Here is an 895733-nt window from a genome sequence, read left to right on the forward strand (position 1 = left end):
TAGGAGGCGTGCTCGCCCGGCGGGCCGTTACCGCCCCCCAACGAATTCGAAACCCAACGCGCTCAGCAGCCGGCTTGGTTCCGACCGCCGCAGCGGTCCGGTCGATGGAGTTCACTCCATAGCTGAGTCATTCTCGGTGTCGTCGAGAGTCACGGCCAGCCGAAGCACCTGCCCGGTCAGAAACTGTGCGCGCGGGCCGGTCACGTAGTCGAGCAGCGGCATGCAGGCCTGCGGTGCCAACCCTTGCGGCAGTTCCAGCGCATTCATGCGCAGCCCATGGGCGCCCCATTCAGCGGCCAGCGTGGCCACCAGCATCCGGGCGGCATCGGCATCGCCGGCCAGTTGCCAGCCAATCTCCGATTCGGGCGCAGGCAGCAACAGCGTGAGGCTGGCCAGTGCGACGTGGCCCGAACGAAAGCAGCGAGCCGCATCGAGCACGGCATCCAGCCGCGTGCCGGGCTGCGCATCCAGCGCGCGAGCGTCGATGACAGCCGGATAGCCTGCGCGGTGGAGGTTGCCTGCATGCGCGCGCACCCACACGCCCAGTGCTGCATGCCAGGCCGGCTCGCGCACGGATTCGAGATGCGGACGCAAGGGTGTATCGAATGGAAGGGACGAATGCTCGCAAGCCGGTAGCGGCTGGCTTCCTCCGCACACACGGACGAGCCGCCGTCGAGCACCAGCATTTGTCCGGTGAGCACACGCGCGCCGGGACTGGCCAAGAAGCACAACGCTTGCGCCATGTCCTCGGGCTCGGCCATCCGGCCCAGCGGAATTTTCGACACCGCCTGCGCAGGGTCCAACCGCCCGCCTTCTATCAGGCGCTTCACGAGTTCGGTCCGCACGAAGCCCGGCGCCAGCGTCGTCACGGTCCAGTCGGGCCGGGCTTGCGCCAACGCGCGGCTCTGCCCGATCAGTCCGGCCTTGCTGGGGCTGTAGAGACCGCGCCACGGAATCGCGCGCAGGCCTGCGCCGGAAGCCACATTGACGATGCGCGCGCCGGGGCGCAGATGCGGCGCACAGGCCTGCACCATCCGCGCCGGCGCGGCCAGGTTGAGCGCAAGAAGGCGAGCCGCCGTGCCGTCATCGTGTCCCGACGTGGCCTCGGCACCACCGGCCGACAGGCCCGCGTTGTTGATCAATGCATCGAGCGGCGGAACCTCGTGACCCAGACGCTCGATCCGCGCCGCATCCGTCAGGTCGGCCACGAGGCTCATCGGTGGCTCGGCATCGGCCGGCCAGGCGGCCTCGAGACGTCGCAGCGCACCCGCATCGACATCGACCAGCACGCAGCGCCATCCCGCACGGGCAAGGGCCAACGCCGTGGCACGGCCGATGCCCGCACCGGCGCCGGTGAGCAGCACGGTGTGCGGCCCGGCCAGAGGAAGCTCACGAGGCGCGCGCGACGAATCGGTCGTCATGCAATCGGGCGACTTCAGGCGCCGCGCACGTGGCTCAACAGCGCGTACACGGCGTCGTCCGGCGCTGCCCTGCCGACCGGCTGGCGCACGCCGAACAGCGCGGCGTCGTCTTGCGTCAGCTCTGGCCGTATGCGCTCCTCGATCCAGTCGTAGACCACGGTACGCGAGGCCACGCGCCACTCGACGCCGCGACGCTCGAAACGGTCCACGTAACGGCCGCAAAGGAAGGTCTCGCAATCCGGCTGCGCAGCCGTCGCCTGCAGTGCGAAGAAGCTGCTTTCCACCGCAGCAACCTCGCCATGCAGCTCGATCAGCACGTTGGTTATCTGGTGGACGCGGCGTCCGCCCTGCCGCAGCCGGCCCAATGCCTGAGTGATGAAACCGGCGGCGCTACCGTTCCACGCGCCGTGGCAATCCGTGGCGTCCTCCCAGTAGGCCGAACGCAAGGCAGCCTCGTCGCAGCGGTCGATGCCCCGGCAATACCGCAGCAGGCAGTCGCGGATCGCTTCGCGGTCCAGCAGCGATTGCAAGCCCGCCGACATCGGCTCGGGTGTGCTCATTCAGCAGTGGGCGCGGCGCGCCGAAACAGCTGCACCAGGTTGCCCTCGGGATCGCGCAGTGACAGCACGGCCCCGTGGCCGCCCATGTCGCGCAGGCCCAGGACCTGCCCGCCGGCTGCGACGATGCGTTCCTGCGCGCCTTCGAAGTCGTCCACCTCCAGCACCATCACCAGCCCGCTGGTGGCGGGCGCCGCCTCTTCAAGGCATGCCAGGGCCACGTTGGTATTGCCCACGCCGTACTGGATCCAGCGGTCGCCATCGCGAAACTTCATCGGCAGGCCGAGGGCACCTTCGTAGAAGGCATGCAGGCTGGCCGGCTCCTTCGCCACGACGAACACGTTCTGCACCCGCTTGGGCGATGCAACGGCGCCGCTCACAGCGATGTCTCCGAGGCGCCGCCGTCCAGGCGCAGCACGTCCGCGTTGAAGAAGCGCGAGCTGTCGCCAGCCAGGAAGCAGATGGCATCGGCGATGTCCTCCACCGTGCCCAGGCGGCCCAGCGGCGTGCGTGCGATGCGCCGGGCATCGAGCTCTGCGTTGCGATGCTTGGCCGTGCCCTCGGTAGGCACCGCACCGGGCGCGACCGCGTTCACGCGAATGTTGCGCGCGCCCAGGTCGGCGGCCGATGCCCGGGTGATGCCTAGCACGCCGGCCTTGATGCCGCTGTAGACCACCGATCGCATGGGCGACTTGAAGGCTGCGATCGAGGCCACGTTGATGATCGAGCCGCCGCGTTCCGGGTCCATGGCCTCGGCCGCCGCCTGGATGCCCCAGATCACCGACTTGAAGCCGATCTCCACCATGCGGTCCATGACCTCGGGCGTGATCTCCGCCAGCGGCTGGTAGCGCACCCAGGCGGCGTTGTTGACCATGATGTCCAGCCGCCCCGCATCGCGCGTGAACTGCGCCACGGCTTCGCGCATGCCTTCGCGCGTCGACACATCGCTGGGCAGCCCGATGGCCTGGCCGCCCAGCGCGCGGATCTCGGCCACGGCCTCCTCCACGAACTCGGGCTTCAGGTCGTTGATGCCGACCGTGGCGCCCAAGCGAGCCATGGCGCGTGCGGTGGCGCGGCCGATGCCGTGGCCGGCGCCGCTGATGAAGGCCGCTCGGCCTGAAAGAGACGGGGTCATGGGTGGGCTTTCGTGAGGGGTTGCTCGGGCACCAGCAGGGCGTCCAGCGCATGCGCGCCCCGCCCCAGGTCCAGCACCGTCAGGGGGTTGATATCGATCTCGGACACGCTGTCGGCATGGCGCATGGCAAATCGCGACAGCGCCGCGATGGCCTTCGCCGCCGCCGGCACATCGGCTTTGGGCCGGCCGCGCGCGCCGTCGAGCAGCGCAAAGGCCCTGAGCGACTGCAGCATGGCGGTGGCCTGCGCCTCGTCGACAGGCGCCGGCTGCAGGGCCACGTCCTTGAAGATCTCGGCAAAGATGCCGCCCAGGCCGACCATCACCATCGGGCCGAACATCGGGTCCTTCTTGGTGCCCAGGATCAGCTCGACGCCGCCCTGCACCATCTGCGCGACGAGCACGCCGGCGATGCGCGCCTCGGGCGCCTTCTGCGCCACACGCGAGAGCAGGTTTGCGTACTCCTCGAGCAGCTGCGCTTCGGAGCGCACGCCGACGAACACGCCGCCGACCTCGGTCTTGTGGGCGATGTCGGGGGAGACGATCTTGAGCACCAGCGGAAAGCCCATCGTGCGCGCCGCGGCGAGCGCCTCGTCGCGGTTGGCGGCGATCGCTTCCCGCGGCACGGGCAGGCCGGCCTCCGCCAGCACGGCCTTGGCGCTCGCCTCGGTGGCGAAGGCCTCTACGGCCAGCGGCGCGCGCTCGATGGCCGGCGCCGCAGCCCGTGCGGCGTCGCGCGCACCGAAGCGCATCAGCGCCGCCACGGTCGCGCAGGCCGCATCGATGCCTTCGACCACGGGAAAGCCCATGGCATTGAGCGTGGCGCGCACGTCCTGCGGCGCGCGGGCACACAAAAGGATCAGTCGCGAAGGATGGTCCTTGCGCACCTGCTCCAGCGCGGCAAGAAACACATCGCGCAGCCGGGGCACATGAAAGGCATTGGCCGACTGCAGGATCAGCGCATCGCAGCTGGCATCGCGCGCCACGGCATCCAGCACCTGGGCCAGCACCTCGGGCCGGCTCGACACCTGCGCCGTCATGTCGACCGGGTTGGAGGGCGCGGCGAAGGGCACGATCGACAGGATGCGCTCCTGCGTCTGCGCGGCAAGCTTGGGCAGCGCCAGGCCTTGCGCGCTGGCCGCATCGGCCAAGAGCACGCCGAAACCGCCGGAAGCCGTGAGCACGGCCACGCGGTGGCCGCCGGGCACGCGCGCCGGACCGACGACGGACAGCGCATGGCCGACTTCGAGCAGTTGCTCGATGCTGGGTACGCGGATGGCGCCGGCGTTGCGCAGCACGGCATCGAACACGGCATCGGAACAGGCCAGCGCGCCGGTGTGCGAGGCCGCAGCCTCGCTGCCGGCCTCCGAGACGCCGACCTTCAGAACCACCAGGGGTTTGCCCGCCTCGCGGGCCATGGCCATGGCCTGCGTCAGCTTCGCGCCGTCACGGCAGGTTTCCATGCAGCACAGGATCACCGAGGTGCCCGGGTCCGCAGCGAGCGAGGCGATCGCATCGGCGATGTCCACGTCGCATTCGTTGCCCGTGGTCAGCATGCGGCTCACGCCCAAGCCGCGCTCGCCGGCCAGGCGCAGCGTGAAGCTGCCCAGGTTACCGCTCTGCGAGACGATGCCCACCGGGCCGGCCACGGGAAACGACGACTCCAGCGCCACCGAGAAGGTGGCGATGCTCTTGTCGGGCACGCCGATCGCGCCCAGGCAGTTGGGGCCGACCACGCGCATGCCGGTGGACCGCGCGACGTCGCCGATCTGGGCCTGCAGGCGACTGCCCTCCTCGCCCATCTCTGAAAACCCGGCCGACAGGATGACCGCGGCTTTCACGCCGCGCCGGGCGCAATCCTTCACCGCGTCGAGCACGCCCGCGGGCGGCACGGCGACCACGGCCAGCTCGGGCGCTTCGGGAACGTCGTCCAGGCTCGCGTAGGCTGGCAGCGACTGCACGAGGCCCGCCTTGCGGTTGATCGGGTAGATGCCGCCCGCGTACCCGTACTTCTGCAGGAACTGCAGGGGCCGGCCGCCGATCTTGGTGACGTCGTCCGACGCCCCGAAGATGGCAATCGAGCGCGGCTTGAACAGCGCGTCCATGCCGCGCCCCACTTCCACGACCGGCATCTCAGCGCCCCTTGTAGACAGGTTTGCGCTTCTCGAGGAAGGCCTGGCGGGCTTCCTGCGCGTCCTCGGTGCGGGCCAGCGCCATGGTGAAGTTCTGCTCGAAGCGGTAGCCGTCCCGCTGCGGCATCAGGTCCATCATGTTGGCGGCCTGCTTCGCATAGGCGATGGCCAGCGGCGCCTTGGAGGCGATCTCCTGCGCAATCTCCAGCGCCAGCGGCATCAGCTGCTCGGCGGGCACCACTTCGTCGATCACGCCGCGGCGGTACAGCTCGGCGGCAGGCACCTTCATGCCGGTGAAGAACATGCGGCGCGTGAACGAACGCCCGACCATGGTCCGCAGCATCGAGACACCGCCCGCGAGCCCGACGTTGATCTCGGGCATGGCGAAGGTGGCGTCCTCGCTCGCCAGGAAGATGTCGCAGGAGGCCATGAGGCCGAAGCCCGCGCCCAGCGCGGGGCCGTTGACGGCCGCGATCACGGGCTTGGCGCATTCGCGGATGGCATTGCCCGTCTCGCGGGTCCAGCGGTTGTGGTCGAGGAAGTCACCGGCCTTGTCGGCGTTGGGCCGATCCTTCAGGTCCGCACCCGAGCAGAAGAACTTGCCGGTGCCCGTGAGAATCGCCACGCGCACGTCGGTGCGCTCGGAGACCTCATCGAAGATCTCGATCAGGCGGCGGCGCGTGGCGCGGTCCAGCGCGTTGACCGGCGGCTTGTCCAGCCGGACGACGGCGATGTAGTCAGAAACTTCCAGATTGATGCTCATCGCACGCTCCCGGTTTGGTTGGAAAGAGAAACTTGTGGTGCGCAGGCCTCTGGCGCCAGCAGCCGGGCGACGTGCAGGAGCCGGTCGCCGTAGCGAAACTCGGAGGCGATGAGGCGCTGCGCCATGCGGGTGGCCAGCACCTCCTCGCTCACGCCCATGCCGCCGTGCATCTGGATGGCCGATTCGGCACAGGCGCGCGCCGATTCGGCCAGCGACACCTTGGCCAGGCGCAAGGTGCGGCGCAGGTCGGGGGCATCCTGCTCGTGTTCGTGGAAGCAATGGATCACGAGGCCTTTGGCGCCCAGATACTTCACGTACATGTCGGCCACGCGATGGCGTAGCACCTGGAAGCTCGAGAGCGCCACGCCGAACTGGCGCCGCTCCTTCAGGTGGGTGACGCTCTGGCGGATGAGGGTTGCAAGCGCAGCCACCGTGTCGGCAGCCGTGAGCAGCAAGGCGGCATCGGTTGCCTTGGCGCGCGCATCGCTTGCCGCGGCGCCACGCGCGATGCACGCGCTCTCGGGCACTGCCAGCTGGGCCAGGACGAAATCCGCGCCCAGGCGGCCCTCCATCGTCCGGTAGCGGGCCCTCGGTGCGCCGACACGATCCGCATCGACCAGGAAGATGGCGTCCTCGCCATCGACCTGCGCAGGCACGAGGTAATGCGTGGCAGGCAGCGTCGCATCCACGCCCTGCACCGCCCCGCTCAATTCGTAGCCGATGTCGAGGTGCCTGGCCGTCACGGCATTGACGTCGGGCGTCGCCGACAAAGCGGTCAGGGGCGCTATTTGCACGCTGCCTTCTGCCACCGCCTCCAGCCAGCGCCTGGCCGTTTCGGCACCCGCGACCTGCAGCAGCAGCGGCACCACGGCGCAGGTCTCGACCACCGGCAGCTGCAGGCCATGCGTGGCAAGCCCCTCCACGATGGACGCGAGATCGCTCAGGCTGCCGCCGACACCGCCGGCCTCCTCGGGCACGAGGGTGGCCGTCCAGCCCAGTTCGCGCACGGGGTCGCCCTGGATCTCGATGGCGACGTGGTCTTCGGCATAGCGGCTCGCCGCGTCCAGCAGCATGCCGGGAAAGAGCGACGGGAAAGATGTGGACATGGCTCAGGCTCCCAGGAGTTCGTTGGCGACCACGTTGCGCTGCACCTCGGAGGTGCCGCCGGCGATGGTTCGGGCACGCGTGAACATGTAGTTCTGGATCCAGGTGGCGTCGGGCACGTCGTCCCCCACCTCGGCGAGAAAGCGATGGGCAGCATCGGGACCGACCGCATCGAGGGCGATGGTCGTCAGGCGCTGCGCGACGTCGGCGCAGGTCATCTTGATGACCGAGGGCTGCACGCCCAGCGGGCGCTGGTGGATCAGGTCGTCGGTGGCCTGCGCCATCATCACGCGCGCGCCCTTCACGTCGGCCTCGCACAGCAGCAGCTTGTGGTGCAGGCCGCTGAAGTCGCGCAGCCCCGCGGTGGCACGGCTCGCCCCTTCCACCAATTGCGTGACCTGGCGGCGCATGAGCTCCAGCCGCGCCACGTTGGCCGGCGGAAGGCGTTCGCGCTCGAGCAGGAACTTCGCGCAGGTCCACCCCTTGCCGACCTCGCCGACGAGGTTGTCGGCGCGCACGCGCACCTCGTCGAAGAACACCTCGTTCAGGTGATGCCAGCCGTCGATCGTCCGGATGGGGCGCACGGTGACGCCCGGGGTATCCATCGGCACCAGCAGCAGCGAGATGCCTTCCTGCTTCTTCGCTTCCTTCGACGTGCGCACCAGCATGTAGATCATGCTGGCCTCGTGGGCATGCGAGGTCCAGATCTTCTGGCCGTTGACGACCCATTCGTCGCCGTCCAGGCGGGCCGTGGTGGACAGCGAAGCGAGGTCGGAACCCGAGCCCGGCTCCGAGTAACCCTGGCACCACCAGTCCGAGCCGTCGAGGATGCGCGGCAGGAACCGCGCCTTCTGCTCGGGCGTGCCGAAACGGATGATCACCGGCCCGATGTGGCCCAGGCCGTGGTGGTAGAGCGGCGGGCAGTCGTTCTCGGCCATCACCTCCTCGAAGATGAGGCGCTGGCGGATGTCCCAGCCCGTGCCGCCCGCCTCGCGCGGCCAGCTCGGCGCACCCCAGCCCTGGGCGTTGAGGATCTTCTGCCAGGCCTGGTATTCGCGCTTGGTGATCTTCTGGCCGGCCGCGACCACGGCGCGGATCTCTGGCGGGCAGGCGCCGCGCACGAACGATTCGAGTTCGCGCCGGAAGCCGGCGTAGTCGATGGACATCTTGTCTCCTGTGGAATATCGAAAAGGCGCTCAACCCTTGCGCAGCTGCGCGATCAGCTCGTCCAGGGCGGCGGTGGCACCGGCGGCGTCGCGCTGGCGCAGGTTGTGCGCCACCTTGCGGCGCAGCGGATACAGATCGGGACGCGGGCGCACCGAGAGCACGTGCGTCATGCGCTCGCGCAGCACGCTGGTCATGGTCTGCGCCATCAGCGTCAATGCTTCGTTGTGGCCGGCCGCCGCGATCGAGGAGAAGAACGCGCTGGCCGAGGCAATGCGCTCTTTCAGCGGTGCGTCGTCGGGGTGCGCCTCGATGGCATCGGCAGCTTCATGCACGGCGTCCAGCTCGGCCTCGGTGGCGCGTTCGCTCGCCAGGCGCAGCAATGTGCCGTAGAGCGTGCGGTAGGCCTCGTCGATGTCGGCATCTCCCAGCCGCCCTTCCACGACCAGCTTGCGCAGCGACTCGGCCAGCTTCATGTAGGCGCCCTTGTAGAACACCAGCGCCTGGTCGGCCGCTCCGGCGCCCAGGTGCCGCACCCCGCCGATGAAGATGGTGTGGTCGCCGGCCTCGTGCGTTGCATGCACGCGGCATTCGAAACTGGCCAGGCAATCGTCGATCACCGGCATGCCCAGCGCGCCGGCGCGCCACGGCACGCCCTCGAACTTGTCCTCGATCTTGCTCGATGCAAAACGGCCCGACAGCGCGTCCTGTTGCTCCGAGAGGATGTTGATGACGAAGCCGTCCGCCGCCTGGAAGGTGCCCAGCAGGCGGCTGGCGTTGCGCAGGCTGAACAGCACCAGCGGCGGGTCCAGCGAGACCGAACTGAAGGAGTTGCAGGTCAGGCCGGCCGGCTGGCCGTCCGGCGTGCATGTGGTGATGACAGCCACGCCGGTCGGAAAGCATCCGAGCAACTGGCGGAACTGGGCAGGCTCGATGGCACAGCGGGTGCTTTCATCAGCGACTTCGGACATGGCGTCTCCTTCGCGCTCGGCCTCAGGCCGCGGCAAGTTCGGCCGGGGCCGCAGGCTGGTGCGGCGGATCGTTGGCGATCTCCTGCTGCACCGTCGGAATGATGACCTTGCCCCAGACCTCGAGCTGGCGCAGCATGGCCGCGTGGTCGAAGTCGCCCATCTGCGTCTGGAAGCAGTAGTGCACCGGCTTGAGCGTGCGGATCTCGTGGACCACGCGTTCGATCACCGTGTCGATGTCGCCCACCGGCAGCAGCGCGCGCATTTCGTCCAGCGTGGGCTCGCCTTCGACGATGCCTTCCTCGACCTGGTAGTCGTCGGCGATCTGCGCAGTGCGGCGCTTCAGGCTCACGGCAATGCGGCGCTGGTAGCGTGCGCATTCGAGGTAGCTTTCCACCTCGTCCTTGTTGTTGCTCGCATAGGCTGCGCGCAGCAGGCCGACCTGCACGCGGGCCGGGTCCTTGCCCTCCGCCGTGGCCACCTTGTCGATGAGCGCGCGGGTGCTCGCCAGCTTCTCCAGTCCGCCGTCGCCGCCGGAAACGAAGACGTGGTGATCGGACTTCACCGCGCGCGACAAAAAGGCCGGATCGACGCTCGTGATCCACATCGGCGGCATGGGGCGCTGCACTGCGCGCTGGCTGATCGCGCTCATCGGCTGCTGGTAGTACTCCCCGTCGTAGCTGAACTTGGGCTGCGTCAGGCCCGCCTCGAGCATGTCGAGCATCTCGAAGGTGCGGGCCTTGGCCGATTCCAGCGACACGCCGAACCGCTCGAACTCGAACTGCTGGTAGCCCGAGCCGATGCCCAGGTTCAGGCGGCCGTTCGACAGCTGGTCGACCATCGCCACGTCCGCGATCAGGCGCGCCGGCGTGTACAACGGAGCCACGACGATGCCGGTCCCCAGGCGGATGTTGCGCGTGACGGCGGCGCAATGCGCGATCATGGTCAACGGCGACGAGCACATGCCGTAGTTGCTGAAATGGTGCTCCGCGTACCACGCGGCACCAAAGCCCAGTTCGTCCGCCAGGCGCGTCTGCTCGATGGCGTCGCGCAGAATCTGGTGGGAGGTCTTATGCTTGTTCCGCTGCTGCATCAAAATGAAGATTCCGAAATCCATCGCTGTCGCTCCTGGTTGGCTGTTTTCGATCGAGGTCCATCGTAGGAACTCGGCGCCTGCGTGGCTCACCAGCGAACGCACAGCTTCTTTGCGTCTTTCGAAATGAAGGCCCTCGACTCGCTGCGCATCTTTGTCGCCACCCAGAGGAAAGGCAGCCTCTCGGCCGCGGCCCGCAGCCTCAGCCTTTCCCCGGCGACCATCTCGCGGCGCATCAGCGCACTGGAAGAAGAGCTGGGTGTGCAACTGGTGGACCGCACCAGCCGCAACCTCAAGGTGACCGAAGCGGGCCAGGCCTTCCTGGAGCGGGCCGAGGCGATGCTGGAACTGATGAGCGAAGCCGAGCAGGCCGTGCACAACGCGCGGCAGCGGCCCGAAGGCCGGCTGCGCGTGCATTCGCGCACGCACATCGGCCTGCGGGTGCTGGCACCGCTGCTGCCGCGCTTCGCGGAGCTCTATCCCGACATCCGCGTCGAACTCGAACTCTCCGAGCATCCGATCAACCTGGTGGAGCATGACTTCGACGTGGACATTCGCACGGGCGAGTCCAACGATTCGGGCTTCGTCATCAAGCGGCTGCTGTCGAGCGACGAAGTGCTGGTGGCCAGCCCGGCCTTCCTGAAGATCTATTCGCGCATCCGGCACCCGAGCGACCTGCCACAGGTGCGCTGCCTCACCTACCGGCGTGACCGCGAGGTGATCACCTGGAAGTACATCGACGTGGCCGGCGAGCAGCAGGAGTTGGCCATCCAGGGCGTGCTGAGCGCGAACAACGGCGAGCTGCTGCGGCTTGCAGCCATCGGCGGCATGGGCGTGGCGCTGCTGTCCGAGGCCACGGTGCGCAACGACCTGCGCGATGGCACGCTGGTGCGGCTGCTGCCCGAATACCGCTTTGCCGTCCGTGCGTTCTCCAACGGCGTCTTCGCCGTCTTCCGGCAAAGCCGCGCGCTGCCGCTGAAGGTTCGCGCCTTCGTGGACTACGTGGCGGATGCGCTCCGAACCGAGCCTCCACCGAAATGATGGGGCAAGCGCCCCGGCGCAGGCAGGCCTGAAATCCGGAACAGCCCCCCGTCCTGCGCCTTGTGCCCTTCCAGCCGCGCGCTGCGCGAAATGGAGGTCAGGTACATGTCTTCCAGGCGCGGTCCGCCGAAGCAGATGCTGGTCGGGTAGCTCATCGGCAGGTCGATCAGGCGGTCCAGCCCGCCGTCGGGGGCAAAGCGCGCAAGCCGGGCCGCGCGGGTCAGCACGGTCCAGAGGCACCCTTGCGCGTCGACCGTCGCGCCGTCGGGACCGGCGTCGAACGCGTGCGTCTTCGCAAAGATGCGCTTGCCGCGCAACGGCCCGTCCGGGTCGTAGTCGTAGGCCCAGATGATTCGCTCCAGGCTGTCGGCCAGGTACAGCACGCGGCCGTCGGGACTGAAGCACGGTCCGTTCGCAAAGCCGATGTCGTCGGCCAGGTGCTCCACGCGCGCGTCCGCGCGCAGTCGGTAGAGCCCTCCCGCCACCGGCGCGCCGGGCGGGCGATCCACATGCATGGTGCCCGCCAGGAAATTGCCCGCCGGATCGCACTTTCCGTCGTTGAAGCGGACCTTCGGATGGTCCACGGGGATGCTGGCCAGGTGCTCCAGATTCCGGGTGGTGAAGTCATATCGCGCGAAGCTGTTGCGCAGCGCCGCCACGACAGCCTCGCCGCGGCAAGGCGCGATCGAACCCACCGGCGCCGGCAGCAGGTGCTGCTCGGGCTCCCCCGCTTCGGGTTTCAGCCGCCACAGCGTGCCCGACAACGCGTCGATCCAGTTCAGCGCCTGGGCATCGGCATCCCAGCACGGGCTCTCGCCCAATTGGTCCTTCGTCGTTCCGACTCTGATGATCTGCACGGCCATCGGCCAAGTGTGCAAGGCCGGCGCGGGCGTTGCAGGCGCATCCTGCAAAGCTGCTTTTCGTTCCTTGCAGACCGGTGCCCGCGGGGGACATCTAGACTGAATGCAGAGCCCGATCCCGGGCCGGAACAGGAGACAAAATGAGCTATCGCAAACTCGTCATCGGGTTGGCACTGGGTGCTTGCGCGCTCGCACCCGCACTGGCCCAGCAGGTCACCCGCATCGTCGTGCCGTTCGCGGCCGGCGGCGGCACCGACCAGTACTGCCGCATCCTCGCCCAGGAACTCAACAAGCAGGGCCTGAACGTGATCATCGAGAACAAGCCGGGGGCCAGCGGCATCCTCGCGGCCGACTACGTCGCGCGCGCCAAGCCGGACGGCCAGACGGTGCTCGTGTCGTCGCTGGGCACGCTCGCGAACAACAGCGTGCTCTACGACAAGCTGCCCTACGACCCCGTGAAGGATTTCGCGCCGGTCACGCAGATTGCCTACCAGCCCGCCATCGTCGTGGGTCGCACCGATTTGCCGTACAAGAACATCAAGGAGATGGTGGCCTACGCAAAGCAGAACCCCGGCAAGATCAACCGCGGTTCGCCCGGCGCGGCCATCCTGACGAACCTCGCACCCATCGCCTTCGAGAAGGAACAAGGCTTCAGCACCCTGCACATCCCCTTTAACGGCGATGCGCCCGCGCTGCAGGCGCTCCTGGGCAACCAGATCGACATCCACGGCACATCGATTACGGGATCGCTGCCCTATGTGAAATCGGGCAAGTTGCGCGTGCTCGGCGTGATGGATTCACAGCGCCTGCCGCAGGTGCCCGACGCCCCCACCTTCAAGGAACAGGGCTTCGACATGGAAGCCACGCTGTGGTACTCCCTGTCGGTTCCCGCCGGCACACCCAAGCCGGCGATCGAGCGCCTGAACAAGGCCGTGAACCAGGTGATCGCCGACCCCGAATTCGTGGCCCGCGCGCGCGCCATCGGCATGGAGCCGCGCGGCGGCACGCCGGAAGAGCTGGCCCAGTTCGTCAAGGTCGAGGCCGACCGCTGGCTTCCGATCCTGCGCAGCCTGAATCTGCCCAAGCAATCGCACTGATCCCAGGGCTCATGCACAACGCCCCGGACTCGACACCCTTCAAGGGGCTGAGTTCCGGGGCGTTGCTGCGATAGCGGCTGGCAATTTCAGCAGGAGCCGGCGCGGGGCGACCCGTTCGGTTTCGCGCATGCGATGCCATTCATTTGATGACGCTCCTCTGGCTCAGGGATTCAAGTTGGCCATCGCCCATCTCGAGCAATTCACGCAGCACTTCGGCGGTGTGCTCCCCCAGGTGCGGCGGGTGGTGGCGCACGCCAGAGCGCGCGCCGTCGATGATGTAGGGCGGCGCGTGAACGGCCTGCGGCCCCGCTTGTGCGTCTTCGAACCGGTGCCAGACCTGTGTCTGCGCCGTACGGTCGGACTGCAGCGCTTCATAGAGGCCGAGTACCTCCCCGCAGGGAATGCCTGACTTGTTCATGCGTTCGATGAGATCGGCGCGTGAGAACTGTCCGATCTTCGCAAGCAGGAGCGGCAGCAATTCATGCCGGTGCTTCGAGCGTTCGGTGTTGGTGGCGAACTTCGGATCGACCGGCAGTTCGGGGCAAAAAATCACCTCGTCGCAGAACTTCCTGAACTGGCCATTGTTGCCGACCGCGATCACCACCGGGCCATCGGCAGCCGCGAACACACCGTACGGCACGATCGACGGGTGCGAATTGCCGAACTTGGCCGGGTCGCCCTTGTTCAGCCAGGCGGTGAGCCCATAGTAGGAGGTGATCATCATCCCGCTGTCGTACAGCGACATCTGGATGTGGCGGCCTTCACCGGTGCGCGTGCGTTCGAAGAGCACGGCCAGGATGGCCTGGGCCGAGTACATGCCGGTGAACATGTCGACCGCGGCAATGCCGAACTTCAGCGGGCCCTGGCCTTCTTCGCCGTTCATGGCCATCAAGCCGGTTTCGCCCTGGATCACGAGGTCGTAGCCCGGCCGCGCCTTTTCCTGGCTCAGCACCGAGTAGCCCGAGATCGAGCAGTAAATGATCTTCGGGTTGATGCTGCGCAGGTCTTCGTAGCCCAGGCCCATCTTCTGCGCGCCGCCGTACTTGAAGTTCTGGATGACCACGTCGCACTGCGCCGCGAGTTGGCGCACGATGTCCTGGCCCTCCTTGTCCTGCAGGTCCACGCAGATGGAGCGCTTGTTGCGGTTGCAGCTGTTGAAGTAGGACGTGTTGTGGCTGCCGATGCGCACGCCCCAGTCGCGCGTGTCGTCGCCGCGCTCGGGATGCTCGACCTTGATCACGTCGGCGCCCAGGTCGGCCAGCGCCATGCCGCACATCGGGCCTGCCATGACCCTGGACAGGTCCAGCACGCGCACGCCGGCAAGAGGTTGCATGGAAGAGTGGTTCATTCGGTATTCCTCGGATCGTGCGTGGTGCGGTTTGCTCATTCGCCCAGGCGATAGCCGGCCGCGGCGATGGTGCGCTTGGCGATGTTCAGCTGATGGATCTGGCTCGTGCCTTCGTAGAGGCGGAACAGCCGCACGTCGCGGTAGAAGCGCTCGATGGGATGGCCGTGGATGAAACCCGTACCGCCCAGCATCTGCACGCAGCGGTCCGCCACGCGCCCGCACATCTCCGACGCGAAGTACTTGCAGATCGACGCCTGCATGGTCACGTCCTCACCGGCGTCCCGCTGGCGCGCGGTCTGCAGAATGAGTGCCCGTGCGGCCTGGATTTCAGTCTGGCAGTCGGCGATCAAGGCCTGCACCAGCTGGAAGCTGGCGACCGGCTGGCCGAATTGCCGACGCTGGCAGGTCCACGCGACGGCTTCGTCCAGCATGCGGATGGCGGGACCCGTGCACAGCGCCGCAAGATGGATGCGCTGCTTGTTGAGCACCTTCATTGCCGTCTTGAAGCCCATGCCCTCCACGCCGCCGATGATGCTGTCGGCCGGCACGCGGCAGTCGGCCAGATGCACCTCGGACACAGGCGAGCCGGCCTGCCCCATCTTGCGGTACGGCTCGCCCGTTGCAAGCCCGGGCGTTCCGCGCTCGACCAGGAAAGCCGAGATGCCACGGGCGGACCGATCTTGCGGATCGGTGCGCGCCATCACGGTGAACAGCCCCGCGATCGGCGCATTGGTGATGAAGCACTTGGTTCCGTTGAGCACGTAGTGATCGCCGTCGCGCACGGCGCTCGTCGTCAGTGCGGTCGCGTCCGAACCGGCATCGGGCTCGGTCAGAGCGAACGCGCCGGTCAGGGCACCACTGGCCAGCAACGGCAGGTAGCGGGCCTTCTGCTCGGGAGTGCCGTCTGCGACCAGGGCCTCGGAGCCAATGCCCGTATTGGTTCCAACGCGCGCCCTGAAAGCGACGGAGGCTTGCGACAGCTCCATCGCAGCCAGCACCAGTTCTTCGGTCGTCATCCCGCCGCCGTTCCACGCCTGGGGAATGGACCAGCCGAAGAAGCCCCGGCTCGCCAGGTCGTCGACGAGGTCGGCAGGCACTTCGTCCAGCTGCTCGATCTCCGCCTCGCGCGGAATCAGTTGCTCGCGCACGTAGCGCCGCAGCGCGCCCAGCGTTTCATTGAACGCAGAAGGATCTCGGATCATGTGTTCTCTTCACAATGAAGGCATGGCGTCATGCCCTGTTCTTGATGGGTTCGGCCGGCCTCCCGTGGCAGCCGCGCGGCGGCATCAGTTGGCGGTGTAGCCGCCGTCGACCGGCAGGATGGTGCCGGTCACGTAGCGCGCCTGCTGCGAAGCCAGGAACACCACAGGCCCTGCGATGTCCTGCGGGTCGCCCACGCGGCGCAGAAACGTGCGGCGCACCATCCGCGCGTGGCGCTCGGCGTCATCCGCGATGTGGGCGGTCATGGGCGTCATCACCAAGCCGGGTGCCACAGCATTGACCCGCACCCCATGAGGCCCGAAATCTCGCGCCAGGAACTTGGTCAGCTGGGCGACGGCGCCCTTCGAGGCGCCATAAGCCATGTGGGCCGAGGTCGCGACGAGCGAGGTGATGGATGCCACGTTGACGACGGCGCCGCGTGTGCGGTGCAGGCCTTCGGTGCATGCCACCGTCAGATTGAGCACGCCCTTGACGTTCACCGCCATCACGTGGTCGATGTCTTGCGACAGCGCCTCGGCCTCGAACGCGGCACTGCGGCCACCCACACCGGCGTTGTTCACGAGCACGCCCACCGGGCCCCAAGCCTGCTCCACGTCGGCAACCACGGCGGCGCATTGCGCGGCATCGCGCACGTCCAGCGCATAGGGTCGCACCCGGTTGGTGGGGTAGCCCGTGCGTCCAGCCGCGTCGCGCGTCCTGTCGGCGTCCAGGTCGGTCACTGCCACGCGGCAGCCGGCCTCGAGCAGGCCGGTTGCAATGGCAAAACCGATTCCCTGGCTCGCGCCGCTGACCAGGGCCACGGTGTCGTCGAACAGCGGGCTCATTCATTGCCCCTGCTTGGGCAGGTCCAGGCGCTGAAGCAGGGGCACCCAGCGCTGCGTCTCGGCCTTCACATAGTCGGCCAGCGCTTGCGGCGTGCCGCCACGAGGCTCCATGCCGATCGCTTGCGAACGCGCGATGAAGTCAGGGTCGACCAACACCTTGTTGACGGCGCGGTTGAGCTTGTCGACAGTGTCCTTCGGCGTGGCGGCGGGCGCGGAAAGCGCATACCAGAGCAGCGCCTCGATGTCGTAGCCCTGCTCCTTGAAAGTGGGTGCATCGGGCACCTGCGGGAGGCGCTTGGCGTCCATCACACCCAGTACGCGCATCTTGCCCGCCTTGACGTGCTGCAGCGGGCCGGTGATGGAGGTGCCCTGGATGTCGATCTGGCTGCCGAGCATGGCCTGCAGGCCGGGAGCATCTCCGTTGAACGGAATGTGCGTCGTGCGGATGCCGGCCATGCCCTCGAAGGCCAGGGGCGCCAGGTTGGTCAGGATGGATGCGCCCGGGGAGCCCCGGTTGATCTTGTCCGGATGAGCCTTGGCATAAGCCACCATTTCCTTGATGTTCTTGTAAGGCAGATCCGAGCGCCCCACGATGATGGTCGGCTGATAGGCGATCTGCGTGACCGGCGTGAAGCTCTTCACGGGGTCGTAGGGCAGTTTGTCGTACATCACGGTGTTGCTGGCCAGAATGCTCAGCGAGCTCATCAGCAAGGTGGTGCCATCGGGCTTGGAACGGGCCACGCTGTCTGCGGCCACGATGCCGCTGGCGCCGGGCCTGTTCTCCACGATGGTCTGGGTGCCATGCTTGGTGAGCTCGGAAGCCAGCAGCCGCGCGTACTGGTCCGTTCCGCCGCCAGCCGCGAAAGGAACCACGATACGTATGGGTTGCTGAGCCTGCGCCGTAGCGACGGCGAGGCCGAGCCCGAGCAGAAAGCCGCTGAGGCGCTTTCGGATTTGCATTGCGATGTCTCCTGAATGGACCGCTGAGAATGGTTTTTTCTCAGTTTAGGAGCGTGGGAATCGCGACATGCATCAAGGCATGAAAAGGTGCTTTGTAGTTTTAGGGGGAATTGCTGCGGACTGCCTGCAGCGGCAACAGCCAGCAGCGGCTAAGCCACGCCGCCGACCATGGGCGGAAGACGTCCAACTCCCTCAAGGAGTTGTTCGATCACATCGCAGGCCTGCCGTTGTCGAAGCAACCGCGCCTCGCGTTGCTCTGGCTCTTCGCCCTCGCCGAGTTCGAATTTGGCGACGGATACTGGCCCATCCTTGCGATAGCCCTCGGTCTTCTCGTCCCCCGTGAAGCGACTGCGCAGGATCGCCAGTGCGGCCTGAATCACTGCGCCGTGCTTGCCTGCCATTTCCTTGCGAAAGGCATTGGCGACGGCAGCGGATCCCTCGGGGGCGTGTTCGATGCAATAGATCAGGTCGTGCGCATCCTTGCGCTCGAAACGCTGATCGAACGCAAGCGACTTCAGGCACGTGAAACTGTCCAGGTTGGCGTGCTTGATCCTCTCGGTCGCCAGGCCGTTGCCACCCAGCAGTTCGGCCTGAATCTCGGTGACCTGATGGAGGTCAAAAACGATGGACGAATGCGGAATGTTCAACGCCGAGATCGTGCCCTCGGTAGGCAGCGGCTGCACCTTGCCGCCGGCGATCTCAGGGGCATCTGCGAGCAACTCCAACACCATCAGCGCACCGTGTTCGGTGCGAGCTTGCCAACGCCATGAGAGCTTCTTTCCGGCCTCGTTTTCGGCGCGCTCGAAACCCATCTTCTTGAAGTTGTTCTCCAGCGTGTGATATGCCTCGGTGTCGGCAAGGATCTGCAGGTCGATCACGATGTCGACATCGAGAGTGCCCGCATGTGCTGGAACCGCGGGCGGTCGGGCGGCGACCAGATACCTCGGGGTCAGTCCGCCGATCAGGTAGACCGAATCCTTCCATGGCCCTAAACCCCGCAGCAGCGTCACAAGGACGCGTTCGCAATCGAGCGTGTACGGGTCGCTGTAGCCATCGAGCGTTGCGGGTTTGGCCATCAGAAACCGATCCTTTCCTTGCGGAGGTGCTCTGCCATTTCCTTGGAGCGGCCTCCGCCGCCCAGCAGGTCGAGATAAACCTGCACCGGACTGGCCAGCCAGATGCCTCGCACGCGTTCTCGGAAGAGCAAGTCGCCGGGCGACCTCGCTTCGACAATGGCCAGGTTTGCGCCCTCGTCGACCATACGTGCGCCCAGATCCTCGATGGCAGCCTCGGCATTGGAGCCGCTCAGCAGCCGGGCGCGCACCTGGGAAACGCTGGAGAGGAACGGAGAATAACGTTGTGCCGCAGCTTCGTGACTGATCGCATATCCTGCATCGTGGGTCTCGAAAACCTCGCCGACCCGCTCCAGCAACGTGTCTGCTTTCGTGGCTGGCACGTAGTAGCGGCGAACTTTCGGGGGCCGGATCGATGCGAGTTGCTTCGCCCATGCATCCAGCAAAGCTGCGGGCTCGCGAAGCTGCCGTTCCTTGCTCGGCCCTTGCCCGCGCGACACCACCCAGTCGAAACGCTCAAGCTCTGTCAGTACCTGCGAGGCGGTGGCCGGTGACACCATCGCCCGCTGGGACAATTCCTTCACGCTGAACCAGTCCCGATGTTGGATCAGCACAGCGTGAAGCACTTGCGCGCGCCGTCCGGAAAACAGGGATCGAACCGACCTTGCGAGGCTCGGGGGTGGGGGCTTGTCGATGTAAAAGTAGGCTCCCGGCGCAGGCAGATACATGCTGCCGCCGCTGTCGTAGTACCCGACATGCTCATTTCTGAGCAGTTCCTTGGCGCCGGGGGAAATGGACTCGGCGACCAGCAGTGACAGCGGTTCCTCACCCTGCCCCCTGCGCCGGCCCTGGTCGGCCTCCCGAAACCGCCAGATCACCTCCCGAACGTCTCGCGGATAAACAGCCTTCTTGGCCTCAGTCAGCAGGACGAAGGACTTGCCGGCGACCTGCAGGTCGATCTGCGCGTCATGGCCGCGATCGACGATCGACCCGATAGCCTCGAAATGATGCAGGTCGGCATGCACGTCCGGCAGTTCGCGCAGGGCGTTGAGGAATTGCGTGATCAGCCGCCTGTCGGTCAAGGAAGACTCGAGCATCATCGAATGTAGAGCTAGTTTACTGCGCAGCAAATAACTGTGTTTTATTGAATATTCAAGCTCATGTCAATATTTACTGTACAGTAAATATTTCGAAGATCTCCAGGTCGGGACACAAACTGTCGTGAAGGTGAGTTTTGTCTCTGGTATTCGTGAGTCTCGGAAGCATCAGCCAACGAGGAGGGCATTCACAGCTTTTTGAAGGCGGTCTCGCGCATCGCAAGCACCGTGACGATGCCCGAAATGGCGAAGCCGATAACTAAGAAAGTCGGAGCGATACCCAGGCCCGTGACGCCCACGAGCCATGTGGCGATGAATGGGGCAAATCCTCCGGCGATGGCGGTCGACAGGCTGTAGATCGATGACATCCACCCGCTCCTGAGTTCAGTCGGAAAAATCTCGATCAGCGTGGCGGTGCCAGGCCCGCAGAATAGCGACAGCATCACTGCCAGAGCCACTTCGACGATGAGCGCTTCGGCAAAGCCGCCACCGGCCAAGAGAAACGAGAATAGGAAGTAGGTGAACACCGCGAACACCGCGCAGCCTGCCAGCAACACTGGACGGCGGCCCACACGGTCCGAGATCGCCCCCATGATCGGCGTGGCTGCGACCAACGCGACGAGCCCCAGACTGCTGATCCAGAATGTCTCCGAGGCAGGAATCTTCACATGTTTCTGCAAGAAAACTGGCATGAAACTCATCACGATAAAAAAGAGCAAGGACCAGGTCGACGCTAGGCTGAAAGTCACAATCGAGTTTTTCAGCTTGTTCGAATGGCGGGCCACTGGGGCGCGCATCTGACCCGAGGTACGCTCAGCCTTGAGCTTTTCGAAGGCAGGGGTTTCTCCGATTCGCCGGCGAATCACCACCGCGATCGGCCCGATGACCGCCGCGAACAAGAACGGCACACGCCATCCCCAGTTGTTGAAGGCTTCCTGGTTCAGCGTCGAACTGAGTATGGCTACCGTGATCGAGCCGAACAGGAGGCCGAGTGCGCCAGAAACCTGATGCAGGCTGCCGAAGAATCCACGTTTCGAATCGGGTGCCCATTCAACCATGTACATAGCCGCCGCGGCCCATTCACCGCCGAGCGAGAAGCCCTGGATCAGCCGCAGAGTGACCAGGAAGATTGGAGCCCACAGTCCAATACTGTCGTATGTGGGAAGGCAACCGATGGCAAACGTGCTTAAGGCCATCATCCACATGGTCGAGACCAGAAGCGAGCGTCGCCCGAGACGATTGCCCAATTGCCCGAGCACAATGCCGCCAAGCGGTCGCGCTACAAAGCCTACGCCGAAGGTCGCGAAGGAAAGCAGCAACGACGTGCTATCAGAGGCGAAATGGAAAAAATTCTTCGAGAAGACAACGGCCAGATAGCTGTACGTTGCGAATTCGAACCATTCCAGAAAATGGCCGATTCCGCTCGCTAACATCGCCTTGTAACCCATGCCAGTAGTCGAGCTGTGCGGGGATGCTTCCCCTTGAAGGTTCATCGCTTGGTCCATATAAACTCCTGTCTGATAGACAGCGGCTACGTGGTACGTACCGCCGAGCTTGGCCGCCCTGCCAGGCCACTAGGTCGACCCGATAAGGTCATTGAATTTCTTGACACGATGGATGAATGAGACCGCGTTGAAGCGGATGGCCGCTGCAAGAAGTCAGCGGTCAATCTGACCATCTCGAATGAGCGACGTTGGGAACAGCGATCGCCTCGTTACCCCCGCTGTGCCCGTGCAAGTTCCTGCATAGCGGCCCCGGCTTGGAGTGCTTCGAGAAAGCCGGCTTCTGTCACTGTCGCGAAACGCGATTTCATGAGGGAGAACGCCGCCTGCGGCTTCTTGGCCAACATCAGCGCGGCTGATGAGCTTCTTGAGAGCAGTTCGTCACGCGAAACCGTCGCGTCGACCAAGCCGATCTGCCCGCAGTGCTCGGCGGACAAGCGTGCGCCGCTCAAGACGATTTGATGCGCAATGGCTTGAGGCATAAAAAGTCCAAGCAACCACGGCGCCAAGGCGCTCACCAAGCCCCTGTCAATCTCGGGAAAACCGAGTTCGAACTCTGGCGAAGCCAAGCGCGAATCTGAGAACAGCGCGAGGGCCGCCCCGCCGCCTAGGGTTAGTCCATTGAGTGCCGAGACCAAGGGCTTCGGGAAAGCACGAATAACGCGATAAAGACTGCCGATCTCGAGCATCACGGCATTTGCTTCAGCCGGCGAGAGAGTCAACAGTTCTTTAACATCGTGTCCGGCACAGAACGCCCTGCCGTTGGCAGCCAGCACAAGCGCGGAGACTTCGTCATCGTGCCCCGCTTGATCGAATACTTGGCGCAAATCCTCCCGCATGGTTCGGTTGATCGCGTTGAGTTGATCCGGGCGATTCAGATGCACGACGAGCACACTGTCATGCCGATGCAGTGTGATCGTGGAGCATTGGCGCGATGAGCAGTTCATATGATCTTCTTTGCGCGCAAGTCCGCCAGCGCCGCGTTACTCAAGCCAAGCAGGCTTCGCAGCACATCGTCAGTCGCTTCGCCTAGCGACGGACCCGATGTGACGACACGCCCAGGTGTTCGCGACAGTTTGGGCACAGGTGCTTGCATCGTGACCGTGCCGCCGGCGCCGTCCGGACGTGTCACGAAGTTTTCACGGGCCGCTACCTGGGGGTGACTTGCGACTTCTGCTACGTCTAGAATCGGCGCGCATGGAACATCGCTCTCCTGGAGCAGGCGAATTACGGTGTCCCGATCATGCGAACGAACCCAGGTGCGCACGATGTTCTCTATCTCGTCCCTGTGCTTGACGCGCAGCGCGTTGGTGGTGAATTTGGAGTTGCTGTCCGCCAGATGCGGTGCGCTCATCGCGGTGGAAAGACGCGCGAACATCTTGTCGTCCGGTACGCCAATGGTGACGAAGCGGCCGTCAGCGCATTCATAGTTCGCAGTTGGCGCCACGGTGGCCACTTGCGATCCGAAACGTTGACGCACGAACCCGGTGCGGTTGAATACGGCAAATGCTTCGTCCATCGTCTTGAGCATTGGCTCATAGAGCGCCAAGTCCACGACCTGGCCAAGCCCGGAGCGCTCCCGCTCGAACAGCGCCAGCATCAGCCCTAGTGCACCATAGACCCCCGCGACGTAATCTGCGAGCGAGGTAGGCCCCGGGTTGGCCGGCGGGCGGTCCACTTCACCGCTAATGGACAGGACGCCACTGAATGCATGCGCAATGCGTGCGAGCCCGATGTGTTCTCTCAGGGGGCCATTCTGGCCAAACGCCGACAGACGCAGCATCACCAGGCGCCGGTTGGCCGCGTGCAGCGTTTCCCAATCCAAACCCCAGCGCTCGAAGGTGCCGGGGCGGAAGTTCTCGACCACTACATCTGCTCGCTTTGCAAGGTCAATGAACAGATCGCGGCCTTCGGGCTTGCTCAGATCCAGAGTGACGGAGCGTTTGTTGCGATTCTCATTGAGCCACTGCATAGAAGCGTCTGGGGACGTTCCTTTGGTTCCGAATCGCCGAAGCGGATCTCCGCGCGGATGTTCGATCTTGATGACTTGCGCGCCGAACTCCGCGAGAACGGATGCACTCAGCGGCGCCGCGATATACGTCGCCGCATCCAGAACGACCACCCCACTTAAAACAGATTCTTCAGACATTGACATGTGCCGATCCAAGTAAAAGAAAACTGGCCTGCGGCGCCGTATTGGGTACAAGCCGCCGAACCGAAATTTGGCCGGCGCTCAGGCCTGCTCGGCCACTGCTGCGTCATAGGCCAGAGAAGCGGCCGCCAGATCCTCTAGCGCCGTGCCCACGGCCTTGTAAATGGTGATGTCGTCTGCGCTGGTTCGGTAGAAGTGGCGACCGCGGCACCAATCTTCCAAGGTCGCTACCAGGTGGTGCTTGTCCCACGCGCCGCTGGCGATCGGGGCCAGGATGTCGCGGGACTTCAGTACCCGTCGAAAACACTCGTCATCACTCTCGCGCATGGCGGTCGTGAAGCCGCCGATCAGATTTGCGTGCGTTCGCGGCTGTAGCCACGCGCCGTGGCTTCACACCTCAGCGTCGGCCCAAGAAACCGACGCGTTGTCCCAGCGAGCAATTCGGCCGTCGCGCACCTGGAGGATTTCGATTGCGCGAGTGTGTTGCAGCCTTGGCTGTTCAGCCGACTTCCAGCGCAAACGAGCCTCGCACACCACAAGATCACCCGAGACTGCGCGAACGATCTTTTTGAGATCGTAGTAGGTGTAGTTCGCATATCGCTCTCGGATAAGCGGCCGGAGCTGCTCCTTTCCCTCTAAGACGACTGCCCCGAGGTCGGCAATGGCATCTTCGGTAAAGCAGTCGAGAATGAGCTCAGGATCCAAGGTGCTGCATGCCGCAACCACTTGATCAAGCCACTTTTGCGCGGTCTCGACATTGAGGGCCTTGTCGCCCTTTTGATAGCTGTCCCAGTCAGTCATAGTGGATTGGCTCTCAGGAGGATGGAGAGATCGAACTGTTCTACAAACCTGTGAAGAATGGAGGACCAGTTCATGGATTTCTTCCGAGCCGGTTGATGCGTGCCAAACGCCTTCTTCCTGAATCTCTCTGCGAACCTGTGCCTTCCCCGACAAGGTAGTCAAGCTCGTTTGCCTCTTTTGCCTCTTTTGCCTCTTTTGCCTCGTTTGCCTCGTTTGCCTCGTTTGCCTCGTTTGCCGTGTCCGCCGTATTTCATCGCTGGCGAGGGCGAGCGCTATAGCACGCCAAATCCGATGTACGACGATCCTGGCTCAATCACAAACGAGAGCACGCGACTGACCACCACCCTGAACCGGTCGTTGTTGAGGTACGTCTACGACTTCGGGGACTATTGGGACTACCGCATCAAGGTCGAGAAGAAGATCGCACCGATTCCGGGGTTCGTGCTCCCCGTTCTGTGCCGCTGGTGCCTGCGCAACGCCGCCGGAGGATTGCGGAGGCGCGCCGGTTACCCCTGAGTGCCAGCATTCACTCGACCAGTCATCTGCAAAAGGTGGCCCGCCGTCAAGCCCACCGTGGCTGTTCGCCTCATCACTCCCGTGCCACTTGGTCTCCTAGTTCGCGTGCGCGATTCGCCGCTGCTTTCACCGCCTCAGCCAATGCGCTCTTGCAATTGCGTGCATGCAGCACGTCCAGCGCCGCCTCCGTCGTTCCGCCCTTGGAGGTGACCCGGCGGCGTAGCTCTGCGAACGATTCGGGACTGGCAGCCGCCTGCTGCACTGCGCCGCCAACAACCCAAAGCGCCAAATCATGTGCCATCTGGGGCGAGAAGCCGAGCTCCTCACTGACCGATTGGAGGCTTTCGAGGAAGTGAAACACGTACGCCGGCCCACTGCCGCTGACCGCCGTAACGCCATCCATTTCCGCGTCGGTGTTGACCCAGAAAGTTCGGCCGATCCCTCCCAACAAGCGCTCGAGCAGGTGGCGCTCCGACTCGTCTACATCAAAGGCTGCCTGCAGCGCCGTCACGCCCGCCCGGACGAAGGCAGGGGTATTCGGCATGGCGCGCACGACGCGCCCAGACCGCAGCCACGTTGTCAATTCGGAGAGCCTCACTCCCGCGGCAACGCTCAGGTGTAAGACATCGAGGTCGGCAGGCAGTGCCTTCTCCGCCGCCGAGCGAAGCACCTGTGGCTTTACCGCCCAAACGATCAAGTCCACGCCGTCGAGATTCCTTTCTGGCGTCTGAGCAACTCGCACGCCATGGGCTTCCTGGACTCGCTGCAACTGTTGGACATCGGGGTCGATGACGAGAACATCGTGCGGAGGGACCCCTACCTGCAGCAGACCCGAAAGCATCGCTTGGGCCATGTTTCCGCCACCCACAAACGCAATTTGATAATGCATAGTCAACCGATCGACGTGAGTGAAGCGTTCCCACCGGCAGCCGCAGTGTTAATGCTCAAGTCACGCTCGATCATGAGGCGCTCGAGCGGTACCTCCGAATCCCCGGGCTGCATGCGTTCGACGCAAACGACAGGTCCGTCACGACGAGCAAGCTGATGCTGGATGCGCTCGACCTCATCCGCCGCCCCATGCAACAGCACGGAATCCAAAGCGCCCGCGGGTGTCCGCCGCAGTGGTGTCGCCGAATATGCAGAGGGCTGAAAGAAGGTTTTGGAGACGTGAACAGGGGTGCTGCTCATGGGCATGGCGGGGTATGTCATGTTCGCAATCATCAATGTGCAGCGATCGAACATTTGTTCGATCTTTTCGTATTTCACAGAACTATTCAAAGTGTTGTGGCTTTGAGCGACCCAGACCGTATCGATCGCCGCATGAGACACGCACCTACGCGGTCATGGAAGGAGAAAAAAACTCCTCCAAACTGCATATCGCTAGCGCCTGACCAGCAACGCGCAGCGCTTCGCTAGCCCGCCGCCATCGCGGCCCAAAGCGACTTGAACAACTCGCTTTCAGCGTTTGCCACTTGGTCGACAACGCCGAAATGATGCTCACCTGCAAGGCGCAGATCTTCGATGACGAGCCCTCGCTGTTTGCAAAGTCCGGCAAAGGTGTCGTGCTGCCAGAGGAAGCCCGCGGTTTCCGCGGCTCCGACGCACAGGATGTGCTTAACAGCCGAAGGGCGGATCAGATCGACGGGGCTCACTACGTCCGCAGTCGCCCCGTCCATCCGGATCTTCTCGTTGTGGGGTGTGTCGAGAATGGGAATAAGGTCGTAAAGACCGCTGATGGCGCAATTGACCTTGACCAGATCCTCCGGTCCGCCGAGCTGGCTCCAGTCCGTGAACGCTGACATTGCCGACAGGTGGCCTCCCGCCGAATGCCCGCCTACCGCGATTCGTCCGGGATCGCCTCCATACTCGCGGATGTTGTGGTGTACCCATAACAGCGCCGCTTGCACACTGGCAACGATCTCCTCGATCTTGGCGTTCGGAGCAAGTGGGTAGTTGATGCAGACGCACGCCGCGCCGCGCTCGACAAACGGCTCGGCAACGTAGCTGTAGTCCGACTTGTCCAAGAAGTGCCACCAGCCGCCATGGATGAAGACGAAGACTGGCGCATTGTTGTTCCGCGCAGGAAAAATGTCGCAGGTCTGCAGCTCCCCCTGCCCGTACGGGACGTCGGACCAATGCACCAGGCGTCTTCGCGTTGATTCGCTCATCGCGCGCCAGTTGTCCGAATAGCGTTGATGGTCCGGAACCGCTGCTTGGTTCCGATAGTCAAGCGGCGTCGCCGGCTGACGGTAGCTTCTTGTGGCCATGAGGTGACGAAGTGGAAGGTAGTAAAAGAAACTTGTGCCTCCTTGTCGAGGCGGCGGTTGGGCGCCGGAGCAAGCCGGCCCAGCGAACCTCCGCACGCCGCGAGTGCACATGCCAGTCTTTATGCCCGGTGAGCCGAAACCGCGGCTAGCCCCCGCCCCGTTGGTAGTTCAGCGCGTAATCCGGAGTCCTGATACCGGACCGCAGATCCGGCGCATTGACCGGTGCTCCGGCCACGACGCGCAGCGGTATCGTGCCGGCCCACAAGTCCAGCCCCAGGTCCTCTTCGTAGTCGCGCACGCCGAGGTCTCGGACTTTTGCAGAGACTTCGACTATTGGGAAGCGCAGCACCATCGTGGCGTCGAGCTCCTTTTGCTTTGGCGCACGCACCCGATGACCCGGCACGACGGACTGAATCACGCGGTCGACGATCTCTGCCTTGTGCGGTCCCTCCACGAGTTGCCCGCTGGAGTAGATGATGGCGGATCGATAGTCCACGCTGCAACCGAATCCGGACCGACCCGCCACAACAGCATCGACGTGGGTGACGGCGATGGCAGCCGGTACCCCTTGAGCGAGGACGCACAGCATTCGATTCGTCGGGCTGCCGTGGAGATAGAGGTCTTCATCGATGCGAAGGATCGTCGTCGGAATGATGCACGGCTGGTCCTCGTAGATGAAGCTCACGTGGCAGACGATGGTCTCATCGATGATCGAATGGACCAGCTGACGATCGTAGCTGGCCCGCTCCGGCCGGCGTCGGACTTGGGTACGCGGGGTTGGCGCGTACTGAGAAGTCTGGCTTGGGGCGATCATGCTCAAGCCACTGCCTTCGCCGACTTTCCGCGCAGCAGGTCGTCGCCCTCGTAGGCGTTTTCTTGCCGAACATAGGTGCCCGTGCTGAACAGCTTCAGCGTGTCGTACAGTGACTTCGGCACAGTGACGCCTTCCACCACCGTACGTCCGCGGGCTTCATACCGGCGCTGCGACGGCAGTCGCGTTCCCTCCTGCTCGAGGATCTTGCTGAACAGTTGCTCCCCGTGTTCCAACTGCGCCTTGCGGTTGCCGTTCTTGAGGCATCGAACGGGGTCGATGGCAATGATCAGCTCGCCGCCGCATGGCGCGCCGGTGTTCGCGACATCCTTCTCGCCGGCCTCGTAGCTCAGCAGATCACCGACCAGCGGACCGGCGAGTAACTCGACCATCATGGCAATGGAAGCGCCTTTCACACCGCCGAACGGCAGCTGAGCGCCTGCAAGAGCGGCCTTCGGGTCGATTGTCGGCTTCCCGTCCGGGCCCACCGCCCAGCCTTCGGGCAGCGGCTTGCCATCACGCAGACGGACCTGGATTTCGCCGCGCGCGCTTGCGCTCGAAGCTTGGTCAAAGACCATCGGAGGGTGGTTAAGTCGAGGCCAGGCGAAGGCCATGGGATTGGTGCCGTAAAGCGGCTTGGTGCCGCCGTGCGGCGCAACGTAGGGCGCTGCGGCGACAAACGCGAACGCGACCAGGCCACGGTTCGCCAGGCGCTCGACCTCTGGCCACAAGGCCGCCACATTGAGGGCATTGTTGACGGCCAGTGCGGCGATGCCCGTCTCCTGCGCCCGCTTGGCGAGGAGCTCATCGCCGACTTCCAGTGCCAGCGGTGAGAAGCCATAGTGGGCATCGACTCGTATCACGGCTGGCGCAAGGTCGTCGACTGTCGGCTCCGCATCACCGGAAGCTTGCCCAGCGCGCAGTGCATTGACGTAGAAGGGAATGCGGAACAAGCCGTGATGGCGGCACTCGTCGCGCTCGGCCGCAGTCACCGTATTGGCGATGGCGTTGGCGTGGGCTTGGTTGAAGCCTTGGGCGAGCAACAGCGTTGTTGCGAGCTCGTGGACTTCCTCGAGTTTCATACGGATGGAATCGCTCACTTTTTTCTCCTTGGAAGGGGTTGGAAATTGATTACTTCTTGACCAGCGGACAGGCGCTGGCGCCGAGCGGCTGAAAGGCTTGCTCCGCAGGGACGGTGGCAACGACCTTGTAGTAGTCCCAGGCGCGCTTGGATTCGGCCGGCTTCTTGACCTCAACGAGGTACATGTCGTGCATTACTTGCCCGTCCTCGCGGACGCGGCCGTTCTCGATGTTCATGTCCTTGATGGGCAGTTCGCGCATCTTGTTGGCGACCGCAGCCGCGTCGTCGGTTTTTGCGGCCTCGATGGCCTTGAGGTAATGCCGCACGGCGGAATAGACCCCCGCCTGAGTCATCGTCGGCATGGCCTTGCGGCGCGCGAAGAACTTCTCGGACCAAGTGCGGGAGGCCGCGGTTCGATCCCAATAGAACGCCGTCAGGAACTGCAGGCCTTGCGCGGCTTGCAGCCCCATGCTGTGCACATCCGTCAGAAAGACAGAGGGAGCCGCCAGCGCCTGCTTCGGGGTGATGCCGAATTCAGTCGCCTGCTTGACGATCGAGGTCATGTCGCTGCCGGCGCTCGCCGCCACGATCAGCTTGGCCTTGGAGGCCTGCCCTTGAAGCAGGTACGAACTCAGGTCCGAGGAATTGAGGGGAAAACGCAACTCGCCGACGACCTTTCCGCCGTTGTCGGTGACGGCCTTTCGAACATCGTTCGCGAAGGCGTGGCCAAACGCGTAGTCCACGGTCAGGAGATAGATGGAGTCCAGGCCGCGTTGGGTCATGAGACGGGCCAGGCCATAGCCGTTGCTGTAGCTGTTGTAGACCCACTGGGTGGACAACGGCGTACACGCCTTTCCAGTGAAGTCGGAGGACGCTGCAGTGATCAGCGTGATCTTCTTGCGCTCGTTCGCGAGTGCCTGCACGGCGAACCCCACACTGGAGTTCGAGAAATCGGCGATCGCGTCGACGCCGTCCTTGTCGAACCAGGCTCGCGCGATGCCTGCGCCGATGTCCGCCTTGTTTTGGTGGTCCGCCCAGACAAGTTCGATCTTCTTGCCGAGCACCTGGCCACCGAACTCTTCGATCGCGAGGCGAGCGGCCTCCACCGAGCCAACGCCGGCCAAGTCTGAATACAGGCCGGACTGGTCGTTCAGGATGCCGATCTTCACGACATCGCCAGACACTTGCGCGCTGGCAGGTCCCGAGGCCACAACGCTCGCGATGGCGGTGAGCGCAGCCAAGCCGGCTGCGAAGAACTTGAGCGCTTTCGAGGACATGTTCATTCCTTTCTGAGGAAGTTGGTAGTGGTCATGGAAAAGGTGTTTGCACTCGCATGCATCCAGAGCAACACTTGTGCATCTCATGCAAACTGAAAATCAAAAAAAGAGATCAACGATGTGGATTCGCACCCTCCGGGGTGGCAAGTCCGACAGCGCGTTCTTGATGGCCGGGGTGTTTAGCAGCCTCGGTCAGTGAACTTTTGCGAGTGCGCCACACCTCGAATTCACCCACCAATCCGCGACGGAACACCATGACCACAGTGACCAGGATCACCCCTTGGATCACCATCACCCACTCACCAAGCGGAGCCAGATATTCCTGCATGGCGAGAATGCAGACCGCTCCCACCAAAGGACCCAGGACGGTACCCATGCCGCCGACCAGCACCATCAGAACCACTTCGGTGGCCATGTGCCAATTCACGTCTGTGAGTGAAGCAAGCTGAAAGACGAGCACTTTGGTTCCGCCAGCCAACCCGGTCAGCGCGGCCGAGAGCACAAACGCCAGCAACTTGTATCGATTGACCTTGTAGCCCAGCGAGACGGCTCTCGGCTCGTTGTCGCGTATGGCTTCGAGCACCTGGCCGAAAGGTGAATGAATCGTCCGGTGATAGATGGCGAACGCCGCCAGGAACATCGCGAGCACCACTACATAGAGAACGTTGTCGTTGGCGGTGTCGAGCAGGCCAAGAACCACTGGCCGAGGAACCTTCTGCAGACCATCTTCACCGCCAGTGAACGGCGCCTGAAGGCAGAAGAAGTAGACCATCTGCGCCAGGGCCAACGTGATCATCGCGAAGTAGATTCCTTGCCTTCGGATCGCGATGGCGCCGGCGATAAATCCCAGCACCGTGCTCGCCAAGACGGCACAGAGCAGCGCAACCTCGAACGGCCAACCCCATTCCTTGAGGGTATACGCCGTGACATAGGCAGACATGCCAAAAAACATGGAGTGTCCGAGTGACAACAGCCCGACATAGCCGACGAGCAAGTTGACCGCACACGCGAATATCGCGAAGCACATCACCTTCATCAGGAAGATGGGGTAGATCAGCGCGGGCGCAATCACTGCAGCCGCCAACAGGTAGACGATCGGGCGAAATGTCAAAGAAGCGTCTTGTCTCATAGTGATCTCACTTGATCTTTCCGAAGAGCCCCGCCGGCTTGACAAGCAGCACGACGACCATGACGAGGAAGATCACGGTGGCGGACGCCTGCGGATAGAAGAGTTTGGTCAGTCCCTCGACGGCACCCAGCGAGAATCCCGTCAGGATGGAGCCCATGATCGACCCCATGCCACCGATGACGACGACCGCGAAGACGAGGATGACCAGGTTGGACCCCATCAGCGGGCTGACTTGATAAATCGGAGCCGCCATGACCCCAGCCAGTGCCGCGAGTCCCGCGCCAAAGGCATAGGTAAGCGTGAGCAAGACAGGAACGTTGACTCCGAATGCCCGCACAACCTCAGGGTTCTCGGTCGCGGCACGAAGGTAGCTTCCCAATCGGGTCTTCTCGATGAGAAGCCATGTAGCCAGGCAGACCGCTAACGACACGACCACAACCCAGGCGCGGTAGTACGGCAGGAACATAAATCCCAGGTCCATTCCTCCCGGCATCGTGTTCGGGTAAGGCAGTCCCGATGAACCAAAGCTCTTCCTGAACACGCCCTCGACGATCAGCATCAGTCCGAAGGTCAACAGCATCCCGTAGAGGTGGTCCAGGCGATACAGGTGCCGCAGCAGCAGCCGCTCAACGAGCACAGCTGCCAGTCCGACGGCAAGCGGCGCCACCAGCAGCGCAACCCAGTATCCGACGCCGGCCCACGTCAACAACATCCAGGCCACGAACGCTCCGACCATGAACTGAGCGCCGTGCAGGAAGTTGATCACATTGAGCAGGCCGAAGATGATGGCCAGGCCAAGGCTCAGCATGGCGTAGAACGCCCCGTTCATCAGACCCAGCAAGAGCTGACTCATGAACGCATTTGTGGGGATGCCAAAAATTGATTCGATGCCCATGTGGCGCCTCACACGCTCAGGTAGGCGCTCAGCTGAGCGCTCTTGGTGTCGACCTCTGCGCTGGAGAACGTATCGACTACTTCGCCATGCTCCACGACGTAGTGACGATCGGCCACGCTGGTCGCCAACCTCACGTTCTGCTCAACCAGTAGGATGGAGATGCCACGCGCCTTGAGCTTCTTTATCGTCAATCCGATCTGCTCGATGATCACCGGGGCCAATCCCTCGCTCGGTTCATCGAGCAACAGCAGTTGCGCGCCGGTGCGCAGGATGCGGCCGATGGCAAGCATCTGCTGCTCTCCGCCGGACAGCTTCGTTCCAGGACTTTTCATGCGCTGAGCCAAATTCGGGAACAGCGTCAGGATTTCTTGGACGCTCATGCCTCCAGGGCGCACCACGGGCGGAAGCATGAGGTTTTCCTGCACAGTCAAGCCGGAGAAGATGGCTCGCTCCTCGGGGCACCAAGCTATGCCGGCGCGGGCGACTGCCTCGGGAAGCCGCCCCAATAATTCCCGACCCTCGAACTCTACGGAACCGCTTTTCTTTGCGACCAAGCCCATGATGGCGCGAAGCGTCGTCGTCTTGCCTGCACCGTTTCGACCAAGGAGGGTGACGACCTCTCCTCGATGAACGGTGAAGTTCATCCCATGCAGAATCCGGCTCTCGCCATACTGCGCGTGCAGGTCGCCGACACGAAGATGGGCTTCAGCCATGAGCGCCTCCCATATAGGCGGACACAACCTCGGGGTTCTTCGAAACGGCCTCGTAGGTTCCTTCCGCGAGCACCTCCCCGCGACACAGAACGGTAATCGTGTTCGCGAGCCGCGCGACCACGCCCAGGTTGTGCTCGACCATCAAGACGGTCCGCCCCTTCGAGACGCTTTGAATGAGCGCCGCGACGGTCTCGATGTCCTCGCGTCCCATCCCCGCCATCGGCTCGTCGAGCAAAAGCACCTGGGGCTCCAGCGCCAGAGTCGTCGCAATCTCCAGTGCGCGCTTGCGGCCGTAGGACAGCGTTCCCGCCACCTGGTCGCGCTGATGAAGCAAACCAACCGATTCGAGCAGCCGGTCCACGTCCGCATCCAGTGCTTTAAGGCTGGAGAGCGGCTTCCAGAAGTGAAATGTCGTTCCCAGCCGGCGCTGCAGCGCCACACGAACGTTTTCGCCGAGCGAGAGCTTCGGAAAGATGGCGGAGATCTGAAAAGATCTCACCAGACCCTGACTGGCAACGTCTTCGGGCGCGGCCGAAGTGATGTCCTGCCCGTTGTAGAAGATGCGGCCGGAGGTGGGTCGGATGAATCGAGTGATCAGATTGAAGCACGTCGTCTTGCCCGCGCCATTGGGGCCGATCAGGGCGTGGATGGTCTCGCGCCGTACCCGAAGGTCAACATTGTTCACGGCGGTGAAGCCACCGAACTCCTTGGTTAAGCCCTCGACAACGAGCGCGTAGCTGCCCCCAACGTCGGGCAAGGTCTCCGTCATGCCGCCTGAAATGCCTGGAACTGTCATCGTTTCAAATTTGCGTTAGGAACACAATGATGTGCATGTTATGCACATTTGTCTATAGGGAAAGTTATTAGTCAATTTTTGCCTATCATGCATGTTTCGTGCCTGCCGAAGGAACGTCTCCAAGGCACGCGGAATGGCGGACCGAGAACCACCGTGGTGCATGCCGCACCCTTCAGTGATGCACTCAGATAGCAACGAAACCCATGGAAGAAAACAAAGCCGACCTCGACGAGACCATCAGGACAGTGGCCAGGCGTTTGGGTGAGCGGTTGCGTGATGCACGACGCTCCAAAGCCATCACCCTTGAAGTCCTCAGCGCCAAGACCGACCTATCGGCGGGCTTTCTGTCTCGCCTCGAGCGCGGAGAGACAAGCGCTTCGATCTCCAACCTCATCGTGATCTCGGAGAGCCTGGGGATCGCATTGCGTGACTTCTTCGAGGATGCGCAGGAACGTCCCCGACCCGACTATGTGTTGACGCGGGCAAAGGACAGGAGTTGCGAAGCTCCGCTGAGTGCCGGCGGCTACACCTACGGCCTCACCAGCGGCGATCTGGAGGGCGAGCAGGTCAGCGCGTTCGAACTCGTCTACCCTGCCGGCGAGACGATGCATCCAGAGGTACTGACACACCGAGGCGAGGAAGTCCTCTATCTTCTTGAAGGCACCATGGAGTTCCGCATCGGTTCCGACACGATGGTCTTGGAGCCCGGCGACTGCGTGCACTTTGCTTGCGATCAACCGCATACCGGCGAGAACATCGGGCACGGGGAGGCACGCCTGTTGATGATTGTCTCGCCCGTCGACTCCATCGACATACCGGCCCGAATGTCTGGCCGCGACCCCGACTCGGCCAGAAGCCTTACCCAGTTCACAGGCGGGAAGTAGCGCCACCGGCGCCTGCCTGTGAGCTCCACGTCCTGGGTTCTTTGCTGCACCGTGCCGCGATGGTAGATTTGCACCACACACAAAATCAGCGCTGCGATGGACAAGAACAAATCAGAACTCGAGGAAAAGACCCGGGCCGTTGCAATCCGGCTCGGTGCGAGGATCAGGGAAGCCCGCCGCGCCAAGCAGATCACCCTCGAGCGTCTGAGCAAAGACACAGACCTCTCCCCGGGTTTCCTGTCGCGCCTGGAACGCGGCGAATCGAGTGCCTCGATCTCCAACCTGATCGTGATTGCGGGCCGCCTCGGCATCCCACTGGGCGATTTTTTCGAGGATCCTGGTGCAAAAGCCGCTCCGCGCTACATCCTGAACAGAGCCAAGGACCGCGGTGGCGAACCGCCACTCACTGCTCGGGGATACTCGTACCACCTCATGAGTGGAGAGCTCATCGATCAGCAGATGAGCGCTTTTGAACTGGTCTACCCGGCGGGCGAGTCGATGAACCCGGAGGTCCTGACGCACGCAGGCGAGGAAGTGCTGTACCTGCTGGACGGGCAGTTTGAATTCCGAATCGGCGACAAAACACTGGTGCTCGAGCCAGGCGACTGTGTCCACTTCTCTTGCGAACAGCCACACAGCGGCAAGAACGTGGGCCATTCACCCGCGCGGCTCCTCATGATAGTGACGCCGGTCAACTCCTTCGGGTGAATGAAGGTGCAAGCGCGCTCCCCTCGTGCTGCCGGTGGTTAGCTGCGTGGCCCCAGGAAAAGCCGGTAGGAAGGAGCGGACGTGAGCTCCTCATGCGGATAGCCCACTCTCTCCAGAACACGGTGGAAATCGTCCTCGTCTGGGCTGGGCGCCTGCAGGCCAACCAACACCCGGCCATAGTCGGCGCCTTGGTTGCGGTAGTGGAACATCGTGATGTTCCAGTTGGGCGGCAATGACGAGAGAAATTGCATCAAGGCACCCGGACGCTCCGGAAAGACGAACTGCAGCACACGCTCGCCTGCAGCGAGCGGCGAGCGCCCGCCCACCATGTGCCGCATGTGCTCCTTGGCCAGTTCATCGTGCGTCAGATCTTGGGCGCAGAAGCGAGCCTGCGTCAGGACTTCCGCAACGCGTTGCGTTTCCCCTGCGGAGTGGATCGTCAGCCCGACCAGCACCGAGGCATTCTCGGCGTCGCATACACGGTACTTGAGTTCCGTGATGCTGCGGGCGGGGCCGGACAGGGTGTCGATGGTCTTGCACAGGCGCAACAAGCTTCCAGGTGATTCGGGAAGCGTGATCGCGAGCAGGCCCTCCCGCTCTTCACCGATCTCCGCCCGTTCCGCAACGAACCGGAGCCTGTCGAAGTTCATATTGGCGCCGCTGAGTATGGCTACATACGTCTCTCCGCGCGTCTTTCGCTGCTTGACGTACTGCTTCACGGCGGCCACTGTAAGCGCCCCAGACGGTTCCACGATGCTGCGAGTGTCGGTGAATACATCCTTGATCGCCGCGCACATGGAATCCGTATCCACCGTCACATAGCCGTCCACGAGGCTGCTGGCGATGCGGAACGTCTCCGCGCCCACCTGCTTCACGGCCGTTCCATCCGAGAACAAGCCCACGTCGCCCAGTGTGATGCGTTCGCGAGCTAGAGCCGACCGCGCCATGGCATCCGAGTCGATGGTCTGCACTCCGATCACCTGAACCTCCGGGCGGACCGCCTTGACATACGCAGCGACGCCAGCGATCAACCCGCCGCCGCCGACAGGCACGAACACGGCTTGCAGCGGCCCCTGATGCTGCCTTAGGATCTCCATGCCTACCGTGCCTTGCCCGGCGATCACATCGGGGTCGTCGAACGGATGCACAAACGTCAACCCGTCTGCCTCCTGCAATTCCAGGGCATGAGCGTATGCCTCGGAGTAGCTCTCCCCGTGCAGCACCACGGTGCCCCCCAGTCCCTTGACCGCCTCGATCTTGACTCGTGGCGCGGTAACAGGCATGACGATGACTGCAGTCGCGCCCAAGCGCCGCGCCGCAAGTGCGACACCTTGAGCATGGTTACCCGCAGAAGCACAGATCACCCCGCGACGCAGCTCCTCGGGCGACAACTGTGCGATCTTGTTGTAAGCGCCGCGGAGCTTGAAGCTGAACACGGCCTGCTGGTCTTCGCGCTTCAAGAGAACCTGATTGCCGAGCCGACTCGACAACTCTCTGGCGGGCTGCAACGGGGTCTCCACGGCCACGTCGTACACACGGGCCCTGAGTATCCTCTTCAGGTATTCGTCGAGATCAAGCATAAGGTGACGGCGTTCTCACGGACGAAGTTGCGGCGGCGAAGCATGTCGCAAGAGGCGGGAACTCCGTCGGAGGACCTGCCACAGCTAGTCCGCGTAGAGGCGCCCGAGCGAGCTCTGGAACTTCTTGATGTCGGCAAGCTTCTGCATGTGCCATGCCAACGCATGATTGCTTGAAGTGGCGGGCTTGCCCGTGAGGCGCTCGATGATCGGAATGGCACTGAAGCTCGGTAACGTGGTGCATGAAATGAAGACACCATCGACGTCCGGCTTCAATCCACCGCCCGCATGGACGGCGGCCTCGACCACGCTGTTCGTGGAAATGGCACCCACCTTCAGGTCATCTGGCTCTTCGAACGAGACCACAGAGTCCACGTCCAGCCCGCGGGCGCGCAGTCCGTCGACGATCTTCCGGTTCACCGTGCTCTCGTAAGGGGTGACGAGCTTGATCTTCTTCATGCCCAGCGACCTGCATGCCGCAATGCAAGCAGTAACCGGTTCGGTCACCTGCACGCCTGGATGTGCTTGGCGGATGATGCTTGCCACCCGCTCCTCTCCCAGGAGCATCGTGGCAGACGTGCAGCCGTATCCCACCACGTGCGGCTTGAACTCGGCAGGGATCAAGGCCGCCGTCGGCTGCAGCAGGTCCGACATGGCTTCCAAGGTCGCGGCGGAGATCTCGAAGTCGTTGAAGATGCGACTGTGGTACAGCGAGACGGGCTGCGAGGTTGGAAGGCTCGATCGCACCTCGCCCTCGATGGTGCGGTCCGTGCGTAGCACGATCAGCGCCAGGCGGCGTGCCTCCGTGTCATCTTGAGCAAGTTCGTAGCCAATTCGAGTCTGAAGCATGAGCGGTTCCCTTCGTGATTCGAGAAGCGTAAGCATCGAAGGTCTCCTGCTGCATGCCACTTCGCGCCGGTTCCTCAGACCAGTTAAGTAGCAGTCGACGCGCCTTGGCCCCAGACCACTTCGAGTCGGTCGATGGCCGCCTTCATCTGAGCCTCGTTGCTCGAAGCGAAGCCAAATTGGAACCCACACTGCGGTTCCACATGGACGAAATACTGAGACAGGGGCGGACAGACGATATTCGCATTGCGAGCACGGCGTGAGAGGGCCACGTCGTCCATCGGGCGCTTCGCGACCGCCGCGAGGTTCAGTCCAGCCGGAGCCGAGATGACCGACAGCATCAGTCCCATCCTCTGGGAGATCAGCTCGCACAGCAGCGAGTGGCGTGCTGCGTAGATCTCTCGCAACCGGCGGATGTGCGAGTAAAAAGCTCCCCGTTCGATGAACTGGAGCATGGCAGCCTGGATCACGCCCGGAGGACAGCCGTCCGACCAGGTTCTGATACTCAGGAAAACATCAACGAGTTCTTCCGGGACGACGAGGTAACCCAGCCTCAAGGACGGGAACATGATCTTGTTGAACGTTCCAGCGTAGATCACCCGGCTGTACTCGTCAGACCCCTGCAGGGAAGGCAAAGGCTTGCCGTCATACCGAAATTCGCTGCTGTAGTCGTCTTCGAAGATGAAGCAGGATGTCCGGTGCGCCCACTCCAGGAGTGCCCGGCGGCGCGCCAGGCTCATGGTTCTACCCATCGGATACTGGTGCGACGGGGTGGTGTAGAGCAGCTTGGCGCCGCCGTTGTCGTCCGGCACCATGACACCTTCTTCATCTAACGGGACCCCCCTCAGATTCAATCCTGCCGACAGCATGGCATTCCTGGCGCCAAGGAAGCCCGGATCCTCAATTAACACCCGGTCACCCGGCTGCGTCAGCACGCGCAAGGTGAGATCGAACGCGTGCTGGGCACCAGAGACGATGATGATCTGATCCGCCGTGCAACGTACCCCACGTGCACTCGCCAGGTAGCCAGCAAGTGCCTCCCGAAGCGGCCTGTAGCCGGCCGGGTCGCGAGTTTCCAGCATGGCGGCCGTCGCGTGCTTCCAGGACTTTGCACAGAAGTCGCTCCAGGAGTGATAGGGGAACTGATCAATTGCCGGCATCCCTGGTGCGAAAGGCGTAGCCACCGACAGGCTCTGCAAATCCATCAAACTGGTGCTGCGCGAGACATGCTTTGGCAAGGTGTCCAGCAAGGCAATCTGCTGCTGAATGGCCACGGCGCCCGGCACCTGGCTGCGTTTGAGCGAGCTTGGCGCGGGCGCGGCACTCCCGGTCAACAAGTCGGCTGATCGCTCGCGCACTCTCGAGCCAGAGCCGACGCGGGTCTCGACGAATCCCTCCGCGCTGAGCCTGGCGATGACACTGAGCGCAGTGGCCCTGCCGATGTCGAGCGTTCGGGCGAGCTCGCGCGTGGACGGCAGGAGGTCGCCTGATTTCAGGCCGCCGGTGACGATCAGGTGTTCAATCCCGGTGGCAACCTGGTCCACCACGTTCACCGGGCTTTGCCGGTTGATCACCAGGAACTCAAGCAGGCGTGCCCTGGATACCCGCGCTCGCCGTCGCCGGGGCTTGGGCTGTGCACCGAAGTGGTTCGATTCATCCATTGGAAGTGGCCCGTCCATCGCGCTGTTCACCGACAAGAATGCGCCAAGAAGCTCGGCATGGAGCCGAGTATGGCCCGCTGAAGATGCATTCGGGCAGGCCACTTACATGACAGACGGCGTTAAGTGGCTCGATGCGGGCGGATTCCGTACGAGCCCAGCCGAAGCAAGGAGAAATGATGAGTGAAACCGCCTCCGTGAGGCCTGCCTTGACCGATCTGACGGCTTCCGAACTCGCCGATGGCCTGCGGCGCCGGTCGTTCTCTTGCCGCGAGCTGATGCAGGCCACGGTCGATCGCATTGGTGCGCTCAACCCCATCTTCAACACTATCGTCAACATGGCACCGGTGGAGACGCTATTGGCTGAAGCCGATGCTGCTGACGCCGACCTGGCCAGCGGCAAGGTGCGGGGCTGGCTGCATGGCATCCCCCAGGCCGTTAAGGATTTCGCAGACGTCGTTGGCTTCCCCACCACGAAAGGTTGCGAGCTACTGGCCAGCAATATGCCGACGAGCGACTCCATCCTGACTGCACGCATGAAGGCCGCAGGCTGCATCGTGATCGGCAAGACGACGACGCCTGAGTTCGGGCTGGGCTCGCATACGTTCAGCACTCTGTGGGGTGTGACCCGCAATGCATGGGATCCTGCAGTGAGCGCCGGCGGCAGCAGCGGAGGGGCGGCCGTTTCCCTGGCGCAGCGCATGCTCCCGGTCGCGGACGGGTCAGACGGAATGGGTTCACTGCGGAACCCGGCAGGCTGGAACCACGTCTTCGGTATGCGCCCGTCGCAAGGAAGAGTACCCCAGGCTGGAATGTCGGACGTGTGGATCGACCTGCTCTCGAACGAGGGTCCCATGGGCCGTAGCATCCGCGACGTGGGGCGGCTTTTGGCCACACAAAGCGGTTTCGATCCGCGCTCGCCGCTTTCCATGCAGATGCCTTTGGGCTGGAAGGAAAACGAGGCCGTCGATCCGGGGATTCTCAGCGGCATGCGCATAGGCTGGCTGGGCGACCTTGGCGGCCACCTCGCTATGGAAACCGGGGTGCTGGACGCCTGTCGCGAAGCGCTGCGTCACCTCGAAGCGGCGGGCGCCGTGGTCGAGGAGGTGCCATTGGGGTTCGATCCCAAGCAGCTGTGGGAATGCTGGCTGACTTGGCGCCGCGCAGGCGCGGGGCCACGTGTCGGGGCGCTCATGCAACTGCCAGGTGCCAAGGAGAAGATCAAGCCGGAGGCTCAGTGGGAGTACGAGTGCTCGCGCGGCATGAGCTTTACCGATTTCCGTCAGGCAAGCCAGGTTCGCACGAATTACTACCAGCACATGCGCACCATGCTGGATCAGTGGGACCTGCTCGTGCTGCCCTCCGCGCAGTGTTGGCCGTTCAACGCGGAGGAGCGCTGGCCCAAACAGATCGCGGGACGCGAGATGGACACCTACCACCGCTGGATGGAGGTCGCAATCTATGCCACCCTCGGCGGCTTGCCTGCCTTGGTGGTACCCGCCGGCTTCCATCCGAACGGCCGTTGGCCCATGGGCATCCAGCTGATCGGCCCGTACGGCGGCGACGCCAAGGTACTGCGTGCAGGAGCGGCATACGAGCAGATCCGCGCCGATTTTATTGCGCGGCGACCTGCCGAAGTGAAATCCCCGAACGAAGCTTAAGCGGTCGCGCAGCTTGGTGGCGTAAGAAAAAGTGGCCTGCAGCGAAGCCGTAAAGTGGCCTGATGCTGGAATTCAGGTCCGTCAAGAATGGCGTGGTACGGGAGCATCTTTCGCCGCCGTTCAGGGCATCTAAGGCCCGCAATCCGAAGGAAAACACATGAGTGACAAGTACGAAGCGACAGACCGGACGACGCTAACCCGTCGCCCTCACCGTGGGATCTACGACAAGGATGCTATTCGGGCAATTCTTGACGAAGGGTTCATGTGCAATGTGGCCTACGTCCACGAAGGGGCGCCCCGCGTGTTGCCGACTGGCTATGGCCGGATGGGTGACTACATCTACATTCACGGCTCCAACCAGAGCACCATGCTCAGCGCGGCGCTGAGTGGGGAGGTGTGCGTCCTCGTCACTCATGTGGATGGCCTGGTTTTGGCACGTTCGCTCTACAACCACTCTGTTAACTACCGTTCCGTGGTGGTGTTGGGGCGTCCAGAAGAAGTGACCGATCCGCAGGAGAAACTCGCCTCCTTCGAGGCCTACGCGCGCCACGTCCTGAAAGGCCGTTTTGCCGATGTGAGGCCTCCGAACTCCAAGGAGTTGAACAGCACGACGGTGATGCGCATTCCCATTGTCGAGGCTGTGGCAAAGATGCGGGCGGGTCCGCCAACGGATTTCGAGTTCGATCTGGACCGCGATTGCTGGGCCGGCGAACTGCTGATCAAGCAGGTCTTCGCGGGTGCCATCCGCGACCCCCAAGGTCGGCAGGACGTCCCGGTGCCGCGGTACATCGAGGAGTACGAGAAGCTGCCCAGCGTTGAACGGCAAGAGGTCGACAACACTCCGGACGCATGACGTTCCGATAGCACACTCCGCCCGGCCGAGCGGCAGCGCGCCACTGCCGCCGTGGGCTCGACTTGATACAAGGAGTCCACATGAGCGGCAAAGGAATGGTGAGCTGCCCGCAGCCTGAAGCGGCGGAGTCGGGCGTTGAAATTCTGCGGGCAGGCGGGAGCGCGGTCGACGCGGCAGTCGCCTGCGCCCTTGTGCAAACCGTGGTGGATCCGCTGATGTGCAGCATCGGCGGCTTCGGCACGGCCGCCGTACACCGCCCAGAAGCCTGCATTCACGAGTATGTGGACTTCCACGCTCCCGCGCCGCTTGGCGCTCGAGCAGACATGTGGGAGCACTTGCTGGAGGGTGAGACGCGCGACGGTTTCGGCTTCAGCATCAAAGGCAGATTGAACGACATTGGCTACCAAGCCATCGCCGTTCCGGGAACGCTCAGCGGGCTAGAGCGCCTGCACGCGCGGCATGGCCGCCTCCCATGGCGAGAAGTGGTCGCCCCTGCCATTGCATGGGCCCGGGAAGGGTTCATGGTTCGGCCTGCGATGTATGCATTCTGGATCGACGAGCCGCTCGCTGGTCGGGCAAGCAACAGAGAGCGGCTCCTGTACTCGGCCTCCGGTCGGGAACTCTTCTGCCGGCCGGACGGCACTCCCAAGACCATCGGCACACCGCTGCGAAACCCGGACTACGCGAACACGCTGGAAACGATCGCGTGTGATGGAGCAGTGTCCTTCTACCGCGGTGAACTCGCCCATCGTATGGTGGAGGACCTGGCGGCCCACGGCGGCCTGCTGTCTTTGCAAGATCTCGCGACCTACGCACCACGCGAGAACGCTCCACTGGTAGGAAGCTACAGGGACCGACGCATCACCACCAACCAGCCTCCTGGTGGCGGCGCGATGCTGCTCCAGATGCTCAACATCTTGGAGCAGTTCGACCTGACGGCGCTCGGGCACAACACGCCGGAATACATCCGCATCGTGTGTGAGGCCATGAAGCGCGCCACCATCGACAAGGACCGGCATCTCGGTGACCCGGCATTTCTAGAGGTGCCGCTGGATCGCCTGCTCTCCAAGGCCTACGCGGCACAGGCTGCTGCCGCCATCAATGCCGGCGAGAAGGCCGACGTGCCCCGTCTCAACTTAGGGGCCCCTGTTCCAAAGGACACGACGCACCTGTCCGTGGTGGATGGTGAACGCAATTGTGTTGCCATCACGCATTCGCTCGCGATGCCGTCCGGCGTGATGACGCCCGGCCTTGGCTTCATGTACAACGGCTGCATGGGCGTGTTCGACCCGCGACCAGGCAGAACGGGCAGCATCGCACCCGGAAAAGCAAGGTTCACTTCGGCCTGTCCCACCATCGTGTTCCGCGGAGACGAGCCCGAAATTGTGCTTGGCGCGCCGGGCGGAACGCAGATCGCGATGGGCGTGCTGCAGGCAATCCTGAACGTTGCGGATCATGAGATGAGCATGCAAGAGGCCGTATCTGCTCCGCGCTTCTCGTCCACGAGCAACATCATCGATATTTCGAATCGCATTCCACGCTCCGTGTCCCGGCCGCTTGAGCGTCTGGGCTACGAAGTGGTTCGGAATCCGTTCGGGTACACGATTGCTTCTGTGCACGGGATCCGCATCAACGGGGAACGCCTCGAGGGTGGCGCCGACCCCGGCCGCGACGGCGTGGCTTACGAGGCCTGATCGTCAGGCGGCCTGATTCCACCTTCATTTACCGGAGATACCCCATGACCAATTGGAAGAGCTATCAAGACGGCAGTGCAGCCCTCGATGCGGAGACCGCACAGAAATGGCTAAATCAAGTGGTGGCGACCTGCAGCACCTTGGATCCTGACCTCATCCTAGATATCTTCACGGATGACGTTATCGCCGACCTCGGCGCAGTCCTCCTTACCGGGAAGGAGCAACTGCGTCCGATCATCCGTGAGCGGTATTCGAGGTACACCCACTACGACCTTCGTAAGACTGTTCGTGCAGTCGCCGGCGACCTCGTTATCTGTGACGCGCGATTGCGCTGGAAGTCGCCTGAACACTCAACGCTGCAGCACACTCGAGCCATCGAGATTCTCCAAGTCCGCGATGGCCGAATTGCACGCTGGGACAATGCGAGTTCGTCGTGGTCTGCCACTGAAGGTTGAGGGTCTTCGCCTGGCACCTGACGACGCAGTTGCGTGACCTTGTGCACGCGTGCCCTCCCCTGACCTTGCGGCTTGAGAAAACCCGGACATGCATGTCCTGCCGGGCGCACCGGCGCGCGGCTCCCTTTGCCCTCGATAAGTAGTTCATCCGGAAACCCGCAACCGGTCTTTCCCTTTCCGGCAAAGTGGCATGCGGGACAGAAATCGATCCAATTAGATTGGGAACATCACTACCCAGGAACCCACCATGTCTTTCCGCAATCTCGCATTCGGCGCCCTGCTGGCGGCCATCCTTCTGCCGGCTTCAGCACAGACCGATAAGTTCCCAGCCCGACCGATCAGGCTGGTCGTGCCTTGGAGCGCAGGCGGCAACACGGACGCTATTGCACGGCTGATGGCCTTGAAGCTTTCGGAGCGAATAAACCAACAGGTGGTGGTAGACAACAAGCCCGGCGCGAACGGAATCGTCGGCACGACGGCCGTTGCCCGGGCGCAGCCTGACGGCTATACCCTCATGTTGGCACTGCCGGAGACAAACGTGCTGAACCCGATGGTGTACAAGAACATCAGCTATACCTCGAAGGATCTGGACCCGGTGGCATTCATGGGCATCATGCCTTTTGCGCTCGTTGCCAATCCGAGCTCGAAGGCTGCCAGTGTTCCGGATCTCGTTCGCGTGGCAAAGCAACAGCCCGGCTCGGTGTCCGCAGCAAGCTGGGGGGTTGGAAGCACCGCGCACGCCGCTATCGCATTGATGGAGCAGGCCGCACACGTGGAACTCCTGCACGTTCCCTTTCCGGGCACCGCTCCTGCGCTGACCCAAGTGTTCAGCGGACAGATCGATCTCATGTTCCTGTCGGCGCTGAGTGCCACAGAGCTCGCAAAATCGGGCAAGGTGAAGATACTCGGAGTCACAGTGGACAAGCGGATGGACTCTTTCCCTGACGTCCCAACCCTTGCAGAACAGGGCCTCCCTGGAATCGACGTTTCACTCTGGTACGGCATCGCGGCGCCCGCCAAGACGCCCTCTGCCATCAAGGATTACCTTTCGAAGGAAATCCTAGAAGTCCTCAAGGACCCCGCAGTGCTGCAAGACCTGCGAGGCCGGGGCATGGTGGTCCAACCCCGGAATGCCGGCGAGTTCTCTCGCTTCATTGCGGCCGAAGAAGGACGTTGGTCCGGCCTGATCAAGGCGAAGAACATTCGCATCGACAACTGATCCAGCCAGCATGATGATCGATTACCTACTCGTCGGCGGCCAGGTTGTCGCGAGCGAGGGCCAAGCGGAGCCCTTCGTGGGCACGGTGGCCATCGCAGGCGAACGGATCGTGTGGGTGCAGCAGGGCATCGTCGACGCACCTGCGCGTCAGAGGATCGACTGCTCTGGCTTGATCGTTGCACCTGGGTTCATCGATATTCATACCCACTCGGATGCTGCGTTTCTCAAGGATTCCGGTGGCCAGAGTCAGATCACGCAAGGAGTCACGACCGAGATCGCCGGCAATTGCGGTCATAGCTGTGCACCTTGCACCGACCCCATTTTGCTGAGGAAGCACCTACTCGCGGTGCAAGATTCGACAGAGATCACCTGGAGGACGTTCGCCGAGTACCTCGACGTGCTACAGGCCACGCGCCCCGTGTTGAACGTCGCTTCATACGTTGGACACGGTACGGTTCGCCTTGCTGTCAAGGGAACGGCCAGTTCCGCAGCCGGTGCGGGCGAACTCTCAGCGATGGGGACGTATCTGCGCCAAGCTCTTGACGACGGTGCGATTGGTATCTCCACTGGGCTGGAGTACGCGCCAGGCATGCATGCGACCGCCGTGGAACTCTTGGAGGCAGGTGCGATTGCGGCGGAGTTCGACGTGGTGTACGCCAGTCACGTCCGCAACCGCGACTGGTTGATCGAAATGGGAGTCGGTGAAGCGCTCGGCATCGCTCGCACGACCCGGTCCAAACTCCAGCTGTCTCACATAGCTCCGAAATACGGCGCACCGCGGGGCGCGGCGGATCGTCTGCTGGAGATGGTGCGCTGGGCGCGCGAGGATGGCGCCGATGTGGGCTTCGATGTCATTCCCGATGAATGGGGACCCACGAAAGTCATTGCGTCTCTCCCGACTTGGGCACTTGAGCTGCCAAGCGACGAACTGCAGTCCCTACTGCGACCCGGACCTTCCCGTGCGCGTTTGCAGGAGAACGCATTTCCCAACTGGAAGTTGCTTGCCGACCACCGATGGGACTTGCTGGTTCTCTATCATTGCGGAGCGAACCCGTCTTACATGGGAAAAACCATTCAGCAGATTGCCATCGAGCGGCAATCCACGCCCTGGGATTGCATCTGCGACCTCCTCCTGGAAGAAGGCGCCGAGATGTCTCGCTTGATGTGGTGCGGACGGGTATCGAGTCAAGCAGACATTGACACGTTGATCCGGCAGCCCGACTGCATGGTGATTTCCGATGGCGTGTCCGTGAGCGAAGTGGGGGCTTTGAAAGACCTGCGGTTCTCGCCGATCGCTTTCTCGTGGGCAGCGTCGTTCCTTCAGAACTACGTGAGAGATCAGCGGATCCTTGATATTGTCGAGGCGGTAGGGCGACTGACCTGGACTCCCGCACGGCGTTTCCGGCTGGAGCATCGGGGAGAACTCCGGGCTGGATACTACGCGGACCTCGCAGTCTTCGATCTCGATCAAATCCACTGTCACTCCACGTTGGAAAACCCGAACGTCAAGTCGACGGGTGTGACTCACGTTTTTGTCAACGGAACTGCCGTGATGCGCGACGCTTCGATAACCGAGGCACGACCGGGCAAGGTCCTGCGGCGCGCAGTGTAAGCAGCGCCCGCATCATGGTCATCATCGCAAGAGCGTTGCGCTTCTTTCTGCGAATGGGGCGTTTCGCCCCGCTGGCGCGAGGCGGTCGAAGGGGCGTCGCAGGCGGCTCGGACTATCGCTTCTATCTGCTGCACTGAGCCAACGCAGCTCAGGCCGCCAGTCGCCCAGCCAGCCTATGCGCATGCCGCTGAGAATCCCCGGATCGACGGCCTCGTTTTCCTTCCAGCCTAAAGGCATCTTCATGGAAAGCGGCGAGCGCGGATCGAAACCGCTTTGTGACTGAATACGATTCGGTCACCGACCACAGTTGCAGCAGTCAAGCGGCGCTAGGGCGGAATCGGAGGAAGCCGCCGATGAACTCGTCCTCGATCTGTGCGTACTCGACGATGTATGTGCCGCGCGGAAGCTGGATGCTGATGTACTCGTCGTCTCGCAGACCGCTGGAGGCGTCAGCTGCAGCGTTCATGAGCAAATGCTCTGAATGATTGTTGACCCAGCGAAGCGGATCACCCCAGTGGGCAGCGTTGAGTTGTTCTGCGCTCGGCGACCAACTTCCGCAGGCGACGATTCCTTGTTTCGGACTCCACGCGAGTTCGTCCCACTCGGCGTAAAGAACTAGCGCAGTGAAGCCGCCAACTTCGATCAAGCCTCGCCCAGGCCACGCCTGTGCGCATGCGCGGTCGTAGTCAGTCTTTGGTCTAACTTTGTCAAAGTCTCGGTAGCTGTTCGTGTCGGGATCGATGCACCCTCGCCACAATGGCACCGCGGCTGCCGGTATCAAAACAGGCGGCGCGCCAGAGAAGTCCAGCCAAGGCGACGTAGAAGGGTCCATGGAGCCGATCTTGGCGACGGGTCGGGTGCCTCTTCTCGACCAGCATGGGATCGAGTCCACGCTCGTCGAAGAGGAGTGCCAGCAACTGGTCGAAGGCCCGCGGTACGTGCAGGAAGCCAGGCACCCAGCCACTCCCGCAAGCGCTCGCGCGTGGCAACACTGCCAAAGCTATCAGCGGCACGCCGCAGACGGGTCGAATCAAACGACGGCAGCTTGCTGCGCGCCTGGCGCAAGACCGCATCGCGGTCCTCTGCCAATTCGGCTAGGTTGTTCAGCAGGTCGACATACAGAAACTCGGGCGTCAGCTTCTTCGGGAAACGCGGCTTCATACGGAAATCGAACTGCCGGTTGCCAAGCCGGAAGACACCGTGGCGTTTGTGGTTGTAGACCAGCGTGCGGTTGTAGAGCTGGGTCGTACCCAGGCCAACGGCGTTATAGGCCGATGGGGAGAACACGAGGAAGTCCTTGTTGCGCAGGAAACCGCCCACCACTTGTTCATCGGCAGGCGGGAGCGGGCCAAAGCTGGAGTGCTTCGGTGCGTGGTACAGCCCCTGGGCGAGCTTCTTCAGCTTGCCGGCGGCCACCAGTTCGCGCAGGTGCCTATCCACCGCGGTCGACAGGCGTGCGAGATCCTCCCGCCGATAGACGTGGCCGGCTTTCAGCTCATCTGCAAGGGGCGCAGCGGCACCTCGCTGAGACCCAGTAGGACGCACAACAGCGGCAGGCATGTCAAATTTCTCATTGAGATTTCATGCAATTTACCGCCTTCTGGCGGACACGTGCTACCCCGCCCGCCGGTCCGGTTGCTCGCGGGCGATGAGCCCGGGAAAGACAGCGGATCTTCATGCTCGAATCCATTCAACGCCTTTGGCAATCTGATACCAAGGCATAGACCGAGTCGGTCCGCTCCGCAGGCGCCAAGTCCCTTTCCAGGATGACGTCACGCTCAAGGCGGCATATCTCCATCGTTCTGGCATCAATGTAGAGCGGGACACGGTTGACCGAGTCTTGCAAGACCGCCCGAACCGAAAGCTTGGAAGACTGGTCGTCCTGACTGCAAACGCTCCGCAGTCTCGATGGACCCGCCGGCTCTTCTGAGCCCCCGGATATCCTCAGGATCTTCTCGCATCGATCTCTCGCTGACTGCGTCGGCAAAACTGCAAGTCCAACCTGCAGAACGGGGAGCCCCTCAACGTCGATGACCTGCAAGAAGGAGGGTGACTTCGCCGCGTCGGCCCTAGGACGCACCGGCGGGTTGGATACGCAACCGGACAGTCCCGAGAGAACCATGGGCGCAAGCACGCGCCAGCAGAACATCTTGCTCCGGCTGAGCGCGAACCGGCCATGGCGATCAGGTTTAGAGATGTTTGATTCTGGTGCTGTCATGGGGGCCTGTCTATCTTCGAACTCGATATGTAGCATGCGCATTCCCTTGCTCATTGCCGCAAGGCCCCAAGCATTTAATTCTGCTGCTCGGCTCAACGTTCATCGTCTGAGCCGTCCCTCCTCTCCCAATGGCGAGAGGTCAGCCCCGTCCCGATCAAGCAGACGCGGTGCACCCGCCCCACCTTTTGGAGATCCCAAGTCTCCACAGATGCGCCGCGGCCGAACACGCGCCTAGCAGAAGTTCGGCATGCCGAACATCGACGAACTGAACGGCGGATAGACTCCAACTCGCAGGACCGCAGGGTTTCGCGAGGCGCCGACACAATTGGCCCATTCACCAGACCGCGAGACTCCACCGATCAGGCCGGTATGCAACTTCACTCGCGCAGCGTGAACACCACTGACAGGTACGACACCGGCCCACTCTGAATCGCCTCGATTCCATGCAGCGCGGTCGCCTCGAACAGCAACGAGTCCCCTGTCCTCACCTCCACAGTCCTCCCACCGTAGCGATAGCTAACCTCCCCGGACAGGAAGTACAGGAACTTGAGGCCCGGATGCTGGAAGGTCACATAGGGATCGGCGCCCGGTAGCAACGTGACCAGGTAGGGCTCTATGAACAAGTTGCCCGACAGCAGGTGGCCCAGCAGTTCGTAGCGGTAGTCTGAAACTGCGCCGACGCGATCGACAACAACGCCCTGCCCTGCGCGCACATGGCAAAAGTCCGTACGACGAGCCTGGTCCCCAAAAAAGCGCGATGTCGGCACGCCCAAACCATTCGCAAGGCGCTCCAGGGTCTCCACCGAAGGCGAGACCAGACCGCGCTCGATGCGCGAAAGCATCGAAGAAGAGATCCCCGACGACTTCGCGAGCTCGCCACCCGACATCTCAGCCGCCATACGAAGCGCCCTCACTTGCGCGCCAATGCGTACCGCGGACAGGCTGCGCACGACAGCCGCTGATTGTCGCGGCCGGACGCGTGTGACGGACGCCGGCAGCTTCGGCAATTGCCCGGTGGGAAATGGAGACGGCACCCGAACATTTCGCATGACCACAGACCTTTTGCAGAGCCAGCAGATCTGTCGATTGTGACGCAAACGCGGCTGACGTAAAAGCAGCTTTCTCGAAGACTTCCCCTGTGACTAGTCCTAGGAATTCTTCGAAGCAACCCAAAGCCTCGGCGCGGGAAGTGCTCGCTTTGAATTTGATCCGCCAACGCGGCGCAAAGGGATGGTCTCAGGAGGCTTTGGCGTTCGAAGCGGGACTGCATCGGACATTCGTCGCCCACGTTGAACGTCAGGCTCGCAACATTTCACTCGACAATCTCGAGCGTCTCGCATTGGCATTAGATCTCAGGCCGTATCAGCTTCTCGAAGAATAGCGCCGCCGATTCAGTGACTCGAAGCCTCTAGCGCCCTCCAGCGCCCCCCATGCAGACCTCTCCTGAGTCTGTCAAAGAGACCGGAGAACGCGTTACGAATGTGGACAGCTGCCAGCACGCTGCGGCGGCTGTCCGAGTGCCGAGTGCGACCGCTTGGCGTTGTGGACCTCTTCTATGAACCGGGGCGACCCGTTCGGTTTCGCGCATGCGATGCCATTCATTTGATGACGCTCCTCTGGCTCAGGGATTCAAGTTGGCCATCGCCCATCTCGAGCAATTCACGCAGCACTTCGGCGGTGTGCTCCCCCAGGTGCGGCGGGTGGTGGCGCACGCCAGAGCGCGCGCCGTCGATGATGTAGGGCGGCGCGTGAACGGCCTGCGGCCCCGCTTGTGCGTCTTCGAACCGGTGCCAGACCTGTGTCTGCGCCGTACGGTCGGACTGCAGCGCTTCATAGAGGCCGAGTACCTCCCCGCAGGGAATGCCTGACCGCGGTGACCACGCATCCGCAAACCCAGCCCTGCCTGCAAGCCCCTCGAACTCCAGAAGGTCGCCGAGCGGGCGATGCCCGCAGTCAGATGGGGGATGTCGCTGGAGCTGGAGGCAGGAAGAATCCGATCAGATTAACTCCTTAAAAGGCGCTTCATCAAGAGCGTCGGGTAATCTTGCCGATGGCCCGCAACGGCATAAACGAAAGTGTCGTCGCCGACACGCCGGTAGACCAGCTTGTGGTGCGAGGTAAAGACGTTCCGATATTCAAGGATGCCAACGGAAGCAAGTTCCTGGACAGACGCCCCTGTCAGAAAACCTGTCTCAACCAGCGCCAGTTTCTCGAAAATCTCGTCCTCAGCCTTGAGCCAGTCGGATTCGCTCCACTCGTCGAGCATGTACTCCTGAAGCGAGAGCAAGTCCTCCTGGGCATCCGGAAGAATGAAGATGGCCATTACTTGCGGCGCTGGCGAGCTGCGGCCAGTTGCGCACGGGACTCGGCAATGGGAATACCTTTGCCCTGTTTGCGCTCTTTCTCACCCAAGGCCACGATTTTCAAAGCGGCGATCAGTGATTCTTTCTCCTGAAACTGTTTGACGCTTTCGATCACCATGCTGGCCTCGCCATTCTGAGTGATGAAGAAAGGCGCGCCGTTCATCTCCAAGTCTTCCGAAATTTGAGCGGCATGGCTTTTCAGGTAAGAGATGGACCTGATGTTGGAGATGGATGGCATGGCGACCTTCGAGTACGTATGGGTCTAAATTTAGCACCGAATTTAGTCAGCCGCAAGGCCCCACGGCTGCCAAGCCACCAGCTACACCGGCTGGCTTTGATGTCTCAATGGATGGTATGGGCGCCTTGCTGAATTCCACCGATCTCTGACCCGAGTGGGGTGCGGGTAAAAACTTGGCTGGTTTTATGCCGAAGTCCAAGGCTCACCCGGTATTCGACAGGTCTGAGAGAGCCAAGAGAGATCTTGATCCGCTTCTCGTTGTACCAGCGGATGTATGAGTCCACCGCATCAATGCTTGCTCAATGATGGTGGCGTTCTTCCAGTCCTGAGGATAGAACAGCTCGTTCTTCAGCTGACGAAGAAGCCTTCGCAAGCGGCGTTGTCAGATGAGCATGCCTTGCAAGACATCGAGCCTTCGCGCGTGCGCGACGCGGACTGTATCGCGCGCTGTTGAACACCAGTGGAAGCCGCGAGTTGAAGCGCCTGTTTCCGTCCATCCAGATGCCCATCGTCTACGCACAACATCGCCCTTCGACCTTGCAGAAGGTTCGCATGCGCGATTACCAAGCCATGTGCGATGCCGTGCTTCGCGGTGACGCGCAGGCGGCGGATGAAGCGGGGATGGCTCACGTTCAGAACGTGCGCTCAGCCATCATCCATCGACTTTCCAGCGGCGCCAATTAAACTAAAATCTGAAATCCCTTGCAGCCTCGACCGCCCTGCGGTTCGCGTCGCGCGCATGTCGGGGGCGGCTCTGACCGGAGGCATCGAATCGGTGGAGATCGACGGCGTGCAGGTCCCGGTGTTCAACACAGCGAAGACGGTGGCCGACTGCTTCAAGTACCGCAACAAGATCGGCCTGGACGTGGCCCTGGAAGCGCTGCGCGATGGTTGGTCGCAACGCAAGCTGTCAATGGATGCGCTCTGGAGCTACGCCACCGTGGACCGCGTCGCCAATGTCATGCGACCCTATCTGGAAAGTGTCACGGCATGAGCGGCAATCTCGCGGGCCTCTGCCACGTTTGATCGAAGGAAACTGGCGATCCCCGCCACCATCCCTTCGGGCTTGAGCGATGCATTCGTGCAGGATGCTGCGAAGCAAAGACATTCCAACGTCGAGCTCACCTCGCCGTTTCGCGCCCCAGGAACATTGCCGTCGATCGGCAGTTCGGCGCCTGCCATCAATGTTCGGCACGCCGAACATTGATGGAGTTAGCCAGAACGCTCCGCGGAGCAAGTTCGCGCGCGGAAACTGTGGCGCATGCGGCGGTGATGCCACAGGGACAACCAGGAGGCAGCCCGGTGAAATCCCGATGTGCCCGGACGGCGTGCCACGGGCGCGAGGCATGCGGCCTGCGCGAGCGCCATGCGTCATGCGTCATGCGTCATGCGTCATGCGTCATGCGTCATGCGATTGCGGCGGAACGGGTGTCGCGGGCGCCCGCGAGATTGGTGCGTTCAGCGCTAAAAATGAAGACGCCCCGTGGGCGAGCGGGCCCCCTTCACACGCATTAACGCCAGCGCGAAATTGACCGCAATGCAACGCGAAGGCCCGTTGGCGGCCCACAGCCGATGGATCTTCCGGCGCGTCCTCCGCTGGCAAAGTTGCTTGTCATGCAAGCGTTGCGCACACCTCGAAGCTCCCCGACGATTCCGCCCTCACAACAATTCGTCTCGGAGACAACGTCCATGCGCTTTCTCTCTTCGCTTCCAGGCTTTCATCGCTGGTCCTTCTACCTGGCGCTGTCGTCGTGCCTCTGGATCTCTGCGGCCAATGCCCAGGGCAGCTACCGCATCGCGACCGAGGGGTCCTACCCGCCTTGGAGCTTCAAGGATGCCCAGGGGACGCTGCAGGGCTGGGACGTCGACATCGCCAAAGCGCTGTGCGAGAAGATGAAGGCCAATTGCGAGATCGTCGCGCAGGATTGGGATGGCATCATCCCCGGCCTCGTCGCCCGCAAGTACGACATGATCGTCGCGAGCATGGCGATCACGCCGCAGCGCCGTGAGCGCGTCGCTTTCTCGGCCAAGTACAAGGACACCATCTCGCGCTTCGTGGCCCGCAAGGGCGCGCCTGCCGATGTCAGCCCGGCTGCGCTGAAGGGCAAGACCATCGGCGTCCAGCGCGGCTCGGTCCAGGCAGCCTACCTCGCCCAGAATTACAGGAGCGCGGACGTCAAGTTGTACGACACGCCCCAGGCCGCCGAACTCGACCTCGTCGCCGGTCGCGTGGAGTACATCCTCGGCAACATGGTGACCTACCATGTCGGCTTCCTGAAAACGCCCGAGGCCAGGGACTTCGCGTTCGCAGGTCCGGAACTCAAGGGCGGGATCCTCGGCGAGGGCAATGGCATCGCCGTGCGCAAGGACGACGGGCAGACCCTCGCGAGGATCAATGCAGCGCTGGAAGCGATCCGGGCCGACGGCACCTACGACCGCATCACGGCGAAGTACTTCCCGTTCAAGCTGATGTAGGCGCCGCCCCTCGATGGACACCCTCCATGGTTTTGGTGGCCAGTTGCTCCTGGGCGCCCTCGTGACGCTGCAGCTTGCGGCGGCCGCGCTGTTGCTCGGCACGCTGCTCGGCGCAGGCATCTGCGCCTTGCAGCTCTCGGGCCGACGCGCACTGCAGGCCCTGGGCAACGGCTATGCCGCCGTGGTTCGGGGCATTCCCGACCTGCTGATTGTCTTCGCCGTCTTCTTCGGGGGGTCGCTCACACTCGCCGCACTCACCGGCCGCTACGTCGAGATCGACACGTTCGTCGCAGGCGTTGTCGCGCTCGCGCTCTCGTTCGGCGCCTACGCCGCCGAGATCGCGCGAGGCGCCCTGCAGTCGGTTCCGAGGACCCAGCGAGAGGCCGCCGGGACCCTCGGCATGTCGCGCCTCCAGACCCTGTGGACCGTCGTGCTGCCGCAGGCCGCGCGTCTCGCGCTCGCACCATTCGGCAACCAGTCCATCGTCCTGCTCAAGCAGACATCGATCGTCTCCATCGTCGGCTGTGACGAGCTCATGCGAAAAGCGGCAGAGGCGTCCGGCGCGACGCGGGAGCCGTTCACGATGTATCTCGCCACCGCCTGCATCTACCTGGCGCTGACCGGCTTGGCCACGCTCTGCCTCGAGTGGGCCGAGCGTCGCGCCGCACGCCCGTTGGCCGGCTGATCCCATGTTCGACATCACTCTTTTATGGTCCGCCATCCCAGCGCTGCTCGAGGGCGCGTGGCTCACGCTCAAGCTCACCGGCTGGGTCATCCTCCTCGGCACGACACTGTCGATCCCTGTCGCCCTTTGCCGGAACGCGCACCTGCGCGGGCTGCGCGCGGCGGCCCATGCCTACGTGCTCTTCTTTCGCGGCACGCCGGCGCTCGTCCAGCTCTTCCTTCTCTACTACGGGGCGGGCCAGTTCGACGCGATCCGCCACTCCGTCCTGTGGCCCCTGCTGCGCGATCCGTTCTGGTGCGTGGTGATCGCATTGGGACTGAACTCGGCCGCCTACACCGGCAAGACGCTGGGGGCCGCTCTGGCCGCCATCCCGCGAGGCACCCGCGAGGCCGCCCGCGTGCTCGGGCTCGGTCGTGCACCGGCTTTCTGGTTGATCGACCTGCCGCTCGCAGCACGCGCCGCCCTCCCGGCCCTCGGCAACGAAGTCGTGCTCACCTGCAAGGCGACGGCGCTGGCCAGCACCGTCACCTTGCTCGAGCTCACCGGCAGCGCCAGACTCCTCACCTCCGAAACCTACGCACCCTACGAGATCTTCCTCGCCGCGGGCCTCGTCTATCTCGCCATCAACTACGCCCTGATGCGCGGCATGCGCACACTCGAAGCCTCGCTGAACCGTTCCCACTGAACCGAGCACTCCACCATGAAATTCATCACCCTGGGCCCGGCAGGCAGCAACCACGAATACGTGACCCGCCGCTACCTTGACTTCCACGGCCTTCGCGACCGCGCGATCCTGGACCTCGTACCTGATTTCGACCGGGGCGCCGACGCCGTGCTGCAGGGCGACGCCGATTTCATGGTCCAGTGCGCGGTCCATCCGGCCGCCATGTCGACCGTGGCGAAGTGCTTCGTCGGACTGCATCTGATCGACACCTTCATCTCGCCGAGCCAGGACCTCGCCATCCTCCAGCGCAACGACGCAGTGCAACCCACGTCGCTCGCGCTCATGCTCCCGACCTTGCCGTACCTCGACCGCAACCGGTGGCCGCAGATCGAATTCGTGGAAACCGTTGCCGAGGTCACCCAGGGGGTGATCGATGGCAAGTACGCGATCGGTCTGGGCTATGCCTCGGCCGCGGAACGACACCCGGAGCACCTGCACGTGAGGCAGTTCATCGGCACGGTCGACGATGCCTGGATGGTCTACGGACGCGTCCGCGTGAGCAAAGGGGAACTGAGCGCGTGGCGCGACAGCCCTGCCGCGCAGCTTTACGGTCAGGCGGACTGAGCATGGACATGGCCATCTCCTCTGTCGCCACCCAGGTGGTCTCGGTTGCCGGACTGTCCAAGCATTTCCAGGCACATCAGGTGCTCAGCGATGTGCATCTGAGCGTCGCTGCCGGCGAGCGCGTCGTGGTGTGCGGCCCCTCGGGTTCGGGAAAATCGACCCTCGCGCGGTGCATCAGCGGACTCGAGAGCTACGGAAGCGGGACCGTGACGGTCAACGGCATCGCGATCTCGCCGCGGATGCGGCACACCGAACTGATCCAGGCCAACGTCGGCATGGTGTTCCAGCAATTCAACCTGTTTCCCCACCTCACCGTACTCGAGAACTGCACCCTGGCGCAGCGATGGGTGCGTCGCCGCTCCAGGGATGAAGCCCGGCTGACCGCGCTCGAATACCTCGCCAAGGTCCGGCTCGCCGAAAAGGCATCGGCCTATCCGGCCCAACTCTCGGGCGGGCAACAACAGCGCGTTGCCATCGCGCGGGCGCTGTGCCTGAACCCCTCGCTCATGCTGTTCGACGAAGCCACTTCCGCCTTGGACCCTGAGATGGTCAAGGAAGTGCTCGAGACCATGATCCTGCTGGCGCAGGACGGCATGACGATGATCTGCATCACCCACGAGATGGGCTTCGCGCGGGCCGTGGCAGACAAGGTCGTGTTCATGGACGAGGGGCGGATCGTGCAGGCCGCGCCACCCGACGAGTTCTTCGGCAGCAACGCAGACCCGCGGGTCCGCAGGTTCCTCAGCAAGGTCTTCTGACCAGGAGCTCACCGGAGAGGATCTGGCCCCTCGGCACAGACGCGTGCCAGGCCGCGGTCCAGCGCGATCGCGAACAAAGGCGACAGCCCATGCGCGTCGGCATGCCGCGCGGTCGCATCCGCCAGCCGCTCGCGGCAATCCGCCCGCTCGCGCCGCGGCCGGATCGCGATGAGCTGGTCGATGAACTGCGTCCGAAGTCGATCAAGCGCGGGGCGTAGCTCGCTTCTCAGGTCCGCGCGCGGTTCGATCGGTGCCTGCCCCTCCCGCCGCCAGTGGGCCATCAGCGCGAACTGGACAAGCTTGCTCGCTTCGATCTGGTCGGCGAAGAACGCGGTCGCCAGCTCCTCTGGCAGTCCGCGGCCACTCGCCTCGCGCGACGCGGCCGCAATGACCTCCTGTTCGCGCGGATCGCCGGGTGGATCCGCGACCGGCTGGTGGGTATCCCATTTGGTCAGCGCCACCTGTCTTGAAAGATCGAGCCGCGCCGCGCTCAATGCCACAAGGCTCGAGAAGCCCTGGGACCGATCGGGCCCGCCCGCATCCGACGCACAGGCGAGCGAGGCCATGGCAATGGCGATCGCGCCGCCCGCGCGAAGACGATGGATCAGAACGCGCAGGTGCATGGGAACCTCCGGAAGTCGAGCGACGCGACCCGTGCTGCCAGCAACTGGATCGGCACCAGCCAAAGCCTAGCGCCGGGACGATCGCTCGCCACCTGCCAACATGCACAGTTGCGCGCGAGCCGGCGTTCGCGTGCAACTCTGCGCAACGCGAAGCGGCAAGCATTCAAGATGCATCCGCCATCTGCGGCGATCCTGCCCTCAGTGCGGCACAAGGCCTTTGCACTCAATGCTGCTGCCAGGCCTTGCACATCCTTGACCGGACTGAGCTTCGGACGCTGGCGACGCCAGCTGCACTTGCTGCTGGCGCTTTGAGAATTGTCCGTGGAGCGACCGTCCAGCAAGATCCTGAGCGTTCATGGCAACGCCGCCGTCGTATTCACGCATGGCGATGTCTCTCCCCCGGTTGCCTCGAGGCGCGATCGCCGCACATAGGCCACTTACGCAGAAAGAGCGTTTCCCTTGAAGGCCGTCTCCAGACCGGGAGGGGTCTTGGATGTGCAATCTCACTCGCGCAGCGTGAACACCACCGACAGGTAGGACACCGGCCCACTCTGAATCGCCTCGATCCCATGCAGCGCGGTCGCCCCGAACAACAGCGAGTCCCCTGCCCTCACCGCAACCGACTTGGCGCCATAGCGGTAGCTGACCTCCCCGGATAGGAAGTACAGGAATTTGAGACCTGGATGTTGGAAGGTCACGTAGGGATCGGCACTTGGTAACAGCGTGACCAGGTAGGGCTCGACGAACAGGTTGCCCGACAGCAGGTGGCCTGAGAACGCACGCCGCCGAGATCGCCGACGCGTGGCTGGCCGACGTTCGACAGGCGATCGAACTGATCCTCAACGGCGAGATCGCGGTGTATTGAGACCCGGGGCCTCCGGCACGCCTGGCTTGATACGTATCAAGGCTCCAGCGAAGAAAGACCGGTACGCTGGACGAGCTTCACTCATCGGAAGGACAGGAAATGAGCACGCTTGTCGGCGCGGCCCTGGCGACCGTCGATCCGGTATGTGGCATGCCCGTCGACGGGGGGAATGCCGCAGCTCGGTTGCGGCATGGGGGCAAGGACTACCTGTTCTGTTCTGCCCACTGCCTGGAGAAGTTCAAGGCTGATCCCGCCAAATACGGAGCCGCGCCGCTTGCCGCCGGCCCGGCGTCTCCGACCACCGCAGGCGTCCATCCTGGCCATGCCGACCGCGGCACGCCGATGCACACCGCGCTTCGCCGCGGTGCGCAGGGTCAGGCGAAGGACCCGATCTGCGGCATGCTGGTCGACAAGGCGACGGCGCTGCGCACAGAGCGCGGCGGCCGCAGCTACTACTTCTGCAGCGTTGGCTGCCAGCGTACATTCGAGTCGCCGCAGCAGGAACTGAAGTCGATGCGCACGCGCGTCGCCGTTGCCCTCACCGGCGTGCTGGCGCTGGCGATCATGCGCGCCGGTGCCTTCATCGCGCTGGCCACCGGCGCGACGATCATCACCTGGGTTCCCATCCCCGCCCTGCCCTGGTTCACCTGGGGCATGTGGCTGTTTCTGCTGGTCACGCCGGTGCAATTCATCGGCGGCTGGAGCTTCTACAAGGGCTCGTGGAATGCCTTGCGCAACCGCTCGATCAACATGGATCTTCTGATTGCGCTGGGCACGACCGTAGCCTACCTGTACAGCGTCGCGGTGCTCTTCTTCCCGTCGGTCCTGCCGGTGAAGGTCGAAGAGCGCGACGTGTACTTCGAGGTCTCGGCGGTCATCATCGCCTTTGTTCTGCTCGGCAAGTACATGGAGGAGATCATCAAGAAGCACTCCTCCGCGGCCGTTCGCAAGTTGCTCGACCTGAAGCCTGCCACTGCCCAGGTGGTGCGTGACGGCGTTGAGATGGAGGTGCCCGCCGAGAGCGTGATGGTGGGCGAGACGGTCGTCGTGCGGCCGGGTCAGCGCATCGCCACCGACGGGGTGGTGCAGGAAGGCGCTTCGGCAGTCGACGAATCGATGCTGACCGGTGAATCGATGCCCGTGGAAAAGCAGGTGGGCGCCAAGGTGATCGGAGGGACGTTGAACCGCACCGGCGCGTTCCGCTTCCAGGCCACGCGCGTGGGCGCCGAAACTGCGCTGGCACAGATCATCAAGATGGTGGAGGATGCCCAGACCAGCAGTGCGCCGATCCAGCGCATCGCCGACCAGGTGACCCGCTATTTCGTGCCCGCCATTGTCGGCACGGCCTTCCTGGCCTTTGCGGGATGGTGGATCGCGGGCAACTTCCCGCAAGGTCTGCTGGCCTTCATCGCAGTGCTCATCATCGCCTGCCCATGCGCGCTTGGCATCGCCACACCCGCTGCGCTGATGGTTGGCGTCGGGCGTGGCGCTCAGGCCGGCATTCTGATCCGCGGCGGCGAGATTCTCGAGAAAGCGCAGAAGCTCGACACCGTCGTCTTCGACAAGACCGGCACCCTCACACGCGGCGAACCGAACATCACCGATATCCTGGCGCAAGCCGGCGCGTCCAGGGAACAGGCCTTGCGCCTGGCAGCAGGCCTGGAAGCCGGGTCGGAACACCCACTGGCCGAGGCGATCGTGCGCGGCGCGCAGGAAGCCGGCGTGGTGCCAGCTCCCGTTGAGGGCTTTGACTCCATCCCCGGGCATGGCGTGCGAGGACGCATCGATGGCGACGTGGTACTGCTGGGCAATCGCCGGCTGATGCTGCGTGAGGGGGTGAACATCGCCCAGGTGCAGGCAGACATGGAGCGCCTAGAGGGCGACGGCAAGACCGCCATGCTGCTGGCCAGTCGCGGACGCCTTGTGGCGGTGATCGCGGTCGCCGACACGGTGAAGCCGGAAGCGAAGGAGGCCATCGCGGCATTGCGGGCCGAGGGAGTGCAAGTGATCATGCTGACCGGCGACAACCAGCGCACGGCCTCCGCCATCGGACGCCTGCTCGGCATCGACCGCGTCATCGCTGACGTACTGCCCTCCGACAAGGCCAAGGCGATCAAGGAACTGCAGGCCGCCGGCAAGATCGTCGCGATGGTCGGCGATGGGGTCAATGACGCGCCCGCCCTCGCCACCGCCGACATCGGCATCGCCATCGGCTCCGGCTCCGACGTCGCCAAGGAAACCGGCGGCATCATCCTGGTCCGCAGCGATGTACGTGAGGTCGTTGCCGGCATCAGGCTGTCGCGGGCGACCATGCGCACGATCAAGCAGAACCTGTTTTGGGCCTTCGTCTACAACGGCATCGGCGTACCGATTGCGGCGCTCGGATTCCTCAACCCGATCCTCGCCGCGGCGGCGATGGCGCTGTCGTCCCTGTCGGTCATCGTCAACTCGGCCCTGCTCAAGCGCGTCAAGCTCGACCAGGGGTGAAAGGACCGCACCATCATGTACCCCATCTTAGAGACGCGTTTCGCCAATCGCTGGCTCTGACTGTGTCCGATCCTGGCTCTCGTGCTCGCCGTGGTCGTGTTGATGTTGTTCGGGTTCACGTTCTGGGCAGCGCTGTTGGCCGCTGTCCTGCAGGTCTGCCCTGCCCTGATCCTGTGGGGCGTGATCGAAGTCATGCTCGATGAGCGCCGCCAGCGAGCGACCCGTAAGAAGAACTCAAGGGGCTGAAGGCAACATGGACAAGAAGCAGATCTCGACCGCGTTGTCGCCGGCTTGGAGAAGAAGAACCGTGGACGAGTTGCTGCGATCGCAGCGGGTCGCCGAAGGTCGAGCTGTCGCCGGTTGCGGTTGCCTGAACGCCATCTGCTGTCCCGAGAAAATTTTGGGACGAGACGGGCGCCCTGTGCTGCGGCTAAAAGCATCGCTACTTCCATACGAACAACCTATGGATCAATCGTAATAGTCCGACGACGGCCGTCATTGACGACCTCACTGGCTGGCCCCTAGGATGGCATTGACTGCGTCTATGTCGAAGGCGTAAGGATTCGAGGGGACGGTCGATCCATTCCTTCTTCTTGGCATACGCTGGACGTCGAGAATCGACCAGGGCTACGCCCACCGGGATCCGCCGTCGGCAAATTGTGCGACAACAGCTTCGCCGACGCCGCATCCTCAGGCAGCGCCTCACTCCTCCGCTCAGCAGTCTCCATTAATGACGCTGCTGTGAGAGACCTACGGCAGTGCCCAACGACTTCATCCTGGCCTGATGCACGGCCTGAGATCTCCTCACTGATGGAGGCCGTTGGTAACAGCAGTGCGGCGGAAGTGCCCCGGCCAGGGGCAGAAATCAGTGAAAGCGTTCCGCATGATTGCGCAACAAACCCTGCGACGGCAGGCAATCCCATGCCCGACATCGATGAATGCGTTTTGGTGGTGAAAAACGGTCTCTTCGCCATGCTCAGGACATCAGCAGTCATCCCAGAGCCGTTGTCGATGACGCTCAGTATTGTTCCTTCGGACGATTCACCTCGGTCCGGTGCGGCACGCAAGATCAGACGGCCTCCCTCAGGCATAGCGCGAACAGAGTTCGACACGAGTTGAATGAGGGCGTCGCGCAACGCATCCGCGTCTATAGTCCAAGGGAGGCATTCGCGATCAACCTCGATCACTACGTTGATCTTCACGTCAACCGTGTGTCGCAGGCGGTCAGCAAAGTCACACAGAAACGGCAGCACTTGGACACGTTCAGGTTTCAGATCTTGGCGGCCGGCAAAAGAAAGCAATTCTGCAGCGAGCATGTCGCCGCGGCGGGCCATGGCAGGGACCGAACTTCGGAGGAAGTCACCTTGGGCATCTTCAATGCCTGCACGCTCCTGCCGGACACTCGCAAGAATTTCGCCGATCGCCGCAGCTGCGCCGGTAGCGACATCGCAGGAAAAGTCGTGGGCCTTCACGCCGGCTCCAAAAGTGCTAGAGGACCATTGTGTGCTTCTTTCTAGCTACCCCAATCCCTTGATGAAGAAATGGCTCTAACCTCGAGACCCCGCTCGGCGTGTTCGAACACACTACCGCCAATCCCGACTTCCGCGCCGAAGGCACCCGCAACAAGTTCGGCATCCGCGGATACGGGACGAAGGGCATGCGCGTGTTCGACCTGGGATGGCAGCAGGCCCTGCGGCTCTGGGACCAGGGCGGCGTCAGTACGATGCGATTGCAGATGCATGCCACCGATCCCGACCTGCTGGAGCCGCGGCTCGGCAGCGTGCAGTCGAAGGGCTGCATCCGCATCCCGGCCAGCCTGAACCGGCTGCTCGACCGCTTCGGCGTGCTCGACGCCGACTACCTCGCGGCCGCGGCGCAGGGCTCGCCAATGTGGGTGCTGCCAGCCGACCAGACCCCCGTGGAGGGCGCGGGGCGGTACCTGATCGTCGTGGACTCGGGGCGCACCGATCGGCCCGCCTGGTCGCCCGCGCCCGGATCGCGCGGCACGGGCGCCACGACCGGCGGCAGGTGACCGCCGGACGGCGGCTTCGCTGCGAGTCAGGTCTTCGCACGCCTGCGCCCTCGCCAGCCAATCCGCCGCTTGGGCGTTTCTCGCAGGCCGCAGCCTGCTTGGTCACAGCATCGCGACTCGCCGGTCAGCAATGCGTTGCCCAGCGCCATGTAGATGCTGCCGCAGGCCGAGCAGCAGGAACATCCGTTCGGACGCCCACCTTGCGCGCCAACCACAACACATTGCGCAGCCGCGAGACCGTCACTTCATTCGGACCAACCTGCGCCTGACGATGTTGCGCCCACCATCCGCCAGATCGCAGGGCGACGCCACGAACGACTCACAGCCACTCGTCCCCTTCTCTTCCGTCTCAAGGGGAGCGACTCGCACTACTTGACCAGTACGACCGGTTGCCGGGCCGTCGCCAGCACGCGCTGGGCTACTGAGCCCACCAGAAGATCGACGATGGCGCTTCGTCCTTTCGAGCCCAGGACGATCAGGTCGAACTTCCCCTCGCTGGCGAACTTGACAATCTCTTGCGCGACGTGCCCCGTACGAATCACCGATCTGTGCTCGATAACCGTCGTCGTGAGAAATTTCATGGCGGCCTTAAGCTCCGCTTTACTGCGCTCGTGCAGGAACGCAACCACGTCCTCGGAGCCAAGGATCGAATTCGCGAACCGCAGGTTGGTGTTGTCGTGCACGCTGATAAGGGTGATCGAATGAGCGGCCGGGCGCAGCCATCCGATCAGCTTGGCCGCGTACTTGACGGCCCTCAGGGCGTACTTCGAGCCATCGGTTGCCACAAGGATCTTCATTCGGATCTTCCTTCCTGTATGCAGAGGCCCAGCTTGAACGCGTTCAGCCCGTTCACGCCTGGGGATGGGCCGCCTGCTCCTGCTCGAGAAGGCGCTTTCGCTCATCGACCCACCACGCGGGGGTATCCTGCCGCAGCAACTCGGTCGTCGACGAGAGCGGATGAAAGCCATGCGCGACGCATTCCGTGGTCCGGCCGTCTTTGCATTTCATCTCCGCGGAGGCACCGAGCCAATCCGGCGACAGGGGATGCAGGGCGAAAGGGTTGTGGATCAGCACCGTGCCCTCGTTCCACTGCTCACGCTGTGCGCCCCGCTGGCCCACCTCGTAGGCGAAGCTCGCCAGCTTTGAAGTGTCCCCGTCTTCTGAAAGGCAAGCTCCATGACGCAGCATCCTTGCCGCATTGGCTCCGTGCTCTTCCTGCCCCAGCCGATTGAACTTCGTGATCGTGGCATCGTTGCAGAATAGGACGCCAGAAACATGCTCGGCCTCTTGATGACCGAAAAATCCGTCCGGGAACAGATCGCCGAGTTCCTTCGACCGACCGAGTCCTCCGAAGAGGAAATGCAAGAGCGCGGATGGAGCGCCATGAGCCCGCCCGTGATCGAAATCCTGAATGGCAAGAACGAAGGGAAGGCCGTCCGCATGAGGCACACGCCACCGCCTCTGATGCAGACTTTGAAAAAGAATTCCGCCCAGTCCGTGCAATTGCGGCTTGGATGCAACCCACTGTGGCGACGCGACCTGGGGTTCGACCCCGATGACCGGTGTTCCGACAGTGAAAGCATCGACAGCCGCCGCGACATTGGCCTTTGTTAATAGAAGCGCGGGGACATCGTGCCTGTAGTCGACCCGATGGCCGGCGGCCTTGAAGAGCGCAAGAAGGAAGAGCTCGAAGAGGGCGCTGTCGAAATTCCTCCCCTGTAGATACTGGAAGTAGTCCGGCCGCATGTGTCGAATTTCCGTGCTGTGCAATTTGCTCACCAGCCCGCGCGCAGGCTCGAACTCGGCCCGATCCCGGAGCAAGCAGAACCGCGGATGCAACTGTGCTTCGGGTCGTACAGTCTGCTTGAACAGGTCGCGCACGGCATCTGCCGTGACGCAACCAGTGTCGGGATATCTTTTTGAGTCGGGAACCATGGATTTCCTAGACCATTCACCTGGCGGGGACGTGCTTGCCGTCACTCTAAGCGGCAGAAAGGGGCGGTCGGTTGCGGCAGATCAAGGCGCAACTCGGCAGTCTTCAATCAGCCTTGCGCAGCCGGACGCGTGACATATCGCGCCATCGCCCGCAGCACCATGCCACCCCCCGTTTTTGTTCAGCGTTAACGCGAGTGACCCCAAAGCCGCCACGCCGCCCAGCAACCCGGCAGCGCGACCCACAGGGCCCAGTGCGGCGGCAGGGTCGCCAGGCCGAACCATGCGCCGATGCCCGGCACTCCGGTCAGCAGGACCCAGACCCCGCAGACGCCCATCAGCAACCCATAGAACACCGCATTGGCGTGCCGGCGCGCGAAGCCCGCCCTTCGGAACCACATCAGCAGCAACAGATTGCCGAGCACGATCGCGCCCAGGTTCGCCAGCCGCAGCACCTCCGTCGAAGCACCGCGCTCCCGGCAAACCCACTGCACCAGTGCCACGCCGGCAAACGCAAGCCCGCCGAGCGCAAGCGCACGGGCGGCCGAGCCCAGCGAAAACAGGGTGTCGTCCTTGCGGCGCGGCGGCACGTCCATGCTGTCGTCCGGCGCGGGTTCGGCCTCGAAAACCAGCGAACAGGCCGGATCGATGAGCAGTTCGAGGAGCACCACGTGCAGCGGCAGCAGCAGCACCGGGCCGCCCAGCACGACAGGAATCAGCGCCACACCGACGATGGGCACATGCACCGCAAAAAGATAGCTCAGGGCCTTGCGCAGATTGGTGAAGATGCGCCGGCCGGCGCGCACGGCATCGACCAGCGAGGCGAAGTTGTCGTCCGTCAGGACCAGCGAAGCGGCCTCGCGCGCAACGTCCGTGCCGCGCTGGCCCATCGCGACCCCGATGTCGGCCGCTTTGAGCGCAGGCGCGTCGTTGACGCCGTCGCCCGTCATCGCGACGACCTCGCCGCACTGCTGCAAGGCCCGCACGATGCGCAGCTTCTGCGCCGGATCGACCCGCGCGTAGACCTGCACCTCGCGCACGCGGGCCTGCAGCGCGTCGTCGTCCAAGCCGGCAAGCGCTGCACCAGTCATCACATGCACCGGGCCGCCGTCCACCAAGCCGGCCTGCCGCGCAATCGATTGGGCCGTAAGGGCGGCATCGCCGGTGATCATGACCACGCGCACCCCCGCACGACGGCACGCCTGCACGGCAGCGGGCACTTCGTCGCGCAAGGGGTCCATGAAGCCGAGCAGGCCCAGCGGCGCGAGCTGAAGTCCCACGGGCAGCGCGGCGTCATCGCCGGGGACGAAAGCGTGGCCCTCGGCCACCGCGAGCACGCGCAGGCCGGCAGCGCTCCAGCGGTCGGCCGCCTCGCGCAGCCGCTGCGCGAGGGCGGGATCGGCGCCGCAAAGCCCGAGCACGGCTTCCGCCGCGCCCTTGACCGCCACGACCTGGCCGGTTACTCCGGGTGCGTGCCACCAGTGCACGACGTAGGGCATGCCGTCGCGGATCCCTCTGCGAACGCCCGGCAGCCAGGCCGGATCCGGGCGCAGCCCCGCGGACTCTGCGGCTGCGCGCACGGCGCGGTCCATCGGTTCGACGCCGTCCGCGTTGCTGGCACGGACCGCGGCCTGCAACAGGCGATGAAAACGCTGCGCCGCAGGCTCGCCCGCTTCGCGCAATTCGCATTCACCGGCACCGTCGTGCAGGGCCGCCAGGGCCATGCGGTTCCGTGTCAGCGTGCCGGTCTTGTCCACGCACAGCACGCTGATCGTGCCGAGGGCCTCGATGGCCTGGGGCTGGCGGGTGAGCACGTTCGACTTGGCCAGGCGCCAGCCACCGAGCGCCAGCATCACGCTCCAGACGACGGCGAACTCCTCGGGGATCAGCGCCATGGCCAGCGTCAGTCCGACCAGCAGGCCCTGGGTCCACGAGCCTTCCCGCAACGCGAACAAGGCGGCCGCGGCCAGGCAGGTGAAGGCCGCGAGCCAGGCGACCCGCCGCACCAGTTGCCGCAGCTCGTCCTGCAGCCGGCTGGCACGCGGCGCAAGCTGCGCGATAGACCGATGGATGGCGCCGAGCGCGGTGTGGGTGCCCGTGCCGGTCACCTCGGCAACGCCATCGCCGCGCACCACAAGGCTGCCCGCGAGGAGCGCGTCCGCCCGTTCGTCGCTTTCACCGACACCGGGATGCTTGCCGACCGGCATCGACTCGCCGGTGACCAAGGATTCATCGACCTGCAGCCCGACGGCTTCGATCACTCGGGCGTCGGCGGACAGGCGATCGCCTTCGTTCACCAGCAGGCAGTCGCCGCGCACCAGTTCGCGGCTCGCAATCCGGACCGGACGTCCCTGCCGCACGACGGTGCAGCGCGGACTGGACAGGTCCTTCAGCGTTTCCAGGACCCGCTCGGTGCGTTGCTCCTGATAGATCGACAGCCCGCCCACCAGCAGCACCGAGACCGCGAGCATGCCGGCATCGCCCAGGTCGCCGAGGACGGCATAGAACGCCGCAGTGGCCAGCAGCAGCACGAACATCGGCTGCGTCAGCGCGCCCCAGGCGATGCGGACCAGGCCCTTGCGGGATGCGGAGGGCAGGACATTCGCACCGTCCCGGATCAGGCGGTGTGCGGCTTCGGCGTCGGTCAGGCCATGGGGCGGTTTTTCGCGCACGAACGTCTTCCTTCGGTTGCTTGGGGCCAGGCTCGGAACCGAGCACGCAACGGCCTTGACCTGAGTCAAAGGTGCCAATGCGGCTTCAATGCGCCATCATGACCGGCACGGTCATCTGCGCAAGGATTTGTTGCGTGACGCCGCCCAGCACCCGTTCGCGAAGCCGCGAATGGCCGTAGCCGCCCATCACGAGCAGGTCGGCATCTAGCTGCGAAACGCGCGACAGCAGTGCGTCCGCGATGTCGATCTCCGTGACCCCCCGCTCAGACCTCGCCTGAATGCCCTGCCGAAGCAGGAACTGGATCATCTGCGGAACGAGAAGCCGCTGTTCGTCGCCCTCGCCGCCCGAACGCCGAAACGAGAGCAGCGTCACGCGCGACGCCCGCCGCAGCGCCGGCAAAGCCACGTGGAGGGCGACGGTGGACTCCCGCGAACCGTCCCAGGCGACGACGACATTCTTCGCGGGTCCGCTGAAGTTCCCGGCGCAAGGCACGATCAGCAGCGGGCGCCCGGCTTCCATCAGCACCTGCTGCACCAGGCCGCGAACGGTGGTGTCTTTCGCATCCGGTTCGTCGTCCTGGCCGAGCACCAGGAGATCGCTGGCGCGCCCGTGCCGGACCACGGCATCGATCGTTGCGCCATCGACGAGGCGAGCCTCGTAGGACAGTGGGCCCGATTCATGGATGTCTTTCCTGAATTCCCGGCTGACGGCCTCTGCGCGCAGGCGCAGGTGGGTGGCCGCATCGGCGATGTAGTCGGTCATGCCGGTGGCGATGGCATCAGCCGGAATTACGCCTTCCCAGAGGCCGGTGGGCACCAGTCCGACCAGATGGCTTTCATGGGCCCTCGCCCACTGGGCCGCCAGGGCCGCGCGCGCCGCGCAGCGGTCGGAGCGGTCCAGGTGAACGACGATGGTTCTGAAGTTCATGGGGCGGCCTGCTCGTGATTCCGGGGCGCGATATTCCCGGCCCTAGCCGTCCAGCGGCGCGCCGCCGCCGAAACGGCAAATCCATTGGTCCATGAGCTCCCGCTGGACGTTGCCAATGGAGCGCTGCCACGCCGCCATCATCTCCCACTGGCCGCACTGTGCCTGCATCAGGCTCCTGCCCAGGAGCATCTGCCAGCTCATCAGGGATTGAAGGTAGCCGTTGCCCGAGGGCTCCGGGGTTGTCGAGAAAGCATCGCTGCGCATGGAGGTCTCCTGAAGGTGTGAGCCCATCCTAGGAACACGCAGGCAAGGCCGCTTGAGGAATATCAACAATCCACCTCGGACCCGCCCGCGAGAAAGATGCCGGCGCGGAAACTAGGCCTCGATGATCACCTTGAGCGCATGCGTCTCGGCGGCGCGCCCGAAGGTGTCGTAGGCATCCAGGACCTGGTCCAGCGTGAAACGATGGGTGATCAGCTGGCCCGGGTCCACCTTGTGGGACTGCACCGTCTTCAGCAGCATCGGCGTCGAGACCGTGTCGACCAGCCGCGTGGTGATCGCGATGTTCTGCGACCACAGGCGTTCCAGGTGGAGTTCGGCCGGGTGCCCGTGGACGCCGATGTTCGCGATGGTGCCGCCGGGCGCCACGATGTCCTGGCACAGCACGAAGGTGGCCGGTATGCCGACCGCCTCGATCGACACGTCGACGCCGCGGCCGCCGGTCAGCGCGAGCACCGCCTCGGCCGCCTTGCCGTCGGCACTGTTGATGGTGTGCGTCGCGCCGAAGCGGCGCGCGACCTCGAGCCGCCCGTCGTCCAGGTCGATCAGGATGATCTGCGCCGGCGAATAGAACCGGGCCGTGAGCAGCGTGGCCAGACCGATCGGCCCGGCACCCACGATGGCCACCGTACTGCCGGGCGCAACCTTGCCGTTGAGCACACCGCACTCGAAACCGGTCGGCAGGATGTCGCTGAGCATCACCAGAGCCTCCTCGTCCGCACCCGGTGGAATGGGATAGAGGCTGGTGTCCGCATGCGGAATGCGCACGTATTCGGCCTGCGTGCCGTCGATAGTGTTGCCCAAGATCCAGCCGCCGCTCACGCAGTGCGAATACATGCCGCGGCGGCAGTACTCGCACTTGCCGCACGACGAGATGCACGAGATCAGCACATGGTCGCCCGGGCGAAAGGCCGTCACGCCGGCGCCGACGGCCTCGATGACGCCCACCCCTTCGTGCCCCAGGATGCGCCCGGGCGTGCACGTCGGCACATCGCCCTTGAGGATGTGCAGGTCGGTGCCGCAGATGGTCGTCTTAAGAATTTTCACGACGGCATCGCCGGCTGCCTGGATCTCCGGCTTGGGGCGGTCTTCGAGGGACTTGAGGCCGGGGCCTTGATATACGAGTGCTTTCATGGCCTCAAGATATGCGACATCGCTGCCCGTCTTCTTGAGATAGCGCAAGGCATGAACGGCGGCCCGCCCTAGCATTTCAGCCACGGAGCGCATTTTCGGAAACCTTCATCCGAGGAGCAGCATGAGACATTCCCAGAAACATCGAGGCAGAACGATCGTCGTTCAGGCACAGCGCGAGCGCGGCCGCGGTTATGCCTGGGCCTACCGGGTCGAAGAGCTGCCCGCCCTTGCCGGCCACGGAATCACCTGGGAAGACCAGGACGCTCAGCAAGGCGCGCTGTGCCAGGCCATGCGCGCAGCCAGAAGCGCGATTGACCAGGCGGAACGCGCCGGTTCGGCGTAGGAGTGGTCCATGAACCCGCAGGCGCGCTACATACGATGGTTCTCCGAACTCGGCGCCGATGACGTGCCGACCGTCGGCGGCAAGAATGCCTCGCTCGGCGAGATGTACCGCGCGCTGACGCCGCGCGGCGTGCGCGTTCCCAACGGATTCGCCATCACCGCGGACGCGTATCGGCGAACCTTGGAACGCGCCGGCGCGCTGCCGCGCCTGCAAGAAGCCCTGGCCGGCCTCAAGGTCGAGGACGTCGACGAACTTGCCCGCCGGGCACAGCTTGCGCGCGAAATCATCTACGCCGCCGCGCTCCCCGAGGAGCTGGCAAGCGAGATCCGCGCGGCCTATGGGCAGCTGCGCGCCGAGTACGGTGCCGACATGACCGTGGCGGTGCGAAGCTCCGCCACCGCGGAGGACCTCCCGGGCGCCAGTTTCGCCGGACAGCACGAGACCTTCCTGAACATCTCCGGAGAGGCCCGGCTGCTGGACGCGGTGCGTCTGTGCTTTGCAAGCCTGTTCAAGGACCGCGCGATCGCCTACCGCGTCGACAACGGCTTCGACCATTTCCAGATCCTCCAGTCGGTGTGCGTGATGCAGATGGTGCGCTCCGACCGCGCCGCCAGCGGCGTCATGTTCACGCTCGACACCGACAGCGGATTCCGCGACGTCGTCTTCATCACCGGCGCCTATGGCCTGGGCGAAAACGTCGTCCAGGGAACGGCGGACCCCGACGAGTTCTACGTCTTCAAGCCCACCCTGAAACAGGGCCACCGGACGGTGCTGCGGCGCAAGCTCGGCGGCAAGGATGTGCGGATGGTGTATTCCAAGGGTGCCGGCCGCGAGTCCACCTGCAACCTGCAGACCTCGCAGGAGGATCGGGCGCGCTACTGCATCGGCGATGCCGACGTGCTGGCGCTCGCCGACGCGGCGGTCGTGATCGAAGACCACTACAGCAGCCGCGCGGGCTGTCCGACGCCGATGGACATCGAATGGGCCAAGGACGGCCTCGATGGCCGCATCTACATCGTGCAGGCGCGGCCCGAAACCGTGGCGTCGCGCAAGCCGCTCAACCGTGTCGATGAATACCACCTGCTTGCGCCGGCCTCGCCCCTGGTCACCGGCCGTGCCGTGGGCTCGGCGATCGCATCGGGCAAGGCGCGGGTCGTGACCGATGTGCTGGCGCTCGGCAAGTTCCGCCCCGGGGAAGTGCTGGTGGCCGATACCACCATGCCCGACTGGGGCACCGTGATGAAGATCGCGTCCGCGGTTGTCACCAACCGTGGCGGGCGCACCTGCCACGCGGCCATTGTGGCCCGCGAACTGGGCATTCCCGCCGTCGTCGGCTGCGACAGCGCGACCGCCAGGATCCGCACGGGCGACGAGATCACCGTGTCCTGCGCCGAAGGCGCCGAGGGGCGCGTCTACACGGGCACGCTGCCCTTCGAGAAGTCCAGCGTGGAGTTCTCGACGCTCGGGCGGCCGCAGACCCACCTGATGGTCAACCTGGGCAACCCGGACAGCGCCTTCCAGACGGCACTGCTGCCCAACGACGGCGTGGGTCTCGCGCGGATGGAGTTCATCGTGGCCGAGCACATCAAGGTGCATCCCATGGCGCTGGTGCATCCCGAAAAAATCGACGCTCCCGCGGAGCGCGCCGAGATCGCACGCCTGACGCACTCGTACGCGCAGCCGGCCGACTACTTCGTGCGCGAACTGTCGGAAGGCGTGGGCATGATCGCCGCGGCCTTCTTTCCGAAGCCGGTGATCGTGCGCATGTCCGACTTCAAGACCAACGAGTACGCCAGCCTGCTCGGCGGCAGCGCGTTCGAGCCGAAGGAAGAGAACCCGATGATCGGATTCCGCGGCGCCTCGCGCTACACGCATCCGGCCTATGCGGAAGGCTTCGCGCTCGAATGCGCGGCCATGAAGCGGGTGCGCGAGGACATGGGCCTGGTGAATGTCAAGCTCATGATCCCGTTCTGCCGCCGCATCCAGGAGGCCGAGCGCGTGCTCGAGGCCATGGCCGCCCATGGGCTGCGGCGCGGCGACAACGGGCTCGAGATCTACGTGATGTGCGAGATCCCGAACAACGTGATCCAGATCGATGCTTTCGCGAAGCTCTTCGACGGATTCTCGATCGGCTCGAACGACCTCACGCAACTCGTGCTGGGCGTGGACCGCGACTCGCGCATCGTGGCCTTCGATTTCGACGAGCGCGACGAGGGTGTCAAGACCATGATCCGGCAGACGATCGAAGGCGCGCGGCGCAACGGGCGCCACGTGGGCATCTGTGGCCAGGCGCCTTCGGACTATCCCGAGGTGGCCGCGTACCTGGTCGAACTCGGCATCGATGCGATGAGCGTCACACCGGACACACTGCTCAAGATCACGCGTGACGTCCTGGCCGTCGAGCAGCGGCTGCAACGGGCACCGCGCCGGCCGGCAGAAGGAGCAACGCCATGACGAAAACGCCCATCTCTTCCCTGATGCAGCAGCCGGTGTGCAGCGTCGGCATGGACGACAGCGTGGCGCAGATCGAAGCCCTGCTCGCGAGCAAACGGCTGACGTGGGTGCCGGTGTTGGAACCGGGCCGGGGCGAGGTCGTGGGCGTCGTCAGCGCCTCGGATCTCGTGGGCTTTCACGCGCAAGGACGCGATGCGGCCGCGACGCGCGCCTGGCAGATGTGCTCCTACAAGCCGATCGTCGTCGACGCGGACACGCCCGTCAGCGTGGTGGCGGCGCTCATGGTCGAGCGCGGCATCCATCACGTCGTCGTGACCCGGGGAGGCGGGATTGCCGGCGTGGTGTCGTCGCTGGACTTCGTGCGGACCTTCGCAGCGCCGGGACAGGCGCCCGGTGCGGGGCGCGCAAGCACTGCGGGGGAATGACCTGCAGCGCAGCGCGCGGCCCGAGGCTCGCCCAAGGGCCTTGGCCGCGATAGCCTTACGGCCGCGCATAGAGCGCAACGGCCGCAATCCAGATGCCCAGCACGGCCAGAAGCCCCCAGCACAGCCAGAAGAGGGCTCGCTCCCACCACAGGGGTGGACCGCGTCGGGCTTCCAGCCGGTACTTCAGCGTCATTCCCGCCCCGTGAACGAGCACGCCACCTATCAGCAGCGGAATGGCGAAGGTCCGAAGCCACTCGGGCAGCACGAGCGCCAATCCCGCACCCAGCACCATGGCTCCGAGCCCGGAGGCAAGCTCTGCCCCCTTACCGGCTGCCTGCGGATCGTGCATGGTCGGCCTTACTGAAGAGGGGGATGAATCGCGGCGTCACGGCGGCATACGAGCGCCAGGCATCGCCGAATGCCGCTTGCGAGTCCCGCTCCTCCGAGATGGCCAGGCGCATGTACATCACCACCAGGACCGGGAACATCGCCAGCGTCAGCAGCGTCGGCCACTGCAGCAGGAAGCCGAACATGACGAGCACAAAACCGATGTACTGAGGGTGGCGCACCAGTCGATAGGGACCCGCCGTGGCAAGGGCATGCCGGCGCTGCGCGTGATAGAGCACGTGCCAGGCCTTCGAAAGCAGCATGAAGCCGGCAAACAGGAGCGCGATGCTTAGGACGTGGAGCACCCCGAGGTGCGGATTTCCGTGCCGGCTGGTCAACAGCCACCAGAGGTGCCCTGCGTCGTGACCGAACAGGTTCACGCCAGGGAACTTGGCGCCCAACCAACCCGAGAGCAGGTAGATGGTCAGTGGGAAGCCATACATCTCGGCGAACAGGGCCACCACGAATGCGGAGTACGCGCCGAAGCTGCGCCAGTCGCGCAGCGTCGCCGGCTTGAAGAAGCTGTATGCGAACCCGACGAAGATGGCCGTGTTCAAGACCACCAAACCCCATAGGCCGTAGTCACTTTCCGGGGCGTTCATCGTCAGTCCTTTCCGCGCGGCCGTCGCCGCGGGCGCCATGGTGGTGGCCGTGATGCATGAACATGTGCATCAGCGGGCACGCCAGCAGCAAGGCGTACGGCACGACGCCCAGCACGTGGGCGCGGTGTTCGGTAAACAGCAGGAAGCCGCCGACCGCAGCGGCCACGAGCAGCGTCAGGCCGGCAGGAGACCGCCAAAAAGGGGGCGATCCGGAGTGTTCGTTGTCCATGGCCGTACTCCTTTCAGTGGCTTGCACATGTGTGGGCCGTCTATCTGCCATCCTCAGCGCATCGAAGCGACGATGCGCCTGGTCTTGCCGCTGCGTCCGCGGCGGGCGTCCTCGCCGTATGGCTCTCTTTCTTCTCCCGAGTGCCCGAGCTTGCGCCTGCGCCACGGCGCAGAGGTTGACATGCGTCAAGGCAGGGGCCGGTGCCAACCGGCACCATGGGTGTCCACTTCGGAGCCTCCCTTGAGCATCCGCCATCTCGATCGCCTGCTGTCGCCGGCCTCCGTCGCCGTGTTCGGCGCCTCCAACCGACCCGGCAGCGTGGGTGCCACGGTCTGGCGCAACCTGCGCGCCGGCCGGTTCGCGGGGCCGGTATACGGCGTGAACCCGAAGCATTCCTCGCTCGATGGCGTGCCCATATTCGCCACGGCGGCCCATTTGCCCGCGGCGCCCGACCTGGCGCTGATCTGCACGCCGCCGCCCACCGTGGCGCCGCTGGTCGCTGAACTCGGCGAGCTCGGCACCCGCGCGGTGGTGATCGTCACGGCGGGACTGAGCGCCGAACAGAAGCAGGCCGCGCTGGACGCGGCGCGCCCGTTCACGCTGCGGCTGCTCGGCCCCAACTGCCTGGGGCTGCTGAGTCCGCACATCGGCCTGAATGCCAGCTTCGCCCACACCGACGCGCTGGCGGGCGACGTGGCCTTCGTCTCGCAATCAGGCGCGCTGGTCACGGCCGTGCTCGACTGGACGCGCAGCCGCGGCGTCGGCCTGTCGCACCTGATCTCTCTGGGCGACCACTGCGACGTCGATTTCGGCGACCTGCTCGACCACCTGGCCAGCGATGCGCACACCCGATCGATCCTGCTCTATGTGGAGGCCATCGAATCGCCGCGCAAGTTCATGTCGGCCGCGCGGGCCGCCGCGCGCAACAAGCCCGTGATCGTGGTGAAAGCCGGCCGCGCCGGCAACGGCGTGAAGGCGGCTGCCTCGCACACCGGCGCGCTGGCCGGCTCCGACACGGTGTATGACGCGGCCATCCGGCGCGCCGGCATGCTGCGCGTCGACACCCTGCAGGAACTGTTCATCGCCGCCGAGACGCTGTCGCGCTTTCGCGGCAATCGGCACACCACGCTCACGGTCATGACCAATGGCGGCGGCGCCGGCGTCATGGCCGCCGACGCGGCCGCGCACGAAGGCGTGACGCTGGCGGAACCCGACGCCGCGCTTCTGGACCGCCTCGATGCCATCCTGCCGGCCCACTGGTCGCATGCCAACCCCGTCGACATCATCGGCGACGCGCCGGTCGAGCGCTATGCGGAAACCCTCTCGGCCCTGCTGGCCGACGACTCGGCGGGCGCCGTGCTCTTCGTGCATGCGCCAACCGCCATCGTGCGCAGCGAGGACATCGCGCGTGCCTGCCTGCCGCTGGCGCGCAGCCACGCCTCGCGCGTGATGAGCGCCTGGCTCGGCGACAACGCGGTGGCAGAGGCGCGCAAGCTCTTCGAGGACGGGGGCATCGCCGACTACGCCACGCCGGAAGAAGCGGTGCACGCCTTCGCCATGCTGCAGACCTACCGGCGCAACCAGGACATCCTGATGGAGACGCCGAGCGCCAGCCCCCACGCCGCGCCCGACGCCGCCGCGGTCCGTGCGCCGCTGGACGCCGCCATGGCCGAAGGCCGCGAGTGGCTGGGCGAACAGGAGGCCAAGGCCCTGCTGAAGGCCTACGGGATCGAGGTCGTGCCCACGCTGGCGGTTGCGCCGACAGCCGAGGCGGCCGTCGAGGCGGCGCGCAGCCTGAGCTATCCGGTGGCGCTCAAGATCCTGTCGCGCGACATCACCCACAAGTCGGACGTGGGCGGCGTGCGGCTGGGGCTGGACAGCGACGCCGCCCTGGCCAGCGCGGCCCGCGAGATGCTCGCGGCGGTGCGAAGCGCCAGGCCGCTGGCGCGGATCGACGGTTTCACCGTGCAGCCCGCTGTGCACCGACCGCATGCGCAGGAGCTCATCGTCGGCGCCAGCATCGACAGCGTGTTCGGCCCCGTGATCCTCTGCGGACAGGGCGGCACCGCGGTCGAGGTGATCGGCGACACGGCCATTGCGCTGCCGCCGCTGAACCGTGCGCTGGCCCGCGAGCTGGTGTCGCGCACCCGCATCGCGCGCCTGCTGGCCGGCTTTCGCGACCATCCGCCGGCCCGGCTCGATGCGTTGTACGACGTGCTGGTTGCAGTCTCGCAGATGCTGGCCGACCTGCCGCAGCTGGCCGAACTCGACATCAACCCGCTGTGGGTCGACGAAAACGGCGCGCTGGCGCTCGATGCGCGCGTTCGGCTCTCGCGCACGCCGGTGGCCGGCGCCGAACGCTTTGCCATCCTGCCCTACCCCGCACAGTGGGTACGCACGCAGACCTGGAACGGCCGCCAGATCGTGGTACGGCCGATCCGCCCCGAAGACGAGGCGCAGCACCGGCGCTTTTTCGAAGCGCTGGACGCGGAAGACATCCGCATGCGCATCTTCTCGACCCGCAATGAACTGCCGCGCAGCGAGCTCGCCCGCCTCACGCAGATCGACTACGACCGCGAGATGGCCTTCATCGCCGAAGGCGTCGATGCACAGGGCTGTGCCGAGACGCTGGGCGTGGCGCGTACGGTGAGCGACCCCGACAACGTGGAGGCCGAGTTCGCGATCATCGTGCGCTCGGACCTCAAGGGCCAGGGGCTGGGCACGCTGCTCTTCGAGCGCCTGATCGAGCACGCGCGCCGCCGCGGCATCGAGCGCCTGGTCGGCTTCGTGCTGCGCGAGAACACCCGCATGCTGCAACTCTCGACCGCCATGGGCTTCAAGGCCGATCCGGCTGAGCCACCGGCCTCGGGCCTGCGGCGAATGGTGATGGACCTGACGCGCTGAGCGATCCCGACGTAGTCGTCGGCGTGAAGCCGTAGTAGCGCTCGTTCAGGAAACGCGCGACCTCCACGATGTCCTCGTCGCGCCAGTCAAGCGAGGCGGCCTGCTGCCAGCGGCGGACCTGTTCCTGGAGGCTCGTCCAGTCGGTGGCCAGTCTCCTGCTGCGCCAGTGCATCTGCGTGCTGTGGCAGGCGATGCAGTTCGTGTTGTAGAGCAGCTCGCCGCGGGACGGAGCCTGGGCCTGGGCCGGGCTCCCCTGCAGGGCAGCCACGATCAACACCACCGCCGCCAATGGGGCCCGGCTCGGCGCACGGCGGCGGATGCGGCTTCGATGGTCGTCTGGGGAAATCCGTGTTGGGCGCATGCTCGTGCCTCCTGTTCGACCGCAGCGGGTGAAGGCGCCATCGTCCGCCCGGATACTGCGCGCCCGCTTGATCCAGCGCAACCGATGTACCGGTGCAAATGCCTAGAGTGGATTTCCCACGGTTTCCTTTTCGTATGGGCGGCTGAATGAAGCCAGTGTTTTTCAAATCAGGAACACAGCATGAACTCCACCTCGAGAAAACTTCGCTTCCTGCTGGCCCCGCTCGCCGTGGCGCTGAGCAGCATCGCCTTTGCCGCGGACAACACCGCGCCGGGCCGGCTGAGCCCACCTGCGGGCGCGCCCCAGAAGGCCGGAGACGCCGCCGGCAAGGCCGCGAGAGATGCCGAGAAAGCGGCGCGCGAGGCCGCCGACGCGGCGAAGGCCGCCGCTGAAAAAGGCAGGATGGCCACCGGCAAGGTGTCGAAGGCGCTGGCCGAAGGCGTGCGCCGCGCCGCCCGCAAGGCCGCCGAGGCCGCCAACCGGCTGGAGGAAAAAGCGGGCACCTCGGCAAGCAAGGCGCTCGACGACAGCAAGGACGCGGCGCGCAGGGTCGAGGAAGAAAGCAAGAAGGCCTCGGCCGCCACCGCGGAAGCGCTCCAAAGGGCCGAAGAGTCGCTCAAGCGTTCCGCCGAGGCCGGCGAGGACGAAGCCGAAAAGGCTGCTCAGGCCACGCGCGAAGCGCTCGACAAGGCCGTGGACGCCACGCGCAGCGCCGCCAAGACCGCAGCGGACGCTTCCGCCAAGACGGTCGAGGCCATGAAGAATGCAGCGCGTCGCGCGGGAACCGACAAGAAGTAACGCCGGCCCGGCATGCCCTGAAGAAAAACCCCCGTCGCGTCAATGAGCCATGAGGACGGGGGTGGTGGTGCGCGCAAGAACGTCGCGCGTAACGCCGCCCAGCACGCGTTCTTGCGCCCGGGCGTGCCCGTAGCCCCCCATCACGATCAGGCCGGCCTCCAGCGCCAATGCGCGGGCCAGCAGGGCATCGCCGAGCCCGCCCCGGGCTGCCGCGCAGCACTCGACATCGGCCCGGATGCCGTGTCGCAGGAGCCAGCCGTCCAGATCGCCGGGGCATGGCGTGCCGGCCGATTCGGCGCCGCCGTCTTCCAGCAGCGACACCACCGTGACGTGGCTTGCCTTGCGCATCAGCGGCAGCGCGCCGTACACCGAGAGTGCGGCCTCCCTGCCGCCGTCCCAGGCCACCAGGACGCGCTCCATCGCGCCATCGAAACGCCCCCTGCGCGGCACGATGAGAACGGGCCGGCCCGCATGCAGCATGGCCTCTTCGGGCAGTTGCCGCGCCCTGGCGTCCACCGCCGCCCGGTGGTCCGCCTGCCCGACGACGATCAGGTCGCTCGCACGGCCGTGGGCGATGACGGCATCCACCGGGTCGCCATCCACCAGCCGGATTTCGCAGGACGGGGAGCCACCGGCGTCGCGCAGCCGGCAGCGAAAGACGTGCGCGACGGCCTCGGCCCGCCGGCGCTGGTGCAGCGAGGCCGCGGCAACGAGAGGGGCGATTTCTGCCGCCCGCGCGAGCGCCGCCGCCGCATCGAACGGCACGCCCGTGGGGGCGATGCCGAGCAGGTGGCTGTCGTGCTGCCTTGCCAGCCGGGCCGCGAGCAGGGTGCGGGCTTCGCACCGCTCGGTGTGGTCGAGGTGGACGGCGATCGTCGAGAGCGTCATGGTCTCTTTCGGGACGACGATGTCGAGACCGGCGCCGTGCTCAGTGTGGAGAGTGAAACCGGTGCTCATGGCGATGTGCCTTTTGGACATGTGATCCGAATGCCCGAATGCTGACCCCATGAAGCGCCCGGTGCCTTGCGCGGGATCAAGGTTGCGCAACCTGTCGCATGCCGGTGGATCGCGAGGCGCGGCCCTCGCCTTGATCTGCGTCGGGCTTGATCCAGCGCAATGCCATCGCCTCCCCGCTTCGCAAAATGGATCCCACGTCGCGCGACGCGATGCTGCACAAGGAGTTCTGCCATGCGTGCGATGCAAGCTCTCCAAGTCCGCGCCTTCGGAGCGTGCTGACATGCGCGCGATGGTGCTGAACACGGCGATGCTGCCGCTCGAACTGGAGCGGCGCAGCATCCCGCAGCCCGGTCCCGGCGAACTTCGGCTGCGCGTGCTGGCCTGCGCGGTCTGCCGCACCGACCTGCACATCGTCGATGGCGAACTGCCTCTGCCCGTGCTGCCGATCGTGCCGGGGCACGAGATCGTGGGCGTGGTGGAGGCGCTCGGCGCAGGTGTCGAGGGCCATCGCGCCGGCGACCGCGTGGGCGTGCCGTGGCTGGGCCACAGCTGTGGCTGCTGCGCCTTCTGCATCGAGGGCCACGAGAACCTGTGCGACGCGCCGCGCTTCACCGGCTACCACCGCGACGGCGGCTTTGCGAGCCATGTGATTGCCGAGGCGGCGTTCTGCCTGCCGCTGACCCTGCCCGAAACCGACGCTGCCCGCATTGCGCCCCTGCTCTGCGCGGGCCCGATCGGCTGGCGCAGCCTGAAGGCAGCCGGTGAAGGGGCGCACCGGCTGGGCCTCTACGGGTTCGGCGCCGCGGCGCACCTGGTGGCGCAGGTCGCCACCGCGCAAGGGCGCGAGGTCTACGCCTTCACCCGGCCTGGCGACCACGAGGCGCAAGCTTTCGCGCGCGGCCTCGGCGCCAGATGGGCGGGTGGCTCGGACGAGTGCGCACCCGAACCGCTGGACGCGGCCATCATCTTCGCGCCCGCCGGCGGACTAGTGCCAGCGGCGCTGCGCGCGGTGCGCAAGGGCGGCCGGGTGGTCTGCGGCGGCATCCACATGAGCGACATCCCGGCCTTCCCGTATCGATGGCTCTGGGAAGAGCGCAGCGTGTCCTCCGTAGCCAACCTGACGCGCGCCGACGCGCGCGAGTTCCTCGATTTCGCGCAGGCGCATCCGCTGCAGGTGCATGTCAGAACCTATCCGCTGAGGCAGGCCAACGAGGCATTGGACGATCTGCGCGCAGGCCGGATCGAAGGCGCCGCGGTGCTGCTGCCCTGAGCCGGTCGGTCGGCGAGACGCCGCAGCCCCTCAGCGCACCAGCAGGACCGGCACCGTGCAGCGCGCCAGCACCTGCGTGGCGACCGAGCCGAGCACCAGGTTGTTCAGCGCCCCGGCGCCGTGCGATCCCATGACCAGCAGATCGAACTTGCCCGCCTGCGCATAGGAAGCGATCTCCTCGGCCGGATGCCCCATCCGGTGAACGAACTTCGCCTTGATGCCGTGCTCCGCAAGGAACGCCCGAATCGGCTCCAACACCATTCGCGCATCGTCCTCGTAGTAGCCATGCACACGCTCCGGCTCCGCAAACGCGGCCGCCCGGTGCGGCAGCGGGAGAACCGCATGAAACACGGTGTAGTCATGACCGGAGCCCAGCGTCTCCCGGTGGGTGGCCAGGTAGTCGAGCATTCTGCGCGTGTAATCGCTGCCGTCCACTGCAAGAAGAATCTTCATGGGGTCTCCTTCCTTCCGTTCGAACGACGGGAGGCCTCGATATTCGCCGCGGCGCCCTCGACCTGCCTTGCGCCACCTCAAGGCGCGGCGCGCCATCGTTCGCATACTGACAGTCTTCCAATCCGCAATTCGAGGAGTCCGCCATGTACCAACGAATTCTTGTCCCCATCGACGGCAGCCCGACAGCGCAGCGCGGCCTGGACGAGGCCATACGCCTTGCGAAACTGACGCAAGGACGGCTGCGGGTGTTCCATGCGATCGACGAACTCTCGTTCGCGTTCGCCGTGGATGCCTATGGCTACGCCGGGGATTTGCTGAAGGTGCTGCGGGAGAACGGCGATCGCCTCCTCAGGGAAGCCAAGGCCTCGGCGAAGATGGCCGGCGTCGAGGCCGAAACGGTGCTGTGCGACTGGCTGTCCGGACCGGTCCATGCGCTGGTCGCCCAGGAAGCCGCCAAGTGGCCCGCGGACCTGATCGTGCTCGGCACGCATGGCCGCCGTGGCGTCGGGCGCGCGGTCATGGGCAGCAGCGCAGAGCACATCCTGCGCTACGCGCCCGTGCCGGTCCTGCTCGTGCGTGCGCCGGAAATCGAAATGAAGCCCGAGGTAGAGGAGGAGCCACTGCGCGTGCGTCTGCCGACGGGAGCCCTGGCATTCGAATGACCACGTCCGCCGTCGTGGTCGCGATGCCCGGGAACGAGCCGCTCGCGGACGAGCTGGCCGCGCGCCTCGGGCTGGAGCGCGGTGTTGCCACGGTGCGGCGCTTTCCCGATGAAGAGTCCTATGTGCGCATCGAGTCGCCGGTCAGCGGACGCGGGACGCTCATCGTCTGCACGCTCGACCGGCCCGACGACAAGCTCGTGCCGCTGTTTCTGCTGGCGGCGGCGCTCCGGGAGGCCGGCGCGCAGTCGGTCGGCCTGGTCGCGCCGTACCTGGCCTACATGCGGCAGGACCGGCGCTTCCAGCCCGGCGAGACGATCAGCGCCCATCATGTGGGCGCATGGATCTCGCGATCTGCCGATTGGCTCGTGACCGTCGATCCCCACCTGCACCGCATCACCGACCTGTCGCAGGTCTTCAGCATTCCGTCACGCGCCGTCCATGCCGCGGGGAGCGTGGCAGAGTGGATCGGGGCGCATGTGCACGACCCCCTGCTGATCGGTCCCGACGAGGAAAGCGCCCAATGGGTCGGCGCCGTGGCCGAGCACGCCCACGCCCCCTTCGTCGTGCTGCGCAAGACGCGCCGCGGCGATCGCGATGTCGAAGTCTCGCTGCCGGATGTCGAGCGCTGGCGCTCGCACACGCCGGTGCTGGTGGACGACATCGTCTCGACCGCCCACACCATGATCGAAACGGTCGGCCATCTGCGCCAGGCCGGGCTCGCCGCCCCTGTGTGCGTGGCGGTCCATGCAGTGTTCGCGCGGGCGGCGTTCGAGGACCTGCGCGCGGCCGGTGCAGGCGAAATCGTCAGCTGCGACACCATCCGCCACCCATCCAACCGGATCTCGCTCGCCCCGGCCATTGCCGCGAGCGTCCGCACGCTTCTGCCCGCCCGAGGGCATCAGACACGTCCGATGCAGTCCGGATCCTCGAACCCTTGATCTGCCTCAACACCGGACAGGCTTGCACCGCACAAGATGCCCTCCTGCCCACAAGGAGAAACGCATGTCCTTCCTGTCGAAAAACATCGGCCCCCTCGATCGCACATTGCGTGTGAGCGGCGGCGTGCTGCTCATCGTGCTGGCTGCCACGGAAATCATCGGCCAGTGGGGCTACATCGGCGTGGTGCCGCTGCTGACCGGGTTGATCGGCACCTGCCCTCTCTATACGCTCCTCGGCGTCAGCACCTGCGGTCGCGCCAGGCACTGAATGCACGGCGAGGCCGGCCATGTCCGTGCGCCAGTGGCTCGCCGTCGCGCTGGTCGCGGTGCTGGTCGCCGCGGGGGCGTGGCTCATGCTGAACATGTTCGTTTTTTGGATCACGCTCGACTGAGCCCTCGGGAGTGCGTCCATGGGCCTGAATCTCCTGAAAGAGCTGTCCGATACGCCGCCGTCCTGCGTCAGAGCCGATGCCGCGGTGATCGACAGGCTGCGGATGGGCGCGCGTGCCGGCGCGGGCTGATACCGACGATTGACACAGTGTTTCCGACTGATGCGCAGCATTGATGATGCGGTCAAGCCCGCGGTCTAAATTGAGATGGCGCGATTCGTCTTCCTGTTGCAAACGGCTGACGCGAGCGCAAACGCTCAAGGAGACCAGAATGGACACACTCGATGCATCCGGCGGCTACGAACTGCGGTTTCAACCCCTGTTCGCCAATCACCGCGCCTTCGCCTTTCCCTGCGATGCGGTCGGCCACGTCGACATGGACTCGCTCAGCGAGCCGATGTTCAACAACTACCTGTATGCACGTGCGGTGATGGGGCTGGAGCTTTCCTGGCCCGAAGTGCGTGTGAGCCATTCGCATTGACCTCCAGCGCCTCGGCAGACGAAGGGATGCGCGGCCTGCCCGCCTCGACGCCGGCTCGCGAATCCTGCTGAAAAACCACCATGAACGAAGTGCCCGACGAACTGGACAGAACCTTGCACGCACTCTGGGGAAGACTGGGCGGAGGCATGTCGCCCGCTGCGCTGATGCTGGCGTGGTCGGATTGGGCCATCCACCTCGCGACGCAGCCCGGACGCGCAACGCGCGTGTCCATCGATGCAGCCGCCGTCGAAGCGCCCCACCAGGCGCACGACCCGCGCCTGTCAGGAAAGGAATGGGATTCGTGGCCCTTCAGCCTGTACCGGCAGGTCCATGAAAGCACGGCCCACCGCATGCGCACTCTTTTTCACGGCGTGCCTGGCGTGGACCGGCATCATGAGCAACTGGTCGCCTTCATGGCGCGGCAATGGCTGGAGCTGCTGTCGCCCGCCAATTGCGCGATCTCCAATCCGCAGGTGCTGCAGAAGATCGCGGCCACCGGCGGCGGCAGCCTGGCGAGCGGCGCAATGCACTGGATCGAGGACGCCAGCCGCCTGGCCTTCGGCCTTCCGCCGGCCGAGGCCGGGTCGTTCCGGCCCGGGCACGAGATCGCGCTCACGCCGGGAAAGGTCATCCTGCGCAACGAACTCATCGAGCTCATCCAGTACACCCCGGCCACGCCGTCGGTGCATGCCGAACCGGTGCTGATCGTCAGCGCCTGGATCATGAAGTACTACGTGCTCGACCTCTCGCCGCACAATTCTCTGATCCGCTATCTCGTGGCCAGCGGGCACACGGTCTTCGCCATTTCCTGGAGAAATCCCAAGACAGCCGATGCAGACCTCGGCATGGCCGATTACCTGCGCCTGGGCGTCATGGCAAGCCTCGACGCGGTCGGAGCCGTGGGGCCTGGGCGCCGCGTCCATGCCGTGGGCTATTGCCTCGGCGGCACGCTGATGGCCATCGCCGCCGCCGCCATGGCGCGGGACAACGACGACCGGCTGGCCACGCTCACCCTGCTGGCGGCCCAAACGGACTTCACCGAGCCGGGAGAACTGGGCCTGTTCATCGACGAAAGCCAGCTGGCGTTCCTGGAAGACATCATGTCGCGCCAGGGCTATCTGAGTGCGGAGCAGATGGCGGCGGCTTTCCAGGCGCTGCGCCCGGGCGAACTGCTCTGGGCACCGATGGTGCGCAGCTACCTGCTGGGCGAGCGCCTGCCGATGACCGACCTGACGGCATGGAACGCGGACGGCACACGCATGCCCTACCGCATGCACGCCGACTACCTGCGCAGCCTGTTCCTCGACAACGCGCTGGCCGCGGGCCGTTACCTGGTCGATGGGCGGCCGGTATCGCTGAACGACATCGACGTGCCGGTGTTCGCGCTCGGCACCCTCACCGACCACGTGGCGCCCTGGCGCTCGGTGTACAAGATCCATCTGCTGTGCGACGCCGACATCACCTTCGTGCTGACGGAGGGCGGCCACAACGGCGGCATCCTGAGCGAACCGGGGCATCCGCACCGCAGCCACCGGCTGCTGAAGCGCACGAAAAACGCGCCGTACGCGGCGGCGGACGAATTTCTGGAGCGATCGCCGGAGATGGCCGGTTCCTGGTGGCCCTGTTTCCAGCAGTGGCTGGCGGGGCATTCGGGGCCGAGGCGGCGGCCGCCAAGCATGGGTTCGCCACGGCACGGCCATCCACCGATTGGCGATGCGCCAGGGATCTACGTTCTCTCGCGCTGAGCTCGCCGGCCGGTGCTACACACATTTGGCGGCTGCGTCCCGCCATCGCGAATCGATCGACGCAATGTCCACGGCGCCGTCGGTGAACACCTCGATGGTCCGTGCACTTTCGCCCTCGTCCAGCGGTTCGTGATAAGCCAGTTGTCGCTCGAGCACCTGCAGATCCGCTTCGGACGCGTCGTTTCCATGGGCACTACGCCGGGCCACCCGATGCCGCAGCACCGCATTGCTCGCGCGGCAATCGAGAATCGAGCAGGGCACACCCAACTCGGCTGCAAGGCGTTCGAAGTTCCGGCGCTCGTCCCGCCGCAGAAAGGCCGCGTCCACGATGACCGGGTAGCCCGCGAGCAAGGCGGAGCGCGCGCAGGCGCGCATGCGGTCGAATGTGCGCCGGGTGGCTTCGGGCGTGTAGATGTCGATGCCCTGCCCCGCCGACCGGGCCAGCGGGTCGAGGCCGAAAAGGCGCTTGCGCTCCACGTCCGATCGGATGCGGACGGCACCCGCAAACTGCAACAGTTGCGAGGCGATGCTCGACTTGCCCGAACCGGAGAAGCCATGGGTGATCATGAGGCGGGCGCCTGCACGGGTGTCTCGCATCAGCTCCTGCGCGCACGCCATGTAGTCGACGCCGCCGACCGTGCCATCCGCCGCCCCGTGTCCTGGGCCGAGGCAAGACGCAAGCCCCCGTACGAGCGCCCGGTACACCTCGTAGAACGCCAGCACCGGCAGGCCTTCGTAATCGCCGCTGTGCTGCAGCCACGCGTCGAGGAAACGATACGCGAGGTCGCGCCGGTCTCGCGCTTTCAGGTCCATGGTGAGGAACGCGGCATCGCTCATCACGTCGATCCATCGCAGCGCGGGGTCGAACTCGATGCAATCGAAGGCAACCAGCTCGTCGTCCAAGGAGACGATGTTCGCGGTGTGCAGGTCGCCGTGGCATTCCCGTACCGCGCCGCCCTGCTGGCGCGCGATCCAGGCCATGCGCAGCTCGCGCGCCTTGTCGTCGATCCATTGCCGTACCGGTTCGAGGCGGGGGTTGCCCAGTTGCGCGCACAACTGGACCACGATGCGCGTCGCCGCCAAGGCGATCTGCTCAGGGTCGCCGAACGGGCTCGGCGGCGTTGCGCGGTCGGCACTTGCGTGGGAGGCCGCCAGGCGCTGCGCGAAGCGGTCGAGGAGCAGCGGATCGAAAGAAGGAGCCCGCAACTGGCTGCGCAGCACCGCCGCTTCGGGAAAGCGACGCATGCAGACCAGGTGGTCGATCGGCGCGCCGCGTTCATGCGCCCCGTCGCCGCCGATCCGCGGCGCATCGAGCATGCCGTATACCGGCACCACGCCCAGGTACAGCGAAGGGGCGAAGCGTTGGTTGAGCCTGAGTTCCTCGTTGCAGAAGTGCTCGCGCGCCGCGGCGCTGGAGAAATCGACGAACGGAAGATGCACGGGCTTCTTGAGCTTGTAAGCCAGCTCGGGTGTCAGCAGCACCCAGGAGATGTGCGTCTCGACCGTTTCGATCTCGGTGCCCGTCGCCTCCCGCAACCGCTCTCGCAGCGCGAAGACGAGCGTCGTGTCGATTCGTTCCATGGGGGTCTCGGGGGCTGGGGCCGATTCACGCCGGCATCATGACGCGTGCGCCGCCCCTCGGCAAACGCGCCGGTGGCGTGCACGGCGCGCCATCAATGCGCCATCAGGACCGGCACGGCCATCTTCGCAAGAATCTGCCGCGTGACGCCGCCCAGAACCAGTTCGCGCAACCGCGAATGCCCGTATCCGCCCATCACGAGCAGGTCGGCACCCAGGTCCGAGACGCGGGACAGCAGCGCGTCCGCGACGTCGATGTCCGTGATGTTCCGCTCGAACGTCGCATGGATGCCATGCCGCGACAGAAACTGGAGCATGTCCGCAACGGAGGGTTTCCGATCGTCGTCTTCTTCGTTCGGATGCCGAAAGGAGACGAGCGTCACGCGCGATGCGCAGCGCAGCGCCGGCAGGGCCGCATGAAGGGCGACGGCGGATTCGCGCGAGCCGTTCCATGCGACCACGGCGTTCCTTGCGACACCTTCGAATTGCCCGGCGGAAGGCACGATCAGCACCGGCCGCCCCACTTCCATCAGCACATGGCCCGCGAGGCCGTGCACCCAGACGTCCGCCGCCCTCGAAGCGTCGTCCTGTCCCAGCACGACGAGATCGCTTGCGTAGCCATGCTGCACCACGGCATCGATGGTCGCACCATCGACCAGACGGACCTCATACGAAAGGGCGCCCGTCGCCGCGATGCCTTCCCTGAATTCCCGGCTGATGGTTTCAGCGCGCCGGCGCAGGTAGTCGGCCGACTCCGCGATGAAGTCGGTCGTGCCCGTGGGGATGGCATCGGCTGGAATCACTCCGTCGTACGTCCCTGTGGGCAGGAGGCCCACAAGATGGCTTTCGTGCGCCCTGGCCCATCGCGCCGCCAGCGCTGCGCGCGCAGGACTGCGATCCGAATGGTCGAGGTGGACGAGGATGGTTTTGTATTTCATGGGAGGACTCCCGTTCCGTGGTGCGCCGGGCCAGGCAGGATGGATACGGTCAGCGAATCTTCGGCGCTCGTGGCACGAAACTGTTGATATTCATCAATTCATCGCCGCGGCACGCCGCCGCAGAAAGGGCAAGTAACTGCCTTGCGCCGGAGTTGATCGAGCGCAATCCGCGGCGAGGCTTGCCGACCTACGCTTGTCCATCGCATTCCGCGTAACTGCGAGGCCGGCCATGAATCCACTCCGTTCGATCCTCGTCCATCTGGACGGCACCACCCGCGCCGAGCCACGGCTGCGGCTCGCCCAACGGCTCGCACAGGCCCACCAGTGCACGCTGACCGCGCTGTTTGCAGTCACGCCTGCGGTGCTGCCGACGCTTGCCTTGCCCGGCGGCCTACCGGCGATGCCCATGCGGGGCCCGGTCGATCCGGATCATCGGGCGCGCGCCCTCGCGATGTTCGAACGCGCCCTGCAGAACAGCGCCGTCCGCAGCGACTGGCAGGAGCTTCGCGGCGAGCCGGTCACCGAAAGCTTTGTGCACCGTGCATTGACCGCCGACCTCATGGTGCTGGGACAACGCGATCCGCGCGATGCCACCGGCTTCGACGTGCCCGCGGATTTCGTCGAGGCAGCGCTGCTCGGCAGCGGCAAACCCGGCCTGATCGTTCCTTTCGCAGGCGAGCCGTCGGCCAGGCTGGAGACGGTGCTGGTCGCATGGCGTTCCACACGCGAAACTGCGACCGCAGTGGCCACCGCCCTGCCCTTGCTGCGGAGTGCAAGACAGGTTCACCTCGTCGGTGCGGCGGACGAGAGCCCCGGCGGCCTGGCGCCTGCGATGGCGCAGGTTCAAAGTTATCTGCTGATGCATGGCGTCGGGCAGGTGCGCGAGCATCCGGCCCTCGAAGCCAAAAACCCGGGCAAGGCCCTGCTGTCGCTCGCCGGGGACGTGGGCGCCGATCTGCTCGTCATGGGCTGCTATGGACACAGCCGGGCAAGAGAGCTGCTGCTGGGCGGCGTCACGCGCACCGTGCTGGATTCGGCCACCGTGCCTGTGTGGATGGCCCACTGAGCGACGCAAGCTGATGACCCCCCATACCGCCATGGCCCTGCGCCGTTCGCCCGCCGCCGCCGGGCAACAGTCCGAGCAGGCCCCCGACACCGAAACCAAGGTCCGCTGCCTCGAGTCCTTTCTCGCCGCGAGCGACGCAGGCGCACGGGCGCAGCGCATCGAAACCCACATGTCGTGGGTGCTCGTGGGCAGGACCGAAGTGCTGAAGCTGAAAAAGCCCGTGCGCCATCCACCCGTCGACTATTCCAGCGTGGAAGCGCGCGAATGCAATGCCAGGCGGGAACTGCGCCTGAACCGTCGCCTGGCGCCGGGCGTCTATCTCGGGCTGCTCGCCCTGCAATGGCACGACGGGACGCTCAGCGCCGTTCCTGAAAACCTACCTTCGGCCGGATCGGCAAACCGTGGATTGGGTCGTCGTCATGCGGCGGCTGCCGCAGGAACGCATGCTCGACGAGGTGATCCGGCGCGGCGAACTCCTGCCGCGCGACGTGGATGCGCTGGTGACCACCCTGGCGGACTTCTACCGGGGGGCCGTGCATGCCGACGTCGACGAAGGCGAATACGTCGCGCGCCTTCGCCTCGGGCTCGCGCTCAGTGCGAGTGTTCTCGGGCAGTTCGAGTCCGTCCTGCCTGATGCTCACGAGGCATGCCAACGAACACGCGAGGCATCGCTAATGCACGAAGGGCTGCTGCGCGCACGTGTCGCCGAGAGACGCCTCGTAGAAGGCCATGGCGACCTGCGGGCCGAGCACGTGTGCCTGGTGGACCCGCCGGCCGTATTCGACGCACTCGAGTTCGATGCCCGTCTGGGCGAGGTCGATCCATTCGACGAACTGTGTTTTCTGGGCCTGGAATGCGACATGGCCGGCGACGCATCGTTCGGTCCGCTGCTGTGCACCCGGATGGCTGCAGCCCTTGACGACGCGCCCCCGTCCGCGCTGCTGCGGCTGTACACGGCGAAGAACGGGTTGATGCGGGCGCGCCTGAGCGCCGCTCACCTGCTGGAGACCGATCCCCGCCATCCGGAAAAATGGCTGCCGCAGGCCTCCCGCTATCTGAAGCGGGTGCTCATGGCGCTTTCCGGCTCATGAACGGACCCCGTGCAGCGAGGAGACCACGCGCTTCATCTTGCCGCTGGGTCCACAGCTGGCGCTCTCGCCGACACGGCAATGAACGTGCACGCCGCTCGCTCCCTGCGCCGCCAGATATGCCAGGAGCATCTTTCGCGCCTTCTGCAGCATTGCTTGCGCGTCCGTGCCATGCCGGCCGGTTCGCAGCAGGAGGTCGCCGGGGGCCTGCTGCACCAGCTGGAAGTCGAACAGACCGGCCTCCTCCTCGAGCACGGTGCTCACCGCCAGCGGGACGATTTTCACGGGCGGCGCGCCGTGATCGCCGCGAAACACCAGCGTGTCGTCGTCCCGCCCCTTGACCTCGATGGCCGGAAGGCTTGAGCCGCATGCACAGGGTGTGGCGAGCAGCGTGACGCGATCGCCCAGGTCGTAGCGGATCAGCGGCTGCACGTGATTGGCCAGGTTGGTGAGCAGGGTGGTCGCGCCGGCCTGCCCCATGGGCACGGCATGGCCGCGCGCATCGACCGGCTCGAGAATTGCCCAGTCGCTGTTCAGGTGCAGCACGCCGCCGGCGCATTCGAACGCCAGCGACAGGAACTCCGAAGCGCCATAGCTATTGGCAACCGGGCAACCGAAGGCGCTCTTGACGAACGTACGCCTGGCGGGCGAAAAGCCTTCGCCGCCGGTCCATATTTCGTGCGGCGATGCCGTCATCCGGCCGGACCGGCGCTCGTGCGCCAGCAGGACGGCGGCACTCGGGTAGGTGGTGAGCACCGTCGGCGCAAACGCATTCAGTTCCGCAACCAGTGCATCGATCGGCTGCAGGAAAGAAAAGCTGCGCAGGCGCTCTGCAAGACCCGGTTGGAGCCGGCGCAGGCGCTCGACCGACACCGTGCTGGCGAAGTGGCCGCCCGTTGCGCCGACGAAGGCGATGCGCTCGGCCAGGCCCCACGGGTCCAGCCACCGCTGAAGCGGACGAAGCACCGGCCGGCGCATGGCTTCGAGTACGTCGTACACCGCCATGGCGGCCGCATCCTGAACGAAGAGGCCGGGCTCGCCGGTGCTGCCCGAGCTCTCCCACACCATGTAGCGGTCGAGGTAGGGCTCGGCGATGTTCGCGCGGTCGGCAACGAAGCGGCGCAAGCCGTCGGGGTCGAGTGCCGGGTCGGCCACCCAGGATTTGAAATCGGCCATCAGATCCGTCTTGTTTGCCACAGGAAGGTCCTCCAGCCTGACGGCCGCCGGATCGCGGCCCGCCAACACACGCCGGTACAGGGCCGATCCGGCCGCCGCCGCTCCCAGGAGAGACGCCAGCCGGCTGGCGCGCCGGCGGCAAAGCGCCTCTTCGGACGCATGCGCGGCCAGGGATACGTCCGCTGCGACCGTGCCGGTCCGCCACGGATCAAAGGTGAGCAGCATGGGGATCGTCTCCGTATTCGACGCGCATGGCGGTTCCTTCTTGAATCGGCGAGCTTGCGCGCATGGTGCGCTGGTGCGTTGACATGCATCAATCCCGCTCTGCATTGCGAGGAAGCACGCGCACTGCGAGCGCGGTTGATTCAACGCAAAACCCCAGTGCCCGCATATGCCTAGAGTGACTGTTCGCACCGACTCCCTGCGAGGGCAGATCAGGCGCGAATTCCAACCCAACTTATGGAGCACATGATGAACGCACTCACTCGCCTTGATCGGCTCGAAAACCTTTTTCCCGAAATGCTGCGCCGCTGGTCCCGGCCCCTGCAACTGATCGACGAGGTCGAACTACCGGCCGACATCCGCGTCGACGTGAACGAAAACGACAAGGAATACCTCGTCACCGCCGAAATCCCGGGCGCGAAGAAGGAGGACGTTCGCGTCTCGGTCGATGGCAACTATGTGTCGATCAGCGCCGAAATCAAGAAGGACCAGGAAAAGAAGCACGGACGCTCGCTCATCACCGAGACCTATCGCGGCAGCGTGTCGCGCGGCTTCTCGCTCGCGACCGAGGTCGATGAAAAGACTGCCGTCGCCAAGCTGGAAGATGGCGTGTTGCGCCTCACGCTTCCCAAGCGGGAAGGCACCGGTCGCAGCACGCTCAAGATCCAGTAGGCGATCGGACCGGATGCCGGCCATCCCGCCGGCATCCGGCCAGGCGTCGCCCGCGGTGCCTTAACGCACCGCACGCACCTTGACACGCATCCCGTCCCGCAGCGCCGTCGGCGGATAGACGATCACCTCGGCACCCTCGGCGAGCCCTCCGCGCACCCAGGCTTCGCTGCCGTTGCGTCCGCCGAGCTCGATCGGCCTGAGCCGCGCCCGTCCGCCATCCACCACAAAAACGGCCATTGCGCCGCCAGGCTGCGGAAAGACCGCACTCACCGGCACCCGCAGGACCGAGGAGCGGAACAGCGTCACGATGCGCACGCCCACCCGGTAGCCGTCGCCCAGCGCCCGCCACTGATCGGGCGACCCGACGAGATCGATGAGGACGTTCACGCGCTGCTCTTCGATGCCCAGCGCCGACACCTTGGTGAACGCGGCCGGCTCGACCCGGCGCACACGACCTTCCAGCATGCCCCCGCCACCCCAGCGCTCCACACGCACCGGCACGCCGGGCAGCGCCTGCAGCGCATCGGTGGTCAAAAGCTCGGCAACGATCTCCAGCCGCGTGGTGTCGCCGATCTCGATCAGCGGAGCGCCGAGCGTCACCGTGGTCTCGCTGGTCTGCGCCACGCGCAGAACGCTGCCGCTCACCGGTGCGCGCACGGCGAAGATTCCCTCGCTCGAGCCGGTCGCGCGTATGGCGACCAGTGCGGCGCGCGCGGTGTCGCGTTCGTAGCCGGACACCTGCCGCGACTGCAACGCGACATCCAGGTCCGTCTGGGCGGCCTGGAGTGCCAGCCGGTCGGTGTCGACCTTGGCAGCCGAGACGAAGTCCTGCTGCGCCAGCTGCTCGTTGCGCCGAAGCTCGATGCGCGCCTGCTCCACCGCAACGCGCGCGCGCTGGATGCCGGCGTCGGCACGGCGCACCGCCGCCTCGGCGGCTTCCACGCGCGCGGACTGTTCGCGCCGGGTGCGTTCGTCGAGCATGGGCGAAAGCGCCGGCGTGATCGTGGTGACCACCGCACCGGCCTGCACCGCATCTCCTTCGCGCAGCGCAATGCGGGCCAGCCGACCGGCCAGCGGTGCGCTCAAGGCGTACCGGTCACGAAGGCGCGTCCTGGCGTCTTCGACGACCGACTGTTCGTAGGGGCCCATGGTGGCGCGCGCCACCTCCACGGCCAGCGGCCGCGGCGCGAAGGCCCAGACCAGCACGGCCGACAGGGCCGCGGCCGCTGCAATCGATATCCACAAGGGCTTGGGGTTCATGGTTTTCACTCTCTTGTCTTCAGGGCGGAGACCATGTTGATGCGATCGATGCGGCGACGCACGATCAACGCGCTGGCTGCCGCGGCCACCACCACCGCCAGGCCAGCCACGGCATAGGTCCGCGCACGAATCACCACGGGAAAAAGAAACTGGTCGGACTTCAGGAGCGAGGCGATCAGATGGACCAGCGCGTCACCGGTGAGCATGCCGATCGGCAGCGCGATCGCGATGCCGATCGCCATCTCGCCCAGCAGCAGGCCCGATACCTCCCCGCGCGAGAATCCGAGCACGCGCAGGCTGGCCAACTCCCACGCGCGCTCGGCCAGCGCGATGCGGGCATTGTTGTAGACCACGCCCACGGCGATCACCGAGGCAAACAGCGTGAGCACCGTGCTCATGATCAGAATGTTGCGCGCCGTCACCTCCTGCATGTTGCGCAGCATCGTCGCCTTGCTGAAGGCCCCGGCCGCGCGCGGCAGCGCCTGGATGGCTTGCAGCAGCCGCGCCTCGCTGCCCTGCTCCAGCGCGAGCACGAACCCGGTCGCGATGTCGCCTTCGCCCAGCGCGCGGTTCAGGGCTTCGCGGTTCATGTACGCGTTCAATCCCATCATCTCGCGCACCGTGCCGTCCACCCGCGCATCGAGAGCGCGCCGGCGGCCCTCGTGGACTTCGACGCGCACCACGTCGCCCACGCGCAGGTCCAGCTTCTCGGCCAGCCGGTCGGTCAGCAGCAGGCCATCGCTGTGCGGAATGGATTGCCGCCCGCTCGCGTCCACGATGCGCAGCAACTCGCTTCGCACCGGGCCGCCCCGGATCTGCAGGCGCTTGCGCAGATGGCCGTTGACCAGCGTCACCTGCACGTCGCGCAGCGACTCGTGCGCGAGCACGCCAGGCAGGCGCGCGAGTTGCAGCGCAACGGCGTTGTCCGTTGGCTCCACCAGCCAGACGGAGACATCGCTGCGCATCGACAAGGTGAAGGCGCTGTCGACGATCACCTCGATGGCGTCGCGGAAGAAGTTGCCCATCACCACGATGGCCACGGCCGCCGCGACACCGCCGATCGACAGGCCCGTGCGCAACGGGCGGCGCTCCATGTTGCGAAGAATCATGCGCACCGCCGGGCTGAGCCGGGCGATGCCGAGGCGTTCGGCCAGCGTACGGCGGTAGCTCCCCGGCGCCGGCGGCCGCATGGCCTCGGCCGGCGTCAGTCGAACGGTTGCCGCAATGGCCGAGAGCGTGCCCAGCAGTGCGGTGGCGAGCGTCACGCCGGCGGCCAACAGCACGAGGCGCGCATCCATGTGGTGCTCGAAATCCGCAAAGTGGAAGACTTCCGCATAGAGCCCGACCAGGCGGGCGCCCAGCCAGTCGCCCAGCGCAACGCCCAGCCCGAGGCCCAGCGCGACGATCACCAGCACTAGGCTGAGGTAGTGGGCGGCAATGGTTCCGTTCGCATAGCCCAGGGCCTTCAGCGCGGCGATCTGCTCGCGCTGCGTGGCGATCAGCCGCGCGAGCACGACGTTGAGCAGGAAGGCGGCCACGCCGAGGAAGATGGACGGCAGCACGATGCCGAGCACACGCTGTTCCTTGATCTCGTTGTCGAGCATGGTGTGGGATACCTGCTCCTCGCGCGTGCGCGGCTCGGCCCCGCCGTAGCGCGCCAGTGGCTGGGCCAGCGCATCGGCCACCTCGGCGTCGGAGACGCGTCGCACCGCCGCCGGAGCGAGCCGGACCGCGAGGGTGTTGAATGCACCTTCCATGTCATAGGCGCCCGCCAGCACCTCCTGGTCGATCCAGAAGATTCCGAACCCGCGCTGGTCCGGCATGCCCCACAGGCCTGCGAACACGAACTCCGGCGACACCGCGGTTCCGACGACGCGCAGTTGCCGCTGCCGGCCGTTGAGCAGCGCGCCGAAGGTGTCGCCGAGCTTCAGACCGCGCGCCTGCGCGAAGCCGAGGGACACCAGCGCGTCGATGGCACCGAGTCCGCCGCCGGCGGCTGCAGGGCCGTCGAACAGCCCCCGGCCGGCCACGATGCTCACCTGATTCAGGCGCGGTGGCGTCACCCGGTCGATGCCGATGAGCTGGCCGAGCACGGGATCGCTGCTCGACGGCAGCTGTATGCGTACGACCTGCTCGATGGTCGGCTGGACCTCGGCCACGCCCGGCACGCCGCGCAACTGCTCGACGAGCGAAAGCGGTGCGCGCTTGACCGTGACGAAGAGGTCCGCGAAATGCCCCTGCGCGTAGAAGACGTTGCGGGCGTCGGCCAGGGAGTCGATCGCCGACAGGCTGGTGAGAAAGCCGCCGGCGCCGCTGGCCACCACCAGCGCGATCGTGAGCACCTGGCTCCACATCGTGCGCAGGTCGCGCAGCAGTTTCCGGTCGAGCGCTTTCATAACCGCGCTACCACGAGAGTTCCGCCGGCGCGAGACGGTGCGCATTGCGTTCGATCTTCTGCACTCGCCCGTCACCGAGCGAGATCACGCGATCGGCCATGCCCGCGATCGAGGCGTTGTGCGTGATCACCAGCGTGGTGGTGCCGAGCTCGCGGTTGACGCGGGCGATCACGTCGAGCACCAGCTTGCCGGTCGCGTAGTCGAGCGCGCCCGTGGGTTCGTCGCACAGCAGCACCTTGGGCCGCTTGACGATGGCGCGCGCTATGGCCACGCGCTGCTGCTCGCCGCCGGACAGCTGGGACGGAAAATGGTCGCGGCGCGCCGAGAGGCCGACGCGGTCCAGCGCGTCGTCGATCGGCATCGGATCGGTCGCGATGTCGGTGACCAGTGCCACGTTCTCGTGGGCCGTGAGGCTGGGTATGAGGTTGTAGAACTGGAACACGAACCCCACGTGCTCGCGCCGGTAGCGCGTGAGCGCCTTGTCGCCGGCGGCGATCAGATCCAGATCGAAGTAGTGCAGGCTGCCGGTGCTGGCCACCTCGAGTCCGCCCAGGATATTGAGCAGTGTCGATTTGCCGCTGCCGGAAGGCCCGAGGAGAACCACGAACTCGCCCGGCATGATGTCGAGATTGACATCCCGCAGCGCCACGACATCGATATCGCCTGCGCGATAGGTCTTTCCGAGGCCGCGGGCGCGAAAGACGGGAAGCGACGTCATGGCGCGGGCTCAATTCCAACGATCGGCAGCTGCGAGCGCACGAAGCTCAGGGCGTACTGAAGCTCGCCGAGGCTTTCGGAATGCAGCGTGAAGAGCGGCTGGCCGAGTTCGACCCGGTCCTTCACGCGCACGTGCATCGTGGCACCGGCGGCCGGATCGCGCGGCGCGCCGGCCAGCTTGGCCATGCGCGCGACCAGGCGGGTGTCGATCGCGGACACCACGCCGTCGGCGGGGGCGGTCACGCAATGGGTATGGGCCGCCTTGGGCGGCACGCGCAGGCCGCCCTGCGCTTCGCAGATCGCAATGAACCTGGCGAGTGCGCGGCCGCCATCCAGCGCCTCGCGCGCCATCGCCTGTCCCGCGCCCGCCGCGGCCTTGCCGGCCATCTCCAGGATGAGCCCGGCCAGCATGAGCGCGCGTTCGCGCAGATCCTGCGGTGCATCGGCCTGGCGCTCGAGCACCGCCATCACGTCCATCGCTTCGAGTGCCGGGCCCACGCCGCGGCCGACCGGCTGGCTGCCGTCGGTGAACACGGTCTGTACCTGCAGGCCCAGCGCGGCGCCGACCGTGACGAGGCTGCGCGACAGCTGGCCGGCGGCGGCGTCGCTGCGCACCTTGGCCAGGGGACCGACGGGGATGTCGATCAGCACTCGCTGCGAACCCATCGCCGCCTTCTTGGACAGGATGGACGCCACCATGAGGCCCTCGCTGTCGATGCCGAGCGGCCGCTCCACGCGGATCAGCACATCGTCGGCGGGGCTCAGGCGCATGGCGCTGCCGCCCACGATACACCCCCCTTCGCGTTCGACGACGCGGCGCATCGCGGCCAGGTCGAGGTCGACCGGTGCGAGCGTTTCCATCACGTCGGCGGTGCCGGCCGCCGACGTGATGGCGCGCGACGAGGTCTTGGGCATCACCACGCCGCATGCCGTGACGATGGACACGACCAGCGGTGTGGTCCGGTTGCCCGGCAGTCCGCCGATGCAGTGCTTGTCCATCACGGGCGAGGTGCCCCAGTCGATGCGTTCCCCGACATCGACCATGGCGCGGGTCAGCGCCACGGTCTCGTCCAGGTCCAGGCCGCGGCCGGCGCAGACCGTCACGAAGGACGCCAGGTGGATGTCGGGAAGGCGCCCATGGCTCACGTCCTCCATCAGCGCCCGCAGAGGCGCATAGGCCAGCCTGCCGCCATGCACCTTGTTGCGCAGATGGGCCAGCGAGTCAAGGATCGGCGGGTGCCGCACCACCAGCTCTTCGCCCTCGGTGGCGCCCATCAGGTTCCAGGCCGCCTCCGACAGCGCGATTTCGTCGTTGCGCAGCCAGTCGCTGTTCACCTGGTGCAGGATCGCGAACAGATGGCGCCCGTTGGCGATCACCTCCACCTGCGCCTGCGACTGGAAGCCTTCGGCCCGGCAAACCGCACAGTCGCTGCGCATGTAAACCACGGACTGCTGGTAGGTGTCGATGCCGGCACGGCGGGCCAGCAGGCGGTTGTGTGACGGCATTGGGCGCTCCTTGGCTGCATGCAGCTTGGCACGCTGCGCGCGAGCGGGGCTTGATGCCCGTCAAGCGAGCGGGCCGTCGCTGTCTCGTCGATCCGTGTTCTGCCGGCGTCTTAAGGCAAATCGAATCTGCGGTCGCCATCATGTGAATCGTGCGACCCATGGAGTGGTCGCGACATGAATCCACGTGGAGATGCCAATGGACAGTGCAGCCCGCTCCCGCGCCGCGCCATCATGCGCCGACGCGCCGCAGCCGCCCGATGCGCAAGCCCCGGCCGCCGCGGGCGGTGCCCGCCTTGCAGATGTCGCAGTCTTTGCCGTCATGCTGCTCCTGGCCATGGGTGCCGCCGCATTGGTGTGCGGGGTCTACAACGCCTTCGACGACGGTTGGTTCAGGATGAGCGGGTCTACACTGGCGCACATCCTGGCCCTGGCCGGCTTCTGAGGTCATGCGCCCGCTCCGTCGCGCAGATTGCCAAGCTCCCGGTCTCGACACTTTCACATGCGCCTGCTGATTGTCGAAGATGATCCCCTGCTCGGCGATGCGCTGGCCACCGGCCTGCGCCAGCTCGGCCATGCGGTCGATTGGTTCGGCAGCGGCGGCGAGGCCGATGGCGCGCTGTCCGGGGCCTCGTTCGATGCATTGGTACTGGACCTCGGACTTCCGGGTGGCGACGGCATGACCTGGCTGCGCCGCTGGCGCGATCGGGGCCTGAAGCTGCCGCTGCTCATCCTCACGGCGCGCGACGGCGTCGAACAGCGCATCGCCGGGCTCGACGCCGGGGCCGACGACTACCTCGTCAAGCCCATCACCATCGACGAACTCGCGGCTCGCCTTCGGGCGCTGGTGCGCCGCGCCGCCGGGCGTGCGCAACCGGTCTGGCAGCACGGCGCGCTCGAGTACGACCCTGCCAGCAAACTCGTGCACTGGAAGGGCGAGCGCGTCGACCTGACCGGGCGCGAACTGGCGGTGCTCGAGGCACTCCTGGCGCAGCCTCAGCGCGTGCTCTCCAAGACCCACCTGCAGGAAAAGCTCTACGACTGGAGCGGCACGGAGCCAGAGAGCAATGCCCTCGAGGTTCACATCCACCACCTGCGGCGCAAGATCGACCCGGGCATCGTGCGGACCGTGCGCGGCGTGGGCTATGCGCTCGGGTCCGGCGAGGCGGCGCCATGAGCCTGCAGCGCCGGCTCCTGCTCTATCTGCTGGTTTGCGCGCCGCTGGTCTGGGGCGTGGCCTTGTACTTTTCCATCAGCCGGGCGCGTCACGAGGTCAACGAGCTGTACGACACCGAGTTGATCCGGTTGGCGCAGCAGGTGCAATACACCCTGGGGCCGAGCCATCCCGGCGTCACGCCGGTGCTGCCGCCCGCGCCCACCGAAGGAACCAGGGAGGCCGGGGAGTCGGACGTGCGCGATCTTGCCGTGGCGGCATGGGACACGACGGGCCGCCTCGTGCTCGCGGACCGCGAAGGCATGGTGCTGCCTCGGCGGCCCGACGCGAGCGGCTTTGTCGACGAAAGAATCAAGGACCGGACGTGGCGCATCTACTACCTGCCATCCGTCGATGGCGCCTGGCTGGTGGCCGCCGGCCAGGACGCCTACGAACGCGATGAACTGGTGTACGGCCTCACGGTCACGCAGGTGGTCCCCTGGGTGCTGGTGCTGCCCTTTCTGCTGGCCGTGATGGCGTGGGCGGTGCGCCGCGCGTTGGCGCCGATGCACCAGCTCACCGCCGAGCTTCGCCGCCGAAGGGCCGACGATCTGCAGGCCGTGCCCGACGACCGGGCGCCGGCCGAGCTCAAACCGCTGCTGGGCGCCATGAACGGACTGTTCGCCCGCATCGACCAGCTGCTGGTGCGCGAGCGCCGCTTCACGGCCGACGCCGCGCACGAACTGCGCACGCCCCTGGCCGTGCTGCGCGCCCAGTGGGACGTGGTGCGCCGCGCCGGCAGCCAGACCGAACGCGCCGCGGCTGAAGCCAAGCTCAGCGCCGGCCTCGACCGCATGGAACGGCTGATGACGCAGATGCTCTCGCTTTCGCGCGTGGAGTCCGGCGTCGCGCCGCCCTTGACCACCGAGGTGCAATGGCCGCGGATCGTCGAGCAGGCCATGAGCGATTGCCTGGCGACGGCCGAACGCCGCCGCATCGAACTGGCCTGCGAGTGGCCGCCACGGGGATCGCACCCCTTCCCGCTCCTGGGCGACGAGCATCTGCTGACGATGCTGCTGCGCAATCTGCTCGACAACGCGATTCGCTATGCGCCGGAAGGATCGAGCGTGGTGCTGCGTATCGGGCGCGAAGACCTGGAGCTCGAGAACGAAGGAGAACCCCTGTCGCCGGAGCAGCTGACGCGGCTGGGCGAGCGCTTCTACCGGCCCGACGGCCAGCAGGAAGGCGGCAGCGGCCTGGGGGTTTCGATCGTGCGGCGGATTGCCGAGCTGCACGGACTCGAGCTGCTGTTCGGCCCTGGCGCGGGCGGCCGGGGCGTGAAGGTGACGCTCCAGTTCGATGCGGCGCACCGCTGAAAGATCAGCCGGCCTACCTGGCCTTGGCCTTCTCAAGCAGCAGGCGCGCTTCCTCGCGCCGCCCGCTGTCGGCCACCTGCCGGCCCGGCCGCGGCGGCGCCTGCAATGCCCGCTCGAGGTATGCGACGGCTTGGTCGGGCTGCCGGATCTCGACCAGATATTCGCCGTAGAAAAAGTTGGGATCGATCCCCTTCGGGTTGAGCGACAACGCTTTCTGCAGCAGTTCCTTCGCCTTGGCCTTGTCGCCGAAACCCACCGGCCATCCCGGGACCTTGTAGTAGAGAACGCCCAGGCTGTTGTAGGCCGAGCCGTCGAGCACATCGCCGTCGATCGCGATCGCGGCTTCATACAGCGCCTTGGCTTGCTTCACCAGCCCCAGCGCGCCGAGGCCGCCCTTCTCGCCGGCCCATGAACTGACGATGATGCCCTCCCAGACCAGCGGCTCCGCACGACCCGGGTAGGTTTCGCTCACCTTGCGTGCCTTGGCCGCCAAGGCCTCGAAGCGCTTCTCGCGTTCGGCTGCGGGCGCCTGGTAGCGGATCGCTTCCCATTCGTGCTGCAGGTCGACGACGGCATCGTCGGCGCCCGCCGCGAAGGCCGCGCGCGGAAGCATCGCTCCCAGGACGGCGCCGGCGGCGATGCCGATCAGCCACCGGCGATTCACCGCGGTGGGCATGGGCGAAGCGAGTAAAACGGCCTGTTGTTTCATGTGTCGTCCTCCGTGGGTCAATGTGCGCTGTGCAGCAGCGAATGGGAATCGGCTTCGGCTTCGGCGGGAGCGCCCGGGGTGTCCGGGCACTCGAGAAAAGGCTGCGCCGGCTGTGCGAGCGGCGGCAGGGCGCGGCGGTTCTTGTCGAATGCGCCGTCCAGCAGTTCTGGTACCAGCCCGTTGAGCCGAACGGCCAGCTTCTCGGGAAAACCCAGGAAGCACTCGGCGGCCTCGCTCTCGATGAGCTGCAGCAGCGCCATCGCAGGGATGTCGGGCCGGTCCGTCGCCGTGCCCGTGGCCTTGTTGTAGCTTTCCACCGCGGCGTCGTTGAAATCGGTGCGCGTGGTACGCGGGCCGAGGTATTGCACGCGCACCTGCGTATCGCCGAGTTCGCGGCGCAGCGATTCCGCGAATCCGCGAAGCCCGAACTTGCTGGCGCAGTACACGCTGAAGCCCGGCAGGCCCAGCCGCCCGAGCACCGAGCCCACGCAGACGACCTGCGCCTTCGGAAGGCTGCGCAGATGGGGCAACAGCGCCTGGGTCAGCAGCATCGGCACCAGCAGGTTGAGGTGCAGCACCTGCGCCATGTCGTTGGCGGCCAGCGATTCGATCCGGCCGAAGCCCGGCAGGCCCGCGTTGTGAACCAGCACGTTGCAGCCCCACCCGGAAGCCACCTCGGCAATGCCCGCAAGGCTGGCGACGCGCGTCAGGTCGGCTGCGTACCATTCCACCCTGGGCCGGGGCACGCCGCAGTCGCGAACCAGCGCGCGCGCCTGCGCCGCCAGCCGCGCCGGAGATCGCCCGACCAGCATCACCGATGCACCGGCGTTCACCAGGTGCCTGGCCGCGGCCTGGCCGATGCCGCCGCTCGCGCCGGTCAGCAACACCCGAGCTTGCGAGGTCTTCATGCCTTCACCTCCGCGCCGGTGCTCGCCTGCGGCAGCGGCAGGCTGCGGAACACGTCGCCGTACAGGCGGTAGAAGGCGCGCGCGGCATGGATGATGTCCGCCTGGTCCTGCGGGTCCTCGACCTGATCCATCAACAGCTCGAAATGCGCGGTGTGCTCGCGGTCCAGCATGCCGTGCGAACGCAGGTAGGTGAACGCGGCATCGGGAAGCTGCAGCGGCTTCTGGATCTGGTCGGCGGCCATGAGCGCGAGCGACACGCTCGTGCCCTCGAGCACATGCACCATCCCGAAGAACCCGAGCGGATTGCGCCGCGCGATGGTGTCGTAAGCGTAGGCCACCATGACCTCGGTGGCGTGGCCGGGCAGCCCGTCGCGCACGGCCTGTGCATCGCCGCCGCAGGCACGTATGTCGTCGAGGATCCACTCGTCATGGCCCCGCTCCTCCTCCACGTATTCGTCGAGCGGTTCGCGCAGCCAGGCATTGCGTTCCGGCAATGCCGCCTTGCAGGCCTGCAGCAGGGGCACGGTGTGGCGCACGTGGTGGTAGGCCTCGCGCAAGAAGGCCAGGTAGCTCGGCAGCGAGACCTCGCCGCGCAGGCAGCCCTGGATGATGGGCGTGCCGAGCAGGCTCGCTCGGGTGTCGGCGGTCTGTTCGACAAGGCGGTCATGGAAACTCATGGGGACTCCAGTGGATTCGGTCAGGGTGCGGCGGCGATGTCGAGGGCATCGGCGTGCAGTTGCAAGATGGTGGCGCGTTGCGGGCGGCCGTTGGCCGTGGCCATGCCGGACGCGGCATCGAAGTTCGCCCGGCCCCGGACCCAGCGCTGGATCCGGGCGTAGTCGGGCAGCGTGGCATTGGCGGCGTCGACGGCGGCCTGCAGCTGCGCGTCGGGGGCGTCCGGCCGCACCGGCCAGAGCACGGCGCAGAGCGCCGGCTGGGCATCGCCGAACACCACGGCCTGGGCGATGGCGTTCTCGCCCCGCAGCGCCGTCTCGACCCATTCGGGCGATACGTTGCGGCCGAAGGCGGTGATCAGAAGATGCTTCTTGCGGCCGCTGATGTGCAGGTAGCCGTCGGTGTCGATCCGGCCCAGATCGCCGGTGGGCCACCACTGCGGCGGCGGCGTGGCCGTATCGCCGAGGTAGCCGAGGAACAGGCTGCCGGCCACCTCCACTTCGCCGTCCGGCGCAATGCGCAGCCGCGCATGCGGCAGCGCGCGGCCGGCCGTGCCGGGACGGTCGTGCCCGGGAAGGTTGAGCGTCTGCACGGAAGCGCCTTCGGACAGGCCATAGCCCTCGAAGGCCGGAATGCCGAGGGCGCGCGCGTCTTGAAGCAGCTTGACGCCCACCGCCGCGCCGCCCACGGCCACCAGTTTCAGCGAGTCCGGCGCGCGCTGGCCGCTTTGCTGCAGGTAGCCGGACCAGGCGCGCAACATTTGCGGCAGCAGGATGATGCTGTGCGGCTGTTGCGCCAGCGCGCAGGCATGAAACCGCGCCGCATCGAAACCCGAGGAACCGCTCAGGCCCAGCTGCTGCAGCGGCGGCGTGATGCAGGTGGCGCCACGCAGCAGCGGCGCCATCACGCCCGCGATGTTCTCCAGCAGCACCGCGAACGGAAGCGCGCAAAGGTGGCGGCGGATGTCGAGCGGCGCCATCGCCTCGACGAGGCCCTCGGCCACGCGGCGCATGGCATCGGCATCGAGGCACACCCCTTTGGGCGCGCCGGTGGTGCCGGAGGTGAAGGTGATCTTGGCTGTGCCCGCCGACATTGGCGGAGCCGCCGCCCGAAGACGCACGATCGACAGCGGCTGGCCTGCGACCGCAAGATCCGAAGCAGCGCCTGCCGGCCAGCGCGCGGCGAGAGGCGGCACGGTCAGCACGGTGTCCACACCGGCGGCGCGCAGCGCATGGTCGATTTGCCCGGGTGCGAAGAACACCGGCAGCGGCACATGCACCACCGCTGCCCGTGCCGCAGCCAGGTCGGCCACCACCCAGGCGGGCGAGTTGTCCATCAGCGTGGCGACCACGCGGGTGCCCTCTGCCCGCAACCGGTCGGCGAGCCCGCTCGCCTCGTCGTCCAGTTCGGCGAACGTGACGTGGCGTGCGCCATCGTCCAACGCCACTGCGAACGCCTCTGCGCGCGGGCTCACTCTCGCGCTCCCGACGCTTTGGAACGGCGCGCCATGTGGTGGCGCAATGCAAGCCTCAGCTGGGAGGCCAGCACCACGGGATGGTGCTCGTAGTAGCTGCCCCAGTGCGCGGCTTCTGCGCCCAGCGCGGATGCGTTGGCCGCCCCGAGCGTCAACGGAGCGACGCCGAGACGCGCGAGCATCTTGCGCAACTCCTGGGTCACCGTGCCGACGACCCACTCGAAACCTTGAGCAGCGAGATGCGGCGCCAGCCGCTGGATCAGCTGCGGTCCCTCGCCGGCTCGGCTTGCGGCGAGATGCCCGACCTCGACGATGGTTTCGCGGGCCACGGGCGAGCCCGCGCACCCTGCGAGCAGCACCTCGACGGGCGCTGCGAGGTAGTGCTCGAGAAACAGCTCATCGCGTGCCGCGTTGCGGTAGCCGGCCGCTGCGACCAGTTCGCCGTTCCTGCGGAGGCTTACCAGCCGCGGCGCAAAGTGCGTCACCTGCGCGCCGTAGCGGCGTTCGTAGATGCCGTGGATGAAATCCTCCACCGCGGCGCGGCTCGGATCGTGCAGTTCATGCACTGCGAAATCGGCCGGGGACGTGGCGGGGACGCCAACTGGCGGCTCGACCGCGCTGCTACGCGACGGTGGGGACATGAACATGCGCTTTCCTCAGGAAGCCCGCCGCCAGCAAACGGTCCGGGCATAGGGTGCATGGTCGTTGCGGCCGATTAACGCCAGCTTAAGAAGGTGATTGCACGGGACATAACCCGAGACGCCACGCAGCAGCGTTGCGCGAATTGATCCAGCGCAATGCCGTGGGCGGACGGCGTTCCTAAACTGAATCCACGGCCGCAGCTATCTCTGGGACCGCTCAACCCCATTCAATGCAAGGAAACGCCATGAAAACCGATACCCAACTTCGCGATGACATTCAGGCCGAACTGACTTGGGACCCATCTTTCAACGCCGCCGATGTGGGCGTGATCGTCAAGGACGGCGTGGCCACCCTGACCGGCCATCTGTCGAGTTACGCCGAGAAGTACGCTGTGGAACGCGCGGTGCAGCGCGTGCACGGCGTCAAGGCATTGGCCGTCGAGCTTTCGGTCAAGCTGCCGTTCGACCACGAGCGCACCGATGCCGAGATTGCAATGGCCACCGAGCGCGCGCTCGAATGGAATGTGCTGGTGCCAGACGGCAAGATCCGCCCGATGGTGGAAAAGGGCTGGATCACGCTGACCGGCGAGGTCGAGTGGGATTACCAGCGCCGCGCCGCGGAAAGCGCCGTGCGCAACCTGATGGGCGTGAAAGGCGTGTCCAACCTCGTCAACGTCACGCCCAAGGTCCGTCCCGCCGACGTCGAGAAGAAGATTCACGATGCACTCGCACGCCAGGCCGAGCGCGAAGCCAAGCACCTGGCCGTCTCTGTGGACGGCTCGCAGGTCACGCTGCGCGGCAAAGTCCACTCCTGGGCTGAACGCAATGCGGTGCAGGGCGCGGCATGGGCGGCGCCGGGTGTGTCGCTGGTCGTGAACGATCTTGCGGTTGACAATTGACACGCGTTGCGCTGGTCACCGGCGGAACCTCCGGCATCGGCGCGGCCACGGCCGAAGCGCTGCAGTCCGCTGGCTATCGCGTGGCGGTCAACCACGGCAGCCGCTCCCAGGTTGCCGAGGCGTTCACCGCGCGTACCGGCATCCCGGCCTTCGCCTGGAACGTGGCAGATGCGAACGCCTGCGCGGCAGGCGTGGCGCGCGTGGAGGCGGCGCTCGGCCCGGTCGAGGTGCTCGTCAACAATGCGGGCATCACGCGCGATGCGATGCTGCACAAGATGAGCTTCGAGCAATGGAAAGAGGTGCTCGACGTCAACCTCGGTGGCTGCTTCAACATGTGCCGCGCCATCATCGGCGGCATGCGCGAGCGGCGCTTCGGACGCATCGTGAACCTCGGGTCAGTCAACGGACTGTCCGGGCAGGCGGGCCAGACCAACTACGCGGCGACCAAGGCCGGTCTGATCGGTTTCACGAAGTCGCTGGCGCTCGAGGGCGCCTCGCGCAACATCACGGTCAATGTGGTGGCCCCGGGCTACACCAACACCGCCATGGTCGAGGCGGTTGATGCCGAGGTGATGGCGCGCATCCTGACGGGCATTCCGGCCGGCCGCCTGGCCGGGCCCGCCGAGATCGCGCGCGGCGTCGTGTTCCTGGTGTCCGACGACGCGGGATTCATCACCGGCATCACGCTGTCGATCAACGGTGGCAAGTACATGGCCTGAAGCGAGCCGCCTACCGTGCGGGTGACTGGAGGCGTTCCCGATCCTGCATCATCTGCATGGTCATGTCCTTCATGGCCATGCAGCGCTTCATCATGTCGTCGGACGGGGCACCGGACTGCGGGGCCGGCGCGGTGCCCATCTGGCACATCATCGACATCCCGCCCTGCATGGCCTTCATGTGCTCGGCCATCAGCGCCTGGCGTTCCTGGGGGGTCTTGGCGGCCATCATCTTCTGGTGCATCTCCCGCATCTGCGCCATTTGCTGGTCGGACTTCATCGCGGTGGACGCCGCCGCCGATGGATGGTGCAACGCGTGATCCTTGTCCTGCTTGCCTTGGGTCGAGGGGAACGCGGTGCAACCCGCCAGGAATACGAATGCAACCGATCCCAGTGTGCGAAAGAAGTTCATGGCGATTCCTTGAAGAGATAGCCGGATATTGGCCGCCAACCTGGGCTCCGACCTTGTTCCAGATCAAGGCAACCTAGCCACCGGCGGCCTACATTGGTTCCTCCATGAATACGCACCAAGGACAGCCATGAAAAAGATCCCCATGGCCGCTCGCGGCAGTGCGGGATGCCGCAGGCTGTTTCAACGTCTCGTCCTCTTTCCGGCCTGCGCTGGCGCGCTTGCGGTGCTCGCCGCCTGCGCCGCTGCGCCAACATCAGCCCCGGCTGTGAGCGCCCTCCCCTCCGCCGACGTCTCTCTTGCACCGGCTTTTTCTTCTCTGGTCGCGAGCCGCAGTGCCTCGGTGGTCGACATCAGTACCCTGCGCATCGGCCGCGACGAGAGTCCGGAAGACATCGAACTCGAGATCGCACCCGAGCGCGACTTTGCCGACCGCCTCGCCTGGCCGATGCGTGCCAATGTGCGAGTCAGCCAGATCCGCGACCTCGCCTCCGGCGTGATCGTGAGCGCCGACGGCTTGATCCTGACCAGCGCCCACGTGGTCGCGCACATCGACGAGGTCCAGGTCCGCCTGGACGACGGACGCCGCTTCACTGCACGCGTGGTCGGAGCGGACAAGCGAACCGACGTCGGCCTCCTGAAGATCGACGCCACCGCCTTGCCCGTCGCCGCCATCGGCGATTCGTCACGGCTCGCGCCCGGCGATTGGGTGGCCGCCATCAGCGCGCCATTCGGTTTCCACGGCAGCGTCACGGCGGGTGTGGTGAGCGCCGTGGACCGCATCCTGGCCGGCGGCGGCGACGTTCCCTTCATCCAGACCGACGTGGCCATCAACCCGGGCAGTTCGGGCAGTCCGCTCTTCGACAGCCGCGGCGAGGTGATCGGCATCAACTCGATGATCTACAGCGGCAGCGGCGGCTACATGGGTTTGTCGTTCGCCGTGCCCATCAACCTGGCGATGCGGATCGCGACGCAGCTGCGCGCGGGCGGCACCGTCCGGCGCGCCCACCTGGGCGTCGAGTTCCAGGAAATGACGCCCGCGCTGGCCCAATCGTTCGCGCTGCCCAAGGCTTCCGGTGCGCTGGTGGTCCGCGTCGATGCGGGCAGCCCCGCACACGCCGCGGGGCTGGTGCAGGGAGACATCGTCACCGCCTTCGATGGCATTCCGGTCTCGCGGCTGACCGATCTGCTGCAGCAGGTCGGCGAGCGTGTGCCGGGCGACCGCAGCCGCATGGAGGTGTGGCGGCGCGGTGCACAGCGCACCGTGTGGGTCACGCCCTCCGAAGAACGGACCGCCAAAGCGGCCTTTCCGCCCGCCGCCGCGCCGGAATGGAACGACGGCCTGGGCCTCAGCCTTGGCGAAGTGTCCGCCGCGCAAAAGGCGCAGCTGCGCCTCGACAGCGGCCTCTTGGTGCGCGAGGCCACCGGGCTGGCCCGCAGCGAAGGCATTCGCGCCGGCGATTTCATCGTGGCCGTGAACGATCTGCGCGTCGATCGTGTCGAACAGTTCAAGCAAGCCTTGTCGCGTTTGCCGGCCGGCCGATCGGTCGCGCTGCTTGTCATGCGCGATATGCGCCTCGCGTACGTCGCCGTCTGGCTGCCGGAGCAGCGCCCCACTGGACGAGCCTCGTTTCTCCGAGCACCAACTCCAACGAGAGCACCATGAAACACCTGAACGCAACCGACCGCGGCGCGCTGGCCCGGCAACTCGAACTCATGAAGACCCAGGCAGTAGACGAACTGCGCGAAACGGCCCCGGGTGTTCAGTCAGGCTCGATCGACGACGCGCACGAAGTACACAGCAATGTGGACGAAGCCGAAGCGATGAGGCAGGACGACGTACGCTTTGCCGAACTCGAAGTCGATCGCGCGCGGCTCCGCGAGATCGAGCAGGCATTGCAGCGCATGGCCGAAGGAAGCTACGGTATCTGCGCGGACTGCGGAGCGGACATTCCGCGCGAGCGCCTGCTCGCGCAGCCCATCGCCATCCGGTGCGCCTCCTGCCAGTCGGCGGCGGAACGGGGTAACCGCTGACCTGACCATTTCCGGCCATCGCCACTTCGCCACCCCGGTAGTGCCACCGCTCAGGCTGTGATGTCGACGCGCGCCGGGAGGGCGGCGCCGCCCGCCTCCTTGTCGTCCAATGTGGCGCGTACGAGCAGCACCGGAACCGGCGCCAGGCGCAGGATCTGCTCGGCACCGCTGCCCAGCAGCGCCCGCCCGACGCCGCGGCGTCCGTGGGTGCCGATCACGATCAGATCGGCGTTCCAGGCCTTGGCCTGCTCGGCAACGAGATCGCACAGGCGGCCCGCCAGCGAGCTGAACAGCAGGGTCTCGGTCCGGACGCCGGCGTGCTCCGCGCGCTCCCTGCCCTGTTGAAGGATCTGCTCGCCGGCCTCCTCCATCAGCGGCAGCAGGTCGCGGGAGGCGATGCCCTCGAAGCCGGTCACGTATTTCAATTCGTCCACAACGTGGACGAGCCGCAGGACGGAGCCCATGAGCCTGGCCACGCGAATCGCTTCGTCAAGGCCTCGCAGGGAAGCGGAGCTGCCGTCGATAGGAACAAGAATGCGGTGATACATGCTGAATCCATCGATGAGGTGGTGTGTGAATTGCAGTCTCGGGGCAGCTTGCCGGCGCTGGCTTGACATGGCGCAAGTCCGCCCCCGCTGCAGGGCCGAAAAATCGAGGTGTTCGCCGATCGGCCGGTGGCGAACCTCCCTGCAGCCCGGCCCCAAGGAAGACCACGCGATGTACCACCACATTCTTGTTCCTATCGACGGCAGCCCCACCGCGGAACGCGGATTGCGCGAAGCCGTTCGCCTGGCGGCCGAGCAAAAAGGAAAACTGCGGCTGCTGCACGTCATCGACGATTTTTCGACGCTGATGGAAATGTCGACCATTTCCAGCTTCGACGCCGGTCTGCAGAAGATGCGCGCGTATGGCGAATCCGTGCTGGCCGCGGGCAAAGCGACCGCGGCGCACTCGGGAGTGGAGGCCGACACCATCATGCGCGAGGTCACGCGCGGGCGGATTGCCGACGTGGTGATCGATGAGGCCACGACCGCACCATGCGACCTGGTCGTGATGGGCACCCACGGCCGACGCGGCGTCAGTCGCCTCGCGCTCGGAAGCGACGCCGACCTCGTTGTGCGCGGCAGCCCGGTGCCTGTGCTGCTGGTGCGCCAAGAATCAGGAGGCTGACCGGTGAAGTCTGATACACAGCTCAGGGCAGACATCCAGGCCGAACTGGAATGGGATCCGGCCGTGGCCTCCGCGGGAGTAGGCGTCATCGTCGACCACGGAGTGGTCACACTGACCGGCCATGTCGGTAGCTATGCCGAAAAGCTCGCGGCGGAGCGCGCCGCGCTGCGCGTGCGCGGCGTGAAGGCGCTGGCCGTCGAGATCTCGGTGAAGCTAGCCGCCGGATATGAACGCACCGACGCAGACATTGCGCAGGCCGCCGAGCATGCACTCGCATGGAATGTGCAGGTGCCGCGCGACGCGGTCAAACCGATGGTCGAAGGCGGATCGGTCACGCTGACCGGTGAGGTCGAATGGGACTACCAGCGCCAAGCTGCGGAATCCACGGTGCGCAATCTGCTGGGCATCACCGGCATCACGAACCTTGTGAAGATCAAGCTACAAACGTGTTCCGCGGACGTTGAACGCCAAGTGCAGGACGCGCTCATTCGGGTTTTCCGCGGCGAGCCGCGGCAGATTGCAGTCGATGTGGCGGGTTCGCAGATCGTGCTGCGCGGCAAGGTGCGTTCCTGGGCTGAACTGGAGGCTGCCTACGGGGCGGTTTGGTCCGCGCCGGGCGTCGTTTCAGTGGTCAACGAGCTGACCGTGGAAGCCTGAAAATCCGACTCGTGCAAACATGAAGGCACCGAAGCCCGACGACCTCACAACTCCCGCGATTCGCGGTACTCGGGCACGGCGCAAGGCCAGCCGTAGCGCTCTTCGATGGCCAGCCTCAGCGCATCGGCGGCCACGGGCTCGCCGTGGGTGACGAACACGCGGCGCGGCGCCTTCTGCGAAGCGAGCCAGCCGAGCAACTGTTCCCGGTCGGCATGTGCGGACATGGTTTCCAGGTTGGCCACCTCGGCGCGCACCGGCACGTAGGCGCCATGGATCTTGATCGAATCCACGCCGCCCACCAGCGCCGCACCGCGCGTGCCCGCAGCCTGGAAGCCCGCGAACAGGATCGTGTTCCGCGCATCGGGCGCATAGGCCTTCAGGTGATGCAGCACACGGCCACCGGTGGCCATGCCGCTGGCCGAGACGATGATCGACGGATAACTCAGCGTATTGAGGCGCTTGGACTCCTCCAGCGTGTTGACGATGATGGTCTTCCCGATCATGTCGGCGCACTGCTCGGCGCTCATGCGGTGCTCGTCCAGGTGCGCCTTGAACAGGCGCGTGGTATCCGCGGCCATCGGGCTGTTCAGGTACACCGGCATGTCGGGTATGCGGCCTTCGCGCTTGAGCAGCTGGATGCAATGCAGCAGGGTTTGCGCACGCCCCACCGCGAAGGCCGGCACCACCAGCACACCGCCGCGCGCGGCCGTCCGGTTGATCACGGCCGCGAGCTCACCAAGCGTGTCCGCTTGAAGGTGCCGGCGGTTGCCGTAGGTGGATTCCACCACCACGTAGTCGGCCGGGGCGGCCTCTTGTGGGGGCCGCATCACCAGATCGTCGCTGCGGCCCAGGTCGCCGGAGAACAGGATGCTGCCCTCCTCCCACGCCACGCGCAGGCTGCCCGCTCCCAGGATATGGCCGGCCCTGACCAGCCGCCATGACCAGCCCGGCCATGGCGAGCATTCTTTGTCGAAGGAGATGCATTCGAATCGCTTCAGCGCGGCGCGCGCTTCCTGCTCGGTATAGAGCGACAGCGCGGGCTTGTGTTTCGAATGCCCATGCCTGTTGGCGAAGTCGGCCTCTTCCTCCTGCAGCCGGCCTGAATCGGGCAGCAGCAGTTCGCAGAGGTCGCGGGTGGCGGCCGTGCAATAAACCTTCCCCTTGAAGCCGAGCTTGACGAGCCGCGGCACGAAGCCGCTGTGGTCCATGTGCGCGTGCGTCAGAAGCACGGCATCGACGGCCGAGGCATTGAAAGGCAGTGCGTCCCAATTGCGCAGGCGCAGTTGCTTCAGCCCCTGGAACAGGCCGCAGTCCACCAGCAGGCGCCGGCCCTCGTGCGTCAGCAGGTACTTGGAACCGGTCACCGTGCCGGTGCCGCCGAGAAAATCGATGCGCATGGCTGCTCCTGGGCGTGGGTGTGGGAAGCCGTCAGTGCGACATCAGGACCGGCAGCGTCATCGACTGGAGAATGGTTCGCGTGACGCCCCCCAGGATCCATTCGCGCGCCCGGCTGTGGCCGTAGCAGCCCATCACAAGCAGGTCCGCACCCACGTCGGCCGCCGTCGACAGCAGCTTATCACCGGCATCGCCCTCCTCGGCTCCGCCGTCATGAAGCGAGACATCGGCGACGCGCTGAGCGGCAAGGTAGTGCTGCAGCTTTTTCAAGGACGCACCAGCGTCCTCGCCGTAGCAGACCGCATGCACGCGAGAGTCCTTGCGAAGCCAGGGCAGCGCGGCCGACAGGGCGCGTGCGGCCTCGGGGGTTTCCTTCCACGCCAGCAGCACGGTATCGCCCATCGGCTCCAGCGGCCCCGCATACGGAAGCACCAGTGCGGGCCGCCCGCTCTCCACCAGCAGGCTAGCCAGGAAGTCGCCCGGAAGCTCGGAGGCCATGGGGTCTTCGAGGTCGCGCTGGCCCACGATCACCAGGTCGGCATACAGCGCGCGGCGGGCAAAACCCCAGGGCGCATCGCTCTCGGCTTCGGTCCAGTGCATGCGGTGCGAGCCGGCCGCATGGACCGTGAAGCTGGCATACATCCTGTCGCGTGCGGCCTTGTCGCTCTCGCGCATGATTGCGATAGCTTCCGCCGCACCTTCGAGCGCGAAGGGGTAGCGCATCAGCGAGGACAGGGTGCACGGCATGCCGGTCACCTCCGCGTCGAACGCATCGGCCAGGCGGCGCGCGAGCTTGATGCGCTCTGGCGTGCGGGCTGAACCATCGAGATGCAGGAGGATCGATTTCGGGGTTTGCATGAAAGCTCCTTCCAGAGATGGTGTGCGTGTGCAGACCTTAGGCCTGGCGCCCGGCGCGGGCCTTGCGCAACATCAAGTCGGGTAGCCCGCACGCCCGTTGACCAAGAAGCTAGTGGCGAGCGGTCGTCGCATGGTCGCGCGGTCAAAAGCTATATGGGAACATACACCGTTCACCCAAGTCCTGGCCGGGAGCGACTGCCGGCGCAGTTCTGGGGCCATTCCGTCATGGACGAATTGAAGCAGCCGGAATGTTACAGGTGGCCTTCGTGATCGAGATCACACATCTGGGACGCGCCGTGGCCCGCGACTGCGGAACAGACGACGACTTACTAAAGCTGGCCCCCTAACGATGCGAAGGGCTTTAACCACAGCTGCATGCCTGACTGCGAGCCAGGCGCGATCCCAAGGCGCTGCTTGCTAGGGCTCCGCCGGCTCGTTTGCGCTTGACGCCGGTCCGGCATCGAATGCCTCAACCGGCGCCAGCTTCAGCAGCCCCTTCGCCTCTTCGAAGGTACCGGCCAGACAGAGGTCGAACTCGTGCACCCGGTTTGAGCGGGACCGCAAAAGACAATCCTGGCATGAGCCAATTTTTCTGCGTCGTCTCCATGTTGGACTCCACCGATCTCTGACCCAAGATTGGAGTAATGGGATGGACGCCCCCTTCTTGTACGCTGTCGCTCACGAAGCGCAGGCGTGGCGTCTTTTTGACCAGCTCGAGCTCCATTGTGAGTTGTCCGACCTCTCGCTCCAGAGCTGCAAACTTCGGTCCGAAATCAGCCACCACAGATGCTTCGACCTCCTCGTTACTGAACTCGCCGCCGTCGAACTGCGTCAGCCACATCTGGATAAGGTTAGCTGACAAGGCGTACTACCTCTCGGGCATCACGCCGACCCAGGGCATCTGAGCGAATGTCATGGCACAGCTGCAGCTTGAACTGCGCAGAGTACCTGCGATACGGACCTGTTACGGACATGGACATTCTCCTTCTATGAAGGCTCAGCCAGCGTATCAGTTCATCTTTCCCCAGTGGTCCAGTCGACTGGGGTTCGCACCCCCCTAGCGTCAGAGATCGGTGGAATCCAACACGCACTGGCGCTTGACGCCGGCGTTGCGAACTCCACAGCTTCGTGACGGGATTTTCCGCGAAGAATCAGTGCCCTTGACGATGCTACCGAAGCCATGGCATTCGGCCCGCTACGTCGAAGCCCCGTCGTTTTCGCGGCCGGGCTCCCGAATGACATAGCGGTCGTTCTCATCCAGTTCGTCAGGGTCTACCAAGACAACCGAACATTGCCCGGTATTGGAGACGCGAATGAATGAATACGGATTCGCCGTTTCGTCGTTCGCCAGGAGCAAAGATCTATCGAGCGTCCGAGCCAATCGAGCGGCCGCCTCGGGAACGTCAGGGCGCGGCAAGGCTTCGGGGAGATAGAGGGTGATAAGTTGCGAGTAACTCTCTGCAGAATGCGCTTCAACGACGCACGTGGCGAGCGCATCCTTGATATCGCTGATGCTGTGGACAACGTCCACGTTCTCGCTGGAGATGTTGAGCATTGCCGCTATGCAACGCTGCAGGAGGCCATCATCGGCCGGGCTTTCCAAGGAGGCATCAAACCAGATCATTGTCCGAGTCTCCAGATTTCGAGCGCTCGTTGAGCAGTCACATCGTTGGTTGTACGAATCGCATTTTGCATCGCCTGCGGTGTGTTGCCTTGTGAATTGAAGATTCCCAGCGCCTTGAACTCACCGCGGTCGAGCGGATGGAAACCCGGTCCGCTGTGCGGCACCAGATGGTTGTCAAAACGCTCATATGTTCTTCCGTTGACCGTGTACAGGTTCCCGTTCCTTGTGCCCTGCCCGTTGTTGATGGCCTCGACGTCGGCCTTCATATCCACAGACGGGTCGGCCACGGTATTTTTTCCCTTCGGTCGGCTGTTTTCCTTGACTCCGCGAATGTTGTGCCGCGAGGTGAGGGGCGGCTTGAAATTCCAGACTCTCTTCGGCCCGATATACAAGCCGCTGGTCTGCTGAGGCGGCAACGGCCGAAGCTGCTGACCCTTTGCTGCGAACGTGGCTGAACCGGCTCCCAGCACGCCCGCTGTCGCCAAACCGGCCTGCGCGGCCACGGTTTCATTCGCACCGAACCATCGCGCAACCAAAACCCCGGGTATCGACGTCGGCATCAAGGCCATGCCCAGGTTGTTTCCCGAACGACGGAAGAGCTCCCTTTCCGGCTCGCTCATGTAGTCGGCAGGCATGGTCTTGTAGGGCGCGCTCACGTCGTACAGAGACTGAACCTTGTTCACCGCCCCACGCAACTGGACCGCGTCCTCCGCGCTCAACGCCAGCTCGCCTCTGTCATAGGCTATCAACTGGTCGCGAGCCCGCGCGTACTTGGCCTCCTCGATTTGGCTCGGCCATTGCTTGCATTCTTGGTAGCGCGCATTGATGACCCACGGATCGCGCCAGGACTCGTCCTTTGTGGCGATCCACTGGATCCAGCCCATCGCGCTCTCCGCTTCCCGGACATCACTCCAGATCCTTTCACAGTCCTTCTTTTGAAGCATCCTGGGCGGTGTGGGCGCCACCTGCGTATGCAAGCGACCGATGGTTCCGTTGCCGCTGAATGGTGTGTCGCCCATCAGCCCGCTGCTCCGTTCATCTCGCAGAGATCGCCATGGCGAGCTGCCGCCCGGCTTTCCACGAAAACGGTCTTTGAACCCGTGATGACCTTGACATTGCCGGCGCCGAGGGAAACACCAGATCGCACACCGCTGCCGGCATTGCCCGTCACTCCTTTCACGACGCTGTCGACCATCAGCACTTTTTCGCTGTGCGCGAACACCGAATGCGCATACGCGGCGCGTTCCGGAGGCAGGATGGCGACGATGTCGAAAGGAACGATTCTGTTGCCGACTTTGCAGAAGTCCGGCGTCACGTTGAGCACCATGAACCGCGTCTCGGCATCGGCGACGTGCTTTTCGATGGTCACGAGAGAACTCCCTCGATGAGGTCTTCGGCACGAACTGCGTTGTCATGGGTCGATTGGTCGCGCAACTCGACTGCAACGATGCCGCGCGTTTGATCGAGGGTCAACCGCCAGGTGAGGTGGACCCGCATGTCGTCGAGGTCGATGTGCACGGTATCCAGCTTCATCGCCTCGCCGTGCCGTTCACCGTTTTCGGCTTCGCATGTGGCTTCGATCCGAACATGGGGCAGTTGCATGTCGATGGCGGGCGCGGAGACGAAGAATCCGGCCAGGTGGATCTCCTCGTCGCCGACGAGCCCGCCGGCGATCACCTGGTCGCCCGGCGCGTACTGGAAGAACCTTTCGTCGAAGTCCGAGGCATAGTCCATGACGGTCTCGTGTTCGAACCGCTTGCGCCAAGCGTCGTCGTATGTACCGGCCAAGGCGACACGCGGCTCCCAGGACCGGGCGATCGGCGCCAGCCCAGCCACGAGAAGATCCTGATTGCCACCTGGAATAGGTGCTTCCGCGTATTCGATCTGTGGTGCCGGCACTGTCTTGCTGTCTTCGTAGCGGGCGCGGGAGTCATCCTTCCTGGGAGCCGTTCCAAACCAACCTGTGCCGCAAGGATTCTGGCCATACGTGCGAGGTGATGCGGAGGGACCGTCTCCCTTGTCGAACCACCAACCGCCATAGGCGAGTTCGTAGCGAAGCTGGACCTCGCGCGTAGGCTCGGCATCAGACAGCGCGTGGTGCCCCGGCTCCGGGCCCTCTGTCCAACGCCGGGGCCCCGTCAGGCGAAGCGTCTTGTGCAGCAGCAGCTCTCCCCGCCGTTTGACGGTGAGCGCGACATTCCATGCCTTGCATGCTCGCCGGTCGAAGGTGCGCGCCGCGCCGGTCACGTACACATCTGTCGCGGGCTTGACCAGCAAGACATCGGTGGCGGCGCGCAAGCTCGACAACTCGGCGCGTGCAGGATCCCAGAATTCGTCCGCAAGGACTGGCCCTCGATGCCCTGCAGCGGGCTGCAGGCGGCCCGCCTCGAGAACAAAGCTCGCACAGACAACCACGACGTCGTAAAAGCGTCGGCCCTTGCCCATCTTGTCGAACTGGAGATGAGGAAACGGCGTCGCATTGCGCACCTGCTGAAGGCGTGGCGCCGGAATTGGCAGTGCCGATGCCGCGCTCATCGGGAGCTCTCCGGTGTGCCATCCACCCGCTCGGGAGGCGCCTCCTTCGCACCCATCATCCCCGTTACCGCAGCTGACGCGACACCCAGCAGCTGTGCGGGGCCGATTCCTCCGCTGCCCCCTCCCGCCGAGGAGACTTGCTGGGCAACCGAGACCAGTTGAGAAACCTTGCCCAGAAGTTGGCCCGGATCGCTCATCAGCTTGTCGAGGCTCGCCGCCGGGCTGTCAGGAGGCTGGAATGGCGGTGCCACGGGAACGGCCGAAGGCTGCAGAGCGGCTTGTCCCCCGGTCGGATTCAACCAGATATTTTCTCCATTGACCGTGACATCATCGCCTTGCGCCGTGATATTGATCTTCTTTCCCGTCACGGCAATGGAGCCATCCGCCGTCAACTGCACGACCGATGCGCCAACCCGCAGCGAGATGGTCTTGGCGTCCATTTGAATATGGCTGCCTTTGTCGCCTCCCACTGAAAGGGTGTATTGCTCGCCGACCTTGGTGGTCTGCGTCTTGCCGACGAAGGTGTTGTCCGTCATGCCGACGACGGTATTGCGCAACATGCCGACGTTGAACGAGTAGGCCAGGCCGATATTCACCATCTTGGCGAGGCCCACGTTGTGCATGTAGGCCATGCCGATGGTGGAGATCTGATTGCGCTCCACCTTTTTGCTGCGATCGTTCCCCACCCAGTGCGTTTCGTCCTTCTCGACTTCGATGTCCTGGTTGCGCTCCGCATGCAGCCACACCTGCTCCTGCCCCTTCTTGTCTTCGAAGCGCAGCGCGTTGGCGTTGGCATCCGTCGCGCCTTCGGAGCTGCGCGTGAGCAGGCCGCTTTGCGTGGCGTTGTCCGGCAGCTTCCACGGCGGCATGTTGTCGGCGTTGTAGACGCGCCCGGTCACGATGGGGCGGTCGGGATCGCCGTTCTCGAAATCGACGATCACCTCCTGGCCGATGCGTGGAATCTGGATCCCGCCGAAGTGGGCGCCGGCCCAGGGCGAAGACACGCGCACCCAGCACGAACTGTTCTCGTCCTTGGTGCAATAGCGGTTCCAGTGAAAGCTCAGCTTCACGCGGCCGTATTCGTCGGTCCAGATCTCCCGGCCCGCGGGACCCGTGACGATCGCCGTCTGCGGACCCGTGGTGCGCGGCCTGGGCACCGGGGGTGCCGGTGCCCGGAACACCTTGCTGCTGGGAATCACCTCGAAATCCACGCGGCACTCGAACTCCTGCTGGTCGCTGGCATCGCCCACGTCCTGCAGCCACAGGCGAGCGTCGGTCACCAGGTACTGGCGGTTCGACTCGTTCTGGGGATGGCGCTCCAGCGTGAGCAGATACCCAGGCACCACCGCGCGGAGATTGCCCGAGCCGCTGGCGCGTTCGCCCTGGCTGCCGATCTCTTCCATGCGCGTGCGCACGAGCTGCTCGCCTTCGGTCTCCACCACGTAGTCGCCCGGCCAGCCATAGCGCTCCCAGGTGTTCTGCGCTGTCTTGCGCGGCATGGCGCTGACCTGCTGCAACTCGGCCTTGGGGCGCTTGAAGTCGAAGTCGTCCGTGACCCAGCGGCCGCTTTGCAGCTCCTCGCAGGCATTGAAGCGGTCGCAACGTTCCTCGCGCACGGTGGCGTCGGCCGCGTGGAAGGGAATGCGCTGGTAGCCCGCATGGGCGAAGGGCTGGTGCGACGCCATGTCGTCGACGATGACCAGCTTGTGATTGCCCTCTTCGTGCTCGAAGTAGAAATACAGGCCCCACTCGTGCAGCAGCCGCGCGACGAAGTCATGGTCGCTCTCGCCGTACTGCACCTGGAACTCGCGCGGTGGATAGCTGCGGGTGGCCCGCACGTCGAACGGAAAGCCGTACTTGCCGACCACCTCCCGGGCGATGTCCAGCACGTTCTGGTTCTGGAAGATGCGGTAGTCGCTGGTGCGCGTGGCCAGGGTGAGCCAGGGTTCGATCACGGCTTCGTACAGTGCGCGCCGGTTCTCCAGCCGCAGGAAGCGCACGCGCGTCACCAGGCCCGAGATGTGGCGCCGCTGCGGCCCCGCACCCGGACGCCCATCGAGCACGATGTGGGCAGTGAGGCCCTCGCCCACCAGTTGCTTGATGGCCACGTTGGCCGCCTGGCGCTCGTTGTAGCCGGGCTGCTCCGGCGTGGCCAGGGTCAGGGTGTAGCGAAACAGGCGGCTCAGCCCTTCATCGCCTTCGATGGCAATGGGCTCCAACGCCGGCTCGCCCCCCAGCGTCGGCATGGCGGTCGAAGAGATGCTGAGAACACGCGCAAGCTGCGCGGCGCCTGTTGGCATGAGATCCCCCTGAGTTGGCCCTACGGAAAGAGGCGTGGCCGGGATGCCCGGGGACCTCATGCACGATGAGGCCCTGGAGGCATCGAACGACGAGAGGCTCAGGCCTCCTTGTTTTCCTTGATGTTCCAGGCCAGCACGGTCTCGGCGCCCTTGCCGCCCTTGTCCGTCTGCTCCCAGTACTGCTGCTTGACCTTGGCGGCCTGGAAGGCGAACTGCACCAGCACCGCATCGCCGCCCTGCTCGGCCGTGTACTGCACCGAGGTGACCAGCACTTCTTCCAGCGTGACGCGGGTGTATTCGATCTGCGAGCCCCCGGCCTTGCACACCGACACCTCGACCTTGCTCAGGTGCTTGCCGCTGGCGCAGTTCTTCAGGACGGACGGGGCCGCCTTGTCGATGCGCGCAAGAACCTGCAGGTCGTTGAAGCTCGCCTTGCCCACACCGCCGCCACCGCCGCTGACCATGTTTCCAGGCTGCGTCGCGCCCCATGCAAACGACTTGATATCCGTCCAGTCCTTATGGTTCGAGTCCTTGGATTCGCCGTTTGCGCCCTCGACGCGCATGAACATGTCTACTGCCATTGAAACCTCCCGGTGGATGTGTCCTCGGACACGTTAAAAAGACGGACGCGCGCCTGCGGCAAGCGTCCAGCGCATGACGACGCTTCTTCACGCACGGGCAATCCATGCGATGGCCGGATTCGGCCTGAGAAGTTCAGGGGTGTGCGAACCGCCGGCACCAAGCCATCCCGCTCAGTTCCGGTTCGCGCTTGACGTCCTCCCCAATGTCATTCACGCGCGGCACGAGCCGCTGGATCAGGTGGAGTCGGGTGTTCCGAAAGCTTCGACTCTGTGTTCGAGTACTTCGTCAGCCGCTCCCTCATATTTGCGAACGAATTTAACGAAGTCACACACGAAATGAAAGCAGGAAAAAGTTACCACCCATGCAGAGGATAGTCCTTGGGTTTTCAAGTCTGCCGAAGGCCGATCTCGATGACGAAGCCGCCGGAAACCCAGTCTTCGGCGAATTGCTGCGCCAGCAATTGGCGAATGACGCGCGCCAGCAAGGCCGCGCGTTCAATCCGTCGAACCGGCAAGACCTGGGAGAACTACACGCTCCGTCGAAGAAGGTAGCTGTCCATGATCCAGCCGTGCTCCTCGCGGGCTGCTGCGCGAAGCGCACAGATGCGTGGTCCCGTGCTGGCCAGAGGGCCGGCAAGAAGCAATTCGTGCGGCATCCCGAGATAGGCTGCCCAATAGATCTCGATGCCCTCCGGGGGTAGAACCTGAAAAGCGCAGGCACCGTCGAGCAGCACCACGACCGTGTCCAGGCCTGCCGGCCAGCCGCCGGCCCTCAACTGGCGTCCAGTGGTGATCAGCACCGGGGCTCCCAGGGTGTTGAGCGGGATGGCGTGTGCGGCGGTCAGCAACTGAATACTGCTCAGGCCGGGAATCACCTCGACCCGCAGCGCCATGCCAGCCATTTGCAACCGTTCGGCAATGCGCATGCTGGAGTCGTAGAGCGCGGGGTCTCCCCAGACCAGCAGTGCCACGCGACCGCCATGAGGCAGGCATGTGGCGATCTGCTCCGCCCACACGGCGGCGATGGCCGCGTGCCACTCGTGCACGCCGTCGAGATAGCTGGGCGCGGCGATGTCGCGCACAGGCAGATCGAACTCGACCAGTCGGGCCTGACCGCTCAGATGCGTTGCGCAGATCTTGCGGCGCAAGTCGGCGAGCTCGACCTTGTCGGCGCCCTTGCGCGGAATCAGGATGAGGTCGGCCCGGTTCAATGCGCCGATGGCCTGGAGCGTGAGATGCTCGGGATTGCCGGTGCCGATGCCAATCAGCATCAGTTCGATCGTAGAAACGGAAACGGCATCCATTTGCGGGTCCGCGCGGCAATCGGCCAGCTCGTGGTCAGGCTGCGTGGTGCAGACGTCGCGACAGCAGCACCGACCCACCCTGCCCTGCCCGCCCGCGCAGCCACTTGGCTGCTGCCAGCACGGCCAGATCGACCAGCGGCTCCAGCAGCACGACCGTCATGTACGCGGCGCCGAAGCTGCCCACGGCCTGCAGCGTCTCCGCCCCGAAGCCGCGGCCGTAGATCGTCCAGAAAGCCACCCAGGTGACGATCCCTCCCTGGAACACCACCGACATCTTGAGCACATGCTTGTAGCCCAGCTCGACATAGGGAAGCTTGGCCGGCAGCACCCGTTTGGCCACCGCCTGCATGGCGAACAGCGCGGCCAGCAAGGTGGTGACGTTCATGCCGTACTGCGGCAGGTCTTTCGGCTCGAAGAAGAGGCTCTGCAGCGCCAGCCCGGCGGCCAGGCCGATGGCGGTGGGCGCCGCGCCCAGAATCAGGAACAGCGACGAGCCCAGGATCAGGTGAACCTCGGACACGCCGACCGGCGCGTGCGGGAATACCTCGAAGAAGACAAAGACCAGCATGGCGGCGAGCGCGCTGCGCAGCAGCAGCGAGCCCGCACCTTCCTCGCGAATGTGGTTCAGGGACAGCTTGACTGCATAGAGCGCGCAGGCGCTCGCCGTGGCATAGGACAGCAGGATCTTGCTGCCGTCGACGATTCCGGGTTCCATGTGCATGGCGGGGCTCCGTAGGGTGAGTGCAGTCCGCTCTGGGGAGCTGCGAGGGGTTGATGGGAAGGAACGAGAAATGCGATGTCAGGTGCTTGGCGAATGGTCGGCTTCGGCGCGTGTCGGCCGGAACCGTCGATCGTAGTCGCCGGCATAGAGGCGGCTTTCGGCGAAGCCTTCTGCGGCCAGTGCGGGGCCGACGAGTATCAGCGCGGTGCGTTCCACGCCCTCGCCCATCGTCGCCTCGATGCTGGCCAAGGTCGCGCGGAAGATCTGCTCGTCCGGCCAGCTTGCACGATAGACCACGGCAACCGGACATTCGGTGCCGTAGAACGGCACCAGCTCTGCAACCACCTCGGCCAGCTTGTGGATGGACAGGTGCAAGGCGAGCGTGGCTCCGGTGGCGGCGAAGCCAGCCAAGGTCTCGCACGAGGGCATGGGCGACGCGCGGCCGGACGTGCGCGTCAGCACCACCGACTGCGCCAGGCCCGGCAGCGTGAGCTCGGCCCCCAGCGCGGCCGCCGCGGCGGCGAACGAGGGTACGCCCGGCGTGACCGTGTAGGGGATGCCGACGGCCCGCAGGCGGCGCAATTGCTCGCCCATCGCCGACCACACGGACAGATCGCCCGAATGCAGCCGCGCCACGTCCTGCCCTGCCGCATGGGCGGCGACGAATTCGGCGACGATGGCATCGAGATCGAGCGGCGCGGTGTTGACGATGCGCGCGCCGGGTGGACAGTGCGCCAGGATTTGTTCGGGCACCAGCGAGCCGGCATAGAGGCAGACAGGGCAGCGGCCGATCAGGTCGCGCCCGCGCAGGGTCAACAGGTCTGGCGCACCGGGACCGGCGCCTATGAAGTGGATGGTCATGGTCGAAACTCTGGTTGTTGTGTTCGCGCGGCGATCGCGCAGGTGGCAAGGCGGTCGGTCGACACCACGCGTGGATGAAGCAACGTTGCACCCGGACCGACGTGCATCAGGGCTGCCGCCAGGGCCGCGGCTTCGGCGGTGCTACCGCTGCCGCGCAGCGCACGCACCCGGGCGTGGTCGGTCAGGGTGACGGTGGCGTTCATCCGCGCAGCCTCCACGGCGCACACCGGCACACCCAGTTCCTCGGCCAGCGCACGCAGACACGGTGCGTCGGCCTTGTCTTGCGCAGTGGCGAGCAAGGCCATCGACTGCGCCGGCACCGTGGGTTGCAAGGCCGCGGCCGCGTGTGCCAACGCGTCGCGCAGCGATGCCAGCGTCGCGCCGCTTCTGAAACCGAAACCCGCCACCATCATCGCGTCGCACTCCATTGCACGATCGGGTAGGACGCGCGCCAGGCGCGCCGCGTCCCCAATGGCGCGGCCTCCGCCAGCTCGATGCGTGTCAGGCTGCCGCCTGCGCGCGCGTGCCAGTCGCTCAGCAGCGCTTCGGATTCCAGTGTCACTGCATGGGCCACCAGGCGGCAGCCTTGCGGAAGCAAGCGCCACAGATGCGCCAGCATTGCGTCGCTGAGGCCGCCGCCGATGAAGACCGCATCCGGCGGCGGCAGGCCGGCCAAGGCTTCGGGTGCGCTGCCTCTCACCAGTGCGAGCCGATCGACGCCCAGCCGGTCGGCGTTGGCACGCAGCCGCATCGCGCGTTCGGGGTCGGCCTCGATGGCGACGGCCTCGCACCTCGGATGCGCCAGCAGCCATTCGATGCCGATCGACCCGGAGCCCGCGCCGATGTCCCACAGACGCTCGCCGGGCCGCGGTGCCAGGGCGCACAGCGCCAGGGCACGCACCTTCTGCTTCGTGATCTGGCCGTCGTGCGCAAATGCGTCGTCCGGCAGGCCCGTACGGCACGGCATGACCATGCCCGTTCCGGCCAACTGCAAGGCCACGGCCACCGGATGCCGCACATCGGCCAGATCGAAGGCGGACGCGATGACGTCGCGCCGCCGCTCGCGCGCGCCACCCAGTGCTTCGAGCACACTCATCGCGCTGGCGCCGAAATCGTTGTCGACGAGGTAGTGCGCGAGCGCCGCCACTGCGGCACCGTCGCGCAGCAGCAGCAGCAGCCGCTCGCCCGTGTGCAGGTGCGGTCGCAGACGCGCCAGCGGCGCCGCGTGCAGACCCAGGCAGGTCAAGTGTTCCAGCGGCCAGCCCAGGCGGGCAGCCGCCAGGCCGAATGTCGATGCAGCGGGCAAGGCATGCCATTCGTGCGCGCCGAGATGGCGCGTCACCGAGCTGCCGGCGCCGAACCAGAACGGGTCGCCCGACGCCAGCATCGCCACGCGGCGACCGCGCTGTGCCAGTAGCATCGGGATGCCATCGGCGAACGGCACCGGCCATTCGAGCCGCTCGGCGCGGAGATCGGGCAACAACGCCAGATGCCGGGCGCTGCCGGCCACCAGGTCGGCCGCATCGAGTGCCGCGCGGCTGGCGGAAGGCAGCCCCTTCCACCCGTCTTCGCCGAGCCCGATGATCGTCAACCACGGGGTAACTTCAGAAGTGAATTCAGCCATGCGCAATGTCCTGGTCCTGGGCGGCACGCTCGAAGCGAGCGCGCTGGCGCGGGCGCTCGCCGAAAGGGGCGAACGCGCCGTGCTGTCCTATGCCGGCCGCGTGGCCCAGCCCAAGGCGCAACCCATCGCCGTGCGCGTGGGTGGCTTCGGGGGCGTGAACGGCCTGGTGCGCCATCTGCGCGAAGAGCAGGTGACGCACGTCGTGGACGCCACCCATCCCTTCGCCGCGCGCATGAGCGCGAACGCGGTCGCGGCGTGCGCGGAGTGCAGCTTGCCCTTGCTGGCCTTGACTCGCCCCGGCTGGCAGGCAGGTCCGGGCGACCGCTGGCAGACCGTGCCCGACCTGCCCGCGGCTGTCGCCGCGCTGAGCGGGCCACCGCGGCGCGTGATGCTGGCCTTGGGCCGCATGCACCTGTCCGCCTTCGCGGCACAGCCGCAGCACCACTACATCCTGCGGCTGGTCGACCTGCCCGAGCTGCGGCCGCCCTTGCCGCAACACACGGTCATCGTCTCGCGCGGGCCCTTCGACCTGGAAGGCGACATCGCCCTGCTGCGCGCGCAGCGCGTGGACGTCCTGGTCTGCAAGAACGCCGGCGGCACCGGTGCAGAGGCCAAGCTGCACGCTGCCCGCGAGCTCGGACTGCCGATGGTGATGGTGGCGCGGCCACCGCTGCCCGCGCGACAGGAAGTGACGCGCGTGGCCGAGGTGCTGCTGTGGCTGGGGGCGGCGCATCATGCGCCCACCTCGCGCGGCGCCGAGCGCGGCGTGTAGACCCAGGGTCGGCCCTCGCGGGCAATGACCCGCGTCAGACTGGAGCCGACGATGACGACGGTACGCATGTCGGCCATTTCGGGCTGTGCATCTTGCAGTGCGACCACGCGGATGGTCTCGTCGGGCGTGGAAACGGCACGGGCGAAGATCACCGGACGCCCCGGGCTCCCCGCCGCGCCGCAGGCCTCGCGAAGGACGGCCAGGGTTCGGGCGAAGCCGCTCGGGCGAGACACGGAGCGCGGGTTGTAGAAGGCCATCGCGAAGTCGGCCTCCACCGCCAGCCGCAGACGGCGTTCCACCAGGGCCCAGGGCTTCAGGTTGTCCGACAGGTTGATGGCGCAGAAGTCGTGGCCCAGCGGCGCGCCGGCGCGCGCGGCGGCAGCCAGCATCGCGGTGATCCCGGGCAACACGCGCACGTCCAGCAGGCGCCATGCAGCATCGCCCGCCTCCACCGCCTCGAACACCGCGGAGGCCATCGCGAACACACCCGGGTCGCCCGACGACACCACCACCACGCGCCGGCCTTGGGCGGCCAGGCGCAGCGCGTGGACGGCGCGTTCCAGCTCGACGCGGTTGTCGCTCGCGTGCAGCCTGAGTCCGGCGCGCGGTGCCACCCGGGCCACGTAGGGGATGTAGCCCACCACGTCGGTGGCATCGGCCAGGGCCGCGCTCACCTCCGGTGTCACGCAGCCATCGGCGCCCGGGCCCAGCCCGGCGATGACCAGCCAGCCCGCCGCATGCGTCGGCACCGTGGCTGCGTTCGTCGCCACGCTCATCAGGCGACCTCCGTGCTGCGCACTGCGGTGCGAGCGCCTTCCGGCGGCCGGGCGGCGCTCATGGCCGCCGTCCTTGCCCGTGCACCAGCACGATCGAAAAGTAGGGCGTGACGCGGCCTTCGGCCTCCGCAAGCCGCATCACCTTCTGACCCGGCATGGTGGCGAACTCGACCAGCCAGGCGTCTTGCAGTCGACCCGCCGTCGTCAATGCACGGCGCACCTTGTCGATGTGGCGACCGATCTTCATCACGACCAGCGCCTCGCTGTCGGCCATGTGGCGCGCGAGCCGCGCTTCGGGCAGCGTGCCCATCAGCACGGTCAACACGTCGTCGCCCCAGGTGATGGGTTGGCCGGTGGCCGTCCATGCACCCGACATGCCGGTGATCGCCGGCACCACCTGCACCGGGTGGGTCTCGATCAGCCGGGTGTAAAGGTGCATGAACGAGCCATAGAAGAACGGATCGCCCTCGCACAGCACGACCACGTCGTGGCCGGCGTCCGACAGCGCCCGCAGCTGCGACGCGCACTCGGCGTAGAAGGCGGACAGCAGTTGGTTGTAGGCCGGATCGTCCACCGGGATCTCGGTGGTGACGGGGTATTCCATCGCGTGTTCCGTCACCGCTTCGGGCAGCAGATCGTCCACGATGCGGCGCGCCTGCCCGGGCCGGCCGGCCTTGCGAAAGTAGGCGACATGGGTCGCGCGCTGCAACAGACGGTGCGCGCGCACGGTCATCAGGTCCGGATCCCCGGGGCCCAGGCCCAGTCCGTACAGGGTGCCGCGCGGGTTCATTCCAGACGACTCCCCAGCGCGTTGATCGCCGCCACCGTGATGGCACTGCCGCCCAGGCGTCCGGCCACGATGCAACAGGGCGCGGGCTGTTCGGCCCACAGCGCGTCTTTCGATTCCGCCGCGCCGACGAAGCCGACCGGACAACCGATGATCGCCGCCGGCCGCGGGCAGGCCGGATCCTGCAGCATGTTCAGCAGATGGAACAAGGCCGTCGGTGCGTTGCCGATGGCCACCACGGCGCCCTGCAGTCGAGGTCGCCACAGTTCCAGCGCGGCGGCAGACCGGGTGGTCGACATGGCCGCGGCCAGACCAGGCACCGCAGGGTCGTGCAAGGTGCACACCACCTCGTTGCCGCCCGGCATGCGCGAGCGGGTCACGCCTTCGCTGACCATGCGTGCATCGCACAGGATGGGCGCACCGGCCGCCAGCGCCGCCCGCGCCGCGCGGGTGAAGCCGGGCTGGAAGCGCAACTGCGCTTCCAGCCCGATCAGGCCGGCCGCGTGGATCATGCGCACCGCGACGGGCTCGTCGTCGGCATCGAAGCGCGAGAGATCGGCCTCGGCCCGGATCATGGCGAAAGAGCGTCGGTAGATTTCCGCGCCATCGGTTTCAAAGACGTGCATCAGGGCATTCCGATGAGTGAGCACAAGGCTTCAGGGGACAGTCGGGTTTGCACGGGCGCGTCCCAGGCGCATCCGCTGCGCACGAGATCGAAGGCGCCGTTGCGGCCCACCAAAGTGGCATCGGCCGGGCGCGCACGTGCGCAACCCTTGGCGCAGCCGGACACGTGCAGGCTGCGGGGCGCACTGGCGCCCGCCTCAGCCAGCCCCGAAGCAAGCGCGCGGGCGACCGCATGGGTCGCCACCGTTGCCGAGGCACACGAAGGCGCGCCGGGGCAGGCATCGACGCGCAGCAAGGGATCGCCGGCCACGGTGATGAAAGCACTCGTATCGCACCACCGGCCCCCTTCCAGGACCAGGGCGCGATGCGGCGTCAGGCGCAGCCCCGCGGCGCCGCTGTCGCGCAACAGCGTGGCGAGGGCCGCAGCTTCGATCTGTCCGAAAGGCACGCCGTAGACCGGTCCGAGCGAGGACATGCCGGGTGTGGGCAGCGAGGCCGAAGCGGCCGCGGGTTCGAGCGGCTGCGGGCCGTCGGCCCAACTGAAGATCTGTTGATGGCGACGCATGCGCCGCGATGCCGGTTCGACCACCTTGGCCGTCGCCGCAAACCATCCGGCCATCGCCAATGCCGCATCCACCGCCCCGGCGCGGGACACGGGATGTCCGGCCGCGGCGCCGTCGGCGCGCACCAAGAGCCTCCCCGAGCGGGCCCGCTCGATACGCACGTCGGCCGGGGCCGCAGCCAGGACCGGCGCCGCCCCCGCATCCACTGCGAACCCGAACTTGGGCGGCAACGCGGGCAGTTCGTTCAGGCGCGACAACAATTCCGTGGCGATGCCTTCGGTGTCATCGCCCGCTTGCCAGCAGGGCGCCACGAGAACCAGCGGCCAGGCTTCTCGCGTGGCGTCCGCATCGGCCAGGCCGAGGGCGCAGAGTGCATCGATCACCGCGCCGTGGGCGTCGGGCGTCACGCCACGCAACTGCAGGTTGGCACGATGGGTCAGGTCGATGAGCCCCGAGCCCAGGCGCGAGGCCAGCTCGCACAACGCCAGGGCCTGCGCGCTCGTCAAGCGCGCCAGCTGCGGCCGCACCCGCACCAGCAGGCCATCGCCGGAAGCCATGGCGCGATGCGCGCCGGGGCACCAACCCTTGGCGGCAGGGCGCAGCGCGGCGGGCACTGGGTGAGCTGCGTGAGACATGGTTCTACTTGTTCCTGGTGTCACTCGGCTCGGCTGGCGAAGCGATGTTCCGCGCCCCAGCGCTGTGCCCAGGCGGCGCAGCGGCCGATGGCGCGCGCGGCTTCGTCGAAATCGATGATGACGACATGCCGCGCAGCCTCGGGTGCCGCCGGCTGCTCCAGCGTCCGGCCATCGGTCAGCAGCCAGAGCCAGGATTCGGCCGGGCCGTCGCGACGCTCGGCGCGGCGCAGCACCTTGTCGGCCTGTGCCAGGGCATGCGCCAGCGGCGTGCCCCCGCCACCGCCCAGCGCCCGGACCTTTTCCCTGCAAGACGCGCGCGCCCGACCGGGCGGCAGCCGCAGCTCGACGCCCTGACCACCGAAGCTCAGCATGGCCACGCTGTCGCCGGCGCGCGCTGCCTGCTCGATCAGCCAGGTGGCGTGCCCCTTGGCCAGCGCCAGCCGCCCGCGCTGGCGCATCGAGCCGGAGGTGTCGAGCACGATCAGGTGCAGACGCGCCGGTTGCACCGAGCGCTGGCTGTAGCGCAGATGCCCGCCTTGCAAAGGCCGCGGGCCCTTGGCCAGCAGGGTGGGCAACCATGCGATGCCAGCCCGCGAAGGCCCGGCATCCGGACGTGCAGGCGGCGCCAGCAATGGCTGTCGGGCTGGATTCAGCCACCGCAGACCTCCGCGCCCGGCGCGCACGAGGCGGCTGCGGTGGCTCACGCTTTTTTTGCGGGCCACCCTCCTTCGGGCTGCACGCGGGCGGTGGCTTCGGGGATCGGCGGCAGCGCGCCCCAGTCGCCCATGGGGGAACTGTTGGCGGAGGGTGCGGAACTGCCGGCGGATGTCCGCGCCGCCTGCCGCGTGTCGGCATTCGGCTCTGGCGCCGGGCTGCTCCTGCCCTCCTCCCGTCGATGGGCCAATGCCAGTTCCGCCACCGCATCGACATCGTCCGTCGTGACTTCGGTGCGGTCCTCGAATGCGGCGAGCGCACGCGCCGCTCTCAGCATCACCAGGTCGGCCCGCATGCCGTCCACGCCAGCCGCGAGCGCGCATTCCGCAGCGCGCTGCAGCACGGCATCGGACCACGCCAGGCGCACCAGCCCGGCGCGGGCTGCAACGACCGCCGCAGCCAGGCGGGCCTGTTCACCGGCATGGGCCTCGGCCACTCCGAGCGGGTCTTCGTCGAAGCGCAAACGCGCGCGCACGATCGCCATCCGCTGCCCGGCTTCGCTCGGGTTGGCCAGCGCCACCGACAGGCCGAAACGATCCAGCAACTGGGGGCGCAGTTCGCCTTCCTCGGGATTCATGGTCCCGACCAGCACGAAGCGTGCGGCGTGCTGTTGCGAAATGCCGTCGCGCTCGACGGTGTTCACGCCGCTGGCGGCGACATCGAGCAAGGCGTCGACCAGCGCGTCGGGCAGCAGGTTGACTTCATCGACGTACAGCACCCCATGGTGGGCGCGCGTCACGAGGCCCGGTGCCAGGCGCAGCCGCCCGTCGCGGAGCACGTCCTCGACGTCGAGCGTTCCCACCAGCTGCTCGACGGTGGCGGACAGCGGCAAGGTGACGAAGGGCGCAGCCGATGAAGCGGGCGTAGGCGGCAGCAACGCGGCCAAGGCCCGCGCCGCGGTCGACTTCGCGGTGCCGCGCGGCCCGCTGATGAGCACGCCACCGATACCGGGGTCGATGGCCGCGAGCAACAGCGCGCGTTGCAGCATGGGTTGACCGATCAGCGCACTGAAGGGGAAGGTCGTGCGACTGGCGGGCTCGAGCTTCGGGCCGGCGATCGCTTCGGTGGAATGGGGTGTCATCAGAGCGGCCCTTCGCCGTGGTCCTCGAGCCGGCGCTCCAGCGCCAGAAGGTGGTGTTCGATGCGTTCGCGGTGGTCGCCGGCCTCCTGCCACAAGCCGCGCCGCATGGCGTCCAGCAGGCGTTCGCCAATGCTGCGCAAGGCCAGCGGGTTGTGCCGCTGCAGGAACTCGCGCGTCTTGTCGTCGTGCAGGTAGGCATCGGCCACCAGTGCGTACTGGTGATCGCCGACCACGCCCGTGGTGGCGCTGTACGCGAACAGGTTGTCCACGGTGGTGGCGATCTCCGCCGCGCCCTTGTAGCCGTGCCGTCGCACGCCGTCCAGCCACTTCGGGTTGACGGCGCGCGATCGCACCACGCGCGCGACCTCTTCGCGCAAGCTGCGGATACGCGGCGACCCCGGCACGCTGAAATCGCCGTGGTAGAGCGCAGCCGGTGCGCCCGCAAGATGCGCCACGGCGGCCGCCATTCCGCCCTGGAACTGAGCGTGATCGGCAGCGTCGAGCACGTCGTGCTCGCGGTTGTCCTGGTTGTGCAGCACCGCATCGAGCTGCCCCAGACGTTGCTCGAACGAGGCGCGCGCGGCAACACCGTGTTCGCCCTGCCCATAGGCAAAGGCACCGGCCTGCAGATAAACCTGGGCGATGTCGGCACTGTGTTGCCATCGACCGCTGTCCAGCACCTCCTGCACACCCACGCCGTAGCCGCCAGGGCGCGGGCCGAACACGCGCCACGTGGCCTGGCGCCGCGCCTGGTCGACGGGTTGGCCGGCCGCCAGGGCCTCGGCGGCCTCGCGCCGTACGCGGGCACGGATCGGGTTCACCTCGTCGGATTCATCGTCTTCGCTGATCGCGGCCACGGCGCGCACGGCCGTGTCGAAAAGGTCGATGACGTTGGGAAAGGCATCGCGGAAGAACCCCGACACGCGTAGAGTCACGTCCACACGTGGCCGATGGCGGACAGCCATCGGCAGCACTTCGATGTCGATCACGCGCGCGCTGCCGTCGGCCCACTTCGGCCGCACGCCCAGCAGCGCGAAAGCCTGCGCCACGTCTTCGCCGCCGGTGCGCATGGTGCTGGTGCCCCAGACGGACAAGCCCACCTCGCCAGGCATCGCGCCGTGGTCTTGCAGGTGCCGCTCGATCAGCCTTTCCGCCGCGGCCGCACCCATGGCGTAGGCCGTGGGCGTGGGCACGGCACGGGTGTCGACGCTGTAGAAATTGCGTCCGGTGGGCAGCACATCGGGCCGACCGCGCGACGGCGCGCCGCTCGGGCCAGGGGGCACGAAGCGACCGGCCAGGCCGCGCAGCAATTGCGTCATTTCCTGGGGGCCGCAGGCATCGAGGCGGGGGACCAGCACCTCCTTCAGACGCTGCAGCACCGGAGCCGCATGCGGCCAGGCATGGGCATCGAAGGCATCATGTGCGGCGCCCGCTGGGGCGTCGCCGGACATCGCCTGCACCGCCACCAGGCGCGCGGCGAGCAGTTCCAGCCGTTCGCGCGTGTGGCCGGCGTGGCGCCACGCCTCGGCACTGAGCTCTTGCAACACCTTCGGACGCGGACCGTGCCACGGCGCGGCCCAGTCCGGCCCCAGAGCGCTGAAGCCGTCCGCGCCCTCCACGCCAAGGTCTTGCGCCAGTGCGACCAGCAGGCTCTTCTGACTGGCGGCCGTGCCGCCCGGAAAACGCGCCAGCGCCAGCAGCGTGTCGATGCGCTGGCGGCCTTGCGGCGAACGCCCCAGCACATGCAGGCCGTCGCGAATCTGGGATTCCTTGATCTCGCAAAGATAGGCGTCCAGCCCCTTCAACAGGCTCTCCCGGTCACTCTCGTCGGTCGGCTGCGCGAAACCCAGTTCCTCGTGCAGGCCTTCGCGCACGATGCGTCCGAGGATGTCCTCGCGCAGCAGCCGCGCGCGTCGCGGGTCGAGCGACAGGGCTTCGTAGTACTCGTCCATCTGCCGCTCCAACTGCTGCAGCGGGCCATAGGTCTCGGCGCGCGTCATCGCCGGCATCAGGTGATCGATGATCACGGCCTGGGTCCGCCGCTTGGCCTGGCTCCCTTCGCCCGGGTCGTTGACGATGAAGGGATAGAGATGCGGCAGCGGGCCCAGGATGGCGTCGGGCCAGCACGCCTCGCTCAGTGCCACGCTCTTGCCCGGCAGCCACTCGAGATTGCCGTGCGTGCCCACATGCACCATCGCGTCGACCGAGAAGGCGCGGCGCAGCCAGAAGTAAAAGGCCAGGTAATGGTGGGGCGGCACCAGGTCCGCGTCGTGGTAGGTGGCCGCCAGGTCCACGGCACGTCCGCGCGCGGGCTGAATGCCGACGAAGACGTGACCGAAGCGCAGGCCGGCAATCGTGAAGCGCCCGCTGCGCAGCGACGGCTCTTGCTCGGGCGCGCCCCACCGGGCGTTGACCGCCGCCCTGCTGTCGGCGGGCAATCGATTGAAATCTTCCAGGTAGTCGGCCAGGGAAAAGCTCTGCGCGGCGGGCCGGCCGCCATTGGCGTCGCTGTCGTTGGTGATGCCGCGCAACAGCGCTGCGATCAGGGCATCGCCGCTGGCTGGCAGATCCCCGGTCAGGTATCCCGCGGCCCGCAGTTCCTGCAACACCACCACGGTCGACGCCGGCGTGTCCAGCCCGACCCCATTGGCGATGCGCGCGTCGTCGATCGGGTAGTTGGCCAGGATCAGCGCGATCCGCTTGTCGACGTTGGGCTTGTCGCGCAGCACGCACCAGCGGCGTGCCAGTTCGGCCACGAAGGCCATTCGGCCGGGCTCGGCCTGGTAGCGAAGCACGTCGAGCTCGGTGTACTCGCAGCGCCGGGCCATGCCCTTGAAACTGATGGCGCGCGTGAGGATGCGCCCATCCACCTCGGGCAGTACCACCTGCATGGCCAGATCGCGCGGCGCGAGGCCGTGCGGGTCGGCCAGCCATTGCTCCTGCGTGCCGCCGGCCGTGATGAGCTGCAGCACGGGGGCGTCCCCGGCCAGCGTGGCCAGCGACATGTCGCCGTCGCCTGCGCTGCCATCGTCGCGGCCGTCGATCGACGCCACCGCGAAGCTGGTCGCGTTCAGCACGATCGCCACGCGGTGTTCCGCGACCACAGCCTGCACCGCGGCGTGGCTGTCGGGGTTCTTGAGCGAATCCACGGCGAGGGCCACCGCGTTCAGGTCGGCGGCCGACAGCGCTTCCAGCATGGCGTCGAACACGGCCGTGTTGCCCGCCTGCAGATGGGCGCGGTAGAACAGCAGCAGCGCCACCGGCGCGCCTGCCTTCCAGGTGGCGCGGCCGGCAGCCTCCTGCGGCCGATAGCGCACGGCCGAAGGCAGGGGCATCGGCTGCGGCGGCCGGCTGCCCAGCCCGAACGCCGCATGGCCGATCAGCGAGAAGAAGGCCTTCGCATTGTCGAGCCCTCCTTCGCGCAGGCACCGCCAAAGATGGCGGCAATCGTCGTGCGGCGCGCTGCTGCGCATGAGCAGCTGCATGTCTTCGGAGGCATCGCCCGAGAATATCGCCAGCCATTGACCGCGTTCGCGTGCCGAGGACATGGCGCGCTCCACCAGGTAAGCCCAGTCGCTCGGGGCACCCAGATGGTCGATCACCACCACGCGAGCATGGCGCAGCACGTCGTCGACATACATGTCCACGGAAGCGGGCTGGCGAAGCCACATCAGGTTGGCCAGGCGCACGCTGGGATAGTCGGCGCCCATCTGCCCGGCCGCGTCGGCCAGCAGCGACAGGGTGGTGTCGGCGGCGCTGAGCACGACCACCGAGGCGGGCGTCTGCGCCACGCGCACGACGCCTTGGCCTCCGTCTTCGACGTGGCCGCCGGGGCGGGTGGACAGCAGATGCATGAAAGGCTTTCGGCGACGCGTCAGGCCACCGCGGCCACGCCAAGCGCCGCATCCAGCTCGGCTTGCAAGGCTGCCGCGTCGAGCCCTGCCCCGATCAGCACAAGGCGCGTCTGCTGAGCCTCGTCGGCGCGCCAGGGCCGGTCGAAGTAGCTGTCGAAGCGCGTGCCGACGCCTTGCACCACCAGCCGCATCGCTGCGCCGGGCAATGCGACGAAGCCTTTGGCCCGATAGATCTCGTGGCGCTCGACCAGACTCTGCAAGGCGGCCAGCAAGCGGCCGCGGTCAGGGACCTGCAGGGTCACCGAGACCGAGTCGAAGGCGTCGTGGTCGTGGTCTTCCTCCTCGTCATGGTGAGTCTTGCGCTGGTCGATCGCATCCTCCACCGCCCGCTCCATGCCCAGCAGCACACCCAGGTCGATGCGCCCGTGCTGCGCATGCACCAGCTTCACGCCTGTCGCGGTCTCGGCGCGGATGACGGCCTCCACGCCGGCCAGCGTCGCCGCGTCGAGCCCATCCGTCTTGTGCACGACCACCAGGTCGGCGGTCGCGAGCTGGTCTTCGAACAGCTCCGACAAGGGCGAATCGTGGTCGAGGTTCTCGTCGGCGCGGCGCTGGGCGTCGACCGCCAGCGGGTCGTCCGCGAAGCGGCCGGCCGCGACGGCCGGTGCATCCACCACCGTGATCACCGCGTCCACCGTGAAGGCGTTGCGCAGCGCCGGCCACTGGAAGGCCTGCACCAGGGGCTTGGGCAGGGCCAGGCCCGAGGTCTCGATCACCAGGTGGTCGATCTGATCGCGCCGCGCGGCCAGCTGCTCCATCACCGGCGCAAACTCTTCCTGCACGGTGCAGCACAGGCAGCCGTTGGCCAGCTCGAACAACTGGCCGTCCGGCGCCCCGGTCTCGTCGCAGCCGATGCCGCAGCCGCGCAGCAACTCGCCGTCGATGCCCAGTTCGCCGAACTCGTTGACGATGACCGCGATGCGCCGGCCCTGGGCGTTCTGCAACAGGTGGCGCAGCAGCGTGGTTTTTCCGCTGCCGAGGAAGCCGGTGACGATGGTGGCGGGGATCTTGCGGCTTTGCATGGGCGTGGGCGTCGAGGTTTGCATGGGCTGTGGTGGTTCTGTGGGGTTGCGTGCGGCGTTGCCGGCGCGCGATCAGGGCTTGAACAACGCGGCGATGGCCGCAGGGTTGCTCGGAAAGTACAGATGCATGAAGGACGCGAAAAGGCGTTTCTGGCGGAAGACCGCTTCGGCTTGGCCGTGGTGGCGCCGGGCCCGCGTGTGCAGTGCAGCCGGCGCGCGCGTGTCGATGCGGGCGTGATGAAAAGTGTGGCCGCGGACCTCGCCTTCGGGCAACTCCAGGCTGTGCATGCCGAGGTTGACGAGCCGGTCGGACATCGCGCCCTGCCCGGGCAGCAAACCCAGCATGGGCGCCTTATGGCCCGCAGCGTCGCTCAGCGACTCCAGCAGCACCAGCATGCCGCCGCACTCCGCAACCATCGGGCGACCCGCGGCATGGTGCGCAGCGATGGATTCGCGCGTCGCTGCATTGCCGGCCAGCGCTTGCAAGTGCAGTTCCGGGTAACCGCCCGGAAGGTACAGCGCGTGCGCTTCCTGCGGCACCGGTTCGTTGGCCAGCGGCGAAAAGAAGCGCAGTTGCGCGCCCAGGGTGCGCAGGAGGTCGAGATTGGCGGAGTAGACGAACGAGAAGGCGGCATCTTGCGCGATGGCGATGGTGACGCCGGCGAGCGAGACGGGCAGACCTGAATCCGAAGCCGAGCGCAGCGGCGCGTTGAATTCCACGGCGGGCGGCATCGGCAGCGTCCCGTGCTCGGCAAGCGCAAGCGCCGCCGCTGCGATGCGCTCGGCGATGTCGTCGACCTCGCCGGCCTGCACGAGGCCGAGGTGACGCGACGGCAGCGCGTAGTGCCCGCCGCGCGGCAGCGCGCCGTACCAGGCCATGCCGGCCGGCAGGCTCTCGCGCACCATCTGCGCATGGCCCGCGCTGCCCACGCGATTGGCCAGCACGCCCGCCAGCTGCAGGCCGGGGCGATAGGTCGCCAGCCCGTGGGCGACTGCGCCAAAGGTCTGCGCCATCGACGATGCATCGATCACGGCCAGTACCGGCAGTCCGAAATGCAGCGCCAGATCGGCACTCGACGGCGTTCCATCGTGCAGCCCCATCACGCCTTCGACCAGGATCAGGTCGGCCTGCGCAGCCGCACGGTGCAAGAGCTCGCCGCAGTGCGCCTCCCCCCCCATCCACAAGTCGAGCTGCTGCACCGGCGCGCCGCTGGCGCGCTCGAGGACCATGGGGTCGAGAAAATCCGGCCCGGTCTTGAACACGCGCACGCGCCGGCCCTGGCTGCGATGCCAATGCGCCAAAGCGGCAGTGACGGTGGTCTTGCCTTGGCCCGAGGCCGGGGCCGTGACCAGCAGCGCGGGACAGCTGACGGCTGCGGGTGCAATCATCCCTCGACCCTCATCGGCCTTCCGGGCACTCGCAGCCGCGCATGAACGCCATCGCAGGGCGGAGTGAGCCAGGGCCATGTCGCCTGAAGGGAATGCGTGTCATAGAGAAAATACCGCGCCAGCCATGCTCACCCGCTTCCCCGCAGGTACGCACCACAAGGCGCGCCGCTCGCGCAGCGCGCCGCCTCGTTGGCCGGTATCCGGGCTGGCGAAGACGACCCGTGTTCCCTTCCCAGGCCGCGCAGATTGCGCGGATTCCCTAGTGGGCTATAGACACGAGCGGCGAGCACGAGGCTCACGTTCGCTTACCGTTGCGGGGGCAGCTCAGGTTAGGGCGCGCGATGGCTTGCCGCACCACCCCTCCTGATTCCCGTTGAACTGCTTCGACCGGAAAGACGAAGCGAGCACCAACGGGCTGATCATAGCGGACACCTCCACTCATGCGGTGCGCCGCCGGGCCGTCTTGCGCGCCGCCGCCTTGGGGAACAGGGCGCGCCAGCCGATGACGCACGATGTGATGCACAAGGCGATGCCCAGGGCAGACAGGATCAGCACCAACGCCTCGCGCAACCAAGGTCGTTCGCGCAGCGGCTCGAAATCGAGGCTGTGCAATCCCTGGTACATGAACCGCTGCCATCGTCCCGACCGGTCGACCCGCAACAGCACCCTGCCCGAGGAGGGATCGGCATAGAGGTCCGTGCCGTCGGACCAATGCGCGCGCCAGACCGGCAAGGGCCGGCCCTCCAAGGCTTCGGCCGAGCCTGGATTCTTCGCGTAGTAGGCATCGTCGTAGCGATCCATCCGCACCACGCTCGACGCAGGCCTGTCCATGCCGCGCAGATGCCGCAGGACGCCCGACATCAGCGCATCCGGCAGTGCCGGATCCAATGTCGGTGCGGCGCTCGCGTCGTCCGCGCGCACCCACCACCGCCGTTCCACGCCCTGGATTCGATACCAGACCTGCGCGCCGACTCGGATCCGCTCCAGTTCCAATGGCTGCGCACCGGCCTCGCCGGCCGAGACCGCAGCCAGGGCAAGCGGCGGCGCCAGGACCGCGTCCTGGCCAGGGCCGAGCCAGCGCTCCCGCTCGGAAGCCGATAGCCCGCGCGACGAGAACACGCCATAGGGATTCATCGACATCAGGCCCGAGAAGATCCAGGTGAGCGTGAACACCGCGGCGACCAGGCCCGCGATGTGATGCCAACGCATCCAGAACTTGCGATAGGGAATCCAGCGCGTTCGGTTCAGGAACAGCTGCCAGATGCCCAGCGCCAGTCCGGTCGCGGCCAGCACCACGCCAGGGATCGCCAGCCAGACAACCACCTGGTTCCACGCTTGCGGAAACTGCCGCAGCACGGTCGGATAGATCCAGTGCGGCACGGCTCCGATCCAGTTCCAGAACCGCTCGCTGCGGCGGGTGTCGCGCACCACTTCGGCGGCGGTACTCGAGACGTACAGTTCGAGACCGTCGTCTCCTTCCAGGCTGACCTTGAAGAGCGGACGGTAGGGATCGAAGCCTTGCGGAACCGTCCATTGATCACGCTCCAGCGCTTCGGCCGAAAGCGCGCGTCGGCCGCTGAAGGACTCGGCCACCTTCATGGCCTGCACGGCGCCGAGCGGGGCCTTCGCGGTGCCGGTGCGGGCATCGAGGGCTTGCCACTGCGCGGCCTTCGCCTGCCCGGCATCGACCAGCAGTCGCCAGACCGGCTCTCCCGGGCCCGCCATGCCCAGGCGTGCCTCGGTGAAGCTCACGCCGGCCCGCCTGGCAGCCTCTTCGGCGGTCAGGCAGCAACCGGCGCCGAGCACCAAAGGCTGCAATCCCGCGCGTCGCTCGGCCTGCGAGAGGTTGGGGAATGGCACGTAGTACAGCACGATCCCCGTGACGAACCACATCAGGAACAGCAAGGCCAACGAGATGCCGAGCCACTTGTGGATGAAGATCAGTGCGCGCTTCATGCCCGTGCCACCGGCGCATGGCGCCGTGGCCTGAATGCAGGAGTGGCTCCCCCGCGCGCCCTCATCAGAAGGCCGCCCGGTAGCTGACTTCGAAGCTGCGCGGCGCGCCGATCATGACTTGATTGTTCGAATTGGCGCCGCTCCAATACGCGTAGAACTGGTCAGTCAGGTTGCGAACGCGAAAGGTGATTTCGCCCTTCTTCAGGCTCCAGGTCGCATAGGCGGTCGCAGTCGTGAACCCGTTCATGCGGGCCGTGTTGGCGTTGTTGGCGTAGGCGTACCCGGTTCGGTTGACGCCGCCACCGATGCGCAGCGGCCATCCCGGCACCTTGTAGTCGACCCAGAGGTTGGCAACCGCGCCCGGCACGTTCGGCGGGGTGTTGCCCGCGCGCGAGACGCTGCCGGCCTCGATGAGGCTGTCAAATTTGGCATCGACCCATGCGAGATTGCCGCTCAGCGTCAGCTCGCGTGTCGCCTTCCAGACCGCGGCGAATTCCAGGCCCTGCGCGGACTGCTTGCCGCTGTTGACTGTGAGCGTCGGGTTGCTGAAATCGCGCGACAGCACGTTGTCGAGTTCGATCCTGTAGGCCGCCAGCGTGTAGTCAAGGCGGCCCTCCATCGCCGACTGCTTGAGGCCGAGCTCCAGCTGCTTGCCCGTCGAGAGGCTGAAGGCGGCGTTGGCCGCCGAGAGCAGCAGGAGGTTGCCCGTACCGACCGGCGCGCTCGCGTTCGAGTACTGGGCGTAGACCGAAGTGTCGGAGTCGATCGCGAAAACCACGCCCAGACGCGCCGACGTGGGCTTGTACCTCTGCGTGAACGATGCCCGGGCCCCGGTGTTGAGGTCCATGTTCTGGCGCTCCAGCTTCACGTGGTCCTGCCGCAAGCCGCCCACGAGGGTCCATCGGTCGCTGACGGACAGGGCATCTTCCATGAAGATAGACGCCGTCGGAATCCGTGCGTCGAAGATCGTGCGATTGCCGGCACCCGCGAACAGGGCAGGGTTCGCGGCAAAGCTGCCGTAGCGCCCCGGAATGGTGGCGAACTCGCTCACCGAAAGCGCATTGTTGGCTGCGGTCGATCCGCTCGAGAAGTCGCGGTTGGAAGAAAAGTCGGTCTTCGTGTATTCAAGCCCCGCCACGAACCGGTTCTTCATTCCCCCGATCGGCGACGTGTTCGTGAGATCGAGCCGATTCGTCAGGATCTGGTGATCGTGCGTGATGCCGACCAGGTCGCGCACGATGCGGCCCGGGGCGGCGAAGGCAAAGGACTCCGAATTGCGCCACGCCCTGTCCGCCGTGTAGTAGGAAAGCTGGTTGCGCAGCTTCCATTCCGGCGCGATCTGCCAGCTGAGCTTGGCGCGCGTCCAGAGACTGTTCGCACTCATCTGGGCATCGTCGAAGTTGTAGTTGCGAAACGCGATGCCGCGATCGACCACTCGCCCGCTGGCGTCGCTGACGATGTCCGTCGGCTGGAACGCATAGGCACGCGGCACGAGCGGCGTGCCTTGGTAGGACAGCGCACTGTCCCTGGCGTAGTCCATCGACAGATCGAGCGTGAGCTCACGCGTCAATGCCGTGCTGAAGCCCATGGTGAGGTTGTCGTAGCGCTGCTTGTTGCGGTCGATGTACCCGTTGGTCTGCTGGTGGCTGTAGTCCAGTCGGAAAGCGCTCGATTCGCCGATGTTGACGCCCAGGCCGACACCGGCACGCGCCGTGCCGAAACTGCCGTAAGACAGCATGGCCTCTGCCCCAGGGTTGCTGCGGTCGGGTCGCTTGGTCACGAAGTTGACGGCCGCGCCGATGGCGCCTTCACCGTAGAGCACCGACGAGGGGCCCTTCAAGACTTCGATGCGCTCATAGTTCCAGGTGTCCTGGGGCCGGCTCACCATCGTCGGCACTGCAATGCGATCGCCGTCGAACAGATAGGTGATGAAACCACCGGTGAAGCCGCGCGTGGAGATCACCGATGGCGATCCAGGCGCTCCACCGGCAGTGATGCCCACGCCGCCGCGCAAGGCTTCCTCGAAAGTCCGCGCGCCTCGCCGTTCCATGGTCTCCTGGCTGATGACCTCGACCGAAGCCGGCGTTTCCATGACGCTCAGGCCCAGCCTGCCGGCAACTTCGGTCGTTGTTGCCTGAAGCGCCGGCGCCTGATCCTGCCGGGGAGCCGTCACCTCGACCGGTCGCAAACTCACTTGCGCCAGCGCAGACGTGCTGGCGAGCAGAGCGACAAGGCCCGGGATCGTGATGTGTGGGGTCGTGAAAGGACCTGAAACCCGGGGCCGGACCCCGAGCTCGGCAGGCTTGCGCATATGCTGTTCCTCTAGCCCGCATTCCCGCTGGGCTGTTCCAAGAGACACACGCTGCCATTGCACGAGCCGATGCCAACCCGGCACACAGGTGCCGAGCAGCCCGGACAAACGCACTCCCGCAGCGTCCGAAGGCGATTGCGAAGGCCGGTATCCGGGCTCGCGGGTTGCCGTCATGCGCTTGCGCACAACAACAGAAGCCTCGCCTTCCCACGCTCGATTCAGCGCAGTGGCTGCGAGCACCCGAAGATGCTCGCTCGAAACTTCTCTATCCGCTTACCGTTGCGGGGGCAGCGCAGGCATTGCGCGTCATCGACGCGTGCACCTGCTTCCCGTTTAACCTCCCAAACCATTTCCGGCATGGGGGGCACCTTCGAACCGTGGCGGTGATCGCTCCAGCAAGGAGTGGTCTACCGACCGGGCGGATTATAGAAAGCGCCGACGGCTCCGATGCAAGAATTGCGGACGGCCGAGTTTGAACATGACGGACGCTCGCGCACTGCGTGCGCGCCTGTCACTCCACGCCCAGATACCCAGCATGACAACAACCAGCGCAGCGCCGGCGAATGAAAACGCCCTGTCGTCGAGTTCGACTTCAGGCAACAACGCCTTGGCCACGTTGTAGACAGCTACGCCGAATGAGATGGCAACGATGAGCCAGCCCAGTGTCCGGCGCACGCGGCGCCCTGCCTCCGGATGCTCGATACCACGGCCGATTCGGCAGATGATGCGGCCGTCCAGCGTATCGGTGACCATCATTCCCGCCGTGAAGGTCATCCCTGCGAGCAAGGCCGCCCATGCACCGCCGTTCCTGTTGCTGGCGACGTAGCCCCAGGCTGCCGCCTGTGTGGCGGTATCGAAGACAGTGGCGAACAGCACGCCGACGACCACCACCGACCAGGCACTCGTCTGCTGCCGCAGGCGCGCAGGGATCAGGCTCATTTTCCAACCAGTCGGCGCGTAGGCCTCGTCCCTGCGCAGCAGCAGGCGCAGATTGAGGCAACCAACCACCATCAGCAGCAAGGTTGGAATCCATCCGAATACGGTCATTACGAAGCCCGGGGGATCGAAGTGCAGCGCCAGCTTGCTGACGACCACCGCGATCAGCGTGACCAGCAGGCCGTGACCGAGCGCGAACAAGGTCCCGATCCAACCTGCATGGGCGTGCGAATGATTGAGTGCCCGCCAGGTCAGTCCGTCGATACAGGCAATGTGGTCCGGGTCCAAACCGTGCCGCAGCCCCAAAGCGAACATCAGGACCAAGCCCGAAAAGGACAGCCACTCGGCGTTCATTCATGGCTCCGCAACGGCCGATCGGCCAGAACCCAGGCCAGTTCGCCTTCAGTGACTACCTGCTGCCGCTCCAGAACCTGCAGCAGCGCCGCAAAGAACCGCTCGTAGTAGTCCCACGGCGGCTGCGCATCGCAGTCCAGCCGTTCCCAGTCGCCGATCGATTCGATCAGTTGCTGGCGGAAGTCTTCCCAGTCGAAGTGCCCCTGCTTGGCCACCGCCAGCGTCAACCCGAAGAGCTGCCGTTGCCACGCCTCTGCAAAGAACAGCTTGCCCTGGCTGCGCGGCGGCGAGTCGGCATGGCCCAGCATCTGAGAAGCCGCGTATTCCTCGAAGCGAGTGAACATGGCACTCCGCCTCAGGCCGCTGTAGGCGACGCTACCAGTGCAACGCCCATCATCGCCTCTGGCGTGACCAGCGCAGCCAGTTGCTCTTCGCTGAAGCCGTCGGTATTGGCCGGCCGCTCGGGCACGACAAACCAGCGGATCTGCGCGCTGCTGTCCCACACCTTCACCTCGATGTCCTCGCCTATCGGCACGCCGAACTCGCGCAAGACAGCACGCGGCTCGCGCACGCCGCGGGCGCGAAACACGGGATCCTTGTACCAGTACGGCGGCAGCCCGAGCACCGGCCACGGATAGCAGGAACAGAGCGTGCAGATGATCAGGTTGTGCACACCCGGACCATTGGCCACCGCCGCCATGTGCTCACCCTCGGCGCCTTCCATGCCCACTGGCAGCTGAAGCTCGGCGATGGCTGTGGGCGTGTCGTCGATCAGACGCTGCTTGAAAGCGGGATCGACCCATGCCCTCGCGACGATACGCGCACCGTTGAACGGTCCCGCGATCTTCTCGAAATGATCGAGCACCGCATCGACCGAGTCGCTACCAATGACACCCTTCTCGATCAACAGGGCCTCCAGTGCGCGCACCTTCGCGGCACTCGCCGCTTCGCGCTCGTCGTTGTACTTGAACAGGTCGCTGCTCATGGCGTTCTCTCTTCTTTCTCGGGCGTTCGGGATTGCAGGTAGACCTCGAAGAGGTCGGCGTAGATCGTCGTATTCGGTTCGCAGAGGTCGGGGCCCCAGATGTCGCTCGCGTCAAATGCGATGCGGTACACCGGCATCGGTCCTTCCAGCCCGTCTGGGCCCGTCGAACAGAAATACTCGAAGGCACCTGGGTACACCTCGCGGACAGTGCCCTTCTTGTTGCGCAGGTAGCCGGGTAGCCGCGTATGGTCGGCCGCCGCGGGGTCAGCCACATGCACTGCCTGGCCCGCCGTGAACTGCGGCGCATGCGGTAGGGGCCGCTGACTAGAGTCGCCGTGCAACAGGTAGTCGACAACCTGTCGCTTGATCGGTTCGTTCGGCCGCTCAGGAAGCGGTGCGTCCGGCTGGGCGCGGTAGCGTGCAGTCAACTGCGCCAGCTCTTCGGCGGTGATGTAGCCCTCGTCGACAAAAAACTGGCTGATGCCCATCAGCCACTTCTCGTAGTAGCGGAACTTGAAATACTCGAAGGGCTGCATGCTCTCGGCACCGGTGCGTAGCGAGGCCCAGGTCCAGGTGTCCTTGAACGTTGTCGGCAAGGTGGTCATGGGGTACTTCGGCAATGCATCGGCGAGGTGGGCGCTCTCGGCCATCATCACGGTGTGGATGCCGAAGATGCGCTTCTCCCAGTCCTGGACGAAGACTCGGGTTTCGAGGTTGACGGGCCCGAGATTCTCAAGGCCGCCCAGCGCATGTTGGAGTTTCATGGGTGCTCCGTTTCAGATTCGGTGGCAGGAGCCGGCGCCCGTTCGGGTTGAACCACGAGACATCCGAGGAAACCCTCGCGCAACGCGTCGCCCGCAAGTTCCCGCCCGATGAAGACCAGCTTGCTGCGGCGCGGCTCGTCAGGTCTCCACCGCCGCCCAGGCCGCGCATCGAGCAGCATGTGCACGCTGTGACAGTGGAACTGGCGTGCCTCGCCGTTGAAGTGAAGCACGCCCTTCGTGCGCATCAGCCGCGCGCCTTCACGCTGGACCAGCTGGTTCATCCAGCGGCTGAACTGCTCCGGGTCGATGGCGCCGTCGGTTTCCATGCAGCACGAGCCAATCGAGGTGTCGTGCTCGTGGTCGTGCGCCTCGTCGTCCAGCAGATCGGGTTCGATCGACAGCACGTGCGGCAGCGAGAAGCGCTTCGTGCCAAGCAGTTCGGCGGCCGAAACCTGCGCTCGCTCCGTCCGGACCAGGTGCGCGGCCGGGTTCAGCCGGCGCAGCTCACGCTCGAGTTGCTCCAGCTCCCGTGCGCTGGGAATCTCGACCTTGTTGAGCACGATCACGTCCGCAAAGGCGATCTGCTCGCGCACGATGTCTTCGCCGATGTGGAGCAGGATATGGTGTGCATCGGCCACGGTGATCACCGCCTCGAGTTCCACGCGTTGCAACAGGTCAGCATCGGCGAGAAAGCTTTGCAGCACCGGAGCGGGATCGGCCAGGCCGGAGGTCTCGATGATCAGCCGCTCGATCGGACGTTCGGCGCGTTGCAGCAGCTCGTTCACCGCCGCTGTCAGGTCCTTTCGCACCGTGCAGCAGACGCAGCCATTGGTGATCTCGATCAGCGGTTGGTCATCGGCGACGATCAGCTGCCCGTCGATGCCGACCTCGCCGAACTCGTTGACGATGATGCCGATATAGGTGTCGCTGCACTGCGCCAGCAGGTGGTTCACGAGCGTGGTCTTGCCGGCCCCGAGGAAGCCGGTGACGATCGTGACAGGGATCTTGGCGGGAGCCATGGCGGTCCGGTCTACTGTTCGGACGCAGCGAGCGCCGAGGTGGCACGCGGCGGTTCCGTTGCCGCCATCGGCTCGCGCATGTCGAGCCCCCGGCGATCACGAATGCAGAAGGCACCCACCACCAGCGTGAGCAGCGCTACGGCGATCGTGTAAACGAGGCCCCGGAAGATGTCGCCGCTGCTCACGACCATTGCAGTGGCGATGAACGGCGCAAAGCCGCCAATCCAGCCATTGCCAAACTGCAGAGCCACGGAGACGCCGCTGTAGCGCACCTGCGTCGGGAACTGCTCGACCAGGAACGCGCCCATTGGCCCGTACACCATGGTCGCGAGCAGGACCAGCACGAACAGCATCAGCACGACCATGGGCGCATTCACGCGTGCCGGATCGGCCGTGAGCGGCATGCCGCGCTCGACCAGCACGCGGCGCAGTGCCGCTTCATCGAAACCGGTCAGCGTCGTTTCGGCGACCACGAACTGCAGCTCGCCCGCCTGCGGCCGCAACGTGTACGGCACGCCTTGCGCAGCCAGGAATGAACGGGCGCGCGTGCACGGCTTGGTCGCCTTCGGCTGGAACAACTGGCCGATGAAGGACTGGTCCTCGCTGCAATCGCCGCCTTGGATGACGACCTGGGTGCGGGCGCGAAACTCTTCCTGCGCCGGGTTGCCGTACTTGGCCATGCCCTGGAAAAGCGGCATGAACAGGATTGCGGAAAGCAGGCAGCCCGTCAGCATGATCCACTTGCGCCCAATCAGGTCGGACAGCCAGCCGAAGAGCACGAAGAACGGGGTGGCCAGCACCAGGGCAATCGTGAGGTACGCGTAGGCGGACTGCGGCGGCAGCTTGAGCGTCGCGGTGAGGAACTGCAGGCTGTAGAAGTGCGCGGTGTACCAGATCACCGCCTGCCCGGCCACGGCGCCGAAGATCGTCACCAACACGATGCGCAAGGTGCGCGGATCGCCGAAGGTGTCCTTGACCGGGTTTCGCGAGCCCTTGCCGTGCGCCTTCATCTCGAGGAACACAGGCGACTCCTCCAGCCGCATGCGAACGTAGAGCGAGTACGCGAGCAGCCCGATCGACAGCATGAACGGCACGCGCCATCCCCACAAGGCAAACGACTCGGCTGACATCGACGAGCGCAGCACCATGATCACGCCCAGGGAGACGAGCAGCCCGATGGTGCCGGTGATCTGCAGCCAGCTGGTCATGAAGCCCCGGCGGCGCGGATCGGAATGCTCGGCGATGTAGGTGACCGCGCCGCCGAACTCGCCGCCGATCGCCAGCCCCTGCAGAAGGCGCAGCAGCACCAGAAGCGCGGGCGCGGCCCAGCCGATGGTCTCGAACGTGGGCAGGAAGCCGATCGCGGCGGTGGCGGTGCCCATGATCATCATCGTCACCAGGAAAGTCTTCTTGCGCCCGACCAGATCGCCCAGACGCCCGAAGACGATCGCACCGAAGGGCCTCAGCACGAAGCCTGCGCCGAAGGTTGCGAGCGACGCGAGGATGGCCGCCGACTCGTTGCCCTTGGGAAAGAACAAGCCGCCGAAGAACACGGCGAGGCTGCCGTAGATGAAGAAGTCATACCACTCCAGCACCGTGCCAAGCGCCGCGGCAAAGACCACCCTGCGCGTTTCACGCGAACGCTCGGGCGTTGCGGGGGATGTTTCAGCTGTTGATGTCATGTCCATACTCCTTGATGTATGGCGGGCGCGCGTCAAGCGCCGCTCCGGTTGTCGATGCGAGCGATGAAGTCGCGCAGGATCGAATTGAAGCGCTCGGGCTGCTCGAGCATCGGGAAGTGCGCGGCGCTTGGCACCAGTTGCAGTATCGCGCCGAGAATGCCGGCGGCAAGCGCATTCGACTCGGCCGGCGGCGTGATGGCGTCCTCCTCGCCGCAGACGACAAGCGTCGGCAATGCCAGGCGTGCGAGCTGCGCCCGGCTGTCGGCCTCGTTCAGCGAGACGATGGCTTCGCGGGCGACGAATTCCGGCGTTTGCGCCACCTGTTCGCGCGCAAAGGCCACCAGTTCAGCCGAGGCGGCGGAGGCGAACGAGCGGTCGATCACCGCCTGGCTCGCGGCCGTGACGCCGAGGGTGTCGATGGCGCGCAGCACATTCTTCACGTTCACATCCGGGCCGAGCCCGTGCGGGGTGGCGCCCACCAGCACCAGCGCGCGCAAGCGACTCGGGTGCGCGAGCGCGAAACGCTGGGCGATCGTGCCGCCCATCGACAGCCCCACGAGGATGGCGTCGTCGAGACGCAGCTTGTCGAACAGCAGCACGAGGTCGTTCACGAACGCATCGATCGTGTAGCGGCGCGAGCGCGGTGATGCCGAGCGGCCATGGCCAGGCAGATCGGGCACCACCAATCGGTGGTCGTGCGAGAACGCGCCCATCTGCTGGCGCCAGAATTCGCCGGTCGTGGTGAAGCCGTGGCAAAAGACGAGCGCCGGGCCGTGGCCCGCCACGCGCACGTGCATGTCTCCGATTGAAATAATGTCGTTCATGTGCATTTCCAGGTGAAAGGGTGGAAGCCGCCGCGCGGCGTCGAATGCGAGGCGGAGGGCACAGAGCAAATCCGAGGCCCGCTCGGCGGACGTTTTCACGATTTCGACAAGTGCTTGATTTACTTGAAGAAATGCTCGCCAGGGCTTCGATTGACGGCCTGGAGTACATTGCCTTAGTCTCAGCATTGAGTCCCAACGTCGCAAATACGAGACGAGAAATGCCCTTTCCCGAATGGTTCGGCTCCGGCCAGAACGAAGCCGAGTTCCTGCGCCGCGTGCTCGACCACGTGTCCGACTGCCTGGTGGCGGTCGACACCAATGGCCGCGTCGTGCTCATCAATGCGCCCTACTGCCGCCTGCTGGGCGGCCCCCAGGAAGACTTCATCGGCCGTCACATCACCGATGTCGTGTCGCCGAAGACGCGCCTGCACCACGTGGCGCGCGGCGACCTCTCCGTGACCATGATGCCGCTCGAAGTGCGGGGCCACCAGTTGCTCGCGCGGCAGGTGCCCGTCTACCAGGACGATCGAATCATCGGCGCGGTCGGTCTGGCGCTGTTCTCCAACATGGCGGCGCTGAAGAAGGCGGTGGCCGTCGTCGGCGACCAGGGACGTGCCATCCACAGCCCGCCCACGCCGTGGACCGCGCGCTACGGCATCGACGACATCCTGGGCCAAGGCACCCGGATGGACGCGGTGCGCGCGGCCATCGAACAGGCCGCGCCGCTCTCGCTGCCCGTGCTCGTCCAGGGCGAGACCGGCAGCGGAAAGGAACTCGCGGCCAACGCGATCCATGCGCTGTCGCCGCGCGCTCGGCGGCCGTTCGTGTGGGTCAACTGCGCGTCCATTCCGGAATCGCTGATCGATGCGGAGCTCTTCGGCTACGAAGGCGGTGCCTTCACCGGCGCCCGGACGCGCGGCAAGCCGGGCAAGTTCGAACTCGCGAGCGGCGGCACGCTGTTCCTCGACGAGATCGGCGACATGCCCCTCAGCCTGCAGGCCAGCCTCCTGCGCGCCGTACAGAACCAGGAGATCGTGCGCGTGGGCGGCGTCTCGCCGATCCCGATCGACACCCGCGTCGTCTGCGCCACCCACCGCGACCTTCAAGAGCGTGTGGACGCGGGCCAGTTCAGGGCCGACCTGTACTACCGGCTCAATGTGCTCGGCGTGCACATGCCCGCGCTGCGCGAGCGCGACGACCTGGAGTGGCTGGCCGAGCAGTTGCTCGAGCGCATCGCGCTGCGCGAAGGCCTGCCGGGACGCCGTGCACCCTCATCTGTTCGCGCGCGATGGCTGGCCTTCGACTGGCCAGGCAACGTGCGGCAGTTGGAAGCCGCGCTGCTGCGCTTTTTGCTCTCGGGCGAAGCCGGGCTGCCGGAAGTGTCCGCCGCGAAGCGTCCGCAGGCCGCGCCCGATCAGCGCGGAATGACGGCAACGACCACGTTGCAAGCACATCTGGACCGCGAGCGCGATGCCTTCATACGGAAGACGCTCGCGGAGACCGCCGGCGACAAGGACGAGGCCGCGCGCCGGCTGGGCATCAGCCGCGCGACGCTGTATCGGGAGCTACGGCGCTCACCTGCATAGCTGCATAGCTGCATAGCTGCATAGCTGCATAGCTGCATAGCTGCATAGCTGCATAGCTGCGCTGCAGTATGTGCGAGCCGTCTGAGATCAAGTGTGATCTACGAACCAAGCAGCCTTTTAGGAAAGGACGAGTCTGGCGTTCGCGCCGTTGGCGCACCGTAGCGGCTGGTGCTGGCAAGCGCTGCTCAAGGCTGAAGTACAAATCCGCAAAACTCCCTGAACTGGGCGCCAATCCGGCCATTACTGTGTTGGCGAAGAAAGTGCGTGACTCCGCGCCAACTGGAGAGCACATCAGTCGATGTGCACGTCGCTGTTCGGCACTTCGACGATGTCCGACTTCCGGTCTTTGGTGAAGGACTCCAGGTAGGGGCGATTCTGGAAGAAGTTGGCGTCCAGCTGCTTGTCGCTCACGGCAAGGTTCGGCTGCACATAGTCGCTGAACACCTTCACCTGCAGGTCAACGCCCTGCGCCTTCAACTGCGGCCGGATGAACTCCAGGATCTCTGCGTGCGGCACGGGTGACGCGGCCACGCGCAGCGCCTCTTGCGCCTGGGCGGCAGCACCGAAACCGGCGATGGCCAGTGCCACGACGAAATAGGCGCGGCGAAATGAAAGCAACATGTTCGGGATTCCCTCAAGAAATGAATTTTTGTCGAACCACTTTCCTCACGAAGGGAAAGATGGGGCGTCGCAGGTTAGCCGCGACACTCCCGGGCCCAAGCAACCGATAAGCGCATGCATATGTGTTTTTCGCATGCGCCGTGGCGAAGGGGCGTGCGGCCGCTCCTTATGCATGCACCGGCTAAGCAATACCGAAAGCCTTCTTTGGCGGGCCCGCAGGCGCCGCTTAGTCTTCGGCGATTCTTTTCCTCGAAGGATCCCGCAGATGAACGATCGTTTGAACCGCGTGCACGCATCGCGCTCCGCTGCCGTGAAAGCCGGCCTCGACCATCCCGTGATCGACACGGATGTCCATGTCAACGACTACGCCCCCGTGCTGGAGGATTACGTGGCGCAGTACGGCGGCAGCAAGCTGGTCGACGCGCTGCGCAAGGCGCTGGGCGGGCGCTTCGTCACGCGCAACGGCGGCGGCAAGGACTGGTACCAGCAGACGCCCGAGGAGCGCCAGTTCCACCGCACGCTGCGGGCGCCGTGGTGGGCCCGCGTGACGCGCAACACCTACGACCTGGCCACCTACACGCTGCCCGCGTTGCTCTACGAGCGCCTGGGCGAGCAAGGCTCGGACTATTCGATCCTTTTCCCCAACGACGTGCTCTCACCGGCCGCAGCCGGCAGCGAATACCGCCAGCCGCTGCACCGCGCGATCAACCACTTCCATGCCGACCAATACCGACCGTACGCCGACCGCCTGACGCCGGTGGCGGGCATCCCGCTGCACACGCCGCAGGAAGGCATCGAGGAACTGGAGTTCGCGGTCAAGACGCTCGGCCTGAAGGTGATCAACATCGCCGGCGGGGTGCGCCGTCCGATCGGCGCCATCGCCGAGAAGTATCCGGCGAAGGAGCACCCGGAGATCGCAAAGCAGACCGGCTACATCGACTTCTACGGCATCGACAGCGAGCACGACTACGACCCCTTCTGGGCCAAGGTGGTGGAGCTGGGCGTTCCCGTCACCACGCACTATGGCAGCCAAGGCTGGACGGGCCGGCAGTCGATCAGCAACTACATGAACAACCACATCGGCCACTTCGCCGACGGCTCGCAGGCGTTTGCCAAGGCGCTGTTCTTCGGCGGCGTGACGCGGCGCTTTCCGGGGCTGCGCGTGGGCCTGCTCGAAGGCGGCGCCGACTGGGGCGCGCACGTCTACACGCACCTCGTGGACCGCTGGGAAAAGCGCAACAAGAACGCGGTGCGCAACTACGATCCCGCGGAAGCCGACATCGAGCTGCTCGCCTCGCTGTTCGAACGCTACGGTGCCGACCTGCTCAAAGGGCGCGCGCTCGACAAGTCGAAGCTGCTGCGCGACAGCCTCGGCATTTCCGCGCTGCCGCACAGCCGCGAGCCGAATGAATCGGAGATCGACGACTTCGCGCTCGCCGGCATCGAGAAGGTCGAGGACATCCGCGACCGCTGGGTGAACAACTTCTACTTTGGCTCCGAGGCCGACGACCGCACGGTGGCCGCGGCCTTCAACACCAAGGTGAATCCGCTGGGCACGAAGATCAACGCGATCTGGTCGTCCGACGTGGGCCATTGGGACGTGCCCGAGTTCACCGAGCCGCTGGCGGAAACCTGGGACCTGATGCAACAGGGCGTGATCTCGGCCGCGGACTTCAAGGCCTTCGTCTTCGACAACCCGCACCGCTTCTATACCGAGGCCAATCCGCGCTTCTTCGAGGGCACCGAAGTCGGCCGCAAGCTCGGCCTGAAAGGCGCGAAGTGAACGACAACATGACACGCAATGTGCTCGCACGCCTGCGCCGTTGGGCCGCGCCGCTCGGCGCGCTGGCGCTGATGGCAGCCGCCGCGTGGCCCGCGCAGGCGGCGCCGGAGACCATCCGCATCGGCGTCGCCACCGCGGGCGGCGGCGATCCCGTCACCTGGGGCGGCTCGCCGGGCGGCGTCGCGCGCGTCAACAATTGGCTCGAAGAAGAGTTCAAGGCGTCGGGCGTGAAGGTCGAATGGCTCTTCTTCAAGGGTGCCGGCCCGGCGGTAAACGAGGCGCTTTCGAACAAGCAGATCGACTTCGCCTACCAGGGCGACCTGCCGTCGATCGTTGGCCGCTCCAATGGCCTGAAGACCAAGCTGCTGGTGGTGAGCGGCGCACGCAACAACCTGTACCTGGTGACGCCGACCAAGTCGGAGATCCGTTCGATCAAGGACCTGAAGGACCGCACGGTCTCGATCTTCCGCGGCACCAACGGCCACCTCGTGGCCATCAACGTGCTTGCCGCCAACGGGCTGGCCGAGCGCGACATCAAGGGCGTCAACCTCGACACCGGCAGCGCGCAGGCCGCGCTGGTGTCCAACGGCGTGGATGCGGCCTTCGGTGGCTACGAATGGTTCAAGGTTCGCGACCAAGGCCTCGCCAAGGTGGTGTACTCCACCCAGGGGCAGGACCCGGCCTTCACGCGCCAGGCTTCGCTGCTGGTGCGCTCCGACTTCGAGCAGGCCAACCCGGCCGAGGTTCAGCGCGTGGTCGACGTGTTCGTGCGGGCGGCGCGTTGGTCGTCCGACGAGAAGAACCGCGACGAGCTCTTCCGCATCTGGGCGCGCAGCGGCACGCCAGTTGCTTCCTGGGCGGCGGAGTTTGATCAGCAGCAACTCGCGGTGCGCAACTCGCCGCTGGTCGATGACTTCATCATTGGGCGCTACAAGGCCGTGGTGGCCGACGCGCTCAAGCTCAAGCTGATCCGCCGCGAGGTGTCGGTGGACGACTGGTTCGACACGCGCTACCTGAAGAACGCGTTGAAGAAGCAGGGCCTCGAGAACTACTGGACGGTCTACGACGCCAAGGGCAATCCCAAGGGCGGGCCGGCCGCATCGGTCGCGGCCAGATGAGTGCCGAAGCCAAGTTGACGGCCGTCCTGCGGCCTCGCGCCGACGCGCCCGTCTCCGCCGGAGCGCGCTCGATCGCATCATCGCTGCCCTGGCGCCGCATCGGCCGCGCCGGTGAAGGCGCCCTGCCCTGGCTCCTGCCCTTCGCGCTGCTGGCGCTGTGGTTCACGGGCGCCGAGCAGGGCTGGATCTCGCCGCAGGTGCTGCCGCCGCCGCAGTTCGTCTGGGAAACCTTGCGCGACCTGGCCACGAGCGGCGATCTCTGGCTGCATGTGAGCACCAGTTTCACGCGCGTTGGCGTCGGCTTCGCGGCCGGCAGCCTTCTTGGTCTTGCACTGGGCTCGGCCATGGGACTGTCGCGCTGCTTCGAGGCTTATGTGCTGCCCACCTTCAATGCGCTGGTGCAGATCCCGGTGCTGGCCTGGCTGCCCTTCGTGCTGCTGATCGTGGGCATCGGCGAACCGCTGAAATACATCCTCATCGCCAAGGCGGCGCTGGTGCCGGTGGCACTCAACACGCTGCAGGGTTTCCGGCAGACGCCTTCCGCCCTGCGCGAAGTGGGCGAGGTCTATGGCTACACGCGGCGACAGCAGGTGCTTGAAATCGTGCTGCCGCATGCCGTACCCACCCTCTTCACCGGCGTGCGGCTGGGCTTCACCAAAGCCTGGCTCTCGCTGGTCGTGGTGGAACTCGTGGCATCGAGCGAAGGGCTGGGCTACCTCATCGTCTATGGCCGGCAGCTGTTCCAGCTCGACCTGGTGATGGCGGCCGTGATCGTGGTGGGCGCCATTGGCTATGCCATCGACCGCCTGCTCGACCGCCTCGAAACCGCGGTGCACCAGCGCCAACCCGGCGGAGCCGCGCGATGAGCGACGCCGCCGAACTGGCTGCCGTGCAGCCGCTGCAGCCCAAGCAGCGCAGTCGCTGGCGCGGCTTCGTGCTGCCCGTGGCGGCTGCCTTGCTGTGGTGGCTGCTGTCGTCGCTCGATGTCGTGAACTCGGCGCTGCTGGTCTCCCCGACCAAGGTGTTCGACACCGCGGTGGACCAGGTGGCGAGCGGACGCCTCTGGCGGGCCCTCAGCGCCAGCCTCGCGCGCGAGGCGACGGGCTTCCTGATCGGCACCGTCTCGGGCCTCGTGCTCGGCGCGCTGCTGGGCCTGTCGCCGCTTTTCAACCGCATCGTCGGCCCGAGCTTCAACACCTTCAAGCAGATCTCTCTGTTCGCGTGGATTCCGCTGATCTCGGTATGGTTCGGCCTCGGTGACGTGGCCAAGGTGGTGTTTCTCTCGCTGGCCGCGCTGGTGCCGGTGGTGGTCAACACCTGCGACGGTATCCGCACCGCGCCCGCCGGCCTGCTCGAGGTGGCGCGCGTCTACGGCTACACGCGCTGGCAAACCGTCACGCAGGTCGTGCTGCCGGCCGCCCTGCCTTCGATCTTCACGGGCGTCTACCTGGCGCTCATCTATTCCTGGCTCGCAACCATCGGCGCCGAATACCTGCTGGTGGCCGGCCGAGGCATCGGCAACACGCTGATCGAGGGCAGCGAGCATTTCCAGATGGACCTGGTCATCTTCGGCATGTTCGTGATCGGCCTCGTGGGCTGGCTCATGAACGCCTCGGCCCGCGCGCTGGAGCGCCGCCTGGCGCGCTGGACCGGGCGCGCATGAACCACGCAGAAAGAACTCTCCTCTCATGACATCCCTCCTTGCGAACCCTTCCAACGAACTCGACATCCGCGGGCTCGGCAAGCGCTATGCGAATACGCAGGCCAGCGGCGGTGAACTGCAGGTGCTCGAAGGCATCGACCTGCATGTTCCGGCCGGCCGTTTCGTGAGCATCGTCGGCACCAGCGGCTGCGGCAAGTCCACTTTGCTGCGGCTCATCCTCGGCCTCGACGCGCAGTACGAGGGAAAAATCCTGCTGGACGGCGAACCGATCTCGGGCACAGGCCGCGAGCGCGGCATCGTGTTCCAGGACCATCGCCTCTTTCCCTGGCTCACGGTGGAGCAGAACATCGCAGTCGGGCTGCGCAACTCACCCTTCAGCGCCAAAGAGAAGCGCGAACTGGTGGCCGAGCACGTCGCTCTGGTTGGACTCGAAGGATTCGAGAAATCGTGGCCGCACCAGATCTCAGGCGGCATGGCGCAGCGCGTGGCGATCGCGCGGGGCCTGGTGAACCGGCCGCGCGTGCTGCTGCTCGACGAACCCTTCGGCGCGCTCGATGCGCTCACACGCTCGCGCCTGCAGAACGAGCTTCAGCGCATCTGGCAGAAGGAGCGCATCACCATGCTGCTGGTGACCCACGATGTTGAGGAAGCCGTATTCCTCGGCGATCGCGTGGTGGTGATGCAGCCGTCGCCCGGCCGCATCCGGCGCACGGTGGAGGTCGACCTGCCGCACCCGCGCAACCGCAGCGACCCGGCCTTCATCGCCTTGCGCGACGACGTGCTCAGCGACTTTCTCGATGCGGATGCCGATCGCGCACCGGTCGCCACGCCGCAACCGCCCATATCGGCCGAGGCCGGCCTGCCGCAGCGGCTGCAGCTGGCGTGGTGAGCGCCGCAACCCCTTCCACCTTATTCCAAGGCATTCGACCCATGGCTTCATCCACGTGCCAGTTCAAGCTCGGCGCCTTCCTCATGCAGACCGGCCACCACATCGCGGCCTGGCGTCATCCAGGCGCGCAGGCCGATGCCGGGAGCAACTTTCGCCACTACGTCGAGCTCGCACAGAAGGCGGAAGCGGCCAAGTTCGACGCCGTCTTCCTGGCCGACTCCGTCGGCGTGCGCAACAGCGACCTGCCTTCGCTCTCGCGCACGGCGCGCGCCGACCACTTTGAACCGCTCACGCTGCTCTCCGCCATCGCGGCGCTGACCGAGCGCATCGGGCTCATCGCCACGGTGTCGACGAGCTTCAACGAGCCATTCAACGTAGCGCGCAAGTTCGCTTCACTCGACCAGATCAGCGGTGGGCGCTCGGGCTGGAACCTCGTGACTTCCAGCGGCACCGGCGAGGCGCAGAACTTCAACCGCGACGAGCATTTCGAGCACGCGCTGCGCTACGAACGGGCGGCCGAGTTTCACGATGTGGTCACGGGCCTGTGGGACAGCTGGGAGGACGACAGCTTCGTGCGCGACAAGCAAAGCGGCCAGTACTTCGACGGGCACAAGCTGCACGTGCTGGGCCACAAGGGCACGCACTTCTCGGTGCGCGGCCCGCTCAACGTCGCACGCTCGCCGCAGGGACGGCCGGTGGTGGTGCAGGCCGGTGCTTCGGAGGCTGGCCGGGACCTTGCCGCGCGCACGGCCGAAGTGATCTTCGTCGCGCACCAGACCTTCGAGGAGGCGAAGGCCTTCTATGCCGACATCAAGGGCCGGCTGCCGCGCCATGGCCGCCACCCCGACGAGGTGAAGATCATGCCCGGCATCTTCCCGGTGGTGGGCCGCACGCAGGCAGAGGCCGAGGAGAAGTTCGAGCAGCTGCAGCAACTCGTGCATCCGGTGGTTGGCGTGTCGCTGCTGTCGAACGTGATCGGAGGCTTCGACTTTTCCGGCCTTCCGGTCGACGCCCCGCTGCCCGAACTGCCGGAAACCAACGGCCCCAAGAGCCGCCAACGGCTGTTGCTGGACCTGGCGCGCCGCGAAAACCTCAGCATCCGCGATCTCTATCTGCGCATTGCCGGCGCGCGCGGCCACCAGCAGGTGGTGGGCACGCCTTCCCGCATTGCCGACCAGCTGCAGCAGTGGTTCGAGGAAGGCGGCGCGGACGGCTTCAACATCATGGCGCCGTGGTTCCCGGGCGGGCTGGACGATTTCATCGAGCTCGTGCTGCCCGAGCTGCGGCGGCGCGGCCTGTTCCGCACCGAGTACGAAGGCCGAACGCTGCGTGAGCACCTGGGTTTGCAGCGGCCCGTGCATCGCGCGCATTCGGCCCGCGAAGCGCATCAGGCCGCCATCGCGTGACCGCGTTCCCCACCTTTCTTGTTCCGCCATCGTCCATGCCCCCGCAACCTCCTGCCTACGAACAACTCGCCGAGCGCTTCCGCCCCGTGTTCGCCCGCATCGCCGAGCATGCCGCCCAACGCGAGAACGAGCGCGCGCTGGCCTACGACGCCGTCACCTGGCTGCGCGAGGCGAACTTCGGCGCGTTGCGCGTGCCGCTCGCCCATGGCGGCCTTGGCGCTTCTGTCGAGCAGCTGTTCGACTTGCTCATCGAGCTTGGCGCGTCCGATTCCAACCTGCCGCAGATCCTGCGCGCGCACTTCGGGTTCATCGAACGGCTCTACGCCGAGATCGATCCCGAACTGCATGCACCCTGGCTGCGGCGTGCCGCCGATGGCGCGATCTTCGGCAATGCCACCACCGAGCTGGGCGAAGCCGAGGTGGGCACGCTGCAGACCACGCTCAAACGCGATGGCAGGGGCTGGCTCCTCGATGGCGACAAGTACTACAGCACAGGGACTCTCTACGCCGACTGGATTCCCGTGACAGCCCAGCGCGCGGACGAGCTGGGCAAGCAAGGACGGGTGCTGGTGCTTGTGCCCGCGGAGGCGCGCGGCGTGGAGCGCATCGACGACTGGCGCGGTTTCGGGCAGCGCCTGACGGGGTCGGGCACCACCCGTTTTCGCCGCGTCGCTGTCGAGCCGGGCCATGTGCTGTCTTACGATCGCGATCGGCCGACGCCGCTCACCGCGCATTTCCAGCTCACCCACCTGGCCACGCTGGCCGGCATCGCGCGCGCGATCGAACGCGATGCGGTTGCCTTCGTGCAGCCGCGCAAGCGCGTGTACAGCCATGGCAGCGGCACCACACCGCGGGAAGATCCAGTGGTGCAGCAAGTGGTGGGGCAGCTTTCCAGCGCCGCCTTCACGGCGGCAGCGGCCGTGGCTGCAGTAGCCCGCGGACTGGGCGACATCGACCGCCTGCGCCAGCGCGGCGAGCCCATTCCCGAGAGCCTGATCGTCGACGTGGAGCTGCGCACCGCCAAGGCGCAGGTGGGCATCGTCGACACCGTGCTGAACGCTGCGACGCGCCTGTTCGACATCGGCGGCGCCTCGGCGCTGCAGGAAGACCGACGGCTGGATCGCCACTGGCGCAACGCGCGCACCCTGGCCTCGCACAACCCGGTGATCTACAAGGCGCGCACGGTCGGCGACCATGCACTCAACGGAACCCGGCCGACCTTCTATTGGGCAGTGGGAACCCGGAGCGAGAGTTGATCAGGCTTCGCCGGCGCGATGCCGGAACTGCGCCGCGGCGTGCCGCGCGGGTAACCGGTCGCCGGCGTCGAACAGCTTGCGCCGCAGGCTGCCTTCGGCGTAGGCGGTCTTGTAGACGCCACGGTTTTGCAGCTCAGGCACGATCAGGTCCACGAATTCCTCATAGCTCTCGGGCACCACGGTACGGCTCAGGTTGAAGCCATCCACGCCGGTCTCGTCGATCCAGGACTGCAGTTCGTCCGCCACTTGCGACGCATCGCCGACGATGGCCGGATAGCGCCCACCGAGTTCGAACAGGTCCAGCAGTTTGCGGCGCGTCCAGCCCTGCTGCGCGGCGGTGCGGGTCGCCGATTCGATCGCGTTGGTTTTTCCGTAGTCGATTGGTTCGTCCAGGCCGTAGCGCGCGTAGTCGATGCCGGTGCTGGCAGAGAAATGGGCCAAGCCCGCCTCGCGGCTTGCGTAGTCTCGATAGTCCGCATATTTTTCCTGCGCCTCTTTCGCGCTGGCGCCCGGCACCACCGCCGCGCCGACGAACACCTTGATGTCGTCTGGGCGCCGGCCCGCCAGTACCAGTTGCTCCCGCAGCGCCTGCACGCTCTTGCGCGCCGCATCCTTGCTGGGCGGCGAGATGAAGACGCACTCGGCATGCCGCGCTGCAAAGCGCTGGCCACGGCCCGAACTGCCAGCCTGGAACAAGACAGGCGTGCGCTGGGGCGAGGGTTCAGCCAGGTGATACCCCTCGACCTGGTGGTACCGGCCCTCGTGCCGCACCTTGTGCACCCGGGCCGGGTCCGCGAACACGCGCGCGGCCTTGTCGCGTTGCACGGCTTCGTCTTCCCAGCTTCCCTCCCACAACTTGTAGAGCACTTCCAGATACTCGTCGGCCCGTTCGTAGCGCTCGTCGTGCGCAATCTGCTCGCTCAGGCCCATCGCGCGCGCGGCGCTGTCCAGATAGCCGGTGACGATGTTCCAGCCGATGCGACCGCGCGTGAGATGGTCCAGCGTCGAGAAGCGCCGCGCCAGCAGGTAGGGCTGCTCGTAGGTCAGATTGACGGTGACGCCGAAGCCCAGGTGCCGGGTTGCCGCCGCCATGGCCGACACCAGCAGCAGCGGGTCGTTCACCGGGAGCTGGATCGACTCGCGCAGCGTCACGTCGACGTTGTGCCGGTAGACATCGTAGACGCCCACGATGTCGGCAATGAACAGGCCGTCGAAAAAGCCGCGCTCCAAGGTGCGCGCCATGTCGGTCCAGTATTCGAGCGTGTTGTACTCGAGCGAGCGGTCGCGCGGATGGGTCCACAGGCCGTGGTTGATGTGGCCCACGCAGTTCATGTTGAACGCGTTGAGCAGGATCTCTTTCTTATGCGCCATGTCAGAACGCCGGCAGCACGCCGCCGGCGAAGGTCTTGACGATGAAATCGCGCACCTCGTCGGTCTGGTAGGCCTTGACGAGCTGGCCGACCCAGGGCTGGTCCTTGTCCTGCTCGCGCACCGCAATCAGGCAGGCGTAGGGACCTTCCTTGTCCTCGACCAGGATGCCGTCCCGCGCCGGATTGAGACCTGCCTTGTTGGCATAGTCCGCGTTGACGGCCGAGGCGTCGGTATCGTCGAGTGTGCGTGGCAGTTGGGCGGCCTCGATCTCCACAAAACGGAACTTCCGGGGGTTCTCCATGATGTCGCGCGGCGTGGCGTTGATGCCCGCGATCGGATCGATGCCGCTCTTGAGCTTGATGGCGCCCGCCTTCTGCAACAGCAGCAGCACACGGCTTTCGTTCGACGGGTCGTTGGGAATTGCAATGCTGGCGCCTTCCGGCAGGTCCTTGAAGGCCTTGTACTTGCGCGAATAGATCGCGATAGGGCCGATCCAGGTGCGGCCGAAGCCCACGATCTTGTAGCCGCGCGAACGCACCTGCGCCGCAAGGAAGGGCCGGTGCTGGAAGCTGTTGGCATCCAGGTCTCCGGCATCCAGCGCGGCGTTGGGCCGGCTGTAGTCGGTGAAGGGCACGATCTGGATCTTGAGGCCGTAGTCGCGCTCGGCCACGCGCTTGGCAACCTCGAAGGTCTGCTCGTGCGGACCGGTCGTCACGCCGACCTTCAGGATCCTGGTGGTGCCGGGCTGCTCCTTCAGCGCCGAGAAGGCCGGCAGGCCCGCACCGGCAGCGGCCGCGGCCGAGGTGAGTTGCAGCAGGCGGCGGCGCGACAGCGCGGCCGGAATCGACGGGAAGCGGCTCAAGGGAAACTCCGAAGAAGAAACGAACAAGGAAGAAAGAGGCCGGTGCTCACAGGGCGCCGTGGCGCGGCGGAAGCCGGTCGTTGAGGTAGTAGTTGCCGATGTGGTGGTACTTCCAGCGCACCGGGTCGTGCAGCGTGTGGGTGCGCGCGTTGCGCCAGAAGCGGTCCAGCCCCAGGCCGTCAAGCGTGGCGCCGGTTCCGGCCAGCTCGAACAGGCGGTTGCCGGCATCCAGCGAGGCGGTGGTGCTCAGCACGCGAGCCTCGGCCACCGCGATCGAGGCTGCGGCCACGCTGTGCTCGTCGGGGGCGCGCTGCGCTGCCTCCACGAAACGCGCGGCGCGGCGCAGCAAGGCCTCGGCCGCGCGCAGGCGCACCGCCACCTCGCCGGTCAGGTGGATCGCGAGCGGGTCTTCGCTGGCGCGTTCCACGCCGGCATCGATCCATGGCCGCGCGCGCTCGCGCACGAAGGGCAGCGTGGCCTCGAAGGCGCCGCGCCCGATGCCAAGATCGATGGCGGCATGCAGCAGCTGCGCGAATGGGCCGATCGTGGTGGGCCGCTCGAAGGAAGCCAAAAAAGGAATGACCCAGGCCGGGTCGACCTGCACGCCTTCGAAGCGCACTGAGCCGCTGCCCGTCACGCGTTGGCCGAAGCCGTCCCAGTCGTCCACGATGCTCACGCCCTGGGCGCGGCGCGGCACGAAGGCAAGCTTGGTCACCTCGCGAGCGCCCTCCTGCGCCACGACCAGCGTAGGAATCCAGTGCGCGAACAGTGCGCCGGTGCAATAGAACTTCTGGCCGTCGATCTGCAGACTGCCGCCCTCTTCGTGCAGGCGCGTGCGACGCTTGAAGTCCTTGTGGCCGATCTCCGCGAGCGCGTTGCCGAAGCGCTCGCCTTCGAGTACGCGGCGGTAGAAGAAGCTTTTCTGGGCCTCGGTGCCCCCGACCCTCAGCACCTCCAGCGCGTAGTAGTGGTTCTGCGGAATCTGCCCGAGCGAGCCGTCGGCGGCCGAGACGATGGCGATGACCTCCGCCAGCGTGCGCAATGAAACGCCGGCACCGCCGTGCTCGCGCGGGACGGTGATCGCCCAGAGGCCGCTGGCGGTGAAGCGCCCCAGCTCGGCCCAGGGCAGGCGCCGCTCGCGGTCGCGCGCCGCGGCGTCCCGCGCGAAGTCGGCAGCGAGCTCGCGTGCGATCTGCAGTGCCTGAGCGTCGTCGCGGATGCGCAGCGGTTTATGCGCCGCGACGGGGGCGGCAACGGGCTCAGCCCCTGCCCCGGATGCACGATCGGAAAGAACGGCGGTAAGCGGCATCGGTCAGTTCCAGGAATGCCGGGGCGGCGGCACGTTGTTGAGCAGGTAGTTGCCGATCAGATGCGCCTTCCAGCGCACCGGGTCGTGCAAGGTGTGGGTGCGGGCGTTGCGCCAGTGCCGCCCCAGGTTGTGGGCTTCACGCGTGGACGAAGAGCCGGCCAGCTCGAACAGCTTCTCGGTAGCGTCGAGCGCGATGCGCGTGGTCAGCACCTTCGCCTCGGCCACTGCGACAGAAGCGCGTGCGCTGGATTCGGCGGTGACGGGCTGTGCCGCCACTGCATCGAGCGTGCGGCCGCTTTCCAGCAACACCTCGTGCGCGGCGTGCAGGTCCACTTCGAGGCGGCCCACCTCGTGGATGATGTGGGGATCGTCCGCAGCGCGGGCCACGCCGGCATCGGTCCAGGGCCGCGCATGCTCGCGCACGAAGGCGATCGCCTCGGCGAGTGCCGCCTGCGCAATACCCTGGTCGATGGCCGCTTGCAGAAGCTGCGAACCGGGCCCAAAAAGGCCGGGCCGATCGGCCAGCTGCCACAGCGGCAACAAGTCGGCCTCGTCGACCGGCACGGCCTCGAAGCGCACCGTGCCGCTGGCGGTAGTGCGCTGGCCGAAGGAGGACCAGTCGTCGATCACAGTGAGCCCGGGCGCATCGCGCGGAACCCACACTTGCACGGCTCGGCCCTGGTCGTCGAGCGCGCGCGCCGGCACGCGATGCGCGAAGAGCGCGCCGGTTGAATAGAAGCGCTCGCCGTCCAGGCGCAAACCTTGAGGCGTGCGGCGCAGCCGTGTTGCACCCTGCGCAATGGTCTTCGCCCGCCTCTCCGGCCCGGCGTTGCCCAGCCGTCGGCCCGCGAGCACCTCGGCGTAGAAGCGGGTCTTCTGCGCCTCGGTGCCGATCTCGCGGAGCACGCCCAGCACGCCAAAGTGGTTCTGCGGAATTTGGCCGAGCGAGCCGTCGGCGGCCGACAGGATCACGAAAACCTCGGCCAGCGTGGCGTAGGACACGTCGGCGCCGCCATGCGCGCGCGGCACCGTGATGCCGCCGAGCCCGCTCTCGGACCACAGATCGAGCTCTTCCCACGGCAGGCGCCGCTCGCGGTCGCGCCCGGATGAACCGGGTGAGAACAGCGCGGCAAGGCGGTGCGCGGCCTCCAGCGCTTCGTCGTCGTCGCGGATGCGCCGCACGCGCGCGGGATCGGGGTCGCGCGGCTTGCGCGGGATGGCGAGGCCATCGGAAAGAGATTCAGGCAGGGAGGACATCGGGGAATGAATCGTTCAGGCCATCGCCAGCGAGGGCACCTCGACCGGTTTGCTGGCGCGCCGGCGCAGCACCGGCAGCGCCCGCTGGACGGCCAATGCGATGCGTGCACGCAGCGCATCGCCGCTCACGCGATAGTTCTCGAATTCCTTGTCGGTCGCATAGACGCCGATGGGCAGCGTGTGGGCCTGGAAGAAGCTGAACAGCGGGCGCAGCTGGTGGTCAATCGCCAGTGCGTGGCGGTCGCTGCCGCCGGTGGCCGCAAGCAGCACCGGGACGTCGATCAGCGATTCGTGATGAACGAAGTCGAAGAAATGCTTGAAGAGCCCAGTGTACGAACCGCGATAGATCGGGCTCGCCACCAGCAGCAGGTCGGCGGATTCCACGTCCTTGATCGACTGCTCGACCTCGGCCGGAAGCTGGCCGCGCTGCAGCACGCCGCCGAACTTCGGAACCAGCTGGCCGAGCTCGATCAGGCGCGTCTCGGCGGGCCAGGCGTCGGTCAGGCCCTCCAGCAGTTCCTCGACCAGCGCGAGCGTGCGCGAGGGGCGTTGCAGGCCGCCGGAGACAGCGACGATCTTGAATTTTTGAGTCATGGTGAGAGAAAAAAAAGCCAGGCCACGAATGTGCCGGCCGCGCGGACCTTTTCACGCACGTCTCTAGAAGCATTTCAGCTATGGATATGCGGATTCCGGGGCTGGCATCCCGCTACGAATGAGGCGACAAGGCCGACGCCGCGGCCACACGCAGCCGGCGCACGGCCCTGATCGGCACATAGCCATGGGGTGCGCGCCGCGCGACCTCCTGCGGCGAGACGGGTGCAACGCCCCAGGCCGCGGCAGTCAACGCTATGACACGGCGAACCTGGGCTGTCGGAGAAACATGGAAAGTACGCGCTGCTGGCATTGGAAAGTCCTGTATAGAGGCTTGCTCAATTCTGCAAAGCCGTCCGGTGCCTTCCAACGACGGATTGCGAGTTTCCTGATGCGGAAATCTTTCATGCCGCCAGCCGCCTGTTTGCGAATAAGCATGCGCGGTTTTCTTCGTTGAAGGGACGAGCGGGGCTTCCTAGGATCGGCACTTCGCAACCAGCCAGACCGCTCCCGTGCCGGAGCGCGCCGCCATGCCCATCGAGATGCCCTCCCCTTCCCCTGCCGGCGCCCAGCCTTCGAGGCGCCTGGCGCTCAAGGCCTTCGCCTCCGTCGCATCCGTCGCCGCAATTGGCGGCCTGGCACTTTCGGGCTGCTCGCGCGAGGACGGCGGCAATGCTGCCGCGGCCGGCGGCCCGGCCGTGGTGAAGAAGACCGGCGACAAGATCGCATTCAAGTACCCGAACAACCCGTCTTTCGACCTGATCTACCTGGCCGACGAGCTCGGCTACTTCGAGGGCACCAACACCCGCCCCGACTACGTCGGCAAGATCGCCGCGCCGCAGATCATTCCCCTGGTGGGCACGGGCGAGATCGACTTCGGCAGCCGCATGGTGCCGCTCGTGATCTCGGCCATTGCGTCAGGCGCGGACCTCCGGGTGGTGGCTGCAGGCGGCAAGACGCTGCAGGAGGCGCCGCACATGAAGTACTTCGTGCGCAAGGACTCAGGCATCCGCCAGCCCAAGGACCTCGAGGGCAAGACCATCGGCTTCAATAGCTTCGGCGCCTGCGCCGAGTTCGTGACCAAGAAATACCTGCGCCAGAACGGCGTGGACGTGACGAAGATCAACTTCGTCGTGATCCCCGACGAGCAGGCCGAGCAGACGCTGGTGACCGGCAACACCGACCTCGCGATCATCCATGCGCCCTTCTCGGGCCGTGCCGACAACGCCGAGACACTGGTGCGGCTGTGGAGCGACTACGACCTCGACGGCGGCCTGGGCGGCATGGCGCCATACAGCGCGCACGGCCAGTTCATTCGCCAGCAGCCCGAGGCGGTGCGCGACGTGGTGGTGGCGCTGGCCAAGGCCGGCAACTGGGTCAACGCCAACACCGAGGACGCCCGCAAGCTGGTGGCCAAGCGCATCAACATGGACCTGAAGAACGTCGACCGCTACGCCTATGTCGACGACCTGGTGGTGACCGAGCCGCCGATCCAGTACTACATCGACATCCTGCAGTCCGAAGGCAAGCTCGCTGCCGGCAAGGTGGCGGTGAAGGACGTCTACACCAACGAGTTCAATCCCTTCGCGCAGCAGCCGGGCGCGAAGTCCTGAGGACCCACCGGACATGAGCCTCAAGATCTCGGCCCGCGACCTGCGGATGGACTATGCGGCGCGCGGCGCGAGCGAACGCGTGCGCGTGCTCGAAGGCTTCGACCTCGACGTGCGCGATGGCGAATTCCTCTCGGTGCTCGGCCCGTCGGGCTGCGGCAAGTCGACCTTCCTCGGCATCCTGGCCGGGCTGACGGAGCGCACCGGCGGGCGCATCGCCATCAACGGCCAGCCGCTGGCGGGCATCAACCGCAACCAGGGCGTCGTGTTCCAGGGCTACGCGCTGTTTCCGTGGCTCTCGGTGCTCGACAACATCGCGGTCGGGCTGGAGATACGCGGCATTGGCAAGGCCGAGCGCCGCCGCACCGCGCACGAATACCTCGAACTGGTGGGCCTGCATGGTTTTGCAGACCGCTATCCGCACGAGATCTCGGGCGGCATGAAACAGCGCGTGGCCATCGCACGCTCGCTCGCCTACAAGCCCGACGTGCTGCTGATGGACGAGCCCTTCGCCGCCCTCGATGCGCAGACGCGCGAGATCCTGCAGAGCGAGCTTCTGCGCATCTGGGAGCAGCACCGCAAGACGATCGTCTTCATCACGCATAGCCTGGAGGAAGCCGTGTACCTCTCCGATCGGGTGGCGGTGATGACGCAGCGGCCCGGGCGCATCAAGGACATCATCGACATCCCGCTCGCACGACCGCGTTCGGCGGAGGTGCGCCACACGACCGACTTCGCCGCGCTGCGCCAGCGCGCGTGGGAGGTGCTGAAGGATGAAGTGCAGATCGGCCTGAAGCCGCGGTCGCTCGAAGGAGTAGTGTCATGAGTGCGCTCCGATTTTCTCCTTCCCCTCCTGGGGGAAGGTTGGGATGGGGGCACGCGGCCTTTGCAACGCCGCTGCTGCCTGATACGCCGCTTGCCCCCACCCCAACCCTCCCCCGTAAGGGGAGGGAGCCACAGCCAAAGGCGGGGGTGGGACGATGAGCGCAGTGCTCGATGCGCCGGTGGTTCGCACGCCCGGTCGATTCTTCAAGTTTGCACGCAGCCTTGCCCGCGTGGCCGAGCGCGGCATCGGCATCGTGATCTTCCTCGCACTCTGGGAGGCGCTGCCGCGCCTGGGCATCGTGAGCGACGCCTACCTGAGCCCCCCGTCCGCCGTGCTCGCAAGCATCATCCAGCTCGTCGACACCGGCCAGCTCTGGAAGCACGTGGCGGCGAGCTTGCAGCGCTCGCTGTGGGGCCTGCTGCTCGCGAGCTTCTCGGGCGTGGTACTGGGCCTCTTGATCGGCAGCTCCAGGCGCCTCGCAGCCATCGCTGATCCCGTGCTGCAGCTCTTCCGGCAGACATCGGCGTTCGCGCTGTTCCCGGTATTCATCCTGTTCCTGGGCATCGGCGAGCTGTCGAAGGTGGCAATCATCTTCTGGGCCTCGTTCTGGCCGGTGCTGCTGAGCACCGTGAGCGGCGTGAAGCAGGTCGACCGCCTGCTCGTCAACTCGGCGCTGTCGATGGGCGCCTCGCGCCGCTTCGTCTTCTTCAAGGTGGTGCTGCCGGCGTCGCTGCCTTCGATCTTCACCGGCGTGCGGCTGGCGGGGGCGTACAGCATCACGGCGCTGGTGGCGGCCGAGATGATCGGCGCGCATTCGGGCCTGGGCTTTCTCACGCTCAACTCGCAGGAGACCTTCCAGATCCCGACCATGTACGCCGGCATCCTGCTTCTGGCGGTGCTCGGCCTGCTGCTCAACTACCTGCTCGCCCTGCTGGAGCGTCGGCTGCTGCGCTGGCGCAAGGGCCTGAGCCTCGATGACTGAGCGCAAGTTGTCCAAGCGCGGGTCGGCGCTGGCCAGCACGGCGCTCGTGCTGACGGTGGCGCTCGCAGGCATAGGCGCCGCCTGGGCTTTCGCGGCGCCTCCGCTGTCGGGACTGCCCAAGGGACCGGTGCTCGCTCGTGCGATCGAGCGCGGCAAGCTGGTCGTGGGCGTGCGCCGCTATCCGCGCCCTGCCCCGCCCGAGGCGCCCACGCCGCCTGAGCCCGACGACTTCGACGCCACGCTCGCACGGCAATTGGCGGCTGCGCTGGGCGTGCCGCTGGAACTGGTCGGCCTCGACGCTGCGGCGCAGGAGACGGCGTTGCGCGAAGGCCGCGTCGACTTGCTGGTGGCCGGTGTGCCGGCGCAATCCGCATCCGGCATCGCGGCGGCGCCCGGCAGCTACGACATCGGCCGCGGCCTCGTCGTCTCGCTCAGGCGCGGCAAGGTTCAGGAGCCATCAGCGTTGCGCGACGCTTCGGTCTGCGTGGGCGAAGGTTCGGGCTACGCCGGCGCGGTGTCGCAGCGCTACGGCGCACAGCCGCGCAGCTATCCCTCTTCGGTGCATGCCGCATCCGCTTTCATGGCCGGCGAATGCGCGGCGCTCGCCGAGGACGCCCAGGTGCTGGAACGGCTCATGCAGAACGAGGAGTGGCGCTTCTACAAGGCGCTGACGAGCGATCTGCGCCTGCCCTCGGACGCGTCCATTCGCCTGCTCGAGGGCGATGCCGTGTCGCGCGATTACCTGGCGGCGGCCCTGCGCCATTGGCGTGCCGACGGTACGCTGGACAAGGCGCGCGGCGCACGTGCGGGCAACCTGCAGTTGGAGATCACGCTGCTCAAGGACGGCTTCGTCTGCCACTCCTGAGGGGCGCGGGGGCGTGTCAGGCCTGCGGCGCGCGCCATTGCGCAAGCGCGAAGTCACGGCTCACGAGGTTCTCGGCGAGCAGGAATTTCTTGACCTCGTCCAGCAGCGCCAGCCCTTCGGGCGGATACGCGGCTTCGGGGAAGTGGGAGAGCGGGTGGGAGATCTTCACGATCTCGAGCGGAAAGCCGCTCACCTCCGAGTGAAAGGCGTAGTAGTCCGCGCTGTTGCTCCGGATCTCTTGCAACGCCGCTCGGCGTGCGCGCGTCCAGGCGGCAGGCAGCTCGGGTGCGGCCGCAAGCAGCTTGCTCGACGCAATGATCACCGAGGTGCCGCGCAGCGCCGGGTGCTTCTCGGCCTCGTCGATGACCGGATAGCCGCGCGAGGCGAGCAGCGGCCCCACGTCGATCTGCGCCGCGAAGGCTGCGATCGAGCCCTGGTCGAGCGCCGCCTCGCCGTCGCGCGGGAACATGTGGATCACCTTGACGGATTTCTGCAACCCGTTTTCCTTGAGCAGGCCCAGCACGTAGCGGTGCATGTAGGAACCGCGCGCCACGCCGATGGTCTGGCCTTCGAGTTCCTTCACGCTGCGTGCGCCGTTGCGCGGCGTGAGCAGCCAGACGTTCATGCCGATAGCGTCGAAACCGATGAGCTGGCCATCGAGGCCCCGCGAGCGAGCGACCACGGCGGGCGTGTCGCCGTAGATGCCGACATCGAGGGCGCCCGAAAGGAAAGCCTCGTTGAGATCGGGTCCGTTCGGAAAATTGCGCGTCGTCACTTCCTTGAAACCGAGCGGGGCCAACTCGCGCTGCAGATGGCCCTGGCGCAGCGCCCAGCCGGTGGCGGCCGCGGGCTTCTTGCCGGGGCCGATATAGCCGAGACGCAGCACCTGGCTGCTGCCTTGTGCGAGGGAGAAACCGGGCAATGCGCTCGCGGCGGCCGCGGCGACGGCGCCGCGCAGCAAACGGCGGCGGCTGGAAAGATCGGGCATTTGAAGGACTCGCAGCGGGAAGGAAAGAGAAATACGGACTCAGTGCGTCCGCTGCAGGAGCTCGAAGCTCGCATCGGCCGACGCGGTGGATTGCCGGCCGCGGCCCCAGCCGACGGCACTGCGGTAGCTGCCCATCAAGACGGTGGCCGCGCCATCGCGCTCCTCGGCGGTGGCGCTGCGGTCCGCGATGGGCGCGACGTAGAGCGCATCCTCGGGGCAGTACAGCTCGCACATGAAGCAGGTCTGGCAGTCGTCCTGCCGGGCGATGCGCGGCGGGCCGCCCGGCACCGCCTCGAACACATTGGTCGGGCAGGCGTTAACGCAGATGTTGCAGCCGGTGCAGCGCTCGGCGCTGATGACTTCGATCATGCGGCCACCTCGTCCTGCACGGCATGACGCTGAACCCAGACCTCGTCGAGCCCGCCGCTGAGCAGCCGGTGGCGCTGCGCCGGATCGACCGCACCGTGTTCGCGCCGGCGGTGCATGCCGCGCGTTTCGGTGCGTTGCAAGGCGCTGCGATACATCCAGCGCGAGGTGGCCAGCATGGCGGCGGCTTCGCGTGCGCGAACAGCCTCTGTGGCCGTGGCAGCCGGAGCGCTGGTGCGCAGGCGCGCCCAAAGGGCATCGAGCCGTCCGAGCGAATCGCGCAGCGCATCGCCCTCCCGGAACCAGTTGCGCTCGTAGGGGAAGACTTCTGCCTGAACGGCGCGAATCACTGCCTGGCTGTCGAACGCCGCGGCGCCGCGCGAGGAAAGCGCCACGCCGCCTGCGCGCAAGGTCGTGCGGTTGGAACCGGCGGCGCGCGCGTCGCGTCCGAATGCCGCCGCGCCTGCCCCGGCCCAGAATCCGGAGGACAAGGCCCAGGCCGCGTTGTGGCTGCCTCCGCCCGTGAAGCCGCCGCAGATCAGCTCGCGCGTTGCCGCATCACCCGCGGCGTAGAGCCCGGGCACGGAGGTGGCGCAGCTGTCGTCCACCAGGTGCAGACCGCCCGTGCCACGCACCGTGCCTTCGAGCCGCAGCGTCACCGGAAAGTGCTGGGTGAACGGGTCGATGCCCTGGCGGTCGAAGGAGACGAAGAAGTTGGGCTGCGCCGTGCGCATCCATGCGCGGATCTGCGCGTCGGCGCGGTCGAGGCAGGCGAACACGGGTTGCGATTGCAGCGTCTGCGCGATCACGCTGCGCCCTTTGGAAGAGCCTGCGCCTTCGATGGGCGCGCCGTCGGCCGTGTAGAAGGTCGCCCAGTTGTAGAACAGCGACTTGGTGACGGACGAGAAGGCCGGCCCCAGTCCATAGGCATTCGAGAACTCCATGCCCGACAGTGCCGCGCCAACCTCGGCCGCCATCAGCTGGCCGTCGCCGGTGAGCACGTTGCAGCCGAGCGCCCGGCTCAGGAAGGCGCAGCCGCCCGTGGCAATGACGACCGCGCCGGTACGAGCGACCCAGGTTCCGCCGCTCTGACGGTTCACGCCGGTGGCGCCGCAGACGGTGCCGTGCTCGTCCACCAGCAATTCCAGCGCAGGGCTGTGGTCGAGGATGCGCGCGCCCGCTTCCTTCACCCGCTTGCGCATCAGCCGCATGTATTCGGGCCCTTGCAGCGATGTGCAGCGCAGTGCGCCCTGGTCGTCTGCGGGGAACGGATAGCCCCAGTCCTTGAGCCGCTCGACGTTGGCCCAGGTCTGTTCGAGCACCCGGTCCATCCAGGCATGCTCGGCGAGGTGGCCGCCCATGGCGAGCCGGCTGGCCTTAGCCTCCTCGCGTGCCGTGCCGTCTGGTGGCACGTGCCACAGGCCGGTGCCCGAGGGCGCGGTTGCGCCCGAGGTGCCGCAAAAGCCCTTGTCGGCCAGCAGCACGTGCGCGCCCTGCGCGGCCGCGCTCACCGCGGCCCATGCGCCCGCGGGGCCGCCGCCGATCACCAGGACATCGGCCTGATGCCTGTCGCTGCCGTCTCCCCCCGAAAGAAGCTGCCGCTCGAAATCTCTCGCGCCCATGGTCGTGCCTCGCAATGCAAAGAACGAGACCGTATCAAGGGCTGCCCGGCCACACAACGAAGGAAAGCATGGATCGATATGCGCCCGGTGCACGAAGCGACCGAAGCGGCCGGGCAACCCTTCCGGTCAGGCGCGCCGCTGCCCTGCCAACCGGCGCACCACCGTCACCAACCGATCGATTTCGTCGAAGGTGTTGTAGAAGGCCAGCGATGGCCGCACGGTGGTCTCGACGCCGAAGCGGCGCAGGATCGGCTGCGCGCAATGGTGGCCCGTGCGCACGGCGATGCCTTCGTCGTTGAGCGCATGGCCCACCTCTTCAGTGGTGTAGCCGTCGAGCACGAAAGACATCACGCTGGCCTTGTCGGCCGCCGTGCCGATCAGCCGCACGCCGGGAATCGCACCCAACTGCGTCATGCCGTACACGAGCAGGTCGTGCTCGTAGCGCGCGATGTTCTCGATGCCCACCTTGTTGACATAGTCGATGGCCGCGCCCAGCCCCACGGCATCGGCGATATTGCCGGTGCCGGCCTCGAACTTGTTCGGGATCGGCTGGAATACGGTCTTCTCGAAGGTCACGTCGGCAATCATGTTGCCGCCGCCCTGCCAGGGCGGCATGTCCTCGAGCACCTCGCGCCGGCCCCACACCACGCCGATGCCGGTGGGGCCGAAGACCTTGTGGCCGGAGAAGACGAAGAAGTCGGCACCGATGTCCTGCACATCGACCCGCATGTGCGAGACCGACTGCGCGCCGTCGACCAGCGCCTTCGCGCCGGCACGGTGCGCGAGCTCGACGATCTCCTTCACCGGCACCACGGTGCCCAGCGCATTGGACACCTGCGTGACCGCGACGATCTTCGTGCGGTCGTTCAGCAGCCTGCGATATTCGTCAAGCAGCACCTGGCCCGAATCGTCCACCGGAATCATGCGCAGCTTCGCGCCCTTGGCGGCGGCGAGCTGCTGCCACGGCACGATGTTGGCGTGGTGCTCGAGGTTGGACACGACGATCTCGTCGCCCTCGCCCACGTGCTGCCCGCCCCAGCTCTTGGCCACGAGATTGATGGCCTCGGTAGTGCCGCGCACGAAGATGACTTCTTCGACTTCCGGTGCGTTGATGAACTTGCGCACCCGGTCGCGCGCGCCCTCGTAGGCGTCCGTGGCACGAGCGGCCAATTCGTGCGCCGCGCGATGGATGTTCGAGTTCTCGTGCGCGTAGAAGTACGCGATGCGGTCGATGACCGACTGCGGCTTGTGCGTGGTGGCGGCGTTGTCGAACCACACGAGCTGCTTGCCGTTCACGCGCTCTTGCAGGATCGGGAAGTCGCGCCGCACGGCGTGGACGTCAAACGGCGGATGCCGGCCGCTGCCGGCAAGCGGCGCTGCGTCGGGCCCGCGCGGATCGGGCTTGACCGGCGTGACGAAGCCATTGGGCAGGCGCACAGCATCGACGAAGTAGAACTGCGGTTGGCTCCCTCGCCCCTCTGGGGAGAGGGTTGGGGTGAGGGGCGACCCCGCGCTTTGATCGGGCCGCAGGCCCTCACCTCCGCCCTCTCCCGCGAACGGGAGAGGGGGCGAGACCTGTGGAGGGGCGGACGCGGCAGAAGCTGCGCCGGCCGACGGATGCCCGAAGCTGTTGTTCAGGAAGTAGAACGGCGACGCGGAAGGCGTGTCAGGCGCGTTGACCTGCTGCGGCACGCCCAGCACCGAGCTGCCGAGACGAGGCTCGAAAGCCGGCGCCACTGACAGCACCGTGTCGGGCACCTCATTGCCCGCCACCGCGTGTGGCGCCAGGGCCGGCGCACGGTTCGCGAGCGAAGGCAGCTGCGTGGGCGATGCCGGCACCAGGTTGGCGCCGGGAATCTGCCCCTGCGGGATCGGCGTGCCGGGCACGCTCGGCCCGAAGCCCGCAGGACTCGCCAGCGGCGAGCCCGACGGCGCGATGTTGGCGGGGAACTGCGCCCCCGGCACCAGGGGGTTAGCCACGCCCGGCAACGCGCTCGGTGGCGTGCCCGGCAGTGCGGAGAACATGGCGCTCGCCATGCGCGCGAGGATGGCCGGGTCGAACGGCGCCTCGCCCGGAATCGATGGTGTGCTGCTCACCGCGGCTTACTTGTAGGTGTCGGGATAGTCGTGGTACTTGCCGATCTCGACGTCGTCGAGCACGGCCAGTGCGTCGGTGGTCAGCACCGCCAGCGAGCAGTACAGCGAGATCAGGTACGACGCGATCGCATGGTTGTTGATGCCCATGAAGCGCACCGACAGACCCGGGCCCTGCTCGCCCGACAGGCCCGGCTGGAACAGGCCCACCACGCCCTGGCGCTTGTCGCCCACGCGCAGCAGCAGGATCTTGCTCTTGCCGTCGGCCACGGGCACCTTGTTCGACGGGATCAGCGGGATGCCGCGCCAGGTGATGAACTGCGAGCCGAACAGGCTCACCGTCGGCGGCGGCGTGCCGCGGCGCGTCGCCTCGCGGCCGAAGGCCGCAATGGCCAGCGGATGCGTGAGGAAGAAGGCGGGCTCCTTCCACACCTTGGTCAGCAGTTCGTCGAGGTCGTCGGGCGTGGGCGCACCGGTCAGCGGGAAGATGCGCTGCTCTTCGCTCACCTGGGCCAAGAGGCCGTAGTCGGGGTTGTTGATGAGCTCGCTCTCCTGGTTCTCCTTGATCGTCTCGATCGTGAGGCGCAGCTGTTCCTTGATCTGGTCGTGCGGGCTGCTGTAGAGGTCGGAGATGCGGGTGTGCACGTCCAGCACCGTGCTCACGGCGTTGAGGTAGTGCTCGCGCGGATTCTCTTCATAGTCGACGAAGGTGCGCGGCAGCTGGTTCTCTTCTTCGCGCGAGGTGCAGGTGACCTTGATCGATTCGGGGTTTCTGACCTTGTTGACGCGGTAGATGCCCGCCTCCACCGGCACCCATTGCAGGAGGTGCGTCAGCCAGCGCGGGCTGATGGTCTCCAGCTGGGGGACTGTCTTGGTGGCATTGGCCAGCTGGCGGGCGGCGTTGTCGCCAAGGGCGGTGATACCACCGACTGTTGCGCTCATGAATCAAGGCTCCGTAGTGAGAGAAGTGGCCGCAAGTGTCGGGCGACCTGGGGTTTTCCCTCAACAGGCTATAGCCGCCAAGTTGATCCTTCGCACGAGACGCGATTGCTCCAATTGCTCGCAGCGCAGCAGCAGGCCCACCATGTTGATGTCGAGCGCCGCGGCCAGCTTGTGCGCCGTGACGATCGACGGGATGACACGCCCGCGCTCCACTTCCCCGACATAGGAGCGGTTCAGGTCGGCGCGCTCGGCCAGCGCTTCCTGCGACCAGCCCTTGCCTTCGCGCAGCTGGCGGATGGTCACGCCGAAGTCTTCGACGAAATCCTTCATGCGCCCGCTCCCTGCGGCGCGTTCTGCAGGCTGGCCTGGGTCACGCTCGCGCCCGGCTTCACGTCCTCCGTGATCCACACGTTGCCGCCGATGACGGCACCCTCGCCCAGCGTCACGCGCCCGAGGATGGTGGCGCCGGCGTAGATCACCACGTCGTCCTCCACCACCGGATGCCGCGGCAGCCCCTTCTGCAGGTTGCCTTCGGCATCGGTCGGAAAGCGCTTGGCGCCGAGCGTCACGGCTTGGTACAGGCGCACGCGCTTGCCGATGACCGCGGTTTCGCCGATCACCACGCCCGTGCCGTGGTCGATGAAGAAGCCCGCATCGATCTGCGCGCCGGGGTGGATGTCGATGCCGGTCTGTGCATGCGCCAGTTCCGCCACGATGCGCGCCAGGAGCGGCAGCCCGAGCTTGTAGAGTTCGTGCGCCAGCCGGTGGTGGATCATCGCGAGCACGCCGGGGTAGCACAGCAGCACCTCGTCCACGCTGCGCGCCGCCGGGTCGCCTTGGTAGGCGGCGAGCACATCGGTGTCGAGCAGGCGACGCAGCTGCGGCAGCGCACCCGCAAAGCGGCGCACCGCATCGGTCGCGGCATCGTCGATCTCGCCAGGGGAACGCGGTTCGTGCCGGGCGTTGAATTCGAGTTCGAGGCGTGCCTGTGCCAGCAGGGCCTGCAAAGCGGAATCGAGCGAGTGGCCGACGTAGAAATCTTCGCTCTCGTGGCGCAGGTCGGGGGGGCCGAGCCGCATCGGGAACAGCGCGCCCTTGAGCGCTTCGACGATCTGCGCGAGCGCGTCGCGTGACGGAAATTCGCGTGCGCCAGGCTCGCGCGAGCGCCGCTGTGAATCGCGCCATTCGTCGCGCACGCCATGCAGCGCGCGCACGATGCCGCTCACCTCGAAATGAGCCATGTGGTTGTTCTCCCTGGAAAGGAACGCTGCCGTCAGTCCTGCACCCACGGCAGGCCGTGGAAGCGCCAGCCGTCCGAGGCGCCGCGGTGCTGGTGGGCATCGATCTCGCCCTCGAAGCCCTCGAGCACGTTGAACACGTGCGTGAAGCCGGCCTTGGCGGCTGCTTCCGCCGCGAGTGCCGAGCGCTTGCCGCTGCGGCACAGCAGCAGCGCCACCGCGTCCTTGCCGCCGTGCTTCGCAAGCCTGGCCTCGAGCTCGCGCACAAAGCGCGGATTGCGCGTGAGCGCCGTGCCGGTCGCCCAGGCCACATGCAGGCTCTCGGGCACATGGCCCACGAACTTGCGCTCTTCGCCCGAGCGCACATCCACCAGCACGGCCCGGCCGCCCTGCACCAGCGCCCATGCGACGGGCGGCGTCACGCCGCCGGCGTAGGGCCATCCCGCTTCGGCCGCACGACCGCGCGCTTCCTCCAGAGCGGGCGGCAAGGCGACGAGATCTTCTTCAACTTCCACTGACATGCGCTTGGGCTCCTGTGCATTGCTTGTTCATTCACCATCCGGCTTGGTGGCGATGACCATCACTGTAGGAGCGGGGCAGTGAAGCTCCAACAACCGAAAAGTCGGTTCTAAACAACCAAACGGTCTAACGACTCTCTGCCGCCCGGCCATGGTCCAAGCGAGATTTGCGCATAAGCACATGCGCAATGGGCGCATGCGTCGGGCGCGAACTTTTCTAGCATGTGGCCATTGCATTGCGCCCAAGACACCACTCCCATGTCCCTGTCGATCGACACTCTTGCTCCGCCCCCTGCCCTCTCGCGGGGACGCGAACTCTCCGAAGATGGCTTGCGCATCGTGCCCATCGGCGCGGCCCTTGGCGCCGAGGTGACGGGCCTGGACGCCACGCGTCCGCTAAGCGCGGGCCAGGTGCTTGCGCTCAAGCGCGCGCTGCTCGAACGGCATGTGCTGGTCTTCAAGCGCCAGCAGCTCGACGATGCGCAGTTCCATCGCCTCGCGAGCTACTTCGGCAGCGTGTTCCGTCCGCCTGCGAACGTTCCGGTGCTCGGCTCCGATCCGTATGGCGGCAACACCCCCGACATCGTGCACGTGTCGAACCTCGAGGGCGGCGTGCTCGGGCACGACGAACTGGCCGCGCATGCCGATCATCACTGGACGCCGGTGCCCTCGTCGGGCTCGCTGCTCTACGGCATCGAAGTGCCGTCCGAGGGCGGCGACACGACCTGGTTCAATCTTGCAGCTGCCTGGGATGCGCTCGACGCTGGCACCCAGCGCGAGATAGCGGAGCTGAAGCTCATCACCTACAACCCCTTCCTGCGCAAGCTGAAGCCGCTGGCCACCGGTTCCCCGCTCTACCGCACGCCTGACATCGAGCCGCTCACGCCGTTCGAGGTGCACCCCTTGGTGCGCACGCACCCCGATAGCGGCCGCCGCATCCTGCACTTGGGCGAAAAGACCGAGGTCGAGATCGTCGGCGTCGATCCGCAGTACGGCGTAGCGCTCATCGCCCGGCTGCGCAAGCACCTGCTGCAGCCGCGCTTCGCATACACCCACCGCTGGTCGGCGGGCGACATCGTCTACTGGGACAACCAGGCCACGCTGCACGCGCGCAGCGCCTTCGACAGCGGCGAGCGCCGCCTGCTCAAGCGCATCAGCCTGTCGGGCAGCCGCCCCTTCTGAACGAAGCAAGCTTGCCGCGTAGGATGGCTCATGCCCTTCGGATAACGCCCGCGGGCACAGCATTCATACCGCCGTACGATGCCGCGGCAACCGGCCGAAAAACGGATGGCTCGGATCGTTGAAGCCCGGCAGCGACGACTGTCCCGTGGTCACGAGCGCATCGACCAGGGCCTCGTCGTCATCGGTGAAGCGATATTGCAGCGCGGGCTAAGCACATACGGGCTCGACGGTCGCCAACATGTGAACGCGACCCCCATCATCGCTCGGGCATACGCTCAGGGCCATGCACTCGTAGAACTCGCCTTTTGATTTCGCCTTAAAGCGCAGGCAATTGGCCAGCGCACCAGGCGGCACCCATGGCGTCGCTGTAGGCAATGGCTTGCTGGCGCTGCGTGCCGAGCAGGTCACTGCCCAAGGTCATCACATCACCAGCCTTCAGGAACACAGGCGGTTTCTGGCCGAGACCAACACCCGGCGGCGTACCGGTCGGGATCACGTCGCCGGGCTGAAGCGCCATAAAGCGGCTGAGATAAGACACGATGGTTGCAACGCCGAAAATCTGCGTGCGGGTGTTGCCGGTCTGCCGTCGAGTTCCGTTCACGTCGAGCCAGAGGTCGATATTCTGCGGGTCCGGCACTTCGTCAGCCGTCAGCAACCAGGGTCCTATCGGCGCATAGCCAGGGTAGCTTTTGCCTTTGGTCCACTGGCCTTCCATTTCGATTTGCCATGCACGCTCTGAGACATCGTTGCAAAGGCAGTAGCCGGCCACATATTGCAGCGCTTCTGCTTCGCTGACATGCCAGGCCGGACGACCGATCACGATCGCGAGTTCGACCTCCCAATCAAGCTTGCCTGAGCCGGGTGCGACGACGACCGGGTCGTTGGGGCCAGCCAGCGCGCTCGTGTGCTTGTTGAAGACAATCGGCTGTGTGGGAATCGGCGTGTTGGTTTCTGCCGCATGGTCGGAATAGTTGAGGCCGATGCAAACCACATTCGGAACCTGGCCTACGCAGGGGCCGAGCCGTGTATCGGCGGGCATGGCGGGCAAGCTCGACGTATCGAGGGCGCGCAGCCTTGCAAGGCTGTCGGGCGAAAGTGTTGGCCCGTGAATGTCGCTCACGACGGAAGACAAATCGCGCAAGATGCCTTGTGTATCAACGAGGCCGGGCTTTTCAGAGCCACGGGGGCCGAATCGAACGAGACGCATGAGGAATCCTTTTGGTTGTCAAAGCTGCTCGAGCGTCAGCGCAAGCTCGCCGAAGTTGCCATAGCGAAGCACGGCGGGACGCTTGAACGGTAGATCAATCGCCCCCGCGAATGAGCCGGTGATGACTGCCTGCCCGGCCTCCAGACCCGTGCCCTGGCTGCGCAGAAACTCGGCAAGCCAGTAAAGAGGCAAGCGCGGGTCGCCATTGGGGTGGCTGGCTGCAAATGTGACGTCGTCATGGCCCTGCACCGAGAGTTCAATCTCGAAGGGACCAGGAAATGGCTCCTGCGCAAAGTCCACGGTGGCAGTTGGCCCCAGCACCACGCTTTGGTGCCACAGGCTGTCGGCCATCAGTTCAGGGCCGCTGGCGTCTGCAGCATCGTCATAGCGACAACCAAGCACCTCGACCGCCAGCCGCACCCTGCCGATGACGGCGTTGACATCGGCCGGGGTGTAGGGGGTGGCCCGCGGCGGCAGGCTGTGCTTGAGCTCGAATGCCAGTTCGGGTTCGATGCGCGCTGCGGCTGTCGGTCCGGCAGGTGCGGCAGCCATGCCGCCCGATGGCCTTGCGTCATGCAGCGCGGCGGCGACCCAGCGATCGCCCGGGGGCAAGCCGCATTTCCAGCCGATGACGGGGCTGCCGCGCAGTTCGCTGATGCGCCGCTGGATGCGCCAACCGTCTTCCGGCGTGGCAGGGCGCAAGCCGGCCTGCAGTCTTGCACCGAAGCGGCCCGACGACTGAAGTGCGTGCAGGTAGCGCGCGGCGGCCTCGATGGCGCTCGGCTCCATGCTGGTCATGCGGCCAGCCTCGCGGGCGCTGTCGCCTTGCCAGAGCGGCGCAGCACACCTTGGCTGAAAAAGATCTCGTTGATCTCTTCGCAAGTCACAGAAGCGCCGCTCGCGCTTTTGATGCTCTCGATCTGGATGCCGTTCATTTGCCTGTTTCTTTGGTGTCGACTGAATTGCCCGTTTCGATCTGTGAACCTCATCCGGTTTTTTTTTTGCCGCCGGGCTGTCACCTTGCAGGGATCAGTGCAACGTCTCGAGCCGTTCGCCGGAGTCCGCGCGGAAAAGATGAACATGCGCACTGTCCGCACCCAGGCGCACCTGGTCGCCGGGGCGCACACTGACCCGTTCGCGCAGCACGCAGGTGAGCTTGGTGCCGCCCGCATCGACGATGAGGTGCGTCTCCGAGCCAGTGGACTCCACCACCAGCACGCGCGCCTCCACGCCCTCGGCCTCCAGCCGCAGGTGCTCGGGCCGCACGCCCAGCGTGAGGGCCTGCCCGCTTGCGCCCGGCACGCCGGGCACGGCCCAGTGGTTGCCCGCGTTGTCCACAACGCCCTCGCCGTTTGCCTTGACGGGCAGCAGGTTCATTGACGGCGAGCCGATGAAGGCCGCGACGAAGACGTTTCGCGGCCGGTCGAACAAGTCGAGCGGCGTGCCTACCTGTTCCACGATGCCATCGTGCATGGCCACGATCTTGTCTGCCATCGTCATGGCCTCGATCTGGTCGTGCGTGACGTAGACGGTGGTGGCCTTCAGGCGCTGGTGCAGCTCCCGAATCTCTGCGCGCATTGCCACACGCAGCTTCGCGTCCAGATTGGACAGCGGCTCGTCGAACAGGAAGACCTGCGGGTCGCGCACGATGGCTCGGCCCATTGCGACGCGCTGACGCTGGCCGCCGGAGAGCTGCTTGGGCAGCCGCGTGAGCAGCGGCTCCAGTCCCAGGATCTTGGCGGCCCGGGCCACGCGCTCTTCGGTCTCCTGTTGCGGCGCATGGCGCAGCTTCAGCGAGAACGCGAGGTTGTCCGCCACCGTGAGATGCGGGTACAGCGCATAGTTCTGAAACACCATGGCGATGTCGCGATCCTTGGGCAGCAGGCCGTTCACGCGGCGCCCGCCGATGCGGATCTCGCCGCCGTCGATGCCTTCCAGGCCCGCGACCATGCGCAACAGCGTGGACTTGCCGCAGCCCGACGGGCCGACCAGCACGACGAATTCACCGTCGCGGATGTCGATGCTCACGCCGCGGATGATCTGCGTGCTGCCGAAGGACTTGGCTACGTCCTGGATCTCAACTGTTGCCATCTTGGTGTCTCCTCATTCAAAAATTGAAGCTGTTGTCGCGCAGAGCCGGCCGCGTGCGGCTGCGCGCACCTGCGGGTCGAAGGGGGAGCTGTGATCCCTCATCCCGCTTGCCAGGCGGTTTTTAGCCGCGTGTATTCATGCAGATAGCGGCCCACGGCAGCGTCACGCAGTTCGGTGGACTGTTGCAACAGCGCAAGGGCCGCGTCAAAGGCGCCGGGGTCGCATGCTTCCAGCACTAGCACCCAGCGAGCCGGGGCCTGCAGGTCCTTGCGATCCTTGCTTTCGGCGGTGCGCTGGCCCGACATGCCGACGTCCGAGCCCAGCAGGTGCGCACCGCTGATGCGCGGCAGCCGCGCAGCGGCTTCCAGCGCCGAACTGAGACGCGGCACCACGTCGCGCACCGCGTCGTCCGCGATGTCGAAGCGCACGGTCAGCATCGCGCCACCCGAGCCCACGCCGTGGCTGGCCACCACGCGCGTGAGTGATCGCGTGGTCGTCTGAAAATGTGCGGTGGTCGCACGCGTCCACTCCGTAGGCTCGTTCAAGCGCGACAGATAGTCGCTGCCCTGGATGACCTGGAAGCTCGCGGTTTCATACAGAGTGAAGAACTCCGGCTGGGTCGCTGCATCGGCCGCGCGATAGCGGCGCCCCCGCACAAAACCGGGAATGCCCACGCGCTCGGGCATGTGCTCATGCAGATGCCAAGCGTAAAACTCTGCGCGCCCGGCCTCGGCGATGTCGTTCCAGATAGCCACTGCACCTTCACCTGCCAGCATGGTTTAGCTCCTTGATTGTGGTGGGCACGGCCTCGCGCAGGTTGAGCGCGACTTGGCCGACCCTTCGGAAACACAGCGCAGCCGCTTGCCCGGCCCCGCACGATGAACGCCTGTGAACGAGAACGACGCCTGGAGCGGCGGACGCGCAGGGCACCTTGGGTCCGGCGAGCTTCCGATGGGAAGTCCCTCATCCATTGGCGACTTTCAGCGGCGTAATCCCCATCATGGCCTCCATCACCTTGCGGCTGGGCCACAGGTCGGCGATCTCCGCCGCAGTGGCCTGCACGTCGGGCGCGATGGCGGCGATGCGCTCCGGCGGGAGTCGCGCCACGGGGCCGGCCACGCTGACGGTGCCGATGGCGCGGCGGCTTTGCGGATCCACGATGGCGCAGCCCACCGCGCATGTGCCTGGCTCCCCTTCCTCGATGGATGTGCCATAGCCGCGCTCGCGCGTCAGCGCAAGTTCGGCAAGCAGGCTGGCCTCGTCGCGCACGACTGGCCGGCCGAACCGGGAAGGCACGACGAAGCCGCGCGCCTTCACCAGGGCCACGGCCTGCGCGTCGTCCAGGGTTGCGAGCCAGGCCTTGCCGGTCGACGTGGCGTGCAGCACCACGGGCTGACCCATATCGGGGTCGTAGCGCAGGCCGGAGAGCGCGCCCTGGGCTTTGGCGATCCAGATCAGCGCGTCGTCTTCCACCAACGCCAGGCGCACCAGTTCGCCGGTGCGCTGGGCGAGACGGTCCAGGGAGGGCTGGCAAATCTCCGTGATTCCGGAGGCCGCGAGGAAGCGAAAGCCGATGGCGGCCAGTTTCACCGTCATGCGATAGCGCTGGCTGTACTCGTCCTGAACCGCCAGCCCCCTCCTCACCAAGATGGACAGCAGCCGGTGCACCGCGCTTTTGGGCAGTTCCAGTCGCCGCGCGACCTCGCTGATCGGCAGCCCTTGGGGGTAGTCGGCCAGCAGCGTGAGGATGTCCAGCACGCGCTCGATCATGTCGCCAGTGGCCACGAAAATCTCCATGAATTTAGAACAGGGTTCCAATGTAGCACCGCGACTTGACCCAGTATCAAGGGATATCCCGCATGACTCGGCATATTCAAGCCACTACATTGGAACAATGTTCTATGCGAGGTCATCTTTATGAATGCCATTCCCTACGCGGAGGCCGCGACTGTGGCGCAGACAGACCCCCGACCGCCGGGCTTCTGGGCGCGTTTCGCCTGGTTTGCCCCAGCCGTCGCCGTGCTGCTCGCCGTCACGCTCTATCCCACGGCCGTGGTGCTGTGGCTGAGCGTCCACCGCACGCGCCTGTATGAAGTGGTGGCAGGCGTGGGCCTGGCGAACTATGTCTCGGTGATCTCTTCTCCGGCCTTCCTCGAACTCAGCCTCAACTCCCTGCTGTACGTTTTTGGCGCGCTGGCGGTGGTGCTGCCTCTGGGGCTGGCCAGCGCCCTTGCACTGCAGAACATTGCGCGCGGCGCTGCATATCTGCGCACCCTGCTGCTGCTGCCCTGGACGCTGTCCATGGGCGTGGTGGGCTGCTTCTGGCTGTGGCTGCTCAATCCCTCGTACGGGCCCATGAGCTATCTGATGCGGTCCCTGGGCATGGAGCCCGGCCTGATGCTGGGCGATCCTTCGCTGGCGCTCGTTCTCGTCATCCTGGTCACCGCGTGGTGGTCCTTCCCCTACGTGATGGTGATGATGAGCGCCTCGCTGCAAAGCATCCCGGCGGAGCTGTATGAGGCGATCGACATCGACGGGGGTGGCCTGCGCGCGCGCCTGCGCCACGCGGTGTGGCCGCACATCGCGCCCACGCTGGGCAGCACCGCGCTGGCGCTGGGCATCCTCTATCTCACGCTCATCACGCTGATCCTGGTGCTCACCGGCGGCGGGCCGCTGGGCTCGACCGCAACCTGGAGCTTCGAAGTGTTCTCCAGCGCTTTCCGCTCGGTGGACCTCTCGCCCTCGTCGGTCATCTCCGTCGTGGTGCTGGGGGTCAACCTCCTCCTTGGTTACCTTTACACGCGGCTCACCGGCCGCGTCTCGGGCTGAACATCATGCATATCCGCCGTTCCGAAAAAATGCTGTCCTGGACCGTGCTGACGGTCCTGGTACTGGTCGTGCTGATCCCGCTGTCCTGGGCGGTGCTCACCTCGCTCAAGAGCGAGGCCAATGTCATGGCCTACCCGCCTACCTTCTTCCCCAGCGAGCCGAGCCTCTCGGCGTACAAGGCGGTGTTCCGGAACGAGACCTTCGGCTCCGACCTGTTCAACTCGGTGCTGTATGCGGTCGGCGCAGTCGCGCTCGCAGTACTGCTGTCCGCGCCCGCCGGCTACGCGGCTTCACGCTTCGAGTTCCGCGGCAAGCGCACCGTGATGCTGCTGATCCTGTCCACGTCCATGATTCCCGGCGTTGCGCTGCTGGTGCCGACCTACTTCCTGCTGGACGCGCTGGGGCTCTTGAACAACGCGGCGGTCATCATCGTGGTGCAGGCCGCACGCCTGGTGCCGCAGACGGTGTGGTTCATGCAGAACTTCGTGGACGCGGTGCCGCGCGAACTGGACGAGGCGACCCAGGTGGACGGTGCCAATCACTGGCAAACCTTCACACGGGTCATCTTGCCGCTGGTGCGGCCCGGAATCGCCGCAAGCGCCGTCATCGGCATGGTCACGACCTGGAATGACTACATCACCGTGGCCGCGTTCGCGCCCGAGGTCGCGCACCGCACGCTGCAAGTGGCCCTGGTCAACCAGGTGTTCGACAGCATCGGCATCACCTGGTCGTACGTCATGGCCTACGCCGTGGTGTCCTCGCTTCCCATCGTCGCCATCTTCGTGCTCGCGCAGCGATGGTTCATCAGCGGCCTGACCGCAGGCGCCGTCAAAGGCTAGTCCAACACACGTGCACTTAAACCAGGAGACAAACATGAACGAGCAGAAACCAGCAAGCATGAACGAACAGAAACCAGCGCCCCGTACGAGCCGGCGCATCTTCCTGGGCGGCATGGCTGCCATGCTGGGCGCACCCGCGGGCCGGGCCTTCGCCCAGACCACCGAGACCATCGCCTACGACACCTTTCTCGACCCGGCCAACACCAAAGATCCGCGTGCGGCGGCGCAGACGCAGATGATCGCGGCTTTCGAGGCCAGCCAGCCGCGCGTGAAGGTACGCGTGGTGGTGGACCCCGCCGGGCAGAACGGCGTACGCGCGGCGCGCGCCAAGTCGGACAGCCCCGACGTGATCCGCGTGAACAACTTTCAGATGCCCGAGTTCGTGTCCACCGGCTCGGTGCTGGCCATCGACGAGCTGATCGCGCGCGACAAGGTGGACACCACGGACTGGCTGATCGGCCTGGACCAGACGCGCGTCAACGGCAAGCTCTGGGGCTTGCAGCAGGACTATCGCATTCCGATCTTCGTCTACCGCAAGAGCAAGTTCGACGAGGCGAAGATTGCGACGCCGCCGCGCTCGTACGGGGAAGTGAGCGCGCTCGGGCCGCTGCTGACCAAGCAGAACCAGATGGCCTACGGCGTCCCTATCGGCCTGAGCGGCGGAATCGGCGGCGCGCAGGCGTTCATGGAGTTCATCGTGAGTTCCATCGTTGCGGGCAACGGCGACCCGTTTTTCGCGGCCAACGGCCGCGAGATCGGCTTCAGCGACAAGCGGCTGCTGCTGGCCGCCACCATCGTCAAGGACCTCTTCCAAAAGAAAGCTGCGACGCCTGTGAGCCTGCAGTTCGCGTACAACGAGCTCCAGGATGGGATGCGGGCGGGCACGGTGGCATCCGCCACCTTCGGGCTGTACCGCTACCGTGGCCTGAAGGCAGCCGTGGCCGACGATCTGGCCTGGGCGCCAGCGCCCTCGGTGGAGCCCGACGACAAGCACGCGGTGTACGGCTTTCAGATGTGCATCAATCGCCATTCGCCACGCCAGGGCGGCGCGTGGGAGTTCGTCAAGTTCATGGCCAGCCCGGCAGCTCAGGCGATCGCCGCGCGAGGCGGCGAAGTGGTGGCGCGCGCCAGCGCCTACAAGGACGCCTATTTCAAGACGCCGGAAGCCGAAGACCAGCTGGGCTGGAAAGCGCTGGTGGAAAAACGCGGCCGCATGGTGAACTACTCCATCATCCAGTCAACCTTCAACCAGATCTGCGGCGAAGCCTTCCAGCGCATGATCCTGCGTGACCTGGCGCCTGCAGCCGTGGCGCTCGAGGTGCGCACCCGCTACACCGAAGCGCTGGCCAAAGCATGATGCCGCATGTCACCGGAACAACCCGACTCTATGGGTTGGTGGGCGATCCGCTGACGACAGCCAAGTCGCCCGAACTGTTGAACCGGCTCTTCATCGAAAAGCGCGCAGACGCGGTTTGCGTTCCATTCGCTGTCAAGGACGATGACCTGCCCGCATTCGTCACCGGAGCACGGGCGCTGGGGAATCTTTCCGGCGTGCTGGTCACGATGCCCCATAAGCAACGGATGCTGTCCTTTGTCGACGAATTGCATCCGACTGCTCGTCAGGTTGGCGCACTCAACGTCATCCGCTGCGATAAGGATGGACGCTGGGTCGGTGCGATATTCGATGGCCTCGGTTGTGTGCTTGGCATGCAGTGGGAGGGTAACGACCCGGCGAACAAGTCCGTTCTTCTCGTCGGCGCCGGGGGTGCAGGCAGAGCCATTGCATTTGCAGTCGCTTCCGCGGGCGCCCGGGCGTTGACCATCTTCGATGTCGACGAGCGCCGCGCCGACGAACTCGCCAAATCCGTCGCCGCCGCAACCGGTTGCACCACAAATTCCGGTTCAGCCGATCCACGCGGATTCGAGATCGTCATCAACGCCACGCCGCTGGGTATGCACGCGAACGATCCCATGCCCGTGAATCCCGAGCGGCTGGATCCCGGCAGCATCGTCGTAGACATCATCAATGCACCCGAGCCGACGCCGCTTTGCCGCGCCGCCGATGCACGCGGTTGCCGCACCCAAGTCGGCCGCCCGATGCATGAAGGGCAGGCACTGCATGCCCTTCGTTTTCTTGGATTCGACTACCGGCCTGACGGCAAGTCGCTACCGGGCGGGCCCGGAACCACGCAGTTGTCGCCCATCTGAATGAAAGGAAGATCTTATGAATAGGCTTTTCACAGGTGCCGCAGCATTCCGTGCGGCTGGCTGCACGAGGGGAGAACGCGCATGAAAGTTGCATTGCTGGAAGCCAGCCATTGGCATGTCCCGCTCTATCTTGATGCGCTTGAGGCGCCCGGGATCGAGGTGGTTGCCGTTTCGGATGCGGAGCATGTCAAGGGCGAGGCAATTGCCGCGCGATTCGGGAGCAGACTGTACTCGTCGCCCTATGAACTGCTCGAGCGCGAGGAAGTCGATTTCGCCTTCGTGTTCGGTCGGCATTCCGAAATGCCGACGCTCGCGGAAGCGGTGATCGCCCGGCGGATTCCATTTGCGCTGGAGAAGCCCTGCGGTGTCAACATGTCGCAGGTTTCCCGGTTGCGGAAACTGACCGAGGAAGCCGGTCTTTATTGCGCGGTGCCGCTCATCTTTCGCATGAGCGACCTGCTCAGCGCGGTCAACGGTGCCGAGGGCCGCGTGCCGTCGGACTTCAACTACATGTCCTTTCGTTTCATCGTCGGTCCGCCCGGCCGTTATGAAGCCGCGGGCTCAGGCTGGGCGCTCGATCCCGCGTTCTCAGGTGGCGGGTCCACGATCAATGTCGCGACGCACTTCATAGACTTCTTCAGATTGCTGACTGGCAAGGAGATCACGCGCGTCTCTGCCACCATGAACTCTCGGACGCACCGGGGTGCGGTTGAGGACTACTCGTTGCTGACGATGCAAACCGAGGATGGCGTGATTGGACTCGTGGAGACCGGATACAGCTTCCCCAGCACTTCAGACGAACAGCGCGAATTTTCGTTCACCCTTTCGTCCGATCGCATGTACGCGAAATCGGGACCCGACCGCATCGAGATCCGCGACCGAACCAATCTTGCCGCCGGCACCCGGAGCCTGCGTCTTCAGCTGGAAACCGACGCCTACTACCCGTTGTTCGTCAGGCGGGTGCTTTCTGAATGTCGCACGGGCGCAAAACCGATCGCGTCGTTGCGCGACGCCGAGGCCATGATGCAGGTCATGGACGCGGCCTACGCTTCGGCTCGGCAAGGAGGTGCGCTCCAGACTCTTGCGCCGATTGCTGTGTGATCCAACCAACCGCGCATCGCCACCTACGCCAGTGCCGCGCATCTCGCATCTCTATAGCACTCGCTGACCAATCAACTGAAAGGGACTTCGATGAGCAAGACTGCGCGATACCAAGGTCCATTGCCGCTTGACCAGGCGAAATCCAAATTTGTTCTCACCCCTCTAGAGGACAACCGCTTTCATCGGGATGGTCCTCGCGCCAATGTTGAGTACCGGGATCTCGGAATGGCGGATGCTTCGGGTGGCCGCATCAGCGCCAAGCATATCCGCGCTGTCAGGCCGTTCGGCAAGGAGACCGGTTGGCATTGGCACGACATGACCGCGCACTTCGTTTACGTGCTGAAAGGTTGGGTCGAATTCAGGTTTGACGGCATACCCGAACCTGTGACCGTCGTTGCCGGCTCCTGCCTCAGTCAGCCCGCAGGAGTGGCGCACAACGTCATTCGCCAGTCTGACGACCTCGAACTGATAGAGATCAACACGCCCGCGGAATATGTGACGGTCGAATGTTCTCTCTGAGCGGCCGCGGCGCATCCCCGCCTCCACTCTCGGATCTCGGAAAGATCAGCTGCGTCGCAAGTCTTCGTGGCGCTCGCAGAGCGTCACCGCGCAGTCGATGAAGACACGCACCTTCGCACTGAGGTAGCGGTTTGGCGCGTAGATCACGTGGACGGGGATCGTGGCGGCGCGCCAATCTTCGCAGCGCGACGAGTTTCCCCGCCGAGATAGCCTCATGAACCGAATACGCGGGCGCCTGGATGATTCCCAGACCCGTCCAGCCCGGACACCATCCAGCAACTGATCGACCAGCACGAAGCCATCCTTTAGCGGGCACTGAAATCGCATCCGGACGACGACCTCGAGCGCTATGCCCAGGCAGTGAGCTGGGGCCTGCACGACCAGATGGTTGACGCCATCGACGCACCTCGGAGCTGTCGGTCAACCTTTGCTGCGAAAGATTTGAGACAGGGACCGATTAGCGGGCGGTTGCCAAGCGGCCATGGCGGAAATGTCCGAGACTCCACTCGAGTCGGAAGCGGTCAAACTCTGGCCTGACGACCCAATCAACTCAATCGCGATGCCCACCAATCGACGAGACTTCCTTCTGACCGGCGCAACCCTTCCGCTGATCACGGCATGCGCGAGTGACATCACCCGACTGGACTCTCGTCCAGTCGCAGACTTGGCGAAAGACCTCGGCGTGTGTGCAGCGTCTTACACGGTGCTGCGAAAGGGCATGCCGTCCTCGCCCATGGCCCTCACGGGTTGCGATGCTGAACCGAGGCCAGACGCTGTCTTTCAGGCTGCTTCTCTGACCAAGCCGGTGGTGGCGTTCGCAGCACTGCAGCTGGCGTTGGTAGGTCGCCTTGACCTCGACGCCCCGGTATCCACCTATCTCCCCCAAGGCTACCGGAACTTCCACCGCATGTTGGCCCGATCGGACAACGACGCCCACGATGTCGTTCCGGTCGGGACGTTGGGTCAGATCTCCGTGCGCCACTTGCTGAACCACACGTCGGGCCTGCCGAATTGGTCAAGTGAACCCATGTCCTTCGCATCGAAGCCGGGGGAGCGCTGGGGCTATTCCGGTGAAGGATTCATGCTGCTGCAATCGGTCTTGGAAGCGATCTCTGGCACCGAGATATCGGTTTGGCTGGACGACCGGGTGTTCCGACCGCTCGGCATGGGCGACTCAAGCTTGGTGTGGCGGGACGCCTACGAAGGCCGTGCCGTTGACGGCACCTTGCCGTTCGGGCTACGGCAACGCGTTCGCTTCCGCAGCGCCGTGGCTGCGGCCTCGCTGTACACCACTGCGGCCGACTATGCGTGTTTCATGGCGGCGGTTCTGTCGGATGGCCACCTCTTGTCAACGATCTCGTCGAAGCCGGTTCTGGTCGATGCGTCGCTTGGACTTCAATGGGGGCTGGGTTGGGGAATCGAGCAGGCGCGGGGTGGCCCATACCTTTGGCAGTGGGGAAACAACCCGGGATTTCGCGCGTTCGCCATGGCTTCGACATCTTCAAAGGATGGGTTCGTCATGTTGACGAACCACGGGCGCGGCATGCCGCTGGCGGCATCTCTGGCGCGGTCCGTGGTGCCATCCGAGCATCAAGTTTTCCGCTTCCCTCGGGTCTCCTAGCGGAGAACGCCTGGGTTACCGGGTTTTTGGAGCGCGGCGCGCCAGCGCGCGGATGCTGGGGTGATGTGCACGTCTTCCAATCTACCGTGTCTCAGACACTAATGGCAGGTCCCGGGCTTCATGTCCCGGACATCAATGGCAAGGAACAATACCTACGTCCTTCTATATTTGGGGCACAAGAAGTAAGTGGCTAAAATGGCTAATTATCGAGAGACTCCCCGAGGATCCCCCCATGCAGATCAGCGCCACGGAAGCCAAAAATCGATTCGGCTACTACCTCGGCCAAGCCGAACGCGAGCCTGTTCACGTCATGAAGAACGATCGCGTGGCAGGCGTGATTGTCTCGGCAGCACGTTTTGCCGAACTGGAAGCACTAGAGCAGAAAAAATCGATGGCTCAGCGCAAGCGGGAGTTCAATGAGACGTACAAAGAATGGATTGCCGAGCAAACCAATCTGGTAGAGCGGGTCGGCGTTTTTGGCGAAGAGTTCAGGCCCTGGTGAAAGCGGCGCTCAGTGGCCCAGTTCGACGTCTACCCTAATCCCTCGAAGCTGCAACGTGCAGACATCCCTTGCATGGTCGACATCCAAAGCGATCTTCTCTCGGCATTGCCCACACGCCTGATGGTCCCGCTTGCGTCCCGCAAGCATATGCTGGCCGCCTTGCCTCGTGCACTTTGTCCACCGGTGCAGTGGGAAGGCCACTCCTTGGTCGCTTTGCCGCATATGGCCGCGGCGTTTCGTGTCAAAGATCTTGGTACCTCGCAAGGCAACCTGCGGTCGAAAGCAAGTGAACTCGTCGGCGCCTTGGACGCTGTGATAAGCGGCGTGTGAGCTCATCGGAGCCCCGGGAGTGGCTGCCCGGGCTGACGTTCCGCCGGGCCTGTATTTACGACGCAGGCACAAGTCGTAGGTCTTGCGCGGGATCGGCCTCGTGAGTCGATCCTGAACAGCCTGCGCAGCCATGTCTTCAGTCACACCACCAACCGCATCGACGTCGAGCTCGGCGCACGGCTCTTCCGCCACCTCGTGCAACTCCCGCTTACTTACTTCCAGGCCCGGCGCGTCGGCGATTCGGTCGCCCGCGTGCGCGAACTCGAGAACATCCGCAGCTTCCTCACCGGCAACGCCCGACACCTAACATGCCCGGCTCAACCGCCGCGACGCCGTGCGAGACCAGGCGCGCCCATGGCCGTAGCCCGTGCTTCTCCGCAAAACTTCGCTCCGCAACGATCATCGCCGCTGCGCCGCTGTTGAGCCCTGGCGCGTTCCCGGCAGTGATCGTTCCTTCCTTTCGAAACGCCGGCTTGAGCTTGGCCGGTGATTCGACCGTGGTGTCGGGCCGTGCCCGCATCCGTTCGAGGGCAGCTCAGGGCCGCTCTCAGCGAACCTTCACCACGACCTTGCCTTTGGCACGCCCCTGCTCGACATAGGCCAGAGCCTCTGCGGTCTGGTCCAGCGTGAACGATCGGTCGACGACGGGACGGATCGCACCCTTCTCCACCAGCGCTGTGATCTGGCTCAGCTGCTTGCCTTCTGCGCGCATGAAGACGAACGCATAGGTGACGCCGCGCGCCTTGGCCTTCCTTCGAATGCCGAAGCTCAGCAGGCGCAGCACCTGCTTCACCGGCCAGGGGAATCCCTGCTCGGCAGCGAAGGCGGGCGTGGGCGGCCCGGAGATCGAGATGAGGTGCCCGCCGGGCTTGAGCACCTGCAGCGATTTGTGCAGCTCGTCGCTGCCGAGGCTGTTCAGCACCACGTCGTAGTCACGCAGTTCGGTGGCGAAGTCCTGCTTCTTGTAGTCGATGACGACGTCGGCGCCCAAGGCCTTGACCCAATCCACGTTCGCTGTGCTCGTGTTGGTGGCGACCCAGGCGCCAAGGTGCTTGGCCAACTGGATCGCGACGGTGCCAACCCCACCTGAGCCCGCCTGAATGAACACCTTCTGCCCCTTCTTCAGCTTGGCCGTCTCGACGAGGACCTGCCAGGCGGTCAGCGCCACGAGCGGCAGCGAAGCCGCTTCGCCCATGCCGATGTTGGCGGGTTTGCGAGCCACCGACGTGGCCTTGACCGCGATCAGCTCCGCGAACGTGCCAATCCGGTCGTCGTCGGGGCGGGCATAGACCTCGTCACCCACATTGAAGTCCCGAACGAGACGGCCGACCCGCACGACGGTGCCGGCCACGTCGTTGCCGAGGATGAGCGGCATGCGGTAGGGAAGGACGCTCTTGAACTCGCCGGTCCTGATCTTGGCGTCCAGCACGTTCACGCTGGCGGCGTGGATCTGGATCAGCACGTCGTCGTCTCGCATGCTGGGTTCCGGCATGTCGGCAACGCGACCGACTTCCTTCTTGCCGTAGCGGTCGATGATGAAGGCTTTCATGGGGGTCTCACTCTCTTGGAAATGGTAGGGCCAGGTGGCAGCCGGTCGACCCGGGATTCGAAATCGTCAATGTCTTGCCGCTCCCTCAGGCGCTCACGTCCATAACCGTGCGCCCACGCACCTGCCCTCGCAGCACGGGCTCCGCGAGGCCGGGCACATCCGCGAGACCGACCACCTGGGTGGCACGCGCAAGCTTGCCCAGATCGAGGTCCGTCGCCAGGCGGGACCACGCTGCCAGACGCACATCCTGCGGTGCGTTGACCGAATCGATGCCGGCCAGCGTGACATTGCGCAAGATGAAAGGAAGGACCGAGCCGGGAAGGTCCATACCCTGTGCCAGGCCAAACGCGGCCACGGCGCCGCGGTAGCGGGTCTGGGCCAGCACATTGGCCAGCGTGTGGCTACCCACCGAGTCGATGGCTCCAGCCCAGCGCTCGTTGCCGGTCGGCGCGCCCGGTTCGGACAGCGTGCGGCGATCAATCACCTCCACGGCGCCCAGGTCACGCAGATAGGCCGTCTCCTCCGCGCGCCCGGTCGAGGCGACGACGCGGTAGCCGAGCTTGGACAGCAGCGCGATGGCGACGGATCCGGACCCACCGCCGGCGCCGGTCACCAGCACCTCGCCCTTTTGTCCGGTGTCAGGCCGGCGTGCTCCAGCGCCAGCACGGCAAGCATTGCCGTGTAGCCCGCCGTGCCGATGGCCATGGCGTCTCGCGTCGAGAACACGTCTGGCAGCTTGATCAACCAGTCGCCACTGACGCGGGCCTTCTGCGCGAGCCCGCCGTGATGCGTATGGCTCAGGCCCCAGCCGTTGGCAACCACGCGGTCCCCCGGCGCGAACGCCGGGTGTGAGGACGTTTCCACCACGCCGGCGAAATCGATGCCTGGGATCAGTGGAACTGGCGAATGAGAGTGTTCAACTGCGCGCGCGCAGGCGACTTGTTCGGACTGGCGCGCAGAGAACGATGTCAGGGGTGGCATGAGAGCACCTCAGGTTGTTGCAGGTTGATCGAAGATCAGAAGGGATTCGCGTCGAACGGTATCAGGCCGCGGCTTTCGGAAGGCTCGCGAGTCGCAGCGCGTCGTTCAACACCTTGGCAGCCACGTCCGGCCGCTCGAGGACGATGAAGTGGCCGGCGCCAGACACCTGGACAAACTCGGCTGCGGGGAGGAGCTGCTTGTTGGCTTGCCGGTCCGAGGGTCTTGACCAATCCTTCTCTCCGTAGATGAGATGAACGGGTGCGCTGACCTCGGGGTAGCGGGCGCGGGCCGTGATGAGGCTGGGCAGGTTGCCGTACACCGCGCGAGCAACGAACGGATAGCCCGGCCGACGTCCGACCTTCAACAGTTCATCGAGGTAGTCATCGCGCAGGGCGGCCGTGTCGCCGAGACCCTCACGGAGCACGGCGCGCACGATCGGCTTGGGTTCGACGCCCGCGATGGTCCGGCCTATACCCGGCGCCAGCGCGCCTGACACGACGAACCGGGCCAGCAGGCTGGACCGCGCGATGCCGCCCGCGTAGTCATAGGCATTGATCGCCACGACACGCCGCACTCTCTCGGGCAGATCGGCCGCGGTGGTGAGGGCGAGCGTCGCGCCCATCGACTCGCCGAGCAGCGTGACGTCGCGCAGATCGAGGCGGGTGATGAGGCGCTTGACCGCCGCGCGCATGGCCGGCTCCTCATAGGACGCGCCCGGCACGATCTGCGAGTAGCCCATGCCAGGGAGATCGAGGGCATACACCGTGTACCGCTCCCGGACCAGCGGGATGAGGTGGCGGAAGTGCTCGGCCTGGGTGCGCACGGTGTGCAGCAGGACCAACGGTGGCCCCATGCCGCCCGAGAGATAGCGCAATCGCCCCAGGCTTCCCTCGTTTGATCCGAGCGGATCGAGAAAGTGTTCCTTGGTCCCGGGAATCTTGATGGAGGAATGTGAATCCATGCTAGTGGGTGACACGGGGGACTCCTTGTATTTTTTGAGGGATGCTTGCTGGCGCACTCCATGCGCCTTCATGCGGATTTCAGAGCAGTGCGCAGGCCGAATGCGATGCGGCCACTCAGCGCAAGGGCTGGTAGCGCGATGCCACTTCGTTGCTCGAGAGGTGGAGCGCCATCGCCTTGCGCGCGCCTTCGTAGGCATCCCACAGGGCTACGTCGCGCAGCGAAGGAAGCGTCACCGACTCGCCGCGCTCGAAGCCCTGCAAGGCGGCGTCCACCAGGTCTTCGGCACGCATCACGATCTGCGCCGGCAGATGCTCCACGGGAAGGCCGCCGCGTGCCCAGAATTCGGTGGCCGTTGCACCCGGCAGCACGGCTTGCACCCGCACGCCTTTGTCGGCCAGCTCGTGTTGCAGCGATTGGCTGAAGGCCAACACGAAGGCCTTGCTGCCGCCGTACACACCGTTCAGGGTTTCCGGCGAGACCGCCACGACCGAAGCGATGTTGATCAACGCACCTCTGCCGCGTGCCACGAAGCCGGGCACCGCCGCGTAGCTCAGCCGGGTCAGCGCCGCCACGTTGAGGTCGATCATGCGCCCCATCTGGTCCACGTCGCTCTCCAGCAGCGGCGTGTGCGTGCCGATACCGGCGTTGTTGACCAGCAGGGTGATGCTGGCATCTTGCTTGAGCTTGTTCTCCACGCTGCGCAACGCCACCGGGTTGTTCAGGTCGGCGGGAAAGACCTCCACCGCGCGGCCGTGGCGGCTGGTGATTTCCTCAGCCAACTGGTTCAAGCGCTCGCGGTTTCGGGCGACAAGGATCAGGTCGTAGCCGAGTCGCGCCAGGCGATCGGCGTAGAGGGCGCCTATGCCGGAGGAGGCTCCGGTGATTAGGGCGGTGCCCAGGTTCGTCTGCGTCATGGTGATGCTCCGTTTCGGGGTTGCGATGGAGCCAATGTTGCGCCGTCTGGCGTTTGGCGTAAATGACGCTTATAGTCGTGTTTTATGCCATCTTCTGCGAGACCGCACATGCACAGAATCGGCTACGTCCTGCCGGCCGGCTTCCAGGTGATGGCGCTGGCCACGCAGGCAGTCTTCGAGTTCGCCAACCTTATTGCGGGCGAGCCCTTCTACGAGGTGACTTGCCACTCGATGCCCGGCGGCACCGTGAAGGCTTCGCTGGGCACGGCGCTGCAGACGAGCCCCTTCACCGCACGCAGCACGGCTGACACCTGGATGGTGGTCGGCGTGCTCGACCCATTGGCCACTCCCTCGCCACCCGAACTGCTGCATGCGCTGCGAAAGTGCAGCGCACGGGCGCGTCGGACCGTGGGGCTGTGCACCGGTGCCTTCGTGCTGGCCGAGGCCGGCCTATTGGCAGGCCGACGCGCCACGACACACTGGGCCTATGCGGACGCACTGCAACGGCGGCATCCCGATGTCCAGGTCGAGCCGGACCGCATCTTCATCGCCGATGACCCGATCTGGACTTCCGCCGGCATGACGGCGGAGCTGGACTTGGCGCTCGGCCTCGTCGAGAAAGACCTGGGCGACGACGTGGCGCGATCGGTGGCCCACCGGCTGGTCATGCACCAGCGCCGCTCGGGCGGCCAGTCGCAGCATTCGGAGATCCTGAACCTCGCGCCCCGCTCGGACCGCATCGCGCGAGCGCTGGAGCATGCACGCCGCCACCTGGCGCAGTCGCTGGGCGTGGAAGAACTCGCTGCGGCTGCGAGCCTCAGCCCGCGCCAGTTCAGCCGTGTCTTTACCGCCGAGACCGGGCAGTCGCCGGCCAAGGCGGTAGAGCGTCTGCGCGTGGAGGCGGCACGCTTGATGATCGAGCGCAGCCGCCACCCGCTGGAGGTGGTTGCACGCGAAACGGGTTTCCGCGACCGGCGCCACCTTCGAGAAGCGTTCATGCGCGGCTTCGGCAAGCCGCCTCAATCACTCAGGCGCGACGCCCGACTGGAGTCCTGAAGCGTGTCGAGATCACGGTGACAGCGTTGGCTCAGCGCTGCGGCGACTGATGGCTGTTGAACGCAGCCTCGCGCCAGACCATCCGAGTGGAGCCCCCCGTTGTCAGGGCGCACGAGTAGCGCGGCATCGATGCGTCCCGCCCGCAATTCGGTCAAACAGCTCGTCGGAGTCGTTCAGCGGCGGGATGCGCACGTTCAGCAAAGGGTGACGGGAGCGCAGCGTGCGAAGGGCGACCGGCAGAACATCGCTTTGCATGCTGGTGATGACGCCGAGGCGGAACAAGCCCTCCACCGTCATCGACGGCCGGGACCGCAGCGACTCTCCATTGGACCGCCAATCAGGTCGTTGCGCATGAGGAACTGCTTGATCGGCTCCCAGTGGACATCGTGTTTGATCATCTGGGCCGGCTGCCCGTTGCGCGTGGGCTCGATCACCCTGCCGCGGCGATCATTGAACGGTTGATGCGCGACGGTCGCGCATGGATGAAACTTTCGGCTCCATACTTGGATTCGCTCGTCGGCAGCGATAGGGCTTACGAGGATGTGGATCGCGCAGCCAGGCATTGGATCAAGGTAGCGGCCGAGCGTGTGGTCTGGGGAAGCGACTGGCCCCATACCTCGTTGAAACAACCACCAGACACAGCTCTCTTAATGGAGAAGATCTTTTCGTGGGTCGAGGATCAGGCCTCGCTAGACCGAATCCTTGTATCGAATCCCGCACGTCTCTATTGGGGCATGGCTTGAAGATTTTGATGGTCGAGATCGCTACTTGAAACGGTTCAGGGTACCGTCTACAGCCAGGCGCCCACGGACACCCATGGAACATCTGACGGCACGGCATTCCAAACCGGGCATACTCGCGCGCAGTCCAAGAACCCTATTTCACAAAAAATCCCATGTCAGGACAAGGCTTTCACGTGCACGGCCCGCACGACCACGAACTTGAGCACGCGGCATCCGGCAGCGGCCATGGCGACAGCCAGGGTCATGCGGACGGCGGGGCAAGCTCGCATTCCGGCGGCATGAGCATGACGAGCAAAATCGCGGTGTGTACCGCCGTGATCGCCACCGTCGGCGCGATCTTCTCGTACATGGGCGGGGCCACGCAAGCGAACGCCGGCCTTTACAAGAACAACGCCGCGATCAAGAAGACCGAGGCGTCGAACCAGTGGAATTACTTCCAGTCAAAAAGCACCAAGCAGGCGCTCGCCGAATTCGCGCGCGACACCACTACCGACGACGTTCGCAAGCAGGACTGGCAGCTCAAGGTGGCGCGCTACGACCAGGAGAAAACCGACATCCAGGCCACCGCGAAGAAGTTGGAAGCCGAGGCGAGCCAATGGGACGCCCAGTCGGAAGAGCAAATGCACCAGCACCATCGCTGGGCACAGGCGACCACCGTGCTGCAGGTGTCGATTGCGCTTGCCGCCATTGCGTTGCTGACCAAAAAGAAGTGGCTTGAGCGCGCGATGTTCGGCGTCGCGGCTGCGGGGCTTGTGGTGGGCGGACTGGCCGCGCTTCACATCTAGCCACGCGGTGCGGGCCAGGGAGTGCGTGCCCTTGTCGGCGGCCTGACCGATGGCAAGAGCTTGTCCCCGAGAAATTGCGGCCGCGTCTAGCGCAGCGGCTCGACCAAATACGGAGCAAGTTTCTCCCAGTCAAAAGTCACGCCGACCCCCGGCTCGTTCGGTGCAACTGCACGATGGTTTTCCAGGACCAACGGGCGCATCGTGTACTCGTCGATCGGGAAACTGTGGATCTCCAGCCAGCCTGCGTTCGGTTGTGCCGCCAGCAGGCTCACATGCAATTCCTGCATGCCATGCGAGCACACCGGGATTCCGTAGCTGCGCGAGCGCTCGGCGACCTTCAGCCAGCCCGTGATGCCGCCGCAATTCGAGGCGTCCGGCTGGATGAAGGACAGCCCCGCCTGCTCGAACGCATGCTCGAACTCATGGATCGTGTGCAGGTTCTCGCCCATTGCCAATGGGACGCCGGTGGCCTCGGCGATGCGCGCATAGCCCCGGTAGTCGTCCGGAATGGTTGGTTCCTCGAACCACAGGACATTGAAGGGCTTGAAGCGCTTGGCCGCGGCGATGGCCTGGTCCACGCTCATCGCGTAGTTGGCGTCCACCATCAAGGCGATCTCCTCACCGATCAGCTGCCGCACCGCCCGGATGCGGTCGATGTCTTCTTCAAGGTCCTGACGGCCGATCTTGATCTTCACGCCGCCGACACCCTTCGCGAGATAGCCACGCACGTTGTCCAGCAGCTTCTCGAGCGGGAATGCCAGGTCGATGCCCCCGCAGTAGGCATCGCAGGTGTTCGCAGCGCCGCCCGCCAGTTTCCAGAGCGGCTGGCCTGCGACCTTGCCGCGGAGGTCCCAGAGCGCGATGTCGATCGCGGAGATCGCAAACGCCGCGATGCCGCCGCGGCCGACGTAGTGCACATGCCATTCGCTGAAATCGTGGATGCCTTCGACATCCGCCCCGTCCATGCCAATCATCGCAGGCGCCAAGTCGCGGTCGATCATGGCCTTGATCGCATGCCCCCCCTTGCCACCGGTATAGGTGTAGCCGGTGCCGCGGCTGCCATCTGAGAGCTCCACCGTCGCGGTGATCAGTTCGAAGTGGGTGTGTGCGCCGTGCTTGGCGTCCGTCAGGACTTCAGCGAGGGGAACCTTGAAGAGCTGGCTCGTGATTTTCGCGATGGAACGCATGGCGCCCTCCTTGAACCTGCCGTTAAACGCGGGCTTGCGCGGTCTGCGCGCGCCGCCTTGGTGCCGATCCGCAGTTGCATTCCAGGTTCGCAGAGCCGCAACTGGGCTCGCGCATCCCGCTGATGGCCAAGGTTTGAGCGCCTGGCCCGCCATCGGTTCCTGGCGCAGCACATGCACCGCCTCGATGATGGTTCGGCCGACACGCCGGAGCGGCCCCTGGATTCTTCGGGCGAAGAAAACTCCCCCAGCTGCTGCAGATGGCACATCGCCGGCGCGAATCTCACTTGTGGCAATGGAGGCGCTGGCAGCTCGTTGTCAGTGTCGTTCCTTCTGCGACGCCCCATGCTCCAGCAGGATGGTTCTCAGAGCCCGCTTGCCACGCGCGTTCTGAGCTCTATAGGCCAGGCGGGCCAACTCGACAAAGCGCTCCTCCCCCGGGTCCGGCAACGGCTCAGCGCTCTGAGGCGCATCGAGCCAGAGTGCCTCCTTCCCACAACGGTTCTCGATTTGCCGTGCGAGCTTGTCCGAGATGACACGGCCCTTCTTGATCTGGCTCCACATGCTCGCGGAGATCTGCAGCTTCTCCGCGAACTTCGCCGCCAGGCCAAGCGGCTCCGCCCCATTGGACGCATGCTCCGCAACGAAGTCACCGAAGAGGATCAGGACGTTGCTGCGACGAATGGCAGGTAGTGACATGCTTGAAGATCAGGAGCGGAACGCCCGCGTGAACGATGTGAAGTGAGAAAAAAACACAACATCCAAAAAAAGTGTTGCGTCGCGTAGTAAACCCAGTTTACATTACATCCATCGACGAAATTGATTCGTCCCCCTTTCTTCCGCAACCACTTCGATTCATCGAGAACTCGCCAACACTGGAACTATCGTGAAAGCAAACCTGACCTCACTGAACATTCGACCCGCATCGGGTCGGGCGTTCGTGCGCGTCGCGTTCTGTGGTGGTCGCAGCCTGACGATATCCAAGATGCATTCGCCGCTGAACGCCCTTCCCGCGATCCCGGCCAGCTTGTGGCTCGGACAGCAGTACGAGGATCAGCCGCACCCGGGTGGAGGTAGCGCGTAAGCGCGCACCTTCCAAGCTCTCTCACCAGAGGCCCGGATTCCGAAATGGATCCGGGCCTTTTTGTTTTTCCGTGCGGATCTCGATCCGCACACAACTGCGAACGGCACCTTGGTGCCGGCCGCCACGGCAGTGATCGTGCTGCCGTGAACTCACCCGCCGAGTGGCGCCGGTGGGTGATCCTTAAAAATTTGCCGCGAGTCGCGCTCCTCACTGGTGGGGCCAACGATTCGCAAAAACTTGCAGCCGTAGCTCAGTCAGGTAGAGCGCAACGTCGCCAACGTTGAGGCCGAGGGTTCGAAGCCCTCCTGCTGCTCCATTTCGGGTGTGCCTTTGCAGCACCTCCAGAGGCCAACCGCGTCGGCGGCCTGGAGGGATGTGCACGGTCTGGACCCAACCATGTGCAGCGATGTCGACGTGGGCGCGCAAGCGCTCGAATCGCGTGAAGACACAACCGAAATGGAATCACCCCCGATGGCGGAATTGGTAGACGCACCGGACTCAGAATCCGGCGACGAAAGTCATGCAAGTTCGAGGCTTTTTTGGGGGACCAGACCAGCCAGCATTGGGTGTCTAGTTCAATTGGCAGAACGCCGGTCTCCAAAACCGGAGGTTGCAGGTTCGAGACCTGCGATGCCCGCCACGTCATGCAAGCACACAGTTCGGCCGCATAGCTCAGCTGGTAGCAGCGCTCGCCTTGTAAGCGAGAGGTCGCCCGTTCGATCCGGACTGCGGGCTCCAATCGCAACTCCAATGTCGTATTCGTCTAGTGGCTTAGGACACAAGGTTTTCATCCTTGTAGACGCGGGTTCGAATCCCGCATACGACCCCACATATCGTCAACATTCATCAACAACATCACACCGCACGGTAGGGGAGCCTGGTCGTCCCGCGAGTTTCATACGCTCGAGATCGCAAGTTCAAATCTTGCCCGCGCAACCATGTTTTCTGCCAACTCCAGGTTGGCACAAACGCACATGGGCCGTTCGCCAAGCTGGACTAAGGCACCTGACTTTGACTCAGGCAATCGGTCGTTCGAATCGACCACGGTCTGCCAGTAATTTGATTGGAAGAAATTCCGTGTTTGGCGCAGTCTGGTAGCGCATCTGGTTTGGGACCAGAGGGTCGCAGGTTCGAACCCTGCAACACGGACCAACACAAGAGCGAGACAGGGCGATGCAGATCGTTCTCTCGTGGAAACCGGCCTCAAAGATTGGGAGGCGCCGGAACTCGTAACCGGAGATTTTGAAGGATCGCGTTTTGATCCGTTAACTCAGTGGCCAGAGTGCCTCCCTGTCCAGGAGGAAGCCAGGGGTTCGACCCCCCTACGGATCGCCATACTTTCGCAGTCCAAGCTAACCCCGGTGCGGTCTATTGGCGCGCGTTGGAAACGTGATGGTCGCAGCGATGCGGCATCGGGGTTCGAGCCCCCTCCTTCTCCTCCATCCCACATGGATGCGTGCCCGGGTGGTCTAAAGGCGCTGTTTCGAAAACAGATGGTCGGCTCCGCCGGCACGAGCGTCGACTCGCTCCGCATCCTCCAATTTCATCAACCGTTTTTCCCTCCCGCGTTAGCTCAACTGGATCAGAGCACTGGCCTACGAAGCCGGGGGTTGCACGTTCGAATCGTGTGCGCGGGGCCATACGCCTGAGTGCGAGCAGCATGGGTGACTGCACTGGACTGTAGATCCGGCGTCTTTGACATACGGGGTTCGAAGCCCTGGTACTCCACCATGACATGCAGGCCTGGCCGAGCGGTTAGGCGGCGTCTTTCCAAGGCGTCCAGGCGGGCTCAACTCCCGCGGCCTGCTCCACTCGCAGCGTCGTGCCGAACGGCCCGGTGCGCATCGCTTCAGTTTCAACGAGGTAGCCAAGCGGTCGAAAGCACTGGTTTGCAAGTCCGGCGAGCGTTGCTCCACATGGGTCCGAATCCCATCCTCGTTTCCATCAAGTCACCTGCCCTGCTAGCTCAAATGGACAGAGCAGCCGCCTTCTAAGCGGCAGGTGGGCCTTCGACTGGTCCGCGGGGCGCCAGTTCTTCGCCCCCTACGTGATGTATGTCACCCAAACATTTCACCGCGAATGCCGATCTCCAAAGATCATCTGGCATTGCCTACTCACTTGATTGGAGGTCACCATGCGACTCACCACCAGCCGCCTCCGGCCGGCAAGCCGCACTGCGGTGCTCGCCACCAGCAAGCCGCGCAATCCTGTTCTGCAGGCCGTGATCCATGGTCTCGGCGTGATGACCGGCCAGCGCCACCGCGACGCCGAACGCGCTCGTGTGCGCTTCGAGCAACTCGACTTCGATCAGCGCGTACGCGAGATCGGCGAATGGTAGGCAGCTGCGCGATTCGCGCGCGGTCTTCATCTTTTTCCTCGGTAGCTCAGTTGGTAGATGCGCCGCACTGTTAATGCGGAGGTCCCTGGTTCGAGCCCAGGTCGAGGAGCCACCACACATTTCTTAGCCGCATAGCTCAGTGGCAGAGCACCGTCTTGATAAGGCGGGGGCCGATGGATCGTTCCCATCTGCGGCTACCAGTTCAATGGTGCGCGTAGCTCAATGGCAGAGCCGCTGGTTGTGGTCCAGCTGACGACGGTTCGATCCCGTTCGTGCACCCCATCTCTTAACAATTTCTACCTTCCCAGCGTGGCGGAATCGGAAGACGCGGCCGCCTCAAAAGCAGCTGCCCGCAAGGGCTTGTCCGTTCGAGGCGGACCGCTGGGACCATTTCTCTTTCGGTGCAGTAGCTCAGTGGGAGAGCGCGCCCCTCATAAGGGCGTGGTCGATGGATCGTTCCCATCCTGCACCACCACCAGACCAGACCTCACTTCATACATCACGTCGCGGGCATAGCTCAGAGGCAGAGCAACCGGCTTTTAACCGGTAGGTCGAGATTTCAAAATTCTCTGCCCGCACCAACTGATCAGACCCCTAGCTCAGAGGCAGAGCAGCGCCCTTACAAGGCGACGGTCGGGATTTCGACATTCCCGGGGTCTACCACCCTTCATGGCGCGGCTGGCGGAATCGGCAGACGCTCGGCGTTGAGGGCGCCGTGTCCGAAGGGACAGGCCGGTTCGACCCCGGCGCCGCGCACCATTTTTCCCCGCCGTGGCCCAGTCAGTCAGACAGCGCGTGCGCCTCCGAAGCGCAAGGTCGTTGGGGCGGATCCAACCGGCGGGTCCAACACACAGGAGATTCCGACAACCGCTCGGCCATGAAAGGAGGCCGTCATCATGAAACCCCAAGTTCTTCAGCTCGACATCCAGGGTACGCCACAGGCCTGGATCTCGCTCGAGCAGGCCGCGTCTCACTACGCCACTGGCGCCGTCGTCTGGGAAGACGGCGTGGGCCCGCTGGCTACGATGCGTGGGGGTTTCAATGTGGGACGCGGAGTCCAGTCGCGGTTCGACATCTCTGCGATCATCGCGCTCAAGGGGTGCGCGAAGGTGAACCTGTTTGAACACACGCCGGCGTTCAACCGGCGGAAGCTGTTCGTACGGGACCGCTTCACGTGCGCATACTGCTCGCAGCACTTCCGCGAGCAGGACTTGACCTGCGAGCACATCCTGCCCGAAAGCCGCGGCGGAACTTGGGACTGGATGAACTTGGTCTCAGCCTGCCGCGCTTGCAACTCGGAAAAGGCCGACCGCCTGCCCGAGGAAGCAGGCATGAAGCTGGTCTACCTGCCCTACGTCCCAAGCCGTTGGGAAGACTTCCTGCTTGAAGGCCGGAACGTGCGAACCGACGTGCACGAGTGGCTGGCGAGTCGGCTTCCGAAAGGCTCCAGGCTCAACTGAAAGACGAAGGGGCGCTTCCGCAAGAGGCGCCCCTTTTCCGTTGGAGATTCAGCCGGCTGGGCGCGGGCTGCCACTCCGGCCGTCACGCCCTGACCACTCCGCGCTGTGCGAACCCAAAAGTTTTTATGGTCTGTCGGTGCGCGCGACGCTTCAACGCGGCGATGGGCCTGGCAATACTAGCGGCCTGGGTCGCGGACTTTCAATCGCTCGTCAAACCATTGAGGCGGACTACGGAACGTTGACAGGCTGGGACGTGCCGGACTCAGGCTGCGTCTTCACCACCACCCTTCCACTGCACTCCCGTAGGTGAAATAGACGGCTGCGAACTCGGCCGCCTGCTACTCGAAGTCACCCGCTCCCAAGAGCATCGGGTTGGCGTCTGTGTACACGTCACCAGCCGGGGCAAGTTCCAGCACTTTGGCGTTGATAGTCGCCCGGTGGGCGAGGTAGGCGTTAGCGAGATCCTTCTTGCCCTGTGACGCTCCGAAGTGAGCTTCAAGCGCCGCGCGCGCGACGACTACTGGAACCGACCGTTCGCCATCGATGCGTTTGACGCGCACGAACAGCACGCTGCCCCTATCCTCGAGATTCTCAAAGCCCTCGCGAGCACCAGCGTGCTTTTCCTTATCGCTTGCCTGAGTTTCAACGCTATCCGTCATTTGACACCCCGTTCTGACAAGTTCATTGTCAGCAATGCTTCACGCGCGGCGGAGGCATTTGAGCCAGCCCGCGGTTCAGATGGCGCAACGTAGCTGTCGAGTGTCCGCCTCAATGTCAGACACGGCCGTCTTGAATGTCGGTCGGGGCCGCAGCCATACAACAAGCGATGCTCAGGGGCCGATGGCTTCCGCAAGTGAAAATTTGCCGTAACCGTGGACCGCGTGAGAGTTCACGACCAAATCTCCAAGCCCGCCTCGCGCGGGCTTTTTCGTGTCCGCCCCTCATCGGACCGGGGCATTTGTCTCCCTGGAGAAGGTGCGTACCGCTCATGCGCGCGTGCTGCGCAACTTCTACAGTGACCTCACGGCGAAACGCTTTGTTCAAAGTCAGCCAAACAAGCGCGCCAGTTGCTCGTCTCACTGGAGAACGCACATGGAACGTGACCTGCTACCGGGAAATTTCCTCATGGTGTTCTTGTATTTGCTCGCGCTGCTTGCTGTGCGGTTCATCAATTGAACATGGAGCAGCTGGCCCGAGCTGAAGCCGCTGCGAAGAAAGCTGTGCATCCGCCGCCTTCTCACCGACTTACCACCGCACTTACCGTTTGGAAGTTCAAGTGAGCCTTGCGCCCCAACTGATCTCGACGCCCTCGGACCGGAAAGTAGGCCGCAGCTGCCTCCATCAAAGGCGGGGCGATTCAATCGGCCGAATCTAGCGCGGGCAGATCACCCGGCGTATAAAGGCGCAAGCCCACTGTCCCAAGGTGACCATGATGGCAACAAAGCGGCCAGCGCCTGTGATTGAAAAAGAGCTTGCCGAAATGCGCGAGCAATTGGGGAGCCTCGAAAAGATGAGCAAGACCTCATCTCCGGAGCCTGAAAAAAGCGCCCCTCCGCCCTTGAAGACGATCGGAGATAAGAAACTCATCGAGGCAAAGATTGCGGAACTCGAAAGCGAACTGAAAACCCTGGGCGACGACCCGCCTCTTGAGTAGAACCTCTTCACGCGACGGACGACGGCGATAGGCCGATCGGTACAGCCACGTGTGCCAGTGACCGGCCGGCGCCCCGGGACACGGTAGGCAGAACAAGGCGAGTGCAGCCGATGCTCTGGTTTTTCTTCATCAGTAGGTGCCTGGCCGCGGGGCGCCCTCTGGCGAGCAAGCAACCGTCAACATGACATTGCTCCCATTGTGCGCGCGTCCAAGTGGCGCATACTGGCTTGCAGCCACACTTGGACCCCATGAACATTTCTCCGGCTCGAGACCCCGCTGATCCGCCTGCTGCTCCACCTGATTGGACCATCGAGGTGGGGTCTGAGCCCGTGGGCGAAAGCTTCTATTTCTTTGCCGATGTGAAGCGGGCCGGAAAAGCGATGTTCCGGGTCGGAATCGGCGGTGTGGCCGAAGAGGAAAAGGCGAAGAAACTGCTCGCGGCCAAGGCGCGCGAGTGGATCGGCGAATTCCTGATCCGAGAACAGCAATCCGGTGCTTCATCCCAAGATTGCTGAATTGGTCCGGCTGCTAGTCCTCATCGTCGAGTAGATCCAGTTTTGGATCTTCCATGCGTGATTGAAGTGCCAGGCACCCGGCCTCCCAGGCGTCCTTGGATGTGAAGAAGCTGAGATCCGAGCGCGAGAAGAGCTCGAAGTCGGGCGAGTCCTCGAAGGATTCGCGCAGCACCCATTCGAACGCTCCAGACCGGAGCATCTCAACCTCCAGTACAAGAAAGCGGGAGCGGCTCATGCAAGCAATGCTGGGCGGCTACCTCGCTTTTGCCATCGGCCGGCGCCTTCGTTCGGTGCAAGGAAATTCGCCGCTTCGTGAGAAGCCTTACACGCAAAGGCGCAAAGCGAACCTGCGAGCTCTCAAAGCCCGTGGTGAGGCCGGCGACCCAACTGAAACGCGGTTCAAGAAGTCACGGGTCGTGCGAACTCAATCGGCAAATCCTTGAACTGCTTGCGCAACGCGGGCGCGGGCGTCCCGCCCACCGCGATGCGCGCAAACGAACCGAGCGGACTGAAGAAGGCCGGCCGCAAGCGATTGAGCTTGCTTTCGTCCACGATCAGAAAACTCTCCGACGCGCTGCGGATCGCGGCCTGCTTGACGGGCACTTCATGAAAATTGGAGCAGCTCGCGCCGCGCTCCAGGTCCAGTCCGCCGGCTGAAATGAAGGCCTTGTTCACACCCAGCCGATTGAGATATTGCAGCCCCTCGTCGGAGAAGTACGTGGCTGACGAGGCGTGGTAGAGCCCGCCCATCAGCATCAGTTGCGTGTTCGGCCGGCGGCTCAGGATCGATGCAATGTTCGTGGAGTAACACACCACGCTCAGCGGTATGTCGGGCGGCAAAGCCTCCGCGAAATGGACCATGGTGGTGCCGCAGTCGATGAACAGGCTGTCGTGCGCCTGCACCCATTCGGCGGCGCGTTCGCAGGCTGCGCGCTTGTGCGCCGCGTGCTGGTCGCTGGCCTCGTCGAGCGAGTACCTGTCGCCGCCCTGCAGCATGGTCGCCAGCACGTAGCCTCCCAGGGCCGTCAGCGGTGAATCGGCCGCCGACAGGTCGCGGCGGATCGTCATTTCCGTCACGTCCAGGCGCTGAGCGGCCTGCTTGATCGGCAACGGTCCGCCGGCCTCGACGAACTCCTGCATCTTGGCAAGTCGCAAGGCCCGGGCCTCGGCGCCGGCGGTCTTTCGCATGTTCTGGTTCCTCTCGTCCACCCACCTGAGTATCGGGCATCGCAAATGTTATTTCAAAAACATCTTGCGCGATTAAATGTTATTGCAATAACATTGCCGAACGCCGCGATGTCCTGCACCGACGGCATGCACAACCGATCAGAGACAACGACATGCCCACTGCCTGCCTGCCGCTCATGCGGCGCCTGCGCGCCCCGGTGCCCTTCACGCCATGAACTCCACTTCCCTCGTTCGTGCCAGTGGCACGGTGCGTGCACGCCCCGTCGCGCCCGCTTTGGCCCCGGCGGCCGCCAACGTCGCCGCGCCGGCCCCTGACGACAAGTCGTACCCCGCCGCACGCAACACCGCGCAGCCCTTCGATGCCGGCTGGTTCGACAATCTTCGCGTCAACCTCTCGGCTGCCGAGCGCCGCGTGGCCACGCTGCCCGGCCGCCGCTCGGTCAAGAAGGACGCGCAGGCCGGCTGGCTGCTCAAGGCCATCAGCTGCATCGACCTGACCACGCTGAGCGGCGACGACACGGCCGAGCGCGTGCGCAGGCTCTGCGCCAAGGCCGTCACTCCGGTGCGCTCCGACCTGCTGGCCGCATTGGGCTTTGCGGACCGCACGCTGCACACCGGCGCGGTCTGTGTCTATCACCGCTTCGTGGCCACGGCCGTCGATGCACTCGCAGGCTCTGGCATTCCGGTGGCGGCGGTGTCCACGGGCTTTCCCGCCGGGCTGATTCCGCACGAGCTCAAGCTCAAGGAAATCGAAGCCTCGGTGCGCGACGGCGCGGCCGAGATCGACATCGTCATCACGCGCGAACACGTGCTCACTGGCCAGTGGCGCAGGCTCTACGACGAGATGCGCGACTTCCGCCTCGCGGCCGGCGATGCGCATGTGAAAGCCATCCTCGCGACGGGCGAACTCAAGACGCTGCGCAACGTGGCCAAGGCCTCGATGGTCTGCATGATGGCCGGCGCGGATTTCATCAAGACCTCCACCGGCAAGGAAGGCGTGAACGCCACGCCGCTGGTCACGCTGGTGATGCTGCGCATGATCCGGCAGTACGAGGCCCGCACGGGTTTTCGCGTGGGCTACAAGCCGGCCGGCGGTGTCTCCACAGCCAAGACCGCGCTCGACTACCAGGTGCTCATGAAGGAAGAGCTGGGCCGTGCCTGGCTCGAGCCCGAGCTGTTCCGCATCGGCGCGTCCACCCTGCTGGCCGACATCGAGCGCCAGCTGGAACACCACGTCACGGGCCGCTACTCGGCCTTCCACCGCCACCCGATCGGATGACCCGATGAGCAGCAACAGCAGCGTCGCACGCTATTTCGACACCATGGACTACGGCCCCGCGCCAGAGAGCGACACCGACGCCCGCCAATGGCTCTCGCGCCATTCGGAAGGCTTCGGCCATTTCATCGGCGGCCGTTTCACCGCTGCTTCGGCCGGCGCGCGTTTCGACAGCGCCGAGCCGGCCACCGGCCAGCGGCTCGCCCGCATCGCACAAGGATCGGCGCAGGACGTGGACGCTGCCGTCGCTGCGGCGCGCGCCGCGCAGCCCGGCTGGCTGGCGCTCGGCGGCCATGGCCGTGCGCGGCACCTGTACGCCCTGGCGCGCATGGTGCAGCGCCATGCGCGGCTGCTCGCGGTGGTCGAGGCGCTGGACAACGGCAAGCCGATCCGCGAGACGCGCGACCTCGACGTGCCGCTGGTGGTGCGCCACTTCTATCACCACGCCGGCTGGGCCCAGCTGCAGGAGCGCGAGTTCGCCGACCAGGTGCCGCTGGGCGTGATCGGCCAGATCATTCCCTGGAACTTCCCGCTGCTGATGCTGGCCTGGAAGATCGCGCCCGCGCTCGCGCTGGGCAACACGGTGGTGCTCAAGCCAGCAGAACTCACGCCGCTTAGCGCCCTGCTGTTCGCCGAGCTCGCCGCAGAGGCCGGCCTGCCCGCGGGCGTGCTGAACGTGGTAACCGGCGACGGCGCCACGGGCGCGGCGCTGGTGGCGCACGAAAGCGTCGACAAGATCGCCTTCACGGGCTCGACCGACGTAGGCCGCTTGATCCGCGAGGCCACCGCGGGCTCGGGCAAGTCGCTCACGCTGGAGCTGGGCGGCAAGTCGCCCTTCATCGTGTTCGACGACGCCGACATCGACGCCGCGGTGGAAGGCGTGGTCGACGCCATCTGGTTCAACCAGGGCCAGGTGTGCTGCGCCGGCTCGCGGCTGCTGCTGCAGGAAGGCATTGCGGCCGACTTCATCGAACGCCTCAAGCGCCGCATGCAGAGCCTGCGCGTGGGCCTGCCGCTGGACAAGGCGATCGACATCGGCAGCCTGATCGATCCTTCGCAGCTGGAGCGCGTGCGTTCGCTGGTGGCCACGGGCGTGCGCGAAGGCGCGGCCTGCTACCAGCCGCCGGGTGCGCTGCCCGCGGGCGGCAGCTTCTTTCCGCCCACGCTGCTGACGGGCGTGCACCCGGCCTCCACCGTGGCAACGGAGGAGATCTTCGGGCCGGTGCTGGTGACCATGACCTTCCGCACGCCCGACGAGGCCGTGGCACTGGCCAACAACACCCGCTATGGTCTTGCGGCCAGTGTGTGGAGCGAGACCATCGGCCTTGCCCTGGGCATCGCGCCGCAACTGCAGGCCGGCGTGGTGTGGGTCAACGCGACCAACCTGTTCGACGCGGGCGTGGGCTTCGGCGGCTACCGCGAGTCGGGCTACGGCCGCGAAGGCGGACGCGAAGGCTGCTACGAATACCTGAAGCCGCGCGCGTGGTCCGGGCGCAAGCCGCGTCTGGCCACAGCGCCTGCCCCAGCGGCAAACGAAGCCGGCACGGCATCGGTCGCCGGCGCGCTTCCAGCCATGGACCGCACGGCCAAGCTGTTCATCGGCGGCAAGCAGGTGCGCCCCGACGGCGAGCAGTCGCAGCCCGTGTTCTCCGCCGCCGGGCATCGGATCGGCGAGGTGGGAACCGGCAACCGCAAGGACATCCGCAATGCCGTGGCCGCCGCGCGCGCCGCCGCAGGCTGGTCCAGCGCAACGCCGCACCGCCGCGCCCAGGCGCTTTATTACCTCGCCGAGAACCTCTCGGCACGCGCCGGCGAATTCGCCGCGCGTCTCACAAGCCTGACCGGCGTGGCCGCGCGCGCCGCGCAGGCCGAAGTCGACGCCGCCGTGAGCCGCCTCTTCTCCTACGGGGCCTGGGCCGACAAGTACGAAGGCACGGTGCATGTGCCGCCGCTGCGCGGCGTCGCGCTCGCCACCGTCGAGCCCATCGGCGTGGTCGGCGTGGTGTGCCCCGACGAGGCGCCGCTGCTGTCCTTCGTGAGCCTGCTCGCCCCGCTGCTCGCGATGGGCAACCGCACGGTGATCGTGCCGAGCGAGAAGCATCCGCTGATCGCCACCGACTTCTACCAGGTGCTCGAAACCTCCGACCTGCCCGACGGGGTGGTCAACCTCGTGACCGGCCCTGCCACCGGCCTCGCGCAGACGCTGGCTGAGCACGACGATGTCGATGCGCTATGGGTCTTCGGCGCGAAGGAGCGGTCGCGCATGGCCGAGCGGCTCTCGGTCGGCAACCTCAAGCGCACGCTGGTCGATCACGGCCTGGCCACCGACTGGCATGACGACTCGGCTGCCGAAGGCCCGCTGTTCCTGCGGCATGCCACGCAGATCAAGAACATCTGGATTCCCTATGGCGAATAAGCGTCGGCAGGGCCGTTCAATTTCTCAAAACCAAGGGAAATCCCCCAATAGCAAACGTTTGCGCAAACGTTTTCCTTCCCTAAGATCGCGCTTTGCCGAGCCGTTTCATTCCGAGGAGTCCGCATGCTGAAGTCCATCCACCCCCTGCTCAACGCCGACGTGCTGTACGCCTTGCGTGCCATGGGCCATGGCGACGAACTGGTGCTGTGCGATGCCAACTTTCCGGCCGATTCGGTCGCGCGCCAGACCACGCTCGGACGGCTGCTGCGCATTGATGGGGTGGGCACCACCGAGGCGGCGCGCGCCATCCTGTCGGTGCTGCCGCTCGACAACGCCGTGGACGATCCGGCGCGCCGGATGGAAATCATGGGACAGCCGAACGAAATTCCCCCGGTGCAGCAGGAAATGCAGCGCGAGATCGACGCCGCCGAGGGGCGCGTGCGTCCGCTAGGCTCGATCGAACGCTTCGCCTTCTACGAAGCCGCGCGCCGCGCCTACTGCGTGATCGCCACCGGCGAGCGCCGCTTCTACGGCTGCTTCATCTTCAAAAAGGGCGTGCTCGCGCCGCAGGACTGACTCCATGACCGTCGTCACTTCCAGGCAGCACGGCGTGGCCGTGCTCGGCATCTTCGTCGCCGACCTCGCATTCCGCGCGGCCAACCTTCCGGGCGTGGGCCAGACCATCGCCGGCTCGGGCTTCGCGATGGGCCCGGGCGGCAAGGGATCGAACCAGGCCGTGGCGGCCGCGCGCGCGGGTGCCGGGGTAACGTTCATCTCGAAGCTGGGGCAGGACGCCTTCGGCAACGACGCGCTCGCCCTGTGGTCACGCGAAGGCATCACGCCGCGCGCACCGCAGGTGACGGCGCAACCGACCGGTGCGGCATTCATCTACGTCCATGAAGTCACCGGTGACAACGCCATCATCGTCGTGCCAGGCGCCGCCGCGCTGATCGATGCGGCCGACGTGGATGCGGCCGCTGATGCGATCCGCAGCGCGCGCGTGTTCGTCACTCAGCTCGAGCAGCCTGCCGCCGCCGCGCGGCGCGGGCTGGAGATCGCGCGCAAGGCCGGCACCGTCACCGTCTTCAACCCCGCGCCCGCCCTGCCCTTCGACGATGCGCTCTACGCGCTGTGCGACTACATCACGCCCAACGAGCACGAGGCCGCCGCCTTGAGCGGCATGCCCGTCGAAACCATCGAGGACGCGCGCCGCGCGGGCGACTTCTTCCTGGCTAAAGGCGTGGGCTGCGCGCTCATCACGCTCGGCGACAAGGGCGCCCTGCTGCACAGCGCCAACGGTTCCGAGCACATTCCGGTGTTCCGCGCCGGCGCGGTGAAGGAGACCGCCGGCGCGGGCGACGCCTTCAATGGCGGCTTTGCGGCCGCGCTGGCCGAAGGCGCCACCGCCCTCGAGGCAGCGCGCTTCGGCGCGGCGGTGGCGGCCATCTCGGTGACGCGTGCCGGCACGGCGCCCTCGATGCCCACGCGCGCCGAAGTCGACGCGTTGCTGGCCCGCGCCGCCTGACAGGACTCTCTTCATGAAGCTTAAGTTCTCAGACCGCGAACTCAACTTCCTGGTCGGCATCAACGTCCTCATCCTCGTGGTGGCGACGGTGCTCTCCAAGGGCGACTTCCTGGACGTCTACAACTTCCAGTCCATGGGCGGCCAGTTGCCCGAACTCGGCCTCCTGGCCATGGGCGTGGCGCTGTCGATGATCTCTGGCAACGGCGGCATCGACCTGTCGGGCGTGGCGCTGGCCAACCTCGCGGGCGTGGCGGCCGCCACGCTCGCACCGCAGCTGGCCTCGCCCGACGTGTCGCCCTGGCTCTATACCGGCTGGTTCGCCGCCATCGCGCTGGCGACAGGCCTGGCCGGCGGGCTGCTCAACGGCATGCTCATCGCGAAGGCAGGCCTCACGCCGATCCTCTGCACGCTGGGCACGCAACTGCTCTACACCGGCCTGGCCGTGGTGCTCACGGGGGGCTCCAGCTTGCGCGTGGGCAATGCCGAGGCGCTCTCGGCCATCGGCAACGAGATGGTGCTGGGCGTGCCGATTCCGTTCGTGATCTTCTTCGTGATGCTGCTGGCCGTCGGCTGGCTGCTTCGGCAGAGCCCCTTCGGCATCCGCCTGTTCCTGCTCGGCACCAACGCCAAGGCGGCGCGCTACGCCGGCATCTCGCAGGCCCGCATGCTGATCGCGACCTATGCGCTGTGCGGATTCCTCGCGGCCGTAGCGGGCGTGATCATCGCCGCGCGCACCGCGAGCGTGAAGTCGGACTACGGCAACTCCTACCTGCTGATCGCCATTCTCATCACGGTGATGGCGGGTGTGCGGCCGCAAGGCGGCTACGGACGCATGGTGTGCCTGTTCTTCTCGGCGATGGCGCTGCAGCTGCTGTCGAGCACCTTCAACCTGCTGGGCATTTCCAACTTCTTCCGCGACTGCGCCTGGGGCCTGCTGCTGCTGTTCTTCCTGGCGTATGGGCGCTTCGGCCTGCAGGACCTGCGCGTCTTTCTTTCCACCACGCGCACGAGCGCACCGTCGCACCAGCTCCCTCCTGGCGCGGCGCAAAGAAATTCCGAGGGCTAGGAGACAAAAGAAATGCTGAAGAAAACCAAGATCGCCTGCACCGTGCTCGCACTCACCGCCGTGGCCTTCGCCTCGGCACTGCATGCGCAGGGCAAGCCGCAAGACATCGTCACCGTGGTCAAGATCACGGGTATCAGCTGGTTCAACCGCATGGAAGTGGGCGTGAAGGAGTTCGGCGCGAGCACGCCCGGCGTGGCCACGCGCCAGATCGGCCCGGCGCAGTCGGACGCCGCGCAGCAGCAACGCCTGGTGGAAGACCTGGTGGCCAAGAAGGTCGACGCCATTGCCGTCGTCTCGATGGATCCGCCCACCCTCGAGCCGGTGCTCAAGCGCGCGATGGAGCGCGGCATCAAGGTCGTGACGCACGAGGCGGACAACCAGAAGAACACCATGGTCGACATCGAGGCCTTCGACAACACGGCCTACGGCGCGCGCATCAACGAGCGCCTGGCGGCCTGCATGGGCCAGCAGGGCAAGTGGACCTCGCTGGTCGGGTCGCTGGGCAGCCAGTCGCAGGTGCAGTGGGCCGACGGCGGCGCCTCGAACGCGAAAAAGTACCCCAAGATGGCGCTGGTCGACGCCAAGAACGAATCGCTCAACGACGCCGAGAAGGCCTACGGCAAGGCCAAGGAAATGCTGCGCAAGCACCCCGACCTGAAGGGCTTCCAGGGCTCGTCGTCGCTCGACGTGCTGGGCATCGGCCGCGCCGTGGAAGAAGCCGGTCTGCAGGGCAAGGTCTGCGTCTTCGGCACCGGGCTGCCGAGCGAGGCGGCCAAGTTCCTCGAGTCGGGCGCGGTCGGCGGCATCGCCTTCTGGGATCCGAAGGACGCCGGCCTCGTCATGAACAAGGCGGCCAAGATGCTGATCGACGGCAAGACCATCACCGACGGCGCCGACATGGGCGTGCCGGGCTACAACAAGGTCTCGGTCAAGAAGGGCCCGGGCGTCGGCGTCATCGTCACGGGCCAGGCCTGGGTCGAGGTCGACAAGCAGAACTACAAGAAGTACGCCTTCTGAGCCTGCGAACCATGACGCTTGCAGCGCCCATCACGCACGCTCCGGCCGCGCCGGCGGGGCGCCGCGTCTTTCTCGAAGTGCAGGACGTGCACAAGCGCTTCGCGGGCGTGCACGCGCTGCGCGGCATCGACCTGACGATCGAGGCCGGCGAGATCTACCACCTGCTCGGCGAGAACGGTTGTGGCAAGAGCACGCTGATCAAGATCATCTCGGGCGCGCAGCCGCCGAGCCAGGGCCGCATCGTGATCGACGGCTCGCCGCACGATGCGCTGTCGCCGCTGAAGGCGCTCACGCTGGGCATCGAGACGGTCTACCAGGACCTGTCCCTGTTGCCCAACATGAGCGTGGCCGAAAACGTGGCACTCAGCGAGCAGTTGGTGACCACCGGCGGCAAGCTGGCGCGCCGCTTCGACCGCAAGGCGGTGGCGGCCACGGCCGTGCGCGCGCTGGAGACGGTGAGGCTGCCGACCGACGCTGCCTTCCTGGCGCGCCGTGTCGACGAGCTGCCCATTGCCACGCGCCAGCTGGTGGCCATCGCCCGGGCCGTGGCCACGCGCGCACGCATGGTCATCATGGACGAACCCACCACCTCCCTCACACAGAAAGAAGTCGACAACCTCGTGCACGTGGTCGAGGCCCTGCGCGCGCAGGGAGTGGCGGTGCTGTTTGTGAGCCACAAGCTGGACGAATGCATGGCCATGGGCGGCCAGGCCATCGTGTTCCGCGACGGCACCAAGGTCGCGCAGGGGCCGATCAAGGATTTCACCAAGACCGAGCTCTCGCACTGGATGACCGGCAAGCAGCTCGACGGCGCACGCTATCGCCACCGCTCGCACGACGGCGACGCGCTGCTGAAGGTCGAGGCGCTGGGCCGCGGCACGCAGTTCAGCGACGTGGGCTTCACGCTGCACAAAGGGGAGATCCTCGGCATCACCGGGCTGCTCGACTCGGGGCGCAACGAGCTCGCGATGGCGCTCGCGGGCGTGCAGGCGGCGGACCGTGGCCGCATCTCGCTCGCCGCGAAGGAGATCACGCTGAAGACGCCGGCCGACGGCATTCGCCAGGGCATCGGCTATGTGCCCGAAGACCGGCTCAGCGAAGGCCTTTTTCTCGACAAGCCGATCCGCGACAACATCGTCACGGCCGTGCTCAGCCGCCTGCGCGGCCGCTTCGGCGCGCTCGATGCGCGCCAGTGCCAGGCGCTGGCCGAACGCACGGTGACCGACCTGCAGATCGCCACGCCTGACGTGGACCGGCCAGTGCAGTCGCTCTCGGGCGGCAACCAGCAGCGCGTGCTGATTGGCCGCTGGCTCGCCATCGATCCGCGCGTGCTGATCCTGCACGGCCCGACGGTGGGCGTGGACGTGGGCTCGAAAGACACCATCTACCGCATCGTGCAGCGGCTGGCCGAGCAGGGCCTGGGCGTGATCCTGGTCAGCGACGACCTGCAGGAGCTGCTGCAGAACTGCGACCGCATCCTGCTGATGCGCAAGGGCCGCATCGCCCACGACTTCGATGCGCAAGGGCTGGCCGAAAGCGAGCTGTACCGCGCGCTGGTTTCCGACACCTCCTCTCCCGCATTCTCATGACCGCTTCCACCATGCAAGCGCACACCGCCGCCGTGCCCGTGGCCCCCAAGCCCCGCACGCGCACGTCCTGGCGCCACTGGCTCGCACAGCGCCCCTCGGTCTTCACGCTGGCGTTGATCGTGCTCGTGAGCCTGGTGGTGGGCGCGATCAACCCCAGCTTCTTCCAGCTGCCGGTGCTGTTCGACATCGTGCGCGCCTGCACGGTGCTTGGCCTGTTCGCGCTCGGCGTGCTGATCGTGCTGGCGGCCGGCGGCATCGACGTTTCGTTTGCGGCCATTGCCGCACTCACGATGTACAGCATCACCAAGCTCGTGCTGAACTACTTTCCGGAGGCGCCGATTGCGCTGCTGCTGGTGGCGGGAGCGGTGAGCGGTGCCCTGCTCGGCGTGCTCAACGGCCTGCTCGTGCACTGGCTCAAGGCGCCTTCGCTGATCGTGACCATCGGCACGCAGTACCTGTACCGCGGCATTCTTCTGACCTTCGTCGGCACCGTGTTCTTCATGAACGTGCCGCTGCCGATGGACGCCTTCGGCAAGCTCGCGCTCTGGCGCTTCGATACGCCGCAGGGCCTGCATGCGGTGCTGCCGGCGACCGTGCTGGTGCTGGCCGGCGCCGCGGTGCTGACCTGGTGGCTGCTGAACCGCACGCTGATGGGCCGCGCGGTGTACGCCATCGGCGGCAGCCTGGCGATCGCGGAGCGGCTGGGCTACAACCTGCGCACCGTTCACGTCTTCGTCTTCGCCTACGCGGGCTTCCTGTCAGGGCTTGCGGGCATCGTGCACGTGTCAAGCACGCGCTTGGCGAATCCCTTCGACCTGGTGGGCAACGAACTGGACGTGATCGCCGCCGTGATCCTCGGCGGCGCGCGCATCACCGGCGGCAGCGGGACCGTGGGCGGCACGCTGCTGGGCGTGGTGCTGGTCACGCTGATCAACAACGTGCTGATTCTGGCGGGCGTGCCAAGCACCTGGCAGAAGGTCATCATCGGTGCCTTCATCCTGGTGGCGGGAGCTTGCTTCGCGATGCGCAAACGGGCATAGGGCCTCCGCGGCATCCACGCCACATGGCGCAGGCTTGAAGCCGGTGATCCTCACGATCTGCGTTTCGCACCGGTTTGCCGCCCTGGCTCCGTCTCGACAAATCCGTGCACGCAACACCGTGGATGTCTAGAACTCGCACGAAGAATCTTTCCAGGATTCATCAGTTATCGGGTGCTACAGTGGATCGATGAGAGACGCATTTCCCAGGCGGCTGCATGCCAGTGATCTGAGGGAGCTCGCAACGCAAGGGGAGCTCGGCGGCACGGGCGAGGATTGCGCTTGCCGGCTTCGACATGCGAGGGGCTGGGAAAGCATGCCGGAGGAGCGCTGGCCCTCGCAACTCATGGAACTCCAAGGCACGTTGCGCGACCCATCGATCGAGGAGCCGACCTTCGAGGAATTCCATCCAGCCGGAACGCGCTACGAATCTCCCGGGGCGCCGATCGCGATCGACTTCTTTCCTTTCAACCGGTGTGACGTGTATCGCTGCACGGCCTGCGGCCTGCTGGTGCTTCGCTACACGGAATATGGCGGTTACTACGTCGACCACCGCGTACGTCGTGTCGAGGCTTCGTTGATAGTCGATACAGTCTAGGCGGCGAGGCCTGCGAGATGCAAACGGCTCGTTAACGCGCAAGAAAACGCCCCTCGCGTCGCTAGCCAGGGTCATCCCCTCCGATCGCCAGGCAATAAAGGTCACGCTGGATCGAACTTGTAGCCCTTCTCCTACGGCACACCATCAAAACAGGACACCGTAAGGTCATTAAAGAGCGTACGGTCGGGAGACGTTCACAGTCCTCTCGCAATCGCGCGGCAGCTCGAAGTCGTAACACAGGAGCCCCGTCGCAATGTCCCTACCGCACTCTCTCACTCACTCTCAGGTCGATTTCATCGGCCGCGATGTCGAAGCGCTGGCCTCGCACATGCGCCACTGCGCACGTGCGCAGGGGCGATGGTTCTCGATGCGAAGCCACATGCAGCGGGTGCGCGCACTCGCGGCGGGGCGGATCGTCACGATGGCCTGCTTTGCGGTCGCTTTCGCTATCAGTCTGCTCTTCGTTTGAAAGTGGCAGACCCAGAACCGAACCGGACTGCAATTTCCCGCCGGACCGAGCAAACAGGCACCAACCGCCTCAGATTCAAGACGAAGGCGGCGCGATGAGCGCCGCCTTCGTCGTTAATCGACTCGCGGATCTCAGCCCTTACGCGCGCGCACTGCTGTTAGCTCCGCACGATCCGGTGGCGCTGCCGATCCGTGCCGAACTCTTCGGAGCCCAGCGCTTCGAGCAGCACGGCCACAGCCTGGCCCGGGCCCAAGTGGTCGAACTCGATCCTCGCCGGGCGCGCGAAGGAGCACCTTTTTTTCCGCGCGTGGACGAGAACCTCCAATCGCTGCGCAACGCGTTCGACTACATCGCGCTGGTCTCGCAGAGCGGACGCTATGTGTCGCCGGCGGCCGAATGGCTGCTCGACAACTTCCACCTCGTGGAAGCACAGCTCCAACAGATCGATGAGGGCGTGCCGCGCAGCTACTATGCGCGCCTGCCCAAGCTCGCCACGCCGCCCCTCGCGGGCCTGCCACGCGTCTACGGCATCGCCTGGGCCTATGTGGCCCATACCGACAGCGTGCTCAACGAGTCGCTGTTCACTGCTTTCCTCAACGCCTACCAAGACATCGACGAGCTCACGCTCGGCGAACTCTGGGCGATGCCCACCACCTTGCGCGTGGTGCTGCTCGAAAATCTGCGCCGCGTGGCCGAAAACATTGCTGAGAACAAGGTTGCGCGCGAAATCGCGCATGCCGTCTGGGACGCGGCCCCGCATGTCTCGACGCAAGATCTCGACGCGCTATATCGCGCATTGCAGAGCCACAACCTGCAAGACGCCTACCTCACGCAGCTCTGGCAGCGCCTGCCGGTGGAGTACGGCGAGAGCATGCCCGCGCTGGTCCGGTGGACTGAGCAGCACTGCCCCAACGGGCCCGCGCTGATCGCCGAGACGCAGAACGCGCAGGCCGCGGCCAACCTCACCGTCGGCAACATCATCACCACGCTGCGCATGATCGGCCAGGTCGAGTGGAGCGACCGGATCGAACCCATCAGTCGGTCGCTGCGCGTGCTGCGCATGCTTCCAAGCTTCGCGGACGAAAGCGAGCTTACGCGCCAGCAGATCACGCACGCCATGGAGCGGGTCGCGCGCGACAGCGGCCGATCCGAGCGCGAGGTGGCAGAGGCCGTGGTGCAACTGACGGCGACTGCGTCGGCCGACGATGCCGGACGCCACGTCGGCCGCGATGACCGAGCCGACGGCACCGCCGGCTACTACCTGTTCGGCCGGGGGCGTGCCGCGCTGATTACGGCGCTCCAATCCGACGCGGCGGCGGGCCGCGCCGGCCGCCCTGCAAGGGTGCGCCCGTGGCGCAGCCATGGCTGGCGCCTACCTGTTTATGTGCTTTCCATCGTGCTGGGCACCGTGGGGCTTCTCGCGGCCGTGGCGCACGGGCTGCCTCGCCCTCGCGACTGGGCCACGCTCACCGCGATGGCGCTGCTCGCATGGCCGCTCTCCGAGGCATTGATCGCCTTGGCGCAGCGCATCATGGCGGAGTCGGTGCGTGTGCAGGCGTTGCCTCGTCTCGATTTCGCGGCCGGCATACCCGAACGGCACCGCGCCCTGGTCGTCATTCCCACGATGCTCAGCTCGACAGGGAACAACGCGCAGCTGACCCATCGGCTCGAACTGCACTGGCTCGCCAACCGCGAGGCGCACGCCCAGTTCGCGCTGCTGACCGACTGGGCCGACGCGCCGCAGGTATCGGCGCCCGACGACGCACCACTGCTCGAGGATGCCATTCGGCGCATCGCCGAACTCAACGCGAAATATCCCGCGCCCGAGGGCACGGTTTCACGCTTTCTGCTGCTGCACCGCCCGCGCAGCTGGAGCGGCACCGAAGAGCGCTGGATGGGCTGGGAGCGCAAGCGCGGCAAGCTCGAAATGCTGATGCGCCTCTTGGCGACCGGGGACGCCAGCGGCTTTCTGCCACTCGCGCCGGGCCAGCAACTGGCTCCGGGGCCAACGCCTTATGTGCTGACGCTCGACAGTGACACCGGCCTGCCGCCGGGCGCATTGCGCGACCTGGTGTCGATTGCCGCGCACCCGCTCAATGCGCCCGAAATCGATGCCCGATCCCGGCGCGTGGTCGCCGGCTTCGGCATCCTCCAACCGCGCATCGTGACGCCGTTTCCGGTGCGCAGCGAACGCTCGTTCTTCCACTGGATGTTCGCCGGCCAGTGCGGGCTCGACCCCTACGGCAGCGGCGCATCTGATATCTACCAGGACGTGTTCGGCAGCGGCTCCTTCACCGGCAAGGGCCTGCTGAATGTGCGCGCTGTGCACGCCGCCCTCGACAGCCGTCTGCCCGATGGCGCGGTGCTGAGCCACGACCTGCTCGAAGGCACGGTGGCGCGCTGCGCCATGGTGAGCGACGTCGTGCTGATCGAAGACCACCCGCACCACTCCGGCGTGGCCGCCTCGCGCGTGCACCGCTGGGTGCGCGGCGACTGGCAGTTGCTGCCGCTGTTATGGCGCGCCGGGCACTTCGGCATCGACGCGCTCGGCCTGTGGAAGATGGGCGACAACCTGCGCCGCTCGCTGGTCGTGCCCGCCTCTTTTGCGCTGCTGGTGCTCGTCATCTTCACGCAGGCCATGCCGCTTGGATGGGCCCTGGCCGCGGTTGCATCAGCGCTCACGCTCGGGCCGCTGCTCGGCGCCCTGGCCGGGCTGGTGCCGACACGCCGCGCCATCGAGTTGCGCCACTTCTTCGACGTAGGCGCGGTTGAGCTGCTGCGAGCCACGGCCGGTGCGGCCTGGCAGTTCGTGCAACTGGCGGCGCAGACCCGCATGCTGCTCGACGCAATGTTCCTTGCAACATGGCGGCTGACCGTCAGCCGCAGGCATTTGCTCCAATGGACCACGACAGCGCAGGCGCAGGCACAGTCGAGTCAGCAATTGCCGCCCTTCCTTCGCAATGCGGCGGTCAGCAGCGTCTTTTGCCTGGCACTGGCCGTCGTGGCGGCGCGATGGAGCGCCTATCCCGTGGGCGGACCGTTGCTGTTCATCGTCTGGGCGCTGGCGCCGTTCGCGGCCTGGTGGAGCAGCCGCGTCGACGCTCAGGTGCCTGATCCGCTGAGCACCGAACAGCGCAGCTACCTCGAGAAGTTGGCACACGACACCTGGCGCTTCTTCGAGCTCGTGGTCGGCCCGGAAGACAACCACCTGCCGCCCGACAACCTGCAGCTCGAGCCACAACCGACCATTGCCCACCGCACCTCGCCTACCAACGTCGGCATGTACCTGCTGGCCGCCTGTTGCGCGCGCGAGTTCGGCTGGATCGACACTGCGGCGCTGCTCGCACGCCTCACCGCCACGCTCGACACCGTCGACCGCATGCCCAAGCACAAGGGCCATCTCTTCAACTGGTACGACACGCAGACGCTGCAGGCGCTGCCGCCGGCTTACGTGTCCAGTGTGGACAGCGGCAACTTCGCGGGCCACCTGGTGGCCGTGGCCCAGGCCTGCCGCACCTTCGCAGCGGAAGGTTGCCAAAGCCATGAAGAACCCGCGCTGCATATGCTGGCACGACGCTGCGATGCGCTGCACACCGGCATGGATTTCAGCGGCCTCTACGACACGAAGCGGCACTTGTTCCACATCGGCCTGCGCGTCGAGGAGAACGTGCTCGACGCGAGCTATTACGATCTGCTGGCCTCCGAGTCGCGGTTGCTGAGTTTCCTGGCCATTGCCAAGGGCGATGTGCCGCGCCGCCACTGGATGGCGCTGGGCCGCCCGTTCCTGCTGATGGGTTTTCAGCCCGGCCTGAAGTCCTGGTCCGGCTCGATGTTCGAGTACCTGATGCCTGCGCTCGTGATGTCCGAGCCGGACGACGGCCTGCTGCAGGTGGCCAACACGGCGGCCATCGCCGAGCAGCAGGCGTTCGGGCGTTTGCTGAACCTGCCATGGGGCGTTTCGGAGTCGGCCTACTTTGCGCATGACCATTCGCTGGCCTACCAGTACTCGCCCTTTGGGGTGCCGCGCCTCGCACTGCGCCGCACGCCTCCCACCGACCGTGTGGTGGCGCCGTATGCGAGTGTCATGGCCGCCGTGCTTGCACCTGTTGCGGCGGTGGTCAACCTGGAGCTGCTCGAATCGCTCGGCGCGCGCGGCGAGTTCGGTTTCCACGACGCGGTCGACTTCACCACCTCGCGCCAAGCCGCGGGCCAGGCCCTTACCGTGGTGCGCAACTTCATGGCACATCATCAGGGCATGTCGCTCGTGGCGCTGTGCAACGTCCTGCGCGCCGAAGCGCCGCGCCGCTGGTTCGGCAGCGCCGCGCTTGTGCAGGCGCACGAGTCGCTGCTGCACGAACGTACGCCGCGACACATCATCGGCAGCGCCGACCCGCGCACACCGCCCGAGCCCAGCATGACCGAATTGGCGCCGCTGTTCCAGCTGCGCGCGGTGGATCCGACGGGCCCGGGCTTCCACCCTACGCACCTGCTGTCGAACGGGCGCTACACCGTGTCTCTGCGCGCCAATGGTGCGGGTGTCAGCCGCTGGCGCGCGTTCAACGTGACCCGCTGGCGAGACGATCCCCTGCGCGACAGCCATGGCACTTTCTTCTACCTGCGCGATACTGGGAAAGATGGAGGCCGGCACGAACTCGTCTCGCTCACCGCGCTGCCCGCGCCCGGTGCAGGCTGGAGCTACCGCACCCGCTTTCTTGCCGAGCAAGTGCAGTTCGATGCGGCCGGTGATGGGTTGCAGGTGCGCACCACAGTGCTGATCAGCCCCGAAGACGACACCGAGTTGCGCAACATAACGCTGCAAAACACCGGCGAAGAAACCCGCACGCTCGAGCTCGTCTCCTACTTCGAGCCGGTGCTGTCGAACCCCAAGGCCGACGAGGCGCATCCGGCCTTTGCCAACCTGTTCGTCGAATCGCGCTGGGAACCCGCATGGCGCGCGCTGCTGATGACGCGCAAGCCGCGACTGCACGGCGACCCGGCGGTAGCGGCCGTGCACTTTCTCGCCTCGGTCGACGCGCATGTACTTTCTGTGGACTGCATGACCGATCGGCGCGCCTTCATCGGCCGCAACCGCTCGCTCGCGAGCCCCGCGCTCGATGCGCAGCCGCTCGCGGCCGACGGTACGCCGGTTAACGGGCTCGACCCCATCGCCTGCCTGCGCGTGCGCCTGTCAATTGGGCCAGGGGCTACCGCCCGCCTGTGCTTCGCGACCGCCGCCGACGAAAACATCCAAGCGCTGATGCCCAGGATCGACCGCTATCTCGAGCCGATGCATGTCGAGCGCGCCATGCGCATGGCTGCCACGCTGGCGCAGGTGCGGCTGCGCGACCTGAGCATTGCGCCCGCACAGACCTTCGCGCTGCAAGACCTGACGACCATCCTCACCTACACCACGGCGCGCCCCATGAGGGACCGCGGACTGGTCGACCTCCGACAGCTCTGGCGCTTCGGCATTTCGGGTGACAAGCCCATCGTGCTGGTCGCCATCCACTCGATGGACGGCATGGGGCTCATCAACGCCCTGCTGCGTGCGCAGCCCTGGTGGGGCTTCGGTGGAGTGGCCTGCGACCTGGTGGTGCTCAACAGCGAGCCGAACTCCTACCTCATGCCGCTGCAGCGCGAGATCGAGACTCTTCGCCTGCGCGTTGCGCACCAGACCCAGAACAGTTTTCCGCGCAACGACACGGCGGGTTTCTACCTTCTGCGCGACCACGAAGTGGCGCCTTCGGAGAAGGCCGCGCTCTCGAAGCTGGCACGCGTGGTGTTTACCGCCGACGGCCGTTCGCTCGAAATGCAAGTGGCCGCGTTGCACGAAGCGCGCGGTGTTGCGGCGTCCGACGGCTCGGAGACGCCAGCGGCGTTGTCACGTGTCGCGTTGCTGGCGCGGCCCGGACAGGCTCTCTGCGCTGAATCGCCGGTGGGAAGTTTCGATGCCGAGAGCGGTGAGTTCCGCTTCGAGGTCGACGCGGACCACCGTACGCCACGCCCGTGGATCAACGTGATCGCCAATGCCAACTTCGGCTTCCAGGTGTCTGAATGGGGCACCGGCTTCACTTGGGCCGGCAACAGCCGCATGCACCAGGTCACGCCATGGTCGAACGACCCGGTGCAGGACCCGGCCTTCGAGCACTACCTGCTGCAAGATCTCACCACGCGTCACCTGCTGCCGCTCACGCCGGCCGGCCAGGGCGCCGAGCATGAACGTCAAGTGCGTCACCGGGTGCGCCACGGCCAGGGCTACACGGTCTTCGAATGCCGTCAAGGGAACTTGGCACTCGAGACCACCTTTTTCGCGGACCGCAGCGACAACGTCAAGGTGGTGCACATTCGCGTGCACAACGAAGGCTCTGGCCAACGCCGGCTGCGCGCGCTCGGCATGGTCGAGTGGCAACTTGGCGCCGCACGCGGCGAACGGCGGACCGTTCATTGCTGGAAGCCCGACGACCAGCCCGCGGTGTTCGGTCAGCAGCGTGAATCGAGCACCGGCTTCGGCGGCAGCACGGCGTTCCTGCTGTTGGCAGGGGCTCCGAATGCCGCTCAGTGGACCTGCGATCGGAACGAGTTCTTCGGGGGCCGCGGCATCGTCGAAGTGCCCGACACGTTGGCGCGGCGCGCAGGCAGCGGCCTCGACGCCTGCGCGGCCATCGCAGGCGACTTCGTCATCGATGCGGGCCAGGTGGCGGAGTTCAGCTTCGTGCTCGGCCATGCCGGCAAAGCCGATGCGGCGCTGGAGCTCGCAGCCCGCTGGCGACAGCGCGACGTGCCCGAAGCCCTGGCGCAGGTGCGCGGCTTCTGGGACGAGCTGCTGGGCCGCCTGCAGGTGAGCACGCCCGATCCGCTGTTCAACGTCATGGTCAACCGCTGGCTCGTCTACCAGACGCTGGTCTGCCGGCTCTGGTCGAAAGCTGGCTTCTACCAGGCCGGGGGCGCCTTCGGATTTCGCGACCAGCTGCAGGACGCGATGGCCTTTGCGCTCACTGATCCGTCACGGCTGCGCGAACAGATCCTGATCAATGCGGCGCGCCAGTTCCCCGAAGGCGACGTGCAGCACTGGTGGCACATGCCCGGCGGCGCGGGTGTCCGCACGCGTTTTTCGGATGACCTGCTGTGGCTTCCTTTTGCGATCGCGCACTATGTCGAGGTGAGCGGCGATGCGGCGCTGCTTGATCTCGTGGTGGGCTTCATCGAGGGCCCCGCGATCCCCGACGTTGTCGAAGACGCTTACTACACGCCGCAACACAGCGGCCGAGTGGCCACGGTGTTCGAGCACGGCGCGCTGGCCATCGATCGGAGCCTGGCGACAGGCGTGCACGGCCTGCCGCTGATGGGCACGGGCGACTGGAACGACGGCATGAACCGCGTCGGCCATGAGGGCCGTGGCGAATCGGTCTGGCTTGCATGGTTCCTGTGCAGCGTGGTCGAAAAGTTCGCGCCGCTCGCGCAGGCGCGAGGCGAACACGAACGCGCCGCACGCTGGAACGAGGCCCGGCACGGCTGGATCGCCGCGCTGCATGACGCCGGCTGGGACGGCGCCTGGTTCCGCCGCGCCTTCTTCGACAACGGCGCGCCGATCGGTTCGTCGGCCAACGAAGAGTGCCGCATCGACCTGATAGCGCAGGCCTGGTCGGTGCTGTCGGGCGCCTCGGACGACGCGCACACCAGCCCGGCAATGGCTGCCATCAAGGAGCACCTGCACGACGACCCAGCCGGCCTGCTGCGCCTGCTGACGCCGCCCTTCGCCCGCTCGACCAACAACCCGGGCTACATCCAGGCCTACCCGCCGGGCGTGCGTGAGAACGGCGGGCAGTATTCGCATGGCGCGGTGTGGGCGCTGATGGCGCAGGCACTCACGGGCGACAGCCAGGCGGCGTGGCAGAGCTTCGAAGGCCTGAGCCCGGCGCACCGCGCTGCGCATCCCGAGCGCGGGCCCGCCTACGAACTGGAACCCTACGTGATGGCGGGAGATATCTACAGCGCAGCGCCGTATGTAGGGCGTGGCGGCTGGAGCTGGTACACCGGCTCAGCCGCATGGCTGCACCGCGCCGCGGTTGAAACTCTGCTGGGGCTGTCCGTAAAGGGACGCATGCTATCGCTGACGCCGCGCGTGCCCCCGCACTGGCCGGGCTTCGAGCTTGCGTTGCGACTTGGCAAGCAACGGCTGGTGCTGCAGTGGCGCCCTGCCGAAGAGTCGAACGCGCCCACGCATCAACTGATGGCGGGCGAATGGCTCGATTGGCACTCACTGCCTCCCGACGCGATCGTGCGGGTCTTGGCGTAGCCTGCGTTTCGCCGGCTCGCAGGGACTTCTTGACGATGAACAACACCCCCGGAACCCTCGTTGGACGAGGGAATTTTGAAACTCATCTGCTGGAGTAAACCCTGGCAAGCTTCCTAGCGCCTTCTTCCCCAAGGTAGCTGCGGAGACCTCCAAGGTCGATCACTTCGACGCCGCCATGCTCCACCCGCAGCAAGCCCGCGCGTTCGAGCTCATGCAGCGCCCTGTTGGCACGCTGGCGAGAGACGGCCGATAGGAGCCCGATCTCATCCTGGCTCAGGCGCACGAAGCTGCTCGCCTTCGGGTAAAGAATCGGATCGAACAGACTGGCCAGGCAGCGTGCGACACGCGCGTCGGGGCCCAGCAAGCGGTCGAACTCCATGAGTCCGATGAACAGGCTCAGGCGAGCGTTGATGTGCGACAGCAGGAACCGATTGAAACCGAGGTTCGTCGACACCAGGCGCTCGAAGGTGTGGCGCGGCACGCAGGCCACGCGCGTCGGGCGCATGGCGACGCCGTCATAACGCCACGGGCCAGGATTCAGCAGCGAGCCTTCGCCGGCCCAGCCGCCGGAGGTCACGCCGGTGAAAGTGGAGACGCGGCCATCGGCCTGGGAGACCGACATCTTCACGAGGCCTTCGATCACGCCGAACCAGAGATCGGCCGGCTCGCCTTGGCGCATGACGAAGCCGCCGACCGGCGCCTCGCGCTCGTGCGATTCGCGCACCACGCGGTCGAGCTCCTCGGCCGTCAGGGTCTGCGCCCACAAGCTCTCGCGGAGCATGGTCTCCATGGCCTTCGACGGCATACGTGCTTCCCCACTCGCTTGTTGGTTGCTCGCTCTCTGTGCGCGCCGGGCCTCGTGGGGAGGCCGGCGAGCACGCCCGTAAGTAATGTCTCTGAAACGACATTTTTGGCGCGGCGATCATGACATATTGACTCCTGTTCGCCACAACCAGAAGACAGGAGACAAGGATGGAACATCCGGAATCCGACGCGGGCCCCACGAGTGCACCGCATCACGATGACGAATCGCCGGGCATGCGCAGGCGCAATCTGCTGGGATACGCGGCTTCAGTGCCGCTGCTGTCGGCCGCCGCCGGACTTGGCGGGCTGGCTGCCCCGTCGTCGGCCCAGGCCGCGATACTGCCGATGACGCCACCCGACACGACCGACCAGCTCGACATCGGCGATGCAGTGACGGTCACGGCGCTACCGACCATGCCGCTGGTCAAGGTCAGCAATGTCGGGAACGGCCGCGTCCGGCTGGAGCTGCCGCGCTTCGAATCAGGCCAAGGCATCGCCACCGCCGCCGCCATGATGCTGGCGGACAAGCTCGGGCTGCCGCTGAACGCGATCGAGGTCGGCTCCGCCGACGCCAGCCCCGAGCTGTTCTACAACCAGCTCACCGGCGGCTCGTCGAGCGTGCGGTCACTGCATGCGGGCATGCCGTTGCTCGGCGGTTTGGGCGGGCAGTCCTCGGGCTCGGGGAACACGGTGGTCGGCCAGCGCGTGACGCGGCTCGACGCGCTGGACATCGTGACCGGCCGCAAGAAGTTCACGCTCGACCAAGCCGTGCCCGACGCGAAGCCGACCATGGTGTGCCGACCACCGACCATCAACGGCCAATTCGTGCGCATCAACAACACGACCGCGGTGATGGGCATGCCGGGTGTTCTGGGTCTCGCGCCGATTCCCGCCACGAACGGCATCGTGCCCACGCCGCCAGGCGTGGCGGTGATGGCCGAAACATTCGGGCAGGCCTGGGCCGCAGTAAATGCACTCGACGTGACCTGGAGCGCAAGCTCGGTCGCCGGCGAGTCCAATGCCAGCATCCAGCAGAAGCTGAAATCCGCGCTGCTGCCCTTCCTGCTGCCGCCGCTGGGCGCGCTGACGGTCGAGGGCGAGTTCGAGTTCGCGGCGGTCTCGCACTGCCCGATGGAAACGGAATGCGCCATCGCCGATGTGCGCGCCGACCGGGCCGAGATCTGGTCCGGTCTGCAGAGCCCGATCGTCACGCAGCAGGCGGTGGCGGCCGATCTGGGCTTGCCGCTGGACAAGGTCAAGGTGCATGCAGTGCCCTCGGGCGGCTCCTTCGGGCGCCGGCTGTTCTGGGACGCGACGCTGCAAGCGGTACAGATATCCAAGGCCCTGGGCCGCCCCTGCCGCCTGATGTACCACCGCACCGACGACATGCGCCACGGCCGCGTGCGCCCGCCCATGTTCCATCGGGCGCGCGCCACGATGCTGCTGGGCCAGGTCATCTCTTTCGAGCAGCGCATCGCCGGCGTGCGGCTCGATACGCGCCATGGCTTCGGCGAGATGCTGGGGGCCGCGGCCATCGCGCTGCCCAATGGCTTTCCGCAGACGGTGGGCAACTTCGCCGTCGAGCAGGCCATGTTCAAGACCATGGTCAGCTCGCCGTACAACTTCGGCGTCACCACCAAGCTGCTGACGCCGGTGGCAATGGACATCAACACCTGCTCCTACCGTTCGGTGCACATCCAGCCGTCGCGCCTGGTGGAAGAGATTCTGGTAGACGAGATGGCCCGGGCGTTGAGCAAGGACCCGGTCGCGTTCCGCCTCGAATACCTGCGCCTGCCGCGCGCACGCGCGGTGCTGAAGGCGGTGGCCGAGGCGGCGCAATGGGGCAAGGCCATGCCGGCGGGCTTTGCGCAGGGCGTGGGTGTGCACCAGGAGTCCAAGTCCTTCACGGCGTGCATCGTCGAGATCGACGCGCGGGTGCCGACCGACCTCAAGGTGACGCGCGCCACCATCGCGATCGACGTCGGCACGCCCATCAACCCCTCGGGCATCGAGGCGCAGATGCAGGGCGGCCTGTGCGAGTCGATCTCCATCGTGCTGACGGCCGGCCTGCACATCCAGAACGGCCTGCCGCTGGAAGGCAGCTACTCGCAGTACCACTTTGCGCGGATGAAGAACTACCCGAAGGACGTGAAGGTCATCATCATGCCGCCCAGCACTGGCGAGGCCATCGGCGGTCTGGGCGAAGTGGGCCTGTCGGCCAGCTCGGGCGCCATCGCCAATGCCTATGCACGCGCAACCGGCAAGAAGCCGCGAAGTTTTCCGCTGAACTTCCCCGTCGATTTCACCCCCATTCCCCCGGGCAAGCTGCCCACGCCGGTCACCGTGCCGGTCCGCACCTGAGGAGCTCCATCATGCCCGTGCAATCTTTCAAGGTGAACGGCGGCAACGTCGCCGTCGAGGCGCCTGACGATATGGCTTTGCTGTGGGTGCTGCGCGACAAGCTCGGCATCACGGGTCCGAAGTACGGCTGCGGCATCAACGTGTGCAAGGCCTGCACCTGTCATGTGGACGGCAAGGCGGTCACCGCTTGCTCGACGCGGGTGGCCGACGTGCGTGGCCGGCAGGTGACGACCATCGAAGGTCTGGCCAACGGCACCACGCTGCATCCGGTGCAGCAGGCATGGATGAACCTCGACGTGCCGCAATGCGGCTTCTGCCAACCGGGACAGATCATGGCGGCAGTCGATCTGTTGCGGCGCACCCGCAACCCCACCGACGCCGAGATCGACGCCATCGAGAACGTGTGCCGCTGCGGCACCTACGGCCGCATCCGCGAAGCTATCAAGGCAGCTGCGGCGATGATGGGTTAGCGCGTCGCCCCGGCCAAGGCCTGCGCCAGATCTTCCCGCAGATCGTCAACGCTCTCCAGGCCGATCGAGAAGCGCAGCAGATGTCCGGCATAGCTCTGCTTGCCGCTGCGGATGCTTCCCATGTCATAGGGCATGACCAGACTCATGGGACCGCCCCAGGACAGACCGATCCCGAACAATTGAAGACGGTCACAGAAGGCATCGACTTGTGCGGGGCTATGGGACTCGTCGATCAGCACCGAAAAGAGGCCGGCGGCTGCGCTGCAGTGCGTCGCCCAGTGTTCGTGCCCCGGGCATGATTCCAGAGCGGGATGCAGGACCCTGCGGATGCCGTCCTGCCCGGCCAACCATGAGGCGAGCGCCCGAGCCGTGGCGTCGTGCAGGTCGTAGCGAGCCTTGATGGACGCCAAGCCCCGCAGCACCAGTTCTGCATCGTTGGCACCCACGCCCATGCCCAGGTCCAGGTAGGCGACGCGGAGCTTGTCATGCAGCTTGTCGTCGTTGGTGATGATCGAGCCCATCAAGACATCGGCACCGCCTGAAGGGTACTTGGTCAGGGCGTGAACGCTGATGTCCACGCCCATCTCGAACGGCGCGAACGCGATGCCCGCCCCCCAGGTGTTGTCGAGTGCGACGATTGCACCGGCGTTCTTGGCCGTCGCCACCAGTGTGCGAAGGTCCGGAAATTCCATGGTGATCGATCCTGGCGCCTCGACCCAGACGAGCTTGGTACGCACGCTGAGCTTGGCCTGCAGATCGGCGACGTCCAAGGGGTCGTAGCACTGATGGGTGATGCCCATCTGCGAGAGCGTCGCGCGTGCATGGCGCAGCGAGGGCCCATAGACGTTGGTGGGCAGAAGCACCTCGTCGCCGCTCGACAGCAAGCCGAGGTTGACCAAGGCGATGGCCGCCTGCCCGCTGGGACAGAGCAGGCAGTGCCGGCCGCCTTCGAGCGTACACAGGCGCTGTTCGAGCGTGTACGTCGTCGGCGTGCCGTAGAGGCCGTAGCTGTACCCGTCGCGGTGGCCGAATGCCTTGGCACGTTCGCGCACCGTTGCCGCGTTGGGGAACAACACCGTCGACCCCTTGAACACGCCCGGGGGAACCGCCTGGTAGCCGGCCGGCGGAACGTAGGCGTGGTGAATCAGTTGGGTGCTGATGTCTTGAGACATGGCAAGAGCTTTTCTGCAGGATCAGGAGCTTCAATGTATCGGAACATGGGGCGCCGCCTGTGCCGCTCCCCTGGGCAAATCCGCACATCGGATTGCGCCGATGCGGCAAGGCGTGCTCACGTATGCATGCCGGCTAGCCGCGCGGCTGCGCATCCGCGGGGCCGTTGAGCCAGTCTTGCTTGGACTCGAAGAGCCGATGAAGATATTCAGTGACAGCGCGGATGCGGGCCGAGTATTGGAGGTCGTGATGCACGCTCACCCAGAGCGTTCGCGTCACCCTCGCCGTGTCGGCAAGCACCGGCAGCAGCGTGTCCTCCTTCACCACGGAGAACTTGGGGAGCAGCACCAGGCCGAGCCCGGATGCTGCGGCGGCCATCTGCGCCAGCATGCTGTTGGACTGGAAGTTCATCGAGGGCCTTGCGACCAGCTCATCGAGCCAGCGGACAGCGTCGAGCTGGATCAGGTCGTCCAGGTATCCCACGAACTGGTGCTTGGGCAGGTCGGCCAGACTTGCGGGCACTCCGTGGTTCTCAAGGTAACTCGGCGAGCCATACAGGTACAGCGCGAACGAGCCCGCCGTCTCGCACGCCAATCCCTGGCCGATCGGTTTGAAAAAGCTGACGAAAACGTCGGCTTCCCTGCGGCTCACGTTGACGATGGAGGAAGACGTCACCAGTTCCACCCGAAGCTTGGGGTGCTTGCGCAGCAGCGACTCGAGATGGCGAGCCACGAAGGTGGTGCCGATCCCTTCCATCATGGCAATACGCACGCTGCCTGAAGGCTCCCTGTCGGTTCCGCCGAGTTCCTCTTGCAGCGATAGGACTGCTCGCTCCATGTTCTCGGCCTGGAGGGCGAGAACATGCGCCAGCTCGGTGGGTTTGAGTCCGGCGCGGTGGCGTTCGAAAAGCGGGCCGCCCAGGCACAGCTCCAACTGCGAGAGCCGGCGGCTGACCGTCGAATGATCGATGTGAAGCTGCCTGGCTGCCTGGGAAAGACTGCCCGTACGGTTGATATGCAGGAACAGGCGCACATCGTCCCAATCGAGGTTGGCGAGGGGTACCTTCTTGGTCGTCATGCGGCCTTCTCATGCGTTGTCGTATGCAGTCCTTCTCCGTCGGCCCGACCGGCCGGTGGTTCCTGGATAGCATTTCACATCGAGATGCGCAATACAAGGGAAAGCGCAGCCAAGCATGGCCCGCTTCTCAGTCCGGGCACAGTGCCGTGGAAGATTGCCAGGGCGAACTCAGCCCGTCGGCTGCTCGACGTGCGCCTGGCGCCGGTACAGGAAGTCCATCAGCGCGCGCCTGCACTCCGCATAGGTCGGGTCGGTCGCCAGGCTGACGCGATCGCGCGGACGCCCGATGGGGACGTCGAGGATCTCTCCGATCCGTGCCGCGGGACCGTTGGTCATCATGACGATGCGGTCCGCAAGGAGCACCACCTCGTCCACGTCGTGCGTGACCATGACGACGGTGCTTGCGGTTTTCTCGACGATGCCGAGCAGCTCGTCTTGCAACTTGGCGCGCGTGAGCGCGTCGAGCGCGCCGAAGGGCTCGTCCATCAGCAGGACCTGCGGTTCCATCGACAGTGCCCTGGCGATGCCGACGCGCTGCTTCATGCCGCCGGAAATTTCGCTGGGCTTCTTGTGCGCGGCATGCGCCAGGCCGACCATTTCGAGGGCCGCCTGGGTGCGACGATCGACCGCGGAGGCGGACTCCGCACGAAACACGCTGCGCACAGCCATGCGCACGTTGTCGAAGCAGCTGAGCCACGGCAGGAGAGAATGGTTCTGGAACACCATCGCACGTCGAGGTCCGGGCCCTCGGATCACCTCTCCGTCGCACGAGACGGTTCCCGCGGTCGGCGATGCCAGCCCTGCCAGAAGATTGAGCAGCGTGGATTTGCCGCAGCCGGAGTGGCCGATCAGTGCAACGAACTCGCCTCTGCGGATCTCCAGATTGATTTCGCTGAGCGCGGGAAATTCGCCCTTGGGCGTGCTGAAGGTCTGCCGCACACCGCAAACGCGCAGGAACCCGGGCGTGGCGGTCGAGGCAGTCGAAACGGTTGAGAAAGTTGGCCGCAACATCGTCTGCCCTTTCATTCGCGAAAGCTCAGCTGCTTCATCAATGCACCGAGCAACTGGTCGAGCACCAGGCCGACGACACCGATCATCACGATGGCGACGATGATGCTGGAGATCTGCAGGTTGTTCCACTCGTTCCACACGAAGAAACCGATGCCGCTCTGGCCCACCACCATCTCCGCCGCCACGATCACCAGCCAGGCGATGCCGATCGAAATGCGCATGCCCGTGAGGATCATCGGAACCGCCGCCGGAAAGACGATCTTGCGCGCGCGCTCAAAGGGTGTGAGCCCGATCACGCGGCCGACATTGGTCCAGTCCTGGCGCACGCTCGCGGTGCTGTACAGGGTGTTGATCAGGATGGGCCAGATCGAACAGATGAAGATGATGAAGATCGCCGAGGCGCCGCTGTCTTTCAGCGTGTAGAGCGCGAGCGGCATCCAGGCCATCGGGGAGACGGGCCGCAGCAGCTGGATGAAAGGATTCAGCGCCTTGCCCAGCCATGGAACCAGTCCCAGCAAGAAGCCCAGGGGAACGCCGACCAGCACGGCCAAGGCGTAGCCGCTGAACACGCGCCTGAGCGAGTCGAGCAGATGCCAGGCAATGCCCAGGTCGTTCTCGCCGTTGCGACGGAACGGATCCGAAAACAGTTCGCCGGCGCGCTTGATCACGTCGACGGGGGTCGGAATGGCGGAGCGCTCCACGGTGACACCGGGGCTCTTGCCCATCAGCTTGTCGTAGTCGGAAAGCTCCGTCGGTGCGCTGCCGCCGCCGCTGGAGGCGAGTGCCTGCCAGACGGCCAGCAAGAGCAGGCCGATCGCCAAGGTGGCCAGCCAGGAGCGTGAGGTCGAGATCGCGCTCTGCATGATCACGCCTTGCCCAGCGACTTCAGATAGTCGGCCGGACGATCGGAGTCGAAGCTCTTGCCCAGGATGGTTTCCTTGCGGAATCCGACTTCGGGTGCCCTGCCGCCGCGCTCTTCAATGAGGCGCTTTGCATCGGTGGCCAGCATGACTTGGCGGGCGAGACCCTTGTAGTCCAGGTCCTCCTTGATCATGTTCCATCTGCGCATCTGGGTCAGAAGCCACACCGCGCTCGAGTAATGCGGAAAGGGTTGAAAGTCGATGCGGCGCGGCAAGGTCTTCACGTTGCCGAGTCCATCGGCGTACCTGCCGGTGAGGACCTGGTCCACGACCGTTTCGGGCTGATTGAGATATTGGGGCTGGGCAAGGATCTTGGCCATCCCCGCGCGATTGGCAGGCTCGGACACATGCAGGCTCGCTGCGATGATCGCGCGGTAGGCGGCCATGAAGCTGTTCGGATGGGCCTTGATCCAGGCCTCGGTTGCCGTCACCGAGCAACAAGGATGCTCCGGCCAGATCTCGCTCGAGACCAGGTGAATGAAACCCGCACCTTCGTACACGGCGCGCTGGCCGCCCGGCTCGCCGCCGAAGAAGCCGTCGATGTTGCCGACCCGCAGGTTGGAGACGTACTCGGACGGAGGAACGACGCGGTAGGACACGTCCCGGTCCGCGTCCAGCCCTGCCGATGCGAGGTAGTGGCGCAACTGGAGCATCTGGTGGGATTGCTCGAACGGCACGGCAAATCTGAAGCCCTTCCAGTTCTTCGGGTCGCGGTTGTCCTTGTGCTTCATCGCAAGGACCAGCGAATTGCCGTTCTGGTTGAGCACCGTCATCACACGGGCCGGAATGGGAGCGCCGCCGATGCCGGCCGACATGGCCAGCGCAACGGGCATCACCTGCTGGGAGATGTCCAGTTCCCCGGTGACCATCTTGTCGCGGATCAGCGCGATGCCGGCGATTTTCTGCAGGCTCAGTTCCAGCCCCTCGCGCGGGAAGAGTCCAAGCTGCTCCGCATAGATCAGCGGCGTCGCGCAGGTGATGGGCAGGAAGCCGACGGCGAGCCGCTTTTTCTCCGGCGCGCCCTTGCTGTTGCGCTCCTGGGCGACGGCGGCAAGCTGGGTCAGGGGCGTGAGTGCCGTAAGTGCGGCCAGCGCCCCTGCCCTCCCCAGCGTCTTGACGAATGCCCGCCGCAGTCCGCGCTCGGGAAAGAGGCCGTGCAGCATGCCCTGGGCCATGGCGCCGGCCAGCGCATCGTCAGCGTTCGCAGGCTTCTCCGCGAGGCACTCCTCATCGTCACCGTGGGTAATGCCACAGGCGCAGAGGCCGGTGCGGGAAAGGCGAACATACTCATGTGATGGGTCCATGGGCCCTCCAGGTGGGTTGAACGGATCAGGTCCGCGACACGGCAATGGTGAGCATGTTCCGTACAAATAGCCGCTGGGAAATTCACAACCCGCTGTGCGCAGATCCTCCATTGCGCGAGCGGGGGCGGCGCATCCGCACGGAGCGTGCGGCTTGAATCGACGATTGCCATTCGCACGAACTTGCATGGATTGGAAACATTCAAGAGGTTCAGGGACTTCGATCCAGTGGAGCCTGCAAAAACGCACCTCTCATTGCGTTTTTCGAGCATCTGTGCGGCTGTACCCGCAACTATCCTGTGGGCCTCAGCAACGCACAGCGAGTACCTGAAATGAGCTCATTGCCCCGGGTGAAGGTTGCCGCCGCCCACGCAGCGCCGGTGCTGCTCGACAAGACCGCCACGACCGAAAAGGCCGTGTCCATCATCAAGGAGGCCGCCCTTCATGGCGCGCAGGTGATCGCGTTCCCGGAAACCTACATTCCGGCGTTCCCGGTGTGGGCGGCCTTATGGGCGCCGATCTACAACCACGACCTGTTCGAGGCCATGGTCGAGAACAGCGTCTACGTGCCGGGGCCCGAGGTGGCCTTGATTGCCGCGGCCGCCAAGCGCTTTGGGGTGTGCGTGTCGATGGGCATCAGTGAACGCAGCACCGTCAGCGCCGGCTGCATCTGGAACTCGAACATCCTGATCGGCGAGACGGGCGAGTTGCTCAACCATCATCGCAAGCTGGTGCCGACCTTCTACGAGAAGCTGGTTTGGGCGGCGGGCGATGGACAGGGGCTTCGCGTCGCCGAGACCCGCTTCGGGCGCATCGGCGGGCTGATCTGCGGCGAGAACACCAACCCGCTCGCACGCTTCTCGCTCATGGCGCAGGCGGAGCAGATTCATATATCCAGCTGGCCTCCGATGTGGCCCACGCGCAAGCCAACGGGAGGTGGAAACTTCGACAATGTTGCGGCAAACCGCATCCGGGCGTCCGCCCATTCGTTCGAAGCCAAGGCGTTCGGAATCGTCTGCGCGAGCTTCATGGACAAGGCGATGCGTGACTTCCTGGTGGACCGCGATCCGGCGGTGGCAGAAGTGGTCGACGGCACGCCACGCGCCGCATCGATGTTTGTGGACCCTACCGGCACGCAGATCGGCGACACGCTTCAGAACGAGGAAGGGATCGCCTATGCCGAGTTCGACCTGAACAAGTGCATCGAGCCAAAGCAGTTCCATGACGTGGTGGGCTACTACAACCGATTCGACGTCTTCTCGCTCGGAGTCGAACGCCGCCGCCACGAGCCGGTCGCGTGGTCAGGGCCATCCGATCCGCAGTTTCCGCGGCTGCTCGACGATGAGATGACTGCCGGGGTGCTGGATGAGTAGCGCCGATTTCCTGCCACCGCTGCCTGAAGGAGCGGAGCGCTCAGTCGTCATTGGCCGGTCTCCCGGATTCCACCTGAAGCCGCCACCGGCGCCTGCGGCGCTGCGCGACTTCATCACATCCGATGCGCAGCTCTTCGAAACCATCCACATGGAGGCCGTCGACGTCGATGCCAAGCGCTGGCGACTGCAGGTGGACGGGCTCGTCCGCAGGCCTTTCTCGATCGGGCTGGACGGACTCCGGCGGCTTCCATCGGCCTCCGTCACGGCCTTCCACGAGTGCTTTGGCAGCCCCCTGGTGCCGGCCGAAGGCAATCTCTGGCGGGTAGGCAACGTCCGGTGGACGGGTGTGCCGCTGGCTGTGCTGCTCGAGCAAGCGCAGCTCGAGGCGGGTGCCACCCATGTCTGGTCGGACGGCTTGGACAGCGGCGAATTCGGCGGTCGCAAAATGAACCGGTATCGCAAGGATCTGCCGATTTCGAAAGCGCTGTCTCACGAGGTGCTCGTGGCTTACGAGATGAATGGCGCACCCCTGACCCGCGAGCGGGGCGGCCCTGTTCGTCTGGTCGTGCCAGGCTGGTTCGGCACCAACATGACGAAGTGGCTCTGTCGGCTGTCGGTCCAAGGCCGGCGTGCGAACTCCCCCTTCACGACCCTTTGGTACAACCGCGACAGCGAGCATGAAGGCAAAGTCGATCGAGAGCCGGTGTGGGCTGTCGAGCCCAATTCGATGATCACCCACCCGGCACCCGGCGACACCATCTCCACGGATGCTGTGGAAGTCAAGGGCTGGGCCTGGAGCAACATCAGCATCGGCGGCGTGGCGCTCAGCGCTGATGGCGGGGCAACCTGGCAAGAGGCCGAGGTCCGGCCCCGCCGAGAATTCGAATGGCAGCAGTTCGCGGCAACGCTTGCACTACCGCGGACGCCGGGCCTAGTGAGCATCATCGCGAGAGCACGGGACGCCGATGGATCGATGCAGCCATTGAGCGGAGAACGAAGCGCGGCCCACTCGGTCCAGATCCAGCGGGTTCTATCCGGCTCTTGAACGAAAATGTCGGAATTGATGCGCAACGCCAGCGGAGCGAACTGACAAGGCCTGCACGACACATGTACACATCCACCTTCACATTCGCAACAGGCGAGTTCGACGACGAGTTCCATGCCTTGGACAACGTCATTGCACAGCTCGCCAAATCCATCCCCGGCTACCTTGGCGAAGAAAGCTGGGAGAACCCTGCAACAGGACTCGTCTCCAACGTGTACTACTGGAAGACGATGGAGGCGCTCCAGGAACTCATCGGGCACCCTGCACACATCGCTGCAAAGCAGCGCCAGGCGCGTTGGCTCAAGGGTTACCAGGTCGTCATTGCACAGGTTGTCCGCTGCTATGGTGATGGCGGCATTCCGCACCCGCTCGCCGATGGCACCGCGGCCTCACACAGCAGCTGACCGGCAAACACCAAGTCAATCAAAACACTTGACCGGACGCTGCCGTCTTTCTTTTTTACAGCGATCAGGGTTTCGGCGGCTTCACGGCACCGTCCCAGTGCTCGACGATCTTGCCGTTCTCGAGGCGGAACATGTCGAACCAGGTGGTCGTGTACTTTCGAGTTGCGTCCTGCGGTTCGGGGTATTCGCGCACGAAGCTCAGGATCACCGTGTCGCGCTCGGCGACGATCGACACCAGCGGTGCCTTGATGCGAGCCTCTACCGGCAGAGGCGTCGGAGTCCGTCGCGAGATGAATCCCACCATGGCTGCACGGCCGGTGGGCACGTTGGGGTTGTGCTGGATGTAGGACTCGGCAACGTACTTTTCCGCCTGCGTCACCTGGCCCGCCTCGAAGACCTCACGCCAGAAATCGTAGACCAGGCGCTTGTTGGCCCGCAGCACCGGATCAGCGCTCGCCAGGAGCGCCTCCTGGTCGGCGGCCGGCTGAACCGGAACCTGTGCTGCCGCGGCGAGGGGCAAGCCAGCGGCAAGCGCAAAGAGCAGATGTGCGAACAGAGGGTTCTTCATGGATCAAGGCAGTTGTTGAGGGTCTCTGGACCGCAGCCGTTATAGACGATCAGTGCGGCCTTTGTGCTCAAAAAAGGCCGATGAAGAGATTCTGAACACGTCTCAAAGGCCCTCCGGGCATCGCGCGACTTGTACTGGCGGGCGGCGGCCCCGCCACGAGTTGCCGATGTCATATTCCGCTGAACCAGTTGTATCCCTGGTCTTCCCAATAGCCTCCGGGATTCGTGTTGGAAACGAAGATCGCGGCGACGTGCTTCGCGCTCTTGAATCCGAGCTTGGTCGGAACACTCAACCGCAGTGGGAAGCCATTGGACGTCGGCAGCGCTTCGTTGCCAAAGTCGAGCGCAAGCAGCGTCTGCGGGTGCAGCGCGCTGGCCATGTCGAGGCTCGAGTGATAGCGGTCGGCACATTTGAAGCCGACGAAGCGCGCCGACGTGTCCGCGCCGATGCGCTGCAGGAAGGTCTTGAGCGGCACGCCGCGCCAGTCGCCGATGGCGCTCCAGCCCTCGATACAGATATGGCGCGTGATCTGCCGCGCTTGCGGCAGCGTGCGCAGGCGCTCGGCGGTCCACGCCGTCTTGTCGGCGACGAGTCCCGAGACTTCAAGCCGCCAGCTCGACAAGTCGACTTGGGGCGCGTCGAACTCTGGGTAGAACGCGTTGAACGGGAACGGCTTCGTGACCTGGCTTGCCGCATAGGTTGGCGCGAGGCGGCTGCCGCTGAAGAGGCGGGCCTGCACGCGGTCGTTCCAGCGCGACAGCGCCCACAGGACCTTGTCGACCTGGTCGTCGTCCTGCAGGTTGCAGCCCGACAGCATCGAGAGCGCGCCAATCGACAGCGACGAACGAAGCAGCAGCCGTCGCTCGAGGTTCACGATCTGCGTCTTGTGATCGGAGAGCTTGATCATGAGGCGGTACGGTGAGAGGCCCGCGCACGTCCGATGACCATCGGCAGCAGCGTGCGCGGCACGAGGAGGACGAGCAGCAGATGGATCGCGATGAAGCCGACGATGCCGGCCATTGCCGCGAAGTGCACCTTGCGCGCGAAATCGAAGCCACCAAAAAGGCCGGCCAGCCATACCAGTTGCACAGGCTTCCAGATCGCCAGCCCCGATGCGACGACGAGCACACCAAACAGCAGCACGATGACATAGGCGAAGCGCTGCACTGCGTTGTAGCGGCCGACTTCATGCGGGAGCCGTAGCGTCAGCGCACGTCCGGTGTCGCGCAGCAACTCACTGGCGCGAATCGGGAAAAAATCCCGACGGAAGTGGCCGCTGGCGATGCCGTAAAGCATATACAGCAGGCCGTTCGCGACGAGCAGCCACATCGCCGCAAGGTGCCACGCAATGGCGCCACCGAGCCAACCGCCAAGCGTCGTCCAGGCGGGGAACTGGAAGGGCAGGATCGGCGACGCGTTGTAGATCGTCCAACCGCTCATCAGCATGCAGGTCATCGCGAACGCGTTGACCCAGTGGGCGGCGCGCACCGCCAGCGGATGAATCATCGTGCTCTTCATCGTCACATCGGCGGAGTCACGCCGTCCTTGCCTGCAGAGATGAAGTTGGCGGACAGGCTTGAATCGGCTTCCTTCGTCGCGAACAAGACAACTTTGGTGCCCACCGTGAGCAACGAGCGGTCGCCGGGTTCGAGGTTAACGATCGGCACGTCATCCGGCACGACGATCTTCTTCTCGCCGCCCTTGTACTTGAGAGTCAGGGTACGGCCGTTGGTCGCGACGAGGTCGCCGACCGTGCCGTTGGTCATGGTGCTTTTGGGCGCTAAATCCCAGGCGCGGTGACCATCCCCGGTGCCCACCATCGCAGGCGGGAAAACATGCACTTCAAGCGCTTTCAGAGAACCGTCGGGCAGCGGAGTCGCCGCCGTTCCGATGTAGCTGCCGGGCTTGATGTCGCTCACCTTGGCGAGCGTGACCGCGCGAACCTGCGTGTTGCTGTTGATCTTGACCGTCAGGTCTTCGCCGCGGTTGGTGCGGACTTTGATCGCATCGTCGCTGACGGCGGTGATCGCGCCGCGCACACCGACCGGCGGCGGCGTCTGGGCGTGCACGGCGTAACTGGCGCCGAGCAGGCCGGCGCTCATCAAGGTCGGGAGGGCGAAGGTCCGAAGGAGTTTTCCGAATCTGGTGTTCATGAATGAGCCGTAGAGAATGAAGACAGGTCACTCTAGGGATCGCCCGTGCTCATGGGCATGACATTCGGATGACAAAAAAGTCATGAACCGGCGCCGCACCGCGAGAGAGAATGGCAAACACACTCCCATGAGCATCCTTGTTATCGAAGACGACCCGAAGACGGGCGACTACCTGAAGAAGGGCCTGAAGGAAAGCGGCTACGCCGTGGACCTTGCGCGCACCGGAACGGACGGGCTGCACATGGCGCTTGAGCACGCCTACGACCTCGTCGTACTTGACGTGATGCTGCCCGGCATCGACGGCTGGCAGATCATGCAGGCCTTGCGCGACAAGCGGGACCTGCCTGTGCTCTTCCTCACTGCGCGCGACCGCCTGGACGACCGCATCCGCGGCCTTGAACTCGGCGCCGACGACTATCTCGTCAAGCCCTTCTCGTTCATCGAACTGGTACTGCGCATTCGCACGCTGCTGCGCCGGGGTATCGTGCGCGAAGCCGAGTTCTACGAGTTCGCCGATCTGAAGGTTGACGCCCTGCGCCGCAAGGTCACTCGCGAAGGCAAAGAGATTGCGCTGACGAACAAGGAGTTCCTTCTGCTGCAACTGCTGATCAAGCGGCAGAGCGAGGCGCTCTCGCGCACGCTGATCGCCTCCGAAGTGTGGGACATGAACTTCGACAGCGACACCAATGTCGTCGACGTCGCGATCAAGCGCCTTCGCGCGAAGATCGATCAGCCGTTCGAGAAAAAGCTGATCCACACGGTGCGCAGCATCGGCTATTCGTTCGGCGACGCGCCATGAGGTGGCTGCCGCGATCGCTGGCAGTGCGCGCCACCCTGCTGCTTGCCCTGATCACGTGCACGGTCACCGGCATGCTGGGGGCCTACTTTTTTTATTCCGCGCGGTCGGCGATCACCGAGCAGCTGGACACGCGGCTGATCGGTCGCGTTGAGCACTTCCGTCGCCTGGTGGGCAACGTGCAGACGATCGCTGACCTGCACGAGCGGCCGTCGCTGTTCACGGCCATGCTTGGTGCCGAGAGCGATGTGCTGCTGCTGCGCCGCCCCGGCGAGGCGCCTTTCATCGACGTCAACCCCTGCCGTTTTCCGGTGCCCGGCACGCTCGCCGCGGTAGCGGTCGATCGCGATCTGGCGATCGGGAACGTGCTGAACACCCCGACGGCGGATGGCGTGCCGATGCATTGGGTCGCGGCGCTCGCGCGTTCGGGCCGCAATGGCGATGTGGTGGAAGTGGTGGCCGGCCACCCGTTGACCAACGAGGTGAAGATGATTCGCGCCAACCGAGATCGCGTCATCCTCAGCGCCGTGATCGCGATGCTCGCTTCGACCATTCTTGCGTATCTGGTGCTGCGGCACGGCTTAAGGCCGCTGCACCGGGTTGCCGGCAAGGCGGCCTTGATCAACCCGATCAATCTCGCCGTGCGGCTGCCAGAGCATGACGCGCCGCTCGAAGTGCAGCACATGGTCGTCGCGTTCAACGCCATGCTTGACCGCATCGCCACCGGCTATGAGCGTCTTTCGCAGTTCTCGGCCGATCTGGCGCACGAGATCCGCACCCCCGTCGGCGCGCTGATCGGACAGACGCAGGTCGCGCTGCAACGGGCTCGCAGCGCCGATGAGTACCAGCACCTTCTTGAATCGAACCTCGAAGAGCTGAACCGGTTGGGCCAGATTGCGGAGAACATCCTATTCCTCGCGCAAGCCGATCATGCATCGTTGACGATCGAGCGAGCTCCGATTGCGCTGCATGCCGAGCTTGAGAAGATCGCCGAATACTTTGAAGGCCCTGCCGATGAGAACGGGCTTCGGTTCGAAGTGCAAGCAAGCGGTGTGGCCTTCGTCAACGCCGCGCTCTGCCGGCGTGCGGTCAACAACCTTGTCGTGAATGCAGTGCGCCACGGCACACGGGGGACGACCGTGCGGCTGATCGGTGCGCAAGACGGCGACATGGCGAAGATAGCTGTCGAGAACGAAGGGGCGCCGGTCCCGCCCGAACAGCTCGGGCGCCTGTTCGACCGCTTCTACCGAGGCGACGCAGCACGCAGCTACACCGAATCCAACGGCCTCGGGCTTGCGATCGTCAAAGCAATCATGGCGTTGCACGGCGGCGAAGTGTGCGCTTCATGCCCCGCGCCCGGCCTGATTCGGTTCGAGTTGCGCTTTCCCGCGATGAGGGGGTGAGTGCCGCAGGTCCCCTGGCGTCGGCTCCGTCCGTGCCCAGTAAAGGCTGGCAATCGCGCAGCCTAAAAAGGCAAGAGGAACAGTGACCAAAGCAGGCGGATCTATCGGGAACACCGGGCTCGCGTGTCCAAGCACCTTGACCCAGATCGCCGGCCCAAGCACCGTCAGCAGCAGCGAAGACAACAGTCCCACGCTTCCCCCAACCACCGCACCGGTCGCTGTGAGGCGCTTCCAGTAGATCGCAAGAACCAGCACCGGAAATGTCGACGAGCAGGCGATCGAGAACGCCAAGCTGATCATGTACGCGACGTTCTGCCCCTTGAACGCAATGCCGAGCGCAATCGCAAAAAGTCCCAATCCGACTGTGGCCACACGAACGATCCGGATTTCCTCCCGAGCGCCGGCCATCCTGTGCCGAAACAGCGCGCCGTAGATGTCATGACTGATCGCCGAAGCGCCAGACAGAGTCAGGCCAGCAACAACCGCCAGGATGGTGGCGAACGCGACGGCAGAAACCAGCCCGAACATGATCTCGCCGCCAAGGATGTGGGACAGATGCAGCGCAGCCGTATTGCTGCCGCCAATCAACAAGCCTTTCGCGTCCATGTATTCCGGATGCGTGCGAAGCAAAGCAAGTGCGCCGAAGCCGATGATGAAAATCATGGCATAGAAACAGTTCATGAAGATGGTTGCCCAGAGAACCGACGTGCGCGCAGCCTTGGCATCGGGCACGGTGAAGAAGCGCATGAGCACATGAGGCAGGCCTGCGGTACCAAGCATCAGCGCAATACCGAGCGAAAGCCCTGACAGCGGATCCTTGGCAAAAGACGTCGGCGAGAGGATTGCGTCCTTTCCTGGATGCACCTCGACCGCCTTGCGCAGCAAGGCGCTCATGCTGAAGCCAAACTGCTTCCACACAAGGAACGTGATTGCCGCTCCAACGCCGAGCATCAACACGGCCTTGATGATCTGAACCCACGTCGTGGCCATCATTCCACCAAAGACGACGTACAGCACCATCAACACACCGACCAGCACGATGGCGAGGTTGTAGTCGATGCCGAAGAGCAATTGAATCAGCTGCCCGGCGCCCACCATCTGGGCGATGAGGTAGAACGCGACAATGATCAGCGAGGCGCACGCGGAAAACACCCGTATGGCACTGCCACTGAGCCTTGAGCAAACGACGTCGGTGAAGGTGTATTTCCCCAGCTGGCGAAGCTTTCCCGCCATCAGGAACACCACGATCGGCAAGCCCGTCGTGTAGCCAATGGCGTAGATCAGGCCGTCGAACCCGCTCGAGAAGACCAGCGCGGTCAAGCCGAGAAATGCGCCAGCGGACAAGGCATCGCCGGTGATCGCCAGTCCGTTCTGGAATCCGGAGATGCGTCCTCCCGCCGCGTAGAAGTCGCTGGTCGATGACGTGCGGCGTGCTGCCCACCATGTGATGGCGAGCGTGATCGAAATGACAGAGAGGAAAAGAAATACAGAGGTTGCGGAGGGAGAGCCAATGGCTCCTCCCGCCGCCAATGCATGGGTCGCCGAAGCCGAAGCTGCGAACGCAGCAATCAATTTCTTCATATCAGACATCCATCCGATTGGTTCGAACAACGTAGATGACGGTCAACACGATCCCGCACAGGATCACAAGCAGACCGAAGGCGAATGCGAAAGGGATGTCGAGCACAGGCACCGCGAATGCCATTCCTCTCGCGTTGAAACAGCACATCAGCACAAACGTAAAGTAGACAAGAACCTGCACGGCGGTGAGCGCCAGGCCGAAGCCCAGCGATTCGCCGCCTCCATCGTTGAGGTCGCGACGCATGAAAATCTCCGTCAAATTGATTCGATCCGGGCGCAACCATATCGATGCGCTCGAGGTGGAAGAAACGATTAATTTCGATGAGACCGATCCGTTGTCCAGATGCCAGATGAAGGTGCATTGCTTGCACCAAGGCGGACGGCCTCGTGGGCTCTGAGCTAGAGCGCCCCTGTCAGGAACTGGGCCTCCCCAAGGCCGAAGGACCAGTCCGCGTCCTTGTTCTCAACGAGGCTGACCACCACGTCTTCCGCGCGCAGGCCGCAGTCCCTGTGCAGGTTGGCGACGAGCAGTCGGTAGAAGTCTCTCTTCTGCATGTCGGATCGGGGCCGGGTGACAACGGTCAGCAGCACCACGCTGTTCGAGCGCGGGAGATTCAGCCCTGTGTCGTGGATCACGAGTTCATTCGGTCGATGCTGCGTCACACATTGATAGCGGTCGGAGAGCGGCACCTTGAACGCTTCCACCATCGCCACGTGTGCGCTGTCGAGGAGCGCTCGCAGCTGCTCGTCGTCTCGTCCTTGAATGACGTCGAACTTCAAGAGTGGCATTTGCAATGCCTCTCAGATGCAGCGTTGCGTGTTGTTGATGATCTCGTGCGCTTGCCGGGCGGTGCGGCGCACGACATCGGCCGCCGACGGGATGTCGTCGATCAGGCCAATGGCCTGTCCCACGGTGACGTTCGCGCAGTCATAGTCGCCGGACTCATGGGCCGCCTCGACGGCGCGCAGTTCCGATTCACGCAGGCCCCGAAGCGCCTCTTCGTTCCCGTGCCAGCGATGAATGAAGTCGTTGCGCATGAGGCGGCCGGTGTATTCCTTCGGCCAGGCCTTTCCGCGCACGATGTCATACACGGAGGTGCGAATCGTCTGCGAGCCGCGCGCCTGCGTCACGCGCGCCTTGGCGTTGGCGTGAATAAGGGCCTCTTGGGTTGCCCAGAAGCGGCTGCCCATCAAGACGCCGTCGGCACCCAGCATCAATGCCGCCGCCAGGCCGCGTCCGTCTGCGATGCCTCCAGCGGCAAGCAGGATCGTTTCCGGACTTTTCGCAGCGAGGTAGTCGGCGACTTCCGGCACGAAGGTCATCGTGGTTTGCCGGTCGAAGCCGTGCCCCCCCGCCTCCGTTCCCTGCGCCACGACGACAGCCGCGCCGACGTCGAGTGCGCGCTGCACGTGCTCGAGCGTCTGCACTTGGCAGATCAGCGGAATTTTCGCCGCATGCACCCTTGCGGCGAAAGGCTCGGGATCGGAGAACGAGAGCATCAGGCATCGGGGCCGGCGCGCCAGCGCCCTGTCGAGCAGCGACACATCCCGCGCCATCGACCAGGTGATGAAGCCGCAGCCAATGGACGCATCGCCAGCCAGGGCGAATTCACGCTCCAGGACGTCGTGACTTCCGTATCCACCGCCCAGGAGGCCGAGTGCGCCGGCATTCGACACCGCCGCGGCGAGCGCGCCGCCGGAGGCAGGGTCCATGGGCGCAAGAGCGATGGGATGTTGCAGGTCGAACTTTTCGGTGAAGCGGTTGGTGAGCATGGGTCTCCTCGACATGGGGTGGTGGAAGGCCCGGATGCTAGGAAGCTGATCGAATCCTGAGAAACGATTTGTTTTGATGCTGGCAATCTATAGAACAGATTGCTTGCCGGTCGTTCTGGCGACGACGTCGGTGCCTCGTCCTTCCGATGCACTTAGGGCTAACCATGGGCTAGATCCGACCAAAACTGCCTACGATGCCCAACGGTGGGGCGCATTCGCACCAACTTGCTCGGCACGCCCGGCTTTTTGCAGGTACGCATCTTGCGGAAGCTGCTTGCTGATTGAATCGTCAGCTATTTCGATCTGATCTGGAGATGCATATGGAAGTTGGCGATCTCACGACGTTCGCAGCAGTGGCTCGCTGCGCGGGCATCACCAAGGCGGCAAAGGAACTTCACACGGTCCAGTCCAACGTCACCAGTCGCATCAAGGCGCTCGAGGACGAGGTGGGTGTGCCGCTGTTCGAACGCCACAGCCGCGGCGTCGCCCTCACCAGCGCTGGCATGCGCCTGTTGCCTTACGCCTCTCGTGCGGTGGCACTGCTGCAGGAAGCTACGGCCAACGCACGCGACGACGGCCAGGCCAGAGGGCCGCTGGTGATCGGCTCCATGGAGACAACCATCGCGGTGCGTCTGCCGGAAATCCTGGGTCAGTTCAACGCCCGCCATCCGGCCGTCGAGCTGGTCGTGCGCACCGGGCCCACGGCCGAGCTGATCCAGAGCGTCATCGACAACGAGGTGGACGGCGCATTTGTTGCGGGGCCGATCGATCACCCCCGGCTGAAGGCCGAGAAGATCTTCGATGAGGAACTGGTCCTGGTCACGTCGCGGCGCTGGCCCAACCTCGCGGCTCTGCGCAATGAGGCCGCGCCGCTGACCGCACTCATGTTCCGGGCGGGCTGCTCATACCGTCAGCGCCTCGAGCAGTTGCTCGTCCAGCTCGGTCGTCCGTCCTATCGGCGGCTCGAGTTCGGGACGCTGGAGGGCATTCTGGGCTGCGTCGGCGCCGACGTCGGCGTTACCCTGCTTCCTCGGTATGTGGTCGCACGGTCGTTTGCACACGAACGCCTGGTCGTGCACGAAATCGATGCCTCGATCTCCCGGGCGCCAACGCTGCTCGTCACACGTCGAGACGCCTTCGAGTCAACCGCGATGCGGATGTTTCGGGAGTGCCTGGCGCGTCCCGCACTGCGCCAGCTTGGCGATTTTCCGGTGAGCAACATGTTTGAGCCGGTGGCTGCTCAGTGAACGAGTTGGGCTCTACTTCGCCGTGGGCATCACGAACTCGGCACCCTTGCCGATGCTCTCGGGCCAGCGCTGCATGATCGACTTCTGCTTGGTGTAGAAGCGAACACCTTCCTCGCCGTAGGCATGCATGTCGCCGAAGAGCGAGCGCTTCCAGCCGCCGAAGCCGTGCCATGCCATCGGCACGGGGATCGGCACGTTGATGCCGACCATGCCCACCTGGATGCGGCGGCTGAACTCGCGTGCCACGTTGCCGTCGCGCGTGAAGCAGCTCACGCCGTTGCCAAACTCATGGTCGTTGACCAGGTCGACCGCGTCCTTGAAGTTGGCCACGCGCACGCAAGAGAGCACGGGGCCGAAGATTTCTTCCTTGTAGATGCGCATCTCGGGCGTGACATGGTCGAACAGCGTGCCGCCCATCCAGAAGCCATCGCCGCAGCCGGCGCCTGCCTTGCTGCCATCGAACTGGCGGCCATCGACCAGCAGCTTTGCGCCTTCTTTTTCGCCCTGGGCGATGTAGCCCGTGATGCGCTCATGCGCCGCGCGCGTGACGATCGGGCCCATCTCGGCCGCCAGGTTCTCGCCGTCGAGCACCTGGAGCGTCTTCGTGCGTTCGACGAGCTTGGGAATGATCTTGTCGGCCACGTCGCCCACCAGCACCGCCACGCTGATCGCCATGCAGCGCTCGCCGGCCGAGCCGTAGCCGGCGCCGATCAGCGCATCCACCGTCTGGTCGATGTCGGCATCGGGCATGACCACCATGTGGTTCTTCGCGCCGCCGAGCGCCTGCACGCGCTTGCCGTTGCGGGCGCCGGTTTCGTAGATGTAGTTGGCAATGGGCGTGGAGCCGACGAAGCTGATGGCCTTGACGTCGGGGTGCTCGAGCAGCGCATCGACCGCGGCCTTGTCGCCCTGCACCACGTTGAACACGCCATCGGGCAGACCCGCTTGCTTGAACAAATCGGCGAGCAGCAGCGAGGGCGTCGGATCGGTGGGACTTGGCTTGAGCACGAACGTATTGCCCGCGGCAATGGCCACCGGGAACATCCAGCACGGCACCATCACCGGGAAGTTGAAGGGCGTGATGCCCGCCACCACGCCGAGCGGCTGGCGCAGCGTCCAGTTGTCGATGCCGGTGGAGACCTGGTCGGTGAAGTCGCCCTTGAGCAGCTGCGGAATGCCGCAGGCGAACTCGACGATGTCGATGCCGCGCGAGACCTCGCCCTGCGCGTCAGTGAATACCTTGCCGTGCTCGAAGGTAATCGCATGCGCCAGCTCATCCCTGTTCTTGTTGAGCAGCTCCAGGAACTTGAACAGCACTCGCGCGCGACGGATCGGTGGCGTGTCGGACCACTTGGGAAACGCAGCCTGGGCAGCAGCCACCGCCGCGTCGACGTCGGTGCGGTTGGCCAATGCCACTCGGCCGGTTACCCATCCCGTGGCGGGGTTGCTCACCTCCTGGGTACGGGTCGACGTACCTGCGACAACAGTGCCGCCGATGAAGTGGTTGATAGTGGAAATACTCATGAATGTCCTCATGGAAAACTGAAGAGGTCTCCGTCACTTCGCAGCGTCATGCATCAATGCGTTTCGGCGAGGGCGTCATGAAGGGCCTCCACGAGGCGATCGATCTCCGCCTTCTCCGAGATAAACGGCGGTGCAAGCTGGATGGAATCCGCGCCCTGACGCACATAGAAGCCTTTGCTCCAGCACGCCCTGGCAATGTCGTAGGGCCGCCGGCCAGGCGCGTCGGGGGTGGCAGCTATGCCGATGCCAGCAGCCAATCCAAAGTTGCGGATATCGATGACATGCTTCGCCTGGGCAAGTGAATGCACCGCATCTTCGAAGTAGGGAGCCAAGGCCGCCGCTCGAGCAACGATCTCGTCGTTCACAATCACGTCAAGCGTCGCGATCCCTGCCGCGCAAGCGACCGGATGGGCCGAATAGGTATAACCGTGAGGAAACTCGACCGCAAAGTCAGGGGACGCCACTCCCATGAAAGTATCGTAGACGTTACCCGAGGCAACAACAGCGGCCAATGGCTGTGCGCCATTCGTCACCTGCTTGGCGATGGTCATCATGTCCGGCACAACCCCGAATGCTTCCGCACCCGTCATCGCGCCAAGACGGCCGAATCCGGTGATGACCTCGTCGAAGATCAACAGGATGTCGTGCGCCGTGCAGATCTCCCGCAGCCGCTGCAGATAACCCTTGGGCGGCAGGATCACGCCGGCGGAACCGGAGATCGGCTCGACGATCACTGCGGCAATGTTCGACGCATCATGCAAGGCGATCAGGTCGATCAGTTCGTTGGCAAGCTCGGCGCCATCCTGAGGTAGCCCGCGAACAAAGGCGTTGCTTGCAAGCTGTGTGTGAGCAAGATGGTCAGCGTCGACACCGGGGCCAAAGAGCTTGCGGTTGCCGCCGAGGCCGCCAACAGATATCCCCCCGAAATTGACCCCGTGATAGCCCTTTTGCCGACCGATGAAGCGGGTCTTGGTTCCTTGCCCCCGCAGGCGCCAGTAGGCACGTGCCAGCTTCAGCGCGGTATCCACAGCCTCCGATCCGGAGCTGGTGAAGAACACATGGTCCAGCCCTTGCGGCATGAGCGCCTTGATCTTGTTCGCGAGCTCGAATTGGGCAGGATGACCGTGCTGGAAAGCAGGCGAGTAATCCAGCTTCGCAATCTGCTTGGAGACTGCTTCGGAGATTTCGTCTCGGCCGTGCCCCAACCCCGAGCACCACAGACCTGAGAGCCCATCGAAGATCTTCCGGCCATCCATATCCGTGAAGTACGCTCCCTTGGCTTCAACGATGACCCGGGGCGATTCCTTGAACTGGCGATTGCCGGTGAATGGCATCCAGCAGGCGTCGATCCATTGCGGATCCAGGCTGAGGGACGGTTGTTGACGCTTTTCTTGAAAAGAATGCATGGCTGCTTCCAGTTGAAGATGTGAATTCCGTTGATCAGGTCGCGCCGACGCTGAGGTATCGATCCTTGACGGCATCGTCGGCCAAGAACTGCGCGTTGCTGCCCTGGTACACGATCGTTCCTTGCTCGATCACATAGTGCCGATCAGCGAGCTGGGTGCAGACTTCGAGGTTCTGTTCCACCAGCAGAACTGCGACGCCGGCACGCCGGATCTCCTTGAGCTGGGCAACGATCTCTTCGACAATGACCGGGGCCAGTCCCTCGACCGGCTCATCCAGCATCAGAAGCCTGGGGTTGTTGAGCAGTGCGCGTCCGATCGAGAGCATCTGCTGCTCCCCACCGGAGAGCTGCCCTCCCCCGTTCTTTCGGCGCTCGCGCAGGCGCGGAAAGATCTTGTAGATGTCGGTCAGCGACCATGGAGAACCTCGGCGCTGACCGAGCAGGAGGTTTTCTTCGACCGACAGCAGCTTGAAGATTCCTCGATCTTCGGGCACCAGGCAAACACCGCGGGAAGCGATCTGGTGAGAAGGCAAGTCTTGCAACTCGACGCCTCCAAACACGATCTTGCCGCCCGTGGCGCGAACAGCGCCGGCGATCGTCTTGAGCGTGGTGGACTTGCCGGCCCCATTGCGGCCGAGCAGGGTTACCAGTTCGCCGTTGCCGATCTGAAGGTCAACGCCTTGCAGGATGTGACTTTTGCCATAGTGGCTATGCAACCGATCCAGGCGAAGAATCATTTGCGGCCTCCGGTGATCATGCTTCCGAGATAGGCGGTTCGCACGCGTTCGTCATCACGCACCGACTGAGGCGTTCCCTCGACCAGCACCCGTCCCTGCTGCATCACCGTCACTGTGTGCGATATGTCCATGACGATTCCCATGTTGTGCTCGATCAAAACGACGGTGTAGTCGCGCCCCAGATCGGCGATCAGCGTCTTCATATCGTCCAGATCGTCGATCCCCATGCCGGAGGTGGGTTCGTCCAGAAAGATGGCTTTGGGCTCGGCCGCCAGGGCCATGCCGACCTCCAATCGACGCTGCTGACCATGCGACAGGGAACCAGCCGCTGTACGCTCCTGATTCCGCAGACCAAGGCGCTCGATCACTCGGTCTACCATCTCTGCGCAAGACCAGCGGCCCTGCGGTGAACGCCAGAGATTGAACGCCCTTCTTGCGTTCACGCCCTGCGCCGCAAGGCGCAAGTTCTCGCGCACTGTCAGCGTGGGGAACAGGCTCGTGACCTGGAACGATCTGGCCATGCCCCTGCGCACGCGGACGTGGCCGGGTTCACGGGTGACGTCCTGGCCATCGAAGGCAATGCTGCCACCGGTCACACCCAGCGTGCCGGTGAGCATGTGGAACAGTGTCGTCTTGCCGGCACCGTTGGGGCCGATGACGGAGTGCACCGTGTTGCGTTTCACGCGCAGGTCCACGCCGCCAAGGGCCACGAACTTGCCGTAGTGCTTGGTAACCTGCCGTGCTTCCAGAAGGAATTCCGTGCTCATACCTGCTTCTCCTCGACTCGGATTTCACCGGTCCGCTTGAACCGCGCCGTCAAGGCGAGAAAGCCGTCTTCGATGAGGCCCCACAAGCCGCGCTGCATGCCCAGGCTGATGACCACGAGCAGCACGCCCAGCAACATCAGCCAGCGCGGCCACAGTGTCGACAGCCAATCGGCCGCAAGCACGTAGAACAGGGCACCGATCAACGAAGCGGCCAGATTGCCGGCACCACCGATCACCGTCATCACGAGGATCATTTCACTCACGTGAAATTCGGCGTTCGCGAGTGGTGCGACGCCGACCATCATCGCGTTGAGTGCGCCGGCCAGCGCGGTCACCGCACCCGAGAGCACGAAAGCGAGCAGTTTGAAGCGCGGTACGTTGTAGCCAATGGCGCTGGCGCGCACCTCGTTGTCGCGGATTGCCAGCAACGTGCGCCCGAAGATCGATGTCGTCACCCGGTGCAGAGCGACGAAGACCAACAGGAAGATGACCGCCACCATCGCATAGAACTGCCACGCCGTGGTGTTGTCCCAGAGAACCACTCCGAACGCAGACACCGGCGGTCTCGGAATGTTGAGCAGCCCGTTGTCGCCCCCCGTCAGGGATGGAACGCTATAGGCCAGAAAGTAGAACATCTGCGCGAAGGCAAGCGTCAGCATGACGAAGTAGGTCCCCTTCTGTCGAATCGACACGATCCCGACCAGCCCCGCGGCGAGGCCACCAAGAATGATCGAGGCAACCAGCGCAAGGGGCATGGGCAGCCCGGTGCGAGTCAGCATGAGGCCGATCGTGTAGCTTCCGAGTCCGAAGAAAATGCCCTGCCCGAAGGACAGCAGGCCGGTATAGCCCAGCAGCAGATTGCATCCCAGAACAGCCAGCGCGTAGATGAGGATCTCGCTGGCCAAGGAGCCTGAACTCAACAGAAGCGGCAGTGCCACAACTACGCCAAGAGCAACTGCGATATCGATGTTTCGGCGCATGGTTCAGGCTCCCTTTCCAAGCAGGCCATTGGGGCGCAGCAGCAGAACCGCAGCCATGGCAACGTAGATCATCAGACGGGCACCCTCAGGCCAAAGGGTGCTCATCACGCTCTGCACTACGCCGATGAGAATGCCGCCGACGAGTGCTCCCGTGAAACTTCCCAGGCCACCGACTACCACGACAACGAACGCGACAGCGAGCGCCTCGATCCCCATGAATGGTTCGACACCCCGGATGGGCGCCGCAAGGACACCCGCAATCGCCGCCGTCGCCGCACCGAGAGCGAAAACCAGACTGAAGAGACGAAAGACGTTGATGCCGAGCAGCGAGACCATCTCGGGCGACTCGCTCCCGGCGCGCACCGCACTGCCCAGGCGAGTGCCTTCGAGCACCCACCAAAGCAATACCGCCAAACCGGCTGTCACTCCGATCACGAAGAGCCGGTACTTGGGATAGATGAAGTCGCCCCACATGACCACACCCTCCAGGCTCGGCGGAACCGCCACGCTGTCACCCAGCGGTCCCCATTGCACGATGACCAGTTCCTGGATGATCAGCGCGACGCCCACCGTGATGAGGATATGGAACTCGTGCGGCTTGGCGTAGATATGCCGCAGCAGGGTCTTCTCGGCAACCCACCCAACGGCCGCGACGAAGAGCGGAACCACGAGCAAGGCGGCCCAGAAGCTCATTCCTTGCCTGACGGCCTCGAAGCAAAAATATGCCCCCAGCAGATAGAAAACGCCGTGGGCAAAATTGACGAATCGGAGCAAGCCGAAGACGATGGACAGCCCAACGGCCAGCAGGAAGTACAACATTCCTATTCCGATGCCGTTGACAGTCTGCAGAAGGTAAACACTCATATACGGCGACTCCGGTAGTTCGCGGCCGGCTTTTCAGCTCAGCTTGCAGCCGGCTTGTTCAACGCTCAGGAACGACTGTCCGGAACTGACGACATCCACATAGTCGTCCGCATCCTTCATCTGCTTCTTGGCCTTGCCGCGAAGCAGGTAGTAGTCTTTGATGACCTGGTGGTCTTCCTTGCGGATTTGCTCCTGCCCCGTGAGGCCCTCGAACTTCATGCCTTCCAGCGCCGAGATCACCGCCTTCGGCTCGGTCGAACCCGCCTTGGCGATCGCGTCAATGACGCATTTGGTGCAGATGAACGCAGCGGCCAAGGTGTAGTTCGGCGTGACCTTCAGCTCTCTGGTGACCTGCGTGATCAGCTCGCGGTTGGTCGGAGAATCGACGCTGTGCCAGTACTGCGCCCCGAAGTAGATGCCCTCGGTGGACTCTGCGCCGAGCGACTGGAACTGCTCCAACCCGGACGTCCAAGGCACAAGGATCGTCATTTTCTTGTGCAGCCCGAAGCTGATGGCTTGGCGCAGCGCATCGGTTGACTGCGTACCGAAGTTGAGCAACACCAGGACGTCCGGCTTGGCCGCCATGGCATTGGTCAGATAGCCGCTGAACTCTTTCTCCGCCAGCGAGTGGTAGCTGTTGCCGACCAGCTCCACGCCCTTTTCCTTCAGCACATCCTTGGTGGCAGCCAGCATTCCTTCGCCAAAGACGTATTGGGCGGTGATGGTGTACCAGCGCTTCGCCTTGGGCTGTGCCTCGATGAGTGGCCGCACCGTCTGTGCGACGGCGCCATAGGCAGGCACGGGCCACCGGAACGTCGCCGAATTGCATTCCTTGCCCGTGATCTCGTCTGCACCGGAATAGCAGAAGAAGACGCCTCCGAGTCGGTGGACTTCTTTGCCCATCGCCAGAGCTTCGGGGGACAGGATCCCGCCGACAAAGAACTTGGTGTTCTTTTGCTGCGCAGCCTCCTGCACCTTGCGCACCGCCGTCGCCGGCTTTGCCTCCGTGTCAAACACGCTGTACGCGAGGCGACGACCGATGACGGTCCCATACCGCTGGATTGCCATGCGAACACCGAGTTCCCCATACTTGCCGTTGACGGCAAATGGGCCCGACATGGGGAAAGGCGCCCCGAACTCGATCCCGTCGGCCGCCTGCGCCGAAGCTACGCGGGAAAGCGACACCGGGGCAATGCCGGCCGCGGCCAGCGCTAGTAGGTCACGTCTATTCATATTTTCTCTTTGAAGTTTCAGTTGGGGAAAGTGACGACGGCCGCGGCGAACCGGGAATCGCCGCGAGGGAACCTATGGCGAGTTGAGAAGTTGCGCGACGGCGCCCGCTACCGAAAGCAATCGGCTGTCTTCGCCTCGGGCCCCGACCAGTTGAATGCCGACCGGGCGGCCGTCCGCAGTCAGCCCGCAAGGGATCACGATGGCGGGTTGCTGGCTCAGATTGACGGGAAAGCTGAAGCCGGTCCAATCGGTCCATCGGGTCATGCCGCTGCCCGGCGGCACCTCGTGACCCGCCTCGAAGGGGGCCACTGCCGTGGCGGGCGAGACGAGGACGTGGTAATCGTGCAGCAACCGATCCATTGCGCTGCCGAACTCGGCCCGCCGCATCTGCGCAGAAACGAGGCCCGGGGTCATCTTTCGGCCGTCGCGTGCGGCCTCCAGCAAGCCGGGGTCAATGCGGCTTCGGTCTTGCTCCGGTATCGAGTCGATGCGGGCTGCTGCACCACAGAGCCAGTGGTGCTTGAAAATGTCCAGGACGTCGTTGCGAGGCAGTTGCACGGGCTCTACGCAGGCGCCGGCGCGTTCGATTCGGCGAACGGCTCGCTCGACGATCTGCATGACCTCTGGTTCGACTTTCCCCGTCGCGGGCTCTGACCAGTAGCCAACTCGCGTGCCGGCGAGCGCGGTCTGGCCGGAGTGAGGCGATGTGGGGCCATGCGCGCATTGGGTCCAGTCGCGCATGTCCCTGCCCGCCATCACCCTGAACATGGCCTCTGCGTCAGCAACGGATCTGGCAATGGATCCGATGTGGGACAGGGTTCCGAACGCACTTACCGGAAAGGTGGGAACGCTCGCGTAGGTCGGCTTGAATCCCACCGTTGCGGTGAAGGACGCAGGAACGCGCGCCGATCCCCCGCCGTCCGTGGCGAGATGAAGGACACCGGCGCCGGTGGCGGCCGCCACGGCCGCACCACCAGACGATCCTCCGGCGGTCACGCGAGGCATCCAGGGATTGCGCGTGATACCGCTCGACGGACTGTCCGTGACCGCCTTCCACCCGAACTCGGGCGTGGTGGTCAGGCCCAGGAGAACGGCCCCGGAGCAGCGCAGTCGCTCGACCGCTGGTGCGTCCTCATGTTGTGGTTGGGGCTGCGTTGTCAGACTGCCGAAGCGGACCACCCAGCCCTTGACCCAGACGATGTCCTTGATCGTCGTCGGAATGCCATCGATCGGCGACAGCGGGGTGCCTGTCCGCCAGCGCTGTTCGGACGCACGAGCCTGCTCCATCGCGCCGTTGTGATCGATGTACGTGAATGCGTTGAAGGGCCTGTTGATCGCTTCGGCCCTGGCGAGGGATGCACGCGCGACCTCCACGGGCGAGACTTCGCCTGAGCGATACAGCGCGGTCAGTTCCGCCACGCCGAGGCGGCAAAGTGGATCGGCATCCAAGAGAGGCGAGCTGATTTGCTTCATGAAATTTTCCAACTGACATGTATTCGAATGCGCTGAAAAGATTTAGAGCGGACGCGGCTTCCCCTGGCGATGTCCAACCGCCATGGTGAATGGATTCCAGCGAAGCACGGTGCTATGCGTGCGCGCAGTCGGGGGGCTTGGGGGGAGGACCTTCCGAAGCAGACGATCCGCGGCTTGAAGTCCGTGCAAGCACGCCTTTGAATTCTTTGATGGGGCCTGCAATGTCCCGAACTGAGCCGATTGCGCTCACGCCGCGCAGAACTCCCTCGGCATCGGAGGAGAGAAAAAGTCGCGAACGTCCAATCGTCTCGACCTTGGTTGTGGAGCCCAGGGAGGGAAGTCCTGCGACCTGGAGTGCGAAGTCGTACTGATTGCTCCAGAACCAAGGCACCGCATCAAACTCAAGTTGCTGGCCGAGCATGTTTCGGGCCGCAGTGTCTGCTTGATCCTCGGCATTGCGCCAGTTTTCTATCCTTACGGCCCGCCCGTAAAGTTGGCTGTCGTAACAGCACACATCACCGCACGAAAAAATTCGTTCGTCGTCAGTTCGAAGAAACTGATTTGTCCGTATGCCGTTGTCGGTTGCCAAACCTGCCGTTGCAGCCAGATCGACATTCGGTCGAACACCAAGGCCATAGACCACGATGTCACTTGCCACCGCCTCGCCGGTCGAAAGGCGAACGGCCTGCACCCTGTCCGTCCCCTCGAGTGCCACGATCCCGACACCGAACCGGACATCCACGCTTCGTCGTTGATGCTCAGCCACCACTGCATCCGAGACGATCGCCGGCACACTCCTGCCCATTGCTTGCGGTGCGCGCTCCAGCACCGTGACCGTACAACCGCGTTCCAGAGCCGCGGCAGCAACCTCCAGGCCAATCACGCCGGCGCCGATGACCACCAGGCGGCAGCCACGTTGCAGTGAGTCCGCAATCGCTTTTGCATGCTGGGGCGTGCGCAGCGGCAATACCCCGATCAGATCCGAACCTGGCACCGTGAGCGGATTGATGCTCGCCCCCGTTGCCAGCAGAAGCCGGTGGTAGGCGATCTCCCGCCCGCCTTCCAGGATCGCGCGCCCAGTATCTCGATCGATGCGAGTGACACTTTGGGCAAGCTGCAGATCGATTTCATTCTCCGCGTACCAGGAGTCAGCGTAGAAGGTGCATTGTTCGCCTGTTTTCTTGCCTAGAAGCACCGCCTTGGACAGCGGGGGGCGATCGTAAGGAAGGCAACTCTCCTCACCAATCAGGCTGATACCCCCCGTCCAACCATGCTTGCGAAGAGCAGCGGCGGCTCGGGATCCGCTATGACCTGCGCCAACGATCACGATGGGCTCTTGGCAAGTGGTCATGGCTTTCTCTTCGCGCCCGTCTTTACTGTGCTGCCTTGGCTTGTGCGCACGCCAGCATGGCGTCACCAATCACCCGCTCGCCTTTCGCATTCAGGGCTTCCCCGGCGCTTTGGATATCGCGCACCTCCTTGTTCTGGCTCAGCTTGGCCTTGCCCACCAAACGCGTTACCTCGATCTCGATTCCGACGATCGCCTTGAGCATCGTGTCGATGTAGTCCTTGGGACCATCGGTCATCTTCCATGGCGTTGGCTGCGACGCCTCGTGAGTGCGGGTGAGCCGGGCCACCATGCCACGGACATATCGCTCATCGTCCCGAATCGTGGCGCGCCCGTAGGCATGGACCACGATGTAGTTCCAGCTGGGCACCTGCTTGTGAAATTCGAGCTTGCTGGGATACCACTGGGGCGAGATGTACGAATCCCCGGCCCGAAACACAACCATCACTTCGTCGCCGCTGACGATGTCCTGCCACACCGGGTTGTTGCGCGCGACGTGCGAGTGCAGCACTACTTTGGATCCCTCCTTGGCGTCCAGCTCGAACGGAATATGGTTGGCATCCAAGCCACTTTTTCCGTGCGTAAACAAAATACCCAGTGGATTCTTGACGATCAGGTCGTGCAGAACTTCAGGGCGCGATTCATCGAAGTGGGCAGGAACGTACATATCTCTATCTCCGTAATTGGTTGCTGAGGACGGAAAACTTCGACCAGGCTCGATTCAGATCTCGATCATTTCGAAATCGGCTTTGCCGGCACCGCATTCAGGGCACATCCAATCGTTCGGCACATCCTCCCAGCGCGTTCCGGATGCGATGCCTTCCCCAGGCAGGCCTTGCTCTTCGTGGTACTCGAATCCACAGAGCACACAAAGCCAGCTCTTGAAGGCCACGGCTTGGTTCTTCTCGGTTGCGCAATCACTCATGGGGTGCCTCGCTCATGTCATGCCGGCTTCGAAAACAAGCCGTCGTCAAAAAGTAGTATGGTGTATTCAGGTTCAGTGAGATGGACCAGTATTCACTTATCTCAGGAGACCAGAATCCAATGCCACGGACAGCCAAGACGCCGGAAGTTCCAGCGCTCGGGCAACTTGACCGGGAGGCCGGCGGTCTCGGACGGCAGCTCGCCCATAAGCTGCGTCAGGCGGTCAAGAGAGGCGACCTCCAAGCCGGCGAGATCCTCCCGTCGACGCGCGCGCTCGCCAAGTCCCTGGGAGTCGCACGCGGTACCGTCCTCGAGGCTTTCGAACAGCTGATTGCCGAGGGATTTCTCGAGGCCGAACAAGGCGGCAGCACGCGCGTTGCCGCATCTTTGGCTGACATGCCATTGGTTGCAGCCGACGCGCGCGAAAGCAAGGCGAGCGCCAAGCCTCTGCCACTGCCCTTGCCTTCCGCGGCGTTCGCCCAGATCGCTCGGCAGTTCATGCCGTTGCCACCGGTGCCTTTTGCTGTGTCAGTGCCTGCCGGCGCTGCCGCTCCCGGCGAGGTCTGGCGCCGCCTGGGAAACCAGATTCGCGCGCGCGGCAAGGGGGGGCCAAGCGGCTATGGAGACCCTCAGGGCGCCCTGCCTCTGCGCCAGGCGATCGCAGAATATGTGCGACGGTCTCGCTCAGTGCGTTGTGACCCTGCTCAAATCATTGTGACGACCGGCACTCAACAAGGGCTGTATCTGGCTTGCCTGGTGCTGCTCGGCAACGAAGACTATGCGTGGGTCGAGAACCCGGCCTATTGGGGCATCACGGCAATATTGGAAACCTTGGGGCCGAAAGGCCGCATGGTGCGCGTGCCGGTCGATTCGGAAGGTTTGATCGTCGACGAGGGCTTGCGCTTGAGACCCGATGCGCGCGCCGCGTTTGTGACCCCATCGCATCAGTACCCTTTGGGCATGCCTTTGAGCATGGCGCGCCGAAACGCCCTGCTGACCTGGGCACGCACAAATGCAGCCTGGGTCGTGGAAGACGACTATGACAGCGAGTTGCGATACGCGGGACATCCATTTCCGGCGTTGCAAGGCCTGGATCCTGACCATGTGATCTACCTGGGGACATTCAGCAAGATCCTCTTTCCATCGCTGCGGCTCGGATATGCCATCGTGCCTCCGAGACTGGTCGACGCATTCTGTGGTGCTCGCATGCTGTTGGACCGCCATCCACCGAGCGCGGATCAGCATGTCTTGGCGGCTTTCATCGCCGAGGGGCATCTGGATCGGCACATCCGACGGATCCGAGGCGTCTATGGAGAATGCCGCAGCCAGCTTTCTCAGCTTTTTCAGGACCTGCTTCCCAGCGAATTGGCATGGCTGCAACCCAGCGATCAGGGCATGCACTCGGTGCTCTGGCTGGCGCCTGGCATTGACGATCAGGCCGTTTCCGTTCAGGCCGCCAGAGCCGGCGTGGCTGTGCGACCAGTGTCTCGCATGTACGCGGAAGGCAGCGAACGTTCAGGCTTGATCCTGGGCCTGGGAGCATTCACTGCCGATCAGATTGCGGACGCCGCGCGGCGACTGGCATCCATCATCACTGCTGCCGCTCCAACAGGACGGCGCAGGGTCCGGAGCACGATCCGATAAAAGGGCCGTCATCGATCGCCAGAATCGCAGGCCAAGAGAACGGACCTGCGCTCACTCCCACTTGAGAGAGCGTTCCACCGACATGTCCGGATCGCTGCAGACTTCGATCAACGCCGGTCCCTCGACGCTCATGGCTTGCTCGACGATGCCTGCGGCATCCCTGGAGTGCTCGATCCTGAATCCACGGGCGCCGAACGCCTCGGCTAGTTTTGCAAAGCCGGGATTCGCCAGGTCGGTGCCGCTGATGCGATGAGGAAAGTGCCGCTGCTGATGGGTGCGGATGGTGCCGTATGACCCGTTGTTCGACACCACCACGCGCAGGTTCAGACTTCTGTCGATCGCGGTGATCAGTTCGTTGCCGTTCATGAGAAATCCGCCGTCGCCGACGAAGGCGAGGACTTCTCGCCCCGGGTGGCGCAAGGCAGCCGCTATGCCGGCCGGGACACCCGTTCCCATGGCTCCGCAAGCCGAACCGAGCAGCCGGTTCGCCGGCGTCATCTTGAAGATGCGGTGAACCCAGGCTGCAAAGTTGCCCGAATCGGTCGTCAAAACTGCATCGTTCTGGGCCAGGCGCGCAAGCGCCATGATCGTGTGGCCCAGGACGTCGTTCGCCACCGCATTCTGTGGCTGCCAGCCGTGCGCACGGTCGGCAGTTACGCGCACCCGCTCGAGCCACTGGCTCGACACCGCCCCGGAGCCGCCATGGCGCAATGCGGCACGCACGAAGCCATGCGCCGTCGAGACGATCGGCAGTGCCGCCGAAAAATGGCGCCCGATCATGGCCGGATCGGGATACACGTGAACGAACTTCTGTGCATCGGCGCCCTGCCGCGGAAACGCGAAACCCAGGGACGACACGTCGCCCATGCGGCTGCCGATCGCAACGATCAGGTCGGCCTCGCTGAAGAGCGCCGTGTGCGCGGGCGAGGTGAAGAAGCTCAGTTGGCCCACCCAGCGAGGGTCTGTGTTGGAGAACTGGTCCTGGTTCTTGTTGGTGACGGCAACGGGAATGTTCCACTGGTCGACGAGCGCCTGGAGATCGTTGCGGAAATCATCGGTCCGGCACTCACCACCCACGATCAGGATCGGCCGGCTGGCCTTGGAAATCAGCTCGCGCACGCGCGCGGCATCCTCCAGGGTCGCCTCGGCGCGTGCGACACCGTGAACCCGCGCGGGCTGCCGCTCGACCAGTTCGGTCAGCACGTCTTCGGGCAACTCGACAGCGACCGGCCCCGGCGTTCCCGAGGCAGCCGCGGCAAAGGCGCGGGCCATCACTTCGGCAACGGCCGCTGCCTTGTCGATGCGCCCCGACCATTTCAGCAAGCCGGAAAAAGCTTTGCCGGAATCGATTTCCTGGACGGCGCCGCGGCCCAGGTTCGGCGTTTCGACCTGGCCGATCAAGAGGATCAGCGGAACCGCTTCTTCGGCCGCCACGTGGACGCCGATCGCGGCATTGAAAGCCCCCGGCCCTCTGCTCGCCATGACGATGCCGGCGCGGCCCGTCAGCTTGGCGTCCGCAATCGCGGCCAGGGCCGCGGATCCTTCGTGCCGGCATGTCACCAGATCGAAGTCCTCCCGCGCGTGAAGCGCATCCAGGAGCGCAAGGAAGCTTTCACCGGGAACGCTGAATGCACGGTCCGCGCCGTGCGCGACCATGCTGTCGACGATGGCCTCGGCAACTCTGTACGTCATGAACGTCCTTCTTTCAAGACGCGTTCACGTCGACGACCACGCGGCCCCGGATCTCGCCCCGCATGAGCCGGGCGGCTGCTTCGATCGCTTGCGGCAGCGCGATCTCGGCCGCTATGTCTTCCAGGATCGAGCCATCCAGGTCGCGCGCCAGCCGCTCCCATGCGGCGACACGGTCTGCCTTGGGCCGCATCACGCTATCGATGCCGATGAGACTTACACCGCGGAGGATGAATGGCGCCACCGACGCAGGCAGGTCAAGCCCCTGGGCCAGGCCGCATGCAGCGACCACGCCGTTGTATCGAAGCTGCGCGCATACGTTGGCCAGCGTGTGGCTGCCAACCGAATCCACAGCAGCGGCCCAGCGCTCCTTCTGCAGCGGCTTGCCCGCCTCGCTCAACTCCTTGCGATCGATCACGTCGCTGGCCCCGAGCCGCCGCAGATAGTCGGATTCGTCCAGCCGCCCCGTGGACGCGGTGACCGTGTACCCGAGCTTGGCCAGGAGCGCGATCGCAACGCTTCCCACGCCGCCGTTCGCCCCCGTCACGAGCACCGGCCCATCGCCTGGCTTCAGCCCGTGCCGCTCCAGGGCCATCACGCACAGCATGGCGGTGTACCCCGCGGTTCCGATGGCCATGGCATCCCTGGTGCTGAAGCGCTTCGGCAGCGGAATCAACCAGTCGCCCTTCACGCGCGCCCGCTGTGCAAGCCCGCCCCAATGCGCTTCGCCAACGCCCCAGCCGTTGAGCACCACCGTGTCGCCCGGCTTGAATCCGGGATGGTCGCTCTGCTCCACCACGCCCGCAAAGTCGATGCCCGGCACCATGGGAAAGCTCCGGACTACGGGCCCCTTTCCGGTGATGGCCAGGCCATCCTTGTAGTTCAGCGTGCTGTATTCGACGCGGACCGTGACGTCGCCTGGGGGCAGGCGGTTTTCATCGATCTCGGCCAGCGAGGCGCGGTAGCCTTCCGCGTCTTTTTCCACGACGATGCCTTTGAACATAATTTCGCTCCAATAAAAAATCAGTGATCCGCCGCGTGGCGGGGCGAGGGCTGGGCGCGCGCACCCAGGCTGGACAGATATGCCTCGATGAAGGTGACCAGGGGCCGGTCCGACTGCACCAGCCTGGCTCGGAGCACGGCCCCCTCCCAGGCGATCCAGAAGAACTCGGCGAGCTGCTCGACATCCAGCGTTGCCGCGATGGTTCCTGCGGACTGGGCCTCTCGCAGGCAGCGAGCCACCCGCTCCTGCCAGCCGACAAGAATGGCGTCGAGGCGTTCGCGGAAATCCACAGGCAATGCACCCAGTTCCTGGCTCAGGTTGCCGACCAGGCAGCCCCGCGTGAAGCGGTGCTTGCGCATGCCCCTGGATGCATCTGCAATGAAGTCGGCAAGCCGATCGAGCGGTGCACGTTCCTGGTTCAGCAGCCACCGGTCGAGCTTGCGCTTGAAGTAGTCGTCGTACGCCTCCATCACGGCCGCTCCGAACGCGTCCTTGTTCGCGAAGTAGTGATAGAACGAGCCCTTGGGCACGGTCGCCCGCTTCAGCACGGCATCCAGGCCCGTCGAACTGAAGCCCTGCTCGGTGAGCAGCTCCATCCCGCATCGGATCAGTACATCACGCGTTGCCGCATACGCCGGCGAAGGCCGCCTGCCGCGCGCCACGGCCGTTGTGGGTTTTTCTGTCATGTAGCAATTCTAGACCGATCGTCTAGAGATCATCCACTGCTTTCTCGAAGGCGTGCGCGCATCCGCCGAAGCCGCACCAACATGCGAACACGCATGCACTTTCATTGGGCGATCTGCACCTAATTGCAGGGGCGACGGATTGAATCTGCAGATTTCTCTCGACTTTATTGCAGGCCCAAGTCTTGCTCGTAAACCCCTATTCGAGTCCTAATTGACACAATGTGTCCTGTAGCCAATACTTCTACCACCTCCTCACTTCTGCAGAAGGAAGCCCCATGAAGCCCCACTCCATCAAGAAATGGCTTGTCGCCGCCGGCCTCGCCTGCCTGGCCATCACCACTGCGCTGGCCGACGAGCCGTATCCGTCAAAGCCGATCAAGCTCGTGGCGGGTTTCCCGCCAGGGGGTCCCACGGACATCATTGCGCGCGTGATTGCGCAGGGCCTCGGCAAAGAGCTCAACGGCACGGTCATCGTTGACAACCGCGCAGGTGCCGGCGGCGTCATCGGCGCCGATGCCGTCGCCAAGTCGAAGCCGGACGGCTACACCCTGCTCGTCGCGGTGGAGTCCTCGCAGACGCGCGGGCAAGCCCTGAATCCGACGCTTTCCTATGACCAGCTCAAGGACTTTGCCTACGTCAGGAACGTCGCCAAGCAGCGCAATCTCGTCGTCGTGAATCCCGACGTGCCGGCCAACAGCATCAAGGAACTCATCGCCTACGCGAAGGCAAACCCCGGCAAGCTGAATTTCGGCGGCACCTTCGGCGCCACATCGCATATCGGCGGAACGCTGTTCGATGCACGCAACGGCACGCAGCTCACGTTCGTGAACTACAAGGGCGGCGCGCAACCCATCACCGATCTCATGGCCGGCGTGGTGCAGGTCGGCTTCTTCACCGAGGCGACAGTCGCCCAGCACATCCGGGCCGGAAAGATCAAGGCCCTTGCGGTCGCGGCGCCGGAGCGCTCGCCCGCGTTCCCGGATCTGCCCACGCTCCAGGAAGCTGGCAGCAAGCCGATCGACCTTTCGCCTTGGTTCGGCATTGCGGCGCCTGCCGGCACGCCGGGTCCCGTCGTCCAGAAGATTGCCGCGGCGCTGGACAAGGTGGTGACGAGCCCCAAGTTCCTGGCGCAGTTGGAGACGCTCGGCGCCGTTCCGGTGAAGGTGTCGACACCCGATCTGTATACCAAGCAGGTGGCCAAGGAGATCGTGTTCTGGAACGATTGGGCGAAAACGATGACGACTCCTTTGGCCCGCTGACCGACTGCCCGGTATTCGATCCGATGAACTTCTACGACCTCTACGACGAGAGACTGCCCGCGGCGGAGCGAGCGCTCGTTCAATCCGCCGGCGACTTCTGTCGCGGCGAATTCAGCGCCCACCTCCTGGAGTCGCACGCGCAGGGCCGCGCCTACGATGCCTCATGGATCGACAGTTGGGCAAAGGAAGGCTTCCTGGGGCTTCAAACGCCAAGGGAATTCGGCGGCCACGACGCCTCGTTTCTCTGCAAGATTCGCGTGGCGCAGACGATGGCGGAGCATGGTTTTGCCGCCGCCTTTGCCATCAACAACCTGCAGGGCTCCGTGACTCGCGTGGCGCGCTTCGGCTCCGAGAAGCAACGTGCCGAGCTCCTCGGCGCCATGCTGGGCGGTCGAACGCTGTGCGCCCCCGCCATGTCCGAACCCGACGGCGGCAGCGATCTGGCCGCGCTGAAGACAAAGGCGCGGCGCGTGGACGGCGGATGGCTGATCAGCGGCACGAAGTCGTGGATCACCAACGGTTCGATCATCCAGTGCGCAAACCTGCTTGCAAGAGTTGAGGACTCAGTCGGCGCGGAGGCCGGCGATATCGCATCTTTTCTGGTTCCGCTGGTGGACGGGCCGACGCTGCGAAGGGATGAACTCGTCATGCCGGGCGCCCGCTCCTTCCGCCTCGCATCCCTGGTTTTCCAGGATCATTTCGTTCCCGACTGGTGTCTCTTCGACCCGCCAGGGCAGGCCTTCAAGTCTTCCATGGCATCGGTCAATGCCGCACGCGTTCATGTCGCGGCAATGTGCGTCGCCTCTGCCAGGGCGGCCTTGGCAGAGACGGTGGGCTACGCGGAATCAAGGCAAGCCTTCGGCAAGTCGCTGCTCAGGCACCAGGGGCTCGGGTGGGAGCTCGCGGAGGTCTCCCTGCGCCTGGAGGCGGCCAATGCACTCGTGCTGCGCGCAGCGATCGCCGTGCAAACAGGAAAGGCGGCTCTGACGCTGGCCGCCCAGGCAAAAAAGTTCGCCGTCGACGTCGCGGTCTGGGCACTCGACCAGTGCCAGCGTGCAATGGGCGCCACCGGCGCGAGCGCCGATCACCGCCTTGCCATGCTGTCGAGCGAAACACGGCTGGCGGCATTCGGCGACGGCACCAGCCAGATGCTTCTCGACCGCATTGCCAAGGGCCTGGCCAAAGACTACGGGCCTTCGCCTGCGCAAAAGGAATCTGATCAATGAGAAATGTGGTCGTCAAGGATGCGAACGCCGCGGTAGCGGGCTTGCGCGACGGAGACACCGTGATGGTCGGCGGTTTCGGCGGCGCGGGCGTTCCGCGCGGGATGATCGAGGCGGTACTGGACCTTAAGGTGCGCGAACTGACCGTCATCTCCAACAACGCAGGCTCCGGCGGCCAGGACCTCTCGCTGTGGTTCGGTGCACGCATCGTCCGGAAGATCATTTGTTCCTATCCGCGAAGCGCGGACGTGTTCGCCGACCAATACCGGGCCGGCGATGTCGAACTCGAACTGGTCCCGCAGGGCACGCTGGTCGAGCGCATCCGGGCCGGCGGTGCGGGCCTTGGCGGATTCCTCACTCCCACGGGTGTAGGCACCGTGTTCGAGAAGGGCAAGCAGAAGGTCGTGGTCGACGGCCGCGAGTTCCTTCTTGAGAAGCCCTTGCACGCGCAGTTCTCGCTCCTGAAGGGTCGGCAGGCCGATGCGCTCGGCAACCTGAATACAACAAGACGGCACGAAATCATTCTGTGGTGATGGCCACTGCCGCAGAGGTGGTTGCGGTGGAAGTCGACGAACTCCTGGAGCCCGGCGAGCTCGACCCCGAAGGCATCATCACTCCCTGCATCTTTGTCGACCGCGTCTTTCTCTCGAGGCTCGCATGAACTCGCTATCCAGACTGGAACTCGCGCGCCTGGTCGCACACCAGCTTCCCAAGCAAGGGTTCGTCAACCTCGGCATCGGAGCACCGACGAGCGTGGCGGACTATCTTCCCTCCGATACCTCGGTCATGCTGCATAGCGAGAACGGCATTCTCAACGTCGGTCCCAAGCCGGCCGAGGGAGAGGAAGACCTGGACCTGATCAATGCCGGGAAGATGCCCGTCACGCTCGCCCGCGGCGGCTCTTTCTTCGATTCCAGCCTGTCGTTCTCGATGATGCGCGGAGGCCACCTCGACATCGCCATCCTCGGTGCGTTCCAGGTCTCCCAGCACGGTGACCTTGCCAACTGGACCACGGGCGATCTGAACGGTGCGCCGCCAGCCATCGGCGGAGCGATCGATCTTGCCGTGGGAGCAAAGCAGATCTGGGTGATGATGGAGCACACAACGCGCGACGCCCAGCCGCGCCTGCTCGAGCGTTGCACCTTGCCCCTCACGGCGGTCGGGGTCGTGGCCAAGGTTTTCACGAACCTCGCGATCATCGACGTCACTGCCGATGGATTCGTCGTGCAGGCGCTTTGCGAGGGTGCAACGCTTGAGTCTGTGCAGCGGCTCACCGGAGCGCCTCTGAAGCCGGCGCCCACGCTGCGACGATTCTCTTCGAGTGGGATGCTCACGCCGCCCCTTTGAGGCCGGAGTTCAGGCTGAGAGGCGACCCGCGCCCCAGGACCTATGCGGTGGCGGCAATCACGACAAGGGCCGAAGCCGGTTCGTCGGTGAGCGCCGTGAGCTTGTGCGGAATGGTGGAGTCGAACTGCACACAGTCGCCTGGCTCCAGCTGCTCCTTGCGTGCCCCGATCTGCATCTCGATGTGGCCGGTGAGAACGAAGAGGATTTCCTCGCCCTCGTGGTGGCTCATGATCCGGCCGCGCTTCTGGGTTTTTCCCGGGCGCACGATGAATGCCCGCATCACGCGGTCGTTGCGAAGGCCCGCGACCAGCGAGAGATGCGTTGTGAGATCCCCGGCAATGGACCCGTTGCCCCGGACGATGGAAACGACGTCTTCCTCCGGCTGTTGTCCAAAGAGTCGGTCCACCGTCACGCCCAGGGCCTTGGCGATATTGAGCGCCGACTCGATCGACGGGGTGGATACGCCCCGCTCGATCTTCGACAAATAGCTGCGCGTCAGCCCTGAATCTCGAGCCAGATTCTCCAGCGTCAGTCCGCTTTGGACGCGCAGGTACTTGAGGTGTAGTGCCAAGGCTTTGAACGGGTCTGCGGCAGGCCGATCGGCTGCTCGCAACCCACTGTAAATTGCTGCGGGGCCCGATTCTGGCACGAGTGTGTTGCCCGCTGCCTAGATGTCGAGCACCAAGCGCGGTCCTGCGCACTCCGCAACACACACGATCACTTCATGCGTGCGCTCCTGAGCGCTCAACACCCGGTCGTGATGGATTGGCGGCCCCTCGGTCCAGCGCGTACGGCATGCGCCGCAGATGCCACCGGCGCATGACACCGATATATCGGCGTCCATCGCTTCCAACGTGGCCAGGAGTCCCACCTCGGGCCGCACTTCCATCTCGCGACCGCTCTTGGCCAGCACCACGCTGTATGGCTGCGCGTTCAGGGTTGGAACGAGCTTCGGCGCGGTAAACCGCTCCACGTGCTTGCGGCTTTCGGGCCACTCCGCGACAGCGGACCCGAATGCATCGAGCATTCCGGCGGGTCCGCAGCAAAATGCCTTTGCGTCGGCGCCAGCGCCCTCTACGATCGATCGGATGTCGGGCCGATTGACCTCGAGCGTGTTGTACAAGTGGACCCGCCCACCCTCTACCGCCGGCTCCAGCATGTCGATCAGGCTTGGCTCGCCCATGCTGGCCCAGTGCAGCTGGTAGTTCAACTTGCCTTCACGCTCCAGCGCCAGGATGGCCGAGACGAATGGTGTGACGCCTATGCCGCCCGCAACAAAGATGTTCATTCCGGTGGACGAGAGCTCCAGCCCGCTGCGCGGCACCGAAACACCAATGACTTCGCCGGCACGAAGTGCGTCGTGTATGTGGCGAGACCCGCCGCGCCCCTCCTCTTCGCGCTTGACTGCTACAACGTATCTTCTGCAGTCGGCGGGATCGTTGCACAAGGAATAGGTGCGTACGAGCCCATTGGCCAGATGGAGACCGATGTGCGCTCCGGGCCTGAAGGCAGGCAGGCGCCAGCCGTCCTGGTCAGCCAGTACCAGCCGCTTGACTCCCGGCAGGGGCACGTCGATTTCACGAACGACAGCTTGCAGATGCTTGATCGCCTTCGGCATATCACGCCCCGCGGACAGCGTCGCCCACGCGGATGACGCCGCCTTTCAGAATCCGGCAGTTGAGTCCTGATCTGTTGATCAATGGATCGAACACGGCCTTGCCGAGAATCTCCTCGATGTGGCGGCAGGGCGTGGAAAGTCGGGTGGCCTCGAGAAGCGTTTCCCCCACCCAGAACTGGCGGCCGACGAGATGATTGAGCGGCACACCTTGCACGGTCACGTTTCTGCGATGCTCCTCGGGCAGCATCTGGATCTTTGCATCGCGCGCCAAGGCCTCAAGCGTCTCGATCTCGAAAAGCGTGATCTGCCGCCCCTCCTCCGGCTTGTGGGAGTAGAAGCCGGACTCCCGGCCGATCATGTACCTGTCCCCTTCGATGCCTTTGCCGGCCACGAGCGTCAACTGATCGAATGACTCCATGGGAAGGAAGGCTCGAGGCGTGATGTGCAGGTGTCGAACGACGCCCGTCCAGGCAGGGAGCACATCCCGTTCCGCGAGATGCGCTGGTTGGTCTGCGGCAGAAATCATGTTCAACGCTCCTTGATAGCGGCGGTCCGCGCCGGCCTGATGAGGAGTCGTCATTATAGGACACTTTGTGTCCTATCGAACACAAAAGGCATTTCACCCAGTATGCAAGGGGCTCTGACAGCGCTTCGTACCGAACTGCCTCTCCGCCGCCTCTGCCAGACAGAATCGCCGCCGAAGTGCTGGCAAGCTCTGCTCAAGGCTGGAAGTACAGATCCGCAAAACTCCCCCTGATGTGCTCTCCAGTTGGCGCGTAGCCACGCACTTTCTTCGCCGACACAGTAATGGCCGGATTTGCGCCCAGTTCAATGGAAGGAATGTCGCGATACACGATCTGCTGGAAATCGGTGAACAACTGTCGGCGCTTGCCTTCGTCAGTTTCGACTGCCGCGGCTTCCAACAGTCGATCGACTTCCGGATTCACGTAATGCGGCGCATTGGAGAACGGCAGCCCGATCTTGAAGTTCTTCGACCAGAACACGCGCTGCACGCCTACTGTGGGATCGAACTGGTTCGTCAGGCTTTCCAGCGTGATGTCGAATGCTCGCTCGGTATAGGCTTTGTTGACGTAGGTCGCGAAGTCGTAGCTCTCGACCACGGCATCGACGCCGATGCGGCCCAACGACTGGCGCACGAAGTCCGCAGCTCGCCGCTCCTGAAACGGGTTGTAGAGCACCCGCAACTTCAGGCGCGTGCCACCGGCGCCGCGCTTGAATCCCGCCGCCTCGAGCGCCGCTTCGGCTTCCTTTGGATTGAAAGGATATGGCTGGATGCTTGCGTCGTGATAGCGCGAGATGCCCTTCCCTATCGGTGATGCCGAAGGTGTTCCATAGCCATACCACACCGTCTTCGCGAACGCATTGACATCGATGGCCTGGGCAATCGCTTTTCGCACTTCGCGCCTCTGCAACGCAGGCGTGTCCAGGTTGAAGTAGATCTGCTGATGGCTTCCGAGGTAAGGCGAGATGCGTGTGTCGATCTCGATGCCCGCCAGCTTCTTGAATCGCTCGACGTCCGAGAGTGGGATGCCACCCGTTCCGTTCGCCAGGTCGGCCGCGCCCGACTCCAGCGCAGCTGCGCGCGCCGCAGCATCGAGCACGAAGCGAACCACCACACGGTCGAGATACGGCTTGGGCTTGTCCCAGTAGTTCGGGTTGCGCTCCAGGATGATGTGGCTGCCCTGCACCCATTCCTTGAACACGAAAGGACCTGTACCTACCGGGGCGCTGTTGTATTTGTTGGACGCGATATCGGTGCCTTCGTAAAGGTGCTTCGGCACGATCGGCGATTCGGTCGAGGCCAGTGCCGTGAGCAGGAACGGCGACGGCTTGCCCAGCACGATGATTGCAGTGTGCGGATCGGGCGTCTTCACGTCCACCACATTGGCAAAGGTGCCTCGTCCTCGCGGGTGAACCTGCTTGAGCGTCAGGATCGAGAAGGCCACGTCAGCCGACGTAAAGTCCTTGCCGTCATGCCATTTCACTCCCTTGCGCAGCTCGAAGGTGTACTGCAGGCCGTCCTTGCTTAGCGACCACGCGGTGGCGAGCAGCGGCTTGGGCTTGAGGTCATAGTCATAGGTCAGCAGTCCCTCGACGATTTTCGGACCGATCTCGGCGTTCCCGCCAGCCGTGGTCGTGAGCGGAACGAGGGAGGAAGGAACGGGGTTGATCAGCCAGGTCAATGTGCCACCTTGGCGCGGCTGGGCCGCAGCCATCAGTGAGGCAACGGAGAAAGCGGCGGCCATGGCCCATGCCGCGAAGTGCGGCATCGCCCGCGTGTAGGTCCAGCGTGTCATGTCTTTGTCGCTTCAGAAGGCCGGAATTACGGCGCCTTTGTACTTATCCTGGATGAACTTGCGAACCTCTGCCGTATGGAGCGCAGCCACCAGCTTGGCGATGGCCGGCGAACTCACGTTGTCCTTCCGCGACGCAATGAAATTGGCATAGGGCGACTTACGGCCGTCCTCGATGAACAGAGCGTCCTTGGCCGGATCGAGCTTGGCCTCGAGCGCATAGTTGGTATTGATCAGCGCCAGATCGACGTCTGGCAGCGCCCGTGGCAGCTGGGCCGATTCGAGTTCGCGGATCACCAGCTTCTTCGGATTGGCGACGATGTCACGCGCGGTCGACTTGATGTTGGACGGGTCTTTCAGTTTGATCAGCCCCTGCTTCGCCAGCAGTGTCAGCGCCCTGCCCGAGTTCGAGGGATCGCTCGGAATGGCAATGATCGCGCTCTCCCGTAGCTCGGACGCCTTGCGGATCTTCTGCGAATAGGCACCGAAGGGCTCGATGTGCACGTCGCTGTTCGGCACTTCAACGATGTCCGACTTCCGGTCTTTGGTGAAGGACTCCAGGTATGGACGGTTCTGGAAGAAATTGGCATCCAGCTGCTTGTCGCTCACGGCAAGGTTCGGCTGCACATAGTCGCTGAACACCTTCACCTGCAGGTCAACGCCCTGCGCCTTCAACTGCGGCCGGATGAACTCCAGGATCTCTGCGTGCGGCACGGGTGACGCGGCCACGCGCAGCGCCTCTTGCGCCTGGGCGGCAGCACCGAAACCGGTGATGGCTAGTGCCACGACGAAATAGGCGCGGCGAAATGAAAGCAACATGTTCGGGATTCCCTCGAGAAAAAATTTTTGTCGGACCACTTTCCTCAAGAAGGAAAGATTGGGCGTCGCAGGTTAGCCGCGACACTTCCGGGCCCAAACAACGAATAAGCGCTTGCTTATCTGTTTTTCGCATGCGCCGGGGGCCTTTCGTCCCTCGGATACTGCCGACGGGCACAGCATTCATGCCGCCGTACGATGCCGAGGCAACCGGCCGAAGAACGGATGGCTCGGGTCGTTGAAGCCCGGCAGCGACGAATGTCCCGTGGTCACGATCGCATCGACCAGGGCCTCGTCGTCTTCGGTGAAGCGATATTGCAGCGCGGGCAGATAGTCTCCCCATTGCTCCAGCGTGCGCGGGCCGGCGATGGCCGAGGTGATGAGGCGGTTGTTGAGCACCCAGGCCAGCGCGAACTGCCCGGGCGTGATGCCGCGCCCTTCGACGTGCGCCTTCACGCGCTGCGCAATCTCCAATGATTCGGCACGCCATTCGGTCTGCAGGATGCGCTTGTCGTCGCGGCCCGCACGCGTGTCCGGCGGCGGTGCTTTGCCGGGTTCGTACTTGGCTGTGAGCACGCCGCGCGCAAGCGGGCTGTAAGACACGACGCCCACGCCGTAATACTCGGCCGCGGGCAGGTGCTCGGCCTCGATCTGCCGGTTCGCAAGGTTGTAGAGCGGCTGCGTGGCCGCGGGGCGGTCCACGTTCAATGCATCGGCCGTGCGGGCGAATTCCGCGATCTTCCAGGCGGGGTGGTTCGACAGCCCGTAGCTGCGCAGCTTGCCGGCGCGGATCAGGTCGCCCAGCGCGCGCACGGTTTCGGCCACAGAGGTGGCTCGGTCTTCTCGGTGCAGATACAAGAGGTCGATGTAATCGGTGCCCAGGCGCTTCAGACTGGCCTCCACCGATTGCACGATGCCGTGCCGCCCCGTGCTCCTGTTGTTGGGGCCGACGATGTCCGGATCGGGGTTGGCGAACTTGGTCGCGAGCACCCAGCGGTTGCGGTTGGGTGCCACGAGCTGTCCCACGACCTTTTCGGACTCGCCCTTGTTGTAGGCATTGGCGGTGTCGATGAAGTTGACGCCCTGCTCGAAGGCGCGCTCGGCGATGCGCTGCGCGGTGGCGCGATCGGTCTGGCCGCCGAACATCATGGCGCCGAGGGCGATCGGCGACACGAGGATCCCGCTGCGGCCGAGGGGACGGTAGTCGATGCTGCTCATGAGGAAAAAAGCTCCCTGTATCTCTGTCTGGCGAAAGGAAAGGCGTTAGAGACGAAGCCCGGCCTGCTTCATCAGCGGCAGGATGCGGTCGCCGAAGAATTCGAGGTCGGGCTTGAAGTCGAAGAAGCTCAGTTGCAGGCCGTCGATGCCCGCGCGCTTGAGCTGCACGAACTGCTCGACCACCTGCTCGGGCGTGCCGATGACCTCGATGTTTCCGCCAATGGCGCGGCGCCTGGGTGCGTCGTTGCCGACGCGGCCACGCCAGGCATGCGCGTCGCTGTCGAAGCGGTTGTAGCTGGCGTTGGGGTCGGCATCGAGGTGGTCGACGATGGCATCGTGGTAGTCCCAGGTCTCGCGCTCGGTCTCGCGGCTGATGACCATCGGGTTGAGCAGCGTGCGCACTTCGCGCCCTACGTGCCGGGCCGCCTGCTTCACGCGCGCGGCGTGCGGGGGCAGCGCCTCGATGGCGCTTGCGAAGCTGGAGCCGCTCGGGCTGGTGATGAAGACGATGTCGGAGTAGCGTGCTGCGAACTCGATACCTGCATCGGAGCCGGTGGCGTTCACCAGCACCGGACGGCCGAAGCGCGGCTTCGGCGAAACGAACGCGCCGTCGAGCTTCCAGGGTGATTCGCCCTTGAACGACCAGTTTTCGGTGTCGGCCCACAGGCGCTGCACCACCTCGAGGAACTCCGCCGCGAGTTTGTAGCGCCGGTCGTGTTCGATGCGCTGCGAGCCGAACATCTCGTGCTCTACTGCGCGATGGCCCGTGACTACGTTGATGCCCCAGCGCCCGCCCGAGATATGGTCCAGCGTGGCGGCGTACTTGGCCAAGTGCAGCGGATGCAGCGGACCGTAGAGCACGTGGATGGTCGAGATCAGCATGATCCGGCTGGTCACCGCGGTGAGAGCGGCTGTGGTCATGAACGAGTCAAGCGCCTGTCCGTTGAAGACCCCGCCGTAGCCGCCTTTGGGCAGCCACTGCGAGAGCGCGAACACGAGGTCGAATCCGAGTTGCTCGGCGTGCAGCACGAGATCCCTGTTGTAGTCGAAGCGCCAGTCAGTGGTGCGCGGCAAGGTCGAGGCGCTCCAGCCGCCCGCCTGGATCGGCAGGAACAGCCCGAGCAGCACGGGCTGCCTGAAGGCCTGGGAGACCGGGCTCTCGCTGAATTCGGTCGGTGCGGCAAAGCGCTCCCAACCGGCGATGGCGCCGGGCTGGTGGGTCAGGGACATTGTTGAATTACCTTCCAGAGGCCCGAATTCTGACCAGCCACTGAGCAAATGGCACGGCCGGAATTCGCATATCGAAAATCAGAAAACCTTGCCTTCCTCCAGATGTTTCGTCGTGCCGTTGAGGTGGTAGTCGCCGATCACGCGCGCCTTCTGCAGCAGCGGGTTGTGGTTGAAGATGGTGCGCAGGTTGCGCCAGTGGCGATCGAAGTTTTGCTTGCGTGAGGTGGCGGATGCGCCGCCCGCTTCGAACAGGCGCTCGGCCGCCTGCAGCGCGATCTTGCTGACGGCCAGCTGTGTCTTCGCGGTGGCGAGTGCGCCGTCGAGCACCAGCTGCTGCAAGCCCTCTTCTTCCACATCGCCGTCCGCTGCACCACGCCTCAAGGCCTCGGCCGAGCGGTCGAGCTGGCGCGCATTGTCGGCAATGAGCGCATCCACCGCATGGGTGCTGGTCGCCAGGTCGCCCACCACCCATTGCGTGAAGTGGTCTTCCGCAGCCGCCGATGCAGGGCTGTGCGCCGCGGGCCGGGCGTTGTGGCGCACGTAGTGCAAGGCATCGCTGAACACATTGCGCACGATGCCCGCGGCCACCGCCACCAGGTAAAGCTGTCGCAGCGCCGCCGCGTGGCGCCGTTGCAGGCTGCGCGGCGATGTGAAAACGATTTCGTCGGGCTGCACCTCCAGTCCGTCGAATTCCAGGCTGCCGCTGGCCGTGAGGCGCTGGCCCATGCCGTCCCAGTCGTCCCTCACAAGCAGGCCGGTGCGATCGGTGGGTACGATCACCGTCGCATCGCGGCCCTCTTCGTCGCGCACCGCGATGCTCGCGAAATCGGAGAACGCGGTGCCGGTCGCGTAGTACTTGCTGCCGTTGAGCACCCGCCTGTCGCCCTGCCTTTCGAGCGTCGTGGTTACCGTGCCCGAGCGCGGCGTGCCGAGCTCGGTGAAGGCGCCGCCGAACAGCGCGCCTTCGCGCACGCGGGCCAGCTGCCGGTCGGCATCCGGGTTGGGCGGGGCCGTGGTCCACAGCTCGATGGCGTTGTAGTGCGTGCGCAAGGCATGCGCCACGTTGGAGTCAGCCGCCGCGAGCGTGGCGACGACCTGCACGAGGTCTTCGATCGAACCGCCGGGGCCGCCGCGCTCGACAGGAACGCGCAGTGCGCCAAGTCCCGATGCGCGGAACAGCGCGAAGGCCTCGAAAGGCAGCGTACCTTCGCGTTCACGCTGCGAGGCACCTTCGGCGATCGCCGCGCACAAGGCCGGCAATCGATCGATCAGCGTCTGGAGCGGCATGCCCAATAGGGCGCGATCGATGGTATTCATTGCATTTCCCGGGAGCGATGGAGAGCCGCGAATATAGGCTCCCTTCCTCATCGGTTCCCGCATAAGAAAACTCGGTTCTCGTACGTGCCGCACCGCGGGCGCTCACGCGCAATCAGCGCATTTCCAAGATCGAAAAAATGCTAAGTGCCGGCTCCATTTTCCCGGACCATCGTCTGCCCTTTTGCACCAGTCGCGGACACGGCGACCCACTCCATGGCTCTCTCTTCCCTCCTCCGGAAACTCTCGTCCAGCCAACGGCTGCTTCAGCTGGCGCTGGCCTTCCTGCCCTTCACGGCGGTCGCGCAGGTCAAGGCCCCCGCGCCGGTGGACGGCGGCACGCTGACCTATGCGGTGTCGCAGGAACCCACCTCGCTCGTATCCTTTCTCGACACCAAGACCGACAACCGCAACATCAGCGCCAAGGTCACCGAGGGCCTGCTTCGCTACGACGCGAAGTTCAACCCTCAGCCGCTGCTGGCGACCTCGTGGCAGGTGAGCGCCGACGGCCTGAAGTACACCTTCAAGCTGCGCGCGGGCGTGAAGTTCCACGACGGCCGCGATTTCACTGCCGAGGACGTGCGCTACTCGGTGCTGACCCAGAAGAAGCAAGGCCCGCGCGGGCGCATCACGCTGGCGAACGTGGAGCGCGTTGACGCACCCGATCCGCTCACCGCCGTGATCGTGCTGGCCAAGCCGGCGCCGTTCCTGATCAAGGCGCTGTCGTCGGCGGAGCTGCCGATCGTGCCCGCGCACCGCTACGCCGACGGCGACCCGCTGGGCAGCGCGAACAATGCCGCGCCGGTGGGCACCGGCCCCTTCGTCTTCGAGCAATGGGTGCGCGGCAGCCACCTGGTGCTGCGCAAGAACCCCGGCTACTGGCGCCAGGGCCATCCGCGCATCGACCGCGTGATCGTGAAGTTCGTGCGCGACCCGGCCGCGATCTTCACCGCCGTCGAGACCGGCGAGGTGGATGTCGCGCAAGGCGTGGGCCTGGCCGACCTCGAACGCCTGTCGGCGAACCCGAAGCTCAAGGTGGACGACGGCTACGACGGCTTCCTCAACAACGCGTCTTTCCTCGAGTTCAACGTGGAAAACCCGGTCCTCGCGAACGCGAAGGTGCGCCATGCCATTGCGCAAGCCATCGACCGCAACTTCATCCGCAACACCATCTACTACAAGCGCGCGGAGGTGGTGAACTCGCCGATCCCGCGCGTGCTCGCCGACTACTACGACGACAGCACCTTCCGCGACACCTTCGACGTGGCTGCAGCCAACAAGCTGCTGGACGAAGCGGGCCAGCCGAAGAGGGCCGGCGGCCAACGCTTCTCGCTGCGGCTGAGCTACATCCCCGGCGCGGAGTTCAAGCGCACGGCCGACTACCTGCGCTCCGCGCTCGCGCGGGTGGGCATCAGGGTCGAGATCGTCGACGGCGACCTGCCCACCTTCCTCAAGCGCGTCTACACCGCGCGTGATTTCGACCTCAACATCAACGGACTGGGCCGCCTGTTCGACCCGACGGTGGGCGTGCAGCGCATCTACTGGGGCGACGGCGTGCGCAATCCGCTGATCTGGGTCAACGCGGCCCACTACGACAACCCGCAGGTGGACGAACTGTTTCGGCAGGCGGCCGTGGAGGTCGACGCGGGCAGGCGCGCCGCGCAGTTCAAACAGATCCAGCAGATCGTCGGGCGCGAGTTGCCGGTGCTGCCCATCGTCACCGTGCCCTCGATCGTGGTGCACAGCGCGCGCCTGCACAACTTCCACAACAGCATCGACCTGATGTCCGGCGATCTGGCCGACGCATGGATCGAACCCCGGAAGTGACCACACAAGGGCAACCATGACCACCCAGGACCTCCATTCCTCCCTTCTGGATTCGCTGACCTTCGCGAGCGCCCGCACGCAGGCCGAGGCGCTGGCCGCGGGCCGCGTTTCGGCCGTCGACCTGCTGGAGCACGCGCTAGCGCGTATCAGCCACTTCGACAACGACCTCAACGCCGTGGTGGTGCGCAACGACGAAGGCGCGCGTGCGGCCGCTCGCGAAGCCGATGCGGCGCTGGCGCGCGGCGAACGCAAGCCGTTGTTGGGCGTGCCGATCACGGTGAAGGAATCGTTCGACGTGGCCGGCCTCGTCACGACGAGCGGCAACCCCGACTATGCGAACAACGTGGCTGCGCAGGACTCGCTGGCGGTCGCCGCGCTACGGGCGGCCGGCGCGGTGATCGTCGGCAAGAGCAACGTGCCACTCGCATTGGCCGACCTGCAGAGCTACAACGCCATCTACGGCGTGAGCAACAACCCGTGGGACACCACGCGCACGCCGGGCGGCTCCTCGGGCGGCTCGGCCGCCGCACTCGCGGCAGGTTATGTGGCGCTGGAACTGGGCACCGACATCGGCGGCTCCATCCGCATTCCTGCGCACTTCAACGGCGTGTACGGCCACAAGCCCACTGCAGGCTTGGTGGCAATGCGCGGCACCGGCGTGCCCTCGGGGCGCTTGGCCGACCGCGACCTGAGCGTGGCGGGGCCGCTGGCGCGCACAGCGTCCGACCTCGAGCTCGCGCTGGACCTGCTCGTCAACCTCGAGCCGCTGGCCGTCAAGGCCTGGAAGGCCACGCTGCCTCCGGCGCGGCACGTGCAACTCAAGGACTTTCGCGTGCTGGTGATCGACGAGTGGCCCGGCAGCGCCCGCAGCCTGCACGAGGCGCTGGTGGTCGAGCGCGTGGTGGAGCGGCTGCGCACGCAGGGCGCGAAGGTGAGCCGGCCCTCGGAACTGCCGCCCGGCCTGCTGCCCGATCTCACGGCGTCGCACCGCGTCTACCGAAGCCTGCTGGGCTCGTCGCTTGCCTCGCCGCCCGCGCTGAGCAAGGCGGCGCAGAAACGGCTCGAAGCGCTTGCGGTCGACGACGACAGCGCCGATGCCGCATGGCTGCGCGCGCCCACGCTGCGCCACAGCGACTGGCTCCGGGACAACGAGCGGCGCGTCGCGCTGCGCCATCAATGGGAGCGCCTCTTCGAGACCTTCGACGTGGTGGCGACGCCGGTCGCGCCGCTGCCGGCCTTCCGCCACAACCACAACGAGCCGAAAGATGCGCGCACTTACCCCGTCGAGTTCGAAGGCGGCGCGCGGGAGGTGCGTTTTCTCGATCTTTTCCATTGGGCGGGCCTGCCAGTGCTGCCGGGCCTGCCAGCGACGAGCTTTCCAGTCGGGCTCGACGACGACGGGCTGCCGGTGAGCGCGCAGGCCGTGGGGCCGTACCTCGAAGACCGCACGACCATCGCCTTTGCGCACCTGCTTGAACAGGTCTATGGCGGCTTCATCGCACCGCCCGGATTCGGCGCAGTCCCGGCAACCAAGGCATCGCGGCCATGACCCGGAGCACCATCGATCGCCGCGCCTTCCTGCAGGGCGGCGCGAGCCTCGGTCTCGCGGGCCTTGCACCTGCGTGGGCACAAGGCCAGCCTGCCTACGCGACCGCAGCCTCCGGCGCCCCCGTGCGCGGCGGCACGCTCATCGTGCTGATCGACCCCGAGCCGCCCACGCTCACCACCATCGCGCATTCGGCGGGCTCGTCGGTGCTGATTTCGGCCAAGGTCACCGAAGGCCTCCTGAGCTACGACTTCGACCTGGCGCCGCAACCGCAGCTGGCCACCGCCTGGGCCGTGAGCAACGACGGCCTGCAGTACACCTTCACGCTGCGCCGCGGCGTGAAGTGGCACGACGGCCGGCCTTTCACCTCGGCCGATGTTGCGCATTCCATCGGCCTGCTCAAGCAATACCACCCGCGCGGCCGCGCCACTTTTTCCAGCGTGGCCGAGGTGCGCACACCGGACGATTTCACGGCCGTGCTGGTGCTGTCGAAGCCCGTGCCCTACCTGATCACCGCGCTCTCGGCCTCCGAATCGCCCATCGTGCCCCGGCACCTGTACGAAAGCGGCAAAGCCGACTCCAACCCGGCCAACAACGCGCCCATCGGCACCGGCCCGTTCATCTTCAAGGAATGGGTTCGCGGCAGCCACGTGACTTACGAGCGCAACCCGAACTACTGGGACGCGCCGCGCCCTTACGTCGACCGGCTCATCGTGCGCTTCATCCCCGATGCGGCGGCGCGCGCGGCCGCCATCGAGAAGGGCGAGGTGCACCTGAGCCCCGGCACTCCGGTGCCGCTGGGCGACATCGAGCGGCTGCGCGCCAAGCCGAATCTGGTGTTCGAGCCGAACGGCTACCAATACATCAACAGCGTCTCGCGCGTGGAGTTCAACCTCGAAAACCCGGCCCTGCAGGACCTGCGCGTGCGCCAGGCCATCGCGCACGCCATCAACCGCCAAGTGGTGCGCAAGACTGTGTGGTACGGCCAGGGCACGCTCATTCCGGGGCCGGTGCATCCGGCGCTCAAGAGGTTCTACGTGCCCGACCTTCCGGTGCTGCCCTACGACCTGAAGCAGGCCGAGGCGCTGCTCGACGCGGCAGGCCTCACGCGCGGCAGGGCCGGCGCCAACCTGCGGCTGAAACTGGCCCTGACGCCGATCCCCATCGAAGGCGGCCAGCGCACGGCCGAGTACCTGAAGCAGAGCCTGGGCCGCATCGGCATCGAGGTCGCCATCAATTCGCAGGACTTCGCAACCTACGTGCGCCGCGTTTATGCCGACCGCGCCTTCGACCTTCACGTGAGCGTGATGAGCAACACCTTCGATCCGACCGTCGGCATCCAGCGCCTGTACTGGTCGAAGAACTTCAAGAAGGGCCTGCCGTTCTCCAACGGCTCAGGGTACAACAACCCCGAGGTGGACCGGCTGCTCGAAGCCGCGGCCGTCGAGGTGGACGAGGGCCGCAGGCGCCAGGCCTTTACCGAGTTCCAGCGCCACATCGTGCGCGACCTGCCCGACATCACGCTGCTGGCCATCGACAGCTACACCATCGCCCAGCGCCGCGTGCGCGGCCACACCGTGAGCGCCGACGGCATTGCCGGCAACCTGGCCGGAGCTTGGATCGGCACCTGATCTTGCGCGTTTGCTTGTGCGGAAGTCTCCCTGGCAACCGCCCACGGGGCTATGGTGCCTCGAAGGCCCGTATCAAAAACTGCATATCGATAGTTGAAGGCATTCGTTGCGATGGCAGCCCCGGCCTCGCAAGATCCCCGCTGGCCCCGCTTTGCCCTTTTCCGCTCTTCCTATCCAATGACATTCCGCTCGCGCCTTTCTTTTTTCTCCTCTCGCACCGCCATCGCGCTAGCCAGTGTTCTCGGCCTGTGCGCTCAGGCGGCGCATGCCGACGCCACGCTCGACCGCATCAAGCAGCGCGGCAAGGTCGCCATCGGCGTGGTGGTGGGCGGCGGTCCCTTCGGCTCGATCGACCCCGCCACGCAGCAGTTGGTCGGCTGGAACCCCGACTTGGCGCGCGACCTGGCCAAGCAGCTCGGTGTCGAAGCCGAGCTGGTGCAGGTACAGCCCTCGAACCGCGTGCAGTTCCTGCAATCGGGCAAGGTCGACCTCTTGATCGCCTCGATGGAATACAACGCTGACCGCGGCGAGATCCTCGGCCATGCGCCCACGCCTTTCTACCGCGTGGGCGGCACGGCGGCGGTGCTCAAGACCAGCGGCATCGCCAAGTGGGAAGACCTGCGGGGCAAGGTCGTTTGCGCTTCCCAGGGCAGCAGCTACGTGAAGCCGCTGCAGGAGCAATACGGTGCCCAGGTGCGCGGCTTCAAGAGCTCTGCGGAATCGCTGCTCGCGCTGCGCGGCGGTAACTGCGTGGCGGCCGTGCACGACGCCACGCTGATCCAGCCACTGTTGCGCAACAACGCCGAATGGGCCGCATACGCGGCGCCGATCCGCGATGAGATCCTGCCCGCGCCGTCGGTGGTGTGGACCCGCAAGGGCGAGGCCGACACCGTTGCCGCCGTCGACAAGGTGGTCCAGCAATGGCACCGCAGCGGCTGGCTGATCGCCACCGAAAAGCGCAACGGCATCGAGCCGCCGCAGCCACTGCTGCCCGAGCTGCAGGCCAGGTTCAAGGCGCCCTGAGCGTCGATGAGCGAAACGCTGCTAGCGCAGGCCGTGGCCGCCCTCAGGGCGGTGGGCCTGAACTACGCCTTCGTGCTCGACGCCGGTGAGCGCAGCGCCTTCCTGCGCGGTCTCGGCGTCACGCTGCAGCTGTGCCTGCTGACCATTCCGGCAAGCCTTGCGGCGGGCGTTCTGATCGCGGCGGCGCTGACCTCGGGCCGTGCCTGGCTGGTGCACCCGGCGCGCGCCTTCGTCGAGCTCACGCGCAACACGCCCACGCTGGTGCAGCTTTACTGCGCGTTTCTCGTGCTCAACATGCTGATCACGCAGCACGTGAAGCTGCCCGGCGGCAATCCGCTCACGCCCTTCGTGTGGGTGGTGATCGTGGTGTCGCTGCACAAGGGCGTGTTCCACGCCGAGGCGCTGCGCGCGGGCATCGAGGCCGTGCCGCGCGTCACGCTGGAGGCTGCGCGCTCGCTCGGCTTCTCGCAGCGCCAGCTGCTGTCGCGCGTGGAGCTGCCGCTGGCGCTGCGCTTCGCGCTGCCCTCGCTGATCAACAACCTGGTCGACCTGGTCAAGATGACCGCGGTGGCCTCGGCCATCGCGGTGGGCGACGTGACCTACGAATCCATCATGATCTGGACACAGCGCGACAACGTGCTCGAGCTGCTCCTGCTGATCCTGATCTTCTTCGGCCTGCTGACCTGGCTCGTGAGCCTGGCGGGCCGCTGGCTCGAGGAACGGTTGAGAATGCCCGGCTATGGCCAATGAGATCGCACTTCCTCAAGGCGGCGCCCCCACCCTTTCCGCGGACGCCGGCACGCCCGCATGGCGCCGTCCCTGGGCCTTGGCGGCGTGGGCCACGCTGGCGCTCATGGTGTTCTGGGCCGCCACGGGCACCACGCCCCTGGCTTTCGTCCATCTCTGGAAATGGCTGCCCACGCTTTTGCGCGGCCTCCTGGCCAACATCGAGATCAGTGTGCTCGCAATGGCGCTGGGCACATTGGCCGGGCTGCTGGTCGGGGCGGTTTCGCTCTCGCCGCTTCGGGTGCTGCGCGTGGCCACGCGCTGGTACGTGCAGGTCTTTCGCAATGCGCCGGTGCTGGTGCTGGTCTATTTCACGACCTATGTGTTTCCGTTCGAGCTGCACCTGGTGTCGTGGACTTTTCCCTTTCCTGACTGGATCAAGGTCGTGCTGGGCCTCGCACTGCCGGCCAGCGCGAACGTGGCGGAAATCTTCCGTGGCGCGATCCAGTCGATCCCGAGCGCGCAGTGGGAGGCCGCGCAGTCGCTGGCATTCAGGCGCAGCGAGATCTTCCGCCTGATCGTGCTGCCGCAGTGCCTGCGCCGCATGCTGCCGCCGTGGATGAACTTGTACGCCAGCATCACCATGAGCACGGCGCTGGCCTCGCTGGTGGGCGTGCACGACGTCGTCGACACGGCACAGATCGCGAGCAACACGGTCGCGCGCACCGACTTCACCATCCTTGTCTATTTCACGCTGCTGGGCCTGTTCTTCGCCTACTGCTATCCGATTGCGCGCGCTACCCGCGCGTTGGAGCACCGCCCATGACTGCCATTGATATCACCCGTTCCGCGCCCGCCGCAGAGGAAGCCCCGCTCGTGGCGCTCGGCGACGTGCACCTGCGGTTCGGCGCCAACGAGGTGCTCAAGGGCATCGACCTGGAGGTGCGGCGGGGCGAGGCCGTGTCCATCATCGGTCCTTCGGGATCGGGCAAATCGACCATCCTGCGCTGCATCACCGGCCTGCTGCGGCCGCAACGCGGGGCGATGCGTGTCGGCGACACGCAGGTGGACACGCTTCGCTCCGAGGCCGAGCTGATCGCACTGCGCAAGCGCGTGGGCTTCGTTTTCCAGCAGTACAACCTGTTCCCGCATCTCACGGTGCTGGAAAACCTGGTGATCGCGCCCACGCGCGTGGCAGGCCGTGACCGCGCCGCGGCGCAGCGCGAGGCCCGCGTGCTGCTCGACAAGGTGAGGCTGTCGCACAAGGAGGCGGCCTATCCCGGCGAACTCTCGGGCGGGCAACAGCAGCGCGTCGCGATCGCGCGGGCGCTGGCCATGCGCCCCGAACTGATCTTGTTCGACGAGGTGACTTCCGCCCTCGATCCGGAGACCGTCGGCGAGGTGCTGACCGTGATCCGCGACCTGGTTCAGGAGGGCCTGACCTGCGTGCTGGTGACGCACGAGATGCGCTTTGCCGAGGAGATCAGCGACCAGGTGTATTTCACCGAGGCAGGCGTCATCGTCGAACACGGCCCCGCGCCGCGCATCTTCGGGCGGCCCGAAAGCGAACGCACCCGCGCCTTCCTTCGCCGCGCGCTCGGCGAAGGCGCGCGCACGGCGCCTGCACGACCCGCTCCCCTTGCCGAAGCGCTGCCTTTCGAGCGGCTGCGCTTCGCGCTCTGAACCCACCACTCCCCTGAAGCCATGAACACATCTCACCGCCTCTCTGGCACTGCATTAGCCGCCCAGCGCCGCGTCGCGGTCGACCAGGCCCTGACCGACATCCGCCGCATCGCGAACACGCAACCCCTCGATCGCGCCGTTCTTGGGCGCATCACGGCGCGCCTCGAAAAACTCGCGGGACTGGCCGAACTGTTCACCAGCGCCGATTTTCCGCAACCGGCTGTCACCGAAGGCGTGGGCGCCTCCACGCGCTACCGACTGAATCCCGAGGACGGCAACGAGGACCTGGCGCTCTATCTGAACTCCATCAATCCGGGAAAGACGTCGATTCCGCACAACCACACGACCTGGGCCGCCATCGTCGCTGTCCAGGGGCAGGAGGAGAACCGCATCTACCGCCGCACCGACGACGGCAGCGACCCGGCGGTGGCGCGGCTGGCGATCGCGCGACAAGTGACGGTGCAGCCCGGCACGCCGATCGCCTTCCTGCCCGACGACCTGCACAGCATCCACGTGATCGGCGACAGGCCCACGCTGCATTTCCACCTGTATGGCCGTCCGCTCGAAACCCTTTCGCAGCGCATCGGTGTGAATCTGGAAACCGGTGCGGTCGTGAACTACAACGCCACGCAGCTCAAGCCGGGCAAGGCGGTGGCATGAGCGCGAAAGCTTCAGCAGCAAACCTGCGCTCAGCCACCCGATTGCTGCATGCGGGCGCCCCCGCGCTGCGCGACGGCGCGGGGCCGGTCAACGTTCCTGTGGTGCGCACAAGCACCGTGCGCTTCGAGAACACGGCCGCCCATGCCGACCACCACCACCGCCGCGCGGCGGGCGAACGCGTGGCCTCCTACGGCCGCCATGGCCTGGACACCCACCGCGCACTCGAAGACGCGGTGGTGGGCCTTGAAGGCGGGCACCGCGCCTTCCTCACGCCTTCGGGCCTGTCGGCGATCACGCTGGTGCTGTTCGCGCTGCTCTCTCCCGGCGACCATGCACTGGTGGCCGACGGCGTGTATGCGCCGCTGCGCCGAGTCGACAGCACGCTGCTCCAGCGGCTGGGCATCACGATCGAGTATTTCTCGCCGACGCACGACGACTTGGCCAGCCTGCTGCGGCCGAATACGAGGCTGCTGTACCTCGAATCGCCGAGCTCGCTGCTCTACGAGGTCCTGGATCTGCCCGCGCTGAGCGCCGTTGCGCGCGACCGCGGCGTGATCGTGGCGACCGACAACACCTGGAGCGGCGGCTGGTTCCATCGGCCGCTTGCGCTGGGCGCCAACATCTCGATCCAGGCGGCCACCAAGTACATCTCGGGCCATTCCGACCTGATGCAGGGCATCGTGGTGGTCGACAGCCCGGCGCTGGCCGCAAAGCTCTCGACCGCCTATGAGGCGCTGGGCCTGACCATCGGCGCCGACGATGCCTACCTCTCGCTGCGCGGCCTGCGCACCCTGCCGGTTCGGCTGGCGCAGCACCAGCGCAATGCCACGGCGGTGGCTGAATTCCTGCAGCAGCAGCCGCAGGTGTCGCGTGTCTTCTACCCGGCGCTGCCCACCGACCCCGGCCATGCGCTGTGGAAGCGCGATTTCAGCGGTGCGAGCGGCCTGGTCTCCTTCGAATTCCGCCATGCCACGCCGGCCACCGCCAACGCCTTCGTTGATGCGCTCGCGCTCTTCGGCATCGGCGCCTCGTGGGGCGGCTACGAAAGCCTTGCGCTGGCCGCTCAGCCCGAGCGGTTGCGCGAGCACCGGCAGTGGACCGGCGACGCGCCGGTCGTGCGGCTGCACATCGGGCTCGAGGATCCGCAGGATCTGATCGCCGACCTGGCGCAAGCCTTTGCCGCCGCTGCACCGGCGCTTTGACACCTTCTCACGCCCTTGACCTCTGGTCGAGGTGCCGCCGGACGGTGGCTCAGGCCGCCTTGCGTTGCTGCGCCCCCGGCACTGCCGCAATCAAGCTGCGCGTATAGGGATGCTGCGGCCGATCCCAGATATCCCGATGGCTGCCGACCTCGACGATTTTTCCCTTGCTCATCACCATCACTTGGTCGGCGATGTAGCGCACCACCGAAAGGTCGTGCGAAATGAACAGGTACGAGAGCCCGAAGTCCTCCTTCAGCTCCACCAGCAGATTCAGGATCTGCGCCTGCACCGAGACGTCGAGCGCCGACACAGGTTCGTCGAGCACCACCAGCGAAGGCCGCAGCACGAGTGCGCGCGCAATGCCGATGCGCTGGCGCTGGCCGCCCGAGAACTCGTTGGGAAAGCGCCGCCCAGCATCGGCGGGCAGGCCCACGCGCTCCAGGATGGCGGCGATCCGGTTGCCCCGTTCCGCGCGGTCCGACACGCCATGCACCTTGAGCACCGATTCAATGATGTCGAACACGCTGCGGCGCGGATTCAACGACGCGTACGGGTCCTGGAACACCATCTGCACGCGCCGCCGCCAGGGCTTCAGCGCTCTTTCCGGCAGTGGCGCGATGTCGGTGCCGTCGAACACGATGCGGCCGGAGGCCGGCTTCACCAGCCGCAGCAGCGTGCGCGACAGCGTCGACTTGCCACAGCCCGACTCACCCACCAGGCCCACGGTTTCGCCCGCGCGGATATCGAAGGAGACGCCGTCGACCGCGTGCAGCACGCCGCCGCCGCGCTGGGGGTAGTCGGTGCGCAGGTCCCGCACCGACAGCAGCGGCTCGCCGGCTGGGCCGCGCACGCGCAAGGCCCGCACTTTCGACGCGGGTCGGGGCACATGGAGCGTGAAGTCGCGCACGCCGGTGGCGGGGTCGAGCCGGGCCTGTATTTCGGGCACCCGCGCATCGGCGTAGTGCAGCGTACTGCCGGCATGGAGCGACGCGCCGAGCAGGCCCTGCGTGTAGGCATGCGATGGTGCGGCAAAGAGCCTGGAGGTGGGCGCCTCCTCGACCTTCTGTCCGCCATACATCACGGCAACACGGTCGGCCCACTGGACAACCAGGCCGAGGTCGTGCGTGATCAGCAGCAACGCCATGTCGAGCTCGCGGCGCAGGCCGTCGAGCAGCGCTAGGATCTGGGCCTGGATGGTGACGTCCAGCGCGGTGGTGGGCTCGTCCGCCACCAGCAGGCGCGGCTTGCAGGCCACGGCCATTGCGATCATCACGCGCTGGCGCTGGCCGCCCGAGAGGTTGTGCGGATGATCGTCGATGCGCCGGTGCGGCTCGGGAATACGCACGAGGTCGAGCAGCTCGATGGCCCGCTTGCGCGCGGCGACGGCGGAGAGCTTTTCGTGGCGGCGAAGCGTTTCCTCGATCTGCGCGCCGATGGTGTGCACCGGGTTCAGCGAAGTCATCGGCTCCTGGAAGATCATCGCGATCTCGCGGCCACGCACTTCGCGCAGCCGGGCCTCCGGCAGCGCGAGGATGTCGCGTCCATCGAAGTGAATGTTTCCGCGCAGCACCGCGCCGGGTGCCAGCAGCCGCAGCAGTGCCAGCGCGGTGGTCGACTTGCCGCAGCCCGACTCGCCGACGAGGGCCAGCGTTTCGCCGCGCTGCAGCGTCAGGTCCAGCCCGCTAACGGCCTGGATCGGGCCGTTCGAGCCGTGGAAGAAGACATCGAGGCCGCGCACATCGAGCAGCGGCGGCGTGGCTTGCAATTGTTCGAGCGTCATCTCAACGCCCCCTCAGCCGTGGGTTGAACGCGTCGTTGAGCCCGTCCCCCACGAGGTTGAGCGCCAGCACCGTGAGCACGATGGCCGCGCCCGGCAATGCGGTGAGATACCAGGCGGTGCGCAGCAGTTCGCGCCCCTGCCCGATCATGCTGCCCCACGACACGGCGTTGGGGTCGCCCATGCCAAGGAAGGACAGCGCCGATTCGATGAGGATGGCGCTCGCCACCAGCACCGAGGTGGTCACGATCACGGGGGGCAGCGCATTGGGCAATATCTCCTGGAAGATGATGCGCGCGTGGCCGAAGCCCTGGCTGCGCGCGGCCAGCACGAACTCGGTCTCGCGCAGCGTGCGGAACTCGGCGCGCACCAGCCGGGCGATCACCGGCCACGACGCGAGCCCGATGGCGAACACGATCACCGGCACCGAAGGCTGGCCGATCGCGACCACCACGATCACGAACAGGAACGAAGGCACGGTCTGGAACAGCTCGGTGATGCGCACCAGCACGTCGTCGATGCGGCCGCCGAAATAGCCGGCCGAGGCCCCCACGAGCACGCCGATCAACAGGCTCAGCGTGGCCGCCACCACTCCCACCGCGAGCGAGATGCGAGCGCCGTGCGCAATGCCGGCAATCACGTCGCGGCCGAGTGAATCGCTGCCGAGCGGATAGGCCGCGTCCTGCCCCGGCCAAAGCAGCGGCGGCGCCACCATGTCGAGGGGGTCACCGGGGTACAGCAACGGCGCGGCGAGCGCTAGCACGAGCATGAAGGCCAACAGCACCGCGCCCGCCGCGGCGGCCGGGTTGCGCCCGAAGGCTCGCAGCGCAGCGTGGCGGCTGGAGAGCGGCTCGACGTCGACAGCGGATTTCGCGGCCACTGCCACTGCCACTGCCGGTGCGCGGCGTGCGGCGACCGGAGCCGGCGCTGCCGGTTGCCCAATGGCGGAATCGAGGAGGAACGGAGTGGACATCGGAAATCGCGATCAAAAATCTGAGATGAATTCAGCGCACCTGGATGCGAGGATCAAGCCAGGCATGTAGCAGGTCGACCAGCATGTTGGCCACGATGACCAGCAGCGAGGACATCAGCAGCACACCCAGCAGCACCGTGTAGTCGCGGCCCGCCACCGAATCGAAGGCCAGCCGCCCGAGGCCGGGCCAGCTGAACACCGTCTCAACCACCACCGCGCCGCCCAGCAGCGTGCCGAAATGCATGCCTGCGACGGTGGTGACGGGGATCAGCGCGTTGCGCAGCACATGGTGCAAATTGACGGTCCACGGATGCAGGCCTTTGGCCTCGGCGGTGCGAACGAAGTCCTGCCGCGCCACCTCCAGCATCGCGGCGCGCGTGAGGCGCGAGAAGATCGCGATGTAGAAACCCGACATGGCCAGCGCTGGCAGCACGAGGTGGCGCGCCACGTCGAGTGCATGCGTCCAGCCGGTGTAGCCCGCGCCGATGCTCTCGCTGCCGCCGGTGGGCAGCCACCCCAGGTGCACCGAGAACAGCACGATGGCCATCAGGCCGAGCCAGAAGCCCGGCGTGGAGTACAGGAGCAGCGCCAGCACCGAGAGCGTGCGGTCCTGCCAGCGGCCCACGCGGGTGGCCATGACGGTGCCCAGCGCAATGCCGATGGCCAGGGCGAAGGCCAGGGCCGTGACCATCAGCAGCAGCGTGTTGCCCAGCCGCGCGCCGATCAGCGACGCCACCGGCATGTTGTAGCGCGGCGAAGTGCCGAGGCTGAAATGCGCGAGGTTGTCGAGATAGGCGCCCAGCTGGTGCAGCACGGGCAGATCGAGCCCGAAGTGGCTGCGCAGCTGCGCCATGCTCTCGGCCGTGGCGGAGCCGGATTCGGCGGCCACCACGTCGGCGGCGTCGCCCGGGATCCACTGCATCAGCACGAAATTGAGAAGGATCACACCGACGATGGTCGGCACGGCCTGCCAGGCCGTGCGTGCCAGCGTGCGGCTTGCGCTGCGCAGGTTCATGGGAGTTGTTGGAGGTGTGGTGAAAGCGGTCGATGGGCTTGCAGCGTATGCGGGGCGGGCCCGTGCGGCGAAGGAAGTTTTTCTTCTACGGATATGCGGTTTGCTTCGGTGGCCACATGGGCGTCTGAGGACTCTGGCCGGAAGAAGCTTTCACAGGCACACCACCGCGAGCAGCACGCCCGCGAGCCTGAACAGCGTCGACAGGTCGAACGAGACCGACGCCCCCGCCGCCAGCTGCGCCGGCACCCCCGAGACCAGCGCGCCGAACAGCGCGATGCCGACGGCGCTGCCGACCTGGCGCGCGGCACCAAGGATGGCCGATGCGGTCGCCGAGCGCGCAGGCTCCACGCTCGCGAGCGTGCGCGAGATCAGTGCCGGCGTGGCAATGCCGGCGCCGATGGCCATCAGGAGGAGACTGGGAAGGATGCGCAGGTAGGGCGTGGTCTCGTCGATGCCGTGCAGCAGCGCCGAACTCAGGGCGAGGAGCAGCAAGCCAGCGATCACCGGGACCCGGGGCGAGTAGCGCCTTGCCAGGCGCCCGCTCGCGAGGTTCGCCAGCATGATCACCACGAACGGCAGCAAGGCGAAGCCGGCCTGGGTCGGCGTGTAGCCCTTGGCGTTCTGGAAGTACAGGCTCAGCACGAAGATCAATCCGTAGAAGGTGAGGTTCATGACCACACCCAGCACCACCGATGCCGAAAAGGCACGGTTGCGGAACAGCCCGAGCGGAATCATCGGCTCCGCTACGCGTGATTCGGTGAACACGAATGCGGCGATGACCACCGCCGCCACGGCAAAACCCCACAGCACGGGTGCCGCGGCCCAGCCCTGCACGCCGGCCTCGATCACCGAATGCGTGAGAAAGAAAAGCGCGAGGATGGCCAGCACCTGCCCGGCGGCGTCCACCCGCTGCGCGGCCACGCGCACCGTGTCGGCAACGTGGCGGCCGGCCGTCCACAGCCCGACGGCGCAGATCGGCAGGTTCACGAAGAAGATTGCGCGCCACCCGAGGCCGCTCGTGAGTGCGCCGCCGACCACCGGCCCGGCGGCACTCACCACGCCGCCGATGGCGCTCCACCATCCGATGGCATGTGTCCTGGCCGCCGCGTCGCCGGCACAGGCATGCGAGAGCAGCGAGAGCGAAGTAGGCAGGATCAATGCGGCGCCAATGCCCTGCGCCGCGCGCGCCGCGATCAACACGCCGATGGAAGGTGCGAGCGCGCAGGCCAGCGAGGCCAGCCCGAAAAGCACCAACCCGAGGCTGAAGACGCGCCGGCTACCGAAGCGGTCGGCAAAGGAGCCGGCCGTGAGCAATAGCGCGGCGAAGGCCAGCGTGTAGGCGTCGACGATCCATTGCAGGCCGGTCGCGCCGGCGCCGAGATCCTTGCCGATCTGCGGCATTGCCACGTTCACGATGGTCACGTCGAGCTGCACCACGACGAAGCCGAAGCTCGTTGCGGCCAGGGTCCAGCCAATGCCGGTGCTGCGTGCGCCAGCCCATGGCGGCGCTGGGATGCTCCGCAGATCTTCCGATGCGGTGCCCACTCGGCCCCGTTCAGGCCGCGGCCGGCTCGACGAGGCGAATGCCCACGTCGCCCTCACGTTCGAGCTGTGCTACGAGGCCTACCTCCCAGTCCAGGTATTGCTTGAAGCCGGCGTCACGTTTGAGAAGATCGGCGTGTGCATAGGGGCTGTACCAATGGTCGTCATCGCCCGTCAGCACGCCTTCCGGGCCGCTGCCCGTGGGCAGGCGCGCGGCAGCCCAGGCCTGTGTGCCGCCCGCGAGCGCGTGGACCTCGCGGGCGATGCGCGCGCCCAACTCCGCCGCCACGATGCGCGCGAGCACGCCGTCCGACGAGGTGAGCACGATGCGCTGCGATACGGGCAGGTCGGCGGTGAACTCCTGCAGCCGGTCCGGCACCGCGAACCGCGCACCCGCGACATGCCGGCGCTCGTACGCTGCACGGCGCTCCACATCGAACACGATGGCGGTGCCGGCCTCGAGGGCGGCGGCGGCTTCGCGCGGCGCAATCTCTGGCGCGGGCGCGCGCAACGGCAGCACGCGCACAGGTTCGGGGCCGAGCACCAGCACCGGCAAGGCCGGCGGCGAAAGCACGAACACCTCGTGGCCGCCCAGCTGCGCGAGCCATGCGCCGGTGGTCAGCGCGCGCACGCCGTCCCAGTCGGCCAGCACAATGCGGGCGCGGCGGGTGCCCACGTATTCGTCGGTGGCCTGCACCAGCTGGCCGCCGGGCGCCCAACGCCAGCCTTCGAGGTGCCCGGCCTCGTACTCCTGGCGCGTGCGCACGTCGAAGCGGTAGAGCGAGCGCTCGTCGGACTCGGCTTCGAAGCGCGCCAACGTGGCCGCGTCGATACGGCGCACGCCTGCGCGCGCCGCCACGCTCTCGGCACGGCCACGGGCCGCCTGCCGCGCGTGTTCGCCCGGTTCGGGCAACGGCGCAGCACGGCCGTGGCTGAGCTTGCGACCCGCCAGCAGCCAAGCCATGGTGCCGTCCTTCAGCGAAACCACCGGGTTGGGAATTCCCGCGTCGATGAGCGTCTGCGCGCCCACGATGCTGCGCGTGCGGCCGGCGCAGTTGACCACCACCAGCGTCTCTGGCCGGGGCGCGAGCTCCTGGATGCGGTAGACCAGCTCGGCGCCCGGCAGGCTGTGGGCAAACGGCAGGCTGAAGTCGGCAAATTCCTCCGGCGTGCGGCTGTCGACCACGACGATGTCGTCGCCGCGCTCCACGCGCTCGTGCAGTTCGTCGACCGAGATCCAGGGCGTGTGCTTCTGGTGCTCGATGACCTCGCCGAAGGCCTTGCTCGGCACGTTGCTGCCGCTGAACAGTTCATAGCCGGCGGCGGCCCACCCCTGCGTTCCGCCGGCCAGCACCGACACGTTGCGCCAGCCCAGACGCACGAGCTTGGCGGCCGCCTGGTGCGCGAGCGCTTCGTCGGCATCGGTCAGCACGATGCGGGTGCTGCGGCGCGGCACGAGGCGGTCGATCAGCACTTCAAGCCGCCACAGCGGCGCCGAGGCCGCGAGCAGGATGTGGCTGCGCACGAAGACGCCGGCCTCGCGCACGTCGAGCAGCGCGATCTCCTCGCCATCGGACAGGGCCGCCTTCAGTGCCTGCGGCGTGATCGCCGGGTGGCGAATGTTCTTTGGCGCCGCGAAATGGCGGTAGCTGCCGCCCTCCGCGCCTTCGAATACCACGCGCTTGTCGAGCAGCTCGAGCGCACGGCCATAGAAGTGCAGGTGGCGCCCGTCCTGGCCGCCGACCAGCTCGATGGTGTGCACGTCGTCGGGCAGCAGCACGACGGCGCTTCCGGAAGCCACGTCAACGGTGCGCTGGTGCACCAGCGCGTCGCGCGCGGGATCGCCCGTCTTCTCGCGGCGGTAGAGCTCGTTGCGTTCGTTGCCCTCCACGCCGGCGATCACCGCCCAGGTTGTGTGGTCGTGCGGCGGCTGGGCCTTGCCTGCCACGCCGGCCGACAGGTACAGCACGAATCCGCCGTCGGCGTCCTCGGCCAGCCGGTAGACCTGCGCGGGGTGCTCGGCATCGACCGGGAAGTGAGCGGCCGGAAACAGCGCGCGACGCTGACCCAGCCGGATCAGCGCATCGGCCACGGGCTGCAGCGTGTCGTGGGAGGCGGCGGCGCCAGGAAGCAGCAGGCTTCGGACCTGCGCGAGGAAGGCTTCGACGGCGCGCGCGCGGTCGCTGGCGACATCGTTTCCCGCGGTTTCGACGGACAGTTCGCTAAGGCTCATGGGGGCTTTCAGGCAAGAGAAGAAAACAGGGCTGCGGACAGCCTACGCAGCGGACTCCGCGGGACCAACGAAGTTTTTCGACTACGCATATCCGGTTTGCTTCGTTGGCCCGGAGCGGGCGCGCCTCTAGATTGCGCCGCCTGATGCACACATTCCTCATGCCCCCTGCGCGTCGCCGCGGCTTGCTGCTAAGCGCCCTGGCCCTTGCAAGCCTTCACCCCTTCGCCGCCGCTGCTGCCGACGAGGGGGCCGGATTCCCGTCGAAGCCGGTGCACATCGTGGTGCCCGTGGCCGCCGGCGGCAGCGCCGACAAGCTCACGCGGCTCATCGCCGAACGCCTGACCGAACGCTGGGGCCAGCCGGTGGTGGTCGAGAACCTGGCCGGCGCCAGCGGCACCATCGGCGCCGCGCGCGTGGCCAAGGCAACGGCCGACGGCCACACGCTGCTGCAGCAGGGCGAGGGCCTGACGCTCAACGCCATTCTTTTCGAGCGCCTCCCTTACGACGGGCAGAAGGCCTTCACGCCGGTGATCAAGGCGGTGGTGAATCCGCAGATCCTCGTGGTCAACCCGAGGACCGGCATCAACGACTTCCGCGGCTACCTGGCTCGCGCAAAGGCGCAGCCGCAGTCGATCAGTCTCGGCCTGCCCGGCAACGGCGGCATCGCCCACGTAGCGCACGAAATGATCGCGCAGGACACCGGCGCGCAGGTGAACTACATCCCCTACTCCGGCGGCGGCCCCGCCACCCTCGACGTGCTCGCCGGCCATGTGGATGCCACGCTGATCACGCTGGCCGCGGTCACCGACCACGTGCGTGCCGGCAAACTGCGCGCGCTGGCCGTGACAACCGCGTACCGCTCGAGCGCTCTGCCCGATGTGCCGACCATGGCCGAGGCCGGCCTGCCGGGTTTTGCCGTGGAGAGCTGGCAGGGGTACTTCGCGCCCGCCGGGACGCCGGCCGCGGTGGTGGCAAAGATCAACCGCGACATCCAGGCCGTGATCTCCGCACCGGAGACGCGGGCGAAGCTCGAGGACATGGGCTTCAAGGTCGCAGGCGGCACGCCCTCCGACATGGCGCGCACCCTCGCTGCCGATCGCGTGCGCTACGCCAAGACCATCCAGACCGCCGGCATCACGCTCCGCTGACATACCGGCGTGCGCCGGCTCCGACACCCCCCTACGTTCAAGCCGCGAGCTGCTGCGCGCCCGCCTGCCAGATGGCCCCGGCGTAGAGCGACTCGTCGAGCACGGAATCCGCATACGCCAATCCGTCTTTCTTCTTTGGCATTGCTGGCGCGAATCAGAACCGTCACCTCTCGGCCAGGCACACGCATCACCGGGTCAGCGGCAGTTCAATCGCAATGCGAAGTCCGCCCCACTGCGACGCCAAGGCCGTGATGCGCCCTTCATGGGCCTGCACAATGTTGCGGCAGATCGCCAATCCCAGGCCGCTGCCGCCGGTCGCGCGGTTGCGCGACTGTTCGACGCGGTAGAAGCGCTCGAACAGCTTCTCCAGCTTGTCGTCGGGCACGCCGGGCGCGCTGTCTTCGATGAGGATGAGCGCGGCGGCGCCGTGGCGGGTGCAGCCCACGCGGACCATGCCGGCGCCGTCCGTATAGCGGCGCGAATTCTCGAGCAGATTGCCGAACAACTGATGCAGGCGTGCCTCGTCGCCACTGCAAATCAGCGGCTCCTCTGCAATCTGCAGTACCAGTTGCAGCGACGCCGCATCAAGCCGCTGCCGCATGCTCTCGGCCGCCGCCAGGAGCACCGTGCCCACATCGACGGGAACCCGCCGGTACGCCATGGCGCCGACGTCGCTCAGCGACAGGTCGTGCAGGTCGTTGACCAGCTTGCCGAGCCGCTCGACCTCCATGTGCATGGCGTTGGTCGACTGGATCGTGGACGAACGGATGCCGTCCTGGATGGCCTCGAGTTGCGCGCGCAGTACCGCGAGCGGCGTCCGCAGTTCATGGGAGATATCCGCCATGAAGCCCCGCCGTGCGCGATCGGCATGCTCCAGCGTCTGGGCCATGTGGTTGAAGTCACGCGCCAGCGCGCCGAGTTCGTCGTGAGCGCCATCCGCAATGCGCGATGCGAAGTCTCCGGCGGCCAGGCGATGCGTGGCCCGGGCCATGTCTCGAACCCGCCGCAGCAGCGTGCGCGCGAGGATGAGAGTGAGCAAAGCCGCCACGAGAAGCGATCCGAGTCCGACCATCGTCAAGGCGGTGAACTGATGTTCGAGAAAGCGCTTGTCGTTCTTCGGAAGCACTGCCTCGAACGGCACCGTCGCGACCCAGCCCACTGTCCGCCCCTCGACGATGACGGGGACGCGGATCGAATGGGCATCGATGTCCGGATTGCCGGTCACGCGGCGCATCTGCGCATCCAGCAGGCCCACGCGTGCCAGGGCACCGGTCTGATCGGAAGCCGCCACCCGAGGCGCAGGATCACCCTTCGCTTCCTGGAGAAAGGGCAACACCAGGTTCACCCACTCCCGGAAGTCGGAACGCAGGAAGTCCCAGCTGCCGCGAATGGCATAGGCCTGCTCCAGGCGTGGAACGATCTCTTCCATCCGCGTGCGGCTTTGCTGGTCGAGATAGCCCAGGAAGCCGCGCTCCATCACGAGCCGCATGGCGATGGCCTGCACCAAGACCACGGCAGCGCAGGCCAGCAGAACGAACAAAAAGAGCTTTGCCCGGATGCCGAATTTCATGAGAGCGGGAGGCTTGCGATCGGACCGCATGCATGGGAGCAGCTCGGGCCGCCGTTATCCCGCGGGTTGGGTGGCTGAGGCGTAGCCGCCCAGGAACACCTGCACCGCGCGGCGCGTCGCCTCCCGCAGTTCCCTGCGGGTCAGCGGGCCTTGGATGCCCAACAGACTCGGCCTGACGGTTTCCGAGTCCAGCAGCGCCATCAGGTGGTGTGCCGCCGTGGTGGGTTCGGACGTTCGCAGGCGGCCCTTGCGCATCTGCCGTTCCAGGAAACCCGCCAGTTCGGCAACGCCCTTCTTGGGGCCTCCCTCGAAGAAGAGCCGCCCGATGTCGCTGCGGCCGGATTCGGCGATCACGGCCCTGTGCGCCTGGATGACCTCTTGCGAACACATCGCGGCCAGGACCTTCTCGCCGAAACGTTGCAGCACGCGCGCGAGGTCTTCATCGCCCTCCTCGGCCAGCGCCGTGAAGATCGGCTCGAAGTGGATTTTCGCCGAGGCGTGGATCACGGCAACGAACAGTTCCTCCTTGGACTTGAAGTACCCGTAGAGCGTTGCCCTCGAACCGCCGACGCGAGCGGCAATTTCCACCATCGAGGCGCCTTCGAACCCCAGTTCCCTGAAGACTTCCGACGCCACCTGGACGATGGCGTCGCGCTTGGCTTCGGTTTTGACTCGCATCTCGTTTCTCTTTATTTCTGTACACAGGTGATCATTATTGATTGACAACTCGTTGGAAGTCAAAATACATTTCAGTACAGCGCTGTCCATTTAACCCATGGCCGGCCCCACCGCCCGGCCCCTTCTTCAGGAGAATCGCGATGCGCCCCCCTTTCACCTATGGCCTGACGTTTGCCGCGGCCCTCGCGTCCACCTGCATGCTTGTCGCTTGCGGCAAGCCGCCGGGCGGCCCGCCGCCGGCGCCCGGCACGCCCGAGGTCGGCGTGGTCACGGTGCAGCCGCAACGCATCGCCATCACGACCGAGTTGCCCGGGCGCACCGTGCCCTTCCTCATCGCTGACGTGCGCCCGCAGGTCGGCGGCATCGTGAAGGCCCGCAAGTTCCGCGAAGGCAGCGACGTGAAGGCCGGCGAGGCGCTCTACGAGATCGATCCCGCCACGTACAAGGCAACCTACGACAGTAACGTCGCCGCGCTTGCCAAGGTGCAGGCCAGCCTGGTCACCACGCGGCTGAAGGCCGAGCGCTACAAAGAGCTCGTGGCCATCAAGGCGGTGAGCCAGCAGGACTACGACGATGCCGCAGCCTCGCTGCAGCAAGGCGAGGCCGACGTTGCTGCGGCCAAGGCCAATGTCGAGACAAGCCGCATCAACCTCGCCTACGCGCGCATCGATGCGCCGATCTCGGGCCGCATCGGCAAGTCGACGGTCACGCCCGGCGCGCTGGTCACGGCCAGCCAGTCGACGGCACTCGCGACCATCCAGCAGCTCGACCCGATCTATGTCGACGTGACGCAACCCAGTGCCGCGATGCTTCAACTCAAACAGGCCATGGCCCGCGGCGACCTGCAAAAAAGCGGAGCGAATGCCGCCCGGGTGCAACTGATGCTGGAAGACGGCAGTACGTACCCGCTCGAAGGCAAGCTCGAGTTCTCGGACGTCACCGTGGACCAGAACACCGGCGCCATCACGCTGCGCGCGGTGTTCCCCAACCCCAACGCCGATCTCTTGCCTGGCATGTACGTGCGCGCCGTGTTACAGGAAGGCGTGAAGGAACAGGCGCTCATGGTGCCGCAGCAGGCGGTGTCGCGCGACGGCGCCGGCAAGCCGGTGGCCTACGTGGTGGACGCCCAGCACAAGCTGCAGCGGCGCGCGCTCGAGACCGAACGCGCCATCGGCGACCAGTGGCTGGTGCGCAGCGGCCTGCAGGCCGGCGACAAGCTGGTGGTGGACGGCCAGCAGCGCGCGGCGCAGGGCGTCGAAGTGAAGACGATGCAATGGACCCCCAAGCCCAAGGCGGCCACCGAAACGGCCAAGGCCGCCCCGTCCGGCTCCGGCAGCACGGCAAACTGATCGAGAGAAACCGTCATGGCACGCTTTTTCATCGACCGCCCCATCTTCGCGTGGGTCCTCGCCATCATCGTGATGCTGAGCGGCGTCATGTCCATCGCCACCCTGCCGATCGCGCAGTACCCGAGCATTGCGCCGCCCGCCGTCGCCATCACCGCCAACTACCCCGGCGCCTCCGCCAAGACGCTGGAAGACACCGTCACCCAGGTCATCGAGCAGAAGATGAAGGGGCTGGACCGGCTGAGCTACATGGCCTCGACGAGCGAGTCGTCGGGCACGGTCACCATCACGCTCACTTTCGAGAACGGCACCGACCCCGACACCGCGCAGGTGCAGGTGCAGAACAAGCTCTCGCTGGCCACGCCGCTGCTGCCGCAAGAGGTGCAGCAGCAAGGCGTCACCGTCACGAAGTCGGCCACCAACTTCCTGAACGTGCTGGCCTTCACCTCCGAAGACGGCAGCATGAAAGCCGCCGACCTGTCGGACTACGTGGCCGCGAACGTGCAGGACGCTTTGAGCCGCGTCGAGGGCGTGGGCGACACCACCCTCTTCGGATCGCAGTACGCGATGCGCGTGTGGATCGACCCGAACAAGCTCGTCAACTTCAACCTCACGCCGCTGGACGTGAAGAACGCGATCCAGGCACAGAACGCGCAGGTGTCGGCTGGCCAACTCGGCGGCATGCCGGCATCGGGCAACCAGCAGCTCAACGCGACCATCACCTCGCAGACGCGCCTGAAGACCGCGCAGGAGTTCGAAGACATCCTGCTGCGCACTCAGACCAACGGCGCCCAGGTGCGCCTGCGGGACGTGGCCCGCATCGAGCTGGGCAGCGAGTCGTACAACACGATCGGCCGCTACAACGGCAAGCCGGCCGCCGGTCTGGCCATCAAGCTGGCCACGGGCGCCAATGCACTCGACACGGTCAAGGCCATCGACGCGCGCGTGGCCGAACTGGAGAAGTTCTTTCCCCAGGGCATGAAGGTGCAGAAGCCCTACGACACCACGCCCTTCGTGCGGATCTCCATCGAGGAGGTCGTCAAGACGCTGATCGAGGCGGTCGTGCTGGTGTTCCTGGTGATGTACCTCTTCCTACAGAACTTCCGTGCCACGCTGATTCCGACCATCGCCGTGCCGGTGGTGCTTCTGGGCACCTTCGGCGTGCTCGCGGCCTTCGGCTTCACTATCAACACCCTGACGATGTTCGCGATGGTGCTGGCCATCGGCCTCCTGGTGGACGATGCGATCGTGGTGGTCGAGAACGTCGAGCGCGTGATGGCCGAGGACGGCCTCTCGCCTAAGGAGGCCACGCGCAAGTCCATGGACCAGATCACCGGCGCGCTGGTCGGCGTAGCCCTGGTGCTGGCGGCGGTGTTCGTGCCGATGGCATTCTTCGGCGGCTCCACTGGCGTGATCTACCGCCAGTTCGCGATCACCATCGTCTCGGCGATGACGCTGTCGGTGCTTGTGGCGCTGGTGCTCACGCCCGCCCTTTGCGCGACGCTGCTCAAACCGGTGCACAAGGGCCATGCGATGGCGACCACCGGCTTCTTCGGCTGGTTCAACCGCAGCTTCGACCGCGGCAACCATCGCTATCAGGGCATCGTGCGGCACATGGTGGGCAAGGGCTGGCGCTATATGGCCGTGTACGCGGTGCTGCTGGCGGCAGTGGTGTTCGGCTTCATGAAGCTGCCGGTGGGTTTCCTGCCGGATGAAGACCAGGGCTCGATGTTCGCGCTGGTCCAACTGCCGCCGGGCGCGACGAATGCGCGCACGGCAGACGTAATCCGCCAGGTGGAGCACCACTTCCTGGTCGATCAGAAAGACGCCGTCTCGGGCATCTTCACGGTGGCAGGTTTCAGCTTCGCGGGCAGCGGGCAGAACACGGGCTTTGCCTTCATCAAGCTCAAGCCCTGGAATGAACGCGAGGGCGAAGCACTGAGCGTGACGGGAGTGGCCGCAAAGGCCGGCGCCTTCTTCAACACAATCAGGGACGCAAAGGTATTCGCCTTCGCACCGCCCGCCGTGGCTGAACTCGGCAACGCGACCGGCTTCGACCTGATGCTGCAGGACCGCGCCAACCTCGGGCACGACGCGCTGATGCAGGCGCGCAACCAGTTGCTTGCCACGCTCGGCAAGGACAAGCGCCTGGTCGCCGTGCGCCCCAACGGCATGGAGGACTCGCCCGAATTCAGGCTCGAGATCGATCCGCACAAGGCCCAGGCGCTGGGCCTGTCGATGAGCGACATCAACAACACCTTCTCGGCCGCATGGGGCAGCAGCTACGTCAACGACTTCATCGACCAGGGACGCGTGAAGAAGGTGATGCTGCAGGCCGACGCGCAGTACCGCATGCTGCCCGTGGACATCGACCGCTGGTATGTGCGCAACAGCGCGGGCACCATGGTGCCCTTCACCTCCTTCGCTAAGGCGAGATGGAACTCGGGCTCGCCCCGCCTGGAGCGCTACAACGGGGTTCCGTCTGTGGAAATCCTCGGCATGGCCATGCCGGGGGCTGCATCGAGCGGCGAGGCGCTGGCCATCGTGGAAGCGGCGGTCGCGCAGTTGCCAGCGGGCATCGGTTACGAATGGACAGGCCTGTCACGCCAAGAAAAAGCGTCGAGCGGCCAGACCGGCTTGTTGTACGGGCTGTCGATCCTGATCGTGTTCCTTTGCCTGGCCGCGCTCTATGAGAGCTGGGCCATTCCGTTCTCGGTGATCCTGGTGGTGCCGCTCGGGGTGCTGGGTGCCCTCGTTGGCGCCATCCTCACCTGGAAGATGAACGACGTCTACTTTCAGGTGGGCCTGCTGACCACCATAGGCCTCGCGTCGAAGAACGCCATCCTGATCGTCGAGTTCGCGAAAGACCTGCATGCACAGGGCAAGGGCCTGGTCGAGTCCGCGCTGGAAGCGGCGCGCCTTCGCCTGCGCCCCATCCTCATGACCTCGCTGGCCTTCATCCTCGGCGTGCTGCCGCTGGTATTGGGAAGCGGCGCCGGGGCCGGTGCGCAGCATGCGCTGGGCACGGCCGTGATCGGCGGCATGCTGTCGGGAACCATCCTCGCGATCTTCTTCGTGCCTCTTTTCTTCGTGCTGGTGCGCGGCCTGTTCAAGGGCAAGGACCGAGGCGATTTCGCCGGGCCGGCCTCGCATGCACAACCGGCTGCGGCCGCATCCTGAGATCCCCGTCATGAAACTCCTTCGCTTCACCCCGCTTGCGCTCGCTGCCCTGGTGGCCGGCTGCAGCCTGATGCCCGCCTACCAGCAGCCCGCGGCGCCAGTGCCCGGCAAGTTTGCCGGCGATGCGGCCGCCGACCCGGCATCCACCACGCCCGTCGCCGAGCTCGGCTGGCGCGATGTCTTCACCGACGCGTCGCTGCAGCGCGTGATCGAGATGAGCCTCGCCAACAACCGCGACCTGCGCGTGGCGGTGCTGAACATCGAGAAGGCTCGCGCCCAGTACCGGGTGCAGGATGCGGCGCTCTTCCCCACCGTCAACGCCAGCGCCGGCGGCAGCGGCAGCCGCACGCCGGCCGACCTGTCGTCCACCGGCGAGGCGCTCACGGCGCGCCAGTACAGTGCCTCGCTCGGATTCAGCTCGTACGAGATCGACCTGTTCGGCCGCGTGCGCAGCTTGAGCGCGCAGGCGCTGCAGCAGTTCCTCTCCACGGCCGAGGCGCGCCGCAGCACACAGATCAGCCTGGTGGCCGAGGTGGCGACCAGCTACCTCACGCTGGCCGCCGACCAGGACCGGCTCAAGCTCGCGCGCGACACGCTCCAGAGCCAGAGCGATTCGTACCGCCTCAACCAGCGCAGCTTCGAGCTGGGCGCGGCCTCGGCGCTCACGCTCCGCCAGGCGCAGACCAGCGTCGACGCCGCACGCGTGGACGTCGAGCGCTACACCGCGCAGGTGGCGCAGGACCGCAATGCGCTGATGCTGCTCGTGGGCACCGAAGTGCCGGACGAACTGCTGCCGCAGGCCCTGTCCGACGCGGCGGCGGTGGCCGCAAGCCCGCTGGCCACCATTCCGCCGGGCCTGCCCTCGGAGCTGCTGCAGCGCCGCCCCGACATCCTGCAGGCCGAGCGCGACCTCAAGGCGGCCAATGCCTACATCGGCGCTGCGCGTGCGGCCTTCTATCCGCGCATCAGCCTCACCGCATCGGCCGGCACGTCGAGCAGCGAGCTCTCGGGCCTGTTCAAGGGCGGCTCGGGCAGCTGGAGCTTCGCGCCGCAGGTCACGCTGCCGATCTTCGACGGTGGCGCCAACCGCGCCAACCTCAAGATCGCCACGGTGAGCCGCGACATCTCGGTGGCACAGTACGAGAAAGCGATCCAGACCGCATTCCGCGAAGTTTCGGACGCCCTCGCGCAACGCGGCACGCTCGGGCGCCAGCTCGACGCGCAGGAGTCGCTGGTGAATGCAACGGCGGACAGCTACCGGCTGTCGCAGGCGCGCTTCCAGCGCGGCGTGGACAGCTACCTGAGCGTGCTCGACTCGCAGCGCTCGCTCTACACCGCCCAGCAGAACCTGATCGGCACCCGGCTGTCGCGCCTGACCAACCTGGTGACGTTCTACAAGACGCTGGGGGGCGGATGGATGGAGGCCACGGAAGCCCAGGGCACATTCGCACGCACCGCGGAACTGGCGCCGTGAGACGCAATCGCGCAGCCACCGAATTCACCCGCACCCGGGTGCTCCAAGCCGCTCTGGAAGCCTTTGCTGCCAGTGGCGTGCGCGCTACCACGTTGGAAAATGTGGCGAGGCTTGCTGGCGTGACGCGCGGTGCGGTGTATTGGCACTTCGAGAACAAGGCCGCATTGGTGGCCGCGATCATCGACCAGCTTCGATGGCCGATGGACATCGGGCCGGACATGGTCGCCTATCAGGCACACCCGGAGCCGCTCCAACTCCTGCGAGCGCAAATGTGGCGGCAGATGACCCGCTGCATGGAAGATCCAGATCAATGGCGCGCTGCCCAATTGGTGCTTCGGCACCCGGCGCGGGGCGAGTTGCCTGCCGGCGTGGTGACCCGAATTGGGCGCACGATGGGAGACACGGTGGCACGGCTGAGCCGAGTGATGACCTTGGCTCGCGAGCGTCGCCAGCTGCGGGAGGGACTTCGGCCGGCGTGCGTAGCGCGCGGCCTGCATTCGGTGGGCATCGCCGTTCTCGCCGAGCATGCCAATCAACGGGAAGAACGCAGGCGGCGTGCATCGTTGTTGTGCATCGACCTCTTCATGGCCGGGGCCTGCAGCAATGCGCCTGCGATGCAATCATGAGCTCCCCGGCAGAACCCCCTTCCAGCCCAGGAAGGAATGAACTGCGCCGAAACCAGGTCCTGGATGCCGCAGCGGAATGCTTCCGCCGGGAAGGTGTTCATGGCAGCAGCACCGCCACCATCTGCCAGGTTGCCATCAGTCCGGCTCGCCTCTATCAGTACTTCAGCAGCAAGGAAGCCATGGTCGAAGCCATCGCCGAGCGCGAGGAAAGCGATATGGCCGAACTGGTGCGCCGCATGGAACAGGACTCGGGCGGTGGAAACCTCGCGGCCCGGCTGACTCGTCGGACCCAAGAGATGGTCGAACGCAACAGCGATCCGGACTCCGTCGGACTGATGCTGGAGCTGGCGGCCGAAGCGGCGCGCAACCCCACCCTAGCGAAAATCCTGCAGCGGACTGATCGTGCGGTCAAGAAGCGCTTTCTCGACATGGCCAGGCGTATCGGCCTTCCTGAAGGCCTGGACGAATCCACGCTCGTCAAGCGCATGAACATGATCGCGGCGCTGTTGAGCGGCTTGGCGCTTCGCTCCTACGTCGAGCTCCGGCGCGACCGCGCCGCCATCGTGGACATGACCAACGAGCACGTACGGCTCCTGATCGGGCCAGCGCGATGAGCGCGCTTCATCGGCACCTGCGGCGCGGCGTAGCGACAGAAGGTGGCGTCACCGGCTTGAGCCAGGCAACTCATTTGAGGCACACGCCCGACACCACCGGTCGTGTCTAAAGGCTCTGGTACCGGCTGTAAAGGACCATGATGAACATACGGACGAGAAAACCGAAGGTGCATGGCCCGCCGAGATGGTGGGAGACCATGGCAGGTGCACCTTTGGCATACTTCCTAGTGCTGGGCGGCTTGTTTGGGGCACTTCTTGTTTTGAAGAAACTGCTCGCATCCTAGGAATCCTTACCTGATCTCGGAGGGCCGAGAGCACCAGCCCGTCGGGGGCAGAAATGGCGCACATCGTTAGATGCATATTCACGAGGGCTTCTCGTGTCGCAAGCGCTCTCGCGCGAGGCCGGCCGAGTTTTTACTTGATCAAGACTGCTCGAAATTGCATTCACCGAATCGCTCGACGTCAGCGAGCGAGCGATCAATCGGCACATCAAGAGCTTGAGAAAGAAACTGGCCGTAGCGTCCGTTGAACGGATGGATCCGCTTCGTCTATGGTGTCGGCTTTACCTTTGAAGAGATAGGACTGCCAATCTGTTGCCCGGCAGCGCATTCCAGGCGATCGCTGCATTTCCGATATGGCCCATTCCTGTGGTGAGGATGACTACTGGCAGTCCGCATGAATAGGAGTGAGGGTCGACATGCTCGAGCTACAAACACCCGCAGCGACATCACATCGATCGCTGGCCGCAACAAGGTAAGCGCGTCCTCAAGGCCCTCTTGACGTCGACTGGTTGAACTGATCGACGATGCTCAGACGTCGAGCACTTGGCGCAGCGCATGGAATGGGACCCGCCAAGTCACCCCATCACCGGTGGCGAGGGTGGCCGTGCGTTGGTTAATGCGCACGATCACCCCGGTGATGTTGCGACCGTCTCGGTCGTCGAAGGTCGCGGTGTCTCCGCGTTGGAACTCGCGCGCACGGCTCGTCGCCCGGGCGGGTTCGGGCGGCGGCTCGTAGGGAGCCTGCTCGTCGCGCCGTTCTGCGCCGTGATAGCCCTGCATCGCCAGACATGGGATCTTCCAGGTTCGCTTGGTGCCTTCTTCCTGCACCGTCGCCTGCGTGTCCCTCATGGCAATGATTTTGCCGCGGCGCATCTGACCGTCGCGGAAGTCCACGAACTGCACAGGCTGGCCAAGATGGAGGTTCGCACGCGCGGCAATGCCACGGCGTGGGCCGGCCAGCATGCCCTCGATCAATGCCTTGAGCTGGTAGAGCTGCAAGCTGCTTGCGCCCTCGAGGGCTTCAATCATTCGCGGGTCGGTGCGTTGCAGGCTCACTGCGTCTTCCTTCTTTGCGCAGCCTGCGCGATGGCAGCGACTGACGCGCCAGGTTCCAGGCTGCGCTCGACCAATTCCCGCTTCAGCTCTTCGCTGTGCCTGCGTCGGGTGTCCTTGCCCGAAGTGACTCGCTTGTTCATGCGTGCACGTACTGGTTAAATGCACACATCCAAGTGTGAGCACGATCAGGCGATCCTGCTCATGCTCGCGTCGTCTCGCCAGAGGGCCTTGAGGCCACGCTTACGCAACAAGTCCGCCAAGCAGCACCCCGCACGCAGCTAGGCAACCCGTCAACATCTGGACGCCATCGTTCATCGTTGTGCCTGTTCGCCGGGAGAACTCATGAGGTCATGCTGGCTTCCGATTCGGAAGAAATATGGTTTCTCCCGCCCGAGGTCTCGGGAACAACGCCGACGCCCCGAGGAGCGATGCGTGAACACCACACCCGTTGCCTAGCGCAACGCGGTGCGCTAAGCGATCATCTTTGGCGTAATGAAGATGAGCAGCTCTGTCTTGTTGAGGCTACGGGTGCGTGAACGAAACAACGCTCCGACCATGGGAAGTTCGCCCAGCAGCGGCACACGGGGCTCGTCGGCGTCGGCGTCGGCGTCGGCGTCGGCGTCGGCACAGATGGTCTGGTCGAAATTGAGAGAAATTTGGCTGAACCGGAACAGATCTCGTGAGCGCGCTAACAAACGGAACTTCTGTTGCTTTTTCTTCTAGGACCGCGCTGACCAGACCAGGATGAACACTCGAACTTCAGGGCTGTTTGCGTCATCGTGAGATTTCTCCCAAGTTGCGCGGTCGACTCCGACCCGGACGTACCTCGTCGCTTCCGGCACAAAAGGAGAAGTACCACATCACAGGGCTGCAGCTCACGCCTCGAAACCTTCGGTACGAGCACACCCACGAATGCACGGCTTCACGCTGATTGAGGTGTTGGTGACCATGGCTTTCGCTGCCATCTCGGCCTCCATCGCACCGGGCGGTCGGGCTGAAGGACAGCGCACCCTACATAGCCCAGACATACGAGGTGACAGAGTTGAGCTTCGCCAGTAGCACTAGTGGCGGCAACCTGTCGGCGGGCACCGGTACGGTCAAGAAGCTGAAGGTTTCGCTTTCATCTGGCCTGAGTCTCCAATTACTCAGCTCGCGAGGTGTCCGAGGTCAAGTAAGGCCGACCGCCGGAAGACCCGGCGGTTAGGACAACCGCAAGATGCCGTGCAAGCGAAGGCTCGGGCTTCCGGGCGGCATCGAATGAGCCGCAAGACCGGCTGACGCAGCATGCGCAGACCAGTGCTCAACCCGCCACCAATGTCGTCTGCAACGTCAACGGCAGGCGCAACGTCAGGCCCAGCGCGCCGCCCGCGTCCGGCGCCGCGTAGATGCGGCCGCCGTGGCGGCTCGCGATGCGCTCGCACACGCGCGCACCGGCATGGCCGATGGCCTGCGTCGCCTCGAGAAAGCGTGCCAGCGGCGGGCTCGGGTCGGAGGCGTCGAGATCCTTCCAGTGGACGACGGCCTGGCCGGCTTCCATCCGCGCCGAGACCTGCAGCGTCGTGCCGGGGGACATGACCTTTGCCGCATGGCGCGCGACCTTCGAAAGCAGTTCCTCCAGTTCGGCCTCGATGCCGAACACGGGCACCACCTCGTGCGGAACCCGGATGTCGAAGCGGATCGGCCAGCCGGACGCGCCTTCGGAGCCTTCGAGACTCCGCAGCGACGCAAGAAGCGGCCGCAGGTCCTGCATGCGGCTCTCGAGCATCTTCTGCTCGGCGTCGCGGCGGGCCTCCGCGGCCATTTCGCGCGCCTTCGCGCCGGCCTTGAGGTTGGAAACGAGCAGGGAGGCGATGAAGGCCAGCACCGCGGCCAGGCCGAGTGCAACGACGATGGCAATGGCCAGGCCCAGGTTGCTTGAATACATGGCTCGTGCGCCTTCAACGCCCCTGCGGCGGCCGGAACTCCAGCGCACCGCCGGGACCGCGTTCGCAAGTCCCCGACAGGCTGTCGGCGCGAGGGCCCGGAAGCACCGGACGCGCGCCTTCGGCCTGGCCGTCGCACACACCCCATGCGGCCATGGGCGACATCGGCGGTGCTTCGCCGCGAAAACCCGCGTGCCGGCTCCAGCCGGGCGGCGGGCCATGGAGCGGCGGTGGCGGAAGCATGATGCAGCCGGACAGGCCGGCTGCGGCGAGCACGCCCGCCAGGTGATGATGGATTCTGATCATTTGCAGTTCATAAACAAGTCGCTGGCACATGCGGCGGGGCTGCGCACTGCGCTGCCCCGCCGCATACCGCCTCACGCGTCAGAACGCGTGCCGGATGCCGAAGTCGTAGCCCGTGGACGAGCGCGGCAGGCCCGTGTAGCTGACGCCGGCGCTGCCGTAGCCCGTGGTGCTCGCGGCGCTCAGGCTGCCGGTGTAGGCCGCGTCGTTGCGATTGTTCACGCGGGCCACGGTCGCATAGAGGGCCGTGCGCTTCGACAGGTTGTGCACATAGCCGATGGCCAGCTTCTGCGCGCGCGGATCCTCGCCCGTGATGCCGACGGCGCCTTCGTCGTAGCGCACGGTGGAGTACGACGCGCGGATCACGCCCGCGCTCACCGGCATGCTCGCGCCGATCAGGTAGCCGTTGTAGCTGTCGTGGCTGTTGCCGACGGCCAAGTCGAACTTGTTCTTCACGTTCGACAGTTCGCCGAACAGCTTGACCGGGCCGAAGTCGTACGACGCGCCGAGGTTGATGGTCTGCACCTTGCGGGTCAGCGAGGTGGTGTCCACCGCGACGTTCTCGCCCACTGCCAGCGCGACGTCGAGTGGCCCGTTCGCATAGCCGAAGCGGCCGCCGACGTAGCGGCCCGCGCTGCTGCTGGTGGCGGCCGTGAGGTCGGTGGCGCTGGTCCGGGTGTTCTCGTTCAGGCTGTACTGCAGCTGGCCGTAGAAGCCGCCGAGATTGGGCGGCAGGAAGTAGCCGACCATGTTGCTGGCGCGCGTGTAATTGGCATTGTTCAGGCCGGTGCTGCCGCTCACGGTGTTGATCACGCTGGAACCCGAACCGTTGGTGCCGAACGGATCGAAGATCGTGTCGTTCCAGAAGGTGGCGGTGTAGTCGCGGCCCAGGCGCACCTCGCCGAAGCCGCCCGAGAGGCTCACGGTGGAACGGCGGTTGAAGGTCGAGATGCCGGTGGCGCCGTCGTCGTTGGTGATCGGCGCTTCGAGCCAGAAGCTGGCGGCCAGCCCGCCACCCAGGTCTTCCGTGCCCCGGAAGCCGATGCGGCTGGAGTTGTAGCCGGAGTTGGCAAGGCTCCACTTGCTTTGCTTGGAGGTGAGGCCCGTGGTCGCATCGCGCGAGGTGGCCGACTGGTAGGTCACGCCGGCATCGACGACGCCGAACAACGTGACGGACGATTGGGCAGAGGCCAGGCCGGCAACGGCCAGCGCGGCGAGTGCCGTGAGGGATTTCTTCATTCAGGTTTCTCCGGTTTTCAGCAGCTCTTCATCGAGCAGCTGGACGGATGGTCCTGTTCAAATTTGGAGGAATCTGGTCGATGCAGCCGGCTTTGCATCGACTGTTGTTTGTGCGCACGCCCAAGCCCTTCGGCCATGCACGGCCTCGTACCAGAAATCTCCCAAATGGCACGCAATGCTCGGCTTCCGAAGGAGTCCGACATGACCATTGCATTGCAGAACACCACCGCGGCCTCGCTGGGTGTGCAGCAGCTCGCCAGCGCATTCAGCCCGGCCTTTTCCCACCTGCGCATTCTTCGCAACCTGATCATCCCGATGCCCGAGGGCAGCGTGGTGCGCACCGCCATGATCGATGCGGTGCTGGTGTGCGAGACCGGCATCTACCTGTTCGAGATCAAGGCCTGGCGCAACGCCTTCGTCTATCGCAAGAAATCGGACGCGGCGCCGCCGCGCTGGTTCCTGCGGCTGCAGGGCTGCAGCCGGGCACGCGAAGTGAAGGACCCTGCATGGCAGGGCGGCCGCAAGACCACGCAGCTGCGGAGCCTGCTGAGCGACGAGCTGCGGCTGCAGTATTTCGTGCTGCTGCCCTGCGAAGGCGTCGAACTCGAAGGCGTGATGCCCGCTGCCGTGATCACCCAGCAGGACCTGCCCTACATTGCGCGCCTGGTGCGCAACAACGGCCGCACCGCGCGCAGCTATCCGCTGCTGGATGCCGGCGCCATCGACCGCACCGCGCAGCGGCTGCTCGACATCCAGGGCAGCCTCTCGCTCGACGAACACATGCAGAACTGCCGCGAAAGAAGCGAGCAGATCTCCACGCGCTGGAACGGCGCGGGCGCTGCTGCAGCGGCAGGCATCGGACTGCAGTAGCGGCGCCTGCGGCACGCCACCGCGCGGCGCGGCGCGGCGCGGGGCATCCCAGATTTCTCCGACTTTGGCGGGGACCATGCGCCGATGAATCCTCCCAAGCCCGCCTGCGTCCTTGCCGCCATGTTTTTCTCGATCACCTGCGCGCCCACCTGGGCCGCCGATCCGTTCACCGTCAGGGACATCCGGCTCGAGGGCCTGCAGCGCGTGGAACCCGGAACGGTGTTTGCCACGCTCGGCATCAGGGCGGGCGACACCTACAGCGACGACCGTGGCAGCGCGGCCATCCGCTCGCTGTTCGAGCTCGGCCGCTTCAAGGACGTGCGCATCGACATCAACGGCAGCGTGCTGGTGGTGATCGTCGAGGAACGCCCGTCGATTGCCGACGTCGACTTCGTCGGCACCAAGGAGTTCGACAAGGCCGCGCTCCAGAAGGCGCTGCGCAGCGTGGGCCTGGCCGAGGGCCAGCCCTACGACAAGGCGCTGGCCAACCGCGCGGAGCAGGAGCTCAAGCGGCAGTACATCAGCCGCAGCCTCTACAGCGCGCAGGTCGTCACCACCGTGACGCCGCTGGAGCGCAACCGCGTCAACCTGACTTTCAGCGTGACCGAAGGCGAGGCCGCGCGCATCAAGGAAGTGCGCGTGGTCGGCAACAAGGCCTTCGGCGAAAGCACCCTGCTCGACCTGTTCGACCAGGACAGCGGCGGCTGGCTGAGCTGGTACACCAAGTCGAACCAGTATTCGCGCAGCAAGTTCAACGGCGACCTGGAAACGCTGCGCTCCTTCTACATCACGCGCGGCTATCTGGAGTTCCGCATCGATTCCACGCAGGTCGCCATGACGCCGGACCGGGAGACGCTCACGCTCACGGTCAACATCACCGAAGGGCAGAAGTTCGCGGTGGCCGGCGTCAGGCTCTCAGGCAACTACCTGGGACGCGAAGACGAGTTCAAGTCGCTCGTAACGATCCGCCCCGGCCAGCCCTACAACGGCGAAGACGTGAACGCCACCACCGGGGCCTTCACCGACTATTTCGGCACCTTCGGCTATGCCTTCGCGCGCGTCAAGGCAGAACCCGAGATCGACCGCGACAACAACCGCGTCACGCTGGTGCTGCGAGCGGAGCCCTCGCGGCGCGCCTATGTGCGGCGCCTGAACATTGGGGGCAACGCAAGAACGCGCGACGAAGTCATCCGCCGCGAGTTCCGGCAGTACGAGGGCGCCTGGTACGACGGCAACAAGATCAAGCTCTCGCGCGACCGCGTGGACCGCCTGGGCTTCTTCACCGACGTGAACATCGAGACCACCGAGGTGCCGGGTTCTCCCGACCTGGTCGACCTCACGATCAACGTGACCGAGAAGCCCACCGGCTCGCTGCAGCTCGGCGCGGGCTACTCGTCGACCGACAAGGTGTCGCTGAGCTTCGGCATCACGCAGGAGAACGTGTTCGGCACAGGCAACTACCTGGGCCTGCAGGTCAACACGAGCTCGTACAACCGCACCATCTCGCTCACGGCCACCGACCCGTACTTCACGCCGGGCGGCATCTCGCGCACCTTCAACCTGTTCCACACCACCACCCGCCCCTACTACCAGGCCGACGGCAACTACAAGCTCGCGAGCGATGGCGGCTCGGTGCGCTTCGGCCTGCCGCTCGGGGAGCTGGACACGGTCTACCTCGGCATCGGGGTGGAGCGCTACAGCTTCACGCCGGGCACCAACGGCGCCTACACGCTGGTCGACGGCTCCTATGTGTACACCGGCACGCCGCAGGCCTACCTCGACTACTTCCAGTGCACGGGCACCGCGCCGAGCGTGGTGTGCGCTTCGAAGAACATGGTGGGCATTCCCGCGACCATCGGCTGGGCCCGCGACGACCGCGACAGCGCGCTGGTGCCCACCACCGGCCGGCTGCAGAGCGCCAACCTCGAGGTGGGCGTGGGCAGCGAACTGCGCTACCTGAAGAGCACCTACCAGTACCAGCAGTACTTCGCGCTGTCCAAGCAGTACACGCTCGCCATCAACGGCCAGCTCGGCTATGCCAAGGCGCTGGGCGGCACCGCGTATCCCATCTTCAAGAACTTCTATGCTGGCGGGCTCGGCTCGATCCGCGGCTTCGAGCAGAACTCGCTCGGGCCGACCGATGCGGTCACGGGCGGTGCGCTCGGCGGCACGCGCAAGGCGATCTTCAACATGGAGTTCAGCACGCCTTTCCCGGGCGCGGGCAATGACCGGTCGCTGCGGCTCTACACCTTCTTCGATGCCGGCAATGTGTTCGCGGAGCGCACCGCGAGCATGACCGATGCGCAGTGGAAGGCGCAGAATCGCCTGCGCGCATCGGCAGGGGTGGGCATCAGCTGGATTTCTCCGCTCGGTCCGCTGCGCCTGGCCTATGCGGTGCCGCTCGTGTACCAGAAGCTCGACGAAGCCAACGGCATTGCGGCGGACCGGACGCAGCGCTTCCAGTTCCAGATCGGCACGTCGTTCTGAAGCGGAGCACCCATCCATGAGCCGCATCCTGCTGGCCGAAAAAGGCCGCGAGATGGCCGCCGCGCTGCTCGAAGGGCTGCAGCGCGCCGGCCACGATGTGGAGCACATCGCCGATGGCGCGGCCGCGCTCGACCGCATCCTCATGTCGCCGCCGGCCCTCACGCTGCTCGACACCGCGCTGCCGCGCATCGGCGGCCTCCGGGTGCTGGAGCAGGTCCGCTCGCACAGCGACCATCCGATCATCGTGCTGACGGCCCGCACGCGCGAGGCCGACCGCCTGCGCGGCCTCGACCTGGGCGCCGACGACTACGTGTGCAAGCCCTTCTCGCCGCGCGAAGTGGTGGCGCGCGTGAACACGGTGCTGCGCCGGCATGCGCAGCGCCAGCGCAGCGCCATGGCCTCGCCTTCCGTGGCGTTCGGCGGCAGTGCCCACAGCGTGAGGATCGAGGGGCGGCTGCTCGCGCTCACGGGCCGCGAGCTGAACCTGCTGCAGGCGCTCTCCCGCGAGCCGGGCCGGGTGTTTTCGCGCTCGGCGCTGCTCGAAGCCGCGTTTCCGGACGCGCTCGATGTCAACGAGCGCGCGGTCGACGGGCACATCAAGAACCTGCGCAGGAAGCTCGCCGCCGCGTCGCCCCCGCACGACTGGATCCGCTCGATCTACGGTGTCGGCTTCGCCTTCGAGGAACGGCCGGCCTGAGACGGCACGCAGGCGGTGCGCGACGGCCGGGCGGCCCGGCTGTCGGTGGCCATGATCGGCGCCAGGGTGGAAAGCGCTGAACTGCCTGCGCGGGCCTTGCCGGCCGCGACGCATCCGCCGCTCGCCGCCACCACGATGCCGATCCCAAGGCCGCAGCAAGCCAGCAAACCCAGGAGGCGCTGCGACAGCATGGGCCCGTCGTCTTCCGCAGCTTCGGCGCGGGCGTGCCAGACGGCGCTCACTTGCGCGGAGGCTCGGTGGCGGCGCCGGTCCCGTTCGATCGGGTGGCGCGTGCCTCCGCCCACACGACCAGCAGCGCCCAGACATGGGTCACCGCCCAGAAAAGCGCGGCCAGCAGCAGCAACAGCGCGTCGGTGCCCGGGTCGGACCAGAGCTCCGACCAGGACCATGGCGAAGGGGCCGGCGCGCAGTACGCCGGACTCGCCCATGCGAGCGCGGGGGCCACAAGGGCCTGGAAGGTCCTCTTCGTCTTTGGGCGTCGATGCGTGAACGGGTTCATGGAACGCATCGTGCGATTCGATTCGGGAGAAATATGGGAGAGACGGTTCTCCCAATTTCCTCCTCGATTCGCGGCCATGATCGGCCCTCCTCCATGACGCATTCCCGCCCCGTACGCATGCCGCAGAATGCGGCCATGCCTCCCCCGAGCCCATGCCGCGCCTGACACTTTCCAGGAAGATCTTCCTGGCGCTGGCCGCCTTGCTGATCGTGCTGCTCCTCAGCTTCGCGGGGCTCTCCATCGTGGCGCTGCAGCGCGGCCTCGGCTCCTACGTGGCCGAGATCGAGATCCGGCGCATGGACTGGCTCTCGCAGCTGCTGCTCAAGCACTATGCGGCCAACGGCGACTGGAAGAAGCTGCAGGGCAACGACGATGCCTGGCATCGCCTGCAGATGGGCCGGCTCGCCGCGGTGCTCGATGGCGCCAGCAACGGCGACGAAAGAAAGCTCCCGCCCTGGTACGAGAACCGCGGGCCGGGCGGCGGCGGCAATGGCCTCGAAGGCGGTGGCGAGAACGGATCCCGGCCGCCGCCTCCTCCGCCCTCGCCCCAGCTCGAGCTGCTGCCCCGGCGCTTTCCGCCGCCCCCGCCGCTGGGGTTCTTTCCCGATCCGCGCGAAGCCGCCGACTCGATCTTCCAGCGCCTGGGCGTGGCCGATGCGCACGGCGCGCACGTGGTCGGCGCCAAGGTCGACCCGGAGAATGCTGCGCGCCTGCCGATCCGGCACGGCCGCTCGGTCGTCGGCTACCTGGTGCTCGCGCCGATGCAGGGCCTGGAGAGCGAGGCCGACCGCGCCTTTCTCGCGCGCCAGTCCGGCGTGATCGCCCTCACCGGCCTGTGCGGGCTGGCCTTTGCGCTGATGCTGTCGTGGCTGCTGGCGCGCCGCTGGTTCCGGCCGATCGACGAGCTCACGCAGGCCGCGCAGCACGTGGCGCGCGGGCGCCTGTCCACGCGCGTGGCCGTGCATGGCTCGGACGAGCTCGCGCTGCTCGGCAAGACCTTCAACGACATGGCGCAGCGCCTGGACACGGTGGAGGCCTCGCGCCGCGCCTGGCTGGCCGATGCGGCGCACGAGCTGCGCACGCCGCTGGCCGCCATGCGCGCGGAAATCGAGGCGCTGCAGGACGGCGTGCGCAGCTTCGACGAGCGCACCGCGCTGCGGCTGCATCGGCAGGTGATCCGGCTCGGCCAGCTGGTGGACGACTTGCGCAGCAGCATGCGCGAGCCGCAAAGCGACCTGCTCGCGACCACCGTGTTCCCGCTCTCGCTGCTGAAGGAAGCGCTCGACCACACGCGCGACCGGTTTGCCGCGCGCGGCATCGCGGTGGACCGCAGCGCCATCGACCGCGTCTCGGTGCGCGCCCAGCCGATGGTCGACGGCGATGCGCACCGGCTGCACCAGGTCTTCATGAACCTGCTGGAGAACACGCTCGCCTACACCGACGCCGGCGGCCGGCTGCGCATCGGCGCCACGGTCGACGGGGCCTGGACGGGCAACAGCCTGACGCTGCAATTCGACGACAGCGCGCCCGGCGTTCCCGAGGCGGAATTGCCGCGCCTGTTCGACCGGCTGTTCCGCGGCGAGTCCTCGCGCAGCCGCGAACTCGGCGGCTCCGGGCTCGGCCTGTCGATCTGCCGCGCGGCCATCGAGGCCCATGGCGGCACCATCGACGCCCAGGCTTCGGAACTCGGCGGGCTGCGCGTGACCATCACCCTTCCGCTGTCGAGGAGCGCATCGCCATGACCCGCATCGTCATCGTCGAGGACGAACTCGACATCGCATCTGTGGTACAGGACTACCTGCGCCACGCCGGCTACGAGACCACGCATTTCGCGGATGGCCAGAGCGCGCTCGACCATCTGATCGCGTCGCCGCCCGAACTCACGCTGCTCGACATCATGCTGCCGCGTCTCGACGGCATCGAGGTGCTGCGCCGCGCGCGGGAGCACACCAGCCATCCGATCATCATGCTCACCGCGCGCATCGAGGAGGTCGACCGCCTGCTCGGGCTGGAGCTGGGTGCCGACGATTACGTCTGCAAGCCCTTCTCCCCGCGCGAACTGGTGGCGCGCGTGCGCGCCGTGCTGCGGCGCACCGAGCCGCCCGCGGAGCGCGGCCAGGCCCGCCATGGCATGTCCGGCCTGGTGCTGGACGACGTGCATTGGCGGGCATCGCTCGAAGGCACGCCGCTCAATCTCACGCGCCGCGAGTTCGGGCTGCTGCAGGTGCTGTCGCGGCACCCGGGCCGCATCTTCTCGCGCGCGCGCCTGCTCGAACTGGCCTACGACGACACCATGGACGTGACGGAGCGCGCCATCGACAGCCACGTCAAGAACCTGCGGCGCAAGCTCGGCGCCGTCACACCGGCGCACGACTGGATCCGCTCGGTCTACGGCGTGGGGTTTGCGTGGGAGGCGCCGGGGCCGGGCTGAGCCGCACCAGTGGTCTTTTACAGTGCATCGCACTCCGAACACCGCGTCACTGGTTCGTTGCCGCCCTCCAGAGCCGGAGTTGTATAGATGTTCTTCGACGACAAGTTAACGGCCTGCCCGTTGACAGAGCGTAGGCTGCTGCCGAATTTCTGACTCAGACCTAAGCTTTTTTGAGCCGTCTCGAAACGAAGGGACTGAATGCATCGCCCCGCCTGCGCAAGTCCGTCGTCCGTCGCTTTCGCGATCAGGCTTTAGGCGGCCTCAAGGCACCGTCCCAATGCTCGACGATCTTGCCGTTCTCGAGGCGGAACATGTCGGACCAAGTCGTCGTGTACTTTCGCGTTGCGTCCTGCGGTTCGGGGTACTCGCGCACGAAGCTCAGGATCACGAGATCGCGCTCGGCAACGATGGAAACCAGCGGCGCCTTGATGCGAGCCTCCACTGGCAAGGGCGCCGGGGTCCGTCGCGAGATGAAGCCCACCATGGCAGCACGGCCGGTGGGCACGTTGGGGTTGTGCTGGATGTAGGACTCGGCAACGTACTTGTCCGCCTGCGCCACCTGTCCCGCCTCGAAGACCTCACGCCAGAAGTCGTAGACCAGGCGCTTGTTGGCGCGCAGTACCGGATCGGCGCTCGCCAGGAGCGCCTCCTGGTCGGCGGCCGGCTGAACCGGGACCTGTGCTGCCGCGGCGAGGGGCAGGATGGTGGCAAGCGCAAAGAGCAGATGTGCGAACAGAGGATTCTTCATGGATCAAGCCGGTTGTTGAGGAGCGCTGGACTGAAGCCGTTATAGACGATCATCGTGGCCTTTGTTCTCAAAAAAGGCCAATGAAGAGATTCTGAATACGTCCTCAAAAGCCCTCCGGGCATCGCGTGACTTGCACTGGCGGGCGGCGGCCCTGACGAGGTTGCCGATCTCATATTCCGCTGAACCAGTTGTATCCCTGGTCTTCCCAATAACCCCCGGGGTTCGTGTTGGTCACGAAGATCGCGGCGACGTGCTTCGCGCTCTTGAATCCGAGCTTGGTCGGCACAATCAGCCGCAGGGGGAAGCCGTTCGCCGTCGGCAGCGCTTCGTTGCCAAAGTCGAGCGCCAGCAAGGTCTGCGGGTGCAGCGCGCTGGCCATGTCGAGGCTCGAGTGGTAACGGTCGGCACATTTGAAGCCGACGAAGCGCGCCGTCGTGTCTGCGCCAATGCGCTGCAGGAATGTCTTGAGCGAGACGCCGCGCCAGTCGCCAATCGCGCTCCATCCCTCGATGCAGATATGGCGCGTGATTTGCCGCGCTTGCGGCAGCGTACGCAGGCGCTCGACGGTCCACGCCGTCTTGTCGGCGACGAGTCCCGAGACTTCGAGCCGCCAGCTCGACACGTCGACCTGGGGCGCGTCGAACTCCGGGTAGAACGCGTTGAACGGGAACGGCTTCGTGACCTGGTTCGCCGCATAGGTCGGCGCGAGGCGGCTGCCGCTGAAGAGGCGGGCCTGCACGCGGTCGTTCCAGCGCGACAGTGCCCACAGGACCTTGTCGACCTGGTCGTTTGGCTGCTCAGTGAGCGTATTGGGTTGGTCCGATTACGAGTGCTCCCGTTTTCACGGGGGTTTCGAAAAGTCGAAAGCGGACACCCCATCGACGGCATCGTAGGTCAGGATTCTTCAGTCGCTGCCGCGCGCCCTATACAGAGCCGTCCGTTGTTCTAAAAAGGGGTCGGCCCGCCGATTGAACAAGGCCATGATCTGAGCTCGCAGCCATTGGCAGCTCGGTTCCTTCTGTGTGCGCCGATGCCAGTACTGGTGAATCGTGACGGAAGGCGGCGTGAAGGGAAGCGGCAGGACCTCAAGCTCCCCGGAGCGTGCGAAATCGAAGGCTGCGGGTAGAGGAACGGTCGCAATGAGGTCGGTTCTTGCGACGATATGAGGAAGACTGAGGAGGTTGGGCGTACTGAGAACCACTCGCCGCCGGACCCGATGGCGCTCCAGTGCAGCCTCCAGCAATATGGTCGACCGGGCCGGCAAGTCCAGCACGGCGTGTCCCAGATTTTGATACGCCGCGCGGCTCATGCCTCGGGCGACCACCGGATGTCCACGACGAACGATGCACGCATACGTGTGGCTGAAAAGAGATTGGCGAAAGTACGCATCTTTCTCCAGCGTGGGGAAGTAGCCGATTGCCAAGTCGATGTCGCCGCTGGCGAGCCGCTCGTGGAGCGGCAAGACGATCGGCGAAACGATGTGCACGGAGGTGCGCGGCGCATGCTCGGCCAGATGCGCCATGAGGACAGGCATGAAGAGAGATTCGGCTGAATCGGGCATCGACACGCGAAAACTGGTCTCGCTGTTTTCGGGATCGAATGCGCCGCTGTCCAGGACGTCCTTGTCGACCTGATCGAGCATGACGCGCGCCGTTTCCGCCAACGTCACGGCTCGTGGTGTCGGGCGCATTCCGGATCCAGCGCGGACGAATAACTCATCGCCGAGTTGCTTGCGAAGGCGGCTGAGCGCGGTACTGAACCCAGACTGGCTCATCTGAAGGCTTTCAGCCGCACGGCCCAAATGACGTGTGCCGTCGAGGGCAACCAGGAGGCGCAGCAGGTTCAGATCGAGTTGCTTCATCGCTTTTGCAGATAACGGATGTTCATGTTTTCCGGTTGAGAGTGGTCCGGTGGACGCCTATTCTCTGGCGCAGACCAACAGGAGACAACATTGCCGAGCCCTGTCCAGAGCCACGCAGAGGAACGCAGGAAGCATCTTGCCGCGATGCAGCGAGCCGTTCCCGTCACAAGGATGGTGGACTACGGGGTGCCACTGGGTGACGCGCTCCACACCCATGGCCTGGTCGCGACGGACGATTCAGCCGGTTGGGACGAAATCTGCGAACGGGTGGCGGCACGGCATCATGGCCTGGCAGAAGCCGCAGAGAAGGCCGGCCGGTCCCCAACCGCGGCGCTGGGTTGGCGAGCCGCATCGGCGCTGCTTCAATGCGCACAGCTCGCGTTCAACCAGGACGTTCCTCGCAAAATAGCACTCTACGAACAGGCCCATGCCGCGCTCGCCCGGCATGCGCACCTGAGCGGAGATCTTGCAGAGGTGCGGCTACCGACGCCATATGGAGGTCTTCATGGTTGGACCGTCCGTCCCGACGGTACGGCTGCAACGGCTGCGGTGATCGTGATGGGTGGATTGAGTGGCTGGGGGAGCGTGTACCTCGACATGGGACGGGCACTCGCGGCTCGCGGCCTGCTCGCGATTCTTGCCGAAGGGCCTGGCCAAGGCCTGACGCGTCTTCGAGGTGGAATGCATCTCGACGACCGAACGCTGCCGCTCTTCGGCGCGTTCCTTGATCACGCCGAGTCTCTGGGTGTACGCCGGTGCGGTGTGTGGGGCAACAGCTTTGGCGGTTTGTTCGCCGCACAACTGGCCGCGACCGATCGGCGGGTGCAGGCCGTATGCATCAATGGCGCGCCGATGACCCCCGCGGTCCCTTCGTTCCGAACCGCGCGTGAGCAAATGGAAGCGCTGTTCGGCGTAGACGAGGAGGCCTCGCTAAGGCATCGATTGCAATCTCTGGGCATGAGCCCGCGCCGCCACCGCATCGACGCCAATCTTTTGGTGATCCAAGGCGGGTGCGACGCGTTAGTCCCGTTGGGTGAACAGGCGTCGTTCTTCACCTTGGTGCCCACCCGCCCAAAAGCTGTACTCACGTGGCCGAACGGCGAACACACCATCTACAACTATGCCCAGGAGCGCAATGCGCGAGCAGCGGACTGGTTTGCCGAGCAGTTGAATCCGCAGGCGGCTTGATCGAGAACAATGAAGGAGACATGAATTGGAAGAATCCACAAGCTTTGAATTTGACGTGATCGTGGTCGGGTACGGACCAAGCGGTCTTGTCCTTGCGTCACTGCTGGGACAGCAAGGCCATCAGGTGGCGGTCGTCGAACGCTGGCCGAACTTGTATGGCAAGCCGCGCCTGACACATATCGACGGCGAGACGGCTCGACTGATTTCCGTCTGCGCGGACGCTGACCAGGCCCTGCGGGACGCGTGGACCACGCCCCACTACCACTGGTTCAATGGCAAGGGGCAGCTCCTGCTGGACGTGGGCGGGGTTGGTAATACGCGCCGGATGCTGTGGGATGACCATATCTCGGTCCATCTGCCCCACATAGAGGAGGCGATTCACGAGCGAATCACGTCCCTTCCCAATGTGCACCTCTATCGAGGATATCTCGCCAACGGCCTCGAACAGAACCCCGAGGGCGTCACCCTGAGATGCGTGCCGTGGGGGAAGGCGAAGGATCCCTCTTCTCCGCCACGATCCGAGTTGAGCTTGCGCGCTCGCTACCTCGTTGGATCGGACGGCTCGAACAGCTTCGTGCGCGAGGCCCTCGGGGTCGACCGCATCGACTTCGGCTTCAACGAGCGTTGGCTGTGCGTGGACACCGAGCCTCGTCGCAAGCTGCCATCGAAGTTCGACGAAAACGCCATCCAGGTGTGCGATCCGCGCCGTGGTCACATGTTCATGCCGATTGGCACGAAGCGGCAACGATTCGAGTTCGCTTTGCTGCCTGACGAGACAACAGAGGAGATGCAGACCGTCGATGCTGCATTTCGCATGCTCAAGCAGTACCACGGGCTGGAGCCGGAAGACCTGGATCTCATCCGCAATCTCGTCTACACCTTCGAGTGTCGTCTGGCCAAGTCCTGGAAGGTCGGGCGGGTCTTTCTGGCCGGAGATGCCGCACACACGAATCCGCCATACCTCGGACAAGGTGCCTGCTCCGGCATGCGCGATGCCGCCAATCTCGCGTGGAAATTCGACCTCGTGCTTCGCGGCCTGTCCGACGCGAGCCTGCTCGATGCATACGAATCGGAACGCAGGCCGCACGCCCAGCAGATCATGCTGGACTCGCGTGCGCTGGGACTGGTGGCCAACACCTCGAGCCCTGTGAAAGCGGCGGTGCGGGACCTGCTGTTCAAGTTCAATCTCGCGCCGAAACCCAAGTTTCCGGTGCTCACCGATGGCATTCTGGCCAAAGGGGCCGATGGAAGACCCATGCGGCAGGCAGGGACCTTGGCTCCACAGGGCCGCATCACGGTGGACGGTCGCACGATGCGCTTCGATGAGCATGTCGGGTTCTCTTTCGCCCTTCTCGCAAACCCCGAAGTGACAGACGAGTTGCCTGCGACGCTCAAGGCCGCGCTGCGGGCGGTCGGTGTCCGCTTCGTCGAGCTGGCACCTGCTTCAGGTCTGTGCCAGGGCGATCGCGTGATAGATGCCGACGGCGTGTACGCCCCATTTCTGGAGTCGCTCGACGCCGATGCCGTTCTGACGCGTCCCGACTTCGTGGTGTATGGACACGCCGATCGTGCAGGTCTCGTGCATCTGGCCGAAAGCTTCCTGCTGCAGTTGCAGCACACCTCGACAAGGCGGCATCATTCCACCATCAGCGTCCCTAGTCCTTAAAAAGGCCGATGAAGAGATTGCGGATCCAGTGGTGCGCGGGGTCCGATTCGAAGCGGCGGCTCCAGTGCAGCGACACGGTGAAGGCGCTGCGGGGAAGCTCCGCCGGGAGCACCACATAGCGCTTCGGCTCGATGAACCTGCGCGCAATCGCCTGCGGCATCACGACGGCAAAATCGGTACGCGCAATGATCGCCGGCAGCGCAAGGAAGTGCGCCGAGTTGAGCACCAGCCTTTCATCGAGGCCGAGCTGCTGCAGGATGCGAAAGGTCTCCGAGTGCGAGCGCACGGCCACGTACTCCAGGCGCCGCAGGTCCTGGATCGTCATGCGGACATCCGAGGCCTTCGAGGCCTTGGCCATCGGATGCCCTGCCCGCACCACCACCGCGTAGCGATCGCGCAGCAGCTCGACGCGCTCCGTTCCGCTGACCGAGGGCAGAAACCCGAGTGCGAAATGAATCGCCCCGGTTTCAAGGGCATCGGTGATCTCCCCGTGCGGCAGCGGAGTCGTATGCACCCGAATGCCGGGTGCCTGGCGGTGCAAGGCTTCCATCAGTTCCGGCAGCAGCCGAGCCTCGCCGATGTCGTTCAGATGCAGCCGAACGGTCATCCGCGAGCGCGAGGGGTCGAAGGTGTCTTCGTCCCGCAGCACATCCTCGATGGCGGCCACGGCCGGCTGCACGACGCTCGCCAGCCGCTCCGCGCGCAGCGTCGGGCGCATGCGCCCGTTGGCGCGCACGAACAGCGCATCGCCCAAGGCAAGCCGCAATCGCGTCAGACCTTGGCTCGCGGCCGGCTGCGACAACCCCAGCGCATCGGCGGCGCGGCTGACGCTGCCGAGGCGGTACACCGCTTCGAACAGGCGGAGCAGGTTCATGTCCAGCTTTTCAGTATGCATACAGCTTATTTTGCTCTAGACATTTCATTGTATTGATGAATAGAGCGGCAAACGCAAAACTGCGGACCTCATCTAGGAGCATTCATGGATCGACACGTCGAACTTCCCGCGCAAGCGCCCTTCCAGGCCGGCGGCACCCTGACCGTGCGCGACGCCGTTTTCAAGCTGCTGCGCGCGTTCGGCATGACCAGCGTGTTCGGCAACCCGGGCTCGACGGAACTGCCGATGTTCATCGACTTCCCGGAAGACTTCCGCTACGTGCTCGGCCTGCAGGAATCCGTGGTCGTGGGCATGGCAGACGGCTACGCGCAGGCCACGCACAACGCGGCCTTCGTCAACCTGCATTCCGCCGCCGGCGTCGGCCATGCGATGGGCAACATCTTCACGGCCTTTCGCAACCGCACGCCGCTGGTGATCACGGCCGGCCAGCAGGCGCGATCGATCCTGCCTTTCGAACCTTTCCTCGGCTCCACGCAGGCGCCCGAGCTGCCGAGGCCTTACGTCAAGTGGAGCGTCGAGCCGGCGCGGGCCGAGGACGTTCCGCTGGCGATTGCACGGGCCTACTACATCGCGATGACGCCGCCGCGCGGCCCCGTGCTGGTCTCGATCCCGTCGGACGACTGGGATGTCCAGACATTGCCGGTCGATGCACGCGAGGTCAGCCGCCACGTGCGTGCAGACCCCGACCTTCTCGCGCGCATTGCCGCGGCCCTCGATGGCGCCCGTTCCCCCGCCTTCGTGGTCGGTGCCGCGGTCGATCGCGACGAGGCGTGGAAAGAAGCGGTTGAATTGGCCGAGCGGCACAACGCGCGTGTGTATGTCGCACCCATGTCGGGCCGATGCAGCTTTCCGGAAGATCATCCGCTGTGGGGAGGCTTCCTGCCGCCAATGCGCGAGCGCATCGTCGAACGGCTCGCCGGTCACGACCTCGTATTTGCGCTCGGTGCGCCGGCGTTCACCTACCATGTGCCGGGCCAAGGACCGCACCTGCCGGAAGGATGCGAGCTGGTGCAGCTGACGGACGATCCGCAGGTCGCGGCCTGGGCGCCGACCGGCACTTCCGTGATCGGCAGCATCCGCCTCGGACTGCTCGATCTGCTCGAGTGCAGCACGCCGAGCGATCGTCCGGCACCACCTGCCCACGTGCGGCCGCAGCGCGTCGCAGAGCCCGAGCCCGGCGAACGCCTGCCGGTGGCGTGGGTCCTGCAGACGCTGGCCGACGTGCGCGCGCGCGACAGCATCCTGGTCGAGGAAGCACCCAGCGCACGGCCCGTGATGCACGGCCACCTGCCGGTCTTCGAGTCGGAAACCTTCTACACCATGTGCAGTGGCGGCCTGGGCTATGGCCTTCCGGCCGCTGTCGGGGTGGCGCTGGGAAAACCGGGTGCACGGGTCATTGCATTGGTGGGCGATGGCTCGGCGATGTACGCCATCCAGGCACTGTGGAGCGCAGCCCAGCTGGCGCTGCCGGTCACGGTGCTGATCCTGAAGAACCGCCGCTACGCCGCGTTGTACGAGTTCGCCCGCATCTTCGGCTACCGGCCTGACGAGCATGTGCCGGGCACCGACCTGCCCGATCTCGATTTCGTTGCGCTTGCTGGCGCGCAAGGCATGAAGGGTCTGCGCGTCGACACCGCGGAGCAACTGCGTCCCGCATTGCACCAGGCGCTGCAATCGACCGCACCGATGCTGGTCGAGATCGAAGTGGCCTGACGGTTTTTCGCTTTTCCAAATCTATAAGGAGACAAGACGATGGGCACGATATCGATGTTGATCAATGGCGAGGACCGCCAGGCTGCGGACGGTGCCACCTTCGAGCGCCGCAATCCGCTCGACGGCACGGTGGCGACCATCGCGCCGGCCGCCACGAAGGCCGACGCCGTGGCAGCGGTTGAAGCCGCCGCAGCCGCGTTTCCGGCTTGGTCCCGCACCGGCCCGGGCGAACGCAGGGCGCTGCTGCTGAAGGCGGCACAGGCCATCGAGGCCAAGGCACAGGCACTGACGGATGCCATGGCATCCGAGACCGGTGCTGGCGCCCCGTGGGCCGGGTTCAACGTGCACCTGGCGGCCGGCATGCTGCAGGAGGCGGCCGGCATGACGACCCAGATCAGCGGAGAGGTCATCCCCTCCGACGTGCCCGGCAGCCTGGCCCTGGGCCTGCGTCGACCGGCCGGCGTGGTGCTCGGCATTGCGCCTTGGAACGCGCCGGTGATCCTCGGCGTGCGTGCGATCGCCACGCCGCTCGCTTGCGGCAACACGGTCGTGTTCAAGGGCTCGGAACTCAGCCCTGCGACCCACGGACTGATCGTTGAAGCGTTCAAGGATGCGGGCTTCCCGCCGGGCGTCGTCAACTTCGTGACCAATGCGCCGGCGGATGCAGCCGAGGTGGTCGAAGCGATCATTGCCCATACAGCGTTGCGCCGAGTGAACTTCACCGGCTCCACCCGCGTCGGCAGGCTGATCGCGCAGACCTGCGCGAAGTACCTGAAGCCGGCGGTGCTCGAGCTTGGCGGCAAGGCCCCGCTGGTCGTATTGGATGACGCCGACCTTGATGCCGCAGTCAACGGCGCGGCCTTCGGCGCCTTCGCCAACAGCGGCCAGATCTGCATGAGCACCGAGCGCATCATCGTGGACCGCAAGATCGCGGATGCCTTCGTCGCGAAGCTCGCCGCCAAGGCCGTGCAGCTGCCGCTGGGCGATCCGCGCAAGGGGCCGGTGGTGCTGGGTTCGGTCGTCGATGCGAGCACCGTCGAGCGCTGCAACACGCTGATCGACGACGCGCTCGCCAAGGGCGCGAAGCTCGTGTGCGGCGGCAAGGCCGAGACCACGCTGATGCCCGCGACGCTGCTCGACCACGTCACGCCGCAGATGCGCATCTACCATGAAGAGAGCTTTGGCCCCGTGAAGCCGGTGGTGCGTGTCGACGGCGTCGACGAAGCGGTACGCGTGGCCAACGACAACCCCTACGGTCTCTCTGCCGCAGTGTTCGGGCGCGACATCGCACGTGCCTGGGAGGTGGCCAATCGCATCGACTCCGGCATCTGCCACGTGAACGGCCCGACCGTGCACGACGAGGCGCAGATGCCCTTCGGCGGCGTGAAGGACTCGGGCTACGGCCGCTTCGGCGGCAAGGCCGGCATCGACGCCTTCACCGAACTGCGCTGGCTCACGGTGCAGACCACCGAGCGCCACTATCCGTTCTGATGAAAAGCAGGAGACACCCCATGAAATCCCTGCTCGCAACCGCGGCGCTGGCACTCGGCCTCGGACCGTGCGGCATCGCCCAGGCCCAGGACTGGCCGAAGCAGCCGATCAAGATCGTCGCCAACTTCGCGCCCGGCGGCGCGGCCGACCAGTTGGCCCGCGTGATCAGCGCACCGCTGCACGAAGCCCTTGGCCAGCCGGTGCTCGTGGAGAACAGGGGCGGTGCGGGCGGCAACCTCGGCGGCGATTTCGTCGCCAAGTCGCCGCCCGACGGCTATACCTTCCTGATGAGCTCCGGCGGCATGGTGTCGATCAACCCGCACATCTACGCAAAGATGCCCTTCGATCCGGCGAAGGATCTCGTTCCGGTCGCATCCGTCGCTCGCGTGCCGTTCTACCTGGTGGTCCGCGCCGACAGCCCGGTCAAGGACTTGAAGGGCCTGGTCGCCGACCTCAAGGCGAACCCCGGCAAGCGCTCGTTCGGATCGCCCGGCAACGGGAGCTCGCCTCATCTCGCGGCGGAGATGATGACGGGCCAGACGGGAACGACGGCCATCCACGTGCCCTACCGCGGCGCGGCGCCCGCGCTGACGGACTTGCTGGGCGGCCAGATCGACTTCCTGTTCGATCCCGGCATCAGCATCCAGCACGTCAAGACCGGCAAGCTGCGCATGCTGGCGGTCGCAAGCCTCAAGCGCGCGCCCCAGATGCCCGAGGTACCCACGCTCGACGAACTCGGGCTCAAGGGCTTCGACGCCGATGCGGTGTTCGGCCTCTACGCGCCTGCCGGCACGCGGCCGGCCGTGATCCAGCGGATCAATGCCGAAGTCAACCGCGCACTGGCACTGCCGGCCGTCAGGGCAACCATCGAAACCCTCGGCAACGTGCCGGAGCCGCTGACGTCCGCAGCCTTCGGCGACAAGGGCGCGGCCGACTTCAAGCGGCTGGGCACCGTGATCCGGGAGCGCGGCATCCGCGCCGACTGATGCATGAAGAAGAAGAAAGACAGCCGATGACCGCCACGTTCCGGCCCGATGCCGGCCACCCTCCCCTCATCGCCACGGATGTGCTGATCGCCGGCGGCGGCCCCTGCGGCCTGATGCTCGCCAACGAGCTCGGCCGCCGCGGCATCCGCTGCCTGCTCGTCGATGCCAAGCCGGGCACCGCCTTCAACCCGCAGGCCAATGCCACGCAGGCCCGCACGATGGAGCACTTCCGCCGGCTCGGCTTCGCGCACGAGATCCGTGCGCTGGGGCTGCCGGCCGATCACCCGACGGACATCGCCTACTTCACGCGCCTGGCCGGCCATGAGCTGGCCCGCATCAGCCTGCCCACGGCCGCCGAGGCCGCGGTCAAGGTCAAGACGATGAGCGGGTCCTGGAGCGCCGCCGAGCTGCCGCATCGCGTGTCGCAGAAATTCGTCGAGCAAGCCCTGCGCCGCCATGCACAGGCCTGGCCTTCCACCGATGTGCGCTATGGCTGGCGGCTGGAGCGCTTCAGCGACGACGGTGAATCGGTGAGCGCCACGGTGCGGCCGAGCGAAGGAGGTCCTGCGCAGGACGTGGTCGCGAAGTTCCTGATCGGTGCCGACGGCGCGCGCAGTCTGGTCCGGCAACAGCTGGGCATCGAGTGGGGCGGCGTGAGCGGCATCCAGCGCGAGTTCATGGGCGGCAAGATGTTTGCCATCTACCTTCGCGCGCCCCGGTTCCTCTCTGCACTGCAATCTCCCAAGGCCTGGATGTACGTGGCCGTCAACCACGAAAGGCGTGCCTTCATGGCCTCGGTGGACGGCGTGTCCGAGTACGCCTTTCATGCGGCGCTGCGCCCCGGCGAAGACGCCGACGGCTGGACCGAGGCCGATGCGCGCCGCGTCTTTGCCGAGGCAGTGGGCGTCGACGTGCCGATCGAGATTCTCTCCATGGGCACCTGGCTTGCCGGGCACGCGCTGGTGGCGCAGCGCTTCCAGCAGGGCCGGGTCTTCATTGCGGGCGATGCGGCCCACCTGTTCACGCCCACCGGCGGGCTGGGCTACAACACGGCCGTCGAGGATGCGGTCAACCTGAGCTGGAAGCTCGCGAGCGTGATCCGCTGCCAGGCACCGCTGGCGCTGCTCGACAGCTACGAAGCCGAGCGCAGGCCACTGGCCGAACGCAACACCGGCTACGCGCGCAAGTTCGCCGACTCGGTGGGGCTCTTCGCGGCAAAGCCCGAACTGGAAGAAACCTCCGTGCGGGGCGATGCCGAGCGCAAGCTCGCGGGCCTGCACTTTGATGCGCATGCCCGGCTCGAATTCAATATTCCGGGCGTGACCTTCGGCGGCCGGTACGACGGCTCGCCGATCATCCTCGGCGATGGCGCCGTGCTGCCGCCGGACGAGCCGAATGCCTACACACCCACCGCCAGTCCGGGCGGCCGGCCACCGCATGCGTGGCTCGATGACGGACGCTCGTTGTTCGACCTGTTCCACGCCGAATGGACCCTGCTCGCGCTGGGGCCTGATGCCCCCGCTACCGAGGCCTTCGAAGCCGCGGCCCGGGCTCTGGAAATGGATCTGCGCGTCGTGCGGCTGCCGCAGCCGTCCCTGCGTGAACTCTATGAAGCGCCGCTTGCCCTGATCCGACCGGACCAGATCGTCGCGTGGCGCGGTGCAGCCGTGGACGATGCAGCAAGTGTGCTGTCTCGCGTCACGGCCCGGTCTTTCGCCGGAGCGCCACACGCCACGTCAATACCTTCAACAACAATCTCCGTCGATGCGACGAGAGGAGCCCCGTCATGAAAGTCAGCACCCCGCTTCTTCGTCTCGCCGTCCTTGCAATCGCCTTGGCGATGGCTCCTTCGGCATTCGCGCAGGCTTGGCCGACCAAGCCGGTCCGCCTGGTGGCGGCATTTCCGCCGGGCACCCCGGGTGACGTGATCGCCAGGTTGATACAGCCGGCCCTTCAGGCCGCCTGGAATCAGCCGGTCGTTATCGAGAACAAGACAGGTGCCGGAGGCAACCTGGCCGCCGGGGAAGTCGCGCAAGCCAAGGATGGCCACACACTGCTCGTCGGGCCCGACACGATCCTCACCATCAATCCCCATCTGTACAAGAAGCTGGGCTTCGATCCGAAGGCTTCGCTCAAGCCGGTGACCTACTTCGCGAGTTTCAATCAGTTGCTGGTGTGCAACCCAACCGCCGAAGTTCCATCGCTCGCAAAGTTCATCCAGTTGCCATCCACCCGGCTGTATGCCTCCGGCGGCGCGGGCTCGCCAAGCCACATGGCCATGGAGATGCTGCTGGCCACGACCGGAACCAGGCTCACCCATGTGCCCTACAAGGGTCCCGGCCCCGCCGCGCAGGACGTGATGGGCGGCCATGTGGACTGCGGCTTCATCGTCTCCTCCGTCGTTCTGCCGCATGTCCAGAGCGGGCGGCTGCGCGCGATCGCCGTCTCCGGAAAGGAAAGATCGGGCCTGCTGCCCGGCGTGCCGACGGTTGCCGAGAGCGGACATCCAGGTTTCGATGCCACCTTCTTCGAGACCTTGGCCGCACCGTCGAGCTTGCCAGCCGCTACCGTCGAGAAAATCCAGCGCGACGTGCGTGCCGCGCTCCAGGCTCCGGCCGTGAAAGCACGTCTGGCGGAGATGGACCTGCGTGTCGAGGACTACAGCACGCCGGAGGCTCAACGGCGCAGCCAGGAGGACTTCGCCAAGTGGGGTACGGTCGCGCAGCGGACCCAACTGCAACTGGACTGAAGGAAAGTCGTCATGCGCAATCTGAACCATCACACCATCACCGACGCCGTGCTTGCGCGGCAGGCGCAGGCGCCTGACCCGCGGCTCAAGCGCATCATGGACAGTCTCGTGCAGCACCTGCATGCCTTTGCTCGCGAGGTGGAACTGACCGAAGAAGAGTGGTTCAGGGGCATCGAATTCCTGACCCGCTGCGGCCACATCACCGACGACAAGCGCCAGGAGTTCATCCTGCTGTCGGACGTGCTGGGCCTGTCGATGCTGACGGTGGCGCAGAACAACGACAAGCCTGCCGGCTGTACCGAGGCGACCGTGTTCGGCCCGTTCCACGTGGAAGGGGCACCTCACTACGAACTCGGTGCGGACATCTCCAACGGTGCGCACGGCATCCCGTGCCTGGTACGCGGCACGGTGCGCGGCATCGCCGGAGAGCCGGTCGCCAACGCCCGCATGGACGTGTGGCAATCGGACGAAGACGGCCTGTATGACGTGCAGCATGCGGAGATCGATCATGCGCAGGCGCGCGGCATCGTGCACGCCGACAGCGAGGGCCGCTACCACTTCCGCTCGATCCTCGCCGTTCCCTACGCCATTCCGCACGATGGCCCGGTGGGCGATCTGCTGAAGGCCACCGGCCGGCATCCGTGGCGTCCCGCGCACCTGCACTTCCTGATCGAGGCGGATGGCTACGAGAAGCTGATCACGCACGTCTTCCGCAGCGACGATCGCTACCTGGATTCGGACGCCGTGTTCGGTGTGCGCCAGTCGCTGATCGCCGACTGGAAGCAGCAAGCCGATGGCTCCTACGTCGTTGAATATGACTTCGTGCTGAACAAGCGGGACGCTGCGGATGCCTGACATCTCGCCTTCGTCAACAACTGCAAAGGACGCGCAATGATTCGGCACATCGTCATGTGGGACGTGAGCGGCGACACGGCCGAAGAAAAGCAGCGAAACATGGACCGCATTCAAAGCGGCTTCCATGGCCTGCGCGGCTGCATTCCCGGGTTGCTCCACCTGGAGATCGGTATGGATGCCAGCAACGTTGACTATGCCTGCGACGTCGTGTTGTACAGCGAGTTCGAATCCTGGGAAGCATTGGCCGCGTATGCGGTGCATCCGGAACATCTGCGGGTACGCGACGAACTGCCTGGCGTCCGCATCGCCCGGCATCAGGTGGATTACGAAGTCCGGGCCGGCCGAGCCTGGGCTGAGCGCGACATGGCGGGGATCGCATGAAGGCCTTCGTCTACAACAGCCAGCCGTCCCGGGTGGTGTTCGGCGCCGGGAGCTTGGTGCATCTCGAGCGCGAGATCGAACTGCTCGGGGCGCGCCGTGCGCTGGTGCTGTGCACGCCCGAGCAGCAGGGGCAGGCGCGGATGGTGGCCGAGCGTCTCGGTGGCCGCGCGGCGGGCATTTTTGCGCGCGCCGTCATGCATGTGCCCATTGAGACGGCGCGCGAGGCCCGTGACGAGGCGCACCGCCTAGGCGCAGACTGCGCCGTTGCCATCGGCGGTGGTTCGACCACCGGCTTGGGCAAGGCCATCGCACTCGACTCCGGTTTGCCGATTCTTGCGATTCCCACGACCTACGCAGGGAGCGAGATGACGCCCATCTACGGCATCACCGAGGGCGGCTTGAAGAAGACCGGCAAGGACGCGCGGGTGCTGCCTCGCACCGTGATCTACGACCCGGAGCTCACGCTGACGCTGCCCGTGGCCATGAGTGTTACGAGCGGCATGAATGCGATTGCACACGCGGTCGAAGGTCTGTACGCGCGCGACGGCAATCCCGTGATGGACCTGATGGCCGAGGAAGGCATTCGCGCACTGGCCAGGGCGTTGCCGGCCATCCGCCGGCGCAGCGACGACATCGATGCGCGCGCAGATGCGCTGTATGGCGCGTGGCTGTGCGGCACGGTGCTTGGCAATGTGGGCATGGCGCTGCACCACAAGCTGTGCCACACGCTGGGCGGCAGCTTCAATCTGCCTCATGCCGAGGTGCACACGGTGGTGCTGCCTCAGGCCATCGCCTTCAACGCGCCAGCGGCGCCTGAAGCCATGTCCCGCATCCAGCGCGCACTCGGGGGAGCAGCGCAGAGCAGCGCCGCGGCGAGCCTGTTCGATCTGGCGAGAGACAACGGGGCGCCGGTGGCGCTGCGCGACATCGGCATGAAGGAGGATGATCTCGACCCTGCGGCAGATATCGTCGTGAGCAATCCGTACTGGAACCCCCGAGACGCCGGCTTGGCACAGCGCGGTGAGATCAGGCAACTCCTCCGGAACGCCTTCGATGGCGTCCGACCTGCGTAGGCTCTTACCTGTTGTGGTCCAACACAGGTCAACGAATCATTGGCGACCCCGACCAAGCTCGGACCATCGGCATCATCAGGCCAGCAGTTCGGCAGAGGCGCCGGCAGCTTCAGCCGAACGCCGGCGCAAGGCCATCCCAGCACAGGTACTTCACCTCAAGGAATTCCTCGATGCTGTGGTGCGAGCCCTCGCGCCCCAGCCCGCTCTGCTTCACACCGCTGAAGCCAGGCTGTACATGCGCCACCATCAGCCTGACCGTGAACATGCAAAGCGCCGGCCAGGAAGGCCAGTTCATTGCGGTAGCGGGGGGGCGACCGGGTTGGCCGGCAGATCGCCTTCGCCCACGCGAAGCTCTATGACGCGGAGCGCTCGCGGCTGATTGCAAGTGCGACATCGTCGCTCGCCGTCATTCGGCTGCGCCCATAAGGTGCGCCGGCCCGCCTGCTCAGACCAGTCGGTCGACTTTCGCGATCAGGGTTTCGGCGGCTTCACGGCACCGTCCCAGTGCTCGACGATCTTGCCGTTCTCGAGGCGGAACATGTCGAACCAGGTGGTCGTGTACTTTCGCGTTGCGTCCTGCGGTTCGGGGTACTCGCGCACGAAGCTCAGTATCACCGTGTCGCGCTCGGCGACGATCGAGACCAGCGGTGCCTTGATACGAGCCTCTACCGGCAAAGGCGTCGGGGTCCGTCGCGAGACGAACCCCACCATGGCCGCGCGGCCGGTAGGCACGTTGGGGTTGTGCTGGATGTAGGACTCGGCAACGTACTTGTCCGCCTGCGCCACCTGTCCCGCCTCGAAGACCTCACGCCAGAAGTCGTAGACCAGGCGCTTGTTGGCGCGCAGCGCCGGGTCGGCGCTCGCCAGGAGCTGCTCCTGGTCCACGGCCGGCTGAACAGGCACCTGCGCTGTTGCGGCGACCGGCAAGATGGCGGCAAACGCCAAGAGGAGTTGTGCAAAAAGAGGATTCTTCATGGATCAAGGCGGTTGTTGATAAGCACTGGACTGCTTCGTTATAGACGATCAGCACGGCCTTTGTCCTTGAAAACACCAATGAACATTTCATCTCGATCCGAGGCTGGCTGCGGCCAGAGGGGATATCGCCGGCCGCGCGATCGGTAGTTGCACGTGAGCTCTCGATGAGCGCCATTCGCCTCAATCCAGGGTAGCGCCAGACTGCTTCACCAGCTTTTGGTGCTTCGCCAACTCGGACTGGAGGAAGGCTGGCGCCTGGTCAGGCCCTGTGTTGAGCACCGTGAGGCCTTGACCGGCGATGACGTTTCTTGCTTCGGGCGACACCAGGGCCTCTCGCACCGCCGCGGCATAGCTGTCGACAGTGGGCTTCGGCAGTCCGGCCGGACCGATCAACGCGATCCACGCGTCGAAGCTGTACTTGGGCACGCCCGACTCCATCATCGTCGGCACGTCGGGCAAGGCCGCGGAGCGCGCCGGCGTCGACACCGCCAATGCACGCAGCGCCCCGACCTTGATCTGCGGGGCGACCTGCGAGATCGAAACGAATGCGAGTTGCACCTGCCCGCCGATCAGATCGGTGATGAGCGGCCCGGTGCCGCGATAGGGCACGTGCTTCATGTCGATGCCGGTCTCGCTCACCATCAGTTCCCCCGCCAGGTGGAGCACGCTTCCGTTGCCGGCGGATCCATAGTTGAGCTTGCCGGGATTGGCCTTGGCATAGGCCAGCAGCTCCTTCACGCTCTTCACCGGAAGCGCGTTGTTCACCACCAGCACGACGGGCACGGTGGCCAATACCGCGATGGGCGTGATGTCCTTCATGCTGTCGTAGGGAATCGTCTTGTAGATGCCTGGATTGATGACGTGGTTGGACGACACCATGCCGAGCGTGAGCCCATCCTTGGGGGCCTTCACGATCTGGGCGGTGCCCGGAATGCCCCCGGCGCCGACGACGTTCTCCACCACGATCGGATGGCCGGTCGCGCGTCCGAACGCTGGCGCGACCGCGCGGGCGACCGCATCGACCGTTGAACCGGCGGCCAGTGGAACGACGACCCGTATTGGCCGGTCGGCATTCGAGGATTGCGCGGCGGCGATCAATGACGTTGCAAGCGACGCCGCAGCAAACGAAAGGGAAAAAATGGCTTTCCGAAGGGAATGTGCACGCATGGGTTTGTCTCTCTCGATTTGTTGGAATTCATGGATGGCGCGCCTGAAGCGCGGCGAACGAAACGAGTTCGCCCGCGATCGCGCTGGCCGCCACCGTGGGTGGGCTGGCGAGCCAGACCTTTCCGGGTCCGCCCCGGCCCGGGAAGTTGCGGTTGATGGCGCTCACAGTGACCTGGTCAGCCCGCACCGAACCACCCGGCCCGCAGTTGCCGCAAGCGCCGCAAGAGGGTTGAAGAATGCGCGCGCCCACGCGTTCGAACGCATCCATGTACCCGGCTGCGACGCAGTGGTCGCGCACCGCGGTCGTTCCGAACTGGAGATACAGATCCACCCCGGGCGCGACTTTGAGCCCGCGGTCCGCCGCCCACCTGAGCACCGCGTGGTAATGGTCGAAGTCTTCGCGTTTGCCGGCCGTGCACGAGCCACCGTAGGCGATGTCGATGCGCACAGGTCCATCAACGGCCGCGAGCGGCAGGCCGTTGCCGGGATCGCCCGGTGCCGCGACCATGGGGGGAATCTGCGTGCCGTCGATGAAAAGCGTGCTGGCGTAGACCGCGCCGTCGTCGCTGCGCATCCACGGCTCGATTTCGAAGTCGATGCCGCGGCGCTCGCGCAGGAAGCGCACGGTCTCGGCATCCGGCGCGACCAGGCCGGTGAAGCCGCCGAGTTCCGCCGTCATGTTGGTGAGCGTGGCGCGCTCGTCGATGGTCATGCGCCGCACCACGTCTCCCGTGAACTCGAACACATTGCCCACCCCGCCGCCCTCGCGCACGAAGGGCAGCGCGAGCAGCTGCAGCACGACGTCCTTGGCGGTCACGCCAGCGGCAAGCGTGCCATCGAGCACGATCTTCAGGGCCTGCGGCACCGTCAGCCGCACCGCTCCCGTCACGAAGGCATTCGCCATGTCCGTGGTTCCGATGCCGAAGGCCACGCAACCCAGCGCGCCGCTGTGGGGCGTGTGTGAATCCGTGCCCACCACCAGTTGGCCCGGCAGCGCGTAGTGTTCCGCCACCATGGCGTGCGAAATGCCGGCCACGTTGGTGCCGTCGTCCATCGCGGCCTGTTCTTCCGTCAGCGTGCGATGCGAGCGCAAGCCGTAGGCGGCCGCGAATTCGCGCTGCGCCTCGACCATGCGGTGAACATTCGGCACCAAACCGCCGCGTACGTGCGCGGGGCTCTCCGCGACGTAAGAGGTGTGATCTTCGAAGACGACGATGGAATCGGCGTCGTGCAACACGAGGGGTCGGCCGAATGTGGCATGGAGCATGTGCGCGGCCATGCCTGTGTAGTACTCGTGGATGAAGCGAAGGTCGGCGCGCACGAAGGCGCCGTCGCCCGGTGCTGGGTGCGCCTGCGTCAGCTCGGTGGCGAGCGCGTGGCGCGCCACGATCTTCTCGAACAGCGTGCGTGGGCGTGCGTCCTGCGCGTCGGGCGGCACCGTGATGTCGCGCATGAACTGCTGGCCGAACCGCAGCAGCCCGCCGCTCTTGAGGATCGCCGCGGCCAGCGCGTCGCGGCCGGCCACCAGGTCTTCGACCGGAATGGCCTCACCCGCGCGGATGCGCGCCACCAGGCCGAAGTCGGTCGAGGTGAACAAGCCAATGTTGTCGGCGTTCTGCCGGTACAGGCGCTCGAAGCTTTCGGCGATGACGAGCCGCACGCCGGCCGCCTTCTCGGCGGTCGGGCTGTGCTCGCGCGACGAGCCCTTTCCATAGCGCCTGCCCGCGACCACGACCTCGATGCCCGACGCGCGAATGGCATCGGTGCCGATGGGAAATGCCTCGCCGGCCTTGAAGCCCGTGTACGGGTAACGGCCCAGTTTGTCGTCGTAGTGCGTGAGGATCGGCAGCGGCGTGATCTCGTCGGTCGAAACATCGTCACGCAACGGCAACGCATCGGCGAGTTCGAGAGGTTCTCCCTGCAAGCTCTGTTCGACCATACGTGGGGAACAGCTCAGGAAGAGAATGCGCGGCTTGAACCGGATGCATTCGGCGCTTTCGGCGGCTGGCGTGGAGGCTGGCATGCCCCGATGTTCGCGGGCCGCGGCGGCGCCATAAAGCGCTCGTACGGCACAGGGGCTCTCACCGGCCGCGAGATCGGTGATTACCCTTGGAGACTCTCGATGAGCGCCGCAACTGCGCGGGGCTGCGGCGTCTTGCGCAGGGCGTAGATGTTCAGGACGCGGTCGGCCCATTCTTCCGCCAGCGGACGTCTGGCAAAGCGGTCGGTCCCCGCATAAGCCGTCACCGCGCTCCGAGGCACCACGGCGATGCCGAGGCCGGCCTCCACCATGCGGCAGACGGCGTCGAAGCTGCTGACGGTCACCTTCGGGTTGAAACGCTTGCCCAATGCCGTGGCGCGTTCGTTCAGCGACCGGTCCATCGCACCGCCCTGATGAATGCCGACCAAAGGATATTCGAGCGCACGCGCGAACGTGATGGCCTGCAGGTCCGCCAGTTCGTGGCCCGCAGGCAGAACCACAAGCAAGGGGTCGGAGGCAAAGCGCCATGAATCCATGCCCGCCGGGACCGCAACATCGGCGCCCACACCAACGTCGGCGCGATCGTCCAGACAGGCGCGCAGCACGTCGCGGGTATCCTCCTCACGCAAGGCGACCTCCACGCCAGGGTATGCCTCCATGAAGCGGTGCAAGCGCTCAGGCAAAAACCCGATGACCGAGGACATGTTGGCATGAAGGCGCACGGTGCCCCGCACTTCGCCGCCTTCGCTCTGCACTTCGCGCAACAGGGCTTGCAGTTCATCGTCGAGACGTTCGCCGCGTGCCAGCACCAGCCGGCCTGCGTCGGTCAGCGCAATGCCACGCGGCGAGCGCACGAGCAACGGCGTCTCGAATGCATGCTCCAGATCCGCAATCCTGCGGCTCAATGCCGAAGGCGCGATGTTCTCCGCGGCAGCGGCACGGACGATGGAGCCGGCGCGAGCCGCCGCCACGAACAACCTGACGCTGTAGGAATCGATTCGACGGGTCACGGTCTTCATCGGTGGGTGGACTGCAAGTGTGGCATAGAGCCTTGATGCGCCGCCTCCCACACTGCGGCCCCACGCGCCTCCTCGCAAGGCGCGGCAGAATGCGACCACCAACACGCTTCCACTCGGTGTATTGACCCCGGATACGACCGATGTAGAAGAAAGAACTGGAGACATGATGAAGCGAATCTCTTTTCGGGCGCTCGCGCTCTCGGCCTTCGCCTTGTTGACCCTGGCCCTGTCGGCGTGCACCACGGTGCCGAATGCCGGTCAGCTCGCCGCCTCCTGCGCCAGCCTCGCGGGCCATGCCATCGCGCCAGGCGCGATCGGGTTGCCCAGCGGCAAGGCCTCGGTCACCTCGGCCGTTCTCATGCCGGCCTCCGCTGCAACCGTGAACAGCGGGGCGTTCGTGCCGGCCCTTCCGCAGTTCTGCAAGGTCAGCGGCACCATCGCATCGCGCGACCCCGCGGCCCAGGCCATCAACTTCCAGTTGAACCTGCCGACCACCTGGAACGGCAAGGCGCTGCAGTACGGTGGCGGCGGCTTCAACGGGGTGCTGATCACCGGATTGGCGCCCTTGCGCGACGCAGCGCCGGACGACCCGCTGCCAGTCGCGCGGGGCTATGCGACCTTCGGCCAGGACTCCGGCCACCAGGCCTCCGCGTTCGCGCCCGGCGAGCCCGGCGCCTTCGCGATGAACGACGAGATGCTCGAGAACTTCGCCTTCGCCTCCTACAAGAAGGTGAAGGATACGTCGGTGGACATCATGCGCGCGTACTACGCGCGCCCCCCGCAGCGCATGTACTACTTCGGCGGCTCTGAGGGCGGCCGCGAAGGGCTGACGATGGCGCAGCGGTTTCCGGCGGACTACGACGGCATCGTCAGCGTCGTTCCCGTGATCAACTGGACTGGCCTCTTTCATGCCTTCGTGCGCAACCAGGTACCGCAACACGCGGACTGGTTGCAGCCCGAGAAAACAGCGCTCATCGCCAAGTCCACTTCCGCCGCGTGCGACGCGCTCGACGGGCTGGCTGATGGTGTCGTGAACAACTACATGGCATGCCAGGCCCGCGTGGATCTGCAGCCCCTGCGCTGCCCAGGCGGCAGTGACGCAGGCGTGCACTGCCTCTCCGATGCCGAGCTGCGACTGATGCGCGCCATCCACTCGCCGTATGAGTTTTCTTTCCCCATCGCCAACGGCCTGACGGCGTATCCGCCATGGCTCTATGGGCACGAGGACAGCCTCGACGGTCCCTCCGCGCCCAGCATGGTGCGTTGGGTTTCCGGCACGGCGGCACCCGCGGCGCCGCCGGACGCCGCGCGCAATTCCACGCAATGGATCTATGGAAGCAACTGGATCCGCTATGCGATTGCGCGCGACAAGAACCACGATGTGCGCGGCTATCGCCCGGAGGATTTCCGTGACCGGGTGCAGAAGACCTCGGCGCTGATGGATTCCACGAACCCGGACCTGTCGGCCTTCTTCGCGCGCGGCGGCAAGCTGATCCTGCGCGAGAACGCCGCGGACCGCGCACAGAGTGCGCTCATGGGCATTCAATACCACGATGCACTCGTGGCGCGCCTGGGCGGCGCGGCGGCCGAAAGGTCGGTACGGCTTTACGTCTCACCGGGCTCGACGCATTCGGGCAACTCGCGCGCGGTTGCGGGCGGCCCGGCGGTGCCGACGATGGTGGACCTGCTCGACCCGCTGGACCGGTGGGTGAGCGCCGGCGACGCGCCCGCGAACGCCCTGGTGCAGGTCGTCAAGGCGCCCTTGCCGCCATTTGCCATGCAGGCCTCGCGCCCCATGTGCCGCTATCCGGGGTACCCGCACTACATTGGCGGCGACCGCGCGCAGGCGTCGAGCTATGAGTGCCGGCCTTCCTGAGCCGGCACTGCTGGTCAGGGGAGAAGTTCGAACTTGAGATCGGCCAGTGGTGTGACCTTTTCCTGGCGCGCCATCTTGTACTCGGTGTTGGGCCCGAGCCACTTGGCCCAGATCTTGTCGAGCTCGCCGGATTTTTCCAGCGCGTAGAGCGCGGCGTTGACCTTCGACAGCAGCACCGGCTCGTCCTTCTTCATGCCCACGCCAATGGGCTGAAGCACCATCGGCTCCGCGATCATCTTGAGCGCCACACCTTCGGTCTTCGACTGGTTGACCAGCTTGGTGATGGTCATCGTGTTCGCGACCATGCCGACCGACTTGTTCTGCTGCACCGCCATGAACGCCGATCCCGTGTCCTGGAAGGTCACCGGCTCCGAGCCGTTCATCTTGATCGACAGCTCCGAGGTCGAGCCCTTGGTCGAGCTCAGGCGCTTGCCCTTGAAGTCGGCCTTGCTGGTGCCCGGGTCGGAAGCCTTCACCGCCAGCATTTCCTTGGCCACGTAGTACGGGTCGCTGAACTGGATCTGGTCGCCGCGGCTCTTGGTGTAGGCCAGGTTGGCAATGGTCACGTCGACGCGGCCGAGCTTGACCTCGGGCACCCGCGCCTCCACCGACAGCGGCGTGACCTTGGCCGTCAAGCCGAGCTCCTTGGCGAGCGCGTGGCACAGGTCGACGTCGTGGCCCACCATCTCGCGCGTCTTGGGATCAGGAGCGGCGAAGGGCGGCACGTCGGCGAAGGTGCCGCAGCGCAGTTCCTTGCGTTGGCTGATGTCGCTCCACTGGTCGGCGTGGGCCAGGAAAGGCGCGGCGCAAAAGCAGGCGCCAATGGCGGCAAGACGGAAAGCGGTTCTGTTCGACATGCTGGACTCCTGAGGAAATTCGAGGGGGATGAAGAAAGCGACGATCAATCAGTGCGCGCGCAAGTCCGACAGGAAGCGCTGCGCGCGCGGATGCTGCGGGCTGGTGAAAAAGGTCTCGGGGTCGGCCTTTTCGAGAATGCGGCCCGCGTCCATGAACCAGACGCGGTCGGCCACCTCGCGGGCGAAGTTCATCTCGTGCGTGACGCACATCATGGTCATGCCGTCGTTGGCAAGGCCGCGCATGACCGACAGCACCTCGCCCACCATTTCGGGGTCGAGCGCGCTGGTGGGTTCGTCGAACAGCATGGCGGGCGGCTCCATGGCCAGTGCACGGGCAATCGCCACGCGCTGCTGCTGCCCGCCCGAGAGCTGGGCCGGGTAGGCGCCGGCCTTGTTCGACAGGCCCACGCGCTCGAGCAGCTGCGCCGCCCGCTCCTTCGCCTCGGCCCGCTTCACGCCCAGCACGCGCATGGGCGACAGCATGATGTTCTCCAGCACCGAGAGATGCGGAAACAGGTTGAAGCTCTGGAACACGAAGCCGATGCGGCTGCGCAGCTTGTTGAGCGCCGCGCTGCTCATCGGCGCATGGATGTCGTGGCCGTCGAACAGAAGCTGCCCCGACTTCACTTCCTCCAGACGGTTGACGGTGCGGATCAGCGTGGACTTGCCGGAGCCCGAAGGCCCGCAGACCACCACGACCTCGCCCTTCTTCACCTCGGCGTTGACGTCGGCGAGCGCCTGGTAGTCGCCATACCACTTGTTGATGTTGGAGAACAGGATCATGGTGTCATCCCCTGCGGGATGTGGAACGGGGTTCATGGATCTGTCTCCTTGTGTTCCTGTCGATGGCCGTCGAACGCAGCCTCACGGATTCGCCGCTACCGGAGGCGGCAGCGAGACACCGTCTTGGGATGCGTTCACGGAGGCGGCGCCGAGCCGCTTGTGTGCGATGCGCCGCTCCAGCCATTGCGTGAGCTGCGTCAGGCTGAAGCAGACGACGTAGTACGTCATCGCCAGAATGAAGAACACCTGGAACGGCTTGGTCAGCAGCTGGTTGTTGATCTGGTTCGCCGCGAAGGTCAACTCCTGCACGTTGATCACGTAGCCCAGCGTGGTCTCCTTGATGGTGGAGATGAACTGGCTCAGCATGCTCGGCAGCATGTTGTAGAGCGCCTGCGGCAGGATCACGAACCACATGGTGCCCAGGTGGCTGTGGCCGAGCGCGCGCGCCGCCTCGGTCTGTCCTTTGGGCAGCGCCTGGATCCCGGCGCGCACCACCTCCGACAGGTAGGCGCCCTCGTAGATCACCAGCGTGCACAGCATGGTGGTGAAGCCGGACACGTCGCGCCCGATCAGGATCGGCACCAGGAAGTAGACCCAGAGGATCACCATCAGGAGCGGCACGCCGCGCACCACGTAGACCAGCACCGTGGCCGGCCAGCGCAGCAGCCGCCAGGGCGACAGCCGCGCGAGCGCCAGCAGCACCGACAGTGGAAACGCCAGCACGATGCCCAGCACCGACAGGATCAGCGTGGCAACGATGCCGCCGAGCGGCCCGCTCGGATACTGGCCGACGAGCAGCAGCAGCCAGTTGTCGCGCAGGATTTCAAAGACACTGAACATGGCTTGCTACCTCGCTTGGGCGATGCGGTAGCGCCGCGACAGCCAGCCGCCCACCGCCATGATGAGCAGCGAACACACCAGGTACAGCACCGTCGCCATGCTGTAGGCCTCGAAGGTGCGAAAGCTCTGGCTCTCGATTTCCTTGACCGCATGGGTCAGCTCGGCCACGCCGATCGCCATGGCCAGGCTGCTGTTCTTGAACAGCGAGACGCTGTGATTCACCAGGGCCGGCACTGCATTGCGGATGGCCTGCGGCAGCATCACATGGCGCATCGAACCGATGTAGCCATGGCCGAGCGCGCGCGCGGCCTCGGCCTGCCCAGCCGGGATGGAGCGCAGGCCCGAGCGCAAGTCTTCGCTGAAATAGGCGGCTTGGCAAAGGCCGAGCGCGACGATCGAGAGAATCGTCTCCGCGTTGTGCGTCGACAGCCAGCCCTGCAGCGCATCGGGCAGCAGGCTGAAGATGCCGAAGTACCAGAGCATGAGCTGCACCAGCGTCGGCACGTTGCGGTGATAGGAAACGTAGCCGGCCACCACGCGCTCGGCCAGCCGGTTCGGCGTGAGGCGCACGACCAGCAGCACGACCGCCATGGCCATGGCCAGCAGCCAGGAACCGGCAGCGATCTTCAGCGTCTCCTGCAGTCCGTGCCAGAGCATCGCACCGAACTCCGGCTTCAGCAGGATCGCCAGCAGGTCGAAGTCCTTCATGCGCTGCTCCTTGACATTGGCCGTGCAGTGAGCTCAGGCCTGCGGCGTTTCCGGCCGCGCGGTCGAGAGCCCGCCGGGCACCTGCAGCGTGGGCGTGATTTCCATGTGGCCCACGTTGACTGCAATGGGCGCCGCAATCGCGAAGGCGATGGCGTTTGCGATGTCTTCGGCCTGCGGCAGCTCGTAGCCTTCGACGAAGCGCTTATAGGTTTCTTCGGAGTCGCCATGCACGTGCGCGAAGATGTCGGTGGCCACGCGCCCCGGGCAGATCTCAGTCACCCGCACGCGCTTGCCGAAGACGTCGATGCGCAGCTGGCGCGACAGCATGCTCACGGCCGCCTTGGTCGCGTGATAGGTGCTGTTGCCGCCAAAGTTGTAGGCCGCGGCAATGGAGCTGATGTTGACCACATGGCCCCGGTCGCGCGCGGCCATGCCGGGTACCACCAGGCGGCACAGGTGCAGCACGGCGCGCAGGTTCACGTCGACCAGCAGGTCGATGCCATCGGCGTCGGCTTTGAGGATGGAGCCGGGGCGGTCCACGCCGGCGTTGTTGACCAGCACGTCGAACTCGACCTCCTGCGTGAGGCGGGTGATGCCGGCGAGGTCGCTCACGTCGATAGCGTGCGGAATGCAGCCGGTGCGCACGGCCAGTTCGCCCAGCTTGTCGGCGCTGCGCGCCAGCGCATGCACCTGAAGGCCTTCCTTGCAGAGGCGTTCGACGACGGCGGCGCCGATGCCCGAGGAGGCCCCCGTCACCAGCGCGGTCTTGTAGTCAGAGAACGGCATCTTTGTTTCTTTCGTTGGAACTGGAGATCGCTGCGTTGAATTCACTGTATCGAGCGCTTCTTCGCGGCGCCAAGACGGATTGGCTGTGGAGCGATAAGCCGCCCTTATGTTGCCCCTTGTTCGTGCGCACGACCTAGGGTAAGCACCATGTCCGGGCGCCGGAGCTACCGGTCCGACTGCTTCGAGATGGGCACCACGCGCCCCGCCTGCTCGACCACGCCGCGCACGGCGCGGGCCAGGTCCACCGCACCGGGCGTGTCGCCGTGCAGCAGGATCGAATGCGCGCGCATCGGGATCTTCCGGCCGCTGTAGCTGGTGACCGTGCCCTCCTCCAGCAACTGCCGCACACGCGCCAGCACCGCACCCTGGTCATGGATCACCGAACCGGGCAGCTTGCGCGGTACCAGCAGGCCGTCGTCGTCGCAGGCGCGGTCGGCCAGGAAGGTGGTGCGCACGCGCAGGCCGCAGCGCGCGGCGGCATCCTCGATGGCGCGGCTGGCGGACGAGCTGACGATGAGCGTCGGATCGAAATCCGCCACCGCGCGCACCAGCGGCTCGGCGAACGCGGCGTCGGCTGCGGCCATGTTGCCGAGCGCGCCGTGAAAGCTCATGTGCGTCATGCGGTGGCCGGCGGTGCGCGCCATGCCGTCCAGCGCGCTCAGCTGGTAGAGCACGTAGGCGACGAGTTCCTTCGGCTCGATCTGCATCGGCCGGCGGCCGAACCCGAGCAGGTCGGGAAAGCCCACGTGCGCCCCCACATCGACGCCCCGCGCACGCGCCATGCGCACGGTGCGATCCATGATGACCGGATCGCCCGCATGGAAGCCGCAGGCCACGTTGGCGGAAGAAACGATGTCCAGCAGCGCCTCGTCCTCGCCCATGCGCCAGGGGCCGAAGCCTTCGCCGAGGTCCGCGTTCAGGTCGATGTCCATGGGGATCCTTCTCTCTTTCGTCAGAGGGGGTGAAGCTCGACCAGCGGCGTGCCGTAGCCGACCGCAAGGCCGTCGGCCGCGTGGACGCCGTCGACGATGCCGGCCTGCGGCGCGGTCACGGGCAGCAGCAGCGGGCCGATCTTCAACAGGCCGACGGGTTGGCCGGCTTCTACGCGCTCACCGGTGCGCACCAGTGGCGCGGCGGCTAGCGGATGGCTGTGCAGGAACACGCCGACCGAGAGCGCGTGAACGGATACGAGTTCGCTCTCGACCTCGGTCACCTCGGCGGGCAGTTCCACGATGTCGTCGCCCTGCCGGCCGAGGCGCAGCATGCCTTGCGGCGTGCGCAGTTCGAGCAAGCCGATGTCGGTGTCTGCCAGCCAGGCGGCCAGCTGTGGGGTACGCAGTGCGACGTCCTGCATTTCAGCTTCTTCCGAGGCAAGGAGAGGCTTCATCTCAGTGCCGTCCTGCAGATGCAGGCGCACCGCGGTGCAGTTCCACCATGCGCGCCACCTTGTCGAGCCAGGCGCGCACTTCATCGAGGGCGGCCAGCGCTTCGTCCCAGGTGGTTTCGATGAAGCGCACGCGGCTGCCGATCGGTGCCTGGCCGAGGCGCCACATGTCGGCCTCGATGACCGTGCCGAACTTGGGGTAGCCGCCCGAGGGCTGGGCATCGCGCATCTGGATGATGGGCTGCCCGCTGTGCGGCACCTGGATCACGCCCGGCACGATGCCGTGCGAACGCAGCTCCATCGGCGCGATGGGACGCAGCGCCTCTCCCTCCAGGCGGTAGCCATAGCGGTCGCTCTGCGAGGTGATCTTCCATTCGCCGGCCCAGAAGGCGGCGCGCGACGCGGGCTCGAAGCCCATGTATTCGGCTGCGGGCAAGACGCGCACCGCCGCCACGCCATCCCTCTGCAGCGGCAATGCGAGCGCGGGCGGCACCAGGCCGAAGCCGGTCTTGCACGCAGCGCCCGCGCCTGCCGCGCGCAGCACGTCGCCGCGGCGCAGCGCGCGCCCTTCGTGGCCACCGAAGGCGCCGCGCAGCTGCGTGCTGCGCGAACCCAGCACTTCGGGCACGTCGACCCCGCCGGCCAGGCACAGCATGGCGCGGCTGCCGCGCTGCGCGCCGCCTTGCGGAAGGCCCAGCGTCAGCACCTGTCCCGCGCGTGCCTGGTGCACCCACCAGGGCAGCAGCGGCTGATCGTCCAGCCGAGCCGCGCAATCGGCGCCAGTCAGCGCAAATGCGCAGTCCTCGCCGAAGCGCACCTTGAAGGGAAACACCGGCACTTCGATGGCCGCCGCATCGAGCGCATTGCCCAGCAGCAGGTTGCCGGCCGCGAGCGCCAGGTTGTCCATGGCGCCCGAGGTGCCGACGCCCCAGCGCAGGCTGCCGTTGCGCCCCAGGTCCTGCACGGTGGCGAGCGCGGCCGAGGAAAGCACTTCGATCATCGGACGATGCCCTCCACGCGGAAACGGATCATGTCGCCCGGCTGCAGCGCCGCCGGCGGGTCTTGCGCGGGATCGAAGAAAGACATCGAAGTGCTGCCGATGGTGTTCCAGCCGCTGGGCCCGGCCGAGGCCGACACGCCGGTCTGCGCGCCACCGATCGACACCGCGCCGCCCGGAATGCTCAGCACCGGCACCTTGCGCCGCGGCGTGGCGATGCGCGCGTCCATGCCGCCCAGGTAGCAGTAGCCCGGATGGCTGCCGAGCGCATACACCGGGTAGAGCGGCGCGCTGTGCAGCTCGACGATCTGCTCGATGCTGAGGCCGGTGTGGGCCACCACGTCGGCCATGTGCGGACCGCCCGCGCCGCCGTAGACCACGGGCAGCTCGACCACTCGGCCTTCCCGCGGCAGTGCGACGGCCGCGTCCCACGCATCGCGCAGGCGCGCCTCCAGGGCTTCGAGCGCGCCGAGGCCGCGCGGCGGACGCAGAAAGGTCAGCATCAGGTTGTTCATGCCCGGCACGGCTTCGCGAATCTCCGGCCAGGCCTGCGCCTCGTGCGCCAGCGCCCAGATGCGTTGCTGCGAGTTCAGGTTCATCTCGCCGGGCGCCTCGAAGAGCAGCGCGGTCGTGCCCAGCAGGCTGAGGGATGGGCGCTGCGCGATCACGCTGCGTTCCTTTGCTGCAGCCAGCGTTCGAGATGATGGATGTCCACGCCGCCAACGGCAAAGCCCTCGTCGCGCAGCAGTTCGCGATGCAGCGGCACGTTGGTGGCGATGCCGTCGATGCGCATCTCGGCGAGCGCCAGGCGCATGCGGTCGAGCGCATCGGTGCGCGTGGCGCCGTGCACGATCAACTTGGCGATCATCGAGTCGTAGTAAGGCGGCACGCGGTAGCCGGCGTTGGCATGCGAATCGACGCGCACGCCGAAGCCGCCCGGCACCTGCCAGCCGGTGATGCGGCCGGGCGCGGGCGCAAAAGTGTCGGGGTTCTCGGCGTTGATGCGGCACTCGATCGAGTGGCCCTGGCACCGCACCTCGCGCTGCGCCAGCGAAAGGCGCTCGCCGCGCGCCATGCGCAACTGCTGCTGCACGATGTCTACCCCGGCGGTCATCTCGGTCACCGGGTGCTCGACCTGCAGGCGGGTGTTCATCTCGATGAAATAGAAGGCGCCCTTCTCGTAGAGGAACTCGAAGGTGCCGACGCCGCAGTAGCCGATCTGCCGGCAGGCAGCCGCGCAGCGCTCGCCCACCTCGGCCATCAGCGCGTCGTCGATGCCGGGCGCCGGCGCCTCCTCGATCACCTTCTGGTGGCGGCGCTGCAGCGAGCAGTCGCGGCTGCCCAGCCACACGGCATTGCCGTGGCTGTCGGCCAGCACCTGGATCTCGACATGGCGCGGGTGCAGCAGGAACTTCTCGATGTAGACCTCGGGGTTGCCGAAGGCCTGGCGCGCTTCCTCGCGCGTCAATGCCATCGCCTCCAGCAGCGCCGCCTCGTCGTGCACCACGCGCATGCCGCGCCCGCCGCCGCCGCCCGCCGCCTTGACGATCACTGGGTAGCCGATCTCGCGGGCGATGGCCTGCACGGCGGCCGGGTCTTCAGGCAGCCCTTCGTCGGGCCCCGGCACGCAGGGCACGCCGGCCTTGCGCATCGCGCGCTTGGCCGAAACCTTGTCGCCCATGGTGCGGATGCAGGCGGCGCTGGGGCCGATGAAGACCAGGCCGGCCTCTTCCACGCGCGCGGCAAAGCCCGCGTTCTCCGACAGGAAGCCGTAGCCCGGATGGATGGCCTGCGCCCCGCTGACTTCGGCGGCGAACAGGATGGCGGACTGGTTCAGGTAGCTCTGCCCCGGCGCGGAGGGCCCGATGCACAGCGCCTGGTCGGCCTGCGCGACGTAGCTGGCTTCGCCATCGGCCTCGGAATGCGCGACCACGGTCCGCAGGCCCAGGCCGCGGCAGGCGCGCAGGATGCGCAAGGCAATCTCGCCGCGGTTGGCAATGAGGACGGTATCGAACATCGCGCGGCCTTCCTCAAGCGAAGCGGAACAGGGGCTGCCCCGCATCCACTTCCTGGCCCGAACGCACCAGCACGGCCTGCACGGTGGCGGCGGCGTCGGCGCGGACTTCGTTGAACATCTTCATGGCCTCAATCACGCAGAGCACCTGCCCGGCCTCGACGGCCTGACCCGGCTGCACGAAGGGCGGCTCGCCGGGGGCGGGCTGCAGGTGCACCACGCCGTAGAGCGGCGCGAGGCATTCGGCCGCGGCGGCTGCCGATCGCGCCGGTTCTGCGGGCATCGCGGCGGGCCCCTTGCGCGCAGCAGCCGGACGCCGCGCGGCGGGCGCGGCCGCCAGTGCCGACTGCTTCACCAGCCGCAACGTGCTTCCGTCTTCGCTGTACTCCAGCTCCGCCAGGTCCGAAGCGGCGAGTGCGTCGATGAGCGTCTTGATCTGTTCCTGCTTCATGCCGGGCCTGCCTGTGGCGACAGAACATCCTTGGTGGCCGACGCATTCCGCGAACGCGTGACGGCAGGCATGAAAGGTAACGGGCCGCGGGCGCAATGCCCAAGACGGAATGGCTGTGCCGGGATAAGGCCGGCTTATGACGGGGCGTTACGACAGCGCGGCGAGACCGGGTTCGGGCGTGGCCGCGAAGGTGCCGGCGAGGTCGACCACCAGCTCGAGCAGGATGCTCTTCACCGCCTGCGCCGGCTCCGAAAGCGGCAGGTGGTCCGACTGGCACAGCGCCAGCGGCGCCTCGATGACCGGTTCGACGATCTGGAATTGCCAGGCACCGCAGGACGCCACCACTTCACGCGCCATCGACGCCGGCAGGATGGTGGCGCCCAGCCCGTCGGCAATGGCCGCCGTCAGGGTGAAGGCCGATTCGATCTCGGCCACCACGCGCGGCACCATGCCCGCACGCACGAAAGCCGCATCGACCAGCTTGCGCACCACGTTGTAGGGGCGCGGCAGAAAGAGCTCGATGTCGCGCAGGTCGGCCAGCTTCACCGGCTGCGCCGGCGCGGGCATCGCGGCCGGCCCCACCAGGAACAGCGGCTCCTTGAGCAGCGGCTGGAAGCTCAGGCCATGGATCGCCTTGTCGCCGTAGAGCACGGCCAGGTCCATGCGGCCGTTCATGATGAGCTCGCTCAGCGTGGTGCCGTAGTTCTCGTTCAGGTAAAGCAGGATGCCGGGGTGGCGGGCGCGCACAGTGCGCAAGAGCGGCAGCGAAAGCGCCGAGGCCGCCGTGCCGGGCGCAAGACCGACCGACACCTGGCCCGAGAGCCCTTCGCCGGCCGCTTCCATGTCCACGCGCGCCTGCTCGCACTGGCGCAGGATGATCTGTGCATGCCGGTACAGCACCTTGCCGGCCTCGGTGGGCGTGACGCCGCGCTTGGTGCGCACGAGCAGCTGCTGGCGCACCTCGCCCTCGAGCGTGGCAAGTTGCTGGCTCAGCGCCGGCTGGGCGATGAAAAGAACCTCGGCCGCCTGCGTCAGGCTGCCGATGTCCACGATCTTCACGAAATATTTGAGGCGCCGCAGGTTCACGCCTTGTCCCTCAAGCAAAAGCCGAGCCTAGCACTGCCCCTGCACGGCAGGTATAGGCGCTCACCATAAGCTGCGCCTATACGACCAGTGAAAAGTCGTCTTGGCCTCGCCTGTTCGATCTGCGTACCGTTCGGTCCATGCAATCCCAGACACAGGAAGTCATGTGACCACGTCCCGCATTGCCGCCCGCGTGCGGCGCATCAAGCCCTCGCCCAGCACATCGGCCGCCGACCGGGCCAACGAGCTGCGCCGCCAGGGCAAGTCGATTGTGAACCTGGTCGTGGGCGAGCCCGACTTCGACACGCCGCCCCACGTCCGGCAGGCCGCGGCCGCTGCCATCGAGCAAGGCGCGACGCGCTACACGCTCATGGCCGGCACGGTGGAACTGCGGCAGGCCATCGTCGCCAAACTCGAACGTGAGAACGGCCTGCGCTATGCGATGAACGAGATCATCGCCACGAGCGGCGCCAAGAGCGCGATCTACAACGCCTTTGCGATCACGCTGGAGCCGGGTGACGAGGTGATCATTCCCGCGCCCTACTGGGTGTCGTACCCCGACATGGTCCTGGCCTGCGAAGGCACGCCGGTCAGCGTGGCCTGCCCCGAAGCCAACGGCTTCAAGCTGACGCCCGCGCAGCTGGAGGCCGCGATCACGCCGCGCACGCGCTGGCTGCTGATCAACTCGCCCAGCAATCCGACCGGTGCCAGCTACACGGCTGAGGAATACCGCGCGCTCGCCGAGGTGCTGCAGCGCCATCCGCAGGTGATGGTGATGACCGACGACATCTACGAGCACATCCGCTTCGACGGCGAGGCGACGCCGCATCTGCTTGCGGTGGCGCCCGCGCTGCGCGAGCGCACGCTGGTGGTCAACGGCGTCTCGAAAACCTACGCAATGACGGGCTGGCGCATCGGCTATGCGGCCGGCCCGGCCGACCTGGTCAAGGCAATGGACACGCTGCTGTCGCAGTCCACCGGCAACTGCTGCTCGGTGAGCCAGGCGGCCGCCGCGGCCGCCTTGAACGGCGACCAGGGCTTCGTGGCCGAGAGCGTGGCCGTTTACAAGCAGCGCCGCGACCGCACGCTGGCGCTCATCAACGACATTCCCGGTCTGCGCTGCATTCCGCCGCCCGGCGCCTTCTACCTCTACATCCACTGCGGCGGCCTGATCGGCAAGACCACGCCGCAAGGCAAGCGGCTGGAAGAAGACGGCGACGTGGTGATGTACCTGCTCGAAAGCGAAGGCGTCGCCCTGGTCGCGGGCACCGCCTATGGACTGTCGCCCTACTTTCGTCTCTCGATCGCCACCGGCATCGAGACGCTCGAAGAAGGCTGCGCGCGCATCGCGCGGGCCGTGGCCGCCCTGCGCTGAGGCGCTCCTGAGTCATCGAGGAACAACATGCCCTACAAAGCCATCCGCAAGAACCCGTCGGCCGCACCGGTCGCTCCCGACATCCTCGCCGCACTGCGGGAGATCCCCGTGGCCGCGCTGAGCGACAACATGCATCGCAACATCGGCAGCACCGGCCTGCACCCCTACCACCGCCCGATGGCCAGGACCATGGCGGGCACGGCCGTCACGGCGCGATCGCGCGGGGGCGACAACCTCACGTACCTTCGCGCCCTCGAGTTCTGCCGGCCCGGCGACGTGCTGGTGATCGATGCCGGCGGCGACCTCAACAATGCGGTGGTGGGCGGCATCCTCTCGTTCTACGCCGCGCACATCGGCGTCGTGGGCGTGGTGATCGACGGCGCGATCCGCGACGTGGCCGAGGTCCGGGCGCGCGAGTTTCCGGTCTATGCCCGCGGCGTCACCCATCGCGGCCCCTACAAGGACGGGCCCGGCGAGATCAATGTTCCGGTGTCGGTCGGCGGCATGGTCGTCAATCCCGGCGACATCGTGGTCGGCGACCAGGACGGGCTGATGGCTTTCGCGCCGGACGAAGCCGCGTTGCTGATCGAAAAGGCGCGGGCGCACCTGGCGACGGAAGCGGAAACGATCCGGGCGATGAAGGAAGGCCGCTGGGATCGCGCGTTCATCGATGCGCTCGAGGCGCGCTGCGCCAACTGAATCCCGAAAAACATGAACGTCTAGTACCAAGTGTGTACAACTTGCACCAGGCCGCGCGCCAAAAGACCGGTCACAGGGGCAAGTTCTCCACCATGGCGGTGGATAAGACGGTGGAAAAGGCTGTGCGCATCGCGACAAACCGTTGCTACGCTTGGGCTGCGACGCGGCGCCTCTAAAAGCAGCACCGCACGCCGCCGTTATCGAACGGCTGCCGGCATCGACAAATCGCGTTGAAGATCGGGCCGCAGGCCTTTTTTACTGGCCGGCTCTCTGTCAGGTTTGAGGATCGGGATCACTTTCCGGAGGGCCACCCCACTCTTCCCGGGCGACCTCCGTCGGGTTTCGCGCGCCGTAGCGGGCGTACAGCTCCGCGGCTGCTTCGGCCGTTTGAGTGGCGTCGGCACAACCTTCCGCCAGCCGCGCCCATTCGGCCACAAACGCGCACCGCCATTGCTGCTGCGGATATGGATGCGTGCCGAGCACATCGAACGGCGATTTCTTTTGCTCCATGGTTCCTCCTCGTAGGCAGCCGACTTTGCGGGCCGGCTTGCCGATGACCAGTAAGACAATGGTAAGGCAACCGCCAGAAATGTGAACTTTTTACATATCGATCCAGATGGATATTGGTATCGATGGTGACGCCCGGCTGTGTTAGGAACCGTTGTGCCGCCAAGCCCCTGGCGGCACCCCGTACTCCCGCTTGAATGCGCGATTGAACGCGGCTTCCGATTCGTAGCCGACCCCTTCGGCAATACGCGCCAGGTTGCACTGGTCCTTGCGCAGCATGCCGGCGGCCAGGATCATGCGCCAGCGCGTCAGGTACTGCATGGGCGGCACGCCCACCAGCTCGGCGAAGCGGTCCGCCAGCACGCTGCGCGAGATGTGGGTTTCCTGCGCCAGCGCGTCCACGGTCCAGTTGCGCGCGGGCTCGTTGTGCATCAGCGCCAGGCAGCGGCTCACGTGCGGATCGCGCAGGCCCGCCAGCCAGCCGGGGTTGTTGGCGGGCATGGATTCGATGTAGCCGCGCAGCACTTCGGCAAACAGCACCTCCGCCACCTTGGCGGCGACCATCTCCGAGCCGGGCGTGCGCAAGGCGGCATCGGTCAACACGAAGTTGACAGACTGCTCGATCCACGGGCCGGCCGGCCTGCTGCGCAGCGGCGTGGTGAACAGGCGCGGAATATTCGCCATGACGGGATTGGGCGCGTCGCCTTCGTAGGCGAACCAGCTGCACACCAGCACGGTGCGCTCGCCGTTGCCGCCGTAGCGGATGCGTTCCAGTTCGGGCGCGCGGGGATTCACCACATGCGCCACGTCCACGGCCGCCTGGTGCAGGCCGCTGCCCAGCAGATGCGAGTCGCCATGCGGCACGGCGATCACTTCGCCGGCGTGCACGCGGATCGGTTCCCCACCCTCGACCTGGGCCCAGCATTCGCCCTGCAGCACCAGATGGCAAATGGCCAGCCGCTGCGCGCCGGGCCTGAGCAGCTGTGCCATGTCCCGGCCCTTGGGCACCTTGAAGCACCAGGGCGCATGCATGTCCCCGTTCAGGAACAGGGCGCCTTCCAGGCGAATGCTCCGCAGCACGTCCGACAAGACATCCATGGTCACCTCTCAGGCAAGCGGGGACGGAGTTTCGGTCAACAAGTCCGGAGTGGCGGGCAATACGAAGGTGCTTCGCGTCGGCACCATGGGTCTTGGTCGCCTTTGACCGATTCTAGACAGACAGGAGTCCGCCATGCCCAAATTCCTCATCGAACGGCACATCCCCGGCGCCGGCAAGTTCAGCCCGTCGGACCTGAAAGCCATCTCGCAAAAGTCCTGCGGCGTGTTGGGCAGCATGGGCCCGGAAATACAGTGGGTGCACAGCTACGTGACCGACGACCGGATCTACTGCATCTACCAGGCCACCGACGAGGCGCTGGTGCGCCGGCACGCGGAGCTTGGCGGTTTTCCGGCGGACCGGATCGACCGGGTGCACACCGTGATCGACCCGGCCACGGCCGAATGATCGGCGCGGCGCGTAGGAGAGCGACGTCAGGCAAACGCGGCAAACGCCATGGGGGCGCGCCGCCGATGCGTGCCATGTTGGCGGCGCGGATCCTTCCGCGCTGCCCATGGAGAGTCACGATGGCAGGTGTCCTGCAGAAAACCGGATTCGGCGGCCGGCCCACCGGGTTGGCCGAGCCCTATGAACCGCGGCCACGTGCGCGAGGACCTTGCCGGGAAACGCTGATCAGCCATGTTCGGCGAATCGCCGTCCACGTGGACGAGCCGAACCCGGGGCACTTTTTCTGGGTGCTCACGGAAGAATGCGACGATGCGAGCCATTGGATTGAGCTCGAGTCGGCCGACCTGTCTTACGACACATGGCTCGATGCGCTGTACGCCGGCGTCAGGGCGCTGCAGGGCTACGCGGAGGACCCGCGCATCGGCCCCCGCGCACTGGGTGAAAACGAAGATTCGAATCCGGTCGGATAGCCGGCCTGTGCTTCGCCGAATGGTTTTCTCACATAAACAAGTGAGTGCGCCATCCGAGCACAAGCACTAGATTTCACATTCCCAAACAGCCTGCATTTGGGGCGTCTGCCATGCTGGCGCCCGAACACCAACATGCACAGAGCCCATGTGGAAGCCTGACAAACCGATCATCGTCGCGGGAAGCGCCTTGCCTCCCGCCGAGGCGTGGTGGCACGAATTCAGGAGCGCGTTCTACGATCGCAGCAAAGGCGCGGTCGACCGCGAATGGCTGGACTCCCTGGCCGCGGCGCTCTATCCGCTGAATGTCGATCGCGACCCGCGCCAGGCGGCCGAGGTGGCATTCATCACCCTGGCTTTCGAACTTCCGCGCGAGCCCCAGAGCTAGGGCTCCCCCGGCCCCGCAGCGGCCGCAGAGGGCCGACCGGGCGCCAAGACCTCCAGGTGCTTGAGGAACAATGCGGTTCCAGGAGCCCCCAATGAAATTACCGACCGAAGTGGAAGGCCGCCAGCAACTGGCCGACGAGATCCACGCGCGCCCGTTCGAGCCCCTCTCCACGCCGGGTGCGGCGCTGGCCATTGCCACGCTGCGCGAAGGCTCGGACGACGACACGCTTTGCATCGCGCATCTGGCGCGGCTGGGCGGCGAGGCATCCGGAGCGGGCACCGCCACGCAGTGCCAGGTGCGCTGCGGCGCGCTGCGCGTGCGCTGGGAGCGCCACACGGAGTTCCACACATTCACCGTGTTCACCGATCTTGGCGAACTCACCATGGACCAGGCTTTCGACACCGGCTGGCTCGATGCCCTGCCGCACGATTGGCTGGCTTCGCTGCCCGGCCGCATGATCTCCGCGACACAGCTGGCCGTGCTCCCCTGCCCCGGCGATCCGCCCCATGCGCGACTGGTGGCGCCGCTTTTCGGCAGCGATCTGCTGGTGGGCAACCGGGTCGCCGAAGGCGCGGCCACCGTGGTGTCGGACCTTCGCACGAACGAAGGCGTGACGCGCTTCCTGGTGTTCGACCACGCCATGAACCGGCGGCGCGCGGGCCGCACCGTCCAGCGCCTCATCGAAGTCGACACCTACCGCATGATGGCCCTGCTCAGCCTGCCCCTGGCCTCGCGCCGCATGGGGCAGATCGCGGCCGAAGAAACCCAGCTGTCGTCGCTGATGGCCCGTTTCCACGATGCGACGGACGGCGACGAAGTCCTGCTGCACGAGCTCGTCACGCTGGCCGCGCAGGTCGAGCATGCAATGGCCGAGAACAGTGCGCGCTTTGCGGCCACCCGCGCCTACAGCGGCATCGTGAAGCAGCGGCTGGTCGATCTGCGCGAGATGCTGGTGCCGGGCCTGCAGCCGCTGTCGGAGTTTCTGGAGCGCCGGTTCCGTCCGGCCATGGACAGCTGCGCCGCCACGGCGGCCCGGCAGACGCAATTGTCCGAGCGGATCGCCCGGGCCGCGCAGTTGCTGCAGACGCGCTCGGAAGTCGAGCGCGAACGGCAGAACCAGGCGCTGCTCAGCTCGCTCGACCGGCGCCAGGGCCTCCAGTTGCGGCTGCAGGAGACGGTCGAGGGCCTGTCGGTGATCGCCATGACCTATTACGGCGTCGGCCTCAGCAACTACCTGCTGAAGCCGCTGGCCAAAGCCATGGGCTGGCACGAAACCGCGGTGACGCTGGTCGCCGTGCCGGTGATCGCACTGCTGGTGCTGCTCAACGTCCGGCGGCTGCGGCGGCATCTGCACCAGTCGGCGGACAGCTAAGCAGCAGTTCTTCAATCGCCTGGTTTCAATCGCCTGGTATATGCGGCGGGTGCAGTTTCACCGCCTTGGCCGCTTTCTTGCGCATCCGGATATTCAGCATTTCCACGGCCACGGAAAAGGCCATCGCAAAGTACACGTAACCCTTGGGCACGTGGTGATCGAAGCCCTCCGCGACAAGCACGACACCCACGACCACCAGGAAGGCCAGCGCCAGCATCTTGATGGTGGGATGGTTCGAGACGAAGCGCCCGATGGGGCCGGCGAACAGCATCATCAGCAGCACGGAGGCAATCACCGCAGCGATCATGATGCGCACGTCGTCCACCATCCCGACCGCGGTGATGATCGAGTCCAGCGAGAACACCATATCGACCAGCACGATCTGGAGCATCACGGAGGTGAGGGTCGCCTTGGCTGCGCTGGATTTCTGCTCGTGCTCTCCCTCCAGCGATTGGTGAACCTCGGTCGTGCTCTTCCAGATGAGGAACAGGCCGCCCAGGATCAGGACCAGGTCTCGCCCCGATATTTCTTGATTGAACACCGAGAAAAGCGGAGCGACCAGGCCAACGATCCAGGCCAGAATCAGCAACAGGCCGATCCGCATGAACATGGCCAAGACCAGGCCCACACGTCGCGCGAACTCGCGATTGGCGGGGGGCAATTTGTCGACCAGGATGGCGATGAAGATGATGTTGTCGATGCCAAGGACCAGCTCGAGTGCCGTCAAGGTAGCGAAGGCGATCCAGACCTGAGGGTCCGTCAAGAGTTCGAGCATTGAGGTCCTATCTATTCAGCGGCGTCGGACGTTTATTTTGCCGCAACGCTCTCGGGCATGGCCGACGAGTGATGGTGCGCAATCAGCCATTGGCCATTGAGCCATTCGTATACATAGGTATAGCGGGCGTGCACCGTCTTGCCGTCCTTGAACTTGAAGGTGTAGGTGCCGACGTCCTGTGCGACGTTGCAGCCGACCCTGATCGTGCGCGTGTCGATCTTTCCTTGCGGCGCGTCCTTGAGAAACTTGACGAAGTAGTCGCGGATCTGGGGCGGCGTGGTGCGAGGCTGGTTCGAAACCGTTGCCAGCAGCACGCCGTCGGGGGCATAGTTGGCGACCACCTTGTCCGGGTCCAGCGTGGCCAAGGAGGCATTCCATCGATCGAACAGCGCTGCGATCTGGCGTTCCTCGGCGGGAGCACAAGTCGATGGCGAGGCGGTGGTCTGCGCAAACACGGAAGTCGACATGCAGAGCACCAGCACTGCGGACGCGGAAAGAAGCTTGGGAAAACGCGAGGTCATCAAGGAGTCCATTCATGCAAGTGGTTGAATACAGGACTCATTGTTCGAGGGCCGTATGAACGTCCATCGCCGCTGCGATGAACCCGCCCTGAGCAGAAGATGAACGCCGGATGAACAGCAGCCTAGCTCGCGGCCTCGCTGAGCCGATAGCCCAGGCCGCGCACGGTCTGCAGCAGTTGCACCGTGTGCTCGCTGTCGATCTTCATGCGAAGACGCCGCACGTAGACATCCACGATGTTGGTGAGCGGATCTTCGTGCGTGCCCCAGACATTGGCCAGGATGCGTTCGCGGCTGTACACCCGTCCGGGTGCGCTCATGAGCAACTCGAGGAAAGCCAGTTCCTTGGCGGTGAGCGCGATCGGCTGTCCCGCGCGTTCGACCCGCATGCGTTCGCGGTCCAGCAAAAGGTCCGCCACCCGCAACGTCGTGACCTGCGGCCTGAGGTCCCTACCGCGGCGCAGCAGTGCCTCGATGCGCGCGAGCAGCTCCTCGAAGTCGAAGGGTTTGGTCAGATAGTCATCGGCGCCGAGCCGCAGCCCATTCACCTTGTCTTCGGTCGTGCTCATTGCGGTCAGCATCAGCACCGGTGTTTGCCCGCCCTCGGCGCGAAAGGTCTGGCACAGCTCCAGACCGTTGATGCCCGGCAGCATCAGGTCCAGGATCAGGAGCGCGAGTTCTCCCCGGCGCGCCAGTTCCAGTCCGTCCGGACCGGTTCGGGCATGCTGCACCGCGAAGCCTTCCGCCTTCAGCCCGCGCACCAGGAAATCCGCGACACGGGGGTCGTCTTCGACAATCAGGATGCTTCTGTTCATGGCTGCTGGACACTGGCCTCGGGTTCGTGGATCGGCAGGCGTGCAAGGACGACACGAACTTCAGTCCCCTCCTCCGGCGCGCTCCGTATGTCGATGTGCCCGCGATGGGCCTTGACGATGGCCTGCGCTATCGAGAGGCCGATGCCGCTGCCATCCGCGCGATGAGCGCGTGCCCGATGGCCGCGGACGAAGCGCTCGAAAATACGCGGCAACTCGTCCTGGTCGATGCCGATGCCGTGATCGCGAACCACGATGGAGACTTCTTCTCCGGCCACCTTGCAGCCCAGGTGCACCTTGCCGTTCACGCGCGAATAGCGGATGGCGTTGTCCAGGACGATCATCACGGCCTGGCGCAGCCGATCGCCGTCGGCGCGGACCATGACCATTTCCGCTGCCGGCTCGTAGGCCAGTGCAATGCCATGCAGTGCAGCCAGGGCTTCGCCCTGCTCGGCGGCTTCGCTCAGAAGCATCGAGAGATCCATGGGAGACGGCTGGATCACCAGCTGATCGGCTTCGGCCCGCGCAATCAGGAGCAGATCGCCGATCACGTGGGTCAACTGCTGAACGGTCCCGACGATGCGCTTCAACGCCTGGCGGTACTCCTCGGCGGGCTTGTCGCCGCCACGCAGCGTGATCTCCGCCTCCCCGCGGATCGCGGTGGCCGGTGTTCGCAGTTCATGGCTGAGATCGACGAAGAGTTGCCGGCGCCGATGATCCAGCAGTTGAAGCGTGTCATGGGCCGACTGCAATTCCTGCGTCCGGTCCCTGACGGCATCCTCCAGGCGCCGGCGGGCTTCGTCGGCCTCCTGGCGATGCTGCTGAAGTTCCGCCGCCATCTGGTTGAAATGGCGCGCCACCACTTCGAATTCATCGCCCGATGCAAGTTCGATTCGGTGCTCCAGGCTGCCGGACTGCAGTGCCCGCGTCCCTTGCAGCAAGAGCTCCAGGGGGCGCTTGAGGCGCCCGCGCAGATGCAGCGCCCACAGCACGGCCGCGACAAGGGCGATGATCGCCATGGCAATCGCCTGCTGCCGGAGCCGGTCCAGGCCTCGCTCGGTGGCCGCACGGGCAATGGGCACCGCCTTGCGCTGTCCTTCGATGGCGCCGTTGAGCAGCTCGCGAAGATCCCGGCCCTGGGTCGTGTCGAAGACCTGCGCCACCTGCCGCCAGACATTCGGGAATTCCGCGCCAGGCGACAGCGGCTGCAAATCTTGCAGTTGCGCCTGTACCTCGACGATGTTCCGATCCAGCAGCTTGCTGATCTCGACCAGCTGGAAAGCCTCTTGCGGCACGGGGATGTCCTCTCGCGCGGACACCTTCTGCCATGAGTCCAGATGATGGCGAGACATTGCATCCAGCCGCGCCGCGCCCGCTCGCATTCGCTCAAGCAGCTGATCCCGGACCGGCGACGTCGCTTCTGCATCCATGAGCCGCTGCGAGGCCCACACGCGCAACCTCTGCTTGTTGGCGGAAATCTCGAGGAGCTCGGAAAGAATGTCGCTCGTCAGCCGGCTGTGCGCGGCGTATTCGTTGACGCGGTTGGAGCCCCAGTAGACAAAGGCCGCCTGGCAGCACACCAGCGCAACAAGAACCGCAAAGGCGAATGACAAACGCAGACGAAACATGGCCGCGAAGTCTACAGTCGACGCAGCACTGCGTAGACGACTCTGCTCAGAGACGGGGCGACAAGGCCGGCTGGACCGGAAGGGTGTTGTACACAACTGCGCCCGGCACGGCTTGCGCCGAAGCCATCGCCTGCGGGGGCATTCCCTTGGCCAACAGCCAGCTTCCTTCGATCGCCTGCGCTTGTCCGCCCGTGAGCCATGGCAGCGGCGCTGCATCGGGCGATCGCCGGGCGAGCAGAAGGTCATGCACGCAGGATGCAGTGTGTGCACCTGCGCACGCGCGAGCCGCATCTTCCGCGTCGAAGGTCCACACGGCCAGGTGGGCCGGTGCCAGAAAGCCATGCGCCTCGCGGACATCGCACACCCAGCGCGACAGGTTGCACAGGTGCGGGCGCATGTGCGCGCTCGTCGGCGTGGGCCGGCTCAGCAGAAGCCGATAGGCATCGCTTTCCAGGACCTGCGCGTCGCGCATGCCGTAGAGCGTGAGATAGCGTGGCGCAGCGCTGTTGCACGCGCGTCGATAGCGCCGGCCCCACAGCATGCCTGGGACCGTCAACCGCTCGGGCACGTGCTCGCCCGCGTGCCACGCGTTGTATTCGGCATCCACGTCGGGCGTGACGTCGTTCCACAGCGCCAGCACGGCGCCCGTGCCCGCTATGTCGTCATTCATCGCGTGCTTCCGGCTTCAGGAGCACCTTGCTCGCCGCCTTCGCGCGCGCCAGCGCAAAGCCCTCCTTGGCTCGCGACAACGGCAGGACGTGGCTGACCATCGGGCGCATGACGGAATCCAACTCGCCCATCAGTTCGAGGGCCAGGGGCCAGTCGGATTCCGGAGGGCGAAAGGAGCCGCGTAATTGTTGCTGGTTGCGCACCATCGGTGTCAGGTCGAGCAGAAGCGGACGGGCATGGATGCCGGTGACGACCACGATGCCATTGCGCCGAAGCAGCGCCAAGCCTTCCGTGATGGTTTCGGGCACCCCCGTCGCTTCGAATATGAGATCGAAGGGTTCGCCGCCCGTGTGCGGCCGAACGCCTTCGGCCAGCGGCTGCACAGCCACGTCGACCAGTGCATCGAAGCCCATCCGGCGCAGTGCATCCAACCGGGCCGCGTCATGGCAGCCGCTGACCACGACCTGCGCCGCACTGGCGCGGCGCGCCAGCGCAGCGATCCCCTGGCCGATGGTGCCCGGACCCATCACCAGCACGCGCTTGCCGGCCACGTCCCCTGCGATGCGAAGCGCCTGCATCGATATGGTGAGCGGCTCGGTGAGCGCCGCGAGCTCGTCACTCAGGCTGTCGGGCACGGGAACGCAGTTGCGCAAGGGCACCCTGACCCAGGGCGCGAAAGCACCATCGCGCGTCATGCCGATGCCGCGGCGCTTCTCGCAGCCATCGTGATCGCCCATGGCGCAAGCGGCGCAGGCGCCGCAGGTCACGGAAGGACGAACGACGACGCGCCGGCCGGCCAGGGGGCCGGTCTGTGCAACCCCGACGAACTCGTGCCCGATGGTGACCGGAATGCTCTGGGTGATGAAGGCATAGCTGGACGTCCAGTCGTCCACGTGCAGGTCGCTGCCGCAGATGCCGGTGGCGCCGACCTTCACGAGTACGTCGCTCGAATCGGCTTCAGGCACGGGCGCTGGTATGTCGACCAGTTCGAGGCCCGCTTCCGGGCGTGTCTTGCGCAAGGCTTGCATGGTGCTTGATTCCGGCGTCAGTCGATGCTGATGCCGACCTTCTTGATGATGGCGCCCCATTTGAGGCCTTCGGACGTGATGAAAGTCTTGAACTCGTCGGGCGAGCCTCCGCCGAGGATCAGGCCTTGCTTGGTGAAGGCGTCGCGCACGCCCTTGTCCTTCATCACCTCGTTGACGTCGGCATTGATGCGGCGCACAACTTCTGGCGGTGTGCCGGCGGCGCTGAACAGGCCGTTCCAGGCCAAGGCTTCGAAGCCGGGATAGCCCGCCTCGGCGACCGTGGGCAGGTCCTTCATGGTTTCGGTGCGCTGGAGGCTGGTGGCGGCCAGCAGGCGGATGCGGCCGCCGTGGATCAGCGGCAGCAGCGCGGGCGCCACGGTGAACAGCGCCTGCGTCTCTTCGGAAGCCAGCGAAATACCGGCCGGCGGGGAGCCGGCGAACGGCACATGCGTGGCTTCGAAACCCGCCACACTCCTGAACAGCTCCATGGTCAGGTGCGAAGAACTGCCTGCGCCGACCGAGGCGTAGTTGAGCTTGCCGCCCTGCTTCTTGGCCCAGGCCACGAACTCGGGCAAGGTCTTGGCCGGGTTGCTGGCCGCAACCGCCAGCACGTTGGGTTGCGACGAGGTGAGCACGATGGGCAGCAGGTCCTTGGCGGGGTCGTAGGCCATCTTCTTGTACATGTGCGGCCCGAATGCGATCGGGCCGTTGAAGCCGACGCCCAGGGTGTAGCCGTCGGCTGGCGCCTTGACCACCGCGGTCATGCCGAGCATGCCGCCCGCACCTGCCTTGTTGTCGATCACGACCGGCTGCTTCCATCGCTCGCGCAGCCTGTCGCCCAGCGTGCGCGCGATGAAGTCGAGCGAGCTGCCGGCCGGTGCCGGCACCACCAGCTTGACCGGCTTGGCAGGCCAGTCCTGGGCCGACGCTGCCAGGGCGAATGCGCAACCCGTCAGCAGGGCGAGAGCTTTCTTCATGTGTGTCTCCATTCAGCAGTGCCGGCGCTTCTGCGCCTGGAATACACAGATTCTGGCCGCCGGAGTCCGATACGACAAACACCGATAAGCTATGGTTTCGATACCTCCCGCATATGGAGTTTTCATGAGCATGGAACTGAGGCACCTGCGCTACTTCGTGGCGGTGGCCGAAACGGGCAACCTGAGCCGGGCCGCGGAAAAGCTGTTCATCGCGCAGCCACCGCTGTCGGTGCAGATCCGGCAGCTCGAAGAGGAAATGGGCACTGCGCTCTTCGTGCGCCATCCCAAGGGCGTGCGCCTGACGGCGGCAGGCGAGTCGCTGCTGCCGGAAGCGCGGTACCTGCTCGACCGCGCGGCGCGCATGAAGGAGTCCGTGACGGGAAGCGCCAGCAGCGGCCACCTGGCGCTCGGCTTCGTGCCCTCCGCCAGCAGCACGGTGCTGCCGAAGCTGGTCCGGCATCTCAAGAAGGAACATCCGGCGCTGCATATCGAGCTGCGCGAGATGATCAGCAGTGAGCAGGCGGAGGCGATAGCCGCGGGCCACCTCGATGCCGGCATCGCGCGCAGCAAGCCGCATCATCCGCGCCTCACGGTCGCGGCGCAGATGCCCGATCCTTTCTGCCTTGCGTTGACACCGCAGCAAGCACGCCGCGCCGGCAATCCGGTCGAACTGCGCAGCTTCGCCGAGCATGATTTCGTCGCCTTCACCCGGCACCGGGGACCGGCGTACTTCGACCAGTCGATCTATCTCTGCGCCAAGGCGGGCTTCAGCCCGCGCATCCGCTACGAAGCGAGCACGGTGCATGGCGTGCTCGACCTGGTCGGCGCGGGGCTCGGCGTGGCCTTGGTGCCGTCCTCATGCGCGTTGCTCGGCGTGGCGGGCGCGAGTTTCTGCCGCCTGCGCGCACCGGCCGCCAGCGAGGTGCTTGTCTTGCTGAGAAGGAAGACGGATTCGAATCCGCTGCTGCCTGCGTTGGCGGACGCGGTGCGCGTGAGCTTTGCCGACCTTCAGCGACGGATGGCGGAAAAGCTGGGCTGCTGAATCGCAGCCCTTGCCGATGGCTACTTCAAAGTGGCGCCGCCTCGCGCGAGGTACTGGCCCGAAAGACGCGCAAACTGGCCCCCGTCGGTGCTGATCGAGGTCTGAACGCTCCCCCCGGCGCTGAAGACGATCGCAAAGGTGTGGGTGTCACCGTACTCCTGGGCGTTGCGCAGCATGTAGTCGACATGGTTGTCGCGGTAGTGCAGGTCGGTGCCACCGGGCGTGTCGGACGGCACGCCCATCGGCGTTTGCCACCACAGGATCGGCAGCCCATTGCCCAAGGCGGCGCGATAGTCCGAAATCTGGCGCTGCGACTCGTGAAAGTTCGGGCTGGCGGTGTTGCTTGCGTCCCAGTAGAACGGGCCACTTCGCCCCGTGCATTCCGCGGGAGGCGACGGGACCTCCCAGCAACCCGCGTCGCGGTCGCTGGTCTGGGCGACGATGAAGTCCGCCTGATGCGCGCCGACCGCCCGCATCTGGGCGCCGATCGCGGCAGCGGTGCCGCTCCAGAAGGCGGGCGGGAATCCCACCAGCGCCTTGGGCGCGATCTGCCTGCCCATCTGCACCAGGCATTGGCCCAGGCCGGCGGCGGTGTTCGGCAACCCGCCGCATTCGGGCTGGCTGTTCACGGCGGCCGCCACCCGCGTCGCATCGCGATCGGGCGCCTGCGCCGCAACGAATCCCCAGAAGTCCGGCTCCAGGTTGATCAGAACGGGCGTGCCGAGGGCCGCAATGCGCTGGTACATCAGCCGGACCTGCGCCCAGTAGTTGTTCATGAAGGCCGCGTCGTTGATGCCGCTCAGATTGCCCTCGCCGAGCGCCGTCATCTGGTACAGCGTGAACATCGGGACCGCGCCGTAAGCCTGGATGGCCTGCGCGGTGTACGTGATGTACGCCCCATCGGGGCTGTTCCAGGTGGGCCAGGCGCCCGCACCCACACCCACGAGGTAGGTGTCCACGATGTCGGGATGTATGCCCTGGCTTTTCATCTGATCGAGGGGATTGCCCGCGCCGAGTCCGAGCAGCACCCGAGCGGGCTTGCCGAGCCTGGTCACCAACGCAGTGGTCGCCGCGACGGGTGAAGAAACTCCGTCTGTGCTGCCCGTACCGCCTGTGCTTCCCGTGCCACCACCACTTTGGCTATCGCCACCCTGGGTGACGCCATTGGCGCCTTGGCTGCCGCTGCTCCCGCCCAAGCCGATCAGGCCGGCCAAGCCCCCACCTTGAGTACCACCACCGCCACCGCCTCCACCACCGCAACCGAACAGGAGCACCGAAATCATCAGTGCAGAAAGGCACCGTCGGGAAAAAATGATCATGAAAAACGTTTTTTGATTGAAAGAGAAGCAGCTGCCGCCCGGACGCTTTGCCGGCGAGTTGCCGTGGCACAAGGCGCACGATCCATGCCCACTTTCCCGCCAGCGAAAAACGCGCGCGTCGCCCCCGAAAAGTGACATGGCGCGTCGCTTCGGACTCCCGCATGCGACAGTTTCTGGTTCGCGCTCGAGCCGCGATCGACAAAAAAGAAACACCGGAGCAACAGGTTGCAGGCCGCCGTTGGCAGCGCAGCTGGTGCGAGAGACAGCTACAACTCGAATATCCGCTGCATGCCCACCCACTTTTCTCCAGCAGGTGTCCAGGGCGTAGGCGCCTGGAACTTCCACATCAGTTCTTCCCACGCGCGGATCTTCGGATCGTTCCCTGTCGCGGCCGCCATGGCCTCGGCGTCGTACCGCGCGTCATCCGTCTCCATCAGCATCACCATCCGGGTCCCGAGCCGATAGATCTCCATTCCCGTCACGCCATGCGCACGCAGATGCGTGCGCACCTCGGGCCAGATGTTGCGGTGGTACGCCTCGTACTCGGCGATCAGCGCCGGGTCATCTTTCAGGTCAAGGGCAAGGCAGTGGCGCATGATCGTTCGATCCGGTCGTCGATGGAAAAAATGAAAGGGCGGGAAGCGATCAGCTCAACGCCCGATCCAGGTGCGTGTACCCCCCGTCCACGAACACCCATTGCCCCGTCGTGTGCGAGGCCTGTTCGGAGAGCAGGAACACCGCCGTGCTCGCGATCTCCTGCGGCGTGGTCATGCGGCGGCCAAGGGGAATCTTGTCGGTGATGGCTGCGAGCTTGCGATCCGGGTCGTCGAAGGCCGATATCCAGCGCTGGTAGAGCGGCGTCATCACCTCCGCCGGTATCACGGCGTTGACGCGCACGCCGTCCGGTGCGAGCGCAGCAGCCCACTCGCGCGTCAATGACAGCTGCGCCCCCTTGGCGGCGCAATAGCCGCTGGTGTTGCCCTGCCCCGTCAGCGCCGTCTTCGACGAGATGTTCACGATGGCCCCGCGGCTGGCCTTCAGGTGCGGCAGGCAGAAATGCGCCATCACGTAGTAGTGGATGAGGTTCCGGTCCAGCGATGCGACGAATGCCTCGCGCCCCGCTTCGAGCCCCACGCTGTCGTTCACGCCGGCGTTGTTGACCAGCCCATCGATGCGACCGAACTCCGCGGCAGCGCTCTCGACGGCCTTGCGGCAAGCCGCCTCTTCCATCAACTCGAACTGGAGAAACCGCGCCCGCGGCTGCAGCCCGCACAGCTCCGCCTCGAATGCGGCATCCAGCGGATTCTTCCCACAGATCACCGGTACCGCCCCTTCGCGGGCGAGCGTGAGCGAAATGGCCGCGCCAATGCCGCTGCCGCCGCCGGTGACGAGCACCACCTTGTCCTTGAGATTCAGGTCCATGACTGCGCGATGCCTTTCTGTTTTTCCCAACTATCCACGGAAGCGATAGCGCTCGAGCGACTCGGGCTTCATCGTGATCGAGAAGCCGGCGGCCGTCGGCGGCATGTACGCCGCACCGCGAATCACGCAAGGCTCGGCGAAGTGTTCATGCAGGTGGTCCACATACTCGATCACCCGCCCTTCTCGGGTCCCCGAGATGCACAGGTAATCGATCATCGACAGATGCTGCACGTACTCGCACAGCCCCACGCCACCGGCATGCGGGCACACGGGCAGCTTGTACTTCGCGGCCATCAGCATCACCGCCAGGATCTCGTTCACCCCGCCGAGCCGGCACGCATCGATCTGCACCACGTCGATGGCGCCGCGCATGATGAACTGCTTGAACATGATGCGGTTCTGGCACATCTCGCCCGTGGCCACCTTCACCACCGGCGCGATGCCTTCGCGGATCGTGCGATGGCCCTCGACGTCGTCCGGGCTGGTCGGCTCCTCGATGAACCAGGGCTTGGCGAAGGCCAGCTGCCGCACCCAGTCGATGGCCTGGTCGACTTCCCAGACCTGATTGGCGTCGATCATCAGGTGCCGGTCGGGCCCGAGCACTTCGCGCGCCACGGTGAGCCGGCGGATGTCGTCCTGCAGATCGCGGCCCACCTTGAGCTTGAGGTGGTTGAAGCCCGCATCGACCGCCTCCTGCGCGAGGCGGCGCAGCTTCTCGTCGGAGTAGCCCAGCCAGCCGGCCGAGGTGGTGTAGCAGGGGTAGCCCTCGGCCTGCAGTGTGGCGATGCGCTCGGCCTTGCCAACGGCCGCATCGCACAGCAGCGCAAGCGCTTCTTCGGGCGTGATGCAGTCGGTGATGTAGCGAAAATCGATGCAGCGCACCAGCGCCTCCGGGCTCATGTCGGCCACCAGCTGCCACACCGGCTTGCCTTCGGTCTTGGCCCACAGGTCCCACATCGCATTGACCACCGCGCCGGTCGCGAGGTGGATGGCACCCTTGTCGGGGCCGATCCAGCGCAGCTGGCTGTCGGACGTGATGTGCCGCCAGAAGCGGCCCATGTCTTCGGCCACCCACTGCAGGTCGAGCCCGACGACCAGGTGACGCATCGCCTCGATGGCCGCGCAGCAGATCTCGTTGCCGCGGCCGATGGTGAAGGTCAGGCCATGGCCTTCGAGTCCCGGCTGGTCAGTCTCCAGCACGACATACGCCGCCGAGTAGTCCGGGTCCGGATTCATCGCGTCGGAGCCGTCGAGCTGCTGGGAAGTGGGAAAGCGCACGTCCAGTACGCGCATGGATCGAACGATGGTCATGAACGAGGTCTTCCGGGAAAGAATCAGTCGTACAGCACCGCGGCGATCTTCGGGTCGGCGATGTTCGTCTTGTCGTACCAGAAGAAGCCGGTGTCCACGATCTTGGGCAACTTCTCGCCCTTGACCGCCTTCACCGCCATCTCCACGGTCTTGTAGCCCATGCCCACGGGGTTCTGCGTGATGGCGCCGGCCATGCTGCCGTCGATGATGGCGTTCTTCTGCTGCTTGCCGGAGTCGTAGCCGATGATCACGACCTTGCCACTGCGCTTCATCTCCTTCACGCCGTTGACCACGCCGATGGCGGAGCCCTCGTTGGCGCCGAAGATGCCTTTCAGGTTCGGCGAGGCCTGCAATATCGACTTGGTGATTTCGGTCGATTTCAGCTGGTCGCCCCCGCCGTACTGCACGCTAACGATCTTGATGTTCGGATAGGCCGACTTGATGCGGTTGACGAACCCATCGCGGCGGTCCACGCCGGTGCGGCTGGTCTGGTCGTGCACCACCAGCGCGACCTCGCCCGACTTGCCGATCAGTTCGGCCATCTTGTCGGCGGCCAGCGCCGCGGCGGCCTTGTTGTCGGTGGTGGTGGTGGTCACGGGGATGTCGCTGTCCACGCCCGAGTCGAACGCCACCACGGGAATCTTGGCGGCCTGCGCCTTCTTCAGGAGCGGAATGGCGGCCTGGCTGTCGAGCGCGGCAAAGCCGATGGCCTGCGGTTTCTTCGCGAGCGCGGCGGAGAGCATGTCGATCTGCTTGTCGACCATCGCCTCGGTCTCGGGCCCCTCGAAAGTGACCTTCACCTTCAGGTCCTTCGCGGCCTGTTCGGCGCCGGACTTCACGGCCTGCCAGAACTGGTGCTGGAAGCCCTTGGACACGAGCGGGATGTAGATCTCCTGCGCCTGCTGCGCCTGGGCAAGGCCAGACAGGCCGATGAGGGACGCGGCCAGCGTGGTGGCGACGGCTCTTCTTTGAATCATGCGAATGTCTCCGTGGGTTGTGGAAATAGAGTCAGTGCGCGCTGCTGCTGCGACGGCGCAGGATGTCCGCGTACACGGCCAGGATGATGATCACGCCCGTGACCACCGTTTGCCACTCCTGCGCGACCGAAAGAATGCGCAGGCCGTTGGTCAGCACGCTCATGATGAAGGCGCCGATGATCGTGCCCACGATGGTGCCGGTGCCCCCGCTGAGCGAAGTGCCGCCGATGACCACCGCGGCAATCGCATCGAGTTCATAGCCCTGTCCCAGCGCAGGCTGCGCGGAGTTCAGCCTCGAGGCAATCAAGAGGCCCGCAATACCGCAGATGCCGCCGCTCACCGTATAGACCACGACCTTCCAGAAGTCGGTGTTCACGCCCGACAGGCGCACCGCCTCCTCGTTGCTGCCAAGCGCGAAGGTGTAGCGCCCGAGGATGGTCTTGTTGAGCACGATGCTCGCGGCCACCGCCACCAAGAACAGGATCAGCACCGCGTTGGGTATCGGCAGCGACGGGATGAAGTAGCCGATCAGGGAATCCTGCGAGATGGCCGGAAAGTCCGGCGTGTCGTTGAAGTAGATCGGCTTGGTGCCCGAGATCACGAGGGACAGGCCCTTGAGCAGCATCATCATGCCCAGCGTGGCGATGAAGGGCGGGATCTTGAGCTTGGCGATCAGTACGCCCGACACGAACCCCGCCAGCGCACCGAAGAAGATCGCGGCTGCGATGCCCAGCGCGAGCGGCATGCCCATGTAGGTGAGCACCACGCCGGCCATGACGGCGCAGAAAGTCATCAGCGTGCCTACCGAAAGATCGATGCCCGCGGTGATGATGACGAAGGTGCAGGCAATGGCCAGCACACCGTTCACCGCGGTCGACTGCAGGATGCTCACGAGGTTGTCGGTCTGCAGGAACTGCGGCGACGCGACGCTGAAGAACGCCAGCAGCGCGATCAGGCTCGCAAAGGCCAAGAGCTTCTGCCGCGTGGCGGGACGAAAGAGCCGAGCCCTCAGCGAGAAGCCGGTCGCGGTGGCGGTCGTAGCGGTGGGGGTTGTCAAGGCGTTGTCTCCAGTCGTCATGCGGTGGCGGCAGCAGCAGCGGTGGTTTCACGCCGGGTGGCGAGCTGCATGATCTTTTCCTGCGAGGCTTCGCGCCCCGCCAGTTCGCCGGTGATGCGGCCTTCGCACATCACCAGCACGCGGTGGCTCACGCGCAGTATCTCGGGCAGCTCCGACGAGATGATCACGATGGCCTTGCCCTCGGCGGCCAGTTCGTTGAGCAGGCGGTAGATCTCGGCCTTCGCGCCCACGTCGATGCCGCGCGTGGGCTCGTCGAAGAACAGCACGCTGCAGTCGCGCAGCAGCCACTTGGCGATCACGATCTTCTGCTGGTTGCCGCCCGACAGCAGCCGCACCTGCTGGCGCACCGAGGGCGTCTTGATGCTGAGCTGCTTCACGTAGCGCTCGCCCGCGGCCTCGATGGCCGCCTGGTCGATGAAGACGCCCATCGACAGGAAATTTTTCATGCTCGGCAGCGCGATGTTGGTTTCCACGTCCATGCCGGTGGCCAGGCCGAAGTGCTTGCGATCTTCGGAGAGGTAGCCGATGCCATGCGACACCGCGTCTTCGGGTGACCTGATCGACACTTTCTTGCCGTGCACGAAGACTTCGCCCGCGTCGATGCGGTCGGCGCCGAAGACGGCGCGCGCGAGCTCGGTGCGACCCGCACCCATGAGCCCCGCAAAGCCCAGGATCTCGCCCTTGCGCAAGACGAAGCTCGCATCGCGCACCATCGAGCCGCGACGGATGCCCCGGGCCTCGAGCACGATCTCGTTGCCCGAGGTGTCGGGAAAATCGTTCTCCACCTCGGTGAGCTGGCGCCCCACCATCATGGCGATCAAGGTGTCCATCGGCGTGTGGGCCATCGACACGGTGGCGATGTACTGGCCGTCGCGCATCACGGTCACGCGGTCGGCAATGCGCTTGAGCTCGTCCATCTTGTGCGAGATGTAGACGATGGCCACGCCCTGCGACCTGAGCTGGCCGATGATGCGGAACAGGTCGGCCACTTCCTCGTTGTTGAGCGCCGCAGTGGGCTCGTCCATGATGAGCACGCGCGAATCGAACGAGAGCGCCTTCGCGATCTCGACCATCTGTTGCTTGGCGACCGTGAGTTCGCCTACCGGCGTGTGCGGGTCGAGCCGCAGGTTCATGCGCGCAAAGATGCGCTCGGCCTCGGACAGCATCGCGTCCTCGTCGATGAAAAGGCCGAAGCGCCCGCGCGGCTCGCGCCCGATGAAGATGTTCTGCGCGGCGCTCAGGTGGTTCATCAGGTTCAGCTCCTGATGGATGATCCCGATGCCCAGCGCCTGCGCCGCGCGCGGGCTCGTGACGTCCACGGGCTGGCCGTCGATCATCACCTCCCCGGAGTCCTTGCTGTAGACGCCGGCCAGCACTTTCATGAGCGTGGACTTGCCCGCGCCGTTCTCGCCCATCAGGGCATGCACCTCGCCGGGCAGCAGGTCGAACTGCGCCTTGTCGAGCGCGCGCACGCCGGCAAAGGATTTGCAGAGGTCTCGGATGGTGACGATGGGTTGCATGGCGCGTTCAGTCCGTTGACAGGCCATAGAAGCGTTGCGCGGTGCCACGCCAGAGGTGCGACTGCTCGCTGGCCGACAGGCCGCCGATGCAGGCCTCGCTGACCGCAATCCATCCTGCGTAGTCGCCGGCCAGGGTGAGCACCGGCCAGTCGCTGCCCCACATGAGGCGCGCAGGGCCGAAGCTCTCGAGCAGCTGCTCCCACACCGGGCGCACGGCGCATGCCGCCACATCGACGTCGCGGTGCGCAGCCTGGGGCGCCTCGCCCCAGAGCCCGGAGAACTTGCAGCACACCTGCGGCAGCGCGGCGAGCTCGGCCATGCCCCTGCGCCAGGCCGCGAAGGCCTCGCTGCCATGCGCGCCCACGGGCGGCTTGGCGGCGTGGTCGATCACCACGGGCAGCTGCGGCCAGTCCTTCAGAAAGCGCATCAGCGAGGACAGGTGCCGCGGCTTCACCAGGGCATCGAAGCGCAGGCCCAGGCGAACGAGCGCCTGAATGGCATCGGGCCGTGGCATGCGCGCGATCCAGTCGTCATCGGACAGGTCTTGCAGCATCGGCCGCACGCCCTTGAACTTGGGATGCCGCGCCATGCGTTCCAGCGAAGCCACGGCGTTGGGGCTGGCGAGGTCGACCCAGCCGACCACGCCGCCCACCACGCCGTGCGCGGTGGCCAGTTCGAGCATGAAGTCGGTTTCGGCTTCCGAGTCGGCGGCCTGCACCAGCACGGTTCGCTCCACCCCGTGCGCATGCAAGAGGGGCGCCAAGTGCTCGGGAAGAAAGTCGCGCACCAGCGGCGAGAGGGTGGGCACGTCGGCGCGCAGCCATGTGTAGTCGCCGCGCGCGGGTCGCCAGAAGTGCTGATGCGAGTCGATGCGTTGTCTCATGCTGCTTGGCACTCTCCAGTCTCGTCAAAACGGAACACGGTCGTTTGTTTTGGCCTTACCAATTTGGCAGGCCACTTTGCCATAACGTCAAAATTGGCCTTGATGGAACAAACCCTTGTCGGGTTTTCCCGCAAACTTCTGCTCATTAGTAGCAATCACTACATTGACGATGGCAAACTGGCATGACCAAATTGCCCACCTACTTGTCATGTTCCCGCCCACCAAACCCGCCGACACCCGCCGGCTCTACCAACAGATTGCGGATCAAATCCGGGCTGTCATCCGCAACGGCAATCTGTCCGTCGGCGCGCGCTTGCCGCCGGAGCGGGAATTGGCGTTGCAGCTGGGTGTGTCGCGGCCTTCGCTGCGCGAAGCGCTGATCGCCCTGGAGATCGACGGGCGCGTCGAGATACGGATGGGGTCAGGCGTGTATGTCTGCGCGTCGCAGGACGCACCGGAGCGCGCAACGCCCGCAGTCGGCGAAAGCCCCTCGGAAATGATTCAGGCGCGCGCAATGCTCGAAGGCTCGGTGGTCACGCTGGCTTCGGCCCGCGTCACGCCGCAGCATCTGGAGCGCGTGAGGGCCTCGCTCGAAAGCATGCGTCAGGACGGGCTCAATGGCCGCACGCAGATCGAGAACGACCGTCGCTTTCACATCGCCATCGCCGAGATGACGGGCAACTCGGTTCTCGTGCGGCTGGTCGGGGAACTGTTCGATGGGCGGCACAGCCCGATCTCGTCCCGCATGAGCGAGCGCACCGAGAATTCGCAGGCGTGGAAGGCGGCGTTTGCCGAGCATGAGGCGATTTACCGCGCGCTGGAAGCGCGAGATCCGCAGGCCGCGGTAGCAGCCATGCTGCATCACCTGGGCGCGTCGCATGCGCGGTGGACGGAGGAAGCTGCGGCGCCTGTGACTGACTGATCGGCGGATGTTCCCTGTCGATTGCCCCCCAGGCGCTCAGGTGCTTCAATATCGCTCTTGCTCTGACGAAGGAGACTTCAATGGCCTACGAAGCGCGATATGTCCTGCGGCCCAGCCCCGGAGCCGATCTCGAGGCCGTCATGCAAGCCCTGAAAGCGGGTGCGGCGCTCTGGAAGAAGCATGGCGCACCCAACCCTCAGCTTTGGAGCGTGGTCGCAGGCGAACTGGGCAACTATGTTCTGACCGTGCAGTTCGAGAACGCCACGGAATACGCGAAGGATCACGGATCCCCTGTCTGCGGATCCCGAGTTCCGCCGCTGGCAAGCGAACAACGTGCAGTCGGGCGCGTTCACGTGGGTGCGCAGCAACCTCATGCGCGAGCTCCCGCTGCCTTAGGCGTTCGTGCCAGGCGCGAACCTCAATCGATCCTGATGCCGTTCGCCTTGATGAGGCGGCCCCAGCGTTCGCGTTCGTCCTTGACATACCTGGCCATGTCGTTCGGCGTGCCCGGCAGCCCTTCCACGCCCAGCGCCTGGAAACGTGCCTGCACCGCCGTCGAGTTCAGTGCGTCGACCAGCGACTTGTTGAGCTTTGCTACCGTGTCGGCAGGCGTGCCGCTCGGCACGGCGAGCCCTTGCCACGCATAGGCCTCGAAATCGCTCAGCCCTTGTTCGGCGAGAGTCGGCACCTCGGGCAAGGTCGCGATGCGCTTGGCGCTTGCGACTCCGATGGCCTTGACCTTGCCGGCCAGCACGAACTGGTTGCCGCTGGCCGTGTCGACCATCATGAAGGGCACCTGGCCGCCCAAAATGTCTTGCATCGCAGGCGCCGCGCCGCGGTAGGCGACGTGCGTCATGGTGATGCCGGTTTTTTCGCGCAGCAGCTCGGTGGCCAGATGGTGCGGACTTCCGGCACCGGCCGAGGCGTAGTTCACACCACCGGGTTGCGACTTGGCCCAGGCGATGAATTCCTTGAAGTTCTTGGCCGGCACCTGGGGTCCCACCACCAGAACGAGCGGAAAACGCGCCAGCATGCCGACCGGCGCGAGGTCCTTCTCGGCGTTGTAGCTGAGCTTGGAAAACAGGAACGGATTGGCTGCGAGCGTCGCGAAGTCGGCCGTCAGCATGACGCTGCCGTAGTCCTTCGAGCGGGCCACATAGTCGGCAGCGATGTTGGTCGCCGCGCCAGGCTTGTTGTTGATGACGACGGGCCGGGCCAGGCTCTTTGACATCGCCTCGGCCGTGGCGCGTGCGACGGAGTCGGAACCGCCGCCTGCGGCGTAACCGACCACCCATTCGACGGGCTTGGTGTCTTGCGCAATGGCGAGATGGGTGGTTGCGGCCAATGCGAGGCCGGTCAGGAAAAGGCGAATCATGGGTTTTGTCTCCGGTGGTTATGAGTGCTGAATCACTGGCGCGTTGCGGCGGCGAATGCCTCGCGCAGCAGGGGCAGCGATCCGATGTGATTGGCCAGCACGAGCACCAGCCGTGCATTGAAGGCGTGGCTTTCGTCCGTGGAAAGGCCTTGGTGCGCTTCGATCAGTGCCTCGTAGAAATCGTCCGAGGCATCGATGTTCGGTGCGGTCGTCAGGTGCGCGGCGGTGGTTTGCGGCATGGCAGGGATCCTTCAGGCGTTGCGGCAAAGCGCGCGATCGAGCGCGGCACGCACGATGCCGGCGTCGGCCCGGCGCCATCGCGCGCACACGTGCTGGTCGGGGCGCAACAGGTAGACCGTGCCGTCCCGCGCGTCATAGCGCCGGGTCGCCATCGCGTGAGCCTCATCGATCGGAATTCGCACCGTCGCGAGGGGTACGCCTGCGGCGGCGCCGGCTTCGGTTACGGCGCGCTCCGCGCGGTCCGCCGTCTCGCCATCGCCGAACACCACCGCCGTGAATGCAGAGCGCCCTGCTTCCCGCAGCAGCCAGCCTGCCTTGCCGTCGGACCGGATCACCGGTGCGTCCGCGGCCACGGCGCCCGGCACCATGCCTCCTTGGAAAGCGTCGATGTCCGGCGTGTTCAACGCCGACGTTCGCAGCGTGGCGGGCACGGACAGCCGGCCGCTGTTGACCAGGGTGCGCGCAAAGGCGTGTGACTTCGCGAGCTCCAGCACCGCGTCCCGGAACAATCTGCTGATCTCGCTCTTGGGCGTAATGAAGTCGGTGGCGCGGGTCGAGTTGAGGATGTTCTCGTCGGCCGCGTATTCGCGCTCGTGGCCATAGCTGTCGAGCAGCGCATCGGGCGCCTGGTGCCGCAGGACCGCGGCAAGCTTCCAAGCCAGGTTCTCGGCATCCTGCACGCCCGAGTTGGCGCCGCGGGCGCCGAACGGGGAAACGCCGTGCGCCGAATCGCCCGCGAAGAACACGCGGCCCTGCCGAAACTGATCCATCCGCAGGCACGAGAAGGTGTAGACGCTCGCCCATTCGAGATCGAACTGCGCGTCTTCGCCCAAGAGCGCCTTGACGCGGGGAATGATCTTCTCGGGCTTCTTCTCTTCTTCCGGGTCGGCGTCCCAGCCGAGTTGGAAGTCGATGCGCCAGACGTTGTCGGGCTGCATGTGCAGCAGCACGCTCTGGTTGCGGTGGAATTCGGGGTCGAACCAGAACCAGCGCTCGGCCGGCCGGTCGAGCTTCATCTTCACGTCGGCAATGAGGAAGCGGTCCTTGAACTGCCGGCCCTTGCTCTCCAGCCCCAGCAACCCGCGCATGCTCGAGCGGCTCCCATCGCAGGCCGCGACATGATCAGCCTCGAGCTGGTACGCCCCGTCGGGTGTCTCGACCGTCAGCTCGACGTGGTCTGCGAGCTGCACCACGCCCGTGACCTTGTTCTTCCAACGCACATCGATCAGCGGCAACTCGGACACGCGTTCGGCCAGAAAACCTTCCACGTAGTACTGCTGCAGGTTGATGAAGGCGGGGCGCGCATGGCCCGCTTCCGGCAGCAGGTTGAAGCTATAGATCTCCTCGCTCTTGAAGAACACACGGCCGACGTTCCAGGACACGCCCTTGTCGACCATTCGCTCGCCACATCCGAGCCGATCGAAGATCTCCAGCGTGCGCTTTGCAAAGCAGATGGCGCGGGAGCCGGTGGACAGCGTGTTGTCGTTGTCCAGAAGGACCACCGGAATCTGGTGCTGCGCCAGATCGATGGCCAGCGCCAACCCCACCGGGCCTGCGCCGACGACGACCACGGGGCGGCGCACCGACGCCTCGGCGTCCTGGTCGGGATGGCGCTTGTAGTCGAAACGCAGGCTTTGGTAGTCGATCACGTGTTGTCTCCGTGTCCTTGTCTTCTGTACTGCTCCTTCCCCCGCTGGGGAAGGCTGGGATGGGGGCTGACAGCGCTGGAATCTGGCGCTCTGCCTGCCCCCACCCCACCCCAACCCTCCCCCGGAGGGGAGGGAGCTAGACGATCAGCCTTCGAGGGTCTTCCACATCTCGACGTCGCGCTCGGCCGTCCAGATGCGCGGGTCCGGGTACTGGGTGGCCTCGTCGTAGCAGCGCGTCACGTCGAAGGGCATGCAGTGGTCGAAGATCACCCAGTGGCCATACTTGGGCTTGAGTTGGGCGAAGGTGTCCTGGTAGACCGCATGGAGGTCCTTGCCCGCGGCCACGCCGGCTTCGACGCAGGCGCGCACGTCGGCGATGAAATCGCCGGTGGCCTTGAGGCCGGCTGCGACCTGCTCTTCGCCCGACAGCGCGGGGCCGCGTCCCGGAACCAGTGCAGCCGGTTTGAGCGCGGCGATGTTCGCGAGCGTCTGCGGCCAATCCTTGAAATACGCATCCCCTGCGTAGGGCGTGGCATCGAACTCGACCAGGTCGCCGCTGAGCAGCACCCGGTCCTTTGGCAACCAGACCACGGTGTCGCCCTTGGTGTGGCCGCGGCCCAGCTGCAGCAGTTGCACCTCGAGGGTGCCCAGCCACAGCGTCATCTTGCCGGTGAAGGTCATGGTGGGCCAGGTCAGGCCCGGCGGCACCGTCTCGACGTTCTGGAACAGGCGCGGAAAGCGGCCGATCTCGCTGGCCTTGTCCTGCTCGCCTCGCTCGACGATCAGGTCGCGGGTGTCCTGGCTCGAGATGATCTGCTGCGGCGCGAAGCCGCTCGCGCCCAGCACGCGCACCGCGTGGTAGTGCGTGAGCACCACGTACTTGATGGGCTTGTCGGTCACCTCGCGAATGCGCCTGACCACGTCTTGCGCCATGGCCGGTGTGGCCTGGGTGTCGGCCACCAGCACGCAATCGTCACCGATCACGATGCCGGTATTCGGGTCACCCTCTGCGGTGTAGGCCCAGGCGTGCTCCGAAAGCCTCGTGAAGCTGATCTGCTTCTCTTCAAGGTCGGCTTGCGAGGCGAATTTCTTGGCGGTGTTCATGCGGGGCTCCTTGGGATCGGTATTTGTCTAAAACAAACGCATTTGCAGTATGCAACTTAAATTTGTTTATGGCAAACTGATTTGTCGAAACGGACTTGCGGACTTTCCCTAGGTCGATCGGCCACGCCAGGCGATTCGCACGTCGCAAATCTCTCTTCGGCGGCGCACTAGACTTCCAGCAACTTGAAAGGCGATATGCGAGACAGCCATCCCGAAGAAGCCGCGAAGGAAGACAAGGCGCAGCGCGCCGTCCAGGCGATCGAGGTGGGGGGACGATTGCTGCTTGCCCTGGCCGACAGCCAGACGCCCCTGACGCTCAGGGACCTCTCGAGCCGATCCGGTCTTCCCGCTTCACGCGCACACCCGTACCTGGTGAGCTTCGGCAAGCTCGGGTTGATCGAACAGGAAGCCGAGACCGGCCGCTATGCGCTTGGCCCGGCCGCATTGCGGCTGGGACTGACGTGCCTGCACCAGCTGGATCCTGTACGGGTCGTGCTGCCCATCGCCCAGCAGCTGGCGGCGTCCACCGGACACGCGGTGGCGGTGGCCATCTGGGGCAATTTCGGTCCGACGATCATCCGGATGATCGAGGCGCGCGAACCACTGCACGTCTCGATGCGCGCAGGCACCGTGATGTCGATCCTCGGCACGGCCACCGGCCGCGCGTTTGCGGCCGTGCTGCCTGCTGATCGCATCGAGAAGGCCATGGCCGTGGCGCTCGGCGACCCGGAAGACCGCAAGGCGCCGCTAATGAAGCCGAAGACCAGGGAACTGCGCGAGGCTGTGGCGGAGCTCCGCGACCATGGCGTCACACGCGCCGAGGGAAAGCCGATTCCCGGTGTCAACGCTTTCAGCGCCCCTGTGCTCGATCACGACGGCGAACCCATGGTCGTGATCACGGCGCTCGGGCATCAGGACAGTTTCTCGGCCGACTGGAACTCCAGCGCCGCGTCAGCCGTTCGCCATGCGGCCGCAGAAGCATCCAGCCGTCTTGGCTGGCGCGGTTGAGGCCGGCGCTTTAGCTCGGCACCCATTCAGGCCGGGGCGCCCTCCCCGTGTAGCCGCACGATCAAGGCGCGCATCCAGGCCACGGCGGGATCGCGGTGATACCGCCCATGCCAGAACAGGCTGATCGCGATCTCCGGCAGCTTGGCCGGATGGCGGACATATGACAGCCCGAAGGGTCCCGCCAGGGCCTGAGCGAGCCGCTCGGGGACCGTGGCCACCAGGTCGGAATCGTGCAGGATGTGGCCGACCGCCACGTAGTGCGGCACCGTCAGCACGACCTTGCGATCGATCTTCTTGCGGCTGAGAAGCTCGTCGGCCTTGCCGTGGCCGGTTCCCTCCGACACCACGACCACGTGGTCGGCCTGCGAGAACTCGGCCAGCGAAATCTGCCGCTTGTCCAGCGCATGGCCGCTGCGAAACATGCAGACGTAGTGCTGCTTGAACAGCCGCCGCTGGAAATAACCGCTCTTGAGCTGCGGCAGCAAGCCGATGGCGAGCGTGACATGGCCCGATTCCATCTCGTCCTGCAGATTGACCGCCGTGTTGCGAACGGTGCTCAGCGACAGGCCCGGTGCCAAGCGCGCCAGCTCCTTCATGAGCTTGGGGAGGAAATAGATCTCCCCGATGTCGGTCATGCCGATGGTGAAGGCGCGCGTCGAGGTGGCCGGATCGAACGAGCTACGCTGGTTGATCGCGGCATGGATCGTCTGCAGGGCGCTCGCGGTCGGCTCGGCAAGCTGCTCTGCGAACGGCGTCGGTTCCATGCCTTTCGGCGTCCGAAGGAACAGCGGGTCGTCGGTCAGCTTGCGCAGGCGCGCCAACGCGTTGCTCACGCCCGGCTGCGAAAGGCCGAGATTCGTCGCCGCCTTCGACACCCGTCGATCGATGAGCAGCTGGTTGAACACCACCAGCAGGTTGAGGTCGATGTCCTTGAGCTCCACGCCGGCTCCCATTCGCGAAATCTATATGAGGTATTCGGCACATTCTATTGAACGATGGAGCCGAACTGTCGATCATCGGGTACCACGAGACGAGCGGCGCATGCAACATGGCCGCACAGGAGACAACACATGGACGACACGTCAGCAGTCTTTCCCCAGAAGATCCACTGGGAAGACAAGGGCACCAGCCGCATCCCCTTCATGGCCTACACCGAGGCCGACCAGCACCGGCGCGAACTCGAGCGCCTGTTCTACCGCGGCCACTGGTGCTACGTGGGCCTGGAGGCCGAGATTCCGGAGGTCGGCGATTTCAAGCGCACCGTCGTCGGCGAACGCTCGGTGATCATGGTGCGGGATGCCGAGGACTCCATCAGCGTGGTGGAGAACGTGTGCGCGCACCGCGGCATGCAGTTCTGCCGCGAGCGGCACGGCAACCGCAAGGCCAGCGGCTTCACCTGCCCCTACCACCAGTGGAACTACTCGCTGGGCGGCGATCTGCAAGGCGTGCCCTTCCGGCGCGGCGTCAAGCAGGACGGCAAGGTCAACGGCGGGATGCCGGCCGACTTCAAGCCCGCCGACCACGGCCTCAACAAACTCAAGGTCGCGACCCGCGGCGGCGTGGTGTTCGCGTCCTTCGATGCGGACGTGGAGTCGCTCGAAGACTTCATGGGCCCGGAAATCATGGGCTACTTCGACCGCCTGTTCAACGGCCGCAAGCTGACGATCCTCGGCTACAACCGCCAGCGCATTCCCGGCAACTGGAAGCTGATGCAGGAGAACATCAAGGACCCGTACCACCCGGGCCTCCTGCATACGTGGTTCGTCACCTTCGGGCTCTGGCGTGCGGACAACAAGTCGGAGCTCAAGATGGACAGCCATCATCGGCACGCCGCCATGATCTCGACCCGCGGCGCCAGCGGCAAGGCCAACGAAGTCACGCAGGTGTCGAGCTTCAAGGAAAGCATGAAACTCAACGATGACCGCTTCCTGGACATCGTGCCCGAGCCGTGGTGGAAGGGCCCCACGGCGGTGATGATGACGCTGTTCCCGAGCGTGATCTTCCAGCAGCAGGTCAACAGCGTCTCGACCCGGCACATCCAGCCGAGCGGCCCCGGCGCCTTCGATTTCGTGTGGACGCACTTCGGCTTCGAGGACGACGACGATGCGATGACACAGCGGCGGCTGCGCCAGGCCAATCTCTTCGGACCGGCAGGCTTCGTCTCGGCCGACGACGGCGAGGTAATCGAGCTTTCGCAGAAGGGCTTCGAACAGAAGCCTTTCCACCGCACGCTCGCCGAGCTCGGCGGCCGCGAGGTCGGCGACACGGACCACATGGTGACCGAGACGCTGATCCGGGGCATGTACGAGTACTGGCGCAAGGTCATGGAGGCTTGAGATGAACTTCCAGGACTACTTCGACCTGACCCAGCTCTACGCCCGCTACGCCCAGGCCGTGAGCTCCGGCGAATGGGAACTCTGGCCGGAATTCTTCACAGACGACTGCAGCTACCGGCTGCAGCCGCGCGAGAACTACGACCGCGGCTTTCCGCTGGCCACACTGTCGTTCGAGAGCAAGGGCATGCTGAAGGACCGCGTCTACGGCATTCGCGAGACCCTGTTCCACGACCCCTACTACCAGCGCCACGTCGTCGGGACGCCGCTCGTGCTGAAGGCCGAGGCGGACCGCTTCGAGTGCGAGGCCAACTACGCGGTGTTCCGCACCAAGCTGTCCGAACTCTCGAGCGTCTTCAGCGTGGGTCGCTACATCGACGTGGTCGTGCGCACCGAGCAAGGACTGAAGTTCGCCTCGCGCCAGGTCATCTACGACAGCGAAATGATCCCCAACTCCGTCATCTATCCCCTCTGAGGCCAGCCATGAGCGATTCCCAATGGACCGACGCCGCAACCGTCGACGAGGTGCCCACCGATGATGTGGTCGGCATGGTGGTCGGCGGACGCGACATCGCGCTGTACAACGTGGACGGCCAGATCTACGCGACCGACAACGTGTGCACCCACGGCCATGCGCGCCTGTGCGAAGGCTTTCTCGAAGGGCACGAGATCGAATGCCCGCTGCACCAGGGCAAGTTCGACGTGCGCAACGGCAAGCCGACCTGCGCCCCCGTGACCGAGGCGATCCGCTCGTACCCCGTGAAGATCGACGCGGGCCGCGTGTTCCTTTCGCTGGACTGATGCCCCTCCTTTCTTCCATGGCCTTGAACCCATGACCACCGAAACCATCGTCATCGTGGGCGCCGGCCAGGCCGGCGGCTGGGCCGCGCAGACGCTGCGCAGCGAAGGCTTCGCGGGCCGTGTGGTCCTGGTCGGCGACGAGCCCCATCGTCCTTACGAGCGCCCGCCGCTGTCCAAGGCGGTGCTCTCCGGAGACGCCCATGCGGAAACGACGCATCTGCTGAAACCGGATGCCTTCGATGCGCTCGGCATCGACTGGCGGCCGAGCGTGGGCGCGACCTTCATCGACAGGGCGGCGAAGCAGCTTCGCCTCACGCATGGAGAGCCCGTTGCCTACGACAAGCTCATCCTCTGCAACGGCGGTCGGGCGCGCCGCCTCAATATCCCGGGCGCGGATCTGCCCGGCGTCTTCACCCTGCGCAGCATCGAGGATGCGGCGGCGCTTGGCGCCGCGCTATCTGCCGGCAAGCGGCTGCTCGTCGTCGGCGGCGGCTGGATTGGGCTCGAGGTGGCCGCCACGGCCCGGAAGAAGGGCCTGGGCGTGACCATCGTCGAAGCGATGGGCCGGTTGTGCGAACGCACCGTTCCGTCCGAGATTTCAGACTACCTGCTGCAACTGCACACCTCCCACGGTGTCGATGTGCGCCTGGGCACGGGCATCGAGCGCCTCGCACAGAACGCGCAAGGTGGCCTCACGGCCTCGTTCGGCGACGGAAGCGAGCTCGCGTGCGACGCAGTCCTCATCGGTGTCGGCCTCGTTCCCAACGACGAACTCGCCCGCGAGGCGGGCCTGGCGTGCGATGGCGGCGTGCTGGTCGATTCGCAATGCCGCTCGTCGGATCCCGACATCCTGGCCGCGGGCGACGTGGCGGCATGGCACTGCGAATGGGCGGGCCGGCGGATGCGACTGGAGTCCTGGCAGAACGCCCAGGAGCAAGGCATCGCCGCCGCGCGCGCCGCGCTCGGCACCACGGTGAACCATCAGCCGCTGCCCTGGTTCTGGTCGGACCAGTACGACGTCAACCTGCAGATCTTCGGCATGCCTGCGCCGGCGCATCGCGTGGTGCTGCGCGGCGACCAGAGCGCCAGCAGCTTCGTGATGTTCTTCCTCGACGGCGACAAGGTCGTCGCCGCGCTGGGCCCCAACTCTGCGCGCGACCTGCGCTTTGCGCGGCGCCTGATCGAGCGCCGCACCAGCGTCGATGCAGCCCAGCTCGCCGACCTCCAGGTGCCGCTTTCCACGCTTTGACTTACGGATGCGCAACGCGCGTCCGCCCCGATCCACGCACTGCAAACATCATGACCACCACCTATCTCTGGACCCCTCCTCCGATCGCCTCGCTACCCGTTCGAGGCAAGACGGAGCGCCTGCCCGTCAACCGCCTGTTCTTCGTCGGCCGCAACTACCACGCCCACGCCATCGAGATGGGCCGGCCAGTCGACAAGACGGTGGAGGTGCCGTTCTATTTCACCAAGAGCCTGCCGACGCTGGTGGAATCCGGCGCCACCGTGGCCTATCCACCCGGCACGTCCAACTACCACTTCGAGATGGAGCTGGTGCTCGTCGTCGGGGCGCCCGGCTTCCGCGTCGACCGCGCCGACGCGCACAAGCTGATCTACGGCTACGCCTGCGGCCTGGACATGACGCGGCGCGACCTGCAGCTCGTGGCCCGCGACAAGGGTCGGCCCTGGGACCTCGGCAAGGACGTGGAGCAGTCGTCGGTGGTGTCCGAGGTCGTCCCAATGGCCGGCACGGTGCTCGAGCAAGGCGCGCTGGCGCTGAGCGTGAACGGCCAGGAGCGCCAGCGCTCCGATCTTTCCAAGCTGATCTGGAACATCCCCGAGCTGATCGAGGACCTGTCGAAGTACTACCACCTGCAGCCCGGCGATCTGATCTTCACCGGGACACCCGAAGGCGTGGGCGCGCTCCAGCCTGGCGATCGCGTCGAAGGCAGCGTGGCCGGCGTGGGCGAGATCACGCTCACGGTCGGTCCAGCCGAGTGAAGCGCAAGCCGACGTAATCCGGCTCTCGACAAAACGACACAGCGGACAGAAGCGCCACGCGAGCGCTCGCTGCAGCGGTCCCCACGAAGGAACTTCCATGACAGTCGACACCGTCCCCTCCCCCGTGCGCCTGAAGGCCGTCGCGGGCCCGGGCCAACCCGAGCCCAGCCCCGCACTCGAGCAGCTCTACCGGGGCTTCGAAAGCGAACTGCTCGTTCCGCTGTGGACAGAGATCGGCGACCTGATGCCGCGGCACCCGCGCAGCAAGGCGGTGCCTCATCTCTGGCGCTGGGATCGCCTGGTCGAGCTGGCCAGCGAGGCCGGGCGCATCGTTCCCGTGGGCCGCGGCGGCGAACGGCGCGCCATCGCGCTGGCCAATCCAGCGCTCGGCGGCAGGCCGTTTGCCACGCCCACGCTGTGGGCTGCCATCCAGTACCTGATGCCGGGCGAGGATGCACCGGAGCATCGCCACTCGCAGCACGCGTTCCGCTTCGTGGTCGAAGGCGAAGGCGTGTGGACCGTGGTGAACGGCGATCCGGTGCGGATGTCGCGCGGCGACTTCCTGCCGCAGGCCGGATGGAAGTGGCACTCCCATCACAACGCAGCCAGCGCGCCGATGGCGTGGATCGACGGGCTGGATATTCCTTTCTCGTATTTCACGGAGTCGCAGTTCTTCGAGTTCGGGCGAGAGCGCGTCAGCACGGTCGAGAAAGCCACGCCGGAGCGCTCGCGCTCGGAGCGCCTGTGGGGCCACCCGGGCCTACGTCCGCTCTCGCAGCCGGAGGCGCCGACAGCGACGCCGCTCCTGGCTTACCGCTGGGTCGACACCGACCGCGCCCTGGCCGACCAGCTGGCGATGGAGGATGAAGGCCATCCCGCCACATTGAGCCCGGGCCACGCGGCGGTTCGCTTCACGAACCCGAGCACCGGACGCGACGTGCTGCCCACGATGCGCACCGAGATGCACCGCATCAGGCAAGGCGCGAGCACCCTGGTGCAGCGCGAGGTCGGCTCATCGGTCTACCAGGTGTTCGAAGGCAGCGGCACCGTGAAGGTGGGCGAGCAGCAATGGAGCGTCAAGCGCGGCGACATGTTCGTCGTGCCGTCGTGGCAGCCCTTCGCGGCCCATTGCGATGCCGCCAGCCAGGGGACGCTCGATCTCTTCCGCTTCAGCGACGGACCGATCTTCGAGGCGCTGCACGCGCATCGAACGCAGGTGGGCGAGTTGGCGTAGCACGCTGCACGACGCTCGGCCGGCCCCGCCGCCCTTGCAACCTTTTTTTATTTCATAAGCACTTGAGACAAGACATGACGACACGCTCTCCTTCCCTCCGCCGCACCAGCCTGGTTCTGGCCGCCCTCGCCTGCGCGGGCGCCAGCCAGCTCGCGGCAGCCGCCACCATCGGCTTCATGGCGCCGCTGTCGGGGCCGATCGCGGTCGTCGGCCAGGACCAGGTCGACGGCTTCATGCTGGCGGTCGAGCAGCTCGGCGGCAAGCTCGGCGGACAACCGGCCACGGTGCTCAAGGAAGACGACCAGCTCAAGCCGGAGATCGGTGGGCAGATCGTGCGCAAGTTCATCGACAAGGACAAGGTCGATGCCATCGTCGGCCTGAGTTTTTCCAACGTGATGATGGCCAGCCTGCCGCGCATCGCGGAGTCCGGCGTCGTCGCCATCGCCACCAACTCGGGGCCGTCGCCCTTGGCCGGCGCCGGTTGCAAGCCCAACGTGTTCTCGACCGCCTGGCAGAACGACGGCGCCGCCGAAGCCATGGGCAAGTTCGCGCAGGACAAGGGGGTGAAGAAGGTCTACCTGATGGCCCCGAACTACCAGGCCGGCAAGGACATGCTGACCGGCTTCAAGCGCTACTTCAAGGGCCAGATCGTCGAAGAGGTCTACACCCAGGTCAACCAGCCCGACTATTCCGCCGAGCTCGCGCAGCTGCAGGCGGCCAAGCCCGATGCCGTCTTCGTGTTCTATCCCGGCGGCATGGGCGTGAACTTCATCAAGCAGATGGCGCAGGCCGGCCTGATGGCCAAGCTGCCCCTCTACTCGGTCTTCACCGTCGACGGCACCACGCTGCCCGCGTTGCGCGATGCGGCCGTCGGCAGCATCAGCGGCGCCATGTGGGACGCGGCGCTGGACACGCCCGAGAGCAAGAAGTTCGTGGCCGACTTCGAGGCCAAGTACAAGCGCACGCCCAGCGAGTACGCCGCAACGGCCTACGACGCGGCCAACATCCTGAACATTGCGCTGGGCAAGGCCAAGCCCGGTGACAGCAAGGCGCTGGCAGCCGCCGTCAAGGCCGCGGGCAGCGAAGTGAAATCGGTGCGGGGGCCCTTCGCCTTCAACAACAACAACCTGCCGGTGCAGAACTACTACGCATTCGAGACGGTGAAGAACGGCAGCAGCGTCACAGGCAAGCTGCTCGCCACGCCACTGCCGAAACAGGTCGATGCCTACCACGCGCAGTGCGCGCTGAAGTGATCCCATGAGCAGCACGGTTGTTCTTGCACAGCTGCTGAACGGGCTCCAGTACGGCGTCCTGTTGTTCCTGCTGGCGGCGGGGTTGACGCTGGTCTTCGGCATCATGAGCTTCGTCAACCTGGCGCACGGCTCCCTGTACATGATGGGGGCCTACTTTGCGGCCACGGCCTTCCAGTACACGGGATCGTTCGGATGGGCCGTTGCTGCGGCCATGGGCGGCTCGCTGCTGTTGGGCCTGGCGCTGGAGTTCGTGGCGGTGTCGCGTCTTTATCGGCGGGACCACCTCGATCACGTGCTGGCCACTTTCGGCCTCGTCCTGTTCTTCAACGAGCTGGTGCGCATCGTCTGGGGGTCGCAGCCCGTCTTCCTGCAGGTGCCCGAGTTCCTGAGCGGCGCCATCGACATCGGCGGGTTCAGCTACCCCTCGTATCGGATCGCCATCATCGCGGTCGGGCTGGCCGTCGCGGTCGGCTCCTGGCTGCTGATCAACAAGACCAAGGTCGGCATGCTGATCCGCGCCGGCGCCGTCAATCCCGCGATGGTGGCCGCGCTCGGCGTGAACATTCGCCTGCTGAACGCGATGCTCTTCGCCGTCGGCGCGATGCTGGCGGGGCTTGCCGGCGCGATGGCCGGGCCGATCCTGTCGGTGCAGTCGGGCATGGGCGAGTCGGTCCTCATCACGACGCTGGTGGTCATCGTCATCGGCGGCATCGGCTCCGTGACCGGGGCCTTCTATGCCGCGCTGATCGTGGGCATCGTCGACACCATGGGCCGCGTGTTCCTGCCGTTCCTGCTGCGCCAGGTCACCGAGCGTTCGTTCGCCGATGCGGCCGGACCCGCGCTGGCTTCGATGCTGGTCTACCTGCTCATGGCCGTGGTGCTCGCATGGCGCCCCCAAGGTCTCTTCCCCGCCAACAGGTAGTCCCATGACCACACTTCTTTCACGCCCGAGCACCTGGGTGCCGCTGCTGGTCCTGCTGCTGCTGGCAAGCGTGCCCTTCGTGGCCGAGGCCACCGGCCAGACCTTCTACATCGCCTTCTTCGCGCGCATCATCATCTATGCGATTGCCGCCTGCGCGCTCAACATCGCGCTGGGCTACGGCGGCCTCGTGAGCTTCGGCCATTCGCTGTTCCTCGGGCTCGGAGCCTACGCGGTCGGCCTGGCGTCCTTCCATGGCATCGGCAGCGGCTGGGTCCACCTGCTGCTTTGCCTGGGTGCCTGCGGCCTGGTCGCGCTGGTCACCGGTGCGATCAGCCTTCGCACCAGCGGCATCGCCTTCATCATGATCACCCTGGCCTTTGCGCAGATGGGCTACTTTCTGTTCGTGAGCCTGAAGAACTACGGCGGCGACGACGGCCTGTCGATTGCTCTGGGCAGCCGCTTCGGCCCCGTCGACCTGTCATCGGCGACCAGTGTCTATGTCGCGGCGTTCGTCGTGCTGGTGCTTTCGATCTGGTGGCTCGCGCGCCTGCGCGTTGCGCCATTTGGGATGGTGATCCGCGGGGCCAGGCAGAACGCGCGGCGCGTGAGTGCCGCCGGCATTCCGGTGGTGCGCTACCAGCTGCTGGCGTATGTGCTGTCCGGCATGCTGTGCGGCGTCGCAGGGCTGCTGCTGGCCAACCTCAACGCCTTTGCCTCGCCCAGCACGCTCGCATGGTCCGTCTCGGGCGAACTGATCGTCATCGTCGTCATCGGAGGCCTGGGTACGGTGTTCGGCCCCCTCATGGGTGCACTGGTGTTCCTTGGCCTTGAAGAGGTCCTGAAAGGCTTCACCGAGCACTGGATGGTCATCTTCGGACCGCTGATCGTGATCGTTGCGCTGCTGGGCAAGCGAGGCATCGTCGGCCTGCTCGAGCGCTTCGACGCACGCGCAACAAGTGCGGCGCCGGTGCCCGCAACTGCCGAGGCCGCACCCCACACGCTCTCCGCAGCGAAAGGATCTCCATGATGACCAGCGTCCTTCGCACCGACGCGCTCACCAAGCGCTTTGGCGCACTGCTCGTCACCGACTCGGTGTCGCTCGACATCCATGAAGGCGAGCTTCACGCGATCATCGGCCCCAACGGGGCCGGCAAGACGACCCTCATCAACCAGCTGTCCGGCGAGCTCGAAGCGGACAGCGGCAGCGTGTGGTTCCGAGGCGCCGACGTGTCCGCGCTGCCCATCCACCAACGCGCGCAACGCGGCTTGCTGCGGTCCTACCAGATCACCTCGATCTTCGAGGACTTCAGCGTGATCGAGAATGCGACCTTCGCGGCGCTGGCCTCGCGCCGTCACGCCTTCCGGTTCTGGCGACCCATGGCAGCCGACCACCAGGCGCGCCAGTCTGCCGAAGAGGCGCTTGCCGCCACCGGGCTCGCCAACCGCCTCCACGTGCCGGCCGGCGACCTGGGCTACGGCGAGCGCCGCCAACTCGAGCTGGCCATGAGCCTGGCGGCCGGTCCCAAGTTCCTGTTGCTCGACGAGCCCATGGCTGGCATGAGCGTGCAGGAATCCACCAGCGTCATCGCGCTGCTGCAGCAGCTGAAGCGCCAGTACACGATCCTGCTGGTCGAGCACGACATGGACGCGGTGTTTGCCTTGGCCGACCGCATCAGCGTGCTGGTCTACGGAAAGATTTTGTTCACCGGCACGCCGGAAGAAATCCGCAACCACCCCGAAGTGCGGGCCGTTTACCTGGGCGAAGAAGAGGCCGAAGCATGAGCGAATTCCTGTCGGTCCAAGGCGTGCAGGCCTCCTACGGCCACGCGCAGGCGCTGTTCGACATCTCCTTCTCGGTCGGCACGGGCGAGGTCGTCACCCTGCTCGGCCGCAACGGCATGGGCCGCTCGACCACGGTCAAGTGCCTGTTCGGCATGCTGCCTGTTTCGGCCGGCAGCATCTCGGTGGGCGGCACCCGGGTGGACAGCCTGCCCTCGCACCGCATCGCGCGCCACGGCCTTGCGCTGGTGCCCGAGGGCCGCCAGGTCTTTCCCAACCTCACGGTGGAAGAGAACCTGGTCGCCACCGCGCGCGACAACAAGAAGGGCATTGGCGAGCGTTGGAGCTTGCACCGCGTCTATGAGTTCTTTCCTCGCCTCAAGGAGCGGCGCGGCAACCTCGGCTCCCAGCTCTCGGGCGGCGAGCAGCAGATGCTGGCCATCGGCCGCGCGCTGATGACGAACCCGCGCCTGTTGGTGCTCGATGAGGCCACCGAAGGGCTTGCGCCACTGATCCGCAACGAGATCTGGCGCTCGCTTGCGGATCTCAAACGCGACGGGCTGTCGCAGATCGTCATCGACAAGAACGTCAAGCCCTTGCTGAACCTGGCGGACCGGCACTTCGTGATCGAAAAAGGGCGCGTGGTCTGGCAAGGCAGTTCCACCGAACTGCGCGCGCAGCCGCAGATCGTCCACCAGTACCTGGGCGTGTAGCGGTCCGTTGAATCTCGCTCGCGGATCCGCGGGGGTTGCGGGGCGCCCTCAGGGCTCCCCGCCCGTGCCCGCGTAGCTGGCAAGCGCAGCCAGCACGACGGCCAGCTGGTCCTCGCCCACCTCCTTCGACATCTCGCGCTGAGCCTGTGCCACAGCGCGGCCGAAGTCCTTCAGCCAGCTTTCGCCTACCTGCGTGAACCGGACGATGCGCACGCGCTTGTCCGCGGGATCGGCCATCCGCTCGACGAGCCCGATCGATTCGCATTGGTCGATCAGCTCCGTCATCGCGGCGTTCGTCATTGCGGCGCGCCGGGCGAGTTCGGTGATGCGCGTACCTCCGATGTCGAGGTGGCGCGTGAGATTGACGTGCGAGCGGCGCGTCTGCGCATGGCCGCGCTCGACCATCAGCGACATGACGCGCTCCTCGAAGCGGCGAAGCGCGCTGCTGAGCAGGCGTCCGACGTTGTCGGTGCGCCATCCCTCGTCGACGCGCGCTCCCTTTCCGGGTGTAGGGGAATTCCTCAAAGCCTTGCAATCCTGAAGTATTTAGGTAACCTAAGCATCTATGCGGAGTCATCGCTTCGCCGGCGATGCCGAGCCCATACGGCCCCAAGTCCATGACCTATTCCACCAATACTACGGCCCCCGCGCAGCCACGCACGCTGGAGACAGAAATCCTGATCGCGGGCGGCGGCCCGTGCGGCCTCATGCTGGCCAACGAACTCGGCCGCCGGGGCATCCGCTGCCTGCTGGTCGATGCCAAGCCGGGAACCGCCTTCAACCCGCAGGCCAACGCCACCCAGGCGCGCACGATGGAGCACTTCCGCCGGCTGGGCTTCGCGCACGAGATCCGGCGCCTGGGCCTGCCGGCCGACCATCCGACCGACATCGCCTACTTCACGCGCTACACGGGCCATGAACTGGCCCGCATTCACTTGCCGACGGCCGCGCAGGCCACCGAGAAGATCAAGGCGATGACCGGCTCGTGGAGCGCGGCCGAGCTGCCGCACCGCGTCTCGCAGAAGTTCGTGGAGGCGGCCCTGCGCGGCCATGCCGAGGCGTGGCCCACGTCCGACGTGCGCTACGGCTGGCGGCTGGAACGCTTCGCCGACACTGGCGACGGCATCGATGCGTGCATCCGGCCCACGGAAAGCGGCGCCCCGGTCGAGGTGAAGGCCAGGTTCCTGGTCGGCGCCGACGGCCCGCGCAGCATTGTGCGCAGCGAGCTCGGCGTCGAATGGGGCGGCGTCACTGGCATCCAGCGCGACTTCATGGGCGGCAAGATGTTCGCCATCTACCTGCGGTCTGCGCAATTCATCTCGGCGCTGACGCATCCCAAGGCCTGGATGTACGTCGCGGTCAATCATGAGCGGCGTGCCTTCATGGCGTCCGTGGACGGCGTCGCCGAGTACGCTTTTCATGCGGCGGTGCATCCGCACGAAAACCCGGAGACCTGGACCGAAGCCGATGCACGTCGCATCTTCGCGCAGACGGTCGGCGTGGACGTGCCGATCGAGATCCTGTCGATGGGCGTCTGGCAGGCCGGCCACGCCCTGGTTGCCAAACAATTCCAGCGCGGCCGCGTGTTCATCGCGGGCGATGCGGCCCATCTGTTCACGCCCACCGGCGGCCTGGGCTACAACACCGCGGTCGAAGACGCGGTGAATCTGGGCTGGAAGCTGGCCGCCGTGCTGCGCGGGCAAGCCCCCGCCGCACTGCTGGAAAGCTACGAGGCGGAGCGCCGTCCGCTGGCCGAGCGCAACACGGGCTATGCGAGGCGGTTTGCCGATTCGGTCGGCCTGTTCGCTGCAAGCCCCGAGCTCGAAGAAGACTCGCCCCGCGGCGATGCCGAGCGCCGCGCCGCCGCCGAGCATCTGGACGCGCACGCACGGCTGGAGTTCAACATTCCCGGCGTCACTTTCGGCGGGCGCTACGACGGCTCGCCGGTGATCGTGGCCGATGGCACGGCGGCGCCGCCCGATGAGCCGAATCGCTACGTTCCCACCGCCTGCCCCGGCGGCCGGCCGCCGCATGCCTGGCTGGACGATGGCCGTTCGCTGTTCGATCTTTTCGGGTGCGACTGGACTGTGCTCGTGCTGGGCTCGGAACCGCCCGACACGGCGCCGTTCGAAGCTATCGCGCACGCGCGCGGCCTGGAGCTGCGGATCGTGCGGCTTGCAGAGCCCATGCTGCGCGACCTGTACGAGGCACCGCTCGTGTTGATCCGTCCCGACCAGATCGTCGCCTGGCGCGGCAGTTCCGCCGACGACGCGCAGGCTGTTTTGGACCAGGTCACGGCCCACCGTTCCCTTCAGGAGAGCCACCCATGAAACCACTTGATTCATTCACCATCACCGACGCCGTGCTCGAGTCGATGGATCGATGCCCCGATGCCCGGCTGCGCACCGTGATGGGCAGCCTGGTGCGTCATCTGCACGACTTCGCCCGCGAGGTGAAGCTCACCGAGGACGAGTGGTGGCACGGCATCCGGTTTCTTACCGACGCGGGACACATCACCGACGACAAGCGGCAGGAGTTCATCCTGCTGTCGGATGTGCTCGGACTGTCCACGCTGGTCATGGCTCAGAACAACAGCAAGCCGGCGGGCTGCACCGAGGCCACGGTCTTCGGACCCTTCTTCGTCGAAGGCGCGCCCATGGTCGAGCATGGCGCCGACATCGCCAACGGCGCCAAAGGTGCGCCCTGCTTCGTGCAGGGCCGGGTCACCGGGCTGGACGGCGAACCGGTTACTCACGCGCTGGTCGATGTCTGGCAGGCCGACGAAGGAGGTTTTTACGACGTGCAGAAACCCGACCCGTCGCTGTCCGAGCATCGGGCCCGGGCCCAGCTGCGCACCGATGCCGACGGCCGCTACCACTTCCGCTCCATCGTGGCGCATGAGTACCCGATCCCTCACGACGGCCCGGTGGGCGCCCTGCTCGATGCGGTCGGCCGCCATCCGTGGCGTCCGGCGCACCTGCATTTCATGATCCAAGCGGAGGGCTACGAGCGGCTGATCACCCACGTGTTCCGGCGCGGCGGGCGCTACCTGGAATCCGATGCGGTCTTCGGCGTGCGCCCGAGCCTCATCGCCGAGTGGGAGCGCCACGAAACCGGCGACCCGGCCAAGCCTCCGGTCTACTACACACTGGACTACGACTTCGTGTTGAACCGCAGCACACCGTCGGCGGACTGAACGATGGAGCGCCTGGCCTTCACCTACCAATGCGCACCGGCCCGAGTGGTGTTCGGACGCGGCAGCCTGAGTCACCTCGAAGAGGAACTGCTGGCCTTGAACGTGCGGCGGGCGCTGGTGCTATGCACGCCCGAGCAGCGCGAAACCGCGGAGTCGGTCGCGGCGCGGCTGGGCGTGCGCGCCGCCGGCGTCTTCGATCGTGCCGTCATGCATGTACCCATCGAGACCGCGCGCGAAGCCGTGGCCCACGCCCGGTCGGTGGGCGCCGATGGCATGGTCGCCGTCGGCGGCGGCTCGACCATCGGCCTGGGCAAAGCCATCGCACTGGAGCATTCGCTTCCCATCGTGGCCATTCCCACCACCTACGCCGGCAGCGAGATGACGTCCATCTACGGCATCACCGAGGATGGCATCAAGAAGACCGGCCGCGATGCACGGGTGTTGCCGCGCACCGTGTTGTATGACCCGGACCTGATTCGCACGCTGCCGCTCAAGGTGTGCGTGACCAGCGGCTTCAATGCCATGGCGCACGCTGCGGAGGCGCTCTATGCGCACGATCGGAATCCGGTGGTGTCGCTCATGGCGGAGGAAGGCCTGCGCGCCATGGCCGCCGCACTCCGCACGTTGCAGGAAGCGCCGCAATCCGATGCGGCACGCGAACGGGGGCTCTACGGCGCCTGGCTGTGCGGCACGGTGCTGGGCGCCGTGTCCATGGGCCTGCATCACAAGCTGTGCCACACGCTGGGCGGCAGCTACAACCTGCCGCACGCCGAGACGCACACCGTGATGCTGCCGCACACGCTGGCCTACAACGCCGCCAGCGCGCCGGACGCCATGTCGCGTGCGGCGCGCGCGCTCGGCACCGCGGAGAACCGCGTGCCGCAAGCGATTCACGATCTCATGCGTGCGACAGGTGCACCGCTGGCGCTGAAGGAGCTCGGCCTGCCGATGGAGTCGCTCGACCGCGTGGCCGATCTCGCCGTGCAGAACCCGTACCCCAACCCGAGGCCGCTCGACCGTGCCGCATTGCGCGTCATGCTGCAGCGCGCCTACGAGGGCGCGCCGCCCTTGCCTTGAGCGACGCGGCGCCCGCCATGACGCCGCGCTTTCCTCATGCGACCATGCAGTTGCAGCTGAGCGACCACATGCCGCCTTCGCCGCTGGCGATCCAGCTGTGCGCATGGATGTGGCCGGCGCAGCTGTCGCCATCGGCGTGCGTGTGGCCACAGGCGTGCGACCCGCGCATCGCCTTGGCAAGGTAGCGGCCCTCCTCCTCGGCCGCGCGGGCCGAAGCGACGGGCGACCAGTCCGGATTCACTGGCAGCGGTGCCGGCGCCATGGAACGATAGGGTCCCTTGGCATGCACGATCTGCCCGTCCAACACCGTCAGCACCGATTCGATCTTGCGGATCTGGTCCTCGGGCACGGCGAAATAGTCGGCCGACAGCACGGCCAGGTCGGCGAGCTTGCCCGGTTCGAGCGAACCCTTGACCGCCTCGTCGCCGGAGAACCAGGCGCTGCCCTGGGTGTACAGCCGCAGCGCCTGCTGCCGGTCGAGCCGGTTCGCGGTGCCCACCAGCCGCAGGCCACCGGCGGTGCGCCCGGTCACGAACCACTGCAGCGAGATCCATGGGTTGTAGCTCGCGATGCGGGTGGCATCGGTGCCCAGGCCGACCGGTACACCGGCACGCAGCATCTCGCCCACGGGCGGCGCGCGATCGGCCACGCCGGCCCCGTAGCGGCGCAAGAAGCTCTCGCCCTGGAAAGTCATGCGGTTCTGCACGGCGATGCCGCCGCCCAGCGCCTTCACGCGGTCGATGTTGCGCGGCGAGATCGTCTCGGCATGGTCGAGGAACCAGCGCACGCGGTCGAGCGGCGCATCGCGCTGCACGCGCTCCAGCACACCCAGGAGCGGCGTGATGGATTCGTCGTAGGAAGCGTGGAACTGGAACGGCCAGCCGTGCTCGACGAACAGGCGGATGACTTTCTCGAACTCCGCCTCGGCGGTTGGCTGCAGGTTGGGCCGCGGCAGCAGGAAGTTGGCCGAATCGAAGGCCGAGAATGTGAGGATCTCGCCGGCACCGCGGATCTTGTAAATCGGATCGTCGGTCAGTTTCACCTGGCGGATCCATGACGCGAAATCTTCATACTCCTTGCCCGGCGAAAAGCTGAACATACTGCAGGCCACGCGCACCGTGAGGTGCCTGCCGCCGGCCAACTCGCTCATCAATGCGTAGTCGGCCAGGTTGTTGTCGGCGCCGCCGTCGCTCACGCTCGTGATGCCCACGCGATTGAGTTCGCTCATGAACTGGCGCATCGAGTTCAGCCGCGCCGCATGGTCCAGCTGCGGTGCGCGGCGCATCGCCGAGTACACCGAGAACATGCTGGGCTTGGCGAGGATCAGGCCCGTGGGGTGGCCGAGCGCGTCACGCACGATCTCGCCGCCAGCGGGCTGCGGCGTGTCCTTCGTGTAGCCCAATGCCCGCAGCGCCGCCTTGTTCAGCAGCGCCGTGTCGTAGAAGTGCAGCAGCATCACCGGCACGTCGCTCGAGACGGCGTTGATCTCCGCGATGGTCGGCATGCGCTTTTCGGCAAACTGGAACTCCGACCAGCCGCCTAGCACCCGCACCCACTGGCCGGGCGGTGTGCGCTGCACCTGCTCCCGCAAGAGCCGCAGCGCATCGGCCAGCGACTCGACCTCGTCCCAGCGCACCTCCAGGTTGTACTGGAGTCCGCCGTTGATCAGGTGGATGTGCGAGTCGTTGAGGCCCGGGATCACCACGCGGCCGGCCAGTTCGACCAGCGTCGTGCCGGGCCCCTGGAATGCTGCGGTTTCTGCCTCGGAACCCACCGCCAGGATCTTGCCGTCACGCACGGCGGCGGACGACACCACGCGGTTGCGTGCATCGAGCGTGTGGATCCTTCCGCCCCGAAGGATCAGGTCGGCCTGCGTCGAGCCCGGCGCGGTGGCACAGCCAGGCAAGCCCATGACGGCGGCCGCACCGGCGGCTCCCTGGAGGAGGGTTCTGCGGTACATGTCGGGCTCCCGGTTCAGTGGTTGTGAAAAGCGGCTTCGTGGAAGCTCGGGTCGTAATAGGTCGCGGCATCGTGCAGCCTGGCGCCTGGCCCGCCGAACTTGGCGCGCAGCTTCACGACGGTCTCGACGCCTGCAAGGTCGATCTGTGCGCGGCGCTGGAAGCTTTCAGGGCGGGACAGCAACGCGCGGTAGGCGCTGTCCGCTGCCTGCGGCGGTGTGTTCGGCGGCATGTGGGCCAGGAAGACCCTGAGCGCCTCGTCCTTGTTGCGGGGCTCGCGCAGCCAGTCGACGGCGCGCGCATGGGCGCGAATGTAGCCCCGCACGCGCTTCGGATGGGCACGCGCCCAGCCCTGGCGCACCGCGGCCACGACGCCCTGGTAGTGGCCAAGCTCGTCCGTCGCATTGGCCAGGCGGTTGAAGCCCAGCGCTTCGGCCATCACGTCGAACGGCGCCACCAGCATGGTCGCCGCGTGCTTTCGCTCCAGCAGCGACTGGTAGCGCTGCAACACGCCGCCCGCCCGCTCGGTCTTGTAGTCGCGGTCCAGCACCAGGCCGTGGCGCTCCAGCAGTTCAAGCAGCACGAAAGCGTAGCCGGTGGTCAGGGCGTCCACCGACAGTGTCTTGCCCCGCAGATCGGCATAGCCGCGGCTCTCCGGCGACGCGACCAGCCGCAGGAAGCCCGCATCCGAACCCATGACCGCCACCAGATCCGGCCCGTCCACGCCCGCCTCGCCCTGCCCTTCCCGGTAGGCGATGACGTTGTCCATGGCCGTCATGGCGATATCGAACTCCCCCTGGATCAGGCCCCTCATCTGGAACGTGGAGTTCGGTGTCGGCGTGATCGCGACGGCCAGCCGCTCGCTGGCGAAGAACCCCTTGTCCTCGGCCACCCACAGCGGCCAGTTGAATGCGCCGGGAAACACGATGACGCGCAAAGCCGACGGAGCCTCCGCCACCACACGGCTCCCGCCGGCGCATCCCGCGACCAGCGTGGCCAGCAACGGAACAATGAAAAACCGGATGAACATGGACCCCTGTTTCAAGACCTGCTTCACTGACACCTCCTCCGTCTGGTTGTGCGATGCAGCCGCGGCTACACGATGCGGGTTTCGAGCTCTCCGAGCGCCTCGATCCATACCCTCGTCACGTCGCCGCGCTTGAGGAAGGTGCCGGTCTCCATGCCGACACCTGCCGGCGTACCGGTCAGGATCACGTCGCCGGGAAGCAGGTCCACACGCTCGCTCAGGTAAGCGATCTGTTCGGCAACGCCATAGAGATGGTTGCTGGTGTTCGAGTCCTGCCGCAGCTCGCCATTGACCCAGAGCTTGATGGCCAGGTTCTCCGGCGAGCGGACGAACTGCGCCGGCGTGAACACCGGGCCCAATGGGCACGAGCCGTTGAAGCACTTGTGCCCGATCCAGTCGAAGCGAAAGGGAGAGGAAGGATCCACGCCGTCCCGCACCAGGTGGTCGCGCGCCGACAGGTCGTTGGCGCACATGTAGCCCGCCACGTAATCCAGTGCGCTGCTCACGCTGACCTTTGCGGCACGCCTGCCGATCACGACAGCGAGTTCGGCCTCCCAGTCCAGGCGCTCGGTGCGCGCCGGATACGCAACTTCGCCGCGGTGGCCGGAGAGGGTTGCGGCACCTGCCTTCAGGAAGTGCCAGGGCGGCACGCCCTCCTTCTTCGGATCGAGCACGAGCTTCTGGTTGAAGGCGAGGCCCATGGCTTCCACGTGATCGCGGTAGTTGGCGCCGGCCGCATAGATGGCGCCAGGCCGGCCGAATGGGGAACGCAGAACCAGGCTGGCCGGATCGAGCGTAGCGGGCGAGAACCGATCCGGCTTGGCGGCAAGGTCCGCGGCCAGCTTGTCGAGTTCAGGCATGCACGATGCCCAGTGGGCAACGAGGTCATCGAGGCTCGCCGCTGCCAGGCTCGTGCAACCAGCCGTGCTTGCCACATGGCCCAAGTCGAACCAGTCCGCGCCGATCGAAATGCCGGACCGCGCAATGCGTTCCGTTTTTTCATAAGTGAACAGTTGATACTTCATGGAGGTCATTCGAGAGAGAAGCTGCCGCTTGGGTTGGATGGGCGCGATTCGGCTTCCAGCAGCTTGATCACGGCGGAAATGTCTTCTTCGCCCATCCCGCCTTCCAGCGCCCGCAGGAAGTAGGGAGCGGCGGCAGAAAAGAGAGGCGTGGCGCAACCCAGCTCACGCGCCATCCCAGCGCCGAGCCGCAGGTACTTGTGCAAGGTGTTGAACGAGCCGGGCGCGGGCGTGAAGGCCCGCGCGGCCATCAGCGGCGCGCGGATCGTGAACATGGCGGAATTGCCCGCGCCCTGGCGAATGACTTCCGCGACCCGCTCAGGCGCGAAGCCTGCGCGAACGCCCATGTTCATGGCTTCCGCGGCGGCGAGCGTATGGATAGTGACGAGCGTATTGGCGATCAGCTTCATCGCGACCGCGGAGCCGACATCGCCCAAGTGGAACTGGTGCTCCGTGATGGCATCCAGTACCGGCTTGCATTCCTGAAACAAGCCCTCGTCGCCCCCCACGTAGAGGGCAGCGCGGCGCTCGACCACCATGGGAGGCGATCCGCTTACCTCGGCTTCGAGCATGCGGGCACCGGCCTGTTGCACACGCAGCGCTTGCTGCACCTTGTAGTCCCGCGTGTAGGTGCCCATCTCGATGACGATCTTGCCGGGAGCGAGTGCTTGCAAGACACCGTCTGCGCCGTGGAGCACCGCCGCCTGCGCGTCTTCACCGGGCAGGCACAGCAACAGCACGTCGGCCTCGCGGGTCACTTCGGCCGGAGATTGCAGCGCCTCGCCGCCGGCGCGCGAGAACGCCTCGCGGTCCGTGCGTCGGAAGCCGACCACCCTGAAGCCGGCTCGCATGAGATTGACGGCGATGGGCAGGCCGAGCTGGCCGATGCCGATCATGCCGATGACGTGATGAGGTTGTAGCACCTGTGTCTCCTGGTTATGGAAGCGGATTCTGCGGTTCCGACAAGCATCAATCCAGACCGATTCGATGATTCACTCCTATAAATCACTTCTATACTTTGCGCGTGAAAGACCTGAACCTCCTCTATACCTTCGAGGCCATCTGGCGCGACCGCTCCGTGACCGGCGCGGCCGAGAGCCTTGGCCTGACCCAGGCCGCGGTGAGCGCGTCACTGAAGCGCCTGCGCGAGGAGTACGAGGACAAGCTGTTCACGCCGGTTGGCCGCAAGATGGAGCCGACACCGCTGGCATCGGACCTGGCGCCGATGCTGCTGGATGTGCTGTCCATGGTCCGCAAGACGCAGGTGGAGCGGCGGCGCTTCGAGCCGGCCACGGCGAAGCGGATGTTCACCGTGCGCACCCGCGACATCGGCGAAGCGGTGTCCTTTCCGCCGATCATGGCGGCCCTTGCGCAGTGCGCGCCGGGCATCCGGCTGCGAACGGTCTTTCGAACGATCCCGGAAACCGTCAGCGGTCTGGCGGCCGGACAGATCGACTTCGCGTTGGGATTCCTGCCGTCGCTCGAAGCGGGAATCCACCGTCGCCTGATCCACACCCAGCACTACGTGTGCGTCATGCGCGCGGGACATCCGCTCGCCGACAAGAAGATGACCTTGGAGCGCTTCAGCGAAAGCGAACATCTGCTGGTGGAGTACTCCGGCAGCGGCCATATCCAACTGGAACGGGCGCTGATCGACGCGGGTGCGCGAAACCGCATCAAGATACGGCTGCCGCAGTATCTGGCGGCGCCTCACTTTGTCGTGAGTTCCGATCTCCTGTGGTCGGCGCCGGCGGTCCTTGCCGAGACGCTGGCCAAGCACTACCCGCTGATCATCAAGCCGCTTCCCCTCGATCTGCCCAGCTTCGAGATCTTCCTGTATTGGCACGACCGTTACCACCAGGATCCCGCGAACAAGTGGATGCGCGACTTCGTCGTGCAGCAGCTGGCTCCTACCTGACTTCATCGACCTGCTCGGCGGCGCAGGGGGCACTCCCGCCATTGCGGCTCAACGAGCCTCAAGACGGGCAGCGTTCGCCTGCGGATTCACTCCATGCATCGCAGTTGTGAGAGTCGCCATTCGGCTCGCTCCACAAATTGCGTTTATACGAATGAATCATCGATTCAGTATGGTTTGGTCGGTCGCTAAAACGCAGAATCCAGCCACATCAACAAGGAGACTGAGTGAGTGCATCGGCCCGCGCCGGCCGCACGATCTCTCCAGACTGGCCATGATCATCGAACAACGCACCTATGAACTGAAGCCCGGTTCGCTGCCTGAATTTCTCGCGGGCTACGAGGCCGAAGGACTCCCGCTGCAGCAGCAGGCGCTGGGCCGCCTCATCGGGTACTTCGTCGCCGAAGTCGGCGAGCTGAACCGCATCGTGCAGCTGTGGGGCTTCGACTCTTACGAAGACCGCGTGTCGCGGCGCGCCGCACTCTCGGCCAATCCGCAGTGGCGCAGCTTTCTCGGAAAGACAGCGGCCCTGGTGGTGCGGCAGCGCAGCGAATTGCTGACCCCGGCGAGCTTCTCGCCGATCCGCTAGGAGACCCCCATGATCCGCTCGTTGCTGCAAGTGGGCATGACCGTTCCGGAACTCGAGGTCGGTCGTGCCTTCTACGAACTCTTCGGCCTTGAGACGCGGGTCTCGGGTGACGACCTGCTCTTCCATTGCGAAGGAAGTGCCCAGGAGCTGTTGCGCCTGATGCCCGGCGCCCGCAAGAAGTTGAGCTACGTCTCGCTCGGCACCAATGCGGCCGGCATGGACGCGCTGATGGCCAATCTCGAACGCCATGGCGTGGCCTTGGCCGATAACCCTTTCGGGCCGATGGAGGGCATCTGGTTTCGCGACCCGCATGGCGACTGGCTCAACGTGCAGGTGGCCGAGCCGCAGCCATCGAGCGCGCAGGCGCCGGCCGAGATCAATGCGCCCGGCCGCTACCGCCGCATCGGCACGCGCGCATGCGATCCCTCCTCGCAACAGAAAAGGGCCAGACCGCGGCGCATGGGCCACCTCATCAAGTTCTCCCCCGACGTGGACATATCGGTCGCGTTCTATACCGAGGTCCTGGGCATGAAGGTGTCCGACCGCGCAGGCGACGTTCTGGCCTTCCTGCGCGGCAGCGCGGGAGGCGACCACCACATCGTGGCCTTTGCCCACAGCACACACACCGGTCTGCACCACCTCAGCTTCGAGGTCGGAGACATCGACGAGATCGAGATCGGCGCACAGACCTTGCTGCGTGCGGGCTACAAGGACGGCTTCGGGCTGGGGCGGCACGTGGGCGGCTCGAACTACTTCCACTACATCCGCGATCCGTGGAACAGCCTGGCCGAGTACTTCTGGGACATCGACGTCATTCCCGAGGACGACAGCGAATGGGAAGCCTTGAACGTCACGCCGCAAGAGCTGACCGCGGTGTGGGCGGCGACACCGCCGCCGCCGGAGTTCCCTTTGAACTTTGAAGAGCGCGAGTGATGGCCACGCAAGACCAGCGCGCGCATGAGCTGCTGCGCGCCATGCTCAACAAGCCTCTCTACGCGGCGCTGCGCAAGCCGGGCGACCTTGGGCGCATGCCGCAATTGCTGGAGGCACACCTGCACTGGATGATCGCCGCGGAACGCCGCGGCGAGCTGTTCGCCTCCGGACCTTTCACGGACGACACGAGCGCGCCCGGCTCGCTCGGCGGCCTGTCGATCGTGCGCGCCGCGTCGGCCTCGCATGCGAAGGACATCCTGTCGTGCGACCCCTTCGTGAAAGAGGGCGTGGTGACGATCGACGTGAAGAAATGGCTGTTGATGGAGGGCGGCTTTTCCGTCGCCGTGCGGCTGTCGGACCAGTCCGCCCGCCTTCTCTAGCGCCGCCCCCCCAAAAGCCCACCTGAGGAGACATCATGAAAAAGACCATCAAGCACAACGCTCTCGCCCTCTGCATCGCCTTGCTGGCCTCGGCAGCCCATGCCGACGTGAAAGTCGGCTTCCTCGCCACGCTGAGCGGCCCTTCGGCCGATGTCGGGCGCGACCAGCTCGACGGCTTCAACCTCGCGCTCGAGCAACTGGGCGGCAAGCTCGGCGGCACCACCGCCACCCTCTTCAAGGAAGACGATCAGCAGAAGCCCGAGGTTGCGCTTGGCGCCCTTTCGAAGCTGCTCGAGAAAGAGAAGGTCGACGTGGTCACGGGCCTGACCTTCGCCAACATCATGATGGCGCTTCAAAACAAGATCGCATCGACGGACGTGCCGTTCCTTGGGTCGGTCGCCGGCGTGTCGGCTGCGGCAGGCGCGCAATGCAAGCCGAACCTTTTCGTGACCTCGTGGCAAAGCGATGTGCCCGCGGAGGCCATGGGAAAGTACCTGACGGACAAGGGCGTCAAGCGCATCAGCGTGATGACGCCGAACTTTGTCGGCGGCAAGGACAAGATCGCCGGGCTCAAGCGCTTCTACAAGGGCGAGATCGTCGACGAGCTCTACACGCCCCTGAACCAGCTGGATTTTTCCGCCGAGCTCACACGCCTCGGCGCAGCCCGGCCGGAGGCGGTCTTCGCCTTCTATCCGGGCGGGCTCGGCGTGACCTTCGTGCGGCAGTACCAGCAGGCCGGCCTGCTCGGCAAGATCCCGCTCTATACGACCAACACCGTCGAGGGCACCTCGATGACTGCCATGGGCAGCGCCGCCGTGGGCGTCATTACCGCCGACGCCTGGTCGCCCGGCAACCCCGGGGCCGAGTCCCGCCAGTTCGTCGCAGCCTTCGAGAAGAAGTACGCACGCATGCCCTCCGCCTATGCCGCCTTCAGCTACGACGCCGCAATGGCGCTCGACGCCGCCCTTGCAAAGCTCAAGGGCGATGCCTCCAACCGCAAGGCGCTGACAAAGGCCATTGCCACGACGCCGTTCAAGTCCGTGCGCGGTGCGTTCCGCTTCGGCGCCAACAACTTCCCGGTCCAGAACTATCACGTGTTCGAAGTCGCCAAGGGCGCGGCGGGCAAGCCTGAATTCCGCTTGCTGGCGGAAAACGTTCTGCAGTCGCATGCGGACGCCTATGCATCGCAGTGCATAGCCAAGTGATTCTCTGAAGCTCGCCGGCGCTTCAGCGCCGGCAGTTTCCCTCCACTCTCCCTCTCTCTTTCACACCGCAATCGATGCGAGGCATCGGTGTGGATGGCGCTCGCCTTTTTTTCCCAATAACACCTGGAGACAACCATGAAAAGACAGATCTCGAAGAAGAAATCGATCGCAGCCGCCGCAGCCTGCATGCTTGCCGCAAGCGCCTGGGCACAGTCGCCCAGCGTCAGCGGTCCCGCCACGGCGCCCGACCAGGATGCGCGGCGCGTCGAATCGGAGGCGCAATCGCGTGCGCGGGCCGCATCGGCTTCCAGCGTCTCGCTCTACGGGCTGATCGACACCGGTGTCGAGTACATCAGCAATGTCGGCCCCGGCAGCAACCGCCTGATCCGCATGCCGTCGCTGACCGGCAGCCTGCCGTCCCGCTGGGGCGTGCGCGGCGTCGAGGATCTCGGCGACGGACTGCGCGGCGTCTTCATGCTTGAATCGGGCTTCGGACCGGACACCGGCACATTGAATCAGGGAGGCCGCAGCTTCGGGCGGCAAGCCTTCGTGGGCCTTTCCGGCGGCTGGGGCACTGTGACGCTGGGCCGCCAGTACACGATGCTGTTCTGGTCGCTGCTGGACGCTGACGTGCTCGGGCCCAACGTCTACGGCAGCGGCTCGCTCGACGCCTACATTCCGAACGCGCGCGCCGACAACGCCATCGTCTACCGGGGTACGTTCGGCGGCTTCACGATGGGCGCCTCCTACAGCCTTGGACGCGACGTGGTGAATGCAGGACCGAGTCCGGCGGGAACCAACTGCGCTGGCGAAAGTGCCGCCGACAGCAAGGCTTGCCGCGAGTGGTCCGTGCTGCTTAAGTACGACGCCGCAAGGTGGGGCACGGCTCTTGCCGTCGACGAGATCCGCGGCGGCCCCGGTGCCTTTGCAGGATTGACAAGCAGCGCGCTCAAGGACCGGCGCATTTCGGCGAACGGGTATGTGAAACTGGGCGAGGGACAACTCTCCGCGGGCCTGATCCGGCGAGACAACGATGGCAGCCCCCTCACCCCCCGAAGCGATCTCTGGTATGTAGGCGGAAGCTACCCCGTGCTGCCGGCCTTGACCCTCGACGCACAAGTCTTCCGGCTCGCCTTCAAGAACAGCAGGAACAGCGCAACCCTGGCCGCCATTCGCGGAACCTACCACCTGTCCAAGCGCACCGCTCTGTACGCGACGGTCGGGCACATCTCCAACGACGGCAACCTTGCCTTGTCCGTGAGCTCGGGCGCGGCGGGGAGCAACCCCGTTGCGGGCGGCTCCCAGATGGGCGCCATGCTGGGCATGCGGCATTCGTTCTGAAGAGCGACATTCATTCTCTCGCCGACATGCTGCTCAAGCACTCCCCGATGATTGCATGCAGCGCGTTCACGTTCCGGTTGCCGATCAATCGATGCACCCTGGCCTGTGCGGCGGTCCAGTGGGGCAGCCCCTCGGCGCACTTCCGGCGGCCGGAAGCGGTGATGCGCACGCTGCGCGTGCGTCCGTCGACGCCGGGTCCAAGCTCCAGCCAGCCAGTCGAGACCAGGGGCTTGAGATTGCGGGTCAGCGTGGAGGGCGAGAGCGACATCGCCTCGGCCAGGTCGCACGGGCGCACCGGCCCCTGTGCCAGCACTTCCGCCAGCAGCCAGTATTGCGTGGTCCTGAGGCCGGCCTTGCCGAGTTCCGCGTCGTAGTGCTGCCTGACGAGGCGGGCGAGTTGATGCGCCTGGGTGTCGGTGCAGGCCGAGCGCTGGAGACTGCTGCCCCCCACTGCGTGCGCCGCCTCAGTTGATGGCGATTGCACCGGCGCTCGTGCAGGAGTGGCGCGCCGGGGCAGCATCGGCCGCGGCTGTCAGGAGGCCTTGGACGGTTTGGCGGGGGCCTCGTCCAGCGCATGCGTCTGGTCGATGAAGCGGCGGCTGGAAGCCAGAATTTCCTTGCGGGTGCGCTCCGACTCGACCGCCCGAGACAGCACCAGCGCACCGACGCACTGGGCAATCAGCGCCCATGCAGCATCCGGGTCGCCGATGCGGGAGCTCCAGCTTTTCTGCAGGCGCTTCAGGCCCTCCTCGACCGCCGCTCGCACTTCAGGCCCCGCCCTTGCGATCTCGGGTCCTAGCGCCGGCAAGACGCAGCCGGTTTCGGGGTGCAGCGCGTGATACGAACTCAGGTAGCTGCGCAGCCGCTTGGCGACGTGGTCGGGCGGTGAGTCGCGGTCGCCGGCCAGCATGTCGGTGCTGTTCGATATCTCATGTTCGAGGAGCTCGGCGAACAGCGCTTCCTTGGACGGGAAATGTCCATAGAAGGCGCCCCCGGTGAGGCCAATGCTGGCCATCAATTCATCGACGCCGGTGGTTCCGAAGCCGCCCTTCTTGGCGATGGCGCGGGCATTCGCGAGCAGCTTCTTGCGGGTTTCCTCTTTGTGGGTGGTCGGATAGCGCATGAATGGGCCCTCTGCAAATCGTTAGGTACCCCATCATAGCATGCCGATCGTTTGGTAAACGATCGTGTTTTATCAGAGCCGCCAGTCGCTTGACCGAGGGTTTGTCCCTGCGCCAAACCCGCTCCGGCGTGTTGACGCTGGCCGTGTTGCAAACCTATAGTTCACCATCGTTTACCAAACGATCGTTATTTAAAGACCAAAGCCCAAGACCGGATGATGTGATGACGCAACTGACCCAGCTGATCGTGCAAGGCATCTCCAGCGGTGCCATCTACGGGCTCGTCGCGCTCGGCCTCGTACTCAGCTACAAGGCGACCGAGGTTCTCAACTTCGCCCAAGGCGACGTGGTGATGCTTTCCGCGTTCCTCGGCTGGGGCCTGGTCGTCGCGGCCGGCCTTCCCTTCTGGCTCAGCTTCGTCGTCGTGCTGTGCATCTCGGCCGCGTTCTGCTTTCTGCTGGAAGCGAAGATCATGCGCAGGATCGTCGGCCGCCCCCAGTTCTCGGGCGTCATGCTCACCATCGGCATCGGCTTCATGATCCGCGGCGGCGTCAGCATGTTCTTCGGGCCCGAGTCGCGCAGCTATCCCACGCCATGGACGGGGCAATCCATGCAGCTTGGCGGCAGCGTGGTGGCCGAACTCAACCTGGTGATCGTCGGCGCCGCCATGGGCGTGACGGCGCTCCTGTACTACTTCCTGCGCCGCACCACGCTCGGTATTGCGATCCACGCGACGTCGCAGAACCAGCTCGCCGCCTATCTCTGCGGCGTGCGCGTGAAGCGGCTCAACTCGCTGGTGTGGGCCATCTCCGGCGCCATCGCCGCGCTGTGCGGACTGCTGCTCGCACCCATCACGCTGGTCGACCTGGGCTTGTGGTTCGTCATGCTCAAGGCGCTGGCGGCCCTGGTTCTCGGCGGCTTCGGCAGTGCACCGGGGGCCGTGATCGGCGGGCTCCTGATCGGCCTTATCGAACAGTTCGCCGGTGTCTACCTGCCCGACGGCGTGAAGGACGTGGCGCCCTACCTGGTGCTCATCGCGGTTCTCATCCTGTATCCGCGCGGGATTCTGGGCGAAAGCCACGGCCGGAGGGTCTGACACCATGGCACGCTACGAAACCGGATTCGAAGACGGCCGGCGGCTGCTGCGCGGCAAGCCCGAGCGGCTCGCGTATGGCTTGCTCGCGGTGGCCCTCATTGCTGCGCCGTGGGTGCTGCCGGCCTATCACATCGGCGAGGCGACGTTCATCCTCATCATGTGCGTGGCCAGCCTCGGCCTCATGATGCTCACAGGTTTCACCGGGCAGGTGTCGCTCGGACAGTCGGCGTTCGTCGGCATCGGCGCCTACATCCACACCATCCTCCTGACCCAGGGCGTGCCGCTGCCGGTGTCGCTGCTCCTGACCACGGCGGGCGCGGCGCTTGGCGGCTTGCTCGTGGGCATGCCGGCAATCCGCGTGTCGGGGCTGCACCTGGCCATGGTCACCATGGCGTTCGCCATAGTCTGCGAGCACGTGCTCGGCCGGTGGAAGAGCGTCACCGGAGGCCACAGCGGAATGGCGGTGCCGGACCCGACCCTCTTCGGGCTCAGTCTCGGCGGTCCGCGCGCCTTCTACTTCCTTTGCCTGGTGGTGCTGGCGGTGGTCCTGCTCCTGCTGGTCAACCTGATGCGGTCCGCCACCGGCCGTGCCTTCATCGGCATCCGCGACTCCGAAGCCGCCGCGCAAGGCCTGGGCATCGACGTCGCGCGCACCAAGGTGCTTGCCTTCAGCCTTTCGGCGGCGTGCTCGGGCCTGGCCGGTGCATTGCTCTCGCACCAGATGCAGCACATCACGCCGGAAGCCTTCGGTCTGGCGCTGTCGCTGCAGCTGGTGCTGATGGTGTTCATCGGCGGACTGGGGAGCCTGCGGGGCGCGATCCTCGGCGCGATCCTGATCGGCCTCTTGCCCTCGTTCATCTCCTCGCTGAAGGAGGCGCTGCCTGCCAGGCTCGGCGCGCAGTTCGGGCTGGAGCTTTTCGTCTACGGCGCCGTGCTGACCTTCTTCGTCCTGCTCGAACCGGGTGGCCTCAACGCCCGCTGGGTTCGTATCCGCAAGGTGCTGGCCGAATTCCCGTGGGTGCGCAAGAGCAGCGTTCACCAGACCAAGGTCTACATGAAATCGGAGCGTTACCGATGAGCGCCGTACGGCCGCCCGAAGGCGCGAATTCCCCCCCGGGGGGCAGTGCAGTACACGAAGTGACAAGCGTGGGGGCCCTAATGAGCGCCGCACGGCCGCCCGAAGGGGCGAAGGCCCCCTTGGGGGGCAGCGCAGTACACGAAGTGACAAGCGTGGGGGATTTATTGAACGCCGCATTCTTCGAGGTCGAGCGGCTGAGCCTGTCCTTCGGCGGCGTCAAGGCCGTGCGCGACGTGAGCTTCTCGATTCGTGCAGGAGAGATCCTCGCGGTGATCGGGCCGAACGGCGCGGGCAAGACATCGCTCTTGAACCTCATCACACGCGTGTTCGACGCCAGCAGCGGCAGCATCCGCTTCAACGGGCACGAGATCTCGCGCCTCGCGCGGCACGACGTGGTCCGCCAGGGTATCGCGCGCACGTTCCAGAACATCGAGCTGTTCGAAGGCGCGACGGTGCTGGAGAACCTGCTGCTCGGCCGCCACCGTGCGAACCACGGCAACTTCTTCTCGCAGATGTTCAATCTTCCCTCCGTGCAGCGCGCGGAAGCCCACACGCGCGAACGCGTCGAAGACGTCGTGCGTCTGCTGGACCTCGCCGCGTTCCGGCATCGGCCGGTGGCGGAACTGCCCTATGGCGTGCGCAAGGTCGTCGAACTCGGTCGCGCGCTGGCCGCGGAGCCCCAGTTGCTGCTGCTCGACGAACCCGCCTCCGGGCTCAACCCCGAGGAGACGCGCAGGCTCGCGTACTGGCTGGAAGACATCCAGTCCGAACTGGGCGTCACCGTGGTCATGGTGGAGCACGACATGTCGCTGGTGGCCGCCGTGGCCAATCGCGTGGTGGTGATGGAACAGGGACAGGTCCTGACCGAGGGCACGCCGGCGCAGGTACAGGCCGACCCGCGCGTGATCGCCGCCTATCTGGGGACCTGATCTCATGACTTCGCTTTTGTCCGTCCGCAATCTCGAGACATGGTATGGCCCTGTGCGTGCGCTGCACGGCGTGAGCCTCGAAGTGCATGCCGCGCAGATCGTCACGGTGCTTGGCGCCAACGGCGCCGGCAAGACGACGCTGCTCAACACCATTGCCGGCGTGCTCGCGCCTTCCAACGGAACCGTCGAGTTCGAGGGCCGGCCCGTCGGCGGCAAGGACGCTGACGACGTGGCCCGGGGCGGCGTGGTGCTGGTGCCCGAAGGCCGCCAGATTTTCCCCTTCCTCACCATCGCGGAGAACCTGCGCATGGGCGCGTTCGCACGCAAGGACGCGGAGATCGCGCGCGACATGGAGCAGATGTACGACTGGTTCCCGCGCCTGCGCGAACGCCAGCGGCAGCAGGCGGGCCTGCTTTCGGGCGGCGAGCAGCAGATGCTGGCGATCAGCCGCGCGCTGATGGGGCGGCCTCGCCTGCTCCTGCTCGACGAGCCGTCGCTGGGCCTCTCGCCGCTGTTCACCAAGGACATCTTCGCCATCATCAAGCGCATCCGCGAGCAGACCAGGACCGCGGTGCTGGTGGTCGAGCAGAACGCGGCAATCGCGCTGGCCACCGCCGACCACGGCTACGTCATCGAGCTGGGGCGCGTGGCCGCCGCCGGCAGCTGCGAGGCCCTCTCGCAGCGCGAAGACATCAAGGAGTTTTACCTCGGTGGCGCTTCGCACCACCTGCCGCAAGGCGTCGCTGGCGGAATCCGGCCGGCACGGCGACGCCCTTCCTGGAACTGAGAAAAGGACCTTGCCATGACACTCGATCGCCGAACCCTCCTGAAGACAAGCCTCGCCGCCGTGGCACCCGGCGCCCTGTGGACCGCAACATCCGCGCGCGCCGCGGGTGTGGGCGACAAGGAACTCGTGCTGGGCACGCACCTGGACCTTTCCGGACCGGTGGCAATCGGCATGCCCGTGATCCGCAACGGCATCCAGATGCGCGTCGACGAGGCCAACGAGGCCGGCGGCATCAGTGGCCGCAAGATCCGGCTGGTCATCGAAGACAACGCGAGCCAGCCGTCTCAGGCGGTGCGCGCCGTGGACAAGCTGATCCGCAAGGACGAGGTCTTCGCCCTGCTCTGCCCCTTCGGCTCGGGGCCGAACGTGGCCACGGTCAAGAAGGCGGTGGATGCCGGCGTGGTCTGCTTCGCGCCTTATGCGGCCTCGGGCCTGGTGCGCCAGGCGGCCGGGCAGACGCCGCTGCTTTTCACGACCAACCTGAACTACGACAGCACGACCTCGTCCGCCGTCAAGTGGGCCACCGGCAACCTGGGCAGCAAGAAGGTCGGCTTCGTCTACCAGGAAGGCCCCTTCGGCGACCTGGTCGGCAAGGGCGTGAAGGCGGCGCTCGCAGCCAAGGGCATGCCGCTCGCGGCCGAAGCCAGCTACAAGGTCGGCGATCTCGATTTCTCCTCGCACGTCGCACGCATGCAGGCCGCGGGCGTGGACCTCATCGTCTGCGCAACCACCACGCGCGAGACCATCGCAGTGGCGGCCGAAGTGAAGAAGCTGGGGCTGACCGGTGTCAACGTTCTCACAGCCAGCCCGGGCCGCGCCGGCCTCACCGTCGCCCTCGGCAAGGATGCGATGGAAGGCGTATACGGCGTCGGCACCTGGCGCATCGCGACGCCCGACCAGGCCACCCCCGCCGAGAAATCATGGGCCGAGGCCTACCGCAAGCGTTTCAAGGCCGAGCCCGACGACGTGGCCGCTGCCTTCTACGACTACACCAGCTGGTTCCTGCAGGAGGTGCGCAATGCGGGCCGCGACCTGACGACCGACAAGCTGGTCAAGGCGCTGCAGGCGTCCACCTTCAAGGGCGTGGCGTCGTACGACACGCAGCGCTTCGCCAACAATCACGTGGACCCCGAATGGACCCGCGTTGAGCAGGTCATGCAGGGCCGCTGGACCGCACGGTCCAGCGTGGTCGACCCGGCCAAGAGCGCCTTGTGATCCACCTGTCGGCATCCCTGGCCGCGGACGAGGCCCGCCTCGCGACGCTGCCGCAGTTGTGGCGGCGCCGTTGCGCGGAATGGGGCGACCGGCCCGCGCTCCGGCACAAGGAGCGCGGCATCTGGCAAGGCCTGTCCTGGAGCGGCTACTTCAGCGAAGCGCGCGCCATCGGGCTCGCGATGGCCGAGTCTGGGCTGCACGCCGGCGAAGTGGTCTCGGTCCTTTCGGACAATCGGCCTCGGTGGCTGATCGTCGACACGGCCGCGCAGGCCATGGGCTATGTGTCTCACGGCATGTACCCGTGCAGCACGACCGCGCAGGTCGGGCATGCGCTCGCCGAAGCCGGGTCGCGGGTGGTGTTCGTGGAGAACGCCGATCAGTTGGTGAAGGTGCTCGCGGTCCGCGACACCTGTCCCGATCTGCGCCACATCGTCGTGCTCGAGACACGCGGGCTCTCGCGCTTCACGGACCCGCAAGTCAGTTCCTACGACGAATGGCTCGCGCGCGGCGCGCAAGCCGCGGCCAAGGAACCCGCGCTGTTCGACAGCCGCATCGACGCAGGCACCGGGGATCAGATTGCATTCCTCACGGCCACGGCCGGCAGCACCGGCCCGGCGCGGCTGATCGCGCGTCATCAGCATGACTTCTTGCGGGAAGTGCGAGCGATGAGCCACTGGCTGCAGCTGCGCCCGGGCGATCGGACCTTGTCGATCATGTCGCTCGCGCACTATGGCGAACGCATGTTGGCCCAGAAGGCCATGCTCATGCACGAAGCCCTGCTCCATTTGCCGGAGAACGGCGCCACGGTGTTCAACGACATGAGCGAGGTCGAGCCCCACTTCCTGTTCGCAGCCCCGCGCTTCTTCGAGAAGCTGCAAGGAACGACCGAGCTGTTCATGCAGGAGGCCGTGCCTGCTGCCCGAACCGCGTACGCCTCGTGCCTTTCGGCGAACCGGCCCGGCTGGCTGCAGCGCAGGACGCGAGCGCGCATACGCTCCGCGCTGGGTTTGCGGAACGTTCGGGTCGCCCTCGCGAGCGGCGCCTCCAGCCCCGCGCAGGTGGCCGACTGGTTCGACGCCATCGGCATTCCCCTGCTCGATTGCTACGGCATGGCCGAGGCCGGCTTCTGCAGGATCGCTCCCGCCGGCCGCTCGATGGAAGCTGCATCCGCGCCAATCGAAACGGGCACTCAGCTGAAGCTGGCGCCCGATGGCGAAGTGCTGGTGCGCGGCGCGATCCCGCGCCCAGGCTACTGGGTTCGGGGAACACTGAGCCCTGCCGCGACCCTTGCGGACGGCTGGCTGCGCACCGGCGACCTCGGACGTGTCGACGAGCACGGCCGCGTGCACCTGCTCGGCCGCGTGCGCGCGCAGACCATCGGCATGCGGGGCGAATCCATCAGCCCGGAAATTGCGGAAGATGCATTCCGGCTCAGTGCCTACATCGCCGATGCCATCGTCGTGCCGGCGGAAGGCGGACATTCGGCGGCGCTCCTCGCCCTGGACGAGGAGCGGATCCGGAAGCATGCGCAGCAGCAGCGCCTGCCCTTCACCGATTACGCCAGCCTGCTCGGCCTGCCCGAGATCACGGCGCTCATCGCGGCGCAAGTGGAAATTGCCAACGGGCGTCTGCCCGAGAACCAGCGCGTGCGCACCATTCGGGTCATCCCACGCTCGCTGCATCAAGGCGACGAAGAACTCACGCCCGCGCTGCGCCTGAATCGCCGCGTGGTGGCGAGCCGCTACGCCAACCTGTTTACCGAACCCCTTGGAGTTTGATCATGAGAGAAGCCGTCATCGTTTCCACCGCCCGCACGGGCATCGGCCGCGCCTTTCGCGGCGCGTTGAACAACATCAAGTCTCCCACCTTGATGGGCCACGCGATCCAGCACGCGGTGCAGCGGGCGGGCATCAATCCTGAAGAGGTGGAGGACGTGGTCGTCGGCAGCGCGATGGCCGCCGGCACCGCGGGCATGAACATCGGACGTCTTGCGGCGCTTGCGGCGGGACTGCCGCAGTCGGTGCCGGGCCAGACGATGGACCGGCAGTGCGCGTCCGGCCTGATGGCCATCGCAACGGCGGCCAAGCAGATCATCGTCGATGGCATGGAGGTGACCGTGGGCGGTGGCCAGGAGAACATCTCCGCCGTGCAGAATCCTTTCGTCAAATGGGTGGGCGAAGAGGCCGACCCGCTTCTCATTGCGCGCGTGCAGCACGCCTACATCCCGATGCTGCACACGGCCGAGATCGTGGCGAAGAAGTACGGCATCTCGCGGGAGGCCCAGGACGCGTATTCCGCGGAAGCGCAACGCCGCACCGCCCTGGCGCAGGAGCGCCATCTGTTCGATGACGAGATCGTGCCGATCACCGCGCGCATGGCCGTGGCCGACAAGCAGACGGGCGCGATCAGCTACCGCGACGTGACGCTGGACCGCGATGAAGGCAATCGCCCCGACACCACGCTCGAAGGCCTTGCCAGCCTCAAGCCGGTCATCGAAGGCGGCGTCATCACCGCCGGCAATTCGAGCCAGCTCTCGGATGGCGCATCGGCCTGCGTGTTGGTGGAGCGCGCGGTTGCCGAGCGGCGCGGGCTCAAAGCGCTGGGCACGTACCGCGGCATCGCGGTGGCCGGCCTCGCGCCGGAAGAAATGGGCATCGGCCCTGTCCTGGCCGTGCCCAAGCTGCTGAAGACCCACGGCCTCAAGGTGAGCGACATCGGCCTGTGGGAATTGAACGAGGCCTTTGCCTGCCAGGTGCTGTACTCGCGCGACCGCCTGGGCATCGATCCCGAAAAGCTGAACGTCAACGGCGGCGGCATCACGATCGGACACCCCTACGGCATGACCGGCTCGCGGCTGGTGGGACATGCGCTCATCGAAGGCAAGCGGCGCGGCGCGCGCTTCGTGGTCGTGACGATGTGCATCGGCGGCGGCATGGGTGCCGCGGGCCTGTTCGAAGTGGCCTGAGGCAAGGAACATCACCATGACCTATCAAGCCCCCATGCGGGACATTCAATTCGTACTGCACGAAGTGCTCCAGGTGCCGGCCATGCTGGAGGCCTGCGGCCAGCCGGAGCTCGACGCCGAGACCATCGACCAAGTGCTCACGGCTGCCGGCCAGTTCGCATCCGAGGTGATCGCGCCGCTCAACGGGTCCGGCGACGAGCACGGGTGCAGCATGCCCTCGCCCGGCGTGGTGCAGACCCCGCCCGGTTTCAGGAAGGCGTACGACGAGTTCACGAAGAACGGCTGGGCCGGCCTCGCCTGCAGCCCCGAGTTCGGCGGCCAGGGCTTTCCTTCGGTCGTGGCCAACGCGGTCTACGAAGTCTTCGGCGGCGCGAACATGGCGTGGTCGTCCTATCCCGGTATGTCGCATGCCACCTACGTGAACGTGGCGGCCAACGGATCGGAGGAGCAGAAGGCACTCTACCTGCCGAAGATCGCCTCGGGCGAGTGGGCCGGCACCATGTGCCTGACCGAGCCGAACGCCGGCACCGACCTGGGCCTGATGCGCACCCGCGCCGTGGCGCAGGCTGACGGCAGCTACAGCATCACCGGCAGCAAGATCTTCATCTCGGGCGGCGAGCAGGACCTGACCGACAACATCATGCACCTGGTGCTGGCGCGCATGCCAGACGCGCCGCCCGGCGTGAAGGGCATTTCTCTGTTCATCGTTCCCAAATTCCTGCCCGATGCGAGCGGCACGGCCGGGGTACGCAATGCGGTGGTCTGCGGCTCCATCGAGCACAAGCTGGGCATCCACGGCAACTCGACCTGCACCATCAATTTCGACGGCGCGACCGGCTGGCTACTCGGTGCGCCCAACAAGGGGCTGGCGGGCATGTTCGTGCAGATGAACCACATGCGCGTGCTGGTCGGCATGATCGCCATCGGCCTGATGGAAGCGGCCTATCAGAAAGCCTTGGCCTATGCGAAGGAGCGCCTGCAGGGCCGCTCCAGCGGCGTGCGATCGTCCGGCGAAGCAGCCGATCCGATCATCGGGCATGCCGACGTGCGCCGCATGCTGCTCACGCAGAAGGCGAACATCGAGGGGGCGCGCGCATTGGCGCTGTGGACCGCGCAGCTGAGCGATCTTCAGCGTCTTCATCCCGACGCGGCCAAGCGCAACGAGACGGCCGAACTGCTGGGCCTTCTGACCCCGCTCGTGAAAGCGCTGTCGAGCGACCTTGCGGTGGAGTGCACTCTGCTCGCCATGCAGGTGTTCGGCGGACACGGCTACATCCGCGAGAACGGCGTCGAGCAGCACCTTCGCGACGTGCGCATCGTGGGGCTCTACGAGGGCACGAACGGCGTGCAGGCCATGGACCTGCTCGGTCGCAAGGTGCTGGCCGACCAGGGCCGGCAGATGGGCACCTTCCTGGACATGGCCGGCGCATTCGCCGAGACCTGCGGTCCGCGCGAGGCGATGCGCGAGTTCACGGAGCCGCTCACCAAACTGGTCGCCGACATCAGGCAGCTCACCCGCGAACTGGTGGACACGTCGGCGCAAGACCCGCACGCCGCAGGCGCGGCCGCTGCGCCTTATCTGCGCCTCGTCGGGCACCTGGCGCTTGCGTGGAGCTGGGCGCGGATGGCCGAGGTGGCGTTCAAGAACATTGAGTCCACCGATCCGATCTATGCCTCGAAGATCGCCACGGCCCGCTTCTACTTCCAGCGGCTGCTGCCGCAGACGGCGGCGCTGTGCGGTGAGATCCGGGCGGGATCGTCCGCATTGATGGAACCGGCCATCGATCTTTTCTGACCACTCTTGTCGATCGCCCGGCATGTACCACCTGAGCCGCTTCGCAGTTGCCACGCCCGACAAGGTGGCGGTGCACTTTCTCGAATCCGGCGAGGCATTCAGCTTCTTGCAACTGGAACGCGGGGCGAACCGGGCGGCCAACGCCCTGCTGTCGCTCGGCCTGAAGCGGAACGACTGCATCGTGCTGTGCATCGAGAACGCGCCGGCGTTGCTCTTTCTCGCACTTGGCGCCCAGCGCACCGGGCTGTACTACGTGCTTGCCTCGACGCGGCTGTCGGCCGCGGATCTGGAGTACATCGTCAAGGACTCGATGGCGTCGGTCGCCATCCTGTCGTCCGGCTGCATGAGCGCCGAAACGGCTTCGTCGCTGGACCTGGGGGGCGCACGACGCGTCGGCACCGGCTTTGCGGATACGGCCTTCGAATCCTGGGAGATGCGTTTCCTGGCGGCGTCGAGCGAGCTGCCGCCGGTGCTCGCGCCAGGACGCGAGATGCTGTATTCGTCGGGCACGACCGGCCGGCCCAAGGGTGTGCGCAAGCCGCCCTTCGAGGGCGACTTCGATGCGGTCGACAACCGCAACGCCGCGGTGGCGCGATCGTTCGCGCTCGACGCCTCGTCGGTCTACCTGTCCACCTCGCCGCTCTATCACAGCGCGCCCAACCGGTTCCTCTCGGCGGCCATCCATGCGGGCGCCACCAGCATCGTGATGGCGAAGTTCGATGCCGAGCGCGCGCTCGCCGCCATCACGCATTTCGGATGCACCCATTCGCTCTGGGTGCCGACCATGTTCCACCGCCTGCTGCGGCTGGATGCGAACGTACGCAGCCGCCACAGCACGGCCTCCATGGCGCAGGCGGTTCACGGCGCGGCGCCCTGCCCGGTGCACGTCAAGCAGGCGATGATCGACTGGTGGGGTCCGATCCTTCAGGAGTACTACTCGGGCACCGAGGGCATCGGCTCCACGGCCATCACGTCGCGCGAATGGCTCCAGCACAAGGGCTCGGTCGGTCGCGCGACCGACGGCATCCTGCACATCCTGGACGACGCGGGCCATGAGTTGCCTGCGGGCGAAACCGGGCAGGTCTACTTCGAAAGCGATGCCCAATTCGAGTACTGGAACGACCCCGCCAAGACCCGCGCGGCGACGAGTCCGCAGGGCTGGCGCTCCTTCGGTGACATCGGCCGTCTCGATGATGAAGGCTACCTCTACCTGACCGACCGCAAGGACTTCGTCATCATCTCGGGCGGCGTCAACATCTACCCGCAAGAGATCGAGGACGTGCTGCTGCAGGACCCTCGCGTTGCGGATGCCGCAGTCTTCGGGGTGCCGAACGAGGAATACGGCGAGGAAATCAAAGCCGTCATCCAGCCGTCGCACCCGGACTTCGCCAGCCCGGCGATCGCCGATGCGCTGAAGGCCCGCTGCCTCGCGCAGCTCGGGTCGATCAAGGTGCCCAGGAGCATCGATTTCGAATTCGAATTTCCTCGCCACGCGACCGGCAAGCTCTACAAGAAATTGCTGCGCGACCGTTATCTAACCAAGGAGAGTCCACCATGAGCAAAGAGATCGTCATCTGTTCCCCTGCGCGAAGCGCGATCGCCAGTTTCGGCGGGTCGCTGAAGACAACGCCCACCGCCGCGCTGGGCGCGCACGCGATTGCCGCGGTGCTGCGCCGTTCCGGCTTGGACCCGGCGCGCGTTGATTCCGTGGTGATGGGCAACGTCGTGCAGGCGGGCAACGGCATGAACGTGGCCAGGCAGGCCGCGGTCCAGGGTGGCCTTCCCGTGGCGGCGCCCGCCATGACCGTGAACCGAGTCTGCGGCTCCGGCGCACAGGGCGTCGCGACTGCGTACGCGGAAGTGCTCGCCGGGGTTTCGCAAATGGTGATTGCCGGCGGCGTGGAGAACATGGACCGCGCGCCGTTCCTCTTGCCAGGCATGCGCTTCGGCGCGCGGATGGGCAATGCCGAGGCCATGGATTCCCTGCTGCTCGACGGGTTGAACGACGCCTTCTCCGGCAAGCATTCCGGCTGGCACACCGAAGACCTGGTGCAGAAATACGGCGTGACGCGCGAAGCGCAGGATGCGTTCGCGGCCCAGAGCCAGCAGCGGTTTGCCGCCGCGCAAGAGGCCGGCTGGTTCAAGGACGAGATCGAGCCGCTGACGATCAAGGGCGGCAAGGCATCTGCGGTCTTCGCCGCTGACGAAGGAAATCGTCCCGACACCACCGCCGAGACGCTGGCGCGCCTGAAGCCGGCGTTCCGTCCGGACGGCACCATCACCGCCGGCAATGCCCCGGGCATCAACGGCGGGGCCGCCGCGATGATCGTTTGCGAGGCCTCAGTCGCGCGCGAAGCCGGCCTCACGCCGATGCTCGCCATTCGCAGCGTCGCGGTGGCCGGGGTCGAGCCGGGCTTCTTCGGATTGGGGCCGCTGCCCGCGATCCGCCAGGCGCTCGGCCGTGCCGAATGGAACGTGCAGGAGGTCGACCGCTTCGAGGTCAACGAAGCCTTCGCGGCCATTGCGATCGTCGTGCGCGACGAGCTGAAGATCGATCCCTCGCGATACAACATCGACGGCGGCGCAATCGCGCACGGCCATCCCATCGGCGCAACGGGTGCGATTCTGATCACGAAGGTGGCCCATGCGCTCCAGCGGACCGGCGGCCGCAAGGCCGTGGTGTCGCTGTGCATCGGCGGAGGACAGGGCATTGCCCTGTGTCTCGAACGGGTCTAGCAGCGGGTCGCCTCTTCGAGAAGCCGGCTCACTCTGCGGAGTGAGCCGGCGGATGCCCAAAGGCTAAGCCAGAGCAGGCTCGAGGAACCCTGAGAGCCGCCGTGTGATCAGCTGCTCTGCCTCATCCATGATGCGGTCCATCAGTTCCTGCACCGTCGGAATGTCGTTGATCAGGCCGACCACCATGCCGCAGCTCCAGGCGCCCGCATCCATCTCGCCCTGCAGCATCACGCGAGGGTAGACGCCCGCGACCTGGTCGATGATGTCGTCGAACTTGAGATCGGCGCCTTTTTCCTTCTCGATCCGGATCAGTTGCTCGACCGATGAGTTGGTCAGCACGCGCTCGGTGTTGCGCAGGCCGCGCATCACGAGCCGCGTGTCGAGCTCGGTGGCCGCCACGATGGCGTCCTTCACGTTCTGGTGAACCGGCGCTTCCTGCGTCGCCACGAAGCGCGTGCCCATGTTCATGCCGTCCGCGCCCAGCGCCAGGGCCGCCACCAGGCTGCGCGCGTCGGCCATGCCGCCGGAGGCCACGAACGGAATCTTCAGCTCCTCGGCGGCCCGGGGCAGCAGGATCATGTTGGGCATGTCGTCCTCGCCCGGATGCCCGCCGCACTCGAAACCGTCGACGCTCACGGCGTCGCAGCCGATCGCTTCGGCCTTCAGCGCATGGCGCACCGAGGTGCACTTGTGGATCACCTTGATGCCGGCCTTCTTGAGCGCGGGCATGTAGGCCTCGGGACTGCGCCCCGCCGTTTCGACGATGCGAACGCCGCCTTCGACGATGGCCGCGATGTACTCGGGGTATGGCGGCGAAGACAAGGTCGGCAGGAACGTGAGGTTCACGCCAAAGGGCTCGTCCGTCATGTCCCGGCAGCGCGCGATTTCCTTGGCCAGCAGTTCGGGCGTCCTTTGGGTCAGGCCCGTGATGAGCCCGAGGCCGCCGGCATTGGAGACGGCCGCGGCCAGCTCCGCAAAGCCGACGTAGTGCATGCCACCCTGGATGATCGGGTGGCGGATGCCGAAGAGTTCAGTGATGCGTGTTTTCATGTGTCTTCTTTCACCAGGTTTCCATGTAGGGGCGCAGGTCCATCTCGAAGGTCCAGGCGTCACGAGGCTGGGTATGCAGGTACCAGTAGTTTTCCGCGATGTGCTCGGGGTTCAGGATGCCGCCCTGTTCCTTGAGCGCGTAGCGTTCCGGGAATTGCGTGCGGATGAAGTCCGTGTCGATGGCGCCATCGACCACGATGTGCGCCACGTGGATGCCGCGCGGGCCGAGTTCGCGCGCCATGCTCTGGGCCAGTGCGCGAAGGGAATGCTTGGCACCGGCAAAGGCCGCGAAATTCGCCGAGCCGCGGATGCCTGCCGTCGCGCCGGTGAAGAGAATCGTCCCGCGTCCCCTCGCGACCATCCTGCGCGCGACCTCGCGCGCATTCAGGAAGGCGCTGAAGGCGGCCATCTCCCAGATCTTCATGTACTTGCGCCCCGTTTCCTCCAGGATGCTGCTGGGTACGTTGGCGCCGATGTTGAAGACCATCACCTCGATCGGGCCGCGCTCCTTCTCGATCTGGTCGATCAGGGCGACGACGTCGTCCTCCTTGCGTGCATCGCTGCCGTAACCGAATGCCTGGCCGCCGGCCGCGCGGATGCGCTCGACCGCCGGCTCCAGCTTGTCGGCCGAGCGCCGTGTCAGGCAAGCGACATAGCCCTCGCGGGCGAAGCGCGCGCCAATGGCGCTCCCGGTGGCGTCGCCAGCGCCGACGACGAGAGCCACACCGCGGGGGTTGGTTGATGGGTCCATGCGTTCTCCTTTAAAAAACGTCCGTTAAGTCATCACACGTTAATTGTTGAACGATCGTTTGTCAATCGAAGAAGAACCCAGTGAAACCCCGTTGACGGGGCTGCATTAATCACATAGCTTCCGTTTACCAAACGTTCGTTAACTTAAAGGAGCCATGAATGCGCAAGTCAGTTGATTTTTTCTTCGATGTCGGCAGCCCGTCGTCGTACCTCGCCTGGACGCAGTTGCCGGGCTTGTGCGCCAGCCATGGCGCCGAACTCGTCTACCGGCCGATGCTGCTGGGCGGCGTCTACCAGGCCACCGGCAACGCCTCGCCCGCCACCATCCCCGTCAAGGGGCGCTATACGCAGATGGACTACGAGCGCCACGCGCGCCGGTATGGCGTTCCGTTTCAAGGCAATCCGCACTTCCCGGTCATCACGCTGTTCCTCATGCGCGCTGTCACCGGCATTCAGCTGCGCCGCCCCGAGCAGCTGCAGCAACTGCTGGCCTGCGTGTTCAAGGCGCTCTGGATCGACGCGCTCAACCTGAACGATGCGCAGCTCACGGCACGCATCCTGACCGAAGGTGGATTCGATCCCGCCGAAATCGAGCGCCTGACGCAGGACCCCGAGACCAAGGCCGCGCTGAAGTCGACGACGCAAGAGGCGGTCGAGCGCGGAGTGTTCGGCGCACCTACGCTTTTTGTCGGCGACCAGATGTTCTTCGGCCAGGACCGGATGGACTTCGTTCGCGAAGCGCTGCAGCCCTGAACCCGATCCACCGCACGAAGGAAACCACATGGAACACCGACTCTGGCATGCCTCCTATCCGGCAGGACTTCCCCACGACGTCATCCTCGAGGAGCATGAAACCCTCGTCACCCTACTGGAACGCGCATTCACGAAGCATGCCGCCAGGACCGCCGTGACCTGCGCCGGTGAATCGCTGACCTTCGCGCAGGTCGAGCATGCATCGGCGCTGCTCGCCCGCTCGCTGCAAGCGACCGGCCTCAAGCGTGGCGACAGGGTCGCGCTGCTGCTGCACAACAACCTCATCTACCCCGTGGCATTGGCGGCCATCCTGCGCGCGGGCATGGTGGGTGTGACCATGAATCCGCTCTACACCGCGCGCGAGCTGCAATACCAGCTGACCGATTCCGGTTCGTCCGCACTGCTGGCAGCCGAGCCTTTCATGGGGCTCGTCAACGAGGTTCTCGACCAGACCCAGCTTCGGTATGTGATGACCGTGCCAATGAAGGAAGTGAAGCCGGCCTTGTTTGCGACGGGCGGCAAGGCGCACGCAGTGGCGGCGAGCCATGGCCGCCAGGTCGTCAGCCTGCGGGATGCAACCTCCTCGCTCGCAGATGCCGACTTCACCAGCGAGCGTGTCAGCCCCTCCGACCTGGCTTTCCTGCAGTACACCGGCGGCACGACGGGTGTTTCGAAGGGCGCGTGCCTGACGCACCGCAGCGTGCTTGCCAGCTCGCTGCAGATGCGTTCATGGCTGGCACTGGCCCTGGACATCGACAACTTCGAGATCGTGACACCGCTGCCGCTGTATCACATCTTTCCGCTCGGCACGACGTTGACTTCACTCGCAAGCGGCGCGCACAACCGGCTGGTCGTGAATCCGCGCGACGCCCAGGGGCTGTGCGCCGAACTCAAGCGGGCGCCCTTCGACATGCTGATCGGCGTCAACACGATGTTCAATGCCATGGTGACATTGCCGGAGCTGGCCGACATCGACTTCTCCCGCTGCAACGTGGTCATCGGCGCCGGCGCCTCGATCCAGGCGGCCGTCGCCGACAAGTGGGTGGCAGCCGGGGGCCCGCCCATCACCGAAGCCTACGGGCTCACCGAGACATCGCCCAGTGCCACCTTCAATGCGTCCGGCCGCAACGGCTCGATCGGCGCACCCGTGCCCTCCACCGACGTCATGATCGTCGACGATGCGGGCGAGCCGGTGCCGCTCGGCACGCCCGGCGAGTTGCTCATCAAGGGCCCGCAGGTCTTCGCGGGCTACTGGAACCGCGAGGACGAAACGCGCAGGTCCTTCACGCCGGACGGCTGGTTCAAGACCGGTGACATCGTCACCATGGACGCGCAAGGCCTGATGTACATCGTCGACCGCAAGAAGGACATGATCCTCGTCTCTGGCTTCAACGTCTACCCGAACGAGATCGAAGGCGTGGTCGCCATGCATCCGGGCGTGCTCGAATGCGCGTGCATCGGGGTGCCGGACGAGCGTTCGGCGGAGGTACCCCACCTCTTTGTCGTCCGGCGCACGCCGGGCTTGCAGGCCGAGGAACTGGAAGGGCATTGCCGCAAGCTTCTTGCCGCGTACAAGGTGCCGCGCCACATCACCTTCATGGAGGCATTGCCCAAGAGCGCGGTGGGAAAGATCCTTCGCAAGGAGCTGCGGGCACCCGCGACGACGACGGCGTGAAGAAGGCCGTGATGGCGCTTCAGCACCGCTGATGGCTTGATCGGCTACTTCGCCTCGACGACGGCCATGGTGATGCGTGATACGCAAGTCAGCTGGCCTTCGTCGTTGGTCATGTCGATCTGCCAGACCTGCGTCGTTCGGCCGATGTGAACCGGCCGGGCGGTGCCCGTAACCCAACCCTGCGTCACGCCGCGCAGATGGTTGGCATTGATGTCCAGGCCCACGGCACGCTGGCCCTTGCCACAGGAAAAGTGCGCCGCGACAGAGCCCAGCGTTTCGGCCAACACCACCGAGACGCCGCCATGCAGCAGGCCATAGGGCTGCCGGGTGCGCGCGTCCACCGGCACGCGGCCGCGGATGAAATCGTCGCCCACTTCAAGGAACTCGATGCCGAGGTGGCTGGCCGCCGTATCTTTGTTGCCGGCGGTGATTTCGTCGACGGAGATGGGTGTTTTCCAGATCGACATGGCCGCCATTCTAGGCAGCCTGGCTGCGGCGTGCTTTGCGCGAGCCAGGGTGCTTTGCAACAGGCGAGACCAACCCCCGCATCAATGTCAGCAAGGCATGTTCGAGGTCTTGCTCGAAGTCGTATCGCAAACCCTCCAAGCCTGGCAACTCGACCACTTGCGCGGCAATCTCGACGGGGTTGCTGAGCGGCCACAGTCCGATGATGAGCGGCACCGCATGCTTCACCAACTGTTCAAAGGCTCGCACCGGCATGTCGGGCATGCGGTCATGGAAGTCCTGCGCTGCGCGTTGCCGAACGGCCAGCAGGTTGCCCTTGAAGTCGACCATGCGTTCGAACGACACCTTGCGCTCCAGGATGGACGGCAGGATGCTGGTCAGCCGGCAAAGCAAGGGCCGGGCTGAAATTGTCGAGGCGAAGACGCGGGCGATGTGTTCGACGCTCGCGCCGGCTTTGCCGCCGCGCGCCAGCGCCATGCCCAGCTCGGCATGCCACTCGGCAAATTCCTCGACGAGCAGATCCATCAGCACGGCTTCGCTGCTTTCGAAATACCGGTAGACGTTCGACTTGGTCATCTGCGCCTCGCGCGCAAGTTCGTTGATTCCCAGATCGAGGGCCGCCGGGCTCTGCCGCAGCATTTCTCGGGCGGTCGCCAGCAGGTGGCGGCGTCGCTCCTCCTTCTGCTCGACGGAGCGCGCGCGTACGTACGAGAGGGGCGAATTCATGCGGGGATCACACTCCATTTTGATAAAAGACCGGTGGTCTGCTACATTACAGACCATCGGTCTCCAATTTTGCCTGAAAGCAAGGATGCCGGCCACCTCGCGCTTCACTGTCACTTGAACAAAGGCACACATCATGGCTACCAACTCCGACTCCTGGGTTCTCATCACTGGAGCGTCCAGTGGTTTTGGCGAAGAATTCGCGAGGCAATACGCGGCCAAGGGCCACCCGCTGATTCTGGTCGCGCGCCGCCTCGATCGGCTGCAAGCCTTGTCTGAGACGCTGCAAAAGGCGTACGGCGTCAAGGTGATCGTGGAGCAGGTCGATCTGTCGGACGTGGCCGCCATCAACGGGTTGCACGCAAACCTCCGTGAGCGGGGAATCCCGGTGGAGATCCTGATCAACAACGCAGGCCATGGCTTGCAAGGCACCTTCCTGGACACGCCGATGCAGAGCGCCTTGGACATGCTGCAGCTGGACATCGCAAGCCTGACCGTCATGACGCGGCTCTTCGGCGAAGACATGCGCGAGCGCGGCCGCGGAAAGATACTGCTCGTCGCCAGCATGTTGGCTCAGTTTGGCGTGGAAGACATGGCCGTCTATGGCGCAGCCAAGGCCTACGTACTGCGCCTTGGGGATGCGTTGCATCGTGAGTTCAAGCGCGATGGTGTGACGGTCACCTCGCTGTGCCCCGGCATGTCGGACACCGGCTTTGCGCAGGCCGCCAAGCAGAAGATCACTTGGGGACTCAAGCTGCTGATGATGAAACCGGCACCGGTGGTGCGGGCAGGGATTCATGCGCTGCACACCGGGCGGATCAGTGTCGTTCCAGGCTTCAACAACAAGGCTGCCGTGGCGATGGTGTGGGCCACACCGCGATGGCTGCACCAGGCCATCTTTGCGCGCGTCATGAACGGTTGAGCGCCTTGTGCGTGGCGACTCGGCTCCAGCGAAGCAGCCATCGGCTCTCGATGCCCGAGCCTGCCTTGCATCGCGATCAGTGCGCTACACTATTTTTCGCCTTCACAGCGTTCGATCTGCTCCCTCCAACGGAGTCGTGCGCTTCGCACGTACTCACTCCATCGACAAGTCACGCTCCTCGTGGACACGTCTCAAAAACTCTCGAAACGCCCCTCCTCCGCGCAGGCAGATTCGCAAGAAGGTCCGGGCGAGGTCGATGAGCGCTTGTTCGTCGGTTCGATGGAAAAGGGCATGCGCATTCTGGAACTGTTCAACGAACATCCCTCGGCACTTTCGATCGGCGACATCGCTCAGCACACGGGAATGGGCCGCAGCGCGGCGCAGCGTTTCGTCTACACGCTTCACCGGCTCGGGTACCTCGGCAAGGACAGCGAGTCAAAAAAATACCTTCCTTCGCTGAAGCTCCTGGGGCTGGTGCGTGGCATCCATCGCCACCACCCGCAGCGAGAGCTCGCGTATCCACTGCTCGAGAAGCTCGCCAAGGAAACGCGCGAAACGGTGTCATGGGTCGAGCTGGACGGTGACGAGGTCGTCGTGTTGTTGAACATCCCTGGGGCGCACGTCACGGCCATCAACCTCCCGGTCGGAAGCCGCTTTCCTGCGCTCACCTCTTCATCGGGCCAGGTGCTTCTCTCGCAAGCGCCGCAGGCACAGCTCGCGAAGATGCTCGATGCCCTGTCACCCGCGGTGCGGGCCCGCTTCGGCACCCGCAGCCGATCGGAGGTACTTTCGATATTCCGCAAGGCGGCGGAAGACGGTCACTCGTTCACGGAGAAGAATTTCGGCGACGACGGCGTCTCCGTGTCGGTGCCCGTGACGGACATTTCGGGACGCCCCATTGCGGCCCTGAACGTATCGACCGTCCGTTCGCGCTACGACATCGCCCAAGTGCGCAAAGTGATTCTTCCCCGACTCCAACTGGCGGCGCGCGAAGCCTCCGTCTGAGCGCCGCGGCTCTCGCGCGCTTTTCCCCCTTTCCCCCTTTCCCCATTTCCCCATTTCCCCATGCCGGCGGCCGATGGCCGATGGCCGGCGAATAGCCCGCGCGCACGGCTGCAGGCGTACCCACATCCCCCACTTGACGAAGCGCTGGATAGCGCGCAATATTAATTGAAATGCAAGCAAGTCAATTGCATTGCAATTATCTATCGCTAAGGCTTTTTCACGGAACAAGATGTCGCAGGCAAACCATTCGACCGGCTCCGTCGCCATGGACTCGCTCAGCGAGGAAACGATCGGCGAACTGCTCGCTCGCCGCGCCCGCTCGAATCCTGAAGACATCTACTGCTCTTTCCGTAGCGAGCGCATCAGCGTCGGATTGCTGGACCGCCGAGTGAACCAGGTCGCGACCCTGTTGAAGTCGCAAGGCTTGCAAAAGGGCGACCGGGTCGCCGTCATGCTGCCCAGCCATCCGGACCATCTCTACCTGCTCTTTGCATTGGCCCGACTGGGAATGGTTCGCGTGCCGATCAACGTGCACCTGCTGGGCGCGCCGCTGGCCCACCTCCTCCACGAACTGGCGCCGCAGGCCATCGTGGCCGACACCGCACTCCGCGCGGCCCTCGATGAACTCGGAATCGCCCTGCCGCACATGATCTGGCGCAACGGCATCGACGCGGAATTCGATCGCTTCGCATCCTGCGACGAGGACAATGCAGCGCCCCTCGTGAAGACCGACGAGATCATCGCCCTCAGTCCCAGCTCGGGCACCACCGGCGCACCCAAGGGCGTTCTGAAGTCCGACCGCCAACTGCGCGCCGGACCGATGGCCATCCTTCGCTTGACGGAGGCCGGACCGGGTGACGTCTTCTTGTTTTGGGAGGCGCTGCACCACGGCTCCGGCGTGGCGGTCGCGATAGCCGCGCTGATGGGGGGCTTCCAGCTGGCGATGCTGGAACGCTTCAGCGCATCGCGGTTCTGGGACGACGTTCGTCGCCACCAGGCCACGCACATCCACTACCTGGGCAGCGTGCTGCCGATGCTGCTGAAGCAGCCGGAGCGCCCCAATGACCGCGAGCACGGCGTCCGCATCGCCTGGGGCGGCGGCTGTCCCGCCGAAGTGTGGCACGCGTTCGCCGAGCGTTTCGGCGTATCGATGCGGGAGGGCTACGGACTTTCCGAACTCATCACCTTCGTGACGGCAAACATCGACGGTCCGCCGGGCTCCATCGGCAAGCCGCTGTCGTACTACGAGATCTCGCTGCTCGCGGACGATGGATCGGTGGTGGCCGAACCGGGCGACAAGGGCGAGATCGCAATACGCGCGCTCGATCCACGCCTGGGCTTCCTGGGCTACTTCAGGAACCCGCAGGCCGATGCCGCCGCGCGCCGCGGCGAGCTATTCCTGAGCGGCGATCTTGCGCACCGAGATGCGAACGGCAATCTCTTCTACGCGGGGCGCAAGAAGGACATGCTGCGGCGGCGCGGAATCAACATTGCGGCCTGGGACGTCGAGAGCGTCTTTGCGCAGCACGATGCGGTGGCCGAGGTCGCGCTGGTCGGCGTTCCCAGTGACCTGGGCGAGGACGAGCTCAAGCTGTTCGTGCGTTTGCGCGAGGGCGCAAGCATCACGCCGGCCGACCTGATCCACTGGTGCAGCGGCAGGCTGCCGTACTTCCAGGTGCCCCGCTACGTGGAATTCATCGACGCCTTTCCCAAGACGCCGACGCAGCGGATCCAGAAGAAGGAACTGTCCCGCGGCGTGACGGGCGTATGGGACGCCGACGCCGCGGGCTTTCACGCGGCCAAGCGCTGAGGCTGCACCCGGTCTAGCGGTGTCCATCGATTTCCCGATTCCTCGACTGAAAGGAAAAACCATGATCCGAGTTCCCTTGAACCTCTGGCGGCATGCACTGGTGATGATGTCCAGCCTCGCTTTCTGCGCCTGGGCCCAGGCCGCCCTCGCCGACAAGCCCATTACCTTGGTCGTGGCCTTTCCGGCCGGCGGCGGCGTCGACGTGGTCGGGCGCATCCTTGCGCAGGGCATGTCACAGAAGCTGAAGCTCTCGGTGGTGGTGGACAACAAGGCGGGCGCCTCCGGTGCAATCGGGGCGCAGTTCGTCAAGCGCGCGGCACCGGACGGCCACACGCTTCTCATGGCACCGACCACCTCCTACGTGATGTCGGAAAAGATGTCCGGCACCGAGGCCGTCGGCTACGAAATCGCCAAGGACTTCAGGCCGGTGGCCACCGTCGGCGAGTTGCCCCTGGTCATGCTCGCGTCGAAGGCGAGCGGAATCACCAACTACGCGGAGTTGGCCGCCAAGGCCAGGCAACAGCCGGGCAAGCTCGCCTACGGATCGTCAGGCAATGGCTCGACCGAACACATCGTGACCGAGTGGTTCCGCCAGCAGGCGTCGCTCGAACTGTTGCACGTTCCCTATCGCGGCTCCGCGCCTGCGATGGCCGACCTGTTTGCAGGCGAGATCCAGTTCATGGTGACCACCTCGCCCACCGCGCTCACCAACTTGGCCTCAGGAAAGGTGGTGGCCGTGGGCGTGGCGAGCCCGCAGCGGCTGGACATCTTCCCGGGCCTTCCCACCTTCGCGGAACAGGGCCTGCCGCAGTTCGTTGCCGCTTCGGTGTATGCGGTGCTGGCGCCCAAGGGAACGCCCGATGACGTGATTGCCACCTTGAATGCGGCACTCAACGAGACACTGGACGATGAAGCAGTCAAGCGCCGCTACGCGCAGCTGGGGATCGAGGCCGTCCGCACCACGCCTGGGCAGGCGCGCGACAGGCTGCAAAACGAATCGAACAAATGGGAGCAGGTGGTGCAGCGGATCAGGGTCGCTCGATAGAACCCACAACACTTCTGGAGCCGATCAATGACAGACACAACTTCCACAAGGCCCTGCCTGACTCTTGCCATCGACAAGGGCGTCGCCCTGATCACGATGGACCGCCCGCACGCGATGAACGCGTTCGATCGTACGCAGCGCGAACTCTTCCAGTCTGCCCTCCTGTCGGCCGATGCCGACGCGGACGTTCGCGTCATCGTGATCACTGGCGCCGGCAAGGCCTTCTGCGCGGGCCAGGACCAGCACGAAAGCGCCGCCATGGACGCGGCGGGCTCGGCGGCTCGTATCGACAGCTACATGGCGCTCTACGAGGTGTTTCGTGGGCTCGGCAAGCCGGTCATCGCCCGGATCAACGGCGTGGCCGCCGGCGCAGGCCTGCAGATCGCGCTCATGTCGGACCTTCGCATCGCGTCCACCCAGGCACGCTTCGGCATGACGGAGTTCAAAGTGGGCTCCGCAGCGATCTTCGGCAGCGCGCTGCTTCATTCGATCATCGGCGAAGCTGCGATGAAACGGCTCGTGCTGCTGGCCGAGATCGTGCCGGCCGCACAGTCCCTGGCGCTCGGCCTGGTTCATGAAGTCGTGGACGACGCTCGCCTGGACGAGCGGGTGGCCGAGATCTGCACGCAGGTGTTGCAGTGGTCGCCGACCTCCGTGGCCATTACAAAATCGTGGTGGAAGGAGATGGGCGACGAGATGTTCGCCAAAGCTGCGGCTGCCGCCCGCCGCGGCCACGCCATCAACTTTGCGTCGGGCGCCTACTCGCTCGGCGCAAGGAAGTTCACCGAACGCAAGCAGGCGAACCGCGCCAATATGTAGAGCGCGGTCACCATGCAACACCGGAATGCGACAAACATCTCCTCCTCACAGCAGGTCTGTCAGTTCGCCAGGCCATAGCTGCGCGCTGTGAAGAATTCGCAAGATGCGAACGCAGTCCTTCGCTACGCGGTAGGCCACGATGTACGGTGTGCGGCGAACGATCAGCTCGCGCGTTCCCTTGACGCGCCCTGGACGCCCGCGCTCTGGAAACTTCAACAGCAGCAGCACTTGCGTAGCAATGCGCTCGTCCACTGCAATCGCGGCACGCGGGTCGTCTTGCTCGATGAAGTCGAAAATCCGATCCCGGTCATCCATCGCAAGCGGCGACCACTCCAGCCTCACGCGGGACCTTCACCCGCTTTTCGCATCGCAGCGGCTCGGCGCTTGGAAAAATGCGCTTCAACTTTCTCGTGCGGGACCGCAGGGCGCGGATCATCCAAGGCCTCCTGCACCTTGGCTCGGAACCAGGCGTCATGGGCGGCGGCATCAACGATCAAGCCCGCGGGCAAAGCGCCCTCCTTGGCCACACGCGTCAAGACGATCCTCATCACGTCGGAAACGGTGAGCCCGATGTTGTCGAGCACTGCGGTGGCGCGCTCCTTCACCTCAGCGTCTATGCGGGTCTGGACCAATGCGTTTGCGACCATGGCAGGCCTCCAAGTCAGAGAACAACAGCTGAATTGTAATTCAGTTGAATGACATCATGATATCAGCGGGTGCGCTTACGATTCGCATTCATACCCAGGCCGCCCATGCTCCTCCACGTCGACGAAGAGATCACCTTCCGCAAGCTCGAGATCCTGCTGGCGTTCATGGAGACCGGCAATCTGGCTCGCGCGGCGGAAAAGCTCGAGATCAGCGCGGTGAGCGTGCACCGCGCCCTGCATTCGCTGGAAACGGGGCTGCGCTGCGCGTTGTTCCGGCACGAGGGCCGCAACCTGCACCCGACCGAAGCCGCCAACGCGCTGGCAGAGGTGGCGCGTGAGGTGCTTCGCACCATGGCCCAGGGCATACGCTCCACGCGGGAAGTCGCCGGCTATTCGGCGGACCGGATTCGCATCGGCTCACTCTATTCGCTGACGAGCCGCACGGTGCCGCAGCTGATCATGGGAATGAAGCTGCGCAAGCCCGACCTGCACACCGAACTCGTGCTCGGGTCCAACGCCCACCTGTTGCAGAAGCTGCGGGACGGCGCGATCGACGCCGCGCTGATGGCGATCCCCGATGAGGTTTCGGATGTCGAATCGGAGCCGCTGTTCGAGGACGACATCCAGTTTGCCGCTCCGGTGGGCTCCCCCTACTCCGGGCAAAAGGAAATCGACCTGAGCAGCTGCGCCGGCGAACGCTTCGTCAGCCTGAGCGAAGGCTTCGCCACTTACCGAGGTTTTGTGGAGACTTTCCGCATAGCCGGCTTCACGCCCAACGTGGTGATGAAGACCGACGACATCTTCTCGCTGATGAACCTGGTGAGCGGCGGCGTGGGCTACACGCTGCTGCCGGGGCGGGTGCGCGGCGTCATGCCGCAAAAGGTGCAACTGATTCCGCTGCAGCCCAGGTACCTGATGCGCCAGACCATCGCGCTCAATTTCCTGCGCACGCGCGAACGCGATCCCAATCTGCTCGCGCTGCTGTCGGTTTGCCGCGTGGCCAAAGCCGACCTCGGCTGAGTCCGGGGCAGCTGATCAATCGGTGCGCCGCTATCCGCCCTGCGACGGGCGGAGTTGTGTTGGCCCGCGGCTCACCATGTATTGCGCAGCTCGCGAAGCTTGACGAACACGGTCTTCGGATCCGGCTTCTCGGGCAGATCGGGAAAGGCCTCGCGAAGCGTCGCAATGACGCTCGGGCTCGACAAGCGCAGGAAGGTGTTGATCTCTTTCTCTTCGCGGAGCGTCGTGACGCGGGCGTTGGCCGGGTCATGACCTGCCACGCCGGGCAGCAGCGCCTTGGCGGCAGCGTTGTCGGGCTCGCGCGCGAGCGTGAAACGCAGATTGTTTTCGATGTAGTCGTGGCCGGGGTAGACGCGGGTGTCGTCGGGCAGCTTGGCGAGTTGCTCGACAAAGGTGGTGTACATGGATTCCACATTGCCGCCGTTGTGGCAGTTGCCCGCGCCGGCGTTGAACAGCGTGTCGCCGGAGAACAGTGCCGGCCTTTCGGTGTGAGAGCGCAGGCAGATGTGGCACATCGTGTGCCCGGGCGTGTCCATGCATTCGAGCTCGACGGTCTTGCCGACCTTGATCACGTCGCCGGCCTTGACGCCGCGATCCACGCCGGCAATGCGAGAGCCCGACTGGTGGTGCGCAATCACCTTGGCGCCGGTCGCCGCCACGACGGCCTCATTGCCGCCGGTGTGGTCGTGATGCTCGTGAGTATTGAGGATTTGCGTGATTTGCCAACCCTTCTCCTTGGCGGCGGCCAGGCATTTCTGGTGGTCCAGGGGATCGATGGCAAGAGCCTCGCCGGTCTCAGGGCAAACGATCAGGTAGTTGTAGTTGCGATAGGCGTTGCCGGTCCAGATGCGTTCGACGATCATGAGTTGCTCCAGGTGTCAGATAAGAATGGCACGAACTTAACCCCGACGGCGTTGATGTGCTTCGTTCGGCGGCTCGGCACGGCCCTGAGTGCACATCGGGAGGCTGCACTTTCTGGCGCCACGCTCGACTGATCGCCCTTCGCCCCGCTGCAGATCTTCGTCGAGCTGATCTCGCGTGAGCTTGTGGGCGCGGCGTCAGCCAGATCAGGGTTAACCCTCGATCGTTTCACTGAGCGTAAAGGTCGCAGACGCCGCTTCATTGATCGTCCCGGAGGGGGTGCGTACCGTACGGACCCAGGCGCACAAGCATGTGCGCCGTACCTAAAACACCGGAGACGCATCGATGAGTTCACATTGGATTTCGATCTACGCACTGGTCGGCATGTTCGTTCTGGCCACGGTGCTGCCCATCAACATGGGCGTGATCGCCTTCGTCGGTGCGTTCCTGGTCGGCACGCTGGTGGCCGGCATGAACACGAAGGCGATCATGGGCGGCTTTCCGGCCGACCTGTTTCTCACGCTGGTGGGCATCACCTACCTGTTTGCGCTGGCGCAGAACAACGGCACCATCGACTGGCTCGTCAGGCTGGCGGTGCGCGCGGTTCGAGGGCGCATCGCCGCCATTCCCTGGATCATGTTCCTCATTGCCGCGCTGCTCACGGCGGTGGGGGCGGTCAGCCCGGCGGCGGTGGCCATCATCGCGCCGATCGCGCTGGGCTTTGCCGCCAAGTACGGCATCAATCCGCTGCTCATGGGCTTGATGGTCGTGCACGGCGCGCAGGGCGGCGGCTTCTCGCCGATCAGCATCTATGGCGGCATCACCAACAAGATCGTCGCCAAGGCCGGCCTGCCGCTCAACGAGATGGCCACCATGCTGGCAAGCCTGGGGATCAATCTGTCCGTGTCGCTGCTGCTGTTCTTCCTGATGGGTGGCATGAAGCTGATCCGCCAGAGGGCCGACGTGACCGGCGCAGTACCAGCAACACGCCGCGCTGCACATGCGCAGGGCGGGGCGCAGGTATTCGGCGATGCGGAGGCCGAATCGTTCGCGGAAGAGCGCCGCGTCGCGACTGCGGCTGGCGAGTCGCTCATGGACGCGGCGCCGGCTGTCCCGGCCGACCAGGGTCCGCGCCTCTACCAGATCGCCACCGTCGCAGGGCTGCTGGCGCTGGCCGTGCTGACACTGTTCTTCAAGCAGGACATCGGCTTCGTCTCGATCACCATCGGCCTGGTGCTGACGCTGATGGCGCCCAATCTGCAAAAGCGCGCCCTGGGCCAGGTGTCGTGGCCGGAGATCATGCTGATCGTGGGTGTCAGCACCTACGTGGGCGTGATGGAAAAGATGGGCACGATCGATTTTGTCGGCCACAGCGTGGCCGGACTCACCTCGCCCATGGTGGCCGCGTTGCTGCTGTGCTTCGTTGGCGCCGTGGTGTCGGCCTTTGCCTCATCGACCGCGGTGCTCGGCTCGCTGATTCCCCTCGCGGTGCCGTTCCTGCAGGGCGACACGGGCGTCAGCGCCATCGGCTTCATCGCGGCCATGGCCGTGTCCTCGACCATCGTCGACGTCAGTCCGTTCTCCACCAACGGCGCGCTGGTGCTTGCCAGTGCAAAGGGCGTGGACCGCGACGTGTTCTTCCGGCAGCTGATGGTGTACGGTGCCATCGTGACGCTGGTGGCGCCCGTGATGGTGTGGCTGCTCTTCGTGGTCCTGTGAGGCGCATCTTCTTGTTTTTGATCGACCTTCAACTCCTCTTTCTATGACTTCCAGCTCCTGGACTACCAAGGCCGACGACCGCAATGCCCGGCTGGCGCGCGCGGCCGAAGCGCTCGGGAACCGCCTCGCCGGCAAGCGTGTCGAGACCGAAGCCATCGCCGCCCTGCTCGAAGCGGTGCTCTCGCCCGGCGATCGCGTCTGCCTCGAGGGCAACAACCAGAAGCAGGCCGACTTTCTCGCGCGCGCACTGGTCCAGGTCGATCCGGAAAAAGTGCATGGCCTTCACATGGTGCAGTCGGTGCTGGCGCTTCCTGAGCACCTGGACGTGTTCGAGAACGGCGTGGCCGCGCGGCTGGACTTCAGCTTCTCGGGGCCACAGGGTGCGCGGCTGGCCAAGCTGGTGTCGGCCGGCCGCATCGAGATTGGCGCGATCCACACGTACCTCGAACTGTTCGCGCGCTACTTCATCGACCTCACGCCCAAGGTCGCGCTGGTCGCCGCACAGGCGGCCGACGCCGAAGGCAATCTCTACACCGGCCCCAACACCGAGGACACGCCGGCCATTGTCGAAGCCACGGCGTTCTCGGGCGGCATCGTGATTGCTCAGGTCAACGAGATGGTCGACGGCAAGACCACCACGCTGCCGCGCATCGACATCCCCGCCGACTGGGTGAGCTTCGTGGTCAAGGCGCCGCGCCCGAATTTCATCGAACCGCTGTTCACGCGCGACCCCGCCCAGATCAGCGAGGTCCAGATCCTGATGGCCATGATGGCCATCAAGGGCATCTATGCCGAGTACGGCGTGCAGCGCCTGAACCACGGCATCGGCTTCGACACCGCGGCCATCGAGCTGCTGCTGCCGACCTATGCCGAGTCGCTCGGTCTCAAGGGCAAGATCGGCAAGCACTGGGCGCTGAACCCGCACCCGGCGCTGATTCCGGCCATCGAGGCGGGCTGGGTGGAGTCCATCCATTCCTTCGGCTCCGAGCTGGGCATGGAGGACTACATCCGCGCGCGTTCCGACGTGTTCTTCACCGGCCCCGACGGCAGCCTGCGCAGCAACCGTGCGTTCTGCCAGGCGGCGGGCCACTACGCCTGCGACATGTTCATCGGCTCGACCTTGCAGATCGACCTCGACGGCAACAGCTCGACCGCCACGCTGGGCCGCATCGCCGGTTTCGGCGGCGCGCCCAACATGGGCGCCGACGCGCGCGGCCGGCGGCATGCGAGCCCGGCCTGGCTCAAGGCCGGGCGCGAGGCGCGGGCCGGGCGCACCGGGGCGGCCGGCACGCCGCGCGGGCAGAAGCTGGTGGTGCAGATGGTCGAGACCTTCCGCGAGCACATGCAGCCGGCCTTCGTCGACCGGCTCGACGCCTGGACGCTGCAGGAGCAGGCCGGCATGGACCTGCCGCCGATCATGATCTACGGCGACGACGTCTCGCACATCCTCACCGAAGAGGGCATCGCCAACCTGCTGCTGTGCCGCAGCGACGCGGAGCGCGAGCAGGCCATCCGCGGCGTGGCCGGCTATACGGCAGTGGGCCTGGCGCGCGACAAGCGCGCGGTCGAGAACCTGCGCGACCGCGGCGTGATCCGCCGGCCGCAGGACCTTGGCATCGACCCCCGCCAGGCCACGCGCAACCTGTTGGCCGCACGCAGCATGCGCGACCTGGTGCGCGCCTCCGGCGGCTTGTACCAGCCGCCCAAGCGCTTCCGAAACTGGTAGCAGGAGATTCAACAATGAGCGACGTTCCCGCAGGGCTCGAAACCCTGGACTTTTCCTTTTCCGGCGGCCGGCCGGCCGGTGCCTTTGCGCCGGTGCTGGTCGGCGTGGTCGGTTCGGGCAACCTCGAGGTGCTGCTCGAGCCCGCCGGCGGCCATGGCTGCGCCGTGCGTGTCGAAACCTCGGCGCGCGGCTTCGGGCCGATCTGGCAGGCCGTGATGAACGACTTTCACGCGCGCCATCCGCTGGCCGGCGTGCGCGTGTCGATCAACGACATGGGTGCCACGCCCGCGGTGGTGAGCCTGCGGCTCGACCAGGCAGTGGCCGAGATCACCGGAGGCCAACCATGATCAGCTATGCCGAATGCTCCGCGCGCGAGCGGCTGGCGCTGCTGCTCGACCCAGGCAGTTTTCACGAATGGCTGCCGCCGAGCGAGCGGGTCATGAGCCCGCACCTGGCGCAACTCGGCGTGCCCTCGGCCTTCGACGACGGCGTGGCGGTGGGCCGCGCGATGCTCGACGGCCGCAGTGTGTTCGTGGCCGCGCAGGAAGGCGCATTCATGGGCGGCGGCGTGGGCGAGGTACACGGCGCCAAGCTGGTCGGCTTGCTGCAGCGCGCGCTGCGCGACCGTCCTGCAGCCGTGCTGCTGCTGGCCGAATCAGGCGGTGTGCGTTTGCACGAGGCCAACGCCGGTCTCATTGCAGTATCGGAAGTGATGCGCTCGCTGCTCGACGTGCGCGCCGCCGGCATCCCGGTGCTCGTGCTGATCGGCGGTGCCAACGGCTGCTTCGGCGGCATGGGCATCGTGGCGCGCTGTGCCGACTACATCGTGATGAGCGATGTCGGGCGGCTGGCGATGTCGGGCCCCGAAGTGATCGAGGCCTCCCACGGCGTGGATGAATTCGACTCGCGCGACCGGGCGCTGGTCTGGCGCACGACCGGCGGCAAGCACCGCTGGCTCACTGGCGACTGCGATGCGCTGGTCGAAGACGACGTTGCCGCTTTTCGCGCGGCGGCCATCGCAGCCATCGACGTGTCCAAGCCATTGACGCTGGAAGCGCTCGAGCAGGAGCACGCATTGCTCACGAAGCGCCTGCACGCCCTGGACACCATAGACACCACAGACCGCGACGAGGCGGCACTGCTCTGGAGCGCACTCGGCATTGCCGATGCACGGCAGGTGCCGGAGCTTTCGGTGGAAGCCGTCCGCGCGCTTCGCACCGCTTAAAAGAGGGGTTACTCCATGCAGTGGAATTCACTTGTCACCCAACTCTTCGGCCCGTACCACGGCATGCGCGAAGACGGCGATTTTCTGCAGGGCGAAGTCATTTTCGACGGCGAGCCCATTGCCGTGATCGGCACCACCAACCATGCGCCGATCGGCGTTCGGCTCGCGCTGGCTCAGGCCCGCGTGGTCCTGGACACCGTCGCGCAGCACCCCGGCCGGCCGACCCTGCTCTTGATCGACACCCAGGGCCAGCAACTGCGCCGGCGCGACGAACTGCTCGGCATCAACCGGGCGATGGCGCACCTGGGCGCAAGCATAGATCTGGCGCGGCGCCGTGGCCACCGCGTGATAGGCCTGGTGTACGACCAGGCGCTGTCCGGCGGCTTCATCACCTCGGGCTTGATTGCCGACGCCTGCTACGCGCTGCCGGATGCCGAAATCCGCGTGATGCGCATCCCCGCCATGGCGCGAGTGACCAAGCTGCCGGAGGAAAAGCTCACTGCCCTGTCGCAGTCCAACCCGGTGTTCGCACCCGGCGTGCAGAACTACGTGGCGATGGGCGGCGTGCGCGCGCTCTGGCGGGGCGACCTGCAAGCCTGCCTGCGCGAGGCGCTGGCCCACACGCCAACAGACGACCGGCGCGCACGAGACGGGGCCGAACGGGGCGGACGCCGCCTGGCCGCCGCTGTCGTGCAGCGCGTGCTGGACGCTGCTTGACCGCCGCTTGAATGCGCACCACCGCCATGCTTGCGCTGCGTCGCCACCAACTCGCCCACCTCTCCACGAGCGGCTGGGCCACCGTGCTGGGCCGGCCATGGGATGCGCAGGCACGCGACTGCCTCGCGCATTGGGCTTCGCATCAGTTGCCGCTGGTCGTGACGCGCCAGCCGGCGGACGCCACGGCCGATGGTTGGACCGCGCTCGGTTTGCCCGCGCCTGCGCACTGGGACAGGCGCCGGCTCGCGCTGCAGGTGCCGCACGCGGCGGTGCAAGGCCTCGGCGAATTCCCACGGCTTGACGACATGCAGGAGCTGCTGCCGCCGCCGGCGCATGGCGCGGTACGTGAACTGCTCGGCAGGCTCGACGCATGCCATGCGACGGCTCGCGTGTTCGGCAGCTTCGGCTGGCAGGCCATCAGCGGCTTCGATCACGTGCGGACCGATTCCGATCTCGATCTGTCGATTCCCGTCGACGGGGCGGGACATGCCGATGCCGTGGTTCGTGCACTCGGATCTTTCGAAGCGGAACGTCCCCGTCTGGATGGCGAGCTCACATTCGCGGACGGTGCGGCGGTTGCTTGGCGTGAATGGCGCGAGTGGCGCGCCGGACATGCGCGGGCGGTGATGGTCAAGCGCCTTGACGGCGTGTGCCTGCAGCGCGATACGGCGTGGTGCGCGCATGCGGAGATGACGGAACTGGCGGTATGAGGAACTCCGCGCTCTCGCTGGCACAGGATTCACGAGTGACACCGGCGGCCATCGGACGCGCCGCCACACTCGCGCTGTACGACGAACTGTCACTTTCGCCCAAGCCTGGCCTCGTCACGTTGATCGACTGCGGCAGCCACGACGACATGGACGCGCACACTTTCATGCGCAGCCTGTTCTCGTTGCGCCGCTACTTCGTCCAGATTGCCGAGGCCGGTTTTGGCGTCGCGGATTTCGCCGTGCTCGAGCAGCATGGCATCGCGGCGGAGGCGCGCATGCTGGCCGCAACCGGCGGCGTCAACACGCACCGCGGTGCGATCTTCATGCTCGGCCTGCTGTGCGCGGCAGCAGGCGCTGCGCTGCGAGAACAAGGCGGCGCATTGCGGCCGGCAGCACTGCGAGATGCGCTGCGCCGGCACTGGGGCGACGCACTGGCTCGCCGAAGCCAGCGGCCATCCGCTCTGCCCGGCGGCATCGCTGCGCGGCGCCACGGCCTGCGCAGCGCATCCGAAGAAGCGGCCCTGGCGTTTCCCGTGCTGTTCGAAACAGCGCTCCCCGCATTGAACGATGCACGGGCCCGAGGCCTTTCACCGCGCCTGGCCCGGCTCGACACCTTGTTCCACATCATCGCGGTGCTGGACGACAGCAATCTTGCGCACCGCGGCGGCCTCGCCGGCCTTCGCGATGCCCAGCGCGCTGCGCAAGACTATCTGGATCGAGGAGGCGTTGCGCGGCCTGAAGGGCTCCTGGAGGCGCAAGCCTTTGCGGACGATTTCGTACGGCACCGCCTGTCGCCCGGCGGCGCAGCGGATACGCTGGCCGCAGCCTGCTGGATCCGCCGCGTGTGTACGGGCCCATGAGCTTCGCACTGCTTTTTTCGGGCCAGGGCACCCAGCATCCCGCCATGCTGCCCTGGTTGGCGGACGACCCGCTGGTGCGCCGCACCTGCGCGCAACTCGGCGTCGACGATTGGCGCCGTGCGCTCGCCGATCCCAACTGGGCCGAACGGAATGACAACGCGCAAACGCTGCTGACCGGCCTTGCGCTGGCAGCCTGGGGGCAGCTCGCACCCATGGTCCCGTCGCCGGCCGCGGTCGCAGGCTACAGCGTCGGCGAGTTGGCCGCCTTCAGCGCGGCGGGCGTGATCGATCCCGCCACGACCGCGGCGCTTGCTCCGCGCCGGGCCGAGGCCATGGATCGTTGCGCCGCGCGCGCGCCCGGAGGCCTGCTGGCCGTCAGCGGCTTGGCGGAGCAGAAGCTCGAACAGTTGCGTGTCGAGGCCGGACTCGAACTCGCCATTCGCAACGGCAATGCAAGCGTGGTCCTCGGCGGCCCGATCGCCGCATTGGACGACGCCGAGCGCATGGCCCAGGCAGCCGGTGCGCAGTGCACGCGCCTGCGGGTCAACGTCGCGTCGCACACGCCCTGGATGCGCGAAGCGGCGGAGAGCTTTTCGCTCGCGCTTGCCGAAGTGCCCTTTCGCGCGCCGCAGGTCGTGCTGTTCAGCAATGCGGGGGATCGCATTCGAGATGCAAAGTCCGCCCGTGCGGCTTTGGCGGCCCAGATCGCACAGACCGTTCGCTGGGACGAATGCATGGAAAACATCTCGGCCCGGCAGGTGCGCTGTGTGCTGGAGGTGGGGCCCGGTCAGGCGCTGGCGCGCATGTGGAACCAGCGCTACCCCGCCATCCCGGCACGCGCCTGCGACGATTTCCGCAGTGCCGATGCAATTGCAGCCTGGCTGAACAGCCACGCGGAGCCATGAGTCCAGGCAGCGCACTTGAAGTCTTGAATCGAACAACAGGAGATCCATCGTGAGCAGCAACGAAGCAATGACCCTCTTTCCAGCCCCGGACATGAAGGACGCCCATGTGTCCGGCATGGCCGCGTATGAACGATTGGTCGCCGAGGCGGAGGCCGACTACAGCGGCTACTGGTCGCGCCTTGCTCGCGAATTCCTGAGCTGGAGAACGCCGTTCACCCAAGGGCTCGACGAGAGCCAATCGCCGTTCTTCAAGTGGTTCGAGGACGGCACGCTGAACGTGTCCTACAACTGCCTGGACCGCCAGGTCGAGCGCGGGCTCGGCGACAAGACGGCAATCATCTTCGAAGCCGACGACGGACAAGTGACGCGGGTCAGCTACCGCGAGCTGCTCGCTCGCACCTGCCGGATGGCCAATGCGCTGAAGGCGCGCGGCGTGAAGAAAGGCGACCGCGTCGTCATCTACATGTCGATGAGCATCGAGGGCGTGGTCGCCATGCAGGCTTGCGCGCGCATCGGCGCCACGCACTCGGTGGTGTTCGGCGGCTTCTCGGCGCAGAGCTTGCGCGACCGCATCCAGGATGCCGGCGCCGTGATGGTCGTCACCGCCGACGAACAGGTGCGCGGCGGCAAGCAGCTGCCGCTCAAGGCCATCGTCGACGATGCCATTGCGCTGGGAGGCTGCGAGAGCGTGAAGAACGTCATCGTCTACCGGCGCACCGACGGGCCAATCGGATGGGAGCCCTCCCGCGACCGCTGGCTGCACGACGAGACACAAGCCCAGCCGGAGACCTGCGAACCTGAATGGGTGGGCGCCGAGCATCCCCTGTTCGTGCTCTACACCTCCGGATCGACCGGCAAGCCGAAGGGCGTGCAGCATTCCAGCGGCGGCTACCTGCTGCATGCGGTGCTGACGACGAAGTGGACTTTCGACCTGAAGCCGGACGATGTGTTCTGGTGCACTGCGGACATCGGCTGGGTCACGGGCCACACCTACATCGCCTACGGCCCGCTGGCATTGGGCGCCACCGAGGTCGTGTTCGAGGGCGTACCCACATATCCTGACGCGGGCCGCTTCTGGAAGATGATCCAGGACCACAAGGTCAGCGTGTTCTACACCGCGCCGACGGCGATCCGCTCGCTGATCAAGGCGGCCGAGGGCAACGACGCCGTGCACCCCAGGCGCTACGACCTGTCGAGCCTGCGCATCCTGGGCTCGGTGGGTGAGCCGATCAACCCTGCGGCGTGGGAATGGTTCCATCAACACGTCGGCGGCGGGCGCTGTCCGATTGTCGATACTTTTTGGCAGACCGAAACAGGCGGCCACATGATCACGCCGCTGCCGGGCGCCACGCCGCTGGTGCCCGGCTCCTGCACCCTGCCCTTCCCCGGCATCGCGGCGGCCATCGTCGACGAGACCGGCACCGATGTGCCCAACGGTCAAGGCGGCATTCTCGTGGTGAAGAAGCCGTGGCCGAGCATGATCCGCACGATCTGGGGCGATCCGGAGCGCTTCAAGGCGAGCTACTACCCCCCGGAACTCAAGGGCTACTACCTGGCGGGAGACGGCGCGATCCGCGATGCGAAGACCGGCTATTTCACGATCACCGGGCGCATCGACGATGTGCTCAACGTCTCGGGCCATCGCATGGGAACGATGGAGATCGAGTCCGCGCTGGTCTCGTGCACCGCCCTCGTCGCCGAAGCCGCGGTGGTCGGCCGCCCCGACGACACCACGGGCGAGGCGATCTGCGCCTTCGTCGTGCTGAAGCGCGCGCGTCCCACGGGCGATGAAGCGAAGAAGATCGCCAACGAACTGCGCAACTGGGTCGCCAAGGAAATCGGCCCGATCGCAAAGCCCAAGGACATCCGTTTTGGCGACAACCTGCCAAAGACGCGCAGCGGCAAGATCATGCGCAGGCTGCTGCGCTCCGTCGCCAAGGGCGAGGCCATCACGCAGGACACCTCGACGCTGGAGAACCCGGCCATCCTGGAGCAACTGTCGGAACGGAACTGACGACACGCCGGCACTGGCGTCCGCCGCCGCGCCGTTCTATGCTTTGAGTCTTGCCGGACGGCCGGCAAGAAAGAGCGTTTGTCGTCAACCTGTTCAAGGAATGATCATGTCACTGCGCATCAACGATATTGCCCCCGACTTCACGGCCCAGACGACCCAGGGGCCGATCAAGTTTCACGAATGGATCGGCGACGGCTGGGCGATTCTGTTCTCGCACCCCAAGGACTTCACGCCGGTTTGCACCACCGAGCTGGGCTACATGGCGAAGATCGAGCCCGAATTCACCAAGCGCAACACCAAGCTGATCGGCCTGAGCGTCGATCCAGTCGATGCCCACGACCGCTGGGCCAAGGACATCGAGGAAACCCAAGGCTACCTGCCCAAGTACCCGATGATCGGCGACACCGACCTTGCGGTGGCCAAGCTGTACAACATGCTGCCGGCCGAGGAGCCGGGCACGTCCGAGGGTCGTACCGCGGCGACCAATGCGACGGTGCGATCGGTGTTCGTGATCGGGCCCGACAAGCGCATCAAGCTGATGCTGACCTATCCGATGACGACCGGGCGCAACTTCGACGAGATCCTGCGCGTGCTCGACTCGATGCAGCTGACCGCGACGCACAAGGTTGCCACGCCCGTCAACTGGCAAAAGGGCGAGGACGTGATCATCGCGGGCTCGGTGTCGGATGAGGACGCCAAGAAGCTGTTCCCCGCGGGCTGGAAGTCGCCCAAGCCCTACCTGCGCGTGGTGAAGCAGCCCGGCTGATCGCGAGCGCAGCATCATGGTCTTCGCGCAGATCGCGACCGGCGGCTGCCAGTCCTACCTCATCGGCTGCGACCAGACCTGTGCCGCCGCACTCATCGATCCGGAGCTGAGCCAGATCGACCACTACATCGCGCTCGCCGCCCGCGACGGCGTACGCATCCGCTACCTGATCGACACCCACACGCACGCCGACCACTTCTCCGCGACCCGCGAACTCGCGCGCCAGTTGAACGTGCCCGTAGTCATGCACCACGCGAGCCCCGCGCCCTTCGTGGACATGCGCATCGGCGACGGCGAGATGATCGTCGTCGGGCGCCTGCGGGTGCAGGTCACTCATACCCCGGGGCACACCGCCGACTCGATGTGCCTTCAGGTAGAAGACCGCCTGTTCACCGGCGACACGCTGCTAATCGGCGCCACCGGGCGCACCGACCTGCCCAGCGGCGACCCCGAAGCACTCTACGACAGCCTGTTCAACCGCGTGCTGCGAATGGACCCGGCGCTCAAGGTCTGCCCCGCGCACGACTACAAGGGACGCACCTACTCGACGATCGCCGAAGAGATCGCATCCAACCCGCGCCTGCAGGCGCGCGAACGCGAGGCCTTCGTCGAGATGATGCGCAGCCTCAACCTCACGATGCCGACGCACATCACCGAGGCGCTGCGCACGAACATGAGCGGCGGCAAGACCGTGGCGAGCCTGCTCGCCGAAGCGACGGCGGGGGTGCCCTTCATGTCGCTGGCCGAACTCAAGGCGCGCGTCGAGGCCGCGGAGGACGACCTGATCGTGCTCGACGTGCGCGAGCGCGACGCCTACGAGGCCGGCCACATTCCCGGCGCACGCCTGCTGCCGCGCGGCCAACTGGAATTGCGCGTCAACCAGGACCTGCCCGATCCCACGCGGCGCATCCTCACCTGCTGCGAGCTTGGCTACATCTCGACGCTGGCGGCTTCGACGCTGCGCGGCATGGGTTTTCTGCACGCGGTCGCACTGGACGGCGGCATGAAGGCCTGGCGCGAGGCAGGCTATCCGCTGACGGCGGGGCGCGTGGCCTGAGCACCCCGGGCCACTAGCCCGTGCGCGAGATCGCAACGCGCGATCCGCGTCGACGGGTATCGCGGCTATGACGAGACATCGAGCCGACGGCGGAAGTCGCCTGGCGTGCATCCTTCAATGTTGCGAAAGAACTTGGTGAAGTTGGTCGCCTCATCGAAGCCAAGCCGCTGCGCGATCGCGGAAATCGGCATCTCCGTGTGCACGAGCAGGCGCTTGGCTTCCAGCGCAAGGCGCGAGGCGATAAAGGCCTTCGCACCGACGCCAGCCACCGCACTGCAGATGCGAGTGAGGGTCTTCTCGGAACATCCCATGGCATGTGCGTAGCGCGAAACGTGATGCCACTCATGCACCTTCGCGTCCAAAAGCCGTTTGAAAAGACGAAAGCGCTCCGGCGCGTCGGCCGATGCTCCGGCGGGCGGCTGTTGCTCGGCGTGAAAGATGTGCAGCCGCATCACGAGCGTTGCCAGTTCACTCTGGAGCAGCCAGTTCAGCAGCGGTTGCCGGGCTTCGAGCGTGCACTCCTCCTCGAGCCGCGCGAGCGTGTCGGCCAAGAACCGACCCGTCGACCGGTCGAGGCGCAGATGGCCAGGAAGCGCATCGATCAGTTCAGGCATCTGAAGGCGTTCCTCGCCTTGCGAAGCCTGCAGCAGTTCGGGTCGGAACAGCAGGAGGGTTGCGTCCCAACGGCTTCCCGGGCCGAAGCGGTGAATCTGTCCGGGCCGGATAGTCAGCAGCGATCCGGCGCCACACTCGATGTGACTGAAGTCCACCACGGCGCGGCATTTTCCGCGTTTGACGTGCACGAACATGTGAAAGTCGTAGCGGTGGTGACGCTGTAGGTGGGCTCGGGGCACCCTTCGTCTTAAGTCCGACATCGAGAAGACCTCGAGATCCAGCGCGCTCTCGGCCGAGGGCCGATATGGGACCTGCTCGATATCGATGGGTCTCGTTCCGCGCGGCATCGACCCATTGTGTCCGATATTCACCATTTGGCCACCGACTTTGATCGTGTCGAACACGCCGGGAACTCGGACAATATGGGAACACGGGTACCGGGCGACCGCCATGCCCCCGGGTCCCATCCTGATAGACAGTCCGAGGCGACAGATGCACACCACAAACCGACAGTTCATGGCTCGCTTCGTGGAGTTCATCAACACCGCGGACCCGCGGCTCGCCACAGAGTTGGTTTCTCCGGACGCGGTGTTTCACGTTCCGGGGCGCGCCGAACCCGTGCACGGGCCACAAGGCTACCTGGAGATCATCGGGATGATGCGTGGCGGATTCCCCGACATTCAATGGACTCTTGAGGAAACCGTCATCGAAGGTGATGTCATCGCGGCGCGATTCACGATGCGCGGGACGCACCGCGGAGCTTTCTTCGGCGTGCCTCCCACTGGCAAGACGATTGCCGTGCAAGCGCTGAACATCTATCGACTCTCGACCGGGAAGATCGTCTCCGAAGTGGGGCAACCAGACCTGCTCGGACTGATGCAGCAGATCGGCGGGTTGCCGCGTTCCTGAGGCCCTGTACGTGCCGTTTGCATCGGGCTCCAGCCCAGGCAGCAGCGCGCCGTCGTCGCTCTACAAGTTCGATGGCACGAACTGGACGCGACACGGAGCTGTTCGTCCACACGTCGATCACGACCTCGCCGACCCGTCGCACCGGCATGCCATGGCATGGAACAACCCGTCCTTCGTCGTCGGACAGGGGCGCGAACTGGGTCCGCATCGACGGCGACGCGCATCGTTACGGCGGTGTATCGCGCATCGGCGCCGACACCAGCATCTACGGCCGGGTGTTCATGCCGGGCCGAGGGCTTGACTACAACTACTGAGTCTTGCCGCGACAACATTGCCAAAAGAAAATTTTATCTAAGAAGAAACGAATGCCGCCAGTACTGAACACCATGTCCCATGTCCGTCGCGTCGCGATCGCCTTCCTGAGTGCAGGCGTCGCCGCCTGCGGCGGCGGAGGGGGCGGCTCGTCGCCGACGACCGCCGCTGGGACATCCGCACTTGCCTTTGCACCCGTACCTGCACCTGCACCTGCACCTGCACCTGCACCCGTACCTGCACCCGCGTCCGCACCCCCACCTGCGTCCGCACCTGCGCCCGCACCTTCGATCACTACAGCCCTCGGCAAACCCGGCCGGCTCCTCGTGGGCCTCGGCGCGGCCAGTACTTTCGAGGACATGAACGCCCAGCAGATCGCTCCGGACATCATCGATACCTATCTCGTGGCGGTCACGGGTTTCAACTCTGGCGGCGGTAACGCATGGCCTCAATGGCTATACGGCGCTCCGGACGGTGGCGTCGTGACAAAATTTTCCAACGACGTCGCGGCCATGGGCGCCGTACCGATGTTCACTCTGTTCCAGATGCCTTCCCTGCGGGGTGGCGACGTCACCGTCATCAACGACGCGCCGTTCATGGCCGCCTACTGGGCGCAAGTCAAGTTGATGTACCAGAAGATCGGCGAGACCGGCCGCCCCACCCTGGTCAACCTCGAGCCTGACTTCTGGGGCTTCGCAGAGGGCAGTGCACCCGGCGGCGACCCGGCGAAGTTGCCGGCGCGCGTGAGCACGGTGCCGGAATGCGCCAGCCAACCGAATACGGCCGTCGGCGTCGTCGGTTGCCTGTTGACGCTCGGACGGACGTACGCGCCCAAGGCGAGGATGGGCTTCCCCCCGTCGTTGTGGGCGGGGGATGCAAACGCCACCGGCAGCTTCATGGCAAAACTCGGTGCAGACAAGGCCGACTTCATCGTGGCGCAGACGAGCGATCGCGATGCAGGTTGCTTTGAAGACCCGATGCCCGTGAAAGAGTGTGCGAATCGCGGCCCCGGCCCGTTCTACCTGGACGAGAACAACATCACCACACCGAATTTCAACCAGAGCCTGGACCAGTGGAGCACGGTGCGACGCCACCTGGGCGGCCTGCCGATCCTCTTCTGGCAGACCCCCATGGGCGTGCCCTCGACGACCCCCGGCGGAACTCCAAAGCACTATCGGGACAACCACGTCCAGTACATGCTGACGCATCCAACGCAGTACACGGGCAACGGCACATTCGCGATCGTCTTCAGTCCCGGGGACGCCACGTCGGCGGACATCACGACCGATGGCGGTCAGTTCGCGCGCCTGTCCCGCGCCTACCTGGCGAACCCGGCTCCGTTTCCCCCCTGAGCTCAACGGCAGAACAAGGAACCGCGATTCTGAGCCGGTCGTCACGCCACTCGCTTCGTGATGGTGCGTACGGGGGCCGGCTCGAACTGTGGTTCACTCAAGCTTGCCGAGCCGCGGCCAATAGCAGAAGCAATGTTCCGCCGCTGTGGTGACCCTGCAGGATGGAGCGGCAAATGAAGGCTTTCTCAACCTCAAGATTGGACCGCGGCTGGAGTGCTCAATTTTGAAAAGGCGCCAACAGGGCCTATCACCCGTTCTGGTGCGTGGTGCCCCAGCACTGGCATCCGCCGAAGGTCGCCCTGCGACTCAGTTGAGCGTTTAAAGCCGAAGTAGCCGCCTCGCGGGATCCTGAGCCGACCTTCGAGTGCCCCGAAGCAGACGCAAACCAAGAGGGCCGCGTTCAACATCAATTGGCGATAGGGCATGCCGTCAACGCCCTCACTCCGCGCAGTTCAGCATCCACTGAACACCAAAACGATCAGTCAACTTGCCGTAGTAGTCTCCCCAAGGCTGAATGCCCAAGGGCGTCGTGACTGTCCCGCCAGCGGCCAGCTCTCGGAAGAGCCGGTTCGTGGAATCGCGATCGTCCATGGCCAGCAAATGCGCGGAGCCTCGCATCGGCTCGGCGTCCTCGTTGTCCGAAGCATGGAAGAGCAGGCCTGGTCCCTCGAACTTGGCGTGCATGACCTTGCCACGCATAGTTTCGTTCGTGACGGGCATCCCATCGACTCCGTAGCGCAGCACCTCGACGACGCGGCCTAGACCGCATCTCGTATAGAAAGCCAAGGCCTGATCACAGGTCGTGGTGAAGAACAGATAGTTCGAGAGTTGCATGGAGTTGTACCGAGGTGACGCGGGGCTGTGACGCGGTCGGCCTCACGCCGCGGAATCGCTTTGCAGCCCCTTGCCGTCAGGCAGCAGCGGCCCCTTCGCCGAGCTGCGCATTGGTGAGCGCCGTTCCAGCAATGCCCCAGGCCCCGTCCACCGCATGGATCACATTGACCCAGATGCGCTCCTTCGGATGCTGCGCGCCAGACAGCTCATGAATGATGCTCGTGGCTTCTTCGATGTAGCCGACTTGAACCTCCCGGCTGGCAAACGCGAAGGATGGGACCTTCCATTCGACGAAAGCCACCGAAGCCTCCTTTGATCCGGAGTACGTGTGCTCCTTCGGCAAGACATGGATCGAGCCAACGATGTTGGGCGCCATTGCCTTGTTTTCCGCCAGGCCGTGCCATTTGAGCATGGCGTCGGACAGGCGGCTGAAGGCCACCTTTTCTTGGCCTTTGGGAAGAACGCCCTCGGTGAGGGTGAGCGTAAGCGGCATGGATACTCCAAGTAGGAAAAACGGCGTCGACTCACACGCTGCGATCTGCAGGGCATTTCAAGTAACGACCGTTATTTAGATAATACATAACGATCGTGTTTTGAACAACTACAATCGTCAGCTTCACATGTCGAAGGAACCCCTCGTGTCAAGGTCCGAACAGAAGGTGCAGACGCGGCAACGCATCCTGGAGGGCGCAGGTCGCGGGTTTCGCAAGGCTGGATTCGGCGGGATCGGGGTGGACGGCTTGGCAAAGGAGGCAGGCGTGACGTCGGGCGCGTTCTACGTTCATTTCGACTCAAAGGCCCATGCATTCCGTGAATCGATCGCACAAGGCATGGCTGAACTGAGAGGCGGCGTGCAGTACTACCAAGCAGAGCATGGGCGCGCTTGGTGGCCAGAGTTCGTGCGCTTCTATCTGGGCCCCAAGCGCAGGTGTGACTTGTCGGAGAGTTGCACTCTGCAGACCATGCCCACAGAAGTGGCGCGATCGGACGAAGCCTCGCGTACAACGTTTGAAAATGCTTTGCGCGATGTTGCACAGGCGATCGTCGATGGGCCCATCTCACCAGGGGCACCGCCGGACATTGAGACTGCTTGCGCCGCCCTCTCTTCGCTGATCGGGGCTGTCACGCTGGCGCGTGCCGTTGGGAGTGAAGCCTTCGCGGAACAAATTGCTGGAGCGGCAGAACACGCATTGCTGGGTGCGCGGAGTGGGAAGAGATCGCTCAAAACCATCTGAGTGAGATCTATAAGGAAAGTCTGCTTACGGGCGAATTGGGCGGCGGCATCAAACGTCGGCTCCTGCCGATTGTTGCTGAGCGGCGCCGCGATCAAGCATGCCCGCTGTCGCGTCTTCGCCAAGTGAGCAGATGCCGAGCGGTGCACTGCTTTCCTCGACTGCGGAACCCGGAAACAATTGATCATCCTCGCGATCGACAAGGGCCGTAAAGGAACTCGGCTGGTCAGCAACACCGTAGACGCAACCCATACGCATGTTCTGGCAGAGACCCAGAAAAACAGAGCCCAAACACGACTCCCAACTCTCATAAGCGGACCTTCGGCGCTCACGTCTCCCGATCGTCCGCCAGCATCGACGAAATCATCTTGAACAGTTCGCCTCCGGCAGCCCGGACAACAACTGTGCGTCGCGTCACCCGCACCGGCAGCGGCGCCCCTCGTCAGTCCCCCGCCAAAGGGGCCGCGTTGACCGCCAGTTGCGCGGTAAACGCCCGCTGGTAGGCCGGCCGCGCTTCGCCGCGAGCGACATAGGCAGCCAAGCTGGCAAACTCGTTCAGCAGGCCGGATGATCGGAGCCGCAGCAGCACCGACACCATCAGCAGGTCGCCAGCACTGAAGTCGCCGTCCAGCCAATCGCCATTGCCCAGGCGGGCGGCCAGTTGGTTCAGTCGGACGCGCACCCGGTCCTCGACGAGGGGCAGGCGCTCGGCTTTCCAAGGCCTGTCGCCTTCCGCCAGCTTGACGGTGACGAGTTCGAGAATGGGAAGCTCGACCGTATTGAGCGCCGCGAACATCCACGTGATGGCGCGCGCCCGTGCGTTGGGATCGGTGGGCAACAGGCCCGGGTGGCGCTCGGCGATGTGGAGCACGATAGAGCCGGTCTCGAACAGCGTGAGGTCGCCTTCCTCGTAAGTGGGGATTTGCCCGAAGGGATGCAGTGCCAGATGCGCGGCCTCTTTCATTGCGCGGAACGACACCAGGCGCACCTCGTAGGGCAGGCCGGCCTCCTCCAGTGCCCAGCGCACGCGCGTGTCGCGCGCCAGACCCTTGCCCCCGTCGGGCGACCGTTCAAAGGCGGTGATGGTGATGGTCATCGTGGTGTCCTTTCGAAGTGCGGCAAGCGTATGGCGCGGTTGCAAGCGGCAGGTATGGGCCGCAGGTTCGGCCTGCAATCTGTACGACCAAATCCAAGCGGCCCGCGAGATGTAGTACTAAGATATTCGCCCCTATACACAGCCCAGGAGCTTAGCCATGGGAACACCTACCGAAACCGCGAAGCAAGCGTATTCAGCTTTCGCCGCTCGAAACATACCCGCGCTTCTCGAAATGCTTGCCGAGGACGTGGATTGGCGATTCATGGCCAGCCCAGAAACCGGCACGCCGTACGGCGGAGCCTTCAAGGGCCGTCAGCAGGTTGGAGGCTTCTTCGCGAAGCTGGCGGAGACGATCGAGATAGTTGAATTTGAGCCACGCGAATTCTTCGAGGGGCCAAACCACGTGACAACAATCGGCCGCGTCAAGGCCAGGCTGCTCCCGGACGGAAAGGTGCACGACACAGATTGGTTGCAGCTCTTCGTACTGGACAGCAACGCCAAGATCAGCCGCTGGTTTGGCACTGAGGACAGTGCAGCCAAACTCGACAAATAGGTGGGCAGAGGACCGCCCATCTGCCAAAGTCAGTTCGTCGCGAAGCAATACATCAGCCCAGCGCTGCCGCTCGTCTTGAGTTGGTCGACGCTGCAGCCGCGCGTACCGTGCGAAGAGTTCCACGAAGCATTGGCTACTGGATCGGGATTGGTGCCCTTGTGGTCGTGGTGACCCACGATGGCGGAGCCGCCGTCGCTTTTGGTCCAATTGCCACATGTGGTGTCCTTACCGGGCTCGGGCACGGCCACGGTGCCGTCAGGGCGCGAGCCGGTGAGGATGTCGTGGCGGTTGACCGGATCGCCGAAGCCGGAGACAACCTCGCCCTTCTCGGTCAGCGATGTGTCCTTGCCGACCTTGGCATTGGCGCTGTGCAGGTCGGCCACGCTGGTGGCAACGACCACTCCCTTGGCATTGGTCCAAGGACCAGTGCCGATCCGGTCGCGCGCATTGACAGCCGGCTGCCCGTCCGCGGCAGCGGTGCTCAAATAAGCCCGCCACGTTTTGTTGCCCGCCCCCGCACTCGTGGCCAGCGACTGGCAGAAGCGGTCGGCTCCGGCCAAGCCTCCGAGGTCGCCGCCCTTGCCGGGGTTGGCGCTGGTGATGAAGAAGCTCATCGGGTTGCCGCCCGATGAACGCATGGCGCCGCAACCAATGATCAGTGCGGCGGCTGCGACGGCGGCGCCAGTGGAAAGAAATAAGCGACTGGACATCGACAGACTCCTGGCAGTATTGGAGCCTGGAGGCTACCGCACCGTCGTGTCAGCGGCAATCCATGTGCGCCCCCAGGCGGCGATCGCAATGCAACATCGTTGCGGCGGCGTTCGCGCGGGTAGACCCGCGACTGGTTCGGCGGACTATCGCCGCGGTGTGAGGTGGATGTGTGCCGTTGCCGGCGTTTCGTTCAATCCGAAGCGAGGCGCTTGAACACCGCTTGAAGCAACCCGAGATTCGACACATCCGCGGCCACGGCATCTCGGCGGAACGAACTGCTGTCGTAGGGCGAATAACTGTTGATGGGGTTGTCGATGGCGGGGCGCACCGGTACGACATAGGTGCGAACCTTCCCATCGAAACTGAACCGCTCGTTATTGCGCGGAAGAGGTGTCAGCGCCGAATCCGATGCCAAGGTGTTGGCAAGATGGCGCCTGATGCTTTCCGTGTTGACGCCGTAGGGGCCCGCACTCTCTACGACAACACTCTCCGGTCCCGTGCGAGCAGCCAATTTTTCGGCGACGCGATGCTCATTCGCGGCCTGGCTGACGACCTCATTGGCGACCGCGGAAGTCACGGTGAGCAGTGAACCGAAGCAGAAGGCGAGTGCCATGCGACCCAAAGGGAAATCCAAACTCATCAGGAACTCCTTCGCCTTGACGGCACGCGAAAACCGAAGTTATAGCCGAACTCTGCGTCCCATCCTGGACGAATTGCGCCCTGGCACCGAGCGACCGGATCTGGCGACTCCGGGCCAGCATGGCTAGAACCGTCGAACCCTGAGCATGCACGCCAAGGCAGCCTGGGCAAGGCTCTCCAAGTCAGGCGTCGCTTCTTCGACGACGACCGAACAGCATGGCCGCGAGTGGGATGGTGGTCAGCACGCCAACGGCCACCAATGTCCACCCGATATTCTTGCGTTGCTCTTCGCTGAGCCTGCTGGCAAGCAGCAGGCCCACGCCCGCCCCCAGGGCGCCACGGGTCCCGGCCAACAAGGCGAGCTCGGGTAAATGAACTTCAGTTGTGAACACGACAGAACTCCTTTCGTGCCGAGAGCGGTCTTTCAGTATGCGCCGCAGGCGCCTGTCTTGTCCTCAATATCTCGCTACGGATTTACGTCAGCCCTTGAGATATCCAGTCACGAGACGCGCGCCCTCGTCGATCAGCGCTTCGATCCGATCCCCGGTCAGCACTTTGGAATGGTGCAGCACCGCGTTATGCGTCAACGCTTCGATTGTGGTGACACATACAAATGATGCGAGCTCGAGGTCATCGACGCCGAGCTCGTCGCGGGTTCCTTCGAGATAGGCTCTGAACAGACTGAAATTCTCACGACTGAAAATCTCCAGCTTCTCGAGCTTTCCCACGCGCGGGATCTGCTCGGCGAGCACCCGATGCAGGTGCGGATCGTGCCGGTGCGCCTCTACCGCAATCGCGACGAATGTGCGCATCGCCTGTTCCAGCGGTTGGGTCGAGACCCGCATCAAACCACTGCGGACCGTTTGCATGATCTGCTGCTGATGGCGCTCGATCACGGCGGCGACAAGTGCCTCCTTGCCAGGAAAATATTGATAGAGCGAGCCAATACTGACCCCCGCAACTTCTGCGATGCGGTTGGTGCTCGCCTTGTCGAAGCCTTCCTTGACCAGAATGCGAGCAGTTGCCTCGATCAGGGTGTCGACGGTCGCGCGCGATCGCTCCTGAGTCGCGATTTTTCTAGGCTTGATGACGGGCTTTCTCGCCATTTGTTGATCCCGGTAATGCGAGTAGCAAAAGCGAATGATCGCTCATATCCTGGGCAGACGCGTAGAGGCATCGCAACACCCTTCATGCGATGCCCGTAGCGCGCAAACACTCCAGGAGACCATTGCATGAAAGACACATTGCACAACCTCTTCAGATACAAGGCTTGGGCGAACGACCAGCTATTGACTGCACTTGCCCGGCTCGGCGATAACTCCCCGATCACCACATTGGCCATCAAGGCTTTGAGCCATACGTATGTGGTCGACCGCATATTCGCCGCGCACATCAGACGAGAAGCGCACGCGTACCGGTCGGCCAACCTCAGTGAAATGCCAACGCTTGAAGCGCTGGCTACTGATCTCAGAAAAAGTGATGGGGAATACGTCGACTATGTATCGACGCTCGATCTTGCCCAGCTGGCCGAACGAATCGATTTCGCGTTCACCGACGGTGCACCGGGGCGCATGTCTCGCGAGGAGATGCTCATGCATGTGGTCACGCACGGCACGGGCCATCGTGGACAGATCAGCGCAGTGATGCTGCTCAATTCCGTTCCGCCGGCCAAGGATGGCTTCACGACGTATCTGCACGAGGCGCAGGCATCGACGAGAGGCCGGGTAGCCGCTTGAACGCGGCCCTCAACCCAGCGCGTCGTTCACCTGCTCGCGGAACTCGGTCAGGCTCACTGCCGTACCCAGCTCGCGCGGCAACGCGTCGCGAACCGAGAACACGCCGAGGATCTTCGTCCCCGCCATCAGCGGAAGATGACGAAAGCCCCGTTCAAGCATGAGCACCACGGCGTCAGACACCAGCGTTTCGGGCGGTATGCAGATCGGGTTGGGCGTCATGACTTCGCGCACGGCCGTGCGGTCGGGGTCGAGGCCGCGGGCCAGCACGCGGGTCATCAGGTCGCGTTCGGTCAGGATGCCCAAAAGGATGTCGGGCAGCTCCATCACCAGAACGCTGCCGCAGCTCGCGCGCGTCATCACGCACGCGGCGTCTCGCGCGCTGGCCTGCGGGCCCAGGCTGACAACGTGGGTGCGCGAGATCGACTGAAAAACGGTGCGCTCGGACATGGTGCGCCCTCCATGAGAAGGATGTGAATGGTGCCGCCGCTCGCGGCTCAGCGCAAGGAGGCGTTGAACCGCTCCAGAGCCTGGGCGCCGGGGCATAGCTCGGCGGGTCCCAACGCGTTGAGCGGCCGGTCGCAGGTGTTGAGCGCGGTGTGAAGGTCGGTGGCCAGCGGATCGACATAGAGCAGCCCGGTCACCACCTCCCCCATCTCATGGTGCCGCTGCATGTAGGCCATGGCGGCATGCCTGTCGCCAGGGTCGTAGTAGTCTGGATGCAGGCTGCGCAGGCGCAGCAGCGTGCCGTCGTGCTGGCGCACGTCCATCACTTCGCCCGGCTCGATATCGACGGCAATTTCTTCTCGCCCGCTGATGAAGTCGATGCGGCTCACCGCCTCGTTGTGCTCGCGCACGTAGTCGTAGCTCTTGGTGCTGCCGGGGTGGTTGTTGAAGGCGACGCAGGGACTGATCACGTCGATGAAGGCGGCGCCGCCATGGCTGATCGCGCCCTTGATCAGTGGCACCAATTGCGCTTTGTTACCCGAAAAGCCCCGCCCGACGTAGCTGGCGCCCAGTTGCAGCGCCATGGCAACCAGGTCCACCGGGCTGTCGGTATTGACAACGCCCTTCTTGCTCTTGGAGCCCTGGTCGGCGGTGGCCGAGAACTGGCCCTTGGTCAGGCCGTAGACGCCGTTGTTCTCCACGATGTAGGCCATGCGCACGCCGCGCCGCATGGCGTGGGCGAACTGGCCCAACCCGATGGAGGCCGAATCACCGTCGCCTGAGACGCCCAGGTACAGCAGGTCACGGTTCGCCAGGTTGGCGCCGGTCAGCACACTCGGCATGCGGCCATGCACGGTGTTGAAGCCGTGCGACGCACCCAGAAAATAATCCGGCGTCTTCGAGCTGCAGCCGATGCCCGAGAGCTTGGCCACGCGATGCGGTTCGATGTCCAGCTCCCAGCAGGCCTCGATGATGGCCGCGGAGATCGAATCGTGCCCGCAGCCGGCGCACAGCGTGGAGATCTTCCCCTCGTAATCGCGTCGCGTGTAGCCGACCTTGTTGGTGGCCAGCGTCGGGTGGTGCAGCCGGGGCTTGGCGAGATAGGTCATGCAGGCTCCTTCGGATCGGTGGCGCCGGACGCTTGCGCCTGCAGATGCGTACCGATGGACCGGACGATGAAGCGCGCCGTGATGGGCGTGCCGTCGAAGTGCAGCACCCGAACCAGCCGCGCGGGATCGATGTCCAGCTCGTTGACCAGCAGGCTGCGCATCTGGGCGTCGCGGTTCTGCTCGACCACGAACACCTGCGTGTGCTGCGCCATGAACCGGACCACGCTGTCCGGAAAGGGAAAGGCACGCAGCCGCAGCGCATCGAGGTGGACGCCGCGTTCTTCCAGCGCTTGCAGCGCCTCTTGCATGGCGGGGCTGGTCGAACCGAAATAGATCACGCCCAGTTCGGTCTTTTGGGCGGCGGGGCGCAGCACCGGCTGCGGCACCAGCGTGGCCGCGGTCGCGAACTTTTTCAGCAGCCGCTCCATGTTGTAGATGTAGTCCGGCCCGCGCTCCGAATAGCGCGCGTAGGCGTCGCGCGTCGTGCCGCGGGTGAAGTAGCTGCCCTTGGTCGGGTGCGTGCCAGGCAGCGTGCGCCACGGAATGCCGTCGCCGTCCACGTCCTTGTAACGGCCGAAGTCGCGCCCCGCTTCGAGCTCTTCGGCGCTCATGACCTTGCCGCGGTCGTAGGCCTTGCTGTCGTCCCATGCGAAAGGCGCGCACAGGCGCTGGTTCATGCCGATGTCCAGGTCCGTCATCACGAACACCGGCGTCTGCAGCCGATCGGCCAGGTCCAGCGCCGCCGCCGCATGCTCGAAGCACTCGTGCGGGTCCTCCGGAAACAGGAGCACATGCTTGGTGTCGCCGTGCGAGGCGTAGGCGCAAGACAGGATGTCGGCCTGCTGCGTGCGCGTCGGCATGCCGGTGGAAGGTCCGCCGCGCTGCACATTGATGAGCGTGACGGGAATCTCGGCAAAGTAGGCCAGGCCAATGAACTCGGCCATCAGCGAAATACCCGGGCCGGAGGTCGCGGTGAAGGCCCTCGCCCCGTTCCAACCGGCGCCGACCACCACGCCGATGGAGGCGAGCTCGTCTTCCGCCTGCACGATGGCGAAGCGGTGCTGGCCCGTGGCCGGGTCCACGCGAAACTTTGCGCAGTATTTCTGGAAGGCCTCGGCCACCGACGACGACGGTGTGATCGGATACCAGGCCGCCACCGTCGCGCCGCCATACACGCAGCCCAGCGCCGCGGCGCTGTTGCCGTCAACGAAGATCCGGTCGCCCACCCGGTCGGCGCGCTGCACCCGCAGCCCCAGCGGTTCGCGCAGGTTCTCCCGCGCGAAATCGCAGCCCAGGTGCAGCGCCTGCACGTTGGAGGCCAGCAATTTTTCCTTGCCCTTGTACTGCTCGCCGAACAGGTCTTCGATAACGTGAGGCTCGATGCCGAGCAGGATGGCCAGGGCGCCCACGTAGACGATGTTCTTGAACAGCTGGCGCTGACGCGGGTCCTGGTAGACGGCGTTGCAGATCTCCGTCAAAGGCATGCCGATCACGCGGATGTCGCTGCGAAATTTGGACGGCGGCAGCGGCCGCGTGCTGTCGTAGAAGAGATAGCCGCCAGGCTCCAACTCGGCCACGTCGGCGTCCCAGGTCTGCGGGTTCATGGCCACCATCATGTCGGTACCGCCGCGCCGCCCCAGGTGGCCCTCTTCGGTCACGCGCACCTCGTACCAGGTCGGCAGGCCCTGGATGTTGCTGGGAAAGATGTTGCGCGGACTCACCGGCACGCCCATGCGCAGGATGGCCTTGGCGAACAGCTCGTTGGCCGAGGCCGAGCCCGAGCCGTTGACGTTGGCAAACTTGATGACGAAATCGTTGACCGATTCGATCTGGCGGACAGGGACCAAGCTCGCCACTTCCTTCGCCCCGTCCTGTGCCCTTTCGGGCGGCCGCACGGCACTCATTGAGTCACCCCCTGCCCTGCCGGCGTCATCTTCAGCAGGAACTTCTTCATGTCCCACGCCCCCGTGGGACAGCGCTCGGCGCATAAACCGCAGTGCAGGCAAACGTCCTCGTCCTTCACCATCACGCGGCCGGTCTTGAGCCCGCCGGAAACGTAGAGGTCTTGCGCCAGGTTGAGCGCCGGCGCCTTGAGCCGTGTTCTCAGCTCCGCCTCGTCGCCATTGGCGGTGAAGCTGATGCAGTCCATGGGGCAGATGTCCACGCAGGCATCGCACTCGATGCAGGCGGTCTCGTTGAAGACGGTCTGCACGTCGCAGTTCAGGCAGCGCTCGGCCTCCTTGAAGGCGGTGGCGGCGTCGAAGCCCAGTTCCACCTCCACCCGAATGCTGGCCAGCGCCGCCTCGGCCTTGGCCCACGGCACCTTGTAGCGCAGGTCGTTGGAGGTGTCGTTGTCATAGCTCCACTCGTGGATGCCCATCTTCTGCGACACCAGGTTGGTCATGGGCGCCGGGCGAACGTACACCGGCTCGGCGCGCAGCAGCTTGTCGATCGACACCGCAGCTTCGTGGCCGTGAGCGACGGCTGTGATGATGTTCTTCGGACCAAAAGCCGCGTCGCCGCCGAAGAACACGTTGGGCACGCTCGACTGAAAGGTGTCCTTGTCGAGTGCCGGCAGGCCCCACTTGTCGAAGTCGATGCCGCAGTCCCGCTCGATCCATGGAAAGGCGTTCTCCTGGCCCACCGCCACCAGCACCTCGTCGCATTCGAAGTACGCCTCCGGCTCGCCGGTGGGCACGAGCGTGCGGCGGCCCAGGTCGTCGTACGCAGCCTGCACGATCTCGAAGCGCATCCCCAGCAGCTTGCCCTCGCCGTCATGGACGAAGGCCTTGGGCACGTGGAAGTTGATGATCGGAATGCCTTCGTGCTGGGCGTCTTCCTTCTCCCAGGGTGACGCCTTCATCTCCTCGAAGCCGCTGCGTACGATGACCTTCACGTCGGTGCCACCGAGTCGGCGGGCCGATCGGCAGCAGTCCATCGCCGTGTTGCCGCCGCCCAGCACGATCACGCGCTGGCCGATGCTCGTGACGTGGCCGAACGAAACGGAGTTGAGCCAGTCGATGCCGATGTGGATGCTGGCCGCCGCTTCCTGGCGGCCGGGAAGGTCGAGGTCGCGTCCGCGCGGCGCGCCGCAGCCGACGAAGATCGCATCCCATCCCTCGGCCATCAGCGCCGCCATCGAGCCGATGCGTTCGCCGCCGCGGAATTCGACGCCCAGGTCCAGGATGTAGCCGGTCTCCTCGTCGATCACCGATTCCGGCAAGCGAAAGCGGGGAATCTGCGTGCGGATGAAGCCGCCGGCCTTGGCGTCGCTGTCGAACACCGTCACTTCGTAGCCCAGCGGCGCCAGGTCGCGCGCGACAGTGAGCGAAGCCGGCCCCGCGCCGACGCAGGCGACGCGCTTGCCGTTCTTGGGCGCCAGCTTGGGCATGCGCGCGCGAACGTCGTCCTTCATGTCAGCCGCCACGCGCTTGAGCCGGCAGATTGCCACCGGCTCGGGGTCCTTCGCGTTGCTTTCCTCGACCCGCCCGCGCCGGCAAGCCGGCTCGCAAGGCCGGTCGCACGTGCGCCCCAGGATGCCGGGAAAGACGTTGGAAACCCAATTGATCATGTAGGCGTCGCTGTAGCGGCGCTGCGCGATCATGCGGATGTATTCGGGAACGGGGGTGTGCGCCGGACAGGCGTACTGGCAATCGACGACCTTGTGGAAATAGGCCGGATTCGCAATGTCGGTTCGCTGCAAGGCGTGCCTCCTGACAGTCGCCCTGGACCCCCGAGAGGGGCCGACGAGCGGCGCAGCAAGAGTATGCGCCGCGCCGGCAGCCGCGGCGTCTTGGTGAAATCCCGCAGCAGCCTCGCTATCCGCGCTCGACGCAGCGCTGCCATCCCGCCTGCTCCCGCGCTGACCGGATGTAGCCGACGACCGCGCACTCCACATCGGCCACCAGTTCTTCCGCATCCGGGCACACCTCCTGCACCAGCAGCGCCTGCCCCGCGATGGCATCGACCATCGAAAACGCATTGAACGCGGTACGCAGCGGATCGAGCCCCACCGGCCAGTCGGAAGATGCGATAAAGGCTTCGTGGAACAGGCCGACGAATTCGCGGTAGATCTCCCGGTAGCTGGCGGGCGAAGAAATTCGGCGCTCCAGTGAAAGCAGCGCCCGCCATTCGTCGGCCTCGCCGAGCAGGCCTCGCACGTGGGCCTGCACCATGGCTCGCAGGGCCGCCTCGACCGTGCGGGGGCCCGACGGCTTGGCTGCCGCCGCAAGGATCGCAGCGTGCTTGCGCATCCAGCGTCGTATCGTGACCGCGGCAATCGACTCCTTGCCGGGAAAGTACAGATACAGCGTGCCCAAGCCCACACCCGCAACGCCCGCGATCTCGCGCATCGAGATCTTCTCGTAGCCCCGCTCGACCAGCAGCATGACGAAGGCATCCTGGATCGCGCAACTGGTCATCCATGCGCGCGACTGCACGGGCTTGCGGCGAGGTCTGACGATCGTATTCATGCGGCCGCGATGGGGAGCCCCATTTGGAAAGGGCTCATCTTCGGGGTTCACCGCGACGGGTGCAAGGTGGCCCGATGGCGCCGCGAAAAGCTGAACACCCCTCGCGTCAACGTACCCGATGGCCACGGCCGCGCACTGGGGGCAACCTCCTTTAAAAGCTGAACATGTCCAGCAAGCACTCAACATAAGCTGAGAGCTGTTCCATGGCTCACCACGTTGCGAAGCGAACCCGATGATCAATCCGAACTCTGCTGCACCGATGCCCGCGACGTTGGCCGACATGGTCCACCGTCTCGACCAGGCGCGGGTGACCCAAACGCGTGAGGAAGGCGAGGAGTCCGGAACCGTGCCTGTCAGCCACTACACGGATCCTCAGCATTGGCAGCAGGAGCAGGCGGCGCTGTTCGGCACATGGCCGATCGTTGCGGCCCACAGCTCGGAAATCCCGATCGGATCGGCCCTGCCCTTCGACGCGCTCGGCGTCCCCATCGTCCTGACCCGCGCGGCCGACGGCCGCGTGCGCGCTTTCCTCAACGTGTGCCGGCACCGCGGCATGGCACTGGTTGCCGGCTCCGGCCCCGAGCCGGCCAAGGCCAGGCCCTGCAAGGCGCTGGTCTGTCCCTACCATGCCTGGACCTACGAGCTTGATGGCCGACTGCGCCACCGCCTGCATGCCAAGACCTTCGACGGCTTCGACCCCGCCACGCTGAACCTGGTCGAGCTGCCCTGCGATGAAGCCAGCGGGCTGGTCCTCGTCAAGCGAAGTCCCGGTGCGGCGTTTTCAGCCGAGGCCTTTTTACAAGGACTGGGCGCGCATCTGGACTGGATGGGCCTGGCCGGGATGACCGTATTCCGCAAGATCGACAAGGTCTACGACGCGAACTGGAAGCTGACGGTCGATGCCTTCCTGGAGGGCTATCACATCCGCGTGCTGCACCGCGACACGATCTATCCATTCTTTGCCGACGCGTACACCGTCAACCTCCATGCAGGGCCTCATCAAGACTCGCTGGTGGCGCGGCGAGCGGCGTTCGAGGCCTTCGAGCCGCCGCGGGACCGCGAAGCACTGTGCAAGATCGCCACGCCGACGCAGCTCGTGTTCCCGAACACCTTTCTCATCTGGCACCCCGACTACGTGAGCCTGATCGGCATGTTTTCGCCAGCGCCGGATCAGGTCCGCTGGGTGCACACGATGCTGATTCCGCCGGACCGCACCAGCGACGATTGGACTCCCCACTGGGAAAAGACCTTCCAGCTCATCGAGCAGACCGTCTTCCAGCAAGAGGACATCGCCACCGCGGTGGCGATCCAGCGCGGGCTGTCCAGCGGCGCCAACACGCACTTCCATCTCGGGCGGCTCGAGCACGAGGTGCTGCGCTTTCATCGGAACATCGACGATGCGCTCGGCGGGAGGCTGGGCCACCGCTGACTTAATCTTCCTCCCGCACCCGATACTGCCCCATCAGCGTCTGCTGAACGGACGGCGGCACGGCTTCGTAGTGTGACAACGCCATCGTATAGCGCCCTTGGCCGCTCGTCATCGCATTGAGCCGCGACTGGTAGTTGGACAGTTCGGCTTCGGGCACCTGCCCGCCGACGGTCACGGTTCCGCCCCCGAGGGCCGACGTACCGGTGACCAGGCCGCGCCGCGACGACAAATCGTTCGTGACATCGCCCACCGAATGTTCGGGCACGGCAATCTCGATCTGCACAATCGGCTCGAGCACGACCGGCCGCGCCTCGCGGATGGCGGCCATGAAGGCCTTGCGGCCGGCGGTCGCGAAGGCGATGTCCTTGCTGTCCACACTGTGGTGCTTGCCGTCGTGCACCACCACGCGCACGTCGACGACGGGATAGCCGGCGATCGCGCCGCTCTGCAGCACTTCGCGCACGCCCTTCTCGACGGCCGGAATGAACTGGCCAGGGATCGCCCCGCCCCTGACTTCGTCGGCAAATTCAAAGCCGGCACCGCGCGCCAGCGGCTCGATGCGCAGAAAGACTTCGGCGAACTGGCCGGCCCCGCCGGTCTGTTTCTTGTGGCGGTGATGCCCCGCGGCCGGCGCGCTCACGGTCTCGCGGTAGGCAATGCGAGGCGGTCGGGTCAGGACCTCGAAGCGGTACACCTCGCGCAAGCGCTCGAGCACGATGCGCAAGTGGAGCTCGCCGAGCCCGTAGAGCACCGTCTCGTTGGTCGCGGCCGCATGCTCGATGCGCAGGCACGGGTCCTCGGCCGCGAGCTTGCCGAGAATCTCCCAGGCACGCTGCTCGTCGCCATGGCGCTTGGGCTCCACCGCCAGGCCATGCACCGGCACCGGGAACGCGAGCGGCGCGAGATGGATGTGGTTGTCTTCCGCCGCGTCGTGCAGCACGGCGTCGAAATGGATCTCGTCGATCTTGGCCACCGCCACGATGTCGCCCGGTATCGCACGCGAGACCTCCACATGGTCTTTGCCCTGGAGCATGAACAGGTGCCCCACCTTGAAGGGCTTGCGCCCGTCGCCGACATAAAGAAGGCTGTCGCTGGTGACCGTGCCCTGGTGCACACGGAAGATGCCGAGCTTGCCGACGTAGGGGTCAACGGTGACCTTGAATACGTGCGCCAGCACGTGCAGCGATGGATCGGGCTTGGCTTGCATCGGCTTCGCATCCGCGCCCTCGCCGAGCAGGAACTGCGGCGGATTGCCCTCGGTCGGGTCGGGCAGGAGCTTGACGATGACGTCCAGCAGTTCGGCCACACCGGCACCGCTGCGCGACGAGACGAAGCACACCGGAATCAGGTGGCCTTCACGCAGCGCCTGCTCGAGCGGCGCGTGCAGCTCGGCCGGATCCACGTCGCTCTCCTCGAGGTAGCGGTCGACAAAGGCCGGATCGACCTCGACGACCTGCTCCACCAGCGCACGGTGCGCCGCTTCGACGGGGCCGAAGTCGGACTGTCCGAAGCGGTTGAAGAAGCAGTCCACCACTTGCCTGCCGACCCCATCGGGCAGGTTCAGCGGCAGGCATTCGCGGCCGAAGGTCGCCTGGATGTCGGCCAGCAGACCCTTCAGCGAAACGCCTTGCGAGTCGATCTTGTTGACGATGATCATGCGGGCGAGGTGGCGCGACGCCGCGTACTCCATCATGCGCACTGCCATCGGCTCGATGCCGGTGGCGGCATTGATGACCACCGCCGCTGTTTCGACCGCCTCCAGCGCCGGCAGGCTCTGGCCGAGGAAGTCGGGGCCGCCGGGCGTGTCGATGAAATGGATGCGCGTGCCGGCATGTTTGAGGTGCATCACCGACGCGTTGAGCGAGTGCTGCATTCGGCGCTCGAGCGGGTCGTAGTCGCTGACGGTGCTGCCGCGCTCGACGCTGCCTATCGCCCCGATGGCGCCCGCCTTGTGCAGCAAGGCCTCGGCAAGGGAACTCTTGCCCGCGGCTGCGGGGCCGACGAGCGCCAGCGTTCGCACCGCTTCCATTTCGGCCGTGAGGCCGTTCGATCGGCTTGGCATGGCATGGACTCCTTGGCGTCCGCAAGGCCGGCCCGGCGGCCCGCGTGGGCTCGGGATGCGCGTGGACGTTGGGCCAGCGTACGGGATTGGCCGTGCCGATGCAAGGCTGCGTTCGCCGACCTGGGTTCGGACCGGCGAAGCATGCCCCTGTGGATCGATGCCCAAGGTGTCGTGCTAGGATGTGTACATCCGAATACAGCCTTGGATCTATTGATGTCAACCACCATGACCATTCGACTCGACGACGAGGTCAAGGAGCGGCTCGACCATCTGGCCGATGCGACTCACCGCAGCAAGTCGTTCCTGGCAGCAGAAGCGATCCGAGCCTATGTCGAAACCAATGAATGGCAGATCGGCGAAGTGCGCGCTGCGCTGAAGGAAGCGGACGCCGAAGATTTCGCAAGCGACAAGGAAGTTGCAGCGCTCGCAAGAAAATGGAAGGTGAATGCGGATTAAGTGGCTGCGCACGGCGCTGCGCAACCTGGACGAAGAAGCCATCTATATCGCCACCGACGATGCGGCTGCGGCCAGGCTGGTCGTCGGTCGAATTTTTCAGTCCGTGGCCATGCTTGCACTTCAGCCAGGCCTCGGTCGGCCTGGACGCGTGCCTGGAACGCGCGAATTGATCGTGCCAAAGACCCGCTACATCGTCCCCTATCGCGTGCGAGGCGACGCCGTCGAAATCCTGCGCGTGTTCCACACATCTCGCCGCCTGCCGCAGCGCTGGTAGGCCGGCACAACCGATCGGACGATTTCCCGCCCTAGGCCTTGAACTCGTCCGCCGCGATGCCGAGCTTGCGCAGCTTGTCGTGCAGCGTCTGCCGCGCGATGGCCAGCGCGCTGGCGGTGGCCGGCTGGTCGCCCTGGTGCTTGCGCAGCGTCTCGACGATCACCGCACGTTCGAAGGACTCGACCTGTTGCGGCAATCCCCGCGGCAAGGCGGGCGTGTCTTCGGCGTTGCCGCGCACCTGCGTCAGACGCTCGCCCAAGAGGCCGAGGACGAAGCGGTCGGCCACGTTGCGCAGCTCGCGCACGTTGCCCGGCCAGGCATAGGCCATCAGGTCGGCGACCTGCGCGCTGCTCGGAATCGGCGCGGCGCGTTCGTAGCGCGCGGCCGCCAGGAGCGTGAAATGCTCGAACAGCAAGGGGATGTCCTCGCGCCGTTCGCGCAGCGGCGGCAGCTCGATGAAGGCGACGCCGAGCCGGTAGTACAGGTCGGCCCTGAACTTCTGGCGGTCGCTCATGTCCTTCAGGTCGTCCTTGCTCGCAGCCACCACGCGGCAGTCGAAGGGAATGGCCTTGTTGGAGCCGATGCGCTCGATGGAGCGCTCCTGCAGCGCACGCAGCAGCTTGATCTGCACCGCCATCGGCATGCTTTCGATCTCGTCTAGAAAAAGCGTGCCGCCGTTGGCGTATTCGAATTTGCCCACGCGCACGCGGTTGGCGCTGGTGAAGGCGCCGGCCTCGTGGCCGAACAGCTCGCTCTCGGCCAGCGCCTCGGGCAGGCCGCCGCAGTTGAGCGGTACGAAGTGCTGGCGGCGGCGCTCGCTGTGCTCGTGCAGGCAGCGGGCGACGAGCTCCTTGCCGGTGCCGGTCTCGCCGTAGATCAGTACGTCGGCCGAGGTCCCGGCCAGGGTCATCACGGTGCGGCGCACCTGCTGCATCTGCGCCGAGCGGCCGATCAGCACGGCCTGGATGCCGTGCCAGTTCTCCAGCGCATCGCGCAGCGCGCGCACCTGCAGCGTGAGCTGCCGGCGCTCGATGGCGTGGCGCACGATGGCCACCAGCCGCTCCGAGCTGAAGGGTTTCTCTATGAAGTCGTAGGCGCCCTCGCGCATGGCCTGCACCGCCATGGCGATGTGGCCGTGGCCGGTGACGAGGATCACGGGCAGCTCGGCATCGGCCTTGTGCAGTTCGCCCAGCCATTCGGTGCCGCTCATGCCCGGCAGGCGAACGTCGCAGACCACGATGGCCGGCACGCCGAAGCTGATGTGGGCGCGTGCGCGTTCGGCGCTGGTGAAGGCTTCGACTTCGAAACCGGCCAGGTTCAGCACCTGGATCGTGCTGAGGCGGACGTCTTCGTCGTCCTCGACCAGCAGCACCCGGATGGCAGAGGCTTCGCTCACTTGTTGATCACTCCTGTGGGGGTGGGAATATAGATGGCTTGTACGGCGGCCGGCAGGTCGGCGATGAAGCAGGCGCCGCCCTCCGGCAGGTTGGCAGCGCGCAGCGTGCCGTCCATGGCCCGCACCAATTGTGCCGAGATCACGAGGCCCAGGCCGAGGCCGGCGCCCGCGGGCTTGCTGGTGACGAAGGGTTCGAACAGGCGCGGCAGGATGTCGGGCGGAATGCCCGGCCCGGTGTCGCTCACGCGCAGGATCACGCGGCCGTCCTGCGGCCGTGCTTCCAGGCGCAGGGTGCGCCGCGCGGCGGGTGAGGCCTGCATGGCGTCGATGGCATTGCGCATCAGGTTGACGAGCACGCTGCCCAGCGCGGCTTCCTCGGCCATGATGCTCAATGTGGCGGGCTGCACATCGACCACGATGGCGATGCCGTTCTTCTTTGCGGCCTCGGCAACGATGGCCTGCGCGTCGGCAATGGCCTGCGCCATCGGCACCGGCGCGAGCGGCAGCTCGCTCTTGTGCGCGAAGGTCTTGAGCTGCGAGGTCAGGCGCGCCAAGCGGTCGACCATGCCGCGGATGCGCTGCAGATTGCCGCGCACGTCGTCGAAGCGGCTTTTGTCGAGCAGGATGGCGGCACTTTCGGAGAGGGTGCGCATCGCCGTGAGCGGCTGGTTCAGCTCGTGCACCACGCCGGCCGACATCTGCCCCAGCGCCGCCATCTTGCCGGCATGCACCAGTTCGCCTTGCGCGGCCCGCAGCTGCGAGGTGCGCGCGGCCACGGTCGACTCGAGGGTGTCGTGCGCCGCCTGCAGCGCCGCCTGGTTGGCCAGCTTCTGCCGCACGGCGCGGCGGCGCTGCCACAGCGTGACGGCGAGCAGCAGCACCACCACCATCGCCAAGCTGGCGGTGATCGCGGCGTTGCGCGCGCCTACGCGCACCGGCGCCAGATCGTCGAGCGCCATCAGCTGCCACGGCGCACCGCGCAGCGAGCGCTTCGAGGCGAGCTGGTCCACGCCGTCGAGCGCGATGACCTGCACGTCGCGCGCCAGCGCTTCCTTCAGTGTCCATTGCACCGGCTGCAGGCCGGCCTCGCCGTAAGGGCGCGAGCGCAGCACCTCGGCCCGCTGGGAGGCGTCGAGTGGCAGCATCGGTCGGAACTTCAGGTCTTCGCGCGTGGCCAGGATCACCACGCCGCGCTGGTCGATCAGTGCGACGTTGCCGGGCAGCATGCGCCAGGCGCGCTCGGCCTCCTCGAGGTTGACCTTGACGGCGACCACGCCGCGCACGGGCTGGTCGCGGCGCAGGGCGTACGAGAGGTAATAACCGGGCTTTCGGCTGGTGATGCCGATGCCGTAGAAGCGGCCCTTGCCCTGCCCCAGCGCATCGATCACGTAGGGCCGGAACGACAGGTCCTGGCCGACGGTGGTGCCCGGGCGGTCCCAGTCGGAGGCCGCCAGCGAGGTGCCCGCGGCGTCCAGCACATAGAGCATCTCCGCCCCTGCGGCGGCATTGACGCCGTCGAGATAGCGGTTGACCGCGTCACGCAGCTCCCCGTCCAACGGCGCGCGCAGCAACGCTGGAACGATGGGAGTCATCTCTAGCAGCGCCGGCAAATACTCGAAACGGGCCAGGTCCGCATCGAGCCCCGTCGCGAGCATGTCGAGCCGGTGGTCGGCCGCCTGGCGCAGCCGTGCCAGGCCGTTCTGCATGGCGAAGTGATGGCCCGCGATGGCGGCCAGAGCCACCAGTGCCAGCGCGCCGAGCCAGCGCGGCAGGCCGCGCCATCGTCTGGAGGTGTGAGAAGGCAAGTCGAGGCGCAGGGCCGGCTCCCGTGAAATCATGAAGCCGTTATTGCACAAGGCCGCGAGCGCCGCATCAGTGGCTGCCCGGTGCCGGGTGTCACGGGTGGTATCAGCCAGGCCCAGCGTCTGCTCAGGCATAGCTCAGTTCGCCCGTCTTGCCGCGGAAGACCCGGTAGGAGAACACGGTGTATCCCACGATGGCCGGCACCGAGACGCACACGCCGGCCAGAATCACCTTCAGCGCCGGTGCGCTGCTCGCCGCCTGCCAGATCGTGAGCTGGCCGATCACCACGTAGGGATAGATGCTGTAGGCCAGCCCAAGGAAACCGAGTACGAACACCATGACCAGCAGCACAAAGGGCAGCCAGCACACCGGCCCGCGCACCATGCGCGTGTTCAGCAGGGCACGCACGGCCAGCAGCGCAGCGCCGGTCATGAGCGGAATGGCCGCCAGCGCCAGGATTTCGGGCAGCTTGAACCAGCGCTCGCGCACCTCGGGGCTGATCCAGGGCGTCGCCATCGAGATCAGCAGCATGCCGCCGACCATCGGCGCCCAGGCGGTGCGCGCCCATTGCACCGCCCGCTCCTGCAGCGCACCCTCGGTCTTCATGATGAGCCAGGCCGCGCCCATCAGCACATAGGCCATCGGCAGCGCCACGGCGATGGCGGCGGCGAACACCGGGTAGTTCCAGCCGGTGCCAAAGCCGCTGATGTAGCGCCCCAGCATCCAGCCCTGCGCCACCGAGGCCAGCGTGGAGCCCGCGAAGAAGAGCCGGTCCCAGGTGCGCTTGTGGCTGTCGCGCGCCTTCACGCGGAAGTCGAAGGCCACGCCGCGCAGCGTGAGGCCCACGAGCATCAGCGCCACCGGCAGGTAGAGCTCGCCCAGCACCAGGCCGTGCGCCTTCGGGAATGCGACCAGCAGGATGCCCACGCCCAGCACCAGCCAGGTCTCGTTGGCATCCCAGAACGGGCCGATGGAAGCGACCATCACGTCCTTCTCTGAATCGGTGGCGCGGTGCATGAGCATGCCCACGCCCAGGTCGTAGCCATCGCTGACCACATAGACCAGCATCGACACGCCCATCAGCACCATGAAGATCACCGGCAGCGCGGTGTCGAAATCCGCCATCCCGTTCATTGGTTGACCTCCGCGCTTCGCGCTGCGGTGCTATTCGACTTGGGAGCGGCCCGACGTCTCATGCGTGGCCTCCATCGAGAATCGGCGAGGTGATCGCGCCCGCAGGAGTGGCAGCTTGCTCCGCCGCCTCGGTCGCCAGCACCTCGTCGGGCTTCTCGGCCATGTACTTGAGCACCGCCACATACGCCACGATGAGCGCGAGGTACAGCGCCACGTAGAGCGCCAGCGTAAGCCCGATCATCGCGGCCGGCACCTTCGACACCACGTCGGCCGTGCGCACCAGGCCGTAGACGACGTAGGGCTGGCGGCCGATCTCGGTGACGTACCAGCCTGCCACCGTGGCCACCCAGCCCGAGAAGGTCATGCCCGCGAACAACCACAGCAGCGCGCGCGGCAGCTTCGCCGGCTGCCAGCGCGTGCGGCGATAGAGCCACCAGCCGAGCCAGCTGGTCGCGAGCATCAGCATGCCCATGCCGACCATGATGCGGAACGCGAAGAACATCGGCAGCGGCGGCGGGTGCGCGCCGGGAAAGTCGTTGAGCCCTCGGATCTCGCCGTCGGCCTTGTGCGTGAGGATCAGGCTCGCACCGTTCGGCACCGCGATCTCGAAGCGGTTGCTGCGCGTCTGGGCATCGGGAATGGCGAACAGCAAGAGGGGCGCCCCGCGCTCGGTCTCCCACACGCCTTCCATCGCCGCGATCTTGGCCGGTTGGTGCTCCAGCGTGTTGAGGCCGTGCATGTCGCCCACCACGATCTGCACCGGAATCAGAACCGCCGCCAGCGTGAGACCCACGCGCATCACCCGGGCCGCGCTGCGCTGACCCGCGCCGCGCAGCACCTGCCAGGCCGACAGGCCGGTCAGGAGGAACGCACAGGTCAGGGCCGAGGCGAGCAGCATGTGCGCGAAGCGGTATGGGAACGAGGGGTTGAAGATGACCGCCAGCCAGCTCGCCACGTGGAACTCGCCGTCCACGATCTCATGGCCCGCGGGCGTCTGCATCCACGAGTTGAGCGCCAGAATCCAGAAGGCTGACAGCGTGGTGCCGAAGGCCACCATGAAGGTCGACATGAGATGCACGCGCTCGCCGACCTTGCCGTGGCCGAACAGCATCACGCCCAGAAAGCCCGCCTCCAGGAAGAACGCGGTCAGCACCTCATAGCCCAACAGCGGTCCCGCCACGTTGCCGACGCGCTCCATGAAGCCCGGCCAGTTGGTGCCGAACTGGAAGCTCATGGTGATGCCGCTCACCACGCCCAGCGCGAAGGTCAGCGCAAACACCTTGGTCCAGAAACGGTAGGCGTCGAGCCAGCCCTGCGCCAACACGGCGTCGGTCCCGCCGCGCGTGCGGAGCCACCGCCAGCGGAAGAACAGCAGCAGCCAGCCCAGCGCAATGCTGATCGTGGGAAACAGGATGTGAAAGGTGATGTTGGCCGCGAACTGCATGCGGGCGAGGATCAGGGCGTCCATCGGGTTCCTTTCAGGCCGGCGGCGGTGTGGCGCCGCCGGCCCCGGGTCATCGCTTCGCCGCCCCGCCCTGCTTCAGGGCTTCGGACATGCCGATCAGCACGCCGCTCACCAGCGTTGCGTAGCTGTCGAGCATCGCCTGCGACGCGCGCAGGCTCAGCGCACGGCCGTCGCGCAGGTTCTTGTGCGTGTCTTCCATGAGCTGTTCGAGCGCCGCGGTGGCGCGTGCGCCGGTGCCCGTACCCTTGCCCTGCGCCGCCTGGAACACGGCGCTCCAGGGGCCGTCGGCCGGCGCCGCCTTGCGCACACTGGCAAACAGCGTGTCCTCCATCTTCTCGATGTCGGCCAGCGCCTTCTTGAGCTGCGTTTCGCGCAGGCTCACGCCCTGGTCGACCAGCTGCTGCAGCGCACGCTGGTTGGCCACCACTGCCTGCTCGAGCGCGCCGTCCATGCCCGCGAACGCCTTGGCCAGCAGCGCCTGCACGTCGGGCGCGGGCAGCTTGCTCCCCTCCGCCCCGGCCGAGGCCGCCTTGGTGACTGTGCCCAATACCTGCCGGATATTGGAAAGCGTGAGCTCGCGGCCCTGCAGCGCCTTGAGCGTGGCCTCGTGCACGGCCTTGCGGATCGCTTCGCCCTGTTTGGCCGAGGCGTCGGTGAACTTGTTGATCAGTGCGACCTGATCGATGCCGTTTTTGAGGATCATGGCCGTTCGTTCATTGCATGTGCTGGCCGCCGTTGATGGCGATGTTGGCGCCCGTCACGAAGGCCGCCTCTTCCGAGGCCAGGTAGATGATCAGGCCGGCCACTTCCTCGGGCTTGCCGAGGCGGCCGACGGGAATGTGCGGCAGGATCTTGCTGTCGAGCACTTCCTTCGGGATGGCCGTGACCATCTTCGTGCCGATGTAGCCGGGCGAAATGGTGTTGACCGTCACGCCCTTCTTCGCGACCTCGAGCGCCAGCGCCTTGGTGAAGCCGTGCACGCCGGCCTTGGCGGCCGAGTAGTTGGTCTGGCCGAACGCGCCCTTGGAGCCGTTCACCGACGACACGTTGATGATGCGGCCCCAGCCCCGGTCCACCATCCCGTCCGCCACCTGCTTGCTCATGTTGAACAGGCTGTCGAGGTTGGTGCGCAGCACGGCGTTCCAATTGATCTGGTCCATCTTCTTGAAAGTCATGTCGCGCGTGATGCCGGCGTTGTTGACCAGCACGTCGACCGGGCCGAGGGCCGCCTGCACCTGGCTCACTGCCTGCGCGCAGGAGTCGTAGTCGGCCACGTCGCAGGGCACGGCCAGGATCTGGTAGCCGCGCTCGGCCATCTGCGCCACCCATTCGGCATGCGACTTGTTGCCCGGCGAATAGGTCACGGCGAGCTTGTAGCCCGCATCGACCATCTTGGTGGAGATCGTCTCGCCCAAACCGCCCATGCCGCCGGTGACGAGGACCACTTGTTGCTTCTTCTCGCTCATTTGATTGCTCCTAGGTGCGTTGTGTGTGACAGGAAAGAAATTCGTTCAGGCGCGTCAAGCGCGTTCAACAGCCAGCGCCACGCCCATGCCGCCGCCGATGCACAGCGACGCAAGGCCCTTGTTGGCGCCGCGGCGGCGCATCTCGTGCAGCAGCGTCACCAGCACGCGGCAGCCCGAGGCGCCGATGGGATGGCCGATGGCAATGGCGCCGCCGTTCACGTTGATGCGGCTGGTGTCCCATTCCATTTCGCGGTTCACGGCGCAGGCCTGCGCCGCGAAGGCTTCGTTGATTTCCATCAGGTCCAGGTCCTGCGCCTTCCAGCCGGCTTTCTTCAATGCCAGCTGCGACGCGGGCACCGGGCCCATGCCCATGAGCGACGGGTCGAGGCCCGCGCTCGCATAGGCGCGGATCACCGCCAGCGGCTGCAGGCCGAGGGCTGCCGCGCGCGAGGCCGACATCACCAGCACCGCGGCCGCGCCGTCGTTCAGGCCCGAGGCGTTGCCGGCCGTCACCGAGCCAGCCTTGTCGAAGGCCGGACGCAACCCCGCGAGCGCATCGGCATTGGTCTTGCGGTTCACGAACTCGTCGGCCGAGAAGACGATGGGGTCGCCCTTCTTCTGGGCGATGCTGAACGGAAGAATTTCGTCGTTGAAGCGCCCCGCGTCCTGCGCGGCCGCGGCCTTCTGCTGCGAGGCCAGCGCCAGCGCGTCCTGCATCTCGCGCGTGATGCCGTATTTCTTTGCCACGTTCTCGGCCGTGGTGCCCATGTGGTACTGGTTGTAGACGTCCCACAGGCCGTCCACGATCATGGTGTCGACCAGCTTCCAGTCGCCCATGCGCTGGCCGTTGCGCGAGTTGGGCAGCACGTGCGGCGCGGCGCTCATGTTCTCCTGCCCGCCGGCCACCACGATCTCGGCGTCGCCGCACTTCACGGCCTGTGCCGCCAGCATCACGGCCTTGAGGCCCGAGCCGCAGACCTTGTTGATGGTAAGGCCCGGCACCCCGATGGGCAGGCCCGCCTTGATGACTGTCTGGCGTGCCGGGTTCTGCCCCGCGCCGGCTGCGAGCACCTGGCCCATGATCACCTCGGACACCGCATCGCCCGGAACCCCGGCCTTCTCGAGCAGTCCTTTCACCACGTGCGCGCCCAGTTCCGGCGCCGCCGTGCCGGCAAGCGCGCCGCCGAACTTGCCGACCGCCGTGCGTTGCGCGGCCACGATCACGATATCGTCTGACATGAGAGTCTCCTTTGGGGGTTGATGCGAAGGGGTTGGAAAGAGGGTCGAGTCATGGCCACGACTGCTCAATGCAGCTTGACGTGGGGTTCGGTGCGCCGCGTGATGAGGCGCGCCAGCGTGTCGAGCGAGACCTTGACGACGCCGTGCAACGCCAGCTCATGCATCTTGTAGAGCGAGACGTACATGAGGCGCGCGACGCGGCCTTCGATCATCAGGCTGCCGCCGGCGGGACCACCCATCATGTTGCCGACGGTGCTGAACTCGCCGAGCGACACCAGCGAGCCGAAGTCGCGGTAGCGATAGGGCTTGAGCGCCTTTCCGCCCAAGCGCCGGCGGATCTGCGCCGCGACGTGAGAAGCTTGCTGGTGCGCCGCCTGCGCGCGCGGCGGCACCAGCCCGCCTTTGCCGTCGTTGGCCCCGGGCCAGTCGCAGGCCGCGCAGTCGCCAATGGCGAAGACATCGGCATCGCGCGTGGTCTGCAAGGTCGGCAGCACCGCGAGCTGGTTGCTGCGGTTGGTTTCGAGCCCTGCGATGTCCTTCATGAAATCGGCCGCCTTCACGCCGGCGGCCCACACCACCAGCTCGGCCGGCAGCACGCGGCCGTCGGCCAGGCGAACGCCCTCGGGCAGCACCTCGGCCACCTTGGCGGAGGTGTGCACGTCCACGCCCAACTTGCGCAGCAACGCCTCGGTGGCGGCCGACATGCGCGCGGGCAGCGCCGGCAGCACGCGGTCGGCCGCCTCGATCACGCTGACCTGGATGTCCTTCTCGGCGTCGACGCGATCCAGCCCGTAGGCGACCACTTCGCGCGTGGTGCGGTGCAGCTCGGCCGCCAGCTCCACGCCAGTGGCGCCCGCGCCGATGATGGCCACGTGCAGCTGCTCGGGGCGCAGCGGCGTGATCTGCGCATGGGCACGGATGCAGGCGTTGACCATGCGCTGGTGAAAGCGCTGTGCGTCCGCCTTCGATTCGAGCCGCAGCGCATGCTCGCGCACGCCGGGTGTGCCGAAATCGTTGCTGAGGCTGCCGATGGCAATCACGAGCGTGTCGTAGCCGAAGGCGCGTGCCGGCGTGACCAGCCGGCCCTCGTCGTCCATGTAGGGCGCCACCTGCACCTCACGCCGCTCGCGGTCGATGCCGGTGAGCTCGCCGAGCCGGAACCGGAAGCGGTGCCAGTGCGCCTGCGCGAGGTAGTCCACTTCGTGCGCGCTCAAGTCCATGCTGCCCGCGGCGATTTCGTGCAGCTTGGGCTTCCAGACGTGGGTGCGGTTCTTGTCGATCAGCGTGATGTCCGCCACGCCGCGCTTGCCCAGCGTGTCACCCAGGCGCGTGGCCAGCTCCAGGCCGCCGGCCCCGCCACCCACGATGACGACTCGGTGCTTCTGCACGGCGCTGTTCATGGTTGGCTGCTCCGTGCAGGCATGCAATGTTTCAGCGGGCCGGGGCCACGGGCATGTGGGTCTCGACCTTGTCCAGCACCGCCTCGGGCGCGTCGGCTTCGGCCGACGTCTCGTTGTCCAGGATGCGCTTCATGCGGACGGTGTCCAGATCGTTGGTCCACTTGGCGACCACAACCGTGGCAACCCCGTTGCCGATCAGGTTGGTCAGCGCGCGCGCTTCCGACATGAAGCGGTCGATGCCGAGGATGAGCGCCAGGCCTGCCACCGGCACGTGCCCCACGGCCGAAAGCGTGGCCGCCAGCACGATGAAGCCGCTGCCCGTGACGCCCGCCGCGCCTTTCGAGGTGAGCAACAGCACCGCCAGGAGCGTCAGCTGCTGGGTGAGCGTCATGTCGGTGTTGGTCGCCTGCGCGATGAACACCGCCGCCATCGTCAGGTAGATCGAGGTGCCGTCGAGGTTGAACGAATAGCCCGTGGGCACCACCAGGCCGACCACCGACTTCTTCGCGCCCAGGTTCTCCAGCTTGGCCATCATGCGCGGCAGCACCGATTCGCTCGAAGACGTGCCCAGCACGATCAGCAGTTCTTCCTTGATGTACTTGATGAACTTCCAGATGCTGAAGCCGTGGAAGCGCGCAATGAGCCCGAGCACCACGAAGATGAAGAACAGGCAGGTGGCGTAGAAGGTGGCCATCAACTGGCCGAGCTGCAGCAGCGAACTCACGCCGTACTTGCCGATGGTGAAGGCCATCGCGCCGAAGGCGCCGATGGGCGCGACCTTCATGATGTAGCCCACGATCACGAAGAGCACGTGCGAGCCCTTTTCGATCACGTCGAACACCAGCGTGCCGCGCCCGCCGAACTTGTGCAGCGCAAAGCCGAACATCACGGCGATCAGCAGCACCTGCAGAATCTCGCCCTTGGCGAAGGCGTCGACCACCGTGCTCGGGATCACGTTGAGCAGGAAGTCGGTGGTGCTCTGCATCTTGCCCGGGCCGGTGTAGGCCGCGATGCTCTTGGCGTCCAACTGGCTCACGTCGACGTTCATGCCGGCGCCGGGCCGCACGATGTTGATGATCACGAGGCCCACCACCAGCGCGATGCTGCTCACGATCTCGAAGTACAAGAGCGCCAGGCCGCCGGTCTTGCCGACCTTCTTCATGTCTTCCATGCCCGCAATGCCGACCACCACCGTGCAGAAGATGATCGGCGCGATGATCATCTTGATCAGCTTGATGAAGCCGTCGCCGAGCGGCTTCATCGATGCGCCGGTATCCGGATAGAAATGCCCCAGCAGCACCCCGAGCACGATGGCCGTGATGACCTGGAAGTAGAGGGACTTGTAAAAGGGCTTGGGTGCGACGGATGGTTGGTCCACGGGGATCTCCTAGAAAATTTCAGACAGCGAGCGGCATGCGACTGCCGGGGCTTGTGCGGTTCATGGCTGCGCCGCCGTCAGGCCGCGTTGCGGTTCGAGTTGGCATCGACCACCGCCAGCGCGGTCATGTTGACGATGCGGCGAACCGTCGACGACGGCGTGAGGATGTGCACCGAGCGCGCCGCGCCCAGCAGGATGCCGCCCACGGTGATGCCGCTGCCCGCCGCCATGCGCAGCAGGTTGTACGAAATGTTGGCCGCATCGACGTTGGGCATGATGAGCACGTTGGCCTCGGTCTCCAGCGCCGAGTCCGGAAACTCGTGGTCGAGGATCGACTTGGACAGCGCCGCGTCGCCACGCATCTCGCCCTCCACCGCAAGCTGAGGGTCGCTCGCCTTGATGAGTGCGAGCGCCTCGCGCATCTTCACCGCCGAGGCCGCGTCCGAGCCGCCGAAGTTCGAGTGCGACAGCAGTGCCACGCTCGGTGTCACGCCGAAGCGGCGCACCTCTTCGGCCGCAAGCAGCGCGATCTCGGCGATCTGCGCGGCATCGGGGTCGCGGTTGACGTGCGTGTCGCAAATGAAGAGCTGGCGCCCGGGCAGCATCAGCATCTGCATGGCGGCCAGGGTCTTGGTGCCGGGGCGCAGGCCGATCACGTCGCGCACATGGCCCAGGTGGTCGCCGTAGCCGCCGAGCGTGCCGCACAGCATGGCGTCGGCACGGCCCTGGCGCACCAACATGGCCGCGAGCAGCGTGCCGCGGCTGCGCATCTCGGTCTGCGCCACCAGGCGCGAGACGCCGTCGCGGCGCTTGAGCTGGTAGTACGCTTCGGCCGCATCGCCGTACACGCCGGGGTCGAGCAGGTCGACGGCCTCGCAGTCGGTGCCCAGCGTGAGGCGCAGGCCGTACTGCGCAATGCGCTCGGCAATCACGTCGGGGCGGCCCAGCAGCAGCGGACGCGCCAGGCCTTCGTCGACCACCACCTGCGCGGCGCGCAGCACGCGCTCGTCCTCGCCCTCCGCGTAGACTACGCGCTTGGGTGCCTGCTTGGCCGCGGCGAACAGCGGCTGCATGCTGCTGCCCGACTGGTAGACGAACTGCGACAGCCGCTGGCGGTAGGCCTTCATGTCGGCGATGGGCCGCGTCGCCACGCCGCTGTCCGCCGCGGCCTGCGCCACCGCGGGGGCGACGAACTCGATCAGGCGCGGGTCGAAGGGCTTGGGAATCAGGTAGTCGCGGCCGAAGCGCAAGCCGACCGCGCCATAGGCCTGCGCCACCACCTCGGGAATCTCGGCATGCGCGAGCTCGGCGATGGCGCGCACCGCCGCGAGCTTCATCTCCTCGTTGATGGTGGTCGCGCCCACGTCGAGCGCGCCACGGAAGATGAACGGAAAGCACAGGACGTTGTTGACCTGGTTCGGATAGTCCGACCGGCCGGTGCCGAGGATGGCGTCGGGGCGCACGGCCAGCGCGTCTTCCGGAAGGATTTCCGGCGTCGGGTTGGCCATGGCGAGGATGATCGGGTCGCGCGCCATCTCCTTCACCATCTCGGGCTTGAGCACGCCGCCGGCCGAGAGGCCGAGGAAGATGTCGGCGCCGGCGATCACGTCGGCCAGCTTGCGCGCCGAGGTGTCCTGCGCGTAGCGGGCCTTGTTCGGGTCCATCTGCTCCTTGCGGCCGGTGTAGACCACGCCCGCGCTGTCGGACACGAAGATGTTCTGCATTGGCAGGCCCAGGCTCACGATCAGGTCGAGGCAGGCCAGCGCCGCCGCACCGGCGCCGGAGGCCACCAGCTTCACCTCGCGGATGTCCTTCTTCACATGCCGCAGCGCATTGAGGATGGCCGCGGCCGCGACGATGGCGGTGCCGTGCTGGTCGTCGTGAAAGACCGGGATCTTCATGCGCTCGCGCAGCTTCTTCTCGATGTAGAAGCACTCGGGCGCCTTGATGTCTTCCAGGTTGATGCCGCCGAAGGTGGGCTCCATGCGCGCGATGGTGTCGATCAGCGCGTCGGGGTCGTTCTCGTCGAGCTCGATGTCGAACACGTCGATGCCGGCGAATTTCTTGAACAGGCAGGCCTTGCCTTCCATCACCGGCTTGCCGGCCAACGCACCGATGTTGCCCAGGCCCAGCACCGCGGTGCCGTTGGTGATGACGGCCACCAGGTTGGCGCGCGAGGTGAGGTTCATCGCCTCGGCCGGGTCGCGCACGATCTCCATGCAGGCCTCGGCCACGCCGGGCGAGTACGCGAGCGCGAGGTCGCGCTGCGTGGCCATCGGCTTGGTCGGGTTCACCGAAATCTTGCCCGGCGTGGGAAAGCGGTGGTAGTCGAGGGCGGCTTCGCGCAGTTTTTCGTCGGACATGGTGTCTCCGTGGAATGTCATTGAGGGACGGCCGTGCGGCCGCCGGCCAGCCAGTTGCGCAGCCCGCACAGCAGCGCCGCGGGCTGGTCGGCGTGCACCCAGTGGCCCGCGTCGGCAATGCGCTCGGCTCCCGCACGCGGAAAAAGCGCGCGGATGCCGGCGAACGACGCAGGCCGCACGTAGTCGGACTCCGCGCCGTGGACGAAGAGCGCGGGCCCGGCGTAGCGCGCTTCGCGCAGCGTTTCGGGAAAACCGCAAAGCTCGCGCATGCACAGGCCCGTGGCGAGCAGGTTCAGCCGCCAGTCGAAGCGGTCGTTCTGCCGGCGCAGGCTCTGCATCAGGTAGTCGGCCGGAGTCTCGGCGCCGAGGTTGTCGGCCAGCGCCTGCTGGATCTCGCGGCGGCTGGCGGCGCTCGCCATCTCCAGGCTGCGCATCGCCGACACGTATGACGAGAACTGGCCGGCGTAGCTCTCGGGGGCGATGTCGATCACCGCGATGCCGCCGATGGCCTCGGGATGCGAGAGGGCCAGGGCCATGGCGGTCTTGCCGCCCATGCTGTGGCCGATCACGAAGGGCCGCCGCATTTGCTCGCGTTCGATCAGCGCGAGCACGTCGCCCGCCATTTCCACGTACGACATCGATTCGGCCCAGGGCGAGGCGCCATGGTTGCGGGCATCGGGCAGGTAGACGCGGTGGTCCGCCGCCAGCGCCTGCGCAACCTGCGACCAGTTGCGCCCCGCGCCGAACAGGCCGTGCAGGATCACCACCGGAGGTCCCGACCCCAGGGCTTCGAACGCCAGTGCAAGCGGCATCGTTGCGGCCTACTTCTTCTTCACCGGGGGCAGGTCGGTGCACACCCCTTCGAACAGCTCGGCCGCCATACCGATGGATTCGCCGAGCGTCGGATGCGGATGAATGGTCTTGCCGATGTCACCCGGCTCGCAGCCCATTTCGATGGCCAGGCACACCTCGCTGATCAGGTCGCCCGCATGCGTGCCGACGATGCCGCCACCGACGATGCGGTGCGTGGCCTCGTCGAACAACAGCTTGGTGAAACCCTCGTCGCGCCCGTTGGCGATGGCGCGGCCCGATGCGGCCCAGGGGAACACTGCCTTGCCGATCTTCAGGCCCTCGGCCTTGCACTGCTCTTCCGTCTTGCCGGCCCACGCCACCTCGGGGTCGGTATAGGCCACCGAGGGAATCTGCCGGGCATCGAAGAACGCCGCCTCGCCGTGCGCCGCCTCGGCCGCCACATGCGCCTCGTGCACCGCCTTGTGAGCCAGCATGGGCTGGCCCACGATGTCGCCGATGGCGAAGATGTGCGGGACGTTGGTGCGCATCTGCTTGTCGACGTCGATGAAGCCTCGGTCGGTGACGGCCACGCCGGCCTTGTCGGCCGCGATCTTCTTGCTGTTGGGGCTGCGGCCCACGGCCACCAGCACGAGGTCGTAGACCTGCGGGGCCGAAGGCGCCTTCTCGCCTTCGAAGCTGACCTCGATGCCGGCCTTGGTGGCCTTGGCACCGACGGTCTTCGTCTTGAGCATCACGTTGTCGAAACGCGGCGCGTTGAACTTCTCCCACACCTTGACGAGGTCGCGGTCGGCGCCCTGCATCAGGCCGTCGAGCATTTCGACCACGTCGATGCGCGTACCCAGCGTCGAGTACACCGTGGCCATTTCCAGGCCGATGATGCCGCCGCCGATCACCAGCATGCGCTTGGGAATGCCCTTGAGCAGCAGCGCGCCGGTGGAGTCGACGACGCGGTCGTCCTCCGGCATGAAGGGCAGCTTCACGGCCTGCGAGCCCGCGGCGATGATGGCCTTGGCGAACTTCACCACCTTCTTCGCGCCGCCCTCGCCCACCACCTCGACGTGGTACGCATCAAGGAAGCTGCCAACGCCGGTGACCACCTCGACCTTGCGCGCCTTCGCCATGCCGGCCAGGCCGCCGGTGAGCTTCTTGATGACGCCGTCCTTGAAGCCGCGCAGCGCGTCGATGTCGACCTCGGGCGCGGCGAACTTGATGCCATGCTTGGCGAGCAGCTTCACCTCGTCCATCACGCCGGCCGTGTGCAGCAGCGCCTTCGAGGGAATGCAGCCCACGTTGAGGCATACGCCGCCGAGCGTGACGTAGCGTTCGACCAGCACGGTTTTCATGCCGAGGTCCGCGCTGCGGAACGCGGCCGAGTAGCCGCCGGGGCCGGCGCCGAGCACGAGCACTTCGCACTCGATGTCGGCCTTGCCGGTGTAGCTGCCGGCGGCTGCGGTTTGGCCCCCTCCCCCTCTGGGGGAGGGCAGGGGTGGGGGCACTTGCCCACCGGTCGCTGCCTGTGCAGAAGCAGCGGCCCCCACCCTGCCCTCCCCCGGAGGGGGAGGGGAAGATGAAGAAGCACCCGCGGTCTCGATCACCAGGATCACCGACCCTTCGCTCACCTTGTCGCCGAGCCCGATCTTCAGTTCCTTCACGGTGCCCGCATGGCTCGACGGAATCTCCATCGAAGCCTTGTCGGACTCCACCATGATCAACCCGGTATCGACCGCGATGACCTCGCCAGGCTTGACCAGCAGTTCGATGACCGCGACATCCTTGAATTCGCCGATGTCCGGGACCTTGACTTCCACCATGTGTGCCATTGGGAGCTTCCTTCAGAACAGCACGCGCCGCAGGTCGGCGAGCACGTTGGCGAAATAGACGTTGAAGCGCGCGGCGGCGGCGCCGTCGATCACGCGGTGGTCCCACGAGAGGGACAGCGGCAGCGTGAGGCGCGAGGTGTAGGTCTTGCCGTCACTGGAGTGCTGCTTCCAGTAGCTCTTGCACACGCCCATGATGGCGACCTCGGGCGCATTGATGATCGGCGTGAAATAGATGCCGCCGATGCCACCCAGCGAGCTGATGGTGAAGGTGCCGCCCGACATCTGGTCGGGCTTGAGCTTGCCGTCTCGCGCGAGCTTGGCGAGCTCGCCCATCTCCTTGGCGATGTCGGGCACGCTCTTCTTGTCGACGTCGCGGATCACCGGCACCATGAGCCCGTTGGGCGTGTCGGCCGCAAAGCCGATGTGCCAGTAGTTCTTGAGCACCAGGGCATCACCGTCGAGGCTGGCGTTGAACTCCGGAAACTTCTTCAGCGCAGCCACGGCCGCCTTCATCATGAAGGGCAGCATGCTGATCTTGACGCCCGACTTTTCCAGCTCCTTGTTCATTTGCACCCGGAACTGCTCGAGGTCGGTGATGTCGGCCTCGTCGTGCGTCGTTACATGCGGAATGACGACCCAGTTGCGGTGCAGGTTGGCGGCGCTGATCTTCTTGATGCGTGACAGTTCTTTTCGCTCGGTCGGGCCGAACTTGGCGAAGTCGACCTTGGGCCAGGGCAAGAGGTCGATGCCGCCGACGCCACCGCCCGCGGGCGCTGCGGCAGCCTTGCCGGCGGCCGGTGCGGCGGCTGCGCCACCGCCCTTCGCAAACGCCTCGACGTCGGCGCGCACGATGCGGCCATGGTCGCCGGTGCCCTTGATCTTGCCGAGGTCGACGCCGAGCTCGCGGGCGAGCTTGCGCACGGCGGGGCCGGCGTAGGCGAGCGCGAAGCCGGCTTCGATCTCCGCATTGCCGGCAGACAGCGCCGCCGCCGCTGCTGTATCACTCCCTCTCCCGCTCGCAGGAGAGGGCTGGGGTGAAGTGGCGGTAGCCGCCACAGGCGCATCGCCCGTAGCAAGCGAAAGAATCACAGACCCCTCGCTCACCTTGTCGCCGATCTTGATGCCGATGGCCGTCACCACGCCCGACAGCGGCGCGGGCACGTCCATCGTGGCCTTGTCCGATTCGAGCGAGACGATCGGGTCTTCGGCCTTCACCGTGTCGCCGACCTTCACGAAGATCTCGATGACCGGCACGTCCTTAAAGTCGCCGATGTCGGGCACGCGCACCTCGGCCACGCCGGCTGGCGCGTTGGTGGCCGCAGGCGCGGCGCTCACGCTGGGCTTGGCGGCTTCGGCCGGCGCCGGGGCAGCAGCGCCGCCCTCGGCCTTGAAGGTCATGATGACGCTGCCTTCGCTGACCTTGTCGCCCAGCTTCACAGAGATGGACTCGACCACCCCGCCGCGCGGCGCGGGCACTTCCATCGTCGCCTTGTCGGATTCGAGCGAGACCAGCGGGTCTTCGGCCTTCACCGTGTCGCCGGGCTTCACGAAGATTTCGATGACGGGCACATCGCTGAAGTCGCCGATGTCGGGAACCTTGATGTCGATTGCGTTGCTCATTAAATAAACTCCGTGCTTCGCACTGCGTTGCGAGCTTGCTTGGGGCGGCCCAGCGCTGCGCTCATGTTCTGCTGCCTTGCCTCAGACGGTCCAGGGGGCTGCGCGCTCGGCATCGAGCCCGTACTTCGCGATGGCCTCGGCCACCACGGCGTGCTTGATCACGCCGTCGTCGGCCAGCGCCTTGAGCGCGGCCACGGCCACGTGCCAGCGATCAACCTCGAAGAAGCGGCGCAGCTTGCGGCGGTAGTCGCTGCGGCCGAAGCCGTCGGTGCCCAGCACGGTGTAGCGCCGGCCTGCGGCCTGCACGTACTCGCGCACCTGGTCGGCGTAGTTGCGCATGTAGTCGGTGGCCGCGATGACCGGGCCGTCATGGCCTTCGAGACATTGCTCGACGTGGCTCTTGCGCGCCGGCTCGGTCGGGTGCAGCCGGCTCCAGCGCTCGGCGGCCATGCCGTCGCGACGCAGCTCGTTGTAGCTGGTGGCGCTCCACACGTCGGCGGCAATGCCGAAGTCGGCCTTCAGCAGCTCGGCCGCGAACATCACTTCGCGCAGGATGGTGCCGCTGCCCATGAGCTGCACGCGGTGGCCCTTCTTGGGCGTCTTGCCGCCGTCGCTCAACTGGTAGAGCCCCTTGAGAATGCCCGCCTCGCTGCCCTCGGGCATGCCCGGGTGCGGGTAGTTCTCGTTCATGAGGGTGATGTAGTAATACACGTCCTCCTGCTCGGCGTACATGCGGCGCATGCCGTCGCGCACGATGGCCACCACCTCGTAGGCGAAGGTCGGGTCGTACGAAACGCAGTTGGGAATGGTGCCCGCCAGGATGTGGCTGTGGCCGTCTTCGTGCTGCAGGCCTTCGCCGTTGAGCGTGGTGCGCCCCGCGGTGCCGCCCAAGAGGAAGCCCCGCGCACGCATGTCGCCGGCCAGCCAGGCCAGGTCGCCCACGCGCTGCAGGCCGAACATCGAGTAGTAGATGTAGAACGGAATCATCGGCACGTTGTTCGTGCTGTACGAAGTGGCCGCGACGATCCAGCTGGACATCGCGCCGCCCTCGTTGATGCCTTCCTGCAGTACCTGCCCGTCCTTCGACTCGCGGTAGTACATGAGCTGGTCGGCGTCCTGCGGCTTGTAGAGCTGGCCGAGCGACGACCAGATGCCCAGCTGGCGGAACATGCCTTCCATGCCGAAGGTACGCGACTCGTCGGGCACGATGGGCACCACGTGCTTGCCGATCTGCTTGTCGCGCACCAGCGTGCCGAGCATCTGCACGAAGGCCATGGTGGTGGAGATCTCGCGCTCGCCGGTGTCCTTGAGCAGGCGCTCGAAGGTGGAAAGCGGCGGAATCTCGAGCGCGGTCGACTTGCGGCGGCGCTGCGGCAGGTAGCCGCCGAGCGCGGCGCGGCGCTCGCGCAGGTACTTCATCTCCGGGCTGTCTTCGGCCAACTGGATGAACGGCACGTTGGGCAACTCTTCATCGGACACCGGGATCTGGAAGCGGTCGCGAAAGCCGCGCAGCGCGTCCTGAGTCATCTTCTTGGCCTGGTGCGCGATCATCTGGCCCTCGCCCGATTCGCCCATGCCGTAGCCTTTCACCGTCTTGGGCAGGATCAGCGTGGGCTGGCCCTTGTGCTTGACGGCCGCGGCGTAGGCGGCGAAGACCTTCTCGGGGTCGTGGCCACCACGCGTGAGGCCCCAGATCTCGTCGTCGCTCATGTCGGCGACCAGCGCCTTCGTCTCGTCGTACTTGCCGAAGAAATGCTCGCGCACGTAGGCGCCGCTCTTGCTCTTGAAGTCCTGGTATTCGCCGTCCACGCACTCTTCCATGCGCTGCAGCAGCTTGCCGCTCTTGTCCTTCGCGAGCAGCGCGTCCCAGCCGCTGCCCCAGAGCACCTTAATCACATTCCAGCCAGCGCCGCGGAACACGGACTCCAGCTCCTGCACGATCTTGCCGTTGCCGCGCACGGGGCCGTCCAGGCGCTGCAGGTTGCAGTTGATGACGAACACGAGGTTGTCCAGGCTCTCGCGGCCCGCGAGCGAGATGGCGCCGAGCGATTCGGGCTCGTCCATCTCGCCGTCGCCCATGAAGGCCCAGACCTTGCGCGGCGCCGTGTCGGCGAGACCGCGTCCGTGCAGGTACTTGAGAAAGCGCGCCTGGTAGATCGCCATCAGCGGGCCCAGGCCCATCGACACCGTGGGAAACTGCCAGAAATCGGGCATGAGCCACGGGTGCGGGTACGACGGGATGCCGCCGCCCTCGGACTCCTGGCGGTAGTTGAGCAACTGCTGCTCGCTCAGGCGGCCTTCGAGAAAGGCGCGTGCATAGATGCCGGGCGAGCTGTGGCCCTGGATGAACAGCAGGTCACCGCCGTGCGTGTCGGTGGCCGCATGCCAGAAGTGGCCGAAGCCGATGTCATAGAGCGTGGCCGCCGACTGGAAGCTCGCAATGTGGCCGCCGAGCTCCGACGAGTCCTTGTTGGCGCGCAGGATGATCGCCATCGCGTTCCAGCGGATGATCGAGCGCAGGCGGTGCTCGATCTCTCGGTTGCCGGGCGACTTTTCTTCCTGCTCGGGCGGGATGGTGTTCTTGTAGGCCGTGTTCAGCGAACGGGGCACGTACACCCCGTCGCGCCGGCCCTGGTCGACCAGGCGATTCAACAGAAAGTTCGTACGTTCGCTGCCGCGGTGTTGTTGCACCGCGCCGAGCGCGTCGATCCACTCGCCGGTTTCCGTGGGGTCAAGGTCGCCCATGCTGCTCATCGGTTTGTCTCCTGTGTCATGGCCAGGATCCGCATCGAGCGACGCGGCCGGCCTTGTTACAGAGCAATCGATGTGCCACGCGGCGCGCCGCGCGCAACGCCCGCTAAGTCGTTGATTTCATGACAGATGAGGTGGGCATGGAACGCGTGCGCTGCCGACGATCCGGATGCGGGGCAAGGAGCCCGTCCGAATCGCCGGACCGGAGGTTAGGGCAAACCCTGAGAGCCAAATCTGCGAGATCGGCTTAGTCCCGAGGGGTCGTATTTGTCCCGTCAATCCAGCTCGGACCGCGCCATGAGCCCGCGCTTGCGCACTCGGTAGGCCAACTGGGGACGCGTGATGCCCAGCACCCGCGCAGCCGCCGAAAGGTTGCCACCGCATTGCTCCAGCGCGCGGCGGATCAGCGTCTCTTCCACCTGCCCCAAGGAACCAGGGCCGACGCGGTCCGGCGCGACGTGGCTTGCGGGCATGGCCTGCCGGGGCAAGGCGCCGGCAGCGCCAACGCCCGCGAGGTGCCCATCCGGCCGCACCGACAACACGTTCTTGTCCAGCGTCTCGCCGCTTGTGAACAGGTGGTGCACGTCGAGCAGGCTGCCATCGGGCGCCACGATCACGGCGCGTTCGATGAGGTTCTGCAGTTCGCGGATGTTGCCGGGGTAGTCGTAGTTCAGCAGCGCCTTGACGGCGGATTGCGTGAAGCCAGTGGCCTGCCGGCCGTGCTTGCGGCCGTAGTGCTGCAGAAAATGGCTCATCAAAAGCGGCACGTCGTCGCGCCGCTCGCGCAGCGGCGGCAGGTGAATGGGAAAGACGTTGAGCCGGAAGAACAGGTCGTCGCGAAACCTGCCCTCGCGCACGGCCTGGCGCAGATCGACGTTGGTGGCCGCGATGACGCGCGTGTCGACCTGAACGCTGCGTGTGCTGCCCACGCGCTCGACCTCGCCCTCCTGCAATGTGCGCAGCAGCTTGCCCTGGGCCGCGTAGCTCAGCGTGCCGATCTCGTCCAGGAACAACGTGCCGCCGTGGGCGCGCTCGAAGCGGCCCGGCCGCGCCGCACCGGCGCCGGTGTAGGCGCCGCGCTCCACGCCAAACAGCTCCGACTCGATCAGCGTCTCCGGAATGGCCGCGCAGTTCACGGCGACGAAGGGCTTGTCGCGCCGCGGGCTGATGCTGTGCAGCATGCTTGCGAACTTTTCCTTGCCGACGCCGGACTCGCCGGTAAAGAGCACGGTGGCCGTGGTCGGCGCCACGCGGTGCAGCAGGTGGCAGGCCGCATTGAATGCCGATGACGCGCCCACCATCGCGTCGCTCTTGCGCGGCGGCGTGGGCAGCTCGGCGGCCCGCGGCGCCGCGCCACCGTGGGGCGACGCGCCGACGGCAACGCCCACGAAATCGCGTGCGCGCAGGTAGCGCATGTCTTCTTCCACGTCGTCCCAGCGCTCGGCGGATTTTCCGATCACGCGGCAATGGTTCTCGCCCATCGAGCGACAGGCGACCTCGCGAAACACCACCAGCCGCCCGAACAGCGTGCTGACGTAGCCGGTGGCATAGCCCACCTGCATCCAGCAGGCCGGCGAGCCGCCGATGCCGTAGGCCGCAATGTGCTCGTCGTCTTCGACCGAGTGGTGCCAGATGAACTCGCCCTCGTAGTCCGAGGTCTCGGGGTCGTAGCGCGCGTGCACCAGCTCGACCTTCACCAGCCCTTCCAGCGCATGCAGGCGGGTGCCGGCCATGGCGGCCGCAGCCGGCTCGGCCTCGGGCCAGTGCTTGCGCACCAGCTGCGCGTCGCGCGCGCCGCTGACGTAGCCGGCGCGGGTGAACAGGCCGCGTGCCTTCTCCTGGCCCAGGCTGTCGATCAGCTCACGCCTGAGGGACCCCAGCGCTTCGGTATGCAGCAGCACCATGCGCTGGTCCTGCAGCCAGATGCGGCCGTCACCGGGCGAAAAGAACAGGCACTCGCTGATGTCGGCAATGGTCGGGTGCTCTTCGCTGCCCACGTGCGAGGCGTCGAAGCGGCTCATCGCACGCGCCACGTCGGCGCCGTCGAAACGGCCCAGCGCGGCGCCGGTGGCGCGCGCCACCTCGGCCAGGGAGATGCGCCCGGGGACCGGTGAGGCAATGGCTTTGGTCAATTTCGGGTTCATCGTTTGGTGAAACGGGCGGCCGATTCTTGAGCATTTGGTGAAAGCCCGGATCAGGGTAAACCAGTTATTCACGATAACTATTACAACCCCGGGAATTCCCCTAACCCCCGAATGAAAACGGCCTCGCGCCGCGGCGCTGGGCCACCCCGCCACGGCGTCGTTGGTACGCCCGTTGCGAAAAGAAGGCGGTGCCGCGGCATTTCCATCCGCGGGCAGCCGATCAACTTTTTTCGCAAGGGGTGAGTCATGGGTGTTTCACAGAAGCTGGCGTTCCTGGACCCGGCGGCCTGGGCCGGCAAGGTGTTCAACGGCGCGTGGGTCGCGTCCGCAGGCGGTGTGCGCAACGTCGTCGAACCGGCCACGGGCCAGGTGATGGCGAGCGTCGGCATTGCCGACGCGCAGGACGTCGCGCTGGCCACGGCCGCCGCGGCGCAGGCGCAGAAAAATTGGGCGCAGGTGGCGCCGCGCGAGAAGGCCGCGGTGTTCCTGCGCGCCGCGGGGCTGTTCGAACAGCACTTCGACGAGCTGGCGATGTATGTGGCCCGGGAGACCGGCGCCATCCTGCCCAAGGGGCAGCACGAAGTGCGCGAGGCCATCACCCTGTGCCACCTGGCGGCGGCCATGCCCTTGCAGTCGCAGGGCCAGGTGTTGCCGAGCGCGCATGGCACCACCAGCCTGGCGCGGCGCGTGCCGCGCGGCGTGGTGGGCGTGATCTCGCCCTTCAACTTTCCGCTCATCCTCACGCTTCGCACCGTGGCGCCGGCCCTCGCTGCCGGCAACGGCGTGGTGGTCAAGCCCGACTCGCGCACGCCGGTGAGCGGCGGCTTCATGATCGCCCGCGTGTTCGAAGTGGCGGGCCTGCCGGCCGGCCTGCTGCAGGTGCTGCCCGGCGACGCCGCCGCCGGTGAAGCGCTGGTGACCGATGCGCACGTGCCGATGATCGCTTTCACCGGCTCGCCCGCCGTGGGCCGTCGCATCGGCGAGCTGGCGGGGCGCCATCTGAAGAAGGTCACGCTGGAGCTGGGCGGCGCCAACTCGCTGATCGTCCTGGAAGACGCCGACCTCGACATCGCGGCCAGCAATGCCGCCTGGGGCGCCTACCTGCACCAGGGGCAGATCTGCATGGCGACCAATCGCATCATCGTGCACGAAAACATTGCCGCAGCCTTCACGCAGCGGCTGGTCGCGAAGGCCCAGCACCTGCCGGTGGGCGACGGTGCCAGCGGCCAGGTGGCCCTGGGGCCGCTGATCGACGCGAAGCAGCGCGACCGCGTGCACGCCATCGTGCAGGACAGCATCGCAGCCGGCGCTCAGGTGCTGGCCGGCGGCACCAGCGAAGGCCTCTTCTACAAGCCCACCGTGCTGGCCAACGTGAAGGCCGGCATGCGCGTGTACGACGAGGAAGTGTTCGGCCCCGTCGCCAACATCATCACCTTCAGCACCGACGACGAGGCCGTGGCCCTGGCCAACAACCACCAGGGCAGCCTGGCGTCGGCGGTGATCTCGCCTTCGATCGGCCGCGCCATGGCCATGGCCGCGCAGTTGAACTCCGGCATGGTCCACATCAACGACCAGACCGTCAACGACGAGTGCGTCAACCCCTTCGGCGGACCCGGCATCGCCGGCAACGGCAGCAGCGTGGGCGGCCCGGCCGATTGGGAGGAATACACCCAGTGGCAGTGGCTGACCATCAAGCAGGCGCCGCATCCCTATCCATTCTGAGTGCCAGTTGGCTATTGAACCCACGAGGAGACATTTCATGCAGCTTCAAGGAAAAACCATCGTCGTCACCGGCGTGTCGTCGGGCATCGGCGCCGAGGTGGTGCGCATCGCGCGCTTTGCCGGCGCCCGCGTCATCGGCGTGGACCGCAACGACCCGAGCCTCACGCTCGACGGCTTCGTCAAGGCCGACCTGAGTTCCGTCGCCGCCATCGATGCGGCCGTGGCGCAATTGCCCGAGCGCTTCGATGCGCTATGCAACATCGCCGGCGTGCCCGGCACGGCGCCCGTCAAGCTGGTGGCCGACATCAACTATTTGGGGCTGCGCCACCTGACGGAGCAGGCGCTGCCCCGCATCCCGCGCGGCGGCTCCATCGTCAACGTGGCCTCCATCCTCGGCGCCGAATGGCCGCAGCGACTGGCGCCGCACAAGGCCTTGGCCGCTGCGCAGAGCTTCGAGGCCGGCGCCCATTGGCTGCGCGACCACCCCGTGCCGCAGGAGAGCTGCTACCAGTACTTCAAGGAAGCGCTGATCGTCTGGAGCGCCACGCAGTCGCAGCAATGGTTTCTGGATCGCGGCGTGCGCATGAACTGCGTGGCGCCGGGCCCGGTGTTCACGCCGATCCTGGGCGACTTCGTGAGCATGCTCGGCCAGGAGCGCGTGCAGGCCGATGCGCACCGCATGCTGCGCCCCGGGTTCGCCGACGAGATCGCGCCGGTGATCGCCTGGCTGTGCAGCGACGAGGCGCGCTGGATCAGCGGCGCCAACATCCCGGTCGATGGCGGCCTGGCTTCCACCTACATCTGAACGCCCGATGACCCGCACTTCCATTGCTGCCGTGCTCGACGCGGCGCCCCTCGACCCGGCGCTGGCCGGCTTTCTGGCGCAGGCCACCGCCCAAGGCAACCCGCCGCTGGAGTCGCTGCCGCCGCCGGTGGCTCGCCAGCTCTACCGCGAGTTGGCCGCCGGACTGGGCCTGCCGGCACCGGCCATCGCATCGGCGGACGACCGCGTCATCGAAGGACCCGGGAGCCCGTTGACGCTGCGTGTCTACCGGCCCGACGCCCCGGGGCCGCTGCCCTTGCTGATGTACGTGCACGGTGGCGGCTTCGTGATCGGCGATCTCGAAACCCACGACAAGGTGTGCCGCACGCTGTGCCACGACGTCGCCGCCGTGGTGGTGGCGGTGGACTACCGGCTGGCGCCCGAACATCCCTTTCCGGCGGCGGTGGACGACGTGGCCTGCGCGCTGCGCTGGGTGGCAGGGCACGCGCACGCGCTCGGCGCCGATCCGTCGCGCATGGCGCTGGCCGGCGACAGCGCGGGCGCGCAGCTCGCCGCCGTGGCGGCGCTGCGTTCAACCGGCACCATTGCGCCGCGGGCGCTGGGCCTCATCTATCCGGTCGCCCAGCACTACAGCGAACCGAGCCCATCGCTGGCCGAGAACGGCGAGGGCAAGTTCCTCACCACCGGTGTCATGCAGTGGTTCATCGATTGCTACCTGGGCGCGCGCCAGGAGCTGGCGCGGCACCCCGATTTCGCGCTGCTGCAGTCGCAGGCCCTCGGCACGCTACCGCCCACCTGGCTGGCCACCATGGGCCACGACCCGCTGCGCGACGAAGGCTATGCGCTGGCGCTGCGCATTGCCGATGCCGGCGTTCCGACCGAGCACCGCCACTACGCCGGCGCCATTCACGCCTGCATTCACTTCACCGCCGTATCTCTACTGGGTAACCAGGTGATGGGCGACATGGCCGCGTGGCTGCGCGCGCAACTGTCGTCCCGCGTTTCCTAAGGGTTTCAAGTGCGCGGATCGCTCATGAACATGTTCAGGCGCCGCGTAGGAGAGCCACTGTCAGCAAGACGCGTCAAAACGGCATGGCACCGCGGCTTCGCAGCGGTCAACCTGAAGTGCCGGAGGCATTGTGCCGCCGTGACCACAGGAGAAAAAAATGGCCGACGACCTCAAGAAGACAGGACTGGATCGCAAGCTGATCGCAATTGATGAGCCGCACGAAGTGCGCTCATGGACCGAGGCGCTGAAGTGTTCCGAGACGCAGCTGCGAGACGCGGTGAGAGTCGTGGGCAATTCAGCCGACGCGGTTCGGGCCTACCTGATCGAAATGCGCAGGTGAACCGCCTGGGCGCCATGGAAACCAGGCAAGAACACAAGCAGGGCGACATCGGCCGCCGCTTGATGTGGATCCTCTTGGCCGCCATCGCGGTCATCGTGGTGGGGGTGCTTTTCTTCTACGGCATCAACGATCCATCGGAAGGGCCGGGCAATGTTCCTGCCAGCGGCACGACGGTGCCGCGCCAGGCAAACGGCAACGCTCCCGCGTCCAGATAGGAACGGCAAAGGAACAGGGAGTTGTCATGGCCATATACCTTGCATGGCGGATCTGGGCGAAGGCGAGATGGCATCTTCGGAGATGGCCGCTTTCTTGAGTACCCAAGCGTTTCGCACCTTCATGTTCATTTCGCGAAGCGCCTTCGATATTCCACCAGGCTCACGCCCAGGCGGCGAGCGAATGCGCGCCTGAACCCATCCACGTTGGCATAGCCCACGGCATCGGCGAGCCGCTTTGCCGGGAGATCCGACTCTTCGGCCATTCGGCGGGCGGCGTCGATGCGGGCGTTCTCGACGAACTCCGCGGGCGTGGTGCCCGTCTCCTGCCGAAAGACCCGCGCAAAGCTGCGGCCGCTCATGCCGGCGCGAGCGGCCAGCGCAGGCACCGACAGATCGTCCTTCAGGTGCGCAAGCACATGGTCCTGCACCTTGCTGACGCTCGAGCGCTCGGCAGTCTGCGCCGCCAAATGGGCGCTGAACTGGCTCTGTCCGCCCGGACGCTTGAGGAACATCACCAGCTCGCGCGCCACGCGCAGCGCGAGTTCGCGGCCATGGTCTTCCTCCACCATCGCGAGCGCGAGGTCCATGCCCGCAGTCACGCCGGCCGAGGTGAAGAGCTTGCCGTCCTTCACATAGATGGCGTCGGGTTCGACGCACGCCAGCGGGTAGGCCATGGCGAGCCGTGCGGTCGAGTTCCAGTGGGTCGCCACGCGCTTGCCGTCCAGAAGACCGGCGGCCGCGAGCACGAATGCCCCGCTGCACACGGAGCCATAGCGCCGCACGGTGCGCGACTGGCGCCGCAGCCAAGTGTGCAGCGCCGTGTCGCCAGTCACTTCGTGGATCACCGGGCTGCCGGCCACGAGCAAGGTGTCGATCGGTCCGCGATGCGCACTCACCGTGGCATCGACCGCGAGTCGCACGCCGCTGCTGCTCTTAAGCACACCGGCCGCGGTGCCGATCACCTGGACCTGGTAGGCACGCGGCTGGCCGAGTTGGCGAGCCGCCTCGGCGAACACGTCGGCAGGGCCGGCGACATCGAGCAGCTGGACACGCGGAAAGGCGAGGATGGCGACACGCATGGCAGTGAAGGCTCAGGTATTGGCGGAAAACGTCTTGCCGCGCGGCTCACGGCAAAGGCAGTTTGGCAGAAACTATCCACATCAGCAAATTCAGCCAATCGAGCCCGACCATGCAAAGCAAATCCCTGGATCCGCCCTTCCCGATCTTCCATCCATCCGACGAAGCTTCGGTACGCAACCTGCCCGTCAACCTGTTCGCATCCGTCATGGGGCTCGCAGGGCTGGCACTGGCCTGGCGGCTGGCCCATGGCAGCCTGGGCGCCCCGGCCTTGATCGGCGAGGCGATCGGCGCCATTGCACTCGGCGTCTTCTTGCTGCTGGCGTTCGGCTATGCCGTGAAGCTGGCCAGGCATCCGCAGGCCGTGCACGCGGAATTCCATCACCCGGTGACCGGCAACTTCTTCGGCACCATCGTGATCTCGATACTGCTGCTGTCGTCCGTCATCGCTCCTTACAGCGCATCCGGCGCGCGCGCGGTGTGGGCCTTGGGCGCCTTGGCGACCTTCGCCCTCAGCTTCTTCGTCATCTTGCGACTGCTCAAGGGACATGTCGACACGTCGCATGCCGTGCCGGCGTTGCTGATCCCGGGCGTTGCGACGCTGGACATCGCGGTGACCGCCGGGCACGAGGGCGCCATGGCATGGACCGCGGAGCTCAATCTGCTCGCGGCTGCCGTGGGCGCGGTGCTTGCACTGGTGCTGCTGGTTCTCATCATCGGCCGGCTCGTGCATCAGGCCCCGCTCGCGCCTGCGATGACGCCCTCGCTGATGATCCTGGTCGCACCCTTTGCGGTCGGCTTCCTTGCGTACACGAACATCACCGGCGGCGTCGACCGTTTCGCCGCCCTGCTCTTCTACTTCGCGCTCTTCATGTTCGCGGTGCTTGCACCGAAAGTGTTCCGGCGCGGCAACGCGTTCTCGCCCGGCTGGTGGGCAATCAGCTTCCCGATGGCGGCACTGGCCAATGCCGCGCTGAAGTACGCGCAGCTGCGCGCAACGGCGCCGCTCTGGGCCATTGCGATCGGGCTCTTGGGCGCGCTGACCGTGGCGCTGGCAGTGCTCACTGTGCGCACACTGCGCATCGCGCTCAACGGCAAGCTGTTCAGATGAGCCAGGGCATCTTCTGGGGTCTACGCTGAACCCTCATCCATGCGCCAGCAGCATCTTCATGAACGTGATGCCATTGCGCTGGCCCTTGTCCTCGTCGCAGTTGTTGAAGATGACGTGCGTGTTGCGCACCTTGTAGGCCAGGCGCACCACCTCCATCATGATCTCGCGCAGCTCGGGGTCCGGATAGTCGTAGTCGAAGCGCTCGGCCGCCGAGGCCGCGCCCTTGATGTTGTAGGTGTCGACATTGCGCCCGTGCAGGCGCACCAGCGCGCAGTCGGCGTTGGTGGCTTCCGCCAGCAGGGGCACGCTGTTGGCAAAGCCTTGCGGGCCGTCGACGATGGTGTGCACGGCACCGAGCCTGCGCAGGAATTCGATGGTGCCTGCGCGATGCGCGTCGTCCCACCACGAGCGGTGCCGGAACTCGATGCTCACCGTATGGCCCACCATCTGCTCGACGCAGTGCGCCACATGCGAATGGCCCTCGCGGTTGCAGACGAGCCAGGGCGGAAACTGGAAGTGCACCAGCCCGAGCTTGCCCGCCAGCCTGAGCGGCGCAATCGCCTCGCGGAAGCGTCGCCACAGCTCGACGCTGATCTCGGGCGGCATGCCGCGGTAGTAGAGGGTCTTGGTGCTGGTCCCAGCCAAGGCTTGCTGGATGTCCTTGTGCAGCACCTTGGCATCTGTCTGGTGGCCCGTGAAGAGACGGAAGGCTTTCACGTTGAAGGTGAAAGCCTCGGGCGTGCGCTCGGCCCACAGCTTGGCGTTGGCCGGCGCCGGAATGCCGTAGAAGCTGGAGTCGACCTCCACCAGCGGGAAGATCGACGCGTAGTAGCGCAAGCGCGCCTCGGCGGTCTTCACCTCCTTGGGGTAGAAGCGACCGCACGCAAGCAGCGTCTTGTCAGTCCAAGAAGCCGTGCCGACCAGAATGCCCATCGACGTACGCTACCGGTTGCAGCCACTCGACCGCCGCCTCCGTGGGCGACATTGTTCGTAGGCGAGGATCGCGCCAAAGCTCGCGCGCGACCTCCTCCAGCTCGAGCGGATCGACGGTATGCCACCGCTGCTGCAACCGGTGCGCGCAAGCGGCGATCCAGAGGGGTGCAGGAATGGAGTTCATGCCCCAGATATTACTGTATTTTTAAACAGTACTAATAAGGTTTTCAAAAACTGTCGAAATACGTCGCCGAAGTGTGTCCCCGGTACTAACATTCAACCGTTCGACGTGCGGTTCGGCACGAGGCTGCCGCCGACTATCTGCTCGCTCGTGCAAGGAGATGACGCGATGACCAGTCCCATGAATGTCAGCAAGCTCCAGACGAAATCCCATGACGAACCGGACGAGGTCCGGGAGCCGGAAAAGACCCGGGTCGAAGTGGTCCGCCTCGAGGGCTACACGCTCGGGCGTTTCAATTTCCAACCCGGATGGCGTTGGTCCAAGTGCATCAAGCCGGTCGTCGGCACGGACAGCTGCCAGGTCGCTCACGTCGGGTATGCGGTTTCCGGCCGCATCACCGTGCAGATGAATGACGGCACCAAGACCGCCATTGAGGAAGGCATGTCGTACACCATTCCGCCGGGACACGACGCATGGGTGGAAGGCGACAAGCCCTTCGTCGGGCTGGAGATGATGAGCGCGGAGCAATACGCAAAGCCCAACAGCTGATAGCGACTGAGCTGACGGGTCTCCCGCGTCAACCGCCCTGCTCGCTCGCTTCGGGCGCCGGTCCCACATAGCGCCCGCGCGGGCGGATGACTTGCGCCACGCCCAGCTGCTCCAGGCTGTGAGCCAGGAGCCCCACGCTGCGCGCGGTTGCGAACAGGCCAAAGGCCGCATCGGCGGGCAGCCGATGGTGGGCAACCAGGGCGGCCAAGGCAACGTCGATGTTGGGCTGCAAGCCGGTCAGCTTCGTCACCTTTGCGATGAAGCGCACGATCACCTTCGGCGGTTCGAACAGAGCCAGCAAGGCGGCCGCGCGCGGATCGCCGTCGGGATAGAGGTGATGGCCGAAGCCCGCCGGAGACAGGCCGTTGGCGAGGTAGTGGGCCAGCACCTCGTCCTCGCCCAATCGCTCCACCTCGCTGAACAGCGCGCGCACGCGGCCCGAGGCATCGCCATGCAAGGGGCCTGAGAGCGTGGTCAATCCGGCCAGCAGGCATGCGGGCAACGAAGCGCCTGTCGACGCCGTGATGCGCGCGACGAAGGCGGAACTGGTCAGCTCGTGATCGGCCAACAGCACCATGGCCGTTCGCAGCAAATCGGCCACCTTGGCCGGTTGCTTCCACCCTTTGGCAAAGCGCAGATGCAGCGGCTCCCGGCCTGGCGAAGCGCCGAACGCGTTGGCCACCTGACCGACCAGTTCCTGGCCTTCGGCATGCAGTACCCGGGTCAGACGTCCCCCTGTGGAGTGGCCGGCGGCCGCCAGGCTGGCCAGCGTGGCGAAGGCCGCATCGCGGCCCGGCTTGCCTGCGCGCATCGGCGTCATGCAGGAGAAATCGACGGCGCGTTCGGCGCCCCATAGCAACTGGGCCGCGTCTTCGAGCGTGGCCGTGCGGGCCATGGCCACGGCATCGCGCCCCCTGTAGTACGGCCGCCCGCGGGAGAACGCACACAGAGCCGTCGGAATGCTGGGTTCGGAGCCGAACAGCGTGTTGGCGGCCAGTGTCTCGTGCTTGCGGCCGGCCTGCTTGCGCTTGGCCAGCACGGCCACGTCTTCGGCGCGGTAGAGCCTGCGCCGCGTATCGGCCGGGTCAGGCATGACCTCGAGCTTGCCGCGGCTCACGTAGGCGTAGAGCGTCTGAGGCTGCACGCCCAAGAGGTTGCACGCCTCGTTCATCGAAATCCAGGAAGCCATGGTGTGCGGCGTAGAGTCAATTTCTATTGATTATATAGATCAATATTGACTCGTACGTCAATCAATCACTAGCATGCATCCATGCCGTCGGATCACCGGCGGCACGGCCTTCGCCAATGAACTTCTTCGCCATGCAACCCCAAGTCCTTCAACTGAACCCGATCCTGATTCCCGCGATCAACGACAAGCTCGCATCGCTCTACACAGTGCACAAGCACTTCGAGTTGAGCGATCCCGCGGCCTGGCTGCGTCAACATGGCGCATCGATCGATGCCGTGATCACCGGTGGGCACACCGGCATTTCGCGGGCCATGCTGGAGCAGCTGCCCAGCCTCAAGGTGGTGGCCATCAACGGTGTCGGCACCGACGCGGTGGACCTGGCGTACTGTCGCGAGCGTGCCTTGCCCGTCACCGCCACGCTGGGCGCGCTGACGGAAGACGTGGCCGACCTGGCCATCGGCTTGCTGATCGCGGCGTGCCGCAATTTGTGCGCCGGCGACCGCTTCGTGCGGGAGGGCCAGTGGGAGCTTCACCCGCAGCCCAGCGCCATTCCGCTCGCCCGGCGATTCAGCGGCATGCGCATTGGCATCGTCGGAATGGGCCGCGTGGGCCGGGCCGTCGCCGTGCGGGCCGCCGCCTTCGGCTGCCCCATTGGCTACACCGATTTGCGCGCGATGGATGACGTCGCGCATCGCTTCATACCGAGCCTGCTGGATCTGGCCCGCGCATCGGACGCGCTGGTGCTGTGCGCAGCCGCGGACCAGGCCGAAGGCATCGTGGACGCGGGCGTGCTCGATGCGCTGGGACCGCGCGGCTTCCTGGTCAACGTCGCGCGCGGCCGGCTCGTCAATGAAGCCGACCTGACGCAAGCGCTGGCCGCCGGCCGCATCGCGGGCGCCGGCCTGGACGTGTTCGTCGATGAACCGCGCGTGCCGCTGGCGCTGCGCCAATCCGGCCGCGCGACCTTGCAGGCCCACCGCGCCAGCGCCACCTGGGAGACCCGCACCGCCATGGGCGAGATGGTGCTGGCGAGCATTGCCCAGGCCCTGGCAGGCGAGCGCCCCGCCATGAGCCTGACCACCTGAGCGCCTGCGTTCACGGCGCAACCACCACGCATTCAAAAACAAACGAAGGAGACACCCTTGTTCACTCGACGCCTTGCGATCCCCCTCGCCCTTGCTCTCTGCGCCCTCCACGCCCCTTGCTTCGCGCAGGCCTTCCCTTCCCGCCCCGTGACCCTGGTGGTTCCGTTCCCGCCGGGCGGCGGCACGGACACCGGCGCCCGCGTGATCGCCGAGCAGTTGAGCCGGCGCTGGAACCAGCCCGTCATCGTGGAGAACAAGGGCGGCGCGGCCGGGCAGATCGGCGCCGACTATGTCGCCAAGTCCAGGCCCGATGGCTACACGCTGCTCCTCGGCAACATCGGCACGCAGGCGATCAATCCCTTGCTGTACCCCAAGCTGCCCTACGACGCCGACAAGTCCTTCGCGCCGGTGTCCTTGGTGGCCGAGCTGCCGCTGGCCATGATGGTCCATCCGTCGGTCCCCGCGAAGACGGCGGCCGAGTTCGTGGCGCTGGCCAAGTCGAAGCCGGGCCAGATGAGCTACAGCAGTTCGGGCGCGGGCGGCGCGCCTCACCTGGCCGCCGAGATGTTCAAGGACCAGACGGGCTCCTTCATCCTGCATGTGCCCTACCGCGGCGGCGGTCCGGCCATCGCCGATCTGCTTGCGGGCCATGTGCAGCTGTCGTTCATGACGGTGCTGGAGGCCTCCGGCCACATCAAGGCAGGCAAGCTGCGCGCGCTGGCAGTGACCGGCGACAAGCGCGTGCCGGCCTTTCCCGAGGTGCCCACGCTTGCGGAAACCGTGGCGCCGGGCTTCAACGCGATCTCCTGGATCGGACTCTTGGCGCCGGCGGGCACGCCGCAGGACGTGGTGGACCGGATCGCGGCCGACCTGCGCGCGGTGCTGTCCGACGAGCCGGTCAAGGCCCGTTTCGTCGGCCTGGGCGGCGTGCCGCGCGCCACCACGCCGCAGGAGTTCGCCCGGCTGATCGCCGACGACAAGAGCCGCTATGCCCAGGTCATCCGCAGCCGAAAGATCACCATCGAGTGAGCGCGGCGAGACGGCCTTCACCGACAACAGACCCACCCTGAAAAGGAGACATCCATGCAGCTCTCATCCCTGTTCAAGATCCTCGCAGTCTCGGCATCGCTGGCCGCGATGCCGGCCGTCTCATCGGCCGAGACGGCCTACCCGGGCCGCGCCATCAAGATCATCGTGCCCGCTCCGCCGGGCGGCGCGATCGACACCATCGCCCGTGTCGTCGGCGACAAGCTCGCAGTGTCAATGGGCCAGCCCGTGATCGTCGACAACCGGCCCGGCGCATCCAACAACCTGGGCACCGACGTTCTCGCCAAGTCGGCGCCGGACGGCTACACCATCGGCATCGTGGGCGGCAGCCACAACACCAACAAGTTCCTGTTCAAGAATCTCGGCTGGGACCCGTTGACGAGCTTCGAGCCCATCGTCTACACGCACGAGGTTCCGCTGGTGTTCGCCATCTACCCGCAGCTTCCCGCGAAGACGCTGCCCGAGTTCGTGGCCTGGATGAAGGCCCATCCGGACGAGGCCAAGGTTGCCACCTCCGGCCGCGGCAGCGCGCAGGAAATGGCAGCCGAGATGTTCCGCATGGCAAGCGGTGCGCCGATGCTGCTGGTCCCGTACAAGGGTTCGTCCGCCGCGCATCCGGATCTGCTGGCCGGACGCACCGCGCTCTTCATCGACACCATCACCGCCATCCTGCCGCAGGTGAAAGCCGGCAACGCGCGGGCGGTGGCCGTGTCGACGCGCAAGCGGACCCGGTCACTGCCCGACGTGCCAACCGCGGACGAACAGGGATTCAAGGGCTACGACGCCAACACGAACGGCGGGTTCCTGGCGCCGGCCGGCACGCCGAAGGCGATCGTCGCCAAGCTGAACGCCGAGATCAACGCGGCGCTGAAGCTGCCCGACGTGCGCACGAAGCTGGAGGCGGCCGGCATCGAGATACAAGGCGGAACGCCGCAGGAATACGCCGCGCTGATCAAGTCTGACCTTGCCAAGTGGGGCAAGGTGGTCAAGGAGGCGGGCATCCAGGCGGAGTGAACTCAGCCAGGCCGTCCCCCGGCAAGAGCCGCATGGCCGCGGCCTTGCGCGGACCGGCGAAGCAGGTCGAGCGCCACGTCAACGATCATGTCCTCCTGGCCGCCCACCATCTTGCGCGCGCCCAGCTCGACCAGGATGTCGACGGTCTTGAGGTCGTACTTTTTCGCGGCCGCTTCGGCGTGGCGCAGGAAGCTCGAATAGACGCCCGCATAGCCCAGCGCCAGCGTCTCGCGGTCCACGCGCACCGGACGGTCCTGCAGCGGGCGCACCAGATCGTCGGCCGCGTCCATCAGTTTGTAGAGATCGGTGCCGTGGCGCCAGCCCTGGCGTTCGGCCGCCGCGATGAACACTTCGAGCGGCGCATTGCCGGCACCGGCGCCCATGCCGGCCAGGCTGGCGTCGATGCGGTCGCAGCCCTCTTCCACCGCAACGATTGAGTTGGCCACGCCCAGGCTCAGGTTGTGGTGTGCGTGGATGCCGGTCTGCGTCTCGGCTTTGAGCACCTCCTTGAAGGCGCGGAACCGGTCGCGCACATCGTCCATGCCCAGCGCCCCGCCGGAGTCGACCACGTAGACGCAGCTTGCGCCGTAGCTTTCCATCAGGAGCGCCTGCTCGGCCAGCTTCCTCGGCGTGGTCATGTGGCTCATCATGAGGAACCCCACCGGGTCCATGCCGAGTTCGCGCGCGTATTCCAGATGCTGGCGCGACACGTCGGCCTCGGTGCAGTGGGTTGCGACGCGCACAATGCGCGCGCCAGCGTCGTAGGCATTGCGCAGGTCGTGCGTGGTGCCGATGCCGGGCAGCAGCAAGGTGGCGACCTTCGCGGTCTTCACCGTTTCGGCCACGGCCGCGATCCATTCGACATCGGTATGCGCACCGAAGCCGTAGTTGAAGCTGGAGCCTTCCATCCCGTCGCCGTGCGCGACCTCGATGCTGTCGACACCGGCAGCGTCCAGCGCCGCGGAAATGGCCTTGACGTTGGCGATGCTGTACTGGTGACGAATGGCATGGCTGCCGTCGCGCAGCGTGACGTCGCTGATGTAGAGCTTCTTTCCGCCGGTCATGCAAACTCCTTCAGGCCGCGGGCAATACCGCTGGCGATGCGCCGTTCGGCCATGAGGTCCGCGCACGCGAGCGCGGCCGAGGTCATGATGTCGAGGTTGCCGGCATAGGCCGGCAGGTAGTGCGCGGCGCCTTCCACCTCCAGGTACACCGAGGTCTTGAGCCCGTGGCGCAGGCCGAGCCTGGGCACGTTGAGCGGCCGGTCGGCGGAAATCACGTCGAACTGCACGCGCTGCTTCAGGCGGTAGCCCGGCACGTAGGCCTGCACGCTCGCCACCATCTGCGCGATGCTGGCTTCCACCGCCGCCTCGTCCGCAGCTTCGGACAGCACGAACACCGTATCGCGCATGATCAGCGGCGGCTCCGCCGGGTTCAGCACGATGATTGCCTTGCCGCGCTCGGCACCGCCGAGCTTCTCGATCGCGGCCCGGGTGGTCTCGGTGAACTCGTCGATGTTGGCGCGCGTGCCAGGGCCGGCGCTCTTGCTCGAGATCGATGCCACGATCTCGGCGTAGTGCACCTTGGCGACGCGCGATACGGCAGCCACCATGGGGATGGTCGCCTGCCCGCCGCAGGTCACCATGTTCATGTTGCTGGCGTTCTCGGCCTCGAGGTTGATCGCGGGGATCACGTAGGGGCCTATGGCGGCAGGCGTGAGGTCGATGACCTGCACGCCATGGGCTTGCAGCACCTGGTTGTGGCGCGCATGGGCGCCGGCCGAGGTGGCATCGAACACGATGTCGATGTCCGGGAACACGCCGAGCCGCAGCAGCCCTTCGATGCCTTCGGCCGTGGTGGCGATGCCCAGGCGCTCGGCGCGGGCCAGGCCATCCGATGCCGGGTCGACGCCGACCATCGCACCCATCTCCAGGTGCTTGCTGCTGCGCATGACCTTGATCATCAGGTCGGTGCCGATGTTGCCCGGACCGATGATGGCGACCTTCAGTTTGTTCGTCACGTGGCTTCTTCTTTCAATTGGCGAGCAGCTTGGCCGTCGCGTCGGCGAGTTGTGCGCCGGAGGGTTCGGAGGCGGCTTCCGCACGGATGTCGGACACGAGCTGGCCACCGCGGCCCCAGTGGCCCGACGGGTACTCGTGCAGCAGCACCCGCACCGCGTCCACCGGCATCTCGAGGCTCTCGGCCATGGCGCGCGACACGCTCTCTATCAGGCGGCGCTTCTTGTCGGGGCTGCGCCCCTCGATGATCTTGATCAGGGCAATGGGCATGGTTCACTCCTCGACATGAAAGCCGGCGGTTCCGAGGCACTCCATCTCGATCGAGATGTACTGGCCCGGTTTGATCCATTCGGCGGGCGTGGCGCCGCCCGCCATCACCACCCAGCCGGCCTGCAGCGGCTCGCCGGCCGCCGCCGAAAGACGCGCCGCGGCCACCAGCGAACGCAGCGGATGTCCGAGGATGGCGGCGGTGGAACCGACTTGCACCACGCGTCCATCGATGCTCAGCACGAGGCCCAGGTTGCCGAAGTCCTTACGAGGATCGCTCCAGGCGCCGATCACGAAGCCGCTCGACGAGGCGTTGTCGGCAATCACGTCGGGCAGGCTGAACTTGAAGTCCTGAAAGCGAGAGTCGATGATCTCCAGCGCCGGCGCCACGGCCTCGACCGCGGCGAGCGCCTCGGCCGCGGTGGCGTCGCCGGCCAGCGATTTCTTCAGCACGAAAGCCAGCTCGGGCTCGACACGCGGATGCACGAAGCGCGCGAACTTCACCGCGGTGCCCTCCTCCACCTGCATGCCGCTGGACAGGCGCCCCCAGATCACGTCGTCGATGCCCATCTGGACCATCTTGGCGCGGCTCGTGAAGCCCATCTTCACGCCGACGCGGCGCTCACCGCGCGCCACGCGAAGCTGGATGGATGCGGACTGGATCGCATAGGCATCGGCCAGCGAGAGCTCGCCCTTCGGGTCGATCTGCGCCACGGCCTTGGCATGGCGCGCCGCATCGTCCAGCAGATGCGCGAATTCAATCAGTTGGCTCATGGGTTTTCCTTCGAATTGACAGCGGCTTCGAACACGGCCTTGACGCTACCGAGGCCATTGATATGGGTTTCGAACACGTCGCCGGGCGCGGCCGCCACCATCGGGCCGAGCGCGCCTGACAGCACCAGGTCGCCGGCGCGCAGCGGTTGGCCCAGCGCGGCCATGGTGCGGGCCAGCCAGACCACCGCATTGATCGGGTGGCCCAGGCAGGCCGCACCCGCGCCGGCCGACACCGGTTCGCCGCGCCGGTTCATGACCATGCCGCACAGCCTGAGGTCGATGTCCCTCAGAAGCCTTGGCGATCCGCCCAGCACGAAAGCCCCGGAGGACGCGTTGTCCGCCACCGTGTCGACGAACCGGATGTCCCAGCCCGCGATGCGGCTGCCCACGATCTCGATGGCCGGGAGCACGTGGTCCACCGCGTTGATCACGTCCGCGTGCCCGGGGTTGGCCATGCCGAGGTCCCGACCGAGCACGAAGGCGATCTCCGCCTCGACCTTCGGCTGATGAAGCCGATGCATTGGAATCGGCTCTGCGTCGCCGAAGCTCATGTCGTCGAACAGCACGCCGAAATCGGGCTGGTCGACGCCAAGCTGGGCCTGGACCGCGCGTGCCGTGAGGCCGATCTTGCAACCGACTACGCGGCGGCCTTCGGCCAGTTTGCGCTCGGTGTTCATCCGCTGGATGGCGTAGGCGTCGGCCGCGTCGAGGCCGGGATAGGTGGCTCTCAACGGTGGAATGAAGTGGCCGGTCTGGGCGGCGCGCCACAGGGCGTCGGCCGCTTCAGCCAGCACGGCGGGTTGGGAAGGCATGGGTTCTCCGTTGCCCGCGCGCGGCGGGCAGTTTGAAAATTGGGGGGACGGGGTCAACGCGGGGCAGGCTCGGCCGCCGCGCGCGGCACTCAGAGGGCGCGATCCTTCAGGCCGACCTTGCTGTAGATCTCGTTCACGTGCTTCTTCACGCTTTCGGGCGTCGTGTCATCGACCGGCATGTGGGCCCAGCCCACCTTCGCGCGGGCGTGCTGGCCGATCTCCTCGTCCTGGTCGCCCGTCGCACCGCTGATGCCGTAGGCGCCGACCATCTCGTTGCCCTTGAACACGGGCGCGCAGCCGCCGGAGGCGACCACCTGGCCGTTGGTGAAGACCGATGCGTTGACCAGCATCTGCGGGTTGCGCTCCTTGAACCACTGCTGAATGACCAGACCGTCGCTGAAGCGCGGGCTCATCGAGCGGAAGGCGGCCACGGTGAACGCCTTCGCGCGCGCCGTGTCCGGCGTGATGAAGCCCGCGTCGTCCATGCGCTCGAGCGCGATCAGGTGGCCCTCGGGCCCGACGATGGCAACGGAGATGGGCACTCCCATTTCCGCGGCTTTCTCGGTGACCGCAGCGATGAAATCGCGGCACTCGGTGGCGTGCAGTTTGGACATGTCGGTATTCCTTTGAAAAAATCTGTTTTCACTCGGGCTTGATGCCCGTCTGCTGAATGAACTTCGACCACCGCACGCCTTCGCCCTGCAGAAATCGGGAGAGTTCCGCGTCGCTGGTCTTCAGGACGTCGATGGCCTGGGCCTTGTAGATCGCCTGGATCTCGCTCGAATCGAGCGCCGCATGGGCCGCGGTGCGCAGCGCGGCGATCACGCTGTCCGGCGTGCGCGCCGGTGCCATCAGCCCCATCCACACAGAAGTGTCGAAGCCCTTCAAGCCCAGCTCGTCGAGCGTGTGCAATTCCGGTGCGATCGAGGTCCTGCGCAGGCTGGTGACGGCCAGCGCCACCAGCTTGTTCGCGCGCACCTGCGGCAGCACCGTGGAGGCCGGCGAGAACATGAGCTGCACCTGGCCCCCGAGCAAGTCCGTCACCGCGGGCGTGCTTCCCTTGTACGGCACATGGACCATCTTGATGTCGGCCATCCGCGCGAACAGTTCGCCCGACAGATGCGGAGAGGTGCCGACGCCCGACGACGCAAAGGAAAGCGAGCCGGGCTTAGCCTTGGCGAGCGCGATCAGCTCGGCCACGCTCGACACCTTGAGCGAGGGATGCACCACCAGCACATTGGGCACATTCCCGATCAGCGTGATGGGCTTGAAGTCTTTCAGCGGGTCGACCGCATTGGCGACCGGGAACGCGGCGTTGATGACGTTGGCGATCGTGATCGCGAACAAGGTGTAGCCGTCGGGCGGCGCGGTGGCCACGGCTTTGGCCGCGATGTTGCTGCCGGCGCCGGGCCGGTTGTCCACAATGAAGGGCTGGCCCATGCGCCTGCCCATCTGATCCGCGACGGCGCGCACCGCCACGTCCGTTGCCGTGCCGGGCGGAAAGCCCACCAGCACCTTGATGGGTGCACTCGGGTAGGCAGGCTGCGCAACGCTCCATGAGGGCAAGGCGGCGGCAGCGAGCGCCGGCACGGACGCAAGGAGAAGTTCACGGCGTTTCATGTCTCGGGTCTTTCTGTGTTGGAGTGATTAGAAGACGCGCGTGGCTATGATTCAATCGAGACTTTCCAATCGAATGATTGGCTCCGCTCATGAATGTGACTCTCCGCCAGCTCCGGGCTTTCGTGCTGGTCGCGCGGCTTGGCAACTTCACCCGCGCCGCGCAGGCCATGCACCTCACGCAGTCGGCCCTGAGTCTCTTGGTGCGCGAACTCGAAAGCGCCATCGAGACCCGGCTGTTCGACCGCACCACGCGTACCGTGGCCCTGACCGCGGCCGGCAGCGATTTCTTCCCGCGCGCCGAACGCATCCTGGCCGAGCTCGAATCGGCGATCGCAGGCGTGGACAAGCTGGTGGCGCGGGAACGCGGGCGCGTCGTGGTGGCGGCCCCGCTGGTGCTGTCAAGCACCTACCTTCCGCCGATCCTGGCCGCGTTCGGTGCGCAATACCCCGGCATCGAGGTCGTGCTGCAAGACACGCTACCCAACCAGGTGCTGCCGCTGGTCCGCGGCGGTGCGGCTGATGTGGGCATCGGCACTTTCGCATCGGATGAAGCCGACATCCAGCGCACCCTGCTCTTCTCCGAAGCCATGGCGGCCGCGTTCCCAGCCGGGCATGCGTTCAGCCGCCTGAAGAAACTCAGCTGGGCAGACCTTGCGCAGGAGCCGGTGCTTGCATTGAGCCGCGGCAGCGTGTTCCGCGACCTCACCGAAGCCGGCTTCGCCGCCGCCGGGCTGATGCTGAAGCCCGCACGGGAGGCCAACTATGCGGGCTCCCTCATCGGCATGGTGGATGCCGGGCTCGGCGTCGCGGTTCTTCCCGGCTATGCGGTGAAGCTGGCCGACCCCGCGCGGATCGGCTGGCGCCGCGTGGAGAACCCGTCGATCGACCGAGAGGTCTCGCTCGTGCGGCGCGCAGGCGTTTCGCTCTCCCACGCGGCGCAAGGCTTCGTCGACTTCATCGTCGCGGCGCCCGGCGCGCAGCAACCCGCGCCGGCCAAGCCGCGCCGACGCAAGCTGACCTAGAACGCGTGGCGAATGCCCAGGTCGTATCCGCTCGAGGTTCGCGGTGCAAACACGCTGGTGGTGATGAACGCCGGCCCGCCCACCGTCAACGCGGCGCCGTTCTTGTTGCTGATGCGCGCGACAGTCGCATACAGCGCGGTGCGCTTCGACAGGTTGTGCACGTAGCTGAGGCTGAGCTTGCCGGCTTTGGGATCGGGCACCGGCACCAGGGCGGTGGGCGGCGCATCCGTGTCGTAGCTCACCCGTGAATAGGCGGCGCGGATGAGGCCCGGACCCACCGGAACGGTCGCACCGATCAGGTAGCCCTTGAGGTCCGTGTCGGGCATCGGAAAGAGCGGCGCGGCCGCGTAGTCGCGCGTCTTGCTCACGCGGGACAGTTCGCCGAACAGCTTGACGATGCCGAAGTCGTACGAGGCGCCCAGGTTGAGTGTCTTCACGTTGTCGGTGGTGCCCGCGAAATAGTCGTCCCCCGCCGTGCTGCTGCCGTAGGCGAGCGCGATGTCCAGGGGACCGTTGAGATAGCCGACGCGGCCTCCCACATAGCGGCCGGCGCGGCTGCTTGCGACGGCGCCGGCGTTGACCTGGCCGGTGAGCGGGTTCACGCCCGGCGGCGTGGCGGTGCCCGGGTCGTAGCTGTTGTTCTCGTGCAGCGCGTACATGAACTGGCCATAGAACCCGCCCAGATTGGGAGGCAGGAAGTAGCCGATCGAGTTGCTGGCACGCAGGTAGTTGGCATTGCCGCCGAACCCGTTGGCGCCGCCGGTGGTATTGAAAAGGCTGGCTGCGGAGATCAGGTTGGCGCCGACACCGACCGCGGCAAACGGGTCGTACACCGTGTCGTTCCAGAAGGTGGGTGTGAAGTCGCGCCCCAGACGAATTTCGCCGAAGCCGCCCATAAGGCTCACGGTCGAACGCCGGCTGAAGTTTGCCAGGCCGGTCGCGCCGTCATCGTTGGTGATGGGGCTTTCGAGCCAGAAGCCGGCTGCGAGCCCGCCGCCAAGATCCTCGGTGCCGCGGAAGCCCAGGCGGCTGTTGTTGTAGGCCGAGTTTGCCAGCGCGGTCCGGCTCACGGTGCGCGAGCCCTGGTTGACATAGAACGGCGATGCCGGCGTTGCGAAGTTGCGGTCCTCCGACTTGCTGGAGTAATGGCTGACCGACGCGTCGACGACACCGAAGATGGTGACGGACGACTGCGCGCATGCAGCGCCGGCCGAGCCGAGAACGACCATGCCGAGCAATGAGCTTTTCAGCTTGTCCCGATGGCGCAGAGAGGGGTGGGGCTTCATGTCTTGTCTCCAGTTTTCGTTGCGATCCAGGCGAGGTGGCCGGACGGCGGATCAATCCGGCCGGCCTTGGGATGCGGCGCTCTCCCATTTGTGCTATCGTTAGCATTGATTCTAGAGAGACTTTCTAGATGAAGTCAAACGGCTTTTTCTTGGCATCCGGACATCGTCGTGCTATCGTTAGTGCATTCCCGTACACTGCTCGCGCATATAGTTCGCACATGGTCACGATCAAAGACATTGCCCGGCGCCTCGAGGTCTCCGCTTCCACCGTGGGGCGGGCTCTCTCCGACGACCCGCGCATCAGCGCCGCCATGAAGCAGAAAGTGGCCGAGGTGGCGAACGAGTTGGGCTATGTGGCCAACCGCGCGGCGCGCATGATGCGCGGCGCCTCCAGCAACCTGGTGGGCCTGGTCGTTCCGGACATTCGCAACAGCTTCTACTCGACCATCGCGCATGCGCTGTCCAAATGCCTGGAGAGCGCGGACCTGCAACTCACGCTGTCCGAGACCGACGACGACCGCCTGGTCGAGCTGCGCCACATCCGCGAACTCACCAGCGTCAACGTGGCCGGCATCATCATCGTGCCGACCGCTCGGCCGCATCCGGAGTCGGTGCGACTGCTCAAGATGACGCCGCGCATCCAGCTGCTGCGCCGACATGCGGCGCTGGGCGAGCACTGGTTCGGCATCGACGACGCGCAGGCGCTGTTCCAGGCCACCCGTCACCTGGTCGAACTCGGCCATCAGCGCATCGCCTACATCGGCGGCACCACCGATCTGCCCACGGGTGCCGCGCGGCTGCAAGGCTTTCAGAATGCCCTCGCCGGCAGCAAGGCGGCCACGCATGCGCGCGAGGAACTCGGCGCACCCGCATCGACGGACTTCGGCCGCGACGCGATCCGCCGCCTGCTCGCACTGCGCACCCCGCCCACGGCGGTGGTCCTGGGTTCGGTCCAGAACACGCAAGGCGTGCTGGAGGAACTGCTGGCCAGCGGCGTGCGCGTGCCGGAACAGCTGTCCGTCGTCGGCTTCGGCGACGAACTGGGCTTCCGCTGGTGGGGCCCCGGCCTCACGACCGTGAGCCTGCCGGTCTCCGAACTGGCCACCGCCTGCGGGCTCTGGTTCATTCACCAGCTGAAGCAAAAGCCAGAAAGCGCGACCCCCTACAGCTCCGTCTCGCCGCCCACACTCGTGGTGCGCGGCAGCACCCGCGCGCTGGAAACGGCCAGCGCCAAACGCGGCCAGGCCCGTCTGCTCGCCGACTAGCCATTCCACCCCTATCTCACAATGAACCACACTGTCCTGCTCACCGACTACGCCTGGCCCGACGACCGCATCGAGAGAAACATCGTCGAAGCCGCCGGCATGCGCCTCGTGAGCGGCCCGGCTACGCCGTTGACGGCTGACGGCATCGAAGCGCTGGCGCGCGAGCACCAGCCATCGGCCATCCTGACCTGCTGGGCGCCCGTGTCGGCGGCCGCCATCGCCGCGGCGCCGGAACTCCAGATCGTCGCCCGGCTTGGCGTGGGACTGGACAACATCGCGGTCGATGCCGCCAGCGCGCGGGGCATCTGGGTCACCAACGTGCCCGACTATTGCGTGGAGGAAGTGTCGGACCATGCAGTCGGCTTCGCGCTCGCATGGACGCGCGGCCTGGTCCGCTTCGACCGCGAAGTGCGCGCCGGCCAGTGGGATCCCGCGACGGCCAGGCTGCGCCGCCTCGCCGAACTCACCTGCGGCATCGTCGGCTTCGGGCGCATCGGCCGCGCGACCGCGCGCAAGCTCGGCGCGTTCGCCTGCCGCCTGCTGGCACACGATCCCTATCTTTCCGCCGACGCTGAAGGCGCTCAGAGCGTGGAACTCGACACCCTCTTCTCGCAGAGCGACATCGTGATCGTGCACGCGCCGCTGACGGAAACAACGCGGCATCTGGTCAACCGCGAGCGGCTCGCATTGATGCCCCATGGCGGCCTTCTCATCAACGTGAGCCGCGGCGGCGTCGTCGATACGGACGCCGTGATCGAGGCCCTTGGCAGCGGCCGGTTGTCCGGCGCCGCGCTCGACGTTCTCGAGTCGGAACCCCACGTTCCGGATGCACTTAGAAGCCATCCCGGCGCGATGCTCACGCCCCATGTCGCGTTCTCGTCGGATGCGTCTCTGGTCGAGCTGCGCAGGCGTGCGGCCGAGGAAGTGGTGAGAGTGCTCCAGGGCGTTGCGCCACAGCAGCCGCGCAACGCCGGACCGCAAAGATAAGCTTGCGGCCCGGCGGAGGCCGGGTTCAGCGAAGCGCTGCCCGGCCCCACACGCGTGCGATGTGCGAGAGCTGGCTTGCGGGACGCAGCACCAGCGGCGCGGCGAATGCGCGCACTGCATCGCGCTGGGCCTCTTCGTTCACGTACTCGACCGGCGACTTGCCGTCGACGCGGGCCAGCAGCAGCGCGGGCAGCAAGCGGGCCGCGCGTTCCTCCAGCTCTGCGCGCGGCTCCCAGTTCGCCTGCTCGAAGTAGGCATCGGCGAGCGCGGCGAACGCTGCGAGCAGGGCCTCGCATTGATCCGGACGTGCGAGGCACTTCAGTAAGAGGTGGTTCAGGCAAAAAGCCAGGTCGAAGGCCGGGTCGCCGTACCAGGCGCACTCCGCGTCGAGCAGCACGGGCCCGCGGGGGCCGACCAGGATGTTCTTCGGACTGACGTCGCCGTGCACCAGGGCGATATGCAGCCCGGCCGTGTGCTCCACCAGATCCATCAGCGCGGCGCCCAACGCCGGATGGCGCTCTGCCGTCGCGGCGAAGTAGGGTTCGAGGCGCAATGCCCGGAAATTGTCGGTCGTGTCGAAGGCGGCCGCGAGTTCGGCCCTGCCCGCACTGGCCGCATGCAACTCGCCGAGGACGCGGCCGACCACTTGCGCCGTGTGCGCCGCGACATCGCCGGCCATCAGCTGCTCCTTCCACACCGGATGCTCCTCCGGCGCGAGAAAGGACATGGCGAAGAGCCCGGCCTCGGGATCATGGGCGAGCGGACGCGGCGCATTGTCGGGCGCATGGCGCGCCGCGAACTGCAGCCATGCCCACTCGTAGGCGTTGCGCGACACCGGCGCTTGCCAATCCGCGGACACCTTGAGCTTGGCCAACGCGCGCTTGATGCACAGCGATCGGCCCGGGAGCTCGACGCGCCAGATATCGGACGACACCCCGCCCGCCAGCGGATGCCATTGCGCCGGCTCCCCGGCGCGGGCCAATCCCTGCGACACCAGGAAAGCGCCGAGCATGGATTCCGTGCCGATCACGCCGCGTCCACGGCCTGGGGCAGCACGACATAGTTGCTGAAGCCGCCGTCACGGTCCTTCAGCCCGGAGATCGCCTCGTTCACGCGCGAGAGCGGGAAGGCGCGATGCTCCAGATACGACAGGTCCAGCGTGCCGGTGCGAACCATCTCGGCCATCTCCTGGCCCTGCGCTGTCGTGAACCAGTTCGATCCGATCAGCTGGATCTGCTCGTCCATCAGCCACTTCACGTCGATCGGCAGGTCTTCCGCCACGCCGCCCACGTTGACCACCTTGCCGCCGCGGCGCACGCCCCCCATCGAGTCGAGCATGGTGGCCGCGGGCGCCTTCGCGCCCAATGCGCTGATGGCGAAGTCGGCACCCTCCCCGCCCGTGAGGGACTTGGCCCATTCGCCGGTGGAGCCCTCGCCGAGCCGCATCACCTGGATGCGGTCGGGTGCCAGCGCCTTGATCCTGGCGAGCAGCCGTTCGTCGCGTCCGGTGCCCAGGATTTGCGACAGGCCCATGGCCAGGCCCAGCATCGTGGCTGCGACGCCCAGCGTGCCCGTGATGCCGTCGATGAGGGCGACCTGGCCGGGGCCGGCACCCGCGTTCTTCAAGGCGCCGTAGGAGGTGCCCAGATAGCCGAAGCGCCCCGCTTGCTCGAAGCTCAGGTTGTCCGGCAGGTTGACGATCGCGTACTCCGGCGTCGTCATGTACTGGCTGAAGCCGCCGTACGGATACAGGTCGAAGATGCGCTGGCCATCACGGCTCGTGCTGAAGTAGCCGTTCAGCGTGAAGTAGCGGCAATGGCTGCGCTGGCCCGCGCGGCAGGCCCTGCAGGAGCCGCAGGAACGCAGCGGGCTCACGTACACGCGGTCGCCGGGCTTGGCATTGATCACGGCCTCGCCGACCTCCTCGACCACGCCCACGGCGTCCAGCCCGAAGATGGCCGGGAAGCGCGGCAGGGGCTGGTGCGGAAACCAGGTCGGCCAGTTGTTGATGACGTTGGCCATGTTGGGCACGATGCCGCACGCCATCACCTTCACCAGCAGGTCGCTGGGCCGGGGCTTGGGGACCGGGATCGTGTCGAGCGACATCGGCGTGCCGAGCGCGTGCAGCCGGGCTGCGGTCATTGTTCTGCTCATGAAAACCTCTTCTTGAAAAACTTAAGGGGCGACGAATGCCGCGCCCGACGGACGAAACTTGGGCGGCCACACGGTGACCCACTTGCCGTTCTGGGCCTGCTTGATCTTGGTGTCGGCCGCGCCGCTGTTGAACTTGCCGTCGAAGCGGCGCGTGCCCAGCACGGTGTCGACCGGATTGGCGCGCAGCCATGCGGCCATGGCCTTGTCGTCGAGGCGGCCGACGCCCTTTGCCGCGGCTTCCAGGATCTGCCAGGCCGCGAACTCCGCCGCGGCCTGGTAGTCGACATGCGGCCAGGAAAGCCCCGCGGCCTTCACGCGCTCGTTGTAGGCGGCAACGAATTCGGCCGCGCCGGCGTTCTGCGTGAAGGGTGCGTGGTCCTCGAACCACGTGAGCGTGGTCAGCCCGCCCGCCTGCGGATTCGACACCGTCGGCCCCGGCGCAGGGAACAGGTGGAACTGGCGCGCAGGCTGGTAGTCGATGCGCTTCATCGCGTCGAGCAGCTGCGCCGCTTCGAGGCCGACCGCGCCCGACCACAGCAGGTCGGGCGCGGCGTCCTTGATGCGCGCGGCAATGCCGCCGAAGTCGCGCGTTCCGAACTCGTACTCGAGCGACAGCACGGTCTTCAGGCCCCGCTTGGCCGCGATCTCCTGACCGCCCTTGGCCAGGTCCAGCGCCGAGGGAAACTTGCTGGTGACGAAGGCGATGGTCTTCGGCGGCGTGGTGGTGCTGGCATAGGCGTCGAGCAGCACCTCGGTATCGGCCAGACGCGGCTCCGGCCCCAGCGGGAGCGCCGGAAACTGCATCTCGTAAGGCGCCAGGCTCGGGTCGCCGAGGCTGCTCTGGATGAACAGCTTGTTGAAGCGCTGCGCCACGCCCATCGCCGCGATGATCGAGCTGGTGCCATAGGGTCCCATCAGAAGGTCGACCTTTTCCCGCGTGATGAGGCGTTCGTACAAAGTGCGCGCGTTGCCCGGCTGCGACTGGTCGTCCAGCAGCATGAGCTCCACCTTGCGGCCCAGCAGTCCGCCGCGCTTGTTCAGCGCATCGACGAACACTTCGGCCGCCACCTTGTGGATGCCACCGACCGGTGCAAGGGGCCCAGTGAGGGGCAGCGTGCCGCCCACCCGGATCGGCTCTGCGCCACCGCCACCTTGTGCATGCGCAGGCAAGCCATAGGCCAGCATCAGTGTGCCGGACGCGGCAAGAAGGATTCGGCGCTGTTGTTGAAATCTGGTGATGCTCATCGTTGTCTCCTGGAATTTCGGAAGACCGGCCGGACGGCGCCGGCCGGGCGTGCGGCGGCTGTCAGCGGTATCCGTCCTCGAGCTCGATGGCCAGAGCACCCATGATGCGAACGCCGGAGTTGTACCAACCGATCGTGAGCACCAGTTCGACCAGCTCGCGCTCCGACAGGAAGGCGGCGGCCTTGCGCCACGTGGGTTCGCTCACATCGACCTTCAGCGTCGACTCGCGCGCCAGCGCCATCACGGCGCGCTCCTCGTCGTCGAAGAGCGCGGAGCTTTCGAAGTCGGGCACGGCCTTGAGCTGTTCGGCGCTGATGCCCGCTTTGAGACCATGCGACTGGTGATGCGCGATCTCGTAGGCCGACCCGGTGCAGTGGCCCACGGTAAGAATCGCGAGCTCGCGCAGCTTGGGGCTCAGCTTGGAGCCGCGCAGCGTGTTGGCATAGGAGATGAACCCGTCCAGCACCTGCGGCGCGTGCGCCAGCGCACTGAAGATGTTGGCGGTGGGCACCTTGCGTTCGCGTTCCAGCCTGTCGAACAGGGCTTGGTCGGCGTCGGTGTGCGAACGTTGGAGATATCTGACTCGTGCCATGGCAGTGACCTTTCTCGTCTTTATTTCTGCATGGAGAGCGCCAGCGCATAGCTCTCCAGCGTTTGGGGATTGGGTTTCTCGGCCGGCTCGATGAGCGCGGCGCCGGCGAAGGCGGTGGCCTCGAAGTACCAGCGGGCGGGGGCAGGAATCCCCCAGCGCACATTGGTGCTCAGCGAGGCTGCCTCCCACCTGACGGGTTCGATCTCGAAGTCGATGGTCTGGTAGTGGCTGTTGAAGAGTTCCACGCGATGACCGTCCGGATCGCGCAGATAGACGAACAGCATCCCGCCCGGCCCATGGCGCCCGGGCCCGCGTTCCACCGAAGCGGCGTAGCCGTAGTTGCCCGCCAGGTCGCAGGCCGTGAAGATGTTGTGCGACTCCGAGACGGTGTAGGCAAAGTGGTGCAGGCGGGGCCCCGCGCCCTGCACGATCGCCAGGTCCAGGCAGGTGCCCTTGCGGTACATGAATGCACCCAGCAGCTTGTCGCCATGGGCGATGTACTCGGAGTTGCGAAAGCCCAGCCGGCTGTAGAACTCGCACAGCGCGTAGGTGTCCGGGGCCAGCAGCTGGTAGTGGTCGAGACGCTGCGCATGGGCACCGGTGAAGCTCTCGACCTTCAGGTACATGCGCGGCAGCGTCTCCATCTGCGCGCAGAGTTCGATCTTTGTGCCGATCGGGTCCTCCACGTGGAGCGTGCGCCCCTGATGCGGAACATCGACCCATTCGGCAGCGAGGCCCTCGGCCTTGAAGAACGCGTAGGCGCTGTCCAGGTCTTCCTCGAAGAAGACGCGAAAGCCGATTCGCTTGCATGTCTGTTCGCCGCCCTGCGACTGAACCAGCACCAGGCTGTGATGGCAGGCTTCGGCCAGCCCTCGCAGGTAGCAGACGCCTTTGCCCTCCTCCGAGATGACGAGCCCGACGATGTTGACGTAGAAGTCGCGGCTCCTTGCGAGATCGGCGACATGGAGGACGACGTGGCTGGCACGCGTGATGTTGAACGGCGGACGAAGATTGACTGCGGGCAGCATGAGGAACCTCGCGGAGGGTTGGATTGAGAGGGAAAAGACTTGCCGCTCAGCCCAGGGCTGGCTGCGCTGACGAGGCTCGCGCCGCGCGAAGCAAACCGATCTCGGCGATCAGGTCGTTGATGGCTTCGAGCGCGAAGGCCAGGCTCGTGGCGTCTGCCAGCCGCCCGTCTTCGATCTTTGTATTGACGCCCGCGATGACGACCTGGGGCCTGGCGATCACGCGCGACAAGGTGCCGCCCAGCGTGTCGCGCAACTGGGCTTGCGCGCGCACGCCGCCGGTGAATGCAGGCGAACTGGTCATCACCAGCACCGGCTTGCCCTTCAGCGGAGAGGCGAACGCCGGCCGAGATGCCCAGTCGAGCGCGTTCTTCAGGACGCCGGGCATTCCGAAGTTGTATTCGGGAGAGCACAGCACGACGCCGTCGCTCGAGTCGATCGTCGCCTTGAACGCCCGCACGGCATCCGGAAGTCCGGGGCCATCGAGGTCCTGGTTGTACGAGGGAATGCCGTCGAGGGGCAGCAGCGCCATCTCTACGCCCGCTGGCAGCGATGCCTGAAGCGTGCGGAGAATGGCCGTGTTGCTGGATGCTTTTCGCAGGCTTCCTGAAATGCCTGCCAGCCTGATCGTGGTCATGGGGATGTCTTTCCTGGTGGGATGAAGTGATGCGCGGCGTTCATTGCGCGCGATGTCGAAACGGCAATGCGGACCAACCGCTGAACACGGCGTCCCGGCCCAGCGACTCTTCGATGCGCAGCACCTCGTTCCACTTCGCCATGCGCTCCGAACGCGAGAACGAACCGACCTTGAGCTGGCCCGCGTCCCAGCCGACGGACAGATGCGCGATGGTCACGTCCTCGGTCTCGCCCGAGCGGGCCGAAACGATGGTTCCAAAACCCGCCTGCTTGCCGGCCTTGAGTGCCGCATGCGTCTCGCTGATCGTGCCGGCCTGGTTGGGTTTGATCAGCACCGCGTTCGTGCATTCATCGGCTGCGGCAGCGGTCACGCGCGCCGCGTTGGTCACGAGAAAATCGTCGCCGATCACCTGGCAGCGGCCGCCGTAGGCTGCGGTGAACTGGCGGAAGCCGGCCGCGTCGTCTTCGGCGAGCGGGTCTTCGATCGACAGGATCGGGTAGGCGTCGAGCCAACGGCCGAGCATGGCGATCATCTCGCCGGTGTCGAGGCTGCGGTCTTCCAGCGCCAGCGTGTAGCGCCCGTCACGGCCGAATTCGGAGGCCGCGATGTCGAGCGAGATGCCGACCTGCTCACCCGCGCGCAAACCTGCATCGGCGATGGCCTGCATCAGCGTGTCGAGCGCCTGTTCGTTCGAATCGAAGGCCGGCCAGTAGCCGCCCTCGTCGGCAACCCCTTGCAGCTTGCCTTGCTTCTTCATCAATGCGCCGGCGGCAAGATAGATCTCTGCGGTCCATTCGAGCGCCTCGCTGAAGCTGCCGGCGGCCGGGCACATCACCATGAAGTCCTGCACATCGACACGCCGCGCGGCGTGCGCGCCGCCACCGAAGATCTGCACTTCGGGCAGCGGCATGCGCACCGGCCGCTCGCCAGCCAGATAACGCCACAGGGGTTGCTGCGCCGCCGACGCCGCGGCGTGCAGCACCGCCATCGATGCGGCCACGATCGCATTGCCGCCGAGCCGGCTGCGGTTCGGGGTGCCGTCGAGCGCCACCATGCGCGCATCGATTCCGGCCTGGTCGCGCGCATCGAGCCCCATCAGGCAGGACGCCATCTCGCGCATCGAGCCGAGCGCCTTCGCCACATCCAAGCCGCCGAAGCGAGAGCCGCCGTCGCGCAGCTCGAGTGCTTCGCCGCTGCCGGTGGAGGCGCCGGCGGGCGCGATGGCGCGCGCCACGGTGCCGCAGGCCAGCGTGACCTCGGCCTCCACCGTCGGCCGTCCGCGTGAATCCCACACGCGCCGCCCATGCAGGCGCGTGATCCTCGTGTCATTCATGAATATTCCCTGTGTCGAATGGGGTGTCATTGCGTGCCGCGGCCGAAGCGCCGATCAGCACGAAGGCGAGCGTCGCAGGACGCTCACTCTTGTTGCGCCATGCGTGGCGGGTGCCGTGCTGCACCACCACCTCATGGCGCCGAAGATGCGTGGAGCGCCCCTCGTCGAGCTCGATCCAGATCTCGCCGTCGAGCACGACGGCGTAGTCCATGGTTGGCGTCGCGTGCATGCCATCAGGCTCGAAGCACTCGGCCAGGCCCGGGCTGACGGCGAGGTTTTCCGCGGCCGCGGCGGCCGGCTCGAACTCCCGCGCCGCGAACACGCTGTCGGGCGGAAACGTGACGATCAGGAAGCGGGTGCCACCCGGTGAGGGAACGAAGCTGGCAACGGAGGGTGTCGGATCGAGGCCGTCGAACGGCAGCCCTGGCACCGGCGCACTCGCCCACACCAGGCGCGACACCATGCCCGGAACATGCTGGAAGGCATGGGAACGCGGCACGCCGGTGTCGAGCGCGACCTCGGATGCGCCCCTTGTGTCGTGGCCCGTGACAACGCGGCGGATGGCCAGGGGCATGCCCTCGCCCGATGAAAGATCAGACGCCAAGATAGGCCTCCCGGATGCGAGGGTTGCCGAGCAGCGTGTCCGCTTTTCCCGAAGCCACGATGCGGCCCTGCTCGATGACATAGGCGTGGTGCGCCATCTCGAGCGCCTTGTGGATGTTCTGCTCGACCAGCAGCACGGCCACGCCGCGCTCGTTGATCGTCCGGATGATCCGGAACATGTCCTCGACCACGGCCGGCGAAAGGCCGAGCGAGGGCTCGTCCATCAAGAGCACCCGGGGACGCGACATCAGCGCACGGCCGATGGCCACCATCTGCTGCTGGCCGCCCGACATCGAGCCGGCGATCTGGTGGCGGCGTTCGCTGAGGATCGGAAAGAGCGAGAACACCCTTTCGAGAGAGCCTTCTGCCGAGCCGCGCGCGTCGGCTCGCCAGCCCCCGAGTTCGAGGTTGTCGAGCACAGTCATGTGCGTGAACAGGCGCCGCCCTTCCGGAACAATGGCGATGCCGTGCTCGCACACGCGATGGCTCTGGACCTTCGCGATGTCCTTGCCATCGATGCGGATCTCGCCCTGTCGCGCACGCAGGATGCCGGCGATGGTGTTGATCAGCGTGCTCTTGCCCGCGCCGTTAGGCCCGACCACGGCGACGATCTGTCCCGCGGCAACGTCGAGCGATGCATCCCAGAGCGCGGGCGCGTCGCCATGGGAAACGTGGAGGTTTCTGACTTCAAGCAGCATGTGCGGTCCCCAGGTAAGCGCCGACGACACGGGGGTCCTGCATCGTTTCGCGCGGAAGCCCGAGGGCGAGCAGCGTGCCTTGGTCGAGCACCGCGATGCGATCGGCAAGCGCGACCACGGCGCGCATCAGGTGCTCGACGAAGACGATGGTGGTGCCGCCCGCTCTGATCTTGCGGATCATTGCGATGGCGTGGTCGACTTCGGTCGGGGTCAATCCGCAAAGCACCTCGTCCAGCAACAGAAGGCGCGGCCGCGCTGCCAGGGCGCGCGCGAGTTCGACGAACTTGCGCTCATGCAGGTTGAGTGCGGGCGGCAGCACGTCTGCCTTGGCTTCGAGACCCGTGAACGCGAGCCAGCGTAGTGCCAGCGCATCGGGGCTCTCGCTGGCCGCGTCCGGTGCGCCGCCGAAGAAGGCGCACAGCCGCACGTTCTCCAGCACCGTCAGGTGATTGAAGAGGCGCGGGATCTGGTAGGTGCGCGCGATACCGCGGCGCGCGACCTCGTGCGGCGCCAGGCCGTCGATCGATGCGCCCTGCAGCTCGATGCTGCCGGAGCTGAGCGGAAAGTGCCCGCTGATCATGTTGATCAAGGTCGACTTGCCGGAGCCGTTGGGTCCGACGAGCGCGAGGATCTCGCCTTCCTCGACCTGCAGGTCGACGCCCTGCAGCGCCCGGATGCCGCCGAAGGACTTCACGACCGCGCGGCATGTCAGCAAGGGGCTTGCAGCCGTGGCGGCATGGACGGCTGGCGGCTTCATCACGACGACGTTGCCCGGCTCGCTCGCGGTCGCAGGTTCGGGTGCGGATACGGGCGCGGCGTTCTTGCGTCGAGCGAAGCGGCCGAACAGGCTGGGCGCGATGCCCTCGGGAAGAACCAGGATCACGACCACAAGTGCGAGCGCCACACCGGCACGGCCGAGCTCGGCGTGTCCACCGCCAACGAAAAGGCTCAGCGCAACGGTGATCAAGGTGGCGCCGATGGCCGGTCCTGCCCAGTGGCGGGCGCCGCCGAGGATGCTCATGAGCACGACGTACAGCGGCACCGTGATCGAAAAGGTCTCGCCCACGGTGACATAGCCCACGTACGCAGCCTGGATCGCGCCGGCCGCGCCGGCAATCGCCGAAGAGATGGCGAAGGCGACGAGCTTGTAGTGCAGGGTCGGCACGCCCTTGACCTCCGCCACGTCCTCGTCGTCATGGATGGCCAGCAAGCCGGCCCCCAGGCGCGAGCGAAGGATTCGGCGCGAGACTGCGAGCGCGGTGAACGCCAGCACGAGCCCCAGCAGGTAGATGGCCCCCGGCACCGTGGTGCCGAGCTGGGGGATGGAGACGTTGCTCAGGTAGACCCCGCCACCACCGTCGATCGGCGTATTGGAAATGACGGCCGCAAGCACGTAGGTCACGGAGAGCGTGAGCAGCGCGAAGAACTCGGCGCGCAGCGTGTTGATGCGGAACACCACCCACCCGATCCCGAGTGCGAGCGCCGCCGCGATCCCGGCTGCCGCCGGAATGGTCAGCAGAAAGGGCATGCCCCATTTGCCGGCCAGCGTGGCCGTCGTGTAGGCGCCGGCACCGTAGAACGCCGCGTGGCCGAAACTCCAGTAGCCCGAGTAGCCGCTCAGAATGCCCCAGCTGGTAGCCAGCGCGATCCATAAAAAGATGACATAGAGGTATGACAGGTAAAAGTCGGCAACGCCGGCAAAGGGCAGCGCGATCAGGCCGGCCACGGCCGCCATCGCCGCTGGGCGTGCATGTCGTGGGGTCAGAGCCATCTGGGCCTCCACAGCAGCAGGACGATCAGGATCGAGAAGGCCACCAACGGTGCCCATGCGGGGTTGACCGCCGCCATGGTCACCGATTCCGAAACGCCAATCAGGCAGCCGGCCGCCAGCGCGCCGAGCGGACGCGCGAGCCCGCCGATGATCACCACCGCAAAGACCACGCCGATCCACGCTTCGATCTGCGAAGGCGCGAGCGTCGAGGTGAGCGCGATGAACACACCGGCGATGCCGGCCGAGGCGGCGCACAGGCCGGCCAATAGGTACGAAAGACGCTTGGCGTTGATGCCGAAGGCCGCTGCGATCGGGCCATCGTGCGCGGCTGCGCGCAGCGCCTTGCCGAGCAGGGTCCGGTTCAGTCCGGCCCATGCGGCGACCGCGAGGAGCGCTGCGCAAGCGAAGGCGGCGAGTTCCAGCACCGGCACGAACAGCGGTCCGATCCGCAGCGACGCCTGCGCATAGCCGGACTCGAACCTGCGGTAGTCGGCGGACCAGAGCCACTGGATCAGCGACTCGATCAGGATGGTGATGCCGAAGGTGACCAGCATCGACGCGAACTCGCTGACCTGGAAACGCATGAACAGCGCGTGCAAGGCAATGCCGGCGACGAAGAAGGCAGGCACCACGACCAGCGCCGACAGCCACGGTGCGATGCCGAACTGCGTTCCCAGTTGGTAGGTGAGATAGGCGCCGAGGAAGGCCAGGGCGAAGTGGCTCAGGTTCACCAGGCGCAGCAAACCCCAGCTCACGCTGAGGCCGAGTGCAAGCAGCCCGTAGATGCCGCCTAGCAGCAAGCCGCCAATGGCCGATTGGGCAAGCAGGGTCGCGCTCATGGTGAGCCCCTGGTCCAAAGCCGCAAAAGCGGTCCGTCTTTGTTCATGAGGTATGTCTCCTTGTTTGTGCTAACGTTTGCGCATATTCTTGCAAACGCGCATCCTGCTTGTCAACGGCTTTCAGAAGAAACTACTTGTAGAGCCCTCGTTGACAATCGGCCATCTGAAAGCTAACGTTAGCATCAGACACCGGACACAACGAAAGAAATCGGAACCACCATGCACATCGCCAGATACGCGTTGGACGAATGCGTCCACTACGGAATCATTGAAAACGAGGGCTCGATCGCTCGGCTGCAGAGTTCGCCGCTCGACGGCCTGAAGCGCAGCGGCGCGATCGATGCGCCGTCCGCCGTTCGCCTTCTCGCGCCCATCGAGCGGCCGCGCGTGTTCGGGCTCGGCTACAACTACGTCGCGCATTCGAAAGAAGTCGGCAAGGCGGTGCCGCAAATTCCGGTGCTGTTCATGAAGCCGAGCACGAGCGTCATCGGTCCGGACGAGTCGATCGTCTATCCCGAGGATGGGGAGAACATCCACTTCGAGGGCGAGCTCACGGTCGTGATCGGCAAGAAGGCGCGCCACGTGTCCGCGGCCGATGCGCTGGACCATGTGCTCGGCTACACCTGCGGCAACGACGTGAGCGACCGGGTGCTGCAGCGCCGCGAAAGCGAATTCGGCTGCCTGCTGGCAGGCAAGGGCTACGACACCTTCGCGCCGATGGGGCCGGTGATCGCCACCGGACTGGACCCGTCGAAGCTCGGCATCATCACGCGGGTCAACGGCGCCGTGCGCCAGAACGGCACGACCGCGGACCTGCTGTTCTCGGTGCCGGAGCTCATTGCGTACCTGAGCCGGTACATGACCCTGCTGCCGGGCGACATGATCATGACCGGCACCCCCGCGGGCGTGGGACCGATCCAGGTGGGCGACACCATCGAGGTCGAGATCGAGGGCATCGGCATCCTGCGCAACAACGTGGTGGCGGAGAACCGCGGCAGCGCTGCGCGCGGGTAGCGCACGGCCGGCCTGGAGACCGGCCTTGAGGGCGTCCAGCTTCGTCATTGCAGTGCCCTTCACGCAGGTGAAGGAGGACGACTCAGCGCACCTTGTCCGCGATCCAGCCCAGGATGAAGTCGGCCACCTGCAGGTTGTTCCTGTCCTGCATCATCATGTGCGAGTTGCCTTTGATACCCACGTCCGGAAGCCGCACCAGGGTCGCCCTGCCCCCTTCAACGCGGTTGATCCGCTCGACCACGGCCTTGCGTGCCTCATAGCGCGGCCGGCCCGTGAACACAGGCGCGTCCAGATGGTCGCCGAACAGTTCGAGCACGGGAACGCCCCGGTAGGCCGCGATCTGTGCATCGGTGGGAACGACCGACTGCGCGCCCTCGATGTTCACGACCGCCTTGACCAAGGCCGGACGCAGTCCGACCAAGGCATCGGCAAAGGGTCCCGCGAGCGAATGCACCACCACGATCGCGGGCCCGATTTTGTCGAGCAGCGCCGCGAGTGCCTGCGGGCCCGTGGCCATGCCACCGCCCTCGAGCAGAGCCTCCGCAAAAGGCACACCCTGCGAAGCGAAATTGGCGAAGGCCTCGACCGGGAACTGGGTGTCCGGGTATGCCGTTCCGTGCGATGGCCCGAAGCGAAAGAGCGGCCATGCCAGCTCGGCCGTGACCATCAACACGCTGGGCGGCAGCGCGGAGACATTCCCCTCGGCCCTGGCTTCGTTGATGGCCGTGGCATTGAAGCCGGACCGCCCGCGCCCGGGTGTGTCGACGACATAGACGGCATGGCCCTTGCGAACGAAGTAGGTCGCCCAGCCCTCGCGGCCGTCGGGCGTGGTCTCGTAGCTCATGCCGCTCAATCCGCCGCCGTGCACCAGGACGATGGGAACGGCGCCGGTCCGCTGGGCGGGAATACGGTAGTGCACGTACATCTGGTTGACGGCCACCGTTCCCGGCCGCGCCGGGCCGGCCGGCGAAACGCCCGGGTACTTGGAAGCGGATGGCTTTGCGTTGACGAAGAACATGCCCTCGTCGGCCAGGTTCAGCGGCCCGCCGATCGAAGCCGCCGTTGCAGTTGCGGCGGGGCCGATGCTGCCGCATCCGACCAGGAGGGCGCAGGCCGCGGCCGCGATCTTTCCAAAGATGTGAAGCATGAAGAGTCTCCGTTGTATTCGTGGTGTCCACGAATTAGAGGTCTTCGAATGAGCCGCGTCCAACGAGGAAAGCCAATGAATTCATTGGGTGCGCTCATTGGTGACGCACGCACGGCGGCCAGAGTCGTATGCGCGCACCACGCGAGTGAAGATACATGCAAGAAAACACGGAGACGACGAACGCGCGACGTTGCATGACCAGACTGGCCACTTACTCTTCATTGCTGATATCGCTGCTCGCGGGAACCGTCATGGCTGCCGAACCAGCCGTGGCCCCGACGGGCCAACTGCGCGCCGCATACATCGTCGCCAACCTGGCACAGGCGCGACGCGATCCGGCCACCGGCGTCGTCTCCGGCGTGGTGGCCGATCTCACTCGTGAGCTGGGCCGCAGGGCGGGCGTGCCGACGGCCATTGCACCTCTGGCGACAGCCGCGGATGTGCTGGAGGCCGTGCGAAGCGGATCGGCCGACATCGGATTCGTCGCGCCGAATCCGCAGCGACAGGGCACAGTGCTCTACTCCCAGACCTACATGCTCGTGCAACAGAGTGCCCTGGTACGTGCCGACTCAAAGCTGCAGTCGGTCCGGGACCTGGACGGCGCCGCGCAAGCGGTTGGAGTGAACACGGACGACAGCGTGGGCGTATGGCTGCAAGGGCGGTTGGGCGCCGCGCGTGTACATGCAACGCCGGACTACACCTTGCGAGAGGCCGTTCAATGGCTCACGGACGGGACCGTGGTTGCCTTTGCCGGCAACCGGCAGCGGCTGGCAGCCAATACGCGAGACGCAACGGGACTTCGCCTGCTGCCCGACAACTTCTATGGCGTACCCCAAGCCATGGCAGTTCCTCTGGGCCAGAGTGATCGATTGAAGTGGATCAACGCGGCGCTGGACGACCTGCGCGCAAGCGGCTTCCTGGCGAATTCGGTGATGCGCAGCGGCGTGGATGGTCTCGACGTGGCACCGGCCGAACCGCGCCGCGACGCAAGCACCACCCGTTAGGCGTCGTACTCGCGCTGCACCGCATGCGAGAACGCCGGCGGATCGGCCGCCAGGGAAGCATGCAGGAACGTGGGCCTCAGGTTGACCGACGCAAGCTCCGTGATCGGGAACCAGCGGAACTCCAGTTCCAGGTGGCTCTCGATCCCGCGGTAGATGCGCGCCTTGTCGAGGTGGGGCGAGTCCTCGTCCAAGGAGACGAGAAAGTAGAACCCGATCTCGTGGTTCCGCTGCCCCGCCAGGTCGAAAAAATTTTCGGCAATGTGCAGCAGCGGACCGCAAGCCACGTCTTCGCCTAGTTCTTCCTTCATCTCGCGCACGATCGTGGCCGATGCCGCTTCGCCCACTTCGACGCGCCCGCCTGGCAAGGCCCAGTAGGCGTCGCCCGGTGCGCGGTGCACGAGCAATTGGCCCTGATGAAGGACGATGGCCGCGGCGCGCACCTGGAAGCGCTGCCCTTGAAGATGGACTGAAATCATGGACGGCGATTGTGAGCGGCAAACGCCTTCGAAGCCATGGCGCCGAGTTTGCGCAGGCCCTTCTCGATCCGCGCGTCCCAGCCGTGGCCACCGCTCAGCCGCAGGCAGTGGGCGTACTTTCCGCTCGCCGAGAACACGACGCCGGGCGCAAAGCAGATGCCATGGTCCAGCGCTTCTGCAAACAGCAGCCGCGTGTCCGCGGGCTCGGGCAGCTCGACCCACAGCACGAAGTTTCCGGCGGGCCTCGATATCTTCGTGCCCGGTGGAAAAGCCTGCTCGATCACGCGCGTCATACGCCCCAGCGTGTCGGCGAACTCGCGCCGGATGCGGCGCAGGTGGCGGTCGTAGTCGCCGTTCGACAGGAAGGCGGCGAGCGCCACTTGCGTCAGCACCGGCGTAGCAAGGCTGGTGGCGAACTTGATCTCGAGCACGCGCGCCATGTGCCGGCCGGTCGCGATCCAGCCGATGCGGTAGCCTGGCGCGAGCGTCTTGGAGAACGAACCGCAGTAGATGACGTTGTCGTGCCTGTCGAGCGCGCTGAAAGGCAGGGGCCGCTCTTCGCCGAAATGAACGTCGCCGTAGACGTCATCCTCGATCAGCGGCACGCGGTGTTTGGCGAGCAGGCGCAGCACGGCGCGCTTGTTGTCTTCGGGCATGGTGCAGCCGAGCGGATTGCTGAAGCTCGATGCCAGCACGCAGGCGCGCACCTTGCCAGAGGCCACGACATCGCCCAGCGCTTGGACGTCCACGCCGGTCACCGCATCGGTCGGCAATTCGACCACCTTGAGCTTCTTTGCGCGCAGCACCTGCAGCAGCCCGAAGTAGGTGGGCGATTCGATCGCGACCGTGTCGCCCGGCTCCGTGACGGCGTCGAGCGCCAGCGCCAGCGCCTCCGTGCAGCCGCAGGTGACGGCGATATCGTCCGGCGACAGCGCCTGCCCGAAGCGCAGTGCGCGCCGCGCGATCTCCAGGCGCAACGACATCTCGCCGCGCGGCGGCGAGTAGGTGTTGCACTGCGCGCCCTTCACGCGCGCCGTGCGCGCCAGGACGAGGTCGAGCTTCGAAGATGACAGCAGCCGCTGGTTGGGAATCGCGCAGCCGAGCGGCACCAGGGCGTCGTTGGAGGCGTGCTCCAGCAGGTCGAGCATGAGGCCCGACAGCTCCACCTTGGTGGGCCGGACCGAATGGCGCGTGGTCGTGGGCACGGGCAGCGCAGGCGGCGCCTTGGCAACGTAATAGCCCGACTGCGGTCGCACTTCGAGAATGCCGCGGTCTTCGAGCAGGCGGTAGGCCTGGACCGCGGTGCTGAGGCTGGTGCGTTGCTGCGTGCTGATCTCGCGCAGCGACGGCGCGCGCGTTCCGGGCTGCAGCGTGCCGCGGCCCGCCAGGCCGGCAACGAAATCGGCGACTTCTTCATAACGAAACCGGGGAGTCTGCGACACGGATGCTCCTGCTTGCGCGGTTGGAGAGGTATGCCAACTGTACTGCACCAGATTTCCATAAATTGTGGCTGTTATCGTGAGCCACGAAACTGCAACATGAGTGCATCGACAACGACGTATCAAGCAGTAGGACATGGCACGGTTTCCGGACAACGAGATCATCTCCCTGGTCGGCAAGGCGCCCCGCTTCGACCTCGCGGAAAGCGTGGGTCCGAGCGTGCGGCTCGCGGAACTTGTCGACATGGCCTTTGGCGGCGGTGCCGACTTCTCGCTGGACTACGGTACGGCGGCGGGCAACGCGGCGCTTCGCCAGGAAATCGCGAACGACAACGGCGTCGATGCCGATGACGTCGTGGTCACGGTGGGCGGCATGCACGCCCTCTTCCTCATCGCTTTCACGCTCTGTTCTTCAGGCGACGAAGCGGTCGTGGCCGAGCCGGTGTTTCCGTTGGCGCGCAACGCGCTCACCGCCGTTGGCGCGACCACGCGGGCGCTGCCGCTGCGTTTCGACACGGGTTACCGGGTCGATCTGGATGCGCTCCGCGAGCTGCTGTCGCCAAAGACCCGGGTGGTGAGCCTGGCCTCGCCGCAGAATCCGTCGGGCGTCGCAATTCCCCAGCACACCTTGCGCGAGATCGTGGCGTTGCTGGCCGAGCATGCACCTCAGGCCTGGTTGGTGATCGACGAGACCTACCGCGAGGCGGCCTATGGCGACAACGCCGCCGCACCGAGCGCCGCATGCCTGGGTCCGAGGGTCATCTCGGTGTCCTCGCTGTCCAAGTGCCACGGCTCGGCGGGACTGCGCATCGGCTGGGCCATCACGCGCGACGCGGCGCTGCGCCAAGCTCTGGTGACTGCCAAGTTCAGCACGGTGATCTCGTGCTCGCCGGTCGACGAGGCGCTGGCGCTGGCCGTTTTCAGGCAGCGCGACCGGATCATCGGCGAGAGGCGCAAGCTGCTCGCACAGCACCTGCAGTTCACCGAGCACTGGGTGTCGCGCCATGGCACTCACATCGAGTGGGTGCGCCCCGATGCCGGGGCGCTGTGCTGCATGCGCCTCAAGCCCGAAGTCTTCGATGCCGCGGCCGTCGAATGCTTCTACGCGACGCTGGCCAAGTACAGCACGCGCGTGGCGCCCGGTCCGTGGTTCGGTGACGATCCGCTGGTGTTCCGGCTGGGCTTCGGCTTGCCGACGCTCACGCAACTGGCCATCGCGCTGGAGTGTGTGTCGGTCGCGCTGACGGAAGCCACGCATGGCGGCGGCCCATAGGACCGGCGACGCAGCTTAAGCCGCCTTGCGGCGAGTGCCCGAGGCCTTCTTGCGCGGAGCCTTTTTCGCGGCAGCCGCGGTCTTCTTCGCGCTGGCGCTTGTCTTGGATCCCGCTGACTTCTTCGCAGATGTGCCGCCCGACTTGGCGGCCTTGCCACCCTTGAGGCTGCGCGTCAGGAGCTCGGTCAGGTCGATGATCTCGGCGCCCTCGGCCGGCGCTTCTTCTTCCGGCTCGATCACCGTTTCGGTGTCGCCGGCCTTGACCTTCTTCTCGACGACCTTCATCACGGCGTGCTTGAACTCGTCCTTGAACTCCTCGGGGTTCCACTTGCCGCTCATGTCCTTCACGAGCTGCTCGGCCATCTTCATTTCCGAGGCCGTCACCTTGGCGCCCTTGACTCCGGCCGCGGGCAGGTCCAGCCCCGCGAGCGATTTCACCTCGTCGCCCCAGCGAAGCAGATTGAGCACGAGCACCTCGCCCGCCGGCACCAGCGCGGCCAGGTGCTGCTTTGTGGCGATCACAACCTTGGCCAGGCCCACTTTGCCGGTCTTGACCAGGACCTCGCGCAAGAGCGCGTAGACCTTCTGCCCCTTGTTGATCGGTGCGACGTAATAGGGCCGCTCCAGGTAGACGAACGGAATCTCGTTGGCGTCGATGAAGCGCTGGATCTCGATGGTCTGGGTCGTGCGCGGATAGATGGCTTCTATTTCTTCGGGCGAGATGACGACGTACTTTCCGTCCTCGTACTCGAAGCCCTTCACGATGTCGTCCTTGTCGATCTCCTTTCCGGTGCGCTTGTTGATGCGCTTGTAGCCCACCGGGTCCATGCTGCGCTTGTCGAGCCAGTCGAAATCGACGCCCTGCTCGATGCTCGCAGTGTGCAGGCCCACGGGAATGTGCACCAGCCCGAACGTGATTGCGCCTTTCCAGAGGGTTCTGCTTGCAGTTGCCAAGATGCTCTCCTTGCGACCTCTCAACGGGTCCATTGACGGACCCTAGCGCGGCGCAGCCGCTTTCGGCGTAGGAGGAAGCCACCTGCGCCCTACGTCTTGCCCTGAAGACGCCTGAATGCGCTGAAGTGCCGAATCGCGAGCTGCTTTTGCCCCAGTTCGGCGTACAGCAGCGCGGCATTCTGATGGGCATCGGCCAGGTCGGGCTGCAGCTGCAGGGCCTTTTCATAGCTGGCCAGCGCGTTCTGGATGCGCCCGGCCCCCTCCAGCGCCACCGCGTGGTTGTAGTGCATCAGGGGATCGTCGCCGCAGTGCCGCACGCCCAGGTCGTACAGGTCCGCGGCCTCGTCGCAGCGGCCGGATTCGCAGAGCATGAAGCCCAGGTTGAGATAGGCATGGGCATAGCCGGGCTCTTCCTTCAGGATCTGGCGGTAGGTGGCTTCCGCCGCCCGGGGTGCGGTGGCCTCCAGCGCCTCGGCTTGTTCGAAGAGCGCGTCGAGGTCGGCGGCGCTTGAAGCCCGGCCCTGCTGGGAGAACAGCAAACTCACGGAGCCCTTGCCGGGTTCCACGCTCAGGTCCAGCAGCAGCTGGCCGGTGTCCGGCTCCCAGTGCGCATGGGGCGAGCGCACGGTCACTCGGTCGCCCTCGGCCTTGATGCGGATGCCGGCCAGCGGCATCTCCGCGGGCAGCGTGGACCTCAGCTGCCGCAAGGACCGCAGAATCTGCCGCGTCGGGATGCGCGCCGCGCGCAGCTCGTGGGCGGAGCGCAAGAGGACCACGTCCTGGAACGAGAACTGCCAGGTTCCGGCCGACGTCTTGACCGGTGCCACGAAGCCGAGCTCGATGAGCTTGCTCACGGCATGCCGGGACAGGCCCAGCAGCTGGACCACGCCGCGCAGGGTGTAGGGCGACGAGAACCCGTTCGAGGCTTTCACTTCTTCATGCGCGCGCGTGACGGGGCCGGAGCAACAGCCTTTTCAGCAACCTTGGGGGCGCGCTTGGCCTTGCTCGAGACACTGCGCAAGGGCGCCACCGCCGGCGGACTGGCACTGCGCTTTGCCGCAGCCGGGCGCACCTGCGGGCCCGAGGTCGCGTTGCGCACCAGGCTGGCCTTGAGCATCTCGGCAAGGTCGATCACCTGCCCGCTCGCCGCATCCTCCGGATGCTCCGCGGCCACAATCTCTTCACCCGCAATCTTCGCGTCGATGGCGGCGAGGATGCGCTTCTTTTCCTCGTCCTCGAACATCGTCGGCTCGTAGCTTTCCTGCGAGATCTGGTCGATCAGCTGCAGCGCGAGCTTGAGCTCCGAGGCGCTCGGCTCCAGCTGCTCGATCTCCAGGTCCTCCAGGGACCGCACCTCGTCCGCATAGAGCAGCTGCTGGAGGATCAGCCCCTCTTCCTTTGCGCGCACCTGCACCACGTACTGCTTCGACTTCCAGGCCCACTTGGCGAGCGCGCAGCGGCCACTCTCGAGCATGGCCTTCTTCAACAGGTTGTAGGGCTTGCCGCCGCGCTTGTCGGGCGCAAGGTAGTAGGGCTTGTCGTAGTAGATCGGGTCCACCGCATCCGCCGGGATGAAGGCGACGATGTCGATCAGGTGGCTACCGCCCTCCTCCAGCGCCTTGAGCTCCTCGGGCTTGAAGATCACGAAGCGGTCTTTCTCGAATTCATAGCCCTTGACCATCTCGGCGCGCGGAACCACCTTTGCAGGGTCGTTGGCGGAAACGTACTGCTGCTTGACGCGCTCGCCCTCTTTGGACAGCAGGTTGAAATGCACCGTCGCCGACCCTTCGGTGGCCGAGTAGAGCCGAACCGGAATCGAAACCAGGCCGAAGCCCAGCGACAGCGAAGCGATAGAACGGGCAGTGGCCATCTGGTGCTCCTCGGAACGAGGACACAAGATGCCACTTTTTGCGGTCCGAGAAAAGAGGTGCGTTTCGCCGGATGGGTGTCGGCGGCCGTGCAAGTCGCCAAGCGACGGCCTGCCAGGCCCCTCAGGCCAGCGGCCGCAGCGCAACACCCATGTCGCGCCAGTGCTCGGGATGGCAGGTGAACAGCAGCACCTGGTGCCGCTGCGCCGCATCGAACAACGCGCGCTTCATCTGCGCGAGGCGGGGCGCATCGCTGTGGACCAGCGCATCGTCGAGGATCAGCAGCGTCGGGCGGCCCGCCTCTTGCAGCAGATCGGCATACGCGAAGCGGCTGATGAGCCGCAGCTGCTCGCGCGCACCGAAGCTCAGCTCCTGCAACTGGCCGCTCTCGGCGGCGCCGCTCCCGTTGATGCGTGTGAGCGTGGCGGGCGCAAGCTCCGCATCCATCTGCACGGTGGCGCCGGGCATCAGCAAAGGCAGGTAGTGCTGCATGCGCGATTGCAAGGGCGCCTGCAACCGGACCAGCGTTGCCTGGCGCTTTTGCTCCAGCTTGTGGCACAGCAGCGCAAGCGCATCGGCGCGGCGCCGCAGCTCGGCGTGCCGGCGCCGTGCCTGCATGAGCTGGCCGGCCAAGGCCTCCCGCTGTTCCTCGAGGCCCTGCGCGCCGGCCTGCTGCAGCGTGTTTTCAAGCAGCAGCAACTGCTCGCGGCGCAGCTGATGGCTGCGCGTGAGCTGCTCGATGCTGCGCTGCAGGCGGTCGATGTCCTGCAGCACGATGTCCGGCCGCGCGGCCTGCACGTTGGCATTCGTCTGGTCGATGCGCGCGGTCAGCGCCTCGGCCTCGGCGCCCACGGCCAGCCATTGCTGCGTGGCCTGGGCGTGGCGCTGCTGCCGGCCCGGGTCCGCGAGCGCAGCCCGTGCCGCCGCGAGTTCGCGTAGAGCCGATGCGCTCGCCTCCTGCGCCGCCGATTGCCGGCGCAGCGCTTCGGCGAGGGATTTCTGCGCCGCCTGCTCGGCCGCCACCGCAGCTTGCTGCGCGGACTCGGCCTCTTCGATCGACAAAGCGGATTCGGCCGCCGCCGCAGGCAGGCGCTCGCAGGCCGCTTGCGCGGTGGCGATGCGCGATTGCGCCTGTGCGAGTTCATCGCGCAGCGCCTCCAGCCCGCGCGGCGCGACGATGCCGAGAGCCTGTTGCGCGAGTTTGATCTGCGCATCGAGGTCGGCCGAGGCGCCGAGCCGCGATCGTGCCTGCGCGATGCCGTCCACGCCCAAAGACAGCAGCGCCGCGTGCAACGCATCGCGCGCATCGGCGTGCGACCGCGCAAGCGCCACGAGGTCGTCGCCGCCCGGCGTGATGACCAGCTGACCGCCGCCCGGCAGATGCAGCGTGACGGGTGCGTCGATGAGCCGTTCGCCCTCGCCGCGCAGGCCGTGGATCTGGTCGCGTGCCTGCAATTCGAGCGTCTGGCCCTCGGGCAGCACGAACTGCAGCCGCGTGGCCACGGCCTGTCGGCGCAGATCGGCATCGTGCGCGGCACGCTCGAGCTTCTGCAATTGCTCGACATCGCCGGCGCGGATTTTTGGCGCCACTGCGGCGGCGGCTAGCAACGTTGCCAGCCGCGCGTGCGCCTCCTCCGCACGCGCGAGGCTCTCGGCGCTTCGCGCCGCATCGGCCTGTGCCTGTTGCAGCAGCTGCCCGAGATTGCGGCGCTGCGCCTCCTGGCTGGCGCTGCGCCAGGCGTCGCGGGCACCGTCGACGCGGCGCTGGGCGTCTGCCGCGTTCTGGCGCGCGTGGGCCACGGCGGCGTCGCTGTCCTGCAGCTGCGTGGCCGCCTCTTCGCACGCACGCTCGCGCGTTTGCGCTTCGGCCTGCTGATGCGCGAGCCCGGCGAATTCTGTCGCTAGCAGCTCGCGGGTCTCCTGCAGCTGTCGCCATCTTGCGCGGTCGTTGCGCAATTGCTCTTGGCCGGCTTGCAGCGCGCCGTTGCGGCGTTGCGCGGCGAGCAGCTCCTCGCGCAGCGTTTCCCAGGGTTTGGCCATTTCGTCAGCCTGGTGCTGCTGTCGCATCTGCGCGAGCTGGTCGACCTGCTGTCGGTAGGTGGCGACCTGCGCGTCGATGGCGCCGAGCTCCGCCTCCAGCGCCGCCACCTGCGCAATGGCCTCGGCATGGGCGGCGCGTGGCTTGCCGGTCGAGGTCAGGAGCTCGTCGCGCTGGGCGCGCAGGCTGTCGAGGATCGCGTCGCCGCCGCTCGCGGCCAATTCCGCCGCCGAATCGCCGCCCGGGTCGCGCAGCGCATCGTGCAGATGGTCGCGCGCGTGGCTCACGTCCAACTCCTGCCCGCGCCCCTGCTCCACCCACAGCAGGCCCGGGATGCCCCAGTTCTCCGGCTTGCTCGCGCCCTTGCTGGCAAAGGAGAAGCCGAACAGATGGGCCAGGTGGTCTTCTGCGTCGGTGCCGTCGAACGAGCGCGCGCCCGCGGCCAAGGTGCAGCGCTTCTTGCCGAGAAAGCTCTTCACGAGCCGGTGGTCCTGCCCGTCGAGCAGAAAATCGAGCTCGACCAGCGGTGCCGCGCCGCTGCCCTCGCCCCAAGGCCGCAGGTCTTCCACGGCCGTGGAGCGGTGGCGCTCGAAGAAGGCCGCGCGGATGGCGCGCACCAGCGTGCTCTTGCCCGCCTCGTTGGGCGCGGCCAGGATGTTGAGGCCGGGCTCGAAGCCGCCGAGCTCGAGCGGTGAGCGAAAGCGCCGCAGCTGCTCGACCCGCAGTCGGGTGATCTGCAGCTTCATGGCTTGCGCGCCTGTGCGAAGTCCGCAGCCGGTGCGCGCTGCGCGAGCTCGGCCGCCAGCAGCGCCAGCGCATCCTGCGCCACGCGTGCCTCAGGTGAATCGGCGCGGACCTGCGCATCGCGCAGTTCCTGCACCACCTCGCCCAGGTAGCCGTCGGCCTGCATGCCGGCAATGTCTTCGTCGGTGGGTACGAGCCGCAGCGCCGACAGGTCGACCTGCAGATGGCGGGCCCTGGCTTCGGCGCGGCCGATGGCCGCCTGCAGGCGCTGCAGCCCCGCAACGTCGACCTGGCCCCGCACGTGCAGGTCGGCCACGTCCTGCGAATCCAACTGATCCAGTTGCGCGATCAATGCATGCCCGTCGCTCGGAACCTGCAGCACCGAGACGATCGATTGCCAGCGAAAACTGGCGACCGCAAGCGGCGTCACCTGCGGCTCGGCGCCCGGTGCGGCAATGTCCACCAGCAGCGCCTGGCCCGCTCCGTTGTCCTTGAAGCGGTCCGGCTCGGGCGTGCCGGCGTACCAGGTGCGCGCGTCGATGCGCTTGCTGCCGTGCCAGTCGCCGAGCGCAAGGTAGTCGAGCCGCGCTATCGATGCGCGATCGGGGGCAATGGGGTTCGCCGAGTCGATGTCTTCCGAGAGCAGGCCCTGCACGCTGCCGTGCGCCAAGCCGATGCGCAGCATGTCCGCGGGCGTTTCGGCCGCGTCGAACCAGGCCGTGAGGTCATTGTAGGTGTGGCGCTGCGTGAGCGGCGCGGGCAGCACCGCAAAGCCCTGCGACTCGAACACGCGCACCTCGGGCGCCAGCAGCGCATGGACGTTCGGCGGCACCGCGCCCAGCCGCTGTGCGCGCGTCCACACGCTTTCGGCCAGCGCGGCGTCATGGTTGCCGGGGATCATGAGCCAGAGGCCCGCATAGCCCGCCAGTGCATTGAACAGCCGACGCAGCGTGCGCTCCGAGACGGTCTGCACGTCGAAAACGTCACCGGCCACGAGCACCGCGTCCACCCGGTGCTCGGTGGCCAGTGCCGCGAGCCGCTCGACCACGGTGATGCGCGCCTCCGCCAGGATCGGTGCGTGCTCGGGATCGAAGGTCGCGAACTGACGGCCGATCTGCCAGTCGGCGGAGTGAAGAAAGCGTGTCATCAGGGGTCGGTTAAATTCCGCAGATTCAGACGGCCAGCGGATCGTCCGACGTCGAAGTCGAGCCGCAGAACTTCCAGGATCAGAACATGAAAAAATCGGATGCGAGCCCCAGCCTGCCGGCCTCGGAACTCATCTCCCAAAGAATCGTCGACCTCGCGGACTGGCGCGGCGAAACCCTCGGCAGAATGCGCAAGCTCATCAAGGAGGCAGATCCGGAAGTCATCGAGGAATGGAAGTGGATGGGCACGCCGGTGTGGTCGCACGACGGCATCCTCTGCACCGGCGAATCCTACAAGGACAAGGTGAAGCTTACCTTTGCCAAGGGTGCGTTCCTGGAGGACCCGGCCGGCCTCTTCAACGCGAGCCTGGACGGCAACATGCGCCGCGCCATCGACATCCATGAAGGCGAGAAGGTCGATGGGCCGGCCTTCAAGGCGCTCGTGCGCGAGGCAATCGCCCACAACACGGCGGGCAAGGCCTCGAAAAAATCCGCAACGAAGGCGAAGACCTGAGCAGAAGCCGCGGGTGCAGCGGCTTCACCAGAAGGCATCGTCTTCGCGTTCACGCACCGTGCGTACGCGGTGCTCGGCCATCTTGCGGATAAGCGCTTCGGGCAGAGGCTCGTCATAGCGGATCTGCAGCATGCCCTTGGTGGTCTTGTGCGTTTCCAGTTCCTTGCTGAACGGCTCGAGCCCCGCCGCCGTCGGCGTGAAATTGAGATGCGCCTTGTGCGCGGAAAATGCGAAAAGAAAGCGGGGCTCCACGAAGAATGGGGTGCCCCACTTGATCGCTTCTTCGGCGTCCGGCGCAACGCTTTTGAGCAGCGCGTAGAGCCGGCGTAGATGCGGCTGGCCCTCTCGCGGCGCTGCGCGGATGTAGTCATCGATCGTTGCCGGACGTTGAGCTGTCATCTGTTTTTTTCCGTGACGGACGCATGATCGCTCCCCAAAGTCCGGGCGCCCCGTCTGTTTTCTCGTGACATCTTGGAACCTTCTTCACGGTCGCGATGTGCGCGGCCCCGCGAGGCCATGCGTTGGAAGTACATCGGGATTGTTCCCGGAACTTTCAGGAGATGAAATGATTTTGACTCGAACTGGCCTCAAGCTGGCCCTCTCTGGCGCGTTGGCCGCCGGCGCTCTCTTCGGGGTGGCCTCGGCCACCGCGGGCACAAGCTGGTCGGTGGGCGTGTCCGTACCGGGCGTGGTGGTGAGCAGCGAGCCGGCGCCGGTCTACTACGAACCCGCGCCTGCATATTCGCCGCCGCCCCCTGTCTACTACCAGCCAGCCCCGCCAGTGCGCTACCAGCCGGCACCTGCCTATGTTGCGCCAGCGCCGGTCTACTACGAGCCGGGTCCAAGCTGGGAGGAGCGCCGCGCCGACCGGCGCGAATGGCGCCGCCGCGAATGGGAGCGCCGCGAGCATTACCGCCGCTACGGCGACGACCGGTACTGATCTTCCGGGGGCGCCCGGTCCGCTCGAGCGGCAGCCTCACCGAGGCGAATCAGGCGCCCTGGCAATCACGTCGATTTCCACCAATGCACCCAGCGGCAGGCGCGACACCTCGACGCAGGCCCGCGCGGGAAATGCGCTCGGAAAGTAGCGGGCGTAGACCGCGTTCACTGAAGCGAAGTCGTCCATGTTCGTCAGGTAGACCGTCGCTCGAACGACCCGGTCGAGGCCCGAGCCTCCGGCCCGCAGAATCGCTTCGATGTTCTTGAGCGCGCGGTCGGCCTGCTCGGCGGCATCCGCACCGGCGAGCGCGCCGGTGGCCGGATCGAGCGCAACCTGGCCCGACGTCCAGAGCCACCCGTCGAGAAGCACACCCTGCGAGTACGGACCGACGGCGGAAGGAGCCTCTGCGGTTTGGACGATGGTCTTGCCCATGGCTTTCTCCCACGCGGCCGTGCAATGAGAGTCTTCCGGCCGCCGGCCCCGCAACCGAATCGGGAATATGCGCCTGAAGCGACCAGCGAGCAAGAACGAGCGCTACCCCGGGACCGGTCACCTCGCGCGCCAGGGCCGGCGAGGTTCCCGCGCCACGTAGACCAGCGCCGCGATCAGGCCCACCCCCGCGATGGCGCACCACGCCGTCGCAGGGCTGCGCAAAGCGAGCGCCCATGACGAGCGGGCGCGTCTTGGCGCCAGGCCCGAAGCGGCCTGCCCCAGTGGCGTGAGCGGCCGCGCGGTGTTCGGATCTTCTTCGCTCTCGAGCATCGCCTTGGAAATTTCCAGCGGCGTCAGTTCATCGGCAATGGGTCCGGAGAGAGATGGCTCGTTGGCGCTCATGAGAAGACCTTTCGTCGGGCGGTTGGAGTTTTGCGAGCTTCGGCCACATTCTTGCCAAACCTGCACAGCCGGCAACGAAGATCCGCGTAGGCCGAGGGCGCACGCGCACGCGAGGGCGCCTCAAGCCAGCCCGAGCTCCGGGCCATAGAGCGCCCTGGCCCAGTCCGGCAGGTCCTCAGAGGCGGCGATCACCTGGCCCTTGGTGAAGGCGATGAGGCGCCGCGCCGGCATGTTGAGCCCGGAGTTGTCGTACACGAAGGCGTGGTCGGCCAGCAGCACGGCTTCGCGGATCAGTGGCTGGTTGCGCTCGAACCGCTCTCTGATCTTGTCTTCGGGCACGTCGTGCCCGCCCTCGTCCACCCGCTGCGCCACGCGGCTGACCGAGAGCTCCGGCCGGCGCACGTTGATGTGATAGACCACGACCCTGAATCCCGCCGCCTGGGCGTCGCGGATCAGTTCCAGCTTGGATGGATGGGAGAACGTGGATTCAGAGACGAAGCTGATGCCCTTCTCCAGGGCCTGCCTGCGCCGGCTTTCGGCAATGGCGGCTGCACGGTAGGCCGCGGCCATCGAGGAATCGCCGAGTTCCTCGCGTTGGATCAGGTCGGCATTGATGAACAGCGCCTTGATCCGGGGGCGTATGACGAGTTCATGGAAGGTCGTCTTGCCGGCGCCATTCGGGCCGGCCAACATGATCATCGTCGGACGGCTCACACGGTGCTCAACGCTTCACCGCGGGGGTGCCGAACACCAGTCGATCCTTGTCATCGAGCCCCACGCCCACGCCGCGGCGGCGGCGGTCTCGCCAGAAGTCCTCTTCCACGGCGGTGGCGGGTGCATCGGCCATGGCCTGGATGAAGTCGTCCTGCCCGGCTTCGGCGAGCGAATCGAGCGACAGCGGCTCCAGACCGCGCAAGGCCATCTCGACCCGGGAATAGCCGACTTGCGGATCGCGCTCCATGGCGCGCCCAATGCGTAGCCAGTGCTCGGCCTGGCCGGAAATCGACCGGCTGTTCACCCGCGCCGCATCGCGCAGCGCCTTCATTTCCATGTCTGAAATCTTGACTGCCTGGCTCATAGAGGAATTCCTGAGGTTCCATTTTGCAACCGCAAGGAGCAAACTGCAACCCTGCAGGTAATCAAGACTGGGGAAGTCCCGAATCCCCAATCGCCAACTGAACGACCACCAAGCCGGCTCCTAGATTACAGTACTAAAGTTCACATTTAATCCAACCAACAGGTCCATCCGTGCCCTACTACGAACTGAAGATTGGCCACCAAACCGGTCTGGTCCAGGTTGCCCAGGACCTCGTCTGCTACACCGCGACGCTGTACTGGATGCCTCAGCGCCGATCGCCGAAAGCGCCGGACGAGGTCAACTCCACGCCGCTTGAGCACCACCAGACCTTCGGGGCCTCGGAAGCGGAGGCACTCGAATCGCTGCGCACGTGGGCGGACGACAACTTCGAGTCGGTCAGCGAGTTCGTACAGATCGGAACGCAGTAGGGTGCACCTTCACGCCCCGGCGGGCGAATCCCTCACGACGCAACCTTCGAAACCTGCCTGTGCAGCGGCGGACGCCGGCGTTCGCGCTCCCTTGCAGCGCCAACCTCCTTCGAGATGGACGAGACCACGGTGGCCCATTCTTCCGCCGTGAGCAGCAGCGCCGTGTGCGAATGCAGGAGCGTGTCCTCCTTGTCCAGGTGCACGGACATGAGCTTGCGGTGCTGCTGCAACAAGGACTCGGCTTTTGCGGCTGCGCCCATGTCGCCGGCTTCGGCAAGCTTCAAGGCGGCCTTGGCCTGCGAGAGAAGGCTGCTGCAGTGCTCGCTTTCCGCGTCGAGTTCACCCAGGAGCTCGTCGGCTTCGCCCGACCTCCCGCGCAGCATGTTCAGCATGACGACGCCCTTGGGGCGATGCGTCGCTTCTTCGAAGGCTTCGAGACGTTCGATGACCCTGATGGCGGACGCCGCCCGCCGACGCACGCACGCCTCGTCCTCCTCGGTCTTCATCACGGTGTGAAGTCGGGCCAACAACTCCCGGGTGCGAGCGTGCTCGGCGCGCAGGATGGCCCACGCGCATTCGGCTGCCAACATGCTTCATCTCCTTTGGACCAGCGACTTGCCTTATCCCAAATTGCTCAAATTGCTGCGAAGTCGAACCAATAACACCATGGTTCTACGCCGTTGCGGGAGGCACTGCAAGTCCATCGAGGCGCGAAGTGCAGACGAAGAGAATCAGCCGCGTGAACGCAAATGGCGCATTGGAAGAACGTCGTAACGCGCACCGCCGTCGGTCACCATCGGGTCTTGCGAGGCCAAGGCCTTGACGTCCACGTCGTCGGCAACCTGGTAGAGCGACAAGCCCCATCCTCCCGCCGGATCATCCACGGGCCCGTGCGCGACCACGATGCCCTTGTCGAGCAGATCGTTCAGGAAAGCGCCATGACGTTTCATCAGGTCGACTTCCTCGGGCGTCATCGTCGCCAAAAAATCGGTGCGCGGAGGCAAGAACTTGCACAGGTAGTATTTCATCGAGGTTTCCTTGAAAGAAGCGCAGTTGTCCCGCCCTTCCAACGGGGGTGTAACGCAGCTTCGGCGTTGCATCAGTCGCGGCCGTGACCACCTCCATATCGAGGGCGGAGATCGGGAGCCCCAGGTCAATCCCCGTCGAGCCGATCGCGCCGCATGGCACGCCAGAGCGCGAGGTCGTAGGAGATCTTGAGCAGCCCGCAGGCGATGAGCGGCACCGAGATCCATCCGGCTGCAAACAGCGCCCCGCTGATCGTAGGGCTGATGGCCGCGGCGAGGCTGCGCGGCACGGCAGTGAAGCTCGCGGCGGCGCTGCGCTCCGCGGGGGTGACGACCGCCATCACGTAGGCGGTGCGCGTGGGCACGTCCATCGACGACAGTGCGCTGCGAACCGTCAACAGCCCGAGCGCAATCGGCAGGCTCGGCGCCACCGCAGCGAGCACCAGGCAGACGTTGGCCGGCAGGTGCGTGAAGACCATGGTGTTGAGCAAGCCGATGCGTTGCGCGACCACCGGTGCCGCAAGCTGCGACGCCGCGCCGAGCAGGCCGGTCCAGAAGAAGAACACGCCGGCCTGGGTCAGCGAGAAGCCGAACCGCTCCAGCAGCCACAACGACATCAGGGCGTTGATCGCCAGTCCACCGGCAAACGAATCGACACTGAAGAGCGCCGCCAACCGCACTACGACGCGGCGCGACGGCCCCAGAGGCGCCGGCGCGACAGGCGTGATGTCCGCGTCGCTGGCGCCGGCTTGTGCCGGCAGATTGCGGTAGAGCCAGAACACAGCCAGGCCGATCGCGCCGTAGACGACGAACATGCCGCGCAGTGCATCGAGCCGCGCGAACTCGCTGTGGCGAACGAGCCAGTCGGGCACGGCGGCGGCCAGCGCACCCAACGCCGCACACAAGGCACCCAGCAGGCTGTAGCGCGCGAACAGTGCCGTACGTGCGTGGCCCCTTGCCGCCGCGGCAAGGCGGGCATGCTCGAGCGGAAGAAACACGCTGACGTCGCCTGAACTGGGATTGAGCGTGCCGACCAGCGCAACGATCAGCAACGGCCAGAACGACGACAGGCTCGCAAAGCCGAGGCCCGTGGCCGCCATCAGCAAGGCCGCGCCGCGAAGCAATCGCCCGCCCGCGAATCGATAGCCCCAGGCGCCCACCGCGAGCGTGGCGAGCGCGGAGCCCAGCATCGTGGCCGTGCTGACGATGCCCACTTCGAGCGTTCCAAGCCCAATCGACAGCAGGTAGGCCGGCAGCAGCACCGCCATGTACCCGTCGCCAAAGGCGCGCAGCCCGCGGGCGGCAAGCAAGGGTAAGGCGCCGGGGTCGACGCCCGCAGGCAGCAGGCGTGCGAGGACGTTTGCAGGGCGGGACAAGGGAGTGGCACTCATCGCGTCGCCTTCATCCAAGAATGTGCAGGCACGCAGAAAGCAAAGTGAGGTGCGTCAGGCAAGGCGGTGTCCACGAACAGCTCCGTTGTGAGTCACCAGCGCTTGGACGGGACACCGTCTGACATTGCAGAACGGGAGGCTGTTTTCCCGTAGGCAGATCGTAGCAGAGCAAGCTATGCCGAGCCGTTTCTTCATCCGGAGGTTTCGGGCGGCATGGCGTCGAAACCAGGCAGCTTGCGCAGCAACGCGGTCATCGACTTCGCGGCATAGGCCGGTATGTCCGCGATGTCGACCCATCGGAACTGGTCCACCTCGGGCGTCATCGCGCCCGAGGCATGATGAGGAAAGAAGCTCGTGCATTTGCAGGCCGCAATGTCGCAGTCGCGCGTGTGCAAGAGAACGCGGAACAGGTGCAGGTCCTTGCGCGCCATGTACGCCATGCGGCCGATCTCTTCCATCGAATCCGCGGCCAGTTCGATGCCAGTTTCTTCACGGACTTCGCGGATGGCCGCCTCGGGCGCGGACTCGCCCGCTTCTGCGCCGCCTTTCGGAATGTCCCAGTGCTTCTGGCCCGTCGCATGCGCCAGCAGAAGCTGGCCTTGCTCGTTGAAGATGAGCACGCCATAAGAGGTGGTTTTCATAGCCTGCCAATTGTCGCCACCCGACGGCTGGCGCGCCACGTGTGCACCGTTCATGCGGCCTGCGGCTCCCCTGCAATCCCGCCACACTTGTTACTCCCAAATTTCGATCTGCCGCGCCACACTGTCTTTCCCGGCTCGACCACGAGCGATGAGCAAGCAGCGGATGGCATCGCGCTTCAGGCATGAGGCGCGGACATTCGCCCAACCAGGAGATTCCAGCAATGAGTACCTCTGCCGAGAACGAAGCCCAAGGCGGCCAGAGCGCCATGCAGACACCACCCATCGTCTCGCCGCAAGCATGGGAGGCGGCCCGCGAGCAGCTGCTCGTGAAGGAAAAAGCCCAGACCCGCGCACGCGACGCGTTGGCCGCCGAGCGCCGGCGCATGCCGTGGATGGCGGTGGAAAAAACCTATGTGTTCGAAGGACCCGCGGGCAAGACCAATTTGCTCGACCTGTTCGAAGGCCGGCGCCAGTTGATCGTCTACCGTGCCTTCTTCGAGCCGGGCGTGTTCGGCTGGCCCGACCACGCCTGCCGCGGCTGCTCCATGGTGGCTGATCAGGTGGCCCACGTGGCCCATCTGAACGCGCGCGACACCACTCTCGTTTTCGTCTCGCGTGCACCGCAGGCAGACATCGCGCGGCTCAAGGCCCGCATGGGGTGGGAGATCCCGTGGTTCACCCTCACCGACAGTTTCGACGCTGACTTCGGCGTCGACGAATGGCACGGCACCAACGTGTTCTATCGCGATGGCGCCCGCGTGTTCCGCACCTACTTCCTCAACAACCGCGGCGACGAGCAGATGGGCAACACCTGGAACTACCTGGACATCACGCCGCTCGGCCGGCAGGAGGTCTGGGAAGACTCGCCTCGGGGCTATCCGCAGACGCCGACCTACAAGTGGTGGAACTGGCACGACAACTACGAAGCGGAAGCAGTGCCCGACAAGATGTGGGTCGAGGTGTCGGACGCCGGCGAAGCGGCGTTCCGCGCGCAAGGGCAATGAGCGGCGTGTCTCCGAACTCCTGATCGGAGGCCGGGGCATCCAACCGTTCAAACCGTCAGCATCCTTGGTCAAAGCGGCGAAACGCACAGCGCTTTCGACGATCTGGTCTCTGGCAATTGCCAGCCACCCCTTCTACATTTTTCTTCATGGAGCCATCTGCTCCTTGGAGAAACAAAATGTCGAAACAGCTACAACTCAAGAACGTCCTAGTGCTGGGCGCGGGCAAGGTGGGCAGCACGGTGGCGGACATGGTGGCCGAGTACCACCGCGTGCCCGTGACGCTGGCCGATCTGCGCGACGGCAAGCCATCCAACGATCCCCTGGTACGCCAAATCACGCTGAACGTCGAAGACGACGCGGCGCTTGCGAGCGAACTGGCCTTGCACACCGTGGTCATCAATGCATTGCCTTTCTTCCTGGCCGCGCGCGTGGCCTCGCAGGCGGCCAGGCTGGGCGTGCATTACTTCGACCTCACGGAGGACGTGGCGGCAACCCACGCCATCCGCCAGCTGTCCAGTGAAGCCACCTCGGTGCTGATGCCGCAAAGCGGCCTTGCGCCCGGCGTGGTCGGCATGCTCGGCGGCCACTTGGCAGGACACTTCGACGAGCTGTACGACCTGCGCCTTCGCGTTGGCGCGCTGACGCGCAACGCCACCAACAGCCTACGTTACAACTTCACCTGGAGCATCGACGGCGTCATCAATGAGTACTGCAATGCCTGCGATGCGATCGTCAACGGCCAGCTCGTGTCGGTGCAGCCGCTCGAAGGCCACGAGACCTTCACGCTGGATGCCGAGGCGTTCGAAGCCTTCAACACCTCGGGCGGCCTGGGCACGCTGTGCGAGACGCTGCGCGGCAAGGTGCGCAACCTCGACTACAAGACCATCCGCTATCCGGGCCATCGCGATGCAATGAACTTTCTGTTGCACGACCTGCGCCTGATCGAGCGGCGTGACCTGCTGCGCCAGGTGCTGGAGCACGCCGTGCCCCACAGCCGCGAGGACGTGGTGATCGTGTTCGCTTCGGCCTCGGGCATGCGCGATGGCCGGTTCGAACAGGAAACCCGCGTGGGCCGCGTCTTTGGCGCCACGCTACGCGGCAAGGAGCGCACCGCCATCGAGCTCACCACAGCCGCCGGTGTGGTCGGCGTGCTCGAACTGGTGCTCAAGGGCAAGCTGCCGCATGCCGGCTTCGTCGGTCAGGAGCAGGCTCGGCTCGAGGAGTTTCTCTCGACACGCGTGGGCCACTACTACAAGGGCCTCGGCGTAAGCGCATCGCCGATGAGCCCCATGCACCCGGAGCTCGCGCAAGCCTGAGCGGCATAGCGAGGTCCCGCGGCCGGGAGCCCCCCTCCCCGGCGACGCCGCGGGTGTCTTTTTTTCGTCCTTTCTTTTTCAATCCCGAACTGGAGTTTTGCCATGCGTGGTGCAGACGTGCTCGTGCAGATGTTGATCAACTACGGCGTCGACGTTCTCTTCGGTGTGCCCGGCGACACCAACGTGCCTTTCTACGAGGCGCTTCAACGTCGCGAGAGCGACATCGAACACGTGATGGCGCGCGACGAGCGCTCCGCCGGCTACATGGCCGACGCCTATGCGCGGCTGACCGACAAGCCGGGCATCTTCGAATGCCCCTCGGGCGCCGGTGCCATGTACTCGCTGCCGCCGCTGGCGGAGTCGAACGCGTCGTCGGTGCCGGTCATCCTGCTCACCATCGACCTCCCCCTGCCGGGCGAAGGCCGCGGCATGATCACCGAACTCGACTGCGCCCGGCTCTTCGAGCCCGTCACGAAGATGTCGGTGCAGGTGAAGTCGCCCGAGAAGCTGCCTGAAATCGTTCGGCGCGCGTTCCGCGTCGCCTGCTCGGGCACACCCGGCGCCGTGCACCTGCAGATCCCGGAAGACATGCTGCTCGCAGACATCGATCTCGCCACGGTCTCGCTGCACGCCGAGCCCGAATGCAAGACCTTCCCCGCGTATCCGATGGCGCCCGCGCCGGGCAAGGTGGGCGAACTCTTCGCTCTGCTGCGCAAGGCCTCGAAGCCGCTGTTCGTCGCGGGCGGGGGCGTGAACCGCTCCTGTGCGGGCAGCGCCCTGACCGACGTGGCCGCAAGACTCAACGTGCCCGTGGTCAACACGATCACCGGCCAGGGCTCATTGCCCGACGACCATCGGCTGGCCATCGGCGTGATCGGCGACAACGGTTTTCATCCCCACGCCAATCGCGCCCTGGAGGAATCGGACCTCGTGATCTTCGTCGGCTCGCGCATGGGCTCCGTCGTCACCGTTGGGTGGACCTTTCCCAAGTCGACGCTCAACCAGCGCGTGGTGCAGATCGACATCAACCCGGAGCGCCTTGCGAACAACTACGAGAACCTGCTCTCGATTGCCGCCGATGCGCAGCTGGCCCTGGTGCAGATCCTGGAGCAAGCGCCTGCCGATTTCGATGCCTCCAGGCACACACCCTGGGTCGATCACCTGAACGCCTATCGCGCGAACTTCTGGGACCATGCGGAGAGCGTGCTTACTCTCGACGACGTGCCGCTGCGGCCTGAACGTGTCGTGCGCGAGTTCGGCAACCGCCTCGCCCAACACGGCAAGGCCGTGCACATTCTCTCGGACGCCGGCACGCCCACGCCGTACATGACGCGCTTCCTGCGCATCGGCGACCGCCGCACCCGGTTCGTGATTCCGCGCGCATTCGGCGGCCTGGGCTCCGCGATTCCGGCGGTGGTCGGCGCCTGGTATGCCGACAAGACCCGGCGGCCGATCGGCATGTTCGGTGACGGCTCCTTCAACATGGCCGTTGGCGAACTCGAGACGCTGGTGCGCAAGAAGGTGCCGGCGCTGCTCATGCTGTTCAACAACGGCTGCTTCGGCTGGATCAAGGGGCTGCACCGGCTCAAGGGGCACGACGAATGCTTCGGCGTCGACTTTCTGCCGCCGCGCGGCCAGGCCATTGGCGAAGCCTTTGGCCTCAAGGCCTGGACGGCCAGCACGCCCGACGAGCTGATCCTGGCGCTCGACGAAGCCTTCGACTTCGATGGTCCCTGCCTCATCGACATTCACATCGAGTCGCTCGCGGACCGGGTGCCTCCTGTCTATTCATGGCTGGCCAGGAAGAAGCTCGACCCCCTGGCGCTGGCGCCGGAAGACGTGGCCTACCTGTAGTCCGCGACAGTCCGCGAGGCCTGCGGTTCACGATAGACTTTTCGCCGAATGAACTGATTGGCCTGGATGAAGAACACTGTTGCCGTGCTGGGCGCCGGAATCGTCGGCGTGTCGTGTGCCCTCGAACTCCAGCGGCGGGGTTTCAACGTAACGGTGTTCGACAGGACCGCACCGGGCAGCGAGACCTCCTACGGCAATGCCGGGGTGATTGCCCGCAGCTCGCTGATGCCGTTCAACCACCCGGGCTTGTGGGCCACGCTTCCCAGGCTGCTGAAGAACAAGGCTGCCAGCTTTCGCTACGACCCGCTCTTTCTTGCCAAGAACCTGCCGTGGGCGCTGAGCTTCCTTGCGAACACGCGCGCTGCCGTCTTCCATGAAACCACCGCGGCGCTCGACGCGCTGATCCGGCTTTCGACGGCGGAGCACCAGCGGCTGCTCGTCGAGGCAGGCGCAGCGCATCGCCTGCGCATGAACGGATGGCTCTTTCTCTACCGCAGCGAGGAAGGCTTTCGCGGCAGCCAGCGCGCCCGCGAAACCTTCGAGAACTTCGGCATCTCGACGCAAGTACTCGATGCGCGAGCGCTCGCCGACCTCGAACCGCATCTGAAGCCGCTGTTCCCGCGCGCCCTCTGGATCCGCGATACCGCATCGGTGGACAGTCCGGGCCGGGTGGTCGAGGCCTATGCGCGGCTTTTCACCGCACGCGGCGGCCGCATCCTGCAGGCTTCGATCGGCGGGCTTCGACGATCGGCCACCGGCGACGCCTGGCACGTGACCGAGGAAGGCGGCGCGGCTCACGAAGCCTCGCGCGTCGTGCTCGCACTGGGCCCCTGGACACGGGAGTTCGCGAAGAAAGCGCTGGGCCTGTCGGTACCGATGGCCTTCGAGCGCGGCTATCACATGCACTACGGGGCGGCAGGCGGTGCCACGCTCGGGCGCCCGGTCTACGATACCGGCGGCGGCTATGTGCTCTCGCCGATGGAACAGGGCCTGCGGCTGTCGACCGGCGTACAGCTGGCCGATCGCGCAGCGCCGCCCGACCTCGTGCAACTGGACCTGGCTGAACAAGCGGCGCGCGAGGCCTTTCCCCTCGACACGCGCCTGGACGAGAAAGCCTGGCTCGGCAGCCGACCGACGCTGCCGGACAGCCGACCCATCATCGGCGAATGCCCCGGCCGCCCCGGCCTGTGGCTCGCATTCGGCCATCAGCACATCGGCTTCAATACCGGCCCCGGCACGGCCGCGCTCCTGGGATCGATGATGACCGCCGAGGCCTGCGCGTTCGATCCGTCGCCGTTCCGCGCTTCCCGATATTTAGGCTAAGCCGTCGCGACTCTCGCTTTGATTGCAACGTGGGAGCGCACCGGTCTGGAACCTTGGTCCTGCCGATGGTGCGAGCGGTGAACATCCATCTGCTTTTTTGACGAAAACGGTCGTTTCGCCTGTGTGAGTTGACGGTATGACGACAACTTCCGCTCATCCTGACGAAGTGTCACATTGCTCGTGACTATCATGACTCCTAGACTTCAGTCGCGGCCGAAGCCTTCTTTCCAATTGTTCAATGGCGAGCTTTTTGCTTGGAGATAGCATGATTAAAAAACGAGCGTTCCTTCGTACCCTCCTCGCACTGGCGAGCGCATGCACCTTGACCCTCAGCTCCGCCCAGGAGCCTGAAAGCTCGATGGCCCGCGTTCAACGGACCAAGGTCCTGAGGGTGGGCGCGATTGCCGGCGCCATTCCCTATTTCAACAAAGATCTCGTTTCGGGCAAGTGGGAAGGCTTCGGCCCCGACTTTTCCGAGAACCTGGCCAAGAAGTTGGGAGCCAAGGTCGAATACGTGGAAACGACCTGGGGCAACGCGGTGCTCGACCTGCAGTCGAACAAGATCGACGCAATGTTCGGCATGGCGCCCACGCCAGCGCGCAAGGAGGTGGTGAACTTCTCCGACACCCTGTTCGACAACACCTACACCGCCGTGTGCAAGAAGGGTTTCCCGACCAAGACGTGGGAGCAGCTGAACGCGCCTGAAAACAAGATCGTGGTTGACGTGGGCTCGAGCCATGACCAGCTGGCCACGCGCATTCTCCCGAAGGCCGAAGTGCAACGCCTCGAGAACTCAGGCTCCGCAACGCTCGCACTCCAGGCGGGTCGCGCCGACTGCCAGATTCTGGTGATCCTGCTGGCGCAGCCGCTGCTGGCCAAGCGAGCCAACGTTGGGGTCATGCAGATCCCGACGCCGGTCTACACCGCGCCCGTGAGCATCGGCTTGCGCAAAGAGGCCGATCCCGCGATGCAGACGGCGGTCAATGCCTGGCTGAGCGAGGTTCGCACCAAGGGCGAAGTCCGCAGCGTGATCCTGAAGAACATGGAAAAACTCGCCGGCGTCCCTGCCAGCGCATTTCCGCCCGAGATCAAGTTCTGAAGCACGCCTGCCATGGAATACGCTGAATCGCAGGAGTCGCCCAAGTCGCGATCTCGACTGGGCATTGCCCTGATGGTGGTTCTCGCGCTTGCCGGAGCCTGGGCCCTGGTCAAGCACTTCGCCGGCGCAAGCGCGGCTTCCGCCGGTTACGACTGGGACTTCAGCGTGCTGTGGAAGTACCGATCGCTGCTCATCAGCGGACTGCTGTACACGCTGCTCTTCACGGTGGTGTGCGTGGTGCTCGGGCTGATGGTGGGCTTGGTCACGGGGCTGGGACGGCTTTCGACCAATCCGTACATCACGGCGCCGCTGCGGGCCTACATCGAGGTGTTCCGGTGCACGCCGGTGCTGGTGCAACTGGTGTGGTTCTACTATGCGCTGCCCGTGCTCACCGGTCTCGAACTGTCGGCCACGGCCGCCGCCACCCTGTGCCTAACGCTCTATGGCGGCGCGTTCTATTCCGAGATCGTCCGCGGCGGGATCATCTCCATCGATGCCGGCCAGACCGAAGCAGGCAAGGCACTGGGCATGACGCGCCTGCAGCTGCTTCGCCGGGTCGTGCTTCCGCAGGCGTTCAAGAAGATGGTGCCGCCGCTGATGAACCAATCGATCATGCAGTTGAAGAACACCTCGCTGCTCTCGGTGCTGGCCGTGCCGGACCTGCTGTATCAGGGCCAGGTGATCGCGCACGACACCTACCGCCCGCTCGAGCTCTACACCTTCATCGCGATCGCCTACTTCGCCGTGCTCCTGCCCGTGACGATCTGGGCCAAGCGCATGGAATACGGCGCGGCCAAGGAAGCCTGAGATGAACCAAGCTGTGATCGACATCGCAGGCCTTCGAAAATCCTTCGGCGGCCAGGCGGTCCTCAAGGACATCTCGCTGAAGATCGAACGTGGACAGGTGGTCGCCATGATCGGCCCCTCCGGGTCCGGAAAATCCACCCTCCTTCGCTGCATCAACCTCTTGACCATTCCGGACGGCGGGCGGATCGCCGTCGGCGACCAGACGATCCAGTTCAGCGGCAAGGACACGGCGCTGCCGAGCGAGCGCAAGCTCGCCAAGTTTCGCGCTTCCACCGGCATGGTGTTTCAGCACTTCAACCTGTTCCCGCACATGACCGCGCTGCAGAACGTCATGGAAGGCCCCCTCACGGTATTGAAGACCCCGAAAGCGCAAGCCTCGGCGGAGGCCAGGGCGCTGCTGCAGAAGGTGGGGCTGCTCGACCGCGCCGACTACTATCCCGACAAACTTTCGGGCGGGCAGAAGCAGCGCGTGGCCATTGCACGCGCGCTGGCAATGAAGCCGAATGTCATGCTGTTCGACGAGGCCACATCGGCACTGGACCCCGAGCTCGTCGGCGAAGTCCTGAGCGTCATCAAGGGCCTGGCGAAGGAAGGCATGACCATGATCCTCGTCACTCACGAGATCGGCTTTGCGCGCGAGGTGGCCGACCAGGTGATCTTCATGCGCGACGGCGTGGTTGCCGAATGCGGCCCGCCGAGCATCGTGATCGACAACCCGCAGCAGGAATCGACGCGCGCCTTCCTGGGCCGCTTCAAGGCAGCCGCAGGCGCGCACGAGCCGGCCATTGCGTAGTGGCTGGCGAGCGTCCGACGGGAGAAGCCCGCGCATGGCAGCAGGGGCGGTGCCATTGCGGCGCGGTGCGCTTCGAATTCCTGCTCGCGTCGTGGAAGGGCGTGCGCTGCAACTGCAGCTATTGCGTACGCAAGGCGGCACTGCACCACCGCGTGCCTGCGGAGCACTTCCGCCTTCTCACGGGCGGGGAACGGCTGTCGAGCTACCAGTTCGGCACGGGACGCGCACGCCACCTCTTTTGCAGCACGTGCGGCATTCATACGCATTGCCATCCGCGATCGGCGCCCGAACAGATCAACGTCAACCTGCACTGCGTGGACGCGGTGCAGGACGCACGGGTCGAAGTTTCCCTTCATGACGGTCGCAGCTGGGCCGCATGACCCTGCGTGCGCGCACTGCCGTAGCATGCCGGTCATATCACTTCCAATTTGAGGAGGCAGTGCGATGGATGGAAGACTGGATGACCTCGACCGCCACCTGTTGAGCCTGCTGCAGGCAAACGCCAGGGAGCCCGCCGCCAACCTGGCGCGAAAGCTCAAGATCGCACGCACCACCGTCGTCGCGCGCATTGCACGGCTCGAACGCGATGGCGTGGTTGCGGGATACGGCGTGCGGCTCGGACAGAAGCTGGAGCATGCCGCGGTGCGCGCGATCTGCGGCATTAGCGTCAATGCGAAGAGTGCCCCAGCCGTGATCCGGGCGCTCGAACGCGTGCCGGAAGTGGAGGAACTTTCGGCGGTGAGCGGCCAGTTCGACTACATGCTCTTCCTGCGCTGCGAAACGCCCGAAAAGCTGGACATCCTGCTGGACCAACTCGGGCAGCTCGACGGCATCAACCAGACGCAGACCTCCATCGTGCTGAGCCGGAAAATAGACCGCCGAAGCGCGATCTCCACAGTTCCCGAGCCCGCCCCATGACCGCTGCGGCGCCAGGCTTTCTGGGCGTGTTGATGCTCGACACGCGATTTCCGCGGCCGCCAGGCGACGTCGGCAATCCGGACACCTATGCGAGGGCGGGCATCCCGGTGCGCTTCCTGACCGTGGAAGGCGCTTCGCCCCGGCGCATCGTCGAGGAAGCCGATCCGCGCTTGATCCAGCCCTTCGTCGACGCCGCGGTGCGGCTGGTCGCGGAAGGCGCTTCGATGATCACCACCAGCTGCGGCTTCCTGGCGGCTTACCAGGCCGAGCTTTCGAAGGCGGTTCCGGTGCCGGTGCTGACCTCGAGCCTGCTGCAGGTGCGGCGCTATGCAAACCCGGGCATCGTCACTTTCGATGCCGCATCGCTGACCCCGCAGATTCTGCAGGCTGCCGGCGTGCCCGCGGGAACGCCCATCGCGGGCGTGCGCCCGGGCTGCGAATTTCATCGCCGCATTCTGAACAACGACACCGTGCTCGACCTTGCCGAGGCGCAGCGCAACGTCATCGACGCAGCCATGCGATTGGTGGAAGCAACGCCCACCATCGAGAACATCGTGCTGGAATGTACGAACATGCCGCCCTACCGCGAAAGCCTGGCCGCCGCAGTCGGCCGCAAAGTGCACGACATCGAGACCCTGATCCTGGAAGCGTGGTGCGCCGGGAACGCGGCGCAGCATCCGCGGCGCTAACCGCTCAGCCGCCGCGGCCTGCCTGGCTGGCGTCCGCGCCATCGCCCACCAGCTGCCACAGCGCCTCCGCCACGGGCGCCATGTGGGCCGCCTGCCGGTACAGCCGGATGTCCACCGGCACGCGCCAGCCGCCCGCGCCGGCATCCACCAGCGCGCCGCTGCGCAGGTCGTCCGCGACCAAGCTCATGGGCAGCCACGCCAGGCCACGCCCTTCAAGCGCCATGGTGCGCAGCAGCACGGCATGGTGGGCCGTAAAGACCACCGGCAGCGAAGGCGCGAAGTCCTTGCCGAACTGGCTGTCCTGGATCGCCCGCATGATCCGGCCGAGGCCGGACGCCTCGCTGTACGCCAGCACCGAAGGCGCGTGATCCGCGCCCAGCGCGTGCATTGGCACGCCCTGCGCATCGGGCGCCGCCACGGGCACCAGCACGTCCTCGCTCAGGCGCAGCATGGGGTACTGCGCCTCGTCGAGCCGGCCCGGCGCCCCGGCATGGCCGTGGCACAGCACGAACTGCACGCGGCGCTGCAGCATCAGGTCTTCGCAGGCCTGCGCGCTGTCCGAGATGGTCTGGATCGGCCCCAGGCTCAGCCGCGCCTCCACGCGGCCCAGCCAGCGCGGAAAAAAGGTGAGCGAGAGCACGTGCGTGGCGGCAAAGCTCAGGCTGGCCGCGGCCATGTCGTGCGCCGCGCGCGCCTTGATGCGGGCCGCTTCCAGCGCAGCCAGCACCTCCTGAAGCAGCGGCTGGAGGCGCTTGCCCGCCGCGGTGAGCGCCGCGGGGTGCGCGCTGCGGTCGAACAGGTCGACACCCACCCATTCCTCCAGCGCGCGGATGTGCCGGCTGAACGCGGGCTGGGCGATCGAACGCGCCTGCGCCGCGCGCGAGAAATTGCCGCTCTCGGCCAGGGCGATGAAATCTTCCAGCCATTCGAGATCGAGGGGTCGGTTGCCGGGGCCCATGCGTGCGCGATCTGTTGAATAGTTGTATGCGATTCGAGTATTGGACGGTACCTGGCCCGGCGGCAAAGATGCACGCATTCCTGCACCTTGAACCACAAACGGAGACACAGCATGCCTTCCATCGCGAATTATCGCGGGATCATCCCCGCCATTTCCTGCCCGTTCACCACCGACCACCGCATCGACGAACCGGCGCTGCGCAAGCTCGCCTCCTGGCTCGCCGGCCATGACGGCGTGGTGGCGATCATGACCAACGGCCACACCGGCGAGGTGTTCTCGCTCACGCCGGCCGAGCGGGCCGAGGTCACCCGCATCGTGGCGGATGAACTGCGCGGCCGCATGCCGGTGATCTCGTCGATCGTCTGCGAAGGTCTGGCCGACGCCGCCGAGCATGCGCGGGCCGCCGCGGCCGCCGGCGCGGTGGCGCTCGACGTGATGCCGCCGCACCACTGGCTGCGCTTCGGCTTCACGCCCGGCCATGCGCTGCAGTACTTCGAGGCCATCCACCGCGCCGCGCCGGAACTGGATCTGGTCTGCCACGTGTACCCGGCGTGGACCCGCGCCTCCTACTCGTCGCAGCTGCTGGCCGAGCTGGCCCGTTTGCCCTACCTGCAGGCTTTCAAGGTCGGGCAGCGCGACATGAACAAGTACGCCCGCGACATCCAGGCGATTCGCGAGGCCGATGCGTCCAAGGCGATCCTGACCTGCCACGACGAGTACCTGCTGGCCTCGATGGTGCAGGGCGTGGATGGCGCGCTGGTCGGCTTTGCCACCTTCATCCCCCAACTGATCATCGACCTGTGGAACGCGGTCAAGGCCGGCGACCTGAAGCAGGCCATGGCGGTGCAGGCCCTCATCACGCCGCTGAAGGACGCAGTGTACGGCGGCGGCGAACCCACGGGCGAGGCGCATGCGCGCATGAAGGGCGGCATGTACCTGGCCGGCGTGCTCGCCAACGCCACGGTGCGCCCGCCGACCGAAGCGCCGAATGCGCAAGAGATGGACGCGCTGCGGGCCGCGGTCGCGCAGGCGGGCCTTTCGAAGCGCTGAGAAAAAAGGCGCACGGCCCACCGTGGCCGGTGCTTTGCCCGAACAACCAGAAGGAGACAAGAGACATGCAACGCAACCATTTCCTGCGCGCCACGTTCGCCGCCCTCGCGCTAGCCGCGGCGGCCCCAGGCTTTGCACAAGCGCAGCCCTGGCCGAGCCGGCCGGTGCGCATGGTGATCCCGTTCCCTCCGGGCGGCACGCTCGATACCGTCGGCCGCCTGCTCGCGCAAAAGCTCGGCGACCAGACGGGCCAGCCCTTTATCGTCGAGAACCGGCCCGGCGGCAACGGCGTGATCGGCGCCGACGTGGTGTCGAAGGCGCCGGCGGACGGCTACACGCTGCTGTTCAACGCCTCGACTTTCACGACGGCACCCATGACGATGAAGTCGGTGCCCTACGAAGTCGTCAGGGACTTCACGCCCGTGGCGCTGGTCGCCAAGGCGCCGCTGTCGGTCGCCATTAACAAGAACCTGCCGATCACCGACGTCAAGTCGCTCATCGCGTATGCCAAGGCGAACCCCGGCAAGATGACCTTCGCGGTCGGCTCGATCGGCTCGGCGGGCCATCTGTCGACGGAACTGCTCAAGCGTGCGGGCGGGCTCGACTACCTGATCGTGCCGTACAAGGGCACGGCGCCGGCCTTCCAGGACTTGATCGGCGGGCAGATCGACGGCTTCATCGATCCGATCCTCGGCTCGCTGCAGTATCACAAGAGCGGCATGCTGCGCGTGGTGGCCGTCACCTCGGCCGCGCGGGCCACCAGCCTGCCGAATGTGCCCACGGTGGGCGAGAGCATTCCAGGCTACGAGTTCTACAGCTGGTACGGCCTGTGGGGCCCGGCCAAGCTGCCGGCCGCGATCACGCAGCGGCTCAATGCCGAAGTGAACAAGGCGCTGGCCACCGACATGCGCGAGACGCTGAATGCACAGGGGCTGCTGCTCACGCCGGGCAGCGTCGACGACTTCGTGAAGTTCCAGCAGGCCGACATGGAGCGTTCGAAGAAGATCATCGTCGAGGGCAACATCCGTGTCGAATGAAACGGCCCCGCTCGCCGTCGTGACGGGCAGCAGCGGCGGCATCGGCCGCGCCATCGCATCGCACCTGCTCGAAGGCGGCTGGCGCGTGAGCGGACTCGACCTTGCGGCGCCGACGCTCTCGCACAAGCGCTTCGCGCACGTGGCGGTCGACCTGTCGGAGGCCGGCGCCATCGCGCGTGCCGCAGCCGAACTGCAAGACGCCGACGCGCTGGTGCATGCGGCCGGGGTGTTGCGCGTGGGCCCGCTCGGCCGGCTCGACCATGCGGGCGGCGAACTGATGTGGCGTCTGCACGTGGATGCGGCCACGCGCCTGGCCGATGCGATCGTGCCCGCGATGGCCGCACGCGGCAGCGGCCGGGTGGTGTTCATCGGCAGCCGTGTGGCCCAAGGCCTTCCAGGCCGCGGCCAGTACGCAGCCACCAAGGCGGCGCTGATCGCGCTCGCGCGCAGCTGGGCGGCCGAGGTGGCCGCGAGCGGCGTTACCCTCAACGTGGTGTCGCCCGGCGCAACACAAACCGCCATGCTGCAGGACCCGGCGCGCGCAGGCAGCGCACCCCGCCTGCCCCCCATCGGCCGGCTCATCGAGCCTGTCGAGATCGCCGCGCTGGTCGCCTTTTTGCTCTCTGCGCCGGCAGCGGCTATCACCGGTCAGGACATCGCCATCTGCGGCGGTTCGTCGCTGCACCTCTGACTGTTTCACTCATCTTCTTTTGCAAACGACCATGAAAATCGTCAACGTCCTCGAGTCCACGCGCCCCATCAAGTCGGACATCCGCAACGCCTACATCGACTTCTCGAAGATGACCCTGAGCCTCGTGGCGGTGGTCACCGACGTGATCCGCGACGGCCGGCCGGTGGTGGGCTACGGCTTCAACTCCAACGGCCGCTACGGCCAGGGCGGCCTGATCCGCGAGCGCTTCCTGCCGCGCATTCTCGAGGCCGAACCAGCGTTACTCCTCGACGAGACCGGCGACAACCTCGATCCGCACAAGATCTGGGCCCGCATGATGATCAACGAGAAGCCCGGCGGTCACGGCGAGCGTTCGGTGGCCGTGGGCACCATCGACATGGCCGTGTGGGACGCCGTTGCCAAGATCGCCGGCAAGCCGCTGTACCAGCTGCTGGCCGAACGCTACGGCAGCGGCACGCCCGACCCGCGCGTGTTCGTCTATGCCGCGGGCGGCTACTACTACCCCGGCAAGGGCGTCGAGGGCCTGCAGCGCGAGATGACCAGCTACCTCGAGCGCGGGTACTCGGTCGTGAAAATGAAGATCGGCGGCGCCACGCTCGCCGAAGACTGCGAACGCATCGAGTCGGTGCTCAAGATCCTCGGCCCCGGGCAGCAATTGGCCGTGGACGCCAACGGCCGCTTCGACCTGCCCACCGCCATCGACTACGGCCGTGCACTCTCGCAATACCCGCTCTTCTGGTACGAGGAAGCCGGTGACCCGCTCGACTACGAACTGCAGGCGAAGCTCGGCGAGGTGTACGCCGGACCCATGGCAACCGGCGAGAACCTGTTCTCGATGCAGGACGCGCGCAACCTCATCCGCCACGGCGGCATGCGGCCCGACAGCGACTGGCTGCAGTTCGACTGCGCGCTGAGCTACGGCCTCGTCGAATACCTGCGCACGCTCGACATGCTCAAGGCCAACGGCTGGTCGCCCTCGCGCTGCATCCCGCACGGTGGCCACCAGATGTCACTGGCCATTGCCGCAGGCCTGGGCCTCGGCGGCAACGAGAGCTACCCCGACCTGTTCCAGCCCTATGGCGGCTTCCCCGACGGCGTGAAGGTACAGAACGGCTACGTCACGCTGCCGCCGCTGCCGGGCATCGGCTTCGAAGGCAAGGCCGATCTCATTGCCGAGATGCGCGCGTTGGCGCAGTAGGCTGCAATGCCCGGTCGATGGGAACTGGCTATCAGAATCAGAATCGGCGGTCGTAGGAGAAGGTCACGCCCGCCTTGCCAAGAACCGCGGCCTGGATGGCGTCCTTGGGCGTCAAGCGCCAACCAATGGCTGGAATGATGGCCGGCGAGAAGCCTCCGACGTTGAGTGGCACCTTGTCCTTGAAGCGCCCGCGGTAGCCGTAGATGATGCCGCCGGACAACTTGAAATACAGCGAGTCGGAGCCCAGCAGATCGTTCCACTCGTGTCCGTAATATGCATAGGCCGAGAGCTGGCCGAAAGAATTCCTGAAGAGCGCACCGCCCACCGTCGAGCCATCGGAGGCAATCCGCTCCAGGCCGAGCAGGACAACCGCGCGGTGCTCCGCATCCTTGTGCCAATGATGCGTGAACGGGGCCACCACCAGCTCCCATGAGGCCTGGGCTGTGGGCTCGGACGGAGTTGCGGCGAAGGCGCCAAGACTCGCACAAGCGCTCGCGGCCAGTACGGCGGCTGCACGCCTGACATTGCATTTCTTCATGAGGGGTTCCCTGATTTTTTATAGTGCTCCAGGCCAACTGTGGAGTGCCTTCAATCGGGCCCGGGTGCTTCTTGAGATACGACGCTGATTCAATGCCAGTGTCGTCCTGGATTTCGAGATCCGGGGGGAGCCTACCCCTAAAGGCGCATCAGGAAACAGGTTGCTGGATAACTGAAAGGCGCGGGCAAGCAATTCTTCACGACGGAAGGATTTCGCGTAGTTGGAACCTCTTGCAGCAAGCCGGCGCCGCTGCCGCGGATACGGAACTCGCAACTTCCCTTTTCCTGAGTGAGCTCAGCGACGTGCCCCAATGCGGCCGAAAGCCACCATCATCCAAGGAGTTTCGGGGACACTACTTCAGATGCTATTTGGACAAACACAACGCTTCGCCATTGAGGCAATGAGTGAGCCTGGCCTGAGCTCTCCGTCGAGAGTTTGGGGTCGCATGCGCGTTTGGTGCGACGGAAGAGCGATAGGAGACTATTCGAACAAGCAATGTGGGATGCCCTACATCCAGTTCAAAGCACTCCGAGCCAATTTGCCAAAGTTGTGGATGAGGGAGTTTGATGCGCTTGACGATGTAAGCATCTTTCATCGCTTGGATATCGCCTTGTTTGGTTGCAGAGACGGTATCGAGGTCTTGGATGAGAGAACACCCGTGCAATACGGCGACGATGCCTTGCTCTACGGCCGGTTCACCTTTCTCGCGAACTGGGGAGAGATGTTTGATGGCGAGGGCAAGCTGTTTATTCTTTGCGCAGACGGCATTCACGTGAAAGTGCTCCATCAGCCCGTGGGCTCGAAGGGTTGTCGTGTGCTGACAGCGCCAGTCACAGACGTCGAGGGCGCCTGCGATGGCTTCCTTTCCTGGTTTGAGCGCCAGGCCTCTGCACTGGGAGCACCGGCCGATCCATCTTGACAAAAATCGCGGTTTCTGGCCCGGCAGGGCAGACTTCGGTGGTCGACCAAGGAGTTCAGTTCATTTGCGCAAGGATTGGATGGGCGCCTGAGGACCTTCAGCGCTGCCGCCATATTTCGCTACCGAGGGAGGCTAGTTCGAGTTGCCGACCGCGTAGCGGCAACGGGATCAAACGCTTGAGAGCAATCGACGATGCCAAACCGCTGTCATCGCACGACGCCTGAGCGACGCGCAGTCGCGTCAACTCTCCATGCCTGGTGGCCAGTCCTCGTAGAAGTTGCTGCCTTCGGGGATCGAATGCCCATCCATGATGTGCGCCGCCCATGCGAGTACATGCGCCACGTTCTTGGCTCCAATTGGCGTCAGTCCGCACGACTCGGCGACTTCGCTCAGCCGCGCACGGCAGACATCGAGGTGGCGCCGGACTCCTTCAGGACCGCCGAGATAGGAGTGGAATTCGTCGAGATCGATGCCCAACCCGGAGACCCCGTAGGTGCCGGCCACGCCGGCTGCTTCCTCATAGATGGTCATGATATTCCGGCCCTCCAGGGTTGCGACAGTCGTGAGGACCTCGCAGAAAGCGTCCTTCAACCCGTTGGTGATCCACAAATCCTTGTTTTCACCGATCCAGATTGGGGCGCCCATGGGTCATGCCTTTCATTGCGCCGACGGAAGGCGCCGAGGTTGTAACGGTTTCAGCGGTCCAAGATGTTCTTGGCTACGAAACGCCATCATGCCCACCAGCACGACGCCGCTTCCAAATCACGCCGTCCGCCAAGTAGTGGTGAAAGTTCAAGACCAAGTGCGCAATGAGAATGGTCGGGAGCCCCAGCCAAAGAAGACTTTCTCCGACACCGCCAGCGGCCGCGTACAAGATGGCTCCCGCGGTTGAACACGTCAGAAAAAAAATCGCTGGGGGCTTCAAAGCCTCCACTAATGACTTGCGACGTGCTAATGCATCGTCTGACTTATCCCTATTTTTTCCCGTCGTGCTTCCGGGCTGCCGCTGACGATAGACGAATATCAAGTACTGGATGTTGTGCCAAACGTTGACCACCAACCAGCCAACAGTGATGTCACTGATCCAGACATAGCCGACCAACGAAATCACCAAATGGGAGAGCACGAAGCTGTTGAAAGGATCGTCAGCCTGCCGCGCGCCCCTGGCATACCACAGGCATGCAAACCAGCACAATGCACCAACGACGGCTGCGGCCCCTGCCGCAAAGGCCAACTCCTGCGGGATGGGTGGCAACCAGATCGGGTATCCCAGAAAACTGCTGGGCGCCTGCGCACTGCGATGCAAATATCCCCACGCAGGAAACAAATAAATCAGCAAATAGGCCAGGCCTTGATAAGGCCGCTGAAGCCGACGGTGATGACGTCTTGCGATTCCATAGCTCTGGCGAGAAACATGGAACGTCTGAAGTACAAAATAAAGAGCAATCAGCCCAGTCGCTTCATATGCAAGCGCAATGATCGTCAAGCCCGCCAATATTGCGATTGGTGCGACAACGATCAGAGCCCAACGCCGGCGAATGCGCGACGAGATCGCGCCGATGCGCGTGTAAGTCGCAACCAAATGAGGATTTGCCAGCAACCATATATCGATATAGAGGATGGCCAGCATCATCGGTGCGGACCACGATGCCAACGCTCCGGCCGATAGCGCCGCGAACAGGTTGCCAAAGATGAGCCAGTGCTCCTGGCGCCGCGCAGCGCTCGTGGCGCTCCCCAACGAAAGCTGCGCGTGAACGGTCATGTCACGACCATCGGAGTCGGTTGCGGCCGCGGCGATCCGAGGGGCGCTCGTTTGGGAGGTAACGAAAACACGGAGCGAGACCTCAGATAGCGCTCGAGGTCGGTACGCATGCTTTCGTATGCCGCATTCCGCGCTGCCGTGAATCTCGACTCCAGGGTTGCACGGCTCAGGACGCCCGACAAACCCGCCGGGGGAAGTTGCTGGTACGGATCGTAATGTTCGGTGACCTCGCAGGGGTAGCAGTGGCCGTCTGCGTCGTACTGGCTGTAGATTGTCACCTTGTAGACCACGCCGCCGTCCTTGACCGGATCCACGGGAAAGCTGAAAGTCAGAGTGAGCTCGGAAGCCTTTGGAGGAGCCTCGCTTTCAACAGACAGGAAGCCAGCGCTCCGGTAAGCGCGAACAATATTTTCCTTGAGGTCGGACAAACTGAGGCCGACGAAGGAGTTGCCGAACAAGGTCTGCTCACCTCGCCATTGCCGCTTGTAGTTGAACTCGAACGAAGGGTCGAGATACTCACGCCCGGCGGACTCAATCGACGAGTACGCATTGTCGATCGCCGGCACGAGTTGCGCGCTAAGGTCGTACTGAGCCATCCACGGAAGTGTCTTCACAACTTGCGAATTTTTTATCTCGGCAAATCTCAAGAAGCATGGATTGCACTTCTTCTTGCTATCGAGCAACTCGTCGGCAGATACGAGAACGATCGGAGCGAACCGAAACTTAGGATCGGCATTGAATTTGAATTCGAAGACCGTCGACTTGTTCTTCTGCTCACCCGCGGCAACGAAAGAGAAGTCCGACTTCTGAAACGCCCTGCTCACCAGCGACCGGAATTCCGCAACACTGATATTCCGGTAGGCAGCGACTGGGAGAGCGGGCGTTCCGATCCTGTAGCTCAGATCCAGAGCACTCTGCGGCAGCTGCGGCAGGGCGAAAGCAGGCAGTTCAGCCAGCAAGAAGCATCCGCCAAGCAATGCTTTGCGAATGCCCGAAGTAAACATCATGCGTGGCTCCCTGTAAATGCGCCAGTATGTGCGTGGACTCGCCATTGGCGTTCTGATGGATGTCCGATACTGGCCGGCCCGTTGTTCACTTCGGGTCTTCTGAGGACATGGCTCGTACCTCCCATTTTCCAACCTCGACGAACATCGGGCCAGCTCTAGCGGAACGAGGCATGTCGGCTTCAACCGTCTCGGGAATGTAGTTCGTTTCAATCATAGGTATTCCGCGGATTCCGCACGTGCAATGGACACTCGTGCCTCTTGGAAACCGGCACACCGCACCAGGCCAGAGCCCTGTGCAGATTGCACAACACCTGTGCCAAAGTATTGTTTGAGTCGGAATTGTGGCGGCGAGTCCTGCGAAATCAGAGGAAGTTCGTCACGAAGCAACCGGGTTCATTGACGTCGCGAGACGGCGCAAGGACCCGGACTTAGAAGGAAGTCTTACTTGAAGAGGCTTTGCTTGAAGGGCTACGTCCACGGCGGGCAAGGCCGGGGCCAGCAAGGCACATACCCGTGCCTCGTTTTCGCATCAAGCAGCGGCCCAGCATCAGGTTTACCGAAAACGCTCACGGCGCAGGTTCAATGCGCATGACGACGATCTTGCCGTCCATCTTTCCGGCATCGAAGCGCACCTTGTCGCCGGCCTGGAACTTGTCGAGCACGCTCTCGTCGCTCACTGCAAAGACCATGGTCATGCTGGGCATGTCCAGGCTCTTCAGCGGGCCGTGCTTGATGGTGAGCTTCTTGTTGTCCTTGTCGACCTTGCGGATCTCGCCATCGGTGAGATCCGAGGCCGCGGGCTGCGCGACGGCTGGCGCGTCTGCATTGGACGATTGCGCCTCGGCAGCGCCCGCAAAGGCAAAAGCGGCCACGGCCGCCATGAATGAATAGCGAATCTTCGACATAGATGTGTCTATCCTGAAAGCTTGTCGGGTTTACTTGGCCACCGTCACGGCACCCTTCATGCCGGCGTCGTAGTGGCCGGGCTGCAGGCATGCGAAATCGACCTTGCCGGCCTTGGTGAACTGCCACACGATCTCGCCGCTCTTGCCGGCGGCCAAAGTCACCATGTTCGGATCGGCGTGTTCCATCTCGGGGTTCTTCTTCATGGCCTCGTAGTGCTCCTTGAGCTCCTTCTCGGTGCCGAGCACGAGCTCGTGTTTCAGCTGCCCCGAGTTCTTGACGACGAAGCGAACGGTCTCGCCCTGCTTCACGCGGAGGTCGGCGGGCGTGAAGCGCATGCCGTCGGTCATGTCGACGTGGATGGTTCGCATGGCTCTGGAGGCCGAGCCGGGCTTGCCGATGGCTTCGTCGCCGTCGCCATGGCCGCCGGCGTGATTGCCGGTGGCAGAGGCGGCTATGGCCGCAAAAGCGAGGAGCGCGGGGAAGGCGGTGTTGCGGAGGATGTGCTTCATGGTTTCCTTCTGAGAGTTGGAGGGAAGAGAGAAAAATGCGGATAAATGGATAAATGAACTCAGTGCCCCGCGTGGCCGCTGCCGGGCTTGCGGACCTGCACTTCGATGTTCTTGGCGGGCATGTTCTGCGCCGGCATCGCGGCCGCGCCGGCATCGCGCCGGCGCGAGGTTTCGGGCAACGAACCATCGAATTCGTAGGCCACGGTGCCCTTGGGATGCCTGAACCAGCCGGGGTTCGAATAGTCCCCGGCCTTCTGGTTCTTGCGCACCTTCACCACGCTGAACATGCCGCCCATCTCGACCGATCCGAACGGTCCTTCGCCGGTCATCATTCGCGCGGTGTTGTCGGGAATCGGCATCTCCATTTCGCCCATGTCGGCCATGCCGCGTTCGCCCATCACCATGTAGTCGGGCACCAGGTTCGTGATCTGCTTGACCATGTCCTTGTGGTCGAGGCCGATCAGCGTGGGCACGTCGTGGCCCATCGCGTTCATCGTGTGATGGCTCTTGTGGCAGTGAAAGGCCCAGTCGCCTTCCTCGTCGGCCACGAACTCCAGCTGGCGCATCTGGCCGACCGCCACGTCGGTGGTCACCTCGTAGTGGCGCGTGCTCTTGGGCGTCGGTCCGCCATCGGTGCCGGTGACGAGGAATTCATGCCCGTGCAGATGCATCGGATGGTTCGTCATCGTCAGGTTGCCGATGCGGATGCGCACCTTGTCGTTCAGCCTGACGTTGAGCGAATCGATGCCCGGAAAGATCCGGCTGTTCCATGACCACAGATTGAAGTCCAGCATCGTCATGATCTTGGGCGTGGCGCTCCCGGGCTCCACGTCGTAGGCGTTGAGCAAGAAGACGAAGTCGCGGTCCACCTTGTCGATCAGCGGATGCTCGGCCTTCGGATGCGTCACCCAGAAGCCCATCATCCCCATGGCCATCTGGGTCATCTCGTCGGCATGCGGGTGATACATGAAGGTGCCGGGCCGGCGCGCGACGAACTCGTAGACGAAGGTCTTGCCGGGCCGGATCGGCGGCTGCGTCAAGCCCGAGACGCCGTCCATGCCGTTGGGCAGGCGCTGCCCGTGCCAGTGCACACTGGTGTGCTCGGGCAGCTTGTTGGTCACGAAGATCCGCACCCTGTCGCCTTCCACCACCTCGATGGTGGGGCCGGGCGACTGGCCGTTGTAGCCCCACAGGTTGGCCTTGAAACCAGGCGCCATTTCGCGCACGACGGGCTCGGCCACCAGATGGAACTCCTTCACGCCGTTGTTCATGCGCCAGGGCAGCGTCCAGCCGTTGAGCGTGACCACGGGGTTGTAGGGCCGCCCGCTCGAAGGCACGAGCGGCGGCATGGTGTTGGGCGTGGTCTGCGTGACAGGCTCGGGCAAGGCGGCCGTCGCCACCTTGCTCACGCTCGCGGCGGCAATGGCACCAGTGATGGCACCCGCGCCGCTCAGAAAATTACGTCTGTTGGTCATGTCGTTCAAATCGTTGATGGGCACAGGCAATGCGCTCAGTGGGCGGCGCCGGCGGAGGCGGCTTCGCCACCCACGCTGGCGGTCGAAGCACCCATGGCCATGGGCTTGCCGATCACGGAGGCCGCCAGCGCGGCATCGGCCAGCCAGAACTGCTGCTGGGCATTGATGGCTTTGGTGACGCTTGCGATCTGGTCGCGCGCCTCGGCCAACAGCTCGAAGACGCCGATCAGCATGCCGTTGTAGCGAAGCAGGTTCTCGTCGGCCATGGCCTGGCGCAGCGGCACGATCTCGTCGCGGTAGTGCCGCGCGATGTCGTAGGCCGTGCGATAGGCCGAGTAGCCTTCGCGCAGCTGCGACGAGGCACCGCGCACCGCCGCGTCGTAGCGGTTGGCCGCGGCCAGCGACTGCGCGTTCAGCACATCCCGCTGCGCCGAGCCCCAGTCGAACAGCGGCAGCCGGATGTCGAGCTCGAAGCCGCGTCGCGTGCTCTTCGTGCCTTCCGCGTTGTCGAACACCGTGTCGCGCCGGCCGCCCACCTCCACGTCGATGAAGGTCGTCAGCAGATTGATGCCTTGCGACTTGCCCGCCACGTCCAGCTGCGCACGCGCCAGCTGCACGTCCAGGCGCTGCTCGGTCGCGGTGGCGGCCACTTCCTTGGGCTCACGCGGCGCCTTGGGCAGATCGGGCAGCCGATCGGGCAAGGCCAGTTTTGCGGCCTGCGCATCGTCCAGGCCCAACGCACGCACCAGCTCCTCGCGCGCGGCAGTGACGGCGTGCCGCGCGGACGCCAGCTGCGTGGTCGCGTCGGCATAGAACACCTGCTGGCGCGCCCGCTGGAGCTTGCTGAAGTTGCCGATCTGCTGCATGCGCCGCGCGAGTTCCGCGCTGGCCTGGGCCGAGCGGTTGACCTGCTCGGCGTACTGCAGCATCTGCTGCGCGGCAACGGCGCGCACCCACGCCTGCCGAACCTGCGTCACTTGGTCCACCACGGCGCCGGTGAGCTGCACCTTGGCTTCTGCGGACTGGCTGCGCGACATGGTCAAGCGCTGTGGCAGCAGGATGAGGTCGACGAGGCCGAAGGACAGCAGCCGCCCGATTTCGAGTTCGCTGCCAAGGCGCATGCGCTCGAAAGTGAAGACCGGGTTGAGCATCCGGCCCGTCTGATTGGCCGCCGCCATCTCGCCCCAGCTCTGCGCGACCAGGGCCTGCACGGCCGGACTGTTGGCCAGCGCAAGCTGCACCGCATCGCCTTGCGACAGCGGCTTGGACAGCAGCTCTTGCGACAGCGCCGCGCGGCGGTCCCGCTGCTCTTGCGTGCGGCTGAGTTCGAGCTTGCCGCCGGTGAACTGCTGTGCCTGCGCGTTCGTGTCCTTGAGGGCGTCGTCGATGCCCACCGAAGCACAGCCGGCAAGAAAGGCGGCCGCGACGGCGACAGCCGAAAGGCGCAACGCGCGCTTCATGGCTGCTCCTTCTTCTCCGGCATCGGCATCGCATGGCCCTGATGTGCGGCGGGTGCATCCGCTGCTGCGCCCTTGGACGATTCGGCGGCCGCCGGCGGCGCGCCCTCAGCAGCCTCCTTGGCGTAGGCCTGCCAGCCGCCGCGGCGGTAGACCGTTTCGTTGGCCTCCTTCCACGGAATTGGTTTTTCGTCGGCGAAGGGCCGGTAGCCCTCGAGCGCGGACTTGTAGTTCAGGACCGTCGGCGCGGGCTGCGCCGCTGCAGACAATGCCGCAAAAGCGGAAAGTAGAGCCAGCCAACCGGCCGGCGATGAATGGAACATGGCGTCCTCGCGTGTTCATGAACGAGTGCGTCGAAGCTGCCCAATGGGCATGACGCAGGCGATGCATGCGCGCTCGCGGCAGCCCATGGCCGGGCCGCACGCAGGCGCACGAACGCTTCAGGCGCGAGGAGGTTTGTCGAGAAGGCGAGGCACGGCCGTGGCCACGGTGGTGGCGGGCTCGGCCAGATCGGCGCGGGGAAGGCCCTGGAACACTGCGAGTTCCAGCGTGCTGGTCAGCGCCGTGGCATGGCAGGCGCCGCAGGTGCCGCACTTGTGCATGGAGTCGGCCCCTGCATGCGCGCTGGCGTCGGCGCTGTCGTGCGCGGGCTGCTTGGCGTCTTGCGCTGCGACTTCGTGGTGATGGCGATGATCCGCATGCCCGCCACCATGCGACGCCGCAGCGGTGGACGCTGCAGCCATCACCGCATCGCCCTGCCCCGGTCCGCAAAAGGACATGGCTGCCGCCGCGTAGGCCTGGAAAGGCACGGCAAACATCATGATCCAAAGGACGAAAAGGCGAACCCGGTGCATGTGCCCGATTGTAGATAGAGCGGTGCATCCGTCTACGCTGTGGGTCTATCCAGTCGGCGGCCGGCGCCATCGTTAGTAGGAAAGTACCGACCCCGACTGGCGGCCCCGGCCCGCGCGGGATGTCGGTGGTTGTGGCTCAGATGAAGGGTCAGTCAGGCAACGGAGGTAATCCTATGCATGCAAAAGCTCGTTTCCTCGGCCATTCCGTGCATCAGATGCTCGTGGTTTTTCCACTCGGGCTGCTGGCCACGGCGGTTGTCTTCGACTTGATCTATCTCGCGGGCCGGAGCCAGGTCATGGCGGCCGTGTCGTATTGGATGATCGCAGCCGGCTTGGTGGGCGGTGTTCTGGCCGCGCCCTTCGGCACCATCGATTGGCTGAGCATTCCGGCCGGCACGCGCGCCAAGCGCATCGGCGCCATGCACGGCGCCGGCAATGCGGTGGTGCTGCTTCTCTTCGCGTTGAGCTTCCTGCTGCGCGACCGCGACTATGCGCCGGTGCCAAGCCAGATGGTCTGGGCCTTTGCAGGAGCAGCCCTTGCGCTGGTCACGGCTTGGCTGGGCGGTGAACTGGTGGACCGGCTCGCGGTGGGCGTCGACGAGGACGCCGACTTGAACGCGCCCAGTTCGTTGCGCAAGCCGCATACGGAAACAGGCAAGTAGCTGCGTTGTCCTGCAGCAGGCCGCGCGGCAACCAAACTTGCGCGCGCGGCCTCTGCACGCTCAGAAGAACCCGAGCTTCTTCGGCGAGTAGCTCACCAGCAGGTTCTTGGTCTGCTGGTAATGGTCGAGCATCATCTTGTGCGTTTCACGTCCGATGCCCGACTCCTTGTAGCCCCCGAAGGTGGCATGCGCCGGATAGGCGTGGTAGCAGTTGGTCCACACGCGCCCGGCCTGGATCGCGCGGCCCATGCGGTAGGCGGTGCTGCCGTCGCGCGTCCACACGCCGGCGCCCAAACCGTAGGGCGTGTCGTTGGCAATCTCCAGCGCCTCGGCTTCGGTCTTGAAGGTGGCAATGGCAAGCACCGGGCCGAAGATCTCTTCCTGGAAGATGCGCATCTTGTTGTGGCCCTTGAACAGCGTCGGCTGGATGTAGTAGCCACCCGCGAGATCGCCGCCAAGCTGCGCGCGGCCGCCGCCGGTGAGGCACTGCGCACCCTCTTCCTTGCCAAGCGCGAGATAGCTCATGATCTTGTCCATCTGCACGGCCGATGCCTGGGCGCCCATCATGGTGTCGGTGTCCAGCGGGTCGCCCTGCTTGATGGCCTTGATGCGCTCCAAGGCGCGCGCCATGAACTTGTCGTAGATCGATTCCTGGATCAACGCGCGCGACGGGCAGGTGCAGACCTCGCCCTGGTTGAAGGCGAACAGCACCAGGCCTTCCACCGCCTTGTCGAAGAAGTCGTCGTCCGCATCCGCAATATCCTCGAAGAAGATGTTGGGGCTCTTGCCGCCGAGCTCCAGCGTCGCCGGGATCAGGTTGCCGGCCGCCGCCTGTGCGATGACACGGCCTGTGGCCGTGGAGCCTGTGAATGCAATCTTCGCAATGCGCTTGCTGCCCGCCAGCGCCATGCCCGCTTCGCGGCCGTAGCCGTTGACGATGTTGAGCACGCCGGGTGGCAGCAGGTCGGCCAGCAGCTCGGCCATCACCATGATGCTCACGGGCGTCGATTCGGCCGGCTTGAGCACCACGCAGTTGCCCGCGGCAATGGCGGGCGCGAGCTTCCATGCGGCCATGAGGATCGGAAAGTTCCATGGAATGATCAGCCCCACCACGCCGAGCGGTTCATGGAAGTGATAGGCGATGGTGTTCTCGTCGATCTCGCTCAGGGCGCCTTCCTGCGCACGCAGGCAGCCTGCGAAGTAGCGGAAGTGGTCGATGGTCAGCGGAATGTCGGCGTTGAGCGTCTCACGGATCGGCTTGCCGTTGTCCACCGTCTCCGCATAGGCCAGCAGCTCCAGGTTCTGCTCTAGGCGGTCGGCAATTTTCAGAAGCACGTTGGCGCGTTCCGACGGCGAGGTGCGGCCCCACTTGCCCGCGGCTGCGTGGGCGGCGTCGAGCGCGAGCTCGATGTCTTCAGGGCCCGAGCGGGCCGCACGCGTGAAGGGCTTGCCGGTGATCGGCGTGATCACGTCGAAGTACTGGCCCTTCAGCGGCGGCACGAACTTGCCGTTGATGAAGTTGTCGTAGGCCGGCTTGAAGTCGACTTTCGCGCCGGGGGTGTTGGGGCTGGCGTATCGCATGGTCTTTTCGTCTCCGTTGAGTAGGGGTGGAAGGGGACCGCGCAAACCAGATGCAGCGCAGCCCCTGGTGTGCTGCATTGCACTTGCCGTGCCACGTGGGCTTGGCCGCGATTCGCCCTGCCTGGCACGTGGACCGGGCCAGTTTCTTGCGCCATACCGCAACAGAAGCGCGTGCTGCGGCGCGCACCTGTCACGAAAAGGGACAGTGCAACACTGCACTCATGCTCAAACCTGAGACCTCGCGCCAAAGAAGATGCTGACATCGGCGCGACTGCGAAATCCTGTGCTGGATCGCGAGCCCAATTCGGTGTGAACGGGCGTGGGGTGGCTTCTATGCTTGTAGTGCACGACACCTCCTCACCTGTGGCCGCTGCGGCGCCATCCTCCCCTTCTCACTGGAGTTCCCCTCGTATGTCCCTGCAAGATTTCAAGGTCCTCACCTTCGACGTGGTCGGCACGCTGATCGACTTCGAAGGCGGCATGCTCGCCTACCTGCGCTCGGCGGTGCCCGATGCCGCCGTGAGCGACGACGACTTTCTGGCCGCCTACCGCGTTGCCCGCGCCGACGGCAACTCGGGCTGGTACCCCGACGACCTGGAGCGCTGCTGGCACGTCATCGCACCCGCACTCGGCCTGCCCGACAACGATGCGCTTGCACAAGGCCTGCGCGATTCCGTCGCGCAGTGGCCGGCGTTTCCGGATTCGGTCGAAGCATTGAAGCGGCTGAAGAAGCGCTTCAAGCTGGTGACGATGACCAACGCGCAGCATTGGGCGCTGGCGCACTTCAACAAGACGCTCGGCTCTCCCTTCGACATGCTGCTGAGCTGCGACGATGCGCTGTGCGAGAAACCCGATGCGCGCTACTTCGCCTATGCGCGCGGCCGCTTCGAAGGCGCATGGGGCTACAAGCAGGCCGACAACCTGCATGTGGCGCAAAGCCAGTACCACGACATCGGCATCTCCAAACAGCTGGGCATCGCCACCTGCTGGATCGAGCGCCGACACGCGCAGAAAGGGTCGGGCGGCACCATCGAGTCGAAGCGCACCGAACCCGACTACCACTTCCACACGCTGGCCGAGCTGGCCGACGCCGTCGAGGCGGGGCGCTGACCATGACCGGCATCACCGTTCTCCATCAGTCCGCCACCATCGGCGGCCTGCAAGACCAGGGCACGCCCGCGCGCCCGCTCACCCAGCCGCCCTGCCGCCTGCGCGGCATCGACGTCGAGCTCGCGGGTGCGGGAGGCAATGACAGCGGCATCTGGGAATGCGAGCCCGGCCGCTTCGAGCGCCAGCTGCCCAATGCCGAGGTCATGCACATCCTCGCGGGCGCCGGCACCTTCACGCCGACGGGCGAGGAGCCATTGGAAATTCGCGCGGGCGACACGCTGTTCTTTCCGGCGAATACCACTGGGGAGTGGCAGGTGCAAGAGACCGTGCGTAAGGTGTTTGTTGTGATGGCGATGTAGGTTTCTATCGTCGCGTCGTGGAATGGCGTTGCAGCGTTCGTGATCCGGTCCGTTAGCCGCGGACGGTGCACTCGGGCATCTTGACGTCAGCAGATGACTACGATGCGCGGGACATTCTTTCGATCGCTTCGAGTGCAACGAAGGCCGGGTAGGACTGCAGCGTTGGGAAGCGCCTTCGGTAGTAGCAGTCCCAGTAGCTCGTAGCCCGCCGTCTTGTGGTCGCCATAAAGTCGGGGTTCTCGCGTGCGAATGCAGAGAGCGGGTCGGGGTCGGCGTCAGAGACAGCGGCAGCAATCGCTTCCACGATCTCGATGACATATTCACCCAGAAGCTGAACGACGAATGGAACAACCCATGGCCGATCGTTGCCGATGAGCTGTCGCAGGCAATCCTCGCGAACATAGCCATTCCAATGCCTGGTGCCGAGGCAGAGCGCGAGCGTTCGAGTGTCGCCACTCGAACGCGCGATGACCGATTGAAGGTTTTGCGGTGCGTAGTAGACGCGGTATGGAACAGACAACTGCTCGCCCTGCACGAGGACGGTGAACCCGTCCGTGGATGGTGCGAGCTCCGCGTCGGGAAGCGCGAGTAGCAGCGTTGATGCGGCTGGCCACAGCACAGCGGGGAACATCGGGCGGTAAGTCATGAGCGCACTCTGATTCGAACTTCGTCGGTCGCTGACGATCGCGCCTGACTGCGAGCCGATGGCCGCGCAGGGTCCAATGCTAAGGCAAGCGCCCGCGCCGAGGGTCACGCCGTATGGTTGGGCCACCAGCGATGTGGCAGCAGTTCGTCAATGCCGCTGTGCCCAGCGCTTAGGACAGCAGTTCAATGCCTTTGCCGTCGCTGAACCGTCCGGAACCTTCAGACGCTGGGCGATCATCCAAGCATGCAGCGCCTCGGCAATCGGTCGGCCCGCCGATGCCAGGACTCGCATTTACTCTCAGTCTTTTCGCAATTGCCTGCGTTACTCACAGCACGTCTTTCCAACGAGGTCTAAGGCCCTAGCCTATTCTCCACCTCATCGGCTGGCCGAAAGCCGTCGAGGTTTCTATAGTTACTCAGCCGGTTGATCTTGGTCTGGGCTCAAAACCAACCAAGCCATAGCGCCTGCTTTCCCTTCGCCCTTAAATAGGCGGCGATCCTCGGGCGGAGCCTCCCCGAACTTCAGCCATTTCACTAGCTCCTCTTCATTAATCCTGTAACCACGTCGGTCGTCTCCGCCCAGCCCGGTATGAACTTCGAAGTCTTCGCTGTTTACGGAGGCAATCTGGAGGTAGCGAGTGCCGTCAATGGAGTAAAAAATGTAGCCCTGCTCGAAGTTGTAGATTGGCGGCGTGTCCACCGCCCAAGCCGTGTATGGTTTCTTCTGCTTCACGAAAGTTCGCATGGTCACCCCCAAGGTCCCCCAATGGTGACGCTCGATGGGATAGCTCCATTCAACAAAGAGTGCGGCCGGATCCGGTATCTGCTGCGACCTGCTCCGCTTCTTGGTGGGATTTGCTGTAGTGGGTGTTTCGCCCAATTCGGCTTCAGCCGAGGGTTTGGTCACATCGTCTAAGCGGGACGCAGGCATCAGCGATAACGCGTGCCCTGATACCTCTTGGCAGGCTGCAGCGTAGAGAGAAAGAAATGCGCTCTCGTAAAACACCATCGTTGTGCTTGCGGAGAAGCCGCTTTCTTTGTTCCTGCCGTAGAGAAGGCCAGCTTCGGTCAGCCGGGTGTAGCTCTTGATCTCTCCGCTTCCAGTGCTCGATCTGTACTCGGCCTCTTCTGCCAGGCCCATCTGGATCAAGATCGCGTAAAGCGCATTCGCGTTGAGCAAGGCGTTGATGCCCTGAAGTAATTCCTTGGCGGAAGCAGTTCTAAAATTGGAAGTCATGGGAAAAAGCAGGTGATATGAAGCCCGCCGGGCCTAGTCGCGGTAATCACGGATGAACGTCTGGTCCTACTCTGCGGCAGGCTCATGCGGGTGGCCATAGATGTCATCCGCGCAATGAAGCGGCCCAAGTATCTTCATGCACGATGAACAGCGGCACACCGGCTTCTTTGTGCTGAATGGCTTTCTCGATCTTGGTGCCGAAGCTGCCGTGCTTCCATTCCGCACTTCCAAGGCCCCCGACCACAAGGTAGTGAAGCTTCTTGCTGACGCCCGAGATAGCCCCGCCGCGTGATTCAATGGCTTGCTCACAGAGCTTGCGCGGCCCGAAAACGAAGTCACCGGTGAAGCAGAAGAGCTTGTTAGGAATCTCGATCCCTTCAAGGCGATCGATCGGCAACTCGGTCACGAAGCCAGCATCTGCAATTTCGTCCAGCTTGCCGCCGACCAGCTGACGCAAGGTCTCGGCGAGATGGCCGCGTTCTTCCTCGGTCACAAGCCCATCTGCCAGAATGCTTTCAACCTGGGCTTTGATCACCGTGCCTGGCCATGTCAGGGCGACTGTTTCGGCGCCGGTGAGCCATGACTTGAGGAATGCGATTTCGGCGTCATTGAGATGTCCGTCAGACATGATGCCTTGGACGATGCCGACCAGCGCCGCACATGAGGTGCGCATCTCGTTTCGGAAGGCACTAGCCTGGCGCTGATAGATGTTGATCACTCGATGCCCCCCGGTTCGCCAGCAGCCTTCCAGATGGCAGAGGTATCCTCAGTGAATGCAACCGCCATACCGGTCAGAGTGCATGTGCGCACGGCGCCGGCCGCAAGATTGATGGAGAGGTCCTCACCGCGTAATCCTTGCCACATGGCCAGATAGTGCAACGCTCCCACACGCTTGCCCGCTTTGATGGCTTTTCCTCCGCCCACCCATGGCAGACTTGGTAATTCACCACGCGAAGCCTGCGCGGCCAGCTCGGGAGATTCTTGCGCCTTCTCGATTCCCCTAAGCCAAGAACAGATGAGGCCTTTGTCGGGACCACCCCATCGTTCCGACCAAGACTCGCCCTGAGATGGGGCAGAGTTGAAACTGCATTCAACGATCATGCTGGCTCCGTTCGAGGGAAGATACGAGAAAACTATTCAGAATGAATCCTAGCGGTCGGCTCATACGCGATCATGTTCCGGCGCAGGTTGCCGGTTCTGCAAATCAATCAGCAGGTAGGTCTTGGTCACTGCCGAATGGCGTTGGCCACGATGAGGCGAGACGTCGCACGCGTCGCGCCGACATAGAACAATCGCATCTCCTCCAATGCGTCGTCATCTTTGTCGAGCACCTCTTGGCCGGACACCGCCTGGCGCGCACCCATTACCGCGACGACCGGGAATTCCAACCCCTTGCTGACATGAAGCGTCATCACCTTGATGGTGTCGGCGGCGGGATCGAAATCGTTCGTGCCCTTGCGCACCTTGTGCGGCAAGCGGCGGCGGTCCAGGGCCTTGGAGCACTCCTCCATGAGTGTCCGGCTTCGGCACAGCACCGCCATGTCGCCCCAGGCGTGCCCTTCGTTGTGTGCACTCGCCATCAGTTCCGCGATGCGGTCGGCCTGCGCTCGGGTGCTCGGCAGGTCGATGACGATGGGCTCCGGTCCGTCCCGGCCGCAGCTCACGGGCTGCACGAGCGGCACGCCGTCGTCGTCTTTCTCCTGAGGCCGCAAAAGCTCGGTTGCCATCGCGCTCGCCGTCTGCAGGATCTGTCGAGTGTTGCGGTAGTTGATCTTGAGAATCGTCGTGCGGCCCTGCGCCTGCACGCCGACGCTCTTGAAGCTGAAGGGCTTGCCGCGGCGTTTGTCGTAAATGCTCTGGGCATCGTCGTACAGCAGCAGCAAGCTGTTGGTGGTGGGGTCGACCATCTGGGTGACCAGCTTGAGCCACTCGGGCGCAAAGTCGTGGCCTTCGTCAACCAGCACCGCCAGGTATTGGCCTGACGGAATCATCTGGCGGTCGACGCCGTCGATGACGTTGCGCACCATCTGGTCCATCTTTGCGCCCACTGCAAGATCGTTTGGCGGCAGCGGCTGGCCGAACGCGACCAGCTGGTCCCGACACCATTTGTGAAAGTGGCGAACATGGACGCGGTCTGCCAATGCCTTGGCTTGCATGGTGGCATGCAGCTTTACCGCCAGCGGTTCGTTGTAGCAAAGCACGAGCACGGGCTTGTGGATGTCTGTCGCGGCCTTGGCTAGGTACTCGGCGCGGTAGCCCAGGATCATGGTCTTGCCGGACCCTGCCACGCCATGGATCACGCGGTGGCCGTCGCCCAGGCTGCGCGCCAGCTGTTCCTGCTGCAAGTCCATCACACGCAGGAAGTCGGGGATGGCTGCCTTGTCGTCCTCATCGTCGAAGAGTGCGCCTTGCTCGGGGACGCGCACTTCGGGAAAGAGGTTCCAACGTACGCGGTCGATCTGGGGCAGCGACAGCGTGCCGCGCATCAGCTGCGGAAACATGTCCCAAAGCCGGCTCTGGAAAGCCTCTGGCTCGGCGTCCTCAAGCATTTCATCGGAGCAGACCACACGGTTGGGCTCGATCGCGCTTCCGAGACCGGCGGCATCAAACTGCTTGCGCGTGATGCGCGTGAAGACGACGCCGTAGCTCCACGGAAAAGTCAGCATGCCCTGCCACTTGCCTTCGTGCTGGATCAGCTGCGCATCGCGCTTGAGGGCATCGACGACCTGCAACGCTTGATGCCGGGCTTGCTCGATCGGATTCGGAACGCTCTTGGGAACGCCGTCAGGCGCAATCAGCCAGTCACCGCGGCTGGCCTTCTGGATGGTGTCCAGGCGCCAGTCCTTGGTTTCCACGATCAGCAAGCCGCGCCGAGGATGCAGCACGACGAAGTCGGGGTGGGACTGCCTGGGCCCGATGGGAACGTCGAACCACAGCAGGTAGTCTTCGTCGAGTTTCTGCTGCAAGCGCTCCGCCAAGCGGCGCTCGCCGGACGTCATGCGGGCGACGCAGGTGCTCAACGCGGGAATCAAGACAGCCATTGAAATTGGGTCGCCCGCCAGTCGACGGAGACAAGTGGAAGACCACAAGCTACCGTAACAAGTCGATACGGTCAACCGCCGAAGCGACATTCAGAGGCACATCCCCGCGCACGGGCTGAAGGCTTGGCTTCAGCCGGGCAGGTCGGCTGCGGCCGGCGCGCTGCCGCGCCAGGCCACAAGATCGATCTCGATGCGGGCGCCCTTCGCCAGGCCGGTCACGCCAATGCAGGTTCGAGCGGGCCGCCTTCCTTCCGAGAAATGACCGGCGTAGACCGCGTTCATCGCCGCGTAGTCTTCGTCGAAGTGCGTGAGGTACACGCGCACCGACAGCGCATGCTCCAGGCCCAGGCCGCAACCGGCCAGCACCGTCTGGAGGTTCTTCAACACCTGGCGCGTCTGCGCCGCGATGCCTTCGGGATACGGCGTGTCCAGCGAGGTGCCGACGAACGGCATCTGCCCGGTGACGAAAACCCAACCGTCGGCTTCGACCGCGTGGCTGAACGGTGCAACCGGTTCTGGTGCACCGGTGATCATGTGAAAGATGGGAGACATCGCGGCAGGTTGAGGCGGCCGCGGCAGCCGGCATCGGGCGCGGCTGCCGCCCCCGCACCGGAGTTTGACAAGCATCTACGGCAAGCCAGTTGCGTGCCAACTCTGGGGCGTGGCAAGTGGCACGTGTCTTGCGCGCCCTGCGCAAGCAACCAGAAAGCGCCACCGTGCAGTTCGACCAGTTCTCGACCGACTCCTATCCGGTGCACCAGCGGCCTCACGCCTGGCGCAATGCCCTGCAGCTGCACCGTCTCAGGCCCGAGATGGCGCCCGCGGCCGCACCCCTTTATGGCACGCTGACCGCGGGACGCACCGCGCGCGGGGTCGGCATGGCGCGCATCACCTCGTCGCCGCAGACGCTCCAGCGGCTGGGCGACCCGGCCGATGCCGTGTGGCTCGCGCTGCACCTGAGCGGTGATGCTGCGCTTCACGATGGACAGCGGACCATTGAACTGGCGCCCGGCGACATCGTCTTCGGACCGGCCCAGGCGCGCGCGGGCCTGGATTTCCGCTCCAACTTCCGGCAGTTCATGGTGTCCATGCCGCGCGCCAGCCTGAAGGCGCGGCTGCCCGGCGGGCAAGGATTCGCACTCGGCCACCTGTCGGGCCGTGCGGGCCTCGGCCGCATGTTCGCGGGCACGCTGACCGCCCTGGCCGACGCCTTCGACACCCTGAGCGACGACGACGTCGCACCGGTCGAGTCCGCCCTGTCGGAGTTCATTGCAACAAGCCTGGCCGCTCACCAGGACCCGGCCTCGCCCGCCATCAGCAGCACGCGGGCTGCCACCGTGCATCGGCTGTGCCAATATGTCGATGCCAACCTGAGCGATGCATCGCTCTCCCTGGCCGCCGTGGCGGCGCATGAGCGCTTGTCGGAGCGGCTGGTGCAGAAGCTCTTCGAGAGCCTCGGCCAGACCTTCACCGCCTACGTGCGCCAGTGCCGCCTCGAACGCTGCCGCGCCGACCTCGCCAACCGCCAGTACGGGCACCTGTCCATCTCGGACATCTGCTTTCGCTGGGGCTTCAACGACCCGGCGCATTTCAGCCATTGCTTTCGCGACCGCTACAGCATGTCGCCGCGGCAATACCGACAGCAGGCCAATGAGGCCAGCCAGCAGTCGCTGCGCAAGCGCATTCGGCGCGGCTGGCCGTCGGGCTACTTCGAGACGCCGGCCAAGGACCCGGTGGCTTCCACCGCCCGCATCGACGCTCGGACCGTGGCCTATGACGGCGCCGCGGCCGCCGTACAAGCGGCACCGGCCGCGCAGCACGGCAGCAGCGCCCTCGCCGGCCACCATCACCACCTGCCGGCCACCGCGCAGACCATCCACTGGGGCTACTTCGGCCGCTCGATCCCGCCGGTGCTGACCATTGCCTCGGGTGACATCGTGACGATCGAGACGCTGACGCAGCACGCCTACGACGACCACGAGCGCATGATCAAGGGCGACTCCGGCGCCGAGAGCGTCTTCCAGTGGACGCGCGAGCACAAGGCCGTGGACCGCCGCGGCGCGGGTCCCACCGATGCGTCGATCTATGGCCGCGGCAGCGGCGAAGGCTTTGGGGTGCACATCTGCACCGGGCCCATCTACGTGAAGGAAGCGCAGCCCGGCGACGTGCTGGAGGTGCGCATCCTCGACCTCGCACCGCGCCTGGCGGCCGATGCCAAATACGAAGGCCGCGCCTTCGGCAGCAACGCCGCCGCGTGGTGGGGCTTTCACTACGACGACCTGATCGAGGAGCCCAGGCAGCGCGAGGTGGTGACGATCTACGAAGTTGACTGCAGCCAGGGCGATGCCTGCGCCCATGCCGTCTACAACTTTCGCTGGACGCCGCAGCTCGATCCGAATGGCGTGCTGCATCCGACCATCGACTATCCCGGCATTCCGGTCGACCGCGCTTCGATCGTCGAAAACCATGGCGTGCTCCAGGGCGTGACCATCCCGGTTCGACCGCACTTCGGCGTGATCGCGGTGGCGCCCGCCGAGACGGGCCTCGTCGATTCAGTGCCGCCCTCATGCTTTGGCGGCAACCTGGACAACTGGCGCATTGCCAAGGGCGCCACCCTCTACCTGCGTGTCGGAGTCGATGGCGGGCTGTTGTCGGTGGGCGATCCGCACGCCTCGCAGGGCGACAGCGAACTGTGCGGCACGGCCATCGAATGCTCGCTGACGGGCGTTTTCCAGATCGTCCTGCACAAGGCGGATCAACTGCAGGGCGAACCTTATGCCGACATCGACTACCCCTTGGTCGAAACCGCCGACGAGTGGGTGATCCACGGCTTCAGCCACGCGGACTATTTAAAAGAATTCGGCGACAAGGCACGCAGCGCAATCTACGAAAAGTCTTCGCTCGACCCGGCCATGCGCGACGCCTTCCGCAAGACGCGGCGCTTCCTGATGACCGCGATGGGACTGACCGAGGACGAGGCGATTTCCCTGATGTCAGTCGCCATCGACTTTGGCGTGACGCAAGTCGTCGACGGCAACTGGGGCGTGCACGCGGTCATCCGCAAGTCGCTGTTTGCCGGCCGGCAACGTTCGCCGGGTGTTGACTACCAGAAGGAATGAGCCTGCGTCACCTTGGAGTCGGCCATCTACGCCCTGATCAATCACTGCGCTTGGAACCGTCGTTTCACTCAAGTTGAAATTCTTCGGGGTTTGTCTCCTTAGGTTTGAAATTTAGCGGCTAAATTGCGACCCTCGACGCCGTCGCACAAGCCCGCTCTGCCAGTGAGATGGCGGAAGCCGAGAACCGCACTCGGCCCAGAGGCGGTCATTCAGCGTTTCGACTCATTCACAAGGAACCCCTTGATTCATCGCATTCGCTCTGTCCTCGTGACCTGCGCCTTGGGCACCGCTGTGCTGGCCGCATCCGCACAGGTAAAAATCGGCTTTGTCGGCACGCTGTCCGGACCGGCGGCAACGCTGGGGCAGGAACAGTACGACGGCTTCATGCTGGCGGTCGAGCAACGGCAAGGAATGCTTGGCGGCGTGCCCGTGGCGGTCATCAAGGAAGACGATCAGCACAACCCCGACCTCGGGGCGCAGCTGGCGCAGAATCTGATTGAGAAAGACAAGGTCAGCTTCATCACCGGCGTGACCTTCTCCGACGTGATGATGGCAATGGCCAAGCCGATGGCCAGAGCGGGGATGTTGTTCATCGGCTCGAATGCCGGCCCGGCGCCGATTGCCGGCAAGCGGTGCAACAGCAAATTCTTCTTCACCTCGTATCAGGACGAGTACCAGGCCGGGATCGTGGGACGGTACGCAGTCGATCAGCGCTACTGGAAGACGCTGTTTCTGGCGCCGGACAGCCCGTCGGGCAAGGACCAGCTGCGGGGCTTCAAGCGTTACTACTCGGGCGAGGTGGTCAGCGAGGTCTACGTCCAGCCCCATCAGACCGACTACGCGGCAGCGCTGGCGCAAATCAAGCGCGTCGCGCCCGATGCGGTGGTTGCCTTTTTGCCTGGCGACATGGGCGTCAACTTCATCCAGCAGATGAACCGCTCGGGCCTCTTGAACAAGGTGCCCCTGCTGACGGTCGGCACGGTCGATGGCACGACACTGCCGCTGCTCAAGGATGCCGCGCTCAATGTGCTGGCCGGCGCGGTCTGGGGTCCCGACTTGCCGAGCCCGACGAGCAAGGCTTTTGTTGCCGCCTTCGAAAAGAAGCACGGGCGCATCCCATCGCAATACGCTGCGCAAGGTTTCGATGCGGCGCTCTTGATCGATAGCGCGCTGAAAGAGACCAAAGGCGCCGTCACCGATCGCGACGCCTTGCGCAACGCACTCGACGCGGCCAACTTTCCTTCGGTGCGCAGTGGCTTCAGGTTTCTGCGCAATGGTTTCCCGGTTCAGGACGGGCACGTCTTCGTTGTTGCGAAGGACGCACAAGGCCGCGCGTCGCTCAAGCGGATCGCCACGCCGCTGAAGGGGAATCCTGATTGGTACTGGGACGAGTGCCGGTAGGCGATGCCGAATGCAACATCCGATCCGCGTCGACGGGTATCGCGGCTACAACGGGACATCGAACCGACGGCGGAAGTCGCCTGGCGCGAGGCCGGGTTCTCGCGAAGAGCTCTGATCCCAACAACTTCCAAGGCGCTCTAAAGTCGTGGACTCTTGGGGTGGACCAAAGCGCCACCAAACCTGACGCGCGTTCGCTGACGGGCGACCTGTATTGACAACGCTCGAGTCGGCGACCAAGCTCCGGTCAGGAGGTGCCGGACCATGAACAAGCGACAAGCTCTCCTGATCGGGTTGGCCGCCGTAATGACGCCGTTCGGGCGCTACGCCAGCGCGCAACCGAAGAAAGCCCAGGGCAGCGGCACCGAAGCCACCCTGCGTGACACCATCTTTCAGTTCGAGAAAGCCTGGAACCGGCACGACGTGAACGCCTGCCTGGCCTCGATGACCGAGGACGTCTGGTTCACCCAATCGCTCGACCACTACGGCCGCATGAAGGGCAAGGCGGCAGTGAAAACCGCCTTCGAGTACGACGTGAAGAACACCGACCTCCGGTGGGAGGTGAAAGCCGTCCGCATGATGCCCGATGGGACTGCTAGCGTCGTGTTGCGTCAGGTCGGCTTGATACCGCCCAAGACCGACGGCAAGTACAAGCGTGAGGACGTGAGTGATCCAAGCTTCAGCCGCTGGCGCCTCGAAGGCGGCAAGTGGCGACTATTCTTTTTCACTTCGCACAAGGGCTGGGCGCTGGATGAGATGAAGAAAGACGGAATGCAGTAGCGAGCATTCCGATTCATCTCCAACGTGGGCAGGCGGTCGACCGAGGTCCAGGGGCGCTCCCTGTCGACGACGGCCTGGTGGCGGCGCCAGCAGCAGCTGCAGTTCCAAGCTCGGTGAAAAAATTCCATTCCCAGTGAGACACGACACCAAGCCCCACAGTCAGCGGTTCGTAAAAACGTTCTTGCGGATCGAACCATGGATGCCCCAGTTGGCATCCACCACCTGCGTCACGCCGAAGTCGGCCGCCACCGACAGCAGCGCGATCGCCTCGTCTTCGCTGAGGCGGTGCACCGTCATCAGGAATCGGCGCAGCTTGCGGAAAGCGTCGCGCATGGCCGGGTCAAGCGACGACTTGCCCGCAATCACTGTCTGCGCGTCCGGCCCGAGGGCGGCCAGGTAGTTGGGGTAGGTGAAGCCGTAGACCGACCATAGCTCCTCGGTCTCCAGCAGCGGGTGGTCCAAGCCCTCGAGCAAGGTGCCGCCCAGTTCGGACTGCTTGTGCAGGATGAATTCGAAGTCGCCCGTCAGCGAGGTCTCGATGGCGGTGCCGCCAAGCTCGCTGTCGCCCTGCGCGGCATGCGGGTCGCCGACCGAGAAAAACGCGCCGGGCACGGCGACGGGGTAGTACACGCGTGCGCCCTTGCCGACACGCCAGTCGTCGATGTTGCCGCCGGTGTAGCTCGGTGGAATGGAGCTCACGAAGTCGGATTCGGACGGCGCCAGGCCCATAGTGCCGAAGTGCAGCCGGGCCGGCACCTTGACGTTGCGCAGAATGTCTTCGCGCTTGTGCACCAGCGTATGGTCGACGCGCACGCCGGGATAGTCGATCATGGTGTGTACCACGCCGTCGGGGTCGGTCTGCGGCGTCCACACGTAGTTGTAGACGGCACGTGCGAAGGGCTCGCCCGAGGTGTCGAGTTCGAAGATCGTCACCACTTCGCGCGGCTTGGGCTCCTCGATCAGGTCGCGAAAATGGAAGCCCCAGGACGCGGCTACGTTCGAGCCGAAGCAGCGGCCCGCATAGCAATGGTTGCAGCTGGGCCGGGGGCGCACGTCGAGGATGCGCACCTCCAGCACGTCGCCTGGCTCCGCGCCTTCGATGACGACCGGACCCGTCAGCAGGTGCACGCCGACGCCCTCGCCCTCGCCGAGCTTGAAAGGCCCCTCCATGGGACCGGCGCCGCGGCGCGGCACGGCCTTGTGCTCGCGCGTCCACGCGAACACCGACTCGGCGCCGGGGTCGCCGGCGATCATGCGCTCGTGGTCGTCGTTGGCATGGTGGGTCAGGGTTTCAATGGTCACGCGGTCGCCGGACTTCACGACGAGCGACGGTGCGACCGCCTTGCTGAAATAGCCCCAGTGGATGGTTTGTGGAGAGACGGGCAGGATGTGATGTTTCATGAGGTCCTTCAGGGAACGGGACTCAGGCGGGCATGGGCATCGAAGCGGCCGGCAGCACGTCGGCCGCCATCACGCTGAGGAATCGGGCGGTTTCGCGCTGCCGCGGGCGCTGCAGCACCTCGAGCGCGGGGCCGCTCTCGACGATGCGGCCGCCGGAAAGAAACACCACGCGGTCGGCCACCTCGGCGGCAAACCGCAGCTGGTGGGTAGAGATGACCATCGTCAACCCTTCCTCGACGGCGAGGCGGCGGATCACCTCCAGCACCTCATTGACGAGTGCGGGATCGAGCGCCGAAGTGGGCTCGTCCAGCAGCAGCACGCTCGGCCCCGGCGCCAGCGCGCGGGCGATGGCCACGCGCTGCTGCTGGCCGCCGGACAGGTGGCGCGGCAGCGCTTCGACGCGGTGAGCCAGGCCCACCCGCGCCAGCAGTTCACGGGCTCGGCGGTCGGCGTCCTCGGCCGTCCAGCCGTGCACCCAGCGCAGCGGGCCGGCCACGTTCTCGCGCGCCGTCAGGTGGGCGAACAGGTTGAACTGCTGGAACAGCATGCCCACACCCAGGCGCGCGCGCTCGCGGGCCAAGTCACTCGGGGTCATGAGCTGGCCGTCGGGGCGGTAGCCCAGGCGCTGACCGCCGACATGGACCTGCCCAGCGTCCCAGCTTTCGAGGTGGTTGATGCAGCGCAGGAGCGTGCTCTTGCCCGAGCCGCTCGGGCCCAGCAGCGCGACCACTTCGCCGGCATGCACCGTGAGGCTCAGATCCCTGAGCACGGCCTGCGGCCCATAGGCCTTGGACACGCCGCTGATGCGCAAGGCCACCGGCGCGTCGGCCAGCCGCGCAGCGCGTGCCGCACGTTCGATGGCGGGCGTCATGGGGACTGGCAGCACGGCCGATGCCGCATCTTCGCAATCCGTCGGTGGCACCTTGGCCGCTGCGGCTTTTTCCGAAGGTGAAGGGCTTGCGGCAGGCAACGCGGTACGATGCCACGGCAGCCACCGCGCCAGTCCGCGCACCGCCTGCGGGCGGTCCAGGTCGAAGCGCGCTTCGAGCGCCAGCTGCAGCAGGCTGATTGCGCCGGTCAGCACCAGGTAAATCAGGCCGGAGGCAAAGAAGACCGAGAAGAAATCGAAGGTCGACGAGGCCAGCTGCGAGCTGCGCAGCGTGAGCTCCTGCACCGCGATCACCGAGGCGAGCGAGGAATTCTTGAGCGTGCTCACCGCTTCGTTGCCCATTGCGGGAATAATCGAGCGCAAGGCCTGCGGCGCGATGATGCGGCGCATCAGCACGCGCGGAGTCATGCCCAATGCCTGGCCGGCCACCACCTGGCCGCGCTCGACGCCGACCACGCCCGAGCGGAACATCTCGGCAATGAACGTCGCCTCGTTGAATGCCAGCGCCACGCCGGCGGCCAGCAGTCCGGGCAGCACGATGCCGACATGCGGCAGCGCGTTGTAGACAAAGATCATCTGCAGCGCCAGGGGCGTGCCGCGGAAGATCACCGCATAGCCGCGGGCGAACGTGGCCAGCGGGTTGAAGCGGCTCAGCTGCATTGCCGCCAGCAGCAACCCCACCACCACCCCGCCCGCCAATCCGATGCCGGTGGCCGCAAGCGTGAAGAGGATGCCCTGGATCAGGTAGGGCATGGAGAGGTAATGGAGGAACAGCTCCATGTCAGTACCGCCCGGCCGTTCCGAAGGTACCGACCGCCCCCATGGGTGGCAGCGAACCGAGTGAGCGTGGGGGCCTCATGTCACTTCGCCACGAGCAGGCGCGGCGCCTCGAGGTTCTCGACCGGCAGTCCGTTCTTCTTGAGCAGTTCGGTATGGATGCCGGCCTTTTGCAAGACCACCATCGCGGCCATCACCGCATCGCGGAAGTCGGTCTTGCCCTTGGGCACGGCAATGCCGACCGAATAGGGAATCGTGACCGCGGTGGCTTTCTCCAGCTTGTCAGGGTAGGCCTTGACGGCACTGTCGACCGTATTGACGTCGTTGATGTAGGTGTGGGCGCGGCCGGCAAGGATGGCCTGGATGCAGTTCTGGTTGTTGTCATAGAGCTGGATCTCGGGCTCGGCCTTTCCCATGGCCTTGCACTGCGGCGCGAGCGCCTGGATCAGCGGTACTTCGACATAGCCGGTGTTCTCGGCCGCGACGGTGCCGCACAGCGACGTGTTGAGGCCGGTGATCTTCTTCGGGTTGCCCTTGGCCACCAGGACGCCGTCGAACACCTTGGAGTAGGTGATGAAGTCGGCCGCCTTGGCGCGCTCTTCCGTGGCGTAGATGTCGGAGATGACGATGTCGGCCTGGCCGGCCTGCAGCGTGGTCAAGAGCGCCGCAAACGTCACGGGCTTGTAGGTCAGCGTGAAGCCCAGGCAGCCACCAATCGTCTCGCCCAGGTCGATGTCGAAGCCGATGTACTTGTTCGGATCTTTGGGATCGATCGTTTCGTAGCCCGGCGTGTGCGGGTTGATTGCGTTGACCAGGGACTTGCCCTTGAACTGCGGGTATTTGGCTTGCAACGCGGCGCACTCGACGGGCGCCTTGACCGCTTCGGCGTGGGCCGGCGCGGCGGCCAAAGCGAGGGCCGACAGGCCGATCGCCGCAATGGCCGCGCCGCGCATGCGGGCCCATACGAAGGCGCGAAGCCGGACGCAGCGTCCGGCCGGGAAAGGAAGGTTTTGCATCGAGGCTCCTGTGGAAACAGCGCGAGCCGACTGGCACCACGCCAGCCTGCTGCACCGCACCATGTGAGCGTAGGAGCTGCGCCGCCGCCCCACTTGTGCGTGGGCGCACGACTGCTTGTGCGGCCACCAGGAGATGGCCGCCGGTCGTCCAGCGGCAGGGAGCCACCTCTGCGGCTAACTCAGCCTGGAATATCCGGCTCGACCAGCTGCGCCAGCGCCACGAGCGACTCCTGCCAGCCCAGGTAGCACATCTCCGCAGGAATCACGTCGGGAATGCCCTCCTGCACCACCGACATTTCAGTGCCGCAGGACACCGCGGTGAGCGTCACGTTCGTCTTCATGGTGCCTGGCAGATTGGGATCGTCGAAGCTTGCGTCGTACGCAATGCGCTGGCCCGGGACGAGTTCCAGGTACTTGCCGCCGAAAGAGTGGCTATGGCCACTGCCAAAGGCGGTGAAGGACATGCGCCAGGCACCTCCGATCACCGGCTCCATGCTGTGCACCTTGCCGATGAATCCGAAGGGCGGCAGCCAGCGCTCGAAGGCGCCGGGTTCGACGAAGGCGCGGTAGACCCGCTCCGGTGGGGCGCGCAGCACGCGGTGCAGACGGACGGTGTTGGTGGCCATGGCAGTCTCTCCTGAAGTGCGGAGGATCAAAAGCGCTGATCAACGCGGGTGGGGAAACAGCCGCTCGATCGGGCAATGCGTCTTGATGAACGGTGACTTGATGACGATGTAGCTGAAGTACTTCGCGATGCCGATGTTGCTTTCGAGCAGTCCCTCGATCACTTCCTGGTAGTGGTTCACGCCCCGTGTCAAAAAGCGCAGCAGGTAGTCGTACCCGCCGCTCACCAGGTGGCATTCGAGCACTTCGTCCACGTCCCGGATCGCGGTCTCGAAACGCACGAAGTCTTCGCGGTGGTGGTCCTGCAGCGTGACCTCGGTGAACACGGTGAGCGTGTCGCCGAGCTTCTCGAGCCGCAGGTGCGCGCCATAGCCGGCAATGTAGCCGGCCTGTTCGAGCCGCTTGACGCGGATGAGGCAGGGGCTGGGCGAGAGGCCGACCGCGTCCGCGAGGTCGACGTTCGTCATGCGCCCGTTCTGCTGCAGCTGGGCGAGGATGCGCAGGTCGAGTCGGTCGATCTTGAAGGCTTCGGACATGGCGGTCTTGAATAACGGAGAAGGTCCGATTCTGCTTTGCCGGCGGAACTCCGGAACAGGGCTTTCCCGCTCAGGCTGCCAGCGCCGCCCGCACGTCGGCGGCGTCCAGCACTTCGTCGAGCGTTTTCTTCAGTCGCACGAACATCTGCGCGAACTCGTCTTCCGTGAAGGTGAGCGCCGGCGCAAAGCCCAGGATGTTGTCGCCGAAGGCGCGGAACACCAGCCCGTTGCGGTAGCCTGCGGCAAAGATGCGTTCCGAAAGCCCAAGCGCCGGATCGAAGCCACGCTTGCTCTGCTTGTCGCTCACCAGTTCCAGTGCGCCCAGCAGTCCGCGGTGGCGCGAATCGCCCACCAGCGGATGCGCGCGCAGCGCATCGAGCCCGGCGCCGAAATGGGCCGCGACGCGCTGGCCGTTGGCGAGCACGCCGCCCTCTTCGTACAGGCGCAGCACCTCGAGTGCCACCGCGGCGCTCACCGGGTGGGCCGAGTAGGTGGCGCCGTGGCCCACGGGAGCGCCCGCGGGTGCGCCGTCGGCAATGCCGGCGTAGACCTTTTCCGAGATCATCGTCGCGCCCATGGGCACGTAGCCCGAGGTCAGGCCCTTGGCCATGGTCATCAGGTCGGGCTCAACGCCTTCGGCTTCGCAGGCGAACATGGGGCCGGTGCGGCCGAAGCCGGTGATGACCTCGTCGACGACAAAGAGGATGTCGAGCTCGCGCGCGGCATCGCGCATGGCCTTGAGCCAGCCCTTGGGCGGCACGATGACGCCTCCCGAGCCCTGGATCGGCTCGCAGAAGAAGGCGGCCACGTTGTCGGCGCCAAGCTCGGCCACCTTGGCGCGCAGCGAGGCCACCGATGCGGCAATCAGCGCCTGCGGATCGGCGCCGTCCGCGTGGCGGTACGGGTTGGGCGACGGAATGTAATGCTGCGTGGGCAGCGGCAGGTCGAAACCGCGATGGAACACGGGCAGCGCCGTGAGACCAGCGCCGGTCGACGATGAGCCGTGGTAGCCGCGCTCCAGCGCAATGAACTGCTTCTTCGACGGCTTGCCGATCGCGTTGTAGTACTGCACGATGAAGCGCACAGCGGCATCGATCGCCTCTGAGCCGCCGAGTGTCATGTACACACGGGTCAGCGACGCGGGCGTGATCTGCACCAGCTTTTCCGCCAGGCGGATGGCCGGCTCGCTGCTGAAATGAAAGTAACCGGTGGCGTACGGCAGGAGGCGCATCTGCTCGGCCGCGGCTTGCACCACGCTCTCCTGGCCGTAGCCCACGTTCACGCACCAGAGGCCCGCGAAGGCGTCGAGCAGCTCATGGCCGCTTGCGTCGGTCAGCCATGAACCGCGTGCCGAGGCCAGCACGGTGGGGCCGCGCTGCTCGTGGGTGCGCCAGGGCGAGACGGGATGAATCAGGTGGGCGCGGTCGATCGCGTCGAGCGCGGCGTGGTGCGGCAATGCGGTGGGATGCGTCATGGCGGTGTGGGGGTTTGAAGCGAGAGCGGAGGAAGCCTTCGATGCCTCCAGCTTAGGCGGCGCGCCGCATGGCGTGGTGCTGCTTTGGGGGTGCCGCGCAAAGCACGCTGCGGAAATGCGCCGCGCCACAGCAGATCATGCGGTGAGCCTTTTCAGTAGCCCTTGGCGCGGTCCACGCGGCCGATCATCGGCTCGCCGGCTTCGAAGCGGCGCAAGTTCTCGAGCAAGGCTTCGGCGGCGCTCAGTGGCTGCGTCATGCTCGCGATGTGCGGCGTGATCTCGATGCGCGGATGGCGCCAGAAAGCATGCGTGGGCGGCAGCGGTTCGGGATCGGTCACGTCGAGCACGGCATCGCCAATCTGCCCGCTGGCCAATGCATCGAGAAAGTCGCGCTCGACAAGATGCGGCCCGCGGCCCACGTGCACCAGCCCTGCACCCTTGGGCAGCATGGCGAACAGCTTCGCATCGAGAAAGCCGCGCGTCGAGTCGGTGAGCGGCAGCAGGCACACGAGGATGTCGGTGCGCGCAAGAAAGGCTTGCAACTCGTCAACGCCTGCATGGCATTGCACGCCCTCGACCTCGTGCCGCGAACGGCTCCAGCCCGCACAGTCGAAGCCCAATGAGACCAGTTGTGCCAGCACGGCCTGACCGAGAGAGCCGAGCCCCAGCACGCCCACGCGCCGCTCCCCGGCGGGCCGCACGGGGAGCGGCTTCCACAGCCCTTCCTGCTGCTGGCGCCGGTACTGCGGCATGTCGCGATGCAGGCCGAGCACCGCATGGGTCACGTACTCGACCATGCCGCGCACGATGCCCGGCTCGACCATGCGGACCACGGGCAATGCATGGGGGAGCGCCGCGAAGTCGAACTGGTCGACCCCCGCGCCGGAGGAGAACAGCACCTCGAGATTCGGAAACCGCTCGGCCAAGTCCGCGGGCGGCTCCCAGGCCGCGAGAAAGCGCACCTGTGCCGCATCGCCGACGTCGGGCCAGATGCGAAAGTCGATGTCAGGCCGCTGACGGCTGAACACCTCGGCCCATTGGCGGCCGCGAACGGGATCGGACTTGTAGAGAAAGGTGGTGGTCTTCATCATCGCTCCGCCTTCAGCCCACGGCCTGCGTCACGATGGCGAACAGCGACGGCCCTTCTGCCGGCGCCGCCAGCGGCTCACCGCGCACCATCGTCGTTGGCGCATCCACGCGCAAGAGGCCAATGCTCTCGAGCCATTCGGCCAGACCGCTGTCGAAGTCGATGTCGATGCGCGTGAAGTTGCCTGCATTCAGGCCCGCAAGATGCGCGATCAGCGCCTTCGCGCCCTCGGCGTCGGGCGCGACAACGGGCCCAATGACATGGCCGCGGCCGAAACGCCGCAGCATCGCGAAGCCCTTGGGCGCGTTGTCGTGGTCGAGCACCACGCAGGCATCGGCGCTTTGCAGCAGCTCGGCGATGAGCGCGTCGCGCGGCATGCCCCGCGCCGCCGCATCGAGCGCCTGCAGCGCCGGCAACTCGTTGAGGCCGGCGGGCCGCAAGCGCCAACCGGGCTGCAGCGCAATCAGCGGTGCCGGCAGCGCAATGCCCTGGTGCTGCCGCATCTCGCCGGTACGCACGAAGCCCAGCCGCTCATAGAGGCCCCGCCCTTCCGCGGTCGCATGCAGCAGCACTGTGCGCTTGTCCAGCCCGTCGAGCAACGCGTTCATGAGGCGGTGCCCAATGCGGCGGCCCTGGCAAGCGGGCGAGACGATCACCAGGCCGATGGTGGCGTGGCTCTTGCCCCAGAGCCAGCGCAGGCCGGTCGCGATGAGCTCGCCGTCGCGTTCGGCCGCAATGCCTTCCGCGTGCGAGAACACCTGCTCCCAGTCTGCTTGGCGATGCGGCCATCGCAGCTCGGCGGACAGCGCATGCGCATGCGCAAGGTCGGCGGCCGTCATCGGTCTGAGCACCACGCCATCCGGGGCGGGCGCGTTCGAAATAGGTTCAGGCATGGGAAAACTCTTTATTGCGAGGGAATGGCGCATCCATCTTGGACGACATTGCGGCGCCGCACCATAGCGAATTCGGTCTGTTTCGCAACTTGCAAGCTTCGGTTGCCGGGCGGTCCGGTTTCGCAATTCGCTGCGGCGGCGCGCCCGCATACGCACACAAATGCTGAGCCATCCTGCCTAGGATCGACGGCCACTTTCAATGACCTTCCGCCATGCATGTCTTCGAACCGTTCAACACCTTTCGGCAGGAGCCGGGGGTGGCGTGCGTTCGAAGCCAATCCGCGCTTCAAAAGCGTGCTCCTCGAGCCTGCCGCGACGCAGCGAGGTGCATGGCCGCACGCGCGCAGGGCACACCGCACGGCATGCCGTCGCCGGCCCTGCAAACCGCAGCTTCGGTTCGACAAGAACCGTTTTTCCCTACATACCTCGAGCGGGGGCGTGCTGCAATCGCTTCGTAATGAGTTTGTCGCATTTACCACCCTTTGAACAGGAACTGAGACCATGACCTTCCGTCCCAAATACGTCACCTTCGACTGCTACGGCACCCTCACCCGGTTCCGCATGAAGGAGATGGCCGCCGACCTTTTCGCCGACCGCGTTCCGGCCGAGCGCATGGCCGAGTTCCATGCCGACTTCACCGCCTATCGCTTCGACGAGGTTCTGGGCGACTGGAAGCCCTACGAGGTGGTGCTGAAGAACGCAGTGCGGCGCCTCTGCAAAAAATGGAAGATCCAGTACTTCGACCTGGACGCGCAGAAGATCTACGACGCAGTGCCCACCTGGAGCCCGCACGACGACGTGGCGGCAGGCCTGGCCAAGGTGGCCAAGGAAATCCCGCTGGTGATTTTGTCGAACGCCTCGGACGACCAGATCCAGAAGAACGTGGCCATGCTCGGCGCACCGTTCCACCGCGTCTACACCGCGCAGCAGGCACAAGCCTACAAGCCGCGCCTGCAGGCCTTCGAGTACATGCTCGACTCGCTGGGCTGCAACCCGGAAGACGTGCTGCACGTGTCGTCGAGCCTGCGCTACGACCTGATGTCGGCGGACGACATCGGCATTGTCAACAAGGTGTTCGTCAACCGCGGCCACGGCCCGGGCAACCCGGCCTACCGCTACACCGAAATCAAGGACATTGGCGGCCTGCCTGGTGTCGTCGGCCTCTGATCTCTTTCTACGCGTCCAACCGCCCTACGCCATGAAGCTCGACTCCTACTGGACCGATTCCGCGCCGGCCTTCACGCCTGCTGTGCATGCACTGCCGGCGCAGGTCGACGTCGCGATCGTTGGCGGCGGCTTCACGGGCCTGTCGGCGGCGCTGGCGCTGGCCAAGCGCGGCGCCAACGTCGCGGTGCTGGAAGCCGGCACGCGCGTGGCGGCCGAGGCGTCGGGACGCAACGGGGGCCACGTGAACAACGGGCTTGCGGTGGACTATGCCGACGTGGCGGCCAAGGTGGGCATCGAGAAAGCCCGCGCCTGGTACCGCGCCTACGACGATGCGGTGGACACCGTGGCGCGACTGGTGCGCGACGAAGCCATCGACTGCGACTTCATGCGTCACGGCAAGCTCAAGCTCGCTACGCGCGCCAACCAGATGGGCGCCCTCGAACGCAGCGCGCAGCGCCTATTGGCCGACGGCGTGGACACCGACGTCGAGATCCTCGACGCGGCACGTGTGCGCAGCGAGGTGCAGAGCGAGCGCTTTCACGGCGGCCTGCTCTACAAGCGCAGCGGCCAAATGCACATGGGCCGCTTCGCCCAGGGCCTGGCCGAAGCCGCGCAGCGCAACGGCGCGCAGATCCACACGGGCACCATGGTCAACCGCATCGAGCGCGTGGGCCAAAGCCATGCGCATCGGCTGCACACCGCGGGCGGCACCGTCACCGCGCAGCAGGTGCTGTTGGCCACCGGTGCCACGCGGCACGGCGGCTACGGCAGCTTCGGCTGGCTGCGCCGGCGCATCGTGCCCATCGGCAGCTTCATCGTCGTGACCGAGCCGCTCGGCGCGGAGCGCGCGCAGGCGCTGCTCGCGGCGCGGCGCACCTACACGACGGTGGCGAACATCCATCACTACTTCCGGCTCACGCCCGACCACCGGCTGGTGTTCGGCGGACGCGCGCGCTTTTCCGTGTCCAGCCCCCAGGCGGATGCGGCAAGCGGCGAGATCCTGCGCGCGGGACTGGCGGAGACCTTTCCGCAGCTTGGCGCCGTGCGGCTGGACTATTGCTGGGGCGGACTGGTCGACATGACGCAAGACCGCCTGCCCCACGCCGGCGAGCGCAACGGCCTCTACTACGCCATGGGCTACAGCGGCCACGGCACGCAGATGTCGGTTCACATGGGCGAGCGCATGGCCGCCGTGATGAACGGCGACACCCGCGCCAACCCCTGGCAGGGCCGCGACTGGCCCTCCATTCCCGGCCACTTCGGCCCGCCCTGGTTCCTGCCGGCGGTCGGGCTTTATTACTCGCTCAAGGACAAGTTGGCCTGAGCGCCGCGCGAGCCCACCGCTTTTTTTCGTTCCGTGTTTGTTTGTTCTTCAACCCTCAGTCACCGGCCCCACAGGAGTACCCCACCATGAGCGACACCAGCAACAAGAGGTTCGAAAACCTCGTCGGTCCCAGCGAAAGCCTTCGCGTAATGGAATCGCTGAAACGCGGCGCCTCGCGGCGCGACATCCTCGCCATGCTGATGGCCGGCGGCATGCAAGCCACCATGGCTGGCGGACTTGCGGGCATGGCGGTGTCCGCCCATGCGCAGACCCCAAGGAAGGGCGGGCGCCTGCGGGTGGCAGGCGCCACCGCGGCCGCCACAGACACGCTCGATCCGGCCAAGCAGTCGAACCAGACCGACTACTCGCGCTGCAACATGGTCTACAACAGCCTGACGTCGCTGGATGCCAGCCTCACGCCGCAGCCCGCATTGGCCGAGTCGTTCACCACGAAGGATGCCAAGACCTGGGTCTTCACGCTGCGCAGGGGCGTGACCTTCCACGACGGCAAGGCGCTCACGCCGGCCGACGTGGTGTTCTCGGTCATGCGCCACAAGGACCCGGCCACCGGCTCCAAGGCCAAGGTGCTCGCCGAACAGATCGAGAGCGCCAAGGCCACCGGCGCCAATGAAGTGACCTTCGTGCTCACCTCGCCGAACGCCGACCTGCCGGTGATCCTGGGCACCTTCCACTTCCATATCGTCAAGGAAGGCACCACCGACTTCAACGCCGGCATCGGCACCGGCCCCTACAAGGTCAAGGAATTCAAGCCCGGTGTGCGTTCGCTCATGGTGCGCAACGATGCCTACTGGAAGCCCGGCAAGCCCTACCTCGACGAGATCGAGTTCGTGGGCATCGGCGACGAGAGCGCACGCGTCAACGCGCTGCTGTCCGGCGGCGTGGACCTGGTCGGCTCGGTCAACCCGCGTTCGGTGGAGCGCGTGAAGGGAACGCCCGGCTTCGGCATCCTGGTCACCCAGTCGGGCCAATATTCCGACCTCATCATGCGCAAGGACGTGGGGCCCGGCGCCAACCCCGACTTCGTGCTCGGCATGAAGCACCTGTTCGACCGCGAGCAGATGAAGAAGACCATTGCGCTGGATTACGCGGTGGTCGGCAACGACCAGCCGATCGACCCGACCAACCGCTTCCACTTCGCCGGCCTGCCGCAGCGCCCCTTCGATCTGGACAAGGCGAAGTTCCACCTGCAGAAGTCCGGTATCACGGGCAAGGTTCCGATGGTGGCATCGCCTGCCGCGCTGTATTCGGTGGAGATGGCCCTGCTGCTGCAGCAGACGGCGCAGCGCGCGGGACTCGAGATCGACATCAAGCGCATGCCGGCCGACGGCTACTGGTCGAACCACTGGCTCAACAGCCACGTCGGCTTTGGCAACGTGAACCCGCGCCCGAGCGCCGACGTGCTGCTGACGCAGTTCTTCCAGTCAGGCGCCGCGTGGAACGAGTCGCGCTGGAAGAGCGACAAGTTCGACCAGCTGCTGCTGGCCTCGCGCGCCGAGACCGACCTGGCCAAGCGCAAGCAGATGTATGCCGACATGCAGACCATGATCCACCAGGACGCCGGCATCGGCATCCCGCTGTTCCTCTCGAGCCTGGACGGCCACTCTTCCAAGCTCAAGGGCCTGTCGCCCATTCCGCTGGGCGGCCTCATGGGCTACAACTTCGCCGAGAACGTATGGCTGGAGGCATAACGCGCCCGCGGCCGCCCATCCCACACCTGGGAGCACCGAAATGAACCATGTCATCCTGAAGCTTCTTGTCCAGCGCATCGCGCTGGCGCTCCTGTCGCTCCTGGCGGTGTCGGTGATCGTGTTCTCGATCACCGCGGTGCTGCCTGGAGATGCCGCGCAGGAGCAGCTCGGCCAGGACGCCACGCCCGAGGCGGTGGCCGCGCTGCGTGCGCAGATGGGCCTGGACGTGCCGGCGCCTGAACGCTACGCGAAGTGGCTGGTCGGCATGCTGAAAGGCGATCCCGGCCGCTCCGCGACCACGCAGATGCCGGTGGCCGAGTTGGTCGCCAGCCGCCTGCCCAACTCGCTGCTGCTGGCTGCCGTCACGGCCCTGTTCTCGGTGCCGATTGCGCTGACGCTCGGCATCGCCTCGGCGGTCTGGCGTGGCTCATGGTTCGACCGCGCCGCGTCAACAACGGCCGTGGGCGTGGTGTCGGTGCCGGAGTTCCTGGTCGCGACGCTGGCGGTGCTGGTGTTCGCGGTCCAACTGCGATGGCTTCCAGCGCTCTCCTTCGTCAACGACATCGAATCGCTGGGCCAGCTGCTGCGTGCCTTCGCGATGCCGGTGCTGGTGCTGTGCTGCGTGATCATCGCGCAGATGATGCGCATGACGCGCGCCGCGGTGATCGATCAGCTTGAAGCCCCCTACATCGAGATGGTTCGGCTCAAGGGCGCCTCGCCGATGCGCATGGTGCTCGCGCATGCGCTGCCCAATGCGGTGGGGCCGATTGCCAATGCCGTGGCGCTGAGCCTGTCGTACCTTCTCGGCGGCGTGATCATCGTCGAGACCATCTTCAACTATCCGGGCATCGCCAAGCTGATGGTCGACGGCGTCTCGCAGCGCGACATGCCGCTGGTGCAGACCTGCGCCATGATCTTTTGCTGCGCCTACCTGATCCTGGTGACGACTGCCGACATCTGCGGCATTCTCGCCAACCCGCGGCTGCGGCACCGCTGAAGGAAGAACCATGGAAACGTCCACCTCTCCAACGGTCGTGAGCGCCGCGGCCTTGCTGGCGCCAGTGCCGACAAAGCGCCGGGGCGGCCCGCTGCGCTGGCTTGCGGGCTTCGGCCCCACCGGCCTGCTCGGCCTCGTGGTGCTGCTGTTCTGGCTGCTCGCGGCGCTGCTCGGCCCCTGGCTGCTCTCGCACAGCGCAGCGGGCATGGGCACCTCGAACGTCTTTGCGCCGATCAGCGCGAAGCACTGGCTGGGCACCGACTACCTCGGCCGCGACATGCTGGCGCTCGTCGTCGAGGGAGCGCGCTACACGATCGGCGTTGCGTTGTTTGCCACGCTGCTGGCAAGCGGAACCGGCATCACGCTGGCGCTGCTGGCCGCCGCCAGCGGCCGCTGGATCGACGCGGTGCTGAGCCGCGGCCTCGACACGCTCACGGCAATCCCGAGCAAGATGTTCGCGCTCATCATGGTGGCGGGCTTCGGCTCCTCCGTGCCGATGCTGGTGGTCACGGCGGGCATCATCTACGTGCCGGGCGCCTACCGCATGGCACGCTCGCTGGCCGTCAACATCAATGCACTCGACTACGTGACCGTGGCGCGCACGCGCGGCGAGGGCACGCTCTACATCATGCTGCGCGAGATCCTGCCCAACATCCTGGGCCCGATGCTGGCCGACCTGGGGCTGCGCTTCGTCTACGTGGTGCTGCTGCTGGCAAGCCTGAGCTTCCTGGGCCTGGGCATCCAGCCGCCCGCAGCCGACTGGGGCTCGCTGGTGCGCGAGAACATCGGTGCGCTGGCCATGGGCGGCGCCTCGGTGATCGTGCCGGCGCTGGCCATCGCGAGCCTGACCATCGCGGTCAATCTCGTTATCGACAACCTGCCCGGCCGAGCCGCGCGCGAACGAGGAGTACGTTGATGGGCGCACCACTCACTGTCCAGGGTTTGAGCATCGTGGCTGGCAACAGCACGCTGGTCGACAACCTGAGCTTTTCCGTCCAGCCCGGCGAAGTGCTGGCGCTGATCGGCGAATCCGGTTCCGGCAAGACCACCACGGCGCTGGCGCTGATGGGCTATGCGCGCAGCGGCTGCCGCATCTCGGCCGGCCGGGTGCAGATCGGCGACACCGACGTGCTGGCGCTCAATGCGGCGCGGCAGCGCAGCCTGCGCGGCCGAACGGTCTCCTACATTGCGCAGAGCGCGGCCGCCTCCTTCAATCCCTCGCGCACGATCATGGACCAGGTGGTCGAGCCCACGGTCATCCACGGCTTGTGCAAGCGGGCCGAAGCCGAGGCCAAGGCAGTGCAGCTGTTCCGGGAACTGGCGCTGCCCGACCCCGACAACATCGGCTCGCGCTATCCGCACCAGGTCTCCGGCGGGCAGCTGCAGCGGCTCATGGCAGCGATGGCGCTGATCGGCGACCCCGACCTCGTGATCCTCGACGAGCCGACCACCGCGCTCGACGTAACCACGCAGATCGAAGTGCTGCGCGCCTTCCGCCGTGTGGTGCGCGAGCGCCGCGCCACGGCCGTGTACGTGAGCCACGACCTGGCCGTGGTGGCGCAGATGGCCGACCACATCCTGGTGCTGCGCAACGGCAAGATGAGCGAACTCAACGCGACCGAGCAGATCCTCTCTGCCCCGGTGGACGACTACACCAAGTGCCTGCTGGCAGCGGCGCGGCCCGCGGTGCGCGCCTCGGGACAGGCCTCGGGCGATTCGGCGCTGCTGCTCCAGGTGAAAGAGCTTTCATGCGGCTACGGCCCGGTGGATGCCAAGGGCCAGCCGGCCAAGCTGATCCTCGAAGATATCAACCTGAAGCTCTACCGCGGCCAGGCCATCGGCGTGATCGGCGAATCGGGGTCCGGCAAGACCACGCTGGCGCGCGCCGTCGCGGGGCTGCTGAAGCCCTGCCATGGCAGCGTCACGTTCGACGGCCACGAACTCAAGCCCACGCTGCAGCAGCGCAGCCCCGAAGAGCTGCGCCGCATACAGATCGTGTTCCAGATGGCCGATACGGCCTTGAACCCATCACAGACGATCTGGCGCATCCTGGCGCGGCCGCTGCAGTTCTACAAGGGCTTGCGCGGCGAGCCCCTCAAGCAGCGCATCTATGAGCTGCTCGACCTAGTGAAGCTGCCGCGCACGGTGGCCGACCGGCTGCCGGGCGGGCTCTCGGGCGGACAGAAGCAGCGCGTGAACCTGGCGCGTGCGCTGGCGGCCGAGCCCGACCTGATCCTGTGCGACGAGGTGACCTCGGCACTCGACACGGTCGTGGCCGCGGCGGTGCTCGACCTCATGGCCGAGCTGCGGCGCGAACTGGGCGTGTCCTACCTCTTCATCAGCCATGACCTGCACACCGTGCGCTCGGTGTGCGACGAGATCGTGGTGATGCAGCACGGCCGCAAGCTCTCGCAGGTGGCGCGCGCTGACTACGACCGTGGGCCGCACCACCCCTACTACCAGCTGCTCGCGCGTTCGGTGCCCGAGCTGCGCCGTGGCTGGCTCGACGACATGGACCACGCGGCTGCGACAGCGGCAGCGGCCCACCCCACCAGGGAGATACACGCATGATCCCGACATTCCGGATTGCGCTGATTGCCGGCGACGGCATTGGCAAGGAAGTGATGCCCGAGGGACTGCGCGTGGTGCTGGCCGCGGCCGAGCGCTTCGGCTTCGAGCTCGACTGCCGCACCATCGACTGGGCCAGCTGCGACTACTACGCCGAGCACGGCCGGATGATGCCGGACGACTGGAAGGAGCAGCTGCGCGGCGTTGACGCGCTGTACTTCGGCGCGGTCGGCTGGCCCGAGACGGTACCCGACCATGTCTCGCTCTGGGGATCGCTGCTCAAGTTCCGCCGCGAGTTCGACCAGTACATCAACCTGCGTCCGGTGCGCCTGTTCGAAGGCGTGCCCTGCCCGCTCGCAAATCGCAAGCCGGGCGACATCGACTACCTGGTGGTGCGCGAGAACACCGAGGGCGAATACACCTCGCTCGGCGGCGTGATGTACGAAGGCACCGAGCGCGAGATTGTGATCCAGGAATCGGTCTTCTCGCGCCACGGCACCGACCGCGTGCTGCGCTACGCCTACGAGCTGGCGAACAGCCGCGCGCGCAAGCACCTCACGGTGGCCACCAAGAGCAACGGCATTGCCATCAGCATGCCGTGGTGGGATGGCCGCGCCGATGCCATCGGCCGCGACTACCCCGAAGTCAAGGTCGACAAGCAGCACATCGACATCCTCTCGGCGCGCTTCGTGCTGCAGCCCACGCGCTTCGACGTGGTGGTGGCGAGCAACCTGTTCGGCGACATCCTCTCCGACCTGGGACCGGCCACCACCGGCACCATCGGCCTGGCGCCGTCGGCCAACCTGAATCCGGACCGCAAGTTTCCGTCGCTCTTCGAGCCGGTGCACGGCTCGGCGCCTGACATCTACGGCCAGAACATCGCCAACCCGATCGCGATGATCTGGTCGGGCGCGCTGATGCTGGACTTCCTCACGCAGGGACAGGGCGCGGGCCGCGCCGCGCACGACGCCATCCTCGGCGCGATCGAGGCGGTGCTGCGCGACGGTCCGCGCACGCGCGACCTGGGCGGCACGGCCTCGACCACCGAACTGGGCATGGCAATTGCCGAACGCGTCGCCGCCGCCTGAACCTTCAAACCATTCACGACTTCATTTGCAAACATGACTCTGACACTTGAACGCCAGGACCTGCTGCCAGGCCGCCAGCTCATCGGCGGCGAATGGCGCGATGCCAGCGATGGCCGCCGCCTCGACGTGACCGACCCCGCTACCGATGGCGTCTTCGCAACCGTGCCCGACGGCACGGCCGCCGACGCGCGCGCCGCCGTCGATGCTGCCCATGCCGCCTTCCCGACCTGGCGGGCCGTGCCGGCCAAGCAGCGCGCCCAGATCATCAAGCGCTGGAACGACCTCATGCTCGCGCACCAGGAAGACCTGGGCCGCCTCATTTCGCGCGAACAGGGCAAGCCGCTGGCCGAGGGCCGCGGCGAAGTGGCCTATGCGGCCAGCTACGTCGAATGGTTTGGCGAGGAAGCCACGCGCGCCAATGGCGACGTGATTCCCGCACCCGTGACGGGCCGCCGCATGCTCGCGGTGAAGGAACCGGTCGGCGTGGTCGCCGCGATCACGCCGTGGAACTTCCCGGCCGCCATGATTGCCCGCAAGATCGCGCCCGCGCTGGCCGCAGGCTGCACCGTGGTGTGCAAACCGGCCGAGGACACGCCGCTGACCTCGCTCGCGCTCGTGAAGCTGGCCGAGGAAGCCGGCGTGCCGCCGGGCGTGCTCAACATCGTGACAGCGTCACGCGAACGCACGCCCGAGGTGGTCGACGTGTGGCTGGCCGATGCGCGGGTGCGCAAGATCAGCTTCACCGGCTCCACGCCAGTGGGCAAGCACCTGGCTCGCGCCTCGGCCGACACGCTCAAGAAGCTGTCGCTCGAGTTGGGCGGCAATGCGCCATTCATCGTGTTCGAGGACGCGGACGTCGATGCCGCTGTCGAAGGCCTCATGGCCGCCAAGTTCCGCAACGGCGGCCAGACTTGCGTGTGCCCCAACCGCGTGTTCGTGCAGGCCAAGGTGCACGACGCCTTCGTCGACAAGCTCGCGGCGCGGGTGGGCGCGCTCAAGGTCGGCCCTGCCACCGAACCCGATTCGCAGATTGGTCCGATGATCAACGCGCGCGCAGTCGAGAAGATCGAACGCCACGTGCGCGACGCCGTGGCACGTGGTGCGCGCGTCGTGGTCGGCGGCGAGCGGCTGCGCTCCGCGCGCTGCGACGGACCCAACTACTACGCACCCACCGTGCTGGTAAATGCCGACCCGACCATGGAGTGCAGCTGCGAGGAGACCTTCGGGCCCGTGGTGCCGGTCACGCGCTTCGACACCGAGGCCGAGGTGATCGCTGCCGCCAACGACACGCCCTTCGGCCTGGCCGCCTACTTCTATTCGACCGACGTGCGCCGCATCTGGCGCGTGGCGGACGCACTCGAATCGGGCATCGTCGGCATCAACGAAGGCGCCCTGGCCGCCGAGGCCGCGCCCTTCGGCGGCGTGAAGGAATCAGGCTACGGCCGCGAGGGCTCGGTGCATGGTCTCGACGACTACATGCACACCAAGTACCTCTGCCAGGGCGGCCTCTGAGCCTCGTCGGGACGCGCTTCGGCGCTTATGCGGCAAGCGCCGGATAGTCGATGTAGCCCTTGGCGCCGGGCGTGTAGAACGTGTCCGGAGCAGGCGCGTTCAACGGCGCGTCCTGGCGCATGCGGTCGACCAGGTCGGGGTTGGCGAGGAAAGCCCTGCCCATGGCCGCCAGGTCCGCGCGGCCTTCGCGCAGCGCCAGTTGTGCGCTGGCCTTGTCGAGACCGCCGGCGAGGATGAAGGGGCCGTCGAACGCCGCCTTCAGGTCGACCTTCAGCTTCGCCGGGACCGGTGGGGCGCCAATTGCCGAATGGTCCAGCACGTGAACGTACATGAGGCCGAGCGCGGAAAGCTCCTCCACCAGCGCGAGGTACTGTTCGTCCACGCCCTCGAAGGCGCCGGCGCCGTTGAACACGCCGTGCGGCGACAGGCGGATACCCACGCGCTCGGCGCCGATCTCCTTCGCGGCCGCACGGGCGACCTCGAGCACCAGCCGGTTGCGCCCTTCTGCCGTGCCGCCGTAGCCATCGGTGCGGCGGTTGATGTTGGCGTTCAGGAATTGCTCGAGCAGGTAGCCGTTGGCGGCGTGCAGCTCGATGCCGTCGAAGCCGGCTTCGATGGCCAGGCGCGCGGCGGTCGCATACTCGCCGACCGCGGTCTGGATGTCGGCCTCGGTCATGGCGCGCGGCGGCGTGTGCGGCTGGCTGCCTTGGGTGTCCGTCCACATCTGGCCGGGGCATGTTTCCGCTGAAGCGCTGAGCACCTCGCCGCCGGCGGGCAGGTTGGCCTGGTGGCTCACGCGTCCGGTGTGCATGAGCTGCACCACGATCTTGCCGCCCTTGGCATGCACTGCCTCGGTCACCAGCTTCCAGCCTTGCACCTGCGCGTCGTTGAACAGCCCGGGGATTCGGGCGTAGCCGAGTCCGTTGGGCGACGGCGACGTGCCTTCCGTGATGATGAGACCGGCGCTGGCGCGCTGGGCGTAGTACGTCGCCATCAGGCTGTTGGGCGTGTTGTTGTCGACCGCGCGGCTGCGGGTGAGCGGCGACATCACGGCACGGTTCTTGAGCGGAATGGCGCGCAGGGAGAAGGCGTCGAAAAGCATGGGCTGTCCTCGAAAAACGGAATGGAAAAGAGAAATAGGTGTGGATGGCCTGGCAGGCTCAGCCCACGAGGTAGCGGGCGGCCGGCTTACCAACCTGGGTGGCCGCAAACAGTTCGGTGCGAGCGGCCTCGTACTTTCCCCACAGCGCTGCATCGGCGACCGAAGGCCACGTGATCGTTTCGCCCTGGTCCCATCCGGCAAGCGCCGCATCGACCATGTGCTCGGTCGTCATCAAGGCGTCCTGATTGAGGGCCGCCAATGGCACGCCCGACAGATCCCAGATCTCGGTGGCTGTCGATGCCGGCAGGACCAGCTGAACCTTCACGCCAGTGCCGGCCAGCTCTTCCTGCAGGCCTCGGCTGTACTGCAGCACGAACGCCTTGGTGCCACTGTAGACGGCGCTGATGGGCAGCGAATGGATGGCCAGCACGGAAGCGATGTTGATGATCACCCCTTCTTTTCGCGCGATGAAGGCTGGCACCACGGCTTGGCTCAGGCGCGTCAACGCCGTGATGTTGAGGGCGATCTGGGACAGCGCATCGCCTGCGGTGCGCTGGGCCACCGGTCCGAGCCGCGCAATGCCGGCGTTGTTCACCAACACGCGCACGTCGGCGTTGGTGGACAGGATCGTCTCGATCCGCGCCAGGTCTTCGTCCTGGGTCAGATCCGCCACGATCGCTTCGGCTTTGATACCGTGCGCCTTCGAAACCTGCGCGCACAGGGCTTCGAGGCGGTCGGCGCGCCGGGCGACCAGAATCAGGTCGTATCCACGCGCCGCGAGGCGATCCGCATAGACGGCGCCGATGCCGGAGGAAGCCCCCGTGACAAGGGCGACTTTCTTGGAGTTGGGGGTTGTCATTGAAGGCCTTCGAATAAAATTGAGTGCTCAACTAAACAAGTTGAGGGCTCAAATGTAGGTTTGAACCGCAGCCGCCTGCCGATGGTTCGGCACTCAACCATTTTCTGATCATGGGAATCACCAGCACGCCTGTCGACGCAAAAAGCACCGGCAACAAGCCGAGCCTCCAAGAGCAAGACATCCTGGGCGGACGGGTCTGCACGAACACGGCCCTGCGCCTCGCGGCACGCCGGCTCGGCCAGCTGTACGACGAAGCGCTGGCGCCGCTGGATCTCAAGGCCACGCAGCTCGCGCTCATGGCAGAAATACACAAGCTCATGGGTCCTGATCAACAAGGGCCGACGCTGCAGGACTTGGCAAGCCGGCTCGCGATCCAGCTCTCGGCCCTCACCCATGCGCTGCGGCCCCTGGTGCGCGACGGCATGGTCGAGCTGCGCCTCGACGCCAAGGACCGGCGGACCAAGCACGGCGTTCTCACCCCGCGGGGCAAAGCCAGGCTGTCAAAAGCCGTGGCGTACTGGGCCGCAGCCAATGATCGGGTCGAAGCGGTCCTCGGCCCTGTCTCGGCTGCGAACCTGAGGGCCCTGGCCGATCAGGTGTCCTCCGACGCGTTTCTGGCTGCATACAGGCAAGAAGACCGCGCCCCGTGTACTGACTGACCCGCCCCGGTGCAAGCAATGCTCTCCGAGACCAGCCCGGTGCTGGTCTTCATGGCCTGCGTGGCGCTGGCCACCTATGCCCAGAATCTCACGGGCTTCGCGTTCAGCCTGATCCTGCTCGGCCTGGTGTCGGTGTTCCACATCGCGAGCGTGAGCGACACGGCCAACGCCGCCACGGTGTTGAGCCTGATCAATGCGTGGACCTATTTCCGCGCGCGGCCCGGCGTGGTGCCGTGGCAGCTGATGAAGCCGGCGCTCAACGGCAGCACGGTGGGCGTGATCATCGGGCTCATGCTGCTCATGTGGCTGAGCGGCGGCGCGGTGGACTGGTTGCGGGGCCTGCTCGGTGTCTCGATTCTGGTCTGCGCGGTGCTGCTGGTGATGCAGGGCAGGCCGTTGATTGCCGTGTCGGGCCAGGCGAGCTTCGCCGTGGTCGGCGCACTGTCGGGCGTGCTGGGCGGGCTGTTCTCGAGCTCAGGGCCGCCCATCGTCTTTCACTTGTACCGCCAGCCGCTGGAGCGCGAGCTTGTACGCCGCGCGCTGCTGCTGATGTTCGCGTTCAACTCCCTCGTTCGGCTGGTCATCGTCGTGCCGACGGGGCACTTCTCGTGGCGTTCGGCGTTGCTGGCCGCGTGCGCGATGCCGGTGGTCTGGGGCGTGACCCGCGTACACCACCGGCTGCCGAACAAGCTGCCGCCGCGCACTCTGAAGTGGCTGGTAGGCGGCCTGCTGGCTGCCGCGGGCGCCACGCTGGTCGCGAGCGCATGGCTCGCGATCGCAGGAGCTCACTGAGGCGGTCGCTGTCACCTGGCCAGAAGGAACTCCCACTTCCCCATCGTGCCGCTTACGACGCGGCAACGGCCTCCTTGACGAAGTCGCTGTACTTGCGCAGCGGACGGCCGAGCATGTTCTGCAGGCGATCCGCTGCGCCTTCCGCACCGTGCATGCCGAACTTCTGAATCCCGGCCATCATGAGGCGCATGTCGTAAGCAAGCCAGGACGGTCCCTGCGCAGCCATCTGCGTTTCGAAGGCCGCCACGTCGTCTCCGCCATAAGCCACGTCGCGGCCGAGCGCGGCACTCCAGATCCTGGCCACCGACGCTCCAGTCAACAGCTCGGGCCCGACCAGCTCCAGCGTCACGCGCGGTGACGGCGCAGGCGCGCGGTCGCGGCGCAGCAGTTCGGCGACGGCGGTGTCCGCGATGTCTCGCGCATCGATCATCGCGACGCCCGTGGAGCCGATCGGCATCGGGTAGACGCCGTAGCCCTGGATCACCTGCTGGACCATGCGCTCGTTCTGCATGAAGTAGGCCGGCCGAAGGATGGTCGCCGGAATGCCCTGGCTCTCGATCATTCGCTCGACCGTGTGCTTGCCGGTGAAGTGCGGCACATCGGTGAACTTGTCCGCATGGATGACGGACAGATAGACGATGCGCTCGATGCCGGCCTCGCGCGCCAGGTTCAGCGCAACGAGGGCTTGGGTCACTTCGTCGGGCGTGACGGCGTTCAGCAGGAACAGCGTGCGCACCGATGAGAGTGCCGCGCGCAACGAGGGCACGTCGGTCAGGTCGCCGACGACCTCCTTGACGCCCGCCGGGAAGCGTTGCTTTCCAGCTGTGCGAACGAACGCGCTGACTTCGGCGCCGGCAGCTGCCAGGCCTTGGACGACGAGAGAACCGATGGTGCCGGTGGCACCTGTGACGAGAATGCTCATGAAAAAATCTCCAGAGTTAGAGGTGGGTAAAGGGGTTAGGTAAAAGGGGCCAGGGGTCGGTCAGCGCGAGAAGTCCGCGACGACCTTGCCGATGCGAGGGTCTGTGCGATTGCGTTCGATGGCTGCGGGGATGTCGTCGAAGCCCACGACTTCGCCGAGCTTCGAGATCAGCGTGCCGTGGGCGATTTCCGCTGCCAGCCGTTCCAGAAGGGGTGCGTCCGGCTTCGTCATGAACCACAGTCCGCGGCGGCCGGCGGGCGTGCGGGCAAGGATGTCGGGCGAGGACGTGCCGACGATCGCGCCGTTCTTCGCGAGCACTTGCCACGAGCGATCGAGCACTTCGCCGCCCACGTAGTCGAGTACCAGGTCGATGCCCTGCGCGACCGATTCGAAGCGCACGGTCTGGTAGTCGATGACGTGGTCCGCGCCGAGGCTGCGCACGTACTCGACGTGCGCGGCCGACGCCGTGGCGAAGACTTCGGCGCCCGCCCGCTTGGCGTACTGCACGGCATAGCCGCCCAGCCCTCCCGCTGCACCGTGAATGAGGATCCGCTGGCCTGCGGCGATCGGGCCCGCATGGTGCAGGCTGTGCCAGGCTGCCACGGCGGCGACGGGGACGCCGGCCGCATGAACGTCGTCAAGGCCTTGCGGCGTGCGCACCAGCTTCGCCTCGTCGACCGCCACGAAGTCGGCATAGGCACCCAGGCCGCCAAGCGGACCCATGACGCGATCGCCCACGCGAAAACGCGAGGCGCCGGGGCCGAGTGCCTCGACAACACCTGCAAGCTCGATTCCCAGGACGGCGGGCAGTTGGAGCGGGAAAGCCTCCCGGACGAAGCCTTCTCGCACTTTCCAGTCGATGCCGTTCACGCCGGCGGCCCGAACGCGGACCAGAACCTGGCCCGGTCCGGCTGCGGGCTTCGCGATCTCGGCGACCGCGGCGGCGGCCGCACCGCCATAGGCGCGGATCAGCACGGCACGTTGCGTGGTGGTCATTGCATTTCCTCTCATCGAAGTTGCGATGAGGAGAAGATAGGTCGTTGCATCAATAAAACGAAGATGCAAAAATGAAGACACCTCGTCTCAAATCCGAAACACATGGACCTGAACGCACTGAACGACTTCGCACTGGTCGCAGCGAATGGCGGCCTCGGAAAGGCAAGTCGCGCGAGCGGAAGATCGAAGGCGACCCTCTCTCGGCGCATCGCAGACCTGGAAGAGCAGCTCGGCGTGCGGCTCATCGAGCGCAGCGCCCGCGGGCTCAAGCTGACGGAAGCCGGCCAGATGCTGATGGATCGCACCGAAGGGCCGATGCACGAGGTGGCTGATGCGATGACTTCCGCGCGTGAAGGCTTGTCGGTGCCGCGCGGGCGCTTGCGCATCGCCTCGCCGGTGCTGTTCTCCCAGCTGGCAATGGGGCGCATCTGCGCCGGGTTTTGCGCGGCTTACCCGGAAGTCACGTGCGAGGTGGTGGCGGACGATCGCATGGTCGACCTGGTCGAGGAGCAGTTCGATGCCGCGATCCGGATCAATCCAGCTCCGGACAGCAGCCTGGTGGGCCGGTGCTTCGCCAAGGACCGGCTGGTGGTCGTGGCGGCGCCCTCCGTGCCTGTGCCAAAGCCAGGCAAGGGCAAGGTCAGCCCGGTTCCCGGCATCGTCTCAACAAACTTCCAAGCCGGGAATTGGACACTCGACGACGGACGCCTTGTCGTGGAGCCGATGCCTCGGCTCAGGCTTTCCTCGTTCCTGATGATTCGCGACGCTGCGGTCGCTGGCGCTGGCGCCGCGCTCATACCGCAGTCCATCGCATGGAACCAGCTCACGCGCGGAGAGCTGGTTCAGTGGGGAGTGGTGTCGGGCGTGGAGCCCGCGCTTTGGGTGCTGCATACCTCGCGGCGGCTTCCCGCGCCGAAGGTCCGGGCGTTCGTCGAATTCATGTGCGCGCTGTATCCGCAGGGCTCTCTCGTACTGAACGGTTAGAAGACCGGCAACGCCTCGTCAATCCGCGGTTGCGCCCGACTTCTTCACCAGCTCGGCCCAGCGCGGAATCTCGCGCGCCATGTGCTCGCGCAGTTCCTCCGGCGTGCTGGCGGCGATGTCCATCGCCAGCTGGCCGGACAGCTTGGCTTGCACGTCGGGCTGCTTGAGCGCCTTCACGATCTCGGCATTCAGGCGCTGGATGATGGGCTTGGGCGTGCCCTTGGGCGCATAGACGGCCTGCCACGACGACATCTCGAAGCCGGGCACGCCGGACTCAATCATGGTCGGCAGCTCGGGCACCAGCGCAATGCGCTTGCCGGTGGTCACGGCCAGCAGCTTCAGCTTGCCGCTCTTGACGAGAGGCAGCGCAGCGGTCACCTGGTCGAACATGAAGGGCACCAGGCCTGACGCCACGTCGGTCATGGCCGGCGGCGTGCCCTTGTACGGCACGTGCGTGAGCTTCACGCCGATCATGTCGGCGAACATCTCGCCCGCCAGGTGCGTCGAGGTGCCGGCACCCGACGAAGCGAAGGTGCGCTTGGATTCATCCTTCTTCAGGAGCGCGATCAGCTCGGCCACCGAGTTCACGCCAAGCTGGCTGTTGACGATCAGCACGTTGGGCAGCCGCCCGACCAGCGACACGGGCTCGAAGTCCTTCACCGGGTCGTAGGGCAGCTTCTTGTAGAGGCTCGCGTTGATGGCGTGCGTGCTGATGGTGCCGCCAAAGAGCGTGTAGCCGTCGGGCGCGGCCTTGGCCACATAGGCCGCGCCGATGCCGCCGGCCTGGCCCGGCCTGTTGTCCACCACCACCGACTGGTGAAGGCTCTCTCCCAGCTTGTTGGCCAGGATGCGGCCGACGATGTCGGTCGAGCCGCCGGCCGTGAAGGGCACGACGTAGGTGATGGTCTTGGCGGCGGGCCATTCGGCCTGCGCCAGCGCTGCGGCGGGTGCAAGTGCGAAAACGGATGCGGATGCGGCGAACAGCAGTCGCGCGGCGCGCTGGATGAAGGGCATGGTCTTGTCTCTCTTTGTCGATGTGTGTTGAAAGGGCGAGCCGTCAGCGGCCGCGGGCCTGGCGCCAGGCCGCGAACTCGGTGCGGCTCTGCTCTTCGGTCGGCGGATAGAGGCCGAGGATGGATCGGCCTTCGAGCACCTTCTCCTGCACGAAGTCTTCGAACACGGTCATCTCGGTGGCCTCGGCCGCGACTTCGTCGGCAATGTCGGCCGGAATGACGATGACGCCTTCGGCATCGCCCACCACCACGTCGCCGGGCCATACGGCCACGTCGCCGCAGCCGATCGGCACGTTGATGTCGATGGCCTGGTGCAACGTCAGGTTGGTCGGTGCGCTTGGTCGCTGGTGGTATGCGGGGAAGCCGAGCTTGGCGATGTCGGGGCTGTCGCGAAAGCCGCCGTCTGTGACCACGCCGGCCACGCCGCGCTTCATGAGCCGGCTCACCAGGATGCCGCCGGCCGATGCGGCGCGCGCGTCTTTGCGGCTGTCCATCAGCAGCACCGCGCCCTCGGGGCACTGCTCCACGGCCTGGCGCTGCGGATGGCTGCGGTCGTTGAACACGGTGATCGGATTCAGGTCTTCGCGCGCGGGCATGTAGCGCAGCGTGAAGGCCTCGCCAACCATGTTCGGCAGCGCCGGGTTGAGCGGATGCACGTTCTGGATGAACTGGTTGCGCAAGCCGCGCTTGAACAGCGCGGTGCACAGGGTGGCGGTGCTGACCTTCGTCAGCTTCTCGCGGGTCTGGGGATTCAAGTGGGTCTCCGTTCAGGTCTTCAAAAGATGTCCGGCTCGGGCACCGGCCGGCCGAAGGTGGTTTCGAGAAAGTCGAAGTCGCAGCCCTCGTTGGCCTGCAGGATGTGGCGGCCGAACATCCAGCCGTAGCCGCGCTCGTAGCGCGGCGCCGGCGGCGTCCAGGCGGCCTTGCGGCGCGCCAGCTCCTCGTCGCTCACTTCCAGGTGGATGAACCGCGCTGGCACGTCGACGCGGATGCGGTCACCCGTTTGGACCAGTGCCAACGGGCCGCCCACGGCGGACTCGGGCGAGCAGTGCAGCAGGCAACCGCCGTAGCTGGTGCCGCTCATGCGCGCGTCCGACAGGCGCAGCATGTCGGTGACGCCCTGCTTCAAGAGCTTGGTCGGGATCGGCAGCATGCCCCACTCGGGCATGCCGGCGCCGCGCGGGCCGGCATTGCGCAGCACCAGGATGTCGTCGCCGGTGACGTCGAGTTCGGGATCGTCCACTGCCTTCTTGAGCGCCGGGTAGTCGTCGAACACGAGTGCGCGCCCGGTGTGCTGCAAAAGGTGCGGTGCGCAGGCGCTGGGCTTGATCACCACGCCGTCGGGTGCCAGGTTGCCGCGCAGCACAGCCAGCGCGCCTTCGGCATAGATAGGATTGGCGAGCGGGCGGATGACGTCGTCGTTGAAGACTTCGGCGCCCTCGATGTTCTGCCCGATGGTGCGGCCGTTGACGGTGCGCGCTTCGGTCTTCAGGTGGCCGCGGATGCGCTCGAGCATCGCGGGCAGGCCGCCCGCATAGAAGAAGTCTTCCATCAGGTAGGTGTCGCCGCTCGGCCGGATGTTGGCGACGACCGGCACGCGGCGGCTCGCGGCATCGAAGTCGTCGAGCGTGACCGGATGGCCGGCGCGGCGCGACATGGCGATCAGGTGCACGATGGCGTTTGTGCTGCATCCCATCGCCATCGCGCAGGCGATGCCGTTCTCGAAATTGGCGCGCGTGAGCATCTTCGCCGGCGTCAGGTCGTCCCACACCATCTCGACGATGCGGCGGCCGCATTCGGCGCTCATGCGCACGTGGTTGGCATCGGCTGCGGGAATGCTCGAGGCGCCCGGCAACGTGAAGCCCACGGCCTCGGCAATGCCCATCATGGTGGCCGCGGTGCCCATGGTCATGCAAGTGCCATGGCTGCGCGCAATGCCAGCTTCCATCTCTTGCCAAGCCTGGTCGCCGAGCTGGCCGGCGCGGCGCTGGTCCCAGTACTTGAAGGCGTCCGAGCCCGAGCCCAGCACCTTGCCGCGCCAGTTGCCGCGCAGCATCGGCCCGGCCGGCAGGTAGATGAACGGCAAGCCCATGCTCAGCGCGCCCATCGTGAGGCCCGGCGTGGTCTTGTCGCAGCCGCCCATCAGCACCGCGCCGTCGATCGGGTGGCTGCGCAGCAGCTCCTCGGTTTCCATGGCCAGGAAGTTGCGGTAGAGCATGGTCGTCGGCTTGACCATGCTCTCGGACAGCGAAATGGCCGGCAGCTCGAGCGGAAAGCCGCCCGCCTGGAAGATGCCGCGCTTGACGTCGTCCACACGCTGCTTGAAGTGCGAATGGCACTGGTTGGCATCGCTCCAGGTGTTGACGATGGCGATGATGGGCTTGCCCACCCAGTCGGTGGGCGCGTAGCCCATCTGCATCACCCGCGAGCGGTGGCCGAAGGAGCGGAAGTCGTCGGGCGCGAACCAGCGGGCGCTGCGAAGGGTGTCGTAGGAACGTGGCATCGAAGGCTGAAAAGGGTCTCTTGGATGGAATCAACTACATTAAAACACTAATATATCACTTCGCCAAACGAGAATTCCAGCGAATGACTGCCCTCCCCCGGATCCGACTCGACCGCACGCGCCTGGCCGCACCGCAAGTGCTCGAAAAGCTGCGCGACGCCATCCTTTCCCTCGACCTCGTGCCCGGCACGGTGCTGGTGCGGCAAGAGCTGGCCGACCGGTTCGGCGTGAGCCAGACGCCAGTGCGGGAAGCCTTGCTGCGGCTGAGCGAAGAAGGCCTGGTGGACGTGTTTCCGCAGCACGCCACCCTGGTGAGCCGCATCGACATCGACGCGGCCAGGCAGGCGCACTTTTTGCGCCGCTCGATCGAGCTGGAAATCGTCCACCAGCTGGCCGGCGAAGCCCGGCCCGGCCTGGTGGCCCAACTCGAGGCGCAGGTGGCGCTGCAGGCCACGCTGGCAGCGGCGCGGCAGTACGGCGAGTTCGTCGGTGCCGACCGCAAGTTTCACCACCTGATGTACGAAGCCGCGAACGTGCCGAGCCTGTGGGACCTAGTGAGCCGCGTCTCGGGCCATGTGGACCGCCTGCGGCGCCTGCACCTGCCCACGGCGGGCAAGACCGAGGCGATCCTGCGTGACCACCGCGCCATCGTGCGCGCCATTGCCAAGGGCGATGGCGCCGCGGCGCAGAAGGCGCTGCGCGAACACCTCTCCGGCACGCTGAGTTCGCTGCCGGAAATCTGCGCGCGCCATCCCGACTTCATCGCGCCCAGGAACTGAGCGGCATGGCCCCGCGAACCAGGACAGAAGTACTATTTTTTTATTACTACTTTCATCGTATGCTGGCTTCATTCCAGGCTGGCATTCGGAAAGAGCGTTGCCGGCCGTTTCGAGTCAGCACGCCGGCGGCGCGCCAGAAACGCGACAGGCAACGATCATCAAGAGGATGGGACGCAAACATGGCTTACTCCAGTGCTCCGCAAATCGTCCGACAGATCCTGGAAGGGCCCGTCGCTCGGCCGGTGTTGCAACACTGGCGGCGCCAGCGGTTTTTCTCCGAAGCCGGTTTCGCCGGTTTCTTCGGCCTGTTCAAGAGTTTTGCCGAAGCGCGGAGTACGCTGCCTCCCAATCCGGAATTCGACAACGCCGCTCTGGCGGCCGAGTACGTGGACGTGCGCACGAAGAAGATCTTTGCCTACGACTATCCGGTGATGTGGTGGCTCGAACGCGCGTTCCGCGATGGTGCCACCAAGGTGCTCGACATCGGCGGCTCGGTGGGTGTCCACTTCTATGCGTACCGCCGCTATATCGAGATGCCGAAAGATCTGTCCTGGCGTGTCGTGGAAGTGCCGGCGATCGCTTCCATCGGCCGCGAGATGGCCAGCCATGCCGAGGCCGATGCTGGCGCGCTGAGCTTCGCCGAGAACCTGACCGAGGTCCTGTCCGGCAACGACATCTGGATCTCCGCGGGAGCCTTGCATTTTCTGGACAATGCGCGCCCCGCCCAGCTGCTCCAGCAATGCGAGCAGCGTCCGCGGCACATTCTCCTGAACAAGGAGCCGCTCTATGACGGCGAGGACTATGTGACGACGGTGAACATCGGCGACGGTTGCTTTGCGCCGGCGCACGTCTTCAACCGCCAGCGCTTCGTCAGCGAGGTCGAGGCGCTGGGCTACACCCTGCGCGAGCAGTGGCAGGTTCCCGAGCGTTCGCTCAAGCTGCCGGGATTCCCCGAGCATTGCGTGCCGGTGTACAGCGGCCTCTACTTCACGCGCTGAGTCGACGCGCCGGCACATCCACCAGCCACCGCCTCATGCAGGCTGGTGGTGGAGGCCATGGGCTGCGCATCGCATCGCCGCCATCCGCCCGACGGGTGCATCATTGCGGCCACGATCCCTCGCGCAAAGGAAAAAAATCCATGCCGTCAACCACCGACTACGAATCGATGTTCGAGTTCGCGCCGATGTCCCTCTGGCTCGAGGACTACAGCGGACTTCACCAGCTGTTCGAGTCGTGGCGCAGCGCCGGCATCGTCGATCTGGTGGCCCACCTGAATGCCGAGCCCCGGCATGTGCGCGAATGCTTGTCGCAGCTGCGGGTGCTGAGCGTCAACCAGAGCACGCTCACCCTCTTCGGTGCGCAGAGCCAGGCCGAGTTGCTCTCGCGGCTCGACAGCGTCTTTCGCGACGACATGACCGCGCCCGTCATCTACGAACTGGACCAGCTCTGGCGCGGCAAGCTCTGCTTCGACAACCAGACGGTCAACTATGCGCTCGACGGCCGCAGGCTCGACGTGCACGTGCGCGTGCAAGTGCTGCCCGGCCATGAGGCCTCGTGGGACCGCGTGCTGGTGTCGCTGGACGACATCACCGATCGCGTGCGGGCCGAGCGGCTGCGCCTGGAAAGCGAGCGCTATGCGCGCGAGCTGTTCGAGCGGTCGCCGGTCTCGTTGTGGGTGGAAGACTTCAGCGCGGTCAAGACGCTGCTCGACGACATACGCAAGCGCGGCATCAGCGACTTCGCAACCTTCCTCAAGGTGCACCCCGAGTTCATCACGCGCTGCATGCGCGAGATCCGCGTGATCGACGTCAACCACGAAACGCTGCGCATGTTCGGCGCCACAGGCAAGAGCCAGCTGCTGGACAACCTTTCCGGCATCTTCCGCGACGAGATGCACGACTCCTTCGCCGAACAGCTGCAGGACCTCTGGAACGGCAAGATGCTGCAGCAGCGCGAGGTGGTCAACTACGCGCTCACGGGCGACCTGCTGAACATCCACATGCAGTTTGCCGTGCTCGAAGACCGGCTCGCGAACTGGGACCTCGTGCTGGTCTCGCTGATCGACATCACGGCCCGCAAGAAGGCCGAGGCCTATCTGGAGTACCTGGGCAAGCACGACGTGCTGACGCAACTGCGCAACCGCACCTTCTTCTCGGAAGAACTGAACCGGCTGTCGCGCAAGGGCCCGTGGCCGGTGTCGGTGCTGGTCATCGACATGAACGGGCTGAAGCCCGTCAACGACGAGGAAGGACACGCCGCCGGCGACGCGCTGCTGCGGCGCGTGGGCGAGGTGCTGAGCAAGGCGGTCGACGAGCCGGGCTGGCCCGCGCGCATCGGTGGCGACGAGTTTGCCGTGGTGCTGCCCAAGACCGACGAGCGCGGCGCCGAGGCGATTCGCGACCGCATCGTTTCCATGCTCGAGCTGAACAACCAGTTCTATGCAGGCCAGAGCGGACGCGTGCTGAACCTCGCAATCGGCGTGGCGACCTGCGAAGCCGGCGACCTGCTCGACGCGGCGCTGCAGCGCGCGGACCGCGCCATGTACGAAGAAAAGGCTCGCCACTACCGCGAGAGTGCGATCGAGCGGCGGCGATGACAAGGTGCCGAGCCGCCACCGCTAAGGCAGCTTTCGCCCGCGGCTACTACTTCTGGCTGAGCTTCGCGGAAGCCACGTCCTTTTCCTTTTCAGCGCGCCACCATGCGAGCAACTCGTCGAAGCTGCCTCCGAAGGCGCGCTTCTGAAGCGCTTCGCCTGCAAAAGAGCAATGTGCCGCAGTGGAAGAGTCCAGCAACTGCTGCGATGCCACGCGATCGCACGCCAGGTAGACCCGCTTGAGCTCGTCGATGGATACCGAGGCGAGCCTGTCGTCGCCCGCATGCGCGAAGGCCATCATCGAAGTGCACAGCGCCAGCGGCAACATCACGGCAAGGCTTCCGCCGCATCTTTGATCTGAATGCATGTTCATCTCCTGCTAGGCCGGCCGAACCGGGGAAGGGGAACCGGAAAGAGCCGGCTGCGCAAGATTAGAGGGGCGCCCCCGCCCGCGCGTCATCGGAAGGAATGAGCGGAGGCAACCGCCGGTTCAACATCGTCAAACGCCATTCGACGTATAGCGCGCGAGAACTTTTCTCTATATCGTGCTTTCCATCACTTCAATTTTGGGGTCGAAAGGCGTATATGAGCGTTCTTGCTTCCCCCGCCCCCGCGCAGTTCGAGACGATTGGAATCTCTGCTCGCGAGCTTTCCGAAGTGATCGGTGCCGTCTACGACTGCGCGCTCGACCCACTGCTCTGGCCGGCCGCCTGCCGAAGGATTTCTGATCTCTGCGAAAGCACCGGCGGGGGCATTTGCGTGCATGACCTGCGGCAAATGCAGAACGACCAGCTGTTCGTGTTCGGGTACCAGCCGGAGTTTTTGGAGAAGCTGGGCGCCCAGTACGCCGACAGCCCCATGGCCGTGTCGGACGTGGTTGCGAACATCGGCGACGTCAACGCCCTCTCCATGGCCCAGTTCCACTTGCGCGAGGGCCGCTTCTTCAGGGAGGTGCTGGAGCCCTTCGGGCTGCAGGACATGATGTGGTTTCCCGCGCTGCGCACCGGAGGGCGCATGGCGTCGCTGCACGCCTCGCGCAGCGATTCGTCGCCGCGCTACCAGGAGCACGACGTCGGATTGTTCAACCTTCTCGCGCCACACGTGTGCCGCGCGCTCGCCATCTCCGACGCGCTCGACATTCGCGCGCTGCGCTCGGAAATGCTCGAGAAGACATTGGACGGACTGGCCGCCGGCGTTTTTCTCACGGCCCGCGACGGCCGCGTCGTCTACATGAACCGCGCTGCCGAAAAACAGATCAAGGCCGGGACGTCGGTGCGGCTTGCAAACCACCGGCTGGCGCCGACGGATTCGGCTGCGCGCGCCGCGCTGTCGAAGGCGATTGACCAATCAGCACGTGACCACGACGCCGCCGTTGACGGCCGTGCGAGCGAACATTCCGTGGCGGTGCCCGACGGCATCGGCGGCGGGTACATCGCCACCCTGCTTCCCATCGAGAGCGGCCAGCGCCAAGGCATCCTGGCGCCGTTCGCCGCCTCCATGGCCGTGTTCATGCAGGACCCGATCCAGGCCCCTCCCATGCCGGGTGAAGCCTTCGCGCGCCTGCACAAGCTCACGGGCGGCGAACTGCGTGTGCTGCTGTCGCTTTCGCAGGGGCTGGGCGGCATGGAGGCTGCCGACATGCTGGGCATCAGCGAAGCCACGGTTCGCACCCACCTGCAGCACATGTACTCCAAGACCGGCACGTCCAGGCAGAGCGATCTGCTGCGTCTGTTGAGCAACTCGGCGCCGCCGCTGGGCCTCCACTAGGTCGAAGCAGGCACGCCGCGCGGCGGATGCCGTGCGCGTCGATCCGCCGGAAGCACTGGCGCGATGCGGCCATCATGCGAATAATTCTCATTCGTTTGACTTACAATCGGCCGCTCTCCAGTTCTTCTTTCAGATGTCGTCGCCGGGATCCAGGCCCGTCGGCCCGGCGATTCCATGCGCAATCTCTTTGTCTTTTTGCCGCTCGCGGTGGCGGCCCACGTGGCCTGCGCGCAGGCCGCCCCCTCCACCATCGCCGCGACCGGTGAGCTCGACGCCGTCACCGTCCGCTCCGACCGCAACAATGGCTTCGTCGCCAACACGGTCGAGGCCGGTACCTTCCGCGGAGCCAGCATCATGGACGTGCCGGCCACCGTCAACACGGTGACGCGCGAGGTCCTCGAACTGCAGGGGGCGACCGGCATCTACGACGTGCTGCGCAACACGGCCGGCGTCACGCGCCAGCAGAACGGCGGCGATACCTTCGACCAGCTCGTGATCCGCGGGATTGCCGTGGAGAACCGCACCAACTACCGGCTCAACGGCTCGCTCGCGATCCCCAACGTGTCCGAAATACCGATGGAGAACAAGGAGCGCGTCGAGGTGCTCAAGGGCGCCTCGGCGCTGTACTACGGCTTCACCTCGCCCGCCGGCGTGATCAACCTCGTGACCAAGCGCGCGGGCAGCACGCCGGTGACGTCGATCGGCACCAGCTTCGACGACCAGGGCACGATGCAGGGCTTCGTCGACTTCGGGCGCCAGTTCGGGGAGCAGAACCAATATGGCCTGCGCATCAACGCGGCAGGCGGGCAGCTCGGCTCGACCATCGATGGCGTGGACGGCAACCGCAAGTTCCTGTCGGCTGCCTTCGACTGGCGCGTCAACAGCAGGCTCACGCTCAAGGCCGACCTGGAGTACTACCGCAAGAGCATCACCGAGCAGGCCGGCATTGCGCGCCTGGCGGCCGTCAACGGACTGATCGCGCTGCCGGCCCTGCCCGATCCGCGCAAGCTCATCGGCCCGCCGTCGGCCGTGTTCGAAGCCGAGGTGAAGAACGCGCAGCTGCGGGCCGACTACTCCCTCAGCGACAACTGGGCACTGATGGTGGAGGCCGGCCATTCGGAGGCCCAGCGCGACCGCCGCCTGGCGACCTTCAGCAACTACAACGTGCGCACTGGCGCAGGCCGCATCACGGGCAACGTGCAGCACCTGGAGCAAAGCTCCGACCTGCTGCGCACCGAACTGTTCGGCACCTTCGCGACCGGCGGCGTGCAGCACGAGCTCACGCTGGGCGCCGCGCAGAGCGACAAGAGCCAGGACCCGATCTTTCAGCGCAACTACGGCGGCGCCACCACGGCGCAGAACCTTTACTTTCCGCGCGCCATTGGCAATTTGCCGCTCACCGCGCTGCCCACCCAACCCACCACCGGCGCGCAGGACAGCCGGGAGCTGGGCCTGTACGCGCTCGACCGCATCAGCTTCTCGCCGGAATGGCAGCTGGTGGCGGGCCTGCGGCATACGCACTTCGAAAGCACGCAGTTCGCCAGCGCGACACTGCCGAGGATCGGCTACGACGTGAAGAAGACCACGCCGCTGGCCGCATTGAGCTACAAGTTCACGCCCGACCTCATGGCCTATGTCTCCTATGCCGAAGGCGTGGAAGAAGGCGAAGTGGCGCCCGCCGGCACCGCGAACCAGAACAACCGCATGCCGCCCGGCGTGAGCAAGCAGAAGGAAGCCGGGATGCGTTGGCTCACCGGCTCGGGCACGCTGGTGTCGGGCGCGCTGTTCGACATCGAACGCCCCGGCGCCTACACCAACAGCGCCAACACCTTTGTGGCCGATGGCCGGCAGCGCTACCGCGGCCTGGAACTCTCGGCGCAAGGCAAGCTGACGCGCCAGCTCGCCTGGCAGCTCTCGGCGCAGACGCTGGACGCCGAGTTCCGCGGCATCAACGCCCAGTACAACGGCAAGACGCCGGAGAACACCGCCAAATACACGGCCAGCGCCTTCTTCTCGTACGACATCGCAGCGGTGCCGGGCCTGTCGGTCAACGGGGGCGCCTACTACACCGGCAAGCGGCCGATCGACGACCTGAACCAGGGCTTCATCGGCGGCTACACGATCTTCGCGGCCGGCGCGCGCTATGTGACGCAGCTCTTCGGCAAGCGCACGCTGTGGCAGCTCAACGTCGACAACCTCGGCGACAAGCGCTACTGGTCGGCGGCGGGCACGCGGCTGGCGGTGGGCGTTCCGCGCACCGTCAAGGCCACGGTCAAGATCGATCTCTGAGGACGGGCAAGTCATGGCTTTATTGCGACGCGCCTGGTTCCAGATCCACTGGTTCATCGGCATCACGGCCGGATCGGTGCTGCTGGTCATCGGACTGAGCGGCGCGCTGCTGTCCTTTCGCGCCGAGATCACCGACCTGATCGATCCAGCCCTGCACCGCCTGCCGCATGCGGCCGACACCCGGCTGCTGACACCGGCCGAGCTGCTGGACCGGCTGCAGGCCGCGCAACCGGGGCGGCGCGTGGCAACGCTGACGCTGTTCGCGGAGCCAGGCCGCCCGGCGCGCGTGAACTTCACGCCGCCGCCCGGCGAGCGGCGCGGCGAGACGCGCTTGCTCGACCCATACACCGGCGGTCTGCTGCCGGAGCCGCGCGCCGAAGCCTTCTTCGAGTTCGTCGAAAGCCTGCACCGCTGGCTGCTGCTGCCGCGCGATACGGGCAAGCCGGTGACGGGCACGCTGGCCGCGGGACTTCTGGTGCTCGCGCTCTCGGGCCTGTACCTGCGCTGGCCACGGCGGCCGCTCGCTTGGCGCAGCTGGCTGCGCCTGGACTTTGCGCTCAGCGGCCGCGCATTCCTGTGGAATCTGCATGCGGTGGTGGGGACCATCGCGTTGCTCGCCTATCTGGTCTCCGGCTTCACGGGGCTCTACTGGGGCTTCGATGCGGTGCGCACCGTGATCGACGACGCGGCCGGTGAAGGCCGCGCCGTTCGCATGCAGCGCATGCAGGGCGCATCAGGGCCGGCCGACAAGACCGAAGGCGGCGCGCCGGCCAGGCTCGACCTGCAGCGCGTTTGGCGCTCCTTCGAGCAGACAACCTCGGGCGACTGGAGCCAGGTCACGCTGCGCCTGCCCACGCGCAATGCCGCGCAGGTCGAGGCCACCTACCTGCGCGCCGAGCCCGAGCACGAGCGCGCGCGCAACCGGCTCTATCTCAACGCAGCCACCGGCGAGGCGGCGCAGCACGAGCGATACGCCGACAAACCGATGGCTGGCCGGCTGGTGAACAGCATCTATCCGCTGCACATGGGCACCTACTGGGGCCTGCCGGGACGCATCGTGATGATGCTCGCCAGCCTGGGCCTGGCGCTGTTCACCGTCACGGGCTGGATGCTGTACCTCGGCCGCCGCCGAACCCGCAAGGCGCTGCGCGCCGAGCGCGCGCAGCTGGCGCTCGCCCGCGGCGGCACCGCACCAGGCCCGGAGCAAGTGCTGATCGCCTTCGCCACGCAGACCGGCCATGCAGAACGCGTCGCGCTGCAGACCGCGGCCGCATTGCAATCGGCGGGCCTCGGCATCGTGGTCAAGACCATGGCCGAACTCAGCGTCGATGCGCTGCTGAATTTCCGCAAGGTGCTGTGGGTCGTCAGCACCTCCGGCGACGGCGACCCGCCCGACAGCGCACGCCCGTTCGCGCGCAAGTTCGCGCAGCAGGCGGGCTCCCGGCTGCAGCACGTGCACTACGGTGTGCTCGCACTTGGCGACTGGCACTACGCCACCTTCTGCGGCTTCGGCCGCGCGCTCGATCGCGACCTTCGCAACCAGGGCGCACGGGCGCTGTTCCCGATGGTCGAGGTCGACAACGGCAATCCCGAAGCCATCGGACGCTGGCAGCGCTCGATCGCCGAGGTCTTCGATGTGCGTGCGGCATGGCCCTCTTCGCATGCTTCTTCTGCGGCCGAGCAACGCCCCTTCGAAGCCTGGCAGCTGTCGCGCCGTGAACTGCTCAATCCGGGCAGCCTGGGACATCCGCTGTTCGAGATCGAGCTGCAGCGCGCTGATGCGCCGGCGTGGCAGCCGGGTGCGCTCGTCGAGGTGCTGCTGCCGTCAGACACGCAAGCCAACGCCGGTGCGAGGCCCGCGCCGCGCAGCTACTCGGTAGCGTCGATCCAGGCCGACGGCTGCATACAGCTGCTGGTGCGCCAGGTGCGCCACGAAGGCGGGCTGGGACTTGCCTCGGGATGGCTGACCGCCGGCGCGCAGACCGGCGACACAGTGCAGATGCGGCTCGCCCCAAACCCGGCGTTCGCGCTCGTGGACGACGACGCGCCCTGCATCTTCATCGGCAACGGCTCTGGATATGCGGGACTGCGTTCGCATCTGAGAGAGCGCGTGCAGCGAGCCCACGCGCGCAACTGGCTGATGTTCGGCGAACGCCAGGCCGCGCACGACGCATTTTGCGCCGCGGACGCGGCGCAGTGGCGAGCGCTCGGCATGCTGGCGCGCGCCGACCTCGTCTACTCGCGCGACCAGCCCGAGCGCAGGTACGTGCAGCACTGCCTGGGCGAATCGGCCGACGAGCTCCGCCGCTGGATCGCCGATGGCGCAATCGTCTATGTCTGCGGCAGCCGCGAAGGCCTCGCACCGGGTGTGGATGCGGCATTGAGCGAGGTGCTCGGCGCGGACGGGCTCGATGCATTGATCGCGCAAGGACGCTATCGCCGCGACGTGTACTGAGTGCGGCATCAGGTCGCGGCACGCCCCGGCAATGGAAAGCCAACAACCCGTTGCTATAGTTCTTCCATTTTTAAGTTGTCCTGTACAACCGATGCGGAGAACGCGCCTTGAAACCATCCAGGAAGCCGGCTGATCTGAATTTTCCGAGGCCGCTGGTCACCGTCGACGTGGTCATATTCACCGTGTTGGACGACGCGCTGAAGGTTGTGCTGGTGCGCCGCCCCGAAGAGGACGGCGATCCTTTTCCGGGACGCTGGGCGTTGCCGGGCGGGTTCATCGATGTCGACAAGGACGCCAGCCTGCTCGACTGCGCACTGCGAAAGCTGCAAGAAAAGACCGGCGTCTCGGCACCCTACCTGGAGCAGTTGGGCAGCTGGGGCGGCGCGGACCGCGATCCGCGCGGCTGGTCCGCGACCCATGCGTTCTTCGCGCTGATGCCCAGCCAGGACCTGACGCTCGAAAAAGGAGCGAACGCCGCGCAGGTCGAATGGGTGGAAGCCGGGGCAGCCGGCCGCAAGCGCCTCGCCTTCGACCATGCAGAAATCGTGGCAGCGGCCATCGCTCGGTTGCGCAGCAAGGTCGAATACACCTCGCTTCCCGCCTTCCTGCTGAGCGAGCCTTTCACCCTGCCCCAGCTGCAGCACACCTACGAGGTCGTTCTGGGCCGCCCCGTCGACAAGAGCGCCTTTCGCAAGCGCATGCTCGACGGCGGCTTCATGGAAGAAGCCGGCACGGTGGAGAGCGCCTCCGGCCGGCCAGCCATGGGCTATCGCCTGCGCGACCGGTCCCAGGCGGCCCTGTTTCCCCGCACGTTCAGTCCGCGAGACGCCGCCGCACCCGGCGCTTGACTTTTTCTTTATGAGTTGTACTATGCAACTCACATAAGTTGTACAGTACAACCAACCAGGGAAAGCGCCATGAAGCAGAACATCCATCTCCTCGTGATCGATCCGCAGAATGACTTCTGCGACCTGCCGGCCGACTGGCTCGCCACGGAGCCATTCACGGGTGCGCAGATGCAGCCGGCACTGCCGGTGGCCGGTGCCCACGCCGACATGCTGAGGTTGGCCGGGCTCATTCGCGAAGGCGCCGGCGGCATCGACGCCATCACCATCACGCTGGACTCCCACCACAGGTTCGACATCGCGCATCCCACGTTCTGGCAGTCGCGCGATCGCGGCGCCGTGGCGCCCTTCACCACGATCACCGCGGCGCAGATTCGCGGCGGCGACTATTCGCCTCGTGATCGCTCGGCTTTGCAGCGCACGCTGGCCTATGTGGATGAGCTGGAGCGCAGGGGCCGCTACACGCTCATGGTGTGGCCGGTGCACTGCGAGATCGGCAGCTGGGGTCACAACGTGCACTCGGCCGTCAAGGCGGCCTACAACGCCTGGGAAGATGGACAGCTGCGCGTGGTAGAAAAGATCGCCAAGGGCAGCAACCCCTGGACCGAGCACTACAGCGCCATTCAGGCGGAGGTGCCGGATGCGGACGATCCTGGCACCGCGCTCAACATGCGGCTGGTCGAATCGCTCGACAGGGCCGACATGATCGTCATTGCCGGCGAGGCCAGCAGCCACTGCGTCAGGGCCACGGCGGAACACGTCGCCGCCAATCTGCCGTCAGGCAGAGCGGACAAGCTGGTGCTGGTCACCGACTGCATGAGCCCGGTGGCCGGCTTCGAGGCACAGCACCAGGCCTTCCTGAACGACATGGCCGAGCGCGGCGTGCAGCTTCGCGCCAGCGCCGAAGTGCTTTCCCTGCTGACCTCCAACCTCTGACACATCCCAACCAGGACCGCACCATGCAACCGATCATCCAGAGCCTGTTGGATACCGACCTGTACAAGTTCACGATGTGGCAGGCCATGCTGCACAGCCACCCGCAGACGCAGGCCGAGTACAGCTTCGTGTGCCGCAACCAGCCGACCTATCCGCTGGCGGAGTTGCTGGCCGACGTCAACGAACAGCTCGACCATCTCTGCACACTGCGCTTCGCGCCGAGCGAACTCGCTTATCTGCGTGGCCTGCGCTACATCAAGAGCGACTTCGTCGACTTCCTGCGCATCTTCAGCTTCCAGCGCGAGTTCATCACCGCCACCGCCGAGGGCGATGTGCTGCGCATCCAGGCAGTCGGGCCGCAGGTCCACACCATGGCCTTCGAGATCTTCGTTCTCGCCATCGTCAACGAGCTGTATTTCCGCCGCTTCGATGCGCGAGCGGCGCTGACGCAGGGACGAGAGCGCCTGCAAGCCAAGGTCGAGCTGCTGCGCGCTTTCGCGAACGAGCCGGCGGCCCGCCATCCTTTCGAGTTCTTCGACTTTGGCGTGCGGCGCCGCTTTTCTCGCGACTGGCAGCGGGAGGTGGTCGGCACGCTCAAGCGCGAGGTGCCGATGTATTTCAAGGGCACGTCCAACGTGCTGCTGGCCAAGGAGCTTGACCTGGTGCCGATAGGCACCATGGCGCACGAATACCTGCAGACCTACCAGGCGCTGGGTGTGCGGTTGCGCGACTTCCAGAAGGCCGCGCTCGAAGGCTGGGTGCAGGAGTACCGCGGCGACCTGGGCGTGGCGCTGACAGACGTGGTCGGCATGGATGCTTTCCTGGCCGACTTCGACCTGTACTTCGCCAAGCTGTTCGACGGCCTGCGCCACGATTCGGGCGACCCCATCGTCTGGGGCGAGAAGGCGCTGGCGCACTACACAAAGCTGCGTATCGATGCGCACACCAAGCGGCTGGTGTTCTCCGATGGGCTCGATCTGCAGACGGCCATCCGGCTCTACCGGACTTTCGCCGATCGCACGCAGACCGGCTTCGGCATTGGTACCAACCTGACCAACGACGTCGGCTTCCCGCCGCTCAACATCGTGATGAAACTCACCGGATGCAACGGTCAGCCCGTGGCCAAGCTGTCGGACAGCCCGGGCAAGACGCTGTGCGAAGACCAGACTTTCCTGGCCTACCTGCGCCAGGTATTCCAGATCGGAGATTGAGCGCCATGCTACGGATCACAGCCGCCCAACTCAACTACACCATCGGCGATCTCGCCGGCAACGCGGCGCGGATGATCGAGGCTGCACGCAAGGCCTCGGCCGACCAGGCCGACCTGGTCGTCTTCTCCGAGATGTCGCTGACCGCCTACTACCCTGCCGATCTGCTGGAGGAAGAAGGTTTCATGGACCGCGTGGAAGCCGCATTCGAGACGCTGGTCGCGGCCTCGCGCCAGATGCCCGCGCTGCACTGGGCAATAGGGCTGCCCGCGCGGCACGAAGGCGCGGGCAAGAAGCTTCGCAACGTGCTGCGCGTCATCCGCGGGGGGGAAGTGCTGCTCGAGTACGCCAAGCAGCTGCTGCCCACTTACAACGTCTTCGACGAGCGTCGGCACTTCGAGCCGGGGCCCGACGTGGCACGTGTGCTCCGCATCCGCGGGGTTCAGGTCGGACTGCTGATCTGCGAAGACGGTTGGAATGACGAGGCCCAGGACTATGCCGTCAATCCGTTCGCCCGCATGCGCGATGCGGCGCCCGACCTGGTGGTGTCGATCAACGCGAGTCCTTCCAGCATCGGCAAGCGCGAACAGCGGCACCAGATCTTCGGTGCGGCCAGCCGCCGCCATGGCCTGCCCATCCTCTACGTCAACCAGGTTGGCGGCCATGACCAGCTGGTGTATGACGGCGCTTCTTTCGCCGTCGAGCCCCAGGCTGGAGTGGTCTACGAGGCGCAGCGCTTCGCGGAGAACGTGCGCACGCTGCGGTTCGAGGACGGCCGTTTTCTCGCACTGGGCGGGGCGTTGCATCCGAGCGTGCCCGAAGGCTTGCCGGCCCTGGAGTTTTACCGTCAGCAGATCGTGCTGGGCCTGCGCGACTACGCGAGGCGCTGCGGCTTCCGGCAGGCGGTGGTCGGCTCCTCAGGCGGCATCGACTCGGCCCTGACGCTGGCGCTGGCGGTCGAGGCGCTGGGCGCCGAGAACGTGGTCGGCATCACGATGCCCTCGCACTTCTCTTCGGAAGGGTCCGTCAGCGACTCTGAAGCCTTGTGCCGCAACCTCGGCGTGCCGTTGAAGCACCACGCCATCGCCGGCATGGTGTCGCAGTTCACCCAGGGCTTCGAATCAGCATTCACCGCGGAGTTGCACGGTGTTGGCTTGGAGAACCTGCAGGCGCGCGTGCGTGGCACCGTCCTCATGGCCTACTCCAACAGCTTTGGCCACCTGCTGCTGACCACGGGTAACAAGTCCGAGATCTCGGTGGGCTACTGCACCCTATACGGCGACACGAACGGCGGGCTGGGTCTCATCGGCGACCTCTACAAGACGGAAGTCTTTGCCCTCTCACGGCACTTGAACGAGACGGCAGGGCGCGAGATCATTCCGCAAGCCATCCTCGACAAGGAGCCCTCGGCGGAGCTGGCGCCGGGGCAGAAGGATGCCGACAGCCTGCCGCCTTATCCGGTGCTCGACCCGGTCCTCAAGCTGCTGATCGAAGGAAGGCGGCTGGCGGAACCGGAATATCAGCAGGCCCTTGCATCCGTCGAGTCGCTTCGTGCGGACGCTACAGGCAAAGCGCTGGTCGAACGGATCCGCGGAATGATCGCGCGCAACGAGTACAAGCGGCGGCAGTCGCCGCCCATCATCCGGGTCCGGGCACGTGCCTTCGGGTCCGGTCGCCAACTGCCGATTGCCGCCCACAGGCCTTGAGGACCACATGACAACCACAACCAAAGCTCACGACGTCGCCGTCTACATCGGCCGCTTCCAGCTCTTCCACAACGCACAGCTGGCACTGCTGCAGCGTGCCCTGGCCATGGCCGCCGAATGCATCGTGGTGCTGGGCTCGGCATTCCAGGCCCGCACGCCGCGCAATCCCTTCACATGGGAGGAGCGCGCGGAAATGATCCGTCTGGCCCTTCCTCAAGCCGACCGCGAGCGTGTGCGATTCCTGCCCGTGCGCGACTTCTACGACCAGGCGCGCTGGGTGGCCGCCGTGAAGCAGGGAGTGGCGCACCTGCATGGTGTTGTGCATCCCGATTCCCCGTCGGTGGTGCTGGTGGGCCACCTGAAGGACGCGACCAGCGTCTATTTGCGCGAGTTTCCCCACTGGACCCTCGAGGAGGTGGGCCCGCAAGGAGACATACACGCCAGCGCGCTGCGCGACGCCTACTTCGGGGCGGCGCAAGACGGAACGCTGGAGCCTGCCCTGGCCGCGCTGGTGAACCAGGCGCCGGCCAGCACGCTGCAGTTCCTGCGTGCCTGGTCCCGTCTCCCCCACTACGCGGTGCTGGCGCAGGAATGGGAGAACCTGCGCCTGGAGCGGGCGCTGTGGGTCAACGCACCTTATCCGCCGGTCTTCGTGACGGTAGACGCCGTGATCCAGTGCGGCGAGCAGGTGCTTCTGATCCGGCGCGGCCGCGCGCCCGGCAAAGGCCAGCTCGCGGTGCCGGGTGGCTTTCTCGAGCCGCGCGAAACCGTCTGGCAGTCGGCACTGCGGGAACTCGACGAGGAGACCGGTTTGCGGCTGCTGGACAGCGATATCGAAGCTGCGTTCAAGGCAGTGCGGGTGTTCGACCATCCCGACCGCAGCCAACGGGGCCGCGTCATCACCCATGCGCACTGGTTCGACCTCGGCCCGCGGCGCCCGCCGGAGCTCACGGCAGGCGACGACGCTTCAGACGCGCAGTGGGTGCCTATCGCTGACCTGCTGGGCTTGGAAAACCAGTTCCATGATGACCACTTCCACATCCTCGATTTCTTCTTCGGATTGACGCTGGACGCCTCGGAAAGCAGCGCATATGAATAATAGAGATCGCTACCGCGGCTGCCTCCTTGGACTGGCGTGCGGCGATGCCGTGGGCACGACCGTGGAGTTCATGCCGCGAGGGACTTTCGAACCGGTCACGCAGATGGCTGGTGGAGGTCCTTTCGGGCTGCAGCCGGGCGAGTGGACGGACGACACGTCCATGGCGCTGTGCCTGGCCACCAGCATCGTTCGACAGCATGGCTTCGATGCCGTCGACCAGATGAACCGGTACTGCAACTGGCGCAGCGTCGGCTATCTGAGCAGCAATGGCGAATGTTTCGACATCGGCATCACGGTAGCGACGGCGCTGGATCGTTACCTGCGCACCCGCGACCCTTTCGCTGGAGACCCTGATCCAAAGACAGCCGGCAATGGCGCGCTGATGCGGTTAGCACCCGTTCCGATGTACTTTCGCGCAAGCGCTGCAGACACGTTACGGTTTGCCGGCGAGAGCACGCGCACGACGCACGGCGCCCAAGAAGCGATCGACTGCTCCCGCCTCTTCGCCCTGCAGCTTCGGGCAGCGCTGTTGGGAGCACGAAAGGAGAACATTCTCGCGACCGTCGTCCCCGGACCGCTGTCGACGAAGGTCGCGGCGATCGCATCGGGCAGCTATCGAGGCAAGCCGCGCGAGGCCATCAAGGGGTCGGGTTACTGCGTCGATTCACTCGAGGCAGCGCTTTGGTGCTTTTCGGGCACGGAGTTATTTGAGGAAGCCGTACTGGCTGCGGCAAACCTGGGTGACGACGCAGATACGACAGCCGCAATATGCGGTCAATTGGCTGGCGCGCACTACGGCACATCTGCCATTCCGCAGGGGTGGCTGGAGAAACTGGCCATGCGCGGCGACATCGAACTGCTCGCCGATCTGCTGATGGAAGGCCCGCATAGCTCCTGATGCATCGGTGCTTACGACGAAGGCGAGCTCAAGTGAAAGCGGTCTTGCTGCGCGCACTTTTCCACAGAAAAGTCCGCACCAATTCTTAAGAATTGTCATGCCAGCTGTTTAAAAAGCCGACCTCTCACTACATTGACAGCAAGTGCTTCAGTTGCAAGGCCCGCCTTGCCAACGTAGGAGGTGATTCATGGTCTTTGGATATCTCTCATTGACGGGCGCGTGAGAGAGAACATTCAACCTGATGGAGGCGCAAATGCAAGAGTCCGTCGTGTCGATCAAACTCGATCCCACCATCTATGAAATAAGGATAAGCCATGGCAACCATGAGGATCTCTCTCAAATCAAGGCCATGTCGAAAGTTTCCAGAAAAAGCATCCTGGATTCAAGAAAGCTCTTGAAGACAGATCATCCCACTGCTTTCAAGGGTGACGCAGTGCATGCCATCGAAGCTCGCGATGTGCTGCTTGCCGCAGATCTGGAGATTGAGTTTTCTCCTGCCTTTCCCTGGTAGCTCGAGTGACGTCGGTCCCCACATAGCTTTCACTCCACGTGGCTGAGCCTCTCGCTGGGTAGCTCTACGGCTTTCAGATTGGAGATCGCCGGCCCGTTGATCACATAGCCGCGCGCGTCGAAGCGGGAGCCGTGGCAGGGGCAGTCCCACGACTTCTCGGTGCCGTTCCACTCGACGATGCACCCGAGGTGTGGACAGGTGGCATCGAAGGCGTGCGCAATGCCATCCGGGTCGCGATAAACGGCGATCTTGTGCAGGCGGTGCCGAATGACGGCGCCTTCGCCAGGAGCAATCTGCTCGACCTTGCCCACGTCGCCCGATGTCAGCCAATCCGCGTACTGGACTGCGACGTTGACGTTCTCCTTGGCAAACTCGCCCAAGGCCTGCACTGATTTTCGCTGCGGGTCATACGCCTTCGCCCACGGGTTCTCGCGATCGAGAATCAGGTCGGTCAGCAGCATGCCGGCAATGGTGCCGTGCGTCATGCCGTTGCCGGAGTCGCCGGTAACGATGAACACATGGTCGTCGCCCGGATTGCGGCCGATGAACGCAAGGCCGTCGATCGGCTCCATCACCTGGCCGGACCATCGGTAAAGCGGCGAACCAATCACAGGGAAGTGCCGCCCCGCCCAGTCCGCCAGCCGCTCGAAGCGCGGCCCGGCGTCGTTCTCCTGTCCGGTCTTGTGATCCTCGCCTCCGACGATCAGAAGGTCGTGCAGATCGTCCAGGCGTCCCGCAATGCGAACGTAGTGGTACGGATCCAGCGTATCCCACCACTGCGCCCAGGGGACCGAGTCCTTGGCCACCCGCAGGCCGACCACGAATGTGCGATACGCCGCCTGCTTCGTATGGATGGTGAAGCGGTTGTTGACCGGCGTGTTCGTCGCCACCACGACCGCGCGGGCGCTGACGACGTTCCCGTTCTCTGTTTTGACGCGCGCCGGAATACCGTCATCGACTTCCACGACATGCGTGTCGCAATGGATGCGCCCTCCCAGCGCGACGATGCGCTCCGACAGGGCGCCGAGATAGGCGAGCGGATGAAACTGTCCCTGGCGCGGAAACAGCAAGGCCGGGCCGAGGTTCTGCGTTGGGCTCGGCGGTCCATCGACCGACACCACGTCGGAGAGGCCAGCGCGATGCGCGGCTTTCAGTTCTTTTTCCAGTTCGCGTCGCTGGGCTTCATGGGCCGCGAAGAGGTAGCCGTCGACCCGCCGAAAATCGCACTCGATGTCCTCGTCCTGCACGATGGCTTCGATCCGATCGATGGCAGCGGTATGGCTCTGCGCGACCAGGCGGCTGATCTCCTGGCCGTGCAGGCTCTCGATGTGGTGATAGCGATCGTCGAATGCGTTGGACAGGTGCGAGGTCGTGCGGCCCGTTTCACCGCCGCCCACAGGACCATCGTCGAGCACGATCACCTGCTGCCCTCGCTGCAACAGGTGATAGGCCGTGCTCAAGCCTGCGATGCCAGCCCCGACGATGCAGACGTCGGTCGTGCAACTTTCGGACAGCGGGGAATAGTCCGGAACGGAGACCTCCATCCAGAACGACGTGGTGGCGCCGGAATCACTGGGCATGATCGCCTCGCAAAGATGGCTGTGGGAAGCGGGAGAGACAGCTGCCATCAAGCGCGGAAAGTCATCAGGCCGGTGTCAGCCGACGGCTCAAGGCTGAGTCGGTATGCCTCTGGCGGTCGTTTTCGCACGCGGCCCATCCAGCCTGTCGCAGAGAGCGCCGGAGACGCCACTGCCGACCTTGCGCACGAACCACCTGCCCGACGCAATGATCTCCTCATAGTCCGACGCACGAAACCAGCGTGCAAGCGAAGGATCGATCAGGTGCAGGTTGGCCGCGTCCCAGGGGCCGTGTCCGGTGACGGGCTCCACGCGATGCCCCCACGGAGAATTTGCCAGCAAGGTATGGAAATAGATTTCGTCGGGCGCCTTGGAGAAACGCAGGAATCGTTTCACGGCCGCCTCATGCGGGTACGAAACGAGATACCTCACCGTATCGGGCGTCAGCGCCCACCATTGCGAGCCGAAGTACCACTGCGCAAAGAGCGGGAACGAACGACGCCCGAGCTTGCCGGCCAGTTGCAGAAGGCCACGCGAAAGCCGCACCCAGGTGAATTTTCGTCCATCCACCGGAAGGTCTTCGTAGAACCAGAAGTGGCGCACGCGTCCATGCAGTTTGCGCGTGCTGGTCAGGGGAATCATCTTGATGAAGTCCGCGCGCGCATGCGCTTGCAAGAAGGCGCGGAACTCTTCCATGGGGCGCACCGGATAGCAGTTGCCGGAGAGCAGCACGAAATGGCTTACCTGCGAGGCATCGCATTGGGCGAGCGCGGTGCGCATGAGTTTCAACGTGGCCTCGACCTGCGAGATCGCGCCCCAGCGTACGTCGACACGGTCGCTGACGTAGCGCACGCGAGGGTCATCGATGCGGAATGCGGAAACGTCGGACTTGGCATCCACATGAACCACGCAGCGCCCGACCGGAGCAAGGCGCCGCAGCAAGCGCTTTACCTGCTGAGGATCCGCATGGACGAGCAACAGAAATACCGGGCTCATGGCACAGTGGCATCTGAATGAGGATGGTCAAGCCAAATTCTGGCAGAGGCTCGGCCGTCCGGCGCCGGCGGAATTGTGACGCTGCGTCAGCGTGCTCCGCTACCGTCGTTCGAGTTGCGAACACGCGCGAAGCGGCTGACTTCGCCACTGATGAGCAACCGGTTCAGCGCGCTGCAGAGACCGCCGCGCGTTTGGCCAGTTCGAGCTTGGCAATGGCGTTGCGGTGCACTTCGTCGGGCCCGTCGACGATGCGCACGGTGCGCTGGTGCGCATACGCTTCGGCCAGCCAGAAGTCCTGGCTGACGCCGGCGGCGCCATGCGCCTGGATCGCCCAGTCGACCACCTTGCACGACATGTTGGGCGCCACCACCTTGATCATCGCGATCTCGGCGCGCGCTTCCTTATTGCCCACGGTGTCCATCTTGTAGGCCGCGTTGAGCGTGAGCAGTCGGGCCTGGTCGATGAGGCAGCGCGACTCCGCGATACGTTCGTGCCAGACCGATTGCTCGGCCAGCGGACGGCCGAAGGCAACCCGGCTGCGGAGCCGCTCGCACATGAGTTCGAGCGCGCGCTCGGCCGCGCCGATGGAGCGCATGCAGTGGTGGATGCGTCCCGGGCCGAGCCGGCCCTGCGCGATTTCGAAGCCGCGCCCCTCGCCCAGGAGGATGTTGGACACGGGTACGCGCACGTCTTCCAGCAGCACTTCCATGTGGCCGTGCGGTGCGTCGTCATAGCCGAACACCGAGAGATGGCGCAGCACCGTGACGCCCTTGGTGTCGCGCGGCACCAGCACCATCGACTGTTGCGCATGGCGCGGAGCGTCGGGATCGGTCTTGCCCATCACGATGAAGATCTTGCAGCGAGGACTGCCCGCGCCGGAAGAGAACCACTTGCGGCCGTTGATCACGTACTCGTCGCCTTCGCGGCGGATGGTGCACTGGATGTTGGTGGCGTCCGACGACGCCACGGCGGGCTCGGTCATCAAGAAGCCCGAGCGGATCTCACCGGCAAGCAGCGGCGCCAGCCATTCGTCCTTCTGCGCCTCGGTGCCGTAGCGCTCGATGGTTTCCATGTTGCCGGTGTCGGGCGCCGAGCAATTGAACACCTCGCCCGACCACGAGACGCGGCCCATCACTTCGCACAGTGGCGCGTAGTCGAGATTGGAGATGGCCGGCACGTCGCGGTGCGGATGCGGAAGGAACATGTTCCACAGGCCCGCCGCTCGCGCAACGGGCTTGAGCTCCTCGATCAGCGCTGGCACCTGCCAGGCGTTGCCCTGGCGGCGGAAGGCATCCATCTCGTGGTGGTATCGCGCTTCGTTCGGATAGATGTGCTGGTCGAAGAACTTGTTCAGTCGTTCGAGCAGGTCGCGGGTCTTGGCGGAGGGTTCGGCAAACATGGGACGTCCTTTTGCGGGGTTTGGGCAATTCAAACACCGCGGACTGTTGCGAGCCGTCCCGAAAGTGACGCGCGCCGCGCCCCTTTTTCAATGCCCGGGCGCGTCCGGCGGCAACAGCACGATCTTGCCCAGCGTGCTTCCGCTGTCGAGCAGCGCGTGCACGCGCCGCGCATCCGCGAGCGCAAAGCACGTGGCCGGCGGCGCATGCACGCGGCCTTCGGCCATGAGCGCGATGGCGGCCTGCATGAGCCCGCGCCGCTGCGGCACGTCATCGTCTACCGAATGGATCGAGAAGGTGCGCACGGCCAGGCTCCGGCTCAGGAGCTTGCGCAACTCCGCGAACACATCGCCGGCCGGCGGGCCGTTCACGATGTTGTAGGAGACCACCATGCCGAACGGTGCCAGCGCGCGCAGGCAGGCAATGAAGAGCTCGCCGCCGAGATGGTCGAAAGCCAGGTCGACGCCGCGCCCGTTGGTGAGCTGCATGACCTTCTCGGCCAAGCCGGACACGTCGCTCTCGATGATCTCGTGCGCGCCGTTGGCGAGCGCGAAGTCGCGCTTGTGCGGCGTGGAGGCGGTGCCGAATACGCGCAGGCCGCGGTCCTGCGCCACCTGCGCCAGCGCCGTGGCCACACCGCCTGCCGCACCGGGCACCAGGATCGATTGCGCGGGCAGATTGCCGTTGCTAGACAGCATGGCAAGGGCCAGCTGAAAGTTGCCGAGGCTCACGGCATCCTCGAAGCGGATCGCATCGGGCAGCACGAAAGGCGCGGCCTCGGGCACGCAGATGGCTTCGGCATAGCAGCCGCCGCGCTGCTTCAGTTCACGCGCGCTCACCAGCACGCGCTGGCCGACCTGCAGCGCGGTGACGCCGGCACCGACCGCATCGACGATGCCGGCCATCTCGTTGCCGGGAATCGCCGGCATCGGCGGCATCCACTTGTAGGTGCCATTGCGGATCAGCACGTCCGGGCCGCCGGCACCGATGGCCATGGCCTTGACACGCACCTCGCCCGCCTGCGGCTGTGGCAGCGGGAGTTCCACCAATTGCAGAACCTCGGGGCCGCCGGGCGCCTGGAGCTGGATCGCCTTCATCGTGGTGTGCCTCATCAGCGCTGCCCGTCGTGCACGGACACCTTGTCCTTGGTGAGCCCACCCAGGCGCGCATGCACCCGCCCTCCGGTGCCCATGACCAGCGCGAACAAAATCTCGTTCGGCCGTGGCGCATCCTGGATGCCGATCTCCATCGAGTTGTAGTGGCTGCGCACGTACGCCGCATGGATGTAGTGCAGCGGCACCATGAGCCGGTAGCCCGTGGCGGCCACGGCCTTGGCCGAAGGCACGATCGCCTTCGGCTCGCCGAGTACCTCGCGCATGGCCCAGCCGCCGGCCTCGTGCCACACCGCGCCGTGCTCCAGCTCGCCGTTCACGCCGACGATCGCGGCCTTGCTGTAGACCTCCACCTTGTCGCGCCCGAGCACCTCGACCAGCTCTGTCGCCAGCAGCGTGCCAAGCGAGCGCAGCTCGGCCATGAAGGGCAACAGGTCGGGTTCGTAGCGCCCGGCATACGGGTTGTGGATGACCGCGCAGGCGGCCGCCAGCCTGAGCGGCGTGGCGGCCGGCGGCCCGCCCTCGTGGTAGATGGTCTCGATGGAAAGGCTGCGCTTGCGGATCTCGATCAGCGGCATGGAGGGGTCCTCACTGTTTGGGTATGCGTGCATCGTTCACCACGGTGGTCCACCGCTTGAGCTCGGTGGCCACCATGGTGGTCATTTCTTCGGGTGTGCTGCCACGCGCTTCGCCGCCCATTTCCTCGAGCCGCGCGCGCACGGCCGGCACCTGCAGGGCCTTGAGCGTCTCGGCATGCAAGCGGTCGACGATGGGGCGCGGCGTGCCCGCGGGCGCCATGAAGCCGGCCCAGGAGCGCACGTCGTAGCCGGGCACGCCCTGCTCGGCAACAGTCGGGAGCTCGGGCATCTGGCTCCAGCGCTGTGCGCCAGTGGTGGCCAGCGCGCGGAGCTTGCCGGCCTTGATGTTGGCCAGCACCGCCGTCGGTGGCGCGATGATCATCGGCACCTCGCCGCCGAGCAAGGCCGCGACCGAGGCCGCATCGCCGCGATAGGGAACGTGGAGCAGTTCGACGTTCGCGCTCTTCACCAGCAGCTCACCGGCCAGGTGGTGCGTGGAGCCGATGCCGGCCGATCCATACGACACGCCGCGCGCATCGGCGCGCGCCGCGGCGAGCATCTCGGCCAGACTGCGATAGGGCGAATCGGCGCGCACGACCAGCAGGAACGGAAAGTAGGTGATGGTCGAGACCATCTGGAAATCCGTCACCGTCTGGTAGCTGAGCTTGTTGTAGAGCGCGCCGGCCACTGCATGCCCGCCCGTCGCAAGCAGCAGCGTGTAGCCATCGGGTTTGGCGCGCGCCACCGTGCCGGAGGCGATGGTGCCGCCCGCGCCGGTCTGCGCCTCGACCACGAAGGGCTGTCCAAGTCCCTTGGCCATTTCGGTGCTGACCACGCGCGCGATGGTGTCTGCGTTGCCGCCGGCCGCAAAGCCCTGGTAGATCTTGATCGGCTTGTCCGGGAAGCCCTGCGCCAAGCCGTGTAAGGGTGCCGCGCAGGCCAGGGTCAGGCCTGCGGCGACGAGCAATCGTCTGTGCCACATGGTTTTGTCTCCGATGGTTGTGGATGAAGGCCGCGGCTTGTGCCGCCGCGGTCCGGCTCCGGTGCTTCAGTTCTGCTGGACGATCGGGTTGCGCAGCACGCCGATGCCTTCGATCTCGACCTCGCACACGTCGCCCGGCTTCATGAAGCGCGGCGGCTTCTTGCTCCAGCCCACGCCGGCCGGCGTGCCGGTGGCGATGACGTCGCCCGGGGCGAGCGTGAAGATGGTCGACGAGTAGCTGATGAGCTTGGGAATGCTGAAGATCATGTGGCCCGTGTGGCTGCTCTGCACCACTTCGCCGTTGAGCCGGGTTTCAAGCTTGAGCTCGCGCCCGGGCGCGATCTCGTCGGCCGTGACCATCCAGGGACCGAAGCCGCCGGTCGATTCGAAGTTCTTGCCCGAGGCGATCTGCTTGGCATGGAACTGCCACTCGCGAACGCTGCCGTCGTTGTAGCAGGAGTAGCCCGCCACGTGATTGAAGGCATCCGCTTCGGCGATGTTGCGGCCGCCCTTGCCGATGATCACGGCAAGCTCGCCTTCCCAGTCCAGCGATTCCGACACGTGCGGCCTCACGATCGGAGCGTTGTGCGCGCACTGCGAGCGCCACACACGCAGGAAGATCGGCGGCTGCTCCGACAGTTCGCGGTGCATGCCGGCGGCCAGCACCTCCTGGTGGTGGTCCATGTAGTTGCGCACCGCGCAGACGATCTTCTCGGACTTGGGGATCGGCGGAAGAAAAGTGATGTCCGCCAGCTTGGCCGCGATGGGCAGTCCCTCCACGTGCTGCGCCGCCTGCAGGTACTCGCCCGAGGCGATGTAGTCGACCAGGCCCGCATGCTGCGGACGCGCCTTGCCGAGATCGACCACGCCGTCGCCGACGACGGCGCCCCAGGTTTCGCGGCCTTGATGGACATATGACAAAAGCTTCATGGGAACTCCGATTGGGATGTGTGGGGTGGAAAAAATGGTGGCCGGGTCAGGCGGCAGGCGTCACTGGCGTCACGGGCGCGCGCGATTCGAACTGCGCCTGCCACTGCGCGAGCGGCATGAAAGTCGGGTCCTTGCGGCAGGCCTCCTCGGTCTCGCGCATCAGCGTCTCGTCATCCTTAGAGAGATCGAGCGGATCGCCATGCGGCTGCGCGATGTAAAACGGCGTGTCGACGTAGATCTCGACCGTGTTGCCTTCGGGGTCGAGCATGTAGACCGAGAGCGCATTGCCGTGGTTGAGGCCGCGGATGCTGGTGGCGCCCCGTGCCTCGGCCCGCGCCGAGATGTCGCGCAGGTGCTGGATGCTCGGCACCACGAACGAGATCTGCATCACGGTGCTGAACTTCGCCTCCGGCGGCCGGCCCGACGCCAGCACCAGTTGGTGGTGCTGGTCCGGGCTGGCGCTGGTGAACACCAGCTGGTTCTTGAACGTGCGGCCTTCGCCGCGATCGGTGATCGTGAGGTCGAAGGTCTCTGTGTAGAAGGCCACCATCCGTTCCAGATCGGTGACGAAGATCCCGAAATGCGATGGCGTGGGTCGAGTGACCTTGAGCATGCTGTCTCCAGATGGGCGGGGCTGCGCACCCCTTATGTTTGTGCGGCCTCGACGGCCCGGAGCGCGGCCAGCACGTTGCGCTGCGTGCTGAGGATGTGTTCCTCGAGCAGCGCACAGGCCGTGTCCGTGTCGCGGCGCAAGGTGGCGTCCATGATCTTGCGGTGCTCGTTCGACTTGCGGCGCGCGGTCTTGCGGTGGCGGGCCGAAAACCGCCGGTAGCGTTCGGCCTGGTCGAACAGGCTCGCGCCCCACACGCGCTGGCGCAGCGAAGGGCACGCGGCCAAGAGCGACAGGTGAAAGGCGCGGTGCAGCTGCGACCAGTCGTTGTCCAGAATGACCGGGCCATCGCTCAGGCGCGACTCCACTTTTTCGAGCCGGTGGAAGGCGGCCAGGATCGCGGCCTCCCAAGCGTCGTCGCCGTGGGCAATGGCTTCACGCAGCGCGGGCACGTCGAGCATCACGCGCATGCGCGTGATGTCGGCCAGGTCGTCTTCCGAAATGGGCGCCACGCGAAAGCCGCGGCGCTCGTCGGCGCGCACGAGGCCTTCTTGCGCCAGCCGGCTGAGCGCCTCGCGCAGCGGGCTGCTCGAATAGCCGTAGGCGGTCTGGAGCTCGTCGAGCTTGAGCTTGGCGCCGGCCTCGAAGGTGCCGGCCAGCACGTCCTGCCGCAAGCGGGTGAAGGCCTGCTCGACCAACGGTGGTTCGTAGGCGGGGGAGATTTCTTGTTTATGCATGGAAATCATTTTATGCACCGCCTCTCATGCCGGGCCGCTCGCCCGCCTGGCGCCCACGAGCACGAACAGCATGGTCGCGGGCTTGTCGCCGAGGTTGCGCCATGCATGCCGGTTGCCGTGCTGCACCGCCACGTCATGCCGGCGCAGCAGCACCTGCGCACCGTCGTCGAGTTCGAGCGTGATCTCGCCGTCGAGCACGATGTCGTAGTCGATGCTGTCGGTGGTGTGCATGCCCGGGTGGTCGGGCTCGAAGGTCTCGGCCAGGCCCGGCACGAGGCGGCCGGCCTCGGCGCCGAACGCGGCCGCATCGAAGTCGGCGCGCATCATTACTGCGTCGGGCGGGAAGCTGACCATCATGACGCGGGTGCCGCCCGCGGGCGGCGCGAACCCTGCCTCGCCCGTGCGGTCTCTTGCAGTGCCCGCGCCCACGGTGTCGGCGGCCTCCGTCGCCCACAGCAGCGCTGCGCCATGGCCGGGCAGGGTCGTGAACTCGACGCTGCGCGGCGCAACGCCATCCGAGAGCACCCGGGCCTTGCCGTCGGCGCCCGTGCCTGCCACCACGCGTCTGATTTTCATGGCGTGCCTCAGGGGTTGATGACGAAGTTGCTGAAGCCGCCGTTGCGGCTCGCGATGCCGGAGATCGCTTCGTTGATGCGGTCGAGCGGATAGCACACATGCTCGAACACCGAGAGGTCGAGCGTGCCGGCCTCGGCCATGTCGGCCATGTCTTGGCCCTCGCCTGCGGTGAACCAGGCCGAGCCCTCGATGCTCTGCTGCTCGTCCATCATGGTGTGCAGGTCCATGCCCACCATGCCGGCGATGGCGCCGATGTTGAAGGCGCGGCCGCCGCGCTTCAATGCGCGCACGCCCTGCTGGAAGGTTTCATGCGGCGCGCCGGGTCCCAGTGCGTCGATGAAGGTGTCCACGCCGAGGCCGTCGGTGCGGGCCTTGGCCCATGCGTCGATCGCCTCGCCGTCGGCATTGGAAAAGATCTCGATGCGATCGGGTGCCAGCGCCTTGACGCGCTCCAGCAGCTCCCGGTTGCGCCCGGTGCCGAGGATGCGCGTGGCGCCCATGGCCAGCCCGAAGAGCGCGCCGCCGATGCCCAGCGTGCCGCTGATGCCGTTGATCAGCACGCTGCGGCCGGGACCGATCTTCGCCTTGCGCATCGCGGAGTACATGGTGCCCAGGTAGCCGAAGCGCGCTGCCTGGTTGAAGCTCACGTTGTCCGGCAGCTTCACCAGTGCGTACTGCGGCGCGATCATGTATTCGCACAGGCCGCCGTACGGATAGTTCTTGTACAGCTTGAGCGAGTTCTGTGAGAAGCCGAAGTAGCCGCTGAACGCGTAGTGCGTGCAGTTGATGAGATCGCCGTTGCGGCAGGCGCGGCAGCCGCCGCAGTAGAGGCTGGGGTTCACGTAGACGCGGTCGCCCGGCTTCCAGGTGTGCACGTGCGAGCCGACTGCCGTCACCTCGCCCGCCGGGTCCAGCCCGAAGACCGCGGGCAGCGGCGGCAGCGGCAGCTCCGGAAACCAGGTCGTCCAGTTGGCCAGGATGTTGCCCAGGTTGGGCACGATGCCGCAGGCGCGCACCCGCACCTGCACGTCGTTGGCGGCGGGCTGCGGAATCGGCAGCTGCTCGACTTCCATCGGGGCGCCGACCTTGTGCAATCGGGCGGCTTTCATCGTCGTCATGGTGTCTGTCTCCTTGCTGGGGTTGTCTGAACGTCTAATGCACAAATCTCGTTTTATGCATTCTTTTCGTCCAAGCGCCTTGACGCCATCGGGGACAACCCTTGGTGCACGAAACATTGTTTTATGCACAATTCTATCTTCATGCATTCAGAAGACACCATGCTCCAATATCCCGAACCCGTCGACGTGGCCGTCATCGGCTTCGGCCCCGTCGGCGCCACGCTCGCCGCATTGCTGGGCCGGCGCGGCCTGCGCGTCGCGGTCTTCGACAAGTCGGATCAGATCTATCCGCTGCCGCGCGCCTTTGCGCTCGACCACGAGGCGCTGCGCGTGTTCCAGGAGATCGGCATCGCCGGCACGCTGGCGCCGCACATGACGCCCTACCGCCCGACGATCTACCAGGGTAGCGACCGCGAACCCATCCAGCATTTCGACATGGGGCCCTCGCCCTACCCGCTCGCGTGGGCGCCGTCGTACACCTTCAACCAGCCCGCGCTCGAAGCCTCGCTGCGTGAAGCGGTCGGCAAGCTACCCAGTGTGTCGATCCATCTCGGGCACGAAGTGCTGCAGCTGAGCCAGTCGCCGGACCACGCCCTGCTTGCCGTCCGCCGGCCCGACGGCACTGAGGCGCAGGTGCGCGCGCGCTACGTCGTGGGTTGCGACGGCGGCACCAGCCCCACGCGCAAGCAGATGGGCCTGAAGCTCAAGAGCCTCGACTTCGACGAGCCCTGGATCGTGGTCGACATGCACGTCGATGAAGACAAGCTCGACCGCCTGCCCGCCACCAACGTCCAGTACTGCCATCCGTCGCGGCCCTGCACTTACGTTGTCGGCCCCGGCACGCACCGACGCTGGGAGTTCCTTCTGCTGCCCGACGAGGCCGAGCAGCGCGCGCTGCCGCCCGAGTCGATCTGGCAACTGCTCGCCCCCTGGCTCACGCCCGCGGATGCGCGCATCTGGCGCGCGGCGACCTACCGTTTCCACGCGGTGGTGCTCGAGCAATGGCGCAAAGGCCGCGTGCTGCTCGCAGGCGACAGCGCCCACCAGATGCCGCCGTTCCTGGCCCAGGGCATGTGCCAGGGTTTGCGCGATGCCGTCAATCTGGCATGGAAGCTTCAATGGGCGCTCGAGGAACGCGCGCCCGAGAGCCTGCTCGACAGCTACGGCAACGAGCGCGGGCCACAGGTCGAGGAGGTGACGGCAACCGTCAAGCGCCTGGGCCAGATCATCTGCGAGCGCGATCCGGTGCGCGCCGCGGAGCGCGACCGCCGCCTGCGCGACGAGCAAGGCGGCCAGGTGCGCATGCAGCTGCGCCAGAGCCTGCTGCCTGGCGTGCACCATGGACTGATCGACCGCGACGAACCGCCCGCGGGCACGCCCTTTCCACAAGCCATCGGATCGATCGAGGCCGGCGCAGCGCCGCAGATGATGGACGACCTGCTGCCGCACGGCTTCCTGCTCGTGCTGCGCCATGCGCCCGATGCAGCCTTGCTGCGTGTCTTGCGAGAACCGGCGGCAGCCCTGGACGCGCAGCTGCTGTGCATGGATGCCGCAGCCGAATCATCCAGCGTGGCGGCATTGGCCGAAGCCGACGGCATCCTCGCCGCCTGGTTCGAGCGGCACCAGTGCGAGGCCGCGCTCGTGCGGCCGGATCACCTGGTTTACGGCGTGGCGCGCAGCCCCGAAGACATCGACGCCTTGGTGCAGCGCGCCTGCAAAGCACTCGGCACCACGCTGGATCGCAGCGCCACCGCTCTGCAGGAACCCGCATGACCGACACCGAAGCCCTGCTGCTCGAACTGGAGACAGAGCGTTGCGACGCCATGGAGCGCGCCGACTTCGCGCGGTTGCGCGAGATCCTTCATCCGTCGCTCACGCATGTCCATGCCAAGGGTCAGATCGACGACTACGAGAGCTACTTCCGCTCGGGCGGCACGCATGTGGACTACCGGCAGATCGACCGCTCCGAACTGAAGGTGCAGGTGCTCGGCAACACAGCGCTCATGACTGGCCGGCAGTTGCTGGTGGCCGTGCGCAAGGACGGCAGCGGCACCGTGCGCATCGACTCGCGCGTGATGCAGGTCTGGGCCGAACACGAGGGCCGCTGGCGACAGCTGGCGTTCCAGACCACGCCGCTTGCCATGAGCGTGACCTGAACGTCTCGGAAGCGCCCGTCTTCTTCAGGTGCCTGCCGGCTGCCGCTGCATCTCGACCAGCGCGCGCAATGCGGCCAGATAAGACTGCGGACCCAGCCCCTGGACCGTGCCCCTGACGGCCGGCGAGATGATCGAGTGCGCCCGCCAAGCCTCGCGCGCGGCGATGTTCGACATGTGCACCTCGATGACCGGAAACGGCATCGCCTTGATCGCATCGTGCAGCGATACGCCGTGCTGCGTGAGGCCCGCCGGGTTGACGAGCGCACCCTGCGCGTCGTCGATGTGCGTGTGCAGGAAGTCGACCAGGTCGCCTTCGTGGTTCGACTGGATCCTTTCGAGCGTCACGCCGAGTTCACCCGCGAGCGTTTGCAGCCGCGCATCGATCTCGGCCAGCGTGGTGGTGCCATAGATGTGGGGTTCGCGGCGACCGAAAAGGTTGAGGTTGGGGCCGTGCAGGACGAGGATCTTCATGGTCGGACTCGCGTGGCTGAGGCTCATTTGCGGATCCGCGCGATCTCGTCGCCGTAGAGCTTGACCATGGCGGGGTCGTAGCTGGCGGCAAAGCGCTCGACAACGGGCTTTGCGATTTGCCGCATGCGGGCCTGCTCGGCCGGTGCGAGCTCGTTGAATTGCGCGCCCTTGGCCTGGAGCTCGCCCACCGCCCTTTGCGCGGCGGCGCGGCTCACCTGCCGCTGGTAGCCGCGCGATTCGTCCGCAGCCTCGCGCATCATTTTCTGCTCGGTGGGACTCAGCGAGTCCCAGAACTTCTTGCTGACCAGCACGATGTTGGCCGCATACACGTGGTTGGTGGCGCTCACGAACTTCTGCACCTCGAAGAATTTGTTCGAAAGGATCACCGAGTACGGGTTCTCCTGGCCGTCCACCGCCTTCGATTCGAGCGCGCCATACAACTCTGCAAACGGCATCGGCACCGGGTTGGCCTTGAAGGCCTTGAAGGTCTCCAGGAACACGGGATTGGGAATCACGCGGATCTTCAGGCCCTCGAGGTCCTCGGGCTTGGTGATCGGGCGCTTGCTGTTCGTCACGTTGCGAAAGCCCAGGTCCCAGTAGCCGAGCGCGACCAGGCCCTTTTCCGGCAGCTTGGCGATCAGCGCCTGGCCGAGCGGGCCGTCGAGCAGCGCATCGGCCTGTGCAAAGTTGCCGACCGCGAACGGAAAGTCGACCAGGCCGAACTCCTTCACGATGCCCGCAAGCGAGGTGGTGGCCGGCGCCGACATCTGCTGCACGCCGCCCTGCAGCGCCGACTGTTGCTGCATCTCGTTGCCCAGCTGCGAGGCCGGGAACTCCTGCACCTTCATCTTGCCACCGCTCTTGGCCGAGAGCAGTTCGGCGAAGCGCTTCACGCCGAAGCTCACCGGATGGTCGGCATTGTTGAGGTGGCCGAAGCGGATCACCCGCTCCTGCACGTCTTGTGCAAATGCGGGGACGGCCAGTGCAAAGGCCAGGCCGGCGGCGGCCAGTGAACGATGAAGCTTTCTCACGGTGATCTCCAACAACGAGTGATTCAGCGCGATCTTATGAGGAAAATGGAAATCTTTTCCACTAGTGAAAACACTTGGCAAAAGCTAGAGTTGCGCCTGTCCATTCTTCGCACGACATGACCGCCATACTCGAACGCAGCTTCAAGATGCTTGAGCATCTCGCCGGCCACCCGGAAGGCCGTGCCCTCTCCGCGCTCTCGGCCGAGCTCGACATGCCATTGAGCGCCACCCATCGCCTGCTGGGCGAACTGATCCGCTGCGGCTACGTGCGCCAGGACCAGAGCCACGGCGACTACATGCTCACCATCAAGCTCGTGTCCCTGGGCTTGAGCTTCTTGAGCAACAGCGGCATCGTGGACGTGGCGCAGCCGCTGCTCGACCGGCTCGCGGCCGAGGCGGGCGAGCTGGTGCGGCTCGCGGTGGTCGACGGCGACGAGCTCACTTTCGTCGCCAAGGCGCAGGGCGCAACGCGCGGCCTGCGCTACGACCCGGACATGGGCCTGTCGGTGAATCTGTCGTGCAGCTCCGCAGGCCATGCGTGGCTTTCAACCATGACCGACGAGCAGGCGCTGCAGCTCGTCGCCAGGCAAGGATTCGGCAAGCCGGAAGACTACGGCCCGAAGGCGCCCACCAGCGTCAAGGCACTGCTCGCCTACCTGCGTACGGCGCGCAAGCAGGGCTTTGCGATGATCAACGAGGTGTTTGCGCCGGGCATGAGCGCCATGGCCGCGCCCGTGCGCAGCGGCAACGGGGCAGTGATCGGCGTCATCACCATCGCGGGGCCGCTGGTGCGCCTGACGGAAGAACGCATGCGGGAACTGGCGCCGGCCCTGCTCGCGACGGCGCAAGACGTTGCGCAGGCCAGTGGGGCTTCGGCGCTGTTCAAGCGCAGGTCGCTCAGTACTTGATGGTGATCCCGGCCTTCACGCCGTTGTTGGTCTTGCCGTCCGACAGCACGCCGCCCGTGAGCGAGACGTTGCCGCCCGTGCTCGCGCCCAGCGAGTAGGTGGGCCGGGGCGTGGAGGTGTCGGTGCCGATGTAGGTACCGCTGCCGTCGGGCCGTTGGACACCGACGGTGGCGCCCTTGGTGTAGGCCGAGGTTTCGGTGGAATTGACGTTGGGCGCCACGTACAGGGTGCCCTTGTCGTCGCTGTCGACAGGCACTTTCACGGGTTCTGCCATCGCAGCGGCGGCGGCCCACCACGCGGCCGCGCCGAGGCAGGCAAGGATCAGTTTGCTCATCCCCCCAATCCTAGGGGCTGCGCGCACCGGAGCCGGTAGGACACAGGCGATTTGTCACGCCTCGTTGCAATACCAGCGGGGCGCTTGTCTCGTTCTGGAAGGGGCGCACCGCTCATGTGCGCGGGCGGCGCAATTTCTACAGTGACTCCACGGCGAAGCGCCCGAGCCCAACGCGGGGACCGGGCGGCGCTGTCGGCCACATCACTGGGAGACACCTATGGAACCGCTCAACCTGCAGCCAAGAAACCTGACGAACCTGCTGCATGAAGACGCGGGTATGTCATTCATGGAATTCGCCCTGCTTGCTTCGCTCGTGGTGGTCGTGTGCCTGCTCCTGCTGCTTGCGGCGCGGCGCGCCGCCTGAAGCGCGCAATAGAACTTCAAAGGTGAAACCATGAACAGAATATTCCGGACGCTCTGGAACCCCTCGCGCGGCGCCTGGGTGGCCGCACCTGAAATTTCGCGCGGCCATGCACGCTCGGCCAGCACTGGCGGTGGGCCGCGCACGGCCGCATTGGTCAGTCTGCATGCCATTGCCATCGCCGTGCTGTACCTGAGTGCCTCCGCGGCACTGGCCGCCGGCGGCGCGGGCGGCCAACCCGTGAGTACCGCACTGCATGGCGGGGCCGGCGGAAGCGACGGCAGCGGCGGCGCTGGTGCCCTCAACGATGTCAATCTGGGCTCGCGCGGGGGCGACGGCGGATCGTCGACCGAAGCAGGCGTGACGGCAGGTTCCGCCGCCGACATCGGCTCCTTCGCAGGCGCCACCGCGGGCGCGGGCGGTGCGGCGGGAGCCTCGCCTGGCGCCGACGGCGCCGCGGGCGAATCGCATACCGGCGGGTTCGGCGCCGGCAATGGGTATGGCGGCGGAGGCGGCGGCGGGTACTACGGCCTGGCGATGAGTTCCAGCACCACCGCGACCTTCGGGAACTTCACGGGAGGCCGCGGAGGCGCAGGCGGCAACGGCTTCTGGGCGGCCGGCGGTGGCGGCGCAGGCGGCTATGGGTCCATGCTGATTGGCCCCCTGGGCGACTACTTCGCCTCCGGCAACTCCACGGGCGGTGCGGGCGGTAAGGGTGGCGATGCCTATTCGCAAGGCGGTGGCGGCGGCAGCGGCGGCGGCGGGTTCTTCATGCGACCGACTTCGCCGGGATTCAACTTCGGCACCAGCGGCAATATCACCGGGGGTGTGGGCGGAGCCGGCGGCTCCGAGCTGCTGCCGGCCCGATTCAACGCCGCGGGCGGCGGCGGCGGCGCCGGCGGGCACGGCGTCACGCTGGCGGGCAGCGCCGTGACGGTCAACAACTCCGGCCAGATCACCGGCGGCGCCGGTGGCGCGGGCGGTGCCGGCGGCGGCGGAGCGGGCGGCACCGGCGCGCCCGGCGCCGGCGGAGACGGCGGCATCGGGCTTCGGTCCACCGGGGCCGGCGCAACGCTCATCAACGGCGGCACCATTGCCGGTGGAACCGGCGGCGTCGGCGGGGCCAACAGCAACGGCGGCGCAAGCGGTGCCAACGGCGCCGGCGGCGAGGGCGTGATGGGCGCCAACCTCTTCATCACCAACAACGGCACCATTGCCGGCGGGCTGGGCGGCAACGGCGTCACGCGTGCTTCGGCCGTGAAGTTCACCGGCGGCAGCAGCACCCTGACCGTGAATGCGGGCTCATCGCTGGTGGGCGCCATTGCCATCGACAGTGGGGCCATCGCCAGCATCATCGCCGGAGCCGATGGCCTGAGCCTGGCCAATGCCTTGCGGATCGACGGCACGGGCACCATCGACACTCACGGCTACGGCATGACGTGGTCGGGCCCCATCTCGGGCGTCGGCGGGCTCGTGAAGGATGGCGCGGGCACGCTGACGCTCGGCGCAGCCAGCACGTACACGGGCGCCACCAACGTCGCCGCGGGCACCCTGCGCGCGGGCGCAGCCAATACCTTCAGCCACGCCAGCAACTTCACGGTGGCGCCGGGCGCCACGCTCGACTTGGCCGGCCACAGCCAGACCATCGCATCGATGGCCATCGGCGGCACCGTCTCGCTGCTGAGCAGCGTGCCGGGCGCCACGCTCACGGTGCAGGGCCCCTGGGTAGGCAAAGGCGGCACGCTGCGCCTGGGCACGGCCCTCGGCACGAGCAGCAGCCTGAGCGACCGGTTGATCCTGTGCGGGTGCTCGGCCGTCGCGAGCGGCACCACATTCATACAGATCACCAACCTGGGCGGCCTGGGCGCGCTGACCACCGGCAGCGGCATCGAGGTGGTGACCGCGATGGACGGGGCCACCACGACCGCACAGACCACCCGCAGCGCCTTCGTCCTCGCGGGCGGCCACGTCGACGCCGGCGCCTACGAGTACCGCCTGCATGCGGCGGACGCTGCCGGCGCGGGCGAGAACTGGTACCTGCGCTCCGGCATCATCGTCGCGCCGCCGCCGCCACCACCGCCCCCTCCTCCTCCGCCACCGGCTCCCCCAGCGCCATCGGCACCACCGGCGCCCCCTGCACCACCGGCTCCCCCAGCGCCACCGGCACCACCGGCGCCCCCTGCACCGTCGGCACCCCCGGCGTCGCCGGCACCGCCCGCGCCACCGCCGAACGAAGGCGACCCGCTGAGCGGCGATGGCAGCACGCCATCGACCGCAGTCGGCGTGACGGTGCCCACCTACCGAGTCGAAGTGCCGCTGTACGCTGCGCTGCCGGAACAGTTCCGCCAAGCCAACTTGGCCATGGTGGGCAACCTGCACCAGCGCGTGGGCGACGACACGGCCGCCATCACCGCAACAAACGGCCAGGGCTATCGGCAGGCCTGGGCCCGCATCATCCGCATGGACCGCACCATCGGCCAGGCCGGCACCGTGAGCCCCCGCAGCGAAGGGCGACTCACGGGCTTCCAGGCCGGCGCCGACCTGTGGGCCAATCCCAGCTGGCACGTGGGCCTCTACGTGGGCGAGCTCGAAGGCCACATGGGCGTGACCGGCTTTGCCCGCGGCCTGCCGAACTACGCGGTCGGCTCCAGCGAGCTCCGAAGCCAGTACCTGGGTGCCTACGCCACCTGGAAGAACGACAGCGGCCTGTACCTGGACGGTGTGCTGCAGGCCGGGCGCAACCGCTACACCGCATCGACCGCGCTGGGTTCCGCCGGTTCGGGCAAGGGCAACAGCCTGCTGGCCTCGATCGAGGTGGGCCAGGGCTTCCGCATCTCGCCGGACTGGATCGTCGAGCCCCAGCTGCAGCTGGTGCACCAGCGTGTGAGCCTGGACGACGCCAGCATCGTCGGTGCCCTGGTGCAGCAGGACAGCCACAGCGGCTGGCTGGTGCGCGCCGGCGTCCGCGTCAAGGGCGAGATGACCACCAGCGCCGGCCCGCTGCAACCCTATGCGCGGCTGAACCTCTACCGCAGCAGCAGCGGCACGGACGTGACCCGCTTCATCGGTCCGGCGGGCTACACCGACATTGCCACACGCACCGGCGGCACCAGCACCGAGCTGGCCGCGGGCGCCACGCTGCGCCTGACGCCGGGCATGAGCCTCTACGGCGAGGTGGGCAAGCTGTGGGCCTCGGGCGGCGGGGCGCGCGTGAAGAGCGGCCTCAATGCCAGCGTGGGGTTGAAGGTCCGCTGGTGAGGCGCGCCGCCTCCGCCGCTACGACCTTGGCTGCGTCGTCACGGCCGCCGGCGCATCGGGCATTGCCAGCGGGTTGAGCCCCGGCGCTGCGATGCGCGTCAGCGTGTTGCGGTCGGTGTGATGGAAGGGTTCGGCCTGCCCCTGGATCTGCATCACCGTGTCCTGGTCGTAGGACCAGGTGCCGTCGGCATTGATGGTGACGGTGATGTTCCACGCCAGCGTGGTGAAAGCCTTTTCGATGAACGGGTTGGACACGATGCCGTTCATCAGGCTGCCGCGCTCGGCGCTGAGCGTGAAGCGCGTGTCGCCCGCCTTGGCATGGCCGCTGGCCATGGCCACCTGTCCGCGCGGAATGGCCAGGGTGTGCAGCACAGTCTCGGTGGCCGGCTCCCAGAGCCAGTAGCCCACCTGGTCGTGGTACATCTTGGTGAGGCCGGGCTTGTGGATGTAGGTGTGATAGCGCAGGCCATACAGCAGCTGCGGGCCGTTCGTCTGCGGATCGATCGGCTGCAGCTCGTAGCGCTCGACGTAGACCTGTGTTTTCGGGCCTTCGCGCTTGGGCTTGACGTCCACGCCCCTGCTGCCCTCCCAGATGCCGGCCATGGCCCGCAGCGGCCCCAGGTTGGCCAGCGTGTCGGGATCGGCATTGGGCTCGGTGTAGATGTCTTCGGTCGGGTTCATGGTGGGCTGTCGATCGTGGGGATGGCTTCCGATTCTGCTTGAGGGTGATTGCGCCGGTTTTTCAAGCTTGGCCAATCTGGCGAATGGCATGCAAGGACCGCACCGCGCCGCGCGCAGGCCCGAATGCGCCGTAGCGTACGCGCTGGCCGCTCAAGACTTCGACTCTTTCGATCCATGCCTCGGGGGTGGCAATGCCGCCGGGCTCGTAAAGCGGCTGCGCACCTTGCAGCAACTGCGTCAACCGGTGCTGCTGCTCGAGGTCCGTCGCATCGTCGGCCAATGGCAGCGACGCGAGGCAGGCGCCGTCGGCGGTGCGATAGCCCGCACACCAGCGGAAATCTGCGCCCTCCACTGCATCGAGATGGCTTGCCACCAGCCCATGGAGCGGGCCAACCGCGGCGAGCGCATAGCGCAGCAGCATCGCATCGGGATGGCCGCGGCGAAACACGCCTTGCCAGCCTTCGTCGGCGTTGTGCGGTTCGGCCAGCCGCTCGTCGAGCGCGCGGTCGTGTGTGGGCAGCGGCCCGGGGCCGTGACGCGTGATGTAGCTGCGCAGCACGCCCAGGTGCTGCACGGGCGCGTCGATGCCGGCGTCGCGCAGCACGGCTTCGACGGCGGCGGTGGAGATGCTGCTCCAGGTGGTGTGCGGATGAAAACCGCGCCACTCGTCGAGCAGCACGCCCTGCGCGCCTTCGAACAGCACGGTACCGGGGCGCGCGAGGCGCTGGCCGATGGCGTCGGCGCTTGCGGGGGGCGACAGGCGCAGGCACGGCGCCGCCGCGTCGAGCCAGACCTGCGCAAGCGTCGCGTCGCCGAGCAGGGCCAGTTCCTGCGCGGCCTCGGCATGGGGAGGTTCCGCATCTGCGAACTCGCGCTGCAGCGCGATGCGCAGGGCCTCGAGCTTTTCGAGAGCGCGCGCGGGGTGCCGCATGTCGCCGTAGTGCAGGGCCGTGCCGGGCGCGGCCAGCGCCTGCCGCACCGTTTCTCCGACGCCCACGCCACAGCTGCCATGCGCCGCCGCTCCCCTCGCCCATTCGCGCAGGCGGCCCGCGGCTTGGTGGAACGGCGTGGTGACGCGGCAGCGCGCATCGATCAGCAGGCGCGCGAAGGCGTCGGTCACGCCCACGCGGCGCAGCGCTTCTTCCTCGATGCGCAATGCCGTCGGGTGCACCACCACCGGGCTGGCGAGCACGGTCGCCACGCCAGCGTGAAAGCTGCCGGCGCCGAACTGCGAAAAGGTGTGGTGTCGGCCGTCGGCCAGCACCACGTTGTGGCCGGCCTGCGCGCCGCCGTTGAAACGCACTACGGTGTGGGCCTGCAGCTCGCCGCACAGGTGGTCGGTAAAGCGGCCCTTGCCGCAGTCGCCAAAGCCCAGGCCCAGCAGCGAGACGTAGCGCGTCGGGTGTGCCGCGGAGCTCACACGGGCGTCAACCGAAGAGCCGCTTCCACCACGAGGTACGCGGCGCCGAGGCCGCGGCGGGCGGTGCGCGCCGCGGTGCATTGGGATCGAGCAGCGCGGCATAGCCATCGAGTGCATGCAGCACGCCGGCGACGCGCTGCTTCTCCATGCCGGTGGCGGCCATCACCTTGGCCAGGCCGTCGAGATGAGGCACGGCCTTCTCGGTGAGGGCCACGATGCCGGCGGCCACCGCGCAGGCGTCGTCGGGCGAGTCCATGCAGATCACGTGGTCGCCGAGCAGTTCACGCCAGCGCGGTTCGCAGCGGCGGCGGCGCTGTGCGTCGGGAATCAGGAAGAACAAGTGGCAGGTTTCGGCCGCGGCGGCAATGACTTCCTCGATCGGGATGTCCTCGTCGAGCTTTTCGCCGATGAGCCCCTCGACCTGGCGGCGCGAGACGGCGGGATACGGCAGCTCGTCGCCGGTCACGAACAGGTAGCCGCGCTTCTTGCGCTTCACCCAGCAGTCCATGTCGGTGTGCTGCGCCATCACGTAGAACGCCAGCTCGTAGCTTTCTTCGCCGCTGCCGCCGCCCCCGCCTTCGAGATAGCTCCAGGTCAGCCACTGGTCCATGAGCGGCGCGGTCGATTCGAACTGGCCCACCTGCAGCGAAGCCTGGTCGGAATTCGCATCGCCGATGGCCATGAACATGAGCTGCGGATCGGCCACGCCGCAATCGGTCAAGAGCTTCATGAAGGTGGGCAGCTCGCGGCGCGCGAGGATCTGCGGGATGTCGCCCATCGAGCCCGTGACGTCGAGCGCGAACGCAATGCCCAGCGAGTTGGGGTGGTCGGCGTTGTCGCGCGACTCGCGCACCTTGAGCCCGTGCGGGTTCATCAGCGGGTGCGTGGCGGTCTGGGTGAACACCTCGGAACCGGGCTTGGCGGCGCGGTCGGCAATGAGTGCCGTGTGAGCGGCATGCGAGTAGTTTCCGTAGCCCATGGGTGCGTGCTCCTCTGTTTCTTCGATGATTGTTTTCAGGCGCCGGGCGCCGGGTCGAAATGAACGAACTGCGGCGTGCCGAAGGCTTCGCGCGATGCGGTGGACAACGCCTGTTCGATGCCGCGCGCGCCCAGCCTCTGGCATTCGGCGGCGTCTTCGCTGCACCGGCGCAGCAAGGCGGCGAGCGGCGCTGGCGTGCGGTCGCCCAAACCGGGGCTGTCATCGGGTTTGCCGCCGTGCAGCACGGCGCGTACGGTCCAGGCGCTTTGCATCAGGTCGCGCGCGGCGGCGGCGGCATGGGTGGGCCCGGATGCCTGCTGCGCCCGCGACCAGCCGACGATCAGCACGCCATGGTCTCGCGGATGCACGAGTGCATGCGCGGGCGACAGGTCGCGGTGGGTCCAGCCCGCGTCGTGCACGAAGGCCAGCACCTCGAGCATGCGGCGCCAGAGCCACACGGCATGCCGCGCATCGATGCCCCGCGGGTTGGCCTGCTGCACGCTGTGCAGGCTGCCCCAGAAACCGGGCGGGTGGCGCAGCATCAGCGCCTGGCGACGACCGTCTGCAAGCCCTTCGGCCAGCCCCGTGCCCACCGGCTGCGGAAGGCGGCGCGTGAAATACGAAGCGCCCGGCAAGGCGAGTGACTGCAAGCCCTGCAGCACCGCGGCTTCGCGCAGCACCACGGCGCCGTCCGCGGACTCGCGTGCCAGCTTGACCGTGACGCGCTCCGGCAGCGCACCGAGCCGCTCGGCCAGCAGCACTTCGCTGTGCTCGCCGATGGCCAGCGGTGCCAGCACGCGGTAGCGCGCGCCGCGCCATTGCAGCATGCGCCCGGTGTCGCCGTGGTCCGCATTCGCCCGGCGCAGCGCCGCGCGAAAGCTCTCGCGTTCGACAGTTTCCTCGCCACGCGTGATGGTGGCGCCGCAATAGTTGCAGTTGACGGTGCGCCAGCGCGCTGCACGCGGCAACGGCGCTGAACATTGCGGGCAGCTGAGGGCGAGCAGCGAGAGCATGGCGGGCCTAGTCGTCCCTGGATGCCGTCTTGTCGGGCGCAGCCAGCACCCGGTCGATGCGGCGTCCTTCGAGTGCGGCGATCTCGAAATGCCAGCCGGCGCAGTCGATGACCTCGCCGGTCGCGGGCAGGTGGCCCGACACGGCCATCAGCAAGCCCGCGACGGTGTTGTAGCGTCCGCGTTCTTCGTCCGGCAGCTCGCGGATGCCGAGCCGCGCGCGCAATTCGGAGACCGGCATCAGCCCGTCGAGCTCCCACACGCCGTCGGGCCGCTCGCGCGCCCAGGCGTCGGTCAAGGTGCCGGGCTGCAGTTCGCCGGTGATGGCTTCGAGCATGTCGCGGGGGGTCATGAGCCCCTGCACCACGCCGTATTCGTCGACCACGAACACGAGACGGCCGCCCCGCTCGCGGAACTGCTCGAGCAGTTCCATGCCGGTGAGCGTCTCGGGCACGAACACAGCCGGCGCGGCCTCTTGCCCAAGTACGCCGTCATGACCGGTGCCCAGGCGCAGCAGGTGCGCCACGCTGATGACGCCCACCACGTCGTCAAGCGAATGGCGACACACCGGATACCACGAATGCACGATGTTGAGCGCGCCCGCATCCGCCACCTTCTGCAGTGCCTCTGCCACGGTGTCCGACGCGTCGAGCCATTCGATGTCGGCGCGCGGGACCATGAGCGACGACAGCCGCCGGTCGTCCAGGTGGAACACGTTGCGCACCATCTGGTGCTCGTGCTGCTCGATCACGCCGGCATCCACGCCCTCTTCGAGGCTGGCCGAAATTTCTTCCTCGGTCATGGAGCGCGCGGCATTGGCGTCGATGCGCAGCAACTTGAGCACCGCGGCGGTGGCGCTCGCGAGCAGCCACACGAAGGGCTTGGCGCCCTTGGCGAGGCCCCGCATCGGACGCGACACCCAGCGCGCCACCGGCTCCGGATAGAGCTGGCCGATGCGCTTGGGCACCAGCTCGCCGAAGATGATGGTGAAGAAGGTGATGCCGGTCACCACCACGGCGGTGGACGCCACACTCGCCGTGCCGCGGCCCATGCCCAAGTGCTCCATCCACACCGCGAGCGGCGCTGCGAACGCAGCCTCGCCCACGATACCGCTGAGCATGCCGATCGACGTGATGCCGATCTGCACGGTGGAGAGGAAATGAGTGGGCTCCTCCATCAACTTGAGCGCGGCTTCCGCGCCAGCGTCTCCCGTCTCGGCCAGCGCTGCCAGGCGCGCGCGCCGGCTGGTTGAAAGGGCCATTTCGGACATTGCGAACAACGCATTCAGCGTCGTCAGCAAGGCCAGCAGGAGAACATCCATGAACAGGGGGTGAAAATGAGGACATGGCACTTTACTTGATCGGCGACATCCAGGGCTGCGACGCCGCCCTCCAGCGACTGCTCGACAGGATCGCTTTCTCCCCCAGCCGCGACACCATCGTGCTGCTCGGCGACCTCGTCAACCGCGGGCCCGACTCTGCCGCCGTGCTGCGGCGCGTGCAGAGCTTCGGCGCCTCGGCGCTGAGCCTGCTCGGCAACCACGACCTGCATCTGCTGGGCGTGGCGCATGGTGCGCGCAAGCCCAGCCGCAAGGACACGCTGACGGCGCTGCTCGAGGCGCCAGACAGCGAAGCCCTGCTCGAGTGGGTGCGCCAGCAGCACATGGCGCTGCACATGCAGATCGGCGGCGGCGACCTGCTCATGGTGCATGCCGGCGTCCTGCCCCAGTGGACCGTGAGCGACACGCTGGTGCTGGCGGCGGAAGTCGAATCGGTGCTGCGCGGCCCGGCGCTGGGCGAGTTCTTGCTTGGCATGTACGGCAACGAGCCGGCGCAGTGGAGCGACACGCTCACCGGCGCGACGCGGCTGCGCGCCATCGTCAACGCGCTCACGCGCATGCGCTTCTGCACGGCCAAAGGCGTCATGGAGTTCGAGAGCAAGGACGGCATGCGGCCTGGCCCCGAGGGCTTCATGCCCTGGTTCGACGTGCCCGGCCGCAAGACCGCGCATGCCACCGTGGCCTTTGGCCATTGGTCGACGCTGGGCTGGCTTTCGCGGCCCGACCTGCTTTCCACCGACACGGGCTGCGTCTGGGGCGGCTGCCTCAGCGCCGTGCGCATTGGCGCCACGCTGGACGAGCGCGAACTGATCCAGGTGAAGTGCGAACAGGCGCAAAAGCCCGGCTGAACTGTCAGGCCCGCAAGCTGTCAGCTGCGCGGCAGGCGGAAGCGATCGAGTGCCATGCGCTGTCTGCCTTGCGCGTCGAAATTTCCCGGCGCAAGCCAGCGCTCGAATGCCGCGCGCAACGCCGGCCATTCGCTGTCGACGATCGAGAACCACGCGGTGTCGCGGCTTCGACCCTTGTAGACGATCGCCTGCCGGAAGATGCCTTCGAACTGGAAGCCCAGCCGCGCGGCAGCCCGCTTCGAAGGCTCGTTGCAGCTGTCGCATTTCCATTCGTAGCGCCGGTAGCCGAGTTCGTCGAAGGCCAGCTTCATCAGCAGGTACTGGGCTTCGGTGGACATCGGCGTCTGCTTCAGCAGCGGAGAAAAAACGACGACGCCGACCTCGATCGTGCCGTGGGCGGGGTCGATGCGCATCAGTGCCAGCGTACCGACGGCCCGGCCGGTCTGCAGATCGATGACCGCGAAGTGCATGGGATCAGCGCTCTGCGCGGCGCGTTCGATGTAGGCCCGCGTGCTTGCCACGTCGGCGGGCCGGTCGAAGAACAGGTAGGTCCAGTCGCGATCGTCGGGTGCCAGCGCATAGGCGGCGTGGAGGTCGTCGGCGTGCCGGGCGGCATCGAGCGGTTCGAGCACGCAGTAGCGCCCCACGATGGGGCGGCGCGGCGGCTGGGAACGAGGCGTCCATTCGGGCACCAGGGGACCGATGGATTGGCCGTATTCGTTGTGGCGAGCTGACATAGAGAAGCTTTCGGAAGCAAAGGTAGCGGCAGTGCCGGGGTACGGTAAAGTACGCCCGGCGTGGCGCCACAGGAAGTACCACGCCATACTCATTTCATGGTGCCACGTTTTCGCTCATGAGCAATCCTCCCCACCTCGACGCGGCCGCACTCTTCGAATCCCCTCTGGCCCGGGACCGCGACGCCGGCTCGATGCAGCGCCAGCTGCACGAGCGCCTGAAGCGCGCCATTCTCGACGGCAGCCTGGCGCCGGGCAGCCGGCTGCCCGGTTCGCGCGCGTTGGCCGAGGCGCTCGCTATCTCACGCAACACCGTCACCGCAACCTACGAGCATCTGGCCGCCGAGGGCTACGTACGGCCAGACCGCCAGGGCACGCGGGTTATCGAATTGACTTCGCCGGCGTTGCCGCGGCGCTCGGGCAAATCCGCGGGCGCGCCGGCCACTGCGCGTCGCCTGGCCGGCATCAAGCCGAGCACGCCTTTCACCATTCCGGACGCGGCCCTGCGCCCGGGCGTGCCGGCGCTGTCGCACTTTCCTTCCGCAGCCTGGCGGGGGGCACTGGACCGGGCCATGCGTGCCGCCAGCCCGGCCACGCTCGGCTACGGACCTCCGCTGGGCGAGCCGCCGCTGCGCGCGGCCATCGCACGGCACCTGGCCATTGCGCGCGGTGTCCGATGCGACGCATCGCAGGTGGTCATTGCCGAAGGCGCGCAGGAAGCCATCTCCCTGTGCGTGCGGCTGCTGGCGAATCCCGGCGACACGGGTTGGGTCGAAGACCCGGGCTATCGCGGTGTGAAGGCGGCCATGCATGCCGGCGACATGCGCATCGTGCCCGTGCGGGTTGACGCCGAGGGCCTGCGCGCCAGCGCGAACGACTGGCAGAGGCACCCGCCCCGGTTGATCTACTCCACGCCCTCGCACCAGTACCCGGCCGGTGCCGTGCTGAGCATCGCGCGCCGCCTGGCGCTGATCGCAGAGGCGCGCCGGCACGGTGCATGGATCATCGAGGACGACTACGACAGCGAGTTCCGCCACACCGGCGAACCCATCGGCGCCATGCAGGGGCTCGTGGACGATGCACCGGTGCTCTACATCGGCACTTTCAGCAAGACGATGTTTCCGTCGCTTCGGCTCGGCTTCCTGGTGCTGCCGCGGCAGCTCATGGCGGCGGTGCACACGGCGCTCGGGGAAATGCTGCGCGGCGGCCACCGCCACGAACAGCTGGCCATGGCCGACTTCATCGAGAGTGGGCAGTTCAGCCGGCATCTGGGCCGCATGCGGCGGCTCTACCGCGAGCGGCAGCAAGCACTGCGGCTGGCGCTGACCCGGCACCTCAAGGTGCCGCACGAGATCGACGGCGGCCACTGCGGCCTGCACCTCACGGTGCGGCTGCCGCCCCGCTTCGACGACCGGCGGATCGCCGCCGAAGCGCTGCGTCATCAACTCGCGCCCGTACCGCTATCGAGCTTCGCGATGCAGCCGAAGGCGGCGGACAACGGGCTGGTGCTGGGATACGGCAACACCTCGGCGGAACTCTTCGAGCCGCTGGTCATGCGGCTTTCGCAGCTGGTGCGCGCCGCCGATCGCAGCCGCCCGTGATCGATCAGCCCTGCGCCGCGACCCCAAAGCCCGTGTCGAAGGTGGTCTTCACATCGAGCGGTTGCTTGATGAGTCCGACCTGGCGGTAGAAGTCCGCCGTGCCCTGCTGGTCGGCAACGACCTGCGCGTCGATGGGCACCCACTTCTGCTGGCGGCGCTCGAACTGCAGCTTCGCTGCCTCGGGCGGGATGCCGATGATGCGCGCGAGCGTGGCCGAGTAGGCATCGACATTGCGGTACGACCAGAGCTGCGCCTTCACCACGCGCTGCAAAAAGTCTTGCAGCACTGGGCGCTTGGCGGCAATGGCGGCCTCGGTGGCCGCGAGGTAGCTGAGCCCGGGCAGCAGCCCGCGCCCGCTGGCGAGCACGCGCGCGTGGTGGCTGACCTCGGCCAGCGCGGTGTAGGGCTCCCAGGTGGCCCAGGCATCGACCGAGCCTTGCGTGAGCGCGAGCTTGGCGTCGGCCGGCGCAAGAAAGCGGATGTTCACCTCCTCGGGCTTGAGGCCGGCCGCGGTGATGGCCTTGAGCGTCACGTAGTGGCCGATGGAGCCGCGGTTGGTGGCAATGCTCTTGCCCTTGAGGTCGGCGGCGGTCTTGAGCGGTGAATCGGGGCGCACGAGCACCGCCGTGCCATAGGAATCCGAACGGTTCGCGCCGATGGCCTTGACACGCGTGCCGGCGGCAAGCGCGAAGACGAGCGGCGCGTCGCCGATGGGGCCGGAATCGACGGCCGCCGCATTCAGCGCTTCGGCCAGCGGCGCGGCCGCGGGGAATTCGGACCACTGGATGTCGTAGTTCAAGCCTTCGAGCCCGCCGGCCGCTTCGAGCAGCGCGCGCAGCCCGCCCTTCTGATCCCCGGCCTTGAGCACCGGGCGGCCCTGCGCATTGGCTTGGAACGAGAACGCAGGCAAGCTGATGGCCGTGGCCGCGGCGAGGCTGTGCGTAAGTAGCCGCCGGCGCGATCGGTCGAGGTGTGATGAGTTCATGGGTTCTCCGTGTTCGTTGCGGTGTGAGAAAAAAATCGATCAGTGGATGAAGCCGCCCTTGACGAAGCGCACGGGCTCGGCGTCCATGCGGGCGATGAGCGCGCCCAGCCCGTCGGCGGGCAAGGCGGCGCCCTGCCCCGCCCGGGCGGGCGGGCGTTCGCTGCGGCAGACCAGGTCGTCGTCAGACCAGCCCGCTTTGCCGGGCTCGCCGCGCACGCGCAGCCAACCGTCGCGGTCGGCAATGAGCTGCGTGCCGGCAAGGCGGTCGGTTCCGGTTATCAAGGCCAGCGCCTCCCATGCGGCGGCGGACTGCGCAACGCAATCGGCGGTGGCGCTCGATGCCATCGGGGACGGCGGCAAGAGCAGCACCGTCACGAGCCGCGGATCTTCAGCGGGCGCCGCGTTGCCGGCGACGATGCGCACACGCTGCCCGCGCCAGCTCGCAAGCGACCGCGCAGGTTGCGAGCCGCAACGCACCGCCATGTCGGGCAGGCCGATGGGCTGCGGCCAGTTGCCAAGCGCGCGCAGGCTCTGGCCCGCGCCCAGCGCCTTCATGTAGTCGATCAGCGCCCAAGCCTCGGCCTCGTCGACCTTTTCGCCGAAGCCCGGCATCGTGGCCCCGCCATGCTGCGCATCGGGCATGCCATGAAGAATGCGCCAGAGCAGATCACCGTCGGCACGCCGCCACAGCAAGGCGCCGTTGAGATTGGGCGGCCAGACTGCCAGCGAGGCCGCGAGCGGCCCTTCGCCCCTGCCGTCAGCGCCGTGGCACGCGACGCAGTTCTGTTCGTACAGCACGCGGCCGCGTGCGATGGAAGCCGCTGTAAAGCCGGGCGGTGCGGAGTGAAAGCTGGTCGGCGTTGCGGGCACCAGCACCACGTGCGCCTGGGGCCATGGCGCGGCGATCAGCAGCATCGGCACCACTGCCAGAAAGTAGAGGCGCGGGCGCCGCCACAACAACGCGAGCAACAGCGCAAGCAGCGCTGCGGCAACAAAGACCAGCGTCCACGCAAGGCTGCGCGCCTGGCCCAGGTCGATCAACAGGTTTTCGCCCGAGAGGCGATGCGACCACGGCCAGGCCGCTTGGCCGTGCACCTGCCGTGCGAGCCCGAGCGCATCGAGCACGCGCAGCAGCTGCAGCTGCGCGCTTTGGAGCAGGCCGACCAGCAGGTCGAGCCAATCGGCCTGCGGCGTGCCGTTCATGTCACCACGTGGCGTCGAGCCCCAGGTGTCGCAGTGCTTCGTGCCGAAGCTCGGCCAGCCGCGCATGCCCGCGATGGCGCGGATACGGCAGGTCGACCACGATCTCCGCCGCGATGCGCGCCGGGCGGTCGCTCAGCACGACCACGCGGTTGGCGAGGAACAGCGCCTCTTCCACGTCGTGCGTGACCAGCAGCGCCGAGAAGCCCGCGCGCTGCCACAGGTTGACGAGCTCACTCTGCATCGAGATGCGCGTGAGCGAATCGAGCTTTCCGAGCGGCTCGTCGAGCACCAGCAACTGCGGATCGTTGACCAGCGCGCGCGCCAACGCCACGCGCTGCGCCATGCCGCCCGAAAGCTGGTGCGGAAAGGCTTTTGCAAAGTCGGTGAGGCCGACGAGATTGAGCGCTTCGTCGACACGCCCGCGCTGCGCCTTGAGCACGCCGCGCGCCTGCAAGCCTAGCGCCACGTTGTCCCACACGCTGCGCCACGGGTAGAGCGTGGGGTCCTGGAACACGACGATGCGCGACGGATCGGGCCGCGTGATGGGCGCATCGTCCTGCGTGATGCGGCCGGCCGTGGCGGGCTCGAGCCCGGCCACGAGGCGCAGCAAGGTCGATTTGCCGCAACCGCTCGGCCCCAGCAGCGCGACAAACTCGCCGGGCTTCACCGTGAGGTCGATGTCGTCGAGCACCTGCAGCGGCCCTGCCGCCACATCGAACCAATGGCTCACGCCGCGGATGTCGATGTGCGCGCCGGCCTGGCGCACACCCGCTTCGACAGCAACTGCGGCGGCTACCATTTGACGGTTCCTTTCTGCCACGACAGCACGCGGTCGCGCACCTTGAAGAGCAACGTGATCAGGCCCGAGCACAGCACGGCCATCACGATCAGCGCGGCGTACATGTTCGAGTACGAGGCCCATCCCTGCGCCCACGAAAGATAGAAGCCGAGCCCGGCCTTCACGCCCATCATCTCGGCAGTGACCAGCACCGAGAACGCCGCGCCCAGGCCCATGAAGAGGCCCACGAACACCTGGGGCAAGGCTGCCGGAATGGCCACCCGCAGCACCAGGAAGCGCTCGCTCGCGCCCATGGTGCGCGCCACGTCGTAGTAGTTGCGGTTGACACCCGCCACGCCGGACCAGGTGAGCACCGCCACGGGAAAGCCCGTAGCCAGCGCAATCAGGAACACCGCGGCCGCATAGCTCGATGGGAAGAAGAAAAATGCGAGCGGCAGCAGCGCCGAGGCCGGCACCGGCCCGAGGAAGCGCAGCACCGGATGCACCCAGTAGCCCGCGATGCGCGACCAGCCGATGGTCACGCCCGTGAGAAAGCCCGCGAGCGCGCCCAGCACGAAGCCGTGCGCGAGCAAGCGCGCCGAGTGCAGCAGGCTTTCGCCAAGGCGGCGCCAATCGTCGATGTAGGTTTCGATAAGGCTTTGCGGCGGCGCGAAGAACGGCGTGGGGAGCAGCGCGAGCTTTGCGGTTGCGATCTCCCAGATGGCGAAGAGCAGCGGCAGCGCGACGAGCCAGGGGCCGGCGGGCCGGAGCAGGCGTGCGACGCGGCCGGCGCGCGGGCCGAGCAATGCGATGGCCAGCAGCAACGCACCGACGGCAATGGCTGCGATGCCGAACTCTTGGGTATAGGCCCAGTCGCTGAAGCCCACGGCCCGGTTCGGCCAGTAGATGGTGAGCAGGCCGAGGGCGAGCCATGTCGCAGCGGCGGCGAAGCCGATGCGCCATGTGGGCAGGGCTGCTTGAATGCGGGGCGATGTCGATGCGGGAGAAGGCCTGCGTTCGGGCGCCGCGGCCCCCACCCTCGCCCTCCCCCGGAAGGGGAGGGAATCGAAGCCCAATGCGGGGTCTGGGGTGCTCACTGGTGCACCCTGGGCGCTGCGCGCCTTCCCGCCAAGCGGGAGCGAGCTTGCTTGGGGCGGCCCGGCGCGGCGCTCATGCCAGCGGATCGAAAGAGACATGCTCGGCGAAGCGCACCGGATCGGTGGTCTTCTTGAGCACGCCGACGCCGCGGAAATCGCGCGCATAGAACTCCACCTCGTCGCGCAGGTTCTTGCCGAGCGGATGATGGTTGTGCGTGAGCGTGCCCAGCAGCGCGCGCAGGTCTTCCACCGGCACCTTGGGCGAGTACTTGGCGAAGAGCTTGGCCGATTCGTTGGGGTTCTCCGCCACGTAGTCGGAGGCCTGCGCAATGGCGCGCACCAGTGCGGCCACGGTCGGCTTGTCCTTGCGCACCAGCTCGCCGCGCGCGCCGACGATGCAGCAGACCTTATCCTTGTATTCGCCAGAGAGGTTGCTCGCAATCTCCACGAAGGCGCCCTTGTTGCGCTTCTCGATCAGGTAGACGTTCGGGTCGCCATCGGCAATGGCGTGGATCTCACCCTTCTGCACGGCAATGTCGAGCAGGTCCGCCGGGTACTGGCGCCAGGTCACGTCCCTGTCGGCATCGATGCCGTTCTTGGCCAGCAGGATCGAGAAGAAGTTCTTGCCCGGGCTCGCGATGTCCGACACGCCGATGATCTTGCCCTTGAGGCTAGCGAGGCTGGTCGCACCCGCGCTCTTCGCGCCCACCAGCCGCACGCAGCCACCGTGCGAGCTGCCGACGATCTTGACGTCGAAGCCCGACTCCAGCGGCTTGAGCCATCGGTGGATCATGCCCACCGCGGCATCGGCCTTGGCCGTGGCCAGCGATTCCAGCAGCTGGTCGGTGGAGCCGGTGTAGTTGATCAGGTCCACCTGGAGCCCGTTGCGCTCGAAGTAGCCGCGCTCCTGCGCGACGACGACGGGCGAGAGGCAGAACGCGGCGGCGTTCCAGGCGAAGGTGAGCTTGCGCGCCTGCTGCGAAAACGCCTGCGAGGCGATCAGGCCGCCCGAGGCAACCACGGCGGCGGCGCCGCCTGCGCGTAAGACGCTGCGGCGTGAAAGGGATGAGGTCATCGAGAACTCCGGTCGTTTTCTTTGTTCAGAGCAGCAGTTCGGGTTCCGCTTCGACCAGGCCTTCATAAAGGCTGTCGAAAGAATGGATGGCCCCCTCCGGGCCGCCGATTTGGCTGTGGGTGTGGCGCGCCGTCGCCTCGTCGATGGGCTGTGGCTTGCCGGCGGCCTCGGCCAGCAGCTGCGTGTGGCAGGCGTTGTCGAGCGCGATGTACCACCACGCCGCAGCCTCCACCGTGGGCCCGGCGGTCAGGATGCCGTGGTTCTTGAGAATGGCGCCCTTCTTGTCGCCCAGCGCTTGTGCGATGCGGTCACCCTCGCTGGTATCGACCACCATGCCGGTGAAGTCGTCGAACAGCGCCACGTCTTCATGGAACACGCAGCTGTCCTGCGTGATCGTGTCGAGCTTGCGGCCCAGCGTGGACCAGGCCTTGCCGTAGGTCGAGTGCGTGTGGGCGGCGGCAATGATCTTCGGGTTGTGCTCGTGGATTGCCGCGTGGATCGCGAACGCGGCCTTGTTGAGCGGCCGGTCGCCAATCACCGTCTCCCCCTTGGAATTGACCAGCAGCAGGTCGGAGACCTTGATGCGGGAAAAGTGGATGCCGAGCGGGTTCACCCAGAAGTGATCGGAGAGCTCCGGGTCGCGCGCGGTGATGTGGCCGGCCAAGCCCTGTGCAAAGCCGAAGCGAGCGAACAGGCGGAAGGCGCCAGCGAGGCGCTCCTGCCGATGGCGACGTTCGGCCTGCACGCTGGTGCGTGGCGGGATCGGGTCGAACCAGTATTTCTGTTGCGGGTTCGGATTGAGCTCGAGCGGTTGCGCTGCGTTGCGGTCGATGGAAAGAACGGCACTCATGAAAGGCTTCCTGGGTATTGGGTATTGGTTATTGCTCCTTCCCCCTTTGGGGGAAGGTTGGGATGGGGGCAGGCGGCGCTCGAACGGCGCGGCGTCGTGAAGGCCGCAGCCCCCACCCCTGCCCTCCCCCAGAGGGGGAGGGAGAAAGACCTAACTCAGGCAGCCTTGCGGACGGAGGCCGCGCGCTGCGCCACCAGCTCGCGCGTACGCGGAATCAGCTCTCGCCCATAGTCGGTCGCATCCTCCAGCGGGTCGAAGCCGCGGATCAGGAAGGTGGTCACGCCCAGGTCGTAGTAATCCAGCAGCGCATCGGCCACCTGCTCGGGCGTGCCGACCAACGCGGTGCTGTTGGACCGTCCGCCGATTTCCTGCGCAATGGCCGTCCACAGCCGCTTGTCGAGCCGCGTGCCCTTCCCGGCTGCGGCCAGCAAGCGCTTGGCGCCTTCGCTCTGCTGCGGTCCGCCGCGGTTGTAGCCCTGCACCACGCGCAGGCGCTTCGTCTCGGCCAGGATGCTGTCGGCGCGCGCCCATGCGGCCTCTTCGGTCTCCGCGAGGATCGGGCGGAAAGACACCGAGAAACGCACGCTGCGGCCGTGCTTTGCCGCTTCGGCGCGCACGCGGGTCGTGAGCTCGCGCGCCTGGTCGAGCGATTCGCCCCAGAGCGCATACACATCGGCGTACTTGCCGGCCACGGGAATCGCCGCCTCCGACGCGCCGCCAAAATACACCGGCACATGCGGCTTGCCGTTGCGCGTCTGTACCGGCTTCACTTCCGAGTACGCGTTCTGGAAGCGGTAGTGCGCGCCTTCGTGGTCGAAGGGCTTCTCGCCGGTCCACACCTTGTGCAGCACCTCCAGGTATTCGTCGGTGCGGGCATAGCGCTGGTCGTGATCGAGCCAATCGCCGTCGCGCCGCTGTTCCTCGTCGGAGCCGCCCGAGATGTAGTGCACACCGAGCCGGCCGCCAGTGAACTGGTCGAGCGACGCGAACTGCCGCGCCGCCAGCGTCGGCGCCACGAAGCCGGGGCGGTGCGCAAGCATGTAGTGGATGCGCTCGGTGACCGAGGCCGCGTACGCCACCGTCAGCGTGGCGTCGGGCCCGGTGGAATGGTGCGGCACCAGCACGCGGTCGAAGCCCGCGTTCTCGTGCGCCTGCGCGAAGGCGCGTACGTAGTCGCGGTCGATGGCCGGGCCCTTGGGGGCATGGATTTCCGAGACCTTCTGGCCCTGGATCATGCCGATGAATTCAACGTCGTTCTGGCTCATGGTGTCCTCGTGTTTTTCAGGATTGAATGCAGGGTGGTTCAGGCGGCGGGCAGGCGCAGCACGCTTTCGAAGCTGCGGTCCCACAAGGGCTTCACGTCGGCCGGGCCGTCGAGCACGCCGATCTTCAGGAAGGTGTCGGCCACCTCCTGGTGGCTGCGCACCACGGCGTCGCTGACAGGGCCCAGGCTGTAGTCGCCGCTGCGGCCGTTGAAGAGCTCGACCAGGTCGCCGACCGGCACGCGCGTCTCGGCCGACTGCGCGCGCGCATAGGCCAGGAAGTTGCCGTTGATCCATGCGAACGAATGCTGCAGGCGCTGCAGCAGGTCGCTCAATGCCGCGCGGCGCAACGAGTCGTCCAGCGCGCGCGGGTTGGCGTAGATGGGAAAGTTGCCCGAGAGATAACCCACGCCCGTCTTGATGGTGCGCGCGCCGTATTGCGTGCGCGCAAGCTGGCCGTTGTAGCCGTAGATGGCCCAGGCATCGAGATCCCCGCGCGCAAAGGCCGACAGGCCGTCCGACGGCGTAAGGCTCACGGCCTGGATGTCGCTGAACGAGAGCCCTGCTTCCGCCAACTGTTTGGCCAGGTAGTAGTGCGAGGTGGTGGCGCGCACATAGCCCACGCGCTTGCCCTTGAAGTCGGCAATGCTGCGGATCGGCGAATCCTTGCGCGCCAGCGTGGCCTGGTTGTTCAGGTCTTCATGCGTGACGGCCACCAGCTTGACGCTCGACTTCTGGCGCGCCGCGAACACCGGCGGAATCTCGCTGCCCGAGCCCAGGTCGAGCGCATCGCCGTTGATGGCTTCGATATGCAGCACGCCGTTGTTGAGCTCGCGCCAATCGATCTTGTAGGGCGTATTGGCCTGGCCGGAAGCCTGCAGCAGCGGCCGCCAGAGGCCCTTGTAGGTGCCCACGCGCAGGGTCACGCCGGAAAGGTCGCGTGCCGGTGCCGCGGCCCGCGCGGCGCCAGTTGCAGCCATGGCGCTCCAGGCCGCGGCGGTCTGGAGCAGGCGCCGCCGATCGAGTGGGAATTCAGGTTTCATGCCCCGGACCGTACCGGCGCACACGGCAAACGCGAACGCAGAAAAACGAGTTTGCATATGCAGGATGCGTCGTTTCCGGCGCGGCAAGGCCCCGCTAACGTGCCGGACCATGAGTGCACTCCCCTTGCGCCGCCCGCCGGCCACGAATGAAGATCCCGCCCCTGCCACCGTCGATACCGCCGTGCTGGCCCAGCTCTCGGCCCAGTTCGCCGCCACCGCGGCCGACCACGACCGCAGCGGCGCCTTTCCGCGCCCGAACTTCGAGGCGCTGCAGTCGCACGGCCTCATCGGCCTGGTGGCGCCCGCGGCGCACGGCGGCGGGGGCGCCTCGCTGGCAACGGCGCGGCGCGTGATCGCGGCCGTGGCGCGCGGCGAACCGGCCACCGCACTGATCCTGACGATGACCTACCTGCAGCATCACGCCATTGCACGCATCGACAGCCGCTGGCCGCCGCACCTGCGCGAGCGCGTGCTGCGCGACGCGGTGGATCGCGGTGCGCTCATCAACGCGTTGCGCGTGGAGCCCGCGCTCGGCTCCCCCGCGCGCGGCGGGCTGCCCGCGACGGTCGCACGCCGCGAGGGCAGTGGCTGGAAGATCGACGGCCACAAGCTCTATACGACCGGCATCGAGGGTCTCTCGTGGCTCGCCGTGTGGGGCCGCACGGACGAACCCGCGCCGCGCACCGGCGTGTTCCTGGTGCCGCGCGATGCACCCGGCGTGCGCGTGATCGCAAGCTGGGACCACTTGGGCCTGCGCGCTTCGGGCAGTCACGAGGTGGTGTTCGAGAATGTGGCGATCGACCTCGACCATGCCGTCGACCTGCGCGCCCCGAGCGACTGGGCGCCCGACGCCGGCAGCCAGACCGACATCGACGCCCATGCCACGCAGCAGGCCTGGATGACGGTGCTGCTCGCAAGCCTCTACGACGCGGTGGCGCAGGTCGCGCGCGATTGGCTCGTGAGCTTCTTGAACCAGCGTGCGCCCGGCAACCTGGGTGCACCGCTCGCGAGCTTGCCGCGCGTGCAAGAGCATGTCGGAGAGATCGCCGCGCTGCTGCGCACCAACCGCGTGCTGCTCGACGATGCGACCCGTGCGGTGGACGAGGGCCGCGCGCAGCCGGCCACCGACAGCGGCCTGCTCAAGTACACCGTGACGAGCAACGCGATCCGCGCGGTCGAACTTGCGCTGCAGCTGAGCGGCAACCATGGCCTCACGCGGCAGAACCCGCTGGAGCGGCACTACCGCGACGTGCTGTGCAGCCGCATCCACACGCCTCAGAACGACGCGATCCTGGTCGCAGCGGGCGCGCGTGCATTGCTGCCCTCGGGAGCAGTCGCATGACCGACCTGCTCATCTCCAAGGCCCCCAAGGCCTCACGCCGCAGCTGGCTCAAGCAGAGTGCTGCCCTCTCGCTCACGGCCGCCGGCGCGCTGCGCGCATGGGCGCAGCCGCAGGCCACGCTGGTGCTCGGCGACCAGGCCGGCGGCCTGCGCGCGCTGTTCGAAGCCTCGAAGGCGCTGGAGGGCGTGCCCTTTGCCTACCGCTGGGCCAACTTCCAGGGTGCGGCGCCGCTGTTCGAAGCGCAGCGCAGCGCAGCAGTAGACACGGCAGTGGCCGGCGACCTGCCGGTGCTGGCCGCGGCCGTCGGTCGGACACCGCTCAAGATCGTCGCCACGCGCGTGGGCAAGGCCGATGCGCTCGGCATCGTGGTGCAGCCCGATTCGCCGCTGCAGAAGGTGGCCGACCTGCGCGGCAAGACGGTGATCGTTTCGTCCGCGCGCGGCAGCATCTCGCAATACCAGCTGTATGGCGCTCTCGAAGAAGCCGGCGTGCGGCGCGACGAGGTCACGGTGAAATTCGTGCTGCCGACCGATGCGGCCGCGGCCTTCGCTTCGAAGCAGATCGATGCCTGGGCCGTCTTCGACCCCTACTACACGATTGCGCTTCAGCAGGGCGGGCGCATCCTGCGCGACGGGCGCGGCATCAACACGGCACTGGGCTTCATCACCGCGAGCGAGCCTTCGCTGGCCGATCCCGCCAAGCGCGCAGCCATCGTGCAGTTTCTCGAACGGCTCGCGCGTGCTGGCGAATGGGCGCTGGCCAATCCCGAGGCGTATGCGCAGGCCTACAGCCAGCTCACGCGCCTGCCGATCGAGTCGGCCCGGATCATCACTGCGCGGGCCTCAGTCACAGGCCGTCCGGTGTCCGAAGCCGACATCGTCGCCTTGCAGGCGGTGGCCGACCGCTCGGCGCGCGACGGCATCCTGCCGGTGCGCGTGGACGTGCGCGCCATCACCGACGCGCAGGTCTGGAAACGTCCGGCGTGAGCGCAGTTCCCGGCATCGCGCCACTGCGCGAGTTCGTCGGCGCATTCGGCCGCCTGCTCGATGGCGGCCCGGCCGAGCCGCGCATTCTTTCCGAAGGCGGCGCACTGCTTCGCACGCTGGTCGCGCAGGACGACTGGCTGCCCGACGCCTTTGCCCAACCCGACCCGGCGCGCTACCAGCAGTTCCTGCTGCACGCCGACAGCACCGAGCGTTTTTCGATCGTGAGCTTTGTCTGGGGACCGGGGCAAGCGACGCCGGTGCACGATCACACTGTGTGGGGGCTGATCGGCATGCTGCGTGGCGCCGAGTACAGCCAAGGCTACGCCCTTGATCTCGATGGCCGGGCGCGGCCGCAAGGTGCAGTGGTGCGGCTCGACGCCGGCGACGTGGAGGCTGTGTCGCCGACCCTGGGCGACCTGCACCGCGTGCACAACGCGCATGCCGACCGCGTGTCGATCAGCATCCACGTGTACGGTGCCAACATCGGCGCCGTGCGGCGGCATACTTACCCGGCCGAGGGCGGACGCAAGCCCTTTGTCTCGGGCTACTCCAACACGCTTCTTCCCAACCTGTGGGACCGCTCCGCCGAAGAACTCAGATCGACGACCTCCGCATGACGACCTCTGCCTCAGCCTCCGCCTTTCCCCTTGTGCCCTTTGCCGCAGTGCGCGCGCGCCTGTTGGCGCGCGAAGAAACCGCGCTGCTGGACGTGCGCGAGGAAGACCCCTTCGCGCAGGAGCATCCGCTCTGGGCCGCGAACCTGCCGCTCTCACGCATCGAAATCGAAGCCTGGCGGCGCATTCCGCGGCTGGACACCTTCATCGTGCTGTACGGCGCGCATGGCGGCACCGACCTGGCGTCACTGGCCGCGCGCACGCTGGCTTCGCTTGGCTACACGAACCTGCACCTGCTCGAAGGCGGCCTCGAAGGCTGGCGCGCGGCCGGCGGCGAGTTGTTCCGCGACGTGAACGTGCCGAGCAAGTCCTTCGGGGAACTGGTCGAGCACGAGCGCCACACGCCATCGCTCTCCGCATCCGAGGTGAAGGCGCTCGTCGATGGCAAGGCCAACGTGGTGGTGCTGGACGCACGGCGCTTCGACGAATACCGCACGATGAGCATTCCATCGGCCACCAGCGTACCCGGCGCGGAACTGGTGCTGCGTGTGCGAGAGCTGGCACCCGATCCCGCCACGCAGGTGATCGTCAATTGCGCAGGCCGCACGCGCAGCATCATCGGCACGCAATCGCTGGTGAATGCGGGCATTCCGAATCCCGTGGCGGCCCTGCGCAACGGCACCATCGGCTGGAAGCTCGCGGGGCAGGTGCTAGACCATGGCGCGGACCGCAAGGCACCGGCTGCCGTGTCCGATGCGCATCGCGCGCAGGCACAGGCCGATGCGCGGCCCGTGGCGGACAAGGCCGGCGTGCGCCGCATCGCGCTCGATGCGCTGCATACGCTGGAAGCGCCAGGGCGCACGTTGTACCGCTTCGATGTGCGAACGCCGGAGGAATACGACGCAGGCCACCTGCCCGGGTTCGCAAGCGCTCCGGGCGGGCAGCTGGTGCAGGAAACCGACCATCAGGTGCCGGTGCGCGGCGCGCGCATCGTGCTGGCCGACGACGACGGCGTGCGGGCGTCGATGAGCGCATCGTGGCTCGCACAGATGGGGTGGGAAGTCTATGTGCCGGACGCAGTGCCGACCGCTTCGGCCTTTACGGAAAAGGCGGCGCCGCCGCCTGCATATCCGCTGGCCGCGGTGGCCATTCGCGAGATCTCGCCCAATGACCTGGCGGCCTTGCTGAAACAGCCGGCAGCAACGGCCGTCATCGACGTGACCACCAGCGCCAATTATGTGAAGCGGCACATTCCCGGCGCCTGGTATGCCATTCGCGCGCAGTTGGCAGAGGCCATCGGCACGGCCATTCCGCCGGCTCGGCGCTATGTGCTGACCTGCGGCAGCAGCCTGCTCGCGCGCTACGCCGCGGCCGACCTGCGCCAACACCTCGACGCACAGGGCCAACGCGACGTGGAAGTGCTGGTGCTGGCGGGCGGCAACGCGGCCTGGTTCGCGGCGGGCTTCGAAGGCGAGTTCGGTGAGACGCGGCTCGCGACGCAGCGCACTGACCGCTATCGCCGGCCTTACGAAGGCACGGACGCATCGCCAGAGGCCATGCAAGCCTACCTCGACTGGGAGTACGGTCTCGTCGGGCAGCTGGGCCGCGACGGCACGCACCGTTTCACGGTGATCTGAGGACGGGTCATCGGGCTGCGCGGCCGTCGGATGCGGCCTGCAACGGCCAGTCACATTATTTCTCGCGGGTAAAGGAGGTCATCCGACGGTGCGGCAAGGCGTTTCTTGGGAATATCGATCAACTCGTCCCAGGAGCATCCCATGAGACTGCCCATTCTCGCCCTCTCGGCCGCCTCGCTGGCCGCCGTCGTTCTCACCGGTTGCGTGGTCGCACCGGCGCAGCCGGTCTATGCCGCGCCTCCTGGCGTTACTTATGTGGCACCAACCTATGCAGCGCCAGGCGTGGGCTTCGTGTGGAACTACCACCCGCGCTACGGATATGGCTGGCACCACCCGCGCTACGGATGGCACCGCGGGTGGCGATAGGGCCCGGCGTCAGTTGGTCTCGGCGCTCTTGAAGAGGGCCGCGACCTTGCGCTTGGTCTTGATGTTGCTCGAGATGCCGCGCGCGGGCGCGGCCTTGGCGGCGGCTTCCCAGGCGGGGGTGGCGTCGGCCTGGCCCGCTTCGTAGGGCTTGTCGAAGAACGGATCGCGCGGTGCTGAGGGCGCGCGGTGCGGGCGCCCGCCACCGCGACGCGCATCGGCGCCGATGCTGCTGCGTTCGCGCGGCTGGTCGAGCACGTCGCGTGCGTCGCCGGCCTCGCCTTCCTCGCGCCAATGGCGGCGGCCGTCGTTGATGCGGCCGCGCGGATTGTCTTCCTCGAACTCGACGGGTTCGAGCTCGATCTTCTTCTTGATCAGCTTCTCGATGTCGGCCACCAGGCGCGCATCGTTGCCCCCGCTGGCAAAGCTCACGGCCAGGCCCGACGCACCGGCACGGCCGGTGCGGCCGATGCGGTGCACGTAGTCTTCGGCGTTGAACGGAATGTCGAAGTTGAACACCGCCGGCACGTCCTTGATGTCGAGGCCGCGGGCCGCGACGTCGGTGCACACCAGAAGATCGACTTCGCCGGCCTTGAACGAGGCGAGCGCCTTCAGGCGTTCGTCCTGGCTCTTGTCGCCATGCAGCGCGGTGGTGCGCAGGCCATCGCGCTCCAGCGAGCGTGCGAGGCGCGCGCAACCGAGCTTGCTGTTGACGAACACGAAGGCTTGCGTGATGCCGCGCTGCTTGACGATCTGCTTGAGCGCGCGGCGCTTGTCGTCGTCGCTGACGCTGTAGAAGTGCTGCTCGACGGTGGACGCCGTTTCGTTCGGCCGCGCCACTTCGATGGTGACCGGGTTCTGCAGGTAGCTGCCGGCCAGCCGCTTGATCTCGGGCGAGAAGGTGGCCGAGAACAACAGCGTGGTGCGCTGCTTGGGCAGGTAGCTCAGGATGCGCTGCAGATCGGGCAGAAAGCCGATGTCCAGCATGCGGTCGGCCTCGTCGAGCACCACGTACTCCACCTGGTTGAGCACGGCGTTCTTGGCTTCGATGTGGTCGAGCAGCCGGCCCGGCGTGGCCACCAGCACTTCGACGCCCTTCTTGAGTTCGAGGGTCTGCGGCTTCATGTCGATGCCGCCGAACACCACGGTGCTGCGCAGGTTGGTGTACTTGGCGTACAGCTTGACCTGCTGGGCCACCTGGTCGGCCAGTTCGCGCGTGGGCAGCAGCACCAGTGCACGCACCGGGTGCCGCGCGGGCGACGTGGACGAGTTCTCGTGCTTGAGCATGCGCTGTAGCAAGGGCAGCGAAAAAGCCGCGGTCTTGCCGGTGCCGGTCTGCGCTGCGCCCATCACGTCCTGGCCCGAAAGCACGACCGGAATGGCCTGCTCCTGGATGGGAGTCATGGTCTCGTAGCCCATTTCGGCTACGGCGCGCGCCAGCGGTGCCGCCAGCGATAGATTGGAGAAGGAGCTTGTCATTAAGCCTTCTATTGTCGCACTGCCGCAAAAAATGGCAGTGACGGGCGCGTGACAACGCCCGCGATAGCGGCATTGCTACTTATTTCATAGCGCCGATACAAGCAGCCACGGGCGCTTCACGACCCGGGCCTCAAAGATTGCGTGTGTTGAAGGTGTCGCAGGACTTGACGTCGCCGCTCTGATAGCCGGCGCCGAACCACCGTTGGCGCTGCGCGCTGGACCCGTGGGTGAAGCTGTCCGGCACCACGGCGCGGCCCGCGGAACGCTGCAATGCGTCGTCGCCGATCTTCTGCGCGGCGTTCATCGCGGCCTCGATGTCGCCCGGGTCCAGCCACTTCTTCGACTCTTGCGAATGGTGCGCCCAGATGCCGGCAAAACAGTCGGCCTGCAGCTCGACGCGAACGCTCAGTGCGTTGTTCTGCGCCTGGCTCAGGCGGCCGCGCATGCCGTCCACCTTGGCGGTCACGCCGAGCTCGTCCTGCACGTGGTGGCCGACCTCGTGCGCAATGACATACGCCTGCGCAAATTCGCCGGGCGCGCCGAGCTGGTTCTTGAGCGTGTCGTAGAAGCCGAGATCGATGTAGACCTTCTTGTCGCCGGGGCAGTAGAACGGCCCCATGGCGGCCTGGCCAGTACCGCACGCCGTGGGCGTGGCACCTCGGAACAGCACCAGCCGGGGCGCCTGGTAGGCGCCGCCGTTCTGCCGGAAGATATTCGTCCAGACCACTTCGGTGTTCTTGAGCACGGTCGAGACGAAGGCCGCTTCGCGGTCGCCCGAAGGCGGCTTGGGTGCGGGGCCTTGCTGCTGCTGCACCTGGACCTGCTCGCCACCGCCGCCGCTCAGCATGCTGAGCACGGTCAGCGGATTGATGCCGAAGATCCAGCCCGCGACCAGCGCGACCGCGATGGTGCCGATGCCGATGCTGCGTCCGCCGATGAAACTGCCGCCACCGCCACCCTCACTGCGGCGGTCCTCGACATTGTCGGATTGTTCGTTGCCTTCCCATCTCATCGCGGTCTCCTTGCCGGCCTTGCAGAAGTGTGCCGGAGCGTCGCTGGATGGTACTTTGTCCGTGCCGGTGCCTTGTAAGCAAAACAGGCATTTGCATGCCTGCGGGGACGCCGTCGGAAATGAGGTACGCGAAGGGTACCCCGAGGCCTATCAAGCCTTGGGAAGCGTCACGCCGCGCTGACCCTGGTACTTGCCGCCGCGGTCCTTGTAGCTGGTTTCGCAGACCTCGTCGCTCTCGAAGAACAGCACCTGCGCGCAACCCTCGCCCGCGTAGATCTTGGCGGGCAGCGGCGTGGTGTTGCTGAATTCGAGCGTCACGTAGCCTTCCCATTCGGGCTCGAACGGGGTCACGTTGACGATGATGCCGCAGCGCGCATAGGTGCTCTTGCCAAGGCAGATGGTGAGCACGTTGCGCGGGATGCGGAAGTACTCGACCGTGCGGGCCAGCGCAAAGCTGTTGGGCGGAATGATGCAGTAGTCGCCGTGCATGTCGACGAAGCTCTTCTCGTCGAAGTTCTTCGGATCGACCACGGTGCTGTGAATGTTGGTGAAGACCTTGAATTCAGGCGCGCAACGGATGTCGTAGCCGTAGCTCGAGGTGCCGTAGCTGATGATCTTGTGGCCGGCGGCCTCGCGCACCTGGCCGGGCTCGAAGGGCTCGATCATGCCGTTCTTCTCGGCCATGCGCCGGATCCATTTGTCGCTCTTGATGCTCATATGCGGTCGCTGATTGCTGCTGCGGGGGGAATGGCGCGAATTGTGGCATGCGCCATGGCCCAGCCCCTGCCTTGGCGTCCTCGCAAGCTTCCGGGGCTGCTACCCCGCCTGCGAAATCACCGTGCGTTCGACCAGCCGGTCGTCGCCCAGCACGATCATCGAGAAGAGCAGTTCCTCGAGGTTGTTTGCCAGTGCGGTCTTGCGCCCCAGCAGAGGCGTGGCCGCCGGATTGAGCACCAGAAAGTCGGCCTCGCAGCCGGGCTGCAGATTGCCGATGACGCCATCGAGCCCCAGCGCGCGCGCCGCGCCGCCGGTGTGGCGCCACCACAGCTGCGAAGGGGCGATGCTCAGGCCGGTCTTGGTTTGCCCCTCTCGGCCCACGTAGTAGGCCGCCATCATCGTGTGGAAGGGGCTGAAGCTGGTGCCGCCGCCCACGTCGCTGGCCAGGCCGTAGAGGTAGCCGACGCGGTCGGCCGCGTCGAAGTCGAAGAAGCCGCTGCCCAGGAACAGGTTGCTGGTCGGGCTCACGGCAGCGGCCGTCTTCGTGTCGCGCAACAACGCACGGTCGGTGTCGTCCAGGTAGATGCAATGCGCATAGACGGCGCGTTCGCGCATGAGGCCGAAGCCGGCATACACGTCGAGATAAGAACGCGCCTGCGGATAGAGCTCGCGCACCCACGCCACCTCGTCGCGGTTCTCGGCCACGTGCGACTGGATCCACGTGTCGGCATATTTCGCGGCCAGCTCCCCCGCGCCGCGCATCTGGGCATCGGTGCTCGCGGGCGCGAAGCGCGGCGTGATGGCGTAGCCCAGGCGATCGACGTTGTGCCACTTGCGGATCAGCGACTCGGAGTCGATGAGGCTCTGCTCGGTCTGGTCGCGCACGCCATCGGGCGAATGCCGGTCCTGCAGCACCTTGCCGCTGATCATGCGCAGGCCGCGGCGCTGCGCGCCTTCGAAAAAGGCATCGACCGACGCGACGTGCGACGTCGCGAAGGTGAGCGAAGTGGTCACGCCGTTGCGCAGCAGCTCATCAAAGAACACGTCGGCCACTTCGTTCGAATGCGCAGCGTCGGCAAATTTTGCTTCCGCGGGAAAGGTGTAGTTCTCGAGCCAGGGCAGGAGCCCGGGCGACGGCGCGCCGATGATGTCGGTCTGCGGAAAGTGGATGTGCATGTCCACGAAGCCCGGCGCGAGGATGCGCCCCGGCAGATGCGTCACTGCGGCATCGGGATGGCGCGGCGACACGGCAGCATGGCTGCCGGCATCGAGCACGCGCTGGCGGCCAGCGATGTCGGGTCCGACGACCAGCAGGCCGTCTTCATCGAAAACCGGCAGGCCGGCGTCGTCGAATCGCAGGAGGGAGGCGCGGTAGGCTTTTTTCATCGTTGCTGCGGAGGGTAAACCAGCCCCGCAGCGCCGCAATTTCCATGCGCATATGAGTGCTATATACCGTCCCCACTTCAATCCTCAATCCGACGGTAAGGCACGCGACTGGATGTCGAAGGGCACGCCGAGCGGAACCGCCGCATCGCCGTCCTTGCGCTGGGTCAGCAGCGGGTACTTCGATTCGATGAAGTAGACCCGGTCGCCCAGCACCGCGCCCGACGACGGGTCGTTGAGCCCCGCCACCACCGTCTGCAGCGCCAGCTTCGCGCCGTCGGCGCGCGCCACGGTGACCTGTCCACCGTAGGGGCCGTCGCCGAAGGCATTGCTCTCGAACAGCACCAGCCGCCCGGGCTTCCAGGCTCGGATCGCGTCGACGTTCTTCATCACTCGCGGGGCCTCGATGCGGCTGACACCGCCGGCGCGGCCGTCGGTGCCGAGGTCGATGCGCAGCAGGTAGGAGGCGGCCGCCACGAGGCTCACGTACACGTTTCGCCCGCTGTCGATCGCAATGCCGTTCAGGCCCTTGTAGGGGCCGGGGCCGGCCAGCGCCGGATCTTCCTTCCAGACCGTGAGCGCGGCAGCGCCCGGCGTGAACCGCAGCACGCGCGGGTGCAAGGAGTCGGTCACGTAGATGTTGCCGCGCGCGTCCTGCGCAAGGTCGTTGCAGTAGCCCGCATCGGGCATGGCATAGCTCGCGCGCGGCGCGCCCGTGGCCAGGTCGTAGCGCTTGAGTGCGCTCGGCGTCTGCAGCACCGTGGTGAAGCCAATGTTGCCCGAGCAAACCCAGAGGGCCTGATGCCTGGCATCCACCAGCACGCCCTGCCCGTTCGCCAATCCATTGGCGCCGGGCTTCACGAGCACCTCGGCCTTCGGCGCGAGACCCGGCTTCAATCTGGCCACCGCGCCTTGGCGCCAGCTGCCGACGTAGAACGAACCATCCGGCCCGATGGCGACGCTTTCCGGATACCAGTCCTCGGGCAGCGCCTGTACGGCGGGAGGTGCGGCGCTTGCCGCCATCGCGGCGAGCGCGAGCAGCGCGCCCGCCAGTCGCGTGCGCCTGCTCATTGCCACACGCGAAACACGCGCCCCGTCAATGGGCCTTCGACGCTGCGCACATAGGCCAGCGCCACGCGCGCGGCCGGTACGGTTTCGACGCCCGGAAAGAGCGCGCCATACGCGGCCGACGATTCGGTCAGCAGCGTCGGACTCACCGCATTGATGCGCAGGCCGCGCGCCAGTTCGATGGCTGCGCCTTTCACGAAACCCTCGACCGCCGCATTCACGGCAGCCGCGTTGGCTCCCCCGCGAACCGGATCGTCTGCCGCTACGCCCGTGGTCAGCGTGATCGAGCCGCCATCTGCCAGAAGGTGCTGGCCCAGCAGTGCGAGGCGCACCTGGCCGAGCAGCTTGTCCTGCAGGCCAATGTTGAAATCGGCCGGCCTCATTTCGGCGAGCGGTCCGAAAAACAGGCCCCCGGCCGCCGACACGATCGCATCGACTCGCCCTACCGCCGCGTACAGCGCCTCGACGCTCGCATCGCTCGTGATGTCGACCTGCCGATCGCCACGCGTGCGGCCCGCGCGCACCACCTCATGCCCGCGCTCGGCCAGCGCCTGCGCCACCGCGCTGCCCACGGCGCCGGTCGCGCCCACAACAAGAACCTTCATGCAAACCTCGCTAAAAAATGAATCGTGAAGGCTCATTGTTTTGCGAATTGATAGTTTGATAAATTGCCATCCGGTTCGGCAATTCGAAACTATGGGTTCTCAATATGGACAAGCTGCGCGCCATGGAGGTGTTCGTCGCAACGGTGGACGCGGGGAGCTTTGCCGCCGCTGCCGAGGCGCTCGATCTCTCGGCCGTGATGGTGGGCAAGCACATCCGCGCGCTCGAGGAGCAGCTTGGCGCCCGCCTGCTCGAACGCACCACGCGGCGCCACGCCCTGACCGAGATCGGCGCCGCCTACCTGGAGCGCTGCCGGGACGTGCTCGCGAGCGTGCACACGGCGGACGGCGTGGCGGAATCGCTGCGGGCCATGCCGCAGGGCGTGCTGCGCGTGACGGCGCCCGTCGCCTATGGCGCACACCGCCTCACACCCGTCATTGCCGAGTACATCGCCGCTTATCCGCAGGTCAAGGTGGACCTGAGCCTGAACGACCGCGTGGTCGATCTTGCCGAAGAGGGCTTCGACTGTGGCGTGCGATCGGGCGCGGCCGTCGACGAACGGCTCATTGCGCGGCCGCTCGCATTGGCGCGCATGTTCGCGGTTGCAAGCCCGGCCTGGGTCGCGCGCCACGGCCAGCCCCGACATCCATCGGAGCTCGAAGCTTTTCCGCTCCTGGGCTTTGCGGCCTGGGGGACGAACCACTCATGGCGCTTCACGCAGGGCAGCAAGACAGTGCATGTCCCCGTGCGCGGCCCGTTTTCCACCAACAACGGGCAGGCGTTGCTGGCAGCCGCGATGGCGGGCGTGGGTGTGATCGTGCAGGCCGATGCATTGCTCGGCCCCGCGCTGGCTTCGGGCCAGGTGGTTCAGCTGCTGCCCAAGTGGGAGCTTCCGACGCGCCAAGTGCACATCATGCGACTGCCCGAAGCCCGCCCCAGCGCCAAGCTGCGCACCTTTGTCGACTTCGTCGTCGAAAGGCTGGGCTAGCTATCGCCCAACGCGCCCCTGCACGCCCTCGGCGAGCCAGTTCATCTTCAGGATCTGCTCGTCGTTCAGCTGGACGCCCTTGGCGATGACGACACGGCCCTCGTTGTCGCGCACGTCACCCGCCGCCGCGCGGAACGGCTGCAGCTTGCCCGCGGCAATGTCCTTCTGCCGCGCCAGCACCTCCTGCTGCACGGCCTGGGGCACCTTGCTGCCGAAGTCGCCGACGCGGATCATTCCGTCCTTCACGCCACCCCAGACATTGCCGCTCTTCCAGCTGCCGTCAAGCACGGCACGGGCGCGCTGCGTGTAGTAGCCGCCCCACTCGTGCGTGACCGCGACGATCTGCGCATCGGGCGCGATCCTGCGCATGTCAGAGTGGTAGGCCACGGCCATCTTGCCGCGCTCCTGCGCCGCGGCCATGACGGCGGTGGAACCGGTGTGAAAGGCGAGCACGTCGGCGTTCTGGTTGAACAGCGCCATGGCGGCATCGCGCTCCTTCGGCGGATCGAACCACTCGTTGAGCCACACCACGACGATCTTGGCGTTCGGATTCACCGAACGCATGCCGAGCGTGAACGCGTTGATGCCCTGCAGCACCTCGGGAATCGGAAAGCCCGCCACGTAGCCCGCGATGTTCGTCTTGGTCATGCGGCCTGCCGCAATGCCCGCGAGATAGCGTCCCTCGTAGTAGCGCGCATTCGCAGTCGCCACATTGGCCGCGGCCTTGTAGCCGGTGATGGACTCGAACTTCACCTCGGGAAAGTCGCGCGCCACCTTGAGCGTCGGCTCCATGTAGCCGAAGCTGGGCGTGAAGATCAGTTGGTTGCCCTGCTGCGCCAGATCGCGGATGACGCGCTCGGCGTCCGCGCCTTCGGGCACGTTCTCGACGAAGGTGGTCTTGACCTTGCCGCTCAGCGCTGCTTCCACGGCCTTGCGGCCTTCTTCGTGCTGGCGCACCCAGCCAGCGTCGGTCACCGGCGTGACGTAGACGAAGCCGATCTTCAGCGGCTCTTTCGGCGCTTGCGCTTGAGAAAAGGCGGGAGATAAAAAGCAAGCGGCCATCCACGCCAGAACGGCGCGGCCCGCGAGGTTTTTGTACATGGTGGTCCTCTACATGGCCCCGGAAAAGCAAAACCCGCAGCCGGCCGGGACGCCCGGCTGCGGGGTGCGGATTTTAGTGCGCCACGGGCTGCACATGCTGGCGCACGGCTTCGAGCAGCAGCGTGGCCAGCCGGCCCACCGGCGCCTCGGCCGCGGCCTGTGCGCGATAGAGCGTGAGCGACATCTGCGGCAGCGCCGGAAGGCCGACCGTCGTGCGGTCGATGGCGCGCACGTGCGCGGGCAGCCCGAAGGGCGTGCGCACCGAGAGCCCCAGCCCGGCCGATGTAGCGGCCCACAGTGCCGCGAGGCTGGCGCTGGTGAATGCATGGCGCCACGGCGTGCCTGCGCGATCGAGCGCGGCGGTGACGATGTCGCGCAGCGGGCACGGCGCATCGAGCAGCACCAGCGGCAGCGGCTCCTTGCTCTTGCGCGTGCCGGGCCGGCGCTCGCGTTCCTTCCACCAGGCCGCGTCGAGCGCATCGGGCGCCCGGGGGCCGATCCACTGCAAAGGCAGGCGCGCCACGCGCTCGCCGTGCGGCGTCATCTGATCGCCGGTGTCCCACACCAGGGCAAGGTCGAGCTGCCGGAGTTCGAGCCGCTCGCGCAGCTCCGCGCTGCGCGCCACGCAGGCTTCGATACGCACCTTGGGGTGTGCCCTTGAAAAACGGCCGAGCACGGCAGGCAGCAGCGTCTCGCCGAAGTCTTCCTGCAGGCCGAGCCGCACCCAGCCCTGCAGGTCCACCCCGCGCATGGCGGCGCCGGCTTCTTCGTTGAGCTCGAGCATGCGGTGCGCGTAGGCGAGCAGCGTTTCGCCCGCGTCGGTGAGCTCCAGCCCGCGCCCGGCCTTGCGGAAGAGCACGGCGCCGGCCTGCGCCTCGAGTTTCTTGAGCTGCGCGCTCACGGCCGACGTCGAGCGCCCCAGCTTGTCGGCCGCCCGCGCATAGCTGCCGAGTGCCATACCGGTGGAAAAACTGCGCAGCACATCGAGATCGAACATCACCTGGGACATGGATTTCTTCCTTGTTCAATCGTCCTGTTTTATCGAACGATCGGATCATTATTTTCTGATTTTCAAAACCTTTGCAAGGGCGGACACTGCGCCTCGACATGACGCACTCGATCTCCTCCCCGTCTTACCCACGCCGCCACCGCTGGAAAGTGCTGGCCGCGGGCGTGGCCGCCAATGCAGCTTTCTCCGTGGCCTTCAGCGGCATCCCCATGACCGCGGTACTCATGCGCACCGGCTACCAGCTCGACAACGCGACGCTCGGCCTGGTGCTCGGCCTCATGGGCCTGGGGATCGCGGTGAGCGAACTGCCATGGGGGCTCTTGACCGACCGCTGGGGAGACAGGCCAGTGCTGCTCACGGGCCTGGGCACCACCGCGGCCGCATTGGTGGCGATGGCGATCTGGGCCGCGCCGAGCGCACAGCAGATTCCGGGTCTGGGCTGGCTTTGCGGCGGGTTGTTGCTGGTCGGCCTGCTTGGGGGCAGCGTCAACGGTGCCAGCGGCCGCGCGGTCATGACGTGGTTCGAAGCGGGCGAACGCGGCCTTGCGATGAGCATCCGGCAGACGGCTGTGCCACTGGGCGGTGGCATCGGTGCGCTGGTGCTGCCCTTCGTGGCGCTGCATTTCGGCTTTGCCGCGCTCTACGGCTTGCTGGCGCTTCTGTGCACGCTCAGTGCGGCAATGAGCTGGGCCTGGGTGCACGAGCCGCCGATGGCGCCGCGCGCCAATACCGCCGAAACATCGGGCGCACCGAAGGGCCGCGGTCCCTTGCGCGATGCGCGTATCTGGCGCATCGTGGCCGGCATCGGCATTCTTTGTGCGCCGCAGTTCGCGGTGCTGTCTTTCGGCACGGTGTTTCTGCATGACTTCGGCCATGCGGGCCTTGCAACCATCACGGCCACCATGGTGTTCGTGCAGGTCGGGGCGATGGTGATGCGCGTGTGGAGTGGCCGCTGGACCGACCGCCGGCGCAACCGCCCGGCCTACCTGCGCGCCTGCAGCGCACTCAGCGTGCTGCTGTTCGCGGGGCTCGCATTGCTGGTGCTGTGCGCGGGCACACACGCCGCCGATTCATCAGCACTACGCATCGCGCTGGTGGTGCTGCTGGCGGCGAGCGGCGTCTGCGTGTCGGCATGGCACGGCGTGGCCTACACCGAACTCGCCACGCTGGCCGGCGCGACCCGCGCGGGCACCGCACTCGGCATGGCGAACACCAGCGTGTTCCTGGTGTGCTTCATCACGCCCTTCTCGATCCCGCACTTGCTCGCGCTGCAGGGCTGGCCGCTGGTGTGGCTCGCGGCGAGCGCCTGCGCCCTGGTCGCGATGCCGCTGCTGGTGCCGCGGGCCGCCGTTGCCGATCAGAAGCTCGCGAAAACGGCGTTGAGCCGATCGACGTAAGCGCGCTTGGCGGCCCCGTCGATGAAGCTGCCTTCGAAGCTGTTGGCGGCAAGCTGCCACGCGTGCTGCACGCCGAGCCCGGTGGCCGCGAAGGTCTGCGTGAAGTTCTGGTTCATGTAGCCGCCGAAGTAGGCCGGATCATCCGAATTGACGGTAGCCACCAGCCCTGCGTCCAGCAGCGCGCCGAGGTTGTGCTGCGCCAGATCGGGGAACACGCAGAGCTTGAGATTCGACAGCGGGCACACGGTGAGCGGAATGCGGTCTTGCGCGAGCCGCTTCATCAGCGCGGGATCTTTCGCGCTCTGCACGCCATGATCGACGCGCTCCACCTTGAGCACGTCGAGCGCGCTCCACACGTAGGCCGGTGGCCCTTCTTCGCCCGCATGCGCGACAAGGTGAAAACCCAGTTCGCGGCAGCGCGCGAACACGCGTGCAAACTTCTCGGGCGGATGGCCGACCTCGCTTGAGTCGAGCCCCACGCCGATGAACTTGTCGCGGAAGGGCAGCGCCTGCTCCAGCGTTTCGAAGGCTTCTTCTTCGCTCAGGTGGCGAAGGAAGCACAGGATGAGCGCCGCGCTCACGCCGAGCTTCGGCTGTGCATCGGCGCACGCACGGTGCAGGCCGTTGACCACAACCTCCATCGGCACGCCGCGCGCCGTGTGCGTCTGCGGGTCGAAGAACATCTCGGTGTGCACCACGTTGTCGGCCGCGGCGCGCTCCAGGTAGGCCCAGGCCATGTCGTAGAAGTCCTGCTCCTTCAGCAGCACGCTGGCGCCGGCGTAGTAGATGTCCAGGAAGCTCTGCAGATTGGTGAAGGCGTAGGCCTTGCGCAGGTCTTCGACGCTCGCATAGGGAATGGCCACGCCGTTGCGCTGCGCGAGCGCGAAGATCAGCTCGGGCTCCAGCGAGCCTTCGATGTGCATGTGCAGCTCGGCCTTGGGCATGATGCGCAGCAGCTCGGGCAGGCGGTCGGCGGAGATCTTCTCGCCGAAGCTCTTGTCGAAGAGGGGTCGGTAATCGGTCATGGTGGGAAAATCGACGTTGTGATTTCGCACAGCATAAGCGCAGCCGCCCCCTTGGAGATGCGCCAGAACGTATACGGCCCATGCGTGCCATGCCGATCTTGAGACTTCTTCACCTCGCGCTGATGGCCCCGTTGCTGATACCTCTTCCCGGTTTCTCGGCCACGGCGGGCGGCGCAGAAGCGCTGGCGCGCGAGCATGGGTGCCTGGCCTGCCATGGCTTGACGCGCAAGCAGGTCGGCCCCGGGTTCGCGCAAATTGCCGGCCGCTATGGCAATGACCCGGCGGCGCCATCCCATTTGGCGGCCAAGATTCGGGACGGCAGCGTTGGCGCCTGGGGACGCGTCATCATGCCCCGCCAGTCGCACGTGACCGATACGGAGGCAAAAGGCCCTGGCCGGGTGGATTCTTTCCCAGCCGGCGCCATCCCGATAACTCTCACCACGCTGCCGCGTCCTCCTGCAATGCGCGCCGCGCGAGCAGAAAGGTCGCGGCATTCCAGCTCTGGCCCGCCATGCCCATCGGCGCCAGCGTGCGGCCGTGGAACCATTCGGTGAAGCGCCAGCCGCCGAGATGGTTCACATGCGCAAGGCGCGCGAGCTCGGGCCAGGCCATGTCATGCAGACCCAGGCGCGCCAGCGCCATGACCCAGAAGCCGCCGACGAAGGGCCAGATTCCGCCGTTGTGGTACTGGTGCACGACGTTCTGCTGATGGCGTGCCATGTAGGGGCGCCACAGTTCGTGCTCGCGCGTCAGCGGATGCAGCACCACGCGCAGCGGGTACGGATCGCACGCGCGCGCCGCGGCGATGGTTTTGACGATTCGGTTGGCCATCGCGGAATCGGCCAACCCGCTCTGTATGGCCAGCACGTTGCCAAACACGTCTCCCTCGTTGCCGACGAAGGAGAGATTGACGAAGCTGAGATATAGGCCCGGATCCGTTCGCCCGCGGCGCGCATAGTGCCGCAGCAGCCGGGCGCGGTGGTACTCGGGCAGGTCCTGTTGGTACGGATGGAACAGGTGGTTGAAATGGTGCTCGGTGGCTTCGGCGTGGTCGAGCGCGAAGCGGCGCTTCACCTCATACCAGAGCGCATTGGTGTACAGCACGTAGCCCGAGCGCGGCATGATGTCGGCCCAGTCGCTGGCCTCGTTCTGCTGCAGGAGGCGGAAGTGCTGGTGCTCCTGCGCCAGCAGCCAGCCGATGGCGCGCTCCACCCCGCCGCTCCAATGCGAAGCGCCGACCTTGCCGTGGCGCCGCACGTGGTCCACCGCAATCAGCCACCACAGCGTCGCGTCGATGCAGCCCAAGTACCAGAAATCGGCATCCTGCCCTTCGGGGTCGACGTATTTGGGAATCTGCCCGTTGGCCGCCTGCTGGGCCGCGAGCGCATCGAGGCTGGCCACCGCGCCCTCTTCGAGCGCGGCCACGCCGCTGCCACACATCGCCATCACGCAGATGGCGGCGTCGCGCCCGAAGATGCGCGTGTAGCGCCGCGCCACGGCCGCCTTGGTGCGGCTGGCGGCCAGGATACCGTGCGGCGTGAGGTTGCGTTCCAGGAGTTGGATCGAGGCTTGGGTGCAGTCGTCGATCAGCGCGAGATGGGATGCGTCGAGATGGGTCATTCAAAAAAAAAGGTCGCCCGCGGGCGACCCATTATTTACGCGTGCCGAAGTACGCGCTGCGATTACTTCTTGTCGCCCGGCACCTTGCCTTCGACGCCCTTGACGTAGAAGTTCACGCCCGACAGGAACTTGTCGTCGGCCACGGCGTCCTTGGCGACCACTTCCTTGCCGTCCTGGCCGAGGATCGGACCCTTCCAGATCACGAAGCTGCCGTCCTTCAGGCCCTTTTTCACTTCCTCGACCTTGGCCTTGGTTTCGGCCGGCACGTCTTCGGCGATCGAGACGATGTCGATGGCGCCTTCCTTCACGCCCCACCAGCTTTGGCCGGTTGCCCACTTGCCTTCGAGCGCGTCCTTGGTGGCCTTGATGTAGTACGGGGCCCAGTTGATGGTGGCCGAGGCCAGGTGGGCCTTGGGGCCGTAGGCGGTCATGTCGGAATCCCAACCGAAGGCGCGCTTGCCTTTTTCCTGTGCGGTCTTGAGCACGGCGGGCGAGTCGGTGTTCTGGAACAGCACGTCGGCGCCGCCGTTGATGAGCGCGGTGGCGGCTTCGGTTTCCTTCGGCGGGCTGAACCATTCGTTGACCCACACCACCTTGGTGGTGATCTTGGGGTTGACCGATTGGGCGCCGAGCGTGAAGCTGTTGATGTTGCGCAGCACCTCGGGGATGGGCACCGAGCCCACCACGCCGAGCGTGTTGGTCTTGGTCATGGCACCGGCGATCACGCCGGCCATGTAGGCGCCTTCATAGGTGCGGCTGTCGTAGGTGCGCATGTTCTCGGCCGTCTTGTAGCCGGTGGCATGTTCGAACTTCACGTCCTTGCTGTCGGTGGCCACCTTGAGCATGGGCTCCATGTAGCCGAAGGTGGTACCGAAGATCAGCTTGTTGCCTTGGCCGACCATGTCGCGGAACACGCGCTCGGCGTCGGCGCCCTCGGGCACGCTTTCGACGAAGGTGGTCTTGATCTTGTCGCCGAATTCCTTCTCGAGCGCCTTGCGGCCGTTGTCGTGCGCGAAGGTCCAGCCGCCGTCTCCCACCGGGCCGATGTAGGCGAATGCGATATTGAGCGGCGCAGCCGGTGCCGGGGCGGCGGCAGTGGGTGCCGGCGCCGGTGCGGGCGTCGCGGCCGGTGCAGCGGCTTCCTCTTTCTTGCCGCAGCCGATCAGGGCCGCCGAAGCGACCGCCGTGAGGGCGGCCAGCTTGAGCAGGGAGCGCTTGTTCAGATCATTCATTGTCGGAAATCCTCAAAAAGGACAGGTTGGCGGAAATCGAGAAGCGAGATTATGAGCCGGGGTAGAACGGCTTCCCAATCGAGGCCGGCATGTTGATGCGAATGAAGGCAGGATTGCGCGAAATCAGCGCCAGCACCACGATGGGCGCGATGTACTGCAGCATGCTGAGGAACTGCGGCGGCACGTCGACGCCGCTGCTCTGCAGATGAAAGCCGAGCATCGAGACGCCGCCGAACAGGTAGGCGCCCAGCAGCACGCGGATCGGTCGCCAGGTGGCAAAGGTGGTGAGCGCCAGCGCGATCCAGCCGCGGCCCGCCACCATGCCCTCGACCCACAGCGGCGTATAGACAGTGGACAGGTACGCGCCCGCCAGCCCGCACAGCGCGCCGCCGACGATGACCGCAAGGAAGCGGATGCGCCGCACCGGGTAGCCGAGCGCATGCGCCGATTCGGGCGACTCGCCGACGGAGCGCAGCACCAGCCCGGCGCGTGTGCGGTAGAGAAACCAGATGAGGCCAAAGGTCAGCACCACCGCAAAATAGACCATCGGGTGATGGCGGAAAAGCGCCGGCCCAATGAGCGGAATATCGCTGAGCACCGGCACCGCGTAAGACACGCTCTCGGGCAGCTTGGCCTGCACGAAGTTGATGCCCAGGAACGCCGAGAAGCCGACGCCGAAGAGGCTGAGCGCCAGGCCGGTGGCGTACTGATTGGTGTTGAGCCAGATCACCAGCACGCCGAAGAACGCGGCAAGCAAGGCGCCTGCCGCCATGCCGGCGAGGAAGCCGAGCCAAGGGTTGTGCGTGATGACCACGGTCGCAAAACCTGCGATGGCGGCGCAGAGCATCATGCCCTCGGCCCCGAGGTTGACGATGCCGGCCTTTTCGTTGATCAGAAGGCCCAGTGCCGCGATTGCGAGGACCGTTCCGGCGCTCAGGGTGGAGCCTAGCAAGAGTGCGTAGCTGTCCATGTCATTTACTCCAGCGCGGGTGGCTTGCTTGATGCTCTTGTTCGTGGTGCGTGCACAGGCCACCGGGTACCCCGTCGGCGGGATCGCGCCCCGAACAAGCACGCACAGCGCGTTGAATAGAGAAACAGGCGTTCATCCTAGAGTGCCCCTTCGGTCGAACGCGCAACAGCAGGCGCGGTGATCGGCGTGCTGGCCTGCAGCGAGGACGTCGCCCCTCCGGCCGTTGGTGCCTTGAGGGCCGCCTTGCCCCGGATGCGATAGGCGATGAGCGTGTCGCAGGCCAGCAGCGTGAAGAGCAGCAGCCCCTGGAACACCCCCGTGAGCGACTTCGGCAGGCCAAGGCGCGACTGCGCAAGCTCGCCGCCGATGTAGAACATGCTCATGAGGATGGCCGAGAACACCATCCCAACCGGATGCAGCCGGCCCACGAAGGCCACGATGATGGCCGCGAAGCCGTAGCCCGCCGGCACATACGGTGTGAGCTGGCCCAGCGGACCCGCCACTTCGAGCGCGCCGGCCAGGCCCGCCGCGCCGCCCGAGGTGAGCAGCGCGATCCAGATGGCGCGCCGCGCCGAGAAGCCCGCGTAACGCGCGGCCGCCGGCGCGAGCCCGCCGACCTGCTGCGCAAAACCCGCCCGCGTGCGGAACAAGAAAACCCAAAGCGCGCCGACGCCCAGCAGCGCGATGATCAGCCCGATGCTCACGCGCGAACCCTTGAAGAGTCGCGGAATCTGCGTCACCGCCTCGAAGGTCTTGGACTGCGGAAAGTTGTAGCCGTGCGGATCCTTCCAGGGACCGAACACCATATAGCCGAGCAGCAACGTGGCCACGTACACCAGCATCAGGCTCACCAGAATCTCGTTGGCGTTGAACTTGTCGCGCAGGAACGCGACGATGCCGGCCCACACCATGCCGCCGACCGTGCCCGCGACCAGGATGGCCACCACGATCCACGAGCCGGTGGTCTTGTCCGCCAGCAGCGCGACGCCGCCCGCGGCAATGGCGCCGAACACGAACTGGCCCTCGGCGCCGATGTTCCACACGTTGGAACGGAAGCACACCGCCAGCCCGAGCGCGATGATGAGCAGCGGCGTCGCCTTGATCGTCAGCTCGCCGATCGCGTAGCCGCTCTTGATGGGCTCGTAGAAGAACACCAGCAGGCCCTTGATCGGGTCCTTGCCGAGCGCGGCGAACAGCGCCACACCGATCAGCACCGTGATGAGCAGCGCAAGAATCGGCGAGGCAAAAGTCCAGAAGCGCGAAAGCTCCGGACGGGGTTCGAGCTTAAACATGGGTCGCCTCCTTCTTGTTCTTCTGTCCTTCCCAAAGACCGCTCATCCATTCGCCGATCTGCGGCAGCGTGGCGGCCGCGCGGTCGATCGACGGCGACATCCGGCCCTTGGCAATCACGTGCAGCCGGTCGCTGATGTCGAACAGCTCGTCGAGTTCTTCGCTGACCACCAGCACCGCGCAGCCTGCGTCGCGCAGCGCAAGAATCTCGCTGCGGATCAGCGCGGCCGCGCCCACATCGACGCCCCAGGTCGGCTGCGAGACGATGAAGAGCTTGGGGTTGGCGTCGATCTCGCGGCCGACGATGTACTTTTGTAGATTGCCGCCCGAGAGCGAACGCGCCGCCGCGCCGGGCCCGCCGGCCTTGACGTTGAAGCGCGTGATGATCGCCTTGGCATGCTTTTCAAGCGCCGCCGTGCGGATCCAGCCGCCCTTGCCCACGGCGTTGCTGCGCGTGAGCAGCAGGTTGTGGGCGAGCCCCAGCGTGGGCACCGCGCCGCGGCCCAGCCGCTCCTCGGGCACGAAGTGCAGGCCCATGGCGCGCCGGGCGCGCGGCCGGAGCCGGCCGGCCGGCTTGTCGAACACCTGCACCATGGCCGCTTCGGCACGCACGTCCTCGCCCGAGAGCGTGTAGAGCAGCTCCTTCTGGCCATTGCCCGACACGCCCGCAATGCCGACCACCTCGCCGGCGCGCACCTCGAACGAGATGCCGTCGAGGTCGACGCCGAACTGGTCTTCGCGCGCCAGCGTGAGCGCGTTGACCCGCAGCGCCACCGCGCCCGCATGCACCGGACGGTGCTGCAAGGGCGGCGGCTCGCTGCCGATCATCAGGCGCGAGAGCGACTCGTTGCTTTCGTTCTGTGGATTACACACGCCTGTGACCTTGCCGCCGCGCAGCACCGTGCAGGCCGTGCACAGCTCGCGGATCTCGTGCAGCTTGTGACTGATGTAGAGGATGCTGCAGCCTTCCGAAGCCAGCTTGTTGAGCACGCTGAAAAGCTTGACCACCGCCTGCGGCGTGAGCACCGAGGTCGGCTCGTCGAGGATCAGCAGCTTGGGGTTGGTGAGCAGCGCGCGGATGATCTCGACCCGCTGCATCTCGCCCACCGACAGCGTGTGCACCGGCCGCGAGGGGTCGATGTCCAGGCCGTATTCGCTCGCCTTGGCCGTGATGCTGCGCGCCACTTCGGCCAGCTGCAGCGACTTGTCCAGGCCCAGCCACACGTTCTCGGCCACGGTGAGCGTATCGAACAGGCTGAAGTGCTGGAACACCATGCTGATGCCCAGCGCCCTCGCCTGCTGCGGGTTGCGCAGCGCCACCGCCTGGCCGTCGAAGGTGACCGTGCCTTCGTCGGGCTTGACCGAGCCGTAGATGATCTTCATCAGGGTCGATTTGCCGGCGCCGTTCTCGCCGAGCACGGCGTGAATCTCGCCGGGCGCGACGGCCAGCGAAATGTCGCTGTTCGCCACCACCGCTGGATAGCGCTTGGTGATGTTCGCAAGCTGGAGTCTGGGAGTTGTCATGCCGGGTTCGGTGGGGTTGTCTCGTTCAACAGCAACAAGCGGAAAACATGGCTGCAAGTCTAATGGCGTGCCCGCGGCCAACGGCGCCCGACGGGCCCGCTCAGTGTCCTCCTACATAGGCAAACTTGAACAGGAAGATCGCCGCGATCACCCAGACCATTGCATGCACTTCCCGTGCCCGCCCGGTGAAGAGCTTGAGCACCGCGTAGGTAATGAAGCCGAAGGCCAGGCCGTTGGCAATCGAATAGGTGAAAGGCATGGCCAGCGCGGTCACGACCGCCGGGATCACTTCGGTGGTGTCTTCCCATTCGAGCTCGACCAGGTCGCGCAGCATCAGGCAGCCAACGAAGAGCAGCGCCGGTGCGGTGGCATAGGCCGGCACCGAGCCCGCCAGCGGCGAGATCATGAGGCACGCCAGGAACAGCACCGCCACCACCACCGCCGTGAGGCCGGTGCGGCCGCCCGCCTGCACGCCGGCCGCGCTTTCCACATAGGCGGTGGTGCTCGAAGTGCCGAGCAGCGAGCCCGCGAAGATGGCGCCGCTGTCGGCCAAGAGCGCCTTGTTCATGCGCTCCATCTTGCCGGGCACGAGCAGGCCGGCGCGCTTGGCCACGCCCATCAGCGTGCCGGTGGCGTCGAACATTTCCACCAAAAAGAACACCAGCACCACGTTCAGGATGCCGCCCTTGAGCGCGCCCAGGATGTCCAGCTGCATGAAGGTGGGCGCGATGGACGGCGGCGCGTCGAACACGCCATGGAACTTGTTGCCGCCGAAGAAGAAAGACAGCACCGTCACCAGCATGATGCCGATCAGGATGGCGCCGCGCACCTTGAGCCGGTCGAGCACCACGATGACCAGGAAGCCCAGCGTTGCCAGCACCACCGGCGCCGAATGCAGGTCGCCCAGCGTGACGAAGGTGGCCGGCGATGCCGCCACCACGCCTGCGCTCTTGAGCGCGATGAGCGCCAGGAACATGCCGATGCCCACGGTGATCGCCGTTCGCAACGACTGCGGTATGCCCTGTATGAAAAGCTCCCGCAACCCCGTGACCGTGACGATCAGGAACAGGCAGCCCGAGATGAACACCGCGCCCAGCGCCACCTGCCACGTGTAGCCCATACCCAGCACCACCACGTAGGCGAAGTAGGCGTTGAGCCCCATGCCCGGCGCCATCGCGATCGGGTAGTTGGCGTACAAGCCCATGATCAGCGTGCCCACCGCCGCAATCAGGCAGGTGGCCACGAAGACCGAGCCCTTCGGCATGCCCGCGTCGCCGAGGATCGACGGGTTCACGAAGATGATGTAGGCCATCGTCAGGAAGGTGGTGAGTCCTGCTATGACCTCGGTGCGCACCGTGGTGTTGTGCTCGGTGAGCTTGAACATTCGCTCAAGCCAGTTTGCGCTGTACGGTGGGCTGTATGGCGCGCTGCGCGGGCGCGCGGCCTCGGTGCTCCCCGAGGCACGGGAGTCGGTGACCTTGGGCACCTCTTCAAACCTGTTCATGTCGCTTGTCTCCAGCTGTTGTATTTGGCGATTGATTCATCGTTGCCCGTGCCGCGTCGCCGGCGCGGCCGAAGGCTTCAGGGCGGATCCGGGAATTCAGTCAACGCAAGACGCGACACGGGCGTCGAGGGCGTAGGCCGCAGCGACGAAGCCACGCCCTTGATGCATTCGCGCAGCCAGCGCGCGGAGCTCGACGAGTGGGTGCGCTCGTGCCAGAGCTGGTAGTACATGAGGCGCGGCAGCGCGACCGGGCAGTCGAGAATCTTCACCGGCAGCCGCGCCGCGAAGCGCTCGCAGTACTGGCGCCCGGTCGTCAGCACCAGCAGGCTCGAGGCCACCATGTCGGGAATGAGGCTGAAGTGCGCGCAGCGCGCCGTGATGTTGCGCTGCCGCCCGAGCTCGTCGAGCATCTGGTCGATGATGCCGCGCCCCCCGGGATGCATGGGCGTGGGCGCAATGTGCTCGGCCGCGAGCCAGGTCTCCAGGTCCCAGCCGCGGCGCACCGCCGGATGGTCCTGGTTCACCAGCGACACCACCTCGTCGCCGAAGAGCCGCGCCATGTGCAGGTCTTCCGGGGGCTTCTGCCAGTTGCCGATCACCAGATCGACCTGGCCGAGCGCCAGATGGCCGTGGTAGTCCGAGTCGGGAGATAGCGCGTGGATCTCGATCTGGCAGAGGGGTGCTTCGCGCTTCACGTGCGCCACCAGCATCGGCAGGAAGAGCGGGTCCATGTAGTCGCTCGCGGCAATGCGAAAGGTGGTGGCCGCCGACTGCGGCTCGAAGCCGCGCGCATCGGAGAACAGCATCTCGGCCGCGCGCAGGATGCTTGCCGCGGGCTCGATCATCCGCAGCCCCGCATCGGTCGGCACCATGCCGGAGCCCGAGCGCACCAGCAGAGGGTCGCCCGACAGCTCGCGCAGGCGCTTCAGCGCGGCCGAGACGGCCGGCTGGTACATGCCCAGGCGGATGGCGGCGCGCGAGACGCTGCGGTCGGTCAGCACGGTGTGAAGCACCCGGATCAGATGGAGATCGATCTTGTCGAAGAGGGCCTGATCACGCATGGCATTCCCCTACGGCAGCGGGCCGCAATCCCGGCGAAACATGGCCGGTTCCGCGGTGTTTCGCGAAGGGGGTCGGGGCGTAGGGCATGGCGAGGACTTTGGACATGCGCCAAAGTCTATGGTTGGCTATGCGGACTGGACGGCGGTGACCGCGCGCAGGATCGACTCGCTCGTGGCCGGTGCCTGGAGCGGCGGATCGACCTTGTGGCCGCCGACCGCCGACACCGCGTCGCGGATCGCGAAGAACACCGAGAACGGCAGCAGAAGCGGCGGTTCGCCAACGGCCTTGCTGCGGTGGATCGAGTCCTCGAAGTTCTGGCCTTCGAACAGGCGCACGTTGAACACCGGCGGGCAATCGTTGGCGGTCGGGATCTTGTAGGTGCTGGGCGCGTGCGTGGTGAGCATGCCGCTTTTCGGATGCCACACCAGCTCCTCGGTCGTGAGCCAGCCCATGCCCTGGATGAAGGCGCCTTCGACCTGGCCGATGTCCACGGCCGGGTTCAGCGACTTGCCCGCGTCGTGCAGGATGTCGGCGCGCAAGAGCTTCCATTCGCCGGTGAGCGTGTCGACGATCACCTCGCTCACCGCCGCGCCATAGGCGTAGTAGTAGAACGGGCGGCCCTGCATCTTGTCCTTGTCCCAGCTGAGGCCCGGCGTGGCGTAGAAGCCGTCGGACCACAGCTGCTTGCGGTCGAGGTACGCCTCGCCCACCACGGTGCTGAAGGCCAGCGAGCGGCCGTTGACCTCGACCTTGTCGTTGGCGAAGCGCACCTCGCTCGCCTTGCCGCCGTGGCGCTCGGCCGCGCTTTCGGCCAGGCGCTCGCGGATCTGGCGCGCCGCATCCTGCGCAGCCTTGCCGTTCAGGTCGGCGCCGGTCGATGCGGCCGTGGCCGAGGTGTTCGCCACCTTGGTGGTGTCGGTCGCGGTGACTCGCACGCGCTCGAAGCTCACGCCCAGCTCGTGCGCCACCACCTGCGCCACCTTGGTGTTGAGGCCCTGCCCCATCTCGGTTCCACCGTGGTTCACGAGGATCGAGCCGTCGGTGTACACGTGAACCAGCGCGCCAGCCTGGTTGAAATGCTTCACGTTGAACGAGATGCCGAACTTGAGCGGCGCCAGCGCCAGGCCGCGCTTGAGCACCGTGCTCTTCGCGTTGAAGGCGGCGATCTCTTCGCGCCGCGCGCGGTAGTCGCTGCTGGCTTCGAGGTCGGCCACCAGTTCGTGCACGATGTTGTCGGTCACGGTCTGGCGATACGGGGTGACGTTGTTCTCCGCTTTGCCGTAGAAGTTGATGCGCCGCACGTCGAGCGGATCGCGGCTCAGTGTGCGCGCCACCGAGTCCATGATGTTCTCGATGGCGATGGCGCCCTGCGGGCCGCCAAAGCCGCGGAAGGCCGTGTTGCTCTGCGTGTTGGTCTTGCCCGAGTAGCCGTGCATGGCCACGTTGGGCAGCCAGTAGGCATTGTCGAAGTGGCACAGTGCCCGGGTCATCACTGGGCCCGACAAGTCGGCCGAGTGGCCGGCGCGCGAGACCATCACGATTTCGGCACCGAGGATGCGGCCTTCGTCGTCGTAGCCCACCTCGTACTCGTACCAGAAGCAGTGGCGCCGGCCGGTGATCATGAAGTCGTCGTCCCGGTCGAGCCTGAGCTTCACCGGACGGCGCAACTTGCTGGCGGCCACCGCGGCCACGCAGGCAAAGAGCGCCGATTGAGATTCCTTGCCGCCGAAGCCACCGCCCATGCGCCGGCATTCGACATGCACCTCGTTCGACTGCAGGTGCAGCGCGTGCGCCACCAGGTGCTGCATCTCGCTCGGGTGCTGCGTGGAGCAATGGATGTGCAGCGCGCCGCCCTCCTTCGGAATGGCGTAGCTGATCTGGCCTTCGAGATAAAACTGCTCCTGCCCGCCCACATCGAGCGTGGCCTTGTGGCGGTGCGGCGCCTTGGCGATGGCGGCGCGCACGGCGGCCTCGTCGCCTTCGTTGGCCGCGCCGCCGCTGCGCACGATGTGCATCGGCGGCACCACGTACCGGCCTCGCGCATGCGCGTCCTGCGGCGTGAGCACGGGCGGCTCCGCGTCGACGGCGATGGCGTCCTTGGCCTTCGCAGCGGCACGGCGTGCGGCCTCGCGCGTTTCGGCGATCACGGCGAACACCGGCTGGCCCAGGTAGCGGATCTGGCCGCCGTCCTTCAGCGAAAGCAGGATGGGGTCGTCATGGACGATCGAGCCGCAGTCGTTGCTGCCCGGAATGTCGTCGGCGGTGAGCACCGACACGACGCCCGGCATGGCGCGGATCGCATCGAGCGACAGCGCCGTCACGCGCCCGTTGGCCGCGGGCGACAGGCCCAGCGCGCAATGCAGCGTGCCGGCAATCTCGGGAATATCGTCGATGTAGGTGGCCTCGCCGGCCACGTGCAGATGCGCCGATTCGTGCGGCCGGCTGATGCCCACGCGAGCGCCCTGGTCGTGCGCCAGGGTTTCGGCGCCCTGATCGATGCGGGCGGCGGTGTTCTTGAGGTAGTCGGCAAAAGCCTCGGAGGGCTGCAGCAGGCGGGCGTCGATGGGTTTGTTCATGGTCAGACCCCTTCCGCGGCCTTGTCGGCCTTGATCGTTGTCGAATGCGGCATCGCGCTCCACACACTGGTCTCTTCGAGCGACAGCGCGTCTTCAGTGCGGGTTTCGAGCCAGAGGCGCTGGATCAGGTTCTGCGCCACCTGCAGGCGGTAGTCGGCCGAGGCGCGCATGTCCGACAGCGGCTGGAAGTCTTGCGCGAGCGCCTGCCTGGCGGCGTTCACGCTGGCCTGGGTCCATGGCTTGCCAACGAGCGCGGCTTCCGCGTTGGCTGCGCGCTTCACGATGGCGGCCATGCCGCCGAAGGCGAGACGCACCGCCTTGACCGTGTCGCTGCCTGGCTCCAGCTCGATCGCCAAGCCGGCGCACAGCGCCGAGATGTCGCAGTCGAAGCGCTTGCTGATCTTGTAGGCGCGAACCTGGCGCTGCATGGCCGCGAGCGGAACCGCCAGCGCCTGCACGAATTCGCCGGGCTGCAGCTGGTTCTTCATGTAGTCGATGTAGAACTCGGGCAGCGGCATGCGGCGCACGGCGTTGCCGCGGCGCAGTTCGATCTCGGCGTCGAGCGACATCAGCACCGGCGGCGAATCGCCGATGGGCGAGCCGTTGGCCACGTTGCCGCCCATGGTGCCGGCATGGCGGATGGGCGGCGAGGCAAAGCGAAGCCACACGTCTTCGAGGCTGGGCACGCGCTGCACCAGGGCTTCGAAGGCCGATTCGAGCGAGGCGCCGGCGCCGATGTAGAGCTCGCCGCCTGTGTCGTTCTGGCGGACTTCGATGGTCTTCAGCTCGGCCACGTCGCCCACGTAGATGATGTCGCCCAGGTCGCGGAACTGCTTGTTCACCCACAGGCCGACGTCAGTCGAGCCCGAGAGCAACTGCGCACCGGGTTTCTGCTCGCGCAACGCCGCCAGCTGTGCCAGCGTCCTGGGGGCATGGAAATGGTCGACCCGGGCGCCGAGCGGCGCGGCGTAGTCGAAACCATCGTTGCCGCGCAAGGCCGTGAGCGCCGCCACCACGGGTTCCGTATCGAGCCGCACCGCGGGCAGGTCGAACATGCGCTGGCCCGCGTCCAGAATCGGCCGGTAGCCAGTGCATCGGCACAGGTTGCCGGAAAGCTCGTCGGCCAGCTGCTGGCGCGTGGGCTGGGTGCCCTCGGCCTGGTGGTGCTCGTATGCGGACCACAGCGACATCACGAAGCCCGGAGTGCAAAAGCCGCACTGCGAGCCATGGCAGTCGACCATGGCCTGCTGCACCGGATGCAGGCGGTGCACGGGATGCGGGCGCTTGTCCTGTCCTTGCACTTCGGTGGCCGCGGGCGAATTGGCGGGGCACTGGTCCTTGAGGTCTTCGACCGTGAAGAGCGCCTTGCCGTGCAAAGTGGGCAAGAACTGGATGCAGGCGTTGACCGTCTGCAACTGCAGGCCACCAATGGCGCCGGGGGCACTGGCATCCGTGGCCAGCTCTCCGATCACGACCGTGCAGGCGCCGCAGTCACCCTCGTTGCAGCCTTCTTTGGTGCCCGTGCAGTGCGCGTCCTCGCGCAGCCAGTCGAGCACCGAGCGGGTCGGATGGACACCGCTGACCTCGACGATCTTGCCGCGATGGAAGAAACGGACCGGTTGGATGTTTTTGGGCTCTGTGCTCATGCTTTTTGGCTCGTGGGCGGCCGATTTCCCGGCCATGCCCGGACGTTAGCCGGTTGCGCCCCGGCCCACATACCGCGTGAACCATATTGCGTATGTCGGCGCGGGTATGCGACCTAGGGAGAAACCCTGAAGGGTGAGAGCAAGTCTCGGGCCATGACCTGCACCGGTTGTCGCACGCACCGCAACGCGCCGCTTCTTTACCGTGATTACCCGCTTGCAAATGCTTGCGAGCGCGCCGATGACCACCATACCGTGCTGGACGGTGTCGAGGAATGTCTTGCCGTCGCGCACGTTCGCAAACATGCGCCAGTGAATGCCCAGAAGAATGACGAAGGAGATCTTCCTAATGCAGTACACGAAACTCGGGTCGAAGCAAGCCTCGAACTGGGTAAGAAGCTCGCGACCTCCTTCACAGTTCTCCGAGCTTCGCTGCGTCCACTGGCTTTTGCAGCCACTTGGCGATGTCACCGCCCAGCGCATAGGTCACCACGCCCACCATGCTGCAGGTGCTGCGTGGAATGCCGAAGTACATGAACATCTGGCGCTGCGCCGTGAACTGGGCTGGCGCGGCGCCGGGGCGGTCCAGCACGCCGTTCAGCTGAACGATCTTGGGGCCGCCGTAGAGCCCGCCGGCATTGGCCAGGATGTCCGTGATCTCGATGCGCAGGGTCGGTGCGCCGGTCAGGTTGGCCGACGGTGACGGCACTGCGAACTCGTACGGCGCCAGCAATTGGTCCTGGATGGCCTGATTCAGCGATGCGGGAACATCGCATGCATCGTCGGCCTTCGTCAGTTGCACGCCCTTGGTGGTCTTGCCGTAGCTGATGGCGGGCAGGATCACCGCATTGCGGTCATTGGCCGTGGGCTCCGGCGGTTCGGCTTCGGCAACCCTGGGGCCGCGAGAACCACAGGCGGTGAGCGCTGCGGTGGCCAAGGCGGCAATGACGAAGACGTGTTTGCGGGGACTCATGAATTTTCCTGTTGAGAGTTGGACTCGACACGCGGGTCGCGCATGGCCGGGTGTCCTTAGATCAAATGGTCGAAGCAGGGAGCGGCGCGTCCGTTGATTGCGCCGCTCGTTTGATCCGCGGGCCGAGGCGAGCGAGTACGTCTTCGGTGGCGAACGTCTGCGCGTCCATGTTCTGGAGATCGGACCGCAGCTCGACCAGTACCGACCGCGCTGGCAGCGCAGGTCCCGCTCCGCCGGAAGGTATGTAGATGAACGTAGGGGCCTGGCCCTTGACCATTGGCGCGCGAGGTGGCGCCCGGAAGACCGGCATGGTGCCTGCCATTCGCTGCAGGTAGGGCGCATGGGCACTGGCGACGCGGTCACCATCGATCTGCGACCCTCGGCTCATCTGGCTCACCTCCACATCTGCGAGCGGACTCCCTTGCCCAAAGACGTCGTCGCCCGTGAGCACTGTGGCGTCAATGGTGCCCTCGACGATCTTGAACGCGGGAGCGCCAGCCTCTTTCGCGACTTGTGCGCTGCGGTAGAGCACGAACGCATCGACCCAGCGTAATGGCGTGCGGGTCGACCCCGTGAAGCGCACGCGGTAGAGCTGGTCGGAGAGCTTGCTGCTGGCATGACCGAAGTTGTTGCCCTCGGCACCTGCGGCCCGGTACGGTGTTGGCCTCACACAGGCAGTCAGCGCAGCCGCTGCGATCAGCGTTGCGATTGTCTTTGTGAACATGAGATTCTTCCTGGTCGTTGAGCGCACGGGGTGGGCCTGCGCCGTTTCTGCTTGGATGGGATGCTTGCCTTGGCGTCGCCGATCAGGCGCGCGCTTTTCGCGCCATGCAGGCGCCGCCAGATCGAACGCCGAGCGTTCTGCCTGGAGGCTCGGGCTCCGTCAGCCCATCAAGGCTGCAGCCGCAAGGCGTCCGTCAGCGTGGCCCCGGTGCTCGTACGGGCCAGGAAGGAGAGATAGCGGAAGTAGCCGTTGCTGGTGTAGATGCCGGCCGGCAAGAAAACGATGGCGCTCGGCCCGGTGTAGCTCCCGGTGGTCTCCAGCTTGCAGGCGTCGCTGGCGCTGGGACTGGCCGCCGCGTTGACCGCATTCAGGGTGAGGCCATACATGTTCTTGGCGGTCCCGGGTTCCGACAGGGCGACGGTTCCGGACAGGGTGCACGAGCCGATCTGGACGCCGGAGGTGGTGCCGGTGAAGGCGCCGGAAGGATCAACCGTGAGGGAGATCCCTATGCCTAGGGTGTCGCTGGCCGTCCAGGTGCCGGCCACGCTGGCCTGCGAGACGGCCAATGCGTTCGCGGTGCTGTAGCTGACGGGCCCGAACGGGGCTGGCGATCCGCCCCCCTTTGCGTAGGTGCCGTCCATCGACGTCTTAGGCGTAAAGGTGCCCGAGCCGGTGGTCGGGGACGCCGTCACGAACAGGAACTCGGTGCCGGGATTGAAGACCCAGTTCAGGCCCGTGACCGCGATCGACCCGAAGAGCGAGCCGACAGTGAACTTGCGCGCGATGGAACCGTCGGCGCCGACGTAGGTGTAGCCGAACATCGATTCGTAGATGCCTTCGTTGCCACCCACCGCGGCGGTCGATCCCGCTTGAGGCGACGCGAGCGAGGGCCCGGCTTCGCTACCGGCCACCGGCGCCCGGGACGATGGTGCAGGCGCCGGAGACGGAGCGGGTGCGGGTGCGGGTGCTGGAGATGGCGCGGGGGCCGGAGTCGGCGCCGGGGCGGGCGTCTGGTCCGTGGCCCCGGCGACCAGCGGCAGCGCGATGCCGCCGCCACCACCGCTGCCTCCTCCCCCTCCACAGGCGCTCAGCGCACCGAGCGCGAGCAATGCCACTGCATGGGCGATGATGTTCTTGTTCATTCTTCTGGTCCTTCCTGGGTTAAAAATTGGAGATGAGGCTGAAGCCGCTCGTGACTTTGGCGGTGCAGTAGCCTTGCCGACGCTGGTCGCCGCCTCAGGAACGGCGAGCCGCATCGCGCGCGCCGCGCTCCAGATCACCCTGAAAAAATTCTTGTTCATCTCGTTCCCTGATCGCCCATGTGACAGCAAGGGGATTCTGGGATCGAGGGGCAGAAATAAACGTCAACAAACTGTGGCGCGCACAGATTCAGGCCGAGGACGCGGCTTATGTCACACCCTCAGTTTTTGTGATGAATGCTTAGGTTTACCGCCGGCGCATTCGGGTGTTGGGCGGCTGCTACGGTTTGGGCCGGTAGCCCATGCCCACCGTCTCAGCGCACCAGATCCCACCCCATCATCAGCGCCGCAAACCCCATCAACGCCGTGCCGCCCCAGCCGAGCCAGCGCGTGCGCCGTCCCGAAGTGAACACGCCCATCACCTTCTCGCGCGTCACCAGCACCATCATGGCCGCCATGATCGGTACCGCGACCACGCCATTGATGACGGCGCTCCAGTAGAGCGCCTTCATCGGGTCGATGGGCGTGAAGTCGAGCGCGGTGCCGACGAGCGTGGCGACCGCGATGATTCCGTAGAACTCCTTGGCCTCGCGCCAATGCCGCTCAAGCCCCTCTTCCCACCCGAAGGCCTCGGCCACGGCATAGGCGGCTGAAGACGCCAGCACAGGAACGGCCAGTAGGCCGGTGGCAATGATCCCTCCGGCAAACAGCCAGAACGCGAAGTCGCCGGCCAGCGGCCGCAGCGCCTCGGCCGCTTGCGCCGCCGACGTTACGTCATGCACGCCTGCCGCAAACAGTACCGACGCCCCGACCACCATCACGAAGAACGCGATCAGGTTGGAAAAAGTCATGCCGATCCAGGTATCGAGCCGCACACGACGCAGGTCGCGCCGCACGTCGCTCTCGGTGCCGCGCTGTCCGCCCTTCAGCCGCAGTTCCTCGACTTCCTGCGAGGCCTGCCAGAAGAACAGGTAGGGCGAGATCGTGGTGCCGAGCAGCGCCACGATCATCATCCAGTAGTCCCCGCTCCACTGCAGCCGGGGCACGACCAGGTCGTGCAGCACCCGCCCCCACTCCACCTGCACCGAGAACACCGCCGCCACGTAGGCAAACAGCGTGAGCGTCAGCCACTTGAGGATGTGAGCCAGCTTCCGGTAGGGCACGAACACCTGCAGCAGCACCGTGATCACGCCGAAGACCAGCGAATAAAAGTGCGCGCCGCCGCCCGCCACCAGTTGCATGGCCTCGCCCATTGCAGAAATGTCGGCCGCGATGTTGATGGTGTTGGCCGCCACCAGCAGCGCCACCAGCACAGCCAGGAAGCCGCGCGGCATGTGCTCGCGCATGTTGGCGGCCACCCCCTTGCCCGTGACCCGGCCGATGCGCGCCGACACCAGCTGGATCGCCACCATGAAGGGCAGCGAAAGAAACACGGTCCAGAGCAGGCCGGTGCCGAACTGCGCCCCCGCCTGCGTGTAGGTGGCGATGCCCGACGGGTCGTCGTCCGCCGCACCGGTGACGACACCGGGACCTACGTGGCGCAGAAAGGAGGGAATGCGTTTCTTCATGGGCGGCGATGGTGGCATCCGAGCCTGACCGCTGCATGAACGGGGGTCCGGCTTCACGAACGCTCCGAGAACAGTGCCGTGATCACCTGGCGCAGCCATCGATTCGCCGGGTCGGCCTCAAAGCGCTTGCTCCAGTGCAGCGACACCGTGAAGTCGCGCAGCGGAAAGGGCGGCTCGACGATGGCATAACCGCCCTCTTCCGCGAAGCCGTGCGCGATGTTGCGCGGCATCACCACGGCTAGATCGGTGGCACGCACGATGGCCGGCAGCACCATGAAGTGTTCGGTCGTGAGGCGCAGCCGGTCTTCCAGGTTCAGCAGCTGCAGGATGCGCAGCGTGTCGGCATGCGTGCGCACCGCCACGTAGTCGAGCTCGTGCAGCGCCTCGAGCAGCGCCTGCCCGCTGCGCCGCCGCTTCGCGAAGGGATGCCCCTTGCGCAGCAGCACGATGTAGCGGTCTTTCAGCAGCTGGGCGCGCTGCGTGTCCTTCACCTGGGGCAGGAAACCGAAGGCGAAGTCGACCCGGCCGCTGTCGAGCGCCGCGGCAACGTCGCCGGTGGCCAGCGGCATCGTCTCGATCCGCACGCCCGGCGCCAGTTCGCGCAGCCGTGCCATCAGCGCCGGCAGGAATCTGCCCTCGCCGATGTCGCTCATGTGGATGCGGAACAGCTTGCGCGACGTGGCCGGGTCGAAGCGCTCGGGTTCCGCGAGCGCCTGCTGCAGCATCGCCAGCGCCGCCTGCACCGGCACCGCCAGCCGCTCGGCCCGCGGCGTGGGCGCCACGCCCCCGGGGGTGCGCGTGAAGAGCGCATCGCCCAGCAGCAGGCGCAGGCGCGTGAGGCCGTGGCTGGCCGCCGGCTGCGTGAGGCCCAGGGCCTCGGCCGCACGGCTGACGCTGCGGGCCCTGAAGACCGCATCGAAGAGCCGCAGCAGGTTGAGGTCCAACTTTTCAATATGCATGGCATTCATGTCGCATAGCTTGCTTATTTTATTGATGTATGGCGACGCGGCGACCACACTGCGCAACCCCCAGAACAAAAGAGACACGATGGAAGTTTCATTCAGCAAGGAAGTCGAGTTGCTGCGCCTCGGCGCCGGCGACACCTTCCACGGCGAGGGCATCCTCGCCATCACCAAGGGCTTGTTGCAGTCCGGCGTGGCCTACGTGGGCGGCTACCAGGGCGCGCCGGTGTCTCACCTGCTCGACGTGATGGTCCAGGGCAAGGCCTACATGGACGAACTCGGCGTGCATGTGGAGGCCTGCTCCAACGAGGCCTCGGCTGCGGCGATGCTCGGCGCGTCAATCCACTATCCGCTGCGCGGCGCCGTGACGTGGAAATCGATCGTCGGCACCAACGTGGCGGCCGATGCGCTCTCCAACCTGTCGTCGCCGGGCGTGACCGGCGGCGTGCTGGTGGTGGTGGGCGAGGACTACGGCGAAGGTGCCAGTGTGATCCAGGAGCGCACGCATGCCTATGCGCTCAAGTCGAGCATGTGCCTGCTCGATCCGCGGCCCGACCTGGGCGTGATGGTGCGCATGGTCGAACACGGCTTCCGGCTTTCCGAGGCCTCGAACATGCCTTGCCTGATGGAGCTGCGCATCCGCACCTGCCACGTGCGCGGCAGCTTCGAATGCAAGGACAACATCGCGCCTGCGGTGTCGACCCGCGCACTGATGAACGAGCCCGCAGGCTTCGACTACATGCGGCTTGCGCACCCGCCTGTCACATTCCGGCACGAAAAGCTCAAGGGCGACGAGCGCATTCCCGCGGCGCGGCGCTACATCGTCGAACAAGGGCTCAACGAGCTGATCCCGGGCGGTCGGCATGCCGACCTTGGCATCGTCGTGCAGGGCGGGCTCTACAACGCGCTTGTCCGCAGCCTGCAGCAGCAGGGCCTCGCCGATGCGTTCGGCGAGACGGACATTCCGATCCTGGTGCTCAACGTGACCTACCCGCTGGTGCCCGAACAGGTGGCCGACTTCTGCGTGGGCAAGCGCGCGGTGCTGGTGGTGGAAGAGGGCCAGCCCGAATACATCGAGCAGGACATTGCCACCCTGCTGCGCCGGCGCGACATCCAGACGCCGCTGCACGGCAAGGACTTGCTGCCTTCGGCCGGCGAATACGGCGTCGAGGTGCTCTCGGGCGGCATCGGCACGTTCGCGGCAAAGTACATTGAAGTCGGCGAAGCCTTGTCGTCCGCGAAGGCCTGGCTGGCCGGCAACCGCGAGCGCCGCGAGGCGGTGGCACGGCAACTCTCGACGGCCTTGCCCAACCGGCCGCCGAGCTTCTGCGTGGGCTGTCCCGAACGGCCGGTATTCTCGGCCCTGAAGCTCGCGCAGCAGGAGACCGGGCCGGTGCACATCGCGGCCGACATCGGCTGCCATGCCTTCGGCACCTTCGAGCCGTTCTCGATGGGACATTCGATCCTGGGCTACGGAATGAGCCTGGCGAGCCGCGCGGGCGTGGCGCCGATGATGAACCGCCGCACACTGTCGATCATGGGCGACGGCGGTTTCTGGCACAACGGACTTCTCACAGGCGTGCAGAGCGCGCTCTTCAACGACGACGACGCGGTACTGCTCATCTTCAAGAACGGCTACACCTCGGCCACGGGCACGCAGGACATCATCTCCACGCCCGACGACGAAACGAAGGAACGCGCGGTCGACAAGCAGCAGAGCCTGGTCGACAAGAACCAGACCATCGAGGCCACGCTCACCGGCCTGGGCGTGAAGTGGATGCGCACCGTGACCACCTACGACGTGGAGCGCATGCGCAAGACGCTGACCGAGGCGCTCACCAGCGACTTCAACGGCCTCAAGGTAGTGATTGCCGAAGGCGAATGCCAGCTCGAGCGCCAGCGCCGCATCAAGCCGTGGATTGCCAGCCTCTTGAAAAAAGGCGAGCGCGTGGTGCGCGTGAAATACGGCGTCGACGAAGACGTGTGCAACGGCGACCACGCCTGCATCCGCCTCTCGGGGTGCCCCACGCTCACGCTCAAGGACAACCCCGACCCGCTCAAGGTCGACCCGGTGGCCACCGTGATCGACGGCTGCGTGGGCTGCGGCCTGTGCGGCGAGAACGCGCACGCGGCCACGCTGTGCCCGAGCTTCTATCGCGCGGAGGTGGTGCAGAACCCGAAGTGGCACGAGCGCCTGCTGCATTCGCTGCGCGGCGCATTCGTGCGAGCCCTGCAACCCGCATGAAGGGCGAAGATATGGAACGCAACCGTCCCATCACCCTCCTCGTCTGCGCCCTGGGCGGCGAAGGCGGCGGCGTGCTCACCGAATGGCTGGTCGACATCGCCCGCCATGCCGGCTATGCGGCGCAGAGCACGTCGATTCCGGGCGTGGCGCAGCGCACCGGCGCCACCACCTACTACATCGAGGTGTTCCCCGTGCCGCTCGCGCAGCTCGGCGGCAGGCGCCCGGTGTTCAGCCTGAGCCCGGTGCCGGGCGCGCTGGACGCCATCGTGTCGTCGGAGCTGCTCGAGACCGCGCGGCAGATCGGCAATGGCATGAGCGCGCCGCTTCGCACGCTGGTCATCAGCTCGTCGGCGCGCACCCTCACCACGGCCGAGCGTATGCAGCCCGGCGACGGCCGCGCCGATGCGCAGCAACTGCTCGACGTGGTCAAGGCCTTCAGCCGAGAGCACCATGTGTTCGACATGAATGCCGTCGCACGCGAGGCCGGCACGGTGGTCAGCGCGGTGATGCTCGGCGCCATCGCGGGCAGCGGCTTGTTCCCGTTCCCGCGCGCGGCCTACGAGCATGTGGTGCGCGGCGGCGACACCAGCGCGCCCGAGAAGCTGAACAGGATGGCCGCGGCGAGCCTGCGCGGCTTTGCCGCAGCCTTCGACGCCGTGAGCGCGCCGCGCGCACAGGCCGCCTTCGTGAGCAGCGTGATGGCCGGCGACACGCACGACGCGCCTCCGCCGGCGCGTGCTCTCTCCAGCGAACTGGCACAGCGCTTCCCGCCCGCCGTGCACGACATGCTCGCGCTCGGCCATGCACGCGTGCTCGACTACCAGGACGCCGCCTACGCCGAACTCTACGCCGCGCGGCTGACCAAGGTGCTCGAGGCCGAGCGTGCCGCCGACCCGGCCGGCGCCCAAGGCTTTGCCGTCACCCGCGAAACCGCGCGCTGGCTCGCGCTATGGATGGCCTTCGACGACATCGTGCGCGTGGCCGCGCTCAAGGGCCGCGCCAGTCGTGCGCAGCGTGTGCGGCACGAAGTGCGCGCGGCCGACGAAGACATCGTGAAGGTCTACGACCACTTCAAACCCGGCACGGCCGAGTTCGCCGCCCTGCTGCCGCCGAGCCTCGCGCGCCGCGTGACGACCTGGGACCGGCGGCGCCAGGCGCGCGGCCGTGAGCCCTGGGCGCTGCCGCTCAAGGTGGGCAGCCACTCGGTGTTCGGTATGGCGTCGCTGCGACTGCTGTCCTCGCTCAAATGGCTGCGCCGCCGCGGCCAGCGCTTTGCCGAGGAACAAGCGTTGATCGAACGCTGGCTCGCGGCCGTGGAAACCGGCACGCGCGAAGCCTGGGCACTGGGCCGCGAGCTGGCGCTGTGCGGGCGGCTCATCAAGGGCTACGGCAGCACCAACGAGCGCGGCAAGCACAACCTGCTGCACGTGATCCACGAACTCGCGGGCCGCACGGCCTTGCCGGCGCCCATGCGCGCCGACGCGATCGCCGCGGCGCGCGAAGCGGCCCTGGCGGACGAAGGCGGCAAGGCGCTCGACGCCGCGCTGGTCCACCACGGCGCCGCGCCGCGGCCGGTACAGGCTCAGCCGATACGCTGGATGAAGCGGCCACCCTCCACCACCGCCTGACTGCCGATTTTCATAACAACCAAGGAGACACAACACCATGCCCCACTCCACCCTTGCCTGGCGCCGAAGCTTGCTGGTCGCCGCCGTCTGCGCGCTGCTGCCATCCGCGCACGCACAGGCGCAGGCCACCCCGTGGCCCACCAAGCCGATCAAGATGGTCGTCAACTTCCCGCCGGGCGGCGCCGCCGACCAGATCGCACGCGCGGTCTCCCAGCCGCTGCAAGAATTTCTCAAGCAGCCGGTGGTGGTCGAGAACCGCGCGGGCGCCAACGGCAACGTCGGCGGCGAGGCCGTGGCGCGCGCCCCGGCCGACGGCTACACGCTGCTCATGAGTTCGGGCGGCATGGTGTCTGTGAACCCGCACCTGTATGCGCGCATGAGCTTCGACCCCACCAAGGACCTGATGCCGGTGGCCGCCGCTGCGCGCGTGCTGGTGTTCCTGGTGACCCGGCCTTCGCTGCCGCCCACCAACGTGCGCGAATTCATCACCTACCTGAAGGCGAATCCGGGCAAGCTCTCTTACGGCTCGCCGGGCAACGGCAGCTCGCCGCACCTGGCGGGCGAAATGTTCAAGAGCCAGGCCGGTGTCTTCGCGCTGCACGTGCCCTACCGCGGCGCCGCCCCCGCACTTCAAGACCTTCTGGCGGGCCAGATCGACTACGCCTTCGATCCCGGCATCGGCCTGCAGCAGGTGCGCGCTGGCAAGCTCCGGCTGCTTGCGGTGGGGAGTCCGCATCGCTCGCCGCAGTTCCCCGACGTGCCCACGCTCGACGAAGCGGGTTTGCGCGGCTTTGATGCCGATACGGTGTTCGGCTTCTACGCGCCCGCGGGCACACCGCCCGAGGTGGTGGCGCAGCTCAATGCGCAGATCAACCGCGCGCTCGCGCTGCCGGCCGTGAAGGAACGCATCGCCGCGCTCGGCGGCGAAGCGGTACCGGGCTCGCCGGCCGAATTCCACCAGCGCGCCGCGGCCGATTCGCAGCGCTTCGGTGCGGTGATCCGCGACCGCAAGATCAGTGCGGACTGAGCGCAAGCTTCGCTCCAGCACTGATTGCCGACGAAAATGAGTCCATGAGCAGCAGCAAAGAAGTTACCTACACCGCACGCGTCGAGTTCGGCGATTGCGACCCCGCCGGCATCGTCTGGTTCCCCAACTTCTTCCGCTGGATCGATGCGGCCTCGCGCCACTTCTTCGCGGAATGCGGCGTGCCGCGCTGGGAAGAAACAGCAGAGACGCTTGGCGTCATCGGCACGCCGCTGGTCGACACGCACACGCGCTTCGTCAAGGCCGCGAGCTACGGTGACACGCTGCAGATTGCGGTGCGCATCACCGAGTGGCGCGACAAGAGCTTCGTGCAGACCTACCGCGTGGCGCGCGGCGAGGATCTGATCCTCGAATGCGAAGAGGTGCGGATCTTTGCCGCCAAGCGCGAGGGCGGCGGCATTCGCGCGGTGCCGATTCCCCCATCCATTCGCGCGCTCTGCGAATAGGCCTCGGTCTTAGAATGAACCGATGAACTGGCGCACCCTTCTTCCGCTTGCCTTGCTTGCCACCGGCTGCTCGTCACCCCCCAACGAGGTGGTCCCGTTCCGCGATGGGGTCCTGCGTGCCCCCAGCTACACCCAGGCTGCCGACCATTGCAGCGCCAAGGGCGCAACGCCGCGCTGGCTCGGCAGGGCACCCGCCGAATCCGGCGTGCTGTTCCAGTGCTACTGAGCTTCGCGACTCGCCGCGAGGTCTTGAGCACCGCGCCAAAGCCCTGCGCAATGCCGAGACAAAGGGTTGACGGCCCTCGTGACGCAGTGCAACAATCCCGTATCTTTACTTCGGAGCCCCGTGCGTGGACAGTGCCAGTTGGATCAGTGACAAGACGCGTGCCTCGGCAGGCGTGACACATCCGGCCCTCTAGCGCAGGCTCTTTGCGCTGCGGCCGCCGTGCACGCAGCGTGACCCGTTCGCCATTCAGGCAAAACGGTTCTCCCCTTCCGAATCCCGTCGTTCTCCGTCACTGACTTATTCCGTCAGCTTGCGTGTGTCCGTGCACGAGGCCCTTCATCGCGAAGGAGCCTTGCCATGCGTCAATTCGAATCTCGTCAGCAGCAGCAACAGCAATCGGTGCAGGACTCCACTCGCCCGCAGGCGCACGTGTCCGCACGCACGGCGGCCACGAAGCAGGACCTCGAGAACGAGATGCTGGACCGTGCGGCCGCGCTCTGGACCACGCGGCGCATCCGCAGCTTCTTTCTTCTGCTCGATCCACCGTCCCGCACGACCACGCAACGCTGAAGGGTCGCTGCTGAAGGCAGCGATCAAATAAAAAAGCGGCATCGCGATGAAGCGATGCCGCTTTTTTTTGAGCGGGCTGTTCGGACTGCGTGTCTTACACGCTCATGATCGAAACAGCCTTGGTGTTCAGGTAAGCCTCGAGTGCCTCCGGGCCGCCTTCTGAGCCGTAGCCTGAATCCTTCACGCCGCCGAACGGCATTTCCGGCGAAGGCGCGGCGGGCTGGTTGATCCACAGCATGCCGAGTTCGAGCTTCTGGCTCAACAGGTGCGCGTTCTTGATCGACTTGGTGAAAGCGTAGCCGGCGAGGCCGAACGGCAGGCGGTTGGCTTCGGCGATGGCTTCTTCGAGCGTGTCGAAGCCGCGGATCGCGGCGATCGGGCCGAAGGGTTCGTTGTTGAACACGTCGGCATCGAGCGGCACGTCGGTCAGCACCGTGGGCGCGAAGAAGTTGCCCGTGTCGCCGATACGTTCGCCGCCGGCGGCCACCGTGGCGCCCTTCTTGCGCGCATCGTCCAGCACGTGGGCCATGGCCGTGAGGCGGCGTGCGTTGGCGAGCGGGCCGAGCGTCGTACCCTCGGCCAGGCCGTCGCCGAGCTTCAGGCCTTCGGTGTACTTGACCAGCGTGCGGGCGAATTCTTCGCGCAGGCTGTTGTGCACCAGGAAGCGGGTGGGCGAAATGCAGACCTGGCCCGCGTTGCGGAACTTGGCGGCGCCCGCGGCCTTCACGGCCAGTGCCACGTCGGCGTCTTCGGCCACGATGACCGGCGCGTGGCCACCCAGTTCCATGGTGACGCGCTTCATGTGCGAGCCGGCCAACGCGGCCAACTGCTTGCCGACCGGCGTGGAACCCGTGAAGGTCACCTTGCGGATGATCGGATGCGAGATCAGGTAGTTCGAAATTTCAGCCGGGTTGCCGAACACCAGGCCCACGGTACCGGGCGGAATGCCGGCATCGACAAAAGCCTGCAGCAGCGCGGCGGGCGATGCCGGGGTTTCCTCGGGCGCCTTCACCAGGAACGAGCAGCCGGTGGCCAGCGCCGCGCCGAGCTTGCGCACGATCTGGTTGATGGGGAAGTTCCACGGCGTGAACGCGGCGACGGGGCCCAGTGGCTCCTTGATCACCAGCTGCTGCGCGGCCAGGTTGCGCGAGGGCACGATGCGGCCGTAGACGCGGCGGCCTTCGTCGGCAAACCATTCGATGATGTCGGCCGCGGCCAGCGTTTCGCCCTTGGCTTCGGCCAGCGGCTTGCCCTGTTCCTGCGTGAGCAGCTTGGCGATTTCGGGGGCACGTTCGCGGATCAGGCCAGCGGCACGGCGCATCACGGCGGCGCGCTCGTTGGCGGGGGTGTTGCGCCACTTTTCAAAGCCGCGCTGGGCGGCGGCCAGGGCACGATCCAGGTCGGCGATGCTGGCATGCGCCACCTTGCCGATGGCCTTGCCGGTGGCCGGGTTGACGACGTCCAGCGTCTTGCCCCCGGTGGCGTCGACCCATTCGTTGTCGATCAGCAGGCGGGTGTCGGTGTAGGTGGCGGTCATGCGAACTTTTCCTTCGAGGACTGGATGATGGTGAAAAGGGGGAAATCTGGATGCGCGGCGCGGCACCCCGGAGGGTGCGCTTTGCGACAGCGGCGGCAATTTGCCGCCGGGTGCATAGATTAACCCGAGTTCACGAAGGCCGTCGGAGCCGGGATTCCGGCCCCTCCTGCTGCTACAGGATCAGGAGCGCGCGGAAGTCGTTGACGTTGGTGTTCGTGGGGCCGGTCACGAAGAGGTCGCCGATGGCATCGAAGTAGCCGTACGCGTCGTTGCGGTCCAGGTGGTCCGACAGCTTCTTGCCCGCGGCGCTGGCGCGGGCCAGCGTGTCAGGCGCAACGAAGGCGCCGGCGTTGTCTTCCACGCCGTCGATGCCGTCGGTGTCGGCGGCCAGCGCCCACACCTGCGGCTGGCCCATGAGTGCGCCGGCCAGCCCCATGCACAGCTCGCCAGCACGGCCGCCGCGGCCCTTGGCCTGGCCCGGCTGGCGCGGCCGGATGGTGACGGTGGTTTCGCCTCCCGAAAGAATGACGCAGGGCCGCGCGAACGGCTGGCCCCGGTGCGCCACGGCGCGCGCCAATGCGGCATGCACCTTGCCGACTTCGCGCGATTCGCCTTCGATCTCGTCGCTGAGGATGTGCGCTTCGATGCCGGCCTCGCGTGCCACCTTGGCCGCGGCTTCGAGCGATTGCTGCGGCGTGGCGATCATGTGGACTTCGTGGCCCGCGAACACCGCGTCGTCCGGCTTCGGGGTTTCGAGTTTGCCGCTTTCCAGTTGGGCGCGCACCGGCGCCGGCACCTCGATGCCGTAACGGTCGAGGATGGCGAGCGCGTCAGCGCAGGTCGTGGCGTCGGACACCGTGGGGCCACTCGCAATGACGGCCGCGTCGTCGCCCGGCACGTCGCTGATGGTGAGCGTCACCACGCGCGCCGGGGCGCAGGCCGCAGCCAGCCGGCCGCCCTTGATGCGCGACAGGTGTTTGCGCACGCAGTTCATCTCGCCGATGCCGGCACCGCTGTCGAGCAGTTGCTTGTTGATGCGCTGCTTGTCGGCCAGCGTGAGGCCTTCGGCCGGCAGCACCAGCAACGACGAGCCGCCGCCCGAGATCAGGCACAGCACGAGGTCGTCGGCCGTGAGGCCCTGGGTCAACGCGAGGATGCGCTCCGCAGCCTGCTGCCCGGCCGCGTCGGGCACCGGATGCGCGGCTTCCACGAGTTCGATGCGCTGCGGCACGCCTTCGGGGCGCGGCGGAATGTGGTCGTAGCGCGTGACGACCAGGCCCGACAGCGGCGCATCGGCCGGCCAGAGGGCTTCGAGCGCCTGCACCATCGAGCCGCCTGCCTTGCCGGCGCCGAGCACCAGCGTGCGGCCCTTGGGCGGCGGCGGCAGGTGGGCGCCCAGCGTGGACAGCGGCAGGGCGCGGTCCACCGCCACGCGGTAGAGATGTTCGAGGAAGGCGCGCGGCGTTTCGCGCGGATCGGGTACGGGGCCGAGAGAAAGGTTCGATGCGGTCATTGCTTGCTTTGTCTCCATCCGGCAATTGTGCGGCGAACGGCGGCCCGCTCTGTTGACCGCGGTCTACCCAGGGCCTGTTAACGCTGTGGAAGGGGATCGCGTTGCTTCGTCAAGGGGCTGTATGCAAGGCGCCCGGGCGCAGCAAGGCTTTGGCCTTGCAAGCGCGGGCAACGCCGCAGACGGCCCCTTGACGAAGCAACCCGCAGGGAAGCTCGCCACAGCCCGCCCCTCGGCGTTGCGCTCCTTGTGCGTGCGGACGCACGCACGGCGTCACGCGCCTTGATGGGCGGGCTGTGGCGAGCTTCGCGACCCCTTCCATAGCGTTAACAGGCCCTACTAGTTCGTCTTGGCGCCGGACTGGAACCAGCGGCCGATCAGTGCGCGTTCTTCTTCGGTGATGCCGGTTGCATTGTTCATCGGCATGATCTTTGTCACTACCACCTGCTGGTAGATGGCCTGGGCATGCGCCGCCACCTGATCGGGCGTGTCGACCCGCACGTTCTTCATCTGCACGGCCGCGCCGTGGCACATGAAGCAGCGCTGCTCGAGCACCTTCTGCACGTCCTTGAACGCCACGGCGGGCACCGCTGCGGCCGCCGCGGGCGCAGCCGCCGGCTCGGGCTTCATCCAGACGATGGTGAGCCCCAGCACCACGATGCCGATCAGCGCATAGGGCAGCGGATTGCGTGCGTTGCCGAGCTTGAACCGATGCCGCACCACGAAGAACTGGCGAATGGCCGCGCCGCCCAACATGATGAGCAGCAACACGACCCAGTTGTACTTGTGCGTGTAGGTAAAGCTGTAGTGGTTGCTCAGCATCGCGAACAGCACCGGCAGCGTGAAGTAGGTGTTGTGCACGCTGCGCTGCTTGCCGCGCTGCCCATGCACCGGATCGACCGGCCGGCCTTCGCGCAGTGCCTTCACGTTCTTGCGCTGGCCAGGAATGATCCAGAAGAACACGTTGCCGCTCATGGTCGTGGCCATCATGGCGCCCACGAGCAAGAAGGCCGCGCGGCCGGCGAACCACTGGCAGGCGAGCCATGTCGCGAACACGATGAAGACGGCAATCAGAACGCCGACGATGGTGTCGCCGTTCTTGCGGCGGCCGAAGATCTGGCAGATGCCGTCGTACACCATCCAAAACACGACGAAGAACGCCAGCGCCACGCCGATGGCGGCGCCCGGCTGCCAGTCCATCTTCGTCTTGTCGATGAGGTAGGTGCTGGCGTTCCAGAGGTACGACATCGTGAAGAGCGCAAAGCCCGTGAGCCAAGTGCTGTAGCTCTCCCAATACGACCAGTGAAGGTGGTCCGGCAGCTTCTTGGGCGCGAGCGCGTACTTCTGCATGTTGTAGAAGCCGCCACCGTGCACGGCCCATTGCTCGCCGCCCACGCCCTTGTCGATCGACTCGGGGTCCTGCGGCTTCTCGAGGCTGTTGTCCAGCATCACGAAGTAGAAGGAGGCGCCAATCCAGGCGATGGCGGTGATGACGTGGACCCAACGCAGCAGCAGGTTGGCCCAGTCGAGGTAGTAGCTTTCCATGTGGTGCTCTCTCTCATCAGATTTGAATGAACCTACTGCGCGTCCCGATCTCGCATCTGCGGTCCTCACCGTACGGGAGTACGGTTCCGGTCCTCGACGCGACCTCGGGTCGCTCGCTACGGTTCCTTCACATCTGCGTAGCTCTCGTGGCGCGTGGGGCGCCAACGAGGGGTTTCAGCCTGCTCACCACTGCGGGCGCTGTAAGCAGAGAAAGTGCCGCGAACGCAGGCTCCATGGACTGGGCCTCGCTCCGCTGCGGCTTGTTGTGGACCGAAAGTGTATACAGTTTTGGCAAGAGGCGGGATGCTTTTTTTTGAGTCGTTGCCAGCGGGAAAACCCAGGTCAACTCAGCGATTGCAACAACTGTGCCGCCACCGCGACGGCGATCACTTCGGGCTCCTTGCCCGTGATGCCAGGCACGCCGATCGGGCAGGTGATGCGCGCCAACTCATCGGTCTTGAAGCCTCGCGCCTCGAGCCGGTGGCTGAAGGTGGCCCACTTGGTCTTGCTGCCGATCAGGCCGATGTACGGCAAGTCGTCGTGCGCGCGAAGACGCTTCAGGCAGGCGATGACGATATCGAGGTCTTCGGCGTGGCTGAAGCTCATGATCAGCACCCGGCTGCCCGGCGCAAGCGCGGCCACGGCGTCCTGCACGGGCTCGGAATGCTCGGTGTCGATCTGCGCCGGCAGCGCCTCGGGGAACACCCCGTCGCGGCTGTCGATCCAGCGCACGCTGAACGGCAGGCTCGCCAGAAGCCGCGCGAGTGCGGCACCCACGTGACCGCCGCCGAAGAGCGCCACCGGCCTGAGCTGCGCGACCAATTCGCGCTGCAGCGCCGGCGCATCCGAGGCCGTGATGCGGCGGTACGAGAGAAACACCACGCCGCCGCAGCATTGGCCCAGGCTCGGGCCGAGCGGATAGCGCCGGATGCCGTCGAAGGCGCTCTGGCCAGCGAGCAGCTCGCGCGCTTCCTGCGTGGCCTGGAACTCGAGTTGGCCGCCACCGATGGTGCCCGTGAGCCCTTCGGCCCACACGGCCATCCACGTGCCCGCCTCGCGCGGCGCCGACCCCTGCGTCGACTCGACGCGCACCAGCACCGCGTCTTCGTGTGCGAGACGGGACAGCAGCTGATCGACAAAGCCGTTCATTTCCGATACCTTCGATTGCGGGTATGCACAAGACTCACGGTATAACTCGATGATGAAACGTCAGCTTACGCCGCACCGCCTTGCATTGGCGGTGACCGCACTTTCTTCCGCCCTCTGGCTCGCCGGGTGCGGCGGCCCCAAGGCCGTTCCTGGCCAATTGAGCGAAGTCAAGACCGAACCGGCGGGGCCGGCGGCCATCATCGGTCCCGCGGCGCGCGCATCGAATGCGGCCACCGCGCGCGAGTACCGCCGCGACGCTGCTCGCCACATCTACGATGCCAACAAGGCCCGCATCTACAACGGCCAGTTGCCGCCCATGCTCTACGCCGTGGGCACGCTGGAGGTGCACCTCGATGCCGGCGGCAAGGTGGTGTCGCTGCACTGGATGCGTGCGCCCAAGCATGCGCCCGAGGTCATCGCCGAAATCGAGCGCTTCGTGTTGCAGGCTTCGCCCTTCCCGCGCGCCACGCGCCTCGGTGCGGTCACCTGGACGGACACCTGGCTCTGGGACAAGAGCGGGCGCTTCCAGCTCGACACGCTCACCGAAGGCCAACAGTAGGCGCACTGGTTCAAGACCCGCGGTAGGTGGAGTAGCTCCACGGGCTCACGAGCAGCGGCACGTGGTAGTGCTGGTCCGTGTGCGCCACACCGAAGTCCAGCGCCACCTTGTTCAGGAAGTTGGGCTCGGGCAGCTTCACGCCGCGCGACTTGAAATAACCAGCTACGTCGAACACCAGCCGGTAGGTGCCGACCTTGAGCGTGTCGTTGTCGTAGAGCGGCCCGTCACTGCGGCCGTCCGAATTCAACGTGAAGCGTTTCACCAGCGTGGCGTCGTCGCCCACGGTGGTGTAAAGCGCCACCTCCATGCCGGCCGCGGGGCCGCCGTGCATCGTGTCGAGTACGTGGGTGCTCAGGCCCATGGTGCGCTCCTTCGTCAAAACAAACAGTGCGGGAAATTCCGGTGGACAAAAGTGTATACAGTTCCTGGCTTTGGGTCTATCATGAAAAACATGGAGTCCTCCACCACCCGTTCGATCGTCGACGCGCTGACCAAGGCGATCGTCGAGCACCGGCTTCAGCCCGGCACCAAGCTGGCTGAGCAAAAGCTGGCCGACCACTTCGGTGTGTCGCGCACGCTGGTGCGTCAGGCGCTGTTCCAGCTGTCGCAGAACAAGCTCATCCGGCTCGAACCCGCGCGCGGCGCGTTCGTGGCGGCGCCGGCGGTCGACGAGGCCCGGCAGGTGTTCAAGGTGCGGCGCATGCTCGAAGCCGAGATGACGCGCGAATTCGTGCGCACCGTCACGCCCGGGAAGATCAAGGCGTTGAAGGACCACGTGTCGCTCGAAAAATCGGCCGTGTCGGGCGAAGACATCTCGGGCCGCACCGAGCTGCTCGGCGACTTCCACGTTCGCATGGCCGAGCTCATGGGCAACCAGGTGCTGGCGCAAATACTCGGCGAGCTGATCTCGCGCTGCGCGCTCATCACGCTCATGTACCAGAGCACCAGCGCGGCCGAGCACTCCAACGACGAGCATGCGGACATCGTGAAGGCGCTGGCCGCGCGCGACGAAGAGCGCGCCGTGCGCCTCATGACCGAACACCTGGAACACGTCGAGGCCAACCTGACCTTCGACCGCAAGGTTCCCACAAACGACATTTCCCTGGCGCTGTCCTGATCCACACCATGACCGTCTACGACACCACCCTGCCCTACCCGCGCGACCTCGTCGGCTATGGCCGCAACCCGCCGCATGCCCAGTGGCCCGGCGGCGCGCGCATCGCGGTGCAGTTCGTCCTCAACTACGAAGAGGGCGGCGAGAACGCCACGCTGCACGGCGACGCGGGCTCCGAACAATTCCTCTCCGAGATGTTCAACCCGGCCAGCTTTCCGGACCGGCACATCAGCATGGAAGGCATCTACGAATACGGCTCGCGCGCCGGCGTGTGGCGCATCCTGCGCGAGTTCGAAAAGCGCGGCCTGCCGCTCACCGTCTTCGGCGTGGGCATGGCACTGGAACGCTACCCCGAACTGGCCGCCGCCTTCAAGGAACTGGGCCATGAGATCGCCTGCCACGGCTGGCGCTGGATCCATTACCAGAACCTGGACGAAGCCACCGAGCGCGAGCACATGCGCATGGGCATGGAAGCCATCGAAAAGCTCACGGGCGAACGCGCGCTGGGCTGGTACACCGGCCGCGACAGCCCCCGCACGCGCCGCCTCGTGGCCGACTACGGCGGCTTCGAATACGACAGCGACTACTACGGCGACGACCTGCCGTTCTGGATGAAGGTGCAAAAGACCGACGGCACGGTGGTGCCCCAGCTCATCGTGCCCTATACGCTCGACTGCAACGACATGCGCTTTGCGCTGCCGCAGGGCTATTCGCACGCCGACCCGTTCTTCCAGTACATGAAGGACACCTTCGACGCGCTCTATGCCGAAGGCGATCCGCAAGGCGACAACAGCCCCAAGATGATGAGCATCGGCATGCACTGCCGCCTGCTCGGGCGGCCTGGCCGCATCACGGCGCTGCAGCGCTTTCTCGACCACATCGGCCAGCACGAGAACGTGTGGGTCTGCCGGCGCCTGGACATCGCGCGCCACTGGAAGCAGGCGCACCCGTTCGACGCTGCCGCCACAGGGAACCAGACATGACCCTCACCATCGAACAACTCAACGCCGCCGCGCCCGAAGAAGCCGTGGCGCTGCTCGACGGCACCTACGAGCATTCGCCCTGGATCGCGCAGCGCGCGCTGGCAGCGCGGCCCTTCCGCTCGCTTGCGCACCTGAAGCATGCGCTGGTGAAGGTGGTGGGAGCGGCCTCGGCCGACGAGCAGCTGGGCCTCATCCGCGCCCACCCGGAGCTCGCGGGCAAGGCCATGGTCAGCAAGACGCTCACGGCCGAGTCGACCAATGAGCAAAGCAAGGCCGGCCTGACCGACTGCACGTCCGAGGAGTTCGCGAAGATCCAGCAACTCAATGCCGGCTACAACGCGAAATTCGGCTTTCCGTTCATCCTCGCGGTGCGCGGTCCGCGCGGTACCGGGCTCTCGAAGCGCGAGATCATCGACACCTTCGAGCGCCGGCTGCATCACCATCCGGACTTCGAGCTTGGCGAGGCACTGCGCAACATCCATCGCATTGCCGAGATCCGGCTCGACGACAAGTTCGGCGCCGACGTTTCGCTCGGCAACGACGTCTGGGACTGGCAGGAGGCACTCTCCGTGCACACCGATCCCGGCTATGCCGAAAAGGGCCAGCTCACCGTCACCTACCTGACCGATGCGCACCGCGCCTGCGCCGCGCAAATCTCCGGCCTGATGCGCGAGTGCGGCTTCGACTCGGTGCACATCGATGCGGTGGGCAACGTGGTGGGGCGCTACGAGGGGGCCACGCCGGGTGCGAAGGCCCTGCTCACCGGCTCGCACTACGACACCGTGCGCAACGGCGGCAAGTACGACGGCCGCCTGGGCATCTTCGTGCCGATGGCCTGCGTGCGAGAGCTCAAGCGGCAAGGCAAGCGCCTGCCCTTCGCCTTCGAGGTGGTGGGTTTTGCCGAAGAAGAAGGCCAGCGCTACAAGGCCACCTTTCTCGGATCGGGCGCGCTCATCGGCCACTTCGATCCGCGCTGGCTCGACCAGAAGGACGCCGATGGCATCACCATGCGCGAAGCCATGCAGCGCGCGGGCCTGAACGAGGCCGACATCCCGAAGATCCAGCGAGACCCGGCCCGCTACCTCGGCTTCGTCGAGGTGCACATCGAGCAGGGCCCGGTGCTTACCGAACTCGATCTTCCACTCGGCATCGTCACGTCCATCAACGGCAGCGTGCGTTACGTCGGCGAAGTGATCGGCATGGCCAGCCACGCCGGCACCACCCCCATGGACCGCCGCCGCGACGCGGCCGCCGCGGTGGCCGAGCTCATTCTCTACACCGAGCGCCGCGCCGCGAAAGACGGCGATTCGGTCGGCACCGTGGGCATGCTCGAAGTGCCCAGCGGCTCGATCAACGTGGTGCCGGGCCGCTGCAAGTTCAGCCTCGACCTGCGCGCGCCCAACAACGCGCAGCGCGATGGGCTGGACGCCGACGTGGTCGCCGAACTGAAAGCCATCTGCGAGCGCCGCGGCTTGCGCTACGAGTTGGAGGAGACCATGCGCGCCGCCGCTGCGCCGAGCGCACCCGACTGGCAGCAGCGCTGGGAGAAGGCCGTCGACGCGCTCGGCATTCCGCTCTTTCGCATGCCCAGCGGCGCCGGCCACGACGCGATGAAGCTGCACGAGGTGATGCCGCAAGCCATGCTCTTCGTGCGTGGGATCAACTCGGGCATCAGCCACAACCCGCTCGAATCGAGCACCAACGACGACATTCAATTGGCCGTGCAGGCCTTCCAGCACCTGCTGAACGGCCTCGCAGCCGAACAAGCTCACTGAAAAGAAAAAACATGACCGACTACGCCAAGCTCGACGCCTGGATCGACGCCCACTTCGACGAGGAAGTGCAGTTTTTGCAGCAGCTGGTGCGCGTGCCCACCGACACGCCACCCGGCATCAACGCGCCGCATGCCGAGCGCACGGCCGAGCTGCTGAAGGACTTCGGCCTCGACGCGGAGAAGCACGCGGTACCTGAGCAAGAGGTCAAGGAATACGGCCTCGAATCGATCACCAACCTGATCGTGCGCCGCCAATACGGCAGCGGAGGCCGCACCGTGGCGCTCAACGCGCATGGCGACGTGGTGCCCCCGGGCGAAGGCTGGACGCACGACCCCTATGGTGGAGAAATTGCAGAGGGCCGCCTCTACGGCCGCGCCGCCGCCGTGAGCAAGAGCGACTTCGCGAGCTTCACCTTCGCGCTGCGCGCGCTCGAGGCCGCGGCCAAGCCTACCAAGGGCAGCGTCGAGCTGCACTTCACCTACGACGAGGAATTCGGCGGCATCCTCGGCCCGGGCTGGCTGCTGAAGCAGGGCCTCACCAAGCCCGACCTGATGATCGCGGCCGGCTTCAGCTACGAGGTGGTCACGGCCCACAACGGCTGCCTGCAGATGGAAGTGACGGTGCACGGCAAGATGGCGCATGCGGCCATCCCCACCACGGGCGTCGATGCCTTGCAGGGCGCCGTCAAGATCCTCAATGCGCTCTATGCGCAGAACACGCTCTACCAGCAGGTGACGTCGAAGGTCGAGGGCATCACGCACCCGTACCTCAACGTAGGCCGCATCGAAGGCGGCACCAACACCAACGTGGTCCCGGGCAAGGTGGTGTTCAAGCTCGACCGCCGCATGATCCCCGAAGAGAACCCGGTCGAGGTCGAAGCGACGATCCGCCAGGTGATCGCCGATGCGGCTGCGGAAAGCGCCGGCATCACGGTGGAGATCAAACGCCTGCTGCTCGCCAATTCGATGAAGCCGCTGGCCGGCAACAAGCCGCTGGTCGATGCCATCCAGACGCATGGCCAGGCGGTGTTCGGCGAACCGATCAAGGCCATGGGCACGCCGCTCTACACCGACGTGCGCCTGTACGGCGAAGCCGGCATTCCGGGCGTCATCTACGGCGCTGGCCCGCGCACCGTGCTCGAGTCGCACGCCAAGCGCAGCGACGAGCGCGTGGTGCTCGAAGACCTGCGCCGCGCCACCAAGGTGATTGCGCGCACGCTGAGCGACCTGCTGGCTTGAGCTGATGATCGGATGTCCCCGTTGGGGCGTCCGACTGGGCAAGTCAATCGCGACCTACAGCAGCGCGGCGGATTGGGCATGCAGCATGGCTGCATGACCGAACGCACATTTTTCAAACCATCCACGCCCCCACACGCTGCCTCCCCGCTGACCGTCGACTCCGGCGCGGTCAAGCACCGCTTCACCGATGTCGACGGAATGCGGATCTTCTACCGCGAAGCCGGCCCGGTTAACGCGCCGGTGCTGCTGCTGCCGCACGGGTACCCGTGCTCGTCGTTCCAGTACCGCCGGCTCATGCCGGCACTGGCCGATCAATGGCGCCTCGTCGCGCCGGACTATCCCGGCTTCGGCCTGAGCGACACGCCGCCCGCTGATACTTTCGGCTTCGACTTCGATGCCTATGCAGGCTTTCTTGAAGCCTTCTGCGACAAGCTTGCACTTGATCGGTACGCGCTCTATCTGCACGACTACGGTTCGCAGATCGGCTTGCGCCTGGCGATCCGCCGCCCTGAGCGCGTGACCGCGGTGATCATCCAGAACGGCGACATCTACGAAGACACGCTCGGCCCCAAGTACCGGGCCATTCAGGAATACTGGCGCGATCCATCGGCCAAGCATCGCGCGGTGCTCGAAGAGGCCGTGAGCGAAGACGGCTTTCGCGCCGAGTTCGTCGGCGAGGTTTCCGCCGCACAGGCCCCCCAGATTCCGCCCGACCTGTGGAAGCTGCACTGGCCCTTGATGGACACGCCGCCGCGTCGCAAGCTCTCGCTCAAGCTGATGGAGGGGCTGAAGAAAAACCTCGAATGGTTTCCGCGCTACCAGGCCTATCTGCGCGAGCACCAGCCGCCGGCGCTCATCGTCTGGGGACCCAACGATGGCTACATGCCCGAGGCCTCCGCCCGCGCTTACTTGCGCGACCTTCCGAAGGCCGAGCTGGTGCTGACGGACGGCGGCCACTGGCTGCTCGAGACGCACCTCGAGCAGGTGGTCCCGGTCATCCGGCGGTTCCTGTCCGCAGCCCATTCCCGCTGACGGCAATCTCCTGCGTCACCCGGAGAAATTTCTCCACGTCGGCGATCGAGTGGCAGTGCAGCGGCGACACCCGCACCGTGCCTTCAAGGCCAAAGGAATCGAGCATGCGCTTCGAGTAGATGCTGCTGGCCACGCGCTCGTAGACCGTGACGCCGCGCTTGCCGTACTCGACCACCGCCTGCGTGCAGTCGAGCTGCGCAAAGCCGATGCCGATGATGAGGTCGCGCTTCGTCAGGTCCGGGTGATCGAGGAAGACCTTCACGCCTTCGATCTGGCGCAAGCCCCTGGCCTTGCCGCTGCCGTCCAGCAACGCCGCGAGCAAGGCGCGCTCGTGCAGCTCGATGTGCGCGATGCCGGCCACGAACAGCGCGCGGCGCTCGGTCGCGTCCGAAAAATGGCCGCCGAGCCAGCACACGTAGTCGACGACTTCGGTGAGCACCGCAAACTGCCACGGCGCGGAGCTGCCCAGGTCCCAGAAGTCGGGCTTCTTGCCCGCGAGCTTGTGGTGCGGCAGCAGCGCCGCGCGCTCCGACACCCATGAGAGGCCCGAGCCCCGGCAACCGAAGAACTTGTACGGCGCCATGTTGATGCCGTCGACGGGCGTCTTCTCAAGGTCGATCAGGCCGTGCGGCGCATGCTGCACGGCATCCACCACGATGTAGAGATCGGGCTTGATTTCCTTCGCGCGTCGGACGATCTGTTCCATGTCGAGCTTGGCGCCCGAGATGTTCGATGCATAGATCACGTTGAGCAGGCAGGTGTTCTTGTCCACCAACCGCACGATCTCGTCGGCATCGACACCGCCGGTCTCAGGGTTGCTCCTCGCCACTCGCAGTTCACGGCCGGTCTTGCCCGCATAGAGGCTCATGGCGTCGAAAGACGAGGGGTGCTCGAGCACGGTCGTGACCATGTTCGTGCCCGGCACGTTCTCGGCCACTGCGCGCACCATGTCGAACATCGCGCCCGATGCCGTGAGCGACGCATAGACGCTACCGCCGCGCGCGTTGAGGATGGTGCGCAGGTCGGCCCCGGCCCTGGCCTGGATCTGCTGCAGCTCGACGGCGGTGGCGTGAATGCGCTCCGCGTTGTCGGGGATGGCATCGACCTGCATGAAACGCTCGGCCGCGGCCTTCAGCCGGAACGAGCCGCCAGCGTTGTCGAAGTAGAGGCGTTCGCGCCCGTGGTGGTCGTGGTCGACATGGAGAAAGCGCTGCTTCACCTCGCGCATCAGCGCGTCCGGGAACGCCATCCCCTTGGCGTGGTGTGTATTGACCGACATCCTCAAACGCCTTTGTTGTTGGGGTTCTTGTAGACCTCGCGCACGGCGTCGGACATCGGGAAGTTGAGGTTCACGTTGCGCGGCGGAATGGGTGTCATGAACCACTTGGTGTAGAGCTTGTCGATGGCGCCGGACTTCATCATCTCGGTCACGGTCTGGTCGACGATGGCCTTGAACTCGGGGTCGTCCTTGCGCATCATGATGCCGTAGGGTTCTTGCCGCAGCACGTCTTTCAGCAGCTTGTAGTCGGAGGCGTTGGGCTGATTGGCGATCAGGCCGGCCAGCTGCACGTCGTCGAGCACATAAGCCACGGCGCGGTCGCTCGCGAGCAGCAGGAAGGCGTCGGCCGTGTCCTTGCCCGCGATTTCCTGCACCTCGATGTTCTCGGTCTTGCGGAAGCCGCGCAGCAGCTGCATGGACGTGCTGCCGGCCACCGTGGCCACGGTCTTGCCCTGCAGGTCGGCGATCGAGTTGATGCCCGAGTTCTTCTTTACCGCGGCGGTGATGTTGGTGACGAAATGGCTCGGCGCAAAGTCGACCTGCTGCTGGCGCTGCACCGTGTTGGTGGTGGTCGCGCAGTCGAGGTCGACCGTGCCGTTTTGCACCAGCGGAATGCGGTTGGTCGAATTGAGCAGCGTGTAGCGCACCTCGATCTTCTGAAGGCCGAGCTTGGCCTTGATCGCATCGACCACCTTCAGGCAGATTTCGTTGGTGAAGCCGATCGGCGCGCTCTCGGCGCCGGTCTTGTAAGAGAACGGAATCTGCGTGTCGCGGCTGCCGATCTGCACCGTGCCGGTTTCCTTGATCTTGCGCAGCGTCGGGCTCTCTTGCGCGAAGGCAGCACCGCAGAGCAGCGCGATGCTGGCGCCGAGCGCGAGGGACTGTTTGAGGTTCATGGAATGTTCCTTTGAAAATGAGGCAGGAAGTACACGGGCAGGACCGGAGCGAATCTTCTGCGCACCTTCAAATTTCTAAAAGCGATTTTTTGTGATCGAATAACATGAATAAAAGGATTCAATATAAGGGCACGCACCGTGATGACTTTCAAGCAACTCGAAGCCCTGTACTGGATCGCCAAGCTCGGCGGTTTCGCCCAGGCGGCCAACCAGCTTCACACCTCGCAGTCGGCCGTGTCCAAACGGGTGCATGAACTCGAGCTGCTGTTCGACACGGAGCTTTTCGACCGCAGCCAGCGCACCGCGCGCCTGACTGAAAAGGGCGAGGAGATGTTCGTGCTCGCGACCCGGCTGCTCGAGCAGCGCGATGCCGCGGTCGAGCAATTCAGCAAGCCGGGCGTGGTAGAGCGCCGGTTGCGCATCGGCGTGACCGAGCTCACGGCGATGACATGGCTGCCGCGGCTCGTCGGCCTGATCCAGCGGCACTACCCGAAGGTCATTCTCGAGCCCGATGTCGACGACAGCCTGCAGTTGCGCGACAAGCTCTTGGCCGACGAGCTCGACCTCGTGATCGTGCCCGACACCTTTGCCGATGCGCGCATGCAGAACAAGACCATCGGCCAAGTGAAAAGTGCCTGGATGTGCAAGCCCGGTGTGGTGCAGGCCACCGGCCGCATGCGGCTGCACGAGCTTGCGCGGCATCGCATGCTGGTGCAGGGCAAGAGCTCTGGCACCGGCCGCGCCTATGACGCCTGGATGAAGGACCAGGGCGTGCAGCCTTCCGACACCATCGTGGTGAGCAACCTCGTGGCGCTGACCGGTCTCACCGTGTCGGGCCTGGGCGTGAGCTATCTTCCGCGCCAGTGCCTGGAACCTCTGGTTGCGGCCGGCATGCTGGCCGTAATCGACGTGGTGCCCGCCCTGCCCGTGGTGCGCTACGTGGCCATGCACAAGGGCGAGCACCGCAGCGCTCTCACCTCGTCCATCGTCATGCTCGCGCAGGAATGCTGCGATTTCACGCGCATGTTCCAGGCCCAGTCCGACGAAGAGTCGGACGCTTGAGCGCACGGCTGGTGCACACTTGCACACTCGCCTGTCCCGCAACTCCTCGGCTCTTTCGCACATGAAACCCCGCAAGCAAACCTCGTCCACACCCAACATCCGGGTCGCGCCCAGCGGAGTGCACGGACTCGGTGCGTTTGCGACGCGCGATCTGCCGGCCGAGGCATTTCTCGGCCTCTACGAAGGCCGGCGCTACACGCCGCAGCAGATCGCCGCCAAGTCGTGGGACGACCAGCTCACCTATCTGTTCACGCTCTCCAACCACGAGACGATCGACGGCGCCAAGGGCGGCAACGGCACGCGCCACCTGAACCACGCCTGCGACCCCAACTGCGAGGCGGTCGAGGAATACGATGAAGCGGGCGAGTTGCTGCTGAAGTTTCAAACCCTTGTGCCGGTCGATGAGGGCGACGAGTTGTTCATCGACTACTCGCTGACCGCGGACGACGGTTCGCCGGCTGAAAATTACCCTTGCCGTTGCGGCTCGCCGAATTGCCGCGGGACGATGCTGGCGCCGGCCTAGAGCTGCAGGTTCACCGCCACCCTCGGCCCCCCTGGCGACGATTGCGCCACCACCACGATCCGATCTTCCAGCCGCTGGAAATGCAGGTCCACCCGCGCGTCGCCCACGCGCAAATGCCGCACGTGCAGATGGTCGATGTCGGCCGGCAGCCTCGGGTGCACGATGGTCACCTGGCGCCGGATGCCGTCGACCTGGAGGCCCAGGCAGGCTTGCAGCAGCATGAAGGCCGATCCCGCTGCCCATGCTTGCGGCAGGCAGGCCACGGGATAGGCGATCGGCGACTGCCCCGGCTGCCGGTCGAAGCCGCAGAACAACTCGGGCAGGCGCATGCCGAAGTGCGCGGCCGACTCGAACAGGTTGTCGAGGATGCGCACCACGCCCTCGCGTTCGCCATAGCGCGCCATGCCGGCCGCGCACAGCGCAGCATCATGCGGCCATACCGATCCGTTGTGATACGACATCGGATTGAAGCGCACCGCTTCGATGGGCAGGGTGCGGATACCCCAGCCGGAGGCAAAGGCCGGCGACAGCAGCTGCCGGCCCACCGCGACGGCGCGCTCGACGATCGGCAGGCCGGTGAACAGGAGATGCCCTGCATTGGACGCGCGCACGCGGCAGGGCTGATTGCTGCCGTCGATGGCCAGCGCATAGAACTGCAGGTCGTCGAGCCAGAAGCGGTTCTCGACCGCGACGCGCATGGCCGCCGCACGCTGGCGCCAGTGGGCAGCACCCGAGTCGACGCGCCACTCGGCGATCGACGCCATCGCAAGGAAGGCCGCATACACATAGCCCTGCACTTCGACCAGCGCGATCGGCCCCTCGGGGGTCCGGCCATCGACATGGAAGATGGAGTCGTGGCTGTCCTTCCAGCCCTGGTTGACGAGCCCGCTGGTTTCGCCGCGCTGGTAGGCAAGGAGGCCGTCGGGGTGGCGCGCCATGTTGCGCTCCATCCACTCGCAAGCCGCGAGCAGCGCGGGCCAGATCCGGTCGATGGTGGCGTGGTCCGCGGTGCGCTGCGCATAGGCACCTGCCAACGCGACGAAGAGCGGCGTAGTGTCGACCCCGCCGTAGTACTGGCCAAAGGGCAGTTCGTCGACCGCGGCCATCTCGCCCTTGCGGGTCTCGTGCATGATTTTTCCGGGCTCCGCATCGCGGAAGCTCGAGGTCTGGCGCGACTGCCTCGCCGCAAGAAATTCGAGCACGCCCTGCGCAAGCCGGGGGTCGATCCACAGCGTCTGGAAGGCCGTCACGATGGCGTCGCGGCCGAAGGGCGTCGAGAACCACGGAATGCCGGCGTACGGATAAGGGCCGGTCGGCAGGTCGGTGGTGAGCAACGCAAGATCGGCGCGCGAGCGGTCGAGCCACGCCTGAAACAGGCGACCCGAACTCTCCAGCCGCGAGCCGCGCCGCTGCCGGGCGCGCATGCGCCACCGCGCGAGCACGCCGGCGTCCCTGAAACGCTCGGGACCGGGCCGCGCGGGCTCCATTCCCACTTCGATGTGCAGCGTCCATTCGCCGTGCGCCGCGAGCGGCACGCTGAAGCTGGCGGTGCCGGCGTCCAGATGCCGCGGCACCTGTGAGAAGCCGATGCAGGCCCGCCGCAGCACGGTGTCGAGCCCCTCGTAGCGCAGCTCCACGGCCTGCACACCCACCTCGGGCGCATCGAACTCGCCGCGCCGTGCGCGCTGCTGGCCGCGCACTTCGAACATGTCGCGGAAGTCGGCACCGAACTGCAGCGTGAGCGGCGCCTCCGCCGGCTGGTCGCTGTAGTTCACGAGCCGCAGGCGCTCGAACAGCCGCGCGCCCCAGAGAAAGCGCTTGCGCTCGAGATGGATCACGCCCTGCGGCATCGACGTGGAGCCGAGCACCGGCAGCGGGTGGTTGGTGAGGTTGGCGGTGAAGAACACGTTGTCCTGGCTGACGCCGCTGGACAGCAGCGAGGGCCGCGCGCCGTTCAGCCGCAGCACGAAGGTCGACAGCATGCGCGTGTCGTTGTGAAAGAGGCCGTCCACGCCGCCGCCCACGTCGCCATGCGCATCCATCACGAAGTAGGTGTCGCCCTCCTTGAGCACGAAGGCGTGCTGCACCGCGCGTTCGGTCGCCGGCTCCGCCTGTTCGGTCGCGGGCACATCCTCGCTCATGCTCAGGCCGCCTCGGGGTACAGCTCGCCCTGGGGGGGCAGCACACTGCCGCCCGCCAGCCGCTCATACTGCTCAACATAGGCACTGGCCATCGCATGCGCCGAGAACCGCCGGTCGAAGCACTGCCGCACGCGGCGGCGGTCGAGCGCGCCGATGGCCTGCACCGCTTCGACGGCCTGCGCCTCGTCGTCGACGATGAGACCGCTCACGCCATGCTCGATAACTTCGGGCACCGAGCCGCAGCGCCATCCGATCACCGGCGTGCCGCAGGCCATGGCCTCGATCATCACGAGGCCGAAGGGTTCGGGCCAGTCGATCGGGAAAAGCAGCGCCCGCGCACCGCCGAGAAACGCGGCCTTGTCGGCATCGCCGATTTCGCCGATGAATTCGACCAGCGGGTTGTCCAGCAGCGGCCGGATCTCCTGCGCGAAGTAGCGCGCATCGACCGCATCGACCTTGGCCGCGATCCTGAGCGGCATGCCGGCCTTGGTCGCGATCGCAATGGCGCGGTCGGGCCGCTTTTCGGGCGAGATGCGTCCGAGGAAGGCCAGGTAGCTGCCGGGATTCGGCTCGAAGGCATAGGGCGTCTCGTCGAGCCCGTGCGAAATGTTTGCGAGCCAATTGGCAAACGGCAGCGGCCTGCGCTGGTGCCGCGAGATGGAAACCAGCGGGTACTGCTTCCAGCGCATGTAGGCGCCGGGCAGGTCGGCAATGTCGAGGCGGCCGTGAAGCGTGGTGAGGGTGCGGCCCGCCATGTCCTCGAAGAACGGGAAGTGCAGCAGGTCGACATGGAAATGGAGCACGTCGAATTCATTCGCCCGCCGTCGCACCTCGTGCAGCATGTTCATGTGGCTGGCCAGGTCGGACTTCAGGGGCGCCGGGTCCAGGCGCAGAGCCTGTGCCCGGGTGGGCGCCAGTTGGGCCCGAGTCTGCGTGTCCGCGGAGGCGAACAGCGTGACCTCATGGCCCTGATCGACCAGCGCGTTGGCCAGGTGAGCGACCACCCTTTCGGTGCCGCCATAAAACCGTGGCGGCACGGCTTCGTACAACGGGGCAATCTGCGCGATCTTCATCGTCAACACAGTCTCCTCGAAAGGAAATCAATGAACAAGGAATGAGAGCGAAGAAATGGAACGAAGGCCGGCTTCCTTGCAACCATTTTTTCCGGATTGCAAGAGCCGCGGTGTCAGCCAAAGCCGCTTGCACGCGGGGAGCGCCTGCCCTTTGCTCGGCGGGCTCCTGAAAGAATCCGTCACAAAAAAAGCTGGGCGGCAACCTCTTGCAAAGCGCTGCAGGCCATGGCGCCGGCGCACAGGTCCACGCCGGCCGCCGGCATGGACCTGTGCGTTGTCCTGAAGCAAAAAAAGCGGCGTCCGACTGCGGGACGCCGCTTTTTCTTGAAGCCGAGGCGGTTGCTGCCCGCTAGCCCACCGTATCGAAGCCCGGCGCCTGCGCCATTTCGGAGGCCTTGTAGATCTTGTGTTGCGCCGTTGGGCCGAGCGCGTCGGAGACCACCAGCAGGCGCCAGAGCGGCTCGCCCGCCGAAGCGGCGCGTTCTTCGCCCGTGAGCTGGAACGCAGGCAGGCCGGTGGCGGTACCCTTCACCACGACCCGCAGAAGCGTCGCGCCCTTGGCATTCGACACCTCGATGTCGTAGCCGCGGCCCTGGCTGCTCACGTCCTCGGCGTTGTAGCCGTAGCCCTTGAAGTGGCGCATCACGTAGGCCGCGGCGGCGGCCTGTACCTCTTCGCGCGAGACCTGTCCGGAGCCCGGCTGGCTTTCCGCCGCGGTGTCGGGAACGCTGCCTCGGGCCCTGGAGGCCTTGATTTCGGCTTCGTCGGGAACCCAGCCGCGCGGGCCGCGGACCAGCACCGCGAGCTTTCGCACCGGCTCCCAGAGGGCGACATGCCATTCGCTCTCGTCGCGCACCCGCGTCGACACTTTCGCGCTCTTGTTGCTTTCGAGTTCGGCGATCGGCACCCGGTTCGTCTGCAGCACGGCGCGAAAGCCCTGCTCCGCATCGAAGGTGCGCTTGAGCAGCGCCAGCCGATCCTTGGCACGCTGGATCTGGTAGGGGGTGCGTTCGGCGCCGTCCGGCCGATGGTGCGTGTCCAGCGACTCGAGACAGAACCAGCGCCCCCCTGCACCCACGCTCACATATTCCGCCCAGATGGTCGCAATGACGTTGTCGCCGGTCGCCAGCCAGGCCTGCTCGAACGGCTTTTCGCGCGCGTCGAACACGCCCATCTTGGCGACGATTTCGACCGGCGTGAGCCTCGGTCCTGACAGGCGCATCTCGTCGATGACGGCGAGTACGGGGGGATCGACTTCCTTGTCCATGCAGCGGGGGGTTTTGGCGAATAGGGGGGTGGGAGTATGCCGTATCGGTGCTCGCCCTTTTTGAGATGGCCGGCCATTCGCACACCTGTTACGGCGGCCCTACATTGTTTCGCTTGCCGCAAGGGTACTCATCGGCCCAAGGCAGAATTCCGGCAAAGGCGTACCGCATATGAATACCCCGACCCCGACCCCGCTCCCCATCCTCCAGCTCGACGACGTGGGCTTCGCCTACCCTGGCCAGCCGGCGCTGGCATCCGGCTGGTGCGCCTCCATCGGCGAAGGCGTCGCGCTGCTGTATGGCGACACGGGCAGCGGAAAGTCGACCCTGCTGCGCGTGATCGCCGGCACGCTGCCTGCTTCCGGCCGACTGGCACTGTCAGGCGCACGCCTGGGCGCGGAGCCCAACGCCTACAAGAGCCAGGTGTTCTACTGCGACCCGGCCACGGATGCCTTCGACCAAGTGACCGCGCGTGCCTGCACGGCCGCCCTGGGCGAGGGCGATGCGGGTTTCGACGCGGCGCTGTGGCAAACACTCGTCGAGGGCTTCTCGCTGCTGCCGCACATCGACAAGCCGATGTACATGCTCTCGACCGGATCGAAACGCAAGGTGTGGCTTGCGGCCGCCCTGGCTTCCGGCCGGCCGCTGGTGCTGCTCGACGAGCCCGAAGTCGCGCTCGACGCGCGGTCGATCGGCTGCCTGTGGAAGACCATCGAATCGCTCGCGGCGCGGCCGGGCCATGCGATCGTCATTGCGAGCAGCGCCCGCCTCGAACACGTTCCGCAGATTCAACTCGCCGGCTGCATCGAGCTGCCGCTTCGTTGTTGAACGCGGCGCCCGCCCCGGCTTATTTGCCCCAGATCCGCTTGTAGGCGTCCCGATAGCCGTTGCCGGGATCGAAGCTGTTGTTCGGACCGCCATCGTTCGCGATGTTCTCGGCCGTGACCAGATGCACCGGCGTCGAGTAGCCGCTCGGCGGCTGGCTGCCGAGTGCGCGGTTGATCTCGTCGACCATCTGCCAGCCATGCAGGCTCAGCGGCTCGGGCACGGTGCCGGCCTGGAAGCGCTTGCTGCGGATGCGCTGGTAGGCCGACTCCGAGCCATCGCCACCGGAGAGGTTCTGCAGGTTCTTTGCCATGCCGCCGGCGGATTGCAAGGTCGGCCCCATGAAGTCGAAGTAGAGATCGTTGATGCCCAGCGAATAGGTCCACTTGGCGCCATGGCGCTGGATCAGCGAGGTGGTCAGCTGCGGCATGCGGGTCGACGTATCGGCGAGCGGCGTGTCCTCCACGCCCAGCAAGGTGCAGCCGCCGCATTTCTTGATGACCTCGGCCATGGCGTTCGACTTGGCAATGGCCACCGCGTAGGCCGAATCGGTGAAGACCACCACGCCGGCCTTGCCTTCGGACTTGGCGACCGCGTAGAGCGCGGCGATTTCCGCCACGTCCTGCGCATTGGTCGTCACGTTGAAGAAGAGGCCGTCAACGGCGCCGGATTCCTTCGCGGCATGCCAGCCGACCACGGGGATCTTGGCCTCCGCCGCCTTCTTGACGCTGGTGGCCTGCTCCTTGGCGTCGAAGCCGCCAAGGAGGATGCCGGCCGGCTTGAGCGCCATCGCCTGGTTGAAGGCCGCGGTGCGGCCTTGCACTGTCCCCTGTCCATCGAGCACGCGCACCTTCCAGCCGATGACCTTGGTGGCCTCTTCCACGCCCTTGGAGACGCCGAGCACGCCGCCGTTGCGCATGTCGGATGCGACGAACACGATGGTCTTGTCGGCCGCGGCCTTGGGGCCGGTGGTGGGGCCGTCCCACTTGGTCTTCGGCGCGGTGGCGGCAGCAACCTTGGTCTTGGCGAGCTCCAGAAAATCGTCGGCCATGGCGTGGCCCGACAGGGCGGCAAGGCTCGCGGCCAGGGCGGCGGCGAACACCGTGCGGCGTGCACGGTGCAGGGATGCATGGAAGAAGGCTGTTGTCATGTTTGTCTCTCGTTGCTCTGGTTGGTGGTGGGAAAAGGGAACCTCAGGACTCCGCAGGCAGCTTCGGAGCGCCGGTGGCGGGATGCGAGGCGATCTGCTGCTCGGCGATGCGGCGCTTGATCGACTGGCCGCGCTTGCGTTGCGCATAGCCCGCGATGCCGATGGACACCAGCAGCGTGATGCCGTTGAACAGCGGCTCGACGAAGAACGCGCCGCCGAACTGCTGGATGCCCGAGATGCCCACGGCAAGGATCGCCACGCCGACCAGGGTGCCCCAGATGTTCACGCGCCCAGGCCGGATGGTGGTGGAGCCGAGGAAGGCGCCGACCAGCGCCGGCAGCAGAAACTCGAGCCCGACGCCGGCCTGGCCGATCTGCAGCCGCGAGGCCAGCACCACACCCGCAAAGGCCGACAGCGTCCCCGATGCGACGAACGCGCCCATCACGCACTTCTGCAGCGGAATGCCGTTGAGCACGGCGGCCTTCGGGTTGGAGCCGATCACGTAGAACGCGCGTCCGATCGGCGTGTGCTCGCTCACCAGCCACAGCACCACCGCCAGCGCCATCACGTAGAACGCCGTCACCGGCAGGCCGAAGAGATCGGCGCCCGCGATGTTCACGAAACCATCGGGCAGGCTGCCGATCACCTGGCGCCCGCCGCTGTGCCACATGGCGATGGCGTACAGCACGGTGCCGGTGCCCAGCGTGGCAATGAACGAGTCGATCTGCGCCTGCTCCACCAGCACGCCATTGAGTACGCCGAAGAGCGCACCGCACAGCAGCACCACGGCCACAGCCGCGGGCCACGAGAGCCCGAACTGGGTCTGCAGACTGATCGCGAGGATGTGCCACAGCACGATGCCGTAGCCGACCGTGAGATCGATCTTGCCGGTCATCATCGGGATGGTCGCGGCCAGCGCGAGCAAGGCGATCACCGACTTGTCGCTGAGGATCGAGCGCAGGTTGAACAGTGTCGGAAAGCTCTGCGGCAGCAGGATCGAGAACAGCACGATGAGGCCGATGGTCAGCACCGGCAGGCCGTAGACCGGCATCTGCCGACCCATGCGGCCCAAGAGGCCCAGCGTGTGGGCGGTGTCGAAGGACGGATCGGGTTCGAGCGCGGTGGCCCGGATGGAAGTGGTCATGACGCTATTGCCTCTGGTGTTGTAGTGGGTGTCTTCTTGGCGGGTGTCGCCGTGTCGTCGCCGCCCGCAGCAGCGACCAGCAGGCGCGCGACGCTGAGCCCGGCGCCGCCGAGTTCGCACGCCACCGTGCCGCCGCGAAACACCATGGCGCGCGTGCACACGTTGGCGACCTCCTCGAAGTCGGTGGAGATCACCAGCACGCAGACGCCGGCATCGGCCTGCTCGCGCAAGATCTCGTAGATCTGCCGCTTGGCGCCGACGTCGACGCCCGCGGTGGGCTCCTCCAGGATGAGGAGCGGCAGCTTCAGGTTCATCCAGCGCGCCAGCACCACCTTCTGCTGGTTGCCGCCGCTGAGGTTCTGGATCTCGGCATGCGGCGCGGGCGGATTGATGTCGAACTGGCGGATCAGGCGCCGCGCTTCGGCCGATTCGGCTTGCGGCGCGAGCCGCGTCATCAGGGTGCCGAGCGCGAGCGCGGGATTGGGGAACAGGTTCTCTTGCACGCTGAGGCTGGCGCCGAGGTTTTCATCGATACGGTCGGCCGCCACCAGCCCGATGCCGAGCCGGATGGCCTCCGCGGGGTTGCGCGGCGCAACGGACCGATCGCCGATCAGGATGCGGCCACGCTCCAGTTCCATGAGGCCGAACAGCATGCGCCCGATCGCCTCGTGGCCGGCGCCGCGCAGGCCGATCAGGCCCAGCACCTCGCCGCGGCGGGCCTGCAGCGTCACGGGGCCGGCGTTGGCCGCATACACCGCGTCGAGCGTGAGCAGCGTCTCGGTGCCGTCGCCGCGCGCCTTGGGCAGAGATGCATCGAACTTGCTGCCGACGATCAGCTCGACCAGTTCGGCCGCGCTCGCTTGTTGCGTCACGCGGGTGCCGACCAGCTTGCCGTCGCGCATGACCGCCGCGCGGTCCGAGATGTCCATGATCTCGTCGAGCCGGTGCGAGACATAGATCATTGCCACGCCGCGCTCACGCAGCTGCCGCAGAAGCGCGAACATGCGCTGCACGTCGGCCATCGGCAGGCTGGCGGTGGGCTCGTCGAGCACCAGCACGCGCGCGTCGGCATCCAGCGCGCGGCCGATCGCGAGCAGCGACTTCTCGGCGCGCGTCAACGTGAACACGCGGCGCCGCGGATCGATGTCGCAGCCGACGTGGCCGAGCACGCGGCGCGCGTTGCGCTCGACCTGCTTCCAGTCGATGAGCCCGAACCGGCGCGGAAATCCCATGCCGAGCGCCACGTTCTCGGCCACCGTCATCCATTCGACCAGCCCGAGGTCCTGGTGGATGAACGCCATGCCCTGCTGGTCGCGGGGCACCGTGCGCCACTCGGCCTCGGGGCGGTCCTGCAGGAACACGCTGCCGCTGTCCTGGCTGTAGACGCCCGCCAGGATCTTGATCAGGGTCGACTTGCCGGCGCCGTTCTCGCCCAGCAGCGCGAGGATCTCGCCGGCATGCAGGTCCAGCGAGACATCGTCGACGGCCTGCGTGCCGCCAAAGCGCTTGCTCAGCGCCTCGACGCGCAGCACGGGGCGCGCGGTGGCCGGGCCGTTCACAGCATCACCACGCATGACACGTCCGGCTCGCGCTGGGTCGCGATGAAGCGTTCGAAAGCCAGCGTCTCCATGTTGAAGTAGCCGAGCTTGTCGTTGTCCTGGCTGACGAAGGCAAGCGGGCGGGTGGGGTGGAAGCTCAGCGCGATCGGCCGCGCTTCCATCGGAATGCGGGCCAGTTCCTCCAGGCTTGCCGAATCGACCACCGAGAGGCTGCGCTCGCCATAGTTGGTGACCACCAGCCGCCCGTCGCGGTACAGGTACAGGCGCGTCGGGTCGTCGCGCGAAGGGGCTTCGCGCAGCACCTTCATGCTCGCGGTGTCGATGGCCGCGAACGTGTTGCTCCAGCGGTTAGTGACGTAGAGCGTCTTCTCGTCGGCCGAGAGCGCATAGCCCTCGGGCTTCTCGCCGGGCGAGCAGGACACCGGCGCCATCGTGGCGTCGTGCGGCCGCACCTTGGTCACGGTGTGCGAGAGCAGGTTCATCACGTAGGCCGTCTGTCCATCGCGCGTCAGCGCGAACAGGTGGCTCTTGATGCCGCCGGCGGGCACGGCGCGACGCGGTGCGGGGTCGGTCTCGGGGCGGTCGAGCACCACCAGCTGCGCGCGGTCCTCGCTCAATGCATAGAGACGTCCCTTTTCGTCCATCTGCATGCCGTGCAGCCGGTTGAAAGGCGCGATGTCGATGGTGCGCGCAAGCTTGCGCGCGGCAAGGTCGATCTGGAAGATGCGCGTGCCGCCATGGCCCAGGTGGCCCGAGGTCTCGACACCGTAGTGGCCCACGTAGGCGAAACGCTTCGCCGTGTCCACCACGAACTCATGCGGAAACTCTTCGAGCTGGATGCTGTGCAGTCGCTCGCCACTCGCTACGTCGTAGTAGCTGAAGCAGTGGCTGCACTTTTCCACCAGGAGCAAGATTTCTTGTGTCATGGACGCTGGATTCCTTCCGTTCGAAGCGTGATGCGATAGAGCGAGGTGCTCGCTGCGATGTAGAGCTGGTTGCGCAGGGCGCCGCCGAAGCTGAGGTTGCCCACCTTCTCGGGCACATGGATCTTGCCGAGCAGGCTGCCGTCGGGGTGATAGACCTGCACGCTGTCCAGGCTGCTGGTGTAGAGCCAACCCTGCGCATCGAGGCGAAAGCCGTCGGGCAGGCCGGGGTTCACCTCGGCAAAGACGCGCGGGTTCGAGAGCCCGCCGGCATCCACGTCGAACACCATCAGGTGGTGGCGTCCGCCGCCCTCGCCGCGCATCGCGGCCGAGGTGTCGCTCACGTAGAGCAGCGATTCGTCGGGCGAGAACGCAAGGCCGTTGGGTTCCTCGACCGCATCGGTCATGGCGTCGAGCCGGCCGTTGGCCGGGTCGAAGCGGAACACGAAGTTGGCGGCCTGCTCGCGCTCGGCGCGGTGGCCTTCGCGGTCGCTCGCAATGCCGTAGGGCGGATCGGTGAACCAGATCGTGCCGTCGCGCTTCACGACGATGTCGTTGGGCGAATTGAGGCGCTTGCCGAGATAGCGGTCGACCACGATCTCGTCCGGCGTGCCGGCATGCACACCACCGGGCGAAGCCCGCGTGCGCACGATGGCGCGCAGTCCGTGCGAGCAGTGCAGCAGATCGCCGTTCAGGTCGCGCGTGTGACCATTGGTGAACTCGACGCCGCCGCGCCAGACCGCCATGCCGCCCTGCGCACTCCAGCGCAGCATGCGGTTGTTGGGAATGTCGCTCCAGAGCACGGCGTCGTCCTCGTGCATCCAGACCGGGCCTTCGCTCCACTCGGCGCCGGTGCAGAGGTGCTCGAGACGGGCGCCTTCGACCACCGGGGATAGCCGAGAATCGAAGATGTCGATGCGCGTGTCCACGTGGAGAGCTTCGGCGCTGTCCGCGTCGAGCCGAGTCCATCCCTTAGCCGTCGCGGCCATGAGCGTTCTTTCCATCTGCTTGTCTCCGACTGTTTTGCGGGAATCGTTGGCGGCAATCGTAGGCAGGCGATTGATCCCCGTAAATTGAAAGCTCTTGATCGATCAATAACCGGAGGTGATCAAAGAAGAGCATCGTCCGCGGACGTGCGAGGGCGCACGAGGGCCCCTCCACGCAGTGGAGCCAAGGCAGAGTCGAAGTCGGTCGAAAGAGGCAAGCACGGGCGCACCCGAGGCAGGCGCGCCCGAGCGGTGCCGTGCAGGCTCAGGCCACGAGCACCTGAAGGTTGCTGGCGCCCGGCAGCACGCGCAGCGTGGCGGCCAGCCGCACCGAATAGTCGCGGCTGAACACCGTGCTGATCTCGATGTATTCGCAGCGCGCTTCGGCCGTTGTCAGGGTCAGCACGGCATAGCCGCGCTTGCTGGTCTCGGCGTAGCGCAGGTCGTCGACCATGCGCTTGAAGCCATCGGACAGCAGGTCGTTGGCGATCAGCGGCAGCGCCCGTTCGAAACCGGGGGAGGACACCGAGGAGGTGCCGAATTCCACCCCCACCCGCTGGCCCGAGGAATCGGTGAGGTTCCCGGACCAGGCATTGTGCGTGTCGCCGGCCAGCGAGATCAGGTTCTTGCCCTGGCTGCGCGCCATGGCCAGCACGGCATCGCGCGCAGCCGGGTAGCCGTCCCACGCATCGAGGTTGTAGGGCACCTTCTGCTGCGCAATCAGGGCGCGCTGGCTTTCGCTGCGTGCGGACTCCGGGAGCGCCAGCGCCGCGAGGTATTCGGTCAGCGTCTCCAGGCTGAAGTTGGCCGCAACGCTCAGGGGAATGTGCATGCGCATCATGAGCACTTGCTGCCCGAGCACCTGCCAGGTGCAAGGCGATGCGGCGATGCGTCCGGACAGCCAGTCGACCTGCGGCTGGCCCAGCAGCTGACGCGTGGGCGCGGAGGCCTCGCCGGCGAGGTATTGGCTGAGCGTGACCTGCTTTTCGCGGCCGATCAGGCGGGTGTCGAGCATGTGCATCGATGCCAGCGTGCCGATGTCGAACGAGCGATAGATCCGCAGCGGGTTGGCCGGGTCGGGCAGCCGCGTCGGCAGCCACTCGTGGTAGGCCTGCACGGCAGCCGCGCGCCGTGCGGCAAAGCTGCCTTCGGTCGAATCGTCGTGGTTCTCGGCGCCGCCCGACCACGCATCGTCGGCCACGTCGTGGTCGTCCCACACGGCAATCATGGGCAGCCGCGCATGCAGGGCGCGAAGGTCGTTGTCGGTGCGGTACTGCGCATGGCGCAGGCGATAGTCCGTGAGTGACAGGAGCTCGTGGTCGGGGTTCGACTCGCGGTCGATGGCAATGGCGAGCTGCGAGGCATAGCCCACCCGGCCGTACTCGTAGATGTAGTCGCCCAGGTGCAGCACCACGTCGATGTCGGTGCGCTTGGCGATTTCGGCATAGACGTTGAAGTAGCCGCTCGGGAAGTTGGAGCACGACACCACCGCCAGCTTGGCCTGCGACACACCGCCCACCGGCAGCGTCTTCGTGCGGCCGACGGGCGAGTTGTCGTTGCCTATGGCAAAACGATAGAAGTAGGTGCTGGCCGGCTGAAGGCCGGTGACGTCCACCTTGACCGTGTAGTCGCGCTCGGCCCCCGTGCTGGCGGTGCCGCGCGCGATGATGATGCCGAAGCGGTCATCGCTTGCCACTTCCCAGTCGACATTGATGGTGCCCGGCGCGAGCGCCGTCACGCGCGTCCAGATGATCACGCGGTCGGACAACGGATCGCCGCTGGCGATGCCGTGCTTGAACACCGAGCTGGAACCATCTGGCGGCCTGCCGCCGCCCACGCCGCCACCGAAGCCCCCTCCTCCCCCGTGACCGCCGCCGCCACCCCCGCACGCGGTCAGGCCGATGCCGCCGCTCGAGAACATCGCGAACAGCACGGCGCTCCGCAAGAGCGATCGTCGGGTGGTGCCTGTCAGGCCTTGCTGGGGATCGATGCCGCCGTCGTCGGCGATGGGGCTTGTCTGGTCATTCTTCTTGTCGTCAGTGCGCATGGCTGTCTCCTGGTCCGCCGACGGTGAGACGCACCGCACGCCTCAATCCCCTTTCGACGTCGGCGCCATTGAATGTGAAGAATTTCCATTTTTTCGTAGGCTTGCGCCGACGCCCGTGTCAGTCGCAAGCGCACGGCGTGCTTGCCGCAATTCTTTCGAACGGTGCAGAGGATGGCGGGCTTTTCCGCACCATCAGCGCACTGCGTTGGGCGCAATGGAAGTGGCAGTGGCAGCCGCAGACTGGCGATCCGCGCGCGCGATGCGTTGCTGCGCCCACTCGGCAACGAACAGCGCCACCGCAATGAAGGCCGCACCGACAAGGCCAAGAAAATGGCTGTCGAACCACGCGAGCGCCGCGCCGCCCGCGAGCCCCGAGATCGATACGCCCACATAGACCGCCGCCGAGTTCAGCCCCAGCAGCAGCGGCGCCGCGCTCGGCGTGATGCTGATCAGCCGATGCTGCTGCGGCACAAGCAGGCCCCAGCCGCACACGCCCCAGACGATCAGCGCGGGCACGGCCGTCGCAAGCGAAGCCGAGCTCCAGGGCAGCAGCGCAAAGTCGAGCGCCAACAGCGCGATGGCCACGTTGATGATGCGGCGGCTGCCGAAGCGGTCGGTCAGTCGGCCGGCGGCCAGGTTGCCCGCCGTTGCCGCCACGCCCCAGAGCAGCAGCAGACCGGCCAGCACGCGCGCGTCGCCGCCCGTTGCGCGGTCGAAGCTCGAACCGATGTAGGTGTAGACCAAAAAGAGGCCCGCATACACCAGCCACGTGGTCAGGAGCGTGAGCAGCACGCGCGCATCGCCCAGCGGTGCCAGACGTCGCGCGAGGCTGACGGCCGGCGGGTTGGGAATGTTGGGCAGGCGCCAGGCCACGCCGACTGCCGCGATCGTGCCGACGATGGCAACGAACCACATCGTCGCGCGCCAGTCCAGCCAGCCTCCAATGAAGGTGCCCAGCGGTGCCCCCAATGCCGTCGCGCTGGACAGCCCCGCAATGACGATGGCGAGCGCGCGTCCGCGCTGCTCGGGCGGCACCAGCGAGGCACCGGTGGCGGTGGCCGTCGGGCTGAACATGGCCGCGCCAAGCCCAGCCAGCAGCCGGCTGGCCAGCACCAGCTCGATGTTCGGCGCCACCGCGGTGATCACATTGCCGACCACGAACACCGCGAGACCCGCGAGCAGCAGCCGCTTGCGCGGCCAGTGCGCGGCCGTCGCCGCGATGACCGGCGACAGCAGCGCATAGCTCAGGGCATAGAGCGTGACCATCTGGCCAGCCAATGCGATGGACACATCAAGTGAAGAAGACACCTGGCCCAGCACGCCGGCCACGACGAAGCTGTCGGTGCCGATCGCAAACATGCCGGAGGCCAGAACGAGTAGGCGTTTGTCCATGAGGAACTCCTGAGGAAGCCGGGCCTGGGACCGGGCGAGACGAAAACGAAGATAGTTGCGTGACGAAACTTGAATGTAGCCGGTTAAGTTGCGTCACGCAACTTATGAAGTTAGAATGGCCCCATGTACCGAAAGACCTTTGAGGGCATGAACTGCTCGATTGCGCGCGCGCTCGACGAGGTCGGCGAGTGGTGGAGCCTGCTCGTCGTGCGCGAGTGCACACTGGGCACCACGCGCTTCGACGACTTCCAGCGCCGCCTGGGCATTGCGCGTAATGTGCTCACGGCCCGCTTGAACAGCCTCGTCGAACACGGCGTGCTGGAGAAGGTGCTGACTGAAGGCAGCGAGCGGCGCAGCGAATACCGGCTGACCGAAAAGGGCGAGGCGCTCTACCCAGCGCTCGTTGCGTTGATGCATTGGGGCGACCAGTGGTGCGGGCACGATGCACCGTTGCAGCTCGTCGAGCACGCAAGCGGCCAGCCGGTCGAGCCGGTGGGCCTGCGCGTGGGAAAGCGCAGCCTCGGGCTGCACGACGTGCGCCTCGAAGCCGGCCCGGGCGCGACCGCAAAGACGAAGGACGTCATCGAGGTGCGCAACCGGGCCATCCTCGGCGTGGGCTGAGGTGCAGCCGGCGCACCGAATGCTTCTGCGCCGCCTACGCCAATCGGCGCCTCGTCAGTCGCATTCTTGAAAGCGCTTGCACTCCGGAGTGACGCGGATCGACGTCAACGTGTTCTCGCCGTCGATGTGCTTCGCGGTGAACCTCACCCATGAGCCCTCGGCGATACCTTCCAGAAGTGTGCGGTCCCTCACCCTGAAGGCCTGGACCGTAAAGGGAAGCTTCGCCCTCGGGATCAACTTCAGCCGAACGTAAAGCTTGCCGTCTGGCTCCTCCTTGAAGGAGGTAAGGCGCGCGTAGGTGGTCACCGGCTTCACGGCCTCGACGGCCCCTTCGACAACCTTCGGTTCAGCCGAGTGAGCAGGCGCCGCCATCGCCATGGCAAGGCTCGACACGATCACGAGAACGAAGCGCAGCATAGGGATCGATGAAGTGAAGCTGTCTCCGATTCTGCCAACTACCCGCGCCGACCCACTTCGCCAGCGTGAGGCGGAAGTTGAAAGCGGTGCAGCTCCTTCCAGCGACCCGTCGAATTTTCGAGCAGCACGACCGAGCTGCACTCCGCCTTGATCGGACCGGATGCGCCAAGGCGAAGCCTCAACTCGGCCTCGGCCTCATCGGCTTCAGATGCACTGCCGTGCGCCACCGTAAGGTGCGGAACGATCTCTTGGTGCTCGCTCCCATACGGCGGGAAATCCGGAAACGCTTCCACCAATGCCATAGTCATTTCGACGAACGGTGCCGAAGGTTCGGGCGAGAGATAGGCCGTCGTCGGGAACCGAGCGACTTTCACGAGCGAGAACGAAAACGCGGCAACTTTCGCAAGCGCGTGCTGCGTCCCGTCGAGAACTTCGGGTGTGATGTGCCGCGGGTCCATGAAGGGAACCAGCAACGTGATGTGCGCCGGCACACCGAGTTGGGCAGTCGCATCGAACCGCTGGCGCAGTTCGGCGACAAGGGATTCAGCGGCGGGCACCTGGACAACCAATGCGGATATGGGCATGAGCGGGATGATATTCATCGCCGAGCGTCAGGACCTGCTTCACCACCCACGACTCGATCCTGGCTCCCTGGAGCGACATCAACTCATCCATAAGGGCCAATGCTCTTGACAGGGCCGTTCTATGCCAACCGGCCAGGTACACCGAAGAGTTACTTAAGGCTACATTCAGAAAACCAAAAAGGGGCCGGCTTTTTTTGACTGCGTCAGATGCCGGCAATTGGAGGAATGAATGCCGCTCTTGTTCCTGATGAGATTGCAGCACACGCCGCTGCCGGTCCGTGTCGTCCAGCCCAAGGAGATCCGCAATGTCTCGGTGCTGGTTGCCACAGGGTTGATCGAAGCCGAGATCTTCCCTCTCAAGCCGACCGACCCGTATGCCGCATCGCGCATGGCGACGGTGATGCGCATCACCGAGGAGGGCTTGGCCGAGATCGCGAAGATGGGCGAGCTTCCCAAGTTCGCGAAAACCTCGATGCGATTTGCGCGGGGATCGCGGTTGATGTCGTGAGCTTCCGCGTGCGCCGCGTCGCTATCGAACGGTGCGGCCCGGCGTCCGCTCATCAGTCTGGAGCACGTGAGCCGACGATCTCGAAAACGTCGCCGTTGGTGGGCGTTGCGTTTTCGTGATAGATGTCATAGAGGTACTGCGCAAGCTCTGCGCCAGTGACATCGGACGGAATCGCAAGCTGTACCTTCCGGCGCTTTCCGTCCGGCCCCATCAAGTAGCTCTGCCACCGATCGTCGGTCATCTCGATGGCCATGATCTGGCCGAACACGTTGAACAAATGGCGCATGCCTGATCTCCTTGTACGCCATCAAAGCATAATCTCGCCCTTTTTCCTTGGAGATCCATTGGAATTCGAGATCGCGCAATCCACACCCACTGCAGCCAGCGTGGCCATGCTCGTGCAGGCGCACTACAACCTGGGGGAAGTGGTCGAGAGCGAATTCCTGCGGCGCAGCTTCAACCAGGTCTACGGGCTGGGCTTTTCCAGCGGACAACGGGTGGTCGCGCGCCTCTGCGCCGAACGTCCGCGCGGCGGCCCCAATGCGTTGTTCGAGGCCGCTGCGCTGGAACATTGGGCACGCCGCGGATGCCGCGTCGCTCGTTGCGTGCCGTCGGCAAGCGGCGAGATCGCCATACAGGTCCCGTTGCCCGAAGGCCTTCGGGCGCTGATGCTTTTCGAACATCTGGATGGCGAGGCCACGAGCGATTCGGCCGAGGACATCGAGGCCCTGGCACGTGGCCTGGCCGCGCTGCACACGGCCGGCGAAAGTTTCCAAGGACTGGACAGCATCTATCGCCTGGATCTGGACTATCTGCTGGTGAAGCCGCTGCAGGGCCTGCTGCGCGCCCCCACCATGACCTCCGAACTGCGTGCGCAGTTCGAGCAACTGGGCCAGCACCTGCATGACGACATCATTGCGCTGGGCGAGCTCAGCCGGGTCCTGTGCCACGGCGATGTGCATGGCAGCAACAACTTCGTCGTTTCCGGTGCAAGGGGCCAGCGTGAGGCGGTGTTCTTCGACTTCGACGAGGTAGGCCCCGGCTACCTTGCTTACGAATTGGCGGTGTATCCATGGAGCCTCTACCCGCGTGCACCCGAGGTCGCGCCGAGCGACAAGGTGAAGACGCAGTGGCGGCGCTTCATTTCCGCCTACCGCGAGGCGCGACCCGTCGCCGACGCCGACCTTGCCGCCATCGCGCGCTTCATGGCGGTGCGGCAGTTCTGGCTGCTGGGAGAGTACGCCGGGCGTGTGCCCGTGTGGGGCTCCCAGGCCATTTCGACCGACTACCTGCGACGGCAGGTCAGCATGCTTCGCGCTTGGGAAACGCTGGAGCTGCCGCTGTAGGTCTGCTTCGAGCCACAGTTGCACGCGCCATCCATGGGTTGAATGAAGGAACGTGAAACGTACTGTGTGGATTCCTTGCGCCGATACAGAGGCATACGTGATGTGCATCCAACAGGCTGCACGCGCCTGAAGATCCGGACATCGATCAAGCGCATCAAGGAAACACAGTGACATCCCTCTTCAGACCTCTTGCCATCGCCGCGGCAGGCATTGTTTTCGGCGCCTCCGCCTGGGCGCAAGCTGCCACCGACATCGGCCGCCCGGCGGCGGTCATTCCGCTGGCATCGGAGGCGCCGGCCAAGCTCGTCGTGTATCCACCGCTGGCCGAACCCCTGGCGCGCGGCGTGGTCATCGTGCAGTACCTGACCGAGAACCTGCGCATCATCCCGGTGTTCGGCAAGGCCGCCGTCGATGTCTCGCCGCGGGTCGGCCACTTGCACGTGACTGTCGATGACCGACCCGGCACCTGGGCCCACACGAGCGGCGATCCGATCATCGTCGTCGGATTGAAGCCTGGCTTGCACAAGATGCTGATCGAGCTTGCCGATCCCGGCCACAAGATCCTGGGCAGTGAAACAGTCTCGGTGAGTGTTCCGGAGCCAAAGGCTTCCTCGGAATCCCACGCGCACTGACCAACAATCGGGCGGCCGACTGCCGGCCTACTCGATCGTGACCTTGCCGTCTTTCACGAGCTTGGCGAACTTGGTGGTCTCTTCGCGGATGCGGGCCGCCATGTCGGCCGGGCTGTCGCCGATCGCATCGGCGCCAATCGCGCGCATCCGCTCTCCGAAGTCGGGCGACTTGATGATCTTGACCATCTCGGCGTTGAGCTTCGCGACCATGTCCTTCGGCGTGCCCGCAGGCGCCAGCACGCCGAACCAGGTTCCGATGTCGAAGCCCTTGAGCCCGGCCTCTTCGAGCGTTGGCACATCTGGCAGAACGGCGGAGCGCTTGGCCGTTGTCACAGCCAGCGCGCGCAGCTTTCCGCCTTTGATGTGCTGCAGCACGGGCGTGATGGTGTCGAAGGACATGGCCACCTGTCCGCCGAGCAGGTCGGTGGTGAGCGGGCCGCTGCCCTTGTAGGGCACATGCAGCAGACTGACGCCGGTGCTGGCCTGGAACTGCGTGCCGATCAGATGCTGCGCCGTGCCGTTGCCGTTGGAGCCGTAGGCCAGCTCCTTGGGCGACGACTTGGCGAGCGCGATCAACTCGGCGACCGACTTGGCCGGCGTGAACGATGCGTTGACCACCAGCACATTCGGCACCATCGCCACCGTGGTGATCGGCGCCAGGTCCTTCTGGAAGTCGTACGGAAGCTTCTTGTAGACGCTGGTCGCAATGGTGTGGTGCACCGCGCCCATCAGCAGCGTGTGGCCGTCCGGCTTGGCCTTGGCAACGTAGTCGGCGCCTAGCGTGGCGCCTGCGCCCGGCTTGCTTTCCACGATCACGGGCTGGCCCAGGCTCTTGGACAACGCGTCGGCCAGCGCGCGGGCCAGCACGTCGGTGGTGCCCCCCGATGGAAACGGCACGACCAGACTGATCGGCTTGGCCGGCCACTTCTCCTGCGCGGCGGCCCAGGGCGCGATGCAAAGGCCGAGCGCTGCAATGGCGGTGGCCGCGAGGGCGCGGCGCCCGATGGCGGATTGTCGGGTCGTCATGATGTGTGTTGTCTCCAGGTTGCCGGTCTGCGCCGTACCTCTTGCGGGCTTGTATGTGAATCTCTAGGCGGCCTGGCGCTGCCGCTCGGCCGACGCGAGCTGCGTGCACATGGCCTGCGTGACCTGTGCGGTGGTGGCGCTGCCGCCCAGGTCCCGCGTGTGGAGCGCCGGGTCGGCGGTCACGGCCTCCACGGCCTTCATGACGCGCCGTGCGGCCTCGGCCTCGCCCAGGTGCTCCAGCAGCATCACCACCGACCAGAAGGTGCCGACCGGATTGGCCAGGCCCTTGCCCATGATGTCGAAGGCCGAGCCGTGGATCGGCTCGAACATCGAGGGGTAGCGGCGCTCGGGGTCGATGTTGCCGGTCGGTGCGATGCCCAGGCTGCCCGCGAGTGCGGCGGCCAGGTCGCTGAGGATGTCCGCATGCAGGTTGGTGGCCACGATGGTGTCGAGCGACGCCGGGCGGTTGATCATCCGCGCGGTCGATGCGTCGACCAGTTCCTTGTCCCATGTGACGTCCGGAAACTCCTTTGAGATCTGCAGCGCGATCTCGTCCCACATCACCATGGCATGGCGCTGCGCATTGCTCTTGGTGATGACTGTCAGGAGCTTGCGGGGCCGCGACTGCGCCAGCTTGAAGGCGAAGCGCATGATGCGTTCCACGCCGGCGCGCGTCATCATCGACACGTCGGTCGCGGCTTCGATCGGATGGCCCTGGTGCACGCGGCCGCCGACACCGGCGTACTCGCCTTCGGAGTTCTCGCGCACGATCACCCAGTTGAGGTCGTCCGGTCCGCAGCGTTTCAGGGGCCCGTCGATGCCGGGGAGGATGCGCGTCGGACGCACGTTGGCGTACTGGTCGAAGCCCTGGCAGATCTTCAGGCGCAAGCCCCACAGCGTGATGTGATCGGGAATGTGCGGATCGCCCGCCGACCCGAACAGGATCGCGTCTTTGTCGCGCAGCGCGTCGAGGCCGTCGTTGGGCATCATCACGCCGTGCTTGCGGAAATAGTCGCCGCCCCAATCGAAGTTCTCGAACTCGAACTTGAAGCTGCTGCCGGCCGAGGCCAGCGCTTCCAGCACCTCTTGGCCTGCGGGCACCACTTCCTTGCCAATGCCGTCTCCGGGGATGGTTGCGATCTTGTACGTCTTCATTTGCGGCTGCGTCCTGTGATGGGGTTGAGCCAATTCTGTCGGTTGCAACCCGTGGCACCGCACGGGTAAAGTGAATCCATCTTTAACCGCAAGTCAACAATCAGATCGACCATGAGCCACGGCATCCAGCCTTCGGAACTGGGCTTCTTCGTGCAGATTGCCACCAGCGGCAGCCTGAGCGCCGCGGCGCGCAATCTGGGTGTGTCCACACCCGCCGTGAGCAAGCGCCTGTCGCAAATGGAGCAGCGCCTGCGCATGCCGCTGGTCAACCGCACCACGCGCCGTATGAGCCTGACGCCAGAGGGCGAGGTGTTCCTGGAGCATGCGCGGCGCATCCTCGGGGAGCTCGACGACCTCGACCAACTGCTGGCCAAAGGCCGGGGATCTCCGAAAGGCCTGCTGCGCGTGAATGCAACCCTGGGCTTCGGCCGCATGCATGTGGCGCCGGTGATTTCGCGCTACAGCCGCCTGTGCCCCGACGTCGAGGTGCAGCTGCAGCTGTCGGCCGATCCGCCGCCGCTCACCGACGATGCCTTCGATGTCTGCGTGCGCTTCGGCGAGCCGCCGGACGCCAGGGTGATCGCCAAGCGCCTGGCGCCGAACCGGCGGCTGCTGTGCGCCTCGCCCAAGTACCTGGCCCAGCGCGGCATGCCGGTGGTGCCAACCGACCTGGCACGCCACGACTGCATCGGCATCCGCCAGGGCAACGACGCCTACGGCGTCTGGCGGCTGTCGATCGGAAAGGGCCGCAAGGAACACACCGAGGCCGTCAAGGTGCGCGGCGCGCTCACCACCAACGACGGAGAGATCGCGGTGCGCTGGGCACTCGATGGACACGGCATCGTGATGCGCGCGGAGTGGGACATCCAACGCTATTTGGCGAGCGGCCGCCTGGTGCAGGTGCTGCCGCAGTACCGCACGCCGAGCGCCGACATCCATGCCGTCTATGCGCAGCGGCACCAGCTCTCGTCGCGCATCCGGGTGTTCGTTGATTGCCTGTCGGAGGCTTTTGCACGGCTCGGTGCCGGCAGTGCAGCGAACTGAGGTCGAATGGATTCAGGTTGACCACTGCACGCTTCCTCGACGAGCATTGACGGTGGCGTCGCACGATGATGCTGGTCGGCACGGTTCGCGGTGCCGGCACTTCCAAGGACCCGGAGACAAACAATGAATAACAAACTGGCAGCCCCGGTGCAAGCCTTGCGCTGGCGCATCGCAATCATGGCGGCGGCACTGCTGGCAGGCCTTGCCGGCTGTGCACGGATGATGCCTGCTTCGGGCGCCCCACCCGCGGTGGTCGAGCAGCTTCTCGTGCGCGAGCGCCAGCCCGCTTTTGGAGGCACTGCTTTCGGCAATGCCGGCCTTTACGAGCGCGTGGTCGCGCAGGCTCAGGTGGCGCTCGATCCGGCGCATCCGGCCAACCGCGGCATCGTCGACGCGGGGGCGGCCGCATCGGCAGACGGCAAGGTCCGCTACAAGGCCGACGTCGTCATCCTGCGGCCGCGCGATAGCGCGAGGGCATCGGGAACATGGGTGGTCGAAGTCGCGAACCGCGGCCGCAAGCTGATGCTCGAGATCGTCAACGGCGGCAGCCTCCAGGCCGACCGCGCCGATGAAGCCGGAACGGGCTGGCTCATGCGCCAGGGCCACACGCTGCTGTGGGTCGGCTGGCAAGGCGATATTCCGGCGGACCCCACCGGCAAGACCGTCGGCATGGTGCTGCCGATCGCGATGCAAGGCGGTCAACCGATCACCGGCACCGCGTTCGAAGAGATCGTGTTCGATGCGCCCGGTCCGCGCGGCACCCTGCCCTTGAGCTACCCGGCTGCCTCGCTCGATCCGTCCTTGGGCGAACTGAGCGTGCGTGCACGGCCGGAAGCTGCGCCCACCCTGATCGGTGCCGCGCAGTGGCGCTACAAGGATGCGAACGCGATCGAATTCGAACGCCCCGCCGGCTTCGATGCCGGCGCGATCTACCAGTTCAGGTACACGGCACGCGACCCGCGCCCGATGGGCCTGGGCATGGCGTCGCTGCGCGACGTCGTGTCGCACCTGAAGACCGGCCTGCCCGATGCGAGCGGCCAACCAAGCCCGCTGGCCGACCTGAAGCCCAGGGCCACGGTGGCAATCGGCATCTCGCAATCGGGTCGCTTCCTGCGCGACTGGGTGTGGCAAGGCTTCAATGCCGGCCCGGGTGGCCAGCGCGTGTTCGACGGCATGGTCGCCACCATCGCCGGCTCGCGCAAGACCTACACCAACGTGCGCTGGGCCCAGCCCGGCCGCTACTCGCGCCAGCACGAGGACCACTTCTTCTACGGCGACCAATTTCCGTTCAGCTATGCAACCACGACCGATCCGCTGAGCGGCCGGCAAGGCGGGCTGCTCGCGCGCTGCGCTGCCGACCGGACGTGCCCCAAGGTCTTTCAGCTCGACAGCGGCCTCGAGTACTGGCAGGGCCGCGCCGCACTGGTCGTCACCGACGGCGCCGGCCGCGACATCGCACTGCCGGGCGACGTGCGCGTGTACCTGATGTCGTCGACGCAGCACGTCACAGCGCGCAACGCGACCTCACCCATCTGCGAGACGCCCATCAACCCGGCGCAGCAGCAACCGGTGTACCGCGCACTGCTCACGCGCATGATCGAGTGGGCGCGCGACGGCAAGGCCCCGCCGGACAGCCGCCACCCGACGGTGCGCGATGGCACGTTGGTTCCGGCGACTGCCGCGGCGATGCGCTTTCCCGATCTGTCGCCGCTCGGCATGACGCTGCCGGCGCCCAACCTTCTGACGGTGAACGATGACAGCGTGGTGCCTGCAAGGCCCGACGCCATGCGCGCGTACACGGTGCTCGTTCCCAAGACCGATGCCGACGGCAACGACTTGGCCGGCATCCGCCTGCCCGACGTGGCCGTTCCGCTGGCCACCTACACCGGCTGGAATCGGCGAAAGGCCGGTTTCGCGCCGGGCCAGTTGTGCGGCCTCGACGGCAGCTACCTGCCCTTCTCGGCGACCGCCACCGAAGCCGCCGCCAAGCGCGACCCCCGGCTCCCGATTGCGGAACGGTACCCGAGCCGCGAGGCCTACCTCGCGAAAGTCAAAAGCGCGGTGCAGCGTCTGCAGGCGGAGGGCCTGATGCTCGACGAAGACGCCACACGCTGGATGGACAACGCGGCCAGGGATGGACGGATTGCGGTCCTGCCCTAGACTTTTTCTTCGATGTCCTATGACTTGGAGGTCCTATGAATTACCAAGGTAGCTGCCATTGCGGCCGAATTGCCTTCGAAGTCGAAGGTGACATCCAAGGTGCGATGGCATGCAATTGCTCGATGTGCCAGCGCAGGGGATCGCTGCTGTGGTTCGTGCCGCACGATCGCCTCACGCTGAAGACGCCGCCCGAGGACATGAGCACGTACATGTTCAACAAGCATGTGATCTCGCATCGCTTCTGCGCCGTCTGCGGCATTCACACCTTCGGCGAGGGCACCGATCCGAAGGGCAACAAGACGGCGGCCATCAACATCCGCTGCCTCGAGGGCATTGATCTCGACGCGGTGCCGGTGCAGCATTTCGACGGGCGCTCGAAGTAAGTCCGAGGTCCTGTCACCCCCAACCTAGGAGAACCAGGATGACCAGTAAGAACACGATCTGTCTTTGGTACGACGGCACCGCGCTGGATGCCGCGAAGTTCTACGCCGACATATTCCCCGACAGCGCGGTGGGCGCTGTCCATCGCGCCCCCGGCGACTACCCCGCCGGCAAAGAGGGCGACATCCTGACGGTCGAGTTCACGGTCATGGGCATTCCGTGTCTCGGCCTGAATGGCGGCCCGGCGTTCAAGCACAACGAGGCTTTTTCATTCCAGGTTGCGACCGACAACCAGTCCGAGACGGACCGCCTGTGGGACGCGATCATCAAAAACGGCGGCCAGGAAAGCGCCTGCGGCTGGTGCAAGGACAAGTGGGGACTGTCCTGGCAGATCACGCCGCGGGCGCTGATAGAGGCAATCGCAGACCCTGATCCCGCAGCGGCCAAGCGCGCGTTCGAAGCCATGATGGAGATGACAAAGATCGACATCGCAAAGATCGAGGCGGCTCGGCGCGGCTGAAACCCAGCTCGCATCAAAAAGCGCTGTACATGCGCTGAAAATATCGTATGATACACATCATGCGAACCGCAAAACACAACGCCAGGACAGCCGCCAAGGAGGCCTCGCACGAGCGCATCGTGTCAGCGGCTGCCCGTGCGATCCGTCGCAGTGGCTACGACGGCACCGGTGTGGCCGACATCATGAAGGAGGCCGGCCTGACCCACGGCGCCTTCTATGCCCACTTTCCGTCCCGCGAGGCCATGCTGGCCGAAGCAGCGGCCCGGGCTTGCGCCGAAACAGCCGCCGCGACCGCCGGCGTGGTTTCCCGCGTGCCGGCGGAGCAGGCCTTGAGCTCCATGCTGCGTACCTACCTGTCGCCCGAGCACCTGGCGCAGGTGGAGCTGGGCTGCCCCCTGGCCGCGCTGGGATCGGAGACGCCCCGCCAAGCGGCGGAAGTACGCCGCGTGACCACGCGGCACATCAAGGAAATGATCGATTTCGTCGCCCGCCAATCGCCGGACTGGGGTCAGCCTGCTGCCCACGAACGAGCGCTCGTGACCGTCGCCACCATGGTGGGGACGCTGATGTTGGCGCGCGCGGTCGATGAACCCGCACTGTCGGCCAGCCTGTGCGAGGCGGCGCTGAAGCACCTGCCCCCGCGTTGAAGCCAGGTCGTGAAGCAGCGCCATTTTTTTCGCCCCTAAATATGATGATCATCATGCGACAAAGAAAACTGGCGATATCAAACCGCCTACTGCGATCCGCTCGCAAACCCGTGTAAGCCCCAACAAGGAAAGAAATGAAAGCGCTCACCTTCAAACGCTACGGCAAGTCGCCCGAGATCGGCTTCACCGACGTTCCCCGTCCCACGCTGAAGCCCGACGAAATGCTGGTGCAGGTCCACGCAGCGGGCGTGAACCCCATCGACAACATGATTCCGACAGGGCTCTTCAAAGCCGTCGTGAAGTTCGAGTTTCCAGCCACGCTGGGCAGCGATCTGGCCGGTGTGGTGACCGAGGTCGGCAGCCGCGTGACCCGCTTCAAACCAGGCGATGCGGTCTTTGCCAGCATCTTCGACCTGGGCACGGGCTCGATCGCCGAGTTCGCGGTGGTACCGGAGCGCGCTGCCGCGCTGAAGCCGGCCAACCTGGACTTCGTGCAAGCCGCATCGATCCCCATGGTCGGGCTCACCTCGTGGCAAGCGCTGAAGGAACGCCTGAAGCTTCAAGCCGGCCAGAAGGTGTTCATCCCGGCGGGCTCCGGCGGCATTGGCACCTTTGCGATCCAGCTGGCCAAGCACCTGGGCGCCAAGGTGGGAACGACCACCAGCACGGGCAATGTCGAACTGGTGCGCAGCCTCGGCGCGGACGAGATCGTCGACTACAAGAAGCAGGAATTCGAGAACGTGCTGCGCGGCTACGACGCGGTGCTTGGTACGGTCAGAGGTGATGCGATGGAGAAATCTGTCGGCATCCTCAAGCCGCGGGGCGCAATGGTTTCGCTGGTCGGGCCGCTTGACGCGCCTTTCGCTCGGGCGCGACGGCTGAACTTCGTCCTGACGTTCGTCTTCGCGATGATGAGCCGAAAAATCAAGCGCCTGGCGAAAGAGAACGGCGTCACCTACTCGTTTCTCTTTGCCCGCCCCGATGGCAATCAACTCGCCGAGATTGGCGAACTGCTCAAGGCCGAGCGCATCCGGCCGGTGATCGACAAGGTGTTTCCGTTCGAGCAAGCCAAGGAAGCACTTGAATACCTCGCCCAGGGACGTTCCAGGGGCAAGGTCGTCGTCAAGGTGCGATAGCGGTAAGCGGTATTGGTCCCCCTTTTTCTTTTTATTTGGAGATTCTCATGAAGATCGAAAATTCCGTCGCCCTCGTCACGGGCGCCAATCGCGGCATCGGCCTGGCATTCGCACGCGATCTGCTCGCTCGCGGTGCCCGCAAGGTCTACGTGGGTGCACGCGACCCCGCGACCGTCACGCAAGCGGGCGTCCAGGCCCTGCGGCTCGACGTCAACAAGCCGGAAGACGTGGCGGCTGCCGCGGCGCTGGCGACCGACGTGACGCTGGTGATCAACAACGCAGGCATTGCCCAGCCCGGCGGCTTTCTCGCGGCCGACAGCGAAGAAATCGCACGGCGCATCTTCGAGACCAACTTCTTCGCCGTGCTGCGCGTGAGCAGGGCCTTCGCGCCGATTCTCAAGGCCAACGGCGGCGGCGCACTGCTCAACGTCTTGTCGGTTGCGTCATGGGTGAATGGCGGCGAACTGGCCGCCTATTCGGCGAGCAAATCCGCCGCCTGGTCGCTCACCAATGCGCTTCGCACCGAACTGTCGGCGCAGAAGACCCAGGTGCTCGGGCTGCACATGGCCTATGTCGACACCGACCTCACGCGCGGCTTTGACGTACCCAAGTCGAGCGCCGAGGACATCGTCGCGCGCGCGCTCGACGGACTCGAAGCCGGCCTCGACGAAGTGCTGGCCGACGAACTGACCCAGCAGGTCAAGCGCGGGATGACGGCGCCCAGGCCCAGCTATCTGCCGCAGGCGGCCTGAACCGTTCGCGCACCCCTGGAGATCATGCAATGCGTCATTCGTCCAAAGCCGCCGCGCTCGCTCTCGTGCTAGCGGGATCCACCATTTCGCAGTCGGCGGGGGCCGCCGATGCACCGTCCGACGGCGCGAAGTCCCGTGCGCCGGTGTCGGACCAGGTGGCGCGCGTCACCTGGGCCAACGTTCCCACGCAATTCATCTCCGCGGGCGGCATCGATTTCGCGTACCGCGAAATGGGAACGCAGAACGGCGGCACGCCCGTGGTGTTTCTGGTCCACCTGGCCGCCGTGCTGGACAACTGGGACCCGCGCGTCATGGACGGCATTGCGGCCAAGCACCACGTGATCGCCTTCGACAACCGCGGCGTCGGGGCAACCAGCGGATCGCCGTCCAGTTCGATGGAGCAGATGGCCGACGACGCGATCACCTTCGTCAAGGCGAAGGGGTTCGAACGGGTCGACCTCTTCGGCTTCTCGATGGGTGGAATGATCGCCCAGGAGATGGTGCTCAAGGAGCCGCGACTCGTGCGCAAGATGATCCTCGCGGGCACGGGCCCCGCCGGCGGCGAGGGCATCAGCACGGTGGCCCGCATTGCAAACTACGACCTGCTGCGCGGCTTGTTCACCGGCCAGGATCCAAAGCAATTCCTGTTCTTCACCCGCACGCCAGGCGGCATCGAAGCGGGCAAGGCTTTTCTCCAGCGGTTGAAGGAACGTTCGGAGAATCGCGACAAGGAGATCACTCTCAGCGCGTACGCGGCGCAGTTGCGGGCGCTGGGGGCATGGGGCCGGAAGGAACCTGCCGACCTTTCTGTGGTGAAGCAACCCGTGCTCGTCGCCAACGGCGACGACGACCGGATGGTGCCTACCTCGAACACGCGGGACCTGGCGCGGCGGCTGCCCAACAGCACCCTGGTCATCTATCCCGATGCCGGCCACGGCGGGGTGTTCCAGTTCCACGCCGAGTTCGTACCCACGGCGCTCGAATTCCTCGCCCGATAGGCCTCCTGGACGCGTCCTCGCCAAGAGCAGGGAATCAAGCGCGTCGCTTCAACCGCTCAAGCGCCGGGCGTGCCGGGCACCCCCGTTATCGCCTTGTTCAACGCAGCAACAGCCTCCGCCCGCTGCGCCGAGGCCGACGCCGACCTGTCGTGCTGGATGAGCAGTACCGCGACCATGCCGATGACCGCTGGAATCGCGATGGCGATGAAGTTCTGGTGCAGCGGAAGACTCATGCCCACCAGCACGCCGATCAGGATGGGGGCGAGGATCGCGCCGCTGCGGCCGACGCCCAACGCCCACCCGAGGCCGGTGGCACGCACGGCCATCGGATAGAACTGCCCAGCGTAGGCATTGGCCACGATCTGAGTGCCGATGGTCGAGGCACCGGCCAGTCCGATGAGGACGAAGAGCGCAGGCGTCGGCATCTTGTAGCCCAGCAGCGTGAGCGAAACGGCTGCCAGCGCATACATCCCGGCGAGCACGTACTTGATGTGGAAGCGGTCGGCGAGCCATCCGCCGGCGATGGCGCCAACCATGGCGCCGACATTCAGCACCAAGACGAAGGTCAGGGCCGAGCCGAGGCTGTAGCCCGCGCTCGCCATGAGCTTGGTGAGCCACGAACTCAGCGCGAAGACCATGAACAGGCACATGAAGAACGCGATCCAGAACATCACCGTGCTGAAGCCGCGGCCGTCGTAGAAGAGATGCTTGATCGGCGCGCTGTCGGCCCGGTCCTTCACCGGCACCACGAAGTTGTCGGTCGCCGATGGTTGATAGTTCGGGTCGAGGCGCGAGACGATTTTCTTGAGTTCTTCGGTGCGGCCCTTGGCCAGCAGGAACGGCATTGATTCAGGCATCGACTTGAGGATGAGCGGAATCAGCAGCACCGGCAGGCCGGCCGCGAAGAAGACCGATTGCCAGCCGTAGCTCTCGATCAGGCCCTTGCCGAGGATCGCCGCGATGATGCCCCCGACGGCATAGCCGCTGAACATCAGCGTCACGAGGGTGGACCGGATCTTCTTCGGCGAATACTCGGTCATCTGCGCCACCACGTTCGGCATCACACCTCCGATGCCGAGCCCGGCCAGGAAGCGCATCGCGCTGAATGCGACGGGGCTCTCGGCCAGCCCTGCGGCAGCGGTGAAGACGCTGAAGAAGCCCACGCAGATGGCGATCGCCCAGCGGCGGCCAATGCGGTCGGCAATGGTGCCCATGAAGATGGCCCCAAACATCATGCCGAAGAGCGCGGAGCTGACCATGAACCCGGCATTGGTCGCATCGACGCCCATCTTCTTCATGATCGACGGCAGTGCGATGCCCACCACCGCGAGGTCGTAGCCGTCGAACACGATGATGAGCGCGCACCAGAGCAGCACCAGGCCGTGGAAGCGGTTGAAGCGGGCATTGTCAGCCAGCTTGTGAAGGTCGATTTGGCGCATGACGCTTGTCTCCGATTCGAATGGCAAAGATGCCTGATGCACCGCCCCTGGTCTCGCAACGGGGAGTTGCACAGCTGTGCGGCGATGTTGGCGATCATGGTCTTGCCGGCCCGGCGGGTCCAACGCATTTTCCGGATGCCCTTTATGCGGCCTGTGAATGTTGGGGCGGGTCTACCCACGGGTCACGCCCGCTCGGTGCCGATGCCGCCCGCCATGCGATCTCCGAATGCGCGCTATCACCGATCTTTGTTGGACCCTTTTCACCCGCTCTCATAGATTGACCGGCAGGTTGAGCGCCGCTGTGGCGCTGCCCGTACAAAGGAGACAGGTATGCAAGGAAAGATCGGGCTCGAAGAACATTTCGCGATTCCAGAAACGCTGCAGGACTCGGCCGGCTTCGTGCCCGGCGCGTATTGGCGGGAGCTCAGCATGCGCCTTCTGGACCTTCATGACGTGCGCCTGCGCCAGATGGACGCGAACGGCATGGAGATGATGATCCTCTCGCTGAACGCGCCCGCCGTGCAGGCGGTGCCGGACCCCAAGAAAGCGTATGAGCTCGCGGTGCGCGCCAATGATTTTCTTGCCGAGCAGGTGGCAAAGCGGCCCGACCGCTTCCAGGCCTTCGCCGCCCTGCCGATGCAGGACCCCGACAAGGCCACGCAGGAGCTCGAGCGCTGCATGACCGAGCTCGGCTTTCGCGGCGCGCTGGTCAATGGCTTCTCGCAGGTCGGCACGCCCGACAACGCCGTCTACTACGACGCGCCGCAGTACGCATCGTTCTGGGCCGCGGCGGAACGTCTCGACGCGCCCTTCTACCTGCATCCGCGCAATCCGCTCGCAAGCTGGGCGCAGATCTACGAAGGCCATCCATGGCTGCTCGGCCCCACCTGGGCCTTTGCGCAGGAAACCGCCGTTCACGCGCTGCGCCTGATGGCGAGCGGCCTCTTCGATCGGCATCCGGGCCTCAAGATCATCCTCGGCCACCTGGGCGAAGGGCTGCCCTACAACATGTGGCGCGTCGACCACCGCAACGCCTGGGTCGAGGCGCCCAAGGGCTACCCGGCCAAGCGCAAGCTGTGCGACTACTTCAACGAAAACTTCTATCTCACGACGTCGGGCAACTTCCGCACCCAGACGCTGATCGATGCGATGCTGGAGATCGGATCGGACCGGATTCTGTTCTCGACCGACTGGCCTTTCGAGAACATCGACCACGCGTCCAACTGGTTCAACGACACGAGCATCAGCGAGGCCGATCGCAAGAAGATCGGTCGCACCAACGCGCTGTCGCTGTTCAAGCTGCCGCAATCCTGAGCCGCGCCCGAAAGCCAAGGTCATCCATGATCGACATCGACGAGTGGACCATCACCAGCGCCGCGCTCAAGGCGCAAGGCGCAACGCCCAACCCGCGCCTGAAGACGGTGATGGACAGCCTGGTGCGGCATTTGCACGACTTTGCGCGCGAGGTACAGCTCACCGAAGCCGAGTGGTCGCAGGGCATCGACTTTCTCACGGCCGCCGGAAAGATCACCGACGACAAGCGCCAGGAATTCATCCTGCTGTCCGACGTGCTGGGCTTGTCGACGCTCGTCACCGCGCAGTGCAACCGGCGCCCTTCGGGCTGCACCGAGGCCACGGTGTTCGGGCCCTTCTACGTACCCGATGCGCCGGAGTACGAGCATGGCGACGACATTGCGAACGGAGCGAGCGGCGAACCCTGCTTCGTCAGCGGAACCATCCGCGGCATCGACGGCGAGCGCATTGCCCATGCAAGCATCGACGTGTGGCAGTCCGACGATGAGGGCTGGTACGACGTGCAACGCCCCGAGCTGGACCATGCGCAGGGTCGGGGACACCTGACGAGCCTCGAAGACGGGCGCTATAACTTCAAATCGATCGTTGCCGTGCCCTATGCCATTCCCCATGACGGCCCGGTCGGGCAGTTGCTGGAGCAGCTCGGCCGCCACCCGTGGCGTCCTGCGCACCTGCATTTCATGATCAAGGCAACAGGCTACGAAACGCTCATCACCCACGTGTTCCGCGCGGGCGGCAGCTATCTGGCCTCGGATGCCGTGTTCGGCGTGCGCTCCTCGCTCATCGCCGACTGGAAGCGCCACGAGCCCGGCGTGGCTCCGGACGGAACGCGCATGGACATACCGTTCTACACGCTCGATTACGACTTCGTATTGAACAGCGTGCCGAGGGACTAGAGGCATGGACCGCTTCGTCTACACCGCAAGCGCTTCGCGCATCGTCTTCGGCGCGGACAGCATCGACCAGCTTCCGGCAGAAATCGAGCGCCTGGGCGCCCGGCGCGCGCTGGTGCTGTGCACGCCCAACCAGCGCGGCCAAGCCGAGGCCATTGCCGACCGGCTTCCCGGCCGCGTCGCATTCATCTTCGATGAAGCGGCCATGCACGTACCGATCGAGGTCGCGCGCAAGGCCCGCGCGCTGGCATCGGAGCTGAAGGCGGACTGCGCCCTGGCCGTCGGAGGCGGCTCGACCATCGGCCTCGGCAAGGCCATTGCGCTGGAGTCGGGCCTGCCCATCATCGCGGTGCCGACCACCTATGCGGGCAGCGAAGTGACGCCCATCTACGGCATCACGGAAAAAGGTTTGAAGAAGACCGGGCGCGATCCACGGGTGCTTCCTGGCGTGGTCGTCTACGACCCCAAGCTCACGCTGTCGCTGCCCCTCGATCTGACGGTCACGAGCGCGATCAACGCGATGGCCCATGCGGCGGAAGGCCTGTACGCCCACGACGGAAATCCCGTGATCGCGCTGATGGCCGAAGAGGGAATCCGCGCGTGCGCTGCATCGCTGCAACCGCTTCGAGACAACCCGCACGATCTGCCGGCACGCAGCCTGGCGCTCTACGGTGCCTGGCTGTGCGGCACGGTGCTGGGCGCCGTGTCGATGGGCCTGCACCACAAGCTGTGCCACACCTTGGGCGGCAGCTTCGACCTGCCGCATGCCCAGGTGCATACGGTGGTTCTGCCGCATGCGCTCAGGTACAACGCCGGCGCTGCTCCCGAAGCCATGGCCCGCATTGCGAGAGCGCTCGGCGCTGCGGATGCGCCGATGGGCTTGTTTGAATTGGCGCAGGCCCATGGCGCGCCGGTATCGTTGAAGGCGATCGGCATGCCCGCCGACGGGCTTCAAAAAGCGGCCGAACTGGCAGCGTCCAACCAGTATCCGAATCCGCGCCCGCTCGAGAAGGTGGCATTGCGCGCCCTGCTCGACCGCGCCTTCGAAGGCGCCCCGCCGACCGCTTGAAAAATCAGCTCCGCGTTTGCGACGCGGAATCGCGGCTCGATCGCTCATGAAAGAGGCCGAATATCAGCTCGCGCAGCCAACGGTTGCCGCTATCCTGATGAAAGCGCTCGTGCCACTGCTGGCGGATCTCGAAGGGCCTGACCTCGAAAGGCGCGTCGACGCTGCGCAGGTCGGCGCGCGTCGCCACCATCGCCTTGGCAAGGCGTGCCGGCGCAGTCAGCAGCAGGCCCGAGGTAGCGACGATCGAGGTCAACCCCAGCGAATGGGCGGCCGTGAGCACGACCCGCCGCCGATCGAGCGCGCCCGCACGGTCCAGGGTTTGCTGAAGCTGCGAATCGGTCGTTCCCTGGGGTCGGTAGGCGATGTGTTCGGCCGCGAGGTAGTCGTCGAGCTCGATGCGCTCGCGCGCGCCCAGCGGCGACGCCTTCGACATCAGCACCACGAAGGTCTCGTCGAACAGCCGCTGCTGGTAGAACGACGGCCCCATCGATTCCCAGCTGCCTAACGCGATGTCGATCTGCCCATGCAGCATCCGCTGCCGCGCGTCGGCCATGGAAACGTCCACGGTTTCGAAGCGAACGCCGGGCGCGATGCCGCGCGCGACCGACAGCAGCTCGGGCATCATGACCAGCTGCCCGATGTCGTTGACGGCAAGCCGGAAGATGCGGCTCGATGTCTCCGGCTCGAAGGTACGGCCCTGGTCGACGGCCTGCACTAGGCAGGCGATGCCTTCCTCGATGGGCGCGATGAGCCGCTCGGCGACCGGCGTGGGCACCATCCCGTCCGCCGTGCGCACGAACAGCGCATCGTTGAAGCGCTCGCGCATGCGCTTGAGGGCGTTGCTCACCGCCGATTGCGTCATGCCGAGGCGGTCGCCTGCGAGCGTGACGCTGCGCGTGGCATAGATCGCCTGGAACACCAGGAAAAGGTTCAGGTCGATGGAGTTGATGTTCATTGCGCCGCCTTCTTCTCCGAGCCGCTACTCGTTGTCCAGCACAGCCAGGTTGTCGTAGACCATTCGCAGCATGTCCCGCAGGGACTCGGCCTGTGCCGCGGTGAGCCCGGACAACGAAACGCGCTCGTAAACCTGGGCCAGCGGAATGATCCGCAGCGTGAGATCGCGGCCGGCTTCGGTCAGGCTCAGCGCGAGCGCGCGGGCATCCTCGTCCGACCGGTCGCGCACCAGGATGCCGCGCTGCAGCAGGCCATCGACCACGCGGGACAGCGTGGAAGGGTCCGTCGAGGTGTGCAGCGCCAGGTCGGAAAGCCGCTGGTGCGCCTTGTGCTGCAGCGCGACGCACACCCGCCATTCGGTCAGCGAGAGCTTGAACTGCTTGAGTTCCTTGCTGAACGATTGCCCCATTCGCATGCCTGCGCGTGCAAGCAGGTAGGGAATGGCACGCTCCAGATCGTGGTCTGGCAACTTGTCTGCAATTGCATTCAATTTGGCGGGTGCATCGGCCCGGGTTCTGCGCATCTGCCGAGGTTCCGGCGCGGGGGATTTTCTTGTTGCCATGCCGAATGCTACAGGCAGATTTAGCCGCGGATATAGCGTAAACCCCAAGCAGTTATTAGTTGCGTTTGCAAGTTTTATGGACTTCAATCGAGGCCTTCGCTATCGCGTTCCCCTTAAATTATCCGGAGACCACCATGACTGAAGCCGCGAACCCGTTTGCTCAACTCAACCGCGTCGACTTTCCCGCACCGGGTCGGAAGTCTCCCGTGAAAGACGTGCCTTCGATCGAAACAATAGCTGCATCTGCAAGCAATTTGGTGCCGATGCTGCGCGAGCGGGCACAACGCACCGAGCAGGACCGCCGCGTTTCCGAGGCAACCACGCAGGCGTTCCACGACGCGGGCTTCTTCAGGCTGATGCAGCCCGCGCGCTACGGCGGCTACGAGTACGGGTTCACCGCATTCATCGACGTGGTCAGCGAACTGGCACGCGGCTGCACGTCGTCCTCATGGGGCTGCTCGCTGGGCGCGATTCACCAATGGCTGGTCGCCATCTTTCCGGAAGAGGCGCAAGACGACGTCTGGCGCAAGGACCCGAGCGCGATCGTCTGCGGCTCGTATGCGCCGGCGACCATGGCCGAGAAAGTCGATGGCGGCTATCTCGTGCAAGGCAAGTGGCTCTTCGCGTCCAACGTGGACAACTCGCAGTGGGCACTGCTGGGCGTTCAGTTTCCGCCCGAAGAAAAAGGCGCCCCGCCGTCGGCCGGCTTTCTGCTCGCGCCGCGGTCGGACTGGGCCATCGAGGACAACTGGCACGTGGCCGGCCAGGCGGGCACGGGTTCCAAGGCGATCGTCATCGACAAGCCGGTGTTCATTCCGGGGCACCGCAAGCTGACCTTCGCGGAAGCCTCGTCCAACAACCCGCCGGGCGCCAAGGTCAACGCGAATCCGATCTACCGCATCCCCTTTCTTTCGGCGGTGCCTGTCTGCCTCGTGTCGCCAATCATCGGCACCGCACAAGGCGCGGTCGACGAGCTGATCGAGCTGGCCGGCACGCGCGTCACGCGGGGGGCGGTGGCCGGAGGCGGCAGCAGGTTGAGTGAATTCTTTCCTGTGCAGTCGCGCCTGGCCGAAGCCTCCGCAAGCGTCGACGCGGCGCGGCTCCTGCTTTATCGGGACACGGCACAGGTGGAGCAGATGGCGGTCGACGGGCATGTCATCAGCATCGAACAGCGCATCCGCAACCGCCGCGACCATGCCTTTGCCGCGCGCCTCTCGCGCGATGCGGTCGAGGCGGTGTTCGCCAGCGTGGGAGGCGCGGGCCTCTCGCTGAACCAGCCGATCCAGCGCATGTGGCGCGACACCAATGCGATCTCGCGCCACATCAGCCTCAACTGGGACGCGGTATCTTCGATGGTCGGGCAATACCTGCTCGGCCTCGAGCCCAAGGGCCAGTACTGATCGGGGCGCCGGCCATGTACTCCTGGGCTCTCATTACGGGCGATGCGGCCGAAACGGTCGATGCCCGCCAGCTGCGTCAGGCGCTTGGCGCCTTTCCCACGGGCGTGTGCCTCGTGACCACCACCACGCCGGACGGCAAGCGTGAGGGCATGACGATCAACTCGTTCGCTTCGGTGTCGCTCGATCCGCCATTGCTTCTTTGGAGCATCCGCGACGACACGCGCAGCGCCGACGCGTTCCTTGCAACCCGGCCGTTCAACCTCAGCGTGCTGACCGCCGGGCAGCGCGACCTCGCCTGGCACTTCGCCAAGCCCGCGGCGGACAAGTTCGAGCGTTTTTCCGACGCCTTCGAAACCGCATCCAACGGATGCGCGCGGCTCATCGAGAGCGTGGCCACCTTCGAATGCACGACCTACTCGCGCCATCACGAAGGCGACCACACCATCATCCTCGGGCGCGTGGACCGCTTCTCGCGCACGGACACGCCGCCCCTGCTCTTTCATTCAGGGCAGATGGGATCGCTGTGGGAGCTTGCCGAAACGCTGGCGCGGCCGCGCTGACGCCGCCCTTCGCTCAATGCCGGTGCCGGCCGACGTACTCGATCAGCGCCTTCAACTTCGAGGGCTGGTCGTGCCGGCTCGGGTAGTAGAGATGGAAGCCCGGGAAGGTCGGCGAGAAAGACGTCAGCACGCGCTTCAACCGCTTGGCCCGGATGTGGGGACGGGCCAGCTGCTCGAAGGTGTAGGCCAGCCCGACACCGTCGAGCGCGGCGTCCAGGCCGAACATCGTGTCGCTGAGGGTGAGGTTGCCCGCGATGTCGTAGTCCACCAGCTGGCCGTCCACCTCGAACTCCCACTTGTAGATGGCGCCCGTGGCGGCAAAGCGAAAGCGGATGCAGTTGTGGCGCACGAGATCATCCGGATGCCGAGGCGCCGGCACGCGCTGCAGGTACTCGGGCGAAGCCACCACCGCAACGGCGACCGGCCCGCCGATGGGCACGGCCACCATGTCGCGGTGAATGCTCTCGCCAAAGCGGATGCCGGCATCGAATCCTTTCTCGACGATATCGACGAAACCTTCGTCATTGGTCAGCTCGAGGTGGACATGCGGGTTGGCACGCAAAAATCCATCCAACAGGGGCCGCAGCACCAGCGCGGTTGAAACCCGCGCGGCGTTCAGGCGCAAGGTGCCGGAAGGCCGGCCCTGGAGAGCGTTGAGCTCGTCGCCCGCATCGATGACCTGCCCAAGGGCCGGACCGACGCGCGCCAGGTAGGCCTCGCCGGCTTCCGTGAGGCTCACGCTTCGCGTGGTCCGGTTCAACAGGCGCACGCCCAGTCGCGCCTCGAGTTGCCGGATGGCCTGGCTCAATGCGGAGGGCGACACCGCCAGGTCCGCGGCGGCCGCGGTGAACCCACGGTGTTCCGCAACCTTCCAGAATGCCATCAATCCGTCGAGTTGGTTCAGCTTCATACCTTGAAGCTTAACTTCACACGGTATGCAGCATTGCCCCATTTTTCTTTCAGATCCATGTTCGTACAGTCTGCGCACCCACAGCCTACGAAACACCAAAGACATGGCAAGAGCATGCACAACGCGAGCCGCAGTCGAGCGCACCACAGCCGTTCGGCATTCCCTTGCGGCGACTCTCGCCGCGGTGGTTGCGACCTGCGCGGGCATCGCATCGCCGACCGACGCCGCGGCCAGCCAGGCGCTAGCGCAAAAGTACACATGCGTCGCTTGCCATCAACCCGCGACCAAGGGTGTCGGTCCCTCATGGCAGGACATCGGCGCGCGGTACGGCGACGGCAAAGGCACGGCCGCGCAACTCGCGGCCAGCATCAAGGCCGGCAGCTCAGGCAAGTGGGGTTCCATGCCGATGCCGCCGCAAGCGCAAGTTCCCGATGCGGATCTGCAGTCGCTCGCGCAGTGGCTGGCCGATGGCGCCAAGTAGCCGCCGCATCGCTTCTGACTTTTTCTCTAATTCTTTCATTCCTCCCACCTTCGGAGATCCGCACATGAGCGCGCTCAACGTCAACGGCCGAAACCACACGGTCGACGCCGACCCCGGCACCCCCATCCTCTGGGCCCTGCGCGACACGCTGGGCATGACCGGCACCAAGTTCGGCTGCGGCGCCGCGCTGTGCGGCGCCTGCACCGTGCACCTGGACGGCCAGGCCATCCGCTCGTGCATCACGCCCATCTCCGCGGCCGAAGGCAAGAAGATCGTCACCATCGAGGCCGCGACGGATGGCAGCGACCCGGTCGGTGCCGCAGTGCACGCCGCATGGGTCAAGCATGACGTGGCCCAGTGCGGCTACTGCCAGAGCGGCCAGATCATGAGCGCCACGGCATTTCTCAAGTCGCAGCCCAAGGGCAAGCAACCCACCGCCGCCGAGATCGATGGCGCCATGGCCGGCAACATCTGCCGCTGCGGTACCTACGCACGCATTCGCGCCGCGGTGGCCGATGCCGCCCGAGCCCTCGCCTGAAAGAGCACCCACCATGTTGCCCACCCACATCGACCCCAGCGAACTGCCGCGCGCGCTGCAGCGCCTTTTGGCCGCAGGCCAACCCGACGAAGCCGCAGCCGCCGCGCTGCCGCGCCGCAGCTTCCTGAAGCTGGCCGGCGTCGGCGGCCTCGCAATCGGCGCGTTTCCGCACCTGGCCATGGCACAGGCTGATGGCGCGGCAAAGCCGGCCGGCGCGCTCAAGCCCACGCAGCAGCCGCTGGCCTTCGTACAGATCGCTGCCAACGGCGAAGTCACCGTGACGCACAACCGGCTTGAATTCGGCCAAGGAGTGCAGACGGGCCTGCCGATGATCCTGGCCGAAGAGCTCGATGCCGACTGGAGCCTGGTGCGCAGCAAGAGCGGCACCAACGACGCGGCCTACCACGACCCGGTCTTCGGCATGCACCTTACGGGCGGCTCCAACTCGATCAAGAACAGCTTCACGCAATATCGCGAACTCGGCGCGCGCGCGCGGGCCATGCTGCTGTCTGCCGCGGCCGCCAAATGGAAGGTCGACGTGGCCACGCTGCGCACGCAGGCCGGCACGGTGCTGGGCCCGGGTGGACGCAAGCTGGGCTATGGCGAACTGGCCGAAGCGGCAATGGCACTGCCCGTGCCCGAGAAGGTCGTGCTGAAAGACCCGAAGGATTTCAAGATCATCGGCCGCCCGACCACGCGGCTCGATGCGCGCGCCAAGAGCAGCGGGCGCCAGGACTTCGGCATCGACGTCAAGCATCCGGGCCAGCTCACGGCCGTGGTCGCGCACCCACCGGTGTTTGGCGCGCGCCTGAAGTCCGTCGACGACGCCGCCGCGCGTGCCGTGAAGGGCGTGAAGGCCGTGCTGCGCGTGCCGCTGGATCGCGGCGCAGAAGGCGTGGCCGTGGTGGCCGACGGCTACTGGCCCGCAAAGCTCGGGCGCGATGCGCTGAAGCTGCAATGGGACACGGCCGCCGTCGAGAAGGTCGACAGCGACAAGCAGCTGGCGCAATACCGCGAACTGGCCTCGAAGCCGGGTCCGCGCAAGTTCGACGCCGACATGGCGCCGCTGGCCAAGGCACCTCATCAGCTCGAAGCCGAGTTCGTGTTCCCGTACCTCGCCCATGCGCCAATGGAGCCGCTCAACTGCACGGTCAAGCTTTCGGGCGACCGCGCCGAACTTTGGGTCGGCACCCAAAGCGCCGGGCTGGACGCGGCCGCGGCCGCGCGTGTGCTGGGGCTCAAGCCCGAGCAGGTGAGCGTGCATGTGCAAATGGCGGGCGGCGGCTTCGGCCGGCGCTTCGTGGGCTCGAGCGACTACGTGGTCGAGGCCTGCGAAATCGCCAAGGCCGCGCGCACCGCGGGCCTGAGCGCTCCGGTGCGCCTGCTGTACAGCCGCGAGGACGACATCAAGGGCGGCTATTACCGCCCCATGCACCTGCACCGCGCGCGCATCGGCTTCGACGAGCGCGGCAAGGTGCTGGCCTGGGACCACGTCATCGTGGGCCAGTCCATCCTCACGGGCACGGTGTTCGAGTCGTTCCAGGTCAAGGATGGCATCGACGCGACGGCCGCCGAAGGCATGCGCGAGCCGTACCCGATTCCGATGCGCCTGACGGTGCACCATCCGAAGGTCAATGTGCCGGTGCTGTGGTGGCGCAGCGTGGGTTCCACGCACACCGCTTTCGTGATGGAGACCTTGCTCGACGAGATCGCGCGCAGCACCAAACAGGACCCGGTGGCCTACCGCATGCAGCTCTTCGGCGACAAGCATCCGCGCCACCGCGCCGCACTGCAACTGGCGGTCGACAAGAGCGGCTACGGCAAGACGCAGCTGCCCGCCGGCCGTGCCTGGGGCGTGGCCGTGCACGAGTCGTTCGAATCGGTGGTGGCCTACGTGGTCGAAGCCTCGGTCAAGGACGGCCAGCCTGTGCTGCACCGCGCGACCGCCGGCGTGCACTGCAACCTGGCGGTCAACCCGCGCAGCGTGGAAGCCCAGGTACAGGGCGCCGCTGTCATGGGGCTGTCGATGTGCCTTCCGGGCGGCGCGATCACGCTGAAGGACGGCGTCGTCCAGCAGAGCAACTTCGGCGACTTCAGCGTGGCGCGCATTACCGACATGCCCGAGTTCGCCGTGCACGTCGTGCCCAGCGCGGACCCGCCGAAGGGCATCGGCGAGCCGGGCCTGCCGCCGCTGGCGCCGGCCTTCGCGAACGCCGTTGCGCAGCTCACCGGCAAGCCGTTGCGCCAGCTGCCTTTCAATTTGCAAGCCTGATGTCGCATTTCATTGGGAATGGAATTTTCTCATTGAGCTTGGGACTGGCTGCTGCCGACGCCGACCACCAGGCCGTCGTCGACGGGTAACTCTGCGGTTGTGGAGAGGGTGCCGACAAGACCATGAGCGGCGCTTGAGATTTCCTGTTGCTAGGATGCCGCCATGTCCACGCCCCCCGCCAGCTACACGGTTCAGCAGCTCTCGGCTGACGACGGGCAGCTCATGACTGCGCTTCTCGGTGTCTTCGGCGAAGCCTTCGATAACCCGGTCGCCTACGGCGCCAGCCGCCCTCGGCCCACCTACTTCCGGCAGCTGCTGGGCAGCGACTATTTCATTGCACTCGCCGCGCGCGAGGGGTCGCAAGTCATCGGTGGCCTCGCGGCCTACGAATTGAAAAAGTTCGAGCAGGAGCGCAGCGAGATCTACATCTACGACCTGGCCGTTGCCGCCGAGCATCGGCGCAGGGGCGCGGCGACTGCGTTGATCCGCGAGCTCCAGCGCATCGGCGCCGAACGCGGGGCCTACGTGATCTTCGTCCAGGCCGATCCGCCCGATGCGCCGGCCGTCGCCCTGTACTCGAAGCTGGGCGTGCGCGAAGACGTGCTGCATTTCGACATTCCGGTGCCGCCGGTGCCACCGCCGCAGACGTCCTGAAACTCAATGGCCCTCACACGCGACAACTGGCCCAGCCGAGCCGCCTTGCAGGCTTCGCTAGCATCTCGGTTCGCCCTGCCGCCCCTGCCCCCGCCGATCCAGGACTGGTTCGCGTGGTGCCGCCGCATGGGGACCCAGTCTCTTGTGCTGGAGGAGCCGAACTGGCGCGAACACTGGGGTGGCGTGCTCACGGGCTCGGGCGCTGTCGACGCGCCTGGCTTGCTGGCCGAAATGGAAGGCTACCGCTTCATCCTGGACCAGAAGGCGAGTACGCCCGAGCATCTGGTGTGGAGCGACGCCGTGGATGCGGGCCTGTGGCAGCCGCACTGGGTGGTCTTACAGAACGCAGATGGCGACCCCTTGATCGGCGATATCAGCCAGCCCGAGGTGCCGGTGCTGTGGGACTGGCACGGGAGCGGACGCTGGTCGCCGCAGCCGCTTTTCCCGAATCTCCAGGTGCTGATGGAGCGCATCCGGGTGCATGTGCCGCCTTTGGTGCCGAGGGGCGGTGTGCCCACGGTCTTCCATACGGTGCACCTGACGGACCTGGGCGACGAACCCCTGCGGGTCCTGACAGCGCTCAAGGCACATCCGGACTACAGGCACCTCGCAGGCGCAAGCCTGCTGAAGCTCAAGCATCAGCTGCCACTGCAGCTGCTGGACGACAGCGTCAGCGTTGCCCTGAAGGACGACCTTGTCCACCGCTTCGAGGCGCTGGGCGCTCGAGTGAAAGTGATCGAAAGGGTCTACCAGCACCCCGATGGAACTACATAGCGGCTGAGGGAAAAGACCGCGGGCCACGAAAAGTGCTTGACCCTCTCGTAACGGCACGGTCTAGGATGCCTTTCGATTTGAGAGGGAAGGCATGTTTCTGAAGATTGGTGAACTGGCCCGGCGCACCGGGCTGACAGTGCGCGCGTTGCGGCACTATGACGATATCGCCCTGCTGGTGCCGTCTGAAAGGTCCAGTGGCGGCTACCGCCTATATGGGCGGAAAGACGTGGCGCGGCTCTACCGCATTCAGGCGTTGCGGCGACTCGACCTGTCGCTTTCCGACATACAAGGCCTGCTCGACAACGCAGCCGGCGGCATCTCGGAAGTCGTGGCGCAGCAGGTGGCGCAGCTCGACCGCGAAATCCTGCAGGCGTCGGCGCTGCGCACCCATCTGCTCGCGGTGCAGGGCCAGCTGCAAGCCAGCGAAGAACCCGGCATGGACGACTGGCTGCTGGCGCTCGAAAGCATGGTCGCAGGCTCGAAGTACTTCAGCGACGACGAGCAGCGCACGCTCAAGACGCAGCGCGACGGTTTCACTGATGCAGTGGCGCCCGAGCGTGCCGAGTTGTCGGCGTGGCTGCACCGCCTGGTCGCCGCCGGCGTATCGCCCGAGAGCCCGCAAGCGCAGACCCTGGCGCAACGTTGGATTGAACTGTTGCTCGAAGAAGCCGGCGGCGACGAAGGTCTGCTGATGAAGCTCTACACCATGCACTGGAACGAGCCGTCGCTCCACGCGCTGACCGGTGTGGACCGCGCGGGCATCCGGTACATCTCTCACGCGATGGCCTTCGCGCGCCTGCAGCTCTATGCGCTTTACTGCAGCGCCAGCGACATGGCCACGTTGCGCCAGCATTACGTTGCCCAGACCGATGCATGGCCGCCGCTCATTGCCGACGTTCGGCAACAGATGTTGGCGGGCGCTCCCACCGATGGCGCAGCCATGCGTGCTCTGGCGCGGCGCTGGCAGGAGCTCTCGCTCGCCAAGGCCGGCGGCGACGCCGCGTTGGACGCGAAGCTGCAACGCGCGTTCCACCACGACGCGGCTCTGCGGGTCGGCTCGGGCATCGACGAGACATTGACCGCCTACGTTGGGCAAGCCATCGCGCATCTGAACGGCACGTCGACCTCCTGATTGAATTCCAAAGGCTCCACGTGAACGCAGAAACACAGACGAACCCCCACTTCTTCACCGGCAACTACGCGCCGCTCACGGAGGAGCACGACATCGCGGCGCTCCACATCGAAGGCACGCTGCCACCCGGGCTGTCGGGCAGCCTGTACCGTGTCGGCCCGAACCCGCAATACGCACCGCGCGACAACAACTACCACTGGTTCTCCGGCGACGGCATGGTGCATGCCTTCCACATCGACAAGGGCAGCGTGTCGTACAGCAACCGTTGGGCACGCACGCCGAAATGGCAGCTCGAACATGAAGCCGGACGCGCGCTCTTCGGCACATTCGGCAACCCCGCCACCAGCGACCCGCTGGTACAAGGCCGAAACGGTGGCACGGCCAACACCAGCATGCTGTGGCATGGCGACCGGCTGTTCGCGCTCGAAGAGTCGCATCAACCCTTTGAGCTGGATGCCTACACGCTGGCTTCCAAGGGGCACCAGAGCTTCGGCGACCGCGTGGCCTCGCGCTGCACCGCGCATCCGAAAGTGGACCCGGTGAGCGGCGAACTGCACTTCTTTGCGTACTCGCCCGACGGCCCCTGCTCGCCGACCATGCTCTATGGCGTGATGGACAAACACTGCGACGTCACGAAGCTCGAGTCGTTCAAAGCGCCGTATGCCAGCATGGTGCATGACTTCATGGTGACGCGAGGGCATGTGCTCTTTCCCGTCACGCCGCTGACGCTCAGTGTGGAACGCGCGATGCGCGGCAAGCCACTGCTGGCTTGGGAGGCCGGCCTGCGGACCTACGTTGGAGTGATGCGGCGCAATGGCGCGACGGACACATTGCGCTGGTTCGATGCCGACGCCTGCCACGTGTTCCATGTGATGAATGCCTGGGACGACGGCGGCACTGTCGTGGCCTATGTGATGCAGTCCGAAACGGCGCCCGGCCTGCCCGATGCCGAAGGCGATCCGGGTGACCCCAACGCCATGGCCGCGCGCCTGTGCCGCTGGACTTTCGACTTGAGCGGCACGGACACGGGATTCCGGCGTGAGTACCTCGACGACTTGGTGGCTGAGTTTCCACGCATCGACGAGCGCTACGCGGGCCGGCGCAACCGCTATGGCTTCTACACCTGCCATGCGACGGCGCGCGCAAGGGATGACTCGGAAAGCGTGCTCTACGACAGCCTAGCCCGTTTCGATTTCGATACCGGCGAGCGCAGCATGCACACGCTGCCGCATGGAGACGTGGTGTCGGAACCGGTGTTCGTGCCGCGCGCCACCGACGCAGCCGAGGGCGACGGCTGGCTGCTCGCCGTGGCCTGGCGTAAACAGGACAGGCGCAGCGACCTGCTGGTATTCGATGCAATGGACCTGGCGGCGGACCCCGTCGCGGTCGCCCGTTTGCCGCATCGCGTACCGTTCGGCTTCCACGGAACTTGGCGACCTGCGCGCATTTGACCCTTTCAGGCCATCAGCCGGTGACTGCCTTCAAGAAGGTCAGGAAACAGGAATCAGCTCGAAGTTCTTTCGCGCGACCGGCTACAGTCGGCCAACAGCGGCCGGTCAGCCGTGCTTCGGAATTCGCTCGAAGCCGGACGTTCGCGGTGCCCGCAAGCGGTTTGGTTCTTGGTGCCGACGCGGCCACCATCGTCAGGTCCGTCGATTTCGGTTGAACCTCAAAGGGCAGAATGCGGCCAAGACCCGAAGCTCCAGCGATCTCTTCGCTTCGCCTTCGCGTTTGCTGGTGGGTCTCTGACGGGCGTATCCGCACCGCATTGCGGCCGCTGGCCCTCAATCTCCCTTGATACCTTGCACGCGGATCAACTCCGCCCAGCGTGTGTATTCGCTGCGGATCAGGCGACCGAGCACTTCGGGCGAGCCGCCCGCCGGGGTAATGCCCATAGCGACCATCCTGTCGCGCACCGCCGGTTGATTCAGCGCGTTGTTGAACGCGGTATTGAGCCGCCGGATCGCCGGCTCAGGCGTGCCCGCCGGGGCCGCGAAGGCGTACCACGGCTCGATGACGAAGCCGGCAAAACCCAGTTCTTCCATCGTCGGGACGTCCGGCAGATTGGCCGAGCGTGTCTTGCCCGTCACCGCCAGCGCACGCACCTTGCCCTGCTTGATGAAGGGCAGGATGGAAGGCTCGTTGTCGAAGAACACCGGGACCTGGCCACCGATGAGGTCGGTGATGGCAGGCCCCGATCCCTTGTACGGCACATGCGTCAGCTCGATGCCCGCCATCTTCTTGAGCAACTCGGCGGCGAGGTGGTTGGACGCGCCCACGCCCGAAGACGCGTAGGCCATGGGCTGGCGCCTGGCCTGGTCGACCAGGTCCTTCACGCTGCGGATGCCCGCCTCGTTGTTGACGGTGAGCACATTGATCGATGCGCCCAGCAGGATCACCGGCGCCATGTCCTTGAACAGATCGTAGCCGATGTTCTTGTACAGGCTCGCATTGATGGCGCAGCTACCAATGCTGCACTGGACCAGCGTGTAGCCGTCGGCCGGCGCCTTCAGCGCCGATGCCGTTCCCACGCTGCCGGCGGCTCCGGCACGGTTGTCGACGATGATGGGCTGCCCCAGCTCCGCCGATGCCGCATTGGCAAGCAGGCGCCCGACCACGTCCGCGCTGCCGCCGGGCGGAACCGGGATGACCAGCTTCACCGGGTGGGCTGGATAAGTCTGTGCGGCAACAGGCCAGCCCGCAGCAGCGATGAGGCCGAACAAGAGGGCGGCGAAGAAGCGGCGTTCCATGCTAGTGCCAGCCGTCGACCAGCTGCTTGAGCTGCGCCAGGTCCGCTTCCGGCAGCGGCCAGGTGCTGGGCGGCCGGGCCGCGCCGCAGTCTCGCCCGGCGTATCGCAGCGCCGCTTTCACCACGCTCACGTTCGAGCCGTTGCGCTCATGCGTGCGCAATTCCTCGAAGGTCGCGATGCCGCCGATCAATTCCATCGCCAGCTGATGATCTCCCTTCGCGAGCGCGGCGTGAATGCGCACGGACAGGTCGGGCCGCACGTTGATCAGCCCCGAGGTGAAGCCGCGGGCACCCACCGCATACATCGGCGGGGCCCAGGGCTCGGCCAGTCCGCACACCCAGGCCAGGCCGCGATCGGCCACCTGCGCCATGGCCTGCACCAGGCGCAAGGGCGTGGGCGACGCCCACTTCACGCCGATGACCTGCGGGATTCGGCACAGGGCTTCGATCACCGGCAGACCGATCGCGTCGTCACGCAGATAGAGCACGACAGGCAGGCCGTCCGCCGCGTCGGCAACCCGGCGCACATACGTGATCACACCGCTGGGCGCGACGAAAGGGTCCGTCAGCTGATGCACCATCAGGGCAGCGGCACCAGCCTTGCGTGAGGCGCGCGCCAGGGCGCAGGCGTCGTGGACGCTGCGCCCCACGCCACCCAACAAGGGCACGCGGCCACGGACATGTTCCGCCGCGGCATGCACCATGCGCTCGGCCTCCGCCATGGTCAGGCCGAAGAACTCGCTGGTGTTGCCGTTGGCCACCAGCACATGGACGCCGGCCTCGATGGCGCGGTCGACGACGGGGCCCAGGCGATCGGGCGCGATGTGGTCCGCATCGTCGAAGGGCGTCACCAGGATGCCTGAGATGCCGTCCAGGGCGGTCCTGAGGGGCGTTGTGGGTTCAGTCATGTCGTCGGTCTCGTGTAGTTGCGCGGGTGTTGTCATTGGCCTGCCTCGACAGAGAAGAGACGGACAGGCGCAGGCTGCATGTCATCGCCTCGCCGTTCGCGAGCACCCGCCAGCCAGTGTCAGCGCGCGCCGCAGCCAGGTTGGCGGCGTCCGCGACATGCGAGACCGGTTCCACGCAGAAGTACGCTCCCGGACCCGGCCGATGCAGCACCAGGTGCTGCAGCGCGGAACTGGCCAGCAGTTCGATGGCGGGACCATCGGTCGCCGCCATCCGCGCTTGTCCGTTCCACCCGCCGTAGTAACGGGTGCATTCGACATCGGGCAAGGCGTTCGCCGACGCGTAGTCGTCCGCCGGACCGGTCGGCACCGGCGTGCTCGCGAGGAATTCGACGTCCGCCGGCCAGACGATGCGCGCATCGAACTGCAGGCTGTGCGCGAAGCGGGCCGGGAAATAGGGATGGAAGCCGCAACCGCCTGGCATCGGCTCCCGGTCGTCGTTGGTGACCCGCAGGCTCAGCGTGATGCCTGCGGAGTCGAGCTCCACTCCCTGCTCGGCCCGAAAAGCCCATGGCCAGCCGTGATCCCCCGGCACATGGACATAGGTCATGGTGGCGCGGTCCGCTGCGTGTTGCTCGAGGTGCCATGGACGCTGCTGGCTGACGCCGTGCAGCGCGTGCCGTTCCCCCGGATGAAGCGGCAACTGCACCCTGCCCTGCGTGCCGGCGATGCGGCCATCGCGGATGCGGTTCGAAAACGGAACCAGGGGATAGCAGCCGGCCTTGGGCCACCGGGTGGATTCGAACCCGCCGGCGCGGACGGCGTCGTCGAGCGGCACCAGCCAGTCGATTCGTTCGCCCGCGGTTGCGCGGGAGCTGAGGCTGGTGACGCGTCCGCCGGCAGCTGGCGCCAGCGTCGCCGTCAGCGCTCCGCTGCACAGCGTGGTGTCGGGCGTCACGTTCAGATGCATCGCCATCCGCTCACGACTTCGAACTGCGGATGGTGACGTCAGGCCGCTGCAGCAGCGCCGGCGACAGCGCCAGGCCCAGGCCCGCGCCGGGCGGAACCGTCGCATGGCCGGCGCGGACATCGGGCAATTGCGTCACGAGTTCGCGATACCAGCCCCCCAGGTAAGCGCGCACCACTTCCTGCAGCACCACGTTGGTCGTGCTCATCGCCAGGTGGAGCGACGCCGCGAGCACGACCGGGCCGGTGCAGTCATGCGGCGCGACCGGTTTGTGAAAGGCCTTCGCCAGGGTCGCGATCTTTCTGGCTTCGGAGAGACCCCCGACCCAGCCCAGGTCCAGCATCACATAGTCCACCGCATTGTTCTTGAGCAGCTGGATGAATGGCTGAACGGTGGCCAGCGTCTCGCTGCCGCAGACCGGAATGCGGGTGCGCGAACGGAATTCGGCGATCGTGTCGAGGTTGGACATCTGGATCGGGTCCTCAACCCAATAGGGCTTGAACTCCTCGAGCGCCTGCGCGATCCGCACGGCCATCGGCAGGTTCCACATCGAATGGAGCTCCACCATGATGTCCATCTCGTAGCCGACAGCGCGCCGGATTTCGCGGAATGGCTCGAGCGCAGTGTCCAGGTCGCGGGCCGAAATCGACTGCCCGCCGCTGGCCTGGGCGAAGGGATCGAAGGGCCAGATCTTCATCGCCTTGTAGCCCTCGGACAGCAGGCTTTCGGCCAACGCCGCTGGGCGCTTGACGAATGCAACCTGGTCCTCGTAAGGCCCTTCGGGCGCGACGTCGGCGCTGGCCTGCGTCACCGAGCGACGCTGTGGGGCCTTGTTGTAAGTGTAGCCCGCGCAGGTGTTGTAGACCGGGACGCGTTCGCGCACGGCGCCGCCGAGCAACTGGTAGAGCGGCTGTTGCGTGACCTGGCCGAACAGATCCCACAGCGCGATGTCGACCGCCGAAGCGGCGCGCGTTTCGGCGCCGCTGCTGGCAAAGCCGACATAGCCGTACAGCAGGTGCTGGCTGTGGGCTTCGATGGCGAGCGGATCCTTTCCCAGCAGGTAGGGCGCAATCAGTTCATGGATCTGCCCCTGCACGGCCTGGGCGCCACGAAAGGTTTCCCCCAGGCCCACCAGGCCGGTGTCGGTGTGGATCTGCACCCACAAGATGTTGGGATAGGCGGCTGCGTGGACCGTATCGACTTGCGTGATCTTCATGGGGGGCGGCATCAGGCCGTTTTTGGATGTTCCTTGACGCGGCTGACCAGCTGCGTCGGGTTGACGAATTGCAGCGCGATCAGCAGCCAGGCCAGCGTGACCGCCATGTAGACCATCGCCATTGCATCGACCGACTGCGGCGCACGAACGCCCGCCGCGAAGACGGCGTAGTACAGGGCCACCACCAGCGTCTGCGAATCCGGGCCAGCCGTCAGGAAGGTCAGCTCGAACATGCCGATGGTGCGCACCAGCACCAGAAGGGAGGCCGCCAGAATGCCCGGCGCCAGCAGCGGCAACAGCACGTGCCAGAACAGCTTGAAGGTGTTGGCGCCGAACACGCGGGCGGCGGATTCGAGGTTGGCATCGATCTGCTCGATGAACGGTGTCATCACCAGGATCATGAACGGCACGGCCGGAATCATGTTCGCCAGGATCACGCCGAAGATGGTGCCCGCGATGTGCGCCTGGTACATCACGGTCGCCAGCGGAATGCCGTAGGTAATCGGCGGGATCATCAGCGGCAACAGGAACAGCCCCATCAGCAGGTTCTTGCCGCGGAAGTTGCGCCGCGCCAGCGCGTAGGCCGCCGGCACGCCGATCAGGATCGACAGGAACACGACGGCGGCGACCACCTCGATCGTGACCCACAGCACGCTGTCCAGTTGGAACTCCTGCCAGGCGGTCTGGTACCAGTTGAACGTGTAGCCATCGGGCAGCCAGGTGCCGAGCCAGCGGCGGGCCACCGAGCTGGTGCCGACCGCGGCCACCATGAGTGCGACATTGACGATGAAGAAGCCCATCACCAGTGCAACCAGTGACTTCCAGAGTTTCATCAGCAGGCGATGCGTATCCATGGTCAACCTTTGCCGCCTGAGACGGGGCCCCGATAGAACATCCCGCGCGCGCCCAGGACCGCGGCAACGACGAACAGCTGCACCACGCCCATCAGCATCGCGACGGCCGAAGCCATGGAATAGTCGTAGCGCTCGAAGGCGGCCTCATACGCCGCGATCGAGATCACTCGGGTGGCACCGGCCGGCGACCCGAGCAGGACCGCCGACGGAAACACCGAGAAGGCCTGCACGAACGACAGCGCGAAGGCCATCGCCAGTCCCGGGACCAGCAGCGGCAGATAGATATGCCGGAACTGGTTCCACGGCGTTGCGCCCAGGGTCGAGGCAGCGCGTGGCAGGTTGGGGTCGATGCCGGTGATGTACGACAGCGTGAGCAGGAACGCGAACGGGAAACCCGAGATGACGAGCGAAATCAGGACGCCCCAGTAGTTGTGCGTCAGCCGGATCGGGCCTTCGTAGATGTGCAGCCACTGGAGCGACTGCGACAGCCAGCCCTTGGGGCCGAAGTAGCCGAGCATGCCCTCGGCGATCAGGACGGTGCCCAGCGTCAACGGAATGACCAGCAACGTGGTGATCAATTTCTGGAAGCGGCTGCTGCGGCGCATCTGATAGGCGATCGGCAGCGCCGCACCGACGTTGATCACGGTGGCGGGAATGGCCAGCTTGAGCGTGGTCCACACCGTGTCGCGCAGGTTGCCGGTGGTGAAGAACTGCGTGTAGTTCGCCAACCAGTTGCCTTCCATCGGATGGAACGACAGCTGCAAGCCGTAGAGGAACGGATAGACGAACAGCACCACCATGAAGAGCGTCGCCGGCACCAGCAGCAGCAGGGACCGGTCGAACGAAGACGGGCTGTCGCTGGTCATGGCACCATGCCCACGGCTGCATCGACGGGATAGGCCAGCGCCTTGTCCGGCGCAATGGCCAGCGTGACCAGATCGCCGACTCGCAGGCGCATCGTCGTGCGCACGATCAGCTTGAGCCCGCCGGCCACCTCGACGTCGACGATGTTGTCGTGGCCGCAGTATTCGACATTGAGCACCCGGGCGGCGAAGCTGTTGTCCACCGGTGAAGAGACGACGTCGAATTCCTCGGGCCGGATCGCGAGCATCGCCTTGCCGCTGGCGAGTGGCTGCATCGCTCGCGCGTTGAGCGCCAGGCCGCTGCCGGTGAGTTGCACCGACGCGCCGCCCTCCGAGCGCACGTTCAGCTCCACCAGGTTGCGATAGCCCATGAAGCGGGCCACGTCCAGGTTGGCCGGCTCCGCGTAGATGCGCTGTGGTTCGGCAATCTGCTGTGCCACGCCGTCCTTCATGACGACGACGCGATCGGCCAGCGACAGCGCCTCATCCTGGTCGTGGGTGACGTAGATCGTCGATCGTCCCAGTTCGCGGTGAATGCGCCGGATCTCGGCGCGCATCTCCAGCCGCAACTTGGCGTCGAGATTCGACAAGGGCTCGTCCATCAACACCAGGGGCGGCTCGATGACGATCGCTCGGGCGATCGCGACCCGCTGCTGCTGTCCGCCGGACAACTGGCCGGGCAGCTTGTGCGCCTGCGAGTTCAGCTGCACCAGGTCCAGCGCCCGCTTCACGCGCTGCGCAGACTCGGCGGCTGGCACGCCGCGCATCGCCAGCCCGAACGCGACATTGCGCGCCACGCTCATGTGCGGAAAGAGCGCATAGTTCTGGAACACCATGCCAAAGCCCCGCTTTTCAGGCGGCAGCACATCGATGCGGGTGTCGTCGAGCCAGATGCCTCCATCCGTCAAGGGCAGCAGCCCGGCCAGGCAATTGAGGGCCGTCGACTTGCCGCAGCCCGAGGGTCCAAGCAGCGCGATGAACTCGCCGCGCTTGACCGTCATGGTCAAGGCATTGAGCGCGGTGAAGCTCTGCACGCCCTTGCCCGCGGCAAAGCGGCGCGTGACGCCATCGAGGCGCAACTCGGAAAAGTCTGAAGTCATGGAGACACAATCGTGGAAAAGAAGCAGCCTGCAAGCGCCCACATGGGCGCTTGCAGCATCGGTCGGGCGCGCAGTGCGCGCAGCGAATCACTTGGTCTTGCGGGTGCCGATGTCCTGGTCCCAGCGGCGGAATGCATCGACCATGGCCTTGGTCTCGAGCGGCACGGCATGAGGGAACTGGGCCAGCCACTTGTCGTAGTCAGACCGTCCGAACTCCTTGATCACGTCCTGGCTGTCCTTGGGTGCCAGCGACAGCGGCACGTCCTTGACCGCCGGGCCCGGATAGAAGTAGCCCTTGTCATAGGTCATCGCCTGCTGCTGCGGCTTGAGCAGGAAGGCCATCAGGTCGAGAACCACCGCTTGCTTCTCCGGCGGGACGCCCTTGGGAATCACGATGTAGTGCGCATCGTTGACCCACGTCATGCCCTTGAAGGGCAGCACCTGAAAGTTCTTCGGCACGATGCCCAGCGCCCTGGGGTTGATGTCCCAACCCGTCACCGTCAGCGTCATGTCGCGCGAGCCTTCACCCAGTTCCTTCATCACGGCTGCGGTTCCCGTCGGGTAGTACTCGATGCAGGTGTCGAGGTCCTTCAGGTAGGCCCAGGTCTTGTCCCAACCGTTGATCGGGTCGGCAGGGTTCTTGTCTCCCAGCAGATAGGGCAGCCCCATCAAGAAGGTGCGCCCCGGACCGGAGTTGGCGGGCCGTGCATAGATCAGCTTGTTGGGATTGGCCTTGCACCAGGCCAGCAGTTCCTGAGGCGTCGTCGGCGGCGTGTTGACCTTGTCGGGGTTGAACTCGACCAGCGGGCCGGCAGGCATGAAGACGATGGCCAGGCCGTGGTCCTTCGCCAGAGCTTGCATCTTGTAGGCGTTGGGAAGGTAGTTCTCCTGCAGCTTGGGGAACTTGGCCGCGTAGTCGGGGAACAACTTGACCCACAGGTTCATCTCGAGGCCGGCGGCGAGCGCATCGGTGCCGACAATGATCATGTCGATGTCACTGCGGCCCGCGTTCTGCATCGCCTTGATCTTGGCCGGGATCTCGGGGGCGGGGGCCTTGGTGAAAGTGAACTTGGAGACCAGCTTGGGGTTCTGCGCCTGGTAGGCCTCAAACGCCCCCTGCGTCAATGCCAGGTTGCCGGCGGCGTCGATCACGTTGATCACCACCGGCGACTTTGGCAGTTCCTGCGCCTGGACCAGGCCGATGCCGGCACAGCTCGCCGCCCCGAGAACGGCCGCAATGATGGCGTGGCGATACCGCGAGAGGGAAACTTGGCGCATTCGGAATCTCCTAAGGGATGGGCTTGGCAGGCGGAATCTTGTAAGACAACTTCCGAGTTGTCATCCGGGTTTTCGCTGAGCCGGCGAACACACTTCCACCTCTGGAAGAGCAAGGGCGCTGCGGGAGAGCCACTCGCTGCTCTCGTCAAGTTCGGAAGATTTGCTATAGTTGTCTGACAAATATTCCCGGGTATCGATTCGATGGCGGAACACTTGCTAGACGTCAATGGCGGCACACTGCCCGACCAGATCTACGCCCGGATGGTCGAAGCCATCCTGCGCGGGGACTACGTCGACTCGAAAAAGCTGCCGACGGAAACCGAACTGGCCTCGCAATTCGGGGTCTCGCGGCCGACCGTCCGGGAGGCACTGTCGAGGCTGCGATCGGACGGGATCATCGAGTCCCGCCGCGGCTCCGGCAGCCAGGTCGTGCGCGCCCCCGGTACACCGGCATCGAGCATGCCCCCCATCAGGAACTATTCGGACATCGAGCGGTATTACGCCTACCGCACAGTTGTTGAATCGGGGGCGGCGGCCGCTGCAGCGGAGTTCCGCACTGCCGACGACCTGACGACGATCAGAGCCTGCCTGGAAGCGCAGACCCTTGCCATGGAGGGTGGAAACAAAGGCATCGAAGACGACGTCCGCTTCCACAGGGCGATCGCGAGGGCCTCGCACAACCAGTTCTTCGTGGCCGCCGTCGAAACGAGTGTCGCGCCCATCAGGCAATTCATGGAACTAGCGCGCAGCGTGCGATCGAAGATGACTGTCGAGCGTGTCCGGCTGGTCCAGATGGAGCACCAGCAGATCCTCGACTCCATCGAGAAACGATCCCCGGCCGACGCCGCCGAGGCAACACGGCTCCATATCCTCAACGCCAAACGACGGATCTTCGACGCAGCGAAATTGCGGTAGAGCGCGACGGCCTGGCCGCCCACAAGGTTTGCTCCATCCCTACCCGCGCGGCAGCTATTCAGCGGAAGCTGACTTTCGTTGCCTGTATCAGTCGATCCGTTGCTGGATGGAAAGCATGGCCACGCTTCACTTGTGGCGCTGGCGAATAGTCTTGGGTGTAATCGCGATCATCTTCGCGATGCCAAAGAACTTGCCATGGGTGACGCTCCCGTAGCTGGATTCGACGGCGAAGCCGACGTTCGAGGTCGACGCTCGAATGCATTCACCGCGCTCTTGCTTGGTCATTCAGCGGCCGGCAAACCTCCAGAACCACCCCACGCAGCCACCGATGCGCAGGATCCCGATCAAGGCGCGGATGCCACATCTGCGACACGGTGATCTGCTCCGTAGGCAGCGGCAAAGGGAACGAGCGCAGCGTGCCCCGCGCCCTCAGGTGTTCAAAGTACGAGGACGGTATCAATGCAATTAACTCGGTCGCGGCCGCTATCGACAAGGCGGTGCTGAAGCTGGGCACCACGACTGCGTTATTGCGCACCAGGCCCATCGCTGCGAGCGCGTCGTCCACCGGTCCCACAGTCCGGCCATGGCGTGAAGTGACCACGTGGTCGCAGGCAGCGTAGCGCTCGGCAGTGATCTCGGGCTCGGCGAGCAGGGGATGGCCCTGGCGCACTACCGCGATGAATCGGTCGCGATAGAGCGCCTGAACGCGTACCTCCGGGCCCGACTCACCGAGAACGCCGACATCCAGATCGAGCAATCCCTCGCGCAGTGGGCGAACGTCCTTGTCGGGCTTGGGCGCGAAGCGCAGGCGAACGCCCGGCGCTTCGTGCGCGGCGCGAGTCACCAGTTGATGCGCGAAGGCTTCGATGAAGCCGTCGTTGGCTCGTATGGTGAACAAGTGCTGGAGCGTGCGGGGGTCCATGCTCGTGCCGGCGGGCTGAAGCACCGCGCGCGACTCCTGCACCAGCTCCCTGACGCGGTCGCGCAGTGCGAGCGCATGCGGCGTGAGCACCATGGCGCGACCCGCGCGCACGAGGAGCTGGTCCCCGGTTGATTCCCGCAACCGCGCGAGCGCCCGGCTCATCGCCGACTCGCTCAGGCCCAGGCGCTCGGCAGCTTTCGCGACGCTGCCCTCGGAAAGAAGTGCGTTCAACGCAAACAGCAGGTTCAGGTCGGCATCTGTTGGCATGCCCGAAACCTAGCACGCCTGCGAGGATTTCGGCAGGCGCCGCGTGCAGGGACAAGTTGAGCGCCGCGCGCTGTGCAAGCCGTGCGCGCAGTCCTAAGCTGGCTTGGCGCGATAGAGCGTGCCTCTTCCAGTCGTCAATCATGTTGCCATCTACGCTTCGACCGAACTCTTCTTCCACCATTGCCCGCACCGCCGAAACCCATGAGGTGAATGACGTGAACGCAGTGCATGACGCCGATGGTCTGCCTCTACCGCGGCGCTACGCAGCCGTCGCCGCGATCCTGGGCGCGGGCGTGCTGGTGGTGCTCGATGGCGCAATCGCCAACATCGCGCTGCCAGGCATTGCCCAGCAATTGCAGGCGACACCCGCCGATGCCGTCTGGATCATCACCGCCTACCAATTGGCCGTGGTCATGTTCCTGTTGCCCGCTTCTGCTGTCGGGGAGAGGTTCGGGTATCGGCGGGTCTTCGCTGGCGGCATCGCGCTGTTCACCGCGGCGTCGGTGTTGTGCGCGTTGGCCCCGTCGCTGCCATGGCTCGTGGCCGCGAGGTGCCTTCAGGGCCTGGGCAGTGCGGCCGTGATGCCCCTTGGACTGGCGTTGTTGCGCTTCACTTATCCGCGTCGACTGCTGGCGCGCTCGATCGCCTGGAATGCGCTCGCCATCGCGGCCGCTTCAGCGTCGGGCCCCACCCTTGGCGCTTTCATACTCTCTGCGGCAAGTTGGCCATGGCTCTTTGCGGTGAATCTACCGATCGGCCTCCTCGTGCTCGCCGCCTGCGCAGGGTTGCCGAGCCCGGCGTGCTCGGTGCACCGCATCGACGTCTGGAGCATCGCGCTCAACGCGGTCATGTTCGCCTCTTTTGTACTGGGGAGTGACCGACTGGTGGTGCATCCGTTGCACGGCGGCGCGTTGCTCGCGTTGTCGGCCGTTTGCATGGTCTTGCTGGTGCGGCGTGAGATGCCAAAGGCGGCGCCGTTGATCCCGCTCGACCTGCTGCGCGTGCATTCCTTTCGGGTCTCGATCGTTGCCTCCGTGTGCTGCTTCACCGGCCAGATGGCCGGCCTTGTGGCTCTGCCGTTTTACATCCAGCACGAACTCGGCCAGAGCGCCGTGACTGCCGGGCTCTTGATGACCCCCTGGCCTTTGGCGGTGATGCTGGCTGCACCGCTGTCGGCACGCCTGGCCCAGCGCTTGCCGAGCGCCTGGCTGTGCGCGGCCGGAAGTGCGTGCTTCGCGAGCGGTCTGGCCCTGTGTGCCCTGTGGCCGCTGCACGGCAACCCGGCTTTACCGATCGCTGTGTTCACGAGCCTCGCCGGCCTGGGCTTCGGCTTCTTTCAGACGCCGAACAACCAGAACATGCTGCTCTCGGCACCCAAGGAACGCAGCGGTGCGGCCGGTGGCGCGCAAGGCACCGCCCGACTCACGGGGTTGACGCTCGGCAGCCTGTTGATGAGTTTGATGTTCGGGCTGCTGCCGTCCCACAGCGCAGTGCACTGGGGCCTGGCGATGGCGGCTTTGGCCGCGTTGGCCGGGAGTGTGGCGAGCTTGCTCAGAAGCCCCGCAAGGGCTCGCGCCGCGTGATCGGTATCGGGAAGCGAGTGCGCTCTTTTCGGGCCCCACCATTGCTGGTGCAACCGACCGAAGCGGCTGTGCGTTTCGCTCCAGAGCTGTCGTTGATAGAACATAGCCGGGGAGTGCAAGTGCGGACTACGAGGCACGGCCGAGCAGCCTCCGTGTCCGCTCGGAACGCCCCATACCAAGTCATCTCCGTTCCGGTCGCAGCAGATCAGCGTTCGCCGCGATCGAGCACCCAGGGCATCTTTTCCCACAGCGCACACTTGTGGAGCTCTGCAAACTGTGAGACAGGCGAGGCTTGGCTCCGTCCGCCCGGCCGCAGCGACATCAACGATCCGTCCGCGATCAGTCGAGGCCAAGCCGCCTGGCCGGGAACCTCCGGGTTGAAGTTCTTGGCGAAAGCGGCCCAGTAGCGGGTCATCTCCTTCGACAATTGCCACTGCGCTTCGCTAAACCGTGAGGAGGACTGCGCCATGTGAGGCGAATCGGGCCATGTGAACGGGGTGTCGAGACCATGTGACGCGCGAAACTCGTAGCCGGGCGGCGTCGAGGGCGCCGGTGGGTTTGGATCCTCGAATTGATAATAGTAGGTGGGCGTTTGCCGCGCGAGATACCTCGCCAGCGCCAGGTTGGTACAACCACCGAGACCGCGCATTCCGCTGTCGGTAATGAAGTCGCCGATGACGTAGGGCAGCGCGTACTGCCCCGAGAATTTGTCCGCAGGATAGGCCGCCAGCAGCGCTGGAGCACGGTCAGCCCCGACGAGCCGGGTGACCCAGGCCGCGTACGCCTGGGACGTGAAGTTGGCGAAAGCCGTGCCGGAACCACGCCCTTCTTCGCGCATGCTGCCCATCAATACAGGCACCGCCCTCCATTCACCTGCCGCGATCGCTTCGATCGCAGGCTTGCGGTGAAATCCTTTGGGGTCAACGTGTGGATTCCAGGCGCCTCCGGCAGTCACCAACTCGCCGGCGCTCTTGGAGCGCAAGCAGGCCAGGACATTCCCCGAGTTTGCGCATCCAAGCTTGGCTGCAAAGGCGGCCGCGCGCGCCTCCGATTGCGCGACCGTGTCGACGTCCCGCAAGCAATCATCACTGGAAATAATCGCAGCATGAAGAAGCCCAGCTGTACCAGGGTTGACAAGGAGCGCGCAAACATTGGTTGCTCCCGACGAGGTTCCTCCCAACGTCACCTTGTTTGGGTTGCCGCCGAATGCACCGACGTTGCGTTGAACCCATTCGAGCGCTGCTTTGATGTCGAGCAACGCATAGTTTCCCGCCAGGCGATCCTTGGCCTGCTCGGCGAGCGCGGGATGATTCAAGAAGCCGAGTGATCCGAGGCGGTGATTGATGGCAATAACCAAGATCCCGTTTTCCGCCGCCATGCGAGCGCCGTCGATCTGGATTGCGCCGCCGACCGTATTGGCCCCGCCATGAACATACACAAGCACTGGGAGCGATGCGCCCGAAGCAGTACCTGCGGGACGATAGAGGTTGAGATAAAGGCAGTCCTCGTTCTCTGTTCGACCGATGACCGGGGAACCACCCGTCTGCGGGCAACTAGGTCCCGCGACCGTCCCGTCTCGTACCCCCTGCCAGGAAGCGGCTTTCTCCGGGGGCGCCCAACGCAGGCTCCCCATTGGCGGCGCCGCGAAAGGCAGTCCGAGGAACACCTCTGCGTTCCCTTTCGCAAGGCCTTTGACGTTGCCGTTCTCGGTCGTTACGGTCGAGCGGACTGCGTCGACCATCACCCCGGGCTTGTACGCGCAGCCAACCTGTGCAAGGGCCGCGGCGCTGATGGCAATCCAAAAGGCTAGCGAGAATGAACGACGGGTCATGGGAACTCCTGGTCCGTGAATTAGCGGCCGCCACTTCCATCCATCTCGTGGCAGCGGCGTTCTATTGGCGCCGGAAAGGCAGGAAATCTTCAAGGAGACAAACCCCGAAGAATTCCGACTTAAGTGAAACAACGGCGCAGCGATTGATCAGTGCGTAGATGGTTGATTCCAAAGATGCAGGGCTCATTCCTTCTGGTCGTCAACACCTGAGTTCAGGCAAGGCCGAGTGCCTTGCGCAAGCTGGCATCGACCGGGCCGGCCGGCATGAAGCGGCGCAGCTTGCTCAGGAGCGATGCCTGCCCAGCCGGCGTTCGGCGCATGCGCCAGGTGCCGAGGGCGGCGTCGACGATCGTGTCGGCCACGCCATCGGGTCCGGGCGCGCCGTTGATGCTGTGCGCCACAGCGCGTGCCGCGATGGCACGCTCGCGATCGTAGTCGGCGATTGTCGAGCTTGCCTGGGGCGAATTGGCATCCAGATTGGTTCGGGTATAGGCCGGTTCTACCAGCGTCACGCGAATGCCGAACTGGCGCACCTCATGGTCGAGGGTTTCGGACAGTCCTTCCACCGCATGCTTGGAAGCCGAATAGAGCCCCATGTACGGCGCCGGCAGAAAGCCCAGCACCGAACTGATGTTGACGATTCTTCCGCGGCGTTGCGCTCGCATGTGCGGGAGCACTGCATGGGTCGTGCGCAGCACGCCGAACACGTTGATGTCGAACAGCGACGCAGCCTCCGAAACCGATGTTTCCTCCACCGCGCCGAGCGTGCTCATGCCCGCGTTGTTGACGAGCACGCTGATGCGGCCGGCCTGGTCGATGATGTACTTGATGGCGCGTTCAACGGAAGCGTCTTCGCGAACGTCCATCTCGACGAGCTCGATGCCCGGCAACGGTGGCGTCTTGTCGATGCTGCGCACGGTGCCGAAAACGCGGCAGCCGAGCTTGGCAAATTTCTCAGCGGCGGCACGGCCGATGCCCGACGACACACCGGTGATGACGACAACTGTATCCAGCATGGCAATTCCTTTTTCGATACTCACGGACAGCAGGGAGAGCGGACTCACGACACGGACCCTGGTCATGCCGGCTGCGCGACCAAAGGCACGTGGCCGCTGGCGGGCCTGATCCGGAACCAGATGGCATACACGGCTGGCAAAAACACCAGCGTCAATACCGTCCCGGCAAAGGTCCCGCCGATCAGCGTGTAAGCGAGCGTTCCCCAGAACACCGAATGCGTCAGCGGAATGAAGGCCAGGATCGCGGCCATGGCCGTCAGGATCACCGGCCGGGCACGCTGCACGGTGGCCTCGACCACCGCTCGGAACGGGTCGAGCCCCGCCTGTTCGTTGTGGTGGATCTGCCCGATCAATATCAGCGTGTTGCGCATCAGGATGCCCGACAGCGCGATCAGGCCGACCAGCGCATTGATGCCGAAAGGCTGCTGAAACAGGATGAGGGTCGGCACCACGCCGATCAGCCCCAGCGGACTGGTCAGGAAGACCATGACCATCGCCGAGATCGAACGCACCTGCAGGATGATGATCAGCAAGGTGATGGCCAGCATGATCGGAAAGAGCGGCAACATCGCAGCCGTCGCCTTGCCCGACTCCTCGATGGAACCGGCTTCCTCGATGCGATAGCCGCCCGGCAGTTTGTCGATGAGCGGCTGCAGCTGCGCCGTCACGGCCGCCGACACGTCCGGCGGCTGCAAGCCTTCGGCGATGTCGCCGCGCACGGTGATCGTCGGCACCCGGTCGCGCCGGCGCATGATCGGTTCTTCCATCCGCACGTCCACCTGGCCCACCTGCGACAGCGGAATGCGCTGCCCGTTGGCGCCAGCCAGCGTGAAGTCGCCGATGCGGGCCGGGTCGAGCCGGATGCCGCCGGCCGAACGTGCGACGACCTGCACAGTGCGGATGTCCTCGCGCACGGCGGTCACTGGCGCGCCGCTGAGCAAAAACTGCAATTGTTGCGCCACGGCGCTGGAGCTCAGCCCCACGGCCTGCAGCCGGTCCTGCTGCAAGGTGAAGTGCAGCGTGGGCGTGCGCGCGCCCCAGTCGGTGTTGACCGTGCGCATCATCGGACTGGCATCCATCACCTGCTGCACGTCGGCCGCAATCTTGCGCAGCTTGTCGGGATCGGGGCCGGTGACACGGTAGGCCACCGGGAACGGCGAGTACGGGCCGAACACCAGCTGGGTGACGCGCAAGCGCGCCTCGGGCGCGAGGCCATCGGCAATGGCCTGCCGCAGGCGATGCTTCAACGCTTCGCGTTCGTCCTGGTTCTCGGTGCGCACCACGATCTTGGCAAACGACGGATCGGGCAGCTCCGGACCCATCGAGAAATAGAAGCGCGGCGCGCCCTGACCCACATAGGCGGTGACGATCCGGGCTTCGGCCTGCTTGGCCAGCCAGTCCTCCACCTTGGACGTGGCGGCGCTGGTCTGGATGATCGACGTGCCATAGGGCATCTGCACCTCGATCAGCACTTCAGGGCGGTCGGAGATCGGGAAGAACTGCTTCTTGACCACCGCCATCCCGAGCACGGCCAAGACGAAGAGGCCGATGACCGAGCCGGCGACCGGCCACTTGCGCGCGATGACGCGCGCCAGCAGCTGGCGAAAGCGGTTGTAGCGCGGCGTGTCGTAGATCGCTTCGTGGCCGCCCTCGACCTTCTTGAAGTCGGGTAGCAGCTTGACGCCAAGGTAGGGCGTGAAGATCACCGCGACCACCCAGGACGCGATGAGCGCGATGCCGACGATCCAGAACATGTTGCTGGTGTACTCGCCCGCCGTGGACCTGGCAAAGCCGTTGGGCATGAAGCCCACGGCAGTGACCAGTGTGCCCGAGAGCATCGGCGCCGCGGTATGGCTCCAGGCATAGGCGGAGGCTGCGACGCGGCCGTAGCCCTCCTCCATCTTCACCACCATCATCTCGATGGCGATGATGGCATCGTCCACCAGGAGGCCCAGCGCGAGGATCAGCGATCCCAGCGTGATGCGGTCGAAGTTCTTGCCGCTTGCGAGCATCACCACGAAGACCACTGCCAGCGTCAGCGGCACGGCCGCGGCCACCACGAGGCCCACGCGCCAGCCCATGCTCACGAAGCTCACCAGCATCACGACCAAGAGCGCGACGAAGAACTTGACCATGAACTCGTCGACCGCTGCGCTGATGTTGACGGCCTGGTCCGTGACTTTGTCCAGGCTCATGCCCAGTGGCTGCTCGGCGTTGATGGCGCGGACCTCGCTGTCCAGCGACTTGCCCAGATCGAGCCCATTCCAGCCGTCGCGCATGACCACGCCCAGCAGCAGCGCCGGCTCACCGCCATTGCGGATCATCACGGTCGCCGGGTCTTCATAGCCGCGCTTGACGGTGGCGACATCCGACAGCTTGAGCGTGCGGCCCCGGACCACCACCGGCGTGTCGCGGATCTTCTGCAGCTCGTCGAAGGCGCCGTCCAGGCGAATGAACACTTCCGGCCCCTTGGTCTCCACGGAGCCGGCCGGCGTCAAGACGTTCTGGCTATTGAGCGCGGCGAACACGTCCTGCGGCGAGACGCCCAGCGTGGCCAGCCGCTCGTGCGAGAACTCGACGTAGATGCGCTCCGACTGCTCGCCGACGATGTTGACCTTCTTCACGCCCGACACGTGCAGCAGCCGCTGGCGCAGCGTCTCCGCGTCGCGCACCAGGAGGCGCTGCGGTTCACCCTTGGCCTTGAGCGCGTACAGCGCGAAGGTCACGTCGGAATACTCGTCGTTGAGAAACGGTCCGATCACGCCTTGGGGCAGGTTGCGCGCCTCGTCCCCGACCTTCTTGCGCGCCTGGTAGAACTCCGCCTCCACCTCCGAAGGGGGCGTGCTGTCCAGCAAGGTCAGCATGGTGAAGGCAAGGCCCGGTCGGGTGTAGGTCTCCGTGCGTTCGTACCAGCGCAGTTCCTGCATGCGCTTTTCGATTTTTTCGGCGACCTGGTCCTGCATTTCCTGCGCGGTGGCGCCGGGCCATGCGGTGATGATCGTCATCACCTTGATCGTGAATGCGGGGTCCTCGGCGCGGCCGAGCTTGAAGAACGCGACGCCCCCGGCCAGCGAGATCAGGAGAATCAGGAACAGGCTGATCGCGCGCTCGCGCACCGCGAGCGCCGACAAGTTGAAACGGCCTTCGCTCACGGGTGGACTCGCTGTGCAACGGCGCTGACTGCCGGGGCTTGCGTTGCAAGCCGAACCTCTTCACCCTCGCGCAGCAAATGCGCGCCGAGCGCGACGATCCGGTCGCCTTGCTTGATCTGGCCTGCGACACGTGCACCATCGTCATTCAGCTGCTGGACCTGGACTGCGCGCCAGGAAACTTTTGCGGGCTCGCCGTCGATGACCCATACGCCTGGCCCCTTGCCCGCGTCGAACAAGGAACCGGCAGGCACCTGAAAGCCTGCTTGCATGGAAGAAGAGCCATCTGGAATCTGGATGGACACTGTGGTGCCCAATGGCGCATTGGCCAGTTCTCCCTCCAGCACGTAACGCGCCTCGAACGTGCGGGTGAGCCGGTCCGCGGCATCCGAAAGCTGCCGCAGCTTGGCCGCAACGCCCGGTCCTTCCTTGCCGAAGAGCGTGGCTTGCGCGGCGGAGCCGGCCACGGGACGCAGGGTTTCAGGCAGCTGGATCACGGCTTCGCGGCGCCCGGCGTGGGCCAGGCGCACCACGGCCTGTCCCGCGTTCACCACCTGCCCTGGTTCGGCCAGCGTTTCCATGACGACGCCGTCGCCGTCGGCCACCAGCTGCGTGTAGCGGCTCGCATTGAGCGCGACGTCGGCCTGGGCCACGGCCGCGTTGAGCTGGGCCTTGGCCGCATCGGCCGCGCTCTTGATCTGGTCGTAGGCCGAAGCCGAGATGGCGCCGGTGCCGCGCAGGTCGCGGTAGCGGGCTTCGTCGTCCGCCGTCTGCTGGGCGCGCGCTCGCGCCGCGGCCACGGCTTCTTGCTGCGCCTGCGCGACAAGCTTCAGATCGGCGGGATCCAGGCGCATCAGCGGCTGGCCGCGCTTGACGGTTTGCCCGCCGTCCACGAGCCGATCCAGCACCTTGCCCGAGACACGAAATCCCAGGTCGCTCTGCACCCGAGCGGCTACGGTTCCCGTGAAAGAACGCGACCCAGGGGTTGCGCCTTGGACGATGGCGGTGCGCACCAGCGGCGCCCCCGTGCGCGGATCGGCTGGCGCCTTTTCGCCGCACGCGGCCAAGGCGAATGGCAGGGCGCAGATGACTGCGAAGGTAGCAAGGGAGCGCCGGCGCATGAAAGTCCCATCGAGAAAGTGATCAGGACGTTCATTCTGGTACTAGTGACTACTTTAGTCAATAGTCACCGCACAACTCGGCATTCAAGGCGACAGGCTGCGCAGGACCAGGTTGGACAGATGCACCGGCGCATCCTCGGCATAGTCGGCGCTGCTTTGCAGCAGCACCGGGTTGATGTAGGGGCGGATCACCAGGTAGATGGCCGTCGCCGTCTCATCCAGCGGTGTCTTGCGCTCGAAGTCCCCGCTCTGCCTTCCTTCCTGCAGGATGTCCCGCAGCAGCTTCTGGATGCGTTCCTCATAGGCATGCACCGCCTGCCAGCGCTCCGTGGCGGCCGAGGCGGCAATCTCGTAGAGCTTCTGGTCCTGGAACAACAGCCGAAGGGTCGCCTCGGTGATGGACTTGAACATGCGGCGCAGCTTTTCCGGCGGCTGCTTGGCTTCCGCAATGGCCGCACCGACCTGGGCTTCGATCTCGCGCAGGCAGTTGGCGCAGATCATCTCGCCAATGGCCTGCTTGGATTCGAAGAACTTGTAGATGTAGGCCTTGGAAAAGCCGATGGCCTTGGCAAGGTCGGAGACGGTCGTTTTTTCGTAGCCGTAGCGGCTGAAGTGCTCGGTGGCCGCGGCCACGATCTGGTCTCGCACCTCATGGTCGGCCGGGCCTCGGGCCGAAACGGGATAAGCGCTTGTTGTCTTCATGGGTCCAGCTTACGCGAGTCCCCACAATTGGACAACTTGTGACCATCTGGTAATATGGTCACTACTGCTTATCGATGAAGGAACCCCATGCTGGCCAAACATGCCTTTGCGGCACTCGTTGTTGCAAGCCTTTCGACAGGCTGCGCGGTCGGGCCCGATTACGTCCGGACCGACGTGCTCATGCTGGAACGCTTCCAGGGCCAGTCCGCGGTGGATCGCCGGCACGCGAGCGCCACGGCCGATCTCACCGCATGGTGGACGGGATTCGGCGACCCGCAGCTGACCCGGTTCGTCACGCTTGCGCAGGAACAGAACCTCGACCTTGCGCAGGCTTCCGCCCGCGTGGCACAGGCGCGTGCCGGCGTCGGCGCGGCGAATGCCGCGTTGCTGCCCTCCGGCAATGTGAGCGGCCAGGCGGCGAGGGGCTACCAATCCGTCGAGACTCCGTTGGGGCAGGTGCTGAATTCGACGCCGGGTTTCGACCGCTGGGGCAGTTCCTATGAGGTCAACGCCGGCGCGAGCTGGGAGCTCGACCTGTTCGGCGGCCTGCGGCGCGGACGGGAAGCGGCCCTTGCCGAGTACCAGGCGTCGGAAGCCGGCGCCACCGCCACGCGGTTGGCCGTGTTGGCACAGACAGCCGACATCTACATCAGCATCCGCGGCTTGCAGACCCGTCTGAAGATTGCACAAGGCCAGGTGCGGACACAGCAGGACCTGCTCTCCACCGTCAAGCTTCTGCATGGCAAGGGATTGGCGGCGGAGCTTCAAGTGAATCAGGCCGAGGGAGCCCTCGCCCAGGCCCGCGCCGCCGTGCCGGAACTCGAGGCGGGCCTGGACGCCGCCATGAACGCACTCGCCGTGATGCTGGGTTCTGCGCCCGGTACGCATCGGGCGGAGCTGGCAGAAGCCGGCGCCATTCCGCTCCCCCCGCAGATCGCCAACGCCGGATCGCCGGCCGAGTTGCTCAGGCGCCGGCCCGACCTGATCGTGGCCGAGCGCCGCCTGGCCGCATCGAATGCGCGCATCGGCGCTGCCATGGCCGAGTACTACCCCAAGCTTTCCTTGAGCGGACTGATCGGCAGCGCAACGGCCGTGTCCGGCGGCAACCTGTTCACCAGCGGTGCGAGCCAGGCGGCCGGCGTGCTGGGCCTGCGCTGGCGCCTGTTCGATTTCGGCCGCATCAATGCGCAGATCGACCAGGCCAAGGGCCAGGAGGCCGAGATGCTGGCGGCCTACCGGCTTGCCGCGCTGCGCGCGACCGAGGACGTGGAGAACGCCTTCTTCGCCCTGGTCAAACGCGAGGAGCAGGCGGCCGTGCTCGGCCAGGGCGTGGAGTCGCTCGGCCGCGCGCGAGGCGCTTCGTTCGCGGCCTATCAAAAAGGTGTGGTCAGCCTGATCGAAGTGCTGCAAGCCGACGACAACCTGCTGCGCGCCTCCGATGCGCGGGCCCGGGCGCAAACCGAATCCGCACGCGCCGCGGTCACGGCCTTCAAGGCGCTGGGCGGTGGTTGGCAACCCGACCGATCCGAAGCGCTGGCCATCCGCTAGATCGATGGCCAGACCGGCCGGATCACGGCGACGTGCAGGTGTAGTTCGACGCGAGCTTGGCTGCCTCCGCGTCGTTCGACGGGCCGGTGTAGCGTGGATAGCGCGGGAACTGGCACAGCGGCCGGCTGAACGCGTTGGCACCCGCAACGATCTTGCTGGCCTCCAGCGTTCCAGGCGCGGTTCCCTTGTCGGCCCAGGCATCCAAGGCGCCCAGCAGGTCCGACACATCGGCGCCGGGCCCGCCCGCACAGTGATTCACGCCGGGTGCGAGGTACAAGCGGGTGAAGGTGTCCGCGGTGCCCTGTCCGCCGACGGCCGCCACCATGTTGGTGTAGTACTCGGTGGTGGTGCGATAGCTGAGTGCAGCGTCGTTCTCGCCATGCCAGAGGATCAGCTTGCCGCCACTGTTCTGGAACGGGCGCAGGTCGACGTTGGTCGCGTCATTGAGCGCCGCCAGTCCATACAGCGCGCCCGTGTCCTGGTCCCAGGTGTAGGCAAGCGAATCGGCGGAGAGATTGCGCGCGAGGAAGGTCTTCACCGTCGTGTCCTGGAACAGGTACTGCAGCGACGTCTGGGGGTTGCCGCCGCCAGTCGTCCACAGGCCGAATGCGGCCGGATCGTCTTCATTGCCGGCCAGCGGCCGGCCGGGATCGCGGTAGGTCGGGCTGCCCGCAAACACGGCCGCCGAAGTGGTGGACGCCACCGACGCCAATTGCGCATCCGACAGGCAGTTGCTTCCCGTGTCCGCACCGCCTACGCACCGCAGCACCTGCGGATCGAAGTTGCAGGCCGCGGGGTTCGACACCACGCCGTCGACGATGCCGTCGCCGGCATCGCACGCGTCCCTCACGGCCTTGGACAAGGTGGCAACCTTGGCGGCATCGAGCGATCCGCCCGGCGCCGACATCGCCTTTGCCGTGCGGTTGAAGCCGCCCATGAAGCCGACCCAGTTGTAGGCCGGTGCCCGCGCAATGATTCCGTCGAACAGGTTGGGATAGCGCTGCGCGGTCATCAAGGCTTCACGACCTCCGTTCGAACAGCCTTCGAAGTACGACTTTGCAGGTGCCGCGCCGTAGGCCAGCTTGAGCATCTCCACCACCGAGGACATGACCGTCGGCACGGACAGGCTGCCGAACAACTGCGCGGCCGTCGGGTCGTTCAGTGCCCATGTGGCGTCGAGGCCCGAGCCTTGATGCCCCGAGTCGCTCCCCACGGTGGCAAAGCCTTTTTTGATGGCTGGCAGGCTCAACAGATCCCCCGCCACGAGCGGTGGGATCGATCCGTTGTATCCACCGCCGCCAAAGTACTGGAGCTTGCTGTTCCATGCATCCGGAAGCCGCAACTCGAAGTTGAGCCTGGGGTCGATCCTCGCGTTGACCTTGCAATAGGCAGGCACTTCGCCGCTGGCCGCGACCACCGCCGCCGCGGTGACTGTCGCCGCGCCGACAGTCTTGCCTTCAAGGCTTGCACAGGCCTGCTGTGCGGTGATCGGCGGCGGTGCGGGTGCAGGCGCAGGAGGCGCTGCGCCGTTGCCGGCGGCGGGCGGTGGTGCGGCGGTCACCGGAAAGAATCCGCCGCCGCCATTGCTGCCGCCTCCGCCGCATCCCGCAAGCGACAGGAGCGCTGCCGTGAGGCCGGCTGCCCGCCATCCGAATGTCTTTCTATCGCGCATGAACTTGTCTCCTGGTGTTGACTGCTGCTCTCGACGGCGCTTATTCTTCGCCGGATTTTTCTGGCAGTTTGTACGCAGCGAGACAATGTGAGGCAGCACAAACCCGAGTGCGATCCGATGCGGTCCAGCGTTGATCGCCGGAGCCTTGAACCCAAAGCCGACCCATGAAAAGAGCAGACAAGACGCTGATCGCACTGCTCGCTGAAATGCCCGGCACGCGCACGCTGCCCGAGCCGGTGCGCGAGCGGATTGCGTGCGAGGCCTACGACTCCATTCACCAGAGAAACGAATTCGTGGTTCGCGCGGGCGATCCCGTTCATTCATGGGTGGGCGTCGCGGACGGGCTGCTCAAGATCACCAATGCCTTTCGCAGCGGCAAGGTCGTCATGTTCACCGGCGTGCCAACCGGAGGCTGGTTCGGCGAAGGCTCGGTCATCAAGACGGGCGTGCGGCGCTACGACGTGATCGCCATGCGGCCGACGCGCGTCATCCACATTCCACGAACCACGTTCCGGTGGCTCCTCGACACCAGCTTCGAGTTCAACCACTTCATCATCGAACAGCTGAACGAACGCCTGTCGCAGTACCTCGGGGTGGTCGAAGCCGACCGGCTGACCGACCCGGTGGCGCGGCTCGCGCGTGCAATCAGCGGAATGTTCAATCCGGTGCTCTATCCCAACATGGGCGAGAAGCTGCCCATCTCCCAGGAAGAGCTCGGCGAGCTCGCAGGGCTGCCACGCCAGCGCGCGAACATCGCGATCAAGCAGCTGAGTGCCATGGGCTGCGTTCATGCCGAATACGGCAGCCTCGTGGTCACCGACCTTGCGGCGCTTCGCAACTACCAGGAGCGCGAGATCTAGGCGCCTTCATTGCGCGTGGCACGATTTGCAAACAAGGTGGCGCGCCGGGTTACGCAGCGGCGCCTATGCTTTGCGGCAGGCATTCACATGATCACTCTCTACCACTGCATGAGCGCACGCTCGTTTCGCCCCCTCTGGATGCTCGAGGAGCTGGGCGTGCCCTACGAGCTCGTGATGCTTCCGTTTCCCCCTCGCGCGTTGCAGCGAACCTACCTCGACGTCAATCCGCTCGGAACCGTGCCGCTCATGCTCGACGGCGACACGCGAATGACCGAATCGGCGGCGATCTGCCAGTACCTTTGCGCCTTGAGCGCACCGACGCCTCTTCAGGTCGAGCGCGGTGAACACGACTTCGGCGCCTATCTCAACTACCTGCATTTCGGCGAGGCGACACTCACGTTTCCCCAGACGCTCGTGCTGCGCTACGCGCGTTTCGAGCCCGCGCACCGCCAGCAGCCCGCCGTTGCCGACGACTACGCCAAGTGGTTCCTGGCCCGGCTGCGCACTCTGGAGCCGCTGCTTTCAACGCACACCTATTTGTGCGGCGGTCGCTTCACTGCTGCCGACGTGTCCGTCGGCTATGCGCTGTTGCTGGCCGAGCATCTGGGACTCACGGCCCGCTTCACACCGGCCGTCGCTGCCTACTGGAAACGGCTCCAGACACGCGACGGTTATCTTCGCGCCCTTCGTGCGCAAGAGGAGGCGGCCCTGGCGCAGGGTGTCTCGACGCTGCCGGCCCCGGACGCGCCCACCGACCCGGTGCCCGTCAACGCGTGACGTCGGGCGGCTTTCGGAATTCTCCAGGCGTCTTTCCTGTCCATTCCTTGAAGGCCCTGTTGAAGCTTCCTTCATTCTGAAATCCCGCTGCAGCGGCAATCTGCTTCACCGGTTTCTTCGAGCGCGTCAGCTGATCGATCGCAATGTCGCGGCGCACCTCGTTCTTCAGCTGCTGCAAGGACGCGCCCTCTTCCGCCAGATGCCGGTGCAAGCTGCGGGTGGACAGGTTGAGCTCACTGGAAAGGGCTTCCGCGGTCGCGAGTGCCATGCCCCTCGCCTTGAGCAGCTCCCGGATGCGTCCAGAAAGAAGCCGGTCGCGCCGGTACTGAAGAACGATGAGGGGCAGCGGGCGCTGGAGCATCCGGCGCAGATCGCGGTCATCGCGCAGCACCGGCAGGCCGAGGTAGCGCGCGTCGAAGCGCAAGCTCGCGCACGGTTGATTGAAACTCACCGGCCCGCGAAACATCCACTCGTACGCCTTGGCGTGCGGCGGTGGCGAGAATGGAAACGTGGCATGGGACAGCGGAATGCGCGAGTCGGCCAGCCAGCATGCGTATCCGTGGATATTCCGGAACGAGCTGACGAGGCAGAACTCGCGCTGCTCGCCAAGGTCCGCATGCTCATGGATCGTGAGGCATGCCGTCGCTCCATCGACGCTGAGCTCCAGCCGGATATCTTCGGTCAGCAGCGCATAGTGCCGGCACCACCGCGACAGCGCGACATGCAAATCGGGCGAAGGCAAAGAGGCGCGGCAAAGCATGCCGTTCGCCCCATGCCGAAGCGGCCGTGAAAACCATCCGAGCGCTTCGTCGTCGAGTTCGCGCATGGCAAGGCCGGAGAAGATTTCCATCTGCCCGGCCGTCACCTTCGCATCGATGCGCTTCAGCTGCGACGGAAGAATCCGCGCTTCATGCAGCGCATGCGTGGGATCCTTTCCATAGCGCTCGTACGCAAGCACGATGGATTGGATGAACGCCATCGGCGTCTCGGCGGGTGCGTGCTTCATGGAAAGCAGTATCCGAGAGCGCGGAGCGGCATGCAAACGTACAGACTTCAGAGCGACAGGAAGTGATGCACCTCGGGCCTGCCCGGCCCCGCGTGAAAGCGCATGGCTTCCGCTTGCAGGTCCGCGTCGGCATGCGACACGCGATGGTGCTGGCGCAGATGCTCGGCCCACGACTCCACGAGGAACCACTCGACGATGCGCTCGGCATCGACCGTGTGTTCGGTGATGCCCCAGGCATAGGCGCCGTCCCGGCGGCGCTCCAGCGAGAGCCGCTTCATCACGGCCAGGAACGCGGCGCGGTCCTCCTTGCGGATGCGGTACTCGACCTGGATCATCACGGGCCCGCGGTCGTGCGCCACGGGCTCGGCCACCAGCGGTTCGGGCCAGTGGTTGGAGGGCTGCAGGTCGGCCTCGCCAGCCGGCAGCTTCACGCGGTGGAACGCGAGCGCCACCGCCACGAGCCCCACCGCACCCACCACCAGAGTCGTCGGCACGCCGACTTGCTGCGCCACCAGGCCCCAGCCCAGGCTGCCGGCGGCCATGGCACCGTTGAAGACCGTGAGGTACACCGCCAACCCGCGCCCGCGCACCCAGTTCGGCAGGATGGATTGGGCCACGCCGTTGAGCGTGGTGAGGGCAATGATCCAGCCCAACCCCAGCACCAGCAGCAACAGCACCGCGAGCCACTTCGGCGGCGCGAACACGAGGCTGCCCATCACGGCTGCGGTGAGCAGCGATGCGAGCAGGATGAGCCCGTCGGCGTCGAGCCTTGCGCGCAGCCTCGGCATGACCAGCGCGCCGGCGATCGCGCCGGCGCCCACCGCACCCAGCAGCACGCCGTAGAAACCGGCCGTGCCGCCGAGCATCTGACGCGCGACCAGCGGCAGCAGCGCCCAGACCGAACTGGCGAACAGGAAGAACACGGCCGCACGCAGCAGCACCACGTGCAGCTCGCGGCTGGCGCGCGTGTAGCGCAGGCCGGCGCGGAAGGCGCCCAGGAAGTTCTCGGACAGGCCGCTGTCGACGGCGGCCGGGCGCTTCCACCACAAGAGCGCGGCAATCACGAACGCATAGCTCAGCACGTCGATCCCATAGGTGACCGCCGCACCGAAGCTCGCGAGGATCAGCCCGCCCGCGGCCGGGCCGATGGAGCGCGCGATGTTGATGCCCAGCGAGTTCAGTGCCACCGCGCCCTTGAGCTCGGCTCGCGGCACGAGCTCAGGCACGATCGACTGCCAGGTCGGCCCCATCAGCGCGGCGCCGATGCCGCCCACGAAGGTCAGTGCGATGAGGTACTCCACGGTGAGCGCGCCGGTGTGCGAGAGCACGAGCAGCGCGCCGCTGACGGCCGCGAGCACCAGCTGCACGAAGATCAGGAAGCGCCGCCGGTCGAGGATGTCCGACAGCACGCCAGCCGGAATCGCGAGCAGGAAGATCGGCAGCGTGGCCGCGGTCTGGATCAGCGCCACCGCGGTGGGGTTGGCCGAAAGATCTGTCACGAGCCACGAACTGGCCACGTCGCGCATGAAGCTGCCGATGTTGCCGAGCACGGTGGCGGCCCACAGCACCGCGAACACCGGCTGGCGCAGCGGCGCGAAGGCGCCGGGCTGCGAAGGGACGGCGGTCTTGAGAGCATCAGTCATGGGTACGTTCTTTCAGGTCATGCCAGGCCACCAGCAGAAACCCGCCGACCAGCCCCAGGTGCTCGAAGAAAGAGTTAGCCGCCATGAAGCGCTCGGGCTGCGGCATCTCCCAGAAGCGCAGCGCGACGAAGGTCGCGAGCAGCGTGAAGCCACCCAGCGCCAGCGCGCCGAGCCAGCGCAAGAAGCCCGTGAGGATCAGCGCCGAGGCGCCCAGTTCCAGGACGATGACGGCCACTGCCAGCGGCGCCGCGGGCGACAGGCCGAAGTGGTTCAACTCGGCGATGGCGGCGTTGAAATCCACGGCCTTGTTGAAGCCGCCCTGCAGGTAGGCTGCGCACAGCAGCAGCAAGGCGATCCAGCGCACCGCAGGGGTGGGTTGCCAGCGTTTCGTCATCAGACCGCCCAGCAGGCGCAGCCGAGCGCGCCCCAGAAGCTCTTGAGATCCGCGATCGGCAGTTTGCTGCCCCAGGCCGTCGCGTGCTGGTGCCCGTGCACGCTACAGTTGTTGGCGCAGGCGCAGGACAGGGCCGCATGGCGCATCGCCTTTTGCAGCGGTGCGCCCTCGGCATCGCCCCAGCCGGCGTAACCGCCGAAGGTGCGCACCGGCGACCAGTCGGGCATGGCCGGCGGCGGCGCGCCCTCGTCGTGCGACTGGAACGGCCCGGCGCCGTACACCACCTTGCCGCCCACCATGGTCAGGAGCGCCGTGGTGTCGGCAATCTCCGACTCCGGGCAGGCGAAGAAGTCGCGGTCGGGCACCACCAAGTCGGCGAGCATGCCGGCCTCGATGCGGCCCTTCTTGCCGACCTCGTTGGAAAACCAGGTGACGTTCTCGGTCCACATGCGAAGCGCCGCCTCCCGGTCCAGGCAGTTGCGCTGGGGGTAGAGCTGCATGCCGCCCACCGTCTTGCCGGTGACCAGCCACGAGAGCGAGACCCACGGGTTGTACGAGGCGACGCGCGTAGCGTCGGTACCCGCGGACACCTTCACACCCTTCTCGAGCATGCGCTTGACCGGCGGCGTGGCTTGGGCCGCGCCGGCACCGTAGCGCTCGACGAAGTATTCGCCCTGGTAGGCCATGCGGTGCTGCACCGCGATGCCGCCGCCCAGCGCGGCAATGCGGTCGATCGACTTCTCGGAGATGGTCTCGCAGTGGTCGAAGAACCAGTTCAGGCCCGCGAGTGGCGTGTCGCGGTTGACCTTCTCGAACACGCCGAGCGCGCGGTCGATGGTCTCGTCGTACGTCGCGTGCATGCGCCACGGCCACTTGTTCTGCACCAGCACACGCACCACTTCTTCGAGATCGTCTTCCATTTCTGGGGCCATGTCGGGCCGCGGCTGGCGGAAGTCCTCGAAATCGGCGGCCGAGAACACCAGCATCTCGCCCGCGCCGTTGTGGCGGAAGTAGTCGTCGCCCTGTTTGTACTTCGACGTGGCGGTCCAGTTGAGGAAGTCCTGCTTCTCCTGCTTGGGCTTTTGCGTGAAGAGGTTGTAGGCCAGGCGGATGGTGAGCTGGCCGGCATCGGCCAGCTGCTGGATCACCTGATAGTCCTCGGGAAAGTTCTGGAAGCCGCCGCCCGCGTCGATCGCGCCGGTCACGCCCAGTCGGTTGAGCTCGCGCATGAAGTGGCGCGTGGAATTGAGCTGGTATTCGAAAGGCAGCTTCGGCCCCTTGGCAAGCGTGGCGTAGAGGATGCTCGCATTGGGCTTGGCCAGCAGCAGGCCGGTCGGGTTGCCGGCCGCGTCGCGCACAATCTCGCCGCCGGGGGGCGCGGGCGTGTCCTTGGTGTAGCCCACCGCACGCAGCGCGGCGCCGTTGAGCAGTGCGCGGTCATACAGGTGCAGCAGGAACACTGGCGTGTCGGGCGCCACGGCGTTGAGCTCTTCGATGGTCGGCAGGCGCTTTTCGATGAACTGGTGTTCGGTGAAGCCGCCCACCACGCGCACCCATTGCGGCGCAGGCGTGATGGCGACCTGGCGCTTCAGCATCGCCATCGCGTCGGCCAGGCTGCGCACGCCGTCCCAGCGCAGTTCGAGGTTGAAGTTGAGGCCACCGCGAATGATGTGCAGATGGTTGTCGATCAAGCCCGGCAGCACGCGTCTGCCCTGCAGGTCGATCACGCGGGTGCCGCTGCTCGCCAGCGGCAGGATGTCTTGCGCGCGGCCCACACGGGTGAAGCGGCCGTCCTTGATGGCCACGGCATCGGCCACGGGGTTGGCACGGTCCAGCGTGGTGAAGCGGCCGTTGTGCAAGATGAGGTCGGGAGTGGTGGTGGTGCCTGCCATGTCGGGTGTCCTCGAAGGGTTGGATTGGGCCATTGCCGTACCGCCAAGGGCGGCGCCGAGCGTGCCGAGGCAGAGCCGCCGGCGTTGTTCGTCGAATGATGGATCGCTCATGCGTCTTTGCTCGGTGCGGTGGCCTGGCCGGCCTTGGCGCATTGTGGCAATTCGCCGAACACATGCGGCTTGACCTGGTGGTGGAGCCACGACGTGGCAGCAGCGGCCTCGGGCTTGAGCCAGCCCTTGACCAGGGGCGGAATCTGCTCGCCGAGCAGGATTCCGAGAAGCCCCACCAGGGCGATCACCGGCGGGGCCGGGGAGCGCACCTGAAAGAGCGCGTAGATCACGCCGACCAAAAGGCCCAGCGCAAGCGACAGGACATAGGGCTTCATCGGAATGCGCCCGCTCAGCCTTCGTGCGCGCCGAACATGGTCTTGGCGTAGGTCACGCCCAAGCCATAGGCGCCGCCGAACTTCTTCGCAATGCCGGTGGTGAGCTCGTAGGTGTCGGTGCGTGCCCAGTCGCGCTGCAGCTCGAGCAGGTATTGCAACGAGGTCATCGGCTGCGCGCCGGCCTGCACCATGCGGTCCATCGCGCGGTTGTGCGCTTCGGTGGACACGTCGCCGCAGGCGTCGGCGATCACGAACACCTCAAAACCCTGGTCGAGCGCCGACAGCGCGGGGCCCACGATGCACACGCCGGTCCACAGGCCCGACAGCACGATGCGCTTCTTGCCGATCTCGTTCACACGATCGATCACCGCCGCGTCTTCCCAGGTGTTCATCGAGGTGCGGTCGAGCATCTTCTGGCCCGGGAAAGCATCGGTGATCTCGCTGAACATCGGGCCCGAAAAACTCTTCTCGGCCACGGTGGTGAGGATGGTCGACACGCCGAAGCCGGCCGCCGCGTTGGCCACCAGGGCGGCGTTGTTGCGCAGGTTCACCGCGTCGATCGAGTGCGTGGCAAAAGCCATTTGCGACTGGAAGTCGATCATGACCAGCGTGTGGTCGGCGGGGGTGAGCAGCTTGGGGCCGGCGGTGGGGGTGGCTTTGATGGACATGAAGTACTCCGTTAAAAAAAAAGATTGAAGAAAGAAAAAAGAAGCGAGCAGGGAATCGGGAGGCGTTGTCGGTTTACTGGAAGGAAGGCAGCTCGTTCGGCCGCAGGTCGAACACCAGCACCTCGGCGCCTTCGCCGCGGGCCAGCTCGATCCGTTGTTCGCCGCGCAGCCGTGCGCCGTCGCCTTCGCCCAGGCGCTGGCCGTTGAGCTCGACGGTGCCGCGTGCCACATGCACATAGGCATGGCGATCGGGACCGAGCTCGAGCGAGGCGGATTCATCGCCGTCGAACAGGCCGGCATAGACGCGGGCGTCCTGGTGCACGGCCAGCGAGCCGTCGGTGCCCTCGGGCGAGACGATCAGCCGCAGGCGGCCGCGCTTTTCTTCCGGTGCGAAGTGCACCTGCTGGTAGCGCGGCGCCACATCCTTGGCATTCGGCGTGATCCAGATCTGGAGAAAGTGCAGCGGATCGGCCGCCGACGAATTGAACTCGCTGTGGCGCACGCCGGTGCCCGCGCTCATCATCTGCACGTCGCCGGGGCGGATGACGGAGCCAGTGCCCATGGAGTCCTTGTGCTCGAGCGCGCCGTCGAGCACGTACGAGAAGATTTCCATGTCGCGGTGCGGGTGGGTGCCGAAGCCGCGGCCGGGATGCACCCGGTCGTCGTTGATCACCAGCAGGTCTGAGAAGCCCTGTTGCGCGGCGTCGTGGTAGTGGCCGAAGGAGAAGGTGTGGCGCGACTTGAGCCAGCCGAAGTCTGCGAGTCCGCGGTCATTGGCGCTGCGAATTTCCAACATGATGTTCGTCCTTTGTGGTTTGATGGATTCGATTTGATTCACAATGGCCTCGAAGAAGAATCTCCGAGGCATGGCTGAATCATCTTTCTTTCCAGGCCACCCGTTGACGAAACTTTTAGCTGTCGATCATCGAATTTTTCGATGATTCAATTTCCAAGGACTCGCCCGTGCTGAAGCTCAGCCTCGAAGCCATCGAACTCGTGGACGCAATTGCGCGCCACGGCTCCTTCGCCGCCGCGGGCGTGCGCCTGAACAAGGTGCCCTCGACCATCTCGTACGCGGTGGGCAAGCTCGAGGAGCAGCTGGGCATGCTGCTGTTCGTGCGCAACGGGCCGCGCGTAACGCTCACCGCGGCCGGCGAAGAAATGCTCAAGGAAGGCCGCTGGCTGCTCGGCGCCGCCAGCGATCTCGAATCGCGCATGCGGCAGATCGCCACCGGCTTCGAATCGGAGCTGCGGTTGGTGCACGACTCGCTGATTCCCACCCAGGCGCTCATCGACGACATCCGCGCCTTCGAGGAACTGCGCTGCGGCACGCGGCTACGCATCGGCTGCGAGGCGCTCACAGGCAGCTGGGAAGCATTGCGCGAAGGGCGCGCGGACATTGTCATTGCCGCCGGCGAAGGGCCGGCGGGCGGGGGCTACCAGGCCGTGATGGTGGGCAGCCTCGAGTTTGCGTTCTGCGTCTCTGCGACGCATCCGCTGACCCGGCTCGGCCGGCCGCTGCACCGCGGCGACCTGCTCGAGCACAACGCCATCGTGGTGAGCGACAGCGCACGCACGCTGTCCGACCGCACCGTAGGGCTGCTCGCCGGACAGCACCGCGTGGCCGTGCCGTCCATGGCCGCGAAGATCGCCTGCCAGGCCGCGGGCCTTGGGCACGGCTTCCTGCCGCGCGCCTGCATCCACGGCGAACTGGCGCGCGGCGCGCTGGTCGAACTCGCCACCGAGGAGCCGCGCGCGCCCGAGGCGTTCTGGCTCGCGTGGAAGACCAACGCACGCGGCCAGGCCCTGCGCTGGTGGCGCGAGCGGCTCAACCGCACGCTCGTGCCAGCGCTGCTGCCGCGCTCGCTTTAGGGGCGTTACACCGAGTCCCGCATCGTCGCGCAGCCATCGAGCGTCCAAAGGCAATCGAGCAATGCACGCGCGCGCTCCTCACCGATGACGGGCGAAGACAGTTCCATGAACTTGCCCTCGAGCTCGACATCGGTCAGCGGCTCTTCCGGGTCGCCCTTGCGGTTGGGTTGCAGGTGTTTGAGGCGCCGGCCATCGCGGGTCTCGATCACCACGCGTGCAGCGCGCTGGCCCGGGAAGGCGGCGTCCAGTTCGGGATCCACCGCGACGCTGATGCGCTCCATCAGCGCCCGTGTAACCGGGTCGTCCAGCCGTGCGGGTTCGTAGGCGGCGAGGCGCACGCTGCCATGCGCCAGCGCGGTCGCCACCACATAGGACAGGCTGAAGCGCGCTTCATTCGCCGTGGTCGGATGTGTATAGCAGGCGAGGTCGGCTCACCGCATCTCCTCAGTACACCAGGCGAGGCGCATCCTTTCGCAAGACTGCGTAGGCTGCCGGCGGCGCCCAGGCCTCAGCCAGCGCCTCGAACAGTGCGGCCAGCAGCTGCGGCACGTCGGCGGCGGCATTGGCATGCAGGGCTTCGGCCACGATGAGCACATGGGAGGTGTCGTCACGCACGGCGGAACGGGCGCTTTGCCGATGGGTCCACCGCCGGGCGTGCGCGCGGCCATCGGCATCCGCGAAGATGACTTCGCCGCGCTCGGGCGTTTCCGTTTCGCCCGAGAAGGCCAGGTAGCTTTCCGTGCCGTCCGCGCACCGCACCTCCAGCCCCTCGGACACCTGGGACAGGTCGAACACCGCGATCGGAATCGCGAAGGCCACCGACACCGCATTGCAAAGATCGACCAGCGGGTGAATCGGCGGCAGTGAACCTTCCTTCCTGAACCGTCGCAGCAACGACTCGGACGCGCAGCGGTACTGCGTGGGCTTGAGTCCCATGCGCCCGAAGGTACGGCGCCAGGCCTGGACCTCCGGAAGATCGGCTTCCGTGCCGACGGCGCCGAGCCTGGCTCGCGCGATGGCGTGGTAGTGCGCCACCTGCGCCTGCACGATGGCGTTCCTGTGGATGCCCTGGGCCACTAGGACGCCGGGCACCAGTTCGGGATGGCGCTCCCAGATGTCCGGCGAATGAGAGAAGAAGAAATGCATGGCGCAGTGTGTCGCTCGCGCGGCGGCGCGTCTTGAACGCTATTGCAGCGGTATGGGCCGCGCCCAGGCGCGCTGCCATGCACCGGGGGTGTAGCCGAAGTGCCGGACGAACGCGCGCGTCATGTGGCTCTGATCCGCGAACCCGGTCGCCATCGCCGCCTCCGTCAACGCGGCACCCTGGCGGACGAGTCCGCGTGCGACTTCCGTGCGCTGCTGCAGCAGCCACGCGAACGGCGTGACGCCATGGACTTGCTTGAAGCGCCGCAGCAGCTGGAATTTGCTCAGACCTGAAGCGGCGGCCAGTTGGCCCAAGCTGGGTGGCTCTGCGAGGCTGTCGGCAAGCATTTCGCGGGCGCGCGAAACATCGGCCGTTGCTGGAGTGGTGGGCAGCCGGCCTGCGCCGTGACGCCCGACGAGCAGCGTGCAGGCCTGCACCAGCAGTTCCTCGCAGCGCAGTGTGGCGGCCAAAGTCTCGGTCTCCAGCATGCGCAGGAGCTCGCCGAGCACGCGCCGCAATTCGTCGTCCACGATGACCGGGCGAACCAATGCCACCTCCTGCACCGCGCCGGCGAAAGCCGCATCCACCGACCATCGAAGCGCATCGGGTTCGAGATACAGCATGCGCCAGCGCCGGGCGTTTGCACCGAGCGGCCTGCCGTCATGCACCTCACCCGGATTGGTTGCGATGAGGTTGCCTGCATAGGCATCGACGTTGCCGCATCCGCTGGCCGAGCTTTGGGCGCCCTCGTCGATCACTCCCACGCCGAAGGTGGCATGCCAGTGCCGGCCGTAGTGTCGATTGCTCGAGATGCTCGTGCCATGCACGCCCTCCCAGGGAGAGCCGAAGACGCGGCAGACGTGGTGCGGGTTCCTCATCGCGCGGAGTATGCATGCGATATATGCTGGTGTTCCGGCACGGCATCGCGGAACATCGCGGACCGTGCAAACAACCAAGAAAGACGCATGCGCCGCATCCTCGTCATCCTGCTGGGCCTGCTGCTCGGTCTTGCCGGCTGCGACGGCAGCAGCTACACAAAAAAAGGTTTGCAGTGGTCTTACGACGGCACCCCCTTCAAGCCCGAGGACCCGAAGACGTTTCGCGCCCTGGACAAGCACTTTGCGCGCGATGCGATGCGCGGGTACTGCCGGGGCAGCACCATCGACGGCAGCGATGGCGCGACCTTCGAGGCACTGTCCGACCATGAGGCACGCGACCTCCAGACGGTCTACTACTGCGACACCTACCGCAAGGGCCAGGAGTACTGGGCCATCCAGCACGTTCGCGTCACGCCCATCCAGGACGCGCATGCCCCGAGCTATCGCGTCCTGGGCTTCAGCTATGCGCGAGATCGCGCGCGCGCCTACGAAGAAGGTGTTGGCTTCACGGTGCGAGACGCTGCGAGCTTCGAGCCATTGGGCCCGCAATTTGCACGCGATTCGGAGCGCGGCTATTTCGCTCGTGCCGAGATTCCCGGCAGCCACGGACCGACCTTCTCGCTGATCGACGCCGGGTACGCGCGCGACCGCACCAGCGCCTACCACGGCCACATCGAAACCGATACGCCCAACCGGGGTCCGCACCCAGTGGTGCGCACCCTGCGGGGCGCGGACACCGCGGCCTTGCGTGTTCTGGGGCGCGGCTACGCCTCGGACGCTGCGCATGTCTGGTACTTGGGCACACCCGTTCTTCATGCCGATGCCGCGAGCTTCGCCGTGGCGGACGATGTCACGAGCGACATCGATGCAAGCGATCGCACGGGCTCCTGGAAACAGGGGCGAAAAGCTGCTGCCGCCACACGCTGAGCCCCGCCGGCCAAGGCAGATGCAGAAAGTTTCCCCTGCCGTTGCATCCACTGGCTACGATGTATCACGCCTACAAGGAGCACAGACATGTCGAATCACGTTTACAAGTCGCTCGAGCTCACCGGCTCGTCGCCCGTCAGCATCGAGGACGCCGCGCAGACGGCCATCGCCAAGGCGCACGAGACGGTTCGCAACATCCAGTGGTTCACCGTCACCGAGACGCGTGGCCACGTGGTGGACGGCAAGGTCGCGCACTGGCAGGTGACGCTGAAGATCGGCTTCACGCTCGAGTAGCAAGCGACTGGCTGCGGCCGCCAGCGCTAGTCGGCGATGACGTGAAGGCTGTGCTGCTGGCGGTGCGCGCGGGAGCACAGCCTTGCCAGGTCCAGCAGGAAGCCGACCACGGCCGGCTTGTTCGCGCAGCTAGGTACGGCCGCCATGATGTCCTTGCGGAGCGCTGAAAGGTCATCGCCTGACAGCACCATCTCGGCGGAGGTGCCGTAGTAGTGCTTCCAGAACTTCTGCAGTGCGCCCTGCTTCAACTCGTCGATGACGAGCGAATAGCCATCTTCCCAGACGGATTCGTCCATCGAGAGAGCGGGCAAGCCCGGCGTGTCGGGCTGCATTCCTCCTGGCGCCTGGATGATTCGCCGCATTTTTTCAGCCGCTAGCTGCAGTTGCCCGGTGCACCGTTGAATTCCGGAAACTCGGTAACGGCCGTGCCATTGCCTGCGCTTTCGATGATGAGGCGTCCGCACTTTTCGCCGGCCGTGCCGACGACCTGGCTGAGGTTGGCGTCATAGCGAATGCGATTGTCGGGCTGCACGGTGCGCGTCTGGTTCGGTGCATTCTGGACCATGCGGCAGAAGTTCTGCGCCGCGGCGGCATTGCCGCAGTACTGCGGCAGCAGCTGGCTCGCGCCGGATGTTGCCGTGCAATGGCGCGCGAAGATGTGCTGGTAGCCCGTCGCGGTGACGACGCACTGCGCGTCCACGCCCACCTGGCTCTCCCCCGGCGTCGATCCGAGACTTTGGCAACCGGCCAGCACGGACATCGAGAGGGCGCAAACGATCGCAAGTCGGCTCGTGTTTTTCATGGTCTTTCTCCTCAGCGAAATTTGATGATGTAGTTGATCGAAAGGTTCTTCGGCCGCGTCTCCGACGTGAGCCTTGCGGGCTTGATGGGCGCGCTGGTCTCCAGGTCGCCCGACGACTGGCCCGCCGCATTGCCGCTTTGCGACACCGCTGCCAGCGTCACCGCCTTGTAGGTGTGGGTGTGCGTCTGAATGGCGTCGCACTGGTAGGAACCCACGCCGTTGGCGGTCCCGCTGCCCGTCGGCGCCATGCGCAACGCGGCATCTGGGTCCATGCCCGAGCCCGCATCGTTGCCGCGCAGGAAGAGGCCGCGGTAATCAGGGATGCAGAAGTCGTCGCTCACGCCGCCGTACAGGTAGCCCAGTGCGGCGAACAGCTCCGGGTATGCGCTGACCTTGAGCTTTCGCCCGTCGCACAGCATCCAGCCCTGCGCCTCGAGGTAGGTGGTCGGGATGTCGTCGCGCTTGGGCGCCGCCACCGAGTTCTGGCTCGCGCAGGCGGTGTTCTTCCAGATGTTGTTGGCGTCGCCCGAAACGGGGTTCACCTGTCCGGCAAAACCGCAGACGCTGCCTATGACGCATGCATCGAACATGTCGAATTCCTTTCCAGGCCAGGCCCGCGGTTTTTTGCCAATTGCCGATCAGCGGGAGAGCAGCCGCAGGCGCTGCGTGTTGGCCTCCGCCAGCGTGACCGGCGGATCCCAGGTGTTGTCGACGTTCAGCGTGGTCGTGAGCGAATAGACGCCAGTGGGGTACGACAACTCCTGGGGGTTATTGATCGAACCGACATCGATCACGTCGCCTTCCTCGTAGCTGCCGTAGGCGATGTAGTACTTGGGTGTCGTCGAGAAAGTCAGGTTCTGATTGGGGCGCGCCTGCACTGCATACACCGTCTTGCCGGCCATGGTTACACCGACCGACGCCTGCGAGTTGATGGGAATGTTTGGAGATTCACGGAGATAGAACCGCGCAGGATCGGGCCCCTTGCTGGGCTCGATGAACTGATAGGCCTTGTTGTAGTCCAGCGTGATCTTGTTCTGCCCGTTACTCGCGTCGAAGAGTTCGGAGGCTGTGAACTGAATGCCGGCCTGCAGTTCGCCCGTCTCAGCCCAGGAAAAACCGGTGTCCAGCGTCCACTCGAACTTGATGCGCGCGGTCGGGCTAGGATTGGAATACTTGGAGAACCATGCGAGTGACATCGCGTTGGGTGCCCAACTGGTCGGGTCATCCTGGAACACCATGAAATATGCCGAATGATTCGCACGGTTGTTGACGGTGACGGAATAGATATTGCCCATGTCGCTCTCCAGATGAAGTGGTTGGTGGAACAGTTCGGACGCTGTGGGACCGAACTGGAACCAACTCTAGGGAGCCACCCTCTTCAACGGAATTACAGGCGATTACACGGAGCGCAGACTCCTGCGGGGCGAACTTTCAGCGACGTGCGCCGCCCTCGATCAGGAAGGGATAGCTCCCAAAACGCACGTCGCCGCGCCGCCGCTCGACCAGCGGCGCGTCGGCCGAATTCGTGGGCAGCGCATTCAAGATCTGGTGCTTCGCGCGAAAGATCTGGATGTTCACGTAGGAAGGTTCCACGCCGAGCATGCGAGACAGTTCGTCCAGCGCGATCCAGCCCTGGCTTTGCGGCGCAAGCCCGCGTTGCGCGTCCTCGGAGCGAACTCTCGCAAGGGTCACCAGGGTGTAGTGGTGAATGCGCTCACCGAGCGAGACCGACTTGCCGCCCGCGACGAGGCGAAGGCTCGTGTGCTCCTCGTCCTGGCTCACGTCGAAGTGCAGCGCCACCTCCACAGGGGGCGGCGACGCCATAGCAAGCGGATTCTCCGCGGTCGATTCCAGGTCGTCGCACAGCACGAACTCCCAGCTGCCGCTGGAGGTCCGCACTGTGGCGCCGTCGCTCAGCTGGTCGACACCGTCGATGTGCTCGAGCACCCATCGGCCTTCATGGAAACAGACGTTCACCTCGGGCTGCTGCGTGTCCGGCAAAAGGTTCTCGCGCGGGCTCAATGCCATTAACGCGCCCTGTCCATCGCTCGGAAAAAGACAGGTCGCCGGAGGTGCCAGGTCTTCAGCGACCCAGATGGATTCCTCGCCCAGACCGAGTTGGATTTCGGCGCCCGGCGGCACCACGGTCCACCGGCCGCTGGTCAAGCGTTCGCCATTCAGCGTGGTTCCGTTGCGGCTTTGATCGACGATCTCCCAGGCCACACGGTTCCAGCGGACCAGCGCGTGGATCTGCGACACGTCGGGCGCCTGCAGCACCGTCTGGCAGGCCGATGGGCGCCGGCCGAAGGCATGCATGGGGCGCAGCACGGTGCGGCGTTGGTCGAGCTTGTTGCGGAAGATGGCCATCGCTTGTTTTTGCTGCTTCGCGTTCAGACGTAGAGCGCCTGCGGGTTGAGATCGCTTTCCTGCAGCGGGGTGTCGCGCCATCCCATGGTGACCGGCACGCGGTAGAGGCGCGGATTGCCCAGCTCGGGCCAGATGTGGCACAGGCCCGGCACGACCACTTTCACCGTGCGAAGCGGAATGTCCGGGCGGGTGTAATCAAGCACCACAGTCTCCATGCCGAGGGACTCAGCGATGTGCACGCAGCGGTCGATCTCTTCAGCGATGTCCGCACTCGGCGCCACGGCGGGTGGTCGCATCGGCGCCGCGTCGCCTTCTTCCGCAGGCATGAGAAAGCGCGGCCCCTCGCCTTTCGGGCGGCCCGCATTCGGTACGGAAAATTTTTTTCCGGCGGCAATCAGCTGGCCCATTTCCGTGAGCGCGCGTTTGCAGGCGAGCGCCGCGCTCGGGCTGCACCCGAAGCCGATGGCCCACTCGCCCGTCGCGCAATGCCGGCCGATGGCGGCCACGACCGGAATGCCGAAGTCGTGCGTAAGGTCCAGCGCCCAGTAATGCCATTGCGGCCCCAGGCTGCGCGCGATGCGCGCAAGCCTTTGGGCGCCGAGGCCGGCGAGGTCGATGCCGGGCCTGCGGATTTCGCCGTACCACCAGATGGCCGCCGCGTCGCGCTCCACCAGTTCGAGAAAGCCCTGCAAGATGGCTTCCTCCAGCGTGTTCCCGGCGGCGCAGCCGTTTGAGGTCCACACCGAATGGCGCTGGCTCTCCTCCGGGGCGTTGGCATAGCAGAAGGCCAGCGGCAGATAGCAGCGGGACTTCGACGTGAGCGACCAGCCCGGCGCCCACCATGCCGGCTCGTGCGCGGGCAGCGCGGCGGCAGCCACTGCATGCGGCGGACTGTGCGCTGCCGGTTGCACGCGCTGCCTTTCGCTGAAGAGCGCAAGCGCCTGCGGCGCGATTGAGGGTGCGTCCAGCGCCGACGCTGCCGCGAAGACCGAGGCCTCGTCGCCTTGATGAAAGGCGGCGTAGCGCTCGACCGCTTCGCACATCGCGCTGGCACGGGACTGGTCCGTGGACATGCCCTTGCCAAGGCAAACCTGGACCAGCGCGCTGGCGGAAGGATCGCCGTGGCCGGCAGGCGTCCTGAAGATCTCGCTACGATAGACCGTGAGCGCGTCTTCCGTTTGGGTGCCCAATGGCACGACGCGCGCAATGACGCCGCACAGCGAATCGAGGTGCGGAGCCAGGCGCTCGAGCGTGGCGGCCGCGGGCATCGTGCGCCAACCACCATCAGGTTGAAGGTTCGACAGGCAAGGTGCGGGCACCACCGGCCGATGCTGCAGTTGCGCCATGAGCCCCGCCTCGCCGCACCGTGGGCACTGGGGCCTTGCGACAACGGCGTGGGGCTGCGTGGGATCGAGGGTCCACAGCAACTGGCCGGTCTGTGCAACGATCTCGCGCGCCAACGGAAGCAGGCGCTCCAGCCTCTCGCGGGCGAGTTCGTTGTCGGTCCGCATCGGCAAGCCGGCGGTTCGACCGCCATGCCTGTCCTGCCACCAGGCCCTCGCCGGCTTGTTCCGGAGCAGGCGATGCGCAAGGCAATGCCAGCATGCCGTGGCGGCGGCCGCATGCGGCGTGAACAGCGGTCCGGCCATGGGCTGCTCTCCCGTCGGCTTGACCAGCAGCCAGCGTCGCCTTGCGGCCCTTTGCTGCGCGTCGACCAGGCCGAGCCGGGGATCGAAGTAGTCATCGCAGAAGACGATGGTGCGCGCTTCATCATCCTCGCCCACTGCTCTCGCCCAGCGCAGGGCCGCTTCGAGGTCCACGGCTTGCGACAGCACGATGGCGTCGATATTCGCCTCCACAGGGACGCGTTCGAACGGCATCGAGAAATCGGGAACGACGTGGCGCTCCGTGTCGTTCAACGTCGCTGGCCTTGCCAGGCCTTGCCGCACCAGGGCTTCGAGCGCATGCAGCATCTGCGCGAGCAGTGCGGGCACGCCCTCGGTCCTGCAATGCGCCGCCAGGCTCACACGCTCGCGCAGCATGCGCTCGACCGCCAGCACACCGGGCGCGTCGAGAAGGAATAGGTCGCTCTCGCTCAACAGCAGCAGCCCGTCCGGCCGCACCAGCGGCGGCAGGAACCTGCCGTGCCACTCGAAGACATCGTTGAAGAAATCCATCGAGTGCAGGCTAGGCGTCATGCGGCGGTCCCAGCGCAAAGCGGGCGACCGTGTAGGGCCAGCGGCCAGTCGCCGCGCGGAATGCGGCCTCGAAGAGCCGGTGCGGCTCGGAGAACTGCGAATACGGATGGTCCTCGGAGACCACGCGAATCGACGGGTGGATGGCGGCGATCCGGGCCGAATCCTCGAAGCCCGAGACCAGCGGCAGATGCATGCCGCCCACCCGCACCGGCTGCCTTGACAGCACCGGGTGAACGTAGTCGAACACGACGACGCTTGCGGACTTGCACGCTTCGAAACGACTGGCCAGTTGGAGCAGCATGGCCTCCAGTGCTGCCTGCGGCAGATAGGGGCACACCCCTTCCAGCATCACGAGCACGGGCCGGCCGGCCGGCAGGTCGGCGAGATCCAGCCACGCGGGGTCGAGGATCGAGCACGCCAGGTTGCGCTCGCCTTCGTCGGCCTGCACATGCTGCTCGCGCAGGCGTATCGCATCCGGCAGATCGACGTTGAGCCAGTCGACGCCGCCGCTTCGCGCCACACGCCGCCCCAGCCTCTTGCGGCGCGTGCACAGCCCGGCTCCCAGCGTGATGCCGATGCCGAGCGGATGCGCCGCGAAGAACTCGGCCGCCATGCGATCGATCAGTGCGGCCCGCAAGACCACGCCGCGAACGAACGCCTCATCCCCCGTGCCGGCAGAAAGGTCGTACGGCAGCTCTGCGGCAATACGCCGCGCCTCGGGATCAGAGAACGCCGACGCCGCGATGACGCTCTCGGAACCTGCACGGGCCGCGAGCGTCAGCAGCAGCGTCGCGGTGGCGCCTTGCAGCGCCGTCGGCGGCAGCCCTTCGACTGGGGGCTCAGCAGGTGAAAGGATAGGCACTGCCCGTGTTGTTGTACGCGGTGAGCGCAATCGGGCGCATGCCCTCCTCCGCCGGTGCCTGCGGATAGTTCAGCTGGATCGTGTTCTTGATCAGCGAACCCTCGGGGCCGCCTCTCAGGTTCCACTCGCCGCGTGCGGCATCCCAGGTGAGCTTCGGATGCGTGGCAAACCGGATCTGGAAATTGAACGGGTTGTTGTAGCCCAACCATTGGCTCAGCACCGGGGCCTTGTCGGTGGCGGGATCGCCGGTCAGATCGGCCAGGAACTGCGGCGATTGCCATGCAAGGGCGATAGCGCGCAGCACCACGCCGCCGAAAGCCAGCAGCGAATCCGGACCGCCCCCCGGAATGCCGAGCCCCGTCGGCAGCGCGCCTTGCGGTGGACCGACGGGCGTGTCCGTTTTCTCGAAGGCCGCGGCCGCGCCCATGAAATTGGGAAACAGCTGGTAGTAGGCGGCCAGGGCTTCGGCCGCTTGGGACGACGACGGCGCCCGGGGCAGCACGATGACGAAGGCATCGTCGGGGCTGATCCAGCCGGCCGTCAGTACCGGCTTCCATTCGGCCCGCTGCGTCGGATCGCTGTTGAGGTACAGGCCGATGTTCACCAGCGGCCACAGCGTCGGCAGGCCGAAGTCGCGATGCAGCATCGGCTGGATGTCTTCCTGATCGAGCAGTTCGCGCCGGTACGCGTCGTCCTGCCACGATCGCGCAAGGGCCCGGAGGTAGGCGAGACGGAACTCGAGCAAGGGCTCGGATGCTGCACTTTGGCGCTGGGTCATGATGACTTCTTCCTTGGTTAAGAAAAATGCGCAGGCATCGGCTTGCGCGGGCACAACTCCGGCCGCATGGCGGCCAGATCCTTCAAGCGTCGGGACACGTCCCGGTCGGCCGGCGCCAGGGCCTGCAACGCGGCCAGCGCATCGAACTCGGTCCTGTGCTTTCCACCTTCACGCGCGACCCTCGCGGCGCGCGAAAAAGACAGCATTGCCGCCCCGCGTTCGGCGCCGGCGCCCAGTAGGTAGCGGGCCTTCTTCAGGTGGAGTTCGGCGCCGTACAGCCGCTCATTGAGTTGCTCCACCAGGCGCAGGCAATCGTCGACGCGGTCGATCGCTTCGTCCCATCGCCCATGGCCGGCCAGCGTCTCCGCGGCGAAGGCGCGGTAGTAGGTCTGGCAATAGCGGCAGCCCATGTTCCACAGGGCCTGCACGGTGGCGTCGGCTTGTGCGATGTATTGCACCTCGCCCGTCGACCAGCAGCGGATGATGTCGGCATAGCCCTGGAAGGCCGGCAGGCCGAAGCGCGCCGTGATGTCGAGCAGCTCGGTGGTGCTCGCCAGCGCCGCGTCCTTGTCGGCGCGGGCCTGGTGGCCGAGGCTCTGGTACAGCAGGGCCATGCTCAATGAAGGAATGTGGGACATATCCCTGGCCCACTGAACGGCCTGCGCGGCATCGGCGGACGCGGCCTTGCCGTGACCTGTGAACCAGCGCACCAGCGAGCGCCCCGTGGTCGCCCACACGCGCGTGTCGAAGCCGAAGTCCGCCGCATGATGGGCGTGGGCCTGGGGGTCGTAGCGCTCGATGGCGTCGGTCAACTCTCGTTCCGCCATGGCGAACCGGCCATCCGAATAGTGCGCGAGACCCAGATAGGTCTGGCCGGCCACGAGCACGCCCTGGTCCTGCTGGTGCCTCGCATGGCCCAGCAGCCGGTGGCTCAGCCGCCGGACCTCATCGCGGTTGCTCGCCACATGATGGAAGGTGATCATCGACCACAGGTGCTGCACCTGCTTCTCGGCGGCCACCGTGTCGTCCAGCAATTCTTGCGACAGCGCGATGCGGTTCACCACCTGGTCATGGGCCCAGCCGTGCTTGTTCATCATCGCCTGCGTGACGTAGCTGTTCACGTCCAATCGGGCTTCGCGTTGCGCCACGCCGTCCAGTTGCCCGATCCAGCCGTCGATGTGCTGCGCATAGGCGATGGTTTCGTCGTTCAGCGAACGGTGCTGCGTGAGGCGAAGCTGCCGCACTGCATGCGCCACCGCCTGCGCGTGGTCTCCGCCCTCCGCCCAATGCTGCGCGACGATGCCGGGCTCGTCGGCGACGCGCTGCGGGTCGCTCTGCAGCAGGGCCTGCGCCACTTTGCGATGCTGCTGCCGGCGCTGCGCGACGAGCATGCATTCATAGGCGGTGTCGCGGATCAGCGCATGCCGGAACATGAAGGCGTCCGCGCCCGCGCCGGACGGCTCGGCCGGCATGACCAGCCCCGCCTCGCGCAGGACTTCCAGTTCTGCGTCCACCATGTCGCGGTTCTTGCCGGAGCAGGCGCACAGCAACTGCGCATCGAACTGCCGGCCGATGGTCGCAGCCAGTTGCAGAAGGCTCTTCGCTGCCCCGAGGCGGTCGAAGCGGCTCACCAGGGAGTCGCGCAGCGTGACGGGAATGGCGGCCGGCTGAGCGGTGTCCTTGAAGACCCAGGCACCGCCCTGTTCGACAAGGTAGGTGTCCAGCAGCATGCGTGCCATTTCCTGCACGAAGAGCGGCACGCCGTCGGTGCGTGCAACGATGTTGCGGATCACCGCGGGGTCGACGGTCCTCGGCGCGAGCACCTGGTGGGCCAGCTGGCTGGCCTCAGCATCGTCGAGCCTTCGCACCTCGATGCATCCGGCTTGAAGGCCTTCAGGCTTGGCCCATTCAGGCCGCGCCGTCAGTACCAGCAGCACGCGCTGGTCCGCCAGCTTCGAAACCAACTGCTCGAGAAATTCGATGCTCGTCGGGTCGGCCCAATGCACGTCCTCGACCACCAGCAGCAGCGGCGCTGCGGCGGCCATGTGCAGCAGCCACTGCGCGGTCGATTGCAGCAGTTGCGCCTTCTGCATTGCGGGCGACGCCTGGCTGGCCTGCTGGCCCGCCCCCAGGGGAAGCGACAGCCACGAACAGAAGATCGGAGCCACGGCGGGGCCGTCGCAACCGGCGGCCTGCAGGGCCTCGTGCAGCTGGTCGCTCTGATCGTCTGGCGTTGCGCCCGGAACGGCTTCGAGCTGCTGGCGCAGCAGCGCCAGGAACGGCATCAGCGCACTGTTGCGGTGTTCGGGCTGGCAATGGGCGTTGACGGATCGATGGCCGACCTGCTGCGCCACGTGTTCTCGCAGCACGTCGACGAGGCAGGACTTGCCGATGCCCGGCTCGCCGCGGATCCACACCGCTCGCCCATGGCCCATGCTGGCCTCCGCCCACTCGCCGCGCAACAGCGCCAGCTCCCGGTCGCGCCCGATGCACAGGGGGCTCAGTGTGCCTGGCGTGGACGCAGGCAGCGACGAAGATTGCTTCCGCGCATCCAGCCTGTAGGTCTGAACGCCGGCGGATTGGCCCGGCACGCTCACGCTGCCGGCCGCTTCGAAATGCGCGTGGCGCGCCAGCAGGCGATAACTGCTTTCGCTGGCGAGCAGCGTTCCCATCTCGGCCATGCCTTCAAGCCGCATCGCCACGCTAACGGCGTGGCCGGAGGGGATCTCGCCGCCGGCCACCACGGCCATGCCCGTGTGCATGCCCATGCGGATGCCCAGGTGCGCACCGTGGGACTGCCTGAGGAGCGCCGACCTGCTGCGGCCCAGCGCCGTCAGCTCGAGCGCCGTCATGCACGCCTGCCGCGCATCGGTGTCGCTCGCATGCGGGTAACCGAACAGGACGATCATGCGATCGCCGAGCGTGCCGGCCAGCAGGCCGCCGCGCCGCGTGGCCGCCTCTGAAAATCGGCCGAGCTCTTCGCGCTGCAGCAGCTCCAAGTCCTCGATGTCCGAGGAGACGGACACGCCTTCGCCCGCTTCGTTCTCGCCGGCCTCGGGCCATACCGCGACGCTGCAGCACAGCACCGTCAGTTGCCGCTTCTCCGAAAAGGTCCTGGCCGTGACGACGGTGCGCGCGAGCGAATCGTCCCCTTGGCGCTGTGTCGATCCGAAGGCACCCACGAGATCGTCGAGCCTGAGACGACCGAGTTCTTCGAGCAACGCGGATGCCGATCCGCAGCGTTCGGACGGCTTCTTCTTCAGCACACGCCGCAGCAGCTGCGCCACCGGGTGCGCGGCAATCTGCGCCGGCAACTGCACGTCCTGCGGACTCAGTTGCCGATGCACGATCTCGGCCGTCGAATCGCCATGGACCGCGGGCGCGCCCGTCAGGCATTCGATGAACATCAAACCCCATGCATAGAGATCTGACGCGGCGCTCGGCCGCTCGCCGCGAAGCTGCTCCGGCGCGCTGTAGGCGGGTGTGCCGAGGCATTCCTCGTCCATGGTCAGCGTTGCAACCTGAAGCTCTCCCTGCAGCGGGATCACGGTGCTGATGCCGAAGTCCAGCACCTTCGCATGCGGCAGCGCGCCCGTGAAGCTCACCATCACGTTGTCGGGCTTCAAGTCGCGGTGGACGATGCCGGCGCGGTGCGCGCAGTCCAGCGCATCGAGCACTTCGGCCATGAGATGCCCGGTCTCCGCGGCCGTCAGCGAGCCTCTGCGCCGGATGAGGCTCTTGAGCGTCTCCCCCGGCACGTATTCGAAGACGCCGTACACGCAGGCGCCCTGCTCTCCCTTGTCGAGCAACTGCACGATGTGAGGATGATGCAGCGCCGCGCAGAGCCGGGTCTCGCGATGGAAGCGCGCGACGCGCTGCCGGCCCTGCTGGAGCTTGACGACCTTGATCGCGACGGTGTTTCCGGTGTGATGCTGCGTGGCGCGATGGACCGTGCCGTAGCCGCCCACGCCCAACACGTCGAGCAAGTCATAGCCCGGAATGAACAACGGCTCCGGCGCAACCTGTTCGGTCGCGTCAATGCGCGCAATGACGGCATCCTGCATATCAGCCCCCACCTGGTTGATTGGCCAACGCAATACCGAAGTGCGTTGCGGCTACGGTTGGCCGCGCAGTCAAATCGATCGAAACACGATTTTTTACTGTAGCCCAGAGGAGATTTATTTCGTAAGAGATTCTTCAAAAAGAAAGCGCGATGCAAGGGCAATGGAGGTCTTTTTAGCGCGTGCTTCTTCACTTGTAGGCTGAAAGAACTCCTGGTTTTCGGCGATCAGCGCCCAGTGAAAATCGATGCCGTGGTTTTTACGCGCCAGCCAAAGAGCGCGAAAGCCATTGGCGGCTCGACTATCCTGCGCTGCGCCGCTGCAACTCTCGTCCTGTGTGCTCGTCGATGACGCACCGCTCTCATTCAACTTTTGCCAAAAGAGAAAGCCACCGTCCCATGTTCCGCACCCTGCTCAAGTCCAAGATCCACCGCGTTGCCGTGACCGACTGCGAACTGCACTACGAGGGCTCCTGCGCCATCGACGAAGACCTGCTCGATGCCGCCAACCTGGCTGAGAACGAGCAGGTCCACATCTGGAACATCAACAACGGCGAGCGCTTCGTCACCTATGCGATCCGCGGTGAGCGGGGCACCGGCATCATCTCGGTTAATGGCTCGGCCGCGCGCCGCGCATCGGTGGGCGACCTGATCATCATCGCGGCCTTTGGCCTGGTGCCGGAAGACCAGGTGGCGGGCTACAAGCCCAAGCTGGTGTTCGTGGATGGCGCCAATCGCATCAAGGAAGAGCGTGCGCACACTCCGGTGCAGGCGGCTTCCGAAGCTGCAATGGCCTAGACCTCGCGCACATCCAACTCGGCTTTTCGTGACAGAGTTTGCAGGAGCGGCGCATGCGCTCATCGTGAGCTCATTGTTGTCCCCGTAAAGTAGCTCCGTGCCACCTTCGCCGGCGCGCGTTCGTCCAGCCCGAGCCATGCGGCGTTGTTCGTTTGACGTTATTGCTCAGAAAGAACTCCATGAAGATCAAGCAATTCATTCTCTCCAGCGTTGTTGCATTCGCCAGCCTCGCGGTGCTGGCGCCGAGCATGGCCTCGGCCGCGCCGTCCCGTGGCCACAAGGCGCACGCGCACAAGGTGTGCAAGTGGGAGGCGCACCGCCATCAGCGCGTGTGCCGCTGGGTGCGCTGAGTTCGTGTGCCGACGAGGCACGTGACACGACTGGCAATGCCATCGACCCCGGCCTTCGTGCCGGGGCTTTTTCTTTTGGCGCTGTGGATGTTGAATCGCCGGGCTTTCGCATGAATGCGGACCGCGCAATGCAGGGCAAGGTGATCCGCGAAGCCAAGGTCAGGCTGGACTGAAGGAAGATGGCCGTGGCCAGGCCGGCGGAGCTGGCGGGTATTCTTCGCCATCGAATCTGCAACGGAGGCAGTGGCCATGTACACGGAACGAGGCGGCGAAGGTCCCGACCTGCTTCTCATGCTGCATGGCATGGGTGCGACGGGCGCGGTGTGGTCGCCCATGTGCGCCGAGGCCGGTGCGCGCTGGCAGGGCCGCTGGCTCGTGCTCGACCTGCCCGGCCATGGCCTGTCCGGCCGGCAGGACGCCTATGCCATCGGCCAATATGCCGCCAGTGTCGCGAGCGCCGTGCTGCCGCACATCCACCCCACGGGCCGGCTCGTGGTGCTCGGACATTCGCTAGGCGGCGTGATCGGCCTCGCGCTGGCCACGGGCTGGTTCGGCGTCACGCCGCACCACGTCTTTGCAGCGGGCATCAAGATCGCGTGGAGCGATGAAGAGCTGCGGCGCATGGAGACGCTCGCACTGCAACCCGCGAAGAAATTTTCCACCGAAGAAGAAGCATGGGACCGGTACCTGAAGGTGTCCGGTCTCGCGGGCATTGCCGATGCGGCGGCGTCCGTCGTCGCACGGGGCATTGCGCACGACGACAGTGGCTGGCGCCTCGCGATGGATCCTCGCGCCAATGGCGTGGGCAAGCCACCGCTGCCGGAACTGCTGAGGCTGGCGCGCTGTTCCGTGCACCTGGGCCGCGGAGGCCATGACGCGCTGGTGACGCTGGCGCAGGCCCGTGCGCTCGACCCCGGTGCGCGTGACCTTGGACCCCACGGCCACAACGTGATGGTCGAGGCGCCCGATCAAGTGTGGGACTGGGTCGCCTCGTCTGCATGAATGAAAGCCGGTGCGCGGCCGGCCGGTCTCAAGCCCTTCGAAGCGTCACCACGTGCACTTCGGCGGCGCGCGCCCTCAACTGGCCGCATCCGCCGTCCACATCCTGGCCAGCCGATTGGCGCAGCTTCGTCAGGATGCCGCGCTCGTGCAGCACGCGTGCGATCTCTTCGCAACGCTCCCACGAGGGACGGCTGAACGACACGCCGTCCACGGCGTTGAAGGGAATCATGTTCAGCACGCCGTATTTGCCGGAGAGCAGCCGGACGATGCCCTCGATCTCCTCCGGCCCGTCGTTGACGCCTTCGAGCAGCGTCCACTGGTACTGGATCGGGTAGCCGGTGGCGCGCGCATAGCGCTCGCCTGCGGCGACCAGTTCCTCGGGCGTCATGTTGGGCGCGCGCGGAAGGAGCTTCCTGCGCAGGTCGGCCTTGGTGGTGTGCAGCGAGAGCGCGAGCGCGGGCCTCACGCGGGCCTGGCTCAGCTTTTCGAATGCGCGCGGATCGCCCACGGTGGAGAACACCAGGTTCTTGTGGCCGATGTTGCCGACCGTGCCAAGCAGCTCGATCGCCTCGATCACGTTGTCCAGGTTGTGAGCGGGCTCGCCCATGCCCATGAACACCACCTTGCGCACCGGCCGGCGCGTGCGCGCGAGAGCGACCTGGGCAATGATCTCTGCGCTTCCTACTTGGCGAAGCAAGCCGTCGCGCCCCGTCATGCAGAACTGGCAACCGACCGCGCACCCCACCTGCGAAGAGACGCACAGGCCGTCCCGAGGCAGCAGCACGCTCTCCACGGTCTGGCCGTCCGCCAGGGCTACGAGCAGCCGCTCGGAGCCATCCGCACCGGGATGCACCGCGTGGATGCGCGCGAGCCCCGCCAACTCGGCCTCGATGGCCGGCAGGGCCTCCAGCAGTGACGACGGGAAGAATGTCCCCGGCAGCCGCCTGCCGCTGTTGCGGGGCAGCGCATGGGACCACAGCCGGAGGATCCGCTGCTCATGGCTCGGGCCCGCGCCGGCTTCGCGCAGACGCTGTTTCAATTCATGGATTCGCATGCGCTGCTTGGGGCAAAGGGGCTGTTGGGCGTGTCGGAGGTGGCGTGAGTTGCCTTGCGCGTGACTGGGTACCATCGGTCACGCTTCGGTAGTCGAAGTTTCCGTGTCTGCGGTCGCAGGTTCCAGACCCGGACCCGCGCCCCGGTTTTCCGATTATCCCGCCACTTGGAGTGCGCGGTCCGCACTCATTCATGCCAGACGAACCCCTCACCTCCATCGAATTAAGCGACGCCGCCCGAGCGGACACGCGTTCAGAGACTCCCAACCGACGCTGGCCGTCCGTCGTGGCCGCGTTCATGCTTCACGCGTGCATCTTGCTCTGCGTCCTCTTGCTGCCTCCGATTGTTTACGACGCCGTTCGAACTTCGAACTACCAAGGCATCGAGTGGCTGCATTTTTCAGGCGGTGCAACCTATCCGCTGTACGCCATCTACTGGCTATCGAAGCTCAAGAATTTCCGCGCCAAGTTCATGCTGCTTCATCTCACCGTCGTTTTGACGATCGCAGTGGCCACCGCCTTCGCGAGCAACCGACACACGCCCATGTTCGTGGCATTTCTGCCGACCGCGGCTGCCGCACTTCCGCTTCTGGCTGCGTTGGTTTCATGGCTGCATGACCGTCGCAAGCCAGCGGTTACCTATATGGTTGGGAGCCTGCTTGCACTCCTGATCGCCGTACCCTCTTCCTTACTGATCATCTACGGCATCGCGATGTCATCCATCGGCCCCATGCGCTACTAGTTCATCAAGAAAATCGATGATCTGAGCGAGAAACTTTGCGTTGGCTTTCGTGGGCACGCATTCCCACAATCGGGCGAGTCGCATCAACAATATCGCGGAGCCCAACGAACATGTCCCACGCCCAGAACGTTGTCAGCGCCTACCTTCGCGCGAAGGACCACAACCGTCCGCAACTCATGCGTCAGGCTTTTGCCTCCGATGCCCGCCTGGAGATGGTCGTCAACGCCGGGACCATTTCGTTTCCGCCGTTGGCGCAAGGCATCGATGCGATCACGGACGTGCTGGTGCGCCAGTTCTCCCGTACCTTCGAGAACGTGTACACGCTCTGCATCGGCACGCCTCCGACGAAGGGCGCATCGCAGTACAGCTGCAAATGGCTGGTCGGCATGTCCGAAAAGGACAGCCGCGCCGTGCGCATCGGTTGCGGCCGCTACGATTGGGTCTTCGCCTCCGAGGCGCCGCGATTGGCAACCCAGCTCACGATCACGATCGAACAGATGCACAGCCTGGCGCCCGAACATCTGCTGCCGGTGATGGCCTGGATTTCGGCGTTGCCGGCCCCCTGGTGCGCGCCGCCTGTACTGACGGCCGGAGCGCCCGCCATTGCAGAGCTTCGAACGGTCATCGATTACTTCGGCTGACATCGACCTGGCGTCTTGCCGACGGCCGGCACTACACGCGCGCGAAGCGCGCCGGTCCCCCCACGGCCCAGCCGCTGCCGCCCGACGGGTCGAGGTCTCGACGGCAGCGCGTGAGCCCGTCGTCCAGATCGAGGGTGACGTTGATCTCCCAATGGCCGCTCGCGCCGCGCTCTACCTGCAGCACGGCGAAGCCTTGGCCGGTGCCCACTGCTGCCGTGGCCATGGTGGCATTGAAGGCGCCGGGCGCGGCGCCGAGTTCGACTTCGCCGTCGAGCCAGAACGCGTCGGGGCGTGCATTGACGAAGGTCCACGGCGCATACAGGCCCGAGGACACGACGGAGATCACCTCCACCGGTCCGTCCGCCGCCTGCAGCCAGAGGCTCGATACGCTCGACATGTGCCGGTCGCCCGACAGCACGATCACGTGCCGTGCAGCGGTGTCGCGCAGCAGCTCGAGCAGCGCGCGCTGTGAGGCCGGGTATCCGCTCCAGTCGTCCATGCCCAGGCGCTCTGCCGGGTTGCCGAAGGCGGCGGCGCGCGGCATGGGGAACAGCGCAACCGGCGACACGATGAACTTGGGCAGTTCGGCGGGTGCGGCCTCCAGCCACTTCTTCAGATCGCCCATGCCAGCCTCGGCGCGGATCGCAGCGCGGTCTAGCGGCGTGGCATGCGTGTCCGTGCGCAGCGCCCGCCGCTGGCGCGTGCTGCGCGTATCGAGCATGTAGAACGGAAAGCCGGCCGGCGAAATGCGGTAGTCGAAGGGGCGTCCGCCCGGACGCGGACCGATGCCCTTGACCAGCTTGTGCTGCTGCGCGAAGTAGGCGTCGAGCGCGGCGCGCACGGCGGGCGCTACATAGGGATCGGGACTGGGCTCCCAGTCGTCCATCACCTCGTGGTCGTCGAGCAGCGGATAGGTCGGCAGCGAGGCCATCACCTGCCGCAGTGCCTCCAGCCTGAAGGTGAGCGCATAGGCCTGGCCGACATCGTCGCCGCCCGCCGGGACGAAGAGTCCCGCGGTCTGATCGACATACACCTGGTCGCCGGCCAGCACCAGCAGCTGCGGCTTGTGCGGCGGCGCGAGCACCTCGAGCCGCTGCGCGAGCCGCCGGTACGAGGCCTGTGCGGGCACTCGGTCGACCAGGCCCGGCACGTACTGGCAACTGGCCAGCGCGAAGCACAGCGAATCCTGGGCAGGCTCGCCCTCGCGCTGCACGGCGCGGATCCACGCCGGGTCGAGTCGCACCACGGCGCGCTCGCGCTGCGCATCGGTGGCCGATTCCAGCGTCGCCATCACCTGTTTGCGGATGGGCTCGATGGGTTCGTCCTGCGGCTCTGCGAAGAGGCCAGGCGCGAGCCGGCGGCCCAGCACGTCGATGGGGCCGCGCGCCATGGGCAGGTCGTCGTGCGCCGTCAGCACCGCAAAGCCTTGGTAGTCGGCGAGTCGTTCGTCGAAGAGGTCGATCTCCAGCGCCTCCTGCAGCAGCTTTTCGCGCGTGATCGGAAGCGCCACCATCCATTCGAAGTCGAAGCACCAGCGCCCATCGCGGCGCCACGCAGGCACGAAGACCGCGGCGCTCGCGGAGACGTGCGCGGGCGGCGGGCGCAGCGCCAGCCGGCAATGCAGCCGGCCCGCGTTGCCCGCCACACGGCTCGCATGGCCGAGCCAAGGGCCGGTCCACGGCAGGCGGGCCACCCAGTCGGGCGATTCGGGCTCGCCAGGACCTGGCTTCTTATCGAACGCCTCGAGGAACCGCGCGATGTGCGGGAACACGTCGGTGCAGGCGTTCTCGCCGATCAGCGTGTCCTGGTGGCCGTAGGCACGCAGCACCAGCAATTGATGCGGCGTGCCTTCGCCAAGGAACAGGTCGCTGCCGACCGGGTCCGACGGATCCCGCAGCTCGGGTGGCTCCCGCGAGAGGCCGCCGTCCTTGCCGAACACGCGCTTGAGCAGCCAGAAGCTTTCGTACGAGCCGCGCCAGTCGAACACCGCGTTGCGTTGCCCATGCAGCATGAACACCGGAAAGCCGAAGCGCTCGCCGAGCTGCTCGAAGCCGACGGCGTGGCCCTGCCCGCCGGCGTCGGTCAGCACCTCCTCGCGGGCGTAGCTGCCGACCTGGGCCAAGCCCCGCAGCTTCACGAAACCATAGATCGAATCGAGCGCATCGAGCGTGTCCTTGCCGATGTTGTGCAGCCGCATGGTCTGGCCGAAGATGGCATCCGCCCGGTGCCGCACGGCCGCGAAACCCGGCGCCTTGCGCAGGCGCTCGGCCTCGCCGTCGTCGTCAGGGTAGGGAAAGGTCGCCAGCAGGCCGTCGACGAGCAGCCGCTTCATGGGCGTGAGCGCGGGCCGCGTGTCGAACTCGTCGGTGCCGATGAACTGCTGCAAATAGCCCGCCACATAGCCGCGGAAGCGGTTGAAGGCCGTGGCGCGCAGCAACGGCCCCACCTGCGACAGCACCACCGCGCCGATGGACGCATGCAGGCTCGGGGAGCGCAGCACCGCGACGCTGAACATGGCAGCGCCGATGCAGTGCGCCACCACGTCGACCTGGACCGGCGCTGCGTCGTCGGGTGTTGAATACGCCGCCTGCACGGTGCGCAAGGCGTCTGGAATGTCGGCCTCGGCCACTTCGTCGAACGACCAGTAGGCGCGCGGCCGGCCAGCGAAGCCGATGCTGGTGCGCAGCTCGAGCACCCAGACCTCGCGCCCGGCCTCGAGCAGGCTCTGCACCAGGTTGCCGGGAATGCTCTTGTGCGCGAAGGTGGAGCCGCTCGCACCATAACCGTGGATCAGCATCACGGGCCGCGTGCCCGCGCGGCGCACCGGCGGGCGGTAGCGCGACAGCAGCCGCGGCGGCGCGCTGCCCGGTCCGGCCGCGGTGACAAGGGCAACCCGTTCGGGCCACACGCCGAGCACCTCGCCGGGCAGACGCTCCAAGTCGTTCTGCGGCGAATCGGGCGGCGGCACGAAATGCAATAGGTGAACCTGCAGCACGATGCGCAGCACCCACAGCGCCAGCTCGGCCAGGTCGCCAAGCTGGTTGGGCATGTCCTGCTGGTGCTCGACGCGCAGCAGCGGCTGCAACTGCTCGACGAAGTACGAAGGGTCAAGCACCATCCGGCCCAGCGGCTTGGCTTCATCGAGGCCGATCTGTTGCAGTTCGCCCTCGCTCAGCTGCCGCCACGGGTTGCCGCCTTCGACGAACGCGATGCGCTTGGTGAGCCGCAGCCGGTCGCCCACTTTCAGCGGCGCCCCTTGTTCGACCCGTTCCACGGTCCAGTCGTATTCGATGAGCCGCACCTGACCGAGATGGGAGCACAGCGCCATCAGGTCGGCCATGGGCGGGCCTTCGAAGTCCGGGGTCTCCTCGCCATCATCACCGCTGAGGTCCGCCGTGGAGACACGCGCAGACAGCAGCACGTCCGCCAGCACTTCCGCCAGCGCCAGCAGCTTCTTGCGCGCCAGCCTGTGGCTGCGCAGGATGCGCTCGATGCTGTCGCTCTTCTCGCGCACCAGCATCGATGCGGCGCCGCTGCAATGTGCGATGGGCGCATCGTCGCCCTTGCCGAAGCGCAGCACCACGAGCGGCTGCGCCAACGCGCGCGGCGCCCCGCGCAGGGCCGGCACGTCGATGGGCTCGAACTCGACCTCGGCGCTGAGCGCGAAGTCCTGGCCGTCGATGTGCACGCGGCCCGTCATGCGCTCACGCAGCGAGACGCGCGTGGGCGCTGGCGCGCGGGGACGGGTCAGGTCGCGGCGCAACGGGCGCTCCGACGCGGGCGGCGGCGGCGACCCGGCCAGCGCGAGGCCCCAGTCCTCGGCCAGCACCGGCACCGCGCGCTCGGCCAGCGCCGCGATGGTGAGCGAAGGGTTGATGCCGAGCGACACCGGCACGATCGAGCCGTCGAGCACCGCCAGGCCCGGCAACAGCGGCGGCTCTCCTGCGGCGCAGTTGTAGACGCGGCCCCAGCTGTCGACCACGCCGCGCTCGGGTCCATCGGCCATGCGGCAGCCACCCAACGGATGCACCGTCAGCACGGAGCCCGCCGGATGCAGGGCCGCGAGGCTCTGGAACGGCGGCAGCGGGCTCCACAGCGGGTTGGGCAATACGCGGCCCCCGAGACCGCCCTCGCCGTCGTGGGCCGCGTGCAGCGCACGCATCTGCGCCGCAAACACCGGCAGGGCTGCGACCTTGTCCCACGTGACGCGGACCTGTGCATCGGCCAGCACCTTGTCGCTGCCGCCGCAGCCGACCAGTTCGATGCTGCCGGCGGCGCCGTCGTCGCCCATCATTCCGTAGACCGGCGTGCGGCGCAGCATGTCGTCGTCGACGGTGAGCGGATCGCGTACTTCGTCGGGCGCGTGCAGGTCGAGGTCCATGTGCGCGAGCGCCTGCAGCGCGTCGGTGGTGGTCACCACTTCGGCCAGCAGGCGGCGCAGCGGCGCGGGAATGGCGAACTCCTCGATCACCAGCGGGCGCTGGCCCTTCTTCGCGCGGGTGCGCAACAGGCCGGTGATGGTCGGCCCGATGCCCCGCGTGGCGGGCGCGTCGCCTTCAGGTGCAGAGGACAGTGCTTCGCGATGCTGGCCGGCCGCCACCGCGATCATGTCGCCGTTGGTCGAGAAGCCCTCGCCCAGCGCTTGCGAGAGGCACAGGCCGGGGCCCTCGGAGCGCTTGAGCAGCTCGGTGGAACCCAGCGTGCCGGCCGCCACCACCACCCGCCGCGCGCGCACCACGTAGGGCCGGGCGTTGTCCGTGCGGGCCTTGCGCCGGTCGGTGAAGAAGAACTCGACCGCATAGCCGGCCCCGTCCGGCAGGGCCGCGATGCGGTACGCGGTGCCGCCGGTGAACAGCCGTGCGCCGCGCGCATGCGCCAGCGCCAGGTAGTTGGTGTCCAGCGATTTCTTGGCCCGGTGGTTGCAGCCGCTCACGCAGTCGCCGCAGCGCAGGCACCGGTGCATCGCCACCTGGGCCGGCGTGCGGGTGCCGTCAGCGAAGGCGATGGCGACGTGGGCCTTGCCACCCGATGCCGCATGCATGCGCGTGCCGGCCTTCAGCAGCGAGTTGAGTTTGGAGACGCTCTCGGGAATCTGCTCCAGCGCCAGCATGGCCTCGGCCTTGTCATAGCCCTCTGCCAGCGCGGCAAGGTCGACGCCCGTGGGCCAGGCGCCGCCTTCGAAGGCGTCGGGCGTGGCGCGTTCCATCACCGCCGCATTGATGAGCGACCCGCCGCCCAGCCCGTTGCCCAGCAGCGCGTTCACGTCCCCGCCCAAGCGCAGATCGAACAGTCCCGAGGCGTTGCCGCGCGGGGGCCGGCCGTCCTGCATGCTGAAGCGCACGTGCCCCGGCAGCTCGGCGAAGGTGGCAGGAAATTCGCCCGGCAGGTATTCGCTGCCGCGTTCCAGCAGATAGACCTTGATCGGCAACGCGCCGGGTGCGATGCCGGGCGCAGTGTCCAAAGAGAACGCGCCCGCCAGCCGCGCCGCGGCCACCGCACCGCCATAGCCGCTGCCGATGACCAGCACGTCGCAGTGCAGCGCGTCGGGCGGCGCCGCGAGGATCTCGCGCACCAACACTTCAGCGCCTTCGGAGAGCAGACGGTCGCCGTCGTTCATGTTCGACTACTCGCGCAATGGCTCGCGAAATTCAGGGACCTTCGATGGCCGCGGCCAGCGCGCGGCCGAGCCCCCGGTCGTCGACGGGCTTGCGCAGCAGTGGCAGCGCCTGCCGCCGCGCAGCCTCGACCACGGCGGGATCGGTATCGGCCGTGACCATGACGATCGGCAATGCAGGCTCTGCGGAACGACGCGCGCGCAGGCGCTCGGCGGCATCGAAGCCCGAGACGCCACCGCCGAGCCGGCAGTCGACCACCACCGCATCGGGCTCGCCGACCTGCCCCAGCGCCTCGTCGAGCGTGGCGGCCGACAGCACGCGGCAGCCCATCGCGCCCAGCGCATTGAGGTAGGCACCGCGCACCATCGGATCGTCCTCCAGCACCAGCACGCAGCGCCCGGCCAGGCTCCACGGCGCAGTTGCGCCCTCACCTTCGGAACCGTCGGCGCCAAGGGGCGCGGCGCGCGGCAGCCGCAGGCGGAAGCAGGCGCCCGCGCCGAGGCTGGACTCGAGTTCGACTGGCACGCCCAGCAGCTCGGCCATGCGCCGCACGATGCCCAGGCCCAGGCCATGCCCCGCGGCGGGCGCTGCGCCGGCGCCCTGCGCCTGGAGCTGCACCAGGTCCTCGAACACGAGGCGGTGGTTCTCGGGCGCGATGCCGGGGCCGCTGTCCTGCACGGTCAGCTCGACTTCGTCCTTCGACGCGTCGGGCGCTTCCCGCGAGCGGATCCGCACCTCGACCTGCCCGCCCGCGGGCGAGAACTTGATCGCGTTGTCCACGAGGTTGGCCAGCATGCGCCGCAGCAGATCGGGATCGGTGCGTACCTCCAGGCCGATCGGGCAGTCCGCGCGCAGTCCGACGCCGCGCGCCGACGCCGCGGCGCCGAAGCTGGCCATCACGGCCGTCAGCAGCCGGTCGATCCGCACGCGCTGAGGCTGGGCCACCACCACGCCGGCGTCGAGCTTCGACACGTCGAGCAGGGCGTCGAGCATGGCGCGCAACTGCTCCAGGCTGCTGTCCACCACCTCGACGATCGCGCGCGCATCGGGCGCCATCGCCACGTGGCGCAGCGCGCCCACGTTGAGCGCCATGGCTTGCAACGGCTGGCGCAGGTCGTGGCTGGCGCCGGCCAGGAAGCGGCTCTTGTCGTTGTTGGCGCGCACCGCCTGGTCGCGGGCGATGGCCAGCTGCGCGCGCTCGAACTCCAGCGAAGTGGCCAGCGCCTGGTTCTCGGCGCGGATGCCGAACGATTCCTCGAAGGTCTCGAGGTTGCGCCGGGCAAAGCGCGTCTGCACGCCGAAGAACATCAGCACCAGCGCGCCCACGCCCCAGCCGAGCCAGCCGCCCGCCGCCAGCCACATGACGGCCGTGGGCGCGAAGAGCAGCGCCGCGTAGGCCAGGAAAGCAGGCATCACGGTGGCGCTGGTGGACACAGCGCCCGCACCCCACGACACCAGGATCATCGTGAGGACCGCATCGAGCGTCGGGTCCAGGCGAGCCATGAAGAGCGCCGCGGAGCCGTTGCAGGCGCCGATCAGCACGTTCCAGTACACAGTGGCGCGCAGCCGCTCGGCGATCGGGCGGGCGCGGTCGGCGGCCATGCGCGCGAGCGCGGCGGCGCGCCACTCGCGGCTGGCGATCACCGCCGCGAACCAGGCGAGCACCCACGGCGCGGGGACGTCGCGCCAGACGATGGCGGCCACCACGACAGCGGTAAGCAGGATCTGCCAGCGCAAGCCCACGGCCTGCTCGGCGACCACCTGCAGGCGGCGCTCGTCCAATTCATCAGACGCGGCCGGCATGCTAGGCGGCCTCGAGCGCCCAGGCCGCCTGCGCGTCGAAGACGCGGCACATGGCATCGGTGCGGTTGCGCGCGCCCAGCGCCCGGTAGACCATCGACAGGTGCACCTTCACGGTGCCCTCGGCAATCTGCAGCTGGCGCGCGATCAGCTTGACCGGCATGCCGCGCATCGCCAGAGCCAGCACCTGGCGCTGGCGCGGCGACAGCTCCACGCGCAGGAAGCCGGCAAGGTCTTCGCGCGGCAGCTCGTCGGGCTCGCGCGCGCGGGTCACGTCGTCGGCCAGCACGAACTCGGCCGGAAGGTAGATGCGGTGGCGCAGCACCACGCGCAGGGCGGCCTCCATGTCCTCGAGCCGGTACGACTTGGGAATGAAGCCGGCCGCGCCGGCCTCGATGACCTCGCGCACGCGCTGCGGCGAGCTTTCGGCCGATTGCATGCACACGGGCGTGGCCTCGAAGTGCGCCTTCACGGCTTTGAGCGCGGCCACACCGGAGAGCTGGGGCAGGTGGTAGTCGAGCAGCAGCAGGTCGACGCCGGCGGGGTCCAGCTGGCAGGCCTGCTCGGCATCCCGCACGGCCTCGAAGTGGAAGGGGCGGCCGGGTTCGATCTCGGCGGCCATGCGCTCCAGCAGGAGGCGCGTGCCGTTCCAGACGATCTCATGGTCATCGACCAGCAGAACCTTCATACAGGCCTCTCGTCTACGGTGACCCTCCCCGTCCGCACGCAGGTTAGCGCAAAGCCCCCCAATAAGCGAGCGCCCGCACTCTACACCAAAGGCCTAGTCGGATGGCCATGCCGCACTGCGCCGCGGGACTAGGCCGCAGCCTGGATCGCGGGCAGCCGGCGGCCTAGCCGCTGCGTTCAATTGTTGCGGCGGGCGCGGCGCGGAAGACTGCCTGCATCGATTGCCACTTCGCATCCGATGCACCGAGGACCGCCATGACCACCACCTCCAAGTCTCTTGCCGCGCTGCGTGCCGCATGGGAGCCGCTTGCGTGCCGGTACTGCATCCTGGCTCTGCACCACGTGGAGCTCGCCCGCTGGCTGTGCGGCGTGGCCATGGCCGCTCTCTCGCTGCTGGCGGGCTGCGCCGCATTGCCGGGCGAGGTGCACCGGGTCGCATCGCAGGCGCGCACCGACGTCGAAGGCAGCGCCTTGGCGCGCATTGCCGCCGCGTCGCTGCCGGGCCTGCTCGGTGCCGCGGCCGACGTGGCCGACGTGGCCGATGTGTCCGATGTGTCCGGCGTGCGCCTGCTGCCGGGCGGCGACCAGGCCTTCGAGGCGCGCATCGCGCTCGCACAGGCCGCACGGCACACGGTCGACGCGCAGTACTACCTGGTGGCCGACGACATCTCGGGGCGGCAGTTCCTGCGCGAACTGCGCGACGCGGCAGATCGCGGCGTGCGCGTGCGGCTCCTGGTCGACGACCTGTACACGAGCGGGGACGACCAGCTGCTGGCCGGATTGGCCGCATACGGCAATGTGGAGGTGCGGGTGTTCAACCCGCTGCCGGTGCGCAGCGGCGGCCTGCGCACGCGCGTGCTGCTGTCGCTGCACGAGATCGGCCGCGTGAACCGGCGCATGCACAACAAGCTCTTCATTGCCGACAACAGCTTTGCGATCACCGGCGGGCGCAACATCGCCGACGAGTACTTCGGGCGCAGCAAGCCGGCCAACTTCATCGACATGGACGCGCTTCTGGCGGGGCCTGCCGTGCGCGCACTGTCGGCGAGCTTCGATGCCTTCTGGAACGGAGCGCTGTCCTATCCTTTCGAGGCCATTGCATCCGGCGGCGGCACGGCGCCGGTCCAGGCGCGCGAGCGCTTCGCGGCGATCGTGCGCGACCTCGGGCGCTGGGTGCCTCTTGGCGACGAGCACGACGAGCTGGGGCGCGGCCCGGTCGGCGCGCAGCTGGCACAGGGACGGGTAGAGCTGGTACCCGCGAAGGTGCGCGTGATCGCCGATACGGTGGCGCGAGGCCTTTCGGCCAACGACGCCGGTGGCAGCGCCGAAAAAGCCGGACCATCGCAAGGCCGGGAGGGCGCGGTGATGACCGCGAACCTCCACCTCTTGCGCACCGCACGCTCCGAGGTGCTCGTCGTCTCGCCCTACTTCGTGCCCATGCCCCGCATGATCGAGGCGCTCTCCCATGCGAGCCGCGAAGGCGCGCGCGTGTCGGTAATGACCAACTCGCTCGCGACCACCGACGAGCCGCTGGTGCACTACGGCTATGCACGCTACCGCAGCGCACTCCTGCAGACGGGCGCCATGCTGTACGAGCTCATGCCGGCCAGCGGACCGCATCCGGCCTGGAGCGTCGCCGATGGCTCCCGCGGTTCCCTGGGCCGCCTGCACGCCAAGCTGGCGGTGGTCGACCGGCGTTGGTTCTATGTCGGGTCGATGAACATGGACCGGCGTTCGGCGCACTGCAACACCGAGCTGGGCCTGATCGTCGAGAGCCCTGCGTTGGCCGGCGAGCTGGCGGAGCTGATCCAGCGGGTGCGCATGCCTGCAAGCTTCAGCGTGAGCGAGGCAACCGCGCCGCGCGGCGGCCTGCAATGGAGCTTTCTTCGCGACGGGCGCCAATGGGTGTTGCACCGCGAGCCGGAATCGAACTGGGCCCAGAGGCTTCGCTGGTCGGTACTGTCGCTGGTAGTGGCCGAAGATTTCCTTTGACGCTGCGCCGTCATGGCCGAAGAAGTCTCCGATCTACCGATCACAATTGCGCGCACTGGCAGCGGTCCTCGCGGCCGCGAGCCATTCGAGTTTTCTCCCCCTGCGAACCATGTTCACACTGACCCGTTTGACCATCGACCGCGCCCGCAAAGAGCGCCTGCCCCAGGTCGCCGGCAGCCTGGCGTTCACGACCTTGCTGTCCATCGTGCCCTTGCTGGCAGCGAGCTTCGCGCTGTTCATACGATTCCCGGTTTTCACGCGGTTCAAGGATGCCCTGCAGGAGTTTCTGCTGAACAGGCTGCTTCCGCCCGACATCGCCCGCACGGTGTTGAAGTACCTGAACCAGTTCGTCGGGAATGCCAGCGGCCTCACCTGGGTCGGATCGCTCTTCCTGCTGGGCACCGCCATCGCGATGCTGCTCACGGTGGAAAACGCGCTGAACCAGATGTGGAAGGTCCGCAAGAACCGGCCGTTCTTCAAACGGGTCGGCCTGTACCTGCTGATGCTGGCCGTCGGTCCCCCCGTGCTGGGCCTGAGCCTGTGGGCCACGTCGTACCTGCTGGGCGTTTCATTGGGCCTCATTGGCGCGCTCCCGCGCTCCCTCGCATTCGTGCTCGACCTCGGCCCGCTCCTGCTCGGCCTGGCCGTGCTGACGAGCATGTTCTACCTCGTTCCGAACACCAAGGTGCGGCTGCGCGATGCCTTCGCGGGCGGCTTGATCGCCAGCGTGGCCTTTGAGCTCGGCAAGCGCGGCTTCACCAACTATCTTGTGAAGGTGCCGACGTACAAGGCGCTGTACGGAGCGTTCGCGGCCCTGCCCATGTTCTTGCTGTGGGTGTATTTTTCGTGGCTGGTCACGCTGGTGGCGGCCATGCTGACGGCCAACCTGGCGCTCACGCGCCGCAGGCCGGCAAGCAAGGCCACCCGAGGCCCGCAGCCAGGCCGGGCGCGCCCCGACTGACGATTCTTGAGCGGGGTTCGTATGAAGTCAGCAGGCTTGAAGGGAACGGTTTCCATCGAGTTGGTGCACGAGGCGATCCATGCCGCCGCGCTACGGAACATGGACCTCGCCCGTGTCCTCGAAGCCGCGAAGCTCGATCGCGACCTGCTCAACGCACCGCGCGCGCGCGTGTCGGCCGCGGCATATTCGCGGATGTGGGTCGCCTTGGCCGATCTGATGGACGACGAGTTCTTCGGCCTCGACAGCCATGGACTGCGCCGGGGGAGCTACGCGCTCATGACACGCGCCGCGGTCAGCTCGGACAACCTGGAGCACGCCCTTCGCCGCATCCTCCGGTTCCTGCACGCGACGTTGGATGATTTTCAGGGGGAGCTGGTCCGGTCGGCGGACGAGGCGTGCGTGATCCTGCATGACGGCGGCGTGTTGCGCCGGCTGTTCGGCTACGGCACCTGGTTCATCCTCGTGCATGGGCTGGCATGCTGGCTCGTGCACCGGCGGATTCCTTTGCGCGAGATGCAGTTCCGATGCCCGCCTCCTGGCGATGACAGCCACTACCGCACGCGGTTCTGCGAGAACGTGAAGTTCAACGGCAAGACCACGCACATCACTTTCGCGAGCGACCTGCTGGATCTGAAGATCGCTGAATCTCCTGAGTCCGTCGACAACTTCCTGCGAGCGGCGCCGGCCAATCTGCTGGTCAAGTATCGCAACGACGCGAGCACGAGCGCACAGGTCCGACATCGCTTGCGCAGCCAGCTGCCCGATGCATGGCCCGACCTGGAGAAGCTCGCGCAGGAACTCTCGGTGTCCGGCACCACGCTGCAACGGCGCTTGCAACAGGAGGGCCTGAGCTACCAGCGGGTGAAAGACGATCTGCGGCGCGACATCGCCATCGATCTTTTGTCGAGTGCGTCGTTGACGGTGGCCGAAGTTGCCGAGCGGACCGGCTTCCAGGAAACAAGCGCCTTCCATCGCGCATTCAAGAAATGGACGGGGGTCAGCCCCGGTGCCTATCGATCGGCAGCGCCCACGGCGGAATAGCCGCCAGCGTTCTGGCGCGGGGACTGAAGCCACTGCACTCGGAGTACTGGAGGGGTGCCCGGTTACCTCGGCCGTGCCGCTGTCTTTGGGCATCGACCCGCAAACCCTTGACCGATAGAGTGGCCATGAACAAGCACCTGCCGCGGGTGCATGGCCGTGAATTGCAAGGGTATCTGGAATGAATCGAATGATGGCGCCGCCTTTGAACGCGCAAGCCCTGCGGGACGCAGTCGATTGGGCAATCGCCAGCCGGCGCAGTGTGAGGGCGTTCTTGCCCAGTCCGGTCTCGCAAGAAGAGATCGAATCGATTCTCTCCACGGCACGTTACAGCGCTTCCGGCATGAACATGCAGCCTTGGCATGTGCATGTCCTCACTGGCCCTGCGAAGACCCGCCTGTCCGCTGCGATTGCGCAGCTCGATGAAGATCCTGGCCGGTTTCGGGAACTGGCCGAGCCTTATGACTATTACCCGCGCGAATGGTTTCCCCCCTATCTGGAGCGGCGCCGCAAGGTGGGTTGGGATCTCTACGGTTTGCTTGGAATCGCCAAGGGCGACAAGCAACGCATGCACGTGCAGCACGGGCGCAATTACCGGTTCTTCGATGCACCCGTGGGCTTGTTCTTTACGGTAGACCGCGCGCTCCAGGAAGGAAGCCTGCTGGACTACGGCATGTTCCTGCAAAGCGTGATGGTCGCCGCGCGAGCCCGCAATCTCCACACTTGCCCTCAAGCCGCCTTCCTGAAGTTCCATCGCCAGATCGCCGCGCTGCTGGAAATTCCCGCGGGCCAGATGCTCGTTTGCGGCATGAGCCTGGGCTACGCCGACCCGTCTTCGATCGAGAACTCGCTCGTCACTGAACGAGAGCCGGTTTCCACGTTCACGACGTTCCACAACACCGCCAAGGAGACAAAACCATGAGTGCGGAATCCTATGGGGAAGGCCTCGATCGCTGCGAGGCGAATCATGTGCCGCTGACGCCGCTCGGCTTCCTCGATCGCGCCGCCCTGGCACATCCGAAGCGCCTGGCGGTGGTGCATGGCGACCTGTCGCGAAACTGGGAGCAAACGCGAGAGCGTTGCCATCGCCTGGCATCGGCGCTGGTGGCCAGGGGCATCCTGCCGGGGGACACGGTCTCCGTCCTGGCGCCCAACACACCGGCCATGCTGGAGTCGCACTTCGGCGTACCTTTGGCCGGCGCCGTGCTCAATGCGATCAACCACCGCCTGGACCCTGAAGGGATCGCATTCATCCTGCGCCATGGCGAGTGCAAGCTGCTGATGGTCGACCGCGAGTTCTCCGGGACGGTCGCGGCCGCCTTGAAGCTTCTCGAGAATCCTCCTGTCGTCGTCGACATCGAAGACCATCTCGCTCCGCCCGGTGAAAGCATGGGCCAGACCGACTACGAGTCCCTGCTGGCGAGCGGAGATCCGCGCTTTCCCGGACGATGGCCAAGCGACGAGTGGCAGCCGATCGCCCTGAACTACACCTCCGGTACGACAGGCGATCCCAAGGGTGTGGTTGCCAGCCACCGAGGCACCTACCTGATGAGCCTGCTGCAAATCACCAACTGGGCGATGCCGCGCGCACCGAAGTATCTGTGGACGCTGCCGATGTTCCACGCGAACGGATGGTGCTTCACCTGGGCCATCACGGCGGCCGCAGGTACCCATGTCTGCCTGCGCCGGGTGTCCGGCGAAGCGGTGCTGCAAGCCATCGACAAGCATGAGATCGATCATCTCTGCGCAGCGCCGACCGTGATGGCGATGCTCGCGGACTCGGCGCGGCACGTCCGATTGTCTCGTCCGGTGCGTGTCCTTACCGCCGGATCTCCCCCTCCTCTTTCCGTGCTGAATGCGGTTCTGGCCATGGGCTTCGACGTGGAGCACGTCTTCGGCATCACGGAGGTTTCCGGAACGCCGGTGAGTTGCGTGTGGCAAGACGGCTGGGACGAACTGCCGCAGACGGAACAGGGCAAGCTTCGGGTGCGCCAGGGCGTGCGAGCCGCCATGTTCGAAGGTCTCATGGTCGGCGACGCAGACACGCTCGAGCCCGTTCCGCACGACGGAAAAACCGCAGGGGAACTGATGCTGCGCGGGAACACGATGATGATGGGCTACTTCAAGAACGAGCCCGCGACGCGCAAGGCGCTCGCCGATGGCTGGTTCCGTACCGGCGACGTCGCGGTCCTTCATGGCAATGGATACGCGCAGATCACCGACCGGTCGAAGGACGTGATCATTTCCGGCGGCGAGAACATCTCGTCCGTGGAAGTCGAGGGCGTCGTGCATGGCCACCCCGCGGTGCTGCATGCCGCCGTCGTCGCACAGCCCGACGAGAAATGGGGCGAGGTGCCGTGCGTGTTCATCGAGCTCAGGGCGGGTGCGCCGGCGCCTTCCGAGCAAGAGATCATCTCTTTCTGCCGCGAGCGGCTGGCCCACTTCAAGTGTCCGCGCCGGGTGATATTCAGCAGCTTGCCGAAGACGGCCACGGGAAAGATCCAGAAGTTCCGGCTGCGCCAGCAGGCCGGCAGCCGCGAAGCCATTACATCGCTGTCCCGCCATGAATGAGACCGAACCGTTGGGCGCGCCGATCGCGCCGGGATACCGCTTCGTGCGGACCCATGCGTTCAACGAGGAACAGGTGAGCCGCTTTGCGATGGCCGCGGGCGACGAGAACCCGCTGCACCACGATGCGGAGTTCGCACGCGGCACGAGCTTCGGCGGACTGATCGCAAGCGGCACCCACACCACGTCTCTCCTGCTGGGACTCACCGCCACGCACTTCGCCAGGAGAGGGAGCGTGCTGGGCACCAGCTTCTCGGTCGACCTGCTGCGCCCGGTGCTCGCGACCGAGACGGTCCTCATGGAATGGCAGGTGACGTCGATTGCCGCCCACTCGAAAGGCGGCAGCATCCTCGAATTGCAGGGCGTGATGAAAGGCGCGGACGACCGGACCCGTGTTCATGCGCACGGCACGGTGCTTTTCACGCCGGATTCCTGATCCATGCGTGGCGCACCGGGCCGAGGTCCTACTCCTGCGGTTCCAGCGCCATGGGCGCGCGTGCAATGGCGCCTTTCCTGCGGGCCTGAAGAATGAACGAGACCACCTGCCACACGACGAAAATGCCGATCATGCTGAGCAAGGTGCCGCTGATGGGACGCGACACGAAGGTGCCGAAGCTTCCGCGGCTCAGCAGCATCGCGCGGCGGAAGTTCTCCTCGAGCATTGGACCGAGAATGAATCCGAGCATGAGCGGCGCGGCGTCCAGCTCCAGCCGCATGAACATGTAGCCCATGAATCCGAAGGCGGAGGTGATGAAGACATCTTCCAGGTTGTTGTTCACGCTGTAGGTGCCGATGCAGCAGAAGAACAGGATCGACGGGAACAGCACGCTGTACGGGATCTTGAACACCGAGAGCCAGTAGCGCACCAGCGGCACATTCAGCACCAAGAGGAACACGTTGCCGATCCACATGCTGGCCACCAGGCCCCAGAACAGCTCGGGGTGGGCGCCGATCATGTTCGGGCCCGGTTGGATGCCCTTGATGATGAAGGCTGCCAGCATCAGCGCCATGACGGCGTTCTCGGGAATGCCGATGCTCATCAGCGGGATGAAGCTGGTGCGCGCCGCGGCTTCGTCGGCCGCGGCCTGGCCGGCCACGCCTTCGATGCAGCCGGTGCCGATCTCGTGCTTGTACTTGCTCACCTTCTTGTCGAGCGCGTAGGCCGCGAACTGCGCGATGGTGGGACCGCCGCCGGGCAGGATGCCCAGCAGCGAACCGACCACGCTGCCGCGCAACGCGCTGGGGATGATCCGCTTGAATTCCGCCCAGGTAGGAATGAGGTTGATCTTGCCGTTGAAGGGCGAGCGCTCCTCGCGGGAGTCGAGGTTCTTGGTGATCTCGGCAATGCCGAAGCAGCCCAGCGCAATGCTCACGATGCCGACACCGTCGGTCAGGAAAGGCATGTCCAGCGTGAAGCGCGCCATGCCGCTGTTCACGTCGGTGCCGATGGTTCCGAGCAGCACGCCGATCATGCACATTGCCAGGCCGTTCAGCAGGCTGCCGGTCGTGACGAAGCTCACGCACACGAAGCCGACCAGCATCATTGCGACGTAGTCCGCGGGACCGAACAGGAAGGCGACCTCACCCAGCATCGGTGCGAAGAACGACAGCACCAGGATGGCGACCGTGCCGCCGATGAAGCTGGAGAAGCCGGCCGTGAAGAGCGCAAGGCCCGTCTGCCCCTTCAGCGTCATCGCATACCCGTCGATGCAGGCCACGATGCTGCTCGCATGCGGGATCTTCATGGTGATGGCGCTCACGCTGTCACCGTATTGGGCACCGTAGTAGATGCCGGCCAGCATGATGAGTGCACCGGTCGTGGGAATCGAATAGGTCAGCGGCAGTAGCAGGCTGATGGTTGCCAGCGGGCCGAGGCCCGGCAGCAGGCCGACCAGTGTTCCCACCGTGCAGCCGATGGCGCAGAACATCAGGTTCTGCCAGGTCAGGGCGTGCGAGAAACCGAACGCCAGATTGTGGAGGACTTCCATGGTCGTGGCCTCAAAAAAGCGGCAGGTTCAAGCCGAGGAGTTTCTGGAGCGCGAACGCCATGGCGATGAGGCCGGCGGAGATCTTCACGTTGCGCACCCAGGAGTTCGAACTGCCCGCGAAGGCCGAGCAGAACACCATGAAGACGATGCCCGCCACCATGTCCAGGTACATCGAGATCAACGCGAAACCGCACAGGCTTGCGAGAATGAGGGCGATGTTCTTGAAGTGGAGATCCAGCCGCACCGGCTCGACGAAGAACGAACGCACCACTGTGGAGACGCCGATCAGCAGCAGCAAGCTGCTCACCATGACGGGGAAAAGACCGGGCCCGGCGCGGCTCAGGTCTCCAATGGGGTAGCGAAGCGCCGTGAGGCCGAAGGCCAGCGCAATTGCCATGAGGAAAAGTCCCCTGACAAGATTTCTGTTTCTCATACGTTCCCGATCTGGGTGGGTTTATCGAACGCGACCGGCAAGTGAATATGGCCGGGCTTGTCTCCGTCCGGATGAAGCGCCGGACGATCGAATGCTCTTTTGCGTAGCTGATCGCTATCTGACGCGCAGGCGAGGGAAACTACGTACCTTGCGATGGAGGCCGCCACCAAGGGCCGTGTCTTCTCGAGCGTTCGGCGACGCTTGCAGCCGAGCAGTGGGTTGGTCTACGCTGAACGGGTGAATGCCCCGGCGGCGCCCGAGGAGAGAGAGAGAGAGAGAGAGAGAGAGAGAGAGAGAGAGAGAAGAGAGAGAGAGCCATGACCCGTGCAACCCTGACCCACCGGCTTGCCCACCGCGACGACCTCGAGGCGCTGAGGGCGCTGATGGACGCAGCGATATCGGAGTTGCAGAAGCCGTTTCTCGACGAGCGCCAGATCGTCTCGAGCCGGGCGATCATGGGGCTGGACACCCAGCTCATCGACGACGGAACGTATTTCATCGTGGAAGCGGATGGCGAGCTTGCGGGTTGCGGCGGATGGAGCCGCCGCGCCACCCTTTATGGCGGAGACCAGTCGCCCGGGCGCAGCGCCGTGCTGCTCGATCCGGCCAAGGATGCGGCGCGGGTCCGCGCCATGTACACCCACCCGCAGCACACGCGCAAGGGCGCGGGGCGGCTGATTCTCTCCCTCTGCGAGGAGGCGGCGCGGTCCGAAGGCTTCAGGACCGTGGAGCTGATGGCCACCATGGCAGGCGAGCCGCTGTACCGCGCCTGCGGCTATGAGCCCTGCGAGCGCGTCGCGGACGATCGCGGCGGTGTGGCGGTGCCGCTCTTGCGCATGAGCAAACCGCTGTGATTCGCAGGCAGCAGCGACTGGAAAAAAGGACTTAGATGCCTGCCACGCCGCGCTGCAGTGCGAAATCCAGCAGCACCCGGTCGGTGGGCTCTTCGGGCCAGGTGTCCTGCGCGAGCCAGCGGTAGAAGGTGGTCGCGGCCACGCGGCTCGACGGCCCGTCGCGCCGCCAGGCACGTGCGATGGGAGCGGCCATCTGGTCGAGCCGATCGGTTTCGAAGCGTGTGCGCACTTCGGTCTGCATGGGCTGCGGCATCTCGGCGAAGACAGCGCGGGCCTGTCCCATGCGATCGTTTTCCCAGAGTTCGCGGATGCGCCGCAGCCGGTCGGCCTCCGACAACGGCGACGTGGGGGGCGCGAGCGCGGGCGGCTGTCCGTTGCCACCCGTTGCAGGCTCCATCGCGGTCACGCCGGCGTAGCCCTTCTTCAGGGCGTCCTTGAAGTAGGCGGCGGGCGATTTGAGCTCCGGCATGGCGGCGTTGCGCAGCCGCTGGTCCACGTGGTCAAGCGTGGCGCGAATCTGGCCTTCGTCGGTCGTGGCGTAGAGGTCTTGTGCCTCGTCCTGCTTGAGGCCCAGGGCAATGAGGCGCCCGACCAGTTCCAGGTCGAAGACATTCCGGTTCGCAGCACTGATGTCACCCAGGCGCTGCTGGACCTTGGGGACGACCCTGAACTGGATTTCCTCGATCTTGCGGCCCCGCTTGTGCTCGATCAATTCGAGCCCGAAGTCTTCGCACAGCGCGTCGATCTCGGCCAGCGCCTTGCTGATGACGTCGCGCTTGAGAAAGCGGTAGTCCACCTCCTTGATGTCGCTGCGGCCCGTGAGCACCGCCGCCCACCAGACGACGTCCTCTCGCATCGAGAGGCGCCCGGGCGAGGTGAGATAGCGCGCGCCGATCTCGTAGAGCACCGCGGCGGAATAGCTGCGCATCTGGCTGCTCATCTCCAGCAGCACGCGGGTGTACTGGTGCGGCTTGACCAGCCGCTCCTTGATTTCGTCGGGATAGCGCCAGGTCACCATGCAGGGCCGTCCCCTGCCCTGCTCCTCGATCGTGACGGTACCCAGCAACTGCGACGACACCCACCGCTTGAGGGAACTGCTGCTGGTCGACCACTCGATGGTCGTGGCCTGCATGTCGCGCAGGTGCGATTTCAGCAGTTCGGTGTTGTTGGAATTGAAACGGGCATCGCCGATCAGCTCGCTCAGCGTCAGCTTGTAGACCGGCTCGTCCACGCCCTGGCGCTGGGAGTGATAGAGCAGCGCGTTGTAGATGCGGCGCGACAGCAAGGTGAGCCGACCGCGCTTGGGACGAATGGCAATGGCCTCGTTGGCCTTGGCCACGCTCTGTTCCTCGGCGGAGGGTGATTGCCGTGGCGGAGACCGTGAATGTGAATTTTCTTCCTCGTCCATGCGCTGCAGCGGCAATAAAGTGGTTTCACATCATGCCTTTGCATTGTGATTCAGTCAATTCACATTAGACGTGCAACGGTGCCTTGGTTAGTTTGCAATAAACACTTGGGATATTGAAGAGTTGGGCTTGCATTTTCCTGTGTCGTGACAGGTACTTACGTCAATGTCTGTGAGAAGGGTTGGGATTGAATGTGAGAACGGTTGGGTTTTGATGTGAGCCTCGTTGGGAAACAAGCGCTACTTTTGTGAGTTCGGATGGGTTCCAATGTGAGTGGATATGGGTTGCCGCCCTGCCCTTGACCTGTGAAAAGGCACAAACCCGGCGATGCAGCCCCCTTATGGGGTACCGAAGACGCCCCGCCCCCGTTCGCGACCCCCTGAGCTGCCGTGCCCAGCGCTCCCGAGGACCCTGATCCCCAACCGTCCTCACAATACTTGGAGCTGGTAAGGCGGGCTTGTCGGTAAAACTTGTCCATTCGACAGATTCTCATAGAATTGCCGGATTCTGTCGAATAAGGCTATACAAAATGTCAGTTCCCGTGCCGTCGGTCAGTGGAAACCTGGTTTCCACCGAACTCCAGGTTCCACCCCGCCAAACCATCAACATGCAAAAGATTGCGGCGCTCGCTACGCGCGCCGGGTCGATGGTGGAGCAGATCCGCGGCATGCTGCTGGCGCCCGAGGCCCGCAAGATTCCGCCGACCTACTCCACGGCCCAACTGTCCGCGCTCTGCGGCGTCGACAAAGCCCATGTGGCCTACCGCATCACCAAGGAAGATCTTCCGGCCGGCCGGCTGACGCCCTCGGGCGGCAAGCGAACCTTCGAGCTTGACGAACTGCGCCGCTGGACCAGGACCTACCGCGCGGAAAAGATGCGTCCGGCGGGCCGCAAAGCCATCACCATTGCGGTGGGCAACTTCAAGGGCGGCGTGGCCAAGACGACCACCGCCATGGTGCTGGCACAGGGCCTGAGTCTTCGCGGCCACCGCGTGCTGGCGATCGACACCGATCCGCAGGGTTCGCTCACGACGCTGCACGGTCTGCTGCCCGAGGCCGAGGTTACCGAGGACATGACGATCGGCCCGCTGTGCGATGGCAGCGAAAACGACATCCGCTACGCCATCCGGTCGACCTACTGGGACGGGATCGACCTGGTCGCGGCCGCGCCTTTTCTCTTCTCCGCGGAGTTCGCCCTTCCCGCCCGCCAGATGCAGCAGCCCGGCGCCAAGTTCTGGGACGTGCTGAACGAAGGCCTCGAGTCGGTCCGGGATTTGTACGACGTGATCGTGATCGATACGCCACCTTCCTTGTCATATGTCACTATCAATGCGCTGTGGGCCGCGAACGGCATCGTCGTTCCGGTGCCGCCCTCGGGCCTTGACTTTGCGTCGTCGGCGCAGTTCTGGTCCCTGCTTGCCGATCTTGGCGGCAATCTCGACGGCCAGAGCAAGGACCGCGAAGGCAAGGCCTTCGACTTCCTCCATGTGCTGCTGAGCCGTGTGGACGCTGCTGACCCGGCCATGCCGGCCGTTCGGCAGTGGATCCAGGCGACCTACGGCGAATACACGCTGCCAGTCGAGATTCCCAAGACCAGTGTGACCAGCAACAAGGCAGCCGAATTCGCCACGGTCTACGACGTGCAGAAATACGAAGGGGCCGCCAAGACCTACAAGCGCGCGGTCGACGCCTACGACTCGTTCGTGGAACTCGTCGAGCAGTCGGTGATCGGCGCCTGGACGGCACAGGGGAGGGCTGCGCAATGAGCATCGTGCCACCGCAGGCCAACAACCCTTCGGGTGGAAACCTGGTTTCCACGCGGCCCGTACTTCGATATGTTCCAGCCGGATCGCAGATCCTGAAGTCCGTGGAAACCTGGTTTCCACGACGGCGGTTCCCAGAGCCCGTGAGGGTGGGCGAGGGCGCCGGGCGCGCCCGCCAACCGTCGGGTTCCACGGCATCGAGCGCAGCGCACGGCGCGTCAAGGAGTGTCCAACATGGCTAGCACCCGCAAGCGGCTGGAGGCGTTGACCGCCGGCCTGATGCTTCCAGAAGCCGCCAAGGATCCGGTCGCTGCGCCGGCCTCGGCCACGTCGGCCATGGAGCCGCCCTCCGCATCCAATGCCGTGGAAACCAGGTTTCCACCGGCCGTTGGTGGCAGCCTCGCGCCCCGCACCGGCCCGGGCCAGATGATGGCTTTCCGTGGCCAGATCCAGCAGGTCGAAGGCGAGATGGCGGCGCTGCGCGAAAAGCTCAGCCAGTACGAAGGCTCGCTGCCGACGCGGAAGATGGATCCCAAGACCATTCATCCGAGCCGCTGGGCCAACCGCCACGACGCTTCGTTCTCGAGCAGCGCCTTCGCCGGCCTGAAGGCGGACATCGAGCACGCGGGCGGCAATGTGCAGCCGATTCTGGTGCGGCCGATCAAGGAGGAGCCGGGCCAGTTCGAGATCGTCTTCGGCCATCGCCGGCATCGGGCAGCGCTGGAGTTGGGCATTCCCGTGCTGGCTTCGATCTGGGTCGACGAACTGGGGGATGCAGCGCTTTTTGCTGCAATGGACCGCGAGAATCGCGAACGTGCGGACCTGTCCAACTATGAGCAGGGCTTGATGTACCAGCGCGCGCTCGAGGAGCAGCTGTTCCCGACCCAGCGCCAGCTTGCCGAGGCGCTGGGCGTGAGCCACACCTGGGTGCGCAAGGCGTTGCTGGTCGCGCAGCTGCCGCCGGCCGTGGTGGAGTGCTTCCGCAGTCCGCTCGAGATCAGCTTCCGCCATGCCGAGCAGATCAACGCGGCGATGGAAAAGGATCGGCGCGGTGTGCTGAAGCGCGTCGAAAGGCTGCGGGGCCACAGCCTCGCGCCTGCCATGGTGGTCGCCCGGCTGCTCGACGCGAAACCGGGCTTCGAGCGTTCGGAAAAGCTGGACGTCGTTGCTGGCGGCCAGAAGCTCGGCACGCTGGTTCGCGCCAAGAGCGGCGAGATCACGATCACCCTCAGCCCCGAAGCCGCGATCGATGCAAGCCCGGAGGCACTGGAAACCGGGATCGGCGAGGCCCTGCGCAAGGCACGCACCTTGTAAGACGAGGGGCCGCCCCGACACGGGCAGGCCTGAATGTGAGAGCCGTTGGGATTCTCCGCACGTGCGACCTGCGCCTGCCAACGCGCACTGACAGAAAGAAAAAGGGGAGGGGGAGGGGAGGGGAGCGTTCCGGGCATGCCGTTTGCCAGTCGATTGGTATGCATACTGGCCCCCTATACGAGCAGGCGGTGCAACTGACCCCGAAGGCCGCACGGATTGCCGCTCTTCTTCTCGTCGCCGACGATGCCATCCCGGCGCCCCTGCGGCGCTCGCTCGGCATCGCCCTTTCGGCCTCCGCAGGCGCGGCCAGCGATGGCTCCGCACCGTGGACGCCGGAGGACCTGGATGCCACGGCCGCGCGGCGCTTCGTGGCGGCCTGTCTGGAGGCAGCGCGGCGCCGGCCTCCTCAGTCCGCCGTGATGCCCGGCAACTCGCCCGGCTAGTCTCCGCGTCCTCGATCCGAGTGCATCTCCTTGAGCGTGCATTCTTCCGCGAGGCTGGGCGCCTCGGCCTCGATTTGTGCGGTTTCCTGGGGCTGTGCCGCCTTCACAGGGGCCTTGCCGTGGGCGCTCGGCACAGGACGAAAACGCCAAATAGCGCGGCGTTCATGACAAGTGCCAGTACGACCAGCTTTTCGTAGAGCGAAGAAATTCTCTGTAAGTGAAGAAGTTTCAAGGAGCACTCCTGCGCATTGGCTGCAAACATTGCGGTAGCGGGACGGGACGCTGAACATAGGTGAGCGGCCCCAGCGACGCGTCCTCGGAACCAATGACAGCCTTGCTGCGTTGTTTTAGTCACACAGCGGCGGGCGCCGCAGGCCTGGCTTGGCCGCGGGCAGAATGGGTTGAAACCCCGACCGACAAGTCGATGGGCACCCCCAAAGCGGCCTGAAGCCAGGCACTGGACACCCGCTGACCGCGCGATAAAATCGTTTGAAATCAATAACTTAGGTCGGACACCTTATCTAGGTGCGATCTTGCAACACAAAATGTGTATTGATGATTACTCGAGTTATCATCAAGGCAATTCATGACACAGACCATCGTCCAAGCTCCAGCCCAGCAGCCACTCAGCGCCATGTTCCGCCTCGCCGTGCGGTGTCGGCTGATCTCCGCCTAGACTTGAACCACATGGCTTCCGTCCCTACACCCTCCCAATTGGCCCACATCGATGATGATGAGCTCGCGCGCCTCGCGGTGAGCTGGCGCGCGCTTGCCGGGCGCGGCGACCGCGAAGCCTTCGGAATCGCGCATGCGCTCGAGGTCGAACAGCGCCGGCGCACGCGTGAGAGCCAGCTGCAGCAGTTGCCGCCAGAGGCGCCTCCCGAACCCAGGCCGTGGTGGAAGTTCTGGCAATCGACCGGCGAGCGGAACCCGACGTCGGCTTCATGAAGCACGGCACCGCGCGCAAGCTGCACCGCGGGCACTTTGCGTTCATGCGGGCCCTGGCGCAGGGCCTGGATGAAAGGGCGAGTTGGGACCGCTACCTGCGGCTGGAGGGCGAACACACCGATCTGCGCACGGTGCGCCGCACCATCGGTTGGATCCGCGACGAGTTCGCGGCGGCCGCGCGGCGCGAGCACAGGCCGGGCACCGCCCGCCTGATCCTTCTCGATCCCGATCGATTCCCCGCGGCGCCGGCATTGCCGAGCCTTGCCGAATTTGCTGCGGCGCAGGGCCTGGAGGACTTCTCCGAAACGGAGCAGATCGAAGCCTACGAAGCAGCCTATCCCGCCGCGGGTAGGGGAGGGCAGGGCGCACGACCCTCGCGCCGTGCCCAGGTCATCGAGCGCCAGCTCGATGCGCTGCGCTGGCTCGAGAACCTGGTCGCGCAAGATCCGCGTCCCGGCGACAGCGTGTCGGCGTGGCTCAATCCCTCGGTTGCCGCGCGCCTCGAGCGCGCCGGCGTCTCGACGCTTTCCGCCCTCGTCGACCGCGTCAACGGCATTGGCGCGCGCTGGTGGGTGCACGTGCCCGGCGTGGGCGAACTCAAGGCAGCGCGCATCCTCGACTGGCTGTGCGCAAACCAGCAGGCGCTCGGATTGCGTATTGGTTCCCATGCCTTGAAGCCGAGGACGCAGCTCGCTCCGCTGGCGCTCGCGGCCGTGGTGCCGACCGGAACGGCGCTCGTGCCATACGAAAAGTTCGTTCTTCCTGCCGATCTCGATGGCAGTGCCGGCACCAACCGCGCGCCACGCGAACGCTGTCTGCTCATGGCCGCCAACGACCACGAGGCGATCGGCGCGTGGCTCAGCGCCAAGCGTCCCGGCGATGGAGGCGGCGAGCTTTCGGCCACCCAGCGCTCCTACCGCAAAGAGGCCGAGCGCCTGCTGCTCTGGGCCGTGCTGGAGCGGCGCAAGGCACTGTCGTCGCTCACCGCCCTGGACGCCACCGACTATCGCGACTTTCTGCTCGATCCGCCCGACAGCTGGTGCGGTGCGCGCCACCACCAACGCTGGTCGCCCCTGTGGCGGCCGATGGAAGGGCCGCTCGCGCCGTCGGCGCTGCGCCAGGCGATCGCCATTCTGCGGAGTCTTTGCGCGTTCCTCGTCAACCAGAACTACCTGGTGGGCAACCCGTTCGCGACCCTCGCGCCGCCGCCCGGCCTGCAGCAGCCGCTCGATTCGCGCCGCGCGCTGAGTTTTGCGCAATGGGACCACGTCGACGCGCTCCTACAGGCGCATGCCGACACCGAGGCGAGGCGCCGGCTGCGCCGCGGCATGCGCTGGCTCTATGCGACCGGACTGCGGCTGGCCGAGATCACGGGAGCGAAATGCGAGGACCTGGAGCAGGTCGAGTACCGCACCGCCGACGGTATGTCCGCAATCGGCTGGCAGCTGGCTGTGGCGGGCAAGGGCGGGCGCCGCCGGCAGGTGCCGGTGCCTTCCACGCTCGTGGCCGAGCTCGAGGACGAACTCGCGCGGCATGGCTTCGAACGGCAAGTCGGCGCCGTGGGCAACCGCGGCATCCATGTGCTGGCGCGTTTCGACGCCGAGTCGCGGCGCCCGGCCGCCTGGTCTGCCTCGGGGCTTTACCAAGCGATCAAGGCGTTCGTCGCCCAAGCCGCCATCGGCCTGGAGGGCGCAGACGCGCTGCAGTTGAAGAAAGCGAGCACTCACTGGCTGCGCCACTCGCATGGCGCCCACGCGCTGCACGGCCGCGAGGGGCAGGTGCCGGTGCCGATCCAGATTGTGCAGAACAATCTCGGCCATTCATCGGTGGGAACGACGGCCATCTACCTGACCGCTGAACGTGCGCCCAGCTTGGCGCCGGTGCGGGCCGCCGGCTAGAGCTTAATTTCACGCAGGCATACCAAGGCGTGCCGCGCACCCTCGCGCCCAGCCATACCGAAACGCGCTAGCAGCTAGCGCGGTTGCATCCTCGCTCGATGCCCCTGATCCGCGCAAGATGCACGGCATGCACACCCGCGCCATCCGCTCTTCTTCCTCTTCAACGGACCCGGCCATCCGCCAGCCCGGCTAGCACCATGGACAAGGACTGGCTCTCGTTCCATCCCGCGCCGTCGAAGCCGCACTTCACGCCGCCGCCCGGTGCGGTGGACGCGCACTGCCATGTATTCGGCCCCGCGGCGGCGTTTCCTTTCGCGCCGGAGCGCAAGTACACGCCGTGCGATGCTTCGAAGGACCAGCTCTTTGCGCTGCGCGATCTACTGGGCTTCGAGCGAAACGTGATCGTGCAAGCGACCTGCCACGGCAACGACAACCGTGCGCTGCTTGATGCGCTGGCGCATTCGAATGGCGGCGCCCGCGGCGTGGCCTCTGTGGCGGCGGACGTGAGCGACGCCGAGCTCCACCGGCTCCATGAGGCCGGCGTGCGCGGCGTGCGCTTCAACTTCCTCAAGCGCCTGGCCGACTTCACGCCGCGCGAGGTGCTGATGAGCATCGCCGAGCGCATCGCGCCGCTGGGCTGGCACGTGGTCGTGTACTTCGAGGCCGGGGACCTGCCCGAGCTGTGGGACTTCTTCACGCGCCTGCCCACCATCGTGGTGGTCGACCACATGGGCCGCCCTGATGTGAGCCAGCCGGTCGACGGGCCGCAGTTCGAGCGTTTCGTGACCCTGCTGCGCGAGCATCCGAACATCTGGTCGAAGGTGAGCTGCCCCGAGCGCCTGTCGCTCGCCGGTCCGCCCACCTACGACGACGTGGTTCCCTTCGCGCGGCGCCTGGTCGAATCGTTCCCGGACCGCGTGCTGTGGGGCACCGACTGGCCGCACCCCAATCTCAAGGCCCACATGCCCGACGATGGCACGCTGGTCGACATGATCCCGCGCATCGCGCCGACGGTCGAGCTGCAGCGCCAGCTGCTCGTGGACAACCCGATGCGTCTGTACTGGTCCTAGACCGTGCACGGGGGCGCAGCCCTAGACTAGGCGCCATGGACCTCAAGCAGCTGGAGTACTTTGTCCGTGTGGCGGAGCTCGGGAGCTTCACGCGGGCGTCGATCGTGATCGACGTCGCGCAGCCCGCGCTCAGCCGGCAGGTCCGCCAGCTCGAAGTAGAGCTGCGGCAGAACCTCTTGACGCGCAACGGCCGCGGCGTCACTGTGACCGATGCCGGCAAGCTGCTGCTGGAGCACGCCCGGGGCATCCTGCACCAGATCGAGCGCGCAAAGGAAGACCTCGGCCGCATGCGCGGCGCGCTCGCCGGCCGCGTCGTGGTGGGCCTGCCGCCCAGCATCGCGAAGCGCATCGCCGTGCCACTGACGCGCGCATTCCGCCACCAGCTGCCCGATGCGCGCCTCTCGATCACCGAGGCGCTCTCGAGCGCCATGCAGGAGTCGGTGATTGCCGGACGCATCGACCTTGCGCTGCTCTACAACCCCGCACCCTCGGCCGACATCGACAGCGTGGTCATCCTCGAGGAAGACCTGTACCTGGTGGGGCCGGCGCAGCCCGGTGGCACGGTCGACAGCGAAGTCTCGCTGCGCGAGGTGGCGTCGCAACCGCTCGTGATTCCGACCAAGCCCAATTCGATTCGCATGCTGGTCGAGGCGGAAATGGCAAACATCGGTTGCCGGCCGACGATCGCGATGGAGATCGATGGGGTGGCCGCGATCCTGGATCTCGTCATCGACGGGGTGGGGTTGGCCGTGCTGTCCTTGAATGCGGTGCTCACCGCGCCGCGCCCGAAGGCCTTTGCGACCCAACGGGTCACGGATCCGCAACTGCGCAGTCGGCTGGCGCTGGCCGTCAGTTCGCAGCGGCCCGCCACGCTGACGCAGCAGGCGGTGCTGAAGCTGGTCCGCGAAGTAGTGGCCGAGACGATGAACGGAACGGCACCGCCCGCGTGACCGGGCTTGGCGCCGCGTTGAGGCTCACTGCTTCGGAATGCCGGCCAGTCGGATGACTTCCGACCAGCGCTGGATCTCGTTCTTCAGGAGTTCCGCCTGCTGCTGCGGCGTGCTGCCCTGCGCCTCCACGCCAATCTGGCGCAGCCGCTCCTTGACCTCGGGCGCGGCCAGCGCCGCGTTGACTTCCTTGTTGAGCCGCTCGACAACGGCCGGCGGCGTTTTCGCGGGCACCGCAAAGGCGTTCCAAGAGGCGACGTTGAACTTGGGCGCACCGCTCTCGGCGACGGTAGGCGTGTCCGGCAACGCGAACGAGCGCTTGGTGCCCATGACCGCGATCGGCCGCAGCGACTTGCCGCTGATCTGCCCGAGAAGGGGCGCAAGGATCTCGACGCCGGCATCGATCTGTCCGCCGCGCAGCGCAGTGATCATGGCCGGGGAGCCGTTGAACGGAATCACCTGCGCGTCGATGCCGGTGCTGCGCTTGAGGAGCTCGGCCGCCAGATGCTGCGTGCTGCCAACGTTGATCGTTCCGATGTTGACGGTGCCCGGATGCGCCTTCGCATAGGCCAGCAGCTCCTGCATGGTCTTGAACTTGGAGTCCGCCGAGGTCACGACGGCCAGATCGAAATAGCCGATCGTCGAGACCGGCGCGAAGTCCCGCGCGGTGTCGAACGGCAGGCGCTTGAAGAGGCCCACGCTCACGGCATTGCCGTTGGACATCAGCAGCACCGTGAGTCCGTCGGGCGGTGCCTTGGCCACGGTGTCGGCGGCGACCACGCCGCCCGCGCCGGGCTTGTTGTCCACGATGATGCTTTGCCCCATCAACTCGGACATCTTCTGCGCGACGACGCGTGCCGTGAGGTCGGCCACACCGCCGGGCCCGAAGGGCACCACGAGGCGGATCGGTTTGGTGCTGGAGGGCTGCCCATTGGCGCCCATGGCAATGGAGGCCGCGGCCAGCACGAGCGCCGACCGCCGCGAGATCTTGAGGAGGGTGTTCATGAGGTTCGATTCACTGTGGAACAAGCTTGCAATAGGTGTCAGAAGCGGTGCCGCATGCCGAGCACGAGGCTTCCGCGCCGCTCGTAGCCGGTGAGCCGGTCCGAAAGGTAGACCGCGTAGAGGTCGGTGCGTTTGGAAAGGTAGTGGTCATAGCCGAGCGCCGCCGTCGTGCGGCTCGTATCGGTGATGGGCATGTCCCTGCGGGTCTGCGCGACGGATGCCATGATGCGGCCGGCGCCCACGGGCACCGCCACGCCGAGCTGCGTGGTCCGGGTCGTGGTGCGGATGTCGGGCGTGTCGGTATGAAAATACTGGCCGTAGAACTTCACCGCTTCGAAGTCGTACGAGAGTCCGGCCATCTGCGCCTTCTGGCTCGAGATCGGCGCCGCCAGGCCCGGACCCGCCTTGACCTGCTGGGCCGAGACCACCGCGGCGAACGGGCCCTTGGCATAGTTGACCGTCAGGTTGACGTTGCGCACGCCCCCGCGGTTGGTCACCTCGCCAAGCCCATAGGCGGCGGACACGCGGAACCCCGCCATGTCGGGCGACGCGTACTGGAGCGTGTTGTCCCAGACGCTGTCGCCGAGCACCGCGCGGTTGTAGCCCGTGCTCCAGACCTGCAGCATCACCGGGCTCAGGTTGGCCGATGCGAGAAAGGGATTGAAGCTGCCGGTGGCCGCATAGAGCGCATTGGTCTGCCGGCCCGCGCTCACCTGGCCGTAGGCACCGCCGAGGCCGACATAGGCGTTGCGCGAGAAGTAGGAATCGGCCGTCGTCCGGCCGAAGGTGCCGCTGTCGGCCTGGAAGAAACTCTCCAGCGCGAAGAACGATCGCAGGCCGCCGCCCAGGTCTTCGCTGCCCTGCACGCCCCAGTAAGAGGTCGTCATGCCGCCGCTGTTCAGTACCTTGGTGCGGCCGGGCTGGTCGCTGCGGCGCAGCGAACCCACATACTCGTCGACGACACCATAGATGCTCACGCTGTCCACCGGCGGCGTTCCTTGCGCAAAGGCCGGAAGCGATCCGAGCGAAGCAGTCGTGAGGCCCGCCGCAAGGCAGGCGCGGGTGCGCATATCCATCTTCTTGTCTCCGTGTTTTTTGAAGCGCCGAAGGGTGTCTTTGGTCCTGACCCCTGGCGTGATGGACTATCGCCAGTGCGCGGGCGCGCCGCTATCCGGCCCGTCCACATCGAGATATGTCGCGGCGGCATGGCTGGGCGAAGGCCGCCCGGGATGCGCGTCAGCGCGCCGGCCGCGCCACCCCTTGCAGGCTGCTTCGCAGCGCGAGCTTGCGCACGATGGTCGAGAACGCCCGCGTGGCCGCGGCATCGCGCGCCACCGGCGACCACAGCATGCCGGGGGTGCGCACAGGCGTCGGGCTTTCGAGCCGGACCACGACGAGGCCCGAGAGTGCCGTCACCACGTTCGCGGCCAAGATGGACGCGAGCTGCGTCTTGGCGACCAGGTCCATCATCGGTGCGAGCGTGTTGATCTCGGCCACCACGTGCGGCTGCGCGCCGCAGGAACGGAAGCATTCGTCGAGCATCTGGCGCGTGGCGAAGCTCGCCGGCAGCAGCACCATCGGCAGCCGATGCAGCTCCACCATGCGCACGCGCTTGCGGCGCGCGAGCGGATGCTTCTTCGCCACCACCAGCACCATCTCCTCGTTGTAGAGCGGCTCGAACTGCAGCGGCCCCGGCGCGGCCGGCCGGTAGGCGATGCCCAGGTCCAGCGTGCCCTGCTGCAGCCGCGCGGCGATCTGGTCGGCCGAGAGCTCCTCGACCACCACCTTCACGCGCGGGTGCTTGCCATGGAAGCTCGCGATGCAATCCGGAATGAAGCCCAGGTTGAAGGTGTGCGTGGAGCCGACGCGCAGCTCGCCCGCCACGTCCGAGCTCTCCTGCCGCAGTGCGCCCAGCCCAAGGTCGATCTCGTGCAGGGCCTTGGTGCAGTAGTGCAGAAACTCGTCGCCCGCCTCGGTCAAGCTCACGCGCTTGCCGACGCGGTCGAACAGCGCGATGCCGATCTCTTCCTCCAGCTGCTTGATCTGGTGCGACAGCGTCGACTGCGTCACATGCAGGCGTTCGGCCGCGCGCGTGAAGTTCAGCGAGCCCGACAGGGCAATGAAGTAGCGAAGGTGCCGGAGTTCCATGGCGTTCCTTGGGACCAATGATCGATGGCATCGATGCTAACGATGAAAAACAATCATTTTCCGCATCCGCGGGCGCCACCTACAGTTTCTCCAACCCCGAACAACAACCCCAGGAGACCTCCCCGGTGCAAAAAGTCCTCAGCGGCATCAAGGTGCTCGAACAAGGCACGTTCATCACCGGCCCGGCGGCGGGCATGTTCCTCGCGGACCTCGGCGCCGAGGTGGTCAAGATCGAGCAGCCCGGCGCGGGCGATCCGTTCCGTGCCTTTCGCGGCGGCCTCTACAGCCCGCACTTCCAGACCTACAACCGCAACAAGCGCAGCATCACGCTGAACCCGAAGCTGCCCGAAGATGCGGCGGTGTTCGACGAACTGGTCAAGGACGCCGACGTCTACATCCAGAATTTCCGCCCCGGTGCGGCGGAGCGGCTCGGTGCCGGCGAGGCCCGGCTGCGCGACCTCAATCCGCGGCTCGTGTATTGCGCGATCAGCGGCTTCGGCCAGACAGGCCCTGCAGCTGCCCGGCCGGCCTACGACACGGTCGCGCAGGCCGCGAGCGGCTTTCTCAAGCTGCTGGTGAACCCGGCCAACCCGCGCGTAGTGGGCCCGGCGCTCGCCGACGCCATGACGGGCTTCTACGCCGCCTACGGCGTGCTCGGCGCACTGGTCGAACGCGGCCGCACCGGCCAGGGCCGCGCGGTCGAGGTGTCGATGCTCGAAGCCATGTGCCACTTCAACCTCGACGCGTTCACGCACCTCTTTTCCGAGAGCGAGGTCATGGGTCCGTTCAGCCGCCCGAGCGTGTCGCAGTCCTATGTGCTGGAGTGCGCGGACGGGCTGTGGATTGCGCTGCACATGTCCTCGCCGGAGAAGTTCTGGCAGGGGCTCGCCAACGCGATCGAGCGGCCGCGGCTCTTCGCGGACCCGCGCTTTGCCTCGCGCGAAGCCCGCATCGCGCACCAAGAAGACCTGATCGCGCTGCTCGGCGGCCTGTTCCGCCAGCACGGCCGCGCCGCATGGTGCGCGCGCCTCGAGGCCGAGGACGTGCCGCATGCGCCGATGTACGACACCCGCGAGGCGATGGAAGACCCGCAGGCGCGGCACCTGCAGCTGCAGGTGAGCGCACCGCATCCCGAAGGCGGCGAGTGGCACACGATCCGTTCGCCTGTGAGCTTCGACGGCGAGCGCCCGCTGGAGGTCAGCGCGCCGCCGATGCTCGGCGCCGACAACGCGGCCATCGTCACGCCCATCCGAAAGCGCCTGGGGCAGCCGGCCACCGCATAGCCGGGCCGCCCGAAGCCATTCAACAAAAAGCAGGAGACAAGCAAGCCATGACCCCATCGAACGAAAGCGAGCTGACGCAGACCGTGCTGCAGAGCCTGGAGGGCGCGCGCGACGCACGCTTCGCCCAGGTCATGCAGTCGCTGATCACGCACCTGCATGCCTTCATCCGCGAGGTGGACCTGACGCCCGCGGAGTGGATGCGGGGCATCGAGTTCCTGACCGCCACCGGCCAGACCTGCACCGACAAGCGCCAGGAGTTCATCCTGCTGTCTGACACGCTGGGCGCGTCGATGATGGTGGTGATCCTTGACCAGCTGCGCGCCGCAGCGGGCAAGCGCGGCCGGGCGGGCGCCGAGGCCACGCAGGCCACCGAGATCACCGAAGCCACGCACGCGACGGTGCAGGGCCCCTTCTACTGGGAGGGCGCGCCCGACCTGCCGCTCGGCGCCGACGTGGCGCAGGGCGCGCGCGGCGAGCCGACCTTCTACAGCGGCCGCATCACCGACACCGAGGGCCGGCCGCTCGCGGGCGCGCTGCTCGACATCTGGTCCGGCGACGGCGAGGGCGTGTACGACATGCAGGTCGAAGGTGCCGCCATGGCGGCGCGCGGACGCATCCGCACCGACAGCGAGGGCCGCTACTGGTTCTGGTCGATCCGGCCGAGCTTCTATCCGATCCCGACCGACGGCCCGGTAGGACGCATGCTGGAAGCCATGGGCCGCCATCCGAACCGGCCCGGCCACATCCACATGATGGTCTCGGCGCCGGGCCACGTGCCCGTGACCACGCATCTCTTCGTGGCCGGCAGCCCGTACATCGAGTCCGACGCCGTGTTCGGCGTGCGTCCAAGGCTCATCGTCGATTTCGAATCGCATCCCGCGGGCCGCGCGCCCGACGGCCGGACGCTGCAGACCCCGTACTGGTCCGCGCACTACGACTTCCGCCTTGAACCCCGCATGCCTGAACACCAGAAATACGCCACATGAAAATCGGAAAGTCCACCGTCCCGAGCACCGCCATCTGCACCTCGGACGAACACACCATCGTCGTGCGCGGCCAGGACCTGTGCCAGGAGCTCATCGGCCACCTGTCCTTCACGGATTATTTCTTCCTGCTGCTCACCGGCCGCCGCCCCGATGCGGCCTGCAGCGTGGTGCTCGATGCCACGCTGGTCGCCATTGCCGAACACGGCCTCGTGCCGAGCGTGCAGGCCAGCCGCATGACCTTCGCGGCGGCGCCCGATGCGCTGCAGGGCGCGGTGGCGGCGGGGATCCTGGGCTGCGGCTCGGTCATCCTCGGTGCGTCTGAAACGGCCGGCCGCCTGTTCATGGACGTGGCGGCACGCGTCGACGCGGGTGCCGGGCTGCACGACGCGGCCACGGCGGCCATCACCGAGCTGAAAGCCGCGCGCGCGCCGATCCCGGGCTATGGCCATCCGCTGCACAAGTCGCGCGATCCCCGGGTCGAGCGCCTGATCGACGTGGCGGCGCAGGCGGGCGCCGACCTGCGCTACGTGCGCATCGCGCAGGCGCTGGAGGAGGTGATTCCGGACATCGTCGGCAAGGCGCTGCGCATGAATGTCTCGGCGGCGATTCCAGCGGTGCTGCTGGGCGTCGGGTTTCCTGTCGCGTCGCTGCGCGGCGTGCCCATCCTGGCGCGCACGGCGGGCCTGATCGCCCACCTGGGGGAAGAGGCTGAGACGCCGAGCGGCTTCGCGCTGTCCTACCAGGCCACGCGCGAGCTGCGATACGACGGCAGCGTGCCGGCGGGCTTCGGAGCGGCCTCATGAAGCGTCGCCCATGGCTGGCCGCGGCAACGCTGTGGACGGCCGGCGCCTGGGCCCAGGCCGGCGACGGCCGTGCCATCAAGCTGGTCGTGCCGTTCGCGGCCGGCACCTCGACCGACATCGTGGCGCGCGTGCTGGCCGACGCGCTGGGGCGCCAGCTCTCGCAGCCAGTGATCGTCGACAACAAGCCTGGCGCGGGCGGCGCCATCGGCAGCGAACTGGCCGCGCGCTCGGGCGCCGACGGACACACCGTACTGCTCGGCACCGTCGGCACGCATGCGATCAACGCCTCGCTCTACAAGCGGCTCTCCTACCAGCCGCAACGGGACTTCGTGCCGCTCGGATTCATCGGAGCCACGCCCACGCTGCTGGTGGTGTCGGCCGCGGCGCCATGGAAGAGCGTGGCCGACCTGCGGGGCGCCAGCGGCAAGTCGATGAGCTTTGCCTCGGCGGGCAACGGCACCTCGGGCCATCTGGCGGGCGAGACGCTGAACCTGCGGCTCGGCAAGGACTTCGTGCACGTGCCGTACCGCGACGGCGCGCAGGCACTCACCGAAGTGATGGCGGGCAACGTGCATTTCATGTTCTATCACCCGGCCGCCGTGTTGCCGCAGATCCGCGCCGGCAAGCTGCGCGCGCTCGGCGTGTCGAGCGCGAAGCGGAGCCTGGCTGCACCCGAGGTTCCCACACTCGCGGAGCAGGGCATCGCCAACTTCGATCTCGTGGCCTGGTTCATGTTGTATGCACCGGTCGACATGCCCGCCGCGCAGCGCGATCGCCTGCGCGATGCCACGCAGGCGGTGCTCGCACAGGCGGCGGTGCGCGACAAGCTCGCGGCCCAGGGCATCGAACCGATGGCCATGACCGCGGCGGAGATGGTGGCGTTCGGCGCGGCCGAGATCGCGAAGTGGGGCGAGGCGGTGCGGCGCTCGGGCGCGCAGGTGGATTGAAGAGAAAGAGAAGAAGAGAAGAAGAGCCAAATGCCCGGCCATATCGGGCGGCAAGCGGAATGTTCAAAAACGGGCACAGCGTTGCCCAAGGAGACAAGAAATGCGTTCGACTACCCTCAAGAAAATGCTTGGCCTGGTGCTGGGCCTTGCGGCCGGGCTGGCATCGACCCTGTCGGCTGCGCAGACGGCGGAATGGCCGAGCAAGCCGATCAGGATCGTGGTCGGGTTCGCGCCCGGCACGCCGCCCGACATCTTCGCGCGCATGTACGGCGACTACGCGAGCCGCAAGCTCGGTGTGCCGGTGCTCATCGACAACAAGCCCGGCACCGCGGGCAACCTCGCGTCCGACACGGTGGCCAAGGCGCCGGCCGACGGCTACACCTTTCTCTACAACCTCTCCACGGCGTTCACGATCAACCCGTACATCTACAGCAAGCTGCCGTTCGATCCGGACAAGGACCTGGTGCCCGTCGCCACGACGATGCGCCAGGGCCTCGTGCTGATCGCGAATGCGAAGTTCCCGGCCAAGACCATCAAGGACCTCGTGGCCGCGGCCAAGGAGAAGCCCGGCGTCTACTCGCATGCCTCCTACGGCGCGGGCAGCCCGTCGCAGCTGATCGTCGAGTCGCTCAAGGACGAGGTCGGCATCACCATGCTGCACGTGCCGTACCGCGCGAGCCCGATCGCCGACCTGGTGGGCGGACAGGTCGATACGCTGATGGAGCCCATCGCCACGGGCTATCCGCTCATCAGCAGCGGCCGCGTCCATGCGCTGGCCTATTCGGGGCCCACACGCCACCCCGCGCTGCCCGACGTGCCCACGCTGTCCGAGGTGATGCCGGGCTTTTCGATGATGTCGTGGCACGGCATCTGGGCACCCGCGAACACGCCGACCGCGGTGCTCGAACGGTTCAATGCGGTGTTCGTCGAGGCCAGCAAGGACCCCGACCTCGCCAAGCGCATCAAGGACCTCAACAGCGAGCCGCTCGGCGTGTCACGCACCGAAATGACCGCCATGGTGCGCCGCGATGCCGAGATCTACAGCCGTGTCGTGAAGGCCCGCAACATCCGCGTGGACTGACCGGGAAGCCCGCGGCGGATCGCCGCCTCCCCTCGAAGCATTGCGGTTAGCATATTCCGCTGCACAAGGGCGGGGTGCCAACCAATGCGGATATTGCTTGTAGAGGACGACAAGGTACTGGCGGACGCGCTCTCGCGTGCGCTGGTGCAGTCCGCCCACGCCGTGGACATCGTCTCCACTGGCGAAGAGGCCGACCATGCGCTCGCCCTCGGCATCTACGATCTCGCGATCCTCGACATCGGCTTGCCAAAGCTCAGCGGCCTGGACGTGCTGCGCCGGCTGCGTGCGCGCAAGTCCACCATGCCGGTGCTGATGCTGACTGCGTTCGACACGCTGCAGGACCGCGTGCGCGGGCTCGACCTGGGCGCCGACGACTACCTGGCCAAGCCCTTCGACCTGCCGGAGCTTGAAGCGCGCGTGCGTGCGCTGCTGCGCCGCAGTACCAACTCCACGCCGTTTCTGGAACACGGCCGGCTGCGCTTCGACACCGTGGGCCGGCGCGTGTTCTACGACAAGCGACCTCTGGATTTGTCGCCGCGCGAGCTCGCCGTGCTCGAGCTGCTGATGATGCGCGAAGGTCGCGTCGTTGGCAAAGAGCAGATGGTTAACCATCTCTACGGCTGGGGCGACGAGGTCGGCGAGAACGCGATCGAGGTCAACGTCTACCGGCTGCGCAAGAAGCTGGAGCCGCTCGGGTGCGAGATCCGCACGGTGCGCGGCATGGGCTACCTGATGGACCGCAGCGATGCGGAAACCTGAGCCGAGGCTGCGGCGCAAGCTGCTGGCCTGGCTGCTCGGACCGCTTGTGGTGCTGCTGGTGCTCGACACCGGAGCCGCCTACTGGAACTCGCTGCGTTTTTCCGACCTGGCCTACGACCGCGCGCTGTACGAGATCGGGCGCGAGATCGTGCTGCACGTGAAGCTCGACGACGGCACACGTCCGCGGCTCGATCTTTCCGAGGCCGCGAGCAACATCCTCTTGCTCGACCAGGAAGACCTGCTCTTCTACCGCGTGGTCGGCGAGGACGGCACGACGCTCGGCGGCGACGCCGAAATGCCGCCGCCGCAGCGCGCCGCAGAACCCGGCAAGCCGCGCGTCTACCGCGACACGGTGCGAGGCGAGCCGGTGCGCATGCTCGTGGCGTGGATGCCCGTTGGCGCCGACGCCGCGACGCCGAAGGTCCTGGTCCAGGTCGCCGAGACCCTGCACAAGCGCACGCGCCTGGCCTGGGAAATGGTCGCCAACGTGGTGGTGCCGCAGCTGCTCCTGATCGTGATGGCCACGGCCGTGGTCTGGTTCGGCGTCTCGCGCGGACTCGAGCCGCTGCAGCGGCTGCGGCGCGCGGTGTCCGATCGGTCGCACCTGGACCTGAGCCCGATCGATACGCACGACGTGCCAGGCGAGGTGCGGCCGCTGGTGGATGAAGTCAACGAGCTGATGGCGCGCCTGGGGCGCACCTTCGACTTCCAGAGCCGCTTCGTGGCCGATGCCGCGCACCAGCTGAAGACACCCGTCAGCGGCCTGAAGGCGCAGATCGAACTGGCGTTGCGGGAGAACGACGCGGAACGCGTGCGCCACTCGCTCGCGCAGCTCTACATCAGTGCCGACCGGCTCTCGCGGCTGGTGCGGCAGCTGCTCTCTCTCGCCCGCAACGAGCCCGGCGCGCTTGACGCCATGCAACTGCAGCCGCTCGACCTGAATGCCTACGTGCTCGAGGTCAGCATGGACTGGGTGCCGCAGGCGCTCAAGCGCGACATCGACCTCGGCTTCGAAGGCGTCGAGCATCCGCTGGTGATCAACGCCGACCGGGACCGCTTGCGCGAGCTGATCAACAACCTGATCGACAACGCGATCCGCTACAGCCAGCCGAGCGGCCGCGTGACGGTTCGGGTGAGCCAGAGCGATGGCGACCACTGTCGCTTGGCCATCAGCGACGACGGGCCGAGCGTACCGGTGGAGGAGCGCGCGCGCATCTTCGAGCGCTTTCACCGCCTGCTCGGCACGCAGGAGGATGGCAGCGGTCTGGGCCTTGCCATCGTCAGCGAGATCGCCACGCTGCACGGCGCGCGCATCACGCTGGAGGAAGACATCGACGGCGTGGGCAACACCTTCAGCGTCTTCTTCCCGTTGCGCTCGGCCTGAACCGGCGGGCCGACTGTAAGCTGGCTGACAGCTGGCAGACAAGCAACTGACAGCCTGACGGCAGAAAGGTGACAGCGCAGGCCCGTAGCCTCGGACCCGACGGAACCGATGTGGTTCCGCGCCCCACTTCGAGGAGACACCATGTCGTTTTTGTCCAGTCCGGATTTCTGGATTGCCCTTTCGCAGATCATCCTGATCAACATCGTCCTGAGCGGCGACAACGCCGTGGTCATTGCGATGGCCTCCCGCTCGCTGCCGCCTGCGCAGCAGAAGAAAGCAATCCTGTTCGGCAGCATGGGCGCCATCGTGCTGCGCGTGGTGCTGACCTTCTTTGCCGTGTACCTGCTGACGCTGCCTTACCTCAAGCTGGTGGGTGCGGCGCTGCTGTTCTGGATCGGCATTGGCCTGCTCAAGGGCGATGAAGGCGAAGAAAACCTGGACGGGCATTCGAGCCTGGCCGCCGCCATCAAGACCATCGTGGTCGCTGACCTGGTCATGAGCCTGGACAACGTCGTGGGCGTTGCCGCCGCTGCCAAGGGCAACGTGCCGCTGCTGGTGTTCGGTCTCGTGATCAGCATTCCGCTGATCATCTTCGGCAGCACGCTGATCCTGAAGCTCATGGATCGCTTCCCGATCATCATCACGCTCGGTGCAGCCCTGCTCGGCTGGGTCGCCGGCGAGATGGCGATGTCGGATCCGTCCATCGCTGGATGGGCCGCCAACCAGCATGCGCTGCACAAGATCGTGCCCGCGATCGGCGCCATCTCCGTCGTCGTGATCGGCAAGTGGCTGACCAGCCGCCGGAAGCAAGAGCCGGCGCAAGAGCCGGAACCCGCCAACCAGTCGGCTTGAAGGTGTTGGCGTGAGACGGCGCATTCTGGTCCCCATCGACCCGACCGAGCCGGCCCGCACGCGCTCTGCCATCGAGCAGGTCGTGCGCATCTGCCGGCATGAGCCGGCGGCCGTCCGGCTGCTGCGGGTACAGCCCGTGGTCTCCGGCCACGTCGCGATGTTTTTCGACGCGCAGGAGCTGCGCGAGCTGCAGCAAAGCGCGGGCGCAGAAGAACTGCAGTTCGCGCAAAACCTGCTCGCCATGTCGGGCGTGTCGTGCAGCAGCACCGTGGTGATCGGCCGCAGCGCCGAAACCATCGTTGCGGCCGCACGCGACTTCGGATGCGATCGCATCGTCTTCGGCCGCGAGGAGCCCAGCCTCGCCGGGCGCATCTTCGGCTCGCTGGCGCAGCAAGTGCGCCAGCTGCTGGGCGCGAGCGGCGATCTGCAGGTCATCGGCTCCTGACCTCGGCACCGGCTTCGGCCGGTTCCCGCAGTCCGTTGTTCGGCGGAAGGGCCTGCAATAGCGAATGCATTCGTACTAAACAAGGCGTCATCCAATCGATGACGCCTTTTCTTTTGCCCGCAAGCTGCTGGAAGGGCACTGCAAGGCCCGTTGCTATCATCGAAAAATGCAGCCCAGAACGACCGCCTTGGCGGCGAAGGAGACACATTGCGGCTCAAGCTGAGAACGAAGACCGCACTGCTGGTCACATCGCTCGTGCTCGCCCTGGTGGGTGCCACCGGCGGGTGGCAATACCGAAACCTCTCCAGCGAGTACGTCGACCTGATGCGCGAGCAGCAGCAGGCGCTGACCGAGAGCGCCGCGGCGGATCTCGACTACAAGCTGGGCGTACATCTGGCCGCCCTGTCGCGTGCGGCCCGCGAGCTCGGCGAACGCGGCTTCGCCGATCCCGCGGCGCAGCAGCGCTTCCTCGCGGACAAGGACCTGCGCGCGATGTTCGACAACGCCGCGCTGGCCACGCCCGACGGCGCCATCGTCGCCATCAATCCGCCCGCCGCCCAGCCGCCGAACGTTGCCGACCGCGACTACTTCAAGCGGGTGCGTGACCTGCGCCAACCCGCCATCTCCGCGCCCTTGCTCACCAAGGGCAGCCACCAGCCGGCCGTGGTCATGGCCGTACCCGTCGAGGCACCGGACGGCCGCCTCATCGGCGTGCTCGGTGCGGCGCTGAACCTGCAGCGCGCCAACGTGCTCGGCGACTTGAGCCGCGCCAGCGTCGGCCGCGGTGGGCACTACGAGATCGTCACACGCGGCGAGTCTCCACAGGTGGTCATGCACCCCGACGCAAAGCGGCTGCTCACGCCCGCCGCCGCCACCACGGTGGCCTATACCGCCGGTCCGGAGAACGATCTTGCAACTCACGCCACGGTGCGCAGTGCCAACTGGGACTTGCGCCTGGTGGTGCCGGCACACGCTGCTTACGCGCCGCTTGAGCAGGCGCGGCGCAACCTGCTGCTGCAGTTGCTCTGGCTCGGCCTGGGTTGCGCATTCCTGGTATGGCTCGGTACGGCCTGGGTCATGCGCCCCCTGGAGGCGCTGAGCAACGCCATCCGCACCTTGCGCCGTTCACCCGACAGCCAGGTCGCGCTCGATGTCGTGGCCAACGACGAGCGCGGCGATCTGGCGCGCGAGTTCGATGCGTTGATGGCCGAGCTGCGCGAGCAGCGGCTCGAGGTGGCCGCGGTCACCGATGCATCGCCCGTGGGATTGTTCCGCTGCGACAGCAGCGGCCGCATGACCTACGTGAACGACGAGTACCTGGCCATTCACGGACTCGCGCGTGAAGATGCGGAAGAAGGATGGCTCACGCTCGTGCGCAAGGAAATCCGCGATGAGGTCCGCAAGGAATGGATCCGCCTCGTCAATACCGACGAACCGCTGAACGCCACGCGCCGGCTGCACCGCAAGGACGGCACCCGTGTGCTGGTGGCCTTGCGAAGCCGGCCCGTGCGCGCGGAGGGCCGCGTCGCCGGCCATGTCGGAACGGTGACCGACATCACCGAGCGCACGCAGGCCGAGCGGGCCCTTCGCACGCTCACGGCCATCTTCGACAAGACCACGGACTACATCATTCAGAACGATGCCACGGGGCGCCTCATCTACATGAATCCGGCCGCGCGCCGCCGCACGGGCGTGGACCTCGATGCGCCGATCGAGAAGCTGAAGGTGTCCGACTTCAATCCACCGCAAACGCTGGAGCGATTCAGGTCCGAGGTGGTGCCGACCGCGATCGCCACCGGAGTCTGGGTGGGCGAGTCGCTGGTGTGGGACATCCAGCGGCGAGCGTTTCCGGTCAGCCACATGGTGATTGCGCACCGCGACAAGCAGGGCAAGCTGGAGTACTTCTCGGGGCTGATGCGCGACATCTCGGACGCCAAGGCCGCGGAGCAGGCGCTGCGCGACAGCGAACACCGCCTGCGCATGGTCACCGACCACCTGCCGGCACTCATCTCCTATCTGGACCGCGACCTGCGCTTCCGCTTCGTCAACAAGGCGTACCAAGACTGGTTCGGCGCCGAACCGCGGCAGCTGCTTGGCCGCAGCCTGCAGGAGTTCTATGGCAACGAGGCCTGGGCGCAGATGGAACCTTACATCCGCGCTGCCCTGGGCGGACGGCAGGTGACCTACGAACGTCGGGTGACGGGCCCCGGCGGCCGCCGCGACATCCAGGCCACGCTGGTGCCGGAGCGCAACGAGGCGGGCGAGGTGATGGGCCTCTATACGCTGGACAGCGACATCACCGCGCACCACGAGGCGGAGGAGGCGCTGCAGGAGAGCGAGGCCCGCCTGCGCACCGTGGCCGACGCGCTGCCGATGCGCGTGGCCTACATCGATGCAGACGAACGCTACCGCTTCAACAACCTGGCCTACGAGCGCGAGTTCGGGCTCTCCCGCGACCAGATCCAGGGACACACCGTGCATGAACTCCTGGGCGACCCAGCCTACGAGAGCGTCAAGCCGCACATCCGCGCCGCGCTGGCCGGCGAGGTCGTCACCTTCCAGAGCGAGGTCAGCCAGAGCGACAGCTACAACTGCTACGAGGCCCAGTACATTCCGCAGCCCGCGGCAAACACCGAAACCATCGTCGGCTTCCACGCCGTGATCACCGACATCACGCGGCAGAAGCTCGAAGAGAAGCGGCTGGTGAACCTGGCGCAGATCGATCCGCTCACCAGCCTGGCCAATCGCGCGGGTTTCGAAGCGCGCCTGGGCGAGGCCATGGACCGCAGCCGGAGCGCGGGCGCGCTGATGGCGCTGATGTACCTGGACATCGATGGCTTCAAGCAGATCAACGACCAGTTCGGCCATCAGACGGGCGATGAACTGCTGAAGGCCTTCGCGGGCAGGTTGTCGCAGGGCTTGCGCTCCACCGATGTGCGCGCGCGCCTGGGCGGCGACGAGTTCACCGTCATCATGGAGGGGCTGCCCCATGCCGACATCGCGGTGTCCGCCGCGACCAAGCTCGTGGCGGCGATGCAAACGCCTTTCATCATCGAGCAGCAGCGAACGATCGACATCACCGCAAGCATCGGCCTGGCGTTCTACCAGGGCGGCGACGCGACGGCCGCTGCGCTGGTCAAGCAGGCGGACGAGATGCTCTATCAGGCCAAGCGGTCGGGTCGCAACAATGTCCAGGCCGCGGCGCTGCCGGTCGAGGGCGATCGGCCGTAGTCTCTTCGGCTTTGCCTGGAGGGTTGCACGGCGTGTGTTGAAGTCTTGAAAAAAGATGAAACGCGGCGCGCGGCTGCTCCATCCAATGGACAGGAGAAGCACACATGTCCCAAGCCGTCCCCACCCCACCTGCCGTACCCGCCAGTGCGGAACTCGCTTCCGATCGCGAGTTGGCCGCCCGAGCCGCGCAGGGCGACACGCCGGCCTTCGAATGCATCATGCGCCGCCACAACCGGCTGCTCTTCCGCACGGCGCGCAGCATTCTCAAGAGCGACGAAGAGACCGAGGATGCGCTCCAGGAGAGCTACCTTCGCGCCTGGCGTGCGATGGGCAGCTTTCGGGACGATGCGCAGCTCTCCACGTGGCTCGTCCGCATCGTCATCAACGAAGCCCTGGGCCGGCTGCGGCGCCGGGGTGCGCAGGTGATTCCCCTCGACGGCGCCGCGGCGCCCGGTCTCGATGAGGAGACCGAATCGACCGTGGCGGACGACCCCGACGAACAACCGGAGCGCCTTGCCATGCGGGAAGAACTTCGCCAGCTGATGGAGCGCCGCATCGATCGGCTGCCGGATGCCTACCGCACCGTCTTCATGCTGCGCGCGGTCGAAGAAATGAGCGTTGCCGAAACAGCGGCCGCGCTGGCGTTGCCGGAAGCGACCGTGCGCACCCGCTTCTTTCGTGCACGCAGCCTGCTGCGCGAGAGCCTCTCGCGCGACATGGACGTGGCGATGGGCGACGCATTTTCATTCGACGGCGCGCGCTGCGATCGCATCGTGGCGGGCGTGCTGGCGAGCCTGGCCGGCGAGCGGGACTTACCCGCCGACGACCTTCACCCAAGAGGAAAATAACCATGTCTTTCTTTCAAATGACTTCTCCTGCCGCCGCGCGGCGCATGTTCCTGGGCCGCTCGGGCCTGGTCCTCTCCGGTGCCGCGGTTGCACTGCTGGCCGGCCAGGACGCACTGGCGGCCAAGACGGGCGGCGCGACCGGCAACGACGTGCAGATCCTCAACACCGCCCTGGCCGCGGAACTCGAGGCGATTGCGGCCTACCAGGCCGGCGCCGAGAGCAAGCTGCTCGAAAAGGCCGTGCTCGACCTTGCCGTGACCTTCCAAGGTCATCACAAGGAGCACGCCGACCTGCTTGCCAAGACGGTCGCCAAGCTCGGCGGCAAGGCCGTGTCGGCCCAGGCCAGCTATGGCTTTCCCCTGGAAGCGCTCAAGTCCCAGGCGGACGTGCTGCGCTTCGCGGCCAAGCTGGAGCAGGGCGCAGTGAGCGCGTACCTTGGCGCGGTGCCCCTGTTCGGCAACCGCGATCTGTCGAAGGCCGCTGCAAGCATTCTTGGCGATGAGGCCATGCATTGGGCCGTGCTGCGCCAGGCACTCGGCGAGGCCCCGGTTCCTTCGGCCTTCATGTCGTGACCTTCGGCCGATGGCTCCTGGCGGTCGGGGCACTGGCTGCCGGAGCGCACGCCCAGGCAGCGCCCGATGCGGTGCGCGGCGAGCAGGTGTATGCACGCTGCCTCGCCTGCCATGCACTGGCGGTCGACCGCGTCGGTCCCAGGCACTGCGGCCTGTTCGGCCGCTTGGCCGGTAGCGTGCCCGGCTTCAGCTATTCGGAGGCCATGAAGAAGTCGAAGATCATCTGGAACGACAAGACGCTCGACAGGTTCTTGGCCAAGCCTCTTGCCGTGGTGCCCGGTACCGCGATGACCTACGACGGCGTGCCTGATGCGGGAGACCGGGCGGACCTGATCGCGTATCTTAGGCAAGCCGACGAAACCCCTGCGTGCGCTGCGGCTGCGCGCCGCTGACATCCGAACCGGGGCCAAACGAGAAGGAGGTTCTGGTAGCCTCCGCAGCGCACTGTGACCTGACAATGTCGAAAGACAAATACCCTCGCCCGAAGTTTTTTTGATCGCAGAGACCATCCAATGCAATTTGCTCTAGTTGCCCACGACTACGAAGACGCTGGAGCGCTTGAAAGGCGCCTAGCGTGCCGCGACTCGCACTTAGCCCGGTTGCGCGAATTGGCCGCTGCGGGCTCGTTCCTCAGCGGCGGCGTCGTGCTTGACCAGAACGGCAAGATGGTCGGATCGAACGCGCACTTCTCCTTTCCTGACCGCGCCGCGTTAGATGCTTGGTTGGCGGCCGACCCATACGTCGTTCAGCGGGTTTGGGAGAGAGTCGAAGTTAGTGAAATCCGACTGTTAAATTCTGCTGGTTGAAGGTCGGGGCCGCCCTGCACCGTAGCGGCCCACCATGGTCGCATGGCGGACAAACCTGCTGGCCAGCCGCACGGGTTCATTCCAGTCGCCCGGCTTCATGCAGCAAGACGCAGAAAGCGTTCAACCAACAGTACCCAGAACGCCGAGCCAACGGCCACGTTGTCGTCGTTGAAGTCGTAGCCGGGGTTGTGCACCATGCAGGCGCCGTGGCTGTCGCCTTCGCCATTGCCAATCTGTACATAGCTGCCGGGTACGCGCTCGAGCATGAATGCGAAGTCTTCGCTGGCAGGCACTGCCGGTCCTTGCAGAACGACCCGGTCGGCGCCAACCAGTTCGAGTGCGACTTCGCGCGCCAGGGCGGTTTCCTCGGGCGTGTTGACCAGCACTGCATAGCCGGGCCGCCAGTCGACGCGGGCGCCGACACCAAAGCTCTCGGCCTGTGCCGCAACGAGTGACTTGATGCGCTCTTCGAGCCTGTCGCGCACTTCTCGGCCGAGCGCAGCACGCTGATTTCGAGTACGGCGCTCTGCGGAATGACATTGTTGGCTCTGCCGGCATGAATGGCGCCGACCGTGACCACGGACTTCCTCGGCAGGCGAGGTCGCTGGTGGGCCCGATCCTTGCGTCGTACGATGCTGCGTGCGCTCGACTCTCTCAGAGGGCGCTTCCGTTCCAGACCCAAAGGTCACATGGAAACCTTCGACCGCCAGCTTCGCTATTTTCTGCAGATCGCACAGCTCAGGTCGCTTTCGCGGGCCGCTGAAGATCTGGACCAGACGCAGTCGGGCCTGAGCCGGCAGCTCGCAGCCCTCGAAGCCCACGTTGGCAAGCCGCTGTTCACACGAACCGGAAGAGGCGTCGAACTGACGGAGGCGGGCCGCCAGCTCAAGGAGCAGACCGAAGGCGCATTCCGCAGCATCGACACGGCGCTGGAGATGCTGCGGGTCCACGATGGCGTGACGCAGGGCACGGTGCGGCTTGCCGTGATCCACACCCTGAGCTACTACTTCATGGGCGAGGTCGTGGCCCGCTTCGTCAGCCAGCACGAAAGCGTCAACCTCTCGCTGCTGGCTCGCAGCTCTCCCGAGGTGGTGGAGTTCGTGGAAAGCGGCAAGGCGGATGTCGGCTTCGTCTACGACTCGGCGGTTGCATCGGCCGGCCTGGTCTCGCGGCCGCTGTTCGACGACGAGATGTGCCTGCTCGTGCCGGAGGCCAGCAACTTCGGGGATCGGATCGACCTGACCGTGCATCTGCCGAAGCTGGTCGCATTTCCTGCTCACTACATGCTGCGGCGCATGGTGCACAGCAGCGGGCTCGTTCCGCAGATCGTGGCCGAGGCCGAGACGGTCGACGCCATGCTCGAGATCGTGTCTTCCGGCGTCGGGTGCTGCATCCTGCCGTGCCGGATTCCCGACAAGCTGCTGATCGACCACCGCCTGCGCAAGGTCGCCATCACTAGGCCGACGCTGCGCCGGCGGGTCGTCGTCATCGTCAAGGCCGGACGCGTGCTGCCGCCGATTGTCGAGCACCTGGTCGACGCCGCCATCGCGATCGCCGCCTCTTCCTGAGCCTCGCCGCCGCATAGGTGCTATGCGGTCTGCTGCATGGCTCGCGAAGACCCTTGTTCCGATACTTCGCACGGCAGCGGACGTGCGTGGGGTGCTCATGCAGCCGCAAACCCAAACCACGGACGGCATGCATGATGAGAGACGACCTGCGAACCAAGGAATATTTCGACGAGCGCGCGACGCGCGAGATGGCGCAGCACCTGAAGGACACGCCGCGCGACATGCGGGAGACGCTGGCCCTTGCCTGCCGGATCCTTGCGATGACGGGACAGGAGGCCGGTCTCGCCGGCCAGATCAGCGCCCGCTCGGAGCGCCCCGGCGCCTACTGGACCCTGCGATTCGGCCTCGGCTTCGACGAGGCCACGCCGGGCGACTTCATCGAAGTCGACCAGGACCTGAACACCTTGACCGGCACGGGCATGGCCAATCCGGCGACTCGATTCCATCTGTGGGTGTACCGCGCCCGCCTCGACGTGCAGTCGATGATCCACACACATTCGCCGTGGGCTTCGGCGTTGGCGGCGGCGCGCCAGCCGCTCGTCATCGCGCAGATGGACATGACGCCGCTGCACGAAGACTGCGCGTTCCTTGCCGACTGGCCGGGCGTGCCTATTGCGGATCAAGAAGGCGTGCTCATCTCCGAAGCGCTCGGCAGCAAGCGGGCGATCGTGCTCGCTCATCACGGGTACCTGACGGCCGGCCACACCATCGAAGAGGCGACCTACCTTGCCGTCTACCTGGAGCGCGCGGCACGCATGCAGCTTCGGGCGCAGGCTGCATTCGGGCCGCTCACGCCCGTTGACGACGCATTGGCCAGGGAGGCGCACGACTATCTACTCAAGCCTTCGATCGTCAACGCGACGTTCAACTACTGGTGCCGCCAGACCACGGCCCCGCGCACAGGCCATGCAGCCGCCTGAATCCCACACGCATTCGCAACACTACCTGGTGACACCATGAACACACACACTGACAGCGGTGCAAGCGAGAAGACCGGCGCCAAGCGCCGCTACGTGACGGCCGGCCTCGCAAGCATGATGGGGACCACCATCGAGTGGTACGACTTCTTTCTCTACGGAACGGCCGCCGCGTTGATCTTCAACAAGATCTTCTTCCCGGCCTTCGATCCGATCGTCGGCACCATGGCGGCCTTTGCCACCTATTCCGTCGGCTTCTTCGCGCGTCCGCTCGGCGGGATCGTGTTCGGGCACTTCGGCGACAAGGTCGGGCGCAAGTCGATGCTGCTCATCACCCTGATGCTCATGGGCGTGCCCACGATCCTGATCGGCCTGATTCCGTCCTACGAGCGGATCGGCTACTGGGGTGCCGTGCTGCTGGTGTGCATGCGCTTCCTGCAGGGCGTGGCGGTGGGCGGCGAATGGGGTGGGGCGGTGCTGATGGCGGTCGAACACGCGCCCGAAGGCAAGAAGGGATTCTTCGGAAGCCTGCCGCAAGTCGGCGTGGCACCCGGCCTCATCCTGTCTTCCCTGGCGATGGGCGCGGTTGCCAAGCTGCCCGAAGCGGACATGCTGTCCTGGGGCTGGCGCATTCCGTTCCTGGCCAGCGTCGTGCTGCTGCTCGTGGGTTGGTTCATCCGCGCGAAGGTGGCCGAGTCGCCCGATTTCCAGGGCATCGAGCAGGTGGGCAAGAAGGTGCGGGTGCCCGTGGTCGAGGTGCTGAAGAAGTACCCGCGCGAAACGCTGATCGTCGTGGGCGCCCGCCTGGCCGAGGTGACCTGGTTCTACACCACGGTGACGTTCGCGCTTGCCTATTCCACCGGGACCCTCGGCATCCCGCGCAGCACCATGCTCGATGCGATCATCTGGGGTGCCACCGCCGCGTTGCTCACGATGCCATTCTTCGGATGGCTGGGCGACAAGATCGGGCAGAAATGGGTGTTCATGCTGGGCACCGTGGGCATCCTCGCGTGCGCGCCGCTGTTCTTCTCGTTCCTTCACACACGCGAGGTCTTCTGGATCAACGCCGCGCTGGTGCTTGCCGTGGGCCTGGTGTATGCCTCGCTCTACGGACCGGAAGGCAGCCTCTTCTCCAGCCAGTTTCCTGCGGAAGTCCGCTACACCGGCATCTCTCTGGCGGTGCAGGTCTCCGGCGCCATCGGCGGCGGCCTCGCGCCCATCGTCGCGACCTGGCTGCTGGCCAAGGGCGGCGGAAATCCACAGTACGTGGTCTGGTATCTGAGCGGGCTCGGTGCACTGGCCTGCTTCAGCGCGTGGAAGATGCACGGCGACGCACGCTTCAAGGTGCTCGTTGCATCGCCCCTCGTGGCAAAGGCGCCTTGAAGATGCCGCGCACGATCGACTATTACTTCTGGATGAACTCGGACTGGGCGTACCTGGGTGCGGATCGGCTCGAGCAGCTGGCGGCGCGGCGAGGCGCTTCGATCCGCTACATGCCCGTCGATCTTCCGGCCGTGTATGCGCGCACCGGCGGCGTGATCCTGCCGAAGCGCGCGCCCGAGCGGCAGGCCTATCGCGTTGCCGAGCTGAAGCGCTGGTGCAAGCGCCTCGCCATCCATGTCAACGCAGCACCCCGGTACATGTGCCCGGATGCCGGGCTCGCGTCGCGCGTGGTCATTGCGGCCGACTCGATGGGCGTGCGGGTGGCTGCGCTCTACAAGGCCATCCTTGCGGCCGAGTGGTGCGAGGAGCAAGACATATCCGAAGCAGCGACACTGCGGGCGATCCTCCTCTTGCAGGGTCTGGAAGCCGACACGCTGCTGCGCCTGGCCGAGACGCCTGCCATCCTCGCCGCCTATGTGCGCAACACCGATGCCGCCGTCGCGGCCGGTGTCTTCGGCTCGCCCTCTTACGTGCTCGATGGAGAACTCTTCTGGGGGCAGGACCGGTTGGACTTCCTGGAGGAAGCGCTGCAGAGCGAGGGCTGATCCCAGTGAAGTGCGAGGCTGCGCGCACTCACCACTTCATTTCGCCCTTGTTCACCTTGGCGCCTATGTCCAGCGCCACACCAAGGCCCGCGTCCGGGTAGGCCTGCTTCATGGCGCCGATGAGCGCGGCGCTGTCGGCGGCCTTCGGCAGCTCCTGCTCGTAGCGCGCCAGGTAGGCCTGGCTCCAGGCGATCTGCGATGCGTCCTGCTTCGCGCCCACGGCGCTGTGGCCCGGAATGACCCGGGTCGGTTGCAGGGCGGCCATGACGCCGAGCTTGGTGGCCCAGTCGGCACGCTCCTGCGGCGTTTGCGCATCGGCCGTCCAGAGATGCAGGCCGGCGTACACGTTCACGCCGCCAGCAATGGTCTTGAGCGACGGAATCCACACGTAGCTTCGATGCGGCTGGTTGTCGTCGAGCCCGCGTACCTCGATCGACTGACCTTCGAGGGAGATCGTGTTGCCCGCGAGCACTTCAGGCAGCGGCACGCTCTTGGGCGCATTGGCGCCCATGCGCGGGCCCCACACCTGCAGCTTGGTGGCCAGCGTGGCCTGGATCTTCTTCAGCGTTGGCGCGGTGGTCATCACCTTGGCGTCGGGGAAATACTGCTTGAGCACCTCGATGCCGAAGTAGTAATCAGGATCGGCCTGGGTGATGAAGATGGTCTTGAGCGTCTTCTTGCTGTCGAGCACCATGGCTGCGATGCGCAGCGCATCGGCGCGCGTGAAGCCCGTGTCCAGCAGCACGGCGTCGGTCTGCCCGGCGACCAGCACCGAGTTGACGTGGAAGCTGTTGGCGTCGGCGTTGTAGACCTGAAGGGTCAGTGGCGGAGCCGGCTGCGCCGACGCGTCGGTCGAGACGATGCCGAGCGTCATGGCGGCCGGCAGCAGGGCGAGGGAAAAGAACTTGATCGTTTTCATGAGGGACTCCATCGAAGCCGAGAGGTTGCGGATGGGCTCATCGTATTGATTCGTTTATCGAAGATAAACTTCGATTCGATCAAATGATTGTCAACTGATTCGATTCAATCCCATGGACCACCTCAGCGCCATCCGGACCTTCATCGAGATTGCCGACCAGGGGAGCCTGACACGTGCGGCCGAAGTGCTCGACCTTTCGCGCGCCATGGTCAGCCGCCATCTCGAAGGCCTGGAGCAGTGGCTCGGCGCGCGCCTGCTGCATCGCACCACCCGCCGCGTGAGCCTGAGCGATGCGGGACAGGAGGCGCTGCCCCGGCTGCGCCAGATGCTCGAACTGGCCTCGGACGTGCAGGCCGTCACCGGCGCACGGCGAACGGAGCCCGCGGGCAAGCTGCGACTCACCACCAGCCTGTCGTTCGCGGTCTCGAATCTCACGCGCGCCATCGTGGAGTTCCAAAGCCGCTATCCGCGCATCGAGGTCGAATTGCTCACGGTGGACCGCACGATCGACCTGGTCGATGAACGCATCGACTTGGCCATCCGTATATCCAATCGGCTGGACGACGGCGTGGTGGCGCGCCAGATTGGCACTTGCCGCTCGGTGCTGTGCGCATCGCCCGCCTATCTGAAGCGGCGTGGCGTGCCCGAGCGGCCGGAAGACCTTTCGGCGCACGAATGCATCACGCATGCCTTCGGCAGCCGCGCCGAGTACCGGCTGCGCAAGGGGGGACGCTTGGTCAACATTGCGGTGAGGGGCAGCCTTTCAAGCAATGAGACGGCGGTGCTGCGCGAGGCCGCGCTGGCGGGCGCTGGCATTGCGATGCTGCCCACTTACTTTGTTGAAGACGAACTCGCGCGCGGCGCGCTCGTGCGACTGCTGCCGGACCACGAGCCCGAGGTGCTGGGTCTCCATGCCGTGATCCTGTCGCGCCAGCACCAGCCGCGGCCGCTAAAGCTGCTGATCGACTTCTTGGCCGAGCGCTTTGGCGGGGACCTGGCGCCCTGGGACCGGAAGCCATCGCCGCCGTCGCGTCGCAAGACGCGCATCGATACTAAGCGCAGGCCCTGAAAGGCACATCGCGGCAAACGTCCCGCGTCAGGCAGCCAGCGCCGTTTCGCCGAGGCGCTGCAGCGCCGCGACATATTCGCGGCGTAGGCGATCGACCAGCGCGCCGGCCGGCATCACCTCGGTCACCGCCGCGATGCCTTGGCCGCAGCCCCAGATGTCTTTCCAGGGCTTCTTGCGGTCGCTTCCGAAATTCATCATGCGCGCCTCACCGTGCGGCAGCGCGTCGGGATCGAGCCCCGCCGCCGCGATGGAGCCGCGCAGGTAGTTGCCGTGCACGCCCGTGAACAGGTTGGAATAGACGATGTCGCGGCTGCTGCTCTCGACGATCATCTTCTTGTAGGCGGCGTCGGCGTGTGCTTCCTCGGTGGCGATGAAGGCGGAGCCGATGTAGCCGAAGTCGGCGCCGGCAGCCAGTGCGGCGAGCAGCGCGTCGCCAGTGGCGATGGCACCACTCAACGCGAGCGGCCCGCGGAACCAGCGTCGAATCTCGTGCACCAGCGCGAAGGGGCTGACGGTGCCGGCATGGCCGCCGGCGCCAGCGGCCACGGCCACCAGTCCATCGGCGCCTTTCTCCACCGCCTTACGCGCGAAGACGTCGTCGATCACGTCGTGGAGCACGACACCGCCCCACGCATGCACGGCGTCGTTGATCTCGGGCCGCGCGCCCAGCGAGGTGATCACGATCGGCACCTTGTAGCGCTCGCAGGCCGCCATGTCCTGCTCGAGCCGGTCGTTGCTCCGGTGCACGATCTGGTTGATGGCGAACGGCGCCGAAGGTGCTTCGGGATGGCGTCGGTCGTGCGCCGCGAGTTCCTCGGTGATTTCGGCAAGCCAGTCGGTGAAGAGGGCGGCGGGCCGGGCATTGAGCGCGGGCATGGAGCCGACGATGCCGGCCTTGCACTGGGCGATGACGAGTTGCGGCGTGCTGATGATGAACAGCGGCGCGGCCACGACGGGGAGCCGAAGCTTGCGGAATGCTTGGTGCATGGGCATGGAGATCAGAAGATGGAAACGAATTCGCCGAGGCGGTTCCAGCGCTTGCCGTCGAACACGACCGGCTGGAGGGACTTGATGAGCCGGTAGTCGTCAGGGCTGCTGCTCACCACGACGCCGGGCAGGAACATGGGAAGCTGCACGGCCTTGATCGATGCGGCTTGCCGCAGCACGTTCTCGCGGGTGAGGTTGTCGCCTGAGGCGCGCAGGATGTCGACCATGAGCCTTGCGCTGGAGTACGCGTACACATGGGAGCCCAGGCGCAGGTCGGCTTCCGGCCGGTATTTCTTCATGAAGGCCAGCCACTCGCGGAACGCAGGATCGTTCTCCCACTGCGAATCGTTGGGGTCCTTGGAATACGCGGTGGAGATCACGCCAGCGGCCTTCTCCGGCCCGGCCGGGTTGAACACCGCTCCGATCAGCGCGGCGCCCTGGGCCAGGTAGTGCGTCGGCTTCCAGCCGGTGTCGTGGACCCGGCGCAGCGTCTGGATCGCCGCCTTGGCGGTGCTGAAGCTCACGAGCACGTCCGCACCGGCGCCGCGCAGCTGCACGATCTGCGAATCCACCGTGGGGTCGCTCACTTCGTACGAAGCTTCCGCCACGATCATCGACTTGGCGCGCGCACCCAGCCCGCCCTTGAAGCCGCGCAGATAGTCGCGCCCGTAGTCGTCGTTCTGGTACAGGATGCCGATCTTCGCGTTCGGCTTTTGCTCCAGGATGTGCCGTGCGTAGACGCGCGCTTCGGATGCGTAGTCCGGATAGAAACTCATGCTCCACGGGTTCCGCGCGGGGTCGTTCCACTTCGAAGCGCCGGTCAGCAGCAGAAGGTGCGGAACCTTCTTGGCGTTCAGATAGCGGTGCACCGCGGAATTGGTGGCAGTGCCGAACATGCCGTAGAGCAGCAGCACCTGATCCTGCTCCACCAGGCGCCGCACGCCCTCCACCGTTTTCGGCGGCGAGTACCCGTCGTCCAGGCTGATGAAGTTGAGCTTGCGGCCGTTCACGCCGCCTTGGTCGTTGACCATGCGGAAGTACGCCGCCTGTGTCTTGCCGACCTCGCCATAGATCGAGGCGGCGCCGCTGTACGCCATCGTCTGGCCGATGCGGATCTCGGTGTCCGATGCGCCCGGATCGTATTTCTTCTGCGCGGCAGCGCTGCCGCATGCCAATGCCAGCACGGCTGCTGCCAGTCCCAGGCCCAATATCTTCATGGCTTGCTCCTCGCAAGAAAGCGGTTTTTCAAATGACGGATGCCGCCGGCTGCACCGGTGGGCCAGAGCATCACCAGCGCGATCAGGATGGCGCCGTAGACGGCCCAGGGCGCGGACTTGGAGACCTGCTCCGCCACGCGCGGCACGAACTGGATGAACAGCGCGCCGTACACCGCGCCCTGAAGCGACGACAAGCCGCCCACCACGGCGCCGACCAGCAGCGTGATCGACAGGAAGATCGAGAAGCTGTCGGGCGCAACAAACTGCACCACGATGGCCGACAGGGCGCCGCCAACGCTGGTGCACAGCGCCGATACGCCGAACGCGAGTGTCTTGATGCGCGCGTTGTCCACGCCCATAGCCTGGGCCGCAATCGGGTGGTCGCGCACGGCGACGATGTTCAGCCCGACGCTGCCGCGCAGCAGGTTGTGCACGGCGGCGAACAGCGCGGCCGCCACGGCCAGGCAGAAGAAATAGAGCCACTGGTCCGCATCCAGCGGCAGGCCGAACGGCGCCTCAGGCTTCATCAGCACGATGCCCTGGGAGCCGCCGGTCCAAGTCTCCAGCCCTTTGTACTTCAGCAACTGCGGCGTCGCCACGCCCAGCGCGAAAGTCGCCAAGGCCAGGTAGACGCCATCGAGCTTGAGGGCGGGCCGGCCGAACAGCCAGCCGAGCGATCCGCCCAGCAGCGCGGCGGCCGGCAGTGTCGCCCAGTAGGGCCAGCCGGCATGCTCCATCAACACCGCGGCTGTATAGGCGCCCAGCGCGAAGAACGCGCCGTGGCCGAGCGAGATCTGGCCGTTGAACCCCGTGAGCAGGTTCAGGCCGAGCAGGGCCACCGCATAGGTGATCACGAGGGTGGCCTCGAACACCGCATAGCTGGGCAGCGCAAACGGCAGGACGCAGGCGATCGCAATGAGGAGGACGGCGGGAAACAGGTGGCGCTGCATGTCAGACCCTCACCACGACGGCCTTGCCGAACAGGCCGTTGGGCCGGGCCACCAGCACCGCGATGATCAGCACCAGGGCAACGGTGAGCTTGAGCTCGGCACCCACCACGTAGGTGCCGACCAGGTTCTCGAGCACGCCGACGATGAACCCGCCAATGACGGCGCCCGGTGCGCTGCCGATGCCGCCGAGCACCGCCGCGGCGAAGGCGTACACCAGCACGCCCGACATCATGTGGACGTCGAGGAAGACGACCGGCGCGATCATCATCCCGGCGACGGCGCCGATCGCGCCGGCGAGCCCCCAGCCCAGCGCGAGCATTCGATCGACCCGCACACCGACAAGGCGGCTCGACACCGGGTTCTCCGCGGTCGCGCGCATCTGCAGCCCGAGCGGCGAATAGCGAAAGAACAGGTACACGACCAGGAGCATGGCGAGCGTCATGCCCACCGCGCCGAGCTGATGCGCAGAGACGAGTCCGCCGGTCGCGCCGGCCTGCGGAAAGGGGCTGGGAAAAGATCGGATCGCATAGCCGAACAGCCAGCCGGAAAGGCTGTGCAAGATGACCAGCAAAGCGACGAACACCACCACGATCGACAGCACCGGCGCATGGCGCAGCCGCCGGATCAGCACGGCTTCGATCGCGGCGCCGAGGGTGAACGCGATCGCGACGGTGGCGGCGAAGGCCGCCCAGTAGGGCCATCCGGCCTCGATGAGGAGCGACGCGATGAAGGTGCAGAACATCGCCATCTCGCCCTGCGCGAAGTTCACGTGGTGGGTGCTGCGGTACACCATCACCAGTGCCAGTGCCAGGCTGGCGTAGATCCCGCCGGTCGCCAGGCCCGCCGCGAGCTGCGGCAGCAATGTGTTCATGCGATGTCTCCTCCGAGGTAGGCCGCGTGCACGGCCTCGTTGTTGCGCACGGCCGCCGCCGGCCCATGCAGGACGATGCGGCCGGTTTCGAGCAGGTACGCCGTGTCGGCCAGGTCCAGGGCGAGCCCGGCGTTTTGTTCGACCAGCAGGATCGCGACGCGCTGTTCGTCGCGCACGCGCCGCATGATGCGAAAGATGTCTTGCACCACGTTCGGCGCGAGGCCGAACGACGGTTCATCCATCAGCAGCAGCCGGGGTCGCAGCATCAGGGCGCGTGCTATGGCGAGCATCTGCTGCTCGCCGCCGGACAGCGTGCCCGCCTGCTGGTGGCGGCGCTCCTTCAGCCGGGGAAAATATTCGTAGAGGCGCTCGAAGTCCTCGCGCACGCCGGCCTTGTCGGTGCGCGTGCATGCGCCCATGCGCAGGTTTTCTTCCGTGCTGAGGCCCGCGAACGTGCCGCGGCCATCCGGAACGTGAGCCACGCCCAGGCGCACGATGTCTTCCGTGGCAAAGGTGTCGATGCGCTGGCCGCCGAACGTGACCTGGCCCTGCCGGCGCACCAAGCCGCACAGGGCGCGCAGCGTTGTTGTCTTGCCGGCACCGTTGGCGCCGAGCAGCGCGGTCACGCCTGCGACAGGCACCTGCAGGTCGATGCCGAAGAGCACGCGGCTGTTGCCGTAGCCGGCCTCGAACCCTCGCACGTCGAGCAGGACGTCGCTCATTGCATGACCCTCGCTTCCCTCGGCTCGCCCAGGTAGGCTTTCAACAGCTCGGGGTCGCGCCGCACTTCGGCGGGTGGACCCTCGGCGAGCTTGCGTCCGAAATTCAGCGCCACGATGTTGTCCGACAGGGCCATCACGAGTCCCATGTGGTGTTCCACGAGCAGCACCGTCAGCTCGAAACGCCGGCGCAGCGTGCGGATCAGGACGGCGAGCTCGTCGACCTCCTGGTGGTTGAGGCCGCATGCCGGTTCGTCCAGCAGCAGCAGGCGCGGCGACGAGGCCAGCGCGCGCGCGAGTTCCACGCGCTTCTGCGTGCCGAAAGGCAGTTCGCCGGCGGGCAGGTCGGCCACCTTGCCGAGGTGCAGCAGCTCGACCAGCTCGTCGACGCGCGCCGCCTGCGCCAGTTCCTCGCGTGCGACTGCGGGCAGGCGCAGTGCGTGCGCAAGCCAGCCGGTGCCGCGGCGGCAGGTGGTGCCCACCGCGATGTTCTGCCGCACCGTCAGCGTCCTGAACAGCGCAAGGTTCTGGAACGTGCGTCCGATGCCCAGGCCCGCCATCCGGTGCTGCGGCAGCGCACCGAGCGCCTGTCCTGCGAAACGGATCTCGCCCGAATGGTTCGCGTACAGGCGCGACAGGCAGTTGAAGAGGGTGGTCTTGCCCGCCCCGTTCGGTCCGATCAGCCCGCAGATCTCACCGCTCGCGACATCGAAGGACACGTGGTCCAGGGCCACCACGCCGCCGAAGCGCACCGTGACGTCCCGCACTTCGAGCAGGGATTTGGGCTGCCGCCGTCCGCCGGGGATACCGTAGATGCCGTACTTCATCGGTTCGCCTTCATCCACGGACCTGCGCGCGCAGCACGTTCTTGAGCACCTTGCCGGCGCCCGACAGCGGCAGCTCGGGCACGAAGCTGAAGGCGCGCGGGCACTTGTAGCCAGCCAGCCGTTGGCGGCACCACTCGCGCAGCGCCTCGCCCTCGATCGGGGCTGAGCCTTGCCGCAGTACCAATACCGCGTGCACGGCCTCGCCCCAGCGGACGTCGGGCACGCCGACCACCGCTGCATGGGCCACTGCCGGATGGCCTCGCAGCACGGTTTCGACCTCGCCGCCGTACACGTTCTCGCCACCGCTGATGATCATGTCCTTGAGGCGGTCGACGATGAAGAGATGGCCGCTTTCATCCATGCGGCCGGCATCGCCCGTGCGCAGCCATCCGTCGCGGAACACGGCTTGCGTCGCCTCCGGCTGGCGCCAGTAGCCGCGCATCACCATGGGCCCGCGCAGCACCACCTCGCCCACATCGCCGCGCGGCAGTTCGCGGCCTTCTTCGTCAACGACGAGGATCTCGGCGCCCAGTCCGGCGCGGCCCACGGAATGGACCAGCCCGCGCTCGCGAGCTCCTGCGCGGTGGTTGGCCGGCGGGTTCATGCACACGGCGCCCGCGGTCTCCGTCATGCCGTAGGCCTGAAAGAATTCGGCCTGCGGCAAGGCATCCAAGGCGCGGGCCAGCAGGTCCGGCGGCATCGGCGCCGCGCCGAATGCGACTCGCGTGAGGCCCTGCACCCGCTCACGGCTGAACTCGGGCGCATCGAGCAGCGACTGCAGCATCGTCGGTACCGCGACGATGTCGCTCACGGCATGGTGCTCGATCGCGTCCAGCACGCGATCGGGCTGGAACCGGGCCAGCGTGTTGCAGGTGCCGCCCACGACGATCTGCCCGAGCAGCCGGCCCAGGCCGGCGACGTGGAACAGCGGCGCGACCAGCAGCGCCACCGAGTCCGGCGAATTCGGCAACTCCGCGCCGCGCGCGACCGAAGCGGCCCAGAAGTTGGCGTGCGACAGCATCACCCCCTTGGCGCGGCCGGTCGTGCCGCCGGTGTAGAGGATGGCGGCGAGCGCATCGCCGCCCGTGCGCGTATCGGGCAGCCCCTCGCATCCGCGCGCTTGTGTCGCGAAGGCGTCCAGCGTGAGCACCTGGGTCGGGCCCTGCGGAACGAGATGCATGAGCGATTCGTCGACCAGCATCAGCACCGCAGCGCTGTCGGAGAGTGCATCGGCCAGTTCGTGCGCACTCCAGCGAATGTTGAGCGGGCAGGCGACGGCCCCGAGCCACCAGCAGGCCAGGAGCGCCTGGACCAGGCGATCATCGTTGGGCGCGAGCAAGGCGACACGGTCGCCCGCGCCCACGCCGTGGCCCGCCAGCGCGGCCGCCTGCCGCGCCGTGCTTTGCAGCAGCTCGACGAAGGTCAAGCGCCGCGGAGCGCCGTCGCCGAGATGGACCAGTGCGTCCTTGCCGGGGTGGCGCTGGAGCGAGCGGTGCAATCCTTGGGTGAGGTACATGAGGGTCGGGTTTCAGAAGATGCTTGCAGCTTCGCGCCGAACCGCACGCACGAATATCGGAAAGGTGCAGGCCGGAGGATTGCGTGCAGGAACTGCGGTTTCCCCCATTGCCCATTCCTGTCATCGGTCCGAGAGTGCGGCCATGCGCGTTTCCTCCCTGCCTTCCCGGATCGAATATGCCGGCCACCGCATCGCCGGCTTGCGCCTGGCGGACTGCCGTGACGTCGACCAGTCCAACGAACTTTCCGCCCGCCTGTTCGGCTCCGCACGCATGCGCCGGCTGCGCGCCGGTGGTGCGTTCCATTTCACGCACGACCACGTGCCCTTCGGTGCGGTGTCTTTCGACCGCATGAGCTGGGGTGCCCATACCGCGCTCGTGCCCAAGGCCGAAGCACTGCCGGGCTATTACCTCGTCAACTTGCCCATCCGCGGCACGGCGCGTGTGCGGCAGGATTCGCACGTGCAGCCGCTCGCGCACGGCACGTGCGGCGTGTTCAGCCCCTTGCGCAGCTTCGAGATCGAGGCCTACGAGGGATTCGACCACCTCCTGGTGCGCATCGATGCCGCGTTCCTTGCGCGTGCATGGCAGGGGATTTCGGGCCGGCCGCTCACTGCGCCCCTGTTCTTCGATTCCGCCATGCCGGATTCACCGACCCTCGCAGCCAGTTGGATGTCCCTGGTCACTCTGGGCGAGAGCGTGGCAAGACTTCCCCTGGGCACCGCGGCGCGCGAGTATGCGCAATCGGCTTTGTCCGCCAGCGTGGCTTCGGTGCTGCTGACGCAGCACCCCCATAACCATCGCTTCCTGCTGGAGTCCGACGCGAAGGCCGCTGCGCCCCGCGTGGTCCGGCTGGCCGAGGAGTTCATGCTGCAGCGGCTGCGTGAACCGGTGACGGCGGATGAGGTCAGCATTGCCTGCGGCGTGTCGCGACGTTCGCTGTTTGCCGCATTTCAGGCGCATCACGCCACAGGTCCAATTGCATGGCTGCGGCAGCGCCGTTTGGAAGCCGCACGCGCGTTGCTCGAGAAGCCCGCGCGCGGCGACCTGCGCGTGGCGGATGTGGCCCTGGAGCTGGGCTTCTTCCATGTCGGCGAGTTCGCAGCGGCCTACGGGCGCGCGTTCGGCGAATCGCCCTCCGTCACTCTGCGGCGGGCGCGCCTGGGCTAGCGGCGCGACACGCCAGCAGGCGAGTCAGCCGAACGACTGGTTGGAAAGGGCGAACAGGCGCACGTCCACTTCGGCGTCGGCGTCGGCGCCGACATCTGCATCGGCATCGGCATCCATCGCACCAGCCTGGATCTCGCGCACCATGGGCACCGCATGGCCGACGCAGGGCAGCCCCACGCCGGTCAGCCAAGCAGAGAGACCGCCGCCCTCCGTCACGTCGATGCGAAGAAACTGGCCGCGGGCTCGACCGGCGAGAGCGGTGATGAGGTCCATCGCATCGGCAGCACTGCTTGCGCCCGATGCGACCACTGGCCCGATCACCACGCCGCGTCCAAATTCGCGTGCGCAAGCGTAGGCTGCCACACTGGCGCCGCGATCGACGACCATCGTCGTCCCGGCCGCGAACAATGCATCCAGCAATGCGGTGCGGTCCATGCCGGTGGCGGCCGTGTCCAGCCGGCGCACCCCCTCGACATCAGCTGCCTGCATGGGACGCACGCCCGCCGGGGCGGCAAGAACGGTTTCCGCGGGCACTAGGACCTGGTGCTGGAACACCTGTCCGCGGGCGACGAACCCGAGCTGCGTATAGAGCGGGAGCCCTTCCTGGGTGGCGTTCAGGAGCACCGTGCGGTTGCGCGCGGCGTGAAGCAGCTGTTGCATCAAGGCGCGCCCCAGGCCCCGCCCCTGCATGCGCGGGTCGACGATGATCATGCCCACCGAGGCATGGGTCTTGCCATAGGGCCACCACATCGCCGTGGCCACCAGGCGGCCATCGACTTCCGCCGCGAAGCCGCTCCCAAGATCGAAGGCGAAGCGCCAGTCCGCCTCGCGGTAGGGCCATCCCAGTGTGGCGGATAGCCTGGCCGCGTCAGGCAAGTGATCGACGCGTAGCGCGGCCAGGTGCGGCGCTGTTTTATCAGCCGGTGCGTGGTTGTCAGCTGCCATGATCAAGTTCCGCCCAATGCTAAAGAAAGCACCCGCCGGGTCGATGCCGAACCAAGCACCCGGAAAAGAGAGAAATGCGCGATTGCGAACTTCGATGAGTGGATCGTGCTGCATGTACGAGTCGCGGCAGTCATGCCCCAACGCCGACGCAACGCACGGCGCATGACCACGACCTGACCTCTGTGTTGGGGTGACAACGCTGCACGCAATTTGCTCTTGGGATGAGTGATTCTCGTTACCATTTTTGATGCGATCAATGAGTATAAGAACCGCCATATGCCACTGCCGTCTCGCCTGTTGGGCTGCCTGATCCTGCTGGTCCTGGGTTGCGGATTGAATGCCACCGCCTTTGCCGAAGAGAGCCAGTTCGGGTACGTCTACACGACGGACCTGTTGCCCAAGGGGGCCAAGGAAATCGAGCAGTGGCTGACATGGCGCAACAAGAAAATAGCCGGCGTCTACGACCAGCTCGAGGGCCGAACCGAGTTCGAATACGGCGTGTCCGATCGGCTCCAGGTGGCCCTGTACGCCAACTATGCGTGGGCTCGGGCCTATCACAACGGACCGAACGGAGCGACCACGCCGCCCGAACAGTTTGCCGACAAGAACGTGAATGCCGACGCGCACTGGAGCGGCAAGCGCTTCGTCGGCGTGTCCGGCGAGGCGATCTACCGAGTGCTCAGCCCCTACACCGATGGCGTGGGCCTGGCGTTCTATGTGGAGCCCACGGTGGGCCCCTCGTTCAGAGAGCTGGAAACCAAGATCATCCTGCAGAAGAACTTTCTGGACGACCGGCTGACCACCGCCTTCAACTTCACCTATGCGCCTGAGTGGCGATACCTGGACGACGACAGCACCCCGTCGGGCCGAAGCTGGCAGCACGAGACAGACATCAATTTCAATGCGGCGCTGTCCTATCGCTTCGCACCGAACTGGTCGGCTGGATTCGAGTTCGTCAATGAACACGAATACAACAGCTACCTCTTCAAGAACCAATCGAACAGCGGCTACTTCTTTGGCCCGACCATCCACTACGGCGGAAAAAACTTCTTCATCACGGCGACCTTCCTGGAGCAGCTGCCTTGGGCCAAGGCGCACTCGGACACCGTGGAAGGCTCCCTCATTGGCGGCCGTGTCTTCGACAACGACTTTGAGCGGTATCGACTCCGCGTCAAGGCCGGCTACTATTTTTGACGGACGCTGGCATGAAGCTCAATCAATGGGCGTGGCTTCCAGTGGCCGCGATCTCCACGTCGGTTTATGCGACGACCTACTTCACCACCGAAGAAGCGCAGCAAGCGATATTTCCTGGCGAGAAGCTGGCACCGGCGTTCGTCACGCTGACCAATCAGCAGGCCAAGAAGATCGAGGATGCCACCGACGTCAACGTGCGGCACAAGGACATCAAGGTCTGGAAGGCGAGCGGCGGCGGGTGGTTCATCCTCGACGAAGTGGTGGGCAAGCACGAGTTCATCACCTATGCCGTGGGACTGAATCCCGACGGCAGCGTCAAGCAGATCGAGATCGTCGACTACCGCGAGTCCTATGGCTACGAGGTTCGCAACCCCGACTGGCGCAAGCAGTTCACGGGCAAGACCTCCGCGGCGCCCCTCAAGCTGGAGCAGGACATCCACAACATCAGCGGCGCGACGCTGTCCGCCAGGCACGTGACCGACGGCGTCAAGCGTGTGCTGGCCACCTATGCCATTGCGCTCAAGTAGCCAGCGCCGGGCACGGCCGCTGCTCGGGACGCTGGTCGAGATCGCCGCGAGCGGCGCATCGGCCCACTTGCCGGCGGCGCTCGGGGCCGCCTTCGCGGCCATCGAGCAAATCGATCGGCTGATGAGTTTCCACGCGCCGGACAGCGACGTTTCCAGGATCAATGCTGCCGACGCTGAGTGCGAGATCGGCATCGATTCCCACACCTCCCACGTCCTGCATTTCGCCCGCAAGCTGAGCGAGCTGTCCGACGGCGTCTTCGATGTCACGATTGCCGATGTATTGATGCGCGAAGGCTTCCTGCCGCGGCAAGAAGGCGTTGCGGCGGATGCCCCCGCGGCAGCGAGCTTTCACGACCTGGTGCTGCTGCCCGGCGATCGCGTCCGCTGGCGCCGCAAGGGATGGATCGACCTGGGCGGCATCGCCAAGGGCTATGCCGTCGATTGCGCCGTGGATGCGCTGCGTGCGCATGGCGTGGCCGGCGCCGTCGTCAACGCCGGCGGCGACCTGCGTTTCTTCGGTGAGCCGCAGCCGGTCCATGTCCGCGACCCTGAGACGCCGACTTCGCTCGTGCCGCTCGGCGTTTTCAGCGATTGCGCTGTGGCCACGTCCAGCGGCTACTTTTCGGATCGGTTGTCCAGCGGCGGCGTGACGGAGCCGCTGGTCGATCCCTTGCGCCGCGCTTGTGTCCGCTGGCGGCAAAGCGTCACGGTCGTTGCACCCGACGCCATGACGGCCGACGCATTGACCAAGGTCGTGCGGCTCGCAGCGCAGGCCGCGCCGGGCATCCTCGAACGCTGTCGCGCGAGGGCCATCGTGATCGACCGCCGGGGGATGCGGCAATGCGGCATCGCCATGCCGGCCGAGGCCACCGCAGCATGAGGCCACCCCATCTTCACCACGCCTGGCCACAGCCCATTCGGCTGGGTCGCAGGCATGAGCGCTGGGTCTATGGGTTGGCGGGACTGCTGTTGCTCTCGGGCACGGGTTGGCTGATCGCCCACTATTTCCTGGCCATCCCGAGCGAATTCGGAGACCCGCACCAGGCTTCCGAACCGTGGTGGCTGCGCCTTCACGGCGCGGCGGCCATGGGCTTCCTGGTGATCGTCGGCACGGTGCTCCTGAACCACGTCGTGCGCGCGTGGCATCTGCGCAGGAATCACAGGAGCGGGCTTGTCTTCATGGGTCTCCTGGCCGCGATGGTGCTGACGGGCTACGCGCTCTATTATTTCAGCGGCGAAGAGACGCGGCCCTGGATCAGCAAGGTGCATTGGGTTGCGGGGCTTGCCTCGGCCGTGGCCCTGCCGATCCATGTCGTGCTGGGCCGGCGCCGCAGGACGTGAACCGTTGGCGGCACGCTGCAACGGTCATCATTCCGGTTGAAAGCGGCGGCGCCGCGTCCGACACCGGGCCAACCGCGGATGCCCGACCATCGCGGTATGCCATCGCTTCGAAGCATCGCCGTCACCGTCCTTGAAGACAAGGAGGGTGCCTACCGCTGGCGCCTGGTCGAGCTGGAAGAAGAGAGCTGGCGGGTGCTGCGCCAGCAGCCGCGATCCACGAAGACCTACCATGCCGCGATGGCGGCCGGCCTGGTCGAACTGCAGCAGATGGTCGAAGACCTCGACGTGGGCCCGCGCGAAGATGAATCCGAAGGCAAACCGGAACCCAAGCCGGAACCCAAGCCCGAATCAGAACCCGCGGAAGGCAAGAAAAGCGGCGCGGCCTTTGGGTTCGGTTTCGGACTGCCGAAGATCGGGTAGCTCCGCGGAGAGACCTTGCGCACTTCGCTGGATTTCTTGCCTGATCCTCTGCCGAAGCTTCTCTTTTGTGGATGAAGAGCTGCTTGCGCGTTAGAGTCTTCCGCGGAGGCTCCGAGCAACATGGCATCCATACAACCCGACGCGGCCGCGCAGTGCAAAGCGCTGCAGGAAGCAATGGCGCGCATCATCGGCTCGCGCACCCCGGGAGTGGGTGACTTCCCAACGCCGATTGCCGGGCTTGCCTTCTTCCGGCGCGAATCTCCCGCGCCGCCGGCCGCCTGCATGATCGAGCCGAGCATCGTTCTCGTGGCGCAGGGCGCAAAGCAGATTTGGATCGGCGGCGAGGCGTATCCCTACGACACCTCGCAATTCCTCGTCACCTCGCTGAACCTGCCCGCCAATTCGGAGGTGAGGATGGCAAGCCCGCAGCAGCCTTGCCTCGGCCTGGTGCTGAAGCTCGACGTGCGCGTGGTGGCCGAGCTGATCGCGCAGGGCGGTCTGCCGTCGCACCGCGATCGCTCCGGGGGCGCGGGCGTGGGTATCGGCACGGCAACGCCGGCGCTGCTGGCGCCGATCGCGCGCCTCGTGGAGTTGCTGGACGAGCCCGAAGCTATTCCCGTTCTCGCGCCGATGATCCACCGCGAAATCCACTACCGGCTGCTTGGGAGCGACCAGGCGGGCAAGCTGCGGCAGATCGCCTCCGTGGACGGACAAGGCCATCGGATTGCAAGAGCCATCGACTGGCTTACGCTGAACTACGCCTTGCCGCTTCGCGTCGATGAACTCGCGGTGCGCGTGCAGATGAGCACGCCGACCTTCCATCACCACTTTCGGCAGCTCACTGCGATGAGCCCGCTGCAGTACCAGAAGTGGCTGCGATTGAACGAGGCCAAGCGACTGATGCTGAACGAGCACCTCGATGCGGCCAGTGCGGCCTTCAGGGTCGGCTACGAAAGCCCCTCCCAGTTCAGCCGCGAATACAGCCGCTTGTTCGGCGCCCCGCCCAAGCGGGACATCGGCGTGCTGCGCGGCGGAGCCAGGGGCATCGACGCACACGAGCCAGGGCTGCCGAATCTCGCGTGAGAACTTAGGTCCACAAGACCTCGCGAGCTCAGCGGATTGGGCAAGAAAACGAGCGGAATGCTCTACCAATCGGCGGGCAGCTCTAGAAAAATGGTGGACAGGGTGCCCGCTTTTACGCGGCGCTTGCCCTCCCCACGACTCGCCCGAACTTCGAACAACAGGAGCTGACATGGACAGTCCCACAACCCCCTTGATCTCGCGGCGCGATGCCCTCATCGTCGGTGCTGCTACGGCCGCGGCGGTTTCATCTTCCGCGCCCGCCATGGCCACGCAGGCTGCGCCTTCTGCATCGGCATCGGCGATACCGCGCGCAAAGCTCACGCTGAACGTGAACGGCCAGGCTCACTCGCTCGACCTCGACACGCGAACGACCTTGCTCGATGCGCTGCGCGAGCACCTGCACCTCGGCGGCACCAAGAAGGGCTGCGACCACGGCCAATGCGGCGCCTGCACGGTCATTGCGGATGGGCGGCGGATCAACGCCTGCCTGTCGCTCGCCGTCATGCACGACGGCGGGCAGATCACCACCATCGAAGGGCTCGGCACGCCGCAGAACATGCATCCGCTGCAGGCTGCCTTCGTCAAGCACGACGGTTATCAGTGCGGCTACTGCACACCTGGGCAGATCTGCTCGGCGGTGGCCGTGCTCGATGAAATCAAGCGCGGGGTACCGAGCCACGTGAGTGCTGATCTCACGGTGCGGCCGCTGCTGTCGGCCGACGAACTGCGCGAGCGCATGAGCGGCAACATCTGCCGCTGCGGCGCTTATTCCAACATCGTCGATGCCATCACCGAGGTGGCGGGGAGCCGGACATGAAGCCGTTCACCTATGAGCGCGCGCAGTCTCCTGCGCAGGCCGCAGCGGCTGTCGCGCAGAGCCCTGGTGCCAAGTTCATTGCGGGCGGCACCAACCTGCTGGACCTCATGAAGCTGCAGATCGAAGCACCCACGCATCTGGTCGACGTGAACGGCCTGGCGCTGGACAAGATCGAACCCACGTCCGAAGGCGGCTTGCGCATCGGCGCCATGGTGCGCAACGCCGATCTGGCGGCTGATGAGCGCGTGCGCCGCGACTACGGCGTGCTCTCGCGTGCGCTGCTGGCCGGCGCTTCGGGCCAGTTGCGCAACAAGGCGACGACGGCGGGCAACCTGCTGCAGCGCACGCGCTGCCCCTACTTCTATGACACCGACCAGCCGTGCAACAAGCGCCAGCCCGGCAGCGGCTGCAGTGCCATCGGCGGTGTCACCCGCCAGCATGCGGTGATCGGCACGAGCAAGGCCTGCATTGCGACGCATCCGAGCGACATGGCGGTGGCGATGCGCGTGCTCGACGCGGCAGTGGAGACGGTGCGCCCCGACGGCCGCACGCGCGTGATCCCGATCGCCGACTTCCATCGCCTGCCGGGCGATACGCCGCACATCGAGACGGCGCTGGAGCGGGATGAGCTGATCACCAGCGTCACGCTGCCAAGGCCCATCGGCGGCACGCAGATCTACCGCAAGGTACGAGACCGTGCCTCGTATGCGTTCGCTCTGGTATCCGTTGCCGCGATCGTGCAGCGGGATGGCTCGGGCCGCGTGGCACTCGGTGGCGTGGCGCACAGGCCGTGGCGTGTCGAGGCTGCGGAGGCCGCGATGCCGCAGGGTGCGAAGGCCGTGACCGCGCAGTTGCTGGCCGGCGCGCAGCCCACGCACGAGAACGCATTCAAATTGCCATTGGCCGAGCGGGCGCTGGCCGCGGCCCTGGTGCAAGCGAGGAGCTGAACATCATGAAATTCGACACACCCGCCACCACCAATCCCATCGACCAGCTCAAGATCATCGGCAAGCCCACAGACCGGATCGACGGGCCGCTGAAGACCACCGGCACCGCACGCTACGCCTATGAACGCAACACCGAGGTGCCCAACGCCGCATACGGCTATGTGGTGGGCGCCGGCATTGCCAAGGGCCGTATCGCCTCGATGGACCTGAAGGCCGCGCGTGCGGCGCCGGGCGTGCTGGCCATCGTCACTGCGCGCAATGCCGGCAAGCTCGCCAAGGGCGACTTCAATACCGCCAAGCTGCTGGGCGGGCCCGAGATCGACCACTACCACCAGGCGGTCGCGATCGTCGTCGCCCAGACCTTCGAGCAGGCGCGCGCCGCGGCGCAGCTGGTGCACATCGCGTACACGCGCGCACCGGGCCGCTTCGACCTGGCCGCCGAAAAAGATGCGGCGCAGCTGCCCAAGCCCAATCCGTTTTCTGGCGAACCGGAAACAAAAACGGGCGATTTTCCCGGCGCGTTCGCGGCGGCCCCTGTACAGATCGATGCGACCTACACCACGCCCGACGAGTCGCACGCGATGATGGAACCGCATGCGTCGATTGCGCAATGGAAGGGCGACAAGCTCACCATCTGGACATCGAACCAGATGATTGCCTGGGGCGTTGGCGACGTGGCCAAGACGCTGGGCATTCCCAAGGCCAATGTCCGCTTGGTCTCGCCCTTCATCGGCGGCGGCTTTGGCGGCAAGCTGTTCGTGCGCGCGGATGCGGTGCTTGCCGCGCTGGGTGCGAGGGCGGCCAAGCGGCCCGTGAAGGTGGCACTCCAGCGGCCCTTGATGATGAACAACACCACGCACCGGCCCGCGACCATCCAGCGCATCCGCATCGGTGCCGCAAGGGACGGCAAGATCGCCGCCATCGCCCACGAGGGCTGGTCCGGTGATCTGCCAGGCGGACAGGCGGAGACGGCGGTCAACCAGACCCGGCTGCTGTATGCCGGCGCCAACCGGCTGACGACCACGCGGCTCGCCGTGCTCGACCTGCCCGAGGGCAACGCCATGCGCGCGCCCGGCGAGGCGCCGGGCATGATGGCGCTGGAGATCGCCATGGACGAAATGGCGGAGAAGCTCGGCATCGACCCGGTCGAGTTTCGTGTGATCAACGACACGCAGGTCGATCCCGAGAAGCCGGAGCGGCCTTATTCGCAGCGCAAGCTGATCGAATGCCTGCGCACCGGCGCCGAGCGCTTCGGCTGGAGCAAGCGCAACGCGGCACCGGGCCGGCAGCGCGACGGACGCTGGCTCGTGGGCATGGGCATGGCCGCCGCGTTCCGCAACAACCTGTTGGCGAAGTCAGCCGCGCGCGTGCGCCTGGACAACCGGGGCATGGTCACGGTGGAAACCGACATGACCGATATCGGCACCGGCTCGTACACCATCATTGCGCAGACAGCGGCCGAGACGATGGGGCTGCCGCTTGACAAGGTGCTCGTGCGCCTGGGCGATTCGGCGTATCCCGTTTCGGCCGGCTCGGGCGGACAGTGGGGCGCCAACAACTCGACGTCGGGCGTCTATGCTGCCTGCATGAAGCTGCGCGAAGCCGTGGCGCGCAAGCTGGGCTTCGCAGTATCGGAAGCCGAATTCTCGGACGGCATGGTGCGCGGCGGGGAGCGCGTGGTGCCGCTTGCCGAGGCCGCGGGCGCGAACGGATTGGTGGCCGAGGACGGCATCGAGTACGGCGACCTCGACAAGAAGTACCAGCAGTCCACCTTCGGCGCGCACTTTGTGGAGGTCGGCGTCGACGCCGCCACCGGCGAGATACGCGTGCGCCGCATGCTCGCGGTGTGCGCCGCGGGCCGCATCCTCAATCCCAAGTCGGCCCGCAGCCAGGTGATCGGCGCGATGACGATGGGCGTCGGAGGGGCGCTGATGGAAGAGCTGGCGCTCGACAAGCGGCACGGCTTCTTCGTCAACCACGACCTCGCGGGCTATGAGGTGCCGGTGCACGCCGACATCCCGCACCAGGAGGTGATCTTCCTGGACGAGACGGACCCGATCTCTTCGCCGATGAAGGCCAAGGGCGTGGGCGAACTCGGCATGTGCGGCGTCGCGGCCGCCGTGGCCAACGCGGTTTACAACGCGACCGGCGTGCGGGTGCGCAACTATCCGATCACGCTCGACAAGCTGCTCGATCGCCTGCCGCCGGTGGCGTGAGCTGCCGAGGTCATGCCGCTGCGGCCGCCGGGGCTCGGCGGCGGGTGTTCGCAATCAGGGCAGCGCCGGCCAGGCAAAGGACCGCAAGCACGGCGAGCGCGGAACTGGCGCCTTGGGTGAAGGTGGCCTCGTCCGCACTTGAAAGCGCCGGCCCGCCGACATTTCCAAGGATCTTGCGGTGCGCGCTGGAAGGCAGCCCTGCCAACGCCACGCTCAGCGCGAGCGCGGTTCCCACCATGATGCCGGTGTTCTGCAGCGTCGACCGGACGCCGTTGGCAATGCCCCGGCGCTGGGGCATCACGCTCTGGAGGATCGATGCATTGTTCGGCGTCACGAAACTCCCGATGCCCAGGCCCAGCACCCAGAGGCACATCGACAGCTGCACGGCGCCGATCGTGGGCTGCAGCAGTGCAGCCAGCAGCGCCAATGCGCATGCCGCGAGCAGCATGCCGCCCACGCAGATGGATTCGGGCCTGAAGCGCCGAAGCAGGATGCCCGCCACGGGTGCGGCCATCAGCATGCCGAATGCGACCGGTGCGATGCGCAGGCCCGCCTCTGAGGGCTGCAGGCCCGCGCAAGCCTGGAGATACAGGGCCACGAGCAGCAGGGGCGCAGCCTGCGTCATCGACAGGAGCAGGATGCCGGCGTAGGCGGTACGGCGCCCCGGGTCGCCGAACAGAGTCGGGTCGACCAACGGACTGGCCACGCGCATCTGAAGGCCGGAGAAAAGCCCGATGGCGCAAAGCCCGGCGAGTATGAACGTCCACACGGGCGTGCTCGTCCATCCGCGGGTGCCCGCCATCGAGAGTGCATAGGTCACGCATCCGATGCCAATGAGGGACAGCGCCGCGCCTGCCAGGTCGAATCGCTCGGGTGGGGCGGCCTCACTTTGGGGCAGCACCTTCCACGACCACGCCAGCACGCAAAGCCCTGCAGGCACGTTGAGCATGAAGAGCGCGCGCCAGCCCCACCACGACACGACGAAGCCGCCGGCCAGCGGGCCCACGACCTGGGCCAGGGCCGCGACCATGGCGAGGACGCCAAGTGCCAGTCCCATCTTGCGGCGGCCGAACGCATCGCCCACCAAGGCGCTGGCGTTGGCCATGACGCCGGCCGCGCCGATCGCCTGGCCGATGCGGCTGGCCAGCATCAGCTCCGCAGTCGGCGCCAGGGCGCATGCCGCGCAGGCGGCCACGAAGAGCGACAGTCCCGCGAGGAAGAGCCGGCGCCGTCCCCACAGGTCGGCCAGCCGTCCAAAGCTCAGGATGCAAACCGTGCTGACCAGCATGTACGACAGCAAAATCCAGCTCGCCTGCGTCGGCGAAGCGCGCAAGCTGTGCGCCACGGCAGGCAGCGCGACGTTGAGTGCGCTGAGATTGAGAAAGCACAGCAGCGCGCCCGCACTGGCGGCGACCAGCACCGCCCAGCCGACCTTGTCCGCTTCGTCGGCCATCATCGATTCAGTCTTCGCTCTTGAACCCCGACGCCTGGACGATGGGTCGCCAGTACACCCGATCCTCGGCCATGATGCGCTTCAGTTCCGCGCCCGGCAGCCCGGTCGGCTCGAGGCCCATGCGATCGACTTGTCCGCGCACTTGCGGATTGCGCATTGCGGCAAGAAGGGCCGTCTCCAGCTTCGCGACCACCTCCTTCGGCGTCCCCGCCGGCACGAATGCGGCATAGGAAGCATTGGCGCGGTCGAAGGCGTCATAGCCCGACTCCTTGATCGTCGGAACGTCGGGCAGCCAACTCAAGCGCTTGGTGCCTGCAACGCCCAATATCCGCAACTTGCCCGCGCGGTGGAGTTCGAGCTGGCTGGCCAGCGCGTCGGTGCCCATCGGCACATGGTTTCCGATGATGTCTGTCGCGAGCGGCGCACCCCCTTTGTAAGTGACCGGCGTGAGCGGTACACCGACGGCCTTGGACAACTGCAGCACGCTGAAGTGCAGCCCGCCTCCGAGGTTGGTCAGTCCCACGCTGGCGTTGGCAGGATTCTTCTTGATCCAGGCCACGTACTCGGGAATCGTCTTGAACGGCTGATCTGCGCCGGCGGAAACGACGCAGGGCACATTCGCCAGGTGCGCGACAGGTATGAAATCCTTGTCGACGTCATAGTTCAGCCGCGCATAGGTCATCGGAAAAAGGACGAAAGGCGGTGTGGCGCCCATCAGGATCGTGCGGCCATCGGGCCGTGCGGTCTTGACCGCCTCGATGGAAATCCGAGTCGAGGCGCCGGGCCGGCTCTCCACCAGCACGGGTTCCTTGAGCGTGGTGCGCAAATCCTCGGCCAGCGAGCGCGCCAGACTGTCGAGGGCGCCACCCGGCGGAACGCCGATGATCAGCCGGATGGGCGCGTTGTTGTCGGCCTGCGCAGCCGCGCCGATCAAGGCGATCGACGCACCGAGAAAAAGTGTCTTGAGGAACGAGGCCATGGTGGAGGTACCTTCAAAGTTGAGAACGGAAAGGGAGAGGAACGGACTCAGAAGGCGAGGGCGGGCAGCGCGTTGGCTGGCCAGTGCGCGGCTTCGAAAGATGCCGCGGCCTGCAGCAGCTGCTGGTCCTCGCGAAAGCGGCCGACCAGTTGCATGCCGATGGGCAGGCCGTCGCGGCCGGCACCGCATGGCAGGCTGATGGCGGGATGGCCCGTGAGGTTGAAGGGCATCGTCCACGGGAACCAGTTCGGCCGCACCTCGGCATACGCTTCGCCATCGATCTCGATGCTGCCGAACAGGTTCTGGTCGATTGGCAGGGCGGTGCGCGACAGAGTGGGCGTGAAGATGAAGTCGTGGGTCTCCAACTGAGCCTGGACCTTGCGAAAGAGCGCGGTCCTGGCAAACATGGCCTGCTGGAAGGCGACCCCGTCGACGTGCTCTGCGAGCGCGAGCTGCTGCAGCAGCGACGGGCTCAACTCGCTGGCATGTGCTTCGGCCAGTGGCGCGAAGCGGCCGCGCCAGCTGGTGTGGTTGATGACCCGCCACACCGGCTCGACGTCAAAGCCCTCGCCCGACATCAACTCGAGTTCCGCGCCCATCGAACGCAATGTGGCAAGCGCGGCTTCGAAGGCCGCAGCAACGTCGGCGGAGATCGGTCGCCCCTCGAGCCTTGCGGAGTAGAGAATCCGTTTGCCACGAAGATCGCCGGCGGGCTGCAGCGTGTCGAAGTAGCGCTGCGCCGGCACGCCCAGCGACCACGGGTCGGACCCATGGGCACCCGTCATGGCCTGCAGCATGAGCGCCGTGTCGGCCACGTTGCGCGTGGTGGGCGTCACATAGGTGTAGTTGCCGAAGGCGTCTTGCACTTGGCTGTGGGGCACCACGCCCAGGCTCTGCTTCAAGCCGACGACGCCGTTGCATGCGGCCGGTATGCGCGTCGAGCCCCCGCCGTCGGTGGCAATGGCCAGGGGCGCGATACCCGCCGCCATCGACGAGGCCGCACCGCCGCTCGAGCCGCCACTGGTGCGCGTGGCATCCCATGCGTTGCGGGTGCTTCCGAAAAGAGGCGCATCGGTCAGGCACTTGGCGCCAAATTCGGACGTGGTCGTCTTGCCGATCAGGATGCCGCCCGCCTCGCGCATGCGCGCCACGGCCACCGCGTCTTGCGCGGGAACGTGGTCGCGATGCAGCACCGAGCCGTACGTCGTCCTGACGTTCGCGGTGTCGACGATGTCCTTCACCGTGAAGGGCAGTCCGTGGAGCAGGCCCAACGCCTCGCCCTTCATTAGCGCGGCTTCGGCGGCCCGGGCCTCTGCCATCGCCTGCTCATGGCAGAGCGTGATGAAGCAGTTCAGGTGCGGCTGGACCGCGTCGGCGCGGCGCAAGACTTCTTCGACGATCTCCACCGGCGAGAGCTTCCGCTGCGCAACGAGCATGCGCATCGTCCCAGCGGACATTTCGCAGATCTCGGATTTTGGAAGACGAGGAAGCTTTTTCATGGTGTAAATGATTGACGCGCCGCACCTTCAGGTCCAATACTGTTTTCTTGAAAAGGCATATGCACAGCGTATGGCAGCACCTGACTTCAGAACGCTCCGCTACTTCGTGGCTGTCGCCGAGGAACGCAGCGTCGGAAAGGCGGCGCGTCGGCTCAACATGGCCCAGCCGCCGCTGTCGGTCCACATCAAGAACCTGGAGGCGGCGGTGGGCACACCGCTGTTTCGCAGGGCGGCGCGCGGCATGGAAATCACCGACGCCGGCCATGCGCTCTTCCAGCGCGCGAAGGAAGCGCTGCTGCTTGCCAATGAAGGATTCGACGCCGCGCGCGCCATCGGCTCGGGCAGCCGGGGCCGGCTCACGGTCGGCACCATGGTCGTGCTTTCCTACCTGATGCTGCCTCGCCTGGAGAACGCGCTTCGCGCGAAGCTGCCGGACGTGGAGATCAAGTACGTGGAGCTGAATGCCGCCAACAACGTCTCGGCCATCGCCGATTCGCAAGTGTCCGTGGCCATCTGCATTCCGCCCATCGCCCACGCGGGCATTGCGGTCGAGCGCATCGGCACTCAGCCCTTGATGCTGGCCGTGCGTGCGGATTCGCCTTTGGCCCGGATGGCCAGCATTCCGCTGGAGCGGCTATCGGGCATGCCCCTCATCGGGCTCCCCATGCCCGATGGCGACATCGACAAATCCATCATTGCTTCGATGCTCAGGCGACACGATGTGAGCATGCCGATCGCGCAGCGCGTGGAGACCATGGTGTCGGCGTTGGCGCTCGTGCTGGCGGGCAGGGGCGTGGCCATCTTGCCCGCCTGCGCGCGTATCGGCCGGCCGCCGGGCGTGGTGTTCAGGCCCTTGCGCAACGTCGACGCGAAGATGGACATCGCCGTGTGTTGGCGCAGCGATTGGCAGAGCCCTTTGATCGAGCCTTTCCTGGCGTGCGCCCGCGCGTCTCTGCGCCAGGCGGCCTAGCCGATAGTGCGTGCTCTCATCGCTGTAGCAAGCCGTTCGATGGCAGCGTCTCGTCCAGCAGCTTGCGCGCCGTCTCGACGCCGGCCACCGGCAGCAGTTTCGGATCGAGCAGGCCCACCTGCACCAAGACGCTGGCCTGGTCCCAGTAGATGTGCTCGTGGTAGAGCTTGTCGCCGCGGAACTTGACCACCGCCAGCAACGGAATTTCCACCCGCTTTCCGGTCGGAGGAACGCCCGGCAGCATCCAGGGGATTTCCGTGGTGTGCGTGAAGCAGAACAGCATCTCGTCGACCACTTGCGTGGCGCCCACGGTGCGCGAGACCGGCACCAGGGAGGTATCGGGCGGATTGCTGTTGACGAAGTGGTTCGTGTAGAAGTGGTGCAGCGCCTTGTAGCCCACGCCGCCGGTCATGGTCGGAATGTGGTTGACGTACGGCTCCGGCACCATCGTTTGCATCGTGTCGTCGACATTGCGCGTGCTGAACTCGTATTCGCAGTGCTTGTCCCATAGCGCGGCCAGGTCGTGATGCGGGCCGATGGCCGACTTGAGCGTGGCGATGCTGCGCTCGTGGGCCATGAGCGCCGAAGGGCGGTGGTAGTGCTCGCCGCCCGTGCGTGCAAAGGCGTGGTCGACACCCGGGTACACGTGAACCTCGACGTTCGGCCGGCCGCGCAGCGTCTGCACGATGCGTTCGCGCGCTTCGGGTGGACAGAAGCCGTCGAGCTCCGCCACATGCAGGGCGAGCCGGCAGCGGATGTTGTCGGCCTCGTCCAGCGCCGCATCGATGCCCACGCCGTAGTAGCCGACGGCGACGTCCGCGTCGGTGCGGCACGCCGCCAGGTAGGCCAGCTTGCCGCCCAGGCAGAAACCGAGCACGCCGACCTTGGCGTCCTGGACTTCGGGCCGCTGGCGCAGCGTGCTGATGGAAGCCTGGATGTCTTCCATGCCACGGGCCTCGTCAAAGCCCTGGTACAGCGCGAATGCACGCTGCCAGTCGTCCGGCGAGTAGCCGAGCTCGACGTCGGGCTGCTGGCGCCAGAACAGGTCGGGCACCAGCACGACGTAGCCTTCCTCGGCGTAGTAGTCGGCCACCTCGCGCATCGTTGCATTCACACCGAAGATCTCCTGCGCGAGCACCAGGCCCGGGCCGCTGCCTGAGCGCGGCACGGCAAGGTAGCCGCTGAAACTGCCGCTGCCGTCGGTGGCCGGGATGCGGATTCGGGGCGTAGCGCCGGGTGCTTTTTCCTGCATGTGAACTGCTCCGTTCAAGGGTGGGAGGGTGCGGGCCATGCGTTCATTGCACGCATTCCGGGTGTCGCGTCGTCACCTGGTAGTAGCCCGAATGAAAAACCAGCGGCTCGCCATCGAAGCGGTCGTAGCGCTCGACTTCACCGATGAAGATCAGGTGGTCGCCGCCATCGTACTGCTTCACGTTGCGGCAGATGAACCGGGCGATGACGCCATTCAGCAGCGGCACGCCGGCCGCGCCTTCGCAGCATTCGACCCCGCCGAACTTGTCCGCCTGCGGTGTCGAGAACTGCCGCGACAGGTGATGCTGGTTGGCCGCCAGCACGTTGATCGCGAAATGGCTGGCGCCGGTGAAGTCGGCCACGCTCGGCGCCTGCCGGGCCAGGCTCCATAGCACCAGCGGCGGGTCCAGCGAGACCGACGAGAACGAATTGGCGGTCATGCCCACGCGGCGGCCGTCGATGGACCGGGTTGTGATGACGGTCACGCCGGTGGTGAACTGTCCGAGCGCCTTGCGGAAGTCGCGCCGGTCGAAGCGGTCGCAAGCCGCCTCGCGCGCCCGGGTTTCCAGGAAGCGGTCTGCCTCGGCGGCATCGAACCACCAGGGTGCGAAAACGCGCGGGTCGTCGAAGCCGTTGGCGATGGTGCTCGCAACCGCGGTCAGATGGCTCGCGCTCTGCAGCAGCTTCTGCAAGTGCGGCGTCGGCGGTGCGAGCAGGCTGTGGGTCCAACAGGTGGCCCAGCGGGCATAGCCTTCCCAATAGCGGTCGAAGGTCGCCTGCATCCACGCCGCGTCGAACGGTGCATCGCCGTGTTCGAAGATCCGTTTCAGGTAGATGTCGGCGCACTTGGCCGCGTTGTTGGAGCCCTGGCCGGTGATCGGATCGTTGAGCACCACCACGTCGGCCAGGCCCAGCACGCGGCGTCCCGAAGGCAACGTGGCCACCGGTTTGCGCACCGTCGGCGCGAAGCGGCCCGTGAGGATGCCGTTGTCGTCGGTCAGCTCGATGTCGGTGCAGCGTTCTGCTTCCCAGGGCAGGAAGGTGTCGAGAATCCGCTTGCTGCGCGCGAGATGCTCCTGCGGCGTCTTCACGTCCGCCCAGCAATCCATCGGGCCGCCCGGCACACCCTCGAACACCATGATCTCGCAGGGGCCCGTGGTGGTCAGCGCCGGGAACACGAAGTATTCGCCGACTCCGGGGATCAGGTTGAAGCACACGCGCGCATGGGGCAGGGCGGGCTTCATTCCCTTCACATAGGTGAGTGCCAATGCACGCTGGGGCTGGTCGAATGGCGAGCGTTCGGTGTCGCGCTCGAACAGTTGCGAAATCTCGCCCTTGCCACTGGCGACGACCACGAGGTCATACGCCGCCGCGCAGGCTTCCAGCGCGGCAAGCCCGACGTCCTGCAGCACCAGCCGGCCGCCACGCTTCTCGAACTCGGCCATCCAGGCGGGTATCTTGAGGCGCTGGTCGACCGACTGCGCGGGCCCGTCGAGCCGTGCGCTCCATTCGATGGCCTTGCCGCCTTCCGGGTTGCGCACTGCGAAGCCAATGCCTTCCACGGCGGGGCATTCGTCGGCCCACCAGTCCAGTTCCAGTTCGCGCTCGGTCTGCAGTGCAGTCTCGAACATGCACTGGCTGGACATCACCGGTCCTTCGAAGATCTCTTTTGCTGTGCGGTTCGAAAAAACCGTCACCTCGTACCGCGCGCGCTGCAGGCCGAGCGCGAGTTGCATGCCGGACTGCCCGGCGCCGACGATGGCCACGCGTCGCTTCATGCTTTCACTCCTTGCTACGCGACGGCCGCGCAGGTTTCGATGTAGCGGTCCGCTTCCGCGGGATCCGCAAACCACGGAAAGAAGGTGCGCGGATCGTCGAAGCCGTTGGCGAAGGCGCTGGCCAGCGGCGGCATGGCGCCGGCGCTGCCGAGCAGCTTGAGCACATGGGGCGGTGGCGGCGTCAGCAGCATGTTGGTCCATTGCGTGACCCACTGCGCGTAGCCGAACCAGTAGCGGTCGAAGGTCTGCTGCATCCACGCCGCATCGGCCGCGCCATTGCCGCGCGCAAGGATGCTCTTCAGATAGGTATCGGCGCATTTGGCCGCGTTGTTGGAGCCCTGGCCGGTGATCGGATCGTTGAGCACCACCACGTCGGCCAGGCCCAGCACGCGGCGCCCCGAAGGCAGCGTGGCCACCGGTTTGCGCACCGTCGGCGCGAAGCGGCCCGCGAGGATGCCGTTGTCGTCGGTCAGCTCGATGTTCCCGCAACGCGCGGCTTCCCATGGCGCGAAGGTGTCGAGAATCCGCTTGCTGCGCGCGAGGTGCTCTTGCGGCGTCTTCACGTCCGCCCAGCAGTCCATCGGGCCGCCCGGCACGCCCTCGAACACCATGATCTCGCAAGGCCCCGTGGTGGTCAGCGCCGGGAACACGAAGTATTCGCCCACGCCCGGAATGAGGTTGAAAGACACCGCGGAGAAAGGCGCGCGTGGCGTCATTCCCTTCACATAGGTCAGCGCCAATGCACGCTGCGGTTTGTCGAAGCTGGACTTGTGGGCGTCGCGCTCGAAGAGCTTCGAAATCTCGCCCTTGCCGCTGGCAACCAGCGTGAGATCGTGGCTTTGGGTGCAGGCCTCGAGTTCGTCGATGCCAGCGTCCTTGAAGACCAGTTCGCCGCCCTTCTTCTGGAACAGGTCCATCCAGGCGGGAATCTTCACGCGCTGGTCGACCGACTGCGCGCTCGAATTCAGCCGCGCGGTCCAATCGATGGCCTTGTCGCCCTTTTGCTCGGGGTGCGGCACCGCCAGCCCGATGCCATCCACCGTGGGGCAGTCCTGCGCCCAGAGGTCCAGGCCCAGGTCACGCTCGATCTGCAGCGAGGTGTGGAACATGCACTGGCTCGACATGACCTTGCCATGGCGGATGTCCTCGCCCGTGCGGTTGCTGAACATCGTGACCTCGTAGCCTGCTGCGAGCAGTCCGAGACCCAGTTGCAGGCCCGACTGGCCCGCGCCGACGATGGCGATTCGCTTCATTGCTTGCTCCTTGATGCTCCGTTCGGAGCTAGTCCATCAACTTGGGAATGGCGGGCACGGCCTGCTCGGGACCCATGGCGGCATAGCCGCCGTCCACCGCGTAATCGGAACCGGTCACAAAGCTCGCATGGTCCGAACAGAGAAACAGCACCACCTGCGCCACCTCGTCCGGATCGCCGACGCGCCCGAGCAGATGAAAGGGCGCGGCCACGCGGTCGGTCTTGGCGCGGTCGCCGCCGCTGAGCCGGTCCATCACGGCCGACCATGTCCAGCCTGGCGACACGCTGTTCACGCGGATGCGGTCCGGCGCCAGGTCCATCGCCATGTTGCGGGTGAGCTGCGCCATGGCGGCCTTGCTCACCGGATAGAGCCAGCGCCCGGTTTGCGCCACGCGCGAAGAGATGCTCGTGAAATTGACCACCGCCCCGCCACCGGCCGCGACCATGTGGGGGTGCACCGCCTGCAGCATGGCCACTGCGCTTGCCACGTTCACGTTGAACGAAGCGAGCCAGTCGGCGCGCGGCGACTTGAAGCCGTCGTCCAGGTAGGAGCACGCCAGGTTGATGAGAAAGTGCACACCGCCGTGCCGCGTGGCCGCCTGCGCCACGCAAGCCTGCACCTGCGCGTCGTCGGTGATGTCGGTGCGCACGAAGTGCACCCCGGTGCCGAGCGAATCCGCCAGCACCTGGCCGTTGTCGGCATCGATGTCGGCGATGACGACCTTCACACCCGCCGCGTGCATCGCGCGCACCACACCCGCGCCGATCAGCGTGGAGCCACCGGTGACGATGGCGCTCTTGCCTTCGAGTCCCTTGAACATGACGTTTGCTCTCCTCGGTTGATCAGGCAGGCCGGGTTGGCCTGTAAAGAGAACGTTATGGGAGAGCAGGCCCTTGGCGAATCCCGCAAACGCAAGGCCGTGTCCCTGGCGCGCAGGTTTTTATCGAGGGCTGGTCCGAATTGTGGGCGGGGATGGTTTTTGCTAGGGTGCCTTGGCCCCATGGACACCGCCACGACTCCACCGCTGCCGCTGCAGCGCTACCGGCTTTTCGAGAGCCACGACATGGACGAGGCCCGCGAAAGTGTGGCACGCGTGTTCTGTCCGCACGGGCTGGTCATGCTGCGGCCCCGCACCGAGCTCGATGCCTGCCATCACAGCGCGCGCCTTCATCGGGACGTGAGCCTCAACTATGTGCAATACGGCCCCGGCGTGCAGATCGACCCCGGCTACCTGCAGGATTTCTTCCTGTTGCAGATTCCGTTGCGCGGCGGCGCCGAGATCCGCTGCGGCGCGCAGCATGTGGACGCGACGCCTCGCCTTGCCTCGCTGCCTTCGCCGACCGAGCTGCTGTCGATGCGCTGGGCCGACGACAGCCCGCACCTGATCGTGCAGCTGTCGCGTTCCGCGCTGCTCTCCCGGCTCGAAGCCTTGCTCCAGGCGCCCGTCAGGCAGCCGCTGGTGTTCGACCTTGGCGTGCCGCTCGATAACCCCGCCCTCGCGCCCATGGTGCACTTCATCGACTATCTGCGGCTCACGCTCGACGCCGGCAACGCACTGCAGGCCGGCGGTCGCCTGGCCGAGCATGCCGAGGAGTACCTGATGGCCAGCCTTTTGATGTCGGCGAGGCACAACCACTCGTGCGCCCTGGCGGGCGACGCGCAGCGCAGCCTGCTGCCGCGCGTGGTCCGCAGGGCACAGGAATACATGGCGGCGCATGTCGAGCAACCCTTGTCGCTGGCCGACGTCTGCCGCGAAGTCGGTTGCAGCGCGCGTGCGCTGCAATTGGCGTTTCGCCAGCATGCGGGCCTGGGCCCGATGGAGTTCCTGCGCGAGCTGCGCCTGGACAAGGTGCGCGCCGAGCTGCGGGTGCCGGGCCATGGCGGCGTGCGCGACGTTGCGCAAAAATATGGTTTTCTCCACATGGGTCACTTTGCGGCGCAATACCGAACCCGCTTCGGCGAACGACCCTCGGAAACGCGAACGCAGCGAGCCTTCTGACGCATGACCGTTGCAGGTCTGATCGAAAACACGTGCTCGCGCGTGCCCGCATGAGCGCAAGCCCCGCCATCCAGGACCCCGACCTGTTGCGCCGCCTTCTGCGCGCCAAAGACCGCATGGACGCCGCATCGCACGAGGAGTGGCCCGTCGGGCGGCTGGCGCAGGTGAGTGGCGTGTCCGAGGCCCACTTCGCGCGGTCGTTCAAGCAGGCCTTCGGCATCCCGCCGCACCGCTACCTGCTCACGCGGCGCATCGAGCGCGCAATGGCGCTGCTGCGCGACACCGACCTGCCCATCACCGACATTGCCTTCGACACGGGCTGGGCGAGCCTGGGCACCTTTGGGCGCACCTTCCGCGACATCACCGGTGAAAGCCCGAGCGCGGTCCGCGCGCGCGGCAAGCCGGCGGCGCACGAGATCGGCCGCGTACCCGTTTGCATCGCCAACGCCGCGCGCCGGCCCGATCTCACGACCGCAGTTTCGGAGAAGCGGCGCCTCGAGGCCGGCGGTACAAACGAGTCCCAACAACAGGAGAGTCCATGAAAGAGGGTATTGAAGTCGTCGGTTTGTACGTGCGCGATCAAGACGAGGCGCTGGCGTTTTATGTGGAGAAGATCGGTTTCCGCGTCCATACGGACGTGAAGAACGGCGACTACCGCTGGCTCACGGTGCAGCACCCGGAGCAGCCGTCGTTTCAGCTCGGCCTGGTCACGCCTGGGCCGCCGGTGCTCGATGCAGCGACCGCGCAAGCCGTGCGCGCCCTCGTGGCCAAAGGCGCGATGCCGCCGCTCGTGCTGACGGTGGCCGACTGCCGCGCTGCCTACGACCGCATGCTTGCCGCCGGGGTGGTGTTCACGCAGGAGCCGGTGGACCGCTTCGGTACGGTGGACGCCGGCTTTCGCGACCCGTCGGGCAACGGCTGGAAAATGATTCAGGGGCGCGAGCGTTGAAACACCGGGACGTGCACGTCCCATTTTTGCGCGGAGCCCGCGGTCCGGGTGCATTCCACCGCGATGACCCGGCGGCTGCGTTTCAGTAGTTTGCTTTCGGCACTGGTGTCGAACCACCAGATCTCATGCCACCGTGCCTTTAGGGCGACGGCACATCGAGGAACGAGAACTTTCAGATTCGGATCCAGCGCCGCCCATTCGCTCTGGGGGTTTCTTGCGTTCTCCTGGGCCACGAAATTGCGCGCTTCCTCCCGGATCTCGTACAAGCCGTGCACCGCGTCGTTGGAACGCATGTCCTCGATGCTCGTCGACGAAAAGCAGTGTGTCGCCCAAATGAGCAGACACAAGGGCAGAAGGTTGTGATGGTTGTGCATGCAGTTCGCGCTGAGGTGTTTTGGTTAACGGACCGCTGCTGCGATCACAAGTGTCGACTGTCAGAAGGATTGAGTCCCGCGTCCCATGGAGTCAAATACTTGCGCGCCGATCAATCACCGCGCTAGGAAACCGTTGTTTTACTTTGGTTGGAATTCTCTGGGGTTTGTCCCCTTAAGTTTGGAATTTAGCGGCTAAATTGCGACCTCGACGCCCTCGCGCAGGCCCGCTCGAATGGCAATAGTGAACGGCTGAATTCGGCCAAGACTGGCCGGTCGCCTTCCCGGCACAATGCGGCTGGAAGCGGTCGTTGCGACTCCCCAGTGCCGCAATGGCGGCAGAACTCAACACGGTCGACCCTGACACCGCCGACGAGACCTTCGCTGCAGTTTGCGCTCGGGCTCTAGGCTTTCGCAAGCAGATCGCGGATATAGGCCTCGAGAGTCGTCGCGCCTCGCAGCGCGTCGTCGGGCATGTCGAAGCCGCCGTCAAGGCTGACCGCTGTCATGCGCGCATAGGAGTCCGCGGCAGCCTCGGAGAAGCCGAGGCCCTGGAACGCCTCTTTCCACTCGTCGCGCGGGATGACATCGACGCCCACGGGCGCGCCAAGCGCCTGCGAAAAGGCCTTCGCCACGTCCGCCGAGGAATAGCGTCTCGGTCCCCCCACATATCGGATGCCGGTGTCGTCCGGCGTAGAGACCAGTCTCTGCGCTGCGATCTCGCCCAAGTCGAGCGGCGCGACCATCGGAATGAGCAAGTCGGCGGGGTACATCGTCTGCAGCGTTCCGGTCTTGCGGACAGCGTCGAGCTGGCCGTCCCAGTTGCTCATGTAGTACGCGCCACGGTTGATCGCCGCAGGGATTGGTTGCCGGCGCAGCCCTTCTTCCAGTTCCCATAGGACGTTGAGGTCGCCGATGCGATCGCCGGGCTGCGCGCCAGCGGTCGAAGCCGCGACGACCTTCTCCAGCCCCGATCCGTCCAGCGCGGCAAGTATGTTCGCGACCGTTCGCCTCTCGACTGCATCGGTGTCCGCAGACGTATCGGCGTTTGGGTTGAGCAGGAAGGCACGACTACCGCGCCGGAATGCAGCGCGCAGTGACGCCACTTCGTTGACGTTCGCCTCCACGATTTCGACACCTTCCCTGAGGCACGCGCCAGCGCGGTTCGCGTCATGCGTGACGATCGTTACCTGTTCGCCGCGCGCAAGCAGCGCCGCCGCTGTCGCCGAGCCGACGCGACCCGTTCCACCCATGATGACGTACATCTGCGCTTCTCCTGTTCGTCGCGTGTGTAGGAACGGATAGCTTTGCGGCTAAAGGGAGACTCGTCTGTAGGTGTGATTCGACAACGGGTGATCTGCGTATCTCGCCACCATCTGCAGACCCCCGGAGTGAAACTGCCGAGTAGCTTCGGCTTGCTCGAAACGAGGGGGGCTTTGGAGAATTCTGTACAGCCGCTTTGGGCCCCTTTGCGCCGACCGGTCGTGAGGCTATCGAAGTACGTTTCTCGAGGTTAATTGGGGTGACGAAATCGAACTCATTGTTGAGCGATGGAATGTCCTTGTCTCCGTACCGCTCCAGGTGACTGGCGGCGGGGAGACGAACTCAAATTGCTCCAGGTTTCACTCATCGCTTTATCGTCCAGGGGCGTGAATCTCTCGTCCAATATGCCGCCTCGCGCGGCGACAGCTTTATCGCGTTCATCACGATGAGCGCGCTCGTTGCGCCCGTGGTTGACATGCGTTTTTGCACACTATCAATCGGAAATAGCGACTTGTTGTTTTGCCCCCCCGCTGCCAAACGAATGGGC

Annotated in this window: 854 protein-coding genes, 23 tRNA genes, 17 pseudogenes and 2 riboswitches (1 of these 896 running past the window's edge); of the genes and pseudogenes, 403 read left to right on the top strand and 491 right to left on the bottom strand. The window is 66.0% G+C overall.

What is annotated here, in order from left to right:
• Window positions 1-3: the final stretch of an Lrp/AsnC family transcriptional regulator gene (locus J2X92_RS00300; RefSeq protein WP_307572530.1), read on the top strand. Its footprint begins 516 nt before the window's first position; only the last 3 of its 519 coding nucleotides appear in the window; its start codon lies beyond the left edge, outside the window; the stop codon is at window positions 1-3.
• 108 nt (window positions 4-111) lie between these two features.
• Here the strand turns inward: J2X92_RS00300 and J2X92_RS00305 are convergent, their stop codons facing one another.
• Genes J2X92_RS00305 through J2X92_RS00355 form a run of 11 tightly spaced genes read right to left on the bottom strand, consistent with a single transcriptional unit; the run spans window position 112 to window position 10358 of the window.
• Window positions 112-267: a hypothetical protein gene (locus tag J2X92_RS00305; RefSeq protein WP_307572531.1), complete on the bottom strand. Its 156-nt coding sequence runs from the start codon at window positions 265-267 to the stop codon at window positions 112-114.
• The gene (locus J2X92_RS00310; protein ID WP_307572533.1) at window positions 264-1421 is read right to left on the bottom strand and encodes an SDR family NAD(P)-dependent oxidoreductase; all 1158 of its coding nucleotides are present in this window, start codon (window positions 1419-1421) and stop codon (window positions 264-266) included. The genes J2X92_RS00305 and J2X92_RS00310 overlap by 4 nt, the downstream gene beginning before the upstream one ends.
• A 14-nt stretch (window positions 1422-1435) precedes the next feature.
• Complete coding sequence (locus J2X92_RS00315; protein ID WP_307572534.1) at window positions 1436-1981, bottom strand: nuclear transport factor 2 family protein; 546 nt, start codon at window positions 1979-1981, stop codon at window positions 1436-1438.
• A complete protein-coding gene (locus J2X92_RS00320) occupies window positions 1978-2358 on the bottom strand; it encodes a VOC family protein (protein ID WP_307572535.1) in 381 nt (126 codons plus the stop codon). Before J2X92_RS00320 ends, J2X92_RS00315 begins: the two co-directional genes overlap by 4 nt.
• Complete coding sequence (locus tag J2X92_RS00325; RefSeq protein WP_307572537.1) at window positions 2355-3113, bottom strand: SDR family NAD(P)-dependent oxidoreductase; 759 nt, start codon at window positions 3111-3113, stop codon at window positions 2355-2357. Before J2X92_RS00325 ends, J2X92_RS00320 begins: the two co-directional genes overlap by 4 nt.
• Entirely contained in the window at window positions 3110-5242 is a 2133-nt protein-coding gene (locus J2X92_RS00330) for an acetate--CoA ligase family protein (protein ID WP_307572538.1), read from the bottom strand. Before J2X92_RS00330 ends, J2X92_RS00325 begins: the two co-directional genes overlap by 4 nt.
• Before the next feature lies 1 nt (window position 5243).
• On the bottom strand, window positions 5244-6005 hold the full coding sequence (locus J2X92_RS00335) for an enoyl-CoA hydratase/isomerase family protein (RefSeq protein ID WP_307572540.1): 762 nt from the start codon (window positions 6003-6005) through the stop codon (window positions 5244-5246).
• A complete protein-coding gene (locus J2X92_RS00340) occupies window positions 6002-7111 on the bottom strand; it encodes an acyl-CoA dehydrogenase family protein (protein ID WP_307572542.1) in 1110 nt (369 codons plus the stop codon). Before J2X92_RS00340 ends, J2X92_RS00335 begins: the two co-directional genes overlap by 4 nt.
• A gap of 3 nt (window positions 7112-7114) precedes the next feature.
• A complete protein-coding gene (locus J2X92_RS00345; RefSeq protein WP_307572543.1) occupies window positions 7115-8275 on the bottom strand; it encodes an acyl-CoA dehydrogenase family protein in 1161 nt (386 codons plus the stop codon).
• A gap of 30 nt (window positions 8276-8305) precedes the next feature.
• The gene (locus tag J2X92_RS00350) at window positions 8306-9244 is read right to left on the bottom strand and encodes a flavin reductase (RefSeq protein ID WP_307572544.1); all 939 of its coding nucleotides are present in this window, start codon (window positions 9242-9244) and stop codon (window positions 8306-8308) included.
• A 22-nt stretch (window positions 9245-9266) separates the two neighbouring features.
• Window positions 9267-10358, bottom strand: a complete 1092-nt coding sequence (locus tag J2X92_RS00355) for an LLM class flavin-dependent oxidoreductase (RefSeq protein ID WP_307572545.1) — start codon at window positions 10356-10358, stop codon at window positions 9267-9269.
• Between the two features lie 102 nt (window positions 10359-10460).
• On the opposite strand from J2X92_RS00355, the gene J2X92_RS00360 reads away from it, so the two are divergent.
• Window positions 10461-11375 (top strand): LysR family transcriptional regulator, encoded by a 915-nt coding sequence (locus J2X92_RS00360; protein WP_307572546.1) that lies wholly within the window; start codon window positions 10461-10463, stop codon window positions 11373-11375.
• On the opposite strand, the gene J2X92_RS00365 is transcribed toward J2X92_RS00360, so the two are convergent.
• On the bottom strand, window positions 11333-12238 hold the full coding sequence (locus J2X92_RS00365) for an SMP-30/gluconolactonase/LRE family protein (RefSeq protein ID WP_307573807.1): 906 nt from the start codon (window positions 12236-12238) through the stop codon (window positions 11333-11335). The two genes, J2X92_RS00360 and J2X92_RS00365, sit on opposite strands and share 43 nt — an antisense overlap.
• A 137-nt stretch (window positions 12239-12375) precedes the next feature.
• On the opposite strand from J2X92_RS00365, the gene J2X92_RS00370 reads away from it, so the two are divergent.
• Window positions 12376-13332 (top strand): Bug family tripartite tricarboxylate transporter substrate binding protein, encoded by a 957-nt coding sequence (locus J2X92_RS00370; RefSeq protein WP_307572547.1) that lies wholly within the window; start codon window positions 12376-12378, stop codon window positions 13330-13332.
• A 139-nt stretch (window positions 13333-13471) separates the two neighbouring features.
• Here the strand turns inward: J2X92_RS00370 and J2X92_RS00375 are convergent, their stop codons facing one another.
• The 11 genes and pseudogenes from J2X92_RS00375 to J2X92_RS00425 form a co-directional block, all read right to left on the bottom strand.
• Window positions 13472-14680 (bottom strand): CaiB/BaiF CoA transferase family protein, encoded by a 1209-nt coding sequence (locus J2X92_RS00375; protein ID WP_307572549.1) that lies wholly within the window; start codon window positions 14678-14680, stop codon window positions 13472-13474.
• Window positions 14681-14715: 35 nt separating this feature from the next.
• Window positions 14716-15882 (bottom strand): acyl-CoA dehydrogenase family protein, encoded by a 1167-nt coding sequence (locus J2X92_RS00380; RefSeq protein WP_307572550.1) that lies wholly within the window; start codon window positions 15880-15882, stop codon window positions 14716-14718.
• A gap of 84 nt (window positions 15883-15966) precedes the next feature.
• Complete coding sequence (locus J2X92_RS00385; protein ID WP_307572552.1) at window positions 15967-16725, bottom strand: SDR family NAD(P)-dependent oxidoreductase; 759 nt, start codon at window positions 16723-16725, stop codon at window positions 15967-15969.
• Entirely contained in the window at window positions 16726-17685 is a 960-nt protein-coding gene (locus tag J2X92_RS00390) for a Bug family tripartite tricarboxylate transporter substrate binding protein (protein WP_307572553.1), read from the bottom strand.
• Between the two features lie 149 nt (window positions 17686-17834).
• Window positions 17835-18761 carry an antitoxin gene (locus J2X92_RS00395; RefSeq protein WP_307572554.1) on the bottom strand — a complete coding sequence of 309 codons (927 nt, stop codon included), beginning with the start codon at window positions 18759-18761 and terminating at the stop codon, window positions 17835-17837.
• Window positions 18761-19858: a hypothetical protein gene (locus J2X92_RS00400; protein WP_307572556.1), complete on the bottom strand. Its 1098-nt coding sequence runs from the start codon at window positions 19856-19858 to the stop codon at window positions 18761-18763. The genes J2X92_RS00395 and J2X92_RS00400 overlap by 1 nt, the downstream gene beginning before the upstream one ends.
• A 185-nt stretch (window positions 19859-20043) precedes the next feature.
• Window positions 20044-21360 (bottom strand): MFS transporter, encoded by a 1317-nt coding sequence (locus tag J2X92_RS00405; protein ID WP_307572558.1) that lies wholly within the window; start codon window positions 21358-21360, stop codon window positions 20044-20046.
• 209 nt (window positions 21361-21569) lie between these two features.
• Window positions 21570-22304, bottom strand: a complete 735-nt coding sequence (locus J2X92_RS00410) for an enoyl-CoA hydratase/isomerase family protein (protein WP_307572560.1) — start codon at window positions 22302-22304, stop codon at window positions 21570-21572.
• Entirely contained in the window at window positions 22301-23512 is a 1212-nt protein-coding gene (locus tag J2X92_RS00415; protein WP_307572562.1) for a CaiB/BaiF CoA transferase family protein, read from the bottom strand. The genes J2X92_RS00410 and J2X92_RS00415 overlap by 4 nt, the downstream gene beginning before the upstream one ends.
• Window positions 23513-23590: 78 nt before the next feature.
• A pseudogene (locus tag J2X92_RS00420) lies at window positions 23591-23878 on the bottom strand (ornithine cyclodeaminase family protein); the annotation flags it as partial.
• 21 nt (window positions 23879-23899) lie between these two features.
• Window positions 23900-24310: a nuclear transport factor 2 family protein gene (locus tag J2X92_RS00425; protein ID WP_307572564.1), complete on the bottom strand. Its 411-nt coding sequence runs from the start codon at window positions 24308-24310 to the stop codon at window positions 23900-23902.
• Between the two features lie 99 nt (window positions 24311-24409).
• Here J2X92_RS00425 and J2X92_RS29525 point away from each other — a divergent pair, with 99 nt between their 5' ends.
• A complete protein-coding gene (locus tag J2X92_RS29525) occupies window positions 24410-24826 on the top strand; it encodes an IS1096 element passenger TnpR family protein (protein ID WP_373424756.1) in 417 nt (138 codons plus the stop codon).
• A 73-nt stretch (window positions 24827-24899) separates the two neighbouring features.
• Here J2X92_RS29525 and proC read toward each other — a convergent pair whose 3' ends face one another.
• From proC to J2X92_RS00480, 10 genes are all read right to left on the bottom strand, one after another.
• Entirely contained in the window at window positions 24900-25715 is an 816-nt protein-coding gene (gene proC, locus J2X92_RS00435) for a pyrroline-5-carboxylate reductase (RefSeq protein ID WP_307572567.1), read from the bottom strand.
• Window positions 25716-25717: 2 nt separating this feature from the next.
• The gene (locus J2X92_RS00440; protein WP_307572569.1) at window positions 25718-26092 is read right to left on the bottom strand and encodes a hypothetical protein; all 375 of its coding nucleotides are present in this window, start codon (window positions 26090-26092) and stop codon (window positions 25718-25720) included.
• Window positions 26093-26238: 146 nt separating this feature from the next.
• A complete protein-coding gene (locus J2X92_RS00445; protein WP_307572571.1) occupies window positions 26239-27093 on the bottom strand; it encodes an alpha/beta hydrolase in 855 nt (284 codons plus the stop codon).
• A 145-nt stretch (window positions 27094-27238) separates the two neighbouring features.
• Window positions 27239-27907: a pyridoxamine 5'-phosphate oxidase family protein gene (locus tag J2X92_RS00450; protein WP_307573809.1), complete on the bottom strand. Its 669-nt coding sequence runs from the start codon at window positions 27905-27907 to the stop codon at window positions 27239-27241.
• 2 nt (window positions 27908-27909) lie between these two features.
• Entirely contained in the window at window positions 27910-29004 is a 1095-nt protein-coding gene (locus J2X92_RS00455) for an Ldh family oxidoreductase (RefSeq protein ID WP_307572573.1), read from the bottom strand.
• A 31-nt stretch (window positions 29005-29035) separates the two neighbouring features.
• Window positions 29036-30262, bottom strand: coding sequence for an ABC transporter substrate-binding protein (locus J2X92_RS00460; RefSeq protein ID WP_307572575.1), 1227 nt, complete (start codon window positions 30260-30262; stop codon window positions 29036-29038).
• A 112-nt stretch (window positions 30263-30374) separates the two neighbouring features.
• Window positions 30375-31391, bottom strand: a complete 1017-nt coding sequence (locus tag J2X92_RS00465) for a branched-chain amino acid ABC transporter permease (protein WP_307572576.1) — start codon at window positions 31389-31391, stop codon at window positions 30375-30377.
• Between the two features lie 7 nt (window positions 31392-31398).
• Window positions 31399-32286, bottom strand: a complete 888-nt coding sequence (locus J2X92_RS00470) for a branched-chain amino acid ABC transporter permease (RefSeq protein WP_307572578.1) — start codon at window positions 32284-32286, stop codon at window positions 31399-31401.
• Window positions 32287-32294: 8 nt separating this feature from the next.
• Window positions 32295-32999 (bottom strand): ABC transporter ATP-binding protein, encoded by a 705-nt coding sequence (locus tag J2X92_RS00475; protein WP_307572579.1) that lies wholly within the window; start codon window positions 32997-32999, stop codon window positions 32295-32297.
• Window positions 32992-33768 carry an ABC transporter ATP-binding protein gene (locus J2X92_RS00480; protein WP_307573810.1) on the bottom strand — a complete coding sequence of 259 codons (777 nt, stop codon included), beginning with the start codon at window positions 33766-33768 and terminating at the stop codon, window positions 32992-32994. The genes J2X92_RS00475 and J2X92_RS00480 overlap by 8 nt, the downstream gene beginning before the upstream one ends.
• A 230-nt stretch (window positions 33769-33998) precedes the next feature.
• On the opposite strand from J2X92_RS00480, the gene J2X92_RS00485 reads away from it, so the two are divergent.
• Both J2X92_RS00485 and J2X92_RS00490 read left to right on the top strand, forming a co-directional pair.
• Complete coding sequence (locus tag J2X92_RS00485; protein ID WP_307572581.1) at window positions 33999-34679, top strand: helix-turn-helix domain-containing protein; 681 nt, start codon at window positions 33999-34001, stop codon at window positions 34677-34679.
• Between the two features lie 96 nt (window positions 34680-34775).
• The gene (locus tag J2X92_RS00490) at window positions 34776-35387 is read left to right on the top strand and encodes a helix-turn-helix domain-containing protein (protein WP_307572582.1); all 612 of its coding nucleotides are present in this window, start codon (window positions 34776-34778) and stop codon (window positions 35385-35387) included.
• 38 nt (window positions 35388-35425) lie between these two features.
• Here the strand turns inward: J2X92_RS00490 and ilvA are convergent, their stop codons facing one another.
• From ilvA to pdxR (J2X92_RS00505), 3 genes are all read right to left on the bottom strand, one after another.
• Window positions 35426-36967: a threonine ammonia-lyase, biosynthetic gene (ilvA, locus tag J2X92_RS00495; RefSeq protein WP_307572583.1), complete on the bottom strand. Its 1542-nt coding sequence runs from the start codon at window positions 36965-36967 to the stop codon at window positions 35426-35428.
• 84 nt (window positions 36968-37051) lie between these two features.
• A complete protein-coding gene (locus J2X92_RS00500; protein WP_307572585.1) occupies window positions 37052-37849 on the bottom strand; it encodes a maleate cis-trans isomerase family protein in 798 nt (265 codons plus the stop codon).
• Window positions 37850-37896: 47 nt separating this feature from the next.
• Complete coding sequence (gene pdxR / locus J2X92_RS00505; RefSeq protein ID WP_307572586.1) at window positions 37897-39471, bottom strand: MocR-like pyridoxine biosynthesis transcription factor PdxR; 1575 nt, start codon at window positions 39469-39471, stop codon at window positions 37897-37899.
• A gap of 176 nt (window positions 39472-39647) precedes the next feature.
• On the opposite strand from pdxR (J2X92_RS00505), the gene J2X92_RS00510 reads away from it, so the two are divergent.
• The 7 genes from J2X92_RS00510 to J2X92_RS00540 all read left to right on the top strand — a co-directional run bounded on the left by J2X92_RS00510 (window position 39648) and on the right by J2X92_RS00540 (window position 47099).
• On the top strand, window positions 39648-41129 hold the full coding sequence (locus J2X92_RS00510; RefSeq protein WP_307572587.1) for an amidase: 1482 nt from the start codon (window positions 39648-39650) through the stop codon (window positions 41127-41129).
• 157 nt (window positions 41130-41286) lie between these two features.
• Complete coding sequence (locus J2X92_RS00515; RefSeq protein WP_307572588.1) at window positions 41287-41982, top strand: pyridoxamine 5'-phosphate oxidase family protein; 696 nt, start codon at window positions 41287-41289, stop codon at window positions 41980-41982.
• An 80-nt stretch (window positions 41983-42062) separates the two neighbouring features.
• On the top strand, window positions 42063-43676 hold the full coding sequence (ggt, locus tag J2X92_RS00520; RefSeq protein ID WP_307572589.1) for a gamma-glutamyltransferase: 1614 nt from the start codon (window positions 42063-42065) through the stop codon (window positions 43674-43676).
• A gap of 44 nt (window positions 43677-43720) precedes the next feature.
• On the top strand, window positions 43721-44131 hold the full coding sequence (locus tag J2X92_RS00525; protein ID WP_307572590.1) for a nuclear transport factor 2 family protein: 411 nt from the start codon (window positions 43721-43723) through the stop codon (window positions 44129-44131).
• 247 nt (window positions 44132-44378) lie between these two features.
• On the top strand, window positions 44379-45350 hold the full coding sequence (locus tag J2X92_RS00530) for a tripartite tricarboxylate transporter substrate binding protein (RefSeq protein WP_027730437.1): 972 nt from the start codon (window positions 44379-44381) through the stop codon (window positions 45348-45350).
• A gap of 10 nt (window positions 45351-45360) precedes the next feature.
• Window positions 45361-46962: an N-acyl-D-amino-acid deacylase family protein gene (locus tag J2X92_RS00535; protein WP_307572593.1), complete on the top strand. Its 1602-nt coding sequence runs from the start codon at window positions 45361-45363 to the stop codon at window positions 46960-46962.
• Window positions 46963-46976: 14 nt separating this feature from the next.
• Window positions 46977-47099: a hypothetical protein gene (locus J2X92_RS00540; protein WP_307572594.1), complete on the top strand. Its 123-nt coding sequence runs from the start codon at window positions 46977-46979 to the stop codon at window positions 47097-47099.
• A 179-nt stretch (window positions 47100-47278) separates the two neighbouring features.
• On the opposite strand, the gene J2X92_RS00545 is transcribed toward J2X92_RS00540, so the two are convergent.
• From J2X92_RS00545 to J2X92_RS00555, 3 genes are all read right to left on the bottom strand, one after another.
• Window positions 47279-47794: an Imm21 family immunity protein gene (locus tag J2X92_RS00545; protein WP_307572595.1), complete on the bottom strand. Its 516-nt coding sequence runs from the start codon at window positions 47792-47794 to the stop codon at window positions 47279-47281.
• Entirely contained in the window at window positions 47740-48522 is a 783-nt protein-coding gene (locus tag J2X92_RS00550) for a hypothetical protein (RefSeq protein WP_307572597.1), read from the bottom strand. Before J2X92_RS00550 ends, J2X92_RS00545 begins: the two co-directional genes overlap by 55 nt.
• A 1035-nt stretch (window positions 48523-49557) precedes the next feature.
• A complete protein-coding gene (locus tag J2X92_RS00555) occupies window positions 49558-50130 on the bottom strand; it encodes a helix-turn-helix domain-containing protein (protein WP_307572598.1) in 573 nt (190 codons plus the stop codon).
• A gap of 239 nt (window positions 50131-50369) precedes the next feature.
• Here J2X92_RS00555 and J2X92_RS00560 point away from each other — a divergent pair, with 239 nt between their 5' ends.
• The gene (locus tag J2X92_RS00560) at window positions 50370-50561 is read left to right on the top strand and encodes a helix-turn-helix domain-containing protein (RefSeq protein ID WP_307572599.1); all 192 of its coding nucleotides are present in this window, start codon (window positions 50370-50372) and stop codon (window positions 50559-50561) included.
• Window positions 50562-50778: 217 nt separating this feature from the next.
• On the opposite strand, the gene J2X92_RS29530 is transcribed toward J2X92_RS00560, so the two are convergent.
• From J2X92_RS29530 to J2X92_RS00580, 4 genes and pseudogenes are all read right to left on the bottom strand, one after another.
• Entirely contained in the window at window positions 50779-51105 is a 327-nt protein-coding gene (locus J2X92_RS29530) for a CoA transferase (protein ID WP_370878412.1), read from the bottom strand.
• Between the two features lie 77 nt (window positions 51106-51182).
• Window positions 51183-51503 carry a type II toxin-antitoxin system RelE/ParE family toxin gene (locus J2X92_RS00570; protein WP_307572603.1) on the bottom strand — a complete coding sequence of 107 codons (321 nt, stop codon included), beginning with the start codon at window positions 51501-51503 and terminating at the stop codon, window positions 51183-51185.
• Entirely contained in the window at window positions 51503-51781 is a 279-nt protein-coding gene (locus tag J2X92_RS00575; RefSeq protein WP_307572604.1) for a type II toxin-antitoxin system Phd/YefM family antitoxin, read from the bottom strand. The genes J2X92_RS00570 and J2X92_RS00575 overlap by 1 nt, the downstream gene beginning before the upstream one ends.
• A 191-nt stretch (window positions 51782-51972) precedes the next feature.
• Window positions 51973-52192, bottom strand: a pseudogene (locus tag J2X92_RS00580) (IS3 family transposase); the annotation flags it as partial.
• A gap of 39 nt (window positions 52193-52231) precedes the next feature.
• On the opposite strand from J2X92_RS00580, the gene J2X92_RS00585 reads away from it, so the two are divergent.
• From J2X92_RS00585 to J2X92_RS00615, 7 genes and pseudogenes are all read left to right on the top strand, one after another.
• Complete coding sequence (locus tag J2X92_RS00585; RefSeq protein WP_307572605.1) at window positions 52232-52465, top strand: hypothetical protein; 234 nt, start codon at window positions 52232-52234, stop codon at window positions 52463-52465.
• A gap of 25 nt (window positions 52466-52490) precedes the next feature.
• Window positions 52491-52775: pseudogene (locus J2X92_RS00590) on the top strand (type IV toxin-antitoxin system AbiEi family antitoxin domain-containing protein); the annotation flags it as partial.
• A gap of 695 nt (window positions 52776-53470) precedes the next feature.
• A complete protein-coding gene (locus J2X92_RS00595; RefSeq protein WP_307572606.1) occupies window positions 53471-54256 on the top strand; it encodes an ABC transporter substrate-binding protein in 786 nt (261 codons plus the stop codon).
• 13 nt (window positions 54257-54269) lie between these two features.
• Window positions 54270-54941 carry an ABC transporter permease subunit gene (locus J2X92_RS00600; protein ID WP_307572607.1) on the top strand — a complete coding sequence of 224 codons (672 nt, stop codon included), beginning with the start codon at window positions 54270-54272 and terminating at the stop codon, window positions 54939-54941.
• Between the two features lie 4 nt (window positions 54942-54945).
• Window positions 54946-55626: an ABC transporter permease gene (locus tag J2X92_RS00605; protein WP_307572609.1), complete on the top strand. Its 681-nt coding sequence runs from the start codon at window positions 54946-54948 to the stop codon at window positions 55624-55626.
• Window positions 55627-55641: 15 nt separating this feature from the next.
• Window positions 55642-56229: a hypothetical protein gene (locus J2X92_RS00610; RefSeq protein WP_307572611.1), complete on the top strand. Its 588-nt coding sequence runs from the start codon at window positions 55642-55644 to the stop codon at window positions 56227-56229.
• A 2-nt stretch (window positions 56230-56231) separates the two neighbouring features.
• Window positions 56232-56987, top strand: a complete 756-nt coding sequence (locus tag J2X92_RS00615) for an amino acid ABC transporter ATP-binding protein (protein WP_307572613.1) — start codon at window positions 56232-56234, stop codon at window positions 56985-56987.
• An 8-nt stretch (window positions 56988-56995) separates the two neighbouring features.
• Here the strand turns inward: J2X92_RS00615 and J2X92_RS00620 are convergent, their stop codons facing one another.
• Together J2X92_RS00620 and J2X92_RS00625 are read right to left on the bottom strand one after the other, a co-directional pair.
• The gene (locus tag J2X92_RS00620; RefSeq protein WP_307572615.1) at window positions 56996-57610 is read right to left on the bottom strand and encodes a chorismate mutase; all 615 of its coding nucleotides are present in this window, start codon (window positions 57608-57610) and stop codon (window positions 56996-56998) included.
• A gap of 503 nt (window positions 57611-58113) precedes the next feature.
• Window positions 58114-58380, bottom strand: a pseudogene (locus J2X92_RS00625) (cupin domain-containing protein); the annotation flags it as partial.
• Between the two features lie 194 nt (window positions 58381-58574).
• Here J2X92_RS00625 and J2X92_RS00630 point away from each other — a divergent pair.
• The gene (locus J2X92_RS00630) at window positions 58575-60962 is read left to right on the top strand and encodes a heavy metal translocating P-type ATPase (protein ID WP_307572616.1); all 2388 of its coding nucleotides are present in this window, start codon (window positions 58575-58577) and stop codon (window positions 60960-60962) included.
• Between the two features lie 81 nt (window positions 60963-61043).
• Window positions 61044-61208 carry a hypothetical protein gene (locus J2X92_RS00635; RefSeq protein ID WP_307572618.1) on the top strand — a complete coding sequence of 55 codons (165 nt, stop codon included), beginning with the start codon at window positions 61044-61046 and terminating at the stop codon, window positions 61206-61208.
• Window positions 61209-61504: 296 nt separating this feature from the next.
• Here J2X92_RS00635 and J2X92_RS00640 read toward each other — a convergent pair whose 3' ends face one another.
• Entirely contained in the window at window positions 61505-62434 is a 930-nt protein-coding gene (locus tag J2X92_RS00640) for an ATP-binding protein (protein ID WP_307572619.1), read from the bottom strand.
• Between the two features lie 83 nt (window positions 62435-62517).
• Between J2X92_RS00640 and J2X92_RS00645 the strand changes: the two are divergent.
• A pseudogene (locus J2X92_RS00645) lies at window positions 62518-62994 on the top strand (murein L,D-transpeptidase); the annotation flags it as partial.
• Window positions 62995-63362: 368 nt separating this feature from the next.
• On the opposite strand, the gene J2X92_RS00650 reads toward J2X92_RS00645, so the two are convergent.
• The 6 genes from J2X92_RS00650 to J2X92_RS00675 all read right to left on the bottom strand — a co-directional run bounded on the left by J2X92_RS00650 (window position 63363) and on the right by J2X92_RS00675 (window position 69939).
• Complete coding sequence (locus J2X92_RS00650; protein WP_307572621.1) at window positions 63363-63791, bottom strand: universal stress protein; 429 nt, start codon at window positions 63789-63791, stop codon at window positions 63363-63365.
• A 52-nt stretch (window positions 63792-63843) separates the two neighbouring features.
• Window positions 63844-64875 carry a hypothetical protein gene (locus J2X92_RS00655; protein ID WP_307572623.1) on the bottom strand — a complete coding sequence of 344 codons (1032 nt, stop codon included), beginning with the start codon at window positions 64873-64875 and terminating at the stop codon, window positions 63844-63846.
• 239 nt (window positions 64876-65114) lie between these two features.
• The gene (locus tag J2X92_RS00660; protein ID WP_307572624.1) at window positions 65115-67598 is read right to left on the bottom strand and encodes a cation-translocating P-type ATPase; all 2484 of its coding nucleotides are present in this window, start codon (window positions 67596-67598) and stop codon (window positions 65115-65117) included.
• 85 nt (window positions 67599-67683) lie between these two features.
• Complete coding sequence (locus J2X92_RS00665) at window positions 67684-68526, bottom strand: universal stress protein (protein ID WP_307572625.1); 843 nt, start codon at window positions 68524-68526, stop codon at window positions 67684-67686.
• Between the two features lie 42 nt (window positions 68527-68568).
• The gene (locus tag J2X92_RS00670; RefSeq protein ID WP_307572626.1) at window positions 68569-68790 is read right to left on the bottom strand and encodes a hypothetical protein; all 222 of its coding nucleotides are present in this window, start codon (window positions 68788-68790) and stop codon (window positions 68569-68571) included.
• A 111-nt stretch (window positions 68791-68901) separates the two neighbouring features.
• On the bottom strand, window positions 68902-69939 hold the full coding sequence (locus J2X92_RS00675; RefSeq protein WP_307572628.1) for a zinc-dependent alcohol dehydrogenase family protein: 1038 nt from the start codon (window positions 69937-69939) through the stop codon (window positions 68902-68904).
• Between the two features lie 121 nt (window positions 69940-70060).
• Between J2X92_RS00675 and J2X92_RS00680 the strand changes: the two genes are divergently transcribed.
• The 3 genes from J2X92_RS00680 to J2X92_RS00690 are packed head-to-tail and all read left to right on the top strand — an operon-like array spanning window position 70061 to window position 73161.
• A complete protein-coding gene (locus J2X92_RS00680; RefSeq protein WP_307572630.1) occupies window positions 70061-70282 on the top strand; it encodes a hypothetical protein in 222 nt (73 codons plus the stop codon).
• Between the two features lie 9 nt (window positions 70283-70291).
• Window positions 70292-72736, top strand: coding sequence for a phosphoenolpyruvate synthase (gene ppsA, locus J2X92_RS00685; RefSeq protein WP_307572631.1), 2445 nt, complete (start codon window positions 70292-70294; stop codon window positions 72734-72736).
• Window positions 72733-73161 (top strand): CBS domain-containing protein, encoded by a 429-nt coding sequence (locus J2X92_RS00690; protein ID WP_307572633.1) that lies wholly within the window; start codon window positions 72733-72735, stop codon window positions 73159-73161. Before ppsA ends, J2X92_RS00690 begins: the two co-directional genes overlap by 4 nt.
• Before the next feature lie 55 nt (window positions 73162-73216).
• Here the strand turns inward: J2X92_RS00690 and J2X92_RS00695 are convergent, their stop codons facing one another.
• The 3 genes from J2X92_RS00695 to J2X92_RS00705 are packed head-to-tail and all read right to left on the bottom strand — an operon-like array spanning window position 73217 to window position 74379.
• On the bottom strand, window positions 73217-73510 hold the full coding sequence (locus J2X92_RS00695; protein ID WP_307572635.1) for a hypothetical protein: 294 nt from the start codon (window positions 73508-73510) through the stop codon (window positions 73217-73219).
• Window positions 73485-74150, bottom strand: a complete 666-nt coding sequence (locus J2X92_RS00700) for a methyltransferase family protein (protein WP_307572636.1) — start codon at window positions 74148-74150, stop codon at window positions 73485-73487. The genes J2X92_RS00695 and J2X92_RS00700 overlap by 26 nt, the downstream gene beginning before the upstream one ends.
• Window positions 74131-74379, bottom strand: coding sequence for a DUF2933 domain-containing protein (locus J2X92_RS00705; RefSeq protein ID WP_307572638.1), 249 nt, complete (start codon window positions 74377-74379; stop codon window positions 74131-74133). Before J2X92_RS00705 ends, J2X92_RS00700 begins: the two co-directional genes overlap by 20 nt.
• A 240-nt stretch (window positions 74380-74619) precedes the next feature.
• Here J2X92_RS00705 and J2X92_RS00710 point away from each other — a divergent pair, with 240 nt between their 5' ends.
• Window positions 74620-77283 (top strand): bifunctional acetate--CoA ligase family protein/GNAT family N-acetyltransferase, encoded by a 2664-nt coding sequence (locus J2X92_RS00710; RefSeq protein ID WP_307572639.1) that lies wholly within the window; start codon window positions 74620-74622, stop codon window positions 77281-77283.
• Here J2X92_RS00710 and J2X92_RS00715 read toward each other — a convergent pair.
• Complete coding sequence (locus J2X92_RS00715) at window positions 77216-77644, bottom strand: cytochrome c (protein WP_307572640.1); 429 nt, start codon at window positions 77642-77644, stop codon at window positions 77216-77218. The genes J2X92_RS00710 and J2X92_RS00715 overlap by 68 nt on opposite strands.
• A 180-nt stretch (window positions 77645-77824) precedes the next feature.
• Between J2X92_RS00715 and J2X92_RS00720 the strand changes: the two genes are divergently transcribed.
• Window positions 77825-78442, top strand: coding sequence for a hypothetical protein (locus J2X92_RS00720; RefSeq protein ID WP_307572641.1), 618 nt, complete (start codon window positions 77825-77827; stop codon window positions 78440-78442).
• 39 nt (window positions 78443-78481) lie between these two features.
• Here the strand turns inward: J2X92_RS00720 and J2X92_RS00725 are convergent, their stop codons facing one another.
• Complete coding sequence (locus J2X92_RS00725) at window positions 78482-79399, bottom strand: universal stress protein (RefSeq protein WP_307572643.1); 918 nt, start codon at window positions 79397-79399, stop codon at window positions 78482-78484.
• A 280-nt stretch (window positions 79400-79679) separates the two neighbouring features.
• On the opposite strand from J2X92_RS00725, the gene J2X92_RS00730 reads away from it, so the two are divergent.
• Window positions 79680-80669, top strand: coding sequence for a zinc-dependent alcohol dehydrogenase family protein (locus J2X92_RS00730; RefSeq protein WP_307572644.1), 990 nt, complete (start codon window positions 79680-79682; stop codon window positions 80667-80669).
• A 30-nt stretch (window positions 80670-80699) separates the two neighbouring features.
• On the opposite strand, the gene J2X92_RS00735 is transcribed toward J2X92_RS00730, so the two are convergent.
• A complete protein-coding gene (locus J2X92_RS00735) occupies window positions 80700-81122 on the bottom strand; it encodes a universal stress protein (RefSeq protein ID WP_307572645.1) in 423 nt (140 codons plus the stop codon).
• A 143-nt stretch (window positions 81123-81265) separates the two neighbouring features.
• Here J2X92_RS00735 and J2X92_RS00740 point away from each other — a divergent pair, with 143 nt between their 5' ends.
• The 5 genes from J2X92_RS00740 to J2X92_RS00760 all read left to right on the top strand — a co-directional run bounded on the left by J2X92_RS00740 (window position 81266) and on the right by J2X92_RS00760 (window position 85337).
• Window positions 81266-81784, top strand: coding sequence for a universal stress protein (locus tag J2X92_RS00740; RefSeq protein WP_307572646.1), 519 nt, complete (start codon window positions 81266-81268; stop codon window positions 81782-81784).
• Window positions 81781-82722, top strand: a complete 942-nt coding sequence (locus tag J2X92_RS00745) for a ribose-phosphate pyrophosphokinase (protein ID WP_307572647.1) — start codon at window positions 81781-81783, stop codon at window positions 82720-82722. Before J2X92_RS00740 ends, J2X92_RS00745 begins: the two co-directional genes overlap by 4 nt.
• Before the next feature lie 64 nt (window positions 82723-82786).
• Window positions 82787-82990: a YgaP family membrane protein gene (locus J2X92_RS00750; RefSeq protein WP_373424759.1), complete on the top strand. Its 204-nt coding sequence runs from the start codon at window positions 82787-82789 to the stop codon at window positions 82988-82990.
• Between the two features lie 392 nt (window positions 82991-83382).
• Window positions 83383-83592, top strand: a complete 210-nt coding sequence (locus tag J2X92_RS00755) for a hypothetical protein (protein ID WP_307572648.1) — start codon at window positions 83383-83385, stop codon at window positions 83590-83592.
• Window positions 83593-83672: 80 nt separating this feature from the next.
• Window positions 83673-85337 carry a PHA/PHB synthase family protein gene (locus J2X92_RS00760; RefSeq protein ID WP_307572649.1) on the top strand — a complete coding sequence of 555 codons (1665 nt, stop codon included), beginning with the start codon at window positions 83673-83675 and terminating at the stop codon, window positions 85335-85337.
• 15 nt (window positions 85338-85352) lie between these two features.
• On the opposite strand, the gene J2X92_RS00765 is transcribed toward J2X92_RS00760, so the two are convergent.
• Window positions 85353-86918 (bottom strand): bifunctional aminoglycoside phosphotransferase/ATP-binding protein, encoded by a 1566-nt coding sequence (locus J2X92_RS00765; RefSeq protein ID WP_307572650.1) that lies wholly within the window; start codon window positions 86916-86918, stop codon window positions 85353-85355.
• 92 nt (window positions 86919-87010) lie between these two features.
• The gene (locus J2X92_RS00770) at window positions 87011-87853 is read right to left on the bottom strand and encodes a universal stress protein (RefSeq protein WP_307572651.1); all 843 of its coding nucleotides are present in this window, start codon (window positions 87851-87853) and stop codon (window positions 87011-87013) included.
• A gap of 229 nt (window positions 87854-88082) precedes the next feature.
• Between J2X92_RS00770 and J2X92_RS00775 the strand changes: the two genes are divergently transcribed.
• Complete coding sequence (locus J2X92_RS00775; RefSeq protein WP_307572652.1) at window positions 88083-88919, top strand: universal stress protein; 837 nt, start codon at window positions 88083-88085, stop codon at window positions 88917-88919.
• A 401-nt stretch (window positions 88920-89320) separates the two neighbouring features.
• Window positions 89321-90010, top strand: coding sequence for a hypothetical protein (locus J2X92_RS00780; protein ID WP_307572653.1), 690 nt, complete (start codon window positions 89321-89323; stop codon window positions 90008-90010).
• Here the strand turns inward: J2X92_RS00780 and J2X92_RS00785 are convergent.
• Window positions 90005-91408, bottom strand: a complete 1404-nt coding sequence (locus tag J2X92_RS00785; protein WP_307572655.1) for a phenylacetate--CoA ligase family protein — start codon at window positions 91406-91408, stop codon at window positions 90005-90007. The genes J2X92_RS00780 and J2X92_RS00785 overlap by 6 nt on opposite strands.
• A 246-nt stretch (window positions 91409-91654) precedes the next feature.
• Between J2X92_RS00785 and J2X92_RS00790 the strand changes: the two genes are divergently transcribed.
• Window positions 91655-92077, top strand: coding sequence for an Hsp20/alpha crystallin family protein (locus J2X92_RS00790; protein ID WP_307572656.1), 423 nt, complete (start codon window positions 91655-91657; stop codon window positions 92075-92077).
• A gap of 60 nt (window positions 92078-92137) precedes the next feature.
• Here the strand turns inward: J2X92_RS00790 and J2X92_RS00795 are convergent, their stop codons facing one another.
• The 4 genes from J2X92_RS00795 to J2X92_RS00810 are packed head-to-tail and all read right to left on the bottom strand — an operon-like array spanning window position 92138 to window position 97956.
• Window positions 92138-93337, bottom strand: a complete 1200-nt coding sequence (locus tag J2X92_RS00795; RefSeq protein WP_307572658.1) for an efflux RND transporter periplasmic adaptor subunit — start codon at window positions 93335-93337, stop codon at window positions 92138-92140.
• 5 nt (window positions 93338-93342) lie between these two features.
• The gene (locus J2X92_RS00800; RefSeq protein WP_307572659.1) at window positions 93343-95733 is read right to left on the bottom strand and encodes an ABC transporter permease; all 2391 of its coding nucleotides are present in this window, start codon (window positions 95731-95733) and stop codon (window positions 93343-93345) included.
• Window positions 95734-95740: 7 nt separating this feature from the next.
• A complete protein-coding gene (locus tag J2X92_RS00805) occupies window positions 95741-96451 on the bottom strand; it encodes an ABC transporter ATP-binding protein (RefSeq protein ID WP_307572661.1) in 711 nt (236 codons plus the stop codon).
• A complete protein-coding gene (locus J2X92_RS00810) occupies window positions 96448-97956 on the bottom strand; it encodes a thymidine phosphorylase family protein (protein ID WP_307572663.1) in 1509 nt (502 codons plus the stop codon). The genes J2X92_RS00805 and J2X92_RS00810 overlap by 4 nt, the downstream gene beginning before the upstream one ends.
• 196 nt (window positions 97957-98152) lie before the next feature.
• On the opposite strand from J2X92_RS00810, the gene J2X92_RS00815 reads away from it, so the two are divergent.
• The 3 genes from J2X92_RS00815 to J2X92_RS00825 are packed head-to-tail and all read left to right on the top strand — an operon-like array spanning window position 98153 to window position 100482.
• Window positions 98153-98398, top strand: a complete 246-nt coding sequence (locus J2X92_RS00815; protein WP_307572665.1) for a hypothetical protein — start codon at window positions 98153-98155, stop codon at window positions 98396-98398.
• A gap of 57 nt (window positions 98399-98455) precedes the next feature.
• Window positions 98456-99130 carry a response regulator gene (locus J2X92_RS00820; RefSeq protein WP_307572667.1) on the top strand — a complete coding sequence of 225 codons (675 nt, stop codon included), beginning with the start codon at window positions 98456-98458 and terminating at the stop codon, window positions 99128-99130.
• Entirely contained in the window at window positions 99127-100482 is a 1356-nt protein-coding gene (locus J2X92_RS00825) for an ATP-binding protein (protein WP_307572668.1), read from the top strand. The genes J2X92_RS00820 and J2X92_RS00825 overlap by 4 nt, the downstream gene beginning before the upstream one ends.
• Window positions 100483-100495: 13 nt before the next feature.
• Here J2X92_RS00825 and J2X92_RS00830 read toward each other — a convergent pair whose 3' ends face one another.
• From J2X92_RS00830 to J2X92_RS00850, 5 genes are all read right to left on the bottom strand, one after another.
• Window positions 100496-101095 (bottom strand): tetratricopeptide repeat protein, encoded by a 600-nt coding sequence (locus J2X92_RS00830; RefSeq protein ID WP_307573812.1) that lies wholly within the window; start codon window positions 101093-101095, stop codon window positions 100496-100498.
• 113 nt (window positions 101096-101208) lie between these two features.
• Window positions 101209-102099, bottom strand: a complete 891-nt coding sequence (locus J2X92_RS00835; protein ID WP_307572669.1) for an SDR family oxidoreductase — start codon at window positions 102097-102099, stop codon at window positions 101209-101211.
• A complete protein-coding gene (locus tag J2X92_RS00840; RefSeq protein ID WP_307572670.1) occupies window positions 102096-102776 on the bottom strand; it encodes a TenA family transcriptional regulator in 681 nt (226 codons plus the stop codon). The genes J2X92_RS00835 and J2X92_RS00840 overlap by 4 nt, the downstream gene beginning before the upstream one ends.
• A 20-nt stretch (window positions 102777-102796) precedes the next feature.
• Window positions 102797-104248: an AMP-binding protein gene (locus tag J2X92_RS00845; RefSeq protein ID WP_307572671.1), complete on the bottom strand. Its 1452-nt coding sequence runs from the start codon at window positions 104246-104248 to the stop codon at window positions 102797-102799.
• Window positions 104245-104895 (bottom strand): thermostable hemolysin, encoded by a 651-nt coding sequence (locus J2X92_RS00850; RefSeq protein ID WP_307572672.1) that lies wholly within the window; start codon window positions 104893-104895, stop codon window positions 104245-104247. Before J2X92_RS00850 ends, J2X92_RS00845 begins: the two co-directional genes overlap by 4 nt.
• Before the next feature lie 239 nt (window positions 104896-105134).
• Between J2X92_RS00850 and J2X92_RS00855 the strand changes: the two genes are divergently transcribed.
• On the top strand, window positions 105135-105788 hold the full coding sequence (locus tag J2X92_RS00855) for a BON domain-containing protein (protein ID WP_307572674.1): 654 nt from the start codon (window positions 105135-105137) through the stop codon (window positions 105786-105788).
• Window positions 105785-106507: an acetoacetyl-CoA reductase gene (gene phbB / locus J2X92_RS00860; RefSeq protein WP_307572675.1), complete on the top strand. Its 723-nt coding sequence runs from the start codon at window positions 105785-105787 to the stop codon at window positions 106505-106507. The genes J2X92_RS00855 and phbB (J2X92_RS00860) overlap by 4 nt, the downstream gene beginning before the upstream one ends.
• A gap of 10 nt (window positions 106508-106517) precedes the next feature.
• On the opposite strand, the gene J2X92_RS00865 is transcribed toward phbB (J2X92_RS00860), so the two are convergent.
• A complete protein-coding gene (locus J2X92_RS00865) occupies window positions 106518-106916 on the bottom strand; it encodes a hypothetical protein (protein WP_307572677.1) in 399 nt (132 codons plus the stop codon).
• A gap of 265 nt (window positions 106917-107181) precedes the next feature.
• Between J2X92_RS00865 and J2X92_RS00870 the strand changes: the two genes are divergently transcribed.
• Together J2X92_RS00870 and J2X92_RS00875 are read left to right on the top strand one after the other, a co-directional pair.
• Window positions 107182-108579, top strand: coding sequence for a trypsin-like peptidase domain-containing protein (locus J2X92_RS00870; protein WP_307572678.1), 1398 nt, complete (start codon window positions 107182-107184; stop codon window positions 108577-108579).
• The gene (locus tag J2X92_RS00875; protein WP_307572679.1) at window positions 108576-108947 is read left to right on the top strand and encodes a TraR/DksA family transcriptional regulator; all 372 of its coding nucleotides are present in this window, start codon (window positions 108576-108578) and stop codon (window positions 108945-108947) included. Before J2X92_RS00870 ends, J2X92_RS00875 begins: the two co-directional genes overlap by 4 nt.
• A gap of 50 nt (window positions 108948-108997) precedes the next feature.
• Here J2X92_RS00875 and J2X92_RS00880 read toward each other — a convergent pair whose 3' ends face one another.
• A complete protein-coding gene (locus J2X92_RS00880) occupies window positions 108998-109495 on the bottom strand; it encodes a universal stress protein (RefSeq protein WP_307572680.1) in 498 nt (165 codons plus the stop codon).
• A 169-nt stretch (window positions 109496-109664) separates the two neighbouring features.
• Here J2X92_RS00880 and J2X92_RS00885 point away from each other — a divergent pair, with 169 nt between their 5' ends.
• Entirely contained in the window at window positions 109665-110117 is a 453-nt protein-coding gene (locus J2X92_RS00885) for a universal stress protein (RefSeq protein ID WP_307572682.1), read from the top strand.
• A gap of 3 nt (window positions 110118-110120) precedes the next feature.
• Window positions 110121-110774, top strand: coding sequence for a BON domain-containing protein (locus J2X92_RS00890; protein ID WP_307572684.1), 654 nt, complete (start codon window positions 110121-110123; stop codon window positions 110772-110774).
• Between the two features lie 44 nt (window positions 110775-110818).
• On the opposite strand, the gene J2X92_RS00895 is transcribed toward J2X92_RS00890, so the two are convergent.
• From J2X92_RS00895 to cbiE, 14 genes are all read right to left on the bottom strand, one after another.
• Window positions 110819-112171 (bottom strand): MBL fold metallo-hydrolase RNA specificity domain-containing protein, encoded by a 1353-nt coding sequence (locus J2X92_RS00895; protein WP_307572686.1) that lies wholly within the window; start codon window positions 112169-112171, stop codon window positions 110819-110821.
• A 31-nt stretch (window positions 112172-112202) separates the two neighbouring features.
• Window positions 112203-113027, bottom strand: coding sequence for a universal stress protein (locus J2X92_RS00900; protein ID WP_307572687.1), 825 nt, complete (start codon window positions 113025-113027; stop codon window positions 112203-112205).
• A 469-nt stretch (window positions 113028-113496) separates the two neighbouring features.
• The gene (locus J2X92_RS00905) at window positions 113497-113889 is read right to left on the bottom strand and encodes a hypothetical protein (protein WP_307572688.1); all 393 of its coding nucleotides are present in this window, start codon (window positions 113887-113889) and stop codon (window positions 113497-113499) included.
• Window positions 113890-114222: 333 nt separating this feature from the next.
• The gene (locus J2X92_RS00910) at window positions 114223-114651 is read right to left on the bottom strand and encodes a hypothetical protein (protein WP_307572689.1); all 429 of its coding nucleotides are present in this window, start codon (window positions 114649-114651) and stop codon (window positions 114223-114225) included.
• Complete coding sequence (locus J2X92_RS00915; RefSeq protein ID WP_307572691.1) at window positions 114648-115670, bottom strand: hypothetical protein; 1023 nt, start codon at window positions 115668-115670, stop codon at window positions 114648-114650. Before J2X92_RS00915 ends, J2X92_RS00910 begins: the two co-directional genes overlap by 4 nt.
• Window positions 115670-116020 (bottom strand): PAAR-like domain-containing protein, encoded by a 351-nt coding sequence (locus J2X92_RS00920; RefSeq protein WP_307572692.1) that lies wholly within the window; start codon window positions 116018-116020, stop codon window positions 115670-115672. The genes J2X92_RS00915 and J2X92_RS00920 overlap by 1 nt, the downstream gene beginning before the upstream one ends.
• Window positions 116017-117186: a DUF2169 family type VI secretion system accessory protein gene (locus J2X92_RS00925; RefSeq protein WP_307572693.1), complete on the bottom strand. Its 1170-nt coding sequence runs from the start codon at window positions 117184-117186 to the stop codon at window positions 116017-116019. The genes J2X92_RS00920 and J2X92_RS00925 overlap by 4 nt, the downstream gene beginning before the upstream one ends.
• Window positions 117183-119486 (bottom strand): type VI secretion system Vgr family protein, encoded by a 2304-nt coding sequence (locus J2X92_RS00930; RefSeq protein ID WP_307572695.1) that lies wholly within the window; start codon window positions 119484-119486, stop codon window positions 117183-117185. Before J2X92_RS00930 ends, J2X92_RS00925 begins: the two co-directional genes overlap by 4 nt.
• 98 nt (window positions 119487-119584) lie before the next feature.
• A complete protein-coding gene (locus J2X92_RS00935) occupies window positions 119585-120067 on the bottom strand; it encodes an Hcp family type VI secretion system effector (protein WP_307572696.1) in 483 nt (160 codons plus the stop codon).
• A 527-nt stretch (window positions 120068-120594) separates the two neighbouring features.
• A complete protein-coding gene (cobF, locus tag J2X92_RS00940; protein WP_307572698.1) occupies window positions 120595-121371 on the bottom strand; it encodes a precorrin-6A synthase (deacetylating) in 777 nt (258 codons plus the stop codon).
• A gap of 34 nt (window positions 121372-121405) precedes the next feature.
• Window positions 121406-122092, bottom strand: coding sequence for an energy-coupling factor ABC transporter permease (locus J2X92_RS00945; RefSeq protein ID WP_307572699.1), 687 nt, complete (start codon window positions 122090-122092; stop codon window positions 121406-121408).
• A 78-nt stretch (window positions 122093-122170) separates the two neighbouring features.
• Entirely contained in the window at window positions 122171-122953 is a 783-nt protein-coding gene (gene cobM / locus J2X92_RS00950; RefSeq protein ID WP_307572700.1) for a precorrin-4 C(11)-methyltransferase, read from the bottom strand.
• Window positions 122950-123366 carry a cobalamin biosynthesis protein gene (locus J2X92_RS00955; protein WP_307572701.1) on the bottom strand — a complete coding sequence of 139 codons (417 nt, stop codon included), beginning with the start codon at window positions 123364-123366 and terminating at the stop codon, window positions 122950-122952. Before J2X92_RS00955 ends, cobM begins: the two co-directional genes overlap by 4 nt.
• A complete protein-coding gene (gene cbiE / locus J2X92_RS00960; protein WP_307572703.1) occupies window positions 123363-124577 on the bottom strand; it encodes a precorrin-6y C5,15-methyltransferase (decarboxylating) subunit CbiE in 1215 nt (404 codons plus the stop codon). The genes J2X92_RS00955 and cbiE overlap by 4 nt, the downstream gene beginning before the upstream one ends.
• On the opposite strand from cbiE, the gene J2X92_RS00965 reads away from it, so the two are divergent.
• Entirely contained in the window at window positions 124576-125349 is a 774-nt protein-coding gene (locus J2X92_RS00965; protein ID WP_307572705.1) for a cobalt-precorrin-6A reductase, read from the top strand. The two genes, cbiE and J2X92_RS00965, sit on opposite strands and share 2 nt — an antisense overlap.
• On the opposite strand, the gene cobJ is transcribed toward J2X92_RS00965, so the two are convergent.
• From cobJ to J2X92_RS01055, 18 genes are all read right to left on the bottom strand, one after another.
• Window positions 125310-126125, bottom strand: a complete 816-nt coding sequence (gene cobJ, locus J2X92_RS00970) for a precorrin-3B C(17)-methyltransferase (RefSeq protein WP_307572706.1) — start codon at window positions 126123-126125, stop codon at window positions 125310-125312. The two genes, J2X92_RS00965 and cobJ, sit on opposite strands and share 40 nt — an antisense overlap.
• Window positions 126126-126183: 58 nt before the next feature.
• Window positions 126184-126915 (bottom strand): precorrin-2 C(20)-methyltransferase, encoded by a 732-nt coding sequence (locus J2X92_RS00975; RefSeq protein WP_307572708.1) that lies wholly within the window; start codon window positions 126913-126915, stop codon window positions 126184-126186.
• A complete protein-coding gene (locus J2X92_RS00980) occupies window positions 126912-127538 on the bottom strand; it encodes a precorrin-8X methylmutase (RefSeq protein WP_307572709.1) in 627 nt (208 codons plus the stop codon). The genes J2X92_RS00975 and J2X92_RS00980 overlap by 4 nt, the downstream gene beginning before the upstream one ends.
• Window positions 127538-128734 carry a hypothetical protein gene (locus J2X92_RS00985; RefSeq protein ID WP_307572710.1) on the bottom strand — a complete coding sequence of 399 codons (1197 nt, stop codon included), beginning with the start codon at window positions 128732-128734 and terminating at the stop codon, window positions 127538-127540. Before J2X92_RS00985 ends, J2X92_RS00980 begins: the two co-directional genes overlap by 1 nt.
• Window positions 128735-128754: 20 nt before the next feature.
• Window positions 128755-129309: a vWA domain-containing protein gene (locus J2X92_RS00990; RefSeq protein ID WP_307572711.1), complete on the bottom strand. Its 555-nt coding sequence runs from the start codon at window positions 129307-129309 to the stop codon at window positions 128755-128757.
• A 125-nt stretch (window positions 129310-129434) separates the two neighbouring features.
• On the bottom strand, window positions 129435-130529 hold the full coding sequence (locus J2X92_RS00995; protein ID WP_373424761.1) for an ATP-binding protein: 1095 nt from the start codon (window positions 130527-130529) through the stop codon (window positions 129435-129437).
• A complete protein-coding gene (gene cobN / locus J2X92_RS01000; protein ID WP_307572712.1) occupies window positions 130529-134383 on the bottom strand; it encodes a cobaltochelatase subunit CobN in 3855 nt (1284 codons plus the stop codon). The genes J2X92_RS00995 and cobN overlap by 1 nt, the downstream gene beginning before the upstream one ends.
• Before the next feature lie 20 nt (window positions 134384-134403).
• Window positions 134404-135465 carry a cobalamin biosynthesis protein CobW gene (gene cobW / locus J2X92_RS01005; protein ID WP_307573816.1) on the bottom strand — a complete coding sequence of 354 codons (1062 nt, stop codon included), beginning with the start codon at window positions 135463-135465 and terminating at the stop codon, window positions 134404-134406.
• Between the two features lie 72 nt (window positions 135466-135537).
• Window positions 135538-136854, bottom strand: a complete 1317-nt coding sequence (locus tag J2X92_RS01010) for a cobyrinate a,c-diamide synthase (RefSeq protein WP_307572714.1) — start codon at window positions 136852-136854, stop codon at window positions 135538-135540.
• Window positions 136855-137028: 174 nt separating this feature from the next.
• Window positions 137029-137281, bottom strand: a riboswitch (cobalamin riboswitch).
• An 11-nt stretch (window positions 137282-137292) separates the two neighbouring features.
• Window positions 137293-138810: a PepSY-associated TM helix domain-containing protein gene (locus tag J2X92_RS01015; RefSeq protein WP_307572716.1), complete on the bottom strand. Its 1518-nt coding sequence runs from the start codon at window positions 138808-138810 to the stop codon at window positions 137293-137295.
• A 64-nt stretch (window positions 138811-138874) separates the two neighbouring features.
• Window positions 138875-141004 carry a TonB-dependent receptor gene (locus J2X92_RS01020; RefSeq protein ID WP_307572717.1) on the bottom strand — a complete coding sequence of 710 codons (2130 nt, stop codon included), beginning with the start codon at window positions 141002-141004 and terminating at the stop codon, window positions 138875-138877.
• 242 nt (window positions 141005-141246) lie between these two features.
• Window positions 141247-141507: riboswitch (cobalamin riboswitch) on the bottom strand.
• A 37-nt stretch (window positions 141508-141544) separates the two neighbouring features.
• On the bottom strand, window positions 141545-142411 hold the full coding sequence (locus tag J2X92_RS01025) for a HoxN/HupN/NixA family nickel/cobalt transporter (RefSeq protein ID WP_307572718.1): 867 nt from the start codon (window positions 142409-142411) through the stop codon (window positions 141545-141547).
• On the bottom strand, window positions 142408-142755 hold the full coding sequence (locus tag J2X92_RS01030; protein ID WP_307572719.1) for a nitrile hydratase accessory protein: 348 nt from the start codon (window positions 142753-142755) through the stop codon (window positions 142408-142410). Before J2X92_RS01030 ends, J2X92_RS01025 begins: the two co-directional genes overlap by 4 nt.
• Window positions 142756-142766: 11 nt before the next feature.
• Window positions 142767-143396: a nitrile hydratase subunit alpha gene (gene nthA, locus J2X92_RS01035; RefSeq protein ID WP_307572721.1), complete on the bottom strand. Its 630-nt coding sequence runs from the start codon at window positions 143394-143396 to the stop codon at window positions 142767-142769.
• Window positions 143393-144160 carry a nitrile hydratase subunit beta gene (gene nthB, locus J2X92_RS01040; protein ID WP_307572723.1) on the bottom strand — a complete coding sequence of 256 codons (768 nt, stop codon included), beginning with the start codon at window positions 144158-144160 and terminating at the stop codon, window positions 143393-143395. The genes nthA and nthB overlap by 4 nt, the downstream gene beginning before the upstream one ends.
• Window positions 144157-145179, bottom strand: coding sequence for a CobW family GTP-binding protein (locus J2X92_RS01045; RefSeq protein WP_307572725.1), 1023 nt, complete (start codon window positions 145177-145179; stop codon window positions 144157-144159). The genes nthB and J2X92_RS01045 overlap by 4 nt, the downstream gene beginning before the upstream one ends.
• Window positions 145180-145190: 11 nt before the next feature.
• Window positions 145191-146861 carry an MFS transporter gene (locus J2X92_RS01050; protein WP_307572726.1) on the bottom strand — a complete coding sequence of 557 codons (1671 nt, stop codon included), beginning with the start codon at window positions 146859-146861 and terminating at the stop codon, window positions 145191-145193.
• 32 nt (window positions 146862-146893) lie between these two features.
• A complete protein-coding gene (locus J2X92_RS01055; protein ID WP_307572727.1) occupies window positions 146894-147685 on the bottom strand; it encodes an alpha/beta fold hydrolase in 792 nt (263 codons plus the stop codon).
• A 218-nt stretch (window positions 147686-147903) separates the two neighbouring features.
• Here J2X92_RS01055 and J2X92_RS01060 point away from each other — a divergent pair, with 218 nt between their 5' ends.
• Window positions 147904-149271, top strand: a complete 1368-nt coding sequence (locus J2X92_RS01060; RefSeq protein ID WP_307572729.1) for a sigma-54 interaction domain-containing protein — start codon at window positions 147904-147906, stop codon at window positions 149269-149271.
• A 294-nt stretch (window positions 149272-149565) separates the two neighbouring features.
• On the opposite strand, the pseudogene J2X92_RS01065 reads toward J2X92_RS01060, so the two are convergent.
• A pseudogene (locus J2X92_RS01065) lies at window positions 149566-149892 on the bottom strand (MetQ/NlpA family ABC transporter substrate-binding protein); the annotation flags it as partial.
• Between the two features lie 265 nt (window positions 149893-150157).
• On the opposite strand from J2X92_RS01065, the gene J2X92_RS01070 reads away from it, so the two are divergent.
• The 7 genes from J2X92_RS01070 to J2X92_RS01100 are packed head-to-tail and all read left to right on the top strand — an operon-like array spanning window position 150158 to window position 158007.
• A complete protein-coding gene (locus J2X92_RS01070; protein WP_307572730.1) occupies window positions 150158-151675 on the top strand; it encodes an amidohydrolase family protein in 1518 nt (505 codons plus the stop codon).
• A gap of 8 nt (window positions 151676-151683) precedes the next feature.
• On the top strand, window positions 151684-152793 hold the full coding sequence (locus J2X92_RS01075) for an ABC transporter substrate-binding protein (RefSeq protein WP_307572732.1): 1110 nt from the start codon (window positions 151684-151686) through the stop codon (window positions 152791-152793).
• A complete protein-coding gene (locus tag J2X92_RS01080) occupies window positions 152790-153659 on the top strand; it encodes an ABC transporter permease (protein ID WP_307572734.1) in 870 nt (289 codons plus the stop codon). Before J2X92_RS01075 ends, J2X92_RS01080 begins: the two co-directional genes overlap by 4 nt.
• Window positions 153656-154456 (top strand): ABC transporter permease, encoded by an 801-nt coding sequence (locus J2X92_RS01085; protein WP_307572735.1) that lies wholly within the window; start codon window positions 153656-153658, stop codon window positions 154454-154456. Before J2X92_RS01080 ends, J2X92_RS01085 begins: the two co-directional genes overlap by 4 nt.
• 25 nt (window positions 154457-154481) lie before the next feature.
• Window positions 154482-155345: an ABC transporter ATP-binding protein gene (locus J2X92_RS01090; RefSeq protein WP_307572736.1), complete on the top strand. Its 864-nt coding sequence runs from the start codon at window positions 154482-154484 to the stop codon at window positions 155343-155345.
• Between the two features lie 41 nt (window positions 155346-155386).
• A complete protein-coding gene (locus J2X92_RS01095; RefSeq protein WP_307572737.1) occupies window positions 155387-156751 on the top strand; it encodes an LLM class flavin-dependent oxidoreductase in 1365 nt (454 codons plus the stop codon).
• 35 nt (window positions 156752-156786) lie between these two features.
• On the top strand, window positions 156787-158007 hold the full coding sequence (locus tag J2X92_RS01100) for an acyl-CoA dehydrogenase family protein (RefSeq protein WP_307572739.1): 1221 nt from the start codon (window positions 156787-156789) through the stop codon (window positions 158005-158007).
• Here the strand turns inward: J2X92_RS01100 and J2X92_RS01105 are convergent, their stop codons facing one another.
• Genes J2X92_RS01105 through msuE form a run of 5 tightly spaced genes read right to left on the bottom strand, consistent with a single transcriptional unit; the run spans window position 158008 to window position 163400 of the window.
• A complete protein-coding gene (locus tag J2X92_RS01105) occupies window positions 158008-159378 on the bottom strand; it encodes an LLM class flavin-dependent oxidoreductase (RefSeq protein ID WP_307572740.1) in 1371 nt (456 codons plus the stop codon).
• A gap of 1 nt (window position 159379) precedes the next feature.
• Window positions 159380-160240, bottom strand: coding sequence for a MetQ/NlpA family ABC transporter substrate-binding protein (locus J2X92_RS01110; RefSeq protein ID WP_307572742.1), 861 nt, complete (start codon window positions 160238-160240; stop codon window positions 159380-159382).
• Window positions 160241-160286: 46 nt separating this feature from the next.
• Window positions 160287-161549, bottom strand: coding sequence for an SfnB family sulfur acquisition oxidoreductase (locus J2X92_RS01115; protein ID WP_307572743.1), 1263 nt, complete (start codon window positions 161547-161549; stop codon window positions 160287-160289).
• Window positions 161550-161552: 3 nt separating this feature from the next.
• Complete coding sequence (locus J2X92_RS01120; protein ID WP_307572744.1) at window positions 161553-162806, bottom strand: SfnB family sulfur acquisition oxidoreductase; 1254 nt, start codon at window positions 162804-162806, stop codon at window positions 161553-161555.
• 15 nt (window positions 162807-162821) lie between these two features.
• The gene (msuE, locus tag J2X92_RS01125; RefSeq protein WP_307572745.1) at window positions 162822-163400 is read right to left on the bottom strand and encodes an FMN reductase; all 579 of its coding nucleotides are present in this window, start codon (window positions 163398-163400) and stop codon (window positions 162822-162824) included.
• A 527-nt stretch (window positions 163401-163927) separates the two neighbouring features.
• On the opposite strand from msuE, the gene J2X92_RS01130 reads away from it, so the two are divergent.
• The 4 genes from J2X92_RS01130 to J2X92_RS01145 all read left to right on the top strand — a co-directional run bounded on the left by J2X92_RS01130 (window position 163928) and on the right by J2X92_RS01145 (window position 167680).
• Complete coding sequence (locus J2X92_RS01130) at window positions 163928-165010, top strand: ABC transporter substrate-binding protein (RefSeq protein ID WP_307572746.1); 1083 nt, start codon at window positions 163928-163930, stop codon at window positions 165008-165010.
• 13 nt (window positions 165011-165023) lie between these two features.
• A complete protein-coding gene (locus J2X92_RS01135; protein WP_307572748.1) occupies window positions 165024-165833 on the top strand; it encodes an ABC transporter ATP-binding protein in 810 nt (269 codons plus the stop codon).
• Window positions 165834-165987: 154 nt separating this feature from the next.
• Window positions 165988-166815 (top strand): ABC transporter permease, encoded by an 828-nt coding sequence (locus tag J2X92_RS01140; RefSeq protein WP_307572749.1) that lies wholly within the window; start codon window positions 165988-165990, stop codon window positions 166813-166815.
• Window positions 166808-167680, top strand: a complete 873-nt coding sequence (locus J2X92_RS01145) for a substrate-binding periplasmic protein (RefSeq protein ID WP_307572751.1) — start codon at window positions 166808-166810, stop codon at window positions 167678-167680. The genes J2X92_RS01140 and J2X92_RS01145 overlap by 8 nt, the downstream gene beginning before the upstream one ends.
• Window positions 167681-167696: 16 nt before the next feature.
• On the opposite strand, the gene J2X92_RS01150 is transcribed toward J2X92_RS01145, so the two are convergent.
• The 8 genes from J2X92_RS01150 to J2X92_RS01185 all read right to left on the bottom strand — a co-directional run bounded on the left by J2X92_RS01150 (window position 167697) and on the right by J2X92_RS01185 (window position 175451).
• A complete protein-coding gene (locus J2X92_RS01150) occupies window positions 167697-168668 on the bottom strand; it encodes an ABC transporter substrate-binding protein (protein ID WP_307572753.1) in 972 nt (323 codons plus the stop codon).
• 39 nt (window positions 168669-168707) lie between these two features.
• Window positions 168708-169037 (bottom strand): 4Fe-4S dicluster domain-containing protein, encoded by a 330-nt coding sequence (locus J2X92_RS01155; RefSeq protein ID WP_307572755.1) that lies wholly within the window; start codon window positions 169035-169037, stop codon window positions 168708-168710.
• A complete protein-coding gene (locus tag J2X92_RS01160) occupies window positions 169034-170656 on the bottom strand; it encodes an FAD-dependent oxidoreductase (protein ID WP_307572756.1) in 1623 nt (540 codons plus the stop codon). Before J2X92_RS01160 ends, J2X92_RS01155 begins: the two co-directional genes overlap by 4 nt.
• Window positions 170657-170782: 126 nt before the next feature.
• Window positions 170783-172693 carry a family 2A encapsulin nanocompartment cargo protein cysteine desulfurase gene (locus J2X92_RS01165; RefSeq protein WP_373424781.1) on the bottom strand — a complete coding sequence of 637 codons (1911 nt, stop codon included), beginning with the start codon at window positions 172691-172693 and terminating at the stop codon, window positions 170783-170785.
• Between the two features lie 66 nt (window positions 172694-172759).
• Window positions 172760-173692, bottom strand: a complete 933-nt coding sequence (locus J2X92_RS01170) for a family 2A encapsulin nanocompartment shell protein (RefSeq protein ID WP_018902966.1) — start codon at window positions 173690-173692, stop codon at window positions 172760-172762.
• Window positions 173693-173752: 60 nt separating this feature from the next.
• Window positions 173753-174022, bottom strand: a complete 270-nt coding sequence (locus J2X92_RS01175; RefSeq protein WP_012747027.1) for a helix-turn-helix domain-containing protein — start codon at window positions 174020-174022, stop codon at window positions 173753-173755.
• Window positions 174019-174933, bottom strand: a complete 915-nt coding sequence (gene epsC / locus J2X92_RS01180; RefSeq protein WP_307572761.1) for a serine O-acetyltransferase EpsC — start codon at window positions 174931-174933, stop codon at window positions 174019-174021. Before epsC ends, J2X92_RS01175 begins: the two co-directional genes overlap by 4 nt.
• A gap of 32 nt (window positions 174934-174965) precedes the next feature.
• Window positions 174966-175451: a rhodanese-like domain-containing protein gene (locus J2X92_RS01185; RefSeq protein ID WP_307572762.1), complete on the bottom strand. Its 486-nt coding sequence runs from the start codon at window positions 175449-175451 to the stop codon at window positions 174966-174968.
• A gap of 255 nt (window positions 175452-175706) precedes the next feature.
• On the opposite strand from J2X92_RS01185, the gene J2X92_RS01190 reads away from it, so the two are divergent.
• Window positions 175707-176630 (top strand): TauD/TfdA dioxygenase family protein, encoded by a 924-nt coding sequence (locus J2X92_RS01190; RefSeq protein ID WP_307572764.1) that lies wholly within the window; start codon window positions 175707-175709, stop codon window positions 176628-176630.
• Between the two features lie 63 nt (window positions 176631-176693).
• Here J2X92_RS01190 and J2X92_RS29535 read toward each other — a convergent pair.
• The 7 genes and pseudogenes from J2X92_RS29535 to J2X92_RS01220 all read right to left on the bottom strand — a co-directional run.
• Window positions 176694-176837: pseudogene (locus tag J2X92_RS29535) on the bottom strand (aldo/keto reductase); the annotation flags it as partial.
• 109 nt (window positions 176838-176946) lie between these two features.
• Window positions 176947-177837, bottom strand: coding sequence for a fumarylacetoacetate hydrolase family protein (locus J2X92_RS01195; protein WP_307572765.1), 891 nt, complete (start codon window positions 177835-177837; stop codon window positions 176947-176949).
• Window positions 177838-177855: 18 nt separating this feature from the next.
• Entirely contained in the window at window positions 177856-178635 is a 780-nt protein-coding gene (locus J2X92_RS01200) for a hydratase (RefSeq protein ID WP_307572766.1), read from the bottom strand.
• Window positions 178632-178772 (bottom strand): hypothetical protein, encoded by a 141-nt coding sequence (locus tag J2X92_RS01205; protein WP_307572767.1) that lies wholly within the window; start codon window positions 178770-178772, stop codon window positions 178632-178634. The genes J2X92_RS01200 and J2X92_RS01205 overlap by 4 nt, the downstream gene beginning before the upstream one ends.
• Window positions 178773-178866: 94 nt before the next feature.
• Window positions 178867-179928: an ABC transporter ATP-binding protein gene (locus J2X92_RS01210; RefSeq protein WP_307572769.1), complete on the bottom strand. Its 1062-nt coding sequence runs from the start codon at window positions 179926-179928 to the stop codon at window positions 178867-178869.
• Between the two features lie 98 nt (window positions 179929-180026).
• On the bottom strand, window positions 180027-180704 hold the full coding sequence (locus J2X92_RS01215) for a hypothetical protein (RefSeq protein ID WP_307572771.1): 678 nt from the start codon (window positions 180702-180704) through the stop codon (window positions 180027-180029).
• Between the two features lie 187 nt (window positions 180705-180891).
• Window positions 180892-181713, bottom strand: a complete 822-nt coding sequence (locus tag J2X92_RS01220) for an IclR family transcriptional regulator (protein WP_307572773.1) — start codon at window positions 181711-181713, stop codon at window positions 180892-180894.
• Window positions 181714-181845: 132 nt separating this feature from the next.
• On the opposite strand from J2X92_RS01220, the gene J2X92_RS01225 reads away from it, so the two are divergent.
• From J2X92_RS01225 to J2X92_RS01270, 10 genes and pseudogenes are all read left to right on the top strand, one after another.
• Complete coding sequence (locus tag J2X92_RS01225) at window positions 181846-182757, top strand: carbohydrate ABC transporter permease (protein WP_307572776.1); 912 nt, start codon at window positions 181846-181848, stop codon at window positions 182755-182757.
• A 5-nt stretch (window positions 182758-182762) separates the two neighbouring features.
• Window positions 182763-183596, top strand: coding sequence for a carbohydrate ABC transporter permease (locus tag J2X92_RS01230; RefSeq protein WP_307572778.1), 834 nt, complete (start codon window positions 182763-182765; stop codon window positions 183594-183596).
• 58 nt (window positions 183597-183654) lie between these two features.
• Window positions 183655-184953 carry an ABC transporter substrate-binding protein gene (locus J2X92_RS01235; protein WP_307572780.1) on the top strand — a complete coding sequence of 433 codons (1299 nt, stop codon included), beginning with the start codon at window positions 183655-183657 and terminating at the stop codon, window positions 184951-184953.
• A complete protein-coding gene (locus J2X92_RS01240) occupies window positions 184953-185804 on the top strand; it encodes a shikimate dehydrogenase family protein (RefSeq protein WP_307572782.1) in 852 nt (283 codons plus the stop codon). Before J2X92_RS01235 ends, J2X92_RS01240 begins: the two co-directional genes overlap by 1 nt.
• A gap of 81 nt (window positions 185805-185885) precedes the next feature.
• Complete coding sequence (locus J2X92_RS01245; RefSeq protein ID WP_307572783.1) at window positions 185886-186905, top strand: Gfo/Idh/MocA family protein; 1020 nt, start codon at window positions 185886-185888, stop codon at window positions 186903-186905.
• Window positions 186906-186995: 90 nt separating this feature from the next.
• Entirely contained in the window at window positions 186996-187424 is a 429-nt protein-coding gene (locus J2X92_RS01250; RefSeq protein WP_307572784.1) for a cupin domain-containing protein, read from the top strand.
• Between the two features lie 490 nt (window positions 187425-187914).
• Window positions 187915-189045 (top strand): serine hydrolase domain-containing protein, encoded by a 1131-nt coding sequence (locus tag J2X92_RS01255; RefSeq protein WP_307572786.1) that lies wholly within the window; start codon window positions 187915-187917, stop codon window positions 189043-189045.
• 232 nt (window positions 189046-189277) lie between these two features.
• Window positions 189278-189547 carry a type II toxin-antitoxin system prevent-host-death family antitoxin gene (locus J2X92_RS01260; protein ID WP_307572788.1) on the top strand — a complete coding sequence of 90 codons (270 nt, stop codon included), beginning with the start codon at window positions 189278-189280 and terminating at the stop codon, window positions 189545-189547.
• A gap of 12 nt (window positions 189548-189559) precedes the next feature.
• Window positions 189560-189877: a CcdB family protein gene (locus tag J2X92_RS01265; protein ID WP_307572790.1), complete on the top strand. Its 318-nt coding sequence runs from the start codon at window positions 189560-189562 to the stop codon at window positions 189875-189877.
• A gap of 102 nt (window positions 189878-189979) precedes the next feature.
• Window positions 189980-190174: pseudogene (locus J2X92_RS01270) on the top strand (ABC transporter transmembrane domain-containing protein); the annotation flags it as partial.
• On the opposite strand, the pseudogene J2X92_RS01275 reads toward J2X92_RS01270, so the two are convergent.
• From J2X92_RS01275 to J2X92_RS01295, 5 genes and pseudogenes are all read right to left on the bottom strand, one after another.
• Window positions 190173-190388, bottom strand: a pseudogene (locus J2X92_RS01275) (acetyl-CoA C-acyltransferase); the annotation flags it as partial. The pseudogenes J2X92_RS01270 and J2X92_RS01275 overlap by 2 nt on opposite strands.
• 36 nt (window positions 190389-190424) lie before the next feature.
• Window positions 190425-191426: an NADP-dependent oxidoreductase gene (locus tag J2X92_RS01280; RefSeq protein WP_307572792.1), complete on the bottom strand. Its 1002-nt coding sequence runs from the start codon at window positions 191424-191426 to the stop codon at window positions 190425-190427.
• 85 nt (window positions 191427-191511) lie between these two features.
• A pseudogene (locus J2X92_RS01285) lies at window positions 191512-192323 on the bottom strand (MDR family oxidoreductase); the annotation flags it as partial.
• Between the two features lie 145 nt (window positions 192324-192468).
• Window positions 192469-193368 carry an alpha/beta fold hydrolase gene (locus tag J2X92_RS01290; RefSeq protein WP_307572793.1) on the bottom strand — a complete coding sequence of 300 codons (900 nt, stop codon included), beginning with the start codon at window positions 193366-193368 and terminating at the stop codon, window positions 192469-192471.
• 115 nt (window positions 193369-193483) lie between these two features.
• Window positions 193484-194284, bottom strand: coding sequence for an SDR family NAD(P)-dependent oxidoreductase (locus tag J2X92_RS01295; protein ID WP_307572795.1), 801 nt, complete (start codon window positions 194282-194284; stop codon window positions 193484-193486).
• A 108-nt stretch (window positions 194285-194392) separates the two neighbouring features.
• Here J2X92_RS01295 and J2X92_RS01300 point away from each other — a divergent pair, with 108 nt between their 5' ends.
• On the top strand, window positions 194393-195340 hold the full coding sequence (locus tag J2X92_RS01300) for a GlxA family transcriptional regulator (RefSeq protein ID WP_307572796.1): 948 nt from the start codon (window positions 194393-194395) through the stop codon (window positions 195338-195340).
• 102 nt (window positions 195341-195442) lie between these two features.
• On the opposite strand, the gene J2X92_RS01305 is transcribed toward J2X92_RS01300, so the two are convergent.
• Window positions 195443-195637, bottom strand: a complete 195-nt coding sequence (locus J2X92_RS01305) for a hypothetical protein (protein ID WP_307572797.1) — start codon at window positions 195635-195637, stop codon at window positions 195443-195445.
• Between the two features lie 62 nt (window positions 195638-195699).
• Between J2X92_RS01305 and J2X92_RS01310 the strand changes: the two genes are divergently transcribed.
• Complete coding sequence (locus tag J2X92_RS01310) at window positions 195700-196083, top strand: amidohydrolase family protein (RefSeq protein ID WP_373424782.1); 384 nt, start codon at window positions 195700-195702, stop codon at window positions 196081-196083.
• 152 nt (window positions 196084-196235) lie between these two features.
• Window positions 196236-196868 (top strand): DUF4337 domain-containing protein, encoded by a 633-nt coding sequence (locus J2X92_RS01315; RefSeq protein WP_307572800.1) that lies wholly within the window; start codon window positions 196236-196238, stop codon window positions 196866-196868.
• A gap of 86 nt (window positions 196869-196954) precedes the next feature.
• On the opposite strand, the gene J2X92_RS01320 is transcribed toward J2X92_RS01315, so the two are convergent.
• Together J2X92_RS01320 and J2X92_RS01325 are read right to left on the bottom strand one after the other, a co-directional pair.
• Window positions 196955-198055: a mandelate racemase/muconate lactonizing enzyme family protein gene (locus J2X92_RS01320; RefSeq protein WP_307572801.1), complete on the bottom strand. Its 1101-nt coding sequence runs from the start codon at window positions 198053-198055 to the stop codon at window positions 196955-196957.
• Between the two features lie 315 nt (window positions 198056-198370).
• Complete coding sequence (locus J2X92_RS01325) at window positions 198371-198751, bottom strand: hypothetical protein (protein ID WP_307572803.1); 381 nt, start codon at window positions 198749-198751, stop codon at window positions 198371-198373.
• A 624-nt stretch (window positions 198752-199375) separates the two neighbouring features.
• On the opposite strand from J2X92_RS01325, the gene J2X92_RS01330 reads away from it, so the two are divergent.
• The 25 genes from J2X92_RS01330 to J2X92_RS01450 all read left to right on the top strand — a co-directional run bounded on the left by J2X92_RS01330 (window position 199376) and on the right by J2X92_RS01450 (window position 202934).
• Window positions 199376-199452: transfer RNA gene (locus J2X92_RS01330), tRNA-Gly, on the top strand.
• Between the two features lie 149 nt (window positions 199453-199601).
• Window positions 199602-199686 (top strand) — tRNA-Leu (locus J2X92_RS01335).
• Between the two features lie 14 nt (window positions 199687-199700).
• A tRNA-Trp gene (locus J2X92_RS01340) sits at window positions 199701-199776 on the top strand.
• A 21-nt stretch (window positions 199777-199797) separates the two neighbouring features.
• Window positions 199798-199874, top strand: a tRNA-Thr gene (locus tag J2X92_RS01345).
• 14 nt (window positions 199875-199888) lie between these two features.
• Window positions 199889-199965 (top strand) — tRNA-Glu (locus J2X92_RS01350).
• 32 nt (window positions 199966-199997) lie between these two features.
• Window positions 199998-200075 (top strand) — tRNA-Met (locus J2X92_RS01355).
• Window positions 200076-200112: 37 nt separating this feature from the next.
• A tRNA-Gln gene (locus tag J2X92_RS01360) sits at window positions 200113-200190 on the top strand.
• 21 nt (window positions 200191-200211) lie between these two features.
• Window positions 200212-200288, top strand: a tRNA-Pro gene (locus tag J2X92_RS01365).
• Window positions 200289-200395: 107 nt separating this feature from the next.
• Window positions 200396-200471 (top strand) — tRNA-Asp (locus tag J2X92_RS01370).
• Window positions 200472-200586: 115 nt separating this feature from the next.
• Window positions 200587-200676 (top strand) — tRNA-Ser (locus J2X92_RS01375).
• Window positions 200677-200698: 22 nt separating this feature from the next.
• Window positions 200699-200776: transfer RNA gene (locus J2X92_RS01380), tRNA-Arg, on the top strand.
• A 97-nt stretch (window positions 200777-200873) separates the two neighbouring features.
• A tRNA-Gly gene (locus tag J2X92_RS01385) sits at window positions 200874-200947 on the top strand.
• 46 nt (window positions 200948-200993) lie between these two features.
• Window positions 200994-201080 (top strand) — tRNA-Cys (locus J2X92_RS01390).
• 11 nt (window positions 201081-201091) lie between these two features.
• Window positions 201092-201167: transfer RNA gene (locus J2X92_RS01395), tRNA-Arg, on the top strand.
• A 103-nt stretch (window positions 201168-201270) separates the two neighbouring features.
• A complete protein-coding gene (locus J2X92_RS01400; RefSeq protein ID WP_307572805.1) occupies window positions 201271-201474 on the top strand; it encodes a hypothetical protein in 204 nt (67 codons plus the stop codon).
• Between the two features lie 35 nt (window positions 201475-201509).
• Window positions 201510-201586: transfer RNA gene (locus J2X92_RS01405), tRNA-Asn, on the top strand.
• Between the two features lie 13 nt (window positions 201587-201599).
• Window positions 201600-201674, top strand: a tRNA-Ile gene (locus J2X92_RS01410).
• Window positions 201675-201682: 8 nt separating this feature from the next.
• A tRNA-His gene (locus J2X92_RS01415) sits at window positions 201683-201756 on the top strand.
• Between the two features lie 21 nt (window positions 201757-201777).
• A tRNA-Leu gene (locus J2X92_RS01420) sits at window positions 201778-201864 on the top strand.
• A 10-nt stretch (window positions 201865-201874) separates the two neighbouring features.
• Window positions 201875-201949 (top strand) — tRNA-Met (locus J2X92_RS01425).
• Window positions 201950-201980: 31 nt separating this feature from the next.
• Window positions 201981-202055: transfer RNA gene (locus tag J2X92_RS01430), tRNA-Lys, on the top strand.
• Window positions 202056-202062: 7 nt separating this feature from the next.
• Window positions 202063-202137 (top strand) — tRNA-Val (locus J2X92_RS01435).
• A gap of 9 nt (window positions 202138-202146) precedes the next feature.
• Window positions 202147-202233, top strand: a tRNA-Leu gene (locus tag J2X92_RS01440).
• Between the two features lie 6 nt (window positions 202234-202239).
• Window positions 202240-202320: transfer RNA gene (locus tag J2X92_RS01445), tRNA-Arg, on the top strand.
• A gap of 50 nt (window positions 202321-202370) precedes the next feature.
• Window positions 202371-202934: an HNH endonuclease gene (locus tag J2X92_RS01450; RefSeq protein ID WP_307572806.1), complete on the top strand. Its 564-nt coding sequence runs from the start codon at window positions 202371-202373 to the stop codon at window positions 202932-202934.
• 338 nt (window positions 202935-203272) lie between these two features.
• On the opposite strand, the gene J2X92_RS01455 is transcribed toward J2X92_RS01450, so the two are convergent.
• Window positions 203273-203593 (bottom strand): hypothetical protein, encoded by a 321-nt coding sequence (locus tag J2X92_RS01455; protein ID WP_307572808.1) that lies wholly within the window; start codon window positions 203591-203593, stop codon window positions 203273-203275.
• 770 nt (window positions 203594-204363) lie between these two features.
• On the opposite strand from J2X92_RS01455, the gene J2X92_RS01460 reads away from it, so the two are divergent.
• Together J2X92_RS01460 and J2X92_RS01465 are read left to right on the top strand one after the other, a co-directional pair.
• Complete coding sequence (locus tag J2X92_RS01460; RefSeq protein WP_307572809.1) at window positions 204364-204588, top strand: hypothetical protein; 225 nt, start codon at window positions 204364-204366, stop codon at window positions 204586-204588.
• 248 nt (window positions 204589-204836) lie between these two features.
• Window positions 204837-205103: a hypothetical protein gene (locus J2X92_RS01465; protein ID WP_307572810.1), complete on the top strand. Its 267-nt coding sequence runs from the start codon at window positions 204837-204839 to the stop codon at window positions 205101-205103.
• 13 nt (window positions 205104-205116) lie between these two features.
• On the opposite strand, the gene J2X92_RS01470 is transcribed toward J2X92_RS01465, so the two are convergent.
• On the bottom strand, window positions 205117-205338 hold the full coding sequence (locus tag J2X92_RS01470; RefSeq protein ID WP_307572811.1) for a hypothetical protein: 222 nt from the start codon (window positions 205336-205338) through the stop codon (window positions 205117-205119).
• Window positions 205339-205502: 164 nt separating this feature from the next.
• Window positions 205503-206291, bottom strand: coding sequence for a DeoR/GlpR family DNA-binding transcription regulator (locus tag J2X92_RS01475; protein WP_307572812.1), 789 nt, complete (start codon window positions 206289-206291; stop codon window positions 205503-205505).
• A 211-nt stretch (window positions 206292-206502) separates the two neighbouring features.
• Between J2X92_RS01475 and deoC the strand changes: the two genes are divergently transcribed.
• From deoC to J2X92_RS01530, 11 genes are all read left to right on the top strand, one after another.
• Entirely contained in the window at window positions 206503-207570 is a 1068-nt protein-coding gene (deoC, locus tag J2X92_RS01480) for a deoxyribose-phosphate aldolase (protein WP_307572814.1), read from the top strand.
• A 4-nt stretch (window positions 207571-207574) separates the two neighbouring features.
• Entirely contained in the window at window positions 207575-209983 is a 2409-nt protein-coding gene (locus tag J2X92_RS01485) for an aldehyde dehydrogenase family protein (RefSeq protein ID WP_307572815.1), read from the top strand.
• 123 nt (window positions 209984-210106) lie between these two features.
• Window positions 210107-210559 (top strand): RbsD/FucU family protein, encoded by a 453-nt coding sequence (locus J2X92_RS01490; protein WP_307572816.1) that lies wholly within the window; start codon window positions 210107-210109, stop codon window positions 210557-210559.
• Between the two features lie 4 nt (window positions 210560-210563).
• Complete coding sequence (gene rbsK / locus J2X92_RS01495) at window positions 210564-211508, top strand: ribokinase (protein WP_307572817.1); 945 nt, start codon at window positions 210564-210566, stop codon at window positions 211506-211508.
• Between the two features lie 13 nt (window positions 211509-211521).
• Window positions 211522-212574: an ABC transporter permease gene (locus J2X92_RS01500; protein ID WP_307572819.1), complete on the top strand. Its 1053-nt coding sequence runs from the start codon at window positions 211522-211524 to the stop codon at window positions 212572-212574.
• A gap of 12 nt (window positions 212575-212586) precedes the next feature.
• Entirely contained in the window at window positions 212587-213591 is a 1005-nt protein-coding gene (locus J2X92_RS01505) for a substrate-binding domain-containing protein (protein ID WP_307572820.1), read from the top strand.
• An 11-nt stretch (window positions 213592-213602) separates the two neighbouring features.
• The gene (locus J2X92_RS01510; RefSeq protein ID WP_307572822.1) at window positions 213603-215180 is read left to right on the top strand and encodes a sugar ABC transporter ATP-binding protein; all 1578 of its coding nucleotides are present in this window, start codon (window positions 213603-213605) and stop codon (window positions 215178-215180) included.
• On the top strand, window positions 215177-216220 hold the full coding sequence (locus tag J2X92_RS01515; protein ID WP_307572824.1) for an ABC transporter permease: 1044 nt from the start codon (window positions 215177-215179) through the stop codon (window positions 216218-216220). The genes J2X92_RS01510 and J2X92_RS01515 overlap by 4 nt, the downstream gene beginning before the upstream one ends.
• Before the next feature lie 343 nt (window positions 216221-216563).
• Entirely contained in the window at window positions 216564-216815 is a 252-nt protein-coding gene (locus J2X92_RS01520; protein WP_307572826.1) for a hypothetical protein, read from the top strand.
• A 253-nt stretch (window positions 216816-217068) separates the two neighbouring features.
• Window positions 217069-217284, top strand: a complete 216-nt coding sequence (locus tag J2X92_RS01525; protein ID WP_307572827.1) for a hypothetical protein — start codon at window positions 217069-217071, stop codon at window positions 217282-217284.
• 94 nt (window positions 217285-217378) lie between these two features.
• On the top strand, window positions 217379-225580 hold the full coding sequence (locus tag J2X92_RS01530; protein WP_307572829.1) for a GH36-type glycosyl hydrolase domain-containing protein: 8202 nt from the start codon (window positions 217379-217381) through the stop codon (window positions 225578-225580).
• Window positions 225581-225662: 82 nt separating this feature from the next.
• Here the strand turns inward: J2X92_RS01530 and J2X92_RS01535 are convergent, their stop codons facing one another.
• Window positions 225663-226385, bottom strand: a complete 723-nt coding sequence (locus J2X92_RS01535) for a Crp/Fnr family transcriptional regulator (protein WP_307572830.1) — start codon at window positions 226383-226385, stop codon at window positions 225663-225665.
• A 167-nt stretch (window positions 226386-226552) separates the two neighbouring features.
• Between J2X92_RS01535 and J2X92_RS01540 the strand changes: the two genes are divergently transcribed.
• Window positions 226553-228745: a xanthine dehydrogenase family protein molybdopterin-binding subunit gene (locus J2X92_RS01540; protein ID WP_307572832.1), complete on the top strand. Its 2193-nt coding sequence runs from the start codon at window positions 226553-226555 to the stop codon at window positions 228743-228745.
• Between the two features lie 11 nt (window positions 228746-228756).
• Window positions 228757-229215 carry a (2Fe-2S)-binding protein gene (locus J2X92_RS01545; protein WP_307572833.1) on the top strand — a complete coding sequence of 153 codons (459 nt, stop codon included), beginning with the start codon at window positions 228757-228759 and terminating at the stop codon, window positions 229213-229215.
• Here the strand turns inward: J2X92_RS01545 and J2X92_RS01550 are convergent.
• The 5 genes from J2X92_RS01550 to J2X92_RS01570 form a co-directional block, all read right to left on the bottom strand.
• Complete coding sequence (locus J2X92_RS01550; protein WP_307572835.1) at window positions 229212-230387, bottom strand: PLP-dependent transferase; 1176 nt, start codon at window positions 230385-230387, stop codon at window positions 229212-229214. The genes J2X92_RS01545 and J2X92_RS01550 overlap by 4 nt on opposite strands.
• A gap of 133 nt (window positions 230388-230520) precedes the next feature.
• Entirely contained in the window at window positions 230521-231462 is a 942-nt protein-coding gene (locus tag J2X92_RS01555; RefSeq protein WP_307572836.1) for a LysR family transcriptional regulator, read from the bottom strand.
• A 168-nt stretch (window positions 231463-231630) separates the two neighbouring features.
• Window positions 231631-232473: an ABC transporter ATP-binding protein gene (locus J2X92_RS01560; RefSeq protein WP_307572838.1), complete on the bottom strand. Its 843-nt coding sequence runs from the start codon at window positions 232471-232473 to the stop codon at window positions 231631-231633.
• An 11-nt stretch (window positions 232474-232484) separates the two neighbouring features.
• Window positions 232485-233336 carry a nitrate ABC transporter permease gene (ntrB, locus tag J2X92_RS01565; protein ID WP_307572840.1) on the bottom strand — a complete coding sequence of 284 codons (852 nt, stop codon included), beginning with the start codon at window positions 233334-233336 and terminating at the stop codon, window positions 232485-232487.
• A 2-nt stretch (window positions 233337-233338) separates the two neighbouring features.
• A complete protein-coding gene (locus J2X92_RS01570) occupies window positions 233339-234697 on the bottom strand; it encodes a CmpA/NrtA family ABC transporter substrate-binding protein (RefSeq protein WP_307572842.1) in 1359 nt (452 codons plus the stop codon).
• A 329-nt stretch (window positions 234698-235026) separates the two neighbouring features.
• Between J2X92_RS01570 and J2X92_RS01575 the strand changes: the two genes are divergently transcribed.
• From J2X92_RS01575 to J2X92_RS01585, 3 genes are all read left to right on the top strand, one after another.
• Window positions 235027-236067 (top strand): carbon-nitrogen hydrolase family protein, encoded by a 1041-nt coding sequence (locus J2X92_RS01575; protein WP_307573818.1) that lies wholly within the window; start codon window positions 235027-235029, stop codon window positions 236065-236067.
• The gene (locus J2X92_RS01580) at window positions 236060-237112 is read left to right on the top strand and encodes a molybdopterin-dependent oxidoreductase (protein WP_307572844.1); all 1053 of its coding nucleotides are present in this window, start codon (window positions 236060-236062) and stop codon (window positions 237110-237112) included. Before J2X92_RS01575 ends, J2X92_RS01580 begins: the two co-directional genes overlap by 8 nt.
• A 62-nt stretch (window positions 237113-237174) precedes the next feature.
• The gene (locus J2X92_RS01585; protein ID WP_307572846.1) at window positions 237175-237516 is read left to right on the top strand and encodes an antibiotic biosynthesis monooxygenase family protein; all 342 of its coding nucleotides are present in this window, start codon (window positions 237175-237177) and stop codon (window positions 237514-237516) included.
• Window positions 237517-237580: 64 nt separating this feature from the next.
• On the opposite strand, the gene J2X92_RS01590 is transcribed toward J2X92_RS01585, so the two are convergent.
• The 4 genes from J2X92_RS01590 to J2X92_RS01605 all read right to left on the bottom strand — a co-directional run bounded on the left by J2X92_RS01590 (window position 237581) and on the right by J2X92_RS01605 (window position 240237).
• Window positions 237581-238084: a nuclear transport factor 2 family protein gene (locus J2X92_RS01590; RefSeq protein ID WP_307572848.1), complete on the bottom strand. Its 504-nt coding sequence runs from the start codon at window positions 238082-238084 to the stop codon at window positions 237581-237583.
• 169 nt (window positions 238085-238253) lie between these two features.
• On the bottom strand, window positions 238254-238991 hold the full coding sequence (locus J2X92_RS01595; protein WP_307572850.1) for a molybdopterin-dependent oxidoreductase: 738 nt from the start codon (window positions 238989-238991) through the stop codon (window positions 238254-238256).
• Entirely contained in the window at window positions 238988-239590 is a 603-nt protein-coding gene (locus J2X92_RS01600) for a cytochrome b/b6 domain-containing protein (RefSeq protein ID WP_307572852.1), read from the bottom strand. The genes J2X92_RS01595 and J2X92_RS01600 overlap by 4 nt, the downstream gene beginning before the upstream one ends.
• A gap of 14 nt (window positions 239591-239604) precedes the next feature.
• Window positions 239605-240237, bottom strand: coding sequence for a DUF5666 domain-containing protein (locus J2X92_RS01605; protein ID WP_307572854.1), 633 nt, complete (start codon window positions 240235-240237; stop codon window positions 239605-239607).
• A gap of 127 nt (window positions 240238-240364) precedes the next feature.
• On the opposite strand from J2X92_RS01605, the gene J2X92_RS01610 reads away from it, so the two are divergent.
• Both J2X92_RS01610 and J2X92_RS01615 read left to right on the top strand, forming a co-directional pair.
• A complete protein-coding gene (locus J2X92_RS01610) occupies window positions 240365-241036 on the top strand; it encodes a heavy metal response regulator transcription factor (RefSeq protein ID WP_307572856.1) in 672 nt (223 codons plus the stop codon).
• Window positions 241033-242436: a heavy metal sensor histidine kinase gene (locus tag J2X92_RS01615; protein ID WP_307572857.1), complete on the top strand. Its 1404-nt coding sequence runs from the start codon at window positions 241033-241035 to the stop codon at window positions 242434-242436. The genes J2X92_RS01610 and J2X92_RS01615 overlap by 4 nt, the downstream gene beginning before the upstream one ends.
• On the opposite strand, the gene J2X92_RS01620 is transcribed toward J2X92_RS01615, so the two are convergent.
• From J2X92_RS01620 to J2X92_RS01635, 4 genes are all read right to left on the bottom strand, one after another.
• Window positions 242377-244017: a sodium:solute symporter family transporter gene (locus J2X92_RS01620; RefSeq protein ID WP_307572859.1), complete on the bottom strand. Its 1641-nt coding sequence runs from the start codon at window positions 244015-244017 to the stop codon at window positions 242377-242379. The genes J2X92_RS01615 and J2X92_RS01620 overlap by 60 nt on opposite strands.
• Before the next feature lies 1 nt (window position 244018).
• Window positions 244019-244261 carry a DUF485 domain-containing protein gene (locus J2X92_RS01625; RefSeq protein ID WP_307572861.1) on the bottom strand — a complete coding sequence of 81 codons (243 nt, stop codon included), beginning with the start codon at window positions 244259-244261 and terminating at the stop codon, window positions 244019-244021.
• Between the two features lie 155 nt (window positions 244262-244416).
• Entirely contained in the window at window positions 244417-244806 is a 390-nt protein-coding gene (locus tag J2X92_RS01630; protein WP_307572862.1) for a tautomerase family protein, read from the bottom strand.
• Between the two features lie 12 nt (window positions 244807-244818).
• Complete coding sequence (locus tag J2X92_RS01635) at window positions 244819-245790, bottom strand: NAD(P)H-dependent flavin oxidoreductase (protein WP_307572864.1); 972 nt, start codon at window positions 245788-245790, stop codon at window positions 244819-244821.
• Window positions 245791-246110: 320 nt separating this feature from the next.
• On the opposite strand from J2X92_RS01635, the gene J2X92_RS01640 reads away from it, so the two are divergent.
• On the top strand, window positions 246111-247037 hold the full coding sequence (locus tag J2X92_RS01640; protein ID WP_307572865.1) for a LysR family transcriptional regulator: 927 nt from the start codon (window positions 246111-246113) through the stop codon (window positions 247035-247037).
• A 12-nt stretch (window positions 247038-247049) separates the two neighbouring features.
• Here the strand turns inward: J2X92_RS01640 and J2X92_RS01645 are convergent, their stop codons facing one another.
• The 11 genes from J2X92_RS01645 to J2X92_RS01695 all read right to left on the bottom strand — a co-directional run bounded on the left by J2X92_RS01645 (window position 247050) and on the right by J2X92_RS01695 (window position 258260).
• Window positions 247050-248561: a CoA-acylating methylmalonate-semialdehyde dehydrogenase gene (locus tag J2X92_RS01645; protein ID WP_307572867.1), complete on the bottom strand. Its 1512-nt coding sequence runs from the start codon at window positions 248559-248561 to the stop codon at window positions 247050-247052.
• A 53-nt stretch (window positions 248562-248614) separates the two neighbouring features.
• On the bottom strand, window positions 248615-249967 hold the full coding sequence (locus tag J2X92_RS01650; RefSeq protein ID WP_307572869.1) for an aspartate aminotransferase family protein: 1353 nt from the start codon (window positions 249965-249967) through the stop codon (window positions 248615-248617).
• Window positions 249968-250001: 34 nt separating this feature from the next.
• Window positions 250002-250703 carry an ABC transporter ATP-binding protein gene (locus tag J2X92_RS01655; RefSeq protein ID WP_307572871.1) on the bottom strand — a complete coding sequence of 234 codons (702 nt, stop codon included), beginning with the start codon at window positions 250701-250703 and terminating at the stop codon, window positions 250002-250004.
• Window positions 250700-251470: an ABC transporter ATP-binding protein gene (locus J2X92_RS01660; RefSeq protein WP_307572873.1), complete on the bottom strand. Its 771-nt coding sequence runs from the start codon at window positions 251468-251470 to the stop codon at window positions 250700-250702. The genes J2X92_RS01655 and J2X92_RS01660 overlap by 4 nt, the downstream gene beginning before the upstream one ends.
• Window positions 251467-252450 carry a branched-chain amino acid ABC transporter permease gene (locus J2X92_RS01665; protein WP_307572875.1) on the bottom strand — a complete coding sequence of 328 codons (984 nt, stop codon included), beginning with the start codon at window positions 252448-252450 and terminating at the stop codon, window positions 251467-251469. The genes J2X92_RS01660 and J2X92_RS01665 overlap by 4 nt, the downstream gene beginning before the upstream one ends.
• 3 nt (window positions 252451-252453) lie before the next feature.
• Window positions 252454-253314, bottom strand: coding sequence for a branched-chain amino acid ABC transporter permease (locus tag J2X92_RS01670; protein WP_307572876.1), 861 nt, complete (start codon window positions 253312-253314; stop codon window positions 252454-252456).
• Window positions 253315-253347: 33 nt separating this feature from the next.
• Entirely contained in the window at window positions 253348-254547 is a 1200-nt protein-coding gene (locus tag J2X92_RS01675; RefSeq protein ID WP_307572878.1) for an ABC transporter substrate-binding protein, read from the bottom strand.
• A gap of 72 nt (window positions 254548-254619) precedes the next feature.
• On the bottom strand, window positions 254620-256020 hold the full coding sequence (locus tag J2X92_RS01680) for an amidase (protein ID WP_307572879.1): 1401 nt from the start codon (window positions 256018-256020) through the stop codon (window positions 254620-254622).
• A gap of 112 nt (window positions 256021-256132) precedes the next feature.
• The gene (locus J2X92_RS01685) at window positions 256133-257371 is read right to left on the bottom strand and encodes an NAD(P)/FAD-dependent oxidoreductase (RefSeq protein WP_307572881.1); all 1239 of its coding nucleotides are present in this window, start codon (window positions 257369-257371) and stop codon (window positions 256133-256135) included.
• A gap of 22 nt (window positions 257372-257393) precedes the next feature.
• Window positions 257394-258035 carry an FMN-binding negative transcriptional regulator gene (locus J2X92_RS01690; RefSeq protein WP_307572883.1) on the bottom strand — a complete coding sequence of 214 codons (642 nt, stop codon included), beginning with the start codon at window positions 258033-258035 and terminating at the stop codon, window positions 257394-257396.
• A 54-nt stretch (window positions 258036-258089) separates the two neighbouring features.
• Window positions 258090-258260 carry a rubredoxin gene (locus tag J2X92_RS01695; RefSeq protein WP_373424765.1) on the bottom strand — a complete coding sequence of 57 codons (171 nt, stop codon included), beginning with the start codon at window positions 258258-258260 and terminating at the stop codon, window positions 258090-258092.
• 152 nt (window positions 258261-258412) lie between these two features.
• Between J2X92_RS01695 and pdxR (J2X92_RS01700) the strand changes: the two genes are divergently transcribed.
• The gene (gene pdxR / locus J2X92_RS01700; RefSeq protein ID WP_307572885.1) at window positions 258413-259936 is read left to right on the top strand and encodes a MocR-like pyridoxine biosynthesis transcription factor PdxR; all 1524 of its coding nucleotides are present in this window, start codon (window positions 258413-258415) and stop codon (window positions 259934-259936) included.
• A 51-nt stretch (window positions 259937-259987) separates the two neighbouring features.
• On the opposite strand, the gene J2X92_RS01705 is transcribed toward pdxR (J2X92_RS01700), so the two are convergent.
• Genes J2X92_RS01705 through acuR form a run of 3 tightly spaced genes read right to left on the bottom strand, consistent with a single transcriptional unit; the run spans window position 259988 to window position 263314 of the window.
• A complete protein-coding gene (locus J2X92_RS01705; RefSeq protein WP_307572886.1) occupies window positions 259988-261628 on the bottom strand; it encodes a thiamine pyrophosphate-dependent enzyme in 1641 nt (546 codons plus the stop codon).
• A 13-nt stretch (window positions 261629-261641) separates the two neighbouring features.
• A complete protein-coding gene (acuI, locus tag J2X92_RS01710) occupies window positions 261642-262628 on the bottom strand; it encodes an acrylyl-CoA reductase (NADPH) (RefSeq protein ID WP_307572888.1) in 987 nt (328 codons plus the stop codon).
• Window positions 262629-262648: 20 nt separating this feature from the next.
• On the bottom strand, window positions 262649-263314 hold the full coding sequence (gene acuR / locus J2X92_RS01715) for an acrylate utilization transcriptional regulator AcuR (RefSeq protein ID WP_307572889.1): 666 nt from the start codon (window positions 263312-263314) through the stop codon (window positions 262649-262651).
• 275 nt (window positions 263315-263589) lie between these two features.
• Between acuR and J2X92_RS01720 the strand changes: the two genes are divergently transcribed.
• From J2X92_RS01720 to J2X92_RS01735, 4 genes and pseudogenes are all read left to right on the top strand, one after another.
• The gene (locus tag J2X92_RS01720; protein ID WP_307572891.1) at window positions 263590-264573 is read left to right on the top strand and encodes a Bug family tripartite tricarboxylate transporter substrate binding protein; all 984 of its coding nucleotides are present in this window, start codon (window positions 263590-263592) and stop codon (window positions 264571-264573) included.
• The gene (locus J2X92_RS01725) at window positions 264537-265799 is read left to right on the top strand and encodes an acyl-CoA dehydrogenase family protein (protein ID WP_307572892.1); all 1263 of its coding nucleotides are present in this window, start codon (window positions 264537-264539) and stop codon (window positions 265797-265799) included. Before J2X92_RS01720 ends, J2X92_RS01725 begins: the two co-directional genes overlap by 37 nt.
• Window positions 265796-266457 (top strand): annotated as a pseudogene (locus J2X92_RS01730) (CoA transferase subunit A). Before J2X92_RS01725 ends, J2X92_RS01730 begins: the two are co-directional and overlap by 4 nt.
• Window positions 266454-267143 (top strand): 3-oxoacid CoA-transferase subunit B, encoded by a 690-nt coding sequence (locus tag J2X92_RS01735; RefSeq protein ID WP_307572894.1) that lies wholly within the window; start codon window positions 266454-266456, stop codon window positions 267141-267143. The pseudogene J2X92_RS01730 and the gene J2X92_RS01735 overlap by 4 nt, the downstream one beginning before the upstream one ends.
• 40 nt (window positions 267144-267183) lie before the next feature.
• Here the strand turns inward: J2X92_RS01735 and J2X92_RS01740 are convergent, their stop codons facing one another.
• From J2X92_RS01740 to J2X92_RS01775, 8 genes are all read right to left on the bottom strand, one after another.
• Window positions 267184-267714, bottom strand: a complete 531-nt coding sequence (locus J2X92_RS01740; RefSeq protein WP_307572895.1) for a helix-turn-helix domain-containing protein — start codon at window positions 267712-267714, stop codon at window positions 267184-267186.
• A 96-nt stretch (window positions 267715-267810) separates the two neighbouring features.
• Window positions 267811-268761 carry a PDR/VanB family oxidoreductase gene (locus J2X92_RS01745; RefSeq protein WP_307572897.1) on the bottom strand — a complete coding sequence of 317 codons (951 nt, stop codon included), beginning with the start codon at window positions 268759-268761 and terminating at the stop codon, window positions 267811-267813.
• A gap of 1 nt (window position 268762) precedes the next feature.
• The gene (locus J2X92_RS01750; protein WP_307572899.1) at window positions 268763-269287 is read right to left on the bottom strand and encodes an MOSC domain-containing protein; all 525 of its coding nucleotides are present in this window, start codon (window positions 269285-269287) and stop codon (window positions 268763-268765) included.
• Between the two features lie 193 nt (window positions 269288-269480).
• Window positions 269481-271052, bottom strand: a complete 1572-nt coding sequence (locus tag J2X92_RS01755; protein ID WP_307573820.1) for an ABC transporter substrate-binding protein — start codon at window positions 271050-271052, stop codon at window positions 269481-269483.
• Window positions 271053-271091: 39 nt separating this feature from the next.
• Window positions 271092-271895: a MetQ/NlpA family ABC transporter substrate-binding protein gene (locus J2X92_RS01760; RefSeq protein ID WP_307572900.1), complete on the bottom strand. Its 804-nt coding sequence runs from the start codon at window positions 271893-271895 to the stop codon at window positions 271092-271094.
• 180 nt (window positions 271896-272075) lie between these two features.
• Window positions 272076-273101 (bottom strand): aldo/keto reductase, encoded by a 1026-nt coding sequence (locus J2X92_RS01765; protein ID WP_307573822.1) that lies wholly within the window; start codon window positions 273099-273101, stop codon window positions 272076-272078.
• Between the two features lie 54 nt (window positions 273102-273155).
• The gene (locus tag J2X92_RS01770; protein ID WP_307572902.1) at window positions 273156-274340 is read right to left on the bottom strand and encodes an LLM class flavin-dependent oxidoreductase; all 1185 of its coding nucleotides are present in this window, start codon (window positions 274338-274340) and stop codon (window positions 273156-273158) included.
• A 78-nt stretch (window positions 274341-274418) separates the two neighbouring features.
• Window positions 274419-275657, bottom strand: coding sequence for an acyl-CoA dehydrogenase family protein (locus tag J2X92_RS01775; RefSeq protein ID WP_307572903.1), 1239 nt, complete (start codon window positions 275655-275657; stop codon window positions 274419-274421).
• A gap of 213 nt (window positions 275658-275870) precedes the next feature.
• On the opposite strand from J2X92_RS01775, the gene J2X92_RS01780 reads away from it, so the two are divergent.
• The 9 genes from J2X92_RS01780 to metC all read left to right on the top strand — a co-directional run bounded on the left by J2X92_RS01780 (window position 275871) and on the right by metC (window position 285952).
• Complete coding sequence (locus J2X92_RS01780) at window positions 275871-277481, top strand: ABC transporter substrate-binding protein (RefSeq protein ID WP_307572904.1); 1611 nt, start codon at window positions 275871-275873, stop codon at window positions 277479-277481.
• 16 nt (window positions 277482-277497) lie between these two features.
• Entirely contained in the window at window positions 277498-279030 is a 1533-nt protein-coding gene (locus J2X92_RS01785; RefSeq protein ID WP_307572906.1) for an amidase, read from the top strand.
• Window positions 279027-280658: an ABC transporter substrate-binding protein gene (locus tag J2X92_RS01790; protein ID WP_307572907.1), complete on the top strand. Its 1632-nt coding sequence runs from the start codon at window positions 279027-279029 to the stop codon at window positions 280656-280658. The genes J2X92_RS01785 and J2X92_RS01790 overlap by 4 nt, the downstream gene beginning before the upstream one ends.
• A gap of 177 nt (window positions 280659-280835) precedes the next feature.
• Window positions 280836-281681, top strand: coding sequence for a transporter substrate-binding domain-containing protein (locus tag J2X92_RS01795; RefSeq protein WP_307572909.1), 846 nt, complete (start codon window positions 280836-280838; stop codon window positions 281679-281681).
• Between the two features lie 6 nt (window positions 281682-281687).
• Window positions 281688-282431, top strand: coding sequence for an amino acid ABC transporter permease (locus J2X92_RS01800; protein WP_307572910.1), 744 nt, complete (start codon window positions 281688-281690; stop codon window positions 282429-282431).
• Window positions 282421-283233 (top strand): amino acid ABC transporter permease, encoded by an 813-nt coding sequence (locus J2X92_RS01805; RefSeq protein WP_307572912.1) that lies wholly within the window; start codon window positions 282421-282423, stop codon window positions 283231-283233. The genes J2X92_RS01800 and J2X92_RS01805 overlap by 11 nt, the downstream gene beginning before the upstream one ends.
• The gene (locus tag J2X92_RS01810) at window positions 283230-284090 is read left to right on the top strand and encodes an amino acid ABC transporter ATP-binding protein (RefSeq protein WP_307572914.1); all 861 of its coding nucleotides are present in this window, start codon (window positions 283230-283232) and stop codon (window positions 284088-284090) included. Before J2X92_RS01805 ends, J2X92_RS01810 begins: the two co-directional genes overlap by 4 nt.
• Before the next feature lie 21 nt (window positions 284091-284111).
• Window positions 284112-284750, top strand: coding sequence for a cysteine dioxygenase family protein (locus J2X92_RS01815; protein WP_307572916.1), 639 nt, complete (start codon window positions 284112-284114; stop codon window positions 284748-284750).
• A complete protein-coding gene (gene metC / locus J2X92_RS01820; protein ID WP_307572918.1) occupies window positions 284747-285952 on the top strand; it encodes a cystathionine beta-lyase in 1206 nt (401 codons plus the stop codon). Before J2X92_RS01815 ends, metC begins: the two co-directional genes overlap by 4 nt.
• A gap of 49 nt (window positions 285953-286001) precedes the next feature.
• Here the strand turns inward: metC and J2X92_RS01825 are convergent, their stop codons facing one another.
• The 5 genes from J2X92_RS01825 to J2X92_RS01845 all read right to left on the bottom strand — a co-directional run bounded on the left by J2X92_RS01825 (window position 286002) and on the right by J2X92_RS01845 (window position 293492).
• Window positions 286002-287732 (bottom strand): ABC transporter ATP-binding protein, encoded by a 1731-nt coding sequence (locus J2X92_RS01825; RefSeq protein WP_307572920.1) that lies wholly within the window; start codon window positions 287730-287732, stop codon window positions 286002-286004.
• 1 nt (window position 287733) lies between these two features.
• Window positions 287734-288702: an ABC transporter permease gene (locus tag J2X92_RS01830; protein ID WP_373424766.1), complete on the bottom strand. Its 969-nt coding sequence runs from the start codon at window positions 288700-288702 to the stop codon at window positions 287734-287736.
• 31 nt (window positions 288703-288733) lie between these two features.
• Window positions 288734-289717, bottom strand: coding sequence for an ABC transporter permease (locus J2X92_RS01835; RefSeq protein WP_307572922.1), 984 nt, complete (start codon window positions 289715-289717; stop codon window positions 288734-288736).
• A 150-nt stretch (window positions 289718-289867) separates the two neighbouring features.
• The gene (locus J2X92_RS01840; protein WP_307572924.1) at window positions 289868-291262 is read right to left on the bottom strand and encodes an MFS transporter; all 1395 of its coding nucleotides are present in this window, start codon (window positions 291260-291262) and stop codon (window positions 289868-289870) included.
• Between the two features lie 10 nt (window positions 291263-291272).
• Window positions 291273-293492, bottom strand: a complete 2220-nt coding sequence (locus J2X92_RS01845; protein ID WP_307572926.1) for a rhodanese-like domain-containing protein — start codon at window positions 293490-293492, stop codon at window positions 291273-291275.
• Between the two features lie 158 nt (window positions 293493-293650).
• Here J2X92_RS01845 and J2X92_RS01850 point away from each other — a divergent pair, with 158 nt between their 5' ends.
• On the top strand, window positions 293651-294640 hold the full coding sequence (locus J2X92_RS01850) for a tripartite tricarboxylate transporter substrate binding protein (RefSeq protein ID WP_307572928.1): 990 nt from the start codon (window positions 293651-293653) through the stop codon (window positions 294638-294640).
• A 187-nt stretch (window positions 294641-294827) separates the two neighbouring features.
• Here J2X92_RS01850 and baeS read toward each other — a convergent pair whose 3' ends face one another.
• A complete protein-coding gene (gene baeS / locus J2X92_RS01855) occupies window positions 294828-296210 on the bottom strand; it encodes a sensor histidine kinase efflux regulator BaeS (protein ID WP_307572930.1) in 1383 nt (460 codons plus the stop codon).
• 54 nt (window positions 296211-296264) lie between these two features.
• The gene (locus tag J2X92_RS01860; protein ID WP_307572932.1) at window positions 296265-296978 is read right to left on the bottom strand and encodes a TetR/AcrR family transcriptional regulator; all 714 of its coding nucleotides are present in this window, start codon (window positions 296976-296978) and stop codon (window positions 296265-296267) included.
• Window positions 296979-297028: 50 nt separating this feature from the next.
• On the opposite strand from J2X92_RS01860, the gene J2X92_RS01865 reads away from it, so the two are divergent.
• From J2X92_RS01865 to J2X92_RS01885, 5 genes are read left to right on the top strand one after another with little or no spacing between them, the layout of a single operon-like run.
• Window positions 297029-298237, top strand: coding sequence for an efflux RND transporter periplasmic adaptor subunit (locus J2X92_RS01865; protein ID WP_307572934.1), 1209 nt, complete (start codon window positions 297029-297031; stop codon window positions 298235-298237).
• A gap of 15 nt (window positions 298238-298252) precedes the next feature.
• Entirely contained in the window at window positions 298253-301414 is a 3162-nt protein-coding gene (locus J2X92_RS01870; RefSeq protein WP_307572935.1) for an efflux RND transporter permease subunit, read from the top strand.
• Window positions 301415-301424: 10 nt separating this feature from the next.
• Entirely contained in the window at window positions 301425-302888 is a 1464-nt protein-coding gene (gene adeC, locus J2X92_RS01875) for an AdeC/AdeK/OprM family multidrug efflux complex outer membrane factor (protein ID WP_307572937.1), read from the top strand.
• Complete coding sequence (locus J2X92_RS01880; protein WP_307572938.1) at window positions 302885-303514, top strand: TetR family transcriptional regulator; 630 nt, start codon at window positions 302885-302887, stop codon at window positions 303512-303514. The genes adeC and J2X92_RS01880 overlap by 4 nt, the downstream gene beginning before the upstream one ends.
• Window positions 303511-304128, top strand: a complete 618-nt coding sequence (locus tag J2X92_RS01885; RefSeq protein WP_307572939.1) for a TetR/AcrR family transcriptional regulator — start codon at window positions 303511-303513, stop codon at window positions 304126-304128. Before J2X92_RS01880 ends, J2X92_RS01885 begins: the two co-directional genes overlap by 4 nt.
• A gap of 809 nt (window positions 304129-304937) precedes the next feature.
• On the opposite strand, the gene J2X92_RS01895 is transcribed toward J2X92_RS01885, so the two are convergent.
• The 3 genes from J2X92_RS01895 to J2X92_RS29545 form a co-directional block, all read right to left on the bottom strand.
• Window positions 304938-305465 carry a hypothetical protein gene (locus tag J2X92_RS01895; RefSeq protein ID WP_307572941.1) on the bottom strand — a complete coding sequence of 176 codons (528 nt, stop codon included), beginning with the start codon at window positions 305463-305465 and terminating at the stop codon, window positions 304938-304940.
• Complete coding sequence (locus J2X92_RS29540) at window positions 305462-305605, bottom strand: transposase (RefSeq protein ID WP_373424768.1); 144 nt, start codon at window positions 305603-305605, stop codon at window positions 305462-305464. Before J2X92_RS29540 ends, J2X92_RS01895 begins: the two co-directional genes overlap by 4 nt.
• Before the next feature lie 330 nt (window positions 305606-305935).
• Window positions 305936-306160, bottom strand: coding sequence for a hypothetical protein (locus tag J2X92_RS29545; RefSeq protein ID WP_373424769.1), 225 nt, complete (start codon window positions 306158-306160; stop codon window positions 305936-305938).
• 217 nt (window positions 306161-306377) lie between these two features.
• Between J2X92_RS29545 and J2X92_RS29550 the strand changes: the two genes are divergently transcribed.
• On the top strand, window positions 306378-306524 hold the full coding sequence (locus J2X92_RS29550; RefSeq protein ID WP_373424770.1) for a prepilin-type N-terminal cleavage/methylation domain-containing protein: 147 nt from the start codon (window positions 306378-306380) through the stop codon (window positions 306522-306524).
• 241 nt (window positions 306525-306765) lie between these two features.
• On the opposite strand, the gene J2X92_RS01905 is transcribed toward J2X92_RS29550, so the two are convergent.
• The 3 genes from J2X92_RS01905 to J2X92_RS01915 all read right to left on the bottom strand — a co-directional run bounded on the left by J2X92_RS01905 (window position 306766) and on the right by J2X92_RS01915 (window position 308929).
• The gene (locus J2X92_RS01905; protein WP_307572942.1) at window positions 306766-307389 is read right to left on the bottom strand and encodes an ATP-binding protein; all 624 of its coding nucleotides are present in this window, start codon (window positions 307387-307389) and stop codon (window positions 306766-306768) included.
• A gap of 13 nt (window positions 307390-307402) precedes the next feature.
• Window positions 307403-307693, bottom strand: a complete 291-nt coding sequence (locus J2X92_RS01910) for a hypothetical protein (protein ID WP_307572944.1) — start codon at window positions 307691-307693, stop codon at window positions 307403-307405.
• Between the two features lie 78 nt (window positions 307694-307771).
• The gene (locus J2X92_RS01915; protein WP_307572946.1) at window positions 307772-308929 is read right to left on the bottom strand and encodes a porin; all 1158 of its coding nucleotides are present in this window, start codon (window positions 308927-308929) and stop codon (window positions 307772-307774) included.
• A gap of 201 nt (window positions 308930-309130) precedes the next feature.
• On the opposite strand from J2X92_RS01915, the gene J2X92_RS01920 reads away from it, so the two are divergent.
• The 3 genes from J2X92_RS01920 (at window position 309131) to J2X92_RS01930 (ending at window position 312983) form a co-directional block, all read left to right on the top strand.
• Window positions 309131-309799, top strand: a complete 669-nt coding sequence (locus tag J2X92_RS01920) for a nuclease-related domain-containing protein (protein WP_307572948.1) — start codon at window positions 309131-309133, stop codon at window positions 309797-309799.
• Between the two features lie 84 nt (window positions 309800-309883).
• On the top strand, window positions 309884-312286 hold the full coding sequence (gene bamA, locus J2X92_RS01925) for an outer membrane protein assembly factor BamA (RefSeq protein WP_373424771.1): 2403 nt from the start codon (window positions 309884-309886) through the stop codon (window positions 312284-312286).
• 16 nt (window positions 312287-312302) lie between these two features.
• Window positions 312303-312983: a response regulator gene (locus tag J2X92_RS01930; protein ID WP_307572950.1), complete on the top strand. Its 681-nt coding sequence runs from the start codon at window positions 312303-312305 to the stop codon at window positions 312981-312983.
• On the opposite strand, the gene J2X92_RS01935 is transcribed toward J2X92_RS01930, so the two are convergent.
• Together J2X92_RS01935 and J2X92_RS01940 are read right to left on the bottom strand one after the other, a co-directional pair.
• On the bottom strand, window positions 312944-313225 hold the full coding sequence (locus J2X92_RS01935; RefSeq protein ID WP_307572951.1) for a hypothetical protein: 282 nt from the start codon (window positions 313223-313225) through the stop codon (window positions 312944-312946). The two genes, J2X92_RS01930 and J2X92_RS01935, sit on opposite strands and share 40 nt — an antisense overlap.
• On the bottom strand, window positions 313222-313581 hold the full coding sequence (locus J2X92_RS01940; RefSeq protein ID WP_307572953.1) for a hypothetical protein: 360 nt from the start codon (window positions 313579-313581) through the stop codon (window positions 313222-313224). Before J2X92_RS01940 ends, J2X92_RS01935 begins: the two co-directional genes overlap by 4 nt.
• A 74-nt stretch (window positions 313582-313655) precedes the next feature.
• Here J2X92_RS01940 and J2X92_RS01945 point away from each other — a divergent pair, with 74 nt between their 5' ends.
• Both J2X92_RS01945 and J2X92_RS01950 read left to right on the top strand, forming a co-directional pair.
• Entirely contained in the window at window positions 313656-315245 is a 1590-nt protein-coding gene (locus J2X92_RS01945; RefSeq protein WP_307572955.1) for an ATP-binding protein, read from the top strand.
• Complete coding sequence (locus J2X92_RS01950; protein WP_307572956.1) at window positions 315242-315934, top strand: response regulator; 693 nt, start codon at window positions 315242-315244, stop codon at window positions 315932-315934. The genes J2X92_RS01945 and J2X92_RS01950 overlap by 4 nt, the downstream gene beginning before the upstream one ends.
• Before the next feature lie 244 nt (window positions 315935-316178).
• Here J2X92_RS01950 and J2X92_RS01955 read toward each other — a convergent pair whose 3' ends face one another.
• From J2X92_RS01955 to J2X92_RS01965, 3 genes and pseudogenes are all read right to left on the bottom strand, one after another.
• Complete coding sequence (locus J2X92_RS01955) at window positions 316179-316682, bottom strand: nuclear transport factor 2 family protein (RefSeq protein WP_307572957.1); 504 nt, start codon at window positions 316680-316682, stop codon at window positions 316179-316181.
• A gap of 169 nt (window positions 316683-316851) precedes the next feature.
• Window positions 316852-317478, bottom strand: a pseudogene (locus tag J2X92_RS01960) (molybdopterin-dependent oxidoreductase); the annotation flags it as partial.
• A 108-nt stretch (window positions 317479-317586) separates the two neighbouring features.
• Window positions 317587-318543 carry a LysR family transcriptional regulator gene (locus J2X92_RS01965; protein ID WP_307572959.1) on the bottom strand — a complete coding sequence of 319 codons (957 nt, stop codon included), beginning with the start codon at window positions 318541-318543 and terminating at the stop codon, window positions 317587-317589.
• Window positions 318544-318633: 90 nt separating this feature from the next.
• On the opposite strand from J2X92_RS01965, the gene J2X92_RS01970 reads away from it, so the two are divergent.
• Complete coding sequence (locus tag J2X92_RS01970) at window positions 318634-319731, top strand: alpha/beta hydrolase family protein (protein WP_307572960.1); 1098 nt, start codon at window positions 318634-318636, stop codon at window positions 319729-319731.
• 25 nt (window positions 319732-319756) lie between these two features.
• Complete coding sequence (mhpA, locus tag J2X92_RS01975) at window positions 319757-321397, top strand: bifunctional 3-(3-hydroxy-phenyl)propionate/3-hydroxycinnamic acid hydroxylase MhpA (protein ID WP_307572962.1); 1641 nt, start codon at window positions 319757-319759, stop codon at window positions 321395-321397.
• Here the strand turns inward: mhpA and J2X92_RS01980 are convergent.
• Window positions 321387-322292: a LysR family transcriptional regulator gene (locus J2X92_RS01980; protein ID WP_307572964.1), complete on the bottom strand. Its 906-nt coding sequence runs from the start codon at window positions 322290-322292 to the stop codon at window positions 321387-321389. The two genes, mhpA and J2X92_RS01980, sit on opposite strands and share 11 nt — an antisense overlap.
• 84 nt (window positions 322293-322376) lie before the next feature.
• On the opposite strand from J2X92_RS01980, the gene mdlC reads away from it, so the two are divergent.
• The 8 genes from mdlC to J2X92_RS02020 are packed head-to-tail and all read left to right on the top strand — an operon-like array spanning window position 322377 to window position 331540.
• Window positions 322377-324005, top strand: a complete 1629-nt coding sequence (gene mdlC, locus J2X92_RS01985; RefSeq protein WP_307572965.1) for a benzoylformate decarboxylase — start codon at window positions 322377-322379, stop codon at window positions 324003-324005.
• A 39-nt stretch (window positions 324006-324044) separates the two neighbouring features.
• Entirely contained in the window at window positions 324045-325496 is a 1452-nt protein-coding gene (locus tag J2X92_RS01990; protein ID WP_307572966.1) for an aldehyde dehydrogenase, read from the top strand.
• Between the two features lie 20 nt (window positions 325497-325516).
• Window positions 325517-326482 carry a Bug family tripartite tricarboxylate transporter substrate binding protein gene (locus J2X92_RS01995; RefSeq protein ID WP_307572967.1) on the top strand — a complete coding sequence of 322 codons (966 nt, stop codon included), beginning with the start codon at window positions 325517-325519 and terminating at the stop codon, window positions 326480-326482.
• Window positions 326483-326508: 26 nt separating this feature from the next.
• Window positions 326509-328272: an FAD-dependent oxidoreductase gene (locus J2X92_RS02000; RefSeq protein ID WP_307572969.1), complete on the top strand. Its 1764-nt coding sequence runs from the start codon at window positions 326509-326511 to the stop codon at window positions 328270-328272.
• Window positions 328269-329231 carry a Bug family tripartite tricarboxylate transporter substrate binding protein gene (locus tag J2X92_RS02005; protein WP_307572970.1) on the top strand — a complete coding sequence of 321 codons (963 nt, stop codon included), beginning with the start codon at window positions 328269-328271 and terminating at the stop codon, window positions 329229-329231. Before J2X92_RS02000 ends, J2X92_RS02005 begins: the two co-directional genes overlap by 4 nt.
• Window positions 329232-329243: 12 nt before the next feature.
• Window positions 329244-330086, top strand: coding sequence for an intradiol ring-cleavage dioxygenase (locus tag J2X92_RS02010; RefSeq protein ID WP_307572971.1), 843 nt, complete (start codon window positions 329244-329246; stop codon window positions 330084-330086).
• A gap of 36 nt (window positions 330087-330122) precedes the next feature.
• A complete protein-coding gene (locus tag J2X92_RS02015) occupies window positions 330123-330467 on the top strand; it encodes a Dabb family protein (protein WP_307572972.1) in 345 nt (114 codons plus the stop codon).
• Complete coding sequence (locus tag J2X92_RS02020) at window positions 330464-331540, top strand: maleylacetate reductase (RefSeq protein WP_307572974.1); 1077 nt, start codon at window positions 330464-330466, stop codon at window positions 331538-331540. The genes J2X92_RS02015 and J2X92_RS02020 overlap by 4 nt, the downstream gene beginning before the upstream one ends.
• A gap of 109 nt (window positions 331541-331649) precedes the next feature.
• Here J2X92_RS02020 and J2X92_RS02025 read toward each other — a convergent pair.
• The 5 genes and pseudogenes from J2X92_RS02025 to J2X92_RS02045 form a co-directional block, all read right to left on the bottom strand.
• Window positions 331650-331763, bottom strand: a pseudogene (locus J2X92_RS02025) (aldehyde dehydrogenase family protein); the annotation flags it as partial.
• Between the two features lie 248 nt (window positions 331764-332011).
• Window positions 332012-332515: a nuclear transport factor 2 family protein gene (locus J2X92_RS02030; RefSeq protein WP_307572975.1), complete on the bottom strand. Its 504-nt coding sequence runs from the start codon at window positions 332513-332515 to the stop codon at window positions 332012-332014.
• Window positions 332516-332695: 180 nt separating this feature from the next.
• On the bottom strand, window positions 332696-333682 hold the full coding sequence (locus J2X92_RS02035; protein ID WP_373424772.1) for a Bug family tripartite tricarboxylate transporter substrate binding protein: 987 nt from the start codon (window positions 333680-333682) through the stop codon (window positions 332696-332698).
• A 28-nt stretch (window positions 333683-333710) separates the two neighbouring features.
• On the bottom strand, window positions 333711-335705 hold the full coding sequence (locus tag J2X92_RS02040) for an aconitase family protein (protein ID WP_373424773.1): 1995 nt from the start codon (window positions 335703-335705) through the stop codon (window positions 333711-333713).
• Between the two features lie 80 nt (window positions 335706-335785).
• Complete coding sequence (locus J2X92_RS02045) at window positions 335786-336682, bottom strand: LysR substrate-binding domain-containing protein (RefSeq protein WP_307573830.1); 897 nt, start codon at window positions 336680-336682, stop codon at window positions 335786-335788.
• Between the two features lie 166 nt (window positions 336683-336848).
• Between J2X92_RS02045 and J2X92_RS02050 the strand changes: the two genes are divergently transcribed.
• A complete protein-coding gene (locus J2X92_RS02050; protein ID WP_307572976.1) occupies window positions 336849-338558 on the top strand; it encodes a tannase/feruloyl esterase family alpha/beta hydrolase in 1710 nt (569 codons plus the stop codon).
• A gap of 14 nt (window positions 338559-338572) precedes the next feature.
• Here the strand turns inward: J2X92_RS02050 and J2X92_RS02055 are convergent, their stop codons facing one another.
• The 12 genes from J2X92_RS02055 to nac form a co-directional block, all read right to left on the bottom strand.
• Window positions 338573-339415 carry an ABC transporter substrate-binding protein gene (locus J2X92_RS02055; protein WP_307572977.1) on the bottom strand — a complete coding sequence of 281 codons (843 nt, stop codon included), beginning with the start codon at window positions 339413-339415 and terminating at the stop codon, window positions 338573-338575.
• Between the two features lie 48 nt (window positions 339416-339463).
• Window positions 339464-340198 carry an amino acid ABC transporter ATP-binding protein gene (locus tag J2X92_RS02060; RefSeq protein ID WP_307573832.1) on the bottom strand — a complete coding sequence of 245 codons (735 nt, stop codon included), beginning with the start codon at window positions 340196-340198 and terminating at the stop codon, window positions 339464-339466.
• A gap of 81 nt (window positions 340199-340279) precedes the next feature.
• Entirely contained in the window at window positions 340280-341038 is a 759-nt protein-coding gene (locus J2X92_RS02065; protein WP_307572978.1) for an amino acid ABC transporter permease, read from the bottom strand.
• A gap of 6 nt (window positions 341039-341044) precedes the next feature.
• A complete protein-coding gene (locus J2X92_RS02070; protein ID WP_307572980.1) occupies window positions 341045-341746 on the bottom strand; it encodes an amino acid ABC transporter permease in 702 nt (233 codons plus the stop codon).
• 33 nt (window positions 341747-341779) lie between these two features.
• Window positions 341780-342532 carry an SDR family oxidoreductase gene (locus J2X92_RS02075; RefSeq protein ID WP_307572981.1) on the bottom strand — a complete coding sequence of 251 codons (753 nt, stop codon included), beginning with the start codon at window positions 342530-342532 and terminating at the stop codon, window positions 341780-341782.
• Between the two features lie 164 nt (window positions 342533-342696).
• Window positions 342697-343464, bottom strand: coding sequence for a LamB/YcsF family protein (locus J2X92_RS02080; RefSeq protein WP_307572982.1), 768 nt, complete (start codon window positions 343462-343464; stop codon window positions 342697-342699).
• Between the two features lie 20 nt (window positions 343465-343484).
• Window positions 343485-343919 carry an acetyl-CoA carboxylase biotin carboxyl carrier protein gene (locus J2X92_RS02085; protein WP_307572984.1) on the bottom strand — a complete coding sequence of 145 codons (435 nt, stop codon included), beginning with the start codon at window positions 343917-343919 and terminating at the stop codon, window positions 343485-343487.
• Between the two features lies 1 nt (window position 343920).
• A complete protein-coding gene (locus J2X92_RS02090) occupies window positions 343921-344916 on the bottom strand; it encodes a 5-oxoprolinase subunit C family protein (RefSeq protein ID WP_307572986.1) in 996 nt (331 codons plus the stop codon).
• Entirely contained in the window at window positions 344913-345581 is a 669-nt protein-coding gene (pxpB, locus tag J2X92_RS02095; protein WP_307572987.1) for a 5-oxoprolinase subunit PxpB, read from the bottom strand. The genes J2X92_RS02090 and pxpB overlap by 4 nt, the downstream gene beginning before the upstream one ends.
• Window positions 345578-346930: an acetyl-CoA carboxylase biotin carboxylase subunit gene (gene accC / locus J2X92_RS02100; protein ID WP_307572989.1), complete on the bottom strand. Its 1353-nt coding sequence runs from the start codon at window positions 346928-346930 to the stop codon at window positions 345578-345580. The genes pxpB and accC overlap by 4 nt, the downstream gene beginning before the upstream one ends.
• A gap of 13 nt (window positions 346931-346943) precedes the next feature.
• On the bottom strand, window positions 346944-347378 hold the full coding sequence (locus J2X92_RS02105; RefSeq protein ID WP_307572990.1) for an acetyl-CoA carboxylase biotin carboxyl carrier protein: 435 nt from the start codon (window positions 347376-347378) through the stop codon (window positions 346944-346946).
• Between the two features lie 147 nt (window positions 347379-347525).
• On the bottom strand, window positions 347526-348464 hold the full coding sequence (gene nac / locus J2X92_RS02110; RefSeq protein WP_307572991.1) for a nitrogen assimilation transcriptional regulator NAC: 939 nt from the start codon (window positions 348462-348464) through the stop codon (window positions 347526-347528).
• 163 nt (window positions 348465-348627) lie between these two features.
• Here nac and J2X92_RS02115 point away from each other — a divergent pair, with 163 nt between their 5' ends.
• Window positions 348628-349836 carry an aspartate transaminase gene (locus J2X92_RS02115; RefSeq protein ID WP_307572992.1) on the top strand — a complete coding sequence of 403 codons (1209 nt, stop codon included), beginning with the start codon at window positions 348628-348630 and terminating at the stop codon, window positions 349834-349836.
• 27 nt (window positions 349837-349863) lie between these two features.
• A complete protein-coding gene (locus tag J2X92_RS02120; protein ID WP_307572993.1) occupies window positions 349864-350535 on the top strand; it encodes an RraA family protein in 672 nt (223 codons plus the stop codon).
• 273 nt (window positions 350536-350808) lie between these two features.
• Here J2X92_RS02120 and J2X92_RS02125 read toward each other — a convergent pair whose 3' ends face one another.
• Together J2X92_RS02125 and J2X92_RS02130 are read right to left on the bottom strand one after the other, a co-directional pair.
• Complete coding sequence (locus J2X92_RS02125; protein ID WP_307572995.1) at window positions 350809-351045, bottom strand: hypothetical protein; 237 nt, start codon at window positions 351043-351045, stop codon at window positions 350809-350811.
• A gap of 141 nt (window positions 351046-351186) precedes the next feature.
• Window positions 351187-352140, bottom strand: coding sequence for an AraC family transcriptional regulator (locus J2X92_RS02130; RefSeq protein WP_307572997.1), 954 nt, complete (start codon window positions 352138-352140; stop codon window positions 351187-351189).
• Between the two features lie 133 nt (window positions 352141-352273).
• Between J2X92_RS02130 and J2X92_RS02135 the strand changes: the two genes are divergently transcribed.
• The 4 genes from J2X92_RS02135 (at window position 352274) to J2X92_RS02150 (ending at window position 354773) form a co-directional block, all read left to right on the top strand.
• Window positions 352274-352546 (top strand): DUF4242 domain-containing protein, encoded by a 273-nt coding sequence (locus J2X92_RS02135; RefSeq protein ID WP_307572998.1) that lies wholly within the window; start codon window positions 352274-352276, stop codon window positions 352544-352546.
• Between the two features lie 119 nt (window positions 352547-352665).
• Window positions 352666-353016, top strand: a complete 351-nt coding sequence (locus tag J2X92_RS02140; RefSeq protein ID WP_307572999.1) for a hypothetical protein — start codon at window positions 352666-352668, stop codon at window positions 353014-353016.
• Between the two features lie 145 nt (window positions 353017-353161).
• Window positions 353162-353401, top strand: a complete 240-nt coding sequence (locus J2X92_RS02145; RefSeq protein ID WP_307573000.1) for a hypothetical protein — start codon at window positions 353162-353164, stop codon at window positions 353399-353401.
• A 91-nt stretch (window positions 353402-353492) separates the two neighbouring features.
• The gene (locus J2X92_RS02150) at window positions 353493-354773 is read left to right on the top strand and encodes a DUF3422 family protein (RefSeq protein WP_307573002.1); all 1281 of its coding nucleotides are present in this window, start codon (window positions 353493-353495) and stop codon (window positions 354771-354773) included.
• Window positions 354774-354798: 25 nt separating this feature from the next.
• Here the strand turns inward: J2X92_RS02150 and J2X92_RS02155 are convergent, their stop codons facing one another.
• The 7 genes from J2X92_RS02155 to J2X92_RS02185 form a co-directional block, all read right to left on the bottom strand.
• Window positions 354799-355548, bottom strand: coding sequence for a TerC family protein (locus J2X92_RS02155; protein WP_307573003.1), 750 nt, complete (start codon window positions 355546-355548; stop codon window positions 354799-354801).
• A gap of 32 nt (window positions 355549-355580) precedes the next feature.
• Window positions 355581-356069: an SgcJ/EcaC family oxidoreductase gene (locus J2X92_RS02160; RefSeq protein WP_373424774.1), complete on the bottom strand. Its 489-nt coding sequence runs from the start codon at window positions 356067-356069 to the stop codon at window positions 355581-355583.
• 122 nt (window positions 356070-356191) lie between these two features.
• Complete coding sequence (locus J2X92_RS02165; RefSeq protein ID WP_307573005.1) at window positions 356192-356881, bottom strand: response regulator transcription factor; 690 nt, start codon at window positions 356879-356881, stop codon at window positions 356192-356194.
• Window positions 356878-358506, bottom strand: coding sequence for a sensor histidine kinase (locus J2X92_RS02170; RefSeq protein ID WP_307573006.1), 1629 nt, complete (start codon window positions 358504-358506; stop codon window positions 356878-356880). Before J2X92_RS02170 ends, J2X92_RS02165 begins: the two co-directional genes overlap by 4 nt.
• Window positions 358507-358552: 46 nt before the next feature.
• Window positions 358553-359176, bottom strand: coding sequence for a DUF4286 family protein (locus J2X92_RS02175; protein WP_307573007.1), 624 nt, complete (start codon window positions 359174-359176; stop codon window positions 358553-358555).
• Window positions 359169-360203, bottom strand: a complete 1035-nt coding sequence (locus J2X92_RS02180) for a zinc-dependent alcohol dehydrogenase (protein WP_307573009.1) — start codon at window positions 360201-360203, stop codon at window positions 359169-359171. Before J2X92_RS02180 ends, J2X92_RS02175 begins: the two co-directional genes overlap by 8 nt.
• 17 nt (window positions 360204-360220) lie before the next feature.
• Window positions 360221-361180, bottom strand: coding sequence for a Bug family tripartite tricarboxylate transporter substrate binding protein (locus J2X92_RS02185; RefSeq protein WP_307573011.1), 960 nt, complete (start codon window positions 361178-361180; stop codon window positions 360221-360223).
• 124 nt (window positions 361181-361304) lie between these two features.
• On the opposite strand from J2X92_RS02185, the gene J2X92_RS02190 reads away from it, so the two are divergent.
• Window positions 361305-362222: a LysR family transcriptional regulator gene (locus J2X92_RS02190; protein WP_307573012.1), complete on the top strand. Its 918-nt coding sequence runs from the start codon at window positions 361305-361307 to the stop codon at window positions 362220-362222.
• Window positions 362223-362242: 20 nt separating this feature from the next.
• On the opposite strand, the gene J2X92_RS02195 is transcribed toward J2X92_RS02190, so the two are convergent.
• On the bottom strand, window positions 362243-363277 hold the full coding sequence (locus J2X92_RS02195; protein ID WP_307573014.1) for a hypothetical protein: 1035 nt from the start codon (window positions 363275-363277) through the stop codon (window positions 362243-362245).
• 168 nt (window positions 363278-363445) lie between these two features.
• On the opposite strand from J2X92_RS02195, the gene J2X92_RS02200 reads away from it, so the two are divergent.
• On the top strand, window positions 363446-363676 hold the full coding sequence (locus J2X92_RS02200) for a hypothetical protein (protein ID WP_307573016.1): 231 nt from the start codon (window positions 363446-363448) through the stop codon (window positions 363674-363676).
• 131 nt (window positions 363677-363807) lie between these two features.
• On the opposite strand, the gene J2X92_RS02205 is transcribed toward J2X92_RS02200, so the two are convergent.
• The 7 genes from J2X92_RS02205 to J2X92_RS02235 are packed head-to-tail and all read right to left on the bottom strand — an operon-like array spanning window position 363808 to window position 370732.
• Window positions 363808-364137, bottom strand: coding sequence for an L-rhamnose mutarotase (locus J2X92_RS02205; RefSeq protein WP_307573017.1), 330 nt, complete (start codon window positions 364135-364137; stop codon window positions 363808-363810).
• Between the two features lie 49 nt (window positions 364138-364186).
• Window positions 364187-364963, bottom strand: a complete 777-nt coding sequence (locus J2X92_RS02210; RefSeq protein ID WP_307573018.1) for an SDR family oxidoreductase — start codon at window positions 364961-364963, stop codon at window positions 364187-364189.
• Window positions 364964-364993: 30 nt separating this feature from the next.
• On the bottom strand, window positions 364994-366274 hold the full coding sequence (locus J2X92_RS02215; RefSeq protein WP_307573020.1) for an L-fuconate dehydratase: 1281 nt from the start codon (window positions 366272-366274) through the stop codon (window positions 364994-364996).
• Between the two features lie 23 nt (window positions 366275-366297).
• Window positions 366298-367251: an ABC transporter substrate-binding protein gene (locus J2X92_RS02220; protein ID WP_307573022.1), complete on the bottom strand. Its 954-nt coding sequence runs from the start codon at window positions 367249-367251 to the stop codon at window positions 366298-366300.
• A gap of 31 nt (window positions 367252-367282) precedes the next feature.
• Complete coding sequence (locus tag J2X92_RS02225; protein ID WP_307573023.1) at window positions 367283-368308, bottom strand: ABC transporter permease; 1026 nt, start codon at window positions 368306-368308, stop codon at window positions 367283-367285.
• 17 nt (window positions 368309-368325) lie between these two features.
• A complete protein-coding gene (locus J2X92_RS02230; protein ID WP_307573024.1) occupies window positions 368326-369849 on the bottom strand; it encodes a sugar ABC transporter ATP-binding protein in 1524 nt (507 codons plus the stop codon).
• Between the two features lie 7 nt (window positions 369850-369856).
• Window positions 369857-370732, bottom strand: coding sequence for an amidohydrolase family protein (locus J2X92_RS02235; protein ID WP_307573026.1), 876 nt, complete (start codon window positions 370730-370732; stop codon window positions 369857-369859).
• 208 nt (window positions 370733-370940) lie between these two features.
• Here J2X92_RS02235 and J2X92_RS02240 point away from each other — a divergent pair, with 208 nt between their 5' ends.
• Window positions 370941-371654: a FadR/GntR family transcriptional regulator gene (locus tag J2X92_RS02240; RefSeq protein ID WP_307573835.1), complete on the top strand. Its 714-nt coding sequence runs from the start codon at window positions 370941-370943 to the stop codon at window positions 371652-371654.
• Window positions 371655-372072: 418 nt separating this feature from the next.
• Here J2X92_RS02240 and J2X92_RS02245 read toward each other — a convergent pair whose 3' ends face one another.
• The 4 genes from J2X92_RS02245 to J2X92_RS02260 form a co-directional block, all read right to left on the bottom strand.
• Window positions 372073-373029, bottom strand: coding sequence for a Bug family tripartite tricarboxylate transporter substrate binding protein (locus J2X92_RS02245; protein WP_307573027.1), 957 nt, complete (start codon window positions 373027-373029; stop codon window positions 372073-372075).
• Between the two features lie 32 nt (window positions 373030-373061).
• Window positions 373062-373268 (bottom strand): DUF2783 domain-containing protein, encoded by a 207-nt coding sequence (locus J2X92_RS02250; protein ID WP_307573029.1) that lies wholly within the window; start codon window positions 373266-373268, stop codon window positions 373062-373064.
• A gap of 12 nt (window positions 373269-373280) precedes the next feature.
• The gene (locus J2X92_RS02255; protein ID WP_307573030.1) at window positions 373281-374918 is read right to left on the bottom strand and encodes an FAD-dependent oxidoreductase; all 1638 of its coding nucleotides are present in this window, start codon (window positions 374916-374918) and stop codon (window positions 373281-373283) included.
• A 144-nt stretch (window positions 374919-375062) separates the two neighbouring features.
• Window positions 375063-376022, bottom strand: a complete 960-nt coding sequence (locus J2X92_RS02260; protein ID WP_307573031.1) for an MBL fold metallo-hydrolase — start codon at window positions 376020-376022, stop codon at window positions 375063-375065.
• A gap of 183 nt (window positions 376023-376205) precedes the next feature.
• Between J2X92_RS02260 and J2X92_RS02265 the strand changes: the two genes are divergently transcribed.
• Window positions 376206-377030: an IclR family transcriptional regulator gene (locus J2X92_RS02265; RefSeq protein WP_307573032.1), complete on the top strand. Its 825-nt coding sequence runs from the start codon at window positions 376206-376208 to the stop codon at window positions 377028-377030.
• Window positions 377031-377056: 26 nt separating this feature from the next.
• Here J2X92_RS02265 and J2X92_RS02270 read toward each other — a convergent pair whose 3' ends face one another.
• Window positions 377057-377971 carry a LysR family transcriptional regulator gene (locus J2X92_RS02270; protein WP_307573837.1) on the bottom strand — a complete coding sequence of 305 codons (915 nt, stop codon included), beginning with the start codon at window positions 377969-377971 and terminating at the stop codon, window positions 377057-377059.
• 129 nt (window positions 377972-378100) lie between these two features.
• On the opposite strand from J2X92_RS02270, the gene J2X92_RS02275 reads away from it, so the two are divergent.
• The 11 genes from J2X92_RS02275 (at window position 378101) to J2X92_RS02325 (ending at window position 388069) form a co-directional block, all read left to right on the top strand.
• Window positions 378101-379366 carry an aromatic ring-hydroxylating dioxygenase subunit alpha gene (locus J2X92_RS02275; RefSeq protein ID WP_307573034.1) on the top strand — a complete coding sequence of 422 codons (1266 nt, stop codon included), beginning with the start codon at window positions 378101-378103 and terminating at the stop codon, window positions 379364-379366.
• A gap of 1 nt (window position 379367) precedes the next feature.
• Window positions 379368-379838: an aromatic-ring-hydroxylating dioxygenase subunit beta gene (locus J2X92_RS02280; protein ID WP_055795472.1), complete on the top strand. Its 471-nt coding sequence runs from the start codon at window positions 379368-379370 to the stop codon at window positions 379836-379838.
• A gap of 8 nt (window positions 379839-379846) precedes the next feature.
• Window positions 379847-380164, top strand: coding sequence for a non-heme iron oxygenase ferredoxin subunit (locus J2X92_RS02285; protein ID WP_307573037.1), 318 nt, complete (start codon window positions 379847-379849; stop codon window positions 380162-380164).
• Between the two features lie 31 nt (window positions 380165-380195).
• A complete protein-coding gene (locus tag J2X92_RS02290) occupies window positions 380196-381413 on the top strand; it encodes an NAD(P)/FAD-dependent oxidoreductase (RefSeq protein WP_307573038.1) in 1218 nt (405 codons plus the stop codon).
• A 50-nt stretch (window positions 381414-381463) separates the two neighbouring features.
• Complete coding sequence (locus J2X92_RS02295; protein WP_307573040.1) at window positions 381464-382168, top strand: fumarylacetoacetate hydrolase family protein; 705 nt, start codon at window positions 381464-381466, stop codon at window positions 382166-382168.
• A 97-nt stretch (window positions 382169-382265) separates the two neighbouring features.
• Window positions 382266-383402, top strand: coding sequence for a cupin domain-containing protein (locus J2X92_RS02300; protein ID WP_307573041.1), 1137 nt, complete (start codon window positions 382266-382268; stop codon window positions 383400-383402).
• A 74-nt stretch (window positions 383403-383476) separates the two neighbouring features.
• Window positions 383477-384655, top strand: a complete 1179-nt coding sequence (locus tag J2X92_RS02305) for an ABC transporter substrate-binding protein (RefSeq protein ID WP_307573043.1) — start codon at window positions 383477-383479, stop codon at window positions 384653-384655.
• Between the two features lie 4 nt (window positions 384656-384659).
• Window positions 384660-385577, top strand: a complete 918-nt coding sequence (locus J2X92_RS02310) for a branched-chain amino acid ABC transporter permease (protein ID WP_307573044.1) — start codon at window positions 384660-384662, stop codon at window positions 385575-385577.
• Window positions 385578-385581: 4 nt separating this feature from the next.
• Complete coding sequence (locus tag J2X92_RS02315; protein ID WP_307573046.1) at window positions 385582-386604, top strand: branched-chain amino acid ABC transporter permease; 1023 nt, start codon at window positions 385582-385584, stop codon at window positions 386602-386604.
• Window positions 386604-387359 (top strand): ABC transporter ATP-binding protein, encoded by a 756-nt coding sequence (locus tag J2X92_RS02320; RefSeq protein WP_307573048.1) that lies wholly within the window; start codon window positions 386604-386606, stop codon window positions 387357-387359. Before J2X92_RS02315 ends, J2X92_RS02320 begins: the two co-directional genes overlap by 1 nt.
• Entirely contained in the window at window positions 387356-388069 is a 714-nt protein-coding gene (locus J2X92_RS02325) for an ABC transporter ATP-binding protein (RefSeq protein WP_307573049.1), read from the top strand. The genes J2X92_RS02320 and J2X92_RS02325 overlap by 4 nt, the downstream gene beginning before the upstream one ends.
• 48 nt (window positions 388070-388117) lie before the next feature.
• Here the strand turns inward: J2X92_RS02325 and J2X92_RS02330 are convergent, their stop codons facing one another.
• Entirely contained in the window at window positions 388118-388594 is a 477-nt protein-coding gene (locus J2X92_RS02330; RefSeq protein ID WP_307573050.1) for a MarR family winged helix-turn-helix transcriptional regulator, read from the bottom strand.
• A gap of 92 nt (window positions 388595-388686) precedes the next feature.
• Here J2X92_RS02330 and J2X92_RS02335 point away from each other — a divergent pair, with 92 nt between their 5' ends.
• Genes J2X92_RS02335 through J2X92_RS02345 form a run of 3 tightly spaced genes read left to right on the top strand, consistent with a single transcriptional unit; the run spans window position 388687 to window position 392342 of the window.
• Window positions 388687-390399 carry an FAD-dependent oxidoreductase gene (locus J2X92_RS02335; RefSeq protein WP_307573052.1) on the top strand — a complete coding sequence of 571 codons (1713 nt, stop codon included), beginning with the start codon at window positions 388687-388689 and terminating at the stop codon, window positions 390397-390399.
• The gene (locus tag J2X92_RS02340; RefSeq protein WP_307573054.1) at window positions 390396-391265 is read left to right on the top strand and encodes an intradiol ring-cleavage dioxygenase; all 870 of its coding nucleotides are present in this window, start codon (window positions 390396-390398) and stop codon (window positions 391263-391265) included. The genes J2X92_RS02335 and J2X92_RS02340 overlap by 4 nt, the downstream gene beginning before the upstream one ends.
• A 3-nt stretch (window positions 391266-391268) precedes the next feature.
• The gene (locus J2X92_RS02345) at window positions 391269-392342 is read left to right on the top strand and encodes a maleylacetate reductase (RefSeq protein WP_307573056.1); all 1074 of its coding nucleotides are present in this window, start codon (window positions 391269-391271) and stop codon (window positions 392340-392342) included.
• A 34-nt stretch (window positions 392343-392376) separates the two neighbouring features.
• Here the strand turns inward: J2X92_RS02345 and J2X92_RS02350 are convergent, their stop codons facing one another.
• The 4 genes from J2X92_RS02350 to J2X92_RS02365 all read right to left on the bottom strand — a co-directional run bounded on the left by J2X92_RS02350 (window position 392377) and on the right by J2X92_RS02365 (window position 397272).
• Window positions 392377-394254, bottom strand: a complete 1878-nt coding sequence (locus tag J2X92_RS02350) for an amidohydrolase (protein WP_373424783.1) — start codon at window positions 394252-394254, stop codon at window positions 392377-392379.
• 62 nt (window positions 394255-394316) lie between these two features.
• Window positions 394317-395330, bottom strand: coding sequence for an ABC transporter substrate-binding protein (locus tag J2X92_RS02355; protein ID WP_307573059.1), 1014 nt, complete (start codon window positions 395328-395330; stop codon window positions 394317-394319).
• A gap of 65 nt (window positions 395331-395395) precedes the next feature.
• Entirely contained in the window at window positions 395396-396352 is a 957-nt protein-coding gene (locus tag J2X92_RS02360; RefSeq protein ID WP_307573060.1) for a fumarylacetoacetate hydrolase family protein, read from the bottom strand.
• Between the two features lie 5 nt (window positions 396353-396357).
• Entirely contained in the window at window positions 396358-397272 is a 915-nt protein-coding gene (locus J2X92_RS02365; protein WP_307573061.1) for an NAD(P)-dependent oxidoreductase, read from the bottom strand.
• Window positions 397273-397373: 101 nt separating this feature from the next.
• On the opposite strand from J2X92_RS02365, the gene J2X92_RS02370 reads away from it, so the two are divergent.
• The 6 genes from J2X92_RS02370 (at window position 397374) to J2X92_RS02395 (ending at window position 402712) form a co-directional block, all read left to right on the top strand.
• Window positions 397374-398267, top strand: coding sequence for a LysR family transcriptional regulator (locus tag J2X92_RS02370; RefSeq protein ID WP_307573063.1), 894 nt, complete (start codon window positions 397374-397376; stop codon window positions 398265-398267).
• A 271-nt stretch (window positions 398268-398538) separates the two neighbouring features.
• Entirely contained in the window at window positions 398539-398853 is a 315-nt protein-coding gene (locus tag J2X92_RS02375) for an NIPSNAP family protein (RefSeq protein ID WP_055795441.1), read from the top strand.
• A 9-nt stretch (window positions 398854-398862) separates the two neighbouring features.
• Window positions 398863-399786, top strand: coding sequence for a VOC family protein (locus J2X92_RS02380; RefSeq protein WP_307573064.1), 924 nt, complete (start codon window positions 398863-398865; stop codon window positions 399784-399786).
• Window positions 399786-400166, top strand: a complete 381-nt coding sequence (locus J2X92_RS02385; RefSeq protein WP_307573066.1) for a YciI family protein — start codon at window positions 399786-399788, stop codon at window positions 400164-400166. Before J2X92_RS02380 ends, J2X92_RS02385 begins: the two co-directional genes overlap by 1 nt.
• A gap of 35 nt (window positions 400167-400201) precedes the next feature.
• Entirely contained in the window at window positions 400202-401371 is a 1170-nt protein-coding gene (locus J2X92_RS02390; protein ID WP_307573068.1) for an ABC transporter substrate-binding protein, read from the top strand.
• A 135-nt stretch (window positions 401372-401506) separates the two neighbouring features.
• Complete coding sequence (locus tag J2X92_RS02395; RefSeq protein WP_307573069.1) at window positions 401507-402712, top strand: porin; 1206 nt, start codon at window positions 401507-401509, stop codon at window positions 402710-402712.
• A 10-nt stretch (window positions 402713-402722) separates the two neighbouring features.
• Here the strand turns inward: J2X92_RS02395 and J2X92_RS02400 are convergent, their stop codons facing one another.
• Together J2X92_RS02400 and J2X92_RS02405 are read right to left on the bottom strand one after the other, a co-directional pair.
• Entirely contained in the window at window positions 402723-403163 is a 441-nt protein-coding gene (locus J2X92_RS02400; RefSeq protein ID WP_307573071.1) for a MarR family winged helix-turn-helix transcriptional regulator, read from the bottom strand.
• Between the two features lie 81 nt (window positions 403164-403244).
• The gene (locus tag J2X92_RS02405; protein ID WP_055795431.1) at window positions 403245-403835 is read right to left on the bottom strand and encodes a TetR/AcrR family transcriptional regulator; all 591 of its coding nucleotides are present in this window, start codon (window positions 403833-403835) and stop codon (window positions 403245-403247) included.
• Between the two features lie 221 nt (window positions 403836-404056).
• Between J2X92_RS02405 and J2X92_RS02410 the strand changes: the two genes are divergently transcribed.
• From J2X92_RS02410 to J2X92_RS02455, 10 genes are all read left to right on the top strand, one after another.
• Complete coding sequence (locus J2X92_RS02410; RefSeq protein ID WP_307573074.1) at window positions 404057-404929, top strand: branched-chain amino acid ABC transporter permease; 873 nt, start codon at window positions 404057-404059, stop codon at window positions 404927-404929.
• Window positions 404930-404933: 4 nt separating this feature from the next.
• A complete protein-coding gene (locus J2X92_RS02415) occupies window positions 404934-406007 on the top strand; it encodes a branched-chain amino acid ABC transporter permease (protein ID WP_307573075.1) in 1074 nt (357 codons plus the stop codon).
• A gap of 164 nt (window positions 406008-406171) precedes the next feature.
• A complete protein-coding gene (locus J2X92_RS02420) occupies window positions 406172-406936 on the top strand; it encodes an ABC transporter ATP-binding protein (RefSeq protein WP_307573076.1) in 765 nt (254 codons plus the stop codon).
• A 4-nt stretch (window positions 406937-406940) separates the two neighbouring features.
• Window positions 406941-407723: an ABC transporter ATP-binding protein gene (locus J2X92_RS02425; protein ID WP_307573078.1), complete on the top strand. Its 783-nt coding sequence runs from the start codon at window positions 406941-406943 to the stop codon at window positions 407721-407723.
• A gap of 15 nt (window positions 407724-407738) precedes the next feature.
• A complete protein-coding gene (locus J2X92_RS02430; RefSeq protein WP_307573079.1) occupies window positions 407739-408938 on the top strand; it encodes an ABC transporter substrate-binding protein in 1200 nt (399 codons plus the stop codon).
• The gene (locus J2X92_RS02435; protein WP_307573081.1) at window positions 408935-410716 is read left to right on the top strand and encodes an AMP-dependent synthetase/ligase; all 1782 of its coding nucleotides are present in this window, start codon (window positions 408935-408937) and stop codon (window positions 410714-410716) included. The genes J2X92_RS02430 and J2X92_RS02435 overlap by 4 nt, the downstream gene beginning before the upstream one ends.
• A gap of 2 nt (window positions 410717-410718) precedes the next feature.
• Window positions 410719-411903: an acetyl-CoA C-acyltransferase gene (locus J2X92_RS02440; protein WP_307573083.1), complete on the top strand. Its 1185-nt coding sequence runs from the start codon at window positions 410719-410721 to the stop codon at window positions 411901-411903.
• 16 nt (window positions 411904-411919) lie between these two features.
• Complete coding sequence (locus J2X92_RS02445) at window positions 411920-413698, top strand: acyl-CoA dehydrogenase C-terminal domain-containing protein (RefSeq protein WP_307573084.1); 1779 nt, start codon at window positions 411920-411922, stop codon at window positions 413696-413698.
• A 22-nt stretch (window positions 413699-413720) separates the two neighbouring features.
• Window positions 413721-415256, top strand: coding sequence for an AMP-binding protein (locus J2X92_RS02450; protein ID WP_307573086.1), 1536 nt, complete (start codon window positions 413721-413723; stop codon window positions 415254-415256).
• Window positions 415253-416434, top strand: coding sequence for a thiolase family protein (locus tag J2X92_RS02455; RefSeq protein ID WP_307573088.1), 1182 nt, complete (start codon window positions 415253-415255; stop codon window positions 416432-416434). The genes J2X92_RS02450 and J2X92_RS02455 overlap by 4 nt, the downstream gene beginning before the upstream one ends.
• Before the next feature lie 63 nt (window positions 416435-416497).
• On the opposite strand, the gene J2X92_RS02460 is transcribed toward J2X92_RS02455, so the two are convergent.
• Complete coding sequence (locus J2X92_RS02460) at window positions 416498-417484, bottom strand: NAD(P)H-dependent flavin oxidoreductase (RefSeq protein ID WP_307573090.1); 987 nt, start codon at window positions 417482-417484, stop codon at window positions 416498-416500.
• A gap of 10 nt (window positions 417485-417494) precedes the next feature.
• Window positions 417495-418235: an SDR family oxidoreductase gene (locus J2X92_RS02465; protein WP_055795399.1), complete on the bottom strand. Its 741-nt coding sequence runs from the start codon at window positions 418233-418235 to the stop codon at window positions 417495-417497.
• Window positions 418236-418393: 158 nt separating this feature from the next.
• Between J2X92_RS02465 and J2X92_RS02470 the strand changes: the two genes are divergently transcribed.
• Window positions 418394-418987 carry a 2-hydroxychromene-2-carboxylate isomerase gene (locus J2X92_RS02470; RefSeq protein WP_307573093.1) on the top strand — a complete coding sequence of 198 codons (594 nt, stop codon included), beginning with the start codon at window positions 418394-418396 and terminating at the stop codon, window positions 418985-418987.
• A gap of 28 nt (window positions 418988-419015) precedes the next feature.
• Window positions 419016-420662 (top strand): AMP-binding protein, encoded by a 1647-nt coding sequence (locus J2X92_RS02475; protein ID WP_307573095.1) that lies wholly within the window; start codon window positions 419016-419018, stop codon window positions 420660-420662.
• 44 nt (window positions 420663-420706) lie between these two features.
• Here the strand turns inward: J2X92_RS02475 and J2X92_RS02480 are convergent, their stop codons facing one another.
• Window positions 420707-421129: a hotdog fold thioesterase gene (locus J2X92_RS02480; protein ID WP_307573096.1), complete on the bottom strand. Its 423-nt coding sequence runs from the start codon at window positions 421127-421129 to the stop codon at window positions 420707-420709.
• A 10-nt stretch (window positions 421130-421139) separates the two neighbouring features.
• Window positions 421140-422018, bottom strand: coding sequence for a TetR/AcrR family transcriptional regulator (locus J2X92_RS02485; protein WP_307573097.1), 879 nt, complete (start codon window positions 422016-422018; stop codon window positions 421140-421142).
• Between J2X92_RS02485 and J2X92_RS02490 the strand changes: the two genes are divergently transcribed.
• From J2X92_RS02490 to J2X92_RS02510, 5 genes are all read left to right on the top strand, one after another.
• Window positions 421987-422772, top strand: coding sequence for an SDR family NAD(P)-dependent oxidoreductase (locus J2X92_RS02490; protein ID WP_307573099.1), 786 nt, complete (start codon window positions 421987-421989; stop codon window positions 422770-422772). The two genes, J2X92_RS02485 and J2X92_RS02490, sit on opposite strands and share 32 nt — an antisense overlap.
• Before the next feature lie 291 nt (window positions 422773-423063).
• Window positions 423064-423777, top strand: a complete 714-nt coding sequence (locus J2X92_RS02495) for an IclR family transcriptional regulator (protein ID WP_307573100.1) — start codon at window positions 423064-423066, stop codon at window positions 423775-423777.
• 229 nt (window positions 423778-424006) lie between these two features.
• Complete coding sequence (locus tag J2X92_RS02500) at window positions 424007-425587, top strand: AMP-binding protein (protein ID WP_307573102.1); 1581 nt, start codon at window positions 424007-424009, stop codon at window positions 425585-425587.
• A gap of 61 nt (window positions 425588-425648) precedes the next feature.
• On the top strand, window positions 425649-426632 hold the full coding sequence (locus J2X92_RS02505; RefSeq protein ID WP_307573104.1) for a Bug family tripartite tricarboxylate transporter substrate binding protein: 984 nt from the start codon (window positions 425649-425651) through the stop codon (window positions 426630-426632).
• Window positions 426633-426659: 27 nt separating this feature from the next.
• Window positions 426660-427451: an enoyl-CoA hydratase/isomerase family protein gene (locus J2X92_RS02510; RefSeq protein WP_307573105.1), complete on the top strand. Its 792-nt coding sequence runs from the start codon at window positions 426660-426662 to the stop codon at window positions 427449-427451.
• A 45-nt stretch (window positions 427452-427496) separates the two neighbouring features.
• Here J2X92_RS02510 and J2X92_RS02515 read toward each other — a convergent pair whose 3' ends face one another.
• On the bottom strand, window positions 427497-427793 hold the full coding sequence (locus J2X92_RS02515) for a type II toxin-antitoxin system RelE/ParE family toxin (RefSeq protein ID WP_307573106.1): 297 nt from the start codon (window positions 427791-427793) through the stop codon (window positions 427497-427499).
• Window positions 427790-428098, bottom strand: a complete 309-nt coding sequence (gene relB, locus J2X92_RS02520; protein WP_307573107.1) for a type II toxin-antitoxin system RelB family antitoxin — start codon at window positions 428096-428098, stop codon at window positions 427790-427792. The genes J2X92_RS02515 and relB overlap by 4 nt, the downstream gene beginning before the upstream one ends.
• Window positions 428099-428203: 105 nt before the next feature.
• Here relB and J2X92_RS02525 point away from each other — a divergent pair, with 105 nt between their 5' ends.
• The gene (locus tag J2X92_RS02525; RefSeq protein WP_307573109.1) at window positions 428204-429118 is read left to right on the top strand and encodes a LysR family transcriptional regulator; all 915 of its coding nucleotides are present in this window, start codon (window positions 428204-428206) and stop codon (window positions 429116-429118) included.
• Window positions 429119-429189: 71 nt separating this feature from the next.
• Here J2X92_RS02525 and J2X92_RS02530 read toward each other — a convergent pair whose 3' ends face one another.
• The gene (locus tag J2X92_RS02530) at window positions 429190-429981 is read right to left on the bottom strand and encodes a hydroxyacylglutathione hydrolase (RefSeq protein WP_307573110.1); all 792 of its coding nucleotides are present in this window, start codon (window positions 429979-429981) and stop codon (window positions 429190-429192) included.
• Window positions 429982-430324: 343 nt separating this feature from the next.
• Here J2X92_RS02530 and J2X92_RS02535 point away from each other — a divergent pair, with 343 nt between their 5' ends.
• From J2X92_RS02535 to J2X92_RS02585, 11 genes are all read left to right on the top strand, one after another.
• Window positions 430325-431698, top strand: coding sequence for an SLC13 family permease (locus tag J2X92_RS02535; RefSeq protein WP_307573111.1), 1374 nt, complete (start codon window positions 430325-430327; stop codon window positions 431696-431698).
• A gap of 43 nt (window positions 431699-431741) precedes the next feature.
• Window positions 431742-433424, top strand: a complete 1683-nt coding sequence (mdcA, locus tag J2X92_RS02540) for a malonate decarboxylase subunit alpha (protein ID WP_307573112.1) — start codon at window positions 431742-431744, stop codon at window positions 433422-433424.
• Window positions 433425-433438: 14 nt separating this feature from the next.
• A complete protein-coding gene (mdcC, locus tag J2X92_RS02545; RefSeq protein WP_307573113.1) occupies window positions 433439-433771 on the top strand; it encodes a malonate decarboxylase acyl carrier protein in 333 nt (110 codons plus the stop codon).
• Window positions 433768-434649 carry a biotin-independent malonate decarboxylase subunit beta gene (locus tag J2X92_RS02550; protein WP_307573114.1) on the top strand — a complete coding sequence of 294 codons (882 nt, stop codon included), beginning with the start codon at window positions 433768-433770 and terminating at the stop codon, window positions 434647-434649. Before mdcC ends, J2X92_RS02550 begins: the two co-directional genes overlap by 4 nt.
• Window positions 434650-434664: 15 nt before the next feature.
• A complete protein-coding gene (locus J2X92_RS02555) occupies window positions 434665-435366 on the top strand; it encodes a biotin-independent malonate decarboxylase subunit gamma (RefSeq protein WP_307573115.1) in 702 nt (233 codons plus the stop codon).
• Window positions 435367-435377: 11 nt separating this feature from the next.
• Window positions 435378-436076: a malonate decarboxylase holo-[acyl-carrier-protein] synthase gene (gene mdcG / locus J2X92_RS02560; RefSeq protein ID WP_307573116.1), complete on the top strand. Its 699-nt coding sequence runs from the start codon at window positions 435378-435380 to the stop codon at window positions 436074-436076.
• Window positions 436073-436936: a triphosphoribosyl-dephospho-CoA synthase MdcB gene (gene mdcB / locus J2X92_RS02565; protein WP_307573118.1), complete on the top strand. Its 864-nt coding sequence runs from the start codon at window positions 436073-436075 to the stop codon at window positions 436934-436936. Before mdcG ends, mdcB begins: the two co-directional genes overlap by 4 nt.
• Window positions 436933-437841: an acyltransferase domain-containing protein gene (locus J2X92_RS02570; protein WP_307573120.1), complete on the top strand. Its 909-nt coding sequence runs from the start codon at window positions 436933-436935 to the stop codon at window positions 437839-437841. Before mdcB ends, J2X92_RS02570 begins: the two co-directional genes overlap by 4 nt.
• A gap of 67 nt (window positions 437842-437908) precedes the next feature.
• Window positions 437909-439855 carry an acetate--CoA ligase gene (gene acs / locus J2X92_RS02575; RefSeq protein WP_307573839.1) on the top strand — a complete coding sequence of 649 codons (1947 nt, stop codon included), beginning with the start codon at window positions 437909-437911 and terminating at the stop codon, window positions 439853-439855.
• Window positions 439856-439961: 106 nt separating this feature from the next.
• Window positions 439962-440621, top strand: coding sequence for a peroxiredoxin (locus tag J2X92_RS02580; RefSeq protein WP_307573122.1), 660 nt, complete (start codon window positions 439962-439964; stop codon window positions 440619-440621).
• Window positions 440622-440637: 16 nt separating this feature from the next.
• The gene (locus J2X92_RS02585; protein ID WP_307573123.1) at window positions 440638-441678 is read left to right on the top strand and encodes an MBL fold metallo-hydrolase; all 1041 of its coding nucleotides are present in this window, start codon (window positions 440638-440640) and stop codon (window positions 441676-441678) included.
• A gap of 65 nt (window positions 441679-441743) precedes the next feature.
• Here the strand turns inward: J2X92_RS02585 and J2X92_RS02590 are convergent, their stop codons facing one another.
• Window positions 441744-442697: an AraC family transcriptional regulator gene (locus J2X92_RS02590; RefSeq protein ID WP_307573124.1), complete on the bottom strand. Its 954-nt coding sequence runs from the start codon at window positions 442695-442697 to the stop codon at window positions 441744-441746.
• A gap of 112 nt (window positions 442698-442809) precedes the next feature.
• Here J2X92_RS02590 and J2X92_RS02595 point away from each other — a divergent pair, with 112 nt between their 5' ends.
• The 3 genes from J2X92_RS02595 (at window position 442810) to J2X92_RS02605 (ending at window position 444866) form a co-directional block, all read left to right on the top strand.
• A complete protein-coding gene (locus J2X92_RS02595; RefSeq protein WP_307573126.1) occupies window positions 442810-443202 on the top strand; it encodes an ester cyclase in 393 nt (130 codons plus the stop codon).
• A 71-nt stretch (window positions 443203-443273) separates the two neighbouring features.
• Window positions 443274-443516, top strand: coding sequence for a hypothetical protein (locus J2X92_RS02600; protein ID WP_307573128.1), 243 nt, complete (start codon window positions 443274-443276; stop codon window positions 443514-443516).
• A 357-nt stretch (window positions 443517-443873) separates the two neighbouring features.
• A complete protein-coding gene (locus J2X92_RS02605; RefSeq protein WP_307573130.1) occupies window positions 443874-444866 on the top strand; it encodes a hypothetical protein in 993 nt (330 codons plus the stop codon).
• Between the two features lie 438 nt (window positions 444867-445304).
• On the opposite strand, the gene J2X92_RS02610 is transcribed toward J2X92_RS02605, so the two are convergent.
• Both J2X92_RS02610 and J2X92_RS02615 read right to left on the bottom strand, forming a co-directional pair.
• Complete coding sequence (locus tag J2X92_RS02610; protein WP_307573132.1) at window positions 445305-445700, bottom strand: VOC family protein; 396 nt, start codon at window positions 445698-445700, stop codon at window positions 445305-445307.
• A 76-nt stretch (window positions 445701-445776) separates the two neighbouring features.
• The gene (locus J2X92_RS02615) at window positions 445777-446193 is read right to left on the bottom strand and encodes a 4-oxalocrotonate tautomerase (protein ID WP_307573133.1); all 417 of its coding nucleotides are present in this window, start codon (window positions 446191-446193) and stop codon (window positions 445777-445779) included.
• 100 nt (window positions 446194-446293) lie between these two features.
• Between J2X92_RS02615 and J2X92_RS02620 the strand changes: the two genes are divergently transcribed.
• Window positions 446294-446935 carry a TetR/AcrR family transcriptional regulator gene (locus tag J2X92_RS02620; protein WP_307573135.1) on the top strand — a complete coding sequence of 214 codons (642 nt, stop codon included), beginning with the start codon at window positions 446294-446296 and terminating at the stop codon, window positions 446933-446935.
• 48 nt (window positions 446936-446983) lie between these two features.
• Here J2X92_RS02620 and J2X92_RS02625 read toward each other — a convergent pair whose 3' ends face one another.
• Both J2X92_RS02625 and J2X92_RS02630 read right to left on the bottom strand, forming a co-directional pair.
• Window positions 446984-447184 carry a hypothetical protein gene (locus tag J2X92_RS02625; protein ID WP_307573137.1) on the bottom strand — a complete coding sequence of 67 codons (201 nt, stop codon included), beginning with the start codon at window positions 447182-447184 and terminating at the stop codon, window positions 446984-446986.
• A gap of 190 nt (window positions 447185-447374) precedes the next feature.
• Complete coding sequence (locus J2X92_RS02630) at window positions 447375-448028, bottom strand: glutathione S-transferase family protein (RefSeq protein WP_307573139.1); 654 nt, start codon at window positions 448026-448028, stop codon at window positions 447375-447377.
• 157 nt (window positions 448029-448185) lie between these two features.
• Here J2X92_RS02630 and J2X92_RS02635 point away from each other — a divergent pair, with 157 nt between their 5' ends.
• Window positions 448186-448581 (top strand): nuclear transport factor 2 family protein, encoded by a 396-nt coding sequence (locus J2X92_RS02635; protein WP_307573140.1) that lies wholly within the window; start codon window positions 448186-448188, stop codon window positions 448579-448581.
• 29 nt (window positions 448582-448610) lie between these two features.
• On the opposite strand, the gene J2X92_RS02640 is transcribed toward J2X92_RS02635, so the two are convergent.
• The 4 genes from J2X92_RS02640 to J2X92_RS02655 form a co-directional block, all read right to left on the bottom strand.
• Window positions 448611-449291, bottom strand: a complete 681-nt coding sequence (locus J2X92_RS02640) for a hypothetical protein (protein WP_307573141.1) — start codon at window positions 449289-449291, stop codon at window positions 448611-448613.
• Window positions 449292-449482: 191 nt separating this feature from the next.
• Window positions 449483-449932 carry a hypothetical protein gene (locus J2X92_RS02645; RefSeq protein ID WP_307573144.1) on the bottom strand — a complete coding sequence of 150 codons (450 nt, stop codon included), beginning with the start codon at window positions 449930-449932 and terminating at the stop codon, window positions 449483-449485.
• 181 nt (window positions 449933-450113) lie between these two features.
• On the bottom strand, window positions 450114-450323 hold the full coding sequence (locus J2X92_RS02650; protein WP_307573146.1) for a hypothetical protein: 210 nt from the start codon (window positions 450321-450323) through the stop codon (window positions 450114-450116).
• An 87-nt stretch (window positions 450324-450410) separates the two neighbouring features.
• Window positions 450411-451037, bottom strand: coding sequence for a TetR/AcrR family transcriptional regulator (locus tag J2X92_RS02655; protein WP_307573148.1), 627 nt, complete (start codon window positions 451035-451037; stop codon window positions 450411-450413).
• Between the two features lie 126 nt (window positions 451038-451163).
• Between J2X92_RS02655 and J2X92_RS02660 the strand changes: the two genes are divergently transcribed.
• Complete coding sequence (locus J2X92_RS02660; protein ID WP_307573151.1) at window positions 451164-451667, top strand: DinB family protein; 504 nt, start codon at window positions 451164-451166, stop codon at window positions 451665-451667.
• 9 nt (window positions 451668-451676) lie between these two features.
• Here the strand turns inward: J2X92_RS02660 and J2X92_RS02665 are convergent, their stop codons facing one another.
• The 5 genes from J2X92_RS02665 to J2X92_RS02685 form a co-directional block, all read right to left on the bottom strand.
• Window positions 451677-452114, bottom strand: a complete 438-nt coding sequence (locus J2X92_RS02665; protein ID WP_307573153.1) for a CBS domain-containing protein — start codon at window positions 452112-452114, stop codon at window positions 451677-451679.
• A 47-nt stretch (window positions 452115-452161) separates the two neighbouring features.
• Entirely contained in the window at window positions 452162-453220 is a 1059-nt protein-coding gene (locus J2X92_RS02670) for a 2-oxoacid:ferredoxin oxidoreductase subunit beta (RefSeq protein WP_307573154.1), read from the bottom strand.
• On the bottom strand, window positions 453217-455124 hold the full coding sequence (locus J2X92_RS02675) for a 2-oxoacid:acceptor oxidoreductase subunit alpha (protein WP_307573156.1): 1908 nt from the start codon (window positions 455122-455124) through the stop codon (window positions 453217-453219). Before J2X92_RS02675 ends, J2X92_RS02670 begins: the two co-directional genes overlap by 4 nt.
• Entirely contained in the window at window positions 455121-456923 is a 1803-nt protein-coding gene (locus J2X92_RS02680) for an FAD-dependent oxidoreductase (RefSeq protein ID WP_307573157.1), read from the bottom strand. Before J2X92_RS02680 ends, J2X92_RS02675 begins: the two co-directional genes overlap by 4 nt.
• Window positions 456924-457038: 115 nt before the next feature.
• Window positions 457039-457692 (bottom strand): TetR/AcrR family transcriptional regulator, encoded by a 654-nt coding sequence (locus J2X92_RS02685; protein WP_307573158.1) that lies wholly within the window; start codon window positions 457690-457692, stop codon window positions 457039-457041.
• Between the two features lie 232 nt (window positions 457693-457924).
• Between J2X92_RS02685 and J2X92_RS02690 the strand changes: the two genes are divergently transcribed.
• Window positions 457925-459121 carry an aromatic ring-hydroxylating oxygenase subunit alpha gene (locus J2X92_RS02690; protein WP_307573160.1) on the top strand — a complete coding sequence of 399 codons (1197 nt, stop codon included), beginning with the start codon at window positions 457925-457927 and terminating at the stop codon, window positions 459119-459121.
• Window position 459122: 1 nt separating this feature from the next.
• On the opposite strand, the gene fusA is transcribed toward J2X92_RS02690, so the two are convergent.
• A complete protein-coding gene (fusA, locus tag J2X92_RS02695) occupies window positions 459123-461183 on the bottom strand; it encodes an elongation factor G (protein ID WP_307573161.1) in 2061 nt (686 codons plus the stop codon).
• 225 nt (window positions 461184-461408) lie between these two features.
• Between fusA and J2X92_RS02700 the strand changes: the two genes are divergently transcribed.
• Together J2X92_RS02700 and J2X92_RS02705 are read left to right on the top strand one after the other, a co-directional pair.
• Window positions 461409-461639: a CopG family ribbon-helix-helix protein gene (locus J2X92_RS02700; RefSeq protein ID WP_307573162.1), complete on the top strand. Its 231-nt coding sequence runs from the start codon at window positions 461409-461411 to the stop codon at window positions 461637-461639.
• Window positions 461629-461913 carry a type II toxin-antitoxin system RelE/ParE family toxin gene (locus tag J2X92_RS02705; protein WP_307573164.1) on the top strand — a complete coding sequence of 95 codons (285 nt, stop codon included), beginning with the start codon at window positions 461629-461631 and terminating at the stop codon, window positions 461911-461913. Before J2X92_RS02700 ends, J2X92_RS02705 begins: the two co-directional genes overlap by 11 nt.
• A 31-nt stretch (window positions 461914-461944) precedes the next feature.
• Here the strand turns inward: J2X92_RS02705 and J2X92_RS02710 are convergent, their stop codons facing one another.
• The 15 genes from J2X92_RS02710 to J2X92_RS02780 form a co-directional block, all read right to left on the bottom strand.
• Window positions 461945-463309, bottom strand: a complete 1365-nt coding sequence (locus tag J2X92_RS02710) for a sigma-54-dependent transcriptional regulator (RefSeq protein ID WP_307573166.1) — start codon at window positions 463307-463309, stop codon at window positions 461945-461947.
• Entirely contained in the window at window positions 463306-465147 is a 1842-nt protein-coding gene (locus J2X92_RS02715) for a sensor histidine kinase (RefSeq protein ID WP_307573841.1), read from the bottom strand. Before J2X92_RS02715 ends, J2X92_RS02710 begins: the two co-directional genes overlap by 4 nt.
• Before the next feature lie 91 nt (window positions 465148-465238).
• The gene (locus J2X92_RS02720) at window positions 465239-466246 is read right to left on the bottom strand and encodes a cytochrome d ubiquinol oxidase subunit II (RefSeq protein ID WP_307573168.1); all 1008 of its coding nucleotides are present in this window, start codon (window positions 466244-466246) and stop codon (window positions 465239-465241) included.
• Between the two features lie 58 nt (window positions 466247-466304).
• Window positions 466305-467714 (bottom strand): cytochrome ubiquinol oxidase subunit I, encoded by a 1410-nt coding sequence (locus J2X92_RS02725; RefSeq protein ID WP_307573170.1) that lies wholly within the window; start codon window positions 467712-467714, stop codon window positions 466305-466307.
• A gap of 46 nt (window positions 467715-467760) precedes the next feature.
• Window positions 467761-468414 carry a DUF6781 family protein gene (locus J2X92_RS02730; protein WP_055795906.1) on the bottom strand — a complete coding sequence of 218 codons (654 nt, stop codon included), beginning with the start codon at window positions 468412-468414 and terminating at the stop codon, window positions 467761-467763.
• 10 nt (window positions 468415-468424) lie between these two features.
• Complete coding sequence (phbB, locus tag J2X92_RS02735; RefSeq protein ID WP_055795341.1) at window positions 468425-469177, bottom strand: acetoacetyl-CoA reductase; 753 nt, start codon at window positions 469175-469177, stop codon at window positions 468425-468427.
• Window positions 469178-469231: 54 nt separating this feature from the next.
• Window positions 469232-470416 carry an acetyl-CoA C-acetyltransferase gene (locus tag J2X92_RS02740; protein WP_307573172.1) on the bottom strand — a complete coding sequence of 395 codons (1185 nt, stop codon included), beginning with the start codon at window positions 470414-470416 and terminating at the stop codon, window positions 469232-469234.
• A 65-nt stretch (window positions 470417-470481) separates the two neighbouring features.
• Window positions 470482-471816: an NAD(P)/FAD-dependent oxidoreductase gene (locus J2X92_RS02745; protein WP_307573173.1), complete on the bottom strand. Its 1335-nt coding sequence runs from the start codon at window positions 471814-471816 to the stop codon at window positions 470482-470484.
• Between the two features lie 31 nt (window positions 471817-471847).
• Entirely contained in the window at window positions 471848-473194 is a 1347-nt protein-coding gene (locus J2X92_RS02750; protein WP_307573174.1) for a dicarboxylate/amino acid:cation symporter, read from the bottom strand.
• A 77-nt stretch (window positions 473195-473271) separates the two neighbouring features.
• Window positions 473272-475557, bottom strand: a complete 2286-nt coding sequence (locus J2X92_RS02755) for an NADP-dependent malic enzyme (protein ID WP_307573176.1) — start codon at window positions 475555-475557, stop codon at window positions 473272-473274.
• A 17-nt stretch (window positions 475558-475574) separates the two neighbouring features.
• Complete coding sequence (locus J2X92_RS02760; RefSeq protein WP_307573177.1) at window positions 475575-476369, bottom strand: alpha/beta fold hydrolase; 795 nt, start codon at window positions 476367-476369, stop codon at window positions 475575-475577.
• Window positions 476370-476378: 9 nt separating this feature from the next.
• Complete coding sequence (lpdA, locus tag J2X92_RS02765) at window positions 476379-478190, bottom strand: dihydrolipoyl dehydrogenase (RefSeq protein WP_307573178.1); 1812 nt, start codon at window positions 478188-478190, stop codon at window positions 476379-476381.
• Window positions 478191-478202: 12 nt separating this feature from the next.
• Entirely contained in the window at window positions 478203-479810 is a 1608-nt protein-coding gene (gene aceF, locus J2X92_RS02770; protein ID WP_307573179.1) for a dihydrolipoyllysine-residue acetyltransferase, read from the bottom strand.
• An 81-nt stretch (window positions 479811-479891) separates the two neighbouring features.
• On the bottom strand, window positions 479892-482564 hold the full coding sequence (gene aceE / locus J2X92_RS02775; protein ID WP_307573181.1) for a pyruvate dehydrogenase (acetyl-transferring), homodimeric type: 2673 nt from the start codon (window positions 482562-482564) through the stop codon (window positions 479892-479894).
• Window positions 482565-482836: 272 nt separating this feature from the next.
• The gene (locus J2X92_RS02780) at window positions 482837-484705 is read right to left on the bottom strand and encodes a sigma-54-dependent Fis family transcriptional regulator (protein WP_307573182.1); all 1869 of its coding nucleotides are present in this window, start codon (window positions 484703-484705) and stop codon (window positions 482837-482839) included.
• Window positions 484706-484951: 246 nt separating this feature from the next.
• On the opposite strand from J2X92_RS02780, the gene J2X92_RS02785 reads away from it, so the two are divergent.
• The 5 genes from J2X92_RS02785 to J2X92_RS02805 all read left to right on the top strand — a co-directional run bounded on the left by J2X92_RS02785 (window position 484952) and on the right by J2X92_RS02805 (window position 488775).
• On the top strand, window positions 484952-486427 hold the full coding sequence (locus J2X92_RS02785; protein WP_307573184.1) for a benzaldehyde dehydrogenase: 1476 nt from the start codon (window positions 484952-484954) through the stop codon (window positions 486425-486427).
• A gap of 37 nt (window positions 486428-486464) precedes the next feature.
• Window positions 486465-487232: a coniferyl-alcohol dehydrogenase gene (locus J2X92_RS02790; RefSeq protein WP_307573185.1), complete on the top strand. Its 768-nt coding sequence runs from the start codon at window positions 486465-486467 to the stop codon at window positions 487230-487232.
• Between the two features lie 7 nt (window positions 487233-487239).
• Window positions 487240-488220, top strand: a complete 981-nt coding sequence (locus J2X92_RS02795) for an alpha/beta hydrolase (protein ID WP_307573187.1) — start codon at window positions 487240-487242, stop codon at window positions 488218-488220.
• A 157-nt stretch (window positions 488221-488377) separates the two neighbouring features.
• Window positions 488378-488560 (top strand): DUF3606 domain-containing protein, encoded by a 183-nt coding sequence (locus tag J2X92_RS02800; RefSeq protein ID WP_307573189.1) that lies wholly within the window; start codon window positions 488378-488380, stop codon window positions 488558-488560.
• Window positions 488557-488775, top strand: a complete 219-nt coding sequence (locus J2X92_RS02805; protein WP_307573190.1) for a hypothetical protein — start codon at window positions 488557-488559, stop codon at window positions 488773-488775. The genes J2X92_RS02800 and J2X92_RS02805 overlap by 4 nt, the downstream gene beginning before the upstream one ends.
• Before the next feature lie 125 nt (window positions 488776-488900).
• Here J2X92_RS02805 and J2X92_RS02810 read toward each other — a convergent pair whose 3' ends face one another.
• The gene (locus J2X92_RS02810; RefSeq protein ID WP_307573192.1) at window positions 488901-489854 is read right to left on the bottom strand and encodes a GlxA family transcriptional regulator; all 954 of its coding nucleotides are present in this window, start codon (window positions 489852-489854) and stop codon (window positions 488901-488903) included.
• A 110-nt stretch (window positions 489855-489964) separates the two neighbouring features.
• Between J2X92_RS02810 and J2X92_RS02815 the strand changes: the two genes are divergently transcribed.
• Complete coding sequence (locus tag J2X92_RS02815; RefSeq protein ID WP_307573193.1) at window positions 489965-490963, top strand: SLAC1 anion channel family protein; 999 nt, start codon at window positions 489965-489967, stop codon at window positions 490961-490963.
• A 33-nt stretch (window positions 490964-490996) separates the two neighbouring features.
• Here J2X92_RS02815 and J2X92_RS02820 read toward each other — a convergent pair whose 3' ends face one another.
• Window positions 490997-491896 (bottom strand): DUF72 domain-containing protein, encoded by a 900-nt coding sequence (locus tag J2X92_RS02820; RefSeq protein ID WP_307573195.1) that lies wholly within the window; start codon window positions 491894-491896, stop codon window positions 490997-490999.
• A gap of 349 nt (window positions 491897-492245) precedes the next feature.
• Between J2X92_RS02820 and J2X92_RS02825 the strand changes: the two genes are divergently transcribed.
• Complete coding sequence (locus J2X92_RS02825; protein ID WP_307573196.1) at window positions 492246-492626, top strand: cupin domain-containing protein; 381 nt, start codon at window positions 492246-492248, stop codon at window positions 492624-492626.
• A 28-nt stretch (window positions 492627-492654) separates the two neighbouring features.
• Here the strand turns inward: J2X92_RS02825 and J2X92_RS02830 are convergent, their stop codons facing one another.
• Entirely contained in the window at window positions 492655-493815 is a 1161-nt protein-coding gene (locus J2X92_RS02830) for a citrate synthase family protein (RefSeq protein WP_307573197.1), read from the bottom strand.
• Window positions 493816-493946: 131 nt separating this feature from the next.
• Here J2X92_RS02830 and J2X92_RS02835 point away from each other — a divergent pair, with 131 nt between their 5' ends.
• The 3 genes from J2X92_RS02835 to J2X92_RS02845 are packed head-to-tail and all read left to right on the top strand — an operon-like array spanning window position 493947 to window position 496961.
• The gene (locus J2X92_RS02835) at window positions 493947-494900 is read left to right on the top strand and encodes a 2-hydroxyacid dehydrogenase (protein ID WP_307573198.1); all 954 of its coding nucleotides are present in this window, start codon (window positions 493947-493949) and stop codon (window positions 494898-494900) included.
• 57 nt (window positions 494901-494957) lie between these two features.
• A complete protein-coding gene (locus J2X92_RS02840; protein WP_307573200.1) occupies window positions 494958-495929 on the top strand; it encodes a Bug family tripartite tricarboxylate transporter substrate binding protein in 972 nt (323 codons plus the stop codon).
• A 54-nt stretch (window positions 495930-495983) separates the two neighbouring features.
• Entirely contained in the window at window positions 495984-496961 is a 978-nt protein-coding gene (locus tag J2X92_RS02845) for a Bug family tripartite tricarboxylate transporter substrate binding protein (protein ID WP_307573202.1), read from the top strand.
• A gap of 2 nt (window positions 496962-496963) precedes the next feature.
• Here the strand turns inward: J2X92_RS02845 and dmpG are convergent, their stop codons facing one another.
• The 7 genes from dmpG to J2X92_RS02880 form a co-directional block, all read right to left on the bottom strand.
• Entirely contained in the window at window positions 496964-498025 is a 1062-nt protein-coding gene (gene dmpG, locus J2X92_RS02850) for a 4-hydroxy-2-oxovalerate aldolase (protein WP_307573203.1), read from the bottom strand.
• The gene (locus J2X92_RS02855; RefSeq protein WP_307573205.1) at window positions 498022-498981 is read right to left on the bottom strand and encodes an acetaldehyde dehydrogenase (acetylating); all 960 of its coding nucleotides are present in this window, start codon (window positions 498979-498981) and stop codon (window positions 498022-498024) included. Before J2X92_RS02855 ends, dmpG begins: the two co-directional genes overlap by 4 nt.
• A gap of 13 nt (window positions 498982-498994) precedes the next feature.
• On the bottom strand, window positions 498995-499249 hold the full coding sequence (locus tag J2X92_RS02860; protein ID WP_307573207.1) for a 4-oxalocrotonate tautomerase family protein: 255 nt from the start codon (window positions 499247-499249) through the stop codon (window positions 498995-498997).
• 3 nt (window positions 499250-499252) lie between these two features.
• Window positions 499253-500020 carry a 2-keto-4-pentenoate hydratase gene (locus tag J2X92_RS02865; protein WP_307573209.1) on the bottom strand — a complete coding sequence of 256 codons (768 nt, stop codon included), beginning with the start codon at window positions 500018-500020 and terminating at the stop codon, window positions 499253-499255.
• A complete protein-coding gene (gene mhpD / locus J2X92_RS02870; protein WP_307573211.1) occupies window positions 500017-500832 on the bottom strand; it encodes a 2-keto-4-pentenoate hydratase in 816 nt (271 codons plus the stop codon). Before mhpD ends, J2X92_RS02865 begins: the two co-directional genes overlap by 4 nt.
• Before the next feature lie 89 nt (window positions 500833-500921).
• Entirely contained in the window at window positions 500922-501446 is a 525-nt protein-coding gene (locus J2X92_RS02875) for a GlcG/HbpS family heme-binding protein (protein WP_307573213.1), read from the bottom strand.
• Window positions 501447-501474: 28 nt separating this feature from the next.
• Window positions 501475-502452, bottom strand: coding sequence for a tripartite tricarboxylate transporter substrate binding protein (locus J2X92_RS02880; RefSeq protein ID WP_307573214.1), 978 nt, complete (start codon window positions 502450-502452; stop codon window positions 501475-501477).
• An 89-nt stretch (window positions 502453-502541) separates the two neighbouring features.
• Here J2X92_RS02880 and J2X92_RS02885 point away from each other — a divergent pair, with 89 nt between their 5' ends.
• Window positions 502542-503474 (top strand): LysR family transcriptional regulator, encoded by a 933-nt coding sequence (locus tag J2X92_RS02885; RefSeq protein ID WP_307573215.1) that lies wholly within the window; start codon window positions 502542-502544, stop codon window positions 503472-503474.
• Here J2X92_RS02885 and J2X92_RS02890 read toward each other — a convergent pair.
• Entirely contained in the window at window positions 503471-504724 is a 1254-nt protein-coding gene (locus J2X92_RS02890; RefSeq protein WP_373424784.1) for a porin, read from the bottom strand. The genes J2X92_RS02885 and J2X92_RS02890 overlap by 4 nt on opposite strands.
• 254 nt (window positions 504725-504978) lie before the next feature.
• On the opposite strand from J2X92_RS02890, the gene J2X92_RS02895 reads away from it, so the two are divergent.
• Window positions 504979-506025 (top strand): LacI family DNA-binding transcriptional regulator, encoded by a 1047-nt coding sequence (locus J2X92_RS02895; RefSeq protein ID WP_307573216.1) that lies wholly within the window; start codon window positions 504979-504981, stop codon window positions 506023-506025.
• A gap of 21 nt (window positions 506026-506046) precedes the next feature.
• Window positions 506047-507012, top strand: a complete 966-nt coding sequence (locus J2X92_RS02900; RefSeq protein WP_307573217.1) for a C-terminal binding protein — start codon at window positions 506047-506049, stop codon at window positions 507010-507012.
• A 25-nt stretch (window positions 507013-507037) separates the two neighbouring features.
• On the opposite strand, the gene J2X92_RS02905 is transcribed toward J2X92_RS02900, so the two are convergent.
• The 11 genes from J2X92_RS02905 to J2X92_RS02955 form a co-directional block, all read right to left on the bottom strand.
• The gene (locus J2X92_RS02905) at window positions 507038-508042 is read right to left on the bottom strand and encodes a phosphotransferase family protein (protein ID WP_307573219.1); all 1005 of its coding nucleotides are present in this window, start codon (window positions 508040-508042) and stop codon (window positions 507038-507040) included.
• Window positions 508039-509166 (bottom strand): alcohol dehydrogenase catalytic domain-containing protein, encoded by a 1128-nt coding sequence (locus tag J2X92_RS02910; RefSeq protein ID WP_307573220.1) that lies wholly within the window; start codon window positions 509164-509166, stop codon window positions 508039-508041. The genes J2X92_RS02905 and J2X92_RS02910 overlap by 4 nt, the downstream gene beginning before the upstream one ends.
• A 21-nt stretch (window positions 509167-509187) precedes the next feature.
• Window positions 509188-510411 (bottom strand): amino acid ABC transporter substrate-binding protein, encoded by a 1224-nt coding sequence (locus tag J2X92_RS02915; RefSeq protein WP_307573222.1) that lies wholly within the window; start codon window positions 510409-510411, stop codon window positions 509188-509190.
• A 61-nt stretch (window positions 510412-510472) separates the two neighbouring features.
• The gene (locus J2X92_RS02920; protein WP_307573223.1) at window positions 510473-511003 is read right to left on the bottom strand and encodes a carboxymuconolactone decarboxylase family protein; all 531 of its coding nucleotides are present in this window, start codon (window positions 511001-511003) and stop codon (window positions 510473-510475) included.
• Window positions 511004-511023: 20 nt separating this feature from the next.
• Window positions 511024-512031: a VOC family protein gene (locus tag J2X92_RS02925; protein WP_307573224.1), complete on the bottom strand. Its 1008-nt coding sequence runs from the start codon at window positions 512029-512031 to the stop codon at window positions 511024-511026.
• A gap of 46 nt (window positions 512032-512077) precedes the next feature.
• Window positions 512078-512665, bottom strand: coding sequence for an NADPH-dependent FMN reductase (locus tag J2X92_RS02930; protein WP_307573226.1), 588 nt, complete (start codon window positions 512663-512665; stop codon window positions 512078-512080).
• A 40-nt stretch (window positions 512666-512705) separates the two neighbouring features.
• Window positions 512706-513998 (bottom strand): phosphopyruvate hydratase, encoded by a 1293-nt coding sequence (gene eno, locus J2X92_RS02935; protein ID WP_307573227.1) that lies wholly within the window; start codon window positions 513996-513998, stop codon window positions 512706-512708.
• Complete coding sequence (locus J2X92_RS02940; RefSeq protein ID WP_373424776.1) at window positions 513991-514602, bottom strand: cupin domain-containing protein; 612 nt, start codon at window positions 514600-514602, stop codon at window positions 513991-513993. Before J2X92_RS02940 ends, eno begins: the two co-directional genes overlap by 8 nt.
• Window positions 514592-515299, bottom strand: a complete 708-nt coding sequence (locus tag J2X92_RS02945) for an ABC transporter ATP-binding protein (protein WP_307573231.1) — start codon at window positions 515297-515299, stop codon at window positions 514592-514594. Before J2X92_RS02945 ends, J2X92_RS02940 begins: the two co-directional genes overlap by 11 nt.
• Complete coding sequence (locus J2X92_RS02950; RefSeq protein WP_307573232.1) at window positions 515289-517070, bottom strand: branched-chain amino acid ABC transporter ATP-binding protein/permease; 1782 nt, start codon at window positions 517068-517070, stop codon at window positions 515289-515291. Before J2X92_RS02950 ends, J2X92_RS02945 begins: the two co-directional genes overlap by 11 nt.
• The gene (locus tag J2X92_RS02955; RefSeq protein WP_307573233.1) at window positions 517061-517909 is read right to left on the bottom strand and encodes a branched-chain amino acid ABC transporter permease; all 849 of its coding nucleotides are present in this window, start codon (window positions 517907-517909) and stop codon (window positions 517061-517063) included. The genes J2X92_RS02950 and J2X92_RS02955 overlap by 10 nt, the downstream gene beginning before the upstream one ends.
• A 219-nt stretch (window positions 517910-518128) precedes the next feature.
• On the opposite strand from J2X92_RS02955, the gene J2X92_RS02960 reads away from it, so the two are divergent.
• Entirely contained in the window at window positions 518129-518923 is a 795-nt protein-coding gene (locus J2X92_RS02960) for a fumarylacetoacetate hydrolase family protein (RefSeq protein WP_307573235.1), read from the top strand.
• Window positions 518924-519005: 82 nt separating this feature from the next.
• Here J2X92_RS02960 and J2X92_RS02965 read toward each other — a convergent pair whose 3' ends face one another.
• Complete coding sequence (locus J2X92_RS02965) at window positions 519006-520070, bottom strand: lysophospholipase (protein ID WP_307573237.1); 1065 nt, start codon at window positions 520068-520070, stop codon at window positions 519006-519008.
• Window positions 520071-520264: 194 nt separating this feature from the next.
• Between J2X92_RS02965 and J2X92_RS02970 the strand changes: the two genes are divergently transcribed.
• The gene (locus tag J2X92_RS02970; protein ID WP_307573238.1) at window positions 520265-521074 is read left to right on the top strand and encodes a transporter substrate-binding domain-containing protein; all 810 of its coding nucleotides are present in this window, start codon (window positions 520265-520267) and stop codon (window positions 521072-521074) included.
• On the opposite strand, the gene J2X92_RS02975 is transcribed toward J2X92_RS02970, so the two are convergent.
• Together J2X92_RS02975 and J2X92_RS02980 are read right to left on the bottom strand one after the other, a co-directional pair.
• Window positions 521071-521550, bottom strand: coding sequence for an NUDIX hydrolase (locus J2X92_RS02975; RefSeq protein ID WP_307573239.1), 480 nt, complete (start codon window positions 521548-521550; stop codon window positions 521071-521073). The two genes, J2X92_RS02970 and J2X92_RS02975, sit on opposite strands and share 4 nt — an antisense overlap.
• Entirely contained in the window at window positions 521547-522992 is a 1446-nt protein-coding gene (locus J2X92_RS02980) for an aminotransferase-like domain-containing protein (protein ID WP_307573240.1), read from the bottom strand. The genes J2X92_RS02975 and J2X92_RS02980 overlap by 4 nt, the downstream gene beginning before the upstream one ends.
• A gap of 133 nt (window positions 522993-523125) precedes the next feature.
• Here J2X92_RS02980 and J2X92_RS02985 point away from each other — a divergent pair, with 133 nt between their 5' ends.
• Window positions 523126-524262, top strand: coding sequence for a pyridoxal phosphate-dependent aminotransferase (locus J2X92_RS02985; protein WP_307573242.1), 1137 nt, complete (start codon window positions 523126-523128; stop codon window positions 524260-524262).
• 15 nt (window positions 524263-524277) lie between these two features.
• Here the strand turns inward: J2X92_RS02985 and ku (J2X92_RS02990) are convergent, their stop codons facing one another.
• The 5 genes from ku (J2X92_RS02990) to J2X92_RS03010 form a co-directional block, all read right to left on the bottom strand.
• Complete coding sequence (gene ku, locus J2X92_RS02990; protein ID WP_307573243.1) at window positions 524278-525216, bottom strand: non-homologous end joining protein Ku; 939 nt, start codon at window positions 525214-525216, stop codon at window positions 524278-524280.
• Between the two features lie 89 nt (window positions 525217-525305).
• Window positions 525306-526148, bottom strand: coding sequence for a tetratricopeptide repeat protein (locus tag J2X92_RS02995; RefSeq protein ID WP_307573245.1), 843 nt, complete (start codon window positions 526146-526148; stop codon window positions 525306-525308).
• Entirely contained in the window at window positions 526145-527086 is a 942-nt protein-coding gene (gene ku / locus J2X92_RS03000) for a non-homologous end joining protein Ku (RefSeq protein ID WP_307573246.1), read from the bottom strand. Before ku (J2X92_RS03000) ends, J2X92_RS02995 begins: the two co-directional genes overlap by 4 nt.
• 121 nt (window positions 527087-527207) lie before the next feature.
• Window positions 527208-529868, bottom strand: a complete 2661-nt coding sequence (locus tag J2X92_RS03005) for an AAA family ATPase (RefSeq protein ID WP_307573248.1) — start codon at window positions 529866-529868, stop codon at window positions 527208-527210.
• A complete protein-coding gene (locus J2X92_RS03010) occupies window positions 529865-531013 on the bottom strand; it encodes a metallophosphoesterase family protein (RefSeq protein ID WP_307573249.1) in 1149 nt (382 codons plus the stop codon). The genes J2X92_RS03005 and J2X92_RS03010 overlap by 4 nt, the downstream gene beginning before the upstream one ends.
• 86 nt (window positions 531014-531099) lie before the next feature.
• On the opposite strand from J2X92_RS03010, the gene J2X92_RS03015 reads away from it, so the two are divergent.
• Window positions 531100-531525 (top strand): DUF1801 domain-containing protein, encoded by a 426-nt coding sequence (locus J2X92_RS03015; RefSeq protein WP_307573251.1) that lies wholly within the window; start codon window positions 531100-531102, stop codon window positions 531523-531525.
• Between the two features lie 24 nt (window positions 531526-531549).
• Here J2X92_RS03015 and J2X92_RS03020 read toward each other — a convergent pair whose 3' ends face one another.
• A complete protein-coding gene (locus J2X92_RS03020; RefSeq protein ID WP_307573253.1) occupies window positions 531550-531924 on the bottom strand; it encodes an iron chaperone in 375 nt (124 codons plus the stop codon).
• Window positions 531925-532090: 166 nt separating this feature from the next.
• On the opposite strand from J2X92_RS03020, the gene J2X92_RS03025 reads away from it, so the two are divergent.
• Window positions 532091-532465, top strand: coding sequence for a hypothetical protein (locus J2X92_RS03025; RefSeq protein ID WP_307573255.1), 375 nt, complete (start codon window positions 532091-532093; stop codon window positions 532463-532465).
• Between the two features lie 36 nt (window positions 532466-532501).
• Here J2X92_RS03025 and J2X92_RS03030 read toward each other — a convergent pair whose 3' ends face one another.
• The 4 genes from J2X92_RS03030 to J2X92_RS03045 form a co-directional block, all read right to left on the bottom strand.
• Complete coding sequence (locus J2X92_RS03030) at window positions 532502-532897, bottom strand: RidA family protein (RefSeq protein ID WP_307573256.1); 396 nt, start codon at window positions 532895-532897, stop codon at window positions 532502-532504.
• Window positions 532898-533014: 117 nt separating this feature from the next.
• Window positions 533015-533299 carry a hypothetical protein gene (locus tag J2X92_RS03035; protein WP_307573257.1) on the bottom strand — a complete coding sequence of 95 codons (285 nt, stop codon included), beginning with the start codon at window positions 533297-533299 and terminating at the stop codon, window positions 533015-533017.
• 120 nt (window positions 533300-533419) lie between these two features.
• Entirely contained in the window at window positions 533420-534013 is a 594-nt protein-coding gene (locus tag J2X92_RS03040; protein WP_307573258.1) for a zeta toxin family protein, read from the bottom strand.
• A gap of 7 nt (window positions 534014-534020) precedes the next feature.
• Window positions 534021-534377 (bottom strand): TA system antitoxin ParD family protein, encoded by a 357-nt coding sequence (locus J2X92_RS03045; protein WP_307573259.1) that lies wholly within the window; start codon window positions 534375-534377, stop codon window positions 534021-534023.
• Window positions 534378-534547: 170 nt separating this feature from the next.
• On the opposite strand from J2X92_RS03045, the gene J2X92_RS03050 reads away from it, so the two are divergent.
• The gene (locus tag J2X92_RS03050; RefSeq protein WP_307573260.1) at window positions 534548-534805 is read left to right on the top strand and encodes a hypothetical protein; all 258 of its coding nucleotides are present in this window, start codon (window positions 534548-534550) and stop codon (window positions 534803-534805) included.
• A gap of 32 nt (window positions 534806-534837) precedes the next feature.
• Here the strand turns inward: J2X92_RS03050 and J2X92_RS03055 are convergent, their stop codons facing one another.
• From J2X92_RS03055 to J2X92_RS03070, 4 genes are all read right to left on the bottom strand, one after another.
• Window positions 534838-535395 (bottom strand): hemerythrin domain-containing protein, encoded by a 558-nt coding sequence (locus tag J2X92_RS03055; protein WP_307573262.1) that lies wholly within the window; start codon window positions 535393-535395, stop codon window positions 534838-534840.
• Window positions 535396-535536: 141 nt separating this feature from the next.
• Window positions 535537-535833 (bottom strand): YciI family protein, encoded by a 297-nt coding sequence (locus tag J2X92_RS03060; protein WP_307573263.1) that lies wholly within the window; start codon window positions 535831-535833, stop codon window positions 535537-535539.
• 125 nt (window positions 535834-535958) lie between these two features.
• The gene (locus J2X92_RS03065) at window positions 535959-537221 is read right to left on the bottom strand and encodes an MFS transporter (RefSeq protein ID WP_307573265.1); all 1263 of its coding nucleotides are present in this window, start codon (window positions 537219-537221) and stop codon (window positions 535959-535961) included.
• 191 nt (window positions 537222-537412) lie between these two features.
• Window positions 537413-537862: an NUDIX hydrolase gene (locus J2X92_RS03070; protein ID WP_307573266.1), complete on the bottom strand. Its 450-nt coding sequence runs from the start codon at window positions 537860-537862 to the stop codon at window positions 537413-537415.
• A 221-nt stretch (window positions 537863-538083) separates the two neighbouring features.
• Here J2X92_RS03070 and J2X92_RS03075 point away from each other — a divergent pair, with 221 nt between their 5' ends.
• The 10 genes from J2X92_RS03075 (at window position 538084) to J2X92_RS03120 (ending at window position 547665) form a co-directional block, all read left to right on the top strand.
• A complete protein-coding gene (locus J2X92_RS03075; protein WP_307573268.1) occupies window positions 538084-538866 on the top strand; it encodes a DUF899 domain-containing protein in 783 nt (260 codons plus the stop codon).
• Window positions 538867-539042: 176 nt separating this feature from the next.
• Window positions 539043-540182: a saccharopine dehydrogenase family protein gene (locus J2X92_RS03080; RefSeq protein ID WP_307573269.1), complete on the top strand. Its 1140-nt coding sequence runs from the start codon at window positions 539043-539045 to the stop codon at window positions 540180-540182.
• A gap of 102 nt (window positions 540183-540284) precedes the next feature.
• Window positions 540285-542036: a thiamine pyrophosphate-binding protein gene (locus J2X92_RS03085; protein WP_307573271.1), complete on the top strand. Its 1752-nt coding sequence runs from the start codon at window positions 540285-540287 to the stop codon at window positions 542034-542036.
• 66 nt (window positions 542037-542102) lie between these two features.
• Complete coding sequence (locus J2X92_RS03090) at window positions 542103-543359, top strand: NAD(P)/FAD-dependent oxidoreductase (RefSeq protein WP_307573273.1); 1257 nt, start codon at window positions 542103-542105, stop codon at window positions 543357-543359.
• 358 nt (window positions 543360-543717) lie between these two features.
• Window positions 543718-544458 (top strand): transporter substrate-binding domain-containing protein, encoded by a 741-nt coding sequence (locus J2X92_RS03095; protein WP_307573276.1) that lies wholly within the window; start codon window positions 543718-543720, stop codon window positions 544456-544458.
• Window positions 544459-544470: 12 nt separating this feature from the next.
• Window positions 544471-545265: an amino acid ABC transporter permease gene (locus tag J2X92_RS03100; RefSeq protein ID WP_307573278.1), complete on the top strand. Its 795-nt coding sequence runs from the start codon at window positions 544471-544473 to the stop codon at window positions 545263-545265.
• A 1-nt stretch (window position 545266) separates the two neighbouring features.
• On the top strand, window positions 545267-546058 hold the full coding sequence (locus J2X92_RS03105; protein WP_307573280.1) for an amino acid ABC transporter ATP-binding protein: 792 nt from the start codon (window positions 545267-545269) through the stop codon (window positions 546056-546058).
• Entirely contained in the window at window positions 546058-546438 is a 381-nt protein-coding gene (locus J2X92_RS03110; RefSeq protein WP_442480530.1) for a GFA family protein, read from the top strand. The genes J2X92_RS03105 and J2X92_RS03110 overlap by 1 nt, the downstream gene beginning before the upstream one ends.
• Before the next feature lie 64 nt (window positions 546439-546502).
• Window positions 546503-546976, top strand: a complete 474-nt coding sequence (locus tag J2X92_RS03115) for an Lrp/AsnC family transcriptional regulator (RefSeq protein ID WP_093013092.1) — start codon at window positions 546503-546505, stop codon at window positions 546974-546976.
• Window positions 546973-547665 (top strand): aspartate/glutamate racemase family protein, encoded by a 693-nt coding sequence (locus J2X92_RS03120; protein WP_307573284.1) that lies wholly within the window; start codon window positions 546973-546975, stop codon window positions 547663-547665. Before J2X92_RS03115 ends, J2X92_RS03120 begins: the two co-directional genes overlap by 4 nt.
• A gap of 4 nt (window positions 547666-547669) precedes the next feature.
• Here the strand turns inward: J2X92_RS03120 and J2X92_RS03125 are convergent, their stop codons facing one another.
• A complete protein-coding gene (locus J2X92_RS03125) occupies window positions 547670-548623 on the bottom strand; it encodes a LysR family transcriptional regulator (protein WP_307573285.1) in 954 nt (317 codons plus the stop codon).
• 111 nt (window positions 548624-548734) lie between these two features.
• On the opposite strand from J2X92_RS03125, the gene J2X92_RS03130 reads away from it, so the two are divergent.
• The 4 genes from J2X92_RS03130 (at window position 548735) to J2X92_RS03145 (ending at window position 552599) form a co-directional block, all read left to right on the top strand.
• On the top strand, window positions 548735-549673 hold the full coding sequence (locus J2X92_RS03130) for a dihydrodipicolinate synthase family protein (RefSeq protein ID WP_307573286.1): 939 nt from the start codon (window positions 548735-548737) through the stop codon (window positions 549671-549673).
• A gap of 65 nt (window positions 549674-549738) precedes the next feature.
• Complete coding sequence (locus J2X92_RS03135; protein WP_307573288.1) at window positions 549739-550710, top strand: Bug family tripartite tricarboxylate transporter substrate binding protein; 972 nt, start codon at window positions 549739-549741, stop codon at window positions 550708-550710.
• Window positions 550700-551401 (top strand): SDR family NAD(P)-dependent oxidoreductase, encoded by a 702-nt coding sequence (locus J2X92_RS03140; RefSeq protein ID WP_307573290.1) that lies wholly within the window; start codon window positions 550700-550702, stop codon window positions 551399-551401. Before J2X92_RS03135 ends, J2X92_RS03140 begins: the two co-directional genes overlap by 11 nt.
• A 31-nt stretch (window positions 551402-551432) precedes the next feature.
• Window positions 551433-552599 carry a mandelate racemase/muconate lactonizing enzyme family protein gene (locus tag J2X92_RS03145; RefSeq protein WP_307573291.1) on the top strand — a complete coding sequence of 389 codons (1167 nt, stop codon included), beginning with the start codon at window positions 551433-551435 and terminating at the stop codon, window positions 552597-552599.
• A gap of 37 nt (window positions 552600-552636) precedes the next feature.
• On the opposite strand, the gene J2X92_RS03150 is transcribed toward J2X92_RS03145, so the two are convergent.
• The gene (locus J2X92_RS03150; RefSeq protein ID WP_307573293.1) at window positions 552637-553137 is read right to left on the bottom strand and encodes an ABC transporter ATP-binding protein; all 501 of its coding nucleotides are present in this window, start codon (window positions 553135-553137) and stop codon (window positions 552637-552639) included.
• A gap of 502 nt (window positions 553138-553639) precedes the next feature.
• Between J2X92_RS03150 and J2X92_RS03155 the strand changes: the two genes are divergently transcribed.
• Complete coding sequence (locus J2X92_RS03155; RefSeq protein ID WP_307573294.1) at window positions 553640-554056, top strand: hypothetical protein; 417 nt, start codon at window positions 553640-553642, stop codon at window positions 554054-554056.
• A gap of 240 nt (window positions 554057-554296) precedes the next feature.
• On the opposite strand, the gene J2X92_RS03160 is transcribed toward J2X92_RS03155, so the two are convergent.
• The 9 genes from J2X92_RS03160 to J2X92_RS03200 all read right to left on the bottom strand — a co-directional run bounded on the left by J2X92_RS03160 (window position 554297) and on the right by J2X92_RS03200 (window position 562026).
• On the bottom strand, window positions 554297-554701 hold the full coding sequence (locus tag J2X92_RS03160) for a hypothetical protein (RefSeq protein ID WP_307573295.1): 405 nt from the start codon (window positions 554699-554701) through the stop codon (window positions 554297-554299).
• A 73-nt stretch (window positions 554702-554774) separates the two neighbouring features.
• Window positions 554775-555818 carry a hypothetical protein gene (locus J2X92_RS03165; RefSeq protein ID WP_307573296.1) on the bottom strand — a complete coding sequence of 348 codons (1044 nt, stop codon included), beginning with the start codon at window positions 555816-555818 and terminating at the stop codon, window positions 554775-554777.
• Entirely contained in the window at window positions 555815-556825 is a 1011-nt protein-coding gene (locus J2X92_RS03170; protein ID WP_307573298.1) for a hypothetical protein, read from the bottom strand. Before J2X92_RS03170 ends, J2X92_RS03165 begins: the two co-directional genes overlap by 4 nt.
• A 566-nt stretch (window positions 556826-557391) precedes the next feature.
• Window positions 557392-557730, bottom strand: coding sequence for a copper-binding protein (locus J2X92_RS03175; RefSeq protein ID WP_307573300.1), 339 nt, complete (start codon window positions 557728-557730; stop codon window positions 557392-557394).
• Window positions 557731-557760: 30 nt separating this feature from the next.
• Entirely contained in the window at window positions 557761-558240 is a 480-nt protein-coding gene (locus J2X92_RS03180) for a cupredoxin domain-containing protein (protein WP_307573301.1), read from the bottom strand.
• 59 nt (window positions 558241-558299) lie between these two features.
• Entirely contained in the window at window positions 558300-559715 is a 1416-nt protein-coding gene (locus J2X92_RS03185) for a multicopper oxidase family protein (RefSeq protein WP_307573303.1), read from the bottom strand.
• A 35-nt stretch (window positions 559716-559750) separates the two neighbouring features.
• Window positions 559751-561175, bottom strand: a complete 1425-nt coding sequence (locus J2X92_RS03190) for a TolC family protein (RefSeq protein WP_307573304.1) — start codon at window positions 561173-561175, stop codon at window positions 559751-559753.
• A complete protein-coding gene (locus J2X92_RS03195) occupies window positions 561172-561495 on the bottom strand; it encodes a hypothetical protein (RefSeq protein ID WP_307573306.1) in 324 nt (107 codons plus the stop codon). Before J2X92_RS03195 ends, J2X92_RS03190 begins: the two co-directional genes overlap by 4 nt.
• Before the next feature lie 117 nt (window positions 561496-561612).
• The gene (locus tag J2X92_RS03200) at window positions 561613-562026 is read right to left on the bottom strand and encodes a hypothetical protein (RefSeq protein WP_307573307.1); all 414 of its coding nucleotides are present in this window, start codon (window positions 562024-562026) and stop codon (window positions 561613-561615) included.
• A 173-nt stretch (window positions 562027-562199) separates the two neighbouring features.
• On the opposite strand from J2X92_RS03200, the gene J2X92_RS03205 reads away from it, so the two are divergent.
• Complete coding sequence (locus J2X92_RS03205) at window positions 562200-562688, top strand: DUF2231 domain-containing protein (RefSeq protein ID WP_307573309.1); 489 nt, start codon at window positions 562200-562202, stop codon at window positions 562686-562688.
• A 60-nt stretch (window positions 562689-562748) separates the two neighbouring features.
• Here the strand turns inward: J2X92_RS03205 and adh are convergent, their stop codons facing one another.
• Entirely contained in the window at window positions 562749-564269 is a 1521-nt protein-coding gene (adh, locus tag J2X92_RS03210; RefSeq protein WP_307573311.1) for an aldehyde dehydrogenase, read from the bottom strand.
• Between the two features lie 411 nt (window positions 564270-564680).
• Here adh and J2X92_RS03215 point away from each other — a divergent pair, with 411 nt between their 5' ends.
• Both J2X92_RS03215 and J2X92_RS03220 read left to right on the top strand, forming a co-directional pair.
• Window positions 564681-565379 (top strand): HAD-IA family hydrolase, encoded by a 699-nt coding sequence (locus tag J2X92_RS03215; protein ID WP_307573313.1) that lies wholly within the window; start codon window positions 564681-564683, stop codon window positions 565377-565379.
• 2 nt (window positions 565380-565381) lie between these two features.
• Window positions 565382-565738 (top strand): cupin domain-containing protein, encoded by a 357-nt coding sequence (locus J2X92_RS03220; RefSeq protein WP_307573315.1) that lies wholly within the window; start codon window positions 565382-565384, stop codon window positions 565736-565738.
• A gap of 97 nt (window positions 565739-565835) precedes the next feature.
• Here the strand turns inward: J2X92_RS03220 and J2X92_RS03225 are convergent, their stop codons facing one another.
• The 6 genes from J2X92_RS03225 to J2X92_RS03250 all read right to left on the bottom strand — a co-directional run bounded on the left by J2X92_RS03225 (window position 565836) and on the right by J2X92_RS03250 (window position 571213).
• Window positions 565836-566384, bottom strand: coding sequence for a hypothetical protein (locus J2X92_RS03225; RefSeq protein WP_307573317.1), 549 nt, complete (start codon window positions 566382-566384; stop codon window positions 565836-565838).
• Window positions 566385-566795: 411 nt separating this feature from the next.
• Window positions 566796-567620, bottom strand: coding sequence for a hypothetical protein (locus J2X92_RS03230; RefSeq protein ID WP_307573318.1), 825 nt, complete (start codon window positions 567618-567620; stop codon window positions 566796-566798).
• A 103-nt stretch (window positions 567621-567723) separates the two neighbouring features.
• Entirely contained in the window at window positions 567724-568338 is a 615-nt protein-coding gene (locus J2X92_RS03235; RefSeq protein WP_307573320.1) for a BRCT domain-containing protein, read from the bottom strand.
• Window positions 568335-568721 carry a hypothetical protein gene (locus J2X92_RS03240; RefSeq protein ID WP_307573322.1) on the bottom strand — a complete coding sequence of 129 codons (387 nt, stop codon included), beginning with the start codon at window positions 568719-568721 and terminating at the stop codon, window positions 568335-568337. The genes J2X92_RS03235 and J2X92_RS03240 overlap by 4 nt, the downstream gene beginning before the upstream one ends.
• 125 nt (window positions 568722-568846) lie before the next feature.
• Window positions 568847-570661 carry a 3'-5' exonuclease gene (locus J2X92_RS03245; RefSeq protein ID WP_307573323.1) on the bottom strand — a complete coding sequence of 605 codons (1815 nt, stop codon included), beginning with the start codon at window positions 570659-570661 and terminating at the stop codon, window positions 568847-568849.
• Window positions 570662-570790: 129 nt separating this feature from the next.
• Window positions 570791-571213 (bottom strand): RidA family protein, encoded by a 423-nt coding sequence (locus J2X92_RS03250; protein ID WP_307573324.1) that lies wholly within the window; start codon window positions 571211-571213, stop codon window positions 570791-570793.
• 164 nt (window positions 571214-571377) lie between these two features.
• Between J2X92_RS03250 and J2X92_RS03255 the strand changes: the two genes are divergently transcribed.
• The 3 genes from J2X92_RS03255 (at window position 571378) to J2X92_RS03265 (ending at window position 575958) form a co-directional block, all read left to right on the top strand.
• Window positions 571378-573780: an acetamidase/formamidase family protein gene (locus J2X92_RS03255; RefSeq protein ID WP_373424785.1), complete on the top strand. Its 2403-nt coding sequence runs from the start codon at window positions 571378-571380 to the stop codon at window positions 573778-573780.
• 291 nt (window positions 573781-574071) lie between these two features.
• Window positions 574072-575181, top strand: coding sequence for an ABC transporter substrate-binding protein (locus tag J2X92_RS03260; protein ID WP_307573327.1), 1110 nt, complete (start codon window positions 574072-574074; stop codon window positions 575179-575181).
• A gap of 261 nt (window positions 575182-575442) precedes the next feature.
• Window positions 575443-575958, top strand: coding sequence for a nuclear transport factor 2 family protein (locus J2X92_RS03265; protein ID WP_307573328.1), 516 nt, complete (start codon window positions 575443-575445; stop codon window positions 575956-575958).
• A 159-nt stretch (window positions 575959-576117) separates the two neighbouring features.
• Here the strand turns inward: J2X92_RS03265 and J2X92_RS03270 are convergent, their stop codons facing one another.
• From J2X92_RS03270 to J2X92_RS03305, 8 genes are all read right to left on the bottom strand, one after another.
• Window positions 576118-577359 (bottom strand): acetamidase/formamidase family protein, encoded by a 1242-nt coding sequence (locus J2X92_RS03270; protein ID WP_307573329.1) that lies wholly within the window; start codon window positions 577357-577359, stop codon window positions 576118-576120.
• A gap of 22 nt (window positions 577360-577381) precedes the next feature.
• Entirely contained in the window at window positions 577382-579028 is a 1647-nt protein-coding gene (locus J2X92_RS03275; RefSeq protein WP_307573330.1) for an amino acid ABC transporter permease/ATP-binding protein, read from the bottom strand.
• 80 nt (window positions 579029-579108) lie between these two features.
• Entirely contained in the window at window positions 579109-580041 is a 933-nt protein-coding gene (locus tag J2X92_RS03280) for an ABC transporter substrate-binding protein (protein WP_307573331.1), read from the bottom strand.
• 179 nt (window positions 580042-580220) lie between these two features.
• Entirely contained in the window at window positions 580221-580667 is a 447-nt protein-coding gene (locus J2X92_RS03285) for an SRPBCC family protein (protein WP_307573332.1), read from the bottom strand.
• 39 nt (window positions 580668-580706) lie between these two features.
• A complete protein-coding gene (locus J2X92_RS03290) occupies window positions 580707-581201 on the bottom strand; it encodes an Lrp/AsnC family transcriptional regulator (protein WP_093013170.1) in 495 nt (164 codons plus the stop codon).
• A gap of 70 nt (window positions 581202-581271) precedes the next feature.
• Window positions 581272-582675, bottom strand: coding sequence for an aspartate aminotransferase family protein (locus J2X92_RS03295; protein ID WP_307573333.1), 1404 nt, complete (start codon window positions 582673-582675; stop codon window positions 581272-581274).
• Window positions 582676-582827: 152 nt separating this feature from the next.
• Window positions 582828-583763 (bottom strand): 2-hydroxyacid dehydrogenase, encoded by a 936-nt coding sequence (locus tag J2X92_RS03300; protein WP_307573334.1) that lies wholly within the window; start codon window positions 583761-583763, stop codon window positions 582828-582830.
• A 13-nt stretch (window positions 583764-583776) separates the two neighbouring features.
• Window positions 583777-584655, bottom strand: coding sequence for a GNAT family N-acetyltransferase (locus tag J2X92_RS03305; RefSeq protein WP_307573336.1), 879 nt, complete (start codon window positions 584653-584655; stop codon window positions 583777-583779).
• Between the two features lie 501 nt (window positions 584656-585156).
• Here J2X92_RS03305 and J2X92_RS03310 point away from each other — a divergent pair.
• From J2X92_RS03310 to J2X92_RS03345, 8 genes are all read left to right on the top strand, one after another.
• The gene (locus J2X92_RS03310; protein WP_055795106.1) at window positions 585157-585822 is read left to right on the top strand and encodes a haloacid dehalogenase type II; all 666 of its coding nucleotides are present in this window, start codon (window positions 585157-585159) and stop codon (window positions 585820-585822) included.
• 31 nt (window positions 585823-585853) lie between these two features.
• On the top strand, window positions 585854-587146 hold the full coding sequence (locus tag J2X92_RS03315) for an NAD(P)/FAD-dependent oxidoreductase (protein ID WP_307573339.1): 1293 nt from the start codon (window positions 585854-585856) through the stop codon (window positions 587144-587146).
• A gap of 86 nt (window positions 587147-587232) precedes the next feature.
• Entirely contained in the window at window positions 587233-588855 is a 1623-nt protein-coding gene (locus J2X92_RS03320; protein ID WP_307573341.1) for an ABC transporter substrate-binding protein, read from the top strand.
• Window positions 588856-588895: 40 nt separating this feature from the next.
• Window positions 588896-589852 carry an ABC transporter permease gene (locus J2X92_RS03325; RefSeq protein ID WP_307573344.1) on the top strand — a complete coding sequence of 319 codons (957 nt, stop codon included), beginning with the start codon at window positions 588896-588898 and terminating at the stop codon, window positions 589850-589852.
• 10 nt (window positions 589853-589862) lie between these two features.
• Entirely contained in the window at window positions 589863-590768 is a 906-nt protein-coding gene (locus J2X92_RS03330) for an ABC transporter permease (protein ID WP_307573345.1), read from the top strand.
• The gene (locus J2X92_RS03335; RefSeq protein ID WP_307573347.1) at window positions 590768-592423 is read left to right on the top strand and encodes an ABC transporter ATP-binding protein; all 1656 of its coding nucleotides are present in this window, start codon (window positions 590768-590770) and stop codon (window positions 592421-592423) included. The genes J2X92_RS03330 and J2X92_RS03335 overlap by 1 nt, the downstream gene beginning before the upstream one ends.
• Entirely contained in the window at window positions 592420-593508 is a 1089-nt protein-coding gene (locus J2X92_RS03340) for a tartrate dehydrogenase (RefSeq protein WP_307573348.1), read from the top strand. The genes J2X92_RS03335 and J2X92_RS03340 overlap by 4 nt, the downstream gene beginning before the upstream one ends.
• Window positions 593509-593541: 33 nt before the next feature.
• Entirely contained in the window at window positions 593542-595020 is a 1479-nt protein-coding gene (locus J2X92_RS03345; protein WP_307573350.1) for an NAD-dependent succinate-semialdehyde dehydrogenase, read from the top strand.
• 25 nt (window positions 595021-595045) lie between these two features.
• Here J2X92_RS03345 and J2X92_RS03350 read toward each other — a convergent pair whose 3' ends face one another.
• Entirely contained in the window at window positions 595046-596122 is a 1077-nt protein-coding gene (locus J2X92_RS03350) for an alkene reductase (RefSeq protein ID WP_307573351.1), read from the bottom strand.
• A gap of 58 nt (window positions 596123-596180) precedes the next feature.
• Window positions 596181-596981, bottom strand: coding sequence for an SDR family NAD(P)-dependent oxidoreductase (locus J2X92_RS03355; RefSeq protein ID WP_307573353.1), 801 nt, complete (start codon window positions 596979-596981; stop codon window positions 596181-596183).
• Between the two features lie 110 nt (window positions 596982-597091).
• Between J2X92_RS03355 and J2X92_RS03360 the strand changes: the two genes are divergently transcribed.
• Both J2X92_RS03360 and J2X92_RS03365 read left to right on the top strand, forming a co-directional pair.
• A complete protein-coding gene (locus J2X92_RS03360; protein WP_307573354.1) occupies window positions 597092-597640 on the top strand; it encodes a MarR family winged helix-turn-helix transcriptional regulator in 549 nt (182 codons plus the stop codon).
• 9 nt (window positions 597641-597649) lie between these two features.
• Window positions 597650-598432 (top strand): sulfite exporter TauE/SafE family protein, encoded by a 783-nt coding sequence (locus J2X92_RS03365; RefSeq protein ID WP_307573356.1) that lies wholly within the window; start codon window positions 597650-597652, stop codon window positions 598430-598432.
• A gap of 52 nt (window positions 598433-598484) precedes the next feature.
• Here the strand turns inward: J2X92_RS03365 and J2X92_RS03370 are convergent, their stop codons facing one another.
• A complete protein-coding gene (locus tag J2X92_RS03370) occupies window positions 598485-599354 on the bottom strand; it encodes an SDR family oxidoreductase (protein ID WP_307573357.1) in 870 nt (289 codons plus the stop codon).
• Window positions 599355-599414: 60 nt separating this feature from the next.
• Complete coding sequence (locus J2X92_RS03375) at window positions 599415-600350, bottom strand: NADP-dependent oxidoreductase (RefSeq protein ID WP_307573359.1); 936 nt, start codon at window positions 600348-600350, stop codon at window positions 599415-599417.
• Between the two features lie 102 nt (window positions 600351-600452).
• On the opposite strand from J2X92_RS03375, the gene J2X92_RS03380 reads away from it, so the two are divergent.
• Window positions 600453-601334, top strand: a complete 882-nt coding sequence (locus J2X92_RS03380; protein ID WP_307573360.1) for a LysR family transcriptional regulator — start codon at window positions 600453-600455, stop codon at window positions 601332-601334.
• Between the two features lie 18 nt (window positions 601335-601352).
• Here J2X92_RS03380 and J2X92_RS03385 read toward each other — a convergent pair whose 3' ends face one another.
• Genes J2X92_RS03385 through araD form a run of 3 tightly spaced genes read right to left on the bottom strand, consistent with a single transcriptional unit; the run spans window position 601353 to window position 604850 of the window.
• On the bottom strand, window positions 601353-602348 hold the full coding sequence (locus J2X92_RS03385) for a Bug family tripartite tricarboxylate transporter substrate binding protein (protein ID WP_307573362.1): 996 nt from the start codon (window positions 602346-602348) through the stop codon (window positions 601353-601355).
• A 43-nt stretch (window positions 602349-602391) separates the two neighbouring features.
• Complete coding sequence (locus J2X92_RS03390) at window positions 602392-603102, bottom strand: ribonuclease activity regulator RraA (RefSeq protein ID WP_307573364.1); 711 nt, start codon at window positions 603100-603102, stop codon at window positions 602392-602394.
• Window positions 603103-603122: 20 nt separating this feature from the next.
• Window positions 603123-604850 carry an L-arabinonate dehydratase gene (gene araD, locus J2X92_RS03395; protein ID WP_307573366.1) on the bottom strand — a complete coding sequence of 576 codons (1728 nt, stop codon included), beginning with the start codon at window positions 604848-604850 and terminating at the stop codon, window positions 603123-603125.
• Between the two features lie 83 nt (window positions 604851-604933).
• Here araD and J2X92_RS03400 point away from each other — a divergent pair, with 83 nt between their 5' ends.
• The 3 genes from J2X92_RS03400 to J2X92_RS03410 all read left to right on the top strand — a co-directional run bounded on the left by J2X92_RS03400 (window position 604934) and on the right by J2X92_RS03410 (window position 608225).
• A complete protein-coding gene (locus tag J2X92_RS03400; protein ID WP_307573367.1) occupies window positions 604934-605629 on the top strand; it encodes a GntR family transcriptional regulator in 696 nt (231 codons plus the stop codon).
• Window positions 605630-605688: 59 nt separating this feature from the next.
• Complete coding sequence (locus J2X92_RS03405) at window positions 605689-606627, top strand: methyltransferase, TIGR04325 family (protein WP_307573368.1); 939 nt, start codon at window positions 605689-605691, stop codon at window positions 606625-606627.
• 140 nt (window positions 606628-606767) lie between these two features.
• A complete protein-coding gene (locus J2X92_RS03410) occupies window positions 606768-608225 on the top strand; it encodes a sensor domain-containing diguanylate cyclase (RefSeq protein WP_307573369.1) in 1458 nt (485 codons plus the stop codon).
• A gap of 46 nt (window positions 608226-608271) precedes the next feature.
• Here J2X92_RS03410 and J2X92_RS03415 read toward each other — a convergent pair whose 3' ends face one another.
• Complete coding sequence (locus J2X92_RS03415) at window positions 608272-608589, bottom strand: hypothetical protein (RefSeq protein ID WP_307573371.1); 318 nt, start codon at window positions 608587-608589, stop codon at window positions 608272-608274.
• Window positions 608590-608807: 218 nt separating this feature from the next.
• On the opposite strand from J2X92_RS03415, the gene J2X92_RS03420 reads away from it, so the two are divergent.
• The 10 genes from J2X92_RS03420 (at window position 608808) to J2X92_RS03465 (ending at window position 621936) form a co-directional block, all read left to right on the top strand.
• On the top strand, window positions 608808-609989 hold the full coding sequence (locus tag J2X92_RS03420) for a LuxR C-terminal-related transcriptional regulator (RefSeq protein ID WP_307573373.1): 1182 nt from the start codon (window positions 608808-608810) through the stop codon (window positions 609987-609989).
• A 174-nt stretch (window positions 609990-610163) separates the two neighbouring features.
• On the top strand, window positions 610164-612278 hold the full coding sequence (locus tag J2X92_RS03425; RefSeq protein WP_307573375.1) for a TonB-dependent siderophore receptor: 2115 nt from the start codon (window positions 610164-610166) through the stop codon (window positions 612276-612278).
• 13 nt (window positions 612279-612291) lie between these two features.
• The gene (locus J2X92_RS03430) at window positions 612292-614733 is read left to right on the top strand and encodes a sulfite reductase flavoprotein subunit alpha (RefSeq protein WP_307573377.1); all 2442 of its coding nucleotides are present in this window, start codon (window positions 612292-612294) and stop codon (window positions 614731-614733) included.
• Window positions 614734-614840: 107 nt separating this feature from the next.
• A complete protein-coding gene (locus J2X92_RS03435) occupies window positions 614841-615581 on the top strand; it encodes an NUDIX hydrolase (protein ID WP_307573379.1) in 741 nt (246 codons plus the stop codon).
• Between the two features lie 69 nt (window positions 615582-615650).
• Window positions 615651-616514: a cysteine hydrolase gene (locus J2X92_RS03440; protein ID WP_307573381.1), complete on the top strand. Its 864-nt coding sequence runs from the start codon at window positions 615651-615653 to the stop codon at window positions 616512-616514.
• A gap of 23 nt (window positions 616515-616537) precedes the next feature.
• The gene (gene pncB, locus J2X92_RS03445) at window positions 616538-617725 is read left to right on the top strand and encodes a nicotinate phosphoribosyltransferase (RefSeq protein WP_307573383.1); all 1188 of its coding nucleotides are present in this window, start codon (window positions 616538-616540) and stop codon (window positions 617723-617725) included.
• Window positions 617726-617730: 5 nt separating this feature from the next.
• Entirely contained in the window at window positions 617731-619428 is a 1698-nt protein-coding gene (locus J2X92_RS03450) for an NAD+ synthase (RefSeq protein WP_307573384.1), read from the top strand.
• Window positions 619429-619435: 7 nt separating this feature from the next.
• Entirely contained in the window at window positions 619436-620527 is a 1092-nt protein-coding gene (locus tag J2X92_RS03455) for a bifunctional nicotinamide-nucleotide adenylyltransferase/Nudix hydroxylase (protein ID WP_307573386.1), read from the top strand.
• A complete protein-coding gene (locus J2X92_RS03460; protein WP_307573387.1) occupies window positions 620520-621425 on the top strand; it encodes an ADP-ribosylglycohydrolase family protein in 906 nt (301 codons plus the stop codon). The genes J2X92_RS03455 and J2X92_RS03460 overlap by 8 nt, the downstream gene beginning before the upstream one ends.
• Window positions 621426-621678: 253 nt before the next feature.
• Window positions 621679-621936 (top strand): hypothetical protein, encoded by a 258-nt coding sequence (locus J2X92_RS03465; RefSeq protein ID WP_307573388.1) that lies wholly within the window; start codon window positions 621679-621681, stop codon window positions 621934-621936.
• A gap of 29 nt (window positions 621937-621965) precedes the next feature.
• Here the strand turns inward: J2X92_RS03465 and J2X92_RS03470 are convergent, their stop codons facing one another.
• From J2X92_RS03470 to J2X92_RS03520, 11 genes are all read right to left on the bottom strand, one after another.
• Window positions 621966-623516 carry an FAD-dependent oxidoreductase gene (locus J2X92_RS03470; RefSeq protein WP_307573389.1) on the bottom strand — a complete coding sequence of 517 codons (1551 nt, stop codon included), beginning with the start codon at window positions 623514-623516 and terminating at the stop codon, window positions 621966-621968.
• Between the two features lie 87 nt (window positions 623517-623603).
• Entirely contained in the window at window positions 623604-624509 is a 906-nt protein-coding gene (locus J2X92_RS03475; protein ID WP_307573390.1) for a beta-1,6-N-acetylglucosaminyltransferase, read from the bottom strand.
• A gap of 163 nt (window positions 624510-624672) precedes the next feature.
• Window positions 624673-625908, bottom strand: coding sequence for an acyl-CoA dehydrogenase family protein (locus J2X92_RS03480; protein ID WP_307573391.1), 1236 nt, complete (start codon window positions 625906-625908; stop codon window positions 624673-624675).
• A gap of 87 nt (window positions 625909-625995) precedes the next feature.
• Window positions 625996-627018, bottom strand: a complete 1023-nt coding sequence (locus J2X92_RS03485; protein WP_307573393.1) for a zinc-dependent alcohol dehydrogenase family protein — start codon at window positions 627016-627018, stop codon at window positions 625996-625998.
• A complete protein-coding gene (locus J2X92_RS03490; protein ID WP_307573395.1) occupies window positions 627018-627596 on the bottom strand; it encodes an amino acid synthesis family protein in 579 nt (192 codons plus the stop codon). The genes J2X92_RS03485 and J2X92_RS03490 overlap by 1 nt, the downstream gene beginning before the upstream one ends.
• Before the next feature lie 10 nt (window positions 627597-627606).
• Window positions 627607-628578 carry a tripartite tricarboxylate transporter substrate binding protein gene (locus J2X92_RS03495; RefSeq protein WP_307573397.1) on the bottom strand — a complete coding sequence of 324 codons (972 nt, stop codon included), beginning with the start codon at window positions 628576-628578 and terminating at the stop codon, window positions 627607-627609.
• A 66-nt stretch (window positions 628579-628644) separates the two neighbouring features.
• Window positions 628645-629508 carry a fumarylacetoacetate hydrolase family protein gene (locus J2X92_RS03500; RefSeq protein WP_307573399.1) on the bottom strand — a complete coding sequence of 288 codons (864 nt, stop codon included), beginning with the start codon at window positions 629506-629508 and terminating at the stop codon, window positions 628645-628647.
• A 46-nt stretch (window positions 629509-629554) separates the two neighbouring features.
• On the bottom strand, window positions 629555-630121 hold the full coding sequence (locus J2X92_RS03505; protein ID WP_307573400.1) for a VOC family protein: 567 nt from the start codon (window positions 630119-630121) through the stop codon (window positions 629555-629557).
• A 32-nt stretch (window positions 630122-630153) separates the two neighbouring features.
• A complete protein-coding gene (locus tag J2X92_RS03510; RefSeq protein ID WP_370878328.1) occupies window positions 630154-630855 on the bottom strand; it encodes an FCD domain-containing protein in 702 nt (233 codons plus the stop codon).
• Window positions 630856-630879: 24 nt separating this feature from the next.
• Window positions 630880-631431: a cupin domain-containing protein gene (locus tag J2X92_RS03515; RefSeq protein WP_307573403.1), complete on the bottom strand. Its 552-nt coding sequence runs from the start codon at window positions 631429-631431 to the stop codon at window positions 630880-630882.
• An 8-nt stretch (window positions 631432-631439) separates the two neighbouring features.
• Window positions 631440-632549: an alcohol dehydrogenase catalytic domain-containing protein gene (locus J2X92_RS03520; protein WP_307573404.1), complete on the bottom strand. Its 1110-nt coding sequence runs from the start codon at window positions 632547-632549 to the stop codon at window positions 631440-631442.
• Window positions 632550-632708: 159 nt separating this feature from the next.
• On the opposite strand from J2X92_RS03520, the gene J2X92_RS03525 reads away from it, so the two are divergent.
• Window positions 632709-634322 carry a bifunctional 3-(3-hydroxy-phenyl)propionate/3-hydroxycinnamic acid hydroxylase gene (locus J2X92_RS03525; protein WP_307573406.1) on the top strand — a complete coding sequence of 538 codons (1614 nt, stop codon included), beginning with the start codon at window positions 632709-632711 and terminating at the stop codon, window positions 634320-634322.
• Window positions 634319-634705: a nuclear transport factor 2 family protein gene (locus J2X92_RS03530; RefSeq protein ID WP_307573407.1), complete on the top strand. Its 387-nt coding sequence runs from the start codon at window positions 634319-634321 to the stop codon at window positions 634703-634705. Before J2X92_RS03525 ends, J2X92_RS03530 begins: the two co-directional genes overlap by 4 nt.
• 24 nt (window positions 634706-634729) lie before the next feature.
• Here the strand turns inward: J2X92_RS03530 and J2X92_RS03535 are convergent, their stop codons facing one another.
• Window positions 634730-635176 (bottom strand): type II 3-dehydroquinate dehydratase, encoded by a 447-nt coding sequence (locus J2X92_RS03535; RefSeq protein WP_307573409.1) that lies wholly within the window; start codon window positions 635174-635176, stop codon window positions 634730-634732.
• Window positions 635177-635199: 23 nt separating this feature from the next.
• Window positions 635200-636207, bottom strand: coding sequence for a TRAP transporter substrate-binding protein (locus J2X92_RS03540; RefSeq protein WP_307573411.1), 1008 nt, complete (start codon window positions 636205-636207; stop codon window positions 635200-635202).
• Window positions 636208-636323: 116 nt separating this feature from the next.
• Here J2X92_RS03540 and J2X92_RS03545 point away from each other — a divergent pair, with 116 nt between their 5' ends.
• On the top strand, window positions 636324-637115 hold the full coding sequence (locus J2X92_RS03545) for an IclR family transcriptional regulator (protein WP_307573413.1): 792 nt from the start codon (window positions 636324-636326) through the stop codon (window positions 637113-637115).
• Here the strand turns inward: J2X92_RS03545 and J2X92_RS03550 are convergent.
• The gene (locus tag J2X92_RS03550; protein ID WP_307573415.1) at window positions 637105-637449 is read right to left on the bottom strand and encodes a hypothetical protein; all 345 of its coding nucleotides are present in this window, start codon (window positions 637447-637449) and stop codon (window positions 637105-637107) included. The two genes, J2X92_RS03545 and J2X92_RS03550, sit on opposite strands and share 11 nt — an antisense overlap.
• 217 nt (window positions 637450-637666) lie before the next feature.
• Between J2X92_RS03550 and J2X92_RS03555 the strand changes: the two genes are divergently transcribed.
• Together J2X92_RS03555 and J2X92_RS03560 are read left to right on the top strand one after the other, a co-directional pair.
• Complete coding sequence (locus J2X92_RS03555) at window positions 637667-637813, top strand: hypothetical protein (protein WP_200934231.1); 147 nt, start codon at window positions 637667-637669, stop codon at window positions 637811-637813.
• A 30-nt stretch (window positions 637814-637843) separates the two neighbouring features.
• Window positions 637844-641068, top strand: coding sequence for an autotransporter outer membrane beta-barrel domain-containing protein (locus tag J2X92_RS03560; RefSeq protein WP_307573418.1), 3225 nt, complete (start codon window positions 637844-637846; stop codon window positions 641066-641068).
• Window positions 641069-641086: 18 nt separating this feature from the next.
• On the opposite strand, the gene J2X92_RS03565 is transcribed toward J2X92_RS03560, so the two are convergent.
• From J2X92_RS03565 to J2X92_RS03585, 5 genes are all read right to left on the bottom strand, one after another.
• Window positions 641087-641749 carry an FABP family protein gene (locus J2X92_RS03565; protein WP_307573420.1) on the bottom strand — a complete coding sequence of 221 codons (663 nt, stop codon included), beginning with the start codon at window positions 641747-641749 and terminating at the stop codon, window positions 641087-641089.
• A 61-nt stretch (window positions 641750-641810) separates the two neighbouring features.
• On the bottom strand, window positions 641811-643169 hold the full coding sequence (locus J2X92_RS03570) for an adenylosuccinate synthetase (protein ID WP_307573422.1): 1359 nt from the start codon (window positions 643167-643169) through the stop codon (window positions 641811-641813).
• Between the two features lie 7 nt (window positions 643170-643176).
• Window positions 643177-644148 (bottom strand): VWA domain-containing protein, encoded by a 972-nt coding sequence (locus J2X92_RS03575; RefSeq protein ID WP_307573423.1) that lies wholly within the window; start codon window positions 644146-644148, stop codon window positions 643177-643179.
• A 35-nt stretch (window positions 644149-644183) separates the two neighbouring features.
• Window positions 644184-645161 carry a protein kinase family protein gene (locus J2X92_RS03580; RefSeq protein WP_307573425.1) on the bottom strand — a complete coding sequence of 326 codons (978 nt, stop codon included), beginning with the start codon at window positions 645159-645161 and terminating at the stop codon, window positions 644184-644186.
• Window positions 645162-645168: 7 nt separating this feature from the next.
• A complete protein-coding gene (locus J2X92_RS03585; protein ID WP_307573426.1) occupies window positions 645169-646479 on the bottom strand; it encodes a hemolysin family protein in 1311 nt (436 codons plus the stop codon).
• Between the two features lie 23 nt (window positions 646480-646502).
• Here J2X92_RS03585 and J2X92_RS03590 point away from each other — a divergent pair, with 23 nt between their 5' ends.
• Complete coding sequence (locus tag J2X92_RS03590) at window positions 646503-647345, top strand: symmetrical bis(5'-nucleosyl)-tetraphosphatase (RefSeq protein ID WP_307573427.1); 843 nt, start codon at window positions 646503-646505, stop codon at window positions 647343-647345.
• A gap of 20 nt (window positions 647346-647365) precedes the next feature.
• On the opposite strand, the gene J2X92_RS03595 is transcribed toward J2X92_RS03590, so the two are convergent.
• On the bottom strand, window positions 647366-648082 hold the full coding sequence (locus J2X92_RS03595; protein WP_307573429.1) for a GNAT family N-acetyltransferase: 717 nt from the start codon (window positions 648080-648082) through the stop codon (window positions 647366-647368).
• A 116-nt stretch (window positions 648083-648198) separates the two neighbouring features.
• Here J2X92_RS03595 and pdxR (J2X92_RS03600) point away from each other — a divergent pair, with 116 nt between their 5' ends.
• Window positions 648199-649680 carry a MocR-like pyridoxine biosynthesis transcription factor PdxR gene (gene pdxR, locus J2X92_RS03600; RefSeq protein WP_055794961.1) on the top strand — a complete coding sequence of 494 codons (1482 nt, stop codon included), beginning with the start codon at window positions 648199-648201 and terminating at the stop codon, window positions 649678-649680.
• A gap of 4 nt (window positions 649681-649684) precedes the next feature.
• Here the strand turns inward: pdxR (J2X92_RS03600) and J2X92_RS03605 are convergent, their stop codons facing one another.
• From J2X92_RS03605 to J2X92_RS03640, 8 genes are all read right to left on the bottom strand, one after another.
• Window positions 649685-650665, bottom strand: coding sequence for an ABC transporter substrate-binding protein (locus J2X92_RS03605; RefSeq protein ID WP_307573431.1), 981 nt, complete (start codon window positions 650663-650665; stop codon window positions 649685-649687).
• Window positions 650666-650704: 39 nt separating this feature from the next.
• Window positions 650705-651868 carry a c-type cytochrome gene (locus J2X92_RS03610; protein ID WP_307573845.1) on the bottom strand — a complete coding sequence of 388 codons (1164 nt, stop codon included), beginning with the start codon at window positions 651866-651868 and terminating at the stop codon, window positions 650705-650707.
• A 1-nt stretch (window position 651869) separates the two neighbouring features.
• Window positions 651870-652667 (bottom strand): ABC transporter ATP-binding protein, encoded by a 798-nt coding sequence (locus tag J2X92_RS03615; protein WP_307573433.1) that lies wholly within the window; start codon window positions 652665-652667, stop codon window positions 651870-651872.
• The gene (locus tag J2X92_RS03620; protein ID WP_307573848.1) at window positions 652661-653629 is read right to left on the bottom strand and encodes an ABC transporter permease; all 969 of its coding nucleotides are present in this window, start codon (window positions 653627-653629) and stop codon (window positions 652661-652663) included. Before J2X92_RS03620 ends, J2X92_RS03615 begins: the two co-directional genes overlap by 7 nt.
• Window positions 653630-653816: 187 nt before the next feature.
• Window positions 653817-654818, bottom strand: coding sequence for an ABC transporter substrate-binding protein (locus J2X92_RS03625; RefSeq protein WP_307573435.1), 1002 nt, complete (start codon window positions 654816-654818; stop codon window positions 653817-653819).
• A 25-nt stretch (window positions 654819-654843) separates the two neighbouring features.
• The gene (locus J2X92_RS03630) at window positions 654844-655668 is read right to left on the bottom strand and encodes a class II aldolase/adducin family protein (RefSeq protein ID WP_307573436.1); all 825 of its coding nucleotides are present in this window, start codon (window positions 655666-655668) and stop codon (window positions 654844-654846) included.
• A gap of 155 nt (window positions 655669-655823) precedes the next feature.
• Complete coding sequence (locus J2X92_RS03635; protein ID WP_307573437.1) at window positions 655824-656933, bottom strand: LLM class flavin-dependent oxidoreductase; 1110 nt, start codon at window positions 656931-656933, stop codon at window positions 655824-655826.
• Window positions 656934-656971: 38 nt separating this feature from the next.
• The gene (locus J2X92_RS03640; protein ID WP_307573439.1) at window positions 656972-657973 is read right to left on the bottom strand and encodes an ABC transporter substrate-binding protein; all 1002 of its coding nucleotides are present in this window, start codon (window positions 657971-657973) and stop codon (window positions 656972-656974) included.
• Between the two features lie 109 nt (window positions 657974-658082).
• On the opposite strand from J2X92_RS03640, the gene J2X92_RS03645 reads away from it, so the two are divergent.
• From J2X92_RS03645 to J2X92_RS03665, 5 genes are all read left to right on the top strand, one after another.
• Window positions 658083-659315 (top strand): acyl-CoA dehydrogenase family protein, encoded by a 1233-nt coding sequence (locus J2X92_RS03645; protein WP_307573441.1) that lies wholly within the window; start codon window positions 658083-658085, stop codon window positions 659313-659315.
• A complete protein-coding gene (locus J2X92_RS03650) occupies window positions 659312-660301 on the top strand; it encodes an ABC transporter substrate-binding protein (RefSeq protein WP_307573442.1) in 990 nt (329 codons plus the stop codon). The genes J2X92_RS03645 and J2X92_RS03650 overlap by 4 nt, the downstream gene beginning before the upstream one ends.
• Window positions 660298-660918, top strand: coding sequence for a cysteine dioxygenase family protein (locus J2X92_RS03655; protein WP_307573443.1), 621 nt, complete (start codon window positions 660298-660300; stop codon window positions 660916-660918). Before J2X92_RS03650 ends, J2X92_RS03655 begins: the two co-directional genes overlap by 4 nt.
• Window positions 660915-662552 (top strand): rhodanese-related sulfurtransferase, encoded by a 1638-nt coding sequence (locus J2X92_RS03660; RefSeq protein ID WP_307573445.1) that lies wholly within the window; start codon window positions 660915-660917, stop codon window positions 662550-662552. Before J2X92_RS03655 ends, J2X92_RS03660 begins: the two co-directional genes overlap by 4 nt.
• A 141-nt stretch (window positions 662553-662693) precedes the next feature.
• On the top strand, window positions 662694-662918 hold the full coding sequence (locus J2X92_RS03665; protein WP_307573447.1) for a hypothetical protein: 225 nt from the start codon (window positions 662694-662696) through the stop codon (window positions 662916-662918).
• A 9-nt stretch (window positions 662919-662927) separates the two neighbouring features.
• Here J2X92_RS03665 and J2X92_RS03670 read toward each other — a convergent pair whose 3' ends face one another.
• From J2X92_RS03670 to J2X92_RS03695, 6 genes are all read right to left on the bottom strand, one after another.
• Window positions 662928-664394 carry a DEAD/DEAH box helicase gene (locus J2X92_RS03670; RefSeq protein ID WP_307573449.1) on the bottom strand — a complete coding sequence of 489 codons (1467 nt, stop codon included), beginning with the start codon at window positions 664392-664394 and terminating at the stop codon, window positions 662928-662930.
• 130 nt (window positions 664395-664524) lie between these two features.
• Window positions 664525-665406 carry a KPN_02809 family neutral zinc metallopeptidase gene (gene ypfJ, locus J2X92_RS03675; RefSeq protein ID WP_307573451.1) on the bottom strand — a complete coding sequence of 294 codons (882 nt, stop codon included), beginning with the start codon at window positions 665404-665406 and terminating at the stop codon, window positions 664525-664527.
• Window positions 665407-665556: 150 nt separating this feature from the next.
• Entirely contained in the window at window positions 665557-666123 is a 567-nt protein-coding gene (gene dcd / locus J2X92_RS03680; RefSeq protein WP_307573453.1) for a dCTP deaminase, read from the bottom strand.
• Window positions 666124-666222: 99 nt separating this feature from the next.
• Entirely contained in the window at window positions 666223-667509 is a 1287-nt protein-coding gene (gene guaD, locus J2X92_RS03685) for a guanine deaminase (RefSeq protein WP_307573455.1), read from the bottom strand.
• 84 nt (window positions 667510-667593) lie between these two features.
• Window positions 667594-668577 carry a hypothetical protein gene (locus J2X92_RS03690; protein WP_307573458.1) on the bottom strand — a complete coding sequence of 328 codons (984 nt, stop codon included), beginning with the start codon at window positions 668575-668577 and terminating at the stop codon, window positions 667594-667596.
• On the bottom strand, window positions 668574-669179 hold the full coding sequence (locus J2X92_RS03695; RefSeq protein WP_307573460.1) for a short chain dehydrogenase: 606 nt from the start codon (window positions 669177-669179) through the stop codon (window positions 668574-668576). Before J2X92_RS03695 ends, J2X92_RS03690 begins: the two co-directional genes overlap by 4 nt.
• 104 nt (window positions 669180-669283) lie before the next feature.
• Here J2X92_RS03695 and J2X92_RS03700 point away from each other — a divergent pair, with 104 nt between their 5' ends.
• A complete protein-coding gene (locus J2X92_RS03700) occupies window positions 669284-670165 on the top strand; it encodes a LysR family transcriptional regulator (protein WP_093015472.1) in 882 nt (293 codons plus the stop codon).
• On the opposite strand, the gene J2X92_RS03705 is transcribed toward J2X92_RS03700, so the two are convergent.
• Together J2X92_RS03705 and J2X92_RS03710 are read right to left on the bottom strand one after the other, a co-directional pair.
• Window positions 670166-671266: a BMP family ABC transporter substrate-binding protein gene (locus tag J2X92_RS03705; protein WP_307573463.1), complete on the bottom strand. Its 1101-nt coding sequence runs from the start codon at window positions 671264-671266 to the stop codon at window positions 670166-670168.
• A gap of 73 nt (window positions 671267-671339) precedes the next feature.
• Window positions 671340-672275 (bottom strand): LysR substrate-binding domain-containing protein, encoded by a 936-nt coding sequence (locus tag J2X92_RS03710; RefSeq protein ID WP_307573465.1) that lies wholly within the window; start codon window positions 672273-672275, stop codon window positions 671340-671342.
• 98 nt (window positions 672276-672373) lie between these two features.
• On the opposite strand from J2X92_RS03710, the gene J2X92_RS03715 reads away from it, so the two are divergent.
• Window positions 672374-673672 carry an MFS transporter gene (locus tag J2X92_RS03715; RefSeq protein WP_307573467.1) on the top strand — a complete coding sequence of 433 codons (1299 nt, stop codon included), beginning with the start codon at window positions 672374-672376 and terminating at the stop codon, window positions 673670-673672.
• Here the strand turns inward: J2X92_RS03715 and J2X92_RS03720 are convergent.
• Window positions 673633-674697, bottom strand: coding sequence for an adenosine deaminase (locus J2X92_RS03720; protein ID WP_307573468.1), 1065 nt, complete (start codon window positions 674695-674697; stop codon window positions 673633-673635). The two genes, J2X92_RS03715 and J2X92_RS03720, sit on opposite strands and share 40 nt — an antisense overlap.
• 122 nt (window positions 674698-674819) lie before the next feature.
• On the opposite strand from J2X92_RS03720, the gene J2X92_RS29555 reads away from it, so the two are divergent.
• Window positions 674820-675251 carry a c-type cytochrome gene (locus J2X92_RS29555; protein WP_373424786.1) on the top strand — a complete coding sequence of 144 codons (432 nt, stop codon included), beginning with the start codon at window positions 674820-674822 and terminating at the stop codon, window positions 675249-675251.
• On the opposite strand, the gene J2X92_RS03725 is transcribed toward J2X92_RS29555, so the two are convergent.
• The 15 genes and pseudogenes from J2X92_RS03725 to J2X92_RS03790 all read right to left on the bottom strand — a co-directional run bounded on the left by J2X92_RS03725 (window position 675133) and on the right by J2X92_RS03790 (window position 693550).
• Window positions 675133-676317 (bottom strand): amylo-alpha-1,6-glucosidase, encoded by a 1185-nt coding sequence (locus J2X92_RS03725; RefSeq protein WP_307573470.1) that lies wholly within the window; start codon window positions 676315-676317, stop codon window positions 675133-675135. The two genes, J2X92_RS29555 and J2X92_RS03725, sit on opposite strands and share 119 nt — an antisense overlap.
• Window positions 676318-676379: 62 nt before the next feature.
• Entirely contained in the window at window positions 676380-677549 is a 1170-nt protein-coding gene (locus J2X92_RS03730) for a BMP family ABC transporter substrate-binding protein (protein ID WP_093015455.1), read from the bottom strand.
• 49 nt (window positions 677550-677598) lie between these two features.
• Window positions 677599-678519 (bottom strand): ABC transporter permease, encoded by a 921-nt coding sequence (locus J2X92_RS03735; RefSeq protein WP_093016305.1) that lies wholly within the window; start codon window positions 678517-678519, stop codon window positions 677599-677601.
• A gap of 137 nt (window positions 678520-678656) precedes the next feature.
• Entirely contained in the window at window positions 678657-679811 is a 1155-nt protein-coding gene (locus J2X92_RS03740) for an ABC transporter permease (protein WP_307573472.1), read from the bottom strand.
• Window positions 679804-681333 (bottom strand): ABC transporter ATP-binding protein, encoded by a 1530-nt coding sequence (locus J2X92_RS03745; RefSeq protein WP_307573474.1) that lies wholly within the window; start codon window positions 681331-681333, stop codon window positions 679804-679806. Before J2X92_RS03745 ends, J2X92_RS03740 begins: the two co-directional genes overlap by 8 nt.
• A 100-nt stretch (window positions 681334-681433) precedes the next feature.
• Window positions 681434-682837, bottom strand: a complete 1404-nt coding sequence (locus J2X92_RS03750; protein ID WP_373424777.1) for an NCS2 family permease — start codon at window positions 682835-682837, stop codon at window positions 681434-681436.
• 77 nt (window positions 682838-682914) lie between these two features.
• Window positions 682915-683898, bottom strand: a complete 984-nt coding sequence (locus J2X92_RS03755; protein ID WP_055794873.1) for a LysR family transcriptional regulator — start codon at window positions 683896-683898, stop codon at window positions 682915-682917.
• A 126-nt stretch (window positions 683899-684024) separates the two neighbouring features.
• The gene (gene xdhB, locus J2X92_RS03760; RefSeq protein ID WP_307573477.1) at window positions 684025-686475 is read right to left on the bottom strand and encodes a xanthine dehydrogenase molybdopterin binding subunit; all 2451 of its coding nucleotides are present in this window, start codon (window positions 686473-686475) and stop codon (window positions 684025-684027) included.
• Between the two features lie 2 nt (window positions 686476-686477).
• On the bottom strand, window positions 686478-688121 hold the full coding sequence (gene xdhA / locus J2X92_RS03765; protein ID WP_307573479.1) for a xanthine dehydrogenase small subunit: 1644 nt from the start codon (window positions 688119-688121) through the stop codon (window positions 686478-686480).
• 409 nt (window positions 688122-688530) lie between these two features.
• Window positions 688531-689091, bottom strand: a complete 561-nt coding sequence (locus J2X92_RS03770; protein ID WP_307573481.1) for a hypothetical protein — start codon at window positions 689089-689091, stop codon at window positions 688531-688533.
• A 61-nt stretch (window positions 689092-689152) separates the two neighbouring features.
• Entirely contained in the window at window positions 689153-689815 is a 663-nt protein-coding gene (locus J2X92_RS03775) for a CC0125/CC1285 family lipoprotein (RefSeq protein WP_307573483.1), read from the bottom strand.
• 167 nt (window positions 689816-689982) lie between these two features.
• Window positions 689983-690957 carry a hypothetical protein gene (locus J2X92_RS03780; protein ID WP_307573485.1) on the bottom strand — a complete coding sequence of 325 codons (975 nt, stop codon included), beginning with the start codon at window positions 690955-690957 and terminating at the stop codon, window positions 689983-689985.
• 45 nt (window positions 690958-691002) lie between these two features.
• A pseudogene (locus J2X92_RS29560) lies at window positions 691003-691116 on the bottom strand (ESPR-type extended signal peptide-containing protein); the annotation flags it as partial.
• A 212-nt stretch (window positions 691117-691328) separates the two neighbouring features.
• A complete protein-coding gene (locus tag J2X92_RS03785; RefSeq protein ID WP_307573487.1) occupies window positions 691329-692582 on the bottom strand; it encodes an NRAMP family divalent metal transporter in 1254 nt (417 codons plus the stop codon).
• Between the two features lie 53 nt (window positions 692583-692635).
• Window positions 692636-693550: a LysR family transcriptional regulator gene (locus J2X92_RS03790; RefSeq protein WP_307573489.1), complete on the bottom strand. Its 915-nt coding sequence runs from the start codon at window positions 693548-693550 to the stop codon at window positions 692636-692638.
• A 79-nt stretch (window positions 693551-693629) separates the two neighbouring features.
• On the opposite strand from J2X92_RS03790, the gene J2X92_RS03795 reads away from it, so the two are divergent.
• The 6 genes from J2X92_RS03795 (at window position 693630) to J2X92_RS03820 (ending at window position 699704) form a co-directional block, all read left to right on the top strand.
• Window positions 693630-695789, top strand: coding sequence for an indolepyruvate ferredoxin oxidoreductase subunit alpha (locus J2X92_RS03795; RefSeq protein WP_307573491.1), 2160 nt, complete (start codon window positions 693630-693632; stop codon window positions 695787-695789).
• 11 nt (window positions 695790-695800) lie between these two features.
• Window positions 695801-697417, top strand: coding sequence for an indolepyruvate oxidoreductase subunit beta family protein (locus J2X92_RS03800; RefSeq protein ID WP_307573851.1), 1617 nt, complete (start codon window positions 695801-695803; stop codon window positions 697415-697417).
• 37 nt (window positions 697418-697454) lie between these two features.
• Window positions 697455-698444 (top strand): Bug family tripartite tricarboxylate transporter substrate binding protein, encoded by a 990-nt coding sequence (locus J2X92_RS03805; protein ID WP_307573493.1) that lies wholly within the window; start codon window positions 697455-697457, stop codon window positions 698442-698444.
• 44 nt (window positions 698445-698488) lie between these two features.
• Window positions 698489-698908 (top strand): acyl-CoA thioesterase, encoded by a 420-nt coding sequence (locus tag J2X92_RS03810; protein ID WP_307573495.1) that lies wholly within the window; start codon window positions 698489-698491, stop codon window positions 698906-698908.
• A gap of 22 nt (window positions 698909-698930) precedes the next feature.
• A complete protein-coding gene (locus tag J2X92_RS03815; RefSeq protein ID WP_307573497.1) occupies window positions 698931-699134 on the top strand; it encodes a hypothetical protein in 204 nt (67 codons plus the stop codon).
• 357 nt (window positions 699135-699491) lie between these two features.
• Window positions 699492-699704, top strand: coding sequence for a hypothetical protein (locus J2X92_RS03820; protein WP_307573499.1), 213 nt, complete (start codon window positions 699492-699494; stop codon window positions 699702-699704).
• 94 nt (window positions 699705-699798) lie between these two features.
• On the opposite strand, the gene J2X92_RS03825 is transcribed toward J2X92_RS03820, so the two are convergent.
• The 4 genes from J2X92_RS03825 to xdhC form a co-directional block, all read right to left on the bottom strand.
• The gene (locus J2X92_RS03825) at window positions 699799-701241 is read right to left on the bottom strand and encodes an NAD-dependent succinate-semialdehyde dehydrogenase (protein WP_307573501.1); all 1443 of its coding nucleotides are present in this window, start codon (window positions 701239-701241) and stop codon (window positions 699799-699801) included.
• A 172-nt stretch (window positions 701242-701413) separates the two neighbouring features.
• A complete protein-coding gene (locus J2X92_RS03830) occupies window positions 701414-702754 on the bottom strand; it encodes a glycerate kinase type-2 family protein (RefSeq protein ID WP_307573502.1) in 1341 nt (446 codons plus the stop codon).
• A 336-nt stretch (window positions 702755-703090) separates the two neighbouring features.
• Window positions 703091-704296, bottom strand: a complete 1206-nt coding sequence (locus J2X92_RS03835; RefSeq protein ID WP_307573504.1) for a urate hydroxylase PuuD — start codon at window positions 704294-704296, stop codon at window positions 703091-703093.
• A gap of 342 nt (window positions 704297-704638) precedes the next feature.
• Complete coding sequence (gene xdhC / locus J2X92_RS03840) at window positions 704639-705445, bottom strand: xanthine dehydrogenase accessory protein XdhC (RefSeq protein WP_307573506.1); 807 nt, start codon at window positions 705443-705445, stop codon at window positions 704639-704641.
• 52 nt (window positions 705446-705497) lie between these two features.
• Between xdhC and J2X92_RS03845 the strand changes: the two genes are divergently transcribed.
• Complete coding sequence (locus J2X92_RS03845) at window positions 705498-706004, top strand: hypothetical protein (RefSeq protein WP_307573508.1); 507 nt, start codon at window positions 705498-705500, stop codon at window positions 706002-706004.
• A gap of 10 nt (window positions 706005-706014) precedes the next feature.
• Here the strand turns inward: J2X92_RS03845 and uraH are convergent, their stop codons facing one another.
• A complete protein-coding gene (gene uraH, locus J2X92_RS03850; protein WP_307573510.1) occupies window positions 706015-706365 on the bottom strand; it encodes a hydroxyisourate hydrolase in 351 nt (116 codons plus the stop codon).
• An 81-nt stretch (window positions 706366-706446) separates the two neighbouring features.
• Here uraH and J2X92_RS03855 point away from each other — a divergent pair, with 81 nt between their 5' ends.
• The 5 genes from J2X92_RS03855 to J2X92_RS03875 all read left to right on the top strand — a co-directional run bounded on the left by J2X92_RS03855 (window position 706447) and on the right by J2X92_RS03875 (window position 712146).
• Window positions 706447-707121, top strand: a complete 675-nt coding sequence (locus J2X92_RS03855) for a GntR family transcriptional regulator (RefSeq protein WP_307573512.1) — start codon at window positions 706447-706449, stop codon at window positions 707119-707121.
• An 8-nt stretch (window positions 707122-707129) separates the two neighbouring features.
• Entirely contained in the window at window positions 707130-708101 is a 972-nt protein-coding gene (gene puuE, locus J2X92_RS03860; protein WP_307573513.1) for an allantoinase PuuE, read from the top strand.
• Entirely contained in the window at window positions 708098-709876 is a 1779-nt protein-coding gene (uraD, locus tag J2X92_RS03865) for a 2-oxo-4-hydroxy-4-carboxy-5-ureidoimidazoline decarboxylase (protein ID WP_307573515.1), read from the top strand. Before puuE ends, uraD begins: the two co-directional genes overlap by 4 nt.
• Before the next feature lie 11 nt (window positions 709877-709887).
• Window positions 709888-711114, top strand: a complete 1227-nt coding sequence (locus J2X92_RS03870; protein WP_307573517.1) for a M20 family metallopeptidase — start codon at window positions 709888-709890, stop codon at window positions 711112-711114.
• Window positions 711115-711207: 93 nt separating this feature from the next.
• Window positions 711208-712146: an alpha/beta fold hydrolase gene (locus J2X92_RS03875; RefSeq protein WP_307573519.1), complete on the top strand. Its 939-nt coding sequence runs from the start codon at window positions 711208-711210 to the stop codon at window positions 712144-712146.
• On the opposite strand, the gene J2X92_RS03880 is transcribed toward J2X92_RS03875, so the two are convergent.
• Entirely contained in the window at window positions 712109-713425 is a 1317-nt protein-coding gene (locus J2X92_RS03880; RefSeq protein WP_307573520.1) for an aminotransferase class V-fold PLP-dependent enzyme, read from the bottom strand. The two genes, J2X92_RS03875 and J2X92_RS03880, sit on opposite strands and share 38 nt — an antisense overlap.
• A 2-nt stretch (window positions 713426-713427) precedes the next feature.
• Window positions 713428-714321 (bottom strand): amino acid ABC transporter substrate-binding protein, encoded by an 894-nt coding sequence (locus tag J2X92_RS03885; RefSeq protein ID WP_307573522.1) that lies wholly within the window; start codon window positions 714319-714321, stop codon window positions 713428-713430.
• A 141-nt stretch (window positions 714322-714462) separates the two neighbouring features.
• On the opposite strand from J2X92_RS03885, the gene J2X92_RS03890 reads away from it, so the two are divergent.
• Both J2X92_RS03890 and J2X92_RS03895 read left to right on the top strand, forming a co-directional pair.
• The gene (locus J2X92_RS03890; protein ID WP_307573853.1) at window positions 714463-715383 is read left to right on the top strand and encodes a LysR family transcriptional regulator; all 921 of its coding nucleotides are present in this window, start codon (window positions 714463-714465) and stop codon (window positions 715381-715383) included.
• Between the two features lie 61 nt (window positions 715384-715444).
• Complete coding sequence (locus tag J2X92_RS03895; protein ID WP_307573524.1) at window positions 715445-715906, top strand: SET domain-containing protein; 462 nt, start codon at window positions 715445-715447, stop codon at window positions 715904-715906.
• Here the strand turns inward: J2X92_RS03895 and J2X92_RS03900 are convergent.
• The 3 genes from J2X92_RS03900 to J2X92_RS03910 all read right to left on the bottom strand — a co-directional run bounded on the left by J2X92_RS03900 (window position 715903) and on the right by J2X92_RS03910 (window position 720387).
• Window positions 715903-718047: an amylo-alpha-1,6-glucosidase gene (locus J2X92_RS03900; RefSeq protein ID WP_307573525.1), complete on the bottom strand. Its 2145-nt coding sequence runs from the start codon at window positions 718045-718047 to the stop codon at window positions 715903-715905. The two genes, J2X92_RS03895 and J2X92_RS03900, sit on opposite strands and share 4 nt — an antisense overlap.
• Window positions 718048-718049: 2 nt before the next feature.
• On the bottom strand, window positions 718050-719120 hold the full coding sequence (locus J2X92_RS03905) for a glycosyltransferase family 4 protein (protein ID WP_307573854.1): 1071 nt from the start codon (window positions 719118-719120) through the stop codon (window positions 718050-718052).
• Between the two features lie 349 nt (window positions 719121-719469).
• A complete protein-coding gene (locus J2X92_RS03910; RefSeq protein ID WP_307573527.1) occupies window positions 719470-720387 on the bottom strand; it encodes a protein NO VEIN domain-containing protein in 918 nt (305 codons plus the stop codon).
• A 169-nt stretch (window positions 720388-720556) separates the two neighbouring features.
• Here J2X92_RS03910 and J2X92_RS03915 point away from each other — a divergent pair, with 169 nt between their 5' ends.
• Entirely contained in the window at window positions 720557-721213 is a 657-nt protein-coding gene (locus tag J2X92_RS03915) for an ABC transporter ATP-binding protein (RefSeq protein WP_307573528.1), read from the top strand.
• A gap of 19 nt (window positions 721214-721232) precedes the next feature.
• Here the strand turns inward: J2X92_RS03915 and J2X92_RS03920 are convergent, their stop codons facing one another.
• From J2X92_RS03920 to J2X92_RS03950, 7 genes are all read right to left on the bottom strand, one after another.
• Window positions 721233-722360, bottom strand: a complete 1128-nt coding sequence (locus tag J2X92_RS03920; RefSeq protein ID WP_307573530.1) for an ABC transporter substrate-binding protein — start codon at window positions 722358-722360, stop codon at window positions 721233-721235.
• Window positions 722361-722403: 43 nt separating this feature from the next.
• A complete protein-coding gene (locus J2X92_RS03925; protein WP_307573531.1) occupies window positions 722404-723504 on the bottom strand; it encodes an ABC transporter permease in 1101 nt (366 codons plus the stop codon).
• Window positions 723501-725078 carry a sugar ABC transporter ATP-binding protein gene (locus J2X92_RS03930; RefSeq protein ID WP_307573533.1) on the bottom strand — a complete coding sequence of 526 codons (1578 nt, stop codon included), beginning with the start codon at window positions 725076-725078 and terminating at the stop codon, window positions 723501-723503. Before J2X92_RS03930 ends, J2X92_RS03925 begins: the two co-directional genes overlap by 4 nt.
• Window positions 725060-725989, bottom strand: coding sequence for a YncE family protein (locus J2X92_RS03935; RefSeq protein ID WP_307573535.1), 930 nt, complete (start codon window positions 725987-725989; stop codon window positions 725060-725062). The genes J2X92_RS03930 and J2X92_RS03935 overlap by 19 nt, the downstream gene beginning before the upstream one ends.
• On the bottom strand, window positions 725986-726990 hold the full coding sequence (locus J2X92_RS03940) for an SMP-30/gluconolactonase/LRE family protein (RefSeq protein WP_307573536.1): 1005 nt from the start codon (window positions 726988-726990) through the stop codon (window positions 725986-725988). The genes J2X92_RS03935 and J2X92_RS03940 overlap by 4 nt, the downstream gene beginning before the upstream one ends.
• A 247-nt stretch (window positions 726991-727237) precedes the next feature.
• Window positions 727238-729019: an alkaline phosphatase D family protein gene (locus J2X92_RS03945; protein ID WP_307573537.1), complete on the bottom strand. Its 1782-nt coding sequence runs from the start codon at window positions 729017-729019 to the stop codon at window positions 727238-727240.
• Window positions 729020-729211: 192 nt separating this feature from the next.
• Window positions 729212-730411: an MFS transporter gene (locus tag J2X92_RS03950; protein ID WP_307573538.1), complete on the bottom strand. Its 1200-nt coding sequence runs from the start codon at window positions 730409-730411 to the stop codon at window positions 729212-729214.
• 123 nt (window positions 730412-730534) lie between these two features.
• Between J2X92_RS03950 and J2X92_RS03955 the strand changes: the two genes are divergently transcribed.
• Window positions 730535-731032, top strand: a complete 498-nt coding sequence (locus tag J2X92_RS03955) for a winged helix-turn-helix transcriptional regulator (protein WP_307573539.1) — start codon at window positions 730535-730537, stop codon at window positions 731030-731032.
• A gap of 54 nt (window positions 731033-731086) precedes the next feature.
• On the opposite strand, the gene J2X92_RS03960 is transcribed toward J2X92_RS03955, so the two are convergent.
• Both J2X92_RS03960 and J2X92_RS03965 read right to left on the bottom strand, forming a co-directional pair.
• Complete coding sequence (locus tag J2X92_RS03960; protein ID WP_307573540.1) at window positions 731087-731449, bottom strand: hypothetical protein; 363 nt, start codon at window positions 731447-731449, stop codon at window positions 731087-731089.
• A gap of 38 nt (window positions 731450-731487) precedes the next feature.
• Complete coding sequence (locus J2X92_RS03965; protein ID WP_307573541.1) at window positions 731488-732051, bottom strand: 2'-5' RNA ligase family protein; 564 nt, start codon at window positions 732049-732051, stop codon at window positions 731488-731490.
• Window positions 732052-732262: 211 nt separating this feature from the next.
• Between J2X92_RS03965 and J2X92_RS03970 the strand changes: the two genes are divergently transcribed.
• A complete protein-coding gene (locus J2X92_RS03970) occupies window positions 732263-732541 on the top strand; it encodes a hypothetical protein (RefSeq protein ID WP_307573543.1) in 279 nt (92 codons plus the stop codon).
• 52 nt (window positions 732542-732593) lie between these two features.
• Here J2X92_RS03970 and J2X92_RS03975 read toward each other — a convergent pair whose 3' ends face one another.
• Window positions 732594-732827 (bottom strand): DUF7661 family protein, encoded by a 234-nt coding sequence (locus J2X92_RS03975; protein WP_307573544.1) that lies wholly within the window; start codon window positions 732825-732827, stop codon window positions 732594-732596.
• Between the two features lie 58 nt (window positions 732828-732885).
• On the opposite strand from J2X92_RS03975, the gene J2X92_RS03980 reads away from it, so the two are divergent.
• Together J2X92_RS03980 and J2X92_RS03985 are read left to right on the top strand one after the other, a co-directional pair.
• On the top strand, window positions 732886-733887 hold the full coding sequence (locus J2X92_RS03980) for a phosphotransferase enzyme family protein (protein WP_307573546.1): 1002 nt from the start codon (window positions 732886-732888) through the stop codon (window positions 733885-733887).
• Between the two features lie 167 nt (window positions 733888-734054).
• Window positions 734055-734519 (top strand): DUF6130 family protein, encoded by a 465-nt coding sequence (locus J2X92_RS03985; RefSeq protein WP_307573548.1) that lies wholly within the window; start codon window positions 734055-734057, stop codon window positions 734517-734519.
• 27 nt (window positions 734520-734546) lie between these two features.
• On the opposite strand, the gene J2X92_RS03990 is transcribed toward J2X92_RS03985, so the two are convergent.
• Both J2X92_RS03990 and J2X92_RS03995 read right to left on the bottom strand, forming a co-directional pair.
• Window positions 734547-735545 carry a tripartite tricarboxylate transporter substrate binding protein gene (locus tag J2X92_RS03990; protein WP_307573549.1) on the bottom strand — a complete coding sequence of 333 codons (999 nt, stop codon included), beginning with the start codon at window positions 735543-735545 and terminating at the stop codon, window positions 734547-734549.
• Window positions 735546-735608: 63 nt separating this feature from the next.
• Complete coding sequence (locus J2X92_RS03995) at window positions 735609-736700, bottom strand: tartrate dehydrogenase (RefSeq protein WP_307573550.1); 1092 nt, start codon at window positions 736698-736700, stop codon at window positions 735609-735611.
• Between the two features lie 111 nt (window positions 736701-736811).
• Between J2X92_RS03995 and J2X92_RS04000 the strand changes: the two genes are divergently transcribed.
• The 8 genes from J2X92_RS04000 (at window position 736812) to J2X92_RS04035 (ending at window position 744338) form a co-directional block, all read left to right on the top strand.
• Window positions 736812-737744: a LysR family transcriptional regulator gene (locus J2X92_RS04000; RefSeq protein WP_307573552.1), complete on the top strand. Its 933-nt coding sequence runs from the start codon at window positions 736812-736814 to the stop codon at window positions 737742-737744.
• A gap of 123 nt (window positions 737745-737867) precedes the next feature.
• Window positions 737868-739904 (top strand): alpha/beta hydrolase domain-containing protein, encoded by a 2037-nt coding sequence (locus J2X92_RS04005; RefSeq protein WP_307573553.1) that lies wholly within the window; start codon window positions 737868-737870, stop codon window positions 739902-739904.
• Window positions 739905-739939: 35 nt separating this feature from the next.
• The gene (locus J2X92_RS04010) at window positions 739940-740287 is read left to right on the top strand and encodes a GFA family protein (protein ID WP_307573555.1); all 348 of its coding nucleotides are present in this window, start codon (window positions 739940-739942) and stop codon (window positions 740285-740287) included.
• Window positions 740288-740325: 38 nt separating this feature from the next.
• Entirely contained in the window at window positions 740326-740805 is a 480-nt protein-coding gene (locus tag J2X92_RS04015; RefSeq protein ID WP_307573558.1) for a VOC family protein, read from the top strand.
• A 47-nt stretch (window positions 740806-740852) separates the two neighbouring features.
• On the top strand, window positions 740853-741452 hold the full coding sequence (locus J2X92_RS04020; RefSeq protein ID WP_307573559.1) for a TetR/AcrR family transcriptional regulator: 600 nt from the start codon (window positions 740853-740855) through the stop codon (window positions 741450-741452).
• 134 nt (window positions 741453-741586) lie between these two features.
• Window positions 741587-742588 (top strand): NADP-dependent oxidoreductase, encoded by a 1002-nt coding sequence (locus J2X92_RS04025; RefSeq protein WP_307573560.1) that lies wholly within the window; start codon window positions 741587-741589, stop codon window positions 742586-742588.
• Between the two features lie 47 nt (window positions 742589-742635).
• Window positions 742636-743340 (top strand): SDR family oxidoreductase, encoded by a 705-nt coding sequence (locus tag J2X92_RS04030; RefSeq protein ID WP_307573562.1) that lies wholly within the window; start codon window positions 742636-742638, stop codon window positions 743338-743340.
• A gap of 29 nt (window positions 743341-743369) precedes the next feature.
• Window positions 743370-744338, top strand: coding sequence for an alpha/beta fold hydrolase (locus tag J2X92_RS04035; protein ID WP_307573563.1), 969 nt, complete (start codon window positions 743370-743372; stop codon window positions 744336-744338).
• Between the two features lie 56 nt (window positions 744339-744394).
• On the opposite strand, the gene J2X92_RS04040 is transcribed toward J2X92_RS04035, so the two are convergent.
• Window positions 744395-745777, bottom strand: coding sequence for an MFS transporter (locus J2X92_RS04040; RefSeq protein ID WP_307573565.1), 1383 nt, complete (start codon window positions 745775-745777; stop codon window positions 744395-744397).
• A gap of 330 nt (window positions 745778-746107) precedes the next feature.
• Between J2X92_RS04040 and J2X92_RS04045 the strand changes: the two genes are divergently transcribed.
• The 3 genes from J2X92_RS04045 to J2X92_RS04055 are packed head-to-tail and all read left to right on the top strand — an operon-like array spanning window position 746108 to window position 749053.
• A complete protein-coding gene (locus J2X92_RS04045) occupies window positions 746108-747091 on the top strand; it encodes an amidohydrolase family protein (RefSeq protein WP_307573567.1) in 984 nt (327 codons plus the stop codon).
• Between the two features lie 26 nt (window positions 747092-747117).
• Window positions 747118-747987: an intradiol ring-cleavage dioxygenase gene (locus J2X92_RS04050; protein WP_307573569.1), complete on the top strand. Its 870-nt coding sequence runs from the start codon at window positions 747118-747120 to the stop codon at window positions 747985-747987.
• Window positions 747988-747991: 4 nt separating this feature from the next.
• The gene (locus J2X92_RS04055) at window positions 747992-749053 is read left to right on the top strand and encodes a maleylacetate reductase (RefSeq protein WP_307573571.1); all 1062 of its coding nucleotides are present in this window, start codon (window positions 747992-747994) and stop codon (window positions 749051-749053) included.
• 4 nt (window positions 749054-749057) lie between these two features.
• Here the strand turns inward: J2X92_RS04055 and J2X92_RS04060 are convergent, their stop codons facing one another.
• Window positions 749058-750008 (bottom strand): LysR family transcriptional regulator, encoded by a 951-nt coding sequence (locus J2X92_RS04060; RefSeq protein WP_307573573.1) that lies wholly within the window; start codon window positions 750006-750008, stop codon window positions 749058-749060.
• A 24-nt stretch (window positions 750009-750032) separates the two neighbouring features.
• On the bottom strand, window positions 750033-750569 hold the full coding sequence (locus J2X92_RS04065) for a MarR family winged helix-turn-helix transcriptional regulator (protein WP_307573574.1): 537 nt from the start codon (window positions 750567-750569) through the stop codon (window positions 750033-750035).
• A gap of 134 nt (window positions 750570-750703) precedes the next feature.
• Between J2X92_RS04065 and J2X92_RS04070 the strand changes: the two genes are divergently transcribed.
• Window positions 750704-751969: an acyl-CoA dehydrogenase family protein gene (locus J2X92_RS04070; RefSeq protein ID WP_307573575.1), complete on the top strand. Its 1266-nt coding sequence runs from the start codon at window positions 750704-750706 to the stop codon at window positions 751967-751969.
• 14 nt (window positions 751970-751983) lie between these two features.
• A complete protein-coding gene (locus J2X92_RS04075; protein ID WP_307573577.1) occupies window positions 751984-752529 on the top strand; it encodes a flavin reductase family protein in 546 nt (181 codons plus the stop codon).
• A 13-nt stretch (window positions 752530-752542) separates the two neighbouring features.
• Here J2X92_RS04075 and J2X92_RS04080 read toward each other — a convergent pair whose 3' ends face one another.
• Window positions 752543-753439 (bottom strand): LysR family transcriptional regulator, encoded by an 897-nt coding sequence (locus tag J2X92_RS04080; protein ID WP_307573578.1) that lies wholly within the window; start codon window positions 753437-753439, stop codon window positions 752543-752545.
• A gap of 103 nt (window positions 753440-753542) precedes the next feature.
• On the opposite strand from J2X92_RS04080, the gene J2X92_RS04085 reads away from it, so the two are divergent.
• From J2X92_RS04085 to J2X92_RS04115, 7 genes are all read left to right on the top strand, one after another.
• Entirely contained in the window at window positions 753543-753920 is a 378-nt protein-coding gene (locus J2X92_RS04085; protein ID WP_307573580.1) for a c-type cytochrome, read from the top strand.
• 64 nt (window positions 753921-753984) lie between these two features.
• Window positions 753985-754458, top strand: a complete 474-nt coding sequence (locus J2X92_RS04090) for a (2Fe-2S)-binding protein (protein ID WP_307573581.1) — start codon at window positions 753985-753987, stop codon at window positions 754456-754458.
• A 13-nt stretch (window positions 754459-754471) separates the two neighbouring features.
• Window positions 754472-756730, top strand: a complete 2259-nt coding sequence (locus tag J2X92_RS04095) for a xanthine dehydrogenase family protein molybdopterin-binding subunit (protein WP_307573583.1) — start codon at window positions 754472-754474, stop codon at window positions 756728-756730.
• A gap of 162 nt (window positions 756731-756892) precedes the next feature.
• Entirely contained in the window at window positions 756893-757384 is a 492-nt protein-coding gene (locus tag J2X92_RS04100) for an AAC(3)-I family aminoglycoside N-acetyltransferase (RefSeq protein ID WP_307573585.1), read from the top strand.
• A 6-nt stretch (window positions 757385-757390) separates the two neighbouring features.
• Complete coding sequence (locus J2X92_RS04105; protein WP_307573586.1) at window positions 757391-758158, top strand: hypothetical protein; 768 nt, start codon at window positions 757391-757393, stop codon at window positions 758156-758158.
• 91 nt (window positions 758159-758249) lie between these two features.
• A complete protein-coding gene (locus J2X92_RS04110; protein WP_307573588.1) occupies window positions 758250-759290 on the top strand; it encodes a MerR family transcriptional regulator in 1041 nt (346 codons plus the stop codon).
• A gap of 20 nt (window positions 759291-759310) precedes the next feature.
• The gene (locus J2X92_RS04115; RefSeq protein WP_307573590.1) at window positions 759311-760741 is read left to right on the top strand and encodes a carotenoid oxygenase family protein; all 1431 of its coding nucleotides are present in this window, start codon (window positions 759311-759313) and stop codon (window positions 760739-760741) included.
• Window positions 760742-761074: 333 nt separating this feature from the next.
• On the opposite strand, the gene J2X92_RS04120 is transcribed toward J2X92_RS04115, so the two are convergent.
• From J2X92_RS04120 to J2X92_RS04155, 8 genes are all read right to left on the bottom strand, one after another.
• Complete coding sequence (locus J2X92_RS04120) at window positions 761075-762040, bottom strand: Bug family tripartite tricarboxylate transporter substrate binding protein (RefSeq protein ID WP_307573591.1); 966 nt, start codon at window positions 762038-762040, stop codon at window positions 761075-761077.
• A gap of 1 nt (window position 762041) precedes the next feature.
• Window positions 762042-762947, bottom strand: coding sequence for a dihydrodipicolinate synthase family protein (locus J2X92_RS04125; RefSeq protein WP_307573593.1), 906 nt, complete (start codon window positions 762945-762947; stop codon window positions 762042-762044).
• Window positions 762940-763914, bottom strand: a complete 975-nt coding sequence (locus J2X92_RS04130; protein WP_307573595.1) for an aldose 1-epimerase — start codon at window positions 763912-763914, stop codon at window positions 762940-762942. The genes J2X92_RS04125 and J2X92_RS04130 overlap by 8 nt, the downstream gene beginning before the upstream one ends.
• A 10-nt stretch (window positions 763915-763924) precedes the next feature.
• Window positions 763925-765127 (bottom strand): mandelate racemase/muconate lactonizing enzyme family protein, encoded by a 1203-nt coding sequence (locus tag J2X92_RS04135; protein ID WP_307573596.1) that lies wholly within the window; start codon window positions 765125-765127, stop codon window positions 763925-763927.
• 11 nt (window positions 765128-765138) lie between these two features.
• Complete coding sequence (locus tag J2X92_RS04140) at window positions 765139-765981, bottom strand: ABC transporter permease (protein ID WP_015865589.1); 843 nt, start codon at window positions 765979-765981, stop codon at window positions 765139-765141.
• Window positions 765982-765983: 2 nt separating this feature from the next.
• Window positions 765984-766847, bottom strand: a complete 864-nt coding sequence (locus tag J2X92_RS04145) for an ABC transporter permease (RefSeq protein ID WP_307573599.1) — start codon at window positions 766845-766847, stop codon at window positions 765984-765986.
• Window positions 766844-767944 (bottom strand): ABC transporter ATP-binding protein, encoded by a 1101-nt coding sequence (locus J2X92_RS04150; protein WP_307573602.1) that lies wholly within the window; start codon window positions 767942-767944, stop codon window positions 766844-766846. The genes J2X92_RS04145 and J2X92_RS04150 overlap by 4 nt, the downstream gene beginning before the upstream one ends.
• An 87-nt stretch (window positions 767945-768031) precedes the next feature.
• Window positions 768032-769222: an extracellular solute-binding protein gene (locus J2X92_RS04155; RefSeq protein WP_307573603.1), complete on the bottom strand. Its 1191-nt coding sequence runs from the start codon at window positions 769220-769222 to the stop codon at window positions 768032-768034.
• Window positions 769223-769435: 213 nt separating this feature from the next.
• On the opposite strand from J2X92_RS04155, the gene J2X92_RS04160 reads away from it, so the two are divergent.
• On the top strand, window positions 769436-770137 hold the full coding sequence (locus J2X92_RS04160) for a FadR/GntR family transcriptional regulator (RefSeq protein WP_307573604.1): 702 nt from the start codon (window positions 769436-769438) through the stop codon (window positions 770135-770137).
• A 126-nt stretch (window positions 770138-770263) separates the two neighbouring features.
• On the opposite strand, the gene J2X92_RS04165 is transcribed toward J2X92_RS04160, so the two are convergent.
• On the bottom strand, window positions 770264-770422 hold the full coding sequence (locus J2X92_RS04165) for a hypothetical protein (RefSeq protein ID WP_307573605.1): 159 nt from the start codon (window positions 770420-770422) through the stop codon (window positions 770264-770266).
• Window positions 770400-771326: a LysR family transcriptional regulator gene (locus J2X92_RS04170; protein WP_307573607.1), complete on the bottom strand. Its 927-nt coding sequence runs from the start codon at window positions 771324-771326 to the stop codon at window positions 770400-770402. The genes J2X92_RS04165 and J2X92_RS04170 overlap by 23 nt, the downstream gene beginning before the upstream one ends.
• 140 nt (window positions 771327-771466) lie before the next feature.
• On the opposite strand from J2X92_RS04170, the gene J2X92_RS04175 reads away from it, so the two are divergent.
• On the top strand, window positions 771467-772909 hold the full coding sequence (locus J2X92_RS04175; protein ID WP_307573609.1) for an MFS transporter: 1443 nt from the start codon (window positions 771467-771469) through the stop codon (window positions 772907-772909).
• Window positions 772910-773114: 205 nt separating this feature from the next.
• On the opposite strand, the gene J2X92_RS04180 is transcribed toward J2X92_RS04175, so the two are convergent.
• The 5 genes from J2X92_RS04180 to J2X92_RS04200 all read right to left on the bottom strand — a co-directional run bounded on the left by J2X92_RS04180 (window position 773115) and on the right by J2X92_RS04200 (window position 780728).
• Window positions 773115-774740 (bottom strand): carboxylesterase/lipase family protein, encoded by a 1626-nt coding sequence (locus J2X92_RS04180; protein ID WP_307573611.1) that lies wholly within the window; start codon window positions 774738-774740, stop codon window positions 773115-773117.
• 212 nt (window positions 774741-774952) lie between these two features.
• The gene (locus tag J2X92_RS04185) at window positions 774953-775756 is read right to left on the bottom strand and encodes an oxidoreductase (protein WP_307573613.1); all 804 of its coding nucleotides are present in this window, start codon (window positions 775754-775756) and stop codon (window positions 774953-774955) included.
• 62 nt (window positions 775757-775818) lie between these two features.
• On the bottom strand, window positions 775819-778908 hold the full coding sequence (locus tag J2X92_RS04190) for an efflux RND transporter permease subunit (RefSeq protein WP_307573615.1): 3090 nt from the start codon (window positions 778906-778908) through the stop codon (window positions 775819-775821).
• Window positions 778905-780026, bottom strand: coding sequence for an efflux RND transporter periplasmic adaptor subunit (locus J2X92_RS04195; RefSeq protein ID WP_307573616.1), 1122 nt, complete (start codon window positions 780024-780026; stop codon window positions 778905-778907). Before J2X92_RS04195 ends, J2X92_RS04190 begins: the two co-directional genes overlap by 4 nt.
• Window positions 780027-780110: 84 nt before the next feature.
• Complete coding sequence (locus tag J2X92_RS04200; protein WP_307573618.1) at window positions 780111-780728, bottom strand: TetR/AcrR family transcriptional regulator; 618 nt, start codon at window positions 780726-780728, stop codon at window positions 780111-780113.
• A gap of 87 nt (window positions 780729-780815) precedes the next feature.
• On the opposite strand from J2X92_RS04200, the gene J2X92_RS04205 reads away from it, so the two are divergent.
• Entirely contained in the window at window positions 780816-782276 is a 1461-nt protein-coding gene (locus J2X92_RS04205; RefSeq protein ID WP_307573620.1) for an efflux transporter outer membrane subunit, read from the top strand.
• A gap of 22 nt (window positions 782277-782298) precedes the next feature.
• Here J2X92_RS04205 and J2X92_RS04210 read toward each other — a convergent pair whose 3' ends face one another.
• Window positions 782299-783948 carry a tannase/feruloyl esterase family alpha/beta hydrolase gene (locus tag J2X92_RS04210; protein WP_307573621.1) on the bottom strand — a complete coding sequence of 550 codons (1650 nt, stop codon included), beginning with the start codon at window positions 783946-783948 and terminating at the stop codon, window positions 782299-782301.
• Between the two features lie 164 nt (window positions 783949-784112).
• On the opposite strand from J2X92_RS04210, the gene J2X92_RS04215 reads away from it, so the two are divergent.
• Entirely contained in the window at window positions 784113-784808 is a 696-nt protein-coding gene (locus tag J2X92_RS04215) for a Crp/Fnr family transcriptional regulator (protein ID WP_307573622.1), read from the top strand.
• Between the two features lie 87 nt (window positions 784809-784895).
• Window positions 784896-785585, top strand: a complete 690-nt coding sequence (locus tag J2X92_RS04220) for a glutathione S-transferase family protein (RefSeq protein WP_307573623.1) — start codon at window positions 784896-784898, stop codon at window positions 785583-785585.
• Here the strand turns inward: J2X92_RS04220 and J2X92_RS04225 are convergent.
• The 7 genes from J2X92_RS04225 to J2X92_RS04255 all read right to left on the bottom strand — a co-directional run bounded on the left by J2X92_RS04225 (window position 785575) and on the right by J2X92_RS04255 (window position 792370).
• Complete coding sequence (locus tag J2X92_RS04225; RefSeq protein WP_307573624.1) at window positions 785575-786591, bottom strand: AraC family transcriptional regulator; 1017 nt, start codon at window positions 786589-786591, stop codon at window positions 785575-785577. The genes J2X92_RS04220 and J2X92_RS04225 overlap by 11 nt on opposite strands.
• Before the next feature lie 47 nt (window positions 786592-786638).
• Window positions 786639-788234, bottom strand: coding sequence for an MFS transporter (locus tag J2X92_RS04230; protein ID WP_307573626.1), 1596 nt, complete (start codon window positions 788232-788234; stop codon window positions 786639-786641).
• A complete protein-coding gene (locus J2X92_RS04235) occupies window positions 788227-788628 on the bottom strand; it encodes a DoxX family protein (protein WP_307573627.1) in 402 nt (133 codons plus the stop codon). Before J2X92_RS04235 ends, J2X92_RS04230 begins: the two co-directional genes overlap by 8 nt.
• Window positions 788628-790520, bottom strand: coding sequence for an amidohydrolase (locus J2X92_RS04240; RefSeq protein ID WP_307573856.1), 1893 nt, complete (start codon window positions 790518-790520; stop codon window positions 788628-788630). Before J2X92_RS04240 ends, J2X92_RS04235 begins: the two co-directional genes overlap by 1 nt.
• A 107-nt stretch (window positions 790521-790627) precedes the next feature.
• On the bottom strand, window positions 790628-790906 hold the full coding sequence (locus tag J2X92_RS04245) for a DUF1427 family protein (protein ID WP_307573628.1): 279 nt from the start codon (window positions 790904-790906) through the stop codon (window positions 790628-790630).
• 14 nt (window positions 790907-790920) lie between these two features.
• On the bottom strand, window positions 790921-791574 hold the full coding sequence (locus J2X92_RS04250) for a hydrolase (RefSeq protein ID WP_307573629.1): 654 nt from the start codon (window positions 791572-791574) through the stop codon (window positions 790921-790923).
• Window positions 791575-791647: 73 nt separating this feature from the next.
• A complete protein-coding gene (locus tag J2X92_RS04255; RefSeq protein ID WP_307573630.1) occupies window positions 791648-792370 on the bottom strand; it encodes a pirin family protein in 723 nt (240 codons plus the stop codon).
• A 167-nt stretch (window positions 792371-792537) separates the two neighbouring features.
• Here J2X92_RS04255 and J2X92_RS04260 point away from each other — a divergent pair, with 167 nt between their 5' ends.
• Window positions 792538-793446 carry a LysR family transcriptional regulator gene (locus J2X92_RS04260; protein ID WP_307573631.1) on the top strand — a complete coding sequence of 303 codons (909 nt, stop codon included), beginning with the start codon at window positions 792538-792540 and terminating at the stop codon, window positions 793444-793446.
• Window positions 793447-793451: 5 nt separating this feature from the next.
• Here J2X92_RS04260 and J2X92_RS04265 read toward each other — a convergent pair.
• The 3 genes and pseudogenes from J2X92_RS04265 to J2X92_RS04275 all read right to left on the bottom strand — a co-directional run.
• A pseudogene (locus tag J2X92_RS04265) lies at window positions 793452-793874 on the bottom strand (MmgE/PrpD family protein); the annotation flags it as partial.
• Between the two features lie 16 nt (window positions 793875-793890).
• Window positions 793891-794592, bottom strand: coding sequence for a B3/B4 domain-containing protein (locus J2X92_RS04270; protein WP_307573633.1), 702 nt, complete (start codon window positions 794590-794592; stop codon window positions 793891-793893).
• 39 nt (window positions 794593-794631) lie between these two features.
• On the bottom strand, window positions 794632-795468 hold the full coding sequence (locus tag J2X92_RS04275) for an AraC family transcriptional regulator (protein WP_307573635.1): 837 nt from the start codon (window positions 795466-795468) through the stop codon (window positions 794632-794634).
• 87 nt (window positions 795469-795555) lie between these two features.
• On the opposite strand from J2X92_RS04275, the gene J2X92_RS04280 reads away from it, so the two are divergent.
• Together J2X92_RS04280 and J2X92_RS04285 are read left to right on the top strand one after the other, a co-directional pair.
• Entirely contained in the window at window positions 795556-796395 is an 840-nt protein-coding gene (locus J2X92_RS04280; RefSeq protein ID WP_307573636.1) for a DKNYY domain-containing protein, read from the top strand.
• Between the two features lie 87 nt (window positions 796396-796482).
• Complete coding sequence (locus J2X92_RS04285; protein ID WP_055798497.1) at window positions 796483-796689, top strand: dodecin; 207 nt, start codon at window positions 796483-796485, stop codon at window positions 796687-796689.
• A 26-nt stretch (window positions 796690-796715) separates the two neighbouring features.
• On the opposite strand, the gene J2X92_RS04290 is transcribed toward J2X92_RS04285, so the two are convergent.
• From J2X92_RS04290 to J2X92_RS04335, 10 genes are all read right to left on the bottom strand, one after another.
• Window positions 796716-797051, bottom strand: coding sequence for a hypothetical protein (locus J2X92_RS04290; protein WP_307573638.1), 336 nt, complete (start codon window positions 797049-797051; stop codon window positions 796716-796718).
• 11 nt (window positions 797052-797062) lie between these two features.
• Complete coding sequence (locus J2X92_RS04295) at window positions 797063-797491, bottom strand: hypothetical protein (protein WP_307573640.1); 429 nt, start codon at window positions 797489-797491, stop codon at window positions 797063-797065.
• Window positions 797492-797502: 11 nt separating this feature from the next.
• Window positions 797503-798081 (bottom strand): phage tail protein, encoded by a 579-nt coding sequence (locus J2X92_RS04300; protein WP_307573642.1) that lies wholly within the window; start codon window positions 798079-798081, stop codon window positions 797503-797505.
• Window positions 798082-798129: 48 nt separating this feature from the next.
• A complete protein-coding gene (locus tag J2X92_RS04305; protein ID WP_307573643.1) occupies window positions 798130-798786 on the bottom strand; it encodes a hypothetical protein in 657 nt (218 codons plus the stop codon).
• Window positions 798787-798922: 136 nt separating this feature from the next.
• Window positions 798923-799858 (bottom strand): FHA domain-containing protein, encoded by a 936-nt coding sequence (locus tag J2X92_RS04310; RefSeq protein ID WP_307573645.1) that lies wholly within the window; start codon window positions 799856-799858, stop codon window positions 798923-798925.
• 23 nt (window positions 799859-799881) lie between these two features.
• Window positions 799882-802056, bottom strand: a complete 2175-nt coding sequence (locus J2X92_RS04315; protein WP_307573647.1) for a TOMM precursor leader peptide-binding protein — start codon at window positions 802054-802056, stop codon at window positions 799882-799884.
• On the bottom strand, window positions 802046-802918 hold the full coding sequence (locus J2X92_RS04320; protein ID WP_307573649.1) for a class I SAM-dependent methyltransferase: 873 nt from the start codon (window positions 802916-802918) through the stop codon (window positions 802046-802048). The genes J2X92_RS04315 and J2X92_RS04320 overlap by 11 nt, the downstream gene beginning before the upstream one ends.
• Complete coding sequence (locus tag J2X92_RS04325; RefSeq protein WP_307573651.1) at window positions 802896-803696, bottom strand: BMA_0021/BMA_0022 family TOMM bacteriocin; 801 nt, start codon at window positions 803694-803696, stop codon at window positions 802896-802898. The genes J2X92_RS04320 and J2X92_RS04325 overlap by 23 nt, the downstream gene beginning before the upstream one ends.
• A gap of 17 nt (window positions 803697-803713) precedes the next feature.
• A complete protein-coding gene (locus J2X92_RS04330; RefSeq protein WP_307573653.1) occupies window positions 803714-807760 on the bottom strand; it encodes a TOMM system kinase/cyclase fusion protein in 4047 nt (1348 codons plus the stop codon).
• Window positions 807761-807874: 114 nt separating this feature from the next.
• The gene (locus J2X92_RS04335) at window positions 807875-808126 is read right to left on the bottom strand and encodes a hypothetical protein (protein ID WP_307573655.1); all 252 of its coding nucleotides are present in this window, start codon (window positions 808124-808126) and stop codon (window positions 807875-807877) included.
• Between the two features lie 29 nt (window positions 808127-808155).
• Between J2X92_RS04335 and panD the strand changes: the two genes are divergently transcribed.
• The 3 genes from panD (at window position 808156) to J2X92_RS04350 (ending at window position 809906) form a co-directional block, all read left to right on the top strand.
• Window positions 808156-808554, top strand: a complete 399-nt coding sequence (gene panD / locus J2X92_RS04340; RefSeq protein ID WP_307573657.1) for an aspartate 1-decarboxylase — start codon at window positions 808156-808158, stop codon at window positions 808552-808554.
• 179 nt (window positions 808555-808733) lie between these two features.
• Window positions 808734-808904, top strand: a complete 171-nt coding sequence (locus J2X92_RS04345; RefSeq protein WP_307573659.1) for an HHHH-motif protein — start codon at window positions 808734-808736, stop codon at window positions 808902-808904.
• 249 nt (window positions 808905-809153) lie between these two features.
• Window positions 809154-809906 carry an alpha/beta fold hydrolase gene (locus J2X92_RS04350; RefSeq protein WP_307573661.1) on the top strand — a complete coding sequence of 251 codons (753 nt, stop codon included), beginning with the start codon at window positions 809154-809156 and terminating at the stop codon, window positions 809904-809906.
• A 28-nt stretch (window positions 809907-809934) separates the two neighbouring features.
• Here J2X92_RS04350 and J2X92_RS04355 read toward each other — a convergent pair whose 3' ends face one another.
• A complete protein-coding gene (locus J2X92_RS04355; RefSeq protein WP_307573663.1) occupies window positions 809935-810960 on the bottom strand; it encodes an RNA methyltransferase in 1026 nt (341 codons plus the stop codon).
• Between the two features lie 191 nt (window positions 810961-811151).
• Here J2X92_RS04355 and J2X92_RS04360 point away from each other — a divergent pair, with 191 nt between their 5' ends.
• Both J2X92_RS04360 and J2X92_RS04365 read left to right on the top strand, forming a co-directional pair.
• Window positions 811152-811700, top strand: coding sequence for a hypothetical protein (locus J2X92_RS04360; RefSeq protein WP_307573665.1), 549 nt, complete (start codon window positions 811152-811154; stop codon window positions 811698-811700).
• Window positions 811701-811810: 110 nt separating this feature from the next.
• A complete protein-coding gene (locus tag J2X92_RS04365; RefSeq protein ID WP_307573667.1) occupies window positions 811811-812341 on the top strand; it encodes a hypothetical protein in 531 nt (176 codons plus the stop codon).
• A 31-nt stretch (window positions 812342-812372) separates the two neighbouring features.
• Here J2X92_RS04365 and J2X92_RS04370 read toward each other — a convergent pair whose 3' ends face one another.
• From J2X92_RS04370 to J2X92_RS04380, 3 genes are read right to left on the bottom strand one after another with little or no spacing between them, the layout of a single operon-like run.
• A complete protein-coding gene (locus tag J2X92_RS04370; RefSeq protein WP_307573668.1) occupies window positions 812373-817958 on the bottom strand; it encodes an alkaline phosphatase D family protein in 5586 nt (1861 codons plus the stop codon).
• A 31-nt stretch (window positions 817959-817989) separates the two neighbouring features.
• Window positions 817990-819759 (bottom strand): hybrid sensor histidine kinase/response regulator, encoded by a 1770-nt coding sequence (locus tag J2X92_RS04375; protein WP_307573670.1) that lies wholly within the window; start codon window positions 819757-819759, stop codon window positions 817990-817992.
• A gap of 1 nt (window position 819760) precedes the next feature.
• Window positions 819761-820444 (bottom strand): response regulator, encoded by a 684-nt coding sequence (locus J2X92_RS04380; protein WP_093013509.1) that lies wholly within the window; start codon window positions 820442-820444, stop codon window positions 819761-819763.
• A 254-nt stretch (window positions 820445-820698) separates the two neighbouring features.
• Between J2X92_RS04380 and J2X92_RS04385 the strand changes: the two genes are divergently transcribed.
• The 6 genes from J2X92_RS04385 to J2X92_RS04410 all read left to right on the top strand — a co-directional run bounded on the left by J2X92_RS04385 (window position 820699) and on the right by J2X92_RS04410 (window position 827438).
• Window positions 820699-822435 (top strand): phospholipase D-like domain-containing protein, encoded by a 1737-nt coding sequence (locus J2X92_RS04385; RefSeq protein WP_307573673.1) that lies wholly within the window; start codon window positions 820699-820701, stop codon window positions 822433-822435.
• A 109-nt stretch (window positions 822436-822544) separates the two neighbouring features.
• Window positions 822545-823396 carry a YihY family inner membrane protein gene (locus J2X92_RS04390; protein ID WP_307573674.1) on the top strand — a complete coding sequence of 284 codons (852 nt, stop codon included), beginning with the start codon at window positions 822545-822547 and terminating at the stop codon, window positions 823394-823396.
• 21 nt (window positions 823397-823417) lie between these two features.
• The gene (locus tag J2X92_RS04395; RefSeq protein ID WP_307573675.1) at window positions 823418-824437 is read left to right on the top strand and encodes an AraC family transcriptional regulator; all 1020 of its coding nucleotides are present in this window, start codon (window positions 823418-823420) and stop codon (window positions 824435-824437) included.
• A 178-nt stretch (window positions 824438-824615) separates the two neighbouring features.
• Window positions 824616-825356: a nitroreductase gene (locus tag J2X92_RS04400; protein ID WP_307573676.1), complete on the top strand. Its 741-nt coding sequence runs from the start codon at window positions 824616-824618 to the stop codon at window positions 825354-825356.
• Window positions 825353-827005, top strand: a complete 1653-nt coding sequence (locus J2X92_RS04405; RefSeq protein WP_307573678.1) for an AMP-binding protein — start codon at window positions 825353-825355, stop codon at window positions 827003-827005. The genes J2X92_RS04400 and J2X92_RS04405 overlap by 4 nt, the downstream gene beginning before the upstream one ends.
• Entirely contained in the window at window positions 826998-827438 is a 441-nt protein-coding gene (locus J2X92_RS04410; protein ID WP_307573680.1) for a MaoC family dehydratase, read from the top strand. Before J2X92_RS04405 ends, J2X92_RS04410 begins: the two co-directional genes overlap by 8 nt.
• Before the next feature lie 28 nt (window positions 827439-827466).
• Here the strand turns inward: J2X92_RS04410 and J2X92_RS04415 are convergent, their stop codons facing one another.
• The gene (locus J2X92_RS04415; RefSeq protein ID WP_307573682.1) at window positions 827467-828990 is read right to left on the bottom strand and encodes a tripartite tricarboxylate transporter permease; all 1524 of its coding nucleotides are present in this window, start codon (window positions 828988-828990) and stop codon (window positions 827467-827469) included.
• Window positions 828991-829000: 10 nt separating this feature from the next.
• A complete protein-coding gene (locus tag J2X92_RS04420; RefSeq protein WP_370878325.1) occupies window positions 829001-829423 on the bottom strand; it encodes a tripartite tricarboxylate transporter TctB family protein in 423 nt (140 codons plus the stop codon).
• Window positions 829424-829740: 317 nt separating this feature from the next.
• Here J2X92_RS04420 and J2X92_RS04425 point away from each other — a divergent pair, with 317 nt between their 5' ends.
• Window positions 829741-830277 carry a GNAT family N-acetyltransferase gene (locus tag J2X92_RS04425; RefSeq protein ID WP_307573686.1) on the top strand — a complete coding sequence of 179 codons (537 nt, stop codon included), beginning with the start codon at window positions 829741-829743 and terminating at the stop codon, window positions 830275-830277.
• Between the two features lie 31 nt (window positions 830278-830308).
• On the opposite strand, the gene J2X92_RS04430 is transcribed toward J2X92_RS04425, so the two are convergent.
• Window positions 830309-831616 carry a replication initiation protein gene (locus J2X92_RS04430; protein WP_307573687.1) on the bottom strand — a complete coding sequence of 436 codons (1308 nt, stop codon included), beginning with the start codon at window positions 831614-831616 and terminating at the stop codon, window positions 830309-830311.
• Window positions 831617-832290: 674 nt separating this feature from the next.
• Between J2X92_RS04430 and J2X92_RS04435 the strand changes: the two genes are divergently transcribed.
• From J2X92_RS04435 to J2X92_RS04465, 7 genes are all read left to right on the top strand, one after another.
• Window positions 832291-833448 carry an AAA family ATPase gene (locus tag J2X92_RS04435; RefSeq protein ID WP_307573689.1) on the top strand — a complete coding sequence of 386 codons (1158 nt, stop codon included), beginning with the start codon at window positions 832291-832293 and terminating at the stop codon, window positions 833446-833448.
• 231 nt (window positions 833449-833679) lie between these two features.
• Window positions 833680-834759, top strand: coding sequence for a ParB/RepB/Spo0J family partition protein (locus J2X92_RS04440; RefSeq protein ID WP_307573691.1), 1080 nt, complete (start codon window positions 833680-833682; stop codon window positions 834757-834759).
• 158 nt (window positions 834760-834917) lie between these two features.
• Window positions 834918-835202, top strand: a complete 285-nt coding sequence (locus tag J2X92_RS04445) for a hypothetical protein (protein ID WP_307573692.1) — start codon at window positions 834918-834920, stop codon at window positions 835200-835202.
• A gap of 687 nt (window positions 835203-835889) precedes the next feature.
• Entirely contained in the window at window positions 835890-836150 is a 261-nt protein-coding gene (locus J2X92_RS04450; protein WP_307573694.1) for a hypothetical protein, read from the top strand.
• A complete protein-coding gene (locus J2X92_RS04455; protein WP_307573695.1) occupies window positions 836147-838048 on the top strand; it encodes a phage integrase family protein in 1902 nt (633 codons plus the stop codon). The genes J2X92_RS04450 and J2X92_RS04455 overlap by 4 nt, the downstream gene beginning before the upstream one ends.
• Before the next feature lie 197 nt (window positions 838049-838245).
• On the top strand, window positions 838246-839118 hold the full coding sequence (locus J2X92_RS04460) for an amidohydrolase family protein (RefSeq protein ID WP_307573696.1): 873 nt from the start codon (window positions 838246-838248) through the stop codon (window positions 839116-839118).
• A gap of 35 nt (window positions 839119-839153) precedes the next feature.
• Window positions 839154-840068, top strand: a complete 915-nt coding sequence (locus J2X92_RS04465; RefSeq protein ID WP_307573698.1) for a LysR substrate-binding domain-containing protein — start codon at window positions 839154-839156, stop codon at window positions 840066-840068.
• A 24-nt stretch (window positions 840069-840092) separates the two neighbouring features.
• On the opposite strand, the gene J2X92_RS04470 is transcribed toward J2X92_RS04465, so the two are convergent.
• The 3 genes from J2X92_RS04470 to J2X92_RS04480 form a co-directional block, all read right to left on the bottom strand.
• Complete coding sequence (locus J2X92_RS04470; RefSeq protein WP_307573700.1) at window positions 840093-841070, bottom strand: Bug family tripartite tricarboxylate transporter substrate binding protein; 978 nt, start codon at window positions 841068-841070, stop codon at window positions 840093-840095.
• 38 nt (window positions 841071-841108) lie between these two features.
• Window positions 841109-842146 (bottom strand): porin, encoded by a 1038-nt coding sequence (locus J2X92_RS04475; protein ID WP_307573701.1) that lies wholly within the window; start codon window positions 842144-842146, stop codon window positions 841109-841111.
• 160 nt (window positions 842147-842306) lie between these two features.
• Complete coding sequence (locus tag J2X92_RS04480; protein ID WP_307573703.1) at window positions 842307-843218, bottom strand: LysR substrate-binding domain-containing protein; 912 nt, start codon at window positions 843216-843218, stop codon at window positions 842307-842309.
• A 125-nt stretch (window positions 843219-843343) separates the two neighbouring features.
• On the opposite strand from J2X92_RS04480, the gene J2X92_RS04485 reads away from it, so the two are divergent.
• From J2X92_RS04485 to J2X92_RS29565, 14 genes are all read left to right on the top strand, one after another.
• Entirely contained in the window at window positions 843344-844501 is a 1158-nt protein-coding gene (locus J2X92_RS04485) for a CaiB/BaiF CoA transferase family protein (protein ID WP_307573704.1), read from the top strand.
• Between the two features lie 47 nt (window positions 844502-844548).
• Window positions 844549-845487 (top strand): dioxygenase family protein, encoded by a 939-nt coding sequence (locus tag J2X92_RS04490; RefSeq protein WP_307573706.1) that lies wholly within the window; start codon window positions 844549-844551, stop codon window positions 845485-845487.
• Window positions 845484-846290, top strand: a complete 807-nt coding sequence (locus J2X92_RS04495; RefSeq protein WP_307573708.1) for a citryl-CoA lyase — start codon at window positions 845484-845486, stop codon at window positions 846288-846290. Before J2X92_RS04490 ends, J2X92_RS04495 begins: the two co-directional genes overlap by 4 nt.
• Entirely contained in the window at window positions 846287-847237 is a 951-nt protein-coding gene (locus J2X92_RS04500; protein ID WP_307573710.1) for a Bug family tripartite tricarboxylate transporter substrate binding protein, read from the top strand. Before J2X92_RS04495 ends, J2X92_RS04500 begins: the two co-directional genes overlap by 4 nt.
• A gap of 100 nt (window positions 847238-847337) precedes the next feature.
• On the top strand, window positions 847338-848318 hold the full coding sequence (locus J2X92_RS04505; protein ID WP_307573712.1) for a Bug family tripartite tricarboxylate transporter substrate binding protein: 981 nt from the start codon (window positions 847338-847340) through the stop codon (window positions 848316-848318).
• 84 nt (window positions 848319-848402) lie between these two features.
• The gene (locus tag J2X92_RS04510; RefSeq protein ID WP_093013387.1) at window positions 848403-849077 is read left to right on the top strand and encodes a response regulator; all 675 of its coding nucleotides are present in this window, start codon (window positions 848403-848405) and stop codon (window positions 849075-849077) included.
• Window positions 849064-850461, top strand: a complete 1398-nt coding sequence (locus J2X92_RS04515) for a sensor histidine kinase (RefSeq protein ID WP_307573714.1) — start codon at window positions 849064-849066, stop codon at window positions 850459-850461. Before J2X92_RS04510 ends, J2X92_RS04515 begins: the two co-directional genes overlap by 14 nt.
• 141 nt (window positions 850462-850602) lie before the next feature.
• Window positions 850603-851313 (top strand): TerC family protein, encoded by a 711-nt coding sequence (locus tag J2X92_RS04520; protein ID WP_307573716.1) that lies wholly within the window; start codon window positions 850603-850605, stop codon window positions 851311-851313.
• A 10-nt stretch (window positions 851314-851323) separates the two neighbouring features.
• On the top strand, window positions 851324-851758 hold the full coding sequence (locus J2X92_RS04525; protein WP_307573718.1) for a universal stress protein: 435 nt from the start codon (window positions 851324-851326) through the stop codon (window positions 851756-851758).
• A gap of 207 nt (window positions 851759-851965) precedes the next feature.
• Window positions 851966-854989: a PAS domain-containing protein gene (locus J2X92_RS04530; protein WP_307573720.1), complete on the top strand. Its 3024-nt coding sequence runs from the start codon at window positions 851966-851968 to the stop codon at window positions 854987-854989.
• A gap of 104 nt (window positions 854990-855093) precedes the next feature.
• Complete coding sequence (locus J2X92_RS04535; protein ID WP_307573722.1) at window positions 855094-855837, top strand: RNA polymerase sigma factor; 744 nt, start codon at window positions 855094-855096, stop codon at window positions 855835-855837.
• Window positions 855838-855839: 2 nt separating this feature from the next.
• Entirely contained in the window at window positions 855840-856409 is a 570-nt protein-coding gene (locus J2X92_RS04540; RefSeq protein ID WP_307573723.1) for a ferritin-like domain-containing protein, read from the top strand.
• Window positions 856406-856801, top strand: coding sequence for a c-type cytochrome (locus J2X92_RS04545; RefSeq protein WP_307573725.1), 396 nt, complete (start codon window positions 856406-856408; stop codon window positions 856799-856801). Before J2X92_RS04540 ends, J2X92_RS04545 begins: the two co-directional genes overlap by 4 nt.
• 120 nt (window positions 856802-856921) lie before the next feature.
• On the top strand, window positions 856922-857215 hold the full coding sequence (locus J2X92_RS29565) for a YciI family protein (protein WP_373424779.1): 294 nt from the start codon (window positions 856922-856924) through the stop codon (window positions 857213-857215).
• A gap of 95 nt (window positions 857216-857310) precedes the next feature.
• Here the strand turns inward: J2X92_RS29565 and J2X92_RS04550 are convergent.
• Window positions 857311-857798: pseudogene (locus tag J2X92_RS04550) on the bottom strand (M20/M25/M40 family metallo-hydrolase); the annotation flags it as partial.
• 106 nt (window positions 857799-857904) lie between these two features.
• Here J2X92_RS04550 and J2X92_RS04555 point away from each other — a divergent pair.
• From J2X92_RS04555 to J2X92_RS04570, 4 genes are all read left to right on the top strand, one after another.
• Complete coding sequence (locus tag J2X92_RS04555) at window positions 857905-858783, top strand: LysR family transcriptional regulator (protein WP_307573727.1); 879 nt, start codon at window positions 857905-857907, stop codon at window positions 858781-858783.
• Between the two features lie 134 nt (window positions 858784-858917).
• Window positions 858918-859703: an aldolase gene (locus tag J2X92_RS04560; RefSeq protein WP_307573858.1), complete on the top strand. Its 786-nt coding sequence runs from the start codon at window positions 858918-858920 to the stop codon at window positions 859701-859703.
• Window positions 859704-859739: 36 nt separating this feature from the next.
• A complete protein-coding gene (locus J2X92_RS04565) occupies window positions 859740-861083 on the top strand; it encodes an MFS transporter (protein ID WP_307573729.1) in 1344 nt (447 codons plus the stop codon).
• A gap of 2 nt (window positions 861084-861085) precedes the next feature.
• On the top strand, window positions 861086-861688 hold the full coding sequence (locus J2X92_RS04570) for a 2-hydroxychromene-2-carboxylate isomerase (protein ID WP_307573730.1): 603 nt from the start codon (window positions 861086-861088) through the stop codon (window positions 861686-861688).
• A 28-nt stretch (window positions 861689-861716) separates the two neighbouring features.
• On the opposite strand, the gene J2X92_RS04575 is transcribed toward J2X92_RS04570, so the two are convergent.
• Complete coding sequence (locus J2X92_RS04575; RefSeq protein ID WP_307573731.1) at window positions 861717-862607, bottom strand: MBL fold metallo-hydrolase; 891 nt, start codon at window positions 862605-862607, stop codon at window positions 861717-861719.
• 112 nt (window positions 862608-862719) lie between these two features.
• On the opposite strand from J2X92_RS04575, the gene J2X92_RS04580 reads away from it, so the two are divergent.
• Complete coding sequence (locus J2X92_RS04580) at window positions 862720-863676, top strand: LysR family transcriptional regulator (RefSeq protein WP_307573733.1); 957 nt, start codon at window positions 862720-862722, stop codon at window positions 863674-863676.
• 27 nt (window positions 863677-863703) lie between these two features.
• On the opposite strand, the gene J2X92_RS04585 is transcribed toward J2X92_RS04580, so the two are convergent.
• Genes J2X92_RS04585 through J2X92_RS04615 form a run of 7 tightly spaced genes read right to left on the bottom strand, consistent with a single transcriptional unit; the run spans window position 863704 to window position 870763 of the window.
• The gene (locus tag J2X92_RS04585; RefSeq protein WP_373424780.1) at window positions 863704-864669 is read right to left on the bottom strand and encodes an NAD(P)H-dependent flavin oxidoreductase; all 966 of its coding nucleotides are present in this window, start codon (window positions 864667-864669) and stop codon (window positions 863704-863706) included.
• 5 nt (window positions 864670-864674) lie between these two features.
• Entirely contained in the window at window positions 864675-865880 is a 1206-nt protein-coding gene (locus J2X92_RS04590) for an ABC transporter substrate-binding protein (protein ID WP_307573735.1), read from the bottom strand.
• Window positions 865877-866830: a branched-chain amino acid ABC transporter permease gene (locus tag J2X92_RS04595; RefSeq protein ID WP_307573736.1), complete on the bottom strand. Its 954-nt coding sequence runs from the start codon at window positions 866828-866830 to the stop codon at window positions 865877-865879. The genes J2X92_RS04590 and J2X92_RS04595 overlap by 4 nt, the downstream gene beginning before the upstream one ends.
• Before the next feature lies 1 nt (window position 866831).
• Window positions 866832-867701 (bottom strand): branched-chain amino acid ABC transporter permease, encoded by an 870-nt coding sequence (locus J2X92_RS04600; protein ID WP_307573738.1) that lies wholly within the window; start codon window positions 867699-867701, stop codon window positions 866832-866834.
• A complete protein-coding gene (locus J2X92_RS04605; protein ID WP_307573740.1) occupies window positions 867698-868423 on the bottom strand; it encodes an ABC transporter ATP-binding protein in 726 nt (241 codons plus the stop codon). The genes J2X92_RS04600 and J2X92_RS04605 overlap by 4 nt, the downstream gene beginning before the upstream one ends.
• The gene (locus J2X92_RS04610) at window positions 868420-869247 is read right to left on the bottom strand and encodes an ABC transporter ATP-binding protein (RefSeq protein ID WP_307573741.1); all 828 of its coding nucleotides are present in this window, start codon (window positions 869245-869247) and stop codon (window positions 868420-868422) included. The genes J2X92_RS04605 and J2X92_RS04610 overlap by 4 nt, the downstream gene beginning before the upstream one ends.
• A 10-nt stretch (window positions 869248-869257) precedes the next feature.
• On the bottom strand, window positions 869258-870763 hold the full coding sequence (locus tag J2X92_RS04615) for an AMP-binding protein (protein ID WP_307573742.1): 1506 nt from the start codon (window positions 870761-870763) through the stop codon (window positions 869258-869260).
• A gap of 142 nt (window positions 870764-870905) precedes the next feature.
• Here J2X92_RS04615 and J2X92_RS04620 point away from each other — a divergent pair, with 142 nt between their 5' ends.
• A complete protein-coding gene (locus tag J2X92_RS04620; protein ID WP_307573743.1) occupies window positions 870906-871931 on the top strand; it encodes an AraC family transcriptional regulator in 1026 nt (341 codons plus the stop codon).
• Between the two features lie 24 nt (window positions 871932-871955).
• On the opposite strand, the gene J2X92_RS04625 is transcribed toward J2X92_RS04620, so the two are convergent.
• A complete protein-coding gene (locus tag J2X92_RS04625) occupies window positions 871956-872876 on the bottom strand; it encodes a GNAT family N-acetyltransferase (RefSeq protein ID WP_307573746.1) in 921 nt (306 codons plus the stop codon).
• A 276-nt stretch (window positions 872877-873152) separates the two neighbouring features.
• Here J2X92_RS04625 and J2X92_RS04630 point away from each other — a divergent pair, with 276 nt between their 5' ends.
• The 9 genes from J2X92_RS04630 to paoC all read left to right on the top strand — a co-directional run bounded on the left by J2X92_RS04630 (window position 873153) and on the right by paoC (window position 881421).
• Window positions 873153-874070, top strand: a complete 918-nt coding sequence (locus tag J2X92_RS04630; protein ID WP_307573748.1) for a DUF6662 family protein — start codon at window positions 873153-873155, stop codon at window positions 874068-874070.
• Window positions 874071-874081: 11 nt separating this feature from the next.
• Window positions 874082-874597 (top strand): FMN-binding protein, encoded by a 516-nt coding sequence (locus J2X92_RS04635; protein ID WP_307573750.1) that lies wholly within the window; start codon window positions 874082-874084, stop codon window positions 874595-874597.
• Complete coding sequence (locus J2X92_RS04640; protein WP_307573752.1) at window positions 874578-875477, top strand: FAD:protein FMN transferase; 900 nt, start codon at window positions 874578-874580, stop codon at window positions 875475-875477. The genes J2X92_RS04635 and J2X92_RS04640 overlap by 20 nt, the downstream gene beginning before the upstream one ends.
• Window positions 875474-875938 carry a hypothetical protein gene (locus J2X92_RS04645; protein ID WP_307573753.1) on the top strand — a complete coding sequence of 155 codons (465 nt, stop codon included), beginning with the start codon at window positions 875474-875476 and terminating at the stop codon, window positions 875936-875938. The genes J2X92_RS04640 and J2X92_RS04645 overlap by 4 nt, the downstream gene beginning before the upstream one ends.
• A gap of 78 nt (window positions 875939-876016) precedes the next feature.
• The gene (locus J2X92_RS04650; protein ID WP_307573754.1) at window positions 876017-876358 is read left to right on the top strand and encodes a hypothetical protein; all 342 of its coding nucleotides are present in this window, start codon (window positions 876017-876019) and stop codon (window positions 876356-876358) included.
• A gap of 120 nt (window positions 876359-876478) precedes the next feature.
• The gene (locus J2X92_RS04655; protein ID WP_307573755.1) at window positions 876479-877441 is read left to right on the top strand and encodes an AraC family transcriptional regulator; all 963 of its coding nucleotides are present in this window, start codon (window positions 876479-876481) and stop codon (window positions 877439-877441) included.
• Window positions 877442-877610: 169 nt separating this feature from the next.
• Entirely contained in the window at window positions 877611-878258 is a 648-nt protein-coding gene (gene paoA / locus J2X92_RS04660) for an aldehyde dehydrogenase iron-sulfur subunit PaoA (protein WP_307573756.1), read from the top strand.
• Window positions 878255-879205, top strand: coding sequence for an FAD binding domain-containing protein (locus J2X92_RS04665; RefSeq protein WP_307573758.1), 951 nt, complete (start codon window positions 878255-878257; stop codon window positions 879203-879205). Before paoA ends, J2X92_RS04665 begins: the two co-directional genes overlap by 4 nt.
• 5 nt (window positions 879206-879210) lie before the next feature.
• Entirely contained in the window at window positions 879211-881421 is a 2211-nt protein-coding gene (paoC, locus tag J2X92_RS04670) for an aldehyde oxidoreductase molybdenum-binding subunit PaoC (RefSeq protein WP_307573760.1), read from the top strand.
• Between the two features lie 10 nt (window positions 881422-881431).
• Here the strand turns inward: paoC and J2X92_RS04675 are convergent, their stop codons facing one another.
• Genes J2X92_RS04675 through J2X92_RS04685 form a run of 3 tightly spaced genes read right to left on the bottom strand, consistent with a single transcriptional unit; the run spans window position 881432 to window position 885295 of the window.
• Window positions 881432-882877 (bottom strand): MFS transporter, encoded by a 1446-nt coding sequence (locus J2X92_RS04675; RefSeq protein WP_307573761.1) that lies wholly within the window; start codon window positions 882875-882877, stop codon window positions 881432-881434.
• A gap of 4 nt (window positions 882878-882881) precedes the next feature.
• Window positions 882882-883853 (bottom strand): tripartite tricarboxylate transporter substrate-binding protein, encoded by a 972-nt coding sequence (locus J2X92_RS04680; protein ID WP_307573763.1) that lies wholly within the window; start codon window positions 883851-883853, stop codon window positions 882882-882884.
• Between the two features lie 47 nt (window positions 883854-883900).
• Window positions 883901-885295, bottom strand: a complete 1395-nt coding sequence (locus J2X92_RS04685; RefSeq protein ID WP_307573765.1) for an amidase — start codon at window positions 885293-885295, stop codon at window positions 883901-883903.
• A gap of 127 nt (window positions 885296-885422) precedes the next feature.
• Here J2X92_RS04685 and J2X92_RS04690 point away from each other — a divergent pair, with 127 nt between their 5' ends.
• The gene (locus J2X92_RS04690) at window positions 885423-886322 is read left to right on the top strand and encodes a LysR family transcriptional regulator (RefSeq protein ID WP_307573766.1); all 900 of its coding nucleotides are present in this window, start codon (window positions 885423-885425) and stop codon (window positions 886320-886322) included.
• 16 nt (window positions 886323-886338) lie between these two features.
• Here the strand turns inward: J2X92_RS04690 and J2X92_RS04695 are convergent, their stop codons facing one another.
• The 5 genes and pseudogenes from J2X92_RS04695 to J2X92_RS04715 all read right to left on the bottom strand — a co-directional run bounded on the left by J2X92_RS04695 (window position 886339) and on the right by J2X92_RS04715 (window position 891424).
• Window positions 886339-887574 (bottom strand): dienelactone hydrolase family protein, encoded by a 1236-nt coding sequence (locus J2X92_RS04695; protein ID WP_307573769.1) that lies wholly within the window; start codon window positions 887572-887574, stop codon window positions 886339-886341.
• Between the two features lie 43 nt (window positions 887575-887617).
• Complete coding sequence (locus J2X92_RS04700) at window positions 887618-888142, bottom strand: flavin reductase family protein (RefSeq protein WP_307573860.1); 525 nt, start codon at window positions 888140-888142, stop codon at window positions 887618-887620.
• Window positions 888116-889351: pseudogene (locus J2X92_RS04705) on the bottom strand (styrene monooxygenase/indole monooxygenase family protein); the annotation flags it as partial. The pseudogene J2X92_RS04705 and the gene J2X92_RS04700, both read right to left, overlap by 27 nt.
• A gap of 14 nt (window positions 889352-889365) precedes the next feature.
• Window positions 889366-890604 carry a styrene monooxygenase/indole monooxygenase family protein gene (locus J2X92_RS04710; protein WP_307573770.1) on the bottom strand — a complete coding sequence of 413 codons (1239 nt, stop codon included), beginning with the start codon at window positions 890602-890604 and terminating at the stop codon, window positions 889366-889368.
• A 28-nt stretch (window positions 890605-890632) separates the two neighbouring features.
• The gene (locus J2X92_RS04715; protein ID WP_307573773.1) at window positions 890633-891424 is read right to left on the bottom strand and encodes an SDR family oxidoreductase; all 792 of its coding nucleotides are present in this window, start codon (window positions 891422-891424) and stop codon (window positions 890633-890635) included.
• Window positions 891425-891604: 180 nt separating this feature from the next.
• Here J2X92_RS04715 and J2X92_RS04720 point away from each other — a divergent pair, with 180 nt between their 5' ends.
• Genes J2X92_RS04720 through J2X92_RS04730 form a run of 3 tightly spaced genes read left to right on the top strand, consistent with a single transcriptional unit; the run spans window position 891605 to window position 893552 of the window.
• Window positions 891605-892603 (top strand): AraC family transcriptional regulator, encoded by a 999-nt coding sequence (locus tag J2X92_RS04720; RefSeq protein WP_307573775.1) that lies wholly within the window; start codon window positions 891605-891607, stop codon window positions 892601-892603.
• A gap of 50 nt (window positions 892604-892653) precedes the next feature.
• Entirely contained in the window at window positions 892654-893145 is a 492-nt protein-coding gene (locus tag J2X92_RS04725; protein WP_307573777.1) for a helix-turn-helix transcriptional regulator, read from the top strand.
• Window positions 893142-893552 carry a VOC family protein gene (locus J2X92_RS04730; RefSeq protein WP_307573779.1) on the top strand — a complete coding sequence of 137 codons (411 nt, stop codon included), beginning with the start codon at window positions 893142-893144 and terminating at the stop codon, window positions 893550-893552. The genes J2X92_RS04725 and J2X92_RS04730 overlap by 4 nt, the downstream gene beginning before the upstream one ends.
• Here the strand turns inward: J2X92_RS04730 and J2X92_RS04735 are convergent.
• Window positions 893534-893845, bottom strand: coding sequence for a hypothetical protein (locus J2X92_RS04735; protein ID WP_307573781.1), 312 nt, complete (start codon window positions 893843-893845; stop codon window positions 893534-893536). The genes J2X92_RS04730 and J2X92_RS04735 overlap by 19 nt on opposite strands.
• Before the next feature lie 482 nt (window positions 893846-894327).
• Window positions 894328-895188, bottom strand: a complete 861-nt coding sequence (locus J2X92_RS04740) for an NmrA family NAD(P)-binding protein (protein ID WP_307573782.1) — start codon at window positions 895186-895188, stop codon at window positions 894328-894330.
• Window positions 895189-895733: the final 545 nt, after the last annotated feature.

The sequence above is a fragment of the Variovorax paradoxus genome, from assembly GCF_030811855.1.
GTDB classification, from domain to species: Bacteria; Pseudomonadota; Gammaproteobacteria; order Burkholderiales; family Burkholderiaceae_C; genus Variovorax; species Variovorax paradoxus_L.

Excerpts from the sequence above, each read along its gene's own strand:
- J2X92_RS03220 (WP_307573315.1), top strand. The coding sequence starts at position 565,382 with ATGACCGGCATCACCGTTCTCCATCAGTCCGCCACCATCGGCGGCCTG.
- J2X92_RS00775 (WP_307572652.1), top strand. The coding sequence starts at position 88,083 with ATGAATCCACTCCGTTCGATCCTCGTCCATCTGGACGGCACCACCCGC.
- J2X92_RS04690 (WP_307573766.1), top strand. The coding sequence starts at position 885,423 with ATGGCAGCACCTGACTTCAGAACGCTCCGCTACTTCGTGGCTGTCGCC.
- J2X92_RS03200 (WP_307573307.1), bottom strand. The coding sequence starts at position 562,026 with ATGCACCGGGTTCGCCTTTTCGTCCTTTGGATCATGATGTTTGCCGTG.
- J2X92_RS04370 (WP_307573668.1), bottom strand. The coding sequence starts at position 817,958 with ATGAACGACGGCGACCGTCTGCTCTCCGAAGGCGCTGAAGTGTTGGTG.
- J2X92_RS01490 (WP_307572816.1), top strand. The coding sequence starts at position 210,107 with ATGCTGAAGTCCATCCACCCCCTGCTCAACGCCGACGTGCTGTACGCC.
- J2X92_RS02640 (WP_307573141.1), bottom strand. The coding sequence starts at position 449,291 with ATGTCCAGTCGCTTATTTCTTTCCACTGGCGCCGCCGTCGCAGCCGCC.
- J2X92_RS02705 (WP_307573164.1), top strand. The coding sequence starts at position 461,629 with ATGCGGATTAAGTGGCTGCGCACGGCGCTGCGCAACCTGGACGAAGAA.
- J2X92_RS02925 (WP_307573224.1), bottom strand. The coding sequence starts at position 512,031 with ATGCTGCCCGCAGTCAATCTTCGTCCGCCGTTCAACATCACGCGTGCC.
- J2X92_RS04145 (WP_307573599.1), bottom strand. The coding sequence starts at position 766,847 with ATGACCAGCGACAGCCCGTCTTCGTTCGACCGGTCCCTGCTGCTGCTG.
- J2X92_RS00985 (WP_307572710.1), bottom strand. The coding sequence starts at position 128,734 with ATGTCTCACGCAGCTCACCCAGTGCCCGCCGCGCTGCGCCCTGCCGCC.
- J2X92_RS03945 (WP_307573537.1), bottom strand. The coding sequence starts at position 729,019 with ATGCGCACTGACGACAAGAAGAATGACCAGACAAGCCCCATCGCCGAC.
- J2X92_RS02670 (WP_307573154.1), bottom strand. The coding sequence starts at position 453,220 with ATGACCTATCTCGCCAAGCCCCGGCTGCACCACCCGACGCTGGCCACC.
- J2X92_RS04235 (WP_307573627.1), bottom strand. The coding sequence starts at position 788,628 with ATGACGAAACGCTGGCAACCCACCCCTGCGGTGCGCTGGATCGCCTTG.
- J2X92_RS01535 (WP_307572830.1), bottom strand. The coding sequence starts at position 226,385 with ATGCCGTCGAAGGCCATGGAGACCATGCTCCGCGAGAGCTTGTGGGCG.
- J2X92_RS00330 (WP_307572538.1), bottom strand. The coding sequence starts at position 5,242 with ATGCCGGTCGTGGAAGTGGGGCGCGGCATGGACGCGCTGTTCAAGCCG.
- J2X92_RS03230 (WP_307573318.1), bottom strand. The coding sequence starts at position 567,620 with ATGACTTCCAATTTTAGAACTGCTTCCGCCAAGGAATTACTTCAGGGC.
- J2X92_RS00665 (WP_307572625.1), bottom strand. The coding sequence starts at position 68,526 with ATGAACTTCAGAACCATCGTCGTTCACCTGGACCGCTCCGACCGCTGC.
- J2X92_RS03315 (WP_307573339.1), top strand. The coding sequence starts at position 585,854 with ATGAAGCTCGACTCCTACTGGACCGATTCCGCGCCGGCCTTCACGCCT.
- paoA (WP_307573756.1), top strand. The coding sequence starts at position 877,611 with ATGGACAGTCCCACAACCCCCTTGATCTCGCGGCGCGATGCCCTCATC.
- J2X92_RS04200 (WP_307573618.1), bottom strand. The coding sequence starts at position 780,728 with ATGAAGACAACAAGCGCTTATCCCGTTTCGGCCCGAGGCCCGGCCGAC.
- J2X92_RS04520 (WP_307573716.1), top strand. The coding sequence starts at position 850,603 with ATGTCGTTTTTGTCCAGTCCGGATTTCTGGATTGCCCTTTCGCAGATC.
- paoC (WP_307573760.1), top strand. The coding sequence starts at position 879,211 with ATGAAATTCGACACACCCGCCACCACCAATCCCATCGACCAGCTCAAG.
- J2X92_RS03290 (WP_093013170.1), bottom strand. The coding sequence starts at position 581,201 with ATGTCCGAAGCCTTCAAGATCGACCGACTCGACCTGCGCATCCTCGCC.
- J2X92_RS01160 (WP_307572756.1), bottom strand. The coding sequence starts at position 170,656 with ATGGGCGCGAGAGATTTCGAGCGGCAGCTTCTTTCGGGGGGAGACGGC.
- J2X92_RS04405 (WP_307573678.1), top strand. The coding sequence starts at position 825,353 with ATGAGTGCGGAATCCTATGGGGAAGGCCTCGATCGCTGCGAGGCGAAT.
- J2X92_RS00360 (WP_307572546.1), top strand. The coding sequence starts at position 10,461 with ATGAAGGCCCTCGACTCGCTGCGCATCTTTGTCGCCACCCAGAGGAAA.
- J2X92_RS01170 (WP_018902966.1), bottom strand. The coding sequence starts at position 173,692 with ATGAGCGCAACAGTCGGTGGTATCACCGCCCTTGGCGACAACGCCGCC.
- J2X92_RS02510 (WP_307573105.1), top strand. The coding sequence starts at position 426,660 with ATGACAGACACAACTTCCACAAGGCCCTGCCTGACTCTTGCCATCGAC.
- adeC (WP_307572937.1), top strand. The coding sequence starts at position 301,425 with ATGAAACTCCTTCGCTTCACCCCGCTTGCGCTCGCTGCCCTGGTGGCC.
- J2X92_RS00570 (WP_307572603.1), bottom strand. The coding sequence starts at position 51,503 with ATGGCCATCTTCATTCTTCCGGATGCCCAGGAGGACTTGCTCTCGCTT.
- J2X92_RS00795 (WP_307572658.1), bottom strand. The coding sequence starts at position 93,337 with ATGAACCCCAAGCCCTTGTGGATATCGATTGCAGCGGCCGCGGCCCTG.
- J2X92_RS02135 (WP_307572998.1), top strand. The coding sequence starts at position 352,274 with ATGCCCAAATTCCTCATCGAACGGCACATCCCCGGCGCCGGCAAGTTC.
- J2X92_RS03495 (WP_307573397.1), bottom strand. The coding sequence starts at position 628,578 with ATGTGGCACAGACGATTGCTCGTCGCCGCAGGCCTGACCCTGGCCTGC.
- J2X92_RS02740 (WP_307573172.1), bottom strand. The coding sequence starts at position 470,416 with ATGTCAGACGATATCGTGATCGTGGCCGCGCAACGCACGGCGGTCGGC.
- J2X92_RS00460 (WP_307572575.1), bottom strand. The coding sequence starts at position 30,262 with ATGTCCTCGAAAGCGCTCAAGTTCTTCGCAGCCGGCTTGGCTGCGCTC.
- J2X92_RS04675 (WP_307573761.1), bottom strand. The coding sequence starts at position 882,877 with ATGATGGCCGACGAAGCGGACAAGGTCGGCTGGGCGGTGCTGGTCGCC.
- J2X92_RS03550 (WP_307573415.1), bottom strand. The coding sequence starts at position 637,449 with ATGAGCAAACTGATCCTTGCCTGCCTCGGCGCGGCCGCGTGGTGGGCC.
- J2X92_RS02600 (WP_307573128.1), top strand. The coding sequence starts at position 443,274 with ATGGCACGAACTGGACGCGACACGGAGCTGTTCGTCCACACGTCGATC.
- J2X92_RS00895 (WP_307572686.1), bottom strand. The coding sequence starts at position 112,171 with ATGCGCATCGATTTTCTCGGCGGCACCGGCACGGTGACCGGTTCCAAG.
- J2X92_RS04470 (WP_307573700.1), bottom strand. The coding sequence starts at position 841,070 with ATGAACACCCTCCTCAAGATCTCGCGGCGGTCGGCGCTCGTGCTGGCC.
- J2X92_RS04250 (WP_307573629.1), bottom strand. The coding sequence starts at position 791,574 with ATGTCCATCAAAGCCACCCCCACCGCCGGCCCCAAGCTGCTCACCCCC.
- J2X92_RS02755 (WP_307573176.1), bottom strand. The coding sequence starts at position 475,557 with ATGTCCGACGAAAAACTGCGCGAAGCCGCCCTCGACTACCACCGCTTT.
- J2X92_RS01235 (WP_307572780.1), top strand. The coding sequence starts at position 183,655 with ATGAACGAACAGAAACCAGCGCCCCGTACGAGCCGGCGCATCTTCCTG.
- J2X92_RS01485 (WP_307572815.1), top strand. The coding sequence starts at position 207,575 with ATGAGCAGCAACAGCAGCGTCGCACGCTATTTCGACACCATGGACTAC.
- J2X92_RS02160 (WP_373424774.1), bottom strand. The coding sequence starts at position 356,069 with ATGACCTCGCGTTTTCCCAAGCTTCTTTCCGCGTCCGCAGTGCTGGTG.
- pdxR (WP_307572586.1), bottom strand. The coding sequence starts at position 39,471 with ATGGATGAATCGAACCACTTCGGTGCACAGCCCAAGCCCCGGCGACGG.
- J2X92_RS04255 (WP_307573630.1), bottom strand. The coding sequence starts at position 792,370 with ATGTTGGAAATTCGCAGCGCCAATGACCGCGGACTCGCAGACTTCGGC.
- J2X92_RS01280 (WP_307572792.1), bottom strand. The coding sequence starts at position 191,426 with ATGAAAGCCTTCATCATCGACCGCTACGGCAAGAAGGAAGTCGGTCGC.
- J2X92_RS04305 (WP_307573643.1), bottom strand. The coding sequence starts at position 798,786 with ATGGGCAATATCTATTCCGTCACCGTCAACAACCGTGCGAATCATTCG.
- J2X92_RS02910 (WP_307573220.1), bottom strand. The coding sequence starts at position 509,166 with ATGAGCAGAACAATGACCGCAGCCCGGCTGCACGCGCTCGGCACGCCG.
- J2X92_RS01775 (WP_307572903.1), bottom strand. The coding sequence starts at position 275,657 with ATGAATACCATCGATCGCGCCCTATTGGGCATGCCGCTCCAGACGCTG.
- J2X92_RS01910 (WP_307572944.1), bottom strand. The coding sequence starts at position 307,693 with ATGATCAGAATCCATCATCACCTGGCGGGCGTGCTCGCCGCAGCCGGC.
- J2X92_RS01605 (WP_307572854.1), bottom strand. The coding sequence starts at position 240,237 with ATGAACACCAGATTCGGAAAACTCCTTCGGACCTTCGCCCTCCCGACC.
- J2X92_RS03080 (WP_307573269.1), top strand. The coding sequence starts at position 539,043 with ATGTCGAAACAGCTACAACTCAAGAACGTCCTAGTGCTGGGCGCGGGC.
- J2X92_RS04710 (WP_307573770.1), bottom strand. The coding sequence starts at position 890,604 with ATGAAGCGAATCGCCATCGTCGGCGCGGGCCAGTCGGGCCTGCAACTG.
- J2X92_RS03440 (WP_307573381.1), top strand. The coding sequence starts at position 615,651 with ATGAAGCAGAACATCCATCTCCTCGTGATCGATCCGCAGAATGACTTC.
- J2X92_RS00930 (WP_307572695.1), bottom strand. The coding sequence starts at position 119,486 with ATGCCAACAGGCGCCGCGCAGCTTGCGCGTGTTCTCAGCATCTCTTCG.
- J2X92_RS04050 (WP_307573569.1), top strand. The coding sequence starts at position 747,118 with ATGATCGACATCGACGAGTGGACCATCACCAGCGCCGCGCTCAAGGCG.
- mdcB (WP_307573118.1), top strand. The coding sequence starts at position 436,073 with ATGAGGAACTCCGCGCTCTCGCTGGCACAGGATTCACGAGTGACACCG.
- J2X92_RS01520 (WP_307572826.1), top strand. The coding sequence starts at position 216,564 with ATGGAACTCCAAGGCACGTTGCGCGACCCATCGATCGAGGAGCCGACC.
- J2X92_RS03065 (WP_307573265.1), bottom strand. The coding sequence starts at position 537,221 with ATGAGTGCCACTCCCTTGTCCCGCCCTGCAAACGTCCTCGCACGCCTG.
- J2X92_RS00925 (WP_307572693.1), bottom strand. The coding sequence starts at position 117,186 with ATGAGCGCGGCATCGGCACTGCCAATTCCGGCGCCACGCCTTCAGCAG.
- J2X92_RS02085 (WP_307572984.1), bottom strand. The coding sequence starts at position 343,919 with ATGAAGCCTCTCCTTGCCTCGGAAGAAGCTGAAATGCAGGACGTCGCA.
- J2X92_RS04715 (WP_307573773.1), bottom strand. The coding sequence starts at position 891,424 with ATGTTCAAGGGACTCGAAGGCAAGAGCGCCATCGTCACCGGTGGCTCC.
- J2X92_RS03195 (WP_307573306.1), bottom strand. The coding sequence starts at position 561,495 with ATGTTCCATTCATCGCCGGCCGGTTGGCTGGCTCTACTTTCCGCTTTT.
- J2X92_RS04420 (WP_370878325.1), bottom strand. The coding sequence starts at position 829,423 with ATGAGAAACAGAAATCTTGTCAGGGGACTTTTCCTCATGGCAATTGCG.
- J2X92_RS04580 (WP_307573733.1), top strand. The coding sequence starts at position 862,720 with ATGGACCACCTCAGCGCCATCCGGACCTTCATCGAGATTGCCGACCAG.
- J2X92_RS03045 (WP_307573259.1), bottom strand. The coding sequence starts at position 534,377 with ATGAGCCAGGCAGTCAAGATTTCAGACATGGAAATGAAGGCGCTGCGC.
- J2X92_RS02635 (WP_307573140.1), top strand. The coding sequence starts at position 448,186 with ATGGGAACACCTACCGAAACCGCGAAGCAAGCGTATTCAGCTTTCGCC.
- J2X92_RS01100 (WP_307572739.1), top strand. The coding sequence starts at position 156,787 with ATGCCCCCGCAACCTCCTGCCTACGAACAACTCGCCGAGCGCTTCCGC.
- J2X92_RS02490 (WP_307573099.1), top strand. The coding sequence starts at position 421,987 with ATGGCTACCAACTCCGACTCCTGGGTTCTCATCACTGGAGCGTCCAGT.
- cobF (WP_307572698.1), bottom strand. The coding sequence starts at position 121,371 with ATGGATGCCGTTTCCGTTTCTACGATCGAACTGATGCTGATTGGCATC.
- J2X92_RS00365 (WP_307573807.1), bottom strand. The coding sequence starts at position 12,238 with ATGGCCGTGCAGATCATCAGAGTCGGAACGACGAAGGACCAATTGGGC.
- J2X92_RS04140 (WP_015865589.1), bottom strand. The coding sequence starts at position 765,981 with ATGGATACGCATCGCCTGCTGATGAAACTCTGGAAGTCACTGGTTGCA.
- J2X92_RS00790 (WP_307572656.1), top strand. The coding sequence starts at position 91,655 with ATGAACGCACTCACTCGCCTTGATCGGCTCGAAAACCTTTTTCCCGAA.
- J2X92_RS00945 (WP_307572699.1), bottom strand. The coding sequence starts at position 122,092 with ATGCACATGGAACCCGGAATCGTCGACGGCAGCAAGATCCTGCTGTCC.
- J2X92_RS02505 (WP_307573104.1), top strand. The coding sequence starts at position 425,649 with ATGATCCGAGTTCCCTTGAACCTCTGGCGGCATGCACTGGTGATGATG.
- J2X92_RS00975 (WP_307572708.1), bottom strand. The coding sequence starts at position 126,915 with ATGAACCCGCGCGGCACCCTGTACGGACTGGGCCTGGGCCCCGGGGAT.
- rbsK (WP_307572817.1), top strand. The coding sequence starts at position 210,564 with ATGACCGTCGTCACTTCCAGGCAGCACGGCGTGGCCGTGCTCGGCATC.
- J2X92_RS01250 (WP_307572784.1), top strand. The coding sequence starts at position 186,996 with ATGAGCAAGACTGCGCGATACCAAGGTCCATTGCCGCTTGACCAGGCG.
- J2X92_RS03335 (WP_307573347.1), top strand. The coding sequence starts at position 590,768 with ATGGGCGCACCACTCACTGTCCAGGGTTTGAGCATCGTGGCTGGCAAC.
- J2X92_RS01460 (WP_307572809.1), top strand. The coding sequence starts at position 204,364 with ATGATGGCAACAAAGCGGCCAGCGCCTGTGATTGAAAAAGAGCTTGCC.
- J2X92_RS04435 (WP_307573689.1), top strand. The coding sequence starts at position 832,291 with ATGCAAAAGATTGCGGCGCTCGCTACGCGCGCCGGGTCGATGGTGGAG.
- J2X92_RS02240 (WP_307573835.1), top strand. The coding sequence starts at position 370,941 with ATGTTCCCGCCCACCAAACCCGCCGACACCCGCCGGCTCTACCAACAG.
- pdxR (WP_055794961.1), top strand. The coding sequence starts at position 648,199 with ATGAGCAATCCTCCCCACCTCGACGCGGCCGCACTCTTCGAATCCCCT.
- J2X92_RS00390 (WP_307572553.1), bottom strand. The coding sequence starts at position 17,685 with ATGCAAATCCGAAAGCGCCTCAGCGGCTTTCTGCTCGGGCTCGGCCTC.
- J2X92_RS04570 (WP_307573730.1), top strand. The coding sequence starts at position 861,086 with ATGCCGCGCACGATCGACTATTACTTCTGGATGAACTCGGACTGGGCG.
- J2X92_RS04635 (WP_307573750.1), top strand. The coding sequence starts at position 874,082 with ATGAAGCTCAATCAATGGGCGTGGCTTCCAGTGGCCGCGATCTCCACG.
- bamA (WP_373424771.1), top strand. The coding sequence starts at position 309,884 with ATGAATCCTCCCAAGCCCGCCTGCGTCCTTGCCGCCATGTTTTTCTCG.
- J2X92_RS03505 (WP_307573400.1), bottom strand. The coding sequence starts at position 630,121 with ATGCTCAAGGTCACTCGACCCACGCCATCGCATTTCGGGATCTTCGTC.
- J2X92_RS01450 (WP_307572806.1), top strand. The coding sequence starts at position 202,371 with ATGAAACCCCAAGTTCTTCAGCTCGACATCCAGGGTACGCCACAGGCC.
- J2X92_RS01755 (WP_307573820.1), bottom strand. The coding sequence starts at position 271,052 with ATGCCGCACTTCGCGGCATGGGCCATGGCCGCCGCTTTCTCCGTTGCC.
- J2X92_RS01780 (WP_307572904.1), top strand. The coding sequence starts at position 275,871 with ATGGCTCTCTCTTCCCTCCTCCGGAAACTCTCGTCCAGCCAACGGCTG.
- J2X92_RS04355 (WP_307573663.1), bottom strand. The coding sequence starts at position 810,960 with ATGCGAATCCATGAATTGAAACAGCGTCTGCGCGAAGCCGGCGCGGGC.
- J2X92_RS00465 (WP_307572576.1), bottom strand. The coding sequence starts at position 31,391 with ATGAGACAAGACGCTTCTTTGACATTTCGCCCGATCGTCTACCTGTTG.
- J2X92_RS03250 (WP_307573324.1), bottom strand. The coding sequence starts at position 571,213 with ATGTCTCCCATCTTTCACATGATCACCGGTGCACCAGAACCGGTTGCA.
- J2X92_RS03695 (WP_307573460.1), bottom strand. The coding sequence starts at position 669,179 with ATGAAGGTTCTTGTTGTGGGCGCGACCGGCGCCGTGGGCAGCGCGGTG.
- J2X92_RS03815 (WP_307573497.1), top strand. The coding sequence starts at position 698,931 with ATGAACTGGCGCACCCTTCTTCCGCTTGCCTTGCTTGCCACCGGCTGC.
- J2X92_RS00600 (WP_307572607.1), top strand. The coding sequence starts at position 54,270 with ATGGACACCCTCCATGGTTTTGGTGGCCAGTTGCTCCTGGGCGCCCTC.
- J2X92_RS02655 (WP_307573148.1), bottom strand. The coding sequence starts at position 451,037 with ATGGCGAGAAAGCCCGTCATCAAGCCTAGAAAAATCGCGACTCAGGAG.
- J2X92_RS01850 (WP_307572928.1), top strand. The coding sequence starts at position 293,651 with ATGCCCCCTGCGCGTCGCCGCGGCTTGCTGCTAAGCGCCCTGGCCCTT.
- J2X92_RS01130 (WP_307572746.1), top strand. The coding sequence starts at position 163,928 with ATGCCCATCGAGATGCCCTCCCCTTCCCCTGCCGGCGCCCAGCCTTCG.
- J2X92_RS01940 (WP_307572953.1), bottom strand. The coding sequence starts at position 313,581 with ATGGCCGCGAATCGAGGAGGAAATTGGGAGAACCGTCTCTCCCATATT.
- J2X92_RS03925 (WP_307573531.1), bottom strand. The coding sequence starts at position 723,504 with ATGACCACTTCCATCCGGGCCACCGCGCTCGAACCCGATCCGTCCTTC.
- J2X92_RS01645 (WP_307572867.1), bottom strand. The coding sequence starts at position 248,561 with ATGAGTATTTCCACTATCAACCACTTCATCGGCGGCACTGTTGTCGCA.
- J2X92_RS01455 (WP_307572808.1), bottom strand. The coding sequence starts at position 203,593 with ATGACGGATAGCGTTGAAACTCAGGCAAGCGATAAGGAAAAGCACGCT.
- J2X92_RS02485 (WP_307573097.1), bottom strand. The coding sequence starts at position 422,018 with ATGAGAACCCAGGAGTCGGAGTTGGTAGCCATGATGTGTGCCTTTGTT.
- J2X92_RS04045 (WP_307573567.1), top strand. The coding sequence starts at position 746,108 with ATGCAAGGAAAGATCGGGCTCGAAGAACATTTCGCGATTCCAGAAACG.
- J2X92_RS01650 (WP_307572869.1), bottom strand. The coding sequence starts at position 249,967 with ATGCATTCTTTTCAAGAAAAGCGTCAACAACCGTCCCTCAGCCTGGAT.
- J2X92_RS03030 (WP_307573256.1), bottom strand. The coding sequence starts at position 532,897 with ATGGGCAAGACCATCGTCCAAACCGCAGAGGCTCCTTCCGCCGTCGGT.
- J2X92_RS01120 (WP_307572744.1), bottom strand. The coding sequence starts at position 162,806 with ATGTCCTCCCTGCCTGAATCTCTTTCCGATGGCCTCGCCATCCCGCGC.
- J2X92_RS00650 (WP_307572621.1), bottom strand. The coding sequence starts at position 63,791 with ATGAAGATCCTTGTGGCAACCGATGGCTCGAAGTACGCCCTGAGGGCC.
- J2X92_RS04095 (WP_307573583.1), top strand. The coding sequence starts at position 754,472 with ATGTTGCCCACCCACATCGACCCCAGCGAACTGCCGCGCGCGCTGCAG.
- J2X92_RS01010 (WP_307572714.1), bottom strand. The coding sequence starts at position 136,854 with ATGATTGCACCCGCAGCCGTCAGCTGTCCCGCGCTGCTGGTCACGGCC.
- J2X92_RS03940 (WP_307573536.1), bottom strand. The coding sequence starts at position 726,990 with ATGGAAAGAACGCTCATGGCCGCGACGGCTAAGGGATGGACTCGGCTC.
- J2X92_RS02190 (WP_307573012.1), top strand. The coding sequence starts at position 361,305 with ATGAGCATGGAACTGAGGCACCTGCGCTACTTCGTGGCGGTGGCCGAA.
- J2X92_RS03740 (WP_307573472.1), bottom strand. The coding sequence starts at position 679,811 with ATGTTTAAGCTCGAACCCCGTCCGGAGCTTTCGCGCTTCTGGACTTTT.
- J2X92_RS04490 (WP_307573706.1), top strand. The coding sequence starts at position 844,549 with ATGACCCCATCGAACGAAAGCGAGCTGACGCAGACCGTGCTGCAGAGC.
- J2X92_RS00315 (WP_307572534.1), bottom strand. The coding sequence starts at position 1,981 with ATGAGCACACCCGAGCCGATGTCGGCGGGCTTGCAATCGCTGCTGGAC.
- J2X92_RS01870 (WP_307572935.1), top strand. The coding sequence starts at position 298,253 with ATGGCACGCTTTTTCATCGACCGCCCCATCTTCGCGTGGGTCCTCGCC.
- J2X92_RS02290 (WP_307573038.1), top strand. The coding sequence starts at position 380,196 with ATGACCACCGAAACCATCGTCATCGTGGGCGCCGGCCAGGCCGGCGGC.
- J2X92_RS03285 (WP_307573332.1), bottom strand. The coding sequence starts at position 580,667 with ATGGCCACCAACACCGTCCGTCTGCACCGCGTGCTGCGCGCCCCACCG.
- J2X92_RS03465 (WP_307573388.1), top strand. The coding sequence starts at position 621,679 with ATGCAAGAGTCCGTCGTGTCGATCAAACTCGATCCCACCATCTATGAA.
- J2X92_RS03275 (WP_307573330.1), bottom strand. The coding sequence starts at position 579,028 with ATGGAGCTGTTCCTCCATTACCTCTCCATGCCCTACCTGATCCAGGGC.
- J2X92_RS00425 (WP_307572564.1), bottom strand. The coding sequence starts at position 24,310 with ATGACTGACTGGGACAGCTATCAAAAGGGCGACAAGGCCCTCAATGTC.
- J2X92_RS02425 (WP_307573078.1), top strand. The coding sequence starts at position 406,941 with ATGACTTCGCTTTTGTCCGTCCGCAATCTCGAGACATGGTATGGCCCT.
- mdcG (WP_307573116.1), top strand. The coding sequence starts at position 435,378 with ATGCGCACCACCGCCATGCTTGCGCTGCGTCGCCACCAACTCGCCCAC.
- J2X92_RS00605 (WP_307572609.1), top strand. The coding sequence starts at position 54,946 with ATGTTCGACATCACTCTTTTATGGTCCGCCATCCCAGCGCTGCTCGAG.
- J2X92_RS01990 (WP_307572966.1), top strand. The coding sequence starts at position 324,045 with ATGGGCACGATATCGATGTTGATCAATGGCGAGGACCGCCAGGCTGCG.
- J2X92_RS02450 (WP_307573086.1), top strand. The coding sequence starts at position 413,721 with ATGTACCACCTGAGCCGCTTCGCAGTTGCCACGCCCGACAAGGTGGCG.
- J2X92_RS01675 (WP_307572878.1), bottom strand. The coding sequence starts at position 254,547 with ATGAATAGACGTGACCTACTAGCGCTGGCCGCGGCCGGCATTGCCCCG.
- xdhA (WP_307573479.1), bottom strand. The coding sequence starts at position 688,121 with ATGAGCACAGAGCCCAAAAACATCCAACCGGTCCGTTTCTTCCATCGC.
- J2X92_RS04185 (WP_307573613.1), bottom strand. The coding sequence starts at position 775,756 with ATGCTGGATACAGTTGTCGTCATCACCGGTGTGTCGTCGGGCATCGGC.
- J2X92_RS02355 (WP_307573059.1), bottom strand. The coding sequence starts at position 395,330 with ATGTTCATCCGGTTTTTCATTGTTCCGTTGCTGGCCACGCTGGTCGCG.
- J2X92_RS29555 (WP_373424786.1), top strand. The coding sequence starts at position 674,820 with ATGGCCCCGTTGCTGATACCTCTTCCCGGTTTCTCGGCCACGGCGGGC.
- J2X92_RS04330 (WP_307573653.1), bottom strand. The coding sequence starts at position 807,760 with ATGCAGGATGCCGTCATTGCGCGCATTGACGCGACCGAACAGGTTGCG.
- J2X92_RS04440 (WP_307573691.1), top strand. The coding sequence starts at position 833,680 with ATGGCTAGCACCCGCAAGCGGCTGGAGGCGTTGACCGCCGGCCTGATG.
- J2X92_RS03820 (WP_307573499.1), top strand. The coding sequence starts at position 699,492 with ATGCGTCAATTCGAATCTCGTCAGCAGCAGCAACAGCAATCGGTGCAG.
- J2X92_RS02835 (WP_307573198.1), top strand. The coding sequence starts at position 493,947 with ATGCAACCCCAAGTCCTTCAACTGAACCCGATCCTGATTCCCGCGATC.
- J2X92_RS04665 (WP_307573758.1), top strand. The coding sequence starts at position 878,255 with ATGAAGCCGTTCACCTATGAGCGCGCGCAGTCTCCTGCGCAGGCCGCA.
- J2X92_RS04325 (WP_307573651.1), bottom strand. The coding sequence starts at position 803,696 with ATGACCCAGCGCCAAAGTGCAGCATCCGAGCCCTTGCTCGAGTTCCGT.
- J2X92_RS01705 (WP_307572886.1), bottom strand. The coding sequence starts at position 261,628 with ATGACGTACAGAGTTGCCGAGGCCATCGTCGACAGCATGGTCGCGCAC.
- J2X92_RS00760 (WP_307572649.1), top strand. The coding sequence starts at position 83,673 with ATGAACGAAGTGCCCGACGAACTGGACAGAACCTTGCACGCACTCTGG.
- J2X92_RS01785 (WP_307572906.1), top strand. The coding sequence starts at position 277,498 with ATGACCACCCAGGACCTCCATTCCTCCCTTCTGGATTCGCTGACCTTC.
- J2X92_RS01085 (WP_307572735.1), top strand. The coding sequence starts at position 153,656 with ATGAGCGACGCCGCCGAACTGGCTGCCGTGCAGCCGCTGCAGCCCAAG.
- ntrB (WP_307572840.1), bottom strand. The coding sequence starts at position 233,336 with ATGCAGAGCGCGATCTCGACCTCACGCTCCTGGCTGGCCACCTTGGCG.
- J2X92_RS00370 (WP_307572547.1), top strand. The coding sequence starts at position 12,376 with ATGAGCTATCGCAAACTCGTCATCGGGTTGGCACTGGGTGCTTGCGCG.
- J2X92_RS04000 (WP_307573552.1), top strand. The coding sequence starts at position 736,812 with ATGAGCCACGGCATCCAGCCTTCGGAACTGGGCTTCTTCGTGCAGATT.
- J2X92_RS03780 (WP_307573485.1), bottom strand. The coding sequence starts at position 690,957 with ATGAACAAGAACATCATCGCCCATGCAGTGGCATTGCTCGCGCTCGGT.
- J2X92_RS03960 (WP_307573540.1), bottom strand. The coding sequence starts at position 731,449 with ATGCTGCGCTTCGTTCTCGTGATCGTGTCGAGCCTTGCCATGGCGATG.
- J2X92_RS02030 (WP_307572975.1), bottom strand. The coding sequence starts at position 332,515 with ATGAAGAATCCTCTTTTTGCACAACTCCTCTTGGCGTTTGCCGCCATC.
- J2X92_RS01510 (WP_307572822.1), top strand. The coding sequence starts at position 213,603 with ATGACGCTTGCAGCGCCCATCACGCACGCTCCGGCCGCGCCGGCGGGG.
- J2X92_RS03610 (WP_307573845.1), bottom strand. The coding sequence starts at position 651,868 with ATGAACGGCACGCCGCAGGCCGATTGGCTCGACCTGCTGGTCGGCCTG.
- msuE (WP_307572745.1), bottom strand. The coding sequence starts at position 163,400 with ATGACTCAAAAATTCAAGATCGTCGCTGTCTCCGGCGGCCTGCAACGC.
- J2X92_RS00955 (WP_307572701.1), bottom strand. The coding sequence starts at position 123,366 with ATGATGGTGGCGGGTTTCGGTTTCAGAAGCGGCGCGACGCTGGCATCG.
- J2X92_RS03525 (WP_307573406.1), top strand. The coding sequence starts at position 632,709 with ATGCTCCAATATCCCGAACCCGTCGACGTGGCCGTCATCGGCTTCGGC.
- J2X92_RS02500 (WP_307573102.1), top strand. The coding sequence starts at position 424,007 with ATGTCGCAGGCAAACCATTCGACCGGCTCCGTCGCCATGGACTCGCTC.
- J2X92_RS00610 (WP_307572611.1), top strand. The coding sequence starts at position 55,642 with ATGAAATTCATCACCCTGGGCCCGGCAGGCAGCAACCACGAATACGTG.
- J2X92_RS03185 (WP_307573303.1), bottom strand. The coding sequence starts at position 559,715 with ATGACCAACAGACGTAATTTTCTGAGCGGCGCGGGTGCCATCACTGGT.
- J2X92_RS29565 (WP_373424779.1), top strand. The coding sequence starts at position 856,922 with ATGCAATTTGCTCTAGTTGCCCACGACTACGAAGACGCTGGAGCGCTT.
- J2X92_RS02690 (WP_307573160.1), top strand. The coding sequence starts at position 457,925 with ATGATCAATCCGAACTCTGCTGCACCGATGCCCGCGACGTTGGCCGAC.
- J2X92_RS03340 (WP_307573348.1), top strand. The coding sequence starts at position 592,420 with ATGATCCCGACATTCCGGATTGCGCTGATTGCCGGCGACGGCATTGGC.
- J2X92_RS04210 (WP_307573621.1), bottom strand. The coding sequence starts at position 783,948 with ATGCGCGATAGAAAGACATTCGGATGGCGGGCAGCCGGCCTCACGGCA.
- J2X92_RS03455 (WP_307573386.1), top strand. The coding sequence starts at position 619,436 with ATGACAACCACAACCAAAGCTCACGACGTCGCCGTCTACATCGGCCGC.
- J2X92_RS02780 (WP_307573182.1), bottom strand. The coding sequence starts at position 484,705 with ATGAACCCGAAATTGACCAAAGCCATTGCCTCACCGGTCCCCGGGCGC.
- J2X92_RS01470 (WP_307572811.1), bottom strand. The coding sequence starts at position 205,338 with ATGAGCCGCTCCCGCTTTCTTGTACTGGAGGTTGAGATGCTCCGGTCT.
- J2X92_RS01475 (WP_307572812.1), bottom strand. The coding sequence starts at position 206,291 with ATGCGAAAGACCGCCGGCGCCGAGGCCCGGGCCTTGCGACTTGCCAAG.
- J2X92_RS01300 (WP_307572796.1), top strand. The coding sequence starts at position 194,393 with ATGCACAGAATCGGCTACGTCCTGCCGGCCGGCTTCCAGGTGATGGCG.
- J2X92_RS03425 (WP_307573375.1), top strand. The coding sequence starts at position 610,164 with ATGCGCAATCTCTTTGTCTTTTTGCCGCTCGCGGTGGCGGCCCACGTG.
- J2X92_RS02985 (WP_307573242.1), top strand. The coding sequence starts at position 523,126 with ATGGCACGGTTTCCGGACAACGAGATCATCTCCCTGGTCGGCAAGGCG.
- J2X92_RS00730 (WP_307572644.1), top strand. The coding sequence starts at position 79,680 with ATGCGCGCGATGGTGCTGAACACGGCGATGCTGCCGCTCGAACTGGAG.
- J2X92_RS04060 (WP_307573573.1), bottom strand. The coding sequence starts at position 750,008 with ATGAACATCAACTCCATCGACCTGAACCTTTTCCTGGTGTTCCAGGCG.
- J2X92_RS01950 (WP_307572956.1), top strand. The coding sequence starts at position 315,242 with ATGACCCGCATCGTCATCGTCGAGGACGAACTCGACATCGCATCTGTG.
- J2X92_RS02210 (WP_307573018.1), bottom strand. The coding sequence starts at position 364,963 with ATGGACCTGAATCTCAAGGACAAGGTGGTGCTCGTCACCGGCGGCGGC.
- J2X92_RS02005 (WP_307572970.1), top strand. The coding sequence starts at position 328,269 with ATGAAAGTCAGCACCCCGCTTCTTCGTCTCGCCGTCCTTGCAATCGCC.
- puuE (WP_307573513.1), top strand. The coding sequence starts at position 707,130 with ATGACCGTCTACGACACCACCCTGCCCTACCCGCGCGACCTCGTCGGC.
- J2X92_RS03790 (WP_307573489.1), bottom strand. The coding sequence starts at position 693,550 with ATGAATGCCATGCATATTGAAAAGTTGGACCTCAACCTGCTGCGGCTC.
- J2X92_RS04030 (WP_307573562.1), top strand. The coding sequence starts at position 742,636 with ATGAAGATCGAAAATTCCGTCGCCCTCGTCACGGGCGCCAATCGCGGC.
- J2X92_RS01545 (WP_307572833.1), top strand. The coding sequence starts at position 228,757 with ATGCCCGTGCAATCTTTCAAGGTGAACGGCGGCAACGTCGCCGTCGAG.
- J2X92_RS02820 (WP_307573195.1), bottom strand. The coding sequence starts at position 491,896 with ATGGGCATTCTGGTCGGCACGGCTTCTTGGACTGACAAGACGCTGCTT.
- J2X92_RS03595 (WP_307573429.1), bottom strand. The coding sequence starts at position 648,082 with ATGTCAGCTCGCCACAACGAATACGGCCAATCCATCGGTCCCCTGGTG.
- J2X92_RS02965 (WP_307573237.1), bottom strand. The coding sequence starts at position 520,070 with ATGCTTCACATCTTTGGAAAGATCGCGGCCGCGGCCTGCGCCCTCCTG.
- J2X92_RS00405 (WP_307572558.1), bottom strand. The coding sequence starts at position 21,360 with ATGGACCAAGCGATGAACCTTCAAGGGGAAGCATCCCCGCACAGCTCG.
- J2X92_RS01615 (WP_307572857.1), top strand. The coding sequence starts at position 241,033 with ATGAGGTGGCTGCCGCGATCGCTGGCAGTGCGCGCCACCCTGCTGCTT.
- J2X92_RS01030 (WP_307572719.1), bottom strand. The coding sequence starts at position 142,755 with ATGTTCACTCGCTTCGAGGAATACGCGGCTTCTCAGATGCTGGGCCAT.
- J2X92_RS01305 (WP_307572797.1), bottom strand. The coding sequence starts at position 195,637 with ATGACGGTGGAGGGCTTGTTCCGCCTCGGCGTCATCACCAGCATGCAA.
- dmpG (WP_307573203.1), bottom strand. The coding sequence starts at position 498,025 with ATGACCGGCGGAAAGAAGCTCTACATCAGCGACGTCACGCTGCGCGAC.
- J2X92_RS03615 (WP_307573433.1), bottom strand. The coding sequence starts at position 652,667 with ATGGTAGCCGCCGCAGTTGCTGTCGAAGCGGGTGTGCGCCAGGCCGGC.
- J2X92_RS04585 (WP_373424780.1), bottom strand. The coding sequence starts at position 864,669 with ATGCCCATGCACCAAGCATTCCGCAAGCTTCGGCTCCCCGTCGTGGCC.
- J2X92_RS01075 (WP_307572732.1), top strand. The coding sequence starts at position 151,684 with ATGACACGCAATGTGCTCGCACGCCTGCGCCGTTGGGCCGCGCCGCTC.
- J2X92_RS03545 (WP_307573413.1), top strand. The coding sequence starts at position 636,324 with ATGACCGCCATACTCGAACGCAGCTTCAAGATGCTTGAGCATCTCGCC.
- J2X92_RS02845 (WP_307573202.1), top strand. The coding sequence starts at position 495,984 with ATGCAGCTCTCATCCCTGTTCAAGATCCTCGCAGTCTCGGCATCGCTG.
- J2X92_RS02385 (WP_307573066.1), top strand. The coding sequence starts at position 399,786 with ATGGCCACGCAAGACCAGCGCGCGCATGAGCTGCTGCGCGCCATGCTC.
- J2X92_RS03875 (WP_307573519.1), top strand. The coding sequence starts at position 711,208 with ATGACCGAACGCACATTTTTCAAACCATCCACGCCCCCACACGCTGCC.
- J2X92_RS02960 (WP_307573235.1), top strand. The coding sequence starts at position 518,129 with ATGCACATCGCCAGATACGCGTTGGACGAATGCGTCCACTACGGAATC.
- J2X92_RS00750 (WP_373424759.1), top strand. The coding sequence starts at position 82,787 with ATGTCCTTCCTGTCGAAAAACATCGGCCCCCTCGATCGCACATTGCGT.
- J2X92_RS00720 (WP_307572641.1), top strand. The coding sequence starts at position 77,825 with ATGAACTCCACCTCGAGAAAACTTCGCTTCCTGCTGGCCCCGCTCGCC.
- J2X92_RS03245 (WP_307573323.1), bottom strand. The coding sequence starts at position 570,661 with ATGGCTGTCTTGATTCCCGCGTTGAGCACCTGCGTCGCCCGCATGACG.
- J2X92_RS00525 (WP_307572590.1), top strand. The coding sequence starts at position 43,721 with ATGACCAATTGGAAGAGCTATCAAGACGGCAGTGCAGCCCTCGATGCG.
- J2X92_RS03630 (WP_307573436.1), bottom strand. The coding sequence starts at position 655,668 with ATGAGTGCCGTTCTTTCCATCGACCGCAACGCAGCGCAACCGCTCGAG.
- J2X92_RS01720 (WP_307572891.1), top strand. The coding sequence starts at position 263,590 with ATGAAGCCCCACTCCATCAAGAAATGGCTTGTCGCCGCCGGCCTCGCC.
- J2X92_RS01980 (WP_307572964.1), bottom strand. The coding sequence starts at position 322,292 with ATGCATACTGAAAAGCTGGACATGAACCTGCTCCGCCTGTTCGAAGCG.
- J2X92_RS00620 (WP_307572615.1), bottom strand. The coding sequence starts at position 57,610 with ATGCACCTGCGCGTTCTGATCCATCGTCTTCGCGCGGGCGGCGCGATC.
- J2X92_RS03700 (WP_093015472.1), top strand. The coding sequence starts at position 669,284 with ATGGACAAGCTGCGCGCCATGGAGGTGTTCGTCGCAACGGTGGACGCG.
- J2X92_RS00375 (WP_307572549.1), bottom strand. The coding sequence starts at position 14,680 with ATGAACCACTCTTCCATGCAACCTCTTGCCGGCGTGCGCGTGCTGGAC.
- J2X92_RS00450 (WP_307573809.1), bottom strand. The coding sequence starts at position 27,907 with ATGATCGCCCCAAGCCAGACTTCTCAGTACGCGCCAACCCCGCGTACC.
- ypfJ (WP_307573451.1), bottom strand. The coding sequence starts at position 665,406 with ATGAGATGGGAAGGCAACGAACAATCCGACAATGTCGAGGACCGCCGC.
- J2X92_RS00325 (WP_307572537.1), bottom strand. The coding sequence starts at position 3,113 with ATGACCCCGTCTCTTTCAGGCCGAGCGGCCTTCATCAGCGGCGCCGGC.
- J2X92_RS03555 (WP_200934231.1), top strand. The coding sequence starts at position 637,667 with ATGGAACCGCTCAACCTGCAGCCAAGAAACCTGACGAACCTGCTGCAT.
- metC (WP_307572918.1), top strand. The coding sequence starts at position 284,747 with ATGAGCGCGAAAGCTTCAGCAGCAAACCTGCGCTCAGCCACCCGATTG.
- J2X92_RS03915 (WP_307573528.1), top strand. The coding sequence starts at position 720,557 with ATGAATACCCCGACCCCGACCCCGCTCCCCATCCTCCAGCTCGACGAC.
- J2X92_RS02790 (WP_307573185.1), top strand. The coding sequence starts at position 486,465 with ATGCAGCTTCAAGGAAAAACCATCGTCGTCACCGGCGTGTCGTCGGGC.
- J2X92_RS00410 (WP_307572560.1), bottom strand. The coding sequence starts at position 22,304 with ATGAACTGCTCATCGCGCCAATGCTCCACGATCACACTGCATCGGCAT.
- J2X92_RS01580 (WP_307572844.1), top strand. The coding sequence starts at position 236,060 with ATGAGTAGCGCCGATTTCCTGCCACCGCTGCCTGAAGGAGCGGAGCGC.
- J2X92_RS01560 (WP_307572838.1), bottom strand. The coding sequence starts at position 232,473 with ATGTTGCGGCCAACTTTCTCAACCGTTTCGACTGCCTCGACCGCCACG.
- J2X92_RS04500 (WP_307573710.1), top strand. The coding sequence starts at position 846,287 with ATGAAGCGTCGCCCATGGCTGGCCGCGGCAACGCTGTGGACGGCCGGC.
- J2X92_RS04555 (WP_307573727.1), top strand. The coding sequence starts at position 857,905 with ATGGAAACCTTCGACCGCCAGCTTCGCTATTTTCTGCAGATCGCACAG.
- J2X92_RS03145 (WP_307573291.1), top strand. The coding sequence starts at position 551,433 with ATGAAAATCGTCAACGTCCTCGAGTCCACGCGCCCCATCAAGTCGGAC.
- J2X92_RS02185 (WP_307573011.1), bottom strand. The coding sequence starts at position 361,180 with ATGAAGAAAGCTCTCGCCCTGCTGACGGGTTGCGCATTCGCCCTGGCA.
- J2X92_RS01540 (WP_307572832.1), top strand. The coding sequence starts at position 226,553 with ATGGAACATCCGGAATCCGACGCGGGCCCCACGAGTGCACCGCATCAC.
- J2X92_RS03880 (WP_307573520.1), bottom strand. The coding sequence starts at position 713,425 with ATGTCGGTCAATACACACCACGCCAAGGGGATGGCGTTCCCGGACGCG.
- J2X92_RS03405 (WP_307573368.1), top strand. The coding sequence starts at position 605,689 with ATGCTGGCTTCATTCCAGGCTGGCATTCGGAAAGAGCGTTGCCGGCCG.
- J2X92_RS04215 (WP_307573622.1), top strand. The coding sequence starts at position 784,113 with ATGAAAAGAGCAGACAAGACGCTGATCGCACTGCTCGCTGAAATGCCC.
- J2X92_RS04175 (WP_307573609.1), top strand. The coding sequence starts at position 771,467 with ATGTTGCCATCTACGCTTCGACCGAACTCTTCTTCCACCATTGCCCGC.
- J2X92_RS01505 (WP_307572820.1), top strand. The coding sequence starts at position 212,587 with ATGCTGAAGAAAACCAAGATCGCCTGCACCGTGCTCGCACTCACCGCC.
- J2X92_RS01195 (WP_307572765.1), bottom strand. The coding sequence starts at position 177,837 with ATGCGTCTCGTTCGATTCGGCCCCCGTGGCTCTGAAAAGCCCGGCCTC.
- J2X92_RS00475 (WP_307572579.1), bottom strand. The coding sequence starts at position 32,999 with ATGGCTGAAGCCCATCTTCGTGTCGGCGACCTGCACGCGCAGTATGGC.
- J2X92_RS04205 (WP_307573620.1), top strand. The coding sequence starts at position 780,816 with ATGCTGGCCAAACATGCCTTTGCGGCACTCGTTGTTGCAAGCCTTTCG.
- J2X92_RS02665 (WP_307573153.1), bottom strand. The coding sequence starts at position 452,114 with ATGTCCGAGCGCACCGTTTTTCAGTCGATCTCGCGCACCCACGTTGTC.
- J2X92_RS03995 (WP_307573550.1), bottom strand. The coding sequence starts at position 736,700 with ATGAAGACGTACAAGATCGCAACCATCCCCGGAGACGGCATTGGCAAG.
- J2X92_RS02350 (WP_373424783.1), bottom strand. The coding sequence starts at position 394,254 with ATGGGCTTGCCTGGCTGTGCCACCGCGCCGGGCTCGACGCAGGCCGAC.
- J2X92_RS01610 (WP_307572856.1), top strand. The coding sequence starts at position 240,365 with ATGAGCATCCTTGTTATCGAAGACGACCCGAAGACGGGCGACTACCTG.
- J2X92_RS04155 (WP_307573603.1), bottom strand. The coding sequence starts at position 769,222 with ATGCGCCAAGTTTCCCTCTCGCGGTATCGCCACGCCATCATTGCGGCC.
- J2X92_RS01045 (WP_307572725.1), bottom strand. The coding sequence starts at position 145,179 with ATGGCTCCCGCCAAGATCCCTGTCACGATCGTCACCGGCTTCCTCGGG.
- J2X92_RS03935 (WP_307573535.1), bottom strand. The coding sequence starts at position 725,989 with ATGACACAAGAAATCTTGCTCCTGGTGGAAAAGTGCAGCCACTGCTTC.
- J2X92_RS03020 (WP_307573253.1), bottom strand. The coding sequence starts at position 531,924 with ATGACAGCTCAACGTCCGGCAACGATCGATGACTACATCCGCGCAGCG.
- J2X92_RS00540 (WP_307572594.1), top strand. The coding sequence starts at position 46,977 with ATGGTCATCATCGCAAGAGCGTTGCGCTTCTTTCTGCGAATGGGGCGT.
- J2X92_RS04740 (WP_307573782.1), bottom strand. The coding sequence starts at position 895,188 with ATGTACGTCATCATGGGTGGAACGGGTCGCGTCGGCTCGGCGACAGCG.
- J2X92_RS03475 (WP_307573390.1), bottom strand. The coding sequence starts at position 624,509 with ATGAGCCCGGTATTTCTGTTGCTCGTCCATGCGGATCCTCAGCAGGTA.
- J2X92_RS02715 (WP_307573841.1), bottom strand. The coding sequence starts at position 465,147 with ATGATTTCACGGGAGCCGGCCCTGCGCCTCGACTTGCCTTCTCACACC.
- J2X92_RS00745 (WP_307572647.1), top strand. The coding sequence starts at position 81,781 with ATGACCACGTCCGCCGTCGTGGTCGCGATGCCCGGGAACGAGCCGCTC.
- J2X92_RS02760 (WP_307573177.1), bottom strand. The coding sequence starts at position 476,369 with ATGCCGCTTGCACTGGCGTTCGAAGCCCTGGGGTCGGGACCTCCGGTG.
- J2X92_RS00595 (WP_307572606.1), top strand. The coding sequence starts at position 53,471 with ATGCGCTTTCTCTCTTCGCTTCCAGGCTTTCATCGCTGGTCCTTCTAC.
- J2X92_RS00810 (WP_307572663.1), bottom strand. The coding sequence starts at position 97,956 with ATGCCGTCACACAACCGCCTGCTGGCCCGCCGTGCCGGCATCGACACC.
- J2X92_RS01735 (WP_307572894.1), top strand. The coding sequence starts at position 266,454 with ATGAACTCGCTATCCAGACTGGAACTCGCGCGCCTGGTCGCACACCAG.
- J2X92_RS01140 (WP_307572749.1), top strand. The coding sequence starts at position 165,988 with ATGAGCGCAGTGCTCGATGCGCCGGTGGTTCGCACGCCCGGTCGATTC.
- J2X92_RS04390 (WP_307573674.1), top strand. The coding sequence starts at position 822,545 with ATGTTCACACTGACCCGTTTGACCATCGACCGCGCCCGCAAAGAGCGC.
- J2X92_RS04475 (WP_307573701.1), bottom strand. The coding sequence starts at position 842,146 with ATGGATATGCGCACCCGCGCCTGCCTTGCGGCGGGCCTCACGACTGCT.
- J2X92_RS02975 (WP_307573239.1), bottom strand. The coding sequence starts at position 521,550 with ATGATTTCAGTCCATCTTCAAGGGCAGCGCTTCCAGGTGCGCGCCGCG.
- J2X92_RS01530 (WP_307572829.1), top strand. The coding sequence starts at position 217,379 with ATGAGCGCCGCCTTCGTCGTTAATCGACTCGCGGATCTCAGCCCTTAC.
- J2X92_RS01670 (WP_307572876.1), bottom strand. The coding sequence starts at position 253,314 with ATGAGTGTTTACCTTCTGCAGACTGTCAACGGCATCGGAATAGGAATG.
- J2X92_RS04365 (WP_307573667.1), top strand. The coding sequence starts at position 811,811 with ATGTCCCACGCCCAGAACGTTGTCAGCGCCTACCTTCGCGCGAAGGAC.
- J2X92_RS00340 (WP_307572542.1), bottom strand. The coding sequence starts at position 7,111 with ATGTCCACATCTTTCCCGTCGCTCTTTCCCGGCATGCTGCTGGACGCG.
- nthA (WP_307572721.1), bottom strand. The coding sequence starts at position 143,396 with ATGAGCAGCGACCTGTTCAAGTACAACGACGAGCGCGAAGCGGCGAGT.
- J2X92_RS02535 (WP_307573111.1), top strand. The coding sequence starts at position 430,325 with ATGAGTTCACATTGGATTTCGATCTACGCACTGGTCGGCATGTTCGTT.
- J2X92_RS01465 (WP_307572810.1), top strand. The coding sequence starts at position 204,837 with ATGAACATTTCTCCGGCTCGAGACCCCGCTGATCCGCCTGCTGCTCCA.
- J2X92_RS03845 (WP_307573508.1), top strand. The coding sequence starts at position 705,498 with ATGAAACGTCAGCTTACGCCGCACCGCCTTGCATTGGCGGTGACCGCA.
- J2X92_RS00770 (WP_307572651.1), bottom strand. The coding sequence starts at position 87,853 with ATGAAATACAAAACCATCCTCGTCCACCTCGACCATTCGGATCGCAGT.
- J2X92_RS04130 (WP_307573595.1), bottom strand. The coding sequence starts at position 763,914 with ATGCATCTGAACGTGACGCCCGACACCACGCTGTGCAGCGGAGCGCTG.
- J2X92_RS02815 (WP_307573193.1), top strand. The coding sequence starts at position 489,965 with ATGCAAAGCAAATCCCTGGATCCGCCCTTCCCGATCTTCCATCCATCC.
- J2X92_RS02675 (WP_307573156.1), bottom strand. The coding sequence starts at position 455,124 with ATGAGTGCCGTGCGGCCGCCCGAAAGGGCACAGGACGGGGCGAAGGAA.
- J2X92_RS04575 (WP_307573731.1), bottom strand. The coding sequence starts at position 862,607 with ATGAAAACGATCAAGTTCTTTTCCCTCGCCCTGCTGCCGGCCGCCATG.
- J2X92_RS01810 (WP_307572914.1), top strand. The coding sequence starts at position 283,230 with ATGACTGCCATTGATATCACCCGTTCCGCGCCCGCCGCAGAGGAAGCC.
- J2X92_RS01215 (WP_307572771.1), bottom strand. The coding sequence starts at position 180,704 with ATGCTGGCAGGTGAAGGTGCAGTGGCTATCTGGAACGACATCGCCGAG.
- J2X92_RS04080 (WP_307573578.1), bottom strand. The coding sequence starts at position 753,439 with ATGAAGCTGAACCAACTCGACGGATTGATGGCATTCTGGAAGGTTGCG.
- J2X92_RS02915 (WP_307573222.1), bottom strand. The coding sequence starts at position 510,411 with ATGAGCATCACCAGATTTCAACAACAGCGCCGAATCCTTCTTGCCGCG.
- J2X92_RS03900 (WP_307573525.1), bottom strand. The coding sequence starts at position 718,047 with ATGAGCGAGGATGTGCCCGCGACCGAACAGGCGGAGCCGGCGACCGAA.
- J2X92_RS00740 (WP_307572646.1), top strand. The coding sequence starts at position 81,266 with ATGTACCAACGAATTCTTGTCCCCATCGACGGCAGCCCGACAGCGCAG.
- J2X92_RS03385 (WP_307573362.1), bottom strand. The coding sequence starts at position 602,348 with ATGCCCTTCATCCAGCGCGCCGCGCGACTGCTGTTCGCCGCATCCGCA.
- J2X92_RS04270 (WP_307573633.1), bottom strand. The coding sequence starts at position 794,592 with ATGCATTTCTTCTTCTCTCATTCGCCGGACATCTGGGAGCGCCATCCC.
- J2X92_RS04495 (WP_307573708.1), top strand. The coding sequence starts at position 845,484 with ATGAAAATCGGAAAGTCCACCGTCCCGAGCACCGCCATCTGCACCTCG.
- J2X92_RS03665 (WP_307573447.1), top strand. The coding sequence starts at position 662,694 with ATGAGACTGCCCATTCTCGCCCTCTCGGCCGCCTCGCTGGCCGCCGTC.
- aceE (WP_307573181.1), bottom strand. The coding sequence starts at position 482,564 with ATGAGCAGCATGGGCGACCTTGACCCCACGGAAACCGGCGAGTGGATC.
- J2X92_RS03480 (WP_307573391.1), bottom strand. The coding sequence starts at position 625,908 with ATGTTTGCCGAACCCTCCGCCAAGACCCGCGACCTGCTCGAACGACTG.
- uraH (WP_307573510.1), bottom strand. The coding sequence starts at position 706,365 with ATGGGCCTGAGCACCCACGTACTCGACACGATGCACGGCGGCCCCGCG.
- J2X92_RS02235 (WP_307573026.1), bottom strand. The coding sequence starts at position 370,732 with ATGAGACAACGCATCGACTCGCATCAGCACTTCTGGCGACCCGCGCGC.
- J2X92_RS03670 (WP_307573449.1), bottom strand. The coding sequence starts at position 664,394 with ATGACAAGCTCCTTCTCCAATCTATCGCTGGCGGCACCGCTGGCGCGC.
- baeS (WP_307572930.1), bottom strand. The coding sequence starts at position 296,210 with ATGAAATTCGGCATCCGGGCAAAGCTCTTTTTGTTCGTTCTGCTGGCC.
- J2X92_RS04375 (WP_307573670.1), bottom strand. The coding sequence starts at position 819,759 with ATGCCGGCCGCGTCTGATGAATTGGACGAGCGCCGCCTGCAGGTGGTC.
- J2X92_RS02685 (WP_307573158.1), bottom strand. The coding sequence starts at position 457,692 with ATGAATACGATCGTCAGACCTCGCCGCAAGCCCGTGCAGTCGCGCGCA.
- J2X92_RS01025 (WP_307572718.1), bottom strand. The coding sequence starts at position 142,411 with ATGAACGCCGAGTGGCTGTCCTTTTCGGGCTTGGTCCTGATGTTCGCT.
- J2X92_RS02125 (WP_307572995.1), bottom strand. The coding sequence starts at position 351,045 with ATGGAGCAAAAGAAATCGCCGTTCGATGTGCTCGGCACGCATCCATAT.
- J2X92_RS02725 (WP_307573170.1), bottom strand. The coding sequence starts at position 467,714 with ATGGACGCCCTGATCCTCGCCCGCATGCAGTTCGCGGCCAACATCACC.
- uraD (WP_307573515.1), top strand. The coding sequence starts at position 708,098 with ATGACCCTCACCATCGAACAACTCAACGCCGCCGCGCCCGAAGAAGCC.
- J2X92_RS02415 (WP_307573075.1), top strand. The coding sequence starts at position 404,934 with ATGGCACGCTACGAAACCGGATTCGAAGACGGCCGGCGGCTGCTGCGC.
- J2X92_RS01915 (WP_307572946.1), bottom strand. The coding sequence starts at position 308,929 with ATGAAGAAATCCCTCACGGCACTCGCCGCGCTGGCCGTTGCCGGCCTG.
- J2X92_RS01655 (WP_307572871.1), bottom strand. The coding sequence starts at position 250,703 with ATGATTCTTCGCCTGGATCGGTTGCATAGCCACTATGGCAAAAGTCAC.
- J2X92_RS01570 (WP_307572842.1), bottom strand. The coding sequence starts at position 234,697 with ATGGACCCATCACATGAGTATGTTCGCCTTTCCCGCACCGGCCTCTGC.
- J2X92_RS04455 (WP_307573695.1), top strand. The coding sequence starts at position 836,147 with ATGAAGCACGGCACCGCGCGCAAGCTGCACCGCGGGCACTTTGCGTTC.
- J2X92_RS04505 (WP_307573712.1), top strand. The coding sequence starts at position 847,338 with ATGCGTTCGACTACCCTCAAGAAAATGCTTGGCCTGGTGCTGGGCCTT.
- J2X92_RS02585 (WP_307573123.1), top strand. The coding sequence starts at position 440,638 with ATGGTCTTCGCGCAGATCGCGACCGGCGGCTGCCAGTCCTACCTCATC.
- J2X92_RS03755 (WP_055794873.1), bottom strand. The coding sequence starts at position 683,898 with ATGCGTGATCAGGCCCTCTTCGACAAGATCGATCTCCATCTGATCCGG.
- J2X92_RS00840 (WP_307572670.1), bottom strand. The coding sequence starts at position 102,776 with ATGAGTTTCCATGACCGCCTTGTCGAACAGACCGCCGACACCCGAGCG.
- J2X92_RS02645 (WP_307573144.1), bottom strand. The coding sequence starts at position 449,932 with ATGAGTTTGGATTTCCCTTTGGGTCGCATGGCACTCGCCTTCTGCTTC.
- J2X92_RS02220 (WP_307573022.1), bottom strand. The coding sequence starts at position 367,251 with ATGATTCAAAGAAGAGCCGTCGCCACCACGCTGGCCGCGTCCCTCATC.
- J2X92_RS03135 (WP_307573288.1), top strand. The coding sequence starts at position 549,739 with ATGCAACGCAACCATTTCCTGCGCGCCACGTTCGCCGCCCTCGCGCTA.
- J2X92_RS00700 (WP_307572636.1), bottom strand. The coding sequence starts at position 74,150 with ATGAACGCCCCGGAAAGTGACTACGGCCTATGGGGTTTGGTGGTCTTG.
- J2X92_RS01145 (WP_307572751.1), top strand. The coding sequence starts at position 166,808 with ATGACTGAGCGCAAGTTGTCCAAGCGCGGGTCGGCGCTGGCCAGCACG.
- J2X92_RS01500 (WP_307572819.1), top strand. The coding sequence starts at position 211,522 with ATGAAGCTTAAGTTCTCAGACCGCGAACTCAACTTCCTGGTCGGCATC.
- J2X92_RS01210 (WP_307572769.1), bottom strand. The coding sequence starts at position 179,928 with ATGGCAACAGTTGAGATCCAGGACGTAGCCAAGTCCTTCGGCAGCACG.
- J2X92_RS04040 (WP_307573565.1), bottom strand. The coding sequence starts at position 745,777 with ATGCGCCAAATCGACCTTCACAAGCTGGCTGACAATGCCCGCTTCAAC.
- J2X92_RS00900 (WP_307572687.1), bottom strand. The coding sequence starts at position 113,027 with ATGCAAACCCCGAAATCGATCCTCCTGCATCTCGATGGTTCAGCCCGC.
- J2X92_RS02150 (WP_307573002.1), top strand. The coding sequence starts at position 353,493 with ATGAAATTACCGACCGAAGTGGAAGGCCGCCAGCAACTGGCCGACGAG.
- J2X92_RS01055 (WP_307572727.1), bottom strand. The coding sequence starts at position 147,685 with ATGAACGACATTATTTCAATCGGAGACATGCACGTGCGCGTGGCGGGC.
- J2X92_RS04445 (WP_307573692.1), top strand. The coding sequence starts at position 834,918 with ATGCATACTGGCCCCCTATACGAGCAGGCGGTGCAACTGACCCCGAAG.
- J2X92_RS03500 (WP_307573399.1), bottom strand. The coding sequence starts at position 629,508 with ATGAAGCTTTTGTCATATGTCCATCAAGGCCGCGAAACCTGGGGCGCC.
- J2X92_RS02460 (WP_307573090.1), bottom strand. The coding sequence starts at position 417,484 with ATGAAAACACGCATCACTGAACTCTTCGGCATCCGCCACCCGATCATC.
- J2X92_RS02700 (WP_307573162.1), top strand. The coding sequence starts at position 461,409 with ATGACCATTCGACTCGACGACGAGGTCAAGGAGCGGCTCGACCATCTG.
- J2X92_RS01515 (WP_307572824.1), top strand. The coding sequence starts at position 215,177 with ATGACCGCTTCCACCATGCAAGCGCACACCGCCGCCGTGCCCGTGGCC.
- J2X92_RS00965 (WP_307572705.1), top strand. The coding sequence starts at position 124,576 with ATGCGCAATGTCCTGGTCCTGGGCGGCACGCTCGAAGCGAGCGCGCTG.
- J2X92_RS03115 (WP_093013092.1), top strand. The coding sequence starts at position 546,503 with ATGGATGGAAGACTGGATGACCTCGACCGCCACCTGTTGAGCCTGCTG.
- J2X92_RS03605 (WP_307573431.1), bottom strand. The coding sequence starts at position 650,665 with ATGAACTCATCACACCTCGACCGATCGCGCCGGCGGCTACTTACGCAC.
- J2X92_RS02895 (WP_307573216.1), top strand. The coding sequence starts at position 504,979 with ATGGTCACGATCAAAGACATTGCCCGGCGCCTCGAGGTCTCCGCTTCC.
- J2X92_RS02250 (WP_307573029.1), bottom strand. The coding sequence starts at position 373,268 with ATGCCGCAAACCACCGCCGCGCACCTGACGACCGCACCGAACATCGAT.
- J2X92_RS01795 (WP_307572909.1), top strand. The coding sequence starts at position 280,836 with ATGACATTCCGCTCGCGCCTTTCTTTTTTCTCCTCTCGCACCGCCATC.
- J2X92_RS01185 (WP_307572762.1), bottom strand. The coding sequence starts at position 175,451 with ATGTCAGTGGAAGTTGAAGAAGATCTCGTCGCCTTGCCGCCCGCTCTG.
- J2X92_RS01225 (WP_307572776.1), top strand. The coding sequence starts at position 181,846 with ATGAATGCCATTCCCTACGCGGAGGCCGCGACTGTGGCGCAGACAGAC.
- J2X92_RS03870 (WP_307573517.1), top strand. The coding sequence starts at position 709,888 with ATGACCGACTACGCCAAGCTCGACGCCTGGATCGACGCCCACTTCGAC.
- J2X92_RS03160 (WP_307573295.1), bottom strand. The coding sequence starts at position 554,701 with ATGGGCGCCCCAATCTGGATCGGTGAAAACAAGGATTTGTGGATCACC.
- J2X92_RS03835 (WP_307573504.1), bottom strand. The coding sequence starts at position 704,296 with ATGGAAAGCTACTACCTCGACTGGGCCAACCTGCTGCTGCGTTGGGTC.
- J2X92_RS01770 (WP_307572902.1), bottom strand. The coding sequence starts at position 274,340 with ATGTCCCTGACCCACCAGCCCGGCGCCATCGCCGGTTGGGAGCGCTTT.
- J2X92_RS00755 (WP_307572648.1), top strand. The coding sequence starts at position 83,383 with ATGGACACACTCGATGCATCCGGCGGCTACGAACTGCGGTTTCAACCC.
- J2X92_RS01400 (WP_307572805.1), top strand. The coding sequence starts at position 201,271 with ATGCGACTCACCACCAGCCGCCTCCGGCCGGCAAGCCGCACTGCGGTG.
- J2X92_RS02165 (WP_307573005.1), bottom strand. The coding sequence starts at position 356,881 with ATGAACAGAAGCATCCTGATTGTCGAAGACGACCCCCGTGTCGCGGAT.
- J2X92_RS03745 (WP_307573474.1), bottom strand. The coding sequence starts at position 681,333 with ATGACAACTCCCAGACTCCAGCTTGCGAACATCACCAAGCGCTATCCA.
- J2X92_RS04725 (WP_307573777.1), top strand. The coding sequence starts at position 892,654 with ATGAGCGCAAGCCCCGCCATCCAGGACCCCGACCTGTTGCGCCGCCTT.
- J2X92_RS03510 (WP_370878328.1), bottom strand. The coding sequence starts at position 630,855 with ATGCATAAACAAGAAATCTCCCCCGCCTACGAACCACCGTTGGTCGAG.
- J2X92_RS03015 (WP_307573251.1), top strand. The coding sequence starts at position 531,100 with ATGAAAAAATCGGATGCGAGCCCCAGCCTGCCGGCCTCGGAACTCATC.
- J2X92_RS03295 (WP_307573333.1), bottom strand. The coding sequence starts at position 582,675 with ATGACGCATCCCACCGCATTGCCGCACCACGCCGCGCTCGACGCGATC.
- J2X92_RS02035 (WP_373424772.1), bottom strand. The coding sequence starts at position 333,682 with ATGCGTGCACATTCCCTTCGGAAAGCCATTTTTTCCCTTTCGTTTGCT.
- J2X92_RS02310 (WP_307573044.1), top strand. The coding sequence starts at position 384,660 with ATGAGCAGCACGGTTGTTCTTGCACAGCTGCTGAACGGGCTCCAGTAC.
- J2X92_RS03130 (WP_307573286.1), top strand. The coding sequence starts at position 548,735 with ATGCCTTCCATCGCGAATTATCGCGGGATCATCCCCGCCATTTCCTGC.
- J2X92_RS03890 (WP_307573853.1), top strand. The coding sequence starts at position 714,463 with ATGACTTTCAAGCAACTCGAAGCCCTGTACTGGATCGCCAAGCTCGGC.
- J2X92_RS04020 (WP_307573559.1), top strand. The coding sequence starts at position 740,853 with ATGATACACATCATGCGAACCGCAAAACACAACGCCAGGACAGCCGCC.
- J2X92_RS03330 (WP_307573345.1), top strand. The coding sequence starts at position 589,863 with ATGGAAACGTCCACCTCTCCAACGGTCGTGAGCGCCGCGGCCTTGCTG.
- J2X92_RS03345 (WP_307573350.1), top strand. The coding sequence starts at position 593,542 with ATGACTCTGACACTTGAACGCCAGGACCTGCTGCCAGGCCGCCAGCTC.
- J2X92_RS01630 (WP_307572862.1), bottom strand. The coding sequence starts at position 244,806 with ATGCCACTCTTGAAGTTCGACGTCATTCAAGGACGAGACGACGAGCAG.
- J2X92_RS01930 (WP_307572950.1), top strand. The coding sequence starts at position 312,303 with ATGAGCCGCATCCTGCTGGCCGAAAAAGGCCGCGAGATGGCCGCCGCG.
- J2X92_RS03415 (WP_307573371.1), bottom strand. The coding sequence starts at position 608,589 with ATGCATTCAGATCAAAGATGCGGCGGAAGCCTTGCCGTGATGTTGCCG.
- J2X92_RS02020 (WP_307572974.1), top strand. The coding sequence starts at position 330,464 with ATGAAGGCCTTCGTCTACAACAGCCAGCCGTCCCGGGTGGTGTTCGGC.
- J2X92_RS01635 (WP_307572864.1), bottom strand. The coding sequence starts at position 245,790 with ATGCTCACCAACCGCTTCACCGAAAAGTTCGACCTGCAACATCCCATC.
- J2X92_RS03660 (WP_307573445.1), top strand. The coding sequence starts at position 660,915 with ATGACGACCTCTGCCTCAGCCTCCGCCTTTCCCCTTGTGCCCTTTGCC.
- J2X92_RS02360 (WP_307573060.1), bottom strand. The coding sequence starts at position 396,352 with ATGAAGTATCAACTGTTCACTTATGAAAAAACGGAACGCATTGCGCGG.
- J2X92_RS04605 (WP_307573740.1), bottom strand. The coding sequence starts at position 868,423 with ATGAGCGACGTCCTGCTCGACGTGCGAGGGTTCGAGGCCGGCTACGGC.
- J2X92_RS02010 (WP_307572971.1), top strand. The coding sequence starts at position 329,244 with ATGCGCAATCTGAACCATCACACCATCACCGACGCCGTGCTTGCGCGG.
- J2X92_RS04410 (WP_307573680.1), top strand. The coding sequence starts at position 826,998 with ATGAATGAGACCGAACCGTTGGGCGCGCCGATCGCGCCGGGATACCGC.
- J2X92_RS03350 (WP_307573351.1), bottom strand. The coding sequence starts at position 596,122 with ATGCTTTTCGACGCCTTCTCCCTGCGCGCCATTCCGCTCAAGAACCGT.
- J2X92_RS03225 (WP_307573317.1), bottom strand. The coding sequence starts at position 566,384 with ATGACTTACCGCCCGATGTTCCCCGCTGTGCTGTGGCCAGCCGCATCA.
- J2X92_RS02245 (WP_307573027.1), bottom strand. The coding sequence starts at position 373,029 with ATGATTCGCCTTTTCCTGACCGGCCTCGCATTGGCCGCAACCACCCAT.
- J2X92_RS03190 (WP_307573304.1), bottom strand. The coding sequence starts at position 561,175 with ATGAAGCGCGCGTTGCGCCTTTCGGCTGTCGCCGTCGCGGCCGCCTTT.
- J2X92_RS03830 (WP_307573502.1), bottom strand. The coding sequence starts at position 702,754 with ATGACCGCATCGAACCTTTCTCTCGGCCCCGTACCCGATCCGCGCGAA.
- J2X92_RS01200 (WP_307572766.1), bottom strand. The coding sequence starts at position 178,635 with ATGACCAGCATGGAGCCGAGCGCCATCGAGGCCGCCGCGCGCTACCTG.
- J2X92_RS00490 (WP_307572582.1), top strand. The coding sequence starts at position 34,776 with ATGGACAAGAACAAATCAGAACTCGAGGAAAAGACCCGGGCCGTTGCA.
- J2X92_RS03580 (WP_307573425.1), bottom strand. The coding sequence starts at position 645,161 with ATGCTCTCGCTGCTCGCCCTCAGCTGCCCGCAATGTTCAGCGCCGTTG.
- J2X92_RS00680 (WP_307572630.1), top strand. The coding sequence starts at position 70,061 with ATGAGACATTCCCAGAAACATCGAGGCAGAACGATCGTCGTTCAGGCA.
- J2X92_RS04425 (WP_307573686.1), top strand. The coding sequence starts at position 829,741 with ATGACCCGTGCAACCCTGACCCACCGGCTTGCCCACCGCGACGACCTC.
- J2X92_RS00385 (WP_307572552.1), bottom strand. The coding sequence starts at position 16,725 with ATGAGCCCGCTGTTCGACGACACCGTGGCCCTGGTCAGCGGCGCGAGC.
- J2X92_RS02950 (WP_307573232.1), bottom strand. The coding sequence starts at position 517,070 with ATGGCTCTGACCCCACGACATGCACGCCCAGCGGCGATGGCGGCCGTG.
- J2X92_RS02875 (WP_307573213.1), bottom strand. The coding sequence starts at position 501,446 with ATGTCCAAACTGCACGCCACCGAGTGCCGCGATTTCATCGCTGCGGTC.
- J2X92_RS01060 (WP_307572729.1), top strand. The coding sequence starts at position 147,904 with ATGCCCTTTCCCGAATGGTTCGGCTCCGGCCAGAACGAAGCCGAGTTC.
- cobW (WP_307573816.1), bottom strand. The coding sequence starts at position 135,465 with ATGCAAAGCCGCAAGATCCCCGCCACCATCGTCACCGGCTTCCTCGGC.
- ku (WP_307573246.1), bottom strand. The coding sequence starts at position 527,086 with ATGGCCACTGCCCGTTCTATCGCTTCGCTGTCGCTGGGCTTCGGCCTG.
- J2X92_RS04225 (WP_307573624.1), bottom strand. The coding sequence starts at position 786,591 with ATGAAGCACGCACCCGCCGAGACGCCGATGGCGTTCATCCAATCCATC.
- J2X92_RS29540 (WP_373424768.1), bottom strand. The coding sequence starts at position 305,605 with ATGAACAAGCGAGTCACTTCGGGCAAGGACACCCGACGCAGGCACAGC.
- J2X92_RS01965 (WP_307572959.1), bottom strand. The coding sequence starts at position 318,543 with ATGAAGCAACTCGATCTGAACCTGCTGCGCCTCCTGGTTGCCCTCGAC.
- J2X92_RS03490 (WP_307573395.1), bottom strand. The coding sequence starts at position 627,596 with ATGCCGCTGATCGAGATCCGCAAGCGCAGCCTTTCCATCGAGACCATC.
- J2X92_RS03730 (WP_093015455.1), bottom strand. The coding sequence starts at position 677,549 with ATGAATGATCTGAACAAGCGCTCCCTGCTCAAGCTGGCCGCCCTCACG.
- J2X92_RS04285 (WP_055798497.1), top strand. The coding sequence starts at position 796,483 with ATGTCGAATCACGTTTACAAGTCGCTCGAGCTCACCGGCTCGTCGCCC.
- J2X92_RS04565 (WP_307573729.1), top strand. The coding sequence starts at position 859,740 with ATGAACACACACACTGACAGCGGTGCAAGCGAGAAGACCGGCGCCAAG.
- acs (WP_307573839.1), top strand. The coding sequence starts at position 437,909 with ATGACCCTCTTTCCAGCCCCGGACATGAAGGACGCCCATGTGTCCGGC.
- J2X92_RS01550 (WP_307572835.1), bottom strand. The coding sequence starts at position 230,387 with ATGTCTCAAGACATCAGCACCCAACTGATTCACCACGCCTACGTTCCG.
- J2X92_RS04315 (WP_307573647.1), bottom strand. The coding sequence starts at position 802,056 with ATGACGCCTAGCCTGCACTCGATGGATTTCTTCAACGATGTCTTCGAG.
- J2X92_RS03450 (WP_307573384.1), top strand. The coding sequence starts at position 617,731 with ATGCTACGGATCACAGCCGCCCAACTCAACTACACCATCGGCGATCTC.
- J2X92_RS02970 (WP_307573238.1), top strand. The coding sequence starts at position 520,265 with ATGACCAGACTGGCCACTTACTCTTCATTGCTGATATCGCTGCTCGCG.
- J2X92_RS01315 (WP_307572800.1), top strand. The coding sequence starts at position 196,236 with ATGTCAGGACAAGGCTTTCACGTGCACGGCCCGCACGACCACGAACTT.
- J2X92_RS03895 (WP_307573524.1), top strand. The coding sequence starts at position 715,445 with ATGAAACCCCGCAAGCAAACCTCGTCCACACCCAACATCCGGGTCGCG.
- J2X92_RS03975 (WP_307573544.1), bottom strand. The coding sequence starts at position 732,827 with ATGCGCCATTTGTTCAACGTGTTCGGCCAGATCATGGCCATCGAGATG.
- J2X92_RS00695 (WP_307572635.1), bottom strand. The coding sequence starts at position 73,510 with ATGCACGATCCGCAGGCAGCCGGTAAGGGGGCAGAGCTTGCCTCCGGG.
- J2X92_RS01135 (WP_307572748.1), top strand. The coding sequence starts at position 165,024 with ATGAGCCTCAAGATCTCGGCCCGCGACCTGCGGATGGACTATGCGGCG.
- J2X92_RS04275 (WP_307573635.1), bottom strand. The coding sequence starts at position 795,468 with ATGAGGAACCCGCACCACGTCTGCCGCGTCTTCGGCTCTCCCTGGGAG.
- J2X92_RS03205 (WP_307573309.1), top strand. The coding sequence starts at position 562,200 with ATGCATGCAAAAGCTCGTTTCCTCGGCCATTCCGTGCATCAGATGCTC.
- J2X92_RS04395 (WP_307573675.1), top strand. The coding sequence starts at position 823,418 with ATGAAGTCAGCAGGCTTGAAGGGAACGGTTTCCATCGAGTTGGTGCAC.
- J2X92_RS01860 (WP_307572932.1), bottom strand. The coding sequence starts at position 296,978 with ATGGACAGCGCTGTACTGAAATGTATTTTGACTTCCAACGAGTTGTCA.
- J2X92_RS00855 (WP_307572674.1), top strand. The coding sequence starts at position 105,135 with ATGAAAACCGATACCCAACTTCGCGATGACATTCAGGCCGAACTGACT.
- J2X92_RS04480 (WP_307573703.1), bottom strand. The coding sequence starts at position 843,218 with ATGGAACTCCGGCACCTTCGCTACTTCATTGCCCTGTCGGGCTCGCTG.
- J2X92_RS01805 (WP_307572912.1), top strand. The coding sequence starts at position 282,421 with ATGGCCAATGAGATCGCACTTCCTCAAGGCGGCGCCCCCACCCTTTCC.
- J2X92_RS02405 (WP_055795431.1), bottom strand. The coding sequence starts at position 403,835 with ATGCGCTATCCGACCACCCACAAAGAGGAAACCCGCAAGAAGCTGCTC.
- J2X92_RS00380 (WP_307572550.1), bottom strand. The coding sequence starts at position 15,882 with ATGATCCGAGATCCTTCTGCGTTCAATGAAACGCTGGGCGCGCTGCGG.
- J2X92_RS02105 (WP_307572990.1), bottom strand. The coding sequence starts at position 347,378 with ATGAAGCAGGAACAGATCAAGACGCTCATCGACGCACTCGCCGCTTCG.
- J2X92_RS01175 (WP_012747027.1), bottom strand. The coding sequence starts at position 174,022 with ATGAAGGATTTCGTCGAAGACTTCGGCGTGACCATCCGCCAGCTGCGC.
- J2X92_RS00715 (WP_307572640.1), bottom strand. The coding sequence starts at position 77,644 with ATGCGCCCAACACGGATTTCCCCAGACGACCATCGAAGCCGCATCCGC.
- J2X92_RS03070 (WP_307573266.1), bottom strand. The coding sequence starts at position 537,862 with ATGAAAACCACCTCTTATGGCGTGCTCATCTTCAACGAGCAAGGCCAG.
- J2X92_RS02325 (WP_307573049.1), top strand. The coding sequence starts at position 387,356 with ATGAGCGAATTCCTGTCGGTCCAAGGCGTGCAGGCCTCCTACGGCCAC.
- J2X92_RS04230 (WP_307573626.1), bottom strand. The coding sequence starts at position 788,234 with ATGACTGATGCTCTCAAGACCGCCGTCCCTTCGCAGCCCGGCGCCTTC.
- J2X92_RS00615 (WP_307572613.1), top strand. The coding sequence starts at position 56,232 with ATGGACATGGCCATCTCCTCTGTCGCCACCCAGGTGGTCTCGGTTGCC.
- J2X92_RS02340 (WP_307573054.1), top strand. The coding sequence starts at position 390,396 with ATGAAACCACTTGATTCATTCACCATCACCGACGCCGTGCTCGAGTCG.
- J2X92_RS01625 (WP_307572861.1), bottom strand. The coding sequence starts at position 244,261 with ATGCGTCGCGACCTCAACGATGGAGGCGGCGAATCGCTGGGCTTCGGC.
- J2X92_RS02605 (WP_307573130.1), top strand. The coding sequence starts at position 443,874 with ATGAACGCCCAGCAGATCGCTCCGGACATCATCGATACCTATCTCGTG.
- J2X92_RS03590 (WP_307573427.1), top strand. The coding sequence starts at position 646,503 with ATGGCACTTTACTTGATCGGCGACATCCAGGGCTGCGACGCCGCCCTC.
- J2X92_RS03320 (WP_307573341.1), top strand. The coding sequence starts at position 587,233 with ATGAGCGACACCAGCAACAAGAGGTTCGAAAACCTCGTCGGTCCCAGC.
- J2X92_RS03810 (WP_307573495.1), top strand. The coding sequence starts at position 698,489 with ATGAGCAGCAGCAAAGAAGTTACCTACACCGCACGCGTCGAGTTCGGC.
- J2X92_RS01165 (WP_373424781.1), bottom strand. The coding sequence starts at position 172,693 with ATGGCGAGCGCCATGTTCTCCGCACTGCCGGGCACGCCACCGAGCGCG.
- J2X92_RS02000 (WP_307572969.1), top strand. The coding sequence starts at position 326,509 with ATGACCGCCACGTTCCGGCCCGATGCCGGCCACCCTCCCCTCATCGCC.
- adh (WP_307573311.1), bottom strand. The coding sequence starts at position 564,269 with ATGCGATACGCCAGCCCCAACACCCCCGGCGCGAAAGTCGACTTCAAG.
- J2X92_RS04720 (WP_307573775.1), top strand. The coding sequence starts at position 891,605 with ATGGACACCGCCACGACTCCACCGCTGCCGCTGCAGCGCTACCGGCTT.
- J2X92_RS03825 (WP_307573501.1), bottom strand. The coding sequence starts at position 701,241 with ATGACCGCCACCTACACCGACACCCGCCTGCTGATCGACAACGAATGG.
- J2X92_RS03460 (WP_307573387.1), top strand. The coding sequence starts at position 620,520 with ATGAATAATAGAGATCGCTACCGCGGCTGCCTCCTTGGACTGGCGTGC.
- J2X92_RS02375 (WP_055795441.1), top strand. The coding sequence starts at position 398,539 with ATGATCATCGAACAACGCACCTATGAACTGAAGCCCGGTTCGCTGCCT.
- J2X92_RS04240 (WP_307573856.1), bottom strand. The coding sequence starts at position 790,520 with ATGGCAGGCACCACCACCACTCCCGACCTCATCTTGCACAACGGCCGC.
- J2X92_RS00835 (WP_307572669.1), bottom strand. The coding sequence starts at position 102,099 with ATGAAGACCTCGCAAGCTCGGGTGTTGCTGACCGGCGCGAGCGGCGGC.
- J2X92_RS03955 (WP_307573539.1), top strand. The coding sequence starts at position 730,535 with ATGTACCGAAAGACCTTTGAGGGCATGAACTGCTCGATTGCGCGCGCG.
- J2X92_RS04645 (WP_307573753.1), top strand. The coding sequence starts at position 875,474 with ATGAGGCCACCCCATCTTCACCACGCCTGGCCACAGCCCATTCGGCTG.
- J2X92_RS02610 (WP_307573132.1), bottom strand. The coding sequence starts at position 445,700 with ATGCAACTCTCGAACTATCTGTTCTTCACCACGACCTGTGATCAGGCC.
- J2X92_RS03105 (WP_307573280.1), top strand. The coding sequence starts at position 545,267 with ATGAACCAAGCTGTGATCGACATCGCAGGCCTTCGAAAATCCTTCGGC.
- J2X92_RS04735 (WP_307573781.1), bottom strand. The coding sequence starts at position 893,845 with ATGCGTTCCAACGACGCGGTGCACGGCTTGTACGAGATCCGGGAGGAA.
- J2X92_RS01245 (WP_307572783.1), top strand. The coding sequence starts at position 185,886 with ATGAAAGTTGCATTGCTGGAAGCCAGCCATTGGCATGTCCCGCTCTAT.
- J2X92_RS00445 (WP_307572571.1), bottom strand. The coding sequence starts at position 27,093 with ATGGCCACAAGAAGCTACCGTCAGCCGGCGACGCCGCTTGACTATCGG.
- mdcC (WP_307573113.1), top strand. The coding sequence starts at position 433,439 with ATGAGCGACGTTCCCGCAGGGCTCGAAACCCTGGACTTTTCCTTTTCC.
- J2X92_RS04685 (WP_307573765.1), bottom strand. The coding sequence starts at position 885,295 with ATGCGCATGCTCGTTGCGCAGCGGAAGCTCTCGCCGGTGGAGATCGTC.
- J2X92_RS00480 (WP_307573810.1), bottom strand. The coding sequence starts at position 33,768 with ATGACGGAGACCTTGCCCGACGTTGGGGGCAGCTACGCGCTCGTTGTC.
- J2X92_RS03530 (WP_307573407.1), top strand. The coding sequence starts at position 634,319 with ATGACCGACACCGAAGCCCTGCTGCTCGAACTGGAGACAGAGCGTTGC.
- pdxR (WP_307572885.1), top strand. The coding sequence starts at position 258,413 with ATGCCACGGACAGCCAAGACGCCGGAAGTTCCAGCGCTCGGGCAACTT.
- J2X92_RS03095 (WP_307573276.1), top strand. The coding sequence starts at position 543,718 with ATGGCCCGCGTTCAACGGACCAAGGTCCTGAGGGTGGGCGCGATTGCC.
- J2X92_RS02430 (WP_307573079.1), top strand. The coding sequence starts at position 407,739 with ATGACACTCGATCGCCGAACCCTCCTGAAGACAAGCCTCGCCGCCGTG.
- panD (WP_307573657.1), top strand. The coding sequence starts at position 808,156 with ATGTTCCGCACCCTGCTCAAGTCCAAGATCCACCGCGTTGCCGTGACC.
- J2X92_RS01920 (WP_307572948.1), top strand. The coding sequence starts at position 309,131 with ATGACCATTGCATTGCAGAACACCACCGCGGCCTCGCTGGGTGTGCAG.
- J2X92_RS04730 (WP_307573779.1), top strand. The coding sequence starts at position 893,142 with ATGAAAGAGGGTATTGAAGTCGTCGGTTTGTACGTGCGCGATCAAGAC.
- J2X92_RS02180 (WP_307573009.1), bottom strand. The coding sequence starts at position 360,203 with ATGCAAGCCTTGCGCAAGACACGCCCGGAAGCGGGCCTCGAACTGGTC.
- J2X92_RS04290 (WP_307573638.1), bottom strand. The coding sequence starts at position 797,051 with ATGCGGCGAATCATCCAGGCGCCAGGAGGAATGCAGCCCGACACGCCG.
- J2X92_RS01745 (WP_307572897.1), bottom strand. The coding sequence starts at position 268,761 with ATGCCGAAGGCGATCAAGCATCTGCAAGCTGTCGTTCGTGAAATCGAC.
- J2X92_RS02945 (WP_307573231.1), bottom strand. The coding sequence starts at position 515,299 with ATGCTGCTTGAAGTCAGAAACCTCCACGTTTCCCATGGCGACGCGCCC.
- J2X92_RS00805 (WP_307572661.1), bottom strand. The coding sequence starts at position 96,451 with ATGACGTCGCTTCCCGTCTTTCGCGCCCGCGGCCTCGGAAAGACCTAT.
- J2X92_RS03800 (WP_307573851.1), top strand. The coding sequence starts at position 695,801 with ATGGAACGCAACCGTCCCATCACCCTCCTCGTCTGCGCCCTGGGCGGC.
- J2X92_RS03640 (WP_307573439.1), bottom strand. The coding sequence starts at position 657,973 with ATGAAACCTGAATTCCCACTCGATCGGCGGCGCCTGCTCCAGACCGCC.
- J2X92_RS04125 (WP_307573593.1), bottom strand. The coding sequence starts at position 762,947 with ATGACTGAACCCACAACGCCCCTCAGGACCGCCCTGGACGGCATCTCA.
- J2X92_RS02155 (WP_307573003.1), bottom strand. The coding sequence starts at position 355,548 with ATGCTCGAACTCTTGACGGACCCTCAGGTCTGGATCGCCTTCGCTACC.
- J2X92_RS02300 (WP_307573041.1), top strand. The coding sequence starts at position 382,266 with ATGACAGTCGACACCGTCCCCTCCCCCGTGCGCCTGAAGGCCGTCGCG.
- J2X92_RS00400 (WP_307572556.1), bottom strand. The coding sequence starts at position 19,858 with ATGATGCTCGAGTCTTCCTTGACCGACAGGCGGCTGATCACGCAATTC.
- J2X92_RS04005 (WP_307573553.1), top strand. The coding sequence starts at position 737,868 with ATGAATAACAAACTGGCAGCCCCGGTGCAAGCCTTGCGCTGGCGCATC.
- J2X92_RS01255 (WP_307572786.1), top strand. The coding sequence starts at position 187,915 with ATGTCCGAGACTCCACTCGAGTCGGAAGCGGTCAAACTCTGGCCTGAC.
- J2X92_RS03585 (WP_307573426.1), bottom strand. The coding sequence starts at position 646,479 with ATGGATGTTCTCCTGCTGGCCTTGCTGACGACGCTGAATGCGTTGTTC.
- J2X92_RS03430 (WP_307573377.1), top strand. The coding sequence starts at position 612,292 with ATGGCTTTATTGCGACGCGCCTGGTTCCAGATCCACTGGTTCATCGGC.
- J2X92_RS02120 (WP_307572993.1), top strand. The coding sequence starts at position 349,864 with ATGCCCTACAAAGCCATCCGCAAGAACCCGTCGGCCGCACCGGTCGCT.
- J2X92_RS03485 (WP_307573393.1), bottom strand. The coding sequence starts at position 627,018 with ATGAGGCACACCACGATGAAGGCGATCCAGCTCCAGGCGCCCGGCGGC.
- J2X92_RS03635 (WP_307573437.1), bottom strand. The coding sequence starts at position 656,933 with ATGAGCCAGAACGACGTTGAATTCATCGGCATGATCCAGGGCCAGAAG.
- J2X92_RS01825 (WP_307572920.1), bottom strand. The coding sequence starts at position 287,732 with ATGACGCTCGAACAATTGCAAGCCACGCCGCCGCTGCTCGATGTGCGC.
- J2X92_RS02530 (WP_307573110.1), bottom strand. The coding sequence starts at position 429,981 with ATGATCGTCGAACGCATCTGGACCGGCAACGCCTATCGCAACTACAAC.
- J2X92_RS03725 (WP_307573470.1), bottom strand. The coding sequence starts at position 676,317 with ATGACCCATCTCGACGCATCCCATCTCGCGCTGATCGACGACTGCACC.
- J2X92_RS04350 (WP_307573661.1), top strand. The coding sequence starts at position 809,154 with ATGTACACGGAACGAGGCGGCGAAGGTCCCGACCTGCTTCTCATGCTG.
- J2X92_RS01325 (WP_307572803.1), bottom strand. The coding sequence starts at position 198,751 with ATGTCACTACCTGCCATTCGTCGCAGCAACGTCCTGATCCTCTTCGGT.
- J2X92_RS02440 (WP_307573083.1), top strand. The coding sequence starts at position 410,719 with ATGAGAGAAGCCGTCATCGTTTCCACCGCCCGCACGGGCATCGGCCGC.
- mdlC (WP_307572965.1), top strand. The coding sequence starts at position 322,377 with ATGGATCGACACGTCGAACTTCCCGCGCAAGCGCCCTTCCAGGCCGGC.
- J2X92_RS01600 (WP_307572852.1), bottom strand. The coding sequence starts at position 239,590 with ATGATTCATCCGCTGGCGGTGCGCGCCGCCCACTGGGTCAACGCGTTC.
- J2X92_RS04295 (WP_307573640.1), bottom strand. The coding sequence starts at position 797,491 with ATGAAAAACACGAGCCGACTTGCGATCGTTTGCGCCCTCTCGATGTCC.
- J2X92_RS02955 (WP_307573233.1), bottom strand. The coding sequence starts at position 517,909 with ATGAGCGCGACCCTGCTTGCCCAATCGGCCATTGGCGGCTTGCTGCTA.
- J2X92_RS00885 (WP_307572682.1), top strand. The coding sequence starts at position 109,665 with ATGTACCACCACATTCTTGTTCCTATCGACGGCAGCCCCACCGCGGAA.
- J2X92_RS03075 (WP_307573268.1), top strand. The coding sequence starts at position 538,084 with ATGAGTACCTCTGCCGAGAACGAAGCCCAAGGCGGCCAGAGCGCCATG.
- J2X92_RS00550 (WP_307572597.1), bottom strand. The coding sequence starts at position 48,522 with ATGCCTGCCGCTGTTGTGCGTCCTACTGGGTCTCAGCGAGGTGCCGCT.
- J2X92_RS01095 (WP_307572737.1), top strand. The coding sequence starts at position 155,387 with ATGGCTTCATCCACGTGCCAGTTCAAGCTCGGCGCCTTCCTCATGCAG.
- J2X92_RS02455 (WP_307573088.1), top strand. The coding sequence starts at position 415,253 with ATGAGCAAAGAGATCGTCATCTGTTCCCCTGCGCGAAGCGCGATCGCC.
- J2X92_RS03035 (WP_307573257.1), bottom strand. The coding sequence starts at position 533,299 with ATGAGCGCCAACGAGCCATCTCTCTCCGGACCCATTGCCGATGAACTG.
- J2X92_RS01865 (WP_307572934.1), top strand. The coding sequence starts at position 297,029 with ATGCGCCCCCCTTTCACCTATGGCCTGACGTTTGCCGCGGCCCTCGCG.
- J2X92_RS02495 (WP_307573100.1), top strand. The coding sequence starts at position 423,064 with ATGCGCATTCTGGAACTGTTCAACGAACATCCCTCGGCACTTTCGATC.
- proC (WP_307572567.1), bottom strand. The coding sequence starts at position 25,715 with ATGCATTATCAAATTGCGTTTGTGGGTGGCGGAAACATGGCCCAAGCG.
- J2X92_RS01525 (WP_307572827.1), top strand. The coding sequence starts at position 217,069 with ATGTCCCTACCGCACTCTCTCACTCACTCTCAGGTCGATTTCATCGGC.
- J2X92_RS02215 (WP_307573020.1), bottom strand. The coding sequence starts at position 366,274 with ATGACCATCGTTCGATCCATGCGCGTACTGGACGTGCGCTTTCCCACT.
- J2X92_RS00545 (WP_307572595.1), bottom strand. The coding sequence starts at position 47,794 with ATGGACCCTTCTACGTCGCCTTGGCTGGACTTCTCTGGCGCGCCGCCT.
- J2X92_RS01665 (WP_307572875.1), bottom strand. The coding sequence starts at position 252,450 with ATGCGCCGAAACATCGATATCGCAGTTGCTCTTGGCGTAGTTGTGGCA.
- J2X92_RS04345 (WP_307573659.1), top strand. The coding sequence starts at position 808,734 with ATGAAGATCAAGCAATTCATTCTCTCCAGCGTTGTTGCATTCGCCAGC.
- J2X92_RS00510 (WP_307572587.1), top strand. The coding sequence starts at position 39,648 with ATGAGTGAAACCGCCTCCGTGAGGCCTGCCTTGACCGATCTGACGGCT.
- ppsA (WP_307572631.1), top strand. The coding sequence starts at position 70,292 with ATGAACCCGCAGGCGCGCTACATACGATGGTTCTCCGAACTCGGCGCC.
- J2X92_RS04300 (WP_307573642.1), bottom strand. The coding sequence starts at position 798,081 with ATGTTCGATGCATGCGTCATAGGCAGCGTCTGCGGTTTTGCCGGACAG.
- J2X92_RS03625 (WP_307573435.1), bottom strand. The coding sequence starts at position 654,818 with ATGACCTCATCCCTTTCACGCCGCAGCGTCTTACGCGCAGGCGGCGCC.
- J2X92_RS01595 (WP_307572850.1), bottom strand. The coding sequence starts at position 238,991 with ATGATCAAGCTCTCCGATCACAAGACGCAGATCGTGAACCTCGAGCGA.
- J2X92_RS03150 (WP_307573293.1), bottom strand. The coding sequence starts at position 553,137 with ATGAAGAAATGCAATGTCAGGCGTGCAGCCGCCGTACTGGCCGCGAGC.
- J2X92_RS01320 (WP_307572801.1), bottom strand. The coding sequence starts at position 198,055 with ATGCGTTCCATCGCGAAAATCACGAGCCAGCTCTTCAAGGTTCCCCTC.
- J2X92_RS04630 (WP_307573748.1), top strand. The coding sequence starts at position 873,153 with ATGCCACTGCCGTCTCGCCTGTTGGGCTGCCTGATCCTGCTGGTCCTG.
- J2X92_RS03735 (WP_093016305.1), bottom strand. The coding sequence starts at position 678,519 with ATGGACAGCTACGCACTCTTGCTAGGCTCCACCCTGAGCGCCGGAACG.
- J2X92_RS04025 (WP_307573560.1), top strand. The coding sequence starts at position 741,587 with ATGAAAGCGCTCACCTTCAAACGCTACGGCAAGTCGCCCGAGATCGGC.
- J2X92_RS04460 (WP_307573696.1), top strand. The coding sequence starts at position 838,246 with ATGGACAAGGACTGGCTCTCGTTCCATCCCGCGCCGTCGAAGCCGCAC.
- J2X92_RS02555 (WP_307573115.1), top strand. The coding sequence starts at position 434,665 with ATGCAGTGGAATTCACTTGTCACCCAACTCTTCGGCCCGTACCACGGC.
- J2X92_RS02465 (WP_055795399.1), bottom strand. The coding sequence starts at position 418,235 with ATGGACCCATCAACCAACCCCCGCGGTGTGGCTCTCGTCGTCGGCGCT.
- J2X92_RS00865 (WP_307572677.1), bottom strand. The coding sequence starts at position 106,916 with ATGAACTTCTTTCGCACACTGGGATCGGTTGCATTCGTATTCCTGGCG.
- J2X92_RS03090 (WP_307573273.1), top strand. The coding sequence starts at position 542,103 with ATGAAGAACACTGTTGCCGTGCTGGGCGCCGGAATCGTCGGCGTGTCG.
- J2X92_RS03380 (WP_307573360.1), top strand. The coding sequence starts at position 600,453 with ATGGACCTGAACGCACTGAACGACTTCGCACTGGTCGCAGCGAATGGC.
- J2X92_RS02810 (WP_307573192.1), bottom strand. The coding sequence starts at position 489,854 with ATGCGTGTCGCCATCCTCGCCTTTCCGCGTGTCCAGCTGCTCGATGTC.
- J2X92_RS03535 (WP_307573409.1), bottom strand. The coding sequence starts at position 635,176 with ATGAAGATCCTCGTCCTGCACGGCCCCAACCTCAACCTTTTCGGTCGC.
- guaD (WP_307573455.1), bottom strand. The coding sequence starts at position 667,509 with ATGAAAAAAGCCTACCGCGCCTCCCTCCTGCGATTCGACGACGCCGGC.
- J2X92_RS03950 (WP_307573538.1), bottom strand. The coding sequence starts at position 730,411 with ATGGACAAACGCCTACTCGTTCTGGCCTCCGGCATGTTTGCGATCGGC.
- J2X92_RS02920 (WP_307573223.1), bottom strand. The coding sequence starts at position 511,003 with ATGGCACGAGTCAGATATCTCCAACGTTCGCACACCGACGCCGACCAA.
- J2X92_RS02730 (WP_055795906.1), bottom strand. The coding sequence starts at position 468,414 with ATGATCCTCAAAAACGGCATCGATCAGGTCGCACTGATCAACAAGTTC.
- J2X92_RS02885 (WP_307573215.1), top strand. The coding sequence starts at position 502,542 with ATGAATGTGACTCTCCGCCAGCTCCGGGCTTTCGTGCTGGTCGCGCGG.
- J2X92_RS01905 (WP_307572942.1), bottom strand. The coding sequence starts at position 307,389 with ATGTATTCAAGCAACCTGGGCCTGGCCATTGCCATCGTCGTTGCACTC.
- J2X92_RS04650 (WP_307573754.1), top strand. The coding sequence starts at position 876,017 with ATGCCCGACCATCGCGGTATGCCATCGCTTCGAAGCATCGCCGTCACC.
- J2X92_RS02570 (WP_307573120.1), top strand. The coding sequence starts at position 436,933 with ATGAGCTTCGCACTGCTTTTTTCGGGCCAGGGCACCCAGCATCCCGCC.
- J2X92_RS04170 (WP_307573607.1), bottom strand. The coding sequence starts at position 771,326 with ATGCCAACAGATGCCGACCTGAACCTGCTGTTTGCGTTGAACGCACTT.
- accC (WP_307572989.1), bottom strand. The coding sequence starts at position 346,930 with ATGTTCGATACCGTCCTCATTGCCAACCGCGGCGAGATTGCCTTGCGC.
- J2X92_RS03325 (WP_307573344.1), top strand. The coding sequence starts at position 588,896 with ATGAACCATGTCATCCTGAAGCTTCTTGTCCAGCGCATCGCGCTGGCG.
- J2X92_RS03690 (WP_307573458.1), bottom strand. The coding sequence starts at position 668,577 with ATGAGCAGGCGCACGCGACTGGCGGGCGCGCTGCTCGCGCTCGCCGCG.
- J2X92_RS03910 (WP_307573527.1), bottom strand. The coding sequence starts at position 720,387 with ATGGACAAGGAAGTCGATCCCCCCGTACTCGCCGTCATCGACGAGATG.
- J2X92_RS04465 (WP_307573698.1), top strand. The coding sequence starts at position 839,154 with ATGGACCTCAAGCAGCTGGAGTACTTTGTCCGTGTGGCGGAGCTCGGG.
- J2X92_RS04590 (WP_307573735.1), bottom strand. The coding sequence starts at position 865,880 with ATGAAGATATTGGGCCTGGGACTGGCAGCAGCCGTGCTGGCATTGGCA.
- J2X92_RS04100 (WP_307573585.1), top strand. The coding sequence starts at position 756,893 with ATGTCCACGCCCCCCGCCAGCTACACGGTTCAGCAGCTCTCGGCTGAC.
- J2X92_RS03370 (WP_307573357.1), bottom strand. The coding sequence starts at position 599,354 with ATGAGCATTCTCGTCACAGGTGCCACCGGCACCATCGGTTCTCTCGTC.
- J2X92_RS03470 (WP_307573389.1), bottom strand. The coding sequence starts at position 623,516 with ATGCCCAGTGATTCCGGCGCCACCACGTCGTTCTGGATGGAGGTCTCC.
- phbB (WP_055795341.1), bottom strand. The coding sequence starts at position 469,177 with ATGAGCGAGAAGAAGCAACAAGTGGTCCTCGTCACCGGCGGCATGGGC.
- J2X92_RS03215 (WP_307573313.1), top strand. The coding sequence starts at position 564,681 with ATGTCCCTGCAAGATTTCAAGGTCCTCACCTTCGACGTGGTCGGCACG.
- J2X92_RS00815 (WP_307572665.1), top strand. The coding sequence starts at position 98,153 with ATGGACAGTGCAGCCCGCTCCCGCGCCGCGCCATCATGCGCCGACGCG.
- J2X92_RS03270 (WP_307573329.1), bottom strand. The coding sequence starts at position 577,359 with ATGAAACATCACATCCTGCCCGTCTCTCCACAAACCATCCACTGGGGC.
- araD (WP_307573366.1), bottom strand. The coding sequence starts at position 604,850 with ATGCCACGTTCCTACGACACCCTTCGCAGCGCCCGCTGGTTCGCGCCC.
- J2X92_RS04010 (WP_307573555.1), top strand. The coding sequence starts at position 739,940 with ATGAATTACCAAGGTAGCTGCCATTGCGGCCGAATTGCCTTCGAAGTC.
- J2X92_RS04105 (WP_307573586.1), top strand. The coding sequence starts at position 757,391 with ATGGCCCTCACACGCGACAACTGGCCCAGCCGAGCCGCCTTGCAGGCT.
- J2X92_RS01290 (WP_307572793.1), bottom strand. The coding sequence starts at position 193,368 with ATGGATTCACATTCCTCCATCAAGATTCCCGGGACCAAGGAACACTTT.
- J2X92_RS01090 (WP_307572736.1), top strand. The coding sequence starts at position 154,482 with ATGACATCCCTCCTTGCGAACCCTTCCAACGAACTCGACATCCGCGGG.
- J2X92_RS04195 (WP_307573616.1), bottom strand. The coding sequence starts at position 780,026 with ATGCGCCGGCGCTCCCTTGCTACCTTCGCAGTCATCTGCGCCCTGCCA.
- J2X92_RS03100 (WP_307573278.1), top strand. The coding sequence starts at position 544,471 with ATGGAATACGCTGAATCGCAGGAGTCGCCCAAGTCGCGATCTCGACTG.
- J2X92_RS02595 (WP_307573126.1), top strand. The coding sequence starts at position 442,810 with ATGGCTCGCTTCGTGGAGTTCATCAACACCGCGGACCCGCGGCTCGCC.
- J2X92_RS03300 (WP_307573334.1), bottom strand. The coding sequence starts at position 583,763 with ATGAAGACCACCACCTTTCTCTACAAGTCCGATCCCGTTCGCGGCCGC.
- ggt (WP_307572589.1), top strand. The coding sequence starts at position 42,063 with ATGAGCGGCAAAGGAATGGTGAGCTGCCCGCAGCCTGAAGCGGCGGAG.
- J2X92_RS03420 (WP_307573373.1), top strand. The coding sequence starts at position 608,808 with ATGAGCGTTCTTGCTTCCCCCGCCCCCGCGCAGTTCGAGACGATTGGA.
- eno (WP_307573227.1), bottom strand. The coding sequence starts at position 513,998 with ATGAATGACACGAGGATCACGCGCCTGCATGGGCGGCGCGTGTGGGAT.
- J2X92_RS03410 (WP_307573369.1), top strand. The coding sequence starts at position 606,768 with ATGCCGTCAACCACCGACTACGAATCGATGTTCGAGTTCGCGCCGATG.
- J2X92_RS01590 (WP_307572848.1), bottom strand. The coding sequence starts at position 238,084 with ATGAAGAACCCTCTGTTCGCACATCTGCTCTTTGCGCTTGCCGCTGGC.
- J2X92_RS04680 (WP_307573763.1), bottom strand. The coding sequence starts at position 883,853 with ATGGCCTCGTTCCTCAAGACACTTTTTCTCGGTGCGTCGATCGCCTTG.
- J2X92_RS04515 (WP_307573714.1), top strand. The coding sequence starts at position 849,064 with ATGCGGAAACCTGAGCCGAGGCTGCGGCGCAAGCTGCTGGCCTGGCTG.
- J2X92_RS01685 (WP_307572881.1), bottom strand. The coding sequence starts at position 257,371 with ATGACCACTTGCCAAGAGCCCATCGTGATCGTTGGCGCAGGTCATAGC.
- J2X92_RS04120 (WP_307573591.1), bottom strand. The coding sequence starts at position 762,040 with ATGGAACGCCGCTTCTTCGCCGCCCTCTTGTTCGGCCTCATCGCTGCT.
- J2X92_RS02275 (WP_307573034.1), top strand. The coding sequence starts at position 378,101 with ATGGACGACACGTCAGCAGTCTTTCCCCAGAAGATCCACTGGGAAGAC.
- J2X92_RS03010 (WP_307573249.1), bottom strand. The coding sequence starts at position 531,013 with ATGACACGCTTTCTTCACTCCGCCGACTGGCAGATCGGCCGTCAGTTC.
- J2X92_RS02625 (WP_307573137.1), bottom strand. The coding sequence starts at position 447,184 with ATGGGTTGCGTCTACGGTGTTGCTGACCAGCCGAGTTCCTTTACGGCC.
- J2X92_RS00830 (WP_307573812.1), bottom strand. The coding sequence starts at position 101,095 with ATGCTTCCGCGCGCGGCCTTCGCGGCGGGCGCCGACGATGCCGTCGTC.
- J2X92_RS03560 (WP_307573418.1), top strand. The coding sequence starts at position 637,844 with ATGAACAGAATATTCCGGACGCTCTGGAACCCCTCGCGCGGCGCCTGG.
- J2X92_RS00630 (WP_307572616.1), top strand. The coding sequence starts at position 58,575 with ATGAGCACGCTTGTCGGCGCGGCCCTGGCGACCGTCGATCCGGTATGT.
- J2X92_RS00880 (WP_307572680.1), bottom strand. The coding sequence starts at position 109,495 with ATGTATCACCGCATTCTTGTTCCTATCGACGGCAGCTCCGCTTCCCTG.
- J2X92_RS02145 (WP_307573000.1), top strand. The coding sequence starts at position 353,162 with ATGTGGAAGCCTGACAAACCGATCATCGTCGCGGGAAGCGCCTTGCCT.
- J2X92_RS02260 (WP_307573031.1), bottom strand. The coding sequence starts at position 376,022 with ATGAACACCGCCAAGAAATTCGCCTCGCAAGCCGACCTTGAAGAGAAG.
- J2X92_RS04615 (WP_307573742.1), bottom strand. The coding sequence starts at position 870,763 with ATGTACCTCACCCAAGGATTGCACCGCTCGCTCCAGCGCCACCCCGGC.
- J2X92_RS02830 (WP_307573197.1), bottom strand. The coding sequence starts at position 493,815 with ATGGCTTCCTGGATTTCGATGAACGAGGCGTGCAACCTCTTGGGCGTG.
- J2X92_RS00350 (WP_307572544.1), bottom strand. The coding sequence starts at position 9,244 with ATGTCCGAAGTCGCTGATGAAAGCACCCGCTGTGCCATCGAGCCTGCC.
- J2X92_RS00345 (WP_307572543.1), bottom strand. The coding sequence starts at position 8,275 with ATGTCCATCGACTACGCCGGCTTCCGGCGCGAACTCGAATCGTTCGTG.
- J2X92_RS01575 (WP_307573818.1), top strand. The coding sequence starts at position 235,027 with ATGAGCTCATTGCCCCGGGTGAAGGTTGCCGCCGCCCACGCAGCGCCG.
- J2X92_RS04110 (WP_307573588.1), top strand. The coding sequence starts at position 758,250 with ATGTTTCTGAAGATTGGTGAACTGGCCCGGCGCACCGGGCTGACAGTG.
- J2X92_RS02525 (WP_307573109.1), top strand. The coding sequence starts at position 428,204 with ATGCTCCTCCACGTCGACGAAGAGATCACCTTCCGCAAGCTCGAGATC.
- acuR (WP_307572889.1), bottom strand. The coding sequence starts at position 263,314 with ATGACAGAAAAACCCACAACGGCCGTGGCGCGCGGCAGGCGGCCTTCG.
- J2X92_RS00355 (WP_307572545.1), bottom strand. The coding sequence starts at position 10,358 with ATGGATTTCGGAATCTTCATTTTGATGCAGCAGCGGAACAAGCATAAG.
- epsC (WP_307572761.1), bottom strand. The coding sequence starts at position 174,933 with ATGGCTCATTTCGAGGTGAGCGGCATCGTGCGCGCGCTGCATGGCGTG.
- J2X92_RS04135 (WP_307573596.1), bottom strand. The coding sequence starts at position 765,127 with ATGAAGATCACGCAAGTCGATACGGTCCACGCAGCCGCCTATCCCAAC.
- J2X92_RS04180 (WP_307573611.1), bottom strand. The coding sequence starts at position 774,740 with ATGACCCGTCGTTCATTCTCGCTAGCCTTTTGGATTGCCATCAGCGCC.
- J2X92_RS01830 (WP_373424766.1), bottom strand. The coding sequence starts at position 288,702 with ATGTCCACTCCGTTCCTCCTCGATTCCGCCATTGGGCAACCGGCAGCG.
- mdcA (WP_307573112.1), top strand. The coding sequence starts at position 431,742 with ATGACTTCCAGCTCCTGGACTACCAAGGCCGACGACCGCAATGCCCGG.
- J2X92_RS04610 (WP_307573741.1), bottom strand. The coding sequence starts at position 869,247 with ATGAAGTACGGCATCTACGGTATCCCCGGCGGACGGCGGCAGCCCAAA.
- J2X92_RS00470 (WP_307572578.1), bottom strand. The coding sequence starts at position 32,286 with ATGGGCATCGAATCAATTTTTGGCATCCCCACAAATGCGTTCATGAGT.
- J2X92_RS04245 (WP_307573628.1), bottom strand. The coding sequence starts at position 790,906 with ATGAAGCCCTATGTCCTGTCGCTTGCGCTGGGCCTTTTGGTCGGCGTG.
- J2X92_RS02065 (WP_307572978.1), bottom strand. The coding sequence starts at position 341,038 with ATGTTCAGTGTCTTTGAAATCCTGCGCGACAACTGGCTGCTGCTGCTC.
- J2X92_RS04360 (WP_307573665.1), top strand. The coding sequence starts at position 811,152 with ATGCCAGACGAACCCCTCACCTCCATCGAATTAAGCGACGCCGCCCGA.
- J2X92_RS02800 (WP_307573189.1), top strand. The coding sequence starts at position 488,378 with ATGGCCGACGACCTCAAGAAGACAGGACTGGATCGCAAGCTGATCGCA.
- J2X92_RS03360 (WP_307573354.1), top strand. The coding sequence starts at position 597,092 with ATGGGAATCACCAGCACGCCTGTCGACGCAAAAAGCACCGGCAACAAG.
- J2X92_RS01585 (WP_307572846.1), top strand. The coding sequence starts at position 237,175 with ATGTACACATCCACCTTCACATTCGCAACAGGCGAGTTCGACGACGAG.
- J2X92_RS04450 (WP_307573694.1), top strand. The coding sequence starts at position 835,890 with ATGGCTTCCGTCCCTACACCCTCCCAATTGGCCCACATCGATGATGAT.
- J2X92_RS04150 (WP_307573602.1), bottom strand. The coding sequence starts at position 767,944 with ATGACTTCAGACTTTTCCGAGTTGCGCCTCGATGGCGTCACGCGCCGC.
- J2X92_RS02660 (WP_307573151.1), top strand. The coding sequence starts at position 451,164 with ATGAAAGACACATTGCACAACCTCTTCAGATACAAGGCTTGGGCGAAC.
- J2X92_RS03375 (WP_307573359.1), bottom strand. The coding sequence starts at position 600,350 with ATGACCACCACGCAACGTGCCGTGCTGATCCGCGCCTATGGCGGTGCG.
- J2X92_RS01295 (WP_307572795.1), bottom strand. The coding sequence starts at position 194,284 with ATGACGCAGACGAACCTGGGCACCGCCCTAATCACCGGAGCCTCCTCC.
- xdhB (WP_307573477.1), bottom strand. The coding sequence starts at position 686,475 with ATGAACAAACCCATCGACGCCCGCCTGCTGCAGCCCTCCGAGGCTTTT.
- J2X92_RS02070 (WP_307572980.1), bottom strand. The coding sequence starts at position 341,746 with ATGAAGGACTTCGACCTGCTGGCGATCCTGCTGAAGCCGGAGTTCGGT.
- J2X92_RS01815 (WP_307572916.1), top strand. The coding sequence starts at position 284,112 with ATGAACACATCTCACCGCCTCTCTGGCACTGCATTAGCCGCCCAGCGC.
- J2X92_RS03705 (WP_307573463.1), bottom strand. The coding sequence starts at position 671,266 with ATGTACAAAAACCTCGCGGGCCGCGCCGTTCTGGCGTGGATGGCCGCT.
- cobJ (WP_307572706.1), bottom strand. The coding sequence starts at position 126,125 with ATGAGCGTGGCGACGAACGCAGCCACGGTGCCGACGCATGCGGCGGGC.
- J2X92_RS02630 (WP_307573139.1), bottom strand. The coding sequence starts at position 448,028 with ATGACCATCACCATCACCGCCTTTGAACGGTCGCCCGACGGGGGCAAG.
- J2X92_RS03645 (WP_307573441.1), top strand. The coding sequence starts at position 658,083 with ATGAGTGCACTCCCCTTGCGCCGCCCGCCGGCCACGAATGAAGATCCC.
- J2X92_RS03280 (WP_307573331.1), bottom strand. The coding sequence starts at position 580,041 with ATGCAAAACCTTCCTTTCCCGGCCGGACGCTGCGTCCGGCTTCGCGCC.
- J2X92_RS02345 (WP_307573056.1), top strand. The coding sequence starts at position 391,269 with ATGGAGCGCCTGGCCTTCACCTACCAATGCGCACCGGCCCGAGTGGTG.
- J2X92_RS00515 (WP_307572588.1), top strand. The coding sequence starts at position 41,287 with ATGAGTGACAAGTACGAAGCGACAGACCGGACGACGCTAACCCGTCGC.
- J2X92_RS04380 (WP_093013509.1), bottom strand. The coding sequence starts at position 820,444 with ATGAAGGTTCTGCTGGTCGATGACCATGAGATCGTCTGGAACGGCACG.
- J2X92_RS03775 (WP_307573483.1), bottom strand. The coding sequence starts at position 689,815 with ATGTTCACAAAGACAATCGCAACGCTGATCGCAGCGGCTGCGCTGACT.
- J2X92_RS00705 (WP_307572638.1), bottom strand. The coding sequence starts at position 74,379 with ATGGACAACGAACACTCCGGATCGCCCCCTTTTTGGCGGTCTCCTGCC.
- J2X92_RS02205 (WP_307573017.1), bottom strand. The coding sequence starts at position 364,137 with ATGCGCCACTGCCTTGCCCTTGACCTGAAAGATGACCCGGCGCTGATC.
- J2X92_RS02900 (WP_307573217.1), top strand. The coding sequence starts at position 506,047 with ATGAACCACACTGTCCTGCTCACCGACTACGCCTGGCCCGACGACCGC.
- J2X92_RS04310 (WP_307573645.1), bottom strand. The coding sequence starts at position 799,858 with ATGGCCATCTTCCGCAACAAGCTCGACCAACGCCGCACCGTGCTGCGC.
- J2X92_RS03770 (WP_307573481.1), bottom strand. The coding sequence starts at position 689,091 with ATGAGTCCCCGCAAACACGTCTTCGTCATTGCCGCCTTGGCCACCGCA.
- acuI (WP_307572888.1), bottom strand. The coding sequence starts at position 262,628 with ATGTTCAAAGGCATCGTCGTGGAAAAAGACGCGGAAGGCTACCGCGCC.
- J2X92_RS04075 (WP_307573577.1), top strand. The coding sequence starts at position 751,984 with ATGTACTCCTGGGCTCTCATTACGGGCGATGCGGCCGAAACGGTCGAT.
- J2X92_RS03920 (WP_307573530.1), bottom strand. The coding sequence starts at position 722,360 with ATGACAACAGCCTTCTTCCATGCATCCCTGCACCGTGCACGCCGCACG.
- J2X92_RS02470 (WP_307573093.1), top strand. The coding sequence starts at position 418,394 with ATGCGCAAGTCAGTTGATTTTTTCTTCGATGTCGGCAGCCCGTCGTCG.
- J2X92_RS02550 (WP_307573114.1), top strand. The coding sequence starts at position 433,768 with ATGATCAGCTATGCCGAATGCTCCGCGCGCGAGCGGCTGGCGCTGCTG.
- J2X92_RS01955 (WP_307572957.1), bottom strand. The coding sequence starts at position 316,682 with ATGAAGAATCCTCTGTTCGCACATCTGCTCTTTGCGCTTGCCACCATC.
- J2X92_RS02050 (WP_307572976.1), top strand. The coding sequence starts at position 336,849 with ATGAAGCGAATCTCTTTTCGGGCGCTCGCGCTCTCGGCCTTCGCCTTG.
- J2X92_RS02130 (WP_307572997.1), bottom strand. The coding sequence starts at position 352,140 with ATGGATGTCTTGTCGGACGTGCTGCGGAGCATTCGCCTGGAAGGCGCC.
- J2X92_RS02395 (WP_307573069.1), top strand. The coding sequence starts at position 401,507 with ATGAAAAGACAGATCTCGAAGAAGAAATCGATCGCAGCCGCCGCAGCC.
- J2X92_RS01790 (WP_307572907.1), top strand. The coding sequence starts at position 279,027 with ATGACCCGGAGCACCATCGATCGCCGCGCCTTCCTGCAGGGCGGCGCG.
- J2X92_RS01800 (WP_307572910.1), top strand. The coding sequence starts at position 281,688 with ATGAGCGAAACGCTGCTAGCGCAGGCCGTGGCCGCCCTCAGGGCGGTG.
- J2X92_RS03795 (WP_307573491.1), top strand. The coding sequence starts at position 693,630 with ATGGAAGTTTCATTCAGCAAGGAAGTCGAGTTGCTGCGCCTCGGCGCC.
- J2X92_RS01205 (WP_307572767.1), bottom strand. The coding sequence starts at position 178,772 with ATGAACGGCATCCAGATCGAGAGCATCAAAAGCGCGAGCGGCGCTTCT.
- J2X92_RS02580 (WP_307573122.1), top strand. The coding sequence starts at position 439,962 with ATGTCACTGCGCATCAACGATATTGCCCCCGACTTCACGGCCCAGACG.
- J2X92_RS03930 (WP_307573533.1), bottom strand. The coding sequence starts at position 725,078 with ATGCGTGGTGATGCTGTGAACGGCCCGGCCACCGCGCGCCCCGTGCTG.
- J2X92_RS02170 (WP_307573006.1), bottom strand. The coding sequence starts at position 358,506 with ATGTTTCGTCTGCGTTTGTCATTCGCCTTTGCGGTTCTTGTTGCGCTG.
- J2X92_RS00305 (WP_307572531.1), bottom strand. The coding sequence starts at position 267 with ATGAATGCGCTGGAACTGCCGCAAGGGTTGGCACCGCAGGCCTGCATG.
- J2X92_RS01750 (WP_307572899.1), bottom strand. The coding sequence starts at position 269,287 with ATGATTTCTGCCGCAGACCAACCAGCGCATCTCGCGGAACGGGATGTG.
- J2X92_RS00825 (WP_307572668.1), top strand. The coding sequence starts at position 99,127 with ATGAGCCTGCAGCGCCGGCTCCTGCTCTATCTGCTGGTTTGCGCGCCG.
- J2X92_RS02045 (WP_307573830.1), bottom strand. The coding sequence starts at position 336,682 with ATGAAGACCGTGACCCGTCGAATCGATTCCTACAGCGTCAGGTTGTTC.
- J2X92_RS01070 (WP_307572730.1), top strand. The coding sequence starts at position 150,158 with ATGAACGATCGTTTGAACCGCGTGCACGCATCGCGCTCCGCTGCCGTG.
- J2X92_RS02055 (WP_307572977.1), bottom strand. The coding sequence starts at position 339,415 with ATGTCGAACAGAACCGCTTTCCGTCTTGCCGCCATTGGCGCCTGCTTT.
- J2X92_RS03970 (WP_307573543.1), top strand. The coding sequence starts at position 732,263 with ATGCCGCTCTTGTTCCTGATGAGATTGCAGCACACGCCGCTGCCGGTC.
- J2X92_RS02880 (WP_307573214.1), bottom strand. The coding sequence starts at position 502,452 with ATGAAACGCCGTGAACTTCTCCTTGCGTCCGTGCCGGCGCTCGCTGCC.
- J2X92_RS04595 (WP_307573736.1), bottom strand. The coding sequence starts at position 866,830 with ATGCAGCGCCACCTGTTTCCCGCCGTCCTCCTCATTGCGATCGCCTGC.
- J2X92_RS02090 (WP_307572986.1), bottom strand. The coding sequence starts at position 344,916 with ATGATCGAAGTGCTTTCCTCGGCCGCGCTCGCCACCGTGCAGGACCTG.
- J2X92_RS03305 (WP_307573336.1), bottom strand. The coding sequence starts at position 584,655 with ATGCCTGAACCTATTTCGAACGCGCCCGCCCCGGATGGCGTGGTGCTC.
- J2X92_RS00765 (WP_307572650.1), bottom strand. The coding sequence starts at position 86,918 with ATGGAACGAATCGACACGACGCTCGTCTTCGCGCTGCGAGAGCGGTTG.
- J2X92_RS01240 (WP_307572782.1), top strand. The coding sequence starts at position 184,953 with ATGCCGCATGTCACCGGAACAACCCGACTCTATGGGTTGGTGGGCGAT.
- J2X92_RS00820 (WP_307572667.1), top strand. The coding sequence starts at position 98,456 with ATGCGCCTGCTGATTGTCGAAGATGATCCCCTGCTCGGCGATGCGCTG.
- J2X92_RS00995 (WP_373424761.1), bottom strand. The coding sequence starts at position 130,529 with ATGACACCCCATTCCACCGAAGCGATCGCCGGCCCGAAGCTCGAGCCC.
- J2X92_RS04065 (WP_307573574.1), bottom strand. The coding sequence starts at position 750,569 with ATGGCAACAAGAAAATCCCCCGCGCCGGAACCTCGGCAGATGCGCAGA.
- J2X92_RS03785 (WP_307573487.1), bottom strand. The coding sequence starts at position 692,582 with ATGAAGAAACGCATTCCCTCCTTTCTGCGCCACGTAGGTCCCGGTGTC.
- J2X92_RS01015 (WP_307572716.1), bottom strand. The coding sequence starts at position 138,810 with ATGAAGCGCGCACTGATCTTCATCCACAAGTGGCTCGGCATCTCGTTG.
- J2X92_RS01050 (WP_307572726.1), bottom strand. The coding sequence starts at position 146,861 with ATGACATCAACAGCTGAAACATCCCCCGCAACGCCCGAGCGTTCGCGT.
- J2X92_RS00535 (WP_307572593.1), top strand. The coding sequence starts at position 45,361 with ATGATGATCGATTACCTACTCGTCGGCGGCCAGGTTGTCGCGAGCGAG.
- J2X92_RS00980 (WP_307572709.1), bottom strand. The coding sequence starts at position 127,538 with ATGCACGTCTTTGAAACCGATGGCGCGGAAATCTACCGACGCTCTTTC.
- J2X92_RS02285 (WP_307573037.1), top strand. The coding sequence starts at position 379,847 with ATGAGCGATTCCCAATGGACCGACGCCGCAACCGTCGACGAGGTGCCC.
- J2X92_RS01230 (WP_307572778.1), top strand. The coding sequence starts at position 182,763 with ATGCATATCCGCCGTTCCGAAAAAATGCTGTCCTGGACCGTGCTGACG.
- J2X92_RS03180 (WP_307573301.1), bottom strand. The coding sequence starts at position 558,240 with ATGAAGCACATCCTCCGCAACACCGCCTTCCCCGCGCTCCTCGCTTTT.
- J2X92_RS02930 (WP_307573226.1), bottom strand. The coding sequence starts at position 512,665 with ATGACCACGATCAGGCTGGCAGGCATTTCAGGAAGCCTGCGAAAAGCA.
- J2X92_RS00785 (WP_307572655.1), bottom strand. The coding sequence starts at position 91,408 with ATGCTGCTCACCTTTGATCCGTGGCGGACCGGCACGGTCGCAGCGGAC.
- J2X92_RS02315 (WP_307573046.1), top strand. The coding sequence starts at position 385,582 with ATGACCACACTTCTTTCACGCCCGAGCACCTGGGTGCCGCTGCTGGTC.
- J2X92_RS00485 (WP_307572581.1), top strand. The coding sequence starts at position 33,999 with ATGGAAGAAAACAAAGCCGACCTCGACGAGACCATCAGGACAGTGGCC.
- J2X92_RS04655 (WP_307573755.1), top strand. The coding sequence starts at position 876,479 with ATGGCATCCATACAACCCGACGCGGCCGCGCAGTGCAAAGCGCTGCAG.
- J2X92_RS03575 (WP_307573423.1), bottom strand. The coding sequence starts at position 644,148 with ATGGGCTACGGAAACTACTCGCATGCCGCTCACACGGCACTCATTGCC.
- J2X92_RS01660 (WP_307572873.1), bottom strand. The coding sequence starts at position 251,470 with ATGAGCACGGAATTCCTTCTGGAAGCACGGCAGGTTACCAAGCACTAC.
- ilvA (WP_307572583.1), bottom strand. The coding sequence starts at position 36,967 with ATGCTTGATCTCGACGAATACCTGAAGAGGATACTCAGGGCCCGTGTG.
- J2X92_RS00310 (WP_307572533.1), bottom strand. The coding sequence starts at position 1,421 with ATGACGACCGATTCGTCGCGCGCGCCTCGTGAGCTTCCTCTGGCCGGG.
- aceF (WP_307573179.1), bottom strand. The coding sequence starts at position 479,810 with ATGAGCAACGCAATCGACATCAAGGTTCCCGACATCGGCGACTTCAGC.
- J2X92_RS04695 (WP_307573769.1), bottom strand. The coding sequence starts at position 887,574 with ATGCAGGAAAAAGCACCCGGCGCTACGCCCCGAATCCGCATCCCGGCC.
- J2X92_RS01555 (WP_307572836.1), bottom strand. The coding sequence starts at position 231,462 with ATGACGACCAAGAAGGTACCCCTCGCCAACCTCGATTGGGACGATGTG.
- J2X92_RS02280 (WP_055795472.1), top strand. The coding sequence starts at position 379,368 with ATGAACTTCCAGGACTACTTCGACCTGACCCAGCTCTACGCCCGCTAC.
- fusA (WP_307573161.1), bottom strand. The coding sequence starts at position 461,183 with ATGCCAAGCCGATCGAACGGCCTCACGGCCGAAATGGAAGCGGTGCGA.
- J2X92_RS02795 (WP_307573187.1), top strand. The coding sequence starts at position 487,240 with ATGACCCGCACTTCCATTGCTGCCGTGCTCGACGCGGCGCCCCTCGAC.
- J2X92_RS02140 (WP_307572999.1), top strand. The coding sequence starts at position 352,666 with ATGGCAGGTGTCCTGCAGAAAACCGGATTCGGCGGCCGGCCCACCGGG.
- J2X92_RS03565 (WP_307573420.1), bottom strand. The coding sequence starts at position 641,749 with ATGAACCCGACCGAAGACATCTACACCGAGCCCAATGCCGATCCCGAC.
- J2X92_RS02475 (WP_307573095.1), top strand. The coding sequence starts at position 419,016 with ATGGAACACCGACTCTGGCATGCCTCCTATCCGGCAGGACTTCCCCAC.
- J2X92_RS02380 (WP_307573064.1), top strand. The coding sequence starts at position 398,863 with ATGATCCGCTCGTTGCTGCAAGTGGGCATGACCGTTCCGGAACTCGAG.
- J2X92_RS03175 (WP_307573300.1), bottom strand. The coding sequence starts at position 557,730 with ATGTCGAAGATTCGCTATTCATTCATGGCGGCCGTGGCCGCTTTTGCC.
- J2X92_RS04600 (WP_307573738.1), bottom strand. The coding sequence starts at position 867,701 with ATGAACACATTGCTGCCGCAGCTCGCGGCGGGCCTGGCGACCGGCGGG.
- J2X92_RS03855 (WP_307573512.1), top strand. The coding sequence starts at position 706,447 with ATGAAAAACATGGAGTCCTCCACCACCCGTTCGATCGTCGACGCGCTG.
- J2X92_RS04015 (WP_307573558.1), top strand. The coding sequence starts at position 740,326 with ATGACCAGTAAGAACACGATCTGTCTTTGGTACGACGGCACCGCGCTG.
- J2X92_RS01690 (WP_307572883.1), bottom strand. The coding sequence starts at position 258,035 with ATGTACGTTCCTGCCCACTTCGATGAATCGCGCCCTGAAGTTCTGCAC.
- J2X92_RS02320 (WP_307573048.1), top strand. The coding sequence starts at position 386,604 with ATGACCAGCGTCCTTCGCACCGACGCGCTCACCAAGCGCTTTGGCGCA.
- J2X92_RS01760 (WP_307572900.1), bottom strand. The coding sequence starts at position 271,895 with ATGTTGCTTTCATTTCGCCGCGCCTATTTCGTCGTGGCACTAGCCATC.
- J2X92_RS00875 (WP_307572679.1), top strand. The coding sequence starts at position 108,576 with ATGAAACACCTGAACGCAACCGACCGCGGCGCGCTGGCCCGGCAACTC.
- J2X92_RS01845 (WP_307572926.1), bottom strand. The coding sequence starts at position 293,492 with ATGAGCCTTAGCGAACTGTCCGTCGAAACCGCGGGAAACGATGTCGCC.
- J2X92_RS03400 (WP_307573367.1), top strand. The coding sequence starts at position 604,934 with ATGACTGCCCTCCCCCGGATCCGACTCGACCGCACGCGCCTGGCCGCA.
- lpdA (WP_307573178.1), bottom strand. The coding sequence starts at position 478,190 with ATGGCACACATGGTGGAAGTCAAGGTCCCGGACATCGGCGAATTCAAG.
- xdhC (WP_307573506.1), bottom strand. The coding sequence starts at position 705,445 with ATGAACGGCTTTGTCGATCAGCTGCTGTCCCGTCTCGCACACGAAGAC.
- J2X92_RS00500 (WP_307572585.1), bottom strand. The coding sequence starts at position 37,849 with ATGCTTACGCTTCTCGAATCACGAAGGGAACCGCTCATGCTTCAGACT.
- J2X92_RS01995 (WP_307572967.1), top strand. The coding sequence starts at position 325,517 with ATGAAATCCCTGCTCGCAACCGCGGCGCTGGCACTCGGCCTCGGACCG.
- J2X92_RS03720 (WP_307573468.1), bottom strand. The coding sequence starts at position 674,697 with ATGACCGATTACCGACCCCTCTTCGACAAGAGCTTCGGCGAGAAGATC.
- J2X92_RS04535 (WP_307573722.1), top strand. The coding sequence starts at position 855,094 with ATGTCCCAAGCCGTCCCCACCCCACCTGCCGTACCCGCCAGTGCGGAA.
- J2X92_RS02040 (WP_373424773.1), bottom strand. The coding sequence starts at position 335,705 with ATGCCAGCCTCCACGCCAGCCGCCGAAAGCGCCGAATGCATCCGGTTC.
- J2X92_RS03165 (WP_307573296.1), bottom strand. The coding sequence starts at position 555,818 with ATGACCGTTCACGCGCAGCTTTCGTTGGGGAGCGCCACGAGCGCTGCG.
- J2X92_RS02305 (WP_307573043.1), top strand. The coding sequence starts at position 383,477 with ATGACGACACGCTCTCCTTCCCTCCGCCGCACCAGCCTGGTTCTGGCC.
- J2X92_RS03060 (WP_307573263.1), bottom strand. The coding sequence starts at position 535,833 with ATGAAATACTACCTGTGCAAGTTCTTGCCTCCGCGCACCGATTTTTTG.
- J2X92_RS03905 (WP_307573854.1), bottom strand. The coding sequence starts at position 719,120 with ATGAAGATCGCGCAGATTGCCCCGTTGTACGAAGCCGTGCCGCCACGG.
- J2X92_RS02745 (WP_307573173.1), bottom strand. The coding sequence starts at position 471,816 with ATGAACAGCGCCGTGCAGAAGCACCGAGTCGTCATCGTGGGTGGCGGG.
- J2X92_RS02335 (WP_307573052.1), top strand. The coding sequence starts at position 388,687 with ATGACCTATTCCACCAATACTACGGCCCCCGCGCAGCCACGCACGCTG.
- J2X92_RS02390 (WP_307573068.1), top strand. The coding sequence starts at position 400,202 with ATGAAAAAGACCATCAAGCACAACGCTCTCGCCCTCTGCATCGCCTTG.
- J2X92_RS04220 (WP_307573623.1), top strand. The coding sequence starts at position 784,896 with ATGATCACTCTCTACCACTGCATGAGCGCACGCTCGTTTCGCCCCCTC.
- J2X92_RS00395 (WP_307572554.1), bottom strand. The coding sequence starts at position 18,761 with ATGGCCAAACCCGCAACGCTCGATGGCTACAGCGACCCGTACACGCTC.
- J2X92_RS01155 (WP_307572755.1), bottom strand. The coding sequence starts at position 169,037 with ATGATCGAAGTCATCAGCGCCGAGCGCTGCACCGGCTGCAACATCTGC.
- J2X92_RS04280 (WP_307573636.1), top strand. The coding sequence starts at position 795,556 with ATGCGCCGCATCCTCGTCATCCTGCTGGGCCTGCTGCTCGGTCTTGCC.
- J2X92_RS03805 (WP_307573493.1), top strand. The coding sequence starts at position 697,455 with ATGCCCCACTCCACCCTTGCCTGGCGCCGAAGCTTGCTGGTCGCCGCC.
- J2X92_RS03125 (WP_307573285.1), bottom strand. The coding sequence starts at position 548,623 with ATGGGCCCCGGCAACCGACCCCTCGATCTCGAATGGCTGGAAGATTTC.
- J2X92_RS02865 (WP_307573209.1), bottom strand. The coding sequence starts at position 500,020 with ATGAGCCAACTGATTGAATTCGCGCATCTGCTGGACGATGCGGCGCGC.
- J2X92_RS03885 (WP_307573522.1), bottom strand. The coding sequence starts at position 714,321 with ATGAACCTCAAACAGTCCCTCGCGCTCGGCGCCAGCATCGCGCTGCTC.
- J2X92_RS04620 (WP_307573743.1), top strand. The coding sequence starts at position 870,906 with ATGCGCGTTTCCTCCCTGCCTTCCCGGATCGAATATGCCGGCCACCGC.
- J2X92_RS04540 (WP_307573723.1), top strand. The coding sequence starts at position 855,840 with ATGTCTTTCTTTCAAATGACTTCTCCTGCCGCCGCGCGGCGCATGTTC.
- J2X92_RS01080 (WP_307572734.1), top strand. The coding sequence starts at position 152,790 with ATGAGTGCCGAAGCCAAGTTGACGGCCGTCCTGCGGCCTCGCGCCGAC.
- J2X92_RS02615 (WP_307573133.1), bottom strand. The coding sequence starts at position 446,193 with ATGCCGCTTACGCTCACCCTCACCGAGGGCGTTCTTCCCAAAGGCCAA.
- J2X92_RS03515 (WP_307573403.1), bottom strand. The coding sequence starts at position 631,431 with ATGAAAATCAGACGCGTGGTGGCAGGCACGGGCGCCGACGGCAAGGCC.
- J2X92_RS00335 (WP_307572540.1), bottom strand. The coding sequence starts at position 6,005 with ATGAGCATCAATCTGGAAGTTTCTGACTACATCGCCGTCGTCCGGCTG.
- J2X92_RS04560 (WP_307573858.1), top strand. The coding sequence starts at position 858,918 with ATGAGAGACGACCTGCGAACCAAGGAATATTTCGACGAGCGCGCGACG.
- J2X92_RS04625 (WP_307573746.1), bottom strand. The coding sequence starts at position 872,876 with ATGGCAGCTGACAACCACGCACCGGCTGATAAAACAGCGCCGCACCTG.
- J2X92_RS02295 (WP_307573040.1), top strand. The coding sequence starts at position 381,464 with ATGACCACCACCTATCTCTGGACCCCTCCTCCGATCGCCTCGCTACCC.
- J2X92_RS02015 (WP_307572972.1), top strand. The coding sequence starts at position 330,123 with ATGATTCGGCACATCGTCATGTGGGACGTGAGCGGCGACACGGCCGAA.
- J2X92_RS01945 (WP_307572955.1), top strand. The coding sequence starts at position 313,656 with ATGCCGCGCCTGACACTTTCCAGGAAGATCTTCCTGGCGCTGGCCGCC.
- nthB (WP_307572723.1), bottom strand. The coding sequence starts at position 144,160 with ATGAAACTCCAACATGCGCTGGGCGGCCTTGAGAATCTCGGGCCCGTC.
- J2X92_RS02860 (WP_307573207.1), bottom strand. The coding sequence starts at position 499,249 with ATGCCCATTGCCCTGATCAAGATCATCGAGGGGCGCAGCCCCGACAAG.
- mhpD (WP_307573211.1), bottom strand. The coding sequence starts at position 500,832 with ATGCCTTCCCAACCCGCCGTGCTGGCTGAAGCGGCCGACGCCCTGTGG.
- J2X92_RS04085 (WP_307573580.1), top strand. The coding sequence starts at position 753,543 with ATGGCAAGAGCATGCACAACGCGAGCCGCAGTCGAGCGCACCACAGCC.
- cbiE (WP_307572703.1), bottom strand. The coding sequence starts at position 124,577 with ATGGCTGAATTCACTTCTGAAGTTACCCCGTGGTTGACGATCATCGGG.
- J2X92_RS03965 (WP_307573541.1), bottom strand. The coding sequence starts at position 732,051 with ATGAATATCATCCCGCTCATGCCCATATCCGCATTGGTTGTCCAGGTG.
- J2X92_RS03520 (WP_307573404.1), bottom strand. The coding sequence starts at position 632,549 with ATGACGACGATGAAAGCCGCCCGATTGCACAAGGTCGGCGCCCCGATG.
- J2X92_RS29550 (WP_373424770.1), top strand. The coding sequence starts at position 306,378 with ATGCACGGCTTCACGCTGATTGAGGTGTTGGTGACCATGGCTTTCGCT.
- J2X92_RS03265 (WP_307573328.1), top strand. The coding sequence starts at position 575,443 with ATGAACAAGCGACAAGCTCTCCTGATCGGGTTGGCCGCCGTAATGACG.
- J2X92_RS01150 (WP_307572753.1), bottom strand. The coding sequence starts at position 168,668 with ATGCCCGATCTTTCCAGCCGCCGCCGTTTGCTGCGCGGCGCCGTCGCC.
- J2X92_RS03120 (WP_307573284.1), top strand. The coding sequence starts at position 546,973 with ATGACCGCTGCGGCGCCAGGCTTTCTGGGCGTGTTGATGCTCGACACG.
- J2X92_RS04640 (WP_307573752.1), top strand. The coding sequence starts at position 874,578 with ATGCCATTGCGCTCAAGTAGCCAGCGCCGGGCACGGCCGCTGCTCGGG.
- J2X92_RS02230 (WP_307573024.1), bottom strand. The coding sequence starts at position 369,849 with ATGCAACCCATCGTCACCATCCGAGACCTCTGCAAATCCTTTGCCGGC.
- J2X92_RS01260 (WP_307572788.1), top strand. The coding sequence starts at position 189,278 with ATGCAGATCAGCGCCACGGAAGCCAAAAATCGATTCGGCTACTACCTC.
- cobN (WP_307572712.1), bottom strand. The coding sequence starts at position 134,383 with ATGCATCTGCTGTCCACCCGCCCCGGCGGCCACGTCGAAGACGGAGGC.
- J2X92_RS02175 (WP_307573007.1), bottom strand. The coding sequence starts at position 359,176 with ATGAATGACGACATAGCGGGCACGGGCGCCGTGCTGGCGCTGTGGAAC.
- J2X92_RS00725 (WP_307572643.1), bottom strand. The coding sequence starts at position 79,399 with ATGAGCACCGGTTTCACTCTCCACACTGAGCACGGCGCCGGTCTCGAC.
- J2X92_RS00935 (WP_307572696.1), bottom strand. The coding sequence starts at position 120,067 with ATGGCAGTAGACATGTTCATGCGCGTCGAGGGCGCAAACGGCGAATCC.
- J2X92_RS00850 (WP_307572672.1), bottom strand. The coding sequence starts at position 104,895 with ATGTTCATGTCCCCACCGTCGCGTAGCAGCGCGGTCGAGCCGCCAGTT.
- J2X92_RS04055 (WP_307573571.1), top strand. The coding sequence starts at position 747,992 with ATGGACCGCTTCGTCTACACCGCAAGCGCTTCGCGCATCGTCTTCGGC.
- cobM (WP_307572700.1), bottom strand. The coding sequence starts at position 122,953 with ATGACCATCCACTTCATAGGCGCCGGTCCCGGTGCGCCAGACCTGTTG.
- J2X92_RS04510 (WP_093013387.1), top strand. The coding sequence starts at position 848,403 with ATGCGGATATTGCTTGTAGAGGACGACAAGGTACTGGCGGACGCGCTC.
- J2X92_RS03990 (WP_307573549.1), bottom strand. The coding sequence starts at position 735,545 with ATGACGACCCGACAATCCGCCATCGGGCGCCGCGCCCTCGCGGCCACC.
- J2X92_RS04400 (WP_307573676.1), top strand. The coding sequence starts at position 824,616 with ATGAATCGAATGATGGCGCCGCCTTTGAACGCGCAAGCCCTGCGGGAC.
- J2X92_RS03715 (WP_307573467.1), top strand. The coding sequence starts at position 672,374 with ATGACGCACTCGATCTCCTCCCCGTCTTACCCACGCCGCCACCGCTGG.
- J2X92_RS00915 (WP_307572691.1), bottom strand. The coding sequence starts at position 115,670 with ATGGGCGACACACCATTCAGCGGCAACGGAACCATCGGTCGCTTGCAT.
- J2X92_RS02060 (WP_307573832.1), bottom strand. The coding sequence starts at position 340,198 with ATGATCCTGTTCTCCAACATCAACAAGTGGTATGGCGACTACCAGGCG.
- J2X92_RS04070 (WP_307573575.1), top strand. The coding sequence starts at position 750,704 with ATGACTGAAGCCGCGAACCCGTTTGCTCAACTCAACCGCGTCGACTTT.
- J2X92_RS03310 (WP_055795106.1), top strand. The coding sequence starts at position 585,157 with ATGACCTTCCGTCCCAAATACGTCACCTTCGACTGCTACGGCACCCTC.
- J2X92_RS02825 (WP_307573196.1), top strand. The coding sequence starts at position 492,246 with ATGACCAGTCCCATGAATGTCAGCAAGCTCCAGACGAAATCCCATGAC.
- J2X92_RS00735 (WP_307572645.1), bottom strand. The coding sequence starts at position 81,122 with ATGAAGATTCTTCTTGCAGTGGACGGCAGCGATTACACGCGCAGAATG.
- J2X92_RS00575 (WP_307572604.1), bottom strand. The coding sequence starts at position 51,781 with ATGCCATCCATCTCCAACATCAGGTCCATCTCTTACCTGAAAAGCCAT.
- J2X92_RS02080 (WP_307572982.1), bottom strand. The coding sequence starts at position 343,464 with ATGGACATCGACCTGAACGCGGACCTCGGCGAAGGCTTCGGCCCCTGG.
- deoC (WP_307572814.1), top strand. The coding sequence starts at position 206,503 with ATGAACTCCACTTCCCTCGTTCGTGCCAGTGGCACGGTGCGTGCACGC.
- J2X92_RS02480 (WP_307573096.1), bottom strand. The coding sequence starts at position 421,129 with ATGTCGATCTGGAAAACACCCATCTCCGTCGACGAAATCACCGCCGGC.
- J2X92_RS03155 (WP_307573294.1), top strand. The coding sequence starts at position 553,640 with ATGCCCTACATCCAGTTCAAAGCACTCCGAGCCAATTTGCCAAAGTTG.
- J2X92_RS03750 (WP_373424777.1), bottom strand. The coding sequence starts at position 682,837 with ATGAACAGGTTTGAAGAGGTGCCCAAGGTCACCGACTCCCGTGCCTCG.
- J2X92_RS01105 (WP_307572740.1), bottom strand. The coding sequence starts at position 159,378 with ATGGCGCATAAGAAAGAGATCCTGCTCAACGCGTTCAACATGAACTGC.
- J2X92_RS03170 (WP_307573298.1), bottom strand. The coding sequence starts at position 556,825 with ATGATGTTTACTTCGGGCATTCGCAAAGCATTGCTTGGCGGATGCTTC.
- J2X92_RS02410 (WP_307573074.1), top strand. The coding sequence starts at position 404,057 with ATGACGCAACTGACCCAGCTGATCGTGCAAGGCATCTCCAGCGGTGCC.
- J2X92_RS01640 (WP_307572865.1), top strand. The coding sequence starts at position 246,111 with ATGGAAGTTGGCGATCTCACGACGTTCGCAGCAGTGGCTCGCTGCGCG.
- J2X92_RS04165 (WP_307573605.1), bottom strand. The coding sequence starts at position 770,422 with ATGACCAAGCAAGAGCGCGGTGAATGCATTCGAGCGTCGACCTCGAAC.
- relB (WP_307573107.1), bottom strand. The coding sequence starts at position 428,098 with ATGGTCGCAAACGCATTGGTCCAGACCCGCATAGACGCTGAGGTGAAG.
- J2X92_RS00415 (WP_307572562.1), bottom strand. The coding sequence starts at position 23,512 with ATGTCAATGTCTGAAGAATCTGTTTTAAGTGGGGTGGTCGTTCTGGAT.
- J2X92_RS03085 (WP_307573271.1), top strand. The coding sequence starts at position 540,285 with ATGCGTGGTGCAGACGTGCTCGTGCAGATGTTGATCAACTACGGCGTC.
- J2X92_RS02720 (WP_307573168.1), bottom strand. The coding sequence starts at position 466,246 with ATGAACGGGATGGCGGATTTCGACACCGCGCTGCCGGTGATCTTCATG.
- J2X92_RS00530 (WP_027730437.1), top strand. The coding sequence starts at position 44,379 with ATGTCTTTCCGCAATCTCGCATTCGGCGCCCTGCTGGCGGCCATCCTT.
- J2X92_RS04035 (WP_307573563.1), top strand. The coding sequence starts at position 743,370 with ATGCGTCATTCGTCCAAAGCCGCCGCGCTCGCTCTCGTGCTAGCGGGA.
- J2X92_RS03240 (WP_307573322.1), bottom strand. The coding sequence starts at position 568,721 with ATGATCGTTGAATGCAGTTTCAACTCTGCCCCATCTCAGGGCGAGTCT.
- J2X92_RS00675 (WP_307572628.1), bottom strand. The coding sequence starts at position 69,939 with ATGAAAGCACTCGTATATCAAGGCCCCGGCCTCAAGTCCCTCGAAGAC.
- J2X92_RS04385 (WP_307573673.1), top strand. The coding sequence starts at position 820,699 with ATGACCACCACCTCCAAGTCTCTTGCCGCGCTGCGTGCCGCATGGGAG.
- J2X92_RS00800 (WP_307572659.1), bottom strand. The coding sequence starts at position 95,733 with ATGAAAGCGCTCGACCGGAAACTGCTGCGCGACCTGCGCACGATGTGG.
- J2X92_RS03025 (WP_307573255.1), top strand. The coding sequence starts at position 532,091 with ATGATTTTGACTCGAACTGGCCTCAAGCTGGCCCTCTCTGGCGCGTTG.
- J2X92_RS03710 (WP_307573465.1), bottom strand. The coding sequence starts at position 672,275 with ATGTCCCAGGTGATGTTCGATCTCGATGTGCTGCGCAGTTTTTCCACC.
- J2X92_RS03055 (WP_307573262.1), bottom strand. The coding sequence starts at position 535,395 with ATGTTGGCAGCCGAATGCGCGTGGGCCATCCTGCGCGCCGAGCACGCT.
- J2X92_RS01620 (WP_307572859.1), bottom strand. The coding sequence starts at position 244,017 with ATGAAGAAATTGATTGCTGCGTTCGCAGCTTCGGCTTCGGCGACCCAT.
- J2X92_RS03005 (WP_307573248.1), bottom strand. The coding sequence starts at position 529,868 with ATGAAGCTGCAGATCACCCGACTGCGGGTCGAGCAGCTGCGGCGCTTT.
- J2X92_RS01680 (WP_307572879.1), bottom strand. The coding sequence starts at position 256,020 with ATGAAGCAAATCAGCTCGCCTCTCTTGGATGCCGATCCACTTTGCCGC.
- J2X92_RS01885 (WP_307572939.1), top strand. The coding sequence starts at position 303,511 with ATGAGCTCCCCGGCAGAACCCCCTTCCAGCCCAGGAAGGAATGAACTG.
- J2X92_RS04090 (WP_307573581.1), top strand. The coding sequence starts at position 753,985 with ATGAGCGCGCTCAACGTCAACGGCCGAAACCACACGGTCGACGCCGAC.
- J2X92_RS02075 (WP_307572981.1), bottom strand. The coding sequence starts at position 342,532 with ATGCCGTTCTCTGACTACAAGACCGCGCTGGTGACGGGGGCCTCCTCG.
- dcd (WP_307573453.1), bottom strand. The coding sequence starts at position 666,123 with ATGAGCATCAAGAGCGACAAATGGATCCGGCGCATGGCCGAGAAGAAC.
- J2X92_RS04415 (WP_307573682.1), bottom strand. The coding sequence starts at position 828,990 with ATGGAAGTCCTCCACAATCTGGCGTTCGGTTTCTCGCACGCCCTGACC.
- J2X92_RS02785 (WP_307573184.1), top strand. The coding sequence starts at position 484,952 with ATGGGTGTTTCACAGAAGCTGGCGTTCCTGGACCCGGCGGCCTGGGCC.
- J2X92_RS00690 (WP_307572633.1), top strand. The coding sequence starts at position 72,733 with ATGACGAAAACGCCCATCTCTTCCCTGATGCAGCAGCCGGTGTGCAGC.
- J2X92_RS03650 (WP_307573442.1), top strand. The coding sequence starts at position 659,312 with ATGACCGACCTGCTCATCTCCAAGGCCCCCAAGGCCTCACGCCGCAGC.
- pncB (WP_307573383.1), top strand. The coding sequence starts at position 616,538 with ATGCAACCGATCATCCAGAGCCTGTTGGATACCGACCTGTACAAGTTC.
- J2X92_RS01835 (WP_307572922.1), bottom strand. The coding sequence starts at position 289,717 with ATGAACCTGCGCAGCGCAAGCCGCACGCTGGCACGCACGGCCTGGCAG.
- J2X92_RS02445 (WP_307573084.1), top strand. The coding sequence starts at position 411,920 with ATGACCTATCAAGCCCCCATGCGGGACATTCAATTCGTACTGCACGAA.
- J2X92_RS00910 (WP_307572689.1), bottom strand. The coding sequence starts at position 114,651 with ATGATCTGGTTTGATGCCTCCTTGGAAAGCCCGGCCGATGATGGCCTC.
- J2X92_RS03355 (WP_307573353.1), bottom strand. The coding sequence starts at position 596,981 with ATGACAACCCCCAACTCCAAGAAAGTCGCCCTTGTCACGGGGGCTTCC.
- J2X92_RS01115 (WP_307572743.1), bottom strand. The coding sequence starts at position 161,549 with ATGCCGCTTACCGCCGTTCTTTCCGATCGTGCATCCGGGGCAGGGGCT.
- J2X92_RS01190 (WP_307572764.1), top strand. The coding sequence starts at position 175,707 with ATGTCCCTGTCGATCGACACTCTTGCTCCGCCCCCTGCCCTCTCGCGG.
- J2X92_RS00670 (WP_307572626.1), bottom strand. The coding sequence starts at position 68,790 with ATGCGCAGCGATGCTTTCTCGACAACCCCGGAGCCCTCGGGCAACGGC.